General features: G+C 71.7%; 794 protein-coding genes, 8 tRNA genes, 12 pseudogenes and 4 riboswitches (1 of these 818 only partly in view). Of the genes and pseudogenes, 511 read left to right on the top strand and 303 right to left on the bottom strand.

All coding sequences use genetic code 11. The annotated features are described in order from the left end of the window. Positions 1-302 precede the first annotated feature (302 nt). The 4 genes from ACIRO3_RS04285 to glmM all read left to right on the top strand — a co-directional run bounded on the left by ACIRO3_RS04285 (position 303) and on the right by glmM (position 4,335). A complete protein-coding gene (locus ACIRO3_RS04285; RefSeq protein WP_404132179.1) occupies positions 303-1,601 on the top strand; it encodes a glycosyltransferase family 87 protein in 1,299 nt (432 codons plus the stop codon). 233 nt (positions 1,602-1,834) lie between these two features. After that, the gene (rplM, locus tag ACIRO3_RS04280) at positions 1,835-2,278 is read left to right on the top strand and encodes a 50S ribosomal protein L13 (RefSeq protein ID WP_030230678.1); all 444 of its coding nucleotides are present in this window, start codon (positions 1,835-1,837) and stop codon (positions 2,276-2,278) included. Between the two features lie 42 nt (positions 2,279-2,320). Further along, positions 2,321-2,842 (top strand): 30S ribosomal protein S9, encoded by a 522-nt coding sequence (rpsI, locus tag ACIRO3_RS04275; RefSeq protein ID WP_053682604.1) that lies wholly within the window; start codon positions 2,321-2,323, stop codon positions 2,840-2,842. 134 nt (positions 2,843-2,976) lie between these two features. Continuing rightward, positions 2,977-4,335 (top strand): phosphoglucosamine mutase, encoded by a 1,359-nt coding sequence (gene glmM / locus ACIRO3_RS04270; RefSeq protein WP_361779674.1) that lies wholly within the window; start codon positions 2,977-2,979, stop codon positions 4,333-4,335. Positions 4,336-4,347: 12 nt separating this feature from the next. Here the strand turns inward: glmM and ACIRO3_RS04265 are convergent, their stop codons facing one another. Together ACIRO3_RS04265 and coaA are read right to left on the bottom strand one after the other, a co-directional pair. Then, positions 4,348-5,295 (bottom strand): DUF389 domain-containing protein, encoded by a 948-nt coding sequence (locus tag ACIRO3_RS04265; RefSeq protein WP_361779671.1) that lies wholly within the window; start codon positions 5,293-5,295, stop codon positions 4,348-4,350. A 48-nt stretch (positions 5,296-5,343) separates the two neighbouring features. Next, positions 5,344-6,363 carry a type I pantothenate kinase gene (gene coaA / locus ACIRO3_RS04260; RefSeq protein ID WP_361779668.1) on the bottom strand — a complete coding sequence of 340 codons (1,020 nt, stop codon included), beginning with the start codon at positions 6,361-6,363 and terminating at the stop codon, positions 5,344-5,346. A gap of 285 nt (positions 6,364-6,648) precedes the next feature. Between coaA and ACIRO3_RS04255 the strand changes: the two genes are divergently transcribed. The 8 genes from ACIRO3_RS04255 to ACIRO3_RS04220 all read left to right on the top strand — a co-directional run bounded on the left by ACIRO3_RS04255 (position 6,649) and on the right by ACIRO3_RS04220 (position 14,577). After that, positions 6,649-7,413, top strand: a complete 765-nt coding sequence (locus tag ACIRO3_RS04255; RefSeq protein ID WP_365998811.1) for a hypothetical protein — start codon at positions 6,649-6,651, stop codon at positions 7,411-7,413. Between the two features lie 120 nt (positions 7,414-7,533). After that, entirely contained in the window at positions 7,534-9,381 is a 1,848-nt protein-coding gene (gene glmS, locus ACIRO3_RS04250; RefSeq protein WP_404132173.1) for a glutamine--fructose-6-phosphate transaminase (isomerizing), read from the top strand. Between the two features lie 75 nt (positions 9,382-9,456). Continuing rightward, positions 9,457-9,825: a holo-ACP synthase gene (locus ACIRO3_RS04245; RefSeq protein ID WP_361779659.1), complete on the top strand. Its 369-nt coding sequence runs from the start codon at positions 9,457-9,459 to the stop codon at positions 9,823-9,825. Between the two features lie 92 nt (positions 9,826-9,917). Beyond that, positions 9,918-11,330, top strand: a complete 1,413-nt coding sequence (locus ACIRO3_RS04240) for an NAD(P)H-hydrate dehydratase (protein ID WP_404132169.1) — start codon at positions 9,918-9,920, stop codon at positions 11,328-11,330. A 70-nt stretch (positions 11,331-11,400) separates the two neighbouring features. After that, a complete protein-coding gene (gene alr / locus ACIRO3_RS04235) occupies positions 11,401-12,537 on the top strand; it encodes an alanine racemase (RefSeq protein WP_404132166.1) in 1,137 nt (378 codons plus the stop codon). Between the two features lie 68 nt (positions 12,538-12,605). Continuing rightward, a complete protein-coding gene (locus ACIRO3_RS04230) occupies positions 12,606-13,745 on the top strand; it encodes an alpha/beta hydrolase (protein ID WP_365998866.1) in 1,140 nt (379 codons plus the stop codon). Continuing rightward, entirely contained in the window at positions 13,702-14,277 is a 576-nt protein-coding gene (gene tsaE, locus ACIRO3_RS04225; protein ID WP_404132163.1) for a tRNA (adenosine(37)-N6)-threonylcarbamoyltransferase complex ATPase subunit type 1 TsaE, read from the top strand. Before ACIRO3_RS04230 ends, tsaE begins: the two co-directional genes overlap by 44 nt. Before the next feature lie 120 nt (positions 14,278-14,397). Further along, positions 14,398-14,577 carry a hypothetical protein gene (locus tag ACIRO3_RS04220; protein ID WP_404132159.1) on the top strand — a complete coding sequence of 60 codons (180 nt, stop codon included), beginning with the start codon at positions 14,398-14,400 and terminating at the stop codon, positions 14,575-14,577. A 39-nt stretch (positions 14,578-14,616) separates the two neighbouring features. On the opposite strand, the gene ACIRO3_RS04215 is transcribed toward ACIRO3_RS04220, so the two are convergent. Beyond that, positions 14,617-15,177 carry a hypothetical protein gene (locus ACIRO3_RS04215; protein WP_361779644.1) on the bottom strand — a complete coding sequence of 187 codons (561 nt, stop codon included), beginning with the start codon at positions 15,175-15,177 and terminating at the stop codon, positions 14,617-14,619. Positions 15,178-15,348: 171 nt separating this feature from the next. Between ACIRO3_RS04215 and tsaB the strand changes: the two genes are divergently transcribed. The 5 genes from tsaB to ACIRO3_RS04190 all read left to right on the top strand — a co-directional run bounded on the left by tsaB (position 15,349) and on the right by ACIRO3_RS04190 (position 18,772). Further along, positions 15,349-16,011 (top strand): tRNA (adenosine(37)-N6)-threonylcarbamoyltransferase complex dimerization subunit type 1 TsaB, encoded by a 663-nt coding sequence (tsaB, locus tag ACIRO3_RS04210; protein WP_404132155.1) that lies wholly within the window; start codon positions 15,349-15,351, stop codon positions 16,009-16,011. Beyond that, positions 16,008-16,529 (top strand): ribosomal protein S18-alanine N-acetyltransferase, encoded by a 522-nt coding sequence (gene rimI / locus ACIRO3_RS04205; RefSeq protein WP_404132152.1) that lies wholly within the window; start codon positions 16,008-16,010, stop codon positions 16,527-16,529. The genes tsaB and rimI overlap by 4 nt, the downstream gene beginning before the upstream one ends. After that, positions 16,522-17,679 (top strand): tRNA (adenosine(37)-N6)-threonylcarbamoyltransferase complex transferase subunit TsaD, encoded by a 1,158-nt coding sequence (gene tsaD, locus ACIRO3_RS04200; protein WP_361779635.1) that lies wholly within the window; start codon positions 16,522-16,524, stop codon positions 17,677-17,679. Before rimI ends, tsaD begins: the two co-directional genes overlap by 8 nt. A 14-nt stretch (positions 17,680-17,693) precedes the next feature. Further along, positions 17,694-17,948, top strand: a complete 255-nt coding sequence (locus ACIRO3_RS04195) for a hypothetical protein (protein ID WP_361779816.1) — start codon at positions 17,694-17,696, stop codon at positions 17,946-17,948. An 80-nt stretch (positions 17,949-18,028) separates the two neighbouring features. Further along, positions 18,029-18,772, top strand: a complete 744-nt coding sequence (locus ACIRO3_RS04190; protein ID WP_404132148.1) for a hypothetical protein — start codon at positions 18,029-18,031, stop codon at positions 18,770-18,772. Here the strand turns inward: ACIRO3_RS04190 and ACIRO3_RS04185 are convergent. Further along, positions 18,678-19,964 (bottom strand): methyltransferase domain-containing protein, encoded by a 1,287-nt coding sequence (locus ACIRO3_RS04185; RefSeq protein WP_404132145.1) that lies wholly within the window; start codon positions 19,962-19,964, stop codon positions 18,678-18,680. The two genes, ACIRO3_RS04190 and ACIRO3_RS04185, sit on opposite strands and share 95 nt — an antisense overlap. On the opposite strand from ACIRO3_RS04185, the gene ACIRO3_RS04180 reads away from it, so the two are divergent. Both ACIRO3_RS04180 and ACIRO3_RS04175 read left to right on the top strand, forming a co-directional pair. Then, the gene (locus ACIRO3_RS04180; protein WP_404132142.1) at positions 19,947-20,882 is read left to right on the top strand and encodes a polysaccharide deacetylase family protein; all 936 of its coding nucleotides are present in this window, start codon (positions 19,947-19,949) and stop codon (positions 20,880-20,882) included. The two genes, ACIRO3_RS04185 and ACIRO3_RS04180, sit on opposite strands and share 18 nt — an antisense overlap. 321 nt (positions 20,883-21,203) lie before the next feature. Further along, complete coding sequence (locus ACIRO3_RS04175) at positions 21,204-22,013, top strand: polysaccharide deacetylase family protein (protein ID WP_404132139.1); 810 nt, start codon at positions 21,204-21,206, stop codon at positions 22,011-22,013. A gap of 78 nt (positions 22,014-22,091) precedes the next feature. On the opposite strand, the gene ACIRO3_RS04170 is transcribed toward ACIRO3_RS04175, so the two are convergent. The 3 genes and pseudogenes from ACIRO3_RS04170 to ACIRO3_RS04160 all read right to left on the bottom strand — a co-directional run. Then, positions 22,092-23,531, bottom strand: coding sequence for an FtsW/RodA/SpoVE family cell cycle protein (locus tag ACIRO3_RS04170; RefSeq protein WP_404132136.1), 1,440 nt, complete (start codon positions 23,529-23,531; stop codon positions 22,092-22,094). Then, positions 23,519-24,520, bottom strand: coding sequence for an LCP family protein (locus ACIRO3_RS04165; protein WP_404132370.1), 1,002 nt, complete (start codon positions 24,518-24,520; stop codon positions 23,519-23,521). Before ACIRO3_RS04165 ends, ACIRO3_RS04170 begins: the two co-directional genes overlap by 13 nt. Next, positions 24,509-25,146, bottom strand: a pseudogene (locus tag ACIRO3_RS04160) (response regulator transcription factor); the annotation flags it as partial. The gene ACIRO3_RS04165 and the pseudogene ACIRO3_RS04160, both read right to left, overlap by 12 nt. Before the next feature lie 364 nt (positions 25,147-25,510). Here ACIRO3_RS04160 and groES point away from each other — a divergent pair. Together groES and groL are read left to right on the top strand one after the other, a co-directional pair. Then, positions 25,511-25,819 (top strand): co-chaperone GroES, encoded by a 309-nt coding sequence (groES, locus tag ACIRO3_RS04155; protein WP_053682586.1) that lies wholly within the window; start codon positions 25,511-25,513, stop codon positions 25,817-25,819. Between the two features lie 140 nt (positions 25,820-25,959). After that, on the top strand, positions 25,960-27,588 hold the full coding sequence (groL, locus tag ACIRO3_RS04150) for a chaperonin GroEL (protein WP_053682585.1): 1,629 nt from the start codon (positions 25,960-25,962) through the stop codon (positions 27,586-27,588). Between the two features lie 185 nt (positions 27,589-27,773). Here groL and ACIRO3_RS04145 read toward each other — a convergent pair whose 3' ends face one another. The 3 genes from ACIRO3_RS04145 to ACIRO3_RS04135 form a co-directional block, all read right to left on the bottom strand. Next, positions 27,774-28,460: an ester cyclase gene (locus tag ACIRO3_RS04145; protein WP_365998822.1), complete on the bottom strand. Its 687-nt coding sequence runs from the start codon at positions 28,458-28,460 to the stop codon at positions 27,774-27,776. A gap of 132 nt (positions 28,461-28,592) precedes the next feature. Further along, positions 28,593-29,366, bottom strand: coding sequence for an SDR family oxidoreductase (locus tag ACIRO3_RS04140; RefSeq protein WP_361779606.1), 774 nt, complete (start codon positions 29,364-29,366; stop codon positions 28,593-28,595). 35 nt (positions 29,367-29,401) lie between these two features. Next, positions 29,402-30,109, bottom strand: coding sequence for an MOSC domain-containing protein (locus ACIRO3_RS04135; protein ID WP_404132131.1), 708 nt, complete (start codon positions 30,107-30,109; stop codon positions 29,402-29,404). A gap of 79 nt (positions 30,110-30,188) precedes the next feature. Between ACIRO3_RS04135 and ACIRO3_RS04130 the strand changes: the two genes are divergently transcribed. Continuing rightward, positions 30,189-31,088 carry a LysR family transcriptional regulator gene (locus tag ACIRO3_RS04130; protein ID WP_404132128.1) on the top strand — a complete coding sequence of 300 codons (900 nt, stop codon included), beginning with the start codon at positions 30,189-30,191 and terminating at the stop codon, positions 31,086-31,088. Between the two features lie 180 nt (positions 31,089-31,268). Here ACIRO3_RS04130 and ACIRO3_RS04125 read toward each other — a convergent pair whose 3' ends face one another. After that, complete coding sequence (locus ACIRO3_RS04125) at positions 31,269-31,595, bottom strand: WhiB family transcriptional regulator (RefSeq protein ID WP_030230767.1); 327 nt, start codon at positions 31,593-31,595, stop codon at positions 31,269-31,271. A 380-nt stretch (positions 31,596-31,975) separates the two neighbouring features. Here ACIRO3_RS04125 and ACIRO3_RS04120 point away from each other — a divergent pair, with 380 nt between their 5' ends. The 4 genes from ACIRO3_RS04120 to ACIRO3_RS04105 all read left to right on the top strand — a co-directional run bounded on the left by ACIRO3_RS04120 (position 31,976) and on the right by ACIRO3_RS04105 (position 36,429). Then, on the top strand, positions 31,976-32,587 hold the full coding sequence (locus ACIRO3_RS04120; RefSeq protein ID WP_003948568.1) for a response regulator transcription factor: 612 nt from the start codon (positions 31,976-31,978) through the stop codon (positions 32,585-32,587). 264 nt (positions 32,588-32,851) lie between these two features. Further along, positions 32,852-33,481, top strand: coding sequence for a sigma-70 family RNA polymerase sigma factor (locus ACIRO3_RS04115; RefSeq protein ID WP_361779596.1), 630 nt, complete (start codon positions 32,852-32,854; stop codon positions 33,479-33,481). Between the two features lie 136 nt (positions 33,482-33,617). Beyond that, on the top strand, positions 33,618-35,123 hold the full coding sequence (gene guaB / locus ACIRO3_RS04110) for an IMP dehydrogenase (protein WP_361779593.1): 1,506 nt from the start codon (positions 33,618-33,620) through the stop codon (positions 35,121-35,123). A gap of 181 nt (positions 35,124-35,304) precedes the next feature. Then, positions 35,305-36,429, top strand: coding sequence for a GuaB3 family IMP dehydrogenase-related protein (locus ACIRO3_RS04105; RefSeq protein ID WP_053682580.1), 1,125 nt, complete (start codon positions 35,305-35,307; stop codon positions 36,427-36,429). 77 nt (positions 36,430-36,506) lie between these two features. Here the strand turns inward: ACIRO3_RS04105 and ACIRO3_RS04100 are convergent, their stop codons facing one another. Together ACIRO3_RS04100 and ACIRO3_RS04095 are read right to left on the bottom strand one after the other, a co-directional pair. Next, a complete protein-coding gene (locus ACIRO3_RS04100) occupies positions 36,507-36,980 on the bottom strand; it encodes a hypothetical protein (RefSeq protein WP_361778121.1) in 474 nt (157 codons plus the stop codon). 241 nt (positions 36,981-37,221) lie between these two features. Beyond that, entirely contained in the window at positions 37,222-38,451 is a 1,230-nt protein-coding gene (locus tag ACIRO3_RS04095; protein WP_404132120.1) for a nucleotide sugar dehydrogenase, read from the bottom strand. 251 nt (positions 38,452-38,702) lie between these two features. Here ACIRO3_RS04095 and ACIRO3_RS04090 point away from each other — a divergent pair, with 251 nt between their 5' ends. The 7 genes from ACIRO3_RS04090 (at position 38,703) to ACIRO3_RS04060 (ending at position 53,364) form a co-directional block, all read left to right on the top strand. Beyond that, positions 38,703-40,409 (top strand): glycerol-3-phosphate dehydrogenase/oxidase, encoded by a 1,707-nt coding sequence (locus ACIRO3_RS04090; RefSeq protein ID WP_365998825.1) that lies wholly within the window; start codon positions 38,703-38,705, stop codon positions 40,407-40,409. 148 nt (positions 40,410-40,557) lie between these two features. After that, positions 40,558-43,389 carry a protein kinase gene (locus ACIRO3_RS04085; protein WP_404132116.1) on the top strand — a complete coding sequence of 944 codons (2,832 nt, stop codon included), beginning with the start codon at positions 40,558-40,560 and terminating at the stop codon, positions 43,387-43,389. Between the two features lie 116 nt (positions 43,390-43,505). Next, the gene (locus ACIRO3_RS04080) at positions 43,506-46,172 is read left to right on the top strand and encodes a serine/threonine protein kinase (protein ID WP_404132113.1); all 2,667 of its coding nucleotides are present in this window, start codon (positions 43,506-43,508) and stop codon (positions 46,170-46,172) included. Positions 46,173-46,297: 125 nt separating this feature from the next. Next, complete coding sequence (locus ACIRO3_RS04075) at positions 46,298-47,953, top strand: serine/threonine-protein kinase (protein ID WP_404132110.1); 1,656 nt, start codon at positions 46,298-46,300, stop codon at positions 47,951-47,953. A 113-nt stretch (positions 47,954-48,066) separates the two neighbouring features. Then, positions 48,067-49,698, top strand: a complete 1,632-nt coding sequence (locus ACIRO3_RS04070; protein WP_404132107.1) for a succinic semialdehyde dehydrogenase — start codon at positions 48,067-48,069, stop codon at positions 49,696-49,698. A 25-nt stretch (positions 49,699-49,723) separates the two neighbouring features. Further along, positions 49,724-51,511 carry a GMC family oxidoreductase gene (locus ACIRO3_RS04065; protein WP_366148859.1) on the top strand — a complete coding sequence of 596 codons (1,788 nt, stop codon included), beginning with the start codon at positions 49,724-49,726 and terminating at the stop codon, positions 51,509-51,511. Between the two features lie 188 nt (positions 51,512-51,699). Next, the gene (locus ACIRO3_RS04060; protein ID WP_404132104.1) at positions 51,700-53,364 is read left to right on the top strand and encodes a peptidase; all 1,665 of its coding nucleotides are present in this window, start codon (positions 51,700-51,702) and stop codon (positions 53,362-53,364) included. Positions 53,365-53,697: 333 nt separating this feature from the next. Here ACIRO3_RS04060 and ACIRO3_RS04055 read toward each other — a convergent pair whose 3' ends face one another. Beyond that, complete coding sequence (locus ACIRO3_RS04055; protein ID WP_267796277.1) at positions 53,698-53,955, bottom strand: chorismate mutase; 258 nt, start codon at positions 53,953-53,955, stop codon at positions 53,698-53,700. A 295-nt stretch (positions 53,956-54,250) separates the two neighbouring features. Between ACIRO3_RS04055 and guaA the strand changes: the two genes are divergently transcribed. The 4 genes from guaA (at position 54,251) to ACIRO3_RS04035 (ending at position 58,673) form a co-directional block, all read left to right on the top strand. Beyond that, positions 54,251-55,837, top strand: a complete 1,587-nt coding sequence (gene guaA, locus ACIRO3_RS04050; protein ID WP_361778149.1) for a glutamine-hydrolyzing GMP synthase — start codon at positions 54,251-54,253, stop codon at positions 55,835-55,837. 127 nt (positions 55,838-55,964) lie between these two features. Further along, positions 55,965-56,735, top strand: a complete 771-nt coding sequence (locus ACIRO3_RS04045; RefSeq protein WP_404132100.1) for a class II aldolase/adducin family protein — start codon at positions 55,965-55,967, stop codon at positions 56,733-56,735. A gap of 144 nt (positions 56,736-56,879) precedes the next feature. Beyond that, positions 56,880-58,145, top strand: a complete 1,266-nt coding sequence (locus tag ACIRO3_RS04040; RefSeq protein ID WP_404132097.1) for a hypothetical protein — start codon at positions 56,880-56,882, stop codon at positions 58,143-58,145. 24 nt (positions 58,146-58,169) lie between these two features. Further along, entirely contained in the window at positions 58,170-58,673 is a 504-nt protein-coding gene (locus ACIRO3_RS04035; protein ID WP_404132094.1) for a DoxX family membrane protein, read from the top strand. Here ACIRO3_RS04035 and ACIRO3_RS04030 read toward each other — a convergent pair. Next, positions 58,619-58,843, bottom strand: coding sequence for a hypothetical protein (locus ACIRO3_RS04030; RefSeq protein WP_361778160.1), 225 nt, complete (start codon positions 58,841-58,843; stop codon positions 58,619-58,621). The genes ACIRO3_RS04035 and ACIRO3_RS04030 overlap by 55 nt on opposite strands. Further along, positions 58,830-60,116, bottom strand: coding sequence for a PspC domain-containing protein (locus tag ACIRO3_RS04025; RefSeq protein ID WP_404132090.1), 1,287 nt, complete (start codon positions 60,114-60,116; stop codon positions 58,830-58,832). The genes ACIRO3_RS04030 and ACIRO3_RS04025 overlap by 14 nt, the downstream gene beginning before the upstream one ends. Before the next feature lie 131 nt (positions 60,117-60,247). Between ACIRO3_RS04025 and ACIRO3_RS04020 the strand changes: the two genes are divergently transcribed. From ACIRO3_RS04020 to ACIRO3_RS04010, 3 genes are all read left to right on the top strand, one after another. Then, positions 60,248-61,552 carry a PspC domain-containing protein gene (locus ACIRO3_RS04020; protein ID WP_404132087.1) on the top strand — a complete coding sequence of 435 codons (1,305 nt, stop codon included), beginning with the start codon at positions 60,248-60,250 and terminating at the stop codon, positions 61,550-61,552. After that, a complete protein-coding gene (locus ACIRO3_RS04015; protein WP_361778169.1) occupies positions 61,549-62,268 on the top strand; it encodes a response regulator transcription factor in 720 nt (239 codons plus the stop codon). The genes ACIRO3_RS04020 and ACIRO3_RS04015 overlap by 4 nt, the downstream gene beginning before the upstream one ends. Before the next feature lie 89 nt (positions 62,269-62,357). Beyond that, positions 62,358-63,473, top strand: coding sequence for an alpha/beta hydrolase (locus ACIRO3_RS04010; RefSeq protein ID WP_404132084.1), 1,116 nt, complete (start codon positions 62,358-62,360; stop codon positions 63,471-63,473). Positions 63,474-63,491: 18 nt separating this feature from the next. Here the strand turns inward: ACIRO3_RS04010 and ACIRO3_RS04005 are convergent, their stop codons facing one another. Then, positions 63,492-64,565: an NlpC/P60 family protein gene (locus tag ACIRO3_RS04005; RefSeq protein WP_404132081.1), complete on the bottom strand. Its 1,074-nt coding sequence runs from the start codon at positions 64,563-64,565 to the stop codon at positions 63,492-63,494. 207 nt (positions 64,566-64,772) lie between these two features. On the opposite strand from ACIRO3_RS04005, the gene ACIRO3_RS04000 reads away from it, so the two are divergent. Together ACIRO3_RS04000 and pcrA are read left to right on the top strand one after the other, a co-directional pair. Then, positions 64,773-65,081, top strand: a complete 309-nt coding sequence (locus ACIRO3_RS04000) for a helix-turn-helix domain-containing protein (protein ID WP_365998839.1) — start codon at positions 64,773-64,775, stop codon at positions 65,079-65,081. 118 nt (positions 65,082-65,199) lie between these two features. After that, a complete protein-coding gene (gene pcrA, locus ACIRO3_RS03995) occupies positions 65,200-67,779 on the top strand; it encodes a DNA helicase PcrA (protein ID WP_404132078.1) in 2,580 nt (859 codons plus the stop codon). A gap of 84 nt (positions 67,780-67,863) precedes the next feature. On the opposite strand, the gene ACIRO3_RS03990 is transcribed toward pcrA, so the two are convergent. Further along, a complete protein-coding gene (locus ACIRO3_RS03990) occupies positions 67,864-69,495 on the bottom strand; it encodes a peptidoglycan DD-metalloendopeptidase family protein (protein ID WP_404132075.1) in 1,632 nt (543 codons plus the stop codon). Between the two features lie 606 nt (positions 69,496-70,101). Then, a pseudogene (locus ACIRO3_RS03985) lies at positions 70,102-70,839 on the bottom strand (esterase/lipase family protein); the annotation flags it as partial. Between the two features lie 484 nt (positions 70,840-71,323). On the opposite strand from ACIRO3_RS03985, the gene ACIRO3_RS03980 reads away from it, so the two are divergent. Next, positions 71,324-71,728, top strand: a complete 405-nt coding sequence (locus ACIRO3_RS03980) for a cobalamin B12-binding domain-containing protein (RefSeq protein WP_404132072.1) — start codon at positions 71,324-71,326, stop codon at positions 71,726-71,728. Positions 71,729-72,538: 810 nt separating this feature from the next. Here ACIRO3_RS03980 and ACIRO3_RS03975 read toward each other — a convergent pair. Together ACIRO3_RS03975 and ACIRO3_RS03970 are read right to left on the bottom strand one after the other, a co-directional pair. Beyond that, positions 72,539-74,095, bottom strand: coding sequence for a DUF5691 domain-containing protein (locus ACIRO3_RS03975; RefSeq protein ID WP_404132069.1), 1,557 nt, complete (start codon positions 74,093-74,095; stop codon positions 72,539-72,541). Positions 74,096-74,357: 262 nt separating this feature from the next. Next, positions 74,358-75,701 (bottom strand): SWIM zinc finger family protein, encoded by a 1,344-nt coding sequence (locus tag ACIRO3_RS03970; protein WP_404132066.1) that lies wholly within the window; start codon positions 75,699-75,701, stop codon positions 74,358-74,360. A gap of 134 nt (positions 75,702-75,835) precedes the next feature. Between ACIRO3_RS03970 and ACIRO3_RS03965 the strand changes: the two genes are divergently transcribed. The 5 genes from ACIRO3_RS03965 (at position 75,836) to sucD (ending at position 83,252) form a co-directional block, all read left to right on the top strand. Next, positions 75,836-76,942: an AAA family ATPase gene (locus ACIRO3_RS03965; RefSeq protein WP_365998846.1), complete on the top strand. Its 1,107-nt coding sequence runs from the start codon at positions 75,836-75,838 to the stop codon at positions 76,940-76,942. Next, positions 76,939-79,200 (top strand): DUF5682 family protein, encoded by a 2,262-nt coding sequence (locus ACIRO3_RS03960; RefSeq protein ID WP_404132062.1) that lies wholly within the window; start codon positions 76,939-76,941, stop codon positions 79,198-79,200. The genes ACIRO3_RS03965 and ACIRO3_RS03960 overlap by 4 nt, the downstream gene beginning before the upstream one ends. 468 nt (positions 79,201-79,668) lie before the next feature. Further along, complete coding sequence (locus tag ACIRO3_RS03955) at positions 79,669-80,781, top strand: VWA domain-containing protein (protein WP_404132367.1); 1,113 nt, start codon at positions 79,669-79,671, stop codon at positions 80,779-80,781. Between the two features lie 365 nt (positions 80,782-81,146). Continuing rightward, positions 81,147-82,340, top strand: coding sequence for an ADP-forming succinate--CoA ligase subunit beta (gene sucC / locus ACIRO3_RS03950; RefSeq protein ID WP_404132059.1), 1,194 nt, complete (start codon positions 81,147-81,149; stop codon positions 82,338-82,340). 21 nt (positions 82,341-82,361) lie between these two features. Beyond that, positions 82,362-83,252: a succinate--CoA ligase subunit alpha gene (gene sucD, locus ACIRO3_RS03945; RefSeq protein WP_053682551.1), complete on the top strand. Its 891-nt coding sequence runs from the start codon at positions 82,362-82,364 to the stop codon at positions 83,250-83,252. An 81-nt stretch (positions 83,253-83,333) separates the two neighbouring features. Here the strand turns inward: sucD and ACIRO3_RS03940 are convergent, their stop codons facing one another. Further along, positions 83,334-85,115, bottom strand: coding sequence for a helix-turn-helix domain-containing protein (locus ACIRO3_RS03940; protein ID WP_404132056.1), 1,782 nt, complete (start codon positions 85,113-85,115; stop codon positions 83,334-83,336). 119 nt (positions 85,116-85,234) lie between these two features. Between ACIRO3_RS03940 and ACIRO3_RS03935 the strand changes: the two genes are divergently transcribed. Beyond that, positions 85,235-86,866: a DUF6350 family protein gene (locus ACIRO3_RS03935; protein WP_404132053.1), complete on the top strand. Its 1,632-nt coding sequence runs from the start codon at positions 85,235-85,237 to the stop codon at positions 86,864-86,866. Positions 86,867-87,267: 401 nt separating this feature from the next. Here ACIRO3_RS03935 and ACIRO3_RS03930 read toward each other — a convergent pair whose 3' ends face one another. After that, positions 87,268-87,891 (bottom strand): hypothetical protein, encoded by a 624-nt coding sequence (locus tag ACIRO3_RS03930; protein WP_404132050.1) that lies wholly within the window; start codon positions 87,889-87,891, stop codon positions 87,268-87,270. A gap of 234 nt (positions 87,892-88,125) precedes the next feature. On the opposite strand from ACIRO3_RS03930, the gene purN reads away from it, so the two are divergent. Together purN and purH are read left to right on the top strand one after the other, a co-directional pair. Beyond that, positions 88,126-88,749, top strand: a complete 624-nt coding sequence (gene purN / locus ACIRO3_RS03925) for a phosphoribosylglycinamide formyltransferase (protein ID WP_404132047.1) — start codon at positions 88,126-88,128, stop codon at positions 88,747-88,749. Then, positions 88,746-90,350 (top strand): bifunctional phosphoribosylaminoimidazolecarboxamide formyltransferase/IMP cyclohydrolase, encoded by a 1,605-nt coding sequence (purH, locus tag ACIRO3_RS03920; protein WP_404132044.1) that lies wholly within the window; start codon positions 88,746-88,748, stop codon positions 90,348-90,350. The genes purN and purH overlap by 4 nt, the downstream gene beginning before the upstream one ends. Before the next feature lie 71 nt (positions 90,351-90,421). On the opposite strand, the gene ACIRO3_RS03915 is transcribed toward purH, so the two are convergent. Then, complete coding sequence (locus tag ACIRO3_RS03915) at positions 90,422-91,075, bottom strand: hypothetical protein (RefSeq protein ID WP_404132042.1); 654 nt, start codon at positions 91,073-91,075, stop codon at positions 90,422-90,424. A gap of 230 nt (positions 91,076-91,305) precedes the next feature. On the opposite strand from ACIRO3_RS03915, the gene ACIRO3_RS03910 reads away from it, so the two are divergent. Together ACIRO3_RS03910 and ACIRO3_RS03905 are read left to right on the top strand one after the other, a co-directional pair. Continuing rightward, the gene (locus ACIRO3_RS03910; RefSeq protein WP_267796786.1) at positions 91,306-92,166 is read left to right on the top strand and encodes a bifunctional methylenetetrahydrofolate dehydrogenase/methenyltetrahydrofolate cyclohydrolase; all 861 of its coding nucleotides are present in this window, start codon (positions 91,306-91,308) and stop codon (positions 92,164-92,166) included. Continuing rightward, a complete protein-coding gene (locus tag ACIRO3_RS03905; protein ID WP_404132039.1) occupies positions 92,156-92,782 on the top strand; it encodes a DUF3017 domain-containing protein in 627 nt (208 codons plus the stop codon). Before ACIRO3_RS03910 ends, ACIRO3_RS03905 begins: the two co-directional genes overlap by 11 nt. Here ACIRO3_RS03905 and ACIRO3_RS03900 read toward each other — a convergent pair. Next, complete coding sequence (locus tag ACIRO3_RS03900; RefSeq protein WP_404132036.1) at positions 92,769-93,725, bottom strand: LysR substrate-binding domain-containing protein; 957 nt, start codon at positions 93,723-93,725, stop codon at positions 92,769-92,771. The two genes, ACIRO3_RS03905 and ACIRO3_RS03900, sit on opposite strands and share 14 nt — an antisense overlap. Here ACIRO3_RS03900 and ACIRO3_RS03895 point away from each other — a divergent pair. Beyond that, the gene (locus ACIRO3_RS03895; RefSeq protein WP_404132364.1) at positions 93,613-94,068 is read left to right on the top strand and encodes a short chain dehydrogenase; all 456 of its coding nucleotides are present in this window, start codon (positions 93,613-93,615) and stop codon (positions 94,066-94,068) included. The genes ACIRO3_RS03900 and ACIRO3_RS03895 overlap by 113 nt on opposite strands. Before the next feature lie 202 nt (positions 94,069-94,270). Then, positions 94,271-95,260, top strand: a complete 990-nt coding sequence (locus ACIRO3_RS03890; RefSeq protein ID WP_361778236.1) for a malate dehydrogenase — start codon at positions 94,271-94,273, stop codon at positions 95,258-95,260. Positions 95,261-95,461: 201 nt separating this feature from the next. Here the strand turns inward: ACIRO3_RS03890 and ACIRO3_RS03885 are convergent, their stop codons facing one another. After that, the gene (locus tag ACIRO3_RS03885) at positions 95,462-96,310 is read right to left on the bottom strand and encodes a hypothetical protein (protein WP_361778405.1); all 849 of its coding nucleotides are present in this window, start codon (positions 96,308-96,310) and stop codon (positions 95,462-95,464) included. A gap of 125 nt (positions 96,311-96,435) precedes the next feature. Here ACIRO3_RS03885 and ACIRO3_RS03880 point away from each other — a divergent pair, with 125 nt between their 5' ends. Then, a complete protein-coding gene (locus ACIRO3_RS03880) occupies positions 96,436-96,735 on the top strand; it encodes a hypothetical protein (protein WP_361778239.1) in 300 nt (99 codons plus the stop codon). Between the two features lie 6 nt (positions 96,736-96,741). Beyond that, on the top strand, positions 96,742-97,938 hold the full coding sequence (locus ACIRO3_RS03875) for a glutathionylspermidine synthase family protein (RefSeq protein ID WP_361778242.1): 1,197 nt from the start codon (positions 96,742-96,744) through the stop codon (positions 97,936-97,938). 84 nt (positions 97,939-98,022) lie between these two features. Here the strand turns inward: ACIRO3_RS03875 and rocD are convergent, their stop codons facing one another. Beyond that, positions 98,023-99,228 (bottom strand): ornithine--oxo-acid transaminase, encoded by a 1,206-nt coding sequence (gene rocD / locus ACIRO3_RS03870; protein WP_366148840.1) that lies wholly within the window; start codon positions 99,226-99,228, stop codon positions 98,023-98,025. A gap of 235 nt (positions 99,229-99,463) precedes the next feature. Here rocD and glyA (ACIRO3_RS03865) point away from each other — a divergent pair, with 235 nt between their 5' ends. From glyA (ACIRO3_RS03865) to ACIRO3_RS03850, 4 genes are all read left to right on the top strand, one after another. Continuing rightward, entirely contained in the window at positions 99,464-100,732 is a 1,269-nt protein-coding gene (gene glyA / locus ACIRO3_RS03865; protein WP_365998859.1) for a serine hydroxymethyltransferase, read from the top strand. A gap of 297 nt (positions 100,733-101,029) precedes the next feature. Then, entirely contained in the window at positions 101,030-102,043 is a 1,014-nt protein-coding gene (gene trpS, locus ACIRO3_RS03860) for a tryptophan--tRNA ligase (protein WP_361778251.1), read from the top strand. A 157-nt stretch (positions 102,044-102,200) separates the two neighbouring features. Continuing rightward, the gene (locus tag ACIRO3_RS03855; protein ID WP_361778254.1) at positions 102,201-102,797 is read left to right on the top strand and encodes a 2'-5' RNA ligase family protein; all 597 of its coding nucleotides are present in this window, start codon (positions 102,201-102,203) and stop codon (positions 102,795-102,797) included. 157 nt (positions 102,798-102,954) lie between these two features. Next, positions 102,955-103,884 carry a YihY/virulence factor BrkB family protein gene (locus ACIRO3_RS03850; protein WP_404132029.1) on the top strand — a complete coding sequence of 310 codons (930 nt, stop codon included), beginning with the start codon at positions 102,955-102,957 and terminating at the stop codon, positions 103,882-103,884. Positions 103,885-103,903: 19 nt separating this feature from the next. Here the strand turns inward: ACIRO3_RS03850 and ACIRO3_RS03845 are convergent, their stop codons facing one another. Next, complete coding sequence (locus tag ACIRO3_RS03845) at positions 103,904-105,142, bottom strand: D-alanyl-D-alanine carboxypeptidase family protein (RefSeq protein WP_404132026.1); 1,239 nt, start codon at positions 105,140-105,142, stop codon at positions 103,904-103,906. Positions 105,143-105,263: 121 nt separating this feature from the next. On the opposite strand from ACIRO3_RS03845, the gene ACIRO3_RS03840 reads away from it, so the two are divergent. From ACIRO3_RS03840 to ACIRO3_RS03830, 3 genes and pseudogenes are all read left to right on the top strand, one after another. After that, complete coding sequence (locus tag ACIRO3_RS03840; RefSeq protein ID WP_053682813.1) at positions 105,264-105,509, top strand: SCO4848 family membrane protein; 246 nt, start codon at positions 105,264-105,266, stop codon at positions 105,507-105,509. Then, a complete protein-coding gene (locus ACIRO3_RS03835; RefSeq protein ID WP_404132023.1) occupies positions 105,506-106,828 on the top strand; it encodes a metallophosphoesterase in 1,323 nt (440 codons plus the stop codon). The genes ACIRO3_RS03840 and ACIRO3_RS03835 overlap by 4 nt, the downstream gene beginning before the upstream one ends. 135 nt (positions 106,829-106,963) lie before the next feature. Continuing rightward, positions 106,964-107,389 (top strand): annotated as a pseudogene (locus ACIRO3_RS03830) (ABC transporter substrate-binding protein); the annotation flags it as partial. A 110-nt stretch (positions 107,390-107,499) separates the two neighbouring features. On the opposite strand, the gene ACIRO3_RS03825 reads toward ACIRO3_RS03830, so the two are convergent. From ACIRO3_RS03825 to ACIRO3_RS03780, 10 genes are all read right to left on the bottom strand, one after another. Then, positions 107,500-108,270, bottom strand: coding sequence for a TetR family transcriptional regulator (locus ACIRO3_RS03825; RefSeq protein WP_404132020.1), 771 nt, complete (start codon positions 108,268-108,270; stop codon positions 107,500-107,502). Beyond that, positions 108,252-108,677: a DCC1-like thiol-disulfide oxidoreductase family protein gene (locus ACIRO3_RS03820; protein ID WP_361778270.1), complete on the bottom strand. Its 426-nt coding sequence runs from the start codon at positions 108,675-108,677 to the stop codon at positions 108,252-108,254. The genes ACIRO3_RS03825 and ACIRO3_RS03820 overlap by 19 nt, the downstream gene beginning before the upstream one ends. Before the next feature lie 5 nt (positions 108,678-108,682). Further along, positions 108,683-109,087 carry a hypothetical protein gene (locus ACIRO3_RS03815; RefSeq protein WP_361778273.1) on the bottom strand — a complete coding sequence of 135 codons (405 nt, stop codon included), beginning with the start codon at positions 109,085-109,087 and terminating at the stop codon, positions 108,683-108,685. 103 nt (positions 109,088-109,190) lie between these two features. Continuing rightward, positions 109,191-109,952, bottom strand: coding sequence for an alpha/beta fold hydrolase (locus tag ACIRO3_RS03810; RefSeq protein WP_404132017.1), 762 nt, complete (start codon positions 109,950-109,952; stop codon positions 109,191-109,193). A 93-nt stretch (positions 109,953-110,045) separates the two neighbouring features. Continuing rightward, positions 110,046-110,561: a hypothetical protein gene (locus ACIRO3_RS03805; protein WP_404132014.1), complete on the bottom strand. Its 516-nt coding sequence runs from the start codon at positions 110,559-110,561 to the stop codon at positions 110,046-110,048. 121 nt (positions 110,562-110,682) lie between these two features. Further along, on the bottom strand, positions 110,683-111,450 hold the full coding sequence (locus tag ACIRO3_RS03800) for a succinate dehydrogenase iron-sulfur subunit (protein WP_053682828.1): 768 nt from the start codon (positions 111,448-111,450) through the stop codon (positions 110,683-110,685). After that, positions 111,450-113,204 (bottom strand): succinate dehydrogenase flavoprotein subunit, encoded by a 1,755-nt coding sequence (gene sdhA, locus ACIRO3_RS03795; RefSeq protein ID WP_361778282.1) that lies wholly within the window; start codon positions 113,202-113,204, stop codon positions 111,450-111,452. Before sdhA ends, ACIRO3_RS03800 begins: the two co-directional genes overlap by 1 nt. Positions 113,205-113,227: 23 nt before the next feature. Beyond that, positions 113,228-113,719 (bottom strand): succinate dehydrogenase hydrophobic membrane anchor subunit, encoded by a 492-nt coding sequence (locus tag ACIRO3_RS03790; protein ID WP_361778285.1) that lies wholly within the window; start codon positions 113,717-113,719, stop codon positions 113,228-113,230. Between the two features lie 5 nt (positions 113,720-113,724). After that, entirely contained in the window at positions 113,725-114,105 is a 381-nt protein-coding gene (gene sdhC, locus ACIRO3_RS03785; protein ID WP_361778288.1) for a succinate dehydrogenase, cytochrome b556 subunit, read from the bottom strand. Positions 114,106-114,257: 152 nt separating this feature from the next. Further along, positions 114,258-114,884 (bottom strand): 2-oxo-4-hydroxy-4-carboxy-5-ureidoimidazoline decarboxylase, encoded by a 627-nt coding sequence (locus ACIRO3_RS03780; protein ID WP_404132009.1) that lies wholly within the window; start codon positions 114,882-114,884, stop codon positions 114,258-114,260. Between the two features lie 329 nt (positions 114,885-115,213). Here ACIRO3_RS03780 and ACIRO3_RS03775 point away from each other — a divergent pair, with 329 nt between their 5' ends. Then, a complete protein-coding gene (locus ACIRO3_RS03775; RefSeq protein ID WP_366148866.1) occupies positions 115,214-115,969 on the top strand; it encodes an RNA polymerase sigma factor in 756 nt (251 codons plus the stop codon). Then, entirely contained in the window at positions 115,969-116,988 is a 1,020-nt protein-coding gene (locus ACIRO3_RS03770; protein WP_404132006.1) for a hypothetical protein, read from the top strand. Before ACIRO3_RS03775 ends, ACIRO3_RS03770 begins: the two co-directional genes overlap by 1 nt. Before the next feature lie 180 nt (positions 116,989-117,168). On the opposite strand, the gene ACIRO3_RS03765 is transcribed toward ACIRO3_RS03770, so the two are convergent. After that, positions 117,169-117,789 (bottom strand): L,D-transpeptidase family protein, encoded by a 621-nt coding sequence (locus tag ACIRO3_RS03765; protein ID WP_361778294.1) that lies wholly within the window; start codon positions 117,787-117,789, stop codon positions 117,169-117,171. On the opposite strand from ACIRO3_RS03765, the gene ACIRO3_RS03760 reads away from it, so the two are divergent. Further along, complete coding sequence (locus tag ACIRO3_RS03760; protein ID WP_361778297.1) at positions 117,788-118,054, top strand: hypothetical protein; 267 nt, start codon at positions 117,788-117,790, stop codon at positions 118,052-118,054. The two genes, ACIRO3_RS03765 and ACIRO3_RS03760, sit on opposite strands and share 2 nt — an antisense overlap. 281 nt (positions 118,055-118,335) lie before the next feature. Then, positions 118,336-118,980, top strand: a complete 645-nt coding sequence (gene leuE / locus ACIRO3_RS03755; protein WP_361778300.1) for a leucine efflux protein LeuE — start codon at positions 118,336-118,338, stop codon at positions 118,978-118,980. 48 nt (positions 118,981-119,028) lie between these two features. On the opposite strand, the gene ACIRO3_RS03750 is transcribed toward leuE, so the two are convergent. Together ACIRO3_RS03750 and ACIRO3_RS03745 are read right to left on the bottom strand one after the other, a co-directional pair. After that, the gene (locus ACIRO3_RS03750; RefSeq protein WP_404132002.1) at positions 119,029-120,360 is read right to left on the bottom strand and encodes a polysialyltransferase family glycosyltransferase; all 1,332 of its coding nucleotides are present in this window, start codon (positions 120,358-120,360) and stop codon (positions 119,029-119,031) included. Then, positions 120,357-121,331, bottom strand: a complete 975-nt coding sequence (locus ACIRO3_RS03745) for a glycosyltransferase family 2 protein (protein WP_404131998.1) — start codon at positions 121,329-121,331, stop codon at positions 120,357-120,359. Before ACIRO3_RS03745 ends, ACIRO3_RS03750 begins: the two co-directional genes overlap by 4 nt. A gap of 155 nt (positions 121,332-121,486) precedes the next feature. Between ACIRO3_RS03745 and ACIRO3_RS03740 the strand changes: the two genes are divergently transcribed. From ACIRO3_RS03740 to ACIRO3_RS03685, 12 genes and pseudogenes are all read left to right on the top strand, one after another. Further along, positions 121,487-122,905 (top strand): DUF6716 putative glycosyltransferase, encoded by a 1,419-nt coding sequence (locus ACIRO3_RS03740; protein ID WP_404131995.1) that lies wholly within the window; start codon positions 121,487-121,489, stop codon positions 122,903-122,905. Then, positions 122,902-123,339, top strand: a pseudogene (locus ACIRO3_RS03735) (cytidylyltransferase domain-containing protein); the annotation flags it as partial. The gene ACIRO3_RS03740 and the pseudogene ACIRO3_RS03735, both read left to right, overlap by 4 nt. Before the next feature lie 402 nt (positions 123,340-123,741). Next, the gene (locus ACIRO3_RS03730; protein WP_366001019.1) at positions 123,742-124,650 is read left to right on the top strand and encodes an N-acetylneuraminate synthase family protein; all 909 of its coding nucleotides are present in this window, start codon (positions 123,742-123,744) and stop codon (positions 124,648-124,650) included. Between the two features lie 73 nt (positions 124,651-124,723). Beyond that, positions 124,724-126,028, top strand: coding sequence for a hypothetical protein (locus ACIRO3_RS03725; protein ID WP_404131992.1), 1,305 nt, complete (start codon positions 124,724-124,726; stop codon positions 126,026-126,028). A gap of 137 nt (positions 126,029-126,165) precedes the next feature. Beyond that, positions 126,166-127,434 carry an amidohydrolase gene (locus ACIRO3_RS03720; protein ID WP_404132360.1) on the top strand — a complete coding sequence of 423 codons (1,269 nt, stop codon included), beginning with the start codon at positions 126,166-126,168 and terminating at the stop codon, positions 127,432-127,434. A 307-nt stretch (positions 127,435-127,741) separates the two neighbouring features. After that, on the top strand, positions 127,742-128,809 hold the full coding sequence (locus ACIRO3_RS03715; RefSeq protein WP_361778312.1) for a BMP family ABC transporter substrate-binding protein: 1,068 nt from the start codon (positions 127,742-127,744) through the stop codon (positions 128,807-128,809). 143 nt (positions 128,810-128,952) lie between these two features. After that, positions 128,953-130,692, top strand: a complete 1,740-nt coding sequence (locus ACIRO3_RS03710; protein ID WP_404131989.1) for an ABC transporter ATP-binding protein — start codon at positions 128,953-128,955, stop codon at positions 130,690-130,692. Further along, positions 130,689-131,804, top strand: a complete 1,116-nt coding sequence (locus tag ACIRO3_RS03705; RefSeq protein ID WP_361778318.1) for an ABC transporter permease — start codon at positions 130,689-130,691, stop codon at positions 131,802-131,804. The genes ACIRO3_RS03710 and ACIRO3_RS03705 overlap by 4 nt, the downstream gene beginning before the upstream one ends. Continuing rightward, entirely contained in the window at positions 131,801-133,066 is a 1,266-nt protein-coding gene (locus ACIRO3_RS03700) for an ABC transporter permease (RefSeq protein ID WP_366148829.1), read from the top strand. Before ACIRO3_RS03705 ends, ACIRO3_RS03700 begins: the two co-directional genes overlap by 4 nt. Continuing rightward, positions 133,063-133,461 carry a cytidine deaminase gene (locus ACIRO3_RS03695; protein ID WP_361778324.1) on the top strand — a complete coding sequence of 133 codons (399 nt, stop codon included), beginning with the start codon at positions 133,063-133,065 and terminating at the stop codon, positions 133,459-133,461. Before ACIRO3_RS03700 ends, ACIRO3_RS03695 begins: the two co-directional genes overlap by 4 nt. A gap of 131 nt (positions 133,462-133,592) precedes the next feature. After that, complete coding sequence (locus ACIRO3_RS03690) at positions 133,593-134,870, top strand: thymidine phosphorylase (protein WP_361778327.1); 1,278 nt, start codon at positions 133,593-133,595, stop codon at positions 134,868-134,870. A gap of 131 nt (positions 134,871-135,001) precedes the next feature. Further along, positions 135,002-135,352 (top strand): STAS domain-containing protein, encoded by a 351-nt coding sequence (locus ACIRO3_RS03685; protein ID WP_404131984.1) that lies wholly within the window; start codon positions 135,002-135,004, stop codon positions 135,350-135,352. Here ACIRO3_RS03685 and ACIRO3_RS03680 read toward each other — a convergent pair. Then, positions 135,248-136,246, bottom strand: coding sequence for a sigma-70 family RNA polymerase sigma factor (locus ACIRO3_RS03680; protein WP_404131982.1), 999 nt, complete (start codon positions 136,244-136,246; stop codon positions 135,248-135,250). The two genes, ACIRO3_RS03685 and ACIRO3_RS03680, sit on opposite strands and share 105 nt — an antisense overlap. Positions 136,247-136,395: 149 nt before the next feature. Beyond that, positions 136,396-137,673 (bottom strand): MFS transporter, encoded by a 1,278-nt coding sequence (locus ACIRO3_RS03675; RefSeq protein ID WP_404131979.1) that lies wholly within the window; start codon positions 137,671-137,673, stop codon positions 136,396-136,398. Positions 137,674-137,771: 98 nt separating this feature from the next. Between ACIRO3_RS03675 and ACIRO3_RS03670 the strand changes: the two genes are divergently transcribed. Continuing rightward, the gene (locus ACIRO3_RS03670) at positions 137,772-138,710 is read left to right on the top strand and encodes a LysR family transcriptional regulator (RefSeq protein ID WP_267828790.1); all 939 of its coding nucleotides are present in this window, start codon (positions 137,772-137,774) and stop codon (positions 138,708-138,710) included. Positions 138,711-138,756: 46 nt separating this feature from the next. Here ACIRO3_RS03670 and ACIRO3_RS03665 read toward each other — a convergent pair whose 3' ends face one another. Then, entirely contained in the window at positions 138,757-139,767 is a 1,011-nt protein-coding gene (locus tag ACIRO3_RS03665; RefSeq protein WP_404131977.1) for a LuxR C-terminal-related transcriptional regulator, read from the bottom strand. A gap of 161 nt (positions 139,768-139,928) precedes the next feature. Here ACIRO3_RS03665 and ACIRO3_RS03660 point away from each other — a divergent pair, with 161 nt between their 5' ends. Beyond that, a complete protein-coding gene (locus tag ACIRO3_RS03660; RefSeq protein WP_404131974.1) occupies positions 139,929-141,167 on the top strand; it encodes an ATP-grasp domain-containing protein in 1,239 nt (412 codons plus the stop codon). 44 nt (positions 141,168-141,211) lie between these two features. On the opposite strand, the gene ACIRO3_RS03655 is transcribed toward ACIRO3_RS03660, so the two are convergent. Beyond that, the gene (locus ACIRO3_RS03655; RefSeq protein WP_404131971.1) at positions 141,212-141,931 is read right to left on the bottom strand and encodes an alpha/beta hydrolase; all 720 of its coding nucleotides are present in this window, start codon (positions 141,929-141,931) and stop codon (positions 141,212-141,214) included. A gap of 114 nt (positions 141,932-142,045) precedes the next feature. Between ACIRO3_RS03655 and ACIRO3_RS03650 the strand changes: the two genes are divergently transcribed. From ACIRO3_RS03650 to ACIRO3_RS03640, 3 genes are all read left to right on the top strand, one after another. Next, positions 142,046-143,194 carry an adenosine deaminase gene (locus ACIRO3_RS03650; protein WP_267802803.1) on the top strand — a complete coding sequence of 383 codons (1,149 nt, stop codon included), beginning with the start codon at positions 142,046-142,048 and terminating at the stop codon, positions 143,192-143,194. Between the two features lie 139 nt (positions 143,195-143,333). Next, positions 143,334-143,609 carry a hypothetical protein gene (locus tag ACIRO3_RS03645; RefSeq protein ID WP_361778350.1) on the top strand — a complete coding sequence of 92 codons (276 nt, stop codon included), beginning with the start codon at positions 143,334-143,336 and terminating at the stop codon, positions 143,607-143,609. 128 nt (positions 143,610-143,737) lie between these two features. After that, the gene (locus ACIRO3_RS03640) at positions 143,738-144,508 is read left to right on the top strand and encodes a hypothetical protein (RefSeq protein WP_404131968.1); all 771 of its coding nucleotides are present in this window, start codon (positions 143,738-143,740) and stop codon (positions 144,506-144,508) included. A gap of 18 nt (positions 144,509-144,526) precedes the next feature. Here the strand turns inward: ACIRO3_RS03640 and ACIRO3_RS03635 are convergent, their stop codons facing one another. From ACIRO3_RS03635 to ACIRO3_RS03615, 5 genes are all read right to left on the bottom strand, one after another. Next, complete coding sequence (locus ACIRO3_RS03635; protein WP_404131965.1) at positions 144,527-144,739, bottom strand: PspC domain-containing protein; 213 nt, start codon at positions 144,737-144,739, stop codon at positions 144,527-144,529. Positions 144,740-144,779: 40 nt separating this feature from the next. After that, complete coding sequence (locus ACIRO3_RS03630; protein ID WP_361778359.1) at positions 144,780-145,334, bottom strand: VanZ family protein; 555 nt, start codon at positions 145,332-145,334, stop codon at positions 144,780-144,782. A 65-nt stretch (positions 145,335-145,399) separates the two neighbouring features. Then, positions 145,400-146,038, bottom strand: a complete 639-nt coding sequence (locus ACIRO3_RS03625; protein ID WP_404131961.1) for a PH domain-containing protein — start codon at positions 146,036-146,038, stop codon at positions 145,400-145,402. 25 nt (positions 146,039-146,063) lie between these two features. Continuing rightward, positions 146,064-146,705, bottom strand: coding sequence for a class F sortase (locus tag ACIRO3_RS03620; RefSeq protein ID WP_404131957.1), 642 nt, complete (start codon positions 146,703-146,705; stop codon positions 146,064-146,066). A gap of 114 nt (positions 146,706-146,819) precedes the next feature. Continuing rightward, positions 146,820-147,551: a hypothetical protein gene (locus tag ACIRO3_RS03615; RefSeq protein WP_404131954.1), complete on the bottom strand. Its 732-nt coding sequence runs from the start codon at positions 147,549-147,551 to the stop codon at positions 146,820-146,822. A 256-nt stretch (positions 147,552-147,807) separates the two neighbouring features. On the opposite strand from ACIRO3_RS03615, the gene deoC reads away from it, so the two are divergent. The 3 genes from deoC to ACIRO3_RS03600 are packed head-to-tail and all read left to right on the top strand — an operon-like array spanning position 147,808 to position 151,104. Next, the gene (gene deoC / locus ACIRO3_RS03610) at positions 147,808-148,770 is read left to right on the top strand and encodes a deoxyribose-phosphate aldolase (RefSeq protein WP_404132357.1); all 963 of its coding nucleotides are present in this window, start codon (positions 147,808-147,810) and stop codon (positions 148,768-148,770) included. Positions 148,771-148,775: 5 nt separating this feature from the next. Then, positions 148,776-150,212 carry an aldehyde dehydrogenase family protein gene (locus ACIRO3_RS03605; protein ID WP_366148820.1) on the top strand — a complete coding sequence of 479 codons (1,437 nt, stop codon included), beginning with the start codon at positions 148,776-148,778 and terminating at the stop codon, positions 150,210-150,212. Beyond that, a complete protein-coding gene (locus ACIRO3_RS03600) occupies positions 150,205-151,104 on the top strand; it encodes an aldehyde dehydrogenase family protein (RefSeq protein WP_404131951.1) in 900 nt (299 codons plus the stop codon). Before ACIRO3_RS03605 ends, ACIRO3_RS03600 begins: the two co-directional genes overlap by 8 nt. A 127-nt stretch (positions 151,105-151,231) precedes the next feature. On the opposite strand, the gene ACIRO3_RS03595 is transcribed toward ACIRO3_RS03600, so the two are convergent. Continuing rightward, positions 151,232-151,597 carry a hypothetical protein gene (locus ACIRO3_RS03595; RefSeq protein WP_361778378.1) on the bottom strand — a complete coding sequence of 122 codons (366 nt, stop codon included), beginning with the start codon at positions 151,595-151,597 and terminating at the stop codon, positions 151,232-151,234. Between the two features lie 115 nt (positions 151,598-151,712). Between ACIRO3_RS03595 and ACIRO3_RS03590 the strand changes: the two genes are divergently transcribed. Then, positions 151,713-152,381 (top strand): uridine kinase, encoded by a 669-nt coding sequence (locus ACIRO3_RS03590; protein WP_404132354.1) that lies wholly within the window; start codon positions 151,713-151,715, stop codon positions 152,379-152,381. Between the two features lie 163 nt (positions 152,382-152,544). Here the strand turns inward: ACIRO3_RS03590 and ACIRO3_RS03585 are convergent, their stop codons facing one another. Beyond that, positions 152,545-153,237 (bottom strand): SigE family RNA polymerase sigma factor, encoded by a 693-nt coding sequence (locus tag ACIRO3_RS03585; protein ID WP_361778381.1) that lies wholly within the window; start codon positions 153,235-153,237, stop codon positions 152,545-152,547. Between the two features lie 171 nt (positions 153,238-153,408). On the opposite strand from ACIRO3_RS03585, the gene afsQ1 reads away from it, so the two are divergent. The 3 genes from afsQ1 to ACIRO3_RS03570 are packed head-to-tail and all read left to right on the top strand — an operon-like array spanning position 153,409 to position 156,198. Continuing rightward, the gene (gene afsQ1, locus ACIRO3_RS03580) at positions 153,409-154,086 is read left to right on the top strand and encodes a two-component system response regulator AfsQ1 (protein ID WP_180291024.1); all 678 of its coding nucleotides are present in this window, start codon (positions 153,409-153,411) and stop codon (positions 154,084-154,086) included. Positions 154,087-154,139: 53 nt separating this feature from the next. After that, the gene (locus ACIRO3_RS03575; RefSeq protein ID WP_404132351.1) at positions 154,140-155,570 is read left to right on the top strand and encodes an ATP-binding protein; all 1,431 of its coding nucleotides are present in this window, start codon (positions 154,140-154,142) and stop codon (positions 155,568-155,570) included. Next, the gene (locus ACIRO3_RS03570; protein WP_404131946.1) at positions 155,554-156,198 is read left to right on the top strand and encodes a hypothetical protein; all 645 of its coding nucleotides are present in this window, start codon (positions 155,554-155,556) and stop codon (positions 156,196-156,198) included. The genes ACIRO3_RS03575 and ACIRO3_RS03570 overlap by 17 nt, the downstream gene beginning before the upstream one ends. Before the next feature lie 70 nt (positions 156,199-156,268). Here ACIRO3_RS03570 and ACIRO3_RS03565 read toward each other — a convergent pair whose 3' ends face one another. Then, positions 156,269-156,526, bottom strand: a complete 258-nt coding sequence (locus ACIRO3_RS03565; protein WP_366001010.1) for a hypothetical protein — start codon at positions 156,524-156,526, stop codon at positions 156,269-156,271. Next, complete coding sequence (locus ACIRO3_RS03560; protein WP_404131944.1) at positions 156,519-156,653, bottom strand: hypothetical protein; 135 nt, start codon at positions 156,651-156,653, stop codon at positions 156,519-156,521. The genes ACIRO3_RS03565 and ACIRO3_RS03560 overlap by 8 nt, the downstream gene beginning before the upstream one ends. 136 nt (positions 156,654-156,789) lie before the next feature. Here ACIRO3_RS03560 and ACIRO3_RS03555 point away from each other — a divergent pair, with 136 nt between their 5' ends. Together ACIRO3_RS03555 and ACIRO3_RS03550 are read left to right on the top strand one after the other, a co-directional pair. After that, positions 156,790-157,110 (top strand): putative quinol monooxygenase, encoded by a 321-nt coding sequence (locus ACIRO3_RS03555; protein ID WP_404131941.1) that lies wholly within the window; start codon positions 156,790-156,792, stop codon positions 157,108-157,110. Further along, positions 157,107-158,348 carry a helix-turn-helix domain-containing protein gene (locus tag ACIRO3_RS03550; RefSeq protein ID WP_404131939.1) on the top strand — a complete coding sequence of 414 codons (1,242 nt, stop codon included), beginning with the start codon at positions 157,107-157,109 and terminating at the stop codon, positions 158,346-158,348. The genes ACIRO3_RS03555 and ACIRO3_RS03550 overlap by 4 nt, the downstream gene beginning before the upstream one ends. A gap of 77 nt (positions 158,349-158,425) precedes the next feature. Here the strand turns inward: ACIRO3_RS03550 and ACIRO3_RS03545 are convergent, their stop codons facing one another. The 3 genes from ACIRO3_RS03545 to ACIRO3_RS03535 form a co-directional block, all read right to left on the bottom strand. Next, a complete protein-coding gene (locus ACIRO3_RS03545; RefSeq protein WP_404131936.1) occupies positions 158,426-160,075 on the bottom strand; it encodes a phospho-sugar mutase in 1,650 nt (549 codons plus the stop codon). 44 nt (positions 160,076-160,119) lie between these two features. Continuing rightward, entirely contained in the window at positions 160,120-160,926 is an 807-nt protein-coding gene (locus tag ACIRO3_RS03540; protein WP_053682712.1) for a purine-nucleoside phosphorylase, read from the bottom strand. Positions 160,927-161,044: 118 nt separating this feature from the next. Further along, positions 161,045-161,482: a gamma-glutamylcyclotransferase gene (locus ACIRO3_RS03535; RefSeq protein ID WP_404131933.1), complete on the bottom strand. Its 438-nt coding sequence runs from the start codon at positions 161,480-161,482 to the stop codon at positions 161,045-161,047. 173 nt (positions 161,483-161,655) lie between these two features. Between ACIRO3_RS03535 and ACIRO3_RS03530 the strand changes: the two genes are divergently transcribed. Further along, positions 161,656-163,095 (top strand): NAD(P)H-quinone dehydrogenase, encoded by a 1,440-nt coding sequence (locus tag ACIRO3_RS03530; RefSeq protein WP_361778394.1) that lies wholly within the window; start codon positions 161,656-161,658, stop codon positions 163,093-163,095. A 210-nt stretch (positions 163,096-163,305) separates the two neighbouring features. After that, positions 163,306-164,220 carry a DeoR/GlpR family DNA-binding transcription regulator gene (locus ACIRO3_RS03525; RefSeq protein ID WP_404132348.1) on the top strand — a complete coding sequence of 305 codons (915 nt, stop codon included), beginning with the start codon at positions 163,306-163,308 and terminating at the stop codon, positions 164,218-164,220. Positions 164,221-164,312: 92 nt separating this feature from the next. Here the strand turns inward: ACIRO3_RS03525 and ACIRO3_RS03520 are convergent, their stop codons facing one another. Beyond that, complete coding sequence (locus tag ACIRO3_RS03520) at positions 164,313-166,073, bottom strand: acetyl/propionyl/methylcrotonyl-CoA carboxylase subunit alpha (RefSeq protein ID WP_404131930.1); 1,761 nt, start codon at positions 166,071-166,073, stop codon at positions 164,313-164,315. A gap of 378 nt (positions 166,074-166,451) precedes the next feature. On the opposite strand from ACIRO3_RS03520, the gene ACIRO3_RS03515 reads away from it, so the two are divergent. Beyond that, positions 166,452-166,934 (top strand): hypothetical protein, encoded by a 483-nt coding sequence (locus ACIRO3_RS03515; protein WP_404131927.1) that lies wholly within the window; start codon positions 166,452-166,454, stop codon positions 166,932-166,934. Here ACIRO3_RS03515 and ACIRO3_RS03510 read toward each other — a convergent pair. The 4 genes from ACIRO3_RS03510 to ACIRO3_RS03495 all read right to left on the bottom strand — a co-directional run bounded on the left by ACIRO3_RS03510 (position 166,915) and on the right by ACIRO3_RS03495 (position 169,642). Further along, on the bottom strand, positions 166,915-167,532 hold the full coding sequence (locus ACIRO3_RS03510; RefSeq protein ID WP_404131925.1) for a Maf family protein: 618 nt from the start codon (positions 167,530-167,532) through the stop codon (positions 166,915-166,917). The genes ACIRO3_RS03515 and ACIRO3_RS03510 overlap by 20 nt on opposite strands. Before the next feature lie 33 nt (positions 167,533-167,565). Next, positions 167,566-167,700, bottom strand: coding sequence for a morphogenic membrane protein MmpB (mmpB, locus tag ACIRO3_RS03505; protein ID WP_404131922.1), 135 nt, complete (start codon positions 167,698-167,700; stop codon positions 167,566-167,568). 121 nt (positions 167,701-167,821) lie between these two features. Then, positions 167,822-168,031, bottom strand: coding sequence for an acyl-CoA carboxylase epsilon subunit (locus ACIRO3_RS03500; protein ID WP_351753598.1), 210 nt, complete (start codon positions 168,029-168,031; stop codon positions 167,822-167,824). A gap of 18 nt (positions 168,032-168,049) precedes the next feature. Continuing rightward, complete coding sequence (locus ACIRO3_RS03495) at positions 168,050-169,642, bottom strand: acyl-CoA carboxylase subunit beta (RefSeq protein ID WP_365998012.1); 1,593 nt, start codon at positions 169,640-169,642, stop codon at positions 168,050-168,052. A 131-nt stretch (positions 169,643-169,773) separates the two neighbouring features. On the opposite strand from ACIRO3_RS03495, the gene ACIRO3_RS03490 reads away from it, so the two are divergent. The 5 genes from ACIRO3_RS03490 (at position 169,774) to hutH (ending at position 175,803) form a co-directional block, all read left to right on the top strand. After that, a complete protein-coding gene (locus tag ACIRO3_RS03490) occupies positions 169,774-170,652 on the top strand; it encodes a biotin--[acetyl-CoA-carboxylase] ligase (RefSeq protein WP_361771943.1) in 879 nt (292 codons plus the stop codon). Between the two features lie 199 nt (positions 170,653-170,851). Next, on the top strand, positions 170,852-172,012 hold the full coding sequence (locus tag ACIRO3_RS03485) for an adenylate/guanylate cyclase domain-containing protein (protein ID WP_404131917.1): 1,161 nt from the start codon (positions 170,852-170,854) through the stop codon (positions 172,010-172,012). A 25-nt stretch (positions 172,013-172,037) separates the two neighbouring features. Next, positions 172,038-172,826 (top strand): enoyl-CoA hydratase/isomerase family protein, encoded by a 789-nt coding sequence (locus tag ACIRO3_RS03480; protein WP_404131914.1) that lies wholly within the window; start codon positions 172,038-172,040, stop codon positions 172,824-172,826. A gap of 215 nt (positions 172,827-173,041) precedes the next feature. Beyond that, positions 173,042-174,154 carry a GGDEF domain-containing protein gene (locus ACIRO3_RS03475; protein ID WP_361771946.1) on the top strand — a complete coding sequence of 371 codons (1,113 nt, stop codon included), beginning with the start codon at positions 173,042-173,044 and terminating at the stop codon, positions 174,152-174,154. A gap of 107 nt (positions 174,155-174,261) precedes the next feature. Then, the gene (gene hutH, locus ACIRO3_RS03470; RefSeq protein ID WP_404132345.1) at positions 174,262-175,803 is read left to right on the top strand and encodes a histidine ammonia-lyase; all 1,542 of its coding nucleotides are present in this window, start codon (positions 174,262-174,264) and stop codon (positions 175,801-175,803) included. A 124-nt stretch (positions 175,804-175,927) separates the two neighbouring features. Here the strand turns inward: hutH and ACIRO3_RS03465 are convergent, their stop codons facing one another. Next, positions 175,928-176,242 carry an LPXTG cell wall anchor domain-containing protein gene (locus ACIRO3_RS03465; protein ID WP_365998014.1) on the bottom strand — a complete coding sequence of 105 codons (315 nt, stop codon included), beginning with the start codon at positions 176,240-176,242 and terminating at the stop codon, positions 175,928-175,930. 164 nt (positions 176,243-176,406) lie between these two features. Between ACIRO3_RS03465 and ACIRO3_RS03460 the strand changes: the two genes are divergently transcribed. From ACIRO3_RS03460 to ACIRO3_RS03450, 3 genes are all read left to right on the top strand, one after another. Next, positions 176,407-176,694: a hypothetical protein gene (locus tag ACIRO3_RS03460; protein ID WP_361771948.1), complete on the top strand. Its 288-nt coding sequence runs from the start codon at positions 176,407-176,409 to the stop codon at positions 176,692-176,694. Between the two features lie 146 nt (positions 176,695-176,840). Beyond that, complete coding sequence (locus ACIRO3_RS03455) at positions 176,841-178,115, top strand: Ig-like domain-containing protein (protein ID WP_361771949.1); 1,275 nt, start codon at positions 176,841-176,843, stop codon at positions 178,113-178,115. 200 nt (positions 178,116-178,315) lie between these two features. Further along, positions 178,316-179,287 (top strand): GNAT family N-acetyltransferase, encoded by a 972-nt coding sequence (locus tag ACIRO3_RS03450; RefSeq protein ID WP_404131909.1) that lies wholly within the window; start codon positions 178,316-178,318, stop codon positions 179,285-179,287. A 64-nt stretch (positions 179,288-179,351) separates the two neighbouring features. Here ACIRO3_RS03450 and ACIRO3_RS03445 read toward each other — a convergent pair whose 3' ends face one another. Continuing rightward, positions 179,352-180,230 carry a helix-turn-helix transcriptional regulator gene (locus ACIRO3_RS03445; protein ID WP_361771951.1) on the bottom strand — a complete coding sequence of 293 codons (879 nt, stop codon included), beginning with the start codon at positions 180,228-180,230 and terminating at the stop codon, positions 179,352-179,354. Positions 180,231-180,379: 149 nt separating this feature from the next. Here ACIRO3_RS03445 and ACIRO3_RS03440 point away from each other — a divergent pair, with 149 nt between their 5' ends. Both ACIRO3_RS03440 and ACIRO3_RS03435 read left to right on the top strand, forming a co-directional pair. Further along, positions 180,380-181,426 (top strand): NAD(P)-dependent alcohol dehydrogenase, encoded by a 1,047-nt coding sequence (locus ACIRO3_RS03440; RefSeq protein ID WP_404131906.1) that lies wholly within the window; start codon positions 180,380-180,382, stop codon positions 181,424-181,426. Positions 181,427-181,580: 154 nt separating this feature from the next. Beyond that, positions 181,581-183,746, top strand: a complete 2,166-nt coding sequence (locus ACIRO3_RS03435; protein WP_404131902.1) for a sulfatase-like hydrolase/transferase — start codon at positions 181,581-181,583, stop codon at positions 183,744-183,746. 58 nt (positions 183,747-183,804) lie between these two features. Here ACIRO3_RS03435 and msrA read toward each other — a convergent pair whose 3' ends face one another. Together msrA and ACIRO3_RS03425 are read right to left on the bottom strand one after the other, a co-directional pair. Further along, entirely contained in the window at positions 183,805-184,479 is a 675-nt protein-coding gene (gene msrA / locus ACIRO3_RS03430) for a peptide-methionine (S)-S-oxide reductase MsrA (protein ID WP_365998018.1), read from the bottom strand. A gap of 131 nt (positions 184,480-184,610) precedes the next feature. Continuing rightward, complete coding sequence (locus tag ACIRO3_RS03425; RefSeq protein ID WP_404131897.1) at positions 184,611-185,717, bottom strand: hypothetical protein; 1,107 nt, start codon at positions 185,715-185,717, stop codon at positions 184,611-184,613. A 109-nt stretch (positions 185,718-185,826) separates the two neighbouring features. On the opposite strand from ACIRO3_RS03425, the gene ACIRO3_RS03420 reads away from it, so the two are divergent. Further along, positions 185,827-186,984, top strand: coding sequence for a cystathionine gamma-synthase (locus tag ACIRO3_RS03420; RefSeq protein WP_361771956.1), 1,158 nt, complete (start codon positions 185,827-185,829; stop codon positions 186,982-186,984). Between the two features lie 33 nt (positions 186,985-187,017). On the opposite strand, the gene ACIRO3_RS03415 is transcribed toward ACIRO3_RS03420, so the two are convergent. From ACIRO3_RS03415 to ACIRO3_RS03405, 3 genes are all read right to left on the bottom strand, one after another. Continuing rightward, entirely contained in the window at positions 187,018-187,272 is a 255-nt protein-coding gene (locus tag ACIRO3_RS03415) for a hypothetical protein (protein ID WP_361771957.1), read from the bottom strand. Continuing rightward, positions 187,269-187,721: a sigma factor-like helix-turn-helix DNA-binding protein gene (locus ACIRO3_RS03410; RefSeq protein WP_365998021.1), complete on the bottom strand. Its 453-nt coding sequence runs from the start codon at positions 187,719-187,721 to the stop codon at positions 187,269-187,271. The genes ACIRO3_RS03415 and ACIRO3_RS03410 overlap by 4 nt, the downstream gene beginning before the upstream one ends. Positions 187,722-187,825: 104 nt before the next feature. Next, entirely contained in the window at positions 187,826-188,347 is a 522-nt protein-coding gene (locus ACIRO3_RS03405; RefSeq protein WP_361771959.1) for a MarR family transcriptional regulator, read from the bottom strand. 231 nt (positions 188,348-188,578) lie between these two features. Between ACIRO3_RS03405 and ilvA the strand changes: the two genes are divergently transcribed. The 3 genes from ilvA (at position 188,579) to ACIRO3_RS03390 (ending at position 191,867) form a co-directional block, all read left to right on the top strand. Beyond that, a complete protein-coding gene (gene ilvA / locus ACIRO3_RS03400; protein WP_404131892.1) occupies positions 188,579-189,811 on the top strand; it encodes a threonine ammonia-lyase in 1,233 nt (410 codons plus the stop codon). 245 nt (positions 189,812-190,056) lie between these two features. Further along, the gene (locus tag ACIRO3_RS03395) at positions 190,057-191,076 is read left to right on the top strand and encodes an ATP-binding cassette domain-containing protein (protein WP_404131889.1); all 1,020 of its coding nucleotides are present in this window, start codon (positions 190,057-190,059) and stop codon (positions 191,074-191,076) included. A 5-nt stretch (positions 191,077-191,081) separates the two neighbouring features. Continuing rightward, the gene (locus ACIRO3_RS03390; protein WP_361772146.1) at positions 191,082-191,867 is read left to right on the top strand and encodes an ABC transporter permease; all 786 of its coding nucleotides are present in this window, start codon (positions 191,082-191,084) and stop codon (positions 191,865-191,867) included. Positions 191,868-191,939: 72 nt separating this feature from the next. Here the strand turns inward: ACIRO3_RS03390 and greA are convergent, their stop codons facing one another. Beyond that, positions 191,940-192,437, bottom strand: coding sequence for a transcription elongation factor GreA (gene greA / locus ACIRO3_RS03385; RefSeq protein ID WP_053682166.1), 498 nt, complete (start codon positions 192,435-192,437; stop codon positions 191,940-191,942). Positions 192,438-192,767: 330 nt separating this feature from the next. Next, positions 192,768-193,181, bottom strand: coding sequence for a DUF4307 domain-containing protein (locus tag ACIRO3_RS03380; protein WP_361771962.1), 414 nt, complete (start codon positions 193,179-193,181; stop codon positions 192,768-192,770). Between the two features lie 324 nt (positions 193,182-193,505). Here ACIRO3_RS03380 and mca point away from each other — a divergent pair, with 324 nt between their 5' ends. Next, on the top strand, positions 193,506-194,387 hold the full coding sequence (mca, locus tag ACIRO3_RS03375; protein WP_361771963.1) for a mycothiol conjugate amidase Mca: 882 nt from the start codon (positions 193,506-193,508) through the stop codon (positions 194,385-194,387). A gap of 2 nt (positions 194,388-194,389) precedes the next feature. Further along, on the top strand, positions 194,390-194,620 hold the full coding sequence (locus ACIRO3_RS03370; RefSeq protein ID WP_365998025.1) for a hypothetical protein: 231 nt from the start codon (positions 194,390-194,392) through the stop codon (positions 194,618-194,620). Positions 194,621-194,867: 247 nt separating this feature from the next. On the opposite strand, the gene ACIRO3_RS03365 is transcribed toward ACIRO3_RS03370, so the two are convergent. Beyond that, positions 194,868-198,143, bottom strand: a complete 3,276-nt coding sequence (locus tag ACIRO3_RS03365) for a tetratricopeptide repeat protein (RefSeq protein WP_404131885.1) — start codon at positions 198,141-198,143, stop codon at positions 194,868-194,870. 207 nt (positions 198,144-198,350) lie between these two features. On the opposite strand from ACIRO3_RS03365, the gene ACIRO3_RS03360 reads away from it, so the two are divergent. Then, entirely contained in the window at positions 198,351-199,115 is a 765-nt protein-coding gene (locus ACIRO3_RS03360; protein WP_404131883.1) for a DUF4344 domain-containing metallopeptidase, read from the top strand. A 10-nt stretch (positions 199,116-199,125) separates the two neighbouring features. Here the strand turns inward: ACIRO3_RS03360 and ACIRO3_RS03355 are convergent, their stop codons facing one another. After that, positions 199,126-200,214, bottom strand: a complete 1,089-nt coding sequence (locus tag ACIRO3_RS03355) for an endonuclease NucS domain-containing protein (RefSeq protein ID WP_404131881.1) — start codon at positions 200,212-200,214, stop codon at positions 199,126-199,128. A gap of 177 nt (positions 200,215-200,391) precedes the next feature. Between ACIRO3_RS03355 and ACIRO3_RS03350 the strand changes: the two genes are divergently transcribed. Beyond that, positions 200,392-202,452, top strand: coding sequence for a thioredoxin domain-containing protein (locus ACIRO3_RS03350; protein WP_404131879.1), 2,061 nt, complete (start codon positions 200,392-200,394; stop codon positions 202,450-202,452). Positions 202,453-202,512: 60 nt separating this feature from the next. On the opposite strand, the gene ACIRO3_RS03345 is transcribed toward ACIRO3_RS03350, so the two are convergent. After that, complete coding sequence (locus tag ACIRO3_RS03345) at positions 202,513-203,262, bottom strand: hemolysin III family protein (RefSeq protein WP_404131877.1); 750 nt, start codon at positions 203,260-203,262, stop codon at positions 202,513-202,515. 218 nt (positions 203,263-203,480) lie between these two features. Here ACIRO3_RS03345 and ACIRO3_RS03340 point away from each other — a divergent pair, with 218 nt between their 5' ends. Then, positions 203,481-205,313 (top strand): phosphoenolpyruvate carboxykinase (GTP), encoded by a 1,833-nt coding sequence (locus tag ACIRO3_RS03340; RefSeq protein WP_404131875.1) that lies wholly within the window; start codon positions 203,481-203,483, stop codon positions 205,311-205,313. A gap of 287 nt (positions 205,314-205,600) precedes the next feature. Beyond that, the gene (locus ACIRO3_RS03335; RefSeq protein ID WP_404131874.1) at positions 205,601-206,047 is read left to right on the top strand and encodes a hypothetical protein; all 447 of its coding nucleotides are present in this window, start codon (positions 205,601-205,603) and stop codon (positions 206,045-206,047) included. 146 nt (positions 206,048-206,193) lie between these two features. Here ACIRO3_RS03335 and ACIRO3_RS03330 read toward each other — a convergent pair whose 3' ends face one another. The 6 genes from ACIRO3_RS03330 to ACIRO3_RS03305 all read right to left on the bottom strand — a co-directional run bounded on the left by ACIRO3_RS03330 (position 206,194) and on the right by ACIRO3_RS03305 (position 212,490). Next, positions 206,194-206,589: a hypothetical protein gene (locus tag ACIRO3_RS03330; protein ID WP_404131872.1), complete on the bottom strand. Its 396-nt coding sequence runs from the start codon at positions 206,587-206,589 to the stop codon at positions 206,194-206,196. 100 nt (positions 206,590-206,689) lie between these two features. Then, positions 206,690-207,901 (bottom strand): pyridoxal phosphate-dependent aminotransferase, encoded by a 1,212-nt coding sequence (locus ACIRO3_RS03325; RefSeq protein WP_404131870.1) that lies wholly within the window; start codon positions 207,899-207,901, stop codon positions 206,690-206,692. Between the two features lie 377 nt (positions 207,902-208,278). After that, positions 208,279-208,464, bottom strand: a complete 186-nt coding sequence (locus tag ACIRO3_RS03320; RefSeq protein ID WP_351753685.1) for a hypothetical protein — start codon at positions 208,462-208,464, stop codon at positions 208,279-208,281. 135 nt (positions 208,465-208,599) lie between these two features. Beyond that, on the bottom strand, positions 208,600-209,610 hold the full coding sequence (locus ACIRO3_RS03315; protein WP_404131868.1) for a YdcF family protein: 1,011 nt from the start codon (positions 209,608-209,610) through the stop codon (positions 208,600-208,602). A 31-nt stretch (positions 209,611-209,641) separates the two neighbouring features. Next, positions 209,642-211,207 carry an amidohydrolase family protein gene (locus tag ACIRO3_RS03310; RefSeq protein WP_404131867.1) on the bottom strand — a complete coding sequence of 522 codons (1,566 nt, stop codon included), beginning with the start codon at positions 211,205-211,207 and terminating at the stop codon, positions 209,642-209,644. A 2-nt stretch (positions 211,208-211,209) separates the two neighbouring features. After that, entirely contained in the window at positions 211,210-212,490 is a 1,281-nt protein-coding gene (locus ACIRO3_RS03305; RefSeq protein ID WP_404131865.1) for an amino acid deaminase, read from the bottom strand. A gap of 160 nt (positions 212,491-212,650) precedes the next feature. On the opposite strand from ACIRO3_RS03305, the gene ACIRO3_RS03300 reads away from it, so the two are divergent. Together ACIRO3_RS03300 and ACIRO3_RS03295 are read left to right on the top strand one after the other, a co-directional pair. Beyond that, positions 212,651-213,445 carry an IclR family transcriptional regulator gene (locus ACIRO3_RS03300; RefSeq protein ID WP_365998038.1) on the top strand — a complete coding sequence of 265 codons (795 nt, stop codon included), beginning with the start codon at positions 212,651-212,653 and terminating at the stop codon, positions 213,443-213,445. Next, positions 213,442-213,852, top strand: coding sequence for a RidA family protein (locus ACIRO3_RS03295; RefSeq protein ID WP_361771981.1), 411 nt, complete (start codon positions 213,442-213,444; stop codon positions 213,850-213,852). The genes ACIRO3_RS03300 and ACIRO3_RS03295 overlap by 4 nt, the downstream gene beginning before the upstream one ends. Before the next feature lie 62 nt (positions 213,853-213,914). Here the strand turns inward: ACIRO3_RS03295 and ACIRO3_RS03290 are convergent, their stop codons facing one another. Next, complete coding sequence (locus ACIRO3_RS03290) at positions 213,915-215,258, bottom strand: M14 family metallopeptidase (RefSeq protein ID WP_361771982.1); 1,344 nt, start codon at positions 215,256-215,258, stop codon at positions 213,915-213,917. A gap of 131 nt (positions 215,259-215,389) precedes the next feature. Next, positions 215,390-217,120 carry a chitinase gene (locus ACIRO3_RS03285; protein WP_404131862.1) on the bottom strand — a complete coding sequence of 577 codons (1,731 nt, stop codon included), beginning with the start codon at positions 217,118-217,120 and terminating at the stop codon, positions 215,390-215,392. Between the two features lie 322 nt (positions 217,121-217,442). Here ACIRO3_RS03285 and ACIRO3_RS03280 point away from each other — a divergent pair, with 322 nt between their 5' ends. The 14 genes from ACIRO3_RS03280 (at position 217,443) to ACIRO3_RS03215 (ending at position 228,776) form a co-directional block, all read left to right on the top strand. Continuing rightward, the gene (locus ACIRO3_RS03280; protein WP_404131860.1) at positions 217,443-218,360 is read left to right on the top strand and encodes a hypothetical protein; all 918 of its coding nucleotides are present in this window, start codon (positions 217,443-217,445) and stop codon (positions 218,358-218,360) included. A 43-nt stretch (positions 218,361-218,403) separates the two neighbouring features. Beyond that, positions 218,404-219,105, top strand: coding sequence for a Flp pilus assembly protein CpaB (cpaB, locus tag ACIRO3_RS03275; protein WP_361771985.1), 702 nt, complete (start codon positions 218,404-218,406; stop codon positions 219,103-219,105). 7 nt (positions 219,106-219,112) lie between these two features. Beyond that, positions 219,113-220,393, top strand: coding sequence for a CpaE family protein (locus tag ACIRO3_RS03270; RefSeq protein ID WP_404131858.1), 1,281 nt, complete (start codon positions 219,113-219,115; stop codon positions 220,391-220,393). Between the two features lie 39 nt (positions 220,394-220,432). After that, positions 220,433-220,804, top strand: a complete 372-nt coding sequence (locus tag ACIRO3_RS03265) for a TadE/TadG family type IV pilus assembly protein (RefSeq protein WP_404131856.1) — start codon at positions 220,433-220,435, stop codon at positions 220,802-220,804. Between the two features lies 1 nt (position 220,805). Beyond that, positions 220,806-221,246 (top strand): TadE/TadG family type IV pilus assembly protein, encoded by a 441-nt coding sequence (locus ACIRO3_RS03260; RefSeq protein WP_404131854.1) that lies wholly within the window; start codon positions 220,806-220,808, stop codon positions 221,244-221,246. Then, positions 221,243-222,607 (top strand): CpaF family protein, encoded by a 1,365-nt coding sequence (locus tag ACIRO3_RS03255; protein WP_404131852.1) that lies wholly within the window; start codon positions 221,243-221,245, stop codon positions 222,605-222,607. Before ACIRO3_RS03260 ends, ACIRO3_RS03255 begins: the two co-directional genes overlap by 4 nt. After that, on the top strand, positions 222,604-223,542 hold the full coding sequence (locus ACIRO3_RS03250; protein WP_361771990.1) for a type II secretion system F family protein: 939 nt from the start codon (positions 222,604-222,606) through the stop codon (positions 223,540-223,542). Before ACIRO3_RS03255 ends, ACIRO3_RS03250 begins: the two co-directional genes overlap by 4 nt. Before the next feature lie 13 nt (positions 223,543-223,555). Continuing rightward, the gene (locus ACIRO3_RS03245) at positions 223,556-224,449 is read left to right on the top strand and encodes a DUF5936 domain-containing protein (protein ID WP_267799569.1); all 894 of its coding nucleotides are present in this window, start codon (positions 223,556-223,558) and stop codon (positions 224,447-224,449) included. Between the two features lie 3 nt (positions 224,450-224,452). Further along, complete coding sequence (locus ACIRO3_RS03240; RefSeq protein WP_404131849.1) at positions 224,453-225,841, top strand: sensor histidine kinase; 1,389 nt, start codon at positions 224,453-224,455, stop codon at positions 225,839-225,841. Further along, on the top strand, positions 225,841-226,527 hold the full coding sequence (locus tag ACIRO3_RS03235; protein ID WP_361771992.1) for a response regulator transcription factor: 687 nt from the start codon (positions 225,841-225,843) through the stop codon (positions 226,525-226,527). Before ACIRO3_RS03240 ends, ACIRO3_RS03235 begins: the two co-directional genes overlap by 1 nt. A gap of 110 nt (positions 226,528-226,637) precedes the next feature. After that, positions 226,638-226,886: a hypothetical protein gene (locus ACIRO3_RS03230; RefSeq protein WP_404131847.1), complete on the top strand. Its 249-nt coding sequence runs from the start codon at positions 226,638-226,640 to the stop codon at positions 226,884-226,886. Beyond that, on the top strand, positions 226,883-227,509 hold the full coding sequence (locus tag ACIRO3_RS03225; RefSeq protein ID WP_404131845.1) for a pilus assembly protein TadG-related protein: 627 nt from the start codon (positions 226,883-226,885) through the stop codon (positions 227,507-227,509). Before ACIRO3_RS03230 ends, ACIRO3_RS03225 begins: the two co-directional genes overlap by 4 nt. A gap of 30 nt (positions 227,510-227,539) precedes the next feature. Beyond that, positions 227,540-228,133, top strand: a complete 594-nt coding sequence (locus tag ACIRO3_RS03220) for a hypothetical protein (protein WP_404131843.1) — start codon at positions 227,540-227,542, stop codon at positions 228,131-228,133. A gap of 4 nt (positions 228,134-228,137) precedes the next feature. Continuing rightward, the gene (locus ACIRO3_RS03215) at positions 228,138-228,776 is read left to right on the top strand and encodes an OmpA family protein (protein ID WP_366147301.1); all 639 of its coding nucleotides are present in this window, start codon (positions 228,138-228,140) and stop codon (positions 228,774-228,776) included. Between the two features lie 55 nt (positions 228,777-228,831). Here the strand turns inward: ACIRO3_RS03215 and ACIRO3_RS03210 are convergent, their stop codons facing one another. Further along, positions 228,832-229,362, bottom strand: coding sequence for a TetR/AcrR family transcriptional regulator (locus tag ACIRO3_RS03210; RefSeq protein WP_404131840.1), 531 nt, complete (start codon positions 229,360-229,362; stop codon positions 228,832-228,834). Positions 229,363-229,467: 105 nt separating this feature from the next. Here ACIRO3_RS03210 and ACIRO3_RS03205 point away from each other — a divergent pair, with 105 nt between their 5' ends. Further along, positions 229,468-229,908: a nuclear transport factor 2 family protein gene (locus ACIRO3_RS03205; protein ID WP_404131838.1), complete on the top strand. Its 441-nt coding sequence runs from the start codon at positions 229,468-229,470 to the stop codon at positions 229,906-229,908. 184 nt (positions 229,909-230,092) lie between these two features. Here the strand turns inward: ACIRO3_RS03205 and ACIRO3_RS03200 are convergent, their stop codons facing one another. Next, a complete protein-coding gene (locus ACIRO3_RS03200) occupies positions 230,093-230,668 on the bottom strand; it encodes a helix-turn-helix domain-containing protein (protein ID WP_361771998.1) in 576 nt (191 codons plus the stop codon). Between the two features lie 113 nt (positions 230,669-230,781). On the opposite strand from ACIRO3_RS03200, the gene ACIRO3_RS03195 reads away from it, so the two are divergent. From ACIRO3_RS03195 to ACIRO3_RS03180, 4 genes are all read left to right on the top strand, one after another. Beyond that, positions 230,782-232,374 (top strand): MDR family MFS transporter, encoded by a 1,593-nt coding sequence (locus ACIRO3_RS03195; RefSeq protein ID WP_404131836.1) that lies wholly within the window; start codon positions 230,782-230,784, stop codon positions 232,372-232,374. 435 nt (positions 232,375-232,809) lie between these two features. Further along, positions 232,810-233,640 carry a polysaccharide deacetylase family protein gene (locus tag ACIRO3_RS03190; RefSeq protein WP_404131834.1) on the top strand — a complete coding sequence of 277 codons (831 nt, stop codon included), beginning with the start codon at positions 232,810-232,812 and terminating at the stop codon, positions 233,638-233,640. A 265-nt stretch (positions 233,641-233,905) separates the two neighbouring features. Beyond that, on the top strand, positions 233,906-234,229 hold the full coding sequence (locus tag ACIRO3_RS03185) for a nuclear transport factor 2 family protein (protein WP_404131832.1): 324 nt from the start codon (positions 233,906-233,908) through the stop codon (positions 234,227-234,229). Positions 234,230-234,409: 180 nt separating this feature from the next. After that, on the top strand, positions 234,410-235,039 hold the full coding sequence (locus tag ACIRO3_RS03180) for a hypothetical protein (RefSeq protein WP_404131830.1): 630 nt from the start codon (positions 234,410-234,412) through the stop codon (positions 235,037-235,039). 283 nt (positions 235,040-235,322) lie between these two features. Here the strand turns inward: ACIRO3_RS03180 and ACIRO3_RS03175 are convergent, their stop codons facing one another. From ACIRO3_RS03175 to ACIRO3_RS03165, 3 genes are all read right to left on the bottom strand, one after another. After that, entirely contained in the window at positions 235,323-236,597 is a 1,275-nt protein-coding gene (locus tag ACIRO3_RS03175) for an extracellular solute-binding protein (RefSeq protein WP_404132342.1), read from the bottom strand. Positions 236,598-236,904: 307 nt separating this feature from the next. Further along, entirely contained in the window at positions 236,905-237,522 is a 618-nt protein-coding gene (locus tag ACIRO3_RS03170) for an SMI1/KNR4 family protein (protein WP_361772002.1), read from the bottom strand. A gap of 81 nt (positions 237,523-237,603) precedes the next feature. Further along, positions 237,604-237,981 carry a DUF192 domain-containing protein gene (locus tag ACIRO3_RS03165; protein WP_404131828.1) on the bottom strand — a complete coding sequence of 126 codons (378 nt, stop codon included), beginning with the start codon at positions 237,979-237,981 and terminating at the stop codon, positions 237,604-237,606. 103 nt (positions 237,982-238,084) lie between these two features. Here ACIRO3_RS03165 and ACIRO3_RS03160 point away from each other — a divergent pair, with 103 nt between their 5' ends. Continuing rightward, positions 238,085-238,882, top strand: coding sequence for a prepilin peptidase (locus ACIRO3_RS03160; protein ID WP_404131826.1), 798 nt, complete (start codon positions 238,085-238,087; stop codon positions 238,880-238,882). A gap of 142 nt (positions 238,883-239,024) precedes the next feature. Here ACIRO3_RS03160 and mgrA read toward each other — a convergent pair whose 3' ends face one another. Next, positions 239,025-240,062, bottom strand: a complete 1,038-nt coding sequence (gene mgrA / locus ACIRO3_RS03155; protein WP_404131824.1) for an L-glyceraldehyde 3-phosphate reductase — start codon at positions 240,060-240,062, stop codon at positions 239,025-239,027. Between the two features lie 125 nt (positions 240,063-240,187). On the opposite strand from mgrA, the gene ACIRO3_RS03150 reads away from it, so the two are divergent. The 5 genes from ACIRO3_RS03150 (at position 240,188) to ACIRO3_RS03130 (ending at position 245,992) form a co-directional block, all read left to right on the top strand. Continuing rightward, entirely contained in the window at positions 240,188-240,949 is a 762-nt protein-coding gene (locus ACIRO3_RS03150) for an isoprenyl transferase (RefSeq protein ID WP_361772006.1), read from the top strand. A gap of 362 nt (positions 240,950-241,311) precedes the next feature. Next, the gene (locus ACIRO3_RS03145; RefSeq protein WP_361772007.1) at positions 241,312-242,628 is read left to right on the top strand and encodes a PhoH family protein; all 1,317 of its coding nucleotides are present in this window, start codon (positions 241,312-241,314) and stop codon (positions 242,626-242,628) included. Between the two features lie 413 nt (positions 242,629-243,041). Then, positions 243,042-243,776: a transglycosylase SLT domain-containing protein gene (locus tag ACIRO3_RS03140; protein WP_361772008.1), complete on the top strand. Its 735-nt coding sequence runs from the start codon at positions 243,042-243,044 to the stop codon at positions 243,774-243,776. A 121-nt stretch (positions 243,777-243,897) separates the two neighbouring features. Next, complete coding sequence (locus ACIRO3_RS03135) at positions 243,898-245,253, top strand: AI-2E family transporter (protein WP_404131821.1); 1,356 nt, start codon at positions 243,898-243,900, stop codon at positions 245,251-245,253. A 58-nt stretch (positions 245,254-245,311) separates the two neighbouring features. Further along, positions 245,312-245,992, top strand: a complete 681-nt coding sequence (locus ACIRO3_RS03130; protein ID WP_404131819.1) for a hypothetical protein — start codon at positions 245,312-245,314, stop codon at positions 245,990-245,992. A gap of 70 nt (positions 245,993-246,062) precedes the next feature. Here the strand turns inward: ACIRO3_RS03130 and ACIRO3_RS03125 are convergent, their stop codons facing one another. Both ACIRO3_RS03125 and ACIRO3_RS03120 read right to left on the bottom strand, forming a co-directional pair. Next, positions 246,063-246,599 (bottom strand): alkyl hydroperoxide reductase, encoded by a 537-nt coding sequence (locus tag ACIRO3_RS03125; RefSeq protein ID WP_365998060.1) that lies wholly within the window; start codon positions 246,597-246,599, stop codon positions 246,063-246,065. A 3-nt stretch (positions 246,600-246,602) separates the two neighbouring features. Beyond that, positions 246,603-247,157: a peroxiredoxin gene (locus tag ACIRO3_RS03120; protein ID WP_404131817.1), complete on the bottom strand. Its 555-nt coding sequence runs from the start codon at positions 247,155-247,157 to the stop codon at positions 246,603-246,605. A 135-nt stretch (positions 247,158-247,292) separates the two neighbouring features. Between ACIRO3_RS03120 and ACIRO3_RS03115 the strand changes: the two genes are divergently transcribed. Continuing rightward, positions 247,293-248,240: a hydrogen peroxide-inducible genes activator gene (locus ACIRO3_RS03115; protein WP_361772011.1), complete on the top strand. Its 948-nt coding sequence runs from the start codon at positions 247,293-247,295 to the stop codon at positions 248,238-248,240. 54 nt (positions 248,241-248,294) lie between these two features. Here ACIRO3_RS03115 and ACIRO3_RS03110 read toward each other — a convergent pair whose 3' ends face one another. From ACIRO3_RS03110 to ACIRO3_RS03090, 5 genes are all read right to left on the bottom strand, one after another. Beyond that, positions 248,295-250,631, bottom strand: a complete 2,337-nt coding sequence (locus ACIRO3_RS03110) for an ABC transporter permease (protein ID WP_404131815.1) — start codon at positions 250,629-250,631, stop codon at positions 248,295-248,297. Beyond that, on the bottom strand, positions 250,628-251,314 hold the full coding sequence (locus ACIRO3_RS03105) for an ABC transporter ATP-binding protein (RefSeq protein WP_404131813.1): 687 nt from the start codon (positions 251,312-251,314) through the stop codon (positions 250,628-250,630). Before ACIRO3_RS03105 ends, ACIRO3_RS03110 begins: the two co-directional genes overlap by 4 nt. Further along, positions 251,311-251,835 carry a PadR family transcriptional regulator gene (locus ACIRO3_RS03100; RefSeq protein WP_361772014.1) on the bottom strand — a complete coding sequence of 175 codons (525 nt, stop codon included), beginning with the start codon at positions 251,833-251,835 and terminating at the stop codon, positions 251,311-251,313. Before ACIRO3_RS03100 ends, ACIRO3_RS03105 begins: the two co-directional genes overlap by 4 nt. A 113-nt stretch (positions 251,836-251,948) precedes the next feature. Next, positions 251,949-252,242 carry a hypothetical protein gene (locus tag ACIRO3_RS03095; protein WP_404132339.1) on the bottom strand — a complete coding sequence of 98 codons (294 nt, stop codon included), beginning with the start codon at positions 252,240-252,242 and terminating at the stop codon, positions 251,949-251,951. A gap of 140 nt (positions 252,243-252,382) precedes the next feature. Beyond that, complete coding sequence (locus tag ACIRO3_RS03090) at positions 252,383-253,339, bottom strand: SPFH domain-containing protein (RefSeq protein ID WP_404131811.1); 957 nt, start codon at positions 253,337-253,339, stop codon at positions 252,383-252,385. Between the two features lie 243 nt (positions 253,340-253,582). Between ACIRO3_RS03090 and ACIRO3_RS03085 the strand changes: the two genes are divergently transcribed. Continuing rightward, complete coding sequence (locus ACIRO3_RS03085; protein WP_404131809.1) at positions 253,583-255,880, top strand: transglycosylase domain-containing protein; 2,298 nt, start codon at positions 253,583-253,585, stop codon at positions 255,878-255,880. An 87-nt stretch (positions 255,881-255,967) separates the two neighbouring features. Here ACIRO3_RS03085 and ACIRO3_RS03080 read toward each other — a convergent pair. The 4 genes and pseudogenes from ACIRO3_RS03080 to ACIRO3_RS03065 all read right to left on the bottom strand — a co-directional run. Further along, positions 255,968-256,417, bottom strand: a pseudogene (locus tag ACIRO3_RS03080) (catalase-related domain-containing protein); the annotation flags it as partial. Positions 256,418-256,430: 13 nt separating this feature from the next. Further along, positions 256,431-258,689 (bottom strand): SpoIIE family protein phosphatase, encoded by a 2,259-nt coding sequence (locus ACIRO3_RS03075; protein WP_404131807.1) that lies wholly within the window; start codon positions 258,687-258,689, stop codon positions 256,431-256,433. A 252-nt stretch (positions 258,690-258,941) separates the two neighbouring features. Continuing rightward, positions 258,942-259,631 carry a DUF402 domain-containing protein gene (locus ACIRO3_RS03070; protein ID WP_404132336.1) on the bottom strand — a complete coding sequence of 230 codons (690 nt, stop codon included), beginning with the start codon at positions 259,629-259,631 and terminating at the stop codon, positions 258,942-258,944. A gap of 133 nt (positions 259,632-259,764) precedes the next feature. After that, positions 259,765-261,180, bottom strand: a complete 1,416-nt coding sequence (locus ACIRO3_RS03065) for a class II fumarate hydratase (protein WP_404131805.1) — start codon at positions 261,178-261,180, stop codon at positions 259,765-259,767. Positions 261,181-261,311: 131 nt separating this feature from the next. On the opposite strand from ACIRO3_RS03065, the gene ACIRO3_RS03060 reads away from it, so the two are divergent. Next, positions 261,312-262,811 (top strand): ricin-type beta-trefoil lectin domain protein, encoded by a 1,500-nt coding sequence (locus ACIRO3_RS03060; protein WP_404131803.1) that lies wholly within the window; start codon positions 261,312-261,314, stop codon positions 262,809-262,811. A gap of 85 nt (positions 262,812-262,896) precedes the next feature. Here the strand turns inward: ACIRO3_RS03060 and ACIRO3_RS03055 are convergent, their stop codons facing one another. The 3 genes from ACIRO3_RS03055 to ACIRO3_RS03045 all read right to left on the bottom strand — a co-directional run bounded on the left by ACIRO3_RS03055 (position 262,897) and on the right by ACIRO3_RS03045 (position 266,203). Then, positions 262,897-263,667, bottom strand: coding sequence for a glycerophosphodiester phosphodiesterase (locus tag ACIRO3_RS03055; protein WP_361772021.1), 771 nt, complete (start codon positions 263,665-263,667; stop codon positions 262,897-262,899). A 74-nt stretch (positions 263,668-263,741) separates the two neighbouring features. Further along, positions 263,742-264,344: a hypothetical protein gene (locus ACIRO3_RS03050; RefSeq protein ID WP_404131801.1), complete on the bottom strand. Its 603-nt coding sequence runs from the start codon at positions 264,342-264,344 to the stop codon at positions 263,742-263,744. Positions 264,345-264,538: 194 nt separating this feature from the next. Beyond that, positions 264,539-266,203 carry a fumarate hydratase gene (locus tag ACIRO3_RS03045; RefSeq protein WP_361772023.1) on the bottom strand — a complete coding sequence of 555 codons (1,665 nt, stop codon included), beginning with the start codon at positions 266,201-266,203 and terminating at the stop codon, positions 264,539-264,541. A gap of 161 nt (positions 266,204-266,364) precedes the next feature. Here ACIRO3_RS03045 and ACIRO3_RS03040 point away from each other — a divergent pair, with 161 nt between their 5' ends. Further along, positions 266,365-267,033, top strand: a complete 669-nt coding sequence (locus tag ACIRO3_RS03040) for a DUF1707 domain-containing protein (RefSeq protein ID WP_404131799.1) — start codon at positions 266,365-266,367, stop codon at positions 267,031-267,033. Positions 267,034-267,228: 195 nt separating this feature from the next. Then, complete coding sequence (locus ACIRO3_RS03035) at positions 267,229-267,627, top strand: WhiB family transcriptional regulator (protein WP_404131797.1); 399 nt, start codon at positions 267,229-267,231, stop codon at positions 267,625-267,627. Between the two features lie 115 nt (positions 267,628-267,742). On the opposite strand, the gene glpX is transcribed toward ACIRO3_RS03035, so the two are convergent. Further along, positions 267,743-268,774 (bottom strand): class II fructose-bisphosphatase, encoded by a 1,032-nt coding sequence (gene glpX, locus ACIRO3_RS03030; protein WP_361772026.1) that lies wholly within the window; start codon positions 268,772-268,774, stop codon positions 267,743-267,745. 224 nt (positions 268,775-268,998) lie between these two features. Here glpX and ACIRO3_RS03025 point away from each other — a divergent pair, with 224 nt between their 5' ends. Continuing rightward, the gene (locus tag ACIRO3_RS03025) at positions 268,999-269,517 is read left to right on the top strand and encodes a DUF4245 domain-containing protein (protein WP_361772154.1); all 519 of its coding nucleotides are present in this window, start codon (positions 268,999-269,001) and stop codon (positions 269,515-269,517) included. A gap of 135 nt (positions 269,518-269,652) precedes the next feature. On the opposite strand, the gene ACIRO3_RS03020 is transcribed toward ACIRO3_RS03025, so the two are convergent. The 4 genes from ACIRO3_RS03020 to ACIRO3_RS03005 form a co-directional block, all read right to left on the bottom strand. Continuing rightward, complete coding sequence (locus ACIRO3_RS03020) at positions 269,653-270,243, bottom strand: malonic semialdehyde reductase (protein WP_361772027.1); 591 nt, start codon at positions 270,241-270,243, stop codon at positions 269,653-269,655. 128 nt (positions 270,244-270,371) lie between these two features. Further along, on the bottom strand, positions 270,372-270,611 hold the full coding sequence (locus ACIRO3_RS03015) for an exodeoxyribonuclease VII small subunit (protein WP_404131794.1): 240 nt from the start codon (positions 270,609-270,611) through the stop codon (positions 270,372-270,374). Positions 270,612-270,677: 66 nt separating this feature from the next. Further along, a complete protein-coding gene (gene xseA / locus ACIRO3_RS03010; protein WP_404131792.1) occupies positions 270,678-271,967 on the bottom strand; it encodes an exodeoxyribonuclease VII large subunit in 1,290 nt (429 codons plus the stop codon). 9 nt (positions 271,968-271,976) lie between these two features. Further along, on the bottom strand, positions 271,977-273,380 hold the full coding sequence (locus tag ACIRO3_RS03005; RefSeq protein ID WP_404131790.1) for an APC family permease: 1,404 nt from the start codon (positions 273,378-273,380) through the stop codon (positions 271,977-271,979). Between the two features lie 86 nt (positions 273,381-273,466). Between ACIRO3_RS03005 and ACIRO3_RS03000 the strand changes: the two genes are divergently transcribed. After that, the gene (locus tag ACIRO3_RS03000; RefSeq protein ID WP_404131788.1) at positions 273,467-274,588 is read left to right on the top strand and encodes a 4-hydroxy-3-methylbut-2-enyl diphosphate reductase; all 1,122 of its coding nucleotides are present in this window, start codon (positions 273,467-273,469) and stop codon (positions 274,586-274,588) included. A gap of 33 nt (positions 274,589-274,621) precedes the next feature. Further along, the gene (gene ppgK / locus ACIRO3_RS02995; protein WP_365998075.1) at positions 274,622-275,368 is read left to right on the top strand and encodes a polyphosphate--glucose phosphotransferase; all 747 of its coding nucleotides are present in this window, start codon (positions 274,622-274,624) and stop codon (positions 275,366-275,368) included. A 168-nt stretch (positions 275,369-275,536) separates the two neighbouring features. Here the strand turns inward: ppgK and ACIRO3_RS02990 are convergent, their stop codons facing one another. Then, on the bottom strand, positions 275,537-276,034 hold the full coding sequence (locus ACIRO3_RS02990; RefSeq protein WP_404131785.1) for a DUF6542 domain-containing protein: 498 nt from the start codon (positions 276,032-276,034) through the stop codon (positions 275,537-275,539). A 134-nt stretch (positions 276,035-276,168) separates the two neighbouring features. Between ACIRO3_RS02990 and ychF the strand changes: the two genes are divergently transcribed. The 3 genes from ychF (at position 276,169) to ACIRO3_RS02975 (ending at position 278,999) form a co-directional block, all read left to right on the top strand. After that, entirely contained in the window at positions 276,169-277,257 is a 1,089-nt protein-coding gene (ychF, locus tag ACIRO3_RS02985; protein ID WP_361772033.1) for a redox-regulated ATPase YchF, read from the top strand. Between the two features lie 313 nt (positions 277,258-277,570). Further along, a complete protein-coding gene (locus tag ACIRO3_RS02980; protein ID WP_404131783.1) occupies positions 277,571-278,407 on the top strand; it encodes an Abi family protein in 837 nt (278 codons plus the stop codon). A gap of 250 nt (positions 278,408-278,657) precedes the next feature. Then, on the top strand, positions 278,658-278,999 hold the full coding sequence (locus ACIRO3_RS02975) for a hypothetical protein (RefSeq protein WP_404131781.1): 342 nt from the start codon (positions 278,658-278,660) through the stop codon (positions 278,997-278,999). A gap of 333 nt (positions 279,000-279,332) precedes the next feature. On the opposite strand, the gene ACIRO3_RS02970 is transcribed toward ACIRO3_RS02975, so the two are convergent. The 3 genes from ACIRO3_RS02970 to ACIRO3_RS02960 form a co-directional block, all read right to left on the bottom strand. Then, positions 279,333-279,515, bottom strand: coding sequence for a hypothetical protein (locus ACIRO3_RS02970; RefSeq protein WP_404132332.1), 183 nt, complete (start codon positions 279,513-279,515; stop codon positions 279,333-279,335). An 849-nt stretch (positions 279,516-280,364) separates the two neighbouring features. After that, on the bottom strand, positions 280,365-280,754 hold the full coding sequence (locus ACIRO3_RS02965; RefSeq protein WP_404131779.1) for a CPCC family cysteine-rich protein: 390 nt from the start codon (positions 280,752-280,754) through the stop codon (positions 280,365-280,367). A gap of 314 nt (positions 280,755-281,068) precedes the next feature. Beyond that, positions 281,069-281,650, bottom strand: a complete 582-nt coding sequence (locus ACIRO3_RS02960) for a Uma2 family endonuclease (RefSeq protein WP_404131778.1) — start codon at positions 281,648-281,650, stop codon at positions 281,069-281,071. A gap of 362 nt (positions 281,651-282,012) precedes the next feature. Here ACIRO3_RS02960 and ACIRO3_RS02955 point away from each other — a divergent pair, with 362 nt between their 5' ends. Continuing rightward, on the top strand, positions 282,013-282,306 hold the full coding sequence (locus tag ACIRO3_RS02955) for a type II toxin-antitoxin system Phd/YefM family antitoxin (RefSeq protein ID WP_404131776.1): 294 nt from the start codon (positions 282,013-282,015) through the stop codon (positions 282,304-282,306). Further along, complete coding sequence (locus ACIRO3_RS02950) at positions 282,303-282,557, top strand: Txe/YoeB family addiction module toxin (protein WP_404131775.1); 255 nt, start codon at positions 282,303-282,305, stop codon at positions 282,555-282,557. The genes ACIRO3_RS02955 and ACIRO3_RS02950 overlap by 4 nt, the downstream gene beginning before the upstream one ends. A 230-nt stretch (positions 282,558-282,787) precedes the next feature. Here the strand turns inward: ACIRO3_RS02950 and ACIRO3_RS02945 are convergent. After that, positions 282,788-282,949, bottom strand: a pseudogene (locus ACIRO3_RS02945) (Uma2 family endonuclease); the annotation flags it as partial. Between the two features lie 255 nt (positions 282,950-283,204). Here ACIRO3_RS02945 and ACIRO3_RS02940 point away from each other — a divergent pair. From ACIRO3_RS02940 to ACIRO3_RS02930, 3 genes are all read left to right on the top strand, one after another. Then, a complete protein-coding gene (locus ACIRO3_RS02940) occupies positions 283,205-284,248 on the top strand; it encodes an alpha/beta hydrolase (RefSeq protein WP_404131773.1) in 1,044 nt (347 codons plus the stop codon). A 242-nt stretch (positions 284,249-284,490) separates the two neighbouring features. Beyond that, the gene (locus ACIRO3_RS02935) at positions 284,491-285,603 is read left to right on the top strand and encodes an alpha/beta hydrolase (protein WP_404131771.1); all 1,113 of its coding nucleotides are present in this window, start codon (positions 284,491-284,493) and stop codon (positions 285,601-285,603) included. After that, a complete protein-coding gene (locus tag ACIRO3_RS02930) occupies positions 285,600-286,400 on the top strand; it encodes a trypsin-like peptidase domain-containing protein (RefSeq protein ID WP_365998079.1) in 801 nt (266 codons plus the stop codon). Before ACIRO3_RS02935 ends, ACIRO3_RS02930 begins: the two co-directional genes overlap by 4 nt. Positions 286,401-286,440: 40 nt before the next feature. Here ACIRO3_RS02930 and ACIRO3_RS02925 read toward each other — a convergent pair whose 3' ends face one another. Next, positions 286,441-287,277, bottom strand: coding sequence for an isocitrate lyase/phosphoenolpyruvate mutase family protein (locus tag ACIRO3_RS02925; RefSeq protein ID WP_404132329.1), 837 nt, complete (start codon positions 287,275-287,277; stop codon positions 286,441-286,443). Positions 287,278-287,749: 472 nt separating this feature from the next. Further along, positions 287,750-288,862 carry a pyridoxal-phosphate dependent enzyme gene (locus tag ACIRO3_RS02920; RefSeq protein ID WP_404131769.1) on the bottom strand — a complete coding sequence of 371 codons (1,113 nt, stop codon included), beginning with the start codon at positions 288,860-288,862 and terminating at the stop codon, positions 287,750-287,752. Positions 288,863-289,148: 286 nt separating this feature from the next. Between ACIRO3_RS02920 and ACIRO3_RS02915 the strand changes: the two genes are divergently transcribed. The 8 genes from ACIRO3_RS02915 to ACIRO3_RS02880 all read left to right on the top strand — a co-directional run bounded on the left by ACIRO3_RS02915 (position 289,149) and on the right by ACIRO3_RS02880 (position 298,989). After that, positions 289,149-290,720 (top strand): S8 family peptidase, encoded by a 1,572-nt coding sequence (locus ACIRO3_RS02915; protein WP_366150203.1) that lies wholly within the window; start codon positions 289,149-289,151, stop codon positions 290,718-290,720. 143 nt (positions 290,721-290,863) lie between these two features. Next, positions 290,864-292,015, top strand: a complete 1,152-nt coding sequence (locus ACIRO3_RS02910) for a DUF4190 domain-containing protein (protein WP_404131767.1) — start codon at positions 290,864-290,866, stop codon at positions 292,013-292,015. A gap of 137 nt (positions 292,016-292,152) precedes the next feature. After that, on the top strand, positions 292,153-292,905 hold the full coding sequence (locus ACIRO3_RS02905) for a GntR family transcriptional regulator (RefSeq protein ID WP_361772046.1): 753 nt from the start codon (positions 292,153-292,155) through the stop codon (positions 292,903-292,905). A gap of 191 nt (positions 292,906-293,096) precedes the next feature. Beyond that, a complete protein-coding gene (locus ACIRO3_RS02900) occupies positions 293,097-294,788 on the top strand; it encodes a purine-cytosine permease family protein (protein ID WP_404131765.1) in 1,692 nt (563 codons plus the stop codon). Positions 294,789-294,948: 160 nt separating this feature from the next. Next, positions 294,949-295,143 carry an SPOR domain-containing protein gene (locus tag ACIRO3_RS02895; protein ID WP_053677072.1) on the top strand — a complete coding sequence of 65 codons (195 nt, stop codon included), beginning with the start codon at positions 294,949-294,951 and terminating at the stop codon, positions 295,141-295,143. A gap of 37 nt (positions 295,144-295,180) precedes the next feature. Then, positions 295,181-295,639 carry a (deoxy)nucleoside triphosphate pyrophosphohydrolase gene (locus ACIRO3_RS02890; protein WP_404131762.1) on the top strand — a complete coding sequence of 153 codons (459 nt, stop codon included), beginning with the start codon at positions 295,181-295,183 and terminating at the stop codon, positions 295,637-295,639. A 153-nt stretch (positions 295,640-295,792) separates the two neighbouring features. Next, a complete protein-coding gene (locus ACIRO3_RS02885) occupies positions 295,793-296,221 on the top strand; it encodes an ATP-binding protein (RefSeq protein ID WP_053677074.1) in 429 nt (142 codons plus the stop codon). Between the two features lie 158 nt (positions 296,222-296,379). Next, a complete protein-coding gene (locus ACIRO3_RS02880) occupies positions 296,380-298,989 on the top strand; it encodes a SpoIIE family protein phosphatase (RefSeq protein ID WP_404132326.1) in 2,610 nt (869 codons plus the stop codon). 37 nt (positions 298,990-299,026) lie between these two features. Here the strand turns inward: ACIRO3_RS02880 and ACIRO3_RS02875 are convergent, their stop codons facing one another. The 6 genes from ACIRO3_RS02875 to ACIRO3_RS02850 all read right to left on the bottom strand — a co-directional run bounded on the left by ACIRO3_RS02875 (position 299,027) and on the right by ACIRO3_RS02850 (position 305,833). Continuing rightward, the gene (locus ACIRO3_RS02875; protein WP_404131760.1) at positions 299,027-299,746 is read right to left on the bottom strand and encodes a PspA/IM30 family protein; all 720 of its coding nucleotides are present in this window, start codon (positions 299,744-299,746) and stop codon (positions 299,027-299,029) included. 33 nt (positions 299,747-299,779) lie between these two features. Further along, positions 299,780-301,915, bottom strand: coding sequence for a TPM domain-containing protein (locus tag ACIRO3_RS02870; protein WP_404131758.1), 2,136 nt, complete (start codon positions 301,913-301,915; stop codon positions 299,780-299,782). Positions 301,916-301,985: 70 nt separating this feature from the next. Further along, positions 301,986-302,759 carry a succinate dehydrogenase/fumarate reductase iron-sulfur subunit gene (locus tag ACIRO3_RS02865; protein WP_366150206.1) on the bottom strand — a complete coding sequence of 258 codons (774 nt, stop codon included), beginning with the start codon at positions 302,757-302,759 and terminating at the stop codon, positions 301,986-301,988. Continuing rightward, positions 302,756-304,657, bottom strand: a complete 1,902-nt coding sequence (locus tag ACIRO3_RS02860) for a fumarate reductase/succinate dehydrogenase flavoprotein subunit (protein ID WP_404131756.1) — start codon at positions 304,655-304,657, stop codon at positions 302,756-302,758. The genes ACIRO3_RS02865 and ACIRO3_RS02860 overlap by 4 nt, the downstream gene beginning before the upstream one ends. 1 nt (position 304,658) lies before the next feature. Then, positions 304,659-305,483, bottom strand: a complete 825-nt coding sequence (locus tag ACIRO3_RS02855) for a hypothetical protein (RefSeq protein ID WP_404131754.1) — start codon at positions 305,481-305,483, stop codon at positions 304,659-304,661. A gap of 122 nt (positions 305,484-305,605) precedes the next feature. Further along, entirely contained in the window at positions 305,606-305,833 is a 228-nt protein-coding gene (locus ACIRO3_RS02850) for a hypothetical protein (RefSeq protein ID WP_361772053.1), read from the bottom strand. 357 nt (positions 305,834-306,190) lie between these two features. Between ACIRO3_RS02850 and ACIRO3_RS02845 the strand changes: the two genes are divergently transcribed. The 18 genes and pseudogenes from ACIRO3_RS02845 to ACIRO3_RS02760 form a co-directional block, all read left to right on the top strand. Further along, positions 306,191-308,617, top strand: coding sequence for an ABC transporter family substrate-binding protein (locus ACIRO3_RS02845; RefSeq protein ID WP_404131751.1), 2,427 nt, complete (start codon positions 306,191-306,193; stop codon positions 308,615-308,617). A gap of 422 nt (positions 308,618-309,039) precedes the next feature. Further along, positions 309,040-310,944 carry a translational GTPase TypA gene (typA, locus tag ACIRO3_RS02840; RefSeq protein WP_267826854.1) on the top strand — a complete coding sequence of 635 codons (1,905 nt, stop codon included), beginning with the start codon at positions 309,040-309,042 and terminating at the stop codon, positions 310,942-310,944. Between the two features lie 446 nt (positions 310,945-311,390). Continuing rightward, positions 311,391-313,010, top strand: coding sequence for an ABC transporter substrate-binding protein (locus ACIRO3_RS02835; RefSeq protein WP_404131749.1), 1,620 nt, complete (start codon positions 311,391-311,393; stop codon positions 313,008-313,010). A 94-nt stretch (positions 313,011-313,104) separates the two neighbouring features. Next, entirely contained in the window at positions 313,105-314,049 is a 945-nt protein-coding gene (locus ACIRO3_RS02830) for an ABC transporter permease (protein WP_361772056.1), read from the top strand. Next, positions 314,042-314,998, top strand: coding sequence for an ABC transporter permease (locus ACIRO3_RS02825; protein ID WP_361772057.1), 957 nt, complete (start codon positions 314,042-314,044; stop codon positions 314,996-314,998). Before ACIRO3_RS02830 ends, ACIRO3_RS02825 begins: the two co-directional genes overlap by 8 nt. A 13-nt stretch (positions 314,999-315,011) precedes the next feature. Continuing rightward, positions 315,012-316,067, top strand: coding sequence for an ABC transporter ATP-binding protein (locus ACIRO3_RS02820; RefSeq protein WP_361772058.1), 1,056 nt, complete (start codon positions 315,012-315,014; stop codon positions 316,065-316,067). Beyond that, positions 316,060-317,112, top strand: coding sequence for a dipeptide ABC transporter ATP-binding protein (locus ACIRO3_RS02815; RefSeq protein WP_361772059.1), 1,053 nt, complete (start codon positions 316,060-316,062; stop codon positions 317,110-317,112). Before ACIRO3_RS02820 ends, ACIRO3_RS02815 begins: the two co-directional genes overlap by 8 nt. A 126-nt stretch (positions 317,113-317,238) precedes the next feature. After that, positions 317,239-318,177, top strand: a complete 939-nt coding sequence (locus tag ACIRO3_RS02810) for a GNAT family N-acetyltransferase (protein ID WP_404131746.1) — start codon at positions 317,239-317,241, stop codon at positions 318,175-318,177. Between the two features lie 107 nt (positions 318,178-318,284). Continuing rightward, positions 318,285-319,910 (top strand): ABC transporter substrate-binding protein, encoded by a 1,626-nt coding sequence (locus tag ACIRO3_RS02805; RefSeq protein ID WP_361772062.1) that lies wholly within the window; start codon positions 318,285-318,287, stop codon positions 319,908-319,910. Positions 319,911-319,982: 72 nt separating this feature from the next. Further along, positions 319,983-320,906, top strand: coding sequence for an ABC transporter permease (locus tag ACIRO3_RS02800; protein ID WP_361772064.1), 924 nt, complete (start codon positions 319,983-319,985; stop codon positions 320,904-320,906). Continuing rightward, complete coding sequence (locus ACIRO3_RS02795; protein WP_404131744.1) at positions 320,899-321,900, top strand: ABC transporter permease; 1,002 nt, start codon at positions 320,899-320,901, stop codon at positions 321,898-321,900. The genes ACIRO3_RS02800 and ACIRO3_RS02795 overlap by 8 nt, the downstream gene beginning before the upstream one ends. A 12-nt stretch (positions 321,901-321,912) precedes the next feature. Next, positions 321,913-322,887: an ABC transporter ATP-binding protein gene (locus ACIRO3_RS02790; RefSeq protein WP_404131742.1), complete on the top strand. Its 975-nt coding sequence runs from the start codon at positions 321,913-321,915 to the stop codon at positions 322,885-322,887. Continuing rightward, on the top strand, positions 322,880-323,986 hold the full coding sequence (locus ACIRO3_RS02785; RefSeq protein ID WP_404131740.1) for an ABC transporter ATP-binding protein: 1,107 nt from the start codon (positions 322,880-322,882) through the stop codon (positions 323,984-323,986). The genes ACIRO3_RS02790 and ACIRO3_RS02785 overlap by 8 nt, the downstream gene beginning before the upstream one ends. A gap of 377 nt (positions 323,987-324,363) precedes the next feature. Further along, positions 324,364-324,558 (top strand): hypothetical protein, encoded by a 195-nt coding sequence (locus ACIRO3_RS02780; protein ID WP_361772072.1) that lies wholly within the window; start codon positions 324,364-324,366, stop codon positions 324,556-324,558. A gap of 23 nt (positions 324,559-324,581) precedes the next feature. Then, a complete protein-coding gene (gene mshB / locus ACIRO3_RS02775) occupies positions 324,582-325,487 on the top strand; it encodes an N-acetyl-1-D-myo-inositol-2-amino-2-deoxy-alpha-D-glucopyranoside deacetylase (RefSeq protein ID WP_365998095.1) in 906 nt (301 codons plus the stop codon). After that, on the top strand, positions 325,484-325,867 hold the full coding sequence (locus ACIRO3_RS02770; RefSeq protein ID WP_404131738.1) for a DUF6113 family protein: 384 nt from the start codon (positions 325,484-325,486) through the stop codon (positions 325,865-325,867). The genes mshB and ACIRO3_RS02770 overlap by 4 nt, the downstream gene beginning before the upstream one ends. Positions 325,868-326,210: 343 nt before the next feature. Beyond that, entirely contained in the window at positions 326,211-328,109 is a 1,899-nt protein-coding gene (locus ACIRO3_RS02765) for a hypothetical protein (RefSeq protein ID WP_404131736.1), read from the top strand. A 202-nt stretch (positions 328,110-328,311) separates the two neighbouring features. Beyond that, positions 328,312-328,467 (top strand): annotated as a pseudogene (locus tag ACIRO3_RS02760) (DNA-binding response regulator); the annotation flags it as partial. A gap of 28 nt (positions 328,468-328,495) precedes the next feature. Here ACIRO3_RS02760 and ACIRO3_RS02755 read toward each other — a convergent pair. Both ACIRO3_RS02755 and ACIRO3_RS02750 read right to left on the bottom strand, forming a co-directional pair. Then, on the bottom strand, positions 328,496-329,287 hold the full coding sequence (locus ACIRO3_RS02755) for a transglutaminase-like domain-containing protein (RefSeq protein ID WP_361772080.1): 792 nt from the start codon (positions 329,285-329,287) through the stop codon (positions 328,496-328,498). Next, positions 329,284-330,267, bottom strand: coding sequence for a GNAT family N-acetyltransferase (locus ACIRO3_RS02750; RefSeq protein ID WP_404131734.1), 984 nt, complete (start codon positions 330,265-330,267; stop codon positions 329,284-329,286). Before ACIRO3_RS02750 ends, ACIRO3_RS02755 begins: the two co-directional genes overlap by 4 nt. 117 nt (positions 330,268-330,384) lie before the next feature. Between ACIRO3_RS02750 and fdxA the strand changes: the two genes are divergently transcribed. Further along, complete coding sequence (gene fdxA, locus ACIRO3_RS02745) at positions 330,385-330,714, top strand: ferredoxin (protein ID WP_267800667.1); 330 nt, start codon at positions 330,385-330,387, stop codon at positions 330,712-330,714. Between the two features lie 134 nt (positions 330,715-330,848). Continuing rightward, a complete protein-coding gene (gene dapC / locus ACIRO3_RS02740; protein ID WP_404131732.1) occupies positions 330,849-331,943 on the top strand; it encodes a succinyldiaminopimelate transaminase in 1,095 nt (364 codons plus the stop codon). 91 nt (positions 331,944-332,034) lie between these two features. Here the strand turns inward: dapC and ACIRO3_RS02735 are convergent, their stop codons facing one another. Together ACIRO3_RS02735 and ACIRO3_RS02730 are read right to left on the bottom strand one after the other, a co-directional pair. Next, positions 332,035-332,445: an ATP-binding protein gene (locus tag ACIRO3_RS02735; RefSeq protein WP_404131730.1), complete on the bottom strand. Its 411-nt coding sequence runs from the start codon at positions 332,443-332,445 to the stop codon at positions 332,035-332,037. A 275-nt stretch (positions 332,446-332,720) separates the two neighbouring features. Then, complete coding sequence (locus ACIRO3_RS02730; RefSeq protein WP_366147273.1) at positions 332,721-333,689, bottom strand: hypothetical protein; 969 nt, start codon at positions 333,687-333,689, stop codon at positions 332,721-332,723. A 23-nt stretch (positions 333,690-333,712) separates the two neighbouring features. Between ACIRO3_RS02730 and ACIRO3_RS02725 the strand changes: the two genes are divergently transcribed. The 3 genes from ACIRO3_RS02725 to ACIRO3_RS02715 all read left to right on the top strand — a co-directional run bounded on the left by ACIRO3_RS02725 (position 333,713) and on the right by ACIRO3_RS02715 (position 335,793). Further along, complete coding sequence (locus ACIRO3_RS02725; RefSeq protein WP_404131728.1) at positions 333,713-333,871, top strand: hypothetical protein; 159 nt, start codon at positions 333,713-333,715, stop codon at positions 333,869-333,871. Between the two features lie 10 nt (positions 333,872-333,881). After that, a complete protein-coding gene (gene dapE / locus ACIRO3_RS02720) occupies positions 333,882-334,961 on the top strand; it encodes a succinyl-diaminopimelate desuccinylase (RefSeq protein WP_404131726.1) in 1,080 nt (359 codons plus the stop codon). Between the two features lie 64 nt (positions 334,962-335,025). Next, positions 335,026-335,793 carry a TIGR00730 family Rossman fold protein gene (locus tag ACIRO3_RS02715; protein WP_053680482.1) on the top strand — a complete coding sequence of 256 codons (768 nt, stop codon included), beginning with the start codon at positions 335,026-335,028 and terminating at the stop codon, positions 335,791-335,793. Positions 335,794-335,804: 11 nt separating this feature from the next. Here ACIRO3_RS02715 and folP read toward each other — a convergent pair whose 3' ends face one another. After that, positions 335,805-336,665 (bottom strand): dihydropteroate synthase, encoded by an 861-nt coding sequence (gene folP / locus ACIRO3_RS02710; RefSeq protein ID WP_404131724.1) that lies wholly within the window; start codon positions 336,663-336,665, stop codon positions 335,805-335,807. Positions 336,666-336,741: 76 nt separating this feature from the next. Between folP and ACIRO3_RS02705 the strand changes: the two genes are divergently transcribed. Together ACIRO3_RS02705 and ACIRO3_RS02700 are read left to right on the top strand one after the other, a co-directional pair. Further along, positions 336,742-337,101, top strand: coding sequence for a DivIVA domain-containing protein (locus tag ACIRO3_RS02705; RefSeq protein WP_404131722.1), 360 nt, complete (start codon positions 336,742-336,744; stop codon positions 337,099-337,101). Beyond that, positions 337,098-337,679, top strand: coding sequence for a DNA-3-methyladenine glycosylase I (locus tag ACIRO3_RS02700; RefSeq protein WP_366147271.1), 582 nt, complete (start codon positions 337,098-337,100; stop codon positions 337,677-337,679). Before ACIRO3_RS02705 ends, ACIRO3_RS02700 begins: the two co-directional genes overlap by 4 nt. A 76-nt stretch (positions 337,680-337,755) precedes the next feature. On the opposite strand, the gene ACIRO3_RS02695 is transcribed toward ACIRO3_RS02700, so the two are convergent. Next, positions 337,756-338,559 carry an enoyl-CoA hydratase/isomerase family protein gene (locus tag ACIRO3_RS02695; protein WP_404131720.1) on the bottom strand — a complete coding sequence of 268 codons (804 nt, stop codon included), beginning with the start codon at positions 338,557-338,559 and terminating at the stop codon, positions 337,756-337,758. Positions 338,560-338,889: 330 nt separating this feature from the next. On the opposite strand from ACIRO3_RS02695, the gene ACIRO3_RS02690 reads away from it, so the two are divergent. Then, positions 338,890-339,057, top strand: a complete 168-nt coding sequence (locus ACIRO3_RS02690) for a DUF3117 domain-containing protein (protein WP_003966491.1) — start codon at positions 338,890-338,892, stop codon at positions 339,055-339,057. 158 nt (positions 339,058-339,215) lie between these two features. On the opposite strand, the gene ACIRO3_RS02685 is transcribed toward ACIRO3_RS02690, so the two are convergent. Continuing rightward, complete coding sequence (locus ACIRO3_RS02685) at positions 339,216-339,878, bottom strand: class I SAM-dependent methyltransferase (protein WP_329442636.1); 663 nt, start codon at positions 339,876-339,878, stop codon at positions 339,216-339,218. Between the two features lie 189 nt (positions 339,879-340,067). Between ACIRO3_RS02685 and sigE the strand changes: the two genes are divergently transcribed. From sigE to ACIRO3_RS02660, 5 genes are all read left to right on the top strand, one after another. Continuing rightward, the gene (gene sigE, locus ACIRO3_RS02680; protein ID WP_361772100.1) at positions 340,068-340,847 is read left to right on the top strand and encodes an RNA polymerase sigma factor SigE; all 780 of its coding nucleotides are present in this window, start codon (positions 340,068-340,070) and stop codon (positions 340,845-340,847) included. Beyond that, entirely contained in the window at positions 340,844-341,449 is a 606-nt protein-coding gene (locus ACIRO3_RS02675; RefSeq protein ID WP_404131717.1) for a zf-HC2 domain-containing protein, read from the top strand. Before sigE ends, ACIRO3_RS02675 begins: the two co-directional genes overlap by 4 nt. A 129-nt stretch (positions 341,450-341,578) precedes the next feature. Continuing rightward, on the top strand, positions 341,579-342,979 hold the full coding sequence (locus tag ACIRO3_RS02670; protein WP_404131715.1) for a S1C family serine protease: 1,401 nt from the start codon (positions 341,579-341,581) through the stop codon (positions 342,977-342,979). A 139-nt stretch (positions 342,980-343,118) separates the two neighbouring features. Continuing rightward, on the top strand, positions 343,119-343,568 hold the full coding sequence (locus ACIRO3_RS02665) for a sec-independent translocase (protein WP_361772104.1): 450 nt from the start codon (positions 343,119-343,121) through the stop codon (positions 343,566-343,568). A gap of 165 nt (positions 343,569-343,733) precedes the next feature. Next, complete coding sequence (locus tag ACIRO3_RS02660) at positions 343,734-344,465, top strand: hypothetical protein (protein WP_404131713.1); 732 nt, start codon at positions 343,734-343,736, stop codon at positions 344,463-344,465. 112 nt (positions 344,466-344,577) lie between these two features. On the opposite strand, the gene ACIRO3_RS02655 is transcribed toward ACIRO3_RS02660, so the two are convergent. From ACIRO3_RS02655 to ACIRO3_RS02645, 3 genes are read right to left on the bottom strand one after another with little or no spacing between them, the layout of a single operon-like run. After that, the gene (locus tag ACIRO3_RS02655) at positions 344,578-345,744 is read right to left on the bottom strand and encodes an Mrp/NBP35 family ATP-binding protein (RefSeq protein ID WP_365998110.1); all 1,167 of its coding nucleotides are present in this window, start codon (positions 345,742-345,744) and stop codon (positions 344,578-344,580) included. A gap of 42 nt (positions 345,745-345,786) precedes the next feature. Next, positions 345,787-346,503 carry a DUF1003 domain-containing protein gene (locus tag ACIRO3_RS02650; RefSeq protein WP_361772110.1) on the bottom strand — a complete coding sequence of 239 codons (717 nt, stop codon included), beginning with the start codon at positions 346,501-346,503 and terminating at the stop codon, positions 345,787-345,789. After that, the gene (locus tag ACIRO3_RS02645; RefSeq protein WP_361772112.1) at positions 346,493-347,764 is read right to left on the bottom strand and encodes a magnesium transporter MgtE N-terminal domain-containing protein; all 1,272 of its coding nucleotides are present in this window, start codon (positions 347,762-347,764) and stop codon (positions 346,493-346,495) included. Before ACIRO3_RS02645 ends, ACIRO3_RS02650 begins: the two co-directional genes overlap by 11 nt. Before the next feature lie 242 nt (positions 347,765-348,006). Here ACIRO3_RS02645 and ACIRO3_RS02640 point away from each other — a divergent pair, with 242 nt between their 5' ends. Further along, the gene (locus ACIRO3_RS02640; protein WP_365998111.1) at positions 348,007-348,804 is read left to right on the top strand and encodes a hypothetical protein; all 798 of its coding nucleotides are present in this window, start codon (positions 348,007-348,009) and stop codon (positions 348,802-348,804) included. A gap of 18 nt (positions 348,805-348,822) precedes the next feature. On the opposite strand, the gene ACIRO3_RS02635 is transcribed toward ACIRO3_RS02640, so the two are convergent. Together ACIRO3_RS02635 and ACIRO3_RS02630 are read right to left on the bottom strand one after the other, a co-directional pair. Further along, the gene (locus tag ACIRO3_RS02635; RefSeq protein ID WP_361772116.1) at positions 348,823-349,335 is read right to left on the bottom strand and encodes a hypothetical protein; all 513 of its coding nucleotides are present in this window, start codon (positions 349,333-349,335) and stop codon (positions 348,823-348,825) included. 95 nt (positions 349,336-349,430) lie between these two features. Beyond that, positions 349,431-350,546, bottom strand: coding sequence for a magnesium and cobalt transport protein CorA (locus ACIRO3_RS02630; RefSeq protein WP_361772118.1), 1,116 nt, complete (start codon positions 350,544-350,546; stop codon positions 349,431-349,433). A 380-nt stretch (positions 350,547-350,926) separates the two neighbouring features. Here ACIRO3_RS02630 and ACIRO3_RS02625 point away from each other — a divergent pair, with 380 nt between their 5' ends. The 4 genes from ACIRO3_RS02625 (at position 350,927) to ACIRO3_RS02610 (ending at position 353,868) form a co-directional block, all read left to right on the top strand. Next, positions 350,927-351,511, top strand: a complete 585-nt coding sequence (locus ACIRO3_RS02625; protein ID WP_366147269.1) for a suppressor of fused domain protein — start codon at positions 350,927-350,929, stop codon at positions 351,509-351,511. Between the two features lie 84 nt (positions 351,512-351,595). Continuing rightward, entirely contained in the window at positions 351,596-352,240 is a 645-nt protein-coding gene (locus ACIRO3_RS02620) for a DUF6758 family protein (protein WP_361772122.1), read from the top strand. Between the two features lie 91 nt (positions 352,241-352,331). Then, entirely contained in the window at positions 352,332-353,195 is an 864-nt protein-coding gene (locus ACIRO3_RS02615) for a PHP domain-containing protein (protein ID WP_366147268.1), read from the top strand. A 67-nt stretch (positions 353,196-353,262) separates the two neighbouring features. Then, positions 353,263-353,868: a MarC family protein gene (locus tag ACIRO3_RS02610; RefSeq protein ID WP_404131708.1), complete on the top strand. Its 606-nt coding sequence runs from the start codon at positions 353,263-353,265 to the stop codon at positions 353,866-353,868. 105 nt (positions 353,869-353,973) lie between these two features. Here ACIRO3_RS02610 and ACIRO3_RS02605 read toward each other — a convergent pair whose 3' ends face one another. The 3 genes from ACIRO3_RS02605 to ACIRO3_RS02595 all read right to left on the bottom strand — a co-directional run bounded on the left by ACIRO3_RS02605 (position 353,974) and on the right by ACIRO3_RS02595 (position 357,108). After that, positions 353,974-354,126: a hypothetical protein gene (locus tag ACIRO3_RS02605; protein WP_361772128.1), complete on the bottom strand. Its 153-nt coding sequence runs from the start codon at positions 354,124-354,126 to the stop codon at positions 353,974-353,976. A 95-nt stretch (positions 354,127-354,221) separates the two neighbouring features. Next, on the bottom strand, positions 354,222-355,103 hold the full coding sequence (locus ACIRO3_RS02600) for an alpha/beta fold hydrolase (protein ID WP_404131706.1): 882 nt from the start codon (positions 355,101-355,103) through the stop codon (positions 354,222-354,224). A gap of 91 nt (positions 355,104-355,194) precedes the next feature. Beyond that, entirely contained in the window at positions 355,195-357,108 is a 1,914-nt protein-coding gene (locus ACIRO3_RS02595; protein WP_404131704.1) for a DEAD/DEAH box helicase, read from the bottom strand. Positions 357,109-357,558: 450 nt separating this feature from the next. Between ACIRO3_RS02595 and ACIRO3_RS02590 the strand changes: the two genes are divergently transcribed. Then, positions 357,559-358,317, top strand: coding sequence for a ferritin-like fold-containing protein (locus tag ACIRO3_RS02590; protein WP_361772132.1), 759 nt, complete (start codon positions 357,559-357,561; stop codon positions 358,315-358,317). Positions 358,318-358,415: 98 nt separating this feature from the next. Here ACIRO3_RS02590 and ACIRO3_RS02585 read toward each other — a convergent pair whose 3' ends face one another. The 4 genes from ACIRO3_RS02585 to ACIRO3_RS02570 all read right to left on the bottom strand — a co-directional run bounded on the left by ACIRO3_RS02585 (position 358,416) and on the right by ACIRO3_RS02570 (position 360,224). Next, positions 358,416-358,718, bottom strand: a complete 303-nt coding sequence (locus ACIRO3_RS02585) for a hypothetical protein (RefSeq protein ID WP_361772134.1) — start codon at positions 358,716-358,718, stop codon at positions 358,416-358,418. 139 nt (positions 358,719-358,857) lie between these two features. Next, a complete protein-coding gene (locus tag ACIRO3_RS02580; protein ID WP_053680445.1) occupies positions 358,858-359,085 on the bottom strand; it encodes a DUF3107 domain-containing protein in 228 nt (75 codons plus the stop codon). A 136-nt stretch (positions 359,086-359,221) separates the two neighbouring features. Then, a complete protein-coding gene (locus tag ACIRO3_RS02575) occupies positions 359,222-359,860 on the bottom strand; it encodes a TetR/AcrR family transcriptional regulator (protein ID WP_053680443.1) in 639 nt (212 codons plus the stop codon). A gap of 148 nt (positions 359,861-360,008) precedes the next feature. Then, positions 360,009-360,224 (bottom strand): hypothetical protein, encoded by a 216-nt coding sequence (locus tag ACIRO3_RS02570; RefSeq protein ID WP_361772136.1) that lies wholly within the window; start codon positions 360,222-360,224, stop codon positions 360,009-360,011. A 118-nt stretch (positions 360,225-360,342) separates the two neighbouring features. Here ACIRO3_RS02570 and ACIRO3_RS02565 point away from each other — a divergent pair, with 118 nt between their 5' ends. From ACIRO3_RS02565 to moeZ, 12 genes are all read left to right on the top strand, one after another. Next, complete coding sequence (locus ACIRO3_RS02565; protein ID WP_404131701.1) at positions 360,343-361,332, top strand: alpha/beta fold hydrolase; 990 nt, start codon at positions 360,343-360,345, stop codon at positions 361,330-361,332. Positions 361,333-361,337: 5 nt separating this feature from the next. Next, a complete protein-coding gene (locus ACIRO3_RS02560; RefSeq protein WP_404131699.1) occupies positions 361,338-362,825 on the top strand; it encodes a DUF3152 domain-containing protein in 1,488 nt (495 codons plus the stop codon). A 46-nt stretch (positions 362,826-362,871) separates the two neighbouring features. Beyond that, the gene (locus tag ACIRO3_RS02555) at positions 362,872-362,967 is read left to right on the top strand and encodes an Ms4533A family Cys-rich leader peptide (RefSeq protein WP_323178900.1); all 96 of its coding nucleotides are present in this window, start codon (positions 362,872-362,874) and stop codon (positions 362,965-362,967) included. Between the two features lie 217 nt (positions 362,968-363,184). Further along, positions 363,185-364,924 (top strand): ABC transporter substrate-binding protein, encoded by a 1,740-nt coding sequence (locus tag ACIRO3_RS02550; protein WP_404131697.1) that lies wholly within the window; start codon positions 363,185-363,187, stop codon positions 364,922-364,924. Next, positions 364,921-365,913, top strand: a complete 993-nt coding sequence (locus ACIRO3_RS02545; protein WP_404131695.1) for an ABC transporter permease — start codon at positions 364,921-364,923, stop codon at positions 365,911-365,913. The genes ACIRO3_RS02550 and ACIRO3_RS02545 overlap by 4 nt, the downstream gene beginning before the upstream one ends. Continuing rightward, entirely contained in the window at positions 365,910-366,902 is a 993-nt protein-coding gene (locus ACIRO3_RS02540; protein ID WP_404131693.1) for an ABC transporter permease, read from the top strand. The genes ACIRO3_RS02545 and ACIRO3_RS02540 overlap by 4 nt, the downstream gene beginning before the upstream one ends. Next, entirely contained in the window at positions 366,899-368,539 is a 1,641-nt protein-coding gene (locus ACIRO3_RS02535; protein ID WP_404131691.1) for a dipeptide ABC transporter ATP-binding protein, read from the top strand. The genes ACIRO3_RS02540 and ACIRO3_RS02535 overlap by 4 nt, the downstream gene beginning before the upstream one ends. A 257-nt stretch (positions 368,540-368,796) precedes the next feature. Further along, positions 368,797-370,446, top strand: a complete 1,650-nt coding sequence (locus ACIRO3_RS02530; RefSeq protein WP_404131689.1) for a DUF3492 domain-containing protein — start codon at positions 368,797-368,799, stop codon at positions 370,444-370,446. Further along, a complete protein-coding gene (locus ACIRO3_RS02525; protein ID WP_404131688.1) occupies positions 370,443-371,333 on the top strand; it encodes a hypothetical protein in 891 nt (296 codons plus the stop codon). The genes ACIRO3_RS02530 and ACIRO3_RS02525 overlap by 4 nt, the downstream gene beginning before the upstream one ends. A gap of 101 nt (positions 371,334-371,434) precedes the next feature. Further along, positions 371,435-372,430: an NAD-dependent epimerase/dehydratase family protein gene (locus ACIRO3_RS02520; RefSeq protein ID WP_361787204.1), complete on the top strand. Its 996-nt coding sequence runs from the start codon at positions 371,435-371,437 to the stop codon at positions 372,428-372,430. Further along, positions 372,418-373,167, top strand: a complete 750-nt coding sequence (locus ACIRO3_RS02515) for a spherulation-specific family 4 protein (protein ID WP_404131686.1) — start codon at positions 372,418-372,420, stop codon at positions 373,165-373,167. Before ACIRO3_RS02520 ends, ACIRO3_RS02515 begins: the two co-directional genes overlap by 13 nt. 78 nt (positions 373,168-373,245) lie before the next feature. Further along, complete coding sequence (gene moeZ / locus ACIRO3_RS02510; protein ID WP_361787210.1) at positions 373,246-374,424, top strand: adenylyltransferase/sulfurtransferase MoeZ; 1,179 nt, start codon at positions 373,246-373,248, stop codon at positions 374,422-374,424. A gap of 94 nt (positions 374,425-374,518) precedes the next feature. Here moeZ and ACIRO3_RS02505 read toward each other — a convergent pair whose 3' ends face one another. Further along, on the bottom strand, positions 374,519-376,117 hold the full coding sequence (locus ACIRO3_RS02505) for an alpha/beta hydrolase (RefSeq protein WP_404131683.1): 1,599 nt from the start codon (positions 376,115-376,117) through the stop codon (positions 374,519-374,521). Between the two features lie 788 nt (positions 376,118-376,905). Then, positions 376,906-379,929, bottom strand: coding sequence for a YbhN family protein (locus ACIRO3_RS02500; protein WP_404131681.1), 3,024 nt, complete (start codon positions 379,927-379,929; stop codon positions 376,906-376,908). A gap of 119 nt (positions 379,930-380,048) precedes the next feature. Between ACIRO3_RS02500 and ACIRO3_RS02495 the strand changes: the two genes are divergently transcribed. The 5 genes from ACIRO3_RS02495 to nudC all read left to right on the top strand — a co-directional run bounded on the left by ACIRO3_RS02495 (position 380,049) and on the right by nudC (position 390,306). Further along, entirely contained in the window at positions 380,049-380,396 is a 348-nt protein-coding gene (locus ACIRO3_RS02495) for an MGMT family protein (RefSeq protein WP_361786898.1), read from the top strand. 282 nt (positions 380,397-380,678) lie between these two features. Continuing rightward, on the top strand, positions 380,679-384,146 hold the full coding sequence (locus ACIRO3_RS02490) for an ATP-dependent helicase (RefSeq protein WP_404132323.1): 3,468 nt from the start codon (positions 380,679-380,681) through the stop codon (positions 384,144-384,146). 67 nt (positions 384,147-384,213) lie between these two features. Next, entirely contained in the window at positions 384,214-387,894 is a 3,681-nt protein-coding gene (locus ACIRO3_RS02485) for a UvrD-helicase domain-containing protein (protein WP_404131679.1), read from the top strand. 10 nt (positions 387,895-387,904) lie between these two features. Next, positions 387,905-389,308 carry a dipeptidase gene (locus ACIRO3_RS02480; RefSeq protein ID WP_361786889.1) on the top strand — a complete coding sequence of 468 codons (1,404 nt, stop codon included), beginning with the start codon at positions 387,905-387,907 and terminating at the stop codon, positions 389,306-389,308. Positions 389,309-389,358: 50 nt separating this feature from the next. Then, complete coding sequence (gene nudC, locus ACIRO3_RS02475) at positions 389,359-390,306, top strand: NAD(+) diphosphatase (RefSeq protein WP_404131676.1); 948 nt, start codon at positions 389,359-389,361, stop codon at positions 390,304-390,306. A gap of 159 nt (positions 390,307-390,465) precedes the next feature. On the opposite strand, the gene ACIRO3_RS02470 is transcribed toward nudC, so the two are convergent. After that, complete coding sequence (locus tag ACIRO3_RS02470) at positions 390,466-390,726, bottom strand: mycoredoxin (RefSeq protein WP_361786883.1); 261 nt, start codon at positions 390,724-390,726, stop codon at positions 390,466-390,468. Positions 390,727-390,884: 158 nt separating this feature from the next. On the opposite strand from ACIRO3_RS02470, the gene ACIRO3_RS02465 reads away from it, so the two are divergent. The 5 genes from ACIRO3_RS02465 to ACIRO3_RS02445 all read left to right on the top strand — a co-directional run bounded on the left by ACIRO3_RS02465 (position 390,885) and on the right by ACIRO3_RS02445 (position 394,744). After that, a complete protein-coding gene (locus tag ACIRO3_RS02465) occupies positions 390,885-393,050 on the top strand; it encodes an ATP-dependent DNA helicase UvrD2 (RefSeq protein WP_404131674.1) in 2,166 nt (721 codons plus the stop codon). Between the two features lie 165 nt (positions 393,051-393,215). Continuing rightward, on the top strand, positions 393,216-393,554 hold the full coding sequence (locus ACIRO3_RS02460) for a hypothetical protein (protein ID WP_404131672.1): 339 nt from the start codon (positions 393,216-393,218) through the stop codon (positions 393,552-393,554). Positions 393,555-393,738: 184 nt separating this feature from the next. After that, entirely contained in the window at positions 393,739-394,110 is a 372-nt protein-coding gene (locus ACIRO3_RS02455; RefSeq protein ID WP_053676354.1) for a WhiB family transcriptional regulator, read from the top strand. Continuing rightward, positions 394,107-394,439: a hypothetical protein gene (locus ACIRO3_RS02450; protein ID WP_361786873.1), complete on the top strand. Its 333-nt coding sequence runs from the start codon at positions 394,107-394,109 to the stop codon at positions 394,437-394,439. The genes ACIRO3_RS02455 and ACIRO3_RS02450 overlap by 4 nt, the downstream gene beginning before the upstream one ends. Before the next feature lie 98 nt (positions 394,440-394,537). After that, complete coding sequence (locus tag ACIRO3_RS02445; protein ID WP_361770998.1) at positions 394,538-394,744, top strand: hypothetical protein; 207 nt, start codon at positions 394,538-394,540, stop codon at positions 394,742-394,744. 300 nt (positions 394,745-395,044) lie between these two features. Here the strand turns inward: ACIRO3_RS02445 and ACIRO3_RS02440 are convergent, their stop codons facing one another. Next, positions 395,045-396,442 carry an ABC1 kinase family protein gene (locus ACIRO3_RS02440; protein ID WP_404131669.1) on the bottom strand — a complete coding sequence of 466 codons (1,398 nt, stop codon included), beginning with the start codon at positions 396,440-396,442 and terminating at the stop codon, positions 395,045-395,047. A 102-nt stretch (positions 396,443-396,544) separates the two neighbouring features. Next, on the bottom strand, positions 396,545-397,705 hold the full coding sequence (locus tag ACIRO3_RS02435) for a ThiF family adenylyltransferase (protein WP_404131667.1): 1,161 nt from the start codon (positions 397,703-397,705) through the stop codon (positions 396,545-396,547). Positions 397,706-397,948: 243 nt separating this feature from the next. On the opposite strand from ACIRO3_RS02435, the gene ACIRO3_RS02430 reads away from it, so the two are divergent. The 4 genes from ACIRO3_RS02430 to ACIRO3_RS02415 all read left to right on the top strand — a co-directional run bounded on the left by ACIRO3_RS02430 (position 397,949) and on the right by ACIRO3_RS02415 (position 401,824). After that, a complete protein-coding gene (locus ACIRO3_RS02430; RefSeq protein ID WP_404131665.1) occupies positions 397,949-398,545 on the top strand; it encodes a M48 family metallopeptidase in 597 nt (198 codons plus the stop codon). A gap of 134 nt (positions 398,546-398,679) precedes the next feature. After that, entirely contained in the window at positions 398,680-400,350 is a 1,671-nt protein-coding gene (locus tag ACIRO3_RS02425) for a TerD family protein (RefSeq protein WP_404131663.1), read from the top strand. A 20-nt stretch (positions 400,351-400,370) separates the two neighbouring features. Continuing rightward, the gene (locus ACIRO3_RS02420; RefSeq protein WP_053676492.1) at positions 400,371-401,051 is read left to right on the top strand and encodes an AIM24 family protein; all 681 of its coding nucleotides are present in this window, start codon (positions 400,371-400,373) and stop codon (positions 401,049-401,051) included. A gap of 17 nt (positions 401,052-401,068) precedes the next feature. Next, on the top strand, positions 401,069-401,824 hold the full coding sequence (locus tag ACIRO3_RS02415; protein WP_351378343.1) for an AIM24 family protein: 756 nt from the start codon (positions 401,069-401,071) through the stop codon (positions 401,822-401,824). A gap of 103 nt (positions 401,825-401,927) precedes the next feature. Here ACIRO3_RS02415 and ACIRO3_RS02410 read toward each other — a convergent pair whose 3' ends face one another. Then, entirely contained in the window at positions 401,928-402,464 is a 537-nt protein-coding gene (locus ACIRO3_RS02410; RefSeq protein WP_404131661.1) for an NUDIX hydrolase, read from the bottom strand. Further along, a complete protein-coding gene (locus tag ACIRO3_RS02405) occupies positions 402,461-403,897 on the bottom strand; it encodes a zinc-dependent metalloprotease (RefSeq protein WP_361771011.1) in 1,437 nt (478 codons plus the stop codon). The genes ACIRO3_RS02410 and ACIRO3_RS02405 overlap by 4 nt, the downstream gene beginning before the upstream one ends. 192 nt (positions 403,898-404,089) lie before the next feature. Between ACIRO3_RS02405 and ACIRO3_RS02400 the strand changes: the two genes are divergently transcribed. The 4 genes from ACIRO3_RS02400 (at position 404,090) to ACIRO3_RS02385 (ending at position 407,485) form a co-directional block, all read left to right on the top strand. Beyond that, entirely contained in the window at positions 404,090-405,271 is a 1,182-nt protein-coding gene (locus ACIRO3_RS02400) for an SDR family oxidoreductase (RefSeq protein WP_361771013.1), read from the top strand. Positions 405,272-405,465: 194 nt separating this feature from the next. Further along, positions 405,466-405,927 (top strand): molybdenum cofactor biosynthesis protein MoaE, encoded by a 462-nt coding sequence (locus tag ACIRO3_RS02395; protein WP_053676397.1) that lies wholly within the window; start codon positions 405,466-405,468, stop codon positions 405,925-405,927. A 167-nt stretch (positions 405,928-406,094) separates the two neighbouring features. Further along, positions 406,095-406,292: a hypothetical protein gene (locus tag ACIRO3_RS02390; RefSeq protein WP_404131659.1), complete on the top strand. Its 198-nt coding sequence runs from the start codon at positions 406,095-406,097 to the stop codon at positions 406,290-406,292. Positions 406,293-406,396: 104 nt separating this feature from the next. Next, positions 406,397-407,485, top strand: a complete 1,089-nt coding sequence (locus ACIRO3_RS02385; protein ID WP_404131657.1) for a PDZ domain-containing protein — start codon at positions 406,397-406,399, stop codon at positions 407,483-407,485. Between the two features lie 13 nt (positions 407,486-407,498). On the opposite strand, the gene ACIRO3_RS02380 is transcribed toward ACIRO3_RS02385, so the two are convergent. After that, positions 407,499-408,071, bottom strand: coding sequence for a PPA1309 family protein (locus ACIRO3_RS02380; protein WP_199826455.1), 573 nt, complete (start codon positions 408,069-408,071; stop codon positions 407,499-407,501). Positions 408,072-408,203: 132 nt separating this feature from the next. Here ACIRO3_RS02380 and ACIRO3_RS02375 point away from each other — a divergent pair, with 132 nt between their 5' ends. From ACIRO3_RS02375 to ACIRO3_RS02360, 4 genes are all read left to right on the top strand, one after another. Further along, a complete protein-coding gene (locus tag ACIRO3_RS02375) occupies positions 408,204-411,083 on the top strand; it encodes a UPF0182 family protein (RefSeq protein ID WP_404132320.1) in 2,880 nt (959 codons plus the stop codon). Between the two features lie 52 nt (positions 411,084-411,135). Further along, positions 411,136-411,209 (top strand) — tRNA-Met (locus ACIRO3_RS02370). Positions 411,210-411,436: 227 nt separating this feature from the next. Next, on the top strand, positions 411,437-413,293 hold the full coding sequence (locus ACIRO3_RS02365; protein WP_404131655.1) for a tetratricopeptide repeat protein: 1,857 nt from the start codon (positions 411,437-411,439) through the stop codon (positions 413,291-413,293). Positions 413,294-413,620: 327 nt separating this feature from the next. Further along, a tRNA-Met gene (locus ACIRO3_RS02360) sits at positions 413,621-413,694 on the top strand. Between the two features lie 136 nt (positions 413,695-413,830). On the opposite strand, the gene ACIRO3_RS02355 is transcribed toward ACIRO3_RS02360, so the two are convergent. Further along, a complete protein-coding gene (locus ACIRO3_RS02355) occupies positions 413,831-414,247 on the bottom strand; it encodes a Fur family transcriptional regulator (protein WP_366147247.1) in 417 nt (138 codons plus the stop codon). 143 nt (positions 414,248-414,390) lie between these two features. Here ACIRO3_RS02355 and ACIRO3_RS02350 point away from each other — a divergent pair, with 143 nt between their 5' ends. Continuing rightward, positions 414,391-415,860, top strand: a complete 1,470-nt coding sequence (locus tag ACIRO3_RS02350; RefSeq protein ID WP_361771023.1) for a catalase — start codon at positions 414,391-414,393, stop codon at positions 415,858-415,860. Between the two features lie 103 nt (positions 415,861-415,963). On the opposite strand, the gene ACIRO3_RS02345 is transcribed toward ACIRO3_RS02350, so the two are convergent. Further along, the gene (locus tag ACIRO3_RS02345) at positions 415,964-416,359 is read right to left on the bottom strand and encodes a CBS domain-containing protein (protein ID WP_361771025.1); all 396 of its coding nucleotides are present in this window, start codon (positions 416,357-416,359) and stop codon (positions 415,964-415,966) included. A 238-nt stretch (positions 416,360-416,597) separates the two neighbouring features. Beyond that, positions 416,598-417,419 carry a histidinol-phosphatase gene (gene hisN, locus ACIRO3_RS02340; protein ID WP_361771027.1) on the bottom strand — a complete coding sequence of 274 codons (822 nt, stop codon included), beginning with the start codon at positions 417,417-417,419 and terminating at the stop codon, positions 416,598-416,600. Positions 417,420-417,556: 137 nt separating this feature from the next. On the opposite strand from hisN, the gene ACIRO3_RS02335 reads away from it, so the two are divergent. Continuing rightward, entirely contained in the window at positions 417,557-418,117 is a 561-nt protein-coding gene (locus ACIRO3_RS02335; protein WP_361771029.1) for a TetR/AcrR family transcriptional regulator, read from the top strand. Here the strand turns inward: ACIRO3_RS02335 and ACIRO3_RS02330 are convergent. The 4 genes from ACIRO3_RS02330 to ACIRO3_RS02315 all read right to left on the bottom strand — a co-directional run bounded on the left by ACIRO3_RS02330 (position 418,083) and on the right by ACIRO3_RS02315 (position 421,657). Further along, a complete protein-coding gene (locus ACIRO3_RS02330; RefSeq protein WP_030225858.1) occupies positions 418,083-418,406 on the bottom strand; it encodes a multidrug efflux SMR transporter in 324 nt (107 codons plus the stop codon). The two genes, ACIRO3_RS02335 and ACIRO3_RS02330, sit on opposite strands and share 35 nt — an antisense overlap. Positions 418,407-418,521: 115 nt before the next feature. Continuing rightward, the gene (gene rsgA / locus ACIRO3_RS02325) at positions 418,522-419,532 is read right to left on the bottom strand and encodes a ribosome small subunit-dependent GTPase A (RefSeq protein ID WP_361771032.1); all 1,011 of its coding nucleotides are present in this window, start codon (positions 419,530-419,532) and stop codon (positions 418,522-418,524) included. Between the two features lie 8 nt (positions 419,533-419,540). Further along, complete coding sequence (gene aroA, locus ACIRO3_RS02320) at positions 419,541-420,878, bottom strand: 3-phosphoshikimate 1-carboxyvinyltransferase (protein WP_361771034.1); 1,338 nt, start codon at positions 420,876-420,878, stop codon at positions 419,541-419,543. Positions 420,879-420,943: 65 nt separating this feature from the next. Next, the gene (locus tag ACIRO3_RS02315; protein WP_361771036.1) at positions 420,944-421,657 is read right to left on the bottom strand and encodes a M50 family metallopeptidase; all 714 of its coding nucleotides are present in this window, start codon (positions 421,655-421,657) and stop codon (positions 420,944-420,946) included. A 53-nt stretch (positions 421,658-421,710) separates the two neighbouring features. On the opposite strand from ACIRO3_RS02315, the gene ACIRO3_RS02310 reads away from it, so the two are divergent. The 8 genes from ACIRO3_RS02310 to def all read left to right on the top strand — a co-directional run bounded on the left by ACIRO3_RS02310 (position 421,711) and on the right by def (position 429,352). Further along, positions 421,711-422,523, top strand: a complete 813-nt coding sequence (locus tag ACIRO3_RS02310; protein ID WP_404131650.1) for an SOS response-associated peptidase — start codon at positions 421,711-421,713, stop codon at positions 422,521-422,523. A gap of 19 nt (positions 422,524-422,542) precedes the next feature. Then, positions 422,543-423,199, top strand: coding sequence for an alpha/beta family hydrolase (locus ACIRO3_RS02305; RefSeq protein ID WP_404131648.1), 657 nt, complete (start codon positions 422,543-422,545; stop codon positions 423,197-423,199). 363 nt (positions 423,200-423,562) lie between these two features. Beyond that, positions 423,563-424,207 carry a sigma-70 family RNA polymerase sigma factor gene (locus ACIRO3_RS02300; RefSeq protein WP_008741505.1) on the top strand — a complete coding sequence of 215 codons (645 nt, stop codon included), beginning with the start codon at positions 423,563-423,565 and terminating at the stop codon, positions 424,205-424,207. Then, the gene (gene rsrA / locus ACIRO3_RS02295) at positions 424,204-424,506 is read left to right on the top strand and encodes a mycothiol system anti-sigma-R factor (RefSeq protein ID WP_053676413.1); all 303 of its coding nucleotides are present in this window, start codon (positions 424,204-424,206) and stop codon (positions 424,504-424,506) included. The genes ACIRO3_RS02300 and rsrA overlap by 4 nt, the downstream gene beginning before the upstream one ends. 223 nt (positions 424,507-424,729) lie before the next feature. Then, positions 424,730-426,274, top strand: a complete 1,545-nt coding sequence (locus ACIRO3_RS02290; protein ID WP_404131646.1) for an HD-GYP domain-containing protein — start codon at positions 424,730-424,732, stop codon at positions 426,272-426,274. Beyond that, on the top strand, positions 426,271-427,548 hold the full coding sequence (locus tag ACIRO3_RS02285) for an HD domain-containing protein (protein ID WP_361771045.1): 1,278 nt from the start codon (positions 426,271-426,273) through the stop codon (positions 427,546-427,548). Before ACIRO3_RS02290 ends, ACIRO3_RS02285 begins: the two co-directional genes overlap by 4 nt. 105 nt (positions 427,549-427,653) lie before the next feature. Continuing rightward, positions 427,654-428,649: a hypothetical protein gene (locus tag ACIRO3_RS02280; protein WP_361771047.1), complete on the top strand. Its 996-nt coding sequence runs from the start codon at positions 427,654-427,656 to the stop codon at positions 428,647-428,649. A gap of 67 nt (positions 428,650-428,716) precedes the next feature. Next, the gene (gene def, locus ACIRO3_RS02275; RefSeq protein ID WP_361771049.1) at positions 428,717-429,352 is read left to right on the top strand and encodes a peptide deformylase; all 636 of its coding nucleotides are present in this window, start codon (positions 428,717-428,719) and stop codon (positions 429,350-429,352) included. A 136-nt stretch (positions 429,353-429,488) separates the two neighbouring features. On the opposite strand, the gene ACIRO3_RS02270 is transcribed toward def, so the two are convergent. The 6 genes from ACIRO3_RS02270 to ACIRO3_RS02245 all read right to left on the bottom strand — a co-directional run bounded on the left by ACIRO3_RS02270 (position 429,489) and on the right by ACIRO3_RS02245 (position 437,234). Next, positions 429,489-430,505 (bottom strand): ribonucleotide-diphosphate reductase subunit beta, encoded by a 1,017-nt coding sequence (locus ACIRO3_RS02270; protein WP_361771051.1) that lies wholly within the window; start codon positions 430,503-430,505, stop codon positions 429,489-429,491. Continuing rightward, the gene (locus ACIRO3_RS02265) at positions 430,505-432,913 is read right to left on the bottom strand and encodes a ribonucleoside-diphosphate reductase subunit alpha (protein WP_404131643.1); all 2,409 of its coding nucleotides are present in this window, start codon (positions 432,911-432,913) and stop codon (positions 430,505-430,507) included. The genes ACIRO3_RS02270 and ACIRO3_RS02265 overlap by 1 nt, the downstream gene beginning before the upstream one ends. A 189-nt stretch (positions 432,914-433,102) precedes the next feature. Next, positions 433,103-433,180: riboswitch (cobalamin riboswitch) on the bottom strand. Positions 433,181-433,256: 76 nt separating this feature from the next. After that, positions 433,257-433,754 (bottom strand): GNAT family N-acetyltransferase, encoded by a 498-nt coding sequence (locus ACIRO3_RS02260; RefSeq protein ID WP_404131641.1) that lies wholly within the window; start codon positions 433,752-433,754, stop codon positions 433,257-433,259. Positions 433,755-433,923: 169 nt separating this feature from the next. Beyond that, positions 433,924-434,121, bottom strand: a complete 198-nt coding sequence (locus ACIRO3_RS02255) for a YbdD/YjiX family protein (RefSeq protein WP_351378564.1) — start codon at positions 434,119-434,121, stop codon at positions 433,924-433,926. 5 nt (positions 434,122-434,126) lie between these two features. Next, positions 434,127-436,340 carry a carbon starvation CstA family protein gene (locus ACIRO3_RS02250; RefSeq protein ID WP_361771057.1) on the bottom strand — a complete coding sequence of 738 codons (2,214 nt, stop codon included), beginning with the start codon at positions 436,338-436,340 and terminating at the stop codon, positions 434,127-434,129. A gap of 129 nt (positions 436,341-436,469) precedes the next feature. Continuing rightward, positions 436,470-437,234, bottom strand: coding sequence for a GntR family transcriptional regulator (locus tag ACIRO3_RS02245; RefSeq protein WP_053676497.1), 765 nt, complete (start codon positions 437,232-437,234; stop codon positions 436,470-436,472). 290 nt (positions 437,235-437,524) lie between these two features. Here ACIRO3_RS02245 and ACIRO3_RS02240 point away from each other — a divergent pair, with 290 nt between their 5' ends. The 4 genes from ACIRO3_RS02240 (at position 437,525) to ACIRO3_RS02225 (ending at position 442,252) form a co-directional block, all read left to right on the top strand. Then, positions 437,525-438,814 (top strand): extracellular solute-binding protein, encoded by a 1,290-nt coding sequence (locus ACIRO3_RS02240; protein ID WP_365999236.1) that lies wholly within the window; start codon positions 437,525-437,527, stop codon positions 438,812-438,814. 76 nt (positions 438,815-438,890) lie between these two features. Beyond that, positions 438,891-439,886: a sugar ABC transporter permease gene (locus ACIRO3_RS02235; RefSeq protein ID WP_365999237.1), complete on the top strand. Its 996-nt coding sequence runs from the start codon at positions 438,891-438,893 to the stop codon at positions 439,884-439,886. Continuing rightward, positions 439,883-440,755, top strand: a complete 873-nt coding sequence (locus tag ACIRO3_RS02230) for a carbohydrate ABC transporter permease (protein WP_404131639.1) — start codon at positions 439,883-439,885, stop codon at positions 440,753-440,755. The genes ACIRO3_RS02235 and ACIRO3_RS02230 overlap by 4 nt, the downstream gene beginning before the upstream one ends. A 6-nt stretch (positions 440,756-440,761) precedes the next feature. Next, positions 440,762-442,252: a glycoside hydrolase family 3 protein gene (locus ACIRO3_RS02225; RefSeq protein ID WP_404131637.1), complete on the top strand. Its 1,491-nt coding sequence runs from the start codon at positions 440,762-440,764 to the stop codon at positions 442,250-442,252. A 175-nt stretch (positions 442,253-442,427) separates the two neighbouring features. Here the strand turns inward: ACIRO3_RS02225 and nagB are convergent, their stop codons facing one another. Further along, on the bottom strand, positions 442,428-443,213 hold the full coding sequence (gene nagB, locus ACIRO3_RS02220; RefSeq protein ID WP_361771067.1) for a glucosamine-6-phosphate deaminase: 786 nt from the start codon (positions 443,211-443,213) through the stop codon (positions 442,428-442,430). 656 nt (positions 443,214-443,869) lie between these two features. Between nagB and ACIRO3_RS02215 the strand changes: the two genes are divergently transcribed. Beyond that, the gene (locus ACIRO3_RS02215; protein ID WP_361771531.1) at positions 443,870-445,339 is read left to right on the top strand and encodes a PAS domain-containing sensor histidine kinase; all 1,470 of its coding nucleotides are present in this window, start codon (positions 443,870-443,872) and stop codon (positions 445,337-445,339) included. A gap of 167 nt (positions 445,340-445,506) precedes the next feature. Here the strand turns inward: ACIRO3_RS02215 and ACIRO3_RS02210 are convergent, their stop codons facing one another. Beyond that, the gene (locus tag ACIRO3_RS02210; RefSeq protein WP_004937597.1) at positions 445,507-445,764 is read right to left on the bottom strand and encodes a WhiB family transcriptional regulator; all 258 of its coding nucleotides are present in this window, start codon (positions 445,762-445,764) and stop codon (positions 445,507-445,509) included. Positions 445,765-446,083: 319 nt separating this feature from the next. Next, the gene (locus ACIRO3_RS02205; RefSeq protein ID WP_361771069.1) at positions 446,084-447,049 is read right to left on the bottom strand and encodes a diacylglycerol kinase family protein; all 966 of its coding nucleotides are present in this window, start codon (positions 447,047-447,049) and stop codon (positions 446,084-446,086) included. A gap of 84 nt (positions 447,050-447,133) precedes the next feature. Between ACIRO3_RS02205 and ACIRO3_RS02200 the strand changes: the two genes are divergently transcribed. Continuing rightward, positions 447,134-447,586: a hypothetical protein gene (locus tag ACIRO3_RS02200; RefSeq protein WP_361771071.1), complete on the top strand. Its 453-nt coding sequence runs from the start codon at positions 447,134-447,136 to the stop codon at positions 447,584-447,586. 58 nt (positions 447,587-447,644) lie between these two features. Here the strand turns inward: ACIRO3_RS02200 and ACIRO3_RS02195 are convergent, their stop codons facing one another. From ACIRO3_RS02195 to ACIRO3_RS02185, 3 genes are all read right to left on the bottom strand, one after another. Further along, the gene (locus ACIRO3_RS02195) at positions 447,645-448,643 is read right to left on the bottom strand and encodes an RNA polymerase sigma factor SigF (protein ID WP_267797165.1); all 999 of its coding nucleotides are present in this window, start codon (positions 448,641-448,643) and stop codon (positions 447,645-447,647) included. 11 nt (positions 448,644-448,654) lie between these two features. Then, complete coding sequence (locus ACIRO3_RS02190; RefSeq protein WP_053676432.1) at positions 448,655-449,068, bottom strand: anti-sigma regulatory factor; 414 nt, start codon at positions 449,066-449,068, stop codon at positions 448,655-448,657. A gap of 205 nt (positions 449,069-449,273) precedes the next feature. After that, the gene (locus ACIRO3_RS02185; RefSeq protein WP_361771074.1) at positions 449,274-449,534 is read right to left on the bottom strand and encodes a UBP-type zinc finger domain-containing protein; all 261 of its coding nucleotides are present in this window, start codon (positions 449,532-449,534) and stop codon (positions 449,274-449,276) included. A gap of 55 nt (positions 449,535-449,589) precedes the next feature. Here ACIRO3_RS02185 and ACIRO3_RS02180 point away from each other — a divergent pair, with 55 nt between their 5' ends. Further along, entirely contained in the window at positions 449,590-451,170 is a 1,581-nt protein-coding gene (locus tag ACIRO3_RS02180; RefSeq protein ID WP_365999239.1) for a Na+/H+ antiporter, read from the top strand. A 49-nt stretch (positions 451,171-451,219) separates the two neighbouring features. On the opposite strand, the gene ACIRO3_RS02175 is transcribed toward ACIRO3_RS02180, so the two are convergent. Together ACIRO3_RS02175 and ACIRO3_RS02170 are read right to left on the bottom strand one after the other, a co-directional pair. Then, on the bottom strand, positions 451,220-452,128 hold the full coding sequence (locus tag ACIRO3_RS02175; RefSeq protein ID WP_404131634.1) for a 1-aminocyclopropane-1-carboxylate deaminase/D-cysteine desulfhydrase: 909 nt from the start codon (positions 452,126-452,128) through the stop codon (positions 451,220-451,222). Positions 452,129-452,167: 39 nt separating this feature from the next. Next, complete coding sequence (locus ACIRO3_RS02170; protein WP_404131633.1) at positions 452,168-452,452, bottom strand: hypothetical protein; 285 nt, start codon at positions 452,450-452,452, stop codon at positions 452,168-452,170. Between the two features lie 337 nt (positions 452,453-452,789). Between ACIRO3_RS02170 and ACIRO3_RS02165 the strand changes: the two genes are divergently transcribed. Together ACIRO3_RS02165 and ACIRO3_RS02160 are read left to right on the top strand one after the other, a co-directional pair. Further along, positions 452,790-453,503, top strand: a complete 714-nt coding sequence (locus ACIRO3_RS02165; protein ID WP_404131631.1) for an XRE family transcriptional regulator — start codon at positions 452,790-452,792, stop codon at positions 453,501-453,503. A gap of 4 nt (positions 453,504-453,507) precedes the next feature. Next, positions 453,508-453,978 (top strand): NUDIX domain-containing protein, encoded by a 471-nt coding sequence (locus ACIRO3_RS02160; protein ID WP_404131630.1) that lies wholly within the window; start codon positions 453,508-453,510, stop codon positions 453,976-453,978. A 142-nt stretch (positions 453,979-454,120) separates the two neighbouring features. On the opposite strand, the gene ACIRO3_RS02155 is transcribed toward ACIRO3_RS02160, so the two are convergent. From ACIRO3_RS02155 to ACIRO3_RS02145, 3 genes are all read right to left on the bottom strand, one after another. Then, on the bottom strand, positions 454,121-454,711 hold the full coding sequence (locus ACIRO3_RS02155) for an N-acetylmuramoyl-L-alanine amidase (protein ID WP_361771080.1): 591 nt from the start codon (positions 454,709-454,711) through the stop codon (positions 454,121-454,123). 170 nt (positions 454,712-454,881) lie between these two features. Next, positions 454,882-456,087, bottom strand: coding sequence for a globin domain-containing protein (locus tag ACIRO3_RS02150; RefSeq protein WP_404131628.1), 1,206 nt, complete (start codon positions 456,085-456,087; stop codon positions 454,882-454,884). Between the two features lie 174 nt (positions 456,088-456,261). Then, the gene (locus ACIRO3_RS02145; RefSeq protein WP_404131626.1) at positions 456,262-456,723 is read right to left on the bottom strand and encodes an RrF2 family transcriptional regulator; all 462 of its coding nucleotides are present in this window, start codon (positions 456,721-456,723) and stop codon (positions 456,262-456,264) included. A gap of 215 nt (positions 456,724-456,938) precedes the next feature. Here ACIRO3_RS02145 and ACIRO3_RS02140 point away from each other — a divergent pair, with 215 nt between their 5' ends. The 4 genes from ACIRO3_RS02140 to ACIRO3_RS02125 all read left to right on the top strand — a co-directional run bounded on the left by ACIRO3_RS02140 (position 456,939) and on the right by ACIRO3_RS02125 (position 460,885). After that, the gene (locus ACIRO3_RS02140) at positions 456,939-458,345 is read left to right on the top strand and encodes a family 2B encapsulin nanocompartment shell protein (protein WP_361771086.1); all 1,407 of its coding nucleotides are present in this window, start codon (positions 456,939-456,941) and stop codon (positions 458,343-458,345) included. A gap of 45 nt (positions 458,346-458,390) precedes the next feature. After that, positions 458,391-459,440, top strand: a complete 1,050-nt coding sequence (locus tag ACIRO3_RS02135; RefSeq protein ID WP_404131624.1) for a family 2 encapsulin nanocompartment cargo protein polyprenyl transferase — start codon at positions 458,391-458,393, stop codon at positions 459,438-459,440. Positions 459,441-459,621: 181 nt separating this feature from the next. Beyond that, the gene (locus tag ACIRO3_RS02130; protein WP_404131622.1) at positions 459,622-460,215 is read left to right on the top strand and encodes a GNAT family N-acetyltransferase; all 594 of its coding nucleotides are present in this window, start codon (positions 459,622-459,624) and stop codon (positions 460,213-460,215) included. A gap of 88 nt (positions 460,216-460,303) precedes the next feature. Continuing rightward, positions 460,304-460,885 carry a dihydrofolate reductase family protein gene (locus ACIRO3_RS02125; protein WP_404131620.1) on the top strand — a complete coding sequence of 194 codons (582 nt, stop codon included), beginning with the start codon at positions 460,304-460,306 and terminating at the stop codon, positions 460,883-460,885. 271 nt (positions 460,886-461,156) lie between these two features. Here the strand turns inward: ACIRO3_RS02125 and snpA are convergent, their stop codons facing one another. Further along, on the bottom strand, positions 461,157-461,816 hold the full coding sequence (gene snpA, locus ACIRO3_RS02120) for a snapalysin (protein WP_404131618.1): 660 nt from the start codon (positions 461,814-461,816) through the stop codon (positions 461,157-461,159). A gap of 207 nt (positions 461,817-462,023) precedes the next feature. Between snpA and ACIRO3_RS02115 the strand changes: the two genes are divergently transcribed. The 3 genes from ACIRO3_RS02115 (at position 462,024) to ACIRO3_RS02105 (ending at position 465,032) form a co-directional block, all read left to right on the top strand. Beyond that, positions 462,024-462,956: a LysR family transcriptional regulator gene (locus ACIRO3_RS02115; protein ID WP_404131616.1), complete on the top strand. Its 933-nt coding sequence runs from the start codon at positions 462,024-462,026 to the stop codon at positions 462,954-462,956. 260 nt (positions 462,957-463,216) lie between these two features. Then, positions 463,217-464,137, top strand: a complete 921-nt coding sequence (locus ACIRO3_RS02110; protein WP_361771100.1) for a DUF4097 family beta strand repeat-containing protein — start codon at positions 463,217-463,219, stop codon at positions 464,135-464,137. Position 464,138: 1 nt separating this feature from the next. Beyond that, positions 464,139-465,032 carry a helix-turn-helix transcriptional regulator gene (locus ACIRO3_RS02105; protein WP_404131614.1) on the top strand — a complete coding sequence of 298 codons (894 nt, stop codon included), beginning with the start codon at positions 464,139-464,141 and terminating at the stop codon, positions 465,030-465,032. A 4-nt stretch (positions 465,033-465,036) separates the two neighbouring features. Here the strand turns inward: ACIRO3_RS02105 and ACIRO3_RS02100 are convergent, their stop codons facing one another. The 4 genes from ACIRO3_RS02100 to ACIRO3_RS02085 form a co-directional block, all read right to left on the bottom strand. Continuing rightward, entirely contained in the window at positions 465,037-465,597 is a 561-nt protein-coding gene (locus tag ACIRO3_RS02100) for a Clp protease N-terminal domain-containing protein (protein ID WP_361771104.1), read from the bottom strand. After that, entirely contained in the window at positions 465,597-465,806 is a 210-nt protein-coding gene (locus ACIRO3_RS02095) for a hypothetical protein (protein ID WP_053676451.1), read from the bottom strand. Before ACIRO3_RS02095 ends, ACIRO3_RS02100 begins: the two co-directional genes overlap by 1 nt. 78 nt (positions 465,807-465,884) lie before the next feature. Further along, positions 465,885-466,847, bottom strand: a complete 963-nt coding sequence (locus tag ACIRO3_RS02090) for a zinc-binding dehydrogenase (RefSeq protein WP_361771107.1) — start codon at positions 466,845-466,847, stop codon at positions 465,885-465,887. A 489-nt stretch (positions 466,848-467,336) separates the two neighbouring features. Next, a complete protein-coding gene (locus ACIRO3_RS02085) occupies positions 467,337-468,539 on the bottom strand; it encodes an NADP-dependent malic enzyme (protein ID WP_361771109.1) in 1,203 nt (400 codons plus the stop codon). A 525-nt stretch (positions 468,540-469,064) separates the two neighbouring features. Here ACIRO3_RS02085 and ACIRO3_RS02080 point away from each other — a divergent pair. The 3 genes from ACIRO3_RS02080 to ACIRO3_RS02070 are packed head-to-tail and all read left to right on the top strand — an operon-like array spanning position 469,065 to position 471,757. Next, positions 469,065-470,015, top strand: a complete 951-nt coding sequence (locus tag ACIRO3_RS02080; RefSeq protein ID WP_361771111.1) for an ABC transporter substrate-binding protein — start codon at positions 469,065-469,067, stop codon at positions 470,013-470,015. Positions 470,016-470,045: 30 nt separating this feature from the next. Next, entirely contained in the window at positions 470,046-470,993 is a 948-nt protein-coding gene (locus ACIRO3_RS02075; RefSeq protein WP_361771113.1) for an amino acid ABC transporter permease, read from the top strand. Positions 470,994-471,004: 11 nt separating this feature from the next. Further along, positions 471,005-471,757 carry an amino acid ABC transporter ATP-binding protein gene (locus tag ACIRO3_RS02070; RefSeq protein WP_361771532.1) on the top strand — a complete coding sequence of 251 codons (753 nt, stop codon included), beginning with the start codon at positions 471,005-471,007 and terminating at the stop codon, positions 471,755-471,757. A 128-nt stretch (positions 471,758-471,885) separates the two neighbouring features. On the opposite strand, the pseudogene ACIRO3_RS02065 reads toward ACIRO3_RS02070, so the two are convergent. The 3 genes and pseudogenes from ACIRO3_RS02065 to ACIRO3_RS02055 all read right to left on the bottom strand — a co-directional run. Next, a pseudogene (locus tag ACIRO3_RS02065) lies at positions 471,886-471,969 on the bottom strand (SAM-dependent methyltransferase); the annotation flags it as partial. A gap of 633 nt (positions 471,970-472,602) precedes the next feature. Continuing rightward, positions 472,603-472,782 (bottom strand): annotated as a pseudogene (locus ACIRO3_RS02060) (hypothetical protein); the annotation flags it as partial. Positions 472,783-473,720: 938 nt separating this feature from the next. Next, on the bottom strand, positions 473,721-474,827 hold the full coding sequence (locus tag ACIRO3_RS02055) for a helix-turn-helix domain-containing protein (protein ID WP_404131610.1): 1,107 nt from the start codon (positions 474,825-474,827) through the stop codon (positions 473,721-473,723). A gap of 857 nt (positions 474,828-475,684) precedes the next feature. Here ACIRO3_RS02055 and ACIRO3_RS02050 point away from each other — a divergent pair. Then, positions 475,685-476,176, top strand: a complete 492-nt coding sequence (locus tag ACIRO3_RS02050; protein ID WP_404131609.1) for a glycine-rich domain-containing protein — start codon at positions 475,685-475,687, stop codon at positions 476,174-476,176. Positions 476,177-476,625: 449 nt separating this feature from the next. Here the strand turns inward: ACIRO3_RS02050 and ACIRO3_RS02045 are convergent. Next, positions 476,626-476,853: pseudogene (locus ACIRO3_RS02045) on the bottom strand (class I SAM-dependent methyltransferase); the annotation flags it as partial. A gap of 82 nt (positions 476,854-476,935) precedes the next feature. Between ACIRO3_RS02045 and ACIRO3_RS02040 the strand changes: the two are divergent. Continuing rightward, positions 476,936-477,565 (top strand): CGNR zinc finger domain-containing protein, encoded by a 630-nt coding sequence (locus tag ACIRO3_RS02040; RefSeq protein ID WP_404131607.1) that lies wholly within the window; start codon positions 476,936-476,938, stop codon positions 477,563-477,565. Here ACIRO3_RS02040 and sodX read toward each other — a convergent pair. Next, positions 477,469-477,897, bottom strand: a complete 429-nt coding sequence (gene sodX, locus ACIRO3_RS02035; protein WP_404131605.1) for a nickel-type superoxide dismutase maturation protease — start codon at positions 477,895-477,897, stop codon at positions 477,469-477,471. The genes ACIRO3_RS02040 and sodX overlap by 97 nt on opposite strands. A 171-nt stretch (positions 477,898-478,068) precedes the next feature. On the opposite strand from sodX, the gene sodN reads away from it, so the two are divergent. Then, positions 478,069-478,464 carry a superoxide dismutase, Ni gene (gene sodN, locus ACIRO3_RS02030; RefSeq protein WP_404131603.1) on the top strand — a complete coding sequence of 132 codons (396 nt, stop codon included), beginning with the start codon at positions 478,069-478,071 and terminating at the stop codon, positions 478,462-478,464. Positions 478,465-478,584: 120 nt separating this feature from the next. Here the strand turns inward: sodN and ACIRO3_RS02025 are convergent, their stop codons facing one another. Next, the gene (locus ACIRO3_RS02025; protein WP_007266501.1) at positions 478,585-478,770 is read right to left on the bottom strand and encodes a DUF6104 family protein; all 186 of its coding nucleotides are present in this window, start codon (positions 478,768-478,770) and stop codon (positions 478,585-478,587) included. 131 nt (positions 478,771-478,901) lie between these two features. On the opposite strand from ACIRO3_RS02025, the gene ACIRO3_RS02020 reads away from it, so the two are divergent. From ACIRO3_RS02020 to fxsT, 7 genes are all read left to right on the top strand, one after another. Then, positions 478,902-481,016, top strand: a complete 2,115-nt coding sequence (locus tag ACIRO3_RS02020; protein ID WP_404131601.1) for a trypsin-like peptidase domain-containing protein — start codon at positions 478,902-478,904, stop codon at positions 481,014-481,016. Positions 481,017-481,164: 148 nt separating this feature from the next. Then, positions 481,165-482,175, top strand: a complete 1,011-nt coding sequence (locus ACIRO3_RS02015) for an AAA family ATPase (RefSeq protein ID WP_404131599.1) — start codon at positions 481,165-481,167, stop codon at positions 482,173-482,175. 5 nt (positions 482,176-482,180) lie between these two features. Then, positions 482,181-485,342: an SAV_2336 N-terminal domain-related protein gene (locus ACIRO3_RS02010; protein ID WP_404131598.1), complete on the top strand. Its 3,162-nt coding sequence runs from the start codon at positions 482,181-482,183 to the stop codon at positions 485,340-485,342. Between the two features lie 104 nt (positions 485,343-485,446). Next, on the top strand, positions 485,447-485,641 hold the full coding sequence (gene fxsA / locus ACIRO3_RS02005) for an FxSxx-COOH cyclophane-containing RiPP peptide (protein ID WP_404131596.1): 195 nt from the start codon (positions 485,447-485,449) through the stop codon (positions 485,639-485,641). A gap of 129 nt (positions 485,642-485,770) precedes the next feature. Next, entirely contained in the window at positions 485,771-487,036 is a 1,266-nt protein-coding gene (locus ACIRO3_RS02000; RefSeq protein ID WP_404131594.1) for an FxsB family cyclophane-forming radical SAM/SPASM peptide maturase, read from the top strand. Then, positions 487,033-488,298 carry an HEXXH motif domain-containing protein gene (locus tag ACIRO3_RS01995; protein WP_404131592.1) on the top strand — a complete coding sequence of 422 codons (1,266 nt, stop codon included), beginning with the start codon at positions 487,033-487,035 and terminating at the stop codon, positions 488,296-488,298. The genes ACIRO3_RS02000 and ACIRO3_RS01995 overlap by 4 nt, the downstream gene beginning before the upstream one ends. 63 nt (positions 488,299-488,361) lie before the next feature. Further along, positions 488,362-491,364 (top strand): FxSxx-COOH system tetratricopeptide repeat protein, encoded by a 3,003-nt coding sequence (gene fxsT / locus ACIRO3_RS01990; RefSeq protein ID WP_404131590.1) that lies wholly within the window; start codon positions 488,362-488,364, stop codon positions 491,362-491,364. An 81-nt stretch (positions 491,365-491,445) separates the two neighbouring features. Here the strand turns inward: fxsT and ACIRO3_RS01985 are convergent, their stop codons facing one another. From ACIRO3_RS01985 to ACIRO3_RS01965, 5 genes are all read right to left on the bottom strand, one after another. Then, entirely contained in the window at positions 491,446-495,375 is a 3,930-nt protein-coding gene (locus tag ACIRO3_RS01985; RefSeq protein ID WP_404131588.1) for a multifunctional oxoglutarate decarboxylase/oxoglutarate dehydrogenase thiamine pyrophosphate-binding subunit/dihydrolipoyllysine-residue succinyltransferase subunit, read from the bottom strand. Positions 495,376-495,633: 258 nt separating this feature from the next. Further along, positions 495,634-496,713: an ATP-binding protein gene (locus ACIRO3_RS01980; protein ID WP_404131587.1), complete on the bottom strand. Its 1,080-nt coding sequence runs from the start codon at positions 496,711-496,713 to the stop codon at positions 495,634-495,636. Beyond that, positions 496,710-497,450 carry a response regulator transcription factor gene (locus ACIRO3_RS01975; RefSeq protein ID WP_053676466.1) on the bottom strand — a complete coding sequence of 247 codons (741 nt, stop codon included), beginning with the start codon at positions 497,448-497,450 and terminating at the stop codon, positions 496,710-496,712. Before ACIRO3_RS01975 ends, ACIRO3_RS01980 begins: the two co-directional genes overlap by 4 nt. A 60-nt stretch (positions 497,451-497,510) precedes the next feature. Next, positions 497,511-498,200 (bottom strand): spermidine synthase, encoded by a 690-nt coding sequence (locus ACIRO3_RS01970; protein WP_404131586.1) that lies wholly within the window; start codon positions 498,198-498,200, stop codon positions 497,511-497,513. A 124-nt stretch (positions 498,201-498,324) separates the two neighbouring features. Then, positions 498,325-498,918 (bottom strand): hypothetical protein, encoded by a 594-nt coding sequence (locus tag ACIRO3_RS01965; RefSeq protein WP_404131584.1) that lies wholly within the window; start codon positions 498,916-498,918, stop codon positions 498,325-498,327. A gap of 41 nt (positions 498,919-498,959) precedes the next feature. On the opposite strand from ACIRO3_RS01965, the gene ACIRO3_RS01960 reads away from it, so the two are divergent. The 5 genes from ACIRO3_RS01960 to ACIRO3_RS01940 all read left to right on the top strand — a co-directional run bounded on the left by ACIRO3_RS01960 (position 498,960) and on the right by ACIRO3_RS01940 (position 505,502). Further along, on the top strand, positions 498,960-500,456 hold the full coding sequence (locus ACIRO3_RS01960; RefSeq protein WP_404131583.1) for a hypothetical protein: 1,497 nt from the start codon (positions 498,960-498,962) through the stop codon (positions 500,454-500,456). Between the two features lie 239 nt (positions 500,457-500,695). Continuing rightward, positions 500,696-501,538, top strand: a complete 843-nt coding sequence (locus ACIRO3_RS01955) for a sulfurtransferase (protein WP_404131581.1) — start codon at positions 500,696-500,698, stop codon at positions 501,536-501,538. Positions 501,539-501,601: 63 nt separating this feature from the next. Further along, complete coding sequence (locus tag ACIRO3_RS01950; protein WP_404131579.1) at positions 501,602-502,390, top strand: DUF4097 family beta strand repeat-containing protein; 789 nt, start codon at positions 501,602-501,604, stop codon at positions 502,388-502,390. Positions 502,391-502,521: 131 nt separating this feature from the next. Beyond that, positions 502,522-504,918 (top strand): endopeptidase La, encoded by a 2,397-nt coding sequence (lon, locus tag ACIRO3_RS01945; RefSeq protein ID WP_404131577.1) that lies wholly within the window; start codon positions 502,522-502,524, stop codon positions 504,916-504,918. Positions 504,919-505,055: 137 nt separating this feature from the next. Next, positions 505,056-505,502: a MarR family transcriptional regulator gene (locus ACIRO3_RS01940; RefSeq protein ID WP_361771147.1), complete on the top strand. Its 447-nt coding sequence runs from the start codon at positions 505,056-505,058 to the stop codon at positions 505,500-505,502. A gap of 42 nt (positions 505,503-505,544) precedes the next feature. Here ACIRO3_RS01940 and ACIRO3_RS01935 read toward each other — a convergent pair whose 3' ends face one another. Next, entirely contained in the window at positions 505,545-506,318 is a 774-nt protein-coding gene (locus ACIRO3_RS01935; RefSeq protein WP_365999265.1) for a protein phosphatase 2C domain-containing protein, read from the bottom strand. A 472-nt stretch (positions 506,319-506,790) separates the two neighbouring features. On the opposite strand from ACIRO3_RS01935, the gene ACIRO3_RS01930 reads away from it, so the two are divergent. Genes ACIRO3_RS01930 through ACIRO3_RS01910 form a run of 5 tightly spaced genes read left to right on the top strand, consistent with a single transcriptional unit; the run spans position 506,791 to position 512,617 of the window. Continuing rightward, positions 506,791-509,814 (top strand): nitrate- and nitrite sensing domain-containing protein, encoded by a 3,024-nt coding sequence (locus ACIRO3_RS01930; protein ID WP_404131574.1) that lies wholly within the window; start codon positions 506,791-506,793, stop codon positions 509,812-509,814. Beyond that, the gene (locus ACIRO3_RS01925) at positions 509,811-510,284 is read left to right on the top strand and encodes a roadblock/LC7 domain-containing protein (RefSeq protein WP_404131572.1); all 474 of its coding nucleotides are present in this window, start codon (positions 509,811-509,813) and stop codon (positions 510,282-510,284) included. Before ACIRO3_RS01930 ends, ACIRO3_RS01925 begins: the two co-directional genes overlap by 4 nt. Then, the gene (locus ACIRO3_RS01920; protein WP_361771155.1) at positions 510,281-510,664 is read left to right on the top strand and encodes a DUF742 domain-containing protein; all 384 of its coding nucleotides are present in this window, start codon (positions 510,281-510,283) and stop codon (positions 510,662-510,664) included. The genes ACIRO3_RS01925 and ACIRO3_RS01920 overlap by 4 nt, the downstream gene beginning before the upstream one ends. Continuing rightward, a complete protein-coding gene (locus tag ACIRO3_RS01915) occupies positions 510,645-511,274 on the top strand; it encodes a GTP-binding protein (RefSeq protein ID WP_404131570.1) in 630 nt (209 codons plus the stop codon). The genes ACIRO3_RS01920 and ACIRO3_RS01915 overlap by 20 nt, the downstream gene beginning before the upstream one ends. Before the next feature lie 44 nt (positions 511,275-511,318). After that, a complete protein-coding gene (locus ACIRO3_RS01910) occupies positions 511,319-512,617 on the top strand; it encodes a styrene monooxygenase/indole monooxygenase family protein (RefSeq protein WP_404131568.1) in 1,299 nt (432 codons plus the stop codon). Here ACIRO3_RS01910 and ACIRO3_RS01905 read toward each other — a convergent pair. The 3 genes from ACIRO3_RS01905 to ACIRO3_RS01895 all read right to left on the bottom strand — a co-directional run bounded on the left by ACIRO3_RS01905 (position 512,530) and on the right by ACIRO3_RS01895 (position 514,734). Further along, positions 512,530-513,744, bottom strand: a complete 1,215-nt coding sequence (locus ACIRO3_RS01905; protein WP_404131566.1) for an NlpC/P60 family protein — start codon at positions 513,742-513,744, stop codon at positions 512,530-512,532. The two genes, ACIRO3_RS01910 and ACIRO3_RS01905, sit on opposite strands and share 88 nt — an antisense overlap. Before the next feature lie 154 nt (positions 513,745-513,898). Continuing rightward, positions 513,899-514,345 (bottom strand): hypothetical protein, encoded by a 447-nt coding sequence (locus tag ACIRO3_RS01900; protein ID WP_404131564.1) that lies wholly within the window; start codon positions 514,343-514,345, stop codon positions 513,899-513,901. Beyond that, the gene (locus ACIRO3_RS01895; RefSeq protein WP_404131562.1) at positions 514,345-514,734 is read right to left on the bottom strand and encodes a DUF6325 family protein; all 390 of its coding nucleotides are present in this window, start codon (positions 514,732-514,734) and stop codon (positions 514,345-514,347) included. The genes ACIRO3_RS01900 and ACIRO3_RS01895 overlap by 1 nt, the downstream gene beginning before the upstream one ends. 104 nt (positions 514,735-514,838) lie before the next feature. Between ACIRO3_RS01895 and ACIRO3_RS01890 the strand changes: the two genes are divergently transcribed. Both ACIRO3_RS01890 and ACIRO3_RS01885 read left to right on the top strand, forming a co-directional pair. Continuing rightward, positions 514,839-516,215, top strand: a complete 1,377-nt coding sequence (locus ACIRO3_RS01890; protein WP_404131560.1) for an FtsW/RodA/SpoVE family cell cycle protein — start codon at positions 514,839-514,841, stop codon at positions 516,213-516,215. Next, positions 516,212-517,672, top strand: a complete 1,461-nt coding sequence (locus ACIRO3_RS01885) for a penicillin-binding transpeptidase domain-containing protein (protein WP_404131558.1) — start codon at positions 516,212-516,214, stop codon at positions 517,670-517,672. Before ACIRO3_RS01890 ends, ACIRO3_RS01885 begins: the two co-directional genes overlap by 4 nt. 32 nt (positions 517,673-517,704) lie before the next feature. Here the strand turns inward: ACIRO3_RS01885 and ACIRO3_RS01880 are convergent, their stop codons facing one another. After that, positions 517,705-518,814, bottom strand: a complete 1,110-nt coding sequence (locus ACIRO3_RS01880) for a ferritin-like domain-containing protein (protein WP_404131556.1) — start codon at positions 518,812-518,814, stop codon at positions 517,705-517,707. Positions 518,815-519,002: 188 nt separating this feature from the next. Here ACIRO3_RS01880 and ACIRO3_RS01875 point away from each other — a divergent pair, with 188 nt between their 5' ends. From ACIRO3_RS01875 to ACIRO3_RS01865, 3 genes are read left to right on the top strand one after another with little or no spacing between them, the layout of a single operon-like run. After that, positions 519,003-519,941 carry a diiron oxygenase gene (locus tag ACIRO3_RS01875; protein ID WP_404131554.1) on the top strand — a complete coding sequence of 313 codons (939 nt, stop codon included), beginning with the start codon at positions 519,003-519,005 and terminating at the stop codon, positions 519,939-519,941. A gap of 29 nt (positions 519,942-519,970) precedes the next feature. After that, the gene (locus ACIRO3_RS01870; RefSeq protein ID WP_361771175.1) at positions 519,971-520,684 is read left to right on the top strand and encodes a helix-turn-helix domain-containing protein; all 714 of its coding nucleotides are present in this window, start codon (positions 519,971-519,973) and stop codon (positions 520,682-520,684) included. A gap of 10 nt (positions 520,685-520,694) precedes the next feature. After that, positions 520,695-520,991, top strand: coding sequence for a hypothetical protein (locus ACIRO3_RS01865; RefSeq protein ID WP_404131552.1), 297 nt, complete (start codon positions 520,695-520,697; stop codon positions 520,989-520,991). Between the two features lie 46 nt (positions 520,992-521,037). Here the strand turns inward: ACIRO3_RS01865 and ACIRO3_RS01860 are convergent, their stop codons facing one another. From ACIRO3_RS01860 to ACIRO3_RS01850, 3 genes are all read right to left on the bottom strand, one after another. Beyond that, complete coding sequence (locus tag ACIRO3_RS01860; protein ID WP_404131550.1) at positions 521,038-522,309, bottom strand: histidine kinase dimerization/phospho-acceptor domain-containing protein; 1,272 nt, start codon at positions 522,307-522,309, stop codon at positions 521,038-521,040. Continuing rightward, entirely contained in the window at positions 522,306-523,112 is an 807-nt protein-coding gene (locus tag ACIRO3_RS01855) for a hypothetical protein (RefSeq protein ID WP_404131549.1), read from the bottom strand. The genes ACIRO3_RS01860 and ACIRO3_RS01855 overlap by 4 nt, the downstream gene beginning before the upstream one ends. Before the next feature lie 323 nt (positions 523,113-523,435). Beyond that, the gene (locus ACIRO3_RS01850) at positions 523,436-524,044 is read right to left on the bottom strand and encodes a hypothetical protein (RefSeq protein ID WP_404131547.1); all 609 of its coding nucleotides are present in this window, start codon (positions 524,042-524,044) and stop codon (positions 523,436-523,438) included. 335 nt (positions 524,045-524,379) lie between these two features. Between ACIRO3_RS01850 and ACIRO3_RS01845 the strand changes: the two genes are divergently transcribed. Together ACIRO3_RS01845 and ACIRO3_RS01840 are read left to right on the top strand one after the other, a co-directional pair. Next, a complete protein-coding gene (locus tag ACIRO3_RS01845; protein ID WP_404131545.1) occupies positions 524,380-525,201 on the top strand; it encodes a nuclease-related domain-containing protein in 822 nt (273 codons plus the stop codon). An 83-nt stretch (positions 525,202-525,284) separates the two neighbouring features. Next, positions 525,285-525,434, top strand: coding sequence for a Ku protein (locus tag ACIRO3_RS01840; RefSeq protein ID WP_404131543.1), 150 nt, complete (start codon positions 525,285-525,287; stop codon positions 525,432-525,434). 83 nt (positions 525,435-525,517) lie between these two features. Here the strand turns inward: ACIRO3_RS01840 and ACIRO3_RS01835 are convergent, their stop codons facing one another. After that, on the bottom strand, positions 525,518-526,546 hold the full coding sequence (locus ACIRO3_RS01835) for a Ku protein (RefSeq protein ID WP_404131541.1): 1,029 nt from the start codon (positions 526,544-526,546) through the stop codon (positions 525,518-525,520). Positions 526,547-526,823: 277 nt separating this feature from the next. Here ACIRO3_RS01835 and ACIRO3_RS01830 point away from each other — a divergent pair, with 277 nt between their 5' ends. The 5 genes from ACIRO3_RS01830 to ACIRO3_RS01810 all read left to right on the top strand — a co-directional run bounded on the left by ACIRO3_RS01830 (position 526,824) and on the right by ACIRO3_RS01810 (position 531,726). Continuing rightward, on the top strand, positions 526,824-527,246 hold the full coding sequence (locus tag ACIRO3_RS01830; protein WP_404131540.1) for a hypothetical protein: 423 nt from the start codon (positions 526,824-526,826) through the stop codon (positions 527,244-527,246). Further along, a complete protein-coding gene (locus ACIRO3_RS01825) occupies positions 527,246-528,676 on the top strand; it encodes a hypothetical protein (protein WP_404131538.1) in 1,431 nt (476 codons plus the stop codon). The genes ACIRO3_RS01830 and ACIRO3_RS01825 overlap by 1 nt, the downstream gene beginning before the upstream one ends. Beyond that, entirely contained in the window at positions 528,673-529,191 is a 519-nt protein-coding gene (locus tag ACIRO3_RS01820; RefSeq protein WP_404131536.1) for a hypothetical protein, read from the top strand. The genes ACIRO3_RS01825 and ACIRO3_RS01820 overlap by 4 nt, the downstream gene beginning before the upstream one ends. Before the next feature lie 757 nt (positions 529,192-529,948). Beyond that, the gene (gene ligD, locus ACIRO3_RS01815) at positions 529,949-530,833 is read left to right on the top strand and encodes a non-homologous end-joining DNA ligase (RefSeq protein ID WP_404131535.1); all 885 of its coding nucleotides are present in this window, start codon (positions 529,949-529,951) and stop codon (positions 530,831-530,833) included. 5 nt (positions 530,834-530,838) lie between these two features. Beyond that, complete coding sequence (locus tag ACIRO3_RS01810; RefSeq protein WP_404132312.1) at positions 530,839-531,726, top strand: ATP-dependent DNA ligase; 888 nt, start codon at positions 530,839-530,841, stop codon at positions 531,724-531,726. Positions 531,727-531,822: 96 nt separating this feature from the next. Here ACIRO3_RS01810 and ACIRO3_RS01805 read toward each other — a convergent pair whose 3' ends face one another. Both ACIRO3_RS01805 and ACIRO3_RS01800 read right to left on the bottom strand, forming a co-directional pair. Continuing rightward, a complete protein-coding gene (locus tag ACIRO3_RS01805; protein ID WP_404131533.1) occupies positions 531,823-532,230 on the bottom strand; it encodes a DUF6479 family protein in 408 nt (135 codons plus the stop codon). Positions 532,231-532,834: 604 nt separating this feature from the next. Continuing rightward, a complete protein-coding gene (locus ACIRO3_RS01800) occupies positions 532,835-533,830 on the bottom strand; it encodes an XdhC family protein (RefSeq protein ID WP_404131531.1) in 996 nt (331 codons plus the stop codon). A 1,592-nt stretch (positions 533,831-535,422) separates the two neighbouring features. On the opposite strand from ACIRO3_RS01800, the gene ACIRO3_RS01795 reads away from it, so the two are divergent. The 4 genes from ACIRO3_RS01795 (at position 535,423) to ACIRO3_RS01780 (ending at position 539,324) form a co-directional block, all read left to right on the top strand. After that, a complete protein-coding gene (locus ACIRO3_RS01795) occupies positions 535,423-535,884 on the top strand; it encodes a PadR family transcriptional regulator (RefSeq protein WP_404131529.1) in 462 nt (153 codons plus the stop codon). 77 nt (positions 535,885-535,961) lie between these two features. Next, positions 535,962-536,690, top strand: coding sequence for a hypothetical protein (locus tag ACIRO3_RS01790; protein WP_404131528.1), 729 nt, complete (start codon positions 535,962-535,964; stop codon positions 536,688-536,690). A gap of 318 nt (positions 536,691-537,008) precedes the next feature. After that, on the top strand, positions 537,009-537,854 hold the full coding sequence (locus ACIRO3_RS01785; RefSeq protein WP_404131526.1) for a deaminase: 846 nt from the start codon (positions 537,009-537,011) through the stop codon (positions 537,852-537,854). A gap of 546 nt (positions 537,855-538,400) precedes the next feature. Next, positions 538,401-539,324 carry a nuclease-related domain-containing protein gene (locus ACIRO3_RS01780; protein WP_404131524.1) on the top strand — a complete coding sequence of 308 codons (924 nt, stop codon included), beginning with the start codon at positions 538,401-538,403 and terminating at the stop codon, positions 539,322-539,324. On the opposite strand, the gene ACIRO3_RS01775 is transcribed toward ACIRO3_RS01780, so the two are convergent. Further along, entirely contained in the window at positions 539,297-539,980 is a 684-nt protein-coding gene (locus ACIRO3_RS01775) for a YdcF family protein (protein WP_404131522.1), read from the bottom strand. The genes ACIRO3_RS01780 and ACIRO3_RS01775 overlap by 28 nt on opposite strands. Next, on the bottom strand, positions 539,977-540,771 hold the full coding sequence (locus ACIRO3_RS01770; RefSeq protein WP_404131520.1) for a GntR family transcriptional regulator: 795 nt from the start codon (positions 540,769-540,771) through the stop codon (positions 539,977-539,979). Before ACIRO3_RS01770 ends, ACIRO3_RS01775 begins: the two co-directional genes overlap by 4 nt. A gap of 155 nt (positions 540,772-540,926) precedes the next feature. On the opposite strand from ACIRO3_RS01770, the gene ACIRO3_RS01765 reads away from it, so the two are divergent. The 13 genes from ACIRO3_RS01765 (at position 540,927) to ACIRO3_RS01705 (ending at position 548,467) form a co-directional block, all read left to right on the top strand. Further along, positions 540,927-541,256 carry a hypothetical protein gene (locus tag ACIRO3_RS01765; protein WP_404131518.1) on the top strand — a complete coding sequence of 110 codons (330 nt, stop codon included), beginning with the start codon at positions 540,927-540,929 and terminating at the stop codon, positions 541,254-541,256. A 2-nt stretch (positions 541,257-541,258) separates the two neighbouring features. Beyond that, positions 541,259-542,608: an FtsK/SpoIIIE domain-containing protein gene (locus ACIRO3_RS01760; protein ID WP_404131516.1), complete on the top strand. Its 1,350-nt coding sequence runs from the start codon at positions 541,259-541,261 to the stop codon at positions 542,606-542,608. Positions 542,609-542,688: 80 nt separating this feature from the next. Then, positions 542,689-542,880 carry a hypothetical protein gene (locus ACIRO3_RS01755; RefSeq protein WP_404131514.1) on the top strand — a complete coding sequence of 64 codons (192 nt, stop codon included), beginning with the start codon at positions 542,689-542,691 and terminating at the stop codon, positions 542,878-542,880. A 65-nt stretch (positions 542,881-542,945) separates the two neighbouring features. Beyond that, positions 542,946-543,611: a DUF2637 domain-containing protein gene (locus tag ACIRO3_RS01750; RefSeq protein WP_404131512.1), complete on the top strand. Its 666-nt coding sequence runs from the start codon at positions 542,946-542,948 to the stop codon at positions 543,609-543,611. An 18-nt stretch (positions 543,612-543,629) separates the two neighbouring features. Further along, entirely contained in the window at positions 543,630-543,818 is a 189-nt protein-coding gene (locus ACIRO3_RS01745) for a mobile element transfer protein (RefSeq protein ID WP_404131510.1), read from the top strand. Between the two features lie 19 nt (positions 543,819-543,837). Continuing rightward, a complete protein-coding gene (locus ACIRO3_RS01740) occupies positions 543,838-543,993 on the top strand; it encodes a hypothetical protein (RefSeq protein WP_404131508.1) in 156 nt (51 codons plus the stop codon). Positions 543,994-544,005: 12 nt separating this feature from the next. Then, a complete protein-coding gene (locus ACIRO3_RS01735; protein ID WP_404131507.1) occupies positions 544,006-544,350 on the top strand; it encodes a SpdD-like protein in 345 nt (114 codons plus the stop codon). A gap of 90 nt (positions 544,351-544,440) precedes the next feature. Further along, complete coding sequence (locus ACIRO3_RS01730) at positions 544,441-544,626, top strand: hypothetical protein (RefSeq protein ID WP_404131505.1); 186 nt, start codon at positions 544,441-544,443, stop codon at positions 544,624-544,626. Positions 544,627-544,631: 5 nt separating this feature from the next. Further along, entirely contained in the window at positions 544,632-544,829 is a 198-nt protein-coding gene (locus ACIRO3_RS01725; RefSeq protein ID WP_404131503.1) for a hypothetical protein, read from the top strand. Between the two features lie 50 nt (positions 544,830-544,879). Continuing rightward, the gene (locus ACIRO3_RS01720) at positions 544,880-545,521 is read left to right on the top strand and encodes a DNA methylase (RefSeq protein WP_404132309.1); all 642 of its coding nucleotides are present in this window, start codon (positions 544,880-544,882) and stop codon (positions 545,519-545,521) included. Beyond that, positions 545,518-546,912 (top strand): replication initiator protein RepSA, encoded by a 1,395-nt coding sequence (repSA, locus tag ACIRO3_RS01715; RefSeq protein ID WP_404131501.1) that lies wholly within the window; start codon positions 545,518-545,520, stop codon positions 546,910-546,912. The genes ACIRO3_RS01720 and repSA overlap by 4 nt, the downstream gene beginning before the upstream one ends. Before the next feature lie 11 nt (positions 546,913-546,923). Beyond that, positions 546,924-547,097, top strand: a complete 174-nt coding sequence (locus tag ACIRO3_RS01710; RefSeq protein WP_404132307.1) for a helix-turn-helix transcriptional regulator — start codon at positions 546,924-546,926, stop codon at positions 547,095-547,097. Continuing rightward, positions 547,094-548,467, top strand: coding sequence for a tyrosine-type recombinase/integrase (locus ACIRO3_RS01705; RefSeq protein ID WP_404131499.1), 1,374 nt, complete (start codon positions 547,094-547,096; stop codon positions 548,465-548,467). Before ACIRO3_RS01710 ends, ACIRO3_RS01705 begins: the two co-directional genes overlap by 4 nt. 219 nt (positions 548,468-548,686) lie before the next feature. Here the strand turns inward: ACIRO3_RS01705 and ACIRO3_RS01700 are convergent. After that, a tRNA-Arg gene (locus ACIRO3_RS01700) sits at positions 548,687-548,758 on the bottom strand. Between the two features lie 82 nt (positions 548,759-548,840). Here ACIRO3_RS01700 and ACIRO3_RS01695 point away from each other — a divergent pair. The 25 genes from ACIRO3_RS01695 to ACIRO3_RS01575 all read left to right on the top strand — a co-directional run bounded on the left by ACIRO3_RS01695 (position 548,841) and on the right by ACIRO3_RS01575 (position 575,206). Further along, positions 548,841-549,335, top strand: coding sequence for a response regulator (locus ACIRO3_RS01695; protein WP_404131497.1), 495 nt, complete (start codon positions 548,841-548,843; stop codon positions 549,333-549,335). Between the two features lie 164 nt (positions 549,336-549,499). Further along, positions 549,500-550,642 (top strand): ArgS-related anticodon-binding protein NrtL, encoded by a 1,143-nt coding sequence (gene nrtL / locus ACIRO3_RS01690; RefSeq protein WP_404131495.1) that lies wholly within the window; start codon positions 549,500-549,502, stop codon positions 550,640-550,642. A gap of 19 nt (positions 550,643-550,661) precedes the next feature. Next, a complete protein-coding gene (gene lysA, locus ACIRO3_RS01685; RefSeq protein WP_404131494.1) occupies positions 550,662-552,053 on the top strand; it encodes a diaminopimelate decarboxylase in 1,392 nt (463 codons plus the stop codon). 124 nt (positions 552,054-552,177) lie between these two features. Beyond that, positions 552,178-553,470, top strand: coding sequence for a homoserine dehydrogenase (locus tag ACIRO3_RS01680; protein WP_365999288.1), 1,293 nt, complete (start codon positions 552,178-552,180; stop codon positions 553,468-553,470). 6 nt (positions 553,471-553,476) lie between these two features. Continuing rightward, the gene (gene thrC / locus ACIRO3_RS01675) at positions 553,477-554,547 is read left to right on the top strand and encodes a threonine synthase (RefSeq protein ID WP_361771213.1); all 1,071 of its coding nucleotides are present in this window, start codon (positions 553,477-553,479) and stop codon (positions 554,545-554,547) included. A gap of 315 nt (positions 554,548-554,862) precedes the next feature. Then, positions 554,863-555,789, top strand: coding sequence for a homoserine kinase (thrB, locus tag ACIRO3_RS01670; RefSeq protein ID WP_053677412.1), 927 nt, complete (start codon positions 554,863-554,865; stop codon positions 555,787-555,789). A 475-nt stretch (positions 555,790-556,264) separates the two neighbouring features. Continuing rightward, complete coding sequence (gene rho / locus ACIRO3_RS01665; RefSeq protein ID WP_404131491.1) at positions 556,265-558,433, top strand: transcription termination factor Rho; 2,169 nt, start codon at positions 556,265-556,267, stop codon at positions 558,431-558,433. A 371-nt stretch (positions 558,434-558,804) separates the two neighbouring features. Then, positions 558,805-559,911 (top strand): LCP family protein, encoded by a 1,107-nt coding sequence (locus tag ACIRO3_RS01660; RefSeq protein ID WP_361771218.1) that lies wholly within the window; start codon positions 558,805-558,807, stop codon positions 559,909-559,911. Between the two features lie 190 nt (positions 559,912-560,101). Further along, complete coding sequence (gene rpmE / locus ACIRO3_RS01655) at positions 560,102-560,320, top strand: 50S ribosomal protein L31 (RefSeq protein ID WP_361771220.1); 219 nt, start codon at positions 560,102-560,104, stop codon at positions 560,318-560,320. 108 nt (positions 560,321-560,428) lie between these two features. Beyond that, on the top strand, positions 560,429-561,508 hold the full coding sequence (gene prfA / locus ACIRO3_RS01650; RefSeq protein WP_361771222.1) for a peptide chain release factor 1: 1,080 nt from the start codon (positions 560,429-560,431) through the stop codon (positions 561,506-561,508). A 52-nt stretch (positions 561,509-561,560) separates the two neighbouring features. After that, complete coding sequence (prmC, locus tag ACIRO3_RS01645) at positions 561,561-562,406, top strand: peptide chain release factor N(5)-glutamine methyltransferase (protein WP_361771224.1); 846 nt, start codon at positions 561,561-561,563, stop codon at positions 562,404-562,406. A gap of 46 nt (positions 562,407-562,452) precedes the next feature. Continuing rightward, entirely contained in the window at positions 562,453-563,100 is a 648-nt protein-coding gene (locus ACIRO3_RS01640) for an L-threonylcarbamoyladenylate synthase (RefSeq protein ID WP_053677425.1), read from the top strand. Further along, on the top strand, positions 563,097-563,750 hold the full coding sequence (locus tag ACIRO3_RS01635; RefSeq protein ID WP_053677427.1) for a low molecular weight phosphatase family protein: 654 nt from the start codon (positions 563,097-563,099) through the stop codon (positions 563,748-563,750). The genes ACIRO3_RS01640 and ACIRO3_RS01635 overlap by 4 nt, the downstream gene beginning before the upstream one ends. 90 nt (positions 563,751-563,840) lie before the next feature. Continuing rightward, positions 563,841-565,070, top strand: a complete 1,230-nt coding sequence (gene glyA, locus ACIRO3_RS01630) for a serine hydroxymethyltransferase (RefSeq protein WP_366147175.1) — start codon at positions 563,841-563,843, stop codon at positions 565,068-565,070. A gap of 104 nt (positions 565,071-565,174) precedes the next feature. After that, the gene (locus tag ACIRO3_RS01625; RefSeq protein ID WP_267798033.1) at positions 565,175-566,521 is read left to right on the top strand and encodes an MraY family glycosyltransferase; all 1,347 of its coding nucleotides are present in this window, start codon (positions 565,175-565,177) and stop codon (positions 566,519-566,521) included. Between the two features lie 276 nt (positions 566,522-566,797). Further along, on the top strand, positions 566,798-567,244 hold the full coding sequence (locus ACIRO3_RS01620; RefSeq protein WP_267798009.1) for a hypothetical protein: 447 nt from the start codon (positions 566,798-566,800) through the stop codon (positions 567,242-567,244). 225 nt (positions 567,245-567,469) lie between these two features. After that, on the top strand, positions 567,470-568,291 hold the full coding sequence (gene atpB, locus ACIRO3_RS01615; RefSeq protein ID WP_361771229.1) for a F0F1 ATP synthase subunit A: 822 nt from the start codon (positions 567,470-567,472) through the stop codon (positions 568,289-568,291). A 78-nt stretch (positions 568,292-568,369) separates the two neighbouring features. Further along, complete coding sequence (locus tag ACIRO3_RS01610; RefSeq protein WP_030008695.1) at positions 568,370-568,618, top strand: ATP synthase subunit C; 249 nt, start codon at positions 568,370-568,372, stop codon at positions 568,616-568,618. Between the two features lie 40 nt (positions 568,619-568,658). Beyond that, positions 568,659-569,204 (top strand): F0F1 ATP synthase subunit B, encoded by a 546-nt coding sequence (locus tag ACIRO3_RS01605; protein WP_267798008.1) that lies wholly within the window; start codon positions 568,659-568,661, stop codon positions 569,202-569,204. Continuing rightward, positions 569,201-570,016, top strand: coding sequence for a F0F1 ATP synthase subunit delta (locus tag ACIRO3_RS01600; RefSeq protein WP_404131487.1), 816 nt, complete (start codon positions 569,201-569,203; stop codon positions 570,014-570,016). The genes ACIRO3_RS01605 and ACIRO3_RS01600 overlap by 4 nt, the downstream gene beginning before the upstream one ends. A 129-nt stretch (positions 570,017-570,145) precedes the next feature. Beyond that, positions 570,146-571,741, top strand: a complete 1,596-nt coding sequence (gene atpA, locus ACIRO3_RS01595; RefSeq protein ID WP_053677441.1) for a F0F1 ATP synthase subunit alpha — start codon at positions 570,146-570,148, stop codon at positions 571,739-571,741. Positions 571,742-571,761: 20 nt separating this feature from the next. Continuing rightward, positions 571,762-572,679: a F0F1 ATP synthase subunit gamma gene (locus tag ACIRO3_RS01590; RefSeq protein WP_404131485.1), complete on the top strand. Its 918-nt coding sequence runs from the start codon at positions 571,762-571,764 to the stop codon at positions 572,677-572,679. Further along, positions 572,679-574,121: a F0F1 ATP synthase subunit beta gene (gene atpD / locus ACIRO3_RS01585; protein ID WP_053677446.1), complete on the top strand. Its 1,443-nt coding sequence runs from the start codon at positions 572,679-572,681 to the stop codon at positions 574,119-574,121. Before ACIRO3_RS01590 ends, atpD begins: the two co-directional genes overlap by 1 nt. Before the next feature lie 131 nt (positions 574,122-574,252). Beyond that, a complete protein-coding gene (locus ACIRO3_RS01580) occupies positions 574,253-574,627 on the top strand; it encodes a F0F1 ATP synthase subunit epsilon (protein WP_053677447.1) in 375 nt (124 codons plus the stop codon). 129 nt (positions 574,628-574,756) lie between these two features. Beyond that, complete coding sequence (locus ACIRO3_RS01575) at positions 574,757-575,206, top strand: DUF2550 domain-containing protein (RefSeq protein WP_053677710.1); 450 nt, start codon at positions 574,757-574,759, stop codon at positions 575,204-575,206. 87 nt (positions 575,207-575,293) lie between these two features. Here ACIRO3_RS01575 and ACIRO3_RS01570 read toward each other — a convergent pair whose 3' ends face one another. The 3 genes from ACIRO3_RS01570 to ACIRO3_RS01560 form a co-directional block, all read right to left on the bottom strand. Next, complete coding sequence (locus ACIRO3_RS01570) at positions 575,294-577,198, bottom strand: glycosyl hydrolase family 18 protein (RefSeq protein WP_404131482.1); 1,905 nt, start codon at positions 577,196-577,198, stop codon at positions 575,294-575,296. A gap of 136 nt (positions 577,199-577,334) precedes the next feature. After that, complete coding sequence (locus tag ACIRO3_RS01565; RefSeq protein WP_361771239.1) at positions 577,335-577,988, bottom strand: response regulator transcription factor; 654 nt, start codon at positions 577,986-577,988, stop codon at positions 577,335-577,337. Next, the gene (locus tag ACIRO3_RS01560) at positions 577,985-579,181 is read right to left on the bottom strand and encodes a sensor histidine kinase (RefSeq protein WP_404131480.1); all 1,197 of its coding nucleotides are present in this window, start codon (positions 579,179-579,181) and stop codon (positions 577,985-577,987) included. The genes ACIRO3_RS01565 and ACIRO3_RS01560 overlap by 4 nt, the downstream gene beginning before the upstream one ends. Positions 579,182-579,368: 187 nt before the next feature. Here ACIRO3_RS01560 and ACIRO3_RS01555 point away from each other — a divergent pair, with 187 nt between their 5' ends. Further along, positions 579,369-580,001, top strand: a complete 633-nt coding sequence (locus ACIRO3_RS01555; protein WP_404132303.1) for a hypothetical protein — start codon at positions 579,369-579,371, stop codon at positions 579,999-580,001. A gap of 19 nt (positions 580,002-580,020) precedes the next feature. Here the strand turns inward: ACIRO3_RS01555 and ACIRO3_RS01550 are convergent, their stop codons facing one another. After that, the gene (locus ACIRO3_RS01550) at positions 580,021-580,593 is read right to left on the bottom strand and encodes a cob(I)yrinic acid a,c-diamide adenosyltransferase (RefSeq protein WP_365999297.1); all 573 of its coding nucleotides are present in this window, start codon (positions 580,591-580,593) and stop codon (positions 580,021-580,023) included. Positions 580,594-581,033: 440 nt separating this feature from the next. On the opposite strand from ACIRO3_RS01550, the gene ACIRO3_RS01545 reads away from it, so the two are divergent. The 3 genes from ACIRO3_RS01545 (at position 581,034) to ACIRO3_RS01535 (ending at position 585,188) form a co-directional block, all read left to right on the top strand. After that, positions 581,034-581,882: a 3-hydroxyacyl-CoA dehydrogenase family protein gene (locus tag ACIRO3_RS01545; protein WP_404131478.1), complete on the top strand. Its 849-nt coding sequence runs from the start codon at positions 581,034-581,036 to the stop codon at positions 581,880-581,882. A 156-nt stretch (positions 581,883-582,038) separates the two neighbouring features. Beyond that, positions 582,039-582,362: an STAS domain-containing protein gene (locus tag ACIRO3_RS01540; RefSeq protein ID WP_053677459.1), complete on the top strand. Its 324-nt coding sequence runs from the start codon at positions 582,039-582,041 to the stop codon at positions 582,360-582,362. Positions 582,363-582,557: 195 nt separating this feature from the next. Then, the gene (locus tag ACIRO3_RS01535) at positions 582,558-585,188 is read left to right on the top strand and encodes an ATP-binding protein (protein ID WP_404131476.1); all 2,631 of its coding nucleotides are present in this window, start codon (positions 582,558-582,560) and stop codon (positions 585,186-585,188) included. A gap of 103 nt (positions 585,189-585,291) precedes the next feature. Here the strand turns inward: ACIRO3_RS01535 and nucS are convergent, their stop codons facing one another. Continuing rightward, a complete protein-coding gene (nucS, locus tag ACIRO3_RS01530; RefSeq protein WP_361771248.1) occupies positions 585,292-585,963 on the bottom strand; it encodes an endonuclease NucS in 672 nt (223 codons plus the stop codon). Positions 585,964-586,183: 220 nt separating this feature from the next. On the opposite strand from nucS, the gene ACIRO3_RS01525 reads away from it, so the two are divergent. Further along, on the top strand, positions 586,184-586,576 hold the full coding sequence (locus tag ACIRO3_RS01525) for an SCO5389 family protein (protein ID WP_053677465.1): 393 nt from the start codon (positions 586,184-586,186) through the stop codon (positions 586,574-586,576). Between the two features lie 117 nt (positions 586,577-586,693). Here the strand turns inward: ACIRO3_RS01525 and ACIRO3_RS01520 are convergent, their stop codons facing one another. Beyond that, positions 586,694-587,713: an LLM class flavin-dependent oxidoreductase gene (locus tag ACIRO3_RS01520; protein ID WP_404131473.1), complete on the bottom strand. Its 1,020-nt coding sequence runs from the start codon at positions 587,711-587,713 to the stop codon at positions 586,694-586,696. A gap of 261 nt (positions 587,714-587,974) precedes the next feature. On the opposite strand from ACIRO3_RS01520, the gene ACIRO3_RS01515 reads away from it, so the two are divergent. Further along, positions 587,975-588,322 (top strand): ATP/GTP-binding protein, encoded by a 348-nt coding sequence (locus ACIRO3_RS01515; RefSeq protein ID WP_404131472.1) that lies wholly within the window; start codon positions 587,975-587,977, stop codon positions 588,320-588,322. A gap of 21 nt (positions 588,323-588,343) precedes the next feature. On the opposite strand, the gene ACIRO3_RS01510 is transcribed toward ACIRO3_RS01515, so the two are convergent. The 7 genes from ACIRO3_RS01510 to mce all read right to left on the bottom strand — a co-directional run bounded on the left by ACIRO3_RS01510 (position 588,344) and on the right by mce (position 599,060). Continuing rightward, positions 588,344-589,180, bottom strand: a complete 837-nt coding sequence (locus ACIRO3_RS01510; protein ID WP_404131470.1) for an ABC transporter permease — start codon at positions 589,178-589,180, stop codon at positions 588,344-588,346. Then, on the bottom strand, positions 589,177-590,292 hold the full coding sequence (locus ACIRO3_RS01505) for an ABC transporter ATP-binding protein (protein WP_361771256.1): 1,116 nt from the start codon (positions 590,290-590,292) through the stop codon (positions 589,177-589,179). Before ACIRO3_RS01505 ends, ACIRO3_RS01510 begins: the two co-directional genes overlap by 4 nt. A 211-nt stretch (positions 590,293-590,503) precedes the next feature. Continuing rightward, positions 590,504-591,286 (bottom strand): ABC transporter permease subunit, encoded by a 783-nt coding sequence (locus ACIRO3_RS01500; RefSeq protein WP_404131468.1) that lies wholly within the window; start codon positions 591,284-591,286, stop codon positions 590,504-590,506. A 2-nt stretch (positions 591,287-591,288) separates the two neighbouring features. Further along, the gene (locus tag ACIRO3_RS01495; protein WP_361771260.1) at positions 591,289-592,311 is read right to left on the bottom strand and encodes an ATP-binding cassette domain-containing protein; all 1,023 of its coding nucleotides are present in this window, start codon (positions 592,309-592,311) and stop codon (positions 591,289-591,291) included. 112 nt (positions 592,312-592,423) lie between these two features. Continuing rightward, on the bottom strand, positions 592,424-593,362 hold the full coding sequence (locus ACIRO3_RS01490) for a cellulose-binding protein (protein WP_053677477.1): 939 nt from the start codon (positions 593,360-593,362) through the stop codon (positions 592,424-592,426). A 194-nt stretch (positions 593,363-593,556) separates the two neighbouring features. Then, the gene (gene scy / locus ACIRO3_RS01485; RefSeq protein WP_404131465.1) at positions 593,557-598,092 is read right to left on the bottom strand and encodes a polarized growth protein Scy; all 4,536 of its coding nucleotides are present in this window, start codon (positions 598,090-598,092) and stop codon (positions 593,557-593,559) included. Between the two features lie 527 nt (positions 598,093-598,619). Further along, on the bottom strand, positions 598,620-599,060 hold the full coding sequence (gene mce / locus ACIRO3_RS01480) for a methylmalonyl-CoA epimerase (RefSeq protein ID WP_267797992.1): 441 nt from the start codon (positions 599,058-599,060) through the stop codon (positions 598,620-598,622). A 146-nt stretch (positions 599,061-599,206) separates the two neighbouring features. Between mce and ACIRO3_RS01475 the strand changes: the two genes are divergently transcribed. Genes ACIRO3_RS01475 through ACIRO3_RS01465 form a run of 3 tightly spaced genes read left to right on the top strand, consistent with a single transcriptional unit; the run spans position 599,207 to position 601,533 of the window. Then, positions 599,207-600,415, top strand: a complete 1,209-nt coding sequence (locus ACIRO3_RS01475) for an acetyl-CoA C-acetyltransferase (RefSeq protein WP_267797991.1) — start codon at positions 599,207-599,209, stop codon at positions 600,413-600,415. Between the two features lie 11 nt (positions 600,416-600,426). Continuing rightward, positions 600,427-601,407 carry a methylmalonyl Co-A mutase-associated GTPase MeaB gene (gene meaB / locus ACIRO3_RS01470; RefSeq protein WP_361771265.1) on the top strand — a complete coding sequence of 327 codons (981 nt, stop codon included), beginning with the start codon at positions 600,427-600,429 and terminating at the stop codon, positions 601,405-601,407. 51 nt (positions 601,408-601,458) lie between these two features. Further along, entirely contained in the window at positions 601,459-601,533 is a 75-nt protein-coding gene (locus ACIRO3_RS01465; RefSeq protein ID WP_107089157.1) for a 50S ribosomal protein bL37, read from the top strand. A gap of 81 nt (positions 601,534-601,614) precedes the next feature. Here ACIRO3_RS01465 and ACIRO3_RS01460 read toward each other — a convergent pair whose 3' ends face one another. From ACIRO3_RS01460 to ACIRO3_RS01440, 5 genes are all read right to left on the bottom strand, one after another. After that, on the bottom strand, positions 601,615-602,181 hold the full coding sequence (locus tag ACIRO3_RS01460) for a PepSY domain-containing protein (RefSeq protein WP_404131462.1): 567 nt from the start codon (positions 602,179-602,181) through the stop codon (positions 601,615-601,617). A 112-nt stretch (positions 602,182-602,293) separates the two neighbouring features. Next, complete coding sequence (locus ACIRO3_RS01455; RefSeq protein WP_361771536.1) at positions 602,294-602,770, bottom strand: MarR family transcriptional regulator; 477 nt, start codon at positions 602,768-602,770, stop codon at positions 602,294-602,296. A gap of 69 nt (positions 602,771-602,839) precedes the next feature. After that, positions 602,840-603,643 carry an AIM24 family protein gene (locus tag ACIRO3_RS01450; RefSeq protein ID WP_404132298.1) on the bottom strand — a complete coding sequence of 268 codons (804 nt, stop codon included), beginning with the start codon at positions 603,641-603,643 and terminating at the stop codon, positions 602,840-602,842. A gap of 11 nt (positions 603,644-603,654) precedes the next feature. Then, on the bottom strand, positions 603,655-604,305 hold the full coding sequence (locus ACIRO3_RS01445; RefSeq protein WP_361771269.1) for an AIM24 family protein: 651 nt from the start codon (positions 604,303-604,305) through the stop codon (positions 603,655-603,657). Beyond that, positions 604,305-604,943: an AIM24 family protein gene (locus ACIRO3_RS01440; protein WP_404131460.1), complete on the bottom strand. Its 639-nt coding sequence runs from the start codon at positions 604,941-604,943 to the stop codon at positions 604,305-604,307. Before ACIRO3_RS01440 ends, ACIRO3_RS01445 begins: the two co-directional genes overlap by 1 nt. A 151-nt stretch (positions 604,944-605,094) precedes the next feature. Here ACIRO3_RS01440 and ACIRO3_RS01435 point away from each other — a divergent pair, with 151 nt between their 5' ends. Beyond that, positions 605,095-605,439: a DUF3817 domain-containing protein gene (locus tag ACIRO3_RS01435; RefSeq protein ID WP_053677493.1), complete on the top strand. Its 345-nt coding sequence runs from the start codon at positions 605,095-605,097 to the stop codon at positions 605,437-605,439. Further along, complete coding sequence (locus tag ACIRO3_RS01430; protein ID WP_361771273.1) at positions 605,436-605,741, top strand: MTH1187 family thiamine-binding protein; 306 nt, start codon at positions 605,436-605,438, stop codon at positions 605,739-605,741. Before ACIRO3_RS01435 ends, ACIRO3_RS01430 begins: the two co-directional genes overlap by 4 nt. 123 nt (positions 605,742-605,864) lie before the next feature. On the opposite strand, the gene ACIRO3_RS01425 is transcribed toward ACIRO3_RS01430, so the two are convergent. Next, the gene (locus ACIRO3_RS01425; protein WP_404131458.1) at positions 605,865-606,872 is read right to left on the bottom strand and encodes a DUF5937 family protein; all 1,008 of its coding nucleotides are present in this window, start codon (positions 606,870-606,872) and stop codon (positions 605,865-605,867) included. A 155-nt stretch (positions 606,873-607,027) separates the two neighbouring features. Here ACIRO3_RS01425 and ACIRO3_RS01420 point away from each other — a divergent pair, with 155 nt between their 5' ends. The 4 genes from ACIRO3_RS01420 (at position 607,028) to ACIRO3_RS01405 (ending at position 611,131) form a co-directional block, all read left to right on the top strand. Next, positions 607,028-608,326 (top strand): MFS transporter, encoded by a 1,299-nt coding sequence (locus ACIRO3_RS01420; protein WP_404131456.1) that lies wholly within the window; start codon positions 607,028-607,030, stop codon positions 608,324-608,326. A 21-nt stretch (positions 608,327-608,347) separates the two neighbouring features. Continuing rightward, positions 608,348-608,857 carry a MarR family winged helix-turn-helix transcriptional regulator gene (locus ACIRO3_RS01415; RefSeq protein ID WP_053677500.1) on the top strand — a complete coding sequence of 170 codons (510 nt, stop codon included), beginning with the start codon at positions 608,348-608,350 and terminating at the stop codon, positions 608,855-608,857. 134 nt (positions 608,858-608,991) lie between these two features. Continuing rightward, positions 608,992-609,321 (top strand): DUF3817 domain-containing protein, encoded by a 330-nt coding sequence (locus ACIRO3_RS01410; protein WP_053677720.1) that lies wholly within the window; start codon positions 608,992-608,994, stop codon positions 609,319-609,321. A gap of 109 nt (positions 609,322-609,430) precedes the next feature. Then, positions 609,431-611,131: a methylmalonyl-CoA mutase gene (locus tag ACIRO3_RS01405; RefSeq protein WP_053677502.1), complete on the top strand. Its 1,701-nt coding sequence runs from the start codon at positions 609,431-609,433 to the stop codon at positions 611,129-611,131. A 144-nt stretch (positions 611,132-611,275) separates the two neighbouring features. Here the strand turns inward: ACIRO3_RS01405 and ACIRO3_RS01400 are convergent, their stop codons facing one another. After that, positions 611,276-611,914, bottom strand: coding sequence for a TetR/AcrR family transcriptional regulator (locus ACIRO3_RS01400; protein ID WP_361771281.1), 639 nt, complete (start codon positions 611,912-611,914; stop codon positions 611,276-611,278). Between the two features lie 350 nt (positions 611,915-612,264). On the opposite strand from ACIRO3_RS01400, the gene ACIRO3_RS01395 reads away from it, so the two are divergent. The 4 genes from ACIRO3_RS01395 (at position 612,265) to ACIRO3_RS01380 (ending at position 616,520) form a co-directional block, all read left to right on the top strand. Further along, the gene (locus tag ACIRO3_RS01395) at positions 612,265-613,254 is read left to right on the top strand and encodes a tetratricopeptide repeat protein (protein ID WP_361771283.1); all 990 of its coding nucleotides are present in this window, start codon (positions 612,265-612,267) and stop codon (positions 613,252-613,254) included. 617 nt (positions 613,255-613,871) lie between these two features. Further along, positions 613,872-614,531 (top strand): DUF6230 family protein, encoded by a 660-nt coding sequence (locus ACIRO3_RS01390; RefSeq protein ID WP_361771285.1) that lies wholly within the window; start codon positions 613,872-613,874, stop codon positions 614,529-614,531. 101 nt (positions 614,532-614,632) lie between these two features. Beyond that, complete coding sequence (locus ACIRO3_RS01385; RefSeq protein WP_361771287.1) at positions 614,633-615,190, top strand: DUF6114 domain-containing protein; 558 nt, start codon at positions 614,633-614,635, stop codon at positions 615,188-615,190. Beyond that, positions 615,180-616,520: a hypothetical protein gene (locus tag ACIRO3_RS01380; RefSeq protein ID WP_404131452.1), complete on the top strand. Its 1,341-nt coding sequence runs from the start codon at positions 615,180-615,182 to the stop codon at positions 616,518-616,520. The genes ACIRO3_RS01385 and ACIRO3_RS01380 overlap by 11 nt, the downstream gene beginning before the upstream one ends. 73 nt (positions 616,521-616,593) lie before the next feature. On the opposite strand, the gene ACIRO3_RS01375 is transcribed toward ACIRO3_RS01380, so the two are convergent. From ACIRO3_RS01375 to pta, 4 genes are all read right to left on the bottom strand, one after another. Next, on the bottom strand, positions 616,594-616,875 hold the full coding sequence (locus tag ACIRO3_RS01375) for a hypothetical protein (protein WP_404131450.1): 282 nt from the start codon (positions 616,873-616,875) through the stop codon (positions 616,594-616,596). A gap of 247 nt (positions 616,876-617,122) precedes the next feature. After that, the gene (gene pyk, locus ACIRO3_RS01370; RefSeq protein ID WP_351384229.1) at positions 617,123-618,556 is read right to left on the bottom strand and encodes a pyruvate kinase; all 1,434 of its coding nucleotides are present in this window, start codon (positions 618,554-618,556) and stop codon (positions 617,123-617,125) included. 63 nt (positions 618,557-618,619) lie between these two features. Continuing rightward, positions 618,620-619,834, bottom strand: a complete 1,215-nt coding sequence (locus ACIRO3_RS01365; RefSeq protein ID WP_404131448.1) for an acetate kinase — start codon at positions 619,832-619,834, stop codon at positions 618,620-618,622. A gap of 50 nt (positions 619,835-619,884) precedes the next feature. Next, entirely contained in the window at positions 619,885-621,966 is a 2,082-nt protein-coding gene (pta, locus tag ACIRO3_RS01360; RefSeq protein WP_404131447.1) for a phosphate acetyltransferase, read from the bottom strand. A gap of 308 nt (positions 621,967-622,274) precedes the next feature. On the opposite strand from pta, the gene ACIRO3_RS01355 reads away from it, so the two are divergent. Next, positions 622,275-623,300 (top strand): ATP-dependent 6-phosphofructokinase, encoded by a 1,026-nt coding sequence (locus ACIRO3_RS01355; protein ID WP_361771295.1) that lies wholly within the window; start codon positions 622,275-622,277, stop codon positions 623,298-623,300. 181 nt (positions 623,301-623,481) lie between these two features. Here the strand turns inward: ACIRO3_RS01355 and ACIRO3_RS01350 are convergent, their stop codons facing one another. From ACIRO3_RS01350 to ACIRO3_RS01330, 5 genes are all read right to left on the bottom strand, one after another. Beyond that, positions 623,482-624,171: an XRE family transcriptional regulator gene (locus tag ACIRO3_RS01350; RefSeq protein ID WP_404131445.1), complete on the bottom strand. Its 690-nt coding sequence runs from the start codon at positions 624,169-624,171 to the stop codon at positions 623,482-623,484. A gap of 292 nt (positions 624,172-624,463) precedes the next feature. Then, on the bottom strand, positions 624,464-626,749 hold the full coding sequence (glgB, locus tag ACIRO3_RS01345; RefSeq protein WP_404131443.1) for a 1,4-alpha-glucan branching enzyme: 2,286 nt from the start codon (positions 626,747-626,749) through the stop codon (positions 624,464-624,466). Next, complete coding sequence (locus ACIRO3_RS01340; protein ID WP_404131441.1) at positions 626,746-628,206, bottom strand: maltokinase; 1,461 nt, start codon at positions 628,204-628,206, stop codon at positions 626,746-626,748. Before ACIRO3_RS01340 ends, glgB begins: the two co-directional genes overlap by 4 nt. A 349-nt stretch (positions 628,207-628,555) precedes the next feature. Next, positions 628,556-630,250 (bottom strand): maltose alpha-D-glucosyltransferase, encoded by a 1,695-nt coding sequence (gene treS, locus ACIRO3_RS01335; RefSeq protein WP_365997880.1) that lies wholly within the window; start codon positions 630,248-630,250, stop codon positions 628,556-628,558. Beyond that, on the bottom strand, positions 630,247-632,241 hold the full coding sequence (locus tag ACIRO3_RS01330; protein WP_361771305.1) for an alpha-1,4-glucan--maltose-1-phosphate maltosyltransferase: 1,995 nt from the start codon (positions 632,239-632,241) through the stop codon (positions 630,247-630,249). Before ACIRO3_RS01330 ends, treS begins: the two co-directional genes overlap by 4 nt. A gap of 681 nt (positions 632,242-632,922) precedes the next feature. Between ACIRO3_RS01330 and glgP the strand changes: the two genes are divergently transcribed. Next, entirely contained in the window at positions 632,923-635,559 is a 2,637-nt protein-coding gene (glgP, locus tag ACIRO3_RS01325) for an alpha-glucan family phosphorylase (RefSeq protein ID WP_404131439.1), read from the top strand. Positions 635,560-635,566: 7 nt separating this feature from the next. Here the strand turns inward: glgP and ACIRO3_RS01320 are convergent, their stop codons facing one another. Beyond that, positions 635,567-636,580: an Lrp/AsnC family transcriptional regulator gene (locus tag ACIRO3_RS01320; protein WP_404131437.1), complete on the bottom strand. Its 1,014-nt coding sequence runs from the start codon at positions 636,578-636,580 to the stop codon at positions 635,567-635,569. 127 nt (positions 636,581-636,707) lie between these two features. On the opposite strand from ACIRO3_RS01320, the gene ACIRO3_RS01315 reads away from it, so the two are divergent. After that, the gene (locus ACIRO3_RS01315) at positions 636,708-638,222 is read left to right on the top strand and encodes a DHA2 family efflux MFS transporter permease subunit (protein WP_404131435.1); all 1,515 of its coding nucleotides are present in this window, start codon (positions 636,708-636,710) and stop codon (positions 638,220-638,222) included. A gap of 335 nt (positions 638,223-638,557) precedes the next feature. Then, on the top strand, positions 638,558-639,418 hold the full coding sequence (locus ACIRO3_RS01310; RefSeq protein WP_404131433.1) for a hypothetical protein: 861 nt from the start codon (positions 638,558-638,560) through the stop codon (positions 639,416-639,418). 253 nt (positions 639,419-639,671) lie between these two features. On the opposite strand, the gene ACIRO3_RS01305 is transcribed toward ACIRO3_RS01310, so the two are convergent. After that, positions 639,672-641,939, bottom strand: coding sequence for a M4 family metallopeptidase (locus ACIRO3_RS01305; protein ID WP_404131431.1), 2,268 nt, complete (start codon positions 641,937-641,939; stop codon positions 639,672-639,674). 383 nt (positions 641,940-642,322) lie between these two features. Between ACIRO3_RS01305 and ACIRO3_RS01300 the strand changes: the two genes are divergently transcribed. Further along, positions 642,323-643,810, top strand: coding sequence for a sugar transferase (locus ACIRO3_RS01300; RefSeq protein ID WP_404131429.1), 1,488 nt, complete (start codon positions 642,323-642,325; stop codon positions 643,808-643,810). Positions 643,811-643,829: 19 nt separating this feature from the next. On the opposite strand, the gene ACIRO3_RS01295 is transcribed toward ACIRO3_RS01300, so the two are convergent. Next, entirely contained in the window at positions 643,830-644,774 is a 945-nt protein-coding gene (locus ACIRO3_RS01295; protein ID WP_361771319.1) for a GDP-L-fucose synthase, read from the bottom strand. Between the two features lie 383 nt (positions 644,775-645,157). Between ACIRO3_RS01295 and gmd the strand changes: the two genes are divergently transcribed. The 4 genes from gmd (at position 645,158) to ACIRO3_RS01275 (ending at position 650,305) form a co-directional block, all read left to right on the top strand. Continuing rightward, a complete protein-coding gene (gene gmd / locus ACIRO3_RS01290) occupies positions 645,158-646,171 on the top strand; it encodes a GDP-mannose 4,6-dehydratase (protein ID WP_361771321.1) in 1,014 nt (337 codons plus the stop codon). Positions 646,172-646,418: 247 nt separating this feature from the next. Continuing rightward, positions 646,419-649,199, top strand: coding sequence for a LamG-like jellyroll fold domain-containing protein (locus ACIRO3_RS01285; protein WP_404131427.1), 2,781 nt, complete (start codon positions 646,419-646,421; stop codon positions 649,197-649,199). 84 nt (positions 649,200-649,283) lie between these two features. Beyond that, complete coding sequence (locus ACIRO3_RS01280; RefSeq protein WP_404131425.1) at positions 649,284-649,964, top strand: hypothetical protein; 681 nt, start codon at positions 649,284-649,286, stop codon at positions 649,962-649,964. Between the two features lie 104 nt (positions 649,965-650,068). After that, positions 650,069-650,305: a hypothetical protein gene (locus tag ACIRO3_RS01275; RefSeq protein ID WP_267800459.1), complete on the top strand. Its 237-nt coding sequence runs from the start codon at positions 650,069-650,071 to the stop codon at positions 650,303-650,305. Between the two features lie 56 nt (positions 650,306-650,361). On the opposite strand, the gene ACIRO3_RS01270 is transcribed toward ACIRO3_RS01275, so the two are convergent. Beyond that, the gene (locus tag ACIRO3_RS01270) at positions 650,362-651,489 is read right to left on the bottom strand and encodes a glycosyltransferase (protein ID WP_404131423.1); all 1,128 of its coding nucleotides are present in this window, start codon (positions 651,487-651,489) and stop codon (positions 650,362-650,364) included. Next, positions 651,486-652,025, bottom strand: a complete 540-nt coding sequence (locus tag ACIRO3_RS01265) for a WcaF family extracellular polysaccharide biosynthesis acetyltransferase (RefSeq protein WP_361771329.1) — start codon at positions 652,023-652,025, stop codon at positions 651,486-651,488. Before ACIRO3_RS01265 ends, ACIRO3_RS01270 begins: the two co-directional genes overlap by 4 nt. Before the next feature lie 255 nt (positions 652,026-652,280). Here ACIRO3_RS01265 and ACIRO3_RS01260 point away from each other — a divergent pair, with 255 nt between their 5' ends. Next, positions 652,281-653,669, top strand: coding sequence for a hypothetical protein (locus ACIRO3_RS01260; protein WP_404132295.1), 1,389 nt, complete (start codon positions 652,281-652,283; stop codon positions 653,667-653,669). Between the two features lie 36 nt (positions 653,670-653,705). Here the strand turns inward: ACIRO3_RS01260 and ACIRO3_RS01255 are convergent, their stop codons facing one another. The 3 genes from ACIRO3_RS01255 to ACIRO3_RS01245 are packed head-to-tail and all read right to left on the bottom strand — an operon-like array spanning position 653,706 to position 657,894. Next, positions 653,706-654,950, bottom strand: coding sequence for a hypothetical protein (locus ACIRO3_RS01255; protein WP_404131421.1), 1,245 nt, complete (start codon positions 654,948-654,950; stop codon positions 653,706-653,708). After that, positions 654,947-656,692 (bottom strand): lipopolysaccharide biosynthesis protein, encoded by a 1,746-nt coding sequence (locus ACIRO3_RS01250; RefSeq protein ID WP_404131419.1) that lies wholly within the window; start codon positions 656,690-656,692, stop codon positions 654,947-654,949. The genes ACIRO3_RS01255 and ACIRO3_RS01250 overlap by 4 nt, the downstream gene beginning before the upstream one ends. Further along, positions 656,689-657,894 carry a glycosyltransferase family 4 protein gene (locus ACIRO3_RS01245; RefSeq protein WP_365997998.1) on the bottom strand — a complete coding sequence of 402 codons (1,206 nt, stop codon included), beginning with the start codon at positions 657,892-657,894 and terminating at the stop codon, positions 656,689-656,691. The genes ACIRO3_RS01250 and ACIRO3_RS01245 overlap by 4 nt, the downstream gene beginning before the upstream one ends. Positions 657,895-658,066: 172 nt before the next feature. On the opposite strand from ACIRO3_RS01245, the gene ACIRO3_RS01240 reads away from it, so the two are divergent. Further along, the gene (locus tag ACIRO3_RS01240) at positions 658,067-658,576 is read left to right on the top strand and encodes an adenylyltransferase/cytidyltransferase family protein (RefSeq protein WP_361771335.1); all 510 of its coding nucleotides are present in this window, start codon (positions 658,067-658,069) and stop codon (positions 658,574-658,576) included. Here ACIRO3_RS01240 and ACIRO3_RS01235 read toward each other — a convergent pair. From ACIRO3_RS01235 to glgX, 3 genes are all read right to left on the bottom strand, one after another. Beyond that, positions 658,557-659,279, bottom strand: a complete 723-nt coding sequence (locus tag ACIRO3_RS01235; protein WP_361771337.1) for a CDP-alcohol phosphatidyltransferase family protein — start codon at positions 659,277-659,279, stop codon at positions 658,557-658,559. The two genes, ACIRO3_RS01240 and ACIRO3_RS01235, sit on opposite strands and share 20 nt — an antisense overlap. Before the next feature lie 42 nt (positions 659,280-659,321). Then, on the bottom strand, positions 659,322-660,521 hold the full coding sequence (locus ACIRO3_RS01230; RefSeq protein WP_404131417.1) for an MFS transporter: 1,200 nt from the start codon (positions 660,519-660,521) through the stop codon (positions 659,322-659,324). A gap of 152 nt (positions 660,522-660,673) precedes the next feature. Then, positions 660,674-662,995 (bottom strand): glycogen debranching protein GlgX, encoded by a 2,322-nt coding sequence (gene glgX, locus ACIRO3_RS01225; RefSeq protein ID WP_361771340.1) that lies wholly within the window; start codon positions 662,993-662,995, stop codon positions 660,674-660,676. 204 nt (positions 662,996-663,199) lie between these two features. Between glgX and ACIRO3_RS01220 the strand changes: the two genes are divergently transcribed. The 8 genes from ACIRO3_RS01220 (at position 663,200) to ACIRO3_RS01185 (ending at position 672,965) form a co-directional block, all read left to right on the top strand. After that, complete coding sequence (locus tag ACIRO3_RS01220; protein ID WP_404131415.1) at positions 663,200-664,396, top strand: Ig-like domain-containing protein; 1,197 nt, start codon at positions 663,200-663,202, stop codon at positions 664,394-664,396. A gap of 135 nt (positions 664,397-664,531) precedes the next feature. Further along, on the top strand, positions 664,532-666,649 hold the full coding sequence (locus ACIRO3_RS01215; RefSeq protein WP_404131413.1) for a choice-of-anchor A family protein: 2,118 nt from the start codon (positions 664,532-664,534) through the stop codon (positions 666,647-666,649). A 135-nt stretch (positions 666,650-666,784) separates the two neighbouring features. Continuing rightward, positions 666,785-667,534, top strand: a complete 750-nt coding sequence (locus tag ACIRO3_RS01210; protein WP_404131412.1) for a L,D-transpeptidase — start codon at positions 666,785-666,787, stop codon at positions 667,532-667,534. 127 nt (positions 667,535-667,661) lie between these two features. Further along, positions 667,662-668,888 (top strand): Ig-like domain-containing protein, encoded by a 1,227-nt coding sequence (locus tag ACIRO3_RS01205; protein WP_404131410.1) that lies wholly within the window; start codon positions 667,662-667,664, stop codon positions 668,886-668,888. An 86-nt stretch (positions 668,889-668,974) separates the two neighbouring features. Further along, on the top strand, positions 668,975-669,742 hold the full coding sequence (locus tag ACIRO3_RS01200; RefSeq protein ID WP_404131408.1) for an enoyl-CoA hydratase/isomerase family protein: 768 nt from the start codon (positions 668,975-668,977) through the stop codon (positions 669,740-669,742). 367 nt (positions 669,743-670,109) lie between these two features. Continuing rightward, a complete protein-coding gene (locus ACIRO3_RS01195) occupies positions 670,110-670,610 on the top strand; it encodes an ATP-binding protein (RefSeq protein ID WP_361771345.1) in 501 nt (166 codons plus the stop codon). A gap of 370 nt (positions 670,611-670,980) precedes the next feature. Beyond that, complete coding sequence (locus ACIRO3_RS01190) at positions 670,981-671,781, top strand: polysaccharide deacetylase family protein (RefSeq protein WP_404131406.1); 801 nt, start codon at positions 670,981-670,983, stop codon at positions 671,779-671,781. Continuing rightward, positions 671,778-672,965: a YncE family protein gene (locus ACIRO3_RS01185; protein ID WP_361771347.1), complete on the top strand. Its 1,188-nt coding sequence runs from the start codon at positions 671,778-671,780 to the stop codon at positions 672,963-672,965. Before ACIRO3_RS01190 ends, ACIRO3_RS01185 begins: the two co-directional genes overlap by 4 nt. Positions 672,966-673,074: 109 nt before the next feature. Here the strand turns inward: ACIRO3_RS01185 and ACIRO3_RS01180 are convergent, their stop codons facing one another. After that, the gene (locus ACIRO3_RS01180; RefSeq protein ID WP_404131404.1) at positions 673,075-674,319 is read right to left on the bottom strand and encodes a cytochrome P450; all 1,245 of its coding nucleotides are present in this window, start codon (positions 674,317-674,319) and stop codon (positions 673,075-673,077) included. Beyond that, positions 674,300-675,085, bottom strand: coding sequence for a tRNA-dependent cyclodipeptide synthase (locus ACIRO3_RS01175; RefSeq protein WP_361771349.1), 786 nt, complete (start codon positions 675,083-675,085; stop codon positions 674,300-674,302). The genes ACIRO3_RS01180 and ACIRO3_RS01175 overlap by 20 nt, the downstream gene beginning before the upstream one ends. 253 nt (positions 675,086-675,338) lie before the next feature. On the opposite strand from ACIRO3_RS01175, the gene ACIRO3_RS01170 reads away from it, so the two are divergent. Next, positions 675,339-675,551 (top strand): EF-hand domain-containing protein, encoded by a 213-nt coding sequence (locus ACIRO3_RS01170; RefSeq protein ID WP_361771350.1) that lies wholly within the window; start codon positions 675,339-675,341, stop codon positions 675,549-675,551. 43 nt (positions 675,552-675,594) lie between these two features. Here the strand turns inward: ACIRO3_RS01170 and ACIRO3_RS01165 are convergent, their stop codons facing one another. The 5 genes from ACIRO3_RS01165 to ACIRO3_RS01145 form a co-directional block, all read right to left on the bottom strand. Continuing rightward, on the bottom strand, positions 675,595-676,170 hold the full coding sequence (locus ACIRO3_RS01165) for a PadR family transcriptional regulator (protein ID WP_361771351.1): 576 nt from the start codon (positions 676,168-676,170) through the stop codon (positions 675,595-675,597). Positions 676,171-676,261: 91 nt separating this feature from the next. After that, complete coding sequence (locus tag ACIRO3_RS01160) at positions 676,262-677,083, bottom strand: energy-coupling factor ABC transporter ATP-binding protein (RefSeq protein ID WP_404131402.1); 822 nt, start codon at positions 677,081-677,083, stop codon at positions 676,262-676,264. After that, entirely contained in the window at positions 677,080-677,829 is a 750-nt protein-coding gene (gene cbiQ, locus ACIRO3_RS01155) for a cobalt ECF transporter T component CbiQ (protein ID WP_404131400.1), read from the bottom strand. The genes ACIRO3_RS01160 and cbiQ overlap by 4 nt, the downstream gene beginning before the upstream one ends. Before the next feature lie 3 nt (positions 677,830-677,832). Next, a complete protein-coding gene (locus tag ACIRO3_RS01150) occupies positions 677,833-678,174 on the bottom strand; it encodes an energy-coupling factor ABC transporter substrate-binding protein (protein WP_361771541.1) in 342 nt (113 codons plus the stop codon). A 5-nt stretch (positions 678,175-678,179) separates the two neighbouring features. Next, the gene (locus tag ACIRO3_RS01145) at positions 678,180-678,884 is read right to left on the bottom strand and encodes an energy-coupling factor ABC transporter permease (RefSeq protein ID WP_365997902.1); all 705 of its coding nucleotides are present in this window, start codon (positions 678,882-678,884) and stop codon (positions 678,180-678,182) included. Positions 678,885-678,912: 28 nt separating this feature from the next. Continuing rightward, a riboswitch (cobalamin riboswitch) is annotated at positions 678,913-679,110 on the bottom strand. Positions 679,111-679,248: 138 nt separating this feature from the next. Between ACIRO3_RS01145 and ACIRO3_RS01140 the strand changes: the two genes are divergently transcribed. Beyond that, positions 679,249-679,962 (top strand): flavodoxin family protein, encoded by a 714-nt coding sequence (locus ACIRO3_RS01140; protein ID WP_361771355.1) that lies wholly within the window; start codon positions 679,249-679,251, stop codon positions 679,960-679,962. 100 nt (positions 679,963-680,062) lie between these two features. Here the strand turns inward: ACIRO3_RS01140 and ACIRO3_RS01135 are convergent, their stop codons facing one another. The 6 genes from ACIRO3_RS01135 to gcvT form a co-directional block, all read right to left on the bottom strand. Further along, a complete protein-coding gene (locus ACIRO3_RS01135; RefSeq protein WP_361771356.1) occupies positions 680,063-680,566 on the bottom strand; it encodes a hypothetical protein in 504 nt (167 codons plus the stop codon). Positions 680,567-680,711: 145 nt separating this feature from the next. Beyond that, positions 680,712-681,119: an SsgA family sporulation/cell division regulator gene (locus ACIRO3_RS01130; RefSeq protein WP_365997903.1), complete on the bottom strand. Its 408-nt coding sequence runs from the start codon at positions 681,117-681,119 to the stop codon at positions 680,712-680,714. Between the two features lie 226 nt (positions 681,120-681,345). Then, the gene (locus ACIRO3_RS01125) at positions 681,346-682,728 is read right to left on the bottom strand and encodes an L-serine ammonia-lyase (RefSeq protein ID WP_361771358.1); all 1,383 of its coding nucleotides are present in this window, start codon (positions 682,726-682,728) and stop codon (positions 681,346-681,348) included. 428 nt (positions 682,729-683,156) lie between these two features. Next, positions 683,157-684,428 (bottom strand): serine hydroxymethyltransferase, encoded by a 1,272-nt coding sequence (glyA, locus tag ACIRO3_RS01120; protein WP_404131397.1) that lies wholly within the window; start codon positions 684,426-684,428, stop codon positions 683,157-683,159. Between the two features lie 15 nt (positions 684,429-684,443). Then, positions 684,444-684,824, bottom strand: a complete 381-nt coding sequence (gene gcvH / locus ACIRO3_RS01115; protein ID WP_361771359.1) for a glycine cleavage system protein GcvH — start codon at positions 684,822-684,824, stop codon at positions 684,444-684,446. Positions 684,825-684,958: 134 nt separating this feature from the next. Beyond that, positions 684,959-686,074, bottom strand: coding sequence for a glycine cleavage system aminomethyltransferase GcvT (gene gcvT / locus ACIRO3_RS01110; RefSeq protein WP_361771360.1), 1,116 nt, complete (start codon positions 686,072-686,074; stop codon positions 684,959-684,961). 183 nt (positions 686,075-686,257) lie between these two features. Beyond that, a riboswitch (glycine riboswitch) is annotated at positions 686,258-686,360 on the bottom strand. A gap of 221 nt (positions 686,361-686,581) precedes the next feature. On the opposite strand from gcvT, the gene ACIRO3_RS01105 reads away from it, so the two are divergent. From ACIRO3_RS01105 to ACIRO3_RS01055, 11 genes are all read left to right on the top strand, one after another. Next, entirely contained in the window at positions 686,582-687,262 is a 681-nt protein-coding gene (locus ACIRO3_RS01105) for an AAA family ATPase (RefSeq protein ID WP_404131395.1), read from the top strand. Between the two features lie 63 nt (positions 687,263-687,325). Next, a complete protein-coding gene (locus ACIRO3_RS01100) occupies positions 687,326-688,078 on the top strand; it encodes an enhanced serine sensitivity protein SseB (RefSeq protein WP_365998000.1) in 753 nt (250 codons plus the stop codon). Between the two features lie 84 nt (positions 688,079-688,162). After that, positions 688,163-688,903 (top strand): enhanced serine sensitivity protein SseB C-terminal domain-containing protein, encoded by a 741-nt coding sequence (locus tag ACIRO3_RS01095; protein ID WP_361771362.1) that lies wholly within the window; start codon positions 688,163-688,165, stop codon positions 688,901-688,903. A 611-nt stretch (positions 688,904-689,514) separates the two neighbouring features. Next, positions 689,515-690,507, top strand: a complete 993-nt coding sequence (locus tag ACIRO3_RS01090; protein WP_361771363.1) for an ABC transporter permease — start codon at positions 689,515-689,517, stop codon at positions 690,505-690,507. 94 nt (positions 690,508-690,601) lie between these two features. After that, positions 690,602-692,311, top strand: a complete 1,710-nt coding sequence (locus tag ACIRO3_RS01085; protein ID WP_404132290.1) for an ABC transporter substrate-binding protein — start codon at positions 690,602-690,604, stop codon at positions 692,309-692,311. A gap of 175 nt (positions 692,312-692,486) precedes the next feature. After that, positions 692,487-693,488, top strand: coding sequence for an ABC transporter permease (locus ACIRO3_RS01080; protein ID WP_361771364.1), 1,002 nt, complete (start codon positions 692,487-692,489; stop codon positions 693,486-693,488). Continuing rightward, positions 693,485-694,603, top strand: coding sequence for an ABC transporter ATP-binding protein (locus tag ACIRO3_RS01075; protein ID WP_361771365.1), 1,119 nt, complete (start codon positions 693,485-693,487; stop codon positions 694,601-694,603). The genes ACIRO3_RS01080 and ACIRO3_RS01075 overlap by 4 nt, the downstream gene beginning before the upstream one ends. A gap of 5 nt (positions 694,604-694,608) precedes the next feature. Then, a complete protein-coding gene (locus ACIRO3_RS01070; RefSeq protein WP_361771544.1) occupies positions 694,609-695,712 on the top strand; it encodes a dipeptide ABC transporter ATP-binding protein in 1,104 nt (367 codons plus the stop codon). 264 nt (positions 695,713-695,976) lie between these two features. Then, positions 695,977-696,633, top strand: coding sequence for a trimeric intracellular cation channel family protein (locus ACIRO3_RS01065; protein WP_267800490.1), 657 nt, complete (start codon positions 695,977-695,979; stop codon positions 696,631-696,633). A 58-nt stretch (positions 696,634-696,691) separates the two neighbouring features. Then, positions 696,692-697,552, top strand: coding sequence for a thioesterase family protein (locus ACIRO3_RS01060; RefSeq protein ID WP_365997908.1), 861 nt, complete (start codon positions 696,692-696,694; stop codon positions 697,550-697,552). A gap of 158 nt (positions 697,553-697,710) precedes the next feature. Then, a complete protein-coding gene (locus ACIRO3_RS01055) occupies positions 697,711-698,874 on the top strand; it encodes a cysteine desulfurase family protein (RefSeq protein WP_404131391.1) in 1,164 nt (387 codons plus the stop codon). Positions 698,875-699,014: 140 nt separating this feature from the next. On the opposite strand, the gene ACIRO3_RS01050 is transcribed toward ACIRO3_RS01055, so the two are convergent. Beyond that, a complete protein-coding gene (locus ACIRO3_RS01050; RefSeq protein ID WP_404131389.1) occupies positions 699,015-699,716 on the bottom strand; it encodes an N-acetylmuramoyl-L-alanine amidase in 702 nt (233 codons plus the stop codon). A gap of 67 nt (positions 699,717-699,783) precedes the next feature. Between ACIRO3_RS01050 and mnmA the strand changes: the two genes are divergently transcribed. Continuing rightward, positions 699,784-700,914 carry a tRNA 2-thiouridine(34) synthase MnmA gene (mnmA, locus tag ACIRO3_RS01045; protein ID WP_404131387.1) on the top strand — a complete coding sequence of 377 codons (1,131 nt, stop codon included), beginning with the start codon at positions 699,784-699,786 and terminating at the stop codon, positions 700,912-700,914. A 17-nt stretch (positions 700,915-700,931) separates the two neighbouring features. On the opposite strand, the gene ACIRO3_RS01040 is transcribed toward mnmA, so the two are convergent. Beyond that, entirely contained in the window at positions 700,932-701,855 is a 924-nt protein-coding gene (locus tag ACIRO3_RS01040; protein ID WP_365997912.1) for an NADP-dependent oxidoreductase, read from the bottom strand. 124 nt (positions 701,856-701,979) lie between these two features. On the opposite strand from ACIRO3_RS01040, the gene ACIRO3_RS01035 reads away from it, so the two are divergent. From ACIRO3_RS01035 to ACIRO3_RS00985, 11 genes are all read left to right on the top strand, one after another. Beyond that, positions 701,980-702,966 (top strand): helix-turn-helix domain-containing protein, encoded by a 987-nt coding sequence (locus tag ACIRO3_RS01035; protein WP_361771371.1) that lies wholly within the window; start codon positions 701,980-701,982, stop codon positions 702,964-702,966. Positions 702,967-703,054: 88 nt separating this feature from the next. Then, on the top strand, positions 703,055-703,399 hold the full coding sequence (locus tag ACIRO3_RS01030) for a DUF1330 domain-containing protein (RefSeq protein ID WP_361771372.1): 345 nt from the start codon (positions 703,055-703,057) through the stop codon (positions 703,397-703,399). A 99-nt stretch (positions 703,400-703,498) separates the two neighbouring features. Next, the gene (locus ACIRO3_RS01025; protein ID WP_361771373.1) at positions 703,499-704,188 is read left to right on the top strand and encodes an SDR family oxidoreductase; all 690 of its coding nucleotides are present in this window, start codon (positions 703,499-703,501) and stop codon (positions 704,186-704,188) included. Next, complete coding sequence (locus ACIRO3_RS01020) at positions 704,185-705,168, top strand: methionine synthase (RefSeq protein ID WP_365997914.1); 984 nt, start codon at positions 704,185-704,187, stop codon at positions 705,166-705,168. Before ACIRO3_RS01025 ends, ACIRO3_RS01020 begins: the two co-directional genes overlap by 4 nt. Before the next feature lie 30 nt (positions 705,169-705,198). Next, positions 705,199-707,412 (top strand): NAD-dependent DNA ligase LigA, encoded by a 2,214-nt coding sequence (gene ligA, locus ACIRO3_RS01015; RefSeq protein ID WP_361771375.1) that lies wholly within the window; start codon positions 705,199-705,201, stop codon positions 707,410-707,412. A gap of 386 nt (positions 707,413-707,798) precedes the next feature. Then, entirely contained in the window at positions 707,799-710,009 is a 2,211-nt protein-coding gene (locus tag ACIRO3_RS01010; protein ID WP_404131384.1) for a putative bifunctional diguanylate cyclase/phosphodiesterase, read from the top strand. A gap of 131 nt (positions 710,010-710,140) precedes the next feature. Next, the gene (gene gatC / locus ACIRO3_RS01005) at positions 710,141-710,437 is read left to right on the top strand and encodes an Asp-tRNA(Asn)/Glu-tRNA(Gln) amidotransferase subunit GatC (protein ID WP_007266718.1); all 297 of its coding nucleotides are present in this window, start codon (positions 710,141-710,143) and stop codon (positions 710,435-710,437) included. Positions 710,438-710,442: 5 nt separating this feature from the next. After that, a complete protein-coding gene (gatA, locus tag ACIRO3_RS01000) occupies positions 710,443-711,936 on the top strand; it encodes an Asp-tRNA(Asn)/Glu-tRNA(Gln) amidotransferase subunit GatA (RefSeq protein ID WP_053677645.1) in 1,494 nt (497 codons plus the stop codon). Continuing rightward, positions 711,933-712,178 (top strand): hypothetical protein, encoded by a 246-nt coding sequence (locus ACIRO3_RS00995; RefSeq protein WP_361771377.1) that lies wholly within the window; start codon positions 711,933-711,935, stop codon positions 712,176-712,178. Before gatA ends, ACIRO3_RS00995 begins: the two co-directional genes overlap by 4 nt. Before the next feature lie 15 nt (positions 712,179-712,193). Then, positions 712,194-713,705 carry an Asp-tRNA(Asn)/Glu-tRNA(Gln) amidotransferase subunit GatB gene (gene gatB, locus ACIRO3_RS00990; RefSeq protein ID WP_361771378.1) on the top strand — a complete coding sequence of 504 codons (1,512 nt, stop codon included), beginning with the start codon at positions 712,194-712,196 and terminating at the stop codon, positions 713,703-713,705. A 157-nt stretch (positions 713,706-713,862) separates the two neighbouring features. After that, a complete protein-coding gene (locus ACIRO3_RS00985; protein WP_404131381.1) occupies positions 713,863-714,603 on the top strand; it encodes a siderophore-interacting protein in 741 nt (246 codons plus the stop codon). Positions 714,604-714,656: 53 nt separating this feature from the next. Here ACIRO3_RS00985 and ACIRO3_RS00980 read toward each other — a convergent pair whose 3' ends face one another. Beyond that, on the bottom strand, positions 714,657-715,157 hold the full coding sequence (locus ACIRO3_RS00980) for a DinB family protein (protein ID WP_365997916.1): 501 nt from the start codon (positions 715,155-715,157) through the stop codon (positions 714,657-714,659). A gap of 56 nt (positions 715,158-715,213) precedes the next feature. Continuing rightward, a complete protein-coding gene (locus ACIRO3_RS00975) occupies positions 715,214-716,017 on the bottom strand; it encodes a GNAT family N-acetyltransferase (RefSeq protein WP_404132287.1) in 804 nt (267 codons plus the stop codon). Between the two features lie 59 nt (positions 716,018-716,076). Here ACIRO3_RS00975 and ACIRO3_RS00970 point away from each other — a divergent pair, with 59 nt between their 5' ends. The 5 genes from ACIRO3_RS00970 to ACIRO3_RS00950 all read left to right on the top strand — a co-directional run bounded on the left by ACIRO3_RS00970 (position 716,077) and on the right by ACIRO3_RS00950 (position 723,428). Then, positions 716,077-716,469: a signal peptidase I gene (locus ACIRO3_RS00970; RefSeq protein WP_366147792.1), complete on the top strand. Its 393-nt coding sequence runs from the start codon at positions 716,077-716,079 to the stop codon at positions 716,467-716,469. A 265-nt stretch (positions 716,470-716,734) separates the two neighbouring features. Next, positions 716,735-719,119 (top strand): MMPL family transporter, encoded by a 2,385-nt coding sequence (locus tag ACIRO3_RS00965; protein ID WP_404131378.1) that lies wholly within the window; start codon positions 716,735-716,737, stop codon positions 719,117-719,119. Between the two features lie 164 nt (positions 719,120-719,283). Continuing rightward, complete coding sequence (locus tag ACIRO3_RS00960) at positions 719,284-719,910, top strand: hypothetical protein (protein ID WP_404131376.1); 627 nt, start codon at positions 719,284-719,286, stop codon at positions 719,908-719,910. 201 nt (positions 719,911-720,111) lie between these two features. After that, entirely contained in the window at positions 720,112-720,276 is a 165-nt protein-coding gene (locus tag ACIRO3_RS00955; RefSeq protein WP_361771384.1) for a hypothetical protein, read from the top strand. An 80-nt stretch (positions 720,277-720,356) separates the two neighbouring features. Beyond that, positions 720,357-723,428: an AAA family ATPase gene (locus tag ACIRO3_RS00950; RefSeq protein ID WP_404132284.1), complete on the top strand. Its 3,072-nt coding sequence runs from the start codon at positions 720,357-720,359 to the stop codon at positions 723,426-723,428. Here the strand turns inward: ACIRO3_RS00950 and ACIRO3_RS00945 are convergent. From ACIRO3_RS00945 to ACIRO3_RS00935, 3 genes are all read right to left on the bottom strand, one after another. Further along, positions 723,358-723,561, bottom strand: a complete 204-nt coding sequence (locus ACIRO3_RS00945) for a DUF6191 domain-containing protein (protein WP_361771548.1) — start codon at positions 723,559-723,561, stop codon at positions 723,358-723,360. The two genes, ACIRO3_RS00950 and ACIRO3_RS00945, sit on opposite strands and share 71 nt — an antisense overlap. 51 nt (positions 723,562-723,612) lie before the next feature. Next, on the bottom strand, positions 723,613-724,956 hold the full coding sequence (locus tag ACIRO3_RS00940) for a PQQ-dependent sugar dehydrogenase (RefSeq protein WP_404131374.1): 1,344 nt from the start codon (positions 724,954-724,956) through the stop codon (positions 723,613-723,615). A gap of 154 nt (positions 724,957-725,110) precedes the next feature. After that, positions 725,111-726,118 carry an aldo/keto reductase gene (locus tag ACIRO3_RS00935; protein ID WP_404131372.1) on the bottom strand — a complete coding sequence of 336 codons (1,008 nt, stop codon included), beginning with the start codon at positions 726,116-726,118 and terminating at the stop codon, positions 725,111-725,113. Positions 726,119-726,191: 73 nt separating this feature from the next. Between ACIRO3_RS00935 and ACIRO3_RS00930 the strand changes: the two genes are divergently transcribed. From ACIRO3_RS00930 to serA, 6 genes are all read left to right on the top strand, one after another. After that, positions 726,192-727,139 carry a 2-hydroxyacid dehydrogenase gene (locus ACIRO3_RS00930; RefSeq protein ID WP_404131370.1) on the top strand — a complete coding sequence of 316 codons (948 nt, stop codon included), beginning with the start codon at positions 726,192-726,194 and terminating at the stop codon, positions 727,137-727,139. A gap of 273 nt (positions 727,140-727,412) precedes the next feature. Further along, a complete protein-coding gene (locus tag ACIRO3_RS00925) occupies positions 727,413-730,304 on the top strand; it encodes a putative bifunctional diguanylate cyclase/phosphodiesterase (protein ID WP_404131368.1) in 2,892 nt (963 codons plus the stop codon). A 228-nt stretch (positions 730,305-730,532) separates the two neighbouring features. Next, on the top strand, positions 730,533-732,419 hold the full coding sequence (locus tag ACIRO3_RS00920; protein WP_361771388.1) for an acetolactate synthase large subunit: 1,887 nt from the start codon (positions 730,533-730,535) through the stop codon (positions 732,417-732,419). Between the two features lie 32 nt (positions 732,420-732,451). Next, positions 732,452-732,976, top strand: a complete 525-nt coding sequence (ilvN, locus tag ACIRO3_RS00915; RefSeq protein WP_053677671.1) for an acetolactate synthase small subunit — start codon at positions 732,452-732,454, stop codon at positions 732,974-732,976. Between the two features lie 148 nt (positions 732,977-733,124). After that, entirely contained in the window at positions 733,125-734,126 is a 1,002-nt protein-coding gene (ilvC, locus tag ACIRO3_RS00910) for a ketol-acid reductoisomerase (protein ID WP_361771389.1), read from the top strand. 291 nt (positions 734,127-734,417) lie between these two features. Beyond that, positions 734,418-736,007, top strand: coding sequence for a phosphoglycerate dehydrogenase (gene serA / locus ACIRO3_RS00905; protein WP_361771390.1), 1,590 nt, complete (start codon positions 734,418-734,420; stop codon positions 736,005-736,007). A 72-nt stretch (positions 736,008-736,079) separates the two neighbouring features. Here the strand turns inward: serA and ACIRO3_RS00900 are convergent, their stop codons facing one another. After that, complete coding sequence (locus tag ACIRO3_RS00900) at positions 736,080-737,642, bottom strand: MFS transporter (protein WP_404131365.1); 1,563 nt, start codon at positions 737,640-737,642, stop codon at positions 736,080-736,082. Positions 737,643-737,731: 89 nt separating this feature from the next. Here ACIRO3_RS00900 and ACIRO3_RS00895 point away from each other — a divergent pair, with 89 nt between their 5' ends. Further along, positions 737,732-738,388 carry a TetR/AcrR family transcriptional regulator gene (locus ACIRO3_RS00895; protein WP_361771392.1) on the top strand — a complete coding sequence of 219 codons (657 nt, stop codon included), beginning with the start codon at positions 737,732-737,734 and terminating at the stop codon, positions 738,386-738,388. Positions 738,389-738,414: 26 nt separating this feature from the next. Here the strand turns inward: ACIRO3_RS00895 and ACIRO3_RS00890 are convergent, their stop codons facing one another. Next, positions 738,415-739,845 carry a PucR family transcriptional regulator gene (locus tag ACIRO3_RS00890; RefSeq protein ID WP_404131363.1) on the bottom strand — a complete coding sequence of 477 codons (1,431 nt, stop codon included), beginning with the start codon at positions 739,843-739,845 and terminating at the stop codon, positions 738,415-738,417. Between the two features lie 198 nt (positions 739,846-740,043). On the opposite strand from ACIRO3_RS00890, the gene ACIRO3_RS00885 reads away from it, so the two are divergent. After that, a complete protein-coding gene (locus ACIRO3_RS00885; protein ID WP_366147783.1) occupies positions 740,044-740,970 on the top strand; it encodes a proline dehydrogenase family protein in 927 nt (308 codons plus the stop codon). Between the two features lie 44 nt (positions 740,971-741,014). Continuing rightward, on the top strand, positions 741,015-742,646 hold the full coding sequence (pruA, locus tag ACIRO3_RS00880; protein ID WP_361771395.1) for an L-glutamate gamma-semialdehyde dehydrogenase: 1,632 nt from the start codon (positions 741,015-741,017) through the stop codon (positions 742,644-742,646). An 82-nt stretch (positions 742,647-742,728) separates the two neighbouring features. Here the strand turns inward: pruA and ACIRO3_RS00875 are convergent, their stop codons facing one another. Next, positions 742,729-743,430 (bottom strand): nitroreductase family protein, encoded by a 702-nt coding sequence (locus ACIRO3_RS00875; protein WP_361771396.1) that lies wholly within the window; start codon positions 743,428-743,430, stop codon positions 742,729-742,731. A gap of 81 nt (positions 743,431-743,511) precedes the next feature. Here ACIRO3_RS00875 and ACIRO3_RS00870 point away from each other — a divergent pair, with 81 nt between their 5' ends. Both ACIRO3_RS00870 and ACIRO3_RS00865 read left to right on the top strand, forming a co-directional pair. Next, positions 743,512-744,243 carry a tyrosine-protein phosphatase gene (locus tag ACIRO3_RS00870; protein ID WP_404131361.1) on the top strand — a complete coding sequence of 244 codons (732 nt, stop codon included), beginning with the start codon at positions 743,512-743,514 and terminating at the stop codon, positions 744,241-744,243. Next, entirely contained in the window at positions 744,240-744,794 is a 555-nt protein-coding gene (locus tag ACIRO3_RS00865; RefSeq protein WP_404131359.1) for a GNAT family N-acetyltransferase, read from the top strand. The genes ACIRO3_RS00870 and ACIRO3_RS00865 overlap by 4 nt, the downstream gene beginning before the upstream one ends. 31 nt (positions 744,795-744,825) lie before the next feature. On the opposite strand, the gene ACIRO3_RS00860 is transcribed toward ACIRO3_RS00865, so the two are convergent. Both ACIRO3_RS00860 and ACIRO3_RS00855 read right to left on the bottom strand, forming a co-directional pair. Further along, positions 744,826-746,853 (bottom strand): phosphocholine-specific phospholipase C, encoded by a 2,028-nt coding sequence (locus ACIRO3_RS00860; protein WP_404131357.1) that lies wholly within the window; start codon positions 746,851-746,853, stop codon positions 744,826-744,828. 119 nt (positions 746,854-746,972) lie between these two features. Continuing rightward, positions 746,973-747,986, bottom strand: coding sequence for an NADP-dependent oxidoreductase (locus ACIRO3_RS00855; protein ID WP_404131355.1), 1,014 nt, complete (start codon positions 747,984-747,986; stop codon positions 746,973-746,975). A 100-nt stretch (positions 747,987-748,086) separates the two neighbouring features. Between ACIRO3_RS00855 and ACIRO3_RS00850 the strand changes: the two genes are divergently transcribed. From ACIRO3_RS00850 to ACIRO3_RS00835, 4 genes are all read left to right on the top strand, one after another. Next, a complete protein-coding gene (locus ACIRO3_RS00850) occupies positions 748,087-748,968 on the top strand; it encodes a LysR family transcriptional regulator (protein ID WP_404131353.1) in 882 nt (293 codons plus the stop codon). Between the two features lie 271 nt (positions 748,969-749,239). Next, positions 749,240-749,371, top strand: coding sequence for a hypothetical protein (locus ACIRO3_RS00845; protein WP_361771402.1), 132 nt, complete (start codon positions 749,240-749,242; stop codon positions 749,369-749,371). 124 nt (positions 749,372-749,495) lie between these two features. After that, positions 749,496-750,536, top strand: coding sequence for a 3-isopropylmalate dehydrogenase (locus ACIRO3_RS00840; RefSeq protein WP_361771403.1), 1,041 nt, complete (start codon positions 749,496-749,498; stop codon positions 750,534-750,536). A 229-nt stretch (positions 750,537-750,765) separates the two neighbouring features. Beyond that, positions 750,766-751,851 (top strand): branched-chain amino acid aminotransferase, encoded by a 1,086-nt coding sequence (locus ACIRO3_RS00835; RefSeq protein WP_404131350.1) that lies wholly within the window; start codon positions 750,766-750,768, stop codon positions 751,849-751,851. A 72-nt stretch (positions 751,852-751,923) separates the two neighbouring features. Here the strand turns inward: ACIRO3_RS00835 and ACIRO3_RS00830 are convergent, their stop codons facing one another. Further along, on the bottom strand, positions 751,924-753,354 hold the full coding sequence (locus tag ACIRO3_RS00830) for a cytosine permease (protein WP_404131348.1): 1,431 nt from the start codon (positions 753,352-753,354) through the stop codon (positions 751,924-751,926). A gap of 155 nt (positions 753,355-753,509) precedes the next feature. Here ACIRO3_RS00830 and ureA point away from each other — a divergent pair, with 155 nt between their 5' ends. The 6 genes from ureA to ACIRO3_RS00800 all read left to right on the top strand — a co-directional run bounded on the left by ureA (position 753,510) and on the right by ACIRO3_RS00800 (position 761,126). After that, positions 753,510-754,307: an urease subunit gamma gene (gene ureA / locus ACIRO3_RS00825; RefSeq protein WP_404131346.1), complete on the top strand. Its 798-nt coding sequence runs from the start codon at positions 753,510-753,512 to the stop codon at positions 754,305-754,307. After that, on the top strand, positions 754,304-756,037 hold the full coding sequence (locus ACIRO3_RS00820; RefSeq protein WP_361771407.1) for an urease subunit alpha: 1,734 nt from the start codon (positions 754,304-754,306) through the stop codon (positions 756,035-756,037). Before ureA ends, ACIRO3_RS00820 begins: the two co-directional genes overlap by 4 nt. 17 nt (positions 756,038-756,054) lie before the next feature. Continuing rightward, the gene (locus ACIRO3_RS00815; protein ID WP_404131344.1) at positions 756,055-757,101 is read left to right on the top strand and encodes an agmatine/peptidylarginine deiminase; all 1,047 of its coding nucleotides are present in this window, start codon (positions 756,055-756,057) and stop codon (positions 757,099-757,101) included. 30 nt (positions 757,102-757,131) lie between these two features. Then, positions 757,132-757,740 (top strand): TetR/AcrR family transcriptional regulator, encoded by a 609-nt coding sequence (locus ACIRO3_RS00810; protein ID WP_361771409.1) that lies wholly within the window; start codon positions 757,132-757,134, stop codon positions 757,738-757,740. Between the two features lie 282 nt (positions 757,741-758,022). Then, positions 758,023-759,651: a citramalate synthase gene (cimA, locus tag ACIRO3_RS00805; RefSeq protein ID WP_404131342.1), complete on the top strand. Its 1,629-nt coding sequence runs from the start codon at positions 758,023-758,025 to the stop codon at positions 759,649-759,651. A gap of 131 nt (positions 759,652-759,782) precedes the next feature. Beyond that, positions 759,783-761,126 (top strand): hypothetical protein, encoded by a 1,344-nt coding sequence (locus ACIRO3_RS00800; RefSeq protein ID WP_404131340.1) that lies wholly within the window; start codon positions 759,783-759,785, stop codon positions 761,124-761,126. Between the two features lie 59 nt (positions 761,127-761,185). Here ACIRO3_RS00800 and ACIRO3_RS00795 read toward each other — a convergent pair whose 3' ends face one another. After that, entirely contained in the window at positions 761,186-761,800 is a 615-nt protein-coding gene (locus ACIRO3_RS00795) for a YceI family protein (RefSeq protein ID WP_404131338.1), read from the bottom strand. A gap of 264 nt (positions 761,801-762,064) precedes the next feature. Here ACIRO3_RS00795 and ACIRO3_RS00790 point away from each other — a divergent pair, with 264 nt between their 5' ends. Next, on the top strand, positions 762,065-763,648 hold the full coding sequence (locus ACIRO3_RS00790; RefSeq protein ID WP_361771413.1) for an acyl-CoA carboxylase subunit beta: 1,584 nt from the start codon (positions 762,065-762,067) through the stop codon (positions 763,646-763,648). A gap of 21 nt (positions 763,649-763,669) precedes the next feature. Beyond that, positions 763,670-763,873, top strand: coding sequence for an acyl-CoA carboxylase subunit epsilon (locus tag ACIRO3_RS00785; protein ID WP_361771414.1), 204 nt, complete (start codon positions 763,670-763,672; stop codon positions 763,871-763,873). Positions 763,874-764,077: 204 nt separating this feature from the next. On the opposite strand, the gene ACIRO3_RS00780 is transcribed toward ACIRO3_RS00785, so the two are convergent. From ACIRO3_RS00780 to ACIRO3_RS00745, 8 genes are all read right to left on the bottom strand, one after another. After that, positions 764,078-764,671 (bottom strand): ATP/GTP-binding protein, encoded by a 594-nt coding sequence (locus ACIRO3_RS00780; RefSeq protein ID WP_031144258.1) that lies wholly within the window; start codon positions 764,669-764,671, stop codon positions 764,078-764,080. Next, positions 764,652-765,212 carry a DUF742 domain-containing protein gene (locus tag ACIRO3_RS00775; RefSeq protein WP_404131335.1) on the bottom strand — a complete coding sequence of 187 codons (561 nt, stop codon included), beginning with the start codon at positions 765,210-765,212 and terminating at the stop codon, positions 764,652-764,654. The genes ACIRO3_RS00780 and ACIRO3_RS00775 overlap by 20 nt, the downstream gene beginning before the upstream one ends. 93 nt (positions 765,213-765,305) lie before the next feature. After that, the gene (locus ACIRO3_RS00770; protein ID WP_030037347.1) at positions 765,306-765,719 is read right to left on the bottom strand and encodes a roadblock/LC7 domain-containing protein; all 414 of its coding nucleotides are present in this window, start codon (positions 765,717-765,719) and stop codon (positions 765,306-765,308) included. 10 nt (positions 765,720-765,729) lie between these two features. Beyond that, positions 765,730-768,927, bottom strand: coding sequence for a nitrate- and nitrite sensing domain-containing protein (locus tag ACIRO3_RS00765; RefSeq protein ID WP_361771415.1), 3,198 nt, complete (start codon positions 768,925-768,927; stop codon positions 765,730-765,732). Positions 768,928-769,219: 292 nt separating this feature from the next. Continuing rightward, positions 769,220-769,804 carry an ATP/GTP-binding protein gene (locus ACIRO3_RS00760; RefSeq protein ID WP_266573764.1) on the bottom strand — a complete coding sequence of 195 codons (585 nt, stop codon included), beginning with the start codon at positions 769,802-769,804 and terminating at the stop codon, positions 769,220-769,222. Further along, on the bottom strand, positions 769,785-770,177 hold the full coding sequence (locus ACIRO3_RS00755) for a DUF742 domain-containing protein (RefSeq protein WP_329442171.1): 393 nt from the start codon (positions 770,175-770,177) through the stop codon (positions 769,785-769,787). Before ACIRO3_RS00755 ends, ACIRO3_RS00760 begins: the two co-directional genes overlap by 20 nt. 151 nt (positions 770,178-770,328) lie before the next feature. Next, positions 770,329-770,742: a roadblock/LC7 domain-containing protein gene (locus tag ACIRO3_RS00750; RefSeq protein WP_008739864.1), complete on the bottom strand. Its 414-nt coding sequence runs from the start codon at positions 770,740-770,742 to the stop codon at positions 770,329-770,331. A gap of 9 nt (positions 770,743-770,751) precedes the next feature. Beyond that, positions 770,752-774,540 (bottom strand): nitrate- and nitrite sensing domain-containing protein, encoded by a 3,789-nt coding sequence (locus ACIRO3_RS00745; RefSeq protein WP_404131332.1) that lies wholly within the window; start codon positions 774,538-774,540, stop codon positions 770,752-770,754. A gap of 578 nt (positions 774,541-775,118) precedes the next feature. Here ACIRO3_RS00745 and ACIRO3_RS00740 point away from each other — a divergent pair. The 9 genes from ACIRO3_RS00740 (at position 775,119) to ACIRO3_RS00700 (ending at position 779,110) form a co-directional block, all read left to right on the top strand. Further along, positions 775,119-775,301 carry a hypothetical protein gene (locus ACIRO3_RS00740; RefSeq protein ID WP_053675056.1) on the top strand — a complete coding sequence of 61 codons (183 nt, stop codon included), beginning with the start codon at positions 775,119-775,121 and terminating at the stop codon, positions 775,299-775,301. A 134-nt stretch (positions 775,302-775,435) separates the two neighbouring features. After that, positions 775,436-776,242 carry a fumarylacetoacetate hydrolase family protein gene (locus tag ACIRO3_RS00735; protein ID WP_361771417.1) on the top strand — a complete coding sequence of 269 codons (807 nt, stop codon included), beginning with the start codon at positions 775,436-775,438 and terminating at the stop codon, positions 776,240-776,242. Next, positions 776,235-777,710, top strand: a complete 1,476-nt coding sequence (gltX, locus tag ACIRO3_RS00730) for a glutamate--tRNA ligase (RefSeq protein ID WP_365997938.1) — start codon at positions 776,235-776,237, stop codon at positions 777,708-777,710. The genes ACIRO3_RS00735 and gltX overlap by 8 nt, the downstream gene beginning before the upstream one ends. Before the next feature lie 90 nt (positions 777,711-777,800). Continuing rightward, positions 777,801-778,529, top strand: coding sequence for an HAD family hydrolase (locus ACIRO3_RS00725; RefSeq protein ID WP_361771419.1), 729 nt, complete (start codon positions 777,801-777,803; stop codon positions 778,527-778,529). Positions 778,530-778,615: 86 nt separating this feature from the next. After that, positions 778,616-778,687, top strand: a tRNA-Gln gene (locus tag ACIRO3_RS00720). Between the two features lie 26 nt (positions 778,688-778,713). Then, a tRNA-Glu gene (locus ACIRO3_RS00715) sits at positions 778,714-778,786 on the top strand. A gap of 61 nt (positions 778,787-778,847) precedes the next feature. Further along, positions 778,848-778,920: transfer RNA gene (locus tag ACIRO3_RS00710), tRNA-Glu, on the top strand. 24 nt (positions 778,921-778,944) lie between these two features. Then, positions 778,945-779,016 (top strand) — tRNA-Gln (locus ACIRO3_RS00705). 21 nt (positions 779,017-779,037) lie between these two features. Then, positions 779,038-779,110: transfer RNA gene (locus tag ACIRO3_RS00700), tRNA-Glu, on the top strand. A 177-nt stretch (positions 779,111-779,287) separates the two neighbouring features. Here the strand turns inward: ACIRO3_RS00700 and ndgR are convergent. Next, the gene (ndgR, locus tag ACIRO3_RS00695; protein ID WP_053675064.1) at positions 779,288-780,004 is read right to left on the bottom strand and encodes an IclR family transcriptional regulator NdgR; all 717 of its coding nucleotides are present in this window, start codon (positions 780,002-780,004) and stop codon (positions 779,288-779,290) included. 184 nt (positions 780,005-780,188) lie between these two features. On the opposite strand from ndgR, the gene leuC reads away from it, so the two are divergent. The 4 genes from leuC to ACIRO3_RS00675 all read left to right on the top strand — a co-directional run bounded on the left by leuC (position 780,189) and on the right by ACIRO3_RS00675 (position 783,397). Then, positions 780,189-781,613 (top strand): 3-isopropylmalate dehydratase large subunit, encoded by a 1,425-nt coding sequence (gene leuC / locus ACIRO3_RS00690; protein ID WP_404131330.1) that lies wholly within the window; start codon positions 780,189-780,191, stop codon positions 781,611-781,613. A gap of 3 nt (positions 781,614-781,616) precedes the next feature. Next, on the top strand, positions 781,617-782,210 hold the full coding sequence (gene leuD, locus ACIRO3_RS00685) for a 3-isopropylmalate dehydratase small subunit (RefSeq protein WP_361771421.1): 594 nt from the start codon (positions 781,617-781,619) through the stop codon (positions 782,208-782,210). Positions 782,211-782,347: 137 nt separating this feature from the next. After that, positions 782,348-782,575 carry a hypothetical protein gene (locus ACIRO3_RS00680; protein ID WP_267800193.1) on the top strand — a complete coding sequence of 76 codons (228 nt, stop codon included), beginning with the start codon at positions 782,348-782,350 and terminating at the stop codon, positions 782,573-782,575. A gap of 144 nt (positions 782,576-782,719) precedes the next feature. After that, a complete protein-coding gene (locus tag ACIRO3_RS00675; protein ID WP_361771422.1) occupies positions 782,720-783,397 on the top strand; it encodes an HU family DNA-binding protein in 678 nt (225 codons plus the stop codon). Positions 783,398-783,720: 323 nt separating this feature from the next. Here the strand turns inward: ACIRO3_RS00675 and cofC are convergent. Beyond that, a pseudogene (gene cofC / locus ACIRO3_RS00670) lies at positions 783,721-784,371 on the bottom strand (2-phospho-L-lactate guanylyltransferase); the annotation flags it as partial. A gap of 190 nt (positions 784,372-784,561) precedes the next feature. On the opposite strand from cofC, the gene ACIRO3_RS00665 reads away from it, so the two are divergent. From ACIRO3_RS00665 to ACIRO3_RS00655, 3 genes are read left to right on the top strand one after another with little or no spacing between them, the layout of a single operon-like run. Then, positions 784,562-785,314 carry a lysophospholipid acyltransferase family protein gene (locus ACIRO3_RS00665; RefSeq protein WP_404131327.1) on the top strand — a complete coding sequence of 251 codons (753 nt, stop codon included), beginning with the start codon at positions 784,562-784,564 and terminating at the stop codon, positions 785,312-785,314. Then, entirely contained in the window at positions 785,311-786,321 is a 1,011-nt protein-coding gene (locus tag ACIRO3_RS00660) for an NAD(P)H-dependent glycerol-3-phosphate dehydrogenase (protein ID WP_361771423.1), read from the top strand. Before ACIRO3_RS00665 ends, ACIRO3_RS00660 begins: the two co-directional genes overlap by 4 nt. Before the next feature lie 39 nt (positions 786,322-786,360). Then, positions 786,361-787,518: a D-alanine--D-alanine ligase family protein gene (locus tag ACIRO3_RS00655; protein ID WP_361771424.1), complete on the top strand. Its 1,158-nt coding sequence runs from the start codon at positions 786,361-786,363 to the stop codon at positions 787,516-787,518. A gap of 159 nt (positions 787,519-787,677) precedes the next feature. On the opposite strand, the gene ACIRO3_RS00650 is transcribed toward ACIRO3_RS00655, so the two are convergent. Both ACIRO3_RS00650 and ACIRO3_RS00645 read right to left on the bottom strand, forming a co-directional pair. Next, positions 787,678-788,178 (bottom strand): DUF3515 domain-containing protein, encoded by a 501-nt coding sequence (locus ACIRO3_RS00650; protein WP_361771425.1) that lies wholly within the window; start codon positions 788,176-788,178, stop codon positions 787,678-787,680. A 23-nt stretch (positions 788,179-788,201) separates the two neighbouring features. Then, positions 788,202-788,435 carry an Lrp/AsnC family transcriptional regulator gene (locus ACIRO3_RS00645; protein ID WP_030011290.1) on the bottom strand — a complete coding sequence of 78 codons (234 nt, stop codon included), beginning with the start codon at positions 788,433-788,435 and terminating at the stop codon, positions 788,202-788,204. 245 nt (positions 788,436-788,680) lie between these two features. Between ACIRO3_RS00645 and ACIRO3_RS00640 the strand changes: the two genes are divergently transcribed. After that, positions 788,681-789,664: a thiamine-phosphate kinase gene (locus ACIRO3_RS00640; protein ID WP_053675082.1), complete on the top strand. Its 984-nt coding sequence runs from the start codon at positions 788,681-788,683 to the stop codon at positions 789,662-789,664. Then, entirely contained in the window at positions 789,661-790,461 is an 801-nt protein-coding gene (gene thiD, locus ACIRO3_RS00635) for a bifunctional hydroxymethylpyrimidine kinase/phosphomethylpyrimidine kinase (RefSeq protein WP_404131324.1), read from the top strand. The genes ACIRO3_RS00640 and thiD overlap by 4 nt, the downstream gene beginning before the upstream one ends. Before the next feature lie 137 nt (positions 790,462-790,598). Here the strand turns inward: thiD and rpmB are convergent, their stop codons facing one another. After that, complete coding sequence (gene rpmB / locus ACIRO3_RS00630) at positions 790,599-790,784, bottom strand: 50S ribosomal protein L28 (RefSeq protein ID WP_007266795.1); 186 nt, start codon at positions 790,782-790,784, stop codon at positions 790,599-790,601. A 241-nt stretch (positions 790,785-791,025) separates the two neighbouring features. Here rpmB and ACIRO3_RS00625 point away from each other — a divergent pair, with 241 nt between their 5' ends. The 9 genes from ACIRO3_RS00625 (at position 791,026) to mutM (ending at position 800,119) form a co-directional block, all read left to right on the top strand. Further along, a complete protein-coding gene (locus tag ACIRO3_RS00625) occupies positions 791,026-792,708 on the top strand; it encodes a DAK2 domain-containing protein (RefSeq protein WP_404131322.1) in 1,683 nt (560 codons plus the stop codon). Positions 792,709-792,745: 37 nt separating this feature from the next. Continuing rightward, entirely contained in the window at positions 792,746-794,956 is a 2,211-nt protein-coding gene (gene recG / locus ACIRO3_RS00620) for an ATP-dependent DNA helicase RecG (protein WP_404131320.1), read from the top strand. Positions 794,957-795,017: 61 nt separating this feature from the next. Further along, positions 795,018-795,596: a 16S rRNA (guanine(966)-N(2))-methyltransferase RsmD gene (gene rsmD, locus ACIRO3_RS00615; protein WP_361771429.1), complete on the top strand. Its 579-nt coding sequence runs from the start codon at positions 795,018-795,020 to the stop codon at positions 795,594-795,596. A gap of 14 nt (positions 795,597-795,610) precedes the next feature. Beyond that, positions 795,611-796,090 (top strand): pantetheine-phosphate adenylyltransferase, encoded by a 480-nt coding sequence (coaD, locus tag ACIRO3_RS00610; protein WP_199826417.1) that lies wholly within the window; start codon positions 795,611-795,613, stop codon positions 796,088-796,090. 103 nt (positions 796,091-796,193) lie between these two features. Further along, positions 796,194-797,285: a DivIVA domain-containing protein gene (locus tag ACIRO3_RS00605; protein WP_404131317.1), complete on the top strand. Its 1,092-nt coding sequence runs from the start codon at positions 796,194-796,196 to the stop codon at positions 797,283-797,285. Between the two features lie 91 nt (positions 797,286-797,376). Then, entirely contained in the window at positions 797,377-798,087 is a 711-nt protein-coding gene (locus tag ACIRO3_RS00600; protein ID WP_361771433.1) for a DUF177 domain-containing protein, read from the top strand. A gap of 2 nt (positions 798,088-798,089) precedes the next feature. Further along, the gene (gene rpmF, locus ACIRO3_RS00595) at positions 798,090-798,263 is read left to right on the top strand and encodes a 50S ribosomal protein L32 (protein ID WP_053675094.1); all 174 of its coding nucleotides are present in this window, start codon (positions 798,090-798,092) and stop codon (positions 798,261-798,263) included. A gap of 19 nt (positions 798,264-798,282) precedes the next feature. Then, positions 798,283-799,128, top strand: a complete 846-nt coding sequence (gene rnc / locus ACIRO3_RS00590; RefSeq protein ID WP_361771434.1) for a ribonuclease III — start codon at positions 798,283-798,285, stop codon at positions 799,126-799,128. 130 nt (positions 799,129-799,258) lie between these two features. Continuing rightward, positions 799,259-800,119 (top strand): bifunctional DNA-formamidopyrimidine glycosylase/DNA-(apurinic or apyrimidinic site) lyase, encoded by an 861-nt coding sequence (mutM, locus tag ACIRO3_RS00585; RefSeq protein WP_404131314.1) that lies wholly within the window; start codon positions 799,259-799,261, stop codon positions 800,117-800,119. On the opposite strand, the gene ACIRO3_RS00580 is transcribed toward mutM, so the two are convergent. Then, positions 800,092-800,496 (bottom strand): helix-turn-helix domain-containing protein, encoded by a 405-nt coding sequence (locus tag ACIRO3_RS00580; RefSeq protein WP_361771436.1) that lies wholly within the window; start codon positions 800,494-800,496, stop codon positions 800,092-800,094. The two genes, mutM and ACIRO3_RS00580, sit on opposite strands and share 28 nt — an antisense overlap. A 128-nt stretch (positions 800,497-800,624) precedes the next feature. On the opposite strand from ACIRO3_RS00580, the gene ACIRO3_RS00575 reads away from it, so the two are divergent. Next, entirely contained in the window at positions 800,625-801,233 is a 609-nt protein-coding gene (locus tag ACIRO3_RS00575; protein ID WP_404131312.1) for a flavodoxin family protein, read from the top strand. A gap of 70 nt (positions 801,234-801,303) precedes the next feature. On the opposite strand, the gene ACIRO3_RS00570 is transcribed toward ACIRO3_RS00575, so the two are convergent. After that, positions 801,304-802,284: a CAP domain-containing protein gene (locus ACIRO3_RS00570; RefSeq protein WP_404131310.1), complete on the bottom strand. Its 981-nt coding sequence runs from the start codon at positions 802,282-802,284 to the stop codon at positions 801,304-801,306. A 131-nt stretch (positions 802,285-802,415) separates the two neighbouring features. Between ACIRO3_RS00570 and ACIRO3_RS00565 the strand changes: the two genes are divergently transcribed. The 4 genes from ACIRO3_RS00565 to ACIRO3_RS00550 all read left to right on the top strand — a co-directional run bounded on the left by ACIRO3_RS00565 (position 802,416) and on the right by ACIRO3_RS00550 (position 809,021). Next, positions 802,416-802,697 carry an acylphosphatase gene (locus ACIRO3_RS00565; RefSeq protein ID WP_053675108.1) on the top strand — a complete coding sequence of 94 codons (282 nt, stop codon included), beginning with the start codon at positions 802,416-802,418 and terminating at the stop codon, positions 802,695-802,697. Positions 802,698-803,047: 350 nt separating this feature from the next. Then, complete coding sequence (locus ACIRO3_RS00560; protein ID WP_030227372.1) at positions 803,048-803,263, top strand: hypothetical protein; 216 nt, start codon at positions 803,048-803,050, stop codon at positions 803,261-803,263. Between the two features lie 231 nt (positions 803,264-803,494). Further along, positions 803,495-807,334 carry an AAA family ATPase gene (locus tag ACIRO3_RS00555; protein WP_404131308.1) on the top strand — a complete coding sequence of 1,280 codons (3,840 nt, stop codon included), beginning with the start codon at positions 803,495-803,497 and terminating at the stop codon, positions 807,332-807,334. Between the two features lie 256 nt (positions 807,335-807,590). Then, positions 807,591-809,021, top strand: coding sequence for a sugar porter family MFS transporter (locus ACIRO3_RS00550; protein WP_404131306.1), 1,431 nt, complete (start codon positions 807,591-807,593; stop codon positions 809,019-809,021). Positions 809,022-809,070: 49 nt separating this feature from the next. Here ACIRO3_RS00550 and ACIRO3_RS00545 read toward each other — a convergent pair whose 3' ends face one another. Continuing rightward, positions 809,071-810,057 (bottom strand): LLM class flavin-dependent oxidoreductase, encoded by a 987-nt coding sequence (locus ACIRO3_RS00545; protein WP_404131304.1) that lies wholly within the window; start codon positions 810,055-810,057, stop codon positions 809,071-809,073. A 63-nt stretch (positions 810,058-810,120) separates the two neighbouring features. Continuing rightward, positions 810,121-811,593 (bottom strand): cytosine permease, encoded by a 1,473-nt coding sequence (locus tag ACIRO3_RS00540; RefSeq protein ID WP_361771442.1) that lies wholly within the window; start codon positions 811,591-811,593, stop codon positions 810,121-810,123. A gap of 197 nt (positions 811,594-811,790) precedes the next feature. Between ACIRO3_RS00540 and ftsY the strand changes: the two genes are divergently transcribed. After that, entirely contained in the window at positions 811,791-813,005 is a 1,215-nt protein-coding gene (gene ftsY, locus ACIRO3_RS00535) for a signal recognition particle-docking protein FtsY (RefSeq protein ID WP_361771443.1), read from the top strand. Positions 813,006-813,094: 89 nt separating this feature from the next. On the opposite strand, the gene ACIRO3_RS00530 is transcribed toward ftsY, so the two are convergent. After that, positions 813,095-813,763 carry a bifunctional DNA primase/polymerase gene (locus ACIRO3_RS00530; protein ID WP_404132280.1) on the bottom strand — a complete coding sequence of 223 codons (669 nt, stop codon included), beginning with the start codon at positions 813,761-813,763 and terminating at the stop codon, positions 813,095-813,097. 409 nt (positions 813,764-814,172) lie between these two features. On the opposite strand from ACIRO3_RS00530, the gene ACIRO3_RS00525 reads away from it, so the two are divergent. From ACIRO3_RS00525 to ftsH, 6 genes are all read left to right on the top strand, one after another. After that, positions 814,173-815,666, top strand: a complete 1,494-nt coding sequence (locus ACIRO3_RS00525) for a hypothetical protein (RefSeq protein ID WP_404131302.1) — start codon at positions 814,173-814,175, stop codon at positions 815,664-815,666. A gap of 293 nt (positions 815,667-815,959) precedes the next feature. Further along, entirely contained in the window at positions 815,960-817,300 is a 1,341-nt protein-coding gene (locus ACIRO3_RS00520; protein WP_361771445.1) for an ammonium transporter, read from the top strand. Beyond that, positions 817,297-817,635, top strand: a complete 339-nt coding sequence (locus ACIRO3_RS00515) for a P-II family nitrogen regulator (RefSeq protein WP_053675124.1) — start codon at positions 817,297-817,299, stop codon at positions 817,633-817,635. The genes ACIRO3_RS00520 and ACIRO3_RS00515 overlap by 4 nt, the downstream gene beginning before the upstream one ends. A gap of 17 nt (positions 817,636-817,652) precedes the next feature. After that, positions 817,653-820,079: a [protein-PII] uridylyltransferase gene (locus ACIRO3_RS00510; RefSeq protein WP_404131299.1), complete on the top strand. Its 2,427-nt coding sequence runs from the start codon at positions 817,653-817,655 to the stop codon at positions 820,077-820,079. Positions 820,080-820,284: 205 nt separating this feature from the next. Continuing rightward, positions 820,285-821,859: a signal recognition particle protein gene (gene ffh, locus ACIRO3_RS00505; protein ID WP_361771447.1), complete on the top strand. Its 1,575-nt coding sequence runs from the start codon at positions 820,285-820,287 to the stop codon at positions 821,857-821,859. A gap of 246 nt (positions 821,860-822,105) precedes the next feature. Next, the gene (gene ftsH, locus ACIRO3_RS00500; RefSeq protein WP_361771551.1) at positions 822,106-823,932 is read left to right on the top strand and encodes an ATP-dependent zinc metalloprotease FtsH; all 1,827 of its coding nucleotides are present in this window, start codon (positions 822,106-822,108) and stop codon (positions 823,930-823,932) included. A 24-nt stretch (positions 823,933-823,956) separates the two neighbouring features. Here the strand turns inward: ftsH and ACIRO3_RS00495 are convergent, their stop codons facing one another. Next, entirely contained in the window at positions 823,957-824,634 is a 678-nt protein-coding gene (locus ACIRO3_RS00495; RefSeq protein WP_404131297.1) for a methyltransferase type 11, read from the bottom strand. 132 nt (positions 824,635-824,766) lie between these two features. On the opposite strand from ACIRO3_RS00495, the gene proS reads away from it, so the two are divergent. From proS to ACIRO3_RS00405, 18 genes are all read left to right on the top strand, one after another. Continuing rightward, positions 824,767-826,179 (top strand): proline--tRNA ligase, encoded by a 1,413-nt coding sequence (gene proS / locus ACIRO3_RS00490; protein WP_361771449.1) that lies wholly within the window; start codon positions 824,767-824,769, stop codon positions 826,177-826,179. 202 nt (positions 826,180-826,381) lie between these two features. Further along, positions 826,382-826,981, top strand: a complete 600-nt coding sequence (locus tag ACIRO3_RS00485) for a hypothetical protein (RefSeq protein ID WP_053675136.1) — start codon at positions 826,382-826,384, stop codon at positions 826,979-826,981. 260 nt (positions 826,982-827,241) lie between these two features. After that, positions 827,242-827,682 carry a 30S ribosomal protein S16 gene (rpsP, locus tag ACIRO3_RS00480; RefSeq protein ID WP_053675137.1) on the top strand — a complete coding sequence of 147 codons (441 nt, stop codon included), beginning with the start codon at positions 827,242-827,244 and terminating at the stop codon, positions 827,680-827,682. A 2-nt stretch (positions 827,683-827,684) separates the two neighbouring features. Next, entirely contained in the window at positions 827,685-827,924 is a 240-nt protein-coding gene (locus tag ACIRO3_RS00475; protein ID WP_030011889.1) for an RNA-binding protein, read from the top strand. 96 nt (positions 827,925-828,020) lie between these two features. Further along, complete coding sequence (gene rimM / locus ACIRO3_RS00470; RefSeq protein WP_361771450.1) at positions 828,021-828,605, top strand: ribosome maturation factor RimM; 585 nt, start codon at positions 828,021-828,023, stop codon at positions 828,603-828,605. Then, the gene (trmD, locus tag ACIRO3_RS00465; protein WP_366147756.1) at positions 828,605-829,426 is read left to right on the top strand and encodes a tRNA (guanosine(37)-N1)-methyltransferase TrmD; all 822 of its coding nucleotides are present in this window, start codon (positions 828,605-828,607) and stop codon (positions 829,424-829,426) included. The genes rimM and trmD overlap by 1 nt, the downstream gene beginning before the upstream one ends. 133 nt (positions 829,427-829,559) lie before the next feature. Beyond that, on the top strand, positions 829,560-829,910 hold the full coding sequence (gene rplS / locus ACIRO3_RS00460; protein WP_053675143.1) for a 50S ribosomal protein L19: 351 nt from the start codon (positions 829,560-829,562) through the stop codon (positions 829,908-829,910). Positions 829,911-829,954: 44 nt separating this feature from the next. Continuing rightward, complete coding sequence (gene lepB / locus ACIRO3_RS00455) at positions 829,955-830,665, top strand: signal peptidase I (protein WP_404131293.1); 711 nt, start codon at positions 829,955-829,957, stop codon at positions 830,663-830,665. After that, complete coding sequence (lepB, locus tag ACIRO3_RS00450; RefSeq protein ID WP_404131291.1) at positions 830,658-831,551, top strand: signal peptidase I; 894 nt, start codon at positions 830,658-830,660, stop codon at positions 831,549-831,551. The genes lepB (ACIRO3_RS00455) and lepB (ACIRO3_RS00450) overlap by 8 nt, the downstream gene beginning before the upstream one ends. A gap of 115 nt (positions 831,552-831,666) precedes the next feature. After that, positions 831,667-832,581, top strand: a complete 915-nt coding sequence (gene lepB, locus ACIRO3_RS00445) for a signal peptidase I (protein WP_361771454.1) — start codon at positions 831,667-831,669, stop codon at positions 832,579-832,581. 44 nt (positions 832,582-832,625) lie between these two features. Next, positions 832,626-833,399, top strand: a complete 774-nt coding sequence (gene lepB, locus ACIRO3_RS00440) for a signal peptidase I (protein WP_404131289.1) — start codon at positions 832,626-832,628, stop codon at positions 833,397-833,399. Further along, positions 833,389-833,889 (top strand): NUDIX hydrolase, encoded by a 501-nt coding sequence (locus tag ACIRO3_RS00435; protein ID WP_361771456.1) that lies wholly within the window; start codon positions 833,389-833,391, stop codon positions 833,887-833,889. The genes lepB (ACIRO3_RS00440) and ACIRO3_RS00435 overlap by 11 nt, the downstream gene beginning before the upstream one ends. 55 nt (positions 833,890-833,944) lie before the next feature. Beyond that, entirely contained in the window at positions 833,945-834,253 is a 309-nt protein-coding gene (locus ACIRO3_RS00430; RefSeq protein ID WP_003965949.1) for a DUF2469 domain-containing protein, read from the top strand. A gap of 114 nt (positions 834,254-834,367) precedes the next feature. Then, positions 834,368-834,754, top strand: a complete 387-nt coding sequence (locus ACIRO3_RS00425) for a YraN family protein (protein WP_361771457.1) — start codon at positions 834,368-834,370, stop codon at positions 834,752-834,754. Beyond that, on the top strand, positions 834,754-836,385 hold the full coding sequence (locus ACIRO3_RS00420) for a YifB family Mg chelatase-like AAA ATPase (protein ID WP_365997962.1): 1,632 nt from the start codon (positions 834,754-834,756) through the stop codon (positions 836,383-836,385). The genes ACIRO3_RS00425 and ACIRO3_RS00420 overlap by 1 nt, the downstream gene beginning before the upstream one ends. Then, positions 836,382-837,563, top strand: coding sequence for a DNA-processing protein DprA (gene dprA / locus ACIRO3_RS00415; RefSeq protein ID WP_404131286.1), 1,182 nt, complete (start codon positions 836,382-836,384; stop codon positions 837,561-837,563). The genes ACIRO3_RS00420 and dprA overlap by 4 nt, the downstream gene beginning before the upstream one ends. A gap of 209 nt (positions 837,564-837,772) precedes the next feature. Beyond that, entirely contained in the window at positions 837,773-838,609 is an 837-nt protein-coding gene (whiG, locus tag ACIRO3_RS00410) for an RNA polymerase sigma factor WhiG (RefSeq protein ID WP_404131284.1), read from the top strand. Between the two features lie 62 nt (positions 838,610-838,671). Next, positions 838,672-839,229 (top strand): TetR/AcrR family transcriptional regulator, encoded by a 558-nt coding sequence (locus tag ACIRO3_RS00405; RefSeq protein ID WP_361771552.1) that lies wholly within the window; start codon positions 838,672-838,674, stop codon positions 839,227-839,229. Between the two features lie 36 nt (positions 839,230-839,265). Here ACIRO3_RS00405 and ACIRO3_RS00400 read toward each other — a convergent pair whose 3' ends face one another. Next, entirely contained in the window at positions 839,266-839,736 is a 471-nt protein-coding gene (locus ACIRO3_RS00400) for a M23 family metallopeptidase (protein ID WP_404131283.1), read from the bottom strand. A 251-nt stretch (positions 839,737-839,987) separates the two neighbouring features. Here ACIRO3_RS00400 and rpsB point away from each other — a divergent pair, with 251 nt between their 5' ends. From rpsB to ACIRO3_RS00355, 9 genes are all read left to right on the top strand, one after another. After that, a complete protein-coding gene (gene rpsB, locus ACIRO3_RS00395; protein WP_361771462.1) occupies positions 839,988-840,917 on the top strand; it encodes a 30S ribosomal protein S2 in 930 nt (309 codons plus the stop codon). 135 nt (positions 840,918-841,052) lie between these two features. Beyond that, positions 841,053-841,889, top strand: coding sequence for a translation elongation factor Ts (tsf, locus tag ACIRO3_RS00390; RefSeq protein WP_361771463.1), 837 nt, complete (start codon positions 841,053-841,055; stop codon positions 841,887-841,889). Between the two features lie 162 nt (positions 841,890-842,051). Beyond that, a complete protein-coding gene (pyrH, locus tag ACIRO3_RS00385) occupies positions 842,052-842,831 on the top strand; it encodes a UMP kinase (RefSeq protein ID WP_267797587.1) in 780 nt (259 codons plus the stop codon). Between the two features lie 85 nt (positions 842,832-842,916). Then, positions 842,917-843,474, top strand: coding sequence for a ribosome recycling factor (gene frr / locus ACIRO3_RS00380; RefSeq protein WP_053675274.1), 558 nt, complete (start codon positions 842,917-842,919; stop codon positions 843,472-843,474). Then, on the top strand, positions 843,474-844,550 hold the full coding sequence (locus tag ACIRO3_RS00375) for a phosphatidate cytidylyltransferase (RefSeq protein ID WP_404131279.1): 1,077 nt from the start codon (positions 843,474-843,476) through the stop codon (positions 844,548-844,550). Before frr ends, ACIRO3_RS00375 begins: the two co-directional genes overlap by 1 nt. A gap of 74 nt (positions 844,551-844,624) precedes the next feature. Continuing rightward, positions 844,625-845,737: a 23S rRNA (adenine(2503)-C(2))-methyltransferase RlmN gene (gene rlmN, locus ACIRO3_RS00370; RefSeq protein ID WP_404131277.1), complete on the top strand. Its 1,113-nt coding sequence runs from the start codon at positions 844,625-844,627 to the stop codon at positions 845,735-845,737. 57 nt (positions 845,738-845,794) lie between these two features. Then, a riboswitch (TPP riboswitch) is annotated at positions 845,795-845,903 on the top strand. Between the two features lie 84 nt (positions 845,904-845,987). Next, on the top strand, positions 845,988-847,088 hold the full coding sequence (locus tag ACIRO3_RS00365; protein ID WP_404131275.1) for a thiamine ABC transporter substrate binding subunit: 1,101 nt from the start codon (positions 845,988-845,990) through the stop codon (positions 847,086-847,088). Between the two features lie 53 nt (positions 847,089-847,141). Beyond that, on the top strand, positions 847,142-848,758 hold the full coding sequence (locus tag ACIRO3_RS00360) for an iron ABC transporter permease (RefSeq protein ID WP_365998008.1): 1,617 nt from the start codon (positions 847,142-847,144) through the stop codon (positions 848,756-848,758). Beyond that, the gene (locus tag ACIRO3_RS00355) at positions 848,758-849,783 is read left to right on the top strand and encodes an ABC transporter ATP-binding protein (RefSeq protein ID WP_365997965.1); all 1,026 of its coding nucleotides are present in this window, start codon (positions 848,758-848,760) and stop codon (positions 849,781-849,783) included. Before ACIRO3_RS00360 ends, ACIRO3_RS00355 begins: the two co-directional genes overlap by 1 nt. 131 nt (positions 849,784-849,914) lie before the next feature. Here ACIRO3_RS00355 and ACIRO3_RS00350 read toward each other — a convergent pair whose 3' ends face one another. The 6 genes from ACIRO3_RS00350 to ACIRO3_RS00325 form a co-directional block, all read right to left on the bottom strand. After that, entirely contained in the window at positions 849,915-850,820 is a 906-nt protein-coding gene (locus ACIRO3_RS00350) for a hypothetical protein (protein ID WP_404131273.1), read from the bottom strand. A gap of 80 nt (positions 850,821-850,900) precedes the next feature. After that, positions 850,901-851,992, bottom strand: coding sequence for an LOG family protein (locus ACIRO3_RS00345; protein WP_365997966.1), 1,092 nt, complete (start codon positions 851,990-851,992; stop codon positions 850,901-850,903). A 26-nt stretch (positions 851,993-852,018) separates the two neighbouring features. Continuing rightward, positions 852,019-853,101, bottom strand: a complete 1,083-nt coding sequence (locus ACIRO3_RS00340; RefSeq protein ID WP_404131271.1) for a hypothetical protein — start codon at positions 853,099-853,101, stop codon at positions 852,019-852,021. Then, entirely contained in the window at positions 853,083-853,829 is a 747-nt protein-coding gene (locus ACIRO3_RS00335) for an ABC transporter ATP-binding protein (protein ID WP_404131269.1), read from the bottom strand. The genes ACIRO3_RS00340 and ACIRO3_RS00335 overlap by 19 nt, the downstream gene beginning before the upstream one ends. Before the next feature lie 173 nt (positions 853,830-854,002). Beyond that, complete coding sequence (locus ACIRO3_RS00330; RefSeq protein ID WP_366147748.1) at positions 854,003-855,382, bottom strand: aspartate aminotransferase family protein; 1,380 nt, start codon at positions 855,380-855,382, stop codon at positions 854,003-854,005. Then, positions 855,367-855,870, bottom strand: a complete 504-nt coding sequence (locus tag ACIRO3_RS00325) for an Lrp/AsnC family transcriptional regulator (RefSeq protein WP_053675186.1) — start codon at positions 855,868-855,870, stop codon at positions 855,367-855,369. Before ACIRO3_RS00325 ends, ACIRO3_RS00330 begins: the two co-directional genes overlap by 16 nt. A gap of 170 nt (positions 855,871-856,040) precedes the next feature. On the opposite strand from ACIRO3_RS00325, the gene ACIRO3_RS00320 reads away from it, so the two are divergent. Beyond that, positions 856,041-857,480, top strand: coding sequence for a gamma-aminobutyraldehyde dehydrogenase (locus ACIRO3_RS00320; protein ID WP_404132274.1), 1,440 nt, complete (start codon positions 856,041-856,043; stop codon positions 857,478-857,480). Positions 857,481-857,584: 104 nt separating this feature from the next. Then, positions 857,585-858,763: a PotD/PotF family extracellular solute-binding protein gene (locus tag ACIRO3_RS00315; RefSeq protein ID WP_404131266.1), complete on the top strand. Its 1,179-nt coding sequence runs from the start codon at positions 857,585-857,587 to the stop codon at positions 858,761-858,763. A 40-nt stretch (positions 858,764-858,803) separates the two neighbouring features. On the opposite strand, the gene ACIRO3_RS00310 is transcribed toward ACIRO3_RS00315, so the two are convergent. The 5 genes and pseudogenes from ACIRO3_RS00310 to ACIRO3_RS00290 all read right to left on the bottom strand — a co-directional run bounded on the left by ACIRO3_RS00310 (position 858,804) and on the right by ACIRO3_RS00290 (position 863,873). Continuing rightward, positions 858,804-859,778, bottom strand: a complete 975-nt coding sequence (locus ACIRO3_RS00310; RefSeq protein ID WP_404131264.1) for a serine hydrolase domain-containing protein — start codon at positions 859,776-859,778, stop codon at positions 858,804-858,806. A gap of 435 nt (positions 859,779-860,213) precedes the next feature. Continuing rightward, positions 860,214-860,960, bottom strand: coding sequence for a response regulator (locus ACIRO3_RS00305; protein ID WP_404131262.1), 747 nt, complete (start codon positions 860,958-860,960; stop codon positions 860,214-860,216). Then, positions 860,957-862,050 (bottom strand): annotated as a pseudogene (locus ACIRO3_RS00300) (sensor histidine kinase). The gene ACIRO3_RS00305 and the pseudogene ACIRO3_RS00300 overlap by 4 nt, the downstream one beginning before the upstream one ends. Before the next feature lie 86 nt (positions 862,051-862,136). Further along, positions 862,137-862,835 carry a glycerophosphodiester phosphodiesterase gene (locus ACIRO3_RS00295; RefSeq protein ID WP_404131260.1) on the bottom strand — a complete coding sequence of 233 codons (699 nt, stop codon included), beginning with the start codon at positions 862,833-862,835 and terminating at the stop codon, positions 862,137-862,139. Positions 862,836-862,847: 12 nt separating this feature from the next. Beyond that, positions 862,848-863,873, bottom strand: a complete 1,026-nt coding sequence (locus ACIRO3_RS00290) for an adenosine deaminase (RefSeq protein ID WP_404131259.1) — start codon at positions 863,871-863,873, stop codon at positions 862,848-862,850. Positions 863,874-863,981: 108 nt separating this feature from the next. Between ACIRO3_RS00290 and ACIRO3_RS00285 the strand changes: the two genes are divergently transcribed. Beyond that, positions 863,982-864,653: a DUF4190 domain-containing protein gene (locus tag ACIRO3_RS00285; protein WP_404131257.1), complete on the top strand. Its 672-nt coding sequence runs from the start codon at positions 863,982-863,984 to the stop codon at positions 864,651-864,653. 64 nt (positions 864,654-864,717) lie between these two features. Here the strand turns inward: ACIRO3_RS00285 and ACIRO3_RS00280 are convergent, their stop codons facing one another. Further along, positions 864,718-865,149, bottom strand: a complete 432-nt coding sequence (locus ACIRO3_RS00280; protein ID WP_404131255.1) for an NUDIX domain-containing protein — start codon at positions 865,147-865,149, stop codon at positions 864,718-864,720. A gap of 38 nt (positions 865,150-865,187) precedes the next feature. Further along, a complete protein-coding gene (locus tag ACIRO3_RS00275; RefSeq protein ID WP_404131253.1) occupies positions 865,188-865,742 on the bottom strand; it encodes an NADAR family protein in 555 nt (184 codons plus the stop codon). A 194-nt stretch (positions 865,743-865,936) separates the two neighbouring features. Here ACIRO3_RS00275 and ACIRO3_RS00270 point away from each other — a divergent pair, with 194 nt between their 5' ends. The 8 genes from ACIRO3_RS00270 to ACIRO3_RS00235 all read left to right on the top strand — a co-directional run bounded on the left by ACIRO3_RS00270 (position 865,937) and on the right by ACIRO3_RS00235 (position 875,887). Then, on the top strand, positions 865,937-867,451 hold the full coding sequence (locus ACIRO3_RS00270) for a gamma-aminobutyraldehyde dehydrogenase (protein WP_404131251.1): 1,515 nt from the start codon (positions 865,937-865,939) through the stop codon (positions 867,449-867,451). Positions 867,452-867,498: 47 nt separating this feature from the next. Continuing rightward, on the top strand, positions 867,499-868,749 hold the full coding sequence (locus ACIRO3_RS00265; RefSeq protein WP_404131249.1) for a spermidine/putrescine ABC transporter substrate-binding protein: 1,251 nt from the start codon (positions 867,499-867,501) through the stop codon (positions 868,747-868,749). A 160-nt stretch (positions 868,750-868,909) separates the two neighbouring features. After that, the gene (locus tag ACIRO3_RS00260; RefSeq protein WP_365997979.1) at positions 868,910-870,061 is read left to right on the top strand and encodes an ABC transporter ATP-binding protein; all 1,152 of its coding nucleotides are present in this window, start codon (positions 868,910-868,912) and stop codon (positions 870,059-870,061) included. Further along, entirely contained in the window at positions 870,058-870,987 is a 930-nt protein-coding gene (locus ACIRO3_RS00255; protein ID WP_361771483.1) for an ABC transporter permease, read from the top strand. Before ACIRO3_RS00260 ends, ACIRO3_RS00255 begins: the two co-directional genes overlap by 4 nt. Then, the gene (locus ACIRO3_RS00250) at positions 870,987-871,793 is read left to right on the top strand and encodes an ABC transporter permease (RefSeq protein WP_404131246.1); all 807 of its coding nucleotides are present in this window, start codon (positions 870,987-870,989) and stop codon (positions 871,791-871,793) included. The genes ACIRO3_RS00255 and ACIRO3_RS00250 overlap by 1 nt, the downstream gene beginning before the upstream one ends. A gap of 21 nt (positions 871,794-871,814) precedes the next feature. Beyond that, on the top strand, positions 871,815-873,233 hold the full coding sequence (locus ACIRO3_RS00245; RefSeq protein ID WP_404131244.1) for an NAD(P)/FAD-dependent oxidoreductase: 1,419 nt from the start codon (positions 871,815-871,817) through the stop codon (positions 873,231-873,233). Between the two features lie 292 nt (positions 873,234-873,525). Beyond that, positions 873,526-873,990: a hypothetical protein gene (locus ACIRO3_RS00240; RefSeq protein ID WP_404131242.1), complete on the top strand. Its 465-nt coding sequence runs from the start codon at positions 873,526-873,528 to the stop codon at positions 873,988-873,990. A gap of 100 nt (positions 873,991-874,090) precedes the next feature. Beyond that, positions 874,091-875,887: a chitinase gene (locus tag ACIRO3_RS00235; RefSeq protein WP_404132271.1), complete on the top strand. Its 1,797-nt coding sequence runs from the start codon at positions 874,091-874,093 to the stop codon at positions 875,885-875,887. A gap of 57 nt (positions 875,888-875,944) precedes the next feature. On the opposite strand, the gene ACIRO3_RS00230 is transcribed toward ACIRO3_RS00235, so the two are convergent. After that, positions 875,945-876,769 (bottom strand): phosphatase PAP2 family protein, encoded by an 825-nt coding sequence (locus ACIRO3_RS00230; RefSeq protein WP_404131240.1) that lies wholly within the window; start codon positions 876,767-876,769, stop codon positions 875,945-875,947. 133 nt (positions 876,770-876,902) lie between these two features. Then, entirely contained in the window at positions 876,903-878,237 is a 1,335-nt protein-coding gene (gabT, locus tag ACIRO3_RS00225) for a 4-aminobutyrate--2-oxoglutarate transaminase (RefSeq protein ID WP_053675217.1), read from the bottom strand. A 250-nt stretch (positions 878,238-878,487) separates the two neighbouring features. On the opposite strand from gabT, the gene ACIRO3_RS00220 reads away from it, so the two are divergent. Continuing rightward, a protein-coding gene (locus ACIRO3_RS00220; RefSeq protein ID WP_404131238.1) for an ATP/GTP-binding protein crosses the window boundary here: on the top strand, positions 878,488-879,593 show its start. It continues 1,249 nt past the right edge of the window; 1,106 of the gene's 2,355 nt are visible here — the first part of the coding sequence; it begins with the start codon at positions 878,488-878,490; its stop codon lies beyond the right edge, outside the window.

Genomic DNA, 879,593 nt, shown 5'->3' with positions numbered 1-879,593 from the left:
ACTGGGCCGAGGGGTGCGAGGGTGGCGGTGAGGGATGGGTCTCAGGAACCGGTGTGGGACGAGCGGCGGGTCGAGCGGAAGCGCTGAGGCCCTGCGGTGCGTTTCGACGGGCGGAGTCCGGCGCAGCCGACCGAAGCCGCTGAGGCCCCTGGGCCGAGGGGTGCGAGGGTGGCGGTGAGGGATGGGTCTCAGGAACCGGTGTGGGACGAGCGGCGGGTCGAGCGGAAGCGCTGAGGCCCTGCGGATCGAGCGGAAGCGTTCGGGGCGGACCACCCCGGCGCGGATTTCGAGGGGGAGACGGCGTGCGGCTGCGACCTGGCATCTGGCTCGTGGGGTGGGGTTCCCGAGGTGGCGCGGGTGCGCCCGGCCCGGGGGGTGGCCGGCTCGCCTGGCTGCTCCGGCCCGCGCCCCGGTCCCTGTGGGCGCTCTCCCTCGCGATCGTGCTGACGATCGCGGTCTCGACGAGCCTGCGGGAGAACTGGGGCTCGGACAACGCCTTCGTGGTCAAGGCCGCGGACGCGCTGCTGGCCGGTGTGTCCCCGTACGAGGACAAGCGGTTCCTCTACCTGCCGAGCGCGGTCCTCATGGCGGTGCCGGAGGCGCTGCTGCCCACGTGGGCGCTGCGCTGGCTGCTTCCGTTGGGGATGTCGGGGTTGATCGGGGTCGGGTGGTGGGCCGCGCTGCGGCTGTTCGCGGTGCCCGCGACGTCGCGGTTCGCGATCGGCGGTTTCGGGCTGTTCGCGCTGGCCTACAAGCCGTACCTGAACCTGGTGCTGATCGGGAACTGGACGGCGATCTCGGCGGCCGCCCTGCCGGTGGCGCTGCTGCTGGCGCACCGGCGTTCCTGGGCGGCGGCCGGGCTGGTGGTGGGCCTGGCGATCGCCTGCAAGCCGATGCTGGTGCCGATCGGCGTGCTGTTCCTGGTGGCCCGGCAGTGGCGGGGGCTGGCCGCGGCGGTGCTGACCCCGGTGGCGCTGTCCCTGCTGGGGGCGCTGTTGATGCCGAGTCCGACGCTGTTCTTCACCAAGACGCTGCCATTCCTGCTCCAGGGGCAGGACGAGTACGCCCTGCCGTGGGACGCCTCGCCGATCGCGGTGCTGCCGCGGCTGGGGGTGCCGGGGGTGTTCGCCGTGCTGGTGGCGTTCGCGGGGGCGGCGGGCGGCCTGTGGGCGGCCTGGGTGCGCTGGCGGCGTACCGATGACGTCGACGACGGTGAACTGCGGCTGGTCGAGACGGCCTGCATGGTGATGCTCGCCGCATTCCTGGTGTCACGGCCCTCCTTCGACCACTACCTCCTGGTGGTGCTGCCGCTGCTGCTGGCGTCGGGGGTCCGGGCCGGTTCGACGCCGCGCTCGCCCTGGTTCTGGGCGGCGTTGGTGCCGCAGGTGGCGGGGGTCCCGTGGCCCACCGAGCTGGCCCGCAAGAGGCGGGCGTTCCGCGACTGCGTGACGCTGTGCGGGCTCGCGATCGTGCTGGCGCGTCGTTCGCCGCGCTCCGTTCGGGTTACTCTGGACCCGGTAACAACTGCGGGGTCCCCACCCAGGACCGAACCGGAGTGCGCCGCGACGTCGACCGAGTCGGCATCGCGGACCGCGTTTTGACCCGTACGGGTCTGCTTGGGTACCCTGCTGGTTTGTTCTGCGTATTGGCTTGCTCATTCTCACGTGAAAGGGCCTTGCGCCGGTCCACCGGACCGATGACCAGCAGTTCACGCTCGGGTTGCGTCCCCGATGTGAACGAGGGCTGTCGTGATCGTCCGTGGTGACCCTGTCAGGACCTTCCCGTGGGGCTTGCGCCCTTGGGATACCACCACTGAAGAAGCGAAGGCATACGCGTGCGTACGTTCAGCCCCAAGCCCGGCGACATCTCGCGCCAGTGGCTCGTCATCGACGCCCAGGACGTTGTCCTCGGCCGTCTGGCGACCCAGGCCGCTGCCCTCCTGCGGGGTAAGCACAAGCCGACCTACGCCCCCCACATGGACATGGGCGACTTCGTCATCATCGTCAACGCCGACAAGGTTCACCTGTCCGGCAACAAGGCGACCCAGAAGATGGCGTACCGCCACTCGGGCTTCCCGGGCGGTCTCCGTTCGGTGCGCTACGACGACCTCCTGGCGAACAACCCGGAGAAGGCCGTCGAGAAGGCCATCAAGGGCATGCTCCCCAAGAACACCCTGGGCCGTCAGATGCTCTCGAAGCTGAAGGTCTACTCGGGCGACCAGCACCCCCACGCTGCCCAGCAGCCGGTGCCGTTCGAGATCACCCAGGTCGCGCAGTAGTTCCGGCCACCCCCTAAGACGTAGAAAATTCTGAGGAGCATCGTGGCCGAGACCACCGCCGAGACGACCCCCGTCGAAGAGTTCGAGGGCAACGTCGAGGAGTACACCAGCGAGTCCGAGGTCGTCGTCGAGGGCGACTACACCTCCGAGTCCCTTGCCGGTCGCTTCGGCGACCCCCAGCCGGCCGCCGGCCTGGGCCGTCGCAAGAACGCCATCGCCCGCGTCCGGATCGTTCCGGGCACCGGCAAGTGGAAGATCAACGGTCGCACCCTTGAGGACTACTTCCCCAACAAGGTGCACCAGCAGGAAGTCAACGAGCCGTTCAAGCTCCTGGAGCTGGACAACCGTTACGACGTCATCGCCCGCATCTCGGGTGGCGGCGTTTCCGGCCAGGCCGGCGCCCTGCGCCTCGGTGTGGCCCGTGCGCTGAACGAGGCGGACGTGGACAACAACCGCCCGGCGCTGAAGAAGGCCGGCTTCCTCTCCCGCGACGACCGTGCGGTCGAGCGCAAGAAGGCCGGTCTCAAGAAGGCCCGTAAGGCTCCGCAGTACAGCAAGCGTTAATCTGCGCCTGCTGTTCCGCAACGAAACCGCCCCGGCAGCACTCTTCGTGCTGCCGGGGCGGTTCGTTTACCGCCACAAGCGGCACATATTTGTCACAGCGGTCACAAGCGAAGCGTTAACTCGGGAGGACAACAGTGGGACGACTCTTCGGGACGGACGGTGTACGGGGCGTTGCCAACGCGGATCTGACGGCCGAGCTCGCGCTCGGTCTCTCCGTGGCGGCCGCACACGTACTGGCCGAGGCGGGTACGTTCGCCGGTCATCGGGCCACCGCGGTGGTCGGCCGCGATCCGCGCGCGTCCGGTGAGTTCCTGGAGGCCGCGGTCGTCGCCGGCCTCGCGAGCGCGGGCGTGGACGTCCTGCGCGTCGGTGTGCTGCCCACCCCGGCGGTGGCGTATCTCACCGGTGCGCTGGGCGCCGACCTCGGCGTGATGCTCTCCGCCAGCCACAACGCGATGCCCGACAACGGCATCAAGTTCTTCGCGCGCGGCGGCCACAAGCTGGCCGACGACCTGGAGGGTCGGATCGAGTCCGTCTACGAGGAGCACCGCACCGGCGCTCCCTGGGACCGGCCCACCGGCTCCGGCGTCGGCCGGGTCTCCGACTACGACGAGGGCTTCGACAAGTACGTCGCGCACCTCATCGGTGTCCTGCCCAACCGCCTCGAAGGCCTCAAGGTCGTTCTCGACGAGGCGCACGGCGCGGCCGCCCGGGTCTCGCCCGAGGCGTTCACGCGGGCCGGCGCGGAGATCATCACGATCGGCGCCGAGCCGAACGGCCTGAACATCAACGACGGCTGCGGCTCCACCCACCTCGGGCTGCTCAAGCAGGCCGTCGTCGAGCACGGCGCCGACTTCGGCATCGCGCACGACGGCGACGCGGACCGCTGCCTGGCCGTGGACGGCGACGGCGAGGAGATCGACGGCGACCAGATCCTCGCGGTGCTGGCGCTGGCCATGCGCGAGGCGGGCCAGCTGCGCGAGAACACCGTGGTGGGCACCGTGATGTCCAACCTGGGCTTCAAGCTGGCGATGGAGGGCGAGGGCATCCAGGTCGTGCAGACCGGGGTCGGCGACCGCTACGTGCTGGAGTCGATGAAGGAGCACGGCTACGCGCTGGGCGGCGAGCAGTCCGGCCACGTGATCATCCTCGACCACGCCACCACCGGCGACGGCACGCTGACCGGCCTGATGCTGGCCGCCCGCGTCGCCGCCACCGGCCGTTCCCTGGCCGACCTGGCCGGCGTGATGCAGCGGCTGCCGCAGGTCCTGATCAACGTCCCGGACGTGGACAGGACCCGGGTCACCACCTCGGCCGAGCTGGCGGCGGCGGTCACCGACGCCGAGCGCGAGCTGGGCACCACCGGTCGCGTGCTGCTCCGTCCGTCCGGTACGGAGCCGCTCGTACGGGTGATGGTGGAGGCCGCCGACATCGAGCAGGCCCGCGCGGTCGCGGGGCGGCTCGCGGACGTGGTGAAGTCGGCCCTCGGCTGACCGACCCGCACCTCAGCTTTTCCCGTGGCGGACCCAACGACCTCGTTGGGTCCGCCACAGCAGTTTCTGCGCGAACAGGGTCAGGATCCCGGCGAGCATGATCCCGCCGAGGTTCACCAGCAACTGCTCGACCGAGCCCCACATCTGGGCGAGTTCCCCGTAGCCCAGGGCCACGGCGGCGTTGGCGGCCGCGGGGACGGTGGTCACCGAGATCGCCACGCCGACCAGCGCGCCGGACTTCGCCGAGGTCAGCGAGAGCACCCCGGCCACGCCGGCGAGCAGCGAGACCACGAAGGACAGCGGGTCCGGCTTCCAGATGAAGCCGGTGTTCGGGCGGGGGCTGTCCAGCATCTCCTCGGAGAACTGTCCGATCGCGTCCATGCCCAGGCTGAACACCGTGGTGGCGGCGATCGCGACGGCGAAACCGATCAGCAGCGCGCCCAGTGAGCGCAGGGCGAGCCGTGGGGCGCGCCGCACGACCGCCGTGCAGACCCCGGCGAGCGGGCCGAACTCGGGCCCGACGGCCATCGCGCCCACGATCAGGACCGCGTTGTCGAGGACCACGCCGCAGGCCGCGATCATCGTCGCGAGCATCATGAAGGCGCAGTAGGTGATGGTGAGCGTGGACTCCTCGTGGGTGGCCTCGGTCAGTTGCTCCCACAGCACCGCGTCGGCGCCCTCGCCCGGCGCCTCCTCCTCGGCGGCGTCGGCCCGCTTCGACAGCGACAGGTCGATGTTCTCGACGGCGATCGAGCCGTCCTCGTCGATCCCGAGCGCCCGCAGTTCCCGGATCAGTTCGTCACCGGCCTCCCGGGCGACGTCGCACAGGACGAGATCGCCGCGGGGGTCGCGGCCGGCGCCCGGCAGGACGACGAGGTGGGCGGTGCCGACCGTGGACTCCACGACGTCGACGACGGCGTCCGTGCGTTCGGACGGGATGATCATCCGCAGATGCAGCATGGCCGCACCCTAGGCCCTGTCGTCGGGGATTCGCCCGGCCGGTGGCGGTCAGAGCTTGCGCAGGCTCAACTTCTGGACCTTGTGGTCCGGGCCCTTGCGGACGACGAGCGTGGCCCGACCGCGGGTGGGTGCCACGTTCTCCAGCAGGTTGGGCTTGTTGATGGTCCGCCACATGGTCCGCGCGTACTCCATGGCCTCCTCCTCGGAGACCTGCGTGTACTTGCGGAAGTACGAGAAGGGGTTCTGGAAGGCGGTCTCGCGCAGCTTCCGGAAGCGGCCCAGGTACCAGCGCTCGATGTCCTCGGGGCGCGCGTCCACGTACACGCTGAAGTCGAAGTAGTCGGCGAGGCCCACGCGGGTGCGGCCGTCCTTGCCGGGCAGGGCCGGCTGGAGCACGTTGAGCCCCTCGACGATCAGGATGTCCGGGCGGCGCACGACGAGTCGCTCGCCCGGGACGATGTCGTAGATGAGGTGGGAGTAGACGGGGGCGGTGACCTCGTCCTTGCCCGCCTTGATGTCCGCGACGAACCGGGTGAGGGCGCGGCGGTCGTACGACTCCGGGAAGCCCTTGCGGGCGGTCAGGCCGCGCCGCTGGAGTTCCTTCATCGGGTACAGGAAGCCGTCCGTGGTGACGAGCTCCACGCGCGGGTGCTCGGGCCAGCGGGCCAGGAGGGCCTGGAGGAGACGGGCCACCGTGGACTTGCCGACCGCGACGGAGCCGGCGACCCCTATGACGAAGGGGGTGCCCGTCTGGGCGCCGTGGCCGTTGCCCGCGTCGCCGAGGAAGGTGTTGAGGGTGCCGCGGAGATTGTCGGTGGCGCCGACGTACAGGTTGAGCAGGCGCGACAGCGGCAGGTAGACGTCCCGTACCTCGTCGAGGTCGATCACGTCCCCCAGACCGCGGAGCCGCTCGACCTCCTCGGCGGTGAGGGGGAGGGGGGTCCGCTCGCGCAGGGCGCTCCACTCGGCCCGGGTGAGGTCGACGTACGGGGAGGCGTCGGGAGCCCGGCGATGGCCGGCGCGCTCCGTCGCGCGGTCCGGCGTGCTTCGTGGCGGCGAAGTGATCACACTGCCATTGTCGGGGCTCGGGACCGCTTGTGGGTGGTGGGGTCGGTCACGTGCGGGGCGGGCCGGGGGCGGGATCGCGCGGCCACGGTCTCGATTCGACGTCACGGTCGGTATCGCCAGGGTCACGATTGCGCCGATGGCCGATCAAACCTGATCGGGTGATCGGGTTTTACTTTATCTTGATGTTTGCCGCGGCTCCGATGCGCGCCCCTCACCAGGGCGTTTCCGGGGCCGTCCGGCATGCCTTCCGAGTTTTCTGTGTACCGCCTGTGGGGGAGAAACACCGTGCGTTCCGCTTTTGTCCGTCGTACCGTCCTGACCGCTTCCGCCGTGTCCCTGACGCTGCTGGCCACCGCCTGTGGCTCCGACAAGGCCTCCGACACCACGACGGACGCCAAGGCGTCCGCGGGCGCCTCGTCGTCGGCCGCTCCCGCCGCCAAGGGGAAGACGGCGGCCGAGCTGGCCCCGCTCCTGGTCACGCAGGCCGAGCTGCCCACGCACAAGATCGAGCCGTTCAAGGAGGAGAAGACCGCCCCGGTCGACTCCGACAAGCCCGAGTGCAAGGTGCTGGCCCAGGCCCAGTCCATGCAGCCGCTCGCCACGTCCACCGGTGTGGGCCGGATCATGGCCGTCGAGCTGCCCAAGCCGGCGGCCGAGGGCGCGAGCGTGGACGAGAAGCTGGAGGCGGCCATGGGCGCCCTGAAGTCGACGGCGACCTCGGTCACCCTCTCCTCCTACGACGGCAAGGGCGCCGAGGACGCGTTCGCCTCCGTCAAGACCGCGATCACGGCCTGCGCCGGCGGCTTCGCCATCAGCTCGGAGGGCGAGAAGACCCCGATCGGGAACGTCACGGCCCAGCCGGTGACCTCCGGTGACGAGGCCGTCGGGTTCTCCACCGTGATGGACATGGGCGACGGCCAGAAGAAGAAGACGCACACGGTCGTCGTGCGCAAGGGCAACACCCTGGCGACGTTCTGGGCGCTGAACCTGGCCGGCGACTCCGAGCAGCCGAAGGTCGTCGTCGACGCGCAGGTCAAGAAGCTCGGCTGACCCCGGCGGCGGCGGCGCCGCCCCCGCCGCCCCGGCGAACTCGCCGGGACGGTGGGGGCGGCTTTTTTCGTCCTGTTCAGGTACCGGGCAGGAGGCCGACCACGGCGTACCCTGCCGCCTATGTGCGGAATTGTGGGTTACGTAGGAGCGCAGTCGGCGCTCGATGTGGTCATCGCCGGACTCAAGCGGCTGGAATACCGCGGCTACGACTCGGCGGGCGTCGCCGTGGTCGCGGACGGGGAACTCTCCTCCGTCAAGAAGGCCGGGAAGCTCGTCAACCTGGAGAAGGAACTGGTCGGGCGCCCGCTGCCGGCCGGGTCCACGGGCCTGGGACACACGCGGTGGGCGACCCACGGCGGGCCCACCGATGCCAACGCGCACCCGCACCTGGACAATTCGGGACGCGTGGCCGTCGTGCACAACGGAATCATCGAGAACTTCGCCGAGCTGCGCGCCGAACTGGCCGAGCGCGGGCACCGCCTGGAGTCCGAGACGGACACCGAGGTGGTCGCGCACCTGCTGGCGGAGCGGTTCGGGGTCTGCGGGGACCTCACCGAGGCGATGCGGCAGGTGTGCCGTCTCCTGCAAGGGGCGTTCACGCTGGTCGCGGTGCACGCCGACCAACCGGACGTGGTGGTCGGGGCGCGCCGGAACTCGCCCCTGGTGGTGGGCGTCGGGGAGAACGAGAACTTCCTGGCCTCGGACGTGGCCGCCTTCATCGCCCACACCCGGTCCGCGATCGAGCTGGGGCAGGACCAGGTCGTCGAACTGCGCCGTGACGGGGTCACGGTGACCAACTTCGACGGATCGGTCGCGTCCGTGCGGGCGTACCACGTGGACTGGGACGCCTCGGCGGCCGAGAAGGGAGGGTACGACTACTTCATGCTCAAGGAGATCGCCGAGCAGCCGAAGGCCGTCGCCGACACCCTCCTGGGCCGCATCGACGCGAGCGGCCTGCTGACGCTCGACGAGGTGCGCATCCCGCCCTCGGTCCTGCGCGAGGTGGACAAGGTCGTGATCGTGGCCTGCGGTACGGCCTACCACGCGGGGATGATCGCGAAGCTGGCCATCGAGCACTGGACCCGCATCCCGTGCGAGACGGAACTGGCCAGCGAGTTCCGCTACCGCGACCCGATCCTGGACCAGCGGACGCTGGTGATCGCGATCTCGCAGTCCGGCGAGACCATGGACACCCTGATGGCGCTGCGCCACGCGCGCGAACAGGGCGCCAGGGTGCTGGCCGTCTGCAACACGAACGGCTCGACGATCCCGCGCGAATCGGACGCCGTGCTGTACACGCACGCCGGCCCGGAGGTGGCCGTCGCCTCGACCAAGGCGTTCCTCACGCAGCTGGTGGCCTGCTACCTCGTCGCGCTGTACCTCGGGCAGGTACGGGGCACCAAATGGGGCGACGAGATCGAGTCGGTGATCCGGGAGCTGTCGGACATCGCGGCGGCCGTGGACACCGTGCTGGAGACGATGGAGCCGGTACGGGAGCTCGCGCGCTCGCTCGCCGACAAGAACACCGTGCTCTTCCTCGGCCGGCACGTGGGCTACCCGGTGGCGCTGGAGGGCGCGCTCAAGCTGAAGGAGCTGGCGTACATGCACGCCGAGGGCTTCGCGGCGGGCGAACTGAAGCACGGGCCGATCGCGCTGATCGAGAAGGACCTGCCGGTGGTGGTGGTCGTGCCGTCGCCGCGCGGGCGCTCCGTGCTGCACGACAAGATCGTGTCGAACATCCAGGAGATCCGGGCGCGCGGTGCGCGCACGATCGTCATCGCGGAGGAGGGCGACGAGGCGGTGGTCCCGTACGCCGACCACCTGATCCGCATCCCGGCGACGCCGACGCTGCTCCAACCGCTGGTGGCGACCGTGCCGTTGCAGGTGTTCGCCTGCGAGCTGGCGACGGCGCGGGGCAACGAGGTGGACCAGCCGCGTAACCTCGCCAAGTCGGTGACCGTGGAGTGAGCCAAACGCGCGGGCGCCGATCCGTCGCCGCGGTGGTGACGGCGGAACACAGGCTGCGTGGGAGTGGTGTGCGTCGTGATTGTCGGTGTGGGGATTGACGTTGCCGAGATCGAGCGGTTCGGCGCCGCGCTGGAGCGGACGCCGAACCTGGCCCGACGGCTCTTCCTCGACTCCGAGTTGACGCTGCCGAGCGGCGAGCGGCGCGGTACCGCCTCGCTCGCCGCCCGGTTCGCGGCCAAGGAGGCGCTGGCCAAGGCGCTCGGGGCGCCCGGCGGGCTGCTGTGGACCGACGCCGAGGTGTACGTGGAGGACACGGGACAGCCCCGCCTGCGGGTGTCCGGGACCGTCGAGGCCCGGGCGCTGGCCCTGGGCGTGAAGTCCTGGCACATCTCGCTGAGCCACGACGCCGGTGTGGCCTCGGCCGTGGTGATCGCCGAGGGATAGCGGCCCGGCGCCGGTGCGGGCGGCCGGGGCGGGTCGCGCCGCGCCGGCCCGGACGACCGGGCCGGCGCCGGTTTTTCGGGCAGGCTGATGCCATGCGTACTGCTTACAGCGTGGAGACCGTACGGGCCGCCGAGCGCGAGCTGATGGCCGGCCTGCCGGAGGGGGCCCTGATGCTGCGGGCGGCGGCCGGCCTGGCCGCCGTGTGCGCGGGCCTGCTGACACGGCGTCGGGGCAAGGTGTACGGGGCGCGGGTCGTGCTGCTGGTCGGCCCCGGGGACAACGGCGGCGACGCGCTGTACGCCGGCGCGCGGCTGGCCCGGCGCGGCGCCGGGGTGACGGCGGTGCCGATGGACCCCGCCCGGACGCACCCGGGCGGGGTCGCCGCGCTGCTGGCCGCGGGAGGCCGCCTGGCTCGGGACGTCGCGGAGCACGCCGACCTGGTCGTGGACGGGCTCGTCGGCATCGGCGGGCGGGGCGCGCTGCGACCGGCGGCCGCCGCGCTGGTGGAACGCATCCCGGCGGGCGCGGTGGTCGTCGCCGTGGACCTGCCCAGCGGGGTGGACGCGGACACCGGGGAGGTGGCGGGGGCGGCCGTACGGGCCGACGTCACGGTGACCTTCGGGGCGCACAAGCCCGGCCTGCTCATCGACCCGGGGGCCGCGCGGGCCGGGGTGGTGCGACCGGTGGACATCGGGCTGGAGCTGCCCGCGCCGGAACTGGAGGCCCTGCAACACGCCGACGTGGCGCGGCTGCTGCCCGAGCCGACGGCGGAGAGCGACAAGTACCGGCGCGGTGTGGTGGGCATCGTCGCGGGCTCCGCGCGCTACCCGGGCGCGGCGGTGCTGGCCGTGGCGGGCGCGCTGCGGGGCGGCGCCGGGGCGGTGCGGTACGTGGGGCCGGCGGCGGACGCGGTGCTCGCCCGGTACCCGGAGACGCTGATCGGGCCGGGCCGGGTACAGGCGTGGGTGGTCGGGCCGGGGCTGGGGGACGCGCGGTCCGACGAGGTCGCGGGCGTGCTGGCGCAGTCCGACGTACCGGTGCTGGTCGACGCGGACGGGTTGCGCGGCCTGGACCCCGAGGTGCTGCGCGGGCGGTCCGCGGCGACCCTGCTGACCCCGCACGCGGGGGAGGCGGCGGCGCTGCTGGGGGTGTCCCGGGAGGAGGTGGAGGCGGGTCGGCTGGCGGCGGTGCGCGCGTTGGCGCGACGCTACGGCGCCTCGGCCCTGCTGAAGGGCTCGACGACGCTGATCGCCTCCGACGGCGAAGCGCTCGTCCGGGTCAACCCGACGGGGACGCCGTGGTTGGCGACCGCGGGCAGCGGGGACGTGCTGTCCGGGGTGGCGGGGTCGCTGTTGGCGGCGGGCCTGTCCGGGGCGGACGCCGGGGCGGTGGCGGCGTACCTGCACGGACTGGCCGGCCGCTTCGCCTCCGACGGGGCGCCGATCCTCGCGCAGCAGGTGGCGGACGCGGTGCCCAGGGCCTGGCGGGACGTCCGGGCCGGGTGAGACCGCTCCCGGTCGGCCCCCGACACGCGGGGGAGCGGAGCCCCCGGGGGGTTCTGAGAGACTGTGCGGGATGAACGAGACACCGACGCGCGCCTACGCCGAGATCGACCTTGCCGCCGTGCGGAGCAACGTGCGCGCGCTGCGCGAGCGGGCGCCCCGGGCCGAGCTGATGGCCGTCGTCAAGTCCGACGCCTACGGGCACGGGGCCGTGCCCTGCGCCCGCGCGGCCCTGGAGGCCGGGGCGACCTGGCTGGGGACCGCCACGCCCGAGGAGGCGCTCGCGCTGCGCGCCGCCGGGATCGGGGCACGGATCCTGTGCTGGCTGTGGACGCCCGGCGGGCCCTGGCGGGAGGCCGTCGAGGCCGACGTGGACGTCGCGGTCAGCGGGATGTGGGCGCTGGAGGAGGTACGGGAGGCCGCGCGGGCGGCCGGACGCAGCGCGCGGATCCAGCTCAAGGCCGACACGGGGCTCGGCCGCAACGGCTGCCAGCCCGCGGACTGGGCCGAACTGGTCGGCGCCGCCGTCGCCGCGCAGGCGGAGGGGACCGTCCAGGTCACGGGCGTCTGGTCGCACTTCGCCTGCGCCGACGAACCCGGGCACCCCTCGATCGCGCTACAGCTCGCCGCCTTCCGCGACATGCTCGCGTACGCCGAGAAGGAGGGCGTCGAGCCCGAGGTGCGGCACATCGCCAACTCGCCGGCCACGCTCACGCTGCCGGAGGCCCACTTCGACCTGGTGCGCTGCGGGATCGCCGTGTACGGCGTGTCGCCCGCGCCCGAGTTGGGGACCCCCGCCCAGCTGGGGCTGCGGCCCGCGATGTCCCTCAAGGCGTCCGTGGCGCTCGTGAAGAACGTTCCCGTCGGCCACGGAGTCAGCTACGGGCACCACTACGTGACGGAGCGGGAGACCCGCCTGGCCCTGATCCCCGTCGGCTACGCGGACGGTGTCCCGCGCCACGCCTCCGGCTCCGGGCCCGTCCTGGTGGGCGGTGAGATCCGGCGGGCGGCCGGGCGGGTGGCCATGGACCAGTTCGTCGTCGACATCGGTGACGCCGACGTCGCGGCGGGCGATCCGGCGATCCTCTTCGGCCCCGGTGACCTCGGCGAACCCACCGCCGAGGACTGGGCTCAAGCGGCGCACACGATCGCGTATGAGATCGTCACCCGTATCGGGGGGCGCGTGCCTCGGGTGTACCGCAACGGCTGAGTGAGGACGGCGACGGCGTGAGCGAGAACTGGCGCAAGGCCGGCTGGGCCGGAGCCGCGATCGGTGTGATGGCGGCCGGCGCGGCCGCCGGTGTCGCCGTCGAACGGATCACGGTGGGCCGCGGCCTGCGGATGAAGGCCCGACTGGCCCTCGACGCCGCGGGGGACTACGGCTCCCTGCGCGGCGCCGAGGGGACGGCCCTGGCCGAGGACGGCACCGAGCTGTACTACGAGGTGGACGAGCTGCCCGCGGCGGACCCGGACAAGCGGCGCCGGCCGCGCCGCAAGGCCCCGCCCGCCGTCACCGTCGTCTTCTGCCACGGCTACTGCCTGGGCCAGGACTCCTGGCACTTCCAGCGGGCCGCCCTGCGCGCAGTGGTCCGCGCCGTGTACTGGGACCAGCGCAGCCACGGCCGCAGCATGCGCGGCCTCGCCCAGGCCGACGGCGAACCCGTCACGATCGACCAGCTCGGCCGCGACCTCAAGGCCGTCCTCGACGCCGCCGCCCCCGAGGGGCCGCTGGTGCTGGTCGGGCACTCCATGGGCGGCATGACCATCATGGCCCTGGCCGAGCAGTTCCCCGAGCTGGTGCGCGACCGGGTGCTCGGGGTGGCGCTGGTCGGCACCTCCAGCGGGCTGCTCGGGGAGGTGACGTACGGACTGCCGGCGGTCGGGATGGGGGCCGTGCGGCGGCTGCTGCCCGGGGTGCTCAAGGTCCTCGGCTCGCAGGTGGAGCTCGTGGAGCGGGGCCGACGGGCCACCGCGGACCTCTTCGCGGGCATGATCAAGCAGTACTCGTTCGGCTCGCGGGACGTGGACCCGGGCGTCGCGCGGTTCGCCGAGCGGCTGATCGAGGCGACGCCGATCGACGTGGTCGCCGAGTTCTACCCGGCGTTCCAGATCCACGACAAGACCGCCGCGCTCCAGCGGTTCGCGGGCGTCCCCGTCACCATCGTCGCGGGCGACCGGGACATGATCACCCCCGCGGAGCACAGCGTCGCCCTGAAGGAGGCACTGCCGGCCGCCGAGCTGGTGGTCCTGGAGAACACCGGGCACCTGATGATGCTGGAGCGCCCGGAGATCGTGACCGGGCTGCTGACCGGGCTGCTGGCCCGCACCGGAGCCGTGCCGGACACGGGATCCGAAGCCGCTAACGTTGGCGGGCATGGAAGAAGCACCGCGGGAAGCGCAGCGCAGCCAGGCTCCTGAGGCCGGCGCCGCCACCGAGAACCTGATCACCGTCGACTCGCCCGAATCCATGCGGGACCTGGGCCGTCGCGTCGCCGCCCTGCTGCGCCCCGGCGACCTGGTCCTGCTGACCGGCGAACTCGGCGCCGGCAAGACCACCCTCACCCGGGGCCTGGGCGAGGGCCTCGGCGTGCGCGGGGCCGTGACCTCGCCGACCTTCGTCATCGCCCGGGTCCATCCGTCCCTCGGCGGCGGCCCGGCGCTGGTGCACGTGGACGCGTACCGGCTCGGCGGCGGCCTGGAGGAGATGGAGGACCTCGACCTCGACGTCTCGCTGCCCGAGTCCGTGGTCGTCGTGGAGTGGGGCGACGGCAAGGTCGAGGAACTCTCCGACGACCGGCTGCACGTGGTGATCTCCCGGGCGGTCGGGCACGAGGAGGTCCTGGACGACGTACGACAGGTCACCGTGCGCGGCATCGGGTCGCGCTGGGCGGACGCCGGGCTCGCCGGACTCGCGGGATCGACCGGGCGGGCGGATCGGGCCGCGCGGTAAAAGGTACCGACAACTCGTCGGGAAAACGTTGCGCCGGTGGGTACGCTCGTGGTGACATGGTAGCGAGCGCTGGTTAGGTATACCTAAGTACGGCGTCCCGGGCCCGTCCAGGAGGCATCCATGTCGGCAGCAGGAGCAGCAGCGGGAGCGGAGCGAACGCCCCGCACGGTCGTGTCCATGCGAGCCCTGCTCGCCTCGTGCGCGGCCGCCGCGGCCATCTCGACGCCGCCCGCGTGCGAACCGGCCTCCCGGGCGCCCGCGAACACGGAACAGGCCGCTCCGGAGTCCGAAGCGGCCTGATTCCCACGTACGGGTGAAACGGGCGGACCCGCCGGCGGGTCAGGGAACGACGACGACCTTCGAGTTGATCGTCGCGAACGTCCACATCGCGTCACCGTCGAGCCGCGACATGCGGATGCCGCCGGTCTTCTTGGCCGGGTCCGGCGCCGGCGTCTTGCCGTCCACCCGGGCGCTGAACCCGATGGAGACGCCGTCCACGCTCGCGAACCGCACCACGTGCTCGATCGGCGCCCCGTCCGAGCCCGGCACCGCGCCCGCGCGGGAACCGACGACGTAGGTGCCCGCCGCCGGGTGCACCGTGCTGGGCATCACCGCGAAGGTCTTCGCCGCGCGACCGTCCTGCGCCACCAGCCAGACCCGCTTGCCGGACACCGAGTACACGACGCGTTCCCCCGTGCCCGAGCCCTCCGGCACGGCCGTGGTCTTCGCCGGGTCCTGCTTGGCGGGGGACTGGCTCGGAGCGCCGGACGCCGGTGCCTGCGGGGAGGCCTTCACGGGGTGCGCCGGCGCCGTCGCGGAGGCCTGGTAGCCGAGGAAGCCGACGGCGGCGAGCGCCGCCACGGTGAGCCCGGCCACGATTCCCGAGCTGCTGCGTGCCACCTTGCTCCACCTCTCCGCGTGGTTCTGAAAGCGTTGTGCCGAAACGATCCGACGGGGCCTGCCCCGGGGCGTCCGGGAGGCACCTCGCGGTACCCCGGTCGAAAGGTAGCAGTCAGGGTGCCCGACGACCGGCCGGAAGGGCCCGGGGCCCCGGAGTCGTAGGCTGTTCGCGTGCTCTTGCTCGCTGTAGATACCGCCACGCCCGCCGTCACCGTCGCCCTGCACGACGGCGAGTCCGTCCTCGCCGAGTCGAACCGGGTCGACGCCCGCCGCCACGGGGAGCTGCTGCTGCCCTCCGTCGACAAGGTGCTCGCCGAGGCCGGGCTGAAGCTCGACGCCGTCACCGGCATCGTCGTCGGCGTCGGCCCCGGCCCCTACACGGGACTCCGGGTCGGCCTCGTCACCGCCTCCACCTTCGCCTCCGTCCTCGGCGTCCCCGTCCACGGCCTGTGCACCCTCGACGGGCTCGCGTACGCCGCGGGCACCGCCGGAGTCGAGGGCCCCTTCGTCGTCGCCACCGACGCGCGGCGCAAGGAGGTCTACTGGGCCCGCTACGAGGACCCGCGCACCCGCGTCGGCGAACCCGCCGTGGACCGCCCCGCCGACATCGCCGAACAGGTCGCCGGCCTGCCCGCCGTCGGCCAGGGCGCCGTGCTCTACCCGGACGTCTTCACCGACGCGCGGGCCCCCGAGCACCAGTCCGCCGGCGCCCTCGCGGCCCTGGCCGCGGAACGACTGGCGGCCGGGGCGGAGTTCCTGCCCCCGACGCCGCTGTACCTGCGCCGCCCCGACGCCCAGGTGCCCAAGAACTACAAGGTGGTCACCCCGCAGTGACGGCCCCGACCGTGGTGCTGCGCGACATGCGCTGGTGGGACATCGAACCGGTGCTGGAGCTGGAGCACGTGCTCTTCCCCGAGGACGCCTGGTCCGCCGGGATGTTCTGGTCCGAACTCGCCCACGCCCGCGGCCCGCACGCCACCCGCCGCTACGTGGTCGCCGAGGACGGGACCGGCCGCCTGGTCGGCTACGCCGGACTGGCCGCCGCCGGCGACCTGGGCGACGTACAGACCATCGCGGTCGCCCGCGAACAGTGGGGCACCGGCCTCGGCGCCCGACTGCTCACCGACCTGCTGCGCGCCGCGACCGCCTTCGAATGCGCGGAAGTGCTCCTGGAGGTGCGCGTGGACAACACGCGGGCCCAGAAGCTCTACGAGCGCTTCGGCTTCGAGCCCATCGGATTCCGACGCGGCTACTACCAACCGGGCAACGTCGACGCGCTCGTGATGCGCCTCGCCGACCCCGCGAACTCCCTGAACTCCGCACAACCCGTGAGAAGTGAGTCCCATGGCTGACGAACCCCTCGTCCTCGGCATCGAGACGTCCTGCGACGAGACCGGCGTCGGCGTCGTCCGCGGCACCACCCTGCTGGCGGACGCCATCGCGTCGAGCGTCGACGAGCACGCCCGCTTCGGCGGGGTCGTCCCCGAGGTCGCCTCCCGGGCCCACCTGGAGGCGATGGTGCCGACCATCGAGCGCGCCCTGAAGGAGGCCGGGGTCAGCGCCCGCGACCTCGACGGCATCGCCGTCACCGCCGGCCCGGGCCTCGCCGGCGCCCTGCTCGTCGGCGTCTCGGCGGCGAAGGCCTACGCGTACGCCCTCGGCAAGCCGCTGTACGGGGTGAACCACCTGGCCTCGCACATCTGCGTCGACCAGCTCGAACACGGCCCGCTGCCGGAACCGACCATGGCCCTGCTGGTCTCCGGCGGGCACTCCTCGCTGCTCCTGGCCCCGGACATCACCACCGACGTACGGCCGCTCGGCGCGACCATCGACGACGCGGCGGGCGAGGCCTTCGACAAGATCGCGCGCGTGCTCCAGCTGGGCTTCCCCGGCGGCCCGGTCATCGACCGGCTCGCGCGCGAGGGCGACCCGAAGGCGATCAACTTCCCGCGCGGACTGACGGGGCCGCGCGACGCGGCGTACGACTTCTCCTTCTCCGGTCTCAAGACGGCCGTGGCCCGCTGGATCGAGGCGAAGCGGAAGGCCGGCGAGGACGTGCCGGTGCGCGACGTGGCGGCCTCCTTCCAGGAGGCGGTCGTGGACGTGCTGACCCGCAAGGCGATCCGCGCCTGCAAGGACGAGGGCGTCGATCACCTCATGATCGGCGGCGGTGTGGCGGCCAACTCCCGGCTGCGCTCGCTGGCGCAGGAACGCTGTGACGCCGCCGGGATCGTGCTGCGGGTGCCGCGTCCGAAGCTGTGCACGGACAACGGCGCGATGGTGGCGGCGCTGGGCGCGGAGATGGTCAAGCGGAACCGGCCCGCCTCGGACTGGGACCTGTCCGCGGACTCCTCGCTGCCGGTGACGGAACCGCACGTGCCGGGAACCGCGCACGCCCACGACGACGCGGACGGCGGCCACGGGCACGCACACGGCGGACACGGGCACTCCCACGATCACGACCACGTGCACGAGCTGAGCAAGGACAACCTGTACTCGTGAGCACCGTCACGCTGATGTGGGAGGCCCGCGCCGTCGCCGGGCGGGGCAACGAGCTGCTGGAGTGGGCCCGTTCCCAGGTGCTGGCCCGGGAGCCGGTGCGCCGCGAGGTGTTGCGCGCGGCCCAGGACCGGGTGCTGGTGCTCACCTGGTGGGACGCCCCCGAGGGGGCGGCGGCGCAGCTCCCCGAACTGCCCGAGCCGGCCGCCGACCTGATCACCCGGGCCGTGCACCGCTGGCGGTTCGAGTCGGTGGAGGTCACGGGCGGCTGAACGGGGCGGTGGCCGGGCCCGGCGCGTCCTTCCAGGCTCCCTCCGGCGGTCCTGGAGCGGCCCCCGCTACGGTCGTGCGCATGTCTCGCCGTGACCTGCCTCCTCCGCCCCCGCCCGCGCACCTGCGCGAGTGGCTGGACGAGTCCGTCGTACGGGCCGACCGCGCGCGCTCCCTGGCGGAACTGGTCCGCCGCAGCCTGGGCCTCGAACGGCTCCTGCTGCTCTGGGCCGTCGCGGCCGTCTTCGCCCTCGGCTGGTCCTTCGTCGGGATGGCCCTGATGGCCTTCGAGGAGGGCGGCCCCCTCGCCCGCGTCCTCGGCCTCGTCTTCGCCGCGCTCGCCGCCGGCGTGGTGGTGCCCGCCGGCATCTGGTTCGGCCGGGGCGCCCGGCTGGACCGGCGGATACGGCAACTCCAGTGCGCCTGGGCGGCCTCGGACCGCGACCCGGCCGTCGACCGGCGGCTGCGCGCCCCCGGCCGGAGCCTGGCCTGGCTGCTGGCCTCCCTCGCCCTGGGCGTCCTCGGACTCCGGGTGACCTTCGGGGCGGCGACCGGAACGCGGCCGGGGGAGGGCCCGTACGCGGAGCTGCTCCTCCCGATGGGACTCGGCCTGATCCTGTGGGTCACCGCCCTGCTGGGCCTCGGCAAGGCCGGCGCCCACTACCGCTGGGCGGTGTGCGCCCTGCGACCCGCCGAGCCCGGGCCGGGGGCCCCGGCGCCGTCCGGGCGGCTCAGTCCCGGGGCGCCGGCGCGCCGATCAGCATCGACGGGGCGCCCGCCACGCGCGTCAGGAACACCGTCGCGGAGTTCGGGCCCTGCGGCTTGACCTTCCTGCGCAGTTCCTCGGGCTCGATCGCCGAGCCCCGCTTCTTCACGGTCAGCACGCCCACCCCGCGCTCGCGCAGCAGGGCCTTGAGCTTCTTGAGGCCGAAGGGCAGGACGTCGGTGATCTCGTACGCGGTCGCGTACGGGGTCGCGCGCAGCTCGTCGGCGGTGATGTAGGCGATGGTCGGGTCGATGAGCCGGCCGTCCAGCCGCTCGGCGACCTCCGCGACGAGGTGGGCGCGGATCACGGCGCCGTCGGGCTCGTAGAGCCAGCGGCCGACCGGCCCGGCCTGCGGATCGGGCAGCGGGTCGGAGGTCTCCAGCGCGCGCGGTCCGGGCAGCAGGGTGGCGCGCACGGTGCCGGGCGCGGTCCCGAACCACAGCACCGCCTCCTTCACGTCCCCCTGGTCGGAGATCCACTCGGCCTCCGCCTCGGCGGGCACGGCCTCGTGCGGGATCCCGGGGGCGATCTTGATGGCGGCGTACCGCGCGGTCCGGGCGGCCTCGACGGCCCAGGAGAGCGGCGGCGAGTAGCCCTCGGGGTCGAAGATCCGCCCGCGTCCGCCGCGCCGGGCCGGGTCGATGAAGACGGCGTCGTACCCCGCGGTGTCCACGTCCGTCACGTCGGCTTCCCGGACCTCGATCAGGTCCGCCAGCCCCAGCGCGGCGGCGTTGGCCCGCGCGACGGCGACCGTCAGCGGGTCGTGGTCCACGGCCAGCACCCGGATCCCGAGGCGGGCCAGGGCCAGGGCGTCGCCGCCGATGCCGCAGCACAGGTCGGCCACGCTGCGTACGCCCAGGGCGGCGAGCCGCTCGGCGCGGTACCCGGCCACCGAGGCGCGGGTGGCCATCTCGCCGCCGCCGGGCGTGAAGTACATGCGGAACGCGTCCTCGGCCCCGAACTTGGCGACCGCCCGCTGCCGCAGCCGGGCCTGACCGAGCGCGGCGGAGACCAGCGCGGCCGGGTGCTCGCGGCGCAGCCGGGTGGCGAGGGCGAGCTCCTGTGCGGGGTCGTGGTCGCGGAGCGAGTCGAGGAGGGCGTCGCCCTCGGGGGTGAGCAGTGCGGCGAAGTCTTCGGGGGTCACCGGTTCATTGTGGGCCAGTCGATGGAAGGTCCGGATCCGGTCGAGGTGTCGCCGGGGACGCGCCGGGCGGTGCTGTAAGGATCCGGCGTTATGCAGCCTGTACGACAAAAGGGAAATAAGACGCAACAAGGTCACCGGTCAGCGGCGCGTCCGCGCGGCCGGTACGGCGTGGCCCTCGCCGCGCTGCTGGTCGCCGCCCTCGGCACGGCGTGCAGCTCCACGGAATCGGGCCCCGTCACCAAGCCCAAGACCGGCGCCGAGGGCGCGGCGGGCGCGCTCCTCAACCCCGCCGAGCGGGCCAAGGCCGCCCAGCAGGCCCGGATCGCCGCGGCGAAGCGCTGGGGCCTGGCCAAGGTGCCGCTCGTCGCGCCGGCGCCGCCGAAGACGAAGCCGGAGATCACCACGCGAGACGGCTTCGAGGTCGAGGACCAGGAGGAATACCCGCCGGTCTTCACCACGGTCCCCACCGAGGAGAAGGTCGTCTTCCTGACAGTCGACGACGGGGCCGAGAAGGACCCCGAGTTCCTGAAGATGATGAAGGAACTGAACATCCCGTACACGGCGTTCCTCAGCGACTACGTCGTGAAGGACAACTACCCGTACTTCAAGGAGATGCAGGCCGCCGGCGTCACCCTGAACAACCACACGCTCAACCACCGCTACATGCCGGCGCTCTCCTACGAGAAGCAGCGCGAGGAGATCTGCGGCCAGCAGGACACGATCCAGAAGCAGTTCGGCAAGCGGCCGAGCCTCTTCCGGCCGCCGTACGGCAACTACAACCAGGACACGCTGCGCGCGGCCAAGTCCTGTGGCATCAAGGCGGTTCCGCTGTGGAACGCCGAGGCCTTCCCCAACCGCATGGACTGGCGCGAATGGGACCGGGACCTGCACGCCGGCGACATCATCCTCACGCACTTCCGCGGCAAGGAGGACTGGAAGGCCACCATGACCGACATGGTGCGCCACACCCTGAAGACGGTCACGGACAAGGGCTTCGCCATCGGGCGGCTGGAGGACTACGTCTGATCCCCGTCGACTGATCCCCGGCGGCCGACGAGCGGTACGCGTGCGGAATCCCTCCCCGCGGGGAGACCGGCTCCGCACGCCCCGCCGCACCGCCGGTACCGCGCCCTCCGCGGCCCCGCCGGGTCATATCAACGGAATATCCCCATCCGGGTATACATTCCGCACGTGCGTATGACTTTCAAACACCTTTCCCGTACCGCTCCTTCAGGGGGCGCGCGTCACCCGCGCGGACGTCACCCCGGTCCCGCCGCCCGCCGAGGGGTGGCCGGGGCGCTCGCGGTCGGCGCCCTCGTGGCGTCCCTGGCGGGATGCGGCAACAGCGTGGAGCCCATCGAACGACTGGGCCGCAAGACGAAGCCGGAGACGGGTGCGGCGTCCCCGTCCCCCTCGGCCCCGGCCGCGGCGTCGAGCGCGCCCGCCGGAGCGCCCGCGGCGGCGGAGCAGCCCTACCGGAAGTGGGGCCTGACGGCCCCGGTCGCGTACGCCCCCAAGCCGGCGCAGAAGCCCCGACTCCCCAAGCCCGCCCCGGGCAGGCCGGCGCTCGTGGACCGGATACCCGTGGCCCCCGCCGAGAAGGTCGTCTTCCTGACCTTCGACGACGGCGCGGAGAAGAACCCCGAGTTCCTGAAGATGGCGGCCGACCTGAAGCTGCCGATCGGCATGTTCCTCACCGACAACGTGGCCTCCTCCGACTACGGGCACTTCCAGGCCCTGCGAGACAACGGCAGCGGCAGCACGATCAACAACCACACCCTGACCCACCCCAACCTCCGGACCCTGCCCTACGCGGCGCAGAAGAAGGAGATATGCGGGCAGCAGGAACGCCTGGCGAAGCGGTTCGGCGCCAAGCCGAAGCTCTTCCGGCCGCCGTTCGGCAACTACAACGACGACACCCTCAGGGCCGCCTCCGAGTGCGGCGTCTCGACGGTCGTCCTCTGGCGGGCGTCGATGCAGATCAACGACTTCCAGTACGCCGAGGGTTCCGCCCTCAAGCCGGGCGACATCATCCTGGCCCACTTCCGCGGCCCCGCGGAGCTCAAGGGCTCCACCGAGACCGAGATGACGACCCGGATGCTGAGGCGCATCCAGGAGCAGGGCTACGCGATAGGCCGCCTGGAGGACTACCTCTAGACCGCCCGCAGGACGGCGCGGAACCCCGGCGGGACCGCGCAGGACCGCGCGGGATCGCGCGGGACGGCGCCCGGGAGGCTACCCGCCGGCGGCCGCCCCCGACGGCGCGGCGCGGCCCTCCGGCCCCACCCGCACCACCGGGGTGATCGTCGTCTCCGCCGGGCCGTGGGCGTCCGCCTCGCGTTGGCGTTCCGCGCTGTCGCTGATCCGCAGCAACAGGGCGATCATGATCCAGTTGGCCAGCAGCGACGAGCCGCCCTTCGCCAGGAACGGCAGGGCCTTGCCCGTCAGCGGGATCAGGCCCGTCACACCGCCCGCGACCACGAAGACCTGGAGTGCCAGCGCCGCCGACAGGCCCACCGCGAGCAGCTTGCCGAACGGGTCGCGCGCGGCCAGGGCCATCCGCAACCCCCGCTGGACGAGGAGCGCGTACAGGAGCAGTACCGCCATCACCCCGGCCAGGCCGAGCTCCTCGCCCACGGTGGTCAGGATGAAGTCGCTGCGCCCCGCGAACGCGATCAGCTCGGGGTGGCCCATGCCGAGGCCGGTGCCGGTGACGCCTCCCGTGCCGAAGCTGAACAGCGCCTGCGCGGACTGGTCGGAGACCACCCCCGGCGGCCGGTCCTTCCAGTAGTAGGAGAGCGGATTCAGCCAGGCCGCCACCCGGCCCTTGACGTGCGGTTCGGTGGAGCCCACCACGAAGGCGCCGACCGAGGCCATCAGCACCCCGCACACGATCCAACTGGTGCGCTCGGTGGCGACGTACAGCATCACCACGAAGACGCCGAAGAAGATCAGCGACGTACCCAGGTCGCGTTCGAAGACGAGCACCAGCATGGACAGGATCCACACGGTGATGATCGGCCCGAGCTGTCGCATGGGAGGCAGCCGGACACCCAGGAACCGCCGGCCCGTCAGGGCCAGCGAGTCCCGGTGGATCACCAGGTAGCCCGCGAAGAAGATCGCGATCATGATCTTGACGAACTCGCCCGGTTGGAGCGAGAAGCCGCCGACGACGATCCAGCGCTTCGCGCCGTAGGTGTCGGCCGGCGAGAACACCGGGGCGATCAGCAGCACCAGCGCCACGGCCATCGTGATGTAGATGAACCGCTGCAACAGCCGGTGGTCGCGCAGCAGCGCCACCACGAGGACGCAGGCGGCGACCCCGACCACCGTCCACAGCAGCTGGCCGGGAGCGTTCGCGTCCGAGTTGTACCGCTCGATGTACCCCTGGTCGAGCCGGTGGAGCAGGACCAGCCCCAGCCCGGTCAGCAGCATGGCGAGCGGGAAGATCAACGGATCCGCGTACGCCGCGAACCGGCGGATGCCCAGGTGCCCCACCAGCGACAGCAGCGTCAGGCTGACGGCGAAGCCGGTGAGGTTGCGCGGCAGCTCGTCGTTCATCGCCAGGCTCGCGGCGCAGTGGCCGAAAACGGCGATGCCGACGACCAGGACCAGGAGCAGGGCTTCGGTGCGGCGGCGCGCCCCCGCCGCCGTCAGGGGCCTCAGTCCACGCACGGGACGCCGCCACCGTCGATCTCCTCCGGCCGCGAGGGGGCGGGAGACGGCGGTGCGGGCGGCGGTGAGGACGGTGGGGACGACGCGCCCGGTCCGGAGGGAGCGGCGCCCGGCGCGCTCGGACGCGCAGGGGCCTTGGGCCCGATCTGCTCGGCAATGAGGCGCTTTATCTTCATATCATCTACGACGTTGATGTCCCCGTCATGGTTCCTTGCGAAGCCCTCGACGGGGAGTGTCGTGAAGTGCACTTTCCCACCGGACAGGTTCTTGGCCTGCCGCACGAACGACAGCAGGTCCCAGCCGGCGTCGGTCACCACGTCCTGCTTCGCCGTGTCGACCAGCTTGATCAACTTCACCGGGTCCGTGAAGGTGCCCGCCTCGTTCGGCTTCTTCGTCGCACCCGCCAGGAACGCCTGCTGCCGTTTCGTCCGGTCCAGGTCGCCGCCCGGCAACCCGTGCCGCTGCCGGACGAAGGCCAGGGACTGCTGCCAGTTCAGCGTCTGCGGGCCGGCGGGGAAGTCCGCACCCGAGTACCTGTCCCGCACCGCCTTGTTCAGACAGACCGGCACCCCGCCCAAGGCCGCGGCCAGGTGGTGGAAACCGGCCAGGTTCAGCTCCGCGAAGTGATCGACCGGCACGCCCAGGAAGGCCCGTACCGTCTCGATCTCGGCCTTGCGTCCCGCCTCCCGGCCCTCCCGCTCCAGCCGCCGCCGGTCCTTGGCCCCCTCGCCCGCCCGCTGCTCCTCGCGCCGGGCCTTCGCCCGCCGTCGGGCGCGGCCAGTCGGCCGCCGGGCGGCGGGGTCCGGGTGTCGAGTTGCGCGGCGCCCTTCCGCGCGGCGAGCTCGGTGCGGCCGGTGGTGTTGTCGAGCAGGTTGGCCCGCAGCAGCGTGTACAGCCACAGGCCGCCGGCGCCGAGCATCGCGGTCATGGCGAGGGCGGCGGCCGCGGCCGCCCGGGCCCGCAGGGTCCTGACCACCGTCGGGCGCCATCCGGTAGCCGGTTCCGTGCACGGTGAGGATGGAGCGCCGCCCGAACGGCGCGTCGATCTTCCGGCGCAGCGAGGACACGTACACCTCGACGATGTTCGGGTCGATGGCGTGCGGGACGTCCCAGACCTCGTCGAGGATGTCCTGCTTGGCGACCGCCCGGCCGGGCCGTTCCCTCAGGCAGCCGAGCACGCCGAGCTCGCGCGCGGTGAGTTCGATCTCCCGCTCGCCGCGCCTGCAGCGGCGACCGGACGGATCCAGGACGAGGTCGCCGGCCCGCAGGACGTCGACCCGCGGGGTGCCGGCACGACGAACGAGAACGGCTTGGTGAGGTGGTCGTCGGCGCCCGCGTCGAGCCCGTCGGCCTCGTCGTGCTCGCCGTCCTTGGCGGTCGGCATCAGCACGGGCGTGCGGTCGCCGTGGGCGCGCATGCGGGTGCAGATGTCGTGGCCGCCGAGGCCGGGGAGCATCAGGTCGAGGAGCACGGCGTCGTACGGGCCGCCGGTGAGAGCGAGGTCCAGGCCGCGGTGGCCGTCGTGGGCGACCTCGGCCCAGTGACCGTCGGCGGACAGGCCGAGCCGCAGGGACTCGGCCAGTCCCGCTTCGTCTTCGACCACCAGGATGCGCACGGGCTCAAGCGTCACGTATCGGTCGCCGGACCCGATGTCGGGCCCGGGGTCGGCACCTCAACGGCCGCCGAACGCCTGTCCGAGAGGCGGGTCGGGCGACTTTCGCGGGAGTCGGCGCGGGGGCCCGGAGCCGCGTTCGCAGGGTCGGCCCGGCTCGGAACGCCGCCCCGGCGCGCGCCTCGCCGGAAGCCAAATTGGCACTCCGCTTGACCGAGTGCTAATCACCGGAATAGTGTCGCACCTGGCACTCACCCCTGGTGAGTGCCAACGCAGCGACAGGCAGGTCCGGCACCCGCGACGACGGATCGACCTGGTCGCCACCTCAGACAGTTAACCCCGGATCTCCGAAGGGGGAGGTCGGATCGTGACGACCACCAGCTCCAAGGTTGCCATCAAGCCGCTCGAGGACCGCATTGTGGTCCAGCCGCTCGACGCCGAGCAGACCACGGCTTCCGGCCTGGTCATCCCGGACACCGCGAAGGAGAAGCCCCAGGAGGGCGTCGTCCTCGCGGTCGGTCCGGGTCGCTTCGAGGACGGCCAGCGTCTCCCGCTGGACGTCAGCGTCGGCGACATCGTGCTGTACAGCAAGTACGGCGGCACCGAAGTCAAGTACAGCGGCGAGGAGTACCTCGTCCTCTCGGCTCGCGACGTCCTCGCGATCGTCGAGAAGTAGTCGGAGCGGGCAAGAGGAGCGATCCTCTTCCGCTTCACCAGTTTTGCTTTGAGCTGCGCCCCTGGTCACCCCGCTGATTGCCGGGCGGCGAGGGGCGCAGTTCGTTGAACCCGATTTATCGAGAGGGCTGAACCGCTTCCATGCCGAAGATTCTGAAGTTCGACGAGGACGCCCGTCGTGCCCTTGAGCGCGGCGTCAACAAGCTTGCCGACACGGTCAAGGTGACGATCGGCCCCAAGGGCCGCAACGTCGTCATCGACAAGAAGTTCGGCGCTCCCACCATCACCAACGACGGTGTCACCATCGCCCGTGAGGTCGAGCTGGACGACCCGTACGAGAACCTGGGCGCGCAGCTCGTGAAGGAGGTGGCGACCAAGACCAACGACATCGCGGGTGACGGCACCACCACCGCCACCGTGCTGGCCCAGGCGCTGGTCCGCGAGGGCCTGCGCAACGTCGCCGCCGGCGCCTCCCCGGCCGCCCTGAAGAAGGGCATCGACGCCGCCGTCAAGGCCGTGTCCGAGGAGCTCCTCGCGACCGCGCGTCCGATCGAGGACAAGTCCGACATCGCCGCCGTGGCCGCGCTCTCCGCGCAGGACACCCAGGTCGGCGAGCTCATCGCCGAGGCGATGGACAAGGTCGGCAAGGACGGTGTCATCACCGTCGAGGAGTCCAACACCTTCGGCCTGGAGCTGGAGTTCACCGAGGGCATGGCCTTCGACAAGGGCTACCTCTCGCCGTACATGGTCTCCGACCAGGAGCGTATGGAGGCCGTCCTCGACGACCCGTACATCCTGATCAACCAGGGCAAGATCTCCTCCATCCAGGACCTCCTGCCGCTGCTGGAGAAGGTCATCCAGGCCGGCGCCTCGAAGCCGCTGCTGATCATCGCCGAGGACGTCGAGGGCGAGGCGCTCTCCACCCTCGTCGTCAACAAGATCCGCGGCACCTTCAACGCGGTCGCCGTCAAGGCCCCCGGCTTCGGTGACCGTCGCAAGGCGATGCTCCAGGACATGGCCACCCTCACCGGTGCCACCGTCATCGCCGAGGAGGTCGGCCTCAAGCTCGACCAGGCCGGTCTGGACGTACTGGGCACCGCGCGCCGCGTGACCATCTCCAAGGACGACACCACCATCGTCGACGGTGGCGGCAGCTCCGAAGAGGTCCTCGGCCGCGTCAACCAGATCAAGGCCGAGATCGAGTCCACGGACTCCGACTGGGACCGCGAGAAGCTGCAGGAGCGCCTGGCGAAGCTCGCCGGTGGCGTCTGCGTCATCAAGGTCGGCGCCGCCACCGAGGTGGAGCTCAAGGAGAAGAAGCACCGCCTTGAGGACGCCATCTCGGCGACCCGCGCCGCGGTCGAGGAGGGCATCGTCTCCGGCGGTGGCTCCGCCCTCGTCCACGCCGTGAAGGTGCTGGAGGGCAACCTCGGCCTCTCCGGCGACGAGGCCACCGGTGTCTCCGTGGTCCGCCGCGCCGCCGTCGAGCCGCTCCGCTGGATCGCCGAGAACGCCGGCCTCGAGGGCTACGTCATCACCGCGAAGGTGGCCGAGCTCGACAAGGGCCAGGGCTTCAACGCCGCCACCGGTGAGTACGGCGACCTGGTCAAGGCCGGCGTCATCGACCCGGTCAAGGTCACCCGCTCCGCGCTGGAGAACGCCGCTTCCATCGCCTCGCTGCTGCTCACGACCGAGACCCTGGTCGTCGAGAAGCCGGCCGAGGAAGAGGGCGACGCCGGTCACGGCCACGGTCACGGCCACAGCCACTGAGGTTGAGCCGCAGGGCGCCCGCCGTTTCGGCGGGCCCCCGCTGATCCGAGGGGAGGCCCCGGTCACACCGCCGAGCGGTGGGACCGGGGCCTTCCCCGTGTCCGCGTCCGACGGTGCGCCGTGTCCGCGTCCGACGGTGCGCCGTGTCCGCGTCCGGCCGGCCCCCGGGCCGCGTCCGGCCAGTACTACGCGGCGTTCGTCATGCCCATCTGCCGCATGAGGCCCGGCGCGTCGTAGTACCACCAGCCCTCCGCCACCTGGCCGTTCTCGATGCGGAAGGTCGTGCAGCCCGACATCGTGACCTCCTTCCCCGTCGGCGGGACCCCCATGAACTCGCCCTTCTGCGTACCGGTCCAGGCCCACAGGGTGGTGACGCAGTCGCCCTCGGCGATCTGACGGTGCAGGTCGAACGAGAAGTCGAACGCGTCGCGCCACATGCCCATCGTCCGCTTCATGCCCTGGCGGCCGTCGCCCGTGCCGGGCGCCGCCATGATGTCGTGGTCGGTGTAGTCGGCCGCGACGCACTCGTCGACGACCGCGAAGTCGCCCTTCTCCGCGACGTCCTCGAAGATCCGGTTCACAAGGAGCTTGTCGAGGTGCTCGTCCCGGACCACGTCCAGGTTCGTGAACGTCGGCATGCCCTCGCAGAGGGCCACCATCTCCTGGAACATCCCGCCCGTCTCGGGGAGTCGGGAGTTCTTCATGGCGTCCTCGTACGAGGGGAACTCGACGAGGTCGAGATAGTGCGTCCCCGCTTCGCGGTCCCTGCCGATCATGGTGTGCGTGACCGTGCGCCGACCGCTCGACCGCTGTGCCCAGCGGTCGATGAGGGCGTTCATCTCCTCGAACCGCGTGGTTTCGTAATCGATCACCTGTACGAATGTCATCGCGCCGCCTCCCGTACTGGATGGGACAGGTCCAGTTTAGGGAGATTTCACCCGTTTGGCGGGTTTGGGTGGCTCAGATGTGTCCCGTCGGGATGACCGTCGTAGTGGTCGTCCGCGTCACTGCGGGCCGTACTTGCGACCCGTACGGGAGGACACACCGCCGAGCAGCCCCCGCGGGGTCAGCTTCACCACGCCCATCAGCGCCTTGTAGCGGGGATCCGGGATCGAGACGGTCTTGCCGCGCGCCAGGTCGGCCAGCGCCGACGCCACCAGTTTGTCGGCGTCCAGCCAGAGCCAGCCCGGGATGTTGTCCGTGCCCATGCCGGCCCGCTCGTGGAACTCCGTCCGCACGAAGCCCGGGCACAGCGCCATCAACCGCACCCCGGAACCCGCCAGGTCCTTCGCCGCGCCTTGGGTGAACTGCACGACCCAGGCCTTGCTCGCCCCGTACGTGCCGCGCGGCAGGAAGGCGGCGACCGAGGCCACGTTGATCACGCCGCCGCGCCCGCGCGAGCGCATCGACTCGCCGGCGGCCGAGGTCAGCCGCAGCACCGCCTCGATGTGCACCTTGACCATGGTCAGCTCGTCGGCCATGGAGACGTCGAGGTAGCGGCCCTTGTTGCCGAAGCCCGCGTTGTTGACCAGCAGGTCCACGGGGTGGGTGCGGTCGCCGAGGCGGGCCTCGACCGCCGCGATGCCCTCGTCCGTGGAGAGGTCGGCCGTCAGCACCTCCGCCTCGATGCCGTGGCGGTCGTGCAACTCGGTGGCCTGCTCCCCGAGTCGCTTGGTGTCGCGTGCCACCAGCACGAGGTTGTGGCCCTGGGCGGCGAGCCGCCGGGCGAAGGCGGCGCCGATGCCCGCCGTGGATCCCGTAATCAACGCAGTCGTCATGTGCGCAACCTAGTCGCCGCCACCGGGCCCTGTCGTCACGGTCCCGTCCGCTCCGACGGACCCGGCGTCAGGGCCGGCTCGCCGTGCCGCAGTTGATAGGCGCGCACGATTTCCCGCGCGGCCGGCTCCATGGCCCCGCCCGCGGCCAGGGTGCGCGGAAGCAGCGCCCGTTCGGTGGTGAAGGCGCGGAACCAGAACCCCACCGACACCTCGTGGTCCGGCCGGTGCAGGATCTCGACGGCGTCGCCCGGCGACACCGACCCCTCCTCGATCACCCTCAGGTACGCGCCCGGCCGGCCCTCCCGGGTGAACCGCTTGACCCATCCGCGCTCGCCCAGGGCCCCCTGGAACGTCCGGCACGGGATGCGGGCCGAGGCCACCTCCAGGACGAGGTCCCGTCCCACCCGCCAGCGCTCGCCGAGCCGTGCGTCGTTCAGGTCGATGCCGCAGGTGGTGAAGTTCTCGCCGAACAGCCCGCCGGCCAGCGGGCGCCCCAACTCGGCCTCCCACCAGTCCAGGTCCTCGCGGGCGTAGGCGTACACGGCCTGGTGCTCGCCCCCGTGGTGGCGCAGGTCGCAGACGTCGTCCCCCTCGACGCCGCTCGCCCCGACACCCTTGGGACCCGGCGCGAAGACCCGCACCGGGCCGGGAACGGGCCGCTTGCCGATGCCGGTCAGCGCGCCCTGCGCGTCGGAGTACCCGACGGACTTCGCGCGGCCGACGTTCACGGAGATCAGATGCATGCGGACAGGCTAGTCGAGCCCTCTCAAAGGATCCGCCGGGTATGGGCGCCGCGGTCAAAGGTGCCCTTATGCTCGAAGGGTGATCGAAGCACGTCATCTCCGGGTCCTGCGCGCCGTCGCCGGGACCGGCTCCTTCTCCGCCGCCGCCCGCGAGCTGGGCTGCACCCAACCGGCCGTGTCCCAGCAGATGAAGGCGCTGGAGCAGTCGGCCGGCACCCCGCTGCTGATCCGCACCGGCCGCGAGATGCGGTTGACCCAGGCGGGTGAGGCCCTGGTCCGGCACGCCGCCGGCATCCTGGCCGGACTGACCGCCGCCGAGGAGGAGGTCGCGGCCATCGCCGGGCTGCGCGCCGGCCGGGTGCGGCTGGTCTCCTTCCCCAGCGGCAGTTCCACCCTGGTGCCGACCGCGCTGGCGGCCATGCGCGCCGAGCACCCGGGCACCCGGATCTCCCTGGTCGAGGCCGAGCCGCCGCGCTCGGTCGAGATGCTGCGCGAGGGCGACTGCGACGTCGCGCTCGCCTTCCGGTACGGGGGCTCGTCGACCTCCGCGGCCGAGTGGGAGGACCTGGTGGTGCGCCCGCTGCTCACCGACCGTCTCGTGGGACTGGTCCCCGAGGGGCACCGACTGGCCGGGGCCGAGCGGGTGGGCATGGCCGAACTGGCCGGGGAGCCCTGGATCGCGGGCTGCCCGCGCTGTCGCCGGCACCTGGTGGAGGTGTGCGAGGACGCGGGCTTCACCCCGCGCATCGACTTCGCCACCGACGACTACCCGGCCGTCGTCGGCCTGGTGGGCGCGGGGCTCGGCGTGGCCGTGCTGCCCGAGCTCGCGGTGGAGTCCGTACGGGCCAAGGGCGTCAGCACCGTGGCGGTGGAGCCCGCCGTGGAGCGGGAGGTCGTGGCGCTGACCCTGGCGGACCTGGCGCGGGTCCCCGCCGTGGCGGCGACGCTGACCCAGCTGGAGCGGGCCGCGACGCGGTGACGGGGGTCGGCGCCCGACGGACCCCGGCGCGGGCCGCGGGCCCCGCCGGGCGGTCCGTCGGGCACTTCGCCGTACGGCGGTACGGCCGGGCGGGTGACGGACCGGGCCCGGGGGGCCCGTGACGCGCACGGGCGCCACGGATTCGAGGAAACGTTCCTTCGGGCGTTTCGGGCGATCCGGCTAGTGCGGTGCGATCGGGCCGATCGTGCTCGACGCGGGGATCAGGCGGTGGCGGGCCCGACCCATCAGCTCTTCGCGTTCGTCCTCGGTGAGGCCGCCCCACACCCCGTAGGGCTCGCGGACGGCGAGGGCGTGGGCGGCGCATTCCGAGCGGACCGGGCAGCGCATGCAGACCTCTTTAGCCGAGGCCTCGCGCGCGCTCCTGGCCGCGCCCCGCTCGCCTTCCGGGTGGAAGAACAGGGAGCTGTCGACCCCGCGGCAGGCAGCCAGCAGCTGCCAGTCCCAGAGGTCGGCGTTCGGTCCGGGGAGGCGGGAGAAATCTGCCATTGGTAGTCCCTCTTGGTGCCGGTACTGAGGCGGATACGGTCCATGTCTCCACACCTACTGTCGGAGTAGATGTAAATATGACTCATTGGGAATCTAGCCTCAGACACGTGCCAAACGGAAGGAAAGCCGCCAAATAGGGCATAGCTCCAGATGGAGGACAGGCCGCCCGCGCCTCCGACGTCGTGATCGCTTCCTCACGTAGAGTGCCGAACGTGTCCGTCTGACCCGTAACTCTTTCGAGTGACCATCGTTGAGAGTGCGAAGGCGGTTGAACCAATAAGTTCTCGGACAGGTGTCCGGGGGCATCGACCGCACAGGTGACGATACGTACCAGCCTGGAGGCTCAAGGTGACGCGCATCAGCAGCTGCGGAGGGCGGTCATGACATCCGTCCTCGTCTGCGACGACTCCCCGCTTGCCCGAGAGGCGCTCCGTCGCGCGGTTGCCACCGTGCCCGGCGTCGAGCGTGTGACGACGGCAGCCAACGGCGAGGAAGTCCTCCGCCGCTGGGGTGCCGACCGTTCCGATCTGATTCTGATGGATGTACGGATGCCCGGCCTGGGTGGTGTCGAGACGGTCCGCCGGCTGCTCTCGGCCGACCCCGGTGCCCGCATCATCATGCTGACGGTCGCCGAGGACCTGGACGGCGTGGCCCTCGCGGTCGCCGCCGGCGCCCGGGGGTACCTGCACAAGGACGCCTCGCGCGCCGAACTGCGGGCCACGGTCACCCAGGCCCTCGCCGACCCGACCTGGCGACTGGCCCCGCGCCGGCTCCGCTCGGCCGAGATGGGCGCCGCGCCCACGCTCACCGCGCGCGAGATCCAGGTGCTGGAGGGCATGAGCCACGGCCGGTCCAACGCGGAGATCGGGCGAGAGCTCTTCCTCTCCGAGGACACGGTCAAGACGCACGCCCGTCGGCTGTTCAAGAAGCTGGGCGCCTCGGACCGGGCGCACGCCGTGGCGCTCGGGTTCCGTTGGGGCCTGGTCCGCTGATCGCGGACCGTTGAGAGTGTCCCGCCCGGACCCGGTGCGAAACCGGGGATTGGCGGGGCACAATCCGGGGGACGTGTCGCTTCGTGCGCGATGCCGCATCCTTGAGGGTGTGCCGCATTCTCGAAGATGCGGCCTAGGGACCATTCGGGCCGAGCGGAGGGGAGGGCGCAGGCGATGAGTTCTGGCGCACCCGCTCATAACGCTTCGATGCACAACAAGGACCACGGTGCCGCGAATGCACCCGTGCCAAGGCACCATGGATTGATGCGCGACGACGAGGCCCCGGGGTCACCTGCGGCCACAGGCTCCACCGGCACCGCCAAGGGCGGCGGGGCCGGGGCCGTCAGCGCCCTCGTCCGCCGAGCCGTGGAGGGCGACGAGCAGGCCACGCACGATCTGCTGGCCTTCGTACACCCCCTCGCGATCCGCTACTGCCGCACCCGACTGTCCCGCCTTCCGGGTGACGCTCGTCACTTCGTCGAGGACTTGGCGCAAGAGGTCTGCGTGGCCGTCCTGATGGCGCTGCCGCGCTACCGGGACACCGGGCGCCCGTTCGAGGCGTTCGTCTTCGCCATCGCCGCGCACAAGGTCGCCGACCTCCAGCGGGCCGCCATGCGGCACCCGGGGAGCACGGCCGTCCCCTCCGACGAGATGCCCGAGCGGCCCGACGACTCGCTCGGCCCGGAGGAACGCGCGCTGCTCAGCAGCGACGCCGCCTGGGCCAAGAAGCTGCTGGCCAACCTGCCCGAGAACCAGCGCGAACTGCTCGTGCTGCGGGTCGCCGTCGGACTGACCGCCGAGGAGACCGGGCAGATGCTCGGCATGTCCCCCGGGGCGGTGCGCGTGGCCCAGCACAGGGCGCTCAGCCGCCTCCGGGCGCTCGCGGAGCAGTAGACCGCCGAGATCGCGGGCCGGGGTCCAGTAGTAGGAACCGACGAAAATTCTGCTTGACCTTGGTCGTGGAATGAGACGCGTCGCGATCCCGTTAGCATGGACATCCGCGCTGAGCAAGACCATTTGGGAAGGTGTCATGACTGTGAACGCCGATGGAGTGCCCGACAAATTCGCCACACTCGGCCTCACGTATGACGACGTGCTGCTGCTCCCGGGCGTGTCGGACATGGCGCCGGACCAGATCGACACCTCCTCCCTCATCTCGCGCAACGTCCGCGTCAACGTCCCCCTGCTGTCCGCGGCCATGGACAAGGTCACCGAGGCGCGGATGGCCATCGCGATGGCCCGCCAGGGCGGCGTCGGCGTCCTGCACCGCAACCTCTCCATCGTCGACCAGGCGAACCAGGTCGATCTCGTGAAGCGCTCCGAGTCCGGCATGGTCACCGACCCGATCACCGTGCACCCCGACGCCACCCTCGGCGAGGCCGACCAGCTCTGCGCGAAGTTCCGCATCTCCGGCGTCCCGGTCACGGACGCGGCGGGCAAGCTGCTCGGCATCGTCACCAACCGCGACATGGCCTTCGAGTCGGACCGCAGCCGTCAGGTGCGCGAGGTCATGACCCCGATGCCGCTGGTCACCGGCAAGGTCGGCATCTCCGGCGTGGACGCGATGGAGCTGCTGCGCCGCCACAAGATCGAGAAGCTGCCGCTGGTCGACGAGGCGGGCACACTCAAGGGCCTCATCACGGTCAAGGACTTCGTCAAGGCGGAGAAGTACCCGAACGCCGCCAAGGACAAGGAAGGCCGGCTGCTCGTCGGCGCGGCCGTCGGTGTCGCGGGCGACGCGTACGAGCGGGCCCAGGCCCTGATCGAGGCGGGCGCCGACTTCATCGTCGTCGACACCGCCCACGGCCACTCCCGTCTCGTCGGCGACATGGTCTCCAAGATCAAGTCGAACTCCTCCGTCGACGTCATCGGTGGCAACATCGCCACCCGCGACGGCGCCCAGGCGCTCATCGACGCGGGCTGCGACGGCATCAAGGTCGGCGTCGGCCCCGGCTCCATCTGCACCACCCGCGTCGTCGCCGGCATCGGCGTCCCGCAGGTCACCGCGATCTACGAGGCCTCGCTGGCCGCGAAGGCCGCGGGCGTCCCCGTCATCGGCGACGGCGGTCTCCAGTACTCCGGCGACATCGCCAAGGCGCTGGTGGCGGGCGCCGACACGGTGATGCTCGGCTCCCTCCTCGCGGGCTGCGAGGAGTCCCCGGGCGAGCTGCTCTTCATCAACGGCAAGCAGTTCAAGTCCTACCGCGGCATGGGTTCGCTGGGCGCGATGCAGTCCCGCGGCGAGCAGAAGTCCTTCTCCAAGGACCGCTACTTCCAGGAGGGCGTGGGCGGCGACGACAAGCTCATCCCCGAGGGCATCGAGGGTCAGGTCCCCTACCGCGGTCCGCTCTCCGCGGTCGTGCACCAGCTCGTCGGCGGCCTGCGCCAGTCGATGTTCTACGTCGGCGGCCGAACGGTTCCCGAGCTGCAGGACCGCGGCCGTTTCGTCCGGATCACCTCGGCCGGCCTCAAGGAGAGCCACCCGCACGACATCCAGATGACGGTCGAGGCGCCGAACTACTCCCGCAAGGGCTGAGCGGCCCCCACCCGCGCATGAAGGGGCGGTTCCGGTTGATCCGGGGCCGCCCCCTCCTCGTTCCGGGCCGGGGAACGCGCCCGCGGCCGGGCGGACCGCGTCCGTACAGCGGTCACCGGAACGCGGGCCCCCGGGGTTCGGGGATACTGGACGGGCAGACCCACAGGAAAGGCCACCACACGTGACTGAGATCGAGATCGGGCGCGGCAAGCGCGGCCGCAGGGCGTACGCGTTCGACGACATCGCCATCGTCCCGAGCCGGCGTACGCGGGACCCGAAGGAGGTCTCGATCGCCTGGCAGATCGACGCGTACCGCTTCGAGCTCCCCTTCCTGGCCGCCCCCATGGACTCCGTGGTCTCCCCGCAGACCGCCATCCGGATCGGCGAGCTCGGCGGCCTCGGCGTGCTGAACCTCGAAGGTCTGTGGACCCGGTACGAGGACCCCCAGCCGCTGCTCGACGAAATCAACGAGCTGGACGAGGAGGCCGCCACCCGCCGCCTCCAGGAGATCTACGCCGCGCCGATCCAGGCCGACCTGATCCGGCAGCGCATCAAGGAGGTGCGCGACTCCGGTGTCGTCACCGCCGCCGCGCTCTCCCCGCAGCGCACGGCCGAGTTCTCCAAGGTCGTCGTCGACGCGGGCGTGGACATCTTCGTGATCCGCGGCACCACGGTGTCGGCCGAGCACGTCTCCGGCGCCGCGGAGCCGCTGAACCTCAAGCAGTTCATCTACGAACTGGACGTCCCGGTCATCGTCGGCGGCTGCGCCACCTACACCGCGGCCCTGCACCTGATGCGCACCGGCGCGGCCGGTGTCCTGGTGGGCTTCGGCGGCGGCGCCGCGCACACCACGCGCAACGTGCTCGGCATCCAGGTCCCGATGGCCACCGCCGTCGCGGACGTGGCCGCGGCCCGCCGCGACTACATGGACGAGTCCGGCGGCCGCTACGTGCACGTCATCGCCGACGGCGGCGTGGGCTGGTCGGGCGACATCCCGAAGGCCGTCGCCTGTGGCGCGGACGCCGTGATGATGGGCTCCCCGCTGGCCCGTGCCACGGACGCGCCCGGCAAGGGCAACCACTGGGGCATGGAGGCCGTCCACGAGGACGTGCCGCGCGGCAAGAAGGTCGACCTCGGCACGGTGGGCACCACCGAGGAGATCCTGACCGGCCCGTCGCACTCCCCGGACGGTTCGATGAACATCTTCGGCGCGCTGCGCCGCTCGATGGCCACCACCGGCTACAGCGAACTCAAGGAGTTCCAGCGGGTCGAGGTCACGGTCGCGGACTCGCAGCACCGCCGCTGACCGACCACCACGTCCGTACGCCGGAGGGCCGGCACCCCGATCGGGGTGCCGGCCCTCCGGCGTGTGCGGGACCGGTGTCAGTCGCTGGTCTTCTTGGCCGCGCCGAAGGCGACGAAGCCGCCGATGCCGAGGAAGAGGTAGTCCATGGCCTCGGCCGATTCCTTCCAGATGTCGTTCAGGCCGCCGATGCCCGGCTCGCTCAGGACGTCGGCGAGACCGATGTGGGCGTAGTCGGCGAGCGCGAGCGCGATGAAGAACAGCTGACCGAGGTAGACCGCGCCGATCGAGAGGATCGCGCTGACCACGGGCAGGGCCGGGTTCCTGCCGCCGACCTTGCCGGCGGCGAGGCCGACGAGGAGCCCGACGCCGAGCGCGGCGTAGCCGACCTGGCGGTCGATGGCGTTCATGAGGGCGCCGTACGCTCCGGCCGCGACCAGGGCGGCGACGACGGCGGCGAGGATGCCGAGACCGACGTTGCCGCCGCGGGCCGGGGCGGGGGCGGGGGCGGCGGTGTAGGAGTCGGGCGCGGGCGGCTGGAACTGCTGGCTCATGAGAAATCCCCCCAGGGATCACGGCACACGTGTGTCCACCGGGACGTATGTGCGAGATAAGGAACGCCGCAGGCTAACAGCAGCCCCTGACATTCGGCGGGGGTTTTTCGCGCACGTGTGTCCGGCGCCGGGGCGGGGCGCGGACGGTGCGGGGGCGCTGCGGGGCGGGGCGGATGGTGCGGGGCGGCCCGGCGGGGCCGCCCCGGCCGCACGCGTCCGTACCGGGCGGGGCGGCGAGGCCTCAGAGGCGGTGCGCCGCGCCGGCCGGGCTGGCGCCCCGGGTGTCCAGCAGGAGCTGTGCCTTGACCGCCAGGCCCTGGAGGTCGTAGGTGCGGTGGTGCTGGAGCAGGATCGTCAGGTCGGCGTGGGCGGCGGCCTCGTACAGCGAGTCGGCGCGCGGGACGGGCTGGTCGCGGACCCGCCAGGCCGGGATGTACGGGTCGTGGTAGCTGATCTGGGCCCCGAGGTCGATGAGCCGGCTGGCGATCTCGCGGGCCGGAGAACCCTCCTGGTCGGCGAGGTCCGGCTTGTACGTCACCCCGAGCAGCAGGACCCCGGCGCCGCGGGCGGACTTCCCGTGCTCGTTCAGCAGGGCGGCGGAACGCTGGATGACGTACTGCGGCATCCGGTTGTTGATCTCCTGGGCCAGGCCGACCATGCGCAGCGGGTGACCGGGGGTGCGGGTGGTGTGGGGGAGGTAGTTCGGGTCCAGTGGGACGCCGTGGCCGCCGACGCCGGGGCCGGGGCGGAACGCCTGGAACCCGTACGGCTTCGTCTCGGCGCACCGGATGACGTCCCACAGGTCGACCCCGAGGTCGTGGCACAGGACGGCCATCTCGTTCATCAGGGCGATGTTCACGTGCCGGTAGTTGGTCTCCAGCAGCTGCACGGTCTCCGCCTCGCGCAGGCCCCGGGCGCGCACCACCTTCTCGGTGAGGCGGGCGTAGAAGGCGTGCGCGGACTCGGTGCAGGCGGGGGTGAGGCCGCCGATCACCTTGGGGGTGTTGGAGATCCCGTGGGTCCGGTTGCCGGGGTCGTGCCGGCTGGGGGAGTAGGCCAGGTGGAAGTCCCGGCCCGCGCGCAGCCCGGATCCCTCTTCGAGGATCGGGCGCAGGTAGTCCTCGGTGACCCCCGGATGGGCGGCGGACTCCAGGATGACGGTGGTGTGCGGGCGCAGTCGGGCGGCGAGCGCGCGGCCCGCGTCGCCGACGGCGCCGAGATCGAGCGCACGATCGGCGCCGAGCTGGGTAGGGGCGCAGATGACGGCGGTACGGACCCGGCCCAGTTCGGCGGGGTTGGTGGTGACCCGGAAGCCGGCCGCCGACATGCGGCGGATCTCGGCGGCGGTGAGGGTGCTGTCCGTGGCCGGACCGCTGTCGAAGCCGACGGTCTCGATTCCGGCGGCGACGGCCGCCTGAGCGAGAGGGAGGCCTAGGTGGCCGAGTCCGATGACGGCGAGATCTGCGGGCATGGAGGTGCCGTCCCTTCCCTTCCCTTGCATGAGGGGGCTGGGCGCGCAAGTCCTGTGGAAGGCTGGAGCAGGCGCAATGTCAGACTAGGCGTATATATGACAGATATGTCGCATTGTGGGGTGGTGGCTGCCGTTGTGTTGTCCACAGGCGGTGGCCGATGTGAGGACGGACGGTCAGAATCAACAGCGGGGAATGTGAGCGGGATCACCCGCATCGAGCGGGGATTCCCCCGCACCAACGGGAGGCAGCCGTGAGGACAGCGACACTGGGACCGGTTCAGCGGGCCGAGGCACTCGCCCGGATGGCCGAACGGGAGCTGGACGTGCTGGTCGTGGGCGCGGGCGTGGTCGGCGCGGGCACCGCGCTCGACGCGGCCACCAGAGGCCTGTCCACCGGGCTGGTGGAGGCACGGGACTGGGCCTCGGGCACGTCGAGCCGCTCCAGCAAGCTGATCCACGGCGGACTGCGCTACCTGGAGATGCTCGACTTCACGCTCGTCCGCGAGGCCCTGAAGGAGCGCGGCCTGCTGCTGGAGCGGCTCGCGCCGCACCTGGTCAAGCCGGTGCCGTTCCTGTATCCGCTCCAGCACAAGGGCTGGGAGCGGCTCTACGCCGGCTCGGGCGTGGCCCTGTACGACGCGATGTCCTTCTCCAGCGGGCACGGGCGCGGGCTGCCGACCCACCGGCACCTCTCGCGCAAGCACGCGCTGCGGATCGCCCCGGCGCTGCGCAAGGACGCCCTGGTGGGCGCCCTGCAGTACTACGACGCCCAGATGGACGACGCCCGGTACGTCGCCACATTGGTCCGAACGGCCGCGGTGTACGGCGCGCAGTGCGCGAACCGGGCGAGAGTGGTCGGCTTCCTGCGCGAGGGCGAACGCGTGGTCGGCGCGCTGGTGCGCGACGTGGAGGGCGGCGGCGAGTACGAGATCCGCGCGAAGCAGGTCGTCAACGCCACCGGGGTGTGGACGGACGACACCCAGGCGCTGATCGGGGAGCGCGGGCAGTTCCACGTACGGGCCTCGAAGGGCATCCACCTGGTCGTCCCGAAGGACCGGATCCACTCCTCCACCGGCCTGATCCTGCGCACGGAGAAGTCCGTGCTGTTCGTCATCCCGTGGGGGCGGCACTGGATCGTCGGGACCACGGACACCGACTGGGACCTCGACAAGGCGCACCCGGCGGCGTCCAGCGCGGACATCGACTACCTGCTGGAGCACGTGAACTCGGTGCTGGCCGTTCCCCTCACGCGCGACGACGTCCAGGGGGTCTACGCGGGCCTGCGGCCCCTGCTGGCCGGCGAGTCCGACGCGACGAGCAAGCTCTCGCGCGAGCACACGGTGGCGCACCCGGTGCCGGGGCTCGTCGTGGTGGCGGGCGGCAAGTACACGACGTACCGGGTGATGGCCAAGGACGCGGTGGACGAGGCGGTGCACGGGCTGGACCAACGGGTCGCGGAGTGCGTGACCGAGGACGTCCCGCTGGTGGGCGCGGAGGGGTACCGGGCCCTGTGGAACGGACGCGCCCGGATCGCCGCGCGTACCGGCATCCACGTGGCGCGCGTGGAGCACCTGCTGAACCGGTACGGGTCGCTGACGGAGGAACTGCTCGATCTGATCGCGACGGATCCGGGGTTGGCCGAGCCGCTCACGGGGGCAGAGGACTACCTGCGGGCGGAAGTCGTCTACGCGGCCTCGCACGAAGGGGCCAGGCACCTGGACGACGTGTTGACGCGGCGGACGCGGATCTCGATCGAAACTTTCGACCGGGGCACGCGATCGGCGCGGGAATGTGCGGAATTGATGGCTCCGGTGCTGGGCTGGGACAAGAAGCAGATCGAGAACGAGGTCGAGCACTACGAGAAGCGGGTGCAGGCGGAACGGGAATCACAGCGCCAACCGGACGACCAGACGGCGGACGCGGCCAGGCTGGGAGCTCCCGACATCGTTCCGTTGTAACTCCGGGATGCGGAAGGGGGAACCGTCGCCCCGGGGCGCCCGTCCGTTGCGGAGTGAGCAACAATGAGGTTTCTGCCGGGGCGGGTTAGCGTGCCCCTCGGCGGCTGCCGGGGCAGCCGGGCAGGCTGCACGATCGCAGAGGGGACGCATGTCGAAGCCGGAGCACACCGAGTCGCCGGATTCCGCGGGTAAGGCGCCGAGCGCCGAACCGAGCACCGAGCCGGCGGGTGTGAAGCCGAGCCGGCGCGAGGCCGCGCCCGCGGCGGAACCCGAGGGCGCGAAGCCCGGCGCCGCCAAGTCCGGCGCCGCGAAGGCGGACCCGGCCGGGGCCGCCGCCGACAAGGCGGACACCCCGCCGGGCGACGGGCCGCGGGACGCCAAGCCCGGCGCCGCGAAGCCGGGTCCGTCCGCGACGGCCTCCGCCCCGGCGCGGCCGAATCCGGCCAAGTCGCCCGCCGCGAAGGCGGAACCCGAGGACGCCGCGCCGTCCGGCGGGTCCCCGGCGGCCGGGTCCGAGCCGGCCGGGTCCGCGGCTGCCGCCGCCGGCTCCGAGCCGACCGAGGTCGCGTCCGCCGCCCCGGCGGTCAAGCCCGACCTGAGGAAGGCCCCGGCCGTCGGCGCGACGCAGCCCGCCGCGGACGCGAAGCCGCTTCCGAAGCCGCGTACGACCAAGGCCGCGACGCCGGCCACCGCGCCCGCCGGCAAGCCCGCGTCGGGCGCCGGGACGTCCGATTCGGCCGCCGGGAAGTCCGCGCCCCCCGCCACGTCCGGCCCGAAGAAGGCCGCTCCCGCCGCGAAGGCGGAGCCCGCGTCGGCCCTCAAGGTCGCCGCCGGTGAGCCCGAGGACGCCAAGCCCGCCCCGGCGAAGCCGGATCCGGCCAAGCCCGGGGCCGGGAGGCCCGAGGTCGTGCCCGCGCAGCGGTCGCCCGAGGGCGCGAAGCCCGCCCCGGCCACGGCGGAAACCGGTCAGGACGAAGGGCGGTTGCTCGCCCGCCGCTACCGGCTCGGCTCCGTGCTCGGCAAGGGCGGCATGGGCACCGTGTGGCGCGCCGAGGACGAGATCCTCGGGCGGACGGTCGCCGTCAAGGAACTCCGCTTCAGCATGGGCGTGGACGAGGACGAGAAGCGCCGGCTCATCACCCGCACCCTCCGCGAGGCCAAGGCGATCGCACGGATCCGCAGCGGCGGCGCCGTCACCGTCTACGACGTCGTGGACGAGGACGGCCGCCCCTGGATCGTCATGGAACTCATCGAGGGCCCCTCCCTCGCCGAGTTCGTGCGCGAGCGCGGCCCGCTGACGCCCCGCCGCGCGGCCGAGGTGGGGCTCGCCGTCCTCGACGTCCTGCGCGCCGCCCACGATCAGGGCATCCTGCACCGTGACGTGAAGCCGTCCAACGTGCTCATAGCCGACAGCGGCCGAGTCGTGCTCACCGACTTCGGCATCGCGCAGGTCGAGGGCGACCCCTCCGTCACCTCCACCGGCATGCTCGTCGGCGCCCCCTCCTACATCTCTCCCGAGCGCGCCCGGGGCCAGAAGCCCGGCCCGCCCGCCGACATGTGGTCGCTCGGCGGCCTCCTGTACGCCTGCGTCGAGGGCGTGCCGCCGTACGACAAGGGCTCCGCCCTCGCCACCCTGACGGCCGTGATGACCGAACCGGTGGAACCGCCCAAGAACGCCGGCCCGTTGACCGAGGTCATCTACGGCCTGCTGGTCAAGGACCCGGCCGGGCGGCTCGACGACGACCGCGCCCGGGCGATGCTGAAGGCGGTGCTCGACGCCCCCGAGCCCGCGCCGGCGATGCCCCCGGCCGTCGAGGAGACCAAGGCCATCTCCCTCGCCGACGCCAAGGAGGCGGCGGACAAGGTCGCGGCCGACAAGGCGGAGAAGGCCGAGGCCAAGGTGGCCGCCGAGCGCGCCGCCGCCGCCAAGGCCGCCGAGAAGGCCGCGGAGAAGGCGGAGAAGAAGGAACGCGAGCGGCGCGAGCGCGAACAGCGCGAGCGGGCCCGGGCCGCGCTGAAGTCCGCCCGCAAGGCCGCGGCGGCCGAGGCCGCCACGGCGGCCGCCGCCGCTTCGACGGCGTCGGCCGCAGAGGCCCCGTCGTCCCGTCCCAAGCCGGTCCCGGCCTCGCTCACCGATGTGATGTCGCGCCGTACCATCGCGCTCGCGATCGCCGGTGTGGTGGTGGTCCTGGCGGTGATCGGCTCGCTGATCGTGTGGGCGTTCAGCGGGGACGACGACAAGGGCAAAGGCAAGGCCGGACCCCTGCCGTCGGCTTCCGGCGCGGTGACCCCGGGGGCGGCCGCCGGGGCGTCGGCGGGCTCCGCCGGCAAGGGCTCCCCGAACGGGGGGTCCGGCGGGGGCACGAAGAGCGGCGAGCCCAGCCCGGGGCAGAGTCCCGCGCAGAGCCAGGGCCAGACCCAGGGCCAGGGCCAGGGGCAAGGTCAGAGCCAGGGCCAGGGGCAGGGGCAGGGTCAGAACGCGGGCCAGACGCAGGGTCAGGGCAGCAGCCCGGGCACCGGGTTGCCGGCCGGCTACGCGAAGGTCTCGGACCTCCGGTTCCACTTCTCCATGGCGATGCCCGAGGGCTTCCGTCAGACCGACACGGCCGGCGAGAACTCCGGCGCCATATACAGCCGCGACGGCGGCTTCCCGCGCATCCAGGTCGACTTCACCGACAGCCCGACGGGCGACGCGCGCCTGGCCTGGGCCCAGTTGGCCCCGGCCGTCGCCGACAGCAGCACGGGCTACCGCCTGATCAAGTTGGACGGCGTGGGCTACCGCGACTATCCGACCGCCGCGGACTGGGAGTTCGAGCGCGAGCAGAAGGGCATCAAGGTTCACGTGCTGAACCGGGGCTTCAAGGTGGACGGGAAGCACGGCTACGCCATCATGGTCAGCTGCCCGGCCGACCAGTGGGACGGCCCCGAGTGCACCCAGATGCGCAAGACGGCGTTCGACACCTTCCAGCCCCTGGGCTGAGCCCGGTCGTCCCCCGGCGGGGGCGGGCCTTGCCAGGCCCGGGACGCGGGCGCCCCGGGCGACGTATCGTGTCCGCGGGAACCATGGGGTTGGGTACCGCACTCGGGGGAGGCGATGTGGAGGACTACGCGGGTCGGATCCTGTCCGACCGATACCGTCTGCCGCTGCCGCCGTCGGACGAGTACGAGCCCGTCGAGACCCGGGCCTTCGACACGCGCAGCGGTCAGGAAGTCCTGGTCCGGCAGGTGCCGTTGCCGGAGATCGTGGACGCGGAGCTGCTGGACGGGACGGGCGGTCCCGCGGCCGGGCGTCGATCGCCCGGTGAACTCCCGGCCGTGCGACGGGCCATCGCGGCCGCGCAGGCGGCCGCCTCGGTACCGGACCATCCGCGTCTCGACCAGGTCTTCGACGTCTTCGCGGAGGGCGGTTCGCTGTGGATCGTCAGTGAACTGGTCCCCGCACGGCCGTTGGCGGCCCTGATCGCCGAGGAGCCGCTGAGCCCCTATCGGGCGGCGGAGGTCGCCGCCGACGTGCTGACCGCGCTGCGGGTGCTGCACGCCCACGGCTGGACCCACCGCAACATCACCGTCCGGACCGTGTTGATATGCGACGACGGCCGGGTGGTCCTCACGGGGCTCGCGGCGGGCGCCGCGGAAGAGGCGCTGTGCGGCTACGACCCGGTGCCCGAGGGCGCCGGGATCGGTACGGAACTCTCCGTACCCGAGCCGATCGATCGCCTCCCCGCGCCCCAAGAGCCGCCGCCCGCCGCAGAGTCCGGCCCCCCGGCCGCGCCCCGGACGCGTCCGCCCGTACGGGAGTCCGGGGGCATCGAGTACGCGCCGCTGGTGGCCCCGGGGTACGACACCGGGCCGCGGTACTCCGACCACATCGCCGCGCAGCGACCCCCGGTCCCGGTGCTTCCGGCGCTTCAGGCGGGTCCCGCGGCCGTCCCGGCCCCCTCCGACGAACCGTCCGACCTCAAGGCCGCCGCGCGGGCCGGAACCATCGCCGCCTACCGCGCCGGCGCGCGGGCCGCCGCGGCCAAGGTCGAGGAGGAACGCCGGGCGGCCGCGGGCGCCGCGCCCGAGCCGCGCCCCGAGGGCTCGAACCTGCCGCAGGGGTACTCGTACCCGTACGGGGGCCCGGACGCCGCGCCGGCCGCGCCCTGGCACGGCGCCACCCCGCGCCGCCGGCCGGACCAGGACACGACCGCCGACGAGCGGGAACCGGCCCCCGAGCGGGACTCCGGGTACGCGTCGCCCCCCGAGCCGGATCGGGCCCCCGGCCCCGCGTCCGCCGCGCAGTCGCCGGGCGCCGCGGACCGGCCGGCGCTGCCCGCGCAGCTCGCCCTGCCCCAGGGGTACCGCCAGGCCGAACCCCCGGACCCGACCGGCCCCTTCCCGACCGTGCGGCCGGACGAGCCGCGGCCCGGGACCGGGGTCGCCGTACCCCGCCCGGCATCCGCGCGGCCGGCCCCGCCGTCGCTGCCCCGCCCGTTGCCCCGACCGTTGCCCGAGCCCGTCCCGCCGGCGCCCCCGCAGCCCGCCGGCGTCGTCGGCTGGTCCGGTACGCGCGTCGGCGGCGGTGGCCCGAGGACCGGGCTGGACGCCGAGCGCGCGCGGCAGACACGGATGGCCGTCGTGGGCGCCGTCACCGAACGCTGGGCGCCCGAGCAGGCCGGCCCCGTGCACGGACACTGGCAACTGGCCGCGCCCGTCGGGCCCGCCACCGACCTGTGGGCGCTCGGCGCGCTGCTGTACCGCGCGGTCCAGGGGCACGCCCCGTACCCCGAGGAGAGCGTCCCCGACCTCGTGGAGATGGTCTGCTCCGAGCCCCCGGCCTTCGCCGAGGAATGCGGCCCGCTGCGTCCGATCGTCGAGTCGCTGCTGCGCCAGGACCCCACCGAACGGCCCGACTTCGAGGAGCTGCGCGGCTGGCTGCGTTCGCTCGTGCGCTCCGCCCCCGAGCCCGACGGCGCCTTCGGGATGCTGCCGATGCCGGAACCGGATCCGGCGCGGCTGCCCGTCGTGCGCAGGCGCGGCGACGTGCACGGCCGCCACCGCAGCGCGGACGCCCCGCGCCGCGCCCCGCGCTCCCTCGGACGGACCCTGCTGGTCGGCGTCCTCGCGTTACTCGCGGCGGCGGTGGGGTACGCCCTGCTCTTCATGCCCCGCGCCGCGGACCAGCGGGCGGGAGGGGAACCGGACGGCTCCACCCCGAAGCCCCCCGTCTCCTCCGCGCCGCCCACGTCCGGCCAGGGGCCCGGCCGGACGCCCTCGGGCACCCCGGAGTCCAAGCCCGCCTCGCAGAGCAAGGCCCCCGTGCCCGCTCCGCCCGGGTACACCACCCAACAGGACCCCGAACACTTCGAGATGGCGGTTCCCGACGGCTGGGAGCGGCGCGGCATCAACGAGGCGGGCCAGGTCCGTTACGTGGACGGGCAATTCGTGTTGACGGTGGTGCCCGGACGGGACAAGGTCGAGGGCGGCAAGCCGGATCCGCTCACGTACCAGAAGGACAAGGAGCCGGAGCTGTCCCCGTACCGCAACTCCAGTTGGGCGAGCGGTGGGGACGTCAAGTCGACCACGGTCGGCCAACAGGTCCGGGTGACCGGGCGGTACACGTGGATCGACTCGGCGGGACGGAGCGTCGTGGCACGGAACTTCGTCGTCGCGTTGGGCGGGGTCTACCACGTGGTCCTGGTGACCGGGCCGCAGGACGAGGAAGGAAGGGTCACCGAGGTCTTCGAGAAGGCCACGGGGAGTTACACATCAGGGGGTTGACAGAGCGCTGACGGCGTGTCAATGCGGCGATTGCGTCACAGTGCTGTCTCACGGCGCCCGCGCGGTGTCGGCATCGCGCGCAAGCTCCGTAATCTGGCCCGAAGTGCACAGAGCGGCGAGGTTTCGTGGAACAGCAGACAGGTGCGGGTGCGGTGCTCGCGAGCCGGTACAGGCTCGTCGAGCCCATCGGCCGCGGCGGCATGGGCAAGGTGTGGCGCGCGCATGATGAGTTGCTGCACAGGACCGTGGCGGTCAAGGAGCTGACGGCAGGTCTGTACGTCGCCCAGGCCGACCGGGAGGTCATGCACGCCCGGACGCAGAAGGAGGCCCGGGCCGCGGCCCGGATCCAGCACCCGGCGGTCGTGACCGTCCACGACGTGTTGGAGCACGACGACCGCCCGTGGATCGTCATGGAGTACATCGACGGCCCCTCCCTCGCCGAGGCGGCGAAGGCGGCGGGCCGGATCGAGCCCCGCGAGGCCGCCCGGATCGGGTTGCACGTACTGGGCGCCCTGCGGGCCGCGCACGCCGTGGGGGTGCTGCACCGGGACGTGAAGCCGGGCAACGTCCTGCTCGCCAAGGACGGGCGGGTCCTGCTCACCGACTTCGGCATCGCCGCGATCGAAGGCGACTCGTCCATCACGCGCACGGGTGAACTCGTCGGCTCCATCGACTACCTGGCCCCCGAGCGGGTCACCGGCGGCGCCCCCGACCCGTCCTCCGACCTGTGGTCGCTCGGTGCCACCCTCTACACCGCGGTCGAGGCCCGCTCGCCGTTCCGGCGCACCTCGCCCATCTCCAGCCTCCAGGCCGTCGTCAACGACGAGCCGCCCGCCCTGCGCCAGGCCGGTGCGCTGGGGCCCGTCATCACGGCGCTGCTGCGCAAGGACCCGGCGGAGCGGCCCTCGGCGGCGGAGGCCGAGCGGATGCTGATCGAGGCGATGGAGGGACGGGAACCCAGGGCGGCGCAGGCGTACGTCCCGACGCGCGCGATGAGCGCCGAGGAGCGGGCCCCCGCCCGGGAGGACGACCCGTCCCGCGAGTCCGGGCGGGAGCCCCGGACGCGCCCCGCGGCGGGCGCCGTGGGCGGTGGAACGGGTGGTACGACCGTCCTTCGCGAGCAGCCGTCCCCCGCCGCCGTCCCGTTCCCGGGCCGCCTCAAGCGGGCGGCGGCGGTGGCGCTGGTGGCGGCGCTGCTCGGCGGCGGCGGGGTCTTCGGGGTCCTCAAGTACACCGAGGGCAGGGCCGAGGGCGAGGACAAGAACGTCAGCGCCCCCGACCAGGGGCAGTCCGGCGGCGACGACGAGCCGCAGGCGGCCGCCCCGCCCGCGGGCTGGAAGAAGGTCGTCGACCCGGCGGGCTTCACGCTCTTCGTGCCGCAGGGCTGGGAGCGCCAGATGAACGGCACCCAGATCGACTACACCCCCGACAACGGCAACCACTTCCTGCGGATCGCCTTCGACCCGACCCCGGACTACGACAACCCGTACGTGCACCTGCTGGACCTGGAGAAGCAGCTCAAGCAGCGGTCGGACTACAAGCGGCTGAAGCTGGAGCAGAACGGCTACCGGGACACGGTCCGCGCCGCGATCTGGGAGTTCACCCTGACCGAGAAGGGCACGCACGCCGGTCCGCGCCGGGCCATCGAGCAGATGTACGTGGCCCCGGACGACACCGAGTACGCGGTCTACATGTCGAGCCCGGCCGCCGACTGGGCCAAGACCCGGCAGCAGTTCGACACGGTGCTCAGCGGCTGGCAGCCACCGCCCAAGGCGGGCTGACGGGGGCCGGGGGCACCTCGGTCGGCCATCCTGCCAGCGATCACTGGCGGAAATGGCAAAATCCGGTTACCCACGGGTACCCAAAGGACCGCAGGCGGAATACGCTCACCGCCATGACGGACTCGCAGGCCCCCACCACCCCCCTCCGCGCCGCACCGCGGCCCACCAACCCGGTGGCCGCCGCCCCGGCCGGCGCCCGTACCGCCGCCGACGTGGTGACCCCCGACCTGGTCGCCCGGCTGACCCGCGGAGTGATCGGCTCCGGCCGCACCGCCAACCACACCCCCTTCACCGGGGACAAACTGGCGGACCTGCCCGAGGCCGGACCCGAGGACGTGGCCGAGGCCTTCGCCCGGGCCCGCGCCGCCCAGCCCGCCTGGGCCGCCGTCTCCGCCCGGGGCCGGGCCGCCGTCCTGCTGCGCTTCCACGACCTGGTGCTGGACCGGCAGGCCGAGGTCCTCGACCTGATCCAGCTGGAGACCGGCAAGGCCCGACTGCACGCCCACGAGGAGGTGCAGGCCGTCGCGGTCGCCGCCCGCCACTACGGCCGCAAGGCACCCTCGTACCTGCGCCCCAAGGGCCACACCGGCGCCATCCCCACCCTCACCAAGGTCACCGAGCTGCGCCAGCCGCGCGGGGTCGTCGGCCAGATCGCCCCCTGGAACTACCCCCTCGAACTGTCCGTCGGCGACGCGCTGCCCGCCTTCGTCGCGGGCAACGCCGTGGTCATGAAGCCCGACACGGAGACCGCGCTCACCGCCCTGTGGGCCCGCGACCTGCTGATCGAGGCCGGACTGCCCGCCGAGGTCTTCCAGATCGTCCTGGGCGAGGGGCCCGTCGTCGGCCCCGAGGTGGTCCGGCACGCCGACTACGTCTCCTTCACCGGTTCCACCCGCACCGGCCGCGAGGTCGCCCGGGGCGCGGCCGACCGCCTCGTCGGCGTCACCCTCGAACTCGGCGGCAAGAACGCCATGCTCGTGCTGCGCGACGCCGACGTGGAGAAGGCCGCCGCGGGCGCCGTCCGCGCCTGCTTCTCCTCCGCGGGCCAGCTGTGCATCTCCATCGAGCGGCTCTACGTCCACGAGTCGATAGCGGACGCGTTCGTCGAGCGGTTCGCCGCCCGCACGAAGGCCATGCGGCTCGGCAACTCCCTCGCGTACGGCGCCGACATGGGCTCGCTCGTCGGCGAACGCCAACTGGAGACCGTACAACGGCACGTGGACGAGGCCGTCGCCAAGGGCGCCACCCTGGTCGCGGGCGGCGTCGCCCGACCCGACATCGGCCCGCTGTTCTACGAACCCACCATCCTCGACGGCGTCGAGACCCCCATGGCGGTCTGCGGCGAGGAGACCTTCGGCCCGGTCGTCTCGATCTACCGGTTCACCGACGAGGACGAGGCCGTCGCACAGGCCAACGCCACCGCGTACGGGCTCAACTCCAGCGTCTGGACCAAGGACGCGCGGCGCGGTCACGCCGTCGCGGCCCGCCTGCGCACCGGCACCGTCAACATCAACGAGGGCTACGCCCCCGCCTACGGCAGCGCCCAGGCGCCCATGGGCGGCATGAAGGACTCCGGCCTCGGCCGCCGGCACGGCTCCGAGGGCATCCTCAAGTACACCGAGGCGCAGACCGTCGCACACCAGCGGCTGCTCCCGATGGCTCCCTCGCTGGGCATGGACGACGAGAAGTACGCGGCGTTCATGACCCGCAGCCTCAAGGTCATGAAGGCGCTCCGATTCCGTTAGGCACCACCGCCCGGGAGGCAACGCAGTGTCGTACGACTACGACTACGACGTGATCGTCATCGGATCGGGCTTCGGAGGGTCGGTCTCGGCACTGCGGCTCACCGAGAAGGGCTACCGGGTCGGCGTCCTGGAGGCAGGACGCCGCTTCACCCGCCAGAGCCTGCCGAAGAACAGCTGGGACCTGCGGAACTACCTGTGGGCCCCGGCGCTCGGCCTGTACGGCATCCAGCGGATCCACCTGCTCGGCAATGTGATGGTGCTCGCCGGCGCCGGTGTGGGCGGCGGCTCGCTGAACTACGCCAACACCCTCTACGTGCCGCCCGCCGCCTTCTTCGAGGACCGTCAGTGGGCCTCCATCACCGACTGGCGCGAGGAACTCGCCCCGTACTACGACCAGGCCAAGCGGATGCTCGGGGTCCGGCTCAACCCGACGACGACCCCCTCCGACGTCCACCTGAAGGCGGTCGCGGAACGGATGGGCGTCGCCGACTCCTTCCACATGGCCCCGGTCGGCGTCTTCTTCGGGGACGGCGAGGACGCCGAGGGCGGACGCCGGGCCAGGGCCGGCGAGGAGGTCGCCGACCCGTACTTCGGCGGCAAGGGCCCCGCCCGCAAGGCGTGCACCGAGTGCGGCGAGTGCATGACCGGCTGCCGGCACGGCGCGAAGAACACCCTGAACGAGAACTACCTGCACCTCGCCGAGCGCGCCGGCGCGGTCATCCACCCCATGACCACCGTCACCGCGATCTCCGAACACCCCGACGGCGGCCACCGGGTCCGCACCGTCCCCACCGACCACCGCCGCCGCGGCAAGGCCAAGGTGTTGCGCGCCCGGTACGTGGTCGTCGCGGCGGGCACGTACGGCACCCAGACCCTGCTGCACACCATGAAGGACCGGGGTGAGCTGCCCCGGCTCTCGGACCGGCTCGGGGAGCTGACCCGCACCAACTCCGAGGGCCTGGTCGGCGCCCAGACCGACGACCGGCGCTACCGCAGGCGGCACGGTGAGGACCGCCGGGCCGACTTCACCCACGGGGTGGCCATCACCTCGTCCGTGCACCCCGACGCGAACACCCACATCGAGCCCGTCCGCTACGGCAAGGGCTCCAACGCCATGGGGTTCATGACCATCCTCCAGGTGCCGTACTCCCGGCACCGGGTCCGGGCCTGGTTCGCCCGGACCGCCAAGCACCCCGTGCAGTTGGCGCGCTCGCTCTCCAACCGGCGCTGGTCCGAGCGGACGATCATCGGCCTGGTCATGCAGTCGCTGGACAACTCCCTCACCACCTACCGCAAGCCCGGCGGGATCGGGAAGGGCCTGCTGACCGCCCGCCAAGGCCACGGCGCCCCCAACCCGGTACAGATCGCGGAGGCCACCGAGGCCGCGACCCTGCTCGCCGAGGAGATCAACGGGTTCGCGGGCAGCAACGTCGGCGAGCTGATGGGCACCCCGCTGACCGCGCACTTCCTCGGCGGCTGCCCGATCGGCGAGAGCCCGCGGGAGGGCGTCGTCGACCCGTACCACCGGCTGTACGGGCACCCCGGCATCTCGGTGGTCGACGGCTCGGCGGTCTCCGCCAACCTCGGGGTCAACCCGTCGCTGACGATCACGGCGCAGGCCGAGCGGGCCATGTCGTACTGGCCGAACAACGGCGAGCAGGACCCGCGCCCCGCCCAGGGCGCCGGCTACGTCCGCCTCTCGGCCGTGGAACCGGTCCGACCGGCCGTCCCGAAGGACGCCTTCGGCGCGCTGCGACTGCCGTTCCTCGCCATCCCGGAAATGCCTCCGAGGCAACCGGAACCGGAGCACTGAGGTCGGATCCGAGCCCGAACGACAGCGGCGGACACCGCGCTCCCCCTCCGAGCGCGGTGTCCGCCGATGTACATGAGTGACCGGTGGTCGACACAGAAGGTTGTAGCGGAATCGCTTCGACGGGGCTGTGGTGTCCATCACACGGTCAACGAGGCAACCGCTCCGCACCCCGGACGGTCAACGGGGGCATGAGAAAGCGCATCTCCCTCCTGGCCGCCTGCGGCCTGGTGGCCGTGGGACTGGCCACCACCCCCGCGCACGCCGCGGACCCCGCCTTCCCGCTGGTCGGCCCCACCGCTCTCGCGCTCCCGCTGCCCCCGGCGACCGGGAGCCCGAGGGAAGAGGCGCTCGTCTTCTCCCTGGACGTCCCCCGGGCCGGCGCCGGCTTCGGCGGGGAGGCCGTCCTCACCGTCGACCTGAGCAGGATCGCCGGCGTCGCGACCGTCCGGGAGAACGCCGGCGGAGCCAAGGAGAAGTGCGCGGCGAGCGCCACCGCGCTCGTCTGCACCGTCCGCGGCACCCTGCCGCGCGTCGAGCTCTCCGTCGCCGCCGCCGAGAACGCCAAGAACGGCGACACCGCCGAGATCACGGTCACCGGGACGACGGCCGGGGCCACCATCACCCCGACCACCACCAAACTGACCGTCGGCGGCCCGGACCTCGTCATGCGGGAGATGGCGCTCAAGCGCGACCCGCTGCCCGGCGAGAGCCAACCCCTGCCGCTCGCGTTCACCAACGCAGGCACCCACCCGGCCAAGGGCGTGGTGCTGGAACTGGAGACCACGCGCGGCGCGAGCCTCGTGGAGACGTACGACAACTGCCGCACCCGCACCGTCGCGGACGTCACCACGGCCCTGTGCGCGGTCGACGGGGACTTCCTGCCGGGCGAGACCTACGAACTCGCCGGCGAGAGCCCGCTGCACGTCAAGGCCAACCGGAACGCCTACAGCGACCGGCTCGGCTACGGCATCCACCCGGCCGGCGACGAGCCGAAGGCCGCGCAGTGGGACGGCAAGACCGCCACGGGCAAGCGCCTGACCGTCGCCAAGCGGGCCGCGAAGGCCGCCGCGAACGCGCGCGGCGTCGACCTGAACCCGGGCGACAACCGGCGCACCTTCGACTTCCAGACCCGCAACACGGCCGACTTCACGACGGCGGCCGTGTCCCTGGAAGGCGACCTCGGCGACACCCTCACGACCGCGTTCGCCTTCGAGAACAAGGGCCCGGCCTGGATCCGCGCGCAGCGCGCCGGCGACTCGGCGGCCCGCACCGTCATCGTCGTGCCCGAGGGCGTACGGGTCCTGCGCAAGCCCGCCGGCTGCACCGCCACCAACGCCGACGGCCGCGAGCGCGCCGAGCAGCTCGGCGCGCCCCGCTACGTGTGCGCGCTCGGCGACGCCGTGCGCGAGAACGAGCGGGTCGTCTACCCGTTCGACCTCAAGGTGGAGAAGACCCTGGTCAACGCCAAGGGTTCCGTCACCGTCGGGGACTGGGGCGCGAACGCGCCGCGGCCGCACGCCTTCGACCCGAACCCCGCCAACAACACGGCCGTCCTCGTGGTGAACGCCGACGACGCGGGCACCGGCCCGCGCCCGACCCCGCGTCCCTCCACGAGCGCGGGCACCCCCTCGCCGAGCGCCTCCGCGACCCCGTCGGCCACCGCGTCGGCGACGGCCGCCGGACTCAAGGGCACGGGTACCGGCTCGGGCACGGGCACCACCGCGCAGGGCGGCGGCAACCTCGCCTCCACCGGCGTCACCGCGGGCCCGATCGCGCTCGGCGCCGCCGCGCTGATCGCCGCCGGCGGCGCGCTGTACGTGGCGGTCCGCCGTCGGGGTCCCGTGCGCACGTAGTCCCGCGCGCGGCCTTCCCGCGCGGCTTTCCCCCGCGCGCGGCCTTCCCGCGCGCACAGCACAACGGCCGGCCCGGGGCGTCCCCCGGGCCGGCCGTCTTCTCGTGTGGTGGCCGGGCCGCTGTCCCCTGCGGTCCGGTCACGTGATGGAGCGAGGTCCCACGACGCACGACCGTCGGGCCGTACGTCTCATCGCTCCGGCAGAGCCACGCGTGGTGGTGCGGGCCCGCGCCTGGCGGACGCGGACACCCCCTCAACGAAGGGCGCCGGGGCCGGTCACGGTCCGGACGAGTGACGAACACCCGCCCGCGACCGGACCACCCGGGCCCCCGCCTCAGACACGGCCCCGGCACAGCTCCAGCAGGGTCATCGCGAGCTGGGTGCCGGGCTTGCCGAGGGCGTCGCTCCAGTGCGAGAGGACCTCCATCTCGCGTGAGAGGTGCACCCGGCGGCCGCCCGAGCCGATCCGGGCCTCCTGGATCACCGTCGAGACGGCCATCCGCTCCTGGATCAGGCCGATGATCCGGTCGTCGATGGCGTCGATCCGCTCGCGGGAGTCGGTGATGAGCTGCTCGGGGGTGGTGACGGACATGAGGTTCTCCTGTGGGTGGTGGATCCGACAGGAGCGGGAACGCAGGAGCGCCCCGGTCCTGTCGGACCGGGGCGCTCTGGGAAGTCAGCGGCTCAAGCGAGCATCACGATGACCCATGGCGACCGGACCGACCGGTGCCATAGGTAAAGAGGAAGCTCAGCTGCTCGCGCATGGAACGGATTATGACCTTCCACCCCGCTCCCGGCCAAACGGGTTCGGATGGTGAGACGAAGCGCCCCACCCGTCCCCCGTTAGAATCGACAAAACAAACCCTCTTCCGCCGGAAGGCCTGCCCGTGCCTGAAGCACACACCGCCGCCCACGACAGCGCCCCGGACACGGTTCTCGTCGTCGACTTCGGTGCCCAGTACGCCCAGCTCATCGCCCGTCGCGTCCGCGAGGCCCGGGTCTACAGCGAGATCGTGCCCGGCACGATGCCCGTGGCCGAGATGCTCGCCAAGAACCCCAAGGCGATCATCCTCTCCGGAGGCCCGTCCTCCGTGTACGAGGAGGGTGCGCCCACCATCGACCGCGCCCTGTTCGAGGCCGGCGTCCCCGTCTTCGGCATGTGCTACGGCTTCCAGCTGATGGCGGTCACCCTCGGCGGTCAGGTCGACAACACCGGCGCCCGCGAGTACGGCCGCACCCCGCTGGCCGTCTCCAAGTCGGGCTCCACCCTCTTCGAGGGCACCCCCGACAACCAGTCGGTGTGGATGTCCCACGGCGACGCGTGCTCCGCCGCCCCCGAGGGCTTCACCGTCACCGCCTCGACGAACGTCGTCCCGGTCGCGGCCTTCGAGAACGACGAGAAGAAGCTGTACGGGGTCCAGTACCACCCCGAGGTCATGCACTCCACGCACGGTCAGCAGATCCTGGAGCACTTCCTCTACCGCGGCGCCGGCCTGGCCCCCAGCTGGACCACCGGCAACATCGTCGAGGAGCAGATCGCGGCCATCCGCGAGCAGGTCGGTGACAAGCGCGCCATCTGCGGCCTCTCCGGCGGCGTGGACTCCGCCGTGGCGGCGGCGCTCGTACAGAAGGCCATCGGCTCGCAGCTCACCTGCGTCTACGTCGACCACGGCCTGATGCGCAAGGGCGAGACCGAGCAGGTCGAGAAGGACTTCGTCGCGGCCACCGGCGTCCAGCTGAAGGTCGTCGACGCCCAGGAGCGCTTCCTGAACGCGCTGGCCGGCGTCTCCGACCCGGAGACCAAGCGGAAGATCATCGGCCGCGAGTTCATCCGCGTCTTCGAGCAGGCCCAGCTGGAGATCCTCCAGGAGGACGGCCCGGCGGTGGCCTTCCTGGTCCAGGGCACCCTGTACCCGGACGTCGTCGAGTCCGGTGGCGGCAGCGGCACCGCGAACATCAAGTCCCACCACAACGTGGGCGGCCTCCCCGACGACATCGAGTTCGAACTCGTCGAGCCGCTGCGCCAGCTGTTCAAGGACGAGGTCCGCATGGTCGGCCAGGAGCTCGGCCTGCCGGACGAGATCGTCCAGCGCCAGCCCTTCCCCGGCCCCGGCCTCGGCATCCGCATCGTCGGCGAGGTCACCAAGGAGCGCCTCGACCTGCTCCGCGAGGCCGACGCCATCGCCCGCCACGAGCTGTCCGCCGCCGGCCTCGACCGGGAGATCTGGCAGTGCCCGGTCGTCCTGCTCGCGGACGTCCGCAGCGTCGGCGTCCAGGGCGACGGCCGCACCTACGGCCACCCGATCGTGCTGCGCCCCGTCTCCTCCGAGGACGCGATGACCGCCGACTGGACGCGCATGCCGTACGAGGTCCTCGCCCGGATCTCCACCCGCATCACCAACGAGGTGCCGGACGTGAACCGCGTGGTCCTGGACTGCACGAGCAAGCCCCCGGGCACCATCGAGTGGGAGTAGTCCCCACCCGACCCCGCCGTACCCGACGAAGCCGCCGTTCCCCGAGAGGAGCGGCGGCTTCGCCGTTGCCCTGGCCAGTTCAGGGGGGCGCCGGTACCTTGCGCCGCGATGCGACGCCGAGCGAGGAGTGGCCATGCCGGACCAGCAGCCAGCCCCGGAACCCGTTCCCGCCGACCGGTTGCGCTTCGAGCTGCCGCCCCGGCACGCGGACCCGGCCGACGAGCGGGCGTACCGCAAGGAACGGCTCGCCGGGGCGCTGCGGCTGTTCGGGCGGCTCGGGTACGAGGACGGGGTCGGCGGGCACGTCACCGCGCGGGACCCCGAGTCCGAGGACCGCTACTGGGTGAACCCCTTCGGCCGGGCCTTCGCCGGGCTGGGCGCCGACGACCTGCTGCTGGTCGACGGGGACGGTCGGGTGCTGCTGGGGGAGCGGCGGGTCAACCAGCTGGCGTTCGCCGTGCACGCGGCCGTGCACCGGGCCCGGCCCGAGGTGGTGGCGGTGGTGCGCACGCGGGCCCCGTACGGCGGGGCGCTGGCCGCCCTCGGCGAGCTGTTGGCCCCCGTGACCCGGGAGGCCTGCGCCTTCTTCGAGGACCACGCGCTCCTCGACGAGTACGCCGAGGACGGTGACGGCGAGCGGATCGGCCGCGCGCTCGGCCCGTACAAGGCGCTGATCCTGCGCAACCAGGGGCTGTTGACGGTCGGGGACTCCGTGGACGCGGCGGCCTGGTGGTTCATCGCGGCGGAGCGGGCCGCGCAGGTGCAGCTGATCGCCCGGGCCGCCGGGAAGCCGGTCCCCGTCGACCGCCGCGCCGCGCTCGCCACCAGGGAGCGGTTCGGGACGGACCTCGCGGCCTGGGTGAGTTACCAGCCGCTCTGGCAGAGCGTCGCGCCGTAGGCCCGGCCTCGCGCCGCCGGACGGGTGACGTCAACATCATGAACGGTTAATCACCTGCTCTGACATCGTGCGCAATCCGGAGCACCGGCGCAGTGGTGCACAATTCGCTGGCATTGCACCGGAGTTCAGAGAGGCGGCACGCACGTGGCTGTCCAAGAGATCCCCAGAAGTACCCACGGTGGCGCCTGCACCTGCGACGACTGCCCCCACGGCGCCAGGGAGGGACACCGCCGGGCGGTGGCCGCCTTCCTGGAGAAACGCGAGGAGTTCGCCGCCGGGCAGGGCCTGCCCGCCGCCGTGTCCCGATCCGCCGGCGCCTCCCGCCAGTGGGTCTCCGACGAGCTGACCCTGTCCGCCCGAACGGTCGCCGACCGGGGCCGCGAGGCCGGGCACTCCTGGCTGTACCTGTTGTCCCGGCGGGCCGTCCTCGCCCTGTGGATCGCCGCCGGGGTGCTGCTGCTGGTCCAGGTCGGCACCGCGCTGGGCGCCGGCTGGTCGTCGGCGCGCACCGCCGGACTGCTGGCCGCGCTGGTGCTGGTCGCGCTGCTCACCGTCGGATCCCGGGCCCAGTCGCTGCGCGGCGGGCTGTTGGCCCCGCTGGTCGGCGAGGACAACCGGCTGTCCACCTCCAAGGCGGTGCCGAGCGCCTGGCTGGTGCTGATCGCCTTCTCCACCCTGCTGCCCGCACTGCGGCTGGCCGTCTCCTCACCGGGACCCGAACGCGACGCCCTGTACGAGGGGCTGGCGCTCGGGCGGGCGCTGCCGTTGCTGGCGGTGCTCGGGCTGACGTCGGGGGTCGCGGTGCTGGTGCGTCGCGTGGTCGCCGTACGGATCATGGGTCAGCGGCTGCAGAAACTGCCCGCCGACCGGCCCTCGGGCGCCGACCTGCTGACGGACGACGCGGGCCGGGGGAGCCTCGCGGACGCCCAGTACGTGCTGGTCTCCACGGTGGTGCTGGCCTTCGCGGCGGTGTCGCTGGCCCGCTTCCCCGACCGGCTGCCCCGGCTGCCGTGGGCGCTGGCCCTGCTGGTGGCCCTGTCGGCCGCCGTGTACCTCGCGGCGAAGTACGCCGAGGGCAGCCGCCCGCTGGTGCTGTCGGTGGTGCGCAGACGGGAGCCCGGGGACCTGGACGCGGCCGTCCGCCCCGGGGACGACATCGAGATCCGGGGCGTCGGCTTCGTACCGCCCGGCGCGCAGACACCGGAGATGCTGGCCCGCCTGGTGGTGCGGATCGGAACGGTCCACGTGCACGTGCCGTTGGTGCCGGTGGCCGGAGGGTTCACCAACCCGTCCGACGTGGTGCTGACCGTGCCGGTGCCGGCGGAGGTGGAACCGGGGCGCGTCGACGTCCAGGTGGTGACCGCCGCCGGAGTGGAATCCAACCGCTGCGGCATCGACGTGGCGGAGTGAACGGCGACGGGGTAGACATGGGGCGTGACCCGAACTGACGTCCCTTCCGGTGCCGCCCCCGGACTGCGGGAACTCGCCGCCCGGCACGCCCTCCTCCCCCTGCGGATCTTCCTCGGCGTGACCTTCGTCTACGCGGGCCTGGACAAGCTGACCGACCCCGCGTTCCTCTCCGCCGGCGGTGACGGCTCCATCGGCGGACTGATGCGCGGCGTCCGCGACACCTCCGCGATCCCCGCCCTGGTGGACCTGGCGCTCAAGGCGCCCGTCGGCTTCGCCGTCACCCTGGCCATCGGCGAGATCCTGGTGGGCCTCGGGGTCCTGGCCGGACTGCTGACCCGGATCGCCGCCCTGGGCGGGGCGTTGATCGCGCTCAGCCTGTGGCTCACGGTCTCCTGGGCGGTCACCCCGTACTACTACGGCAACGACCTGATCTACCTGATGGCCTGGACCCCGCTGATCCTCGCGGGGGCGCCCTACCTGTCGCTGGACTCCGTGATCCGCTCGCGCCGGTCCCGGCGCACCGCGTAGGTCACCACCCCGACGACGGCCGCGAGGGCGAGGCCGCCCACGGCCATCGGGACCACGGCGAACCAGGGCAGGTCCACCTCGCCGGCCGCGTCCAGCAGGCAGAGCGTGCCCGCGGTGAGCAGGACCAGCCCCGCGATCAGCCGTCCCGGCTGGAACTCATGACGCCGCACGGGCCACCTCCACCTGTCCCACACCCGCTTCGAGGTGCAACTCGATCGTTCCGCCGGCCTCGGTGCCGGCGGCGGGGAGCAACGTCTCCAGCCGGTGCTCGCCACCGGTCTTGACGCGTACGTTCCCGCCGGTCTCGCCGGGCAGCCGCAGGTCGCCCAGCCGGATCGTCAGGTCCGACCGCGCGGTGACCTCACGGGGCACCAGCACCTTCAGCCGGCCCGCGTCGATGGAGGCCCGGACGGCCAGCGTGGTGCCCTTCGGCACGTCCAGCCGGCTCAGGTCCAAGGTCGCGAGCCCCGTGCCCGCCGCGTACGAGGGCCGCACGTCGGCCACCGCGGCGGGCCGCCACGAGACGTCCCGCCAGTCGGTGCCGATCTCCTTCGGCAGGGCGCCCGCCACCGCCAACAACCCGGCGGTGATCAGGGACAGCAGCACGGTGCCGAAGCCGGTGCGGCCCTTGACCGAGCTGACGGCCAGCCCCAGCCCGAAGACGACCAGCGCGCCGGCCAGCCCCACCGTGAGCGCGTGCGAGAGCGTGCTGCCCTCCCACACCGACGCGGTGGCGACGGCCCCGCCGAACAGAGCCAGCACGAAGACCCGCCCGCCGATGCCGCCCCGCCCGACCGTCCGGGAAACCTTTGCGGCGGGCGTCGGCGCCCGGTCCGCGGGGGCGTCCACGTCCGCCGGACCCCACAGGTACCCGGTGGCCCCCACGGGACCCGTCGTACCGTCCTTGACCAGCGGGTCCCGCCACCAGGACGGGCTGCCGGGCGAGGGCGGCGCCTGTGTCTCGGGCGGCGGCACCGGCCGGTGCGCGGGCGGAACCTCCGCTTCGGGCGCCGTGGTCGGCCGCCGCCGGGACCAGTACGAGGCCCCGCCGAGCGCCAGGATCACCAGGATCGAGAACACCCCGAGCCCGCCGTTGTCCGCCATCGACAGGAACAGCGCGCAGCCCACCAGCGCCGTGAACAACGCCGCCAGCGTCGCCCCCTCCACCCGGCCCGTCAGCAGCTTCTTCGCCTCGGACTCCTCGTCGCCGTCCTGGGGGAGCAGCAGCCAGGCGAACCCGTAGAAGATCAGGCCGACGCCACCGGTCACGGCGAGGACGGCCAGCACGATCCGGAACACCACCGGGTCCAGGTCGAAGTACCGGCCGAGGCCCGCGCACACGCCGGCGAGCACCTTGTCGCGCCTGCCGCGCCGCAGGGGAGGGTGTTCGGGAGGGGCGGGAGCCCCGGAATCCGCCGGCGGGGCCTCGTGTACTTCGGTCATGCGTCCATGGTGACGGGCCGTCCGCCCCCGGGGCATCCGGCCCGACCCTGGGACAACCCTGATATCCCCCCGATCGAAGTGGGGGGCCGCCCTGATGCCCCGCGCCCGCCGACCGTGTGACCATCGGTGACATGCCCGCCGCAGCCGCCCCCCGCATCCCGCACGTACAGGAGCCCCCACCGGGCTCCGAGGCACCGCCCCGCAAGCTCTACCGGAGCGCCGACGGGCGGATGCTCGGCGGAGTCGCGCGCGGGCTCGCCGGACACCTCGGGCTGCCCGTCGTCTGGGTCCGCCTCGCGTTCCTCGGCCTGTTCATGTGGGGGGACGGCCTCGGCATCCTGCTGTACGCCGCGTTCTGGGTCTTCGTACCCCTCGGCATCGGCGGGCGCACCGGACACCGCTCCTACTTCGAGACCCTCGCCGACGGCAGCCGGCGCCTGCGCAAACCCGACAAGGGGCAGATCACCGCGCTGATCGCGCTGTGCGTGGGCGCGGGCATCTTCTTCTCCCAGCTGCGGGTCGGCGGCGCCAACGGCCGCTACATCTGGCCGACGTTGCTCGTCGGCGCCGGCGTGGTGCTGGTCTGGCGGCAGGCCGACAACGCCCGCCGCGCCCACTGGAGCGCCGCCGCCGGACGGCACGGCCGGCTGCTCCAGGCCGGCCGGGCGCTCGCCGGCGTCGTGCTGGTCTGCGTGGGCCTGACCGTGTTCATCGTCGTCCGGGGCTCCGCCGCCCAACTGGGCAACGTCCTCACCGCCACCCTCGCCGTCCTCGTCGGCGTCGCCCTGCTCGCCGGCCCCTGGCTGATCCGGATGACCCAGGACCTCTCCGAGGAACGCCTGATGCGCATCCGCGCCCAGGAACGCGCCGAGGTCGCCGCCCACGTCCACGACTCGGTGCTGCACACCCTCACCCTGATCCAACGCAACGCCGAGGACGTCGGCGAGGTCCGCCGCCTCGCCCGCGCCCAGGAACGCGAACTGCGGAACTGGCTGTACAAGCCCGAGGGCACCGGCAAGGACGAGGCCGAGGAACCCACCACCCTCGCCGACGCCGTGAAGCGCACCGCCGCCGAGGTCGAGGACCACCACGGCGTCCCCATCGAGGTCGTCGTCGTCGGCGACTGCCCGCTCGACGAGAAGCTGGCCGCCCAGATCCAGGCCGCACGCGAGGCGATGGTCAACGCCGCCAAGTACGGTGGCGAGGGCGGACCGGTACAGGTGTACGCGGAGGTCGAGGGCCGCACCGTGTTCGTGTCCGTACGGGACCGCGGACCCGGATTCGACATCGACGCGGTACCGGACGACCGCATGGGCGTACGAGAATCGATCATCGGCCGGATGCAGCGCAACGGCGGGACCGCGCGACTGCGGTCAGCGCCCGACGGCGGCACGGAAGTCGAGCTGGAGATGGAGAGGGCGGCGAACGCAGCATGACCGAGGACAACGCGAACACCGGCGCGCCGACCGGGGGCGCCCCCGACGCCGGCCCGGGGAGGGTCCGGGTCGTGCTCGTCGACGACCACCGGATGTTCCGCACCGGCGTACAGGCCGAGATCGGCGAGACCGCGCGGACCGGAGTCGAGGTCGTCGGCGAGGCCGCGGACGTGGACCAGGCCGTCACCGTCATCACCGCCACCCGCCCCGAGGTGGTGCTGCTCGACGTGCACCTGCCCGGCGGCGGCGGGGTCGAGGTGCTGCGGCGCTGCGCCCCCCTGATGTCGGCCGCCGAGAACCCGGTGCGCTTCCTGGCGCTGTCGGTGTCGGACGCCGCCGAGGACGTCATCGGGGTCATCCGAGGCGGCGCGCGCGGCTACGTCACCAAGACCATCACCGGCGCCGACCTGGTGAACTCCGTCTTCCGGGTGCAGGAAGGGGACGCGGTGTTCTCCCCCCGACTCGCCGGCTTCGTGCTCGACGCCTTCGCCTCCACGGACGCGCCGCCCGTCGACGAGGACCTCGACCGGCTCACCCAGCGCGAGCGCGAGGTGCTGCGGCTGATCGCGCGCGGGTACGCCTACAAGGAGATCGCCAAGCAGCTCTTCATCTCGGTCAAGACCGTGGAATCCCACGTCTCGGCCGTGCTGCGCAAGCTCCAGCTCTCCAACCGGCACGAGCTGACCCGCTGGGCCACCGCCCGCCGCCTGGTGTGACGCGAGGGGATCCCGGGGCCCCGGCCCTGTGATCCACGACGCACCGGCCGGGGGGAACCGGGGCGGGCGCCGCAGGCCTCTTCGCCGGCGTGACGAGCCTGACCGGGACCCCCCTCTTCGTGACGGCGATCGCCCTCGTGGTGATCGCCGTGCTCCTGCCGCTGCTGCTGTGGGGCAAAGCCCGCGGGCCCGCCGTCGTACGCGTCGCCACCCGCGGCCTGATGGTGGTCTTCGCGCAGGTCACCGCGATCGCGCTGGTGTTCGTCGCGATCAACCGCGAGGAGCACTTCTACGCCTCCTGGGGCGATCTGCTCGGCACCGGGAAGTACGTCACCGCCGCCCCCGACCTCGGCCCGGACGGGCTCGGCGGCGCGAAGCCGGCCGAGGTGGCCCGGGAGCCCAAGGTCCGTCAGGAGTTCCGGCCCGTCGACGGCCTCGGCGGCCGCGTCCGCACGACCGAGCTCGACGGAAAGATCTCCGGGGTCAAGGGCGACGTCATGGTGTGGCTGCCGCCGCAGTACGACGACCCCGCCCACAAGGACCGCACGTTCCCCGTCGTCGAACTGATCCCCGGCATCCCGGGCACGGGCAAGTCCTGGTTCCAGGGGCTCAAGGCGCACGAGGTGCTGGAGCCGCTGATGAGGAACGGCACGGTGCAGCCGTTCATCCTGGTCTCGCCCCGCGCCATGCTGCTCGGCAACGGCGACACCGGCTGCGCCAACATCCCCGGCAAGGTCAACGCCGACAGCTGGTTCAGCGTCGATGTCCGCAAGATGGTCGTCGACAACTTCCGGGCCTCGGACGAGGCCCGGACCTGGGGCGTCGCCGGCTACTCGGCGGGCGCGTACTGCGCCGCCAAGCTGGCGATCCTGCACCCCGACCGCTACAGCGCGGCCGTCTCCCTGTCCGGCTACAACGACCCCGGCCAGGAGCCCAGCTCGCTGGTGGCCAAGGACCCCGAGCTGCGCCGCGCCCACAACCTGAAGGAGTTGCTCAAGGCCCGGCCCGCGCCGCCGGCGGTCGCGCTGTGGATGTCGGGCGCCGAGCACGACGGCTACCTGTCCGGGACGGACCTCAAGGCCCTCGCGCGGAACCCGACGACGGTGCACGCGGAGAGGATCACCGGCGGCCACAACCTGGAAGCCTGGTCCAGGCAACTGCCGCAGACCTTCGGCTGGCTCAGCCGGCAGGTCAAGGCGCCGTAGGAGCCCGTGGGCCCGCGTCTACGCGGGCCGAGAGGCGCCCGCCCAGGGCATCGAGTCCACCGGGGCCACCCGGACCGTCGAGCCGGGTCGCGGGGCGTGGATCATCTGACCGTTCCCGATGTACAGGCCGACGTGGGTCACCCCGGCGTAGAAGAAGACCAGGTCACCCGGGGCCAACTGGTCGCGGGAGACGCGGCGCCCGGCGTTGATCTGGGTGTAGGTGGTGCGGGGCAGCGCGACCCCGGCGGAGCGCCACGCGGCCTGGGTCAGCCCTGAGCAGTCGAACGAACCAGGCCCGGTGGCGCCCCAGACGTAGGGCTTGCCGATCGCCCCGTGCGCGAAGGCGATGGCCCGCGCGGCCCGCGAACCGTCGGCGGGCGCCGGCGCGGCGCTCCGCGCGGCGACCGGTGACACCGCTCCGGCCGGCGCGGCCGCGGTGGCGGTCGTCGGCGCCGAGCGGGCCTCGTACGCCGCCCGCTCCTGCGCGGTGAGCTTGGCCAGCAGCCGCTTGGCGCCGGCCAGTCTGCCCTCGACGAGCGCCTTGGTCTCGGCGAGTTCGTCCCGCCGCCCGCGCAGGTCCGCCAGCCGCCCCGAGGCCTTCTCGCGCACCTTCGCGACCTGCTCCAACTGCGCCCGTACGGAGGCCACCTCGGCCGCGGTGCGGTCGCCGGTCCGGCTCAGGAACGCGGCCCGCTCCAGGTACTCCTGCGGGTCCTCGGCCATCGCCAGCTGGACCGCGGGCCCCAGGCTCCCGCTGCGGTACTGGCCGGCGGCGAGCGCGCCCAGCGCGCCGCGCGCGGTGTTGAGCCGGTCCGTCCTGCGGGCGGCCTCGTCGCGCAGGCCCGTCAGCGCCCGTTCGGCCTCGTCGGCCTTCTCCTTCGCCCCGTTGTACCGCTCGGTCGCCGCCTCGGCCTCCTCGTAGAGCCGGTCCACATCCGCCGCGACCTGCGCGGGAGTCTGACGGGGCTCGGCCTGGGAGACGCCTTCGAAGGCGGTGGCGGTGGCAGCGCCCGCGAGGGCGAGGGTGGTGGCCGCTGTCCGTACGGCGGGGCCGGAGAGCGGGCGCTGCCTGGGCTTTCGATGACTTGCCACGGGGGCGTCACGTCCTTCCGTTGGTCTTGGGGGAGGACGGTAAACCTGGAGGTAACGGCCCGATGACGAGATGACTCGAACCGACCGCAGTTGACCGGTCGGTGCCAGAGAAGGGCGATAAAGAGAGGGGCGATGGTCAGTCCGCCGCCCGCGCCGGCGGGGCCCGCAGCCCCGGGAAGGCCGTCCGGGCCTGCGTAGAGTGGGCGCATGGCCGCCACTCCCGCCGCTGAACCACCCCACCCCGACGTCGACCGGCTGGAACTCGTCGAGGTCCTCGCGGCGCTCGGGCACCCCGTCCGGCTGGAGATCGTGCGCAAACTCGCCTCCGGAGCGGAGGCGTCCTGCGGCGAGGTGGTGCCCGACCTGCCCCGGTCGAGCGTCACGCACCACCTCAGGACGCTGTACGAGAGCGGCGTGATCGCCCGCCGCCCCGCCGGACGCCGGCTCTACCTGGCCCTGCGGCGGGAGGACCTGGAGCTGCGCTTCCCGGGCCTGCTGGCGCTCGTGCTCGGCTGACCCGCTTCCGCAGGGGCCCGCCTCCGGACGGGTCCGGACAGGCCGGATACGGGCATATGCCGCCGATTTTTCGGGGCCGGGACCGGCTGTCGGTCCGGCCCCCTAAACTCGGAAGGCGATGAGCAGCCTCTTTGACGACAGTTTCCTGGCGGACCTCTCCCCCTCCGACGAGGTCCCGCCGCCGCCCGAGGATCACGCCGCCCCGGAAACGGGCGCGGACGACCTCTTCGGCGGCCGGTTCGACGTACCCGTGAGCGGGGACGCCTACTACCGCGACGGGGCGCCCAGACCCGTCATCGACCCGGTGGCGCTCCTGGACGGGCTCAACACCGAGCAGCGCGCCGCCGTGGTCCACGCGGGCTCCCCGCTGCTCATCGTGGCCGGAGCCGGCTCCGGCAAGACCCGGGTCCTGACCCACCGCATCGGACACCTGCTGGCCGCGCGCGGGGTCCACCCGGGACAGATCCTGGCGATCACCTTCACCAACAAGGCCGCCGGCGAGATGAAGGAACGCGTCGAGGGCCTGGTGGGCCCGCGCGCGAACGCCATGTGGGTCTCGACGTTCCACAGCGCGTGCGTGCGCATCCTGCGCCGCGAGTCGAAGCGCCTCGGCTTCACCTCGTCGTTCTCGATCTACGACGCGGCCGACTCGAAGCGCCTGATGGCGCTCGTCTGCCGCGACCTGGACCTGGACCCGAAGAAGTTCCCGCCGAAGGCCTTCAACGCCAAGATCTCGAACCTCAAGAACGAGCTCATCGACGAGGACGCGTTCGCGGGCCAGGCGGCGGACGGGTTCGAGAAGACGCTGGCCCAGGCGTACGCGATGTACCAGGGACGGCTGCGCGAGGCCAACGCCCTCGACTTCGACGACATCATCATGACGACGGTGCACCTGCTCCAGGCGTTCCCGGAGGTCGCCGAGCACTACCGGCGCCGCTTCCGACACGTCCTCGTCGACGAGTACCAGGACACCAACCACGCCCAGTACACCCTGGTGCGCGAGCTGGTCGGCACCGGCTACCCGGACCTGCCGCCCGCCGAGCTGTGCGTGGTGGGCGACGCCGACCAGTCGATCTACGCCTTCCGCGGCGCGACCATCCGCAACATCCTCCAGTTCGAGGAGGACTACGCGGACGCGACGACGATCCTGCTGGAGCAGAACTACCGCTCCACGCAGACCATCCTGTCCGCCGCCAACGCCGTCATCGAGCGCAACGAGAACCGCCGCGCGAAGAACCTGTGGACCGAGGCCGGCACCGGCGCGGTCATCACCGGCTACGTCTCGGACACCGAGCACGACGAGGCGCAGTTCGTCGCCGACGAGATCGACCGACTGACCGACGCCGGGGACGCCAAGGCGGGCGACGTCGCGATCTTCTACCGCACGAACGCGCAGTCCCGCGTCTTCGAGGAGATCTTCATCCGCGTCGGCCTGCCCTACAAGGTCGTCGGCGGCGTCCGCTTCTACGAGCGCAAGGAGGTCCGCGACGTCCTCGCGTACCTGCGCGTCCTGGCGAACCCGGAGGACAACGTCCCCCTGCGCCGCATCCTGAACGTACCCAAGCGCGGCATCGGCGAGCGCGCCGAGGCGATGATCGACGCCCTCGCGATGCGCGAGAAGATCACCTTCCCGCAGGCGCTGCGGCGCGTGGACGAGGCGTTCGGCATGGCCGCGCGCTCGACCAACGCCGTGAAGCGGTTCAACGTGCTGATGGAGGAACTGCGGACCATCGTGGAGTCGGGCGCGGGCCCGGCGGTGGTGCTGGAAGCGGTGCTGGAGCGGACGGGCTACCTCGCCGAGCTCCAGGCGTCGACCGACCCGCAGGACGAGACGCGGATCGAGAACCTCCAGGAACTCGCCGCCGTGGCGCTGGAGTTCGAGCAGGCCCGCGCGGCCGACACGCAGACCCCGGTGGCCGATGCCGATGCCGGTGTGGATGTGGACGCCGACGCGGACGTGGACGCCGCCGCTGCCGCGGCCGGTCCCGGACCGGGCACGCTCGCGGAGTTCCTGGAACAGGTCGCGCTCGTCGCGGACTCCGACCAGATCCCCGACGAGGACACCGACGGCAGCGGCGTCATCACGCTGATGACCCTGCACACCGCCAAGGGCCTGGAGTTCCCGGTGGTCTTCCTGACCGGCATGGAGGACGGGGTCTTCCCGCACATGCGCGCGCTGGGGCAGACCAAGGAACTGGAGGAGGAGCGACGCCTCGCGTACGTCGGCATCACGCGGGCGCGCGAGCGGCTCTACCTGACGCGCTCCTCGATGCGCAGCGCCTGGGGCACGCCCTCGTACAACCCGCCGTCACGCTTCCTGGAGGAGATCCCGACCGAGTACCTCACGTGGAAGCGCACGGGCGCGACCCAGAAGCCGGCCGGACCGATGCGGAGTTCGGGCTACGGATCGGGCTCCTCGGGCGGCTCCGGTTCCAGGAGCTCGTTCGGGACCTCGCCCGAGTCGTTCCTGTCCTCGTCGCGTACCAAGTCGGGCCCCTCGGGGTTCGCCACGCGGCGCGCCGCCGACAAGCCCGTCATCACGCTGGTGGTCGGGGACCGGGTCACGCACGACCAGTTCGGGCTGGGCACGGTCATGGAGGTCAAGGGCGCCGGCGCGGACGCCCAGGCCACCATCGACTTCGGGGACGACAAGCCGAAGCGGCTGCTGCTGCGGTACGCGCCGGTACAGAAGCTCTAGCGGCGGGCGGCGGGCGGCGGGCGCGGACCGCGGGCGACCGGCCGGGCCGGGTCCACCCGCGGGCGCCGGTGGGAAGGGCCGGGCTCAGCTCGGGTCCAGGCCGTGGCTGCGCAGCCACGCCTGGGGATCGATCGGGGAGCCGCCGCCGGGCCTGACCTCGAAGTGCAGGTGCGGGCCGGTGGAGTTGCCGGAGTTCCCGGAGTACGCGATCACGTCACCGGCCTTGACCTTGCCGGACCGGATCTTGGTGCTGCTGAGGTGGCAGTACCAGGTCTCGGTTCCGTCGGGCGAGGTCAATATGGCCATGTTCCCGTAGGCGCTGTTGAACTGGGTGCGCACGGTGCCGTCGGTGGCGGCCATGACCGGAGTGCCGTACGAGACCGGGAAGTCGATGCCGGTGTGCACCGACATCCACATGCCGCCGGCCTGGCCGAAGCCCGCGCTCAACCCGTGCTGGGCGACCGGGACGGCGAACTTGGGGCGGGCGGCCTCCTTGGCCGCTGCCTCCTCGGCGCGCTTCTTCTTCTCTTCCAGCTGGCGTTCGCGGAGGTCGATGCGCTCCTGGGTGCGGCTCGCCCGGTCGGCGAAGTCGCCGGCGTCGGCGCTGAGCGCGGCCAACTGCGTGTCGAGCTTGTTGTTCGCGGCGACCGGCTTCACCGAGGCCGGGTCCGGCGCCGCCATCGTGACGGGTTCCTCGGCGGGCTTCTCCGCGCCACCGGTGAGCCCACCGACGGACGCGGCGGCGACCCCGGCGACCCCCATCACGCAGGCGGAGGGAACGGCCACCGTCAACAAGGCGGAACGCTTCGCCGGAGTGCGGCGCCGGCTGTTGCCGCCCGCCCTCGCGGAGTTCTTGACGGCGCCCTTGGCGGGAGCGGCGGCGCGGCGCGTGCCCCGCGGCTCGTTCTCCGCGCGGGGGGTCACGGGCATGGCCTGGGTGGGCATGTCGTGCACGGCGCCCCGCGGTTGTGACTCGTCGTCCGGGAGCGCGTCGGGGACGGCCTCGAAGACGGCGGTGTCGGCGGCGTGCAGATCGTCGGTCGCGTAGGGATCGGCGCCCGCGTACGGATCGCCGCCCGGGTACGGGTCGCCGCTCGGGTACGGATCGGCGACCGTGATCGGGACGACGGTCGTGGCCTCGTACGCGGGCTCGTAGCCGGCCTCGTACGCGGGGGAGTCCGCCGGGGCGGCCGGCGTGGTGTCGTAGCCGTAGGTGTACGCGTATCCGCCGTCGGGCTGGGGCGGGTACTCCTGGACACCCGCGTTGACCGTCGTGGCGCCGGTGAGGTCGTTCGTGACGGCCCCGCCGTTCCACGCGGTGGCGTCGTAGGCGCCGGTGTCCTGGCCGTAACCGGTGAACGTGGACCACTGGCCGGTCTGCTCCGCGCCGCCGGACTCGTAACCGACGGACGTCGGTTGGTAGTCGGGGCCGGCGGAGTTCCAGGCGCTCGCGTCCCACTGCCCGGTGGTGTCCTCGGGGACGCCCTGGGTGGGGACGGTCGACAGGTAACTCTCCTGCGAGGCCCAGGCGGTGGCGTCGTACGTACCGGTGGACTCGTACGAGCCATAGGCGTCGTAGGTGCCGGATACACCGTAGTTGTAGCCCTGGCCCTGCGTTTCGTAGGAAACATAGGGCTGGTCACCAGCGAAAGCGGTGGTGGAAAGGCCGTCGTACCCGGTTTCGGGGTACTGGCCCGACGGGGGGCGGTCGTTCACCAACTTCTCTTTCGCCTCGGCGGTGGGGGGCCTGGGTGGCCGGTGAACTCAAGGTTCACCGGAGGAGAGCAGTGGCGCGACTGTACCCGTCGGTCACAGGCAACGACAATCTTCGGCGGAGGTCGGTATCGCGGGAACCGGGCATTCGGCCGCCTTTCGGTCGCACAAAGACGCAGCCTTGGCCTTGAGTTCGAAATGTGTTCGACTCCAAGGGCGGAATGTGTGAGAGGTCCCCCTCCGCGAAAGCGCCCGGTGGGGAGGGTGCGACGAGGATCGAGTGGCCCGTCGTCACCGTGTGTCAGAGCGGAGCCACCGGTTCCGGTGCGGGTGGCGCCGGTTCGCCGGTTTCGTCCCGGATCCCGGTGTGTCGTGGCACTGTTCGTCGGGGGCTCAGATGGCCACGCTGCCCTCGGCTCCCGGATCGGGGGCGTTGTCGGGGGTCTGGTGAGGGGTCTGGTTGGCGGCCCGGTCGGTGGTGTGGCTTGGGGTGTGGTCGGTGGCGCGGCTTGCGGTCCGGTCGGCGGTGCGGCTTGGGGTGTGGTCGGTGGCGCGGCTTGCGGTCCGGTCGGCGGCTTGGTCGCCTGTGTGGGACTGGGCCGTCAGGTCGTCGAGCGCTCGACGCACCGCGGCGATCACGGTGGGGTGGACCGCGAGGGCCAGGTGCCCGATACCGGTGACCAGCACGTTCTCCGCGTCCAGGTCCGGATGTTCGATGCGGGCGGTCCCGGTCGGCGCCATGATCGCGTCGAACTCGCTCCAGAACGCCACGCACCGGGTCCGGCAGCCGGGAGAAGGCGCGGCCAGTTCGGCCATCACCGCGGAGCCGGGTCGCATCTGGCGCACCAGTGGATGCGCGTTCATGAAGGGGGCCACACGCGTGCCGGCGTGCGGGGTGCCCAGCGTGACGAGCGTCCGCACGCGGACGTCACCGCCGAGCCGCTGGACGTAGTACCGCGCGACCAGTCCGCCGAGGCTGTGCCCCACGAGGTCCACGCGCTCCTGCCCGCTGCGCTCGCACAGGTCCTCGACGCGACGGGCGAGATGGCGGGCGGTGGCGCGCAGATCCCGGGTGAAGGGCGAGTAGTTGTACGTCTCCACGCGCCGCAGTCCGTCCGCCCCGAGCGCGCGCCGCAGCAGGACGAAGATCGAGCGGTTGTCGTTGAAGCCGTGCAGCAGCAGGACGGGCGGGCGCTGCCCGCAGGCCCCGGCGGCCGGCCCGGCGGCCGGCCGCTCCTCCCGTAACCCGGTGGGATACAGCAGCAGGTGCCCCGTGAGCACCACGGCCTCCAGTGCGACGGCGCGCAGGGCGGCCCCGGAGGCGACCAAGGACAGGGGGAGGGGCAGCGAGAGCGGGAAGGGCCGGGGTGGGGGCGGCGGTGAGGACGGCGACGGGGACGGCCGTGGGGGTGGGGACGGGCGGTTCGGGGCGGCGGACACCGCGACCGCGCCCGGCACCGATCCCGAAACGGAGGCCGACGTCGGCGCGGGCCCCGGTACGACCGTCGGCACGGACCTCGACACGGACCTCGGCGCGGACCTCGGGACGGGATACGGGACGGGATGTGGGACGGGATGCGGGAGGGACGGCGGCGTGCTCGACAGCCCCATGAACGGCCTCCCCTGGGCCTCTTGGGTACGTGGCTGGGTACGCGGCCGTACTGCCGATATGGCCCCACCGCCGTGCCGGGCGGCTGTCGGCGCGGTGGTGGGGCGCCTCGGTGCGGTGAATCAATGGCGTCCCACGTGTGATTTCCCCCTCCTGGTTGACCGCGAAACGGCGGCGTGCGCGATGCTGTACTTAACGTTCGTTCACTCGGGAGGCAGTGCGATGGGTGTGACCGGTCCGATCCGTGTGGTGGTGGCCAAGCCGGGTCTCGACGGCCACGACCGCGGCGCCAAGGTGATCGCGCGTGCGCTGCGGGACGCGGGCATGGAGGTCATCTACACGGGCCTCCACCAGACCCCCGAGCAGATCGTCGACACCGCGATCCAGGAGGACGCCGACGCGATCGGCCTGTCGATCCTCTCGGGCGCGCACAACACGCTGTTCGCGCGCGTGCTTGAGCTCCTCAGGGAGCGCGACGCGGAGGACATCAAGGTCTTCGGCGGCGGGATCATTCCGGAGGACGACATCGCCCCCCTCAAGGCCAAGGGCGTGGCCGAGATCTTCACCCCGGGCGCCACGACGACGGCGATCGTGGACTGGGTCAACGGCAACGTGCGCCAGGCCTGAGCCGTTCCTCTCGGCCCGTGCGGGGCCGGCGGTAACCCGCGGCGCGTCATGGGCGCGTTGGTGGGGCGTTGCCGGGTCCGGTATGTCCGGCGATGCCCTGCGGTGCGTGCTGGGGTTCTTGGGGGCGCGTTGCCCGGGGCCCGGCGTGTCCGGCGATGCTCTGCGGTGAGTGTTCGGGTTCTTGGGGGCGCGTTGCCAAGGGCCCGGCACGCCCGGTCTGGCCGGCAGCGCGATGAGCCCCCGCCCGGGCCGGGCCCCCTGAGGCGGCCGGTCCGTCCGACCCCGCTCCACCCCGTGCCGGATCCGCCCGTACGGCCCGACCCGGCGTCGGCCGGACTGCCTTTCGACGCGCCTGCCCGTCGGCCGGAACGTCCGCTGGTGCCACTGCCCGTCGGCCGGGACCTCCGTCGTTCCCGCTGCCCGTGGGCCGGGATGTCCGTCGTTCCCACCGATCGTCGGCCGGGATGTCCGTCGGTTCCGCTGCCCGTGGGCCGGGATGTCCGTCGTTCCCACCGATCGTCGGCCGGGACGTCCGTCGGTTCCGCTGCCCGTCGGCCGGGACGTCCGCCGGTGCCACTGCCCGTCGGTCGGGACGTCCGTCGTTCCCACTGCTCATCGGCCGGGACGTCTGTCGGTCCCACTGCCCGTCCGTCGGAACGTCCGTCGGTCCTACCCGGCCTCGATCTGCCCCGGCGTCGCGTCGATCCGGCGGCCGGTCGATCGGCATGACGGAGCTCCGCCTGGCCGGTCCGCGCCGCCCCCACGGCAAGGTCGGGCGGCGGGCCGGACGGAGGGTCGGCCGGACGGCGGTCAGTCGGGCGGGGTCAGTTCCGCGAGCATCGCCGCGCGCACCCGCAAGGTGGCCACCAGTCGCTGAAAGGCCTCCGCCCAGTAGGCCGCCGCTCCCGGCGACGCGTCCGGCGGGTCTTGCGAGGCCGCCGTCAGCGCTTCCAGGCGACCCGCTTCCGCCGGATCCAGGCAGCGCTCCGCCAGACCCATCACCCCGCTGAAACTCCACGGGTAGCTCCCGGCCTCCCGCGCCGTGTCCAACGCGTCGACCACCGCCCGTCCCAGGGTCCCCGCCCACGGCACCACGCAGACCCCCAACAACTGGAACGCCTCCGACAGGCCGTGGGCCCGGACGAACTCCGCCACCCACTCGGCCCGTTCGCCGTCGGGCAGGATCGACAGCAGCTTCGCCCGCTCCGCCAGCGACGCCGTACCCGGTCCCGCCGCGGGTGACGCGGAGGCCGAACCGAGCAACGCCTTCGACCATCCCGGATCACGCTGGCGCACCGCCGCCCGGCACCAGGCCGCGTGCAGTTCCTCCGCCCAGCCCTCGGCCACCGGCCATGCCACGATCTCCGCCGGGGTCAGCCCCCCGAACCGCCCCCGCCAGCAGGACAGCGGCGCGGCTTCCACGAGCTGCCCCAGCCACCAGGCCCGCTCCCCACGTCCGGCCGGCGGTCTCCTCACCACCCCGTCCCGGAGCATGCCCGCGTCGCAGTCGGCGGGTGGTTCCACCCCCTCGGGGCCCACACAGGCCAGGGCCCGCCGCGCCATCCGACCCGCCAGCGCCGAACCCGTCAACGCGGACAGCAGTTCGGCCGCCGTCGCCCGGACGTTGCGGCTCCGATCGCCCAGGGCCGACTCCAGGAACGCTTCGTCCGCCGGCGACAACCCGACCCGCAACGAGTCGAGGAACATCAGCCGGTCCTCGGCCCGCTCGGTGGGCCAGGTGGTCGTCAGCAGCCGGGTCGCCGCCGCCGGTTCACGGGCCCGTACGGCGCCCAACAGGGCCACCCGCTCGGCGAACAGGCCCTCTTCCCAGAGGCGTTCCACCCCCGCCCGGTCCGCCGGGTCGGGCAGCTCCCCGGCGCCTCCCGCCCCGCCGCGCAGCGCGAACCGCCAGTCCGGATTCAGCCGGGCCAGCCACAGGCCCCGCGCCCCGGTGAGGGCGAGGGCCGGCGGCCGCAGATCGGTCCGGGCCCGGGCTGCGTCCAGCAGCGCCGGTACGAGAGCCGCCGGCGCGCGGTAACCGTGGCGTCCGGCGGCCGCCAGCCACTGCGGCAGCAACTCCGTCAGATCCGGGGCGGCCCCCCGCCGCCCGCCGGACCCGCCCGCGGCGGTCCGGCCCGCCAGCAACCGCGCGAGCCGCCGGTTGGCGGCGTCCGGCGGCTCCGGTCGCGGATCGTGCGCCGCCGGCTCCGGCCTCGGGGCCGCCTCGGCCGGTCGCAGTCCGGCCCGGCGCCGTACGGTCTGCACGGCCGCCGCGTCCAGCAGGGCCTCCGGTGAGCCGCCCCGCCGCCCCGTGCCCAGCAGCGCGGCGCCGACCAGCGCGTCCCACTCCTCGTGTCCCGTGTCCATGCGACCCCCTCCCTCGTGATGTCCCCGTGCTGATGTCCCCGTGCTCCGGTCCCGCCCCCTCCGCGGGACCGGAGCAGTATGGTGATGTATCGCGTTAAATCACTCTTCAGCTGGCGTGGTTGTCGTCCATCAAAGCCCCCCGGCTTTCTCGTTCACACACGACGGCGCCCCCGCGCCGCCGTTCCCTCCCCAGCGCCGACGCTCCCCCGCGTCGATCGCCTCCTGCTCTTTCCCGTCGGTCCGACCCGGCCCCCCGGCCCGGTCAGACCAGCGGTATCGGCTCGGCCGATCCCGGCTGCCAGGCCGTCAGGGGCGTGAACCCGCGATGGCCGACCTCGCCGAACACCGTCACCGGGCCGCCGCCCGACAGCGCCGTCAACTGCCACAGGCCCGCTCTGGACCTGCTGCCCTCGGCGGGCAGGGGCACCGGCAGGGCGGACGTTCCCTCCCAGTCCGCCAGTTGCCAGACCGCCTCGCCCGGTATCGGCACCACCGGACCCAGCACCACCGGCCAGGACTCCAGCCAGGGGTCCTCCCGCAGGGCGGCCCCGTACGCCTCCAGGGCGGCCCCCGTACCGATCCCGGCCGGCGCCCCGACGCCCGGTATCGGCGCCGTCAGACGCTCCCCGAGGTCGACACGCAGCCCCGCGGAACCCGGTCGGAAGCGGGCTTGCGCCTCCCACGCCAGTCCGATCGGCAGCGCCAACCCCGGAGGCCGCCCCGGTGGACCGAAGTCCAGCACCAGCGCCGGACGGCCGCTCTCCTGCCCCCGCAGCCAGATCCGGCGGGTGGTCAGCCGCCCGTCCGGGGAAACCGAGTCGTACTGCGCCAACACGAGCCAGCGATCCCGTACGACCTCGCTCTCCGCGGACACCGGCAATCCCACCCGGCTCCTCGTCGTCGCGACCAACCGCTCCGGCAGCCCGGACACCCCCAACCAGGCCTTGTTCAGCAGGTGCAGCAGCGCGAACTCCTCAAGCATCCGGGCGGGCCAGCCGGGGCCGCAACCGGGTATTGTCCCCAACTCCCGCACCCGCGCGGCCAGTCCGGGGGCCTGGGCGTCCACCATCCGCGCCGCGGTCTCCTCCCAGCCCGCGTACCCCGCCCGTTCCTGCCCGGCCAGGCCTTCGTGCAGCAGATCGCCGAGCCGCCGCTCCAATTCGACGACCCCCGCCCCCACCCGGGCCGCCCGCCGCTCGGCCCGCCGGCGAGCCCCCTCCTCGTCCGTCGGCCCGGCCGGCCCGGCGGACGGCCGCGCGGCCTTCTCCGACCGCCCCGTCAGCCACTCCTGCGCCCAGTCCGGCGGCGCCGCCGGCTCGCCCACCCCTTCCGCCGCCCACAGCAGCAGCAGCCCCAGCGCGTGCTTGCACGGGAACTTCCTGCTCGGACAAGAGCACTTGTAGGCGGGACCCGTCAGATCCACGACCGTCCGGTACGGCCGACTGCCACTGCCCTTGCACGACCCCCACAGAGAACCGGAAGCGGAACCTCCGATCTGCGACCACGGACCCGCCTCACCCAGCCTTCCCCCCGCCTTTCTCGACGCATCGTCAGGAGCCAGAGCCAGTACCTGTTCCGCCGTCCAGCGGACCTCCTGCTCAGTCATGTGTTCCACCGTAGAGACCCCCACTGACAATCGCCCTGACCTGCAACGACTGTGCCGTCGGCGGGCGTTGTCAGTGGCGTGGTGCACCGTTGTCACAGCAGTCCGAGGCGGCTGCCGAGCATTGGAGGGGGACCATGAGCATGCCCGAGAACGGCACCGCTGCCGAAGTGCTGCGCCCGCACGCCGAAGACGCCTTCGCGCACGAACTGAAAGCCTTGGCCGCGGCCGACGACCGGCCCCGCCCGAGCCGCTGGAACCTCTCCCCGTGGGCCGTCGCGACCTACCTCCTCGGCGGGGAACTGCCCGACGGCACGGTCATCACCCCCAAGTACGTCGGCCCCCGCCGCATCGTCGAGGTCGCCGTCACCACCCTCGCCACCGACCGGGCCCTGCTCCTCCTCGGCGTCCCCGGCACCGCCAAGACCTGGATGTCCGAACACCTCGCCGCCGCCGTCAGCGGGGACTCCACCCTCCTCGTCCAAGGCACCGCGGGCACCCCCGAGGAGGCCATCCGGTACGGCTGGAACTACGCCCGCCTCCTGGCACACGGCCCCAGCAGGGAGGCCCTCGTGCCCAGCCCCGTCATGCGCGCCATGGCCGACGGCATGACCGCCCGCGTCGAGGAACTCACCCGCATCCCCGCCGACGTCCAGGACACCCTGATCACCGTCCTCTCCGAGAAGACACTGCCGATACCAGAACTCGGCCAGGAGGTGCAGGCCGTGGGCGGCTTCAACCTCATCGCCACCGCCAACGACCGCGACCGCGGCGTCAACGAGCTCTCCAGCGCGCTCCGCCGCCGCTTCAACACCGTCGTCCTGCCTCTGCCCGCCACCGCCGAAGCCGAGGTCGACATCGTCGCCCGGCGCGTCGACCAGATGGGCCGCGCCCTCGACCTGCCGGCCGTACCCGAGGGACTGGAGGAGATCCGCCGCGTCGTCACCGTCTTCCGCGAGCTGCGCGACGGAATCACCGGCGACGGCCGCACCAAGGTCAAGTCGCCCAGCGGCACCCTCTCCACCGCCGAGGCCATCTCCGTGGTCACCGGCGGCCTGGCACTCGCCGCCCACTTCGGCGACGGCGTCCTGCGCTCCTCCGACGTGGCCGCCGGAATCCACGGCGCCGTCGTCCGCGACCCGGCCGCCGACCGCGTCGTCTGGCAGGAGTACCTGGAAACCGTCGTCCGCGAACGCGACGGCTGGAAGGACTTCTACCGCGCCTGCCGGGAGGTGTCGGCATGAGCCCCGCGGCCGCCGGGCCCCTGCTGTTGGGCGTTCGACACCACGGGCCGGGCTCCGCCCGCGCGGTACGCGCCGCGCTCGACGCCGCCACGCCGCGCGCGGTGCTCATCGAGGGACCACCCGAAGGCGACGCCCTGCTGCCGCTGGCCGCCGAGCCCGGCATGAGACCGCCGGTCGCGCTCCTCGCGCACGCCGCGGACGACCCCGGCAGGGCCGCGTTCTGGCCGCTCGCCGGGTTCTCCCCGGAGTGGGCCGCCCTGCGCTGGGCGCAGGAACGAGACGTTCCCGTCCGGTTCATCGACCTGCCCGCCGCGCACACGCTCGCCGCCGCCCGGGATCCGCAGGCACCCGACCCCGACGCCGTACGGATCGACCCCCTCGCGGTCCTCGCCGAGACCGCCGGCTACGACGACCCCGAGCGCTGGTGGGAGGACGTGGTCGAGCACCGGGGCAGCGGAGCCGTCCGGGACCCCCGGGCGACCTTCGAGGCCCTCGGCGAGGCCATGGGGGCCCTGCGCGAGGCGTACGGGGACGGCGGGCACCCGAGCGACCGCGTGCGCGAGGCACACATGCGGCAGCGGATGCGCGCCGCCCGCAAGGAGTTCGGCGACGCCTACGCCGTGGTCTGCGGGGCCTGGCACGTCCCCGCCCTGCGCGCGAGGACCACCGCCGCAGCCGACAAGGCCTTGCTCACCGGGCTGCCCCGGGTCAAGGTGGAGACCACCTGGGTGCCCTGGACCCACCGCCGGCTCGCCCGGGCGGACGGGTACGGGGCCGGCGTCACCTCGCCCGGCTGGTACGCCCATCTCTTCGAGTCCCCGAACCGGCCCCTCGAACGCTGGCTGACCCGGGCCGCCGGGCTGCTGCGGGCCGAGGACCGGCAGGTCGGCCCGGCCCACGTCATCGAGGCGGTCCGGCTCGCCGAGACCCTGGCCGTCGTGCGCGGGCGCCCCGTGCCGGGACTCACCGAGACCCTCGAGGCGATACGGGCGGTGATGTGCGACGGCTCCGACGTCCCGCTCGCGCTGATCGAGGACCGCCTCGTCGTCGGCGACGTCCTCGGCGAGGTCCCCGACTCGGCGCCCGTCGTACCGCTCCAACGGGACCTGACCAGAGCGCAGCGCAGTCTGCGGCTCAAGGTCGAGGCGCAGGAACGGGACCTGGAACTGGACCTGCGCAAGGACACCGACGCGGCCAAGTCCCTCCTGCTGCACCGGCTGCGGCTGCTCGGGATCGACTGGGGGACGCCCACCGCCTCCCGCGGCAGCACCGGGACCTTCCGCGAGACCTGGCGGCTCCGCTGGGAACCGGAACTGTCGGTGCGGGTCGCGGAGGCCGGCATCTGGGGCACCACCGTCGTCGGCGCCGCCACGGCCAAGGTCGAGGCCGACGCGGTCGCGGCAACGGAGTTGGGCGAGGTCACGGCCCTGGCCGAGCGGTGCCTGGCGGCCGGGCTGTCCGAGGCGCTGCCCGCCGTGCTGCGGGCCCTCGCGGACCGGGCGGCACTCGCCACCGACGTGGCGCGGCTCGCCGAGGCCCTGCCGGCGCTGGCCCGTTCGCTGCGGTACGGGGACGTGCGCGGCACCGACGCGGCGGCCCTCGGCACGGTCGCGGCCGGCCTCGCCGACCGGATATGCGTGGCGCTGCCGCCCGCCTGCGCGGCGGGCCTGGACGCCGAGGGCGCGGCCGAACTGCGCGGGCACGTGGACGGGGTGCACGGTGCGATCGCGCTGCTGGAGGTGGACGGCCTGCCGGAGCGCTGGGCGACGGTGCTGCGGACCCTGGCCGGGCGGGGCGGCGTGCCCGGGACGATACGCGGCCGCGCCACGCGGCTGTTGCTCGACGACGGGCGGTTGCCGGCCGAGGAGACGGCGCGGCTCATGGGGCTGGCGCTGTCCCCGGCGGCCGTCCCGGCCGACGCGGCGGGCTGGATCGAGGGCTTCGCGGGCGGCGGCGCGGGCGGCGGCACGCTGCTGATCCACGACGACCGACTGCTGGGCCTGATCGACGGGTGGCTGGTGTCGGTGCCGGAGGGGACGTTCATCGATGTCCTGCCCTTGCTGCGCCGGACGTTCGGGGCGTACGAGGCGGGCGTGAAGAGGACTCTGGGCGAGCTGATCCGCCGCGGCCCAGGAGGCCGGTCCGGGAGGGACCGGGCCGGTGCGGGCCCCGAGGGCTTCGCCGCCGACCTGGACCCGGCACGGGCAGAAGCGGGGGCGGACCTGGCACGGCTCATCCTCGCGGCACCGGCGGCATGACGACGCCGACGCCGGGACGGGCGGGTCCGGCGGGGCGGGCGGGCCCGGTGAGGCGGGCAGGTTCGGTGTGGCGGGCGCGACGAAGGGGGACGGAGTGATCGGGGACGGGCCTATGGGGGACGGGCCTATGGGGGGCGGGCAATGGGGGACGGGTCGATGGGGAGGACGGGCAACATGACGACGACGGGGACCGGCCCGGCAGGGACAGCCTCGACGGGGACCGGTCCGGCGGAGACGCCCACGACGGGGACCGGCCCGGCAGGGACAGCCTCGACGGGGACCGGTCCGGCGGAGACGCCCACGACGGGGACCGGCCCGGCAGGGACAGCCGCGACGGGGGCCGGTCCGGCGGAGACGCCCACGACGGGGACCGGTCCGGCGGGACCCGGCCCGACGGGGGCCGGCGCGGTGGGGAGCCGCGCGGACGGGGGCGGCGCGGCGGACGGGGAGCGGCTGCGTCGCTGGCGGATGGTGCTCGGTGGGGGCGAGGGCGACGGGACCGGTCGGGCCCTCACCGGGCGGGACGCGGCGATGGACGCCGCCCTCGGCGCCCTGTACGGCGGCCCCGGCGCAGCCGGCAGCGGCAGGCCGCGGGGCGAGCGGTCCGCCGGTCTGGGCGGGTCGGCGCCCCGGGTGGCCCGCTGGCTCGGGGACATCCGTACGTACTTCCCGACCTCCGTGGTCCAGGTGATGCAGCGCGACGCCATCGAGCGGCTCGGCCTGTCCACCCTGTTGCTGGAGCCGGAGATGCTGGAGGCCGTCGAGCCGGACGTCCATCTGGTCGGCACCCTGCTCTCGCTGAACAAGGCGATGCCGGAGACGACCCGGGAGACCGCGCGGGCCGTGGTCCGCAAGGTGGTCGAGCAACTGGAGAAGCGGCTGGCGGCCCGCACGCGGGCCACGCTCACGGGCGCCCTGGACCGTTCGGCGCGGATCGGCCGCCCGCGCCACCACGACATCGACTGGGACCGGACGATCCGCGCCAACCTCAAGAACTACCTTCCCGAGCACCGCACGGTCGTTCCCGAGCGGCTGGTCGGATACGGCCGGGCCGCCCGGTCCGTGAAGAAGGAGGTGATCCTCTGCATCGACCAGTCCGGCTCGATGGCCGCCTCCGTCGTCCACGCCTCCGTGTTCGGCGCGGTGCTCGCCTCGATGCGCTCGATCGCCACCCGCCTCGTCGTGTTCGACACCGCCGTGGTGGACCTGACCGACCGGCTCAGCGACCCGGTGGACGTCCTTTTCGGCACCCAGCTCGGCGGCGGCACGGACATCAACCGGGCCCTCGCCCACTGCCAGTCCAAGATCACCCGGCCCGCCGACACGGTCGTCGTCCTCATCAGCGACCTCTACGAGGGCGGCATCCGCGACGAGATGCTCAAGCGGGTCGCCTCCATGAAGGCGGCCGGAGTGGAGTTCGTGGCCCTGCTCGCGCTGTCCGACGAGGGCGCGCCCGCCTACGACCACGAGCACGCGGCGGCGCTCGCCGCGCTCGGGGCGCCCGCGTTCGCCTGCACCCCCGACCTGTTCCCGGACGTGATGGCCGCCGCGCTGGAGAAACGGCCCCTGCCCCTGCCCTGAACCCCTTGGCCACCGGTGGCCTCAGGCGGCACACCGGTGGTCCACCGTCCGCCCCACCCGCCGTCCACCCCGGCGGACACCACCCGCTCATCCCCGGCCCATCGCGTCCGCACATCGGCAGATCACACGAACGCGCAGTTCAACCGTCAGGCGATCTGTGACAGGTATCACCGCTCAGGTGTGATCTGCGATTTAGGGACCCACGGCCCACGGGGATAACCTGCGGGACGGACATGCCGCGTCCACGGTCACCGTGTGCGCCTTCCTTGTGACAGCGCCGTCACGTTGCCCTCCGCGGCACGCCCACGCAGATAGCAGACAACCGCGAATCACTGCGAATCTTTGAAGACAAGGGACGGACGCGCGTGGACCTGTTCGAGTACCAGGCGAGGGACCTCTTCGCCAAGCACGGTGTACCGGTGCTGGCCGGTGAAGTGATCGACACGCCTGAGGCGGCGCGCGAGGCCACCGAGCGGCTGGGCGGCAAGTCGGTCGTCAAGGCGCAGGTGAAGGTCGGTGGCCGAGGCAAGGCCGGCGGCGTGAAGCTGGCGGCGACCCCGGACGAGGCCGTGGCCCGGGCGACGGACATTCTCGGGTTGGACATCAAGGGCCACACGGTCCACAAGGTGATGATCGCCGAGACCGCTCCCGAGATCCTGGAGGAGTACTACGTCTCGTACCTCCTCGACCGCACCAACCGCACCTTCCTGGCCATGGCCTCGGTGCAGGGCGGCATGGACATCGAGGAGGTCGCGGAGAAGACCCCCGAGGCCCTCGCGAAGGTCCCGGTCAACGCCAACGAGGGCGTGACCATCGAGAAGGCCCGCGAGATCGTCGCCCAGGCGAAGTTCCCGGCCGAGGTCGCGGAGAAGGTCGCCGAGGTCCTCGTGACCCTGTGGGCCACCTTCATCGCCGAGGACGCGCTCCTCGTCGAGGTCAACCCGCTCGCGAAGGTCGCCAACGGCGACGTCATCGCGCTCGACGGCAAGGTCTCGCTCGACGAGAACGCCGAGTTCCGCCAGCCGGGCCACGAGGAGTTCGTGGACCACGCGGCCGCGAACCCGCTCGAGGCCGCCGCCAAGGCGAAGAACCTCAACTACGTGAAGCTCGACGGCGAGGTCGGCATCATCGGCAACGGCGCGGGTCTCGTCATGAGCACCCTCGACGTCGTCGCGTACGCCGGTGAGGCGTACACCTCGGCGAATGGCGGCGGCGTCAAGCCCGCCAACTTCCTGGACATCGGCGGTGGCGCCTCCGCCGCCGTCATGGCCAACGGCCTGGAGATCATCCTCGGCGACCCGGACGTCAAGTCCGTGTTCGTCAACGTCTTCGGTGGCATCACCGCGTGTGACGAGGTCGCCAACGGCATCGTCCAGGCACTCCAGCTGCTGGCGGACAAGGGCGAGGCGGTCACCAAGCCGCTCGTCGTCCGCCTCGACGGCAACAACGCCGAGCTGGGTCGCAAGATCCTGTCGGACGCCAACCACCCGCTGGTGCAGCGCGTGGACACCATGGACGGCGCGGCCGACAAGGCCGCCGAGCTCGCGGCTGCGAAGTAAGGGCAGAGGTCACAGACTCACATGGCTATCTTCCTCAACAAGGACAGCAAGGTCATCGTCCAGGGCATGACCGGTGCCACGGGCATGAAGCACACCAAGTTGATGCTGGCTGACGGCACCAACATCGTCGGCGGCGTGAACCCGCGCAAGGCCGGCACGACCGTCGACTTCGACGGCACCGAGGTACCGGTCTTCGGTTCCGTCGCCGAGGCGATGGAGAAGACGGGCGCCAACGTCTCCGTCCTCTTCGTCCCGCCGGCCTTCGCCAAGGCCGCCGTCGTCGAGGCCATCGACGCCGAGATCCCGCTGGCCGTCGTCATCACCGAGGGCATCGCGGTGCACGACTCCGCCGCCTTCTGGGCGTACGCGACCGCCAAGGGCAACACCACGCGGATCATCGGCCCGAACTGCCCGGGTCTGATCACCCCCGGCCAGTCCAACGCCGGCATCATCCCGGGCGACATCACCAAGCCCGGTCGCATCGGTCTCGTGTCCAAGTCCGGCACGCTGACCTACCAGATGATGTACGAACTCCGTGACCTCGGCTTCTCCTCCGCCGTCGGCATCGGTGGCGACCCGGTCATCGGCACCACGCACATCGACGCCCTCGCGGCGTTCGAGGCGGACCCCGACACCGACCTGATCGTCATGATCGGCGAGATCGGCGGCGACGCCGAGGAGCGTGCGGCGGACTTCATCGCGAAGAACGTCACCAAGCCGGTCGTCGGTTACGTCGCGGGCTTCACCGCCCCCGAGGGCAAGACCATGGGCCACGCCGGCGCCATCGTCTCCGGTTCTTCCGGCACCGCACAGGCCAAGAAGGAAGCCCTGGAGGCCGCGGGCGTGAAGGTCGGCAAGACGCCGACCGAGACCGCCAAGCTGGCGCGCGAGATCCTGAACGCCGCTCAGTAGGCAGTCGCTGTACGCGTGTACGGGCGTGGCCCGCACCCTTCGGGGCGCGGGCCACGCCCGTTTCGCGTGGTACCGCCCGCGTCAGCCCACCGTGGGCGTGAGGCGGTCGGGCCGGGCGGCCGGGTGGAAGCGCAGCGTGTCGTGGAGTTCCTTGCTCCGCTCGGTGAGCGCCTGCGGACCGCTGTGCGGGGGCACCCCGGAGACGTTCGCGCCGGGGGAGACCGGGGGCTCGTACCGGGTCGGCGCGGTCGTCAGCGTGTACGCCGTCGCCACCGCGATCACGGCGGTCAGGCCGACCGCGGCGCGGGACCACAACCGGGCCCGGCGCTCGCACGACAGGCGTACGAGGGACGGCGCGCGCGGCTCCAGCCGGACGGGCGGGCGGACCGCGCCCAGGCGCTCGCGCAGCAGGGCGGAGTGCCGTTCGGGCGGTACGGCGGCCAACTCGGGGATCCGGTCGGCGAGGTCGGCGTGCGCGTGGAGCAACCGGATACCGGCGGTGGGGGTGCTCGCCTCGGTCTCGGCAGCGGTGTCGGGCAGGTCGAGACCGACGCCGTCGTAGAGCAGCACCGTGCGGCGGTGCGTGCCGGGCAGCGCCAGCATCGCGTCCATCAGGATCCGGTCCGCGGGCTCCACCGGAGCCTGGTCGGGGTTGCGGTGGGCGCGGCGGAGCCGCTGCCAGGGGGAGAGGGCGTGCTCGTACGCCGCCGCGCGTACCCAGCCGACCGGATCCGGGTCGGTGGCGACCTCGGGCCAGCGCTCCCAGGCGTTCTGGAACGCCCGCTCGACGGCCCCCACGGAGAGGGCGCGGCGGCCGGTGAGCAGGTAGGTCTGGCGTGCCAGGGCGGGGGCGGCGTACGCGTAGAGCGCGTCGAAGGCCTGGGCGGGGGTGAGGGCGCCCCCCGGGGCCGGCGTTGCCTCAGCCGCGGGGTCCTCCCGGTCCGTCTGGTCCTTCTCGGCCGGGTCCTCCTCCTGAGGCTGGGCCGTGGCCTCGGTCTTGGCTGCCGGTTCCGTCCCCTCGGCGCGGCCCGCCTCGTCGTCCGCCGTGTCGGTCTCGGCCGCCTGAGCCACCCTGTCCGGCGTGGCCGTGTCCCGCGTGGTTTCCTCGGCCTCGATCCCGGCGGCGGGCGCCGTCGCCTCCTCGGCCTTCGCCGTCTCGGCCTCAGCGGCGGGCGCGGCAGGGGTCTCGGGCGCGCGGGTTCGGCCGCTCGGGGGTGCGGGAGGCGGCTCGGCGCCGCCCGGGTGCCCGCCACCGGCGGAACCGGACTTCACCTGGGTCTTGGACTCGTGGCGCGCCAAGGAGGCCGGCGGCTTGGCGGCGCGCTTCGCGGCGATCTTGGGCCGCTTGGGGGACCCGGCAGGGCGGCCCTGACCGCCGGCGGCGAAGGCGCGTACGGCGCCGGCCATGCGCCGGGCGGGCTCGGATGCGGGCGTGCCGCCCGCCTCGGTATCCGCCTCCGCGTCGGAGCCGGCGTCCACCTCCGGAGGCGGCGCGGGGGCGATGTCCTCGGCCGTCGCGGCCTCGGGTGTCGGGGCGGGCTTCGTGTCCTCGGCGTTCGTCGCGCCGGAAGCCGCCGCCTGTTCGGCCTGTTCGGCTTGTTCCGCCTGGTCGGCCGGCGGCTCGGCGGGCGCGGCTTCCTTGGCGGCGAGGTGGGCGAGCAGCTTGGCGTAGGCCTCGCGCTTGCGGCCGCGCGGCTCCGCGCGGCCGTTCTCCCAGGAGCGCACCGTGTTCGTGGTGACGCCCAGGGTCGACGCGAGGCGCTTGTGCGTCAGCTCGGCGGTCTCGCGCAGCCTGCGGCGTTCCTTGGGGGAGGGGAGGTCGGTCTCCCCGGTGGCAGAGGTCGTCTCGACGTCCTGTGTCATGCCACACTCCCCGCGACCCGGCAGTCCTGCGCGAAAAAGTACATAAACGTATATTGAGCGACACCACGGACATTCGCCTGTTACCCGCCCATAGCGCGTGTCGTTGGCACCATGGCGGGGTGACCCAAGTGACCGAACGCGGGACCCTGTTGCCGACGGCCCCGCGGGCCGCCGCGCGGCGCCGTTCACCGGCCGCCGCCGCCTGTGTACTGGGCGGCGCCGTGGCCGCCGGACTGGGGCTCGGCTTCCTGGCCGTGCTCGTGATCGTGCTGTGGATCAGTTCCCCCTACCCCGACAGCGGTCCCGGCGGTGCGCTGCACCTCGCCGCCGGGCTGTGGCTACTGGCCCACGGGACGGAACTCGTCCGCTACGACACCCTTTCCGGTGTACCGGCGCCCGTCGGAGTGACCCCGCTGCTCCTGGTGGCGCTGCCCGTCCTGTTGATGCGGCGGGCCGCGCGCCTCGGCAGCGCCTCGGGCGACGGCTCCCTGGACGAAGAGGTGCTGCCGCCCAGCGTGGTCTTCTCGGCCGTGACCTGCGGATACCTGGCCGTCGGAGCGATGGCCACGGTGTACGCGGCGGGCGGCCCGATGCCGGCCGATCCGCTGAGCGCCGCCTGGCACGTGCCGCTGGTCGCCGTACTGGCCGCCGCCGGCGGAGTGTGGGAGGCCCGGGGCAGGCCGCCGGTGACGCTCCCGCCCTGGGCGCCCGCGTGGGCGGTCAGGGGCGTACGAACGGCAGGCGCGCGCCCCCGCTACGCGCTGGCCCTGCGCTCCGGCGCGGCCGGGGCGCTCGTCCTCCTGGGCGGGGGGATCCTGCTCGTCGGAGCCTCGCTGGCGTGGCACGGCGCGGAGGTCCAGGGATCCTTCCTGGCGCTGACCGGGGTGTGGTCGGGACGGTTCGCGGTCCTGCTGCTGGCGCTCACGCTGATCCCGAACGCGATGGTGTGGGGCGCGGCGTACGGGCTGGGGCCCGGCTTCGCCCTGGGCACCGGCGCGACCGTGACGCCGCTCGGCTTCGGGGGGTCACCGGCGTTGCCGAGGTTCCCGCTGCTCGCGGCCCTGCCGCCGGAGGGCTCCGGAACGCCACTGACCTGGGCGGCGGTCGCCGTGCCGGTGGCCGCGGGGCTGGGGGTCGGATGGTTCGCGGTACGGCGGGCGCGAGAGGTCTCGTACGGGGAGACCGCGCTCACCGCGGCGCTGGGGTCCGTGGTGTGCGGGCTCGCGATGGCCGGCCTCGCGGCGGCGGCGGCCGGGCCGCTGGGGGCGGCGGCCCTGTCGAACTTCGGACCGGTGTGGTGGCAGGTGGGCGCGGCGGCCACGGCGTGGACGTTGGCGCTGGCGGTGCCGTTGGCCGTGGCGGTGCACGGGTGGCGGACCCGGCCGGTACGGGGGTCCGCCGAGGCGGACGAATGGCACGACGACGGAGTGCGGGAGCTGCGCTGGGCGGCGCTTCGGCGGGCGGCGTCGCCGTTGGTTCCCGTGGGGGCGGGGTCGGGGTCGGCGGGTCGCCCGGAGGCTCGTCCGGGGGTTTCGCCTCCGCCGGTGCCGGTGCCGGTGCCGGCTGCCGTGCCGATCGTGGCCGTCGCGGCGGTGCCGGTGGCGCCGCCGGTCGTGTCCGTCGCGCCGCCGGTGGCGCCGGTGGCGCAGGCCGCTGTGCCGGAACCGCCCCTGGCCGTTGCCGAAGGGGTCGAGCCGCTTCTTCCCGGGGTGGCCGGGGCCCGCGTTCTGTCGCGGCGGCCGTCGGAGTAGTCGTCGGAGTGACGGCGTCGTCGCTGCCGGCCCCGGCTCGCCGGGCGCCTCAAACGCCGGCGGGGCTGGATGTGGCGGGGTCGGGCGCCTCAAGCGTCGGGCGGCTGGATGTGGCGGGGCCGGGCTCGGCCCGTCGGGGTGGCTGCGCCGGGCGCCTCAAACGCCGGCGGGGCTGGATGTGGCGGGGTCGGGCGCCTCAAGCGTCGGGCGGCTGGATGTGGCGGGGCCGGGCGTCTCAAGCGTCGGGCGGCTGGATGTGGCGGGGTCGGGCGTCTCAAGCGTCGGGCGGCTGGATGTGGCGGGGCCGGGCTCGGGCCGTCGGGGTGGCTGCGCCCGTCGGGGCGTCCTTGACCGGCCCCCCCCGCACCCGCCTTGGCCGGTGGTGGGGTTGGGGGTGGGGGTCAGCGTTGGACCTTCAGGACCTTGCCCAGGAAGTTGTCCGGGAGCATGGTGTTGCACTGGAGTTCCGCGGTCTTCGTCAGCGCGTCCTCGCGGCACACGTAGAAGTCCTTGTAGGCGAGCTGCAAGGCGTACGAGCTCATCGCCAGCAGCAGCGCCAGCGACGCCGTGACCAGGCCGCTGATCGCGGCCGTGCGCTGGGGGCGGGCCGCCGGGCCGAGCGCGGCGAGGCCGCCGGGGGCCGGGGTGGCGGCCGGCGCCGGCGTGGTGGTCGGGGTCGCGGCCGCGGGGGCGGTGTCCGGGGACGCGGCCGGGCGGCCGCGGAGGGCGCTGATGCCCCAGTACATGGCCAGCGCGCCGAGCAGGAGCCCCACCGACGGGATCCCGAAGATCCCGAAGAAGAATCCCCACATGCCCGCGAGCAGGGCGTACCGCGCACGCCGCTGGATCGGGTCGGTCGGGTCCCAGCGGGCCGGGCCGTCGGGGCCGGAGGGGCCCGGGGCCTGGTCCCGGTCCTGGTCGGGGCCGCCGCCGCGCGGCTGCCACGGCTGGTCGGGCCGGCCTTCCGGGGGAGCCGCGAAGGGGTTGTCGTCGGTCGAGGGGTCGGGCTGACGGCGGTCCGGCATCGAGTGCGTTACTTCCCCTGTTGTCGTGCGGCCAAAGGCGTCGCGCCGCGTCGTTTGTGGCTTGTATGCCAGACGCTACCGCCCGGCCGTCCCCCCGTCCCTCGGGGGCGGTCCGGTGTGCCGGTATCGTTGCAGGCGGTCGGTGGCTTCGTATGGTTCCCCGTATACCGGTGCCCCGTAGTTTCATGCGATCGCACAAGACGAACGCCGTATTCACGTGAGAAAGGGCCGTACATGGCCGCCTCCCGCCTGGTCGTGCTGGTCTCAGGTTCCGGCACCAACCTCCAGGCCCTGCTCGACGCCATCGACGCCCACCCCGAAGGCCCCGAGGGTTTCGGCGCCCGCGTGGTCGCCGTCGGGGCCGACCGAGACGGCATCGCCGGGTTGGAGCGTGCCGAGAAGGCCGGGATCCCCACCTTCGTGTGCCCGGTCAAGGCGTACGCCACCCGCGCGGAGTGGGACGTCGCCCTCACCGAGGCGACCGCCGCCCACGCGCCGGACCTGGTGGTCTCCGCCGGGTTCATGAAGATCGTGGGACGGGAGTTCATCGACCGCTTCGGCGGCCGGTTCATCAACACCCACCCCGCGCTGCTCCCCGCGTTCCCCGGTGCGCACGGCGTGCGCGACGCCCTCGCCTACGGCGCGAAGGTGACCGGCTGCACGGTCCACTTCGTGGACGGCGGCGTGGACACCGGTCCGATCATCGCCCAGGGTGTCGTCGAGATCCGGGACGGGGAAGACGAAGCCGCTCTCCATGAGCGCATCAAGGAAGTCGAGCGCACGCTGCTCGTCGACGTCGTGGGGCGCCTGGCCCGGCACGGCTACCGCATTGAGGGACGAAAGGTAACAATCCAGTGACCGCCGCAGACAGCAGCAGCAACGACCCGACCACGACCCAGCGGCCGATCCGTCGTGCGCTCATCAGCGTCTACGACAAGACGGGACTGGAAGACCTGGCCCGCGGCCTGCACGAGGCGGGCGTCGCGCTCGTCTCGACCGGCTCCACCGCCTCGAAGATCGCCGCGGCCGGTGTGCCCGTCACCAAGGTCGAGGAGCTCACCGGCTTCCCCGAGTGCCTCGACGGCCGCGTCAAGACCCTGCACCCGCGCGTGCACGCCGGCATCCTCGCCGACCTGCGGCTGGAGGACCACCGCAACCAGCTGGCCGAGCTCGGTGTCGAGCCGTTCGACCTGGTGATCGTCAACCTCTACCCCTTCCTGGCGACCGTCCAGTCGGGCGCGACCCCGGACGAGTGCGTCGAGCAGATCGACATCGGTGGTCCGTCGATGGTCCGCGCCGCCGCCAAGAACCACCCGTCGGTCGCCGTGGTCACCAGCCCCGAGCGCTACGCCGACGTCCTCACCGCGGCCGGCGGCGGCGGCTTCGACCTGACCGCCCGCAAGCGGCTCGCGGCCGAGGCCTTCCAGCACACCGCGGCCTACGACGTGGCCGTCGCGTCCTGGTTCACCAACGCCTACGCCCCGGAGCCCGAGGCCGTCCTGCCCGAGTTCCTGGCCGAGGCCTGGGAGCGCAAGTCGACCCTGCGCTACGGCGAGAACCCGCACCAGGCCGCCGCCCTCTACACCGACGGCCAGCCGGGCGGTCTCGCCAACGCCGAGCAGCTGCACGGCAAGGAGATGTCCTTCAACAACTACGTGGACACCGAGGCCGCGCGCCGCGCCGCCCACGACCACGAAGAGCCCTGCGTCGCGATCATCAAGCACGCCAACCCGTGCGGCATCGCCGTGGACAAGGACGTGGCCGCGGCCCACCGCAAGGCGCACGCCTGCGACCCGCTCTCCGCCTTCGGTGGCGTCATCGCCGTCAACCGCCCGGTGACCGTCGAGCTCGCCGAGCAGGTCGCGGAGATCTTCACCGAGGTCATCGCCGCCCCCGACTACGAGGACGGCGCGGTCGAGATCCTGGCGAAGAAGAAGAACATCCGGATCCTGAAGGTGGCCGGCTCCCCGCACCAGCCGGGCGACCTCAAGCTCATCTCCGGTGGCGCGCTGCTCCAGCAGAGCGACACGTTCGAGCAGGGCGCGGGCCGCGCCGAGGGCGACGACCCCGCCAACTGGACCCTCGCGACCGGTGACGCCCTCTCCGCCGACGAGCTGGCCGAGCTCGCCTTCGCGTGGAAGGCCTGCCGCGCGGTCAAGTCCAACGCGATCCTGCTCGCCAAGGACGGCGCCTCGGTCGGCGTCGGCATGGGCCAGGTCAACCGCGTCGACTCCGCGAAGCTCGCGGTCGAGCGGGCGGGCGCCGAGCGCGCGCGGGGCTCGTACGCCGCGTCCGACGCCTTCTTCCCCTTCCCCGACGGGCTGGAGATCCTGACCGCCGCGGGCATCAAGGCCGTGGTCCAGCCGGGCGGTTCGGTGCGTGACGAGCTGGTCATCGAGGCGGCCAAGGCCGCGGGCGTGACGATGTACTTCACCGGTACCCGCCACTTCTTCCACTGATCGGACCCCGGCCGAACACGCCGAAGGCCGCGCCCCCTTCCGGAAGGGGGCGCGGCCTTCGGCGTACGCGCCTAGTTGGCCGGGCGGTTGAAGTACTGGCTTGCGTCGCCCTTGGCGAGGAAGACGATGATGAGGATGCCGAGCACCAGGCTGATCAGGGCGAACACGTTCGCGGTGAGCAGGCTGATCAGGCTGAACAGGACCACGACCGAGGCGTAGACGATGCCGGAGACGCGGACGCCGCCACGGCCCTTGCCCAGCTTGGCGCCGGTGAGGATGGCCCACAGGGCGAAGCCCAGGATGAGGAGGCCCACGACGATCATGATGCCGGCGCCGAGGCCCGCGGCCTTGTCCACGTCGGTGCTGCTGAGGCTCGATCCCGATGACTCGGCCGAGCCGGTGATCATCTTGGCGACCCAGGCGGAGGCGACCATCGCGATGACGCCCATGAGCGCCTGGAGGCCGCCCAGGATGTAGAGCATGATCCGTGCGCCCTTGACGCCACCGGGCATCTCCACGGACATGCCCGGGTAACCGCCCGGGTAGGCCGGGGCGCCGCCCGGGTAGCCGTAGCCGCCCTGGGGCGGGACGCCCTGCGGGGCCTGCTGCGGGTAGCCGTATCCGGGCTGGCCGGGCTGGCCCTGCGGCTGCTGCTGTCCGTACGGGTTGTTCGGGTCGCCGAAGCTCATCTTGGGGTGTTCCTCCGTGGAAGTGCGGGGACGCACGGCACTATCGGAGGAACTCTGCGTTTCTCTGCGGTCCGCCCCCCGGCACTGCCCGCGGCACTCATTGCCCGTCATCGTGGTCCGGCCGACCCCGCGTTGTCCAGCCAGGGCGCGAACGGCGCGCCACTTGTTGTGCAAGTGCAATGAACCACGTCATCCGTGTACACCCGGTGGTCCCGGGAGAACCCTTGACTGGAACCGGGGCCACTCCATCCGGGAGGATGGGGGGCATGACCGCCCAGATTCTCGATGGCAAGGCCACCGCAGCCGCGATCAAGTCCGAACTGACCGCCCGCGTGGCGGCGCTGAAGGCCCGGGGCATCACCCCCGGCCTCGGCACCCTGCTGGTCGGTGACGATCCGGGCAGCCGCTGGTACGTCAACGGCAAGCACAAGGACTGCGCCGAGGTCGGCATCGCCTCCATCCAGCGCGAACTGCCCGCGACGGCCTCCCAGGAGGACATCGAGGAGGTCGTGCGGGAACTCAACGCCAACCCGGAGTGCACCGGTTACATCGTCCAACTCCCGCTCCCCAAGGGCATCGACACCAACCGCGTGCTGGAACTGATGGACCCGACCAAGGACGCCGACGGCCTGCACCCCATGTCGCTCGGCCGGCTGGTGCTGAACGAGCCGGGCCCGCTGCCCTGCACCCCGTACGGGATCGTCGAACTGCTCCGCCACCACGGCGTCGAGATCAACGGCGCGCACGTCGTGGTCCTGGGCCGCGGCATCACCGTGGGCCGCTCGATCGGTCTGCTCCTGACGCGCAAGTCCGAGAACGCGACCGTGACCCTGTGCCACACCGGCACGCGCGACCTCTCCGGGCTGCTGCGCCAGGCCGACATCGTCGTGGCGGCGGCCGGCGTCCCGCACCTGGTCAAGCCGGAGGACGTGAAGCCGGGCGCGGCCGTCCTCGACGTCGGCGTGAGCCGCGACGAGAGCGGGAAGATCGTCGGCGACGTGCACCCCGGTGTCGCCGAGGTAGCCGGCTGGATCTCGCCGAACCCGGGCGGTGTCGGCCCGATGACCCGCGCCCAGTTGCTCGTCAACGTCGTCGAGGCGGCGGAGCGGACCACCAGTGCGGGCTGAGCGCGACACGGAACCGGCGGAACCGGCGGAACGGGCGGAACCGGCACACGCCCCGGCGTCGGCACCGGCGGCGCCCGAGGCGGGCGCGGCGGGCACGTCGGGCACGTCCGGCGGTGAGAGTGATGCGGGCGATGCCCGCGGTACGGGTGAGATCCACGGCGACAGCGACACCGGCGGCGATACCGAGACCGATACCGGCAGTGACGCCGACGGGTCGGAGGCGGCGGGGGCGAAGTCCCGTCGCTTCCCCTCCGTCACCCGGGACACCGCCCGCCCCGAGGGCGGCGGACGGGCCGCGCCCGGGGGCGCGCCCGCCCCGGCGCGTCAGTGGCCGATGCTCAGCGTGCTGGCCGCGACCGCGATCGGGCTGCTCACCACGGCGATCGGGTACCCCCGCGTCGGCTGCCTGATCATCGGGGTCGCGCTGATCTCGGGGGCGGTGATGCGCCGGATACTGCCGTCGGTGGGGATGCTCGCCGTGCGGTCCCGGTTCACGGACATGGTCACGTACGGGCTGCTGGGCGTGTCGATCACGCTGCTCGCACTGGTCGTGCAGCCCAAGCCGTGGTTGACCATCCCCTTCCTGACGGACGTGGTCCGCTTCACCGTGCGCTAGCCGGCCAGTGCCGTGACCGGAAAGGTTCACCGGGGCGCGTCTCACTCGGCGCGCCCCGCCCGGTCAGGCAGGCCAGTACCGCCGCGACGGCCGGCTGGGCCTCGGTGCCCGCCCGGAGCACCGCGTCCAGCGTGCGACCCCGGCCCGGCAGCTCCACGACGGCGACGCCGGGCGGCGGGGCGTCGCACAGCAGCCTCGGCAGGATCGACACGGCCCGGCCGGTGGCCACCAGCCACAGGCCGGCCCGCAGGTCGGCGCACTCGTGCGGGATGCGCGGGGTGAAACCGGCGTTCCGGCAGGCGTGCAGCAGCATGTCCCGGCAACTGCTCGGCGCCGGCGCGGACACCCAGTCGGCCGCGCGGAGCGCCGCGAGCCCGTCCCGCTCGTACCCCGGCAGCGAGTCCTGCGGCAGGGCCAGGCACAGCGGGTCGTCGAACAGCGGCACGGTGGTGGTGCCGCTCGCCGGCGGGGCACCGAGCAGCGGGTACGCGTAGGTCACCGCGAGGTCGAGGCGGCGTCGGCGCAGCAGCGGGACGGCGTCCTCGGGGTCGGCCTGCACGATGCGGGGCCGCAGTCGGGGATGGCGCACGGCGAGCGAGGCCAGCAGCGGGGCCGCCACGGTCGCCAGCGCGCTCGGGGCGCAGCCGATGACGATCTCCCCGACCGGGTCGGTGTCGAGGGCCCGTACCGCCCCCTCGGCCCGTTCCAGCGCGGCCAGTACCGGTTCGCAGGCGGCCGCGAGGGCCCTGCCCGCCGCGGTGAGTCGCAGTCCGCGCCCCTCCCGTTCGACGAGCGCCGACCCCGAGTCGATCCGGGCGATGTACGACGCCCTGGACGAGCGGGGCGACGCCGTCGACGCGGTGGCGTGCGCGGCGGGAAGCGTCCCGTTACGCCCCCTGGGCGAGTTGACCGTGGGGGACGTGCGCGGCGGGCTCGAAGGCAAGGCCGTCAGCCAGATCGAGCTGGTCCGCCAGGGAGCGGCGCGGCTGCCCGCGCACGCCTCGTACACGCTGATCACCGGGATCCTGGCCCGTGAACCCCTGTTGACCGGCTCGGTCGCCTCCCTCGTCAACGGCGCGGTCGAGGCCTTCGTGAAGGCGGCGGCCATCGAACTGCCGGGCCGGCAGCGCATCAACGCCGTCAGCCCCACGGTGTTCGTCGAGTCCCTCGACGCGTACGGGGACACCTTCGCGGGCTTCGACGCCGTCCCGGTGGCGCGCGCCGCGCACGCCTACGTCAAGTCCGTGGAAGGCCACCGCACCGGCGAGCTCTTCCGGGTGGAATGAGGGCCGCGCCCGCGACGCCGCCTTCGAACGCCGGGGTCCGTGTGCCCTGCACCACACGGACCCGGGGGTTGGGCGCCCCGCGGGTCGGATAGCCTGACCGACGGATGTCTCTTCACGTCAAGATTCACAGGGTCGGGGAGCGGCGTCCTCCCAGCACAGGGGGCAGGGACGCCCCATCGCCAGCTGTCTAACGGAGAAGGCCATGACCCGCACTCCCGTGAATGTCACCGTCACCGGCGCCGCCGGACAGATCGGCTACGCGCTGCTCTTCCGCATCGCGTCCGGTCACCTCCTCGGCGCGGACGTGCCGGTCAAGCTCCGCCTCCTGGAGATCCCGCAGGGCATGAAGGCCGCTGAGGGCACCGCCATGGAGCTTGACGACTGCGCCTTCCCGCTGCTCGCCGGCATCGACATCTTCGACGACCCGAACAAGGGCTTCGAAGGTGCGAACGTCGCGCTGCTCGTGGGCGCCCGCCCGCGCACCAAGGGCATGGAGCGCGGTGACCTGCTCTCCGCCAACGGCGGCATCTTCAAGCCTCAGGGCGCCGCGATCAACGCGCACGCCGCGGACGACATCAAGGTCCTGGTCGTGGGCAACCCGGCCAACACCAACGCGCTCATCGCGCAGGCCGCCGCCCCGGACGTACCGGCCGAGCGCTTCACCGCGATGACCCGCCTGGACCACAACCGCGCGATCTCGCAGCTGGCCGCCAAGACCGGCGCCGCCGTCTCCGACATCAAGCGCCTGACCATCTGGGGCAACCACTCGGCGACCCAGTACCCGGACATCTTCCACGCGGAGATCGCCGGCAAGAACGCCGCCGAGGTCGTCAACGACGAGCTGTGGCTGGCCGACACCTTCATCCCGACCGTCGCCAAGCGCGGCGCCGCGATCATCGAGGCGCGTGGCGCGTCCTCGGCCGCCTCGGCCGCCAACGCCGCCATCGACCACGTGCACACCTGGGTCAACGGCACCGCCGCGGGCGACTGGACCTCGATGGGCATCCCGTCGGACGGCTCCTACGGCGTCCCGGAGGGCATCATCTCGTCCTTCCCCGTCACCACCAAGGGCGGCACCTACGAGATCGTCCAGGGCCTGGACATCAACGAGTTCTCCCGTGCGCGCATCGACGCGTCCGTGGCGGAGCTCGTCGAGGAGCGCGACGCGGTGCGCGAGCTCGGCCTGCTCTGATCGAACCCGTACGAACGACGGAGCGCCCCGGCCAAACCTGGCCGGGGCGCTTTGGCGTGAATCCGCCTGTCAGGTCGATATGGGCGAAAACTGAAGTCAGTCGGTGACCGACAAGCCGATCCCCCAGCAGACCGCCGACGGCACCTGGGGCCGCCGGGGGGGTGCGGCACCGCGGGGGCACCCGTTGGACGAGGCGCGCGGTCAGCGGACCGGATCGGCCGCCGGGTCCGCCGGGTCCGCCGGGGGTTCGCCGAAGCGGGCCAGGGCCAGCGAGCCGGCCACGGCCACCATGAAGCCGAGCACCGCCAGCCACGCGAGCCCCTCGCGGGTGCGGTCCCCGAGCCACGCCACCCCCACCACCGCCGGGCCGATCGTCTCACCCAGCACCATGCCGGCCGTGGCGGCCGTCACCGAGCCGCGCTGCAACGCGGAGGTGAGCAGCAGGAAGGCGGCGCCGCCGCCCAGCAGGAGCGCGTACAGGGCCGGGTCGGACAGCGCCGACCAGGAGAACCCGTCGATCAGGCGGACCGCGACCTCCACCACCCCGAAGCCCGTGCCGGCCGCGAAACCGAGCACCAGCGGCCGGGAGCGGTCCGGCAGACCGCCGGCCGCCGCCCCCACCAGCAGCACCAGGACCGCCACCACCAGCAGCCCCCACTCCAGGGCGGGCGGACCGGTCCCGGAACCCTCCTCCCCGGAGGCGAGCCCCAGCATCAGCAGGCCCGCGCACACCACCGCGACGGCCACCCACTCCATCCGGTTCAGCCGGACGCGCAGCAGCCGGGCCGCGACGACCGCCGTCACCGCCAGGCTGGCCGCCAGCGCCGCCCCCACCGCGTAGATCGGGATGTGCCGCAGGGCGATGATCTGGAGGACGAAGCCGACCCCGTCCAGGCCGAGCCCCGCCAGGTACCGCCACTGGCGCAGGGCCCTCAGCAGCAGTGCTGCGTCCACCCCGGAGCCCGTTCCCGGCTCCGCCGCCCGGGCCGCCATGGCCTGGAGGACCGACGCCGTACCGAAACAGACCGCCGCACCGAGTGCGCAAATCATCCCAATGAGCACGAACTGACTCTAGGTCACCGTCGTGACAAGGGTGTGACGACGGCTGGATTCCATCCCCCGGTCACCCCGCTCTAGTCTGTCGGGAGCACGCCACCCAGGGGGAGCGAACTCACATGGACACCAGCAGCACCAATCGGCGCCGGATGCGCTCGGGCGCCGTCGCGCTCGGAGGCATGGGTCTGCTCGCCGCGACCCTCGTCGCCTGCGGCAGCAGCGACGAACCCGACAAGCGCTGCGCCTCCCGCTCCACGCTGAACCACCTGAACAACAAGGAATGCAAGAGCGGCGGCACCGGCGCGTACTACTACGGCGGCACCGTCGCCAACGGCAAGGTCAACGGCGGCAGCTTCGACAAGTCCGCCGTCACCCGGGGCGGCATCGGCAAGAGCCACTCCGGCTCCAGCGGCGGCTGATCCCCGGTGAAGCGGCACACGATCGAGCCCCGCCCGAACTGGCAGCGGACCGTCGAGGAGCAGGGGCTGATCTACCCCCTGACCCGGTACCCCGACGACACCCTGCGCCCCTACTGGGACGAGAGCGCGTACTACTCGTTCTCCCTCCCGGAGGTCGAGGCGCTGGAGAACGTCGTCGAGGAACTGCACGCCATGTGCCTCGCGGCGGCGGCCCACATCGTCGAGCACGACCGCTTCGCCGACCTCGGCGTCACCGACCCGAAACTGGCCGCCCGCATCGCCGAGTCCTGGCGCCGGCGCGCCGAGCAGCCGTCCCTGTACGGCCGCTTCGACCTGCGCTACGACGACTCCGGCGGCCCGGCCAAGATGCTGGAGTACAACGCCGACACCCCCACCTCCCTGGTGGAGGCGGCGAGCCCGCAGTGGTTCTGGATGGAGGAGCGGTTCCCCGGCGCCGACCAGTGGAACTCCCTCCACGAGCGGCTCGTCGAGGCGTGGCGCCGCCAGGCCGAGCTGCTGCCGCCCGGTCCGGTGCACTTCGCGCACTCCGAGACCGACGAGCTCGGCGAGGACCTGATGACGGTCGCCTACCTCCAGGAGACCGCGGAGCAGGCCGGCCTGGACACCGTCGCGATGTCCGTCGAGCAGATCGGCTGGGACAGCCTGTCCGGCCGGTTCGTCGACGAGAAGCTCCGCTTCATCCGCGGCATCTTCAAGCTCTACCCGTGGGAGTGGCTGGCCACGGACGAGTTCGGCCCCCAGGTGCTGGGCACGTACGACCACGGCGGCGGCTCCGGCAGCACCGCCTGGATCGAGCCCCTGTGGAAGATGCTGCTCTCCAACAAGGCGCTGCTGGCGATCCTGTGGGAGCTGTTCCCCGAACACCCCAACCTGCTGCCCGCCTACCTCGACGGCCCGCGCGAGCTCGCGGACACCACCGGCTACGTCGCCAAGCCCCTGCTGGGGCGCGAGGGCGCCGGGGTGACCCTGCACGAGGCGGGGGAGGGCGCGCGGCCGTTCGCCCCGGTGGACGGCGAGACGTACGTCTTCCAGGCCCTGGCCCCGCTGCCCGACTTCGACGGCAACCGGGTGGTGCTCGGCGCGTGGGTCGTCGAGGAGGAGGCGGCGGGGCTGGGCATCCGGGAATCGGCGGGACCGGTCACGGACGAGTACGCCCGCTTCCTGCCCCACGTCATCCTCTGACCCGGCTGCCCGGCTGCCCGACTGCCCGACTGCCGGGCAGCCCGGTAGCCCGGCAGGCGGTCAGGCGGTCAGGACGTCAGGCGGTCAGGTCGACAGCACCGACCGCAGCTGGTCCAGGCCCCAGTCCAGGTCCTCCTTGGAGATCACCAGCGGGGGCGCGATCCGGATCGTGGAACCGTGGGTGTCCTTCACCAGCACCCCGAGCCCCATCAGCTTCTCGGAGATCTCCCGGCCGGTGCCGCGCGCGGGGTCGATGTCGACGCCCGCCCACAGTCCGCGACCCCGTACGGCGGTCACCGCGCCCCCGCCGACCAGCAGGTTCAGCTCGTGGTGCAGGTGGTCGCCGAGTTCGGCGGCCCGCTGCTGGTACTCGCCGGAGCGGAGCATCGCGATGACCTCCAGGGCGACCGCGCAGGCGAGCGGGTTCCCGCCGAAGGTGGACCCGTGCTCGCCCGGCCGGAACACCCCGAGCACGTCCCGGTCGGCGACCACCGCGGAGACGGGCACGACCCCGCCGCCGAGCGCCTTGCCCAGGATGTACATGTCGGGGACGACCCCCTCGTGCTCCAGGGCGAAGGTCTTGCCGGTGCGGCCCAGACCCGACTGGATCTCGTCCGCGAGGAAGAGGACGTTCCGTTCGCGGGTGAGTTCCCGTACGCCCCGCAGGTAGCCGGCGGGCGGCACGAGGACCCCCGCCTCGCCCTGGATCGGCTCCAGCAGCACGGCCACGGTGTTCTCCGTGACGGCGTGGGAGAGCGCGGTGAGATCGCCGTACGGGACGATCTCGAAACCCGGGGTGTAGGGGCCGAAGTGGTCGCGGGCCTCGTGGTCCGTGGAGAAGGACACGATGGTCGTCGTCCGGCCGTGGAAGTTGTCGGCCGCGACCACGATCTTGGCGTGGCCGTCGGGGACGCCCTTGACCTCGTACCCCCACTTGCGGGCCGTCTTCACCGCCGTCTCCACGGCCTCCGCGCCCGTGTTCATCGGCAGCACCATCTCCTTGCCGCACAGCGCGGCGAGTTCGGTACAGAAGTCCGCGAAGCGGTCGTGGTGGAAGGCGCGGGAGGTGAGGGTGACCCGCTCCAACTGGGCGCGCGCGGCGTCGATCAGACGGCGGTGGCCGTGGCCGAAGTTGAGGGCGGAGTATCCGGCGAGCATGTCGAGATACCTGCGGCCCTCCACATCGGTCATCCACGCGCCCTGCGCCGACGCGACGACGACGGGCAGGGGGTGGTAGTTGTGCGCGCTGTGCGCGTCGGCGGAGCGGATGGCATCAGCAGTATTCGACACGGGGTCTCCGATCGTCCGTCAGGCCTGTGACGAGGGTGGCGTCACTGTCCATCCTCGCTCGTACGACGGACGGAGAAACCTTTCTCGTGGCGCGCCCGCTAAGGTGGGCCCCACGCACGGCGACTGGCGCACGGAGAACGGACTCCGGGGGAGTCGTGCGCGCACGACCGCACACAGGGCCGCTCGCCTGGGCCTCGCGGGGACGAGAGACACCATCGACCCCGGAGGAGCCGCCATGACCGCGCGCCGCCATCCCGCCCTTTCCGCGACCGACCCCGAGTTGGCGTCCTTCGTGGAGGCGGAAGAGGTACTGCAGGCCGAGACCCTGCGCCTGATCCCCAGCGAGAACTACGTGTCCGCCGCCGTGCTGGAGGCCTCCGGCACCGTCCTGCAGAACAAGTACAGCGAGGGCTACCCGGGCCGCCGCTACTACGAGGGCCAGCAGAACATCGACCGCGTCGAGGCGCTGGCCGTCGAGCGGGCGAAGGGCCTGTTCGGCGTCGACCACGCGAACGTCCAGCCGTACTCCGGCTCCCCGGCCAACCTCGCCGTGTACCTCGCCTTCGCGAAGCCGGGCGACACCGTGATGGGCATGGCCCTGCCGATGGGCGGCCATCTCACGCACGGCTGGGGCGTGTCCGCGACCGGCTCCTGGTTCCGGGGCGTGCAGTACGGCGTCCGCGCCGACACCGGTCTGATCGACTACGACGCGGTGCGCGACATGGCCCTGGCCGAACGCCCGAAGATCATGTTCTGTGGTGGCACGGCCCTGCCCCGCACCATCGACTTCGAGGCCTTCGCGTCGATCGCCAAGGAGGCGGGCTCGATCCTCGTCGCCGACGTCGCCCACATCGCCGGCCTGATCGCGGGTGGCGCGCACCCGTCGCCTGCCGGGCACGTGGACGTGATCTCCACGACCACCCACAAGACCCTGCGCGGTCCGCGCGGCGCGATGCTGATGTGCCGCGCGGAGCACGCCAAGGCCATCGACAAGGCCGTCTTCCCCGGCCTCCAGGGCGGCCCGCACAACCAGACGACGGCCGGCATCGCGGTCGCGCTGCACGAGGCGGCGCAGCCGGCGTTCGTCACGTACGCCCACGCGGTCGTCGCCAACGCCAAGGCGCTGGCCGCGGCCCTGCTGGAGCGGGGCTTCGACCTGGTGTCGGGCGGCACCGACAACCACCTGATCCTGATGGACCTGACCTCGCGCGGGGTCCCGGGCAAGATCGCGGCCAAGGCGTTGGACCGGGCGGGCATCGTCGTCAACCACAACACGGTCCCGTTCGACCCGCGCAAGCCGTTCGACCCCTCGGGCATCCGGATCGGCACGCCGTCGCTGACCTCGCGGGGCCTGACGGCGGACCACATGCCGGCGGTGGCGGACTGGATCTCCCGCGCGGTCGACGCCGCGGCCGCCTCCGACGAGGCGGCGCTGTCCGTGATCCGCGCCCAGGTCACCGAGCTGATGTCCGCGCACCCGGCCCCGGGCCTCCCCCTGTCCTGACCCGGGCCGACTGTCCTGACCCGGGCCGCGATCCGGCGCCGCCGGCGTTCCCGGCCCGGCCGGCGCCTGGGGCGCCGCACCCGGGTCCGGGAGCCGGAGCGGCGCCGGCGGTTCCGGTTCCGTCCGGCCGGAAATCGGTCGCTCGCTCCGGGCGGGATCCGGCCGGCCGGCTACGCGCGGGTACGGCCGGGCACCGCCCGCCGGGACCGGGGCCGGGATGTGATCCCGCGCTCATCCGGCACGGGATCCGGCCGGCGCCAGGCCCGAGACGGCCATCGCACCTGAGAGAATGAGGCCATGGCTTCTGATCGTCCTCGCGCGCTCTCCGGCATCCAGCCCACCTCCGGTTCGTTCCACCTCGGGAACTACCTCGGGGCCATTCGTCAGTACGTCGCCCTGCAGGAGACGCACGACGCCTTCTACATGGTCGTCGACCTGCACGCGATCACCATGCCGCAGGATCCCAAGGACCTGCGCGCGAACACCCGGCTCTCCGCCGCCCAACTGCTCGCGGCCGGCCTGGACCCCGAGCGCTGCACGCTTTTCATCCAGAGCCACGTGCCCGAGCACGCCCAGCTCGGCTGGGTCATGAACTGCATCACCGGCTTCGGTGAGGCGAGCCGGATGACCCAGTTCAAGGACAAGTCCGCCAAGCAGGGCGCGAACAACGCCACCGTCGGCCTGTTCACGTACCCGATCCTCCAGGTCGCGGACATCCTGCTCTACCAGGCCGACGCCGTGCCCGTCGGCGAGGACCAGCGCCAGCACATCGAGCTGACCCGCGACCTGGCCGAGCGTTTCAACACGCGCTTCGGCCGGACCTTCACCCTGCCCGCCGCGCACATCGTCAAGGAGGTCGCGAAGATCTACGACCTCCAGGACCCGGCGATCAAGATGTCGAAGTCCGCCTCGTCCCCCAAGGGCCTGGTCAACCTCCTCGACGAGCCCAAGGTCACCGAGAAGAAGATCAAGAGCGCGGTCACCGACACCGAGGCGGAGGTCCGCTTCGACACGGAGAAGAAGCCCGGCGTCAGCAACCTGCTCACGATCTACTCCACCCTCACGGGCGACGCGATCCCCGAGCTGGAGGCCCGGTACGAGGGCAAGGGGTACGGCGCGCTGAAGACCGACCTGGCCGGTGTGATGGTCGATTTCGTCACACCGTTCAAGCGCCGCACCCAGGAGTACCTGGACGACCCCGAGACCCTGGACGCCGTGCTGGCCAAGGGCGCGGAGAAGGCTCGCGCGGTCGCCGCCGAGACCCTGGCGCAGGCGTACGACCGCCTCGGGTTCCTGCCCGCCAAGCACTGACCGACAGAGGGCCCTGGCGGTTCGGGGGGTGCTGGCATCACACTGATGCGGCGGCCCCGATCACGGGGCGGACGGACGCGACAGCGACGCGCACGCGAAGCGACAGACGACGCGACAGACGACGCGACAGACGACGCGACAGACGGAGGAGACAGACGTGGGGACCGTAACGCTCGGCGTTTCGATCGCGGTCCCGGAGCCGTACGGCAGCAGCCTTCAAGAGCTGCGGGTCGGCTTCGGGGACGCTGCCGCGCACGGCATCCCCACGCACGTCACGCTCGTGCCGCCCACCGAGGTGGACGCCGAGCGGCTGCCGGCGATCCAGGCCCACCTGGCCGAGGTCGCGGCGACGTTCCGCGCGTTCGCGATGCGGCTGGAGGGCACCGGCACCTTCCGCCCCCTCTCGCCGGTCGTCTTCGTCCGGCTCGTCGAGGGCGGCGCCGGCTGCACCCGCCTCCAGGCCCTGCTCCGGGACCCCGAGGGGCCGATCGACCGCGAGCTGGCCTTCCCGTACCACCCGCACGTCACGGTCGCCCACGGGATCTCCGAAGAGGCCATGGACCTGGCGTTCACCACCCTCTCCGAGTACGCCGCCGGCTGGCTGTGCGAGGGCTTCGCACTCTACGAACAGGGCTCCGACGGGGTCTGGCGCAAGCTGCGTGAATACCCTTTCGGCACGGGCCCGACCGGCGTTCCGGCACAACTGGGCTCACCCACCGATGAAGCGGCCGGCAGGACCGCGCGTCGCTCGTAGCGAAGCGGCCGCAAGGCCTGGAACGTGCGGAATCTGAGCCTGCGCAGGACCAGGGCGTGGAACGGGCGAGCCGTCGGGCGAAAAGTCACAATCGACGACCGTAGCCTTCAAAACCGACAATCCCGGCTATTTCCGGCAGCTCATTTACGGTGACCCCATGGACTGGCTGACGAAACTCCCGGTGATCGGCCCCTTGGCGGCCGCGGCGATGCGGACGCACGCGTGGCGGTCCTACCAGCGGCTCGACCTGGTGCACTGGACCCGGCTGGCCGCGGCGATCACCTTCATCAGCTTCCTCGCGCTCTTCCCCTTGATCACCGTCGCCGCCGCCGTCGGCGCGGCGCTGCTCGGCAAGGAACAGCTCGACCGGCTGCAGAAGAACCTCGCCGAGCAGGTGCCCGGCATCTCCGACCAGCTCGACCTCAACGCGCTGGTGGCCAACGCGGGCACCATCGGGCTCGTCGCGGGCGCACTGCTGCTCTTCACCGGCATCGGCTGGGTCGGCTCGATGCGCGACTGCCTGCGCGCCGTGTGGGGGAAGGACGACGAGGACCTGGGCAACCCGATCGCCCGCAAGGGCAAGGACGGGCTGGTGCTCCTCGGCCTCGGCGGCGCGGCGCTGTGCTCGGCGGCCGCCTCGATCCTCGGTTCCAGCGCCGTGGGCAAGTTCGGCGGCTGGCTCGGCATCCCGCGCGAGGGCGCGGGCGGCGCGCTGCTGAGGTCCGGGGCCTTCGTGGTCGGCGTGGTGGCCGCCTTCTTGCTCCTGCTGTACGTGCTGACCCTGCTGCCCGGGGTGGAGCCGCCGCGCGGCCGGCTGATCCAGGCCGCCCTCATCGGCGCCGCCGGTTTCGAACTCCTGAAGCTGCTGCTGAGCGGCTACATGCGGGAGGTCGCCGCGAAGAGCATGTACGGGGCCTTCGGCGTGCCGATCGCTCTGCTGCTGTGGATCAACTTCACGGCGAAGCTGCTGTTGTTCTGCGCCGCCTGGACGGCGGCCGGCGACGACGCGGACGGTGACGGCTCGGAGGGCGGCGACGCGGAGGGCGATGGCGCGGGCCCTTCCGCGGGGCCCGCGCGCACGGCCTGATCCGAAAGACAGACCCTGGCTAGACGAGGTCCTCGTCGCCCCGGCGACCGCGGCGCGGCCACCGCCGGTTGACCACGAACGCCCCGCCCGCCAGCATGGCCAGCGCCCCGCCCGCGATGCCCAGCGCGGTGCCGACGCCGCTGCTCCCGGAGTCGTCGCCGCCCGCCGACGCCGCGTTCTCGTGCGATCGGGCGGGGGCGCCGTGCGACTTGGTGTCGGCGCTCTTGGGCGGCACCAGCTCACCGACCGGCTTCACCTTCCCGGAGGCCGAGAAACCCCAGTCGAAGAGCGCGGCGGTCTCCTCGTACACCGAGTTGGCCCCGTCCGAGCCCGGATTCATCACCGTGACCAGCAGTTTCTTCTTGCCCTGCTGGGCCGCGCCGGTGAAGGTCGAGCCGGCCATGCTGGTGTTGCCGTTCTTGACCCCGGCGATGCCCTTGTAGGGGGAGAGCCCGTACGCGCCCGTCATCAGCCGGTTGGTGTTCTGGATCTCGAAGTAGTCGCGGTCCTTGCCCGTCTCCTGCAAGCCCGGGAACTTCGCGCTCGCCGTGCCGCAGTACTCCCGGAAGTCGGCCTTCTGCAGCCCGGAGCGGGCGATCAGGGTGAGGTCGTACGCGCTGGAGACCTGCCCCGGCGCGTCGTACCCGTCCGGGGAGACCACGTGCGTGTCGAGGGCCTGGAGCTCTTCCGCGTGCGCCTGCATGTCCTTGACGGACTTCTCGATGCCGCCGTTCATGGCCGAAAGCACGTGCACGGCGTCGTTCCCCGAGCGGAGGAACACACCGAGCCACAGGTCGTGGACGGTGTACTCGTGGTCCTCCTTCACCCCGACGAGGCTGCTGCCCGCGCCGACCCCGTCCATGTCCTGCTCGGTGACCTTGTGCACCTGGTTCTTGGGCAGGGTCGGCAGCACGGTGTCCGCGAACAGCATCTTCATGGTGGACGCCGGGGGAAGCCGCCAGTGCGCGTTGTGCGCCGCCAGCACGGCGCCCGTCTCGGCGTCCGCGACGATCCACGACCGCCCCGTGAGGTTCGTGGGCAGCGCGGGCGCGCCGGGCAGCAGGTTCACCTGGGTGCCCGGTTGGCCGAGCGTCGTGCCGCCGACGGTGGACATCGACGCCGGGGGGCCACCGTCCATCGGCGGTCGGCCCTTCCCGTCGGCGGGCGGCGCCGGGGCGGCGTGCGCGGGGACCGTGATCATCGCGGGGACCAGCAGCGCGGCGGACAGGACCGTCAGCGCGGTCTTCTTGGCATACACGCAGGTGAAAGTACATCCCGATGGGCTGTCCACCGTCGCTGACCGGCCAACCCGCCGGAACCACCGCCGGTCTAGCCCACCCTGGCGCGTCCGTCCCGGGGACGAATCCGATACTGGGGACATGAAACTCAGCCGCACCGCCTCCTGGTTCCTGCTCGCCTTCGGAGTGTGGAGCTGGATCATCTGGGTGTCCTTCGTCCGGAACCTGTGGAAGAACGGCAGCGGTCTGGCCTTCGACACCGCCGGCGACCCCACGACCTACTTCTGGGTCCACTGTGGACTGGCGGTGGCGTCCTTTCTCCTGGGGACGGCCGTTGGTGTGATCGGGTTGCGTTCCCTTCGCGCGCTGCGGCGTGAATCACGATGACCGTAATCGTGGTCGCGCTCGTCGCGCTCGCCGTACTGGGCCTGTTGGCCCTGGTCCACCGCTGGCTGTGGATCCGCCTGGTCCGCGACACCACCCGACCGGGCGCCCTGCCGCGCCGGGCGGGGACCGCCCTGGCCTTCGTCCTGCCGCTCGCGGCCGTCGCCGCCCTGGTCGCCGGGCGCGCCGGGGCGCCGTTCCGGCTCCAGCAGGCGGTGGCGTGGCCGGGGTTCATGTGGCTCGCGGTGCTGCTGTACCTGACCCTGGCGATGCTCGTCGGGGAGGTGGTCCGCGCCGTCTGGCTCCGCCGGATCGAGCCGCGGGCCGCGCGGACCCCCGCCCCGGCCTCCGCCCCGGTCAAGGCCCCGGCTTCCGCCCCGGCCTCCGACCCGGCCCCGGCTTCCGTGCCGGTGGACGCGGCGGCGGCACCCGACCCGGCGGCGGAGGCCGCGCCCGGTCCCACGCCCGCCTCCGGGCCCGTCTTCGATCCCGCCGTCCTCACCCGGCGCCGGTTCGTCGCGCGGACCGTCGGCGGGACCGCCGCCGCGGCCGCCCTCGCGACGGTCGGGTACGGGACGTACGGGGTGCTGCGCGGGCCGCGCGTCAAGCGGGTGCGGGTGCCGCTCGCCAAGCTGCCCCGCGCCGCGCACGGCTTCCGGATCGCCGTCGTCAGCGACGTCCACCTCGGGCCGATCCTCGGCAGCGCCCACACCCGACGGGTCGTGGACGCCGTCAACGGAACCCAGCCCGACCTGATCGCCGTCGTCGGCGACCTGGTCGACGGGAGCGTGCCCGACCTGGGGCGGGCCGCCGAACCGCTGCGCGGCCTGCGGGCCCGGCACGGATCGTTCTTCGTCACCGGCAACCACGAGTACTTCTCGGGCGCACAGCAGTGGGTCGACCACGTCCGGGAGCTGGGGCTGCAGCCCCTGGAGAACGCCCGCCGCGCCCTCCCGTACTTCGACCTCGCCGGGGTCAACGACGTCGCGGGCGAGAGCGAGGGCCACGGCCCCGACTTCCGGGCGGCCCTCGGCGACCGCGACCGGTCCCGGACCGCCGTCCTCCTCGCCCACCAGCCGATCGTGATCCACGACGCCGTCCGGCACGGGGTCGACCTCCAGTTGTCCGGGCACACCCACGGCGGTCAGCTCTGGCCCGGCAATCACCTCGCCGAGCTCGCCAACCCCACCGTCGCCGGCCTGGAACGGTACGGCGACACACAGCTGTACGTGTCCCGCGGCGCGGGCGCCTGGGGGCCGCCTGTTCGCGTCGGCGCGCCGTCCGACATCACCGTGGTCGAACTCGCCTCATATCAGGCCTGACCAGGCATGACATGCCTTCCACTGGCCGATTTTCCATGATCGGGTGACCGATAGTCGGATACCGGGTTCGAATATCGGGGTGCAGGGGATGCGGTCTGTCCGCTCGAAGGTGATCGCGGCCGCTCTGGTCCTCGCAGGCCCGGCTCGGAGGCCCCCGTCCCGGACGCGGCCTCCGCCTGCCGGTTCCTCGGCCGGAAGCTGACCACGTACCAGTGTGAGCCGCGCCCGGACGCGAAGTTCTCGGGCGGCCGCGCGATCACGGCGCAGGACGTCAAGCACTCCTTCGACCGGATCAAGAAGATCAACTCCGCGCAGGGGCCGGCGCCGCTCTTCAACACCCCGGAGTCGGTCAAGGCCGGGGGGCGGACGGTCACCTTCAACCTCTCCGCGCGCGACGCCACGTTCCCCTTCAAGATCGCTGCGGGGGCCGCCTCGATCGTCGACCGCGAGAAGTACCCGGCCGGGGCGCTGCGCCGGGACGGCAAGGTCGACGCCTCGGGCCCGTACGTGCTCGCCGCGTACGAGGCAGGCCAGAGCGCCGAGCTGAAGCCGAACCTGGAGGACTTCCAGAAGCAGTACGCGGCGGGGGCCTTCGACGCGTACACCCTGTAGGACCTCGACTGGCTGTAGCGCCACGCCCCGGGGCGACGGCCCCGAACGGCGTCGGACCCCTACCCCTTCCCGGAGTCGGGAGCGGGGTCGGGGTCCGAGGCACGCTTGCGGGACACCACCGTCCGGGCCATGCCCGGCAGGAAGTCGGCGAACAGCTCGTGCACCTCCCGCACCAGCGGTCGCAGCACCCGGAACCGCGCCAGGATGATGCCGCGCGTCGTCAGCTGCGCGCCGCGCTCGGCGAGCCGGCGGGTCTTCTCGCTGTCCGGCGAGCGGTCGAAGACCCAGTACAGGACCAGCCCCATCTGCGAGAGCCACATCAGCTCCGGCAGTACGTCGGCCAGCTCGTCCGGCACCTTCGTCTTCGCGCCCGCCAGCACCTCGCGGTGCATGTCGATCGCGGCCTTGCGCGCCGGTTCCGATTCGGGCGAGAAGGGGCTGAGGGGGCTCTCCGGGTCGGCCGCGTTCTTGAAGAACTGCGAAGCGAACTCGTGGTACGGCGCGGCGATGTCCAGCCAGCTCGTCAGTACGCCCGCGAGCCGCTTTTGCAAGTCGGTCTCGCTGTCCAGGATGGGCCGGACCGCCGCTTGGTGTGCGGCGCCGATCCGGTCGTAGAACCCCTGGACCAGGTGTTCCTTCGAGGCGAAGTAGTAGTACGCGTTGCCGACCGAGACCCCCGCCTCCTTGGCGATGACCCGCATGGTCGTCTTGTCGAAGCCGCGCTCCTGGAAGAGCCGGAGCGCGGTTTCGAGGATGAGCGTGCGGGTTTGCTCGCTCTTGGGAGCCTTCTGATCAGTCACGGTGTCCGACCTTATCGGGGTACGGCGCATCGGTCTTCACAGGCCGCATCCCCGTGCTCCGCTTCGCCGTTGGTACGGACCGCGGAGCGCCAGGCGGAGGCGGTGTGCATCGCCGCCCGGGCGAAGGGCCGGCCGGCCGGGGTGGCCAGCCAGTTCGCCTTGGGCCGGTGCTCGGCCAGGGCCCACAGGCACACGATGAGGGCGTCGGTGTCGGTCCACACCTGGCCCCGGTCGCCGATCACGGTGATCCGCCGGAGCGTCTCCTCGTGGTCGAGGCCGGGGAACAGGCGCCGGGCCTCGTGGGATCCGGCCGGGACGAGCCACAGGGGCGTGAGCCACCGCTGCGTCAGGAGCCAGTGCCGGATGTGGACGCAGAGCGGACAACCGGCGTCGTACAGCACCGTCAGGTGTCTGGTCGGGATGCTCGTGTCGGTCATCGGGATCAGGCCCGGGCGGGCGCGGTCCAGCCCTGCGGGGCGACCGGCGGGGTGTGCTGACGCTCCATGATGCCCCGGCGGCGCATCTTGTTGAGGACCCACACGTTGCCGAGGTGCATCACGCCGAGGACGAGCAGGACGACGCCGAGCTTGACCGACAGGGCCTCGAAGAGGCCGCGGGCCTCGGTGATGGTCTCGGCCGAGCGGAGGTAGAGCGTCACGAAACCGATGTTCACGAGGTAGAAGCCGACCACCAGGAGATGGTTCACGGCGTCCGCGAGCTTCTCGTTGCCCTGGAGGACGTCGGCGATGAAGACCCGGCCGTTGCGGGTGAGCGTGCGGGCCACCCAGATGGTGAGCCCGATGCTGATGACCAGGTAGATGACGTACGCGATCACGGTGAGGTCCATGGTCCCCAGCCCCCTTGAACGTGTTCAACTGCTGACGTCGCTGACTGTAGACCTATTTTTGAACAGGTTCAAGCCTGCGGGCGGGCCCGCCCCCGGCCGTGCGTCAGGACCGGAGCGCCGCCCACCCCACCAGCAGCGCCGCCGTCTCCTCGGGCCGCTCCAGCGAGGGCAGATGACCCGCCCAGGGCAGCTCCACGTGCTCGGCACCCGGGACCAGGGAGGGCAGTTCGGCGGGGAAGTCGCGGAAGTCGGGGATGTCGTGGGCGCCGCCCACCGCGAGGACGGGTGCCGTGATGCCGGCGAGATCGACGGGCCGCTCGGGGAGTTCGAGTTCCCCGTCGGCGGACAGGCCGGCCCGGAGGATGGCGAGCTGCATGTCCCGCACCAGGGCGTGCGCCGCCCCGTCGGCGTCCGGGCCGAGCCACTGGCGGGCGTTCAGCTCGGCCGCGCCCTCCAGGTCGCCGGCGTCCAACAGGGCCGCCTCGGCGGCGTTGAAGGCCGTCAGGGCCGCTCCCCGCCGGTGCGCCGGCCGGGCCGGACAGAGCAGGGCCAGGGCGCGGACCCGCTCGGGCGCGTGCGCGGCGAGCCGCAGGGCGACCCGGCCGCCGTACGAGGAGCCGACGAAGGCGGCCCGCCGGATGCCGAGCGCGTCCAACAGGGCGAGCACGTCGCCGTCGTCGCTGTACGGGGCGGTGGCGGCGGGGGACTCGCCACAGGTGCGGAAGTCGGGCCGGACCACCCGGAACCCGGCCTCGACCAGGGGGGCCCACTGCCCGTCCCACATGCGTCGGTCACAGACGGAGGAGTGCAACAACACCAAGGCCGGCCCGTCTTGGGGGCCGGCCACATCATGCGCGAGGATCATGCCCCGATCCTCGCGCCCCGCCCGCCGCGCCACCACCGGATATCGGGCGCCGGGCGAGCGGCCGTCCCGGGGCCGCGCGGCCCCGGCGCCGTGTCACATGCTGAGCGATCGGGCGTAGTTGAGCTGGCCCATGACCCACTGGAAGGTGTACGCGTCCGTCGCCGGGATCATCGTGGAGTGGTGCCGGCCGCCGCTGGTGACGGTGACCTGGACGTAGCCCGTGGTCACCTTCTCCTTCATCAGCAGGAACAACAGGCCGACGAGACAGAACAGCGCGAAGCAGATCGCCAGCACGATCGCGTGCGTCGGGATCTTCTCCTCGGTGCGGGACATGTCCATGGCGTTCCACACCGCGCCCCTGAGCGGCATCGTGCCCGCCGGGGTGATGATCTGGTCGCCGGAGACGGTGATGTCGCCGAGGGAGAGGGGCGCCCCGCCGGCACCGTGGCCGGGGGCGCCCATCGGCATCCCGCCCCCGAGGGTGGGCTGGTAGGCCGAGTAGGGCTGCGGGTAGCCGTAACCGGGGTTCCCCGGACCCCACCTGTAGTCGTCCTGCGGGCCCACGGCGCCCGGGTCACCGGAGTACGGGTTCGGCTGCTGCTCGCTCATGCGCACGATCCTTCCACAGCCCGCCGGCGGCCCGCGCCCCCCGGTCGCGAAATGGTCCGGGAACACCGCGGGCCCGCACCCCCGGAGAGGGGGTGCGGGCCCGCGACGACACGGCGTCGGATCAGAAGCGGCGCGTGATCAGCGCACGCTTGACTTCCTGGATCGCCTTGGTGACCTCGATGCCACGCGGGCACGCGTCGGTGCAGTTGAACGTGGTGCGGCAACGCCACACGCCGTCCTTGTCGTTCAGGATCTCCAACCGCTGCTCACCGGCCTCGTCGCGCGAGTCGAAGATGAAGCGGTGCGCGTTGACGATCGCCGCCGGGCCGAAGTACTGGCCGTCGTTCCAGAACACCGGGCACGAGGACGTGCACGCGGCGCACAGGATGCACTTGGTGGTGTCGTCGAAACGCTCGCGGTCCTCGGCGGACTGCAGGCGCTCGCGCGTCGGCTCGTTGCCCTTGGTGACCAGGAACGGCATGACGTCCCGGTACGCCTGGAAGAAGGGCTCCATGTCGACGATGAGGTCCTTCATCACCGTGAGGCCCTTGATGGCCTCGACCGTGATGGGCTTCTCCGGGTTGATGTCCTTGATCAGCGTCTTGCAGGCGAGCCTGTTCTTGCCGTTGATCCGCATCGCGTCGGAGCCGCAGATGCCGTGCGCGCACGAGCGACGGAAGGTCAGCGTGCCGTCGAGGTCCCACTTGATCTTGTGGAGACCGTCGAGCACGCGCTCCTTCGGGTCGATCTCGATCTGGAAGTCCTGCCACTGAGACTCGTCCGAGATCTCGGGGTTGAAGCGGCGGATCCGGAAGGTGACCGTGATGAACGGCGAGGCGGCGGCCGCCGCCTCCATCTCGTCCGTCTTGGACAGGGTGGGGGTGGCCATCAGTACTTACGCTCCATCGGCTGGTAGCGGGTGACGACGACGGGCTTGTAGTCGAGACGGACCGTGTCCGTGCCGTTGTCGTCGACCTCGCGGTACGCCATGGTGTGGCGCATGAAGTTGACGTCGTCGCGGTTCGGGTAGTCCTCGCGGTAGTGACCGCCGCGGGACTCCTTGCGCGCGAGCGCGGACACGGCCATGACCTCGGCCAGGTCGAGCAGGTTGCCCAGCTCGATGGCCTCCAGCAGGTCCGTGTTGAAGCGCTTGCCCTTGTCCTGGACGGACACGTTCTTGTAGCGCGCGCGCAGCTCGGCGATCTTGTCGACCGCGGTCTTGATGGTCTGCTCCGTACGGAACACCATCACGCAGGCGTCCATCGTCTCCTGGAGCTCCAGACGCAGGTCCGCGACCCGCTCGTGGCCCGTGGAGTTGCGCAGGTGCTCGACCAGCTCGACGACCTGCTGCGCCGGGTTCTCCGGCAGCTCGACGTAGTCGTGCGCGTGGGCGTACGCGGCCGCCGCGATGCCCGAGCGCTTGCCGAAGACGTTGATGTCCAGCAGCGAGTTGGTGCCCAGGCGGTTCGCGCCGTGCACCGAGACGCAGGCGACCTCGCCGGCCGCGTACAGGCCCGGCACGACGGTGGTGTTGTCGGCCAGCACCTCACCCTCGACGTTGGTCGGGATGCCGCCCATGGCGTAGTGCGCGGTGGGCTGGATCGGGATCGGGTCCGTGTACGGCTCGATGCCCAGGTAGGTGCGCGCGAACTCGGTGATGTCCGGGAGCTTCGCGTCGAGCTGCTCCGGCGGGAGGTGCGTGAGGTCCAGGTACACGTGGTCCCCGGCGGGACCGCAGCCGCGGCCCTCGCGGATCTCGGTGTAGATGGAGCGCGAGACGACGTCACGGGACGCGAGGTCCTTCATGACCGGCGCGTACTTCTCCATGAAGCGCTCGCCGTCCTTGTTGCGGAGGATGCCGCCCTCACCGCGGGCGCCCTCCGTCAGCAGGATGCCCATGCGCCAGATGCCCGTCGGGTGGAACTGGAAGAACTCCATGTCCTCCAGCGGCAGACCGCGGCGGTAGCAGGCCGCCTGGCCGTCACCCGTGAGGGTGTGCGCGTTGGAGGTCACCTTGAAGAACTTGCCGGTGCCGCCGGAGGCGTAGATGACGGACTTCGCCTGGAACACGTGGATCTCACCGGTGGCGAGCTCGTACGCGACCACGCCGGCCGACTTCTTGACGCCGTCCTCCTCGACCAGGAGCTGGTCCAGGACGTAGAACTCGTTGAAGAACTCCACGCCCTCCTTGACGCAGTTCTGGTACAGCGTCTGGAGGATCATGTGGCCGGTGCGGTCCGCGGCGTAGCAGGACCGGCGGACCGGCGCCTCGCCGTGGTTGCGGGAGTGCCCGCCGAAGCGGCGCTGGTCGATGGTGCCGTCCGGGGTGCGGTTGAACGGCAGGCCCATCTTCTCCAGGTCGAGGACCGCGTCGATGGCCTCCTTCGCCAGGATCTCGGCGGCGTCCTGGTCGACCAGGTAGTCACCGCCCTTGACCGTGTCGAAGGTGTGCCACTCCCAGTTGTCGTCCTCCACGTTCGCCAGCGCGGCGGCCATGCCGCCCTGCGCGGCGCCCGTGTGGGAGCGGGTGGGGTAGAGCTTCGTCAGCACCGCGGTGCGGCTGCGCTTCGTCGACTCGATGGCGGCGCGCATGCCCGCGCCGCCCGCTCCGACGATGACGGTGTCGTACTTGTGGATCTTCATTGGTTTCGCCTCAGCCCCGTTGCCTAGCGGATGTTCGGGTCGAAGGTGAAGATCACCAGCGTGCCCAGAAGGATGGTGAACACCGTGGCGGTGTAGAGCAGGCCCTTCAGCCACAGACGCGTGTTGGCGCGCTCCGCGTAGTCGTTGATGACCGTGCGCAGGCCGTTGGAGCCGTGCAGCATGGCCAGCCACAGCATCAGCAGGTCCCAGACCTGCCAGAACGGGGACGCCCATCGGCCCGCCACGAAGGCGAAGCCGATCTTGGAGACGCCGCCGTCCAGCACCAGCTGGATGAGCAGGTGGCCGATGACGAGCACGACCAGGACGATGCCCGAGAGGCGCATGAAGAGCCACGCGACCATCTCGAAGTTGCCGCGGGTCGAGCGCGGCGTCTTGCCGGTGCGCTTGCGCGGGGCCTCGATGTACGGCGCCGGGTTCTCGACGTCGTAGAGGGAGGCCCCCTCGACGTCGCCGATGGCCGTCTTGGTCATTTCGGGAGAAGTGTCAGAAGACATGCGCGTCACTTCCCGAACAGTTCGGCTGCGGCGTGTCCCAGGACGGGGTACAGGGCCCCGACCATCAGGACGACCCAGATGCCCACGACGGTCCAGAGCATCTGCTTCTGGTAGCGCGGGCCCTTGGCCCAGAAGTCCACGGCGATCACGCGGAGACCGTTGAGCGCGTGGAACAGGATTGCGGCGACGAGGCCGTACTCCAGCAGCGCGACGATCGGAGTCTTGTAGGTAGCCACGACATCGTCGTACGCCTCGGGTGAGACGCGGACGAGAGCGGTGTCGAGGACGTGTACGAACAGGAAGAAGAAGATGAGGACGCCGGTGACTCGATGAGCCACCCAGGACCACATTCCTTCCCGGCCGCGGTACAACGTTCCAGCCGGCACGGAAAACCCTCCGGAAGCGGGGCGGGGGCCAGCCGGCTTCTTTGTCGGTCGGGCCCGGCCGGGTACGGTCCTCCGGCCCCGGACATCGTAGCGACGCTTTGTCGGTTCCCTTGCGCCGGGTCCATCGGTGTGATCAAACAGGCACGGACGGGCTATCCCACAGGGGCGAATAGCCCGAAATCGGCCGCAGACAGCCCATCGGACGAGGTCAGTCGGTCCAAGAGGGCGGGCAGTCGGTCCAACAGCCCGGCGAGTCGGGCCTGGGCGAGCCGGCGCAGCTCGTCCGCCGAGATCGAGCGTTCCTCGTCCACCTCGTGAGCCATCCTCCGGCGGATCGCGGCCAGCAACTGGTCCGCCTGCTCCTCCGGGGGGTGTCCGTCCAGGCAGATCACGAAGGCGTGACCGAAGGTTCGTTCGTACTCCGCCCGGGCCGCGTCGAGGGCGAGCCGGGCGGCGTACGAGGCCCCGTGCCCGAGTTCCGCCGAGGCCTCGCCGGCCAGGGCCTCCGTCAGGTCGGCCTGGGAGAGGTCGTACGAGGCCTCGTCGGCCGCGGCCAACAGCGAGGCGACGTCCGGATACGGTCGGTGCGCGGTCATCCGGTGCGCCCAGCGTCGGCTTCCGCAGCAGAATGACAGGGCCGCGTGGGCCGCTTCGGGCGAGAGGGCGTTGAACCGCGTCAGCCCGGATCCGTGAGAAGGGTCGGAGCCGCCACGAACCTGTGCCGGAAGGTGGCTGGACAGCGGGGGGCTCCTCGGGGCGTGGCGTGGGTGTATCGCCACGCTAGCGACGCAGGGCAGGGTGTGTCGTACCCATCCGAGGATTTCACTCGTAAGTGAGCCGAAAGGATGACGTCTGGCGTGTATGACCAGCCGGAAGAGGGGAAGACGACCGAGGCCGCCACCCCCCACAGGAGAGGCCCCGGTCGCCGTCCGACACGGACTCGTGCGACAAGCCCGTATCCCTGTCAGCGCCCCGGATGCGTTTTGTGTCACACCCCGCTCCGCACAGGGTTGGTCGCCCGCTGTACAACTCGTGGACGAGAGGTACTTGAAAGCCGTAACGTGCGGATTTGCGCCACACGTACAGGACAGTGAACGGGTTGGGGACTTTGCTGGGGGACGACGCGGAGCTGACCGCCGCGGTGCTCGCGGCACAGGACGGCGACGAGAACGCGTTCCGTGCTGTGTACCGCGCCGCGCACCCACGCCTGCTCGGATACGTACGCACGCTCGTCGGCGACGGCGACGCGGAAGACGTCACCTCCGAGGCCTGGCTGCAGATCGCCCGCGACCTCGACTCCTTCACCGGCGACGCCGACCGCTTCCGCGGCTGGGCCGCCCGCATCGCCCGCAACCGGGCCCTGGACCACATCCGCATGCGCGGCCGGCGCCCCGCCATAGGCGGCGACGAGAGCGAACTGACCGGACACGCCGCGGACTGCGACACGGCGGGCGCGGCCATGGAATCCCTCTCCACCGGCCTGACCATGGCCCTCATAGCCCAGCTCCCGCAGGACCAGGCCGAGGCCGTCGTCCTGCGCGTGGTCGTGGGTCTGGACGCCAAGAGCGCCGCCGAGACCCTCGGCAAGCGCCCGGGCGCGGTGCGCACCGCCGCGCACCGGGGCCTGAAGAAGCTCGCCGAACTGCTGGGCGCCGAGGCCGGCGTCGATCCCGACGCCCTCGTGCTGTCCGATCCGGACGCGGGGACCGCCCTCCACTTCGGTCATAATGCCGAGGGCCGGGCCAGGGGCGGTGGGGGCGTGCGAGATCTGGACGCCGTACCGGCCCAGCGCGGCCGCGGCGGGGGCCTCGTAGAACAAACCGGTGTGACGCATTCACGTTGGCGGACGCAGAAGGACATGTGATGGCCGACGAGCGCGACAGGTGGCTGGACAAGGCCGCGGCGGACAGACTGCTGCGCGGCGAACCAGCGCTGGGCCCCGACGCCGACCCGCGCGACCGGGCCGCGGCGGCCCGACTGCGCACCGCACTCGACGCGCTGACCCCACCGCTCGCCCCCGGGCGGGAGCTGCCCGGCGAGGCCGCCGCCCTGGCCGCGTTCCGCGCGGCCCACGGCGTCGACCGGTCGGCGACGGGCCCCGCGGACCGGGCCGACGCCGAGCGGCCGACCGGTCGTGAATTCCTGGTGGACCTGGTCCCCGCACCGCCCGTGCGCGTCCGCGTACCCGCGCCGCGACGGCGCGGCGCGCCCGTGCGGCTGGGGCTCGCGGCCGCCCTGGCGAGCGTCGCCGTCGGCGGGTTGGCGGCCACCGCCGGCGCCGGGCTGCTGGACCGCCCCACGCACGAGGCCGCGGGCCCGTTGCCGAGCGTCTCGGTCGGCGCGGACTCGGACCCCACGGCGTACGGCGACCTCGTGGGCCCGACGCGTTCCGCCCCGCAGCCCCGGCCCACCACCCCGCTGCGGGACGGCGGCGGGAGCACCACCCGGGCCCCGGGCGTCTCGCCGACCCCGGACGGCGGGTCCCGCATGACCCCCGAGACCATCGGGGGATCGACCGCGGGACCCATCGCCACCGGCTCGGGCCCCGTCGGCACGGACGACGTCGCCGAGGAGAGGCCGGACGAGAAGGGCTTCGGCAACTCCACGCCGGACGGCGCCGGCAAGGACCGCGACCGGGAGGTCAGGATCCGGGCGGCCAGGGACCTGTGCGAGGAGTACCGCATGGGTCACATCGTCGGCGAGCGGCGCGACCACCTGATCCGTCTCGCCAAGAACCGGGCCAACATCGCGCGCTTCTGCGAGGACCTGCTGGACGGCCCCGGCGGCGTCAAGAACAGTCCCGGAAGCAACGCCGGGGGAGACGTCCCGCAGTCGCCCACCCTGAACCCGGGCGGCGCGCTCGGCTTCCGCACGAAGAGCTGAACCGTCGCTGTAACACTTTTCGAATCGCCGGCGCAGTACATATCGAGCCGACTGGTCATCGGCCGCGCATGAGCCGGGGTTCCCCCCGTACCCCTGGGCTCTGCGCAACCGGCGCGGGCGGGGCACGTTCCCCCGGCCCTGCCCGCGCCCTTTACCTCCGGACCCCGCCGCGCTCGCGGCTCACCAGTAGACGACGACCTTGTCGCCCACCTCCACCTGGTCGAACAGCGCCGCCAGCTTCCCCTTGTCCCGGACGTTCACGCATCCGTGCGAGGCGCCGGAGTAGCCGCGGGCCGCGAAGTCCGACGAGTAGTGCACCGCCTGGCCCTGACTGAAGAACATCGAGTAGGGCATCGGCGTGTGGTAGATCGTCGACGTCCAGTCCTTCGCCTTCCACTCGACCTTGAACTCGCCCTCGCGGGTCGGGGTGTTCTCCGACCCGAAGCGCACGTCGAACGACGAGACGATCTTTCCGTCGATCATCCAGGCGAGGGTCCGGCTCTCCTTGCTGATGCACATCACCCGCCCCCTCATGCACCGCGGGTCCGGCGTGTCGACCTCGATGGTGGTCGGCGGCCGCAGCTCGGCCGCGGTCGGCTTCCTGCTGGCCCCCTGGACGCTCTTCCAGGTCGCCTCGTCCACCGAACCGGTCGCGGGCAGGCCGTGTCCCGACTGGTAGGTCTTCACCGCGGCGGTCGTCTTGGAACCGTAGAAGCCGGTGGGCGCCACCGACATCAGCTTGAGCTGCTTGAGTCGTGCCTGGAGTTCGCGGATCTGCTCGCTCTCGTCACCGTTCGCCATGATCGGCCTGACGGCGGGCGACTGCGAGGCGGAGGCCGACGGGGAGGGCGACGCCGAGGACGAGGACGAGGGTGACGCCGACGGCGAGGCGCCACCGGGCTTGTCGTCCGCGCCGGAAGGCGAGGCGGAAGGGGACGGCGCCGCCGTGGACGCCGACGGGGCCGAGGAGGCGGAACCCTTGGATTCCGACTTCTGCGGCCCACAGGCGGTCGCGGCGAGCGCGACGGCGGTGGCCAACCCGAGCGTGCGGATCATGAGTCTCTGACGTGGCATTGCGGTCCCCCGATTTCAGCGTTGTGTAACTAGGTGATGCCTCACGGCCATGGAGAGTTGCGGACGCTCGCGGGATGTTGCGCCATTGTGACCAGCGACCATCACGGCGCGGACGACCCGGGCATCGGCTGGGGGAGGTTGTATCAGTCCCGGGCCGGTCGGTTCCACGAAGAAACGCGTCGGGTGGCGCGTACCGGACGGACGGGAAGGCCCTGCGGCGGGCGGCGGTGAAATGACTGTCGGACGATCGCAGCGGCGTGGGACACTCGCGCCATGCTGGGTGTCACCGATCTGCCGACGTATCTCGCGGGCCTTGTCCTGATCGTCCTCCTCCCCGGACCGAACTCGCTGTACGTACTGTCCGTCGCGGCGCGCAAGGGGGTGCGGCAGGGGTACAAGGCCGCCTCCGGCGTGTTCACCGGGGACACCGTCCTGATGGTCCTCACCGCCGCCGGCGCGGGCGCGCTGCTCCAGGCCAGCCCGGTGGTGTTCACGGTGGTGAAACTGCTCGGGGCCGGCTACCTCGCCTGGCTCGCCGCAGGCATGATGCGGGCCGCGTGGGGGATGTGGCGCGACCGTGCGCTGCACCAGGAGGAGGCGCTGGCCGAACCCGCGCCGGCGGACGAGCGGCCCTACCGGCGGGCGCTGGTGGTCAGCCTGTTCAACCCGAAGGCCATCTTGTTCCTGCTGTCGTTCTTCGTGCAGTTCGTGGACCCGGGGTACGCCTACCCCGCCCTGTCGTTCCTGCTCCTCGGCACGCTGTCGCAGCTGGCCAGCGTCCTGTACCTGTCCACGCTGATCTTCACCGGCACCCGTCTGTCGGCGGCCTTCCGTCGCCGCAAGCGGCTGTCCGCGGGCGCGACCTCCGCCGCCGGCGTCCTCTTCCTCGGCTTCGCCGCCAAGCTCGCCACGGGCTGAACCCACCGCGCGGTCGGCTCCCCGTGGTCGGCTCCCCGCGCGGTCGGCTCAGAGCAGCCGGCGCAGGACCGGGAACCGGCGCAGGAGCCGGCGTCCCGCCCGGCGCACGGCCGGGTTGCGCGGAAGGAACGACAGCCGCGCCGGGACCCCGCCCGGCAGCGCCAGCGCCGTCAGGCGGCGGCGCCTGAAGTACCGCGCGGTCTCCGGCGTCGGGCCCGCGGCCAGGTAGCGCTCCGCCTCCGCCCGCCGGTCCGCCAGCACCCGCGGCTGCATCGTGAAACCGACCGCCGCCACCAGGGCGGGCAGGTCACCGCCGGCCCCAGGGGGCCGATCCGCCCCCGCGAGGTCCGGCAGCAGCGCGTCCACCAGGACCAACGGGATCCGGTTGCTGTTCTCGTACGGCGTCAACCGCTCCAGCATGGCTTCCGTCCCGGTCCGGGCGACCGGAATCCCGTAGAGCTCCGAAGCCGTCAGCAGACCCGTCGAGAAGCAGCCCACCACCAGCGCCGGCCGCAGCCGCTCGTACAGGGTCTCCGCCAACACCGGCTCCGCGATCACCGTCAGCCGCGCCCCCAGCCGCCGCGCCTCCTCCTCGGCCCGCCGCGAGTACGCCGCCGGGGCGCTCGGGTGCGGTTTGAAGACCAGCTCCCGATGGCCCCGGGCGTACGCGCCGCGCACCATCTCCACGTGCAGGTCCTCCTCCTCCGCCGCGGAGATCAGCTCCAGCGCGGCGAGGTACTGGCCCAACAGGACCGCCGGGGACTCGCCGACGTCCGCCGGCGGCCGTCCGTACGCCGTCAGCTCCGCCAGCACCTTCAGGAAGTCCGCCGAGGGCAACGACTGCGCCCGCACGCCGAACTCCGTCAGCAGCAGGGGCTCCAACCCCGGTACCAGGTCCAGGTGCAGGACCCGCCGCACCCGCATCCCGATCCGCGGGTCCAGCCGGACGCGGGTGGGGCCGTAACTCATCAGCCCGTCGGCGTACACGTCGACGGCCGCGCCCGGAAACACCTGGCACAGGCCCTGGGCCGGCGGCACCTGAAGGGACTCCACGACCAGTTCGACCCGGTCCTCCCCGAGCCCCCAGGCCACCCTCAACTGCCGCTCCCACAGGGGGACGTCCTCGGGGCGCGGGGTCCAGACGCTCGGATGCTGCGGCGCGATGACCGCGTTCCAGTCGCGCACCTCGTCGAAGCGGGGGCGCAGCGCGTCGAACCCCGGCATCCCGGTGAGCCCGGGGGTGATCTCGTGGGTGACGGAGTGGTTGCTCGTCAGCAGGATCCGCCGGTGGGCGGGCGGGAAGGCGCCCGCGTCGATTCCGGCCGCGAGCGTCGCCGCGCCGTACAGGGTGGAGGCGAGGAAGATCTGGGTGACGTTCACGCGGCGGCTCCCGCCGGCCCGCGACGGCGCAGCCGGCGCAGCAGCGTGGAGCGCTCGGCGTCCATCGAGTCCAGGGCCTGCTCCAACACCGCGCGGGGCATGCGCGCGAGGGCGCCCGCGCTCACCGCGCGGAGTTTTCTGGCCACGGCCGGTTCGAACCTTTCGATGGATCCGATGTGGTGCGCGATGATCGCGCAATAGGTGCGGACGGCTTTCGGGAGCAGCAGATCGGATTCCCGGTCCGCGGTCGTATCCGAAAGCACCTGATCGAATGCGCGAATGAAATCGAGTTGACGCTCGTCACCGATCTGGGTCAGCGAGGTCGAAATGCCCCGCCGATAGAAAACCCCCGGCAGGCCGACCGGCGCGAACGACGCCGCCTCCCGGTGCAGCCGCCAGATCCACGGCCGGTCCTCCGCCGTCCGCAGCCCGTCGGTGAAGTGCAGCAGCCCCCGGTCCAGCAGCCGCCGGTGGTACATCCCGGCCCAGGCGTACGGATAGTCCACCGCCGTGGCCCGACAGGCCGGCAGGATCCCGGATCGCGGATCCGCCACGACCCCCTCGGGCCCGTACGGGACGCGCTGCACACTGCGCGCCCGCCCCGTGACCTGGACATGGTCCGTACGGACGAAATCGCAGTTCAGGGCCTCGATGGCGGCCAGCGTACGGGCCAGGTGACCGGGCGCCAGCCAATCGTCCCCGTCCAGGAAGGCGAGGTACTCGCCGCGCGCCGCGTCCAACCCGGTGTTGCGGGCGGTGGCCAGGCCGCCGTTCTCGTCCCGTCCGAGGAACACCGCGCCGGGCAGCTCGGCGGCGGCCCGCTCCAACAGTTCGGGCGTCCCGTCCGTCGACCGGTCGTCGACCAGCAGGAACTCGAAGTCCTCCCGAGCATTGAGTGCGAGGCTTTTCAGGGCATCCGGGGCGTATGTCTGCACGTTGAAGAACGGCACGACGACAGAGAGCTTGACCACCAGCGAGACATTAGGGCGCCGTCCGTCATTCACCGTGACCCGGGTGCGGATTCCATGTGAACGAAGCGGGGCGGGCGCGTTAACCGGTTCGGTTTCGCATTTCGTCGACGGGTTGTTAACCAGCTGTTGTGCGCTCGTTGGGCCGATCACCGGAAATGCGGAATAGCTTCGGCCGGGTGCCAGCCAGTAGCAGTCGTGGCGATCGACGCATCGCCGTACTCGCAGATTCCGACACGCGGTGGAAATGGGGTGCCCTCACCGCGCGCCGCCTCGCACCCGATCACCGGCCCACCGGCTACCTGTTGCGCGGCCGGGCCACCCCCACGGCGCGCCAACTCGGCGAGGTGGGCGTGGAGACGGGCGCGGGAACGGGCGCCGGCGCCACCGCGCCGACCGAGGTGACCTGCGCCGAGTTCCTCGCGGAGATCGCCCCCGGACGCGACCGGCACGACGTCGTCGTCCTCGCCCTCGTCGGGGGCGCCGTCCAGGCCGTCCTGCACGGAGCCCGCGCACTGTGGCCCGACCCGGCCGCGCGCCCCGTGTTCGTCACCGGCTACGTCGGAGTCGTCTACGAGAAGCTCGCCGACGGTCTGCTGCTGCGGCACGGCGCCGACCTCGTCCTCGCCAACTCCCGCCACGACGCGGGCCGGTTCCGTGCCGTGTACGAGGGCGTGGGCGCCGACCCGGACGCCGTCACCGAGACCGTGCTGCCCTTCCTGGGAGGCGCCCCCCACGTACCCGACGCGGGCCGCGCCCGGACGGTCGTCTTCGCGGTCCAGCCCTCCGTGCCGGAGAGCCGCGCGGACCGCGCGTACCTCCTCGCGCGGGCCGCCGGGCACGCCCGACGCCACCCCGATCGACAGGTGGCGGTCAAACTGCGCAGCCGGCCCGGGGAGCACACCACGCACCTTGAGGAGCACCCGTACCAGCGGCTGGCCGCTCACCTGCCGGGCGGACTGCCCGCCAACTGCCGCCTGGTGTACGGGAACATGGGCGAGGTCCTGGACGGCGCCGACCTGCTGGTCACGGTCTCCTCCACCGCCGCCCTGGAATCCCTGCACCGGGGCATCCCGACCGCCGTCCTGACCGACCTCGGCGTCCGCGAGGCGCTCGGCAACCACCACTTCCTCGGCTCCGGTTGCCTGACCTCCTGGGACCGACTGGACGAGGGGCTGCTGCCGCGGGCGAACCCGGGCTGGCTGGCCGACCAGGGCGTGGCCCCGATCGCCGGGCCGGGCGCCGCCGCACGGGGCTCCTCCACGGCCGCAGCCGAGCCCGTCGACCCCTTCGGCGCCGCCCGCGCGCGAGTGGCCGAACTCCTCGGGCGGGAGCAACTCCCGCCCCTCGCCCCGTACTACACCCCGGCCACCGCCCCCGGATACCTTCCCGGCATCCTCGCCCGGCACCACCTCGGCCGCGACGGGACCCCGCTGCCCGGCGCCGCCCGACGGGACGCGGGGCGGTCCCCGGCCCGCCGCTGGCTCCGCGCGCACCTGCGCGAGGCCGCGCGGGGCGCGTACCGGCACGGCGTACAACGCGTGGCCCCCGTGATCCGGCGCCTGGGGGAGCTGTGAGCGCCCGCCCGGCCCCGCGGGCCCACGCCGCCGGCCCCGGGCCGCGGGTGCTCGCCGTGATCCCCGCCCGCGGCGGCTCCAAGGGCGTCCCGGGCAAGAACCTCGCCCAGGTCGGCGGAACCCCGCTCGTGGCACGGGCCGTACGGGCCTGCCTGGCCGCGCCCACCGTCACCGACGTGGTCGTCTCCACCGACTCCGAGGCCGTCGCGGGGGCGGCCCGGGCCGCCGGGGCCGACGCGGTGCGGCGCCCCGCCGCGCTCTCCGGGGACACCGCGAGCAGCGAGGCCGCCCTGCTCCACGCGCTGGACTCGTTCGAGGAACTCCACTCCGTCACCGTCGACGTGGTCCTCCTGGTCCAGTGCACGAGCCCCTTCCTCACGCCTTCCGACGTGGAGTCCGTCGCCGCCGCCGTTGCCTCGGGCGCGGCGGACTCCGCCCTGACCGTGGCCCCCTTCCACGGCTTCCTCTGGCGGGCGGACGCCGACGGCTCGGGCCTCGGGGTCAACCACGAGACGAGCCACCGCCCCCGCCGCCAGGACCGGCCCCAGGACCTGCTGGAGACCGGCGCCGCCTACGCGATGGCCGCCGCCGGGTTCCGTACCGCCCGGCACCGCTTCTTCGGCCGCACCCTGCCCGTCGCCACCGACCCGGCGCGGGTGCTGGAGATCGACGACCCGCACGACCTGGCCCGGGCCCGCCTCGTCGCCCCGCTGTTCGACCCCCACCCCGGACCCGACCCCCACCCCGGACCCGACCCCCACCCCGGACCCGAGCCCCTCGTACGCCCCGACCCGAACCCCGTACCCGCACGCACCGTTCGAAGGACGTCACCTGTCATGAGCGTCACCGCCAACTCCCGCCTGCGCACCTTCGGGTCGCGCACCGCCGGCCCCGGCCACCCCGTCTACGTCGTCGGCGAGATCGGCATCAACCACAACGGCGACCTCGGCAACGCCTTCGCGCTCATAGACGCCGCCGCCGAAGCCGGCTGCGACGCCGTCAAGTTCCAAAAGCGCACCCCGGAGATCTGCACCCCGCGCGACCAGTGGGACATCGAGCGCGACACCCCCTGGGGTCGGATGACCTACATCGACTACCGCCACCGCGTCGAGTTCGACGAGGCCGACTACCGCGCCATCGACGAGCACTGCGCCAAGCGCGGCATCGACTGGTTCGCCTCCCCGTGGGACACCGAGGCCGTCGCCTTCCTGGAGAAGTTCGACGTCCCCGCCCACAAGGTGGCCTCCGCCTCCCTCACCGACGACGAACTGCTGCGCGCGCTGCGCGCCACCGGACGCACCGTCGTCCTGTCCACCGGCATGTCCACCCCCCGGCAGATCCGGCACGCCGTCGAGGTGCTCGGCAGCGACAACATCCTCCTCTGTCACGCCACTTCGACCTACCCGGCCAAGGCTGAGGAACTCAACCTGAAGGTGATCGACACCCTCCGGGACGAGTACCCCAACGTCCCCATCGGCTACTCCGGCCACGAGACCGGCCTGCAGACCACCCTGGCCGCCGTCGCCCTCGGCGCCACCTTCGTCGAGCGCCACATCACCCTGGACCGCGCGATGTGGGGCTCCGACCAGGCCGCCTCCGTCGAGCCGGGCGGCCTGACCCGCCTGGTCCGCGACATCCGCACCATCGAGACCGCCCTCGGCGACGGCGTCAAGCGCGTCTACGAGTCCGAGCTGGCCCCCATGAAGAAGCTCCGCCGCTTCCAGGGCGACCTCACGGCGGTCTGACCGCCCCGCTCCGCCCGGCGCGGCCCGCGGTCCCGGCGCGCGCGGTACCCCCGCACCTGACGAGGAGAACGTGGTGACCCCTTCCGCATCCACCCTGGCCTTCGTGGAGAGCCCGGTCCAGTTGCTGAACGTGCTGGAGTGGGCGCACGCGCGCCGAGCCGACGACGGGACCGCCCGGCCTCACGACGCCGCCGCCCGCGCCGACGACGGGACCGCCCGGGCTCACGACGGGACCGACCGCACGGCAGCCGACCGCACGGCAGCCGACCGCACGGCCGCCGGCCGGCTGCTGGACGGCGTCCCGAGCCAGTGCGAACGGTCCACCGCCGCGGCGGCCCCCGGGAGCGGGGTCCCCGGGGACCGCGCCGGCGGCCCCCGCCCCGGAGCCGGGGCGTCGGGTGCGCAGGCACCGACCATCGTGGTCCTGCCGCCCACCGACCCGATGTCCCGCGGGCAGCTCCGCCGGGTCGCCGCGCTCGCCCGCGACGAGGGGTACACCGTCCACTGGCAGGAGGCGCGCGGGGGCGCCGGCGCTCCCTTCAGGGCGCTCGCGGCGCTCGCCGCCGACGTGCGCGGGGCCGAGCGGATCGTGGTGGGCGACCCCTTCTCCCGCTTCGTACAGCTCCTGCTGGCCCCGGCGCGGGCCGCCGAACTGGTGGTCGTCGACGACGGCACCGCCACCATGGAGTTCGTCGCACAGCTCGGGCGCGGGGAGCGGCTGCGCCGCTGGCACCGCACGGGGTCCGGCGCCGGGGCCCGGGTGCGCGAGCTCGCGTACGCCCCGGTGTCCGGCACCGCGCGCCGCAGGCTGACGCCGGGCGGCGGTGGCCGCGGGGTGGAGGTGTTCACCTCGATGCCTGTCACCCCGCTGCCCGGCATGGACGTCCGGCTCAACGACTTCGCCTGGACCCGGGCGCGCTTCGGCCCGCCCCGCCTGACCAGGGGAACGGACCTGGTCGGCACCTCGCTCGTGGAGACGGGCGTGGTGGATCCGGCCCGCTACCGGGCCGCGGTCCTGGCCCTGACCAGGGAACACGGCGCGACCCGGTACTTCGCGCACCGCCGCGAGTCCCCGGAGAAGCTGCGCGCCCTGAGCGAGGCGACCGGGCTGGAGATCGTACGCCCGGACCTGCCGCTGGAGCTGATCGCCCGGCGGGGGCCGGTGGGCCGCACCATCGTCAGCTTCCCGTCCACGGTCGTCCACACGCTGCCGTACGCCCTGATCGGCACGGGCGTCACCGTGGCCGTGTGTCAGGTCGACCCCCAGTGGCTCACCGCCGCCGCCTCGCCGCGGGCCCACGGCTTCCTGGCCGGGGTCACCGACACCGCCCGTGATGTGCGCAGACTCCCTGCTCAGGCCGCCCCGGCGGCCGGATGAGCGCGCGAGTTTACCCGCGCACGCATACGGTCATGCGTCCAGTGGTCGGGTTTCTTTCCCCTAACGGCATGAACTTTTTGTGATCTCCAGCCAGTTGACCCATCGGTGGGCCTACCCTTAAACGGGTGAACCAGTTGATGTCCCGCGAGTCCCAGACCGCCCTGCCCGGCAAGCCCGACCGGCCCGAGCTGCCCGGCAAGCTTCCGGACCACCTGCGTGCCGAACTGATCGCCTTCCGTCGGGACTTGCACATGCATCCCGAGTTGGGACACCAGGAGGTCCGCACCACGGCGGCGATCAAGGCCCGCCTGGAGCGGGCCGGCCTGCGACCACGGGTGCTGAAGTCCGGCACCGGCCTCATCTGTGACGTGGGGACCTGGGACGGCGGCCGGCCGATGCTGGCCCTGCGCGCGGACATCGACGCCCTGCCCATCCCGGACGCCAAGGTGCACGCCGAGTACCGGTCCACCATCCCGGACCGGGCCCACGCCTGCGGACACGACGTCCACACCTCGGTCGTGCTCGGCGCCGGCCTGGTGCTGGCCGAACTCGACCGGCAGGGTCTGCTCCCGCACCCGGTGCGGCTGCTCTTCCAGCCCGCCGAGGAGGTCCTGCCCGGCGGCGCGAGCGACGCCATCGAATCCGGGGTGCTGGACGGCGTGGGCAAGATCATCGCGGTGCACTGCGACCCCCGCGTGGACTCGGGGCGGATCGGACTGCGGTCCGGCCCCATCACCTCGGCCTGCGACCGCCTGGAGGTCACCCTGGCCGGTCCCGGCGGGCACACCGCCCGCCCGCACCTGACCACCGACCTCGTGACGGCCGCCGCGCGGGTCGCCGTGGACGTTCCGGCCGTGCTGGCCCGCAGGATGGACGCCCGCTCGGGCATGTCGGTCACCTGGGGCCGGATCGAGTCCGGGCACGCCTGCAACGTCATCCCGATGCACGCGGAACTCTCCGGAACCGTTCGCTGCCTGGACATCGACGCCTGGCACGAGGCCCCCGACCAGATCCACGCGGCCATCGACGAGATCGCGACCCTGCACCGCGCCAAGTCGGAGATCACGTACGTCCGGGGCGTCCCGCCGGTGGTCAACGACCCGGCGGTCACCGAACTGCTCCGCGAGTCCATGGCGGCCCGGCTCGGCGTGGAGTCGATCGAGGACACCGAGCAGAGCCTGGGCGGGGAGGACTTCTCCTGGTACCTGGAGCACGTCCCCGGCGCCATGGCCCGGCTGGGCGTCCGCAAGCCCGGGGACACGACCAAGAAGGACCTGCACCGGGGCGACTTCGACGTGGACGAGTCCGCGATCGGGGTCGGTGTGGAGTTCTTCACCGCCGCGGCCCTGCTCGACGGGCAGGACGAGGCCCGACTGGACGTCCGCCGGGGGCGGTCGGTCGGGTAACGCCGCCCGCGCGGAGTCGGCCCCCCGGCAGGAGCCGCGGACATGGTCGCGGTCCGGGTCGCGGTCCGGGTCGCGGTCAGGGCCGGGCAAAGTCCCTACATCATGCGGTGGCCCGCGGGTATACGTGTCCAGCCCTTGGTACACAAGGGCTGGACCCGAGAGGAGTCACCGAGCGGTCACTGTCCGGTTCGCGACGATCCGATAACGACTCATGAACGGGCCTTTAACTGACATCTACGCGCGTTACGATCGCCGCGAAACCAGCGCCGGTCGTGGCGCTTCGGTCAGGTTTTGAAGGAGCCTCCCCTTGCGCCGGATCACCAGGATCGCCACCGTGGGCCTCGCGTCCGCCGCGCTGGCCCTTTCGGCCACCGCCTGTGGCGGTAAGAAGTCGTCTGACACCCCCTCGTCGTCCTCCTCGGACACGAAGGCCGCTGCCGGCGCCGCCATCGCGTACGACATCGGTGGCCGCGGCGACCAGTCGTTCAACGACGCCGCCTTCGCGGGCCTCGAGAAGGCCAAGTCGGAGCTGAAGATCACCACCGCCGAGGCGGAGCCCACCGACGGCGAGGGCGAGGCCGACAAGGTCCAGCGCCTCACCGAGCTGGCCCGCAAGGGCAACAACCCGGTGATCGGCGTCGGTTTCGCCTACGCCCCGGCCATCAAGAAGGTCGCGCCGAAGTTCCCGAACACCACGTTCGGCATCATCGACGACACCTCGGTGACCGGTAAGAACATCGCCAACCTGGTCTTCAACGAGGAGCAGGGCTCCTACCTCGCCGGCGTCGCCGCCGCCAAGGTCTCGAAGACCGGCACGGTCGGCTTCATCGGCGGTGTCGAGGTTCCGCTGATCAAGAAGTTCGAGGCGGGCTTCACCCAGGGCGTCAAGGACACCAACCCGAACGCCAAGGTGCTGTCGGCCTACCTGACGCAGCCCCCGGACTTCGGTGGCTTCTCCAAGCCCGACCTGGGCAAGGCCGCCGCCAACGGCCAGATCGACGCGGGCGGTGCCGACGTGGTCTACGCCGCCGCCGGTCTCGCCGGCTCCGGTGCCATCGAGGCCGCCTCGGCCAAGGGCAAGTGGGCCATCGGCGTCGACTCCGACCAGTACAACCAGGCCGGTCTGTCGAAGTACAAGGACCGCATCCTGACCTCGGTCACCAAGGACGTCTCCGACTCGGTCTACAACCTGATCAAGTCGGTCAAGGACGGCAAGCCGCAGAACGGCGAGATCCGTTACGGCCTGGACAAGGACGGCGTCGGCCTGGCCGACTCCAACCCCGAGTACAAGAAGATGGCCGAAGTCCTCGCCGCGGTGGAGAAGGCCAAGGCCGACATCATCGCCAAGAAGATCACTGTCAAGACCGCCCCGTAAGGGCCGTCCGACATGCGGTAATGGTCTCCGGGGTCCGGGAAGCGGTCTCTATCGCTCCCGGGCCCCGAGCCGTGTTCTGTGTTCCTTGTGGTCAGCTGGCCGCAAGTTTTCACTTTCGACAGTGCTACGCGCGTAGAGGCATCGTGGACGCGATACCTTCTCTCCCCGCCCTGTCCTCCTGCCTCCAGCTCCTTCCGCGCCAAGGAGAGTGCGTCATCAACGCGTCCAGCCCCCCTCTCGCCGTAGAACTGCACGGCATCACCAAGCGCTTCCCCGGCGTCGTCGCCAACAAGGACATCGCGATCACCGTCCGCAAGGGCACGGTCCACGCCCTCGTCGGTGAGAACGGCGCCGGCAAGTCGACCCTGATGAAGATCCTCTACGGCATGCAGAAGCCGGACGAGGGCACCATCGCCATCGACGGGGAGCAGGTCACCTTCTCCAGCCCCGGCGACGCCATCGCCCGCGGCATCGGCATGGTGCACCAGCACTTCATGCTGGCCGACAACCTCACCGTCCTGGAGAACGTGGTTCTCGGCGGCGAGAAGCTCTACGGCATCGGCGCCAAGGCCCGCAAGAAGATCAAGGAGATCTCGGACGCGTACGGCCTCGGCGTGCGCCCCGACGCCCTGGTCGAGGACCTCGGTGTCGCCGACCGCCAGCGCGTGGAGATCCTCAAGGTCCTCTACCGCGGCGCGAAGATCCTCATCCTCGACGAGCCGACCGCCGTGCTCGTGCCGCAGGAAGTGGACGCGCTCTTCGACAACCTGCGCGAGCTCAAGGCCGAAGGCCTGACCGTCATCTTCATCTCGCACAAGCTGGGCGAGGTCCTGAAGGTCGCGGACGACATCACCGTCATCCGCCGCGGCACCACGGTCGGCACCGCCGACCCGCGCAACACCACCCCCAAGCAGCTCGCCGAGCTGATGGTCGGCTCCGAACTCCCCTCGCCGGAGACCCGCGAGTCCACCGTGACGGACGTCCCGATGCTGGAGGTGGCGGGTCTGACCGTCGCCGAGGGCGGCCTCTCACCCGTCAACACCGAGGACACCGCGCGCACGCCGGGTCTGTCGGACGCCTTCGTCCACGAGCCGGCCGGCATCAGCCGCCTGCTCCTGGACGACATCGCCTTCACGATCCACAAGGGCGAGGTCCTCGGCATCGCGGGCGTCGAGGGCAACGGCCAGACCGAGTTGATCGAAGCCCTGATGGGCATGACCACCCCGGACGCCGGCGTCATCACCCTCGACGGCACCGAGATCACCAAGGCGTCGGTCCGCAAGCGCCGCGAGGGCGGCATCGGGTACATCCCCGAGGACCGCCACCGGCACGGCCTGTTGCTGGAATCCCCGCTGTGGGAGAACCGCATCCTGGGTCACGTCACCGAGGCGCCGAACTCCAAGCGCGGCATCCTGGACCCGAAGGCCGCCCGCAAGGACACCGAGCGGATCGTGCGCGAGTACGACGTCCGCACCCCCGGCATCGAGGTGACCGCGGCCTCGCTCTCCGGCGGCAACCAGCAGAAGCTGATCGTCGGCCGCGAGATGAGCCACAACCCGAAGTTCCTCATCGCCGCCCACCCCACCCGCGGTGTGGACGTCGGCGCGCAGGCGCAGATCTGGGACGCCATCCGCGAGGCCCGCCGCGAGGGACTGGCCGTGCTCCTGATCTCCGCGGACCTGGACGAGCTGATCGGCCTGTCCGACACCCTGCGCGTGATCTACCGCGGCCGCCTGGTCGCGGACGCGGACCCCGCGACCGTCACCCCCGAGGAGCTCGGCACCGCCATGACGGGCGCCGCCTCCGGGCACCTGGAAGCCACCGACAACCACTCCGCCGGTACCGACGCTGGTGCCGATGCCCCGGAGGACGAGGCCCGATGAAGAAATTCGACAAGGACCGGCTGCTCCTCGGCTTCGCCGGCCCCGCGCTCGCGCTGGTCAGCGCCTTCCTGCTGACCATGGTCGTGCTGGCCGCGACGGGCGTGGACCCGATCGAGCCCATGCGGCTCATGGTCGAGAACGCCTCCTACGAGGACGTACAGGTCCTCATCGTGAACCAGGCCGGTACGTACTACCTGGCGGCCCTGGCCGTGGCCATCGGCTTCCGGATGAACCTCTTCAACATCGGTGTCGACGGCCAGTACCGCCTGGCCGCGATGATCTCGGCCGTGGTCGGCACCGCCGTCACCCTGCCGGGCCCGCTGCACATCCTGCTGATCGTGGTCGTCGCCATGCTGACCGGTGCCTTCTGGGCCGGCATCGCGGGTGTCCTGAAGGCCAAGCGCGGGGTCAGCGAGGTCGTCTCCACGATCATGCTGAACGCCATCGCGACCAGCCTGATCGCCTGGCTGATCCTGCCGAAGAACCTCGGCATCCAGCCGGCGGGCTCCAACGACCTGACCACGGGCGACATCGCCGAATCGGGCTGGTTCCCGGCGCTGTCCATCGGTGACGGCCTGGAGATCTACGGCTTCACCTTCGTGGCCTTCGCCCTCGGCATCGTCTACTGGTTCGTGCTCAACCGCACCCGCTTCGGCTTCGACCTGCGCGCCACCGGCGCCAGCGAGTCCGCCGCCCAGGCCTCCGGTGTGGACGCCAAGAAGATGATCATCACCTCGATGCTGATCTCGGGCGCCGTCGCCGGTCTGTCCGGCATGCCGCAGCTGCTGGGCGAGACCCACACGTACAACCTCTCCTTCCCGGTCGGTGTCGGCTTCACCGGCATCACCATCGCGCTGCTCGGCCGCAACAGCCCGGTCGGCATCCTCCTCGCCGCGTTCCTGATGGCCTTCATCGACAAGGCCTCGGCCTCGCTCGACACGGCCGGGTACGCGAAGGAGATCGGCACGATCATGAAGGGCCTCATCGTGATCGCGGTCGTCGTCTCGTACGAGCTCGTCCGCCGTTACGGCATCCGCCGCCAGCAGCAGAAGGTCGGCGAGGAACTGGCCGCGGGCCACGCCATCAAGACCGACAAGGAGGTCGCGGCGTGAGCACCAGCACCGTTTCCGCGACGGCCGCCGCCCCGAAGAAGTCCGGCGGCCGCAAGAAGCTCAGCCTGCCCTGGATCATGCTGATCATCGCGGGTGGTCTCGCGCTGATCTCGCTGGTCCGCATCCTCAGCGGCGCCAACGACCTGACCTCGGTCGGCCAGGTGTCGGGCGCCCTGTCCCTCGCCGTGCCGATCGGTCTCGCCGGTCTCGGCGGTCTGTGGGCCGAGCGCGCGGGCGTCGTCAACATCGGCCTCGAAGGCATGATGATCCTCGGCACCTGGTTCGGTGCCTGGGCCGGTTACCAGTGGGGCCCCTGGACCGGCGTCATGGCCGGCATCATCGGTGGCGCCATCGGCGGCCTGCTGCACGCGATCATCACGATCACCTTCAACGTCAACCACATCGTCTCCGGTGTGGCCGTGAACATCCTGGCCCTGGGCTTCACCCAGTACCTGTCGAACTTCACGTTCGCGGACGCTCCGGGCGGTTCGTCCAAGCAGTCCCCGTCGATCGAACCGATCTACAAGATCACCGTGCCGGGGTTGTCCGACTGGATGGCCGATCTCCAGGGCAAGCACTGGTTCTTCGTCTCGGACCTGGCCGGCGTCATCGGCGGCCTGGTCACCGAGCTGTCGCTGCTGACGGTCGTCGCGCTGCTGCTGATCCCGGGCACCTGGTGGGTGCTGTGGCGCACCACCTTCGGCCTGCGGCTGCGCTCCTGCGGCGAGAACCCGGTGGCCGCCGAGTCCCTCGGCGTCAACGTGTACAAGTACAAGTACATCGCCGTGATCGTCTCGGGCGGCCTGGCCGGCCTCGGCGGCGCGTTCCTGTCGATCGTCGCCAGCTCGATCTACCAGGAGGGGCAGACCGGCGGTCGCGGTTACATCGGTCTCGCCGCGATGATCTTCGGTAACTGGATGCCGGGCGGCATGGCGCTCGGCGCGGGCCTGTTCGGCTTCATCGACAGCCTCAAGCTGCGCGGTGGCGCCGAGAACGTCCACGCGCTGCTGCTGCTCGTCGCGATCGTGCTCCTGCTCGCAGCCGCCTGGCAGGGCTACCGGAAGAAGTACGTCCCGGCGGCCGTCTCCGCGGTCTTCGCCGTGCTGATCTTCCTCTGGTACGCCACGACCGACTCGGTCCCGAGCCAGTTCGTGGACGCGGCCCCGTACGTCACCACCCTGCTGGTGCTCGCGCTCTCCGCGCAGCGCCTGAGGATGCCGAAGGCGGACGGCATGCCGTACCGCAAGGGCCAGGGCAAGTGACCACGGCCGGCGCCCCCGACTGGGACAGTCTGCGCAAGGCGGCCCGGGACGCGATGTCCCGGGCGTACGCCCCCTACTCGGGCTTCCCGGTCGGGGTGGCCGCGCTGGTCGACGACGGCCGCACCATCGTCGGCTGCAACGTGGAGAACGCCAGCTACGGCCTCGGCCTGTGCGCCGAGTGCGGCCTCGTGTCCTCCCTCCAGGCCACGGGCGGCGGCCGGCTGACGCACTTCACGTGCGTGGACGGCAAGGGCGACATCCTGGTCCCGTGCGGCCGCTGTCGCCAGCTGCTGTTCGAGTTCGGCGGCCCCGATCTCCAGGTGGAGACGCCGGAGGGCATCCTGCCGCTCTCCGCGATGCTCCCGCAGGCCTTCGGGCCCGACCACCTCAGATAGCCGCATCCCTGTGACGGCCCTTCCGCCCGCGTGCGGAAGGGCCGTTCCCCTTCACCCCTCCCATGCACCCCGCATGTCTCTATGCGCGTAGAGTTTTCGAACGTACGCACCGCCGGAAGGAAGTCACCCTCATGGACGTCATCTCCGTCATCCGCACCAAGCGCGACCGCGGCGAACTCAGCCCCGAGCAGATCGACTGGGTCATCGACGCGTACACGCGCGGCGTGGTCGCCGACGAGCAGATGTCCGCGCTGGCGATGGCCATCCTGCTCAACGGCATGAACCGCACCGAGATCGCCCGCTGGACCGCCGCGATGATCGCCTCCGGCGAGCGGATGAACTTCGACTCCCTCTCCCGCCCGACCGCCGACAAGCACTCCACCGGCGGCGTCGGCGACAAGATCACCCTGCCGCTGGCCCCGCTCGTCGCCGCCTGCGGCGCGGCCGTCCCGCAGCTCTCCGGCCGCGGCCTCGGCCACACCGGCGGCACCCTGGACAAGCTGGAGTCCATCCCCGGCTGGCGCGCCCTCCTCTCCAACGAGGAGATGCTGCACGTCCTCGACACCACCGGCGCCGTCATCTGCGCGGCGGGCGACGGCCTGGCCCCGGCCGACAAGAAGCTGTACGCACTGCGCGACGTCACCGGCACCGTCGAGGCCATCCCGCTCATCGCCTCCTCGATCATGTCGAAGAAGATCGCCGAAGGCACCGGCTCGCTGGTCCTGGACGTCAAGGTCGGCAGCGGCGCCTTCATGAAGAACATCGAGGACGCGCGCGAGCTCGCCTCGACGATGGTCGCCCTCGGCACCGACAGCGGCGTCAAGACCATCGCCCTGCTCACCGACATGTCCACCCCGCTCGGCCTGACGGCCGGCAACGCGCTGGAGATCCGCGAGTCCGTCGAGGTCCTCGCCGGCGGCGGCCCCTCCGACGTGGTCGAGCTGACCCTGGCCCTGGCCCGCGAGATGCTGGACGCGGCGGGCATCAAGGACGCCGACCCGGAGAAGGCCCTGGCCGACGGCTCCGCGATGGACGTCTGGCGCCGGATGATCTCCGCCCAGGGCGGTGACCCGGACGCGGCCCTGCCGGTGGCCCGCGAGCACCACGTGGTCACGGCCACCGAGTCCGGCGTGCTGACCCGCCTGGACGCGTACGGCGTGGGCGTCGGCGCCTGGCGCCTGGGCGCGGGCCGCGCGCGCAAGGAGGACCCGGTGCAGGCCGGCGCGGGCATCGAGCTGCACGCCAAGCCGGGCGACACCGTGGTGGCGGGCCAGCCGCTGATGACGCTGCACACCGACACCCCGGAGAAGTTCGACTACGCGCTGTCCGCGCTGGAGGGCACCTTCGACATCGCGGCGGCGGGAACCTCGTTCACCGCCACGCCGATCGTCCTGGACCGCATCGCCTGACCTGCGGCCGCCTTGGGGTGAACGGGACCGGTGGATGCCACCGGTCCCGTTCGTCGTACCGGTCCCGTTCGTCGTACCGCGGTCGAGACCGGAACCGATGAGTTCCGGGAACCCCCGCGGTCCACCCTGGTGTGGACACGACGGAACCCGAACCCCTGACCGTCCCCGGGCCCGCTCCGCTGCCCCGGGACGTCGCCGCGCTGTGCGACCGCATCGGCCGGCTCGCCCGGGACGGACCCCGCGAGGCGTCCTGCGACGTCAGCGCGTTGACCCGGCCCGGACTCGGCGCCGTGGACGCGGTCGCCCGGCTGGCCCTCGTCGCGCGCCGCCACGGCGTCCGCCTCCGGCTCACCGGCGCCGGACCGACCCTGCGCGCGCTACTGGGTCTCGTCGGTCTCGTCGAGTTGCTGGGGGAGCCCGAAGAGCGGGAACCACCGGGCGGTGTCCAGGAAGGCGTTGAGCCCGACGATCTTCCCGTCTGAGATCTCCAGCACCTGGAGCGCCCACGGCTCGTGCCCCGGCAGCCCGTCCTGCCGCGGCCGGTACTGGCCGAAGGCGGGCATGCCGTTCGCCGTGGTCGCGACCAGCCGGGAGCCCTTGCAGCCGATGCCCTGGTTCAGATGCCAGGCCGCTATGTCCTCGTGGCCCCGCAGCCACAGGTCGAACGGCGGCATCGACAGCACGGCGTCCTCGTGCAGGAGGGTGGTGAGACGGGTGATGTCGTACGCCTCGAAGGCGCTCAGGTACTGCTCCAGCAGTCTCGCCTGGTCCGCGTCCAACGGGTCCGCCGGGTCGCTCTCGCGGATCCCCTGACCGGCCAGCGTCGCCCGGGCCCGCTGGAGCGCGCTGTTCACCGAGGCCACGGTGGTCTCCAGGAGGGTGGCGACCTCGTCCGCCTTCCACGCCAGCACCTCGCGCAGGATCAACACGGCCCGCTGCTTCGCCGGCAGGTGTTGGAGCGCCGCCACGAACGCCAGCCGGACCGACTCCTTCGCCAGCGCCATCTCCGCCGGGTCCGCGGTCTGCGGCAGCACCCGCCCGTCGGGGACCGGCTCCAGCCAGGTCACCTCGGGCCGCTCGTTCAGCACGGCGGAGGCCTGGTGCTGCGGGGCGCTCAGGTCCATCGGACGGGCGCGCCTGTTCCCCGCCTTCAGCAGGTCCAGGCAGACGTTCGTCGCGATCCGGTACAGCCAGGAACGCAGCGAGGAGCGGCCCTCGAACTTCTCGTGGGCCCGCCAGGCGCGGATGTACGTGTCCTGCACCGCGTCCTCGGCGTCGAAGGAGGAGCCGAGCATGCGGTAGCAGTAGCCGGTCAGCTCGACCCGGTAGCGGTCCATCGCCGCATCCAGCTCCGGGCTGGTCGCAAGGTCACTCATGGCGTCGATCCCCCTGGTCGGTCCGATAACTCGGAAGCTACCGGAGGGGTCTGACAGCCGCCTCCCGAACGGCCCGACCAGGCCGGACGCGCCGGCGGGGACGCGCCCTCGGGCCCGCCCCCGCCACCGCCCCCGTCAGCGGGTACGCGTCACCGCGCGGTCGCCGCGGCCATCGGCCGGCGCTCGGAGCGGGCCGCGTGCGACCCGTACAAGGTGATCGACACGACGCCCAGCACCGCCAGCAGCGCGATCCCGACCGTGGCCGCCCAACCCGAGGCGTGATAGGCGAGCGCGCCCAGGGTGCCGCCCGCGCTGGAGCCCAGGTAGTACGCGGACTGGTAGAGCGCCGAGGCCTGCGCCCGGCCCGTCTTCGCCGTCCGGCTCACCGCCGACGAGGCCACCGCGTGCCCCGCGAAGAAGCCGGCCGTGATCAGCACCAGCCCGGCCAGGATCGCGGCGAGCGAGTCCGCCGGCGACAGCAGCAGCCCCAGCGCCGTCGTGGCCACGGCCAGGTACAGCGCGCCGCGCCGCCCGGCCCGCGCCACCAGCCGACCGGCGGCCGCGGAGGAGACGGTGCCGACCAGGTACACGAGGAAGACCGAGCCGACGACGCCCTGTCCGAGCGAGAACTCGTCCACCAGGCGGAAGCCGACGACCGTGTACACCGCCCCGAAGACGGTCATGAACAGCGCGCCGATCCCGTACAGCCGCAGCAGCAGCGGATCCCGCAGGTGGCCGGCGACGGTGCGCACCACGGCGCGCGGGTTCAGCGAGGCCGGCCGGAAGAACCGGGCCCGGGGCAGCAGCACCAGGAACGCCGCCGCGCACGCCAGCGACATCAGAGCGACGGTCAGCAGCCCCGCCCGCCAGCCCCACGCCTGCGCCGCCCACCCGGTGACGATGCGCCCGCTCATGCCGCCGATGGAGTTGCCCGCGACGAACAGACCGATGGCGGCGACCAGCGCCTTCGGCTCGACCTCCTCGGCCAGGTACGCCATCGCGGAGGCCGGGACGCCGGCGATCGCCGCGCCCTGCACCGCGCGGAGCACGATCAGCCATTCCAGGTTCGGCGCGAAGGGGACGAGGAGCCCGAGACCGACGGCGATCACCATCGACCAGGTCATCATCCGGGTCCGGCCGAACCGCTCGGACAGCGCGCTGAGCGGCAGGACGAACAGCGCGAGCGCGCCGGTGGCCGCGGACACCGTCCAACTGGCCTGCCCCGCCGTCACGCCGAAGCCGGCGGAGACCGCGGGCAGCAGCGCCTGGGTGGAGTAGAGGAGGGCGAAGGTCGCCAGCCCGGCGGCGAAGAGCGCGAGGCTCATCCGGTGGTAGCCGGGGCGGCCGGGGGAGTGGGGCTCCGGTGCGGGAAACGACGAGGTGGAGGCACCCGGGATGACGGGTGCCCCGGTATGAGCGGGAGGCATGCCAAAACCGTAGGCCCGCGTTTTTGATGCGTCCAATGCATGGATTCGCCATAATCGATCCACTGCCGCATCACCACAGGTCACAGGGGCGCATGTCAATGAACCGTTACGAAGAAGACATGGCCGTGACACGCCTGCTGGCCCCTCGGCTGACCTGGTTCGTCGCCGTGGCCCGGCACGAGCACGTCACCCGCGCCGCCCACGAACTGGGCGTGCCGCAGTCCACCCTGTCCCGGGCCGTCGTCCGCCTCGAACAGGACCTGGGCGTCACGCTGTTCGCCCGCAAGGGCCGTACCGTCGCCCTCACCACCGCCGGGCGCACCTTCCTCGCCTCGGCCGAAGGCGCGCTCGCGGAGATCGCCCGCGCGGCCGAGTCCGTCCAGCAGGACGCCGACCCGACCGCCGGCAAGGTCGCCTTCGGCTTCCTGCACACCCTGGGCTCCGAGACCGTTCCCGGCCTGATCCGCGCCTTCCGCGCCGACCACCCGCGCATCCGCTTCTCCCTCGTCCAGAACTACGGCGAGGCCATGCTGGAGCGGCTGCGCGCCGGCGAGCTCGACCTCTGCCTGACCTCCCCGCTGCCCGACGCCCCCGACCTGGTGGCCCGCCGCCTCGACGAGCAACGGCTGCGCCTGGTCGTACCGGACGACCACCGCCTCGCCGGCCGCAAACGGATCCGGCTGGCCGAGGCCGCCGAGGAAACCTTCGTCACCCTGGAGCCCGGCTACGGCCTGCGCCGCATCACCGACGACCTGTGCGCGGAAGCCGGGTTCACCCCGAAGGTCGCCTTCGAGGGGGAGGAGGCCGAGACCCTGCGCGGCCTCGTCGCGGCCGGCCTCGGCGTCGCCCTGCTGCCGCCGCCCGCCGTGGCCCGGCCGGGGGTGGTCGAGCTGACGGTGACGGCGCCCCGCGCGGTCCGCGAGATCGGCGTCGCCTGGCTCGACGGACACCCCGACACGCCCCCGGTCGCGGAGTTCAAACGCTTCCTGCTGTCCCGACGCGGGCGCCTGATCCCGGAGTTGCAGGGGCCGATCTGACAGCGGGTCCGGCCGGCGGCGCCACGGGCCGGAGCCGGCGGCGCGCCTACTCCCGCGCCTGCTCCCGCGGCGACTCCGGTTCCGGCGCCGCCGCGTTCGACAGCAGGTATCCGGCCTGGAAGCGGGACTTGGCGCCCACGGCCCGCATGATCTCCGCGATGTGCCGCTGACAGGTCCGCTCCGACATCCCGAGCCGGCGCGCGATCACCTTGTCCTCCAGCCCCTCCGACAGCAGCCGGACGATGGTCTGCCGCAGCTCGTCGGAGAGCGTGCGGGCCGCCTCCGGGCTCACGGTCACCGGGAACGGCTCCGCGTCCAACCAGGAGCGGTCGAACGCCGACGTCATGAAGTGCACGACGCTCGGCTCCCGCACCACCAGGGCGGCCCCGCCCCGGTCCGGCACCGCCATCAGGCCCGTGCGCCGGTCGAAGACCAACATCCGCATCAGCCCGTCGCCCAGCGTCCGCACCTGCGCGCCCAGCGCCGTCACCCGCTCCACGTAGGCCGCGGTCGGACGCGAGTACCGGGCCGTGTGCTGGTAGATCGTCCGCATCCGGACCCCGCGCGCCAGCAACGCCTCGTCCCGCCCGATCGACTCCTCCAGCACCTCCGGGGGCCGCCCGCCGCCCGGCTGCGAGGTCAGCAACTCCTCCTCGGCGGACGCGGCCAGCTCGGCGATCAGCCCCCGTACCGCCCCCAGATCGGTGACCAGCTCCAGCCGGCCGGCCCCGCTCAGGTCCCGGTGCGCGGCCCCCGCCTCGTACGCCGGCACCAGCTGTTCCAACCGTCCCCGCAGCCGGTCCATCTCGTCGTGGGTCTCGCGCACGAGCAGCGCCAGCGGGGCCAAAGCCCGGGCCGCCGCCGCCCGGGGCGCCACCGCGCTCCACCGTTCCGGCCCGTCGTCGGGAGACCGCTGGAGCAGGTGCGCCGCCGCCAGCTCGGTGACCGCCGCGGCCGCCCGCACGCCCAGTGCCGCCGTCGCCTCCGCCGGCGTGAAGGCGTGCCGCTCCACCGCGAACGCGTAGAGGCGCCGCGCCGCAGGACTCAGTTCGCCCATGTCTCGGACTTCATCGGCTGGCATATGCATATTCGTCCCGGCTTGTGAATGTTTGTAAACCCCTCGTGTTCCCGCAAGGCGGCAAGACGACGCCCGGCCGACAGCCTGCGGCATATGCCGAACCGGCACAGTGGAGCCACGGCGTGAAGGGGGAGCGCGGTATGCGGCAGCGGACGGCCGACCAACGGCACCAGCCCGTGGCAGTCCTGCTGAGTCCGCGCCCCGCCGTGGTCGCGGCCGCCCGCCGTGCGGGCGCGCGCACCGTGGTGGTCGCGCCGGATCCATCGGTGCCATCCGACCGTGAGGGGGCGGAGCGGCGGGTACGGACGGACTGGCGCGACCACCCGCGTCTCGTGGGGGCCGTCGCCCGACTGGAAGAGGTCCGGCGCGGCCGGGCCGCCGTCTTCGGCTTCGATCCCGCGGGCGCCCTCGCCGCCGCCCGCGCCAATGAGGAACTCGGCCTGCCGGGCACGCCCACCGCCGCCGTCACCGCCCTCATGGACAAGGCCGCCCTGCGGGCCCGCTCCAACAGCCTCCACGCCACCCACCCCGTCTCCTTCGCGCGCTGCGGCCGCGCCGACCTCATCCCCTTCATCACCACCCTCATCGGCTACCCCTGCGTCATCAAGCCCCGCTGGGGCGCCGACGGAGAGGGCGTACGACTGGTCGTCGACCCGGCCGGCGCCCGCTCCGCCGCCCGCGGCTATCCGGCCGTCACCGACCTGCTCGTCGAGGAGTACCTCGAAGGCCCCGAGTTGGCCGTCGCGGCCCTCTCCCGCGAGGGCCGCCACCGCGTCCTCGGCTGGTCGCGGCGGATCCCCGCCTCCGGCCCCGACCTCACCGCGAGCGGCCACCGCCTGCCGATCGCCCTGGACGCGACCGCGGCCGAGGCCGTCAGGACCCTGGTACGCGCGGTCCTCGACCTCTGCGGCCACCGCGACGGCCCGTCCCACACCGAAGTCGTGCTCACCGCCCGCGGCCCTCGGCTGATCGAGGCCCACGCCCGCCCCGGCACCGACGAGCTCACCCACCTGCTCCGGATCGCCCACGGCACCGACGTGCTCGGGCTGACCCTCGCCGCCGGACTCGGCCTGCCCGACCCGCTGCGCCACCCGCGCGCCGCCCACGCCGGACTGCGGTACGTGGACTTCCCGCCCGGCTGGCGCACCGACGGGGCCGGCTCCGTCGTCGCGGCGGCCCGGGCCGTGCCCGGCGTGGTCCGGGTCCACCTCGACGTTCCGCGCGGAGCCGTCGTCCGGCGCCCGCCGACCGGGGCGCGGCACCACGCCTACGTCCTCGCCGCGGCGCCGACGGCGGGCTCGCTGGGCGCCGTCCTGGACCGGGCCACGGGCCTGCTGGGCGGCCGCCACGACGCGCCCGGGGTCCACGTGGTGCGCTGACCCCCCCGCCGGACCGCCCCGGACGGTCCGGGGCCCGCCGCGCCTCAGCCCCGCAGGGACCGCCCGAACCCGGAGGCGAGCGGCATCCGCAGGCCCAGCGGCGGCGGGGCGGCGAGCGCGTCGGTGACCGGCCGCGAGTACCGGCCCGAGAACACCGCGCCGAGCACGAAGTCCACGGCCAGCGCCACCACTTCCGCCTGGTGCTCGCGCAGTCCGTGCCCGTCCGAGTGCACCTCGAAGCGGCAGGTCGAACGGTTCGCCTTCTTCGCCCGCGTCGCCAGCCGGAAGGAGGACTCGGGATCGCTGCGCGCGTCATTGGTCCCGTGCACGATCAGCACCTGCCGCCCCGAGAGCTGTTTCACCGGCTCGGGGCGTTCCTCCGGGGCGGGCCCGCCCAGGCAGGGGGCCAGCGCGAGAACCGAGTTGACCGCCGCGTGGCCGCCCGCGCGCAGCGCCGCCCGGCCGCCGGCGTCGTAGCCGACCAGGCAGACGGGCACGTCCCCGTACCGGCGCACCACCTCGTCCGCCGCCCACTCGGCGTCCTCCTCCCGGGCCGCGGACCCGTGCACGACGGGGTGCGCGACCAGCCCGTGCGCCGCGCCCGAGCGCGCCAGGGCCCGCGCGAGCGGGCGCAGCGGCCCGGGGAACCATCTGGACGCCCCGGGGAGGAGGAGTACCGCACCACTGACCGTCGTGACCGGGCCGTTCGCGCCGGCCGCCCGCCCCAGGCGGGCCCCGCGCGCCGGCGGCGCATGCTGTGCCATGGCGGAACAGTCTCAGACCGACAGGTGTACTCCACCCGTCCGCACGGTCACTGTTACGTATCGACGGCCGCCGCGGGCACCATGCTCTACGCGCGTAGGAGCTAGAGTGCCCAGATGACGAGCGAGACCCTCAACGTGCCCACCCCGGATCAGATCCGCCGCTCCCCGAAGGTGCTCCTGCACGACCACCTCGACGGTGGACTGCGCCCCGGGACCATCATCGAGCTGGCGCAGGAGGCCGGCTACGAGAACCTCCCCGAGACCGATGCCGACAAGCTGGGCATCTGGTTCCGGGAAGCCGCCGACTCCGGCTCCCTCCCGCGCTACCTGGAGACGTTCGCGCACACCTGCGCCGTCATGCAGACGAAGGCCGCCCTCTTCCGGGTCGCCGCGGAGTGCGCCGAGGACCTGGCCGAGGACGGCGTCGTGTACGCCGAGATCCGCTACGCCCCCGAGCAGCACCTGGAGGCCGGCCTGACCCTCGAAGAGGTCGTCGAGGCGGTCAACGACGGCTTCCGCGAGGGCGAGCGCCGCGCCAAGGCGAACGGCCACCGCATCCGCGTCGGCGCGCTGCTGACCGCGATGCGCCACGCGGCCCGCGCGCTGGAGATCGCCGAACTGGCGAACCGGTACCGCGACAACGGCGTGGTCGGCTTCGACATCGCGGGCGCCGAGGCCGGGTTCCCTCCCACCCGACACCTCGATGCCTTCGAGTACCTCAAGCGCGAGAACAACCACTTCACCATCCACGCGGGCGAGGCCTTCGGCCTTCCGTCGATCTGGCAGGCCCTGCAGTGGTGCGGCGCCGACCGCCTGGGTCACGGCGTGAAGATCATCGATGACATCGAGGTCGCGGCCGACGGCTCCGTGAAGCTCGGTCGCCTGGCCTCCTACGTCCGCGACAAGCGCATCCCCCTGGAGATGTGCCCGACGTCGAACCTGCAGACGGCCGCCGCCGCCTCGTACGCCGAGCACCCGATCGGCCTGCTGCGCAAGCTGCACTTCCGGTTGACCGTCAACACCGACAACCGGCTGATGAGCGGTACGAGCATGAGCCGCGAGTTCGAGCACCTGGTCGACACCTTCGGCTACTCGCTGGACGACATGCAGTGGTTCACCGTCAATGCGATGAAGTCCGCGTTCATTCCTTTCGATGAACGACTCGCCATGATCAACGAGGTCATCAAGCCCGGTTATGCGGAGCTGAAGTCGGAATGGCTGTTCCGGCAGACCGCCTCGACCAGCGGTTCCGTCTCGGCCTAGGCCATGGCCTGACGGACCGAAGGCGCCCGGGAGGAGCAATTCCCGGGCGCTTTCTCGTATGTACGGATGTTTGCGGGCGGGGGTTTGAAGTGACTAGTTTGCGGAGCCGCTCAATTCCCCGTCGCAAGGACGATCCTTCATGAAGCAGTCAGCTGCCAAGACCCTCGGCCTCGCCGCTCTCGGCGCCGTCGCCGCCGTCGCCGCCGCCGCCGGTTCCGCCGCCGCCGTCCCCGCCGTCGGCCTCCAGGACGCGCTGGGCCCCGTCACGGGCGCCCTCCAGACCGCCACCAGCCAGCAGCACGTGAAGGCCGAGGGGGGTCAGTCGAGCGACCCCGCGGCCCCGATCGGCCAGCTCGCCGACTCCCTCGGCCCCACGCTCGGCGGCCTGCCCGTCGGTGGCGCGCTCGGCGGCTGACCCTCGCCGAAATCCGCACGCGAGTACGCATGGCGCACACCGCTTCGAGCAGGTGTGCGCCATGTCGCGTCGTGTGCCACGATCACCGTCAACTGCCCGCCAACGCACGCGGTATGAGGTCATCGGTCATGCGCCTGAAGGCACCAGTCAAGCTCGGAGCGGCCACGGCCGCACTGCTCCCGGCCCTCCTCCTCGCAACGGCGGGTTGCAGCGGTACGGGCACCCCGGAGGCCGGCAAGGCCCCGGACCCCAAGGGCTCCGCCTCGGCCCCGAACCCGCCCACGGGCGCCCCCGGAGCCCCCGCCTCCTCGGCCGCGCCGAAGAAGGCCGGCACCCGACTGGAACGCACCGCCCTCGAACAGGGCGACCTCGCCGGCTACCAGATCTCCGCCCAGGGCAAGAACCCGAACGCCCCCGACGGCCAGCCGCAGGCCGACAAGAAGCCCTGCCAGCCCCTCGCCGACATCATGGGCGACAAGCCCGACCCGGCCGCACGGGAAACCGTCAACCGGGGCGTCGGCTCCCAGAAGCAGGTCGGCCTCGCCGTCTCCGCCTCCGTCAGCTCCTACGCGGAGAAGGACGCCGAGCGGCTGATGTCCCGATTGCGCGACGCCGTCGCCGCCTGCGGTTCCGGCTTCGCCGCCACCGTGCAGAAGCAGACCGGCAGCTACCGGGACGTGAAACCGACCCCGTACGAGACCGGCGGGGACGAGAGCGTCAGCTGGACCACGACCGCCGCCGCCCAGGGCGTCTCCGCCCAGGTCCACCTGGTCGTCGTGCGCGAGGGCGCCACCGTCGTACGGCTCATGGCGCTCAACGTGGCCGCCGCCGAGAAGAAGGCGCGGGTCCCCCGGGAAGTGGTGGACAAGCAGCTGGAAAAGGTCCAGCGGGCGGCCTGATCGGACCGACGCAACCGACTACCAGGCGGTGTGGGCGGAACCGGCGGCGTACTTCTGGTTCGGCAGCAGCACCCACAGCGCCAGGTAGATCAGGAACTGCGGACCCGGCAGCAGGCACGACAGGACGAAAATGATCCGCATCGTCTTCGTCTTGATTCCGAAACGCTGCGCGAGACCGGCACAGACGCCACCGATCATCCGTCCGTCACGGGGGCGGGTAATCGCGCTCATGGGGATTCTCCTTCGTATGGGATCGCTTTCCTGCGATGCCTCAATACTCGCGGGGAACCGCCGACAAAACCTCGGTCCAAGGGCCGAGCTCGACCCTGGTGATTCTCGGGGTGTGCCCCTGAGAACGCCTCAGCCGAGCCCTCAGGGCCGGCACCACCGTCGCGTGCGCGATCAGCACCCCGACGGTGTTCAACAACAGCGAGTCCACGTCGACCACCTGACCCGGGACCGCCGTCTGCAACATCAGGATGCTCAGCGAGACCAGCGCCCCCGCGGCCGCCGTCCGGGCCAGCGAGGACCACGCGGCCAGCGGTGACGACGCGAGCCGCCCACCGATCAGCGGCAACAACACCCCGAGCGGAGCCAGCAGGGCCAGCCCCTCGCCGATCCGGCGGGCGGCCTCCAACGGTCCGTACGCGAGGTCCTCCCGGATCCCCTCCAGCGGGGACAGGTTCGCGGCCGCCGCCCAGGGAACGTCCAGTGGGCGCAGGCTCAACCAGCCGACGAGGAGGAGATGGGCGGCCAGCAGGACCCCGCCCAGGAGCCGGAGCCGGAGATCTATGGCGGCGCTGCCGCCGCCCTCATGACGCTGCACACCAGCGAGGACGCACACCCCGGTGGCGGTGGTTCCGGCGGTTCGGCAGGGACTCCGACCGCGTTTCAGCCGGTGGCGAGCAGCACGATCAGCGCGACCGCGCCGATCACGGCGGGCGCGATGATCTCGAACGACCACCGCACGCTCACATCGCCCTGCGCCCCCGCCCGGGAGGCCCCGCGCTCGGCCAGCTCCCGCAGCTCGTCCACAACCTTGTCGGCGCCCGCCCGCTGCGGCCCGTCGACCGCCGCGCCGGCCTTCCCCTGGTCCGGGGACAAGCCCCTGCCGGTCAATCCGCCGCGCCGACTGTAGGGGCGCTGCGCCTTCTTCCGCTCGCGCAACGAGACCGGCACGGACCAGAGCTGGTACGTGGAACCCTCCGCCAGCACCTCGGCCGAGTAGCCGGCGCGCACCGCGTCCACGGCCGCCCACGGCAGCTCGATCACCCGGAAGGGATTGCGCACCCGCATGCGGTCGTCGTTGGCGAAGACGGCGGGCCGGATGGTGAACGCCACGACGAGCGGCACGGCGCACACGGCGATGGCCAGCGCCACCCACCGCGTGCCCCCCTCCCCGCGCAGGACCGCGTCCCCGCAGAGCCAGGCGACCAGCCCGAGCATCAGCACGCCCGTGACGATGGCCATGGGCGAGCGGTAGACCCGGTCGTCGTACACCGGCTCGTCAGGGGGTTGCTGGCTGCTCATGCGCCCGATTGTGCCTCACGCCGTCTCACCCCACGAGATCGGCGTACAGGATGATGTTGTCGGGGCGGTGGCCGTCGGTGATCTCGCCGCCGCAGGTGACGACCCGCAGCTCCGGGCGGGTGGTGTTCCCGTACACCTTGGTGGTGGGGAAGCGCTTCTTGTCGACCTGTTCCAACTCGCGCACCCGGAAGACGGCGGACCGGCCGTCCGCGCGGGACACGGTGATCTCGTCGCCGACGTGGACCTTGGAGACGTCCTTGAGCACGGCCGGGCCGCGCGCGGTGTCGAAGTGTCCGATCAGCACGGCGGGGCCCCTCTGGCCCGGGGTGACGCCCTTGGTGTACCAGCCGATCCTGTCCCCGTCGGCGACGGAGGGCACCTCGACGGTGCCGTCGGCCTCCAGCCCGAGGCGGAGCACGGGGGAGGTGTCGACACCCGCCGCGGGGATCCGTACCCGGACCGGTTCCGAGGCGGGCAGCGGCGTGAGCGCCGCCGGCGGCGCGGAGGGCGCCGCGGAGGCCTCCCGCGCGGGTGTCGCGGCGATGTGCGGCGGCGGTGCGTCGGCCTCCCCGGCCGGGCGGTCGGTGCCGCAGCCGGTCAGGGCGGCCAGGGCGACGGGCGCCAGGAGCGCGGCGGCGAGCAGGGTACGGGCGGCGCGGGGGGCCATGGAAGTGCTCCTGGAACGGGCCGGTGTGGCGCGGGCGGGAAGGCGAACGCCCTGCGGCGGGCCACCGGGAAGGTGACCCGCCGGAGGGCGTGTTCGACGAGGGATCGGCGGCGGTCAGGCGCGGCCGCGGGAACGGCGGGCGAGGTGCATCGCCGCCGCGCCGAGCGCGGCGAAGATCGCGACGAGACCGGCGCCGGCCGCGACCGTGCTGCTGTCGTCCGTGTCCGGGGTGGCGATCTCGGCGCCCGCGGCGACCGCGCCGCGGGGCACGACGGCCGTCTGGGCCTTCAGGTCGCTCTTCGCGGTGACGGCCGCCGTGGCCGAGGGCGCGGTCTTCGCCACGACGATCGGCTTGACGGAGGACTTCACGGAGGGGACGGTCGTCGGCTTCGTGGAGGGCTCGATCGTCGGCTTCGTGGACGGCTCGGCGGACGGCTCGCCCTGCGGCAGCGGGTGGCTGCTCGTGCCCGCCGGCCCGCGGACCGTCAGCGAGGGGGCGGCGGTGTCCGCCTTGACGAGGGTGAACGTGGACCCGTCGATCGTGGCGGTGGTGTGCGCGCGGTTCAGCAGCTCGTACACGTGACCCGCCCAGCCGTCCGAGGGCTTCCAGTCCGGGCCGACGGCGCGCAGCCACACCTCGGGGCCCTCGGACTCGTTCCGCAGCACCGCCAGCACGCCGTCGGCCACGAGGACCATCTCCCCCGCGTAGCGGTCGCCGCCCGACGTGGTCCCGGACACCGAGGTGACCGCCTGGGGGGCGGGCGCGGCGAACGCGGTCGCGGCGGGGGCGAGGAGCACGCCGGCGAGGGCGGCGGTGACGATCGAGGTGCGGAGGGCGGTACGCATAACGACTCCTGAAGCGTGGGTGAGGAGAGTGGAGGAGAGTCGCATGCCGCGTTGAGTCTGGTCGGTCTGGTTCACCGGGGTCAGGTGTGGCGGGCTGCTGACGAGAAATCTAGTGATCTTGTGCGGTCGGACGATCCTGTTCCTGTCACCGAATCGTCACGGCGCGAGGTTGTTCGTTCGGCGCATGCGTTTTCGGTTGATTCGGGGGAGGGGGGTGACAGGTCGCTACGCGCGTAGATATGCTCATGTGGTGACCATGCCCACCACCCTCACCGCATTCGCCGACGTGACGACGTCCGACGGTGCGCTGCGCCGCTTCCTGCACGGGCTGCCCGGCGTAGACGCAGTCGGACTGGAGGCCCGCGCGGCCTCCCTCGGCACCCGCTCGATCAAGACGACGGCCAAGGCCTATGCCATCGACCTGGCCATCTCGATGATCGACCTGACGACGCTCGAGGGTGCGGACACCCCGGGCAAGGTCCGGGCGCTGTCCCACAAGGCCGTCAACCCCGATCCGACCGACCGTACGACGCCCATGACCGCCGCGGTCTGCGTCTACCCCGACATGGTGGCCACCGCCAAGGCGGCGCTGAACGGCGCCGACGTCAAGGTGGCGTCCGTCGCCACGGCGTTCCCCGCCGGCCGCGCCGCCCTTCCCGTGAAGCTCGCGGACACGGCCGACGCCGTCGCCGCCGGCGCCGACGAGATCGACATGGTCATCGACCGTGGCGCCTTCCTCGCCGGCCGCTACCTGGACACGTACGAGCTGATCCGCTCCGTCAAGGAGGCCTGCGTCCGCCCCGACGGCACCGCCGCGCGCCTCAAGGTCATCTTCGAGACCGGCGAGCTGTCGACGTACGACAACATCCGCCGGGCCTCCTGGATCGGCATGATGGCCGGCGCCGACTTCATCAAGACGTCCACCGGCAAGGTCGGGGTGAACGCCACCCCCGCCAACACCCTGCTCATGCTCGAAGCCGTCCGCGACTTCAAGGCGCAGACCGGGATCCAGATCGGCGTGAAGCCGGCCGGCGGCATCCGCACGACCAAGGACGCGATCAAGTTCCTGGTCCTGGTCAACGAGACCGCGGGCGAGGACTGGCTGAGCAACCACTGGTTCCGCTTCGGCGCCTCCAGCCTGCTCAACGACCTGCTGATGCAGCGCCAGAAGCTGAGCACCGGCCGTTACTCCGGTCCCGACTACGTGACGGTGGACTGATCACCATGGCATCCCTTTTCGAGTACGCACCCGCCCCCGAGTCCCGCTCGGTCGTCGACATCGCCCCGTCCTACGGGCTCTTCATCGACGGCGAGTTCACCGAGGCCGCCGACGGCAAGGTCTTCAAGACCGTCTCGCCGTCCTCCGAGGAGGTCCTGGCCGAGATCGCCCAGGCCGGCGCCGCCGACGTGGACCGCGCCGTCAAGGCCGCCCGCAAGGCCTTCGAGAAGTGGTCCGCGCTGCCCGGTTCCGAGCGCGCCAAGTACCTCTTCCGCATCGCCCGGATCATCCAGGAGCGCAGCCGCGAGCTGGCCGTCCTGGAGACCCTGGACAACGGCAAGCCGATCCGGGAGACCCGCGACGCGGACCTCCCGCTGGTCGCCGCGCACTTCTTCTACTACGCGGGCTGGGCCGACAAGCTCGACCACGCCGGCTACGGCGCGAACCCGCGTCCCCTCGGCGTGGCCGGCCAGGTCATCCCGTGGAACTTCCCGCTGCTGATGCTCGCGTGGAAGATCGCCCCGGCGCTCGCCACCGGCAACACGGTCGTGCTCAAGCCCGCCGAGACCACCCCGCTGTCCGCGCTCTTCTTCGCGGACATCTGCCGCCAGGCGGGCCTGCCCAAGGGTGTCGTCAACATCCTCACCGGGTACGGCGACGCGGGCGCGGCCCTCGTCGAGCACCCGGACGTCGACAAGGTCGCCTTCACCGGCTCGACCGCGGTCGGCAAGAAGATCGCCCGCCACGTCGCCGGCACCGACAAGAAGGTCACCCTGGAGCTGGGCGGCAAGGGCGCCAACATCGTCTTCGACGACGCCCCGATCGACCAGGCCGTCGAGGGCATCGTCACCGGCATCTTCTTCAACCAGGGCCAGGTCTGCTGCGCGGGCTCGCGCCTGCTGGTCCAGGAGTCGATCCACGACGAGCTGCTCGACTCGCTCAAGCGCCGACTGTCCACGCTGCGCCTGGGCGACCCGCTCGACAAGAACACCGACATCGGCGCGATCAACTCCGCCGAGCAGCTCGCCCGGATCACCGCGCTCGCCGAGACCGGCGAGGCCGAGGGCGCCGAGCGCTGGTCCCCGGCGTGCGAACTGCCGTCCGCCGGCTACTGGTTCGCCCCGACGCTCTTCACGAACGTCACCCAGGCGCACACCGTGGCCCGTGACGAGATCTTCGGCCCGGTGCTGTCCGTGCTGACGTTCCGTACGCCCGACGAGGCCGTCGCCAAGGCCAACAACAGCCAGTACGGCCTGTCCGCCGGCATCTGGACGGAGAAGGGCTCGCGCATCCTCGCGGTCGCGAACAAGCTCCGCGCGGGCGTCGTCTGGGCCAACACGTTCAACAAGTTCGACCCGACCTCGCCCTTCGGCGGTTACAAGGAGTCGGGCTTCGGGCGCGAAGGCGGCCGTCACGGCCTGGAGGGGTACCTCGATGTCTGAGTCGTCGTCGACGCGTCTGAATGTCTTCAAGACCTACAAGCTGTACGTCGGGGGGAAGTTCCCCCGCTCCGAGAGCGGCCGGGTGTACGAAGTGACGGACTCGAAGGGCAAGTGGCTGGCCAACGCCCCGCTGTCCTCCCGCAAGGACGCCCGTGACGCGGTCGTCGCCGCCCGCAAGGCCTTCGGTGGCTGGTCGGGCGCGACCGCGTACAACCGGGGCCAGATCCTCTACCGCGTAGCCGAGATGCTGGAGGGCCGCCGCGAGCAGTTCGTCCGCGAGGTCGGCGAGGCCGAGGGACTGTCGAAGTCCAAGGCCGCGGCGGTCGTGGACGCGGCGATCGACCGCTGGGTCTGGTACGCGGGCTGGACCGACAAGATCGGCCAGATCGTGGGCGGGGCCAACCCGGTCGCGGGCCCGTTCTTCAACCTGTCCACCCCGGAGCCGACCGGCGTGGTCACGGTCGTCGCCCCGCAGGACTCCTCGTTCCTGGGCCTGATCTCCGTGATCGCCCCGGTGATCGCCACGGGCAACACCGCGGTCGTCATCGCGAGCGAGAAGTCCCCGCTGCCCGCGCTGTCCCTGGGCGAGGTGCTGGCCACCTCCGACCTGCCCGGCGGTGTGGTCAACATCCTGTCCGGCAAGGCCGGCGAGATGGGCCCGCACGTGGCGTCCCACCAGGACGTCAACGCCATCGACCTGGCGGGCGCCGACCCGGCGCTGGCCAAGGAGCTGGAGATCGCGGCGGCCGACAACCTCAAGCGCGTCCTGCGTCCACAGCCTGTGGACGACTGGACGGCGGACCCGGGCACCTCGCGCCTGACCCCGTTCCTGGAGACCAAGACGGTCTGGCACCCGACGGGTTCGCTGGGCTCGGGCGGTTCGTCCTACTAGGTCCTGTCGTCAAAGTGGCACCGGGCGCCACGGGCCAGGCGAAACTTTGACGACAGGGCCCAGGCCGCCCCTGGACCGGCCCCGGCAGCGACCCCCGTGCTGCCGGGGCCTTCCCGTGCCCGCGTACCTACCTGCCCGCCGCCGGGAGCAGCGGCCCCAGCAGCGAGGACGCCGCCGCGGTGGGCAGTTCGCCGACCGAGGGGCCCTGGGTCAGCACTCCGGTGACCATGCCCGTGCCGACCGACGGGAAGTCCGCGACCTTGGTGGCCACGCCGTTGTCGAGCGGATCCACGCCGGTGTGGGCGAGCGGGTTCACCTTGAGGTTGGAGATCGGGTCGGCGACGCCCGCCAGGGCCGCCGGGACCGAGAGTTCACCGGCCTGGGCGCCCCCCGCCGCCATCGCCAGGGCCGCGCCGGCCATGGTCAGGGTGAGGCCCGCGCCGCGAAGGGCGCGCGTGCCGGCGCCGTTGCCGGGTGCTGCGTGACGTGCCATGAGGATCCCGCCTGTGGTCGTAGTCGCGTGCGCACGCAGCGTAGTGGAGCGGCGGCCGTCGACACCAACCGGCCGCGCGGGGTGTGAGAGTGCTCGCAGGGCACGCCGCCGGTGTATCGATACCGCGGGTCATGGTTCACACTGGTCTCCCGTGAGCTGCTCCTCTCCTCTGCCAACGCGTGTCGTGCTGCTGACCGGACCCTCGGGCTCCGGCAAGTCCTCGCTCGCGGCCCGCTCCGGGTTGCCCGTGCTGCGCCTGGACGACTTCTACAAGGAAGCGGACGACCCGACCCTTCCCCTGGTCGAGGGCAGCTCCGACATCGACTGGGACTCCCCGCTGTCATGGGACGCGGAGACGGCGGTCGCCGCCATCTCCCGACTCTGCGCGGAGGGCCGGACCGAGGTCCCCACGTACTCCATCGCGACCTCCTCGCGGACCGGGACCGAGACCCTGGACATAGCGCGGACCCCCCTGTTCATCGCCGAGGGCATCTTCGCGGCGGACATCGTGGCGCGTTGCCAGGACCTGGGGCTGCTCGCCGACGCGATCTGCCTGCGGGGACGGCCCTCGACGACCTTCCGGCGGCGCCTCGCGCGGGACCTGCGGGAAGGCCGCAAGTCCCTGCCGTTCCTGCTGCGCAGGGGCTGGCGGTTGATGCGGGCCGAGCGGGGCATCGTCGCCCGGCACACCGCGCTCGGCGCCCATGCCTGCGGCCGCGACGAGGCGTTGGGCCGGCTGGCCGCCTGCGCCGCCGGCCGCCACCGCGCCGCCGCCTCGGCGTAACCCCGCCCGGGCGCCGCCTCGGGCCGTCCGCACCCGGGCACGCGAAAAGGCGGGATCACGCGGACCCCCGGCCGCTTGATCCCGCCTCTTCCCCCCCGCGACCCCCGCCCCACCCCCGTAGGACGGGCCCCCGGCCCCGTGGTCCAACCCCCGTTGGTCTCTGTCAGGCGACGAGCTCGCCGAACGAGTCCGACTCGTCGCGGCCGAAGCTCAGCGCCTCGTCGTCCCGCAGGCGCCGCAGCGACCGCCAGATGCTCGACTTCACCGTGCCGACGCTGATGCCCAGGATCTCCGCGATCTCCGGGTCCGTGCGGCCCTCGTAGTACCGCAGCACCAGCATTGTGCGCTGCGGTTCCGGGATGCGGGTCAGGGCCTGCCACAGCACCGTGCGCAGCTCCGTGCCGCGCATCGCGTCCGTGTCGGAGGCCGTCTCCGGCAGTTCCTCGGTCGGGTACTCGTTCAGCTTGCGCCGACGCCACGCGCTGATGTGCAGGTTCGTCATCGTGCGCCGCAGGTAGCCGCCGACGGCGGCCTTGTCGCTGATCCGGTCCCAGGCGCGGTAGGTGGAGAACAGCGCGCTCTGGAGCAGGTCCTCGGCCTCGTGGCGGTCGCCGGTGAGGTGGAAGGCCGTCGCGTAGAGCGCGGCCCGCCGCTCCTGTACGTACGCCGTGAACTCCGCTTCCGAGGAGGAAGGGATCCGCGTGGCGGGAACCGCCTGGTACGTGTTCGCGTCGATGGCTACAGGGTGCGTCGGTCGCGGACGGGCGACCGTCGCCGTACGGACACCCGCCCGGCGGTTCACATCGTGCAGCCGCGTGACAACCGCGCTGGTGGTGGTGCTGTGCAGCGTGTTCATCTCGCGCCCCCCGTCGTGGAGTCTGCTTCGGTCCGTTCGTTGGTATGAAGACTGCCCGGCCGAGATAACCGGGGTGTCCTTCGACTGTCACAGGCCTGTCACAGGGACCTGTGAGGGATCTCCACGGCACGACTGTCGAAGTCCCAACGGCTGATGGGACAGAATGAGCCCGTGCCTTTCCTGTTGCTGATCGAGGACGACGACGCCATCCGCACGGCCCTCGAACTTTCCCTGTCACGCCAGGGCCACCGTGTGGCCACCGCGGCGACGGGCGAGGACGGCCTGAAACTGCTGCGCGAGCAGCGGCCGGACCTGATCGTGTTGGATGTGATGCTGCCCGGGATCGACGGTTTCGAGGTGTGCCGGCGGATCCGCCGCACCGATCAGCTGCCGATCATCCTGCTCACCGCCCGCAGCGACGACATCGACGTCGTGGTGGGCCTGGAGTCGGGTGCCGACGACTACGTGGTCAAGCCCGTCCAGGGCCGGGTGCTCGACGCCCGCATCCGGGCCGTGTTGCGCCGCGGCGAGCGGGAGGCGAGCGACTCCGCGGTCTTCGGGTCCCTGGTCATCGACCGCGCGGCGATGACGGTGACGAAGAACGGCGAGGACCTCCAGCTCACGCCGACCGAACTGCGCCTGCTGCTGGAACTCAGCCGCCGGCCCGGCCAGGCCCTGTCCCGGCAGCAGTTGCTGCGGCTGGTCTGGGAGCACGACTACCTCGGTGACTCGCGGCTCGTCGACGCCTGCGTGCAGCGGTTGCGCGCCAAGGTGGAGGAAGTGCCGTCCTCACCGACGTTGATCCGCACCGTTCGGGGCGTCGGCTACCGGTTGGACTCCCCGCAGTGATCAGAGCCCTGTTCGCGGGCCGGCGCTGGACCAGCCTGCGGCTGCGGCTCCTCATGGTGTTCTCGCTGGTGGCGCTGACGGCCGCCGTCTCCGCCTCCGGGATCGCGTACTGGCTCAACCGCGAGGCGGTGCTCACCCGTACCCAGGACGCCGCCCTGGGGGACTTCCGGCAGGAGATGCAGAACCGTGCCGCCGCGCTGCCCGGCGACCCGACGCCCGACGAGATGCAGCGCACCGCCGAGTTGATGGCGGGCAGCAGCCCCGGGTACAGCGTGCTGCTGGTGGACGAGCGCAAGGACGGCCGCAAGGTGTTCGGCGCGGCCGGCCCGGACACCTTCGGGTTGAACGACGTGCCGAAGTCGCTGCAGAACGCCGTGAACGACCGTCAGAAGACGACGGCCGCCAACGACGCCGACTACCACATGTACTGGCAACGCACGAAGCCGCGCGGCAATCCGTACCTGGTCGGCGGGACGAGGATCGTGGGCGGCGGCCCGACCGGCTACATGTACAAGTCGCTGGCGCAGGAACGGGACGACCTGAACGCGCTGGGCTGGTCGCTGACGATCGCGACGGGCCTGGCGCTGCTCGGGTCCGCGCTGCTCGCCCAGGCCGCGGCGCGCACCGTGCTGAGGCCCGTACAGCGGCTCGGGGACGCGGCGCGGCGGCTGGGCGAGGGGGAGCTGGACCACCGGCTCGACGTGTCGGGGACCGACGAACTCGCCGACCTGGCGCACACCTTCAACAAGACGGCGGAGGCGCTGGAGAAGAAGGTGGCGGACATGAGCGCGCGGGAGGAGTCCAGCCGGCGGTTCGTCGCGGACATGTCCCACGAGCTGCGTACGCCGCTGACGGCGTTGACGGCCGTCGCGGAGGTGCTGGAGGAGGAGGTCGACGACCTCGATCCGATGATCGCGCCGGCGGTGGCCCTGGTGGTCAGCGAGACCCGGCGGCTCAACGTCCTGGTCGAGAACCTGATGGAGGTCACCCGCTTCGACGCGAGGACGGCCCGGCTGGTGCTGGACGACGTCAACGTCGCCGACCAGGTCACGGCGTGCATCGACGCGCGGGCCTGGCTCGACGCCGTGGAACTCGACGCGGAACGCGGGATCGTGGCACGGCTCGACCCGCGCCGCCTCGACGTGATCCTGGCCAACCTGATCGGCAACGCGCTCAAGCACGGCGGTTCGCCGGTGCGGGTGTCGCTGGCCGTCGACGGGGAGTGGCTGGTGATCGTGGTCAAGGACAACGGGCCGGGCATCCCCGAGGAGGTCCTCCCGCACGTCTTCGACCGGTTCTACAAGGCGAGCGCGTCCCGCCCCAAGTCGGACGGCAGCGGGTTGGGCCTGTCGATCGCGATGGAGAACGCGCACATTCACGGCGGCGACATCAGCGCCGCCAACGGGGCCGACGGCGGGGCGCTGTTCACCCTGCGACTGCCGGTGGACGTGGGGAAGGCGGTCATCCGTGACGCGGACGCGTAGGGCTCTCGCGGGCATCGCCCTCGGGATGCTGCTGACCGGCGCCTGCGGGTGCGGGATCCGGGCGACGACCGTACCCGTGGACGTCGGCGCGGCGCCCTCGCGGGTGTCCTGCGACACCCCGGAGCAGCCGGGCGGGCAGAGCGGCGCCCAGGGGATCCGCGCCACGGTGGCGCTGGTGTGCGGATCGCAGCTGGTGAACGTCGAGCGGGTGGTCCCGGTGCCCGAGAAGCGGCCGGCGCGCGACTCGCTGGTGCCGGCCGTACAGGCCCTGCTGGAGGCGTTGGAGAAGGAGCCGTCCGCGGCGGAACGGGACGCCGGTTTCACGACCGGGGTACCGGACGGGCTCCAGGCGGCGCCTGCGCGCCCGGGCGACCCGGCCGGCACGGTGCGGTTGAGTCGCAAACCGGAGGACCTGGCGCCGGTGGCGCTCTCGCAGCTGGTCTGCACGCTGGCCGACAGCGACACGGTGTCGGCGGGGCCCGGCCCCGTCGTGCTGGGCGGACCGGACGCGGATCCGCCGCGCGCGTGGGAGTGCGGCGAGGCCGTGCGCTCGCGCCCGGAGTCGGTGGCGACGCTGGGGGACGTGGTCCGCCCGTCGACGACGCCCAACCCGTCCCCCGCCCCGTAGGCCCCGGCCTGGCCCCGGCCCGGCGACGCCCTCTCGGCTCCGTCCCGGCTTGGCGCCTGGGCCGTCGTGGTCAGCTCGGTGGCCACCGCCGGTTCAGGCAGGCTTCCAAGGTGTCGATGTAGTCGGCGGACACGACGTTGGCTACCGCGGTGGTGAATTCGAGACCGGACGGGTCGCGGATGTAGGCCAGCCGCATCCATCGTTCGGCCCCGGTGCCGGCGACGTTCTCGTTGACCACGGCCATCAGTTCACCTTCGGTGCCGGACGCGATGTCGCGGACACGGCGGTGCAGGAGACGGTGGGGGACGTACTCGTACTGCTCACTCATCGGATGCCGCCTCGAAAGTGTCGAGGAAGCGCTCCCAGCCGTCCCGCGCGCGGTCGAGCAGGTCCGCGCTGGGCTCGACCGTCGCGGTCGCCCGGCTCTCTGCGGCATCTCCAGGGATCTGACGCATGGCCGCCCCTTATTGATCACGGTCGGTAGCAGTGCGACTACGAGGCTACTCGCAGAGTTTCTGTGACTCAAGAGGAATTGTTACTCGCAGGATTGCTGCGTGTCTGCGAGACTGCTGCGAATCGAAAGGAGCACGTATGGGCGAGGGATTCGGCCTGGTCGTGCGCTTCTCGTTGCGCGACCAGGATTCCGCGATGGCGTTCGACGAGCTGTGCGCGACCACCCTGGAGGGCGTCACGGGCGCGGAGCCGGGCACGCTGGCCTACCTGGTGCACGTACCGGTGGGCGAGCCCCTGGTCCGCGTGTTCTATGAGCTGTACGCGGACCGCGCGGCGTTCGATGTCCATGAGGCGCAGCCGCACACCAAGCACTTCCTCGCCCAGCGGGGCCGGTACCTTGCCGATGTCGAGGTCACGTTCCTCGACGTGGTCGGCGGGAAGGGAGCGGCGCGGCGGTGAGTGCCGAGGAGCGGCGTGTCTTTGGGGCGCGAGTGGCTGATCTGCGCAGGCAGAAGGGCGTGACGCAAGGGGAACTCGCCTCGACCATCGGTCGCACGGCGAGCTGGCTGTCCCAGGTCGAGCGAGGCATCCAGCCGGTGAACCGCCTGGACGTGCTCCGGCTTCTTGCGGACGGCCTCGGCGTGCCGCTCCAGGTTCTCCAGCCCGATGCCCCGCCCTCGGTCGAGGCTCCGCCGTCGTCCGGGGCGGAAGCGGAGGCGAACGACCTCGACCGGGCTCGTCTGGTGCTCTCCGGGCATCCCGCGCTCGATGTCCTCCTGAACCCGGTTCAGGATTTCCAGCCCGGCCACCTCGTCGGCCTTCAGGCGTCGGTGGACGAGATCTGGAAACTTGCACACGGTGCCGAGTTCGCTGAACTGAGCGCGTCGGTAGGCGTGTTGGTCCCGGAGCTGGAACGGGCCTGCCGGGTGGCGCCGGTCGAGTACCGCCCCCGACTGCACGATCTGCTGGCGAGGACCTACCAGGCCCTCGCCGCGGCTTTCGTGCGTCAGCACGAGGCGGATGCCGCATGGGTCGCGGCGGACCGGGCGATTCGTGAGGCCGAGCTCTCCGGCGATCCGCTGAGCGTGTTCGCCGGTGTCTACCGGCTGTGTCACGCCTTCGTGCGTCTGAAGCACCTCGACCAGGCGGAGCGTGCCGCGTCCACGGCTGTCAGGGCCCTCGAACATGCCGGAGCCGGCGAGCCCACACCCCCATACCTTTCCGTCCTGGGATCGCTGCACCTGGTCCTGGCGCTCGTCCATGCCCGTTCGGGCGCGAGATCTGCCGCGAGGCGACAGATCGACACCGCTCGGAGCGTCGGCCGCCGGCTGGGCGAGGACCGTAACGACTTCAACCTCGAATTCGGTCCGACGAACGTGGAGATCCAGGCCGTCTCGACCGCAGTCGACCTCGGCGACGCGGGTGAAGCCCTCGATCTCGCCAGGGGACTCCGTACGGACGGCCTGTCCGCCGAGCGGCGGGCCCGCCTGCTGATGGACACGGGCCGAGCACACGCGCAACGTCGCCAGTACGCGGACGCACTCGACTGCCTGCTGCGCGCCGAGGAACTGGCACCCGAGATGATCCGTACCCACGTCGCGGCGCGCACGGTCATCAGCGATCTCGTGCTCGGCGCGGGACGTACCGCGTCCGACGAACTCCGGGCTCTGGCCAGGCGCACGGACAGCCTCGGTTGAGAAGCCGACGGCCCCCTGAACCGGTTTGGGTTCAGGGGGCCGTCGGGCGGCGGGCCGGTGGGCGGCGGGCCGGTGGGCTAGATGCCCGCCGCCGCCGCGAGGTCCTTCTTGATCGCGTCCAGGATCTCCTGGCCGCGGGTGCGGGCCGGGGCCAGGTCGGAGGCTTCCGCCACCGGGACCACGACCTCCAGGTAGCACTTCAGCTTCGGCTCCGTGCCCGACGGGCGGACGATCACCCGGGCCTTGTGGTCACCGTCGAGGTGGTACCGCAGGCCGTCCGTCGGCGGCAGGGACGCCGTGCCCTGGTTCAGGTCCTCCGCGCTCACGACGCGCAGGCCCGCCAGGGAGGTCGGCGGCTGCGCCCGCAGCCGCGCCATCGCCGAGGCGATGACGGACAGGTCCGAGACGCGGACCGACAGCTGGTCGGTGGCGTGCAGACCGTGGGTCATCGCCAGGTCGTCCAGCAGGTCGGACAGGGTCCGGCCCTGCTCCTTGAGCTCCGAGGCCAGCTCCGCCACCAGCAGGGCGGCGCTCACGCCGTCCTTGTCGCGGACGCCCTCGGGGTCCACGCAGTAGCCGAGCGCCTCCTCGTAGCCGTAGCGCAGGCCCTCCACGCGGGCGATCCACTTGAAGCCCGTCAGGGTCTCCTCGTAGCCGACGCCCGCCGCCTCGGCGATCCGGCCCAGCAGGCTGGACGAGACGATCGACTCGGCGAAGACGCCCCGCGCGCCCTTGGCGACGAGGTGGGCCGCCAGCAGCGCGCCGACCTCGTCGCCGCGCAGCATCCGCCAGCCACCGTCGTCGGTGGGGACGGCCACCGCGAGGCGGTCCGCGTCGGGGTCGTTCGCGATCACGATGTCCGGCAGCACCTCGGCGGCCTTCGCGAAGGACAGGTCCATCGCGCCCGGCTCCTCCGGGTTCGGGAAGGCGACCGTCGGGAAGTCCGGGTCCGGCTCCGCCTGCTCGGCGACGAGCACCGGGGTCGGGAAGCCGTGCCGGGCGAAGGCCGCCATCACGACGTCCTTGCCGACGCCGTGCATGGCCGTGTACACGGTCCGCACGCCTCGGGGGGACCCGGCGGTGAGGACCTCGTCCGTACGGGCCAGGTAGGCCTCCAGCACCTCGTCGTCGAGGTCCTGCCAACCGGACTTCGGACGGGGGACGTCCGCGAGCGCGGCGACCGCGGCGATCTCCGCGGCGATCCCGGAGTCCGCCGGGGAGACGATCTGGGAGCCGTCGCCGAGGTAGACCTTGTAGCCGTTGTCCCGCGGGGGGTTGTGGCTCGCGGTCACCTCGACGCCGGCGACGGCGCCCAGGTGCCGTATGGCGAACGCGAGGACGGGCGTCGGCAGCGGACGCGGCAGGACGGCCGCGCGCAGCCCGGCGCCGACCATGACGGCGGCGGTGTCGCGGGCGAAGTCCGCGGACTTGTGGCGCGCGTCGTAGCCGATGACGACCAGGCCGCCGTCGTGGCCCTGGGCCTTCAGGTAGGCCGCCAGGCCCGCGGCGGCGCGGATGACCACGTTGCGGTTCATCCGCATCGGGCCCGCGCCCAGCTCGCCGCGCAGTCCGGCGGTGCCGAACTGGAGCATGCCGGAGAAGCGGTCCGCGAGCTCCGCGGTGTCCCCGGCCTCGATGAGCGCGCTCAGCTCGGCCGCGGTCTCCGGGTCCGGGTCCTCCGCCAGCCAGGCCCGCGCCCGGGTGATCAGGTCGTCCTGTTCCTGCACTACTTCCGCCTTACCTCTCGTACGGTGCCGGTGGCTGTCCCCGCTCAGATGCGGGCGAGGACCTGGGTCAGCAGCTTGCCCATGCGCGCGGCCGAGTCACGGCCGGCCTGGAGCACCTCTTCGTGGTTGAGGGGCTCGCCGGAGATGCCCGCCGCCAGGTTGGTGACCAGGGAGATCCCGAGCACCTCGGCGCCGGCCTCACGGGCGGCGATGGCCTCCAGCACGGTGGACATGCCGACCAGGTCGGCGCCCATGACGCGGATCATGTTGATCTCGGCCGGGGTCTCGTAGTGCGGGCCGGGGAACTGGACGTAGACGCCCTCTTCGAGGGTCTCGTCGATCTCCTTGCACATCGCGCGCAGGCGGGGCGAGTAGAGGTCGGTGAGGTCCACGAAATTGGCGCCGACGATCGGCGAGGTGGCGGTGAGGTTCAGGTGGTCGCTGATCAGGACGGGCTGGCCGGGCTTCATGCCCTCGCGCAGGCCGCCGCAGCCGTTGGTCAGCACGACGGTCTTGCAACCGGCGGCGACGGCGGTACGGACGCCGTGGGCGACGGCGGCGACGCCGCGGCCCTCGTAGTAGTGGGTCCGGCCGAGGAAGAGCAGCGCGCGCTTGTCGCCGATCTTGTACGAGCGGATCTTGCCGCCGTGGCCCTCGACCGCGGGCGGCGGGAAGCCGGGCAGCTCGGTGACGGGGAATTCGGCCTCGGGCGCACCGAGCGCCTCTGCGGCGGGGGCCCAGCCGGAGCCCATGACGAGGGCGACATCGTGGGATTCGGCGCCGGTCAGCTCACGCAGGCGGGCGGCTGCGGCGGTGGCGTCGGCGAAGGGGTCGGTAACAGATGCGTTCACCGGACGAGCGTAACCGGTGTTGGCCTACGCGCGTAGATGGCGCAGCTCACGGTGTTCGGATCGTTGCTTTGTCGTTTCCGCCGAATCGTCCCGAAGCGGGTGGGGCTCGGCGGCGGGCTCAGCAGGGGCGCTTGCGCAGTTCCATCACGTAGTCGTGCGGGGCGCCCGCGGATTCGGCCGCGTCGGCGACCTCGCCGAGGTAGCGGGCGGAGGGCAGACCGCCCTCGTAGCCGTTCAGGACGTAGATCCAGGCGGCTTCCTCGCCTTCCAGGGTGTGGACCCGCACCCGCATCCGGCGGTAGATGTCCAGCCCGACGCCCTCCCAGCGGTCCAGGGAGTCCTCGTCCAGCGGGGCGACGTCGTACAGCGCGACGAAGACCTGGTGGCGGGGGGCTTCGACGAGCGTGACCAGTGCGCCCTCCCAGCCCATCTGCTCGCCGCCGAAGGTCAGCCGCCAGTCGTTGATCCAGCCCGTGCCGCGCAGCGGCGAATGGGGAGCACGGCGCGTCATCAGCCGCGGGTCGAGGTTGCCGGCGTACGCGGCGTAGAGCGACATGTGGTCGAGGGTACGGGAGGGGCGGGGATCACCGCGTGCCCGGATGGCGGGACCGGGCGAGAAGCACCTTGATGCGTGCGGGACAATGGGGCACGGAATGCATCCCCCGGGGAGACCCCCGGAACCCCCGGCCGGGGGCGGCACCGGCCGGGTAGACGTGAGGCGGAGTTTTCGTGACCCGGATCGTGATCATCGGCGGTGGACCCGGCGGATATGAGGCGGCCCTCGTGGGCGCCCAGCTCGGCGCGGAGGTGACCGTCGTCGATTGCGACGGTCTGGGCGGTGCGTCGGTGCTCACCGACTGCGTGCCCTCGAAGACCCTCATCGCGACCGCCGAGGTCATGACGACCTTCGATTCCTCGTACGAGGAGCTCGGGATCGTCGTCGCGGACGACACCCCGCACATCGAACAGGCCGCGCGCGTCGTCGGCGTCGACCTGGGCAAGGTCAACCGGCGCGTCAAGCGCCTCGCGCTCGCCCAGTCCCACGACATCACCGCCTCCGTCACCCGCGCCGGCGCCCGTGTCATGCGCGGCCGCGCCAAGCTCGGCGGCCCGCAGGGCATCGACGGCACCCGGGACGTGATCGTCACCGCGGCCGACGGCACGGAGACGATCCTCACCACCGACGCCGTGCTGATCGCGACCGGCGGCACCCCCCGGGAGATCCCGGACGCGATGCCCGACGGCGAGCGGATCCTGAACTGGACCCAGGTCTACGACCTGGAGGAGCTCCCCGAGGAGCTCATCGTGGTCGGCTCGGGCGTCACCGGCGCGGAGTTCGCCGGCGCGTACCAGGCGCTCGGCTCCCGGGTGACCCTGGTGTCCTCGCGCGACCGGGTGCTGCCCGGCGAGGACCCCGACGCGGCCGCCGTCCTGGAGGACGTGTTCCGCCGCCGCGGCATGAACGTCATCGGCCGCTCGCGCGCCGAGTCCGCCAAGCGGGTCGGGGACCGGGTCGAGGTCACGCTGTCCGACGGGCGCGTCCTCACCGGCACCCACTGCCTGATGGCGGTCGGCGCGATCCCCAACACCGCGAACATGAACCTGGAGGAGTCCGGGGTCCGGCTCAAGGAGTCCGGGCACATCTGGACCGACAAGGTCTCCCGCACCTCCTCGCCGGGCGTCTACGCCGCCGGTGACGTGACCGGGATCTTCGCGCTCGCCTCCGTCGCCGCCATGCAGGGCCGCATCGCGATGTACCACTTCCTCGGCGACGCGGTGACCCCGCTGAACCTCAAGACGGTCTCCTCCAACGTCTTCACCGACCCCGAGATCGCCACCGTCGGCTACACGCAGGCCGACGTGGACTCCGGCAAGATCGACGCCCGCGTGGTGAAGCTCCCGCTGCTGCGCAACCCGCGCGCCAAGATGCAGGGGATCCGGGACGGCTTCGTGAAGCTGCTCTGCCGCCCGGGCACCGGCATCGTCGTCGGCGGCGTGGTCGTCGCGCCGCGCGCGAGCGAATTGATCCACCCGATCTCGATCGCGGTCGACAACAACCTGACGGTCGAGCAGATCGCAAACACGTTCACCGTGTACCCCTCGCTGTCCGGTTCGATCGCGGAGGCGGCGCGCCAGTTGCACAGCCGAAAGGCCGCCGGCGAGGCGTAGGCCCGTCAATCGCCTTTCGGTGCAGGGAGGTTGGGGCGTCAGTGAGTGGAGTGGCGGACTGTTCACGAAACTGTCCGACCGCGTATACCACTAGTCGCCCCACCTTACGGACAACTTCGGTATTCCGGCGCAAAGAGCTGAAAGCAGACGGTCGTTGGGGTTACTGTCAGTTTCGTGTTCGCTGCAGAACGTCGCCAATTGATCCTCGAAATGGTGCGGGCCAACGGAGCGGTATCGCTTCGTGAGCTCGCCCGCGTCGTCCAGACCTCCGAAGTGACCGTACGGCGGGACGTGCGGGCACTGGAGGCAGAAGGACTCCTCGACCGCCGGCACGGCGGTGCGGTATTGCCGGGCGGATTCACGCGAGAGTCCGGCTTTCCGCAAAAGTCCCATCTCGCGACGGCGGAGAAGACCGCCATTGCCGATGTCGCGGCCGGCCTCGTCGAAGAGGGCGAAGCCATCGTCGTCGGCGCCGGTACCACGACGCAGGAGCTGGCCCGCCGGCTCGCCCGCGTGCCCGGACTGACCGTCGTCACCAACTCGCTGCTCGTCGCCCAGGCACTGGCCCACGCCAACCGGGTGGAAGTGGTGATGACCGGCGGAACGCTGCGCGGGTCCAACTACGCTCTCGTCGGCAGCGGCGCCGAGCAGTCCCTCCAGGGGCTGCGGGTGTCCCGGGCCTTCCTGTCGGGGAGCGGGCTGACCGCCGAGCGCGGGCTGTCCACCTCCAACATGCTCTCCGCGAGCGTGGACCGGGCGCTGGTGCAGGCCGCCGCGGAGGTCGTCGTACTCGCCGACCACACCAAGCTCGGTACGGACACCATGTTCCAGACCGTACCGACGGACGTGATGACGCGGCTGGTGACCGACGAGCCACCACCGCACGACGAGCGGGCGGGTACGGAACTGCAGGCGCTGGCCGATCAGGGCGTGCAGATCACGGTGGCCGGCTCGGTCGCCTCCGGTGGTGGCGACGGGATGCAGGGGCGGCGGCCCCGCCGGGAATCCCCGCTGCCGGTGCAGCGGCGGGGCGGTCCGACCGCTCAGCTGCGCAGCGCGCCCGCCGGAATGCTGGAACAGCAGGCCGGGGAGCGGGCGCGGGTCGCGGACATGCGGCGTCGCTAGGCCCGGGCCCTTTTTCGGGCCCTTCCGTTCTCATGTCGAAGGCCCCGCCCGGTGATCCGGGCGGGGCCTTCGACATGAGAACGGGACGGTGGTCAGTCCTTGATCTCGCAGATGGTGGCGCCGGAGGTGAGGGAGGCGCCTACTTCGGCCTTGAGGCCGACGACGGTGCCGGAGCGGTGTGCGTTGAGGGGTTGTTCCATCTTCATGGCCTCGAGGACGACGATGAGGTCGCCTTCGTTGACCTGTTGGCCTTCCTCGACGGCGATCTTGACGATGGTTCCCTGCATGGGGGAGGCCAGGGTGTCGCCGGAGGCGGCGGGGCCGGACTTCTTGGCGGCGCGGCGCTTGGGCTTGGCGCCGCCGGCGGCGGCGGTGCGGGCCAAGGTCATGCCCAGCGAGGAGGGGAGGGATACCTCCAGGCGCTTGCCGCCGACCTCGACGACGACGGTCTCGCGGCCGGGTTCGTCCTCGGCGTCCTCCGCGGCCGGGGCCACGAACGCCTTGATGTCGTTGACGAACTCGGTTTCGATCCAGCGGGTGTGGACCGTGAAGGGTCCCTCCGTGGGGGCGAAAGCGGGGTCGGTGACGACGGCGCGGTGGAAGGGGAGGGCGGTGGCCATGCCCTCGATCTCGAACTCCTCCAGCGCGCGGGCCGCGCGCTGCAGGGCCTGTTCGCGGGTGGCGCCGGTGACGATCAGCTTCGCCAGGAGGGAGTCCCACGCCGGTCCGATGACCGAGCCGGACTCGACGCCGGCGTCGAGGCGCACGCCCGGGCCGGAGGGGGGTGCGAAGCGGGTGACGGTGCCGGGGGCGGGCAGGAAGCCGCGGCCGGGGTCCTCGCCGTTGATGCGGAACTCGAAGGAGTGTCCGCGCAGGATCGGGTCGCCGTAGCCGAGGTGCTCGCCGTCGGCGATGCGGAACATCTCGCGGACCAGGTCGATGCCGGTGACCTCCTCGGTGACCGGGTGCTCGACCTGGAGGCGGGTGTTGACCTCCAGGAAGGAGATCAGGCCGTCGGCGGAGACCAGGAACTCCACGGTGCCCGCGCCGACGTAGCCGGCTTCCTTCAGGATGGCTTTGGAGGCGGCGTACAGCTCGGCGTTCTGGGCGTCGGTCAGGAACGGGGCGGGGGCTTCCTCGACCAGTTTCTGGTGGCGGCGCTGGAGCGAGCAGTCGCGGGTGGAGACGACCACGACGTTGCCGTGGGTGTCGGCCAGGCACTGCGTCTCCACGTGGCGGGGCTTGTCGAGGTAGCGCTCGACGAAGCACTCCCCGCGGCCGAACGCGGCGACGGCCTCACGGACGGCGGAGTCGTACAGCTCGGGGACCTCTTCGAGGGTCCGGGCGACCTTCAGGCCGCGACCGCCGCCGCCGAAGGCGGCCTTGATCGCGATGGGCAGGCCGTGTTCCTTGGCGAACGCCACGACCTCCTCGGATCCGGAGACCGGGTCGGGGGTGCCGGCGACGAGCGGGGCGCCGGCGCGCTGGGCGATGTGGCGGGCGGCGACCTTGTCACCCAGGTCGCGGATGGCCTGCGGCGGCGGACCGATCCACGTCAGGCCCGCGTCCAGGACGGCCTGGGCGAACTCGGCGTTCTCCGACAGGAACCCGTATCCGGGGTGGATGGCGTCCGCGCCGGAGTCCGCCGCCGCCTGCAGGACCTTCGCGATGTCGAGGTAACTGGCGGCCGGGGTGTCACCGCCCAACGCGAAAGCCTCGTCGGCCGCGCGGACGTGCAGAGCGTCCCGGTCCGGGTCGGCGTAGACGGCTACGCTCGCGATCCCGGCATCCCGGCAGGCCCGAGCAACGCGGACAGCGATTTCGCCACGGTTGGCGATGAGCACCTTGCGCACGATGGCTCCCTCCTTGAAACAACCTGAGTTTAGGGACAGCCCACACGGCCTTTCGACCCTGATCCAGAGGTGAGCTTGCCCACACAGAGTGTGATGCGAGTCTGGCTCGAGGCCGGAAAGCCCTTGTGGCGCCCCAGGCAAGGGGGATCCCCGACTGCACAGTAACCCCGTGACGTGTCCGAGGTCTCTGTCCGGCGGGTCAGCGGCCCCGGGTGATTCTTTGTCGAGTCCCTACGAACGGGCCACGCTTTCTTTGCTTGATCGATGCACGGACCCCCTCTCGGACAACGAACCTGCCCGCACCCCTTGTCCCGGGGATTACCCGTTAGTAGCCTCCAGGCGTCGAACAGGCTTGTGGCTTGTGGGGAGGGGAGCGTCGTGCTGCGCAGAATCGTGGCCGGCGTGGCGGCGGTCGTGCTCGTCGCGGAAGCGGCGTTGCTCGTCCTCGTCCACGTCGTGTTGGGAAAGACGACCGCGAACCAGTCCATGTCGATCGCCGGCATGGATCCGGACGTCATGTCCAAGGCGACCTACGGGATGGGCGCCGGCATCGGCGCGTTCCTGCTGCTGTGCGCCGTGCTGCTGGGCATCGTCGCCGTGCGGGACCGGGCCCCGGGCCGCTTCGCCCGCATCGTCCTCGTCGTCGCGGCCGTCACCCACGTGGTGCTCGGCGCGCTGGCCGTGGCGCTGATCGGCTGGTCCGCCTTCGCGGCGACCATGCTGATCCTGTGCCTGATCGTGCTGGTCCTGACGCTTCCCGCGCCGGCCGGTGGGGCGCCGGACGCCGGGCCCCGGGACGCCCTGCCCCGGGAGGTCCCGCCGCCTCCGCCGCACGGAGAACTCAAGCCCACAAATCCGTGATGGACACGCCCAGTTCGCCGAGCAGCGAGCGCAGCAGCGGCAGGGAGATCCCGATCACATTGCCGTGATCGCCGTCGATCCCGTCGATGAACGGCGCCGACAGGCCGTCCAGGGTGAAGGCCCCGGCCACGTGCAGCGGCTCCCCGCTGGCCACGTACGCCGCCACCTCCGCGTCGGAAGGCTCGCCGAAACGGACCGTCGTGGACGCGGTGGCCGAGACCCGGAGGCCGCTCGCGGTGTCGATGACGCAGTGCCCGGTGCGCAGGACGCCCGCCCGACCGCGCATCGACTTCCAGCGGGCCGTGGCCTCCTCGGCGTCCGCCGGCTTGCCCAGCGCCTCGCCGTCCAGCTCCAGCACCGAGTCGCAGCCGATCACCAGGGCGCCCGCGGTCTCGTCCAGGGCCGCCACCACGGCCGCCTTGGCCTCGGCCAGGGCCAGCGCCAGTTCGGAGGGGGTGTCGGCGCTCAGCGTGTCCTCGTCGAAGCCGCTGACGATCACGTGCGGGGCGAGCCCGGCCTGTCGCAGCAGGTTCAGTCGGGCGGGGGAGGCGGAGGCGAGAACGAGCGCGCGCGGTTCAGCAGCAGTCATGCCCGCCATCGTAGGGCCGGCGACCGGGGGCGCAGGAGGGCTCTAGAAGCGGTCCACGCCCAGGACGTACACCACCACGATCATGGCGAGCGCGAGCACCACGATCATTCTCCGGACCATGGCCTGGGCCTCGCGCATGTCCTTCGGGGGCTCGTCCTTCGGGTCTGACCAGAGCATGCGTCGATCCTGTCCCGCGGGACGCCGATGGCGCCTGAGTACCCGTACTCAGGCGCCACCGTCCGTTCGCGTCATCTTCGGCCCGCGGCCGGGTCCCCGTACCGCCACCGAAAGAGACGACCTAGCCGGGCCAGTACGTGCGGCCCCACGCGCGCGGCCCCGGCTGCGGCAGGCGCCGCCGGGCCGTCCGGGCCGGCGAGGCCCACTCGTCCTTGACCCGGGAGGCGCCCGGCGGCACGGAGGCCAGTGCCGCCGCGCGCGCTTGGACCACCGCCAGTGCGGCGGCCAACTCCTCCGGGGTCGGGTTCCCCTTGACGACCTTGATCACCACTGTGAGCTCCTCGGGGGCCTAGAGGGGGATGTTGCCGTGCTTCTTCGGGGGCAGGGACTCCCGCTTGGTCCGCAGCTGGCGCAGCCCCTTCACCACGTGCGCCCGGGTCTCGGACGGCATGGTCACCGCGTCGACGTACCCGCGCTCGGCGGCGGTGTACGGGTTGAGCAGCGCGTCCTCGTACTCGGCGATCAGGCGGGCGCGCGTCTCGTCCACCTGCTCGGGGGCGGTCTCGGCGAGGGTGCGGCGGTGCAGGATGTTCACCGCGCCCTGGGCGCCCATGACGGCGATCTGGGCGGTCGGCCAGGCCAGGTTGAGGTCCGCGCCGAGGTGCTTGGAGCCCATGACGTCGTAGGCGCCGCCGAAGGCCTTGCGGGTGATGACGGTGATCAGGGGGACGGTGGCCTCGGCGTACGCGTAGATCAGCTTCGCGCCGCGCCGGATGATTCCGTTGTACTCCTGGTCCGTGCCCGGCAGGAAGCCCGGGACGTCGACGAACGTCAGCACCGGGATGTTGAAGGCGTCGCAGGTCCGCACGAACCGGGCGGCCTTCTCGGAGGCGTTGATGTCCAGGCAGCCGGCGAACTGCATCGGCTGGTTCGCGACGATGCCGACCGGGTGGCCCTCGACGCGGCCGAAGCCCGTGAGGATGTTCGGCGCGAACAGCGACTGCGTCTCCAGGAACTCCGCGTCGTCGACCACGTGCTCGATCACGGTGTGCATGTCGTACGGCTGGTTCGCGCTGTCCGGGATGAGCACGTCGAGCTCGCGGTCCGTGTCGGTGACCTCGGTGTCCGCGTCCTCCGGGAAGGCGGGCGGCTCGGAGAGGTTGTTCGACGGCAGGTACGCGAGGAGCGACTTGACGTACTCGATCGCGTCCTTCTCGTCGCCGGCCATGTGGTGGGCCACGCCCGAGGTGGAGTTGTGGGTGCGGGCGCCGCCCAGCTCCTCGAAGCCCACGTCCTCGCCGGTGACCGTCTTGATGACGTCCGGGCCGGTGATGAACATGTGCGAGGTCTGGTCGACCATGACCGTGAAGTCGGTGATGGCGGGCGAATAGACGGCGCCGCCGGCGCAGGGCCCCACGACCAGACTGATCTGCGGGATCACGCCCGAGGCGTGCACGTTGCGGCGGAAGATCTCGCCGTACATGCCCAGCGCGCTGACACCCTCCTGGATGCGGGCGCCGCCGGAGTCGTTGATGCCGACGAGCGGGCATCCGGTCTTCAGCGCGAAGTCCATGACCTTCATGATCTTCTGGCCGTAGACCTCGCCGAGGGCGCCGCCGAAGACCGTGAAGTCCTGCGAGAACACGGCCACCGGCCGGCCGTCCACCGTGCCGTAGCCGGTGACGACGCCGTCGCCGTACGGACGGGTGTTCTCCAGCCCGAAGTTGGTCGACCGGTGGCGGGCGAACTCGTCGAGTTCGACGAACGACCCCTCGTCAAGCAGCAGGGCGACCCGCTCACGCGCCGTCAGCTTCCCCTTGGCGTGCTGCTTCTCCACGGCCCGCGCGGACCCTGCGTGCGTGGCTTCGTCGATGCGTCGCCGCAGGTCCGCGATCTTGCCCGCGGTCGTGTGCGTGTCGATCGGCTCTGAGGGTTGTGACATCGGGGTCGCGGCTCCCTGTGTGGTGTCAACTGCCTGGTCAATTGATTGACTACTGCTGGCTACTGGTGCGTAGCGTATCGGCGGGCATGGCGCTCGGCAGTGCGGCGTTTGACACACCTACTGTGGCTTGCATGACGCCATCAGATGCATCAGCCGGAACTCCGACCGGAGGTTCCGCGGGCCGCTGGTCCAGCCTCGACCGGCCGCCGTTGAACGCCGCCGCCCTGCGCCGGGCGCTCGTCGTCGAGGACGGGCTGTGGACCTCACTGGAGGTCGTGCCCGCCACCGGGTCCACCAACACCGACCTCGCCGCCCGGGCCGCGACGCTGCCCGAGGGAGCCGTGCTCGTCGCCGAGGAGCAGACCGCCGGGCGCGGGCGACTCGACCGGACCTGGACGGCGCCCGCGCGGTCCGGGCTGTTCTTCTCCGTGCTGCTCAAGCCCGGGCCGGACGTACCGCAGGAGCGGTGGGGCTGGCTGACCCTGCTGGCCGGCGTGGCCACCGCGACGGGGCTGTCCCGGGCGGCGGGCGTGGACACCGCGCTCAAGTGGCCCAACGACCTGCTGGTCACCGTGGACGGCGGGGAACGCAAGACCGGCGGGATCCTCGCGGAGCGTGTCGGCGACGGGGTCGTCGTCGGCATCGGGCTCAACGTCACCCTGACCGAGGACGAGCTGCCGGTGGACACCGCCGGTTCCCTGGCCCTGGCCAAGGCGACCGTCACCGACCGGGACCCGCTGCTCAGGGCCGTGCTGCGGTCCCTGGAGCAGTGGTACGAGAACTGGCGCGCGGCCGGCGGCGACCCTGCGACCAGCGGGCTCCAGGAGACGTACGCGGCGGGTTGCGCGACGCTGGGCAAGCACGTGCGCGCGGAGCTGCCCGGCGGACGCACGCTCACCGGGACGGCCGAAGCGGTCGACGCGGACGGTCGGCTCGTCATCCGGACGGCCGACGACGAGCACGAGGCCGTGGGCGCCGGCGACGTCGTCCACCTGCGGTCGACCCATTAGGCGTACCCGCCCCGGGGCGGCCCGGGGCGGTCCCGCGCGGCGGGGTCGGCGGGCCGGGGACCCCGCCCGGGTCGCGGGCCGCCGGAGCAGGGGAGTGAGCTACGGCACACCTGCCGTATGGTTTAGGCGATCCCGGTCCTCCCGGTGATCAATCGGTTCGGAAGTCGGAATTGCGCACGGAATGGACAGGAGGCGGCCCTTGACCGTCGACGACTCAACGTCCAGTGCGCCCGCGTCCGGCTCGTCCGGCTCATCCGCCGGCACCCCGATCGGGCGTGACCAGCACCATCCCCACCACGAGGTCGACCACACGGCGCAGCCGACGGCCGACCCGCTCGCCATCCGCCTGGAACAGCTGATCCTGGGCGCCGAGCGCCGGTACACGCCCTTCCAGGCGGCCCGCAGCGCCGGGGTCTCGATGGAGCTCGCCTCCCGCTTCTGGCGGGCCATGGGCTTCGCGGACATCGGCCAGGCCAAGGCCCTGACGGAGGCGGACGTACTGGCGCTGCGCCGACTCGCCGGTCTGGTGGAGGCCGGCCTGCTGAGCGAGCCGATGGCGGTGCAGGTGGCGCGGTCCACCGGCCAGACCACCGCCCGTCTGGCCGAATGGCAGATCGACTCCTTCCTGGAAGGGCTGACGGAGCCGCCGGAGCCGGGGATGACCCGTACGGAGGTCACGTACCCGCTGGTCGAGCTGCTGCTCCCGGAGCTGGAGGAGTTCCTCGTCTACGTGTGGCGGCGCCAGCTGGCGGCCGCGACCGGACGCGTGGTGCAGGTCGCGGACGACGAGGAGATGGTCGACCGGCGGCTCGCGGTGGGCTTCGCGGACCTGGTGGGCTTCACCCGCCTCACCCGGCGGCTGGAGGAGGAGGAGCTCGGCGAACTCGTCGAGGCCTTCGAGACCACGGCGGCCGACCTGGTCGCCGCGCACGGCGGCCGACTGATCAAGACCCTCGGCGACGAGGTGCTGTACTGCGCCGACGACGCGGCGACGGCGGCGGAGATCGCGCTGCGGCTGATCGAGACGATGGGCGCCGATCCGCAGATGCCGGAACTGCGGGTCGGGATCGCCTTCGGCACGGTGACGACCCGGATGGGCGACGTCTTCGGGACCACGGTGAACCTGGCGAGCCGGCTGACGTCCATAGCCCCCAAGGACGCGGTGCTGGTGGACGGGGCGATGGCCGAGGAACTCGGTCGGACCGGGGCCGCGCCACTGTCGGAGAAGGAAGCCGCGGCCGAGGAGGGCGGCGGCGCGTACCGCTTCGCGCTCCAGCCGATGTGGCAGCGGCCGGTGCGTGGGCTCGGGGTCGTCGAACCCTGGTCGCTGACGCGGAGGACACCTAGGATCCCCGGGTAACGTTCGTTAACCGGGAGGGTCCCCAGTGCCTGTGGAGTCGGAGTTCGTAGCGGTGCGTCGGCACGGTGACGACGGGGTCGTGGAGCTGGTCCTGGACCGCCCCAAGGCCATGAACGCGGTGTCGACGGACATGGCCCGGGCCATCGGCGCCGCGTGCGCGTCGCTGGCCGCGGACGCCTCGGCGCGGGTGGTCGTACTGACCTCGACCGCGGAGCGGGCCTTCTGCGTCGGAGCGGACCTCAAGGAACGGAACTCGCTGTCGGATGCCGAGCTGCTGCGGCAGCGGCCGACCACGCGCGGGGCGTACGGGGGCGTGCTGGACCTGCCGATGCCGACGATCGCCGCGGTGCACGGGTTCGCGCTGGGCGGCGGCTTCGAGCTGGCCCTGGCCTGCGACGTGATCGTGGCGGACGAGACGGCCGTGGTCGGCCTGCCCGAGGTGTCGGTCGGCGTCATCCCGGGCGGCGGCGGCACGCAACTGCTGCCCCGACGGGTGGGCGCGGCCCGGGCGGCGGAACTGATCTTCACGGCGCGGCGGGTCGAGGCGGCCGAGGCGCTGGGCCTGGGCCTGGTGGACTCGGTGGTCGCGGCGGGCTCGGACCGTACGGAGGCGCTGGCGCTGGCCGGGCGGATGGCGGCGAACTCGCCGATCGGACTGCGCGCGGCCAAGCGGGCGCTGCGGCTGGGACACGGCATGGACCTGACGGCCGGCCTGGAGATCGAGGACGCGGCCTGGCGGACGGTGGCCTTCTCCGGGGACCGGGCGGAGGGTGTGGCGGCGTTCAACGAGAAGCGGAAGCCGCGCTGGACGTAGGCCTGCCGGCCGGGGGTGGGGCGGGTCGGGGCCCTGGGGCCCCGATGGCCCCTGGACCTCGGGGTGCGGGTGCGGGTGCGGGTGTGCGTGCGGCGCCGTTGCGGGGGCGCTGCCCCCGGGCCCCCGCGCCGCAAACGCCGGCGGGGCTGGAGTTGGCGCGGCTGCGGGGCGGTGGGGAAGGTACGAAATTGGACAAAACTCCCTAGTCTGGGGGGATGGGAGTCGACGGGCGGCTGAGAGCCGTCGTGGGCCTCGCGCAGGCCATGGCGGCCGCCTGCCTGCCGCGGGACAGCGTGCGGGCCGCCGCGCGGGGCGCGCGGCTGGCCATGGACGGGTCGTTCGCCGCCATCTCCGCGTGGGAGCGCGAGCGGGGACGGCTTCGGGTGCTCGTCAACGAGGGGGAGCGGCGGGCCGGGGAGGTGGAGTTCCCCGAGGACGAGTCCTATCCCGTGCACGACTTCCCGGAGATCACCGAGTTCCTGCACGAGCGCTGGGCGGGCGGCGGCGGTCCGCACGCCTGGGTCGAGAGCGCGGTCGGGGACCGGCCCGGCCGGCGCGGCGAGGCCCTGCGCCGGCGCGGGCGGGGGACCTGCGTGGTCGCGCCCATCGTGCTCAGCGGGCGGGCCTGGGGCGAGCTGTACGTGGCCCGGGACGAGGGGCTGCCGGACTTCGACGAGGACGACGCGGAGTTCGCGACGGTACTGGCCGCCGTGGTGGCGGCGGGTCTCGCGCAGAACGAGCGGCTCGAAGAGGCCCGGCGGCTGGCCTTCACCGATCCGCTGACCGGGCTCGCCAATCGGCGGGCCGTGGACATGCGGCTGGACGAGGCCCTGGAGGAGCACCGGCGCTCCGGGGCGGTCGTCAGCCTGGCCGTCTGTGACCTGAACGGCCTCAAGAAGGTCAACGACACCTTCGGTCACGCCATGGGCGACCGTCTCCTGGAGCGGTTCGGGTCCGTGCTGAGCCTGTGCGGGGCCATGCTGCCGGGCGCGCTGGTGGCCCGGCTCGGTGGCGACGAGTTCTGCCTGGTGAGCCTGGGGCCGTCGGCGGACGAGGTGGTGCGGGCGTCCGAGGAGCTGTGCCTGCGGGCCGCCGAGCTGGAACTCGGCGAGGGGGTGGCCTGCGGGGTCGCCTCGACCGGGGACCCCATCGGGCCGGTGCAGTCCTCCCGGCGGCTCTTCAGGCTCGCGGACGCCGCCCAGTACAAGGCCAAGGCCGCGCGTTCGCCCCGGCCCGTGGTGGCCGGGCGGGACACGGCCGTGGTGCGGCTCGCGGACGCCGCGCAGGAGGCGGCGGGGGAGCGGCGGCGCTTCCGCGGCCGGGCCTGAGCGGGCCGATCCCCGGTCGGACGGGGGCGGTGACGGCGCGTAAGGGGCCCTCTTCGAACTGGCTAGTGACATGAAGGGATTCAGTCCGTAGGGTGCTGAATATGGATATGCACACTGTCGTGGTGGGGACGTCCGGGACCACCGCCGAGGACGTCATCGCCGTCGCCCGCGGCAACGCGCGCGTCGAGCTGTCCGGCGAGGCTCTCGACGCCCTGGCCCGCGCCCGCGAGATCGTCGACGCGCTCGCCGCCAAGCCCGAGCCCGTCTACGGGGTGTCCACCGGGTTCGGCGCCCTGGCCTCCCGGCACATCAGCCCCGAGCTGCGCGCGCAGCTCCAGCGCAACATCGTCCGCTCGCACGCCGCCGGCATGGGCCCGCGCGTCGAGCGGGAGGTCGTGCGCGCCCTGATGTTCCTGCGACTGAAGACCGTCGCCTCGGGACACACCGGCGTGCGCCCCTCCGTCGCCCAGACCATGGTGGACGTGCTCAACGCCGGGATCACCCCCGTCGTCCACGAGTACGGCTCCCTCGGCTGCTCCGGTGACCTCGCACCGCTGTCCCACTGCGCGCTCGCGCTCATGGGCGAAGGCGACGCCGAGGGCCCCGACGGGTCCGTCCGGCCCGCCGGCGAGCTGCTCGCCGAGGCCGGGATCGAGCCGGTCGAGCTCCGCGAGAAGGAGGGGCTCGCCCTCCTCAACGGCACCGACGGCATGCTCGGCATGCTGGTCATGGCCCTCGCGGACCTCGCCAAGCTGTACACGTCCGCCGACATCACCGCCGCGCTGACGCTGGAGGCGCTGCTCGGTTCCGAGAAGGTCCTCGCCCCCGAGCTGCACGCCATCCGCCCGCACCCGGGCCAGGGAGCCTCCGCCGCCAACATGGCCGTCGTCCTGAGCGGCTCCGGTCTCACCGGCCACTTCCAGGAGGAATCCGCCCCCCGCGTCCAGGACGCCTACTCGGTGCGCTGCGCCCCGCAGGTCGCCGGCGCGGGCCGCGACACCATGGCGCACGCCGCCCTGGTCGCCTCCCGGGAACTGGCCGCCGCCGTCGACAACCCGGTGGTGCTGCCCGACGGCCGCGTGGAGTCCAACGGCAACTTCCACGGCGCCCCCGTCGCGTACGTCCTGGACTTCCTGGCCATCGCCGCCGCCGACCTCGGCTCCATCGCCGAACGGCGCACCGACCGGCTGCTCGACAAGAACCGCTCGCACGGCCTGCCGCCGTTCCTCGCGGACGACGCCGGCGTGGACTCGGGCCTCATGATCGCCCAGTACACGCAGGCCGCCCTGGTCAGCGAGATGAAGCGGCTCGCGGTGCCCGCGTCCGCCGACTCGATCCCCTCCTCCGCCATGCAGGAGGACCACGTCTCCATGGGCTGGTCGGCCGCGCGCAAGCTCCGTACGGCCGTCGACAACCTGACCCGGATCGTCGCCATCGAGCTGTACGCGGCCACCCGGGCCATCGAACTGCGCCACGGGCTCACCGCGGCCCCGGCCAGCCGGGCCGCGATCGCGGCTGCCCGCGCGGCCGGCGTCCAGGGCCCCGGGCCGGATCGTTTCCTCGCCCCCGACCTGGCCGCCGCCGACGCCTTCGTTCGATCGGGTGAACTCGTCCGGGCGGTCGAGACGGTGACCGGTCCGCTCGCCTGACCCGTCACGGCTCGCCCGACCGGCGACACTACGACGAAGGGCCGCGCCCGGGGCGAACCCCCGGTGCGCGGCCCTTTCACGTCGTTGATCGGACGCGGTGCCCCGCGGGACCCGCGCGCGGGCGCTACTCGGCGCGGGAGCGGCGTACGGAGAAGGTCACGAACCCCGCCCCGAGCCCCAGGAAGAGGGTGCCGCCCATCAGGTAGGGCGTGGTGTCGATACCGCCGGTGTCGGCGAGGTGGAGAACGACCTCCCGGGTCTCCGCGTGGTTCACGACCATGTCGGAGGACGTGATCGTGCCCGTGTTGGCGGGGGCGGGCGCCCCGGAGGATCCCGCCGCTTGCCCTGGTGCGGTGGCATTGGCCGACGGCACGAACCAGAGGGCGGCGAGGAGGGTGGTCGCTCCGAGAGCGGTGAGCAGCGGTCGACGTGCGGACACGGTGCGATCCCCCTTGTGGCAGCAGCGAATTGGCCGTGTGCGCCGATGCTAATGAAAGGGGCGGGTCGTGGGAAAGTCGGGGCCGCCACCGGATTACTCTCCGTCGTATGAACCCTTCTGAGACATCACGGTACGTACGACTTCGGGTTGATTTGGTCCTCGAAGTGACCGACACCACCGCACTGACCGGAGCGGCGCTCGCCCACATCAAGGCCGACGAGTTCATGCCGGACGAGGAGCGCGGCCACGCGGAGGCGGCGGTGCGCGACGACGAGTCGGAGGCCCTGGCCTACCTCGTCGACCCCACTGACCTGGTCACGGACATTCCCGGAGTGGAACTCGCCCAGGCCTCCTGGAGCAGCGAGCCCGCCGAATACGACCCCGAGTCCATGGAGTGGGACCTGGACGAGGAAGATGGGGACCACGACGAAGAGCCGACCGACAACGCGTGACCGTGGGGTTTCACACATTCGAACCGGATGTGGAACCGAACAGGGTCGTCTGAGCGTTGTTGATCCGTGGCAGGGGGGCGTGCCCCCCTGTCCGGTAGGGATACCGCCCGGCGGTAGCCGGGTGGAGCTCGGGGGTTCCGGCAACGATGGAGTGGCGTGTGAGGACGGACAGCATGCGGAGGAAGAGGTCCCTGGTGGCCGTTTCCGCCGTGCTCGGTGGCGTATTGATGCTCTCGGCCTGCAATGGCGGCGGAGACAGCGACCCGAAGGCGGGCGGCACGGAGAGCGGCAAGTCGCAGGCGGACGTGGACGCCGCGGCGGCCAAGGACAGCTCCAAGGCCCGAATAGCCATCACGCCCAAGGACGGCGCCACCAACATCGGCCTGAACGACGCGACCAAGGTCGCCGTCAGTGACGGCACGCTCACCAAGGTCGAGCTGAAGACCACGGAGGGCACGCTCGTTCCCGGCAAGATCGCGGGCGACGGCAAGAGCTGGAAGCCGGACGGGGCACTCAAGCGCTCCACCAAGTACGCGCTGTCGGCGACCGCCAAGGACGAGGCCGGCAAGGAGGCGCACGAGAACGCGTCCTTCACCACCGTCTCCCCGGAGAACAGCTTCGTCGGCTCGTTCATCCCGGACGACGGCCAGACCGTCGGCGTGGGCATGCCGGTCTCGATCACCTTCAACAAGCCGATCAAGGACCAGAAGGCCGTCCAGGCGGCCATCAACGTCACCTCCAGCAGCGGCCAGGAAGTCGTCGGCCACTGGTTCGACTCGCAGCGGCTGGACTTCCGCCCCGAGAAGTACTGGCAGGCCAACTCCACCGTCACGCTGAAGCTGGCGCTGGAAGGCGTGAAGGGGGCGCCCGGCGTCCAGGGCGTCCAGAACAAGACCGTCTCCTTCAAGATCGGCCGGAGCCAGGTCTCCAAGGTCGACGCGCAGACCAAGCAGATGACGGTCACCCGGGACGGCGCGGTCCTCAAGACCATCCCGATCTCCGCCGGATCCCCGGACAACCCGACGTACAACGGCCAGATGGTGATCTCCGAGAAGTTCAAGGAGACCCGGATGGACGGCGCCACCGTCGGCTTCAAGGACGGCGACGGCAAGGGCGAGTACGACATCAAGGACGTCCCGCACGCGATGCGGCTGTCCACCTCGGGCACCTTCATCCACGGCAACTACTGGGGCGCCGACTCGATCTTCGGCAAGGTCAACACCAGCCACGGCTGTGTCGGTCTCAACGACGCCCAGGGCGCCAACGACCCGAACACCCCCGGCTCCTGGTTCTTCGACAACTCGCTGATCGGCGACGTGGTCACCGTGGTCAACTCCCCGGACAAGACCATCAAGCCGGACAACGGCCTCAACGGCTGGAACATGAGCTGGGCGGAGTGGAAGGCGGGCGCGGCCTCCTGACGCCGTGTACGACCTGAACTGACGCGCGGACACCACGGACGGCGGGAAACCCACACAGGTTTCCCGCCGTCCGTCGTCGTCTCGAAGCGCGCCGCCGCCGGCCGACCGCGCACCGCGCGCGGCAACGATCCGCAAAGGCCGGGTGACGGTGACGGAAAACCCCCGAGCCTGCGCCGGACGCCCCCGCTAGGGTCCCGATCATGACGATCCGACCCGTGGTCCCGCCCCCGTCCGACACCGAGGTGGAGGCCTGGCTGGCGGTCCTGACCGCCGCCTCGACCACCGACCTGCCGGGGCTGCCGGCGCCCTCCCGCGTGGAGGTCGCCGGCCGGCTGCGGGTGCCGCCGGCCCGGGGACGGCACGCGTTCTGGACCACCGACGACGGGGACGGCGTCGCCGGCCTGCTCCTGTTCGCCGACGAGGGGAACACGCACACCGCGTTCCTGGACGTGCTGGCGGTGCGCCCCGAGGCGCGCCGGCGGGGCGTGGGCACGGCCCTGTGGGAGCGGGTCCGCGCCGAACTCCTCGCGCGCGAACGCACCTCGGTCTCCGCGCTCGTCGACCTCGGCGGGCCGGGCCAGGCGTTCGCCGAGTCCCTCGGCTTCGAGAACGTGCTGCGGATGGCCTGGTACGTACAGGACGTGGCGCGGGACGCGGCGGACCCCGCCGCGCCACGGATACCGGCCACCCCCGGCTACGAGCTGATGTGCTGGCCCGGCATCGTCCCCGACGCGTGGGCGCAGGCGGCGGCGGTGGCCCACGGGGCGATGGACGACGCCCCCGGCGGCGACATGGACGAGCAGACGATGACGTGGACGGCCGAGCGGGTACGGGCCGCACAGCGGCTGGTCCTGGAGCGGGGCGGCGAACTGACCATGGTCGCGGCCGTGACCCCCGCCGGCGAGGTCGCCGCGTACACGGTCCTCGTCCGGACGGACCCGGCGGGACCGCGCGCCCTCCAGTACGACACGGTGGTCGTCTCCGCCCACCGGGGCCACGGCCTGGGCCGCGCCGTCAAGCTCCGCATGCTGGCGGAGGTGGCCACGCGCCACCCGGACCTGCGGGAGATCGGCACGACCGTGGCGGACGAGAACGGCCCGATGCGGGCGGTGAACGAGTCCCTGGGCTACCGGTGGGAACGCGGCGTGGGCATCTTCCAGCGCAAGCTGTGACCCGCGACCCGTCGCGGGGCCGCCGGACGCGGGGCCGCCGGACGCGGGGCCGGCCGCACGCGCCTCAGTTCTGCGTCGGGGCGTCCACCGGGGAGTGGGCCGGCGCCGACCAGGACGACAGCAGGCGCAGGGCGTCCGCCGACGGGGAACCCGGGGTGGCGTGGAAGGTGACCAGCGACTGCTCCGGATCGTCCCGCAGGGTCAGCGTCTCGAAGTGCAGGTCCATCTCGCCCACCACCGGGTGCCGCAGCCGCTTCACGCCGTGCGTCTTGTCCGCCACCGTGTGCGCCGCCCACAGCCGCCGGAACTCCTCGTTCTTCACCGACAGCTCCCCGACCAGCGCCGACAACTGCTCGTCCTGCGGCTGCCGGCCCGCGTACATGCGCAGATTGCTGACGACCTCGCAGGCCCGGCACTCCCAGTCCGCGTACAGCTCCGCCGTCGCCCCGTCCAGGAACACCAGCCGCACCAGGTTCCGCTCGGCGGCCGGCAGCGCCCCGAAGTCCCCGAAGACCGCCACCGCCAACCGGTTCCAGCCGATGACGTCCTGGCGCCGCCCCACCAGGTAGGCCGGTACGCCCTCCATCGCGTCCAGCAGCGTCCGCAGCTCCGGCCGGACCTGCTGGGGCCGACGGGACTGGCGCCGCTTGAGGGCGCGCGGGCTCGCCAGGTGGGTCAGGTGCGCGGCCTCCGTGTCGTCCAGCCGCAGCGCCCGCGCGATCGCGTCCAGCACCTCCGCCGACACGTTCTGTCCGTGTCCCTGTTCCAGCCGCGTGTAGTACGCCACCGATACGCCGGCCAGCTGCGCCAGCTCCTCCCGGCGCAGGCCGGGCACCCGGCGGTGGCGGCCGTAGTCCGGCAGCCCCACGTCCCCGGGGCGCAACCGGGCCCGCCGGCTCCGCAGGAACTCGCCCAGTTCGGCTCGCTGATCAAGCTGGTCCATACAACCAGTATGTCCGGGTCGCGAACCGTGTGCCTGACCCCGCCAGTGGTAGGTCCACGGGTCGTAGGCACACCAGTGGACTGGGTGACACGAGGGAATGGGGGCATCGTGGAGTTACCGCTGGAAATCCCCGTTCGAGGAGCTTCATCATGTCCGTCACCCAGGTCGCCGCCTACGCCGCTCCTGCCGCGAAGGCCCCGCTGGAGCGCACGACGATCCCGCGCCGCCCGGTCGGCGAGCACGACGTCCTCATCGACATCAAGTTCGCCGGCATCTGCCACTCCGACATCCACCAGGCCACCGACGGCTGGGGCGAGGGCATCTTCCCCATGGTCCCCGGCCACGAGATCGCCGGTGTGGTCACCGAGGTCGGAACCGGCGTCACGAAGTTCGCCGTCGGCGACCGGGTGGGCGTCGGCTGTTTCGTCGACTCCTGCCGCGAGTGCGAGCAGTGCCTGGCCGGCTTCGAGCAGTACTGCCTCAAGGGCATGACCGCCACGTACAACGCCCTCGACAAGACCGGCGAGCCCACCTACGGCGGCTACTCCACCCACATCGTCGTCGACGAGAACTACACCGTCCGCATCCCCGAGGGCGTCGCCCTCGACGTGGCCGCCCCGCTGCTGTGCGCCGGCATCACCCTGTACTCCCCGCTCAAGCACTGGAACGCGGGCCCCGGCAAGAAGGTCGCCATCGTCGGCCTCGGCGGCCTCGGCCACATGGGCGTCAAGATCGCCTCGGCGCTGGGCGCGGACGTCACCGTCCTGTCGCAGAGCCTGCGCAAGAAGGACGACGGCCTCAGGCTGGGCGCCTCGGAGTACTACGCCACCGGCGACGAGACCACCTTCGAGAAGCTGGCCGGCACCTTCGACCTGATCGTCTCCACCGTCTCCGCGCCGCTGCCGCTCGACACGTACCTGCGGCTGCTGAAGGTCGACGGCGCGTTCGTGAACGTCGGCGCCCCGGAGGACCCGGTCTCGCTGAACCTGTTCTCCGTCATCGCCGGCCGCAAGACCCTCGCGGGCTCCTCGATCGGCGGGATCGCCGAAACCCAGGAGATGCTGGACTTCTGCGCCGAGCACGGCCTCGGCGCGGAGATCGAGCTGATCGGCGCCGACCGGATCAACGAGGCCTACGACCGGGTGCAGGCGAGCGACGTCCGCTACCGCTTCGTCATCGACACCGCGACCATCTGACCCGGCCGCCGGCGCCACCCGGCCGCTTCCCCGGCCACGCGTGCCCGTCCCTCCGGCGGACGGTGTCACACGTTCTTCACGCCCCGTGCATGGTCTTGCCGGCGCCCCGTGCGGACGATCGCCTCACCAGCCTTCCGTCCCACAGGAGTTCGCGATGCCCAGCCGCCGTCATTTCCTCGCCGGATCCGCGGCCGCCGTGGGCCTCGCCGCCCTGCCCCAGGTGGCGGGGCCCGCACCCGCGTCGGCGGCCGAGGTCACCACGCCGCCCCACCTGGTGGTGATCCTGGCCGACGACCTCGGATACGGGGACCTCGGCGCGTACGGCCAGAAGCTGATCACGACCCCGCGCATCGACCGGCTCGCCGCCGAGGGGCTGCGGTTCACCGACGCCTACGCCGCGGCCGCCGTCTGCGCCCCCTCCCGGGCCGCCCTGCTCACCGGCCTGCACACCGGCCACGCCGCCGTCCGCGCCAACCCGGACAGCGGCGGACAGGGCGGCCTCGGCGCCGGGGACACCACCTTCGCCGAGGTGCTCCGGGCGCGCGGCTACCGTACGGGGCTGTTCGGCAAGTGGGGCTTCGGACCGGAGGCCGGGGAACAGCCGAGCCACCCCGGAGCCCGGGGCTTCGAGGAGTTCTACGGGTACATCGACCACGGCCACGCCCACCAGTACCGTCCCGCCTACCTGTGGCACAACGGTGCCAGGGAAACCCTCCCGGCCGGCACCTACGCGCCCACCGCCATCGCCGAACGCGCCCTCGGCTTCATCGACGCGCACGCCGCCGGCCCCGACCCCTTCCTGGTGTTCCTGACCCCGAACCTGCCGCACGCCCCCAGCGAGATCCCCGACGTGGGCGCGTACGCCGCACGGAGCTGGACCCAGGAGAACAAGGCGCACGCCGCCCAGATCAGCCTGCTCGACGCCCAGGTCGGCGCCGTCGTGGACCGGCTCACGGCGCACGGCATCGCCGACCGGACCGTGGTCCTCGTCGCCTCCGACAACGGCCCGCACGAGGAAGGTGGGGTCGACCCCGACCTCTTCGACGCCAACGGCCCGCTGCGCGGCTACAAGCGCAACCTGTACGAAGGTGGCGTACGCGTCCCGCTGATCGCCTGGAGCCCCGGCCGGATCGCCCCCGGCACCGTCAGCGCCCGTCCCACCCCGCTGTACGACCTGCTGCCCACCCTCGCCGACCTGGCGGGCGCCCCGGCCCCCGCCGACATCGACGGGCTCTCGGCCGCCCCGGTCCTCACCGGGGCGCCCGCGACGGCCCCGCTCCACGACCACCTGTACTGGTACCGCGACGAACAGGGCGTCACCGCCCGCGCCAACGCCCAGGACGGCGGTCGGGCCAAGAAGGTCGCGGAGGCGATCCGCAAGGACCGCTGGAAGGGGGTCCGCTTCGCCCCCACGCGGGACCGGAGCGCGCCCGACGCGCAATGGCGGTTCGAGCTGTACGACCTGGCCGCCGACCTCGGCGAACAGCGCGACGTGGCCGCCGCGAACCCGGCCGTGGTCGCCTCCCTGACGGCCCTGCTGAGGTCGTCCTGGGCACAAACCCATCCTCGCCGCCCCTGGGGCCTCACGGTGGTCTCGGACGGCGTCACGGCCACCACCACCCTGGCCAACGGAACCTCCCGTGCCTGGCCGCAGACCCGGGTGACCCTCGCCGTCCCGGCGGGCTGGACGGCCATCCCGACCGGCCCGGCCACGGCCCCCTCGCTGGCCCCGGGCGCGCGGCTGACGACCACCTGGAAGATCACCGCGCCGGCCCCCGGCTCCGGTCCGGCGGCCCTGACGGTACGGGCGGGCGCGGGCGTGTTCCGCTTCACCGAGGCGCACCCCTTCACGCCGCTCCCGGCGCCGCCCACCCGTGACGGCCACCTCAGCGACCTGCCGTGGGTGTCGGCGACCAACGGCTGGGGCCCCGTGGAGATCGACCGTTCCAACGGCCGCAAGGAAGGCGGCGACGGCACCCCGATCGCCTTCGGCGGCGTCACCCACGCCAAGGGGCTCGGCGTGCACGCCCCGTCGGAGGTGGTCTACCACTTGGGCGGCCGCGCGGCCCGCTTCACCGCCCTCGTCGGCATCGACGACTTCTCGACGAACCAGTCGGCGGCCGGCGCCACCCGCGCCCTCGTCCGCGGCGACGGCCGCACCCTCCTGACCACCCCGACGCTCACCGGCGCCTCGGGACCCACGGCCATCGACCTCGACGTCACCGGCGTGCGCCTCCTCCACCTCGTGGTGCAGGACGCCGACTCCAACTCCGCCTTCGACCACACCTCCTGGGCCCGCCCCCACATCACCCTGGCATGACGACGCCCCGGTCCGCCGCCGCGGGTGCGGCGGCGGACCGGGGCGTGCGCGGGACGGCTCAGGCGCCGGCGGACGGGGCCTGGGCCACGCCGATCGGGCAACTGACGCCCGTGCCGCCGATGCCGCAGTACCCACCGGGGTTCTTGTCCAAGTACTGCTGGTGATGGGCTTCGGCGGGCCAGAACGGGCGCTCCGACGCCGGGAGGACGGCCGTGGTGATGTCGCCGTGGCCCGCGGCCGTCAGGACCCGCTGGTAGGCCTCGCGGGAGGACTCGGCCTCCGCCTGGTGGGCGGGGGAGTGGGTGTAGATCGCCGAGCGGTACTGGGTGCCGACGTCATTGCCCTGGCGGAAGCCCTGCGTGGGGTCGTGGGACTCCCAGAACAGCTTCAGCAGGGTCGCGTACGAGACGAGCGCCGGGTCGAAGACCACCCGCACGACCTCGGCGTGGCCGGTCTGCCCCGAGCACGCCTCCTCGTACGTCGGGTTCTCCGTGAACCCGCCCTGGTAGCCGACGAGGGTGGTCCACACCCCGGGGGTCTGCCAGAACTTGCGCTCCGCGCCCCAGAAACAGCCCAGGCCGAAGTCCGCCACCGCCAGGTGCGCGGGGTAGGGCCCCGCGAGCGGGTTGCCGAGCACGGTGTGCGCGGACGGCAGCGAGAAGAGCGGTTCCGAGCGGCCCCGCAGGGCCTCTTCGCGGGTGGGCAGCTCGGGCGTGCGGCGGTACGAGAACATGGGTCGCCTCCTTGGTAGTGGGAACAACGGACAGGGGCGGCCCGGGATTCCCGCACCGGACGCACCGGCGCGCCGGACGCACCGGCGCGCCGGACGCGCCCGATTCCCGAACCGCGCGTCACCGCCCCGCGTCAGTGCGGCAGCGTCGCCGGCGAACCGCCGTTGGCCTCGTAGCCCGCCACCGCCAGCGCCCGGTACACCGCGTACGCCGCCGCCGGCTCCGACGAGGCCGACCAGGGCAGCGCGCCGACGTACCCGTCCACGTGCCGCACCTGCTCCATCGCCTCCGCCCAGCGCTCCATGCTCACCAGGAACATCAGCAGCAGGTGCCGTACGTGGGCGAGCATCGGATCGTCCGCGCGGGCCGTGCGCACCGCGTACATCGCGCCCTCCACGGCCCGGGTGACGACCGAGCTCTGCCAGAACGTCGACACGAAGTTCACCTCGGGCAGGTGCTCGTACACCGCGAACAGCGGCAGGGCCGCCAGCAGCGAACCCTGCGGGGCGCGGGCCGCCGCCGCGTGCGTGAACGCGTCGGCCTTCTCGCGCGAGCCGTGCCACTTCTCGCACCAGTAGTTCAGGGCCGCCAGGTGCGCGCCCATGTGCTGCGGGGCCCGGTCGATGACCTTGGCCCACAGCGCGTCGTACTCCGCCTCGGAGTAGCCCAGCGCCCGGCCGATCGCCAGCTCCGTGATGTACGGGACCGGGTCCCCCGGCGCGAGCAGGGCCGCCCGCCGGCAGGCCTCCAGGGCCTCCTCCAGGATGATCCGGTGGTCCTCGGAGCCGACGCCACCCGAGTGCCGCCACGCCTGCTGCACCAACAACTCCGCGTGCACCTGCGCGCCGCCCGCGTCCTTCGGCGCCTCCAGCCGCCACGCCTTCAGCCACCCCGCGCCCTCTCCGGGCCGGCGCACCAGGTCCAGCGCCGCCGCACCGCCGAAGGCCTGGACGCGCTGCCAGCGCTGCTCGCCCTCCGCCGGGGTCCCGGCCAGCAGTTGCGAGGCGGCCTGCCACCGGCCGGTGCGCTCGACGTTGTCGAGGGCGTCCATCAGGTCCTGGTCGGGCCCGGGAACGCGGATGTCCAGCTCCTCTTCCCGGTCGAACCCGTAGTTCGCGGGGTCGGCGGCGTCCGGGCTGCCGGGCGCGACCAGCCGCGCACCGCCCCGCCGGCGCCGGATGTAGGGGGCGGCGATGGCCACGAGCAGGCCCATCGCGAAGAGGAACCACAGAATCTCCATGCCTCCAAGCGAACCAGACGCACCCGGGCCAAGGCCAATGCCTCACGGACCAGGTCCGATGGCCGGGGCACGAGAGGAACCACCGCCGGACGGGGCATAGCATCTGCCCATGAGCGACGACAGCCACGAGCACCAGAGCTTCGAGACCCGCGCGATCCACGCGGGCAACACGGCGGACCCGCGGACCGGCGCGGTCGTGCCCCCGATCTACCAGGTGTCCACGTACAAGCAGGACGGCGTCGGCGGACTGCGCGAGGGCTACGAGTACAGCCGCAGCGGCAACCCGACGCGCACCGCCCTGGAGGAGAACCTCGCGGCGCTGGAGGGCGGCCGACGCGGTCTCGCCTTCGCGTCCGGGCTCGCCGCCGAGGACTGCCTGCTGCGTACGCTGCTCTCGCCGGGCGACCACGTGGTCATCCCGAACGACGCCTACGGCGGCACCTTCCGCCTCTTCGCGAAGGTCGTCTCCCGCTGGGGCGTCGAGTGGTCGGTGGCCGACACCTCCGACCCGGACTCCGTCCGCGCGGCCCTGACGCCGAAGACCAAGGTGATCTGGGTGGAGACCCCCTCCAACCCGCTGCTCGGCATCACGGACATCGCGGTGGTCGCCGACATCGCGCGCACCGCCGGCGCCAAGCTGGTCGTGGACAACACCTTCGCGTCCCCCTACCTCCAGCAGCCCCTGGCGCTCGGCGCCGACGTGGTCGTGCACTCGCTGACCAAGTACATGGGCGGTCACTCCGACGTCGTCGGCGGCGCCCTCGTCGCGGCCGACGAGGCCCTCGGCGAGGAACTGGCCTACCACCAGAACGCCATGGGCGCGGTGGCCGGCCCCTTCGACTCGTGGGTCGTGCTGCGCGGCATCAAGACCCTCGCCGTCCGCATGGACCGGCACGCGGAGAACGCGGCCAAGATCGTCGATGTGCTGACCCGTCACCCCAAGGTCACCAAGGTCCTCTACCCGGGCCTGCCCGAACACCCGGGCCACGAGGTCGCCGCCAAGCAGATGCGCAACTTCGGCGGCATGATCTCCTTCCAGGTCGCCGGTGGCGAGGAGGAGGCCGTCGCGGTCTGCGGCCGTACGAAGATCTTCACCCTGGCCGAGTCCCTCGGCGGCGTCGAGTCCCTCATCGAGCACCCGGGTCGGATGACCCACGCCTCGGTGGCCGGCTCGGCCCTGGAGGTCCCGGCGGACCTGATCCGCCTCTCGGTCGGCATCGAGAACGCCGACGACCTCATCGCGGACCTCACCCGCGCACTGGGCTGAGTCGCCTCTTCGCCGTCGGCCGCCGGGCGGTCCTCACCAGCCCTCCAGGGGCGGGGAGACATCGCTCGGCGGCGTCGCCCACGGCCGGGTCAGCGCCGCCCACACCGTGAACGCGAGCGCCGCCGCGCACAGCACCGTCCAACCGAACCGGCGAAGGGCCCGGCGGCGGCGCAACAGCCGGTCCCCGCGGGCCGCGGCGGCCGCCGCCAGCCCGACCGGCACAGTCGGGTGGGGGCCGTCCATCAGCTCCCGCGCCCGGGCCGCCTTGCGGTCGGGGAAGGCGCTCACGCCGCCTCCCGACCGGGGGCGGGCGCAGCGTCCCGCAGCGCCGCGACGGCCCGGTTGCACAGGGCGTGCACCCGCTCGGCCGGCAGCCCGAGCTGCGCCGCGGTGACCTCCTCGGCAACTCCCTCATAGACCCGCAGCACCAGGACGAGCCGTTCCGGCGGGGACAGTCGCGCGAGCGGTCCCGTACCGGAGGGCCGGCGCCGGGCGGTGCGGGCGTACGCCGCGCACAGTTCCTGCCGCGTGTGGTCGTACGGGTCGTCACCGCGCAAGCGGCGCCAGTCCGCGTACGTACGGGCCAGCGCGCCCGCGAGGAGCCGGCGCGCGACGACCGGTTCGTCCTCGGGTTCGGCGGTCAGCAGGATCGCGACGTGCAGGAGCCGGCCCGCCGCACCCGCGACGAAGGCCTCGAACTCCGCGTAGGGCCTTGCCCGGTGGTCCACAACCCCCATGGCTCACATAGTGCGGCCGGGGGGACCGTCTTGGTCAAGGGGTCGGACACGGCCGAATCCGAACGGTGCGGGGGCCGGGCCCGGGGCCGGGACGGCGACGGGGTTCAGGAGGCGGGGCCCGCGTCCGTGACGGAGGCCATCAGCTCCGACAGCGACAGGTTGAAACGGGTCAGCAGCCCGGTGAAGGACTCGCGCTCCTCCTCCGTCCAGCCGTCGGTCACCCGCGCCATCAGCTCGCGCCGCGAGGAGCGGACCTCCTCCAGCCGGGCCAGCCCGCGCGGGGACAGCGCGAGCACCACGGCCCGGCCGTCCTCGGGGTGCGAGGTCCGCTTGACCAGGCCGCCGTCGACGAGCGGGGCCACCTGGCGGGTGACGGTGGACGAGTCGATGCCCATCCCGCCCGCGAGCGCCTTGACGCCCATCGGGCCTTCCAGGTCGAGTCGGTTCAGCAGCAGGTAGGCGGCGCGGTCCATCGAGTTGCGGGCCTGACCGACTCCGCCGAGGCGGGTCTGCTCCGCCCGGCGGGCGAAGACCGCCACCTGGTGCTGGAGCGCGTCGAGGAGACCGGCTTCGGCGGGCGTTTCGGCCACCGTGGGAAGGTCGGAACTGGCCGGGATGGAGGGCATGGCCGTGGGCTCTCTTCGCGTGGGTCCGACAAGGATGGGGGACAGAGTACGCGGCCGTGCGGCGGCTCGTACGCCTCGTACGAGAACTGATACGACCGCCGCCGGCCGCGGCGTCGGCGCCGTCGCGCATGGCGGGATCCCGCCCCCGGCCGGCGGTCCCTCGCGGGCGGGCCCCGTCTCACCGCTTCGACGTCCTGCGCCCCGATCCGCGCGGGCTGCGAGACTGGCCACATGAACTACCGCGTGCCCACGCCCGTCCCGCAGGTCATCCTCGACGACGTCCGGGGGGCCCAGAAGATGCTGTCGGGCGTCTCGCGGGTCACCGCGATGGAAGGCAGTCGGCACCTCTCCGCGCTGACCGGATCACCGGTCCACCTCAAGTGCGAGAACCTCCAGCGGACGGGTTCCTTCAAGCTGCGCGGGGCCTACGTGCGCATCGCGGGCCTGCGCCCCGAGCAGCGCGCCGCCGGCGTGGTCGCGGCCAGCGCCGGCAACCACGCGCAGGGCGTGGCGCTGGCCTCGTCCCTCCTGGGGGTCCGTTCCACGGTGTTCATGCCGGTCGGGGCGCCGCTGCCGAAGGTGGCGGCGACCCAGGAGTACGGCGCCGAGGTGATCATGCACGGGCAGGTGGTGGACGAGACGCTCGCCGCCGCCCAGGAACACGCCGACCGCACCGGGGCGGTGTTCATCCACCCCTTCGACCACCGCGACATCATCGCGGGTCAGGGCACGGTGGGCTTGGAGATCCTGGAGCAGTGCCCGGAGGTGCGCACGATCCTCGTCGGCATCGGCGGCGGCGGGCTCGCCGCCGGCGTCGCGGTCGCCGTGAAGGCGCTGCGGCCGGACGTGAAGGTCATCGGTGTGCAGGCGGCGGGCGCGGCCGCCTACCCGCCCTCGCTCAAGGTCGGACACCCGGTGTCGATCGACAACCCGGTCACGATGGCGGACGGCATCAAGGTCGGCCGACCCGGCGACGTCCCCTTCAAGATCATCGGTGAACTCCTCGACGGCGTCCGCACGGTGTCGGAGGACGCGCTCTCCAGCGCCCTCCTGCTCTGCCTGGAGCGGGCCAAGCTCGTGGTCGAGCCGGCCGGGTGCAGTCCGGTGGCCGCGCTGCTGAGCGAGCCCGAACGGTACGGCGACGGCCCCGTCGTGGCCGTCCTGTCCGGCGGGAACGTCGATCCGCTGCTGCTCCAGCGGATCCTGCGGCACGGCATGGCGGCGGCCGGCCGCTACCTCTCGCTGCGGCTGCGCGTGAGCGACCGGCCCGGCGCGCTGGCCGGCCTGCTCGGGGTGCTGTCGACGGTGGACGCGAACGTGTTGGACGTCAGTCACGTCCGGACCGACCCGCGACTGGGGCTCACCGAGGTGGAGGTGGAGCTGCACCTGGAGACCAAGGGGCCCGAGCACTGCGCCCAGGTCGCGCGGACGCTGCACGGCGCGGGGTACACGGTCATGAGTTGAGGCCGGTCGCGCCGAGGAACCGCGTCGCGGCGGATCCCCGGTCGAGGCGGAGTGGCAGGGCCTCGTACATCCGAACGGATCGCGCAATCCCGTGGCGGCACGCGATATGACGCGATACGGTTCCGGCTCGGCCGGTGCGCGCGCGTCGACGCGGGCGGTCCCGGTTCGTGGAAGACCGGGCGGGGCTTGTGCCCCGCCCGTAGGATTTGCGTGGGAAACACCCGATCAGCCCTGGGGGAATCCGTATGCCAGGCGCCATCTACGCCGAAGGTCTGGTGAAGACCTTCGGCGACGTACGGGCTCTGGACGGCGTGGACCTCGATGTCCCCGAAGGAACCGTCCTGGGTCTTCTCGGCCCGAACGGCGCGGGCAAGACCACGGCCGTGCGCGTCCTGACCACCCTCATCCGACCCGACAGCGGCCGAGCCCTCGTCGCGGGGATCGACGTACTGAAGAACCCCGACCAGGTCCGCCGCTCGATCGGCCTCTCCGGCCAGTTCGCCGCGGTGGACGAGTACCTGACCGGCCGCGAGAACCTCCACATGGTCGGCCGGCTCTACCAGATGAGTTCCAAGGCGGCGAAGGCCCGGGCCGCCGAACTGCTGGAACGTTTCCACCTCACCGAAGCCGCCGACCGGACGGCCAAGACCTACTCCGGCGGCATGCGCAGGCGCCTCGACCTCGCGGCCGCCCTCGTCGTCAGCCCGCCCGTGATGTTCATGGACGAGCCGACCACCGGACTCGACCCCCGCAACCGCCAGCAACTGTGGGGCATCATCCAGGAACTCGTCGCGGGGGGCACCACCCTGCTCCTCACCACCCAGTACCTGGAGGAGGCCGACCACCTCGCCCACGACATCTGCGTGGTCGACCAGGGCAAGGTCATCGCGCGCGGCACTTCCGACCAGCTCAAGGCCCGTACCGGCGGCGAGCGGGTGGAGGTCGTCGTCCACGAACGGGACCACATCGCCACGGCGCGCGCGGTGCTCGCCGGCTTCGGCAAGGGCGAGGCCACCGTCGAGGAACACACCCGCAAGCTGACCGTTCCGGTGTCCGGCGGCGCCAAACTGCTCGCCGAGGTCATCCGCGAACTCGACGGCCGGGGCATCGAGATCGACGACATCGGACTGCGCCGACCCACCCTCGACGACGTGTTCATCTCGCTCACCGGCCACGCGGCGGAACGGGACGAGGGCAACGGTGACCCGGACGACGGCACGGCCGGGACCGAGGGCGGCGCGGCGCGGAAGGAGCAGGTGAAGTGAGCGGCATGAGCGACTCCCTGGTCATCGCCCGGCGGAACGTGATCCGCCTCACCAGGATTCCCGAGATGGTCGTCTTCGGGCTGATCCAGCCGATCATGTTCGTGGTGCTGTTCAGCTACGTGTTCGGCGGCTCGATGATGATCGGCGGCTCGACCGACCCCGTCGCCTACCGGAACTTCCTGATGGCCGGCATCTTCGCGCAGACCGTCACCTTCGCCACGGCCGGCGCGGGCGCGGGCATCGCGGACGACATGCACAAGGGCCTGATCGACCGCTTCCGTTCGCTGCCGATGGCCCGGGGCGCGGTCCTCACCGGCCGCACCCTCGCCGACCTCGTGCAGACCGCGATGACCATGGTCGTCCTCGCGATCGTGGCGCTCCTCGTCGGCTGGCGCATCCACGAGGGCGTGCCCAAGGCGCTCGCCGGCTTCGCGCTGCTGCTCCTGCTCGGCTATGCCTTCTCCTGGATCGGCGCGCTGATCGGCCTGTCGGTGCGCACCCCGGAGGCGGCCACCTCGGGCGGGCTGATCTGGCTCTTCCCCGTCACGTTCATCTCCAACGCCTTCGTGCCCACGGAGAACATGGCGAGCTGGCTCCAGCCCATCGCGGAGTGGAACCCCTTCAGCGCCACCGTCCAGGCCTGCCGGGAACTCTTCGGGAACCCCGGCGTCTCCCCGTCCGACGCCTGGCCGATGGTCCACCCGGTCTGGGCGTCGTTGATCTGGTCGGTCGTGATCGTCGCGACCTTCCGCACGCTCGCGGTCCGCAAGTACCGCAGGGCGGCCAACTGAGGCAGGAGCCCGTGCACGCGAGAGCCCCCGCCCGGATCGGTCCGGGCGGGGGCTCTCGACGTACGCGGCTGCTCAGCCGGTGAAGGGCTTGACGTCCAGGATCTTGACGGCGGCCGTCTTGCCGTTGGGCAGCTCGTACGAGGCGTCCTCGCCGATCTTCTTGCCCATCACGCCGGTGCCCAGCGGGGACTGCGGGGAGTAGGTCTCGAAGTCCGAGGACGCGTACTCGCGCGAGGCCAGCAGGAACTCCATGGTGTCGTCCTCGTCGCCGTCGAAGGCGATCTTGACGAGGGTGCCGGGGGCGACCACGCCGTCGGACGCGGGAGCGGTGCCGACCTTGGCGTTCTCCAGGAGCTGGGTCAACTGGCGGACCCGGAGCTCCTGCTTGCCCTGCTCCTCCTTGGCCGCGTGGTAACCGCCGTTCTCACGCAGGTCGCCCTCTTCACGGGCAGCTGCGATCTTGGTGGCGATCTCCGTGCGTGCGGGACCAGAGAGGTAGTCCAGCTCTGCCTTCAGCTGGTCGTACGCCGCCTGGGTCAGCCAGGTGACGCTCTCGCTCGTCTGGGTCACGGGTGCTCCTCGTCGGTACAGGGGACTTCAAAGCCGCCAGCGGCGGACGAAACCACGAGCCTAACAATTCGGGAAGAAAAGGGGGAGGACACCCTGTGTATGAAGTGTGTCATCGCGCGTCGCCGGCCCGGGTGGCGTCGCAGGTCACACGCCTGGTGCGGGATGCGGGGGCAAACTTCCCGGGCGTGGCGCGGTATCGATCCGTAATGAGCGCCACCGATCGTGAACGATCAGTACCGGTCGGTGTCGGGGCGGTGACCCGTGCGGGAGGCCCCGGCCAGGACGCGGCGCCAACCAGGACGCGGCGCCAACCAGGACTCTCGGCCCCCGCTAGGACTTCGCGCCTGCGGCCTGGCAGCCGACCAGGTCGACCGTCGTCGCGCGCCCGGCGGTCTTCAGCGAGACGACCTCGTCCACGCGCGCGTCCCGCTGCCCGAAGGTGAAGTCGGCGCGACCCACCTCGCCGTGCCCCTCGTCCTGCGAGCTGAGGGTGCAGACCCCGGTCACCCCGGCGTCCTTGCGGACCTCCAGGTGCACCTTGACCTCGCTGTCCGACACGATCTGGAACTTGATCACCTCGGCGCTCACGGTCTGCCCGCCGACGTAGTCCCAGCCGATCCAGCCGACCACGCCCAACAGCCCGACCCCGAGCACGGACCCGACGATCTTGAGCTTCCGGTCCGCGCGCTCGTCCGCCGACCGGCCGTAGCGACCCTCGGGCAGCCCCTCGCGCACCGTGCTCATCGATCGTTCCTTTCGCCAGGACCGGGAAGTCGCACTCCTCCGGTCCGGTCACCGTAACCGGAGGATGTCACGCCCCGTGCCCCGGGGCGGAACCCGGGGGCCCGGGCAAAGCGGAATCCGAGGGGCCGGGAAAACCGGCGAAGGGCGGCCCGGGCACGCATTACCTTGGTCGGACCGCATGTACACGGGCACCGCGTGCGGCGCCTCGTCCCCCGGGACGAGCGAGCCGGGAATCTCCCTCGTCTCCGTTTGTTGAGGGGAGGGGTGACCATGCAAGGCGCCCACCGGCCCCCTTTTGCCAGACGAGTACCAGAGGATCCTGTCTTGACCGAGCAGCTTCGACTGATGGCCGTCCACGCCCACCCCGACGACGAGTCGAGCAAGGGCGCGGCCACCATGGCCAAGTACGTGTCCGAAGGGGTGCCCGTGCTGGTGGTGACCTGCACCGGCGGTGAGCGCGGCTCCGTCCTGAACCCCAAGCTCCAGGGGGACAAGTACATCGAGGAGCACATCCACGAGGTCCGCGCCAAGGAGATGGACGAGGCCCGCGAGATCCTCGGCATCGAGCAGGAGTGGCTGGGCTACGTCGACTCCGGGCTTCCCGAGGGCGACCCGCTGCCGCCGCTTCCCGAGGGCTGCTTCGCGCTCGCCGACGTCGACGAGGCCGCCGGCCGCCTGGTGAAGAAGATCCGCGCCTTCCGGCCGCAGGTCGTCACCACGTATGACGAGAACGGCGGGTACCCGCACCCCGACCACATCATGACCCACCAGATCTCGATGGTGGCCTTCGATGGCGCCGCGGACACCGAGAAGTACCCGGAGGCCGAGTTCGGCCCCGCCTACCAGCCGCGGAAGCTCTACTACAACCAGGGCTTCAACAAGCCGCGCACCGTCGCCCTGCACGAGGCGCTGCTCGCCCGCGGCCTGGAGTCCCCCTACGGGGAGTGGCTGGAGCGCTGGAAGGAGTTCGAGCGCACCGAACGCACGCTGACCACGCACGTCCCCTGCGCGGACTTCTTCGAGATCCGTGACAAGGCGCTGATCGCGCACGCCACGCAGATCGACCCGGACGGCGGCTGGTTCCGCGTTCCGATGGAGATCCAGAAGGAGGTCTGGCCGACCGAGGAGTACGAGCTGGCGAAGTCGCTCGTGGACACTTCCCTCCCCGAGTCCGACCTCTTCGCGGGCATCCGGGAGAATGCGTAGTCATGAGCGCTACGCAGGAAGCAATCGCCCAGCTCCTCCCGCTGGCCGGCGACACCTTCGACAAGAACAAGGTGACCCCGGGCATCCTCGGGTTCATCGTGTTCGCGGCCCTCGCCCTCGGGGTGTGGGGCCTGATGAAGTCCATGAGCCGGCACATGGGTCGGGTGGACTTCAAGGAAGCCCCCGAGCCGGCGGCCAAGGGCGCCGCGCCGGAGGGCACACGGGCCCCGTAGGCCCGTGAGCCGCCCGTGAGCCCGAGGCCCCGCGCGGACCGCGGCGCGGGGCACCTCGCGCGGACCGCCGCATCGCAGGGCACCCCGCGGCGGCCACCGCCCCACCCGTCGACCGGTGGGGCGGCGGACGTCCGCGCCCCCGCGCCGCCCCGGGCACCGGGACCCTTCCGGGCCCCGTCGCCACCGGCCCGGGACCCGTCTGGGCCACCGGTCCGGGACCCGTCTGGGCCACCGGTCCGGGACCCGTCTAGGCCACCGGCCGGACCGGTACCCCCATGACCTCCCGCGACCGCAGGTTCGGGACCATGCCCAGGCGCCACGCCTGCCAGCCCTCCGCCGGATCCACGCCCCGCCCCAGGATCACCCCGTACGTCTCCAGGCAGTCCTCCAGCCGCCGGTCACGCAGCCGGTGCGGGGCCGCCACCAGCCGCGCCAGCTCCACCCGCGCCTCGTCCACGGCCCCCGGGCCCGGCGGGACGCCGTACGGCAGCATCGTGCAGCGCAGGAAGCGGGCCCAGTCCTCGCCGCGCAGGTCCCCGTACGAGGCGAACAGCCCGGCCGCCTCCTCGCACAGGCCCAGGGCCTGCGGGACCCGCGCGTTGCCCGCGTCCACGATCGCCAGCTCCAGGCAGGTCCAGCCCTCCCCGTGGGCCAGCCCGATCCGCCGGAAGTCGGCCCGCGCGTCCACCAGCAGCTGGCGGGCGAAACCTGAGTTCCTCAGGTTCCCCGTCCGCGCCGCCCGCTGGTCACGCGTCACCCGACCCGAATGGTGCCGGGCATGCGCCAACCCGTACACGTCCCGCATCCGCGAGAACATCGTCCGGGCCCGCTCCAGCTCCCGCACCGCCTCGTCGCGCTCACCGTCCTCCTCCAACGCCTGCCCGAGGTAGTACAGCGTCCACGCCTCGCCGCGCGCGTCCTCCGCCAGCCGGTGCCGCGCCAGCGCGTCCCGCAACCGCTCCAGCGCCGGCCCCGGGTCCCCGTCCACCACCCGGGCCCGACCCAGCTGGGTCAGCGCCCAGGCCTGGCCGCGGTCGTCACGGGTGCGCCCGTACATCTCCAGGGCCGACCGCAGCTCCTGCTCCGCCCGCTCCGGCGCGCCCATCCGCAGGTACACCTGCCCCAGCTGGAAGTGCGCCCACGCCTCCCCGTGCACGCTCTCGCTCTCCCGGTGCAGGGCGAGGGACCGCTCCAACAGGGCCAACGCCTCCCCGAGCTCCGCCCGATCGCGCTGCACCGCCGCCAGCGCGTGCAACCCCCACGCCCGGTCGCCCGCCAGCTCCGGCGGCTCCTGGAGGACCAGCGCCTCGCGCAGCCGGACGGCGGCCTCCGGGAGATTGCCCTGGTGGTGCAAGGTGATGCCCAACGACACCAGGGCCATCGCCGCCCCCGCCTCCTGCTCGGCCTCCATGTACTGGTCGACGACCGAGGTCAGGGTCGTACGGGCCTTGTCCAGGTCGCCGAGCTGGCGCGCGGCGATGCCCGTGCGCCACTGCACCGAGCGCGCCATCCTGCCGCCCCGGCCCGGCTCCCCGCGCTGCCCGGCCTCCACGGCCTGCGTCAGCTCGTTGATCTCGCCCAGCCGGTACAGGTCCCCGCGCAGCAGGCAGAAGTCACAGAGCGCTCCCAGCAGGTCCAGCACCGCCTGCTGGTCCACGTCCTGCGAATGCCGCAGCGCCGCCGTGATGAAGCTCGACTCGTCGTCCAGCCAGCGCAGCGCCGCGTCCAACGAGGCGAAACCGTGCCCGCCGAAGTGGTTGGCGCGGGTGGACATCTTCCCGTCGACCATCCGGATCACCGAGTCCGCGAGCTGCGCGTAGTTGCGGATCAGCCGCTCGTGCGCGGCCGCGGCCTCCGCCCGGTCCTCGTCGGCCGCCAACCGCGCCGCCGCGTACGCGCGCACCGCGTCGTGCATCCGGTACCGCTCCCCGCGCACCGGATCCAGCAGGCCCGCCCGCGCCAGCTCGCGCAGCAGCCGTCCCGCCTCCGCCTGGTCCGCGTCGATCAGCGCCGCCGCCGCGGACGGCCCGAGCGAGGCCCGACCGGCCAGCGTCAGGCGCCGCAACAGCCGACGCCGCTCCTCGGGCAGCCGTACGTACGCCAGGTCCAGCGCGTGCTCCAAGGTGCCACCGGAGCCCCCGGCGCCGCCGACCTCCCCCAAGGGGGCCAGCACGCGGAGCGCCAACGGCAGCCCCGCGCCGAGCCCCAGCAGCTCCCGCGCCGCCTCCTCCCCGTACGCGGGCCCGCCCGCCGCCTCCGCGCCGGCGCGCAGCACCTCGGCCGCCTCCGGCTCCGACAGGCGCGCCACGGGAAGCTGGTGCACCCACGCCGCCAGATCCGCGGACAACTCCAACGGGCCCGGGGCCGTCACCAGGACCAGACTGTCGGACCGCTCCGGAACCAGCGTCCGCACCTGCGCCGCGTCCACCGCGTCGTCCACCACCACCGTCACCGGCAGCCCCTGGAGGTGCTGGTGGTACAACTCCCCGAGCCGGCGGACCTGCTGCTCCGCGGAGGCCCCCTCACGGAACAACAACTGCTCGCGCGGGGCGCCCAGCCGGTTCAGCAGGTGCAACAGCGCCTCCCGCGTCGACAACGGGGCCTCCGCGGCGTCGCCGTGGGGGGACCCGCCCCGCAGGTCCACCACGCACGCGCCCCGGAACTGGTCCCGCAGCGCGTGCGCCGCCCGCAACGCCAACGCGGTGCGCCCCGAACCGGGCTCCCCGTGCAACACCACGACCACCGGCCGCGTCTCGGTGCTCGCCCGCGCCGCCTGCACCCACTGCGCGATGCGCGTCAGCTCCGCCCGACGCCCGGTGAACCCCACGTCCGACAGCGGGAGTTGCCCGAACGACTGCTCCAGCACACTGCGCCGCCGCGCCTGCGCGCTGCGATCGGTGCCGCGCAACGCGGGGCCCGAGCCCGTCGCCTGCTTGACGAGACCGACCGCGCCGCCGTTGACGCCCGTCCGAGCGCGCGGCGGATTGCGCACCGCCGTCGCCACCAGGCGCTGCTGCTCCAGGAAGGGCCGGATCCCGCGCACCTCCAACACCGACAGCCACTGCAGGCGCAACTGCTCCGGACCGCCCGGCCTGCCCGCCTCCCCGGCCCGCCGGTTCGCCGCCGGCAGGTGAAGGGCCGTCACCTTCGCCGCCGTCGTGGCCGCCCCCGCGACGCCCACGACGATGCCCGTGCCGAAAGCCGTACCGGCGGCCACGCCGAAGGCCAGGTCCGCGCCCACGGCCGCGACCGCCCCGACCGCCGTGACCAGCAACGCCGTCGAACTGTTCGCACGCCGGAACGCCTCGCCCAGCGACTGGTCCCCGGCCGCCGCCTCGTCCACGGCGCGCGCGTAGGCCTCGTACTCCTCGGAGGCGCTCGCGGCGATCGCGTCCAGGGACTCCCGGCCGCGCGCCAACAGGGCCGCCCTGTCGAACGGCGCCCCCGGAGCGGCCCGGCGCCCCTCCTCGTCCACGGCTCGCTCCAGAAGCCGTTCGGCCTCCACACGATGACTGTCCCGCATCGGCATCCCCCTCAGAGCGCTCCGGCAACGTGCCCCAAGTGTCCTGCGGGACGGTCGCGAGCGCGAGTGAATCCGAACCGGTTCAGCGGGAGTTGGCGCGACTTCGGTCGCCGGCGTGCATATATGTACGTCCTGTCCCGACGAGCCACCCGGGCGGATCGGTACGCTGATCCGAACATCCGACAGTGTGCCGGGGGGGGCGACACGATGACGGTGAGGCCGACGCGCGCCGCCGAGCACCGCCGCACCCCACCCGCCGCCCTGAGCGCCGCGCTCTGCGCCGCCCTGTCCACGGCGCTCCTCACGGGCGGCTGCGCGGCCACCCCGCGCGGATTCGCCGTACGGTACGAGACCCCCGCCGCAGGCGACGAGCGCGAGGCCGCCTTCCTGCGGGACGGCACACACGCCGAACGGGCCGTCACCCGACTGAACGCCTACCTCGACCTCCCCCACCGGGTCGCCGTCGTCGCCCGCTCCTGCGCCGGCGAGGGCACCTCCTACGACCCCGCCGCACACCGGATCGACCTCTGCTACGACGACATGGCGCAGGACCGGGAACTCCTCACGACGGACGGCAAGGTCGGCGCGATCGTGGCCGAGAGCGTCTACCACGAAGCCGGCCACGCCCTCGTCGACGCCCTCGAACTCCCCGTCGGACCCGACCCCGACGAGGAGAACGCCGCCGACCGGTTCGCGGCGCTGATGCTGCTCCGCGAGGGCCCCGAAGGGGAACGCGCCCTGCGGACCGCCGCCGAGGAGTACGAGCTGCTCGCGGCCCGGGAGCAGGACGCCGACCCCGGCGAGGACGAACACGCCCCACCGGCCGACCGCGCCGCCGCCTACCTCTGCCTCCTGCACGGCGCGGCCCCCGACCGCCACCCCGACCTCGCCGCCCGCACCCGAGCCTGCACCCCGACCTGGCCCGCCACCCGCACCGACTGGGAACGCGACCTGGCCCCGGTGCTCAGGTGAGGAGCGCCCCTCAGTCGGTGGACTCCAGATCGAACTCCCGGTTGAGGATCTCCAGCGTCGCGGTGTTGCGGAGTTTGCAGGCGGAGTTCTGATTGGCGAACATGCCGGTCCTCTTGATGCCATTGCTGCGGTCCCGGGTGCGGATCCACCGGACCGGTACGACGTACTCCGTCAGGCTCGGGTCGCCGTCATCGCCGGGATGGCGGTACGTGCCCGTGAGCTCCAGTGCGGACAAGACCTGATCGGCCCCTTCGGATTCGACGCGGGCGTCCGCGAAGGGGGTCGCCGGACCGGTGACTTCGCCGACCCCCACATATCCCTCCCCCGGTATGTAGGCGAACACCCGGGCCCCGATCGGCAGGCCGCGCAGGGTACGGGTGAACCAGTCACCGCCTCCTGCCGAGACGAAGCCGTGCGTCCTCGCGTCCTCCCACGACCGGACATCGCCGTCGCCGAAGGACACGTACCAGTCCCGGCCGTTCCACGGCTCGCGGGGGGCCGCCTTGCCGGTGGTGGCCGGAGCGGTACGGCTTTCGTCGAGGAGCCAACTGCGCGCGAGATACCGAGTGTCCCCGTCGGCGTAGTAGCGGAAGAAGACGGCGTTGGCGGGCACGCCGAGGCTGTTGAGGTACTCGAGGATCCGCTCGGTGGCGGGATCGAGTTCCGCAGCGACCACCGTGAGCCGGTGACCCACGTTCAAGGCCTCGGGAGCCGGCATTCCGAAACGCTCTTCGAACGCGGCCTCGAAACTGACATCGGGATCGGACCGGTAGTCGGCGTACAGGTCGAGAATCGCGGTGTGGGACAGCTTCTGGACCCAGGAGCCGTAGTCCAGCGCCTGGGCGAGCACGTCACGCGGTGTACGAGCCTTCTTCAGTTCCAAGACCCGCACGATGCCCTCGGCGTCGACCGCGAGCAGATCGATCCTGCCGCCGTGGGTGGTGACCACCTGGCGTCCGATGAGGAGCAGCGTCTCCCCGAGGATGTCCGGATCGGACTCGATCATGTCCTCGAGGGTGTTCTCGGAGGGCATCGCCGCCGATTGAAGCGGCTGCGCCCGCCCGTCGTCGACCCGCCACAGGGCAATCTCCGTGGGCATCCGCTCTCCTCGCGCTCCGCCTCGCCTGGCCAGACCCTAGCAACCGAGAGAGGAGTTGAACCCGAGTCACGAGAGCCGGCAGTGATGGTCTCGCCGTCGAGGTGACGAAGCGCGCGCAGAGCTCGAGCACGGCAGAGCCTGCGGTCGCCTCTTCCGGTGGTGCGGCAGGATGGGCCCATGTCGAACCGCCTCGCGAACGAGACCTCGCCGTATCTGCTCCAGCACGCCGACAACCCGGTCGACTGGTGGCCCTGGTCGCCGGAGGCGTTCGCGGCGGCGCGCGAGCGTGGGGTGCCGGTGCTGCTCAGCGTGGGGTATTCGAGCTGTCACTGGTGCCACGTCATGGCCCACGAGTCCTTCGAGGACGAGCTGACCGCCGCCTACATGAATGAGCACTTCGTCAACGTCAAGGTGGACCGCGAGGAGCGGCCCGACGTCGACGCCGTCTACATGGAGGCCGTGCAGGCGGCGACCGGCCAGGGCGGCTGGCCCATGACCGTGTTCCTCAACGCCGAGGCCGAACCGTTCTACTTCGGCACCTACTTCCCGCCCGAGCCCCGGCACGGCATGCCCTCCTTCACCCAGGTGCTCGAAGGCGTGCGCACCGCGTGGGTCGGCCGACCCGAGGAGGTCGCCGAAGTCGCGCGGCGCATCACGCGGGACCTGTCCGAGCGGCAGTTGGACTACGGCAAGGCCGAGACCCCCGGACCCGAGGGGGCGGCGCGGGCCCTGCTCGCGCTGACGCGGGAGTACGACGCCACCCACGGCGGGTTCGGCGGGGCGCCGAAGTTCCCGCCGTCCATGGTGTTGGAGTTCCTGCTGCGCCACCATGCCCGGACCGGGGCGGAGGGTGCCCTGCAGATGGCCGCGGACACCTGCGAGGCCATGGCCCGCGGCGGGATCTACGACCAGTTGGGCGGCGGGTTCGCCCGGTACTCGGTGGACCGGGAGTGGGTCGTCCCGCACTTCGAGAAGATGCTCTATGACAACGCGCTGCTGTGCCGCGTCTACGCCCACCTCTGGCGCTCCACCGGGTCGGAGCTCGCCCGCCGGGTCGCGCTGGAGACCGCCGACTTCATGGTCCGGGAGCTGCGTACCCGCGAGGGCGGTTTCGCCTCCGCGCTCGACGCCGACAGCGAGGACCCGGTGAGCGGCCGGCACGTGGAGGGCGCGTACTACGCCTGGACGCCCGCGCAGTTGCGCGCGGTCCTCGGCGAGGAGGACGGGGAGGCGGCCGCCTCCTGCTTCGGGGTGACGCAGGAGGGGACCTTCGAGCACGGCGCGTCCGTGCTGCAACTGCCGCAGGACGGGCCGACCCTGGACGGGGCGAGGTTCGCCGACATCAAGGCCCGGTTGCTCGCGGCGCGCTCCGGGCGGCCCGCGCCCGGCCGGGACGACAAGGTGGTGGCCGCCTGGAACGGGCTGGCGATCGCGGCGCTCGCCGAGTGCGGGGCGTACTTCGATCGGCTGGACCTCGTCGAGCGGGCCACGGAGGCGGCCGACCTGCTGGTGCGCGTCCACTTCGACGCGACGGCCGGGCCCCGCCTGGCCCGCACCAGCAAGGACGGGAACGTCGGCCCGAACGCCGGGGTGCTGGAGGACTACGGCGACGTCGCGGAGGGTTTCCTGGCGCTGGCCTCGGTGACCGGCGAGGGGGTGTGGCTGGAGTTCGCCGGCTTCCTCGTGGACCTGGTGCTGGACCGGTTCACCGCCGAGGACGGGTCGTTGTACGACACCGCGCACGACGCCGAGAAGCTGATCCGGCGTCCCCAGGACCCGACGGACACGGCCGCGCCCTCGGGTTGGACCGCCGCCGCCGGGGCGCTCCTCTCGTACGCCGCGCAGACGGGGTCGCAGGCGCACCGCACGGCCGCCGAGCGGGCGCTCGGGGTGGTTCAGGCGCTCGGGCCGCGGGTCCCGCGTTTCATCGGGCACGGGCTGGCGGTCGCGGAGGCGCTGATGGACGGGCCGCGCGAGGTGGCCGTGGTGGGCCATCCGGAGGATCCGGCGACGGCGGCGCTGCACCGGACGGCGCTGCTGGGTACGGCTCCGGGCGCGGTGGTGGCGGTCGGACTGCCACGGGCTGCGGACGGCGGCGCGGCGGAGTTCCCCCTGCTGGCCGACCGCGCGTTGAAGGACGACCTCCCGACGGCGTACGTCTGCCGGCACTTCGTCTGCGCCCGCCCCACGACCGAACCGGCCGAACTGGCCGAGCAGGTGGGCGGCGCGCGTCCCTGACGGGCGCGGTCCGGCGTCGTGTCCGGTGGCATCGCCACCGGACACGGCCGTCCGGCGACGTCAGTGCTGGTAGGCGGCGAGGGAGATGCCCACGTAGTGGGCGACGAAGGCCGCGAGGGTCAGCGAGTGGAACACCTCGTGGAAGCCGAAGAAGCGGGGGGAGGGGTTGGGGCGCTTCATGCCGTAGATGACCCCTCCGACGCTGTAGAGCAGCCCGCCGACGATCACCAGGACGAGGACGGCGATGCCGCCGGTCCGCATGAAGTCGGGGAGGAAGAAGACGGCGGCCCAGCCCATCGCGATGTAGCAGGGCGTGTACAGCCAGCGCGGGGCGCCGACCCAGAAGACGCGGAAGGCGATGCCGGCGCCGGCGGCGATCCACACCGCCCACAGCAGGGTCCGCCCCGTGGAGGGCGGGAGCAGCAGGACGGTCAGCGGGGTGTAGGTGCCCGCGATGATCAGGAAGATGTTGGCGTGGTCGAGCCGGCGCAGGATCGCCTCGCCGCGGGGGCCCCAAGTGCCGCGGTGGTAGACCGCGCTGACGCCGAAGAGCAGGCAGGCCGTGAGGATGTAGACCCCGCAGGCGACGCGCGCCTCGGTGGAGTCGGTGAAGGCCATCAGGGCGAGACCGGCGACGAGCACGGCGGGGAACATTCCCAGGTGGAGCCAGCCGCGCAGGAGCGGCTTGTCTTCCAGGGCGGACTCGACGGCCTCGACGGCCTCGACGACCGGGTGGGCCTCGACGACCGGGTGGGCCTGGTCGGCCGGGGTGGCCTCGGAGGCCGGAGCAGCGGCGGCGTCAGAAGTCATGCCCACATGCTACCTACGGGTCCGTAGGTATCCGGCAGTCCTCTTTACGGAAGATTGACGCGAGTGGCGATGCTCACGTGAGAAGCCCCCTGGACATATGCGCACATGCACCGGATGATCAGATGAGTGCGGTCGGCACCGGATGAGCGGAGCGCGAAGCGTCCGGGTCGCAGCCCCCACGGGGCAAACACCAACAAACCCCTCAACAAGGAGCGATCGTGGCGCGCGACAACGCGGCTCCCACTTCCAACCCGACGCAGCACAAGGCGTTGACCTCCTGGGTCGACGAGATCGCCGCCCTCACCGAGCCGGACCGGATCGTCTGGTGTGACGGATCCGAGGCCGAGTACGAGCGCCTGTGCGAGGAGCTCGTCGCCCAGGGCACGTTCAAGAAGCTCGACCCGGCCAAGCGCCCGAACTCGTACTACGCCGCCTCCGACCCCTCCGACGTCGCGCGCGTCGAGGACCGGACCTTCATCTGCTCCGAGAAGGAGGAGGACGCGGGCCCGACCAACCACTGGAAGGCCCCGGCCGAGATGAAGGCCCTCTTCACCGGCACGGACGGCGGCGAGGGCATCTTCCGCGGCTCGATGAAGGGCCGGACGATGTACGTCGTCCCGTTCTGCATGGGCCCCCTCGGCTCCGAGCTGTCCGCGATCGGCGTCGAGATCACCGACTCCGCCTACGTCGCGGTCGCCATGCGCACCATGACCCGCATGGGACAGCCCGTCCTGGACGAACTCGGCACCGACGGGTTCTTCGTCAAGGCCGTCCACACCCTCGGCGCTCCGCTCGCCGAGGGCCAGGCGGACGTGCCGTGGCCCTGCAACACCACCAAGTACATCTCGCACTTCCCCGAGACCCGCGAGATCTGGTCCTACGGTTCGGGCTACGGCGGCAACGCCCTGCTCGGCAAGAAGTGCTACGCCCTGCGCATCGCGTCCGTCATGGCCCGCGACGAGGGCTGGCTGGCCGAGCACATGCTGATCCTCAAGCTCACCCCGCCGCAGGGTGAGGCCAAGTACATCGCCGCCGCCTTCCCCTCCGCCTGCGGCAAGACGAACCTCGCCATGCTGGAGCCCACGATCCCCGGCTGGACCGTGGAGACCGTCGGTGACGACATCGCCTGGATGCGCTTCGGCGAGGACGGTCGCCTGTACGCGATCAACCCCGAGGCCGGTTTCTTCGGCGTCGCGCCCGGCACCGGCGAGCACACCAACGCCAACGCCATGAAGACGATGTACGCCAACACCGTCTTCACCAACGTCGCGCTCACCGACGACGGTGACGTCTGGTGGGAGGGCATGACCGAGACCTCGCCCGCCCACCTGATCGACTGGAAGGGCAACGACTGGACCCCGGACAGCGAGACCCCGGCGGCCCACCCCAACGCCCGGTTCGCCGTCCCCGCCTCCCAGTGCCCGACGATCGCCCCCGAGTGGGAGGACCCCAAGGGCGTCCCGATCTCCGCGATCCTCTTCGGCGGCCGCCGCGCCTCCGCCGTGCCGCTGGTCACCGAGTCCTTCGACTGGAACCACGGCGTCTTCATCGGCTCGAACATCGCCTCCGAGAAGACCGCCGCCGCCGAGGGCAAGGTCGGCGAGCTGCGCCGCGACCCCTTCGCCATGCTGCCGTTCTGCGGCTACAACATGGGTGACTACATGGGCCACTGGGTCGACGTCGCCAAGGACAAGGACCAGGCCAAGCTCCCGAAGATCTACTACGTGAACTGGTTCCGCAAGAACGACGCGGGCAAGTTCGTGTGGCCGGGCTTCGGTGAGAACAGCCGCGTCCTGAAGTGGATCGTCGAGCGCCTCGACGGCACCGCCGAGGGCGTCGAGACCCCGATCGGCGTCCTGCCGACCGTGGCCTCCCTCGACACCGACGGCCTGGACCTGCCGGCCGCCGACCTGGACTTCCTCCTCACGGTCGACAAGGAGATCTGGCGCGACGAGGCCGCGCTGGTCCCCGAGCACCTCAACACCTACGGCGACCACACGCCGAAGGAACTGTGGGACCAGTACCACGCGCTCGTCGAGCGCCTGGGCTGACCCGCCCGCCCCCACCCGGGGGACCGAGAACGTGGGAGCCCCCGACCAAGCGGTTCCCACCGCAGCACGTGACCATCGTCAGGAGCGTCCGCGCTCCTCCGGGTACGTCGTGTGCGTCTGCTGACGGCGGGCCTCCGTTTCACGGAGGTCCGCCGTCACGCGTTTCCGCCTCGTCGCACGACACCGACCACCGCCGCTCCAGGTGGCGCGGTCCCACTTCGAAATGCTGTGTGGGCCCGTGGGTGCTGGTGGGCGGGGCGGCCTGCCGGGAGGATCGTTCCATGGGCGTGAGCGCGTTGAAGTGGCAGGGCTGGCTGGTCGGTCTGATGGTGCTGGCAGGACTGCTGGTGTTCGCCCCGCTGGGCCTGTACGTGTGGGCCAGCGGCGAGGGGCCGGGCGCGCTTCCGGAGGTCCCGCCGGGAGCGGCGGTGGACGACGTACGGGTCACCTCGTGCCGCGTCGATCCGCTCGGCCACAGGGTGGTGGCCGGGGTGGACGTGACGGGCCGGGTCCCGGGAGTGAGCGCGTACCTGGTCACGGTGGAGTTCCGCGAGAGCGCCGAGCCGGAGCCGGGCGGTCGCGCGGCCCAGGCGCCGGCCAGGATCCCCGGGGTGGCGCGGGGGGCGACGGAACACGCCGAGGTGGTGGGCCCGGTGTGGCCGGCGGCGAAGGTGCCGTGGTGCGGGGTGGCGGGGGCGGAGTTCGCCCCCACGCCCTCGGCGGACACGCCGTGAGCGGGCCCGCGCCGAGCGGTCCGCCCTGAGCGGTCAGCCCCGAGCCCCGGCATTCCGAGCCCCGGCGCTCGGAGTCCCGCGGGCAGGGCGGTACGGCGGGTACATGGCACCCGGTCCGGAGCCTCCGCGGCCCCGGACCGGGGCCGTCAGTGGGCGCCGGCCAGGTCCGCGTCGGCGGAGTGCAGGGCGGCGGCGTGCGCGTCCATCCGCTCGGCGGCGAGGATCGCGGCGGTGGTGTCGGCGCGGGACGCGGCGACGAGCAGGGCGCGGGCGGCGAGGTCGTGCGCCCGCTGGTGCAGCGCGGCGCTGTTCTCGGCCCGGGGGTGACGCAGTCGGGCGGGGAGGGCCCCGCGCAGCCGGGTGACCTGTTCGGCGATCCGGTCGCCGGCCTCGTCGAGCCCGAGGTCGTCGGTGACGGCGAGCAGCGCCGAGAGGTGCCCGGCGAGCTGGATGTCCAGCGCTTCGCCGCGGCTGCTGTGCGGGTAGTCGCGGCCGCCGTCCATACGGGGGGCGACCGACTTGGTGCGGATCGGCTCGTACATGAGGAGGCCTCCTGCGTGGTCAGGAAGCCATCCTACATTGGATTTGTTCTAAAGTTGTGGTGAATCCGGTCGGTGGGATCGATCGGTCCGGGCCGCCGGGCTACGGCTGGCCGTAGCCGTCGAGGAAGCTGCCGATCCGCGTCACCGCGTCCGCCAGGTCCTTGGCGTTCGGCAGCGTCACGATGCGGAAGTGGTCGGGCTCCGGCCAGTTGAAGCCCGTACCGTGCACCACCATGATCTTCTCGGATCGCAGCAGGTCGAGGACCATCTGCCGGTCGTCCTTGATCTTGTAGACGGACGGGTCCAGCCGCGGGAAGAGGTACAGGGCGCCCTTGGGCTTCACACAGGTGATGCCGGGGATCCGCGTCAGCAGGTCGTACGCGGTGTCGCGTTGCTCCAGCAGTCGCCCGCCGGGCAGGACCAGGTCGACGATCGACTGCCGGCCGCCCAGGGCGGTGGCGACGGCGTGCTGCGAGGGCATGTTGGCGCACAGCCGCATGTTCGCCAGGATCGTCAGGCCCTCGATGTACGACGAGGCGTGCTGCTTGGGCCCGCAGACCGCCATCCAGCCGGCCCGGAAGCCGGCGACGCGGTAGTTCTTGGAGAGCCCGTTGAACGTCAGGGTCAGCAGGTCCGGCGCGATCGCGGCGGTGTTCGTGTGCGTGGCACCGTCGTACAGGATCCGGTCGTAGATCTCGTCCGAGCAGACGACCAGGTCGTGGCGCCGCGCGATGTCCGTGAGGCCGCGCAGCATCTCGTCGTCGTAGACGGCGCCGGTCGGATTGTTCGGGTTGATGATCACGAGTGCGCGGGTGCGGTCGGTGATCTTCCGCTCGATGTCCGCGAGGTCCGGCATCCAGTCGGCCTGCTCGTCGCAGCGGTAGTGCACGGCGGTGCCGCCGGCCAGACTGACCGAGGCGGTCCAGAGCGGGTAGTCCGGCGCGGGGACCAGTACCTCGTCACCGTCGTCGAGCAGCGCCTGCATCGACATCTGGATCAGCTCGGAGACGCCGTTGCCGAGGTAGACGTCCTCGACGTCCATCTCGATGCCCTTGGTCTCATAGTGCTGCACGACCGCGCGCCGCGCGGAGAGCAGCCCCTTCGCGTCCCCGTAACCGTGGGCGTTGCCCAGGTTGCGGAGCATGTCCTCAAGGATCTCCGGCGGGCAGTCGAAGCCGAAGGCCGCGGGGTTGCCGGTGTTGAGCTTGAGGATGCGATGACCTGCCGCTTCGAGCCGCATGGCCTCTTCGAGCACGGGCCCGCGGATCTCGTAGCAGACATTGGCGAGTTTCGTTGACTGGATCACCTGCATGACGGGAGCTTACGGGGCCGGCCGCGGACCCGCTTCGAATTGCGCACCACGGACAGAGGGAGGATTTGCCCTGTTTCGCGCGATGGGTGGGTGGCGGCGCGGTCCGTCCTTGGAAACGGGGGCCGCGGCCCGGTCCGGCCCTGCGGAACGGGTGTGTTCGCAAGAGGGCGACGATCGTGTTGCGCTCGTCACCTCGGGGGGCCGCTCGGGTCGACCCCGACCGTGCGAGGTCGGGACGCGCCGAGCGGGCCGACGCGCCCGCGCGGTCCGGTTCGGCGCACGCCTGCGCCGGCCGGGCGGGTCGGGCCCGTCCGGCCGGCGGTGGGCGGGCGGGGGCGGCGGCGTGACCGCGCCCGGCCCGGGTCGGGAGGCGCGCGCTACGGGAGGTAGCGTTCCAGCGCCGCCGGACCCTCCTTCTCGATCATCTGACGCGCTTTTTCGAGCCGCTCCGGAGTCGGCTCCTGGCCGCGCGCCATCACAAGGTCCTCGGGGTCGAACGGACGCTCCGACCCGGTGTAGAGGTGGGCCGGTCGGCTGGGCCGCTGGTCCGATTCACTGTCCATCGCGTACCTCCTCCAGTACCCCCTTGGCCCCCATCCTGCGGCGACATCCCCATGAACGCACGTCGGCCCGATCGAGCCCCGGAAACCCCCGGAATCTCCTCGCCCCCGGCGCACCCCATGGCCTCGTCACCCCGACTAGCCGGCCAGCAGCGTCAGCAGCAGTCCGAAGCCGAACAGCGTGCCGCAGACGGTCAGGTTGACCCCCTTGTGCTCCACGAACACGGCGACGAACTCGCGGATCGTGGCGCTCGGCCAGAAGTACGCGGCCGTCGGGGAGCCCAGCACCTGCCCGTTGACCCCGGCCTTGCGGGCCATCATGGCCGCGCGGAAGGCGTGGAAGTTGTTGGTGACCACCACGCAGCGGTAGTCCGCCTTCGCCTGCTCCATGATGGTCCTGCTGAAGGCGAGGTTCTCCTCCGTCGTGCGGGAGCGGTCCTCCAGTACGACGTGTTCCGCCGGCACGCCCTCCGCGATCAGCCAGTCGGCCATCGCCCGGGCCTCGGCGACCTTCTCGTTCGACCCCTTGCCGCCCGAGGGCAGCAGCAGCGGGGCGGGGCCGCCCCGGGCGAGCTGGGCCGTGTGGATCCGCATGCCCTTGCGCAGCCGGGAGGCCAGCAGCGGGGGCACCCGGTCGCCGCACACGAGGCCGGAGCCGAGCATGACCACGTAGTCGACGTCGCCGCGCACCCGGATCCGGCCGTAGAGGTAGGCGTAGGCCAGGAAGCAGACGAAGAGGAACGAGACGTAGACCGCGATCATGACCACCATGGCGGTCATCCCGGCCACCTTGGTCGAGCCGCTCGCCATCGCGACGACCGTCAGCGCGAGCACGGCGAAGATCGCCAGGCCCGCCAGCAGGGACAGCAGGTTGCCCGGGCTGCGGCCCTCCTTGCGCACCATGGTCACGCCGTTGGCGACGAGGAAGCACGCCAGGGCCACGACCCCGACGGCCGGCACCAGGAACACCGCGACCGCGACGAGTGTGGCGAGCGTGTCGGGGAGGTGGGTGAGTTGGAAGAGCAGGGCCATCGCCAGGCTGATGAAGGTGAGGCCGAGGAGGACCGCGTTGCGAAATCGCCGCCGGTCCTCCCGCACACTCGCACAGAAGAAGACAAAGAAGAGGACTGCGGGGGCAAAGGCGAGCATGCCGCTCATCGTAAGCGGCTCAAACGAAGCGTCAGTGGCCGGAATGGGGCGTCCGTCGTACCGAACGCCCGGCCAGGACATCGGTCCTGCGACCGTCCCGCATCACGAAACGCCCGTCGATCAGCACGTACGGGACACCCGTCGGCAACACCCGCGGACGCTCGTACGTGGACCCCGCCGCGACCGTGTCCGGATCGAAGAGGACGAGGTCGGCCCGGTACCCGACCCGCACCAGCCCCCGGTCGGGCAGCCGCAGCCGGGCCGCCGGCCGGCCCGCGAGGTGCGCCACGCACTCCTCCAGGGTGAGCACCCCCAGCTCGCGGACGTAATGCCCCAGGTAGTGGGGGAAGGTTCCGTACGCCCGGGGGTGCGGCTTCGCGCCGCGCAGGATGCCGTCCGAGCCGCCCGTGTGGACGGGGTGGCGCATGATCGCGCGGACGTTCTCCTCGTGGCCCACGTGCTGGAGGATCGTCGGCCGCAGCCGGTCGCCCAGCAACAGCCGGCGGGCCGCGTCCCAACCGGTGACGCGCGCGCCGACGTACGCGTCGAAGGCCGGATCGCCGACACCCGAGATCTCGATCGTCGACCAGTCCACCGGCACCCCGTGACAACCGTCCGCGCCCTCCACCTCCAGCGCGTACCGGATCCGCTCGGCCTCGGCGTCGTCCGCGAGCCGGGCGAGCACCGCCTCGGGACCGCCCGCGTTGGCCCAACTCGGCAGCAGGGCGACGAGGGTCGTACAGCCGGCGGTGTACGGGTAACTGTCCAGGGTGATGTCGCAGCCGTCGGCCAGCGCCGCGTCGAGGAGGTCCAGCAGCTCACCGGCCCGGCCCTCGTTCTCGTCGAAGTTCATGGTGGCGTGCGCGAGGTGCAGGGCGCAGCCCGCCCCCCGGGACAGCTCGACCATCTCGGCGTAGGCGGCGAGCGCCCCGCGCCCGTACGAGCGGTGGTGCGGGCAGTAGTAGCCGCCGTACGAGGCCACCACCGCGCACAGCTCGGCCAGTTCGGCGCCGGACGCGTACATGCCGGGGGTGTACGTCAGCCCGGACGACATCCCCACGGCGCCCTGCGCGAGGCCGTCCGCGACGAGCGCGCGCATCCGGTCGAGCGCGGCGGGGGTCGCGGGACGGTCGTCCCAGCCGAGCACCAACGCGCGCACGGTGCCCTGGGGCACGAGGTAGGCGGCGTTGACCGCGACGCCCCGGTCGAGGCGGTCGAGGTAGCCGCCGACGTCGCGCCAGTCGAAGTCGACGTCGTCGCCCGGGCCGTTCCACCCGGCGATCGCGGCCCGCACCTCGGTACGGGTGCGCTCGTCCACGGGCGCGTAGGACAGGCCGTCCTGGCCGAGCACCTCCAGGGTCACGCCCTGGCCGACCTTCGCGCCGTGGTCCGGGTCGCGCAGCAGCGCGAGGTCACTGTGGGCGTGCATGTCGACGAACCCGGGGGCGAGGGCCAGCCCGTGCGCGTCGAGGGTCTCGCGGCCGCCGCCGAGCTTGCCGATCGCGGCGACGCGACCCTCGTGCACGCCCACGTCCGCGAGGTACGAGGGCCCGCCCGTGCCGTCGACGACGCGGGCCCCCCGGATGACGAGGTCCATGATCAGAAGAAGGTGCGCACGTAGTCGGTGACCGTGCCGTCGGCCTCCACGACCGGGATCAACGGCCACTTCTCGAAGATGGTGCACGGGTGCGACATGCCGAGCGCCACCCAGTCGCCGACCCGGACGTCCTCGGCGGAGTCCGTCTCCAACCAGGCGTGCTGGTCGGACAGTTTGACGACCCGGACGCCGGTGGCCGCGCGTTCGCTCCCGTCGAGGGCGTCGCGCACCAGCTCCGCCTCGGGCAGGCCGAGGTCGTAGGCCACGTCGCGCTTGCCCGCGTTGACGAAGGCCTGGGTGGGGGAGGGCCGGGAGACCACCTGGGCCCACAGGCGGAACGCGGGACGCAGACCGCCCTCCTCCGGGACCCGGTTGAAGGGGGTCAGACGGGAGTACCAGCCGTGGTCGTGCGAGACGTACGCGCCGGAGCGCAGCAGCTTCAGGACGGGCCGGGACAGCTCCGGGATCGCGGCGAAGACGTCCGCGACGGCGTCGAACCAGGCCGAACCGCCGGCGCTGACGACGATCTCCTCGACGTCCGGGGCGAACCGGCCCGCCTTGTCGAACTCGACCGCCAGGCCGGTGAGTCGGCGCAGGTACGCGTGGACGCGGTCGGGGTCGGCGTTCGGGACCTCCGCCTCGTAGCCGGCGACGCCGACGAGGCGGAGCGTGTCGGTCTGCGCGACGGCGTCCACGACGGCGCGGCACTCCTCGTCGGTCCGGGCGCCGGTACGGGCCCCCTCGCCGGCGCCGAGTTCCACGACCACGTCGACGACGGCGGGCCGGCCGCGCAGGGCCCGGTCCATCAGCTGGACGCCGCGCACGGAGTCGACGTAGCAGACGAACCGGAAGTCGGGGTCGGCGGCGAGTTCGTCGGCCACCCAGGCCAGGGCGGCCGGGTCGACGAGTTCGTTGGCGAGGAAGATCCGGCCGATGGCGAAGGCGCGGTAGACGCGGGCCTGGTGCGGCACGGCGGCGGTGATGCCCCAGGCCCCGTGGTCCAACTGGCGCCGGAACAACTGGGGGGCCATGCAGGTCTTGCCGTGCGGGGCGAAGGCCAGCTGGTGGCGCTCGGCGTAGGTCTCCAGCGCCGCCAGGTTGTGGGCGAGGGCGTCCGCGTCGAGGGTGAGGACGGGGGTGGTGAACCCGCCGGTGTGCAGGTTCCGGCGTTCGGCCGCGAGCTGCCCGACGGTGAGGGAGGCGCGTTCGGCGTCCGGGGGAAGACCCTTGAACCGGTGGTCGACCGGCTCGTCGGCAAGACGTCGGACTGCTTCGCTGCCCATACGGAATCCTCTCGCGTTGCGTGTGACGCAACGTGCGTTGCGGGTGGTGCCTGTGGCTGTCTAACATCCCGGATGACGGCGGGTCAACGGTGTCGGTTCCGTTTCCCTCCGCTCGCCGCCGCGGGAGCCGCGACGGCGGCCCGCTACGAGAGGACACGGCGTGAGCCAATCGGTGGAGCGGGCCCTGCGGATCCTGCCCGCACTGGCCCGGGGCCCCGCCGGCCTCGGCGAGGTCGCCGAGGACCTCGGCGTGCACAAGAGCACCGCCCTGCGGCTGCTGCGCACCCTGCACGAACAGGGCTTCGTGTACCGGCAGGGGGACGGCCGCTACCGCCTCGGCGCCCGCATCTTCGCGCTCGCCGCCGAGGCCATCGAGAACCTCGACATCCGCGGGATCGCCCACCCGCACCTGGTCGAGCTCAACCGGCTCACCGGCCACACCGTGCACCTCGCCCTCCACCAGGACGACGAGGTCGTGTACGTCGACAAGGTCGACAGCCGCTACCCGGTGCGCATGTACTCCCGCATCGGCAGGCCCGTCCCGCTCACCGTCGCGGCCGTCGCCAAGCTCCTCCTCGCCGACCTGCCCGAGGCCGAACGGCGGGCACTGGCCGACCGGATCGAGTACCCGGCCTACACCGCCCGGTCCACCCCCGACGCGGGGGCCTTCCTGCGCGAGCTGGACCTCGTGCGGGAACAGGGCTGGGCCACCGACTTCGGCGGCCACGAGGAGTCCATCAACTGCGTCGGCGCGCCCGTGCGCGGGCCGGACGGGCGGGTCGTCGCCGCGATGTCGGTCTCCGCGCCCACCGTGGTGGTGGGCGCCGACGCGCTCCTCGAACTGCTGCCCCTGGTGCGCCGCAGCGCCGACACGATCAGCCGCGAGTACTCGGGCTCCGCCCGGGACCCGGACCAAGGCCCCGCACAGGACCCCGCACAGGAGGACACGCCGTGACCGACAAGATCGCGATCACCCCCGACACCCACACCACCCCGCCCGCGAGGTTCTCGCACGGCGTGCGCAGGGGGAACCTGCTCCAGGTCGCCGGCCAGGTCGGCTTCCTCCCGCACGTCGACGGACAGCCGCCGACCCCCGCCGGGCCCACCCTGCGGGCCCAGACCCTCCAGACGCTGGAGAACGTCCGTTCCGTGCTGGAGGCCGGCGGCGCGGGTTGGGACGACGTGATGATGATCCGCGTCTACCTGACCGACACGGACCACTTCGCCGAGATGAACGCGCTCTACAACGCCTACTTCGAGGAGCAGGGCCTGAAGCAGGCCCCGGCCGCCCGCACCACCGTGTACGTGGGGCTGCCCGCCGGACTGCTGATCGAGATCGACGCGCTGGCCGTCCTCGGCTGACGCGCGGGAGGGGCGCCCCCCTGGCGGTGGGGCGCCCCCGTCGGAGTCGACCGGTGGTCACGTCACTGCGTCGTGCAGTACTGCGCTTCCTTGCCGATCGAGCGGTACATGCAGTCCGCGTTCTCCAGGAGCTGGAGCACGGCGTCCTTGTTGCGCGCCGTCTCGCGGTCGATCACCTCGTCGGGCGGGTAGAAGCCGCCCCCGCCCCCGGACTCGGACGGGTACATCTCGAAGGTGTAGGAGAAGATCCGCTGGTTGCCCCACAGCCAGTCGTCGATCGTCCCGTCGGTGATGTACAGGTCGCTCGACTGCTCCGGCGTGTAGCCGTTGCTGTTGGCCATGCTCGTGCCGATCTTCTTGTACACCGCCAGGTCGTCGGTGCTCAGGCCGGGCGCGGTGTCGTTGTACGTCCACCCGAACGGCCACAGCACGAGCTCGCTGTAGGTGTGGAAGTCGATGGCGGCCTTGATCTGCTGCTTGCCGCCCACGATCCGGCTGCGGACGAAGTCGGAGACCACCTTGACCTCGGGCGCGGAGGACGCCGCGGCGCCGCGGTAGGTCTCGGAGCTCTTGCTGCCGCTGGAGCCCCCGCAGCAGCCCCACTTGTAGTCCCAGTTGCGGTTCAGGTCGGTGCCCACGTACGAGGAGCCGGAGTTCGGCTGCCGGTTCTTGCGCCAGGAGCGGTAGGAACCGGTGGCGATGTCGTACTCGCCGCCGTCCGGGTTGAGGTCGGGGATGATCCAGATCTCGCGGCCGTTGACGGCGTTGGTGACGCGGGAGTCGGTGCCGTACTTGGAGCCGAACTCCTTGAGCAGGTACAGGGCCATCTCGACCGTGAGGTGCTCGCGGGCGTGCTGGTGGTGGGTGAAGAGCACCTCGGGTTCGGCCTCGTCGGTCGCGACGTTGTCGCTGATCTTGATCGCGATCAGGTCCCGGCCCTGGTAGGACTTCCCGATGACCTTCTTGCTCATGATCCCGGGGTACTGGGCGATGCGCTGGTCGATCTCCGCGTTCGCCTCGGCGTAGTTGTGGTACTTCGAGTCGGCGGACGGGAAGTCCATCGGACGCGTCGCCACGCCGCGCTCGGAGCGATCGGGCGGACCCGGCAGCGCGGTGAGCCGGTAGCCGAGCGCGCGCAGGCTCCTGGCCTGCATCGGGTCGGCGCTGACGACCACCGAGCGGGCGTCCACCTCGTCGATGGAGGCGCCGGTACGGAGCAGGGCGGTGCGTTCGGCGGCGGTGGCCGGCCCCTGGATCTCGTACTGGACGATCGCCTCGTCCTGGGTCGCGGTCGAGGGGGTGGGCGGGGTGGACGCCGTCGCGCTCAGGCCGTAGGCGGGTGCGCCGAGGGCGAGCGCCAGCAGGGCCGCCGTGACGGCGGCCCTTCGGCGGGTGTGGAGCCGCATGCGTTCTCCTGGGTGGGAGGTGGGGGTGCCGTGCGGACGCGCACAGCGTGCTCTCATGGCATGTCCGGGTCAAGAATCCGAAACCGGCCAATGTGACCGCGGTCCACCACGGCCACCCCCACCCCTACCGCCTACGGCAGGCTGTGGACCTTCGGACCCACCGCGTTCGACCAGCTGCCACCCGCCTTGGCGTCCCAGTTGGTCGACCAGGTCATCGCGCCGCGCAGCCCCGGGTAGGTCTTCGACGGCTTGAAGGAACCGCAGCCCGTGCCCCGGGCCAGGCAGTCCAGGGCGTTGTTCACGATGGTCGGCGAGACGTAGCCGCTGCCCGCGCCGCTCGGGGACGCCGGCACGCCGATGCCCACCTGGGAGGGGTCGAGGCCGCCTTCGAGCTGGATGCAGGCCAGCGCGGTCAGGAAGTCGACCGAGCCCTGGGAGTAGACCTTGCCGTCACAGCCGTTCATCGCGCCGCTGTTGTAGTACTGCATGTTGACGACGGTCAGGATGTCCTTGATGTTCAGCGCCGTCTTGAAGTAGCCGCCCTGCGTGGACTGCATGTCGATCGTCTGCGGGGCCATGGTGATGACCAGCGAGGGGCCCGCCTTCGCCGACAGCGAGCGCAGCGCCTGCGTCATGTACGTCGGGTTGAGGCCGTTCTCCAGGTCGATGTCGATCCCGGTGAAGCCGTACTCCTGCATCAGCGCCCAGGCCGAGTTGGCGAGGTTGTTGGCCGAGGTCGAGTCGTTGACCGAGATGGTGCCCTTCTCGCCGCCGACGGACAGGATCACGGACTTGCCGGCCGCCTTCTTCGCGGCGATGTCCGCCTTGAACTGGGGCACGGTGTAGCCGCCGAGGCCCGCCGAGTCGAGGTTGAAGGTGATCCCGCCGGGCGTGGTCGTGGCGTCGGCGAAGGAGACCGCGATGATGTCGTACTGCGCCGAGACGTCCGAGAGCTTCTGGACGGTCGCCCCGTTGTTGAAGTTCTGCCAGTAGCCGGTCAGGGCGTGCTTGGGGACGCCCGGGTTCGGGTTGCCGCCGCCGCCCGTGGTGGTGCCGGTCACCGCGGCGGACCTGGGCCCCTCGCCGGCCGCGTTGTACGCGCTCACCTGGAAGGAGTACGAGGTCGAGGCGGTCAGGCCCGAGATCTGCGCGGAGGCCGAGGACACCGTCCGGACGCGGACGCCGTCCTGGTAGACGTGGTAGCCGGTGGCACTGCCCACCGCGTTCCACGAAAGGGTGAGGGCGTTCGCGCTCTGGCCGGAAACGGCGGCTCCGGCGGGTGCGCCCGGGACGCTCGGGCCGGGGTCGGTGCCGCCACCCCCGTCGGGGCCGAAGACGCTGAACTCGTCGACGACGAAGCCCGGCTGGCCGTACCAGCCGTGCGTGTAGACGGTCACCTGGGTGGTGTTGGGGCCGGTGGAGAAGGTGGTCGACAGCTTCTGCCAGCCGCCGCCCGAGCCCGGGGTCCAGGTGGACACGTCCTGGGTCCCGGTGCCGGTCGCGCCGAGGTACACGTACGAGCCCTGCACCTGCGTGCTGAGCGTGTACGTGGAATTCGGCTTGACCGTGACGGTCTGGCTGCACCGCGCGTTGTCCGAGCCCGCCGGGGTGGCCTTCAGGGCGCCCGCCCCGGCGAAGACCGGGGAGGACACGACGGCGCCGGCGCCGCCGGTGCACGACCAGTCGGCCAGTCCGGACTCGAAGCCTCCGTTCCGGGCGACGTTGACGTCGGCGGCTTGTGCCGTACCGGCGGTCAGGGCGGTCAGACCTCCGGCGGCGAGGGTGGCGACGCCCAGCAGGGCGAGGGAGCGTATGCGGTTCACGAAGGCTCCGGTGGGGGGAGAAGGGGATGTGAAAGGCATGACAGGGGCAAGTGGGGGACCCTGGAGCCAAGTTGGTCCAGACCAATCCCCGTGTCAAGGGTCTTCGCAATGTGGCTTGAAATGACCGCTCTGTCGCCGGTGTGCCGATCCCCGATGTCCGGATTTCTCGCCACCTGCGCCCTCTGCGCCCGGGTACGGGAATCCGCAAGCCCCTGCCCTGTCAGGGGGGACGCGGATATGGTGCTGAGGCAAGGGGGAGCCGCGCGGATCGTTTGCGGTCGCGCAGTGCGTGCGCGTATGTGGGGACTGCGTGACGGGGGTGGGAACGCCCGTGGCGTACAGGGTGAACGGGGGGATTCGCGTGCCGACCGCCATTGCTGTCACCAGTGCCGATCTGGTGCTGCCGGCCCCCGACCGCCACACCCCGACCGCCGTCGTCCTGCGCCCTCCCGACCAGGTGGACCTCGACGGAGCCCTCGCGGAGACCGCCGCCCTCCTGGAGCGGCACGGCCACCTCGTGGTCGTCGTACCGCCCTGGCTGCCGGTGGCGACCATCCGCCGGCTGCACACCGTACGGGCCATTCTGGAAACCGACCGGATCGCGCTCCTGGACATCGATCTCCCGCCGCTGGGCACCGCCCTGCTGGTGCGTCAGCTGCGCCAGCTCAGCGTCTGCGACTTCAGCCCCGGGGTCCTGGCCTCCGCGGCCCGCCTGCTGCCGCACTACATCTACGCGGGCGCCCTGCTGGGCAGCGTCGCCAAACTCGACCGGGTGCCGGTCGGCCTCAAGGCGCACGCCAGGTCCTGGTCGCCGAGCGCCCAGTTCGCCGTACTCGCCCACCCCACCCCGCACCTGGCCAGGCTGGGCACCTCCGGATCCGCGGGCGCCCACAGCGCGGGCGGCGCCGCCGCGGGACTCCCCGCGGGCCCCGGCTTCGCGACCCACCTCACCTTCGCCCGCGGCCAACTCGTCTCCGACTGGGTGACGAACGAACTGGCCCCCGCCTGGCGGGTGCAGGGCGTCATGGAGAACCCGCTGCCCGCCGACTCGCCCGTCTGGTGGGCCACCTCGAAGCTCGTCGAGTTCGCCGCAGCCATCCCGGACGTGTCCGTCCTCTACCAACTGGTCGCCTCCGTACGGCGCGAGGAATGCCGCTGGTGCGGCTTCGAACTCATCGGCGACCGCTGCGGCTTCTGCTCCGCCCCGCTGACGGCCCCACCGCCCGCGGCCGCGTCGTCCCCACCGCCCGCGACCGCGACATCCCGCTCCAGACCCTGACCACCGGCCCGAACGAACGAAGAACGGCGAGGTAGTACGGCCCATGAACTCACGCCAGCGCCGCGGCGTCATCCTGCTGCTCCTGTCGGTCCTGTGCGCCCTCGCGGCGTTCGCCGGGGTGCTCGTGGTGATCGGCGACGTCAACTCCAAGGTCGGGGCCGAGGTCGTCGCCTACCGCGTGAAGGGCGACATCGCGCCGTACAGCGCGCTCACGGCGGGTCAGTTCGAGCAGGTCACGGTCCCCAAGCGGTGGCTGTCCGAGACCGCCGTCACCGACCTCGACGGACTCCGGAACAAGATCGCGCTCACCACGCTCAAGAAGGGCTCGCTGCTCCAGACGGACATGTACGTCGACAAACCGCAGCTCCAGCCCGGTGAGCAGGAGATCGCCATCATGATCGACGCCGCCACGGGCGTGGCCGGCAAGATCACCTCCGGCGCCAAGGTCAACATCATCGCCACCTTCAAGGGCGCCAAGGAGACCGACCCCTCGCGGTCGGTGATCATCGTCGCCAACGCCCGCGTCCTGGGTGTCGGCAAGCTCACCGCCCTCGACAAGGACAGCGACCGCAGGGGCCCCGCCGAGGCCGTCCCGATCACCTTCGCCCTGAACACCAAGGACACCCAGCGCGTCGCGTACGCCGAATCCTTCGCGGAGCACGTCCGGCTGGCCCTGGTGGCCCCCGGCACCGATTCGGCGCCCAGCCAGAGCGACCGCACGTACACCCTCGACGGGGACAAGTGAGGCCCGGATGACCACCCGAATCCTCCCCGCGTCCGGCGACCCGGACGCCGCCCGCGCCATCTCCACCCTCCTGAGCCAGCTCCCCGACGCCGAGCCGGCCGCCCCGGTCCCCGACTCCACCGCACTGCTCGACACCCTCGCCCGGCTGGCCGCCGCATCCCTCGACGACCTGCCCGAGGTGGTCCTGGTCCACGAGCGCATCGGCCCGCTGCCCGCGCTGGAACTCATCCGCGAAGTCGCCCTCCGCTTCCCCGCCGTGGGCGTGGTCCTGGTGTCCTCCGACGCCGCACCCGGGTTCTTCGCCGCCGCCATGGACTCCGGCGCCCGCGGCCTGATCGTGCTCCCCCTCGCCTACGAGGAACTCGCCGCGCGCGTCCAGGCCGCCGCCCAGTGGGCCGTCGGCGTACGCCGCCACCTCGGCCGCAGCCCGGACCTGCCCACCGGCCCCGGCGGCCGGGTGGTCACCGTCGCCGGCGCCAAGGGCGGGGTCGGGACCACCTTCACGGCCGTCCAGTTCGCCCTCGCCGCGGCCGCCGCCGGACGACGTACCGCCCTGGTGGACATGGACCTCCAGGGCGGGGACGTGGGCTCGTACCTCGACGTGCAGTTCCGCCGCTCCATCGCCGACCTCGCCGGGATCCAGGACATCTCGCCCCGGGTCCTCCAGGACGCGGTGTACGACGACCGGACCGGACTCGCGCTGCTGCTCGCCCCCGCCGAAGGCGAACGCGGCGAAGAGGTCGACGAACGCGCCGCCCGGCACGTCGTGACCGCCCTGCGCGGCCGCTACGAGCTCGTCGTCATCGACTGCGGCACCCAGGTGACCGGCGCCAACGCGGCGGCCGTGGAAATGGCCGACATCGCCGTCCTCGTCACCACCCCGGACGTGGTCGCCGTCCGCGCCGCGAAGCGGCTGGTCCGCATGTGGGAACGCCTCCAGGTCCGCAAGGCCGAGGACACCACCATGGTCGTCAACCGCTGGAGCAAGCACACCGAGATCCAACCCGCCCTCATCGAGAAGATCACCAAGACCCGCCCCACCCGCACCCCCGTCCCGGCCGCCTTCAAGGAACTCCAGGCGGTCGTCGACGCGGGCCGGGTCCAGGACCTCGACAACCGCTCCACCGTGAAACAGGCCCTGTGGACCCTGGCCGGCGAACTCGGCCTGCTCACCGCCCCCTCCGCCGCGACATCGGCCGACGGCGCCGTCCCGGGGCCGCGCTCCGCCGAACTGGCCGTCCGGGCGTCCGGGCCGATGGCCCGGCTGCGGCGCGGCCGGGAGGGCTGACGGATGCCCGCGCGGAGACGGGGAGGGGCGTGCGGACCGGTGCGGGGACGCGCGGGGGAGAGCCGCCGGGACCGGGGCCAGGTGGCCGTCGAGTTCGTCGGGATGGTCCCGCTGATCCTGCTGCTCGTGGCGGCGGTGTGGGAGTGCGTACTGATCGGGTACGCGTTCTCGCTGGCCGGCAACGCGGCGGACGAGGCGGCCCGGGTCGGTGCGGTACACGGCGACGGCCCGTGCCGAACGGCGGCCGGCAAGTACATCGGGGGCGCCTGGAACATGACCGCGGAGTGCGAGAAGGCGGGGGACATCTACAAGGCCACCGTCAGCCTCAAGGTCCCCGTGTTCTTCCCCGGCCTCGACATCGGCGTCCCCATCACGGGCGAGGGCGGCTCCGCGCTGGAGAAGGAGGACTGACGTGAACCGGCAGCCCGATCCACACCGCGATCCGTACCGCGATCCGTACCGCGATCCACACCGTGACCGCGTCCGTGGCCGCCTTCCTGGCCGTGACCGGGGTCAAGTGGCCCTGGAGTACATCGGTTTCATCCCGATCCTGCTCTTCGTCGCGCTGTGCGGCATCCAGCTGGGCTGGGTCGCCTACGTCCACCAGCAGGCGCAGACCGCCGCCCGCACCGCCGCCCGCGTCGAGGCCCGCAACCCGGGCGCCGGATCGGCCGCGGGCAGCGCGGCCGTCAAGGCGAGCCTGGGCGCCGTCGTGGCCGTGTCCACGTCCGACGACGCCGTCACCGCGACCGCGACCATCACCATCAACTCCATCGTGCCCGGACTCGACATCGACCCCGCCACCGCCACCGCCACCATGCCCAACGACGACCCGAAGGTGACCGGACCATGAGCCTGCGTTCCCGGGTCAACACCCCCGACGACCGCCACGGTCACGGCGACGACGGCCGCCTGGTCTCCTCGTACCGCGCGAAGCTGCTGGAGGAGATCGACCTCGCCGAGATGTCCGCGCTCGCACCCACCGAGCGCCGGGCGCGCCTGGAACGCGTACTCGGCCACATCATCAGCCGCGAGGGCCCCGTCCTGTCCACCGTCGAACGCGCCCAACTGATCCGCCGCGTCGTCGACGAGGCCCTCGGCCTCGGCGTGCTCGAACCCCTCCTCGAAGACCCCTCGATCTCCGAGATCATGGTCAACGGACCCGACCAGATCTTCGTCGAACGCGCCGGCCGGGTGGAGCAACTGCCGCTGCGCTTCGCCTCGCACGAACAGCTCATGCAGACCATCGAGCGCATCGTCTCCACCGTCAACCGCCGGGTGGACGAGGCCAATCCGATGGTCGACGCCCGCCTGCCCAGCGGGGAGCGCGTCAACGTCATCATCCCGCCGCTCTCCCTCACCGGCGCCACCCTCACCATCCGGCGCTTCCCCCGCGCGTTCACCCTGCACGAGATGATCAGCCTGGGCTCGCTGGACGAACAGATGCTCATGCTGCTGTCGGGCCTGGTCCAGGCGAAGATGAACCTGATCGTCTCCGGCGCCACCGGCACCGGCAAGACCACCCTCCTCAACGCCCTCTCCGGCCTGATCCCGGAGGGCGAGCGCATCATCACCATCGAGGACTCGGCCGAACTCCAGCTCCAACAGGCCCACGTGATCCGCCTCGAATCCCGCCCGCCTAACGTCGAGGGCAGCGGCCGGATCACCATCCGCGACCTCGTACGCAACTCCCTGCGCATGCGACCCGACCGCATCATCGTCGGCGAGGTCCGCGGCGGCGAGACCCTCGACATGCTCCAGGCCATGTCCACCGGCCACGACGGCTCCCTGGCCACCGTGCACGCCAACAGCTCCGAGGACGCCCTGATGCGCCTCCAGACCCTGGCGTCCATGTCGGAGGTGGAGATCCCCTTCGAGGCACTCCAGGACCAGATCAACAGCGCCGTCAACGTCGTCGTCCAACTGACCCGCTTCGGCGACGGCTCGCGCCGCATCACGGAGATCTCCATCCTCGACTCGCACGGCCGCGAACCCTTCCGGATCACCACCGTGTGCCGGTTCGCCGCCCAGCCGATGGGCGCGGACGGCCGGGTCCACGGCCACTTCGAGTACTACCCGCTGCCGCGCCGGATCGCGGACCGCCTCTACATGAACAACCAGCCGATTCCGCAGGCCTTCGGCGTCGCCCTGTCGGACGACCACCTGGCCACCCGGACCGCACGGACCACACGGACCACACGGACCATCCTGTGAACACAACCGTCTCCCTCACCCTCGGCGCCACCCTGCTGGCCGGCCTCCTCGTGGTCTGGGGCGTACACGCCTACTCCGCCGGCCGCGCCCAACGCGCCGCCCTGATCGAGCGCCTCTCCGCGAGCGGCGCCCCCGCGCCCCAGGGGCGCCGGCGCCGCTTCCGGGAGATCGACCGCCGGCTGCGCCGCACCCGGCTGGGCCGGCGCATCGAACTCAAACTGGCCGCCACCGGCCTCGACCTCACCCCCGGCGAGTTCTTCGTCCACATGCTGCTGTCCGTGGCCGGGGTCTGGCTGGTCTTCGCGTCGTTCCTCGCCCCGTTCTTCGGCCCGGTGGCCGCACTGATCGCGCTGTGGGCCGCCAACGCCTTCCTGACCTGGCAGCGGGTCCGCCGCACGGAGCGGTTCATCAACCAACTCCCCGAGCTGGCCCGCATCCTCGCCAACGCCACCCAGGCCGGCCTGGCACTGCGTACCGCCATCGGCATCGCCGCCGAGGAATTGGAGGCCCCGGCCGGCGAGGAACTCACCAGGGTCGCCGACCGGCTCGCCATCGGGCACTCCATCGAGGAGTCCCTGGGCGAACTGACCGAACGCCTGCCCTCGCGGGAACTGGTCGTCCTCGTCTCCACCCTGGTCCTGTCGGCCCGCGCCGGCGGCGCCATCGTGGGCAGCCTGCGCAACCTCACGGTGACGCTGGAACAGCGCAAGGAGACACGGCGGGAGATCCGCACCCAGCTGTCGCAGGTGACCGTGACCGCCTACCTGGTGCCGGCCATCGGGCTGGGCTCCCTGCTGCTGGTGGACATGATGATGCCCGGCGCGCTGGACCGGATGACGGGGGCGTTCATCGGGCAGACGGCCGTCCTCGTCGCGCTGGGCCTCTTCGCCCTCGGCTTCGTCCTCATCCGGCGCCTGTCGAAGATCGACGTGTGAGGGGCACCGAACGATGACCGCACTCCTTCTCGCCCTGGCCCTCGGCCTGTCCGTCTTCGGCGCCCTGTACGGGCTGCGCCTCTACCGCGCGGACGTCAAACTCCCCAGCGACCTCGCCCTGGCCCTGGAAGTCGGCGCCACCCGCACCACCGCCGTCGGCTCGCTCGTCGACCGCCTCGGCATCCGCTGGGCGCCGCTCGTCCTGCGGCTGATGGGCCGGGACCGCGTCGCCCGCAAACGCCGCCAGATCGACATGGCCGGCAACCCGGCCGGCCTCACCATCGACCGCTACGCCGCCCGCCGGGCCGTGTACGCCCTCCTGGGCGGGCTCGGCGCCTTCTCGCTGCTGATCAACGGCCAGTTCGTACCGGCCCTGCTGATGGTCGCGTTCGGCCTGTTCTGGATCGAGGTCGGCCTGTGGTCCGCGATCCGCGTACGGCGCGACCACATCGAACGCACCCTGCCCGACTTCCTGGACGTCCTCGCCGTCGTGGTGAGCGCCGGGCTCGGCTTCCGGCAGGCGCTGGAGCGGGTGGCGGGCAAGTACGAGGGCCCGTGGTCCGACGAGATCCGCATCACCCTCCAACAGATGGACATGGGCGTCAGCCGCCGCCAGGCCTTCGACGAACTGCGCCGCCGCAACGACTCCGAACAGGTCGCCCAGTTCGTCACCGCGCTCCAGCAGGGCGAGGAACTCGGCTCCCCGATCGTCGAGACCCTGATCGCCATCGCCGAGGACATGCGCCGCACGGACGCCCAGAACGCCCGCCGCCGGGCCGCCCGCGCCGTCCCGAAAGCCACCTTCTCCGTCACCATGTTCATGCTGCCGGGCACGCTGATCCTGCTCGTCTGCGGATTCGTGTACGGGGCGAACATCGACTTCGGCGCGATGTTCGGGGGCGGCTGAGCCATGCCCCGTCCACTGGACCCCCCGGACGCCGTGGCCTCGCCGCTGCGCGTGAACGGGCTGCGGGCGAACGGGCGCCGGGCGAAAGCGTTGCGGGCGAAGGCGTTGCGCGTGAACGGGCTGCGGGCGAACGGGCGCCGGGTGAAAGCGTTGCGGGCGAACGCGTTGCGCGTGAACGGGCTGCGGGCGAACGCGTTGCGGGCGCTGGGCCGCCACGTCCTCGTGCTCCGGCTCGCACTGATCGCCGTGGGCGCACCGGCGGCACTGGAGAGCGCCCCGCCCGGCGGACCGACGTACCTGACGGCCGGCGCGCTCCTGCTCACCCTCGCGCCGTCGTACGCCGCGTTCCGCGCGTGGGAGCACCTCGCCCCGCTCGTCGTCCGCCACCGCGCGCTGCTCGCCGCGGACCTGGCGCTCGTCACCCCGCTGCTGGTCATCGCCGGCCCCGCCCTCCCGCTCGGCCTCGTCTGCCTCTGCACCCCGCTGCTGGCGGGCCTCCTCCACGACCGCCGCGCCGCGGCCGGGTACGCGGTCGCGCAGGCGGCGGTGGTCGCGGCGGTGACGAGGGTCGCGGCGGTGACGGGAGCGGGGGACGGGCCGCCCGCCTCCGGCCTGCCCGTACCGTCCTGGGCACCCCTGCCTGCCCTCTGCCTGCTCGCGGGGGTGGCCGGGGCCTGCCTGCGGGGCCTCCTCACCCGCTTCGACGAGGCGAGCCGGGCCGGCGCCGAAGCCGCTGCCCGCCTCGCCGCGACGCAGGCCGCCCGCGCCGAACGCGACCGTCTGGCCCGCGAGATGCACGACTCCGTCTCCAAGACCCTGCACGGCCTCGCCCTGGCGGCGGACGCCCTGTCCCGCACCGCCGACCCGGCCGCGGTCCACCGCCAGGCACAGGCGGTGGCCGATGCCGCCCGCCGCGCCGCAGCCGAGTCCCGGCACCTCCTGACGGAACTCCGAGGCGACGGAAGCGCCCCGGCCGCCCCCACCGCCCCACCCGCCCCGCTCGTCGCGCAGCTCCGGTCCCTCGCCGCCCACCACCCGGGCGCCGCCCTGCGTACCACCGGACCGGTCCCACCCGTACCCGCCGCCCTCACCCGCGACCTGGTCGCGGTGGCCGCCGAGGCCCTGGAGAACGCCCGCCGGCACGCGGCCGCCACCCGCGTCGACATCACGGCCGCGGCCTCACCGACCGGCCTCCGCCTCACCATCACCGACGACGGCCGGGGCCTGCCACCCGGCGGCCCCGACCCGACCCACCTCCGCGCCACGGGCCACTTCGGGCTGCTCGGCATGACGGAACGCGCCGCGGCCATCGGCGCCCACCTCGCCATCGGTCCGCCCGCCACCGGCCCCGGCACCCAGGTCCGCCTCGACATCCCCCTCGGGAGCCCGTGATGCCGCCCCTGCGCGTCCTGATCGCCGACGACAACCCCGTCGTCCGCGCCGGCCTCTCGGCCCTGCTCGCGACCGCCGCCGACATCGAGGTCGTCGCCCAGGCCGCGGACGGCCGCGAGGCCCTGCACCTCACTCGCGCCCACACCCCGGACGTGATCCTCCTCGACGTCCGGATGCCGGGAGTCGACGGCATCTCGGCGCTTCCCCACCTCGCCCGCCTGGCGCCCGTACTGATGCTGACGTACAGCCAGGAGTCGGAAATCGTCCGAGAAGCCCTCCTCCTGGGCGCCGGCGGCTACCTGGTCCACGGCGAATTCACGCCGGACCTCCTGCTCACGGCGGTCCGCGACACCCACGCCGGCCGCGCCCACTTCACCCCGACGGCGGCAACAGCCGTCCTCGCGGAGCTCCGGGCCTCTTCGCAACCGCAACGGATTGTGGCACAGTCTTCTCAACGCCTTCCCAACCACATCGCGTTCGGGCTGAGTTCACGTGAGGAGGAGGTCATGGATCTGATCGCATCCGGGATGAACAACCAACAGATCGCGGCCACCTGCTTCATCAGCGAGAAGACGGTCAAGAACCACATCAACCGCATCTTCGCGAAGCTCCAGACCACCACCCGCAGCGAAGCCATAGCCCGCTGGCTGGGAACCGCCCGTCCAGGGGTGGCCGGCCATGGGTAGACAGTCTGCGCAGTGGGTCCGTAATTGGGCCCCGGGACCCTTGGTTATCACCGGTAACTCCCCGTACGGTCCGCAAATCGACAGCGGCACCGGCCCGGGAGGAACCCCTCATGTCACACAACACGCTGCTGAAGGCCACCGTGCAGACGAACATCCGCGTGCGCGGATGGGCGGACACGGCCCTGACGAGCCTGCGCAAGCGCTACCCGACCACGGACCGCGGCCAGACGGCCTTCGAGTACCTGGGCATCATCCTGGTGGTCGTGGTGATCATCGGCGCGATGGTCGGTACCGGTATCGGCACGGCGATTGTGGGCCGCATCACGACGGCCATTGCGAGCCTCACCGCCGGCTCGTGATTGCTGGTCATTGCAACGACCGGGGCCAGGTCTTTCCCCTCTACGCGATGGTCGTGGTCGGGCTGCTGTTCGCGGCGCTGGCGTTCTTCGTCTTCGGTCAGGCCGCTGTCGTGCGCAGCGATGCACAAGGGGCGGCGGACGCGGGGGCTCTGGCGGCGGCCCGAGAAGCCCGAGACAACCTGCTTCCCGGCCTCGACCTTGCCACGCTCAAGCCCGACGACTGGCAAGACATCCTGACGGGTAAGTCCTTCGATGTGGCGGGGGCTTGTGGGGCAGCCGAAGACTTTGCGCGGCAGAACGACGCTTCGGGAACCTGCTCGTCGTCGTTGCTGCGCTTTACCGTCGAGGTGACGACCGACGGCACCGTCGGAGCGTCGGTGGTGCCGGGCACTCAGGGCATGCACGGCGAGGCGAAGGCGGTCGCGGAGGTCGTGCCCAGGTGTGTCCTGGGTGACGCTCCGGCCCCCTCTTCCACTCCAGTACCCGCACCGACCGATCCTCCGTCGGTATCTCCCACCGTCATCAATTGCAAGGGCGGGAAGATCATTAAATTCGACCCCCTGAAGCCGGATCCTTGGAGCACGCTGGCGCGAAGCCTGTTCGATGTGCGACTGGTCGGCTGACGAAGAACGAGAGACAAGGAAGCAGCTCAGATGAGCATTCGGTACACGGTGAAGGTTCAAAGGGGAGTGGCTGCCGTTTTCGTGGCGGCATTGGCCCTCGCCTTGGCCGGATGCGGGGGCGAGGGTCAGGGGAAGGCGCCCCAGAAGACGCCCAGCACCAGCAAAAGTGCGGGCGGCGGTGACGCCAAACCCCAGCCTTCGACGAACAGTAGTCAGCCCTCACAACCGCGGCAGGTGATGACGACGATGACCGGTGAGGCGGGTGTCGTCCTGGACATCCACTCTGCGGCTCGGGACGCCTCCGGTTTCGTCACGGTGAGCGGTCAGATCAAGAACACCGGCGACAAGCCCTTCGGCAATACAGCGGCATGGCGTGGCAACGAGCTCAAGGCAAGTGGGGTCTCGGTGGCGGGAGTCACGCTGGTCGACAAGGCGGGTAAGAAGAGGTATTACGTGCTGCGTGACACGGAGGGCAGATGCCTGTGCACAACGGGCGTGGTCATCATCGAAGCGGGCCAGTCGGTTCCCTTCTTCGCGCAGTTCCCCGCGCCCCCGGCGAGCACCAGCGAGGTCGAGTTCAACTTCCCGACTTTCTCGTCGGCAACTTTGAAGATCTCCGGGTGACCCCATGACCAAACGCCACCGCGTCTCCGCGTCCACCGCCGTCGTCGGGCTCGTCATCGCCGGCGCACACTTCATCGGGGCCACCAGTGCCCACGCCGACGACGTCAAGCCGTCGGTGCCGCCCGGTACCGAGCCGTCGGCTTCGGCTCCCGTGGCCATCGACTCGAACGCCCCCGGGCTCAAGATCCCGCAGGGCGGGACCCTCGCACCCGTCAAGGTGCTGGACATCGCTGAGGTCGTCGAGGATCTCGGGGGTGAGGAGCGACGGCAGGAGACCAATCAGACCGTCATGATGGCGCTGCAGTCCGAGGTCCTGTTCCCCGAGAACAGCGCGGTGTTCAACGCCCAGGCGGCGGCGCGGATACAGGCCATCGCCAACGAGATCAACCAGCAGAAGGCGACCCGCGTCCGCGTCTTCGGCTTCACGGACGACCAGGGCAGTTACGAGCACGGCAAGGAACTGTCCAAGCAGCGCGCCGACGCCGTGCAGGCGGAGTTGGGGAAGACCGTGACGATTGCCGGCGTCATCTTCGACGTCCGGGGTTACAGCGAGGACTACCCGATCGCCGACAACGGCACCGAGGAGGGCCGGAAGAAGAACCGGCGCGTGGAGATCACGTTCCCGCGCGGCAGCGGGCAGTAGCAGGCCGTAGCGGGTAGCAGGCCGTAGCGGGTAGCGGGAGTTCGCCCGCCGGCCCTCACCGCATGAGGGTGGCCGCGGCCTCGCGGGCCCGGTGGGCCGGCGCGGGGCCGGGGTCGAGGGCGGCCACGACGGTGGCTCCCTCGACCAGGAGCAGGAGTTGGTCCGCGAGCGGTCCCCGGTCGGGGCCGGCGAGGTCGGCCAAGAGGTTGCGCAGCTCCGCCTTGTGGCGGCGGATGACGTCCACCACGGCCTCGGGGCCGGTACCGAGTTCGCCGTAGGCGTTGAGGAACGCGCAGCCACGGAAGTCCGGCTCGGAGAACCAGTCCGCCAGCCAGTCGAAGACGGCGAGGATCGGCTCCGGCGCCTCGCTCACCGCCCCGCGCAGGCTTGCCGTCCAGCGCCGGTCGCGGCGTTCCAGGTATGCCGTGACCAGGGATTCCTTGGCGGGGAAGACGCGGTACAGCCGTTTGAGCGGGACGCCCGATGCGGCGCGGATGCGGTCCATGCCGACGGCCTGGATCCCCTCGGCGTAGAACAGGGCCTCCGCCGCGTCGAGCAGTCGGGTCCGGGCTTCTTCGTCATCCATGAGGGCAGCGTAGTCCAGAGACGCTTGTCCGGAGAACGATCGTTCTCTATGGTGGCGGACCGGAGGGAGAACGCTCGTTCTCCTCGCGTCGAGAGGGCTGATTCCATGACCGCCGCCGTACCCCGCCCGCCCCTGCCGCCCTTCACCGAGGAGAGCGCCCGCGCCAAGGTGCGGGCCGCCGAGGACGCGTGGAACAGTCGCGACCCCGACCGGGTCGCGCAGGCCTACACGGAGGATTCGGTCTGGCGCAACCGCGACCGCTTCCTGACCGGCCGTGCCGAGATCCGGGAGTTCCTCGCCGACAAGTGGGAGCGCGAGCTCGACTATCGACTCCGCAAGGAACTCTGGACGTACACCGGGAACCGGATCTCCGTCCGCTTCGAGTACGAGTGGCACGACACCGCCGGCCAGTGGTGGCGCAGCCACGGCAACGAGCAGTGGGAGTTCGACGACGACGGCCTCATGCGCCGCCGGGAGGCGAGCATCAACGACATCCCCATCGCCGAGGACGACCGCCGCCTGACCCGACCCCGCCCCGCCGCCTGACACCCGCCGCTCGACGCCCCCGGCCCGGCACCCCGCCGCTCGACGCCCCCGGCCCGGCACCCCGCCGCTCGACGCCCCCGGCCCGGCACCCCGCCGCTCGACGCCCAACACCCCGCCGCCTGCCGCCCCGCCGCCCCGGCGCCCGCCGCCCCCGCCCAAGCCGCCCGGAGCTCCGCCCCCGCCCCTACTGCCGGTGCGCCTGCGTGATGAGGTCCGTGGCGACCTCCAGGGCCGCCTGGCGCGTCTCCTCCGGGTTCCCCTCCACGTGCTGGAGGAACATCATCCCCGCGTGCAGCGTGAACAGCGCGCTCACGCAGCGCACCTGGTCCGTCAGCGGCCCGTCGTCCGTCCGCAGCAGTTCGACGAGGGTGAACAGGCGCTTCTTCACGGTTTCCCCGATGCTCAGCTCCCGCATCGTCGCCTGGTTCTCCTGCATGAACCGGTACAGCGAGGCCCCGGCCGCCATCGCCTCGCTGTAGCGCCGCAGCACTTCCCGCTTGGTCTCCAGCGTGCGCGGCTGCTCCTGCGCCCACGCGATCAGCTCGTCGATCGGACGCGTCACGTCCTCGAAGAGGCTGATGATGATGTCTTCCTTGGTCTTGAAGTGGTAGTACAGCGCCGCCTTCGTGACCTCCAGCCGCTCCGCGATCTCGCGCAACGACGTCTTCTCGTACCCCTGCTCGGCGAAGAGCTCCACAGCCACGTCCTGAATGCGCTGACGCGTGTTGCCACGGCGCTGCTGCGGACTGCTGCTGGTCATGGCGCTCCCCAAAATTACTTACTTGACGCCCGGCTAGTGACGGGTTTACCTTCCCCAGTGTAGTGAACTAGCCGGGCGGCAAGTAAGCCCCGGGGGTCAGGGGAGTGGACGAGATGGCGGATATGACGAAGACGGCCGATGCCTCGGAGGAGGTGAAGCCGCGCAGCGTTCGCGTCGTACTGATGGCGCTCATGATCGCGATGTTGCTGGCCATGCTCGACAACATGATCATCGGCACCGCGATGCCCACGATCGTCGGCGAACTCGGTGGCCTGGAGCACCTCTCCTGGGTGGTCACGGCGTACACCCTGGCCACGGCCGCCTCCACCCCCATCTGGGGCAAGATCGGCGACATGTACGGCCGGAAGGGCTCCTTCCTCACCTCGATCGTGATCTTCCTGATCGGTTCCGCGCTCAGCGGCATGGCCCAGGACATGGGCCAGTTGATCGGCTTCCGCGCGATCCAGGGTCTCGGCGCCGGCGGTCTGATGGTCGGCGTCATGGCGATCATCGGCGACCTGATCCCGCCCCGTGAGCGCGGCAAGTACCAGGGCATGATGGCCGGCGTGATGGCCCTCGCCATGATCGGCGGCCCGCTGGTCGGCGGCACCATCACCGACCACATGGGCTGGCGCTGGTCCTTCTACATCAACCTTCCGCTCGGCGCCGTCGCGCTCGCGATGGTCACCGCGGTCCTGCACCTTCCCAAGAAGAAGGCCCAGGGGAAGATCGACTACCTCGGCGCGGCCCTGCTGACCATCGCCATCACCTCCACCGTGCTCGTCACCACCTGGGGTGGCACCGAGTACGCCTGGGGTTCCGGTGAGGTCATCGGCCTGATCATCGTCGGCATCGTCTCCATCGCCGCGTTCCTCTACGTCGAGACCAAGGCCGCCGAGCCGGTCATGCCGCTGCACATCTTCCGCAGCCGCAACTTCACGCTCATGTCGGTGATCGGCTTCCTGGTCGGCTTCGCGATGTTCGGCGGCGTGCTCTACCTCCCGCTGTTCCAGCAGTCGGTGCAGGGCGCCTCCGCCACCAACTCCGGTCTGCTGCTCCTGCCGATGCTGCTCTCGATGATGGTCGTCTCGCTGATCGCGGGCCGCATCACCACCAGCAGCGGCAAGTACAAGATGTTCCCGATCGTCGGCGGCGCGCTCATGGTCGTCGGGCTCTTCCTGCTCGCGACGATGGACACCGGCACCACCCGCCTGATGTCCGGCGTCTACATGGCCGTCCTCGGCGCGGGTCTCGGCTTCCTGATGCAGATCACCATGCTCGTCGCGCAGAACAGCGTCGAGATGAAGGACATGGGCGTCGCGTCCTCCTCCGCCACCCTGTTCCGCACCCTCGGCGGTTCCTTCGGTGTGGCGCTGATGGGCTCGCTGTTCACCTCGCAGGTGACCGACACCATGACCGACCGGCTGGGTCCCGAAGCCGCCGCGAAGGCGGGCTCGGCCCAGTTGGACGCCGCGAGCCTGGCCAAGCTGCCCGAGGCCATGCGCGACGCCTACCAGCACGCGGTGGCCGCCGGTACCCACTCCGCGTTCCTGCTCGGCGCGGCGATCGCCGTACTGGGCTTCGTGGCCGCCTGGTTCGTCAAGGAGGTCCCGCTCCGTGGCGCGGGTCCCGCCCCGACCGCCGGGGGCGGCGAGGGCGACGAGGGCAAGACCGCCCCGGCTCCCCAGGAGTCCATCGCGCACTGAGCGACGCGCGCGACAGGCAGGACGCGCGCGACACGCAGGACGTACGAGACACGCAGGACGTACGCGAGGCGTGTGACGTGCGCAACGACGCAGGAAACGAACGAGCCCGGCACCGGTGGATGAACGTCCGCCGGTGCCGGGCTCGTTCCCTGTCCACCCGCCTGCCCGCCCCTGCGCAGCGAGTGAGGCCGAGTGAATCCCGACAACGGGAGGGGAGGTTGAGCCGCGAGGTGATGGGTAGCAGGTTGGGACGATTCGGCCCGGTTTCAATGGGGTCGAAAATATGGACGATCGGGGACGAATGTCCCATACCTTGGAATTCATGGGGGAATTGACTGGAACCCCTCCTCGTCACCCGGCGTCTGGAAGACGAGGGGGCACCACCACCGGCGACGGTCGGCGGCGCCCACGAGGTGAAGGGGAGTGGACAGACCCATGGGGTTCTTGGCACGCACGAGCAAGCAGGCCGGACAGTCCCGGGTGGCCGTCGTGGCGGCCGCGGTGGCCGTCGCCGCGACCGTCTGGGGGGCGACGGCGATCGTCGGACCGGACCATCGCATCGGACCCGAGAACGCGGCCGGTCGGACGGACGACCCCGCCGCCGACGGGTCCGCCGGCTCGCCCGGATCCCCCGACGTGCCCCGGCAGCGCATGCCCGAGGGGATAGCCCACGCCTCGGAGGGCGGCGGCAACACCGTCAACGTCACCATCGACGACGGCCCCGACCCCCGGTGGACGCCGCGGATCCTCTCCGTCCTCGCCGAGCACGACGTGAAGGCGACCTTCTGCATGGTCGGCCCCCAGGCCGCGGCCCACCCGGACCTGGTCAAGCAGGTCGTCGCGGGCGGCCACCGGCTCTGCGACCACACCATGTCCCACGACACGGCTATGGACAAGAAGCCCGTCGCCTACCAGAAGGCGCAGATACTCGACGCGCAACGACAGATAGAGCAAGCCGCGGGCGGGGGCGCCAAGGTGGAGTACTACCGGGCCCCGGGCGGCGCGTTCACCCCCGACAGCCGACGCATCGCCGCCGCCGCGGGCATGCGTCCGCTCGGTTGGAACGTGGACAGCAAGGACTTCAACAAGCCGGGCGTCGCCGCGATCGTCAACACGGTCAAGGCCGAGATGAAGAACGGTCCGACCGTGCTCTTCCACGACGGCGGGGGCGACCGCGTACAGACCGTCGAGGCCCTCGACCGGATCCTCGCCTGGCTCGACGACCAGGGGCGCCCGACCGGCTTCCCGGTCCGCACGGCTCCCTGACCCACCGAAGTCCCTGACGCGCCCCGGCCCCCGCCCCCGCCGAAGTCCACGCCGTACTTCGGTCCCTGACACACCGCGTCCCCTGACACACGGCGTCCCCTGACGCGCCGCATCCCTGACACGCCGTCCGGCGGCGAACGGGTGAGGGTCGCCCCGCCGACCCCACCCCCGGTGTTCCCTGGTCGCACACGCACGCACGCACGCGCACGCACGCCCACACGCACACGCACCAGACCCCGCGCACCACCCCCCGAAGGACCGTCCCGTGATCGCACCCGACCGACTCACCGACCTCGCCGTCCGTGCCTTCGTCGCCGCCGTGAACGCGGGCGACCGGGCGGCGTTCGACGCCGCCCTCGCCCCGGACGCGACCATGTCGGACGACGGTTGCGACCGGGACCTCGGCCAGTGGACCGAGAAGGAGGTCTTCTCCTCGGGCAGTCACATGGCCGTCGCCTCGCAGTCCGAGGACGGTCGGGCCCTCGTCGTCGACTACCGCAACGACACCTGGGGCGAGATGCGCACCGCCTGGCGGTTCGACGTCACCGCCGACGACCGCGTCAGCCGCTTCGAGACCGGCCAGGCCTGACCCCGGCTGCGGAGGACCCGGCCCGACCCGGGCTTCGCGCCACCCCCGACCGGCGTTCATCGGTTCGTATTCCCGGTGAGGCGCGGGATCCGTCATCCTCGGGTCCGCCACCGTTGCCCGTACGGGTGAACGCGCGCCCCGCGTCGTTCCGGCCCGCCGGGAGCCCCCGTTGGGTCGGGCATGAAGCGCACCCGCACCGCCGCTCTCGCCCTCGCCGCCGCCGTGGCCGCCCTCGCCCCCGCCGTCGGCCAGTCCGCCGCCACCGCCGCGCAGGGCACGGCGTACCTCCAGGACCCGGGGGGCGAGGAGAAGGCCATGAAGTCGATGTGGACCAAGGACGACATGCACAAGGTGGAGGGCCAGTTCCGCCTCTACCCGACGGTCCAGTACAAGACGGTCACGAAGCCCGGCCCCGACGGGGCCCGCGAGTACGAGCGGAAGGTCGCCGACCCGAAGACGCTGGCCTGGCTGCCCTCGTACGAGTTCGCGTGGGCGGTGTCCGACTCCAAGCTGGTCAAGCGGGCGGTGACCACGAAGGACGGCAGGCACCCGATCGTCGTGCACGCCGTGCTGCGGGACGCGAAGCGGGCCAAGGCGGGCGAGGTGCGGCAGGAACTGACGGACCGCCCGGGGACGGGCCGCACGAAGGTTCCCGGCGGGAAGCGGATCGCCTGCGACACCGGGATCTACACGGTGGAGTGGTCGCTCACCCGGTCCGGTTACGGGACGCTGACGGGCACGTTGAACTGGGATTCCGACTGCGGGCAGTACCGGACGGCGTTCTCGCAGGACAACGGCCGGCAGAAGTAGCCGCGACGGGTCCGGGGCCGGGTCCGGCAGCCGACGGCCGAGGCAGGCCCGACAGCCGAGGCAGGAGCAGCGGCGAAGGGCAGCGGCAAAGGGCAGAGGGGGAGGGGCAGAGGGGGAGGGGCAGAGGGGGAAGGCCGGCCGCCCCGCGCACCTTGTGGGTGCTCGTCGGGCGGCAGGGCCGCGGCCTTGGATCAAGTGCCGTGACTGCCATGGTGCCGCGCGGGGTGGGATGCGGCAGGGGGCGAAAGACCCTTTCCCGGGGGCTTTCCGTACGTCTCGCCGGTCAGTTCGCCCGGCCGGCCTCGGCCGCCTTCGCGGCGATGCCCTCCAGGACGCCCTTGGGGTCGCCGGACGGCTCCACGGCGCGACCGATGTTGCGCTTGATGGTGTCGCTGACGGTCACCCAGGACGGGTCGTTGACCGGGTAGAGCTGGGCGCCGCGCAGGGCGGTCAGGAACTGAACGTCGTTCTGGTCGAGGCCACCGCCGGCGGGGGTGCGGGAGGCGGACACCGTCGAGGGCAGCAGGTGGTAGCGCCCGGCGAAGTCGGACAGGTTCTTGTCCTGGTAGACGAAGTCCAGGAACCTGCCGATCTCCTCGCGCTTGCCGTTCTGGTTGAACGCCATCATCCAGTCGGCGACGCCCACCGTCGGCGGCGTCTCTCCGGGGCCGAGGGTGTCCGACACCGGCATCGAGATGGCGCGGACGGAGATGCCCTTGGCGCGCGCCTCGTGGGCGAGCGAGGGGTAGCCGTTGAGCATGCCGACCTCTCCGCGCAGGAAGGCGGCGAACGCGTCGGCGCGGTTGAGTTGAGACGGCGGGACCGGCCCGGTCAGGCCCGGGGCGACCAGGGAATCCTTGATCCACTTGAAGGTCTGGATGTTCTGGTCGGAGGCCAGGCTGTAGTTGCCGCTGTTGTCGGAGTAGCCGCCGCCGTTGCTCAACTCCCAGATCAACGCCTCGGCGTGGGCTTCCTCCGGGCCGAGCGGCATGGCGTACGGGAACTTCACGCCCTTTTCCTTCAGCGCCTTGGCGGCCGTCTTCAGGTCGTTCCACGTCTTTGGTTCGCTCGCGATGCCGGCCTTGTCGAACAGCTCCTTGTTGTAGAAGAGCAGGCGGCTGCTCGCGACGAACGGCAGACCGTACAGGGTGTTGCCGACCGAACCGGCCTCGGCGAGCGGTTGCAGGAAGTTGGCCTCGGCGGTGACCGAGAGCAGCTCGTCCGCGGAATAGAGCTTCCCCTGCGCCGCGAAGTCCGAGTATGAGCCCATCAGGGCCATGTCCGGCGCCTTGCCGTCCTTGACCATGCGCGTGACCTCACTGTCGATGTCCGCCCACGGGAGGAGCTGCACCTCGACCTTCAGGCCGGGGTTGGCCTTGGTGAAATCGGCCGTCACCTTGTCCCAGAAGGCCTTGGAGCTGTGGCCCGGACCGTCGCCGTACTCGGCGGCGACCAGCCGCAGCGTGCCGCTGCCACCGGCGTCGTCTTCGGAACTTCCGCAGCCGGCAAGCGGGACGAGCAGGCCGAGCGCGGCCGCTCCGGTCGTCGCGGTGAACATTCTTCGTCGCACGGATGGATTCCCCTGATTTTCTTTTGAGTCCCGTTGTTACTTATGAGTCACTCCGGGCTGGGGTGTCCGTCCGTGGCCCGTTGGCCGGAATTCTCTCCTGAGGGTGGGGCGGTTGATTCCACGGGGGTGGTGGTTGTGGTCAATGCTCCAACCGGGGCTTTTCCGCATGGTGGTTTCCGATATGTGATCCACAATTCCCACGCGCGTAGACATGCCGAAAAGCCCGTTTTCGGCGGGAAGTGGGCTGCCGGCCGGAAAACGAGCTGTGGGGCGGTCAGAGATGTGTCGGAGCGGGCTAGTCGGCGAAATCGCCCGCGTACGGGTCGGGCTCGCCCGTCTCCGGATTGCGGCCCTCCTGCCAACGACGCTGGGCCTTGCGCCAGTGGACGAAGCTCAGGTGGCCGCCGTCCCAGAAGGTGATGCCGACGGGACTCACGTCGAACTCGTCCGAGCACAGCAGGAGCAGGAATTCGGCCATGCCGTACGGATACACCGCGAAGGACTCGGCGTTGTGCCGCCCGACCACCAGGACCGGCCACCGGTCGGGATCGGGGTCGGTCGTCAGCCAGCACAGGATGTCCGAACCGCCCGTGACCCCCCACGCGAGGATGGACTCCGGGTCCACGTCGAAGGCGGCCCGGCCGCCCTCGCTCTTCCAGACCTGGCGGGCGTTGGCGGTCTCCTCGGCCATCTCGGCCGGGTCCCATTGGAGTCCGGGCTTGGGCAGGGGCAGCAGGATGCCGGCCTCGCCGTTGATGGACCCGGATCCGAAGCGCCCCATGAACGCGATGAAATCGGCCGGGAACCTCGTCCCCCAGGCCGCCTCGGCGGCCCGCCAATCGATGTCCTCGTCGGCGCCGTGCGTCGCCGGCATGATCTGCTCCAGCGCCTTGATCCGCGCGTTCTCCGTCATGCCGCTCCCCTGACACCCCAGCTCAACCGCCCCAACCTACCCCCGAGGCGGTTCACCGCCTAGCGAGAGGTGAGACGGACGTCAGGTTCCGTCGTCGCCCGGTCGCGGTTCCACCTCGACCCGGGCCCCGACCCGCAGGCCCCAACCGGCCATCGCGCCCGCCTCGGCCTCCAGGACGTGCCGGGAGCGCGGGCGGGGCAGCCCCAGCCGGCCCGGGGCCATCGTGGTCAGGGCGATCACGTCGAGGTTCCGGTCGAGGTACGCGACGTCGATCGCGAAACGCATCCGGAACGTGTGCACGCTGCCCGCCGGCGTCAACAACATGGCCCCGGCGATCCCGTCGCGCCCGAGCAGGCCGCGGGTGCGGGCCCCGTAGGAGGCGGCGATCTCCAGCGGTACCGACGCCCCGTCCGCCCCGCCGACGCGCAGGACGGCACCGCCGTCGCGCCAACGCCCCATCTCGCGCCCCTTTCCGTCCGTCCCGGCCGTCCGGGTGGCCAGGGTAGGGGCAATGGGCCCCCGGGCCCATGCCCCCGCGAGGGACCGGGCCTACGGTCGGCGGATGGCCCTGGTCGTGATCATCCTCGCCGCCGCGTACGGAGCGGGCGCGGGACTCCTGCTGCCGCGCGCGGCGTACCGGCTGTCCGTGGACCCGGGGGAGCCCTGGCGGGACTCCTGCCCGGACGGGCACCCGTTGCCGGGCTGGGTGGGCCGCGCCCGCTGCCGACTCCCCGCGGCGCCGGCCGTGCCCTCGGCCGCGCCCGCGGGCGCCCCGGCCGCACGCGGGGCCCGGGGCCTCGGCCCGTCGTCCCACCGCTACGGGGTCCGTCCCGCGGGGGTCGTGTGCCTGGTCGCCGGGGTCTGCGCGCTGCTCGCGTGGGCCGTCGGGGCGCGCCCGGAGGTCGTGGCGTTCGTGGGGCTCGCGCCCGCGTTCGTGCTGCTCGGGTTGGTCGACGTCGCCGTGCACCGGCTGCCGGACCCGCTGACCCTGCCGCTGGCCGCGGGAGCGGTCGTACTCCTGGGGTGCGCCGCGCCGCTGTCGGGCGCGGCCGGGTCCTGGCGGTCGGCGCTGCTCGGCGGGGCCGCGCTCGCGGGCTCGTACCTGCTGCTGTTCCTGATCCACCCGGCGGGCATGGGCTTCGGGGACGTCAAGCTGGCGCTGTCCCTCGGGGTCGCTCTTGGGTGGTACGGCTGGGGGGTATGGGCGACGGGCGCGTTCCTGGGCTTCCTCTACGGGGCCGCATACGGCCTGGGCCTGCTGTTGTGCAGGCGTGCGGGGCGCCGGACGGCCTTCCCGTTCGGCCCCTTCATGGCCGCCGGTGCGTTCACCGGAGTGCTGCTGGGCGGATTCGGAGCGTAATCGTTTTGCGTCGATGCACGCATCACGCTTTACGAAGGGTTATGGTGGAACCCCCCCCTCGGGCCGGTCCGTATCCCCCCCACGGACCGGCCCGTTTTTTGTTTTCCCGCGCCCGTTCCTGACGGCGCGGCATCAGCGCAGGTCAGCCGCGCTGGGCCCAGATGTTGGCGCCGGGGGTGGAGACGGCGAAGGAGTCGATCTCCTTCAACTCCCCCTCCGTGAGCGGGGCCCCGGCCAGCGCGGCCACGTTCTCCTCCAACTGCTTCACGCTCGACGCGCCGATCAGAGCCGACGTCATGCGTTCGTCGCGCAGCACCCAGTTCAGCGCCAACTGCGCCAACGACTGACCGCGCCGCCCCGCGATCTCGTTCAGCCCCTTGAGCCGGCGCAGGACGTCGTCCGAGAGCAGGTCCGGGTTGAGGGACTTGCCCTGGCTGGCCCGCGAGCCCTCCGGGATGCCCTTCAGGTACTTGCCCGTCAGGAGGCCCTGGGCGAGCGGGGCGAAGGAGATGCAGCCCATGCCGGCCTCCTCCAGGGTGTCCAGCAGCCCGTCCTCCTCCGTCCAGCGGTTGATCATGGAGTACGAGGGCTGGTGGATGAGCGGACGCACGCCCATGTCGCGCAGGATCCGCGCCGCCTCGGCCGTCTGCTCGGCCGTGTAGGAGGACACGCCCACGTAGAGCGCCTTGCCCTGCCGGACCGCGGACGCCAGGGCGCCCATGGTCTCCTCCAGCGGGGTCTCCGGGTCGAAGCGGTGCGAGTAGAAGATGTCGACGTAATCGACGCCCATCCGCTTCAGCGAGGCGTCGAGCGAACCGAGCAGGTACTTGCGGCTGCCCCACTCGCCGTACGGGCCGGCGTGCATCAGGTAGCCCGCCTTGGTGGAGAGCACCAGCTCCTCGCGGTGGGACGCGAAGTCCTGCGCGAAGATCTTGCCGAAATTGAGCTCGGCGGAGCCGGGCGGCGGTCCGTAGTTGTTGGCCAGGTCGAAATGGGTCACACCGAGGTCGAAGGCCCGGCGCAGGATCGCCCGCTGGGGAGCCAGGGACGTGTCGTCGCCGAAGTTGTGCCAGAGGCCGAGGGAGATGGCGGGGAGCTTGAGGCCACTGTGGCCGGTGCGCCGGTACTCCATGGAGTCGTAGCGCGAGGGCTCTGCCCGATAGGGATTGGTATCAGTCACGTTGTCCTCCCTATCACGGACTTGTGACCGACCGAGTTGGGTACCCCATCCCACATCCCAGTAATGTGGCGGACTCGGGGGACCGCAATTCGCACGGGGGCATTGCACGGAGGGGCTGGAAGATCGTGAAGCTGCGCGACCTGGTGTACAGGCTCTACGCACGCCGGGTGGAAGGCCGCCTCGACCATGACGAGGCACCCAAGCACATCGGCGTCATCCTGGACGGGAACCGGCGCTGGGCGAAGGCGTCCGGAGGAACCACGGAGCAGGGCCACCAGGCCGGAGCCGACAAGATCTCCGAGATGCTGGGCTGGTGCACCGAGACGGACGTCGAGGTCGTCACCCTGTGGATGCTCTCCACGGACAACCTGGACCGCCCCGAGGTCGAGCTGCGGCCGCTGCTCAACATCATCGAGAACACCGTGCGCGGCCTCGCGGCGGACGGCCGCTGGCGCGTCCACCACGTGGGAAACCTCGACATCCTGCCCGCGCGGACCCAGTCCGTGCTGAAGGAGGCCGAGCAGGCCACCCACGACGTCGACGGGATACTGGTCAACGTCGCGGTCGGCTACGGCGGCCGCCAGGAGATCGCCGACGCGGTCCGCTCGCTGCTGCTGGAGCACGCCGAGAAGGGCACCTCCTTCGAGGAGCTCGCCGAGGTCCTCGACATCGACCACATCGCGGAGCACCTCTACACCCGGGGTCAGCCCGACCCGGACCTGGTCATCCGTACCAGCGGCGAACAGCGGCTGTCCGGTTTCATGCTGTGGCAGAGCGCCCATTCGGAGTATTACTTCTGCGAGGTTTTCTGGCCGGCCTTCCGCAAGGTCGACTTCCTCCGGGCGCTGCGCGACTACGCCGCGCGCCACCGGCGGTACGGGAGCTGATCCCCGGACGGCGGGCGTCGTCTCGGAAGTTCATCGCGCCGCGCCCTCCCGGTCCGTCACGTCCCGTGCGTCCCCCTCCGTCCCCCTCACAACCCTTCACCAGGGGTTCACCGAGCGTCCGTCATATGCCATGGCATGGCCTTGCCCGTTCGAGGGCATAACCCTGGCAGGTCGACGTCCGATCCACGGGTGTCGAGTCTCAGCGGACGGCATGGGGTCGTCCGCCCGGGAGGCCCTTTGCACCAGGACGCACGTGCGGTTCGCACGGACGGAGTGGAGGGCCGGGAATCGGCCCGCGCATGGGTGCCGATGACCGGTCCGGTCTTCATGGCCCGACCTCTTCCGAGGGGGTACGTCCTTCCGTGGTGACCAGCACAAAGCGCCGCCTGCCCGACAGGCGGACCTACGTCCTCGACACCAGCGTCCTGCTGGCAGACCCCAACGCGATCTCCCGCTTCGACGAGCACGAGGTCGTGCTCCCGATCGTGGTGATCACCGAGCTGGAGGCAAAGAGGCACCATCCCGAACTCGGCTACTTCGCGCGCCAGGCCCTGCGCCTGCTCGACGACTTCCGGGTCCGGTACGGACGTCTCGACGCCCCCATCCCGCTGGGCGATCTGGGTGGCACCCTGCGTGTCGAGCTCAACCACTCCGACCCGGGCGTCCTGCCCGCCGGCTTCAGGCTGGGGGACAACGACTCGCGGATCCTCGCCGTCGCCCGCAATCTCCAGGCCGAGGGCTACGACGTCACGGTGGTCTCGAAGGACCTCCCGCTGCGCATCAAGGCCTCCTCCGTGGGGTTGCTCGCCGAGGAGTACCGGGCGGAGCTCGCCATCACCGACGCCGGATGGACCGGCATGAGCGAGCTGGCCCTCTCCGGCGAACAGGTGGACCTGCTCTTCTCGGAGGAGCGGCTCTACGTGCCGGAGGCCGCCGAGATGCCCGTCCACACCGGACTGGTCCTCCAGTCCGAGCGGGGCAAGGCGCTGGGCCGGGTCACGGCCGACGGCAACGTGAAGCTCGTACGCGGCGACCGCGAGGCCTTCGGGCTGCACGGGCGCAGCGCCGAGCAGCGCATCGCCCTCGACCTGCTGCTCGACCCGGAGATCGGCATCCTCTCGATGGGCGGTCGGGCCGGCACCGGAAAGTCGGCGCTCGCGCTGTGCGCGGGCCTGGAGGCGGTGCTGGAGCGGAGGCAGCATCAGAAGGTGATGGTCTTCCGGCCGCTGTACGCGGTCGGCGGCCAGGACCTCGGCTACCTGCCCGGGGACGCCTCCGAGAAGATGAGCCCGTGGGCGCAGGCGGTGTTCGACACGCTCTCGGCGGTCGCCGGACGCGAGGTCATCGAGGAGGTGCTGAACCGCGGGATGCTCGAAGTCCTGCCGCTCACCCACATCCGCGGTCGCTCGCTCCACGACGCCTTCGTGATCGTGGACGAGGCACAGTCGCTGGAACGGAACGTGCTGCTGACGGTGCTGTCCCGGATCGGCGCCAACTCGCGGGTCGTGCTGACCCACGACGTGGCCCAGCGGGACAATCTGCGGGTGGGCCGGTACGACGGAGTGGTCGCCGTCGTTGAGAAGCTGAAGGGCCATCCGCTCTTCGCGCACATCACGCTGACTCGTTCCGAGCGTTCGCCGATCGCCGCGCTCGTCACGGAGATGCTGGAAACGCTGTAACCGCAAAGGGGACAGAACCCCCATAGCGGTGAGTGGAGTTGGCGCCGCCCGGCAAAGGCCCAGAAGCCTAGCCGGGCGGCGTCGTGCTGCACAGGCCTTTGTCGAAAACAGCGGCCTCCGGGCAGGTGTGACCTTTCCCACGCAACGCGGAATTGCCCTGCGGCGTCGAGGTCCGGCAGAGTCTGATTTCCGTCAGGCCCCACATACGGCACACCTGTATCTCTCGTGAGATACGCGCAGCACCACAACTCCACAGTCGTTTGCCGTATGTCGCCCGAGTTTCACGCGGCAGCTCCCGCAGGGGAGTTGCCCACGGGCCCGAGCCTCCAGTGACCGCGGATTCATGGAGGCCAGTGTCCAGGGGCACTTTTGCGCCCGTGCGGTCACTGCGGACGCTGCTGGAAGGACACCGTGTGAGCCGGATCTCGGTTCGAGGGTTCGCAGTGGCTTCGGCCACCGCTGTCACCACCGTCGGCGCAGTCGTGGGCGTTGCCACCGGCGACGCCACCACGAACGACCTCGAGACCACCGCGTCGGGTGCGACTCTCCTCACTGAAATCCCGGTCGGCGAGCAGGCCCAGGTCCAGAGTGGCTCCCTGACGCAGCAGGCCGACACCATCGCGCACGCCGCCGACGCCGACGCCAAGCGTTCGGCCGAGGAAGCCGCGCGCATCGAGGCCGCCGAGACGGCCAAGGCGAAGAAGTCCGACGCCCAGGCCGCGGCGGACGCGGAAGCCAAGAAGAAGTCCGAGGCCGAGGCCGCCGCGAAGCTGAAGAAGGAACGCGAAGAGGCGGGCGAGGTCGCCAGCCGCTCCGCGGGACGCGACGCCGGCGACTTCGACGTCCAGGGCTCCTACACGGTCGCCGAGGTCAAGGCGATCGCCCGACAGATGGTCCCGGCGGGCCAGTTCCAGTGCTTCTCGGAGATCATCAACCGCGAATCCACCTGGAACTACAAGGCCGTCAACTCCTCCTCGGGCGCCTACGGTCTGGTCCAGGCGCTGCCCGGCTCGAAGATGTCCTCGGCCGGCGCCGACTGGCGCACCAACCCCGCCACCCAGATCAAGTGGGGCCTGGGCTACATGAACGAGCGCTACGGCAGCCCGTGCTCGGCCCTGAGCTTCCACGACGCCAACGACTGGTACTAGGACCCGTCGCCTGGCACGCGCCGCCGCACAACCTCCGGGAGCCCCGCACCGTCCTACGGTGCGGGGCTCCTCGCGTGTACGGTCTTCGAGGTGTGTTCACGGGCGGGGGGAAAGGAAAGACATGTCGAAGAGGGCAGGCTGGCTCGGCAGGATCGGGAGAAAGCTCAGCCAGGTGGAGGCTCGCCTCGACGAACGGCGGGCCGAGGTCGAGGCGGAGACCTCCGACGACCGACCGGTCTCCCAGCCCTCCCCGTCGCCCCTCCCGCCCCCGGGAACCACGAGCCCCGTGCCCACCGCCTCCGGCCGGCGGGTGCGCCCCGACCCGGTGACCGTCATCCCGTGGGGCATGCGCGTGGCCGCGGAGGCCAGTTGGCGGCTGCTGCTGCTCGCGGGGATGCTCTGGGTGCTGATGAAGGTGATCAGTGAGGTCCGCCTGGTCGTCCTCGCCTTCGCCGCCGCCCTGCTCGTCACCGCGCTGCTCCAGCCCTTCGTCGTACGGCTGCGCCGGCTCGGGCTGCCGCGGGGGCTCGCGACGGCCGTGACGGCGATCCTCGGATTCGTCGTCATCGGGCTGGTCGGCTGGTTCGTGGTCTGGCAGGTCATGGAGAACCTCGACGACCTCTCCGACCGGGTCCGCGACGGCATCAACGAGCTGAAGGTCTGGGCACTGGACAGTCCGTTCCACGTGACCGAGAAGCAGATCAACGACATCGCGAAGAACCTCACCGACACCATCGGCACCAACACCGAGGAGATCACCTCCGCCGGACTGCAGGGCGTGACGGTGCTCGTCGAGGTGCTGACGGGCATTCTGCTCGCGATGTTCTCGACGCTCTTCCTGCTCTACGACGGAAAGCGCATCTGGACCTGGGTGCTCGGCCTGGTGCCGGCCGCCGCCCGCCCCGGCATGGCCGGCGCCGGTCCGCGCGCCTGGCGCACGCTGACCGCCTACGTACGGGGCACCGTCCTCGTGGCGCTCATCGACGCCGTCTTCATCGGCCTCGGCCTGTACTTCCTCGACGTCACGATGGCCGTCCCGCTGGCCGTGTTCATCTTCCTGTTCGCCTTCATCCCGCTCGTGGGAGCCGTCATCTCCGGCGCCCTCGCGGTGGTGGTGGCCCTGGTGACCCAGGGGCCGTTCATCGCGCTCATGGTGCTGGCCGTGGTGCTCGCCGTGCAGCAGATCGAGGGCCATGTGCTCCAGCCCTTCATCCTGGGCCGGGCGGTACGGGTGCACCCGCTCGCGGTGGTGCTGTCAGTGGCCGCGGGCGGGATGATCGCGGGCATCGGCGGAGCGGTGGTCGCCGTTCCGCTGGTGGCCGTCACCAACACGGTGGTCGGCTTCCTCAAGGCGTACTCGCGCGAGCAACTCCACCCCGGCGTGGCCGAGGAGGGCCCCGCCCCGCACGGGGCCACCGCGCTGGACGCCTCGCCGCGTACTCCGGCGGAGACGAACCAGGCTGATCGGCGAGCCTGACGGCGGCGCCGTGACGGTGGTCGGGGACGGGGAGAGGGGACGGGGAGAGGGGCGGCGGATGATCGGCGAGCCGGAACTGGACGGCGAGTGGCGGACGGACCGGGCGGGCGAGACGGCGGAATCGGCGCCGGAGCCCGGGGCGGTGCGCGGGGCGGCGCGGGGCCCGCGCGCGCGGTGGGTGTGGGCGCTGGGCGGGGCGGTGGTGGCCTCGGCGGTCTGGGGCGGGACCCTGTTCGCGCAGCACCGTCTCGAACCGGCTCCGCGGATCGCCTACCGGCACGTCGACGACCTCTGCGCGCAGGCGCCCCTGAAGGCGATCGGCACGATCAACGGCACGCCCTTCGACATGACGTGGCCGGGCAGCGAGGCGAGCCCCGCACTCGACTGGTCCTACTGCCGCGCGGCGGGCGGGTACACCGAGGGCCGGCCCTGGTACGGGGTCGAGCTCCTCGTCGAGCGCCACAAGAAGAGCGATCCCCGGCCGGAGTTCGAGGCCGGGCCGGGACTGGACCCGCGCCGCACCGGCGCCTCGGACGTGGAGGAGGTGCCCGGACTCGGTGAACGGGCGCTGCTCAGGCGGCAACCGGGCACGGACGCCCAACTGGCGGTGCGGGACGGCGCTGTGGTCTTCACGTTCCGCGTGGAGTGGAACGTGGACCAGGACCTCGTGGACGAGGACGCGGTCCACGCGGCGATGATCGAGGACATGCGGGCGCTGATGACCCGGCTGCACGAGTGAACGGACGAACGACGGGGCCCCCTCCGCCGGTGACGGCTGCGGGGGCCCCGTTCCACGCGGACGCGGAGCGCTACTCGGCGGCGAGGGCCGCCTCGGCGTCGAGGGTGACCGCGACGGCCTGGATCACCGAGGCGATCTTGAAGGCCTCCTGGATCGTGTCGCGGTCGACACCGGCCTTGCGCAGGACCTGCTCGTGCGAGTCCAGGCACTGGCCACAGCCGTTGATCGCGGAGACCGCGAGCGACCACAGCTCGAAGTCGACCTTCTCCACGCCCGGGTTGCCGATGACGTTCATCCGCAGGCCGGCGCGCAGGGTGCCGTACTCCGGGTCCGACAGCAGGTGACGGGTGCGGTAGAAGACGTTGTTCATCGCCATGATCGCGGCGGCGGACTTGGCGGCCGTGTAGGCCTCCGGCGACAGGACCGCCTTCGCCTCGGGCTCCAGCTCACGCAGGACGCGCGGGGAGCGGGCGGCGATCGCGCAGGACAGGACCGTGCCCCACAGCTGCTGCTGCGGGAGGCCGCTGTTGCCGATGACCGAACCGAGGTTCAGCTTCAGGTCCTTGGCGAAGTCCGGTATGGCGGACTTCAGGGAGTCGAGGGACATCCGTCACTCACCGGCCAGCAGCGTCGGGGCGTCCAGGGTGCCCTCGCCCTTGTTCCAGTTGCACGGGCACAGCTCGTCGGTCTGCAGGGCGTCGAGGACCCGCAGGACCTCCTTGGGGTTACGGCCCACGGAACCGGCGGTCACCATCGTGAACTGGATCTCGTTGTTCTGGTCGACGATGAAGACGGCGCGCTGCGCGAAGCCGTCCTCGCCCTGCACGCCACAGGCCTGCATGAGCTCGTGCTTGGAGTCGGCCAGCATCGGGAAGGGCAGGTCACGCAGGTCGGCGTGGTCCTTGCGCCAGGCGTGGTGGACGAACTCGGAGTCGCCGGAGACGCCGAGGACCTGCGCGTCGCGGTCCTGGAACTCCTCGTTCAGCTTGCCGAAGGCGGCGATCTCGGTCGGGCAGACGAAGGTGAAGTCCTTCGGCCAGAAGAACACCACGCGCCACTTGCCCTCGTAGGACTTGTGGTCGATCTGGGCGAACTCGCTGCCGGCTTCGAGCGAGACGCAAGCGGTCAGATCGTAGCTGGGGAACTTGTCACCGACAGTGAGCACGTGCTCTCCTTGCAAACGGGAAAGTGACCCTTTTGGGGGCTTTCCGAAGGGGTTGGACGGATCTCACATGCTGGCACAGCTGCATTGATTACGGAAATAGCTACTCTTGTGGTTGGTGATCGGAGGTGCCTATCAGTGGCTGTCGGTAATAGGGGACTCAAGCAGGCGACGCTCGCACAGCTCCGCGCGTTCGTGGCCGTGGCGGAGCATCTGCACTTCCGGGACGCGGCCGCCGCCATCGGCATGAGCCAGCCCGCGCTGTCCGGGGCCGTCTCCGCCCTGGAGGAGGCACTCGGGGTCCAACTGCTGGAGCGGACCACCCGCAAGGTGCTGCTCTCCCCGGCGGGCGAGCGGATCGCCGTGCGGGCCCGGGGCGTGCTCGACGCCATGGGCGGGCTGCTGGAGGAGGCCGAGGCCGTACGGGCCCCCTTCACCGGCGTCCTGCGGCTGGGCGTGATCCCCACGGTGGCCCCGTACCTGCTGCCGACCGTGCTGGGGCTCTTCCACCGGCGCTACCCCCGGATGGACCTCCAGGTGCACGAGGAGCAGACGGCCTCCCTGCTGGAGGGACTGGCCGGCGGGCGGCTGGACCTGCTGCTGCTCGCGGTGCCGTTGGGAGTGCCCGGGGTCAGTGAACTACCGCTCTTCGACGAGGACTTCGTACTTCTCGCCCCCCGGGAGCACCCGCTCGCCGGGCGCAAGGACATCCCGCGCGAGGAACTGCGCGGCCTGCAACTGTTGTTGCTCGACGAGGGGCACTGCCTGCGCGACCAGGCCCTCGACATCTGCCGGGAGGCGGGCCGCGCGGCGGGCGCGGACGTCACCACCACCGCCGCCGGTCTGTCCACGCTCGTACAACTGGTCGCCGGGGGACTGGGGGTGACGTTGTTGCCGCGTACCGCGCTGCGCTTGGAGACCACGCGCAACGAGCACCTCGCCACCGGGTACTTCGCCGAGCCGGCCCCCTCCCGGCGCATCGCGCTGGCCATGCGGACCGGCACCGCCCGCCAGGAGGAGTTCCGGGCGATCGCCGCCGCGCTGCGCGAAGCCGTACGCCCGCTCCCGGTGTGGCCGACCGACTGATCCGGTCGGTCGCGGGGGCGGGCGTACGGCCTCGGGCGGGACGGCTCGCGGCCGTCACTCCGTGCGCAGGCCGTCCGGGCGCATCATCCGCAGCAGCGGCGGCAGGCTCAGCAGGGTCACCACGGCGACCACGCCCGCCCCCACCCCCGCCATCCCCAGCACCGGACCCCAGTCGATCCCGACGTTCCGGCCCGCCATCCGGAGCAGCACCGAGCCCAGCCCGATGCCCACCGCGATCGCCAGCGCCATGCCCACCGCGATGGGCAGGGCCGTCTGCCAGAGCACCGACAGGCTCAGCGTGGAGCGCTTGGTGCCGAAGGCCACCAGGGAGGACAGCAGCTTCCTCCTTTCGCGCAGCTGCTCCAGCTGGGAGACGAGCATGCTCGCGCCGATCAGGATCAGGACGCCCGTCGCGCCGAAGAAGAGACCGGTGCGGATCGAGCTGTAACCGGCCACGGTGGCCGTCGAGGTCAGGGTCATGGCCGTGGCGAACGGGTCGGCTTTGAAGGTGGCCGTGCGGGCCCGCTCCAACCCGTCCGGCACCGAGTCGTCCAACTGGAGGAAGATCTGCGCGGACTGGTCGAAGCCCAGGTCCCGGGGGGCCGCCGACGGGGTCGCCAACAGGCCGGTGCGCCGGTTCCCGTTGGGGTCCTCACGGGAGAGGACGGTGCGCGCGTCGGCGGGGAGGGCCCACTTGACGGCCTCCTTGTGGTCGAACGGGCCGCCGGTGAACCCGTTGACGTTGCCGGCGAAGAGCTGGTCGCCGGCCTTGGCGGAGCCCTCGGCGACGGGACCGTCGAGCACGAAGGTGTCGCCGTCCTTGCACGCGCCGAGCTCCGCGACCTCCCGGAGCGCCTCGCAGCTGCCGACGGTCACCGCGATGGTGTCGTCCGCCGGGACCCGGTGCGCGGCGTCGAACGAGGCCAGAGGCACGGTGCGGGCGATGCCGTCGGTCCCGGCGACCTCGGCGGCGAGGGCGTCCAGCCGGTGCTCGCTGCCACTGGGCAGCAGGATCGACACGGCGGCCCGGGTCGGGTCCTGGCCGGTCTCCTTGCGGTAGTCGCCCTCGACGCCCGAGAAGAGCATCTGCAGGGCGATGGCCCCGGCGACCGCCACGGCGATGCCGTTGACGAGGCGGGCGGCCGTCCCGCTGCCGATCTGGAGCCGGCGCACCGCGAGTTGCCAGGAGACCGGCCCACCGGGCGTCCCGCCGACGACGCGTTCCAGTACCCAGGGCAGCAGCGCCGTGATCCCGACCAGCAGCAGCACCACGCCGCCACTGACCTGCCACTGGTTGAACCGCCCGTGCTCGGAGCCGCGTCCCGTCAGCGGGGCGAGCAGTCCGAGTCCGCCGAGCGGCAGCAGCAGCCGCCACCAGACGCGCCGCTTGGCCGGCTTGGCCGTACGGACGACACCGAGCGGTTCGATCACCACGCCGCGCAGGGCGAACAGGGTCACCGCGACGGCCGCCGCCGGCACCGCGACGGCGACGAGGCCGGCGAGCCACGGCGTCGGGTCGAGGTCCGCGGGGAAGACGCTGCGCTGTTGGAGGGTGAGGTTGCCGACCAGTCGGCGACCGATCAGGAAGAAGCCGACACCGAAGCCCAGCCCGAGCACGGATCCGGCGAGCGCCTCGCCGGCCGCGATCCGCCGCACCGCTCGGCTGTCGGCGCCGACCAGGCGCAGCGCGGCGAGCCGGCGGTCCCGTCGCTCGCCGCCGAAGCGGACGGCGGCGGCGATGAGGACGGCGACCGGTGTCAGCAGGGCGACGAAGGTGAGCACGACCATGAGCATCAGCACGGGGTCGAGTGCCCGCCCGCCCGTGTCGTTCGCGAAGCCGGTGACGCGCTCGACGCGGTAACCGTGCTCGCCGTCGGTCCGGAGCCGGTCGTTGCCCAGGTAGAAGAGGAGTTCACCGGGCCCGGTCAGGCCCGCGTCACCGACGATCTCGCCGATCCGGCCGTCCAGGCGCTCCCTGAGGAGGGCGCCGTCGGCGGACTTCATCAGCTTGTCCAGCGCGGGGGAGACGGCCAGTTCGCCCGGGGCGGGGATCCTCTTCAGGCCCGGCGGGACGGGCGCGTCCGGGCCCTCGGCCCGGAGCAGGCTGCCTTCGATGTCCAGCCCGTGGTAGGTCTGCCGGGCGGCCGCGGTCAGCAGGGTGTCCCGGCCGGGGGCGGCCGCCGACGGCGCGGTCGTCGTGGACCGGGCGTCGGCCCGCTCGTCGCGGGCGGTGAGCGCGCCGGGGACGGCGGTGCTGATCAGCAGCAGCGCGACGCCCAGGCCCACGCCCACGCCCGTGAGCAGGGTCCGGGTCCAGCCCTCGCGGCCGCCGCCGAGGGCGAACCGTACGCCCATGGCCAGGTCGCGGCACCAGGTGCGGAGCGTGTTCATACCAGGCGCTCCATGTCGCGGGACCTGCCGTCGCGGACGACGATCTCGCGGTCGGAGTACGCGGCGACCCGGGTCTCGTGCGTGACGAGGACGACCGCCGCGTTGGCGGAGCGGGCGGCCTCGGTGAGCAGTTGCATGACCAGTTCGCCGTTGAGGGAGTCCAGGGCGCCGGTCGGCTCGTCGGCGAAGATGACGCGGGGTCGGGTGACCAGGGCGCGGGCCACGGCCACGCGCTGGCCCTGGCCGCCGGAGATCTCGCCGGGACGCTTGGCCCCCAGGTCGTCGACCTGGAGCCGCTCCATCCACCCGAGGGCGGTCCGCTCGGCCTCCTTGCGCTTGACGCCGGCCAGGCGCAGCGGGAGGGCGACGTTCTCCACGCAGGTGAGCTCCGGTACGAGCTGCCCGAACTGGAAGACGAAGCCGAACTCGGCGCGGCGCAGGGCGCTGCGCTCGGCGTCGTTCATCGTGGACAGCTCGCGGCCGGCGTAGGTGACGGTGCCGGAGTCGGGCGCGACGATGCCGGCGAGGCAGTGCAGCAACGTCGACTTGCCGGAGCCGGAGGGTCCCATGACGGCGACGACCTCGCCGGGGTGGATCGAGAACTCCGCGCCGTCCAGGGCCTTGGCGGACCCGTAGGTCTTGCGCAGGTCCGTGGCGCACAGCAGGGTGCCGGCCGGGGTCATCGGCGTATCTCCTGACCGAGCTGGTCGAGTCGGGCGGCGGTGAGTTCGAGCCACCGCAGGTCCGCTTCGAGGTGGAAGAGGGCGTGGTCGCAGACGAGTTGGTCGGCGAGGTCGCCCTTGCGCTTGCGGGTGGTCAGCAGGCGCATGAGGCGCAGGTGCTCGGAGCGTTGGGCGTCCAGCAGTTCCTGCGCGCCGCGGCCCGTGAGCAGGGCCAGTACCACCTTGGTGTACAGGGTGGACTGGAGGTACGGCTCGGGCTTCTCGGGCTGCGCGAGCCAGGTCTCGACGTCGGTGATCCCCGCGTCGGTGATGGCGTACCGCTTGCGGTCGGGACCGCCGCCGCTCTCTATCCCCTCGACCTCGACGAGGCCGTTCTTCAGCAGCCGGGACATGGTCGAGTAGACCTGCCCGTAGGCGAGGGGACGGTCGTGACCGAACTTCTCGTCGAAGGCGCGTTTGAGGTCGTAGCCGTGCCGGGGGCCGGCTTCCAGTAGACCCAGAAGGGTGTGACCGATGGACATGGCCGCGACTATACACCGGAGGTATACGCGCGGTGTATACCCCCGGTGCATAGCTTGCCGGACCGGTGTTTCGGCTGGTCAGAGGATGTTCGCCCGCAGGGACCCGTTCGGTTTCAGGAGTCCGAGGAGGTACGGGGTCGGCCGCGCCGCGGGATCGGCTCCGCCCCGCCCGGCAGCCGGCCGGAGTCGGCCAGGGCCCGTCGGAGCAGGAACTCGATCTGCGCGTTGGCGCTGCGCAGCTCCTCGCCGGCCCAGCGCGCGAGCGCGTCGTACACCTGCGGGTCCAGCCGCAGCAGGACCTGCTTGCGGGCCTGGCGCGCGGCCCGCGCCGTGCGCTCGGGGCCCCGCGCGGACGGGGCGTCGGACGCCCCGTCGGAGCCGGAGCCGGAGCCGGAGCCTGCGGCCACCGAGCCGCCGGACTGCGCGGCGCCGGACTGTCCGCCGGACTGCGCCGCGCCGGACTGTGCGTCGGGCCGGGTGCCGGGTCGGCGGCCGGGGTCCCCGCCGGGTCCGGCGCCGGGGTCGGGGTGCGTGCCGCGGACGGGGCTCACTGATAGAGGGTGCCCGTGTTGATGACGGGCTGCGCCGCGCGATCCCCGCAGAGGACGACCATCAGGTTGGAGACCATGGAGGCCTTGCGTTCGGGATCCAGGTCCACGATGTCCTCCTCGGCCAGGCGGGTCAGGGCGAGTTCCACCATGCCCACCGCGCCCTCGACGATCTGCTTGCGGGCCGCCACGACGGCGCCCGCCTGCTGGCGCTGGAGCATTGCGGAGGCGATCTCCGGAGCGTACGCGAGATGCGTGAACCGGGACTCGATGATGTGCACGCCCGCCGCCTCGACCCGGGTCGCCAGTTCCACCGCCAGTTCCTCGGTGATCTCCTCGGCGTTGCCGCGCAGCGACAGTCCGCCCTCGTCGTGCGAGTCGTAGGGGTACTCGATCGCGATGTGCCGGACCGCGGCCTCGGTCTGCGTCTCGACGAACTCGGTGAAGTCCTCGACCTCGAAGACCGCGCGCGCGGTGTCCTCCACCCGCCACACCACGACCGCCGCCAGCTCGATCGGGTTGCCGTACGCGTCGTTGACCTTCAGGACGGCCGTCTCGTGGTTGCGGACCCGGGTGGAGATCTTCCTGCGGGAGGTCAGCGGGTTGACCCAGCGCAGCCCGTCCGTCCGGATGGTGCCCCGGTAGCGGCCGAAGAGCTGGACGACCCGGGCCTCGCCCGGAGCCACCGTGTTGAGCCCGCACATGGCGATGATCGAGGCGGGGATCAGCAGGACGCCGAGCGTGATCAGGACGGCCTTGGCCGCCGTCGCGGAGACGATCGCGCCGCCCGCGATCAGGCCGGCCCCGGCGAGCGCTCCGGCCAGCCCCAGCAGCAGGGCCGCTCCGCCGCCGACGCTGCGCGCCGCGAACTCCCGTGTGGGGCTTGCGGATGCGGGTGTCGAACGCGTGGTGTCCGTGGTGTTCCCGGTGTCGGGCGACACTGATGTGCTGCTCATGTTCTGCCCCCGTTTGTCATGCCGTGTCCGGACCTGTTCGATCAGAACGCCTAGCAAAGTGATATCACTTTTTGCGTACACCGCAACCCTTGCGGTCTTATGTGCGTCGGTTCCATTGGCGTGGGTGCTGATTGTCACGTCCGAATTGACCGGTATTGATCAGGGTTAGTCGACCTTTGTCACAGCCTGCGGTGTTAGTTTTCTGAGCTGACGTCGGGGGGGTAATCGAGCGGAGCGGGAGCGATGGGCCGAGCAGAAGCGCGACGGGCGCAGCAGCAGCGCGGAGCGCGGAAAGCACCGAGCGGGCGCTCCAACGGGCGCGCGGGCAAGTCGGGCCGAAAGCCGGCGGGCAAACCCTCCGGCATACGCCGCTTCTTCACCTGGAAGAAGATCCTCGGGTTCTTCTTCGGGCTCATCCTGCTCACGATGGGCGCCCTGGTCGTCCTCTACTACATGGTGGAACCGCCGGACAAGGCCAACGAGCAGGCCGAACTCCAGAGCAACACCTACGAGTACTCCGACGGCTCGATCATGGCCCGCACGGGCAAGACGAACCGCGAGAAGGTCGGGATCGACAAGATCCCGGAGCAGGTGCGCACGGCCTTCATCGCGATCGAGAACAAGTCCTTCTACGAGGACCAGGGCGTCGACGTGATGGGTGTCGCCCGAGGCCTGTTCAACACGGTCACCGGCAAGGGCAAGGCCGGCGGTTCGACGATCACCCAGCAGTACGTCAAGAACTACTACCTCACCCAGGACCAGTCGGCGACGCGCAAGGCCCGAGAGCTGATCATCGCTCTGAAGGTCGACCAGCGCATGAAGAAGGACGAGATCCTCCTCGGCTACCTGAACACCAACTTCTACGGCCGCAACGCCTACGGCATCCAGGCCGCGGCACAGGCCTACTACGGCGTCGACACCGACAAGCTGACGCTGGAGCAGGGCGCCTACCTCGCCGCCGTCATCCAGGCCCCCAGCCAGTACGACTGGGCGACCGCCGGACCGAACGGCAAGCGGCTGGTCATGATCCGCTTCAACGCCGTCCTCGACAACATGGTCGAGATGGGCAAGCTGGACCCGGCCAAGCGCAAGGCCCTGAAGTTCCAGGAGCCCATCAAGCCCAAGCCCGCCCCGGGCATGGACGGCCAGAAGGGCTACTTCGTCGAGGCGGCCAAGAAGGAACTCGACCGCCAGGGCATCGACGAGGCCGCCATCGCGGCGGGCGGCTGGACGTTCCGGCTGAACATCGACAAGAAGAAGCAGGCCGCGATGGAGAAGGCGGTCAACGACGAGCTGGAGTCCAAGCTCGACCGTAAGGACACCAAGGGCCGCCCCCAGGACCAGAGCGTCCAGGCCGGCGCGACCTCGGTGGACGCCAAGACCGGCGCGATCGTGGCGATGTACGGCGGCACGGGCCTGTCCGACAAGTACGAGAGCAACGCGCTGCGCACCGACTTCCAGCCCGGCTCGACCTTCAAGCCGATCGTGCTCGCCACGGCCCTGGAGACCGGCGCGCGGACGCAGGAGGGCAAGGAGATCACCCCCAACGCCCTCTACGACGGCACCAGCAAGCGCCCGGTCGTCGGCAGCGACATCCCGTTCGCCCCGCAGAACCAGGACGAGCGCAACTACGGCGACCCGCTGCTCACGGTCCAGAAGGCCACCAACGCCTCCGTGAACTCCGTCTACGCCCAGATGATCGTGGACACCAAGCCGGAGAAGGTGAAGAAGCAGGCCCTCGCCCTCGGCATGGTCGACCGCGACGGCTGGCCCGCGGACAAGCCCGCCATGTCGCTCGGCACCATGAGCGCCAACACCGTCGAGATGGCCGGCGTCTACGCCACCCTCGGCAACCACGGCAAGAAGATCACCCCGACCATCGTGAAGTCGGCCGAGCACAAGGACTCCGACTTCAAGCCGGCCGGCGCGATCGGCAGCCAGGTCCTCACCCGCAAGACCGCCGACACCGTCACCAAGGTGCTCACCGGCGTCGTCAACGACGGCTCCGGCGAAGTGGTCAAGAGCTCCGCCTACGAAGCGGCGGGCAAGACCGGCACCACCGAGTCCAACGTCGCCGCCTGGTTCACCGGGTACACCCCGGAGCTCGTCACCGTCGTCGCGATGTTCGGCGAGGAGCCCGGCAGCCACAAGCAGGTCACCCTGACCGGCACCGCCGGCAAGGGGCGCGCGGGCGGCTCCAGCTTCCCGGCCGAGATCTGGCGCGCGTACACACTGGCCGCGCTCAAGGGCCAGAGCACCGACGAGTTCAGCCTGCCGGACGCCGAGATGGGCACGGTGGAGGCACCGCCGCGCACCAGCTCCCCGTCCATCACGCCGAGCCCGTCGTCCAGCGCCCCGGCCACCACCCCCAGCAGGACCCCGAGCTCCTCGAAGCCGGCGTCGCCCTCGCACAAGCCGGATCCGACGAAGAGCAGCACGAAGCCGTCGAACACCCCCGATCCGACGAAGTCGAACCCGACCAAGAGCCCGGACCCGACCAGGTCCCCGCTCTTCCCCCCGGCTCCCGACCCGCAGGAGTAGGGACCGGCGGCGCCCACGACACAGGACCGCCCCGCGGCGAGCACGCCGCGGGGCGGTCCTGTGTCGTACGGGATCGGGCGCGGGGCCTCAGCCGCCGGTCCCGACCTTCGCCGCGATCCGGTCGCCGGTCGCCTTGTCGATGTTGCGCCAGTACCGCACGGCGCGCTCCAGGACCGGGGGGCTGACCCCGTCCGACAGGTGCCCGGCGACGTTCGAGACCAGGCGTTCGCGCGCCACGTCGTCGAAGACCTCCCGGACCATCGTGCCGGGCCGGCCCCAGCCGTCGTCCTCGGCGCGCGGCGTGTACGCCTCGCGGGCCATCTCGCCGGACGTCGCCCACCCCGCGGGCTCGCCCAAGCAGGCCGTGTCCGCGGCCGGGCCGCCGTACGAGTTCGGCGCGTCCGGGCGCGCCGCCGACGACGCCTCGAAGCGCATCGCACCGTCCTTGGCGTACGAGGAGACCAGCGAACGGAACCGGTTCGGCGGGAGCCGCGTGTAGTTCGCCCCGATCCGGCAGCGGTGCGTGTCCGGGTGCGTAGTCCCTGCCCCGTCAACGCCGATCGTGCGCCCCCGGCAACGACAGCTCGAACCACACCACCTTTCCACTGCTCAGCCGCGTCGCACCCCAGCGCCGGGCCATCCGGTTGACCAGGAACAGACCCCGGCCGCCCTCGTCGGTGTCCCGGGCCCGGCGCTGGCGCGGCAGCTGCGGGGAGTCGTCGCCGACCTCGCAGCGCAGCACGTCCGTACGCAGCAGACGCAGGGTCACCGGCCGCTCGGCGTACCGCACGGCATTGGTGACCACCTCGCTGACCAGCAGCTCCAGCGAATCGCTCAGCTCCTCCAGGCCCCACCGGGTCAGCGCTCGACGGGCGAACCGGCGGGCCCGGCCCGGAGCGGTCTCCTCCGGGTCCAGGAACCAGTACGCGACGTCACTCGGCGCGATCCCGTCGAACCGGGCCGCGAGCAGCGCGATGTCGTCGTCCCGGTCCCCCGGGCCGAGCATGTCCAGGACGTCGTCGCAGAGGGCCTCCAGCGGCGGCGGATGGTCCAGGCCCGTCAGTTGCGCGGTCGTCGCCAGCCGCTCGCGGAGCTGCTCGATGCCCGTCCACACGTCGCGCAGCCGGGACTCGACCAGCCCGTCGGTGTACAGCAGCAGGGTGGCCCCCGCCGGGGCGTCCAACTCCACGGCCTCGAAGTCCACTCCGCCCACGCCGATGGGGGCGCCCGGCGGGACCCGGAGCACCTCGGCACGGCCGCCCAGGTGGAGCAGCACGGGCGGCGGGTGACCGGCGTTGGCGATGGTGATCCGGTGCGAGACGGGGTCGTACACCGCGTACAGGCACGTCGCCATCCGGTCGGAGCCGAGCCGTTGCGCCTGCTCGTCCAGGTGGTGCAGCACCTCGGCGGGCGGCAGGTCCAGTTGTGCCAGGGTCTGCGCCGTGGTGCGCAGCTGGCCCATGATCGCGGCGGAGGTCATGGAATGGCCCATGACGTCGCCGACGACCAGCGCCACCCGACTGCCGGGCAGCGGTATGGCGTCGTACCAGTCGCCGCCGACCCGGGCCGTCTCGGCCGCCGGCAGGTAGCGGGAGGCCAGCCGGACCCCGGTGGGCTGGGGGAGGCTGTCCGGGAGCATGGTGCGCTGGAGCTCGTCGGCGATGTAGGCCTCACGGCCGTACAGCACCGCCTTGTCGATGCCGAGCGCGGTGTGGGTGGCCAGTTGCGCCGCGACCAGCAGGTCGTTCGTCTCGAAGGCGGGCCGGTCCGGGGTACGCAGGAACACCGCCGCGCCGATCACGCGCCGGCGGCCCCGCAGCGGGGCCAGGATGGCCCGTTGGCCGCGCGGGACGGGATGGTCGGCCCCCAGCAGCTCCGGGAGCGCGTCCTTGGCTCCTGCGGCCGATCCGAAGACGGGCCGTACGCCGCGCAGCACCTCGGCGAGCGCCCCGCCGGGCCGGATCTCGCACAACTCGGCCGCCGGCAGGTCGCCCTGCGGGCCGACCAGGGTCATCTGGCTGAAGTCGAGTTCGCCGGCGGCCCCCGCGGCCCCGGCGGGATCGCCCCCGGTCAGATCGTCGAGCGGCCGCAGCCGGTCGGTGCGCCGGAGCCTTAAGACGACCGGCCCGACGGGGCGCTCGTCGCCCACCGGCAGCGGGTCGCGGAGGTAGACGAGGATCGCGTCCGAGAACGTCGGCACGGTCGCCCGGCACAGGCCCAGCACGATTTCGTCGAGGTCGATGCCCCGCGCGATCCGGCGGGTGGCCGCGCCGACGAAGCGCAGCCGGTCGCCCTCCCTGCGGGCCGTGCCGGTCTCCGCGCCGGCGATCGGACCGCCGCCGTGCCGGCCCGCGCCGCCGCCGACACCGTCCACCTGGACGTCGCCGTCGCCCGGCACGGCGCCGTCCACCCCGGTCGGGGCGAGGGCGTCGGGCCGGCTGCCCGGCCGGGCGCCGTGCGTGGTGCGGTCCTCCCCGCCGCGGGCGCGCGGGGGCTCGGGAGCGCGGTCCTGCGCCGAGGCGGCGGCGGCCGCGTTGCGGGCGGCCTCGCCGTCCCGGGCGCGGGCGCCGCCCTGACCCGGCTCCCCGCCGGCCGGTATGTCCGCCGGGGAGGCGGCCGCGGTGCGCGGCCGGGGAAGTTCGCCGGCCGAGGCGGTCGCGGGAGCACCGCGCTCCGCGCCCGGACCCTGCGCATGCGTGCGTACGGCCTCGGTGGCCGCGACGGCGGCCTTGCCGTGGCCGGCATCGTCCGTACCTCCGCCGGAGGCGACGGGCTGCGGGCCCTCCTGGGAGGTGGGGTACTCCGTCACGCGTGGAATTCCGTCCGTTTGCGCTCGATGTGCGCTGCACTCAATCGGTCAGTCGCGGTATACCCGCTCAGCGGCAGGGGCACCACCGCCCCGCGGTTCCGCGTCCCGCTCGTTACCTCTCGCCCAGCGTTGATCTCCGGTCAAGTCCCGTGTACGGCACGTCAATTACGGATGTAGAGCCTGGCGGCAGCGCCGCAGACGACCCGGCGGAGGACGATCCTACGGTTGAACCCCGGGGGCGCATCAAGGGTCTCATGAGGTCATATGCGCCGGGGTGCGGTCCCAGTCCTCGGGCAGAACCGGCACCCTCCAGCCCGGATCCGGCCTCCACTTCTCCCAGCCGGAGGAGAACGGCGCCCCCCATTCCTTGATGACCTCCACGGCCGCGAGCCCCGCCGCCTCCACCTCGCGGGCCCGCTCGGGCGCCATCAGTCCGATCCGCCGCGCCTGGGCGAACTCGTCCTCGTCCAGCCACTTCCAGCTGCGGTCCGGGGCCACGGCGATGTCGAGGAAGTGGTCCACGGAGTCCACCCCGCCGGCCCAACGGGTCAGCGGTTCCTCCAGGTTCACGTACCAGTTCTTGAAGCGCCAGCCCCGCTCCCAGAACAGCCACACCGACCACGGATCCCCGGGGCGGGCCAACTTCAGCACCCCGCTGCCGAACCAGCGGGACCGCGCGGTGGTGCGCGGCGCGGTGTACCGGGTGGCGAGGGGCTCCTCGTGGACCGGGGTGCCGTCGGCCAGCACCGGCTTCACGCACTCGGTGCCGGGGGCCATCCACACGGCCAGCAACTCGTCGGTGTCCCGCACGACCGTCACGGGTCGACAGATGTGGACCCGGCCCTGCGGGCCCGGGGCGTGGTCGCGGTAGCGCCAGAGGATCTGTTCGCCGGGCGCCCAGTGCGAGCCCCGGACCCCGTCGTGCGTCCCGCCGCGCGCCATGCCGCCCCCGCGGCCTCCGATACCTGTCATGCGCAGATCTTAGGGCTGAGGTCCGTTCGCGTGACGCGACGCAGGTCACGGAGGTGCCCGGGGACGGGAAACGACCGAATCCGGCCCCCGGCGGGGGGCGGTTTCAGGGCCGGGTCATCCGCAGGACGTCCAGTGCCTCGTCCAGTTGGGCGAGGGTCAGCGCGCCGCGTTCGACGTAGCCCTCGTCCAGTACGACCTCCCTGATCGTCTTCCGTTCCGCCAGCGACCGCTTCGCCACCTTGGCCGCCTCCTCGTAGCCGATGTAGCGGTTCAGGGGGGTGACCACCGAGGGCGAGGATTCGGCGTACTCCCTGGCCCGCTCGGAGTTGGCGGTGATCCCGTCCACCGTCCGATCGGCGAGCAGCCGGCTCGCGTTGCCGAGCAGGCGGATCGATTCGAGCAGGTTCCGGGCCATCACCGGGAGCATCACGTTGAGCTCGAAATTGCCGGCGGCGCCCGCCACGGCGACCGCGGTGTCGTTGCCCATCACCTGTGCGGCCACCATGAGGACGGCCTCCGGGATCACCGGATTGACCTTTCCGGGCATGATCGAGGACCCCGGTTGCAGATCCGGGAGATTGATTTCGGCCAATCCCGTGCGCGGTCCGGAGGCCATCCAGCGCAGATCGTTGGAGATCTTGGTGAGCGAGACCGCGATCGTGCGGAGCATTCCGGAGGTCTCCACCAGTGCGTCCCGGGCGCCCTGGGCCTCGAAGTGGTCCCGCGCCTCGGTCAACGGCAGTCCGGTCGCCTCGGCCACCTCCGCGATCACGGCGGCGGAGAACCCGGGCGGCGTGTTGATGCCGGTGCCCACGGCCGTTCCGCCCAGCGGGAGTTCGGCCAGTCGCGGCAGCGCGGCGCGCAACCGCTCGACGCCGTAGCGGATCTGGACCGCGTATCCGCCGAACTCCTGCCCCAGCGTGACCGGGGTGGCGTCCATCAGGTGGGTGCGGCCGGCCTTGACCACCGCGACGAACTCGGCGGACTTGCGCTCCATCGCGTCGGCGAGGTGATCCAGGGCCGGGATCAGCTCGCCGATGACGGCGGCGGTCGCGGCGATGTGGATGGAGGACGGGAACACGTCGTTGGAGCTCTGCGAGGCGTTGACGTGGTCGTTCGGGTGGACCGGCCGGCCGAGCCGTTCGCCGGCCAGGGTGGCGATCACCTCGTTTGCGTTCATGTTCGACGAGGTGCCGGAACCGGTCTGGAAGACGTCCACCGGGAAGTGCTCGTCCCACCGACCCGCCGCGACCTCCTCGGCGGCGGACCGGACGGCCTCGGCCACGTCCGCGTCCAGGACCCCGAGCCGGGCGTTCACCACGGCGGCGGCGGCCTTGATCCGGGCCAGTGCGGCGATGTGGGCGTGCTCCAGGCGCTGTCCCGAGATGGGGAAGTTCTCCACGGCGCGCTGGGTCTGGGCCCGCCACTTCGCGTGGGCGGGGACCTGTACCTCGCCCATGGAGTCGTGTTCGATCCGGAACGCGCCGGGTGCCTCTTCGGCCTGCTGATCTTCGGTCATTTCCATGGCCTCCTCAAAAAGTTGAGCAATTGTCTTGTTCGAACTGTTCCCAAGTCGGCTACCGGCCAGTAAATACCGGGGGTAACACCAATGCCGGGGAGGCGTTCATGGCACGTGCGCGCACCAGACCCATGCTCAGATCTACCGTCGTCGCGGTCGCCGCGATCGCGGCCGCCCTCGGCGGCGTAGGCGCCGTCACCCCCATGGCCCAGGCGGCGCCCGTCGCCGCCGTCACCCCCCTCTCGCCCGAACTGGAGGCGATCCGGGCCGCCGAGGCGACCAAGATCTACGGTGACTCTGCCATCCGCCCGCTCGCGGAGCGCAAGACCGGCCTGATCTCGCTCGGCGACAGCGAGATCTCGGGTGAGGGCGTCGACACCTACGACCCGGCGACCAACACCCCGAACAACCAGTGCCACCGCTCGCCGGACTCGGCGATCCACCGCACCGGCATCCCCGCCGACCTGACCTTCAACGTCGCCTGCTCCGGCGGCTACACGGGCAACATCAGGATCGGCGGCAGCAAGCAGTACGCCGACGAACTCGTGCAGAGCGACAACCTCGCCATCAAGGCCCGCAACACGAAGATCAAGATGGTGCTGCTGGTCGCGGGCGCCAACGACGACCTCCAGTTCGGCCCCGTCATGACCGACTGCGTCACCCGCTGGGTGCTCGTCCAGGGAACCTGCGAACCCAAGTACGGCCCCGGCTGGCAGGCGCGCGTCGACGGCCTGAAGCCCAAGGTGGAGTCCACCGTCGCCGACCTGAAGACGGTCATGCGCGACGCGGGCTACGCCGACACCGACTACAAGCTCGTCGTCATGGGCTACCCCAGCCCGATCGGCCCCGACTTCAACGACAACCCGAACTTCCCCGGCAAACTCCCCGGCGGCTGCGCCGGCTACGACTCCGACGCCACCTGGGGCCGCAACCACGCGGTACCCACCTTCGAGAAGGGCATGCGCGCCGCCGCACTCGCCTCCGGCGCCACCTACCTGGACAACTCCCGGCTCTTCCACGGCCACGAGGTGTGCATGGAGGACGCCTGGGCCCGCGGCCTCTACCTCGACCTCGGCGACCACTTCCCGTGGGACGAGAACACCGCCCGACAGTCCTTCCACCCCAACTACCGGGGCCACGGCGCCTTCGCCTCCTGCCTGACCCAGCTCTACACCTCGGGCCTGCGCGAGGCCTCCTGCGCCGACCCCGCGAGCACCGGCACCCCGGTCCTGCAGGCCGGGGCCTGGGACGACCTGTACAGGCCGCTGCGGAACGAGGCCACCGGCAACTGCCTGGACTCCCACGGCGGCGCGAGCGCCAACAACACCAAGGTGGTGGCCTGGGACTGCCACGGCGGCCGCAACCAGGGCTGGTGGTACGACGGCGCCCGCAAGGCCGTCCACATCGAGGTGACCCAGGACCGCTGCCTCGACACCCCCGGCGGCAACTACGGCAACGGCACCGGCCTGGTCCTGTGGAACTGCCACGGCGGCGCCAACCAACAGTTCGTCCGCGACGGCGCCACCCTGCGCCCCGCGGCCGCGCCCGGCATGTGCCTGACCGTGGCCGCCGCCCACGAGCAACTGCGCCTGCGGACCTGCGACGGCTCGGCGAACCAGCGCTTCGCGTAACCGCCCCGCACCACCCGCCCCGCACGACCCGCCCGCCCGCACCACTCACCCCCCACGCCCGGCCGGCGCACCCCGGCCGGGTGTGTCACATGTCCCGCAGCAGCTTGCGCACGTCCCGGGGCCGGTTCGTGATGATCGTGTCCACGCCGAGCCGCACGCACAGCTCCACGTCCTCCGGCTCGTCCACGGTCCACACCCGTACCGACAGCCCCTTGGCCTTCAACCGCCCCACCAACCCCGGAGTCCGGCGGACCAGCTCGATGCCCGGGCCCGCGTGGGTCGCGTACGGCGGCCGCACCGGCCGCAGCCGGCGTTCCATCAGGTACACGGCGGGCAGCCCCGGGGCCAGCCGGTGCAGCCGGGTCAGCGCGGTGCGGGAGAAGCTCATCACCTCGACGCGCCCGGCGGACCCGTCGGCCAGCCCGTACTCCCGCAGCATCCGCACCAGCTCGGCCTCCAGCCGGCCGCCCGCGCGCGACGGATGCTTCGTCTCGATCGCGAGCCCGACCGGCCGCGGCGCCGCCAGGGCCTCCCGGAGCAGGTCCTCGAAGAGCAGCACCCGGGCGCCGGCGTGCCCGGCCCCCTTCCACGCCCCGAAGTCGAGGGCGGTCAGTTCCCCGTACGTCATCGCGGAGACCACCCCGCGCCCGTCGGAGGTCCGCTCGACGCGCCGGTCGTGCACACAGACCAGCCGGTGGTCGGCCGTGAGCCGGACATCGCATTCGAGCGCGTCCGCCCCGTCCTCGACGGCCTGCCGGTAGGCGGCCAGGGTGTGCTCGGGGTGCTCGTGGGAGGCCCCCCGGTGGGCGATCACGCGGACGGCGCGGTGCGGGGGCGGCGAGGGTGTCGCGGTCATGCGGAGATCCTTGCGAACCGGGGTGAACGGAGTGGTGCGTCCCTGTCACCCCGACGTTAACCGGACGCGCCGGCTCAGGGCTTGATCGGCGGCAGCGGCGCGGGAGTGACGTCGAACCCGCCCCGAACGACCGTGGTGAAGGGGGCCGGGGCCATGCACAGGCCCACGGTCGCCTCGGGGGCCGACCCGTCCGGCCTGACGTCGAGGTTGAAGAAGTCCCACGAGAAGCCGAGCCGGTCCGGGGCGCCGCGCTCGCCCTCCTGCACGGCGAGGCCGATCCGCCGCCCCTCCCACCCGACGGTCGAGGTCTTCACCACCGCGGTGAGCGTGGCCGTCCTGCCCCCGGTGACGAGGCAGTCCACCTCGGCCTCGGAGGTGCCGGTGGTCTGCGTCGCGGGGGAGTGGTGATGGACGGTCACCGTGCCGCGGGCGTCCGTGGGCAGGCCCCTCTCGGCGCCGGGCAGGTTCAGCGGCCGACTGAAGGGCGCCGCCTTCGCGTCGACCGTGAAGCGGATGTCGTCGTCGGGGGCGTACGCGTACAGCACCGCGGCCGCCCCGCGGACGGCGGCGGGCCGGGCCGCGGGGGCGGCGGCCGGCCCCGGGGCCGCCGCGGCGACGGCGGCGAGCAGCGCGGTGGCCGATCCGGCGACGACAAGGGCGCGTAGGCGGTTCTCCATCGTGGACTCCCGTGTTCCGAGGGCTTTTCGGGTACGGGTGGAGCCTCGTCGCCCGGCCCCCAGGACTCCATCCGGCGATCGGCGGACACGCGCGAGGGCCCCTGTGCCGATCGGCAGAGGAGCCCTCGCGAGGTCACGGACCGGGGCGCGTCAGGAACCGGTGCGCGTCAGGTCGGCCCCTCGGGACCGGGAGGTCACAGACCCGGACCGCGGACGGGGATGTGGGTGAACGTCGGTTCCGGAGCCGGGTTTTGGAAGAAGTCGTTTCCCTTGTCGTCGACGACGATGAACGCCGGGAAGTCCTCGACCTCGATCCGCCAGACCGCCTCCATGCCGAGCTCCTCGTACTCCAGGACCTCGACCTTCTTGATGCAGTCCTGGGCCAGCCGCGCCGCCGGGCCGCCGATCGAACCCAGGTAGAAGCCGCCGTGCGTGCCGCAGGCGTCCGTCACCTGCTGCGAGCGGTTGCCCTTGGCCAGCATGACCTTGGAGCCGCCCGCCGCCTGGAACTGCTCGACGTAGGAGTCCATGCGACCGGCCGTGGTCGGGCCGAAGGAGCCGGAGGCGTAGCCCTCGGGGGTCTTCGCGGGGCCCGCGTAGTAGACCGGGTGGTCCTTCAGGTACTGCGGCATCTCCGCGCCGGTGTCCAGCAGCTCCTTGATCTTGGCGTGCGCGATGTCGCGCGCCACGACCAGCGGTCCGGTCAGGGACAGGCGGGTCTTGACCGGGTGCCTGGTCAGCGTCGCGAGGATCTCGTCCATCGGCCGGTTCAGGTCGATGGAGACCACGTCCGCCGCCTCGTCGAGGTGCTCGTCCGTGGTCTCGGGCAGGAAGCGCGCCGGGTCGGTCTCCAACTGCTCCAGGAAGACGCCCTCGGCGGTGATCTTCGCGGTGGCCTGGCGGTCGGCCGAGCAGGACACGGCGATGGCGACGGGCAGGGAGGCGCCGTGGCGCGGCAGGCGCACCACGCGCACGTCGTGGCAGAAGTACTTGCCGCCGAACTGCGCGCCGATGCCGATCCTCTGGGTCAGCTCGAAGACCTGCTGTTCCAGGGCCTCGTCGCGGAAGCCGTGGCCCAGCGGGGAACCCTCGCGCGGCAGCTCGTCCAGGTAGTGCGCGGAGGCGTACTTGGCCGTCTTGAGCGCGTGCTCCGCGGACGTGCCGCCGACCACGATCGCCAGGTGGTAGGGCGGGCAGGCCGCCGTGCCGAGCGAGCGGATCTTCTCCTCCAGGAACTTCATCATGGAGGCCTCGTTGAGGACCGCCTTCGTCTCCTGGTAGAGGAAGGACTTGTTGGCGCTGCCGCCGCCCTTGGCCATGAAGAGGAACTTGTACGCGCCGCCGTCGGTCGCGTACAGCTCGATCTGCGCGGGCAGGTTCGAGCCGGTGTTCTTCTCCTCCCACATGGTGAGGGGGGCCATCTGCGAGTAGCGCAGGTTCAGGCGGGTGTAGGCGTCGTAGATGCCGCGCGACAGGGCCGCCTCGTCACCGCCCTCGGTGAGCACGTTCTGGCCGCGCTTGCCCATGACGATCGCCGTGCCCGTGTCCTGGCACATCGGCAGGACGCCGGCCGCCGCGATGTTCGCGTTCTTCAGCAGGTCCAGCGCCACGAACTTGTCGTTCGCCGAGGCCTCGGGGTCCTCGATGATGCGGCGCAGCTGCGCGAGGTGCGCGGGGCGCAGGTAGTGCTGGATGTCGTGGATCGCCTCTTCGGCGAGCTTGCGCAGCGCCTCCGGCTCGACCTTGAGGAACGTACGGCCGTCGGCCTCGAAGGTCGAGACGCCCTCCGAGGTCACCAGCCGGTAGGGGGTGGTGTCCTCGCCCAGGGGCAGCAGGTCGGTGTACGCAAACTCTGGCATGACGGCAGTCATTCCTCACTCGGCAGACGGCGCTGGCGACCAATTGGCAGCGCGGCTTACCAGCGTAGGACCTCCGTCCGCGGCCGTGCTTGTGAGGTAGGGCTCACTGGACGGGTGACGGGGAGTATCGCGATCTATCGTGTCTCGCTATGCTGGTCCGCGTGGACCTGGAAAAGCACACCGCCGCCCCCGCCGCATCCGCTGCCGCCCCGGCCGCCGAGCTGCGCGCCTCCGACGCCGACCGGGACCGGATCGCGCAGATCCTCGCGGATGCCGTGGCCGAGGGCCGGTTGACCGCCGAGGAGCACTCCGACCGTCTGGACACCCTCTACGCCGCCAAGACGGTCGGCGAACTGGACGTGCTCGTGAGGGACCTACCCGCGGCCGCCGGCTCCGCGCCCGCGGGCGCCGCCTCCGTCGCCGCGCCGGCGTCCGGGCCGGTCGAGACGGTCGTCGCCGTGTTCAGCAGCTCCTCCCGCCGGGGGCGTTGGCGTCCCGGCGCGCACACCCGCGCCGTCTCCGTCTTCGGCGACATCACCATCGACCTGACCGAGGCCGTCTTCGAGCAGCAGGTCACCGAGATCAACGTCACCGCCGTGCTCGGCAACGTCGAGGTCCTGGTGCCGGAGAACGTCACGCTGCGTGGCTACGGCAGCGGGGTCCTCGGCAACTTCGAGGTGCACGGCCGCAGCCGCGGGGAGAGCGACCCCCAGGCCCCGGTGGTGATCGTCCGGGGCTTCGCGCTGCTGGCCAACATCGAGGCCAGGCCCAAGCTCGGCGCCCGTCTGGTCGACCTCGCGGACCGGATGCGCAAGCGGCTGGAGCGCTGACACGGGCGCCGCCCCGGCGGCGTCCGACCGGACCGCCGGTGGTCTCCCACCGGCGTGCGCGTGGTGCGGGGGGCGCGTTTCGGTCGAACTTCGCCGGAGCGGCCGACGCGCGGCACGCAGTGCATAGGGGCGCGTACAGCGGGTAGGGACAGGTGCATCGTCTCTCGCTCGCGTATACGTCGTCAGGAGTAGACCGTGCCGCATCCGCCGCATCAGTCCCTGCAGGTAGCCGCCGTCAAGAGTCTTCAGGCGCGTCCGACCGCCGTGCCGAGGCCGCGGGTGCCGACAAGGGAAGAGGACGGCCCCTGGCACGCGGAGGCGGTGTGCCGCAGGGATGAGGCGGGGCTGTTCTTCGCGCCCTCCAAGGAGCCCACCGCGGCCCGCCTGGCCCGCGAGGAGGCCGCCAAGCGGGTCTGTGCGCGCTGCCCCGTGATGGTCGCCTGTCGGGAGCACGCGCTGCTCCAGCCCGAGCCCTACGGGGTCTGGGGCGGGCTCACCGCGGCCGAGCGGCGCGTCGTGTTGGCCCGCCGGCGCCGGCGGGCCGCCGAACTGCGCCCCGGCACCGGCACCGGCACGATCGCCGCCGCGGGCTGAGCCCCGGGAGCGCGAGAGCTCGTACGGGGCGAACCGGCACGGACGCGAGAGGGGCGGGCCCGCCGCACACGGGACCCGCCCCTCTCGTCGTGCCGATGCGCCGGCCGGAGCGCCCCTACTGGGCGCGGTCGAAGTCGATCGCGCTGTACGCGCGCAGCTTCGACAGCCGGTGGGTGGAGTCGATCTGACGGATCGTCCCCGACTTGGACCGCATGACCAGCGAGGACGTGGTCGCGGTCTCCGAGCGGTAGTGGACGCCGCGCAGCAGCTCGCCGTCCGTGATGCCGGTGGCGACGAAGAAGACGTTCTCGCCGGACACCAGGTCGTTCGTGTGCAGGACCCGGTCCAGGTCGTGGCCGGCGTCCAGGGCCTTCTGGCGCTCCGCCTCGTCCTTGGGCCACAGCTTGCCCTGGATGGTTCCGCCGAGGCACTTTATGGCGCAGGCCGAGATGATGCCCTCGGGGGTGCCGCCGATGCCCAGGAGCAGGTCCACGCCGGTACCCTCGCGCACCGCCATGACCGAGCCCGCGACGTCGCCGTCCGAGATGAACTTGATCCGCGCGCCGGTCTCGCGGATCTCCTTGACGATGCCCTCGTGTCGGGGGCGGTCGAGGATGACCACGGTGACGTCTTCGACGGCCATGTGCTTGGCCTTGGCGACACGGCGGATGTTCACCGAGGCGGGGGCGTTGATGTCGACGAAGTCGGCGGCTTCCGGGCCCGTGACCAGCTTCTCCATGTAGAAGACGGCCGACGGGTCGAACATGGTGCCGCGGTCGGCGGCGGCCAGGACGGCGATGGCGTTCGGCATGCCCTTGGCGTTCAGGGTGGTGCCGTCGATCGGGTCGACGGCGATGTCGACCTCGGCGCCGGTGCCGTCGCCGACCCGCTCGCCGTTGAAGAGCATGGGGGCTTCGTCCTTCTCCCCCTCGCCGATGACGACGACGCCGTTCATCGACACGGTGGAGATCAGGGTCCGCATCGCGTTGACCGCGGCGCCGTCCGCGCCGAGCTTGTCACCGCGGCCGACCCACCGGCCCGCGGCCATGGCGGCGGCCTCGGTCACCCGGACGAGCTCCAGGGCGAGGTTGCGGTCGGGGGCTTCGGGAGAGACTTCGAGCTGGGGCGGCAGGTTGTGCTCGGTCATCGGAGCGCACCTTTCTGTACGGCGACGGCCGGGATGTGAGGGTGCTGGAACTCTATCGGTACGTCGACATATTGAGCAGAGCGGGTCACGAATGAGCGGAATATCGATCAGCCGTTTGGCCTGAGCGGACACCTTGCGACAACGGGGCCGCCGGGCGGGTGCCACGACGCCCACCCCGGGGGTGATCGCCCCGGGCGATGGGGGACCATGGAGCCGTGGCAGGTATGAAGGGCAAGCAGACGATTTGGGACATGGTCCGATCGCTGGCGGTGATCGGTGTCGTCGTCGCGGGGATATACATGTTCATCCCCCACGACGAGAAGGCCGATCCGACGCGGGTGGTCGACTACCGCGTGGAGACGGCCACGGCCCGCCGGGCGGCGCCGTACCCGGTCGCCGCGCCCGTGGGGCTCCCCGCGCAGTGGCGCGCGACCTCGGTCACCTTCGACCGGATGGACGGCAACGCCTGGCACCTGGGCTTCCTGGACCCGCGGGAGCAGTACGTGGCCGTCGAGCAGAGCACCGACGCCTCGGCCAAGCGCCTCGCCAAGCTGACGCAGCAGGCGAAGGCCACGGGGGAGACCCGGCAGATCGGCGACCAGTCCTGGGAACTGTGGGACGGCGAGAAGTACGACGCCCTCGTCCGCCAGGAACAGGGGTACGTCACCGTGGTGACCGGCACGGCCACCCCCGACGGGCTCGCCGCGATGGTGTCGGCCCTGGAGTTCAAGCAGGGCGGCTGACACCGGGCCGAGCCCGCGTCGACCGTGACATGACGAGAGGCCGCCCGCCCCGGGATCCCGGGGTGTGGGCGGCCTCTCGTCATGTCACGACGCGGTGCGCGCGTGTCGCGGCGACCGGGTCTCGACTCGGACGGTTCAGACGGTGGTGATGACCTGGTCGAACTCCAGGCGGGGGGAACGGCCGAAAGCGGCGGGCTCGCCCGGCTTGCCGATGTTGACCACCATCAGCGGGGTGTGGTCGGCGTCCAGGAACTCCTTCTGGACACCGGCGAAGTCCAGGCCGGTCATCGGGCCCGCGGCCAGGCCGGCGGCGCGGACGCCGAGGATGAAGTAGCCGGCCTGCAGCGAGGCGTTGACCAGGGCGGACTGCTCGCGGACCGGGCGCTCGGAGAAGAACGCGTCCTTGGCCTGCGGGAAGTGCGGGAAGAGCTGCGGGAGCTCCTCGTGGAACTCGTTGTCCGCCGACAGGATCGCGACCAGCGGGGCGGCGGCGGTCTTGGCCTGGTTGCCCTCGGCCATGTGCTTCACGAGGCGCTCGCGGGCCTCGGGGGAGCGGACGAGGGTGATGCGCAGCGGGGTCTGGTTGAACGCGGTGGGGCCGTACTTCACGAGGTCGTAGATCGCCTGGACCTGCTCCTCGGTCACCGGCTCGTCGGCGAACGAGTTGGCGGTGCGGGCCTCGCGGAACAGCAGGTCCTGAGCGGCGGCGTCGAGAACGAGAGACATCGAAAAGCCTTCTTCTGTACGGAGGTGTGGCGCGATGTCATCACTGTAGGTCCGAGGTATGTGAACTTTCAACTAAATCCCTCCGGGGGTGACCGGGATCACTCCCGCGGCGATCGGCCCCCCGGCGATCACTCGCCGGGGCGGTCCTTCGCGTCCCCGTCCGCCCCGTCCCGAGCCGCCAGGGCCGAGTCCAGCCGGGCCCGGGCCCCCTCCAGCCAGCGCCGGCACACCGTCGCCAGCTCCTCGCCGCGCTCCCAGAGCGCCAGGGAGTCCTCCAGCGAGGTGCCTCCCGCCTCCAGCTTGCGGACGACCTCGATCAGCTCGTCGCGTGCCTGCTCGTACCCCGGCGCCGTATCGGTTTCAGCCATTCCCGTGCCACCTTATATGTGTAGTACAACGAATTTGTTGCCGGAGCGTGTCGCCCTGCTCCGCACTCATCCGGCGTCGCGGGCGCCCGCGGCCCCGGCCCCGGACACGACCTCGGACGGGCCTTCGGGCGCGCCCCCGGGCGCCGCCTGCGCGTCGACCCGTACGTGGAACTCGCCCGCGGCCACCCGCGCCCGCAGCACCTCTTCCGGCGCCACGTCCCCCGGCGACCGCACCACGTGCCCGTCGGCGCGCTGGAGCACCGCGTACCCGCGCTCCAAGGTCGCCGCCGGCGACAGCGCCACCACCCGGGCCCGGGTGTGCGCCAGTTCGGAATCCGCCCGGTCCAGCAGGTGCCCCAGCGTCCGCCGACCACGCGCCAGCAGGGCCTCCACCTCCGCCTCCCGGGTCTCCACCATCCGCTGCGGATGCACGAACACCGGCCGGGCCAGGGCGTGGGCGAGCCCCCGCTCCTCCCGGTCGAGCAGCCCGCGCACCGCGCGCAGAGCGCGCGCCTGGAGCTGGCGCACGCGCTCCAGCTCCTCCCCGACGTCCGGGACCACCTTCTTCGCCGCGTCCGTGGGCGTGGACGCCCGCAGGTCCGCGACCAGGTCCAGCAGCGGGGAGTCCGGCTCGTGCCCGATCGCCGAGACCACCGGGGTACGGGCCGCCGCGACCGTCCGCACGACCTCCTCGTCGGAGAAGGGCAGCAGGTCCTCCACGCTGCCGCCGCCACGCGCCACGATGATCACGTCGACCTCGGGCAGCGCGTCGAGCTCCTTGACCGCCTCGATCACCTGGGGCACCGCGTGTACCCCCTGCACGGCCACGTTGCGCACCTCGAAGCGGACCGCCGGCCAGCGCCGACGGGCGTTCTCCAACACGTCCCGCTCGGCCGCCGACGCCCGCCCCACCACCAGCCCGATCAACTGCGGCAGGAACGGCAACGACTTCTTGCGGTCCGACGCGAACAGGCCCTCGGCGGCCAGCGACCGCTTGAGCTTCTCCAGCCGGGCCAGCAACTCCCCGATGCCGACGGGCCGTATCTCCGTGGCCCGCAGCGACAACTGCCCGCGCGGGGCGTACCACTCCGGCTTGGCCAGGACGACGACCCGCGCGCCCTCCGTCACCGCGTCCGCGACCTCGTCGTACACCTGGCGGAAGCAGGTCACGCTGAGCGAGATGTCGTGCGACGGGTCGCGCAGCGTCAGGAAGACCACCCCCGCCCCCGGCCGCCGGGACAACTGGGTGATCTGCCCCTCCACCCACACCTGACCGAGCTTGTCGATCCAGCCCCCGATGAGTCGGGACACCCGACCGACCGGCAGCGGCGCGTCAGCCGACGTATTCAGACCCATGCACGCAGGCTAACCGCCAGAACCGACACCGTCCCCGGGCCCGGCGGCCCGATCCCCGGCGCGTCGACCCCGCTGGGCCACCAGGACCCCCAACCCCACCAGCAACCACACGGCGCCCACGAGCTGCGCCGCCCCGGAGGCCTCGACGATCACCGCGATCGTGACGGCCGCACCCAGCACCGGGATCACCAGGTGCTTGAACCAGTTCGGCGGCCCCTCGCGCCGCTTCACCACGAACCACCCCACCACCGACGCGTGCAGCAGCGTGAACGCCACCAGCGCCCCGATGTCCACCACCGACACCAGATGGTCCAGCCCGTCGTCGCGCCGGGCCGCCCACACCGCCGCCACCAGCGTCACCGTCGCCGCCACCAGCAGCGCCGCCCGAGGCGTCCCGCCCCAGGTCCGGGACAGGACGTGCGGGAGCCGCCGCTCCCGGGCCATGGCGAACAGCAGCCGACCCGCCGCCGCCTGCCCGGCCAACGCCGCGAAGGCCGCCCCGATCGCCTTGCTCACCGCCACCAGGTCGTGCAGCCAGGGCCCGACCGCCGACTCCACCGTGTTGTAGAACGCCGGCCCCTGCGCGCCCGGATCGGCCGCCAGCTCCGCCGCCGTCATCGGGCTCAGCAGCGCCGCCAGGTAGGTCTGCGCGACGAACAGCACCCCGGTCAGCGCCAGGCAGAACAGCACCGCCCGCGCCACCTTCGCACTGCCCCCCGTCACCTCCTCCGCGAAGGAGGCGATCGCGTCGAAGCCCAGGTACGACAGCACCGCCACCGACACCGCCCCCAGCACGGCCGCCGTCGAGAAGCCCAGCGAACCGTCCCCTGTCAACGGCGACAACCAGCCCCGCCGGGCCCCGCCCTCCGCCAGCGCGACCACCGCCGCGACCAGGAACACCATCAGCACCACGATCTCCAACGCCAGCACCGCGAAACCCACCCGCGCGGCCGCCCGTACGCCCCACAGGTTCAGCAGCGTGGTCACCACCACCGCCAGCGCCGTCCACACCCACCGGGAGACCTCCGGCACCAGGGCGTTCATCGCGATGCCGGAGAACAGGTACGCCACTGCGGGGATCAGCAGGTAGTCCAGCATCGCCATCCACCCGGCGATCAGCCCCGGCCCCTCGCCGAGACCCTTGCGGGCGTACGTGAAGACCGAACCGGCCTGCGGGGCCACCCGGACCATCTGCGCGTACGAGAACGCCGTGAACGCCATGGCGACGGTCGCGCAGAGGTAGACGAGGGCCACCGCGCCGTGCGACCTCGCGTCCAGGGTGCCGAAGATCCCGACCGGGGCCATGGGGGCGATGAACAGCAGCCCGTACACCACCAGATCGCGAAAGCCGAGGCTGCGCCGCAACGTCGCGGGAGCCTCGGACGCCGAACCGGAATCCGTCACGGACGCCATCGTTCCTCCGGGGGAGAAGCAGGACAGAGGTTCGACCCAGTTTGTGCCGAACGGGCGACGACCGGCCTGCTGGAGACCCCCGTACGATGGAGCGCATGACTGCTCCCTCCTCTGCTCCCGCTTCCCGCCGCGTCCTGCTCGCCGCCCCGCGCGGATACTGCGCGGGCGTCGACCGAGCCGTGATCGCCGTCGAGAAAGCCCTTGAGCAGTACGGTGCGCCGGTCTACGTACGCCACGAGATCGTCCACAACAAGTACGTCGTCCAGACGCTGGAGAAGAAGGGCGCCATCTTCGTCGAACGGACGGAAGAGGTCCCCGAGGGCTCCATCGTGATGTTCTCCGCACACGGCGTGGCACCCGTGGTCCACGAGGAGGCGGCGCGCGGCAGGCTCGCGACCATCGACGCGACCTGCCCGCTGGTCACCAAGGTCCACAAGGAAGCCATCCGCTACGCCAACGACGACTTCGACATCCTCCTCATCGGCCACGAGGGCCACGAGGAGGTCATCGGCACCTCCGGCGAGGCCCCCGACCACATCACCATCGTGGACGGCCCGGACGACGTCGCCAACGTCCGGGTCCGCGACGAGTCGAAGGTGGTCTGGCTCTCCCAGACCACCCTCTCCGTCGACGAGACCATGGAGACGGTCGACGCGCTGAAGACCAAGTTCCCGCTGCTGGTCTCGCCCCCGAGCGACGACATCTGCTACGCCACCTCGAACCGCCAGGCCGCGGTCAAGGTGATGGGCGCCGACTCCGACCTGGTCATCGTCGTCGGCTCCAAGAACTCCTCGAACTCGATCCGCCTCGTCGAGGTGGCCCTGGACGCCGGCGCGCGCGCCGCCCACCTGGTCGACTTCGCGAGCGAGATCGACGAGGCCTGGCTGGAGGGCGTCACCACCGTCGGCCTGACCTCGGGCGCCTCGGTGCCGGAGGTCCTGGTCGAGGAAGTACTGGAGTGGCTGACGCAGCGCGGCTACGCGGACGTGGAGATCGTCAAGACGGCCGAGGAATCGATCGTCTTCTCGCTGCCCAAGGAACTCCGCCGCGACCTGCGCGCTGAGGCGGCGGGACTCGTCGCCGGGGCGACGGGGGCGACGGGGGCGACTGGGACGGCTGAGACGACTGGTACGGCCGGAGTGACTGGGACTGCCGGGGCGACCGGGGCGACCGGGACTGGCGGGGCGACCGGGGCGACCGAGAAGTAGGCCCTTCGGCGCCGTTTTCTCTACGGTGGTCCCATGCAGATCTTCGGCGTGGACATCGGCGGATCCGGTATCAAGGGCGCTCCCGTGGACCTGGACCGCGGCGAGTTGGCGCAGGAGCGCCACAAGGAACTCACACCACAGCCGGCCACCCCCGACGGGGTGGCCGACCGTGTCGTCGAGGTGGTGCGCCACTTCGACTGGAACGGCCCGGTGGGAGTCACCTTCCCGGGCGTCGTCACCGGCGGGGTCACCCGCACGGCGGCCAACATGGACAAGGCCTGGGTCGGGGTCGACACGGCGGCCCTGCTGTCGGAGCGCCTGGGCGGCCACGCGGTGACCGTCCTGAACGACGCCGACGCGGCCGGGGTCGCGGAGATGACGTACGGCGCCGGCAAGGGGGTCTCCGGCACCGTCATCCTGCTCACCCTGGGCACCGGCATCGGCAGCGCGCTCTTCACGGACGGCCGGCTCGTCCCCAACACCGAGCTGGGGCACCTGGAGCTGCACGGCCACGACGCGGAGAAGCGCGCGTCGGTGAAGGCCAAGGAGGACCACGACCTCACCTGGGAGCGCTGGGCGAACCGGCTCCAGAAGTACCTGGAGCACGTGGAGATGCTCTTCTCCCCGGAACTGTTCATCCTCGGGGGCGGCGTCAGCCGTAAGCCGGAGAAGTTCCTGCCCCTGATCGAGGGGATCCGCGCGGAGATCGTGCCGGCGAAGCTCCAGAACAACGCGGGCATCGTCGGGGCGGCGATGGCCGCCCGCGGCCCGTCGACCTAGCCGACGCGGCGGGGGCGGGCCGGCCGGTGTCAGGGGCCGGTCGGTCGGGGCTCTGGGCGGCCGGGGGTCTGGGCGGCCCGTCGGCCCGGGGTCCGGCCGGTCGGGTTTGGCTGGTCAGGGGTTTGGGGCGGCCGGAGCTTTGGCCGGCCAGGGGCCCGGGCCGGCCGGTCAGGCCGCGCGGCGGGGCATGCGTCGCTTCCCGATCAGCACGGCCTTGCGCACCAGCGCGATCAGGGCGGCGACGACCGTGCCCGCGTACAGCCAGCCGGCGTGCAGGGACAACGCCGAGACGATCCCCATCAGCTGACCGCCGAAGCCGCCGGAACCCCCGGACACGGGCCACACCCCGACCGCGAAGGCGATCGGGGCGCTGATCGGGGCGGTGATCAGGTCGGCGGGGCGCACCCAGAGCGCGGTCGTGGCGGCCACGGGCAGGAAGAGCAGCCCGTACGCGAACAGGGACGCGTCGAACAGCAACCAGACGACCCCCGCGACCACCGCCATCGCCACGCACGCGAAGAGCCCGCCACCGAGGCCGGTCAGCCGCGGCCGGGGCAGCCGTCGCCGGGCGGGGACCGGCCTCGCCGGGCGGGCCGCCCCCGGGGCCTGCTGCCTCGGGACCCGCTCCCGCGGGTGACGTACTGAACGCGTCCTGTAGTGCTCCACCCCACCAAACTAGGCGCGGAGGCCCCTCCGGGAGGGCCCGGACACGCGTACAACGAGCGCCACTCATCGGAAAGTAAACTGTCCGACGGCCCATCCCGGGCCGCCGCCCCCTCCAGCTACGGGAAGTCGCCAACGTGTCGCTCACGATCGGAATCGTCGGCCTGCCGAATGTCGGCAAGTCGACCCTGTTCAACGCCCTGACCAAGAACGACGTGCTGGCGGCCAACTACCCGTTCGCCACCATCGAGCCGAACGTCGGCGTCGTCGGTGTCCCGGACCAGCGGCTGGCCGTCCTCGCGGGCATCTTCGGATCGCAGAAGGTCCTCCCCGCGACCGTCGACTTCGTCGACATCGCGGGCATCGTCCGCGGCGCCTCGGAAGGCGAGGGCCTGGGCAACAAGTTCCTCGCCAACATCCGCGAGTCGGACGCGATCTGCCAGGTCATCCGCGCCTTCAAGGACGAGAACGTCGTCCACGTGGACGGCAAGGTCTCGCCCAAGGACGACATCGAGACGATCAACACCGAGCTGATCCTCGCCGACCTCCAGTCCATCGAGAAGGCGGTGCCGCGCCTGACGAAGGAGTCCCGCCTCCAGAAGGAGAAGGTCGCCGTCCTGGCCGCGGTCGAGAAGGCGCAGAAGATCCTCGAAGAGGGCCACACCCTCTTCTCGCAGGGCATCAGCAAGGGCACGGAGCAGGGCGACCTCCTCCACGAACTGCACCTGCTCACCGTCAAGCCCTTCCTCTACGTCTTCAACGTCGACGAGGACGAACTGACGGACGACGCCTTCAAGGCCGAGCAGAGCGCCCTCGTCGCCCCGGCCGAGGCGATCTTCCTGAACGCCAAGCTGGAAGCCGAGCTGATCGAGCTCGACGACGACGAGTCCCTCGAACTCCTCCAGTCGGTCGGCCAGGAAGAGCCGGGCATGGCCACGCTGGGCCGCGTCGGCTTCACCACCCTGGGCCTGCAGACGTACCTGACGGCCGGCCCGAAGGAAACCCGCGCCTGGACCATCAAGAAGGGCGCCACCGCCCCCGAGGCCGCCGGCGTCATCCACACCGACTTCCAGCGCGGCTTCATCAAGGCCGAGATCATCTCCTTCGCGGACCTGGTCGACTGCGGCTCGGTGGCCGAGGCCCGCGCCAAGGGCAAGGCGCGCATGGAGGGCAAGGACTACGTCATGCAGGACGGCGACGTGGTGGAGTTCCGCTTCAACGTCTGATGGATCCGGTAAAAGGCCGTCTGACCTGTGATGGAGCGGGTCAGGCGGCCTTTGCTGTCCGCACAGAGTCCGCGGCGTGCTGGATGAGTCCGGCACGCGGGAACCGGCGGGACGGGCGGGAAGAAGTAGCCGGTCGACCCGAAGGCGGCGACTGGTGCGAGGCTCAGCGCATCGGCTAGAATGATGGCAATCGACCCCCTCCCAAGCCTCTCCACGATGCTCAAATGGGAGGGGCCTCTTTCTTTCCGGGGTGCGAGTGAAGCCGAGCCTGTCCGTGGGGGAGCAGGTCGCACTCCTGGCCCTCCGTGGCCTCGTGATTGACGACGAGGCCGTCTGTGCGGCGTTCTTTGGCTCGAACAACTACTACCGATTCTCCGGCTACGCTCGCTACTTCCAGCGAGCCCCCCACATGGGCGACGATGCGTTTACGCCCGGCACGACGTTCGCTGAGATCCGCCGCATCTACGAAGCCGATGAGGCGTTACGCACCGCGCTCAGCCAACCTCTCGCACGGGTCGAACTCCTGCTGCGCACGCATGTTGCCCGAGTGATCGCCGACGAGCACGGTCCGTACAGCAGCTTTCTCAAGGAAAGCTTCTACACCGACGTCGGCAAGGTTGAGCCGACCGTCGAGTCGTGCCTGCGCGACATCGACCGGAGCAAGGATCGCCACATCCTGCGGTACAGGGGCACCGAAGGCGACCGCGTCGACTACAGCAAGCTGCCCGTGTGGTCCGCCGTTGAAGCGTGGTCGTTCGGGACGCTGTCCAAGGCCATCGAGCGCGGAGCCAGCGGCGCACTGGCCGATGCCGTGGCGACCAGCATCGGGGTCGCGAAGGCCGGGTTCGCCTACCGTGTGAGGTCGTTGGTCTACCTGCGCAACCGGTGCGCCCACCACAGCCGGCTGTGGCATCACTCGGTTCTCGACGCCGGCCCTACGCCGAACAATGTGCGTAGCAAGGCGAAACGGCTGGCAGGACAGTTCGAGCCGCGTTCGGTTCTCGATGTCATTGCCTCGCTCGACGACGTGGCCATACGCGGCAAGGTCGCTGATCCGGTGCTCCCGCAGGTCGTCAAACAGTACCCCCGTGACTGCTTGTTCTGGGAGGGGCTGGCACGGCCTCAGAGCCCGCGCGATCACAGGGCGTGAATCGGTCCTGAGTAGGGACGATCCCCAAGTACGGGTGCGGTGCGGAAGGCATCACGTCAGGTCACGGTCGGATCGGTCCCTGCATCCCTGACACCCGTCATTGATGAGAGTTACCTCCCGTTGGCCGGTCGGCCGGTGGAGCCAGGTGCCTGGCGGATGCCCGGCTGCCGATCTGCGGATCTCGGCGATGCTGGAGGCATGCGGCGGAGATGATGGGCACGAGGCATCAGCCGCGAGCAGGGAGGGAAAAGTGGATCGGAACGAGAAGAAGAGACTCCGCGAGCGCATCGGAGAGCACCTCGACCTATCCGGCGTGCGGCTGACGGACGATGAGGCAGTGTTTCTGAGCGACTTCATCGACGAGTACGACGAGAAGTATCGAGGTCGCAGGGAGACCCGCACGAGGAGTTACCCCGGTTGGAGCTCTGACGGGAAGTACGTCCGCACGGAGACGGTCACGGACACCTTCACCGACGAGGTCGGCATCCGCACGGACCGTGAGTATCGGGATGACGATGGACACAGCGGCCGCTCCACGCAGGACATCAAGGACGCGCGTGGGATCCTGAACTGGTTCAAGGAGCGCGGCTGAGTTTCGTCCGCGCTGGCCAGAGTCCCAGTCAGCGAGCGGCGATCTCGTCGCAACGCGTCGCAGCGAGACGCAGGTGAACCGGGTCGCCGCAGTGATGGCAGATTCGCGTGCCCCGTCGCCCCGACGCGCCTACGCGAGCAAGTGGAAGGCGTGGTCGGCCTGGTGCGAGCAGTACGGCCGCCACCCGCTGTCAGCGGATCCGGTGCAGGTCGTTTCAAAGTCCAATACGTCCGGTGAAAGGCCACCTGACCTGCGGCGGAGTGGGTCGGGCGGCCTTCGTGGCCCGCGCAGAGTCCGCAGCGTGCTGGATGCCTCCGGCACGCGGGGGAGCGGCTACGCCGCTTCGTCGACCTCTGGCTGGGCATCGTCGAACTGGTCCGCGTACGCCTTGTCGACAGCGGCCTGGGTCCGCTCCTCGGAGTCGGGCCACAGATGGGTGTAGATGTTCAGCGTCATGGCCGCATTGGTGTGGCCGAGGCGCTCGGAGACCGTCTTTACGGACTCGCCGTGCTTGATCAGCAGGCTGGCGTAGTGGTGCCGCAGGGAGGTAGCGCGGGTGGTCCGAGTCCTTCCTCGTCACGTACCGCTCGATCACGTGGCCGTAGCCGGTCTCCTTGGGGTGCTGGAACGGCATGGGTTTACCTCTCTGGGTGCAGGTCGTGCGGTCGATCCAGGTGGGGGCGACGAAGACGTCCTCGCCGACCGGCGCTTCGGTGGCTTCCAGGAGGGACCAGGCGCGGGCCTCTTCGACCAGGCGCTCCCAGGGCGCGCCCCAGTCGAGCTGCCAGTCGAGGCCGGCGCCGGAGACGCAGTACGTGCGGCCGGCGTCGACCCGCCAGAACTGGGAGTAGAGGATCAGCTGGGAGTGGTCGGCCAGGTCGTTGATGATCGCCGTGAAGTGGGCGGTGGGCCAGCCGGGGCTGTCCGCTCCGGTATCGGTGCGCAGGCGGGCGGTCAGGGAGGGGACGACGGGGGTGCGGGCGCCGAGTGCGGTCATGGCCCAGCGGATGCCGTCGGGCTCGGTCCAGTCCGGCGGAGTGGCCCGTTCCACGCAGGTGCGGTAGGCGCTGCGCAGGGGCTCGACCGCAGCGTCGATCTCCAGGCTAGCCAGGGCGATCGCCGCCCATTCGCGGACGGTCGGGTTGTCGCTCTCCAGCAGCCCGATGAGGGCGGAGCCACAGCGGGGGTCGCCCACCTCCTGGAATACCTCAATGGCGGTCAGCTGACCGAAGTCGCCGAGGGACGGCAGCCCGTCGATGACAGCGGGGATGGCGTCGGAGCCGATCCAGATCAGCTCCGCGCGGGCGTCGTAGGACTCGCTGGCCTCGCCGTCGAGCTGCTGCACGAGGGCCTGGACGGGGGACGTCATGACGTTGCCGGGTGGTCGCGGCGCCAGAAGGTGGGGAGCCACCAGCAGAGCACCGAGCGGTCGTCGGGCCACGGGGTGCGTTCGTCCGCGTCCCAGTCCTCGAAGGAGTCGCGCGTCGGGTCGATGGGGCGCCAGCCGGGATCGAGCGGCTCGTCCTCGGCCGGAGGGCGGACGTACTGCCGGACGCGCTGCTTGCAGGCACCGACGTCCTGATAGTTGAGCTGGGCCTCGATCAGAGAGACTTTGTTCGCTCCGCCGTCCATGGTCGGCCAGCGGAACTGAACCCCGTCGTCCTCCCAGAAGCAGACGGGGCAGATCTCGTGGGAGCCGGGCATGGCGTCGAGCACGCGGTGTCCGCAGCAGGGACAGGGGTAGGAGTCGCTCACCTGCGCAGTCTCGTTGGAGGTCCCGCCGGTGTGCCATGGATTTCTCTGCCTCGGAACACCCGACCAGTCCGCAGAGAGTCCGCAGGACACCCGTAAACAGCCGTCGGGATCCAACGCATGCCAACGAGGAAATCCCAGGTCAGAGCCCTGGACGGGGCTCCGCCGCAGGTCAGGATCGGTCCGCAGACATTCCGCTTCAACGTGTAGTCAATGCATCACTGCATACGAGTTTCGCCAAATATGCAGGTCAGAAGGGGTCGGGCTCTGGTGAGCCCGACCCTTCTGTATTCCCGTGCTGACTTGGTGCTGACTTTTCAGCTGCTTCGGGGCGGTGTGAGCCTGTCGAGGTCCAGGCTGACTTCGAAGGGCACCGGGCGCTGGAGGGTGCCCCGGAAGATCCCGGCGGGCGCGTAGGCGCCGGTGGGTTCGTCGAGCTCGTAGGCGTGGACGACGGGTGCGCCGGCCTCGTCCTCGATGCACCAGTAGTGCGGGATGCCGGCCTCCGCGTACTTGCGCAGCTTTACAGTGCGGTCGCGGTGGGCGGACTCGGGGGAGACGACCTCGATGACGAGCTGGACGTCCTCCGGTGCGAACCAGGTGCGGTCACCGTCGAAATCGGCCGTCGTCACCAACAGGTCCGGTTCTGGTCGGTTGCGCGGGTCGAGCTTGATCGTCATCTCGCGGCCGACTCTGGAGTCGGCGGGCGCCTGCTCCATGAGGGCGACGGTGAGCATGGTGACGAGGTGGCCGTGCCACCACCTCTGGGGCGACATCATGAAGACGAGGGCTCCGTCGATCAGCTCGGTGTGGCGGGGTGCCTCGGGGAGGCGGTCGAGGTCCTCCGCGAACCAGCCTTCCGCGCGCGGCGGGCGCATCCAGTCGGGCAGTGCGGTCATGGCTTCACGGTAGTGGTTCGCAGCTCAGGCTGGAGCGCCAACGATCCCGGTCCGGTGTTTTCGGTGACATGCCGTGCCATGACCGGCCACACGCCTGACATCCGGCCATGAGTGACTCGTCGATCCAGGTCGCGACAGCATGTACGCGCCGCTTCAACGTCTGAGCGGACGGTATGACACCGCGTCGCTGACGTGGCACACATGCAGGCCAGAAGGGGTCGACTCCGCAGGGAGTCGGCCCCTTGGCGCTTCCCGTGCTGGGTTGCTGCCGGGGGTCTGGCCGGCATCAGTCATTCCGGCTCGGCCGACGGGCATGGGGAGTGGTACGTTATTTGGTACCACTTGAGGGGAAGGGCCGCGTCATGTCCATTACCGCGAGCGAAGCCCGCAAGGAACTCTTTCCGCTGATCAAGAAGGTCAACGAGAACCACGAGGCCATCGAGATCGTCTCCAAGCACGGCAACGCCGTGCTTGTCTCGGCCGACGACTACGCGGCGCTGCGTGAGGGCTCGTACCTGCTGCGCTCGCCGGCAAATGCCCGGCGGCTGCTCAAGGCGTACGAGAATGCCCTGGCCCACACCAACGTGTCGGAGCGCGAGCTGATCGATCCGGACTCGGCGGACGCGGACGCGGGCGCGGGTGCGGGTGCCGCGTGAGGCTTGTCTTCGAGGATCAGGGCTGGGAGGACTACACGTCCTGGCTCAAGAACGACCGCAAGACGCTCGCCCGGATCAACAAGCTCATCGAGGACGTCAGACGTGACCCGTTCTCGGGCATCGGCAAGCCGGAACCGCTGAAGTACCACTTGCCGGGGGCTTGGTCGCGACGGATCGACGATGAGCACCGCCTCGTCCACCTGGTGACGGACAAGGAGATCATCATCCTCGCCGCCCGATACCACTACTGATCGCTGACTGCTTGGTGTGTGCCGGGACGCCCCCGTGCTGAGATGTGCCGGGATGGCTTCCCCGGAAGCGCCGTTTCCGCAGGTGGTTGCCCTGTCTCGACGCTTCGCTGCACCTTGTGGTCGTGCACGTGCTGCTCGTGACTCGGCGGGGCGGACGTGCAGTCGGAAGGGGTCGGGCTCGGTTGAGTCCGGCCCCTTGTCGTTGCCCTGGCGACTGGTGGCGGGCTCTCGAACCAGGTGCGGTCACCGTCGAAGTCGGCCGTCGTCATCAACAGGTCCGGTTCGGGTCGGTTGCGCGGGTCGAGCTTGATCGTCATCTCGCGCTCGACCTCGAAGCCGGCCGGCGCCTGCGCCATGAGCGTGGTGGTCGGGGCGGTGACGAGGCGGCCATGTCGCTCCGCGGGGGCGCGGTGAGATTCGGGTCATGTTTTCGGCCGGTGTGGAACTCTCGGCAGATTTCGTACATCAGGACTAAAGGGATGCCCAGCCGTTCTGTCCCGCCGGGGCAGGCAAGACCGTTCGGAGCGAAGTTCGTGCACCAGTACCCGCAGCGCCCGCGGCCTGATGACCAGTCGTACGATCCGGATCGGACGTATCAGCCGCCCGAGGGGGCGCGCGGGTCCCGGCGTTCTCGTCGGGCCCTTTGGGTGAGCGTGCCCCTGGTCCTCGCGGTGCTCCTCGGCGCCGGCGGGTTCGCCGCCTGGAAGAACGAGTGGTTCTCCGGCAACGGGGAGAGCGTGAGCTTCGGCAAGGACGTGCCGGCGGCCGTCGGGTCCGACGACCCGAAGCCGGGCGGTTCGCCGTCGGCCCCCGCGCGGCCGACGGGTGATCCGGACGTGCTGCTGCCCGCCGGGCCGAAGTCCGAGTTCAAGCAGACCGCGAAGCTCGACGACGGCACGATCATCGCCAAGACCCGTCTCGCCGGCGCCAAGTCCGGCTTCGAGGGGGACGTCTGGGTGTGGACGCCGAAGGAGTACGGGGAGAAGGAGTACGAGAAGAGCGCCTTCCCGGTGCTCATCGCGCTCCCCGGGGGCAACGGCTTCCCGGCGAACTACTGGGCCGACCGCAGTCTGGGCCTGCAGAAGGCCGTCACGGAGGGCGTCCGGGCCGGCACCAGCCTGCCGTTCATCCTGGTCATGCCGGTGCTCAACCCGGACAACAAGTACTACTACGACGGCGCCGACATCCCGGGTCGTCCCAAGATGGGCACGTGGCTCGCCGAGGACATACCGGACTTCGCCCGCGCCAACTTCCGTACGTACAAGTCCCGGGACGGGTGGGCCTTCATGGGGTCCTCCTCCGGTGCCTTCGTCGGGATGAAGCAGGTCCTCCAGCACCCGGACAGGTTCAAGGCCGTGATCGCCAGTGGTGGCGAGATCGTTCCCGACTCCCCGCTCTGGAAGGGTCACCAGGCGGAGATGGACGCGAACGACCCCGAGAAGCTCGCCAGGAAGCTGATCGACGCCAACGGCCCGGAGGTCTACATCAACTTCCAGGTCGGCACGGAGGAGACGGGCAAGGACCGGATGCTCCGGTTCCAGCGGGAGTACGGCAAGGGCCCCGTCAAGATCACCATCCGTGACATCCAGAACGGCGAGCACAACGGCTGGCACTACGTGCGCGGCATGAAGGAAGGCTCGCTCGAATGGATCAGCAAGGTGTTGAAGGGTCCGAAGCCGGAAGCCGGGTGACCCGCCCCGGCCCGTGCGCCCCCGGCCCCTACGCCCCCGGCCCGTACGTCCCCGGCCCGTGCGCCCCCGTCGCGACACCCGCGCCCGAGGGCCCGCACACCGGTCCGGGTGGTGCGCGCCACGTCGCCCCGCTCCCAGGCAACCCATCACGTCGTTCACAACTCTGACAGGCGTATGAGGGGGACCTGTCGGTCCGACCCGCGCTCGATGTGGGCGCAGGAGAAGGAACGGGAAAAGAATCCGTGCTGCAAGAACAACAACGTGACGCCGGCCATTCGACCGATGTACGGCATCCCGCGACCGAGGGACGGCGCCGCCTCGGGAGGCGTCCGGTCCTGATCGGCGCCTGCCTCGCCCTGGCCCTGGCGGGGGGTGTCGGGGCGGCCTACGCGTTCGGCCTCTTCTCGGACATAGGGGATCCGGTGTCCTTCGGCGAGTCTCACGAGCCGGCCGCGGCCACCGGGGACGTCACGCCGGGCGTGCGCATGCCCACGGGGCCCAGGGCCTCGTTCGTCCGCAGCTCCCGCCTGCCGGACGGCACCCAGATCGCCCAGACCACCGTCACCGGCGCGAAGTCGGGCTTCAAGGGCGACGTGTGGGTGTGGGCGCCGAAGGAGTACGACGACCCGCGGTACGCCAAGAGCGCCTTCCCGGTCCTGATCTCGCTCCCCGGCGGCCGCGGCTACCCCAAGAACTACTGGGGGACGGGCCCCGGTCTCGGTCTCCAGCAGGCCGTGACCGACGGGGTCAAGGCCGGTACCAGCCTGCCCTTCATCCTCGTCATGCCGGTGATCAACGCGGACACCAAGCACCACTTCGACGGCTCGGACATCCCCGGCCGGCCGAAGATGGGCACCTGGATGGCCGAGGACATCCCCGATTTCACGCGGGCCAATTTCCGTACCTTCGACTCCCGTGACGGGTGGGCCTTCATGGGTTCCTCCTCCGGCGGCTTCGGCGCGCTCAAGCACGTCCTGAAGTTCCCCGACCGCTTCAAGGCGGTCATCGCCAGCGGGGTGGACATGGTCCCGGATTCCCCGCTGTGGAAGGGGAACAAGCCGGCCATGGACGCGAACAACCCGGAGAAGCTGGCCGCGAAACTGATCAAGGAGGGCGGCCCGGACGTCTACGTCAACTTCCAGATCGGCACCAAGGAGAGCGGCCGCGCCACCGCCGAGAAGTTCATGAAGACCTACGGGAAGGGCCCCGTGCACACCCGGCTCCAGGTGATCCAGGATGGTGAGCACAACGGAAAGTCGTACGTACGCGGCATGAAGGAGGGCTCCCTCGCGTGGATCAGCAAGGTGATGGCCGCGCCGACCCCGAGCAGCGTGGGCGCGCCCGAGGCGAGATGAGCACGAGGGTGAAGGGCGTGTCCGCCGCCGCGGCCGCCGGGATCGCGGCGGTGTGCGCCGCGGTGTTCGCCCTCGGGTTCCTCAAGCCGTTCCAGGAGCGGCCGGTCCATCCCTTTCCCGCCGTCGGCGTGCTCACGGCCAACGGGGAGCACTGGTGCACGGCGAGCGTCGTCGACAGCCCCGAGGGCAACGTCGTCGCCACCGCCGCGCACTGCGTGGTCCCCGCCGGCGAGGACGGGGTGCCCGGCCAGGTCGCGCACGACGGCCTCGCCATCGGCGCGCTCGCCTTCGCCCCCGCCTTCTCCGGAGAGGGCGGGGGCCGCCCGCCCCTCGGGGTGTGGAAGGTCCGCTCGGTCCACGTGGACGACCGCTGGAGGAAGTGGGGGGACGACACCGTCGACTTCGCGTTCCTCACCGTGGAGCCGGACGAGAACGGGCGCAGCCTCCAGGACCGGGTCGGCCGGAGCGAGGCCCCGAAGGCCGACTGGACCTCCGGGTACGAGCGGGACGTCACCGTCGTCGGCTACCCGGAGTCCGGGCACAACCCGCGGAACCAGCCCGTCTCCTGCACCACCCAGACCCGGCACGACGAGGACGACCCCGACATGCTGTACATCGCCTGTTCGGGCTTTTGGACCGGGACCAGCGGGAGCCCCTGGATCGCCGACCGGGGCGGTGCGGGGCAGCCGGGCCGGCTGATCGGGGTGTTGAGCGGCGGGGACACCGACGTGGACTCCACCGCCGCGCTGTACGACGAGCGCGCCAAGGCGCTGTACGAGAGCGCCGCGCGCGGCTGACCGCCCGTCCGGCCGGGGGCTCCCCGGCCCGCGGTCCGGCTCAGCCCTTGAGCAGGGCGTTCAACTCGCCGTAGGGGAGGGACCCGGCGAGGGAGGTGTACGTACCCTCCCGGAGCATCTCCTCCGTCGCCCGGCGGACGACGGCGTACGCCGCCTCGGCCACCCAGGAGCCGAGGCTGACGCGGGCCGCGCCGAGGGCGCCGAGCCGCGCCACGGAGGGGGCGCCGGGGCCGACGAGGACGTTGAGCGGGGCGCCGATGCCCTTCGCGAGCTCGGCGACGGTGGCGGGATCGGTGACACCGGGGACGAAGACGCCGGAGGCGCCGGCCTCCAGGTAGGCGGCGGCGCGCCGCAGGGTCTCGTCGAGCCTGCCGGCCGGCTCGCCGAGGCCGAAGAGGTACGTGTCCACGCGGGCGTTGACGTAGAGCGGGATCCCCGCCGTGTCGGCGGCGGCGCGGGCCGCGGCCAGCCGCTCCGCGTGGTCGGCGGGTGCCCGGTCGCCGTCCTCGATGTTGATCCCGACCGCGCCGGCCGCCAACACCCCGGCGACGGTCTCCGCCACGCCGGCGGGATCGGCGCCGAAGCCGCCCTCGATGTCGGCGGTGACGGGCACGGACACGGCGGCGGCCACCCGGGAGACGAGGTCGAGGGCGCGGTCCCGGGCCAGGGCGTCCCCGTCGGGCGCACCGAGGGACCAGGCGACGCCTGCGCTGGTGGTGGCGACGGCGGCCCCGCCGGCGGCCTCGACGAGACGGGCACTGGCCACGTCCCAGGCGTTGGCCAGAGCGAGCGGGGCGGCGGGGGTGTGGAGGCCGGCGAAGGCGGTGGCGCGGGCGGCCTGGGCGGCCCGGCGGGCAGGATCGAGGGTGTCGTTCACGAGGTTCACGGGGCCAGTCCAACAGGCGGGAGGGCCGGCGGCTGGCGGTTTTCCGTCATGATGCCCGGGCGGGTGCGGGTGCGGGTGCGGGCGTGGGGCTGGGCGTGGGTGCGGGCGCGGCCGACGCCCCGGGCCCGCCCGGCCGACGCCCCGGCCCCGCCAGCACCCTGGCCCGTCCGGCACCTCGGCCCGGCCGGCACCTCGGCGCGGTCGACGCCCCGGCCCGGCCGGCACCGCGGCCCGGCCGGCACCGCGGCCCGTCCGGCACCTCGGCGCGGTCGACGCCCCGGCCCCGCCAGCACCCTGGCCCGGCCGGCACCCTGGCCCGGCCAACACCCTGGCCCGGCCGGCACCTCGGCTCCGCCGACACTTCGGCCCCGCCGGCACCCCGGCCCGGCCGACACTCCCGCCCGGCCGACGCCCCGGCCCCGCCGGCACCCCGGCCCCGCCGGACAGGGCCGCGGGCCGGGTGTCACGGCGCCAGGTCCGACTTGGCGCCCGCGCCGCACAGGGGGACGACCGCGGTGCGGCCCCGGAGCGGGTCCGTGGGGGCGCCCGGCGCGACCGCCGCCCAGCAGGCCGCCGCCGTCGGCTCGACGAACAGGCCCCGCGCCGCCAGGTCCCGCCGGGCCGCCCGCAGCCGGTCCTCCGTCACCGTCACGAAGGTCCCGCCGGACGCGCGGACCGCCGCCAGGATCTGCCGGGCGCGCGGCGGCGCCGCGATGGCGATCCCCTCGGCCAGGGTGGGCAGCCGGGGCACCGGGGCGGCGTCCTCGGCGCCCGCGTGGAAGACGGCCGCCAGCGGGGACACCTCGCGCGCCTGTACCGCGATGAGGGCGGGCGGCCGTACCCCGCGCCGGGCCAGCTCCTCGGCCGCGAGCGCCGCCCCGAGCAGCAGGGTGCCGTTGCCCACGGGGACCACCAGGGCCTCCGGCAGCCGGCCGCCCAGCTCCTCCCAGATCTCGTACGCGTACGTCTTCGTCCCCTGGAGGAAGTACGGGTTGAAGACGTGGCTCGCGTAGAAGACCCCCGGCTCGTCCGCCACCGCCCGGGCCGCCGCGGCGGCGGCCTCGCGGCCGCCCGGCACCACCCGGACCCTCGCCCCGTGCGCCCGCATCTGCGCGGTCTTCTTCTCCGAAGTGCCCTCGGGCACGAAAACTTCACAACTCAGGCCGGCCCGCGCGCAGTAGGCCGCGACGGACGTCCCGGCGTTGCCGCTGCTGTCGGCGACGACGCGCTCCGGACCCAGTCGCCGGGCCAGTTCCACGAGCATGACCGCGCCCCGGTCCTTGAAGGACAGAGTGGGCATCAGGAAGTCGAGCTTGGCGTGAATCCGCTCCACGAGCGGAACGAGCGGAGTGTTGCCCTCCGCGAGCGATACGGAGAACGCCCCCGGCAGCGGGAGCGCGGAGCCGTACCGCCACAGCGAGTTGGGTCCGGCCGACGGTTCCAGCGGGCCGGCCGGATCGGGTGTGAAGTCGAGGTCCCACGGCCCGGCGCACACCGGGCAGCACCACGGCGCCGTACGGACGTCGGCACGGGTGTCGTCCTCGGGGCAGACGTAACCAGGCAGTGCGTGCGTCATGTGCGGAACGCCTTTGCTCTTTCATGGCCGTTGTATGGCACGGATGTTACGCGTCCGTTGTCCTCTTGTGGGATGGCGAGAGAGTGGGTCAACCTTTCGGAGGCGAAGGCCCGTTGGACCCCGGATTGTCATGCTCATGGCTTTCCGGGTCCTGTTCCCACGTGCCCCGCACCACGCCGGCGCACCGCCCCACCCCCGCGCACCGCGCACCGCACCGCACCGCACGCGCATCGCACCCACGCACCGCACCCCCCGCAGCGCACCACCTATGAGGAGGACCCCTCACATGTCCGTGATGCGTCACACCCGCCGGAAGATCGCCGGCATCAGCGCCACAGCCGTCGTGGCCCTCGTGCTCGGTACCGCCGCCGCGTTGCCCGCCTCGGCGGCGGACGGCCCCCAGGGCGTCATCGAGAACGCCGGCGCCGCGGGCGCCGTCCCCGGCAGCTACATCGTGACCCTGAACGACTCGGCCGCCCGCTCCACCGCGGACAGCGGGAAGGCCGTGGCCAAGCGGTACGGGGCCAGGATCGACCGGACCTACAGCGCCGCCCTCAACGGCTACTCCGTCGAGGTCTCCGAGGCGCAGGCCAGAAAGCTCGCCGCCGACCCGGCGGTCAAGTCAGTGGTGCAGAACCGCACCTTCACCGTCGACGCCACCCAGCCCAACCCGCCGTCGTGGGGCCTGGACCGCATCGACCAGCGCGCGCTGCCGCTCGACAACAGCTACACGTACCCGGACAAGGCCGGTGAGGGCGTCACGGCGTACATCATCGACACCGGCGTCCGGATCACGCACACCGACTTCGGCAGCCGGGCCTCCTACGGCTACGACGCCATCGACAACGACAACACCGCCCAGGACGGTCACGGTCACGGCACCCACGTCGCCGGCACCGTCGGCGGCACGGCGTACGGGGTCGCCAAGAAGGCCAAGATCGTCGGCGTCCGCGTCCTGAACAACCAGGGCTCGGGCACCACGGCCCAGGTCGTCGCCGGCATCGACTGGGTGACCCGCAACGCCGTCAAGCCGGCCGTGGCCAACATGTCCCTCGGCGGCGGGGCCGACCCGGCCCTCGACACCGCCGTCCGCAACTCGATCGCCGCGGGCATCACCTACGCCGTCGCGGCGGGCAACGAGAGCACGGACGCGAGCACCAAGTCCCCGGCGCGGGTCGCCGAGGCGATCACGGTCGGCGCCACGACCAACACCGACGCGAAGGCGAGCTACTCCAACTACGGCTCCATCCTCGACATCTTCGCGCCGGGCTCCTCGATCACCTCCTCCTGGGGCACCGGGGACACCGCCACGAACACCATCTCCGGCACCTCGATGGCCTCGCCGCACGTGGCGGGCGCGGCCGCCCTGTACCTGTCGCAGAACCCGGCGAGCACCCCGGCGCAGGTCTCGGCCGGCCTGGTGGCCGCCGCCACCCCGAACGTGGTCACCGGCGCCGGCACCGGCTCCCCGAACCGCCTGCTGAACGTGGGGAGCTCCACCACCCCGCCGAACCCGGGCACCCGCTTCGAGAACCTGGCCGACTACGCGATCAACGACAACGCCACCGTCGAGTCGCCGATCACTGTCAGCGGGATCTCCGGCAACGCCCCGGCCACCCTCAGCGTGCCGGTGGACATCAAGCACACCTACGTCGGTGACCTCAAGGTCGACCTCGTCGCCCCCGACGGCACCGTCTACAACCTGCGCAACCGCAGCGGCGGCAGCGCGGACAACATCGTCCAGACCTTCACCGTGAACGCCTCCTCCGAGGTCGCCAACGGGGTCTGGAAGCTCCGGGTCGCGGACCTCGCGGGCGCGGACACCGGAAAGATCGACTCCTGGGCGCTGCAGTTCTGACGCGGCGTACCTGAGGAGGGGCAGGGCGTGCGGGGGGACCCGTACGGCTGAGCGATGAACGCGGGGGCGACCACAGGGCGGTCGCCCCCGCTGCGTACTATTCGCGCATTCGTTCGCGCCCTTGTGATGGAGCACCACCTCTCGTGACCTACCCGCCCCCGCCGAACCCTCCCACCGGTCCGGCCGACCCGTGGGCCCCGCCGTCCGCGCGGTCCCCGTGGGGTCCGCCCCCGCCCCAGGGCCCGCCGGCGCTGAACGGCTTCGCCCTCGCCTCGCTGCTGGTCGGCCTGCTCTGCCTGCCGCCGCTGGGGATCGTGTTCGGCGTCGTGGCGCTGGTGCAGATCGCGAGGAAGCGGGAGCGCGGCAGGTCGCTGGCCGTCGTGGGCCTGGTCGTCTCCGTGGTGATGACCGTGGTCGCGGCGTACGTCACGCAGCAGTACGCGCAGTCCTTCTCCCGGCACCTCGCCTCGTCGGTGTCCGCGCGCGACGACGTGGCGGGCTCCCGGTCCTCCCTCGACGACATGGGGCCGGGCGACTGCTTCAACGTGCCGGGGGGCGACCTCATGCAACAGTCGCCGTTCGTCCACGCGGTCGACTGCGCCGAGGTGCACCACGCCGAGGTGACCTCCTCGATCCTCCTGGACGACGGCCCCTTCCCGGGCGACGACGGGCTGGACTCCACCGCGACGGACGCGTGCTGGAAGGCGCAGGACTCGTACGCGATGGACACGTGGGCGGTGCCCGCCTATGCGGAGATGTACTACTTCGTCCCCACGCGCGCGCTGTGGCGCCAGGGCGACCGGAGTCTGGTGTGCGTCATCGGCACGTCGAGCGAGGAGCACCGCGGCAGCCTGCGCAAGGATGCCGGGATGCTGACACGGGAGCAGGCGGAGTTCCTGAGGGTGATGAACGACGTCGACGAGGCCTTCGCGCACCAACCGGAGGACGGACCCGAGGATGCGCTGCCCGAGTGCCGCACCTGGGCCCGGGAGGTCGACTCGGCGCTCGCCGTGCAGGCCGCGCTGTTGCGACGCGTCTCGGGGCGGCCCGTGGTCGGCGCCGCGGCGGACGCGCAGCTCAAGGAGGTCGAGGCGGCGCGCAAGGAGTGGCAGCGCGCGGCGAGGGCAACGAAGCCGGCCGAGTTCGACGAGGTCTGGGAGCGGGCGGTGCGGTCCCTCGACGTCGACACGGAGAAGGAACTGCGCGGGGCGTACGGGCTGTCGACGCGTGTTCCGGACTGGTTGGCGGAGCCGGGGGACGAGGGCCCGCGGGGTCCGTCGACGGGGTCGGCCTGAGGGCTTGCGCGTAACGGGCGGTAACGGGTTTGAGTGACCTGGCTTCATCACTTCGGGTGAAACTCTGGCCTTTGCTTGCGGTGCACAACCGTCGGTTGCCAGGGTGTAGCTGTCTGTCAACCTGATGGGAGTGGCCAGTGACTTTCGGTGAGCAGCCGGCCTATCTGCGCGTCGCCGGGGATCTGCGACAAAAGATCGTCGATGGGTCCCTGCCCCCGCACGCCCGGCTCCCCTCGCAAGCGCGGATCCGCGAGGAGTACGGGGTCTCGGACACCGTGGCGCTGGAGGCGCGCAAGGTCCTCATGGCGGAGGGGCTCGTCGAGGGCCGGTCCGGGTCCGGTACGTACGTCCGCGAACAGCCCGTCCCCCGGCGGGTCGCCCGCTCCGGCTACCGCACGGGGGGCGCCTCCACGCCCTTCCGGCAGGAGCAGGCGGAATCGGGTGCCCGCGGCACGTGGGAGTCCGGCAGCGAGCAGACGGAGGCCTCGGCCGACATCGCGGCGCGGCTGGGCATCGAACCGGGGGACCGGGTCATGCGCACCCGGTACGTCTTCCGCGACGCGGGGGAGGCGATGATGCTGTCGACCTCCTGGGAACCGCTGGCCGTCACCGGTCGGACCCCCGTGATGCTGCCGGAGGAGGGCCCGTTGGGCGGGTCCGGGGTGGTGGACCGGATGGCCGCGATCGACGTCGTCGTGGACAACGTGGTCGAGGAGGTCGGGGCGCGGCCCGGTCTCGCGGAGGAGATCCTCTCCCTGGGCGGGGTGCCCGGGCACGTGGTGCTGGTGGTGAGCCGCACGTACTTCGCCTCCGGGCGGGCCGTCGAGACCGCCGACGTCGTGGTCCCGGCGGACCGCTACCGCCTGGCCTACCACCTGCCGGTGCGGTGACCGGCCGGTTCCGCGGCCGGGGCGGGGGCCCTGCCCCGCGCCGCCGCGCGGGCGGCCCGGAGCCCGCACCGGAAGGCGGACAGTCGGTACCGGACCGTTAACCGGGCGGTGATCCGACGGCCCGGGGCGTAACCCCCGGGCAACGCCACCGTGTGACGGGGGGTCACATCCCGGCCCTACCGTCCGGCGGTATGACCGAGACCGCCGCGCCCCCGCAGTCGCCGCCCCGTCGGAGCTACGCCAGACTCGCCGCCGACGAGAGCCGCGAGGACTACTCCCTCCGCTACGCCCCCCACGCGTTCCGCCGCTGGAGCCCCGGCACCGTCGCCGGCACGGCGCTCGGTGGGATCGCGTACCTCGCCGACTTCGCCATCGGCGCCTCCATCGTCTTCGCCTACGGATTCACCAGCGGACTCGCCGCGATCCTGGCCGCCGCCGCCGTCATCTTCCTCACCGGCGTCCCGATCGCCCGCGCCTGCGCCAGGTACGGCCTGGACATGGACCTGGTGACGCGCGGCGCCGGCTTCGGGTACTTCGGGTCCACCCTCACCTCGCTCATCTACGCCTCCTTCACCTTCATCTTCTTCGCCCTCGAAGGCTCGATCATGGCCCAGGCCATGCACCAGGCCGTCGGTCTGCCGCTCCAGGTCGGGTACCTGATCACCACGCTCATCGTGATCCCGATCGTCTTCAAGGGCATGGGCGCCCTCGCCAAAGTGCAGGCCTGGACCCAACCCGTCTGGTTGATCGGGCTGGTACTGCCCTTCCTCGTGCTCGCCTTCCACGCCCCCGGGTCCTGGGGCGCGTTCGCCGACTTCGGCGGCACCGAGGGCGCCGGCTCCGGGTTCTCCTGGATCGGCTTCGGCTTCGGGACGGGCATCGCGCTCTCGCTCATCGCGCAGATCGGGGAACAGGCCGACTACCTGCGGTTCATGCCCGCCAAGACCCCGGCCAACAGCCGCCGGTGGAACCTCGCCGTGCTCGCCGCCGGACCCGGCTGGGTGATCATCGGCGCGGCCAAGCAGCTCGGCGGCGCGTTCCTCGCCTTCGTCGCGCTCGAAGCGGTCGGCACGACCCACGCGCTGGAGCCGATCGCCCCGCAGATCGAGGCCCTGCGCCCCTGGCTCGGCGGATTCGCCCTGCCCGCCGCCGCGCTCTTCGTGATCGTCTCCCAGATCAAGATCAACGTCACCAACGCCTACAGCGGCTCGCTGTCCTGGTCGAACTTCTTCTCCCGCGTCACCCACCGCCACCCGGGCCGGGTCTGGTACATCTTCCTCAACCTCGGCATCGCGCTGACCCTGATGGAACTGAACATGTTCTCCATGCTCGGCAAGCTGCTGGGCTTCTACTCCAACGTCGGCATCGCCTGGATCGCCGCGGTGGCGGCCGACCTCGTCATCAACAAGCGGCTGGGACTCAGCCCGCCGTACATCGAGTTCAAGCGCGCCTACCTGTACGCCGTCAACCCGGCGGGTTTCGGCGCGATGGTGATCGCCTCGACCGTCTCGATCCTGGCGTTCTTCGGGCTCTTCGGGACCTACCCGGAGGCGTTCTCGACCTTCATCGCCGCCGGACTGTCCCTCGTGCTCTGCCCGTTGATCGCCTGGGCCACCAAGGGCAGGTACTACCTGGCCAGGCCGAACGGGGTGAACGGACCCGGGGTCGAGGTCCCGGACATCACCGCCACGCACACCTGCTCCGTCTGCGAGACGGCGTACGAACTCCCCGACATCGCCGATTGTCCCGTCCAATCCGGGCCGATCTGCTCGCTCTGCTGCTCCCTCGACGCGACCTGCGGGGACGCCTGCCGCAAGGGCGCGAAGGAGGGCGCGGCCGGGGGCGCGGTGGTGCTCGCGATGCCGGTCGTGCGCCGGATCTGAACCGGCTCGCGCGGCGCACTCGTACGCATGGCCGGATGCGTACGCCTGTGAGGTACCTCTTCGTGAAAAACCGTATCCGCTCAGTAAAGGTCGGGCGTAAGCTCCGGCATATGCGCAATGCGGTTTCCCGGGCAGGTACACCGGCGGAGGGTGAAACGCGATGAACGACAGCGGTGCCCTGCTTCCATGGCTGGTCATACGTCAGGACGACAACGGCAACCGCTACCGGGTGGGCCGGTACCCCACCCGGGCCGAGGCCCAGAAGGTCATCGACAGCCTCGACGACCGAGCACACAAGCAGCTCTACTGGGTCGAGCGGGTCGCTCAAGGCAGCCAGGCCGCCACGAGGAACTGAGCGTCGGGCCGCCGACGCACTGGCATAGGCTCCGCCCATGACTGTACGAGTGGTCGTGGGCGGAGCCCTTTGTCGTGACGGGCGCCTGCTGGCCGCCCGCCGCAGTGCGCCGCCCGAGCTGGCCGGCCGGTGGGAGCTCCCGGGCGGCAAGACCGAACCGGGCGAGTCCGTCCCCGAGGCCCTGGTGCGCGAACTGCGCGAGGAGCTCGGCGTGGAGACCGAGGCCCTGGAGCGCGTCCCGGGGGAGTGGCCGTTGCGGCCCGGCCTGGTCCTGCACGTGTGGACCGCCGGGCTGCTGTCCGGGGAACCGGCCCCGCTGGAGGACCACGACGAACTGCGCTGGCTCCGGCCGGACGAGCTGGACACCGTGGACTGGCTCGACCAGGACCGCCCGGCGGTCGAGGAGATCGGACACCGCCTGCGCTCCGCCCCGGACCCAGACCCTGCGGCCGGACCGGCCGGCGGCCCCGCGGGCGCTCCGGTCCGGGGTCTGTGAGGCTTGAGCTGTAGGCCGTATGCGCCACGGCGGGCCGGTGCGTGGGGTAAGGAGTGGTACGACGCCCTGAATATCGGGTATGTCGCTATTAATCCCCATCTCGTCCCCCTATCGTCCCTGCTGAACCCGACTGGGGTCGCCGCGGCCCGGGAAGTGATCGGCGTGATCGACACAGACGGTGAATGCGCCGAGTGGGCCTTCCCCGCCGAGCCCGGCAGCGTGCGCACCGCCCGCCACGCCGTGCGCGGCAAGCTCCGCGCCTGGGGTCTGGACTCCGTGGGCGACGTGACCGTCCTGCTGGTCAGCGAGCTGGTCACCAACTCCCTGCGCTACGCCTCCGGCCCCATCGGGGTCCGCCTGGAGCGACGTGATTCGGCCGCCGAGGACGCGGCCGCGAGTCCGGCACTTCTCGTGGAGGTTTCCGATCCGCTTCCGGATCCGCCCCGGGAACGCGTCGCGACACCGGACGACGAAGGGGGCCGCGGACTGCACCTGGTGTCCGTCTCGGCACAGCGTTGGGGGACCCGACACGGGAAGTCGGGCAAGACTGTGTGGTTCGAGTTGGCACTTCCTGGTGAGTAACAAGGAGAAGGGTGGCCGGCGATCACCGGGGGTGGCTCGAAACAGTCGGGACCTTTTTGTGATCGTGAACGCCATGCGGGCCGGGGCCGTGGTGCTGAATACTTCGGTCATGGCCGGTCCGGTTGCGGTGAGCTGGAGGGGACGGTCGCGTGAGCGAGATACCTGCGCAGGCACATCAGGCCCGTGTGTCCGGGGCGACGTGGCACGACGCCCTGTGGCACAGCAGCCCGCCTGGCTCGATATATGACTACATAAAGGTCGCGTCCTTCTCGATCGGCCCGGACGGGCTCATCGATCAATGGAGCCTGCGCGCCGAGGAACTGTTCGGGCTGACACCCGCCCAGGCGGTGGGCCGCGACCCGGTCGACGCCTTCATGCCGCCCGAGCTGCGGGCCGGGGGACACCGCAAGGTCGCGGAGATCCTCGACGGCGAGGAATGGACGGGCCTCATCCCCTTCCGGATCCCCGGCGGTGACGGCGCGCACGGCGTGGCCGAGATCTACGTGATGCCCACACGGACCGAGACCGCCGAGCGGGCCGCGCTGTGCGTCGTCGTCGACGTACGCGCGCTGCGACGGATCGAATCCGATCTGGCGGCCTCACAGGCGATATTCGGTCAATCTCCTTTCGGCTTCCTGCTCTTCGGCACCGACCTCACCGTGCAGCGCGCCAACCGCCGCTTCGCGACCGTCTTCGGCGGCGCCGCGGAGGAACACCGCGGCCGGACGGTGCACGACTACCTGCCCGCGCACGAGGCGGACCGGATGTCCGACGCCCTGCGCCGGGTACTGGAGACCGGTGAATCCGTCACCGACCTGCGGATCACCGGAGCCACCCCGCGCAGCCGGGACAACCGCCACTGGTCCATCAACCTCTACCGCGTCCACGGCGGCACCGGACGACCTGTCGGGGTCGCGGGCATCGGCATCGACGTCACCCGCCGCCACCTCGCCGCCCGGGAGGCCGCAGGCGTACGGCGCAACCTGGCCCTGCTCAACGAGGCCGGACACCGCATCGGCAACTCCCTGGACCTGGAGACCACCGCCCGGGAACTCCTCGACGTCACCGTCCCCGGCTTCTGCGACCTCGCCTCCGTCGACCTGTACCAGGGGCTGCTCCTCGGCGACGACGACCGCCCCGCCCGGCCGCAGGGCCCGGGGGTGCCCTCCCTGCCCGGGCAGGGCACCGGACGCGCGCCGTCGGCCCCGCTGCGCCGGGTGGCCTTCGCCTCGGCCGTCTCCGACGCCCTGGGCGCGGGGTCGGGCGCATCGGTCGCCGTGGGGGAGATCCACCGCTATCCGGCGGCCTCGCCCGGGGCACTGGCCCTGCGCACGGCGCGGACGCGCCTCATCGAGGGCGGCGGCTCGGACGACCTCGTGCAGTCCACGCTGGTCGTGCCGCTGGTCGCCCACGACACGGTGGTGGGCCTGGCCCAGTTCTCCCGTACCAAGGGCAGCGAACCCTTCGGTGAACGGGACCGGGCGGTGGCCGTGGAACTGACCGCGCGGGCCGCCGTGTGCATCGACAACGCACGGCTGTACCGACGGGAGCACGAACGGGCGCTGATACTGCAACGCAGCCTGCTGCCCCCCGGCGACCCGGAGGCGGCCGGCCTGGACATCGCCTGCCGCTACCTGCCGGGCAACGCGGCCACCGAGGTCGGCGGCGACTGGTTCGACGTCATCGAACTGCCCGGGCACCGCACGGCGCTGGTCGTCGGCGACGTCATGGGCCGGGGACTGCGGGCCGCCGTGGCCATGGGCGAACTGCGCACCGCCGTCCGGACCCTGGCCCTCCTGGACCTCGAACCCGCCGAGGTGCTCAGCGCCCTGGACGAGGTCGCGCGCGGACTCGGGGCGCCCGGCGGATCCCAGCAGGCCTCCCGCGCCGCCCTGCACTCGCGGGACGCGGACCGCTCGGAGGTGTACCTCGCCACCTGCGTCTACGCGGTCTACGACCCGGTCACCCGGCGCTGCACCATCGCCAACGCCGGCCACATGCCGCCGGTGCTGGTGGAACCGGCCGAGGAGGGCGGACCGCCGCGCCCCGGGTTGCTGCTGGAGATCCCCCCGGGGATGCCGCTGGGCGTCGGCGGCGAACCCTTCGAGGAGGTGGAGGTCGAACTCCCCGAGGGCGCGATGCTGGCGCTGTACACGGACGGACTCGTCGAGTCCCGCGACCATCCGCTGGAGGAGGGCCTGCGGGGACTGCGGGAGGCCGTCGCGGACCCTTCGCGCCCCCTGGAGGAGGTCTGCGACCACGTCCTCAACACCCTGCACACCCGGCACGGGGAGGACGACATCGCGCTGCTGATGGCCCGGGTACAGGGACTGCCCGTGGACGCGGTCGGCGACTGGCAGCTCCCCAGGGAGGCCCGCTCGGTGGGCCGCGCCCGGGAACTGGCGCGGGCGAAGCTGCCCGCGTGGGGCCTGGAGGGGCTCCTGGACACCACGGAACTGCTCGTGAGCGAACTCGTCACGAACGCCCTGCGGTACGGGGAGGGGGAGATCCGGCTGCGGCTGCTGCTGGACCGCACCCTGGTCTGCGAGGTGTGGGACGCCAACCTCGCCCAGCCGCGCCGCCGTCGCGCCCGGGACACCGACGAGGGCGGCCGGGGCCTCCAACTCGTCGGCCTGTTGTCGGCCGGCTGGGGCACCCGGCGCACCCACCGCGGCAAGACGGTGTGGTTCGAGCTGCCCCTGCCGGGCGGCGGAACCGGCCCGGTGGCGGAACTCTCCGCGGAACAGCTCCTGGGCATGTACGGCTGATCCCGCGCCGGGCCCGGGGGGCCCGCCCCGGGCCCGGCTAGGCCGCCCGGCCGGACTTGAGGGCGGCCAGGCGGGCCTCGATCTCCGAGGTCTTGTCGAGGTCGTCCAGGGCCTCGAACTGGGCGTCCAGCGAGGACGCGGCCAGTTCCTGCTTGCCCAGCGCCATGGCCTCCTCGCGCCGGACCTTGTCCTCGAAGCGGCTCAGGTCGCTGGTGGGGTCCATGACGTCGATGTTCTTCACCGCGTCCATCATCGTGTTCTGCGCCTGCGCGGTCTTGGCGCGGGCCACCAGCTCGTCGCGCTTCGACGTCAGCTCCGTCAACTTGTTCCGCATCGAGTCCAGACCGGACCTCAGCTTCCCGACGACCTCCGTCTGGGCGGCGATCGTCGGCTCCGCCGTCTTCGCCTCCTTCTCCGATTGGAGCTGCCGGCCGAGCGCGACCTTGGCGAGGTTGTCGAACCGGTCCGCGTCGGCCACCGAGCCGGCGGCGCGCAGGTCGTCCGCCTTCCGGCTCGCCGCGAGCGCCTTGTCGCCCCACTCCGAGGCCGCCTCCACGTCCTCCTTGTGGTCCGCCTCCGACATCCGCAGGTTGCCGATCGTGGTGGCGACGGCCTGCTCCGCCTCCGAGATGTTGTTCGTGTAGTCCCGGATCAGCTGGTCCAGCATCTTCTGCGGGTCCTCGGCCTGGTCCAGCAGCGCGTTGACGTTCGCCTTGGCGAGCTGGGTGACGCGGCCGAGGATGGTCTGCTTGCTCATGTGCCTGTACTCCCGGGTAGAGGGGGGATGTCGTCAGAAGCGGCCGCCGCCGCCCATGCGGCCGCGGGTGCCGCCGCCGCCGAAGGAGCCCGGCCCCCGGCCGCCGCCCCCGCCGAAGGAACCCCCGCCGCCGAAGCCGCCGCCGAAGCCCCCGCCCCGGTTCCGGCCGCCGCCGAGGATCTCGCCGAGGATGATCCCGCCGAGCACCGCGCCGCCCATGCCGCCCTGCCGCGGCCGGCCGCCACCGCCGTACGGGTCCTCCTGGTAGGCCCGTACGTCCTGTTCGGCCAGTTGCTGCGCCTGCCGCGCGAGCGAGTCCGCCTGCTGGGCCTCCGCGAGCGCGCCCGCCGGGTCCGTGCCGGTCAGGGTGAGGGAACGCTCCAGGTGCCGCTGCGCCTCCGCCAGCCTGGTCCGGGCCTGGCTGGCGACCGCGCCCCGACTGGTGGTGACGTAGTCCGAGGCCGCGCCGATCGCGCTGCGGGCCGACAGCAGCGCCTGGTCCAGCAGGCCCGCCGCCCGCTGCCGGCCGCTCTCGCGTTCCCGGGCCCCCGCGAGGGCCTCGTCGAGGGCCGCGTCGGCCTCCTCGACTCGGCGCAACGCGTCGATCGGGTCGTACCGGCCGGCCGCCTGCTCCCGCCGCACGTCGGCCAGGACCGCCTCGGCGCGGCCGATCCGTCCGCGCAGGTCCGCCGTCGAGGTCCCCTGCGCGGTGCCGGTCAGCAGACCGCGGGCGTCCGCGAGGTCCGTGTCCGTCTCGCTCAGCGCCACGGGCAGTTTCCCGGCGGCCTCCGCGAGCTCCCGGGCCCGCCGCTCCACCGCGTCCACCAGCGTCGTCGCCTGGTCGACGGCGCCCTCGGCCGCCCGGACGTGGACGGCGGCCCTGCCGTTGTCGCCGGCGTCGACTGCGGCCCGCGCCTCGCCGAGACTGCTCGTCGCGAACATCAGCCGGTCCTTCGCCTGTTCCGGGTTGGAGGCGACCGGCGCGGCCGCGGAGTCCGCGTACCGGCCCGTCAGCGCCGTCAGGGTGGCCGCGGCCGTGGTCGTGCGGCCGGCCAGCGCGCGGAAGTGCGTCTCGACGGTCTCCAGCGCCTGCGGGGCGTTCTTCTCCAGGTCCCGCAGCCGGTCGAAGTCCGCCGTCTCGGCGTCCAGCCGCCGGTTCGCCTCCGTGCAGCGGGCCACGATCTCGTCCAGCATCCGGCGGCGGGTCGCGTCGTCCTCCGGGTAGGCGTCGTCGAGCTGCTGCCGCAGTCGGAAGGCGTGCGTCAGCTCGCCCTTGGCGTACTCCATCGCCTCGGTGAAGGCCCCCACGGCCTCCTCGCCGAACTGGGCCGAGGCGAAACCGAGTTCCTCGGTGCTGGTGCGCACCGCGTCGTCGGTCTCCACCAGCAGCGCCTTCGCCCGCGCGTCGAGGTCCGGCAGGGCGAGGGGGGCCGCCGCACCGCCCTGCCCGCCCCAGCCCGGCCCGGTCGTCGTCCCCCGTCCCGCCCCGCGACCCCTGCCGCGCTTGCGGCGGCTGTACGCGTACGCGCCCAACGCGCCCGCCGCGCCGACGGCGACCACCGGCAGGACGAAGTCCCCGGCGCCGTTCCGGCCGCTCGCGGAACCACCCGGATCGGCCTCGCCGGGGGTGAGGGTGGGCACGGGCACGGGCAGGCCGGCCAGGACGGCCTCGTACCCGTGGGCCGCGCCGATCGCGGCGCCCGCCCAGTCGTTCTCCCGCAGGGCCGGCTCGATGGCGGTCCGAGCGACGGTGGCCAGCTGCTGTTCGGTGAACCCGGAGTCCACGTCGGCCGAATAGGCGTACTGCCGGTCGCCGGTCGCCACGGCCAACAGGACGTCGTTCTGGCCGAGGCCGTTCTTCTGCGCCGTGGCGTCCGCCCAGCTCTGGGGGGAACGCCCGGAGAAGTCCCGCACGTACGTGACGAAGAGCTGGATCCTGCGGTCGGCGTACAGCTCGTCCAGCGCGGACACGACGGCCGGCGCGCGGTCGCCGAGCGCCCCGACCCGATCGGTGATCTGCCCCTGCCTGGACAGCGTCACGGGGTCGTCGGCGCGGGCGGGCGGCGCCGACGCCACCCCCCACCCGCCGACCGCCAGCAGCCCGGCGCAGAGCGCGAGCGCGGTCCGTACGGCCGGCCCGGCGGTGGTGCGTCTCTTCGGCGGAGTCACATGTCGGAGCGTATGGGCGGTTTCCCACCCCCGCACCCGGAGTGATCACCGATGCGAACGCACCGGACCGCTACCGGGTCGACCGCCGGCCGATCTTGTTCCCGAGCCAGACCAGCGGATCGTAGGCGCGGTCCACCACGCGCTCCTTCAGCGGGATCAGCGCGTTGTCCGTGATCTTGATCCCCTCGGGGCAGACCTCCGTGCAGCACTTGGTGATGTTGCAGTAGCCCAGCCCGTGCTCCTCCTGGGCCGTGCGCTTGCGGTCCAGGCCGGCCTCGGCGGCCGCGTCCAACGGGTGCATGTCCAGTTCCGCCACCCGCATGAGGAAGCGCGGACCGGCGAAGGAGGTCTTGTTCTCCTCGTGGTCCCGCACCACGTGACAGGTGTCCTGGCACAGGAAGCACTCGATGCACTTGCGGAACTCCTGCGAGCGCTCCACGTCCACCTGCCGCATCCGGTACGCGCCGGGAGCCACCCCCTCCGGTGGCACGAAGGCCGGCACCTCGCGCGCCTTCTCGTAGTTGAAGGAGACGTCCGTGACCAGGTCCCGGATCACCGGGAAGGCCCGCAGCGGGGTGACCGTGATCGTCTCCTCGCGGTCGAAGACGGACATGCGGGTCATGCACATCAGCCGCGGCCTGCCGTTGACCTCCGCGCTGCACGAACCGCACTTGCCCGCCTTGCAGTTCCAGCGGACCGCGAGGTCGGACGCCTGGGTGGCCTGGAGCCGGTGCACGATGTCCAGGACCACCTCCCCGTCGTGCACCTCCACCGTGAAGTCCCGCAGCTCCCCGCCCTCCGCGTCGCCCCGCCAGATCCGGAAGCGGGCGTCGTAGTCAGTCACTCGTAGAGCTCCTCTTCGGCGAGGTACTTGACCAACTCGTCCTTCTCGAACAGGGCGAGCAGGTCGGGACGGATGGGATCGGTGCGGACCCGCGTGAGTTCGATCCGGTCGGCCGCGGGATCGGCGGGCGCCGGGTCCACCGGCCGGCACAGCAGGTTCACCGGCCGCCAGTCCCGCTCCATCGACGGGCAGTCCTCGCGCGTGTGACCGCCGCGGCTCTCGGTGCGCTCCAGGGCCGCCCGGGCCACGCACTCGCTGACCAGCAGCATGTTCCGCAGGTCCAGCGCCAGGTGCCAGCCCGGGTTGAACTGCCGGTGGCCCTCCACCCCGGCGCGGGCGGCGCGCGCCCGCAGCCCCGCGAGCCGCTCCAGCGCCTCGGCCATCTCGCCGGCCCGACGGATGATCCCGACCAGGTCGTTCATGGTCGTCTGGAGCTCCTGGTGGAGCGTGTACGGATTCTCCGCGCCCCGCGCCGCGTGGAACGGGGCCAGCGCCTCCGCCGCCGCCGCGTCGACCTCCGCCTGCGAGACGGCCGGGCGGACGGCGGACGAGGCGGCGTGCGCCGCCGCGTGCAGCCCGGCCCGCCGGCCGAAGACCAGCAGGTCCGACAGGGAGTTGCCGCCCAGCCGGTTCGAGCCGTGCATGCCGCCCGCGACCTCGCCGGCGGCGAACAGCCCCGGCACCCCCAGGGTGGCCGCGGTGTCGGACTCGACCGCGATCCCGCCCATCACGTAGTGACAGGTCGGACCGACCTCCATCGCCTCGGCCGTGATGTCCACGTCCGCCAGCTCCTTGAACTGGTGGTACATCGACGGCAGCCGCCGCCTGATCCGCTCGGCGGGCATCCGGGTGGACACGTCCAGGAACACCCCGCCGTGCGGGGAGCCGCGACCCGCCTTGACCTCGGAGTTGATGGCCCGCGCCACCTCGTCGCGGGGCAGCAGTTCCGGCGGGCGCCGGTTGTGGTCCGGGTCCTCGTACCAGCGGTCGCCCTCCTCCTCGGACTCGGCGTACTTCTCCTTGAAGACGTCCGGCACGTAGTCGAACATGAACCGCTCGCCCTCGCTGTTGCGCAGCACCCCGCCGTCGCCGCGCACCGACTCCGTGACGAGGATCCCCTTCACCGAGGGCGGCCAGACCATGCCGGTCGGGTGGAACTGCACGAACTCCATGTTCAGCAGCGGCGCGCCCGCGAGGAGGGCCAGCGCGTGGCCGTCGCCCGTGTACTCCCAGGAGTTCGAGGTGGTCTTGAAGGACTTCCCGATCCCGCCCGTGGCCAGCACCACCGCCGGGGCCTCCAGGACGAGGAAACGGCCGCTCTCGCGCTCGTAGCAGAAGATCCCCGAGACCTCCTCCCCGTCCTTCAGGACCCGGGTGACCGTGTACTCCTGGAAGACCTTGAGCCGGGCCTCGTGGTCGCCGAACTCCTTGAAGTCCTGCTGCTGGAGCTGGACGATCTTCTGCTGGAGGGTGCGGATCAGTTCCAGGCCGGTCCGGTCGCCGACGTGGGCCAGGCGCGGGTACTCGTGGCCGCCGAAGTTGCGCTGGGAGATCCGCCCGTCGGGCGTCCGGTCGAACAGCGCTCCCCAGGTCTCCAACTCCCATACCCGGTCCGGCGCCTCCTTGGCGTGCAGTTCGGCCATCCGCCACTGGTTGAGGAACTTGCCGCCGCGCATGGTGTCGCGGAAGTGCACCTGCCAGTTGTCGCCCGCGTTCACGTTGCCCATGGAGGCCGCGATCCCGCCCTCCGCCATCACCGTGTGGGCCTTGCCGAAGAGGGACTTGCAGATCACGGCCGTACGGGCGCCCCGTTCGCGGGCCTCGATCGCGGCCCGCAGCCCGGCGCCGCCCGCACCGACCACGACCACGTCCCACTGCTGTCGGTCGACTTGAGCCATGTCAGAAGATCCTCGGGTCGGTGAAGGCGCCGCCGGCGACCAGGTAGACGTAGAAGTCGCACGCGGCGACGCTGATCAGCGAGGCCCACGCGAGCTGCATGTGACGGGTGTTGAGCCGGCTCACCCACCCCCAGAGCCAGTAGCGCACCGGATGCCTGGAGAAGTGCCTCAGCCGGCCGCCCATGATGTGCCGGCAGGAGTGGCACGACAGGGTGTAGGCCCAGATCAGAACGGTGTTGACCAGGAACAACAACGTCCCCAGGCCCACGTGGCCCCATGCGTAGTGTGTGTCGCGGAAGGTCAGCACGGTGTCGTAGGTGAGGATCCCCGCGACCGGCACCGCCGCGTAGAAGAAGTACCGGTGCGCGTTCTGGAAGATCAGCGGGAAGCGGGTCTCCCCGGTGTACGTCGCGTGCGGCTCGGCGACGGCGCAGGCGGGCGGCGAGGCCCAGAAACCCCGGTAGTAGGCCTTGCGGTAGTAGTAGCAGGTCAGCCGGAAGCCGAGCGGGAAGATCAGGATCAGCAGGGCGGGGGACAGGCCCCACCAGCTTCCGAAGAGGTCCGCGTTGGGGCCGCCGCGCATCGTCACGCAGTTCTCCGCCAGGCAGGGGGAGTAGAAGGGCGAGACGTACGGGGCCGCGTAGTAGTCGGCGTTCGAGAAGGCCCGCCAGGTCGAGTAGACGATGAAGGCGAGCAGTCCCGCCGCGGTGCCGGCGGGCGACAGCCACCACCGGTCGGTCCGCAGGTGTCGGGCGGCGATCGAGGCCCTGGAGGGCCCGTGGACCCCGCCGCTCCGTTGTCGGGATGGTTCCGTGCCTGTGGCCAAGGGGGACTCCGGGTGGAGTGATGGGGGAGGGTCGTCGCCACCGCGTGCGCCGGTGGTACACGGGTGGTGCGGGACGCGCATGCGACGCGGAAGGCGCCGGGGGCGGCGCGGGACCGGGTCGGTCAGGGGGCGCGGCGGTCGCGGGCGCCGAGACCCTCGTCGTCGGAGTCCGTCCACAGTGTGCTGTCGTACGGCGCGTCCGGGATGGTCACCATCGCGGACGGGTCGGGCGCCGCGCGCCGGCCGCCCCCCGGATCCTGGCGTCCCGCCGTGCGCTCCAGCCGCTCGACCTTGCGGACGAGTTCGTCGAGATCGCGTCGTACGGCGGTCAAATCATCGTGCAGGGACATGACTTGCCCTCACTTCCGCGCGTGCGGTGACCGTGCTCCCGGGCGCCTGAGAGTGTGACCCCTCCCGTCCCCGGTTGTGAAGGGACGTGCACCGATCGAGGGCGCGTGGGCTTGATCCGTGCGCCCCCGCGCCCCCGCCGCCGTCCCTCTGGCGGGGGAACGCGCGCTCGTGCCCCTCAGGCGATTGGTCCGCACGGGTGGGGTTCGCGGCGTGGCGAGGGTGTGGTGCGGGAGACCCGGGGAGCCGTGGATTTCAGTGGGCTTCGGCACCCAGTGTGATCAGCTCCATATACCGCCGAACGTGATCAAGTCCCCCCTGCTCACGCACCCCCACGCCCCGCCCCGGAGGTACCACCCATGACCCAGAGAAGGCGCAGGTCCTTGGCGCTCCTGACCTCGGGAGTCCTCGCACTGCCGCTGCTCGCGGGCTGCGGCGCGGGTGAGGACGACGGCGGCCCGACCGCCGCGGGCCAGGACATCGCGACGACGGCCCGGGACCGGGTCGTCGACGGCGGGGTGCTCCGCTGGGCCGTGGACAACCTCCCGGACACCCTGAACACCTTCCAGGCCGACGCCGACGCCGCCACCGGCCGGATCGCCGGGGCGGTGCTGCCCCAACTGTTCGTCATGGACGCCAAGGGGCGGCCGGTGATCAACCCGGACTACCTGGAGAAGGCCGAGGTCACGGAGCGCGAGCCCAAGCAGGTCGTGCTGTACAAGCTGAACCAGCAGGCGGTGTGGAGCGACGGCCGGGAGATCGGGGCCGCCGACTTCGTGGCCCAGTGGAGGGCCCTGAACGGCAAGGACTCGGCGTACTGGACGGCCCGCAACGCCGGCTACGAGCGCATCGAGAAGATCGAGCGGGGCAAGACCGACCTGGAGGTCAAGGTCACCTTCGCCAAGCCGTACGCCGACTGGCGCTCCCTGTTCAGCCCGCTCTACCCCAAACAGGTCACGGGCACCCCCGAGGCCTTCAACGAAGGGGCCCGGGGCGCCCTCAAGGTGACCGCCGGACCCTTCAACCTCGGGGCCGTCGACAAGAAGACCGGCACCGCGGCGCTCACCCGCAACGCCCGCTGGTGGGGCCGCCCCGCCAAGCTGGACACGCTGGTCCTCACGGCCGTGCCCCGGGCCGAACGCCCGGCCGCCCTGGCCGCCGGCAGGCTCGACATGGCGGAGATCGACCGCGCCGGCGCCGACCGGATCGCCCTGGCCCTGCGCGACGGGGCCCGCACCTCGGGCGCCAAGGGCGCGCAGGGCCCCGCCGCCTCCCTGACGGCCGCCCAGGCGACGCTGTCCTGGGCGACGGCGTACGGGCAGGACGAGGGCAAGGCCGCCGCCGAGCAGGAGACCCGCCGCAAGGACGCGGAGGCGGTCAGGAAGTACGCCGACGAGCAGGTCGCCCTGCGCGGCTTCACGGTGCGCAAGTCGCTGGAGCCCGCCTACACGCAGCTCGCGATGAACGGCGCCTCCGGCCCCCTCGCCGACGAGCGGGTGCGCCGGGCGGTGGCCCGCGCCCTGGACCGCAAGGCACTGGCCGAGATCGTGCTGAAGCCGCTCGGCCTGCCCGCGAAGCCGGTGGGCAGCCACCTGGCGCTCGCCGGACAGCGCGCGTACGCCGACAACAGCGACGCGCTCGGCGGCCAGGACACCCAGGCCGCCCAGGCCCTGCTCGCCGACGCCGGATGGCGCCAGGGCGGCAAGCTCACCGCGCCCCTGGGCACCAAGGCCGGCCCCGAGAGCGACAAGACGGCCACCGGGCAGGACGACGGCAAGACACCCGCGGGCCCGGGCACCGGCAACGACGGCCTCTACATCGTCGGCCAGGACGACGGGAAGGCCGGCGACGCCAAGGCGCCGGCGCGCGCGCCCGGTGACCACGACGGCGCCGGCGGCGTCCACGAGGTGGGCGATCTGCCGGAGGGCCGGTACCTGCCGGACGGCGAGATCGTCGACGCGGACGCCTTCGCCCCCGGCGCCGGTGAGGGGCGGCTCTCCCCGGTGCTGGCCCCGGTCCCGTTCGCGGCCGCGCAGGAGAAGACCCTGCTCGGCCAGGCGCAGGCCCAGGCCCGGGCGGAGGCCGGGACCGAGGAGGACCAGGCGCAGGACGACGGCAAGCGCGGCCCGACCCTCGACGGCGAGGAGGAGGCGGACGACAAGGAGCCCGCCAAGGCCAGCCCGGCCCCGGCCAAGCAGGCCCACACCTCGGGCAGCGTGCTCGCCAAGGACGGCAAGCCGCTCACCCTCCGCTTCGTCCTCCCCTCCGGCCCCGGTTCGGAGGCCCTGCGGGCGGTCGGCGAGCGGATCTCGCAGATGCTGCGCGAGCTCGGCGTGAACACCGAGCTGACCAAGGTGGCGGACGAGAGCTTCTTCAAGGACCACATCGCCTCGGGCCAGTACGACCTGGCCCTGTACTCCTGGCCGGCGACGGCCTACCCGGCCACCGACGCCCGGCCCATCTTCGCGAAGCCGGAACCCGCCGCCGACGGTTCCCTCCTCGTCGAACAGAACTACACCCGGGTCGGCACGGACCACATCGACCAGCTCTTCGACCAGGCGGTCGGCGAACTGGACGAGGACCAGTCCCGCGAACTGATGCGCAAGGCCGACGCCCGGATCTGGGCCGCCGCCGGTTCCGTCCCGCTGTACCAGCGGCCCGAGCTGGTCGCCGTCAAGCCGAACCTGGTCAACGCGGGCGCCTTCGGCCTCGGCGCCCCCCGCTTCCAGGACATCGGCTGGAAGAAGGCCGATCCGGCCAAGGACGCCGACGGGAAGAAGAACTAGGACGCCGGGAGAAGGCGCCGAGGGAAGGCGCCGAGGGAAGACGCGGAGGGAAGACGCGGGGAGAAGAAGTGGTGACAAAGCGGGGTGAGGCAGGTTGACCCGCGGGTCACAAGCTCAGAAGTGACTCAAGTCCCTTGCCCGCCGGACACCCGGCGGGCAAGGTCGTCGATACCCGTTGACCCGCGTGAACACCCTGTAGACCTGCGTGAATCCCCAGTGGACACAGGCGTCGGGCGCGACCGAGACACCCCGCTCCATCCTCGGTCCCGCTCAGTCGTCCGGCCTCTTGACAGACCCCCCGGCAGCCGGTTCCCGCCATCCGACGTACGATGGGGTAAGGCCGTGGCAGGTTTTCCGCCCGGTCGAGGCTCGCGTGCCGGACCGTACGCGCCGCCATCCACGATCCCGGGAGAAGCGCCGAAGTGCCCACGCGCCACGACATCCGTAACGTCGCCATCGTCGCCCACGTCGACCATGGCAAGACGACCATCGTCGATGCCATGCTCAAGCAGGCCGGTGCCTTCGCCGCCCACCAGCACCTCGACGACCGCATGATGGACTCGAACGACCTGGAGCGTGAGAAGGGCATCACGATCCTCGCCAAGAACACGGCGGTGAAGTACCACCCCAAGGACGGCGGGGCGCCCATCACGATCAACATCATCGACACCCCCGGCCACGCCGACTTCGGTGGTGAGGTCGAGCGCGGTCTGTCGATGGTGGACGCGGTCGTCCTGCTGGTGGACGCGTCCGAGGGCCCGCTGCCCCAGACCCGCTTCGTCCTGCGCAAGGCCCTGCAGGCGAAGATGCCGGTCATCCTCTGCATCAACAAGACGGACCGTCCGGACTCCCGGATCGACGAGGTCGTCAACGAGACGTACGACCTCTTCCTCGACCTGGACGCCGACGAGGAGCAGATCGAGTTCCCGATCGTCTACGCCTGTGGCCGTGACGGCGTGGCCTCGCTGACCAAGCCGGAGGACGGCACCGTCCCCGCGGACAGCGACAGCCTGGAGCCGTTCTTCTCCACCATCCTGGAGCACGTCCCCGCCCCGGTGTTCGACGAGGAGGCCCCCCTCCAGGCCCACGTCACCAACCTGGACGCCGACAACTTCCTCGGCCGCATCGCCCTGGTCCGCGTCGAGCAGGGTGAGCTCCGCAAGGGCCAGACCGTCGCGTGGATCAAGCGTGACGGCACGATCTCCAACGTCCGCATCACCGAGCTGATGATGACCGAGGCGCTCACCCGCAAGCCGGCCGAGGTGGCGGGCCCGGGTGACATCTGCGCGGTCGCCGGTTTCCCGGACATCATGATCGGCGAGACGCTGGCCGACCCGGAGAACCCGATCGCGCTCCCGCTGATCTCGGTCGACGAGCCGGCGATCTCCATGACCATCGGTACGAACACCTCCCCGATGGTCGGCCGCGGCGGCAGCGGCAAGGGCGCGGACGCCAAGTCCGCGGTCAAGGACCGCAAGGTCACCGCCCGCCAGGTCAAGGACCGTCTGGACCGCGAGCTGATCGGTAACGTCTCGCTGCGCGTCCTCGACACCGAGCGCCCCGACGCCTGGGAGGTCCAGGGCCGCGGTGAGCTCGCGCTGGCCATCCTGGTCGAGCAGATGCGCCGCGAGGGCTTCGAGCTGACCATCGGCAAGCCGCAGGTGGTCACGCAGGAGATCGACGGCAAGGTGCACGAGCCCGTCGAGCGCATGACGGTCGACGTCCCCGAGGAGCACATGGGCGCGGTCACGCAGCTCATGGGCGTCCGCAAGGGCCGCATGGACAACATGTCGAACCACGGCTCCGGCTGGGTCCGCATGGAGTTCGTGGTCCCCTCGCGCGGTCTCATCGGCTTCCGTACCGAGTTCCTGACGGGCACGCGCGGCACCGGCATCGCCCACTCGATCCACGAGGGCCACGAGCCGTGGTTCGGTCAGCTGGTGACCCGTAACAACGGTTCCCTGGTCGCCGACCGCGCCGGTTCGGTCACGCCGTTCGCGATGATCAACCTGCAGGAGCGCGGCGTCCTGTTCACCGAGCCCGGCACCGAGGTGTACGAGGGCATGATCGTCGGCGAGAACTCGCGCTCCGACGACATGGACGTGAACATCACCAAGGAGAAGAAGCTCACCAACATGCGTGCGGCTTCCGCGGACAACACCGAGAACGTGGTGCCGCCCCGCAAGCTCTCCCTGGAGCAGTCCCTGGAGTTCTGCCGCGACGACGAGTGCGTCGAGGTGACCCCGGAGGCCGTCCGCATCCGCAAGGTCGTCCTGGACCAGAAGGACCGCTCGCGCACCGCTTCGCGCGCCAAGTCCGGCAAGTAGGCACGTAGTACCAGGGCTTGTCGGCCGCCGCTGCGCGGCCGGCCGAAACCCGCCCGTTGACACGGCCCCTCCCCTCACGATGATCCGTGAGGGGAGGGGCCGTTCGCGTTTGTCAACCGGATTGTTTCGTTCAGCTGTCCGGATACCGATCGTGACACTCCGGATGGTGAGCTAACCGTCCGTTTCGCACGTGTCTGTCTCCTATCCGTTTGTCCGGATTTCGGGTTTTCGCCATGCGGTGATGTTGTGAAAACGAGACCACTTAAGTGTGGTTTACGGTCTGGCAGTCCCTGAGGATGGCTCCATTGAGCTCGGGTCAATGGGTCACACGCTGTGGGGAGCGTCGACTCACGAGCACACACGATGGGACCGGATTTCGCTGTCAGGGGTGTCAGCGAGCCGGGTCCTTCACGAATCGACAGTGACTCCTGAGGAGGCAATTACCCATGCGCGGAGCAACGAGCGCCAAGTGGGTCGCGGGTGCCGTCATCGTGGCGATGGCGGCCACGGCTTGCAGCACCAGCAAGGACAACGCAGGCGAGGGTGGCGGCAGCATCACCGTGCAGCTCGGTGAGCCGCAGCACGGCCTGGTCGGTCAGAACACCGCCGAGTCCGAAGGTGCCGAGGTCCTCAACGCGCTCTTCACCGGTCTGGTCAAGTACGACAACAAGACCAACGAGCCGAAGCTCGCGGTCGCCGAGTCCATCGAGACCACGGACTCGAAGACCTGGACGATCAAGATCAAGGACGGCTTCACCTTCCACAACGGCGAGAAGGTCGACGCGCAGTCGTTCGTCCGCGCCTGGAACTGGGGTGCCAACCAGGAGAACGCCGCCGAGGGCCTGCCGTTCTTCGCGAAGATCGACGGTTCCGACGAGCTGGCCCCGGGCAAGGACAAGAAGCCCACCGCCAAGGAGCTCAAGGGCCTCAAGGTCGTTGACGAGAAGACCTTCACCGTCACGCTGAAGGAGTCCTTCTCCCAGTTCAAGACGATGCTGGGCTACAACGCCTTCTACCCGCTGCCGAAGGCCTTCGAGGCCGACCCGAAGAAGTTCGGCGAGGCCCCCATCGGCAACGGTGCCTTCCAGATGGACGGCGCCTGGGAGCACAACAAGCAGATCAAGGTCAAGCGGTACGACAAGTACCCGGCCGAGGGTCGCGCCAAGCTGTCCGGCGTCACCTTCAAGATCTACGACAACCTGGACACGGCGTACAACGACCTGCGCGCCGACAACATCCAGATCCTCGACAAGCTCCCCATCTCGGCGATGGCCACCGTCTCCCAGGAGTTCGGCGAGCGCTACATCTACAAGCCCGAGTCGGGCGTCGGCTACGTCGGCCTGCCGCTCGAGCAGAACCCCGAGACCTTCGGCAAGCTGGAGATCCGTCAGGCGATCTCCATGGCCATCGACCGGGACGCCATCGGCAAGAGCATCTTCAACGGCACCCGCAAGCCGGCCGACGACTTCATCAGCCCGATCGTCCCCGGCTACCGCAAGGGCGCGCTCGGCGAGTTCGGCACGTACAACCCGGCCAAGGCGAAGGAGATCTTCGAGAAGGCCGGCGGCATCCCGGGCAACAAGATGGAGCTCGGCTACAACGCCGACGGCGGCCACAAGGAGTGGATCGAGGCCGTCGGCAACCAGCTGAAGCAGAACCTCGGCATCGAGGTCACCGCCAAGCCGTACGCCAAGTTCGGCGACATGCTGGACGACCTGGGCGCCTCGAAGTACAAGGGCGCGTTCCGCATGGCGTGGTCCATGGACTACCCGGCGGCGGAGAACTACCTCCGTCCGATCTTCTCGAAGGTCGCGATCGAGAACGGCTCCAACTACGGCCACTACAAGAACGACGAGTTCGAGGCCGTCATGAAGCAGGCGGACGAGGCGAAGGACCCCGCAGAGGGCCTGAAGCTGTACCAGAAGGCCGATGACATCATCATCCGCGACCTTCCGTACATCCCCGTCTTCACGTACATGTCTTCTTCGGCCTACTCCAAGTCCGTGAAGAACGTCGAGGTCGACGCCCAGGGCCGCATGGACCTGGCGAACGTCGAACTCAACTGACACCCCTCTTCACCAAGGGGACCGCGGGGGCGGGCAGGCGGAATCAGGTTTCCGCCCGCCCGCCCTTTCCCCCTGCTCTTCCGTTGGAGGTCTGATGGGCCGCTACCTCATCCGCCGACTCATACAGGCGATCCCTGTACTGCTCGGTGCCACGTTCCTCATTTACTACCTCGCCTTCAGCCTGCCCGGCGACCCCGTTTCGGCGCTGGCCGGCGACAAGAAGGCCGACCCCACCGTCGCGGCCATGCTGCGGGCGAAGTACAACCTGGACGATCCGTTCCTGCTCCAGTACTGGCACTACATCACCAACCTGTTCCAGGGGAACTTCGGTGAGACCCTGCAGGGTCGTCAGGTCATCGACCTGATCACCGAGGCGTTCCCGTACACGGTCAACCTGGCCGTCGTCGCCTTCATCATCGAAGCCCTCGTCGGCATCACCGCCGGCGTCATGTCGGCGCTGCGCCGCGGCAAGTTCATCGACCAGCTGGTGCTGATCACCACGCTGCTCGTGATCTCGATCCCGGTCTTCGTCTTCGGTTTCGTCCTCCAGCTCGTCCTCGGCGTCGAGTTGAAGGAAGCCTGGGGAGTCGACTTCTTCCCCGTCTCCTTCAACGAGAACGACGGTCTCCGCGCCTATCTCCTGCCCGGGTTCGTGCTCGCCACGACCTCCCTGGCGTACGTGGCCCGACTGACCCGTACCAGCCTCATGGAGACCATGCGCGCGGACTACGTCCGCACCGCCACGGCCAAGGGCCTGCCCCGCCGCCGCGTCGTCGTGCGTCACGCGCTGCGCAACGCGCTGATCCCGATCATCACCTTCCTCGGTGCGGACCTCGGCTCCCTCATGGGTGGCGCGGTCATCACCGAGAGGATCTTCAACATCCACGGTATCGGCGGCACGCTGGCGATGTACGTCTGGCAGAAGCAGGGCGTGGTGGTGGTGGGCATCGTCACCATCCTGGTTCTCGTCTACATGCTCGCCAACCTGATCGTGGACCTGCTGTACGCCGTGCTCGACCCGAGGATCCGTTATGCGTGACACAACCACGGTGGGGGACGAGTTGACCGAGACCAAGACCGTCGGCGCCCCCTCCACCGACGTAAAGAGCCCCAAGGAGGGCGGGAAGCGGAAGAAGGAGCGCGAGGCCAGTCTCTGGTCGGACGCGTTCTACGACCTCCGCCGCAACCCCGTCTTCCTCATAGGCGGCGCCCTGGTGCTGTTCATGGCAGTGGTCTCCCTGCTGCCGGGCATCTTCACCAGCGTCGACGCCTACGCGCCCTGCAACCTGCGCGACTCGATGATGAAGCCCAGTGGCGACCACATCTTCGGGACCGACGTCCAGGGCTGCGACGTCTACTCGAAGACCGTCTACGCGGCCAGCAACTCGATCATCGTCGGCATCGCCACCACCGCCATGGTGGTCCTGGTCGGCGTCACGTCGGGTCTGCTCGCCGGCTGGTTCGGCGGCTTCGTCGACACCGTGCTCTCCCGGTTCGCCGAGATCTTCTTCGCCATCCCGCTGATGCTCGGCGGCATGCTGATCATGTCGGGTCTCGGCAAGGGCAACGCCTGGACCGTCTCGTTGGTCCTCGCGACCCTCGGTTGGCCGCAGATCTTCCGCATCATGCGGTCGTCGGTCCTGGCCAACAAGCACAACGACTACGTGATGGCGGCCCGCGCCCTCGGCGCCGGCACCTGGCGCATCACGCTCCGGCACATCCTGCCGAACGCGATCGCCCCCGTCATCGTGGTCGGCGCGATCAGCCTGGGTGTGTACATCTCCGCCGAGGCGGCCCTGTCCTACCTGGGTGTCGGCGTCCAGGCGCCGGAGATCTCGTGGGGCCTGATGGTCAGCGACGCCCAGGCGCGCTTCCTCCAGGCTCCCTACATGCTGCTGTTCCCGGCCGCAGCGCTGAGCATCACCGTGCTCGCGTTCATCATGGTCGGCGACGCGGTGCGCGACGCCCTCGACCCGAAGCTGCGCTGAGGAAGGGCGTACGTTGACCATCATCGACAAGACCTCGAACGTCCCCGCGCCCCGATCGGCGCCGGAGGGCACCCCCCTTCTCGAAGTGCGCGACCTGCACGTCGAGTTCCACACCCGCGACGGTGTCGCCAAGGCCGTGAACGGTGTCTCGTACTCCGTGAACGCGGGCGAGACCCTCGCCGTCCTCGGCGAGTCCGGCTCCGGCAAGTCCGTGACGGCGCAGGCCATCATGGGCATCCTGGACATGCCCCCGGGCAAGATTCCGCACGGCGAGATCCTGTTCCAGGGCACCGACCTGCTGAAGCTGCCCGCCGAGGAGTTCCGCAAGGTGCGCGGCCAGAAGATCGCCATGATCTTCCAGGACGCGCTGTCCTCGCTGAACCCGGTGCACACCGTCGGCGCCCAACTCGGGGAGATGTTCCGCGTCCACCGCGGCATGTCCAAGAAGGACGCCACGGCCAAGGCCGTCGAGCTCATGGACCGGGTGAAGATCCCCGCCGCCAAGGCGCGCGTGGGCGACTACCCGCACCAGTTCTCCGGCGGTATGCGCCAGCGCATCATGATCGCCATGGCGATGGCCCTGGAGCCCGACCTGATCATCGCCGACGAGCCCACCACGGCTCTCGACGTGACGGTCCAGGCCCAGGTCATGGACCTGCTCGCGGAGCTCCAGCGCGAGATGAACATGGGCCTCATCCTGATCACCCACGACCTCGGCGTCGTCGCCGACGTCGCGGACAAGATCGCCGTCATGTACGGCGGTCGGATCGTGGAGAACGCCCCGGTCCACGAGATCTACAAGCGTCCGGCGCACCCGTACACCCGCGGTCTGCTGGACTCGATCCCGCGCCTGGACCAGAAGGGCCAGGAGCTCTACGCGATCAAGGGCCTCCCGCCCAACCTGCTGAACATCCCCTCGGGCTGCGCCTTCAACCCGCGCTGCCCCAAGGCGCAGGACATCTGCCGCACCGACGTACCGGCCCTGCAGCAGGTGACCGAGCAGGACGGCGCCGTGCTGCCCGGCCGCGGCAGCGCGTGCCACTTCTGGAAGGAGCAGATCCATGGCTGAGCTCACCAAGAACGCCCCCGAGCGCGAGCCGATCCTCCAGGTGCGCAACCTGGTCAAGCACTTCCCGCTGACCCAGGGCATCCTGTTCAAGAAGCAGGTCGGCGCGGTCAAGGCCGTGGACGGGGTCTCCTTCGACCTCTACCGCGGCGAGACCCTCGGCATCGTCGGCGAGTCCGGCTGTGGCAAGTCCACCGTCGCCAAGCTCCTGATGAGCCTGGAGAAGGCCACCGCCGGCGAGGTCTTCTACAAGGGCCAGGACATCACCAAGCTGTCCGGGCGCGCCCTGAAGGCCGTCCGACGCAACATCCAGATGGTGTTCCAGGACCCGTACACCTCGCTGAACCCGCGCATGACGGTCGGCGACATCATCGGGGAGCCCTTCGAGATCCACCCCGAGGTGGCCCCCAAGGGCGGCCGGCGGCGCAAGGTCCAGGACCTCCTGGACGTCGTGGGCCTCAACCCGGAGTACATCAACCGCTACCCGCACCAGTTCTCCGGCGGTCAGCGCCAGCGCATCGGCATCGCCCGCGGCCTCGCGCTCAACCCGGAGATCATCATCTGCGACGAGCCGGTCTCCGCGCTCGACGTGTCGGTGCAGGCGCAGGTCATCAACCTGATGGAGAAGCTCCAGGACGAGTTCAACCTGTCCTACCTCTTCATCGCGCACGACCTGTCGATCGTCCGGCACATCTCGGACCGCGTGGGCGTCATGTACCTCGGGAAGATGGCCGAGATCGGCAGCGACGGCCAGATCTACGAACACCCGACGCACCCCTACACCCAGGCGCTGCTGTCGGCCGTCCCGGTCCCCGACCCGGACGCCCGTGAGGGTCGCGACCGCATCATCCTCACCGGCGACGTCCCGTCCCCGGCCAACCCGCCGTCGGGCTGCCGCTTCCGCACCCGCTGCTGGAAGGCCCAGGACAAGTGCGCCACCGAGGAGCCGCTGCTGGCGATCCCGGAGCGCTTCAAGGGCCTGGACACCCTGGCCGCGCACGAGTCGGCGTGCCACTTCGCGGAGGAGAAGGCCGTCCTGGCCGTCTGACCCCCCGAGGGACGCACCTGTGATCAGGGCGCCCGGTACCGGATCCTTCCGGTACCGGGCGCCCTGACGTGTACCGGGCCCGGAACCCGGTTGCCCTCGGGGCCCGCCGCCACCGACAGTGGGCCGATGACCGACATGCTGACCGTCCGACCCGCCGGGCCCGGGGACGCGTCCGACATCTGCGCACTGCTCAACGCCGTCGACGTCATCGAGATCGGCAGACCGGAAACGGACCTCGGCACGGTCAAGGCCGACCTGCACCATCCCGGCGTCGACCTCGCCACCGACTCCTGGCTCGCCTTCCGGGCCGGTCGGCTCGTCGCCTACGCGCTGATCTGGGCCGACGCCGGACCGGGCCGGGTCGACGGCGACCACTACGTGCTGCCGGACGAGGACGAGGCCGCCGTGCGACTGCTGGAGCTGATGGAGGTCCGGGCCCGCCGGAAGGCCGGCGCGACCCGCTCGGCCGCACTGCGGCTCCAGCTCAACGTGAACCCCACCCTCGACACCGGCCTGCTGACCCGCCGCGGCTACCGCACCGTGCGCCGGTACCAGGTGATGACCCGCCGGCTCGACGCCGCCCACGACCGGCCGCCCCGGCTCCCCGACGGGCTGACCCTGCGTCACTGCGCCGCCGACGGGGCCGACTCCCGCCGGGCCCACGCCCTGGTCGAGGAGACGTTCGCGGCGCACTACGGGCACGTGGAGCGCGCGTACGAACCCTGGCTCGACCACCTCGACGCCCGCCGGCTCGACTGGTCCCTGGTCTGGATCGCCGCCCTGCCCGCGCGGGGCGACGTGGCCGTCCTGCTCACCCGGGACGACCGCATCAGCATGGGCTGGATCAGCCACATCGGCGTACGCGAGGACGTCCGCGGCCGGGGCGTCGGCGGTTTCCTGCTGCGCCACGCCTTCGCCGCCTACGCCGAACGCGGCCGGGACAGCGTGGGACTGGGCGTGGACACCCACAACGAGAGCGGCGCACTGGCGCTGTACGAGGCGCACGGAATGGGCCTGCACTACGCCGTGGACACCTGGGAGCTGCCTTTGCACTCGCAGGGGTGACAGCCGCGTGACGCGAGGGTGCAATCGGTCCAACCGGAGGTGTATGGGACCCCTCATAGGGTGACATTGGCCCCTAAGTGAGACTTGGGATCCCTAGGAGGCACTCCATGCGCGGAGCCACCCACGCCAAGTGGGCCGCCTGTGCGGTGGCCGTCGCCCTCGCGGCGACGGCCTGCGGCGGCGGAAGCGACAGTGGCGGAGGCGAAGCGGGGATCGTCAGCTCCTCGTGGGGTGACCCGCAGAACCCGCTGGAGCCCGCCAACACCAACGAGGTGCAGGGCGGCAAGGTGCTCGACATGATCTTCCGGGGCCTCAAGCGCTACGACCCGAAGACCGGCGCGGCCGTCGACATGGTCGCGCAGAAGATCGACACGACGGACAGTCAGAACTTCACGATCACACTGAAGGACGGCTGGAAGTTCAGCAACGACGAGCCGGTCACCGCGCAGTCCTTCGTCGACGCCTGGAACTACGCGGCCGACGTGCGCAACAAGCAGAACAACTCGCCGTTCTTCTCCGACATCGTCGGCTACGAGAACCTGCACCCGACCTCCGGCGAACCCAAGGCCAAGACGATGTCCGGACTGGTCGTCAAGGACGCCAAGACCTTCACGGTCGCCCTGAAGTCGAAGTTCTCCACCTGGCCCGAGACCCTCGGCTACCAGGCGTTCTCCCCGCTGCCCAAGGCCTTCTTCACGGATCACAGCGGCTGGCTCTCCAAGCCGATCGGCAACGGTCCCTACACGGTCGACTCGTACACCAAGGGCACCGCGATGAACCTGCGCAAGTGGGACGGGTACACCGGTGAGGACAAGGCGCAGAACGGCGGAGTGGACCTCAAGGTCTACACCGACAACAACACCGCCTACACGGACCTGATCTCCGGGAACCTCGACCTGGTCGACGACATCCCGGCGCAGCAACTCAAGAACGTCGCCAACGACCTCGGCGACCGGTACATCAACCAGCCCGCCCTGATCATCCAGACCCTCACCTTCCCGCTGTACGACCCGCAGTGGGGCAAGGAGGGCATGGAGAAGGTCCGCCGGGGCATCTCGATGGCGATCAACCGCGACGAGATCACCAAGCAGATCTTCCGCGACACCCGCACCCCCGCCAAGGACTGGACCTCCCCGGCCCTCGGCGAGGACGGCGGCTTCAACGCCACGCTCTGCGGCGACGCCTGCGCCTTCAACCCCACCGAGGCCAAGAAGCTCATCCAGGAGGGCGGCGGCCTGCCCGGCGGCAAGATGACGCTCACCTCCAACGTGGACACCGGTTCGCACCGCGACTGGATGGACGCCGTCTGCAACAGCATCAACAACGCCCTCGGCGAGGGCCCGGTCTGCACGGTCAACCCGGTCGGCACCTTCGCGGACTTCCGCAACCAGCAGAGCGCCTTCAAGCTCACCGGCCCCTTCCGCTCGGGCTGGCAGGCCGACTACCCGCTCATCCAGAACTTCCTGGAGCCGCTGTACTACACGGGCGCCTCCTCCAACTACGGGAAGTTCTCCAACCCGGAGTTCGACAAGCTCGTCGACCAGGCCAACCAGGAGAGCGACACCGCCAAGGCCACGGCCACCTTCCAGGACGCCGAGAAGATCCTCGCCGAGCAGATGCCGGCCATCCCGCTCTGGTACCAGAACGGCAGCGCCGGCCACTCCGAGCGGATCTCCGACGTGGCCCTCAATCAGTTCAGCGTCCCGGTCTACAACGCGATCAAGGTCAGCTGACCCCCACCCGGATCCCGCTCCTTCCGGCACCCCCGCGGTGCCGGAAGGACCACCGACACCCCGGAGCGCTCCATGGGACGCTATGTGATCCGGCGGCTGCTCCAGATGATCCCCGTGTTCATCGGCAGCACGTTCCTGATCTTCTTCATGGTGTACGCACTGGGCGACCCGGTCGCCGCCCTCTTCGGCGACAAGGCGCCCGACCCCGCCACCGCCGCGCGCATCCGCAAGGACCTCTATCTCGACCAGCCCCTGTGGAAGCAGTACCTGCACTACATGGGGCAGATCTTCCAGGGCGACTTCGGTACCGCCTTCAACGGCCAGCCGGTCACCGAGCTGATGGCGACGGCCTTCCCCGTGACCCTGCGCCTGACCATGGTCGCCATCGTCATCGAGGTCATCGTCGGCATCACCCTCGGTGTGATCAGCGGCCTGCGCCGGGGCAGGAGCGTCGACACCACCGTGCTGGTGCTCACCCTCGTCGTGATCTCGGTGCCCACCTTCGTGACGGGCTACCTGCTCCAGTTCCTCTTCGGCGTCAAATGGGGCTGGGTCCGGCCCACCGTCTCCGGGGAGGTCGCCTTCGGCGAACTGATCCTGCCCGGCATCGTGCTCGCGCTGGTCTCCCTCGCGTACGTCACCCGGCTCTCGCGCACCTCCATCGCGGAGAACGTCAAAGCCGACTACGTCCGCACCGCCGTCGCCAAGGGACTGCCGCGCCGCCGGGTCATCACCCGGCACCTGCTGCGCAACTCGCTGATCCCGGTGGTCACCTTCATCGGCACCGACATCGGCGCCCTCATGGGCGGCGCCATCGTCACCGAGCGGATCTTCAACATCCACGGCGTCGGCTACCAGCTCTACCAGGGCATCCTGCGCAACAACTCCCCGACGGTGGTCGGCTTCGTGACCATCCTCGTCATCGTCTTCCTGCTGGCGAACCTGCTCGTCGACCTGCTCTACGCGGTCCTGGACCCGAGGATCCGCTATGCATGAGCCGGACCACGCCGCCTACGACCCGCTGCAACCCGGAGAGGGGGAAGCCATCGCCCCGACCGGACAGGGCGGACCCATGGATCTCGCGCTGGAGGAGGCCGAGAGCCTGGAGAAGCCCCTCGGCGACGCACCCTGCGGCCCGGGGGAGAAGGCCCGCTCATTGTGGTCCGACGCCTGGTACCAACTGCGTCGCAACCCCGTCTTCATCGTCTCCTCCCTGCTGATCCTCTTCCTCGTGGTCATCTCCATCTGGCCGCAGCTCATCGCGAGCGGCGACCCGCTGCACTGCGAACTGTCGAAGTCCCAACAGGGCGCCTCGCCCGGCCACCCCTTCGGCTACGACACCCAGGGCTGCGACGTCTACACCCGCACCGTCTACGGGGCCCGCGCCTCCATCACCGTCGGCATCTGCGCCACCCTCGGGGCCGCCCTGCTCGGCTCCCTGCTCGGCGGCCTCGCCGGCTTCTTCGGCGGGTGGGGCGACTCGCTGCTCTCCCGCGTCGCGGACATCTTCTTCGGCATCCCGGTCGTCCTCGGCGGTCTGGTCTTCCTGTCCGTGGTCACCAGCACCACCGTCTGGCCCGTGGTCGGCTTCATCGTGCTGCTCGGCTGGCCGCAGATCGCCCGCATCGCCCGCGGCTCGGTGATCACCGCCAAGCAGAACGACTACGTCCAGGCCGCCCGCGCCCTCGGCGCCGGCAACGGCCGGATGATGCTGCGCCACGTGGCACCCAACGCGGTCGCCCCCGTCATCGTCGTCGCCACCATCGCCCTGGGCACCTACATCGCCCTGGAGGCCACCCTGTCGTTCCTGGGGGTGGGCCTGCGGCCGCCGACGGTCTCCTGGGGCATCGACATCTCCAACGCCGCCTCCCAGATCCGCAACGCCCCGCACATGCTGCTCTATCCGGCCGGCGCGCTGAGCATCACCGTGCTCGCCTTCATCATGCTCGGCGACGCGGTGCGCGACGCCCTCGATCCCAAGCTGCGCTGAGGAGTGGGCACCATGCTGCTCGAAGTCCGCGACCTCCACGTGGAGTTCCACACGCGGGACGGAGTCGCCAAGGCCGTCAACGGCGTCAACTACTCGGTGGACGAGGGCGAGACCCTCGCCGTGCTCGGCGAGTCGGGCTCCGGCAAGTCCGTCACCGCCCAGGCCGTCATGGGCATCCTGGACATGCCACCGGGCCGGATCCCGCACGGCGAGATCCTGTTCAAGGGAAAGGACCTGCTGAAGACCAAGGAGGAGGAACGCAGGAAGATCCGCGGCGCCGAGATGGCCATGATCTTCCAGGACGCCCTGTCCTCCCTGAACCCCGTCCTCAGCGTCGGCGCGCAGCTCGGCGAGATGTACGAGGTCCACCGCGGGATGTCCCGCAAGGACGCCAAGGCCAAGGCGATCGAGCTGATGGACCGGGTGAGGATCCCCGCCGCCAGGGAGCGGGTGGGGGACTACCCGCACCAGTTCTCCGGCGGCATGCGCCAGCGCATCATGATCGCGATGGCGCTGGCCCTCGAACCCTCCCTGATCATCGCCGACGAGCCCACCACCGCCCTCGACGTCACCGTCCAGGCCCAGGTCATGGACCTGCTCGCGGAGCTCCAGCGCGAGTTGAACATGGGCCTGATCCTGATCACCCACGACCTCGGCGTCGTCGCCGACGTCGCCGACAAGATCGCCGTCATGTACGCGGGCCGGATCGTCGAGGCCGCCCCCGTGCACGAGATCTACCAGCGCCCGGCGCACCCGTACACCCGCGGTCTGCTGGACTCGATCCCGCGCCTGGACCAGAAGGGTCAGGAGCTCTACGCGGTCAAGGGCCTGCCGCCCAACCTATTGGCCATCCCGCCCGGTTGCGCCTTCAACCCCCGCTGCCCGATGGCCCGGCCCGTCTGCCGGGCCGAGGTCCCGCCGCTCGCCGACGTCGCCCCCGACCGCAGCAGCGCGTGCTTCTTCTGGAAGGAGTGCATCGGTGCCTGAACCCATCCTGGAAGTGCGGGACCTGGTCAAGCACTACCCGCTGACCCGGGGCGTGCTCTTCAAGAAGAGGATCGGCGCCGTCAAGGCCGTCGACGGCGTCTCCTTCGGCCTCGCCCGCGGCGAGACGCTCGGCATCGTCGGGGAGTCCGGCTGCGGCAAGTCCACCGTCGCGAAGATGCTGGTCAACCTGGAACGCCCGACCTCGGGAGCCATCTCCTACAAGGGCGAGGACATCACCAAGCTGTCCGGACGCGCCCTCAAAGCCGTCCGACGCAACATCCAGATGGTGTTCCAGGACCCGTACACCTCGCTGAACCCGCGCATGACGGTCGGCGACATCATCGGGGAACCGTACGAGATCCACCCCGAGGTGGCCCCCAAGGGGGACCGGCGGCGCAAGGTCCAGGACCTCCTGGACGTGGTCGGCCTCAACCCGGAGTACATCAACCGCTACCCCCACCAGTTCTCCGGCGGCCAGCGCCAGCGCATCGGCATCGCCCGCGGCCTCGCCCTGCGCCCCGAGGTCATCGTCGCCGACGAACCGGTCTCCGCGCTCGACGTCTCCGTCCAGGCGCAGGTGATCAACCTGCTGGCCCGGCTCCAGGACGAGTTCGAGCTGTCCTACGTGTTCATCGCGCACGACCTCTCCATCGTGCGACACATCTCCGACCGGGTCGGCGTGATGTACCTGGGCCGGATCGTCGAGATCGGCAGCGACACCCAGATCTACGACCACCCCACCCACCCGTACACCCAGGCACTGCTCTCGGCCGTGCCCGTTCCCGACCCGAACGCCCGCGCCCACCGGGACCGGATCATCCTCTCCGGCGACGTCCCGTCCCCGGCCAATCCGCCGTCGGGCTGCCGCTTTCGCACCCGCTGCTGGAAGGCCGAGGAACGGTGCGCGGCGGAGGTGCCGCTGCTCGCGATCCCGCGGGTCTTCCCGTCCGGCCCGGCGGCGCACCCGTCGGCCTGTCACTTCGCCGCCGAGAAACAGGTGGTTCCCGCTCCCGGCGACCTCCCGCCGCCCCCCGACCCGCCGCCCGCGGGTCCGCAGGCTCCGGGACCGCCGGCTTCGGGGCCGTCGGCCACGGAGTAGTCACCGGATCGAAGCGCGGGGGGCTCTCGCCCGTCGATGATTTCCGGCCACCCCCGAATATGCGGCGAGATCGGCCCAGGGTGACGACAAGTCGGTTTACCTCGTGGCAACTTGACCGTTTCTGGCCCGAGATGTGAACCGGGCAGCCTGAGTCGGGTGCGGCCGTGCGGGTGCCGACAGCCGGCCGGGGAGGTGTAGAGCCTCCCCGGCCGGCCCTCCCCGTGACCCTGCGCACGCGCGGCGTGCGCCCCTTGTGCTGCCGGAATTCGATCGATGCGCTGGTACGGATAGTTATGATCCGTAGCGCACGGTGGGTATGAGTCCCGCCGAGTACGAGTACGCGTACCGATGTCCGCTCGACGTGGAGGTGAAACGCCGTGGCACTATCGATCTCGGCCGTGGTGCTGCTGGCGATCGTCGTCTTCCTGCTGGTTCGGAAGTCGGGACTGAAGGCAGGACACGCCCTCGTGTGTGTGCTGCTCGGCTTCTATCTGGCGAGTTCGACCATCGCGCCGACGCTCAGCCAGTTGACGTCCAACGTGGCCAGCATGATCAGTGGCCTCAAGTTCTAGGACTCAGCTCGTAGGCTGACCCCATGAACGGTCTTCCCGCTCGTCGTCTGCTCCTCGTGCACGCGCACCCGGACGACGAGTCCATCAACAACGGCGTCACCATGGCCAAGTACGCGGCCGAGGGCGCCCACGTCGCGTTGGTGACCTGCACGCTCGGCGAGGAGGGCGAGGTCATCCCGCCCGGCCTCGCCCACCTCGCGCCCGACCGCGACGACGCCCTGGGCCCCCATCGGATCGGCGAGCTCGCCGCGGCCATGGGGGAACTGGGCGTCACCGACCACCGGTTCCTCGGCGGCCCCGGCCGCTTCCGCGACTCGGGGATGATGGGCGCCGAGCAGAACCACCGCCCCGGCGCCTTCTGGTCCGCCGACGTGGACGAGGCCGCCGCGTACCTCGTCGAGGTCATCCGGGAGCTGCGCCCGCAGGTCCTCGTCACCTACGACCCCGACGGCGGCTACGGACACCCCGACCACATCCAGGCCCATCGCGTCGCCACGCGCGCCGCGGAACTCGCCGCGGAGGGCGCCTACCGACGCGACCTCGGCGCGCCGCACGCGATCGGGAAGATCTACTGGAACCGGGTGCCGCGCTCGGTGGTCGAGGAGGGCTTCGCCGCCCTGCGCGCGGCCGGCGGCAAGGCGCCCTTCCCCGGGCTCGCCGCACCGGACGACGTGCCCGGAGTCGTGGCCGACGAGCGCATCACCGCCGAGATCGGCGACGGTGTCGGCGAGGAGGCGTACGTCACGGCCAAGGCCGCCGCGATGCGCGCCCACGCCACCCAGATCGCCGTGGACGGCCCCTTCTTCGCGCTGTCGAACGACCTGGCCCAGCCGCTGTTCGCCCGCGAGTACTACGAACTCGTCGCGGGCGAACCGGGGGTACCGGCCGGCGAACGCGAGCGGGACCTGTTCGCGGGGGTGTCGGCATGACCGCGACCTGGACCGCCGGGCGGGTCGCCGCCCTGCTCGGCCTGCTCGTCGCCGGCGCGGTCACCGGCGCGGCGGGCTGGCTCGTCGTGGGCCTGTGGCTCCCGGGCGGACTGCTGCTCGCGCTGGCGGCGGTCTTCGGCGTCTTCCTCGCGGGCCGGATCGCCACCGGAACCGGGATCGGCGTGGGCGCCGCCGTGATCGGTTGGTTCCTGTCCTACGTACTGCTCAGCCTGCCCCGGCCCGAAGGGGACTTCCTGCTCGGTTCGTCCGGAATCGGCATGTACGCATACCTTTTGGGCGGGACCGTGATCGCTGTGATCTGTGCCACGATGCGCGGCCCGCTCGACCGGCCGGTTTCGGCCGCGAAGCCCCGCCCGTGACGTGCCGTTGAGCACGGGCGGAATCCGATCGGGGACGGCTTGAGGGGGTTTGACGGATCGTTGAGTACCCTCTCGGAGCGGGTCAAGGGGAATCCCCGATTCCCGGCGAACAGTTGCGCCCGGGCGACGGCCAGTATGGTGGACGGGCCGCCGAGCTGCCCGCGCACGGTATGACGGGCGGCGGAGCCAACCGGGAGAACCTGCCTTGAGCCGTGAAACCGACAGTCCGTCCCCCGGCCCCCAAGGGCACGGTGGAGCCGCCTACCCCTCGGGTACGCCGCCGTATGGAACCGGCCAGTATCCGTCCACGGACGCTGCGGCGACCACCCCGGAGGAGAACTCTGTGACTTCGAAACCGTCCACGCCCGACTCCGACGGGCCGAAGACCGAGACCACCCTGACGACCCGGATCCGGATCAACATCCCGGGTTCGCGTCCGATCCCGCCCGTCGTCGTACGCAAGCCCGTGAAGGACGCCGAGGGCGTCGACGAGCAGCCCGCGCCGGGCGCCGGCGAGTCCGCCCCGCCGCCCGCCCCGGCGCCCCTGCCCGTGCGCCCCCCGCAGTCGGCCCCACCCTCCGCGGGGGGTCCCGAGGAGCCGGCCAGCAACTGGTTCGCGCCGCGCAAGTCCACCCCGCCGCCCCCGCCCGGCAACGGCGGCGCCCCCGCCGGGCCGCCGAGCGCCGGCCACGGCTCCGCGCCGGCCGGCCCCGTCCCGCCCGCGGCGGGCGGCGGCTTCGCCCCACCGCCCCCGGGCCCGCGCGTGAACACTCCCGCGCCCGGTCAGGGCGGCGGCTTCCCGCCCGGCGCCGGCGGGGGAGCCCCCCAGGGCTACCAGGAGTACGACAACGGCCCCGTCACCGAGGCCTTCCCCGCCTACACCGACCCCATGGGTCCCGCCGGCCCCACCGGCGGCCCCGCCATGGGCTCCGCCCCCGTACGAGGTGACGGCGCTCCGCGCTGGCCCGGACCGGAGGCCCCGCCGGCCGGCGGTCCGATGCCGGGCGCCCCGATGCCGGGCGCCCCGATGCCGGGCGGTCCGCGCCCCGGCGCGCCGATGCCCGGAGCGCCGATGTCCGGCGGACCGCGCCCCGGAGCGCCGATGCCCGGAGCGCCGATGCCCGGCGGTCCGGTCGGTGGTCCGATGTCGGGCGCGCCGATGCCGGGCTCCCCGATGCCCGGCGGGCCCCGCCCCGGCGGGCCGGGCGGCGCCCCCGGTCCCGGGCCGGTCGTCCCGACCCCCGCGGCGCAACCGCCGAACCAGACCCGCCCGGCCCCCAAGGCCCCGGCGGCGCCCGCGAAGAAGCCCCGCTCGAAGCTGATGATCATCGGCGGCGGCATCATCGCCCTCGTCGGCGTGGCCTACGGCGCGGGTCTGCTGCTGAACCACTCCGACGTCCCCAAGGGCACCACCGTCCTCGGCGTGGACATCGGCGGCACCCGCGACGACGCCGTCAACAAGGTCGAGACGGCCTTCGGCAGCCGCGCGAGCGCCCCGCTGCGGCTCACCGTCGGTGGCAAGCAGGTCGAGCTGAAGCCCGACAAGGCCGGTCTGACCCTCGACAGCCAGACGACCGTCCGCAACGCGTCGGGCAGCGACTACAACCCCATCACGGTCATCGGCTCCCTCCTCGGCAACGAGCGCAGGGCCGACGCCGTCATGCCGGTGGACGAGGAGAAGCTGCGGGTCGCCCTCGAAGAGCTGGCCGGCACCGCCGACTCGGCCACCGAGGGCGGCATCACCTTCGACACGGGCAAGGCCGTCGCCGTTCCCGGCAAGGCCGGCACCACCCTCGACGTGGACAGCTCCGTGGAACAGGTCACCAAGGCCTTCCGCGAGCTGGTGGCCACCGGCGAGGCCACGCCCGTCGAACTGCCCTCCGTCACCAAGGAGCCGGTCATCGGCAAGGCCGAACTGGACCGCGCGATGAAGGAGTTCGCCGAACCGGCGATGTCCGGCATCGTCACCGTCAAGGCGGGCACCAAGTCCATCGCCTTCGGCCAGCGTTCGCTGCCCAAGATCCTCAGCATGCAGGCCGTGGACGGCCGCCTCGTGGAGAAGTACGACCTGGAAGCCCTGCAGGCGGCGTACACGACCACGTTCGACGGTGTCCTGATCACCCGGGGCACCGGCGCGAAGACCGCCGTCACCCCGAAGGACGTCGCGGGCGCCCTCACCAAGGGCCTGCGCGGCAAGACCCCCGCCGAGCGGACCGTGGTCATCGACACCAACCCGAGCTGACCCGCCGGGGAACGCTCGGCCCACCGAGGAACAGCGCAGGTCGCAGCCCCCGCCGCACACCGGGCGGGGGCTGCGTCATGCCCGCGACATGACAACCGTCATGCCGGGGTCACGACCGGCGACACTGCCGAGCCGCCCCCCTGGGATCGACCCCATGACCTCACGGCCCACCAGGCTCCTCCTCGCCGAGGACCAGTCCATGGTCCGGGAGGCGCCGGCCGCGCAGCCGGCGGACGCGGTACGCGGGGTCCTGGCGGGGGAGCGCGTCATCGACCCCACCCTGGCGGCGGCCCTCACGGAGGGCGCGAACCCGCTGACCGACCGGGAACGGGAGGTCCTGAGGGCGGCCGAATCCGGTGGCCGGCTGTAGCGGGCGTCGGCCGTCCTCAGTTCAGGAGGGCCCGCGCCGACACGGCCTCCGCGCGGATCCGGGCCGCCGCCCCCGCGTCGATCGCGTCCACCACCTCCGCGTACGACTCCAGCTCCACCGCCCCCGTCACGAACTCGCCCCGCTCCACCAGCAACCGCCCCCGCTCATATCGCAGGGACGCTGGATGGGAGGGCAGCAGCAGCGACAGGTCCAGCGCCCACAGGGCGACCGCCGAGTGCTCCGGTCGCGTCGAGGCCCACGCCCGGATGTTGTTCAGGATCCGCAGCACGACGTCCAACGTCCGCGCCGGCGTCCTGGGCTCCGCGGCCGACTCCGCGGGACCGGCCCCGAGCGAGGCACCCCCCGCGAAGGGGTCCACGACGACACCCTCCTCCGGGTCGCCGAAACCCACCACGAAGTGCCCCGGCAGGCCCAGCCCGTACACCGGCGCGCCCGCCCGCCGCGCCACCTCCAGCCAGACCACCGACAGGAGGATCGGCAGGCCCCGGCGCCGCCGCAGCACCTGGTGCAGCAGGGAGGACGACAGTCGTTCGTAGTCCGCAGGGGTGCCGTGGAAGCCGATCCGGCCGCCCAGCAGCTCCGTCACGGCCGAGGCCCAGGCCCGCCCGCCGCGCAAGCCGTACGGCAGCATGCCCGCCAGCCTGTCGAGCTCGATCTGTGCCCAGTCGATGCCCCGCTCGTCGAGGTCGGGGTCGGCCTCCGCGGCGAGCAGCAGGCACAGCAGGGCCAGGTCCGGCCGCTCCGAGCGGGCCTCCTCCGCGAACCGGGCGCGGGAAGCCGAACTCATGCCGCCGCCCGGTAGTGGTGGTACGTGTGGTGCGTCGCGAAGCCCAGTCCGTCGTACAGCGCCCGCGCGCCGGGGTTCTCCGCCTCCACCTGGAGCCAGGCCGCCGACGCGCCCTCCTCCAACGCACGCCGGGACAGCGCCGCCATCACCGCCGTGGCCAGGCCCCGCCGCCGGTGCTCCGGATCGACGTCCACCGCGCCGAAACCGGCCCAGCGCCCGTCCACCACCATCCGCCCGATCGCCCGTCCGCCGCCCAGCGTGGCGAACCACACCGAGGGGCCCTCGACCAGCATCCGCCGCGCGAGATCGGGATCGCGGACCTTCCCGTAGCGGGACAGCCACCGCTCGTCGGGTGAGCGGAGCAGGCGTACGTCCGAGACGTCGGCGTCCACGTCCGCGATCGGCGCGAGCGCCCCGATCCGCACCTGCGCCGAGACCTCGTTGACCCACCCCAGCCGCTCCAGCTCGGCGCACAGCAGCTCCTGGGTGCCCGCGGCGCCCGTCGCGGCCTGCACGTACGCCGGAAGTCCGCGGTCCGCGTACCAGGACGTCACTCGCGCGAGTGCTTCCGGGACGGGTATCCCGGGGTCGCCCAGCGGCAGCGCCGAGTTGGCCCGCCGGGTGAAGCCCTCGGCCGCCCGCAGCGTCCACTCGCCCAGCGGCTCGCTCTCCAGCGGCTGCCAGGCCCGCGCCGTCACCCGCGCGAGCTCCTCGAAGGAGGCCGCCGGCCCCCTCCTGCGGGCCGGCGCGGCGGGCACCGTCTTGCCCGCCACCAGCGAGGATTCCGCGATGCGGACGGACGTGCCGTCCTTGCGTGTGATCGTGAGCACACCGTCGTTCCAGGATGTGAGAACACCGACCGTGTCCGTGAACGACGGGGAGTCGCTCCGCTCGGCCTCCACCCGTCGTACAGAGACTCGTTTACCCACGTCAGCAGCGGTGATACGGATCTCCAGCAGCCCACCGGCAGTGATTTCCACAGCTCTGTCCGCCCCTCCTGTTCGGATCGTGCCCGGGAACGGAGATACTAGGTGCGGGCATCGACGACGCCGCGCTCCCGCGCGATATGGAAAGCCCTACCGAGGAGGAACGAGAGCGTGACCTACGTCATCGCGGAGCCTTGTGTCGACGTCAAGGACAAGGCATGCATCGAAGAGTGCCCCGTCGACTGCATCTACGAGGGCCAGCGGTCCTTGTACATCCACCCGGACGAGTGCGTCGACTGTGGCGCCTGTGAGCCGGTCTGCCCGGTCGAGGCCATCTTCTACGAGGACGACACTCCGGAGGAGTGGAAGGACTACTACAAGGCGAACGTGGAGTTCTTCGACGAGCTCGGTTCGCCCGGTGGTGCCTCGAAGCTGGGCCTGATCGAGCGCGATCACCCCTTCGTCGCCGCCCTTCCCGCGGACATCAACGCGTCGCACTGACGACGCCGGTCCAGGCAAGGCGCGCACGTCCTCGGTCCCGTTCGGCTGCCCGCCGCGACGGGACCGAGTCGTTCCGGCCGCACGCGCGTGCGCCCCGCACGCGGCGCCCGTACCAGTAGAAAGCAGAGACCACCGTGGCCGCAGTATCCGACCGTCTTCCCGCCTTCCCCTGGGACAAGCTGGAGCCGTACAAGGCGACGGCGGTCGCCCACGAGGACGGGATCGTCGACCTGTCGGTCGGCACGCCCGTCGACCCGGTCCCCGAGGTCATCCGCCGCGCCCTGATCGAGGCCGCCGACTCCCCGGGCTACCCGACGGTGTGGGGCACGGTCGCGCTGCGCGACGCGATCACCGGTTGGCTGCGCGGACGCCTCGGCGCGAGCGCCGCCGGACACCGCAACGTGCTCCCGGTGGTCGGCTCCAAGGAACTGGTGGCCTGGCTGCCGACCCAGCTGGGCCTCGGCGCCGGCGACAAGGTGGCCTACCCGCGCCTGGCCTACCCGACGTACGAGGTCGGCGCGCGCCTGTGCGGAGCCGAGGCCGTGGTGTACGACGACCCGACCGAGCTGGACCCGACCGGCGTGAAGCTGCTGTGGCTCAACTCCCCGTCCAACCCCACGGGCAAGGTCATCCCCAAGGAAGACCTGATCCGCGTCGTGGCCTGGGCGCGCGAGCACGGCGTGCTGCTGTTCAGCGACGAGTGCTACCTGGAACTGGGCTGGGACACCGAGCCCGTCTCGGTCCTCCACGACGACGTGTGCGGCGGCTCCTACGAGGGCATCGTGGCCGTCCACTCCCTCTCCAAGCGGTCCAACCTCGCCGGCTACCGGGCCGCCTTCATCGCCGGTGACGCCCAGGTGCTCGGCGAGCTGCTGGAGATCCGCAAGCACGGCGGCATGATGACCGCGGCCCCCGTACAGAACGCCGTGGTCGCGGCCCTCGGCGACGACGCCCACGTCGCCGAGCAGCGCGCCCGGTACGCGGCCCGCCGCGACGCGCTGCGCACCGCCCTGGAGGCGCACGGCTTCCGCATCGAGCACAGCGAGGCCGGCCTGTACCTGTGGGCGACCCGCGACGAGCCCTGCTGGCGGACCGTGGCCCACCTCGCCGAACTGGGCATCCTGGTCGCCCCGGGCGACTTCTACGGGGAGGCCGGCGCGAACTTCGTCCGCGTCGCCGTCACCGCCACCGACGAGCGGGTCGAGGCCGCGGTCAAGCGCCTGGGCTGAGCCGGGAGCGGGCCCGCGAGGCGCCGCGCACAGCCCGAGGGGCCGGGAGTTCGTGCTCCCGGCCCCTCGGTGTTCCTCGTCCGCGCGGTGGTCAGCCGCCCAGGCCACCCGCCAGGGGCAGGCCGCCCAGCGGGAGGGTCTGCGCCGAGGGCAACCCACCGGGCAGCCCCGAGGTGGGCAGCGCGTCGGTCGGCAGCGCGTCGGTCGGCAGGGCGTCCGTCGGCAACCCGGAGGTCGGCAGCCCCGAGGTCGGCAGGCCGGCCAGCAGCGGGCCGGCCGCACCGGTCAGTTCCGCCGGGGCGGCCTTCGTCACGGCGTCCGTGGTCGTCGCGGCGGTGTCGCCCGCGCCGGCGGCGGCGTCCGGCGCGGCGAGCGTGCCCAGTTGCGGCACGGACTCCAGGCCCGCGGCACTGGCCGCGCCGGCCGCACCGACCACGGGAGCTGCGCCCGCTGCGAGGAGCAGCGCGGCACGGGCGATCCGACGGGTCAGGGGGAGGGACATGTTGCTCCTAAGCGGTAGCGGCTGAGTACGCCGTGTACAACCGCTCGTGGGGCGGGCGAAGTTGCGCACCCGGTGGGTAAAGGATCGGCAACGCATCGTTTAATCGGCTTCCGCGAAAAGCGCACCGGACGCGCCCCCACCAGGCGTTCCACCGGACCGGGTACCCGGGTGTCCCCCGAACCGGTCACCCCCGTCCGGGTGACGCCCCGCACGTCTGACCGAGCCCCGCTTGCGCCGGCTTCGACCGGCCGGGGCGTGACGTTCGAAGGATCGGTTCAGCGGGCCAGGAAGATCCGCACCTCGTCGGACCCCGGCGGGCGCGGATCCCCGGCGCCACCCCCGGCTCCCGCCCCGCCCTTCGCCCGCCACCGGCCGTCCGACTCGCCCGCGACCCAGCTCCCGGGGGCGTACGACACCCGGGCGATGCCCATGTCGCCCGCGTGGGCCACCGCCCACTGCGCCACCAGCCGGTTGCGCCGCCGCTCGGCCTCGTCGGCGCCGCGCGTCGGCGCTACCCGGACCTCGCTCCCGCCGACCGCTCCGGACTCCCCGGCGGTCGCCGGCCCGGCGGGGGCGTCGAGCCGCATCTGCTTGCCGAAGATCCGTGCCAACTCGGTCCGCACCCGCTGCGGATCGCCCGGCGCGGTGGGAGCGGGACCGCCGCAGTCCACCGAGCCCTCGCCGCCGAACGCCGCGGTCAGCACGACCGCGTCCGGCTCGTGCTTCGCGTACGCCTGCGGGAATCCGCTCAGCTGCACCTTCTGCGCGGCCACGGTCAGGGGGAGCCGCGAGTACCCCTTCACCTCGGCGAGCCGGTCGTAGAAGATGCCCGCCGAGTACACCGGGTCCATGATCTGTTCCGCGGTGCCCCAGCCCTGCGAGGGCCGCTGCTGGAACAGCCCCAGCGAGTCCCGGTCGCCGTGGTCCAGGTTGCGCAGCGCCGACTCCTGCATCGCGGTCGCCAGCGCGATCGTCACCGCCCGCTCCGGAAGCCCCTTCGAGACGCCGACGGCGGCTATCGTCGCCGCGTTCGCCGCCTGCTCGGGGGACAACTCGTAGGACTGGCCCGCGTCGTCCTCGACACCCGGCCCCGAGGTCCGGGCCGTGCAGTACGGGGGACCGTCACCGCCGGTCGACTCGTACTGGACGACGAGGTAGCCGCCGAGCGCGAGCAGTACGAGCAGACCGGCGACCTTGGGAAACGGCCGACGGCGACGCGGGCGGGGATGATCGGTGCGGGACACGCGGCCCACCGTACTTGAGGCCGGTGACGAGCCCCCCTGACGAGTCCCCCGACTTCCGGACCGGCCCTCGGGGCGCGCTCGCGGGCGCGCTCGCGGACGCGCTGCGGGACCGGCTGCGGGACCGGCTGCGGGACGCGTCCACCCGACGGACGGACCGGGCCCCCCGGCGACCCGGGCGTTAGGGTCGGGTCCATGTCCGAATCCGAGCTGGACCTCACCCTGGACGCTGCCGAGCTGACCGCCCGACTCGTCGACATCCCTTCCGTGAGCGGCGACGAGAAGGTACTCGCCGACCTCGTGGAACACGCGCTGCGCGGCCTCCCGCACCTCACCGTCGACCGCTTCGGCAACAACGTCGTCGCCCGCACGCGCCTCGGCCGCCCCGAGCGCGTCGTCCTCGCCGGGCACCTCGACACCGTGCCGATCGCCGACAACGTCCCCTCCCGACTGGACGAGAACGGCGTCCTGTGGGGCTGCGGCACCACGGACATGAAGTCCGGGGTCGCCGTGCAACTGCGCATCGCGGCCACCGTGCCCGAGCCCAACCGCGACCTCACCTTCGTCTTCTACGACCAGGAGGAGGTCGCCGCCGACCTCAACGGCCTCGGCAAGGTCTCCGAGGCCCACCCCGACTGGCTGACCGGCGACTTCGCGGTCCTGCTCGAACCGTCCAACGCCGAGGTCGAGGGCGGCTGCCAGGGCACCCTGCGCGTCCTGCTCCGCACGACCGGCGAACGCGCCCACTCCGCCCGCAGCTGGATGGGCTCCAACGCCATCCACGACGCGAGCCCGATCCTCGTCACGCTGGCCGCGTACGAACCGCGCAAGCCGGTCATCGACGGCCTGGAGTACCACGAGGGCCTCAACGCGGTCCGCATCGACGGCGGCGTCGCCAACAACGTCATCCCCGACGCGTGCACGGTGACGGTCAACTACCGCTACGCCCCGGACCGCAGCGAGGCCGAGGCACTGGCCCACGTCAAGGAGGTCTTCGCGGACTGCGACATCGCCGAGTTCGTGGTCGACGACTCCTCGCCCGGCGCGCTGCCCGGCCTCTCCCACCCGGCCGCCGCGGCCTTCATGGAGGCGGTCGGAGGCCACGCCATGCCGAAGTTCGGCTGGACGGACGTCTCCCGCTTCAGCGCCCTCGGCGTCCCCGCGGTCAACTACGGGCCGGGCGACGCGCTGCTGGCCCACAAGGTCGACGAGCGGGTGGCGACGAAGGCGATCCTGCACTGCGAGGAACGACTCCGCGCCTGGCTGACCTCCTGAATTCCGCTTCTCGTCACCTTTGTGCGCCTAACCTGATCCAACGATCAGCAGGAGGGAGCACATCATGGGCAACCCCGGCAATCTCGGCGGGAACGCTCGTCGTCGGCCCGAGGAGCAGCAGCTCGGTCCGGTGCTGCGCAGGCGGAGCCAGGTCCAGGCGGGCAGTACGACGGACCAGCGGCTGCTGGACTCGGCCGGACCCTCCGAATGGGTGCACACCGATCCCTGGCGGGTCCTGCGCATCCAGTCGGAGTTCATCGAGGGCTTCGGCACGCTGGCGGAGTTGCCGCCGGCGATCAGCGTGTTCGGATCGGCCCGTACTCCGGTGGACTCGCCGGAGTACGAGGCGGGCGTACGGATCGGGCACGCGCTCGTCGACGCCGGTTTCGCCGTCATCACGGGCGGCGGCCCGGGCGCCATGGAGGCGGCCAACAAGGGCGCGCGCGAGGCCAACGGCATCTCGGTCGGCCTGGGCATCGAGCTGCCCTTCGAACAGGGCCTGAACCAGCACGTCGACCTGGGTCTGAACTTCCGTTACTTCTTCGTCCGCAAGACGATGTTCGTGAAGTACAGCCAGGGCTTCGTGGTCCTGCCGGGCGGACTCGGCACGCTGGACGAGATGTTCGAGGCGCTGACCCTGGTCCAGACGCAGAAGATCACCCGCTTCCCGATCGTGCTGTTCGGCACGGAGTACTGGAGCGGGCTGATCGACTGGCTGAAGAACACGGTGATCGCGCAGGGCAAGGCGTCGGAGCGCGACCTGTACCTCTTCCACGTCACCGACGACGTGGACGAGGCGATCGCGCTGGTGACCAAGGAAGTCGGCAAGTAGGTCCGACGACGCTACGCGAGTCCCCGGCGGGCGACCGCCGGGGGCCGCAGCCCCTGGATCGAGCGCACCATGTCCAGGACCTGCCGCGTCTCCGCGACCTCGTGGACCCGGTAGACCTGCGCGCCCAGCCAGGCCGACACGGCCGTCGTGGCCAGGGTGCCGAGCAGGCGCTCCTTGACGGGCTTGTCGAGGGTCTCGCCGACGAAGTCCTTGTTGGACAGGGAGACCAGGACCGGCCAGCCGGTGTCGGTCATCTCCGACAGGCGCCGGGTGGCCTCCAGCGAGTGGCGGGTGTTCTTCCCGAAGTCGTGACCCGGGTCGATCATGATCGCGTCCCGCCGGACCCCCAGCGCGGCCGCCCGCTCGGCCAGGCCCACGGTGACGCGCAGGATGTCCGCCATCACGTCCTCGTACGAGGTCCGGTGCGGCCGGGTGCGCGGCTCGACCCCGCCCGCGTGGGTGCAGACGATGCCGACGTCGTACCGGGCGGCGACCTCCGCCAGCCGGGGGTCCACCCCGCCCCACGCGTCGTTCAGCAGATCGGCGCCGGCCTCGCACACGGCCTCGCCGACCTCGTGCCGCCAGGTGTCCACGCTGATCACCACGTCCGGGTGGCGCCGCCGCACCTCGGACACGAAGCCGACCGTGCGGCGGGCCTCCTCGACCGCGTCCACGTGCTCGCCCGGGCCGGCCTTGACCCCGCCGATGTCGATGATCGCGGCGCCCTCGGCGACCGCCTGCTCGACCCGGTCCAACGCGGGCTCGTCGCGGAACGTCGCGCCCTGGTCGTAGAAGGAGTCCGGAGTCCGGTTCACGATGGCCATGATCACCGGCTCGTCGGTGTCGAACTCGCGCCCGCCCAGTCGCAGCATCCCGCTCTTTCCTCCTTCGGCGACCCTCTCGCCTCGTCTGTGACCTTAACCTGGTGCCCGGAAGCCTCTCAGGGAGTTGATCGTGTTCTGGTTCTTGCTGATCGCGCTGGTCGTGGTCGTCGCCGCGGTCACCCTCGCGGTCGTCGGTGGGGGTACCGAGGCAGTCCTGCCCGAGGCGGAGCCGGACCGGGTGGCCGACGGGCTGCCCCAGGCCCGGCCGGTCGGCCGGGCGGACATCGACGCCCTCCGCCTGCCCGTCGCCCCGCGCGGCTACCGGATGGCCGAGGTCGACGACGTACTGGACCGGCTGGCGGCCGAGCTCGCCGAGCGCGACGCGCGGATCGCCGAACTCACGGCGCGGCCGGCGGCCGCGCCCGAGGACGCCCCGCCCCCGGCCGCGGCGGGCCGGGTGGACCTCGACAAGGACGGCCGATGACCGGCTCCGCGGTCGTCGGCCCCGACGGCGGCCCCCGCTGTCCGTGGGCCGTGTCCACGGAGGACTACCTCGCCTACCACGACACGGAATGGGGCCGTCCGGTCCACGGGGACGACGCGCTGTACGAGCGGCTCTGCCTGGAGGCGTTCCAGTCCGGACTGTCCTGGATCACGATCCTGCGGCGGCGGGAAGGCTTCCGGAAGGCGTTCGCGAACTTCGAGATCGCGGCGGTGGCCCGCTTCGACGAGAGCGACGCGGCGCGGTTGCTGCTCGACGAGGGCATCATCCGCAACCGGCTGAAGATCGAGGCCACGCTGGCGAACGCGCGGGTCCTGGCGGGCTGGAAGGAGGGGCGGCTGGACGAGCTGATCTGGTCCCACGCCCCGAAGAAGCCGGGCAGGGCGCCGAAGACCGTCGCCGACGTCCCGGCGATCACCGACGAGTCCACGGCCCTGGCCAAGGACCTCAGGAAGGCCGGCATCCGCTTCGTCGGCCCGACCACCGCCTACGCCCTGATGCAGGCCTGCGGTCTGGTCAACGACCACCTCGCCCGCTGCGTCTCCCGCGACGGATCCTGACCGGCGCGCCGGCCGCCGACGCGCCGGCGGTCGGGGGCGCGGTGCGCGCCCGACCGGCCGACCGCCGGTCGGCCGATCAGCGGCCCAGGTACTTCGGGCTCTCCTTCGCCAGGAACGCCCGCACCGCGATCCCGTGGTCCTCGGACGCCCCGGCGCGGGTCTGCAGCTCGTCCTCGCGCACGAGGGCCTCCGGGAGGCCGTGAGAGGCCCCGTACGCCAGGGACTCCTTGAGGGCCGCGTAGGCGACCGTGGGGCCCGCCGCGAGGGTGCGGGCCACCGACTCGGCCTCGGCGGCCAGCGACTCGGACGGCACCAGACGGTTCGCGATGCCCAGCTCGAAGGCCTCCCGCGCCTTCACCGACCGCGGGAAGAGCAGCAGGTCACCGGCGCGCGAGGCACCGATCAGACGCGGCAGGGTCCAGGAGACCCCCGAGTCGGCGGTCAGCGCGACCCCCGCGAACGAGGTGTTGAACGACGCGGTGTCGGCCACCACCCGGAAGTCGGCCGCCAGCGCGAACCCGAAGCCGGCCCCGGCCGCGACGCCGTTGACGCCCGCGACCACCGGCTTCGGCATCTGCGTCAGCGCCCGCACGATGGGGTTGTAGTGCTCCGCGACCGTGCTCATCGTCAGCGACGAGCCGCTCTCGCGGTCGGCGGCCAGGTTCCCGATGTGCTCCTTGAGGTCCTGACCGACGCAGAAGGCCCGGTCGCCGGCCGCGGTCAGCAGGACCGCCCGCACCGCCGTGTCCGCGCCGGCCTCCTCGACCGCGTCGCGCAGGGCGACCTTGGTCTCGGTGTTCATGGCGTTCATCGCGTCGGGCCGGTTGATCGTGATGGTCGCGAGTCCGTCGGTCACTTCGTAGAGCACGCTGTCGGCCATGGCGGGGGTCCCCCTTCGTCGCGGGCTTGGCTACCGGCCGGTATCGGCGGGTGCAAGGGCCAGCATGGCGGACCCGAACGCGGCCGGGCATGTGATGTGCGTCAATAAAGCCGACGGCAGTCGCCAAGGCAGCGGCGAAGTATCGCAGGCGGGTCCCCGAAATGAGTGGTTTTGGTCAAGCGCGTTGCAGAAGCGTTCCCGACCGATGTTGGTCATCGGGTCCTGACATGCGGGATAATGGCCGGGAAGCAATGTGTTCGATGCCGGGTATTAGGCGCCTGAATGGGGCCGTCGGCTGACGATGAGCTGGTTTCAGGAAGGGGAACGAGCATGGCGGCCATGAAGCCGCGGACGGGCGACGGCCCGCTCGAGGTCACCAAGGAGGGGCGGGGCATCGTCATGCGCGTACCGCTCGAGGGCGGCGGTCGGCTCGTCGTCGAGCTGACTCCCGACGAAGCGGACGCCCTGGGTGACGCCCTGAAGAAGGTCGTCGGCTAACCGGTCGGCAGTACTTTCACCATGCATTCTCTGCACTGCCCCGGTCGCGTCACGCGGCCGGGGCAGTGTTGTTCCCGAAGGGCGGCCGCGGCCGCCCCGGGTCGTGTCCGCCGCGGGCGCGTCCTTCCGGGTCGTGCGGCGGCCGGGGCGCGGGGCATTCAGCGCCGGACCGCGCACAGCAGGCCGTCGCCCACGGGCAGCAGCGCGGCCTCCAGCGCGGGGCTCTCGCGGACGGTGCGCAGCAGCTCGCGGACCCGGAGCACCTCCACCGGCTGGGCCGCGGAGTCGACCGTACGGCCGTCCGAGAAGACCCCCTCGAAGCACACCAGTCCGCCGGGTCGCAGCAGCCGCAACGATTCCGCGAGGTAGTCGAGGGACTCGGACGGGTCCCCGTCGCAGAAGACCAGGTCGTACCCGCCGTCGGCGAGTCGCGGCAGCACGTCCAGCGCGCGGCCCGGGATGAAGCGGGCCCGGTTGCCGGCGAAGCCCGCGGCGCGGAACGCCTGGCGGGCGAACGCCTGTCGGTCGGCCTCGGGATCCACGGTGGTCAGCACCCCGTCGGGGCGCATCCCGTGGAGGAGGTGGATGCCGGAGACGCCGGTGCCGGTGCCGATCTCGGCGACCGCCTTGGCGTCCGCGGTGGCGGCCAGTAGACGCAGCGCGGCCCCGGTTCCGGGGGAGACCGAACGCAGTCCCGCCTCCCTGGACCGGTCGCGGGCCCATCGCAGAGCGTCGTCCTCGGCGACAAACGCGTCGGCGAACGCCCAGCTCGTCTGCCGGTTGCCGCTAATGACCCTCTCCTGTCCCCATAGTTGGCGCAACGGTGACTGTATCCGTTGACGTCGGGAACCCGCAGATGGGACCGGGCGTTGAAAGAGGTGTGCGCGCGGCGGACGCCGGAGGTCGGCCAACGCCCGCGGACGGGCCGCCGGCCGGGGGCGTCGCAGGACCCGAGACCCGAGCAAAGTTAGTGCAAAAATCTTTATCCGGAGCTGACGGGAGGGGTGGCTATGGTAGGGACTCCACTGGACACCACCAGAGCCGACAGGGGAGGTGCGGCTGCGCCTGTGGATCGTGGGGGCGTGTTCAGACGCCTCTTCTGGTCGGCCGGCGAGCCGAAATCCGTGACCGACATTGCTGACCGCTTCCACACCGCCGCATCCGCAACCACCGCGACCTTTGCCGCCGATGCGGGCTCGCAGGCGTGGACCCCTCCCTCGTGGGAGGAGATCGTCAGCACGCACAGTGCGCGGGTCTACCGTCTCGCCTACCGCCTGACGGGCAACCAGCACGACGCCGAGGATCTGACGCAGGAAGTCTTCGTCCGCGTCTTCCGCTCGCTGTCCACGTACACGCCCGGCACGTTCGAGGGCTGGCTGCACCGCATCACGACGAACCTCTTCCTGGACATGGTCCGCCGCAAGCAGCGGATCCGGTTCGACGCGCTCGGCGACGACGCGGCCGAGCGGCTGCCCAGCCGTGAGCCGTCCCCCCAGCAGGTGCTGCACGACACGCACTTCGACGCGGACGTGCAGCAGGCACTGGACACCCTCGCCCCCGAGTTCCGCGCGGCCGTGGTGCTGTGTGACATCGAGGGCCTGTCGTACGAGGAGATCGCCGCCACGCTCGGCGTGAAGCTCGGCACCGTGCGCAGCCGCATCCACCGCGGCCGTTCCCATCTGCGCAAGGCGCTCAAGCACCGGTCTCCCGAGGCCCGTGCGGAGCAGCGCGCGCCGGCAGGGGTCTCGGTGGGTGCGCCGAGTGCCGGGAGAGAGGGCGGAGCCGAGTGACCGCAGCCCGTCCGTCCCCCGCCGAACAGCACCTGGGCGACCGCCTCGCCGCCCTCGTGGACGGCGAGTTGAGCCACGACGTGCGCGAGCGGGTGCTCGCCCACCTGGCCACCTGTCCCAAGTGCAAGGTCGAAGCCGATGCGCAGCGTCGGCTGAAGAGCATGTTCGTGGAGAGCGCGCCCCCGCCGCTGTCCGCCGGACTGCTGGCCCGCCTCCAAGGTCTGCCGGGTGGAAGTCCCGACGGCCCGCCGCCGCCCTCCGGTCCGCCGGGCGCGGATCCGTTGTCCTCCTTCGGGTACGCCGCGCCGGCCCCCTCGCGCGAGGGTTTCCGGATCCATGAGGTGGGGCGCCCCAGACGTCGCTTCGCGTTCGTCGCCGCGGGAGCCGTGTCGTTGGCCGCGATCGCGCTCGGCGGGTCGCTGCCGCTGGACGCCGTCGAGCCGAACGCCCGGGGAGACGCGCCCGCCACCAGGCCCGGACCGTACGCGCCGTTGACCGACGCCGTGGTCCGCGACCGGCTGCCCAGCCCCGGCGGGCTGCCCACGCTCACCTCGCCCGGCCCCACCGTGTCGGCCCGCCCGGCGGTCTCCCTGTCCCGGTGACGGCCGCCGCCCCGGGCCCCGTCGTTCGCGTCGCGGGTTCGGGGGCGGGGCTCCCCCTGACGGTCGGACCTGGTTGAATCGGCGGCAGATGCGCCGCCCGGCGGTGCGACAGGTACGCGGGGAGCGCGCATGTCCGACAGCCAGCAGACCGATGCGTCGCCGGCGCCACAGTGGTGGAGCCGGCCCGACGGCCCTGCGAAGGCGCTTCCGGCGCAGGTGCCCCCGCAGCGCTCGGAACCGGAGCCCGGGGCGCTGCCCGACCCGGACGCCGCGACCGCGGTCGACGCCCACGCCCCGGCCCCCGCCCATCCCGATGGCGACACCGATGGCGAGGTCGTACTCGACGCGGGGCCCGAGGCCGCGCCCCGGTACGACCCGTGGGCGGCCCGGCCGCTGCACGTGGTGGACCGGGGCCATGAGCCGCACGGGTTCCGGTTGTGGCAGGTGGTGGCCCTCGCGGTGGGCGTCGCCCTCCTCGCCGGGGGCGTCGGCGGTTTCCTGGGCGTGCTCGCGGAGCGCCGGAGCAGCACCCGCCTCGAACTCCCGCAGGCCGCCGTCGACTCCGCGGGGCGGGCCCCCGAGAGCGTCGCGGGGATCGCCGCCTCGGCGCTTCCCGGTGTGGTCACCCTCCACGTCAGCGGCGGCGGGGGCAGCGGCACGGGCACGGGCTTCGTGCTCGACCCGCAGGGCCACATCCTCACCAACAACCACGTCGTCGCCGACGCCAAGAACATAACGGTCACCTTCAGTACCGGGGAGAGCGTCCCCGCCGAACTCGTCGGCCGGGACGGCGGCTACGACCTGGCCGTGGTCAAGGTCAACGGGGTGCGCGGACTGCGGCCCCTGGCCCTCGGGAACTCCGAGAACGTCAAGGTCGGCGACCCGGTGGTGGCCATCGGGGCCCCCTTCGACCTGTCCAACACCGTCACCGCGGGCATCATCAGCGCCACCGGGCGCCCCATCACCGCGGGTGGCGACAAGGGCGACGGCAGCGACATCAGCTACGTCGACGCCCTCCAGACCGACGCGCCGATCAACCCCGGCAACTCCGGCGGCCCGCTTCTCGACGCCCGCGCCCGCGTCATCGGCATCAACAGCGCCATCCGGGGCGCCGACAAGGGCGGGGACGCAGACGAGGAGGACCGCCAGAGCGGCAGCATCGGCCTCGGCTTCGCCATCCCCGTGAACCAGGGCAAGCGGGTCGCGGAGGAACTCATCAGCACCGGGCACGCCACCCATCCGGTCATCGGAGTCACCCTCGACATGCAGTACAAGGGCGACGGAGCCCGTGTCGGGGCCAAGGGTGCGGACGGCAAGCCGCCGGTCGTCGCGGACGGGCCGGGAGCCCGGGCCGGGATCAGGGCGGGCGACGTGATCACCAAGGTGGACGGGCAGCGCGTGCACGGCGGGGACGAGCTGATCATCAAGATCCGGGCCCACCGGCCGGGGGATTCCCTGAACCTGACCGTGCTGCGCGACGGCAGGGAGCGCACGCTGGACGTGGTGCTGGGTTCGGCCGACGGGTCGTGACACCGCGAGCGCGCCCGACGCGCTCCCGGCGCCGGACGGCGGCGAAAGTGGTATCCGTGCGGTACGAGCGTAGGGGTCCCGAGGCATCGACGGGTACCGTTGTCCTGGCCCGAAGTGAAGAGAGCCGAGGAGCGGCAAGGTGTTCAACGACATAGGCGCACTCGAGCTGGTCACGATCGTCGTGCTGGCCATTCTCGTCTTCGGCCCGGACAAACTGCCGAAGATGATCCAGGACGTCACCGGCGTGATCCGCAAGATCCGGTCGTTCTCGGACAGCGCCAAACAGGACATCCGCTCGGAACTGGGGCCGGAGTTCAAGGACTTCGAGTTCGAGGACCTCAATCCCAAGGCGTTCATCCGCAAGCAGCTGACGGAGAACGAGGACCTCAAGGACATCCGCAGCAGCTTCGACCTCCGCAAGGAGCTCAACGACGTCACCGACGCCGTGAACGGCAAGGAGCCCGCCGCGCCCGCGACCGCGTCCGAGCCGGCCGCCACGCCCGCCGCGAGCACCGGCCCCGACCTGCTGAAGAAGCCCGCCGCACCCTCCCCCGAGCAGCGCACTCCCTTCGACGCCGACGCCACCTGAGCCTCGACGCACACGCCGCCAGGGCCGCCGCCTGCCCGGCTATCCGGAGTCGGATGGCTATCCTCCATCTGTCCGTCCGGACGCAGGACGCCCGAGGGAGGGGGTCCCCCCAGCCAGTCGAGGGGGAGGGCCGTTCCGGACCCCAGGGAACGAGAGGCCGCCCAGATGGAGACGACGAGCAGTAGCCGGGTAGGCACGCAGCCTGCCGAGATCGCAGCAGAGGTGCCCGCGGACGACCCGCAGGTACAGCAGGACCCGCAACAGAGCCCCGCGGCGGCCCAGGAGGGCGCCACCCCCGTCCCTGCGGCCCGTCGGGCGGCGGAGGGGTACCTGCGGGCCGACTTCCCCTGGTACGGCCTGGACGGGGCCTTCACCGGCCCCCGCTGGCTCATGCAGGTCGGCACCGCCGCCGACGGGACCGTGGAGCACGGGTCCACCGGCCACGGGGACGAGCCGTCCGTGCGCGGGGAGATCGCCACCGGCGAGAAGGAACGCTTCGCGGTGGTGATCACGGTCGCCAGCAACCCGCTCCGCCGCAGCGCCGACGGCACCGGCGTCCTGGAGGCCACCTCGGTCTCCTCGGCCGCCTGGCTGGCCGGCTCGGGCCTGCTGGCCTACAGCTGGCCCGGGCAGATGGACCACAGCCTGCGCGACGACTGGCTCGACCAGCAGACCGAGGCGGCCTGGGAACTCGCCGACGACCTCGACGGCGAGGACTGGTCGACGCTGTCCCTGCCGGTGGACGGGGAGCCGACGCCGTTCCACTACCGCGAGTCGGAGTTCGGCTGGGTGCTCGCCGGATCCCGGGGCGGGGTGCACCTGGGCGCGTACGGGCGGGGCATGAGCGCGTACGGGCTCGGCTTCTCGGTGATCGAGGACCTGGCCGCGTACCAGTAGCCGCCGGGCGGCCGCGCCGCGACGACGGGAACAGACGCAACGGGGGAGGGCGCCGCCGATCGGCGGCGCCCTCCCCCGGTTCCGTTCCCGGACCCGTCGCGTTCCCGCAACCCTAGAACTTGTTGCGCGGGGTGATCCCCAGGGACATGCCCGAGAGGCCGCGGGCCCGCCCGCCGAGCTTGCCCGCGATCGCGCGCAGGGCCGCGCCGGCGGGGGAGTCGGGGTCGGACAGGACGACGGGCGTGCCGTCGTCGCCGCCCTCGCGCAGCCGCACGTCGATCGGGATCGAGCCCAGCACGGGCACCGAGGCGCCGACCGTCTTCGTCAGCCCGTCGGCGACCTTCTGCCCACCGCCCGAGCCGAAGACGTCCACCATCTCGTCGCAGTGCGGGCACGGCAGGCCCGACATGTTCTCGACGACGCCGACGATCTTCTGGTGGGTCTGCACGGCGATCGAACCTGCCCGCTCGGCCACCTCGGCGGCGGCCTGCTGCGGGGTGGTCACGACGAGGATCTCGGCGTTCGGCACCAGCTGGGCCACCGAGATCGCGATGTCGCCGGTGCCCGGCGGCAGGTCGAGCAGCAGGACGTCCAGGTCGCCCCAGAACACGTCCGCCAGGAACTGCTGGAGCGCGCGGTGCAGCATCGGACCGCGCCAGACCACCGGGGCGTTGCCCGGGGTGAACATGCCGATGGAGATGACCTTCACGCCGTGCGCGGACGGCGGCATGATCATGTTCTCGACCTGGGTGGGACGCCCCTCCACGCCGAGCATGCGCGGCACGCTGTGACCGTAGATGTCCGCGTCGACCACGCCGACCTTCAGGCCGTCCGCCGCCATCGCCGCGGCGAGGTTCACCGTCACCGAGGACTTGCCGACGCCGCCCTTGCCGGACGCGACCGCGTACACACGGGTCAGCGAGCCCGGCTTGGCGAAGGGCACCTCGCGCTCGGCGGTGCCGCCGCGCAGGGTGTTCGCCAGGTCCTTGCGCTGCTCGTCGCTCATCACGTCGAGGGTGACGGCCACGGAGGTGACACCCGGGACGCCCTCGACGGCCTCGGTGACGTTCTTGGTGATGGTCTCGCGCATGGGGCAGCCCGACACCGTCAGGTAGACGGTGACGGCGACCGCGCCGCCGTCGCCGATCTCCACCGATTTGACCATGCCGAGTTCGGTGATCGGCCGGTGGATCTCGGGGTCGTTCACCGTCGCCAGCGCGTCCAGGATCGCGTCCTGCTCGGGCACGGCGGCGTCGGCGGAGCTTGTGTCGGTAGCCATGACCCGATGGTACGGCTCGCCGGCACGCCGTCGGTAAGCCCGTCAGCGGTCGCCTTCGTCACGTTCGGGGGCCAACAGCCGCCGCTCGTCCATCTCCTTGATCAGATCCTGGAACTCCGACCTGATCCAGTCGCGCGTGGCGACCTCGCCGAGCCCCATGCGCAGCGAGGCGATCTCCCGCGTCAGGTACTCGGTGTCGGCGATGGACCGCTCGTTCTGCTTGCGGTCCTGCTCCAGGTTGACCCGGTCCCGGTCGTCCTGCCGGTTCTGGGCGAGCAGGATCAGCGGGGCCGCGTACGAGGCCTGGAGCGACAGCATCAGCGTCAGGAAGATGAACGGGTACTCGTCCCACCGCAGGTGCACGGGCGCGAAGATGTTCCACAGCACCCAGGCGATGATGACGATCGTCATCCAGACGATGAACCGGCCCGTGCCGAGGAACCGCGCCACCTTCTCCGAGAGCCGTCCGAAGGCCTCCGGGTCGTACTCGGGCAACAGTCGGCGGCGCGCCGCACGCGGCTGGTCCAGCCGGACGCGCGAACGCGTCAGCGCGCTCGCCCCGGACGGGGCGCTCCCCTTGGACCGGTCGGAGGAACGTTCCGGTCGCTCGGCCCGCAGTCGCTCCGCCGCCTCCTCCAGCCGGTCCGACAGGCCCTCGCGGGCATGGTCGCGCCGCTCCCGGCGCTGCTTGCGCGCGGCCTCGCCGCGCGGGGTGCCCGTGCCGCGGCCCCGATCGCCGCGCCCCCTGTCAGTGGCCATTCACGACCTCCCCGGAATGGAAGTCCGTCTCCCGCCAGTCGTCCGGCAGCAGGTGGTCCAGCACGTCGTCGACGGTCACCGCGCCCAGCAGCGACCCGCTCTCGTCGACCACCGGCACCGCGACCATGTTGTAGGCGGCCAGGTGCGTGGTCACGGCGGGCAGCGAGGAGTCCGGCCGCAGCGGCGGCAGGTCCGTGTCCACGATCGAGCTGACCAGGGTGAACGGCGGGTCCCGCAGCAGCCGCTGGAAGTGCACCGTGCCCAGGTACTTGCCCGTGGGCGTCTCGTCCGGCGGCCGGCACACGTACACCTGCGCGGCCAGCGCCGGCGACAGGTCCGCCTGCCGTACCCGGGCCAGCGCGTCCGCGACCGTGGCGTCCGGCCGCAGCACGATCGGCTCGGTGGTCATCAGACCGCCGGCGGTGTTCTCCTCGTAGGACAGCAGGCGGCGCACATCGGCCGCGTCGTCCGGCTGCATCAGCGTCAGCAGCCGCTCCTGGTCGTCCTCCGGAAGCTCGGAGAGCAGGTCGGCCGCGTCGTCCGGGTCCATCGCCTCCAGGACGTCGGCCGCGCGCTCCTCCTTCAGCTTGCCGAGGATCTCCACCTGGTCGTCCTCGGGCAGCTCCTCCATGACGTCCGCGAGCCGGTCGTCGTCGAGGGCGCTGGCGACCTCGGCGCGGCGCTTCGGCGTCAGGTGGTGCAGTACGTTCGCGAGGTCGGCCGGTCGCATCTGCTCGAAGGTCGCCACGAGGCTCTCGGCGCCCTGCCCGTGCTCCTCCAGCGAGAACCCGGTCACCGCGGACCACTCCACCGTGAGGGTCTCGCCGCGCCGGCGCAGCGCGCCCGCCTTGCCCTTGCGCACGAAGATCCGGTCGATCTCCCAGTCCCGGCGGGCCGGCAGCTGCTGGATGGCCACGTCCAGGACGGTGACCTCCTCGCCGCTGGCGACCAGCGTCACCCGGCGGTCCAGCAGCTCGCCGAGCACCAGCCGCTCGGTGGGCCGCTGCTCGAAGCGCCGCATGTTGATGACGCCGGTGGTGATGACCTGTCCGGACTCCACACCCGTCACCCGGGTCATCGGCAGGAAGATCCGGCGCCGGCTGACGACCTCGACCACCAGGCCCAGCAGGCGCGGCGGGCGTCCGCCGACGCGCAGCATGGCGACGATGTCGCGGACGCGGCCCACCTGGTCGCCGTTGGGATCGAAGACGGGCACACCCGACAGATGCGAGACGAAGATCCGCGGGGCGCCTGCAGCCATCCGAGCGCCTCCTAGGGTGAACCAACCGTCGATCAAGAGTCGTGCCGTGCCTCAGGCTAGCCCGTGCCGCCGGAAAGCGTCCTGGTGGGGCCGTCCGGCGGGGGGTCGCGCAGCTGTCCGAGCCGGTTCGCGGGCGGCTCCGCGGGGCCCGTACACCCTCTCAGGACGCGGGCGCGGGCCGCGTGTCACGGGCGGGTACGCTGCCTGTCGCCCCCAGAGGAACCACCGAGAGGCACCCGCCCGTGACCGCCAACCTCCCTGTCGCACGGCTGCGCCGGGCCGCCGTCGCCGGCGTCCTGTGCGCGGGCCTCGCCGTCTCCGCAACGGGCTGCGCCGGCGGCAGCGGCGAGGATCCCGACAAGGGGACCAACGGGGTCGGCAAGCTCCCCGCCGACAAGATCGAGGCGCAGGCGCGGACGGCGGCGACCGCGGCCTCCTCGGTGCACCTGTCCGGCACCCTGGTCAGCGGCGGCAAGTCCTTCACCCTCGACATGCGCCTGAAGTCCGACGGCGGCACCGGCGAGGTGAAGTCCCAGGAGGACACCTTCCAGCTGCTGCGCGTCGGGGAGCAGCTCTACCTCAAGGCCAGCGCCGCCTTCTGGGGCGAGTCCGACTCCGCCGGCAAGCTCGGCGACAAGTTCGTGAAGGTGCCCGAGAGCGACCCCGCCTACAAGCAGTTCCGCGGCTTCACGGACATGGGCGTCCTGCTCGACGGGCTGCTCGGCCTCGACGGCAAGCTCACCAAGAGCCCGTACAGCAAGGTCGGGCAGACCCGCGTGGTCCCGCTCCTGGCCGACGGGGGCAAGGGCGGCCGCCTCTCGGTGTCCCTCGACGGCACCCCCTACCCGCTGCTCATGGAGCGCGCGGGCGGCGCCGGTCGGGTGGAACTCGCGGACTGGGGCGGGACCTTCCCGCTGGATCCCCCGGCGAAGGACCAGACGGTGGACTACGGGTCCCAGTTGCCGACGACCAGGTCCCAGGGCGGCGTCAAGCCGACCCCGAGCGGCAGCGCGGGCCAGGGCTCGAACCCCGGCGGCTGACCCGTCGCGACCCCGGGGTCAGCGCGCGGCCCTGCGCCGCTTGAGCAGCAGCTTCGGCAGCCCCGCCGGGATGGCCCGACGGGTCGTCGCCGGGGAGGGCAGCGGGGCCGCGGCCAGCGATCCGCCCGGCAGCGCGTCCCGTACGGCCTCGGGCTCCAGCCGCAGCAGCCGGCACTCCCGCGCCCACCGCTCCGTCATCAGCTCGGAGTCGGGGGCGTTCAACCGCTTGCCCTTGAGCTCGGCCACCGCCGCCTGCCACTCCTCGCCGCGCGGCGGCAGTTCGCGCACGGTCGCCGTCCACGCGACCAGCCGGCCGCCCTTGTCCTTGCTGCGCACGGTCACCTCGGCCGTCGAGCCGTCCGCGAGCCCCGGGAACGGCTGCTCCCCGGGCCCGTCGCCCAGTACGTGCGCGGCGCCGTCCACCCAGGCGTGCCACAGGGCACGGTCGGCCCCGGAGCCGCGGACCCAGATCAGTCCGGACTTCTTGCCGGCCTCCTCGACGAGGGCCAGATCGAGCGCGCTGAGAGTCATGGGCACAGCGTAGCCGGCCGCGGTCGGTTCGCGGGGAGGTGTCCTGTCGGTCGGGCCGGGCTCGTCGGATCCGGGCCCGATCGACAGGACAACTCCTACAGCCAGCCGTGGCGTCTGAGGGCCCGGTGGATGGTGAGGCAGGTCCCGACGATGGTGACCATCACCATCGGGTAGCCGTACTTCCACTGGAGCTCGGGCATGTGCGCGAAGTTCATCCCGTACACCCCGCAGATCATCGTGGGCACGGCGATGATCGCCGCCCAGGAGGTGATCTTGCGCATGTCCTCGTTCTGGGCGACGGTCGCCTGCGCGAGATTGGCCTGGAGGATCGAGTTCAGCAGCTCGTCGAAGCCCACGACCTGCTCGTGCACCCGCGCCAGGTGGTCGGCGACGTCGCGGAAGTACTTCTGGATGTCGGGGTCCACGAGCCGCATCGGGCGCTCGCTCAGCAGCTCCATGGGGCGCAGCAGCGGGGCGACCGCCCGCTTGAACTCCAGCACCTCGCGCTTGAGCTGGTAGATGCGGCCCGCGTCGCCCCCGCGCGCGGCGCCCTTGGCGGGCGCGGCGAAGACCTCGCTCTCCACCTCGTCGATGTCGTCCTGGACGGCCGCCGCGACCGCGATGTACCCGTCGACGACGTGGTCGGCGAGGGAGTGCAGCACGGCCGAAGGCCCCCGGGCGAGCAGTTCCGGGTCGTCCTGGAGGCGGTGCCGCAGGCCCTTGAGGGAGCCCTGGCCGCCGTGTCGGACGGTGATGACGAAGTCGGGGCCGGTGAAGCACATCACCTCGCCCGTCTCCACCACCTCGCTGGTCGAGGTCAGTTGGGCGTGGTCGACGTAGTGGATCGTCTTGAAGACGGTGAAGAGGGTGTCGTCGTAGCGCTCCAGCTTCGGCCGCTGGTGCGCGTGCACCGCGTCCTCCACGGCGAGCGGGTGCAGTCCGAAGGTGGCGGCGATCCCGGCGAACTCGGACTCGGTCGGCTCGTGCAGACCGATCCAGACGAACCCGCCGCCCTCGCGGACCCGACGGATCGCCTCACGGGGCGTCAGGCAACCGGGTCCGGGGGCGCGCCGGCCGTCGCGGTACACGGCGCAGTCGACCACCGCGCTGCTCGCGGACGGGTCACGGGTGGTGTCGTAGCCGGGCTGCGCGGAGGTGGACCGGCGCAGGGCCGGGCGGACGGCGGCACGGAGGTAGGGCAGCATCGACATGGCAGGCTCCTTCGCGCGCACGGCTGCGGACCGTACGGGTGGGAGACCCTCCGCGACTGCGAGCGGGCGGGCAGGCCCCGGCAGGCGGAAGGAGGAGGACGGAGAGGACTGAGTTCTGCCGTCGCTCTTCTACTGATCGGAAGATCACAGGGGGCGGGAGGCGCCCGGCCTGAAAGTGGAAGAGCGATTGGTACTGCACGATCGACTTCGATCCATTGCAGCCCCACCTCCTCCGGCCGGTCCCCCGTGGGGGACGTCCTGTCGTCCGGCCCTTGAAACAATGCTTCTGCATGCGGGCCGAACCAGCTGTCAACACTATCAGCCGACGGATGGTCAAGACCCGCCCTTTACCCGGGGGATACGAGTTCTATGCTCGCTCCATGGCAGAAATTCTGGCTCTTGTTGAGGCCCGGCTGCGGACCGCGTTCGGTGAACCCGACGCCCGCGCCGCCGTCACCTTCCTGGGCACCGATCGCATCGAGGTACTCCGCTTCGCCGAGGGCGACCTCCTGCGGTACGCGACCCTCGGCATGTCCGCCCACCCGATGACCGACCCCACCGCCGTGGTCGCCGACCCGGTCCGCGGTCCGCGCGCCGAGCTGGTGCTGACCGTCCGAGGGGGCCTCGCGCCCACCGACCGGCTGCTCCGGCCGCTCGCCGTGCTCGGCGCGTCCCCCGTCGTCGAGGGCCTGATCGTGGCTCCCGGAGCCTCGCTGGACGTGGGCGAGCCGCTCTGGGAGGGGGCGCCGTTCACCTCGGTACTGGTCGCGGAGCCGGGCGGGCTGGTGTCCGACCTGGAACTGGACGAGCCCATGGACCCCGTCCACTTCCTCCCCCTGCTCCCCATGACGGCGAACGAGGCCGCCTGGAAGCGGGTGCACGGCGCCGCCGCGCTCCAGGAGCGCTGGCTCGCGCGCGGCACGGATCTGCGGGACCCTCTGCGTAGCGCCGTCGCACTGGACTGAGCGCCGCCGGTTGCGGGTACGGATGGAATCCGGACGGGTGATCGCGTCTTGACGGGGCGCCGGGCGGGGAGGAGCGTGCTTCCTATGAGGGGCGAACCGAGTTGCCCGAAGTGCGGTGGCCGGGTCCGCGCACCCGGTCTTTTCGCCGACTCCTGGCAGTGCGCGGCACACGGCGCCGTCCATCCCCTGCAGCCCGTCATCCCCCCGAGCGTCGAGGGCCTGGGCGTGGTCGTCCACCGGGCGCAGGTGCCCGTCTGGATGCCGTGGCCGCTGCCGGTCGGGTGGCTGTTCACCGGGGTCGCGGCCGCCGGTGACGACCGCAGCGGGGGCCGGGCCACCGCCGTGGCCTGCTCGGGCCCCGGGCCCCTGGGCGGCATCGGCGAGCTGCTGCTGATCGCCGAGGAGCTGGGCGTCGGACTCGGCGCGCGGTACGCGGGGGTCGACGGCCCCGACCCGGGCGCGTACATGGACGTCTCCGGCCCGCCGCACGCCAAGGTCGTGGCCGCCGGCCGGCCCACACCCCTGTGGCACGTCGCCGGCGCCCCGGACGACCGGGCCGTCTTCGCCGGCGAGGCGCGGGGGTTGTGGCTGTGGGCGGTCGTCTGGCCCGAACAGTCGGGGCTGCTGATGTACGACGAGCTGGTCCTGACGGATCTGCGCGACGCGGGCGCCGAGGTCGAACTCCTTCCCTGTGGCGCCCTGAGCCCCCGGATCCTCGGCCCGTCCTGAGCGCTCCCGCCGTGCGGTGGGGCCGTGGGGCCCGCGGGGCTGGGTATTCTGGAGTGTCCCCCCGTCCGTACGAGAACCATGGAGCACGGCTGTGCGCATCGACCTGCACGCCCACTCCACGGCATCCGACGGCACCGACACCCCCGCCGAACTGGTCCGCAACGCGGCCGCCGCCGGGCTCGACGTGGTCGCGCTGACCGACCACGACACCGTCGGGGGATACGCCGAGGCCATCGCCCACGTGCCGGCCGGCCTCACGCTCGTCACCGGGGCCGAACTCAGCTGCCGTCTCGACGGCGTCGGCATGCACATGCTTGCGTACCTCTTCGATCCCGAGGAACCCGGGTTCGCCCGTGAGCGGGAGCTGGTCCGCGACGACCGCACGCCCCGCGCGCAGGCCATGGTCGGCAAGCTGCGGGACCTCGGCGTGGACATCACCTGGGAGCAGGTCGCCCGCATCGCCGGCGACGGCTCCGTGGGCCGCCCGCACATCGCCACCGCCATGGTGGACCTGGGCGTCGTCGCGACCGTGTCCGACGCGTTCACCGCGGACTGGCTCGCCGACGGCGGCCGTGCCCACGCCCGCAAGCACGAGCTCGACCCCTTCGACGCCGTCCGCCTCGTGAAGGCGGCCGGCGGGGTCACCGTCTTCGCGCACCCGGCCGCGGTCAAGCGCGGGCAGGTCGTCCCCGAGGCCGCGATCGCGGCCCTGGCGGCCGCCGGGCTGGACGGCATCGAGGTGGACCACATGGACCACGACACGGACACCCGCGCCCGACTGCGCGCACTGGCCGCGGACCTGGGCCTGCTGACCACCGGGTCCAGCGACTACCACGGCACCCGCAAGTCCTGTCGCCTCGGCGAGTACACCACCGACCCCGAGATCTACGGCGAGATCACGCGCCGTTCCACCGGGGCGTTCCCCGTGCCCGGCGCCGGCGGACGGGTCGCGTAACGAGGACCGGCTCCTCGCCCGCCCCGCCCTCTCTTTGCTTCGCCCCTCTCTCCTGCAAGGCATCACTGTGTTTGATTTCGCCGTCTTCGGATCCCTTTTTCTCACCCTTTTTGTGATTATGGACCCCCCGGGGATCACGCCGATCTTCCTCGCCCTGACCTCAGGGCGCCCCGCCAAGGTCCAGCGCCGCATGGCCTGGCAGGCCGTCTGCGTGGCCTTCGGCGTCATCGCCGTCTTCGGTCTCTGCGGTCAGCAGATCCTGGACTACCTGCACGTGTCCGTCCCGGCGCTGATGATCGCCGGCGGTCTGCTGCTCCTGCTCATCGCACTCGACCTGCTCACCGGCAAGACCGACGAGCCGAAGCAGACCAAGGACGTGAACGTCGCCCTCGTCCCGCTCGGCATGCCGCTGCTGGCCGGGCCCGGCGCGATCGTCTCGGTCATCCTCGCCGTGCAGAAGGCCGACGGCCTCAGCGGTCAGGTCTCCGTCTGGACGGCGATCGTCGCCATGCACGTCGTCCTGTGGATCACCATGCGCTACTCGCTGGTGATCATCCGGGTCATCAAGGACGGTGGCGTCGTCCTGGTGACGCGGCTCGCCGGCATGATGCTCTCCGCCATCGCGGTCCAGCAGATCATCAACGGCGTCCTCCAGGTCGTGCACTCCTCCTGATCGCCGGCGCCGCCCGGCGACACACATGCGAATGCCCCGCACCGGATCGGTGCGGGGCATCGGTGTCCAAACGCGGCGGCGCTCACGCGGCGCGCGTCAGAGGTGTCAGGAGGACGCCGTCTCGGCCGGTCGGATCAGAATGCGCTGGCCGACTGACGCGGCCTGCTGCACGATCCGGTTGACGGAGGCCGCGTCCACGACGGTGCTGTCCACGGCGGCTCCGTCGACGTCGTCCAGGCGCAGAATCTCGAAGCGCACGGGCTTCTCCCTTCGTCGGTGTTCTCCTTGCACAGGGTTAACGAAGTGTAAGCCGCAAACATTCCCTACGCTAAGGAAATTTTTTCATTGGCTAACTATCCACGTGGTCCCGCGTCCCAGAAGTCCACCAGCGCACCCGCTGTGACCTGCGGATTCTCCGCGTTGGGGGAGTGCTCCGCGCCCTTCACGACCACCCGATCCGCGCCCAGCCGCTCGGCCATGGCGTCCATCAGCGGGACCGGCCAGGCGTCGTCCACGACCCCCGACAGCACCAGCGTGCGAAGCGGCACCGCCGCCAGCTCGGCCACCCGGTCCGGCTCCGAGATCAGCACCCGGCCGGTGGCGATCAACTGCTCCGGCTCGGTCGCCACCCACCGCCTGCGCAGGAACTCCGTCAGCTCGGGGCCGTCGACCGGCGCGTCCACCGGGTCCTGGGCCCGCATCGCCGCCCACACGACCGACATGCACTCGACGGGCGGCGCCCCGCGCAGCGACTCCAGAGCCGCCACCAGCAGCTTCGTACGCTCCTGCTGGGCCGGCGAGATCGCCGCCGGGCCACTGCTCATCAGGGTCAGGGAGGCGAAGGGGGAGTGGTCGCGCAGGACGGCGGCGCGGGCGATCAGGCCGCCCAGCGAGTGGCCCACCAGGTGGACCGGGCCCCCGTCGGCGCCGGACACGGCCGCCGTCTGGGCCAGCACGTCCCCGGCCAGCTCCGCCAGCGCGTAGGCGGACTCCTCGCGGGGCCCGGGGCTCTCGTGCTGACCGCGCCCGTCCACCGCGACCACCCGGAAGCCGGCGTCGGCCAACGGCTCCAGCAGTCCGATGAAGTCCTCCTTGCTCCCCGTGTACCCGGGAACCAGCAGGGCGGTGCCGCGCAGCGGCTCACCCGCCTCGTGCACGGCGAACGCGCCGCGCGCGGTCGACAGGCGGTACGCACGGGCCGCGGGCGGCAGGGTGAGGCGCGGTGGCTTGCTCATGCGCCCGAGGTTACCGGCCCGTAGGCCCGGACACGAGGACGGCCCCGACCCCCTCGCAGGGGGTCGGGGCCGTCCTCGTACGGCGTGGGGCTCAGGCCTCCGGGGTCTGCGCCACGGCCTTGCGGGTCCGCGTGCGCTTCGGCTTGACCGGCGCCTCCTCGGCGTCGACCACGGCCTCCGGGGCGTCCGCGGCGACCGCGGTGGCCTTGCGGGTCCGCGTGCGCTTCGGCTTGACCGGCGCCTCCTCGGCCTCGGCGGCCGCCTCGGCGACCGGAGCGGGCTCCGCCGCCTTGCGAGCGCGGGTCCGGCGCACCTTGACCGGGGCGTCCTCGACCGCGGTGGCCACGACCACCGGAGCCTCGACGGCCGCGGCCTGGGCGGCGATCGCGACGGCCTCGGCGACCGGGGCCGCCGCGACCTTGCGCGGCCGGCTGCGGCGCACCTTGACCGGCGGCTCCACGAGCGGGGCCATCTGGAAGTCGGGCTCCGGGGCGGGTGCCTCGGCGACCGGGGCCACCACCGCGGCGGACTCGACCACGGCGGCCGGAGCCGACGCGCGGGTCCGGCGACGGCGCGGCCTGCGCGCCTCCTCGGCGGCCGGTGCCTCGGGCGCCTCGGCGACCGGGGTCACGGCGCTCACCGCGGCGGCCACGGCCACGGCCTCGGCGGCCTGCTCGCTGCCACCGCGGGTCCGACGACGCTGACGAGGCGTACGGGTCCGGGCGGGACGCTCCTCGGCCACCGGGGCGGCGGCGGCAGCGCCGCGACCGCCACGGCCACCGCGGCCGCCGGTCTCGCCCAGGTCTTCGAGGTTCTCGGCCTTCAGGCCGGCCCGCACGCGCTCGGCGCGCGGCAGGGTGCCCTTGGTCCCGGCCGGGATGTTCATCTCCTCGAACAGGTGCGCGGACGTGGAGTACGTCTCGACCGGGTCGTGGAAGTCCAGCTCCAGCGCCTTGTTGATCAGCTGCCAGCGCGGGATGTCGTCCCAGTCGACCAGCGTGACGGCGATGCCCTTGTTGCCCGCGCGGCCGGTGCGGCCCACACGGTGCAGGAAGGTCTTCTCGTCCTCCGGCGCCTGGTAGTTGATGACGTGCGTCACACCCTCGACGTCGATGCCGCGCGCGGCGACGTCGGTGCAGACGAGCACGTCGACCTTGCCGTTGCGGAACGCGCGCAGGGCCTGCTCGCGCGCACCCTGGCCCAGGTCGCCGTGGACGGCGCCGGACGCGAACCCGCGCTTCTCCAGCTGCTCGGCGATGTCGGCCGCGGTGCGCTTGGTGCGGCAGAAGATCATGGCGAGGCCACGGCCCTCGGCCTGGAGGATGCGGGAGACCAGCTCCGGCTTGTCCATGTTGTGCGCACGGAAGACGTGCTGCTTGATGTTGGCGACGGTCACGCCCTCGCCCTCGGGGGAGGTGGCGCGGATGTGCGTCGGCTGCGTCATGTACCGGCGGGCCAGTCCGATGACCGCGCCCGGCATGGTCGCCGAGAACAGCATGGTCTGACGCTTCGGCGGCAGGTAGTTGATGATTCTCTCGACGTCGGGCAGGAAGCCCAGGTCGAGCATCTCGTCGGCCTCGTCGAGGACGAGGGCCTTGACGTGGGAGAGGTCGAGCTTCTTCTGCCCGGCCAGGTCAAGCAGGCGGCCCGGGGTGCCGACGATCACGTCGACGCCCTTCTTGAGCGCCTCGACCTGGGGCTCGTACGCGCGGCCGCCGTATATGGCGAGGACGCGTACGTTGCGGACCTTGCCCGCGGTCAGGAGGTCGTTGGTGACCTGGGTGCACAGCTCGCGGGTGGGAACCACCACGAGGGCCTGCGGGGCGTCGGTGAGCTGCTCGGGCGTCGCCCGGCCGGCCTCGACGTCCGCGGGGACGACGACCCGCTCCAGCAGCGGCAGACCGAAACCGAGCGTCTTGCCGGTACCGGTCTTCGCCTGGCCGATGACGTCCGTGCCGGTGAGGGCGACGGGAAGGGTCATCTCCTGGATCGGGAAGGGGGACACGATGCCGACGGCCTCAAGGGCCTCGGCCGTCTCGGGAAAGATCCCGAGGTCTCGGAACGTAGTCAGGGTGCTGCCTCTTCTGTGAGACGCGGCGCGAGGCGGCGAGGGGGGTCGTACCGTGCCGGGCTTGCAGTACTACGACGTACGTACAAAGCTGCGCGGGACCACTAGCCTTCGCTCAAGCGCTTCTGCCGCTGAGGGGGCCCCTCGTGCAAGCGGTACGCATGAGCGCACACACCGCACCGAGGGCGGTCGGGTTGGAGCCGATCGGGCCACCGACCGGGCATCCTCATTCGGACGGCCCGCCGAGATTCGGCAGGCGCATTACCACTGTACCCCGGATTCGCGCAGGTGTGTCGGGTGAATTCACCTGGTAGTCGCGTTTGAGCGGAGAGTCGATGGCTTTGCGCGGTGCCTTGACCGGGCTTTGGGCGGGCTATTGTGCGGAGCATGTCGACCGTAGAAAACGCATCTCCCGCCGACGACAGCGTGCCCGTCGAGGCGCTCGGAATCGCAGGCCAGGACTGGGCGACGGCCTCCGCCTCGCCGCAGTACCGGGCCGCCGTCGAGGACCTGCTCGGCGCGCTGGCGTACGGAGAGCTCGCCGCCTTCGAGCGCCTCGCCGAGGACGCGAAGCTCGCGCCCACCCTCGGCGACAAGGCCGAGCTCGCGAAGATGGCCTCCGCCGAGTTCCACCACTTCGAGCGGCTGCGCGACCGGCTCGCGGCGATCGACGTCGACCCCACCGCGGCCATGGAGCCCTTCGCGAAGGGCGTCGACGACTTCCACCGCCAGACCGCCCCGTCCGACTGGCTCGAAGGCCTGGTCAAGGCGTACGTCGGCGACTCCATCGCCAGCGACTTCTACCGCGAGGTCGCCACCCACCTCGACACCGACACCCGCGCCCTCGTCGTCGGCGTGCTCGACGACACGGGCCACGGCGGCTTCGCCGTCGAGAAGGTGCGCGCCGCCATCGAGGCCGATCCCCGCTGCGGCGGCCGGCTCGCCCTGTGGGCCCGTCGGCTGATGGGCGAGGCGCTCTCGCAGGCCCAGCGCGTGGTCGCGGAGCGCGACGCGCTCTCCACCATGCTGGTCGGCGGCGTCGACGGCATGGCGGCCGGATTCGACCTGGCGGCCGTGGGCGAGATGTTCACCCGGATCACCAAGGCGCACACCAAGCGGATGGCGGCCCTCGGCCTCGCGGCCTGAGTCCCACGCGGGCGTACGACGGCCCCGGCACGGAAGCACTCCGAGCCGGGGCCGACGCGTGTCAGGGCAGGGGCGGGGGCGGCGGCCGGCGGTCCGGTTCAGCCCCGCGACGGGAGCGAAAACGGAGGGCGTCGGTGCGTCCGACCGGACCCCGCGGCCGGCCGCAGCAGGAGCGAGAGCACGACCGCCGACACCAGGGTCCCGCCGATCAGGGTCGCCACCAGGGTGTTGTGGCCCGGTCCCAGCGACATGTGCGTGAGGTAGGCGCCGAACAGCGCTCCCACGACCCCGCTGACCAGGACCACCCTCGGGGACGGCAGCCGCTTCGCGAATCTGCGCACGGCGGCCCCGGACAGGGCGAGGCCCAACAGAGCGGAGCCGAGCGCTTCCATCAGCAGCATGAGGTCCCTTTCCGTACGTCAGGGCGTATTCGGGTTGCAGTACTGCGCTCCTACCCGAAGCGGAACAAAGAGAAACGGCCCGGCGAAATCAACCGCCGGGCCGTTTTCCTCCTTTGAGGGAGGTTCAGTTCTCCGTGCCTCAGAGCGCTCCGAAGCCGACCTTGCGCGCACTCGGCTCGCCCAGGTCCACGTACGCCAGGCGGTCGGACGGCACCAGGACCTTGCGGCCCTTGATGTCGGTGAGGCTCAGCAGCGGCGCAGTGCCGGACAGGGCGGCGGCCACGACGCCCTCCAGCTCCTCCGCGCTCAGGTCGCTCTCCAGCACGATCTCCCGGGGTGCGTGCTGCACGCCGATCTTGACCTCCACGGCTTTGTCCCTCCGACGATCCGGTTCGCGCGATCAGCCGCGCCGTACCCGCTCCACATTAGCCCGGAGAGGGGACGCGATCGGCCCGTGGCGGACACGCTGGCAGCGAACAGCCGCACCGCCCCGATGCGCCGGGTCAGCCCTCCGTGCCGTGCAGCGGGAAGCCGGCGATGCCACGCCAGGCGAGCGAGGTCAGCAGGCCGACCGCGGTGTCCCGGGCGACCGGGCTCTCGCTCGACAGCCAGTACCGGGCCACGACCTGCGAGACGCCGCCCAGGCCCACGGCCAGCAGCATCGACTCGTCCTTGGACAGGCCGGTGTCCTCCGCGATGACCTCCGAGATGGCCTCCGCGCACTGGAGCGACACCCGGTCGACGCGCTCGCGCACGGCGGGCTCGTTCGTCAGGTCCGACTCGAAGACCAGGCGGAAGGCGCCGCCCTCGTCCTGCACGTACGCGAAGTACGCGTCCATCGTCGCGGCCACGCGCAGCTTGTTGTCGGTGGTCGAGGCCAGCGCCGTGCGGACCGCCGACAGCAGGGACTCGCAGTGCTGGTCCAGCAGCGCCAGGTAGAGGTCGAGCTTGCCGGGGAAGTGCTGGTAGAGCACCGGCTTGCTGACCCCGGCGCGTTCCGCGATGTCGTCCATCGCCGCGGCGTGGTAACCCTGCGCGACGAAGACCTCCTGGGCCGCGCCCAGGAGCTGGTTGCGCCGGGCTCGGCGCGGCAGTCGCGTGCCCCGGGGCCGCGCTGCCTCCGTCTGCTCGATGGCTGTCACGCCGCCTCCCACTTTCTCTAAGAACACAGTGCGCTCTGCGCCGCGCCGCCATCGTACTTTTCGGTAACCGGATCTGGTGGGTTCAAGCCGAGTTTTCTCGCGGTACGGACCACCCTGACCCGCTGGTCAGCGCCTTTCCGTTCGGCGGTCAGCGGTAGTCGTCCTCGTCGAGGGGGACCACGCGGGCCTGCTCGGCGGCGTCCCCGTCGGTCGCCTCGTCGAGGTCGACCTCCGTGATCGGGTCGTCGTCGAGGGGCTGGAGTTCGACGTGCTGCTCCGCGGCATCCGCCTCGGGCGTCTCCGGGTCGAGGTTCTCCCTGATCCGCTCTTGGAAGGTGTCCGGTTCGGCTGGGTCGACAGTCATCGCGCTCCCCTCGCCTTCGTTCGTAGTACGAGCCTAGGAGTATCGCGACCGCGACGCCAGGTGGTCCTGTGACCGCCGACACAAGAGGTCGAGCGTGATCGTCTCGTAACATTGCCCCATGTCTTCGACCGAGCTGCCGGGTGTGCGGTCCACCGCCGAGGCGTCCTCCCAGGTGGGGGACGTCCGGGTGGCCCAGGGAGAGCGTCTGCGTACGGAACGGCTCCCCGGCCTGGAGCTGAACGTCCGGTTCCGCCCCTCCACCAGGGAGGGACTGCCGCCCGCGCTGTTCGTGCACGGACTCGGCGGATCCTCGCAGAACTGGTCGGCGCTGATGGAGTGTCTGGCCGACGAGGTCGACGGCGAGGCCGTCGACCTGCCCGGCTTCGGCTGGTCCCCACCGCCCGCCGACCGGGACTACACGATCACCGGCTTCGCCCGCGGTGTCATCCGACACCTCGACGCGGCCGGGCGCGGACCGGTGCACCTGTTCGGCAACTCGCTCGGCGGGGCCGTCTCCACCCGGGTCGCGGCCGCCCGCCCCGACCTGGTGCGCAGCCTCACGCTCGTCTCGCCCGCGCTGCCCGAACTGCGCGTGCAGCGCTCCGCGGTGCCGACCGCCCTGATGGCCGTACCGGGCATGGCGCCCCTGTTGCTGCGCCTCACCCGGGGGTTGACCGCCGAGCAGCGCACCCGGGGGGTGACGGGCCTCTGTTACGGCGACCCCACTCGGGTGACACCGGAGGGTTTCGCGGCGGCCGTCGAGGAGATGGCGCGCCGGATGGCCCTGCCGTACTTCTGGGAAGCGATGACCCGTTCCTCGCGCGGGATCGTCGACGCCTACACCCTCGGCGGGCAGCACGGCCTGTGGCGTCAGGCCCAACGCGTGCTCGCGCCCACCCTGTTGGTCTACGGTGGCCGGGACCAGTTGGTCTCGTACCGAATGGCGCGCAAGGCCGCCGCCGCCTTCAGGGGCTCGCGGCTGGTCTGTCTGCCGGAGGCCGGACACGTGGCGATGATGGAGTATCCCGAGGTGGTCGCGGCCGCCTTCCGGGAGTTGGCGCGGGACACGCGGGACACGACACACACCGAAGAAGACGGCAGAGGCTGAGGCGCGTGGGACGACATAGTCGCAAGGACTCCGCCCCGGAGCGGCCCGGGCCGCCCGCGGAGCCCACGCCCTTCGAGGCGTTCGATCCGCCCGGCGTCTTCGGGGGCCCGGGTCCCTTCGAGGACCCCGCGCTCCCGCAGGAGCCCGGCGTCTTCGGGGAGCCGAGGGCCTACGGGGAGTACGAGGCGCCCGCGCCCCGCCGGACACCGCCGCCGTACGTCCCGCACCCGCAGGGCGGCGCCGGCCCGGCCGGCCGTCGGGTACCCGAGCCCACCGTCACGCACCGGGGCTACGCGCCCCCCGTCCCGCAGGAACCCCGGGAAGCGCGGGCGCGGCCCACCGGGCACCCCGAACAGCGCGAGCCCGGCGGCGCGTGGGGCGCGAGCGCCTTCACCGACACCGGCTCCGTGTTCGTGGACCGGCCCGGGGTCCCCCGGGCCCGGGGGACCGCTGCGCCGACGCGGGAGGGCGACACCCCGGCCTTCGGCACCCCCGCCGTCGGCATCCCGCGGGTCACCCTCACACCGGCCGCCGCGTCGCCGGCCGCCGCCGATCCCGGCGAGGCCCGCCTCGCCACCGGTGCGCGGGGCCTGATCCCCGGGCCCCGGACGCCCGAGGCCGTCCCCCGGCCGGGCGTCGACACCCCCGAGCGGCCGGTCCCCGGTCGCGGCAGGAAGATCCGTACCTACACGGGGGTGGCCGCCGCGGCCGTCACCGCCGTGCTGGCCGTCGTCGTGGCCACGCAGGTGATCGCCGAGGGCGAGGCGGGCAAGAGGAAGGTGCAGGCGGGCCCCGAGGACAGTCAGGGCCGCGCCGTGCCCGGGCAGTCGCCGGCCTCCCGCTCGGACGACCGCCTCAAGCCCGACGCGCCGGCGCCGGCGCCCGTGGAGCTGACGTACGACCAGAGGATGGCGCTGCAACTGCCCATCGACGCGAAGCTGGCCGGGCCGGGAACCTTCGACACGGTGCCGGGCGTGGCCAAGGCGCCGGGCAAGGGCAAGGTCGTGCGCTACCGGGTGGACGTGGAGCAGAAGCTCGGGCTGGACGCCCAGCTCTTCGCGGAGGCGGTGCACCGCACCCTCAACGACCCGCGCAGCTGGGGCCACGACGGCGCGATGACCTTCGAGCGGGTGCCGGGCGGCGAGTCGGACTTCGTGATCACCCTGGCCAGTCCGGGCACCACCGGTGTGTGGTGCGCGAAGTCGGGTCTGGACACCACCGTCGACAACGTGTCCTGCGACTCCGCCTCCACCGAGCGCGTGATGATCAACGCCTTCCGGTGGGCGCAGGGCTCGCCCACCTACGGCGCGGACCAGATGTTCGCGTACCGGCAGATGCTCATCAACCACGAGGTCGGACACCGGCTCGGTCACGGGCACGTGAACTGTGGGACGCCGGGCGAGCTCGCGCCGATCATGCAGCAGCAGACGAAGTCGCTCGACATCGACAACATCCGGTGCAGGCCCAACCCGTGGGTGTTTCCCGGGAGTTGAGTTCCGACGTTGACAAGCTGTCCGATGGTCGGTAATTGTTCTCCGCATGTCGCACCGCCACACCACCGCCGCGAGCGCCGCCATAGAGCTGGCGCTCCTCGGTGTGGCCGCGCACAGCGTGGCCGACATCTTCTGTCGCTGACGCCTGCCTGAGCGCGCGACGCCCTTCACCGTTCTTCGCCGCGCCCGGGTGCATCCGCCCGCAGGCGCGGCCACTTCTTTCGACATGACCCCGGTTCGGCGCGTTCCCCCGCGCCGGGACCTCCCGCTTCCGGGACGTCCACCGGTGAGATCTCGGCGGCTGCCCCTCGCGTGGCGTTCCTCCCCGTTTCGCTTCACGCCGAGAGGTTCCTTCTCCCATGCTCCGTCAGTCCCACACATCGCGCCGCGTGGCCGCGGTCGCCGTCAGCCTCGTACTGGCCGGGGGCGCCGCCGCCTGCGGGCCCAAGGACGCGGCGGACCGGGCCGGTTCCGGCGACAAGGCCGGCGCCACCGGGAGCGCCCCCGCCAAGGGCGGCACCCTCACCGTCCTCAACGCCGACCCGCAGAGCGACTTCGACCCGGCGCGGCTCTACACCTCCGGCGGCGGAAACGTTCCCTCACTGGTGTTCCGAACCCTCACCACCCGCAACCGCGAGGACGGCGCGGCCGGCGCCAAGGTCGTGCCCGACCTGGCCACCGACCTCGGCAAGCCGAACGCGGACGCCACCGAGTGGACGTACACCCTCAAGGACGGGCTGAAGTACGAGGACGGCACCCCGATCACCACCGCCGACATCAAGTACGGCATCGAGCGGTCCTTCGCCGCCGAGCTGTCCGGCGGCGCCCCCTACCTGCGGGACTGGCTGGTCGGCGGGGAGGCGTACCAGGGGCCGTACAAGGACGGCGGCAAGGGCCTCGACTCCATCCTCGTGCCCGACGCGAAGACGATCACCTTCAAGCTGCGCAAGCCCGAGGGGGAGTTCCCCTTCCTCGCCACCCAGACCCAGTTCGCGCCGGTGCCCAAGGCCAAGGACACCGGGGCCGCGTACGAGCAGCACCCCGTCTCCTCCGGCCCGTACAAGGTCGTCAAGAACGACAACGACGGCGAACACCTCGTCCTGGACCGCAACCCGCACTGGGACGAGAAGAGCGACGAGGAGCGCAAGGCCTACCCGGACCGGATCGACGTCCGCTCCGGCCTCGACGCCGCCGTCATCAACCAGCGCCTGACCACCAGCTCCGGCGCCGACGCGGCCGCCGTCACCACCGACACCAACCTCGGGCCCGCCGAACTCGCCCAGATCGGCGACAACGAGGAACTCGCCGCCCGGGTCGGCACCGGCCACTTCGGCTACATCAACTACCTGGCCTTCAACCCCAAGGTGGCCCCCTTCGACAACCCGAAGGTCCGCCAGGCCATCTCGTACGCGATCAACCGCACCAGCGTCGTCAACGCGGCGGGCGGCTCCGCGCTCGCCGAGCCGGCGACCACTTTCCTCCCCGAGCAGCAGGCCTTCGGCTTCACCAAGTACGACCACTTCCCCGCGGGCAAGACCGGCGACCCGGCCAAGGCCAGGGAACTGCTCAAGGAGGCCGGCTTCCCCGGCGGGATCGACATCACGCTGACCCACTCCACCCAGCAGAACCGGCAGACCAGCCCCGAGGTGGCCACCGCCGTGCAGCAGGCGCTGGCCGCCGCCGGGATCACCGTCAAGCTGGAGGGCCTGGAGAACAACGCCTTCAACGAGAAGCGCTGGGACGCCGAGAGCACCCCCGGCTTCTTCATTTCCCGCTGGGGCGCCGACTGGCCCTCCGGCGCCCCCTTCCTCGCGCCGATCTTCGACGGCCGGCAGATCGTCACCAACGGCTCCAACTACAACCACGCGCAGCTGAACGACCCGGCCGTGAACACCGAGATCGACGAGATCGCCAAGCTGACCGACCTGACGGCCGCCGGCAAGCGCTGGGGCGCCCTCGACCGGAGGATCGGCGAGCAGGCCCTGGACGTGCCGCTCTTCCACCCCGTCTACAAGCGGCTCGTCGGCAAGGACGTCAAGAACGTCGTCATCAGCGACTGGACCGGCGTCCTCGACATCTCGCAGGTATCGGTCAAGTGACGCTCCTCGCCGACCGATCGGCGCCCGCGCCCGGGGCACTCGCCCCGGGCGCGGGCGCCGCGCGGCAGGTCTGGCGGCGGCTGCGCAAGCGGCCCTCGGCCGTCGCGGCCGCCGCCGTCCTGGCCCTCCTCGTCCTGCTCGCCCTCGCCGCACCCCTGCTCGCCCAACTCGTCGGCCAGGACCCCAACGCCTACCACGACGACCTCGTCGACTCGGCGCGCGGCGGAGTCCCCCTCGGTTCCCTCGGCGGCATCTCCGCCGACCACTGGCTCGGCGTCGAACCGGGCACCGGCCGGGACCTGTTCACCCGGCTCCTGCACGGAGCCCGGATCTCGCTGCTCGTCGCCCTCGGGGCGACCGTCGTCCAGGTCGCCGTCGGCGTCGCGGCCGGCCTGACCGCCGCCCTCGGCAACCGCGTCGTCGCCGCCCTGATCGGCCGGACCACCGACGTCATGATCGCCCTGCCCATGCTCGTGCTCGGCGTCGCGCTGACCGCCGTGGTCCCGCCGGACTTCCCCCGACCCCTGCTGCTGATCCTCGTCATCGGACTGCTCGGCTGGGGCGGCACCGCCCGGCTGACGCGCGCCCAGACCCTGGCCCTGCGCGAGCAGGACTTCGTCGCCGCCGCCCGACTCTCCGGCAACGGCACCCTGCGGATCGCCCGCCGCGAGCTGCTGCCCTCGCTGGCCGCGCCCGTGATCACCCTCGCCGCGATCAACGTGCCGACCAACATGGTGGTCGAGGCCTCGCTGTCCTTCCTCGGGGTCGGCGTGAAGCCGCCCACCCCGTCCTGGGGGCAGATGCTGTCCGGCGCCCAGACCTGGTTCCGCGCCGACCCGACGTACGTCCTGCTGCCCGCCGCGATGCTGTTCGTCACCGTCCTCGCCTTCACCGTCCTCGGTGACGCCGTGCGCACGGCCCTCGACCCCCGCGAGGCCTCGCGGCTGCGGATCGGCACCCGCGCCGGCCGAAAGGAGCGCACGGCATGACCCGCTTCGTCCTCCAACGGACCGGCGGAGCGCTCCTCGTGCTGCTCACCCTGTCCCTCGCCGTCTACCTCCTCTTCTACGTCGCACCCGGCGACCCCGCCCGCCTCGCCTGCGGGGAGCGCTGCGACCCGACGCAGATCGCCCAGGTCCGCGCACAGCTCGGGCTGAACGACTCCGTGGTCGTGCAGTACCTGCGCTTCCTCCGGGGCCTGGTGGCCGGCCGGGACTACTCCGGCGGCGCCGGGCTGATCCTGCACTGCGACGCGCCCTGCCTCGGGTTCTCGTACCAGAACGACCGGCAGGTCACCGAACTGCTGCTGGACCGCCTCCCGGCCACCGTGTCGCTGGCGCTCGGCGCGCTGGTGATCTGGCTCGTCATCGGCGTCGGGACCGGGCTGCTGTCCGCGCTGCGGCGCGGCGGGATCACCGAGCGGGTACTGACCGTCCTCACCCTCGCCGGCACCGGGACGCCCGTCTTCATCCTCGGACTGCTGGTGCTCATGGTGGTCTGCGCCCACCTGCGCTGGCTGCCCTTCCCGACCTACGTGCCCTTCGGCGAGGACCCCGAGCAGTGGGCCTGGAACCTGCTGCTGCCCTGGGTCACCCTCGGCTTCTTCGAGAGCGCCAAGTACGCCCGGGTGACCCGCAGCGCCACCCTGGAGACGCTCGCCGAGGACCACATCCGCACCTTCCGCGCCTACGGCGTCGGGGAACGGAAGATCGTCACCCGGCACGCCCTGCGCGGCGCGGTCGCGCCGGTGATCGCGCTCAGCGCCGTGGACTTCGGGACGATGATCGGCGGCGCGGTGCTGACCGAGTCGCTGTTCGGGATCCCCGGACTCGGCAAGACCCTGATCGACGGGGTGCGCGTGGTGGACCTGCCCGTGGTCGTGGGCGTCACCCTGGCCATCGGCACCGCCGTCGTGGTCGCGGGCGCAGTCGCCGACCTGCTGTACGCCGTCGCGGACCGAAGGGTGGCCCTGACATGAGCGAACCACTGGTGGAGGTACGCGACCTCGTGGTCGACTTCCCGGTCGGCGCGCCGGGGGAGTGGGTACGGGCCGTGGACGGGGTCTCGTTGACCCTGGACGCGGGCGGCGCCCTGGGCATCGTCGGCGAGTCCGGCAGCGGCAAGTCCACCGTCGCGACCGCCCTGTTGGGCCTGCACCACGGAACGGGAACCCGGCTGACCGGCACCGTCCGGGTGGCCGGCACCGACCTCGCCGGCGCCTCCCCGACCCACCTGCGCGCCCTGCGCGGGGGCACGGCCGCCATGGTCTTCCAGGACCCGCTGAGCTCCCTCGACCCGTACTACGCCATCGGCGACCAGATCGCCGAGGTGTACCGGGTCCACGCCGACGTCTCCCGGCGCGCGGCCCGGGCCCGGGCGATCGAGGTGCTGGACCGGGTCGGCATCCCCGACGCCGTGCGCCGCTCCCGCGCCCGCCCGCACGAGTTCAGCGGCGGCATGCGCCAACGCGCCCTCATCGCCATGGCCCTGGCCTGCGAACCGAGGCTGCTGATCGCCGACGAACCGACCACCGCCCTCGACGTCACCGTCCAGGCGCAGATCCTCGACCTGCTCCACGGACTGCGCGAGGAACGGGGCCTGGGGCTGCTGCTCGTCACCCACGACGTGGGCGTCGCCGCCGAGAACGTGGACGAACTGCTGGTCATGCGCGACGGCCGGGCCGTGGAACGCGGGCCGGTCGGCCGGGTGCTGGCCGCGCCCGCCGACCCGTACACCCGCGACCTCCTGGACGCCGTGCCCCGGCTGGACGCGCCGCGCCCCTCGCGGCTGCGGCCCGCCCCCGACGAGCCCGCCCCCGTCGTCGAGGCCTTCGCACTGCGCAGGGAGTTCGGCCGCGGCAGGCGCGCCGTCACCGCCGTCGACGGCGTCTCGCTGGCCGTGCGCGCCGGGGAGACGCTGGGCGTCGTCGGGGAGAGCGGCAGCGGCAAGAGCACCCTCGGCCGGATGCTCGTCGGACTCCTGGAACCGACCTCCGGAGAGGTCCGGCACACGGGCGGGGCGGCCGGCGCCGCCCCGCGCGACGGCATCCCGCACGGTGTCCAGATGGTCTTCCAGGACCCCGTGTCCTCCCTCAACCCGCGCCGCTCGATCGGCGAGTCCATCGCGGACCCGCTGCGCGCCGCCGGCGAGCGCGACGAGGGCGCGATCCGGACCCGGGTCGCGGAACTGCTGGTGCGCGTCGGGTTGGAGGCCGCACACCACGACCGCTACCCGCACGAGTTCAGCGGCGGTCAACGCCAGCGCGTCGGCATCGCCCGCGCCCTGGCCCCCCGGCCCCGCCTGATCGTCTGCGACGAACCCGTCTCCGCCCTCGACGTCACCACCCAGGCCCAGGTCACCGCCCTGCTGGCGGAACTCCAACGGGAACTCGGCATCGCGCTCGTCTTCATCGCGCACGACCTGGCGGTGGTTCGGCAGGTGAGTGACCGGGTGGCCGTGATGCGGGCCGGACGGATCGTCGAGGAGGGCCCCGTCGACGAGGTCTACGACCGGCCGCGCGACCCGTACACCCGCCGGCTGCTCGCGGCCGTCCCGGCGCTGGACCCGGAGCGCGCCGGGGACCGGCGCTCCTCGCGACAGGAGGCCTACGCCTGAGCCGTCTCCTTCGGATCGTGCCGGGGTCGCGGCGCTCGCGCCCCCGCTGCCGGCTCGCGGCCTGCGGCGAAAGGGCCGCAGGCCCTTTTTAGCGTGCTCGAACGCGAACCGTACGGGAAAGTTACGACTCTTCACCCCTTCCGGTGGCGCGACGGACAACCGTCCGTCGCGCCATCCGCATATCCGCTTGAGTTCTTCCGCAGCGGGTCCCCGGACCGACGGAGACCGCTCGCGACGGGAGATCGGGGGTGCCACTCGTGCGGATCGGACTGCTCACGGAAGGTGGTTATCCGTATGCGACGGGAGAGGCCAGGCTCTGGTGCGACCGGCTCGTGCGCGGGCTGCCGCAGCACGAGTTCGAGCTGTACGCGCTGAGTCGCAGCGCCGAACAGGAGGAGCACGGCAAGGTGCCCCTCCCGCGGCAGGTCACGCGGGTGCGCACCGCCCCGCTGTGGGCCCCCGGCGACGACGGGCGGACGCACTCCCGGCGTGAGAGGCGACGGTTCGCCGCCTGCTTCAAGGACCTGGTGCGGGGCGTCTGCGCCGCCGAGGCCGAGCCCTTCGCGGCCGGCCTGTACGGGCTGGCCGAACTGGCGCGGGAACAGGGCGGGATGTACGCCGCCCTGCGCTCCGAGACCGCGGTGCGGGCGGTGGAGTCCGCCTGCCGGGCGCCGGGTGCGAGCCGCACCGTACAGGGCGCCCAGGTGAGGGACCTGCTGGAGTTCGTGGACGAACTGGAGCGCGCGCTGCGGCCGTTGTCCCTCGACTGGTACGAGGACCTCGGACAGGTCGACGTCGCCCACGCGACGGCCGGCGGGGTGGCCGCGATCCCCGGACTGCTGGCCAAACGCTTCTTCGGGGTGCCGCTGCTGGTCACCGAGTACGGGGTCCGGCTCCGGGCCCACTACCTCGACCACCGCGAGGAGGAACGCCCCGCCGTACGGGCCCTCCTGGCCGCCTTCCACACCCGGCTCGCCGCCGAGATCTACGCCCGGGCCGACCTCCTGACCCCCGGCAACGCCCACGCCCGCCGCTGGCAGGAACGCTGCGGGGCCGCCCGGGAGCGGATGCGCACCGTCTACCCCGGAATGGAGGCGGACCGATTCGCCACCGTCGGGGAGGACCCGGGGTGCGGGGACCCGGACACGCTGGTGTGGGTCGGCCGGATAGAGCCGGCCAAGGACCTGATCGCCCTGCTGCACGCCTTCGCGGAGGTGCGCAAGGTCGCGCCCGCCACCCGGCTGCGGATCTTCGCCACGGCCGTGTCCCCGGACTACCTCGCCGACTGCCGCTCGCTCGCGGCGCAGCTCTTCCCCGACGAGGCGGCCGACGCCCACGCGGTCGGCGAGAACCCCGTCACCTTCGAGGAGATCGGCGGACCCGACGCGCCCTCCCCGGCGGAGGCGTACGGGACCGGCCGGGTCGTCGTGCTGTCCTCCGTGATCGAGGGCTTCCCCGTCACCCTCGCCGAGGCGATGTTCTGCGGTCGGGCCACCGTCTCCACCGACGTCGGCGCCGTCTGCGAGGTCATCGGCGGAACGGGTCTCGTCGTACCGCCCCGCAACCCGCGGGCGCTCGCCGACGCCTGCCTGTCGCTGCTGCGGGACCCCGAGCGGGCACAACGGCTCGGCTCGGCCGCCCGGGCGCGCGCCCTGGAGCTGTTCACCGTCGAACAGAACGTCGAGGCCTTCCGGGAGAGCTACCTGCGGCTGCTCGCCCGGGGCTCCGCACGGCCCGACGGGGAGGTCCCCTTCGCCCGACCGCCCGAGGCGCGCGTGCCCGGGCACTGGACCACACCCACCTGGGCGTCGGTACCCGAACCGGTCGCGGGCCCCGCGACCGGTCCCGAACCCGTCGAGCCGAACGCGGGGTCGGCTCCCGTTCCGAACACGGAGGCAGCGGTATGACCGGCACCGGCGTCGAGCACGTCACCCCCGTCGCCCCCCGGCGCAGACCCGCCGGCGATCCCGTGAAGGCGCTGCTGCACCGGCACCGCGCCCTGTGCGAACGCGCCGTCGACCCGCTGGAGATCGCCGCCGGCTTGGAGGCCCACGGCATCACCGACCGCACCGCCGCCCGCTTCCGCCACCGGGACGTCTTCTCGCTCGCCGAGGAGCTGTACGCACGGACCCCGCGGGGGGACGCCCGGCCCATCCCGCCCGACGCCGTCGCCGGCCCCCCGGTCGTGCTGCGCGGCTTCGGCTGCTCCCTGCTTCCCGGGGCCCTGGCGCTCGGGACAACCGCCGCCGGGGCCCCGTACGCCGGCCCCATCGCGGCGGTGGCCGCCGTCGCCGTCCTGGTGTGGCCCGGGCGGACCGCCGGGGGGCGGTTCCCCGGCCTGATCCACCTGATCGCGGCGGCCGCCGTCGGCTGGGCCGTCCACCGGCACGGCCCGGCCCTCGGCGTCGCGCTCGCCCTCGCCGCCGCACCCGGGTACCTGATCGGGGCCGGCTTCGCCGCACGGGCCCGGCGCAGGCTCGCCGGGAGCCGGGCCCTGGAGGACTTCGCCGCCGGGATCCGGCCCCTGCTGGCCGCGGCCGTCGCCGGCTCCCTCGTGGCCGCCACGGGGGCGGCCGCGCTCGCCGGAACCCCCCTGGCGGCCGCCGTGCCGCTCGCGGTGCTGCTCTTCCTCACCCGGCTGCTGCTCGGGCACGGCGCACACCGCGTGCCCGTGGCGGGGGCCCTCGCCCTCGCCCTCGTCCCCGTCCCGGCGGTGCAGTGCGCCGCCGCGGCGGCGCTCCTCGTCCATGCCTTCCGCGCGCTGACCCGTGCCTCCGCACACGCGCGCCCCTGAGCCCTTCGGAGCCGACGCCGAAGCGCCGTACCCCCATGTCGACCCCACCACCCAAGGAGAAACAGGATGACCGGCCAGCCGAACAACCAAGGGGCCGCGCGATGAGGGTGCTGCTGATCGGAGCCAACGGATACCTCGGCCGCTACGTCGCGGACCGACTGCTCGCCGACCCCGCCGTCCAGCTCACCGCGCTCGGCCGCGGAGACGACGCGGACGTCCGCTTCGACCTCGCCACCGGCAGCCCCGGAGCGCTCACCCGCTTCCTCGACGCCGTCCACCCGGGCGTCGTCATCAACTGCGCGGGCGCCACCCGCGGCGGGGCCCGGGAACTCACCCGGCACAACACCGTCGCCGTCGCCACCATCTGCGAGTCGCTGCGCCGCAGCGGCTGCGGGGCCCGGCTCGTCCAGCTCGGCTGCGCCGCCGAGTACGGGCCCAGCCAGCCCGGATCGTCCACGGCCGAGGACGCCGTCCCGAGACCCGGCGGACCGTACGGCGTCAGCAAGCTGGCCGCGACCGAGCTGGTGCTCGGCTCCGGGCTGGACGCCGTCGTGCTGCGGATCTTCTCGCCCGTCGGACCCGGCACCCCCGCCGGCTCCCCGCTCGGCCGGCTCGCCGAGGCCATGCGGCGGGCCATGCAGTCCGGCGACGGCGAACTCAAGCTCAGCGGACTCGGGGTACAGCGGGACTTCGTGGACGTACGGGACGTCGCGCGCGCCGTCCACGCGGCCTCGCTGTCCGCCGCGCAGGGCGTGGTGAACATCGGCACCGGTCGCGCGGTCCGCCTGCGCGAGGCGGCCGGCGTGCTCGCGCGCGTCGCCGGCTACGGCGGCGCCCTCCACGAACTCGACCTGCCGCAACAGCCGCACGCCCACCCGGGCCGGCCGCCGGGCCTCGCGGCCATCGGCTCCCCGCGCACCGAGGCGACGGCCGAGCAGCTGGCCGCGTCGGCCCCCCAGGCCCCGTACCCGGACGGCTGCGGCGCCTGGCAGCAGGCCGACGTGCGCACGGCCCGCGACCGGCTCGGCTGGCGTCCCCGGATCAACCTGGAGGAGTCCCTCGCCGACATCTGGATGGAGGCGGCGTGCCGCATCTGACCACGTCGGAGGCGACCTCGGCGGCCACCGGCGCCGGCCGGATGGGCCTGGGCATCCCCGGGTACGCGCACCCGCTGCTCGCCCCGGTGGAATGGGCCGAGTTGACCCGGCCCGGCACCCCCCTGCACTGGGCCGTCCTCAACGTCTCGGACGGCCCGGGCGGGCGCCCCGACCCGCACTGCACGGAGGCCACCGCGAAGCTCCGCGGCGCGGGCGGCACCGTCATCGGCCATCTCGCGATGCGAGACGGGACGCGCTCGTTCGGGGAGCTGATCTCCGATGCCCACCGCTTCCGGGACTGGTACGGCGTGGGCGGCTTCTACCTCGCCGACACCCCCTGCGACAAGGCGGACCTGGAGGGCGTCCGCCGGGTCGTGGACACCCTGCGCGGGCTCGGCGACGGACTGCGCGTCGTGCTCGGGCACGGCACGCACCCGTACGCGGGCTACGCCGAAGCCGCTGATCAGCTGGTCACCTTCGCCGGGACCTGGGCCGACTACCGCTGGTCGCAGGTGGCGGAGTGGACGGCCGAGTACCCGCCGGAACTCTTCTGCCACCTGGTGCACGGGGTTCCGCGCACCCACCTGGACGAGGCCGTGCGCATCGCCCGGTGGCAGGGCGCCGGCACGGTCTGGTTCACGGATCGGCGCAGCACACCGGCGCACGACCCCTGGGCCTCGATGCCCGGTTACTGGGACGAAATCGTCTCGCGGATCGGGACGAGTGTCTCGGAATGAAGTGGGGCGTGGCAGTGTTACGGAACAGAACAAACCTTTGATGCTCCCCGCGGCTGCGGGGATGACCCTGGAGTCCCCGTGTCGCTGCCACCCCTGGTTGAGCCGGCTGCCGAGCTCACCGTTGACGAGGTCCGTCGGTACTCCCGCCACCTGATCATCCCGGACGTCGGGATGGACGGGCAGAAGCGCCTGAAGAACGCCAAGGTGCTCGCGGTGGGCGCCGGCGGCCTCGGCTCTCCCGCGCTCATGTACCTGGCCGCGGCCGGTGTGGGCACCCTGGGCATCGTGGAGTTCGACGAGGTCGACGAGTCGAACCTCCAGCGCCAGATCATCCACAGCCAGGCGGACATCGGCCGGTCCAAGGCCGAGTCGGCCCGCGACAGCGTGCTGGGCATCAACCCGTACGTCAACGTGGTCCTTCACGAAGAGCGGCTCGAAGCCGAGAACGTGATGGAGATCTTCAGCCAGTACGACCTCATCGTCGACGGCACGGACAACTTCGCCACCCGTTACCTGGTCAACGACGCCTGCGTGCTGCTGAACAAGCCGTACGTGTGGGGTTCGATCTACCGCTTCGACGGCCAGGCCTCGGTCTTCTGGTCCGAGCACGGGCCGTGCTACCGCTGCCTGTACCCGGAGCCGCCCCCGCCGGGCATGGTCCCGAGCTGCGCCGAGGGCGGCGTGCTGGGCGTGCTGTGCGCGTCGATCGGGTCCATCCAGGTCACCGAGGCGATCAAGGTCCTCACGGGCGTCGGCGAGTCGCTGGTCGGCCGCCTGATGATCTATGACGCCCTGGAGATGCAGTACCGCCAGGTCAAGGTCCGCAAGGACCCCGACTGCGCGGTCTGCGGCCCCAACGCGACGGTCAAGGAACTCATCGACTACGAGGCCTTCTGCGGCGTCGTGTCGGAGGAGGCCCAGGAGGCCGCCGCGGGTTCGACGATCACTCCCAAGCAGCTCAAGGAGTGGATCGACAACGACGAGCCCATCGAGATCATCGACGTCCGCGAGATCAACGAGTACGAGATCGTCTCGATCCCCGGCGCGAAGCTGATCCCCAAGGGCGAGTTCCTGATGGGTACCGCCCTCCAGGACCTGCCGCAGGACAAGCGCATCGTCCTGCACTGCAAGACGGGTGTCCGCAGTGCGGAAGTCCTCGCGGTCCTGAAGTCGGCGGGCTTCTCCGACGCGGTCCACGTCGGCGGCGGCGTCATCGGCTGGGTCCACCAGATCGAGCCCGAGAAGCCGGTCTACTAGGCCCCTCCTCCGACACGTCCGGCACGCCACAGGGCCCCCACCGCGCTCGCGGTGGGGGCCCTGTGGCGTGCCGGACGTGTCGGCCGTACCGGCTTCAGGTGCCTTCGGGGGCCACCGGCGACTGCGGCGTCGGCGTGGCGGACTCGGTCCGGGTGCAGACGGTGCCGGTGGCCGGCACCTTCCCCTCCAGCAGGTAGGTGTCCACCGCCTTCTGCACGCACGGGTCGCCGCTGTTGTAGGCGCCGTGGCCCTGCCCCTTGTACGTCAGTTCCACGCCGACGCCCGGGCCGAGCCGCTCGACCATCTTGCGCGCGCCCTCGTACGGGGTGGCCGGGTCACCGGTGTTGCCGATCACCACGATCGGGGCGGCGCCCGGGGCGGAGACGTCCGGGGTGTCCCAGGCGCCGGCCACCGGCCAGCCCGTACAGCTCATCAGGGCCCAGCCGAGGAAGTCCCCGAAGACGGGCGAGGCGGCGCGGAACTCCCCGAGCTTGGCCTTGGTCTGGGCGAGCGTGTACCGCTCCTTGGAGTCGGCGCAGTTGATCGCCGTGTTCGCGGCGCCGATGTTGCTGTACCGACCCTGCTGGTCCCGGCCGTTGAGCGCGTCGGACAGTGCCATCAGCAGTTGGCCCTGCCCGCCCTCGGCCTCGTCCAGGCCCTGTTCAAGCAGCGGCCACAGCTCCGTCGAGTACAGGGACTGGGCGATGCCGTTCGTCGCGGCGGACTCGGTGAGCTCGCGGTCGCCGATGCCGGAGATGGGCTTGGCCGCCAGCTGCTTCTGGAGCTTGACGATGTTGTCCTCGATCTCCTTGACGCTGCTGCCCTGGAGCCGGCAGGCGTCGCCGCGGTCCACGCAGTCCTGGGCCCAGTTGTCGAGGGCCAGTTGGAAGCCCTTCGCCTGGCCCAGCGAGCCTTCCTCGGAGGTCTTGGTCGGGTCCACCACGGCGTCGAAGACGGCCCGGCCGACGTTCTTCGGGAAGAGGTGGGCGTAGACCCCGCCCAGCTCGGTGCCGTAGGAGATGCCGAAGTAGTTCAGCTTCTCGTCGCCGAGGGCCTGGCGGATGCGGTCGAGGTCGCGGGCGGCGTTCTCGGTGCCGACGTGGGGGAGCAGCTTGCCGGACCTGGTCGAGCAGGCCTGCTGGTACCGCTTGATGTTGTCGACGAAGACCTTCTCCTGTGCCGGGGTGGTCGGGCTGGAGTCGGAGGCGTAGTAGGCGTCCAACTGCTTGTCGTTCTCGCAGCGGACGGGCGCGCTGCGGCCCACGCCGCGGGGGTCGAAGCTGACCAGGTCGTACCGCTGCCGCAGGCCGTCGTACTCCTTGGCGGCGCCCGGGAGGGTGGTGATGCCCGATCCGCCGGGACCGCCGAAGTTGAAGACGAGGGAGCCGATCCGCTTGTCCTGATCGCGGGCCTTGGCCCGGATCAGCGCCAGAGGAATCGTTTCTCCTTCAGGCTTGGCGTAGTCGAGGGGCACATCGAGCGTGGCGCACTGCCAGTCCTTGCCCGGAGCCTGCCCGCCGCCCTCGGCGGCGGTGGGAGGATCGCAATCCCCCCACTTCAGGGACGTCGCGCCCGAGGCGCTGCCGCCCTCCGTCTTCTTGTCCTTGCTCCCGTCGTCGGAACAGGCACTGGTGCTGACCAGCGCGGCGGCGAGGGCGGCGGCAGCGGTGACCCGCAGGGCGTTTCTCGGCATGCACCCCATCCTGTGGGTGAACGGGCCGGCCCGCGCGTGCGATGACCCATCCGGGTGGGTGCCCGCCCGATGCCGCCCGCGGGTCGCCTGGAACGCCGTCCGGGTGGGGTGTCCGGGCCGCTTGGGTGTCGGGTCGGGTGGGGTGTCCGGGTTGCTTGGGCGTTGCGTCGGGTGACCGTGTCGGGGCGGCGTTGGGTATCGGGTCGGGTGACCGTGTCCGGGCGGCTCGGGCGGTGGGTCAGGCGCAGCATCCGCGCCGCTCGGGTATTGGGTCGGGTGACCGTGCCCGGGCGGCTCGGGTATCGGGTCGGGTGCCGTGCCCGGGCCGCTGGGGCGTCATTCAGGCACCGTGTCCGCGCCGCTCGGGGTCGGGTGCCGTGTCCGGGCCGCTTGGGCGTTGCGTCGGGTGATCGTGTCCGGGCGGCTCGGGCGTTGGGTCGGGTGGCGCTCGGGCGGTGCTCGGCTGCCGCGCGGGCGGCGGCGCCCGCGCCCTCGTACGCCGCCCCCCCGCACAGGGCGGCCCGGCAGCTCGTCGGCGGGCTCGCGGATGCGGACGACGCGTTCGCGGTGGCCCGCGCCGTACCGGGGGCATCCGCCGGTCCCGGCGCGTCACCCGGGCCCGCGAGGGGCCTCGCTCACCGGGCCCGGCGGGCGGTGGAGTTCCGGGACGGCCCGCGGATCAGGTGCGGGTCGCAGCCGTCGGGATGGCTCGCTCCGCGGCCGTACCGCTCACGCCGCGGCTCGCCCGCTGAGCCCTGGCCACCCCCGACCCCCCGGAACCCGCGGAGCTAGATCGCTTCCTTGCGGGTCAGGAAGTTGAACGAGATCCACCCCGGAAGCACCGGCAGCCAGAACGTCATCAGCCGGAACAGCAGCACCGACGAGAAGGCGATCTCGCGATCCAGCCCCGCCGCGATCAGACCCAGCGTCAGGGTGGTCTCCACCGCCCCGATTCCGCCCGGGGTCGGCGCCGCCGACCCCAGCGCGTTGCCCGCGAGGAACACGACCGCGATGCTGGCGTAGCTGATGGCCTGGCCGCCCCCGAACGCCCGGATCGACGCGTCCAGACACATCACGAAGCAGCCCGTCAGCAGCAGCATGCCGCCGATGCCCGTCACCAGCTTCTTCGGCCGCTGGAGCACGTCCAGCATGCGCGGCACCACGCCCGCGAACAGCGCCCGCAGCCGGGTCGCCACGAACTTCCGCATGAACGGGACCGCCGTCACCACCAGCACCAGCACCGCCACCGTCAGCAGACCCGCGATGACGGTCCGGGACGGGGTCATCTCCGTGGTCTTCTCGGTCCCGGTCAGGTAGCCGAAGGACAGCAGCAGCAGGACGTGGCTCGCGAGTCCGAACAGTTGGGACGCGCCCACGCTCGCGACCGCGAGCCCCGGCCGGATGCCCGACCGTTGGAGGAACCGGGTGTTCAGCGCGACGCCGCCCACCGCCGCCGGCGCGACGAGCTTCACGAAGGACCCGGCGACCTGCGCCAGCACCGTCCGCAGGAAGGAGACCCGCTCCGGCACGAAGCCCAACAGGCTCATCGCCGCCGCGAGGTAACTCAGGGCGGAGAAGGCCAGCGCGGCCCCCACCCAGCCCCACTGGGCCTCCGCGATGATCGTCCCGAAGTCCACGTGGGCCAACTGCGTCAGCAGGAAGTACGCGCCGAAGGCACCCGCGATGAACGACACGAGCGTGCGCGGCCTGATCCGCTCCAGGCGGGCCGGCTCCACCGGCGCCTGGGGGCGCAGCAGCAGCACCTGCCGGCGGATCTGGCTCAGCAGGTCCTCCTCGCGGGCCTCGTCGAGCGCGTCGTCCAGGGCCCGCTTCTCGGCCTTCCGGTCGGCCGCCGTGGCCTCGGCGGGAGCCGAGGCGTTCGCCTCGCGCGCCGCCTTCGCGGCCCGCGAGGACTCCAGTACGGCCTCCCGCTCCCGGTCGGCCCGCTCCCGGGCCAGCTTGCGCAGCGTCGCCCGGGTGGAGCGGCTCAGCGCGATCGGCTGGAGCAGCGGCAGACAGTCCGCGACCACGTCGGGACCGAGCACGGACACCGCCGAGGCCACCGACCGCTCCGCGCCGACCCGCAGGCCGAGGGTGGTCAGCAACTGGGCGACGTCCATGCGCAGCACCAGGTCACCGGCCGCGATCTCGCCGCCGCGCAGGTCGGTGAGGATGACCTTGCCGGAACGATCCACCACGAGGGCGTCACCGGTCAGCCGCCGGTGCGCGATCCGCCGCGACTGGAGGGCCTTCACCTGCTCCCACGCGTTGCGCGTCAGCTCGTCGGTGATCTCCCCGTCGGCCAGCGAGTCGAGGGTGCGGCCGCCCAGGTGCTCGTACACGAGCATCACGGCGTCCGGACCGAGTTCGGAGGTCGCGATCAGCTTGGGCGCGTTCGCGCCGGCCGCGATGGCCGCGTACGCGAGGAGCGCCTCCTGCTCCAGTGCCTGACGCAGCGACTGGAGGCTGCGCCGGGTGGTGATGCCGCGCAGCGTGAGCCGGCGCCAGACCCGGTAGAAGAAGCCCTGCGCCTGCTGCTCGCGGTCGACGACCGTGACGTCCAGCGGCGGGCCCTTCTCCAACGTCACGTGGTACCGGCGGCCCCGGTCGCTCACCTCGGAGGCCTCCGGGCCGTCCGGCGCCTCCGCGCGCATCGCGCTCACCGGCTGGAAGCCGACGCGGCGCAGACCGGCGAGGAGGTTCTGCCCGGTGGGGCGGACGTTCGGGGAGCCGACGGCGTACAGGGTCCCGTACGCGACGGTCCAGCCGATGAGGACGGTCAGGATGATCGAGAGGGGGGTGGTGTACCCGCTGACCAGCATGGCGAACGCGTCGAGCAGCAGCACCACCCACAGGGCGACCCGCCAGCGCGGCCGGCGCGTCATGCCCACGGCCGTCATGTACGCGATGACGGGCGCGAGGTAGCCGTGCACCGGGTCGGTCAGCGCGCCGGCGGTACCCGTCGGGAGGGTCAGGGAGTCCTGGATGGTGGTGGAGGCGGCCTGGGAGACCCACAGGTCGGTGGCGAGGGTGACCCCGTGCGCGAGGACGGCCGCGAGCACGCCGTCGGCGATGCGCAGGCCGTCGCGTTTGATGAGCCGCTCGATGGCGAAGGCGACGGGCACCAGGAGCACGGCGATGCTCGACACCAGACCCGCGACCTTGATCAACAGGTCGGGTGCCTGGCCGGTCCCGTTGCTGATGTCCTCTTCGAGGCCCGCGGTGGTGCCGTGGGCGAAGGCGGCGATGGCGAGGACGACGGCGATGCCGAGGACGCCGACCAACAGGCGCACCAGGTCGGACGGGCGGTGCACGCGGGCCGCGAGCAGCGGTTCGTCCACCTCGACCTGGTCGGCGGCGGTGGGGGCGTGACCGTGCGGTCGCTCCGGGCTGTCGAAGTCGTCCACCCGCCCGTGGTCCGGGTCCAGGCCGTCGTGGCCGAGACCGGCGCGGTCCGGGCCGCGCTCGTCGAGGGGGCCCTGGTCCCGCCGGTCGCGGGACGGGCCCTCGGCCACGTTCCCGGGTACGTCGTCGGACACGTCCCCGGGTACGACGTCGGGTGCGCCCCCGGGTACGTCCTCGGGCCGGTCGTCGGGTCGGTCGTCAGGCCGGTCCTCGGGCCGGTCGTCGAACCTGTCGTTCGGCACGTCGGACCTGTCGTCGGGCATCTCGCGGGGCGCGTTCGGGTGCGCGTCGGGGTGCGCGTCCGGGTGCGCGTCTGGGTGCGCGCCGTCATCCGCGGTCGCGCCGTCCGGAGGGCTCACACCCTGCTCCTTCGCCGTCACATCCGTCTCTTCTTGATCACGTATCACCAGTCACCGCCCGCAAGATGGTGGCACGGACGGGCTGCCGTGCGGGGCAGCAGGGTGCGCGCCGGTGCGGAAGGAGACCTTCCGTCGCGGTGTCGGCGACGTGCGGCACCATGTCCCGAATGAGCGAAGAGCTTCCCGAGTACGCGGAGCGGGTGCTGGAGGCCGCCGAGCGGATTCCGCCCGGCCGGGTGATGACGTACGGCGACGTCGCGGAGTGGATCGGCGCGGGCGGACCACGCCAAGTCGGGCGCGTCATGGCCCTGTACGGGGGAGCCGTGCCCTGGTGGCGCGTGGTCCGCGCGGACGGCCGCCCCCTGCCTGGCAGCGAGCACCGGGCCCTGGAGCACTACCGCACCGAGGGCACCCCCCTGCGCGACACGGCCGGCGGCGAGCCCCGGCTGGCGATGCGCCGGGCACGCTGGGACGGGCGGGAAGAGCCGGCCGAAGGCGACGAGGGTCACATCTGACAGCTTCCTGCATGCGGAGCCGGGGCGGGGGGTCGAAGGCTCGTACGGGGGACGACACGAGGACCCCCCGAGGCGACGCCGGGAGCCGCCCGGGGAGACTGCGGGAGCCGGCGCGGGTGGCGTAGCGTGGCCCCTTCGGCCGTCGCCGCCCTCGCCGCCGCCGCCACCGATGCCACGACCGGCACGACGGTCGGGAACGCGGTCGGCGAGACCACCGACGCAACCGCAGCCGTCGCGGCAACCGCAGTGACGCAAGACCCACCAGGACCGGCACACCACGTGATCACCTCTCCTTCCGACCGCTCGGAGCGGCGTACGCGGACTCCTGACGCGTACCGCCTGGTGCGCACCGGGCCGGAACGGGTGGCTCCCCCTGTCTTGGACGCAGCGCAACGGGCGGTGGTTGACCACACCACCGGACCGTTGCTGGTCCTGGCCGGACCGGGCACCGGGAAGACCACCACCCTGATCGAGGCGGCCGCCGCCCGGGTCGAGGCCGGCACGGACCCCTCCCGCATCCTGATCCTCACCTTCAGCCGCAAGGCCGCCGTCGAACTCCGCGACCGGGCCGCCCTGCGCCTGGGCGGCGCGCGCGCTCCACAGGCCACCACCTTCCACTCCTTCTGCTACGGCCTGGTCCGCGCCCACCAGGACACCGACCTGTTCGCCGACCCGCTGCGCCTGCTGTCCGGGCCCGAGCAGGACGTCATGGTCCGCACCCTGCTGGAGGGCCAGCGCCGGATCCGCTCCATCCGCTGGCCCGACGACCTGCGCGCCGCCCTGACCACGCGCGGGTTCGCCGACGAGGTCCGCGCCGTCCTGGCCCGCGCCCGCGAACTGGGCCTGGGCCCCGAGGCCCTGTCCGACTTCGCCGGCCGCATCGGCCGCCCGGACTGGAAGGCGGCCGCCGCGTTCCTCTCCGAGTACCTCGACGTCCTCGACATGCAGGGCACCCTCGACTACGCGGAACTGCTCCACCGCGCCGTCCTGCTGGCCGAACGCACCCCGTCCCTGGCCTCGGCCCACGACGTGATCCTCGTGGACGAATACCAGGACACGGACGCCTCCCAGCTGCGCCTGCTGCGCGCCCTGTCCGGACCGGGCGGCACGCTGATCGCCTTCGGCGACCCGGACCAGTCGATCTACGCGTTCCGCGGCGCCGACATCAACAACACCCTGGACTTCGAGACCTCCTTCCCCGGCGCGCGCGTACGGGCCCTCACGGTCGGCCGCCGCTCCTCCTCGGCGCTGCTCGCCGCGACCCGCCTCCTCACCACCCGGATGCCCGTCCCGCGGCTGCCCTCGGCGGCGGTACGGGCCCACCGCGACCTGCGCGCCACGCGGGAGGGCGGCCGGGTGGAGGTGTACACGTACCCCACCGCCGGGGCGGAACTGGACAACATCGCGGACATCCTGCGCCGGGCCCACCTGGAGGACGGCGTGCCGTGGCAGGACATGGCCGTCCTGGTTCGCGCGGGCGGCCGTACGCTCCCCGCGATGCGCCGGGCCCTGGTCTCGGCGGGCGTGCCCGCCGAGACGGACGGCACGGACACCCCCCTGCGCCACGAACCCGCCGTGGCCCCCCTGCTCACGGCCCTGCGCATCACCGCCACGGCCGCCGCCCGCCCGCCGATGGCCGCGACGGCCGCCGACCCGGACGAACCGGCCGCTGCGCCGCCGGGGGACCGGGACCCGGACGGCCCCACTTCCGCGCTGCCAGGGGACCCGGACCAGGACGACCCGGCTTCCGCGCCGCCAGGGGACCAGGACCAAGGCCCGGATGAGGACCCGAACCAGAACCCGGACCAGGACCAGAGCCAGGACCAGGACCCGGACCAGGACCAGGACCGGTACGAGGCCGACACCGCCGACCACGGGTGGGTCGGGGTCGAGGCCGCCATCGCCCTGCTCGGCTCCCCGCTCGGCGGGATGGACGCCGCCGACCTGCGCCGCCTCGGCCGGGCCCTGCGCGACGAGGAACGGGCCGCGGGCGTCAAGGTGCCCGCGCCCTCCGACGTCCTGCTGGCCCGCGCCCTCGCCGAACCCGAGCGGCTCGTCGCCCACGACCCCGCCCACGCCCGCGGCGCGCAACGCCTCGGCCTGCTCCTGCGCAAGACGCGCGAACTCCTCCAAGGCGGCGGCACCGCCGAAGAGGCCCTGTGGACCCTGTGGGACGGCACCCCCTGGCCGCAGCGCCTGGAACGCGGCGCCCGCCGGGGCGGCGCCGGCGGACGCAACGCCGACCGGGACCTCGACGCCGTCTGCGCGCTCTTCGACACCGCCGCCCGCGCCGAGGACCGCACCGGCGGCCGCGGCGCCCTCAACTTCCTCGAACAGCTCGAAGCCGAGGACATCGCCGCCGACACCCTCACCATCCGCGCGACCCGCCGCGACGCCGTGCGACTGATGACCGCCCACCGGTCGAAGGGCCTGGAATGGGGCCTCGTCGTCGTCGCCGGAGTCCAGGAGGGGCTCTGGCCCGACCTGCGCCGGCGCGGTTCCCTCCTGGAAGCCGACCGGATCGGCCGCGACGGCCTCGCCGAACCCCTCACCCCCGGCGCACTCCTCGCCGAGGAACGCCGGCTGTTCTACGTCGCCGCCACCCGCGCCCGCGACCGCCTCGTCGTCACCGCCGTCAAGGCCCCGGCCGAGGACGGGGACCAGCCCTCCCGGCTCCTCACCGAACTCGGCGTCACCCCCAAGGACGTCACCGGCCGCCCCCGACGCCCCCTGGCCGTCCCGGCGCTCGTCGCCGAACTGCGCGCCACCACCGTCGACCCCGAGGCCTCCGAGGCCCTGCGCGACGCCGCGGCCCGCCGGCTCGCCCGCCTCGCCGTGCTCACCGACGACGAGGACCGCCCCCTGGTCCCCGCCGCCCACCCGCAACGCTGGTGGGGACTGTACGAACCGACCCGCAGCACCGTCCCGCTCCGCGACCGGGACCGCCCCGTGGCCCTGTCCGGCTCGGCGCTGGACCAGCTCGCCAACACCTGCTCCCTCCAGTGGTTCCTGGGCCGCGAGGTCAAGGCCGACGCCCCCTCCACCGCCGCCCAGGGATTCGGCAACGTCGTCCACGTCCTCGCCGACGAGGTCGCCTCGGGCCGCACGCCCGCCGACCTCGCCGTCCTGATGGAGCGCCTCGACTCCGTCTGGGACGCCCTCGCCTTCGACGCCCCCTGGAAGTCCCGCCAGGAGAAGGAGAACGCCCGCGCGGCCCTGGAACGGTTCCTGCGCTGGCACACCACCGACCGGGGCGGCCGGGAGTCCGTCGCCACCGAGCACGACTTCGACGTCACGCTGGAGGCGGGCGAGTTCGCCGTACGGATCCGCGGCTCCATGGACCGGGTCGAGGCCGACCCGCAGGGGCGCGCGTACGTCGTGGACTTCAAGACCGGCAAGGCCGCTCCCACCCGGGACGAGGTCGCGCGCCACCCCCAGCTCGCCGTGTACCAGCTCGCCGTGCGCGAGGGCGCCGTCGACGAGGTCTTCGACGGCGTCCGTCCCGACCCCGGCGGCGCCGAACTCGTCCAGCTGCGCCAGGGCGCGCCCAAGAAGGACGGCGGCGACGCGGTCCCCAAGGTGCAGGCGCAGCAGCCCCTCGAAGGCGAGTGGGTGGGCGACCTGCTGGCCAACGCCGCCGGCCGGGTGCTGGACGAACGGTTCACGCCCGCCGCCGGCGAGCACTGCAAGCGCTGCTCCTTCCGCAGCTCGTGCACCGCCCTCCCCGAGGGCCGCCAGACCGTGGAATGAGGCCCGCGTGGCGCCCGCCCGTCGAGACGCGGTGGGGAGTGTCGGTGCCGGCGGCTAGCCTTTTCACGTGTCCGCGCGCCCGACCGTCCCGGCGGTGATCAGCGATCCCGAGCAGCTCAAGGAGCTCCTCGGGGTCCCCTTCACGCCCGAACAGATGGCCTGCGTCACCGCCCCGCCCGCCCCCCAGGTCATCGTCGCGGGCGCCGGCTCCGGCAAGACCACCGTCATGGCGGCCCGCGTCGTCTGGCTGGTCGGCACGGGCGCCGTCGCCCCCCAGGAGGTCCTCGGCCTGACCTTCACCAACAAGGCCGCCGGCGAGCTCGCGGAGCGCGTGCGCAAGGCCCTCGCGCGGGCCGGCATCAGCGACCCGGACCCCTCCCCGGCCGACCCCGACGCGGCCGGAGGCGAGCCGCGCATCTCCACGTACCACGCCTTCGCGGGCCAACTCCTCAAGGACCACGGGCTGCGCATCGGGCTGGAGCCCAGTGCCCGACTGCTCGCCGACGCCACCCGCTTCCAGCTCGCCGCGCGCGTGCTGCGCGAGGCGCCCGGCCCGTATCCGTCGCTGACCAAGTCCATCCCCGACCTGGTCGGCGACCTGCTCGCGCTCGACGCGGAACTCTCCGAGCACCTGGTGAGCCCCGAGGAACTGCGCGCGTACGACACCGGACTGCTCGACGTGCTCGCGGACACCCCGCTCACCAACGACGACCTGCGCAAGGTCCCCGAGGCCGGCCGCGGCCGGCTGGAACTGCTGGAGCTCGTCGCCCGCTACCGCGTGGCCAAACGCTCCCGCGACCTGATCGACTTCAGCGACCAGATAGCGCTCTCCGCGCAGCTCGCCACCACCCGGCCCGAGGTGGGCGCCCTGCTGCGCGAGGAGTTCAAGGTCGTCCTGCTCGACGAGTACCAGGACACCTCCGTCGCCCAGCGGCTGTTGCTGTCCGGGCTGTTCGGCGGCGGCGCCGGCCACGCCGTCACCGCCGTCGGCGACCCCTGCCAGGCGATCTACGGCTGGCGCGGCGCCTCCGTGGCCAACCTCGACGACTTCCCCGAGCACTTCCCGCACGCCGACGGACGCCCCGCCACCCGCTTCTCGCTCAGCGAGAACCGCCGCAGCGGCGGCCGTCTGCTCGACCTGGCCAACGAGCTGGCCGCGCCGCTGCGCTCCATGCACGAGGGCGTCGAGGCGCTGCGTGCGGCGCCCGGCGCCGAACGGGACGGCTCCGTGCGGTGCGCCCTGCTGCCCACCCACGCCGAGGAACTGGAGTGGCTCGGGGACTCCGTCGCCCACCTGGTGCGGACGGGGACCGAGCCCGGCGAGATCGCCGTGCTGTGCCGCTCGGCCGGGGACTTCGCCCGGATCCAGGCGGTCCTGGTGGCCCGCGACGTGCCCGTCGAGGTGGTCGGCCTGTCCGGCCTGCTGCACCTGCCGGAGGTCGCCGACCTGGTCTCGGTCTGCGAGGTGCTCCAGGACCCGGGGGCCAACGCCGCCCTCGTCCGGCTGCTGATCGGCCCCCGTTGGCGGATCGGCGCCCGCGACCTGGCCCTGCTCGGGCGGCGGGCACGGCAACTGATCGGACGGACCCCGGCGGGCGCGGACGATCCGGACGGGCGGCTCGCGGCGGCCGTCGAGGGCGTCGACCCCGCGGAGGTCGTCTCGCTCGCCGACGCGCTGGAGACCTTCCTGGACGGTTCCGGCGCCTCCTCCGCCGACGACCTGCCCTTCTCCGCGGACGCCCGCGTCCGTTTCGCACATCTCGCCCGGGAGCTGCGCGACCTGCGGCGCTCGCTCGCCGACCCGCTGATGGACGTACTGCACCGGGTGCTGGCCGCGACCGGCCTCGACGTGGAGCTCTCCGCCTCCCCGCACGCCCTCGCCGCGCGCCGGCGCGAGACCCTCTCGAACTTCATGGACGTGGCCGCCGGCTTCGCCGCCCTCGACGGGCAGGCCTCGCTGCTCGCCTTCCTGGCCTTCCTGCGGACCGCCGCCCAGTACGAGAAGGGCCTCGACCACGCGCTCCCCGGCGGGGAGAACACCGTCAAGGTGCTCACCGCCCACAAGTCCAAGGGGCTGGAGTGGGACGTCGTGGTCGTCCCGGACCTGTGTGCGGGAGCCTTCCCGAAGGAGAAGCCGCCGGAGGCCTGGACCTCGTACGCCAAGGTCCTGCCGTACGCGCTGCGCGGCGACGCCCCCACCCTGCCGGGAGACCCGGCGTGGACCTCGGCGGGGCTCAAGTCCTTCAAGGCCGCCCTGAAGGAACACAAGGCCGTCGAGGAACTCCGCCTCGGATACGTGACCTTCACCCGCCCCCGCTCCCTCCTCCTGGCCTCCGGGCACTGGTGGGGTCCGAGCCAGAAGAAGCCGCGCGGCCCGTCGGCGTTCCTCTCCGCGCTCCGCAACCACTGCGAGGCCGGGCACGGCGAGATCGAGGCCTGGGCGCCGGAGCCCGAGCCCGGCGCCGAGAACCCGGCCCTGGCCGACGCCGGGAACCCGGAACACTCCTGGCCCCTGCCCTTGGACCCGTCCTCCCTGCGCCTGCGCCGCCGCGCGGCAGCCCTGGTGGAAGCCCACCTCGCGGCGCCTCGGCCGGCCGAGGCGGCCGCGGAGGCCTACCTGTGGCCACCCGACTGCGAGGACCCCGAGCACGACACGGAACCCTGGCCGGACACGGACCCCCACCCGGACCCCGACCCGGACCCGGACCTCGACCCGTGGTCGGACGCGGACGCGTGGCCCCGGGCCGACGCGGCCCCCGACGCGGCCGCGCACCGCGCCCGCGTCCCCGCCCCGGACACCGGGCGGACCCCGGCCCCCGCGCCCCCGCCCGACGAGGACCTCTGGGCCCCGGACGAAGCCCTGCCCGGACCCGCCGCCGCCCCGGCCCCGGCCCCGGCCGGGCACGAGGACCCGTACGAGGACCCCTGGGCGGCGCCCGGCGCCCGGGTCCCGGCCCAATCCACCACCCGCGCCCCCCGCCCCGGCGCACCCGCACCGCAGGACGCCGGCGCAGCCCCCCTCACGCCCGAGGAGGCCCGCGCCATCGCCTCCTGGGACCGCGACCTCGACGCGCTCGAAGGAGAGCTCCGCCGCTCCCGCGCCGCCGTGCGCGACGTCGTGCTGCCCTCCGCCCTGTCCGCCTCCGACCTGCTCCGCCTCGCCTCCGACGAGCAGGGCTTCGTCCGGGACCTGGCCCGCCCCATGCCCAAGCCGCCCCAGCCCGCCGCCCGGCAGGGCACCCGCTTCCACGCCTGGGTCGAGTCCCGCTTCGACGAACTGCCCCTCCCGCTCCTCGACGTACTCGACCCGGCCGGGGAGCTGCCCGGTTCCGATCAGGACATCGCCGACGAGGCGGACCTCGACTCCCTCAAGGCCGCCTTCGAGCGCAGCGCCTACGCCGACCGGACCCCCCACCGCATGGAGGCCCCGGTCCAGCTCACCCTCGCCGGCCGGGTCGTCCGCGGTCGGATCGACGCCGTGTACCGCCACCACGAGGGCCCGTACGACTACGAGATCGTCGACTGGAAGACCGGCCGCACCACCGAGGCCGACCCCCTCCAGCTCGCCGTCTACCGACTGGCCTGGGCGGAGGCCACCGGCACCCCCCTCGAACGGGTCGACGCCGCCTTCCTGCACGTCCGCAGCGGTCGGGTGATCCGCCCCCGCGCCCTCCCCGACCGGGCCGGCATTGAGCGGATCCTCCAAGGCAAAACGGACGCGGAAAGTGACCATCACACGGACGGCTAGGCTCGTGGGCATGAGCGACACCCAGGCGGACAGCGTCGTCCGCACGTACATCGACACCCACCGCGCGGCCTTCCTCGACGACCTCGCCGACTGGCTGCGCATCCCCTCCGTCTCGGCGCAGCCCGAGCACGCGGGTGACGTACGACGCAGCGCCGAATGGCTCGCCGCGCAGCTCAAGGCCACCGGCTTCCCGGTCACCGAGATCCTGGAGACCGCCGGCGCCCCGGCCGTGTTCGCCGAATGGCCCGCCGCCGACCCGGCCGCCCCCACCGTCCTCGTCTACGGGCACCACGACGTGCAGCCGGCCGCCCGCGCCGACGGGTGGCACACCGACCCGTTCGAGCCGGTGATCAAGGACGGCCGGATGTACGGCCGCGGCGCCGCCGACGACAAGGGTCAGGTGCTCTTCCACACCCTCGGCGTCCGGGCCCACCTCGCGGCCACCGGCGCCGACGCCCCCGCCGTCCACCTCAAGCTCCTCGTCGAGGGCGAGGAGGAGTCCGGCTCCCCGCACTTCCGCGCCCTCGTCGAGCGCGAGGCCGAACGCCTCGCCGCCGACGTCGTGATCGTCTCCGACACCGGCATGTGGTCCGAGACCACCCCCACGGTGTGCACCGGCATGCGCGGGGTCGCGGACTGCGAGATCGACCTCCACGGCCCCGACCAGGACATCCACTCCGGAGCCTTCGGCGGCGCGGTGCCCAACCCGGCCACCGTCGCCGCCCGCCTCGTGGCAGCCCTGCACGACGCCGACGAGCGGGTCACCATCCCGGGCTTCTACGACAACATCGTCGAACTCACCGACGCCGAGCGCGCGCTGATCGCCGAGCTGCCCTTCGACGAGGCCGAGTGGCTGCGCACGGCCAAGTCGCACGCGGCCTCGGGGGAGAAGGGCCACACCACCCTGGAGCGCGTCTGGGCCCGCCCGACCGCCGAGGTCAACGGCATCGGCGGCGGCTACCAGGGCCCCGGCGGCAAGACGATCGTGCCGGCCTCCGCGCACTTGAAGCTGTCGTTCCGGCTGGTCTCCGGGCAGGACCCGTACGAGGTCGAGGCGGCCGTCAAGGACTGGGTCGCCGAACGCGTCCCGGCCGGCATCCGGCACACCATCGTCTTCGGCGCCCCCACCCGGCCCTGCCTCACCCCGCTCGACCACCCGGCGCTGCAATCCGTCGTACGCGCCATGGGTCGCGCCTTCGGCGAGAAGGTCCGCTTCACCCGCGAGGGCGGCTCCGGGCCGGCCGCCGACCTCCAGGACGTGCTCGACGCACCCGTCCTCTTCCTCGGCATCTCGGTCCCCTCCGACGGCTGGCACTCGCCGAACGAGAAGGTCGAACTCGACCTGCTCCTCAAGGGCGTCGAGACCGCCGCCTACCTGTGGGGCGACCTCGCCGCCCACTGGAAGCCCGCCTGACGCACCCACCCGCCGTCCCACCCAGCCTGCCTGTCCCACCACCGGGGGAGTTGGAAGTACCTGTGAGCACCCATACCGAGCCCGAGCGTCCGATCACGCTCGCCGCGCCCAGCGGGATCGACCGCGCCGCGCACCACCGCCTCGACGAGGCCTGGCTCGCCGCCGCCTGGAGCCACCCGACGACCCGCGTCTTCGTCGTCTCCGGAGGCCAGGTCCTGATCGACGACACCCCCGACGGCGGCAGCGGCATCGTGATGACCCCGGCCTTCGAGGCCCCGGTCACCGAGACCCACCGCTACTTCCTGGGCTCGGACGAGGACGGCGTACGGTACTTCGCGCTCCAGAAGGACTCCCTGCCGGGCCGCATGGACCAGTCGGCCCGCCCGGCCGGCCTCCGCGAGGCCGGCCTGCTGCTGAACCCGCGCGACGCCGGGCTGATGGTGCACGCGGTGGCGCTGGAGAACTGGCAGCGCATGCACCGCTTCTGCTCCCGCTGCGGCGAGCGCACGGTGGTCGCCGCGGCCGGCCACATCCGCCGCTGCCCGGGCTGCGGCGCCGAGCACTACCCGCGCACCGACCCGGCCGTGATCATGCTCGTCACCGACGAGCACGACCGCGCGCTGCTGGGCCGGCAGGTGCACTGGCCCGAGGGCCGCTTCTCGACGCTGGCCGGGTTCGTGGAGCCGGGCGAGTCCATCGAACAGTCGGTGATCCGCGAGGTGTGGGAGGAGGCCGGCATCCGGGTCGGCGAGGTCGACTACGTCGCCAGCCAGCCCTGGCCGTTCCCCTACAGCCTCATGCTCGGCTTCACCGCCCGCGCCGTCACCTCCGAGATCACGGTGGACGGGGAGGAGATCCAGGAGGCCCGCTGGTTCTCCCGCGAGGACCTGCGCGAGGCGATCGAGGCCGGCGAGGTGCTCCCGCCCGCCGGGGTCTCCATCGCCGCCCGCCTGGTCGAACTCTGGTACGGGAAGCCGCTGCCGCGCCCCGCGGCGTGAGCCGGGTCACGGGCGCCGCGCTCGTGACCTCCCTCACGACAGAAGGCCCCCGCCTCGGCGGGGGCCTCTCTTGTACGTGTGTGACGTTCACTACGTCGGTCCGGCCGGCGCGGTCCGTCCGTGTTCCGGCGGTGCGTGTGCCGGGCGGCGCCGCGACGGTCAGACGGCGAGGGCCTGCTTGACCTGCGCGAGGCTCGGGTTCGTCATGACGGACTCGCTGCCGGCGGCGGACTTCACGAGGACGGTGGGAACCGTCTGGTTGCCGCCGTTCGCCTTCTCCACGAACGCTGCGGACGCGGGGTCGTGCTCGATGTTGATCTCGTCGTACGCGATGCCTTCGCGGTCCAGCTGCTTCTTCAGCCGGCTGCAGTAGCCGCACCAGGTCGTGCTGTACATCGTGACGGTGCCCGTGTCCTGCATGCTGCGGTCTCCTTCGTGGGGTCTCGGTGGTCCGAGTACTCGAACGCACGACACCGCCCCGCCATTCCCGCGCGGCCCCCTCGGTACAAGTACGACCGCGGCGGTTCGCCTGTGGACAAGTTTCCCGTCCGCCCCTGGAGACCTGGCAGCATGGCGGGGTGACAGCAGCAACGCACTCCTCATCCTTCCCGGCCGGCGCCGACTCGGCCGACGCGGTGCTCCAGGGTCTCGACCCGGAGCAGCGCGAGGTCGCGACGACCCTGCGCGGACCGGTGTGCGTACTGGCGGGAGCCGGCACGGGCAAGACCCGCGCGATCACCCACCGCATCGCCTACGGCGTCCAGTCCGGCCAACTGATGCCCGCCAGCGTGCTGGCCGTCACCTTCACCAACCGCGCCGCCGGCGAGATGCGGGGCCGGCTGCGGACCCTCGGCGCGGGCGGGGTCCAGGCCCGGACCTTCCACAGCGCCGCGCTGCGCCAGCTCCAGTACTTCTGGCCCAAAGCGGTCGGCGGGGACGTCCCCCGACTGCTGGAACGCAAGATCCAGTTCGTGGCCGAGGCCGGCGCGCGCTGCCGCGTCCGTCTCGACCGGGGCGAGCTGCGCGACGTCACGGGCGAGATCGAGTGGGCCAAGGTCACCCAGACCGTGCCCGCCGACTATCCGGCGGCCGTCCTGAAGGCGGGCCGCGAGGCCCCCCGGGACACGGCCGAGATCGCCCAGATCTACGGCACGTACGAACAGCTCAAGCGCGACCGGAACATGATCGACTTCGAGGACGTGCTGCTCCTCACCGTCGGCATCCTCCAGGACCGGTACGACATCGCGGAGCAGATCCGCGCCCAGTACCAGCACTTCGTGGTCGACGAGTACCAGGACGTCAGCCCGCTCCAGCAGCGACTGCTCGACCTCTGGCTCGGCGAGCGCGACAACCTCTGCGTGGTCGGCGACGCCAGCCAGACGATCTACTCCTTCACCGGCGCCACCCCCGACCACCTGCTGAACTTCCGCACCAAGTACCCGCAGGCCACCCTGGTCAAGCTGGTCCGCGACTACCGCTCCACCCCCCAGGTGGTGCACCTCGCCAACGGCCTGCTGAACCAGGCCAAGGGCCGCGCCGCCGAGCACCGGCTGGAGCTGATCTCCCAGCGGGAGACCGGCCCCGATCCGGTCTACGCCGAGTACCCGGACGAGCCCGCCGAGGCCGAGGGCGTCGCCGGGCGGATCCGGGACCTCATCGCGGCGGGCGTCCCCGCCGGCGAGATCGCCGTGCTCTACCGGATCAACGCCCAGTCCGAGGTCTACGAACAGGCCCTCGCCGACGCCGGAGTGCCCTACCAGCTGCGCGGAGCCGAGCGCTTCTTCGAGCGAGGCGAGGTCCAGAAGGCGATCCTCGCCCTGCGCGGAGCCGCCCGCTCCGGCGGCAACGATCCGCTGCTGGACGACGTCGTCGAGCTCGGGTCCCAGGTCCGGGCCGTGCTCAGCTCCACCGGCTGGACGGCCGCGCCGCCCGCCGGATCCGGCGCGGTGCGCGACCAGTGGGAATCCGTGGCCGCGCTCGTCCGCCTCGCCGAGGACTTCGCGCGCTCCCGCCCGGACGCCCGCCTGGCCGACCTCACGGTGGAACTGGACGAACGCAAGGCAGCCCAGCACGCCCCCACCGTCCAGGGCGTCACCCTCGCCTCGCTGCACGCCGCGAAGGGCCTGGAGTGGGACGCGGTGTTCCTCGTGGGGCTCACCGACGGCATGATGCCGATCACCTACGCGAAGACCGACGAACAGGTCGAGGAGGAGCGTCGACTGCTCTATGTCGGCGTCACCCGGGCGCGGCTGCACCTGACGCTGTCCTGGGGGCTCTCCCGCGCTCCGGGCGGCAGGGCCTCCCGACGCCCCAGCCGCTTCCTGAACGGCCTGCGACCGGGCTCCGCGGTCCCGGGGAGCAGGAGCGCCGCCGCGGTCGAGCGAGCGCCCCGCAAGCGCGGCCCTCGCGGACCGGTGTTGTGCCGGGTCTGCGGCAAGACCCTGACCGAGGCCGGCGAGCTCAAACTGATGCGCTGCGAGGACTGCCCGTCGGACATGGACGAGGGGCTGTACGAGCGGCTGCGCGAGTGGCGCGCGATCCAATCGAAGCAGCAGGGCATGCCCGGGTACTGCGTCTTCACCGACAAGACACTGATGGCGATCGCGGAGGCCGCGCCGTCCGAGGCGGGAGAGCTCTCGATGATCTCCGGCGTCGGTGGCCGCAAGCTCGAGCGGTACGGAGTCGACGTCCTGGCCATCTGCGCAGGCCGGGAGCCTGGCGGCGGAGATCCTGACGACGCGTAGAAACTCGTCGGAAAAATAGTTTGCACATGCCCAGCGAATCCCCATAGGTTCTTAGCAACGGAAACGGTGGCTTCTTCGAAGCCCCGGATCCGTGCTGTACTTATCCGAATACATGGGACAGGCCCCCGGGCCCGGTCCCCGAGACGCCGAGAGGAGGCGAGACCAGTGACCAGCTTCATGACGACCATCAAAATGACCGATCGCTCGGTCGCCGCTTCCTGCCCGCTCGGTGTCTCCTCGCTCCTTCCGATTCTCGCCGCAGGTGTCTCCACGATTTCGTCGGAGAGCCCTGCCCTGCTCGCGGCCTCCATGCTGCGGCCGAGCGTCCGTAATGAGCGACCGACCCAGGCACCGGTGGCAGTAATGGCTGCGGAAGCCCAGGCGCATGGCGCCTATGGCTTTGCAGCCGCGGCCGGTGCCGGAGTCAAGACGAAGCAGACGAAGCAGCAGCACCACCTGATGTGGGCCTTCCGTGGGCTCGAACCCTGGAGTGATCCAGTCTGATCGATGATCAGGCCGGCGCCTTCAGGGCCGCGGAACCCCACCCGGGATCCGCGGCCCTTCTGTTTGTCCCCGAACGGGGACTGCGGAGCGAAGGGGCCTCGGGACTGGCAAGAACAGGTACCAGCCGACCCCCGGCCGACCCCGGCCGGACCGACTAGTCAACAAAGACGAGGAAGAAAACACCGTGCAACTCGAAGCGCACGCCCCGTCCGTACCGCAGACCCAGACGATCTCCCCGCCCGCAGTCCCGGAGGACTCCACCTTGACTCCCCTCACCGCGCTCACCGCGCTCGACGACGCCATCGAGAACCTCGGCGTACCCGTTCCCTGCCGCACCTTCGACCCCGAGGTCTTCTTCGCCGAGTCCCCGGCCGACGTCGAGTACGCCAAGTCGCTCTGCGGCACCTGCCCGCTGGTCGAGGCCTGCCTCGCCGGTGCGAAGGAGCGCCGCGAGCCCTGGGGTGTCTGGGGAGGCGAGCTCTTCGTCCAGGGCGTCGTCGTCGCCCGGAAGCGGCCCCGTGGCCGCCCGCGCAAGAACCCGGTTGTCGCGGCATGACCGCCATCGGCACCATCGACCGCCCCCTGACGCGCGACCCCTTGAAGCAGGCCCTCATGTCCACCCACACCATCACGAGCGAGCAGCCGCACGGCTCCGCCACCGCAGACTTCATCACCGCAGGCGCGATCACCTCGCGTCAGAACAGGACCCGCGAAATGCAACTCATCCCAGAAGCCATGGCTCGTGCCCATATGGACGACCGCATGCGTGAGGCGGACGCCGAGCGTCACGCCCTGCGCCTGGTCGCCGCCCGGCGCATGCAGCGCCGAGCCGAGCGCGTTTCCCTGCGCGCCCGGCGGGCCCTCGCCATGGCCGTCATGAACTGAGCACCCAAGGAGCAGCGCCCGGGGGGACCGGTCCGAAAGGACCGGTCCCCCCGGGGCGTTGCGGGCGCGTCCACCCCCGGCGGGGATATCGTCTGCGGGTGGACCAGCCGACTCCCCGCCCCACCCCGCCGGGACCCGAGGCCCAGCCCGTCGTCTGCGCGCGGTGCGGTACCGACGCCCCGAACGGCGCGCCGCCCACCTGGACCTGCTCCGTGGAGAACGGGACCAGGCAGTACTTCTGCGTCGACTGCGCCCGCGCCAACCTCCGAGCGATCGAAGGCCGCCTGGACTCCTCCTGGTGGTGACCGACGCCCCCCGGGCCCGGGCCGCGGACGAACCCCCGACCGTCAAGGGCCCGGAACCCCGGCCACCCGAAGCCCGGGACCCCGGCCGCCCGAAGCCCGGGCTGACGCCGGAGCTCCGGCCCCGGCCCGGTGCCCGGTCCGGTGCCCGGCCCGGTGCCCGGCCCGGTGCCCGGCCCGGCATCCGCGGACACGCCCGGCATCCCCGGCCCCGGCCCGGCATCCGCGGACACGGCCGGCCCCACCGGTCCTGACCGCCGGCGCGCCCGTCACCGCCGAGCACGGCCGACCGCGCCGGGCGGATCACTCCCCGCGCGCGGAATCCGTCTCTTGGTCCCTCTCGTGGTCCTTCTCGTGGCCCCGGCCGACTTCGCGCTCCTCGGGCAGGAACCCCGGGAGCCAGGACTCCAGTTCCTCACGGAGCCGCACCGTCGCGCCCAACTGGCACAGCACGCCTATGGTGCTCAGCGTCACCCGGTGGATCAGCAGGTACGACGGCGGCAGATTGATCTGTCGTCCCAACTGGTGCGCGGGGGAGCGGGGATCGGCGATCCGCGCCGCCTGGCCACGCAGCCACGGGCGGGTGAAGGTGAACTCCTCCGCCTCGACCGGTTCGAGCAGGGGCTCCAGATAGTCGAGCACCGCCTCCGGGTCGAGCTCGATGGACTTCTTCACGAACCCCTCGGCGCACAGGTGCTCGTAGACCCCCTCGGCGTCACCGCCCAGCGTCAGCCGCAGCGACCGCCCGATGGGCTTGGGCCAGCCACCCGGAAGGCGATCGACCGTCCCGAAGTCCAGTACGCCCAACCGCATCCGGCCGTCCTCGCCCGCTATCAGCCGGAAGTTCCCGGGATGCGGATCGGCGTGCAGCAGCCCGGTGCGCGCCGGCCCGGAGAAGAGGAACCGGGCCAACAACTGCCCCGCGCGGTCACGCTCCTCCTGGCTGCCGTCCGCTATCACCTCCGACAGCGGTGTCCCGTCCATCCACTCGGTCACCAGCACCTCGTCGCCCTGGTGCACGACGTCCGGCACGACCACGTCCTCGTCGCCGTCGAACGCGTCCGCGTGCGTCCGTTGCGCCTCGGCCTCCAGCTCGTAGTCCAACTCCTCGGCCACCCGGTCACGCAGCTCGGTGATCAGCGGCTTGATGTCCATGCCCGGAATCAGCGGCCCCAGCAGCCCGGCGAACCGGCTCAGTTGCCTGAGGTCCGAGAGCAACGCCTCGCCGGCTCCCGGGTACTGCACCTTCACCGCGACCCGTCGGCCGTCGTGCCACACCGCCCGGTGCACCTGGCCGATCGAGGCGGCCGCCGCGGGCGTGTCCTCGAACTCCTCGAACAGGTCGCGCCAGTCCTCGCCGAGTCGTTCCGCGAGCACCTGGTGCACCCGCGCCGCCGGCAACGGCGGGGCCGCTTCCTGAAGCTTGGTCAGGGCCGCCCGGTAGGGACCGGCGACCTCCTCGGGCAGGGCCGACTCGAAGACGGACAGGGCCTGACCGAACTTCATGGCCCCGCCCTTCAGCTCGCCGAGCGTACGGAACAGCTGATCGGCGGTGCGCTGCTGGAGCTCCCGCGCGACGATCTCCGCCGACTTGCCACCGATCCGCTTTCCCAGCCCCCAGGTGGCCCGACCGGCGAAGCCAAGTGGCAGCGCGGCCAGCTTGACGGTACGGGTGACCGCCTTCCGGGGAAGATCAGACATACGCCCCTCCAGTTCCCAGACAGCCGTGCCGCGCGCGGCGGTTCAGGGGCGCGCCCCCTGAGACAGACAAAACGCATCCTGTCATGGCCCCCGTCGGCCTCTTCAGCCCGATCCTCCCCGCCCCCTCCCCGGTGCGCTCGCACCGCCCCGGCCGGCGCCGGCCCCCACCGGCGTCACGTCCGGGACGGCGGCGGCGGAGCACGGGCACTCCGCGTGGGGGCGGACCTCGGAAGGTTCCCAGCTCAGGCCCGGTAACGCGGCCTCCCACCGGGCTCCCGTCGAGGCGGGCAGTCCTCCGTCGAGGAAGGACAGCGCGTGCCCCGCCGCCAACCCCGCCACCGCCGCCGCCAATCCCAGGTCGCAGGCGGCCGTGGCGCGACGGCGGTGTGCCGACCGCCACTGCACCAGCATCCTCGGCCAGGCCGGGTCCCGGTCGATCCGGTCACGCTCCATGCAGCCCGCGCACGCCGTGGCCCCGGGGAGCACCAGCGGCCCGACCAGCCCCGTGCCCTCCAACACCCCCGCGTACAGGTGCGGCGTGCCCGTGGCCACCCAGTCCGCGGCCGTTTCCGGATCGGGGGCCCATGCCTGGAGCCCGTCCCGGGGAGCGACGACCACCAGGGAAAGCCCCGGCTCCGGCCCCTCTTCCTCCCCGGCCCGGGGCGCGCGTCCCGGGGCGGCCTCCCGCACGACCGCCCCCGCGGCCTCCGCCCGCAACCTGCCCACGCTCTCGGGCCCCAGCCCGCCCGGCGCCACGTCGGCCGGCTGGACCCGCCCCCCGTCGAGGACCTCGACCCGGCCCACCCCGCCCCCCGCGAGCACGGCCGCGATCACCGCGCCCACCCGCCCGCCCCCGCGCACCTGGACGCGTATCGCCCGCCGGGCGGCGACCCCCCGCAAGTCCCCACCCGGCTCCCGGTGCACCAGCGAGAGGGAGGCGAGATCGGGCCCGAGCCGCTCCAGGCTCTCCGGCCGCCGGCGCACCGCCTGGGCCCGGGGCCCGCCCACGGTGGCGTCGTCCAGGAGCCCGGCCCCCGCCAACCGCCTGATCAGCTCGTCCACTCGGCCCTGCGGCAACCCCATCCCCGCGCCCTCCGCGCGCAGCAACTCGATTCCCCGTGTCCCGTCGATCCGGTCGATGAACGCCCCGGTGGCCGTGTCCACCGGGCCGAGCACCACCGCATGGGCGGGCGTCACCCCGAACTGCACCGTCTGCAGATCCCGCCAGGCCCTAGCCAGCGCCGGCTTCACCTTCGGATACATGGTCGTCCCCTCGATTCCGTTTCCCCGAGCCCCGATGAGCCCCCGAGTCCCCCCGGCCCGCGCAATCCCGGCCCGCGAACCCCGTTCTCCCCGAACCCCCGAGGCGTTCTTCCGCCTCCATCCGCAACATTGCCCGTCCCCGGGAATCGGTGCGGGAGTTTGTCCACAGGCACGGGGTATTAGGCATATGAGATGGAAAAAGACGCGTGAGGGATCGTTTCTGAAATCGACGGCGAATCGATCATGTTCGAAGCGCGGACGAGCGGGACTTCCGCCACGACGACCGGGTACCGTGCTGGCGTGTCCGCCGACCCCTCGCAGCGCGCCGTCGAAGTCCGCCGGAGCGCGCGCCGCCGCAGGACCGTTTCCGCGTACCGCGAGGGCGACCGGACGGTCGTCCTGATCCCTGCCCGGATGTCGGAGGCGGAGGAGCGGCGCTGGGTGGGCGTCATGCTCGACAAGCTCGCCGCCCAGGAGAGCAAACGCACCCTCGGCGACACGGAACTCACCGAGCGTGCCGAGCGTTTGTCCGAGCAGTACTTCGACGGCCGTGCCCGCCCCCGCTCGGTCCGCTGGGTCACCAATCAGAACACCCGCTGGGGTTCCTGCACCCCGGCCGAGGGCAGCATCCGCCTCTCCCACCGCCTCCAGGGCATGCCCGAGTACGTCGTCGACTACGTGCTGCTGCACGAGCTGGCGCACCTCCTCGTGCCCGGTCACGGCCCGCGCTTCTGGCAACTGTTGGAGGCGTACCCGAAGACCGAGCGGGCCCGCGGCTACCTGGAGGGAGTGGTCGCGGCCGAGCGCCTTCCCGCGGTCCCCGGAGCGCGGGACGAATGACCACGGCGTGACAGAGCGTGATCTGTACCGGGTCGGTACCGACTTGGCTCGATGTCCGCGGAAGCCGTTAGCCTGAGCGGCAGCCGTTAGCCTGCGGCACGCATTCACAGTCGGGATGGGGGACGGTCGGACGTATGGCCAGGGAATTCCAACGCGGCCACAAGGCCAAGATCAGCGATCTGACAGCGGGCACCGATCTGTACGTGGGCGTCCAGATCGCCGGGCCCGGGCTTGCCATCGACATCAGTTGCTTCGGCCTCGATGCGAACGAGCAGCTCTCGGACGATCGCTACTTCGTTTTCTACAACCAGCCGAAATCGCCCGAAGAGTCCATTCAGCAGCTCGGCACACAGGCGGGCGACAGCGAATCCTTCCGGGTGACTCTCGATCGGATCCCTCAGAACATCCACAAGCTGTCCTTCGCCGCCTCCATCGACGGCCCCGGGCAGATGTCGCAGATCGGCCCGGGCTACATCCGGATCGTGGCCGGCGGTGAGGAAGTCGTCCGCTACTCGTTCACGGGCGCGGAGTTCAGCACCGAGCGCGCCCTGATGATCGGCGATTTCTACCTCAAGGACGTGTGGCGCTTCGCCGCCGTCGGGCAGGGCTTCGACGGCGGACTCGCCGCGCTGCTGAAGAACTTCGGCGGCGAGGTCGCCGAGGAGGAGGAGCCGCAACCGGCCCAGGCCCAGGCCCCGGCCCAGGCCGCGGGCGCGCCCGGTTTCGCCCCGCCGCCGCAGGCCGCCGCCCCGGTACCCGCGCCCTCCTTCGGCGCTCCCGCCCCGGCGCCCGCTCAGGCACCCGCCCCCGCGCCGTCGTTCGGCGGACCGGCCGGCGCCCCGCCGCAGCCGGTGCACTCGGCCCCCACGATGGTCGGACCCCTCACCACGCCCCCCGCCGCGCCGTACGGCCAACCGCCCCACCCCCCGCAGCAGCCCGCAACCCCCTCGTACGGGCAGGTCCCCGGTCAGCAGTCCGGCTACGGCGGCCAGGTACCACCGCCCGCCCCGGCCCCCGCGCCCTACGGGCAGCAGCCCTCGTACGGCCAGGTCCCCGGCCGGCAGACGCCCCCGTACGGCGGGCAGCCGGCCTTCGGTCAGCAGCCGCCCCAGTACGCGCAGCAGCCCCAACAGGCCGCCGCCGGGCAGGGCCTCGCCGCCGCGCTCCAGCCGTACAAGGAAGCCCCCACCGGAGCCCGCTGGACACCGCAGAACCAGCAGCTCATGCGGGTGGACCTGTCCATGGGCGGCCAGGCCGTCCTCGCCCGTCAGGGCAGCATGGTGCTCTACCAGGGCAAGGTCGACTTCAGCTACAAGGGCGCCGGATTCGCGGGCCGCATCGTCGGCAACGCCACCGGCCAGGAGATGCAGCTGATGCGCTGCACCGGCCGCGGACAGGTCTTCCTCGCCGAGACCGGCGCCCACCTGCACGCCATCGAGCTCCAGGGCGACGGCATCTGCGTCTCCGCGGAGAACGTCCTCGCCTTCGACGAGTCCCTCCAGCACGAGGTCCGTCGCATCGAGGGCCACGGCATTCCCGGCGGCGCCCTGTTCACGATGCAGTTCCAAGGCACCGGCACGGTGATCGTCAAGACGCAGGGCGTGCCGGTCGTCCTGCCCGTCACCCCGACCACCTTCGCGGACAGCAACGCCATCGTCGCCTGGTCCGCCGCCTCGCAGGTGATCATTTCCAGCCAGGTCCGGCTGCGCCGCAACGCCTACCCGGGCCACAGCGGAGAGACCGTGAACCTCCAGTTCCGCGGCGCACCCGGCAACTTCATCGTCGTCCAGCCGTACGAGGTCTGAGGGAGCCCGTCATGAACGCCATGAACCAGCAACTCGCGGGATACGCCCCGACCCCCGTCACGGCCCGCATGGAGAACCACGGCCGAGCCATGCTCAAGGTCGCCATGCAGAGCGGCCAGGACCTGTTCGCGCGCACCGGATCGATGGTCGCGTACGAGGGCTTCGTGCAGTACGAGCCCAACCCGCCCGCCGTCCGCCAGATGGCCTCGCAGTGGATCACCGGCGAGGGCGCCCCGCTGATGAAGTGCACCGGCGACGGCCTGCTCTACCTCGCCGACTACGGCGCGGACGTCGTCGTCATCAACCTGAACAACGACGCCCTCTCCGTCAACGGCACCAACCTGCTCGCCTTCGACGCCCACCTCCAGTGGGGCGTCGAGCGGGTCAAGGGCATGGCCAAGTTCGCCGGCCAGGGCCTGTTCAACGTGCAGGTCTCCGGCACCGGCTGGGTGGCCATCACCTCCCGCGGCACCCCGATCGTCGTCGACTGCGGTCGAGGCGACGACGAGACGTACGTGGACCCCGACGCGCTCGTCGCCTGGTCCCCGAACCTCAAGGTCAAGGGCAAGCGCAGCTTCAAGGCCTCGTCGATGATCGGCCGGGGCAGTGGCGAGGCCTACCAGATGGCCTTCTCCGGCCAGGGAATCGTCGTGGTACAGCCCAGCGAGGACAGCACCGACCGGCTCCGGACCCGGGGCTGAGGGGGAGCGGACACATCATGCAGAGCGCACTTTTCGCCCACGCCGAGGCGCAGTCCCAGGAGCGGTACACCGTGCAGAACCCGCAGCTCCTGCGGGTCTCCCTGAGCGGCACCGACGACGTCCTCGCCCGCAAGGGCGCGATGGTCGCCTACCAGGGGATCATCGACTTCGACGGCGAGTACCAGAGCACCACCCAGCGCACCGCCCGCGCCCGCACCGGCGAGGGCCTGGACCTGATGCGCTGCTCCGGGCAGGGCACGGTCTACCTGGCCAACCTGGCCCAGTACGTGCACGTCGTGGACGTGGACCAGGACGGTCTCACCGTCGACAGCAGCTACGTGCTGGCGCTGGACTCCACCCTGCACACCGAGGCCATCGCGGTGGACAGCCAGTACGGGATCTCCGGCTCCGGCAAGTACCAGCTCAACATCAGCGGCCGCGGCAAGGTCGCCCTGATGACGTCCGGGCAGCCGCTGATGATGCAGGTCACGCCCGACAAGTACGTCAACGCCGACGCCGACGCGATCGTCGCCTGGTCCACCTCGCTGCGCGTGCAGATGCAGGCCCAGACGCACTCCACCGGAGTCTGGCGGCGACGCGGCAACACCGGCGAGGGCTGGGAACTCAGCTTCCTCGGCACCGGCTTCGCCCTCGTGCAGCCCAGTGAGGCACTGCCGCCGCAGAACGCCCAGATCGGACAGGGCGCCGCCGCCCAGTTCGGAATGGGCCAGCACGGCGCCCACAGCCAGAACCAGAACAACGCCTGGAACTGACCTGATCCGCGGCCCGGCGCCCAAGGGCGCGGTACACCACGCCTGACGCCGCGAGGGGCGGGTCCCTCGGGACCCGCCCCTCGCGCATGCCCTCCCGGGCGTCTCACAGACGCGCCAGGCTCGCTTCCATCAGCCGCACCACCGAGGCGTCGGCCACCGCCGGCACCTGCGCGTACGGGAACCAGCGCAGGTCCAGCGACTCCTCGCTGATCTCCGCCACCGCGTCCGCCGGGGCCAGCGCCGCGTACTGCACGTCCAGGTGCCAGTTGCACGGCTGCGGGATCGGATGCCGGTCCAGCCGCACGGGCCCGCCCGGCAGCAGGGTCAGCCCGGCGGCGATCCCCGACTCCTCGACGGCCTCGCGCAGCGCCGCGCCCGCCAACGTGGCGTCACCGGGCTCGCAGTGACCGCCCATCTGGAGCCACATGCCGAGCTTCTTGTGCAGGGTGAGCAGCACGCGCCCCCGCGCCGGGTCGATCACGAGCGCGCTGCCCGTGACGTGTCCGGCCCGGCACGGCTTGTAGACCCCGTCGGGGTGGGCGGCGAGGTGTTCCAGGTAGACGTCCCGCAGCCCGCTCTGCTGCTCGTCCGTCCCTTCGAGGTCCTTCAGGACCGCGACCGCGTCGTCGTACAGGCTCACTTCTTCTCTTCGCCCTCGCTGTCGCCCCGGTCACCCTTGTCGCCCTGATCGCGCTTCTCGGCGGCCTCGCCGAGCATCTTGTCGATCTCGGAGAAGTCCAGCTGCTCGCGGTGCACGAACCCGTCCGGGTCGTCCAGGTCGGAAGCCGTCGGCAGCATGTCGGGGTGCTCCCACAGCCCGTCGCGCCCGTCCACACCCCGTGCGTCCGTGAGCGAGGCCCACAGCCGCGAGGCGTCGCGCAGCCGGCGCGGACGCAGCTCCAGCCCGATCAGCGTGGCGAAGGTCTGCTCGGCCGGACCGCCCGAGGCACGTCGTCGGCGCATGGTCTCGCGCATGGCGTCGGCCGAGGTCAGACGGGGCTTTGCGGCCTCGTGCACCACCGCGTCGACCCATCCCTCGACCAGCGCGAGCGCCGTTTCCAGGCGGGCCAGCGCCGCCTTCTGCTCCGGGGTGTCCTGCGGCTGGAACATGCCGCCCGCGAGGGCCTCCTGCAACTGCTCCGGATTCGACGGGTCGAGCTGACCGACCACGTCCTCCAGCTTGGAGGTGTCGACCGTGATGCCGCGGGCGTAGCCCTCGACGGCCCCGAACAGGTGCGAGCGCAGCCACGGCACGTGCGCGAACAGGCGCGCGTGCGCCGCCTCGCGCAGCGCCAGGTACAGCCTCACCTCGTCGGCCGGCACGCCCAGGTCCTTGCCGAAGCCCTCGATGTTCAACGGCAGCAGGGCCGCCTTGCCGGTCGGGCCCAACGGGAGCCCGATGTCGGTCGAGCCGACGACCTCGCCCGCCAGTACACCCACCGCCTGGCCGATCTGCTGGCCGAACATGGCGCCTCCCATGGAACGCATCATGCCGAGCAGCGGGCCCGCCATGGCCTGCATCTCCTCGGGCAGCACCCCGCCCATGGCCGCCCCGACGCGCTCGGCGACCGGGTCCACGAGCTCCTTCCACACCGGGAGGGTCGCCTCGACCCACTCGGCGCGGCTCCACGCCACCGCCGTGTTCGCACCCGACGGCAGCGAGGTCACCCCGTCCAGCCACAGGTCGGCCAGGCGTACGGCCTCCTGGACCGCCGACTTCTCGGCGACGCCGACGCTGGCGTCCTTCACACCGTCGGCCGTGCCCTGCGCGACGGTCTGGCGGGCGATGTCCTTGGCCATGTCCCAGTTCACGGGACCGCCCTCGTAGCTCAACATCTGGCCGAGCTGCTGGAAGGCCGCGCCGAGGTCGTTGGGATTCATGGCACCGAACATCGAGGCGAACGGGTTGTCCGCACCGCCCGGGCCGCCGGCGCCGCCCGGCAGGCCCATGCCGGGGAACCCGAACGGATTCGCCGGGCCGCCCTGACCGCCCTCATTGCCCTTCTTCTTGCCTTCGTCGCCGTTCTCCGGCTCCTCCGGCGGAAGGCCGAATCCGAATGGGGTGTCGCTCACGGGGTTTCCTCGGCTCGTAGGGCCGCCGGCGGGAGCCGACGGCAATGGTCCGACAACACCACCCAGCGTAGACACCCCGCCCGCTTCCGGGCTCGGTGCTCCGCCGACTCCTGGGCTGCGGCAGGATGGACATCACCTGGTAGGTGCGCGTCACGGTGCGCCCCTACTGAAGACAACCGCTGGAGACGCCTGGTGAGTTCCCCGGATCCGCAGCTTTCGGACAAGCACAGCAGCGCGCCGCAGGACGCCGAAAACAGCCCTGAGCACGGTGACGGCGCCCCTGACGTTCGCCAGACGCGAAACGAGACCGGCCCCCGACGGCACAACCCCGTCATCGCCGTGACCGGCGCCGCGTCGGGCGTCGGCGCGGCCCTGGTGGCCCGTCTCGTCGAATCCGACGAGGTCAAGCAGGTCGTCGCGATCGACGAGCGACGCGGTGACTGCGCGGCCGCGCAGTGGCACGTCCTGGACGTACGGGACCCCGCGATCGCGGAGAAGCTGCGCGGCGCGGACGTCGTCGTCCACCTCGCGCTCGACCTCGACCTCGAAACGGACCCGGCGGCCCGTACGGCGTACAACGTGCGCGGGACCCAGACCGTCCTGACGGCCGCCGCCGCGGCCGGCGTGCACCGGGTCGTGCTGTGCACCTCCGCCATGGTCTACGGGGCGCTCCCGGACAACGACATCCCGCTGACCGAGGACTCCGAGCTGCGCGCCACCGCCGAGGCCACCGGCGTCGGCGACCTGCTGGAGATCGAACGGCTCGGCCGCCGCGCACCCCGCGCGCACCCCGGACTGAACGTCACGGTGGTACGCCCCGCCGTCCTGGTCGGCGGCACGGACACGGCGCTGACCCGGTACTTCGAGTCACCGCGCCTGCTCGTGGTGGCGGGATCCCGGCCCACCTGGCAGTTCTGCCACGTCGAGGACCTGGTCAGCGCCCTGGAGTACGCCGCGCTGGAGAAGGTCGAGGGCGAGCTGGCCGTCGGCTGCGAGGGCTGGCTGGAGCAGGAGGAGGTCGAGGAGCTGAGCGGCATCCGCCGCATGGAGCTCCCCTCGGCGGTCGCCCTGGGCGCTGCGGCCCGACTCCACCGGATCGGCCTGACGCCGTCGCCGGCCGGCGACCTCGCCTACACGATGCACCCGTGGGTGGTCAGCGTCAGCGGGCTGCACGCGGCCGGCTGGCGGCCCCGTTGGACCAACGAGGAGGTGCTCGCCGAGCTGCTCCAGGAGGTCGCGGGCCGGCACACCGTCGCGGGCCGCCGCCTGGGTCGCAAGGACGCCGCCACGGCCGCCGGCGCCGCCGGCGCCACGGTCGCCCTCCTCGGCGCGGCCGCCGCGGTCCGCCGCGCCCGAAAGCGCCGGGGGATCTGAGGCCCGGGCCCGCCCGGTTCCGGGCCTCGCGCGGGCCCGGTCCGGGGCGCTCGGGGCCGGGTCGAAACCGGGCCGGGCCCCGGTCGAGAACGGACCGGGACCGCGCGTCCTGTAGGAGGCTCCATACGACCGGGTCGTACACCCGGTCGAAACGGCTATACCGCGATCCGGAAGCCGTGGTGCACGATGGCGGTATGGCTCCGCACTTCGACCACCCCGGCGAGCAGGCCGCACCGGACCCGATCCGCCTGCTCGAAATCCGCGAGACCCCGCTCTCGATCGACGAGGTCTTCCAGGCCGTCGGCGACGACGCGACGGGCGGCACCACCCTCTTCGTCGGCACCGTGCGCAACCACGACAGCGGAGCGGACGTGGACTCCCTCGGCTACTCCTGCCACCCGACGGCGGAGGCCGAGATGCGCCGCGTCGCCGAGCGGGTCGTGGCCAAGTTCCCGGTCCGCGCCCTCGCCGCCGTCCACCGCGTCGGCGACCTGTCGGTCGGTGACCTCGCGGTCGTCGTCGCCGTGTCCTGCCCGCACCGCGGCGAGGCCTTCGAGGCCTGCCGGATGCTGATCGACGACCTGAAGCACGAGGTGCCGATCTGGAAGCACCAGACGTTCGCGGACGGCACGGAGGAGTGGGTCGGCGCCTGCTGAGCGCCCCCGCGCGATCTCACACCCCCCGGCCGGAGGGCTGCCCCCGCAAGGGGGTAACCTCGCACCCGTTCGGCCGCGCAACACGCCCCCGATTTGCGTAACCCCTTTCCGGGCACGAGCGTTGAAGCCACGAACGACAAGTACTTTCGGGGCAGGGAGGCACGTCCATGGCGTCACTGGCGTGGTTGCTGATTCCGCTGATCGCCGCCATCGGAGCGGCGATATGGGGCAGCTGGGCGGCTCGCGACCGGACATCCGGCGACATATCCGAGCTGGCCGGCTACGCGCGGTTCCGCGAGGTCATGGACAAGAACGACCACACCAGGACGAAGGCGCAGGCGCACTCCGGTTCCGACGCCGTCTGAGGCGTCCCGCGAGTCCCCGTGGATCTCCTGAGGGTTCCCGCCCGCGCCCCCGTACGGCCCGGCCCCACGGGCCGCCTGCCAGGGGCGTCCCGTACTGTCGATCCATGCCACGCCGCACCGCGACGATGCTCGCTTCCACCCTCGTCCTGTTCGCGCTGCTCTGCGCAGGGGTGTTCCTGAAGGTCCCGTACTCCGAGATGAGCCCGGGCCCCACGGTGAACACGCTCGGGGACTCGCGCGGCGAGCCGGTCCTCAGCATCTCGGGGCGCAAGACCTACCCCACCAGCGGTCACCTCAACATGACGACCGTCCGGGTCACCGGCGCGGACTACGACATGAACCTGCTGGAAGCGGCGTACGGATGGCTGTCCGGCGACAACATCGTCGTACCGCACGAGAACCTCTACCCGAACGGGAAGACGGAGAAGCAGTCCACGCAGGAGAACGCCGAGGAGTTCAGCCAGTCCCAGGAGAGCGCCAAGGTCGCGGCGCTCAAGGAGCTGAAGATCCCGGTCACCCCGCACGTCATCGTGTCCTCCGTGGTCAAGGGCGGACCCGCCGAGGGCCGCCTGCACGCCGGTGACGTGATCAAGTCCGTGGACGGCACCCCGGTGGCCGAGGCCGCCGACGTGGCCAAGCTCGTCACCAAGCACAAGGTCGGGGAGCCCGTCGAGTTCGTCGTCGTCCCCGCCAAGGAGATGTCGGAGGCGGAGAAGGCCAACCGCGAGCCCGGCGCCACCGCCAAGATCACGGTCACCACGGGCAAGGCGGAGGACGACGGTCACGCCATCGTCGGGATCCGGGCCGGGATCGACCACACCTTCCCGTTCCCGATCGACATCAACCTCGCCGACGTCGGCGGCCCGAGCGCCGGCCTCATGTTCGCGCTGGGCATCGTCGACAAGCTGACCCCCGAGAACCTGACCGGCGGGAAGTTCGTCGCCGGCACCGGCACCATCGACGACGACGGCAAGGTCGGCCCGATCGGCGGCATCCAGATGAAGACCATCGGTGCCCGCCAGGCCGGCGCCGAGTACTTCCTGACGCCGGCCGACAACTGCGCCGCCGCCGCCTCCCACGTGCCCGACGGCCTGACCCTGGTGAAGGTGTCGACCATCGACGACGCCACCAAGGCGCTGGAGAAGATCTCCAAGGGGGAGACGGCCGGGCTGCCGCGGTGCGGCAGGCCCTGACGGTCCGGGCGGGTCAGTCCAGGAAGGTCGCGGCCAGCGCCTCGGCCAGCCCCGGCACCAGGGTCGCGCCCGTCAGCACCTCGGTCGACGAGTCCTTCTCGCGCAACCGGACGGCCGACTCCCGCGAGCCGTCCCGCAGGACACCCACGGTCAGCCGCACCTCCTGCCGGTCGGGGTGCCCGGCGACCCACTTGGCCAGCTGCTTGTCGCCGAGCCCCTCGGGTACGGAGGCCTCCGCCGACGGCGGCAGCATCAGGCGCTCCACGGTCAGCGCGCAGCCGACGATCGCGGCGGGCCAGGCGATCGTTCCCAGGAACTTGTCCAGAGGGGTCCCGGCGGGCACCTCGTCCTGCTCGATCGGGGTGAGTTGGCTCTTGCCCGCGTCGTCCTGATCGAGGCCCAGCTGACGGGCGAGGCCCGGCTCCTGCTTGCGCAGCTTGGCGGTGTCGACCAGGGCGAACAGCCGGGCCGGCTTGTCCCAGCCCAGGGTGGAGGCGTACTCGTCGATCTCTAGGACGGCGCGCGTCAGCGGGGAGGCGGCCATCGGGGTGCCGGCGGAAGGAGAAAGGTTGGACATGGACAACATCCTGCCTCCTTTCCACCCGATACCGGGAACTGACTAAAGCCTCAGTAAGTTGCATGAGTGGGCTCTACGATCGGGGGCCCCGTTGATGACCAGACCCAGCGACTTTCAGAGGTGCGCACCTTGGCTTTCCAGATGCCGGACCGCGGCGGAGGCCCCTCCGGGCCACGGATGAGAGTCGGCCGCCCGTCCCGGCGTGCCCGGACTCTATTGATGACCTTGGGCGTCCTGGCCGTCCTGGCCATGTTGTTCATCATGTTCGCGGGCTTCTGGACCGACTGGCTCTGGTTCCGGTCCGTCAAGTACTCCACGGTCTTCACCACCACCCTGTGGACCAAGGTCGGCCTCTTCGCCGTCTTCGGCCTGCTGATGGCGGCCGCCGTCGGGTTCAACATCTGGCTGGCACACCGGCTGCGGCCGCCGCTCAGCGCGATGTCGATGGAGCAGCAGAGCCTCGATCGCTACCGCATGAGCGTCGCCCCGTACAAGAAGTGGCTGCTCCTGGGCATCGCCGCCATCGTCGGCCTGATCGCCGGCGCCTCGGCGTCCGGCCAGTGGAAGACCTGGCTGATGTACGTGAACGGGGTGCCCTTCGGGCAGAAGGACCCCCAGTTCGGCCTGGACGTGTCGTTCTACACCTTCGACCTGCCCTGGTACCGGTTCCTGCTCGGCTTCGGCTTCGCGGCGATCGTGCTGTCGGTGATCGCCGCCGCCGTCGTGCACTACCTGTACGGCGGGCTGCGCGTGACCAGCCCCGGCGCCCGGGCCACGGCCGCCGCGACCGGGCACCTGTCGGTGCTGCTCGGCCTCTTCGTGACGTTCAAGGCGATCGCGTACTGGCTCGACCGGTACGGCCTCGCCGTGAAGTCCAGCGACTTCAAGGCCGCCGACAACTGGACCGGCCTGCGCTACGTCGATGCCAACGCGTACCTGCCGGCCAAGACGATCCTCGTCGCCATCGCCGCGATCTGCGCCGTCCTGTTCTTCGCCACCCTGTGGCGCCGGACCTGGCAGCTGCCGGTCATCGGCTTCGGCCTGATGGTCCTCTCGGCGATCCTGATCGGCGGGCTCTACCCGGCGATCGTGCAGAAGTTCCAGGTCCAGCCGAACGAGCAGGCCAAGGAATCGCCGTACGTCCAGAAGAACATCAAGGCGACGCGCGACGCCTACGGGATCGCCCAGTCCGAGGTCAAGGACTACCCGGGCGTGCCGCAGACCGAGGACAAGACCAAGCTGCGCCAGACCGCGGACACCACGGCCAGCGTCCGTCTCCTCGACCCGAACATCGTCTCGCCGGCCTTCCAGCAGCTCCAGCAGGTCAAGGGCTACTACGGCTTCCCGTCCACGCTCGCCGTGGACCGGTACAACGGCCAGGACACGGTCATCGGCCTGCGCGAACTGAACATCGGCGGCATCCCGAAGAACAACTGGATCAACGACCACTTCAAGTACACGCACGGCTACGGCGTGGTCGCGGCCAAGGGCACCACCGTCGGTGACCAGGGCGCCCCCGACTTCACCCAGTCCGACCTGCCCTCCAAGGGCATGTTCGGCACGGACTTCGAGCAGCGCATCTACTACGGCGAGATGACGAAGCAGTACTCGATCGTCGGCGGGCCGCAGAAGGAGCTCGACTACTCCGACGACAAGGGCGAGAAGGAGACGAGCTACAAGGGCGGCTCCGGGGTCAATCTCGACAACCCGATCAACCGGGCGGCCTACGCGCTCTCCTTCAGCGAGCCGCAGATCCTGTACTCCGGGGCCATCGGCGAGGGCTCGCGGATCCTGTACCACCGCACGCCCAAGGAGCGCGTCGAGGCCGTCGCGCCGTGGCTGACCATCGACGGGGCGCCGTACCCGGCGGTGGTCGACGGCCGGATCAAGTGGATCGTCGACGCGTACACGACGACCAACGGCTACCCGTACGCCTCGCGCACCACGCTGGGCCAGAGCACCGCGGACTCGCTGACCAACAGCCAGCGCGCGGTGGTCGCCCAGGAGAACCAGGTCAACTACATCCGCAACTCGGTGAAGGCGACCGTCGACGCGTACGACGGCACGGTCGACCTGTACCAGTGGGACAAGCAGGACCCGGTCCTCAAGACGTGGATGAAGGCGTTCCCGGACACGGTGAAGACCAAGAGCGAGATCCCCAAGTCGCTCATGGACCACCTGCGCTACCCGCAGGACCTCTTCAAGGTCCAGCGCGAGCTGCTCACCCGCTACCACGTCACGGACCCGCAGACCTTCCTCAGCGGCAGTGAGGCCTGGGCCGTCCCGGACGACCCGACCGTCAAGGCGGGCACGGCGCTTCCGCCGTACTACCTGTCGATGAAGATGCCGGGTCAGCAGGAGAAGGACCAGGTCTTCTCGCTCACGACGACGTTCACGCCGAACGAGCGGGACAACCTGAGCGCCTACATGGCGGTCAACGCCGATCCGGGCACCCCGGACTACGGCAAGATCAGAATCCTGAAGCTGCCGACCAGCAAGCCGGTCGACGGCCCCAAGCAGGTGCAGAGCAAGTTCCAGTCCGAACCGAAGATCGCGGAGTCGATCCGCCTGTTGCGCGGTGGTGACTCCGAGGTCGAGTACGGAAACCTGCTCGCGGTGCCGCTCGACGGCGGAATGCTCTACGTGGAGCCGGTGTACGTCCGCAGTTCCGGGCTGAAGTACCCGCTGCTGCGAAAGGTGCTCGTGACCTACGGCGGCCAGACGGCCTTCGAGGACACGCTGGAGAAGGCACTGAACGTGGTCTTCGGGGCCGAGGCGCCGACCGTGCCCGTGACCCCGGAGAACCCGCCGGGTGAAGGCACCGTCACCCCGCCGACCGCCCAGGACCCGACGGTCAAGGCGGCGCTGTCGGACGCGCAGAAGGCCATCGAGGCGGCCGAGAAGGCCCGCCAGTCCGGTGACTGGACGGCCTTCGGCAAGGCGCAGGAGGACATCAAGGCGGCGCTTCAGCGGGCGATCGACGCCGAGGCGAAGCTCACGGCTCCCAAGCCCGGAGGCTGACGATCACTTGGTAATGGCTCCGTCCCGCGTCGTGCTACTGTGGTTTTACCGACGCGGGGTGGAGCAGCTCGGTAGCTCGCTGGGCTCATAACCCAGAGGTCGCAGGTTCAAATCCTGTCCCCGCTACTGAAAACGAAGGCCCGGATCCCATGGGATCCGGGCCTTCGTCATGTCCGCGAAGGGGCGCGGACGAAGCGCGTGACGAACGCGTGACGGACACGGGGTCGCTGGGGCGGGTGAGTTGGAGCAGGAGCGTGTTTGACTTGTCTCTCTGTGGGCATGTCGACAAAACGCTGTAGTGACCTCACTGGCTGCGACATACCAGGTGTACGCGGGTAGCAGGTGATGCGACGATGGGATTTATGGGGGACAGGTCAACTCTGCTGGAGACAGGGCGGTTTGTGAGGGCGGAGGCCGAGCCGGGCACGGGAGCCGTTGAGGCGGCTCGCACCGTTAACGCGCAGACCGCACTGACCGATGCGGATTTCGCGGACGAAGCCTTCGGTGAAACCGACGTGGCCAGTGACGCCGAGTTGGAAGCCCGTCACCGGGTGGCCGCCGACAAGGGCGACCCCGGTGCCATGAGCGTGCTCGGGGCGCTGCTGCTGCGCCGCGGCGACCTGGCCGGGGCCGAGCCCTACCTGCGCGGAGCCACGGGCGAGGGCGACCGGGCCGCCGCCAACAACCTCGGCGTGCTGCTGCACCAGCGGGGCTACCCGGAAGAGGCCGCCGGCTGGTGGCGCGTCGCCGCCGTGGCCGGATCCGCACCCGCCGCGCACGCCCTCGGCCGCTACTACCGCGAGCGGGGGGACGAGCCCGCCGCCGAGTACTGGCTGCGCCAGGCGGCGGAATCCGGCCATGCCCTGGGCGCGTACGGACTGGCCGACCTGCTGGAACACCGCGGCGACCGGGGGGTCGAGCGCTGGTTCCGTGCCGCCGCCGAACAGGGGCACCGCGAAGCCGCGTACCGACTGGCGCGGCACCTGCGCAAGGGCGACCCCGCCGAGGCCGAACAGTGGTACCGGCAGGCCGCCGCGCGCGGACACCGCCGGGCCGCCCTGCACCTGGGCGCGCTGCTGGAGGCACGCGGGGAACTCAAGGAGGCCGGGCGCTGGTACCTGACCTCCGCCAAACAGGGCGAGGCCCGGGCGGCCTGCGCCCTCGGGTTCCTGCTGCGCGACGCCGGCGACGAGGACAGTGCGGCCGCGTGGTGGCACCGGGCCGCCCAGGACGGGGACGGCAACGCCGCCAACGCGCTGGGCGCGCTGCACGCCGCGCGCGGAGAGACCCAGACGGCCGAGAAGTGGTACCGGGCAGCCATGGACGCGGGCGACCAGAACGGGGCGTACAACCTCGCTCTGCTGTGCGCCGCACAGGAGCGGACCGCGCAGGCCGAGCAGTGGTACCGGCGCGCGGCGTACGCGGGCCACCGCGAGGCGGCCAACGCGCTCGCCATCCTGCTGTTGCAGGGCGGCGACACCGAGGGCGCCGAGCCGTGGTTCTCCAAGGCGGCGGAGGCGGGCAGCGTGGACGCCGCCTTCAACCTCGGGATCCTGTTCGCCGGCCGGGACGAGGACCGCACGGCCCTGAAGTGGTACGAGCGGGCCGCGTCGGCGGGACACACCGACGCGGCGCTCCAGGTCGGCATCGCCCTCGTGCGGGACGGCGAGGAGCGGGCCGCCGAACGCCACCTGCGGTGCGCGGCGGGCGGCGGCAGCGCGGAGGCGGCCTTCCGGCTGGCCTCGCTGCTGGAGTCGCTGGCCCCGCCGCCGGAGCCGCCGGCGCTCGGCGAGTCCGCGGGCGGCGCCGCGCGCACCGAGAGCGAGGAGTGGTACGAACGGGCCGCCGAGCACGGCCACCGCCGGGCGCAGGTGCGGGTCGGGATGCTCGCCGCCGCGCGGGGTGACCTGGCGATGGCGGCGCGGTGGTACCGGGAGGCGGCCGAGGCCGGCTCCCGCAACGGGGCCTTCAACCTGGGCCTGTTGCTGGCACGGGAGGGCAACGAGCCGGAGGCGGCGCTGTGGTGGACGCGGGCGGCCGTGTCCGGACACGGCCGGGCCGCGCTGCGGCTGGGGCTGCTGGCCGCGCGTCAGGGGGACCTGACGGAGGGGCAGAAGTGGTGCGTGCGGGCCATGGAGCTGGGACCGGCGGAGGTGTCGGAGCGGGCCGCCAGGCTGCGGGACGCGCTGGCGGAGGAACTCTCGGCCTGACCCCCCGGGACGGCCGACCCGCTCATGCGGGCCGTCCGGGGGCGGCGCAGGCGGGTGTACGCGTCGAGGGCCGAGCGGACCGGAACGCCGCGCGTACTCCCGGACCGGGGCCGTCGCCGACAGGGTCGGGCGGGACGCGGACCAGATGCCGTCCGCCGCCACCGGGTCCCCGTCCACGTCCGCGGCACGGGCCCGCTCGCCCGTGACGATCCGGGCACCGGCGCGTACCTCCTCCGCCCGCAGGACCCCCCGTCTCTTGCCTCGAGGACTGGCCGGTTAACCGATTTGCATCTGCCGGGGGGCCTCCCGTAAAGTCAGGTTTACCGACGCGGGGTGGAGCAGCTCGGTAGCTCGCTGGGCTCATAACCCAGAGGTCGCAGGTTCAAATCCTGTCCCCGCTACTGAATGCCGAAGGCCCGGATCCCATGGATCCGGGCCTTCGGTCGTTTCCGGATCGTTCCCGGATGGAAAGCGCGGTACGAAGAAGGGCCCGGAAGCGGAATGCTTCCGGGCCCTTCTCGTGTGGTTCCGGGGTGGTCAGGCGACCGCGCAGTTCGGGCAGACCCCGCGGTACGTCACCTCGACGGCGGAGACCACGAAGCCGAAGCGCTCGCCGTCGGGCAGGTCGGCCAGCGGGTCGCCGGCCGGATGGACGTCGCGGATCGCGCCACAGAGGGCGCACACCAGGTGCTGGTGCGGCCGGTGCGCGTTCGGGTCGTACCGCTTGGCGCGGCGGTCCGTGGACACCTCCAGGACCTCGCCGAGGGACACGAGCTCGCCCAACGTGTTGTAGACGGTCGCCCGGGAGATCTCCGGCAGCCTCGTCACGGCACGTGCGTGCACCTCGTCTGCCGTCAGGTGAACGTGGTCACCGTCGAGCACCTCGGCCACGACGCGCCGCTGTGCGGTCATGCGCCATCCGCGTCCGCGGAGTCGTTGCAGCAGGTCACTCATGGACGCCAGCCTAACAGCGTGGGGACTCCGTGTAACTCCCGATCAAGTGCGAGATTGGATGATTACTTGACTTAGACAAAGTCCATCGTAGGATCGAGTACGGCACGGCCCGAGGGTGGGCCGAGGGACAGGACGAGGCAGGAATGACGCAGGAGGCGCACGTGACGCAGGGACCGCTCACCACGGAGGCCGGGGCTCCGGTCGCAGACAACCAGAACAGCGAGACCGCCGGCATCGGCGGCCCCGTACTGGTCCAGGACCAACTCCTGCTGGAGAAGCTCGCGCACTTCAACCGCGAGCGGATCCCGGAGCGCGTGGTGCACGCCCGGGGCGCCGGCGCCTACGGCACCTTCACGCTCACCCGCGACGTCTCGCAGTGGACCCGGGCGAAGTTCCTGTCCGAGGTCGGCAAGGAGACCGAGACGTTCCTGCGCTTCTCCACCGTCGCGGGCAACCTCGGCAGCGCCGACGCGGTGCGCGACCCCCGCGGCTGGGCGTTGAAGTTCTACACCGAAGAGGGCAACTACGACCTCGTCGGCAACAACACCCCGGTGTTCTTCATCAAGGACGCCATCAAGTTCCCCGACTTCATCCACACCCAGAAGCGCGACCCGTACACGGGCTCGCAGGAAGCCGACAACGTGTGGGACTTCTGGGGCCTGAGCCCCGAGTCGACCCACCAGGTCACCTGGCTCTTCGGTGACCGCGGCATCCCGGCGTCCTACCGCCACATGAACGGCTTCGGCTCGCACACGTTCCAGTGGAACAACGAGGCCGGCGAGGTCTTCTGGGTCAAGTACCACTTCAAGACCGACCAGGGCATCAAGAACCTCACCCAGGACGAGGCCAACCGGCTCGCCGGCGAGGACCCCGACTCGCACCAGCGCGACCTGCGCGAGGCCATCGAGCGCGGCGACTTCCCGTCCTGGACCGTGCAGGTCCAGATCATGCCCGCGGCCGAGGCGGCCGACTACCGCTTCAACCCGTTCGACCTCACCAAGGTGTGGCCGCACGCGGACTACCCGCTGATCGAGATCGGCAAGCTGGAGCTCAACCGCAACCCGGAGAACGTCTTCGCCGAGGTCGAGCAGAGCATCTTCAGCCCGGCCCACTTCGTCCCCGGCATCGGTCCGTCCCCGGACAAGATGCTCCAGGGCCGCCTGTTCGGCTACGGCGACGCCCACCGCTACCGCGTCGGCATCAACGCCGACCACCTGCCGGTGAACCGTCCGCACGCCACCGAGGCGCGCACCCACTCCCGTGACGGCCACCTCTACGACGGCCGCCACAAGGGCGCGAAGAACTACGAGCCGAACAGCTTCGGCGGCCCGCACCAGACGGACCGCCCGCTGTGGCAGTCGGTCCCCCTCACGGGCGGCACGGGCAACCACCCGGCCGCGGTGCACCGTGAGGACAACGACTTCGTCCAGGCCGGCAACCTCTACCGCCTCTACTCCGAGGACGAGAAGGCGCGGCTGATCGAGAACCTGTCCGGGTTCATCGCCAAGGTCTCGCGCGAGGACATCGTCGAGCGCGCGATCAACAACTTCCGCCAGGCGGACGGCGACTTCGGCAAGCGGCTGGAAGCCGCGGTCCAGGCCCTTCGCGGCTGACGCACCGCTTGTCGTGGCGAAAGACGGGCCGGCGCTCCCTCGGGAGGGCCGGCCCGTCGGCGTTCCACCGAAGGGCCCGGGCGACGGGCCCGGCCCGCGGGGGCTACGCCGGTACGGCGCTGCGCCGGGCCGGGGCCCAGCAGCGGATGACGTCGCGGACGGACACGATGCCCACCGGGCCACCGTCCTCCAGCACGATCAGATGCCGGAAACCGCCGTGCGCCATGGCCTCGGCGGCCTCCTGAACGGTGGCGTCCGGGGTGCAGAACACGACGTTGTTGGTGGTGTGCGCACCCACGGACTCACGGTCGGGGTCATGCCCCGCGCCGATCGAGTTGAGGATGTCGCGCTCGGTCAGGATGCCGATTCCGCTGTGCTCGGGGTCGAGGACGACGGCCGCGCCCACGCGCCGGCCGGACATCAGGCAGGCCGCCTGACGGAGGGTGTGCGCGGGTCCGAGGGTGAGGATCACGGTGCTCATGGCGTCACGGACGAGCATGAAGGGAGCCACCTCCTGGGTGATCCCCCGCTCGGGTGGGTGCGCGGGCGAAGGTCGTGCGCGTCGCACTTCGAGAAGCCCTTCACAAGCGCACAAGCGGGGGGATCCTCAGATTCCCACGAACACGGAGGGTCATCAAGGGGCGCGTTCGACACGCGCGGGCGCATCCGCCCGCAGGGACGCGCGCCGGGGCCTCGGCGCGCGGACCCGAGCCGCGCGGATCTGAGCCGCGCGGGCCTCAGCCGCGCGGGCGCAGGTGCGCCAGCATCTCCTCGTGGAGCAGACCGTTGGAGGCGGCGGCGTTCCCGCCGTGCACGCCCTCGACGCCGTCCAGGTCGGTGAAGCGGCCGCCGGCCTCCTCGACGACGACCGCCAGGGCCGCCATGTCCCACAGGCTGAGCTCCGGCTCGGCGCACAGGTCGAGGGAGCCCTCCGCGACCATCATGTACGGCCAGAAGTCGCCGTAGCCGCGGGTGCGCCAGCAGGCGCGCGTCAGGTCCAGGAAGCCGGGCAGCCGGCCCTGCTCCTCCCAGCCGCTCAGCGAGGAGTAGGCGAAGGAGGCGTCGTCCAGGGTCGCGACCTTCGAGACCCCGAGCCGGGTGGTCCCGCCCAGGGCGCCGCCCGAGAAGGCGCCCCCGCCCCGCGTCGCCCACCAGCGGCGGCCCAGCGCCGGCGCGGAGACCACGCCGACCACGGGGCGGAAGGCCCCGTCGCCACCGTCGGCGTCGTCGGGGTCCCGCGCCATCAGGGAGATCAGGGTCGCCCAGACCGGGACCCCGCGCACGTAGTTCTTCGTGCCGTCGATGGGGTCCACGACCCAACGGCGCGGCCCCTCGCCCTGCAACCCGTACTCCTCGCCCAGGATCGCGTCGCCGGGGCGGGCGGCCAGGATGCCCGCCCGGACGATCTCCTCGGCGGCCTTGTCGGCCTCGCTCACCGGGGTCATGTCCGGCTTCGTCTCGACCAGCAGGTCGAGGGCTCGGAAGCGCTGCATCGTGGCGGCGTCCGCCGCGTCGGCGAGCTCAAGGGCAAGGCGGAGGTCATCGTCATACTCGGGCATGGTCGAACAGTATCGAGACCGGCGCGGCCCCGCGAACGCCGTCCACGGTACGGCCGAGAGGCGCCCTTGACAGGATCTGTCGGCCCGTCAACTCTGGCCGGAGAGCCAATCGGGTGTGCCAATCGGGGGAGGCGTCGATGCCGGCGGCCCGGGAATCCTTGCTGGAAGCGGCCGGAGCGGCGCTGTCCGCGCGCCCTTGGCCCGCCGTGCGGATGGTCGACGTGGCGGCCGCCGCCGGGGTGTCCCGCCAGACCCTCTACAACGAGTTCGGCGGCAAGGCGGGCCTGGGCCGGGCCCTGGTCCGCCGCGAGGCCGACTGGTACCTCGACGGCGTGGACCGGACCCTCGGCGCCGAGACGGGCACCGCCGACCGGCTCGCGGGAGTGGCCGAATGGACCGTACGGGCGGCCCGCGCGCGCCCCGTGGTCCAGGCCCTGCTGACCGGCTCGTGGAACGGGAACCTGCCGGCGCCGCCCGGGCGCGGGTCCCGACCGGGCGTCCCGGCGCTCGGCCCGGGGGAACTGATCCGGGCGGTCCGCGACCGGGCGTCCGCCGCGCTCACACCGGAAACGGCGGGGCGGTGCGAACTCGTCGTACGGCTCGCGCTGTCCTATGTGATCGCCCCGGGGGAGGAGCCGGGGACCGGGGAACTCCTGCGCCTGGTCAGTGCGCCGAACCGGACAGCTGAAGTCCGATGACGCCGAGGATGACCAGCGAGATCGAGACGAGCTTGAGGGTGGACACCAGGTCGCCCAGGAAGACCATGCCGTAGATCGCCGTCCCGGCCGCCCCGATGCCCGTCCACACCGCGTACGCCGGACCCACGTCGAGCTTCTTCAGCGCGAGCGTCAGAAGGCCGAAGCTGCCGAGGGCGAAGCAGGCGAAGGCGATGGTCGGCCACAGGCGGGTGAAGCCGTGGGACAGCTTGAGGCACACCGCGAAACCCGTTTCCAGGATTCCGGCGACCACGACCAGCAGCCACGCCATGGCGTACGCCTCCCCGCGTCATGTGACATCGCGTCACTTGGTGCGATCAAGCATCTATCCCGACAGGTGCTCCCACAAACACGGCCCCCCGCCGGACGGCCGGGCGCCGATCGGATCAGTCGCCCTCGCGGCGCTCCCGCGTCTCCAGCAGCCGACGCAGCGAGTACAGCCGCGCCGGGTCCGCGTGGCCGTCCTCCACCCACTTGTCGAGCGCGCAGTCCGGCTCGTCGTGGCTGCACGCGCGCGGACACCCCTCGGTACCGGGCACCAGTTCGGGGAAGGCCAGGATCACCCGGGACGGGTCCACGTGGTGCAGACCGAACGAGCGCACGCCCGGGGTGTCGATCACCCAGCCGTCGCCCGAGGGCAGCGGCAGTGCGAGCGCCGAGGTGGTGGTGTGCCGGCCCCGGCCCGTCACCGCGTTCACATGGCCCGTGGCGCGCCGGCGGTCCGCCGCGACGAGCGAGTTCACCAGGGTGGTCTTGCCCACGCCCGAGTGGCCGACGAACGCCGTGATCCGGCCGTTCAGGCGCTCGCGCACCCGCTCCGCCGCGTCGCCCGTCGCCAGCTCCTCGCGGTTGGTGACCACGTAGTTCAGGCCGAAGGTCGAGTAGATCTCCAGGATCTTGTCGGCGGACGTCAGGTCGGACTTGGTGAGCACCAGCAGCGGCTCCAGCCCGGCGTCGTACGCCGCCACCAGGCAGCGGTCGATCATCCGGGGCCGCGGCTCCGGATCGGCCAGCGCCGTGACGATGGCCAGCTGGTCCGCGTTGGCGACGACCACCCGCTCGTACGGGTCGTCGTCGTCCGCGGTGCGCCGCAGGACCGACTTGCGCTCCTCGAGCCGCACGATCCGGGCGAGGGTGTCCTTCTTGCCGGACAGGTCACCGACGATCCAGACCCGGTCGCCGACCACCGCCGCCTTGCGGCCCAGCTCGCGCGCCTTCATGGCGTGCACCGTGCGGTCCTCGACCAGGCAGGTCAGCCTGCCGCGGTCCACGGTCAGCACGAAGCCCTCCGAGGCGTCCTCGTGCTTGGGGCGGATGGTCGTACGCGGCCGATTGCCCTTGCGGTTCGGGCGCGAGCGGATGTCGTCCTCGTCGGTGTTCTTGCCGTACCTGCGCATGACGGGCCCTACGCTCCCGCTCCCGCGAGCATGTCTGTCCACATCGTCGTGAAGTCCGGCAGGGTCTTCGCGGTCGTCGCCACGTTCTCGATCTCCACGCCCGCCACCGCCAGCCCGATCACGGCGCCCGCGGTGGCCATCCGGTGGTCGTCGTACGTGTGGAAGACACCGCCGTGCAGCGGGCGCGGGCGGATGTGCAGACCGTCGGCGGTCTCGGTGACGTCGCCGCCCAGCCCGTTGATCTCGGCGGTCAGCGCGGCCAGCCGGTCCGTCTCGTGCAGCCGCAGGTGCCGGACACCGCGCAGGATCGACTCCGAGTCGGCCAGCGCCGCCACCGCCGCGATGCCCGGCGTCAGCTCGCCGACCTCGCCCAGGTCCACGTCGATGCCGTGGATCTTCCCGGTGCCGGTGAAGACCAGACCCGCGTCGGTGAGCTCGCAGGAACCGCCCATCTCCGTGAAGATGCGGCGCAGCGCGTCGCCGGGCTGCGTGGTGCGGCGCGGCCAGTCGGGGATGGTGACCGTGCCACCGGTGATCAGCGCCGCCGCCATGAAGGGCTGCGCGTTGGACAGGTCGGGCTCCACGACCATGTCGCGGCCCAGGAGCGCGCCGGGCGCGACCCGCCACACGTCCTTCTCGCCGCCTGCCTCGGGGGTGTCCACCTGGGCGCCCGCCGCGCGCAGCATCTCCACCGTCATCCGGATGTGCGGCATCGACGGGAGGGCGGAACCGATGTGCCGGACCTCGACGCCCTGGTTGAACCGCGGCGCGGACAGCAGCAGCGCGGAGACGAACTGGGAGGAGTTGGAGGCGTCGATCTCGACCGTGCCGCCCTCCAGGGCCCCGCCGCCCTGGACGGTCAGGGGCAGGGCGCCCCGGCCGTCGTCGTCGATCCGGGCCCCGAGGACACGCAGCGCGTTGATGACCTCGCCCAGCGGGCGCTCGTAGGACCGCGGGTCGCCGTCGAAGCGGATGTCGCCGCCGGCCAGGGTGGCGACGGGGGGCAGGAAGCGCATGACCGTGCCCGCGTTGCCGACGTCGACGGTGGCCGGGCCGTGCAGCGCGGCCGGGATGACCCGCCAGGCCTCGCCGCTGTCACCGTCGGCGGAACTGGAGGAGATGGTCTCCTCGATGCCGACGCCCATCGCGCGCAGGGCGTCCGACATCAGCTGCGAGTCGCGCGAGCGCAGCGGGCGGCGCACCCAGCCGGGCTCGGAGGCGAGCGCGGCGAGCACCAGGGCCCGGTTGGTGACCGATTTGGAACCCGGCACGGTGACGGTGGCGTGGACGGCGCCGTCCGCGAGCGGAGCGGGCCAGAGGGCGTGGAGCGCGGGGGTCTCGGTCATGGCCTCCACTTTAGTGGCTCCGCCCGCACCCGGATCTTGATCGCCGGCCGGTCGTGGTCCCCGTCTCAGAGGGCGAGAAGCCAGCGCGCGCCGCCGATCAGCGAACACAGCGCGACCGCGTGGAACATCAGCAGCCAGACGACCGGGTGCACGTGCGTGAGCCGACCGAGCTGGTCCGCGTCCGAGTCCGGGGCTCCACCGTTCCTCCGCTTGGCCTGGAGCTCGAACACCGGCCGGACCCCGCCCAGCAGCAGGAACCACACCACCCCGTACGCGAACATGGCCTGGACCTCGGCCGGGGCCAGCCAGGACACCAGGACGAAGCCGGCGCCGGTCAGCACCACCGTCAGCAGCCCGTAGGCGTTGCGGATCATCACCAGCATCGCCACCAGCAGCGCGGTGGCCGCCCAGAGCAGCAGGGTGATCCGGTGCGCCGACAGCAGCGCGGCCCCGCCGAGGCCGAGCAGCGAGGGCGCCGTGTATCCGGCGGCGGCCGTCAGGACCATGCCGAGCCCGGTCGGCTTTCCCCGGCTGACCGTGACCCCGCTGGTGTCCGAGTGCAGCCGGATCCCGTCGAGCCGGCGCCCGGTCAGCAGCGCGAGCAGCCCGTGACCGCCCTCGTGCGCGATGGTGATCGCGTTGCGGGAGAGCCGCCACACAGGGCGGGGCGCCACGGCGGCCAGCGCGACGAGCCCGGTCGCGATCACCAGCCACAGCTCGGGCTCGGGCTGTATGCCGGTGAGCCGGTCCCAGAGACCGGCCGTCGTGAAGCTGTCCATGGAGTGGCGGACTCCTTGCGGTGGTGGGCGGGTGCCATGGCAGTGTTGCAGGCATGTGCGGACGGTATGCAGCGAGTCGGGCGCCGGAGGATCTGGCGGGGATCTTCGGCGTCGAGAAGTGGGAGCCGGAGTCCTTGGCCCCCGACTGGAACGTGGCTCCGACGAAAGAGGTCCACGTCGTCCTCGACCGTCCCTTGAAGGACGCGCCGAGCCCGCGTCCGGTTCGACAGTTGCGGGTGGTGAAGTGGGGGCTGGTCCCCTCCTGGGCCAAGAACCCCGAGGGCGCGGCCCGGATGATCAACGCCCGCGCCGAGACCCTCGCGGAGAAGCCGTCCTTCCGCCGCCCCTTCGCCCAGCGTCGCTGCATCATCCCCGCCGACGGCTACTACGAGTGGGTCACCGCCCACGACGAGCGCCGGCTGGAGGTCGAGGGGAAGAAGAAGCGGGCCCGCAAGCAGCCCTACTTCGTGCTGCCCTCCGACGGTTCCGTGTTCGCCATGGCGGGGATCTACGAGTTCTGGCGCGACCGGACCCTGCCCGACGAGCATCCGATGGCCTGGTGGGCGACCTGCTCGGTCATCACCACCGAGGCCGAGACCGGGCCGCTGGGGGTGGCCCCCGCCGACGGCCCCCGGTCGCTCTCCGACGTCCACCCCCGCATGCCGCTGATGCTGACCCCGGACAGGTGGGACCCCTGGCTGGACCCGGCGCGCACCGACCCCGACGAGCTCCAGGCGCTGCTCGCGCCGCCGCCCGGCGGGCTCATGCGGGCGTACCCGGTGTCCACCGCCGTCAGCAGCGTGCGCAACAACGGCCCCGAGCTGCTGGAGGAACTGGCCGCGCCGGAGGAGGAGACCCTCTTTTGACCGGGGCAGGATGGGACGCATGACCACGCGTACCGAGAGCGTCCCGACGCCGGCGGGCGAGGCCCGCGTCACCTGGTACCCCGCCGCGACCGGGAAGGCCCGGCTGGTGCTCGCCGTGAGCCACGGCGCGGGCGGCGGGATCGAGGCCCGGGACCTGCGGGCGCTGGCCGCCGCCCTGCCGGCCCGCGGGATCACCGTGGCCCTGGTCGAGCAGCCCTGGCGGGTGGCCGGGAAGAAGGTCGCCGCCGCGCCCAAGGTGCTCGACGAGGGCTGGCGCGGGCTGTGGCCGGCGCTGACACGGCCCGGACCGCCCGTGGTGGCCGGCGGTCGCAGCGCCGGAGCCAGGGTGGCCTGCCGGACCGCCGCCGAACTGGGCGCGGCCGGGGTGCTGGCGCTGGCGTTCCCGCTGCACCCGCCGGGCCGGCCCGAGAAGTCCCGGGCCGAGGAACTGCTGGGCGCCGGGCGGCCCACTCTGGTGGTCCAAGGCGGCCGGGATCCTTTCGGCCGGCCCGAGGAGTTTCCCGAGCCGACCGGGAAGCATCCGTACGAACTCGTCGCGGTGGAGCACGGCGACCACGGGTTCGCGGTGCCGAAGAGGGCCGAGCGCACCCAGGACGAAACCCTCGACGTGATCACCGGGGCCGTCGCGCGATGGCTCGAACGGCTGCCTGCGTGAGCCCTCGGACGGCTGCCGACGCGAACCGGCGCCGCGAGCCCGACCTGACGCATTCCCGCGTGATCCGTCTCACGCGCCCCGCGGACCCGACCTGACGGATCCTCCACACCCCCACAGGCCCCGGGAATGCCGGGCCCGGGCCTTCTGTTGTGCCGAATGTCGGTACGTACGGGAAGTTCGTCGGAGGAGAGGGAGCGCATGACCCAGGTCATCAGCCAGAACCGTCCGCAGGCCGCTGACCTGGACTGGACGGTGCTGCCTGCCCCCAAGCGCGGGACGCTTCGGGCGGCGGAGGGCCGGGAAGGTCGACTATTCTCCGATTCGAGCGGATCCGCTTTCGGAGCCGCCACGCTGTCGGAGGAGGTGGGTCCTGTCGCCGGGACCGACGAAGGCCACGCGGAGGAGACGACCCCGGAGCGCAACGCGCGCTTCGAGCGGGACGCCCTCGGCTACCTCGACCAGATGTACTCCGCCGCGCTGCGCATGACGCGCAACCCGGCCGACGCCGAGGACCTGGTCCAGGAGACGTACGCGAAGGCGTACGCGTCCTTCCACCAGTTCCGCGAGGGCACCAACCTCAAGGCATGGCTCTACCGCATTCTGACGAACACGTTCATCAACTCCTACCGCAAGAAGCAGCGCGAACCGCAGCGCAGTGCGGCGGAGGAGATCGAGGACTGGCAGCTGGCGCGCGCCGAGTCGCACATGTCGACGGGCCTTCGCTCCGCCGAATCGCAGGCGCTCGACCACCTGCCCGATTCGGATGTGAAGGAAGCGCTCCAGGCCATTCCGGAGGAGTTCCGCATCGCGGTCTATCTCGCCGACGTGGAGGGCTTTGCGTACAAGGAGATCGCGGACATCATGGGTACACCCATCGGTACGGTCATGTCCCGACTGCACCGCGGGCGCCGTCAACTCCGCGGAATGCTGGAGGACTATGCCCGTGAGCGCGGGCTGGTCCCCGCCGGCGCCGGAGAGTCGAACGACCTGAAAGGCTCGGGCTCATGAGCTGCGGAGAGCCGCACGAGACGGAGTGCGCCGAGGTCCTGGATCACCTGTACGAGTTCCTGGACCACGAGATGCCCGACAGCGACTGCACCAAGTTCGAGACACACTTCGGCGAGTGCAATCCCTGTCTTGAGAAGTACGGCCTCGAACAGGCCGTGAAGAAGCTGGTGAAGCGCTGCTGCGGTTCGGACGACGTGCCGACCGATCTGCGCTCGAAGGTGATGGGACGAATCGAACTGATCCGTTCGGGACAGGCCGTGCCCGACCACGACGTCACGGCCGACCCCGCGACGGGCTAGCCGCGACCGCCCTTCTCCGGCGGCCGGGATTCACCGGCCGCGCCTTTCCGAACAACCGCCCCCGGTCGTTCCCTTCGTTCACTCGAAGGTGCTAATCCGGGGGCACCCGAACGACATAATGTGAAAATGTGGCCCACTTCGTGTGGAGCCCCACCTATTCTCCCCTTCCGGTACCGGTCCGCTCCGGTGCCCGGCGTGCACGGCCCAGGGGGAGGAGAGCGCCATGCGGGTACTTCCGCCGGCGGCGCGCGTCCTCGTCGTGTGCGCGGTCCTCGTGGCCTCGGTGTGCGTGCTGCCGGCCGCCGTCCGCCCCGACACCCCGTGGCCGACCGTCTCGCTGCTCGCCGCCCTCTACCTCGGCTGCGAGTCGGTGCGGATCTGCCCGTACCTCGCCGGCCGGGTGCCCGAGGGCATCGGTACCTTCTTCCCCGTCGTGCTGGCCGCCGTCTTCCTGCTCCCGCCCTCCGCCGCCGCGCTCGTGGCCGTGCCCGGAGCCCTGGCCGGACAGGTGGTCCGGCGACCGGCGGGGGTGCGCCGGGTGTGGCACGCGGCGCAGCAGGCGACGGCAGCCTGGGTGGCGGGACGGACGTACGGGCTGCTCGGCGGCCCGGCCGCGCTCGACGGGCGGGCGCCGGCCGAGCGCGGTGTTCCGGGGCCGGCCGGTGTGCGCGTGCCGGGCGGTGTGCGCGTGCCGGGCGCCGATCCGATCGCCTGGGTCGCGGACTTCCCCTCCCTGTTGCTTCCCGGGGCGGTCGCCGCCGTCGCCTTCTGCCTGGTCCTCACGCTCCTCGACGGGGCGATCCTCGTCGCCGCCGAGCGGCGCCCCGCGGCGAGCGTCCGGGCCGGACCCTCGCTGCGGCCCCTGGCCCCGCACTGCGTACACGGCCTGGCCGCACTGATGATGGCCGTCATGTGGCGCAGCCCGTACGGACTGCCCGCCGCCCTGCTGGTCCTGCTGCCGATGTACATCTCCTGCTGGGTCTTCGCCCAGTACCACCGCGAGCGCACCGCCCACCAGGCCACGATCCGCGCGCTGGTGCAGGCCGTGGACATCAAGGACCGCTACACGCGCGGCCACAGCGAGCGGGTCGGCCAGGCCTCGGCGATGATCGCCCGCGAACTCGGGATGGCGGACGACCGGATGGAAGTCGTCCGCATCGCCGGCATCCTGCACGACGTGGGCAAACTCGGCGTACCGACCCGACTCCTGCGCAAGGACGGGCCGTTGACCCCCGAGGAACGCCGGATCATCGAACTGCACCCCGAGTACGGGCACGAGATGGTGCGCGGCATCGGCTTCCTCGGGGAGGCCCGTGCGGCGATCCTCCACCATCACGAGCGGGTCGACGGGTCGGGGTACCCGTACGGACTGCGCGGCGAGCAGATCCCGGTGTCGGCCCGGGTGGTGGCGGTGGCCGACTCCTTCGACGCGATGACGTCGACGCGTTCGTACAGCAGGGCGCGGCCGGTGCCGGTGGCGCTCGCCGAGCTGGAACGGTGCGCGGGGACACAGTTCGACCCGGCCATGGTGCGGGCCCTGGTCGGCGCCATCGGGCGCCAGGGCTGGTATCCGGTCGTCACGTCCGACGAGGACCTCCCGGCGACCGGCGACGGCCCGGGCGGGCAGGCCGGAGCGGGCGGGCAGGCCGGTTCGGGCGGCCCCGCCGAGAGCCCGCTGCCCGGCCTGCCGGCGCAGGGCGGTCCGTCGGCGGCGCCCGGGCCCCGCCCCGGACGCCGACGCGGACACCGCCCCGGAACCGGCCCGTGAGGGGGCCGACCGCCCCGGCGGTACGCGCCGCCGCCGCCCTGCTCACCCTCGTGGCCCTGGGCCACACGCTCTGGCACGGCCTCGCCGACACCGGCGTCGCCCTCGCCTTCGGCGCCCTGGTGGCCGTCGGGGAACTCGCCCGGCGCGACCACCGGGACGCGGCGGGGAACCTCACCGCCGAGAACCGCCGGCCCGCGCCCCTCGGCTCCGCCGGAGCCCTCGCGTACGCCCTGCTCGGCCAGAACGCCGGGCATCCCACCCACCACGGGGCCCTGCAGACCGTCGCCGTCGTGGTGGCCGCGGCCCTCGTCGGGCTCGTGCCGCACGTGGCGCGGGGCCGCGGGCCCGCCCTCGACCACGTGGCCCGCCAGGTGCTCACCGTCGGCTTCGCCGCCGTATGTTTCCAGCCGCTGCACCACTCCGGCCGGCTGGAGGGCCGGGTCGGCGAGGGCCCGTACCTCGTCCTCTTCCTGCTGCTCCTGCTGGGTCTGACGGCCCTGTGCGACGCCGTCCTCGCCGCCGCGCTCGCCGCGTCCCGCACCGGGTGGCCGTACGGGCCCCTGCTGCGCGACGAGCTGCGCGCGCTCGCCGGGATCGGCTCGGCGATCTGCGCGACCGGCCTGGTCATGGCGTTGGGCGTGGCCGTGGCCGGGGTGTGGTCCCTGCCCGTCTTCAGCGTGCCGCTGCTGCTCACCCAGCTGTCCTTCCACCGGATCACCGCGATCCGCACCACCTACCGCGAGACCATCACCTCCCTGGCCCGGGCCACCGAGATCGCCGGGTACACCCGCCCGGGCCACTCCCTGCGGGTGGCGGCGCTGAGCTGCGCCGTCGGGCGGGAGCTGGGGCTGTCCGAGCGGGAGCTCACGGTGCTGGAGTACGCGGCGCTGATGCACGACATCGGGCAGCTCTCCCTCGTCGATCCGGTCCCGGCCGGGGCGACCGCCGGGCTGCCCGCGGCCGAGGCCCGCCGGATCGCCGGGCTGGGCGGGGAGGTGGCCCGGCAGACGGGGGTGCCGGCGGAGGTCGCGGTGGTCGTGGAGCGGCAGGCCGATCCGTACCGTGACCAGCCGGTCGCCGCCCGGATCGTGCGCGCGGTGAACGCCTACGACGACCTGTGCGGCGGGAGCGGTCACCCGGGCGGCTCACTGGCCGCCCTGGAGCGCCTGCGGCTGGGCACCGGGCACGACTACCAGCCGGAGGTCGTGGAGTCCCTGGCGAGGGTTCTGGCCAGGGGCGGACGTGCCCGAGTCGTTCCCGTCCCGCCTGGGTAACCCATGGGTAATGAGCGGCCGTCCGAGTGGGCATGGTTGGATGCGAGTGAGAGTGTCCGTGAGGGTGCCCGCAAGGCTGCACCGTTGGACCGGCAGGCGGGAATCGTGAGGATCTTCGGGAAGGTACGGCATCGGCCCTCCGCCTCGTGGCGGCAGGCCACCGACCGCGCGTTCACGCTGATCGGCGACGGGCGGTACGAGGACGCGGGCGCGCTGCTGACCAGAGCGGCCGACCTGGAGCCCTGGTTGTCCGAGTCCTGGTTCAACCTGGCCCTGCTGCACAAGTTCCGGCACGACTGGGAGCAGGCACGGGCCGCGGGACTGCGCGCGGTGGCCCTGCTGGACCGCGAGACGGGCGCCCCGGACTGGTGGAACGTCGGCATCGCCGCGACCGCCCTCCAGGACTGGCCACTGGCCCGCCGGGCCTGGCAGGCGTACGGCCTGAAGGTCCCCGGGGACCAGCACGGCACGGGCGGGGGCGGCGAGCCCGTGGGCATGGACCTGGGCAGCGCCGCCGTGCGGCTCTCGCCCGAGGGCGAGGCCGAGGTCGTCTGGGGACGCAGGCTCGATCCGGCCCGGATCGAGGTCCTCTCGATTCCGCTGCCGTCCTCCGGGCGGCGCTGGGGCGAGGTCGTCCTGCACGACGGGGTGCCGCACGGCGAGCGGATCACCGCGGCCGGCCCCTCCTACCCCGTCTTCGACGAGATCGAGCTGTGGGCGCCGTCGCCGGTGCCGACCTGGGTGGTGCTGCTGGAGGCGGCCACCGAGGCCGACCGCGACGCCCTGGAGCAGCTGGCCTCCGACGCGGGCTTCGCCGCCGAGGACTGGTCCTCGTCGGTGCGGCTGCTGTGCCGGACGTGCTCCGAGAGCGCGATGCCGAGCGACGAGGGCGACGAGCAGCACCCGGACCCGCACGATCACAGCGAGCCCGGCCACCCCGGCCCGCTGGGCCACCGCACGACCGGTTCCGGCTCGCTGTGGGTGCCGGAGCGCGAGTGCGGCATCGCGGCGCCGGCGGGTCTGGTGCGCGGGCTGCTCGACGGCTGGGTGGCGGACAGCCCGGACAGTCGCGAGTGGCGGGATCTGGAGGAAGTCTGCTGAGCCGGGGCCGTAGGCTGTACCGGTCACATCGGTGACTCGGCGGACTTACGGAAGGCGTACGGCGGACATGGCGCAGCAGGAGAACCAGGTTGTCCCGGTCGACGAGGAAGGCTACGTCGTCGACACGGAGGACTGTGAGGCGCGCGAGCTCGCCTACCGTGAGCGCGGCACCTCCCGCCCCATCACTGTGGTCGGCAATCCGGTCCTGCACCGGGAATGCAAGGACGTCACCGAGTTCGGCGACGACCTGGCGCGGTTGATCGACGACATGTTCGCCAGCCAGAAGACCGCCGAGGGCGTGGGCCTGGCCGCGAACCAGATCGGGGTGGACGCCAAGGTCTTCGTCTACGACTGCCCGGACGACGACGGCAAGCGGCACACCGGTGTCGTGGTCAACCCCAAGCTGGTCGAACTGCCGGTCGCCGCCCGCGTGTTGGACGACTCCAACGAGGGCTGCCTGTCGGTCCCGACGGCCTACGCCTCGCTGGCCCGCCCGGACTACGCCGAGGTCACCGGCCAGGACGCGCGGGGCAACCCGATCAAGGTCCGGGGCACCGGCTACTTCGCGCGCTGCCTCCAGCACGAGACGGACCACCTGTACGGCTACCTGTACATCGACCGCCTCTCGAAGCGCGACCGCAAGGACGCCCTGCGGCAGATGGACGAGGGCACCCCGCGCTACGAGGTCGTCCCGAACGCCTGAGCCGCCCTGCCCGAGCCGGTCCGGAAGCCGGCCGGCAAACGCGGCAGCGCCCCCGCCCGGGACCCCTGGGGATCCAGGAGGTCCTCCCCGTGGGCGGGGGCGCTGCCGAGCCGTACTGCCGTGTGCGGAAGGGGACTCAGAAGTCCTCGTCCAGGTCGACGGTGCCCTCGACCGCGACCTGGTAGGCCGACGGGCGGCGCTCGAAGAAGTTCGTCAACTCCTGGACGCCCTGGAGCTCCATGAAGGAGAACGGGTTCTGCGAGCCGTACACCGGCGGGAAGCCCAGACGCACCAGACGCTGGTCCGCGACGCACTCCAGGTACTCGCGCATCGACTCGGTGTTCATGCCCGGCAGGCCGTCACCGCACAGGTCGCGGCCGAACTGCAGCTCGGCCTCGACGGCCTCCTTCAGCATGTCGGTGACCTGCTGCTGGAGAGCGTCGTCGAAGAGCTCGGGCTCCTCCTTGCGGACCGTGTCGACGACCTCGAACGCGAAGTTCATGTGCATGGTCTCGTCACGGAACACCCAGTTGGTGCCGGTGGCCAGACCGTGCAGCAGGCCGCGCGAGCGGAACCAGTACACGTACGCGAAGGCGCCGTAGAAGAACAGGCCCTCGATGCACGCCGCGAAGCAGATCAGGTTCAGCAGGAAGCGGCGCCGGTCGGCGGCCGTCTCCAGCCGGTCGATCTTCTCGACCGAGTCCATCCACTTGAAGCAGAACTGCGCCTTCTCGCGGATCGAGGGGATCTCCTCGACCGCGTCGAACGCCGCCGCCCGGTCGTCCGGGTTCGGCAGGTAGGTGTCGAGCAGCGTCAGGTAGAACTGGACGTGCACGGCCTCCTCGAACAGCTGGCGCGACAGGTACAGGCGCGCCTCCGGGGAGTTGATGTGCTTGTAGAGGGTCAGCACGAGGTTGTTCGAGACGATCGAGTCACCCGTCGCGAAGAACGCGACCAGGCGGCCGATCATGTGCTGCTCGGACGGGGTCAGCTTCGCGAGGTCCGCGACGTCCGAGTGGAGGTCGACCTCCTCGACCGTCCACGTGTTCTTGATCGCGTCGCGGTAGCGCTCGTAGAAGTCCGGGTAGCGCATCGGGCGGAGCGTGAGCTCGAAGCCCGGGTCCAGGAGGTTCTTGGTCTCGTTGGAGCTCATTACTGGCAGGCCTCGCAGGACTCGGGGTTCTCAAGGGAGCAGGCCAGCGCGTCGGCGTCGACGGCCTGCGGAAGCGGGGTGGCGGCCGCCGGGACGGCGGAGCCGGACGCGGCACGGGCGATCTTCGTCGCCGGGCGCGAGCGCAGGTAGTACGTGGTCTTCAGGCCCTGCTTCCAGGCGTACGAGTACATCGAGGACAGCTTCCCGATGGTCGGCGTCTCCAGGAACAGGTTCAGCGACTGGGACTGGTCGAGGAACGGCGTACGCGCCGCCGCCATGTCGATCAGGCCGCGCTGCGGGATCTCCCACGCCGTGCGGTACAGCTCGCGCACCTCGGCCGGGATCCAACCGAAGCCCTGCACGGAGCCGCTGGCTTCGCGCAGCGCCTCGCGGGACTGGGCGTCCCACACGCCGAGCCGCTTCAACTCGGCCACCAGGTAGGCGTTCACCTGGAGGAACTCGCCACTGAGCGTCTCGCGCTTGAAGAGGTTGGAGACCTGGGGCTCGATGCACTCGTACACGCCCGCGATCGAGGCGATCGTCGCGGTCGGGGCGATCGCGAGGAGCAGCGAGTTGCGCATGCCGGAGGTCGCGACGCGGGCGCGCAGCGCCTCCCAGCGCTCCGGCCAGTTCAGCTCGGTGTCGTAGTGGTCCGGGTGCAGGACGCCGCGGGCGGTGCGGGTCTGCTCCCAGGCCGGGAGGGGGCCGTTGCGCTCGGCGAGGTCGCAGGAGGCCTCGTACGCGGCCAGCATGATCCGCTCGGAGAGCTTCGTGGACAGCGCCCGCGCCTCGGGGGAGTCGAAGGGCAGCCGCAGCTGGAAGAAGACGTCCTGGAGGCCCATCGCGCCCAGACCCACCGGACGCCAGCGGGCGTTGGAACGGCCGGCCTGCTCGGTCGGGTAGAAGTTGATGTCCACCACGCGGTCGAGGAAGGTCACGGCGGTGCGGACGGTCGAGTCCAGCCGCTCCCAGTCGATGTCGCCGTCGACCACGAACGCGCCGAGGTTGACCGAACCGAGGTTGCAGACGGCCGTCTCGCCGTCGTTGGTGACCTCGATGATCTCGGTGCACAGGTTCGAGGAGTGGACGACCGTGCCCGGCTCCGCGGTCTGGTTCGCCGTGCGGTTGGAGGCGTCCTTGAACGTCATCCAGCCCTGGCCGGTCTGCGCGAGGGTGCGCATCATCCGGCCGTACAGCTCCCGCGCGGGCATCGTCTTGCGGGCCAGGCCGTCCGCCTCGGCCTTGCGGTAGGCGGCGTCGAACTCGTCGCCCCACAGGTCCACCAGGTCGGGGACGTCGGCCGGGGAGAACAGCGACCAGTCGGAGTCGGCGTTGACGCGGCGCATGAACTCGTCCGGCACCCAGTGGGCCAGGTTCAGGTTGTGCGTACGGCGCTGGTCCTCGCCGGTGTTGTCGCGCAGCTCCAGGAACTCCTCGATGTCCGCGTGCCAGGTCTCCAGGTAGACGGCGGCGGCGCCCTTGCGCCGGCCGCCCTGGTTCACGGCCGCGACGGAGGCGTCGAGGGTCTTCAGGAACGGCACGATGCCGTTGGAGTGGCCGTTGGTGCCGCGGATCAGCGAACCGCGGGCGCGGATGCGGGAGTACGACAGGCCGATGCCGCCGGCGTGCTTCGACAGGCGCGCGACCTGGTGGTAGCGGTCGTAGATCGAGTCGAGCTCGTCCAGCGGGGAGTCCAGCAGGTAGCAGGAGGACATCTGCGGGTGCCGGGTGCCGGAGTTGAAGAGGGTGGGGGAGGACGGCAGGTAGTCGAGGCGGCTCATCAGCCGGTAGAGCGAGGCCACTTCCTCGACGGCCTGGACCGTCTCGTTCTCCGCGAGACCGCAGGCCACGCGCAGCATGAAGTACTGCGGGGTCTCGATGACCTGGCGGGTGATCGGGTGGCGCAGCAGGTAGCGGCTGTGCAGGGTGCGCAGGCCGAAGAAACCGAAACGGTCGTCGGCGCCCTCGGCGAGCGCGTGCTCGACCAGCGCGTTCAGCCGGCTCGCGTGGGTCGCCACGAACTCGGCCGTGCGGTCGGCGATCAGGCCCTCGCGGTGGCCGACCTCGACGGAGGCGGAGAAGGAGGTGGACCCCTGGCCTGCGGCCTCGTCACGGACGGCCAGCGTCAGCAGGCGCGCGGCCAACCGGGAGTAGGCCGGGTCCTCGGAGATCAGACCGGCGGCGGCCTCGGTGGCCAGCCCGCGCAGCTCGGCCTCGTCGGAGGCGGAGCTGCGACCGCGGAGCGCGGCGGCGGCGACCCGACCGGGGTCGGTGTCGGGAAGGTCGGCCGTCAGCTCGGTCAGGGTGCGCAGCAGCGCGGCCCCGGGTCCCCCGGACGTGATCGCGGTCTCGATCGCGGTCTCGGACGGAACGGACTCTGCGCGCGGTGCGGAGGGCGCGATGGTCACGGGGGGAGCTCTCCCTTGCTCGGCTCCGGGAACACCGACGGCGCGGGCGCGAGCGGGCGCATGCGGACCTGCGCACGCTCCGGCCCGGACAGGGCGGGCGGTACGTGCACCGCATGGCGTCCACCGGCCCAACCGCGGGGCCCGGACGTGTCTGCACCCGGTTCGGTCGAGCCGGGCGCGCTGTCGACAGGTCCTCGGACTTGTAGTTGCACGAATGGGTGCACTTCACACCGTTGCGGGACAGTTCCGGATTCGCACCGGATTCCCCTGCGACGACAGCGAGCACGAGCATACATGTGGGGGCGGGTTGATGCGTGACCCCCCACATCTTGTGTCGGCGTGGTTACAGCTCCAGACGGTAGGTCAGGAGCGTGAGGCCCGGGATCGGGGCCCAGTCTCGTTCTGGTGTTCGGGTGAAGCCGAGGCGCTCGTAGATACGGTGCGCCCCCGCCATCGACCTCTGGGTGGACAGCACCAGGTGCGTCACGCCCTCCAGGGCCCTCGCCCGGGCCACGCAGGCCCGCACCAGGGCCTCGCCCGCGCCGCGGCCGCGGGCCTCGCGGGCGACGGCCAGCATCCGGAACTCCGCCTCGCCCGGGCCCGCGATGTCGGCCAGCGGGCTCGTGTGCGAGGCGAACGTCACTCCGCCGAGGAGCGTGCCGTCGTGGTCCGCGACGAGCACCTCCCCGCAGACGGCCCGGCCGGCCACGTCACGCAGCACGTTCAGGTAGGAGTCGTCCTCGTTGAAGTCGAGCAGCCCGTCGTCGAGGTAGGCCCGCGCGGTGATCTCGCCGAGCTCTTCGTATTCGGCGGCCCCGGCCGCCCTGATCACGATGTCCATGCCGTCGAGTGTGTCGGACGGGCGTACGAGGGGCCGCGCCCGTCCACGGGCCGGCGCGCGACGAAGGGGTGGGGGCGGGCAGGCGAAGGGGCCGCGGCCGGGTACGCGAAGGGCCGTCGGGTTCCCCGGGGGAACTCGACGGCCCTTCGCGATCCGGACGGTGTCGGCGTCAGCAGCAGCGGAAGCCCTCGCGCGGGTCGGCCTCGCGGGCGTCCGTGCGGGCCCGCTCGAAGGCGCGCCGCGTCATGACCTCGGCGTTCGCGTCGTGCGCGCGGGCGTGCGCGACGTACCGGTCGTACGCGGCCTCGCCCGAGAACTCGCGGACGTAGAACCGGGTCTTCGCCCAGGCCCCGCGGACGGCCGTCAGGCCGCTCACGCGACCGGTTCCCGGGTCCTGCCCCCGCCGGAGTCGAGGCCCTCGGCGGCGAGTTCCGCCCGTTCCTCGGCGGTGGCGATCAGACCGGCCGGGGCGACGATCTTCGACTCGGTCCAGGGGGTTTCGGTGAGGGTGACCGTCTCCGGCTTGCGGACGGCCTTGACGCAAGTGCGGGCCGCGTCCAGCAGCACGATGATGATCAGGACCGCGAACAGCACCGACAGGACGCCGTCCACCGTGGCGTTGGTGACCACGGTGTGCATCTCGTCCATGTTCTTGGCGGGCTTGAGGACCTTCCCGGCCCCGATGCCGTCCTGGTACAGGTCCCGCTGCGCGAAGAACCCGATCTTCGGGTTGTCGGAGAAGATCTTCTGGTAGCTGGCGGTGAGGGTGACCGCCACGTCCCAGGCCAGCGGGACGCCCGTCACCCAGGCCCACTTGAGCCGACCCGACTTGATCAGCAGCGTGGTGCAGACGGCCAGGGCCACCGCCGCGAGGAGCTGGTTCGCGATGCCGAACAGCGGGAAGAGCTGGTTGATGCCGCCCAGCGGGTCACTGACGCCGACCCACAGGAAGTAGCCCCAGCCGCCGACGACGACCGCGCTCGCGAGCCACACGCCCGGCTTCCAGCTGACGTCCTTGAAGGACTTGTGCACGTTGCCGAGGGTGTCCTGGAGCATGAACCGGCCGACGCGGGTACCCGCGTCGACGGTCGTCAGGATGAACAGAGCCTCGAACATGATGGCGAAGTGGTACCAGAAGGCCTTCATCCCGGCCCCGCCGATGACCGACGAGAAGATCTCCGACATTCCGAGTGCGAAGGTCGGCGCGCCGCCCGTCCGCGACAGCAGGCTGGTCTCCTCCACGTCCTTCGCCGCCTGCGCGAGGGCCTCCGGGGAGATGGCGAAGCCGAAGTTCGTCACCGCCTGCGAGGCGGTCTCGACGGTGGTGCCGACCACGCCGGCGGGGGAGTTGACCGCGAAGAACAGTCCGGGCTCGATGATGCAGGCCGCGATCACCGCCATGACGGCCACGAAGGACTCGGTGAGCATCGCGCCGTAGCCGATGACCTGGACCTGGGTCTCCTTCTGGATCATCTTCGGGGTGGTGCCCGAGGAGACCAGCGAGTGGAAGCCCGACAGGGCGCCGCAGGCGATGGTGATGAAGACGAAGGGGAACATCGAACCGGCGAAGACGGGCCCGTCGCCGCGCGAGGCGAACTCGGTGACCGCGGGCATCTTCAGCATCGGCATGGCGATGACCACGCCCACCGCGAGCAGCGCGATGGTGCCGACCTTCATGAAGGTGGAGAGGTAGTCGCGGGGCGCGAGCAGCATCCACACCGGCAGCACCGACGCCACGAAGCCGTACGCGACCATCCAGATGACGAGGGTCTGCTTGTCGAGGGTGAAGAACTCGGCGAACGAGGAGTCCGCGACCCAGCCGCCCGAGACGATGGCGAGCAGCAGCAGGGCGACGCCGATCAGGGAGACCTCGGTGACCCGCCCGGGACGCAGCACGCGCAGGTAGAAGCCCATGAACAGGGCGATGGGGATGGTCATGCCGATGGAGAAGACGCCCCAGGGGGAGTCGGCCAGGGCGTTGACGATGACCAGCGCCAGCACGGCGAGCAGGATGATCATGATGGCGAACACGGCGACCAGTGCGGCGGCTCCGCCCACGGGGCCGATCTCGTCACGGGCCATCTGCCCGAGCGAACGGCCGTTGCGCCGGGTCGAGAAGAAGAGCGTGACCATGTCCTGGACCGCGCCGGCGAAGATCACGCCCGCGACGATCCAGATCGTGCCCGGCAGGTAGCCCATCTGCGAGGCGAGCACGGGACCGACCAGCGGGCCCGCCCCGGCGACGGCGGCGAAGTGGTGACCGAAGAGCACGCGACGGTCGGTGGGGTGGAAGTCGACACCGTTGTCGAGGCGTTCGGCCGGAGTGGCCCGGGTCTTGTCCACCTTCAGTACGCGCTTGGCGATGAAGCGCGCGTAGAAGCGGTAGCCGATCGCGTACGAGCCCAGGGCGGCGGCGAGCAGCCACGCGGCTGAGATCTCCTCGCCCCGGGAGAGGGCCAGTACGCCCCAGCCGATCGCGCCGATGAGACCGACGAGCACCCAGACGGCGATCGACTTCGGCGAGAGCCCCCCCGACGAGGCTCCCGCCGTGTCCCGTTGTGCACCTGTTGCTTCCGGTTCCGCCATGATCGTCGTCCCCTCGTGGATCACTGCTTGAGCGCAGGGAATCTACGGGGGCCCGACCGATGAACGTAAGCCCCCGTCCGTATAGCGGTACGAGCGTCCACCGGGGGTCGATCAGGAGTCAACCGTTGATCAGAGGGCAGGTCGCTGAAGGCGGGCGACGAATTTATAACGGTCGCCGCGATACACCGAACGTACCCATTCGACCGGTTCGCCATCGGCGTCCAACGAGTGCCGGGACAGCATCAGCATCGGCAGGCCGACGTCGGTTCCGAGCAGTCCGGCCTCGCGCGGGGTGGCCAGCGAGGTCTCGATCGTCTCCTCGGCCTCCGCGAGCCGTACGTCGTAGACCTCCGCGAGAGCGGTGTAGAGAGAGGTGTACTTGGCCAGCGAACGGCGCAGCGCGGGGAAGCGCTTGGCCGACAGGTGGGTGGTCTCGATGGCCATCGGCTCGCCGCTCGCCAGGCGCAGTCGCTCGATGCGCAGCACCCGTCCACCGGTGGTGATCTTGAGCAGTCCGGCGAGCGTGTCGTCGGCCGTCACGTAGCCGATGTCGAGCAGTTGCGAGGTGGGCTCCAGTCCCTGTGCCCGCATGTCCTCGGTGTAGGAGGAGAGTTGGAGCGGCTGGGAGACCTTGGGCTTGGCCACGAAGGTGCCCTTGCCCTGGATGCGTTCCAGCCGGCCCTCGACGACGAGCTCCTGCAGGGCTTGGCGGACGGTGGTCCGCGAGGTGTCGAACTCGGCCGCCAGCGTGCGCTCCGGCGGCACCGGGGTGCCCGGGGGGAGCGTCTCGGTCATGTCCAGCAAGTGCCGCTTGAGTCGGTAGTACTTGGGCACCCGCGCCGTGCGAGTGGCCGCCCCGCCTTCCGGCTCCGTGGTCGCCCCTTCGGTGGCCATCGCCGCCCGCCTTCCCGACTCCAGTTTCGCTGCCGTCACCGGCTCCTCCATATGTGCGGTCACATCGTGACACGAGCGGGAGGACAGGCCTCCTCCCTCCCCCAGGTGTCGGTCCGATAACGGACCGAGCACCCGCTCATTAGACCCTTGACACCCCTAAAGGTCTAGGCCAAGCTCCGGTTACTGGTCTAAACCAATATGGATCGGATCCCGGCCCCACGTGCAGTACTTCGCGTATGTCACCGCGGCGGGCAAGGGAAGTGCATGAAGGCATCCCTGAGGAGGGTGGCGTGAAGCGCAAGCTCATCGCGGCGGTTGGAGTCGCGGGCATGGTTATCGGCCTGGCGGCGTGCGGTGGCTCGGACGACAAGGGCGGCAGCACTGCCGACAAGGCGTCCGGCGCCAAGGAGTTGACCGTCTGGCTGACGGTCGACGCCCAGAACAACTGGCCGGAGCTGGTGAAGGCCGCCGACGACGCGGTCGTTGCGAAGCACCCCGGTCTCACCGTCAAGCACGAGTACTACGGCTGGCCGGACAAGAACGCCAAGCTGGACGCCGTCCTCGCCACGGACAAGGCCCCGGACGTCGTCGAGATGGGCAACTCCGAGATGATCGGCTACATGTCGACCGGAGCCTTCTCCGAGGTGGACCCGTCGAAGTTCGACAACTCCTCCGCGTGGCTGGACGCCCTCAAGGAGTCCGTGACCTACGACGGCAAGACGTACGGCGTCCCGTACTACGCCGGTGGCCGCGTCGGCACCTGGCGCAAGGACCTGGCCACCGAGGCCGGCGTCAGCGCCGCCCCCAAGACCTGGGCCGAGTACACCGGCGCGCTGGACAAGATCCAGGCCGCCAAGGGCGACAAGTTCAGCGCCCTTTACCAGCCGTCGCCCGACTGGTACGCCGCGATGTCCTACGTCTACGACGCCGGCGGCGCCATCGCCAAGAAGGACGGCGACAAGTGGAAGGGCACCCTGTCCTCCCCCGAGTCGCTGAAGGGGCTCAAGCAGTACAAGGAGCTCCTCGACAAGTACATGCACGCGGACAAGACCAAGGACGAGTCCGACCGCCCGGTCGTCTTCGCCCAGGGCAACTCCGCCGCCATCTTTGCCGCCGCCTGGGAGGGCGCCACCGCGGCCGACCCGAAGAACGACAAGGTCGGCGGCCTGAAGGACAAGCTGGAGAACTTCGTCCAGCCCGGCCCGAACGGCAAGAACCTCCCGGTCTTCCTCGGCGGCTCCGACCTCGCCGTCCCGGCCAAGTCCAAGGCCAAGGACATCGCCTCCGAGTGGATCAACGCCTTCACCGGCGCCCAGGGCCAGAAGGGCCTGATCGCCAAGGGCAACCTGCCCAACAACAAGACGGACCTCGGCCCGCTGAAGTCCGCCCCGGCGACGCAGGTCGCGGCCACCGCCGCCGAGTCCTCCTGGTTCGTGCCGACCGCCCCGGGCTGGGGCCAGGTCGAGAAGGCCAAGCTCCTGCAGACCATGCTCCAGGAGATCGGCACCGGCAAGAAGTCGGTCGAGGACGCGGCCAAGGCCGCCGACGCCGAGATCGACAAGGTCATCAACACCAAGTGACCTGTAGCCGGCAGGGCCCCGCCACACCGGCGGGGCCCTGCCGCCCGTCAAGAGAGGGACCCCCGAGGAGCGCGCGATGAGTGCCGCACAGACAACCACCGCCGACCTGCCGCCGGCGAAGCAGAACACCTCCGTTGGAGTCGGGACGGGAAGTACGGGCAAGCCGGGGAAGCCGACCCGCAGGGGTTCCGGCGCGACTCCGTGGCTGCTGCTCGCCCCGTGCCTCCTGGTCATCGTCCTCGTCATGGGGTACCCGCTCTTCAGACTCGTGTCCCTCTCCTTCCAGAGCTTCGGCAAGTCCGAACTCTGGGGCTTCAAGGACGCCGAGTTCGTCGGGCTCGACAACTTCACGAAGATCCTCGGCGACGGGGTCTTCTGGACCGTCGTCCTGCGCACCGCCGTCTTCGCGGCCGGCGCGGTCGTCCTGACGATGGTCATCGGCATGCTGATCGCGCTGCTGCTCCAGAAGGTGTCCGGCGTCGTCAAGGCGCTCATCAGCATCGCCCTCGTGGCGAGCTGGGGCATGCCGATCATCGTCGCCACCGCCGTCTTCAAATGGCTCTTCGACGCCGACTACGGCGTCCTCAACTATCTGATGAGCAAGCTGCCCGGCGTCGACATGATCGGGCACAACTGGTTCGCCAGCGGCCCCCAGGGCCTCGCGGTGATCATGCTCCTGGTGGTCTGGGGGGCGGTGCCCTTCGTCGTCATCACCCTCAGCGCGGGCCTCACCCAGGTGCCCAAGGAGCTGGAGGAGGCCGCGCGCCTCGACGGCGCCGGCGCGTGGGGCGTGTTCCGCCACGTCACGCTGCCGATCCTGAAGCCGATCATCGTGATGCTGACGACCCTCTCGGTCATCTGGGACATGGGCGTCTTCCCGCAGGTCTTCGTGATGCGCAACGGCAACCCCGAGGCCGAGTTCCAGCTGCTGACCACCTACTCCTACCAGCAGGCCTTCGTGGTCAACGACTACTCGGGCGGCTCCGCGATCGCCCTCGTGACCGTCCTGCTGCTGCTCGGAGTGGTCGCCGTCTACATGCGCCAGATGCTCAAGATCGGAGAGGTGGAGTGACCTCGACCACCGCGACCCCGCCCGTCGCCCGCCGCAAGCAGAACAAGCCGAGGACGAAGTCGAAGCTCGGCTGGAACCTCGTCGGCCTCGTGGTCTTCGCCACCGTCGGCTTCCCGGTCTACTGGATGCTGAACACGGCCTTCAAGCCGGCCAAGGACGCGATCGACCCCAGCCCCCACTTCTTCCCGCGCACCTTCACCCTGGACAACTTCCGGCGGGCGCTGGAGATCTCCGACTTCTGGGGTCCCGTCGGCCGAAGCATGATCGTCTCGCTCGTCGTCGTCTCCATCGGCATCGTCGTCGGCATGCTGGCCGCCCTGGCCATCTCCCGCTTCGCCTTCCGCGGCCGCAAGGTCGTGATCGTCGGCATCCTCGCCGTCCAGATGATCCCGCTCGTCGCGATGATCATCCCGGTCTTCCTGCTGCTCAACGACCTCGGCCAGTACGACAAGCTCACCGGCCTGATCATCACGTACCTGACGTTCATCCTCCCCTTCACCGTGTGGACGCTGCGCGGCTTCATCGTCAACATCCCGAAGGAACTGGAGGAGGCCGCCCAGGTCGACGGCTGCACGCCGACCGGCGCCTTCCTGCGCGTGGTCTTCCCGCTGCTCGCCCCCGGCATGGTCGCCACCTCGGTCTACGGGTTCATCCAGGCGTGGAACGAGTACCTCTACGCGCTGATGCTGATGAGCCAGCAGAACCAGACCGCCACCGTCTGGCTCGGCAACTTCACCACCAAGAACGGCACCGAGTTCGCCCCCATGATGGCCGGCTCCACCATGATGGCGATCCCGATCGTCGTGCTCTTCCTCATCGTCCAGCGCAAGATGGCCGCGGGCCTCACCGCCGGCGCCGTGAAGGGATAACGGCCCATGACTGTCCTTGCGCACCACACCGACACCCTCACCCGGGACGCCCTCGCGGTGCTCCAGCCCGGCTTCGAGGGCACCACCGCCCCCGCCTGGCTGCTGCGCCGGGTCGGCGAAGGCCTCACCGCCGTCGGCCTCTTCGGCCGCAACATCTCCTCGCCCGACCAGCTCTCCGCGCTGACCGCGCAACTGCGCGCCGAGCGCGACGACGTCCTGGTCGCCATCGACGAGGAGGGCGGCGACGTCACCCGCCTGGAGGTCCGGGGCGGCTCGTCCTTCCCCGGCAACCTCGCCCTCGGCGCGGTGGACGACACGGAGCTGACCCGGGACGTCGCCCGCGAGCTGGGCCACCGGCTCGCCGAGTGCGGGGTCAACCTCAACTGGGCGCCCTCCGCCGACGTCAACTCCAATCCGGACAACCCGGTCATCGGCGTACGGTCCTTCGGCGCGGACACCGACCTCGCCGCCCGCCACACCGCCGCGTACGTCGCGGGCCTCCAGGCCGCCGGCGTCGCCGCCTGCACCAAGCACTTCCCGGGACACGGCGACACCAACGTCGACTCGCACCACGCGCTGCCCCGCATCGACGTGGACCTCGACACCCTGACGGCGCGTGAACTCGTACCCTTCAGGGCCGCCATCGAGGCCGGCACCAAGGCCGTCATGAGCGCGCACATCCTGGTGCCCGCCCTCGACCCGACCCGCCCGGCCACGCTCAGCCCGCGCGTCCTGACCGGCCTGCTGCGCAAGGAACTCGGTTACGAGGGCCTGATCGTCACCGACGGCATGGAGATGCACGCCATCGCCGGCACGTACGGCATCGAGCGCGGCTCGGTCCTGGCCATCGCCGCGGGCGCCGACGCGATCTGCGTCGGCGGCGGGCTCGCCGACGAGGCGACCGTGCTCGCCCTGCGCGACGCGCTGGTCGCCGCCGTCCGCGAGGGCACCCTGCCCGAGGAGCGGCTCGCCGACGCCGCCGCCCGGGTCCGCGCCCTCGCCGACTGGACCCGGCTGTCCCGGGCCGCCGTCACCGATGCGGGCGCGCGGGAGGGGAACGCGCCCGACATCGGCCTGACGGCGGCCCGCAGGGCGGTGCTCGTGAGCGGTTCGCCGACCCCCGTCACCGCCCCGTACGTCGCCACGCTCGCACCCGTCGCGAACATCGCGGTGGGCGACGAGACCCCGTGGGGCGTGGCGGCGGAACTGGCCGGGCTGCTCCCGGGCACCGAGTCGGGCGTGTACCCCGAGGGGACCGGCGCCGGGGACGTCCTGGCGGCGGCGGGGGAGCGCACCGTCGTCGCGGTCGTCCGGGACGCGCACCGGCACCCGTGGATGATCGAGGCCCTGGACGCGCTCGTCGCGGCCCGCCCCGACACGGTGGTGGTCGAGATGGGCCTGCCGCGCGCCGAGCCGCGCGGGGCGCTGTACATCGCGACGCACGGCGCCTCACGGGTGTGCGGACGGGCCGCCGCGGAGGTCATCGCGGGCGTCTAGCGCGGTGAACCCTTCCGGCCGCAGCGTCGGCCGCTGTCCGCCGCACGCCAGGAGCCGGGCACCCGTCACGGGGGTGCCCGGCTCCTTCGCGTCCAGGGGCGGCCGGCGCCCGGGGTACACGGAAGGGCCGGGCCGCCCCGTCACGGGGAGGCCCGGCCCTTCGCGGTCGTCGGGGCTACAGGCCCTGCCAGGAGGGCTTGTTGGCGTACGTGTGGCGGAAGTAGTCCGCCAGCTTCAGCTTGGACGCGGCGGCCTCGTCCACGACGACCGTGGCGTGCCGGTGCAGCTGGAGCGCGGACGCCGGTACGAGCGCGGACAGCGGTCCCTCGACCGTCTGCGCGACGGCCTCGGCCTTGCCCTCGCCGGTGGCCAGCAGGACCAGGTGGCGGGCGTCGAGGATGGTGCCGATGCCCTGGGTGATGACGTGGTGCGGGACCTGGTCCAGGTCGTTGTCGAAGAAGCGCGCGTTGTCCACGCGGGTCTGCTCCGTCAACGTCTTGATCCGGGTGCGGGAGGCGAGGCTGGAGCAGGGCTCGTTGAAGCCGATGTGCCCGTCGGTGCCGATGCCGAGCAGCTGGAGGTCCACGCCGCCCGCGGCGGCCAGGGCCTCGTCGTAGGCCACGCAGGCCGCCTGGACGTCCTCGGCGGACCCGTCCGGCCCCATGAACGAGGACTCGGTGAGCCCGAGGGGCGCGACGACCTCGCGGAGCACGACCGCGCGGTAGGACTCGGGGTGGCCGGCCGGCAGGCCGACGTACTCGTCGAGCTGGCAGACGCGGGCCTTCGAGGCGTCGACCAGGCCGGCCTCGACCTTGGCCGCGAGGGCCTCGTAGATGGGCAGCGGGGTAGAGCCGGTCGCCACGCCGAGCAGGGCGTCGGGCTTGCGGCGGACCAGGGCGGCCATGGCCTCCGCGATGAGCTCGCCGCCTGCCTTGGCGTCCGGGACGATGACAACTTCCACGCGGGGCCTGCCGATCTGGAGAGGTGGTGTGGTATAGACCAATCTAACAGAAGTGACCCCTTCCCGGCGGGGTGCTTTCCCTTTTCCCATGGTGATCCCGTCGCCTTCCCGCGGCCTCTCGAAGGCCGACGCGGCGTACGGATTGCGCTTCGCGGACGGGGGCGCGCCGGCAGTCGCGAGGCGGGGCGACGGGGGAGAGGCGCGGGGCGCGGGGGAATGCGCGAGAGAGGGAGCGGAAGAGGAAGTCGACCGCGGACATCTCCGGGGGCTCGCGAGGTCGCGGCGGAGGATCGCGGGGGAATTCGGCCCTGAAATTCCTCTGGGCCACGGTGCAGGACGGGACCCTCGACCCGCCCGGCACCGTAGCCCGGAGTACTTACGGCCGGCGGGTGTGCGGTTCCCTCCGGCCGGTGGGAGGAGCCTGCGCGGTCAGGGCAGAGCGCGCGGGTTACCTCGATCCGTCCTCCTGTGCGGGGAGGGCGGAAGCATAAATCGATTGTGGACTAGACCAATCTGTTCTGTCCATCCAATGGCGGGGGTATCGAACCCGTCACTTCCTCCAACAGTACGCGGACCGGGCCCCTCGTGGGTACTCCTGCGTATCGCCGTGGGGAAAGTCATGGCCATACCCGGGGTACGCTCGCCACGTGCCCTCCATGAACGACCTCGTACGCCAGCACACAGCTCTCGGTGAAACCGACCTGGAGTGGCTCCACCTGCTGGTTTCCGAGTGGCAGCTGCTCTCCGACCTCTCCTTCGCGGACCTCGTGCTGTGGGTGCCCACCCTCGACGGCACCCGGTACGTGTCGGTCGCGCAGATGCGCCCGAACACGGGTCCGACCTCGTACCAGGACGACATGGTCGGACACCTGGTCCCGCGCGGCCGGCGCCCGCTGCTCGACGCGGCGCTCGACGAGGGTCGGATCGTGCGCGAAGGCGACCCGGAGTGGCGCGAGGAGGTCCCGGTCCGCGTCGAGTCGATCCCCGTCCGCCGCGAGGGCCGGGTACTCGGAGTGATCGCCCGCAACACCAACCTGCTCACCGTGCGTACACCGAGCCGGTTGGAGCTGACCTACCTCCAGTCCGCCTCCGACCTGGCCCAGATGATCGCGGCGGGCTCCTTCCCGTACCCCGGTCAGCAGGTGGACATGGACGCCTCCCCGCGCGTCGGGGACGGCCTGATCCGGCTCGACGCCGACGGGGTGGTCACCTACGCGTCCCCGAACGCGCTCTCCGCCTACCACCGGCTCGGCCTCGCCTCCGACCTGGTCGGCCAGCACCTGGGCAACGCCACCGCCGAACTCGCCCCCTCCCGGGGCCCGGTGGACGAGGCCCTGGTCAAGCTCGCCAGCGGCTGGGCCCCCCGGGAGACCGAGGTCGAGGGCAACGGCGGGGTCATCCAGCTGCGGGCGATTCCGCTCAAGCCCAAGGGCACCCGGATCGGTTCCCTGGTGCTGTGCCGCGACGTGACGGAACTGCGTCGTCGCGAACGTGAATTGATCACCAAGGACGCGACCATCCGGGAAATCCACCACCGGGTGAAGAACAACCTCCAGACGGTGGCCGCGCTCTTGCGGCTACAGGCCCGCCGGATGGATTCCCCGCAGGGCCGGGAGGCGCTGAACGAGGCGGTGCGCCGCGTCGGATCGATCGCGATCGTGCACGAGACGCTCTCTCAGAACCTGGACGAGCGCGTGGAGTTCGACGAGATCGCCGACCGGGTGATCGCGATGGTCGCGGAGATCTCGCCCGGAAAGGTGGAGTGCCGCCGCACCGGCCGGTTCGGGATCCTCGACGCCGAGGTCGCGACCCCGCTGTCGATGGTGCTGACCGAGATCCTGCAGAACGCCCTGGAACACGCCTTCACCCAGGGGGAGGGCGGCACCGTCGAGGTGTCCGCCGCGCGCTCCGGCTCCGGCCGGGCCGACGCCCGCCTGTTGATCACGGTGCTCGACGACGGCAGCGGCCTGCCCGAGGGGTTCGACCCCCAGCGCGCCGGCAACCTCGGCCTGCAGATCGTGCGCACCCTCGTGGAGGGTGAACTCGGCGGTACGTTCGACATGGTCCGGGTCGAACCGCGCGGCACCCGGGTCGTCCTCGACATACCGGCCAGCCCGCAGAAGTAGCAGCGAGTAGCAGCCGGAACGTCACCCTGGGTGACGGTAACGGAGGGTTGCGCACTCCGCACAGCACTGAGCCCCGGACCGAAGGTTCTCGGTCCGGGGCTCAAGAGCACGTTGCTGAGCGCTTATACGGGTACTACGCGCTGCGGCTCGAGGCTCGAAAGTCGATGTCAGGCGGTGGCGTTGCGCGCCCGATTGCGAGCGGCGCGGCGCTTCATCGCGCGGCGCTCGTCCTCGCTGAGACCGCCCCAGACGCCGGAGTCCTGACCGGACTCGAGCGCCCACTGCAGGCACTGCTCCATCACGGGGCAGCGGCGGCAGACGGCCTTGGCTTCCTCGATCTGCAGCAGCGCAGGACCGGTGTTGCCGATGGGGAAGAAGAGTTCCGGGTCTTCCTCACGACAAACGGCGTTGTGACGCCAGTCCATGGCTGCTCCATCTCCTTGTATTGCGGGCAGGTTGCTTGTGAATGTGAACGCTTTCACGAATCCCCCCGTGAGGGAAGGGCCGACCCCCAGTTGCCTGGTGGGGTCCGAGATTCGTGGAGGGGTTCTGGCGATCTGTGTGGGTGCCGGGTTGTGCGGGCTGTCCCGATCGCCATGTAGAGATTCGCAAACCTCGGACGGGGATACAACCCCTTCCGGAAAGTTTTTTTGGATTCGTCGGTGTCGACTAGGTCACAGCCCTAGTTCCTGGGGGTGGACCGGCGTGTATACGTTCGAGTGAAAGGACTTTCGGCCCTTCTACTCACACAATCACACGCAGTGCACGGCGTACGCCTGTGAACCGAACGCTGGTCCGCAGCCCGAGGTGGTCGCCGTCCATCTGGAAGGGGAGTGGAACCTTCGAATGCAAGGTGAAGTCGGTCAGATCGTGCAGAGACACCGCGTGCTTGCCGTGCGGGCCGCGTTCAGGAGTCGAGGTCAGGAGCTGCGTGGCGTACCTGGCGACCGCCGGAGTTGACAAACGATCGAGCGCCAGTACGTCAAGCGCGGTATCGAACGACGCCTCCGGGGACGCGTAAAGCGGTCGATTGCCCAGAAACGTCCACGGCGAGGTGTTGCAGACTATGGACAGCACCAGATCCGTCACCGGGTCCGCCCCGGGGCGCTCCAGCGTGACCGTGCCGTGTCTGCGGTTCGGCTCGTCCCAGAACTGACGCATGAGCTGTCGTACATAGAGGGCGTGGGTCGAACGCTTGCCGCGTTCGCGCTGCTGCTCCACCCGCCCCACCACGCCCGCGTCGAAACCGAAGCCCGCGCAGAAGGTGAACCAGCGCGCCGGGACCGATTCGTCCTCCGTGCCCGGGGTGCCGGCCGCCAGACCCAGCCCGACCGTCCGTTCGCGTTCCTCGCGGAGCGCGTCGAGCAGGGCGCCGGTCGCCTCGACCGCGTCGTTCGGCAGGCCGAGCGCACGGGCGAACACGTTCGTGGACCCGCCGGGCACCACCGCGAGCCGGGGCAGCCGGTCCGGATCGGGCCCGTCGTGCAGCAGTCCGTTGACCACCTCGTTGACGGTGCCGTCCCCGCCCAGGGCCACGACCAGGTCGACTCCCTCGTGGGCCGCCCTGCGTCCGAGGTCCCGCGCGTGCCCACGGTACTCGGTGGTCACCGCCTCCAGCTTCATCTCGCTGGCCAGGGCGTGGGTCAGGACGTCACGCGTGCGCGCACTGGTCGTCGTCGCTGCTGGGTTGGCCACGAGAAGTGCACGCATGAGCGCCAGCCTACCCACCCCTTCGAGACAGGCCTCTACTGCCCGTCCCCTCCGGGGTCGGCGGGGCGCGGCTACCCTGCTGGGGTGAGTAAGAAGTCGACCTCGAACGTTCCCGCCCCGTCGCCCGCGCCGGCGCCCGCCGCGCTGCCCGGTCGGCTGACGGCCGCCGCCGTGCTCACGGCACTGGAGGGGCTCGCGCTCGCCGGCCTCGGCGTCTACATGCTGTACGTGGGCATCGCCGGCGACCCCGATTCCCCGCAGCAGGCCGAGACGGGGGGTGTGACCCTGCTCGCACTCGCGGCGCTCCCGCTGATCGCGGCGCGCGGGCTGCGCCTGGGCCGCCGCTGGAGCCGCGGCCCGGCGCTGATCACCCAACTGATGGCCATGCCGGTCGCCTGGACCCTGTGGACCACGGGCGGGGCGATGGTCGCCGCCGCGGTGGCGCTGGCGCTGACGGCCGTGGCCGTGGGGGCGCTGCTGGTGAACCCGACGGCCACCGAAGCGCTTGGTATCGGGCCTGGGGAACAGACCCGATAACCCGTACGTCCTACTTCCCGTACGTCCTACTTCCCGTACGTCCTGCTTCCCGTACGTCCTACTCCTCGACGAGGAGCTTCTCGCGGAGCTGGGCCAGCGTGCGGGCCAGCAGGCGCGAGACGTGCATCTGGGAGATGCCGACCTCCTGCGCGATCTGCGACTGGGTCATGTTGCCGAAGAACCGCAGCAGCAGGATCCGCTTCTCCCGCGGCGGCAGGCCTTCCAGCAGCGGCTTGAGGGACTCGCGGTACTCGACGCCCTCCAGCGCCTCGTCCTCCGAACCCAGGGTGTCCGCCACCGCCGGCGACTCGTCGTCCGTGTCGGGGACGTCCAGGGAGAGCGTGCTGTAGGCATTGGCCGATTCCAGCCCCTCCAACACCTCCTCCTCGGAAATGCCGAGCCGTTCGGCCAACTCGTGCACCGTGGGGGAGCGGCCGTGCTGCTGCGAGAGTTCCGCCGTGGCCGTGGTCAGCGAGAGCCGCAGCTCCTGAAGGCGGCGCGGCACCCGCACCGCCCAGCCCTTGTCACGGAAGTGGCGCTTGATCTCGCCGACCACCGTGGGCGTGGCGTACGTCGAGAACTCGACGCCGCGGTCCGGGTCGAACCGGTCCACCGACTTGATCAGGCCGATGGTCGCCACCTGGGTCAGGTCGTCCAGCGGCTCGCCGCGGTTGCGGAACCGCCGGGCCAGGTGCTCGACCAGCGGCAGGTGCATCCGGACCAGCCGGTTGCGCAGTTCGGCCCGCTCCGGCGAGCCGTCGGGCAGTTCCCGCAACTCGAAGAAGAGGGCCCGCGCGCCACTGCGGTCGCGCGGGTCCGGCAACGGCACGTGCGCCGCCGGCGCCATCGGGGCCGTGGCAGCGGCCGGCGGTGGCTGTGCTGGTTGTGGTTCTTCGTGCTGGTTCTCGCTCACAGGGCCCGCCCGTCGCTCCGCCGAGTCCAAAAAGCCGTCTTCCGCATCCGCGTCGGCCGGGTGCGGCCGGGCGTGCAGTTGCTCCGGGATGCCGCCGTCGACCTCGTGTCGTACCCGGGGCCGATCCCCGCCCCGCACCGGGATCTCCCCGCCGCTCACGCCGGGCCTGGCCCCGCGCCGCGTTGTTTGTAGAGGCTGATGCTCACTGTCCGGTCCTCCTCGACCGTCGCCTCGACCTTGCCGGCCAGCGCCGACAGGACCGTCCACGCGAACGTGTCCCGCTCCGGTGCGCGCCCGTCGGTGGTCGGTGCGGAGACCGTGACCTCCAGCGAGTCGTCCACCAGCCGGAAGACGCAACTGAGGACGGAGCCGGGCACGGCCTGCTGGAGCAGGATCGCGCAGGCTTCGTCCACCGCGATGCGGAGGTCCTCGATCTCGTCGAGGGTGAAGTCCAAACGTGCGGCGAGGCCGGCCGTGGCCGTTCGCAGCACCGACAGGTAGGCACCCGCAGCCGGCAGCCGGACTTCCACGAAGTCCTGGGTCCCGGGCTCGCCTGCGATCTGGGACACCCTCACCTCCAAGGTGGTACGAGCTCTGTTCGCCGGTGACGCTATCGCGATCCGGGCGATCGTGTCGCGGCACCCCGTCTGACACCTGCCCGGAGTACCCACGCCCGCAGGCCGGTGACCGATGGTAAGCCCATGGGTACGGACAGTGGCTAGGGGTCTGCGGGCCCAAATCAAGGGAACCGGCGGAGGGTTGACCTACCCCGCCTCAGACGATCGAACCGTCGACAAAACACCACCGCCAGGTCTCGCCCGGTTCGAAACTGCGCATCATCGGATGACCCGTCTGGTCGTGGTGTGCCGTGGCGTGCCGGAAGGGGGAGGAATCGCAGCAGGCCACGTAACCGCACGCCAGGCACATGCGCAGCTGTACCGGATGGCTGCCCAGCGCCAGACATTCGGGACAGGTCTGGGCAAGGGGGATGGGCTCGGGGCGCGGCAGTTCGGCAACGTGGGTGCACTCGCTCATGATGGCCAGCGTACTGAGGTGCGGACGCCCGCGGACTGATGAGGATGGGTCTTCGATGGAGGTATTGCCGCTGGTGGCGCTGGTCGCGGGCAGCGCGGTGGTCGCGGGGTTGGCCCGCCGGACGTCCGTGTCGGCTCCACTGCTGCTCGTCGCGGCCGGTTTGCTGGCGTCGTACATCCCGGGCGTGCCGTCGTACACCCTCGACCCGCACATCGTGCTGCCGCTGCTGCTCCCGCCGCTGCTGCACACCGCCGCCATGGAGAGCTCCTACCTGGACCTGCGGGCCAACGCGCGACCGATCGCCCTGCTGTCGGTCGGGTACGTGCTCTTCGCGACGCTCGCCGTCGGATACGCGGCCTACCTGGTCGTCCCCGGCCTGTCGCTGCCCGTGGCACTGGTGCTGGGCGCGGTCGTCGCGCCGCCGGACGCGGTGGCCGCCACCGCGATCGCCCGCAAACTCGGCCTGCCGAACCGGATCACGACGATCCTCCAGGGCGAGTCGCTGGTGAACGACGCCACCGCCATCACCGCCTACAAGGTGGCCCTGGCGGCGGCGGTCGGCGTCAGCGCCGGCTGGGCGGGCGGGATCGTGGAGTTCCTGCTGGCCTCGGTGGGCGGCGTCGGCATGGGCCTGCTGCTGATGGTGCCCATCCACCTGCTGCGCAGGTCACTGCGGGACCCGCTGCTCCAGAACACCCTGTCGCTGCTGATCCCCTTCGTGGCGTACGCGGCGGCCGAACGGGTGCACGCGTCCGGCGTGCTCGCCGTGGTCGTCGTCGCGCTGTACCTAGGACACCGCAACTGGCAGGTCGACTTCGCCACCCGGCTCCAGGAGGCCGCGGTGTGGAAGGTCGTCTCCTTCGTCCTGGAGTCGGTGGTCTTCGCGCTGATCGGGCTCCAGCTGCCGGTGGTCCTCAAGGGGCTCGACGAGTACGCGGGCCCGGACGCGGCCTGGTACGCGCTGGCGGTGTTCCTGGCCGTGGTCGTGGCCCGGTTCGTCTGGGTGTTCCCGGCGACCTTCCTGCCGCGGGCGCTGTCCGAACGGATCCGGGACCGGGAACCGGAGACCAACTGGAAGGCGCCGGTCATCGTGGGGTGGGCGGGCATGCGCGGCGTGGTCTCGCTGGCCATCGCCTTCTCCGTCCCGCTGAGCGTGCCGCACCGCAACCTGATCCTGTTCCTGACCTTCACCACCGTCATCGGGACCCTGGTCGTCCAGGGCCTGACGCTGCCCCCGCTGATCCGCCTGCTGAGGCTGCCGCCGAGGGACGCGCAGGCCGAGACGCTGGCCGAGGCACAGGCGCAGAGCGAGGCGTCGCGGTCGGCCGAGGAGCGGCTCACGGAGCTGCTCGCCGACCCGGCGAACGCGCTCCCGCCGCCGCTCGCGGACCGGCTGCGCACGGTGCTGGAGCGGCGCCGCAACGCGGTGTGGGAGCGACTCGGCGAGGTCAACGCGGTCACGGGCGAGTCGGCGGACGACGTGTACCGGCGCCTGGCCGGCGAGATGATCGAGGCCGAGCGGGAGGTGTTCGTGACGCTGCGGGACCAGCGGCGGATCGACGACGAGATGCTGCGGGCGTTGCTGCGCAGGCTGGACCTGGAGGAGGCGGCCGCCTACCGGGAGGACTCCTCCTGACCCGGTTGCGCACGGGGGCGTTGGTTCGGCGGGGTGGGGGGCCGCGGGGTCAGGGGCGGCCCGTGACGACGGCCGCGAGCGTGGTGCCCCGGGGGAACGCGCCGGACTCCGTCAGGGCGGTCAGCGCCCAGAGCAGCTTGGCGACGTAGACGCGCTCGACGGGCACCCCGTGGCGGCGCTCGAAGTCCGCCGCGAACGCGTCCAGTTCCGCCGGGACCTTCGCGTAGCCCCCATGGTCGAAGCCCTCGGCCAGGGTCCAGTCGCCGGCCGGGCCCCCGAACGCGGCGCGCTGGAGGGAACGTATCTCCGCCGCCAGGAAGCCGCCCGCGAGCACCGGCACGCCCCACGCCCGCTGCCCGGGCGCCAGCCCCGCCGCCAGACCCGCCAGGGTGCCGCCCGTGCCGCAGGCGACCGCCACCACGTCGGCCGCGCCGCGCAGCTCGCGGCCCAGCTCGGCGCAGCCCGACAGGGCCAGGGCGTTGCTGCCGCCCTCCGGGACGACGTACGCGTCCTCGGCGCCTGCCGCCCCGAGCAGCCGGGCCAGGGTGTCCGGTTCCGCCTTGCGGCGGTACTCCGACCGGGACGTGAAGTGCAGCCGCATCCCGTCCGCCGCGCAGCGCGCCAGGGACGGGTTCAGCGGCCGGCCGGCCAACTCGTCGCCCCGGACCACCCCGACCGTCGCCAGCCCGAGCAGCCGGCCGGCGGCGGCGGTGGCCCGCAGGTGGTTGGAGTAGGCCCCGCCGAAGGTCACCAGCGCCGGGAACCCCCCGTCCAGGGCCGCCCGCAGGTTCGGCGCGAGCTTGCGCCACTTGTTCCCGGGCAACTCGGGGTGCACGAGGTCGTCCCGCTTGAGCAGCAACCGCACGCCGTGCCGCTCGAACCGCTCGTCCCGGATCTCCTGCAACGGGGACGGCGGGCGTGGCTGCAAGAGCACGTCAAGGTTTGCGGGTCGGTTCACCCGTCCATTGTGGAGCGCTCGTGCCCGTGCCGTCGCACGTCAGAGCCCGGAGCCGGTGCGCTGGGTTGTCTTGTCGCCGTCGCCGCGGGTCGGGGCCTGTCCTTCGCGGGTGACGCGCGCGTGATCGGTGAACACTCGCCGGAACAGGTCGTGCCCCGTCCGCCCGGCGTGCCGCAGCGCCCAGTCCTGCGCGTCCGCCTGTCCGTCGTGAGCATCGGATTCGGCTCCACAGCCCTCTGCGACGCAGAACGCCTCGTAGGTCACCCCGCCTTCGGCGGCGTGTCGGATCGTGTGGGGGACGTAGCGGAGCACGGCGCGGGTCATCGACTCACCTCCGCGTGCGGGTGCCGGCGGATCTCTACGTTGCAGTCCACGACCCCCGAGAGGTCCCGTCGCCGGTAGCAGTCAGTGCGCTGAGCGATCAGTGCCCCGCACACGTCGCAGTCAGGGTCTGCCGGATCGGGGTCGGGCACCGGGAACGGATCACGCTGTTCGACTTCTTGCCACAATCCCGGCGCCATATCGAAACCCCTTCACCGTCCGCTGGTGCCGCGATCGTCCCGCCGATGATCAGGACGGGGGAACCTCGTACGTTCGGCACTTCGGGACGTCCCACAGCCTGTAGAACGTCCCCATACAGAACGAGCGGTTAAGGGCTGTCATGGCATCCGGCGGCTGGACTCATGCCTCATTGGCCGGTGCGATCGGCGTGGACCCGAAGAGTGTGGAACGCTGGGTCAACCTCGGGCGCACACCACGGCGAGCAACTGCCCTCAAGGCGGCCGAGGCGTTGGGCGAGGACGTTCACGCCCTGTGGCCGGCGCTCCGGCAAGCGCGGGCGGCGCGGGCCGTCAGTCCGGAACTGGTGGCTCTGTATGACCAGCGGGCAGACCTTCCCGTATCCGTGTTCGTGGATCTTCTTGCCGCAGCGCGCGAGCGCATCGACGTCCTGGTCTACGCGGCGGTGTTCCTGCACGAGGCGTATCCCCGGCTGAACGATCTCCTGCGGGAGCGTGCTGCCGCCGGGTGCGCGGTACGCATCGCAGTCGGCGACGCGGACAGCGAGAACGTCCAGCAGCGAGGACAGGAGGAGCAGTTCGGGCACGGCATCGAATCCCGCTGTCGCCTCGCTCTCTTGCACTACCGGCCGCTGGCCGGCGTGCCGGGCATCGAGCTTCGGACACACGGCACGACGCTCTACAACAGCCTGTACCGGGCTGATGATCAGGTGTTGGTCAATGCCCACGTCTGGGGTGTGAACGCGTACGGTGCGCCCGTGTGGCACCTTCGCCGCCATGACTCCGGCAGCATGTTCGACACCTACGCGGACAGTTTCAATGCCGTGTGGAAGACCGCGCGCCCCGTGGAGGCATGACCGGATGGCCCGGACCGAGTACTACGACGATCCTCACGCGCCCGAGCCGAACAGCATGGTGGTGGCCGCATCGGCGGTGGTCACCGACGGCGAAGGCCGCATCCTGCTGCAACGGCGACGGGACAACGGCCTGTGGGCGCTGCCCGGCGGAGGGATGGACCTGGGCGATTCACTGCCCGGCACGGCCGTCCGCGAAGTCAGGGAGGAGACCGGGCTCGACGTGGAGATCACGGGACTGGTCGGTACGTACACGGACCCCCGGCACGTCATCGAGTACAGCGACGGCGAGGTCAGGCGACAGTTCAACGTCTGCTTCACGGCCCGTGTCGCGGGCGGGGAACTGTCCCTCTCCGACGAGAGCGCGGAACTGCGGTTCGTGGCGCCGGCCGACCTCGACGCGCTGCCCATGCACCACACCCAACGCCTTCGTCTCCGACACTTCCTGGAGCACCGCTCCGCCCCGTACCTCGGCTAGCCGGCGGCCGACGCACACCCCGTGCAGCCGCCGGCCCGAGCGGGGCTTCGCCGTCCACGCGTGCGACGAGGAGACCGGACGTCCGCACGGCGAAGCCCGCCGGGGTGGCGGTGTCAGGGGCCGCCGCCCGGGGGTGGGGAGGTCACTTGAGGCGGTCCGCCACGCGTTCGCGGAACCACGTCATCGTGAAGCCCCTGGGGTCGATCTTGCCCGGCTGCCATTCGAGGTGGCCGATCACCGAGCGCTCGGTCCAGCCGTGGAAACGGCAGAGGGCCGCGGCCGCCCGGACCATGGCGTCGAGTTGCACCGCGGGCCAGGGGTCCTTGCCGTCGCCGAGGTTCTCGCACTCGAAGCCGTAGAAGTGTCGGTTGCCGTCGGTGTTCGCCGTGTGGTCCGGGGGGAGCCGCTTCTCGGCGATCACCGCGGCCAGGACGTCGGAGTCGCCGGAGCCCGCGTGGTTGGCGCGGCCGTAGCCGACGAGGTGGACCCGGCCGTCCTTGGTGATCACGCCGTGGCAGAGGGGGCCGGGCAGGGCCTCGTCGCCGTCCCGGCAGAGCCGGACGGTGTACGCGGTGCCGTGCGTGACGGTGTGATGGATCATCACCCCGTTGACCGGCCCCCAGGGCCCCTTGTGGTTGCGGTTGTGGGTGCGCCAGGCGCCGACCTCGACGACGCGCAGACCTTCGTTGCGCAGTTGGGTGAGGAAACGGTCTGCGGACATGGGTGCGGACATGAACGCCTCCTTCCGGACGTGAGGGGGCGGTCACCTTTCGTGTCCGACCCGTCACGTTCCGGTGTAGTGGAGGGAGTCCTTCCGCGGCTAGCTCGTTCGTACGGCGAGCGAGCGGATCCGGACATTCACGGAGGCCTCACCTGCCCCTCGGGTCCCGTCGCTCCCGGGTGTCACGCGGAGGCGAGCCACAGGTCGGGGCCGAAGACCTCGTAGTGGATGTGGGTCGCGGGCACGCCCTTGCCGAGCAGCTGTTCGCGGACCGCCCGCATGAAGGGCAGCGGTCCGCACAGGTAGGCCCGGGTGCCCGGGGCCACCGGGACGTCGGAGAGGTCGAGTCGGCCGACGCCGTCGTCGTCCGCGGCGTCCTCGTGGCCGGTCTCGTACCAGAACCGGGCCGAGGCGTTCGCGAGCTTGTGCGTCAAGGCCCGGTGGTCGCCCCGCAGGGCGTGGTCGGCGGGGGAGCGGTCGGCGTGCAGGACGGTCACCGGGGCGCCGTGCCCGGTGTCGGCGAGGTGTTCCAGCATCGACAGCATCGGAGTGCAGCCGATCCCGGCCGAGGCCAGCAGTACGGGCGAGGTCGGGTCCTGGAGCACCAGGTCGCCGTACGGAACCGAGACGCGCAGGGTGTCGCCGACCCGGACCTCGGCGTGCAGGTGGTGGGAGACCTCCCCGTCCGGTCCCGCCGCGGCCGGTCCGTGGACCCGCTTGACGGTGATCGCGCGGACCGGGGAGCCGGGCGACGAGGAGAGGCTGTACTGGCGGATCTGCCGCGCGCCGTCCGGGAGTTCGACCTGGACGGAGACGTATTGGCCCGGCTTGAAGCGGGGCGCGGGCGCCCCGTCGGCCGGGACGAGGTGGAAGGTGGCGCAGTCGGCGGTCTCCTCGACGCGGGCGGCGACCGTCCACGGGCGCCAGACGTCGCCCGCGACGACCCGCTGTTCGGCGTACAGCCGCTCCTCGATGGCGATGAGGGCGCCCGCCATCAGCCAGTACACCTCGTCCCAGGCCTCGGCGACTTCGGGTGTGACGGCCTCCCCGAGGACCTCCGCGATGGCCTCGAACAGGTGCAGGTGGACCACCGCGTACTGGTCGCGGGTGATGCCGAGCGAGGCGTGCTTGTGCGCGATACGGCCGAGCATCACGTCGGGCCGGGTGTCGGGGTGTCGCACGAGGTGGCCGGCGAAGGCGGCGATGGAGCCGGCCAGGGCCCGCTGTTGGAGTCCGGCCTTCTGGTGGCCGCGGTTGAACAGGTCGCGGAGCAGGGCCGGGTGGGCCGCGAACAGCTTCGCGTAGAAGAGCTCCGCGATGTCGCCGACGGCGGCCCCCACGGCGGGCAGGGTGGCGCGTACGGTCGCGGTCGACTTCTCGGACAGCATCGGGAGCTCCTCGTGTTCACTGGATATTGGAGTGCCACATACCAATTAAGCGCCGCGGGGGTCTCCGACGTGACGCGGGGACGCGTTGCGGAGCTGTGGTGCGGAGATGCGTTCGAAGAACCCTCGCGAGTGGTGCGGGTGGGTGGCGGCCGCTCGGAACCGGCCACGCGACCCTCAGTCGGCGGGGCCGCCGCCCCGACCGGGGGGCCCGCCCGAAATGCCCAGCAGCAGTGGTCCGGTGGGCGCCGCGACCAGGTCGTTCACCGTCAGCGGGTCCAGTGTGGCGAAGAAGGCCTCCTGGGCCCGACGCAGCGCGCCCCGCAGGAGGCAGGCCCCCCGCAGCGGGCAGGGGGCGGCGCCGTCACAGTCCACGACGTCGCCGACGCCCTCCAATTCGCGCACCACCGCGCCCACCGAGGCGGCCCGGCCGGCGCCGGTGAGGGCGAGCCCGCCGCCCCGGCCGCGCCGCGCCTCGACCAGGCCGAGGTGTTGCAGCCTGGCGACCACTTTCGCGGTGTGCGTGTACGGGACCTCCATGGTCGCCGCGACGTCGCGCGTGGTGGGGAGGTCCGCGTCCGCGACGGCCAGGCGCATCAGGACGCGGAGCGCCAGATCGGTGAATCGGGTCAGCCGCATGAGCCCACCGTAGAAAACTTGCATATGAGAAGCAAGTTAAGAGTGCGGGATGGCTGGAACCGGAGGGGCCCGAGGGGCTGAGGGGAAGAAGTTGAACTCAACAGGGTGCCCACACCCCATACGGAGTAGTCCCACCCTTTTGTGTAATGGTCCCACCACGGTGCGTGCTGGAAAGCTGATCCCGCAGATCCATGGAGTGATCGAAAGGGAAACACATGTCGGTCCAGGCAGGTTCCGAATCCGAAGTCCAGGCACCGCAGCGCAGTCTCGGGACCTCGGCCGCGCGGAACTTGGCAACCACGACCAAGTCCGCGCCGCAGATGCAGGAGATCACCTCCCGGTGGCTGCTGAAGATGCTCCCGTGGGTGTCGGTGCAGGGCGGTACGTACCGGGTCAACCGCCGACTGAGTTACTCCGTCGGTGACGGACGGGTGGAGTTCATCAAGACCGGCACGCAGGTCCAGGTGATCCCCGCCGAACTCGGAGAGCTTCCGCTGCTGCGCGAGTACGAGGACATCGACGTCCTGACCGAACTCGCCGCCCGGTGCCACCAGATCGACTTCGAGGCGGGCCAGGAGCTCACCTCCTTCGGCAGCCCCGCCGACCGCGTGTTCCTGCTCGCCCACGGCCGCGTCGACCAGATCGGCACCGGCCCCTACGGTGACGACGCGGTCCTGGAGACCGTCGCCGACGGTGCCTACTTCGGCGAGGACGCCCTGGTCGACGAGGAGGCCATCTGGGAGTACACCGCCCGCGCCGCCACCTCCGGAACCGCGCTCGTCCTCTCCCGCCAGGACTTCCAGCTCCTCGCCGACCGGGTCGACTCGCTGCGGGCGCACGTGGACGAGGTACGCGCCCTGCCCGCCCAGCGGACCAACAAGTACGGCGAGGCCGCGATCGACCTCTCCGCCGGCCACCAGGGCGAGGCCGTGCTGCCCGGCACCTTCGTGGACTACGAGGCCAGGCCGCGCGAGTACGAACTCTCCATCGCGCAAACGGTTCTGCGCGTGCACACCCGCGTCGCCGACCTGTACAACCAGCCGATGAACCAGACCGAGCAGCAGTTGCGGCTCACGGTCGAGGCGCTGCGCGAGCGCCAGGAGCACGAGATGCTCAACAACCGCGACTTCGGCCTGCTCCACAACGCCGACTACGACCAGCGCATCCAACCGCACGACGGCGCGCCCAGCCCCGACGACATGGACCAGCTGCTCAGCATGCGGCGCGGCTCCAAGCTCTTCCTCGCGCACCCCAAGGCCATCGCCGCCTTCGGCCGCGAGTGCAACAAGCGCGGTCTGTACCCGGAGTCGATCGAGATCGGCGGTCACCGGGTGCCGTCCTGGCGCGGGGTGCCGATCTTCCCGTCCAACAAGATCCCGATCAGCGACGCCCGCACCACCTCCATCCTCTGCATGCGCACCGGCGAGGACGAGTCGGGCGTGATCGGCCTGCACCAGCCGGGGATCCCGGACGAGATCGAGCCGAGCACGTCGGTCCGCTTCATGGGCATCAGCGAGCAGGCGATCATCTCGTACCTGGTCACCACCTACTTCTCCGCCGCGGTGCTCGTGCCGGACGCGCTCGGCGTGCTGGAGAACGTCGAGATCGCCCGCTGGCGCTGATGAGAGGCCCGGCCGAACGGCGACGGGGGAGTACGGGGGAGCGCGATGGCGACCACTGAGGCGATCACCACCGGCGAGGGCCACGAGGCCGCGGCGCTGCTGGAGCGGACGAAAGAAACGGTCAACCCGGAGCTGCGCCGGACGATCGAGTGCCTGCCCGCGGGGATGCGGCGCGTGGCGATGTACCACTTCGGCTGGGAGCACGCGGACGGCGTGCCGGCCGCGGGGAACGCGGGCAAGGCCATCCGGCCGGCGCTCGTCCTCGCCTCGGCGCAGGCCCTCCAGGGGGCGGGCGGAGAAGTCGGGGACGCCGTGCGGGCGGCCGTCGCGGTGGAGTTGGCGCACAACTTCACACTGTTGCACGACGACGTCATCGACAAGGACGTCCGGCGGCGCGGTCGGGCCACGGCCTGGACCGTGTTCGGGGTGCCGGACGCGATCATCACGGGCGACGCGATGATGTCGCTCGCGCTGAAGCTGCTGGCCGAGGACCCGCACCCGGCCGCCTCGGCGGCCGCGGCCAGGCTCTCGGCCTGCGTGATCGAGCTGTGCGCCGGCCAGCAGGCGGACTGCGCGTTCGAGCGGCGCGGGGACGTCTCGCTCGACGAGTGCCTGACGATGGCGACGGCCAAGACCGGGGCCCTGTTGGGCTGCGCGTGCGCGCTGGGGGCGCTGTACGCGGGGGCCGGCCCGGACGAGGTCGACGCGATGGACGCCTTCGGCCGGGAGGCCGGACTGGCCTTCCAGCTCATCGACGACCTGATCGGCATCTGGGGGGACCCGGGGCACACCGGCAAACCCGCCGGGGCCGATCTGATCGCGCGCAAGAAGTCCCTCCCCGTCGTGGCCGCCCTCACCTCGGGCACCGCGGCGGGCGAGGAACTGGCCGCGCTGTACGCGGGCCCCATGACCGGGGACGACGTGCGGGCGGCGGCCGACGCCGTGGACCGGGCCGGGGGCCGCGACTGGGCGCAGGCCCACGCCGCGGACCGGATGGGCCGGGCCGTACAGCAGCTCTCCAGGGCCGTCCCGGACCTGGGGGCGGCGGGCGGGTTGCTGGCGCTCGCGGAGTTCGTCACCCGGCGCACGAAGTAGGGCCGCCGGACCCGCCCCGCGCCGCGCGGGTCCGCGCACGCGAGGAGAAGGCCTGTTCCACCGCCGTACCGCGGTGGAACAGGCCTTTTCGCGTGCGCGGTCGCGGCCGTGCCTTCCGGGCCGCTCGGGTCAACTCTAGGATCACCCGCAGTCGTTGACGTGCGAGTGAGGGGTGGGTCCAGTGGTGCTGGAGATACGTCAGGCGGACGGGTCGGACCGGGACGCGGTGGCGCGGTTGCTCGACGAGGCCTTCCGCGACGACCCCGTGAGCGGTTGGGTCTTCCCGGATCCGGAGCACCGGGCGGCGGTGCACGGGAAGTTCCTCGGCGTCTTCGTGGACGTGGCGCTGGCCGACGGGCGGATCGACTACGCCGCGGACGGCTCGGCGGCGGCGCTGTGGCTGCGGATCCCGGCGGGCGAGCCCGAGGGCGAGGACGAGGTCCCGGCGAGGATGCGGGCGGTGGCCGACCCCGACAACGAACGGTGCGAGCTGGTGGGCCGGCTGACCGGCGCGGTGCACCCGACGTCCGAGGAGCACGAGTACCTGCTGATGATCGCCGTCTCGCCCGACCGGCAGGGCGAGGGCCTGGGTACGGAGCTGATGCGGCCGGTGCTGGAGCGGTGCGACCGCGAGGGGCTGCCGGCGTACCTGGAGGCGAGCAGCGAGCGCAGCAGGGGGTTGTACGAGCGGCTCGGCTGGGAGTTCACGGGCGCGGCGGTGCGCCTGCCGGAAGGGCCCCTGATGTGGCCGATGTGGCGCAAGCCGCGGGGATGAGAAAAAGGCTCTGGTCAAAGTACTTCAGCCGGAGTACTTTGACTGGCGTGCCCCGGAGCGGTGGCATCCCCCAGAGGAAGAGACTCGCTTGCGCAAGCTCACGTACTACGTCGCCACCTCCGTCGACGGCTTCATCGCCGCCCCGGACGGCGACGGCGACTTCTTCAACAAGTGGCTGGACCCCGAGTTCTCCGGCGTGATGTTCGCCGAGTTCGCCGAGACCGTGCCGACGCACATCCAGCGGGCGCACGGCCTCGACGCCGGCGAGCCGAAGCGCTTCGACGCCATCGTGATGGGCCGCGGCACCTACGACCCGGCGTACACCGCCGGGATCACCAGCCCGTACGCCCACCTCGACCAGTACGTCGCGTCCCGCTCGCTCACCGAGTCGCCCGACCCGGCCGTCGAGATCATCGGCGGGGACGTGGCGGCGCGGGTGCGGGAACTGAAGGCGCGACCGGGGCTGGGCATCTACCTCTGCGGCGGCGCCGACCTGGTCGGGCAGCTGGTCGAGGAGATCGACGAGTTCGTCGTCAAGACGTACCCGGTCTTCACGGGCTCCGGCATCCCCATGTCCCGCGCCGGGTTCGACCTGCGGGAACTGGAACTGACCGACGTCCGGTCCTTCCCCGGCGGCCAGGTGGTCACCACCTACGCCCGCAAGCGCTGACGACCGGACCTCGCCCCGCCGAACGCGCGGAACCGGCCTACCGTTGAGGTATGGCCGGTCAAGAGCAGCAGCGCGCGCACGAGACGGTGGCCCCGCAGGCCGGGCACGAACAGCAGTCGTGCCCGGCCTGCGGGCGATCCGTGGACACGGTGGTCCGGCGACGCAAGTCCCTCGGGATCTTCGTGCCGCAGTGGGGCCCGGGCTCCTGTAGGAACCCGGACTGCCCCACGTACGTCCCCAGGGAGGTCTAGACCCTGTCGACGGGCGGTCCCTAGCCCTTGGTGCCGAGGCCGGAGGCGACGAGGCCGTTGGCCCAGAGCTGGTTGACGCGCGAGCGCTCGGCGGAGTTCGGGTTGGGGTTGGTGCACGAGGTGCCCGGTCCGCCGCCCGACATCAGCTCGCTGCACGGGCCGGAGTAGTGGTCCGGCAGACCCAGCACGTGGCCGGTCTCGTGCGCGGTCACGCGGGTGGAGTCGTACTGCTGGTTCTGCCGGTAGTCGAGGAAGATGTAGCCCCGACCGTGCCCGTCGGTGCTCGCGTAGGAACCGCGCGAGTCGTTGCCCTCGCGGTACGAGAAGTTCCCGCCGGAGGACACCTCCTGCAGCTTGACGTTGCTCACCGAGCTGTTCCAGATCTGGGTGGAGCGGGATATCTGGCTGCGGAAGCTCGGCGCGCTGCGGGTGTTGTACGTGACGGTCACCGCGAGGGCGCCCGGGTTCGCGGCGCGCTGCTCGGCCACCGAAGCCCGCACGGCCTGGAAGAAGGCCTTCGTCGCGGCGTCGTTCTCCTGCGAACGCTCGTACGCGGCGTAGCTCGCGGCGGTGCCGACGGGCGTCGGGGCGGCGCTCGCGGCGGGGGCGACCGAGGCCAGGGTGGCGGCCAGGCCGAGACCGAGGCCGGCGGCAAGCATGGACTTACGGGAGTGGCGCATGTGGGGGGCTCCTACTCATCCGGTGTGGGGGGTGGGTCGTTCGGTACCGGAGTCTGCGGGAGGGGAAGGGGCCGGCGGATGATGTCAGCCATCGATAACGCGGGGCTATCGGGAAGTTTTCGGTAGGTCAACTAGCGTGAGAATGGCGGGATTCGGGGGGCTATCAGCGGCTGGTGCGGCGCCGTGCGCCCGCCCTACTCTCGGGTCATGGAGCTCGAGGTGAGGCACCTGCGCGCACTGTGTGCCATCGCGGACGCCGGCAGCCTGCACAAGGCGGCGCGGCAACTCGGCGTGAGCCAGCCCTCGCTGACGACCCAACTGCGCCGTATCGAACGGGCCCTGGAAGGGGAACTGTTCCTGCGCGAACGGACCGGATGTCGTCCCACGCCATTCGGCCGCACCGTGCTCGGACGGGCGAGACCGCTGCTCGCCGAGATGGCGGCCCTGGTGGCCGAGGCGCGGGCCGCCGCCCACGGGCCCCGGCTGCGGATCGGCTCGACCGCCAGCCGGGCGCTGCCGGGCTGGTTGCGCCGGCTGCACCGGCGCGCGCCGGAGACCGAGACCTCCCTGGTGGTCGACGTGTCGGCCAACGCGCTGCTGCGGATGGTGGCTTCGGGTCAGCTCGACGTGGCGTTCGTCCACGAGGTCGAGGGCAGCCCGCTGCGGGTGCCGCCCGGACTGCAACTGCACGTGCTGATGGAGCGTGAACCGCAGTTCGTGTCCATGTCCCGGGACCATCCCGCCGCGCGCCGGCCGGTGGTGGAGTTACGGGACCTGGCCGCCGACCGCTGGACCGTCGACCCGTCCGTGGACGGCGAGTGGGACGGTCTGCGACGCGTCTTCGCCGGGGCCGGGGTGGACCCGCCCGTGCTGCACGCCGACTACCACACGGCGACCTCGCTGATCGTCTCCGGCGAGGCCGTCGCCCCCTGCCAGCCGACCTCCGGCCCCCGGGACGACATGGCCATCCGGCCGCTGTCGGGCGACCCGCTGGCGGTACGGCTGCTCCTGGCCACCCTGCCGGGCGCGCACGCCGAGGTGTACGAGGACCTCCGCGCGGCCTATCGCGAGGCCGCCCTGCGCACCCCGCCGTACCGGGCCTGGCTCCACCACCACGCGAGCCCCCTGCTGGCCGCCTGAGGGGTCGTCTCGATCACGAAACCACCACGGAACCGGACCGGCGGCACCGCCGTCCGGCCGGGCTCCGCCCTGCCCGCGTGCGCCGCGCCCGCCGCACGCGCCGGCTCCGCATGCCCGGAAAACCGGGCAGATCATCGCAAAATGGGGATTTCAGGGAGGTGCTTGACTTCCCTTGACCGCGATATATCGTGTTACCCACAAGACGCGATATGTTGCGTGCGTCGAGTCCGGTCCGTGAACGCACGAGGAGGATCAGCACCATGGCAGAGCAGATGACGTGGTCCGTCGCCGAACCGCAGAAGCTCACCTTCGAGCAGCCGGTGACCGAACTCCGCGTCCGTGTCGTCGGCGGGACGGTGAACGTCGTCGCCTCCGACGAGGGACCCGCCCGCCTCGAAGTGGCCGAGGTCGACGGTCCGCCGCTGCACGTCGTGCACGAGGCCGGCGTCCTCACCCTCTCCTACGAGGACCTCCCCTGGAACGGTTCCCAGGGGCTCAAGGAATGGTTCGAGGGCAAGCCCTGGAAGGCCTGGTCCGGCGGCGCCGGCCGCAAGGCCTGGGAGCGCGCCGTCACCGTCACCCTCACCGTGCCCGCCGCCACCCCCGTACAGCTCGCCGCGGTCGGCGCCACCGCCTTCGTCTCCGGCATCAGCGCCGACACCGACGTCCACGGCGTCTCCGGCGACACGACCCTGGTCGGCCTCTCCGGCAAGGTCAGGGTCAACACCGTCTCCGGCGACGTCGAGGCCCAGTCCGTCACCGGCGAACTCGGCTTCCACTCGGTCTCCGGCGGCCTGACGGTCGTCGACGGCGCGGGCGGCAACGTGCGGGCCGACTCCGTCAGCGGCGACATGCTCATCGACCTGGCCCTGGACCCGACCGCGCCCAGCCCGGTGGACATCTCCCTGAACTCGGTCTCGGGCCAGGTGGCGATCCGACTGCCGCACCCGGCCGACGCGCGGGTCGAGGCCAACACCGCCACCGGTGGCGTCTCCAATGCCTTCGAGGACCTGCGGGTCTCCGGTCAGTTCGGGGCCAAGCGGATCACCGGCACGCTCGGAGCCGGCACCGGCACCCTGCGCGCCACCACCGTCTCCGGCGCCATCGCGCTGCTGCGCCGCCCGGCGGCCGACACCGCCGACACCGCCGCCCCCCTCCCGCTCGACAAGAAGGTGCTCTGACATGCCGCCCGTCTTCGCCCACGGCCGCCTCCGCCTCTACCTCCTCAAGCTGCTGGACGAGGCCCCCCGCCACGGGTACGAGGTGATCCGCCTGCTGGAGGAGCGCTTCCAGGGGCTGTACGCGCCCTCCGCGGGCACCGTGTACCCGCGACTGGCCAAGCTGGAGGCCGAGGGGCTCGTCACGTACGCCACGGAGGGCGGGCGCAAGGTGTACTCCATCACCGAGGCCGGTCGCGCCGAACTGGCCGACCGCGGCGGTGAACTGGCCGACCTGGAACTGGAGATCCGCGACTCGGTCTCCGAACTGGCCGCGGAGATCCGCGACGACGTCCGGGGCGCGGCCGGTGACCTGCGGCGCGAGATGCGGGCCGCAGCCGCCTCGTCCTCGACCCGGGTCGAGGACGAGGGCTGGAAGGCCGCCAAGGAGGAACTCCGCAAGGCGAAGGCGGAGTGGAAGGAACAGGCGCGGCGGGCGAAGGACGAGAGCCGCCGGGCCCGCGAGGAGGCCCATCAGGCCCGCCGCCAGGCCAAGGAGGCGCAGGAGCGGGCCCGCGAGGAGGTCCAGCGCATCGCGAGCCAGCTCCAGGAGCAGTTCGCCAAGTCGAGCGGTGTCCTGGGCGGTCTCGCCGGGGCCTGGCTCGGCGGCGGCGCCCCCGCCTCCGCGCCCGGCGCCTCGACCGCGGCCTCGGACGTGGGCTCCGGCTGGGCCGAGGACCTGAGCCCGACCACCGACCCGATCCGCGACCTGGACCGGCTGTTGGACCGCTTCCGCGACGAGATCCGCGACGCGGCCCGTGACCACGGGGTGAGCCCGGCGCAGTTGGCCGAGGCCCGCGCGCACCTGGCCGTCGCGGCGACCCGGGTCACGGCGGAACTGCGCCCGGACCCGGCGTAGTCCGTCAGGCCGCCAGACCCCGTTCGGCGCCGTCGAGGGTGACCCCGTGGTCCGTGAGGACCTCGGCGACCGTGCCCGGACGGGAGAGCAGGGCCAGCAGCAGGTGCAGGGTGCCGATGTGGCGGTCCTTGCGGCCCAGTGCGATCCGGAGGGACTGCTCCAGGGTCTTCTTCGCGCCCTGGGTGAAGGGGACGTGCCGGTTGTCCGACTCCGGGCGGCCGAGGGCCGAGCGGAGCGCGGTGCCCAGGCCCCGCCTGCGGGGCGCGGCGCCGGACAGGGCTCCCTCGCCGTGGGTCTCCTCGATCCGGGTGACGATCTCGCCGAGGTCGATCCCGAGGCCGGCCAGCGCCTCCTCGTCGGCCCGGGTCATGCCGCCCCGGCGCCGGGCCTCGGCGAGGCCCGCGGCCACCGCCGCCCGGTCCACGCCGAGCGGGTCCAGCGCGCCCTGCGCGAGCAGTGCGAGCAGCAGGTGTTCCTCGGTGACCGCGCCGGCCCCGGCCCGCCGGGCCTCGGCCACCGCACCCGTCACCGTGGTGCGGGCCTCGGTCGTGAAGCGTTCGAACATCAAAGCCTCCCGTGCTTCTTGTGCACGGCCTGCCGGGTGACGCCCAGCTCGGCCGCGATCTCCTGCCAGGACCAGCCCTGCGCGCGGGCGCTGCGTACCTGTACGGCCTCCAACTGCTCCAGCAGCCTTCGGAGGGCCGCCACGGCACGCAGGCCCACGCGCGGGTCACGGTCGCCGGCCCGTTCGGCGAGATCGGTCGCTTCGGTCATGCGTGTCAATGTAGGTTGACGTGCGGGAGGGTGTCAACCCCGGTTGACATGAAGCGCGGGAGTCGGGCCGTCAGGGCGTCAGACCGTCAGGACCACCTTGCCGAACAGGTCTCCGGACGCGAGCTTCTCGAAGCCCTCGCGCGCCCGGTCCAGCGGCAGCACCTCGTCGATGACCGGCCGGACGCCCGTGGTCGCGCAGAAGGACAGCAGGTCCTCCAGCTCGTCCTTCGAGCCCATGGTCGAGCCGACCACCCGCAGCTCCAGGAAGAAGATCCGGGTCAGCTCCGCGTGGGCCGGGCGGTCGCCGCTCGTCGCGCCCGAGATGACCAGGGTCCCGCCGGGGCGCAGGGACTTGATCGAGTGCGACCAGGTGGCGGCGCCGACCGTCTCGATCACCGCGTCCACCCGCTGCGGCAGGCGGGCGCCCGGCTCGAACGCGTCCACCGCGCCCAGCTCCACCGCCCGCTTGCGCTTGGCCTCGTCCCGGCTGGTGGCGAAGACGCGCAGGCCCGCCGCCTTGCCGAGGACGATCGCGGCGGTGGCGACGCCGCCGCCCGCGCCCTGGACCAGGACGGAGTCCCCGGGGCGGACGCCGGCGTTGGTGAACAGCATCCGGTACGCGGTCAGCCAGGCGGTGGGGAGGCAGGCGGCCTCCTCGAAGGACAGCTCTGCGGGCTTGCGCAGGACGTTCCAGGCGGGAACGGTGACCTGCTCGGCGAAGGTTCCCTGGTAGCGCTCGGTGAGGATCGAGCGCGGTTCGTCGGGGCCGACCCCGTGGCCGCTCTGGCCGATCACGGAGTGCAGGACGACCTCGTTGCCGTCCTGGTCGATCCCGGCGGCGTCGCAGCCGAGGATCATGGGCAGTTTTTCCTCGCCGAGGCCGACTCCGCGCAGCGACCACAGGTCGTGGTGGTTGAGCGAGGCGGCCTTGACGTTCACGGTCACCCAGCCGGGGCGGGCCTCGGGGGCGGGGCGGTCGCCCAGCTCAAGGCCGCTCAGCGGCTGGTCTCGGTCGATTCGGGCGGCGTAGGCAGCGAACATGCCGCCAGAGGCTACCGCTCGGTAGCGGGGCCTGACCAGAGGCATCAGGTCGGCGCCGAGCCGGAGCGGAATGCGTATCCCGACCCCCAAGTACCCGCCGTACCAGTTGGTTTGTGCTGCCCGGATGCCTAATCGGAACGTCGGGATCGAGTCGGGATCGGGGGTAACATTCTGGCCGTGCGGTGGTGCTCGCCATGAGCCTGTCATTTTCCGCCCGCGGTTGCGTCCGGTGCCCTGCCCGACGGCGACCCCCACGACCGCCCGGCTCGACCGGGCGACGTACGGAGCGACCCCTCCCGGTTCGGGGGCCGGGAGGGTGCGTTCTCCGCGCGGACGCCGGCCCCTCACGCGTGGCCCCGTCCCGCCGGCGCCCCGCTCGCCCCGGTACCGGTACCGGTACCGGTACCCGGACGCGGTGAAGGCCCGGCCGGAGTGGTTCCGGCCGGGCCTTCACCCGTACAGCGCAGCGTGACGAACGGAGCGTGGCGCTCAGATCAGACGGGCCACGCCGTCGGCTTTCGCCGCCGCGGCGACCGCGGCCGTGACGGCCTCGGCGACGCGCTCGTCGAACGGCGACGGGATGACGTAGTCGGCCGCGAGCTCGTCACCCACGACGCCGGCGATGGCGTCGGCGGCGGCGATCTTCATGCCCTCGGTGATCCGGGTCGCGCGCACCTTCAGGGCGCCCGCGAAGATGCCCGGGAAGGCCAGCACGTTGTTGATCTGGTTCGGGAAGTCCGAACGACCGGTGGCCACGACCGCCGCGTACTTGTGCGCGACGTCCGGGTGGACCTCCGGGTTCGGGTTGGCCATGGCGAAGACGAAGCAGTCCTTCGCCATCGTGGCCACAGCGGCCTCCGGAACGGTGCCGCCGGAGACGCCGATGAAGACGTCCGCGCCCGCGAGGGCGCTCTCCAGGGAGCCGGTCTGGCCCGTCCTGTTGGTCAGGCCCGCGATCTCCGCCTTGACGTCCGTCAGGTCGGAGCGGTCCGCCGAGACGACGCCCTTGCGGTCCGTGACGCACACGTCGCCGATGCCCGCGTCCACCAGGATCTTGGCGATGGCGATGCCCGCCGCGCCCGCGCCGGAGATGACCGCACGCAGGTCGGCGAGGGTGCGACCGGTGAGCTTCGCGGCGTTGCGCATGGCGGCCAGCGTCACGATGGCCGTGCCGTGCTGGTCGTCGTGGAAGATCGGGATGTCCAGGGCTTCCTGGAGCCGACGCTCGATCTCGAAGCAGCGGGGCGCGGAGATGTCCTCCAGGTTGACCCCGCCGAAGGAAGGCGCGAGACGGATGACCGTCTCGATGATCTCGTCCGTGTCCTTGGTGGCGAGCGCGATCGGAACCGCGTCGACACCGCCGAACTGCTTGAACAGGATCGCCTTGCCCTCCATCACGGGGAGGGAGGCCTCGGGACCGATGTCCCCGAGGCCGAGCACGGCCGTGCCGTCCGTGACGACGGCGACCACGTTGGACTTCCAGGTGTACTCGTTGACGAGTTCCGGGTTCTCCGCGATGGCGCTGCAGACCTTCGCCACACCGGGCGTGTACGCGAGGGACAGGTCGTCCTTGTTGCGGACCGGCACGGTGGCCTGCACGGCCATCTTGCCGCCCCGGTGCAGCGCGAACACCGCATCGGGGTTGTTGTCCGTCACGCTGTCGCTGCGAGGATTGACGATCTCCGCTGCCACTTTCTTGACCCCTTAAGTCTTTAATCGTTGAGGGTGGCCACTCCTGGTTAAGGGGTGGGCGGGCACCGCGTCCGTGCTCCGCGTCGACGGTTGGCCCGTCTCGGCGAAGAGGAGGTTCGTACGCGCGGGCGCGCCGCACGCGCGCCCTGAGCCCCGGATGAGGGGTGTAAGGATCTGTTCTACCCGAAGAACGCTCGCTCAGACGAGTCGATTCCCGCTCGATCGTAGGTCCCTTGTCCAGGTTTTGGCGAAAAGTCCAAACCTTGCTGTCCAATGGGCGAGACGCACCGCAAATACTGCGGGGAAAAGCCCTGGTCACAGCGCAAAATCCCGCTGTGAAGCCCGTTCTCCGCAGTCCTGTTGGGCACCCCGGGTCGCCCGTTATCCGATTTTGACCTGACGGGCACCCTGAATGTCTCAGTCCGAATGGCAAGATGCCGTAATCACACAAGGTCGCGACACTCGATGGTGCGTGCCCCGACCGTTCTCGGATGCTTTTTTCCCCACTGCCGGAGGAACCAGCTCATGACCGCAAGCACCACCCGTCGTACGACCGCCGCCCGGTCCCGGATCGCCGCGGCCGGTGCGATCGCGGTCGCCGGCGCCCTCATCCTCACCGGTTGTGGCGACCAGACCGACAGCAGCGGCAGCTCCACTCCCTCGGGCAAGACCAACGACGCCCCGCTCTTCTCGGCGCTGCCGAAGAAGATCCAGGACGCCGGTGTCATCAAGGTCGGCACGGACGCCGCCTACGCGCCGATGGAGTTCACCGAGGGCAACAAGATCGTCGGTGTCGACCCCGACATCGCCGAGGCCCTCGGCAAGCAGCTCGGGGTGAAGTTCCAGTTCACCGCCGGTACCTTCGACGGCCTGATGACCTCGGTCTACACCGGCCGCCAGGACGCGATCATGTCGTCCATCACGGACAACAAGAAGCGCCAAGAGGGTCTGGACGACAAGGGCGCCAAGATCGGCAAGGGTGTCGACTTCGTCGACTACTTCTCCTCCGGCGTCTCGCTCATCGTCAAGAAGGGCAACCCGCAGGGCATCAAGTCCCTCGACGACCTGTGTGGCAAGACCGTCGCCGTCCAGCGCGGCACGATCTACGAGGACACCTTCAAGGCGCAGGCCGAGAAGTGCGGGGACAAGAAGCTCACCATCGAGGCCTTCGACACCGACGCCGAGGCGCAGACCCGCGTCAAGGCCGGCGGCGCCGTGGCCGACCTGAACGACTACCCGGTCGCCGCGTACACCGCGAAGACCTCGGGTGGGGGCAACGACTTCGAGGTCACCGGCCAGCAGAGCGACGTCGGCCTCTTCGGCATCGGTGTCGCCAAGGAGAACACGCAGCTGCGTGACGCCCTCAAGCAGGCCCTCGACGCCATCATCAAGGACGGCTCCTACGCCAAGGTCCTTGAGAAGTGGGATGTCAAGGACAGCGCCGTCAAGTCCGCGACCGTCAACGCAGGTCAGTAATTCCGGGCGCTCCACTGAAGGGCAGTCATTGTGACTGACAAGATCGACAAGGGTCCGGCCGCAACCCCGGCCGGACCCGGCCCCTCGGGCACCCCGTACGAGGCCATCAAGGCAATCCCCGTCCGCCACTACGGACGCTGGATCAGCGCCGTGGTCGTCGTCGCCGTGCTGGGCTGGCTGGTTCTCGCCTTCGCCAACGGCAACGTCAACTGGGGCACCGTCGGCGACAAGCTGTTCGACCCCACGGTCATCACCGGCCTCGGCAACACCATCCTCATCAGCGTCACCTCGATGGTGCTGGGTCTGGTGCTCGGCATCCTCTTCGCGGTGATGCGGCTCTCGAACAACCCGGTGACCAGCGCCGTCGCCTGGCTCTACATCTGGTTCTTCCGCGGCACCCCGGTCTACGTCCAGCTGCTGGTGTGGTTCAGCCTGCCGCTGATCTTCCAGTACATCGACCTCGGTCCGATCTACAAGAACGAGACCGTCGACGTCATGACCCCGTTCCTGGTCGCCCTCCTGGGCCTCGGCCTGAACGAGGGCGCCTACATGGCGGAGATCGTGCGCGCCGGCATCCAGTCCGTGGACGAGGGCCAGAGCGAGGCCTCGCACGCGCTGGGCATGACGCAGGTGCAGACCATGCGCCGCGTGGTGCTGCCCCAGGCGATGCGGGTGATCATCCCGCCGACGGGCAACGAGTTCATCAACATGTTGAAGACCTCGTCGCTGGTCTCGGCGGTCCAGTACACCGAGCTCCTGCGGGCCACCAGCAACATCGGTTCCACCGCGGGTGCCATCATCGAGATGTACTTCGTGGCCTCCATCTGGTACCTGGCGCTCACCAGCGTGTTCAGCGTCGGCCAGTACTACCTGGAGCGCCGCTACGCCCGCGGCTCGCTGCGGTCCCTGCCGCCCACCCCGCTGCAGCGGATCAAGGCCAACCTGAACATGTTCCGCCGTACGGAGGTGGCGAAGTGACCGCCCAGCCGATGGTCAAGGCCGAGGCCGTCCACAAGTCGTACGGCCCCGCCCACATCCTCCGGGGCATCGACCTGGAGGTCGCCCCCCGTGAGGTCTTCTGCCTGGTCGGTCCGTCCGGCTCCGGCAAGTCCACCTTCCTGCGGTGCATCAACCACCTGGAGCGCATCAACGCCGGCCGGCTCTCGGTCGACGGGCAGCTCGTCGGGTACCGCGAGAAGGCGGGCAAGCTCTACGAGCTGAAGGACAGCGAGGTCGCGGCCCAGCGCCGGGACATCGGCATGGTCTTCCAGCGCTTCAACCTGTTCCCGCACATGACGGCCATCGAGAACGTCATGGAAGCCCCCGTCATGGTCAAGGGCGAGAGCCGGGCGGTGGCGCGGGCGCGCGCCGTCAAGCTCCTCGACCGGGTCGGTCTCGGCGACAAGGGCGGGAACTACCCCACGCAGCTCTCCGGCGGTCAGCAACAGCGCGTGGCGATCGCCCGCGCGCTGGCCATGGAGCCGAAGCTGATGCTCTTCGACGAGCCCACCTCCGCGCTCGACCCGGAGCTGGTCGGTGACGTCCTCGACGTCATGCGCGACCTCGCCGATTCCGGCATGACCATGATCGTGGTCACCCACGAGATGGGCTTCGCCCGCGAGGTCGGCGACAACCTCGTCTTCATGGACGGCGGCGTGGTGGTCGAGTCCGGCCACCCGCGCGAGGTCCTGGGCAATCCGCAGCACGACCGGACGAAGGCGTTCCTGTCCAAGGTGCTGTGACCGATCGACGCGACGGGAGGGGCGGTACGGGTTTCCGTACCGCCCCTCCCGTCGTTCCCGGACCGGGCCGGCCCGGGAACGACGGGAGGGGCCGGGCCAGGCCGGGCCCGGCCGCCCGAGTGCGGGGCCTACTTCAAGCCGATGACCAGCGCGTCCGAGGGGGAGCGCCAGACCGTGCGGGCCTCCGCGAAACCCGCCTCGCGGCAGACACGGACGGCAACGTGCACGTGCTGTGCCGTGTGTGTCACCAGCTCAAGACCGCTACCGAGTTCGGGGCCGCTTCGCCGTCGCATTGAAGCGTCCTACTGGTGTGCCCACCACGTGGCGACGGTGCCTGCGGCTGTGGCTGTCAAGGAGACCAGCCACAGGGGCACGCGCTGGATGGTCAGGTGGAGTCCTCCGCAGCGGATTTCGAGTGCCGGAAGCGCAGTGATGGATTTCGTGCTGCGGCGCATCGTGCCGTCCTCTCTCTTGGCGTCGCCATGTTCGCGTCGCATGCCCTCTGGCTCCTGTCGCGCGCCGTTGCGTGACGTACGTGAGGAAGGAAGAGGAAGATGCGCAACGCCGCGGCCGGGTTCTGCTCTGTGCTATGCCGTCCCGTGAGGTGCCCGAGAGCTTATGGACACTTTTGGTATGGCCGGTCCGGGGTCTCGGGTGCGGCTGGGTGTGTTGTCCCGGGATGTTGGGGCGGTGTGCAGGTCGTAGCGCTGGAGGTATCCGAACGGCACGGACCTGCATCGACGTGAGCTCGCCAGGATGGTCGAAGGCAGCGACGGAGCGGATGTGTTCGTCGAGCAAGGGGCTCGCCGACCCCGAGGACTATCGCGCTGATCACGTCACATGCCTATCGCACCGGTGACGCCCGTGCGCACATGCACCTGCGGGTGGATCACGACGTGGATGCCGCGCCCGTGGTGGGACAGTTCGTTCGTCACCAATTCCACGAGGAACGGCATGTCGTCGGTGACGACCTCGACGACGGAGTGACGGGAGGTCCAGCCGTTCTCCTCCGCGGGGGTACGCACTCACAAGTTCACCGTGCCCCGCAGACCCCCGCCCCCTGCTCAGTGCTCGGCTGGGTCAGGGGGACACAGAGACACATGCCAAGGAGTTTTTTCCGTACCCAGACGAACCTGCCCCCCTTGCTCGGTACCCCGGGTGCCCGGAGCAGGCACGAGCCGGCGGACGCTGCGGCTAGCGGGTCGTCCACCATGTTGCCGCGGCACCGCCCGCCGTGGTGATCAGTCCGACGAGCCATCCGGGGATGCGCTGCACAGTCAAGTGCAGCCCACCGCAGCGCAGTTCAAACGCCGGGCGGCTCGTTGCTTCTGGATTCATGCCACAAGTGAAGCACCCTCCACCCCCTACCCGTCATGCGCCGTATGTGTACAAAACCGGGGTTCGCAACTTGACACTCTGGATAGATACGCGCCTCACCTTGTGTTTTTCGTCGGCTGTTGTTGTCTCGCCCTCATGGCCGCCGTTCCGACCCCGTGCCATATCGCCGCAAAAGGAACTCACTTGAAATCAACATGCGCGTCTATGTCCCCCTGACCCTCCCCAGGAGGTGACCCCGCGCCCCGTAACCCCCTTGCTCGGTACCCGGGCGCCCTGGGCCGGCCCGAGCCGGCGGACGCTGTGCCGAGCATGGGCGCGAGGCCAACGCGGAATGTGCGTCACGCGGTGGCGCCGTTGATGAAGATCGCCGGCAATGGAGGCGTGCAGGCCCCCGGCCTCGGCGAGTTGCACGACAAGGCCCGTCCACCGCACTCGCATTGACTGCTATGGCGGTCTCGCCCTGTTCGGCGGCATGGCTGCTGCCCGGCTGACCAACGTATTCAACGGCTGACCAGTCAACAGAGCCCCCGTGCTCGTCTCCCTTCGCGAGGTGACGGGTGCGGGGGCTTTCTGCGTATGACGGCCGGCTCGGGAGCGCGGCCTAAGCGAAGGGATTGGCGGATCGTCAGGAGTCTTCAATCTCCGACATGAGCAGTCTCAGCGTCAGGGAATGCTTTTCCGGCGGCAAGGCATCCAGCGCGCCCCGTGCGTAGGCAGTCCCGCCGGACACGTCGCCGGACCGGGCGAGCATGAGCCCTCGGTGCATTTCCAGGTGAGTGGCGAAGCGGGGCAACTCCGCGGGCAGCTCCCGGCGCGCTGCTTCCTGCGCCTGAACGGCTCCCTGTTCGTCGCCCAGACGGGCCAAGAGGAGTGACAGGAAGATGTTCATCCGCCACCACGGCACGGCGTAGTCGCTGGTTTGCTCGTACGATCCGGCCGTGTCGAAGATCCGGCGGCCGTCGTCGGCGAGTTGAAGGGCCGTGGCTCGATCACCTCGAAGCGCCGCGGCATGGGCCTTGCCCATCACGGCGTTCAGGAGCCCGAGGGAGGGCCGCTCCGATATGGCCAAGGCCTGGTCCGCCAGCACGTCGGCGACTCCCAGCGATGCGCCCTCGTAGCCCAGCGCAATGGCTGCACGTCCACGTACCCACACACGTGCTTCGGCGTCGCCGGACTCGTCGGCTGCCCTTGCTGCCATTCGATACCAGTGGACAGCCTTCGAGCCGTCCGACCCCGGGAACGTCTTGGCGTACAGGGTCATCAGCCGGGAAGCCACCGACCACAGCCGGGAATCTTCGAGTTGCTGCTGCACGGCAACGAGTTCACCGGACACCCGGCGCTGGATGTCCGCAGCACCCATCGACATGTACTGAGTGCCGTACGTGGTCAGCTTGGCTTCCCACTCGTCCGCTGACGGTCCGCCAGTCAGCCGGGCGGTGAATCCAGCGCTGATGAGGTCAGAGGCGATCACGGGGGCTATGGCAGCGCCTGCGATGTCAGTAAGGAACTCGCGTCGGTCCACTTCACCTTCAAGGGCAGCTGAGGGAACGTCGAGAACAGCGGAGAGCGCGGCAAGGTAGAACGGGCCCGGCCTGACCTTGGAACACTCCCAGTTGCTGACGTACTCCCGCGTCAGCGTCGTGCCGTGCGTGTGGTTGATCTCCGAAGCTAACCGCCCCTGGCTCCAGCCGCGAGCCTTGCGGAGATCCCGGATCAGTTCCCCGATGTCCATGCGTTCATCTTGCTACTACGGCTGTCACTAGACCGACGGATTCCTGGCTCTCCGGGCCGGTTGCCACTATGGATCACACTGGGCCGGGCTTCTCTGACGGCGAGACGATACCGAGCACCGAACGCGACGCGAGGGGTGCACATGGTGACGGCGGCACAGCATGAGACGGCACGGACCGATCGCCTCGAACCGGTGCCCGTGTCCGGATGCGGGGTGTGCCTCGCGCTGGTCACGGCTCGGGAGATCTCTCGGCAAACCGGAGATCTGCGCTCCGTGGCGGTGCAGAACGCAGAGCTTCGGAACCACCCGCACGGTCGGGGCACGGCATGAGCGTGATTTCGGTGATGCGGTTCATCCCCTACGTGATGCGGCGGCATCCTTCCGCCGAGACCACAGCGACCGCGCGGTGCCTGAACCCCGACTGCAACTGGGCCTCTGCACCAGCTGGGAACGCTGACGTTTGTAGCGACATGTGCATGCAGCACACCGGCCGGACCGGTCACATGACCTTCCTCCGGGAGTTCTCGGAAGTCGCCGTGGTGGAACCCGTCCGGTGACCGATGACAACGAGCACCAAGACCACGTGCACACCAGCCGGCGAAGCGCCGTAGCCGTGACCCTGGGGGCAGTCGCGTGGATCGCATGCGTGGCGTTGATCGTCGTTCGGGGGTGGGGTGCGTGACCACGGCCGAACAGGCCGCAGAGATCACCCGCTTTCGCGCCCTCGGTTAATGGGACGGGTTCGGCGCCGAGTTCCCGCCCTGCGCATGCACGCGGTGCACGCCGCCCCTCCTCTGATCTCCCACTCCTCGCAGGGTGGGTAAGACAACACCTTTCACCACACGACTGGAGCGCACATGACACGGACCACCACGCCCGAAGCGGCCTTATCCGCTTCCGACCTCCTTACGGCCACGGCATTCGCCACTGCCGTTCGTACCGTTGAGAAGGCCAATCCCGAGCTTGCGGACGGGATGGCGGACCGGATCGTGAGCGAGGCCGTGAAGTTCGTTGCGGCGGCAGCTCTGAACCGGACTGCGGGCCTTGCGCTGCGCCCGTCCCGCGTCGTCGACGAAGGCCGGCACGCCCTCATCACGGACACGAAGGCGTACGCCGAGCTGTGCCGGCTGCTCGGACGGTTCGTCCACCACGTGCCGGAAACCCCCGCGACGAAGAAGCACGACACGGCCACCGTCGTCCGGACGCTGAAAGCCATCCGCGAAGCGGGGTACGAGCCCGACGAGTACCTGTGGAGCCCGGAGGCGCAGTCCGCGGTTCTGGTCTCGGCGGACTGCATGCACAGCGAGTGCACGGACGGCGGGTCGGCCTGTGCAGCGCCGCAAGGCTGACGAGTGACTCGGGCCGGACCGCCCGCGCGAGGGGCTCCGGCCCACTACCGTTGGCTACGTTCCGCCACGAGGAGGATGCGGTGAGCGAAGAGGAGCCTGTGGGTGACTGGGTGGACCCCCGGTATCGCGAGGTGGTCACGCTGCTGGGTGCCTGCCGGACCGTGAGGGGCCCCGGACGGCGATTCCGGAAGGTATGCCCGCACGGTGAGGGCGTGACGGTGATCGTTGATACGGGAACCGGCAAGGCTCGCAACGTGGCCTGCGCGGCATGCTGACCCCCTGAACCCCAAGAGCCCCGTTCGCCTGCCGTCTCGTCCGGCAGGTGTGCGGGGCTTACGTGTGTCCGGACGTTCGTCCTACTGGATCAACAACGGCGCAGTGGTGTGCGTTCAGAGGGTCTTCCTGCTCAGCACCGCGTCGTACGCGTCGTGCGGCAGGGCCGAGGTTCAGTCGGGGTCCCCCAGGTCCGCGGTCACGAAGGTGGCCCGCGCGTCGCCGTCGAAGTGGCCGCGGGCGATCGTCAGCAGGGCCGGGTCCAGGTCCACGCCCGTACTGCGCGCCCGCGGGAACCTCTTGAGGGCGCGGTCCGTGATACTTCCCGTACCGCACGCGAGATCCAGTACCCGGGGAGCGGGTGGCCAGTCCCCGACGGCCACCGGATTCGACGCTTCGGTCATCCTGAACCCCCCCATACGTAATACCCTCGAACCAGTAGTAACTGTTACCGCAGACCTTAATCCGCAGCCGTAAGGACTACAAGTGGAACTGGCCCATTACTCGGACTATGCCGTGCGCCTGGTCAACACCGAGGAGCCGGCCCGCAACAAGGACTCGCTCACCTCGGTTGACGCCGTCCGCGCGCTCTTCGGGGCCGGCACCCAGATGGCCCGCCGGGTCACCGACACCGACGTCACCCGCTTCCGCAACGTCCGCGGCCGGCTGCGCTCCGTCTTCGAGGCCGCCGACGGCGGCGACCACGTGCTCGCCGTCGACCTGCTGAACTCCCTGCTCATGGAGTTCCCCGTCAGCCCCCAGGTCTCGGGCCACGAGACCCTCGACGACGACGGCCGCCCCGACTGGCACATCCACCTCGCCGAGCACCCCTCGAACGCCTCTGCCGGCTACGCCGCCATGGCCTCCTTCGGCCTGGCCTTCCACCTCACCGCGCACGGCCCCGAGCGCCTGGGCCTGTGCCAGGCGGCGCCCTGCCGCAACGCCTACCTCGACACCTCCACCAACCGGTCCCGGCGCTACTGCTCCGACCGCTGCGCCACCCGGGCCAACGTGGCCGCCTACCGCGCCCGCAAGCGCCTGGAGGCGGACGAGTCCGCGCGCAGCGGCCGCACGGCCGAGACCGCCCAGGACAGCCAGGTCCTCAGCGAGCGCTGAGCCGCCGGCCCCGCGGGCCTGGGTCGCCAGCGCGCCAAAGCCGTCGCCAGCACCAGCTCCGCGGGCACCGTCCCGTAGTCGGCGCTGTCACCGGTCTCGTTGAACGGGTTGTCCCCGAGCACCCACCAACCGCCCGGCCGCCGCTCCACCGCCCGCTTGACCACCAGCAGGTCCTGCTGGAACGGGTGCCGCAGGACGACCACGTTCCCCGGCCGCACGGGCGCCCCGTACCGGACGACCACCTGATCCCCGTGGACCAGCGTCGGGACCATCGACGGCCCGTGCACGTCCACCACGCCCAAGCGCTTCCAGGCGCGCCTGTCCTCCACCATGAGCGACCTCCTCGTCCCCTGCGCATGCTGCCGCATGGCTCCGTACATTCGCTCACCGCGGGCGCCGCGACGCTGGACTTTTGTCCTAAGCCCGCAGGGGCGCCCGCGAATTCCGGTCGGCCAGCGAGTAATCTCCCCCTTGAGAAGACGATCACGAGGAGGACAAACTCCATGCTTTCCCGCCTCTTCGCCCCCAAGGCGAAGGTCTCCGCCCACTGTGACCTGCCCTGCGGCGTGTACGACCCGGCCCAGGCCCGTATCGAGGCCGAGTCGGTCAAGGCCGTCCAGGAGAAGTACCAGGCCAACGACGACGCGGACTTCCGCGCCCGCGCGATCACCATCAAGGAGCAGCGCGCCGAGCTGGCCAAGCACCACGTCTCGGTGCTGTGGAGCGACTACTTCAAGCCGCCGCACTTCGAGAAGTACCCGCAGCTCCACACGCTGGTCAACGACACCCTGAAGGCCCTCTCGGCCGCCAAGGCGTCGAACGACCCGGCGACCGGTCAGAAGGCGCTCGACCTGATCGCCGAGATCGACCGCGTCTTCTGGGAGACCAAGGCCGCCTGATCCAGGCCCGCGTCCCCATGACGAAGGGGCCCGACCGGAAACGGTCGGGCCCCTTCGTCATGGGCGCCGCGAGGGGCGCCGGGAAGTCCGCGGGGGACCGCCCGGCACCTGCCGTTCGTCCTACTCGTCGTCCTCGTCCTCGTCGTCCAGACGCGCCAGCCAGGTGGCCAGGCGCTCCACCGGGACCTCGAAGTCCGGGTTCAGGTCGACGAAGGTGCGGAGCTGCTCGGCGAGCCACTCGAAGGTGACCTCCTCCTCGCCGCGCCGCTTCTCCAGCTCCTCGATGCCGCGATCGGTGAAGTACAAGTCGGGCTCCGTGCCGTGATGAAGGTGTGCGTGGGATGTTTCCCGCCAGGATAATCCCGGCTCGCGGCGAGACCTCCCGCCCTCCCCGGGCCGCCGCTAGCCTGGATGGCCACGACCTGAGGGGGCGGGGGATGCAGGACGGGCGCACGGGCGGCGCCGCGCGCGCCTTCGAGCTCCTGGAGCCCCTCGTCCGGGCCGCCACCGTACGCGTGCACGCACCCCCGGACGGGTATGCACTCCCCGGCGGCCACTGGTCCGGTCCCACGTGGGGGAGCGGCTTCTTCATCGCCCCCGGTTGGGTCCTGACGTGCGCGCACGTGATCGGCGAAGGGGGTGCTGCGGTGCGCCTGGTCGGACGCGAGGTCGGGATCTCCTTCTTCTCCGGCGGAGCCGCCGCGGGGCTGCCCGGCGGCGGCTCCGCCGGAGTCACCGGGACGGTCGCCGGGCGGGTCGAATGCGTGCTCCCGGAACGGCTGGAGGAACGGCGCCCCGGCCGGGGCGCCCTGTGGGACCTGCCGGACCTGGCCCTGATCCGGGTGCTCGCCCCCGTCTCGCACGCCTGCGTGTGGCTGACCGACCGGGCCCGGCCCCGCATCGACGAGGCCGCCTACTTCGGCTGCACCGAGGACCTCGGGATGCGCGAGATCACCGGCCGCACGACCCGGCTGCGCGGCACCGCCGCGGGCGGGGCGGCCATCCGGCTCGGCGACGAGGACGAGATCGAACCCGGCATGTCCGGCGGACCCGTCGTGGACCTGGCGCGCGGCGAGGTCATCGGCGTGATCAAGGCCCGGCGGCACGCGGGCGGCGGCGGGCTCGCCGTGTCCGTGGCCCAACTGCGCACCCTGCCCATGGCCGCGACCGGCCAGATCGGCCTGTACCGCAGGGTCATGCAGGCCCACGACCTCTACCACTACGACCAACACCTCAGCGACCTCAACAGCCGCCGGACCTGGACCGACGTCCACGACGAGCTCCCGGCCGAGGAACAGGACCCCCACGCCGGCCGGGGCCGCCTCACCCGCCTCACCCCCGCCGAACGCACCACCCTGTGCGGGCTGCTCGCCGAACTGCCCCCGCCCGGCTCCTCGGAGGCCGTCCGGGCGCTCGCCGAGGCCGCCCGCGGCGAGGAACCCGACACCGGGCTCCCCGCCCCGCTCAGCTGGCGCGACGGACTCGGCCTGCTGCACGACCCGCCGGGCGCCGGCGGGGAGGCCGCCGCGATGCTGCGCTACGCGACCGACGTCAGCGTCGCCGACCACCGCGAGCCGCCCTCGCCGGGCGCCGACGAGGAACTGTGGGACTGGGTGCGCACGACCGCGGAGCGGCTGTGGCGCCCCCTGCGGCGCGAACTCGGGGAACGCCGCGACCGGGGCCTCGCGGACCGGGAGCTGCGCCGGCGCGCCCGGGCCGGGCAGACGGTCCGGGGCCGGGCCCGGGCCGCCGGCGGCCTGCCGGCGGGACCCTCGGTCCTGCTGGAGGTGTGGGCGCACGGCTGGGAAGAGGTCTGCGACTGGCGGGTCTCGGTGCTCGCGGGTCCGCAGCGGGTCACCCCGCTGGACTCGGGCACCCGCGTGAGCCCGGCCCGGCTGCCCGCGGCCGCGCGGGCGGCGCTCGCCGAGGGGTTCCGGCGGTGCGACACGCACGAGTCGGCCGCGCTCCTCGAAGTGGCCGTCGCACCCGAGCTGTTCGGGCTGGCGGTCGACGAGTGGCCGGTGGCGGGCGGGATCCCGGTGGGCGTCCAGCGGCCGGTGGTGTTCCGGTACCCGTGGGACGGAACGGAGAGCGAGGCCGGCGGGGCGGGACCGGGCGGACGGTGGGCGCGCGTCCAGGAGGGCCCGTTGCAGGGGCGGCGGGCCGACTGCTTCCGGGGCCGGCAACGCAGCCCCTCACCGGCCTGGTTGGCGGGGCTGGTCGACAACACCGTCCCGGTGCTGTGCCGGGACGCGGCCGCCGAGCCCACGCTGGGGGCGCTGCACGCGGTGCGCGACGCGGGCTACGGGGTGCTGGTGTGCCGACGGCCACCGGCCGACCCGGGGCAGTCGTGCGCGCCGTTCCACCGCGGGCTGCGCGAGGAACTCGCCGAGGCCGGCCGGGCGGCCGTGCTGCCGCTGAGGCTGAAGGCCCTGCGGAGCCGCGCGCACGGGGCCGACCCCGACGCCTACTGGGCCGCGGGGATGACGCTGGTGTGGGAGGACCCGGGGCGGGCGCTGCCGAGGGACGAGCCGCTCCAGGGGGACCTGTGACGGGCGGGACGGGCCCTGCGGCGGTCCTCGTCGCGGAACGCGCAGGTACGCCGCGGCGGTGGCGGGCGGGGCCGGGGGGCCCGGGGCGGCGCCGGGAGACCGCCCCCGACGGCACGGGAACGGTGCGTACGGCACGGGAGGAGCGGGCGTGAACGAGGAATGGCTCATCTACCGGGGCGTCGGTGAACCCCACGACGGCATTGACGCGCTCCCCGACCCGCCCCCCTGGCGGGACTTCGACGGAGGCCCCGCCCTGGAGGCCGGCGGCCCCGGCGCGGTGGCCGACGGGAACGTGGCCCGCCGGCTCGGCGCGCACCGGCAGGCGGCGGAGATGCACCGGCCGGAGCCGGAGGAACTGGAGGCCGTCAACGCCGCGCTGTACCTGCGCCGGCCGCTGCTCGTCACCGGCTTCCCCGGAACGGGCAAGTCCACGCTCGCGCACGCCGTCGCGCACGAACTGAAGCTCGGCCGCGTCCTGCGCTGGCCCGTGGTCTCGCGGACCGTCCTCCAGGAGGGCCTGTACCGCTACGACGCCATCGCCCGGCTCCAGGACGTACAGATCGCGGCCGGCGGAGGGAACCCCGGCGGCTCGCCCGGGATCGGGAAGTACATCCGGCTCGGCCCCCTCGGCACGGCGCTGCTGCCCACGGAACGGCCGCGCGTGCTGCTCATCGACGAGATCGACAAGAGCGACATCGACCTGCCCAACGACCTGCTGAACGTGTTGGAGGAAGGCGAGTTCACGCTGCCCGAGCTGGAACGGGTCGCGGACACCGAGCCAGAGGTGCGGGTGCTCACCGACGACGGCGCGAAGGTGGCCGTCCGGGACGGTCGTATCCGCTGCCGGGCCTTCCCCTTCATCATCCTGACCAGCAACGGCGAACGGGACTTCCCCGCCGCCCTGCTGCGCCGCTGCATCCAGCTCAAGCTCGGCCAGCCCGGGGAGAAACGGCTCGCCACCATGGTCCGCGCACACCTGGGCGAGGAGGCCGCCCGGCTGGGCGCCGACCTGATCCGCGAGTTCCTCAGCCGCTCGCAGACCGAACTCGTGGCGGCCGACCAACTCCTCAACGCCATCTACCTCACCCACCACGCGGCCCCGCCCACCCGGGAGGACCTCGCCGACCTGCTCATCCAGCGCCTCGACCGGCCGAGGTGACCCCCGTGCCCGCCGCCTCCCCGGCCGAGCCGATCCGTGAACTGGCCGCCCTGTTACGGGCCGCCGGGCTCGACCCGTCCACCGAGGAACTGGCCGACGCCCTGTGGCTGGCCGGGCTGACCGCGGGGCCGCCGGGGCAGCCCGGCGCCCGGCCCGCGCGGGTGCGCCGGTCGCGGACCCCGGCGCGGGGGGAGTCGCGGCGGCCGCCACCGGCGCCGGAGCGGGCGCGGCAGGACACCGACCCCGAGGACCCGGTCACGCTGTACCCCGCGGTGCGCCGGTTCCCGGGCGCCGAGGTCGAGGTCGAGGCCCCGGCGGGGCTGCCCGTACGGGTGCCCGGCGCGACCGCGCTGCCCCGGATCGCGGACGTCCAGCGCGCCCTGCGCGCCCTGCAACGGCACCGGCCCGCCGCGCCGTCCACCCGTACGGTCCTCGACGAGGCGGCCACCGCCGAGGCCAGCGCCCGGGCGCTGGGACTGGTCATCCCGGTGCTGCGGTCCGACAGCCGGCGCGAGGCCACCGTACGGCTGGTCATGGACGCCTCCCCCTCGATGGCGGTCTGGCAGGACCTCTTCGACGAGCTGCGCTCCGTGTGCGAGCGCCTGGGCGCCTTCCGGGACGTACAGGTCCACTACCTGCACCGGCTCGGCGACGGAACGGCGCTCATCGGACGTGGCCCCTCGCCGGGAGGCGGACTGCGGTCCGGGGAGCAACTGCGCGACCCCACCGGGCGGACGCTGACCATGGTGGTCTCCGACTGCGCCGGCCCGGTGTGGCGCGCGGGCGAGGCGCAGCGGCTGCTGTACCGGTGGGCCGAGTGCGCCCCCTGCGTCGTCGTGCAGCCGCTTCCGCAGCGGCTGTGGGCCCGCAGTTGGCTGCCGACCGAACGCGGGGAGCTCTCCCGGATCGAGGGCCGCGGGCGCGGGCTGCGGTTCCGCCCGGAACGGCCGCCCCGGCCCGGCCGGCCCACCGGGGGCCTGACCGTGCCCGTCCTGCCGCCCCACGCCAACGCGCTGGGCGCCTGGGCGAGGCTCGTCGCCGGCCTCGGCACCGGGCCCGTGCCCGCCGAGGTCGGCCGGGTCCTCGCCGACCACCCGGCGGCCCCCGTACCGCCGCCCCTGGTCGCGCGACCGCCGCGCGAACTGGTGCGCCGCTTCCGCTCGTCGGCCTCCCCCGGGGCCGTACAGCTCGCCGTCTACCTCGCCGCGGCTCCGCTCACCCTGCCCGTGATGCGGCTCGTACAGCGCACGATGCTCCCCGACTCGGAGCCCTCCGACCTCGCCGAGGTGCTGCTCAGCGGACTGCTGCGACGGGGGCCGGACACCGGCTGGTACGCGTTCGTACCGGGCGTACGGGACGTGCTGCTGGGGCCGCTCGGCCGGGACGAGGCCGCCCTGGTCCTCAAGCACTGCTCGGAGTACGTCCTGGCCCACTTCGGGCGGGGCGTGCGCAACTTCCCCGCCCTGGCCGTCTCGCAGCTGACCGGCGCGCCGGTCGACTCCGCCGAGGAGCGGGTGCCCGCCGGCCGGCTCCCCCAGGCCTTCGCCCAGGTGTCGGCGAAGGTCGTACGGCGCTACCTGCCCGGGCCGCCGCCCGACCCGGCCGAGGCCCCGCCACCGCCCGCGACGCCCGCCGCCCCCGCGCGGGAACGGGCGCTGCGGACCGCCCTGGCCCGGCCGGCGGACGGCGGGCAGCGCGGGCTGTACGAAACCGTCACCCTGCTGCGGCGGGCGGTGGCCGCCCCGGCCGGGCCCGACGACCCGCCGGGGGAGGCCGAGAGCGAACTGGCCGGGGCCCTGCTCCGGTTGTGGGCCCTGCAACGCGACCCGGAACTTCTCGCCGAGGCCGAGCGCGCCGTCGAGGGACAGACCGACGCCCGGGCCCGCGCCCTGCGGGGCCGGGTCCTGTACGAACGGGCGCTCGCCGCGGTCGCGCCGGACGGCGGGCTCCCCGACGGCGCACTGCTGGAGGCAGCGGACCGGGAGTTCGCCGCGGCCGGGACCGCGCCGGAGGCCGATCGGGCGCTGCGCCTGGACTGCGCGGTGCGCCGGGCCCGGGCGCTGGTCCGCCTCGGCGAACTGCGCCACGACCCGGGGGCGCTGCGCGAGGCACGGGCCGCGCTGGAGGCGTTCGCCGAGACGGACGAGGCCGACGGCGCGGGGGAGGCCGAGGCCGGCCGGGCCCGCGCGCTCGGGCGGGTGCTGCTGGCCCTGCTGCCGTACACCCCCGACCCGGCGGAACGCACGGCGCTGGCCGAGGAGGCCGCCGCCCGGCTCACCGCCGACCCGCGGGCCGAACCGGAGGCACGGGCCCGGGTCCGCGTCGAGCGCGCCGCGGCCCTGTGCCGGCTGCCCGGGCGCCTGGAGGAGGCCGCCGGGGAACTGGCCACCGCGCTGACGGAGACCGGCGAGGCCGGGTCGCGGGTGGCCGCGCTGGTGTGCCTGGCCCGCGTGCACCGGGCGCGGTACGCGCGGGACGCGGAGCCGCGGGCGCTGGAGGACGCGGCCGAGGCGTACGGGAGGGCCCGCCGGCTGATCCCCCGCGACGGGGACGCCTTCGGGGAACTGCTGCCCGAGTGGGGCGACGTGCTCCTGGACCGGGCACGGGCGCCCGACGCCGAGGCGCACCGGTTCGCGTCGACGGCCGTACGGGTGCTGCGCGAGAGCCGGGCCGCCGTGCCCCGGTCCGACCCCCGCGCCGGGCACCGGCTACGGCGCCTCGCGGCGGGACTGCGGCTGCGGCACGCCTACGAGGGCGACGTGGTGGACCTGAGGGAGGCGGAGTACCTGCTGGAACTGGCCGCCCGGCACGGCCGCGGCCCGCTGGAGCGGGCCGGTGCCTGGCGGGAGCACGGCGACGTCCAGCGGGAGATCCACGGGCACACCCGGGCCGTCGACCGGCTCGACCGGGCCGCGGACTCCTACCGCCGGGCCTGGCGGGAGGCGTCGCAGGAGGAGCCGGGGCCCGACCGCGAGGCGGCCGCCCGGCTGGCGGTGCGGGCGCAGGAACTGCGGGGGGAGGTACTGGAGAGGCTGGCGCGGCCGCGCGCCGCGCTCGACGCGTACCGCTCCGCGGTGGAGTTGTGGCAGGGGCTCGGGGGCCGGGACGCCGCGCGGCGGATCGAGCTCCTGCGGGCACGGATCCGTGCCGTGGAGGCGGCCCTGTGACCGCGCCCCGCACCCCGGCGGGAGCGGACCGGCCGGGGTGGGCGGCACAGGGGGAAGGGTCGGCGAGGGGCCGGCCCGGGACACGACAGGGGGACGGGCGAGCGATGGTGACGGGACGACAGGAAGCGGCGACGGGTGTCCGGAGGTGCCCGGGGCGGCTACCGGACCTGTCCGGGCTGGATCTGGCCGCGTTGCGGGCGATCGAGCATCCGGTGCTGGCCGAGGTGATGAAGGGCATGGTCGATCGGGTCACGCACCCGGCCGAGGTCCTGAACGCCTTCGACTCCGGAGTCACCTGACGAACATCCACCACGACGCGCAGGCACGGGAGTTGACCACATTCCGCCGTTAGTCCGGGCCGTCCGAAGGGCAGGGATGGACCGTCCCGGGGGTCCCCCCGGCGGTAGCCGGGGGAGGGAGCGCAGGCGATGAGGCGAGCGATCACGAGCGGGGTCGTGCCGCCCGCGCGACGGTCCACCCGCGACCTCCCCGCAGGTCACGCGCACCACGCGCCCTGGCCCTACACCCGGCTCGACGTGCCCGCCCTGCGCGCGGCGGGACACCGCCCGCACCCCATACGGCAGTTCGTCCTCAAGACGCACAGCCGCTGCAACCTGGCCTGCACGTACTGCTACGTCTACGAGATGGCCGATCAGAGCTGGCGCGGCCGCCCCCCGCTCATGACACCCGCGACCGCCCACCGCGCCGCCGAGCGGATCGCCGAGCACGCCGCCGCCCACGACCTGACCCGCGTCGACCTCGTCCTGCACGGCGGGGAACCGATGCTCGGCGCGCCCGAGGAACTGGCCGCCCCCGTCGAGGCCGTCCGGGCCGCCCTCGGCCCCCGCGTACGGGTCACCGCGACCGTGCAGACCAACGGCACCCTGCTCACCCGCGGCCGGCTCGCCGCGCTCGCCGCCGCCGGCATCCGCGTCGGCGTCAGCCTCGACGGCGGACTGCCCGCGCACAACGCCCGCCGGGTGGACCACGCCGGACGCCCCGGATTCGGCCCCGCGGCCCGGGGGTTGCGGCTGCTCGCCCGGCACCCGGAGAGCTACGCCGGAGTGCTGTGCGTCGTCGACGTCGCACAGGACCCGCTGGAGGTGTACTCCTCGCTGCTCGCCTTCGCGCCGCCCACCCTCGGCCTGCTGCTGCCCCTGGCCAACTGGAACGACCCGCCGCCGGGTCGCCCCCCGCGCACCACCCCGTACGCCGACTGGCTGCTCGCCGTCTTCGAACACTGGTGGCACGACGGGGTGCGACGGACCCGCATCCGGATCTTCGAGGAGATCATCGCCCTGCTCCTGGGCCTCCCCGAGGCCACCGAGACCCTGGGGCTGGCCCCCGCGACCACCGCCGTCATCGAGACGGACGGCGCCATCGAACAGGCCGATTCGCTGAAGTCGGCCTACGAGGGCGCCGCCGCCACCGGACTCGACGTCGAACGCCACAGCTTCGACGAACTGCTCGACCACCCCGGACTCGCCGCCCGCCAGCTCGGACGGGACGCGCTCGCGCCGGGCTGCCGCGCCTGCGAACTCGTCGAGGTGTGCGGCGGCGGCCACTACCCGCACCGCTACCGGGCCGGCGAGGGCTTCCGGCAGCCGTCCGTCTACTGCGCGGACCTCCAGGTCCTCATTCGGCACATCGCCCGGGCGCTGCACACCGCCACCGCGGGCCGGGCGGCCTCATGAGCGAGGACCCCGAACCCCCGACGGGCACCGGCCTCGCCCCGTTCACCGTCAGCCCCCACACCCTGCGCGCCCTCGCCTCCACCGAACCCTCCGCCGAGGGCACCCGCCTGGTGCGCGACGTCCGCAGGTCCAAGCGGCTGCTCCTGCTGCGCGCCGTGCTCGACGCCGCACCCGGCGCCGAGAGCGCCGACCACTGGGCGCTGCTGGAGGAAGCCGAACGGCACGACCCCGAGGCCGTCCGCGACGTACTGCACTACCCCGCGACCGGCGTCTGGGCCGAGGAGACCCTTCGCCGGCTGCACGACCCGCACGGACCCGTGCCCGACCTGGGCCACCTCGGGTCGCTCGCCGCCGCCGCCGCGCTGCGCTCCGGCATCACCTTCAAGACCACCCTGCGCCCCGTGCACGGCCGGCTCGTCCTGCCCACCCTCGGCCTGCTGCGGCCCGACCGCCCCGGCCCGCTCGCCCTCACCGAACGCTCCTGGGAAACCGCCGCGGACGCCGTGCCCCTGCACGCGCTGCCCGGCGGCCGGACCGCCCTCGACGACCTCGACCCCTACCGGGCGCCCCCGGGCCACCCGACGCCCGTCCGCCCCGCCCGGCGGCTCACCCCCAAGGGGCACAAGCGCTGGGACACCCAGTGGTCCGGCGCGCTCACCCTGCTGCGCCGCTACGACGCCACCCGCGCCGACGAGATGGGCCGCCTCCTGCGCTCAGTCGTCCCGCTGGCCGGCGGCTCCCGCTCCAGCGGCGCCACCCTGCCCGCCGCCGCGGGCTCCGTGCTCGCCCGGACGCAGGCCCCGCCCGCCCTCGCCGCCACCCTCGTCCACGAGGTCCAGCACGGGAAGCTGACCGCCCTCGCGGACGTCCTGACCCTGCACACCGCCGACCGCACCCCCTGCCACTGGGCCCCCTGGCGCAGCGACCCGCGCCCCCTGGACGGGCTGCTGCACGGCGCGTACGCCCACCTGGCCCTGGCCGGCTACTGGCAACGCGCCGCCCTGTACGGGGCGCGGGGCGCCTGGGCCCAACACGCCCGAGTCCGCGCCCAGGTGGCCGCCGTGCTCCCGACGCTGCGCGGACACCCCCGACTCACCACCACCGGACGCGAGTTCACCGACGGCATGGCCGCCGCCGAACGCGCGATGGACGAGCTGCCACCGCCAGGCAACCAGTACGCCACCGCCCGCCGGACCCTGGAACGCGAACGCCGCGCCTGGTGCGAGAAGCACCCCGAACTCACCGACTTCGCCGAGGGCTGACGGGCCGTCCGCTGCGGTACCTTTCAAACCCGTCCACCGCCCGGATCCCAGGGAGACGGCCGCATGACGACCGGTACGCGCCACGACCGCGACGGAGCCCCGCAGCCGCAACGCTTCGTCATCAGCTTCGCCGGGTTCAACCGCCCCTGGGCCGTGTGGATCGCCCACCGCCTGGAGGAGCACGGCCACCGGGTGGCCCTGCAGCGCTGGGACCCGCAGACCAGCCCCGGCCTCACCGAGGCCCTGGAGGACCTGGCCCGCTCCGGCAGCCGGATCCTGGTCGTCCTCAGCGAACGCTACTTCTCCGCGGGCACCCACACCGACGAGGAGTGGAACGCCGCCCTGCGCACCGTCACCGGTGCCCACCCCGACCGGTTCGCGGCCGTCTGCCTCACCGACTCCCCGCTGCCCAGCGCCGTCGCCGCGCTGGAGAAGACCGACCTGTGGGGCCTGGACGCCTACGAGGCCGAGTACCGCGTGCTGCGCCGGCTGGAGCTGCCCACCGACCGGATCGGCACCGAGAGCGGCCGACGCGGACCCCGCTTCCCCAACGACCCCCCGGAGGTCTGGGGCCGCGTCCCGCGCCGCAACCCCCGCTTCACCGGCCGCAACGACGTCATCGGCGCCCTGCGGGCCGCCCTCACCGAGGCACCCCCCGGCGCGTCCACCGTCACCCTCCTGGGGCTCTCCGGCGTCGGCAAGACCCAGGTCGCCACCGAGTACGCCTACCGCTTCGCCTCCGAGTACGACGTGGTGTGGTGGGTCCCCGCGGAGGACCGGCCCACCCTGCGCGAACGGCTCGCCGACCTCGCCCCCGCACTCGACCTGCCGCGCGGCGCGGGCAGTTACGGCGAGCAGATCCGGGCCGTGCTGGAGGCGCTGCGGCGCGGCTCCCCCTACCACCGGTGGCTGCTGGTCTTCGACGGCTGCGACAGCCCCGACGACCTCATCGACCTCCTGCCGTCCGGCGCGGGCGACGTCATCATCACCTCCCGCAACCGCGAGTGGGCCGCCCGCCACACCAGCCTCGTCGAAGTGCCGCTCTACGCCCGGCCCGAGTCCGTCACCTTCATCCGCCGCCGGGCCCGCCGGCTCTCCGGGGTCGAGGCCGACCAGCTCGCGGAGGCGCTGGAGGACTTCCCGCTCGCCCTCGACCAGACCGCCGGCTGGCTCGCGGACTCTCCGCTGGGCGTCGGCGAGTACCTCACCCTGCTCCGGCGCCGGCTGGACACCCACGAGGCCGTCACCCTCTCCGACGACTACCCGCTGCCCTTCCCCACGGCACTGGCGATACTGCTCAACAACGTCCGCGAGAACTTCCCCGACGCCCTCGCGCTGCTGCGCCTGTTCGTCTTCTTCGCCCCCGGCCGCGTCCCGCTGCGCCTGCTGCGCGAGTTCCCCGCCGACGACGTCCCCGAACACCTCGCGGGCCTGATCAACGACCAGGTCCGCTGGAACGCCGCCCTCAACAAACTCGTGCAGTTCTCCGTCGTCCGCCTGGAGTACTCCGACCTGCCCGTCGAGGAGGGCGGCGGCGGCCTGGAGACCGTCCAACTGCACCGCATGGTGCACAACATCGTCCGCGACGACCTCGGCGAGGAGGAGGCCGGGCAACTCTCCCGCGCCGTCCGCCAGGTCCTCGCCGCCGCCGACCCGGGCCGGCCCACCGACTCCCGGCTCTGGCCCCGGTACGCCGAACTCGTCCCGCACCTGGAGACCGCCGGCGTACTGACCAGCACCAACCCCCGCATCCAGAACTTCCTGCTGCACTGCCTGCGCTACCTGATCCTCGCCGGGGAGTACCGCACCTGCCTGCGGCTCGCAGAGGAGACCGACGGCGCCTGGCGCGCCATGCTCGGCGAGGACCACGACCAGGTGCGCGAACTCAGCTACCACCACGGCGGCGCCCTGCGCATGCTCGGCCACTTCCGCCGGGCCGAGGTGCTCGCCAAGTCGATCGCGGACCGGCTCGTCGAGGAACGCGGCGACCGCGACCTGGAGACCCTGCGCGCGACCAGCACGTACGCCGGGGTACTGCTCGGCACCGCCAAGTTCGAACAGGCCCGCCGGCTGCTGGAACACGCCTTCACCACCTACCGCGAACTGCTCGGCGAGGACGACTCCACCACCCTCAACGCCCAGAACAACGTCGCCGTCGTCCTGCGCCTCCTCGGCCGCTACCAGGAGGCCTACGACACCGACCTCGACACCCTGCGCCGCCGCGAGCGGGTCCTGCGGGTACGGCACATCGCCACCCTCTCCTCCGGCATCGGCTGCGCCATGGGCCTGCGGCTCATGGGCCGCTACCGCGAGGCACAGGCCCGTCAGGAACAAGGACTCAAACTCAACGCCCAGGTGCTCGGCCCCAACCACCCGCAGACCCTGCGCGCCGAACACAACCTCGGCATGTGCCTGCGCCGCGCCGGTGACATCCCCGGCGCGGGCGCCCGCCTGCGCGGCGTCCTGGAACGCTCCACACGGGTCTTCGGCGCCGAGTTCCCCTGGACCCTGATGGTCGCCTCCGACTACGCCACCTACCTGCGCGAGTACGGGGACGTCGGCGAGGCCCGCCGGATCTCCGAGGAGGTCGTGCGCGGCTACCAGTCGCAGCTGGGCCTGGCCCACCCGTACAGCATCGGCACCGTCGGCAACCTCGGCCTGGTGCTCCGCGCCCAGGGCGAGCGGGAGGAGGCCCTGAGCCTCGCCGAACAGGCCCTGGTCGGCATGCGGGGCGCGCTCGGCGACCGGCACCCGTGGACGTTGGGTTGCGCCCTGAACGCCTCCGGACACCGCAACATCACCGGAAGACTGGAGGACGCCGTGGACCTCAGCCGGGAAACCCTGCGGACCACCGGGCAGGTGCTGGGGCCCGACCACCCCATGACGCTGAGCGCGGAGATCGCGCTCGCCGCCGACCTGCGCGCCGTCCGCGAGGACGTGGAGGCCTCGAAGCACGAGGACGCCGGGCTGCGGGCACTGATGCGCACGCTCGGGCCGCAGCACGTCCACACCGTCTCCGCCCGCCAACAGACCCGCCCCTACTGGGACTTCGAACCCCAGCCGTAGCGGTCCCGCGAAGCCCGGAAAGGCCGGAAGGCCCGGACCCCTCGGGGGTCCGGGCCTTCACGGTTCGAGACGGCGTGGCGATCAGGCCTCGAAGACCTCGTTCAGCAGCAGCTGCTGCTCCGCCTGGTGCCGCTTCGCGGAACCCACGGCCGGGGACGAACCGTGCGGACGCGACACGCGCCGCAGCCGCTCGCCCGCCGGGATGTCGGCGCCGACCGCCAGGTCGAGGTGGTCGATCAGGTTCAGCGCGATGAACGGCCACGCACCCTGGTTCGCCGGCTCCTCCTGCGCCCAGATGTACTTCGCCGCGTTCGGGAACTTGGCGATCTCCGCCTGGAGTTCGGCACCCGGCAGCGGGTACAGACGCTCGATGCGCAGGATCGCGGTGTCCGTGACGCCGCGCTTCTCCCGCTCGGCCTCCAGGTCGTAGTAGACCTTGCCGGCGCAGAAGACGACCTTGCGGACCGCGTTCGGGTCCACGGTGGAGTCCCCGATGACCGGACGGAACGAACCGTTGGTGAACTCCTCCGCCTTCGACGCCGCGGCCTTCAGACGCAGCATCGACTTCGGGGTGAAGACGATGAGCGGCTTGTGGTGCGGGTTGTGGACCTGCCAGCGCAGCAGGTGGAAGTAGTTCGACGGCAGGGTCGGCATCGCGACCGTCATGTTGTCCTGCGCGCACATCTGGAGGAAGCGCTCGGGACGCGCGGACGAGTGGTCCGGGCCCTGGCCCTCGTAGCCGTGCGGCAGCAGCAGCGTGACGCCGGAGGTCTGGCCCCACTTCTGCTCGGCCGAGGAGATGAACTCGTCGACGACGGTCTGCGCGCCGTTGACGAAGTCACCGAACTGGGCTTCCCACAAGACCAGCGCGTCCGGACGGGCCAGCGAGTAGCCGTACTCGAAGCCCATGGCCGCGTACTCGGAGAGCAGCGAGTCGTAGACGTTGTAGCGGGCCTGGTCGTCCGACAGGTACAGCAGCGGGGTGTAGTCCTCGCCGGTCTCCCGGTCGATGAGGACCGCGTGACGCTGACCGAAGGTGCCGCGGCGGGAGTCCTGGCCGGACAGCCGGACCGGGGTGCCCTCCATCAGCAGCGAACCGAAGGCCAGGGTCTCGCCCATGCCCCAGTCGATCGTGCCCTCGTCGATCATCGACGCGCGGCGCTGGAGCTGCGGCAGCAGACGCGGGTGCACGGTGACCGTGTCGGGGATGTTGACCTGGGCCTCGGCGATCCGCTTCACGACCTCCTGGGAGACCGCGGTGTTCACCGGGACCGGGAAGTTGGCCGTGGGGGCCGGGACCTGCGGGGCGGCCGCGGGCTGCGTGGCGGCCTCGCGGACCTCCGCGAAGACCTTCTCCAGCTGGCCCTGGAAGTCCTGGAGCGCCTGCTCGGCCTCTTCCAGGGTGATGTCGCCGCGACCGATGAGGGACTCGGTGTACAGCTTGCGCACCGAGCGCTTCTTGTCGATCAGGTCGTACATCAGCGGCTGGGTGAACGCCGGGTTGTCGGACTCGTTGTGGCCGCGACGGCGGTAGCAGATGAGGTCGATGACCACGTCCTTGTTGAACGCCTGACGGAACTCGAAGGCGAGCCGCGCGATGCGGACCACGGCCTCCGGGTCGTCGCCGTTCACGTGGAAGATCGGCGCCTCGATCATGCGGGCCACGTCGGTCGCGTACATCGAGGAACGCGAGGACTCCGGGGCGGCGGTGAAGCCGACCTGGTTGTTGATGACCACGTGCACGGTGCCGCCGGTGCGGTAACCGCGCAGCTGCGACATGTTCAGCGTCTCGGCGACCACACCCTGGCCGGCGAAGGCCGCGTCGCCGTGCAGCGCCAGCGGCAGGACCGTGAAGTCCGTGCCGCCCTTGTTGATGACGTCCTGCTTGGCGCGGGCGACACCCTCCAGGACCGGGTCCACGGCCTCCAGGTGGGAGGGGTTGGCGACGAGCGAGACCTTGATCTGCTCGCCGTCCAGGCCGGTGAAGGTGCCCTCGGCGCCCAGGTGGTACTTGACGTCGCCGGAGCCGTGCATGGACTTCGGGTCGAGGTTGCCCTCGAACTCGCGGAAGATCTGCGCGTACGACTTGCCGACGATGTTGGCCAGGACGTTCAGCCGGCCGCGGTGGGCCATGCCGATGACGACCTCTTCGAGGCGGGCCTCGGCGGCCGAGTCGATGACGGCGTCGAGCAGCGGGATGACGGACTCGCCGCCCTCCAGGGAGAACCGCTTCTGGCCGACGTACTTCGTCTGCAGGAAGGTCTCGAAGGCCTCCGCCGCGTTCAGCCGACGCAGGATCCGCAGCTGCTCCTCGCGCTCCGGCTTGGAGTGCGGGCGCTCGATGCGGTCCTGGATCCAGCGGCGCTGCTTCGGGTCCTGGATGTGCATGAACTCGACGCCGGTGGTGCGGCAGTACGAGTCGCGCAACACGCCGAGGATGTCGCGGAGCTTCATCATCGACTTGCCGGAGAAACCGCCGACCGCGAACTCGCGCTCCAGGTCCCACAGGGTCAGGCCGTGCTCGGTGATGTCGAGGTCGGGGTGCTTGCGCTGCTTGTACTCCAGCGGGTCGGTGTCGGCCATGACGTGGCCGCGGACCCGGTAGGAGTGGATCAGCTCGAAGACGCGGGCGGCCTTCGTGACGTCGTCGTCGTGGGAGGCGTCGATGTCCCGGAGCCAGCGGACCGGCTCGTACGGGATGCGCAGCGCCTCGAAGACGTCGTCGTAGAAGCCGCCCTCGCCCAGCAGCAGGTTCGCGACGATGCGCAGGAACTCGCCGGAGGCCGCGCCCTGGATGACCCGGTGGTCGTAGGTCGAGGTCAGCGTCATGACCTTGGAGATGCCCAGCTTGTTCAGGGTGTCCTGCGAGGTGCCCTGGAACTCGGCGGGGTAGTCCATGGAGCCGACGCCCATGATGACCGACTGTCCGGGCATCAGGCGGGGCACGGAGTGCACGGTGCCCAGGCCGCCGGGGTTGGTCAGCGAGACCGTGACGCCGGTGAAGTCGTCCATCGTCAGCTTGCCGACGCGGGCGCGACGGACGATGTCCTCGTACGCCTGCCAGAACTCGAAGAAGTTGAGGGTCTCGGCCTTCTTGATGCCGGCGACGACGAGCTGGCGGTCGCCGTTCGGCTTCACCAGGTCGATCGCGAGACCGAAGTTGATGTGCTCCGGCTTGACCAGGGTCGGCTTGCCGTCCTTCTCCGCGAAGGAGTGGTTCATGGCCGGCATGGCCTTGATCGCCTGCACCATCGCGTAGCCGATGAGGTGCGTGAAGGAGATCTTCCCGCCCCGGGCGCGCTTGAGGTGGTTGTTGATGACGATGCGGTTGTCGAACAACAGCTTCACCGGGACGGCGCGGACGGACGTGGCCGTCGGGACGTCGAGGGAGGCGTTCATGTTCTTGGCCACGGCAGCGGCCGGGCCGCGGAGCGTCACCAGCTCGGGGCCCGCGGGGGCCTCGGTGGGGGGCGCGGCCTTGGCAGCTGCGGGAGCGGGAGAGGGCGCGGCGGCAGCCGGAGCCTGAGCGGAGGGCGCGGCCGGTGCGGCGGCCTGGGCCTGGGAGGTGACAGTCACAGCAGGGGCACCAGAGGGGGTGGCAGGAGCAGGGGCAGGAGCTGACACAGGGGTCGTCGCGACCGAGGGCGAAGGGGCGGCGTCAGCCGCTCCGGCGGCACCGGTGCTCACACCGGCGCTCGCCGCCCCCGTGGCGGCCGCGACGGGAGCCTGCGGGGCCTGGGCGGCGGGACTGGCGGCCTGTGCGGAGGCGCCATCCGTCGTCGTCGTGGACTTGTCGGGACCTTCAGCCTTCGCGGGGGCTGCTGCGCCCCCGGGCTTGTAGTCGGCGAAGAAGTCCCACCAGGCCCGGTCGACCGAGTTCGGGTCCTGGAGGTACTGCTGATAGATCTCGTCGACGAGCCACTCATTGGCACCGAAGCCTGAGGCAGGGGTCTTCCCGCCCTCTGCTGCTTCGGTCGTGGTGCTCGAGTTACTGGGGGACTGTGGCGACACGGCGGCAACCGCCCTCTTCCGCTTCACAAGGTATGGACAGCGGGAATAAAGGCTACGCCTCCCCGGGCGTCCGATGCAGGCCGGGCGGGACTTACGTCACGCAGGTCACATCGAAAGGCGGGTTTCACCGCTTGGAATGGCGGGAAACAAGCGTGGTTCGGGTAGGGGACACCGTGGTTGCGGCCCCCTTGGCTTCGCACCCCTGACGGACCCCGGCGCGTGTGGCCGAGATCATGTCCTTCCCACTCGAACCCTACGTCAACGCGGTGCCTGGGAGCTGCCCGGAAGCGTGACGAGGATGCGGCAGCCGCGTGACGATTCGGCCACTCCGATCTGGCCCCCGTGCAGGCCGACGGCCCAACGGGCGATCGCCAGGCCCAGTCCGGTGCCCCCGTCGCCGCCGCCGGAATTCCCCCGGTTGAAGCGCTCGAAGACCCGGTGCCACTCGGATTCGGGGATCCCGGGACCCTCGTCCCGTACCTCCAGGTCCAGACTCCCGGGCGCGTCGCCGGCCCGGGCCCGGACCGTGACCCGGCCGTGCGGGGGGCTGTGCTTGACCGCGTTGTCGATCAGGTTCGCCACCACCTGGTGCAGCCGTTCGGCGTCGGCGTACGCCGTCAGTTCGAACGGGAACACGTCCAGGTGGAGGTGGACGTCGTTGCGGGTGTGCCCGCCCGAGCCGGAGGTCAGCCCCGGCCTGCCGGCCGCCGCCAGCCCCGACTCCTTGAGCACCCCCGACAGGTACGGCCACACCTCGAACCGGCGCGCGCGCAGCGGGACCACGCCGTTGTCCACCCGGGACAGGTCCAGCAGGGTCTCCACCAGCCGGCCCAGCCGCTCGGTCTGCTTCAGGGCCGTCCGCATGGTCTCCGGGTCGGCGGCGGAGACCCCGTCGACCACGTTCTCCAACACCGCCCGCAGGGCCGCGATCGGCGTGCGCAGCTCGTGGGAGACGTTGGCGACCAGCTCCTTGCGGTGCCGGTCCACCGCCTCCAGGTCGTCCGCCATCAGATTGATCGTCGCGGCCAGGTCGCCCAGCTCGTCGCGGCGCCCCGCCTCGCGCACCCGGCGGGTGTAGTCCCCGTGGGAGATCGCCCGGGCCACCGTGGTCATGTCGTCCAGCGGCGCCGTCAGACCGTGCGCCACGAACTGGGTGATCAGCATCGAGGCGATCACCGAGAACACCGTGATGAACCGCAGCTCGGTGTCCGTGCGCAGGGCCACCAGCAGCAGACCCGTGGTGATGAAGACCGAGACCACGACGAGCGTGCCCAGCTTCGTCTTGATCGAGAACGGCGAGTAGGGCCGCAGCCCGCCGCCCGGCTGCCGCTGGCTCACGGCTGGGCCGGGGTCTCCAGGGCGTACCCGACGCCGTGGACGGTGCGGATCCGTTCCGCGCCGATCTTCCGGCGCAGCGCCTTGATGTGGCTGTCGACGGTACGGGTCCCGGACGCGTCGGCCCAGTCCCACACCTCCGCCAGCAACTGCTCCCGCGAGAGCACCGCCCGCGGCGTGCCGGCCAGGCACACCAGCAGGTCGAACTCGGTGGGTGTCAGGTGCACGTCCTCGGTGTGCACCCGGACCCGGCGCTGCGCGTGGTCGATCTCCAGATCGCCCAGGCGCAGGGTGGCCCCGCGCGGGGCGGTCGCGGCCAGCGTGGCCCGCTCCACCCGGCGCAGCAGTACGTGGACGCGTGCGGCCAGCTCGCGCATCGAGAACGGCTTCGTCATGTAGTCGTCGGCCCCGACCCCGAGGCCGACGAGCATGTCGGTCTCGTCGTCCCGGGCGGTCAGCATCAGCACCGGGACCGGGCGCTGTGCCTGGACCCGGCGGCAGACCTCCAGTCCGTCGAAGCCGGGCAGCATGACGTCCAGCACCAGCAGCTCGGGCAGCCAGCTCTCGGCCGCCGAGACGGCGGCAGGGCCGTCGTGGGCGGCCTGGACCTGGAAGCCCTCGGCGCGAAGCCGGGCCGCGATGGCGTCGGCGATGGTGCGGTCGTCCTCGACCACGAGCACGCGCCGCTGGGCGCCTGGGGTGGCCGCGGCGCCGTTGTGGGTGGTGTGTGTCTGTTCCATGTCCCGCCCCTGAAGAACCCGCGTGATGGGGTGCAGCGTAGAGGAGGCGCAGGCCTGCGGCTATGCGGGGCCGATCGGGGCCCGGGCCAGGTGGACGACGTCCGGGACACCGCGGGCGACTCGCACTTCTTCCGTCCGTACCGACTCGAATCCGGCATTCCGCAAGGCCTGCTCGAAGGCCCCGGACGGTCGCGCGGACCAGACGGCGAGCACCCCGCCGGCGGTCAGGCGGGCCCGGCAGGCGGCGAGGCCGGCGGGGGAGTACAGGCCGCGGTTGCCGTCGGTCACGGTCCAGTCCGGGCCGTTGTCGATGTCCAGGCAGAGCGCGTCGTACCGGTCGCCCGTGTCGTGGAGGTACGCCACGAGGTCGGTGTGCAGGACGCGGACCCGGGGATCGGCGAGGGCGGTCGCCGAGAGCGGGGCCAGGGGCCCGCCGCGGTGCCAGTCGATGATCGCCTCCTCGCGCTCGGCGACGACGATCCGGCCCCAGTGCGGTTGGGCGGCGGCGTGGGCGAGGGAGAAACCGACGCCGAGACCGCCGACGAGCACGGACGGGGAGGGCGGCGCCGGCCTGAGGGCCCCGAACGCCGCGTCGATCAGGAGGCGTTCGGAGCGGCCGTCGGAAGTGTCCATGAGGAAGCAGCCGTTGGCGATGATCTCGTGGGTCTCGCCGCGCAGGCGCAACACCACCTCCCCGTACGGTCCTTCGCGGCGGTCGAGGACGACGGGGTCCGGTGCGGGGGCGGTCATGGGTCGTCCTTCCCGTGGCCGCGCGGCCACTCGTCGCCGGGCACAACGAAGCCCCCGCACCGCTTGTTCCGGGTGCGGGGCCGCTTTCCGGTCCGCGTTCCGGCGCGCGCCCGCGTCCGGTCCCTCAGTCCTCGAACGGGGGCAGCGCGTCCAGCACCCGCGTCAGGGCCATCGGCACCGAACCGTCCCCCGTGGCCACCTCGAAGCCCCCGTGCGCGAAGGCGTAGGTGAACCCGTCGAACACGGTCCCGCTCTTCGACGCCCGCGGCAGCCGCGCGAAGTCCGCCTCCCGCAGGGCCGCGCGCAGCGCGGCGAGTTGAGGGGCCGTCAGCCGGCCCCGGCCGACCTCCTTCGCCCGCCCGTCCAGCCGGGTCCAGGAGCCGTCGTCCCCGACCACGAGCGTGCCGGTGCGCCCGGCGAACCCGCCGCTGCGGGTGACCCGGACCAGGGTCGCGGCCGGGGAGGTCGCGCGCGGCGAAGGGGGCGGGGCGGTGCCGGTGGGCCCGGGGTCCGGAGGGGTCGGGCCCCCGGTGGCGGGTGCGCCCGGGGTGCCGGCGGTCGGGGCGGTCGGGGTCGCGGGTGACGGCCCGTCGGCCGTCGCGGTCGACTCCGTGCGCGGGGCGGCCGGCTCTCCGTCGGCGTCGCACCCGCCGAGCAACAACGCGCCCAGGAGCGCGCCCAGTACCGCCGTCGCCCGTCCCGCTCGCCCTGCGCGCACGCCACACCCCCGCGGGAATTCGGCCGACCCGGACCCCGAGTATGGAGTCCGCACCCGTCACGCGGAAGCACCCGGAGGCCGACATCAGCCGCGACATCAGCCCCGACCTCGGCCGCGATCTCAGTCGCGATCTCAGTCGCGACGCCGGCCGCACGGCCCTGCGGCGCGTGGCGCCGCCGCTCGTCGCCCTCGCCCTGGGGCTCTGGGGCCTGGAACGCGGCCCGGCCGGCGGCAGCATGTGGCGCGACGAATCCGTCACCGTCCAGGTGGCGCACCGCCCCCTGGGCGACCTGTGGGAGCTGCTCGGGCAGGTCGACGCCGTGCACGGGCTGCACTACCTGCTCCTGCACGGCGTGTTCGCCCTGTGGGACGGCGGCCTGTGGGCGCTGCGGCTGCCGTCCGTGGCCGCCACCGCCCTGGCCGCCGCGGGCGTGGCCGCGGTGGCGCGCCGGTTGGCGGGGGAGCGGGCCGCGCTGTGCGCCGGCGTCGCCTACGCCGTCCTGCCGCCCGTGCAGATGTACGCGCAGGAGGGGCGCTCGTACGCGTTCGTGGCCTGCGCCGTGGTGTGGGCCACCCACCTGATGCTCCGCGAGCGGTGGGCGGCGTACACGCTGGTGCTGCTGCTCGGCTGCTGGCTGCACGAGTTCGCCGTACTGGCCCTGCTCGCCCACGGCATCGTCGCCTGGCGCTCGCGCGGGTGGCGGTGGAGCGCCGCCGCGGTCGTGGCCGCGCTGCTGCCGCTGGCCCGGGTCAGCGCGGGGCAGGCCGAGCGGCAGCTGGGCTGGCTCGGGCGGCCGAGCTGGCAGGACTGGGCCGCGTACGGGGCGCTCGTGCTCGCGGTGGCGCTGCTCGCCCGGGGCCCGTCGGCGCCCCGGGAACTCGTCCGGGTCGCCGTACCGCTCGCGCTGCTGCCGCCCGGGCTGCTGCTGCTCGTCTCGCTCGCGCACCCCTGGTACGTCGACCGGTACGTCCTCTACGCGCTGACCGGGCTCGCCCTGCTCGCCGGGGCCCGGCTCGCCGCCGCGCGCGGGGTCTGGCCGTGGGTGCTGGTCGCCGCGCTGCTCGCCCCGCTGGGCTGGTGGTCGGTGTGGCTGCGGACCCCGGAGAGCCGCAAGGACGACGTCCTCGCGGTGGCCGCCGCCGTCCGGGAGCGGGCGCGGCCCGGGGACGCCGTGCTGTTCATGCCGTCCCGGCGCCGCGAGTGGCTGCTGTCCTCGCCCGCCGTGTACGCGCCCCTGCACGACCTCGCCCTGGACCGCTCCCCGACCGCCTCGCGGAGCCTGTGGGGCACGGAGGCCGACCCGGCGCGGATCCGGGCGCGGTTGGCCGCGGCCCCCCGGGTGGTGGCCCTGCTGGACCCGGAGGGGCAACCGCTGGACCCGTACCCGGCGGAGGTCGCGAAGCGGGAGGCCCTGGCCGCCGGGTTCGTGCCGTGTTCGGTGACACAGGTGCGGGGCGCGCGGATCGTGGTCTACGCGGCCCGGGGCCCGGCCCGGGGCCCGGCCGGGGGCCCGGCCGGGGGCTGCGGTCGGGGCTGAGCCCGGCCGGCGCGGGGGCGCGTGCCCGGCGCGGGGGCGCGTGCCCGGCGCGGGGAGGAAGGTGCGGGTGCGGAGGGGGCGGCGGGCCAGGTGGCAGGCGGGTGCGGAGGGGGCGGCGGGCCAAGTGGCGGGCGGGTGCGGAGGGGGCGGCGGGCCAAGTGGCGGGCGGGGTCGGATGGTTGGATGGGCTGCGGGCCGGACCGCCGAGGCCCGCCGACCCCCACTGCCGGAGGCGCCGCATGACCGTGTCCCAGAACCCCCCGGGCCCCCTGGTCGGGGCCCCCTGGCTGGCCGCCCGGCTCGGCGGCCCGGACCTGGTCGTCCTCGACGCCTCCGTCGCCCCCCACCGCGGCGCCGACCGACGGATCCCCGGCGCCCGGCCCTTCGACCTCGACGGCGACCTGTCCGACCACACGACGGAACTCCCGCACGTGATGCCCGCGGCCGCCGCCTTCGAGCGCGCGATGCGGGACCTCGGCCTCGACGACCGGGCCGCGGTGGTCATCTACGACGGCGCCGGGCTGCATTCCAGCGCCCGGGCGTGGTGGATGCTGCGCGCCATGGGCTTCGACCGGGCCGCCGTCCTGGACGGCGGACTGCCCGCGTGGGAGGCCGCCGGACTGCCCGTGGAACACCTCGCGCCCGACTACGAGGGACCGCGCGGTTCCTTCACCGCCCGACCGCGCGCCGGACTGCTGGTGGACTCCGCCGCCGTGGCCGACGCCCTGGCCGACCCGGCGGCGACCGTGCTGGACGCCCGCACCCCGGAGCGGTTCGCGGGCACCGCCCCGGAACCCCGCCCCGGGCTGCGCGGCGGCCACATGCCGGGCGCCCTGAACCTGCCCTTCGGGGACCTCAAGGGTCCGGACGGGTTGATGCGTCCCGCCGGGGAACTCCGGCAGACGTTCGCGGCGTTGGCGGGAGAGCGGGAACGCCTGTACTTCAGCTGCGGGTCGGGGGTGACGGCCTGCGTGCTCGCGCTGGGCGCCGAACTCGCCGGATACCGGGACCTCGCCGTGTACGACGGCTCCTGGAGCGAGTGGGGCCTGCCCTCCAACCGTCCCGTGGTGACCGGGGGTTAACCCCACCGGGCGCCGGGTACCGGCCCCATCGCCGCGCGGAGCGGGCCTCGCCAGACTGGCGTCATGCCTTCCCACACCGCACACGCCGCCCGCCCCGGCGCACCCGCCCGGGCATCCCGCCCCGCCCGCACGGCAGTCGCGGCCTGCGCCGTCGTCGGCGGGCTCCTCCTGACCGGCTGCTCGTTGACCGCGCACACGATGAAGACCGTGCGCGCCGACGCCACCGTCGCCGAAGCCGTGACGGCCGTCGAGATCACGGGCGCTCGGCACGGCTCCATCGAGGTGACCCCGGGCAGCGGCCCGGGGGTCGCCGTCCACCGCACCGTCCACTACCGGGGCGACACGGCGCCCCGCCCGGGGCAGCGCGTCTCCGGGGGCCTGCTCACCTTCGACACCGGCTGCACCGGCAGTTGTTACGTCGACTACCGCCTGGAGGTGCCGGCCTCCGCGACGGTCAGGCTCGAAAGCGGCAGCGGGAGCGTCACGGTGACCGGGGTGGCCGCGGCCGACGTCGAGACCTCCTCGGGCGACGTGTCGGTGGAGCGCATCGCGGGCGCGCTGAAGGCCCGTACCTCCTCGGGTGACATCACCGGTTCGGCCCTGGCCGGCCCCGGGGCCGACGTCCGCTCGGCGTCCGGCGACGCCCGCCTGGCCTTCGCGACGTCCCCGAACTCGGTGGCCGCCGAGACCCGCTCGGGCAACGTCACCCTGATGGTGCCGTCCGCGCCCTATCGCGTCGACGTCTCCACCACCTCGGGCGACCGCCGGGTCGCCCTGCCCACCGACGCGGCGGCCGACGCCCGGCTCTCGGTGAAGACCACCTCGGGCGACGTCCGCGTCTCGGCGGCCTGACGGGCCGCCGTCGACCCGGGCGCGGGGCCGCCGTCGGGGTGTTCGCCGGCGGCGAACGGCGGTGGGGGAACATCGGGGGGCTCATCGGCATTGAGTCGGCATAGCTCAACTTCACTGCCGGAGGGAAGATCATGGCTTCGACGTCCGTATCGCTCACCCTGCCCGTACTGCCGCTCGACGACGAGGTCGTGCTGCCCGGGATGGTCGTCCCGCTGGACCTGTCCGACGCCGACGTACGGGCGGCCGTGGAGGCCGCCCAGGCCGCCGCGGGCAGCGGGAAGCCCCGGGTGCTGCTCGTGCCGCGGATCGACGGACAGTACGCGGGCACCGGTGTGCTGGGGACCGTCGAGCAGGTGGGGCGGCTCTCCGACGGGGACCCGGGCGCCCTCATCCGGGGGCGCGAACGCGTCCGCATCGGCGCCGGGACCACCGGGCCCGGGGCCGCGCTCTGGGTCGAGGGCGAGACCGTCGAGGAGCCGGTGCCCGAGCCGCTGCCCGGCGCCGTCACCGAGCTCGTCAAGGAGTACAAGGCGCTCGCCACCAGCTGGCTCAAGAAGCGCGGCGCCTGGCAGGTCGTGGACCGGGTCCAGCAGATCGAGGGGGTCTCGGCGCTCGCCGACAACTCCGGCTACTCGCCCTTCCTGACCGTGGCCCAGAAGGTGGAACTGCTGGAGACGGCCGACCCCGTCGCCCGGCTCCGGCTCGCCGTCAAGGCGCTGAGCGACCATCTGGCCGAACAGGACGTCGCCGAGTCCATCGCCAAGGACGTACAGGACGGCGTCGACAAGCAGCAGCGCGAGTTCCTGCTGCGGCGGCAGTTGGAGGCCGTGCGCAAGGAACTGCGCGAAATCAACGGGGAGAAGGACGGCGAGGAGTCCGACGACTACCGCACCCGCGTCGAGGCCGCCGACCTGCCCGAGAAGGTACGGGAGGCCGCGCTCAAGGAAGTGGAGAAGCTGGAGCGTTCCAGCGACCAGTCGCCCGAGGGCTCCTGGATCCGCACCTGGCTCGACACCGTGCTGGAACTGCCCTGGAACGAACGCACCGAGGACGAGTACGACATCCGCGGCGCCCGGGCGGTGCTCGACGCCGAGCACGCCGGACTGAGCGACGTCAAGGACCGCATCACCGAGTACCTGGCGGTCCGCAAGCGGCGCTCCGAACGCGGCATGGGCGTCATCGGCGGCCGGCGCGGCGGGGCCGTGCTGGCCCTCGTGGGCCCGCCCGGGGTCGGAAAGACCAGCCTCGGCGAGAGCGTCGCCCACGCGATGGGCCGCAAGTTCGTGCGCGTCGCGCTCGGCGGCGTACGCGACGAGGCCGAGATCCGCGGCCACCGGCGGACCTACGTCGGCGCGCTGCCCGGCCGGATCGTGCGGGCCATCAAGGAGGCCGGCTCGATGAACCCGGTCGTGCTCCTGGACGAGATCGACAAGGTGGGGTCCGACTTCCGGGGCGACCCGGCCGCGGCCCTGCTGGAGGTCCTCGACCCCGCGCAGAACCACACCTTCCGGGACCACTACCTGGAGGTCGAACTGGACCTCAGTGACGTGGTCTTCCTGGCCACCGCCAATGTCCTGGAGGCCATCCCGGAAGCCCTCGCCGACCGCATGGAGCTGGTCCGCCTCGACGGCTACACGGAGGACGAGAAGGTGGTCATCGCCCGCGACCACCTGCTGCCCCGGCAGCTGGAGCGCGCCGGGCTCGGCGCCGACGAGGTGGTCCTGGAGGACGACGCCCTGCGCAGGCTCGCCGGGGAGTACACCCGCGAGGCGGGCGTGCGGACCCTGGAGCGCTCCCTCGCGCGGCTGCTGCGCAAGGTGGCCTCGCAGCACGAGCTGGGGGAGCGGGAACTGCCGCTGCGCGTCGGCGCCGACGACCTGCGGGCACTCATCGGGCGCCCGCACCACGTCCCGGAGTCCGCGCAGGACCCGTCCGAGCGGCGGACCGCGGTGCCCGGCGTGGCCACCGGCCTCGCCGTGACCGGCGCCGGCGGCGACGTCCTCTTCGTCGAGGCCTCGCTGGCCGACCCGGAGACCGGCGCCGCCGGGCTGACCCTGACCGGCCAGCTGGGTGACGTGATGAAGGAGTCCGCGCAGATCGCACTCAGCTTCCTGCGCTCGCACGGCGCGGAACTGGAACTCCCGGTCGCCGACCTGAAGGACCGGGGCGTGCACATCCACTTCCCGGCCGGCGCGGTCCCCAAGGACGGACCGAGCGCGGGCATCACCATGACGACCGCGCTCGCCTCGCTCCTGTCGGGACGCCAGGTACGCACCGACGTGGCCATGACCGGTGAGGTCTCGCTGACCGGGCGGGTGCTGCCCATCGGCGGGGTCAAGCAGAAGCTGCTCGCCGCGCACCGGGCGGGCCTGACCACGGTGATCATCCCGAAGCGCAACGAGGCCGACCTGGACGACGTCCCGGCCGAGGTGCTGGAGGGGCTGGAGGTGCACCCGGTGACGGATGTGCGCCAGGTGCTGGAGCTGGCCCTCGTCGGAGCGGAGGTCGCCGCCGAGGTGGCCGCCTGATCCGGTACACGGACTCCGGCACACGGACGGCCCGGGATCCCGCTTCGGCGGGGCCCCGGGCCGTCGGCGCGCCCGCTGCGAAATACTGGCCGGGCGGACACACACCGCGACGGGAACACCATCGACAGGAGCCGGACGTGCACGGGAGTGAAGACCAGGAGTTCCTTGCCCTGGAGCGGGAGCTGTCCGTCTTCCTCCGGCGGGCCCGGGCCTCCTCCGGCGAGATGGCCCGCGCACTCCACCCGGAGCTGGAGCCGGCCGCGTACGGGCTGCTGGTGCGGCTGGAGGCGGCGGGTCGACAGCGGGCCACGGAACTGGCCGCGTACTTCGGGGTCGGCAAGGCCACCATGAGCCGTCAGCTGCGGGCCCTGGAGGTGCTGGGGCTGGTGGCCCGGGAGCCGGACCCGGCCGACGGCCGGGCCTTCCTGGTCGGGCTCACGGAGGAGGGGCGGGCGCGGTTCCTGCGGGTGCGGGGGGCGCGGCGCGAGCAGTACATGCGCAAGCTCGCCGACTGGGACCGGGGTGAGGTCGCGGAACTCGCCCGACTGCTCAACCAGTTGAACCAGGGCGCGGACTCGGATTAGTCCGGCCCGCGTCCGTGACCGGGCCCCGTCACAGGCGGCTCGTCAGAGCTCCGCGTACACCGCGGACGCGTCGTCGTGGCGCTTGTGGCGCCCCGGCGGGCGGGCGGGGTCGTACTCCAGGGCGCGCACCCGGGCGATCAGTGCCCGCGCGCCCTCCTCGCGGAGCACCCCCAGGCAGGCCGCCCAGTCGCCCTCCCCGAAGGTGTCCGTCCAACGGCTCGCGCCGTCCGTCAGGGCGGCCAGGGCGCGCACCTCGGCCCGCGGGGTCCGGCCGGTGACCGCACGGCCCGCCACCTCCGGATCCGCCGCCGCCGTGAAGAACCCGCCCTCGACGTTGCGCAGCGCGTCCGCGGCGGCCACCGAGCGCAGCGCCTCGGGCGGGACCCGGTCGAGCCGGTCGTCGAGGACCGCGCCGACCTCACCGTCGCGGGTCTGGAGCAGCAGGACGGAGTCCGACAGCACGAGGTGTTCCACGGTCGTTCCGTCCCAGCGCGCCACGACCACCGTCGCCTGCGGCGTCCGTACGTGAGAAAGGTCACAGGTGCCCCGGTGGGCCTCGGCGGTGCTCTCGATGGACGCCGCCAGGATCCGGTCCAGCGGCATGTCCCTCCGCGATCCGGACAGTTCGGTCAATCGGCCGCCGAGGCGGGCCACGAACCAGGGCACACCGTGCACGCACCCGTCGTCCCCGCGCGGTGGCGTCACCCCGTCGAGCGCCACCACGACACCGCCGCCCGACGTGGGCATCGCGGCCGACAGCCAGTCCTCATTGGGGCGTTCCGGGCTGCCGGGTGCCGTCGCCAGGTCGATGCGCATACGGACATTCTGCCCGCGGGGGCGCCGGCAGGGGGATGCGGGCGGCCGCGCGCCGATCCGCGGCCCGAGGAGCGCCCGCGCGGCGGCCCGAGGGGCATGGCGGGCGATATCGGACCACCCCGGCGGTGCGGGCGCGCATCTTGCCAAAGCGCCCCGCCATCTTTCAACCAGCCGTCCCCGGCCGGACCCTGACGGACGGCGTTCGAGTTGGTCGCCAACTGATCCTTGATGTTCACTCCTTCGAGTGGCCGGGTGGGCGATGTACGGCTCTCTTCCCAACACACTGCAATGGTCTGAGGCGGTACGAGGGGGCAGGGAGCGTTTACTTGTTGACCGGCCGTTACCTCGGCCACACGAGTAGACGAGCACGAGCACACGTACAGGATTGCGAGCACCGGTGCAGAAGAAGCGGTCTCGGAAGAACGGCACCGCCAGCGCCGACGGCCCCGCCATCGCAGGACGTCGCGTCCGCGTGCGCAGCAGGCTGGTGGTCGGCGTGGCCGTCGCCGGCCTCACCGTCCTGGTGGCCGGCGCACCCGCCGTCGTCTCCGCGACGAGAGAACTCAACGACTCCCAGCGGCTGGTCACGCTCGCCGAGCAGACCCGGGCGGCCCTCACCCTGGCGCACCTGATCGGCGACGAACGCGACGCCGTCATCGAGTACGTCGCCAAGGGGCGCCCCGCCTCCGGCAAGAGCGCCGTCCAGGAGCGCACCGCGCGCACCGACCGGCAGCTCGACGAGGTCCGCGCGGAGGCGGACGAGGACCTCTCCCTCGCCCTCGGCCGGATCGCGGCCGTCCGCACGGAGGCGCTCGACGGCAAGGGCGGCGCCCTCGCCGCGCACCAGGCCTACGCCGGCGTCATCGCCGACCTCATGGCACCGGGCGACCGGCTCGTCGAACTGACCCCGCCCCGCGCGGAGGCCGCCCTGGTCACCACCCGACCGCTGGCCCCCCTCGGGCAGGCCGTGGAACAGGCCGGCGCCACCCGAGGCCTGCTGCTCGCGGCACTGGCAGTCCCGCGCTCCGAACAGGCCGTGAGCCTGGCGCCCGTGGACGAACTCACCGTCGCCGCACAGCGGTCCCGGGTCCGGGAACAGGCCGCCCTCGACGACTTCTCGCGGACCGCGCGACCGGACGTACGGGAGACGCTCGCCGCCACCGTCACCGGCCCCGAGGTCAAGACCGCCGACGAGTACCTCAAGCGGCTCACCGACCGCCCGACCCTCAACTCGACCGACCGCAAGGTCGACCGCGCCGCCGTGGGCGCGGCGCTCACCGCCCGCGTCGACCGGATGCAGTCGGTGGAATCCACGCTGGCGAGCCGGCGGGCCACCGCGCTGGCCACCCTGCGCGACGACGACGTGACCCGCCTGGAACTGCTGATCGCCTTCGTGGGCGTGCTGTTCCTGTTCGTGGTCGGCTTCTCGACGGCCGTCGCCCGCTCCCTGACCCGGCCCCTCTCGGTGCTCCGCCGGGGCGCGCAGCGGCTGGCGACCCCGGAGGGCTCCGTCGAGCCGGTGCGCTTCACCGGTCGCAACGACGAGTTCGCCGAGGTGGTCCGCCACCTGAACGCGGTGCGGGACCAGACGGTCTCCCTGCACACCCGGATCGCCGGACTCGACGCCGACCGGCGCCGCCTCATCGGCCGCAACGAGGCCCTGACCTCCGGCCGCGAGGCCCTGGACGCCGAACTCGGTCAACTGCGGGCCGGGCTCGAAGAACACCGCCGCGTCATGTCGACGACGTCGGTGTCCCTGTCCCTGCGGACCCTGGGGCTCGTGGAACGCCAACTGGCGGTCATCGAGGAGTTGGAGTCCAAGGAGCAGGACCCGGACCGGCTCGCGACCCTGTTCAAGCTCGACCACCTCGCGACGGTGATGCGCCGTCACAACGAGAACCTGCTGGTCCTCGCCGGCCAGGAACACGGCCACGGACAGGCCCTGCCGGTACCGCTGGTCGACGTCATGCGGGCCGCGGTCAGCGAGATCGAGCGGTACGAGCGCGTCGACCTGGCGGCGCTGCCCTCGTACGCGCAGGTCGCCGGACACGCCGCCGACGACATCTCGCACGTGCTCGCGGAACTGCTGGAGAACGCGACGACCTTCTCGCCGCCGGACGTCAAGGTGAAGGTGTCCGGCCGGCTGCTGGACACCGGCGAAGTCGTGCTGTCCGTGGTCGACGAGGGCATCGGGGTCACCGAGGACCGGATGGCGGCCCTCAACGCCCGACTGGCCACCCCCGAGGCGTACGACGAGGAACCCGAGTCGGAGCACGGCCTCGGGCTCGGCCTCTACGTGGCCGGGCGGCTCGCCGCCCGGCACGGCGTCACCGCCGAGCTGCGGGCGCCCCGGCACGGCGGGACGGAGGCCCTGGTGGTCGTCCCGGCGACGCTGCTGCCGACCACGCCGCCCTCCTCGCCGGTGCACTCCCTGGCCACGCCCGGCGGCGTGTCCGGGCTGCGCCTGCCCGGCGCGATCGCGGAGGCCAACGAGAACACGCTGGTGTCCCATCGCAGGCCCCCGGCGGCGGACCCGGTGGTGGAGGCCGCCGCGGCCGGACCGGTCGGGGATCCGGGGCTCGCCGCCGACCTGGCCGCCGCGTTCGGCGACCCGGTCGGCGGGACGCGGACGGCGGCGGACCCGCCGGCGGACGCGGTGACGGGCCCGGACACGGACCCGGAGGCCGAGCCGCCGGCCGAGACCGAGGCGGTGTTCGACGCCGAGTTCGAGGCCGAGTTCGACGCCGCGGACGCGCGCTCCGGGGTGCTTCCGCCCGCCGACCAGGTGTTCACCGTGCCGGCGGCGGAGCCGCAGGGGTCGTCGTTCGCCGAAGCACCGGCCGCACCGGACCCGGGCGACGTCCTGGACGAGACGAGCGACCCGGGCGACGTCCCGGAGGGGACGAACGCCGCGAGCGAGCCGGGCGACGTCTCGGACGCCGGCCCGGGTCCGGAACCCGTGCTGTCCGCCGACGAGGAACTGCTCGCCCGGGTGGTGGCGGAGGCCGACGCAGAGGCCTTCGTCGTCCCCGACGCGCAGGCGCCCCCGGCCCAGCAGGTCTTCACGGTGGCCGCCCCGACGGCCGAGGCGCCGGGGGACGCGGGTCCCGTACCGGGGCTGCCCCGGCGGATACGGCCCGACGCGCAACCGGAACCGCCCGTGCGGCCCCTGGCCGGCGCGACGTCCGATCCGCACCGGCGGGCCGAGGCCGAGGACCACCGGGTCCCGCGCCAGGCCGGCCACCCCGAAGACGTCGTGACCGACAAGGGCCTCCCCAAGCGGACCCCGCGCAACGTGGCCACCGGAGGTCGCCCCGCCGACGCGCGCCCCGAACCGCGCCGGGTGGACGCCGACGAACTGCGCCGCAGACTCGGCGGGTTCTACCAGGGGGCCCAGGACGGCAGACGCGTCGTCGAGGCCGAGCTCGCACAGGACCGCGGGCAGGACCGGGGGCAGACCGACCAGGGGGACACCGCACAGGAGGCACGCACATGACCGCGCCCAGTACGTACGGACTGAGCACCCAGGCCCGCAACCTGCAATGGCTGCTGACCGACCTGGTCGAGGAGGTGCCCGGCGTCAACTCCGTCGCCGTCGTCTCCTCGGACGGGCTCCTGCTGCTCTCCTCCGAGCCGCCGGCGCCGTCCCCGCAGGACCGGCCCAAGGGCCCCCGGGGGGCCTCGGCCGACCTCGCCACCATCGTGTCCGGGCTCGGCAGCCTGACCACCGGCGCCGCCTCCCTCATGGAGTGCGGCTCCGTCAAACAGACCATGGTGGCGATGGAGCACGGCTCCGTCTTCGTCATGGTCATCAGCGACGGCTCGCTGCTCGGCGTGCACGCCACGCCCGACTGCGACATGAGCGTCGTGGCCTACCACATGGCCCTGTTCGTCGGCCGAGCCGGCCACGTACTGAACCCCGAAGTCCGCAGCGAGCTGCGCCAGTCGATGGAGAAAACCCCGTGAGGAGTCCGGCCTCCGACCGGCTGCCGATACGCGGCGCCGATCGCCGCCCCGCCCGCGTCCGCCCGTACTCGCTGACGGGCGGCCGGACCCGGTTCACGCAGGTCCTGCTGGTGGAGACCTTCGTCGCCACCCTCGACAGCGGTCCGGTCGCGACGCCCGACCGGATGCCCGAGATGCCCGCCATCGTCGAGGTGTGCCGCCGCATGCGGACGATCGCCGAGATAGCGGCGCTCCTGAAACTGCCGCTCGGTGTGGTCCGCGTCCTGGTCAGCGATCTCGCGGACCAGGGCCGGATACGCGTCTACGGCACGGGACACGGCACCGGCCGTCCCGAACGCGCACTGCTCGAAAGGGTGCTCAGTGGTCTTCGCCGTCTCTGACCGTCACATCGACGTCCCCCCTGACGACGAGCCCGCCCAGCCCTGGCAGTACGACCGCTCGCGCGCGCCCGTCGCGGTCAAGGTGCTGGTCGCGGGTGGGTTCGGCGTCGGGAAGACCACGTTCGTGTCCTCCCTCTCCGAGATCACCCCGCTGCGCACCGAGGCGGTGATGACGCAGGCCAGTGCGCCCACCGACGACCTGTCCGCGACCCCGGACAAGAACACCACCACCGTCGCGATGGACTTCGGCCGCGTCACGCTGGACGACGACCTCGTCCTGTACGTCTACGGCACCCCGGGCCAGGAACGGTTCTGGTTCATGTGGGACGACCTGGTGCGCGGGGCGATCGGCGGCCTGGTGCTGGCCGACACCCGCCGGCTGCGCGACGCCTTCCCCGCCCTCGACTACTTCGAGAGCTGCGGCCTGCCGTACGCCGTCGCCGTCAACCACTTCGAGGGCTCCGCCTCCTACGAGGAGGAGGACGTCCGAGAGGCGCTCACCGTCCCGCCCCACGTACCCGTCGTGATCATGGACGCCCGGCGCCGGGCGACCGTCGTCGAGTCGCTCCTGGCCCTGGTGGGCCACGCCCTCGACGCCACTCCCGAATAGATCCACCAGGTCAGGCGGCCTGACAGACCCGAATCGAGAACGTGATGCGCAAGATACTCGTCGTGGGAGCCGGCCAGTCCGGTCTTCAGCTCGCCCTCGGACTCCAGTCCAAGGGGTACGAGGTCACCCTGATGTCCAACCGGACGGCGGACGAGATCCGCACCGGGCGGGTCATGTCCACGCAGTGCATGTTCGACACGGCGCTCCAGCACGAGCGGGACCTCAGGATCAACTTCTGGGAGCAGCAGGCCCCCCGGATCAAGGGCCTGGGCGTCTCGGTCGCCGCCCCGGACGGCAGCCGGGCCATCGACTGGCTCGGCCGGCTCAAGGGGGACGCGCAGTCCGTAGACCAGCGGGTGAAGATGGCCGGCTGGCTGGACACCTTCGCGCAGCGCGGCGGGCAGCTGGTCGTGCACGGGGCGTCCGTGGCCGACCTGGACTACTTCTCCCGCACCTACGACCTGGTCCTGGTCGCCGCCGGCAAGGGCGAGCTGGTGTCGATGTTCGAGCGGAACGCGGCGCGGTCCCCCTACGACGCGCCGCAGCGCGCGCTCGCGGTCAGCTACGTGCACGGCCTGGGGCCCCGCCCCGAGCACCCGCAGACGGAGGCCGTGCGCTGCAACCTGGTGCCGGGCGTCGGCGAGCTGTTCGTCATGCCGACCCTGACCACGTCGGGCCGCGCGGACATCCTGTTCTGGGAAGGCGTCCCGGGCGGCCCGCTCGACGCGTTCAAGGGCACGACGGACCCCTCGGCGCACCTGGCGCTCACGTTGGAGCTCATGGAGCGGTTCACGCCGTGGGAGTACGCGCGGGCCACGAAGGTGGAGCTGACCGACGCGGGCGCCACCCTCGCCGGCCGGTACGCGCCGGTGGTCCGCAACCCGATCGGCCGGCTGCCCGGCGGCGGGCTGGTGCTGGGCGTGGCGGACGTGGTCGTGGCGAACGACCCGATCACCGGGCAGGGCTCCAACTCGGCCGCCAAGTGCGCCGCCTCGTACCTCTCGTCGATCCTCATGCACGGGGACAAGCCGTTCGACGAGGCGTGGATGAAGGCCACGTTCGACAAGTTCTGGTTCACGACCGGCAAGCCGGTCACCCAGTGGTCCAACGCGATGCTGGGCGTCCCGCCGGAGCACGTGCTGAACCTGATCGGCGCGGCCGGGCAGCTCCAGCCGGTGGCGGATCGATTCGCCAACGGCTTCGACAACCCGGCCGACTTCGACGCGTACTTCTACGACCCCGAGGACGCGGCCGACTACCTGGCGGAGGTCACGGCCGCCGCCGCGGGAACCGCCTCCGCCGCGGGAGCCTCCCCCGCCGCAGGGGCCTCCTCCGCCGAATAGCCGGTGTCGTCCCCCGCCGCGGCCGACTCGGCCAGTCGCGGCGGGGTGTACGCGGCGAGCGGTGTCCCGCCCGCGTCCGGCCGGACGGCGCCGAGGACCGGATTCGCGGCGATCGGCGACACCTTGACGGTGGCTCCCGGGCGGGGTGCCTGGATCACCTTCCCGTCCCCGACGTACAGCGCCACGTGCGTGGCGGTGGGGAAGTACACCACCAGGTCGCCCGGGCGGAGCCGGTCCAGGGGGACCCGCGGCAGCCGGGCCCACTGGTCCTGGCTGGTCCGGGGGATCGCCCGCCCGGCGTGCTCCCAGGCCCGCGAGGTGAGCCCCGAGCAGTCGAAGGAGCCCGGGCCCTCCGCGCCCCAGACGTACGGTTTCCCGATCTGCGCGGCCGCGTACGTGAGGGCCTCGCCGCCCGCGGCCGTCGGCGTACGGGCGCTCACCGCCCCCGGGGAGCCGAGCCGGCCCGAATCCACCAGTTCCCGCTGCGCGGCGGCGGTGTCCGCGGCCTCGCGGCCGTCGAGCTGAGCCAGTTGTTCCGCGCTGAGCGAGGCCAGCAGTCGTTCGACCTCCTTGAGCCGGCCCGTGACCTCGTCCCGGTGGCGCTTCTGCTCGGCGGTCAGCGCCTGTTGGGCGTCGAGGGCCTTGCGGGCGGCGCCGGCCAGGGCCCCGGCACGCTGTTCGCCCCGCTCCAGCCGGGCCAGTACGCCGGCCGTCCTGGCCCCCTCGCGCGCGGCGAGCCGGCGCTGGTCGGCGGCGTTCTGGACGTCCCCGAGGAGCAGCATGCGGACGTGCGGGGGGATGCCGGCGCGGGAGCCCTGGTACTGCTCGCGGGCCAATCGGCCGACGACGGCGCGCTCGGTCAGGAGCGCGGCCCTGGCCTTGGACAGCTCGGTGGTGGAACGGCGTTCGTCGTCCTGCCGGGCCTTGAGGGCGACCTCGGTGGAGTTGTAGGCCTCGGCGGCCTGTTCGGCCTTCTGGTACAGGCCCTGCAGACGGGTGAGCAGGACGCCGACGGGCTCCGCGGCGGGGGCGGTCGGCAGCGGTTCGGCGTGGACGAGGGGCGGGGAGCCGGCCGTGACGAGGACGGCGGCGGCGACACAGACGGCACGGAGCAGTCGAATTGTCATGTAATCACCTCCGGGGCGGCCGATGGTGCCACGCCCGGTATGACGAATCCCCCACGCGGGGCGGGCGCGGCGGCCCCGACCACCCGTCCGGCCCACGCCGTTCCCCCGAACCCCGAACCCCGAACCCCCGGCCAGGGGCGCGGTCCACGGCACGTCAGCGGCCGAGCAGGCGGCCCTTGGCGTTGGCGAACTCCTCCGGGGTCAGCAATCCTTCGCGCGCGAGGTCGGCCAGTTGTGCCAGATCCGACACGAGGCCACCGGCGCCGGGCGGCCCGTCCGCCGCGCGCACCGCGTCCGCCGGGGCGGCGTCGATGTCGCCTCCGGGGCGGCCACCCGATCCGGGCCGGTCGTCCGGGGCCGGCTCCGCCGGGACAGCGCCGCCCTCGTACCGATCCTCGTGCCGGTCCTCGTACCGGTCGTCGTACCGATCCTCGTGCCGGTCCTCGTACCGGTCGTCCGGCGCGGCGGGGGCGGTGGGACGCGCGGCGTGCCGCCCGGGGTCCGGGGCGCCCGCGGCCCGTGCCAGGAGGCCGCGGAGCAGCGGTCGGCCCGGGGGCCGGTCGGCGCGGGCCGGCGTGGTTCCCACGGGTCTGATGAACATCAGGCCACCCCGACCCGCTCGGTCGGGATCCGGACCGACCCGGCGATCCGTCCGCCCGCCGCGCGTACCGCGACGGCCGCGTCCTCGGCCCACACGTGCTCGACGACCAGCAGCAGCGCGCAGCTCCCGAGGTCCAGGAGTTCCGCCGCCTCGCGGACGTCCTCCGGGCCGATCAGCCGGGCGGCCTCCCGGTGCGCCAGCAGGCCCCGCAACTCCACGAACTCGTCGAACTCGGATGCCATGACCTCCCCGGACGCCGTCCGCGTGGCCACGAGGCCGTCGATCAGTCGCACCACCCCGGCCTTCCGGAGCCCCATCACGGCCTCGACGGCCGGGACGCGCAGCTGTTCCTCCGGAAAGGCCAGGACGATGAACTCCACAGGACCCATGGGGCGAGACTCCCGATTCCGATGGTTCCGACCGTTTGTGACGACTCTTCGGCACTCTATGACATAAACGGACATTCACCCCGCGCCCTTGCTACGTTTCCCGTATGACCGCTCTGACGGCGAAGGTTGCGGAGCCCGCCCCGCCCCCACCCCGCGGCGACCGCGCCGCCAAGCGCCGCGGCGTCGAGCTCGCGCTCCTCATCGGGGCGGTCCTGATCTCCGTACTCGGTCACCTCCACGTCGGCTACGCGACCACCGGCCGGCTCCCCGAGGGCTCCTCGCACTACGCCGCGGGGCTCTTCGGCGCCGCCCTGCTCGCCCACCTCGCCGTCCGCTTCGCCGCGCCCCACGCCGACCCGCTGGTGCTGCCGATCGCGTTCCTGCTCAACGGCCTCGGCCTCGTCCTCATCCAACGGCTCGACCTGACCACCCCCCACCACGTCACCGCCGGGGACCAACTGCGCTGGTCCGCCCTGGGCGTCGTGCTGTTCGTGCTCGTCGTCGGGCTGCTGCGCGACCATCGGGCGCTCCAGCGGTACGCGTACCTGTCCGTCGCCGTCGCCCTCGTGCTGATGCTGGTGCCGGTCTTCTTCCCGGCCGTCAACGGGGCCCACATCTGGATCCGCCTGGCGGGCTTTTCCTTCCAGCCCGGGGAGTTCGCCAAGATCCTGCTCGCCGTCTTCTTCGCCTCCTACCTCGCCGCGAACCGCACCGCCCTCGCCCTGGGCGGCCGTCGGCTCTTCTGGAAGCTCAAACTGCTGCCCGGCCGGGTCCTGGGGCCGATCCTCACGATCTGGCTGCTCAGCGTCGGGGTGCTGATCCTGGAGCGGGACCTCGGCACCTCGCTGCTCTTCTTCGGCCTCTTCGTGATCATGCTCTTCACGGCCACCGGCCGGATCGGCTGGATCGCGATCGGGCTGCTGCTCGCGGCCGTCGGCGCCTACGCGGTCGCCACGTTCGAGCCGCACGTGCACGGTCGCGTGGACGACTGGATGAATCCTTTCGCCTCCATCGAGCGCGGCGAGGGCCCCGGCCAGCTCGCCCAGTCCCTCTTCGCCTTCGGCGCCGGCGGGCTCCTCGGCGCCGGCCTCGGCCACGGCCAGTCCTTCCTCATCGGGTTCGCCGCCAAGTCCGACTTCATCCTGGCCACCGCCGGCGAGGAGCTGGGGCTGGTCGGCCTGACCGCGATCCTGCTCCTCTACGGGCTCCTCGTGGACCGCGGCTTTCGCGTAGGGCTCGCGCTGCGCGACCCCTTCGGGCGGCTGCTCGCCACCGGACTCGCCTCGATCCTCGCGCTCCAGGTGTTCGTCATCACGGGCGGGGTCACCGGACTGATCCCGCTCACCGGCATGGCCATGCCTTTCCTGGCCCAGGGCGGCTCCTCCGTCGTCACCAACTGGATCATCGTCGCCCTGCTGATCCGACTCGGCGACCACGCGCGCCGGCCCCAGGCCGCGCAACGGGAGGAGGTCGCCGGATGATCCGGTACATCCGCTGGTGCGGGTACTTCTGCGCGGCGCTGATCGTCGCCCTGCTGTGCAACGTGGCCCGGGTCCAGGTCTGGGAGTCCGCCGCCTACGGCGTCAACCCGGCCAACAAGCGCCCCGCCATCGAGCGGTACGCCGAACCGCGCGGGGACGTCCTGGTCGACGGCCGACCCGTCACCGGCTCCCGGGACAGCGGCCAACTGCTGCGCCACGAAAGGACGTACGCCAACGGGCCGCTCTACGCGCCCGTCACCGGCTTCGCCTCCCAGACCTACGGGACCAGCTTCGTGGAGCGCGCCGAGGACGACATCCTCGCGGGCACCGACCCGGGGCTCTCGGCCTTCCCGCTCTGGTACGACCTGGCCCGCGGCCGCCCCGCCGGCGGGAACGTCGCGACCACCGTCCGTGCCGCCCTGCAGAGCGCCGCGTACACCGGCCTGGCCGGCCGGCGCGGCGCGGTCGCGGCCCTGGAGCCGGCCACCGGCAGGATCCTCGCGCTGGTCAGCAGCCCCTCGTACGATCCGGCCCTGCTCTCCGGCACCGGTACGCGGGTCAAGGCGGCCTGGGAGCGGCTGAACGCGGACCCCGCCAAGCCGATGCTCAACCGGGCGCTGCGCGAGACGTACCCGCCCGGCTCCACCTTCAAGATCGTGACCGCGGCGGCCGCCCTGGAGGCGGGGGTGGTCACCGACGTGGACGCGCCCACCGAGACCCCAGACCCCTACCCGCTGCCCGGTACGAGCACCCTGCTGCCCAACGCCGGCACCGGTTGCGTCGACGCCTCGATGGCGGAGGCGGTCCAGTGGTCCTGCAACACGGTCATGGCCAAGATCGGCGTACGGGTCGGCCTGGCGGGGATGGTGCGGGCCGCCCAACGCCTCGGCTTCAACGACGACACCCTGCGGGTGCCCTCCTGGGTGTCGCGGTCGAACTTCGACACCGACATGAGCCCGGACCAGCTGGCCCTGTCCTCGATCGGGCAGTTCAACACGAAGGCCACCCCCTTGCAGATGGCGATGGTCGCGGCCGCCGTCGCCAACGGCGGGGAGCTCAGGTCCCCGCACCTGGTGGACCGTACGACCCAGGACGACGGGGACCTCGTCCGGCGCGCGGACCAGCACACCCTGGGTCGCGCGATGAGCCCGGGCACGGCGGCGCTGATGCAGGAGCTGATGGTCAAGGTGGTGCGGGACGGCACGGGCCGCAACGCCGCGATCCGCGGCGCGACGGTCGGCGGCAAGACGGGCACCGCGCAGCACGGCGTCGGCAACGCGGGCACCCCGTACGCCTGGTTCATCTCCTGGGCCAAGGCCGACGGCGCCCCGCTCCCGGCCGTGGCCGTGGCGGTGGTGGTCGAGGACGCGACGGCGAACCGCCGCGACATCAGCGGCAACAGCGCGGCGGCGCCCATCGCGCGGGCGGTCATGGAGGCGGCGCTGAGGAAGCCCTAGCCGGTGGCGACCGGGTGTGCGCGCCGCCGGGCCTACGCGCTCTCGGAGCCCTGCGCGACGGCGTCGGCCACCTCCGCCACCCGCTCCCGCTCCTCGGCGGCGAACCGCTCGCGGTCCAGGGTCTCGGCGATCTCCTCGTCCTGGCTCATCAGCAAGTCCAGGTTGGAGTCGCCCATCTCGAAGACGCCCATGTCCAGGTAGGCCTTCTGGAGCCGTTCGCCCCACAGCCCGATGTCCTTGACGCACGGCACGATCCGACTGAACAGCAGCTTCCTGAAGAGGTGCAGGAACTCCGACTGCTCGCTGAACTCCTCGGCCTCCTTGCGCGGGATGCCGAAGTTCTCCAGCACCTCCACCCCGCGCAGCCGGTCCCGCATCAGGTGACAGCCCTCGATCACGAACTCCTCGCGCTCGCGCAACTCGGCGTCCGTCAACTGCCGGTAGTAGTCCCGCAACGCCATCCGGCCGAAGGCCACGTGGCGGGCCTCGTCCTGCATCACGTACGCGAGGATCTGCTTGGGCAGCGGCTTGTCGGTCGTGTCGCGGATCATCCCGAAGGCCGCCAGGGCCAACCCCTCGATGAGGACCTGCATCCCCAGGTACGGCATGTCCCAGCGGGAGTCGCGCAGGGTGTCCCCGAGCAGCCCCTGGAGGCTGTCGTTGACCGGGTAGAGCATCCCGACCTTCTCGTGCAGGAAGCGGCCGAAGACCTCCGCGTGCCGCGCCTCGTCCATGGTCTGGGTGGCGGAGTAGAACTTCGCGTCCAGGTCCGGCACGGATTCCACGATGCGCGCCGCGCACACCATCGCGCCCTGTTCGCCGTGCAGGAACTGGCTGAAGTTCCACGACGCGTAGTGCCGGCGCAGCTCGCCCTTGTCCTTGTCGGTGAGCTTGGCCCAGTGCCGGGTGCCGTACAGGGTCAGCGCCTCGTCGGGGGTGCCGAGCGGGTCGTACGGGTCCACTTCCAGGTCCCAGGCGATGCGCTTGGCGCCGTCCCACTGCTTGTCCTTGCCCTTCTGGTACAGCGCGAGCAGCCGCTCCCGGCCGCCGTCGTAGTCCCAGCTGAAACGGGCCGCGCCGGTGGCCGGAACCTGCCAGACGGCCTCGCCCGGGGCCGTGGTGTAGAGCTCGTGCGTCGACATTGACGCCCCTTCGTCTCACGTACTTCCGTGCAAGAGCGGACAGTTGGCAGCGTCACACGTTGGTAGACACGGGGTCAACAAGTCGTGCGCGGGGGATTGACGACCTTGCTGACAAGCAGTCTCATAAGCAGTGACCGCCGGTAACCCGCCCGGCGGCGACCCCACACGACGGGCGAGGTGCCCCCGCGATGACGACCACGACCGACCGCACGGATCGCCGGGTCCTGCAGGACGCGCTCGGCCTGCTCAAGGACCGCGAACAGATCGCCGAACGACTGCTCGAATCCTCGGCCAAGCACTCCTTCGACCCCGACAAGGAACTCGACTGGGACGCCCCGCCGATCGACGGCAAGTACTACTGGCCGCCCGAACTGCTCTCCCTCTACGACACCCCCATGTGGAAGCGGATGGGGGAGGAGCAGCGCATCGATCTCTCCCGCCACGAGGCGGCGGCCCTCGCCTCGCTCGGCATCTGGTTCGAGATCATCCTGATGCAGCTGCTGGTCCGACACATCTACGACAAGTCGCTCACCAGCAACCACGTCCGCTACGCGCTCACCGAGATCGCCGACGAGTGCCGGCACTCCATGATGTTCGCCCGCATGATCCAAAAGGGCGGCGCCCCCGAGTACCCCGTCTCGCGCGCGAACCACAACCTCGCCCGCGTCCTCAAGACGATCTCCACCACCCCCGGCTCCTTCGCCTGCACCCTGCTCGGCGAGGAGATCCTGGACTGGATGCAACGGCTGACCTTCCCGGACGAGCGCATCCAGCCGCTGGTGCGCGGCGTCACCCGCATCCACGTCATCGAAGAGGCCCGGCACGTCCGCTACGCCCGCGAGGAACTGCGCCGGCAGATGCTGACGGCCCCGCGCTGGGAACAGGAACTCACCCGGATCAGCTGCGGCGAGGCCGCCCGCGTCTTCTCGCTGGCCTTCGTCAACCCCCAGGTCTACGACAACATCGGCCTCGACCGCCACGAAGCCGTCGCCCAGGTCAAGGCCAGCGGCCACCGGCGCGAGGTCATGCAGACCGGAGCCAAGCGGCTCACCGACTTCCTCGACGACATAGGAATCCTGCGCGGAGTCGGCCGCCGGCTCTGGCAGAGCTCCGGACTCCTGGCCTGAGGCGCCGCCCCGGGGACTACGCTGCGGGCATGACCGTACGCGCGTACCGCAGGCTGAGCGTCGAGGAGCGACGGGCCCAACTCCTCGACGCGGCCCTGACGCTGTTCGCGCACCGGGCCCCCGAGGAGGTCTCCCTCGACGACGTGGCCGAGGCCGCCGGAGTCTCGCGCCCCCTCGTCTACCGCTACTTCCCCGGCGGCAAGCAGCAGCTCTACGAAGCGGCCCTGCGCTCCGCGGCCGAACTCCTGGAGCAGTGCTTCGCCGAACCCCAGGCCGGCCCCCTCACCCGGCGGCTGTCCCGGGCCCTGGACCGCTACCTGGCCTTCGTCGACGAACACGACGCGGGCTTCTCCGCCCTGCTCAACGGCGGCAGCGTGGTGGAGACCTCCCGCACCACGGCCACCGTCGACGGCATCCGCCGGGCCGCCGCCCAACAGATCCTCGTCCACCTCGGCGTGCCGGACCCCGGCCCGCGGCTGCGCATGATGGTCCGCACCTGGATCACCGCCGTCGAGGCGGCCTCGCTGATCTGGATCGACGAGGGCAAGCAGCCCGGCGTACAGGAGCTGCGGGACTGGCTGCTGGACCAGTTCATCGCCCTGCTCACCGCGACCGCCGCCACCGACCCGGAGACCGCGGCCGCCGCCCGCACGGCCCTGTCCCTGGAATCCGCGGACGGGCCGGTCGGGCTGCTGGCCCGGCGCGTGATCCCCGTGGTGTCCGAGGCCGCCCACCTGCTGTGACACTGGAGTGGTGAGAAGCCAACCCACCCCCTTCGAGGGCGGCCCGATGGACGGCCGGACCCTCCCGATCCTCCTCGGCCCGACCGGGCACCCCGCCAAGTGGTACGAGATCCCGGTCCCCGCCCCGGACGGCGGCGCCCCGACGGTCCTGCTGTACGAGCGCGTTCCGGCGGGCTACTCGAAGCGGCTCGGCCTCCAGAAAGGCTGGAAGTACACCTTCGTCCCCTCGGGCACCCGGCCCAAACCCCGCTGGCCCTGGACGAGGACCCCACCCCCCGAAACCCCGGACACCCCTCCCCGGGGCTGAATCGGGCAGGCGTGTCCGGGCCGGCGGCGCACGTCGGCCCGAGCCCTCACCCCTCACCCGCCGACGAAGGCGCGGGAACGGGAAGGGTGACCACCGCCAACGCCCCGCCCCCCGTCCCGCGCCGGAACTCCAACCGCGCCCCGATGACGCGGGCCTGTCCGACCGCGATGGTCAGCCCCAGCCCGTGCCCCTTGCCCGAGCGGGAACCCGACCCGCTGCGGAAGCGTTGCGGCCCGTGCGCGACCAGGTAGTCCGGGTAGCCGTCGCCGTGGTCCCGTACGGTCACCACTGGCCCGTCCACCGTCAGGACCACCGGCGCCCGCCCGTGGTTGTGCGCGTTGGCCACCAGGTTGGCGAGCACCCGTTCCAGCCGCCGCCGGTCCGTCTCCACGTGCGCGTCCCGCACGACGACCACCTCCGTGTCCGTCCCCGAGGCCCGCACCACCCGGCCCGCGAGCCGCGCGAGCTGGTGCAGGTCGCTCTCCACGGTCTCGCTGCCCGAGTCCAGCCGGGAGATCTCCAACAGGTCCTCGGTGAGCCGGCGCATCGTACGCACCCGCTCCTGGACGAGCTCCGTCGCCCGCCCCTGCGGCAGCAGTTCCGACGCCGCCTGCAAGCCCGTCAGCGGCGTCCGCAGCTCGTGCGCCACGTCCGCCGTGAACCGCTGCTCGCTCATCAGCTTCGCCTGGAGACTGCCCGCCATCGTGTCCAGCGCGCCCGCCACCGTCGCCACCTCGTCCTGGTGCCGCGCCGGGTCCCGCGTGCGCGGGTCGCGGACCCGCGCGTCCAGGTCCCCCTGGGTGATCCGCCGGGCCACCGTCGCCGTCTGGTGCAACCGCCGGGTCACGCGCGTCACCGCGAACGCCCCCACCAGCAGCGTGCCCCCGATCGCCAACAGGGAGGAGCCGGTGATCGCGTGGTCCAGGCCGCTGATCGTCCGCGCGCTCTGGCCGTAGTCGACGGCGGTGGCCAGGGCCCGGCCGTCCGCCGGCCCGGCCGCCCACATCGTCGGCCGGCCGTCGTACGTGCCCACGACCGTCCCCCGCCGGCCACCGACCGCGAGTTCGCGCAGCGACGGCGGCAACTGCGCCGGGTCCAGCCCCGAATCGGGCGGCAGGGCCTCGCCCGCCTCGTACGCGCGCGACGCGTCGCGCAGCTTCTCCAACGCCTTGTCGCGCGCCGTCCCGACGGTCTGCCGGGTCACCTCCACGTGCACCAGCGCGCCCAGCACCGCCGCCAGCGAGCAGCACATGATCACGATGAAGCACGCGGCCTTCCAGGTCAGCGTCGCGGTCCACGCCGGCAACCGGCGCCTCACGACGAAGCCGCCCCGCCCGCGCTACCCGGGCCGCTCGCGCCACTCGCGCCGCTCGCGTCAGAGGGCGAAACCGTCCCGCGGTCCGGGCTCGGGCTCGGGGACGGGCTCGGGCTCGACGGTTGAGGGCGCGCCGGCCCCGGCACCCGGACGATCTGCTCGCGCGTGGGCAGCATGCTGCGCTGTTTGCCGTCCCAGGACCAGGCGGTGATCAGCTCATAGCCGTTGTTGCCGCTCGGGGCCCGCAGGATCACGTCCCGGCCCGCCAGTTCCACGCCGATCACCGTGTCGATGGTCGCCATGATCCGGTTGAGTCGACCGTCGGGGTCAGCCGTGTAGGCCCGTACGGACAGCATCCTGTCGGGCAGCTCGATCCCGACGACGATCTCGTCCCTCCCGTTCCCGGTGAGGTCCCGGTAGTACGGGCTCAGGACCGGACACTTCCCGGCCGGCTCCTTCCCGCACGCGAGGACCGCGTCGGCGGTCTCCCGCGGCATCCCGTCCGGACCGACATCGGCGTTCGGACGGGCGCGCAGCTCCGCCTGGACCAGCGCCACCGGGTCGACCGCGTGCACGTCCTGGTTCTCGACCCGGGGCAGCCCCGGTACGTACTCGGGCGGCGCGCCCCCCGGATCGGCGGGCGGCACCACGGCCCCCTGCCGCCCCGGCCACAGGTTCACGGGCCCGCTCGCCGTCGGGGTCGGCCCGGCGGCGGCCAGTTCGCCGGCGTCGCCACAGCCCGCCGTCAGCAACAACAGGGCGGGCAGCAGCGGGACGGTGCGCTTCCGGAAGGGAAGGGCTTTCACGGGGCGGGCCATCCTCTCCGCGGCGGGCCGGTGACGGTCGTTTCCCGTCAACCTTATGCAGAGAAACATCCCTTTTGCTCATGCGTCCGTCCGGTGGACTCCGGCCGGACGCCGGGCGCCCTCCGGGCCCACCCCCGCCGACCCTGGGGCGCGCTCCCGTCCGGCTTCCGGGCCGAGCTCTTCCGGCTTCCGGGCCGAACTCTTCCGGCTTCCGGGTCGATCCGGACCACCGCACCGGCCCGCCGCACCGGGGCGTCAGCCCTCCGAACGACCCTGCCCCACCGGGGCGTCAGCCCTCCGTACGTCCCCGCCGCACCGGGGCGTCAGCCCTCCGTACGTCCCCGCCGCACCATCGCGAAGCCGAGCCCGGCGGCGCCGACTGCCGCGATCCCGCCGCCCGCCGCGAGCAGCAGCACGCCCTCTCCCGGCCCGTCCGCCAGGGTGTTCAGGCGCAGCGCCCCGGCGGTCCCGCCCGCGCCCGCCCCAGCCAGGGACCGCGGCGTGTGCGCCGAGACGGGGACGGCGTTCCCGCCGCGCGTCCCGGTCTTGTGGCCGTCGCCGAACAGGGCGTGCGACGCGCCGGCGGGGCGGGTGTCACCGACCCAGGACGTGAGCCGGCCGTCCGCCCGCAGCGAGACGTGCAGCTCGCCGGTACCGCCGACGTCGGTCGCCCCGTCCCGGCCGGCGAGCGTGGCGACCCGGGTGCCGTCGCGCAGGATCTCGGCCTCGTAGGCGTCGCCGGCGACCCGGTAGACCCGCGCCAGGGACTCGCCGTCCGCCAGGGAGAGGCTCTTGACGAGGGTCCGCTGCCCGGTGGGCGCGGCCGGCGCCCCGTCCGCGAGCGCGGCGGCGGCGGGCAGTGCCAGGAGGCTGCCGGCGCATGCGGTCACGGCGGCTGCGCGAACGAGACTGCGACGGCTGACGGTGCTCACGGGGGTCCTTCGTTGCGGGTCGGGCCCTGACGGGTCCAGGTGGGCTCGGGCGGGCTCGGGCTCGCCGGGGCCCGCTCGGGGCTTGTTCGGGGCTTGTTCAGGTGACGTAAACGTAGGCGTCCGTCATTGCGGTACGGCGGTGCTTCTGTAACAGCGACCCGACGGGGTCCCGTCGGAGTCGTTACACGGACCGTGACACGGGCCCGGTGCACGGGCGCCGGTGCGGCCGCCCGTGCGCCCGCGTCCCGCCCGCGTCCCGTCCCTCGCCGCAGGCCCGGCAGGGGGATTGCCCGGCGGCCCCCGGCCTGCTCCCATGGACCGCGGGGGTGAGGGCGATGCCCGGACTCAAGGTGCTGCCGAGCGGCCGGCCCGGCCGAGGTCGGCTGTACGTCAACCTGCCCGACGGCGAGGCGGTCGCCTGGTACGACCGGCGGACCAACCGGGTCAGCCTGCTGTCGGACACCCGCCGCGAAGCGGTCCTCACGGCCCTGCGCCCGTACCTGACCGGCGACTACACCGTCGGCCCGCCCCCGGCCCCCACGGCCGCCGACCTGCTCCGCCTCGCCCTGCCCCCGGACGAGGACCTCGCCCCGAACCGGCCGGGGGAGCCCCTGGTGGGCGAGCTGACCCACGGCTCGCCGGACGCCCGGACCCGGCACCGGATCCGGGTGGAACTCCAGGCCCTGGAACGGATGGGCGCCGAACTCGACGCACTGGAAACCGAGGACTGTCGGGTCCTGCACGCCGTCCCGCTGCCCGACGGCGGCCGCATCGACCACCTGCTCATCGGGCCGCCCGGCGTCTTCTGCGTCCGCACCGTCCCCGGCCGCCGCCGGCGCGCCCGGATCGGGGACCTCCTGCTCACCGTGGGGCGCGGCGAACCCGGCCCGGAACCCCGGTCGGCCCGCCTCGCCGCCGCGTACGCCACCCGTGTACTGACGGCGCCGGTTCTCGCGGCACTCGCCCTCGTCGAGGCCTCGCGGGTCGAGGTGGCCCCCGCCCTTCGCGACCTGCGGATCCTCCAACCCGGCACCGTCGCGGCCCACTTCGCCGCGGCCGCCGTCACGCTCAAGCCCCCGGACGTCGACGCCCTCTTCGCCCTCGCCCGCGACACCCGCACCTGGCTCCGCCCCGCCGGACGGCGGCCCGGCTCCTGAGACCGGCCGGCCCCGCCCGCGTCGAGTGTCGCGCTCCGGCTCCTCGGCATGGCCTGAGGGCCTCCCCAGGGAAGGAGCGCGGCATGAGGGCTACCTGGAAGGGGGCCATCTCGTTCGGGCTGGTCACGATCCCGGTGCAGCTCTTCACGGCCACGGAGGAGCACGACATTCCGCTCCGCCAGGTGCACGGGAAGGACGGCGGTTCTCCGGGGTTCACGGCTGTAGCGCGCTGATCTGGGCCACGTCAGGGCAGCTCAGAGCCGATCGGGTGACCGGGTCGGTGTGCAACAGGTGTGGCGCGGGAGTGGGCCCGGGTTCAGGCGGAGGCCCGCTTGGTGGTCTTCTTCGCAGCGGTCTTCTTCGTGGTGGCCTTGGCCGTGCTCTTCGTGGCGGCAGTGCTCTTCTTCCCGCCCGATTCCTTCAGTGTCGCGGCGGCCTTTTTCGCCGCGGAGCCCGTTGCCTTCCTGGCCGGGGCCGCCTTCTTCGCCGGAGCCTTCTTCGCGGTCTTGCGGACAGGCAGGGTCCGGACCTCGGCGTCCGTCCCCTCGGCAGCACCGCGCTCCCCGCGCGACTCCCTGGCCGCTCGGACGCTGCTCTCCAGGGCGGCCATGAGGTCGATGACCTTGCCGCCCGTCGGGGCGGCTTCCTCTTCGTGCGATAGCTCGACACCCTGAAGTCGGGCTTCGATCACCTGCTGGAGAGCTTTCTGGTACTCGTCATGCAGCGTGGACAGGTCGAAGTCCTGGGACAGCATGTCCATGAGGGACCTGGCCATTTGCAGTTCCTGGGGCCGGATCGTGACGTCCCCCTCCGGCGCGACGCCGGTGGCAGGCCGGACCTCGTCGGGCCAGAGACAGGTCTGCAGCACGAGCGTGTCCTCGTGCACTCGGAGAACGGCCAGAGACTCTCTCGACCGGATGGCGATCTTTGTGACGGCAATCTGCCCGGATTCGGTCAGAGCCTGCTTGAGCAGGGCATAGGGCTTGTCTGCCGCGCGGTCGGAGGTGCCGACGTAGTAGGCCTTGGAGAACATCAGCGGATCGATGGTCTCGGCATCGACGAAGGCCAGCACGTCGATGAGCTTCTTGCTGGGGAGGGGGAGGTCGGCGAGGTCTTCTTCGGACAGCATGATCATGCTGCCGTCCGGAGCTTCGTAGCCTTTGGTGATCTCTTGGTAGGGGATCTCGGCATCCTCGGCTTCACATACGCGCCGCAGCCGCACCCTGGAGCCGTCCTTCTCGTGCACCTGGCGAAGCGGGATGTCGTGCTCCTCCGTGGCCGTGAAGAGCTGGACCGGGATCGTGACCAGCCCAAACGATATGGCGCCCTTCCAGGTCGCTCTCATACCGGCTCTCCTTCCCTGGGACCCTCAGGCTAAGCCGAGGTCAGACGCCGCGACACTCGGCGACTGCGCCGGCCCTGGGGCCGGGGCGGCAAGCGGTCAAACCTGCTGGGAGGGCGGTCCGGAAGCCGTGGTGATGGCCGGGACGAGGACGATTCCACGTCGGCCGCCAACGCCCACGCCGTGGCGTGATCCCGCCAGGTAGCCACGGATCGGTATGCCTGGTGGCGGGCCCGGTCGGTAGGCTGCGAACCGGGGATCAAGATCAACGGGGGTGGACATGTCATTCGACGACGAGTGGTCGCAGATCAGGACCGAGCAGGCCAAGACGCGCCTGAACCAGCTCGATGGCGGCGGGGGCGGTGGAAGCGGCAGCGAGGGGGCACCCGATCTGAAGACTTCGGCCGGTGACAAGAAGGCCGCGGCCGAGGCGATCCGGCAGATCTTGTGCCCGGACACCGCCAAGGCAGGCGACCACGCAGATGCGGCGACGACGGCCGCCCGGACCGCCTTCAGCGGCTGGGAGACGGCCTCCGCCCTGAAAACGGTCGACGAGACCTGGTCGGGTCAGGTCAAGCTGCTCTTGGGACGCCTTACCGGCGAGGCCAATGCACTGAGCGGTTCCGGCCTCCTCTTCCAGCAGCAGGATCTGGCCGTCAGGGACGGGTACCAGCAGCTTCTGGGGGGGCAGGGGCGAAGCTGATGCTGAATTACCACGAGGTCACGACTACCGACTTCACCACCCTGGGCTCGGCCGCGACGGCCTGGGATGCCATGGCGGGGAAGTTCGAGTCGCTCAGGACGACGTACGAGAAGAAGGTGCCCTCCACCACGACCAGCGGTGTGTGGCTGGGCCAGGCCCAGCAGGTTGCCGCCCCCCGCTTCGCCGTCACCCGCAACGAGTACAGCAACGCGCAGATCCAGGCACGGGCGGTTGCCGCCCTGCTCCGCGACGCCGAGACCCTGTTCACCGAGCTGCGCGGCGCGGTCAAAGCCGCCGTGGACGAGGCGGTGGCCGCCGGGATGAAGGTCAGCGAAGGCGGGTACGCCTCGTTCGACTTCTCCAAGGTCGACGCCGCCACCGCGAACGCCGCCCGGCACGATCCCGATCTGGCCGTGGTGGAACGTTCCTGGACCCACCGGATCCAGCAGGCCGTGGACGCCTTCGAGGAGGCCGACCACGGCGTGAAGCTCGCGCTCGTCGACGCCGTCACCGACACGAACTTCAACGACGGCACCTTCGGCGGGTTCAACGGAAGCCGCCCCTACCCGTCCCTGGCAGCCGCGGCCAAGGCCGAGAACATCCCCAAGGACCGTGCGAAAGTCGCGGATTGGTGGCGCAGCCTGGACCCGGTGACGCGCGGCATCCTGCTGGAGGAGCAGGGCGACGCCCTCAAGAAGGCCGGAATCCTTGACCCTGCCTACCAGTGGCGCCAGGCTGACCCGGGCGCGGGGGGTTTCGGGACCGAGGATCCCACCGCGCACGACTCCTACCTGCTCGCGCAGGCCGAGGCGATGATGGCCGGCGGGGATTTCATCGGAAACACCGAGGCCTCCCGCAATCTCGCGCACTATCTGGGCGGCACGGGTACGACGCTACGGCTCGACATCGACCGAGCCATGAGCGACGACGGCAGTTTCCGAGCGGCGATCGCCTCGGACATCTCCAGCCACCAGGACCAGTGGAAGCAGGAGGCACTGGACGCGTTCAAGAAGTCGGGCGGCGCGCCGGTATCGATCCCCGTGGAGACGAAGGCGGTCGGCGGCACTTTTGAGGACCGCAACTGGTACCTCGGAATCGGCTCCCACATGCGCAATGTCTCCGGGAACGTCTCGGTCGTGCCCGATGCGGACGGCCGGCCGAAGATCACCATGGATTACCAGGTCAATGTGTGGGACCGATACAACTGGGATGCGGGCAAGGAGACCCCGATCGGGCCGGTCACCATCAAGGACGCGGACATGGCCCGCCTCCACACCGTCGGTCTGGCTCAGGAATTCGACATGCAGGGCAGCAGTTCGGCCAAACGGCACGACCTGGGAAGCGCCGACGCACCGGTGGTGCCGGCAGGGGATCCCGGCCGCGACGGCACCCGCAAGGACCCCGCCCGGGGTGAGGAGGACAACCGGTGAAGTGTACGAGCTCCCTCACCATCCGCATCGCCTCCGCTGCTGTGACGGTCCTGCTGGCTCTGTCGGCCACCGCCTGCAGCAGCGCACCGAAGGCCCGCAGTGGGGGACCCGCCTGGGTCGAGGGCCAAGGAGCCCCCGAGGCCGCCGGCTTCATACACGTCCAGACACCGGCCGGCGCCACCGAGGTAAAAGGTGGGGTGCAACACGGCTTCCAGGACACCACGTACCTGATCTCGTTTACGGCACCGACGGCCGACGCCGAGACGTTCATCGCCGACCTACGCCCGGAGGAAGCCCTGCGGGCCAACACCCCGCGCGACCCCAAGACGTACACGACCATCACCCCGTGGTCTCACCTCGGACTGCCGGAGCCGGAAACCGAGCAGAAGGTCCGGACCGCTTCGGTGTGCCCGCCCTGCATCAAGGACGAGCGCAGGTCCACAGTCCAGTCCATCACCATCTTCATCCAAGACATCGGCGACGGCCGCGCGAGGGTCTACCTGAAGGCATTCTGACGTGACTCGGAGATCGCCTGGATGTCCACGATGACGTCCAGCGGGCGCGTGGGGTGGAGCATGCACTCGTCTCCACCGGGTGACTGTGACCAGGGTGTGCTTCTACCGGACGCCGGAGCGAAGGGGCGACGTGGGCGAGCTGCCAAGGTGGCTTGAGATGTGGTTTGCGGAGAACCAGGCCGAGTACCGCGCACGGGGAACCAAGGTGGTGCTGTGGCTTCGACCTGCTGATGGACCCCCTGACCGTCCAGGGCGTAAGCCGACTGCCGACGCGAAGGTCACCGCTGAAGTAGGGAGCCGGTGGGGCAACGCTGCTGTGTATGCCGAGGGCTGGGGCCATCTCATCGGGATCGATGACGTGACTGAGGCGGTTTGGCAGGCGGACCTTCGCCCCAAGTCCCACGGCGACGTTGATGTGATCGTCAGGCACCTGCCGGCCTGGGTCGCATCGACGGCTGAGGTACCGAGCTGGGCCAAAAGCCGAGAGAGCAGGTCTCGCCAAGGAGCACGGGTTCCCCGGCCGGGACCGACGCCGATCACCCGGGTCGGTTCAACGCACGGGTGAGTTCGCGATTGGCCGCTCGGGCTGCTTGCAGGTCTTCCGTCCGTTCGTCGAGCCGGTTCTGCAGATCGACTACTTGCTGCTGGAGAGTCGTGATCTGCCCCTTGCCCGCACCCGCACACCACCTGGCCCACCACCACCCGCCTGGCCCGCCCTGATCGCCCCGTTCCTCCCGATCCGTGGCAGTCTGCTGGTATGGCGCCGATCACGATGGTGGAAGGGCGCCGCATCTCGCTCAGCAACCTGGACAAGGTGCTGTACCCGGAGAGCGGCTTCACCAAGGGCGAGGTCCTGCACTACTACGCCTCCGTCGCGGATGCGATGCTGCCCCACCTCCACGACCGGCCGGTCTCCTTCCTGCGCTACCCCGACGGCCCGGACGGCCAGCTCTTCTTCACGAAGAACCCGCCCCCCGGCACACCGGACTGGGTGCGGACCACGCCGGTTCCCCGATCCGAGGACCTCACCGCCGAGCAGGTCGTCGTCGGCGACCTGCCCACCCTCATGTGGGCCGCCAACCTCGTCGTCGAGTTCCACACCCACCAGTGGCCCGCCGACGCCCCCGCCGTCGCCGACCGGCTGATCCTCGACCTCGACCCCGGCCCGCCCGCCGGTGTCGTCGAGTGCTGCGCCGCCGCGCTCTGGCTCCGGGAGCGCCTCGCCGCCGACGGGCTGCACGCGTGCGCGAAGACCTCCGGCTCCAAGGGCCTCCACCTGATCGCGCCGCTGGAACCGACCCCGTCCGAGCGCGTCTCGGCGTACGCGAAGGCCCTCGCCCAAGAGGCCGAACACGAGCTCCCGGACCTGATCGTCCACCGGATGGCCAAGAACCTGCGCCCCGGCAAGGTCTTCGTCGACCACAGCCAGAACGCCGCCGCCAAGACCACCGCCGCCCCCTACACCCTGCGCGCCCGCCCCCTGCCCGCCGTCTCCGCACCCGTCTCCTGGGACGAGGTGGCGGCCTGCCGCGACCCCGCCGAGCTGGTCTTCCTCGCCGACGACGTCCCGCCCCGGCTCGCCCGCGACGGCGACCTCTGCGCCCCGCTGCTCGACCCGAACCTGGCCGGCGGGCTGCCGTGAGCGTGATCCGGGTCGCGCTCGCCACCGCCGTCGGCGCCCTGCCGCGCGAGCCCGGCCTCGCGTACGAGCCGAAGTTCGACGGACACCGCCTCGTCATCGTGCGCACGGCCGAGGACGTGCTGCTCCAGGCCCGTTCCGGGCGGATCGTCACCGCCGCCTTCCCCGACCTCGCCGCGGCGGCGTTGATGCTGCCCGCCCACACCGTCCTCGACGGGGAGGTGGTCGTCTGGCACGCCGGACGGACGGACTTCGCGCTCGTCCAACGCCGGGCGGCCGCCACCCCCGCCAGGGCCGCACTGCTCGCCCGGACCCTGCCGGCCTCGTACGCCGCCTTCGACGTCCTGGAACTCGCCGGGCTGGACGTGCGCGCCCGCCCGTACGAACGGCGCCGCGCCCTCCTGGTCGACCTGCTGCTCCCGCTCGGCCCGCCCCTCCAGCCGGTACCCATGACCACCGACCCGGAACTGGCCGAGACCTGGTACGAGACCCTGCCCGCCGGCGGCATCGAAGGCCTCGTCGTCAAACGCCTGGACCAGGCCTACCCCGCCGGCCGGCGCGGCTGGCGCAAGCTCCGCCACACCAACGTCCGGGACGCGGCCGTCGTCGGCCACACCGGCACCCCGCGCCGCCCGCTCGCGCTGGTCCTCGTCCTCCCGGGCGAGGACGAGGAGCCGCTGGTGTCCAGCCCGCTGTCCCCGGGGCTGCGGACCGAACTGGCGGCGACCCTGGCCCGGCGCACGGAGACCGCCCCCGCCGGGGCGACCGTGACCGCCATCGGCCTCGGCGAGGTCCCGTACCGTCCGCTGGACCCGCCACTGGCGGCGGAAGTACGCCAGACCTCCGGCCGCCACCCGCCGCCGGAGGTCCTGCGCCTGCGCACCGACCTCCTCTGACGGGCGCGGGCCCTGACGGACACGCTCCTGAGGGCCACGACCGGCGGGCGGGCCGGGCGCGGTCGGGCCCGGGCGGGGCGGAGACGGGACAGGGGGTCAGAGCGGCTTGACGCCACCCAGCGGCGGCACGGTCGGCGGCTCCTTGTCGGTGGGCGGGCGCTGATTGGGGTGCTCGTACCCGGATTCCCGCTCCGCGCGGGCATCCTCCTGGTGGCTGTTGCTCCGGGAGCCGACGTTCCCGTACCCCTGCATCTCATGGGGCCGCAGACCGGCGTCCGGGAACTCCACGGGCTCACGCTCCTCGGAGACCTCCAGCACCGCACCGCCGTCGGGCAGGTGCGGCTGGCTCTCGGTCGTGGGCGGCGCCGGCTCGTGCGCGCGAACCCGTTTGCCCAGCATGAAACCGCCGAGCAGGAACCCCACGACGATCAGTCCGACGACCAGGAGCCACGCGATGTTGGTGAGCGTCCTGTCCACCGCGAGATAGATCAGGTCCGTGTCCATGTGTACTAGTTTCCCTCATCCAGCCCGCATTCACCCTTATGGCCGCATTCACTCCTGAGGCCGCGGAAAACCCCACCACCCCGGGAACGGCGCCCACCGAACGCCGTCCCCGGCGCCCCGGCATCGGAGACCCTGCACAACGCCCCCGTCAGGGGGCGCGCAGGGGCCCGCGATCGGGGGCAGGCACGGGCCCCCGTCCGGAGGCGCGCACCGACCCACGTTCGGAGGCGCGCACGGGCCCGCGATCGGGGACGCGCACGAGGCCACGTGTGGCGGCGGGCATGGACCCACGTCCGGGGCGGGCGCGGGCTGATGTCCGGGGCGGGCGCGGGGCCACGTGCGGGGCGGGCACGGACCCACGTTCGGGGGCGCGCACGGGGCCACGATCGGATTGCGTACGGGACCCACGCCCAAAGGCGCGCACGAGGCCCGCGCCCGGAGGCCCGCACGGGACCCACGCCCAGAGGCCCGCACGGGACCCACGCCCGGCGGCGGGCACGGGACCCACGCCCGGCGGCGGGCACGGGTCCACGTGCAGGGTGGGCACGGACCCGCGTCCGGGGGCGCACACGGGTTCACGCTCGGGGGCGCAAAGGGGGCGCACTCACCCCCGCAGTGGGCCGTCCGAGTCCCGCAGGCCCCCGCCGTCCCTGCCGCCCAACACCCCGAGGATCTCGGCACAGATCGCCATCGCCGTCTCCGCCGGGGTCCGCGCCCCCAGATCCAGGCCGATCGGCCCGTGCACCCGCGCCAGCTCCACCTCGCCCACCCCTGCCGCGATCAACCCCTCGCGCCGCCGCGTGGTGGTCCGCCGGGAGCCGAGCGCACCCACGTACGGGATCCCGAGCGCGAGCGCCGCCCGCAGCGTCGGCACGTCGAAGTCCGGCTCGTGGCTGAGCAGCACCAGACACGCGGCGTCCCGATGATCCGCCAGGACCTTCGCGGCCTCCGCGGCCGACTCCACGGTCGTGACCCCCCACTCCAACAACGCGGCCTGCCGCCCGATGATCTCGGCCAGCTCCCCGCCCCCGCCGATCACCACCTGCGGAGCGGACGGGTACGCCTCCACGAGCACCAGCCCCGACCCCCCGTACAGCGCGTCCCGCCCGGGCCGCCGCGTGGCCAACAGCTCCCCGGCCCGCCGCGCCGCGTCATCGGCCGGCAGGTCCACGGCCCGCACCACCTCGCTCACCGCCCGGTCGGCCGCCGCGTTCAGCCGCGTCACCAAGGCCACCCCGGCCCCCTGCCCCAGCAACTCCCACCACTCGCCCGGGACCGACACCAGCGGCTGCAACAGCACCTCGGCCTGTCCACCACAGGTCAACCTCGCCTCGACGGCCTCCCCGGTCCCGACGGACAGCTCACACACCCGCGCGCTCCCCCCGCCCACCAAGGCGCCCCCCAAGGCGCCCGCCTCGGCGACGAGTTCGGCATCGAAGACCCCCCGGTACAGGGCCCCCACACACTCCCCGCCGGCATCCACCAACACCGCCCCGGCAGGATCCCGCGGCCCGAACCCCTGCTCGGTCACGGGCCGCGCCAGATACGCCTCCCGCCCCTCGGCCACCCACCGCCGCGCCGTCTCCACCAACTCACGCATCGCGCTGCCCATCCTCATCGTCAGAGCCCGCCACAAAGCACCAGGTCAGCGGCGCAAGGTGGCCTCACTCCCAACCTACGCACCCACGTCGCCCCACCCCACCCCCCAAATCCCACAGACCCACCCCCGCCCCCTCGTACGGACCACCGACCCACCCGCATCACCAGGAGGACGCACCACAGGCCGTCCGCGCAGACCCGAGCGAACCCGTCCGGTCCACCCCCGCAGGGCAACCGCACGGCGCCGGCCCGGCCGGGTGAACGCGCGTACCACCCCGGCGAAATGGCTCGGCACCCTGGTCCCGGACCGGCTGACGGCAAGGCTGGAGGAAGCGGGATCTGCCGCTCGCCGCCGAGGACCGACGGATCGCCACCCTCCGCGAGCTCGCCGCGCATCTGCTCACCGATGCGTCGGTGGGCCGGGGCCCGCCGGCGAGGACAGCCGCAGAACTGCAACTGCTCGCCTCCGTCTCCATCCTGGCCCTGGAGCGGCACGACCCCGGGGCCGGTGACGAGGCGGACGACGCCCCCGCTACCCCTGGCAGCAGCGGAAGCCCACACCCCCAGTGGAGCCCACGGACCGACTGGTACCCGAGCGGGACGTACTCGCCTGGTTCGAGCCGCGACGGGCCGAGCGGGTCCTCGCACGACTGCGGAAACGGGCGCTGCTGCTCCCCGCCCCCGAGGCCCAACTGGCCCTCCCACCCCCAACTACACGTCCGAGCCGCCGGATTCGACGACTCCGGACGCCCGGCCGACCGGCTGCTGGCCAGCGCCTACAACGCCGCCGAGGCCAAGGAGATCGCCGCGAACCTCCGCGGCGAGGGCGCAGCCCGCACCCCCGACCAGACCCAGCAACTCGTCACCATCCCCCGCCGCCCCCGCCCGGGTACAAGCCCTGGTGGGGCCGGGGTTCCGCGGCGTCCCCGGCCTACCCTGGTGGACGGAGCCCGTCCCGCGCGCGGGAGTTGCTGAACCCCTGGCGCCCGGCCCACCACTGCTGCGCACCCACTGCTTCCTCAGCCGGTACGGGTAGTCCTGCAAGGCCCCCGACTCCACGTATGCCTTCCGGGAGGGCGGCAGCGGCGAAGAGGGCACCGACTGGCCGCCCCCGCGCGGCCTGCTGATCCCGGTCGGACCCGGCCAGGTGGAACTTCCGTACGAGATCACCCGAGCTGCTCCGCGAGTACGAGTGAGAGGCGAGTCACCGCGGTTCGAGGCCCCTGGGCAAATCCGGGCGCCTTCGTGCTGCCCGGGCTGACCTGCGAGGTTCCGAGGGGAGCCAGGCCACGAATGGGCCGCACCGGCTGTCATACGGCCACGCACGGCGGCAGTTGGCTGCGCATACGCGAAGACCCCGTTCTCAGCGTTCTCGCTGATGGCGGGGTCTTGGGCACACTTGCACAGTGTGCCCCCGGCAGGATTCGAACCTGCGCACACGGCTCCGGAGGCCCCGTGCGTCTCACACGTTCCAGCAGGTCAGAGGGGTAGCTCCCGACTGCGTAGTGGTCCCCGTCCACAAATGGGCCGCAACTAGCGGACCCCTGTACTGGTCGATCGCAGGTCCCACTGCAGCCCGTCCTTAGATAGCCCATGGGAACCTGGCCCACCGGGCGAAGGAGCCCGATCGGGTTTCCGGCATGGGGCGGGCCACGCGGGTTCGCGTCCCTTGAACCGGGCTCGACGCTGGATGCTCGACTCCTCTGGTGTCTCGTACTCGACATATGCTCTACTGAGTGCATGTCAACTCCCCGGCTGACAAAGCCAACCATCGCCGTGCTGGAGGTACTGCTCGCAGCCACCAGCGACAGCCCGGCTTGGGGGCTCAGCATCTGTCGTGATGCAGACCTCGGATCCGGCACTGTCTATCCGATCCTTGATCGACTCTCCGAGTACGGGTGGATCACCAGCCGTAGCGAGAGCACTCCCCACCCGGGCCGGCCCCCGCGCCGCTACTACGAACTCACAGGGCTGGGGCGTCGGCAGGCGCAGGCGTCCCTGGAGAACCGGGCAGTCCGGCGGGTCAGGCTCGGTCTGGCGGGGGGTACGGCATGAGGATGAGGAGTTTCACTTCTCCAAGGTCGCTCCAGCGGGCCGGCTTGGGGGCCATGGGTGGCCGACCTGATGGGCCGATGAAAATCCATGTCAGCGCTGTTGCGGATGCTGACGTCAGGGCGATGAGGCCCGATGGCCGCTCCATTTTGATCGATTCCATGCACCGCCTTCGCGGTGGGGAGCTCCGGCACCTCAGTGTCATGCAGGCTGAGAGGTGGGGATCTCAGCGAATTCTTGTGCTGCGCTGCGATGCTAACCTGCGTGCCGTATTTGCCTGCGGCGATAGCGGCGATCTGTTGTTGCTGCGCGTGATCGACCGTCGCGAATTGGTGAAACTAAGCCCCGAAGTCTTGATGGTGGCGGAGTCTGTCAGCCCCGCAGCTCGGCGAGTCACAAGTATCGCTGCACGCATTGCTGGTCGTCGAAGGGGCCACCTGGGTGAGGAATGGCGTGCTGTTCTGCTCGGTGACCCGGAGCGCGGAATCTTCGTTTCATCTCAACGGAGATTCGCACTCCTAGTGGGTTTCCTGCTGGCTTCCCTTCGTATGCGCGCGCACGACGTTCTTGGTTCTCTGTGGCGGCCTGTCGATTGGGTTATCCGCACCGATCAGCGGGTCAACACCAGCATCGCCGCGATCGTAGGTGGGCAGGCGATCTACATCGTTGGTGACGGCGGGATTCAGGCTTTGATGACGGAAATTTGGGAGCCCTGCGGCATCCTGGGTGGAGGGATGTATGTGCTTGCCCGGCACCTAAGGCGCCGTCGCGGGATCGAGCTCGGCACTCCTCAAACACCTAGCGAATAGCCGGACCTGCTGAGACTGATACGGCCCGGCCGTAGCCAGACCGTCTCATCGCGCCGCATCTTTTGATCCGTAGGTCTAGCCAGACCGGTCAGAGCCGGTCATCCCAGTCACCCCAAGGCCTCCAAGGGGCGCTACCGGACGTGGCCGGTCGCTGCGGTTGCGGTACCGCGCTGCTGTACCGGCGCCGCAGGCATCTCACTCGGCCACTGTCGGGTAGCTGAGGCTGCGCTTGCTACACCCGCAGACCGCAGATGGGTGGTACTCCCTCACGCTGAAACTCATAGCGTTGCGGGCCCGCTGTTCGTAACATGCTCTGCCATGGAAGCAGAGGGAGACGTCCACCGCGCCAACATGATGCACGCAATCGAACTGGCTCGCCAAGGCGAAGTTGGCGGCTGGAGGATCGGTGCTGTTTTGGCAGATCCCAACGGGTCAATTATCGCTACAGGCTACCGAGGTGAAGCAGACATCCGAATCCATGCCGAAGCGCTTGCCGTACAGAAGGCGCGGGATTTGGGGTACGACCTCAAAGGTGCGACTGCATACGTCACACTTGAGCCCTGCGCAAATCTTGAAAGCAAGAACAAGGACGCTTGCTCGACGATCCTTGCCGAAGCCGGCGTTCGTCGCGTGTTCATCGGCGGATACGACAATAACCCTCAAATTTACCGACTTGGCTGGAGAAGCCTCCGCGATGCCAAGGTTGAGCTGCGCGACTTCCCAGCAGACCTGCGCGCCGAAGTGCAGAATCTGAGCCCTGAACGCCGAGCCGACTTCACGGAAAGAAGGGGGCGCGCTAGGGGAAGGACAAAGTTCGACTACACGCAGAACGGGGGGAGATATGAAATCTACCTTGACGAACGGACCGATTCGCCGAAGTGGACAACCCAGTGGACTCAGAGAGGGAGGGGATCCATATACGCGCATGGAGGCGTGGCCGGCATCGTCGCTGAGGCTCGATTTGCCCAAGCCTTTGAAGAAATTGACGACCCCAACGTGTTCGACTTCGAGAGTCACTCCGCACCCATCGAGGAAGGTGGGATTGCTGTATTCAGAAACAACTACGGCCACCTCCTCGTCAAAGTTCTGGAGGTTCACGCGGGGCCTAGATGCGGATCGGCACATTTTTCACTGAAGTTTGAATACGAGATCAGGGTGGCCTAGCAGCCGCAGAGACGACTCCAACCCACCACCCGCCCCAACTCCCATCCCGTCTGCCGTCGACCCACACGTATGTGGAGCGGGCGCGGGCTCTGGCGTCCAGGTGGAGCGCGCCACTGTACGAACGACCTGGACGCCAGAGCCCGTGTCTGCTCGGCTTGCCTGGGTCGACGGCAGACGGGATGGGAGTTCCCCGCCCCAGCCCATTCACGGTCTGCACTCGCCCGCGGCGCCCCCGCCATCCCGGAGTCGGAGCGCCCCCGCCGGAGGCATGTCGGTGAGCGATGAAGCGCCGGCCCGCGGGTTCGACTCATGCCCTTGGGCCTATCCCACTGGCAGGGGCGGGCGTCGGCGGAGCGTGCGCGGAGCGGGCCGAAGGCAGGAGCGTCGCGCAGAGCGGCGCCGGGAAGCCCGCCCGGCGGAGCGGAGCGCAGCCGGGTGCTTGATGAGGTAGAGAAACCTGTAACAGCTCCTGCTGCTCCGGCGGTCTTGCCGATCTGCCCACTGCCTGTTGGCATATACGTGGGGACGGCACGCAGGGGGCGGCTGATGAGCGAGCTGACGGTCCATCCGTGGAAGAAGCATGGCAAGGATCGGCTCTACGTGAATCTGTTGGGCGGCACGGCTGTTGCTTGGGCGGATCGATCGACCAAGGTCGTGACGATCAAAATTCCCAAGTACCAGGACGAAGCTCTGGCACTTCTGCGGCTTCACCTTGGCGACGGGCTCGTCGTCAGTTCCAGTCCGGCGCCTACTCGTGAGCACTACCCCGCCGCGCCTCTCTGGCAGGCAGTGCAGCCCACCTCAACGTCCTCTCCACGCCGATCCGAACGGCCGGCGCCAGTCCCACCCCTCAGTCCCAGCGAGGACCTGGCCAGGAATCGGCCGGGCTCCCGCCTCGTCGGGACGATCGCCGAACGGGGACCGTCGACGGTGCAGCGACTGAAGGCGAAGTTACTGCGGCAGACCACGGAGTGGGATAGCTGGTACACCGGCCTGGAAGGCGAGCGGAGGGTAGGTCGTGAGCTGGAACGCCTCGTCCCGCTGGGCTGGCGGGTGCTTCACGGAATCGAGAAGGGCAACGGCGGCGACATCGACCACTTGATCATCGGCCCCGGCGGGGTGTTCACCGTCAACACCAAGCACCATCGGGGTGCCTCGGTCTGGGTGGGCGACTCCATGGCGAAGATCAACGGTGGGCCACCCCGTCCGTACGCTGCGGCAAGCCAGTCAGAGGCTGACTTCGTGCGAAAGGTACTGGGGCGGTACTGCGCCTTCGAGGTTCCCGTCGAACCGGTCATGGTCTTCGTCGGCATCGCGTCCCTGGATCGGGCAGTAACGCAGTACGCCGTCCGCATCTACCAGGAGCGGGAAGTGGCCGCTCTGGGACCGCTCGCCGGAAAGCTCACGCCTGAGCAGGTAGAGCACGTCCACGATGTCGCTCGTCACCGACGCATCTGGCTCCGCGCCTGACCGGCCGCGTCACGCAGGAGGCGACTTGTGAAGCCCTGCCGGCAGAGCCGTTCGTACGCCTCGGTCACGTCGTCCGGGACGTGTTGGCTGATCATGAATCCCTGCTCGGGATAGACCAACAGCCTCTGCAACGCCCCGACCAGCATGTCGATGACCAGCCGGGCATCGCCGATCGAGTCGACGTACTCGTCCAGAGTCATCGGGCTTGAAGCGCTGACGATCTCCACGCCGGGCCAGAGCTTTCGGGTCGTGGCGTACGCCCGGCGCTCCTCGTACGGCTTGCTGATCAGCAGGACGGAGGACACGTCGACGCCTGCCTCTTGCAGCAGCTCGCGAGAGAAGGTGATGTTCTCTCCCGTGTTCCGGGCTCGCGGTTCAACAAGCACAGCAGAACTGGGGACGCCAAGTTCCAACGCCCGCTCGCGGTAGTGAACGGCCTCACCGCGGGGCATCCGGTCGCGCGTTGTCGGGCTGGTGGCTCCGGTGAACACGAGCAGGGGGGCCATGCCGCGCTCGTAGAGTTCGACCGCCGTCTCGGCCACGCCCAGGTCATGGCTGCCGAGCCCGATCGCGACCGAGCATGGCTGCGGAGCGTGCCCCATCTGGTGGTAGGCCCAGAGAAGCCGGGTATCTGCCCAGTCCTGCGTCGAGATCACTCCTGGCCTTCCCTGTCCTTCGCCGAGTCCGGTACCTGGAAGTCGTATTCCCAGGCGAAGCGCGAGGCAGCGTGCACCCCGAGGGCGAATTCGACCACGGTGCCGTCGGCCGTATAGGTCGTCCGGTGCAGCTCGACTACTGGTTCGCCCTGCGGAAGCTGCAAGAGCCTCGCTTCGTCGGCTGTGGGAGTGCGGGCGAAGATGCGCTCCTTCATGTGGTCGATCTCGTAGCCAGCGTCGTAGAGGACGCGAAACCCGCCGCCACGGCCGGCCGGACCCGGGGTCGGATCCACCAGCCGGGTTCCTTCGACATGCTCGGGCCGGTAGTAGCTGGTGAGCGTGTGAGTCGGCTGGTCGCCTTCCTTGACCAGTCGTGCGCGTGCGTAGACCTGAGCGCCTTCCGGCAGCCCGTGTGCAGCCGCAGCCTCGGGGGGTGCCTCGACGAGGCTGACCGACTGGGTCTGCTCGTTGCGGCGGAACGCACGTCCTGAGGCCACGCGGTCCGCGATGAACGCCACCTCGTCGCCGTCGCGCCACTTGGCCTTGTCGTACCGGGCGATCCCGAGTCGCTTCAGTGGCACCTGCTGTCGGACGATAGTTCCGTGTCCGCGAGATGAGGTGACCAGGCCTTCCGCTTCCAGCGCCTTGTAGGCCGCGTGGACGGTGGCCTTCGAGCCCTCGCCGGCATCCACCAGTTCCCTGATGTGCGGCAATTGCTGCCCTGGGGCGTAGTCGCCTCCTCGGATCTGCTCAGCCAGCTTGTCAGCCAGCTCTCTCCACTTCGGGGCCATCGCGTATCCCTTTCGTTGGCATCAAGTCAAACACAGTCCTAGGACTGTTGACAGTCCTAGGACTGCATTGCACTATCTACTCAAGCGCTCGCAGTCCTAGGACAGCGAGAGTTGGTAGTCCTCTTCGGGCTGCCCCGACAACGCTGGAGGCATTGATGCCGTCGTTCAAGGTAGACACGTCGACCGCCGTGGTGTTCGTGGCCACGGCCCCGACCCCGAAGCTCGTGAGCAAGCAGACCGGCGAGCGCGCCATGGACCGGGAGACCGGCGCCGGTCTGTCGACGGTGGGCCTGCTGATCTCGGACGAGGGGGAGGGCAACCTCTACCAGGTGACCGTCCCGGAGACCGGTCTTCCCGAGGGCCTGATGCCGGGCATGCCGGTGTCGGTGATTGGCCTTAAGGCCCGTGACTGGGAGAACACGTTCAACGGCCAGACCCGCCACGGCATCTCGTTCCGCGCCGTCGCCCTCACGGTCGGGACCTGACCATGGCCGACCTGACGCCCTTATGGGAGATCGGCCTTCCCCTGGCTGGTGCGGGCGGTGTGCTCGGCTATGCGAAGGCTCGGGCGCCTCGGGTGTACTGGTCGCTCGTCGGTCTGCCGATGGCGAGTGCGCGGTTCACGGTGACGTACCGGTCCACGATGGATGTGTGCGGGCTGACGGTCCAGCCGTCCCGCTTCCGGGCCTTCCTCGTCCGCAACGTCGCCCGCCGCAGCGACGTACAGCCGGTTCCGCCGAAGGTCCGCCGGTTGCGGGGCTCTTCGACCGGGATGCGGGTCACCCTGCGTCTGCCGGCCGGGCTGGAGCCCGCCGACGTCATGGCGGCGTCCGAGCGGCTCCGCCACGCCTGGGGGGTCCACTCCGGCCACGTGGTCGAGACGAAGCCGGGGTTCGTGGAGCTGCGGATGACCGGCTACGACGTCCTGCGCCGGGTGAAGATGCCGCGTCGGCTCCCGTCCGGTCGGCTGGTGGCGCCGGTCGCGCTGCGGGAGGACGGTACGGCGTTCGTACGGGACTACGAGAAGGTTCCGCACGCGCTGACGCTCGGCGCCAACCAGTCGGGCAAGTCCATGTACCAGCGGAACCTGATCAAGGGGCTTGCCGGTCTTCGAGTCGCCCTCGTGGGCATCGACTGCAAGCGAGGAGTCGAGCAGCGTCGGTACGCGCCTCGGCTCTCCGCTCTCGCCGTCACGCCGGATGAGGCATCGGGCGTTCTCAACGCTCTCGTGGGGGAGATGGAGGACCGCTTCGACCTGCTGAACCAGTACGGGGCTACCGACGTTTGGGCCTTGCCCGACGAGGTCCGGCCCGTGCCGGTCGTCCTGCTCGTGGACGAGGTCGCGGAACTGTTCCTCGTGGCCACCCGGAAGGACGAGGACCGCCGGGACCAGATGGTCACGCAGTTGATCCGTCTCGGGCAGATGGCCCGTGCCGCCGGTATCTACCTGGAGATCTGCGGTCAGCGCTTCGGCTCCGAACTCGGCAAGGGCGCCACCACGCTCCGCGCGCAGCTCACCGGCCGCGTGGTCCACCGTGTCAACGACAAGCAGACCGCCGACATGGGCTTGGGCGATATCGCCCCGGACGCCGTCGTGGCTGTGACGTCGATCCCGGCCGACAAGCCCGGCGTCGCGGTGGCCGGCGACTCGTCCGGCGGCTGGACCCGGATCCGCACCCCCGAACTGAGCACCGACGAGGCTGCCGAGATCTGCGCCCAGTTCGCGCACCTGACCCCGGACCTTCCGGCCCTCGTGGCCTATCGCCCGGTGCTCCCGGACACTGTCCCGGCCACCGAGCCGTTCCCGCTGGTCAAGCCGATCCCGGCCATGGACTAGCAGTCCCCCTCCCCTCGGTCGGCGCGACCTTCTCGCGCCAGGTCCCTACCGGCCCATGCCCGGAATCGAAAGGAACCGTCATGACCATCGCCAAGACGCCTTCGCCCCGAAAGTCCCGTCCGCCCAAGCCCGCTCCGGCCTCCGAGAAGTGCGGGACCTGTGCCGGATCGGGCGAGACCACGACGACTGTCCGCGTCGGGCGAAAGCGCCGGGAGATCGGCGCCACGCAGACCGGGCTGTGCCTGGACTGCCTCGGCTCCGGCACCGCGTGACCAGTCCCCGAACTACCGGTGCCGGAGCACAGGGCCCGGCACCGGCCCCCGAAAGGAGGTGACCTGTGTCCCGCTCTCTCCGCCTCGACCCCGTGCTGATCCAGGCCGTAATCGCGGGTGCCCTGTCCTTCGCCCACCTGCACGACCTAGCTGCGGCGGCAGGACAGGACGGTTGGAAGGCCTGGGCCTACCCGGTGAGCGTCGACCTGCTGTTGGTCGCTGCATGGCGCCGGATGCGCACGGATACGGAGAACCGTGACGCCTGGCTCTGGTTCGCCATCGCCCTCGTCGCATCGCTCGGCGCCAACGTCGCCACCGCCGGACTCCTCGACCTGACCGATGTCCCGCCCTGGCTGCGGATCCTCGTCGCCGGCTGGCCCGCGCTCGCCTTCCTCGGCGGCACGCTCCTCGCCCATGCACCTGCCCCCGCGGTAGAGCCCGACCACTCGGAACAGCCCCAGGTCGAGCCCACCCCGGACGTCACCGTGGAGCGCGAACCCGAACCGGCTGCCGAGTTGCCGCCAGCGGACCCCGCTCCGGCATCCGAACCGCCGCAGGCCGCCCTGACCACACCCGCCGTCTCGGTACCGCCCGCTCTGCTCGACCACGCCCAGAAGATCGCGAACGCGCACCAGGCCCAGACCGGCGCCCCGATCGACACCGCGACCCTGCGCAGTCGCCTCGGCGTAACGCCCGCGCTCGCTGACGCCATCGCCCTCCAACTCGCCTGACAGGAAGGAGATAGACCCGTGCGCCCGAACCGCTTCCACAACGTCATCCGCATAGGCCCGGTGCAGGTCGGCACTCACAACGACGGGCGGGGCCGTACCCGGCACACCGCCGTGTGCACCGCCCCCGGCTGCGACTTCTCCGCCGACTACCTCACCCGCGCCGCCGCCGAACTCGCCGCCCGCACCCACCGCTGCAGCCCGCGCTGACCACGAGGAGACCCGCGTCATGGACGTACCGCTCTGGCTCGCGCTGATCGTCGTCGGCGCCCTCGGCTACAAGCTCATCCGCCCGCCGCTGTGGCTCGTGGCGGTGATCCTCCTAGGCGGATACCTGCTCGCCAACAGCTTCGCCGCGCCGCTCATCGACTCGCTCACCAAGTAGGGAGACCCCGTCATGATCCGCCCGAAGATCCCGGTCAACCCGCTCCCGACCGGCCTCGTCGCCCCGCTCGTCCACCCGACCACCGGGGACATCACCCACGGCTCGACCAATGCCCCGGTCTGCGACTGCCAGCACACCGCCCCGGCCCCGACCGCCGGCCAGTCCCGCGTTCAGCTCCCCGCGGTCCGCCTGACCCCGGCCGGCCTCGTCGCCGTTGTCGCCGGTGGCGCGGGTCTGGTCCTCGTCGTCGGCGCGGTCCTGGTTTCCATGCTCCTCGCGGTCGCCATCACCGGCGCCTCGGTCGCCGTCTGCGCCGTCGCCCTGCGCTCGCTCCTCAACGGCCAGACCCACCGCTGACCGGCCCCGGGACGGCTTCCACCGCCAAGTTTCCGCCGTCCCGGCGCCGCACTCCTGCCCGAACCAGACGATCCGGAAGGAAGCACCATCATGACCCAGCACACCCATGCCCTGGCACAGGTCTGCCCGAACTGCGACGGCCACCCCTCCGTCGCCGTCACCCTCGGCGGCCGCGACCGCGCCGGCCACCTCCGCACCATCACCGCGCACTGCCCGGCCTGCCACGGCACCGGCACCCTCGCCCGCCACACCGCGGTCACCACGGCCGGCCGGTGACGGGCATGACTACCCTCAGCCCCTCTGGGGACCGCCCGGGACTGCACGTCAGCAAGCCGTCCCCCTCCACACCGGCCACCGCCTCCGCGGTCTGCCACTGCGGCGCCTCCGCCACCGCTGAGGGAGATGCCCAGGTCGGTGCGCTGGTCGCTGGATGGAACGCCAACCACGGCTCCGCCCACAACAGCGGGGGTACCCGGTGAGCCGGGCACCGCGGGTCTTGGATCTCTTCTCCTGCGCCGGCGGGGCCGCCATGGGCTACCACCAGGCGGGCTTTGAGGTCGACGGCTGCGACATCGCCGAACGCCCCTGCTACCCGTTCCCCTACCACCGGGGTGACGCGCTCGAATACCTCGCACGACTGATCGCGAGTGGCGACATCGAGCAGTACGCCGTCGTCCACGCCTCTCCGCCCTGTCAGGCCGGTTGCGGCCTCACCGTTGGCACCAACCAGTCCCGGGGCTGGGGCGGCATCCACGCCGACCTCGTGGCACCGACCCGGGAACTCCTCGACGCCTGCGGGCTTCCCTACGTGATCGAGCAGCCCAACGGGCGCGCGGCCATCCGCAAAGACCTCAAGCTCTGCGGCGAAATGTTCGGCCTGGGCGTCCTGCGTCACCGCAACTTCGAGCTCGGCCGCTGGTCCACCGCGCAGCCCACTCACCCGCGTCACCGGGGCTACGTCCGCGGCCATCGTCACGGCATCCACCGCGACGGCCCTTACGTGGCTGCGTACGGCAAAGGCGGCGGCAAGGCCACCGTCCCGGAGATGCAGGCCGCCATGGGGATCACCTGGACCGACATCCACACCGAACTGACCGAAGCCATCCCGCCCGCTTACACCCGCTGGATCGGCACCGCGTTCCTGACCGCACGACAGGAGGTGCTGGCGTGACCGACACCGCCACCGCGGCGGGCCTGGACCCGGCCACCCTGAGCGATCTGCTCCGGGTGGCCGGGGACCCCGGCTTCGACCGCCTCCACGAACAGATCCGCCGCACCGGAGGATGCACCGCCCCGATCCGACTCAGCGGCGGAACCAAGCTCCTCGACCCCGCCACCCGCACCGTGATCCACGCCTACAACACCGACACCGAACCCGGCGGCGTCCTCCGCGTCGCCTGCGGCAACCGCCGCGCCTCCCGGTGCCCCGCCTGCGCCTGGACGTACGCCGGCGACACGTACCACCTGATCCGGGCCGGACTCGTCGGCGCCCCCGACAAGGGCACCCCCGAAACGATCCGCGACCACCCCCGCGTCTTCGCCACCCTTACCGCCCCGTCCTTCGGACCGGTCCACAACCGCCCCGGTACCCGGCCCTGCCGCTGCGGTACTCGGCACTCCGAAGACGCGCCCGCACTCGGCACCCCGCTCGACCCGGACACCTACGACTACGCGGGCGCCGTGCTGTGGAACAACCACGCCTCCGAACTGTGGCGATACTTCACGATCTACCTCCGCCGCGAGATCGCCCGCCGCGCCGGCCTGACCCAGAAGGCCGCCCGCGAACAGTCCCGCGTCTCCTTCGGCAAGGTCGCCGAGTACCAGAAGCGCGGCGCCGTCCACTTCCACGCGGTGGTCCGCTTCGACGGACCGGACGGGCCCGACAGCCCGCCGCCCGCCTGGGCCACCCTCGACCTGCTCACCGACGCCATCCGCGCCGCCGCCGCCCGCGTCCGCGTCGTCGTGCCGCCCAGCCCGAAGCACGGCATCAACAACGACTGGGCCCTCCAGTGGGGCGACCAACTCGACGTCCAACCCATCGGCGCCTTCGGGGACGGGGAAGAACTGACGGAGCAAGCCGTCGCCTCCTACGTCGCCAAGTACGCGACCAAGGCCGCCGAGACCACCGGCACCGTCGACCACCCGGTCGGCAACAAGGAAGCCCTCGTCCTCCTCGGCATCCCAGACCACCCGCGGCGCCTCATGGAAGCCTGCATGGACCTGGATCGGGCCTACCCGGACCGACGCCTCAGGGCCTGGGCCCACATGCTCGGCTTCCGCGGGCACTTCTCCACCAAGTCCCGCCGCTACTCCACCACCCTCGGCGCCTTACGCCAGGTTCGGGCCGACTACCGCGCCGCCCAGCAACGCGCCTCCCTCGGCCTGCCCGACGCCGACGACCACCCGGAGGCCACCCTCCTCGTCATCGCCCACTGGTCCTACGCCGGCCACGGGGCCACCCCCGGCGAGTCCTGGCTCGCCGCCAACGTCCGCCGCGATATCCGGCTCAACCGCGAGGCCGCCCGCGAAGCCCTGATGGACCTGGAAGGAGCGGTGACGTGAAGGACGAATTGATGACCGTCCCGGAGATCCTCGCGGAGCTGAAAGGGATCTCCCGGCGCACCTTCTACCGGTGGCGCGAGCTCGGTGATGCCCCTGAGGCCTTCAAGCTGCCCAACGGCGAACTACGCGTGTGGCGGAGTGACTTTCTTGCCTGGCTTCGGAGCCGGGAGGGTGCTGCCGCGTGAAATCGCTCGATGTCAAGATCTGGAGTGTCCGAAAGAGGGACACGAAGAAGCCCTCCTATGACGTGCGCTGGTCTGTGGCTGGGCAGGTCTTTTCCGAGTCGTTCAGGACGAAAGGGCTCGCGGACAACTTCCGATCCAAGCTGATGCGGGCGGCCCGTGACGGTGAGGAGTTCGACACGGAGTCGGGCCTTCCCGGTTCGATGGCCGAGCAGAAGGCGACGCTGAGCTGGTACGCCTTTGCGCTCAAGTACCTCGCCATGAAGTGGCCCCATGCGGCGCCGAATACCCGGGACGGGATCAACGAATCCTTGGCTTCGGTCACGATGGCCCTGCTGGATGACCGACCTGGCCGGCCTGCCGATGTCGAGATGCGGAAGGCTCTTCGGAACTGGGCATTCGTGCTGCCCGGTCCGGACAGCAGGGAGCTTCCCCCGGAGATCGGAAACATCCTGCACTGGGTCGGCAAGGCCTCTCGGCCCTTGTCAGATCTCACTGACCCGGCCCTTGGGCGAGCGGTGCTCGATTCGCTGAAGATCAAATTGGATGGGACTGCGGCTGCTGCCGAGACCGTACGGCGGAAACGGCGCACCCTGGTCAATGCCCTGCACTACGCGGTGGATCTCGGGGAATTCCGGGAGAACCCGCTCTCGACGGTCCGCTGGCAGAAGCCCAAGGTGTCGAACGAGGTCGACCCGCGAGTAGTGGCCAACCCTGAGCAAGCCCGATCGCTCCTGCACGCTGTCTCGTACGTCGGTGGATACAGCCGGGCTCGTGGACGGCGGCTGGTGGGGCTCTTCGCGGGGATGTACTTCGGGGGCTTCCGGCCGGCTGAGGTGGTGGGGCTGGCCGAGTCGGACCTGACCCTTCCGGTGGCCGGCTGGGGGACGGCACTCCTTCACCGGACCAGGCCGAGCGTCGGCAAACAGTGGACCGACTCCGGCGAGAGCCATGACGACCGCGGGCTGAAGAACCGGCCCACGGAAGACGTCCGACGAGTGCCGATTCCACCCCAGCTCGTGAGCATCCTGCGCGAGCACCTCGACACCTTCGGCACCGCCAAGGACGGGCGGCTGTTCTTCAGCGAGGGTGGGGGAGTGGTCTCCTCCTCGACCTACTACCGGGCGTGGCAGGAAGCCCGAGTGCTAGCCCTACCGCCGGCCGCAGCCGCCTCGCCGCTCGCCCACCGGCCCTACGACCTGAGGCACTCGGCGCTCTCCACGTGGCTCAATGCCGGCGTCGACCCGACCGAGGTCGCCGAGCGCGCGGGCAACAGCGTGGAGGTGCTGCTCAGTCGGTACGCGAAGTGCCTCGACGGTCGGCAGGAGGTGGCCAACCGGCGGATTGAAGATCTGCTCAGCGAGTACGAGTGATCGCGAGTGACTGGCGATACGCTGCGAGGCCCCTGGACCTGCCCGGGGGCCTTCGGCGTTTCTACCGCTGACCTGCGCCGATGGACCAAGATCCTGTCCACGAATAGTCCACAGGGCCTGACATACGGGTGCGCAGGGCCGCAGTTGGCTGCGCATACGCGAAGACCCCGTTCTCAGCGTTAGGGCTGATGGCGGGGTCTTTGGGCACTTCCTGCGAAGTGCCCCCGGCAGGATTCGAACCTGCGCACACGGCTCCGGAGGCCGTTGCTCTATCCCCTGAGCTACGGGGGCGCGTCGCTTGTGTTGCTGCGACGGGTTGAACACTACCAGCTCTCACCGGGTGATCAGGAACTCGTTTACCGGGGAGAGGGGAGTGCGTCGCCCGCAGGGGGTGGAAGTGGCGAAAACCCGGACGCGGGGGCGGTGGCGGACCTACTCTCGAGTTGTGTCAGGCGCCTCGGGTCGGGTGCTTGTTGTCGACGACAACAAGGTCATCCGGCAGTTGATCAAGGTCAATCTCGAGCTGGAGGGCTTCGAGGTCGTGACCGCGAACGATGGTGCCGAGTGCCTGGACGTCGTCCATCAGGTGTGTCCCGACGTGATCACCCTTGATGTGGTCATGCCGCGGTTGGACGGGTTCGGGGCGGCCGCGCAGTTGCGGGCCGATCCGCGGACGCGGCACCTGCCCGTCGCCATCGTCAGCGCGTGTACCCAGTACGAGGTCGAGGTCGGGATCGCCGCCGGTGTGGACGCTTTCCTTGCCAAGCCCTTCGAGCCCGCCGAGCTGGTGCGCGTCGTGCGCAGGCTGGCCGAGCGCAGGGACCGGCGCGAGCGGAAAGGGGAACCCGCGGGCAGAGGGAGAGGGTGAGTCGGACGGACCGGCAGGGTCGGATGGGCCCCGTGTCTGAGGGACTGAGTGGGCCCTGTCCTCTTGTATGTGTTCAGGTGTGGGTTCAGGTCTGTGTTCAGGTCTGTGTTCACATGCCGAAACCCTTCGCCTGACCCGAGGGCTTCTCCCCTAGGCTGGGTGCTGTGACCCCCGCTGACCTCTCTCGTACCGTCGTGCGCGCCGTGCGCTGCGCCGTCGAGGACGGGGAGCTGCCGTCCGATGCGGTCGCGCCTGAGCGGGTCGTGGTCGAGCGGACCCGTCCCGGTGGGGTGGGGGAGTACGCCACGCCCGTCGCGTTCCAGGTGGCGAAGTCGGCCCGTCGCGTTCCGCGTGAGGTGGCGGCGGTACTCGCGCGGCGGCTGGAGGTGGCGGAGGGGATCGAGCGCGTCGAGATCACCGGGGCGGGGTTCTTGAACTTCGTGCTGCGCAGGCGTTCCGTCGCCGATCTGGTGCGGGAGATCCGGGACAACGGTCTTCGGTACGGATGCCCCCCGGCCGCAGCCACGCCCGCGGTCCCGGCCACGCCCGCAGTCCCGGCCACGCCCGCGCTCCCGGCCACGCCCGCAGCTCCGACCCCCGCCCCGGCCATAGCCACAGCCCCGGCCATAGCCACAGTCCCGGCGCCGGCCACAGCCCCCGACCACACCCCCGCCCCCGCCGTCGAGCTCCGGGCGCGCGTCATCCGTGATGTCCTGCTCCGGATCGCGGCCACGCAGGGCCCGACGGCGCCCGGCGCCACCGTTCGTACCGCACCCGCCCCGAACATCGCACCCGTCCCCGCCGGGGAAGGGGACGTCGTCGCGCGCTTCGGCGTCGACGCCGCCGCCTGGGCCATGCTCGCCGTCGCGCCCCACGAGAGCCCGGTGTTCGCCGAGCGGCTGCTCGCGCAGGACGAGTCCAACGAGTTCTTCCGCGTCCGGTACGCCCATTCCCGCGCCCGCGCGCTGACCCGCAACGCCGCCCGGCTCGGGTTCCAGAGCCTGCCCGGTGAAATGGTCGGTGAGGTGGTCGGCGAGGCGGTCGGCGAGGGCGGCCTTCCGCGCGTCCTCGCCGACCATCCCCTCGCCCTGGAGGCCGCCGCGCACCACCGTGCGCCCGAGCGGCTCGTACGGCAGCTCGTCGGGCTGGCCGACGAGCTGCTCGACTTCCAGCACCGGGTACTGCCCCGGGGCGACGAGAAACCCTCGGCCGCCCACCGCTCCCGGCTGGCTCTCGCCGAAGCCGCCGGGACGGTGCTGGCCGGTGGCCTGACCCTGTTCGGCATGGACGCCCCTGAACGCCTGTGACCCGCAAAGAGAGATTCCGATGAGCCGTTCCGCGCACCCCGCCGGCCCCCGCCACGCCGACGTCATGCCCGAGGGCCACTACGCCCCGCCGCCCGCCGACCTGAACGCGCTCGACGAGAAGGTCTGGGCCCGCACCGTCACGCGTGGCGACGACGGCGTGGTCAGCGTCGGCAAGGTCGAAGTCACCCGGCTCGCCGAGGAGTTCGGGACGCCCGCCTTCTTCCTCGACGAGGCGGACTTCCGCGCCCGCTGCCGCGCCTGGGCGGATGCCTTCGGGCCCGACGCGGACGTGTTCTACGCGGGCAAGGCGTTCCTCTCCAAGGCCGTCGTGAAGTGGCTCAAGGAAGAGGGGCTCAACCTCGACGTCTGCTCCGGCGGCGAGCTGACCACGGCGCTCGCCGCCGAGATGCCCGCCGGGCGCATCGCCTTCCACGGCAACAACAAGTCCGTCGCCGAGATCACCCGCGCCATCGAGGCCGGCGTCGGCCGGATCGTCCTCGACTCGTACCAGGAGATCGCCCGCGTCGCGCACATCGCGCGCGAGCTGGGCGTACGGCAGCCGGTGCAGATCCGCGTCACCGTCGGCGTCGAGGCGCACACCCACGAGTTCATCGCCACCGCACACGAGGACCAGAAGTTCGGCATCGCCGTCGCCGACGGCTCCGCCGCCGAGGCCGTGCGCCGCGCGCTCGGGCACGACAGCCTGGAGCTGCTCGGCATCCACTCCCACATCGGCTCGCAGATCTTCGACATGGCGGGCTTCGAGGTGTCGGCCAAGCGCGTGGTCCGGCTCCTGGCCGCCGTCCGCGACGAGCACGGCGTCGAACTCCCGGAGATCGACCTGGGCGGCGGCCTCGGCATCGCCTACACCTCCGCCGACGACCCGCGCGAGCCCCACGAGATCGCCAAGGCCCTGCACGAGATCGTCGCCCGCGAGTGCGAGTCGGCCGGCCTGCGCGCCCCGCGGATCTCCGTGGAACCCGGACGGGCGATCGTCGGCCCGACGGCCTTCACCCTGTACGAGGTGGGCACGATCAAGCCGCTGGAGGGGCTGCGGACGTACGTGTCCGTCGACGGCGGCATGTCCGACAACATCCGTACCGCCCTCTACGACGCCGAGTACACGGTCAACCTGGTCTCGCGCGTCTCCGACGCCGAACCGATGCTCGTCCGCGTCGTCGGCAAGCACTGCGAGAGCGGTGACATCGTGGTCAAGGACGCGTTCCTGCCGGCCGACCTGGCCCCGGGCGACCTGCTGGCCGTACCGGCGACCGGCGCGTACTGCCGCTCCATGGCCAGCAACTACAACCACTCGCTCCGTCCGCCCGTCGTCGCCGTGCGCGACGGACAGGCGCGAGTGATCGTCCGTCGCGAGACGGAGGAGGATCTCCTGAGTCTCGACCTCGGATGATGAAATAGACGTCTCACTCAATGGACCGAGGATGGAAACTGCTGTCCATTGAGTGAGACTGGTTCACACCTGGTGCGCAAACCGCGCTCCGGGTAGCGATGGAAGATCGAAAGGCGTAGGTCGAATGATGCGTACGCGTCCGCTGAAGGTGGCGCTGCTGGGCTGTGGAGTGGTCGGCTCAGAGGTGGCGCGCATCATGACGACGCACGCCGAAGACCTCACGGCCAGGATCGGCGCGCCCGTCGAGCTCGCGGGCGTGGCCGTGCGCCGTCCCTCCAAGGTGCGCGAGGGCATCGACCCGGCGCTCATCACCACCGACGCGACCGCCCTGCTCAAACGCGGTGACATCGACGTCGCCATCGAGGTCATCGGCGGCATCGAGCCGGCCCGCGCCCTGATCCACACCGCCTTCGAGCACGGCATCTCCGTGGTCTCGGCCAACAAGGCGCTGCTCGCCCAGGACGGCGCGGCGCTGCACGCCGCGGCCGAAACCGCCGGGCTGGACCTGTACTACGAGGCGGCCGTCGCCGGCGCCATCCCGCTGGTCCGTCCGATGCGCGAGTCCCTCGTCGGCGACAAGATCAACCGGGTCATGGGCATCGTCAACGGCACGACGAACTTCATCCTCGACAAGATGGACTCGACCGGCGCCGGCTACCAGGAGGCCCTCGACGAGGCCACCGCCCTCGGGTACGCCGAGGCCGACCCGACCGCCGACGTCGAGGGCTACGACGCCGCCGCCAAGGCAGCGATCCTCGCCGGCATCGCCTTCCACACCCGGGTCCGCCTCGACGACGTCTACCGCGAGGGCATGACCGAGGTCAGCGCCGCGGACTTCGCCTCCGCCAAGCGGATGGGTTGCACCATCAAGCTCCTCGCGATCCTGGAGCGCGCCGCCGACGGCCAGTCCGTCACCGCCCGCGTGCACCCCGCGATGATCCCGCTCAGCCACCCGCTGGCATCCGTGCGCGAGGCGTACAACGCCGTCTTCGTCGAGGCGGAGGCCGCCGGCCGGCTCATGTTCTACGGGCCCGGCGCGGGCGGCGCCCCGACCGCGTCCGCGGTCCTCGGCGACCTCGTCGCCGTCTGCCGCAACAAGCTCGCCGAGGCAACGGGGCCCGGCGAGTCGGCGTACACCCAGCTGCCCGTCAGCACCATGGGCGACGTCGTCACGCGCTACCACATCAGCCTCGATGTGGCGGACAAGCCGGGCGTCCTCGCCCAGGTGGCGACGACGTTCGCGGAGCACGGTGTCTCGATCGACACCGTCAGGCAGCAGGGCAAGGACGGCGAGGCCTCCCTCGTCGTCGTCACCCACCGCGCGCACGACGCGGCCCTCTCGGGGACCGTCGACGCGCTGCGGAAGCTGGACACCGTGCGCGGTGTCGCCAGCATCATGCGTGTTGAAGGGGAGTAAGGACCCATGAGCAGCAATCGCACCCACCAGTGGCGCGGCATCATCGAGGAGTACCGGGACCGCCTGCCGGTCACGGCCACGACTCCGGTGGTCACGCTCCGTGAGGGCGGTACTCCCCTCGTTCCGGCCCAGTTGCTCTCCGAGCGCACGGGCTGTGAGGTCCACCTGAAGGTGGAGGGCGCCAACCCCACCGGTTCGTTCAAGGACCGCGGCATGACGATGGCGATCACCCGGGCGAAGGAGGAGGGCGCCAAGGCCGTCATCTGCGCCTCCACCGGCAACACCTCGGCCTCGGCCGCGGCCTACGCGGTGCGCGCCGGCATGGTCTGCGCCGTCCTCGTGCCGCGCGGCAAGATCGCGCTCGGCAAGATGGGCCAGGCCCTCGTGCACGGAGCCAAGATCCTTCAGGTCGACGGCAACTTCGACGACTGCCTTGACCTGGCCCGCGCGCTGTCCGACAACTACCCGGTGGCGCTGGTCAATTCCGTCAATCCGGTGCGCATCGAGGGGCAGAAGACGGCCGCGTTCGAGATCGTCGACGCGCTCGGTGACGCCCCGGACATCCACGTGCTGCCCGTCGGCAACGCCGGCAACATCACCGCGTACTGGAAGGGCTTCAAGGAGTACAAGGCCGACGGCCTGTCCTCCCGTACGCCCCGCGTGTGGGGGTTCCAGGCCTCCGGTTCCGCGCCCATCGTGCGCGGCGAGGTCGTCAAGGAGCCGCACACCATCGCCACCGCGATCCGGATCGGCAACCCGGCTTCCTGGGACTTCGCCCTTCAGGCCCGGGACGAGTCGGGCGGCTTCATCGACGAGGTGACGGACCGCCAGATCCTCGCGGCCTACCGCCTGTTGGCCGCCCAGGAGGGCGTCTTCGTCGAGCCCGCCTCGGCCGCCTCGGTGGCAGGCCTGCTCAAGGCCGCCGAACTCGGTCTGGTCGACCCCGGCCAGAAGATCGTCTGTACGGTCACCGGCAACGGCCTGAAGGACCCCGACTGGGCCGTCGCGGGCGCCCCGCAGCCCGTCACCATTCCGGTGGACGCCGAGGCCGCGGCCGCCCGGCTCGGTCTGATCTGACCCCGGGATCCGGCCCGACCGGATCCCTCGCCGAGTCGCCGGATTCCGGAAGTCCCCGGAATCCGGCAACTCGGTCCGTACGGCACAAAAGCCAGCGGAATTCAGCGGAAGAACACGACACGCATCGTGCGCCTCCTGTGCGCCCTATGTCGCGAGAGAACCTTCCTTCGATACGCTGTACTTACATCCGCCACCGCGCATATGACCCGGTGCTGCCCCGAGGGCCTTCGGGTGTCGTACGTTCTCCAGTACATTCGCAGCGAAGATCCCGCCCAGCACCAGATCTCGCACAGTCACAAGGAGTGTCATCGACCGATGGCAGGTCCAGCGTTCCGCGCCGCCGCCGTACGAGTGCGCGTCCCCGCCAGCAGTGCCAACCTCGGCCCGGGCTTCGACGCCCTCGGTCTGGCCCTGGGGCTCTACGACGACGTGGTCGTCCGGGTCGCCGACTCCGGCCTGAACATCGACATCGCCGGTGAGGGCGCCGACACCCTCCCGCGCGACGAGAGCCACCTCCTCGTGCGCTCCATGCGCACCGCCTTCGACCTGCTCGGCGGACAGCCGCGCGGCCTGGAAGTCGTCTGTGCCAACCGGATCCCGCACGGTCGGGGCCTGGGCTCCTCCTCCGCCGCGATCTGCGCCGGCATCGTCGCCGCCCGCGCGGTGACCATAGGCGGGGAGGCGAAGCTCGACGACGCCGCGCTGCTGGAACTCGCCACCGAGATCGAGGGCCACCCCGACAACGTCGCCGCCTGTCTCCTCGGCGGTTTCACCCTCGCCTGGATGGACGGCGGCAGCGCCAAGGCCATCCGTATGGAGCCCGCCGATTCCATCGTTCCGGTGGTCTTCGTGCCCTCCAAGCCGGTCCTGACCGAGACCGCGCGCGGGCTGCTGCCGCGCACCGTCCCGCACGTGGACGCGGCCGTCAACGCGGGCCGTGCGGGCCTGCTCGTGGAAGCCCTGACCAGGCGTCCCGAGCTGCTGCTGCCCGCCACCGAGGACAGGCTGCACCAGGAATACCGGTCCCCGGCGATGCCCGAGAGCGTGGCACTCGTGGGCCGACTGCGGGCGGACGGCATTCCCGCGGTCATCTCCGGCGCGGGCCCCACGGTCCTCGCGCTGGTCGACAACGGTGCGGCCGACAAGGTCGCGCGGCTCGCGGGCGAGGGGTGGGCCGCGAACCGGCTCGCCCTCGACGCCGCGGGCGCGAGCGTACTTCCGCTGGGCACGCAGGGCGGCTGAGCCTTTCCCGAATGGCCGCGGCCGAAAAGGCGCGGCCGGAAAGGGGAAGGCCGGCCAGTGGCCAGGGCGGGCGGTCGGGCAGGCCGCTCGCCGGGAAGGGCGTTACAGCCGGTGATTGAGAGGGGGAATGTCTGTTGGATCCGGTAGTGTTAGTCTCAAGTGCGCATCCGAAGCCGCCATGGCTCGGTGCTCAGTGTCCCCATTCGGGACCACCTTTCTTCCGGGAGCCTCCCCGACTGCTTTGATCGTCGCCAGCAGTTTCGAGCACGCTCCGGAATCGGCGTGACATTCCCACGCTTCCAGCTCGGGGGCTTCTCGCCGGAACCACCCACGCACGTTTCTCTCCGCCGTATCTCTATCGGCGGACCACCGCCCCGGCGCGGTCCATGACCCATCAAGTCGTGGCCCGTTGTCGGACAGCACAACCGGTCGCCGAGCCAGACAGGCCGACGTCCGCTCCAGGGAAGGACCCTTCGTGAGCGACACCACCGATCTGATGGGCGCTGCCGACACCAACGTCGACACCAGTGCCCCCGCCGCGGGCGCCGCGCCCAAGCGTCGCCGCTCCGGCACCGGCCTCGACGGCATGGTCCTGGCCGAGCTGCAGCAGGTCGCGTCGGGCCTCGGTATCAGGGGCACCGCGCGCATGCGCAAGAGCCAGCTGATCGAGGTCATCAAGGAGGCGCAGGCGGGCGGCAGCGCCCCCAAGGCCGCCGCCGCGGACACCGCCGAGGCCAAGCCGAAGCGCCGCGCCACCAGCAAGGCCCGCACGGGTGACGTCGCCACCGAGGCGCCCGTGGAGAAGGCCCCGCAGCAGGCCCAGATCGACATCCCGGGCCAGCCGGCGGGTGGCCCCTCCCGCGCGGCCGATGCCGAGCGTGCGGGAGAGGAAGCCCCGACCGGCGAGCGCCGCCGTCGTCGCGCCACCGCCCCCTCCGGAAGCCCGGAGTCCGCGGCGCCCGTCGCCGTGCAGGTCGAGCAGAAGACCGAGACCGCCCCCGCCGCGCAGACCGAGGTCAAGGCCGAGGCCGCGACCGCCGTCTCCGGTGGACAGGGTCAGGCCCAGGAGGCCGGCGAGGGTCGCGGTCGCCGTGACCGTCGTGACCGCGGCGACCGTGCCGAGCGCGGCGACGGTCGGCGCGACCGCCGTGACCGCGGCGCCAAGGCCGACGACCAGGGCCAGGCCGGCCAGGGTCAGGGCCAGGGCGGCCAGACCCAGACCACCGGTCAGGGCCAGGCGGGTCAGGGCCAGGGCGGCCAGGCCGGTGGCCGGCAGGACCGCGGCGACCGCCAGCAGCAGGGCGGTCGCGGCCAGGGCCAGGGTCAGAACCAGGGCCAGGGCCAGCAGGGTCGTCAGGACCGGCAGGACCGTCAGGACAACGGCCCCCAGGACGACTTCGACGGCGAGGACGGCCGGCGCGGCCGTCGTGGCCGCTACCGCGACCGTCGTGGCCGTCGTGGCCGTGACGAGTTCGCGCCGAGCGAACCGCAGGTCGCCGACGACGACGTGCTGATCCCCGTCGCGGGCATCCTCGACATCCTCGACAACTACGCGTTCATCCGGACCTCGGGCTACCTGCCCGGCCCGAACGACGTGTACGTCTCCCTCGCGCAGGTCCGCAAGGCCGGGCTCCGCAAGGGCGACCACACCACCGGTGCGGTCCGCCAGCCCAAGGACGGCGAGCGTCGCGAGAAGTTCAACGCCCTCGTGCGGCTGGACTCCGTCAACGGCATGGCGCCCGAATCCGGCCGAGGCCGCCCGGAGTTCCAGAAGCTGACCCCGCTGTACCCCCAGGACCGGCTCCGTCTGGAGACCGACCCGGGCGTGCTGACGACCCGCATCATCGACCTCGTGTCGCCGATCGGAAAGGGCCAGCGCGGTCTGATCGTGGCCCCGCCGAAGACCGGCAAGACCATGATCATGCAGGCGATCGCCAACGCGATCACGGTCAACAACCCCGAGTGCCACCTGATGGTCGTCCTGGTCGACGAGCGTCCGGAAGAGGTCACCGACATGCAGCGGTCGGTCAAGGGCGAGGTCATCTCCTCGACCTTCGACCGTCCGGCCGAGGACCACACCACGGTCGCCGAGCTGGCCATCGAGCGCGCCAAGCGTCTCGTCGAGCTGGGTCACGACGTGGTCGTCCTGCTGGACTCCATCACCCGTCTGGGCCGCGCGTACAACCTCGCCGCCCCCGCCTCCGGACGCATCCTGTCCGGTGGTGTCGACTCGACCGCGCTGTACCCGCCGAAGCGCTTCTTCGGTGCCGCGCGCAACATCGAGGACGGCGGCTCGCTGACCATCCTGGCCACCGCGCTGGTCGACACCGGCTCGCGCATGGACGAGGTGATCTTCGAGGAGTTCAAGGGCACCGGCAACATGGAGCTCAAGCTCGACCGCAAGCTCGCCGACAAGCGCATCTTCCCGGCCGTCGACGTCGACCCGTCGGGCACCCGCAAGGAGGAGATCCTCCTCAACGCGGAAGAGCTCGCCATCGTCTGGAAGCTGCGTCGGGTGCTGCACGCCCTCGACTCGCAGCAGGCGATCGAGCTGCTGCTCGACAAGATGAAGCAGACGAAGTCGAACGCCGAGTTCCTGATGCAGATCGCCAAGACGACGCCCGCGGGCAAGAACGACGACTGACCGTCGCCGTAGCCGCACGTCCGACCGAAACCGCCCCCGCCGCACTCCGCGGCCGGGGCGGTTTCGTCGTGTACGGCGCCGCGGGCGTACGCCGGTTCGTACACGCGGCGTACACGGTGTCGGCACCCGGTGCGACGTTCGACACAGTCGCGCCCCTTCGGCACCCCTGTGCGCACCGCCCCCGCCGGCCGGGAAACCGCAGGCGAGCGCCCCGGCGCACGGCGTCGGCCCCCGGACCCGCGGCCCGCGGGGCGAGCGGACCACACCCGCGGGCGTGGAACCCTCGAGGACGTTAGCCCGTCTGTGTCAAAGGGCAGCAGGGGGAGATCGGGCCGACCGGGCCGGGCGCCGCACGCAGGACTGAGGAGACCATGAGCCAGGACAGCACGGGGCGCCGCGCCGCAGGCGGACGGCGCCGACGCAAACCGCCGCCGCGGCGGCGCAAGGCACTCACCGTCGTCGCCTGGACGGCCGCCGGCGTGGTCGTGCTGGGCGGCGGGGGACTGGGCTACTTCTACTTCAAGTTCAACGGGAACCTGAAGAGCGTCGACATCGACCAGGCCCTCGGCAGCGACCGCCCGCAGAACGTCGACAACGGCTCGATGGACATCCTCGTCCTCGGATCGGACTCCCGCGGCGGGGCCAACGGCGAGTACGGCCGCGACGACGGCGGCTCGGCCCGCTCCGACACCGCGATGATCATCCACCTGTACGAGGGCCACAAGAAGGCGAGCGTGGTGTCGATACCGCGCGACACCATCGTGCAGCGGCCCTCCTGCGAGGCCTCGGACGGCAAGACGGACAAGGGCGGCAACCGCTCGCAGTTCAACGAGGCCTTCACGGTCGGCGGGGCCGTCTGCGCGGTGAAGACCGTGGAGAAGATGTCGGGGATCCGCATGGACCACTACATCGAGGTCGACTTCACGGGCTTCAAGAAGATCATCGACAACCTCGGCGGCGTCGAGGTCACCACCAACAAGCCGATCAAGGACGGCGCCAGCCACCTGAACCTCCCGGCCGGCGTCAACAAGCTCGACGGTGAACAGGCCCTCGGCCTCGTCCGGACCCGCAAGAGCGTCGGCGACGGCAGCGACCTGGGACGCATACAGCTCCAGCAGGCCTTCATCAAGGCGCTGATCAAGCAGGTCAAGACCGTCGGCGTCTTCGACAACCCGAAGCGGCTGCTCGACCTCGCGGACTCCGCCACCAAGGCGATCACCACCGACCGGGCGCTCGGTGACGTGAAGTCCCTGATGGGCTTCGCGCAGGGACTCCAGGGCATCGACGGCGCGGACATGCAGATGATCACCCTGCCGGTGGCCGGCGACCCCGTCGACCCCAACCGGGTCGTCCCGCTCACCAAGGAGTCCAAGATGGTGTGGGACTCCCTGCTGGCCGACCAGCCGATTCCGGCCGAGGCCACGGCGAACTCAGCGGGGGACAAGGGTGCGGCCGGGTCCGTCGTGCAGAGCCCCTGACGCGATTCACCGCAGGTCAGAACGGTTCTCCAGGCGGCCGGAATAGATGCCCGACGCGTCCTGTTGACGAGGGCGTCCTCAGAATTTTGACAGGCGGCCCGGTCCTGGCAGACTGGTCTGTCGGCCCCGGTTCACGCAGCGCGCAATTCGGCTCCTGCGACCCGGCGCCCTCCCGAATCTAGGAGACACCTTGAAGCGCGATGTTCACCCCCAGTACGTCGAGACCCAGGTCAGCTGCACCTGTGGCGCGTCGTTCACCACCCGTAGCACCCTGACCGAAGGCAACATTCGTGCCGAGGTCTGCTCCGAGTGCCACCCGTTCTACACGGGCAAGCAGAAGATCCTCGACACCGGTGGCCGTGTGGCCCGCTTCGAGGCCCGCTTCGGCAAGGCTGCCGGCTCGAAGTAGCGAGCCTCCGGCGCCGGATCCCGGCTGCGCACCGTTTCACACGGGGGCAGCCGGGCCGGCGCCTTTCTCGTCCCGCAGCCCTTTCTCACTTATCTCCAGGAGCCCCCGATGTTCGAGGCGGTCGAGGAACTGATCGGCGAGCACGCCGATCTGGAAAAGAAGCTCGCCGACCCTTCGGTCCACTCCGATCAGGCCAACGCCCGCAAGCTGAACAAGCGCTACGCGGAGCTCACGCCGATCGTCGCCACCTTCCGCGCGTGGAAGCAGGCGGCCGAGGACATCGCGACGGCCAAGGAGTTCGCGGCCGACGACCCGGACTTCGCCGCCGAGGCCAAGGAACTGACCGCACAGCGCGAACAGCTCACCGAGAAGCTCCGCCTGCTGCTCGTTCCGCGCGACCCCAGCGACGACAAGGACGTGCTCCTGGAGGTCAAGGCGGGCGCGGGCGGCGACGAGTCCGCCCTGTTCGCCGGCGACCTGCTGCGCATGTACCTGCGCTACGCCGAGCGCGTGGGCTGGAAGACCGAGATCATCGACGCCACCGAGTCCGAGCTCGGCGGCTACAAGGACGTCCAGGTCTCCGTCCGCACCAAGGGCGGCAACGGCGCGACCGAGCCCGGCCAGGGCGTCTGGGCCCGCCTGAAGTACGAGGGCGGCGTGCACCGCGTCCAGCGCGTACCGGCCACCGAGTCCCAGGGCCGCATCCACACCTCCGCCGCCGGCGTGCTCGTCACCCCGGAAGCCGAGGAGGTGGAGGTCGAGATCAACATGAACGACCTCCGCATCGACGTGTACCGCTCCTCGGGCCCCGGCGGCCAGTCCGTCAACACCACCGACTCGGCCGTGCGCATCACGCACGTCCCGACCGGTGTCGTCGCGTCCTGCCAGAACGAGAAGAGCCAGCTCCAGAACAAGGAGCAGGCGATGCGCATCCTGCGTTCGCGGCTGCTCGCCGCGGCCCAGGAAGCCGCCGAGCAGGAGGCCTCCGACGTGCGCCGCAGCCAGGTGCGCAGCGTGGACCGGTCCGAGAAGATCCGCACGTACAACTACCCGGAAAACCGGATCTCGGACCACCGGACCGGCTTCAAGGCGTACAACTTGGACCAGGTGCTCGACGGTGACCTCGACCCGGTCATCCAGGCCTGCGTCGACACCGACTCCGCGGCCAAGCTCGCGGCCGCTCACTGATCCACGACCGACCCGCACCACCCCCCGTACGACAGCAGCCCGGAGGACCAGCGTGAACTTGCTGCTTGCCGAGGTGGCCCAGGCCACCCAGCGGCTGGCCGCCGCCGGCGTGCCCTCACCGCGCTTCGACGCCGAGGAACTCGCGGCCTTCGTGCACGGCGTCAAACGGGGGGAACTGCACCACGTCAAGGACGTCGACTTCGACGCCCGGTACTGGGAGACCGTCGCCCGGCGCGAGGCCCGCGAGCCGCTCCAGCACATCACCGGCCGCGCCTTCTTCCGGTACCTGGAGCTCCAGGTCGGCCCCGGGGTCTTCGTGCCCCGGCCCGAGACCGAGTCGGTCGTGGACTGGGCCATACAGGCCGTCCGGGCCATGGACGTCGTCGAACCGCTGATCGTGGACCTGTGCGCCGGCTCCGGGGCCATCGCCCTGGCCATGGCGCAGGAGGTGCCGCGCTCGCGCGTGCACGCGGTCGAGCTGTCCGAGGACGCCCTCCAGTGGACCCGCAAGAACGCCGAGGGCTCCCGGGTCACCGTCCACCAGGGCGACGCGCTGAGCGCGCTGCCCGAGCTGGACGGCCAGGTGGACCTGGTGATCTCCAACCCGCCGTACATCCCGCTCACCGAGTGGGAGTACGTCGCCCCCGAGGCCCGCGACCACGACCCCGAGATGGCGCTGTTCTCCGGCGAGGACGGCCTCGACACCATCCGCGGCATCGAGCGCACCGCCCACCGGCTGCTGCGACCGGGCGGGATCGTCGTCATCGAGCACGCCGACACCCAGGGCGGCCAGGTCCCGTGGATCTTCGCCGAGGAGCGGGGCTGGGCCGACGCGGCCGACCACCCCGACCTCAACAACCGCCCGCGCTTCGCGACCGCCCGCAAGGCCCTGCCGTGAGCGCGCCCCTTACCGCCACCACCCCGCTGCTTGAGGAGCCCCGCTGATGGCCCGGCGATACGACTGCAACGACGCGACGGACCGCAAGACGGGTCTGCGCGAAGCCGCATCCGCCGTGCGCCGCGGCGAGCTCGTCGTGCTGCCCACCGACACCCTGTACGGGATCGGCGCGGACGCCTTCAGCGCCGAGGCCGTCGGTGACCTGCTCGCCGCCAAGGGGCGCGGCCGCAACATGCCCACCCCGGTCCTCATCGGCTCGCCGAACACCCTGCACGGCCTGGTCACGGACTTCTCCGAGCAGGCCTGGGAGCTCGTCGACGCCTTCTGGCCGGGCGCGCTGACCCTGGTCGCCAAGCACCAGCCGTCGCTGGCCTGGGACCTGGGGGAGACCCGCGGGACCGTGGCCGTGCGGATGCCCCTGCACCCCGTCGCGATCGAGTTGCTGACCGAGGTCGGCCCGATGGCCGTGTCCTCGGCGAACCTGACCGGGCACCCGGCCCCGGAGGACTGCGACGCGGCCCGCGAGATGCTGGGCGACTCCGTGTCCGTGTACCTGGACGGCGGGCCGACCCCCGGCATCCAGCCGTCGTCGATCGTCGATGTCACCGGGAAGGTTCCGGTCCTGCTGCGCGAGGGCGCGCTGACCGCGGACCAGCTGCGGGAGGTCGTACCCGACCTCGAGGTGGCCCCGTGAGCCCTGAGGGGCGTGGCATAGCAGGACACCTCCCGGCCGTGGCCGGGGGCGGCTCCTTCCGCATACTCCACGTCAGCACCGGCAACGTGTGCCGCTCGCCCATCACCGAGCGGCTGACGCGGCACGCCCTCTCGCACCGCCTCGGCGGCCCCGTGACCGGGGACCTCATCGTGGAGAGCGCCGGCACGTGGGGCCACGAGGGGGCGCCGATGGAGGCCAACGCCGCCGCCGTCCTCGCCGACTTCGGGGCCGACGCCTCCGGGTTCACCGGCCGCGAGCTGCTGGACGAGCACGTCATACGCGCCGACCTGGTGCTCACCGCGACCCGGGACCACCGGGCCCAGGTCATCTCCATGGGCCACTCGGCGGGACTGCGGACCTTCACGCTGAAGGAGTTCACCCGGCTCGTGCGGGCGATAGATCCGGCCACCCTGCCGCCGCTGGACGACGGCATGGCGGAGCGCGCCCGCGCCCTGGTACGGGCCGCCGCCGCGCTGCGCGGCTGGCTGCTGGCCCCCTCGCCGGACGCGGACGAGGTGTACGACCCGTACGGGGCCCCCATCACCTTCTTCCGCTCCATCGGCGACGAGATCAACCAGGCGCTGGACCCCGTGGTCACGGCCCTGACGGGCGTCACCGCAGGGCGCTGAGGACTCACCCGCGCGGCGGGCGCCGCAAGGCGCGACGGGCATCGCGGACCTACAGTGGGCGTACCCGGTACACGCCTCTGGAGTCGCGCCATGAGCGTCATCACCCAGCCCACGGACCTGCTGCGGCGGCAGGACCCGCAAATGGCCGACGTGCTCGCCGGGGAGGCCCGACGGCAGGCCGACACCCTCCAGCTGAGCGCCGCCGAGAACTTCACCTCGCCCGCCGTGCTCACCGCCCTCGGATCGGCCCTCGCCAACAAGTACGCCGAGGGATACCCGGGCGCCCGCCACCACGGCGGCTGCGAGTACGCCGACCTGGCCGAGCGGATCGCCGTCGAGCGGGCCCGGGCCCTGTTCGGGGTGGATCACGCCAATGTGCAGCCGCACTCCGGTTCCTCCGCCGTCCTCGCCGCGTACGCCGCGCTGCTGCGCCCCGGTGACACGGTCCTGGCGATGGGCCTCCCCTACGGAGGGCACCTGACCCACGGCTCACCCGCGAACTTCTCCGGCCGGTGGTTCGAGTTCGTCGGCTACGGCGTGGACGCCGCGACGGGCCTCATCGACTACGAGCAGGTCCACGAGCTCGCCCGCCGGCACCGTCCCAAGGCCATCGTCTGTGGCTCGATCTGCTATCCCCGCCACCCCGAGTACGCGGTGTTCCGGCAGATCGCCGACGAGGTCGGGGCCTTCCTGATCGTGGACGCCGCGCACCCGATCGGCCTGGTCGCCGGCGGGGCGGCCCCCAGCCCCGTCCCGTACGCGGACGTGATCTGCGCGACCACGCACAAGGTGCTGCGCGGTCCGCGCGGCGGGATGATCCTGTGCGGCGACGAGTTCGCGGAACGGGTGGACCGGGCGGTGTTCCCCTTCACCCAGGGCGGCGCCCAGATGCACACCATCGCCGCGAAGGCGGTGGCCTTCGGGGAGGCCGCCGGACCCGCCTTCACCACGTACGCCCACCGGGTGGTCGCCAACGCCCGGGCGCTCGCCGAGGAACTGGAGTCGGACGGCTTCCTCGTGACGACCGGGGGCACCGACACCCACCTGATCAGCGTCGATCCCGCCCCCCTCGGACCGGACGGCCCGACCGCGCGGGGTCGGCTGGCCGCCGCCGGAATCGTGCTGGACACCTGCGCCCTCCCGTACGGCGAACAGCGCGGGCTGCGCCTCGGTACGGCGGCCGTGACCTCCCAGGGCATGGGCGGGGCGGAAATGAGGCGGATCGGAGCACTGTTTACGGCCGCCCTTCACGGGGAAGCCGCGAAAACCCGTACGGGGGTCGAAGAACTGACACGAGAATTTCCACCGTATGGGTACTGACAGGGACAAGCCGGGCGTACCGCAACCGCGATAGCCTCCCCGCGCGTCCTCGAAGCGGGGTACATCGCAGCTAATGTGTGGGGCTGAGATGGCCGGCGATACATCTGGGGCAGCCCGTGCGTGAATATCTGCTGACGCTGTGCGTCACGGTCGCGGTGACCTACCTGCTGACCGGGCCCGTGCGGAAGTTCGCGATCGCGGCCGGGGCCATGCCGGAGGTGCGCGCGCGTGACGTGCACCGGGAACCGACGCCACGGCTCGGCGGCATCGCGATGTTCGGCGGTCTGTGCGCGGGCCTGCTGGTCGCCGACCACCTGCAGAACCTCAACGCGGTGTTCACCGCCTCGAACGAACCGCGGGCGCTGCTCTCCGGAGCGGCGCTGATCTGGCTGGTGGGGGTCCTCGACGACAAGTTCGAGATCGACGCCCTGATCAAGCTCGGCGCCCAGATGATCGCCGCGGGCGTGATGGTCATCCAGGGTCTGACGATCCTGTGGATCCCGGTCCCCTTCATCGGAACCGTCGCCCTCACGCAGTGGCAGGGCAACCTGCTCACCGTCGCCCTCGTCGTGCTCACGATCAACGCGGTGAACTTCGTGGACGGCCTCGACGGGCTGGCCGCCGGCATGGTCTGCATCACGACCGGCGCCTTCTTCCTCTACGCGTACCGGATCTGGTTCGGCTACGGCATCGAGGCGGCGGCCCCCGCGACCCTCTTCGCCGCGATCCTGATGGGCATGTGCCTCGGCTTCCTGCCGCACAACATGCACCCGGCCCGCATCTTCATGGGCGACTCCGGCTCGATGCTGATCGGCCTGGTGCTGGCCGCCTCGGCCATTTCGATCACCGGGCAGGTGGACCCCGACACCATGGCCCTGTTCGCGGGTGGTGAGCGCAACGCCACCCACGCGATGTTGCCGGTCTTCATCCCGCTGGTGCTGCCGCTGACGATCATCGCGATCCCGATGGCCGACCTGGTGCTGGCCGTCGTCAGGCGCACCTGGAAGGGCCAGTCCCCGTTCGCGGCCGACCGCGGGCACCTGCACCACCGACTGCTGGAGCTCGGGCACTCGCACAGCCGCGCGGTGCTGATCATGTACTTCTGGTCGGGACTGATCGCCTTCGGGGCGGTGGCCTACTCCGTGCACTCCACCTCGATGTGGATCGTGCTCGCCATCGCGGCGCTCAGCGCCCTGGGCCTCGTGCTCCTGCTGCTGCCGCGGTTCACCCCGCGCGCGCCGAGGTGGGCGGAGGGTCTCGTCCCGCCGCGCTACCGGCACGCGGAGCGCGCCGCGGAGGCGGCGGCCGAGGCGGCCGCGCGGGACGCGACGGGCACGGAGCCGGAGCCGGCCCGCCCGATCGCGGCCGGAGTGTCCGGCGTCAACGGCGCGACCGCCATTGGCCCCCGTTCGCGCCTCCCCGACCGGCGTAAGGCCGGTTCCGCGCGCTGACGCCGCAGGTGCATGTCCGACATGAACTCCCTTTACCAGGCAAGTCGGCTGGCTGTCCTGCACACACGCGCAGGGTCACTCTCATGTGTGACAGTCAGCACACCTACCGGGTAAAGCTCTCATCAAATACTTTGTGATACCGTTCACTAAACCCGGCGACAGAGCCGAAGGACCGTAGTGCGACGGTCCATTGGCCCGAGGCTCTCACTCGGACCGGGCTTACGCTCGTCCCGTACGAGTCCCGTATACCCCCACCATCACGCGGAGCCATGCGCCATGCTGTCCGATGACGCCCGATCCCTTTTGCATACCGCGGTACCCACCGCTGTGGTCGGCCTCGTGGCCGCCGCCGTCAGCGGCGTGGTCGCCGGCGGGAAGGGGGCTCTCGGGGCCGTCATGGCCACGATCGTCGTGATCCTGTTCATGGGGATCGGTTTTGTCATCCTGCAGCGGACGGCACGATCGCTGCCGCATCTGTTCCAGATGATGGGTCTGGCGCTCTACACGACCCAGATCCTGCTGCTCTTCGTCTTCGTCGCCGTGTTCAAGAACACGACGCTGTTCAATCCCAGGGCATTCGCGATCACCATCGTCGCGGCGACCCTTGCTTGGATCGCCGCGCAGACGCGCGCGCACATGAAGGCCAAGATCCTTTACGTCGAGCCCGAGTCCGCCAAGCGTGACAAGGGTGAGAAGCCCGAAAACACGGGGTCCTCTTCGTGAACGGTAGGGGCGGAATAAGTGCGCGTTCGAGATGCTGCTATCGTCCGGTGCCAACTGCGGCATCGCGGGCGCAGGCATCTGAGCTGACGCCTGCTTCAACGCGAGGCTCACTGCCTGCAAGCCGCCCCCACATCCGTAAGACCAGTCCCGTGCCGAACCGCGGCTGTGCGCCGCGCCGACACAACGAGGTTGCCGTACCTATGCGCCACGCTGAAGGAGCCCGCGGTGAGTGCTGACCCGACGCAGGTGCTCGCCTTCGAGACCGATTGCCACATCTTCGACGGCTGTGGCTTCCCGGCTCCTGGCCTGCACTCGTTCCTGTTCGAGCCGATCTTCGGCGACATCGACGGCACCGTCTACTTCAACAAGACGATGCTGTTGGCCCTGCTCGGGTCGATCATCATCGTCGGATTCTTCTGGGCCGCCTTCCGCAAGCCGAAGTTGGTTCCCGGAAAGCTCCAGATGATCGCCGAAGCCGGTTACGACTTCGTGCGCCGCGGGATCGTCTACGAGACGCTCGGCAAGAAGGAAGGCGAGAAGTACGTCCCCTTCATGGTCGCGACGTTCTTCTTCGTCTGGATGCTGAACCTCTGGTCGATCGTCCCGCTCGCGCAGTTCCCGGTGACCGCGGTCATCGCGTACCCGGCGGGTCTCGCCCTCGTCATCTACTTCATGTGGATGTCGGTCACCTTCAAGCGCCACGGCTTCGTCGGCGGTCTGAAGAACCTCACGGGCTACGACAAGTCGCTCGGCGGGATCCTGCCGCTGGTCATGCTGATCGAGTTCTTCTCGAACGTGATCGTCCGACCGTTCACGCACGCGGTCCGTCTCTTCGCGAACATGTTCGCCGGCCACACCCTGCTGCTGCTCTTCACGATCGCCAGCTGGTACCTGCTGAACGGAATCGGCATCGCCTACGCGGGTGTGTCGTTCGTGATGGTCATCGTGATGACCGCGTTCGAGCTCTTCATCCAGGCTGTCCAGGCCTACGTCTTCGTGCTGCTGGCCTGCAGCTTCATTCAGGGCGCCGTCGCCGAGCACCACTGACCGGCCGCCCCACCCCCAAACCAACAGTCGTCCGGTGGCCAACCCCCACCGGTCCATGAAAGAGAAGGAAGAACCGGCATGTCCGCTCTCCAGACCCTCGCTGCTGGCGTCGAAATCAAGGGCAACCTCGGCTCCATCGGTTACGGCCTCGCGGCCATCGGCCCCGGCGTCGGCGTCGGCATCATCTTCGGTAACGGCACCCAGGCGCTGGCCCGCCAGCCCGAGGCCGCCGGCCTGATCCGCGCCAACCAGATCCTCGGCTTCGCCTTCTGTGAGGCGCTCGCCCTCATCGGTCTGGTCATGCCGTTCGTCTACCCGACCTCCTGATCCCGGTAGCGAACAGACCCTTTAGACGGAAGGCACTGATGTGAACCCTCTGGTTCAGCTCGCGGCCGAAGAGGCGGAAAACCCCCTCATCCCGCCGATCCCCGAGCTTGTCATCGGCCTGATCGCCTTTGTCATCGTCTTCGGTTTCCTCGCGAAGAAGCTCCTCCCGAACATCAACAAGGTTCTGGAAGAGCGTCGCGAGGCCATCGAGGGTGGCATCGAGAAGGCCGAGGCAGCCCAGACCGAGGCCCAGAGCGTGCTCGAGCAGTACAAGGCTCAGCTCGCCGAGGCCCGGCACGAGGCCGCGCGCCTGCGCCAGGAAGCGCTGGAGCAGGGCACTGCGCTCAAGGAAGAACTGCGCGCAGAGGGCCAGCGGCAGCGTGAGGAGATCATCGCTGCCGGCCACGCCCAGATCGCGGCGGACCGCAAGGCCGCCTCGCAGGCACTGCGTCAGGACGTGGGCAAGCTCGCCACCGACCTGGCCGGAAAGCTCGTCGGCGAGTCCCTTGAGGACCACGCCCGACAGAGCCGCACGATCGACCGTTTCCTCGGCGAGCTCGAGGAGAAGGCCGAGGCCGCCCGATGAACGGAGCGAGCCGCGAGGCACTGGCCTCCGCGCGTGAGCGTCTCGACGCGCTGATGGACAACACGTCCGTCGACGCGACGAAGCTCGCCGGTGAGCTGGCTGCCGTCACCGCGCTGCTCGACCGTGAGGTCTCGCTGCGTCGGGTCATCACGGACCCGGCGCAGCCCGGCGAGGCCAAGGCCGAGCTCGTGGGTCGACTGCTGGCGGACCAGGTGGGCGGGGAGACCCTCGACCTGGTGTCCGGCATGGCCCGCTCCCGCTGGTCGCAGTCCCGCGACCTGGTGGACTCGCTGGAGGCGCTGGCGGCGACCGCCGACCTCACCGCGGCCCAGCAGGCGAACGGGCTCGACGACGTCGAGGACGAGCTGTTCCGGTTCGGCCGGATCGTCGCCTCGAACACCGGGCTGCGCTCCGCGCTGACCGATCGGGCGGCCACCCCCGCCGCCAAGGGCGAGCTGCTGCGCAGCCTGCTCGGCGGCAAGGCGAACGCGGTCACCGAGCGACTGGTGACCCGACTCGTCACGCACCCGCGTGGACGTAGCCTGGAAGCGGGACTCGACTCCCTTTCCACGCTCGCCGCCGAGCGCCGCAACCGCATGGTCGCCATCGTGACCACCGCGGTTCCGCTCAGCGACGCGCAGAAGCAGCGTCTCGGCGCGGTGCTGGCCAAGCTGTACGGCCGCCAGATGCACCTCAACCTCGACGTGGACCCCTCGGTCCTCGGCGGGATCGTGGTGCGGGTCGGCGACGAGGTCATCGACGGCACCATCGCGGACCGCCTCTCCGAGGCGACCCGCCGCATGGCCGGCTGACCAGCCACCAATAGAACAAAGCATTCCTAGCGGCCCGGTTGGGCCGTGCAGAACTTGCAGAAGATTCCTGGGGGTCGCCCCCAGACCCCTAAGAAGCTTCAGGCCCAACAAGGAGAGCAGGGAACCCAGATGGCGGAGCTCACGATCCGGCCGGAGGAGATCCGGGACGCACTGGAGAACTTTGTCCAGTCGTACCAGCCGGACGCGGCCTCGCGCGAGGAGGTCGGAACGGTCAGCGTTGCCGGCGACGGCATCGCGAAGGTGGAGGGCCTGCCCTCCGCCATGGCGAACGAGCTGCTGAAGTTCGAGGACGGCACCCTCGGTCTCGCCCTCAACCTCGAGGAGCGCGAGATCGGTGCGGTCGTCCTCGGCGAGTTCAGCGGTATCGAGGAGGGCCAGCCGGTGCAGCGCACCGGTGAGGTTCTCTCCGTAGGCGTCGGCGAGGGTTACCTCGGCCGCGTTGTCGACCCGCTCGGCAACCCGATCGACGGTCTCGGCGAGATCGCGACCGAAGGCCGCCGCGCCCTCGAGCTGCAGGCCCCGGGCGTCATGGTCCGCAAGTCGGTCCACGAGCCCATGCAGACCGGCTACAAGGCCATCGACGCGATGGTGCCGATCGGCCGCGGCCAGCGACAGCTGATCATCGGCGACCGTCAGACCGGCAAGACCGCTCTGGCCGTCGACACGATCATCAACCAGCGCGACAACTGGCGCTCGGGCGACGTGAACAAGCAGGTTCGCTGCATCTACGTCGCCATCGGCCAGAAGGGCTCGACCATCGCGTCCGTTCGCGGCGCCCTGGAAGACGCCGGCGCGCTGGAGTACACGACGATCGTCGCCGCCCCGGCGTCCGACCCGGCCGGCTTCAAGTACCTGGCGCCGTACACCGGTTCCGCCATCGGCCAGCACTGGATGTACGCCGGCAAGCACGTCCTGATCATCTTCGACGACCTGTCGAAGCAGGCCGACGCCTACCGCGCCGTGTCGCTGCTGCTGCGCCGCCCGCCGGGCCGCGAGGCCTACCCGGGCGACGTCTTCTACTTGCACTCCCGTCTGCTGGAGCGCTGCGCGAAGCTCTCCGACGACATGGGTGCCGGTTCGATGACCGGTCTTCCGATCGTCGAGACCAAGGCGAACGACGTGTCGGCGTTCATCCCGACCAACGTCATCTCCATCACCGACGGCCAGTGCTTCCTGGAGTCCGACCTGTTCAACGCGGGCCAGCGCCCGGCGCTGAACGTCGGCATCTCGGTCTCCCGCGTCGGTGGTTCCGCGCAGCACAAGGCCATGAAGCAGGTTTCCGGCCGACTGCGCCTCGACCTCGCCCAGTACCGTGAGCTGGAGGCGTTCGCCGCCTTCGGTTCCGACCTGGACGCGGCGTCGAAGTCTTCGCTGGAGCGCGGCAAGCGTCTGGTCGAGCTGCTCAAGCAGGGCCAGTACCAGCCGATGCCCGTCGAGGAGCAGGTCGTCTCCGTCTGGGCCGGTACCACCGGCAAGATGGACGAGGTCCCGGTCAACGACATCCGTCGCTTCGAGTCGGAGCTGCTGGAGCACCTGCGCCGCGAGCGCAAGGACCTCCTCACCTCCATCGCCGAGGGCGGCAAGATGTCGGACGACACCCTGACGTCGATCGCCGACGCCATCGCCGCCTTCAAGCAGCAGTTCGAGACCTCGGACGGCAAGCTTCTGGGCGAGGACGCGCCGGCCGTCAACGTCTCCAAGTGACGACGGAAGGGACCTGACTCATGGGAGCGCAGCTCCGGGTCTACAAGCGTCGCATCCGTGCCGTCACGGCGACCAAGAAGATCACCAAGGCGATGGAGATGATCGCCGCCTCGCGCATCGTCAAGGCGCAGCGCAAGGTGGCGGCATCGATGCCGTACGCGACCGAGCTCACCCGTGCGGTGACCGCGGTGGCGACCGGCTCGAACACCAAGCACGCCCTGACCACCGAGGTCGAGGCGCCGGCGCGCGCCGCGGTCCTGCTCATCACGAGCGACCGCGGTCTGGCCGGCGGCTACTCCTCGAACGCCATCAAGCAGGCGGAGCGGCTCAGCGAGCGGCTGCGCGGCGAGGGCAAGGAGGTCGACACGTTCATCGTCGGCCGTAAGGGTCTGGCCTACTTCGGCTTCCGCGAGCGCAAGGTCGCGGAGTCGTGGACCGGCTTCACCGACAGCCCGGCCTACGCCGACGCCAAGCGCGTCGCGGAGCCGCTGATCGAGGCCATCCAGAAGGAAACGGCCGAGGGCGGCGTCGACGAGCTGCACATCGTCTACACGGAATTCGTGTCGATGATGACGCAGAACGCGGTCGACGGCCGGATGCTGCCGCTCTGCCTCGACAAGGCCGAAGAAGAGTCCGGTGCGAAGGGCGAGATCCTTCCGCTGTTCGACTTCGAGCCGTCGGCGGAGGACGTCCTCGACGCCCTGCTGCCGCGCTACGTCGAGAGCCGCATCTACAACGCACTGCTGCAGTCGGCCGCTTCCGAGCACGCCGCCCGCCGCCGTGCGATGAAGTCGGCGACCGACAACGCCGGAGACCTCATCAAGAGCCTCTCCCGGCTTGCCAACGCGGCCCGCCAGGCCGAAATCACCCAGGAAATCAGCGAGATCGTCGGTGGCGCGAGCGCCATGGCTGACGCGACCGCGGGGAGTGACAAGTAATGACGACCACTGTTGAGACGGCCGCCGCCACGGGCCGCGTCGCCCGGGTCATCGGCCCGGTCGTCGACGTGGAGTTCCCCGTCGACGCCATGCCCGAGATCTACAACGCGCTGAAGGTCCAGGTCGCCGACCCGGCCGAGGACGGCGCGCTCAAGACGCTGACCCTGGAAGTCGCCCAGCACCTGGGTGACGGCCTCGTCCGCACCATCTCCATGCAGCCCACCGACGGTCTGGTCCGCCAGGCCCCGGTGACCGACACGGGCGAGGGCATCACCGTCCCCGTCGGTGACTTCACCAAGGGCAAGGTGTTCAACACCCTCGGTGAGGTGCTGAACTACCCGGAGGAGAACGCCAACGTCACCGAGCGCTGGCCCATCCACCGCAAGGCGCCCCGCTTCGACGAGCTCGAGTCGAAGACCGAGATGTTCGAGACCGGCGTCAAGGTCATCGACCTTCTCACCCCGTACGTCAAGGGTGGAAAGATCGGTCTGTTCGGTGGTGCCGGTGTCGGCAAGACCGTTCTGATCCAGGAAATGATCTACCGCGTCGCCAACAACCACGACGGTGTGTCGGTCTTCGCGGGCGTCGGTGAGCGTACCCGTGAGGGCAACGACCTCATCGAGGAAATGGCCGACTCGGGCGTCATCGACAAGACGGCGCTCGTCTTCGGTCAGATGGACGAGCCCCCGGGCACCCGTCTGCGCGTCGCCCTGGCCGGTCTGACCATGGCGGAGTACTTCCGCGATGTGCAGAAGCAGGACGTGCTGTTCTTCATCGACAACATCTTCCGGTACACCCAGGCGGGTTCCGAGGTGTCGACCCTGCTCGGCCGCATGCCCTCCGCGGTGGGTTACCAGCCGAACCTGGCCGACGAGATGGGTCTCCTCCAGGAGCGCATCACCTCGACCCGTGGTCACTCGATCACCTCGATGCAGGCGATCTACGTCCCCGCGGACGACCTGACCGACCCGGCGCCGGCGACCACCTTCGCCCACCTCGACGCGACGACGGTTCTTTCCCGTCCGATCTCCGAGAAGGGCATCTACCCGGCCGTGGACCCGCTGGACTCGACGTCCCGCATCCTCGACCCGCGGTACATCGCGGCGGACCACTACGCCACGGCGATGCGCGTCAAGGGGATCCTCCAGAAGTACAAGGACCTCCAGGACATCATCGCGATCCTCGGTATCGACGAGCTGGGCGAGGAGGACAAGCTCGTTGTCCACCGTGCCCGTCGCGTCGAGCGCTTCCTGTCGCAGAACACCCACGTGGCGAAGCAGTTCACCGGCGTGGACGGTTCGGACGTTCCGCTGGAGGAGTCGATCGTGGCGTTCAACGCGATCTGCGACGGCGACTACGACCACTTCCCCGAGCAGGCGTTCTTCCTGTGCGGTGGCATCGAGGACCTGAAGGCCAACGCCAAGGAGCTGGGCGTCTCCTGAAGCCCCGCTCCTCGTGAGCAGAGCCGATGATTGACGGAGAGGGGCGGGCGCGTCCCGTCCCTCTCCCCACGCCCATTAGAATTTGACCCAACACCCGGCCGACCCGCCGGGTGGTGACCCGAGGAGCCACCTTGGCTGCTGAGCTGCACGTCGAGCTGGTCGCGGCGGACCGCAATGTCTGGTCCGGCGAGGCCACCCTTGTTGTCGCCCGCACCACGTCCGGCGACATCGGCGTCATGCCCGGTCACCAGCCGCTTCTCGGTGTGCTGGAATCGGGCCCTGTGACCATCCGCACCAGCGAGGGCGGCACTGTCGTCGCCGCGGTGCACGGCGGATTCATCTCGTTCGCGGACAACAAGTTGTCGCTGCTGGCCGAGATCGCCGAGCTCGCGGACGAGATTGACGTCCAGCGGGCGGAGCGGGCACTGGATCGCGCGAAGTCGGAGGCCGACGCGGCCGCCGAGCGTCGCGCGGATGTCCGACTGCGCGCGGTAACGGGGCACTGAGCCCCGTACCGAATAGTGTGCGACCTCAGCCGCGGTTCATTCTGGAATCTTCCAGACCGGGTCGCGGCTGAGGCGATGTACGTCCGTTTTTCGCATGGCGGTATTCGATGAGCGAGGAGGTCGGTGAAGATGCTCCTCGCTCTGCTTGTGAGCGGCCTGATCGTGGTCTTGTTGGCGATCGGGCTCTTTGTCTTCGGGCTGCGCCGGAGACTGATCCAGCGGTCCGGGGGGACCTTCGACTGCAGCCTGCGATGGGGTGGCGTGGCCGAGGGGCCCGACGTCTCCGGCAAGGGGTGGGTGTACGGGGTCGCCCGCTACAGCGGTGACCGGATCGAGTGGTTCAGGGTCTTCAGTTACTCCCCGCGCCCGCGCCGGCTGCTGGAGCGGTCCTCCATCGAGGTGCTCGCCCGCCGCGCGCCCGAGGGCGAGGAGGAGCTGGCGCTGTTGTCCGACGCGGTCGTGCTCGGCTGTTCCCACCGGGGGACGCGCCTGGAGCTGGCGATGAGCGACGACGCGCTGACCGGTTTCCTCGCCTGGCTGGAGGCGGCGCCTCCGGGCCAGCGGGTGAACGTGGCCTGAGCGGTACCGGCACGTGAAGAAGCCGGGGAGAAGGGGGACGGACCCTTCTCCCCGGCTTCGTCCGTTCACCGGTGCGGAGCGTGGGGGCTACTGCAGACCGGTGTGGATCGCGTTGGCGAGTTCACCGTTGGTGGTGTCGCCGCTGAACTCCCAGAAGAAGGCTCCGCGCAGTCCCTGCTGCTTGGTCCAGGTCATCTTCGAGGCGACGGTGGCGGGGGTGTCGTAGCTCCACCAGTTGCTGCCGCACTTGGCGTAGGCGGTGCCGGCGATGGTGCCGGTCGACGGGCAGCTCGCCTTGAGGACCTTGTAGTCCTCGATGCCGGGCTCGTAGGTGCCCGGGGCGGGGCCGGTGGCCGTGCCGCCCGGGGTGGCCTGGGTGACGCCGGTCCAGCCGCGGCCGTAGAAGCCGATGCCCAGGTTGAGCTTGGAGCCGGCGATGCCCTTGCCCTTGAGCTTGGTGATCGCGGCCTCGGAGTTGAAGCCGTCCTGCGGGATGCCGGGGTAGGCGGTGAGCGGGGAGTGCGGGGCCGTCGGGCCCTGCGCCGCCCAGGCGCCGAAGAAGTCGTACGTCATGACGTTGTAGAAGTCGACGTACTGGGCGGCGCCCGCGTAGTCGGCCGCGTCGAGCTTGCCGCCGTTGGAGCCGTCGGCGGAGATCGCCGCGGTGACCAGGTTGTTCGCGCCGAACTTGCCGCGGACGGCCTGCATCAGGTTCTTCAGGGAGGCCGCGCCGCTGGTGTCGCAGGTCAGGCCGCAGGCGTTCGGGTACTCCCAGTCGAGGTCGATGCCGTCGAAGACGTCGGCCCAGCGCGGGTCCTCGACGAGGTCGTGGCAGGACTGGGCGAAGGCGGCCGGGTTCGCCGCGGCCTGGCCGAAGCCGCCGGACCAGGTCCAGCCGCCGAAGGACCAGAGGATCTTGATGTTCGGGTACTTCGCCTTGAGCTTGCGCAGCTGGTTGAAGTTGCCGCGCAACGGCTGGTCCCAGGTGTCGGCGACGCCGTCGACGCTCTGGTCGGCGGTGTAGGCCTTGTCGTAGTCGGCGTACGCGTCGCCGATGGTGCACTTGCCGCCCTGGACGTTACCGAAGGCGTAGTTGATGTGCGTGATCTTCGCGGCGGAGCCGGAGGTGACCAGGTTCTTCACGTGGTAGTTGCGCTGGTAGACGCCCCAGTTCGTGAAGTAGCCCAGCTTGACCTTGGTGCCGTCACCGGGGTCGGGGCCGGGACCCGTGCCGCCGCCCGTGGTGGTCACCGAGAGGGAGCCGGAGGCGGGGCCGCTCTGGTCGGCGCTGTCGCGGGCGGTGACCGTGTAGGCGTAGGTCGTGCCCTTGGTCAGGCCGCTGTCGGCGAAGCTGGTGCCGGTCACCGTGGCGATCTTGCTGCCGCCGCGGTGGACGTCGTAGTTCTTGATCCCCTTGTCGTCGGTGGCCGCGGCCCAGTTCAGGGTGAGCGAGGTGTCGGTGACCCCGGTCGCGGTGGGGGTGCCGGGGGCGGATGGCGGATTGTCGGTGGGAGTGGTGCCGCCGTCGCAGGAGCCGCCGTTGATCTTGCAACCGGAGGGGGCGCCCGGGCCGGTGCCGTTGAAGCCGAAGGTGACGCTCGCACCGGGGGAGAGGGCGCCGTTCCAGCCGACGTTCTTGGCGGTCCAGTGGTTGCCCGAGCTGGTGACGGTGGCGTCCCAGGCCGAGGTCACCCTGGTGCCGGCCGGGTAGTCCCACTCCACGGTCCAGCTGGTGAGGGCCGTGGTCCCGGTGTTCTTCACCGTCCACTTGCCCTCGAAGCCGGAGCCCCAGTCGGAGGCCTTGGCGTAGGTCGCGGTGGCGGAGCCTGCGGCCTGTGCGGTGCCCGCCAGGCCGACGAGGCCGGCGACGGGCAGGGCCAGGGCGACCGCGGTCGCGGCCAGCCTTCTGAGCAGTCGTACGCGTCGTGGGGGTGCTGTGCTCAAGGGTGTTCCTCCGTAGGTCCGTCGAAGTCGTGGGGCCGACTCCGACATGGGGGTGGGACCTGCGCCGCCCGTGAGCACGTCTCGTCAAGGTCCTTGTCATGACACGCTCACCACAGTGTTGCGGTGAGATTAGAAAGGTCTGGACCAACCGTCAAGAGGTCCAGACCTCCCTTCAAGCAACCTTCTAGATCCCCAACTCCTGTGCCAACACGGCCGCTTGGACCCGACTGCGCAGTTCCAGCTTCCCCAGCAACCTGCTGACGTGCGTCTTCACCGTCGCCTCCGCCATCTCCAACCGGCGGGCGACCTCCGCGTTCGACAGACCCTCGCCCAGGCAGCTCAGCACCTCCCGCTCGCGCCGGGTGAGCGAGGCCACCGCCTCGGCGCGCTCCGGCGGCACGGTCGTCCGCACGGGCCGCGGCGCCGCGAACTCGGCGATCAACCGGCGGGTCACCGCCGGCGCGATCAGCCCCTCGCCGCGGGCGACCGTGCGCACCGCCTCGATCAGCTCCGCCGCCTCCGCGTCCTTCAGCAGGAAGCCCGAGGCGCCCGCGCGCAGCGCCCCGAAGACGTACTCGTCGAGATCGAAGGTGGTGAGCACGAGTACGTCGGCCAGCCCCTCCGCGACCACCTGCCGCGTGGCCGAGACCCCGTCGAGCCGGGGCATCTGCACGTCCATGAGGACCAGATCCGGCCGAAACTCACGGGCCAGGCGGACCGCCTCCTCCCCGTCCGCCGCCTCGCCCACCACCTCGATGTCGCCCGCACTGCGCAGGATCATCACCAGACCCGCGCGCACCGCGCTCTGGTCCTCCGCCACCACGACCCGGAAGGTCACCCGGTCACCGCCCTCTCCTCGGCGGGCAAGGACGCCCGCACCCGCCACACCGTGCCGGCCCGCCCCGCCGTGAACGCGCCCCCCAGCAGCTGCGTCCGCTCGCGCATGCCGATCAGCCCCGCCCCCGAACCCGGCGCGCGCGGGCCGGACCGTTCCCCGTACGGCGAGTCCACCCGTACGGTCAGCAGCCCGTCCGCGGACGTCAGGCGCACCCGGACCGTCCCGGGTACGGCGTGCTTGAGCGCGTTCGTCAGCGACTCCTGCACGATGCGGTACGCGGCCAGCTCCACGGGCGCGGGCAGCGGCTCCCCGTCGACGCGGGCGTCTTCCAGGACGAACTCCAGGCCGCTGCCGGCCCCGTTCACGCGGGCCTTGCCGACGAGTACGTCCAGCCCGTCGAGGGAGGGCACCGCCACCGGCTCCTGCTCCGCGCCGGCGTCCCGCAGCAGCCCGATCAACCGGCGCATCTCGGCCAGCCCCTGCACGCTGTTCTCGCGAATCACCCCGAGGGCGTCCCGACTGGTCGTGGGGGAGTCGATGGACAGCGCGGCGGTGGAGTGGATGGCGATGGCCGACAGGTGATTGGCCACCATGTCGTGCAACTCCCTCGCCATCCGAGCCCGTTCGGCGACCACGGCCTGCGCGCGGTCCATCTCGGCCAGCAGCGCGGTCTGCTCGGCGCGCAGCCGGGCGGCCTCCGCCGCCTCGCGGTGGTTGCGCAGGGTGGCGCCGGTCAGGGCCGGCCCGAAACTGACGATGCCGGTGATCACGCCGATCAGCAGGGCCTGCGGGGTGCGCAGCCAGGCGACCGAGGCGATCGTGACGGCGATGGTGATGAGCCCCGTGGTGACCGGGAGCCGCCGGGCCATGGCGGGCTTGCCGTACACGACGGCTGCGTACATCAGGTCGGTGAAGATCAGGACCGTGGCCATGTTCCCGACGGTGAACTGGTCCGCGACGATCCCGACGGTGCCCACGGCCAGTGTCAGACGCGGTGCGGTGCGGCGCAGCGGCTCCATCGCGCCGAGGACGACCAACGGGACCAGGGCCGCCCAGTCGGGCAGCAGGTTCCGGTTCGGGGAGCTGTGCACCCCCAGCGACCACAGGAGCACGCCGGCGAGCACGCTGACGACGCAGAGCAGGACGTCGTCGCGGTGGGGGCGGAAGGCGGACGCGGGGGTCTTCGAGGGCACGCACCCATCCAACACGGTGCTCCGCCCCGGGGCCTCGCCACCGGGGCGGAGGAGCGGCTACATCGAAGGGTGCAGTCGACTCTCGTCATCACAGACGACGTGCCGGGTCGGCCCGGACGGGACTCTTGGAAGGACCGGGGACGGCCGACCCGTGCGCGTCGAGAGGCCGAGAGGGAGAGTGAGTACCGTGCTCGTCGCGCTGATCATCGCCTGCGAGGTCGGCTTCTGGGTGCTGCTGGCGGCCGGGCTGGCCCTGCGCTACCTCGCCCGGATGCCGAGGCTGGGCGCGGCGGTGCTCCTGTGCGAGCCGCTGTTGGAGCTGGTCCTGTTCGTGTTCACCACGCTGGACCTGAAGAACGGCGGCCGACCGGGCTGGACGCACGGCCTGGCCGCCCTCTACATCGGCTACACCGTGGGCTACGGCCACTACACGGTGAAGTGGCTCGACCGGCACGCCGCGCACCGCTGGGCGGGGGGACCGAAACCGCCGGGCACCACGTACGGCAGGGCGCGGGCCGTCCACGAGTGGAAGCTGTGGGTGCGGACCCTGGTCGCCGCGAGCGTCTCCCTGGGACTGCTGGAGGCCGCGATCCTGTACGTGGGCGACGGAGTGGACGTCGACGGGATCCGGCAGTGGCAGTTCATCGTCCTGCGGATCGTCGGCATCCAGGCCCTGGTCGCGGCGACCTACTCGATCTGGCCGCGCAAGGATCCGGCAGGCGGGGCCGCGGCGGGCGGGGCCACCGGAGACGGTGAGCCCGTCCGGGACGGGGGAGACCCCGCCGGCCTCCTCAAGCGTTGGCCGGGGCGACTGCCCTGACGCGGGGCCGGCGCGCGCGTCAGCGCTCGCCGCCCGGCACCCACAGCACGTCCCCGACCTCCTTGTTGGCCGTCCGGGCCAGGATGAACAGGAGGTCGGAGAGGCGGTTGAGGTAGGTGGCCGTCAGCGGGTTCATCACCTCCGCGTGCTCCTCCAGGGCCGCCCAGGTGGACCGCTCGGCCCGCCGCACGACGGTGCAGGCCTGGTGCAGCAGGGCCGCGCCGGGGGCGCCGCCCGGCAGGATGAAGCTGCGCAGCTTCTCCAGCTCGCCGTTGAAGGTGTCGCAGTCCGCCTCCAGCTTGTCCACGTAGAACTGCTCGACGCGCAGCGGCGGGTACTCGGGGTTCTCGACGACGGGGGTGCACAGGTCCGCGCCCACGTCGAACATGTCGTTCTGCACCCGGACCAGCACCTTCACCAGGTCCTCGGACAGGGCGCCGAGGGCGATCGCCGTGCCGATGGCCGCGTTGGCCTCGTTGACGTCGGCGTACGCGGAGATCCGCAGGTCGGTCTTGCGCGTACGGCTCATGTCGCCGAGGGCGGTCGTGCCCCGGTCGCCGGTGCGGGTGTAGATGCGCGTGAGGTTCACCATGTCTCCAGCGTAGTGAGCGGCGCCGAAACCCGCGTGCGGCGGCCCTCGTGGACCGGCGCCCGCCCCCGGCGGCGGCCACCGATCGACCCGAAAGGGCACGGAACGGCGCGGAGATGACGGTTCGGGGGTGAGCGGGCGGTATGCCCGACATGTTCGGCGGCCGGTGCGGAGCCGAACAGGCCCGGTGAGCCGCCGTTTTGGCGGCGGCGTGCCCGGCGGAGCGGCTCCGCGGGGCCGGGGGAGCGGAGCGCGAGGTCGGGCGACTGCGGCCGAACGGGGACCGGTTGGGAGCGGCGGGTGCGGGCTGAGCCGTCCCGGTGTGATGTCCGTCAGATGAGACGTGACGCGTGTTACTTCGCGGTCACACGACCCCTCACGGGCGCTAGTGTCCGCCGGAGAGGCTACGGGACTGGGCCGTACCCAAGAACGAGGGGTGTGCAGTGGCTGGGAAGCTCGCCGTCATCGGTGCCGGACTCATGGGTTCCGGCATTGCTCAGGTTTCCGCTCAGGCGGGCTGGGACGTCGTACTGCGTGATGTCACCGACGCCGCGCTGACCCGCGGCACGGACGGGATCAAGGCCTCGTACGACCGCTTCGTCGCCAAGGGCAAGCTGACGGCCGAGGACGCCGAGGCGGCGCTGGCCCGGATCACCACCTCCACCGACCTCGACGCGGTCGCCGACGCCGACATCGTCGTCGAGGCCGTCTTCGAGAAGCTCGAGGTCAAGCACGAGATCTTCCGCGCGCTCGACAAGCTCGTCCGCGACGACGCGATCCTCGCCTCCAACACCTCCGCCATCCCGATCACCAAGATCGCGGCCGTGACGGAGCGTCCGGAGCGGGTCGTCGGCGCGCACTTCTTCTCGCCCGTCCCGATGATGCAGCTGTGCGAGCTCGTCCGCGGCTACAAGACCAGCGACGAAACCCTTTCCACCACGCGGGCGTTCGCCGAGTCGGTCGGCAAGACCTGCATCGTCGTCAACCGCGACGTCGCCGGCTTCGTGACGACCCGTCTGATCTCCGCGCTGGTCGTCGAGGCCGCGAAGCTGTACGAGTCGGGCGTCGCCTCCGCCGAGGACATCGACATCGCCTGCAAGCTGGGCTTCGGTCACGCGATGGGCCCGCTCGCCACCGCCGACCTCACGGGCGTCGACATCCTGCTGCACGCCACGAGCAACATCTACACCGAGTCGCAGGACGAGAAGTTCGCGCCGCCGGAGCTGATGCGCCGCATGGTCGACGCGGGCGACATCGGCCGCAAGAGCGGCCAGGGTTTCTACAAGCACTGAGCACGATCGTTCGAATGCCATCGCCCGACAGGGTGAATTAGGTATCGGTTCGCTCACGGTCGGCAACTTCCCTGCTCCTGAGGCAGTCAGTTGCAGTGAGAGTTGCCGACCACGGACCAGTCGGACCAGACGAACGCAGGACTGCCGGGAGCGCATATGCACATCAGGGGCGACCACGCCGAACTCGCGGTCGGGGGTCGCCTCGACGTGCGCAGCGCGGCGGACGCCCGTACGGCCCTGCACTCAGCCCTCGACGACGGCCACGGCGATCTCGTGCTGGACCTCACGGCCCTCGACTCCTGGGACGCGACCGGCCTCGGCGTGATCATGGGCGCCCACCGGAGGGCCGGCCGGAGCGGACGCCGCCTGGTGCTGCGCGGGGTGCCGGCGCAGATGCAGCGGCTGCTGGTGGCGACCCGGCTGCACCGGATCCTCGCCATCGAGGGCGGACTGGAAGCGGAATCCCTGCCGCGGGTCTGACGACCGGGCGCGTCCGATCCCGCAGAAACGTAACGGTCCGGTGGTGAAGGCACCCCGGCGGTTCCGGCGGGGCCGGCCACGGTCTAGGGTTCGGGCGGAAACCGGACCAGTAGCGACTGCGGCGTGTGCGAGCGAAGGCCGGGCGGTACGACGGCGGCAGCGGCGGTACGCGCGACGCGATCGGGGGACTTGGTCATGGACCGAACTCAGGGGCAGTCCGAACCGGGCGAGGACACCCCGGCGTCCTCGACGGGCCCCGCGAGCGGGCCCGTCGCGCGGGTCGTCACCCTCACCGCGGCGGACTTCACCCTCACCGTCAACCCGGTCGACGGCAGCGAGATAGAACCCCTGCGACCGGGCACCGGTACGCAGCGCCCCGCCAAGCGCGGCCCGGCCGACCGCGCGGAGCGGGACGCCGCCGCGAGACCGCCGGCGCTGCCCGGCGCCACGCTCCCCGGCCGGCTCCTGCTGGAACGCGAGGAGGAGCGGGAGCGACTCGTACGGCTGCTGGGGCGCGGGCGCTCCGTACGCCTGACCGGACCCGCCGGATCGGGCCGTTCCGCACTGCTCGACTCGGTGGCCCTCGCGTGCGAGTCGGTCGCGCCCGACGGGGTCGTACGGCTCTCCGGGCACGGGCATCAGCAACCGGCGGAACTGCTCCAGGCGCTGTACGCGGCCGTGTACGAGGGGTCGGGCCGGCGCCCCGACCGCACGGAACTCCTCGCGCGGGTGAAGGAGATCGGCGCGGTCGTCCTCCTCGACGACCTCGAACTCGGCGGCGCCGCCCTCGACGAACTGCTGCGGGCCACACCCGAATGCGCCTACCTGCTCGCCGCCACCCCCGACACCACATCCCCCTCCGACGACTCGCACCTGGAGGAGGTCTTCCTCGGAGGCCTCGGCCGAGCCGACTGCGTCCTGCTGCTGGAGGCACTCACCGGCCGCGCCCTGACCGAGGAGGAGACCGCCTGGGCGGGCGACCTGCGGTTCGCCTCCGAGGGACTGCCCCTGCGCTTCGTCCAGGCCGCCGCGCTGCTGCGACAGCGGGACGAACTCAACCGGACCGACGAGACGGACGACGAGGAGGAGCCCGGCGTCTTCGAGGAGCGCCCCCGCGAGCCCGTCGACGTACCGCTGCCCACCCTCGCCGAAGCCGCGGCGCCGGCGGAACTCCTCGCCTCCCGGGTGAGCGAATCGGCGCGCGCCGCCCTGCGCATCGCGTGCGCGCTCGGCGGGGAGATGCCGCACCACGCCCACCTGCCGGCCCTGGTGGGGGACACGCACGCCGACGTGGCGGTCGCGGAGCTCCTCGGCTGCGGGCTGCTCACACCGGTCGGACCGCGCTACCGGCTGGCCCCCGGGGTGGCCCGGCAGCTGGAGGAGGCGGGGTACGGGGAGAGCGCCGCCGAGGAGGCCCGCACGGCCGCCCGGCACTACGTCTGGTGGACCGGGCACGCCTCGGTGACCCCGGAGCGGGTCGCGGCGGAGGCCGACGCGGTCCTGGCGGCCCTGGCCGGCGCCGATGTGGTGGCGGCCGTACTGCTGGCGCGCACGGCCGCCCCGGCGTTCGCGGCGTCGCTGCACTGGGAGGCGTGGGAGCGGGTGCTGCGCTCGGGCGCGGAGGCCGCGCGGAAGGCGGGGGAGGTCGCGGAGCAGGCGTACTTCCACCACGAACTCGGCGTGCTCGCGCTGTGCGAGGGCCGGCTGGAGCGGGCCCGGGCGGAACTGGAGGCCTCGATCGGCCTGCGGGGCGCGCTCGCCGACAAGCGGGGGACGGTCGCGGGGCGACGGGCCCTCGCATTGGTCACCGACCGGGAGGCGGCGGGGGGCGAGGCGTCGCCGCCGCTGCGGCTGGAGGCGCCCGTGGCCCCGGTGGCGTCCGTGAGTCCCCTGGCCTCCGTGAGTCCCGTGGCATCCGTGAAGCCCGTGGCACCCGTGAATCCCCTGGCTTCCAAGGCTCCGGTGGCTCCTGCGGCCGCGACCGGGGCCTCGGCCCCGTCGTCGCCGACGGCCTTCCCGCCGGTGTCCCTGTCCGCGTCCCCGGCGGCGTTCCCGGCGGCGTTCCCGGCGGCGTTCCCGGCCGCCGCTCCGCCCGCCTCGGCGCCGGCGGGACCGGTCGCGGCGGTGACCTCGGCGGGGCCCCCGGCCCTGCCGTCGCCGGCCCCGCGGGGGGAGCCCGTCACGCAGGTGGTCCCGGTGATCCAGCGGGGGGACCAGAAGTCCTCCTCGGCCCTGTCGGACGTCTTCGACGACGCCTTCCCCCCGACGACGAAGCCGGCCGCGCCGCAGGCCGCCCCGCCGCCCCCGCCCGCACCGACGTCCCGACGGCGCACGGCGCTGCTGGCCGCCGCCGGCGCGGTGACGGTGGCGGTGCTGGGCACGGTGGTGGCCCTGGCCATGGCCCCGTCGGACCACGACGAGCCGCAGGGGCCCGCCGTGTCGTCCACCCCGACGTCGGTGACGGAGACCAGCGGGAACGTTCCTTCGCAGACCTCCGACCCGGAGCCCGGGACGTCCGACCCGGCCGATCCGGCGGACCCGAGCCGCCCCACGCGATCGGGGACCGACCCCGATCCCGGCACCGTGCCGGGCATCGGGAAGACACCGCCCGCCCGCACGCCGTCCGGCCGGCCCTCGTCCCCGACGACACCGCGCACCTCGGCGCCGCCCTCGACGCCGGTCCAGTCGCCGACCTCCGCGGACCCCAAGCCGTCCACGTCCTCGGGGACCCCGGAACCGACGGCGACGACCGGGCCGACGGGACCGACGACCACCACCGGCCCGACGGGCGGGGACACGTCCCCGGAGGCGTCCACGTCCCGCTAGGCTTCCGGATCCTGTCGGGGCCGGGGAACGGTGACGGCCCCGCCGGCGATCGCCGACGGGGCCGCGGGAGCCCTGCGAAGAGGCGCCACTTGGACGACAGGGGCTAGAACAGGCGGAGCTTGTCGTCCTCGATGCCGCGCATGGCGTTGTAGTCGAGGATCACGCAGTCCATGCCGCGGTCCGTCGCCAGGACACGGGCCTGGGGCTTGATCTCCTGGGCCGCGAACACGCCCCGGACGGGGGCGAGGTGCGGGTCCCGGTTCAGGAGCTCCAGGTAGCGGGTCAGCTGCTCGACGCCGTCGATCTCGCCGCGCCGCTTGATCTCCACGGCCACCGTCGCGCCGTCGGCGTCACGGCACAGGATGTCCACCGGCCCGATCGCGGTCATGTACTCGCGCCGGATCAGGCTGTAGCCATCGCCGAGGGTGTCGATCCGGTCGGCCAGCAGCTCCTGGAGGTGCGCCTCCACGCCGTCCTTGATCAGACCCGGGTCCACGCCCAGCTCGTGGGAGGAGTCGTGCAGGACTTCTTCCATCGTGATGATGAGCTTCTCGCCCGCCTTGTTGACGACCGTCCAGACACCGGCCTCGTCCCCGCTCCCCTCCTTGAGGGTGCACGGAGGCGACATCCAGTTGAGCGGTTTGTACGCCCGGTCGTCCGCGTGGATCGAGACACTGCCGTCGGCCTTCACGAGGATCAGACGGGGTGCCGAGGGCAGATGGGCGGTGAGCCGGCCCGCGTAGTCGACGGAGCAGCGGGCAATGACGAGACGCATGGTCGGCAACGCTACTCGACCGATGGGCCTCCACGCGATTCGCCCGTGAAAGCCCCGTTCGAGGATGGCGCGTTGTATGCGCATTCTCCTGGTGCGGCACCCGGTGGGCGCCTACCGTGGATAGCGGGAGGTCGTCGAGCGTGCACACTGCGTCGCGACTCTCCTTCCCTGCCCGTAAGACTCCGGCGACCCGAACGCCGGGGTCACGAGAGGAGAACCCATGTCGCTCGACGTCTCACCGGCCCTACTCGAACAGGCCGAGCGAGGCGAGGTCGACGAAGCCGCCTTCGTCGACTGCGTCCGGACCTCCCTGCCCTACGCATGGGAGATGATCAGCTCGTTGGTGGCTCAGCTGGAGGTTGAGGGCGGAGAGTTCGCCGACAACCAGACGCCGCCGCCGGACGAGCAGGCGCGTGGTCAGCTGCTGCGCGCCCTCGCGAGTGACGCGATACGTGGTGCGCTCCAGCGGCACTTCGGAGTGCGTCTGGCATTCCAGAACTGCCACCGTGTCGCCGTGTTCCCGCTGGACACCTCGTCTGATGACAGGCACGCCCGTTTCACCTCGATCCGGGGCCAGTTGCTCAACCAGTCGCCGGAACTGCGCGACTGTTAGGCCCTGTCGCCGAGGTCCCGCCCCGCCTCTGCGCTGCCGCTCCGAGTCGCGAGAGGTGCGACTGACACCGGAGCGGCAGCCCCGGCTCCCCGGCCGCGCCGGCCCGGGATCCGGATCTCAGCCGAGGCGGGGCAGGACTTCGGCGCCCAGGCGCCGTACGTTCTCCTCCGTCGCGGCGAGATCGCCGGAACCCTCCGTGAGCAGGGCGAACCGGCCGATGCCCGTGCGCTCCGCGGTCGCCGCCAACCGGTCCGCCGCCAGTTCCGGGGTGCCCACCGGGTGCAGGTCGCACAACAGCTCCGTGTAGGCGACGGGATCCCGCATCGCGCGCTGCCGGCCGTCCACCGTCACGTGCGCGTCCAGCCCCTGCCGGAACCAGCCCGGCATCGCCTTCAGCAGCGTCTCCCGGGCGTCCGCGGTCCGGTCCGCCAGCTGGCACACCCCCGCCGACACGTGCCCCGCCTCCGGGTGGTGGCCGGCGGCCCGAGCGGTGCGCCGCCACAGCGCGACCATCTCCGCCTTGTCCTCGTCACCGCAGTGCATGCCCAACAACATGGGCAGACCCCGCTCGGCGGCCAGTCGCACCGACGCGGGGGAGGTGCACGCGACGATCACTTCCGGCCCCTTCCCGTCGCCGTCCAGCGCCTCCGACGGACGCGGTACGACGGCCACCTCGCGGAAGCCGTACCGCGTGCCGGCCGCCGCCACGCGCGGCTCGGACAGCCACCGCCGCACCAGGTCCAGGTCGGCAGGGAACCCGTTCTCGTACGCGTCCAGCCCGCCCCCGAACACCTCCAGGTCCACCCAGGGGCCACCCCGCCCCACCCCCAGGGTGAACCGGCCCCCCGAGGTGACGTGGAGCAGCGCCGCCTGCTCCCCGAGGGTCACCGGGTGCGTGCTCGGCAGCACGCTCACGGCCGTGCCCACCCGCAGCCGCCGGGTCCGTCCGAGCAGCAGCGCCGCGAGGGTCACCGCCGACGGGCACACCCCGTACGGCACGAAGTGGTGCTCGGCCAACCAGACCGAGTCCAGCCCGGCCTCCTCGGCCACCTCGGCGGTCCGCACCGCCCGGTGCAGCGCCTCCCCCTGCCCCTGGCCCGGGAACTGGGCCGCCAGTACAAACGCTCCTACGCGCATCGCCCTTAGCCTCCTCGCGGCCGGCGCGGCCTCCCCCAGGTGGACCGGCTCGGTGCCGTTTCATGGCATCAACGTCTGATGGCAACAACGTCTGACAAGTGCCAAAGGCACGGCCTGACAGGAAAGTTATTGGGATTGTCATGCCGTCCCACGAGTCACGGGCCTCTCGGTCACCCTCCTTCGCACACCCTGCGGGTACCCGAGCTCGCTGCGCGTAGTCTGGGAGAAAGTCACTGCCGTCCGCCCATCCGTGAGGTATACGTGTCACCGCGCCACAACCGCCCCAGGGGCGGGGGGAATCCGTCCGACCGTTCGGACCCGGGCTCCGGATCGGGCTCGGGGGGCCTTGACCGGTACGGCCTGGAGCAGACCGAGGAGTACCAGGGCGAGGAGTGGAAGGTCCGGCACGTCGCGGGCGCGAGCGCGGTGGGCAAGCGCTACCGCTGCCCCGGCTGTGACCAGGAGATCCCCTCCGGCACCCCGCATCTGGTGGCCTGGCCCGAGTACGGCGGCGTGGACGACCGGCGGCACTGGCACAAGGCGTGCTGGAACGCGAAGGACCGCCGCACCTCACGGGTGCAGCGGTCCAGGAACGCGCCCCGACACTAGGTCGGACGCCCCGCCGGTCGGTCAGACGTCCCGGCGGCCGACGGCCACGTACGAGGCCGCCACCGCGGCCCCGGTCACCAGCAGGAGCAGGCCGATCTGGGGCAGGTCGCCGGGCAGGACCTTGTCCTCGCCCGTCGGCATGCCGAACAACTGCATCAAGGCGACGGGGACGTTGTACTGGAGGATGATCTCCCCGATCCGGGCGGAGGCCTCCCAGTAGCCGAGCATCCCGCCGATCACCGGCGGCAGCGTGACCAGTCCGAGCATCAGGGTGATCGCCCCGGCCGAGTGCCGGACCAGTGCCCCGACGGCGAGGGCGAGCGCCCCGAGCAGCGTGACGTAGAGGCAACCGGCGAGCGCGCCGCCCCACTCCCCGGGGGAATGCGGCCCGGCGCCGGGGCCGCTGTGCACGGCCATCGCGGCGGCGGCGACCACGAAGACCGAGCCGAGCGTGGCCGCCAGGGCCGTGGCGCCGAAGACGAGGTACTTCGCGGTGAGCACCCGGTGCCGGTCGGGGGCGGCGGTGAAGGTGGTGCGGACCAGTCCGGTGCCGTGCTCGGAGGTGATGGTCAGGACGCCCAGTACGATCACCGCGAGCTGGCCGACCAGCAGGCCGAACAGCGCCGGCGTGGTGAACGGCATCTGCACGTAGTCCTCGTCCGCGGTCTGGGACACGAAGAGCAGCCCGATGCCGACGACGATCACCACCAGCGTCCCGAGGGTCCACATCGTCGAGCGGACCGAGATCAGCTTGGTCCACTCCGAGGCCATCGCGTGCCCGATGTGCGGCCGGGTGTCCTCGTGGGGCGTCCCGGGGGTGGCGGGCGCGGCGGGCGCCGTCGTGGTCGGGCCGGTCATCGGGTGTCCTCGGGGTTGCTCTTGGCGGCTCCGGCGAGTTCGCCGGCGGTGCCGGGCATCAGGAAGGGCCGTGTGCCCGCGGCGGGCGGCGGGGGCGCGTAGAACCCCGTCTGCGGCACCTCGGGGGCCGCGGGCTCCGCCTCCCACTCCGGGACGCTCAGCGGCTCCGGCTCCCACAGCTCGGCCCGGGGGTCGTCGGTGGAGGTGTACTCGACGGAGGACTGGGTCATCCGCATGTAGGCCTCCTCCAGCGAGGCCCGGTGCGGTGACAGCTCCCACAGCCGCACCCCCGCCTCGTGGGCGAGGTCGGACAGCCGCGGCAGCTCCAGCCCGGTCACGCGGAGGGCGCCGTCCGGCTCCTGGAGGACCCGACCACCGGCCTTGCGGAAGGCTTCACCGAGCGTGTCCCGGCCATCCCGATCGGTCTCGGCCGCGCGTACCCGAGCGAATCCGGCCGAGTTGTGCGTGATGAATTCCTGGGTGCCCATGTCGGCCAACAGCCGGCCCCGGCCGATCACGATCAGGTGATCGGCGGTCAGCGCCATCTCGCTCATCAGGTGCGAGGAGACGAGGACGGTACGGCCCTCGGAGGCGAGCCGGCGCATGAGCGTGCGCACCCACAGGATGCCCTCGGGGTCGAGGCCGTTGACGGGTTCGTCGAAGAGCAGCACCCGGGGGTCGCCCAGCAGGGCGGTGGCGATGCCGAGCCGCTGCCCCATGCCGAGCGAGAAGCCCTTCGTGCGCTGTCGGGCCGCGTCCTGGAGGCCCACCACGGCCAGTACCTCGTCCACCCGCTTCACCGGGATGCCGGAGAGCTGGGCGACGGCCAGGAGGTGGGTGCGGGCGCGCCGGCCGCCGTGCGTGGCCTTCGCGTCGAGGAGGGCGCCGACGTGACGCTGCGCGTTCGGCAGGTCGCGGTACGGCAGGCCGTTGATGGTGACGTGGCCGGAAGTGGGCCTGTCCAGCCCCACGATCATGCGCATGGTGGTGGACTTGCCGGAGCCGTTGGGCCCCAGGAATCCGGTGACGTGACCTGGCCTGACCTGGAAGGACAGCTGGTCGACGGCGGTCTTCGCGCCGAAGCGCTTGGTAAGGCCGACTGCCTCGATCATGGTTCTGCCCCTTAGCAGGCCGGTACGACTCTCGCCCGTGTAAGGGTTAAGAGGATATCCAGTCTCCTACGGTTCCGTCTCGGCCGTCATCCCTGAGGTACCCCTGAGTCCGACCCCGGGACACCCCGTAGTACGCGGGGCGTCCGTCTCGGGAGGGACGCCGGGCCCGACCTCCGTCACCGGACGGACGGGTCGGGCCCGGCCCCCGTCGTCAGGCGTCGCGCTTCCTGAGGACGAGGAAGCCCGCGAGCACGGCGGCCAGCGTCCAGAGGGCCATGATCCCGAAGCCGCCCCAGGGGCCGTAGGGCGGCGATGCGCCGCCCCCCGCCCCCGGCGGGACGACCTGCATGATCCGGGAGCCGGCCTGGTCCGGGAAGTACTGGGCCACCTTCCGGGTCGCCTCGACGGCCCCGAGGATCGTGGAGATCATCAGGAAGAACGGCATCAGGACGCACAGGGCGAGCATCGAACTGCGCAGCATCGTGGCCACGCCCATGGAGAACAGGGCAATCATGGCCATGTAGAGCCCGGCGCCGATCACCGCGCGCAGGACGTCCGGCTCGCCGATGCCGACACTGCGCTCGCCCAGGATGGCCTGCCCGAGGAAGAACGACAGGAAGCTGGTCGCGAGACCCACGACCAGGGCGAGGGCGGTGGCGACGATGAGCTTGCCGAGCAGCAGGCTCCCGCGGCGCGGCACGGCGGCGAGCGAGGTACGGATCATGCCCGAGCTGTACTCGGTGCCGACGACCAGCACACCGAAGACGATCATGGCGAGCTGTCCGAGGGCCATCCCGGCGAAGGCGGAGAGCGTCGGGTCGAAGGCGAGCCGCTCCTGCGCCGGCATGTCGTCGAACGCGGCGTTGATGAACGCGCAGAGGCCGGCGCTGACGCCGACCGTGACCACGAGGGCGGCGACCAGGGTCCAGGTGGTGGAGGCGACCGTGCGGATCTTGGTCCACTCGGAGGTGAGGACGGCGGGGAAATCAGCCATGATCACTCCCCTTTCCGCTGCGCCGCGTCGAACGAGGAGCCCCAGGCCGGTCCGGGACCGGGCCCGGTCGCAGGCGCCCCGATCACCCCCGCGTCGGGCGGACCGGCGGCCGCCGCAGCCGCGTGGGCGTGGTACTCGACCGAGTCCGCCGTCATGCGCATGAACGCTTCTTCCAGTGACGCCCGCTGCGGGCTGAGCTCGTGCAACACGATCCCGTGCAGGGCCGCCAGCTCGCCGAGCCGCTCCGACTCCACGCCGTCGATCTCCAGGGTGCCGGTGGCCGGAACGCTGATCGCGTCGATGCCCTGCTCGTGCAAGAGGTCCTTGAGCCGCTCCTGTTGCGGCGAGCGCACGCGCACGTAACTTCGTGAGTTCTGTCGAATGAAATCGGCCATCGACAAGTCGGCGAGCAGCTTTCCCTGCCCGATGACCACCAAATGGTCTGCGGTCAGCGCCATTTCACTCATCAAGTGAGAGGAAACGAAGATCGTCCTTCCCTCCGCCGCCTGCGCCTTCATAAGATTTCTGATCCAGAGAATTCCCTCCGGGTCCAGACCATTGACGGGTTCGTCGAACATCAAGATCTCCGGATCACCCAGCAGCGCGGCGGCGATTCCAAGCCGCTGCCCCATGCCGAGCGAAAATCCTTTCGACTTCTTCCGTGCCACGGCGGTCAGTCCGACCTGGTCCAGCACCTCGGACACCCGGCTCCTCGGGATCCGGTTCGACTGGGCCAGGCAGAGCAGGTTGTTGTACGCGCTGCGTCCGCCGTGCATGGCCTTCGCATCCAGCAGCGCCCCGATGTGCGTGAGTGGCTCCGGCAGGTCCCGGTAGCGCTTCCCGTCGATCCGGACCCGCCCTGCGGTCGGATTGTCGAGGTCGAGCATCATGCGCATGGTCGTGGACTTCCCCGCCCCGTTGGGGCCGAGGAAGCCGGTCACCACCCCGGGTCTGACCTGGAAGCTGAGGTGGTCCACTGCCGTCTTCGCGCCGAAGCGTTTGGTGAGGCCCTCAAGCTCGATCATGCGGCCACGCTAGAACGGCAGAGGGCCCCACGCCACCGCTGACAGGTGACATAAGGCCCTCGGTACCAACCGTCCGGCGCAATGGCGTAGAACGCCTACGCGCGGTGTCGTACTAGCGGCTCTGCTGAGCCGGAACGCCACGCGTGACCGGCTCGTCGTCGATCGGGGAGCCGGCGGCGGCCACGGCCGCACCGGTCAGCGTCGCCAGCATCTCGCGGACGTTGGTCAGCTGCGCGTTGATCGAGTCGCGGCGGTTGGTGAGCGCCGCCAGCTCGCGCTCGGACTCGCTGCGGATCCGGTCGGCCTTCGCGTTGGCGTCGGCGACGATGTCCTCGGCCTGACGCTGCGCCGTCTCCACGGTCTGACGGGCGCGACGCTCGGCGTCCGTGCGAAGCTTCTCCGCCTCCAGGCGCAGCTGCTCGGCGCGGTGCTCGATCTCCGCGAGACGCTTCTCCGCCTTGGCCTGACGCGAGGCCAGGTCGCGCTCGGACTGCTCGCGGCGCTTGGCCAGGTTCGTCTCGAAGTCCGCGGCGGCCTGGGCGGCCTTGGCGCGGGTCTCCTCGAAGAGGGCGTCGGCCTCCTCGCGCTTGGAGGCCGCGTCCTTCTGGGCCTCGGAGCGCAGGGTGGCGGAGTCGCCCTTGGCCTTCTCGACGATGCGGACGCCCTCGTCCTCCGCCTTCGACTTCCGATCGGCGGCGAACGACTCGGCGTCGTTGCGCACCTGCTGGGCGGCCGACTCGGCCAGCTCACGGTGCTGCTCGGCCGCGCGACGGGCCTCCTCGCGAAGGTCCTTCGCCTCCTCCTCGGCCAGTCGCAGGATCTTCTCGACCCGGGCACCGAGGCCGGCGTACGACGGCTCCGCGTCGCTCACCTGTGCCTGGGCGTTCTGCGTTTCGAGGTGCAGCTCCTCGATCCGCTTTTCCAGAGAGTTGATACGTCCTAGTGCGCTGTCGCGGTCGGAGACCAGCTTGGTAATGCGGTCGTCCACCTGACCGCGGTCGTAACCACGCCGCACGAGCTCGAAGCCGAAGGGGGAGGAAGTGTCGCTCATGGGGTTCCTGTCGAATGAGACCGATGAGGTGCTACGTGAGGTGTTGGGGGAATCCTAGGCGCCCAGACGGCGTGTCATCGAGTCAATCCGCGTTTGATCTGGACAATGACACCCCTTTTGAGTGGCAAGGCGACAGAATGCTTGTCACCCGTTCGCCTGAACCTCCATCAGGAGCACACATCTTCATACTCTGACTAGCTCTCTGACGACTTGCCACTCGAACGAGTGGAACCCGCTGCCGCTCCGGCCTTCACGCCCCCCGCGCCCTGACCGCCGACCGTCGGCTTTCCGCCGCCCGAAGGCGCCTCGAATGATTCCAACGCCTCAAGAACGTCCTGGACACGGGAGATCTCCGCCTGAATGTCCTCGCGCCGGCGCACCAGGACCTCCAGCTCACGGCGGCCCTCGTCGACCAGTCGCTCGGCCTCCGCCTTCGCCTCGGCGAGGGTGCTCTCGGCCTCGCGCGTCACCTCGGCCTTCTTCTGCTCGGCCTCCTTGAGCAGCGCCTCCGCCTTGCGCACGGCGGCGATGCGGACCTTGCCGGCCTCGCTGCTCGCCTCCGACACCAGCGCCTTGGCCTTCTTGTCGGCCTCGACGCTCTGCTCGGTCGCCGCCCGCACCAGCTTGTCCACGCGCTCACCCGCGGACTTCATCTGCTCCGCCGACTCGCGGCGGGCCCGCTCGTGCAGCTCCTCGACCTCGGACTCGACCCGGCCGCGCAGCTCTTCCGCCCGCTCCCTTATGGCGGCGGCGTCCGTACGCGCCCCGACCAGCAACTCGTTCGCGTCCGTACGCGCCTTCTCCACCGTGGAGTTGCCCTCGACGGTCGCCTCCGAGGTGATGCGCGCGGCCTCCTTGCGGGCCGCGTCGACCATCGCGTCGGCCTGCTCCTCGGCCGCCGTGGTGGCGGCGAGAGCCTGCTGCCGCGCGTCGGCGGTGAGCCTCTCCGCTTCCGCCGAGGACTCCGTGATGAGCCGGTCCACCTGCTCGGCGGCCTCGCTGCGACGCTTGTTGGCCTCCTCGCGGGCCTCGTCCAGCAGCCGCTCGGACTCCGTACGGGCCTCGGCGCGCACGCGCTCCGCGTCGGTCGCCGCCTCCGCCTTGACCCGCTCGGCCTCCGACCGGGTACGGGTCGCGTGCTCCTGCGCCGAGGACAGCGCCTCGGCGGCCTCCGTACGCAGCCGTTCGGCCTCGGCGGCGGCCTCCCCGACCGTCCGCTCGTTGTCCTTGCGGGTCTCCTCGGTGAGCTTCTCCGCCTCCGTGGCCGCCTCGGTGATGAGCCGGTCGACCTGCTCGGCGGCCTCGCTGCGACGCTTGTTGGCCTCCTCGCGGGCCTCGTCGAGCATCCGCTCGGAGTCCCGTTCGGCGCTCGCCAGCGTCTCGTTCGCCGCTTCCGTGACCCGCTCGGCCTCCGCGGTGGCCTCGCCGATGATCCGGCCGCCCTCCTCGCGGGACTCGTCCAGGATCCGGGCCGCCTCCGTGCGCAGCCGCCGGGCCTCCTCGGCGGCCTCCCCGACCGTGAGGTCGTTGGCGGCCCGCGTCTCGACCGTCATGCGCTCGGTCTCGGCCGCGGCCTCCCCGATCAGACGGGCGCCCTCGGCGCGCGCGTCGTCCAGGGCCCGCGCCGCTTCGGTGCGCAGCCGCTCGGCCTCCGTCGCGGCTTCGCCGACCGTGGCCGCGTTCGCCGCGAGGGTCTCCTCGGTGAGCCTGTCCGCCTCCGACGCCGCCTCGGTGACGAGTCGGTCCGCCTGCTCGGCGGCGTCGCTGCGCAGCCGGTTGGCCTCGGAACGGGCCTCGTCGAGCGTGCCCGCCGCCTCGGCGCGGGTCGCGTCGGCGGCCGCCTCGGCCTCGGAGGTGAGTCGCGCCGCCCGCTCGGTGGCCTCCTCGACCGTGGCCGCGTTCGCCGCCCGGGTCTCCTCGGTGTGCAGCTCGGCCAGCCGCGTGGCCTCCTCGACGATCCGGACGCCCTCGGCGCGGGACGCCTCCAGGGACTCCGCGGCCTCGCCGCGGATCCGGTTCGCGTCCTCCCGGGCGTCCGCCCGGGTCCGGGTCGCGTCCCGCTCGGCCGCGGCCAACGCGTCGGTGGCCTCCGTGCGCAACCGCTGCGCGTACTCGGCGGTGTCGGTGCGCGTCTGCTCGGCCTCGGCGATGGCGTCGCCGACCGTGCGTTCCGCGAGGGCCTTCGCGGCGTCCGTCTCGATCCGCGCCTCGGCGCGCAGCCGGGCGGCGTCCTCGGACGCCCGCTCCCGCTCCGCGTGGGCGTCGGCGCGGACCCGTCCGGCCTCCTCCTCGGCCTCGTCCCTGGTGCGCTCGGCGGAGTGCTCGGCCGCGCTGCGCAGCCCGGCGATCTCCTCCTCGGCCTGCTCGTGCAGCCCGGCCACGGCGTCCCGTACCTGCTGGGCGGTTGCCTCGGCGGCCGACACGACCTCGGACGCGCGCCGCTCGGCCTCCTCGGTCAGCCAGACCGCCTCGGCCTGCGCCTCCTCGGAGCGCTTGCGGGCCTGCGCCAGCAGTTCCTCGCTCTGCTCGCGGGCCTGGGCCCGCTCGTTCTCCGCGTCGGTGCGCGCCGACGCCAGCGTCTCCTCGGACTCGCGGCGACGCCGGGCGGCCTCCTCCTGCGCGGCGGCCAGCGCCTCCGCGGCCTCCGCGGCGACCCGCTCGGCGGCGGCCTTGGCCTCCGCGCGCAGCCGGTCGGCGGTCTCCTGCGCCTCCGAACGCACCCGTTCGGCCTCGGACTCGGCCTCGCCGCGCAGCCGTACCGCGACCTGCTCGGCCTCCGCGCGCACCCGGCCGGCGTCCTGCGCCGCGTCCGTGCGCAGCTGATCGGCCTCCGCCTCCGACTGGGCCTGGAGGGTACGGATCCGCTCCGCCGACTCGGCGCGCAGCCGGTCGCTCTCCTCCGTGGTCTCCCGGCGGATGTTCTCCGCCGACGTCCGGGCGTCGCGCAGCGTCTGCTCGGCCGCGGTCAACCGGCTCTCGGCGTCCGTGTGGAGCCGGACCAGTTCCTCGTCGGCCTCCGCCCGCTTCGCCGACAGTGCCTGCTCGGTCTCCTCGCGCCGCGCCCGCGCCGCCGCGTCGGCCTCGGCGCGGACGGACTCCGCCTCCTCCTCGGCCTCGGCGCGCAGCCGCTCGGCCTCGGCGCGGGTGCGCTCCAGTGTCTCCTCGGCCTGCCGGCGCAGGGCGCCGGCCCGCTCCACGGCCTCGCCGCGGACCCGCTCGCTCTCGGCGCTCGCCCCGCCGCGCAGCTCGTCCGCGTCCGACTTGGCCTTGCCCAGCAGTTCCTCGGCGGTCCGGGCCGCCTCCTCGATCTGCTGGACCGCCTCGCGGCGGGCCTCGCCGCGGATCCGCTCGCCCTCGGCGACGGCCTCCGCGCGCAGCTGCTCGGCCTCGCCGCGCAGCCTGCGGGCGTCCGCCTGGAGTTCGACCGTACGGGCCCGGTACTCCTCGGTGTCGTCCTTCGCGGCGCCCTTGAGCTCGTCGGCCGTGGCCGCGGCCTGTACGCGCAGCCGGTCGGCCTCGGACTCGGCCTCGCGGCGGATCCGCTCGGCCTCCTCGGACGCGGCGCGGGTGGTGGCCCGGGCGTCCTCCGAGGCCTTGTTCAGTACTTCCTCGGCCGTGCGGGCGGCCTTCGCCAGCTGCGCCGCGGTGTCCTCGGCGGCGGCGGCGCGGGCCTGCTCCCCGGCCTCGGCGCGCAGCCGCTCCATGTCGGCGCGGGCGTCGGCCAGCAACTGTTCGGCCTCGCCCTTGAGGACCTCGGCCTCCTTGGTGGCCTCGCCGACCAGCCGGGCGACCTGCTCCTTCGCGGTGCGGGTGCGCTGCTCGTTGACGGACTCCGCCGAGGCGAGCTGCCGCGCGGCGCTCTCCTTGGCCTCCGCGAGCAGGGTCTCCGCCTCGGCGCGCGCGGTGCGCAACGCGGAGTCGGCCTCCTGGACCCGGGACTCCGCGACGCGGCCGAGGTCCATGGTCTGCTGCCGGGTCTGCTCGGCCTCGGCGGAGGTGGTGCTGCGCAGCCGTTCGGCGTGCTCGGTGGCCTCCTGTGCCTGCGCGGAGGCGGCGGTCAACAGCCGCTCGGCCTCCTTGCGGGCCCGCAGCAGGGTGCTCTCGGCCTCGGTACGGGCGGCCTCGGAGTCGGCGGTGAGCCGGCGGCGGGCCTCCTCCGCGAGCCGGGCGGCCTCGGCGCGGGCGGCGTTCAGCGCCTGCTCGGCCTCGGCGCGGGACTCCTCCATGAGCCGGCGTGCCTGGGACTCGGTACGGGCGCGCAACTGCTCGGCCCAGGCGACGTTCTCGTTGACGTGCGCCTCGACGGTCTGGCGGCGCTCGTTCAGCTCCTGGTCGAGGCGCTGGCGGCGGTTGACGGCCTCGCTGTGCAGTTCGGCCTGGAGCCGTGCCTGGTGTTCGGCGTGCTCCTGGAGGATCCGCTGCGTCTGGGCCCGGGCGTCGCGCAGCTCGCGTTCGGCGTCGGAGCGCATCTGGTCGGCCTGGATCTGGGCATTGCGGAGCAGCTGCTCCGCCTGGTAACCCATGTCCGCGCCGTCGTAGGCGGGGCGGGACGCGAGATTGCGGCGTACCTCATGGAGTTTGGCGCGCAGCACCTCGACCTGGTAGCCCAGGTCCTCGGCGTGCTGGACGGCCTTCCCGCGCTCCTTCTTCAGCCGCTCCATCTCGGCTTCGAAGCGCGAGAGATGGTCGACCTCGGCCTGGTGGCTCTCCTGGCTTTCGTAGCCCCGCACAGCGCGGTCCCATCCGTCCCCTGGTCGCAAGCTCACTCCCAATTGAGCATCGCTCGCCCGCTGAACGACGCCCCCGGGGAATGGTGTCAGATACCGGGGCAGGGGTCACAGGCCCCGACCCCGTCTCCGCACCGAACCCCGGCCGAGCCATGGCCACTCTACCGGCCGGAGAAACGGGACATCAGTGCGCTTGGGTGCGCATCGCCTGGTTGGAAGCCCGAAGAACGCCCGTCAGCAGGGGTGGAGCGGGGTGTACCCGTGGGTACGAACAGATCTTCAGACATACGGACCGGAGTCGGTCGGAGTCGATCACGGCCTGCGGTGGACGCCGGCCGCCACCCGTGCGGACGGGCGCCGCGTTCGCGCACGCGCACGGATCCCGGGCCGGTGTCCGAACCCGCCGGCGCCCCCGCCGGCCCCTCCGGCAGCGGAAACAGCCCTTGGGCGAACACGCCGCGCGCCGGCCGGCATGACGCAACGCAAACCCGCGCGAACCGTCCCGACCGGCGCCACTTCGACGACTCGGTTCAGTGACCCTCCGCCGCCTCCGGGGCGGAGGTGACCAGTTCGGTCAGGACGCCGTGGCAGTCCTTGGGGTGCAGGAAGGTGATCCGGGATCCCATGGAGCCGATGCGGGGCTGGTCGTACAGGACGCGGACGCCCTTGCCGCGGATGGCCTCGGCGTCGCCGTCGACGTCCTCGGTGCCGAAGGCGATGTGGTGGACGCCCTCGCCGTTCTTGGCGAGCCACTTGCCGACCGCGGAGTCCTCCCGGGTGGGCTCCAGGAGCTGGAGGTACGAGGCCCCTCCGTCCGAGGTCTCGTTGATCTTGAGCATGGCCTCGCGGACGCCCTGCTCCTCGTTGACCTCGGAGTGGAACACCTCGAATCCGTACGTGGCACGGTAGAACTCGACAGTCTTGTCGAGGTCGAAGCAGGCGATCCCGATGTGGTCGATTCTTGTCAGCATGGGACCAGTGCACAGCTCGGGAGGGGCGTCACGCAACGTGCCAGCGATCACACCGACTGGCCGGTGACTGCGCGGGTACTGCTCAGTACATTCAGGTAAACCCTCGTTCACTCCTCAGCTTCCCCGCTGAAAGGGGATCCGCCATCATGTCCGGAACGAACAACACCACTTCGGTGATCGTCGCAGGGGCCCGCACGCCCATGGGGCGACTGCTGGGCTCGCTGAAGTCCTTCTCGGGTGCCGACCTCGGCGGCTTCGCCATCAAGTCCGCGCTGGAGCGGGCCGGGATCAGCGGAGACCAGGTCCAGTACGTGATCATGGGCCAGGTGCTCCAGGCCGGCGCGGGTCAGATCCCCGCCCGACAGGCCGCCGTCAAGGGCGGGATCCCCATGAACGTGCCCGCGCTCACCATCAACAAGGTGTGCCTGTCCGGCCTCGACGCCATCGCGCTCGCCGACCAGCTCATCCGAGCCGGGGAGTTCGACATCGTGGTCGCGGGCGGCCAGGAGTCGATGACCAACGCCCCGCACCTGCTGCCGAAGTCCCGCGAGGGCTTCAAGTACGGCGCCATCGAAATGCTCGACGCGATGGCGTACGACGGCCTCACCGACGCCTTCGAGAACATCGCGATGGGCGAGTCCACCGAGAAGCACAACACCCGCCTGGGCATCGAGCGCGCCCCGCAGGACGCGTTCGCCGCCTCCTCGCACCAGCGGGCCGCCGCCGCGCAGAAGAACGGCGTCTTCGAGGCCGAGATCACCCCGGTCGAGATCCCGCAGCGCAAGGGCGACCCGGTGGTCTTCTCGCAGGACGAGGGCATCCGCGCCGAGACCACGGCCGAGTCCCTCGGCAAGCTGCGCCCCGCCTTCACCAAGGACGGCACCATCACCGCCGGCACCTCCTCGCAGATCAGCGACGGCGCCGCCGCGGTCGTCGTGATGAGCAAGGCCAAGGCGGAGGAACTGGGCCTGGAGTGGATCGCCGAGATCGGCGCGCACGGCAACGTGGCGGGACCGGACAACTCGCTCCAGTCGCAGCCGTCGAACGCCATCCTGCACGCCCTGAAGAAGGAGGGCCTGGAGGTCTCCGACCTGGACCTCATCGAGATCAACGAGGCCTTCGCGGCGGTCGCCGTGCAGTCAATGAAGGACCTCGGCGTGACCCCGGAAAAGGTGAACGTCAACGGCGGCGCCATTGCCCTGGGACACCCGATCGGCATGTCCGGCGCCCGCGTCGTGCTGCACCTGGCCCTGGAACTGGCCCGGCGCGGCGGCGGTGTCGGCGCGGCGGCCCTGTGCGGCGGCGGCGGCCAGGGCGACGCCCTGATCGTGCGCGTGCCCGGCGCGAAGGCGTAGGTGTCGCGAGGATGACGACGGTGGACGTCCCCACGCTGGTGGCCCAGGCCCGAGAAGGCCGCCCCCGGGCCGTGGCCCGGCTGATCTCACTGGTCGAGGGGGCGTCCCCGCACTTGCGCGAGGTGATGGCCGCCCTGGCCCCGCTCACCGGCGGGGCGTACGTGGTGGGGCTCACCGGCTCCCCGGGCGTGGGCAAGTCCACGTCCACCTCGGCGCTCGTCACGGCGTACCGGAAGGCCGGCAAGCGCGTCGGGGTGCTCGCCGTGGACCCGTCCTCGCCCTTCAGCGGGGGCGCGCTGCTCGGCGACCGGGTGCGGATGTCGGACCACGCCTCCGACCCGGGTGTCTACATCCGCTCCATGGCCACCCGCGGCCACCTGGGCGGGCTCGCCTGGGCGGCGCCGCAGGCGATCCGGGTGCTGGACGCCGCCGGGTGCGAGGTGATCCTGGTCGAGACGGTCGGGGTCGGGCAGTCGGAGGTGGAGATCGCCTCGCAGGCCGACACCTCGGTGGTGCTGCTGGCACCCGGCATGGGCGACGGGATCCAGGCCGCGAAGGCGGGCATCCTGGAGATCGGCGACGTGTACGTGGTCAACAAGGCTGACCGGGACGGCGCCGACGCGACCGCCCGGGAGCTGAACCACATGCTCAGCCTGGGGGAGTCCCGCGGCAAGGGCGACTGGCGGCCGCCGATCGTCAAGACGGTCGCCGCGCGGGGCCAGGGCATCGACGAGCTGGTCGAGGCGCTGGAGAAGCACCGTGCCTGGATGGACGAGCGCGGTGTGCTGGCCGAGCGCCGCACGGCCCGCGCCGCCCGCGAGGTGGAGACCATCGCCGTGACGGCCCTGCGTGCTCGGATGGCCGATCTGCGCGGGGACGCCCGTCTGGACGCGCTCGCGGCCCGGGTGGCCGTGGGGGAGCTGGACCCGTACGCGGCCTCGGACGCCCTGTTGGCGACGCTGACCGATGCGGACTCCCCGGGGCGAACCTAAACTGGCAATCGCCCGGAATGGCCGAAAGATCCCCTGTAAGGGAGTGGTGTCATGGCGAAGCGCGGAAACAAGAAGCGAGCCCGCAGGAAGAAGAAGGCGAACCACGGCAAGCGTCCCAACGCCTGACCGTCCGTACGCCTGAACGCACACGAAGAGGGCCGCGCCCCCGAGCCGGGGCGCGGCCCTCGTCGTGTCGTGGCGCGGGTCCTAGTTGTTGTCGTCGTCGTTGTCGTTCGAGTCCGACGAGGACGCGGTGACCTTCCCCGACGTGGGGTCGACGTGGACGTGCTTGGTCGTGCCGTCCTTCGCCTTGACCTCGACGTCCCAGTAGGTGCTGCCGTTGTCGTCGTCGTCGTCCCAGTCGACGGACCAGACGACGGCGCCCTTGTTGGCGGCGAGGGCCGCCACCATCGCCTTCTTGGCGTTGACCTTCGCGGCGATCAGGGGCGCGTACTCGTTGCCGTTGTTGTCGTTGTCCGTGTCGCGGGTGGTGGCCTTGCCGGCGGTGCTGACCTCCACCTCGGCGTTCTTGCCGTTCTTGGCGATCACGTTGACGTGCCAGACGGCACCGTCCTTGTCGAGGGACTCGACGACACCCGGGTAGTGCTTGAGGGCCGCGTCGCTCGCGCTCTCGGCGGTCACGTCGGCGCGGGCGGCGGTGGCCGTGGTCGTGGTCCGGGCCGTGTCGCCGGTGGCGGCGAGGGCCGCCGCGGTCGGACCGCCGACCGTCAGGACGGCGGCCGCGGCCGCGGAGATGATCACGTTGCGCTTCATGGGCAGTACCTCCTCGGGCCGGTCCGAGCGCCTACGGTTGCTCGGCGGGCGGACCGGCGGGCGATGTCGACCATTCTCCGATCGATCGCCCGTTCCGGCGCGGGGAGTGCCGTCAGCCCTTGCCGCGGTTGTCCCGAAGGTGCTCCGCCACGGGTCGCAGGGACTCGCGCAGCGCCGCCAGGGCGGCCGGCGGCAGCAGGTCGATGAAGTGCGCCCGCACGGACGCCACGTGGTGCGGGGCGACCTTGCGCATGGTCTCCATGCCCTCGTCCGTGAGGACCGCGAACAGGCCGCGGCGGTCGGACTCGCAGTTCACCCGGCGGACCAGCCCGGCCGCCTCCATTCGGGTGATCTGGTGGGAGAGCCGGCTCTTGGACTGCAGGGTCGCGGTCGCGAGGTCGCTCATGCGCATCCGGTGATCCTCCGACTCGGAGAGGTTCACGAGGATCTCGTAGTCGTTGTTGGTGAGCCCGAAGGGCTGGAGATCCTTTTCCAGCTGGTGCATCAGCAGCCTGCTGACGTCCAGGTGGGTGCGCCAGGCGCACTGTTCGGCGTCGGTGAGCCAGCGCGTGGCCGTCTCGGTCTCCATGGTCTCCATGACTGAACTCTACCTAAAAAGTTGAATTGCGTACAAAAATAGGACGATCGCAGTACGAGATCACAGCCCGAAGCGCCTCTGCAGATCACCCAGCTGTCCGGGCATCCGCGGCACGCCGACCTGGCCGAGCGGCCCCTGGCCGGCCCCGGGAACGCCCTGCGCGTTGCCCGTCGCCGCGCCGGCGCCGACCGCGCCGACCGCCTGCTCCGCCATCAGCGTCTCCGACGACTGGAGCAGCACCGTGCCCGCCCCCACGAACTCGAACTGGTGCTCCTCGCCCGAGGAGCCCCCGATGCCCGTCAGTGAACGCAGACCGCCGATCACGCCCGACATGTAGCCGTGGTCGTAGTGGTGGCAGGGCGAGGGGCAGTCCGCCCAGCCCACCAGTGCCTGCGGGTCCACCCGCAGGGGAGGCTCCATGAACACCACCGGCCCGTTGGACGCGGCCACGAACTTCCCGGTGCCGATCAGCGTCAGGAACCCCGGCACGATCGACTGCTTCAGCGCCAGCGTCGGCTGGTACGCCAGCAGGTTGCCCGACCGGATCGTCAGGTTGCCGTTGTCCAGGTCGTACGAGTTCACGTCGAAGGCCCGGTCGGCCAGCAGCATCTTGCCCTGGCCCTCGGCCACCACCCAGGCCGCGGCGTGCAGCGGCGAGTGGAAGCTCGTGCGCAGCAGCCGGTCGAAGCGGCCGTTGCCGATGCCGTTGAACTCGATGCTCCCGTAGTACGAGATCATCTTGCCCTTCTGCAGGAACCACTGGCTCCCCTTGAGCTCCACGCAGAAGGTGTACGCGTTCACGTTGTCGTCGGAGGGCAGCGTGTGCGGGTCGAAGACCGTCGGACCTCCCGGGCCGCCGGTCACGGGGCCAAAGTTCACAGCTTCTCCTCCGAGGCCTGTACGTACACCGCGCCCTGGCCCGACAGCTCCAACTGGAACGCCTCGCCCGATCCGCGCCCCACCATGTCGCGCCAGCCGAGCGCCGTGGAGAGCTTGTTCCTGACGTCCCCGTGGTGGGCCACGTACGCCTGCGGGTCGACGTGGACCGGCCGGTTCGGGGTGATGGGCAACTCGATGACCCCGCCGTGCGCCATGACGGCGACGGATCCGTGTCCCTTGAGGGTGGTGGTGAACAGGCCCTGGCCGGACACCTGGCCGCGCACCATGCCCATGACGCCGCCCTGCGAGCCCATGAACATCGTCCCCTGCCGGAGGGTGCCGTCGAAGGCGAGCAGCCGGTCCGCCTCCACGTACAGGGTCTCGCCGGACAGGTTGATCACCTGGATGTGGTGGCCGCCGTGGCCGAACATCACGGTGCCGCTGCCCTCGACCGACATCAGCGGGGTCTGTTCGTTCGCCACCCGGCGGCCGATCATGCCCATGACCCCGCCCTGACCACCGGTCAGGCTCGGGGTGAAGGAGACCTCGCCCCGGTACGCGAGCATCGCGCCGCGCTGGCTGTACATCTTCTGCCCGGGGACGACCTGGGCCTCGACCATCTTGGAGTTGATCTCACGGAACGGCATCAGACGTCGCCCCCGACGGTGTTGCGCTCGCTGGGCTGCACGTACACCAGGCCCTCGCCCTCGAAGCGGATCTGGAACGCCTCGCCCGAGCCCTCGCCGATCAGCGTGCGGAAGTTCACGCCCGACTGGAAGGACTGCCGGAGGTTCCCGGTGTGCGCGACGTAAGCGCCCGGGTCGACCGACAGCGGGTACTGGGCACTGACGCGCAGCACCACCGCCGGACCGTCGGACGTGATCGCGGCCTGGCCGGAGCCCTCCACGGTCGTGGTGAACAGGCCGTTGCCCGACGTCGCGCCGCGCAGGCCGGTGAAGGTGGTGCCGGTGCGCAGACCGGCGTCGGCGCACAGCAGGTTGCTGGACTCCACATGGAGCTTCTCGCCGCGCAGGTCGACCAGATTGATCTCGCTCGCGCGGTCGGCGAAGAAGCAGGTGCCCTGCCCTTGGACCTCCATCACCGTCATCTGTTCGCCGGTCAGCCGGCGGGTCACCATCCCGCGCAGGCCTTCGCCACCGCCGGTCATCTTCTTGAAGGCCATCTGGCCGTCGTACGCGACCATGGAGCCGTTTTTCGCTTTGACGGCGTCCCCGGTCAGGTCGACGGCGAGCACCTTGCTGCCTTGGAGTCGGAACTGAGCCACGGGAAGACGTTATCCGCAGAGGGCGGGACCGAACAGGGCTTCGTGGCCGATATCCGCCACACCCGGTCGTTCCCGGGTACCCCGGTCAAGATCCCCCGGGGCAGCTGAGACACTGGGAAGGACCCCCGGCCTCCTCCCGCGAAGGTTCCACGTGGACATCAAGACCGCTTCCGCCCTGCACCGGCTGCGCCTCATCTCCGTACCGGAGGCACTGTCGTTCCCGGCCCTGCTGATCTTCGGCTCGCTGCTGAGCCGGGTCTCCGACATCGACTACCTGATGATGCCGCTGGGCATTCTGCACGGCATCCTCTTCGTCATCTACGCGGTCTTCCTGCTCGACGTCTGGAACAAGGCGAAGTGGCCGCTGAAGAAGGTGGCCCTGTTCTTCCTGCTGGCGCTGCTGCCGTTCGGCGGGCTGTACGGGGACCGGCTGCTCAAGCGCGACGAGGCCGACAGCGTCCTGGCCGCGCGGGCGCGCGAGGCGGCCCGCGCATGATCGTCGCGTTCTCCGTGACCCCGCTCGGGGTGGGCGAGGAGGTCGGCGAGTACGTGGCCGACGCGGTCCGTGTCGTACGGGAGTCCGGGCTGCCGAACCGCACCGACGCGATGTTCACCACGGTGGAAGGTCCCTGGGACGAGGTCATGGACGTGGTGAAGCGCGCCGTCGCCGCCGTGGAGGCGCGGGCGCCCCGGGTCTCCTTCATCCTCAAGGCCGACATCCGTCCCGGGGTCAGCGACGGGATGACCTCCAAGGTGGAGACCGTCGAGCGGCACCTCGCGGCCGGCTCCGAGGGCTGACCTCCCCGCATCCTTCGAAGCGCCTCCGGCCGATCGGGCCGGGGGCGCTTTCGCGTGTCCGCCGGGGCCGGCGCGGCTCCCCGTACGGCCGGCGCGCGCCCCGCCCGTACGGCCGCCGCACGGTCAGGGCGCGGAGGGTCCGCTCACGGGGTCGGTGCCCGTCGCCAACGCGATGGCCAGGGGGGTGCGTTCGTAGAGGACCCGGTGGCCGTGGCGGGAGGAGAGGAGCAGCCCCGCCGACTGGAGGGTCTTGAGGTGGGCCGAGACCGTGGACGGCGCCAGGCGGAGGCGGGCGGCCAACGCCGAGGTGGAGGCGGGCTCCTCCAGGGCGCGCAGGATCTCGGCCCGGGCCCGCCCCAGCAGCCGGACGAGGGCCCGCGGCGTCGGACCGTCCGTGGCCGCCCACAGGGCGCCGATGCCCCGGGCCGGGTACACCACCGTCGGCTGCCACGGCGGGTCGTAGCCCCCGACCACCTCCGGCCAGACGAACGCGCTCGGCATCAGCAGCAGGCCCTGGCCGTCGAGCGAGCGGTCGTGGTGCGTGCGCCGGTCGATGACGAGGGTGTCCCCGGACCACCGCAGGTCCGGGTGGAGCCCGTCGAAGAGGGCCTCCAGCCCGCCCGCCGCGAGCCTGCGGGAGTGGAAGAGGACGTCCGCCTCCAGCAGGGCCCGCAGCCTCGGCCAGTGCGGGGCGACCAGGACCGTCCAGGCCAGCTCCAGGAGATCCGCCAACTCCCGCACGGCCCGCTCCGGGTCCGCGAGCAGCCGCTGCCCGATGTCGCTCTCCGCGGCGCCGGGCGTACACACCAGGGAGCGCCGCAGATCCTCCCGGGCGGCGCCCGGATCAGCCGCGCGCACCCGGGCCAGCTCCTCCTCGAAGGTCACCGACGGGCCGGCCGGCGGCGGGCTGAGAAAGTCCGGGTTGTGCCCCTTGTGGGGCATCAGCAGCCACAGCGGGCGCAGGTCCAGGCCGGCCGCCGCCTCGCGGATCCCCCGCAGCCAGGGCAGGTGGTAGGCCTGTCGGTGCCGGTACAGCAGGACCCGGACCGCCTCCTGCGTCTCCCAGCGCGGGGAGATCGAGAAGCGGCAGCGCAGCAGGTCCACCGGACCGAACCGGTAGTGGAACGGCATCGACCCTCCCGAGGTCTCCCGAGGTCCTTCGAGGTCCCTTCCGAGACTCCCGAGGCCTCCCGAGATGTCCGAAGGCCTCCCGGCGGGACGGGCGCGAGGATTCGGCGGGGAACGAATCCCTGCCCCGGCAGCCTAGCCCCGACCAGGGTGACCCCATGGCAACCGTCAACCAACCGGCCGCCGATCAGCCCGCGGCCGCCGATCCCCCGGCCCACGACCAGCCGGCGGCCCCGACCGACTCCGGGTACCGGGACGTCTTCCGGGTCCGGGAGTTCCGGAGCGTCTTCGCCGCCCACCTGCTGTCCGTGCTCGGTGTCGTCGTCGCCGAGATCTCCCTGACCGTCCTCGTGTACCGGCTCACCGGCTCACCGCTGATGAGCGCGCTCACCTTCGCCCTCGGCTTCCTCCCCTACGCCCTCGGCGGCACCCTGCTCGCCGGGCTCGCCGACCGGTACCCGGCCCGGAGGGTGCTCGTGGCCTGCGATCTCGTCTGCGCGGCCTGCGCGGCGGCCATGGTCCTGCCCGCGACCCCGGTCGCCGGCCTCCTCGCCCTGCGCTGCGCCATGTCGTTCGTCGCACCCCTCTTCCAGGGCGCCCGCAGCGCCTCCCTCGCCGACATCCTCGGGGCCGGCGACGTCTTCGTCCTCGGCCGGTCACTGCTGCGCATGGTCGCGCAGAGCGCCCAACTCATCGGCTTCGGCCTCGGCGGGCTGCTGCTCACCGTCCTCGCACCCCGCGGCGCGATCGCGCTCACCGCCGCCGGCTTCCTGGGCTCCGCGCTCCTGCTGCGCCTCGGCACGGCGGCCCGCCCCGCCCGCGCGAGCGCCGGCGGCACCCCCCTCGGCGGCCTGCGGGCCGTCTTGCGCCACCGCCGGACGCGCGTGCTGACCCTGCTGTTCTGGCTGCCGCCGGCCTTCGTCGTGGTACCCGAGGCGCTGCTCGCCCCCTACGTCGCCGGCCTCGGCGGCGGAACCGTCGCCCTCGGGCTGCTGATGTGCGCGCTGCCCGTCGGCACCATCGCGGGTGAACTCTGGGCGGGCTCCGTACTCACCGCCCGAACGCGTTCGCGGATCGTGGCCCCGCTCGCGGCGGTCGGCCTGGCGCCGCTCCTGCTGTACGCCGTCCGGCCGGGCGTCGTCGTCGTCCTCGCGGCACTCCTGGCGGCCGGGCTGGCGCACGCGTACACCCTCGGGCTCGACCGGATGTACGTGGACGCCGTGCCCGAGGAACTGCGCGGCCGGGCGATGACCCTGCTCGGGACCGGGATGATGACCCTCCAGGGAGTCGGCATGGCCCTGGCCGGGCTCGCCGCCGAGTTCCTGCCGGTCCACGTCGTCGTCACCGCCTCGGGGGTGCTCGGCACCCTCGTCGTCCTGGCCCTGCTGGCCGAATCGCGCGCCTGCGCCCCGGCCGCGGAGGGGTCGAGGGATGAGACGGGGCTGACCACCAAATGACCGCCCGGTAGGGTCTGGTGGATGCCCAAGCCGCTCAGCCTTCCCTTCGACCCCATCGCCCGCGCCGACGAACTGTGGGAGCGCCGCTGGGGTCCGGTGCCGTCGATGGCGGCCATCACCTCGATCATGCGGGCGCACCAGATCCTGCTCGGTGAGGTCGACGCCGTGGTGAAGCCGTACGGACTGACCTTCGCGCGGTACGAGGCCCTCGTGCTGCTGACGTTCTCGCAGGCCGGCGAGCTGACGATGTCGAAGATCGGCGAGCGACTGATGGTCCACCCGACCTCGGTGACGAACACCGTGGACCGGCTGGTGCGCTCCGGACTGGTGGCCAAGCGGCCCAACCCGAACGACGGGCGCGGCACGCTCGCGTCGATCACCGACAAGGGCCGCGAGGTCGTCGAGGCCGCGACCCGGGACCTGATGGAGATCGACTTCGGCCTCGGGGCGTACGACACCGAGGAGTGCGGGGAGATCTTCGCCCTGCTGCGCCCCCTGCGGGTGTCGGCCGGCGACTTCGACGAGAAGTAGCTCCCGTCACGGGGACGCGTGGGTGACGGCGTCGGTCACTGCGCCGATCACTGCGCCGATCACGGCGTCGGTCGCGGCATCGCTCGCGGGGCCCGCGTCAAGATCGCGCAAAACGGACGGTTAGGCTCGTGGCCATGAAACGAAGCGTGCTGACCCGGTACCGGGTGATGGCCTTTGTCACTGCCGTGATGCTGCTGGTGCTGTGCACCTGCATGGTTTTCAAGTACGGCTTCGACAAGGGCGCCGACCTGACCTTCGTGGTCTCGCAGGCCCACGGCGTGCTCTTCATGATCTACCTGGTCTTCGCCTTCGACCTGAGCTCCAAGGCCCGCTGGCCCTTCGGCAAGATGCTCTGGGTCATGGTCAGCGGAACGATTCCGCTCGCGGCCTTCTTCGTCGAGCGCAAGGTCCGCGCCGAGGTCGAACCGCTGGTCGAAGACGGTCTGACCACCGCCAAGGCCTAGCCTCCGGCCGGCGTGCGGCTCGCGGCGCGCCCGAGCCGACCACCCCCGGGACGACTCCCCGGGGGTTTGCCATCGACATTTACTAGGACGTCCTAGTAAATTCATGGGTATGGACGCTGACGCCATCGAGGAGGGCCGCCGTCGCTGGCAGGCCCGGTACGACAAAGCCCGCAAGCGCGAGGCCGATTTCACGACGCTCTCCGGCGACGCCGTCGATCCCGTCTACGGGCCCCGACCCGGCGACTCGTACGAGGGGTTCGAGCGCATCGGCTGGCCGGGGGAGTACCCCTATACCCGGGGCCTGCACGCCACCGGATACCGCGGGCGGACCTGGACGATCCGGCAGTTCGCCGGGTTCGGCAACGCCGAGCAGACCAACGAGCGCTACAAGATGATCCTGGCCGCCGGCGGCGGCGGGCTCTCCGTCGCCTTCGACATGCCCACCCTGATGGGACGCGACTCCGACGACCCCCGCGCCCTCGGCGAGGTCGGGCACTGCGGTGTGGCCATCGACTCCGCCGCCGACATGGAGATCCTGTTCAAGGACATCCCGCTCGGCGACGTCACCACCTCGATGACCATCAGCGGCCCCGCCGTTCCCGCCTTCTGCATGTACCTGGTCGCCGCCGAGCGCCAGGGCGTCGATCCGGCCGTGCTCAACGGCACGCTCCAGACCGACATCTTCAAGGAGTACATCGCCCAGAAGGAGTGGCTCTTCGAACCCGAGCCGCACCTGCGCCTCATCGGCGACCTCATGGAGTACTGCGCGAACGGCATCCCGGCCTACAAGCCGCTGTCCGTCTCGGGCTACCACATCCGCGAGGCCGGCGCCACGGCCGCGCAGGAGCTCGCCTACACCCTCGCCGACGGCTTCGGCTACGTGGAGTTGGGCCTGTCCCGCGGTCTGGACGTGGACCACTTCGCGTCCGGTCTCTCCTTCTTCTTCGACGCGCACCTCGACTTCTTCGAGGAGATCGCCAAGTTCCGCGCCGCCCGCAGGATCTGGGCCCGCTGGATGAAGGAGGTCTACGGCGCCCAGTCCGACAAGACCATGTGGCTGCGCTTCCACACCCAGACCGCCGGCGTCTCCCTCACGGCCCAGCAGCCCTACAACAACGTCGTGCGGACCGCCGTGGAGGCCCTCGCGGCCGTCCTCGGCGGCACCAACTCGCTGCACACCAACGCCCTCGACGAGACCCTCGCCCTGCCGAGCGAGCAGGCCGCCGAGATCGCCCTGCGCACGCAGCAGGTGCTGATGGAGGAGACCGGCGTGGCCAACGTGGCCGACCCGCTGGGCGGTTCCTGGTACGTCGAGCAGCTCACCGACCGCATCGAGGCCGACGCCGAGAAGATCTTCGACCAGATCAAGGAGCGCGGACTGCGCGCCCATCCGGACGGCCGGCACCCCATCGGGCCGATCACCTCGGGCATCCTGCGCGGCATCGAGGACGGCTGGTTCACCGGCGAGATCGCCGAATCGGCCTTCACCTACCAACGGTCCCTGGAGAAGGGCGACAAGCGGGTCGTCGGCGTCAACGTCCACCACGGATCGGTCACCGGTGACCTGGAGATCCTCCGGGTCAGCCACGAGGTGGAGCGCGTACAGGTCGAGGAACTGGCCGCGCGCAAGGGGCGTCGGGACGACGCCAAGGTCAAGGCCTCGCTGGACACCATGCTGGCCGCCGCCCGGGACGGCTCGAACATGATCCCGGCGATGCTGGACGCGGTGCGGGCCGAGGCCACCATGGGCGAGATCTGCAACGTCCTGCGGGACGAGTGGGGCACGTACACCGAGCCGCCCGGCTTCTGATCCCTGATCGGCACGTGCTCCCCACGCCCGTGACGGCCGGTCGTGGCGCCCCCGCAAGGAGGCGCCGCGGCCGGCTTTCGCGTGGGGCGCGGCTTCGGCCGCGGCCGTGGCTCGGGCCGGCCCAGGGGTGGGGTTCCTCCCCGCTCAGGCCGGCGCCGCGCCCAGGAGGCCGTGCATCAGCAGGGCGGTGAAGGTGGCCACCCAGAGCTCGTCCACCGGCTCGGAGCTGACCAGGGCCCGGTGCACCACCGTGCCGGCGATCACGTCGAAGATCAGGTCCGTGGTGTGGTTCGCCAGGGACTCGTCCTCCTCGTAGGGGAGTTCGCCGCGCGCCTGGGCGCGCTCGCGACCCAGGACGACGAGACGTTTCTGCCGGTCCACGATCGCCGACCGGATCCGGTCCCGCAGGGCCTCGTCCCGGGTGGACTCGGCGACCACCGCCATCAGCGCGGTACGGGCCTCCGGCCGCCGCAGCAGCTCCGCGAAGCGCAGCACCACGTACTCGATGTCGGCTTCCAGCGAGCCCCGGTCGGGCAGTTCGAGCGCGTCGAAGAGCTCCGCGACCGCGTCGACCACCAGCTCGTTCTTGTTCGCCCAACGCCGGTACAGGGTGGTCTTCGCGACGCCGGCGCGCGCCGAGACGTCGCCCATCGTCAGCTTCGACCAGCCCAGCTCGACCAGCGCGTCCCGCGTCGCGGCAAGGATCGCCTCGTCCGCCGCCGCGCTGCGGGGGCGGCCGGTGCGGCCGTGCGGGGGGCTGGTGCCGGGGCTGGGGTTGCGCATGGCGGTGACCATACCCGCCAGTAGGTGAACCGTCGGGGGCCCGTTCACTGTGGTTCAGATCACGGGGCGCCGGAGGCCGGGGGGAGTTACGCTACGGCTCGTAGCGTAAGAGCGACAACCACGCGAAGGCTACGGGCGCCGGGTGGGGACCTGGTGCCGACCTCAGGGGAACAACGCAACACCAACGCAGTACGGGTGCTGCTCCGTCGCGTCAGCGCTGGAGCAGCAACACGGGTAACACAGGCATCACCGACACCTCGGGTAACACCGATCGGGCGCGCGCGGGAATTCCTCACGCGATCTTGTCCGATCTTTTTCGTCGGCGCGCGCACACGGGGGAGGATGTACGCATGCAGCCCAGAAACATGTCCATGAGCGGCGTCGTCGACCTCGCCGCGGTGAAGGCCGCCGGCGAAGCCAAGGCGAAGGCCGAGCAGGCGCGCGCCGAGGCGAACCGCCAGGGCGGCGCCGGCGCGGACGCCGCGCCCACCGGCGCCGTACCGCCGTCCGCGCTCGTCATCGACGTAGACGAGGCCGGTTTCGACCGCGATGTCATCCAGCTTTCCGACCAGGTGCCCGTCGTCCTCGACTTCTGGGCCGAGTGGTGTGAGCCGTGCAAGCAGCTCAGCCCGCTCCTGGAGCGGTTGACCGTCGAGGCGAACGGCCGCCTCGTCCTGGCCAAGGTGGACGTCGACGCCAACCAGCTGCTCATGCAGCAGTTCGGCATCCAAGGCATCCCGGCCGTCTTCGCCGTCGTCGCCGGCCAAGTGCTGCCCCTGTTCCAGGGCGCGGCCCCCGAGCAGCAGATCCGCGAGACCCTGGCCCAGCTCGTCCAGGTCGCGGAGGAGCGCTTCGGTCTCATCGGAATCCAGGTCGACCCGAGCGCCGAAGGGGCCCCGGTCGAGACCGCCGAGCCCGTCGGCCCGTACGACGCCCTGCTGGAGGCGGCGGTCGTCGCGCTCGACGCGGGCGACCTGGCCGGCGCGGTGCAGGCGTACAAGAACGTACTGGTCGACGCCCCGGCCAACACCGAGGCCAAGCTGGGCCTGGCGCAGGCGGAGCTCCTCGTCCGGGTCCAGGACATGAACCCGCAGACGGTGCGCAGCGCGGCCGCCGAGAACCCGAAGGACCCGGCGGCGCAGATCGCCGCCGCCGACCTGGACCTGGTCGGCGGTCACGTGGAGGACGCCTTCGGTCGCCTGGTGGACACCGTGCGGGTGACGTTCGGTGACGACCGGGACACGGTACGACTGAGGCTGCTGGAACTGTTCGAGGTCATCGGGGCGGACGACCCCCGGGTCTCGGCGGCCCGGACGGCGCTCGCGCGGGTGCTCTTCTAGACCCGGTCCGGAAGCGGTCCGGGGCCGGTCCGGGGGCATCCCCGGGCATGGCCGGCCCGCCGATGATTTGTTGACAGATAGAGAAACAGCGGCCGCGCTTTGCCAAAACTTGGCAATCGCGGCTGCTGTTACTCGCAGTAAGTCGAACCCCGTGAACTGTCCGGTTGGTTCGCTCGTTCCCTGTTTGTCGTGGCCCTGGGTAACACCCTGTGTTGCCCCCCGACGACAGTGGGCCTCACTCCGGTTATCCAGCCGTTACCCGCCAGTAACGAACCCCCTTGTGCCCCGGCCGTGAATGGACCACGATCGGCCACGCTCGGTCCTTCCCGCAGAGCCGCTCATCCGGAGCCGCGGTGGAGGGTCCCCACCGAGTCGGCCTGTGGCAGTGGCACCGGCCGTGGGACAGGGGGGTACTTGCCGCACCGGCAGGGCCTGTCCCCCCAGGTTGCGCGAACGCGTGGCCCAGTGGTTGTCGCTCGGGGGTGAACGCCTGTGTACGGACGCGGCCTGGTCGCGGCTCGGCCGCTCGCGCTTCTTCCCGAGGACGTAGCACTTCTCCCATCCCAGGACGGGCACTGCCCGGACCGGAGATGTACGTCCGAGAAGGAGGAACGAAAATGAGTTCTCAGGTTCGTGGTGGGACCAGATGGAAGCGCTTCGCTCTCGTCATGGTGCCGAGCATCGCGGCCACGGCCGCGGTCGGTGTGGGTCTGGCGCAGGGTGCCCTCGCGGCGTCCTTCAGCGTCTCGGGCCAGGACTTCAAGGTCTCGGCCGACAAGCTCGACGGTGATGACCTCATCCAGTACGGCAGCGTCGCCAAGGGCAAGGGCCTCGACGGCAAGGACGCGGCGCACCCGGTCACCATCTCCGGGTTCCGTCACGCCGAGATCACCAACATGTGCCAGTCGCTGGTCACCCCGATCCCGGGCATCGGCAACGTCACGATGAAGCTCCAGACCGGCAACAAGGGCAAGCCGGCGGTCGCGGAGAACATCTACCTGGACGTCGCCGAGCTCGACACCGACGCCACGTTCACCGGTCTGGACATCGGCGTCGCGGTCGGCGCGGCGGGCGGCACCGCGGAACACCCCACCACGCCGCAGGCCGGCACGGTGGCGAACGGCGCCCTGTTCGCGCAGCGCGCCAAGAAGGCCGTGCTGACTGACGTGAAGCAGAAGGCCTGGGCGACGACGGCGGGTACGTTCACGCTGCCGGACCTCAAGCTGCGCCTGCTCAGTGGCGACGAGCCCTGCTACAAGGACTCCGACGTCAAGTAGTCGGTTCCGGTGCGTGACCGGGAGGGCCGGCAGATGTCGTCGCCGGCCCTCCCGGGCGCCACATGGTTTTCCGTACCACCGTTTCCAGGGAGCTGTTGTCCATGAACGCCGAGGCCCCGGTTCGCTCCACAGACGAACATTGGCTCACCGTGGTGCGCCACCGCTTCCGCGACTGGCGGGGGCACCGCCCCTTCTGGGCGGGGGTCTTCATTCTCTTCGGGGGCTTCCCGATCGCGTACTTCCCCTACGCGGACCTCCGCCTGGGCAACATCACGATCGCCATGGCGACGACCGCCGGTGCGGGCTCGCTGATCATCGGCGTCCTGCTGATGACTCTGGGTGTGGCCCTCTGGTTCCAACAGGGCATCCGGGTCTTCGCCGGGGTGGCCTCGATCCTTCTGGCCCTGGTCTCCCTGCCGGTGTCCAACCTGGGCGGCTTCTTCCTCGGGTTCCTGTTCTCGCTGATCGGCGGCGCCCTGGCCCTCGCATGGGTCCCTGGCAAGCCGGCGACCCCGGACGAGGAGCAGGATGCGGCGGCGGCCAAGGCGGACGCGTTCGCCGATGGCCCGCTCGGGATCCCCGGTCCCCGCGACACGGAAACGGCTTACGCGACCGAGACGACTGCCCACGCCGATGGCGGGAGGAACAGTGCGGGGTGACGAGACGCAGCGGGGTGAGACCCCGGATGCGGAGTCCCGTGAAAGAAGAGGCCCGCGACACGCGGCGCCCAGGAAGTCGCTGCTGACCAAGTTCCAGATACCCGTCGGCAAGACGATGGCACTGGCGGCCATGCCGACCGCAGTGTTCGTCGGAATGGGCATGGCCCCCAAGCTGGCCCTGGCCGACGACAAGGACATCCCCTTCGCGCCCGGTCCGTGTGTGACACGGTCCGACGAGCCCGCGGAATCGGCTTCGCCCTCCGCGTCCAAGTCGCCTTCGCCGAGCGCGAGCACATCGCCGAGCGCGACTCCCTCGCCCGGGGCGAGCGCGGTGGCACCGAAGCCCGGTACGAAGCCGTCCGCGTCCAAGCCCACCACGCCCGAGAAGACGAAGAGCACTCCGGCGGCCACCCCGTCCACGAGCGCCTCCCCGTCGCCTTCCGCCTCGGCGGCCAAGCCCACGAACCCGCTCGACCCGCTGGGCGTCGGCGACAAGGTCAAGGACTTCTTCGACGAGCTCGGCAAGCCCCTCCAGGGTGCGCAGAAGCCGGCCACCCCGGCGCCCACCACGTCCACCGCACCCAAGCCCGACCCGTCGGCGGACGCGATCCGCGAGGCAGCCAAGCAGGCCGGCGCCAAGGTCGAGGAACTGCCCCAGGACGTCAAGGACACCGCCAAGTCCCCCAAGGACGAGACGGGCAAGGCCACCGACAAGGACAAGGCCGACAAGGACAAGGCCGACAAGGACAAGGACAAGGCGGAATCCGAGGAGGACGAGGACAAGACCTCGCCGTCCCCTTCTCCCTCCACCTCGGCGACCAAGGACGCGGACGGGAAGGAACCCTTCCCCTGCCCGACCCTCGACGCCAAGGCACTGGCCGACGCCAAGCTGGAGCCGGGCATCCCGCTCCTGCCCGACGAGCCCTGGTACCTCGACAGCTCCCGACTGACCCTCTACGGCCTGGACTACGCGGGCATCGTCGAGGTGAAGACGGCGGGCGGCAAGGTCAAGAAGGTCCTGAAGTTCACGGCGGACTCCCTGGACATCAAGGACCTGTACCAGACCGTCGGCAAGGAGGGGAACGTCGCCCACCTGAAGTCGCGTCCGGGCTCCACGTCCACGATCCGCGGCGGCACGGTGACGATGTACACCGAGAGCCTCAAGGGGAACCTCTTCGGCCTGATCCCGATCGAGTTCACCCCGAACAGCCCGCCGCCCCTGAACGTCCCCTTCGCGTTCTTCACGAACGTCAAGGTCGTCCAGGCCGGCCAGTTCGGCGGCAACCTCACGGTCCCGGGCCTCAAGAACTACGTCGGCCCGCCGGAGTAGAACCCCCGCACACACGAAGCTCCCGGCAGCCTCTGCTGCCGGGAGCTTCGTCGTCGCCTGACCGGCCGGGTCGTCAGCTGTCAGGCGTCCAGACGGCTTCCCGGAGCGAGCCGAACGGCATGTCCGGACGCTGTGAGTAGGCCTTCCAGTCGTCGTACGCACCGCTTCCCGCCAAGCGGATGCCGAAGAAGTTCCGCGGGTCGGCGAACAGGTGCGACGAGTGCTCGAATTCGAACTCGATGCACTTGACGAGTTCCTCGGAAGGGCGCCGGCCGTCGCTGACGAGACATCGGATCCGGGTGAGCGCGAAGGAGGACACGTCCTCATCGAGGAAGAGTCGGCCATAGGAGCTCATGGCGAACTCTTCGTCGTCGTCAAGATTCGCGGGACGTTCGGGGCGTCCCACGACCTGGAAGGTCAAGAAGTCCTCTGAACCGGGAACATCGATGCGTACGTAGTCGCTCTGCCTCACCAGGTAGAACGTCCTGAGTCTTCGCGCTCCACCGCCCCGCGACGCACCGAGGGCGGCACCCCGGTGTGGATCGGGGTGCCGCCCTCGGTCTCTGTGCGGCAGAGTCGCGCGACGGGTCGCGCCGTGCGGGTCAGGCGCGGGAGTCGTCGCCGCCCAGGTGGTGGACGCGGACCATGTTGGTCGTGCCCGGGACGCCGGGAGGGGAGCCGGCCGTGATGATCATCGAGTCGCCCGGGTGGTAGCGGTTGAGCTTCAGCAGCTCCGCGTCCACGAGGTCGACCATCGCGTCGGTGTTGTCCACGTGCGGGACCACGTACGACTCGACGCCCCAGCTCAGCGTGAGCTGATTGCGGGTGCCGGTGTCGGTGGTGAAGGCCAGGATCGGCTGGCACGCGCGGTAGCGCGACAGGCGGCGGGCCGTGTCGCCGGACTGGGTGAAGGCGACGAGCGCCTTCGCGTCGAGGAAGTCGGCGATCTCGCAGGCCGCGCGGGCGACGGCGCCGCCCTGGGTGCGGGGCTTCTTGCCCGGGACCAGCGGCTGGAGGCCCTTGGAGAGCAGCTCCTCCTCGGCCGCCGTGACGATCTTCGACATCGTCTTGACGGTCTCGATCGGGTAGGCGCCCACCGAGGATTCGGCGGACAGCATGACCGCGTCAGCGCCGTCGAGGATGGCGTTGGCGACGTCGGAGGCCTCGGCGCGCGTCGGGCGCGAGTTGGTGATCATCGACTCCATCATCTGGGTCGCGACGATCACCGGCTTGGCGTTGCGGCGGCACATCTCGATGAGCCGCTTCTGGACCATCGGGACCTTTTCGAGCGGGTACTCGACGGCCAGGTCGCCACGGGCCACCATGACGGCGTCGAAGGCGTCCACCACGGCCGCCATGTTCTCGACGGCCTGGGGCTTCTCCACCTTGGCGATGACGGGGACCCGACGGCCGACCTCGTCCATGACCTTGTGGACGTCCTTGACGTCGTTGGCGTCGCGGACGAAGGACAGGGCGACCATGTCGCAGCCCATCCGCAGCGCGAAGCGCAGGTCGTCGACGTCCTTCTCCGACAGGGCGGGGACGTTGACCGCGGCACCCGGCAGGTTGATGCCCTTGTGGTCCGAGATGACACCGCCCTCGATGACGATGGTCTTGACCTTGGAGCCCTCGACCGCGGTCACCCGCAGCTCGACGTTGCCGTCGTTGATCAGGATCGGGTCGCCCTGGGAGACGTCGCCCGGGAGGCCCTTGTAGGTGGTTCCGCAGATGGACTTGTCGCCCGGGACGTCCTCGGTGGTGATGGTGAACTCGTCACCGCGCACCAGCTCGACGGGACCCTCGGCGAAGGTCTCCAGGCGGATCTTGGGACCTTGGAGGTCGGCGAGGACGCCGACGGCACGCCCGGTGTCCTCGGAGACCTTCCGGACGCGGTCGTACCGCTCCTGGTGTTCCGCCTGGGATCCGTGGCTGAAGTTGAATCGGGCCACGTTCATGCCTGCCTCGATGAGCGCTTTCAGCTGCTCATACGAGTCGACGGCGGGGCCCAGGGTGCAGACGATTTTGGAACGGCGCATGAAGCGGATCCTATCCGGTTTGTTTCGCAGCGGAATATTCCGTCTGGTGGAAAGTCCAAGTGACTACTGAGTAACCAGCGCGTACGTCTGGGCGGCGATCTCCAGTTCCTCGTCCGTCGGGACCACGACCACGGCCACCCGGGCGTACTCCGTCGAGATCAGGCGCGGCTCGCAGGAGCGCGCCGCATTGGCCTCCAGGTCGAGCGCGAGGCCCAGTTCGGCCAGCCCGTCGACCGCGGCCTCCCGGACCTGGTGGGCGTTCTCGCCCACCCCCGCCGTGAACGCCACCGCGTCCACCCGGCCGAGCACGGCCGAGTAGGCGCCGATGTACTTCTTCAGACGGTGGACGTAGGCGGCGAAGGCGGTCGCCGCCGCCTCGTCGCCCTCGCCCGCGCGCCGCAGCACCTCGCGCATGTCGTTGTCGCCGCACATGCCCAGCAGACCGCTCTTCTTGTTCAGGAGCGAATCGATCTCATCCACCGAGAGGCCGCCTACCCGCGCCAGGTGGAAGATCACGGCCGGATCCAGGTCGCCGGACCGGGTTCCCATGACCAGACCCTCCAGCGGGGTCAGCCCCATGGAGGTCTCCACGCACACCCCGCCCCGCACCGCCGAGGCCGAGGCGCCGTTGCCCAGGTGCAGCACGATCACGTTCACGTCCTCCACCGGCCTGCCGAGGAGCTCCGCCGTGGCCCGCGAGACGTAGGCGTGGGAGGTGCCGTGGAAGCCGTACCGCCGGATGGAGTACTTGTCCGCCGTCGCGGCGTCGATCGCGTACCGGGCCACGTGCTCCGGCATCGTCGAGTGGAAGGCGGTGTCGAAGACCGCCACCTGCGGCAGGTCGCCGCGCAGCGAGCGGGCCACCTCGATGCCGGTCACGTTCGCCGGATTGTGCAGCGGGGCGAGCGGGATCAGGCTGCGGATCTCCGCCAGCACCTCGTCGTCGATCACCGTCGGGCGGGTGAACCTGGTCCCGCCGTGCACGACCCGGTGCCCCACGGCCGCGAGTTCGGGGGAGTCCAGCCCCAGGCCGTCGGCGGCCAGCTCCTCGGCCACCGCCCGCAGGGCGGTCTCGTGGTCGGCGATCGCGCCCACCCGCTCGCGCTTGCCGCCGGCGGCGCCGGGGCCGGTGAGCGGTTCGTGGACCAGCCGCGAGGTCTCCTCCCCGATCCGCTCCACCAGCCCGACGGCGAGACGGCCGGAGTCCGCCATGTCGAGGAGCTGGTACTTCACCGACGAGGAGCCGGAGTTGAGGACGAGTACGCGCGATGCGGTCACGGATGCGGTGCCTTCTCGTGTGTGGGGGTCGGGGGTGCCGGCGCGCGGGATCAGCCGGCGGACTGCTTCGTCTGGGCCTGGATCGCGGTGATCGCCACCGTGGTGACGATGTCCTGCACGAGGGCGCCGCGCGAGAGGTCGTTGACCGGCTTGCGCAGACCCTGGAGGACCGGACCGACCGCGACGGCGCCCGCCGAGCGCTGTACGGCCTTGTACGTGTTGTTGCCCGTGTTGAGGTCGGGGAAGATCAGCACGCTCGCGCGGCCGGCCACCTCCGACTCGGGCAGTTTGGTCGCGGCGACCGAGGGTTCCACGGCGGCGTCGTACTGGATCGGACCCTCGATCAGCAGGTCGGGGTGACGCTCGCGGACGATCTCGGTGGCCTTGCGGACCTTGTCGACGTCCGCTCCGGAGCCGGAGGTGCCGGTGGAGTACGAGAGCATCGCGATCCTCGGCTCGACGCCGAAGGCGGCGGCGGTGGCGGCGGACTGGACGGCGATGTCCGCGAGCTGCTCGGCGCCCGGGTCCGGGTTGACCGCGCAGTCCCCGTAGACGAGGACCTTGTCGGCCAGGCACATGAAGAAGACCGAGGACACGATGGAGGCGTCGGGCTTGGTCTTGATGATCTCGAAGGCGGGGCGGATGGTCGCGGCGGTGGAGTGCACCGAACCGGAGACCATGCCGTCGGCCAGGCCCTCCTGGACCATCAGGGTGCCGAAGTAGTTGACGTCGGTGACCACGTCGTGGGCCAGCTCGACGGTCATGCCCTTGTGGGCGCGTACCTGGGCGTAGTACTCGGCGAATCGTTCCCGCAGGGGAGAGGTCGCCGGGTCGATCAGCTGGGCACCCGAGATGTCGATGCCCAGGTCGGCGGCCTTCTTCAGGATCGCCGGCTCCTCGCCGAGCAGGGTCAGGTCACAGACCCCGCGCCGCAGCACCACGTCCGCCGCGCGCAGCACGCGCTCCTCGGTGCCCTCGGGCAGCACCACGCGGCGGCGCTCGGAGCGGGCCCGCTCCAGCAGCTCGTGCTCGAACATCATCGGGGTGACGCGCTCGGAGCGTGCCACCGACAGCAGGTCGCGCAGTTCGGCGGTGTCCACGTGCCGCTCGAACAGGCCGAGCGCGGTCTCCAGCTTGCGGGGGGTCGCCGAGTTCAACCGGCTCTGCAGCGAGAAGAGTTCGGCGGCCGTGGGGAAGCTGTTGCCGGCGACCGAGACCACCGGGGTGCCCGGAGCGAGCTTCGAGGCCAGCGCCAGGACGGCCGGCGTCGGCCGCTCGTTGAGCGTCAGCAACACGCCGGCGATCGGCGGGGTGCCGGAGGTGTGCGCGGCCAGCGCGCCGACGACCAGGTCGGAGCGGTCCCCGGGGGTGACCACCAGGCAGCCGGGGGTCAGCGCGTTGAGGAAGTTCGGCAGCATCGCGCCGCCGAAGACGAAGTCCACCGCGTCGCGCGCCAGCCCGGCCTCGTCGCCCAGCAGCACCTCGCCGCCGAGCGCCCGGGTGATCTCGGCGACGGTCGGCGCGGAGAGCGACTTGTCGTCCGGCAGCACGTAGCAGGGCACCGGCATCCGGGCGGCCAGGCGCTCGGCGATGTGGTCCCGGTCCTCGGCCGCCACCCGGTTGACGACCATCGCCACGACGTGACAGCCCAGGCTCTCGTACGCCCGGTAGGCGTTGCGGGTCTCGGCGCGCACGGCCTCGGCGGGGTGCTTGGTACCACCCACGACGGGCACGACCACGGCCCCCAGCTCGTTGGCGAGACGGGCGTTCAACGCGAGCTCGTCCGGGAGGTTGGTGTCGGCGTAGTCGGTGCCGAGGACGAGCATGACCTCGTAGTCCCGGGCCACCCGGTGGTAGCGGTCGACGAGCCGGGAGACCAGTTCGTCGGTACCCTTCTCGGCCTGGATGGCCCAAGCCTCGTGGTACTCCATGCCGTAGGCCGTCGTCGCGTCCTGGTCGATCCGGTAGCGGGCCTTCAACAGGTCGAAGAGTCGGTCCGGGGCGTCGTGCAGCAACGGACGGTAGACACCGACCCGGGCTGTCTGGCGGGTCAGCAGCTCCATGATTCCCAGCTCGACGACCTGCCGGCCATCCCCCCGCTCGATACCGGTCACGTACACGCTGCGCGTCACGCGTGCTCTCCGTCCATGTGTCGCCGCGGCGCGGTACCTGGGCGCCGCGCGCGGATCTCCGAGTCGGTTGCCCCGGTTGGTATGGGCTTGACCTCTTGACAATACCTCTGCGGGCAGATAGGTCGCCCACCGGAAAAAAGCCCTGTCCAGGGGGGCCGAAAGGCCCACCGGGGGTAGTGGCGCGAAGAGCGACCCACCCCCGGCCCGTGGAACAATCGGACAGGCTTCATCAATACGCCCTTCATATGTACGGCCGTCCGCCCGCACGCGTACGGCCAGGTACGACCAGGAGCAGGAGACACAGCACGATGCGTATCGGAGTTCTCACCGCAGGCGGCGACTGCCCGGGCCTCAACGCTGTCATCCGGTCGGTCGTACACCGCGCCGTCGTCGGCCACGGAGACGAGGTCATCGGCTTCGAGGACGGTTTCAAGGGCCTCCTCGACGGCAACTTCCGCCCGCTCGACATCAACGCGGTCAGCGGCATTCTCGCGCGCGGCGGCACGATTCTCGGCTCAGCGCGCATGGAGCGGGCGCGCCTGCACGAAGCGGCCGAGAACGCCGGCGAACTGGCGACGCGCTACGGCATCGACGCGCTCATCCCGATCGGCGGCGAGGGCACCCTCACCGCCGCCCGGATGCTGTCGGACGCCGGGATGCCCGTCGTCGGCGTGCCGAAGACCATCGACAACGACATCTCCTCCACGGACCGCACCTTCGGCTTCGACACCGCCGTCATGGTCGCGACCGAGGCCATCGACCGCCTCAAGACGACCGCCGAGTCCCACCAGCGCGTGATGGTCGTCGAGGTCATGGGCCGGCACGCCGGCTGGATCGCCCTGGAGTCCGGCATGGCCGGCGGCGCCCACGGGATCTGCCTGCCGGAGCGCCCCTTCGAGGTGGACGCGCTGGTGAAGATGGTGGAGGAGCGCTTCGCCCGCGGCAAGAAGTTCGCCGTCATCTGCGTCGCCGAGGGCGCGCACCCCGCCGAGGGCTCCATGCCGTACGAGAAGGGCGCCATCGACGCGTACGGTCACGAGCGCTTCGCCGGCATCGGCAACCGCCTCGCGGTCGAACTGGAGCGGCGCCTGGGCAAGGAGGCCCGCCCGGTCATCCTCGGCCACGTCCAGCGCGGCGGTACCCCGACCGCGTACGACCGGGTGCTCGCCACCCGCTTCGGCTGGCACGCCGTCGAGGCCGTCCACCGTGGCGAGTACGGCAACATGACCGCGCTGCGCGGCACCGACATCGTGATGGCCCCGCTGGCGCACGCCGTCACCGAGCTCAAGACGGTCCCGGAGGACCGCATGTACGAGGCCGAGTCCGTCTTCTGACCGATGACCGGGACCAGTGACCGGGGTCGGTGACCGGGCCCCACGACCGGGCCCCCACGACCGGGCCCCCGCGACCGGGGGCCACATCCCGACTTCCCGCGCCGAACGGCCCCGTCGCGTCCCGCCGCGGACCGGCCGGGGTCGTTCGGCACCTGCCCGCCCGACCCGCCCGGAACGCGTCCTATTCCGCGCCGCCGGCGATCGCCCAGAAGCGGTTCACGATGTCCGTGAGGTACTCCCGGCCGGAATCCCCCGTCCCGGCCGTGCCCTCGCCGCCGCCCCAGCTCAGGGTGGCGACCATGCGGGACTGGTACTCGCCGTGCAGCCGCTCCAGTACCCGCTCCAGGTGCGCCTTCGGCACCGGCAGCATCTTGGACAGCGGCTTCCCGTAGGCCTGCCAGCGTGTGGTGACCGCGCTGCGCAGCAGGTCGGCCAGTTCCTCGTGTTTGCCGGTCGCCGTCACGAACTGGGCCAGGGTCAGCCCCAGCGTGGAGGCGAGGGCGGCGGACTGCCGCTCGTTGCCCTTCCAGCGGCCGGTGTCCTCCATCTTCTGGTAGGAGTTCGTCTCCAACCCGATGCGCCGGGCCAGCTCCTCGGCGGCCATCCCCTTGGCCATCCGATGTTCCCGCAGGCTGATCGGCTCGGCGATGAGTTCCCCGGGGGAACACCACAGCACGCCGGCGAGGGCCGTGAGCTCGGTGGAAGTGGGTGAGACCTCGCCCCGCTCCCAGGCCATCACGGTTTCGGGCGCGACATTCAGGCCGTACTGGGCGCGCAGGCCATAAGCGACGTGGCCGGGCGCCATGCCCAGGGCCGCGCGCAGACGATGCGCGGCGGGGGCATTGAAGGGGGGGCTGGAGTGCACAAGCACACCGTAGGAGTGGCCAAGGTGTGACGACTACAGACCATTCAAACAAGCTGATAACTCGTAGGAAAGTCCTATGGAATTCGAGGCTTTATGCCGGTTTCCTGGCGACTGTCCGGTAATCGGAGCCGTCGGAAGATCCATTGTCAGCGTACGGATTCAGCCACTCCATTTCACCGCTACTCCCGGATCGGTGAAGTGATCCCCGTCACAAGGCGTGAACCGGCCACGCGGCCGATCCGTGATTCCTTTCGGGGCCCTCGCGCACGGGGGTGGCGAGGGCCCCGAAAGAGCGTCCCTACGGCCTGAACCACACCGTCGCCATCGGCGGCAGCGTCAGCCGCAGACTGGCCGGCCGCCCCTGGGCCGGAACCGGATCGGGCCGCAGCGGCTGGAGGTGCCGGACGCCGCTGCCGCCGTACCGCTCCTCGTCGGTGTTCAGGACCTCCCGCCACAGCGGGACCTCCTCCGGCACCCCGAGCCGGTAGCCGTGCCGCACCACCGGCGAGAAGTTCGACACCGCCAGCAGCTGCGAACCGTCCTGGGCGAACCGCAGGAACGCGAAGACGTTGTCGTCCGCCGCGTCCGACTCCACCCAGGCGAATCCCTCCGGCACCGTGTCCCGCTCCCACAGCGCGGGCGCCGCCGTGTACGTCCGGTTCAGATCGCGCACCAGGTTGCGCACGCCGCGGTGGTCACCGGCCGCCGGATAGGACTCGTCGAGCACCCACCAGTCGGGCCCGTAGGCCTCGGACCACTCCGACCCCTGCGCGAACTCCTGCCCCATGAAGAGCAGTTGCTTGCCCGGGTGGGCCCACATGAAGCCCAGGTACGCGCGGTGCGCCGCCCGCTGCTGCCACCAGTCGCCGGGCATCTTCGACACCAGTGAGCGCTTGCCGTGCACCACCTCGTCGTGCGAGATCGGCAGCACGTAGTTCTCGCTGTACGCGTAGACCATCCCGAAGGTCATGTCGTGGTGGTGGTACTTGCGGTGCACCGGCTCCTTCGAGACGTACCGCAGCGTGTCGTGCATCCAACCCATGTTCCACTTCAGGCCGAAGCCCAGCCCGCCCGCGTCCGTCGGCCGGGTCACGCCCTCCCACGCCGTGGACTCCTCCGCGATCGTCATCACGCCCGGGCAGCGCCGGTACACCGTCGCGTTCATCTCCTGGAGCAGGGCCACCGCGTCCAGGTTCTCCCGGCCGCCGTGCTCGTTGGGCGTCCACTCGCCCTCTTCCCGCGAGTAGTCCAGGTAGAGCATCGAGGCGACCGCGTCCACCCGCAGGCCGTCCACGTGGAACTCCTGGCACCAGTACACCGCGTTCGCCACGAGGAAGTTGCGGACCTCCTTGCGCCCGTAGTCGAACTCCAGCGTCCCCCAGTCGGGGTGCGCCGCGCGCTGCGGGTCGTGGTGTTCGTACAGCGGCCGGCCGTCGAACTCGGCCAGGGCCCACTCGTCGCGCGGGAAGTGCGCGGGCACCCAGTCGACGATCACCCCGATACCGGCCCGGTGCAACGCGTCCACCAGGAAGCGGAAGTCGTCCGGGGTCCCCATCCGGGACGTCGGTGCGAAGTAACCGGTGACCTGGTAGCCCCAGGAACCGCCGAAGGGGTGCTCCGCGACGGGCATCAGCTCCACGTGCGTGAAGCCCAGTTCCTTGACGTACGCCGGGAGTTGCTCCGCGAGCTGCCGGTACGACAGGCCAGGCCGCCACGACGCCAGGTGCAGCTCGTACACGGACAGCGGCGCCTGGTGCGGCGGACGGACCCCGCGCGTGGCCATCCAGTCCGCGTCCTGCCACACGTGGTGCGAGGAGGTGACCACCGACGCGTTCGCCGGCGGGACCTCCGCGTGGCGCGCCATCGGGTCGGCGCGCACGGTGTGGCTGCCGTCCGGGCGCGTGATGTCGTACTTGTACATGGTGCCCTCGCCGATCCCCGGCAGGAACAGCTCCCACACCCCGGTCGAACCCAGCGAACGCATCGGGTACGCCACGGAGTCCCAGTACGAGAAGTCGCCGGTGACCCGCACCCCCTGGGCGTTCGGCGCCCACACCGTGAACCGGGTGCCGGCCACGCCCTGGTGCTCCATCGGCTCCGAGCCCAGCGCGGTCCACAGCTCCTCGTGCCGGCCCTCGCCGATCAGGTGCAGGTCCAACTCGCCGAGCGCCGGCAGGAACCGGTACGGGTCGTGGACCTCGATCTCGTCGTTGTCGTACGCCACCAACAGCCGGTACTCCGGCACGTCGGACAGGGGCAACAGACCGGAGAACAGCCCGTCCCCCTCGTCGAACAACTCGGCGCGCAGCCCCTTGCCGAGGACCGTCACCGCCTTCGCGTACGGGCGCAGCACCCGGAAGGCCACCCCGCCGCGCCGCGCCCGGGCGCCGAGCACCGCGTGCGGGTCGTGGTGACGGCCCTCCAGCAGCCGGGCGCGTTCCTCGCCCGCCAGCGCGGGCGCCGGCCGGGCCCCGTGAGGTGGCGCGGCCTTGCGGGCCCTTGGCGTGCGGGCCTTCCGAACAGGCTCGGGGGGGACCCCGGATTCGTCGCGGACGGTCGGTGACGGCTGTCGTGCGGCGCTCACGCGAGCGGCCTCCTCGGGGGCTTCGGATGGGGGGTGGTGGAGCCTGGGGTCGTCGGCGGGGTGACGGGGTGCCCCGGCCGGTGGGCGGGGCGCTGAGGTTCGGACAGCCGCCGGATCGCCGCCATCGGGACGTGCAGCCAGTCGGGGCGGTGCCGGGACTCGTAGCGGGCCTCGTACACCGCCTTGTCCGTCTCGTACGCGCGCAGCAGCACGGGGTCCTCGCGGGGGTCACGGCCGCTGGTGCGGGCGTAGCCCTCGCAGTACGCCGCCCGGCAGGCGTCCGCCCAGGCGGGGGCGAACGGCCGGTGGGAGCGGGCCGCGTAGTCGAAGGAACGCAGTATCCCGGCGATGTCCCGCACCGCCGGTTCGGGACGCCGCCGGTCGGCCAGCGGCCGGGCCGGCTCGCCCTCGAAGTCGATCAACGCCCAACTGCCCTCGACCGTGCGCAGGGTCTGCCCCAGGTGCAGGTCCCCGTGGATGCGCTGCGCGGACACCCCGCCGCCCCGCGAGGCGGCCAGGGCGTCGAAGGCGCCGCGCAGGCCCGCCTCGTACGGCCGCAGCGCGGGCACCTCCCGGGCGGTCGCGGCCAGTCGGGCCGTCATCCCGGCGGCGAGCCGGGCGGTCTGCTCGGGCCCCAGTGCCACGGTGGGCAGGGCGTCGGCCAGCGCGTTGTGCACCTCGGCGGTGGCCCGGCCCAGCGCGTGGGCCTCGGTGGTGAAGTCGGCCCCGGCGCCGAGCCGGCGCAGCGCGAGCTGCCACCCGTCGTCGGAGCCGCGCAGGTACGGCTGGAGCACACCCAGGGTCAACGGTTCGGCGCCCGGCAGTTCCGCCTCGTACCAGGCGACCGGCGCGGGCACCCGGGCGCAGCCCGCGGCGGCGAGCGCTCTGGGCAGTTCCAGGTCGGGGTTGACCCCCGGCCCCACCCGGCGGAACACCTTCAGGATGTACGAATCCCCGTAGATCAGCGAGGAGTTGGTCTGTTCCCCGGACAGGGGCCGGGGCGCCGGCGCGGCCGGGATCAGGGCTCCCGGGTCCCGCTCGAAGCGCAACGGGCCGAGGACGCCGGGGGAGCGCAATCGTTCCAGCAGCAGCGCCGCGAGCCGCGGATCGCCGAGTCCCTCGTAGACGGCCTGCCCGGCGTACGGCCCCTGTTCCGCGTGGCCGATCAGGGCGGGCGCGAGCGCCGGCGGCAGGTTCGGGCGTACTCCCAACAGCAGTTGGTAGCAGTCCGAACTGCCCTCGGCGTCCACGCCGACGAGTAGGTGGAGCAGCCCGGGGGAGGCCCCGGGTGGCAGGAGTTCGACGGCCGAGACCAGTCGCAGGCGCGTGATGGCGCGCCCCTTTCCGGCGAACCAGCGCTGCCTCGGAAGCCAGTTGCGCAGCATGGGTTCGAGCGGTCCGAGTGGGACCGCGGCCAGGCTGCCCTGGCGACTCCGGGCGGATGCAGCCTCCGACATGGCGTCGCGTCCTTTCCCCGGGCCGTCACAGAATGCGCAGAGTGTCCCGGATGGCGATGGTTGCTGTCCGGCGGTGAACGAGTGTCGGGCCATGGATGATCCGTACAGGGGCGGGCGATTGACCCATTCGCGCGCCTTTTGCTCTTCGGGTCGCTCTTCGGGTCGCTCCTCGGGCTCGGTTCTCCCGAGGGCGCGGCAGCCCGATTCGCGAGGTCGTACGTGCTCGGAAGCGCTCGTGGTGCGCGTTCCCTCGCGCGTTCGCCCCCGATCCGCGGGCGTGCCCCTTCGGCTCGCTCGCCCGGTGCCGACGTCGGTTCACGCCGGCTCCGGTCGGAGCGAACCCCGCGTGCTACTCGGTGCGGAGCCGGAACCAGTAGAAGCCGTGTCCCGCCAGGGTCAGCAGGTACGGCCACTCGCCGATCGGCGGGAAGCGCACGTCACCCGTGAGCTCCACCGGAACCCGCCCGTTGAACGACCGCAGGTCCAGCTCGGTGGGCTGCGCGAAGCGCGAGAAGTTGTGCACGCACAGCACCAGGTCGTCCCCGTACTCGCGGAGGAAAGCGAGTACCGCCGGGTTCGACGACGGCAGTTCGGTGTACGAGCCGAGACCGAAGGCGGGGTTCGCCTTGCGGATCTCGATCAGCCTGCGGGTCCAGTGCAGCAACGACGAGGGCGATGCCATGGCCGCCTCGACATTGGTGACCTGGTACCCGTGGACCGGGTCCATGATGACCGGCAGGTTCAGCCTGCCCGGATCGCACGAGGAGAAACCGGCGTTGCGGTCCGGGGTCCACTGCATGGGGGTCCGGACGCCGTCCCGGTCGCCCAGCCAGATGTTGTCGCCCATGCCGATCTCGTCGCCGTAGTAGAGCACCGGCGAGCCGGGCAGCGACAGCAGTAGGGCGGTGAACAGCTCCATCTGGTTGCGGTCGTTGTCCAGGAGCGGGGCGAGCCGGCGCCGGATGCCGATGTTGGCGCGCATCCGCGGGTCCTTGGCGTACTCGGCGTACATGTAGTCGCGCTCTTCGTCCGTGACCATTTCGAGGGTGAGCTCGTCGTGGTTGCGCAGGAAGATGCCCCACTGGCAGCGGTCCGGGATCGCCGGGGTCTTGGCCAGGATTTCGGAGACGGGGTAGCGGGACTCTCTTCGCACCGCCATGAAGATGCGCGGCATGACGGGGAAGTGGAAGGCCATGTGGCATTCGTCCCCGCCCTTCGCGAAGTCGCCGAAGTAGTCGACGACGTCCTCGGGCCACTGGTTGGCCTCCGCGAGGAGGACCGTGTCCGGGTAGTGCGTGTCGATCTCGGCGCGGACCCGCTTGAGGAGGCTGTGGGTGCGCGGCAGGTTCTCGCAGTTCGTCCCCTCCTCGGCGTACAGGTAGGGCACGGCGTCGAGCCGGAAGCCGTCGATGCCGAGGTCCAGCCAGAAGCGGAGCGCCGAGACGATCTCCTCGACCACGGCGGGGTTCTCGTAGTTGAGGTCCGGCTGGTGCGAGAAGAAGCGGTGCCAGTAGTACTGCTTGCGTACCGGGTCGTACGTCCAGTTGGAGGTCTCGGTGTCGACGAAGATGATGCGGGCGTCCTGGTACTGCTTGTCGTTGTCGGCCCACATGTAGTAGTCGCCGTACGGGCCCTCCGGGTCCTTGCGGGACTGCTGGAACCACTCGTGCTGATCGCTGGTGTGGTTCATGACGAAGTCGATGATCACCCGCATGCCGCGCTGGTGCGCGGCGTCCACGAACTCCACGAAGTCGGCGAGGTCGCCGAACTCGGGGAGCACCGAGGTGTAGTCGGAGACGTCGTAGCCCCCGTCGCGGAGGGGTGAGGCGAAGAACGGCGGCAGCCAGAGGCAGTCGACGCCCAACCACTGGAGGTAGTCGAGCTTGGCGGTGAGCCCCTTGAGGTCACCCACGCCGTCGCCGTTGCTGTCGTGGAAGGAACGGACGAGGACCTCGTAGAAGACCGCGCGCTTGAACCAGTCGGGATCGCGGTCCTTGGCGGGGGTGTCCTCGAACGTGTCGTGGACGGGATCGTTGATCATCATGTGATGGGTGACCCTCCGGTGGGCGGGGACGGTCGCAGAGCGGCCAGTACGTGCGCGGGCGTGCGGCCCGGCTCTAGGCGCACGTAGTTCGCCCTGCCCCAGTGATAGGTCTCGCCGGTGAGCTCGTCGCGCACCGCGAGGGACCCGTGCCAGTCGAGGCCGAGTACCGGCATGTCCAACGAGACCGTCGCCTCCTGGGTGTGGTGCGGATCGAGGTTGACGACCACCAGTACGGAATTGGCTCCGGCGTGCTTCGAATAGGCGATCACCTGTTCGTTGTCGGTCGAATGGAAGTGGATGTCGCGGAGCTGCTGGAGGGCCGGGTTGCGCCGGCGCAGCCGGTTCAGGGCCGTGATCAGCGGGGCGATGGTCAGCCCGTCCCGATCGGCGGCCGCCCAGTCGCGTGGCCGGAACTCGTACTTCTCGGAATTCAGGTACTCCTCGCTGCCCTCCTTGACCGGAGTGTTCTCGCAGAGCTCGTAGCCGGCGTAGACGCCCCAGGCGGGGGACAGGGTGGCGGCCAGTACGGCCCGCACCTCGAAGGCCGGGCGGCCGCCGTGCTGAAGGTACGCGTGGAGGATGTCGGGGGTGTTGACGAAGAAATTCGGCCGCATGACGGAGGCCGAACGGTCCCCCGACAGCTCGGTCAGGTACTCGGTCAGCTCGGCCTTGGTGTTGCGCCACGTGAAGTACGTGTAGGACTGCTGGAAGCCGACCGCGGCGAGCGCGCGCATCATCGCGGGCCGGGTGAAGGCCTCCGCGAGGAAGATCACGTCGGGGTCGGACTTGTTGATGTCCGTGATCACCTTCTGCCAGAACACGACAGGCTTGGTGTGCGGATTGTCGACCCTGAAGATCCGTACGCCGTGGTCCATCCAGTGCCGCAGGATCCGGACCGTTTCCTCGACGATGCCGGCCATGTCGGTGTCGAAGTGGATCGGGTGGATGTCCTGGTACTTCTTCGGCGGGTTCTCGGCGTAGGCGATCGTCCCGTCGGCGCGGTGGCGGAACCACTCCGGGTGCTTCTCCACCCACGGATGGTCGGGGGAGCACTGGAGCGCGAAGTCCAGCGCGATCTCCATCCCGAGCTCACGGGCCCGCCCGACGAAGGCGTCGAAGTCCTCGATGGTGCCCAGTTCGGGGTGGACGGCGTCGTGGCCGCCCTCGGTGGAGCCGATCGCCCAGGGCACGCCCGGGTCCCAACTCCCCGCCGACAGGGTGTTGTTCGGTCCCTTGCGCCAGGTGCTCCCGATGGGGTGGATGGGCGGCAGGTACACGACGTCGAAGCCCATGGCCGCGATGGCCGGCAGCCGCTCGGCGGCGGTCCGGAAGGTCCCGCTGACCGGGGCCGAGCCGGGCTCCAGCACCGCTCCCTCGGAGCGCGGGAACATCTCGTACCAGGAACCGAACAGGGCCCGCTTGCGCTCGACGAGCAGTGGCAGGGGCTTCGCGGCGGTGACCAGCTCCCGGTGGGGGCGCCTGGTGAGGGCCGCCACCACCTCGGGCGCGAGGGCGGCGGCGTGCCGTTCGGCGGGGTCCCGGTCCGCGTCGCGCATGATCTCGGCGGCGGCCAGCACGGCGGCCCGGCCGTCCCGCTTGGGGATCTTCGCGGCGGCCCGCTCGTGGAGCTCGGCGCCTTCGAGGAGGGTCAGGTCGGCGTCGATCCCGGCGGGGATCTTGACGGCGGCGTGGGCCCGCCAGGTGGCGAGCGGGTCGCTCCACGCCTCGACGGTGTACGTCCACCTCCCCTCGACCTCGGCGGACACCCGGGCCCCCCACCGGTCGGTGCCGGGGGCCAGCTCGCGCAGCGGTACGGGAGGCCGCAGCCGCCCGCTCGGATCTCGAAGTACGACGTGGGCCGAGACGGCGTCGTGGCCCTCGCGGAACACGGTGGCCGAGATCTCGAAGACCTCGTCCACGACCGCCTTGGCGGGTCTGGCGCCGCAGTCGACGGCGGGGCGGACGTCCAGCACGGGAATGCGACCGATCATGATGGGATCACCTGGGGGCAGTTCGCAGGGCTCGGTGACAACGGACCGACTGTCTGGGCAGCCGGCAGTGCACGCTCTGTTCGCTCTGTTTCTAGCCGCTCGGAAGACGGCTGCGCTGCGGGCATGGCCGCTCCTGTCCGCGTTCACTCGGGTGGCGGGAGGTGGGCGGGGGTTGCCTCCGGACGGAGCCCGGGGCCTGGTGCGCCGTGCGTGTACCCGGGGAGCCCTTCCCACTCTGGTCCCGCCCAACCCGCGTGCCCGGTTAACTACTCGTACGTAGTGGCACGCGGATCACCAAGGGCCGGATCCGCAGCGGTCGAGGCTCCGTCAAGTCGGTGAGGGCCGACTGATGTACAGCGGTGCACCCCCTGTCCCAGTTGCCTCACGGGCCCCGCAGACACCCTCGTTCCGCTCCGTCGGGCCCGCATGCCTCGTGTGCCCGGCGAGCGTCCGGGCACTCGGCCGGACGGGCCGAGGGGCACGGATCCGGCCGAAATCGCACCCCCGCGGCGGCCGGCGCCGGCAACCTGCGGCCTTGCCCGGACGAGCCGTTGGAGGCAGGCCCCGCCGAGGCGCCATGGCCGGGCGGCGAGGGCGCCGCTAGCCTTCCGGGGGTTGATGCGCGGGTGCACAGCGTGGTGCGACCGCTCCGATCCGTCATCCCCTGCGAAGGTGGAACACGTGAAGGCTATCCGTCGATTCACCGTGCGCCCCGTCCTCCCCGAACCCCTGCTTCCACTCGCCGATCTCGCGCGCAACCTGCGCTGGTCTTGGCACGCGGAAACCCGCGAACTCTTCCAATCCGTCGACCCCGAAGGCTGGCAGGCCGCCGGCGGCGACCCCGTCCGACTGCTCGGCGCCGTGCCCGCGGCCCGGCTGGAGGAACTGGCCGGCGACCGGCGGTTCCTGCGCCGGCTCGCCGTGGCCGCCGCCGACCTCGATGACTACGTCCACGGCGGGAGGTGGTACCAGAGCCACGAGAGCGGTGGCGGCCTCCCCGCGGGGATCGCCTACTTCTCCCCCGAGTTCGGCATCACCGCAGCCCTGCCGCAGTACTCCGGCGGCCTCGGCATCCTCGCCGGGGACCACCTCAAGGCCGCCAGCGACCTCGGCGTCCCGCTCATCGGAGTAGGGCTGCTCTACCGCCACGGCTACTTCCGGCAATCGCTCTCCCGCGACGGCTGGCAACAGGAGCACTATCCCGTCCTCGACCCCAACGAGCTGCCCGTCGCCCTCGTCCGCGAGGAGGACGGCACCCCGGCCCGGGTGACGCTGAGCCTGCCCGGCGGTCGCGCGTTGCACGCGCACATCTGGCAGGCCCGCGTCGGGCGGGTGCCGCTGCTGCTCCTCGACTCCGACGTCGAGGACAACGACACCGCCGCCCGCGAGGTGACCGACCGGCTCTACGGCGGCGGCAGCGACCACCGACTGCTCCAGGAGATGCTGCTCGGCATCGGAGGCGTGCGCGCGGTCCGCACGTACTGCCGGCTCACCGGCCATCCCGACCCCGAGGTCTTCCACACCAACGAGGGGCACGCGGGGTTCCTCGGGCTCGAACGCATAAGGGAACTGGGAGGAGAGCCGGGGCTCGGCTTCGACGCCGCCGTCGAGGCGGTGCGCGCCGGAACCGTCTTCACCACGCACACCCCCGTCCCCGCCGGCATCGACCGCTTCGAGCGGTCCCTGGTCGCCCGGCACTTCGGCGAGGGCGGCGAACTGGCCGGCGTCCCCGTGGACCGGATCCTCGACCTGGGCGCCGAGTCCTACCCCGGCGGCGACCCCGGGGTGTTCAACATGGCCGTCATGGGGCTGCGCCTCGCCCAGCGCGCCAACGGCGTCTCCACCCTGCACGGGGCAGTCAGCCGGGGCATGTTCGCCGGTCTGTGGCCGGGCTTCGACCCCGCCGACGTCCCCATCACCTCCGTCACCAACGGGGTGCACGCGCCGACCTGGGTGGCCCCCGAGGTCGTCCGGCTCGGCGCCCGACAGATCGGCGCCGGCCGGACCGAGGACGCGCTGTCGGTCGGCGGCTCCCCCCGCTGGGACGCCGTCGCCGGGATCGGGGACCAGGAGGTCTGGGACCTGCGCCGGGTGCTGCGCGAGCAACTGGTCCAGGAGGTCCGCGACCGGCTGCGCGCCTCCTGGAAGCAGCGCGGCGCCGCCGACGCCGAGCTGGGCTGGGTGGACTCCGTCCTCGACCCGGACGTGCTGACCATCGGCTTCGCCCGCAGGGTCCCCTCCTACAAGCGGCTCACGCTGATGCTCCGCGATCCCGAGCGGCTGCGCAGGCTGCTGCTGGACCCGGAGCGGCCCGTGCAGATCGTCGTCGCGGGCAAGGCGCACCCGGCCGACGACGGCGGCAAGCGGCTCGTCCAGGAACTGGTGCGGTTCTCCGACGACCCCCGCGTCCGCCACCGCATCGTCTTCCTTCCCGACTACGGCATGGCCATGGCCCAGAAGCTCTACCCGGGCTGCGACGTCTGGCTGAACAACCCGCTGCGCCCCCTGGAGGCCTGCGGCACGAGCGGGATGAAGGCCGCGCTGAACGGCTGCCTCAACCTCTCCGTGCTGGACGGCTGGTGGGACGAGTGGTTCGAGCCCGACTTCGGCTGGGCCATCCCCACCGCCGACGGGATCGGGACGGACGAGGAGCGCCGCGACGACCTGGAGGCCAACGCCCTCTACGAGTTGATCGAGGACCGGGTCGCGCCCCGCTTCTACGACCGGGTCGGGCACACCGGTCTTCCCGCGCGGTGGATCGAGATGGTCCGGCGCACCCTGGTGTCGCTGGGGCCGAAGGTGCTCGCGGGACGGATGGTCCGCGAGTACGTCGAACGGCTCTACGCGCCGGCCGCGCTCTCCCACCGCGCGCTCACCCCGGAGACCGCCCACGACCTCGCCGGGTGGAAGGGCCGGGTCCGCAGCTCGTGGCCGAGGGTCGTGGTCGAGCACGTGGAGGCCCTGGCCGCCGCGCCCGTCGGCGGCACCGCCGAACTCGGGGCCACGCTCACCCTCCGGGTGCGGGTGGCCCTCGACTCCCTCACGCCCGAGGACGTCGAGGTCCAGGCGGTCGCGGGCCGGGTCGACGCCCAGGACGTCATCCAGGCCGGCCGGTCCTTCCCGCTCAAGCCCGCCGCCGGACCCGACCTGGAGGGCCGCTGGGTGTACGAGGGCCCGCTCGCGCTCGACCGGACGGGACCCTTCGGCTACACCGTGCGGATCCTGCCATCGCACCCGCTGCTGGCGACCCCGGCCGAACTGGGCCTGGTCGCCGGGCCGGCGGACACCGACGCGGGGGGCGGCGTACTGCTGCGCTGACCGCCGCTCAGGGGACGGGCGGCGGATCGACCAGCCGCCCGTCCTCCACCAGCATCCCGGCCCGCTTCACGGTGCGCAGGATCGGGACCAGCTCCACCTGCCGGATGCCGTCGACCGCGCCGATCCGCTCGGTGAGGTACGTGTACAACGCGTCGGTGTCCCGGCACACCACCACCGCGAGCAGGTTCGCCGAGCCGGTGACCGCCGCCGCGAACGGCACCTCCGGGTGCTCGCCTATCGCGGCGCCCACCCGGGCCAGCCGGGCCGGGTCCACCGTGAGCAGCATCGCCGCCTCCGCCTCGTACCCGATCGTCCCCGGCACGATCTCCACGTCGAAGTAGACCGCCCCCAAGTCCCGCAGCCGGTCCAGCCGGCGCCGGGCCGTGGACTCCGACAGTCCGGTGGCGCGGGCCAGTTCCGGATAGCCGGCGCGGCCGTCCTGCCCCAGCACCGTCAGCATCGCCAGTTCCGCCTCGTCCAGCGCGTACCGGTCCTGATCCGGCGGCGACGGCTGCCGCTCCAGCGCCGCCACCTGGTCCGGGCGCAGCGCGTCGATGCCGAACCAGCGCTCGGGCCCGCCCGTGAACATGCGCAGGATGGTGTGCGCGTGCACGCCGATCACCCGGCGGGTGCGCGGGAGCTTCTCCAGCAACAGGACGTCGCGGTCCTGGCGGGTCCGGGCCTTGGTCATGCAGTGGATCTCGGTGCCGCCGGAGTTGAGGGTGACCCAGGCGATGTCCGGCCGGCGCGCCAGCGCCTCCGCCACGGCGAGCGCGGCGTCGGGCGTGCACTGCACCCGCAGCCAGGACTCGAACAGCCCCACCCGGCTGCCCAGCGGCAGCCCGACCACCCGGACCAGACCGGTGGTCCGCATCCGCCGGTAGCGGCGGACCACGGTCTGGTCGGACACCTCCAGCACCTCCGCGAGCCGGCTGAAGGAGGCCCGGCCGTCGATCATGAGGGCCTGTACGAGGGCCAGGTCGAGGTGGTCCATCTCGGCGGGAACGGCCAGGGGCTGCATGGTTTCCATCATGGCAGAGCCTTCGACGGGCGAAATCCGGCAGGAACCGGCTGCTGGATGGTTGGTCCGGACGGGTGACGGCGACCCTGGTGGCACACCTCGTCTGCTCTTGATCCGGAGAACCCCCATGCGTAAATGGCTGCCCTTGACGGCCGTGAGCCTCGGAGCCTTCATGCTCCTGGTCGACGTCACCATCGTGACCGTCGCGCTCCCGGACATGGCCACCGACATGAACACCGGTTTCGCCGGACTCCAGTGGGTGATGGACATCTACGCCCTGGCGCTCGCCGCACTGCTGCTCGGCGCGGGCTCCCTCGCCGACCGGATCGGCCGCCGCCGCGTCTACCTCGGCGGGCTCGCCGTCTTCGCCGCCGCCTCGCTGGCGTGCGGCCTGGCCACCGGCCCCGCCCTGCTGATCGCCTTCCGCGCCGTCCAGGGCATCGGCGGCGCGGCCATGTTCGCCACCACCATGGCGCTGCTCAGCAGCGCCTACCAGGGCCGCGACCGGGGGATCGCCTTCGGCGTCTGGGGCGCGGTCAACGGCGCGGCCGCCGCGGCCGGACCGATCATCGGCGGACTGCTCACCGAGCACTTCGGGTGGCGCTGGATCTTCTTCATCAACCTGCCCGTCTGCGCCCTCGCCGTCTGGGTCACCCTCAAGGCCGTCGCCGAATCCCGCAACCCGCACGCCAAGGGCCTCGACCTGCCCGGCATGGTCACCTTCACGGCGGGCGCCGGCGTCGTCACCTACGCCCTCATCCGGGTCGCGGAGAACGGCTGGACCTCCGCCGCCACCCTCGGCCTGCTCGGTCTCGGCGCGGCCTGCTTCGCCGCCTTCGTCCTCGTCGAACTGCGCACCGCGCACCCGATGCTCGACCTCTCCCTCTTCCGCAGCCCGACCTTCGTGGCGGTGATGGCCGGCGGACTGCTGCTGTCCGGCGCCGCGTTCTCGTACCTCATGTACGTCTCGCTCTGGCTCCAGTCCGCCGAGGGCATGGGTCCGGTCCAGGCCGGACTGGTCCTGGTGCCGCTGAGCCTCGCCGCCTTCCTCGTCTCCGCGGTGGCCGGCCGCCTGCTGCACGGGGCCCCCGCCCGACTGTCCATCGGTGGCGGGCTGCTGCTGATCGGGGCCGGCGCGCTGCTCCAGGCCTGGATGCTGGACGCGGGAGACGGCTGGACGGCCCTGGTGCCCGGGCTGGTACTGACCGGCGTGGGCGTCGGCATGGCCACCCCGCCGCTGGCCGCCGCCGCGATGGGGACCGTCGCCCCGGCCCGCGCCGGCATGGCCGGCGGCGCCCTGAACACCGCCCGTCAGTTGGGCAACGCCCTCGGCATCGCGGTGCTCGGCGCGCTCTTCCAGGCCGGCCTGACGAGCGGGCTCGACGGCAGCGGGCAGCCGCACGGCACCGCCGAGGCGCTCGCCTCCGGTGGGGCGGGACGCTTCCTCGCGGCCGGCCCGGGGGCCCGGGAGTGGGTGGAGGCCGCCTTCGCGAGCGGGCTCCGCGACACCTTCGTGGCCTCCGGGGTGATGGGGCTGGTGGGCGCGCTGGTCGTGGTGCTGCTGATCCGTCCGGCCGGGGGGACCGGGGCGTCGGTCCCGACCCAGGCCAAGGGCGCGTCCGCCGAGCGGGCCACCGCCTGAGCCGCCGAACACGTACGGGAACCCGCGCGCCCGGACTCCGGGCGCGCGGGTTCCCGTACGTCGGGGCGCGCGGGCCCTGGTGAGTCGAGGGGCTTCTGGTACGTCGGGAGGCTTCCGGCGCGTACGGCGGCGGGCGCCGTCCCGGGTGTTTGGGGACGGCGGGTGCCCGAGCGCGGGGCGGGCGGGCCGCCGTCCGGCCCGGGTGCCCGGTCCGGGAGGGTGAACCTTCGAACGCGCTGCGCATGCTGAATCGTTTCTGCTGGTCGGTCCGCTCCTACGCTGCCCGCTGGATGCCACCGGATCCCGCATCCAGCGACCAGAGAAACGGACTCTTCATGCGTGTTCGCACCACTGCCGCGGCCTTCCTCGGCGCCCTCGCGCTCGTCCTGCCGGCCTCCGGCCAGGCCATGGCCGACGACGACTACGACGGCCACCACACGCTCGGGCGCCTCTACTACGTCATCGGGGACGAGGACGGCGACGAGTACACCCGCCACATCAGCCCGGCCGACAACGACACCTGCTACGACCTGACCGGCACCGACCGGCACCGCCCGGCCACCGAGGCGTACAACCGCACGGAGTCGCTGGCGGTGCTCTTCGAGGGCCGCGGGTGCAACGGCCGCGCGGTGCGCACCCTGGCGCCGGGCGGCGGGGCGCACGACGTCGAGGCGCTCTCGGTGTACTTCCGGCCCACCGGCGGGGACGGCCACCACGGCCACCACGACGGCGACTGGAACGACGAGGACCGCCGCGTCCGCAGGGACGCCCGTCCCGAGCAGGGCGCTCAGCCGAGCCTGGCGAAGCCCGCCGCGGCCACCGTGGCCGCCCTCGCCGCCCCCGCCCCGCGCCCGGGTGACGACGAGCCCGCGGACGAGCAGTCGCGCGAGGACGAGCAGCGCGGCGAGGACGAGGACCAGCGCGGCGAGGACGAGCAGCGCGACGAGTCGGGCCGTCCGGGCGACGACCAGGCCGAGGACGAGAACGGACAGCGCGACGAGGACGGGCAGCGCGACGAGGACGGGCAGCGCGACGAGCGCGGTCAGGACGGCGAGGACGGGCAGCGCGACGAGCGCGGCCAGGACGGCGAGGACGAGGCGCGCGACGAGGACGGGCAGCGCGACGAGCGCGGTCAGGACGGCGAGGAGGAAGAGGAGTTCGGCGTTCTGGACGCCGTCTTCCGCTCCATCGGCTGACACGTCCCTCGGCTGACACGTTCCTCGGCTGACAGTCCATTGGCTGAAACGTCCCTCGGCTGACGCGTCCCTCGGCCGACCGAAGGCCCGTCACCCCCCGCGGGTGCCGGGCCTTTCGCGCGGGGACGGGCGGCCGGGCCATCGGGGCGGCGCCGCGTGGAACGCCTCGGCACATGGAACAGGGCCGCCCGGGGTGGTCTTCTCCCGAGCGGCCCCGCGATCGAACGGTGGAGCGGTCAATCCCAGAGGGGGATCAGAAGGTGAGCTTCCAGCTGTTGATGTAGCCGGTGTCCGCGCTGGCCAGGTCGGCGACCCGGAGCTTCCAGACACCGTTGGCGACCTCGGAGGAGGCGTTCACGGTGAAGGACTGGACGATGTTGTCCGCGCTGCCGCCGGTGCGGTTGCGCAGGTTGTACAGGGTGCCGTCGGGGGCGACCAGGTCGACCTTGAGGTCACCGACGTAGGTGTGGACGATGTTCACGTCCACCTTGAGGGTGCTCGGGGCGTTGCCCGTGCGGTTGACCGTGATCGGCGAATCGACGGTCGCGTTGTCCTTGATCTGGTAGTCGGCCGTGTTCTCGAAGACGTTCGGCTGCGAGGTGCCGACCGTCCACGTGAAGGAGGCCGTACCGGTCTTGCTCTGCGAGTCGGTCACCGTGACGGTCACGTTGGACGTGCCGGCGGTGGTGGCCGTGCCCGAGATGAGGCCGGTGGAGGAGTTGATCGACAGGCCGGCCGGCAGGCCGGTCGCCGCGTAGCTCAGCGCGCCCGGGTTGGTGCTGGTGGCCTGGACCTGCAGGCTGACAGCGCCACCCACCTGGGTGTTCTGGTTGGCGATCGGGGTGACCGTCACACCGGTCGTGATGCGGGCGCCGACCGCGATGCCCGCCCAGGCGTTGGCCACGTTGTTGTACGTGGTCGAGCCCTGGCCGTACAGGTCGGCGGCGGCCTGCAGGGTGGCCGTGCGCGCTGCGGCGTAGTTGGTGTTCGACTTGAAGTAGCCGACCGTCAGCGCGCGGAACCAGATCTTCGAGGCGGCGTCCCGGCCGATCGCCGTGACGGGCAGGTTGTCGGCGGTGGGCGAGTTGTAGCTCACGCCGTTGATCACCTTGGCGCCGGAGCCCTCGGAGGCCAGGTAGTACCAGTGGTTGGCCGGACCCGAGGAGTAGTGGACGTCGATGCCGCCCAGACCCGAGTACCAGGAGTCCTTGGACGCGCCGTCCTTGCTCGGCTTGTCCATGTAGCGCAGCGGGGAGCCGTCGCCGTTGATGTCGATCTTCTCGCCGACCAGGTAGTCACCGACGTCCTGGGGGTTGTTGGCGTAGAACTCGACGGCGGCCGCCATGATGTCCGAGGTGGCCTCGTTCAGACCGCCGGGCTCACCGCTGTAGGTCATGTTGCCGGTGACCGAGGTGAGGCCGTGGGTCATCTCGTGGGCCGCGACGTCCGTCGAGGTGAGCGGCTTGACGTTGCCCTCGCCGTCGCCGTACGTCATGCAGAAGCAGCTGTCGTCCCAGAACGCGTTGACGTACGCGTTGCCGTAGTGGACCCGGGTGTACGGGGCCACGCCGTCGTTGCGCAGGCCGTTGCGGCCGTGGACGTTCTTGTAGTAGTCCCACGTCGCGGCGGCGCCGTAGTGGGCGTCCGCGGCGGCGGTCTCGGCGTTGGACGCCTGGCCGTTGCCCCAGATGTCGTCCGGGCCGGAGAACAGGGTGCCGGTGCCGGACGAGCCCTTGTTCAGGTTGTACGTCTTGTGGTTGCCGCGGCCGGTGTCGGTCAGCGTGTAGGTGCTGCCCGACTGCGAGGAGCCCAGCGTCACCTGACCGCTGTACATCGTGTTGCCGGTGCCGGTCTCGATGGCCTGCCACTCGGTGATCTTGGCGCCGGTCTTGGCGTTGGTGACCACGTGCAGCTCGCTCGGGGTGCCGTCGTGCTGGAGACCGCCCACGACGGTCTCGAACGCGAGGACCGGGGCGCCTTCGGCGGCCCAGATCACCTTGCGGGCGCTCTTGGAGGCCTTGGCGTCCTTGGCACCCTGGGTCTTGGCCAGACCGAGGGCCTGCTGCTCCGCCGAGGCCGGGGTGACCGCGGCGCCGGTGTCCGCGACCTTGATCTCGTGGTTGGTGGCCTTCGTCACGCTCTTGGTGACGCCGCTCTTGGCGTGGACCGTCAGGTCACCGCCGAGCACGGGCAGGCCGGCATAGGTGCGTTCGTAGGTCGTGTGCGTGGTGCCGTCCGCATCCTGGACGACATCGCGGACGACGAGCTTCTCCTGGCCACCGAGTCCGAGCGCCTTCGCCGCCTGCGCGGTGGTCGAGTTGGCGTCGGCGAGGAGCGTCGCACGCTCCGAAGCGCTGAGTGCGCGGTTGGCCGAGCCCGGGTTGGGCTGGGCCGCCGTGCTGGCCTGGGACGCGGTGGCGTCGGCGGTGGCTGTACCGGCCTGTATACCTACGGCGAGCAGGGCTGCCGCGGCTACGAGAGCGCCGGCCGCAGTGGCACGCCGCTGGGGGGTGGGACTCAACGCAGACTCCTTCTGCAAGGGGGGGTTCCGGATGGCTGGGTGGGCCTCCGGGCAGATCAGGGCTGGTGCGATGAACGGTCGAAGAGTGCCACCTGTGGGCGCTGATGTCAGGGCCGCGTCAAAAGGTTGGCTGGAAACGGTTCGTTGTCCGAAGATACGTATCCGGTATCCGAACCATTCACCTTTGTGTGCCAAGGGGGAGCCCGGGATGCGGAACAGGAGGTACCGGTTGCTAACGCTTGAGCAACGAGAGGCACCGTTAACGCAAACGGCATTTACCGTACGGGTGTTTGTCGTACTGTTTCCCGGTGCGACTGTCGCCCGTTGCCAGGGGAAGCCACGGGCGCTCGCCGCTGTCATATGACCACGTGCCAGGGGGGCCCATGAGGCATGTCCATTTTCCTGCGCAAAGAGTGGCCAGGACCGTCGCCGATACGGTCGGGGCGGCCACCGCGCCCGCTCGCCGGCTCGGGGACAAGGCCGGTTGGTACCTGCCGGTCGCAGTGGCCGCCGACTTCCTCGGTGCCGCCGTGCCCGTGGGGCTCGTCTTCGAGGCCGCGCAGCAGGTCCGGCCCGCCTACTGCGCCGTCGGCGCCGCTCTCGCGTGGACCGGGGTGCAGGCCGTACGCAGGCGCTACGCGGCCCGGCAGCTCGGCGAATCGCGCGGAGTGCTGCCGGTCGTGCACGACTGGCTGATTCTCATCGGGGTACTGGCCGTCGCCCGCGTGGTGACCGGGGAGAGCACCCCCCGACTGGCCGCGCTCGGCGCCCTGTTGCCCGCCCTGCTCATCACCGTCGCCGTCCACAAGCTGACCTACCGCCACCTCTCCGCCGCCCGCCGTGAGGCCCAGGCGGTCAGCCGGGTGCTGGTGGTCGGCGAACCGGAGGCCGCCGAGGGCGTCATCGCGCACCTGGCGGCCCGCACCGACCACCCGTACGTGGTGGTCGGGGTGATCCCGGTGGGCGCCGGCCCGCTCTCCAGCGGAGTGCCCGTCGCGGCCCGGCTCGACGCCGGGATGCCCACCACCCCGAACGGGGACTCGGCCGCGGTGCTCGGCGCCGTCGCCGGCCACCACGCCGACCTGGTCCTGGTCGCCCCCGGCGTGCGCATCGCCGGCGAGCGGCTGCGCCGGGTCGCCTGGGCCCTGCACGACGCGGGCCTGGAACTGGCCGTCTTCCCCGGCCTGGTGGAGATCTCCGTCAAGCGCCTGGAAACCCTGTCCGCGGGCGGGCTCGCCGTGCTGCGGATCGCGCCGCCCGTGCGGCGGGGCATCCAGACCCTGTTGAAGTCGGTGCTGGACCGGGTGGGGGCCGCGATCGGGCTGCTGGTCCTGTCGCCGATGTTCCTCGCCATCGTTCTGGCGATACGTTTCGGCTCCCGCGGCCCGGCCTTCTACAGCCAGCGCCGCATCGGCCGGGACGGCGAGCCCTTCGTCATGTGGAAGTTCCGCACGATGGTGGTCGACGCCGACAAGCTGAAGGCCGACCTGTCGGGATCCAACGAGAACGACGGCCTGATGTTCAAGATGCGCCGGGACCCCCGGGTGACCCGGGTGGGTCGCCTGCTGCGCCGAACCTCGATGGACGAACTGCCCCAGCTGGTGAACGTGCTGACCGGCAGCATGTCGCTGGTCGGTCCGCGGCCGCCGCTGCCGGAGGAGGTGGCGCGCTACGACGAGGTCGAGCTGCGCCGGCTCACCGTGCGACCCGGCATGACCGGCCTGTGGCAGATCAGCGGGCGGTCCGATCTGTCGTGGGACGAAACGATTCAGCTTGATCTGCAGTACGTCGACAACTGGTCCTTCACCAGCGATGTCGACGTCATGGGCCGTACCCTCCGCGCCGTCGTCGACGGTCGCGGAGCGTACTGACGGGCCGCGGCCCGTGCGATCAGCCCTGCGCCAACCACCAGGCGTACGTGGAGGCGATGCCGTCCCGCAGCGGGATGCCCGGCTTCCAGCCCAGCGAGGTCAGACGGGTCACGTCCAGCAGCTTGCGCGGGGTCCCGTCGGGCTTGGTGGTGTCCCAGGCGAGCCGGCCCTCGAAGCCGGTCACCTCGGCGACGGTCTCGGCCAGGGCCTTGATGGTCAGGTCCTCACCGCAGCCGATGTTGACGGGCTCGTCCCCGTCGTAGGTGTTCAACAGCACCGCGCAGGCCGCCGCGAGGTCGTCCACGTGCAGGAACTCCCGGCGGGGTGTGCCCGAGCCCCACAGGGTGACCTCGTCGCGCCCCTCCGTCGCGGCCTCGTGGAAGCGACGGATCAGCGCGGGCAGCACGTGCGAGGACTGCAGGTCGAAGTTGTCGCCCGGACCGTAGAGGTTCGTCGGCATGGCCGAGATGTACGAGGCCCCGTACTGCTTGCGGTACGACTGGACCTGGACGATGCCGGCGATCTTCGCCAGGGCGTACGCCTCGTTGGTCGGCTCCAGCGGGCCGGTCAACAGGGCGTCCTCGCTGATCGGCTGCGGGGCCAGCTTGGGGTAGATGCAGGAGGAGCCCAGGAACAGCAGGCGGTTCACCGCGGCGGCGTGCGAGCCGGCGATGACGCTGAGCTGGATCTTGAGGTTGTCCTCCAGGAACTGCACCGGGTAGGTGCTGTTGGCCATGATGCCGCCGACCTTGGCGGCGGCCAGCACCACCGCGTCCGGGCGGACGTCCTTCAGGTACGCCTCGGTGGCGGCGCCGTCGCGCAGGTCGAGCTCCGCGCGACCGCGGGTGAGCACCTCGTGGCCGTCGGCGGTGAGCCGCCGGACGACCGCGGACCCCACGAGGCCGCGGTGGCCGGCGACGAAGACGCGGGCGTGCGGGGGCAGGAGCGGCAGCGAACTTGTCATACCGCCGATGATGCCGGCCCCCGGACCCGCGCCGACGCCGAGGTGGCCGGCCTTCACCGGGTCGGGACGACCGGAATCCGGAGGGCAAAGTTCCGGTTGGGCCGTGTACGGTACCCATCCAGCCCCCGCACCCGCGCCCGCGCGGACGGAGCGCCCCCCTGCCGGGACCCGCGCCCCCGCGCGGCGCGGCACCTCCACGGGCCGACAGGCCCGTCACGAACCCCGAGGCACGGCCTCGAAACGCCGAGGCACGGCCTCGAAACCCCGGGGCACGGCCTCGAAACGCCGGGGCACGGCCTCGGAACGTCGGGGCGCCGTCCCGGCACGCCGGGGCACGCCCCGCACTTCACGACAGACCGCAACGATTCACAGGGGGACCCCACATGGGCAAGACCGCACTGATCACCGGAGTCACCGGACAGGACGGCTCGTACCTCGCAGAGCTCCTGCTCTCCAAGGGCTACACGGTGCACGGGCTCGTGCGGCGGTCCTCCAGCTTCAACACGGAGCGGATCGACCACATCTACCAGGACCCGCAGACGGAGAACCGGTCCCTCGTCCTGCACCACGCGGACCTGTCCGACGGCGTCGCCCTGGTGAACCTGCTGCGCGACATACGCCCCGACGAGGTCTACAACCTGGGCGCGCAGTCGCATGTGCGGGTGTCCTTCGACGCCCCGCTGTACACCGGTGACGTGACCGGTCTCGGCGCCCTGCGCCTGCTGGAGGCGATCCGGGCGAGCGGGGTCGACACCCGCATCTACCAGGCCTCGTCCTCCGAGATGTTCGGCGCCACCCCGCCGCCGCAGAACGAGAAGACCCCGTTCCACCCGCGCAGCCCCTACGGCGCCGCGAAGGTCTTCGCGTACTGGACCACGGTGAACTACCGCGAGGCGTACGACATGTTCGCCGTCAACGGGATCCTCTTCAACCACGAGTCCCCGCGCCGCGGCGAGACCTTCGTGACCCGCAAGATCACCCGCGCGGTCGCCCGGATCAAGGCCGGCCTCCAGGACCACCTCTACCTGGGCAACCTCGACGCCGTCCGCGACTGGGGCTACGCCCCGGAGTACGTCGACGCCATGTGGCGCATGCTCCAGCAGGACGAGGCGACCGACTACGTCGTGGCCACCGGTGTGGCCGCGACCGTCCGCGAGTTCGTCGAGTCCTCCTTCACCCACGCCGGGCTCGACTGGAACGACCACGTGCGCTACGACGCCAAGTACGAGCGCCCCAGCGAGGTCGACGCCCTCATCGGTGACGCCTCCAAGGCGAACGACCTGCTTGGCTGGAAGCCGTCGGTCCTGGTCGCGGAGCTGGCGCGGATCATGGTCGATGCCGACATCCGCCACGTCGAGGACCAACTGGCAGGCGTGACGGTACGGATTGACCGCTGAGGGCTTAAATTTCCCCTACGCTGTGCCGTGTCCCGGCCATGTTTCGCAGGTCTCTGCGGGTGTGGCCGGGGTAAACCTGCCGTATGTCCGTAGTGCACCCTCCATGCTGAACCCTGTTGATTCCAAGTTGGTATGCAATGGGTCAAGTGAGGTGACCGGGCCCTCACGCGAGCCCTAGTCTGCGCCTGTACATATGGCTGTTCGTATAGTTCCAGCCATCAAACCGGGCAATTGCCCTGGGGGGCTCATGCGTAGATCCAGAGGGCTGACTGCTGCCCTCGTCCTGTCACTGGCCGGTGCCGGCACCGGTATAGGCCTGGTGCTGATGCCCGAGGCGTCGGCCATCACGCAGCCTGTGGCATTCACCGCCGACGACCTGCCGACCTGGCAGCCGAACGGCATCGTCTGGGCCATGGCCCAGGCCAACGGCACCGTGTTCGCCGGCGGTACCTTCTCGGCGGTCCGTCCGCCCGACAACGCCGGCAGTGGTACCGAGCAGGAAGCCGTGAACTTCGTCGCGCTGGACGCGGCGACGGGCACCCCGACCTCCTGCAAGCTCGCCTTCACCACCGGCGACGGCAGCGCGACCGTCCGTTCGCTGGTCGTCTCGAAGGACAAGAAGACGCTGTACGCGGCCGGATACTTCGGGGCCGTCAACGGCACCCCGGTCTCCAGCGTCGCGGCGATCGACATCGAGACCTGCACCCCCAAGGCGTCGTTCCACCCGAGCTTCCCCGCCACCGTGCGCGCGCTCGCCGTCACCGATGACACCCTGTACGCGGCCGGCGACTTCGGCACCGTCGAGGGCCAGACCCGCGAGCGGTTCGCCGCGGTCGACGCCGACTCCGGTGCGATCAAGCCCTTCGTCGCCAACGCCGACGAGCCCGGCCGCGCCATCGCGCTCAGCAACGACGGCAAGAACGTCCTGCTGGGCGGCGACTTCTTCTCGGTCAACGGCTCCAACACCCACGCGCTGGCCGTCGTCAACGCCACCACGGGTGCCGTCGCCAAGACCTACAACAACATCCCGTCGAACTCGGTCGTCAAGCACATCTCGGCCGACGCGACCGGCTACTACACGGGCAACGAGGGTTCCGGCGGCGGCGTCTTCGACGGCCGCATCGGCCTCGGCACCAACTTCAACGAGAAGTGGCGCGACCGCTGCCTCGGCGCGACCCAGTTCGTCCTGCCGTACGACGGAGTCCTCTACAGCTCCTCGCACGCGCACGACTGCTCACTGGAGGGCCAGTTCCCCGACGGCAAGCGCAACTTCCTGCTGGCGCAGCTCACCGACCACGAAGGCGCCGCCCCCGCGCCCGTGGACGGCTTCGTCCGCAGCCCGCGCAAGCTCGGCTGGCACCCCACCGCGAACGACGGCCTCGGCGAGGGCATCGGCCCGCGCGTGATGGCCATCGCGGAGAAGAACGACACGAAGTACATGTGGGTCGGCGGTGAGTTCACCCTCATCAACGGCCAGCCGCAGCAGGCGCTCACCCGCTTCTCGTCCAAGGGCGACGTCGGCGCGCCGACCACCCCGGTGGCCAGCGCGGGCAGCGTCAAGCCCGGCGAGGCCCAGGTCCGCTGGCGCACCAGCTACGACCAGGACGACAGCAAGCTGACGTACCGCGTCTACCGCAACGGCTCGGCGACCGCGATCGCCACCGTGGCGGCGGAGTCCCTGGAGTGGGAGCGCCCGCAGGCCTCCTGGACCGACACCACGGTCAAGGCCGGCCAGTCGTACACCTACCGCGTGACCGCGACCGACGCCGCCGGCAACACCAGCGCGCTGTCGGCCACCACCTCGGTCACCATCCCGAGCTCGGTCCAGTCCTACCCGGACAGGGTCCGCTCGGACGGCGCCAACCTGTACTGGCGCTACGACGACGCCGTCAGCCCGTACGTCGCCGACTCCTCGGTCTCCGGCAACACCAGCGGAGTCCAGGTCAACGCCCCGGCGCTGCGCCAGACGCCCGGCGCCGTCACCGGTGCCGGCACGGCCATGGGCTTCAACGGCACCAGCCAGCAGGTGTACAGCGACCACCGCCAGAGCGTCGGGTCGAGCTTCACCATCGAGACCTGGTTCAAGACGAACAGCTCGCGCGGCGGCAAGCTGATCGGCTTCGGCAACAACACCACCAGCAACAGCGGCACGTACGACAAGCAGCTGTACATGACCAACACCGGGCGGCTGGTCTTCGCCGTGTACAACGGCTCGAACCGGACCATCTCCACCGGTCTCTTCGACTCCTCGTACAACGACAACAAGTGGCACCACGTGGTCGGCACGCAGGGCCCCGGCGGCATGACGCTGTACGTGGACGGTCAGAACAAGGGCACGAACAACGCCTCGACCTCCACCGCGTACGAGGGCTTCTGGCACGTGGGCGGCGACAACCTGGCCGGCTGGCCGACCCGACCGAGCAGCAACTTCTTCGCCGGTCAGATCGACGAGACGGCCGTCTACCCGACGGTGCTGAGCCAGGCCCAGGTCAAGGCGCACCACGACCTGGCGAAGGCCCCCACCGACACGGTCACCAAGGTCGTCACGACCGAGGACACCTACGTCAACCAGGGCGCGCCCAACGCCGCCAACGGCGCGGCCACCTCGCTCGCGGTCCGCGGTTCCGCGGCCTACGAGACGTACCTGCGCTTCACCCTCCCGGCCGCCCCGGCCGGGCAGGTCCTGAAGGCGGCCTCGCTCCAGGTCAAGACCACCACCCAGGCGGGCGCCGGTACGACCGACACCGTCTCCGTGGTCCCGGTCACCGGCTCCTGGACCGGCGCGGCCACCACGTTCAACACCAAGCCGGCGCTGGGCAACCCCGCGCTGGGCACCCTCGCGGGCGCCGCGGACGGCTCGGCCGTCCACGGCGTCGACCTGAACACCGCGGCGGTCACCGCCCTGCTGGGCAGCAACACCAGCCTCGCGCTGACCAGCACGGGTACCGACCCGCTGTGGCTCTGGTCCTCGGAGTCGACCGCCGCGGACGCCGCTCCGCAGCTGATCCTCACCTTCGGCCCGAAGTAACCACCGCTTGACGGAGTACGGGGCCCGCCTCAGCCGGCGGGCCCCGTACTCCTTTCTCACCACCGGCAAGTACGGGAGCCCCTGATGTACCGACGCCCCGCGGCGGCCGCTGTTCTGCTGGCCGCCGCCCTGACGCTGACCGCCTGCAGTTCGGGCGACGGCAAGGCCGACTCCGAGGCCGCGAAGCCGAAGCCGCCCGCCTCGTCGTCGGTCCCCGACCCGGCGGACGCCCCGCCGGCCTCGGCGACCCCGTCGACCGGCACGAAGCCGACGGGCCCGGTCCTCCCCGACGCGAAGCTGACCCCGAAGACGGGCAACTTCACGGACAAGGAGAAGAAGTACCTGAGCGGCCGGGTGCCGGAGAAGATGGACCCGGCGGCCGTCCTGCAGACCGGCCAGGAGTCCTGCCAGCGCGTGGAGCGCACCGCCAAGCGCGACAAGGACGCGGCGACCGGGGCCGTGATCACCGGGGAGATCCCGGGGGCGAAGGACGCCATCACCCTGCTGTGCCCGGAGCAGAAGCCGATCCTGGCGGCCGCGGAGAAGGGCTTCCCCGAAGGCCCCCGCAAGGCGCCCGCCGCGGGCAACTACCGGGCGCTGACCCAGGGCACCACCTGCACCTGGGAGGCGAAGGGCAAGGACGGAGCCGTCCTCGCGTCGGGTCCGGCGGCCCCCCTGAAGGCGGGCGACAAGGTGACGGCCGCCATCCCGGCCGGCGCCGCGCAGTTCAACTCGACGGGCTGCTACGCCTGGATCCCCGCGTAGCGGATCCGCGCCCGTCACCTGCCGGAACGCCGCCGCCACCCGAACCACCGGGATGCGGCGGCGTTTTCGTGTCCCGTTGCCGGGTACCCGCGTGTGACACGACCATGACTGTGGAGGCGGTAGGTATGCGCGGCATCGGCGGTTGCATCGCCCTGATCGTGGTGGGAGCCATCCTCACCTTCGCGAGCGACTGGAAGATGGAGAGCGTCAACCTCGATCTGGTCGGCCTCATCATGATGGCGGCCGGCGGCATCGGTCTCGCCGTCTACGCCAGCGTCCTCAAGCGCCGGCGCGCGGCCGGGGTCCTCCCGGTGGTCGAGGGCCGGCGGGACGGCATCTGACCCACCCCGGGGCCCGGCCACGAGGCCGGGCGACCCGGGGAACGCGTGAGGTGGTCCTAGCGGGTGCGTCCCGCGGCGGCCTCGTAGACCGGCAGGAGGGTGTCCAGGACCGCGTCCATCGAGAAGGACTCCGTCGCCAGCTTGCGGGCGGCGACCGAGGCGGTCGCGTTGGCGGCCGGATCCAGCAGTGAGAGGACCGCGTCGGCCACCCCCGCCGGACCCGGTTCCACGGCCCGGCCTGCCCCCGCCGCGGCGATGTCGCGGGCCAGCCCGTTGGAGTGCGTCACCACCGACGGGACGCCCACCGAGAGGGCCTCCAGGACCGACATCGGGAACGGCTCCTCCACCGAGGGCAGCACGTACACGTGCGCCCGGCGCAACTCCGTCAGCACCTCGGCGCTGGACAGCGCCCCCGGCACGGTGAACCGGTCGCCGAGCCCCAGGGCCGCGATCCGCGCCCGGACGGCGCCCAGTTCCCCCTCGTCCGGCCCCGCCACCACGAACTCCGCGTCCGGATGGACGGCCAGCACCGCCGGGGCCGCGTCCACGAAGTCCACCGGACGCTTGCGGGCCTGCAGGCGCGCCGAGTACAGCACGCGCGGCGCCCCGCCCGGCGCCGGCCGCTCCTCCTGCGCCGGGGTGCCGTTGACGAGCCGGACCGCCGAGGCGAGCGCGGGCGGACCCACCACCGCGTCGAGCCCCTCCCGTTCGTGCGGGGTCAGGTACAGCACCGCGTCCGCGCCGCGCAGCAGTCGGCGTACCGCCACCGCGTCCAGCACCTTCGCCAGCAGCTTCCCGCTCGGGTCCACCATGCCGTGGGTCTGGAGCACCAGTGGCTTGCGGGCCCGCAGCGCCGCCAGCGCCACCGGCAGCGTGACCAGGTCGCGGGCCAGGTGGACGTGGACGACGTCGGCGTCGCGGACCAGCCGGCCCGCCGAGGCGAGCAGGGCGGGCGAGGTCATCCCGCTGAAGCCGAGGGGGAGCAGCCGCCGGGCCGGGAACAGCTTCGCCGGGACGCCCTCCACCGAGGTCGGCCACGGGTCGGGGAAACCCTCGCCCAGGGCCAGCAGCCGGGCCTCGTGCCCGCGCGCCCGCAGCCCCTTGGCGAGGTTCAAAGCGACCCGCACCGGACCGCCGAAGGCGTGCGAGGGGGAGTGCAGCGTAACGGCGTGCAGGACTCTCACTTGGGCTCCTCCACCGGGCGGCGACGCCCGTCCTGGGTCTGCAGGGTCAACGGCGGCAGGTCCTTGTGGACCACGGCGCCCGCGCCCGCGACCGCGCACCGGCCGATCGTCACGCCGGCCAGCACGGTCGCGCGGACCGCCACCCACGCGCCGTCCTCCACCACGATCGGGGCGTTGCGGTAGCGGAAGTCGGCGGCCCGGTGGTCGTGCGAGCCGGTGCAGAGCATGGCCTCCTGCGAGACGCACACGTTCGCCCCGATGGTCACCGGTTCCAGGTTCAGCAGCCAGGCGCCCTCACCGATCCAGGCGTGGTCCCCGACGGTCAGTTTCCACGGCCACAGCACCCGCACCCGGTGGCGGATCAGCACACCCTCGCCGATCTTCGCCCCGAAGGCCCGCAGCAGTACGACGCGCAGCCGGGCCGGACAGAACCAGGCCATGAACACCGTGTTCATCACGGCGAACCAGAGCGCCTGCGTCAGCAGCCCGCGCCCCTTCTCGTATCCGGCCAGCGTGAAGGCAGGAAGATCCCGCAACTGTCGCCCCTCGTCGTCCGCCCCCGAACACCGTCGGCGGGCGCCTCCCCGGCAGCGCCTCCCCGGGCGCCGCCCGCTCAGACTAGACTGCGCGCGGACCAGGTACACCGGGTGGGGGCAGCAGTGGCAACAGACGTACACAAGCCCGCCGTCCCGCGCCCGATACCCGGCGGCCCCGACCCGGACGACGAGAAGAAATGGGGTCGGGTCACCACCCCGCGCACCCTGCTCTCGCGCGCGTTGTCCATCCCGCTCATGCTCGGCTTCAGCGTCTTCCTGCCGCTCGTGGTCGCCGTCCAGTCCGGCGACGGCCAGCACGACGCCGCCTTCTGGCTCCAACTCCTGCTCACCATGTACGCGGGCGCCCGGCTGTCCGCGATGGTGCTGACCAGCCGTCGCAAGCTGCTCCAGGGCTCGTTCTGGCTGTTCGTCTACATGGCGATGGGAGTGGCCCCGCTCGCCCAGGCCGTCCTCGGCCGGGTCCCCACCCCCGTGGTCGGGCCCCGCTCCGACCTGACGATCGCCATCGGCCTCGTCCTGCTCGGCTGCCTCGCGTTCGACGTCGGCGTCCTCCTCGCCCGGCACCGGCCGACGGGCCTCGCCGGCGGATCCCGAAAGGAGGAGAAGCCGGTCATGGCGCACAAGCGGCGCCTGCAACTGCTGACCGTCCTCGCCTTCCTGGGCAGTGCGGCCTTCATCATGAAACTTGGCGGCCCCAGCGTCTTCTTCTCCAGCCGGCAGGAGATCATCGCCGGCATCGAGGAGGCGGGCGTCTCCAACGGCGACGGGCAGGCCGGCCAGGCCCTGCTGCGCGGCTTCGGCACCGTCCCGGCGCTGCTCGCCCTGCTGCTGTACACGCGCTGGCTGATCACCTCGAAGTTCGCCCGCCGCAAGGTGTCGATCATCGTCACCTGGGCGGGCCTGGCCGCGCTGAACCTCGTGGTCAACAACCCGATCTCGAACCCGCGCTACTGGTTCCTCACCGTCATGTTCGCGCTGCTGTTCACCGTCTTCCCGGTGAGCGCCGCGATGTACCGGGTGGCGCTGTCGATGGCCGTGGTGATCGCCCTGCTCGTCTTCCCGTTCGCGGACCGCTTCCGGTACGACGAGAAGAACTACAAGCCGGTCGAGACGACCTCGTTCCTGGAGCCGATGGCGCTCAAGGACTACGACCAGATCGGCATGTTCGCCAACACCATCACCTACGCGGACTCCGGCCCGGGCCACTCCTACGGGCGCCAGCTCGCCGGTTCCGTCTTCTTCGCCGTCCCCCGCTCGGTCTGGCCGAGCAAGGCACGCGACACCGGCGTGATGGTCGGCCAGTGGATGGGCACGATCAACACCAACCTCTCCTCCCCGATCTGGGCGGAGCTGTGGCTGGACTTCGGCGCGCTGGGCATGGGCGCGGGCCTGTTGGTGACGGGCTACGCCGCCGCCCGCGTCGACCGGCGGTACGCGAAGCGCGCCACCCGCCGGTCCCCACCCGGCAGCCTGATCTCGGTGGTCGTCCCGCTGGTCGCGGGCTACTCCTTCATCCTGCTGCGCGGGCCGCTGCTCCAGGCCTCCGGCCGCGTCGCGATCGCGGCCCTGTGCCTGGCCCTCGTGGCGACGTACCGCACGGACAAGGACACCACCCTGCGCTGATCCGCCGCCGGGGCGTCCGACGGACCCCGACCGGGGTCAGACGGCGCCGCGGCTCTCGGTGACCGGGTCGGCCGTCGCGCCCGCCGGGGCCGCCGGCACGGGCAGTCGTACGACGCGCAGCCAGCCGGCGGCGGCCTTGGCGGCCGAGCCGACGGCCAGACCCCACGCGGCGCCGGCGACGCCCCACGCCGCGTACCCGCCGAGCAGCAGGCCCACCGACAGCAGCGAGAACACCACCTGGAGCGAGAGCGTCGCCTTCGGGTTCAGCACCCGGAGGGTCAACAGGGCGCAGGTGCCGAGCCCCATCACCGCGTACTGGGCCCCCGTCGCCGGCAGCAGCGCGGAGGCCGCCGTCCAGGTATCGCCCAGCAGTTGCCGGCCCACCCGATCGGGCAGCGCGTACAGCACGGCGCCCCAACCGGCGCCGAGGACGGCCAGCGCGCCGCCCATCAGCAGCGTCAGCCGGACCACGCCCCGCTTGCCGCGGGCCCGGCCCACCACGGGCGGCCCGAAGGCGTTCGCGGAGTTGAACAGCACGTTGAGCGGCCCGAACAGGGTCGTCGCGCCGCGCAGCGCACCCACGGCCAGGGGCGTGGCGAAGACGCCGAGACCCAGGACGGCGAGCTGGCTGGAGCCGTTGCCCACCGCGAACTCGACGACGAACCGCTGCCCCAGGTGCCCGCGGCGCAGGTACGGCCGCAGGTCCGTCGCCGCGCCCCGCACGGCCGGCCGGAGCAGGAGCAGCCCCAGGGCCAGGGCGGGCAGCGCGGAGACCCCCCACACCAGGACGAGCCGCCCCGCGGACGCCCCTTCGGGCTGGAGCAGCAGGGCGGGCACGACGCACGCCAGCCGCAGCGTGTCGGCGGCCAGGGCGCGCTCGGGCGCGCGCAACGCGGAGAAGCAGTACCGCAGTCCGTCCTGTACGAGCACCGGCGGCAGGACCACACCCAGCGCGAGGAAGGCCCACCCGGTGGCCCCGGGCAGCACCAGGCCCACGAGGACGAGCACGACGCCGACGGCGGTCGAGGCCGCCGCGGTGAAGGCGACCGCCGAGCGGCACGCGGCGGCGAGCCGCTCGCCCTTCTCCAGCACCACGCTCTGTCCGACGTAGGCCATGTTCAGCCCGAGGAGCACGGTGAACGTCACGTACACCATCGAGAAGTCGGCGAACCCGGCCGCCGAGGACAGCCGGGCGGCCAACACCAGCACCAGGATGTTGGTGGCGCTGGAGGCCGCCTGGTCCAGGACCGAGGCGACCGCCGCGAGTGCCCGCCGATTCACCGCCGGCCCATGCGGACCGTGCGCAGCGCCACGGTGTCGGTGCCGTCACCGGGGATGTGCTGCTCCGGCTCGGCCACCTCGTAGGGGATCGGCTGCGGCGCGGACGGGGTGACGGGCCGGCGGGCCGTCGTCTCCTCCGAGGCGGTGGACCCCTTGCCCTTGCCGCGTCCGCGCTTCTCGGTGGGCAGCGGGGTGTGCAGCACGGCGCCGAGCACGGTGCCGCCGGCGCCGCTGATCAGTTCGCGGATGCGGGAGAGGTCGGTGCGCCGCACGGCGCGCGGGTCGCAGACGACCAGCACCCCGTCCACGCGGTCGACGAGCGCGAGGGCGTCGGCGTAGGAGAGCACGGGCGGCGCGAGCACCACGACCGTGGAGTTGGGGGAGTCGGCCTCGGAGATCAGCCGGGTCGAGCGCGGGGACGTCAGGGCGCGGGCGACGTTGCGGACCCGTTCGCCCGGGATCAGGTCGAAGGCACCGGACTCGCCGGCGTCCACGACGAGCTGACGTCCGTCCGGCCAGTCGGAGTCGCCGCTCTGCCCGGCGGCGGGGCCGCCCGGCATCTGGCTCCAGCGCGGCCGGCCGCCCGCGTCGGTCGGCAGCTGGCTCGCCAGCACCGGGGTGCGCAGGTCCGCCTCGATGAGCAGGACGTCCTTGCCGGTCTCGGCGAAGGAGGCGGCCAGGTTCACGGCGACCGCCGCGGCGGTCTCGCTGGAGCCGCGGGGGGCGACGACCAACAGACGCCGCCGGTCGGCGAACCGGGCGTCGTAGGCGAGTCGGAACGCCACCGAGCGGAACTCCTCGGCGAGCCGCGGATCCTCCTCGCCGGCCGCGAGCAGCGGCCCGCCACCGGTCTTGTCCCGCGGCAGGGAGCCCAGTACGGGTGCGCGCAGGGCCCGGGCGACATCGCCCTCGGAGCGCGGCGCCGGGTCGAAGACGAGCCGGACCCAGGCGGCGAGCAGACCCAGCGCGAGGCCCACGGCCGCGCCGAGCGCCAGCGACATCGGGATGCCGGGACCGTCGGGCTCGGACGGCGGGGTCGCGGGGCTGGTGACGCGGCCCGGGGTCATGTCGAGCGCTTCGAGCTTGGTGATGCTGTTGTTGTAGCGGCCGACCTCGCTCTGCAGGTCGGTCTTGCTGGAGGTGGCCGCGTCCCGGGTGGCACCGGACGGCATCCGGGAGATGTCCTTGGCCAGCTCGTCCAGTTGCTTGGCCACCGGGTCGCGCTGGTCCTGGTAGCCCTTGACCATCTTGTCGCGGGTGACGTCGAGGGCTTCCTGCCGCTTGAGCAGGTAGGCGCCGGTCATCGCGTTGGCGCGCTTGGCGGCCTCCTGGGGGGAGGACGAGGTGTAGGTGAAGCGCAGGACCATCGTCTGCGGCGGGTTGGTGACCTGGAGGCCCGAGCGCAGACCGGCGAGGCCGGACGCGGACAGGCCGAGCTTCTTCGCGGCCTCGTTGGCGATGGAGCTGGAGAGCGCGACCTGGCGCTCGGAGCCGATGTTGATCGCCTTGTCGGGCGCGAGGCTCGGGTTGAACGGGTCGTCGGTGGGCGCGCGCAGCACGACGTCGGCGGTGGCGACGTACGTGTCGGCCGTGGATATGCCGAGGTAGACGCCACCCAGCAGGCCGACGCCGACGCCCGCCAGGAGGAGTCGGCGGTAGCGCAGGAGCTGCTTGAACTGGTCCCGCAGGAGGTCGGGTTCGTCCTCTGCCGGAGCCGCTGCCGGGCGGTTCGTCTCGATCACGTCCGGGGACCCCCAAGTGCTTCGTCTATCAGTGCGTCGATGCGGGCGAGACCCGCTTCCCTGCTCAGATGGGCCGCCACGTGGGCGGGCCCGGCGGCCCCCAGCGCGGTCGCGCCTTCGGGATCCTCGGCCAAGGCTCGTACGGCCTTCAACAGGGCGTCGGGGTCCTCCGGCGGTACGAGCACCCCTGCGCCCGAACGTTCCACTTCCTGGGCCGTTCCGCCCTCGGCAGCGACGGACGCGAGGACGGGCCGGCCCGCCTGGAAGTACGAGGTGAGCTTGGACGGCACGCTCATGTCCATCACGGCCGCGTGCTGCGTGACAGCCAGCACGTCCGCCGCCGCGAGGATATCCGGGAACTCGCCGTCAGCGGCAGGGGGGATGATGTCCAGATTCGGCACATCGGCGGCGAGGTCGGCGAGCGCGGAGCGCTGGCTTCCGTCACCCATGAGGACAAAGCGGACGCTCGGGTCCAGCCGCGCGGCGCCGACCAGCACCTCCAGACCCTGCTTGAGACCCATGTTCCCGGAGTGCAGGACCACCGTCTGACCAGGGGCCCAGCCGAGGTGCCGGCGGGTCTCGCCGCGCGGCTTCGTGGGGACCGCCACGTGCGACCAGTTGGGCACCAGGCGGATCTTCTTCGGGTCCACGCCCATGCCGACGACCCGGTCCACGAACGTCTCGTGGATCACACCGACCAGGGTGGCGCGGTTGAGGGCGTACGCCTCGGCGCGCCCGGCGATCGCCGCCGCCTTGTCTCCGCCGCTGATCCCGCTCTGCGCCGCGGCGGCGCCCATCAGGTCCTGGACGACCGGGACATAGGGGACCTTCCACTTGGCCGCGAGCCGCGCCGCGAGCACCCCGCCGGCCAGGCTGGGCATCTGGGCCATGACCGCGTCCGGCTTCGGCATCCGCGGCGGGGCGGCCGCGCCGTGCAGCAGAATCGATCCTTCGAAAAGGGCCCGCTTCACGGCGGTCTGGCGCTGCGGAACGGTGTGTGCGCGCCGGTGCACGGTGACCCCCGCGCGCTCTTCCGTGCGCCGTAGCGCCCCCTTGTACTCCGGTTCGAGGGACCAGGCCGGATAGTGCGGCATGCCCGCCAGTACATGGGTCTCGTGGCCGAGATCCGCCCAGTGCTCGGCGATCTGAGTGGCGTACGGTCCGATCCCCGCATGCTCAGGAGCGTAATTCGTGGAAACCAGCAGCAGGCGCCGGTGACCGGATCTGGACACTGAAGGTCCCCTTCTCCCCTGGATGATGCGCACGTCACCCTATTCGTTCACCGACGTGACGCGGTACGTGCACGCTATTGTCTGCTAATCCGCCACACCGGGGGGTGTGGCTCATGGGGGGTAAGCAATGACGGAGCCGGACATGTCAGACCTTGGTGCGCCCGCGCGCAGGCCGTATCGAGTGGGCTATGCGCCGGGTGCGTACGATCTGTTCCATATCGGACATCTCAATATCCTTCGCCACGCCCGGAGTCAGTGCGACTACCTGGTGGCCGGCGTGGTGTCGGACGAGATGGCCGAACTCGCCAAGGGCCGCCGCCCGATGATTCCGCTGGTGGAGAGGCTGGAGATCGTCCGCAGCGTCAAGTACGTCGACGCCGCGTTCGTCGAGACGGTCCCGGACAAGGTGGAGACCTGGAAGCAGGTCCGCTTCGACGTCATCTTCAAGGGCGACGACTGGCGCGACACCCCCAAGGGCGACCGGTTGGAGAAGGACTTCGCCGAGCACGGCGTCGACGTCGTCTACTTCCCCTACACGGTGCACACCTCCAGCACCCAGCTCCGGCGGGCCCTCGACGTCCTGTCGCAGCCGGCGGTGCCGCCCCAGGCCGCCCACCTCGCCGGCGAGGGTCTCACCGCGGAACGGCGCTGAGCTCCCGGTACCACTTGGCGAGGAACGCCACGAGGAACAGCACGGCGACCGCGCCCAGTCCCGCGTACGCCCAGCGGAACAGCCCCCCGCCGCCGAGCACCAGGAACACCAGGCAGAACACCCCGTAGTCCACGGGCAGCAACGCCACCGCGCGCACCGTCGACGGCGCGGCGGCGGCGCTCCCCGGCGCCGGCCTGGGCTTGAGCTTCTCGGTCAGCAGCCCGCCGAAGAAGGTGACGATCGCGGCGAACTGGAAGCCGAGCGGCACCAGGAGCCAGCCGTCCCCACCCGTCCCGTACGCGTCGGGGAAGCGGTAGAAGGCGATCAGCACGCAGGTGTGCAGCGCCGTCAGCTTGGCGCAGTCCACGACGTGGTCCAGCCATTCGCCCGAGGCGCTGCCGCCCCCGCGCAGTCGCGCGAGCTGGCCGTCGGCGGAGTCGAAGGCGAAGCCGACCGCGAGCGCGGCCCACACGAGGATCCCGAGCCCCCACGAGGGGGCGGCCAGCGCGACGACCGCGACCGCGGCGAAGCTGAAGGCGGCGCTGATCAGCGTGACCTGGTTCGGGGTGAGCCCGAGGGCGTACGACCCGGCGGCCAGGTACCGCCCGGCGGGACGGTTGACGTACCGGGAGTAGAGCGACACTCCCTTCGCCGACTTCTGCGCCCCGCGCAGCTCCCGCAGCGCGGTCCCGAATCTCGCCATCCGGCCAAGCCCCTTTGAACGTGTGTACGTATGAAGGGCACATCATCGCAGGGCGAGTGCGGGCTTGTGCCCGGGATGTGCCCGGACGTCCTGAAGCAGCAGTACGGACAGGTTCGCGGCGGCGGTGAGGGCGGCCGCCACCAGCAGCGGGACCATCGTTCCCGCGACCGCCGCCAGCGGGGCCGCCGTCGCGAGGCCCAACGGTCGAGCGGCGAACGAGATCAGGGTGTCGAAGGAACCGACCCGCCCCAGGGCCGCCGGCGGGACCCGGCGTTGGATCTCCGTCTCCCACAAGGGGCTCAGCAGCCCCACGCCGAACATGGCGACGAAGAGCGCCGCCGCGGTGACCGCGAGCGGCCACCGCAGGGCGAAGGCCGTGAGCGGCAGGGCCTGGAGCGAGGACGCGACCGCCACCCAGACCAGCGGCCGTCCCACGCGCAGCCGTCCGGCCGACCAGACCCCGACGAGCATCCCGGCCGTGCCCAGTTGCGCGACGACCACCCAGGCGCCCTCGCCCCCCAGGCTCCGCACGGCGATCAGCGGACCCAGGGTGAGGAGCAGACCGGCGGCGAGGTGCCAGACGCCGTGGGCCACGACATTGGCGAGAAACCACGGGTGCCGCCGGGTCTCCGTCCAGCCGGCCCGCAGTTCCGCCAGGAAGCGGGTGGGTACGGCGTCGCGGACGGGCGCCGGGGTGCGCAGTCCGCCGAGGGTGAGCGCGGAGCAGACGAACAGGGCGCCCGTGAGCAGGGAGGACCAGCCCGCGCCGACGAGCAGCACCACGGCGCCCGCGGCGGCGGGCCCGGCCATCAGGGCGAGGGCGTTGGCCACCCCGAGGCGGGAGTTGATCCGCAGCCGTCCCTCGTCGGGGACGACGGCGGCCACCAGCGTCCGGGCGGAGGGGTTGCCGAAGGCCACGGCGACCCCGGTCACGACGGCCAGCGCCGCGAGTCCGGGGATCCGTACGGGGCCGGACAGCAGCAGGGCGCCGGTGCCCAGTTGCGCGGCGGCGCGCACGAGGTCGGCGGCGAGCACCACCAGCCGGGCGGGATGGCGGTCGGCCACCACGCCCGCGACGGGCAGCAGGAGCAGCATCGGGAGCAGCTCGGCGGCGAGCACCAGGCCGAGGTCGCCGGCCGAACCGGTGCGGACCACCGCGAGGGTGAGGGTGGTGGGGATCAGGGCCGTGGCGAAGGCGGCGAAGGCGCGCCCGATGAGGAGCCGCCGGATCGTCGGGGTCATGACACCGGAGACTATTTCGCCGGCGAGGAGGCGTCACCCGCATTCGGCGCCACCACCCTCGGCCACCGCCCCGGCGCCACCGCCCTCGGCCCTCGCCCCGGCGCCACCGCCCTCGGCCCGCCCGCAACCCCCCACCCGGCCCGTCGCCCCCCTCAGCCCACCACCCTCAGCAGCAACACCGACCTCGCCGGGACCGAGAGCGCCTCCCCGCCCCGGTGCCGGGTCGCGGGCGCGGCGCCCTGGTCCTCCCGCGAGGTGTCCAGCACCAGTTCGTACGTCGTCGCCCACGGCGCGCCCGGCAGCATCCACTCCACCGGCCGGTCCCCGGCGTGCAGCAGCGCGAGGAAGCTGTCGTCCGTCACCTGCCGGCCCCGCTCGTCGCGCCCCGGGATGTCGCGCCCCGACAGGTACAACCCCAGCGCGGCGGCCGGCGCGTACCAGTCCCGCTCCGTCATCTCCTTGCCGCCCGGCGTGAACCAGGCCAGGTCCCGCAACCCGTCCGCGCCCTGCGCCCGCCCCGAGAAGAACGCCCGCCGGCGCAGCACCGGGTGCTCCCGGCGCAGCGCCAGCACCCGCGTGGCCAGGGCGAACAGCTCCTGCCACACCGGGTCCTCCAGCAGCGACCAGTCCACCCAGCTCGTCTCGTTGTCCTGGCAGTACGCGTTGTTGTTGCCGCCCTGCGTGCGGCCGAACTCGTCACCCGCCACCAGCATCGGCACCCCCGTCGACAGCAGCAGCGTGGTCAGCAGGTTCCGCAGCTGCCGGCGCCGCAGCGCGCCGATCCGGGCGTCGTCGGACTCGCCCTCCGCCCCGCAGTTCCACGACCGGTTGTCGTTGGTGCCGTCCCGGCCCTCCTCGCCGTTGGCCTCGTTGTGCTTGCGCTCGTGACTGACCAGGTCGCGCAGGGTGAACCCGTCGTGCGCGGTCACGAAGTTCACCGAGGCGTACGGCCGCCGCCCGCCCCACGCGTACAGGTCGCTGGACCCCGACAGTCGGTAGCCGAGGTCCCGTACGTCGGGCAGCGCGCCCCGCCAGAAATCCCGGACGGCGTCCCGGTAGCGGTCGTTCCACTCCGTCCACAGCGGCGGGAACGCCCCCACCTGGTAGCCGCCCGACCCCACGTCCCACGGCTCCGCGATCAGCTTGACCCGCCGCAGCACCGGATCCTGGGCGATCACCGCGAGGAACGGCGAGAGCATGTCCACGTCGTGCATCGAGCGGGCCAGCGCCGCCGCCAGGTCGAAGCGGAAGCCGTCCACGCCCATCTCCGTCACCCAGTACCGCAGCGAGTCGGTGATCAGCCGCAGCACGTGCGGGCGCCCCGCGTGCAGGGTGTTCCCGCAGCCCGTGTAGTCGGCGTACCGGCGCTGGTCGGACTGGAGCCGGTAGTACCCCCGGTTGTCGATCCCGCGCAGGGACAGCGTCGGCCCCAGCTCGCCCGCCTCCGCCGTGTGGTTGTAGACCACGTCGAGGATGACCTCGATGCCGGCCGCGTGCAGTGCCTTCACCATCCGCTTGAACTCGCCGACCTGCTGCCCCGTCGTCCCGCTCGACGAGTAGCCCGCGTGCGGGGCGAAGTAGCCGATCGAGTTGTAGCCCCAGTAGTTGCGCAGGCCCCGGCGCAGCAGGTGGTCCTCGTGCGCGAACTGGTGCACCGGCAGCAGCTCCACCGCCGTCACCCCCAGCCGGGTCAGGTGCTCGATCGCGGCCGGATGGGCCAGGCCGGCGTAGGTGCCGCGCAGTTCCTCGGGAATACCCGGATGGCGCATCGTGAAGCCGCGCACGTGCAACTCGTAGATCACCGAATCGGCCCAGGGGGTCTTGGGCCGGACGTCGTCCGCCCAGTCGTCGTCGTCGTGGACGACGACCCCCTTCGGCACGGACGGCGCCGAGTCCCGGTCGTCGCGCACGGTGTCCGCGATGTACTGCTGCGGCCAGTCCCGGACGTGGCCGTACACCTCGGGCGGCAGGCCGAAGTCGCCGTCCACGGCCCGCGCGTACGGGTCCAGGAGCAGCTTCGCCGGGTTGTACCGGGCGCCCGTCCAGGGGTCCCAGCGCCCGTGCACCCGGAATCCGTACCGCTGTCCGGGGCGCACGCCCGGCACGAAGCCGTGCCAGATCTCGTGCGTGAGTTCGGTCAGGGCGCACCGGGTCTCGGTGCCCGACCCGTCGAACAGGCACAGTTCCACCGCCTCCGCGCCCTGCGCCCACAGCGCGAAGTTGGTGCCCGCGACCCCGTCCGGCCCGGTCCGGAACCGCGCTCCCAAGGGGTGCGAGGACCCGGGCCACACCGGTGGCCCGGGGGGCGCGGACACCCGTGACGCGGGGCCGGGCCGGGTCGTGACCTGGCCGTTCGTCCGGCCGTTCGCCTGACCGTTCGACTGCCCGTCGAGGTGCGGTACGGGCGCGGTCCCGCCGCGCCGTACGTCACCCTCGACGGCTTCCACCGCCTGTTGCTCGGCTGCGCTCGACACTGCCCGCCTCCACGGCTCTCGGTACCTGCGGGGGTGGGGAGTGCGCGGTCCCGGCGTCCCGGCCGGATCCGCCCCCGTCTGGTCCTTCCCACTGTTCTGCCCGTACTGCCCCGCCCGGAACGTGGGCCGCGCCCACGTTTCCCCCGGAGGGGGCCGGTCGTTGGACAGTCCGTGACTCATCTGACGAGGCGGGCAGGGGCGGGCTTGGCCGCCGTGGCGGCATGGGCGGGCCTGCTGGGCGGGCTCACCGGCTGCACCAAGGACGGCGGATCCCCGGTCGAGATCCAGCTGCCCGGCAAACCCCGGTCGCCGGACGAGGCCATCCGGATCACCCCCGAGGACAACACCAAGGGGGTCCCCGCCGAGGGGCCCCTGGTCGTGAACGTCCCCGAAGGGCGGTTGGAGCGGGTCGTCGTCACCAAGGTGGAGGACGCCCAACAGGAACAGGTCCCCGGCTCCATCGCCGCCGACGGCCTCAGCTGGAGCCCCGACCCGGCGGCCGGGCGGCTCGCGCTCGCGGCCAAGTACACCGTGGACGCGGTCGCCCTCGACGGGCACAACCGGCGCCAGGCCCGGCACACCACCTTCACCACCTACGTTCCCGAGGAGCGGTTCATCGGTTACTTCAAGCCCGAGAACCGCTCCACCGTGGGCACCGGCATGATCGTCTCCTTCAATTTCAACCGCCCCATCAAGCAGCGCGCCGAGGTGGAGCGGGCCATCACCGTCACCTCCCGGCCCGCCGTGGAGGTCGTCGGCCACTGGTTCGGGGACGGCCGCCTCGACTTCCGGCCCAAGGAGTACTGGAAGCCGGGTACCGAGGTCACCGTGAAGATGAACCTGCGCGACGTCGAGGGCGCGCCCGGTTCGTACGGGATCCAGGACAAGACCGTCACCTTCACGGTCGGTCGCTCGCAGATCTCCACCGTGGACGCGGCCGCGCACACCATGGAGGTCCGCCGCGACGGGGAGCTCATGTCCACCGTCCCGATCACGGCGGGGGCCCCGAAGAACACCACCTACAACGGCAAGATGGTGGTGATGGAGATGTTCGACGTGACCCGGATGAACGGTCAGACCGTCGGCTTCGGCGGCGAGTACGACATCCCCGACGTACCCCACGCCATGCGGCTCACCAACTCCGGCACCTTCCTGCACGGCAACTACTGGGCCAGCCCCGACACCTTCGGCAGCACCAACGTCAGCCACGGCTGCGTGGGCCTGCGCGACGACAAGGGCGGCGGCTCCGACACCCCGGCGGGCTGGTTCTTCGACCGGACGCTGGTCGGGGACGTGGTGGTGGTCGAGAACTCGCAGGACAAGACGGTCGCCCCCAACAACGGTCTGGGCGGCTGGAACATGACCTGGGCCGACTGGGTCGCCGGCTCGGTCGCCGGCTGAGCCCACGACCCCGGCCGCACCAATCGAGTGATTGTCGGACCGGATGGCCGTAGCGGGATCGTGTCGTCGATCCGGCACGCCGGAGCCTGCCGCCAGCCTGTCAGGGCCAGCAGCGCAGGTAACGGACGGAGCGTCATGTCAGCAAGGAACTGGACCCTCGGACTCGCGATCGGGGCCGTACTCACCGCCGGCGCGCCCGCGACCGCCGCCGCGGGCCCCGGCGGGGAGCAGCCGGTACGGGCCCTGCGGGCCCCGCTGCCGGGTGGGCTCGGTCCCTGCGTTCCGGGCACCTGCCCGAACCCGTTCCCCCCGATCGGCACCGGCACCAGGCCCGTCGGCACCGACAACGCCGTGAACATCTTCGTCGGCGGAGACTTCCTCGTCCGCGAGCGCGCCGCGGAAGCCGAGGGCCGGGTGGTGGTCCTCGGGACCTTCGACCAGGACAAGGTGGCCGGGGGAAGCTCCGCCTACAACATCGGGATCGTCGGCGCGGGCTCCCTGGTCCAGCCGCCGCTCGGCTCCGACTTCCTCACCACCGGCCGCAACGTCACCATCGCCGCCGGCGAACGACTGATCTCCGACGGCGGCGTGGTCCGCCACGCGGGCACCGCCCCCGGCCCCGGCACGGTCACCGGCACCCTGCGCGCCGACCCGAACGCCGTCGCCCCCTACGCGGGCCTGCGGGACGACCTCACCGCCGCCGCCAAGTGCTACGCCCGGGTCGGCGCGGCGCCCCGCCCGGCGACCGGCACGGTGGTCAACCGGGACGGGACCTTCGTCTTCACCGGCGACGACAGCTCCGCGCTCCAGGTCTTCAACCTCGACGCCGATCTCGTCGGCCGCAACGGCGCGGTCGTCGGCCTGCGCTTTGCCCGGATCCCGGCGAACGCCACCGTCCTGGTCAACGTCCTCGGCACGACCCGGACGATCAACACCTACAGCGGCAACATCGTCGACGGCACCGACACCTTCAACGCCCTGCGCACCCGGCTGCTGTGGAACTTCCCGGACGCCACGACGGTCAACCTGAACGGCAGCGGCCAGTTCCAGGGCAGCGTGCTGATCGGCGAGCAGAGCTCCCGGGCCACCGTCACCCTGCCCGGCATGAACGGCCGCTTCTTCACCACCGGCGACCTCACCCACACCGGCGTCCAGGGCGGTGGCGGCGGCCAGGAGTTCCACGCCTACCCCTTCGACGGCGACCTCCCCGACTGCGCCCCGCCGGTGGTGACCGGCGCGGTGTCCGTGCTCAAGCGGGACGAGACGGGCCGCCCGCTCGCCGGCGCCCGGTTCGAGCTGTGGCGCGAGACCAACGACACCCCCGATCTCCAGACCACCGGGGCGGAGGCCGACACCAAGGTCACCGAATGCACCACCCCCGAGGACGGGATCTGCTCCCACACCACGGACCCGGGCCGGTACTACTGGCGGGAGACCGTCGCCCCCGACGGCTACCGCCCCGCCCCGAACCCGGTCTTCCCGCTCGTGCTGAACGCGGACGACGCGAACGCCGGCGTCCGCGTCACCGTCGACAACGAGAGGCTGCCGGTGCCCACCGCCAAGGTGGTGCTCTGGAAGTCCGACCTCGCCACCGGCGCGGCGCTGCCCGGCGGCCGCTTCGACCTGTGGCGCGAGAGCAACGGCCGCACGGGCCTGCAGACCGGCGCAGCCACCCCGGACACGAAGCTCCCCGGCGAGTGCGTGACCGACGCCGACGGCAGCTGCACGGTGTACCTGCCCGTCGGTTCGACGTACTACTGGCGCGAGACCGCGGCCCCCGACGGCTACGACCCGCCGCAGGACCCGGTGGTGGCCTTCACGCCGGACGAGGAGGACGTGACGGAGGGAGTCGTCGTCAACGTCCCCAACACGAGGCGGTCCGAGGAGGACCCGGGCAGCATCCGCGTGGTGAAGAAGGACGCCAAGACCGGGCGACCGCTGCGCGGCGCGGTGTTCGAGGTCTGGAAGGAGACCAACGACACCGAGGGCCTCCAGACGCGCGGCATCAACGCCGACCGCAGGGTCGCGCCGGGTTGCGCCACCGACCGCGACGGGGTCTGTGACTTCGACCGGCTCTCCGAGGGTGCGTACTACCTGGTCGAGACGGACGTCCCCGAGGGCTACGTCCTGCCGGGGAACCCGGTCACCGGGCCGCTGCGGCTCACCGGGACGACGCCCGACCACCGCCTCGTGGTCACCTTGCGCAACAAGCGCGACGACCACGGCAAGGACCCGAAGGGCCCGCGCGCCTGAACCCCGCCCGACCCCGGCCCGGGTACGCCGGCGGAGTGACCTCCTCACCCCGCCGGCGCACCCGGGCGGCCGTACCCGACGGGACCGGGTTGGCTGGGCGCCGAGGGCCCGACCGGCGGGCGCGAGGAGGTCCACATGGCCACAGGCGACACCACCGGCGCGACGGGCCGGCCGGCCCGCCGGACCGCGGCGATACGCGGGGCGGTCGCCCTGGCCGCGGCCCTGACCCTGGGCGCCCTCGCCCCGACCGCCACCGCGGCCCCCGCAGGGCCCGTCCCGGAGCCCGAGGCCGCCTGCACGGCCGGTACCGGCCCCTACCAGCGCGAGTTGGAGGCGGGGCTGGGCCGCCCGGTCGACGGGACGCAGTCCACCGCCGACTGCGTCGCCGTCCGCTCCTTCCAACGGACCCACCGGATCACCCCCGCCGACGGGTACGCCGGCCTCGTCACGCACCGCACGATGGTCGCCGTGAACGCCCGGGAGAACCCCAACGCCGCCGGCTCCTGCCCGGTCCGCGCCCGCCGGGTGACGTGCGTGGACCTGGAACGCCAACTGCTGTGGGTCCAGCGCGCCGAACGCGTCGTCTTCGCGCCCGTGCCCATCCGCACCGGCCGTGACGACCAGGAGACCCGCCCCGGTTGGCACGAGGTGTACTGGCGCAGCAAGGACCACGAGTCCACGCTGTACGACAACGCCCCCATGCCGTACGCCCAGTTCTTCGACGGCGGCCAGGCCCTGCACGGCCGCCCCGGCGACCTCTACGCGCACGGTGGTTCGGCGGGCTGCGTCAACCTGTCGGTGCCCGACGCCGAACGCCTGTGGAACCTGCTGGTCGAGGGGGACACCGTCTACGTCTGGGGGACCAAACCCGGTACGGACGACTGAGTCCGCGTCCGCCCCCGCGCTTGGGACCGAACAGTGACAAGACCGTATCTTTTCGTGTTCTTCCCGTGTGATTTCCTGTCGACAAGCGCGCGACTGTCCGTGCGCGGGGGACATGGGGAGAACACGAGTGAACCTGCAGCCGATTCGCGGTCGAGTCCGCACCGGCCTGCCGGCCCTCCTGCTGGGAGCGGCCCTGCTGCTCACCACCGCGTGCAGCGGTGGCGGCAACGGCGGGGGCAGCGGCGGAGACGACAACGGCGGGGGCGGCGCCGGCAAGACCGGCACCGAGGCGTCGAAGGCGGTCGTCAACGTCAAGCCGGACGACGGGGCCAAGGAGGTCGCCACCAGCGGCATCCTGAAGATATCGAGCACCGGCGGCAAGCTCACGACGGTGACGGTCGCCGACACCAAGGGCAACGCGGTGGCGGGCAAGCTCACCGCGGACGGCGCGAACTGGGAGCCCGAGCGCCACCTGGCCTCCGCCACCGAGTACAAGGTGCACGCGGTGGCCAAGGACACGGCCGGCCGGGAGTCGGTCAAGGACACCACCTTCACCACCCTGACCCCCGAGAACACCTTCGTGGGTCACTACACCCCCGAGGACGGCTCCACCGTCGGCGTGGGCATGCCCGTCTCCATCAACTTCACCCGCGGCATCACCAATCCGGAGGCCGTCGAGAAGGCCATCACGGTCTCCGCCGAGCCCTCCGTGCCGATCGAGGGCCACTGGTTCGGCAACGACCGCCTCGACTTCCGCCCGGAGAAGTACTGGGCCGCGGGCACCAAGGTCACCGTGAAGCTCGCCCTCGACGGGGTCGAGGGCCGCGAGAAGGTCTACGGCAAGCAGACCCGCACGTTCTCCTTCACCATCGGCCGCTCCCAGGTGTCCACGGTCGACGCGAGCGCGCACACGATGGAGGTCGTCCGTGACGGCCAGGTCCTGAAGAACCTGCCGATCACCGCGGGCGCCCCGTCGACGACCACCTACAACGGACAGATGGTCATCAGCGAGAAGTACAAGGTGACCCGGATGAACGGCGCCACCGTCGGCTTCGGCGGCGAGTACGACATCTCCGACGTGCCGCACGCGATGCGCCTGTCGAACTCGGGCACCTTCGTCCACGGCAACTACTGGGCCGCCTCCTCCACCTTCGGTTCGGAGAACGTCAGCCACGGCTGTGTCGGCCTGCGCGACGCGCGCGGCGCCGGCGACCCCGACCAGCCGGCCGCCTGGTTCTTCGACCAGTCGCTCATCGGTGACGTGGTCGTCGTGAAGAACTCCAAGGACAAGCAGATCGCCCCGGAGAACGGCCTCAACGGCTGGAACATGGACTGGGCGGAGTGGGTCAAGTAACCCCGCCCCGTACGTGATCGAGTGGCCCGGCGCTGTGACACACGGCACCGGGCCACTCGCTGTTAACCGGTATTAACCTTCCCCGTATGACCCTCTCTCTCGAAGTCTCCGAAGGCGTCGGCACCCTCCGCCTGGACCGGCCGCCCATGAACGCCCTGGACATCGCCACCCAGGACCGACTGCGCGAGCTCGCGGTGGAAGCCGGCGACCGGGCCGACGTCCGGGCGGTCGTCATCTACGGCGGCGAGAAGGTGTTCGCCGCCGGCGCGGACATCAAGGAGATGCAGACCATGGACCACGCGGCGATGGTCGCCCGGTCCCGCGGTCTGCAGGACGCGTTCACGGCCGTGGCCCGGATCCCCAAGCCCGTCGTCGCGGCCGTCACCGGCTACGCCCTCGGCGGCGGGTGCGAACTCGCGCTCTGCGCCGACTACCGGATCGCCGCCGACAACGCGAAGCTCGGCCAGCCCGAGATCCTGCTCGGCCTGATCCCGGGCGCGGGCGGCACCCAGCGGCTGTCCCGACTGATCGGTCCGTCCAAGGCCAAGGACCTCATCTTCACCGGCCGGATGGTCAAGGCGCAGGAGGCGCTCGCCCTCGGTCTGGTCGACCGGATCGTGCCCGCGGCCGAGGTCTACGAGCAGGCGCACGCCTGGGCCGCCAAGCTGGCGCAGGGCCCCGCGCTCGCGCTGCGGGCCGCCAAGGAGTGCGTGGACGCCGGCCTGGAGGCGGACATCGACACCGGACTGACCATCGAACGCAACTGGTTCGCGGGCCTGTTCGCCACCGAGGACCGCGAGCGCGGCATGCGCAGCTTCGTGGAGGAGGGCCCCGGCAAGGCCAAGTTCCTCTAGGCCCTGTCGTCAAAGTTTCGCCCGGCCCGTGGCGCCCGGTGCCGCGCCTCGCCGCGTTGTCGGGGCACCCGATCGTGCCGGGCCCGCCGCCTTCGTCGGGTCCGGCGGTACGGGGAGTCCACGCGGGGCCCTCGCGGGGTCCTCCCTGTGGGTGGATTAGCCAGGCCTTAAGGGAGCCTTAAGGCCGACTCATGGCGCACCGAGGGTGATCATCCCCGCGCGCTGCGTCATCGCAGGTCACCTCGGCGGGCCGGCCCCCTTTTTGCCGTACGCATATGCCGGGGCGCCCCTGCGGAATCAACCGTTCCGTGGGGTGTTTTCCCGCGGAACGGCCCGGAGGGGCCGTGCTGCCGTCCATGATGGGTTCATGGCGGGCCTGGAGGGTGTGGAACAGCCGCGGCAGCGCAGCAGCGCTTCCGCCGTACGGTTCACGGCGGCACTTGAGGACGAACAGGCCCTCAAGGTGCTGGAATTCGGGAATCCGGCGGAGGCGGAGGTGACGTTGCCGTCCATGCCCGAGTCCGCGAGCACCGCCCGCCGGCTCACCCAGTCGGTGGTGATCCGCTACTGGGGCCTCTCGCCCCAGATCGCCGAGCACGCGGTCCTGTTGGTCTCCGAGCTCGTCGGCAACGCCGTGCGCCACACCGGGGCCCGCTCCTTCGGCTTACGGATGCTGCGCCGACGCGGCTGGATCCGGATCGAGGTGCGCGACCCCTCGCGCGGGCTGCCCTGTCTGATGCCGGTCCACGAGATGGACACCACGGGGCGCGGGCTCTTCCTCGTCGACAAGCTGTCCGACCGCTGGGGCGCCGATCTGCTGCCGCGCGGCAAGATCACCTGGTTCGAGATGCGGGTGGCCGACCGCTAGAACGCCAGAAACCCCCTGTCGCCGTGATGGGGCGCTGCGGGGGTTTCATGGATGCGCCGAGGATCGAAGGGGGTGTGATCCTCGGCGGGACTTCGCTCGGGTCAAAGGGAAGCCGTGGTTCCGACTATGGCAGACGAGCGCCCGAATGCCAAAAGTCCCAACACGGGCATAAGTGTGCATATCCTAAGAGTTTCCACCTAAATCTTAGGTGAGGTGGGCCACTCACCTCGTAATCAATGAATAACTATCGACCGCTCTGAGTGAATCGTTGATCACGTAGCGGACAAGGGTCCGGGTGACGCCCTGCTGACCGGCGTCCCGAATTGGGTCAATCATTACCATCTCGGTCATCCACCCCTTAAATGGGCAAGTGCTCTGCTACCCGGACCGTCGATCCGCCCTTCGCGCCGGAGTGGCGGTCGCCGTCGGCGCCCTCGCCACCGCCTGCGGGACCGCGTCCTCACCCCGTACGACCGCCCCCGACAAGAGGGCCGCCCCCTCCGCCACCGTGCCCGCCAAGGCCGCCCCCGCGGCCGTGGCCGCACCCGCGCCCCGCCGATTCGCCGGCATGCCCGTGGAGATCGCCAACGGCCCCCGCGACCGTCCCCGGGTCGCCCTCACCTTCCACGGCAACGGAGACCCGGCCATCGCCCGCGCCGTGCTCGCCGAGGCCGAGAAGGGCGGGGCGCGCGTCACCGTACTGGCGATCGGCACCTGGCTCGACGAGCACCCGGACATGGCCCGCAGGATCCTCGACGGCGGCCACGAACTCGGCAACCACACCCAACGCCACCTCGCGATCAATGACATGTCCGAAGCCGACGCCTACGCCGAGATCACCGGCTGCGGGCGGCGCCTCAAACGCCTCACCGGCTCGATCGGCACCTGGTTCCGCCCCTCGCAGACCCGGTACGCGAGCCCGCTCGTCCGGACGCTCGCCCAACGGGCGGGCTACCCGCACGTCCTGTCCTACGACGTGGACTCCCTCGACTTCACCTCGCCCGGCGCCGCGGCCGTCATCCGCAACGTCACCGGGACGATCCACGGCGGATCGGTGGTGAGCCTGCACTTCGGCTACGCGGACACGGTCGACGCGATGCCGCCCCTCCTCGAAGAACTCGCGCGCCGCAAGCTGCGCGCGGTGACCACCACGGAGCTGCTGACCCCATGACCACGAACCGCCTTCCCCGGAAGGCCACCGCGCTGCTCGCCGGACTGGTTCTCGCTGCCCTGGCGGGCTGCGGCTCCGGCGGAGGGGGCGCGACCGAGGCGTCCGGCTCCCGAGGGCCCGCCCGGCCGGTCAAGGCCGTGCCGGCGGCGCCGCCCGGACTGCCGGGCATGCCGCCGGTGCTCGACCCCAAGGACGTCTACGCGGCGGACCGCCCGAACCTGCTCTCCCCGGTGGTCAAGGACTTCCCGTCCCGGGTCTACGTACCGAACACCAATTCCAACACGGTGTCCGTCATCGACCCGGCGACGTACAAGGTCATCGACACCATCCCCGTCGGCGTCCAGCCCCAACACGTGGTGCCCTCCTGGGACATGAAGACCCTGTGGGTCAACAACAACCGGGGCCACACGCTCACCCCGATCAACCCGGCCACCGGCGAGGCCGGCGACCCCGTCGAGGTGCACGACCCGTACAACCTCTACTTCACGCCCAACGGGAAGTACGCCATCGTGATGGCGTCGATGGACCGCGAACTGGTCTTCCGTGATCCGCACACCATGAACCGGGTGAAGACCGTCCCCGTGTCCTGCTTCGGCGTCAACCACGCGGACTTCTCCGCCGACGGCCGGTACTTCATCGTGAGCTGCGAGTTCTCCGGCGAACTGCTCAAGGTGGACACCGAGAAGATGGAGGTCGTCGGCCAGCAGAAGCTGCCGTTCGAGGGCGCGATGCCGCAGGACGTGAAGATCTCCCCGGACGGGAAGACCTTCTACGTCGCGGACATGATGGCGCACGGCATGTGGGTGCTCAGCGGGGACAAGTTCGACACCCCCAAGCTCCTGCCCACCGGCAAGGGATGCCACGGCCTGTACGTCAGCCGCGACTCCAAGGAGATGTACGTCTCCAACCGCGGCGAGGGCACCGTCTCCGTCTTCGACTTCCCGAAGAACAAGCTGACGAAGAAGTGGGAGCTGCCCGACGGCGGCAGCCCCGACATGGGCGGGGTCTCCGCCGACGGCAAGGTGCTGTGGCTCTCGGGCCGCTACAACTCCGAGGTCTACGCCATCGACACCACCAGCGGCAAGGAACTGGCCCGGATCCCGGTCGGTGGCGGCCCCCACGGGCTCGCCGTCTACCCCCAGCCCGGTCGCTACTCCCTCGGCCACACCGGCATCTTCCGCTAGACGCTCTCGGCCTCGTGCGCGTCGGCTCGACGGAACGGCGGCGCCCCGGGAGCTCGCACAGCTCCCGGGACGCCGCCGTCCACCCGTCGGGCAACAGCCCGCCCGGGTCCTACCAGGCGACGGGAAGCCGCTCCGGCAGGCGCTTGATGAAGCCGGTGCGCCAGACGAGGTTCTCGGCCGGGACCGCGAGGCGCAGCTCGGGCAGCCGCTCGACCAGCACCTCCAACGCGATCTCGGCGTGGGCGCGCCCCAGCGCGGAGGCCGGGCAGAAGTGCCGTCCGGCGCCGAAGGCGAGGTGGGGACGGGGGCTCTCGCGCTCCAGGTCCAACACGTCCGGGTTCTCGAAGGCCAGCGGGTCGAAGTTGGCCCCCTCCAGCAGGACCAGGACCAGTTCGCCCTCCTTGACCAGCACGTCGCCGACGCGGACGTCCTCCAGGGCGATCCGCGGCAGGCCGTCGCCCACGGACAGGTTCCAGCGCAGGAGTTCGTCCACCGCCGGGCCCATCCGCTCGGGGTGCGCGCGCAGGTACCCGATGAGCTCGGGCCGCTGGAGCAGCGCGAGGACGGCGAGCACCAGGAACGCGGAGGTGGACACCGCGCCCGCCCCGAAGAGCGAGACGGCGACGGTCGCGAACATGTCGTCGGTCAGGTGCGCCGACTCGGGATCGGCCTCCTTCAGCTCGGCGAACCTGCCGAGGAGCCCCGTACGCTCCTCGGAGGGCAGGGCGAGCTGCGCGTCCAACCGCTCGACGAAGTAGCCGACGTCCTTGTACCAGTTGAGCGCCGAGTCGGCGAACGGCTCGCGCGCGGTCATGAACGCGACGTCCAGCCCCGACATCAGCCGCCGCCAGTCCTCGAACGGCACGCCCAGCACCCGGCAGTGCATCGCCGCCGAGAAGGGGTCGGCGAACCCCGCCCGCAGATCGGCCGGCCCGCCCTCGGCGATGAGCCCGGCGACGAGCTCGCCGGCCTTGGCGCGCAACCAGTCCTGCAGCCCCTCCTGGCGCGGGTTGAGCGCCTTCATGACCGCGTTGCGCAGTCCGGCGCCGTTGATGTTGCCCATGTTGTTCACGACCTCGGGCGGGATCGTCAGCGCGTACTGGCGCGCAACGCCCGCGTTCGCCGTGTCCTTGAGGCTGAAGCGTTCGTCCTCCAGCACCTGCCGGGCCAGCGCGTAGCTGCTCACCAGCCAGGCCGGGTCCCCGGTGAGGGTGCGGACCTTGGCGACCGGCGCCTTCTCGCGCAGCCAGGCGCACTCCTGCGGGAGCACGTCACCGCGCCGCGAGAGCGGGAAGTCGAGGAGGGCGTCCCCGGCGCCCCCGGTCCCCCGACCCTCAAGCTGCTCGACGGTCATCGACGGTCCCTTCGGTCGGTACGCGGTTCGAGGTGGTGTCCGGCGTCTGGGCCGGCGCGTGGATCGAGGCCGCCGCGGCCTCGGGGCGCACGACGGCGTACGCCTGGTTGCGGGTCGCGCGCAGGCCTCCGCCCCGCGCGAAGAGGACATCGGTCAGGGGCATCTTGACGTGGTAGGCCGCCACGGAGGACGGGACGTCGAGAATGCTCGGGGTGTCCACGAAGAACGGCAGTTCGGCCGCCATGTAGTCGAAACAGACCCGCAACTGTGCGTCGGTGATCGATTCACCTTCCGGCAACTTCGAGCCGACAAAATGAAGGGCCATTTCCTCACAGCCCTTGCGGAATTGGTCGTCGGTCTCCAGGAAATGCAGCACGCGCCGGTGCAATAGTTGGTAGACGGGGTTCGACTGGAACTCCGAGAGTGCCCTCACTCGAATCTCGGCGTGCGGCGGTCCTGATTCCTCCACGCCTTTGAGGATGCGCCGCCGGACCGCCTTGATCTCCTTCGCGGCCCGCTTCTCCGCATGCTCCGGGGTGTAGCCGAAGGCGGCGAACATCCGGTCGACGTGGAGGTCCGCGTAGACGAAGTCGACCTGGGCGAAGCGGGTCGTGGCCCACCGGGCGAGATTGCCGATGCGCTCGGAGCTGAAGTAGCTGTTTCCGGGGCTCACTCCGATGAGCACATGGTCGCCGTCTTCCCAGATATGGCGGCACGTACGGGTGAAGGGCAGAACTTCGAATGATGCGTCAGCTGTGATCGTCACCTGTGTGAACGCCCTTGTTGCCGCTTGTCCCTGGGAGCCCTGCGCTCCTGGTGTGGCGGCAATGTCGGTACGTTATGCCGCGATGCCGGAGCGTGACAAGTGCAGGCCGGAATTATTGGCCGGAATTGTTGCTTCCGTCTTACCGAACGGTAATTGGATTTCTTTCTGCCGGCCGAACGGGACCCGGCGGGGAGCCGCACCCGGACGGGCGCTACCCTGAGCCGTCAACAAGCACCGAGAAGGGGTGGACCCAGTGGCGGACATCGAGAGCGCGCGGGCGACGTTCCGTAAGTTCGACGCGGACGGCGACGGCTTCGTCACGGCCGACGAGTACAGCGCGGCCATGAAGGCCATGGGTGACGCGTTCGTCACCGGCGCGGTCGCGGACGCCGTGGTGGCGGCGAAGGACGGCAACGGCGACGGCCTGCTGAGCTTCGACGAGTTCTGGGTCGCCCTGAGCAAGTAGTCCCCGTCCGGGCCCCTCCGTCCCCCTGCCGGGACGGAGGCGGTCAGGCCGTGCCCGCGGGCCCCTCGGGCCCGCCCGGCGGGGGAGTCATGTCCTCGACCTCGCTCAGGGCCTCCTCCAGCCAGCGCAGCCAGAAGGTCTCCAGACCGATCCCGCCGCGCAGCACCAACCGGCGCAGCCGGTCCTCGTCGGAGTCCCGTGCCGGCGGGAAGTCCCGTGCCTCGATGGCCTCGTACTCCGCCAACTGCCCCCGGTGCAGCTCCATGTGCCGCCGCAGCTCGGCCCCGAGTCCCCGCGCCCCCACCACGCCCGCCGCCCGTACCCGCAGCAGCAGGGGATCGCGGATGGGCTTGGGGTCCTGGCTCTCGCCGACCCACCGGGCCAGCTCGACGCCGCCGTCGGGCAGCACCTCGTACTCCTTGCGCTGCCCGCGCACCGGCGCCTCGCCGGGCAACGCCCTGATCAACCCGGCCTCTTCCAGCCGGCCCAGCTCCCGGTAGATCTGCTGGTGCGTGGCGGACCAGAAGTATCCGATCGACCTGTCGAACCGCCGGGTCAGCTCCAGCCCCGACGAAGGCTTCTCCAGCAGGGCGGTGAGGATGGCGTGCGGCAGCGACATGCGGCCATCCTAGGTTCGGGGCCGACGCCGACGCCGCGATCCGGCCCTCGACGGCGGCCACCGGACGGAGCGCTCCGGGGCGCCCCCGAGGTCACCGCAAGGCGGCCAGGGCCTCCGGGGTCAGCGGGCCGGGAGCGTCCGGCGCCAACAGGCCGTGGGCGCGCAGGTGCGCCGTGACCGCCGGGGACCAGGCCTGACGCAGACCGGCAGAGGCCGGCAACCCCGGGTCCGAGAGCAACTCCCCGGCCGGACCGAAGCGGATGCCCGTCGGGGTGAGGACCGCTGCGTCGTCGGCCCAGCGAACCGCCAGGTCGACGTCGTGCGTGGCCATCACCACCGTGGTCCCGGCCGCGCGCAGCCCCGCCAGGACGTCCAGCAGCCGCTCCTGCCCGTCCGGGTCCAGCCCGGCCGTCGGCTCGTCCAGGATCAGCACGCGCGGGGCCATCGCCACCGCGCCCGCGATGGCCGCGCGCTTGCGCTGCCCGTACGAGAGCAGGTGCGTCGGCCGGTCCCGCAGGGCCGTGATGTCCAGGGCGGCGAGCGCCGAGTCCACCCGGTCCCGTGCCTCGTCGGGCGCCAGACCCATGTTCAGCGGGCCGAAGGACACGTCCTGCTCCACCGAGGCGGCGAACAGTTGGTCGTCCGGGTCCTGGACCACCAGTTGCACCGCCCGGCGCAGCCGGGTCAGCCCGGCCCGGTCGTACGTCACCTCCGCGCCGTCCAGCCGCAGCGTGCCCGAACCCGGCCGCAACCCCCCGCTCAGCAGCCGCATCAGGGTGGTCTTGCCGCTGCCGTTGCGGCCCAACAGGACCAGCGCGCGGCCCCCGACGATGCCGAAGTCGACGTCGGACAGGACGGCGGGCCCGTCCTCGTACGCGTAGCCCGCGCCGGCCAGTTCCACCAACGGGTTCACAGGTACAGCCCCTTCAGGGTGAGAGTCACGGTGATCAGGGCCGCCAGCAGGGCCCCGGACGCGGCCAGGAACCGCCACGACAGCGTCGCCCGCGGCACCAGCACCCGCAGCGCGCCGTCGTAGCCGCGCCCCGCCAGCCCCTCCTGGAGCCGCGCGGCCCGGTCGAAGGCCCGTACGAACGAGGTCGCCGCCAGCCCGGCCAGCGAACGCCACACCGCCGCCCGGCCCGTGTGCCCGAGTCGGGCCGCCTGGGCCCGGCGGACCTGGGCCATCGAGTCCAGCAGCAGGAAACCGATCCGGTACATGACCAGGGCCACGTCCACCACCGGCGCCGGCACCCCGGCCCGCACGAGCCGGGGCAGGACGTCCGACACCGGGGTGGTGAAGGCGAACAGCAGCACCCCCAGGGAGGCCGCGGAGGTGCGCAACAGCAGCTCGGCCGCGTGCCGGGGCCCGTCGGGGGCCCAGGAGACGAGCCCGGCCGGGCCGCCCACCGCGAACAGCAGCGGAAGGGCTCCGGTGAAGCAGAAGCCGAGCGGGATCCGAAAGGCCCGCCACAGTTGGCGCCCGGCCACCCCGGCGGGCCCGAGGAGCACCGCCAGGGTGGCCGCCGCGACGAGCGGGCCCCCGGGCCAGGGCGGCAGGGCCACGGCCGTGACCGTCAGCCCGAGCCCCAACAGGGCCTTCTCCAGCGGATGGCGGCGGCGCCAGCGACTGCCGTGCGCCGCAACGTCGATCGGCAGCACCGCCTACGACTCCGCGTGGCCCGCCGGGCCACCGGTCGCGCCCGCCTGGGCGAGGCCCTGACGGCGACCCTTGCGCACACCGAAGTAGTACGCGAGCACGCCCGCGCCCAGCGCCGCCTGAAGGGCGAACAGGGCCGACTCGATCTCCCCGGACGGGGGCTCGTACAGCGGGGAGAACCACGGCTCGTAGTCCGGCTTCAGCTCCGTGATGGCGGCCTCGGCCTGTGCGTCGGCGCCCGCGAACGGCTCTTCCTTGCCCTCGCCCAGGCCCAGCGCGAGCGGGAGCACGGCCAGCGCCGCCACCAGGAGCAGCAGGACCACGTTGATCTTCGTGTTCTTGGTCATCGCGTTCATCGGACCGCCGCCTCCTCCTGCTTGTTCCCGGTACGGGCGGTCAGCTTCGCGACGCCCAGCCGGACCAGGTCCGACCTGCTCGACTGCATCAGCAGCCGCATCACGAGGACGGTCAGCAGGCCCTCGCTGACGGCCAACGGGATCTGGGTGACGGCGAAGATGCCGCCGAACTTGGCGAGCGCGCCCAGGAAGCCGGTGCCCGGGTCGGGGAAGGCCAGCGCCAGCTGGACGCTGGTCACGCAGTAGGTGACCAGGTCGGCGAAGAACGCGCCGAAGAAGACGGTCACCATCAGCGGCAGGTCGAACTTCTTGAGCAGCCGGTAGACCCCGTAACCCGCCCACGGTCCGGCGATCGCCATGGAGAAGACGTTCGCGCCCAGCGTGGTCAGACCGCCGTGCGCCAACAGCAGCGCCTGGAAGAGCAGGGTGATCGTGCCGAGCACCGCCATGATCGGCGGCCGGAACAGGATCGCCCCGAGTCCGGTGCCGGTGGGGTGGGAACAACTGCCCGTCACCGAAGGGATCTTCAGGGCGGACAGGACGAAAGTGAAGGCACCGGACGCGCCGAGCAGCAGCGTGCTCTCGGGGTTGGCCTTCACCTCGCGCGTGAGGGCGCGCACACCGTGTACGACGAAGGGAGCGGACGCGGCGCCCCAGGCGACCGCGTGCAAAGGGGGCAGAAACCCCTCGGCTATATGCATGAGTAAGGAGACCTCTCCAGCACCTCGTGGATGGACGACGTGCCCTGGCCGGTCTCCTGGCTCACGGGTACTGATGCCCTGACTCCGCCTTCCCGGGGCCGTGCGGTCTCCCGCGCGGGCCCAGTGGCTTCCCGCAAGGGAGTGGAGCCGGACTTCCCGATCACAGTGGCGAGGGCCGCACCGGTTTTTCACCGGTTTCCCGAACACCAAGGCCCGCTGACCCTAGTCGGCCGCGCGGACCCGTAACAACCCGACCCCGTTCCCGCGGCCCGCGTCCACCCGCTCCGACCAGGGCCGATCCGGGCGGCCCCCGGACGGGCGCGGCCCGCTGGCGGACCCGTCCCGGCCTGCGCAGGGTGGGGGAGTGGCCGACGAACACGACTACTCAGACCTCAGCGCCGTCTACGTGAACTGCACGCTCAAGCGCTCGCCCGAGACCAGCAACACCGACGGGCTGATCACCAGGAGCCGCGCGGTGATGGAGGCGGCCGGCGCCCGGACCTCACTGATCCGCGCCGTCGACCACGACATCGCCACCGGTGTCTGGCCCGACATGACCGAGCACGGCTGGGAAACCGACCAGTGGCCCGTCCTCTACAGCCAGATCATGGACGCCGACATCCTCGTGCTGTGCGGGCCGATCTGGCTCGGCGACAACAGCTCGGTGATGAAGCGGGTCATCGAACGGCTCTACGCCTGCTCCTCGATCCTGAACGACCGGGGCCAGTACGCCTACTACGGCCGGGTCGGCGGCGCGCTGATCACCGGCAACGAGGACGGCGTCAAACACTGCGCCATGAACATCCTCTACAGCCTCCAACACCTCGGCTACGCGATCCCGCCGCAGGCCGACGCGGGCTGGATCGGTGAGGCCGGGCCCGGGCCCTCCTACCTCGACCCGGGTTCGGGCGGCCCGGAGAACGACTTCACCAACCGGAACACCACGTTCATGACGTGGAACCTGATGCACCTGGCCGCCCTGCTCAAGCGGGCCGGCGGCATGCCCGCACACGGCAACCAACGCTCCGAGTGGGACGCCGGGTGCCGTTTCGACTTCCCCAACCCGGAGCACCGCTAGGCAATGTCGTCCCGCCCTGTCGCGCTGTCGCGTGCGAGGGGCCCGGGGCGGCGCACGCCCCGGGCCCCTCGACCGTTCGACCGGTTCGTCGGGCGACGGTTCAGCAGGTCGCCGGATGCGGGAAGTCGACGACCAGCCGCTCCGGCGCGTGCAGCACGCTCGTCTTGTAGGTGGGCTTGGTGTCGAAGGCGGCGCCGAAGGTCACGTACCCCTCGTAGTCGCCGGTGTAGGCCAGGCCCTTGAGCTTGCTCAGGTTGATCTTCTGCAGGCGGGGCCCCTGGTAGACGTTCTGGCCGGCGTCGGTGTGCCCTGCCGCCGGGTGCAGTCGGATCTCCAGGAAGTACTTCCCGGCCAGCGGGACGGGCTTGCCGGACCCGTCGTAGACCAGTTCGGGAACGGGTGTGACGGTGACCGGGGGAGCGGATCCCTGAAGGTCGACGACGAGCCGGTCGAAGGTGCAGTGCCCGCCGAAGCGGGCGTTGGTGACCAGCGTGGTGGACAAGGTGCGGGTGGCGGCCGAGGCCGGTGCGGCGAGGCCGATGCCGGCGGCGAGCAGCGTGCCCGTGACGAGTGCGATGACCTGACGGCGACGTGGCGGACGCATGACGTCCCCCCGATTCTTGAGAGACGGGGACAGTGGTGTCACAGCAGAAGACACTTCCGGGGCGCCCATGGTTGCACCGGATCGGGCACGAGCCACGAGGCCGCGTGGCGGGAGGCCGGGTACCGCGAGGTCGTGCGCCGCGCCGTCAGCCGGGCAGCAGCGCGCTCAGCTCCGCGTCCAGGTCGTAGTGCCGTCGTTCCTGCCCGCGCGGCACCAGTTCCACCAGCCGGCGGCACAGGGCCCGTACGTCCTTCGCCCGGGCGGACATCACACACCCGTGCTCGCCGTTGCTGAACGCCAGGAAGATCCGCGGCTCGGTGGCCTTCCAGCGCGGCCACACCTGTATGTCGCCCTCGCCCGTGGCGCAGGTCTGCCCGTCGAGCAGCAGCTCGCGGGAGAACACCCAGCGCGCGATGTGCACCCCGGCGCCCTCGAAGTCGAGGGCGATCTCGTACGGCCGGTCCGTGCGGTACACGAACGTCCCGCGCACCGGAATGGGGGTGGTCGCGCCCTCCAGGAGGAGGGGGAGGACGCGGTGCTCCGTGATCGTCATGGCGGGGGTGGCCTCTCTGTCGGCGGGGTGTCTCGTGCCCCTCGGGCAAGCCAACCCCACGCCTTCCCCGCATCCGCGGGTCCAAGGTCCCGACCCGGACGGGCCGCTCGACCCGTCTTGCCCCGCCCCGGCGGACCTGCCCCCTCCGAACACGCGGGAGCCCGCCCTCCGGGGGAGGACGGGCTCGACGGGCCCGCCGCGCGCGGCGGCGGACGGAGTCGTCAGATCAGCATTCGATGACGTTGACCGCGAGACCGCCGCGAGCGGTCTCCTTGTACTTCACCTTCATGTCGGCGCCGGTCTCCTTCATGGTCTTGATGACCTTGTCGAGGGAGACCTTGTGGGTGCCGTCGCCGCGCATCGCCATCTTGGCCGCGGTGACCGCCTTGACGGCCGCCATGCCGTTGCGCTCGATGCACGGGATCTGCACCAGACCGCCGACCGGGTCACAGGTGAGGCCGAGGTTGTGCTCCATGCCGATCTCGGCGGCGTTCTCCACCTGCTCGGGCGTGCCGCCCAGGACCTCGGCGAGGGCGCCGGCCGCCATGGAGCAGGCCGAGCCGACCTCGCCCTGGCAGCCGACCTCGGCACCCGAGATCGAGGCGTTCTCCTTGAAGAGCATGCCGATCGCGCCCGCCGCGAGGAGGAAGCGGACCACGCCGTCCTCGTCCGCCCCGGGCACGAAGTTCATGTAGTAGTGCAGGACCGCCGGGATGATTCCCGCGGCGCCGTTGGTGGGGGCGGTGACGACCCGGCCGCCCGCCGCGTTCTCCTCGTTGACGGCCATCGCGTACAGCGTCGCCCACTCCATGGCGTGCGCCTGCGGATTGCCCTCGGCGCGCAGCTGGCGGGCGGTGCCGGCGGCGCGGCGCTTGACGCGCAGACCGCCCGGCAGGATGCCCTCGCGGGACATGCCGCGCGACACGCAGGCCTGCATGACCCGCCAGATCTCCAGGAGGCCCGCGCGGATCTCCTCCTCCGTGCGCCAGGCCTTCTCGTTCTCCAGCATCAGCGAGGAGATCGACAGGCCGTTCTCCTTCGCCAGCCGCAACATCTCGTCACCGGAGCGGAAGGAGTACTTCAACACCGTGTCGTCGAGCTTGATCCGGTCCTCGCCGACCGCGTCCTCGTCGACCACGAAGCCGCCGCCCACCGAGTAGTACGTCTTCTCCAGCAGCGGGGTGCCGGAGGCGTCGTACGCGAAGAGCGTCATGCCGTTCGCGTGGTACGGCAGCGAGCGCCGACGGTGCAGGATCAGCTGGTTCGGCTCGTCGAAGGCGATCTCGTGGGCCTCGCCTATCTCGGCGCCGAGCAGCCGCAGCCGGCCGCTCTGGCGGATGCGCTCCACCTCGGCGTCCGCCGTCTCGACGTTCACCGTGCGGGGGGAGTGCCCCTCCAGTCCCAGCAGGACGGCCTTGGGCGTGCCGTGGCCGTGGCCGGTCGCGCCCAGGGAGCCGAAGAGTTCCGCGCGGACGGACGCGGTCTGGGCGAGGACACCGTCCTTCTTCAGGCGGGTCACGAACATGCGTGCCGCCCGCATCGGGCCGACCGTGTGGGAAGAGGAGGGACCGATGCCGATGGAGAAGAGATCGAAGACGGAGATGGCCACGGTGGCGGACTCCCTTGTCTGCTCGTGGGGTGGGAGGGGGCAGGAGAGGCGGATTGGTCGGATTTTGTCCGGCAGCCGAGCTTAACGCGAGGAGGTGAACAAGCCGGCCGGCGCGGGCCGCGCGCGGGTGACGGTCAGGCGCGGCCCGGTTCGCGCTCCGGTACGACGCCCCCGGCCTCGGGCCGGTACGGGAGCGGGCCCGGGCGGCGGGCCCGTGCGGCGGGCCCGGGCGGGGTGGGCCCGGGCGGGGTGGGCCCGGGCGGGCGGGCCCGCACGCGCACCGGCTCGGACACACGTGAGCAAGGCCATGTCGGGCCGGTCGTGGCGCCGGTCGCGGGGCCGGGGTCGTGCCCGCCCGATCACGAGAAGGGCCCGGTGCCTGTTTCCACAGCCACCGGGCCCTTCTCACGAAGACCTAGCGCGCCACGTCAGAGCGTGGGGTACAGCGGGAACTTCGCGGCGAGCGCCGAGACGCGCGCCTTGAGGGCCTCGGCGTCGGCCTCCGCGAAGGGGGACGGCGCCTTCAGCGCCTCCGCGATGATCTCGGCGACCTCGGTGAAGGCCTCCGCGTCGAAACCGCGGGTGGCCAGGGCCGGCGTACCGATCCGCAGACCCGAGGTGACCATCGGCGGCCGCGGGTCGTTCGGGATGGCGTTCCGGTTGACCGTGATGCCGACCTCGTGGAGGCGGTCCTCGGCCTGCTGACCGTCCAGCTCCGAGTTGCGCAGGTCGACCAGGACCAGGTGCACGTCGGTGCCGCCGGTGAGGACGTCCACGCCCACGGCCTTGACGTCGTCCCGGACCAGCCGGGCGGCGAGGATCTTCGCGCCCTCCAGGGTGCGCTCCTGGCGCTCCTTGAACTCGGGCGAGGCGGCGACCTTGAACGAGACCGCCTTGGCCGCGATCACGTGCTCCAGCGGACCACCCTGCTGGCCGGGGAAGACCGCGGAGTTGATCTTCTTGGCCAGTTCCTGCGTCGACAGGATGACACCGCCGCGCGGACCGCCGAGGGTCTTGTGCGTGGTGGTGGTCACGACGTGGGCGTGCGGCACCGGGTTCGGGTGCAGACCCGCGGCGACCAGGCCGGCGAAGTGCGCCATGTCGACCATCAGGTACGCGCCGACCTCGTCCGCGATGCGGCGGAAGGCGGCGAAGTCCAGCCGGCGCGGGTAGGCGGACCAGCCCGCGACGATCAGCTGGGGCTTGGACTCCTTGGCGAGGCGCTCGACCTCGGCCATGTCCACCTCGCCCGAGGCGTCCACGTGGTACGGGACCACGTTGTAGAGCTTGCCGGAGAAGTTGATCTTCATGCCGTGGGTCAGGTGACCGCCGTGGGCGAGGTTCAGGCCCATGATCGTGTCGCCCGGCTTGAGCAGCGCGAACATCGCGGCGGCGTTCGCCTGCGCACCGGAGTGCGGCTGGACGTTCGCGGCCTCGGCGCCGAACAGCGCCTTGATGCGGTCGATCGCGATCTGCTCGACCACGTCGACGTGCTCGCAGCCGCCGTAGTAGCGGCGACCGGGGTAGCCCTCGGCGTACTTGTTGGTCAGGACCGAGCCCTGGGCCTCCATGACGGCGACCGGAGCGAAGTTCTCCGACGCGATCATTTCCAGGGTGGACTGCTGGCGCTCGAGTTCGGCGTCGACGGCGGCGGCGACGTCGGGGTCGAGCTCGTGGAGAGGGGTGTTCAGTACAGACATCAGGGTCCCCTGGGGTCAGTTACCGGCGGTGAGCTTGGCGTACTCGTCGACGGAGAGCAGGTCGGGCTGCTCCTCCGTGACGCGCACCTTGAAGAGCCAGCCACCCTCGAAGGGAGCCGAGTTCACCAGCGACGGGTCGTCCACGACGTCCTGGTTGGCCTCGACGACCTCACCGGTGACGGGGGAGTACAGGTCGCTGACCGACTTGGTCGACTCCAGCTCGCCGCAGGTCTCACCCGCGGTCACGGTGTCGCCGACCTCGGGGAGCTGGGCGTAGACGACGTCACCGAGCGCGTTGGCCGCGAACTCCGTGATGCCGACCGTCGAGACGCCGTCCTCGGCGCCCGACAGCCACTCGTGCTCCTTGCTGTAACGCAGCTGCTGGGGGTTGCTCATGGCCTGATTCTCCTGGATGCGGGGGAGTGGATGTGAACCGGTGGTCTTGAATGCCGAGACGGCGCCGCACGGACCTGCGTACGGCGACGGCACGGACCTGCGTACGGCGACGACGTGTGACGGAAGGGGCGGAACTACTTCTGCCGCTTGTAGAACGGCAGCGCCACGACCTCGTACGGCTCATGCGTACCGCGAATGTCCACGCCGACACCGGAGGTGCCGGGCGCGGCGTGCGCCGCGTCCACGTACGCCATCGCGATCGGCTTGCCCAGCGTCGGCGACGGGGCGCCCGAGGTGACCTCTCCGACGACCTGCCCGTCAGCGACGACGGGGAATCCGGCGCGCGGGACGCGGCGGCCCTCGGCGATCAGCCCGACGAGCTTGCGCGGCGGGTTGCCGGCGGCGCGCTCGGCGGCGGCCTCCAGCGCCTTGCGGCCGACGAAGTCCACCTCCTTCTCGAACTTCACGACCCGGCCCAGACCCGCGTCGAACGGGGTGAGGGAGGTGGTCAGCTCGTGCCCGTACAGCGGCATGCCCGCCTCCAGGCGCAGGGTGTCGCGGCAGGACAGGCCGGCCGGGACCAGGCCGACGCCCGCGCCCGCCTCGGTCAGCGCCTGCCACAGCTCCACCGCGTGCTCCGGGGAGACGAACAGCTCGAAGCCGTCCTCGCCGGTGTAGCCGGTCCGCGCGATCAGCGCGGGCACCCCGGCCACCGTGCCCGGCAGGCCGGCGTAGTACTTCAGGCCGTCCAGGTCGGCGTCGGTCAGCGACTTCAGGATGCCGGGGGACTCCGGGCCCTGCACGGCGATCAGCGCGTACGCGTCGCGGTCGTCGCGGACCTCTGCGTCGAAGCCGGCGGCCCGCTCGGTGATCGCGTCCAGGACGACCTGGGCGTTGGAGGCGTTGGCGACGACCATGTACTCGGTCTCGCCGAGGCGGTAGACGATCAGGTCGTCCAGGATCCCGCCGTCCTCCTGACAGATGTGCGTGTAGCGGGCGCGGCCGACACCGACGGTCGAGATGTTGCCGACCAGCGCGTAGTCCAGCACCTTCACGGCCTCGGGGCCGGTCAGGGTGATCTCGCCCATGTGGGACAGGTCGAACAGGCCGGCCTTCGTGCGCACGGCGTTGTGCTCGTCGCGCTCACTGGCGTAGCGCAGCGGCATGTCCCAGCCCGCGAAGTCGGTCATGGTCGCACCGAGCGAGCGGTGCAGCGCGTCGAGGGCGGTCAGGCGGGGGGCAGTGCTCATGGGTGTGGCTCCCGGGTCCCAGGGCATGACATGACGAGGACGGTCCTCCCCATCTGTCATCGGAACCTGAGAGGTTCGCCGAGAGTTCCCGCGCGAAACGGGGCGCGTCGTCGACTTGCACCTTGGGTGGAGCACACGCCGATGCCGTCGGGGACGGCGGCGCGGCTCGCTTTTCAGATCTGCCTCATCCACGCGGTACGGGGCCTGAGAGATTCAAGGGAGGACTTGCTCCTTCGGCGCCCGGGCACGGCCTCATGGCCTGCCGGGACTCTCCCGCGCGGATTCAAGCGGCCGGTATGCAGTTGGTGTCCAGATGGCGCACATCATTGCACGCGACGGCCCGCGTCGGGTGTGCGGGCCCGAAAGACCGTGCGTGACCGTGACCGGGTTCGAGCGGGCCGACCGGAACCGGGCATGCCGGATTACCGTCTCTTTACACTCAGTGGGCAAGGGTCCTCGCGACCCGATTCGGGGGAGGCGATCACTGTGGCGGTGCGGAGATTCGGAGTGCTGACGACGACGGGGACCGTGGCGGGGGTGCCGGCGCAGCGGGGCGCCCACGAGCGGCCCGCGCGGGCCGGGAGCACGGTCGTGCGTGACCTGCGCGGCCGGGGCGCGCACGGACCGCGCGCGCTCGACTTCGCCGACGGGGACATCGTCGTGGTGTCCGGCCTGCCCGGAGGCGGCAAGAGCACGCTGATCAAGCGGGCCGCGGCCGGCGGCGTCGACTCGCAGGACACCCGGGAACGCTGGGAGCGGCAGATGCCGGACGCCCTGCCGTACGCGGTCTACCGGCCACTGGTCCGCGTCGCCCACTACTGGGGCCTGTGGCGGGTGCTGCGCTCGGGCGCCTCGGTGGTGGTCCACGACTGCGGCACCCAGAGGTGGGTGCGGGCCCTGCTCGCCGGGTTCGCCCGGCGCCGCGACCGGGCCCTGCACCTGCTGCTCCTCGACACCAGCCCACAGGAGGCCCTGGCCGGGCAGGAGGCGCGCGGCCGGCGGGTGTCGGCGTACGCCTTCTCCCGCCACCGCGGCGCGGCCGACCGGCTCCTGCGCGACGCCGAGTCGGGCAGCCTCCCGCGCGGCTGCGCGTCGGCGGTCCTCCTGGACCGCGCCGCCGCCTCGCGCATCACCCGCATCACCTTCGGCCCCACGCCCCCGACGCACACCTCAACCCCCGCCGCCTGACGCGCGAGCCCGGGGGAGGGGGGTCCGCGCGGACCCACTAACCTCGGCACGGCAACGGTGGCGATGGCAGCGGAGGCGTGGATGCACGGCGGCGGGTGGCCCGACAACGAGCTGGAGCAGGTGCTCGGGGCGGCGCTGGGGGCGGTGGACGCGGGAGCGCGGATCCTGGAGGTGCTCGGTCGCAGCCGGGTCTGGGTGCCGCTGCCGGCCGGCGGCGCGCCCGACGCCGCCGACCTGACCCTCCCGACGATGCAGATCGGCGGCGCGGCGTACGTCCCCGTCTACAGCTCAGAGGCCCAGTTCCGCTTCTGCGTCGGCCCCGGCATGGACTTCGCCGTGGCCCCCGCCGTGGAGTTCGCCCGCGGCCTGCCGCCGCAGCTCGGCATCGCCGTGAACCCCGAGGGGGCCGTCGGCGTCCCGCTCCCCCCGGCCGCCGTCGCGGAGCTGTGCCGCGCGGGGCGGACACCGCTCGACGGCCCGGCCACCGGCGGCCGCGTCCGGCTCTTCGAGCCCGACTGGCAGGACGACCCGGTGGACTTCCTGGCGGCGGCCGGCGAGGAGTTCCGGGCCACCGGGGTGGTGGCCGCCGCGCACCGCTGCCTGGCCAGCGTGGAGGGCGGGGCGCCCGAGCTGTACATCGGTGTCCGACTGGTGGGATGGGATCCCGAATCGCGCAGCGCCCCGTTGGAGGCGCTCGGCCGGGCGCTGGCCCGCGTACCGGCGCCCTGGCCCGTGCAGTTGATCCTCCTGGACGCCGTCGAGGACCCGGTCACGGACTGGATTCGTGAGCGTGTACGCCCCTTCTACCTCCCGTAGGGCCGCTTAAGCTGATTACATCTCTTGGCCGCACGTGTGGCCTGGGTAACGGGTGGACGACGGGCGGACGAAGAGGGGTACCGGGTGAGTGCGTCAGGCACGGCCGCGGCCGGGCAGGTCGAGCACATGCTGCGCCAGGTGACTCCCGGGCGCTATGAGAGCTACGAGTCGCTTCTGCACGCCCTGGCCGAGGGCCGGCTGTGGATGTTGTTGTGGCAGGGGCAGCCGGGTTCCCCGGATGCCCAGTACGGGGGGATGGAGGTCGACGGGCTCGGATACGCGCCCTGCGTGACCTCCCCGCAGGAACTGACCGCCAGCGGCTGGAACCGCGGCTACGAGGTGGTCACCGGCCGGGACATCGCCCGCGCCCTCTACCCGGACCGCTGGGGGCTGTGGCTCAACCCGCACGCCCAGGGCGGCGGCATCGGACTGCCCTGGGCCGACCTCCGCCGGATCGCGACCGGCCTCGACCGGATGCCCGCCGGACCGCTGCGCCTGTCGGAGCCCGCCCTGGAGCTCCCGCAGTTCTACGGTCTGCTCACCCAGCACGCGCACCGCACGCCCGCCGTCCGGTCGCTGCGCAGGGCCTGGGTGCAGCCGTCGCTCGGATCGGCGTACCTCGCCGTCGGGCTCGACCTGTACGACGCCTCCGCGCCCGCGCTGGAGTCCGTCCGGGAGATGATGCGGCAGTCGGTCGGGGCGGTCCCCGAGGGCGTTCCCGTGTGCACCGTCGCGCTGGCCGACGAGCACGATCCGGTCGCGATGTGGTTGCGTTCGCAGACCCGCCCCTTCTACGACCGCGAGGGGCAGGCGCCCTCGTACTAGCACGTCCCCCAGGCCTCCGTCGGACTTCCGGCGGAGGCCTTTCGCGTGCCCTCCCCACGCCCTCCCGCCAGGCGTCCCCGTCCTCCCGGGACCTGCGGACGGGCCGCGCGCCGACGCCGTCCGGACTCCGGGACGGACGGGTGCGCGACGCCTCCGGCCGCCGGCGACCGCCGCGCCCGGACGACCTTCGTCTTGTCCTGATTTCTTCGGTCTTGTGGGGCCAAAAGGCATGCGAGTCTTGCGAGTTGGGCGCCATGTCCGGTTCCGTACCGAACAGGCGGTCTTGCTCCGCTGAGACGCGAGTGAAGTCCGGATAACGGGTACCGGGACGTCAGATCACGTTTGCGCATCCATTCATCTGCGGGTCTGGCGGCTGGTCGAGCGCCCGATGAAGACTCCCCACCCAAGAGCCGATCAGTCCTCCGGGCACGGTTCGGTTCGTTGACTGCACCTGTTGTTTCGCACGGCACTTTCGCAGCACTTCCCGCACTTCCTGCACCTCACACGCGTTCCGCGTGTCCCACGCACTCCGAGCGCCACTCCGCACCAACGCCGCCACAGCGGCGGGCATGGGCCGGCACACCCGTCGGCCGAGAGGGGTCCCCACCACGATGACGGCACCACTGCATGACACGGACGCGGAAACACCCGCACCCGTGTCCGTAGCCGACGTCCCTGCCAAGGCCATCGAAGGCCGCTCGCCCGGCCGCATCGCCTGGATGCGGCTCAAGCGCGACAAGGTCGCGCTGACCGGCGGCGTGGTCGTGATCCTCCTGATCCTGGTGGCCGTCTTCGCGCCGCTGATCGTGAGCCTGCTGGGCCATCCGCCCAACGAGTTCCACGAAGACATGCTGGACCCGGACTTCGGGACGCCGCTCGGCTCGTTCGGCGGCATGAGCTCCGACTTCCTGCTGGGCGTCGAACCGACCAACGGACGCGACGTGTTCAGCCGGATCGTCTACGGCGCCCGCATCTCCCTGGTCGTCGCCTTCCTCGCGGCCTTCGTCTCGGTGGTCCTCGGCAGCCTGCTCGGCGCGCTCGCCGGGTTCCTCGGCGGCTGGGTCGACGGCGTCATCAGCCGCACGATGGACCTGCTGCTGGCCTTCCCGCAGTTGCTGTTCACCATCGCCCTCGTGTCCGTGGTCCCCAACTCCCTCTGGGGGTTCGAGGGTTCGGGCGTCCGGATGGGCGTGCTGATCGTCGTCATCGGCTTCTTCGGCTGGCCGTACATCGGCCGCATCGTCCGAGGACAGACGATCTCCCTGCGTGAACGCGAGTACGTCGAGGCCGCGCGCAGCCTCGGGGCGGGCCGCGGCTACATCCTGATCAAGGAGCTGCTGCCCAACCTGGTCGCGCCGATCCTCGTCTACTCGACGCTGATCATCCCGACCAACATCCTGACGGAGGCGGCCCTCAGCTTCCTCGGTGCCGGCGTCAAGCCGCCCACCGCCTCCTGGGGCAAGATGCTGTCCGACGCCGTCCCCATCTACCAGGACGACCCCATGTACATGGTGGTCCCGGGCCTCACGATCTTCATCACCGTCCTGGCGTTCAACCTCTTCGGGGACGGGCTGCGCGACGCACTCGACCCCAAGGGCAGCTGAACCGCTTCTTCGCTTCACCACCTATGGAGGTTGGACAACCGTGATCCGCAGAAAGCAGGCACTCGCGATCACCGCCGTGGTCGCCGCCCTGTCGATGACCGCCGCGTGTGGCGGTGGCAAGGACGAGGGCAAGAAGTCCGACGGCGCCGCGAACGACAAGGGCTACAGCGGTGCCTCCACGGCCCTGGTGAACGCCTCGGACGCCAAGGGCGGTGAGCTCAAGCTCTGGTCGCCGCAGGACGTCGACTACCTCGACCCGGCGCGTGCCTACTACGGCTTCGTGTGGAACCTGCAGCGCCTCTACATCCGCCAGCTCTACGCGTACGACAGCAAGCCGGGCGCCGCGGGCACGAAGCTGGTCCCGGACCTCGCCGAGGCCGCGCCGGTCCTGAGCAACGACGGCAAGACGTACACCGTCAAGATCAAGGACGGCGTGAAGTTCGAGGACGGCACGCCGATCACCTCGAAGGACTTCAAGTACGGCATCGAGCGCGTCTTCGCTCAGGACGTGCTGTCCGGCGGCCCGACGTACCTGGTCGACCTGCTCGACCAGGGTCAGAAGTACCCGGGCCCGTACAAGGACACCGACCCGAACAAGATGGGTCTGAAGTCGGTCCAGACGCCGGACGACAAGACGATCGTCTTCAACCTGGCCAGCGCCAACTCGGACTTCAACTACCTGCTGGCGATGCCGTCCTCCTCGCCGGTCCCGGCGGCGAAGGACCAGGGCGCGGGCTACACCAACAAGCCCGTCTCCACCGGCCCCTACAAGGTCGAGAACTTCACCGCGGGCAAGGGCGCCACCTTCGTCCGCAACGAGAACTGGGACCCGAAGACGGACACGATCCGCAAGGGTCTGCCGGACAAGGTGAGCTTCACGGTCACCACCAACCCGGACGACATGGACCAGCGCCTGCTCTCCGGCGACATCGACCTCGCCGTCGACGGCACCGGTGTCCAGCAGGCCGCGAAGAACAAGATCCTCAAGGACGCGAACCTCAAGAAGAACGCGGACAACCCGTTCACGGGCTACATCCGCTACTTCGCCTTCCCGCAGACGGTCGCGCCGTTCGAGAACATCGAGTGCCGCAAGGCCGTCATCTACGCGGCCGACCCGAAGTCGCTGCAGAACGCCCGCGGTGGCCCGACCAGCGGTGACCTCGGCGCGAACATGCTGCCGCCCGGCATCCCCGGCTCGGACAAGTCCTTCGACCCGTGGGGCCTGACCGCCGGCAAGGCGCAGGAGCAGAAGGCCAAGGACGCGCTCAAGGCCTGTGGCAAGCCCGACGGGTTCGAGACCACCATCGCGGTCCGCAACAACCGCGCCCCCGAGGTCAAGACGGCCGAGTCCCTCCAGGCCTCGCTCGCCAAGGTCGGCATCAAGGCCACGATCGACCAGTACGACGGCAAGCTCTCCTCCTCCACGATCGGTTCGCCCGAGAACGTGAAGAAGAAGAACTACGGCATCATCGTCATGGGCTGGGGCGCCGACTACAACTCCGGTTCGGGCTTCCTCCAGCCGCTGGTCGACGGCTCGTTCATCCTGCCGAACGGCAACAACAACTACACGATGCTGGACGACCCCGAGGTCAACGGCCTGTTCGACAAGGCCGCGAACGCTGCCACCCCGGACGCCGCCGCTCCGTTCTACACGGACATCAACAAGAAGGTCATGGAGAAGGCGCTCTACCTGCCGATCAACTTCGACAAGGCGCTCATCTACCACAACCCGCGCCTGACGAACGTCTACTTCAACGACTCGATGGGCCGCATCGACCTCGCCGTCCTGGGCGTCGCCAAGTAGTCGTCCGACCGTCCGGCGGCCGCCCACCGCGGCCGTCGGGCACCAGCAGGCCAGCAATTCGTAAGTAAGTGCCTTCACCGCACATGCGCTAGTCCGAAGGGCAGGTGAAGGCCGCAGGCGGCGGCTGTCGTCCCCACAAGGGGCGGCAGCCGCCCGCCCCGGGCGGCCGACTGCAGTGCTCGTCTACCTCATACGGCGGCTGTTCAACGTCGCCGCCACGCTGCTGGTGGTCTCCGTGGTCACCTTCGGCATCTTCTTCGCGGTCCCGAAGCTGACCGGCAGCGATCCCGCGCTCATGTACGCCGGTCGAGAGACCAACGAGACCGCCCTGGCGGGCATCCGCGTGAAGATGGGCTTCGACAAGCCCATCTCCGAGCAGTACTGGGTGTTCCTCAAAGGCATCTTCGTCGGCCGCGACTACGACGGCGGCACCGAGGTCACGCACTGCGCCGCTCCGTGCTTCGGCTACTCCTTCAAGAGCGAGGCCCCCGTCTGGGAGACCATGCTCGACCGCATGCCGGTCACCCTCTCGCTCGCCGTCGGCGCAGCCGTGATCTGGGTGATCGCGGGTGTGGCCACCGGAGTGGTCTCGGCGCTGAAACGGCGTACGGCCATCGACCGGACCGTCATGATCGGAGCGCTCGCCGGCGTCTCCCTGCCGATCTTCTTCACCGGCATGGTGGCTCCCGCGGTCTTCGTCTACGGCCTCGGCTGGTTGGACGTGTCCAACTACAAACCCCTGACCGAGGATCCGCTGGCCTGGCTCAACAGTCTGATCCTGCCCTGGGTCACCCTCGCCTTCCTCTTCGCGGCGACCTACGCCCGCATCACCCGCGCGACCATGCTGGAAGTCCTCGGCGAGGACTACATCCGCACCGCCCGCGCCAAGGGGCTCAAGGAGGGCGTGGTCATCCGCAAGCACGCCCTGCGCTCCACCCTCACCCCGATCGTCACGATGTTCGGCCTCGACCTCGGCGGACTCCTCGGCGGCGCGGTGCTCACCGAGACGACCTTCAACTTCCAGGGTCTGGGAACGGCGGCCGTCGCCGCCATCGGCCAGGGCGACCTCCCCGTGATCATGGGTGTCACCCTGCTCGCCGCGCTCTTCGTGGTGATGGCCAACCTGATCGTGGACCTGCTGTACGCCGTCATCGACCCGCGCGTGAGGCTGACGTGACCGAGAACCCCGCCGTTTCGACCGGCACCTCCGGCGAGCCCGCGTTCGTCCCCGAGCAGGCGAAGGGGGAGGCCCGCCCCGCGGACTCCTTCCTCTCCGTACGCGACCTCAAGGTCCACTTCCCGACCGACGACGGACTCGTCAAATCCGTCGACGGGCTCTCCTTCGATCTGGAGCGCGGCAAGACGCTCGGCATCGTCGGCGAGTCCGGCTCGGGCAAGTCGGTGACCTCGCTGGCCATCATGGGTCTGCACCGCACCGGCAACGCCCGCAGCCGCCCGCACATCTCCGGGCAGGTCGTGCTCGACGGCGAGGACCTGGTCCAGGCCGACGCCGATCACGTGCGCAAGCTGCGCGGGCACAAGATGGCGATGGTCTTCCAGGACCCGCTGTCCGCGATGCACCCGTACTACTCGGTGGGCAAGCAGATCGTCGAGGCCTACCGGACCCACCACGACGTCGACAAGAAGACCGCCCGCAAGCGGGCCGTCGAGATGCTCGACCGGGTCGGCATCCCGGAGCCCCACCGGCGCGTGGACGCGTACCCCCACGAGTTCTCCGGCGGCATGCGCCAGCGCGCGATGATCGCCATGGCCCTGGTCAACAACCCCGAACTGCTCATCGCGGACGAGCCCACGACCGCCCTGGACGTCACCGTCCAGGCGCAGATCCTGGACCTCATCCGCGACCTGCAGAAGGAGTTCGGCTCCGCGGTCATCATGATCACGCACGACCTCGGCGTGGTCGCCGAGATGGCCGACGACATCCTGGTGATGTACGGAGGCCGGTGCGTCGAGCGCGGCACCGCCGAGAAGGTCTTCTACGGCCCCCGGCACCCCTACACCTGGGGCCTGCTCGGCTCGATGCCGCGCATCGACCGCGACCAGACCGAACGGCTGATCCCGGTGAAGGGCTCGCCGCCCAGCCTCATCAACATCCCGAGCGGCTGCGCGTTCAACCCCCGGTGCCCCTACGCCGACGTACCCAAGGGCGGCATCACCCGCACCCAGCGTCCCGAGCTGACCGAGGACGACAGCCGGCACTGGTCCGCCTGCCACATGTCGCAGGAGGAGCGGACCCGGATCTGGACCGAAGAGATTGCGCCGAAGCTGTGACCGACATGAACAAGACGGGCGCGGCGGAGGCCTCCTCCGCGCAGGCCGCGGCGGACACCGCCGAGGAGCCGCTGCTGAAGGTGACCGGGCTGGTCAAGCACTTCCCCATCAACAAGGGGCTGTTGCGCCGCCAGGCCGGCGCCGTCAAGGCCGTGGACGGCATCGACTTCGACGTCCGACGGGGTGAGACCCTCGGCATCGTCGGCGAGTCCGGCTGCGGCAAGTCCACCATGGGCCGGCTGATCACCCGACTGCTCGAACCGACCGGCGGAAAGGTCGAGTTCGAGGGTCGGGACATCACGCACCTGAGCGTCGCGGGCATGCGCCCGCTGCGCCGCGACGTGCAGATGATCTTCCAGGACCCGTACGGCTCGCTGAACCCCCGCCACACGGTGGGCACGATCGTCGGGGCGCCCTTCAAGCTCCAGAAGGTCACCCCCGAGGGCGGGGTGAAGGCCGAGGTCCAACGGCTGCTCTCGCTGGTGGGCCTCAACCCCGAGCACTACAACCGCTACCCGCACGAGTTCTCCGGCGGTCAGCGCCAGCGCATCGGCATCGCGCGGGCACTGGCCCTCAAGCCGAAGCTCGTCGTCGCCGACGAGCCGGTGTCGGCGCTGGACGTCTCGATCCAGGCCCAGGTGGTGAACCTGCTGGACGACCTCCAGGAGGAACTCGGCCTGACGTACGTGATCATCGCGCACGACCTGTCGGTCATCCGCCACGTCTCGGACCGCATCGCGGTGATGTACCTCGGCAAGATCGTGGAGCTGGCCGACCGCAAGTCGCTGTACGAGGCGCCGATGCACCCGTACACGACCGCGCTCATGTCGGCGGTGCCGGTGCCGGACCCGAGGAGGCGCGGCGCGAAGAGCGGGCGCATCCTGCTCAAGGGCGACGTGCCGTCGCCGATCTCGCCGCCGAGCGGCTGCCGGTTCCACACCCGGTGCTGGAAGGCGACCGAGCTGTGCACCACGCAGGAACCGCCGCTGGTGGCCCTGAAGACGGGACACCAGGTCGCCTGTCACCACCCGGAGAACGCGCCGGACCAGGCGCCGGGCGACAAGGCCCTGCCGGGCGCCGCCGAAGTGGTGGACACGCCGACGGTGTAGCGGGTTTCGACCTCGGCGTGGTGAGTCACGCCGACGGTCCGGCGGGTCACGACGACCGCAGGTGTCCGACCCCGGAGTAGCGGCCGGGGCCGGGTGTGGTGCCGGGGCCCCGGACGTACGCGTCCGGGAACCCCGGCACCACTGTGCGTTCCCGGGCGGTCCGTGCGCCCCCTTCGTCCCCTGTGCCCCGTCCGTCCCCCGCGCCCCGGCCGTGGCCGTTCGCCGCCGTCCGTCACGCCGGCAGGCGGACGGCACAATGGGGGCGTGCTCCACGATCTCTTCCCGCCCGGCATCCAGCACGCCCTGGACCTCGCGGGCATTTTTGTCTTCGCCACCGCGGGCGCCCTGCTCGCCGTGCGCAAGAACTTCGACATCTTCGGCATCGCCGTGCTCGCGCTCGTCACCGCCCTCGGCGGCGGTCTCTTCCGCGACCTGGTCATCGGCGCCGTACCGCCCGCCGCCTTCGGGGAGCTCAGCTTCTTCGTGACGCCGCTGGTCGCCGCCGGGCTCGTCTTCTTCCTGCACCCCGAGGTCCAGCGGATCAACCGCGCCATCAACGTCTTCGACGCGGCCGGCCTCGGACTGTTCTGCGTGACCGGCACGACCAAGGCGTACGAGTACGGCCTCGGTCTGACCGCGTCCGCCTCGCTGGGTCTGGCCACGGCCGTCGGTGGCGGTGTGCTGCGCGACGTGCTGGTCAACGAGGTCCCCTCGCTGCTGCGCGACCGGGAGATGTACGCGGTGCCCGCCGTCGTCGGCGCCTCGATGGTGGCCCTCTTCATCGCCTTCGACACGCTCAACGCCCTCACCACCGCCGCCGCGATCATCACCACGTTCGTGCTGCGGCTGCTCGCGATCCGCTACCACTGGCGGGCGCCGCTGGCCTGGAACCGCCGGTCCGCCGTGGCCGAAGAGCCGTAACGCGCACGTAGCAATAGAAAGCTACCGCTTAGTAGCTTGCCGGTGTACCGTCGTTTTCATGTCACATGCAGCGGCCCAGGCATCCATCGGCGACAGCGAGTTCGACCGCGACACCACCCTCTCCGCCCGCGCGGACGAGCCCGGGGTGTACGACGCCGAACTCAGCGCCGGCTGGACGATCATCACCGCCGTCAACGGCGGATATCTGCTGGCACTGGTCGGTCGGGCCCTGTCGGCGGCCCTGCCGCACCCCGACCCCTTCACCGTCTCCGCGCACTACCTGACCTCCTCCGTGCCCGGCCCCGCCGTGATCCGCACGCAGGTCGTCCGGATCGGGCGCACGCTGTCGACCGGTCAGGCGTCCCTCTTCCAGTACGACGAGAGCGGCGCCGAGATCGAGCGGATCCGCGTCCTCGCCTCGTACGGGGAACTGTCCGCACTCCCCGACTCCGTGCACACCACCGCGCTGCCGCCCGTCATGCCCGCGTACGAGGACTGCCTCGGCGCGGAGGCCGGCCCCGCGCCGATCCCCGGCAGCTCCGCCATCGTGGACCGGCTCCGGCTGCGGCTGGACCCGGCGACGGCGGGCTGGGCGGTCGGGGCGCCGTCCGGCAAGGGCGAGATGCGGGCCTGGTTCGAACTGGCCGACGGCCGCGACGCCGACCCGCTGTCACTGCTGCTGGCCGTGGACGCGCTGCCGCCGACCGCCTTCGACCTCGGCCTGATCGGCTGGGCCCCGACGGTCGAGCTCACCACCCACATCCGCCGGCGCCCCGCGCCGGGCCCGCTGCGCGTGGCCATCACCACCCGCAACCTGGCCGGCGGCTTCCTGGAGGAGGACGCCGAGGTCTGGGACTCCACGGACCGCCTCGTGGCCCAGTCCCGCCAACTGGCCCGCGCCCCGCGCCAGAGCTCCTGACCCGGGGGCGGCGCTCCCGTCCGGCCTCGTGCCGGGCGGCCGGCGCCCCCGCCGCCGCCTCCGGCACCCCGCCCCGCCACCGCGCCCCGCCGGTGAATGCGTCGGCGGGGGACCGGATGGGGTCCGGTCGGTCGGGGGACTCGTAGAATCGGGGGATCATGGCCTACCTCGACCACGCCGCAACCACTCCGATGCTGCCGGAGGCCGCTGCGGCGATGACCGCGCAGTTCGCCGCCACGGGTAACGCGTCCTCCCTCCACGCCGCCGGCCGCCGGGCCCGCCGCACCGTCGAGGAGGCCCGCGAGGCCCTCGCCGAAGCACTCGGCGCGCGCCCGAGCGAGGTGGTCTTCACCGCCGGCGGCACCGAGGCTGACAACCTCGCCGTCAAGGGCCTCTACTGGGCCCGTCGCGACCAGGACCCGAGCCGCACCCGGGTGCTCACCAGCCCCGTCGAGCACCATGCCGTCCTCGACGCCGTCCACTGGCTCGCCGAGCACGAGGGGGCCCGGGTCGAGTACCTCCCGGTGGACCACTACGGGCGCGTGCACCCCGAGGCCTTCCGGGAGGCGATCGAGCGCAGCCCCTCCGATGTCGCCCTGGCCACCGTCATGTGGGCGAACAATGAGATCGGCACGGTCTTCCCCGTACGCGAACTCGCCGACATCGCCGGGGAGTTCGGGATTCCGCTGCACTCCGACGCCGTCCAGGCCGTCGGCCAGCTCGACGTCCGTTTCGGCGACAGCGGCCTCGCCGCCATGACCGTCAGCGGCCACAAGATCGGCGGCCCGTACGGCATCGGCGCCCTGCTGCTCGGCCGGGACCAGACGCCCGTGCCCGTCCTGCACGGGGGCGGCCAGGAGCGGCACGTCCGGTCCGGGACCCTCGACGTGCCGGCCATCGCGGCCTTCGCGGTGGCCGCCGTCCTCGCCGCCGAGCGGCGCGAGCGGTTCGCCGTCGAGATCGGCGCCCTGCGCGACGAGCTGGTCACCGCCGTCCTGCGGGAGGTACCCGACGCCGTGCTCGGCGGAGACCCCGTGGACCGGCTGCCCGCCAACGCCCACTTCAGCTTCCCCGGCTGCGAGGGCGACTCCCTGCTGCTCCTCCTCGACGCCCAGGGCATCGAGTGCTCCACCGGCTCCGCCTGCACGGCCGGCGTGGCCCAGCCCAGCCACGTGCTGCTGGCCACCGGCACCGACCCGCGGCTGGCCCGGGGCACCCTGCGGTTCTCCCTCGGCCACACCTCCACCAAGGAGGACGTCGCGGCGGTGGCCGCCGCCATCGGCCCGGCCGTCGCCCGCGCCCGTACGGCCGGACTCAGCTAGTGCCGTGACCGCACCAGGCCGTCGCCCTCGCATCCGGCCGGTCTGCGGGCTCGGCCGGTCTGCGGGCTCAGCCGCTCGCGGGCCGGCCGGGCTGCGGGTTCAGCCGGTCGCGGGTTTGCGGGCCCGGCCGGGCTGCGGGTTCAGCCGGTCGCGGGTTTGCGGGCCAGGGCTTCCCCGACCATGCGGACGTAGCGGTTCCAGTCCCAGTGGCGGCCCGGGTCGGTGTGGTCGGCCCCCTCCACCTCGGAGTGGCCGACGATGTGCTCGCGGTCGGCGGGTATGTCGCACCTCCGGCAGACATCGGCGGCCAGCTCGGCCGAGGCCGCGTACATCGCGTCCGTGAAGTCCTGCGGCCGGTCGACGAAGCCCACGTGCTCGATGCCGACACTGCGCTCGTTCATGGACCGGTTCCCGGCGTGGAAGGCCACGTCCAGCTCGCGCACCATCTGCTCGACATGGCCGTCCTGGCGGACTATGTAGTGCGCCGACGCCTTGTGCCACGGGTTCTTGAAGGCGTCCACCGAGGAATCGAACCCGCCCTGTGTGACATGCACGACAATGCGGTCCACGCGATAGTCGTCGGGCCGGTCCGCCAGCCGCCAGTTCGCCGGTGAGGCCGCCGTCCAGCTCGCGGCCGCGTAGTCCAGCTCGCCCTCCTTGCGCGGCTTGGACACCCCGGGCAGCAGCCACCAGGCGCGTCTGATCTCGTCCTGCCCGATGACGGCCGCCGTCGCGATCACCCCGAGCCCACCGAACAGCACGGCCCTGCGGGTCCGGCCGGAGCCCTTGCCGGGCGCCTTCCCCGCTGCCGCTTCCCGCGTCTTCCCGCCCTCACGCACCATGCGATCCACCCCCCGACCCGACAACGCGCCGTGACCCCGCGCGGTTCCCCGTACCCTGGACGGTGCCATGACTGAGAACCTGCCGCGCACCACCCGCCCCCTTCGCGTCCTCGCCGCCATGTCCGGCGGGGTGGACTCCGCCGTCGCCGCCGCCCGTGCGGTCGAAGCCGGGCACGACGTCACGGGCGTCCACCTGGCGCTCTCCGCGAACCCCCAGTCCTTCAGGACCGGAGCCCGCGGTTGTTGCACCATCGAGGACTCGCGCGACGCCCGCCGCGCCGCCGACGTCATCGGCATCCCCTTCTACGTCTGGGACCTCGCCGAGCGCTTCCGCGAGGACGTCGTCGAGGACTTCGTCTCCGAGTACGAGGCCGGGCGCACCCCGAACCCCTGCCTGCGCTGCAACGAGAAGATCAAGTTCGCCGCGCTGCTCGACAAGGCCCTGGCCCTCGGGTTCGACGCCGTCTGCACGGGCCACTACGCCACCGTCGTCCTCAACGACGACGGCACGCGCGAGCTCCACCGGGCATCCGACATGGCCAAGGACCAGTCGTACGTGCTCGGCGTCCTCGACGAGAAGCAGCTCGCCCACGCGCTCTTCCCGCTCGGCGACACCCTCACCACCAAGGAAGAGATCCGCGCCGAGGCCGAGCAGCGCGGCCTCGCCGTCGCGAAGAAGCCCGACAGCCACGACATCTGCTTCATCGCCGACGGCGACACCCAGGGCTTCCTCGCGAACCGCCTGGGCAAGGCCGAGGGCGACATCGTCGACGAGAGCGGCGAGAAGGTCGGCACCCACGAGGGCGCCTTCGGCTTCACCATCGGCCAGCGCAAGGGCCTGCGGATCGGCCACCCCGCGGCCGACGGCAAGCCGCGCTACGTCCTCGACATCTCCCCGGTGAACAACACCGTCACCGTCGGCCCCGTTGAGGCCCTCGACGTCGCCGCCCTCACCGCGATCCGGCCCCGCTGGTGCGGATCCACGGCCGCCGCCCCCGGCACGTACACCGCGCAGCTGCGCGCCCACGGCGGCGAGACCGAGGTCTTCGCCGAACTCGTGGACGACGAGCTGCGCGTCTCCTTCACCGAGCCGGTCCGCGGGGTCGCGCCCGGCCAGGCGATCGTGCTGTACGACGGCACCCGCGTGGTCGGTTCCGCCACCATCGCCACGACCGAGCGGGCGTCCGCCGCCGTGTGAGCCCGGCGGGCCGGGGCTCAGGCCACCGTCAGGACGATCTTGCCGGTGGTACGGCCCCGCTCGCCGATCTCGTGGGCCTTGGCGGCCTGCTCCAGCGGCAGCACCGTGTCGACCAGGGGCTTGAGCAGGCCCTGCTCGACCAGGGCGGCGATGCCCTCCAGGCCCTTGAGGTCCGGCTCCACGAGCAGCCAGGTGGCGTGCACGCCCTCGGCGTCGGCCGGGACGCCGTCGGGCCCCGGGAGGGTCACCAGGTGCCCGCCCGGCTTGAGCACCTTCAGCGAGCGCCGCCCGTGGTCCCCGCCCATGGCGTCGATCACCACGTCGATGTCGGAGACGACGTCCTCGAAGTCCGCGGTGCGGTAGTCGATCACCTCGTCCGCGCCCAGTTCGCGCAGCAGCTCGTGCTTGGCGGCGCTCGCGGTGCCGATCACGTACGCGCCGCGGGCCTTGGCGATCTGCACGGCCAGGTGGCCGACGCCGCCGGCCGCCGCGTGCACCAGCACCCGCTGCCCGGCCGAGACCCCGGCCGTGTCCACCAGCGCCTGCCAGGCGGTCAGGGCCGCCAGCGGCAACGCGGCCGCCTGCACGTGGTCCAGCGAGGCCGGCTTGCGGGCGAGGTGGCGGGCGGGGGCGGTCACGTACTCGGCGTACGCGCCGGCCTGCTGCGGGAAGCGGGGCATCCCGTACACCTCGTCGCCCACCCGGTACAGGGTCACGCCCGGGCCGACGGCCTCGACGGTGCCCGACACGTCCCAACCGACGGCCGGCACCGGCCCCCAGGGGATCAGGGCGCCGCTCTCGCGGGTCTTCCAGTCCACCGGGTTCACCCCGGCGGCGCGGACCCGCACGAGAACCTCGCCCATGCCGGGCTCCGGACGCTCGATCTCCCTCTCGACGAGGACCTCGGGTCCGCCCCACTGGCTGACGACGACGGCGCGCATGGATATCTCCTCTGATGGCACTTGTGCTGGTCCCGGCCGGTTTCCCCGGCCGATGGACCCAGCTTGGCGGTCGTCGGACCCGCATGGTGCTGGCCGTACGGCCACCATGTGACAGAATCTGGCCATGCATCGCATCGCCGTACTCGCCCTCGAAGGCGTCCCCCCGTTCGAGCTCGGGATCCCCTCCCGCGTCTTCGGCAACGCCCACGACGACGACGGCGCCCCGCTCTACGAGGTGACCGTCTGCACCGCCGACGGCCTGCCCGTGACCAGCGACGCGGGCTTCACGGTCGGCGTCGCCGCCGGCCCCGAGGCGCTCGCCGCCGCCGACACCGTGGTCATCCCGCCCACCCACGCCATGGACGACCTCGCGCACGGCGCGCCCCTGTCGCCCGCGCTCGCCGCCGCCATCGCCGGCATCCGGCCCGGCACCCGACTGGTGTCGATCTGCACCGGTTCCTACGTCCTGGCCGCGGCCGGACTGCTCGACGGCCGGCCCGCCACCACGCACTGGCTGCACGCCCCCGAGTTCCAGCGGGCCTTCCCGCGGGTCCGGCTCGACGAGGAGGTGCTCTTCGTCGACGACGGCGACGTCCTGACCTCCGCCGGCGTGGCCGCCGGCGTCGACCTCTGCCTCTACCTGATCCGGCAGGACCACGGCACCGCCGTCGCCAACCGCGCCGCACGCCTGTGCGTCGTACCGCCCTGGCGCGACGGTGGACAGGCCCAGTACATCGACCGGCCCGTGCCCGAGCCGACCGTCGCCACCACCACCGCCACCCGCGCCTGGGCCCTGGAACGCCTCGCCGAGCCGGTCGCGCTGGCCGAGCTGGCCGCCCACGCCCGGATGAGCCTGCGCACCTTCACCCGCCGGTTCCGCGACGAGGTCGGCATGACGCCGGTGCAGTGGCTCACCGTCCAGCGCCTCGAACTGGCCCGCCACCTGCTGGAGTCCAGCGACCTGCCCGTGGACCTGGTCGCGCACCGCGCCGGCTTCGGCTCCGCCAACTCGCTGCGCCAGCACATGCGCGCGGCCCTCGGCACCTCCCCGATCGCCTACCGCCGCACCTTCCAGCCCCACGACCGGGCGAGCGTCGCCGCGCCGGCATGACCCCGGAGGTCATGGACCCCCGGCCGGCCGGGCGGCAGGATGTGAACACAGGGCCGGACCGCCGGACCGGCCGACAGGGGAGACCGCCATGACCGCGTACGCCATCGCCCACATACGCCCCACGACGATGAACGACGACGTCCTGCGCTACATCGAGGGCATCCAGGCCACCATGGACCCCTTCGGCGGCCGCTTCCTCGTCCACGGCCGCGAGGTCGAGGTCCTGGAAGGCCCCTTCCCCGGCACGGTCGTCATGATCGGCTTCCCCGACCTGGAGCGGGCCCGCGCCTGGTACGCCTCCGACGCCTACCAGGCGCTCATCCCGCTGCGCACCGACCACATGCCCGGCGAGATCGTCCTCGTCGAGGGCGTCGCCCCCGATTACGACGCCGCGAAGACGGCCGCCGACCTCCGCGCCGCCGCGGGGCTCTGACCCGGCCGACCGGGCCGCCCTCCCACGGGCGCGCGTCACGGGGGCGCGGGTCCGGGCCACCTGAACCGCGGGCCCCGGACGGGGTGCGAGCATGACCACATGGCTACTCACCTGATCACCGGTGCCGGATCCGGCATCGGCGCCGCCGTCGCGAACCGCCTGCACGCGCGCGGCGACGACCTCGTCCTCCTGGCCCGCGACGCCGCGCGCGGCAAGCAGCTCGTCGAACGCTTCCCCGGCGCGGGAGTGCTCGTCGGCGACCTCGCGGACCCCGACCGCCTCTCGTGGGCCTTCTCCAAGCAGGCGATCCCCGAGCGGATCGACTCCCTGCTGCACATCGCGGGGATCGTCGACCTCGGGCCGGTGGGCGAACTGCGCCCCAAGACCTGGCACCAGCAGCTCAACGTCAACCTGATCGCCCCCGCCGAGGTCACCCGGCTGCTGCTCCCCACCCTGCGCGCCTCGAAGGCCACCGTCGTCTTCGTGAACTCCGGCGCCGGCCTCGCCGCCCACGCCGACTGGAGCGCCTACGCCGCCTCCAAGCACGGCCTGAAGGCCCTCGCCGACTCCCTGCGCGCCGAGGAGCGGGCCAACGGGATCCGCGTCACCTCGGTCTACCCGGGCCGCACCGCGAGCCCCATGCAGGCCAAGGTGCACTCCCAGGAGGGCAAGGAGTACGACGCCGCCGCCTGGATCGACCCCGAGTCCGTGGCGACGACCATCGTCATGGCCGTCGACCTGCCCCGCGACGCCGAGGTCAACGACCTGAGCGTCAGGCCCGGCCGATGAGCGCGAGCGCCACCGGCGTCGGCTCGCTTCCCGGCGGCGACGCGCGCGAGGCCGCCAAGACCGTCACCGGCTCCTTCGAGGAGTTCCCCCACCTCGCCGAGCTGCCCGCGCGCGGGCCGGGCGCGGACATGATCGGCCGCTCCCTCGGGCTGCTCGTCGACATGTACGCGCACGTCGAGCCCAGCGGCTGGCGGATCAGCGACCGGCCCGGCCGCGACAGCAAGCGCGCCCGCTCCTGGCTCGGCGAGGACCTCGACGCCCTGGAGGAGTTCACCCAGGGGTACACCGGCAAGCTGAAGATCCAGGCCGTCGGGCCGTGGACCCTGGCCACCGCGCTGGAACTGCACGGCGGGGAAGCGGTCCTCCAGGACCCCGGCGCCTGCCGCGACCTGGCAGGGTCGCTCGCGGAGGGACTGCGCGAGCACGTGGCGGACGTACGCAAGCGCATCCCCGGCGCCGAGGTGGTGCTCCAGTTCGACGAGCCCTCCCTGACCGGCGTACTGCTGGGCCGGGTGCGCTCCGCCAGTGGCTACCGGACCTACCGCGCCGTGGACCGACAGGTCGTCGAGGGCACCCTGCGCGAGCTGTTCGCCGTCCACGACGGGGAGGTCGTCGTCCACTCCTGCGCCCCCGAGGTCCCCTTCGCACTGCTGCGGCGCGCAGGCGCCACAGGCGTGTCGTTCGATTTCTCCCTGCTCACCGAGCGCGAGGACGACGCCATCGGGGAGGCCGTCGAGGACGGTGCGAAACTCTTCGTCGGAGTGGTGCCCGGCACCGACGCCCCGTTGTCGGACCCGGGGGGTAGCGTCATGGGTGTCAGGAAGCTTTGGCGCAGGCTGGGACTGGCCCCGGGGACCCTCGCGGAGTCCGTCGTGGTCACCCCGTCGTGCGGTCTGGCGGGCGCCTCGCCCGCCTACGCCCGCGCGGTGCAGGCCCACTGCGTCAGGGCGGCGAGGTCGCTCGCCGACAACCCTGAGTGACGGATCAGACGGGCCACGGGAGGACACGGCATGGCAGCCGAACAGAAGCAGGCCGGCGGCGAGTCGACGGTGCCGGCGGCGGTGCGCGAACAGCACGCGCTGCTCGCCGAGCAGGTCGAGGAGCACCGCTTCCGGTACTACGTGAACGACCAGCCGGTCGTCAGCGACGCCGAGTTCGACACGCTGCTGCGTTCGCTGGAGGCGCTCGAAGAGGAGTACGCGGAGCTGCGCACCCCCGACTCGCCGACCCAGAAGGTCGCCGGGGCGTACGAGACGGACTTCGCGTCCGTCGTGCACCGGGAGCGCATGCTCTCCCTCGACAACGCCTTCGACGACGAGGAACTCGCGGCCTGGGCCGAGCGGGTGGCCCGGGACGCGAACACCTCCGACTACCACTACCTGTGCGAGTTGAAGGTGGACGGCCTCGCCGTCAACCTCACCTACGAGAACGGCCGGCTCACCCGCGCCGCCACCCGCGGCGACGGCCGCACCGGTGAGGACATCACGCCCAACGTGCGCACCATCGCCGAGATCCCGGACCGGCTGAGCGGCGACCGCGTCCCGCCCCTCGTGGAGATCCGCGGCGAGGTCTACTTCCCGATGGACAAGTTCGAGGAGCTCAACGCCCGGCTCGTCGAGACCGAGGGCAAGCCCTTCGCCAACCCGCGCAACGCGGCGGCCGGTTCGCTCCGCCAGAAGGACCCGAAGATCACCGCCACCCGGCCGTTGCACATGGTCGTGCACGGCATCGGGGCGCGCGAGGGCTTCGACATCGACAACCTCTCCCAGGCCTACGAACTGCTCCGCGAGTGGGGCCTGCCGACCGCCGAGCACAACAAGGTGGTCTCCACCCTGGAGGAAGTGCGGCAGTTCATCGCCCACTTCGGCGAGAACCGGCACTCCGTGGCCCACGAGATCGACGGCGTGGTCGTCAAGCTCGACGAGATCCCGCTCCAGGGCCGGCTCGGCTCCACGGCCCGCGCGCCGCGCTGGGCCATCGCCTGGAAGTACGCCCCCGAAGAGGTCAACACCAAGCTCATCGACATCAAGGTCGGCGTCGGCCGCACCGGGCGCGTGACCCCGTACGCGCAGGTGGAGCCGGTGACGGTGGCCGGGTCGGAGGTCGAGTTCGCGACCCTGCACAACCAGGAGGTCGTCAAGGCCAAGGGCGTGTTCATCGGCGACACGGTGGTGCTGCGCAAGGCCGGCGACGTCATCCCCGAGATCCTCGGTCCGGTGGTGGACCTGCGGGACGGCAGCGAGCGGGAGTTCGTGATGCCGAGCGAGTGCCCCGAGTGCGGGACCCCGCTGCGGCCCATGAAGGAGGGGGACATCGACCTCCGCTGCCCCAACGGCCAGACCTGCCCAGCCCAGTTGCGCGAACGGCTCTTCTACCTCGGCGGCAGGCAGTGCCTGGACATCGAGAACTTCGGCGCGGTGGCCGCCGCCGCGCTCACCAACCCGCTGGAACCGGCCGAGCCGCCCGTGCGCGACGAGGGCGACCTGTTCGGCCTCACCATCGAGGACCTGCTGCCCATCAAGGCGTACGTCCTCGACCAGGACAGCGGACTGCCCAAGCGGGACCCGAAGACGGGCGAGGAGAAGATCGTCACGGTCTTCGCCAACCAGAAGGGCGAGCCGAAGAAGAACGCCCTGGCCATGCTGGAGAACATCGCCGCCGCCAAGGACCGCCCGCTGGCCCGCGTCATCAACGGCCTGTCGATCCGTCACGTCGGGCCCGTCGCCGCCGAGGCGCTGGCCCGGGAGTTCCGCTCGATCGAACGCATCGAGCAGGCCACCGAGGAGGAACTGGCCGCCACCGACGGGGTGGGCGCCATCATCGCCGCCTCCCTCAAGGAGTGGTTCGCCGTCGACTGGCACCAGGAGATCCTGCGCAAGTGGCGGGAGGCCGGCGTGCGGATGGAGGAGGAGGGCTCGGGCGAGGAGGAGGGCCCCAGACCGCTGGAGGGCCTGACCGTCGTCGTCACCGGCACCCTGGCGAACCACACCCGGGACGGGGCCAAGGAGGCACTGCAGAGCCGGGGAGCCAAGGTCACCGGCTCCGTGTCGAAGAAGACCTCGTTCGTCGTGGTCGGCGAGAACCCCGGCTCCAAGTACGACAACGCCGTGAAGTTGAAGCTCGCCATCCTCGACGACGCGGGGTTCGAGGTGCTGCTGGAACGGGGACCGGACGCCGCGCGCGAGGTGGCACTCCCGGTGGGCGGGGCCACGGAAACGGAGTAACGGACGAAGGGAAGTCCTTCCGGGGGACCGGTGAGGGCGAACGGATGCGTGGCGTGCGACCGTCCGGGCGGGCGCACGCCGGGCGTGGCCGCCGGTGCCAAACGGCCGGTACGGGGCTGGTGGCAGGGCGGTGACCTGTCGGATCATCGGATGGAGGACCGGAAGAGCCTGGTCCAAACTCACCCGTTCGGCGGATACCGTACTGATGAGGATGGCCGGGTCGCATTCGGGCAACCACCGCCGACCGCTGCCCCTGGGGGCCTTTGGCGTCCTACTGTTGTGGGGTGCGCCTGTCGTGCACGGCCCGCCACGTGCTGCCGGCCGTGACGGCACGACATCGGGGCCATCGCGTGACATCGGCATCGCCGGCTGTGAGAGGGACGGGCATGAAACCCACCGAAAGCGCCGACCCGGCACCTGACTTCGGCGGGGAACCCCAGCCCGCGCGGACGGGACGGTTCGGCCTCCTGGGTGCCAGGACGCCGGACACCCGCCGGTTCGACACCGGGGCGGGCGGCAAGGGGCAGGACGGCGGCCGGCAGGACGTCCGCACGACCCTGCCGCTCGTCGTCGTGGGCCTGTCCGTCGTGGTCCTCGCCGCCGGCATCGGCTTCGCCCTGAGCGACCGTCAGGCGCTGTTCCCCGGCGGCACGGTGGGCTGGGCGCTCGCCCTGCTCACCGGAATCATCGTCGGCCACCTCGTCGCGCTGGGCCGGGACCGCTGGTGGGGCGGCACCGGCTCGGGCGCCGCGCTCACCCTCGGTGTCCTCGTCCTCTACGGCTGGGTGCCCGCAGGACTCGTCTCCCTGGCCGTCGTCTCCCTCGTCGGGGCCGCGCGCCGGCACCGCTGGCGGCAGGGCCTGCTCCACGGATCCGTCGACATCCTCGGCATCGGCGCGGGCGCCCTCGTCCTGGGGGCCTTCGGCGACCGTCCGACGGTCGAGACCCCCTGGCGGCCCACCACCTGGGGACCCGAGGCCATCCCGGAGATCATCCTGGTCGCCCTCACCTACCTGGCGGTCACCCGCCTCCTGTTGTGGGCCTCCCTCTCCCCGCGCGGGGGCGGACTGCCCACCGTCGCCCGCACCGCCCTGCTCCGGCAGGCGCTCGTCGCCGCCGCCCTGCTCGGGATCGCTCCGCTGATCTGCGTCGTCGCCGTCTCGCAGCCGGTGCTGCTGCCGCTGTTCGCCGTACCGCTCATCGCCCTGGACTCCACGCTGTGGATCGCCCGCGCCCGAGCCGAGGAACAACTGCGCGACCCGCTGACCGGACTGCCCAACCGGCAGTGGCTGCTGGAGCGCGCCTGGTCGGCGCTGGACGAGGCCGAACGACTCGGCACCAGGGCGGCCCTCGTACTGATCGACCTCGACCGGTTCCGGGCCGTCAACGACACCCTCGGCCACCTCGCCGGTGACCGGTTGCTCCTCCAGATCGCAGACCGGCTGCGCCAGGCCCTGCCCCAGGACGCCGAGGTCGCCCGACTCGGTGGGGACGAGTTCGCGGTACTGCTGCCCGTCGCGGACTCCACCACCAGCGCCCAGCGGGTCGCCCGGCACCTGGTCGCCGAGCTCGGCTCCCCCCTCGACCTGGACGGGCTCACGCTCGTCCTGGAGGCCAGCGCCGGGCTCGCCGTCTTCCCCGACCACGCGCTGGACGCCGAAGGACTGCTGCGCCGCGCCGACGTCGCCATGTACCAGGCCAAGCGGGACCGCACCGGCGTCGAGGTCTACGAGTCCAAGCGCGACAGCAACACGCCCGACCGGCTCGGCCTCCTCGGCGACCTGCGGCGCGCCCTCGACGCCGGCGAGGTGGAACTGCACTACCAGCCGAAGGTCCGCTTCGACGGGCAGGTCGCCGGGCTGGAGGCGCTCGTGCGCTGGGTGCACCCGGAGCGCGGGCGGGTCTCGCCCGACGAGTTCATCGCCATCGCGGAGACCTCCGGGCTGATGCCCCACCTGACCGAGTACGTCCTGGAGACCGCCCTCGCCCAGGTGGCGCGGTGGCGGGCACAGGGCCTGAAGGTGCCGGTGGCCGTCAACGTCTCGCCGCGCGACGTCCACACGCCCGGCTTCGCGGGCGCGGTGGCCGCCCGGCTCGCCCGGCACGGGGTCCCGGCGAGCGGTCTCCAACTGGAGATAACGGAACACGTCCTGCTGGAGGACCCCCAGCGGGCCGCGGACACCATGGCCGGGCTGACCGGACACGGGGTGAAGATGTCGCTGGACGACTTCGGCACCGGATACTCGTCGCTCGTGCACCTGAGGCGGCTGCCGGTCAGCGAGCTGAAGATCGACCGGTCGTTCGTGGCCCGGCTCGCCGTCGACGCGCAGGACGCGGAGATCGTCCGGTGCACGGTCGACCTGGCCCACTCGCTGGGGCTGCTCGTCGTCGCCGAGGGCGTGGAGGACGACGAGACCTGGGAACGGCTGCGCGACCTCGGCTGCGACGCCGTCCAGGGGTGGCTGGTCGCCGCCGCCATGCCGCCGCAGGAGGCCACCGCCTGGCTGCTGGCCCGCGGCGAGCGCGGCTGGCGACGCCCGGCGGACATCACCGCCGAACTCGCCGCCGCCGCGGCGGCGGAGACCCAGGCCTCCTGAGACCACCCGGGCGGGCCCCCGGAAGGGGAGCCCGGGTGACCGGCGGGCAAACCGTTTAGTGGGTCAGGGGGCGGGCCCCATAGGATTGGGCCTGAAAACCCACACGCTCACCACCCCCAGAGGATCGCCGCATGCCTGGCATCACGCGCGAGGAGGTCGCCCACCTCGCTCGGCTGGCACGTCTGGAGCTCAAAAGCGAAGAGCTCGACCACTTCGCCGGACAGCTCGACGACATCATCGGCGCGGTCGCCCGCGTTTCCGAGGTCGCCGACCAAGACGTCCCGCCGACCTCCCACCCGCTGCCGCTGACGAACGTCATGCGCGCGGACGAGGTCCGTCCGTCGCTCACCCCCGAGCAGGCGCTTTCCGGCGCTCCCGCCCAGGAGCAGCAGCGTTTCAAGGTGCCGCAGATCCTGGGGGAGGACTAACAACCATGACTGAGATCATCAAGCTCACGGCCGCCGAGACCGCCGAGAAGATCGCCTCCGGCGAACTCACGGCCGTCGAGGTCACCGAAGCCCACCTGGCCCGCATCGAGGCCGTCGACGAGAAGGTGCACGCCTTCCTGCACGTCGACCGCGACGGGGCCCTGGCCCAGGCGCGCGCCGTCGACGCGAAGCGCGCCGCGGGCGAGAAGCTCGGCCCGCTGGCCGGCGTACCGCTCGCCCTCAAGGACATCTTTACCACCGTCGGGGTCCCGACCACCGTCGGTTCGAAGATCCTCGAAGGGTGGATCCCGCCGTACGACGCCACCCTGACGCGCAAGCTGAAGGAAGCCGACGTCGTCATCCTCGGCAAGACCAACATGGACGAGTTCGCCATGGGGTCCTCCACCGAGAACAGCGCCTACGGCCCCACCGGCAACCCGTGGGACCTCACCCGCATCCCCGGCGGCTCCGGCGGCGGCTCGTCCGCGGCCCTCGCCTCGTACCAGGCACCCCTGGCCATCGGCACGGACACCGGCGGTTCCATCCGCCAGCCCGCCGCCGTCACCGCCACCGTCGGCGTGAAGCCCACGTACGGCTCGGTGTCCCGCTACGGCATGGTCGCGTTCTCGTCCTCCCTGGACCAGGGCGGGCCCTGCGCCCGCACGGTCCTGGACGCCGCGCTCCTGCACGAGGTCATCGCCGGCCACGACCCGATGGACTCGACCTCCATCGACGCCCCGGTCCCGCCGGTCGTCGAGGCGGCCCGCAACGGCTCCGTCGCCGGCCTGCGCGTCGGCGTGGTGAAGCAGTTCGCCGGCGAGGGCTACCAGGCCGGCGTCGTCCAGCGCTTCAACGAGTCGGTGGAACTCCTCAAGGAGCTCGGCGCCGAGATCGTCGAACTGGACTGCCCGTCCTTCGACCTGGCCATGGCCGCGTACTACCTGATCGCCCCGTCCGAGGCCTCCTCGAACCTGGCGCGCTTCGACGGCCTGCGCTACGGCCTGCGCGTCGGCGACGACGGCACCCTCTCCGCCGAGGACGTCACCGCCCTGACCCGCGAGGCCGGCTTCGGCGACGAGGTCAAGCGCCGCATCATCCTCGGCACGTACGCGCTCAGCTCCGGCTACTACGACGCGTACTACGGCTCCGCGCAGAAGGTCCGCACGCTCATCACGAAGGACTTCGAGAAGTCCTTCGAGCAGGTCGACGTGATCGTCTCCCCGACGACCCCGACCACCGCCTTCCCGATCGGCGAGCGCACCGACGACCCCCTCGCCATGTACCTCGCGGACCTGTGCACCATCCCGACCAACCTGGCCGGCAACTCCGCCATGTCGCTGCCCTGCGGCCTGGCACCGGAGGACGGTCTCCCGGTCGGACTGCAAATCATCGCCCCCGCGATGAAGGACGACCGGCTGTACAAGGTCGGTGCCGCCGTCGAGGCGGCCTTCGTCGCGCGCTGGGGTCACCCGCTGCTTGAGGAGGCACCGTCGCTGTGAGCACCAGTGCACTGTCCAAGGCCAAGGGCTTCAAGAAGTCCAAGACCGGCACCTACCTGTCGATCGGCACCACCGCCTTCGGCGCCCTCGGCGTGATCAAGCAGGTCAAGAAGGCCCGCACCGAGAACGACGTGCTGAAGTTGATCGACGCCGCCGTGTCCGCCGCCGCCATCGTGACCGGCCTCGCGATCCTGTACCGCGAGCTGAAGCGCCTCGGCGACGACGACGTCCTGCTGGGCTGAGAGGGAACATCCACCGTGAGCTTCACTGAACTGCTGTCGTACGAGGACGCCCTCGCGTCGTACGACCCCGTCATGGGCCTGGAGGTCCATGTCGAGCTCGGCACCAGGACCAAGATGTTCTGCGGCTGCTCGACCGAGCTGGGTGGCCGGCCCAACTCGCAGACCTGCCCGGTCTGCCTCGGTCTGCCGGGCGCGCTGCCGGTCGTCAACGCGATCGGCATCGAGTCCGCGATCAAGATCGGCCTCGCGCTGAACTGTGACATCGCCGAGTGGTGCCGCTTCGCCCGGAAGAACTACTTCTATCCGGACATGCCGAAGAACTTCCAGACCTCCCAGTACGACGAGCCGATCGCCTTCAACGGCTTCCTGGACGTCCAGCTGGAGGACGGCGAGATCTTCCGCGTGGAGATCGAGCGCGCCCACATGGAGGAGGACACCGGCAAGTCGCTGCACGTCGGCGGCGCCACCGGGCGCATCCACGGCGCGTCCCACTCCCTGCTGGACTACAACCGCGCCGGCATCCCGCTCATCGAGATCGTCACCAAGCCGATCGAGGGCGCCGGCGAGCGGGCCCCCGAGGTCGCCAAGGCGTACGTCGCGGAGCTGCGCGAGGTCATCAAGGCGCTCGACGTGTCCGAGGCCCGGATGGACAAGGGCCAGATGCGCTGCGACGTGAACCTGTCGCTGCGCCCGAACGGCACCGAGAAGTTCGGCACCCGCTCGGAGACGAAGAACGTCAACTCGCTCCGCTCCGTGGAGCGCGCGGCGCGCTACGAGATCCAGCGCCACGCGGCCGTGCTGTCCTCCGGCGGCACGATCGTGCAGGAGACCCGGCACTTCCACGAGGAGGACGGCTCCACCACGGCCGGCCGCATCAAGGACAACGCCGAGGACTACCGGTACTTCCCGGAGCCCGACCTGGTGCCCGTCGCCCCGGCCCGCGCCTGGGTCGAGGAACTGCGCACCGGCCTGCCCGAGATGCCGCGCGTACGGCGCAACCGCCTCCGCGAGGACTGGGGCGTCAGCGAGCACGACATGCAGTCGATCCTCAACGCGGGCGCGGTGGACTCCATCGTCGCCACCATCGAGCAGGGCGCCGACTCGGCGGCCGCGCGCAAATGGTGGATGGGCGAGCTGGCCCGCAACGCCAACGAGCAGGGCGTCGTCGTCGACGAACTGCCGATCACCCCGGCCCAGGTGGCCCGGGTCGCGGCGCTGGTCGCCGCGGGCGACCTGAACGACAAGCTGGCCCGCCAGGTCATCGAGGGCGTGCTCGCCGGCGAGGGCACCCCGGACGAGGTCGTCGACAAGCGCGGCCTGAAGGTCGTCTCGGACGAGGGCGCGCTGGGCGCGGCCGTGGACGAGGCCATCGCGGGCAACGCGGCCATCGCCGACAAGATCCGCGGCGGCAAGGTCGCCGCCGTAGGCGCCCTGGTCGGCGCGGTCATGAAGACCACCCGCGGTCAGGCCGACGCGGCGCGCGTCAAGGAGCTCATCCTGGAGCGCTTGGGCGTCTCCGAGGGCTAGAACCCGAACGGAAGCGGCCCGCACCGGTGTTCACCGGTGCGGGCCGTTTCTCGTATCACGGTCTCCGCGCATAAGGTTAGGCTGTCCTAACCAGAAGGTCGATCGTGCGGGCCTGTGCCGAGGGGCCAGGGCAGTTCAGGGAAAGGGGTGGCCACACATGGCCGTTGGCAAGGGCTGGGAGGGCGTCGTCCTCAAGCTCATGGGGGCGAAGGACTTCACCTTCACCGTCACCGGGACGCAGGACGTCACGGCGAACTACCGCCGCGTGCACCTGTCGGACGGCGGACTCCTCGCGGCGGCCGGGAAATCGGTTCATCCGACGATGTGGGTCCGCCTGTGGTTCCAGAAGGAGGGCAGGCCGCACCAGCGTGCCTACACGCTCGTCGACCCCGACCCCGCGCGGGGCACCTTCACCCTCGAGTTCGCCCTCCACGACGGGGTGGCCAGCGCCTGGGCGCGGGCCGCCGAACCCGGCGACACCATCGAGGCCAGCATCCAGGGCACCGGATTCACCGCCCCCGCGCCCGAGCCCGAACGCCTCCTGGTGATCGGCGACCCTGCCTCCCTCCCGGCCATCAACTCCCTCCTCGACGCCTACCCGCGGACCCCGGCCACGATCTGGTTCGAGACCCAGCACGCCTGCGACGCCGAACTCCCGGTCCGCCTGGACCCCGACCGGCACGACATCCGCCGGGTCGAGCGCGGCGCGAGCGCCGGGGCGAACCTGGTGGAGCGGGTCAAGGCGCAGCTCCCCGAGTTGGTGGCCGACCCCGCCTCGGCGTACGTGTGGCTGGCCTGCGACGCCGGCACCACCCGCGCGCTGACGGCGTACCTCCGCAAGGACCTGGCCCTGCCCAGGCAGCGGGTCAACGGCCTGGGTTACTGGCGCGTCGCCTGACCCGCGGCGGCCGGATGCCGTGTCGACCCGACGGCAGCCGGACGCCGCGTCGCTCACGCGCCGACGGTGCCGTCCACGGCCTCGCGGAGGAGGTCGGCGTGCCCGTTGTGGCGGGCGTACTCGTGGATCATGTGCAGCATCACCAGGCGCAACGAGACCTCCTTCTCCCACTTCGGGACGTACACCGTCACCTCCAGGGACGCGGCGGCCGCCTCCACCTCCCGGGAGTGCTCGATCTCGGCGTGCCAGGCGGCGAAGGCCTCGGCGCCGCTCGCGTCCGTGGCGTCGTAGGCCGCCTGGAAGTCGTGACGGTCGGACCACAGGTGCGGGACCTCGGCCCCGCCGATCGTGCGGCGGAACCACTGGCGCTCGACCTCGGCCATGTGTCGGACCAGGCCCATCAGGCACAGGGTGGACGGTGGGGACGCGCGGCGGCGCAGTTGCCCGTCGTCCAGACCCTCGCACTTCATCGCGAGGGTGGCGCGGTGGAAGTCGAGGTAGGCGCGGAGCGTTTCGCGCTCGTTCCCGGTGAGGGGCGGTGAGGTGCGTTCCATCCACCCGATCCTGCCCGTCCGACCCGTCGGCCGGAAGGGCTCGGCGGACTCCCGTTTCAGCCCTCCCACAGGTACGGCACCGTCGCTCCCAGCACCTTGAACCCCAGCCGTTCCAGGATCGGCCGACTGTCCTCCGTCGCGTCCACCTGGAGGTACTCGATGCCTCGGGCCGCCGCCAGACGGGCGCGGTGGGCGACCAGGAGGCGGTAGATGCCGCGCCCGCGCCACTCGGGATCGGTGCCGCCGCCCCAGAGGCCCGCGAACGAGACCCCCCGGGGCATCTCCATCCGGGCCGCGCAGACCGGGATGTCGCCCGCCATCGCGACGACGGCCTCGAGGGTGTCCGGGGCGTCCCGCAACATGCCGAGCACCGACTCCCGGATCCGGGGGCTCTCGGTACCGAACGCCCGTCGGTGGGCCTCCATCATCAGGTCCACCCCCGCCCCGTCGGTCACCGCCCGAAGGGTGATGCCCTCGGGCGGCCGGAGCGGCAGCGCCGCGAGGTCGGCCGTGCGCGCCACGAGCAGCGTCTCGGCCGGCTCCGGCACGAACCCGGCCGCGCGCAGCCGTTCCCCGAGGTCCGCCGGGCGGTCGTGGTCGTACAGCTTCCACTCGAACTCCGTCGACTCGCCGACCTCCGCCCGCCCCGCGTAGTGGGCGATCTGTGCGGCGATCTCCGCGTCCGCCGTCTCCTCGTCGAGGTCCGACCAGAGCACGCCGTTCCAGCCGGGCCCGGACACGGTCTGCCGGACGACCGCGCCCACCCGCTCCACGCGGGCCGACGTCGAGTCGGGCTGGGCGCCCCGGCGCATCTCGAAGTCGTACCGGGCCCGTACCTTCACCAATTCCCCGCGATCCATGGTCATCGGGCCAGCTCACCAGCCGGGTCCGCGCGCCACAACTGCATTAACCTCGCTCCGTGAACGACGACTCCGCGATCTACACCGGCAAGGCCACTCCCGACGCCGCCGCGGACCGGGGCTGGCTCCTCGGCCACTTCAAAGCGCCCGGCGACCCCCGCCACAGCGAGGACGTGGAGATCAAATGGGGCGTCCATCCCCAGGGGGACGAGCGGGCGCGGTGGGTCACCGGCGAGGAGCGCACCGCGCTCCAGGTGCTGATCAGCGGGCGCTTCCGGCTGGAGTTCCCCGGCCGCACCGTGGTCCTCGCCGAACAGGGCGACTACGTGGTCTGGGGGCGCGGCGTCGACCACTCCTGGCACGCCGAGGAGGACACGGTGGTGCTCACCGTCCGCTGGCCGTCCGTTCCCGGCTACCGAGCCGAGGAGCGACCCGACGGGAGCCGACCCTGAACCTCCGGCGGCGCCGGGCATTCCGCACGTTCCTGTGACGATGCACACGAAAAGGGCCAACGATCACCGATCGCTGAGATCGTTGCGAGTGCAGTGACCAGAGGTGCAGTGGCCAGAGGTGCAGTGGCCAGAGGTGCGGGCCACTCGGTCGGGCCTGGGAGACCCCCGGACACCGGCCCCCGGTCCCTTGGCCTGCACGCGTTCACGAGTTCTTTGCGACGGGCCCACCCCCGGTGAAGATCCGAACCACCAGGGAGCACGTCCGTTGGCAGCAATCGCGCGCTGGTGCATGCGACACCGACTGGTCACCGTCCTGATCTGGCTGCTCGCCCTCGGCGGCGCCGCCGCGGGCGCGGGAAGCGCCGGACCGGCCTTCTCCAACGACTACGAGGTCCCCGGGACCGAGTCCGCCAAGGCCCACACCCTGCTGCGCGAAGGCTTCCACGGCCAAGGCGGCGACACGAACACCGTCGTGTGGCGGGCCCCGGACCACCAGAGCGCCCGCACCCCCGCCGTCGAACAGCGCATGACCCGGGCGCTGGACGCGATCGCCGCGCTCCCCGGCGTCGGATCGGTCGCCGGCCCCTACGGAGCCGCCCCCGAACAGGCCGCCCGGATCAGCGCGGACGGCCGCACCGCCTACGCCGTCGTCACCTTCGACCGGCCCGCCGACGCCGTGCCCAAGGACCAGGCCAGAGCCGTCGTCGCGACCGCCAAGAACCCCACCACCGAGTCCGACGGCCTCCGCGTCGAGCTGGGAGGCCGGGCGATCGGCCTGACCGAGGCGCCCGGCGCCCACCTCGCCGAGGCCATCGGCGTGGCCATCGCCGCCGTGGTCCTCTTCCTCGCCTTCGGCTCGCTCGCCGCGAGCCTGCTGCCCATCGCGACCGCCCTGGTCAGCGTGGGCACCGCCTACTTCGGCATCACCCTGCTCGGACACGCCATGCCGGTCGCGGACTTCGCCCCGATGCTCGGCACCCTCGTGGGCCTCGGCGTCGGCATCGACTACGCGCTGTTCATCGTCACCCGGCACCGCAAGGCCCTCAGCCGCGGCCTCTCCGTCGGGCAGGCGGCCGAGGACGCCGTCGCCACCACCGGACGGGCCGTCGTCTTCGCCGGCGCGACCGTCTGCATCGCCCTGCTCGGCATGCTGGTGCTGAGACTGAACTTCCTCGACGGCGTCGCGATCGCGGCCTCCCTGACCGTGATCCTCACCGTCGCCGCCTCCGTGACCCTGCTCCCCGCCCTCCTCTCGTACATCGGCACGCGCGCCCTCTCGCGCCTCGAACGCCGCACGCTCGCGCGGGAAGGACCGCGGACCGAGTCCCCGACCGGCTTCGCCGTCCGCTGGTCGGCCTTCGTCGAACGCCGCCCCCAGCTCCTCGGCGCGGTCGCCACCACCGTCATGGTGGTCCTGGCACTGCCGACGTCCGCCCTCCACCTCGGCACCTCCGACCAGGGCAACAACCCGGCCACCGCCACCACCCGCAAGGCCTACGACCTGCTGGCCGACGGCTTCGGACCCGGAACGAACGGACCGCTCTCGGTCGTCGCCCGCCTCGACGGCGCCGGGGGCCGGATCGTCGTCGACCGCCTGACCGAAGCCCTGCGCACCACCGAGGGCGTGGCCTCCGCCGGCCCGGCGGTCTTCAACGGCGGCGGGGACACCGCCGTCCTGACCGTCGTACCGGACTCCTCCCCGCAGTCCCGGGCCACGAGCGACCTGGTCGACACGATCCGCCGGGAGATCGTCCCGCGCGTCGCGAACGACGGCTCGGCCGAGCTCCACGTGGGTGGCGTGACCGCCGGCTACGACGACTTCGCCGAGGTCATCGTCGGGAAGCTGCCGCTCTTCATCGGCGTGGTCATCACCCTCGGCTGCGTTCTCCTCCTGCTGGCCTTCCGCTCCATAGGCATCCCGGTCAAGGCCGCCGTCATGAACGTCGCGGCCGTCGCCTCCTCCTTCGGCGTCGTCGTCGCGATCTTCCAATGGGGCTGGGGCAGCGAGGTCATGGGCCTGGGCAGCTCCGGCCCGATCGAGCCCTTCCTGCCCGTCATCATGGTCTCGGTGCTCTTCGGGCTGTCCATGGACTACCAGGTCTTCCTCGTCAGCCGGATGTACGAGGAGTGGCTGGAGACGGGGGACAACCAACGGGCCGTGCGCGTCGGCCTCGCCGAGACGAGCCGCGTGATCAACTCCGCCGCCGTCATCATGATCTCGGTGTTCCTGGCCTTCGTGCTCAGCGGCGACCGCATCATCGCGATGTTCGGCATCGGCCTCGCCGTCGCCGTCGCACTCGACGCCTTCGTCCTGCGCACGCTGCTGGTCCCCGCCCTCATGCACATGCTCGGGGGAGCCAACTGGTGGCTGCCCGCCTGGCTCGACCGCCGCCTCCCGCGCCTCAGCATCGAACCCACGCCGTCCCACACCCACACCCACATCCGCGCGACGCTCCCGGCGGAGCGCCCCGACGCGTTCACCGACCCCGACGTCACCGACGCGGACGCGGACACCGCCCCGGACGAGGGCGCATACGACGACGCCGGCGGCGGCAGGAGCGGGGACAAGGGCGAAACCGACCGCGAGGACGAGGCCGCGCGGGGCCGCCGTCTCCCGGTGACCGGGCGGCCCGCCATCCGGGACCGGTAGCGAGACCGCGCGCTGCGGACCGCCTCGGCCGAAGCCGCCCACCGCCCGCGCGGCGCCGCCCGGGGGGCCGTTCCGGACCGGTGGCCCACCTGCGGCGATGGCCCCCCGGGCGGTCGCCCGGCCTTCTCAGGAACCTCTCAGAAACGCCGCCTACGGTGCCCCGCATGGACACCAAGAAGACCTCCGGCCCGACAGCCCCCGAAGCGGACCCCACCGAAGACAAGGCGACAGTGACCACCCCGGCCGAGGGGCCGGCCGGGACCACGGGGTCCGACGCGGTCGAACCGGCCGACAAGACCGGCGCGGAGCCGCTCGACGGACCCCCCGGAGCCGAGGCGTCCGACGACGAACTCGACGAGGACTTCGCCCCCGAGGACGAGGAAGCCGGACAGATCGGCGGCGTCGCCGCCGCGGCCTCGGCGATCGTCGCCGCGGGGTTGAGCGTCGTCGCCCTCAGCGGAAGCTGGGTCTCCCGCGTCGTCGCCGAGCGACAGAACCTCGTGAACCAGCTCGACCTGAGCCAGACCGCCGACAACAACGCGAAGATCGCGGCCCTGTACAGCGCTCCCTGGCACGCGACCGCCCTCGTCAACGGCGTCCTGTCCGCCATCGCGCTCCTCCTCGCCCTCTTCGTCCTGGCCCGCCCCGCCTTCGGGGTCCCCGGCCGCACCCTGCCCACGTGGATCCGCTCCGTCGCCTGGGCCGCGATCGCGCTCGGTGCCCTCGGCGTACTGCTGTTCACCCTCATGTACTTCGACCTCCTCCTCCCCGCGCCGACGAGCGCCGCCTGAGGTCTGCCGCTCCCGCCCCCGCCCCCGCCCATTCGGCCCGCGTAGGCACCGCCTTAGGGCGGTCCGGGGGGCGGACAAGCGGGACTAAGGCTTCCGGTGCGCGGAGATGCGGCAAGCGCCCCATGCGGCCGCACCCTCTGGGAAGCGAATCTTGGATCACACCGAACGAGGTGCCCGAGAAGAGCAACCAGGGAGTACGAGATGTTCGAGTACGAGATGGCCAACGCCCGCCGCGCCGACCTCCTCCGCGAGGCCGACGCGTACCGGCTGGCCCGGGCGGCCAAGAAGGCGCGCCGCCGCTCACGCGGCCAGGAACCCGAAGGGTCGGTGAACGCGATCCGGAGCCGCTTCACCCGCGCCGCGTAAGCCGCGTCGCGAGCGGCGGGGACCGAAGCGTGATGAGGAGCGCGGCGATACTCGGTGACGCCGGGCAGCCGCCCTGTGCGATGCTCGGCGGCGTGGAGACCAGATCCGTGAGCCCGGTGTTCGTCGGCCGAGCCGACGAACTGGCCATACTCGTCGATTCCCTGACACGTGCCGGGAGTCAGGAGCCGCAGGCCCTGGTCATCGGGGGCGAGGCCGGCGTCGGCAAGACCCGCCTCACGGAGGAATTCCTGAGCGAGGCCGCCCGCCGCGGCGCGGTGGTGGCCGTCGGTGGCTGTGTGGAGATCGGGGCGGAGGGGCTTCCCTTCGCCCCGTTCTCGACGGCGCTGCGCAGCCTGCTCCGTCGCCTCCCCGAGGAACTGGCCGCCGCGGCCGCCGGCCAGGAGGACGAACTCGCCCGGATCCTCCCCGAACTCGGCGACACCCCCCGGGGCCCGCACGACGAGGAGAGCACCGCGCGCCTCTTCGAACTGACGGCCCGCATGCTCGAACGGCTCGCCGCCGAGCGCACCATCGTGCTCGTCCTGGAAGACCTGCACTGGGCGGACACCTCCACCAGGCACCTCCTCGCGTACCTCTTCCGCACCCTCGGCAACGGTCGTCTCGTCGTCGTCGCCACCTATCGCGCCGACGACATCCACCGACGCCACCCGCTGCGCCCGCTCCTCGCCGAACTGGACCGGCTCCGCACCGTCCAGCGCATCGAACTGCCCCGCTTCAACCGGGCGGAAGTACGCCGACAGCTCGCCGGCATCCTCGCCTCGCGGCCCGACGAGGCCTTCGTGGACTCGGTGTTCGACCGCTCCGACGGCAACGCCTTCTTCGTCGAGGAACTCGTCGCCTCCCGGGAGAACGGCTGCCGCACCGGGCTCACCGAATCCCTGCGCGATCTGCTGCTCGTCCGCGTCGAGGTCCTCCCGGAGTCGGCGCAGCGCGTGGTCCGGATCGTCGCCGAGGGCGGTTCCACCGTCGAGTACCCGCTGCTGCGCGCCGTCACGGGGCTCGGCGAGGACGAGCTGATCGAGGCACTGCGGGCCGCGGTGGGCGCCAACATCCTCCTCCCCACCTCCGACGGGGACGGCTACCGCTTCCGCCACTCCCTGGTCCGCGAGGCCGTCAGTGACGACCTGTTGCCCGGCGAGCGCGCCCGCGTCAACCGGCGGTTCGCCGAGGCCATGGAGGCCGACGAGACGCTGGTCCGCGCCGGCGAGCGGGTCATCAGGCTGGCCAGCTACTGGTATTACGCCAACGACGCGGTCAAGGCGCTGCCCGCCGTCCTCGCCGCCTCCGTGACCGCCCGCCGCCGGCACGCCTACTCCGAGCAGCTGAGCCTGCTGGAGCGGGCCATCGACCTCTGGGAGAGCGTCCCGGCCGAGACGCGCGAAGGGCTCCGCCCGGCGGACTACACCGACGTGTACCCGCCCTGCGGATGCGATCCGGAGAACACCGGGCTGCAGCGGCTCGACCTGCTGGCCGAGGCCAGCGTCGCGGCCCGCTACGGCGGTGAGCGCGAACGCGCCCTCAAGCTGACCAAGACCGCGCTGCGCATGCTGGAGGAGGAAGACGACCCGCTGCGGGCCGCCTGGTTCTGGACCGAACGCTCCCGGCTGATCGCCGGCCTCGCCCGCGGCGACGGCTGGGCCGAGATAGCCAGGGCGCAGGAACTCGTCCGGGGGCTGCCCCCGTCGCAGGTGCACGCCGAGGTCCTGGTCCGGGCCGCGGGCTGGGGCATGCTCCACAATCCCGGCCCCGACAACCTCGCCGCCGCCGAACGCGCCGTGGAGTACGCGCGGATGGTCGGCGCGGAGGACATCGAGCTGAACGCGCGGATCACGGTCGCCTCCCTGTGCGTCGACTCCGGCGACAGCGAGACGGGCCTCGCCGAGTTGCACGCGGTCAAGGACCGTGCCGCGGAACTCGGGCTGACCGCATTGGCCGGTCGTGCTCATATCAACCTCACCTCTCAGTTGGAATCTCTGGGCCGTTCCGCGGAAGCTGTGGAAGTGGCCAAGCGCGGCACTGAACTCGTCGGAAAATCGAGGCTGTTGGACTCGGAGGCATGGGTCCGGGGCAACATGGCGGAAAGCCTGTACAGCCTCGGCCGCTGGGACGAGGCCGCCGAGGAGGCCCGGGAGACCCTCCGCGTCGGACAGAGCGCCGCCCCGCGCGCCTCCGCCGCGGCCCGCCTCTCCTACCTGGCCCTGGCCCGCGGCGAACTCTCCGAGGCCGCCGCTCAACTCGCCACGGCTCACGGGTACTTCGGCACCCACGTCGCCCAGCCCCAACACCGACTGCCGCTCTACCGGCTGGAGATCGGCGTGGCCGCGGGCGAGGGCCGGATCGCCGAGGCCCGCAACCACGTCACCGCGGCCATCGCCCACGGGTTCGCCCTCGGGCAACACCGTTACGCCTGGCCGCTGTTGCTGGCCGGCGCCACCGCGGAGGCCGACGCCCGGGGGCTCCCCACCGCCGAGTCCGGCAGGGAAGCCGCCCTGAAGGCGTTGCGCGACGCCGCCCGCACCCTGGCCACCCCGGCGTCGGTGTGGGCCGCGCACGCCGAGTACGTCCGGGCCGAGCTGCTCCGAGCCGAAGGCGAGGACACCGCCGCGGACTGGACCGCCGTCGTGGCCATGATCCGTCCCCTGGCCCGCCCGTACCTGCTCGCCCGGGCCGTCCACCGACTCGGCGAGGCGCTGCTCGTGGCCGGCTGCGACCGGGAGACGGCCTGCGACCTGCTCCGTGAGGCCCACGCCACCGCCGAGCGCCTCGGCTCCCGCCGGCTGTGCGAGGACCTGGCCCTGCTGGCGCGGCGTGCCCGGGTCCCACTCGCCGCCGCCGACCCGCACGGGACGCCGCCGACACCCGAGGTGGATCCGGTCGAGGCCCTGGGGCTGACCAGCCGCGAGCGGGACGTGCTGCGCCTGGTCGCGGCGGGCAGTACCAACCGTCGGATCGCGGAGGAGCTCTTCATCTCCCCGAAGACGGCCAGCGTGCACGTCTCGAACATCCTGGCCAAGCTGGGCGTGGCCGGCCGCGGCGAGGCCGCCGCCCTCGCCCACCGGCTCAGGCTGTTCGGCCCCGCTGCGGGGCTCGGGACCGAGGCTGGGCCGGAGGTCGCTCGGCAGGGCGTATGAGCACCGTGCCGGATTCGAGATCTATCGGGCCCCGTCCCGGGTCGCCGTCATTGACGTCGGTCCGGGACAGCTCCAGCCGCTTCTTCTCTTCGCTCGTGTGCTTGCGTCCCGGGGCGAAGAGCTCCTCGATCATGTTGAACACGGTGTCCACCACGCCTTTCGCCCCCGACCGGGGCCTCGTCGGTCATCGCACCGTCAGTGTCAGGATCCTGTCGTCGCCGGCTTCCGGCGACCCGCGGCGGTCCGTCTCGCTCGTGACCAGCAACAACGTGTCCCCACCCAGGGGCACCACGGTCCGCAGCCTGCCGTAGCGGCCCTGGAGGAAGGCCTCCGGCTCGGCCACCGGGGTCGCGCCGGCGAGCGGGATCCGCCACAACCGCTCGCCCTTCAGCCCCGCCATCCAGATCGAGCCCTGCGCCCAGGCGATGCCGCTCGGCGACGCGTCGTCCGTCTTCCACACGGCCACCGGGTCGCGGAAGCCGGGTCTGCCGGCCTTCCCCTCGGCCTCCGGCCAGCCGTAGTTCCCGCCGGGCTCGATCAGATTCAGCTCGTCCCACGTGTTCTGGCCGAACTCGGCGGCCCAGAGCCGTTTGTCCTTGTCCCAGGCGAGGCCCTGCACGTTGCGGTGGCCGTACGAATAGACGACCGAGTCCGCCTCCGGGTTGCCGTGCACCGGTTCCCCGTCCGGGGTCATCCGCAGGATCTTGCCGCCGAGGGACTTCTTGTCCTGCGCGAGCCCGGTGTCCCCGGTCTCCCCGGTTCCGACGTACAGCATCTTGTCCGGGCCGAACGCGATCCGACCGCCGTTGTGGACGAGGCCCTTCGGAATGCCTCGGAACACCGTGTCGGGCGCCCCCAACTGCTGCCCGGCGGACCGCTGGTCGTCATAGCGCAACCGGGCGATCCTGTTGTCCGACTCGGTCGTGAAGTAGACGTAGACCAGCTGGTCCGAGGCGAAGGCGGGAGAGAGGGCGAGACCCAGCAACCCGCCCTCGCCGCCCGGGGCCACCCCGGGCACCTCGCCGATCGGCGTCACCGCGCCCGTGCCGGCCCGCACGCGGCTGATGGTCCCCTTGTCCCGCGAGGCCACCAGCAGGTCCCCGCCCGGCAGCGCCGCCACGCCCCACGGGGACTCCAGCCCCTTGGCGACCTCGCCGGTCACCGTCACCGCGCCCTTGGTGGGCGGACCGGTCGGGGAGGACGAGCCGGAAGGACCCGGCGAACCCCCTCCCGGTGACGCCGCACCCGGTGGGGAACCGCCCTGCCCGGCGGCCTCCCCGCCCGGCGGCGAGCAGCCCGCCGCCAGCAGCGCACCACACCCGGCCAGGGCCAGCGCCGCCAAGACCGACCGGGGCCGGCCGCGCGAGACGTCGTACGCGACCAGGGGCGCCGGGCGCCCGTCCCACCGGTCGTCCCGCCGCCCGTCCCGCCGGACGCCGTCGCGCCGCGGCGAACCGATCGCCGTCCGCGCCCCCGCGTGCCCCTCGCTCCGCCCGCCGTCCTGCCCGTACCGCGGTTCGTATCGCATCGCGCTGTCCCTTTCCGGTGCTCCGATCCTGCCTTCCCACCGACTCAACCCCGGCGACACCGCCCGAAGTTCCACCACTCGTACACTCGATCGAGTGGATGTGCCGGTGGCGCCGACCGCGAGCGGCGCCACCGCCGCCTCCGCCCGGGGTCAGTCAGTCCCAGGCTCCCACCGCCGCCGGCAGCTCCGCCATCTCGGTCAGGTCCCCGGCCGTGAGCCTGACCTCCGCCGCGCGCGCGTTCTCCGCCACCCAGTGCGCCCGATCGGCCCCCGGAACCGGCACCACCTGCGGTCCCTGCGCCAACACCCACGCCAGCGCCACCTGCGCCGCGGTGACCTCCGGCCCGTGCCGGCGGGCCACCCGGCGCAGCGCCGCCACCAGCACCTGGTTCGAGGCCATCGCGTGCGCCGTGAACCTCGGATGTCGGGCCCGCACGTCCGCCGACTCGAACCCGGCACCCGGCCGCAGCGTCCCGGTCAGGAACCCGCTGCCCAGCGGCATCGCCGCCAGCACCCCCACCCCGCGCGCCGCGCACCACGGCAACAGCTGCCACGCCGCCTCCGGCGACCACACCGACAGTTCGGCCTGCACCGCGCTCACCGGGAACACCTGCTGGGCCCGCTCCAACAGCCCCACCGTCGACCGGTACGCCCGGTCACCGCGCCGCCCCGCGTCCGGCCCGGCGCCCGCGCCCAGCGCGCAGAAGCCGAGCGCCCGCACCTTCCCCGCGGCCACCAGCTCCGCCATGGCGCCCCAGGTCTCCTCCACCGGAACGTCCGGGTCCACCCGGTGCAGCTGGTACAGGTCTATGACGTCGGTCCGCAGCCGCCGCAGCGAGGCGTCACAGGCCCGCCGCACGTATCCGGGGCGACCGTCCGCCACCACGTGCTGCTCGCCGGCCCGCAGGCCGACCTTGGCCGACACGAAGGCCTCGGCCCGCCGTTCGCGCAGCACCCGGCCCAGGACCAGCTCGTTGGTGAAGGGCCCGTACACATCGGCGGTGTCCAACAGGTTCGCGCCGAGGTCGAGCGCCGTGTGCAGGGTCCGCATCGACTCCTCGCCCCGGCGGTGAGAGGGCGCGTACGCCCAGCTCATCGGCATGCAGCCGAGCCCGATGGCGCCCACCCGCAGCGGCCCCGACCCGATCGACCTGCGCTCCACCTGTGCGTCCCCCTCCCGGTCCGGCCCTCAAACTAACGGCTTGATCGCGATCCCTTGGCATAGCCTCGTGATCATGACTGCAACGACCCCGGACGTCTGGCTCCCCTTCGTCGCCGAAGAGATCGCAGGCCTTCCCGACTCCTTCCGGTACCGCCGGTGGGACGGCGAGGACGCGTTCCCCGCCGACCCGGCGGACTGCGTCTTCTACGTCACCCCGTACATGAAGTCCCCGGCGGTCACGCTGCGACCGCTGCCGGCGATGCCCGACCTCCAGGTCGTGCAGACCCTCACCGCGGGCATCGACCACGTGCTCGGAGGGCTCGACGGACTGCGACCCGGCGTGCGCCTGTGCAACGCCCGCGGCGTCCACGAGGCCAGTACCGCCGAACTCACCCTCACCCTGATCCTCGCCTCGCTCCGGGGCATCCCCGGCATGGTCCGCGGTCAGGACCGCGAGGAGTGGCGCTCCGGGTTCTACCCGGCCCTCGCCGACAAGACGGTCCTGATCGTCGGCCACGGATCGGTCGGCGCGGCCATCGAGGACCGGTTGATCCCCTTCGAGTGCGCGCGCGTCACACGGGTCGCGCGCTCCGCGCGCACCACCGCGCACGGGCCGGTGCACGCCCTCGCCGACCTGCCCCGACTCCTTCCGGACGCCGACGTGGTGATCCTCTCCACCCCGCTGACCGAGACCACCCGCGGCCTGGTCGACGCCGATTTCCTCAGCCGGATGAAGGACGGCGCCCTGCTCGTGAACGTGGCGCGCGGCCCGGTCGTCGACACCCCGGCCCTGCTCGTGGAACTGGAGTCCGGCCGGTTGCGGGCGGCGCTCGACGTGACCGAGCCGGAACCGCTGCCCGAGGGCCACCCGCTCTGGCACGCCCCCAACGTCCTGATCACGCCCCATGTGGGCGGCAGCAGTTCGGCGTTCGAGCCCCGGGCGAAGCGCCTCCTGGCCCGTCAACTCTCCCGGTTCGCCGCCGGGGAGCCCCTGGAGAACACGGTGCTGACCACCGGGTGACCTACCGCGAGTACGCTCCGCAATCACCCGAGTGCGCGTGGTGTCGACAGCTCCCCACGTGGTGACGGAGAGTAGAGGAGCTATGTCGCTGAGTGACGAAAGTGGTGTATCGTCCCGAAGAAGGGGCTGCGCCACGAACGTCTGGCGCTGGGGAGTGATCGGACACTTTGGGGGGCGACGGGCGATGCACGGCCAATGGACGAAGGATCCGACGCGGCAGAGCCGCCGGAGGCGACGATGGGGTGCGCCGAAGCTGGCAGGCGAGGGGAACCGGTGAGTCCCCCGGGGGCGGCGCTCCTGACCCGGCCCCCGACGGCCGGCGGCGGCAAGGGCCTGGCGGCGCAGCTCCTCCTCGCGGTGGTCAGCGGTGGTTACGCCGTGGGAGCCGCCCTCGGATGGGGATCGGACGAAGTCGCCAAGATCATGGGCGACTTCGGGCTCAGCACGGCGGGACTGCTCGCCGCGGTCTCCTGCTTCCACTACGCGCGCACCATCGACCGGCGCGAACGTCCCGCCTGGCTGATGTTCGCGTTCTCCTCCCTGATGGGAGCCCTCGGGAACGCCGTCTGGGGCTGGTACGAGGTCATTCTCGGCCAGGAGGTCCCGGAGCCCTCCCTCGCCGACTTCGCCTTCCTCTGCTTCGCGCCGCCCGCCATTGTGGGCCTGCTGGTCCTCGCCAAGCGCCCCGTCACCCGGGCCGGCTGGGTCTGCCTCGGCCTCGACTCCTGGCTCATCGGCGGATCGCTGCTGACGCTCTCGTGGAGCCTGGCCCTCGCCAACGCCGCCCGCACCGTCCAGTCGGGTGCCCCCGGCAGCGTCCCGCGTGCCGCGCTGTCCCTCGCGTACCCGCTGCTCGACATCGCGCTCGTGTCGATGGTGCTGGTCCTGCACTTCCGCCGCTCGGCGAACAACCGCTCCGCGGTGAACACGGCCATCGCGGCCCTCGCCCTGACCGTCCTGAGCGACGCCCTCTTCACCTCCCCCCTGCTGAACACCACCTACCGCTCCGGCGAGATCCTCGACGCCGGCTGGTTCGCGGGCTCGCTGCTGCTCGCGTACGCCCCCTGGGGGGCCCGCCGGGCCGAGTCCGCCGAGCAGGCCCTGCGGCCCCCGCGCGCGGAGCGCCCGCACAGCCGTCCCATCTCGGGCTCGCTGCCCGCGCTGACGCCGTACCTCGCGGCCGCCGTCTGCACCCTCGGCATCCTGTACAACGTCGTGGACGGTCGGAAGGTCGACCGGATGGTCGTCTTCACCGGGTGCACGGTCGTCCTCGCCCTCGTCATCCGGCAGGGCATCATGCTCGTCGACAACATCGCGCTGACACAGGAACTGGCCCAGAAGGAGAACCACTTCCGTTCCCTGGTCCAGGGCTCCAGCGACGTCATCATGATCGCCGCGCCCACCGGAACCCTGCGCTACGTCAGCCCCGCCGCCGCCGGGGTCTACGGCCGCGAGGCGGAGCAGCTGGTCGGCACCGAGCTCGCCACCCTGATCCATCCCGAAGACCTCGGCCGCGTGGTCCACGAGGTACGGCGATTCCTGGCGGCGTCACCCTCGGAGGAGCCCACCACCCGCATCGAGTGCCGGTTCGAGTCGGGCGACGGCGACTGGCTCAATGTCGAGTCCACCGTCAACCGGCACCAGGGCGGGCTCATCCTCAACAGCCGCGACGTCACCGAGCGCGTCCGGCTCCAGGCCCAGCTCCAGCACAGCGCCGAGCACGACCCGCTCACCGACCTGCCCAACCGGGCCCTGTTCACCCGCAGGGTCCGCCAGGCGCTTTCCGGCCGCCGGGCCGGTGACCACAGCACCGCCGTGCTCTTCATCGACCTCGACGGTTTCAAGGCGGTCAACGACACCATCGGCCACCAGGCCGGCGACGAGCTGCTCGTCGAGGCCGCCCGCAGGCTCCAGGACTCGGTCCGGGCCGGGGACACCGCCGCCCGCCTCGGCGGAGACGAGTTCGCCGCGCTGATCCTCGGCGACGGCAGCCGCGACCGCGGCGCCCGCGAGTACCAGGTGCACGAGATCGCCGACCGGCTGCGCACCACCCTCTCCCAGCCGTACCGGATCGGGGGCAGCGAGGTCAGGGTCGCCGCGAGCATCGGCGTGGCCTTCGCGGACCCCGGCATCACCCCTTCGGACCTGATGCGCAACGCGGATCTCGCGATGTACCGGGCCAAGGCGGGCGGCAAGGACCGCGTCGAGCTGTACGCGCCGCAGATGCAGGCCGAGGTCGTGCGCAAGGCCGAGCTAGCGGGGCGGCTGCGCACCGCGCTCCACGAGGGCGAGTTCGCCCTGCTGCACCAGCCCGTGGTCTCGCTCGCGACCGGGGAGGTCACGGCCGTCGCCGCGCAGGCGCGTTGGCGCTCCGCCCAGGGGATCCTCTTCACGCCGGCCGAGTTCCTGCGGGTGGCCGAGTACAGCGAGGGCGCCGCCCACCACGCGGCCCCCAGCCCCGCGCCGGACGCCTCGCGCACCGCCGAGCTGGGGCGCTGGCTGCTGGAGGAGGCCGTGGAGCAGGCCGCCGAGCGGCAGCGGGCCGGCCACCACGTACCGGTGGCCGTCCGGATGACCGCCCAGCGGCTGCTGGACCGTTCCGTGCCGCTTGCCTCCCTGGACGCACTGCTCAGCCGGCACGGGCTGGCCTCCGGGGCGCTGGTGATCGAGTTGGCGGACAGCGACCCCAGAGTGCCCTTCGACGAGCTGGAGCGGCGCCTGACGGCCCTGCGGAGGCTGGGCGTCCTGATCGCCCTCGACGGCTTCGGCAGCGGTTACGCGGCCATCAGCGCCCTCCGCCGCCTCCCCGTGGACATGCTGAAGCTGGACCGGGGGCTGGTCGAGGGCCTGGTCGAATCGGCCCGCCTGCACAAGATCACCGCCGGTTTGTTGCGGATCGCAAACGACCTGGGGATGCAGTCCGTGGCCGACGGGGTGGACCTGCCCGAGCAGGTGTCGGCCCTGCGGGCCATGGGGTGCACCCATGGTCAGGGAATGGCCTTCTCCGGACCACTCGACGAATACAGGCTGCGACGCGCGCTCGTGCGCGGTACGTTCCCAGTACCGGGCGGTTTGGCCCAGCCGGCCTTGGCCGGAGGCTCGTCCAGTGGCTCGATGGTCATCCGTAGAGGCTCACATAATGAGACGCCCGTCCCACCCGCTTGACATCCACCTCCCGCCGGAGGGAGGGTCAGTGCCATGCGCACCCGAATTCTCGTACTTGGAAAGCGCGTCGGCTGAGGCTGGGACCTGCATGTCCCCGCTCCACACGCCCGACGCGCTCCCCTCGCTTGCCTCCCGGCACGAGGGGTTTTTTGTTGCACTGGCACACGCCTTCGGACCTTGCTCCGAAGGATCCCCGCTCCTCGTAAAACCCTCAGCTTCGAGAAGAGAATGCCGATGACCGAGCAGGCCACCGGGGCCCACCATCCGCAGCCGCGGCCCCGTACGGGTGGACACCAGTCCGCCGCAGTTGAGCACGTCACGGGTGCGCAGTCCCTCATCCGCTCTCTCGAAGAGGTGGGGTGCGACACCGTGTTCGGGATCCCGGGCGGCGCCATCCTTCCCGCCTACGACCCGATGATGGACAGCAAGAGGGTCCGTCACATCCTGGTCCGCCACGAGCAGGGCGCCGGCCACGCCGCGACCGGCTACGCGCAGGCCACCGGCAAGGTGGGCGTCTGCATGGCCACCTCGGGCCCGGGAGCCACCAACCTCGTCACCCCGATCGCCGACGCGCACATGGACTCCGTCCCGCTCGTCGCGATCACCGGCCAGGTCTCCTCCAAGGCGATCGGCACCGACGCCTTCCAGGAGGCGGACATCGTCGGCATCACCATGCCGATCACGAAGCACAACTTCCTGGTCACGCGGGCCGAGGACATCCCGCGGACGATCGCGGAGGCGTTCCACATCGCCTCCACCGGCCGTCCCGGCCCGGTCCTGGTCGACATCGCCAAGGACGCCCTCCAGTCGAAGACCACCTTCTCGTGGCCGCCGACCCACGACCTGCCGGGCTACCGGCCCGTCACCAAGCCGCACGCGAAGCAGATCCGGGAGGCCGCCAAGCTCATCTGCGCGGCCAAGCGCCCGGTCCTGTACGTCGGCGGCGGAGTCATGAAGTCCGGCGCCACCGCCGAACTGAAGGTCCTCGCGGAACTGACCGGCGTCCCCGTCTGTACCACCCTGATGGCGCTCGGCTCCTTCCCCGACAGCCACCCGCTGCACGTCGGCATGCCCGGCATGCACGGTTCGGTCACCGGCGTCACCTCGCTGCAGAAGTCGGACCTGCTGATCGCGCTCGGCACCCGCTTCGACGACCGCGTCACCGGCAAGCTGGACAGCTTCGCCCCGTTCGCCAAGATCATCCACGCGGACATCGACCCGGCCGAGATCGGCAAGAACCGCGAGGTCGACGTCCCGATCGTCGGCGACGCCCGCGAGGTCATCGCCGACCTGATCCAGGCGGTCCAGGCCGAGCACACCGAGGGCAACGCGGGCGACTACACCGCCTGGTGGAAGGACCTCAGCCGCTGGCGCGAGACGTACCCGCTGGGCTACGACCTGCCCGCGGACGGCAGCCTCTCGCCGCAGCAGGTCATCCAGCGGATCGGCGCGCTCGCCCCCGAGCACACCATCTACGCGGCCGGCGTCGGCCAACACCAGATGTGGGCCTCGCACTTCGTGAACTACGAGGAGCCCCGCACCTGGCTGAACTCCGGCGGCGCCGGAACCATGGGCTACGCGGTCCCGGCCGCGATGGGCGCCAAGGTGGGCATGCCGGACCGCACGGTCTGGGCGATCGACGGCGACGGCTGCTTCCAGATGACCAATCAGGAACTGGTCACCTGCGCGCTGAACAACATCCCGATCAAGGTCGCGATCATCAACAACGGCGCGCTGGGCATGGTCCGCCAGTGGCAGACCCTGTTCTACAACCAGCGGTACTCCAACACGGTCCTGCACGCCGACGAGACCGGCCACGCCACCGTGGGCTCCCAGCTCGGCGAGTCCGTCGCCCCCCGCAAGGGCACCCGCGTCCCGGACTTCGTGAAGCTGTCCGAGGCCATGGGCTGCGTCGCACTGCGCTGCGAGGACCCCGCCGACCTGGACCGGGTCATCGCCGAGGCCAACGCGATCAACGACCGCCCGGTGGTCGTCGACTTCATCGTCCACGAGGACGCCATGGTGTGGCCGATGGTCGCCGCCGGCACCTCCAACGACGAGGTCATGGCAGCCCGGGGCGTCCGTCCCGACTTCGGCGACAACGAAGACGACTGAGCCGAGAGAGCCTGAGAGAGAGAACGACTCACATGTCCAAGCACACGCTCTCCGTCCTGGTCGAGAACACGCCCGGCATCCTCGCCCGGATCGCCGCCCTGTTCTCCCGCCGCGGCTTCAACATCGACTCCCTCGCGGTCGGTGTCACCGAGCACCCCGACATCTCGCGCATCACCATCGTCGTGAACGTCGAGGACCTCCCGCTGGAGCAGGTGACCAAGCAGCTCAACAAGCTGGTCAACGTGCTCAAGATCGTCGAGCTGGAACAGCACAACGCCATCGAGCGTGAACTCGTTCTGGTGAAGGTCCGCGCCGACAACGAGACCCGCTCGCAGATCGTCGAGATCGTCCAGCTGTTCCGCGCCAAGACGGTCGACGTCTCCCCGGAGGCCGTCACCATCGAGGCCACCGGCGGCACCGACAAGCTCGGCGCGATGCTGAAGATGCTGGAGCCCTTCGGCATCAAGGAACTCGTGCAGTCCGGCACGATCGCCATAGGGCGTGGCGGCCGGTCCATCACGGACCGCAGCCTGCGCGCGCTCGATCGCAGCGCCTGAGCGACCGCTCCACCGGTCGTTCGACCGCTCGCCCCGTGGGCGGCCCGCCGCGCGTCGGCGGGGCGCCCGCATGGCGAGACCGAGAAACTCACATTCCGTTCCCCGCCGTACGGTGGGAGCAACACACGCGCACCAAGGAGATATCCCAGTGGCCGAGCTGTTCTACGAGAACGACGCCGACCTGTCCATCATCGCGGGCCGCAAGGTCGCGGTCATCGGCTACGGCAGCCAGGGCCACGCCCACGCGCTGTCGCTGCGTGACTCCGGCGTCGACGTCGTCGTCGGCCTGAAGGAGGGCTCCAAGTCCAAGGCCAAGGCCGAGGAGCAGGGCCTGAAGGTCGTCTCGGTGTCCGAGGCCGCCGAGTGGGCCAACGTCATCATGATCCTGACCCCGGACCCGCTCCAGGCCGAGATCTACGAGGAGTCCATCAAGGACCACCTCCAGGACGGCGACGCGCTCTTCTTCGGTCACGGCTTCAACGTCCGCTACGGCTTCATCAAGCCCCCGGCCAACGTGGACGTCGCCCTGGTCGCCCCGAAGGGCCCGGGCCACCTGGTTCGCCGTCAGTACGAGGAAGGCCGCGGCGTGCCCTGCATCGCCGCTGTCGAGCAGGACCACAGCGGCAACGCCTTCGCCCTCGCGCTCTCCTACGCGGCCGGCATCGGCGGCACCCGCGCGGGTGTCATCAAGACCACCTTCACCGAGGAGACCGAGACCGACCTGTTCGGTGAGCAGGCCGTCCTCTGCGGTGGCGCCTCCGCGCTGGTCAAGGCCGGTTTCGAGACCCTGACCGAAGCCGGTTACCAGCCGGAGATCGCGTACTTCGAGTGCCTGCACGAGCTGAAGCTCATCGTCGACCTCATGTACGAGGGCGGCCTGGAGAAGATGCGCTGGTCGGTCTCCGAGACCGCTGAGTGGGGCGACTACATCACCGGTCCCCGCATCATCACCGACGCCACCAAGGCCGAGATGAAGCAGGTCCTCGCGGAGATCCAGAGCGGCGAGTTCGCCAACACCTGGATGGCCGAGTACAAGGCCGGTCTGCCGAAGTACAACGAGTACAAGAAGGCCGACGAGGCCCACCTGCTGGAGACCACCGGCAAGAAGCTGCGCAAGCTGATGAGCTGGGTCGACAACGACGAGAGCTGATCTCGACGCGGCGGGGCCGGGACGACGAGTCCCGGCCCCGCCGCGCACGCGCCCCCGGAGGCCGTCCGGTCCGCCGTGACGGCGGCCTCCGACCGCGCGGATTGGCCACCCCGGCCAATCACGGAAGGGTGATCCTTCCGTACAGGCGGAAACCCGCCGCGAATACGCCACTACACTGCTCAACACAACGCGTCAGGCCCACAGTGTCGTGCGTCTTCCACGCGGCTACCCCCTCCACCGCCTGCGGCCGTCGGGACGGCCGTCCGCACTGGACTTGTGAGGATGACCCACGTGAGCTCGAAACCTGTCGTACTCATCGCCGAAGAGCTGTCGCCCGCCACGGTGGACGCGCTCGGTCCGGACTTCGAGATCCGGCACGTCAACGGAGCCGACCGCGCGGAGCTGCTCCCCGCGATCGTCGACGTCGACGCGATCCTCGTCCGCTCCGCCACCAAGGTCGACGCGGAGGCCATCGCGGCCGCCAAGAAGCTGAAGGTCGTCGCGCGCGCCGGTGTCGGCCTCGACAACGTCGACGTCTCCGCCGCCACCAAGGCCGGCGTGATGGTCGTCAACGCGCCGACCTCCAACATCGTCACCGCCGCCGAGCTGGCCTGTGGCCTGCTCGTCGCCACGGCCCGCAACATCCCGCAGGCCAACACCGCCCTGAAGAACGGCGAGTGGAAGCGGAACAAGTACACGGGTGTCGAGCTCAGCGAGAAGACCCTGGGCGTCGTGGGCCTCGGCCGCATCGGCGTCCTGGTGGCCCAGCGCATGTCGGCCTTCGGCATGAAGGTCGTCGCGTACGACCCCTACGTACAGCCCGCGCGCGCCGCCCAGATGGGCGTCAAGATGCTCACGCTGGACGAGCTGCTGGAGGTCGCGGACTTCATCACCGTGCACCTGCCGAAGACCCCCGAGACCCTCGGTCTCATCGGGGACGAGGCGCTGCACAAGGTGAAGCCGTCCGTCCGCATCGTCAACGCCGCCCGCGGCGGGATCGTGGACGAGGCCGCGCTGTACACGGCCATCAAGGAGGGCCGCGTCGCCGGCGCCGGCCTCGACGTGTACGCCAAGGAGCCCTGCACGGACTCCCCGCTCTTCGAGCTCGACCAGGTCGTCTGCACCCCGCACCTGGGCGCGTCCACGGACGAGGCCCAGGAGAAGGCCGGGGTCTCGGTCGCCAAGTCGGTGCGCCTCGCGCTCGCCGGCGAACTGGTGCCCGACGCGGTCAACGTCCAGGGCGGCGTCATCGCCGAGGACGTGCGTCCGGGCCTGCCGCTCGCCGAGAAGCTCGGCCGCATCTTCACCGCCCTCGCGGGCGAGGTCGCGGTCCGCCTCGACGTCGAGGTCTGCGGCGAGATCACCCAGCACGACGTCAAGGTGCTGGAGCTCTCCGCGCTCAAGGGTGTCTTCGAGGACGTCGTCGACGAGACGGTCTCCTACGTCAACGCCCCGCTGTTCGCGCAGGAACGCGGTGTCGAGGTCCGGCTGACCACCAGCTCGGAGTCCCCGGACCACCGCAACGTGGTCACCGTCCGCGGCACCCTCTCGGACGGTCAGGAGGTGTCGGTCTCCGGCACGCTCGCGGGCCCGAAGCACCTTCAGAAGATCGTCGGCATCGGCGAGTACGACCTGGACCTGGCGCTCGCCGAGCAGATGCTCGTCCTGCGCTACGCCGACCGCCCGGGTGTTGTCGGCACCGTCGGCCGCATCCTGGGCGAGGCCGGTCTGAACATCGCGGGCATGCAGGTCGCCCGCGCCGAGGAGGGCGGCGAGGCGCTCGGCGTCCTCACCGTCGACGCCGAGGTCCCGGTGAACGTCCTCGCGGACATCGCCGCCGAGATCGGCGCCGTCTCGGCGCGCACGGTCAGCCTCGGCTGATCCTTCGGTACGCACGGGGAGGGCCCGGGGGAGACCCCCGGGCCCTTTTCGCGTTCCGTGCCGTGCGGTGGTTCAGCGCGCGGGGGCGGCGGGGGCCGCGAGGAACCCGCTCGATTCCGGTTCCGGTACCGCCTCGGGCGGGGCGGTGGGGCCGACGCCGCGCAGCAGGACCGGTGTGAGGGCCGCCGCCGCGAGCAGCAGGGCCGTGCCGCCCCAGGCCGCGTACTGCATGCCGTGGACGAACGCCTCCCGGGCCAGGCCCAGTACCCGCTGCCCGGCCTCGCCGCCGAGCGAACCGGCGGTGGCGACCGCGCCGCCCAGGGTCTCCCGGACGGCGGGCTCGGCGCCCGCCAGGTCGGAGCGGTAGACCGCGGTGCCGAGGCTGCCGAGGACGGCCATGCCCAGGGCGCCGCCGAACTCGGCGCCCGTCTCCAGCAGGGAGGCGGCCGAGCCGGCCTTCTCGGCGGGGGCGGCGCCCAGCGCGATGTCGGAGACCAGGGACATCACGACGACGATCCCGCTGGCCAGAACCCCGGCGCCGACCAGGAGCAGCCACAGGGATTCGGTACCGACCCGGCCGATCAGGGCGAACCCGGCGGCGCCGAGGGCGAAGCCGCCCGCGATGACGAGGGACCGGTCCACCGTGCGGGCGAGGACCGCGGCCACGGGGGCGGCGGCGCCGATGGCGACCGACGGGGCGAGGCTCCACAGGGCGGCCTCCAAGGTGCCCATGCCGAGCACCGATTGGAGGTACTGGGTGGTGAAGTAGGCGGAACCCATCATGGCGAAGGCGGAGACGCTCTGGAGGCCGATGCCGGCGCCGAAGCCCCGGTGGCGGAAGAGGGCCCGGCCGACCATGGCGTCTTCGCGGCCCCGTTGGCGGCGCACGAACACGTACCCGAAGGCCAGGCCGACGGCGACGCAGGCGGTGTGGAGCGGTGCGAGGCCCTCGGCGGCGATCTCCTTGAGGCCGTACACCAGCGGCAGCACGGCGGCCATCGACAGCGGGACGCTCGGCAGGTCGAAGCGGCCCGGGGCGGGGTCCTTGAACTCCGGTACGAGCACCGGGACCAGGACCAGCAGGAGCAGCATCGCGGGGACGTTGACCAGGAAGACGGAACCCCAGTGGAAGTGGTTCAGCATCACGCCGCTCATCACGGAGCCGAGTGCGATGCCGCCGGTCATGGCGCCGGACCAGATGGCGATGGCCTGGGCGCGCTGCCTGGCGTCCTGGAAGAGGTTCCGTACGAGGGCCAGGGTGGACGGCATCAGCGTCGCGCCGCCGACGCCGAGCAGCACCCGGCAGGCGATCAGCATCTCGGCGCTGGTCGCGTACCCGGCGCCGACGGAGGCGAGGCCGAAGGCGCTCGCGCCGATCAGCAGCAGTTTGCGGCGCCCGACGCGGTCGCCGAGGGAACCCATCGTGATCAGCAGCCCGGAGAGGGCGAAGGCGTAACTGTCGAAGATCCAGAGCTGCTGGGTGGCGCTCGGGTCCAGCTCCCGCGTGATGGCGGGGATGGCGAAGTAGAGGACGGAGACGTCCATCGAGACCAGGAGCAGGGGCAGCAACAGGACGGTGAAGGCGGTCCATTCGCGGCGGCCGGCGAGGTGCGCCGGGACAGCGGGGTTCGTCATGAACAGGAATGTACAAGCGTCATAAACGTCTGTCTAGTACGAGCGTATGGAACTTCTGTATAGGACGCTTGTCTTGCTACCGTGTCGGCATGGGACATCGCGAAGATCTGCTCCAGGGCGCCAAGGAATGCCTGGTCGAGAAGGGGTTCGTGCGCACGACCGCGCGCGACATCGTCAAGGCCTCGGGCGCCAACCTCGCCTCCATCGGCTATCACTACGGCTCGAAGGACGCCCTGCTCACCCAGGCGTTCATCGAGCTGATCTCCGACTGGGGCGACACGTTCACGGCCGGCCTCGCGGGGGAGGGCGGCTCGCTGGAGCGCTTCCGGTCGGTGTGGGAGGGCGTGCACGCCGGACACGAGGAATCGGGTCCCATCTGGGCGGCGAGCCTGGAGGTCGCGCTGACCCGGGACGGCCTCCCGGAGCTGCGCCGGCTGCTCGCGGCCTCGCAGGACGAGGGGCGCCGGGGGATGGTCTCCATGTTCACCGGCGTGCCGGAGGACCGGTTGGAGGACGAGGACGTGCGCACGCTCGGCACCTTCTACCAGGCGCTGCTCAACGGGTTCATGATCCAGTGGCTCTTCGACGCCGAAAGCGCCGGTACCCCGGCCGAGTTGACCGAGGGGATGCGGCGGGCGGCGGAACTCATGGCGAAGACGGCGGGTGCGGGAGCGCCCGGGGACGCGGCCGACGGGGCGCCGGCGGAGGGCGCGGTCGACGCCTCGGCCGTGGAGCCCACCGCCTGAGTCGTGCCCCTCGCCCCGCGCGCGGATCAGTCCAGGCGGGCGGCCTTGAGGGACATGTGCAGCAACAGCCGGTCCTCGCCCTCGTCCAGGTCGAGGCCCGTCAGTTGCTCCACCCGGCCCAGCCGGTAGTACAGGGTTTGGCGGTGGATCCCCAGGGCCGCCGCCGCCCGGCCCGCCTGCCCGGCGCAGTCCAGGAACACCTCGGCGGTACGGGCCAGTTCCCGGTGCGCCGCGCCCAACAGGACCCGAGTGGAGGGGTCCTGTGCCCGGCCCGCCGTCAACGAGGCCAGCAGCCGGTACGGGCCGATGGCCGACCACCGCGCCACCTGCCCGAGCCGGGGCTGCGCCGCCGCCGCCCTGGCCGCCGCCGCGGCCTCGGCCCACGCGTCGCCGAGCGAGGCCAGCCCCCGCCGGGGCTCGGCCACGCCGGCGGTCGCGGCGCGGGGCCCCGCCGGGGTCTCCGGGCGGGGGAGCAGGCGGGCGGCCAGCGCCTCCACCGGGGTGACGGAGTCCGCCGAGCGGAGCCTGACCAGCACCGCCAGGGCCGCCTGGCCGGGACCCGGGTCCCCGTCGACCCCGTCCGGCCCGCCGGTACCGGCGACGGGACGCCCACCCGGCCGGGCCTCGGCGCGGCCACCCGGGTGATCGGCGGTTCGGCCGGACGTGCCCCGCCGGCCCGCCGCATCCCGCCCCGCCGCACCCGGAACCGACGCGGAGGCGCCCCGCCCCGAGGCGGCCCGACCGGCCGCGCCCCGAACCGCCGCGGCGCGGTCCGGCGCGCCCCGGTCGGCCGGGCCCGGGCCCGTGCCGTCTCCGCCGCCCGGCCAGGGCCACGGCACCACGCACACCGCGGCCGCCCCCGGCACCGAACCCGGGGCCTCCCCGGCCCACGGGGTCACGCACACCACCGCGTGGAGCCCGTCGCCGTCCGGCCCCAGGGCCGTGCGCAGCGCCGACAGGGCCATGTCCCGCTGCCAGCCGCGGTCGGCCGTGAGCGCCGCGCGGAACTCCCTCGACAGGTCCGCCCCGGCCTTGGCCTCCTCGGCGAGCAGCACCCCCATCCGGTCGGCGACCTCCATGGCGGCGGTGAGCGCCTGCGGGCCGGGTCCCGCGTCGGGTCCGGACTCCGGGTCGAGGAGCCACACGTACCCCTGGACGATCCCCCGGTAGCGCACGGGCAGGCAGAGCCGGCCCCGGACGACCCCGGCGTCGGGCGCGGCCGGGATGCGTACCGGACCGGTGGCGCGGGCGATGCCGAAGCCCTCGAACCAGGACCGGACCGCGGCCGTGGACTGCCGGGTCAGGATCGAGCGGGTGCGGACCGGGTCCATGGCCGCGTCGTCGTCGCCGTCGTGCGCCCCGAAGGCGATGAGGCGGAAGTCGCGGTTCTCCAGCGTCGCCGGGGCGCCGAGCAGCGCCGAGATCTCGTCCACCAGGTCCTGGTAATCGCCCTTCACCCGGCCATTCTCCCACCCGCGGAACGTTCCTTCAGACAGATGTATGAGTTGTCGACAACGGATGCGTGACAGCTGTCGATGGCAGAGGATCGTGGAGATCCTTAGGTTTCACGGTGGTTTTACTTGCGTTTCTCCTACGTCCACGCCACGCCGGCGCGAGATCGTGAATCTGCTTCTGCCACCCGTTGGAGGTGCCCCGTGCTGGGTCCCGCGATCCTCGCCGCTTCCCGCAGCGACAAGCTGCGCCGCATCGTCTCCGCCGCCCCGGTGACCAAGCCCGTGGTGAACCGGTTCATCCCCGGTGAGACGGTCGGCCAGGTCATCCCGATCGTGGAGGACCTCACGCGCAAGGGTCTGGAAGTCACCCTCGACGTGGTCGGCGAGGACATCACCGCCGTGGAGCAGTCCCACGCCGCGCGCGACGCCTACCTCGAACTGATCGAGCGCCTGGCCGACCTGGGCCTGGGCGAGACCGTCGAGATGTCCGTCAAGCTCTCGATGTTCGGCCAGGCCCTCGAAGGCGGCCACGAGCTGGCCCTCGCCAACGTGCGCCCGGTCGTCGAGGCCGCCGCGGCGATCGGCACCACCGTCACCCTGGACGCCGAGGACCACACCACCCTCGACTCGATGTTCGCCATCCACGAGGAACTGCGCCGGGACTTCCCGCAGACCGGCTGCGTGATCCAGGCCTACCTCTTCCGCACCGAGGCCGACGCCCACCGGCTCGCCGAGGCCGGCAGCCGCGTCCGGATCGTGAAGGGCGCCTACAAGGAGCCCGCCGAGGTCGCCTACCAGGACAAGGCCGAGATCGACAAGGCGTACGTCCGCATCATGCGCATCCTGATGGAGGGCGAGGGGTACCCGATGATCGGGTCCCACGACCCGCGCCTGATCGCCATCGCCCAGGAGCTGGCCCGCAAGGCCGGGCGCAAGCCCGACGAGTACGAGTTCCAGATGCTGTACGGGATCCGCAGCGACGAGCACCTGCGGCTGGCCGCCGAGGGGCACCGGATGCGCGTCTACACCGCGTACGGGACCGACTGGTACGGCTACTTCATGCGCCGCCTCGCGGAGAAGCCGGCCAACCTGCTCTTCTTCCTCCGCTCGATGATCACCAAGAACTAGGTCCAGAACCAGGTTCAGAACTAGCTCAAGGAGTTGCCAGACCCATGGATGCTGTGACCCAGGTCCCCGCGCCGGTCAACGAGCCGGTCCACTCGTACGCCCCCGGCAGCGCGGAGCGCGCACGTCTCGAAATCCAGCTCAAGCAGCTGTCCGAGAACCCGATCGACCTCCCCATGACGATCGACGGCGTCAAGCGGATGGGTGGCGGCGAGCGCTTCGACGTCGTCCAGCCGCACGACCACAAGTCGGTCATCGGCACCTACGCCAACGCCACCGAGGCCGACGCCCAGGCCGCCGTCGACGCCGCCCTGGCCGCCGCCCCGGCCTGGCGCGCGATGGACTTCGACGACCGCGCCGCGATCATCCTGCGCGCCGCCGAGCTGCTGGCCGGCCCGTGGCGCGAGAAGCTGGCCGCCTCGACCATGCTGGGCCAGTCGAAGACCGCCCAGCAGGCGGAGATCGACACCCCCTGCGAGCTCGTCGACTTCTGGCGCTTCAACGTCCACTTCGCCCGCCAGATCCTGGCCGAGCAGCCGGCCGCGAACAGCGCCGGCGTGTGGAACCGCAGCGACCACCGCCCGCTGGAGGGCTTCGTCTACGCGATCACGCCGTTCAACTTCACGGCCATCGCCGGCAACCTGCCGACCGCCCCGGCCCTCATGGGCAACGTGGTCGTGTGGAAGCCGTCCCCGACGCAGACCCACTCCGCGGTCCTGCTGATGGAGGTCCTGGAGGCGGCCGGTCTGCCCAAGGGCGTCATCAACCTGGTGACCGGCGACGGCATCGCCGTCTCCGAGGTGGCCCTGAACCACCCCGAGCTGGCCGGCATCCACTTCACCGGCTCGACCAAGACCTTCCAGCACCTGTGGAAGACCGTCGGCAACAACATCGAGAAGTACAAGTCCTACCCGCGCCTGGTCGGCGAGACCGGCGGCAAGGACTTCGTCGTCGCCCACCCGTCCGCGGACCGCGACATCCTGAAGACCGCGCTGACCCGCGGCTCCTTCGAGTTCCAGGGCCAGAAGTGCTCGGCCTCCTCGCGCGCCTACATCCCGGCGTCGATCTGGAACGACGGCTTCAAGGAGGCCTTCGCGGCCGAGGTCGACGGCATCACCATGGGTGACGTCCGCGACCTGACGAACTTCATCGGCGCCGTCATCGACGAGCGCTCGTTCGCCAAGAACAAGGCCGCGATCGACCGTGCCAAGGCCGACCCGACCTGCACGATCATCGCCGGCGGCCGCTACGACGACTCGGAGGGCTACTTCGTCCGCCCGACCGTCATCGCCTGCACCGACCCGGAGAACGAGGTCTTCACGACCGAGTACTTCGGCCCGATCCTCGCCGTGCACGTCTACGAGGACGCGGACTTCGACGCGATGCTGGAGCAGATGGAGTCGGTGTCCGCGTACGCGCTGACCGGCGCCGTCATCGCCCAGGACCGCTACGCGGCGGCCGACGCGATGGAGAAGCTCCGCTTCGCGGCGGGCAACTTCTACATCAACGACAAGTCGACCGGCGCCGTCGTCGGCCAGCAGCCCTTCGGCGGCGGCCGCGCGTCCGGCACGAACGACAAGGCGGGCGCGGCCTCCAACCTGCTGCGCTGGACCTCGACCCGCTCCATCAAGGAGACCCTGGTCCCGCCGACCGACTACGCGTACCCCCACATGGGCTGACCTCCCCGGCCTGCGCGAACCCCGCCCCCGCTCCGGTACCCCCAAGTCCGGAGCGGGGGCGGTCCAGGTTCCGGGGCGGCTCTCAGACCTCGACGATGACCTGGTCCAGGGACTTGCGCAGCAGATCGGGAACCTCGCAGTCGTCGGCCGGGTAGCCGACGGGGATGACCGCGAAGGCCTTCTCGTTCTCCGGACGGTTCAGGACGTGGCCCAGGAAGCGCATCGGGCTCGGCGTGTGGATCAGTGCGGCGAGCCCGCTCAGGTGGAGGGCGGACAGGAGCATGCCGACGGCGATGCCGACCGACTCGTCCACGTAGTAGTGCTTGCGCTTCGTGCCGTCGGGTCCCAGCCAGTACCGCTGCTGGAAGACCACGATCAGGGCCGGAGCGTCGGTCAGGTGGGTCTTGACCGCGTCGGTACCGATGGGGCGCAGCGCGGCGAGCCATTCGTCGCCGAGCCGGCCGTCGTAGGAGATCTGTTCCTCCTGCTCGGCGGCGGCGCGGATCTGCTGACGGATCTCGGGATCCTTGACCAGGACGAACGTCCAGGGCTGCTGGTGCGCCCCCGACGGGGCGGTCGCGGCGCAGGCCACGGCGTCCAGGACGACCTGCTCGGGCACCGGGTCGGGGGAGAAGTGGCGGACGGTGCGCCGCTCGTCCATCCGCGCCCTCAACTCGGCCGCGCGCGCCAGGGATTCCGGGCCCGGCATGCGCGCGGGTCGGTACGGGACGGGCCGGTAGGGCCGGCCATGGGTGGGGGTCCACTGCTGGGTCTCAGGCGACATGGGCAGATCTTCACGCGCGGAACCGCTCGCCGCCAGGGCCGCGTCATGAGCATCTGTCCGATGTGTACTGACAGGGGGGCTATGAACATGGCACGGGTCGGTCGATTTCTGGAGTGGGACGGGTGCTTCAACGCGCGTGACCTGGGTGGCCTGGGAGAGGTGGTGCCGGGGGCGGCCGTCCGCGCGGACCAGCTCGACCGGCTCACCGGACGGGGCTGGACCACCCTGGTCGCCCACGGCGTGCGGACCGTCGTCGACCTGCGCGATGACGAGGAGGTGGAGGTGGACCGCGCGCCCCGACCGGACGTCCTGACCACCGTGCGGACACCCCTGGACGGGCTGGAGCACCGGGACTTCTGGGACGAGTGGTGGGGGACCCCGGGCTTCGCCACTCCTGCGTATTTCCAGCCTTTCCTGGAGCGTTTCCCCGACCGCGTCGCCGCCGTGGCCCGCGCGATCGCCGACGCCCCGCCCGGCGGGGTCGCCTTCCACTGCGGTCTGGGCCGCGACCGGACCGGGATCATCGCCCTCGTCCTGCTCCGGCTCGCCGGGGCGAGCCCCCGGGAGATCGCCACCGATCACGGGCTGAGCGAGTCGCGGGTACGGGACAGGTACGCCGCGCAGGGCCGACCGTACGACGGCGCGGAGATCGAGACGTACGTCGCCGGGCTCGGCACCACCGTCCACGCACTGGCCCGGCGGACCGCGGAGGGGTTGGACGCCCGGACCCACCTGCTCGACGCCGGGCTCGACGCGGACACCGTGGACGGGCTCGCCGGCCGGCTGCGGGGCGTTGGTACCGTCCCCGGGTGACAGCGAACGCGAGCGGCGCCATCCTCCTGCGGCACACCTGCGAACTGGGCACGGTGGAACTCGGCGGGATCCGCGCGCTGCTGGACGACGCCTTCGAGGGGGACTTCGCCGACGAGGACTTCGAGCACGCGCTCGGCGGGATGCACGCGCTGCTGCGGGAGGACGGTGTGCTGCTCGCGCACGGCAGCGTCGTGCAACGCCGGGTCGTGCACGCCGGCCGGGCCCTGCGGACCGGGTACGTCGAGGCGGTGGCCGTACGCTCCGACCGGCGCCGACGTGGTCTCGCCGGGCGGGTCGTGGCCGAACTGGAGGGTGTGATCGGACGGGCCTACGAACTGGGCGCCCTGTCCGCCTCCGAGGACGGAGCCGCCCTGTACGCGGGGCGCGGCTGGCGGGTGTGGGGCGGCCGGATCGGGGTGCTCGGCCCGGCCGGGCCGGAGCGCCTCGCCGAGGAGGAGGGCTCCACGTACCTCTGGGCACCGCCCGGCGGGGCCCTGTTGGACCCCACCGGGCGGCTCGACTTCGACTGGCGCAACGGGGACGTGCTCTAGCCGTCCTGTCGTCGAGGTCCCTGCCGGCGGCTCAGCCCGAGACGCTCGGCGCCCCGTACTCGATGTGGCCCGTGTAGCGGCGCGACCAGGTGCCGTCGGAGTCGGCCAGGATCGTGAAGTCGTACCAACCGGCGTTGTAGGCGACCGCGTTGAAGAAGTCCTCGCGCGAGGAGTTCGCCGGGACCTTGTACGTCCAGGGGCCGTCCGTGCGGTAGGCGTCGGAACGGATCGTGAAGGTGACCGCCGTCGCGGAGGTGTTGGTCATCTTGAAGTACAGGGCGGTCTTGCCCGTGCCCGGTTCCACCGCGAAGCGCGCCGCGACCTCGATCGCCCTGCCCGCCTTGGACGCGTCGCCGATGAAGCGGCGAAGGAAACGGTTCGGCCCGTGCATCGAGATGTCGTACTTGCCGGAGCCACTGCCGAGGCCGACGCTGAAGTAGTCCGTCGCCGTGGTGCCCGCGTCCACCGTGTACTGCCAGGGCGTCGTGTCACGGTGCTGGTGCGGGTGGATCGAGAAGTGCGCGGGCCGCTTGGCCTGCGCGCCCTGGTTGGCCATCGAGAACCAGGCCAGGATCTTCCCGGCGGCCCCGAACTCGAAGCGGTCCAGATTGCCGTTCACCTGGTAGGGCAGGATCCGCGCCGGTCGGGTGCCGGGCTCCTGCGCCGGGAGCGCGTTGTCCTGCGGGGCCGGGTTGGGCAGCGGGGCACAGGTGGCCTGGCCGATGACCTTCGCGGTCGAGGGGAGACCGGCGGGAACGCCGTGGACGGGGTGCGCGAAGTCGAAGACGCCGGTCAGGTCGCCCACCACCCTGCGGCGCCAGGCGCTGATGTTCGGACAGGTCGCGGGGGTGCCGAGGGCCGTCGTCCAGGTCTCCATGAACCGCAGCACCGACGTGTGGTCGAACACTTCGGAGCTGACCCAGCCACCCCGGGTCCACGGGGACATCACGATCATCGGGACGCGGAAACCCAGCCCGATCGGGAGTCCGTCGAGGTACTCGCCGGGCGTGCCGGGCGGCGCGACGGGCGGCGGCACGTGGTCGAAGAAGCCGTCGTTCTCGTCGTAGTCGAGGAAGAGGACGGTGGAGTCGAAGACCTCCGGGTTCGCGGCGAGGGCGCGGTAGACCAGGTCCACGAAGTGCGCGCCGTCACCGGGCGGCGCGTACGGGTGCTCGGAGAAGGCCTCGCTCGCCACCACCCAGGACACCTGCGGGAGGGTCCCGGCGACGACGTCGGCGCGGATCGCGGCCGCGATGTCGTCCGGGGTGGAACCGGTGACCTTGGGGACGGAGCCCATGCCGCGGTCCCACAGCGGGTTGCCGGGGGCCGCGTCGGTGAACTTCCTGAAGTAGGCCAGGCCGTTGTCCCCGTAGTTGTCCTGGGCGTTCTGGTAGACCTTCCAGCTCATCCCGGCCCGCTGGAGCGCCTCCGCGTACGTCTCCCAGGTCAACCCGGACTCGTCGCCGCCGTCCTTGCTGGTCGCGTCGATCTTGCCGCTCCACAGGAAGGTGCGGTTGGGGCCGGTCGCGCTGAGGGCGGAGCAGAAGTAGGCGTCGCAGATCGTGTAGTGGTCGGCGAGCCCGTAGTGGAAGGGGATGTCACCCCGGTCCAGGTGGCCGAGGGTGCGGGTGTTGCCGACACCGGCCACGAAGTTGTCCATGCGGCCCTTGTTCCAGGCCGCGTGCTGCGAGGTCCAGCTGTGCGGGAGGTCCCCGGTGCACTGCGCGAGGGTCTCGCCGTCCACCCCGCCCGCCGGCGGGGTGGCGCTGAGTTTCCACGGGTACTGGCGCCCGCCCCAGTTCGGCTGGTTGAACGTGCCCCAGCCGCCGGGGAGGTTGCCCGCGGCGCGGTCGCCGAAGCCGCGGACGCCCTTCAGCCGACCGAAGTAGTGGTCGAAGCTGCGGTTCTCCTGCATGAGGATCACCACGTGCTTCACGTCGGTGATCGTGCCGGTGGCGGCGGCCGCGGCCGCCGAGGTCGCGGTGACCGCGGGCAGGCCGGCGCCCGCCACCAGCCCGGCGCCGATTCCCACGAAGCCCCTGCGACTGATCGGTGTCACTGACTGCTCGCCTCCAACTCGCGTGCCCCGGCGGCACAATGAGCGCAAGGGTGGCCGGGCCCGCGCCAAAGGTCTACATCCGTGCAGTAAGAGTTCGGTGAACTTCCGGGTGGCCGGAATCAGTCCCCGAGACGGACCAACATCTTGCCCAGGTTGTCCCCGCGCAGCACCCCCAGGAAGGCGTCCACCGTCCGGTCGATGCCCTGCACAACGGTGGTGTCGGTGCTCACCCGGCCGCTGCGCAGATGAGGGACCAGGAAGTCCTCCAACTCCTCCTGCAGATTGGTGTGATTACGAACCAATACCCCTTCCAGGCGTAGCGACTTGTGTACGACCTCGAAGAGGTTGCGGGGCGCGGCGGGCGCCCGGTCGCCGTTGTACATCGAGATCGCCCCGACCCACGCGATCCGTCCGTACTCGCGCAGCGCGCCGATCGCGCCCTCCAGGTGGTCGCCGCCCACGTTGTCCACGTACACGTCGATCCCGTCCGGGGTCGCCTTCGCCAACTGCTCGCCGATCGGGCCGTCGTGGCGGTCGAAGGCCGCGTCGAAGCCCAGCACCTCGGTGAGCCGGCGCACCTTGGCGGGCGAGCCCGCGCTGCCCACGATCCGGCGGGCGCCCAGCAGCCGGGCGATGTGCCCGGTCGCCGTGCCGACCCCGCCCGCCGCGGCGGACACGAACAGGTCCTCCCCCTCGCGCAGGGCCGCAGTGCGGGTGAGCGCGGCGTACGCGGTCAGTCCGGTGCCGCCGAGGATGCCCAGGTACGCCTCCAGGGGCACGCCCTCGTGGCCGCGCAGGACGCGGGCGCCGTCCACGCCGAGGGTGACGAGGGCGTGCGTGCGCCAGCCCGCGCGGTGGAAGACCAGGTCGCCCTCGGTCAGCCCGGGATCGCGGGAGGCCAGCACCCGGCCCACCGCGCGGCCCTCCAGCGGGGCGTGCAACTCGAAGCCGCCCTCGCCGCCGTCCATCAGGCCCCGGTGGTAGGGGTCCACCGAGAGCAGCAGGTTCTCCACCAGGGCGGTACCGGGGGCGGGGTCGGGGACGGGGCTCCGCACGAGCGTGAACGCGGCGGCGGTGGGAAAGCCGGTGGGGCGGGCGATCTGGTGGACGGCGAACGCCGTGTCGGTGGTCATGGCGATCACGCTAGGAAGGAATCCCCGGCCCGGGCAGGGGGTTGCGCTCATGGAAGGCGCACATCCATGAATGGCGCTCATACGACGAGGTGGGAGCCCCATGGCCGCCGGTTCGACCGAACTCGCCCCGCAGGAACTGCGCGTCCTGGTCGCCGTCGCCGACACCGGCGGCTTCTCCGCCGCGGCCGCCGTCCTCGGGATCGGCCAGTCCGCCGTGTCGCACTCGGTGCGCGGCAGCGAGACCAAGGTCGGCGCGGTGTTGTTCGAGCGGGGGCGCGCGGGAGCCTCGCCCACCCCGGCGGGGGAGCGCGCCGTCGCCCTCGCCCGGCGCATCCTGCGGCTGTACGAGGTACTGGGCGCGGAGGCGCGCGGCGCCGGCCGGGGCGCCGCGGAGGGGAGGCTGCGCATCGCCGCCTTCCGCAGCGCGGCCCTGCACCTGCTGCCGCCCGCGCTGGAGCGCCTGGCCGCGCTGCACCCCGGCATCCGGCCCGAGGTGCGGGTGGTGCGCGAGATCGGCGCGGGCACGGCGGGGGAGGTGCTGGCCGGGCGCGCCGACCTCGGCATCGCCACGCTGGGCCCGGGGATCGACGTACGGCCCGACCTCCTGAGCGGCGAGCTCGTCCGGGAGGCGTACGCGCTGGTCCACCCCGCCGGCCACCCGGACCCGAGGTCGCTGCCCCTGCTGGACTGGGACGAGAACTGCGGCTCGTACACCCGCGCCTGGTGGCGGGCCCAGGACTGGATCCCGCGGGCCACCCTCAAGGCCGAGGACGACGCCATGGTGCTCACGATGGTCGGCAGGGGGCTGGGGATGGCGATCCTGCCCAAACTGTCGCTGGGCGAGGCCACGGACGCGGTCGAGATCACCGATCTGGGCCCCGAACGGCCCATGAGACGCGTGGGATACGTCACGACCGCGGAATCCGCCTCCACCCTCGCCGTCAGAGCGCTGATCAGGGAACTCCGCGCGAAAAAGGGCTGAAACGGACCCTGTGGTCGGCCCGTCCGACGGGCCTTCCGGAGGGATCCGCGTCTCAGATAGTAGGAAGTCCGAGTAATTGCGGAGACATACAGCGGGACCTGGCCTAGCTTTGTAGGAGCCGAACGTCTCGCCGATCCGGCGAATGGCGGTCGAGAGCGCGCGCCCCCGGCAGGCAACCCCTGCGGCGCACCGCTCCCCGCCTCTTCCGGCGCCTTGAAGGAACCCCTCATCCGTGGCCCCGCCACGCCGTGATCTCAAGGAGTCGATCACCATGACCCGTCACACCACCGCGACCCGCCGCGTCCGCCACTCCTCCCAGGCCGAGGCCGACCGCAAGAACGCCGCCGCCGCCCTCCAGCGCGCCCTGGACCGCCGCGACAACGGCGGCTCGACCGGCCACTGAGCACCCGGCCGCCCCTTGAGGGCGGCCCTTCGAACACCCCGGGCCCCGGACATGTCGCGTTCATCCTCGTCCACATGGTGGACGCAATATGTCTGAGGGCTGGGACACGGAGTACGGTTTTCCCATGTCGACCAGCATCAATCTCGCAGTGATCCCCGGTGATGGCATCGGCCAGGAAGTCGTGGCTCAGGGCCTCAAGGTCCTTACCGCGGTCCTGCCCCAGGATGTGAAGCTGGAGACCAAGGAGTACGACCTCGGCGCGCGGCGCTGGCACCGCACCGGCGAGACCCTGCCGGACGCGGAACTCGAAGCACTGAGGCACCACGACGCGATCCTGCTGGGCGCCATCGGCGACCCCTCGGTCCCGTCGGGCGTCCTGGAACGCGGCCTGCTGCTGAAGCTCCGCTTCGCCTTCGACCACTTCGTCAACCTGCGCCCGTCGAAGCTCTTCCCCAACACGGCCACCCCGCTCGCCGGCCGCCCGGAGATCGACTTCGTCGTGGTCCGCGAGGGCACCGAGGGTCCGTACACCGGCAACGGCGGCTCGCTGCGCACCGGCACCCCCGCGGAGGTGGCGACCGAGGTCAGCCTCAACACCGCGTACGGCGTCGAGCGCGTGGTCCGGGACGCCTACGCGCGGGCCGACGCCCGCCCGCGCAAGAAGCTGACGCTGGTCCACAAGAACAACGTCCTCGTGTACGCGGGCCACCTGTGGAAGAACATCTTCGACAAGGTCGGCCAGGAGTACCCCGAGGTCACCACCGACTACCTGCACGTCGACGCCGCGACGATCTTCTTCGTCACGCAGCCCGAGCGGTTCGACGTCATCGTCACGGACAACCTCTTCGGTGACATCCTCACCGACCTCGCCGCCGCCGTCACCGGCGGGATCGGCCTGGCCGCCTCCGGGAACATCAACCCGACCGGCGCCTTCCCGTCCATGTTCGAGCCCGTCCACGGCTCGGCCCCGGACATCGCGGGTACCGGCAAGGCGGACCCGACCGCGACGATCCTGTCGGTTGCCCTCCTGCTGCGCCACCTCGGCCACGAGACCGAGGCCGCCCGCATCGAGGACGCCGTCTCCGCCGATCTGGCCGAGCGGGACGGCACCTTCCGCACCACCGAGGCGATCGGCGACGCCCTCGCCGCGCGAGTAGCCGGCTGACCCGGCAGCCCATCTCAGGAAGCCGCCGGGTCGCGACCACCGCACCCGGCGGCTTTTCCTGTGCGGCCCCGGGTGTCACCATCTCCCCTGGGCCGCAAACTCCCTGTTTCACCGAAGCCTCCCTGCGCGCGATAATCGAACGCGAGGCCGCGGAATGCGGGGATGCTCGGACGTCCTAGTACGCCGTGAGCGCGGTCCGCCCTACAAAACCGGTGAAGGACAAGCACTCATGACGACGCCCACGATCGAGCTCAAGCCCTCCTCGAACCCGCTGTCCGACGCGGAGCGCGAGGCGATCCTGGCCAGCCCCGGCTTCGGCCGCCACTTCACCGACCACATGGTGACGATCAAGTGGACCGAGGGTCGCGGCTGGCACGACGCCGAGCTGGTCCCGTACGCGCCGCTGTCGATGGACCCGGCGAACATGACCCTGCACTACGCGCAGACCATCTTCGAGGGCCTCAAGGCCTACAAGCAGCCCGACGGCACCGTCGCCACCTTCCGCCCCGAGGCCAACGCGGACCGCTTCCGGGCCTCCGCCCGCCGCATGGCGATGCCGGAGCTGCCCTCCGAGCTGTTCATCGCCGCCTGCGACGCCCTCATCACGCAGGACCGCGCCTGGGTCCCGGACTCCGGCGAGGCCTCGCTGTACCTGCGTCCGTTCATGTTCGCCTCCGAGGTCGGTCTGGGCGTCCGCCCGGCCAACGAGTTCCTCTTCATGGTCATCGCCTCGCCCGCCGGCGCGTACTTCCCCGGCGGCGTCAAGCCCGTCTCCGTCTGGCTCTCCGAGGAGTACGTGCGCGCGGTCAAGGGCGGCACCGGCGCGGCGAAGACCGGCGGCAACTACGCGGCCTCCCTCGTCGCCCAGGCCGAGGCCGCCTCGCACGGCTGCGACCAGGTCGTCTGGCTGGACGCCGTCGAGCACCGCTGGATCGAGGAGATGGGCGGGATGAACCTGTACTTCGTGTACGGCGACCGCATCGTCACCCCCGAGCTCACCGGTTCGCTGCTGCCCGGCATCACCCGCGACTCCCTCCTCACGATCGCCCGCGACCTCGGCTACACCGCCGAGGAGGGCCGCATCACCACCGAGGACTGGAAGCGCGACAACGAGAACGGCACCCTCACCGAGGTGTTCGCCTGCGGCACCGCCGCCGTCATCACCCCGGTCGGCTCGGTCAAGTCCGGGCGCGCCAACTGGACGCAGGGCACCGGCGAGCCCGGCGAGGTCACCATGAAGCTCCGCAAGGCGCTGCTGGACCTCCAGACCGGCCGCTCCGCCGACCACCACGGCTGGATGCACCCGCTCGGCTAGGCCGTCGACGAAGTACGGCGAGAGGCCCGCACCCCGGATCAGGGGGTGCGGGCCTCTCGCCGTACCGGGGGGCTACGCGGCGACCGGCTCCTCGGCCGTGTCGGGGGCGGCCGGTGCGGGGACGGCCGTCTTCCGGGCGGTGAGGGCCGTGTAGGCGAGGCCGCCGGCCAGTCCGGACAGGACGAAGGAACAGTCCACGCCGCCCGTCAGGGCCAACAGCGGACCCTCGTAGAAGGGGGTGGTGACGGCGAGCAGGCCGACGCCCGCGCCGATCGCCCACGAGGCGGTGGCGGCCGGGTTCCAACCGCCCCGGTACCAGTAGATCCCGCCCACCGAACGGCGGTTGAACACCTGGAGGGCGTCGGCGTCGTACGTGCCGCGACAGCGCGCGTAGCCGATCAGGGTGATCACGGCCCACGGGGTGCCGATGGCGGTGAGCAGCAGCACGAACGAGGTCATCGCGGACTGGACGTCCCACTCGAAGGAACCGACGAACACGAAGGCCGTGGCCACGCCGGCCGCGACCAGGGTGGCCGTCGTGCGGGTGGCGCGGGGGACGATCGCGTCCAGGTCGAGGCCCATGGAGTACAGCATCAGCCCGGCGTTGCCGACCGACCCCGCGGCGGCGGCCACCAGCAGCGGGACCAGGTACCAGAAGGGCGAGGCGTCGACCAGCGGCCCGGCGTACTCGGCGCCGGCCCGCGCGGCGAGCGCGGTGTAGGTGCCGAAGAGCTGCGGCACCAGCAGGCCGACCAGCAGGCCGAGCGCCGTGGACCCGAGCACCTTGCGGGAGCCGTGTCGGGCGGGGGAGATGTAGCGGGTGTAGTCGCCCAGCAGGGTGATGAAGGCGACGGGACCACTGAGGCCGGCGGCGACGGCGGCGAGCAGCCAGGTCGGCCAGAAGGAGCCGAGGAGGTAGGAGGTCTCCGGCGGCGCGGCGGCGGTGAAGTCGGGGGCGTAGGCGAAGACGCCGACGGCCAGCAGGACCACCATGCCGACGGACAGGATCTTGCTCATGCGCAGCAGCAGCCGGTAGCCGAACACGGCCGCGACGACGGTACAGGCGGCCAGCACGCCGTACATCACGGCGCGCGAGAGCCCGGTGTCCGGCAGGCCGGTGAGCCGGGACAGGGCGCCGACCATCACGTCGCCGCCGATCCACAGGGTCAGCGCCGTGTAGCCGAGGGAGAGCAGCAGGCCCACCACGGACCCGACCAGCCGACCGCGCACGCCGAACTGGGCGCCGCTGGACGTGGAGAGGTTGGTCGCGGTGCGCAGCGAGACCAGTGCCAGCGGGGCGGTGAAGGCGATGCCGACGACGGTGCCGGTCACGATGGCCGTCACCGACGGCCACAGCCCCAGACCGAAGGACGGGGGCAGCCAGCCGAAGACGATCACACCGAGGCAGAGGTTGGAGCCGAGGAGGATCGACATCAGGTCACGGGGACCGCTCGTCCGTTCCTCCTCCGGGATGGTGTCGACTCCGCGCTGTTCGATGGGCATGGGGAACTCCCTTGGCAGGGCGGGGGGTGGTTCGCAAAGGTTTGAGCGACATTCAATGTGACCCAGGCCCTGGTCTCAGGTCAATGCTTCATTGCCGGGAAATGAAGAGTTAGAGTGATGCTCTAACCCATCGACTCCGAAGGTGGTGGATCGGCGTGCGGCTGACCCCAACCGAGCGCGACCGGCTGCTGCTCCGCAGCGCCGCGGAACTGGCCAGGGCCCGACGGGCCCGGGGCCTGCGGCTCAACGTCCCCGAGGCCACCGCGCTGATCGCGGACACGGTCTGCGAGGCCGCCCGCGACGGCAAGCGGCTGGCGCAGGCCATCGAGGAGGCCCGCGGCGTGCTGGGCCCCGACGACGTGCTGCCCGGCGTGGCCGACGTGGTCACCGAGGTGCACGTCGAGGCCGTCTTCGACGACGGCTCCCGCCTCGCGGTGGTCTCGGCCCCCATCCGGGGAGCCGTCCCGCTCGGCGACGACGCCCCGGGCGCGATCGTGCCCGGCCCCGGCGCCCCCCAGCCGGAGCCCACGGTCCACCTGCACGTGCGCAACACCGCCGCCGTGCCGATCAGCGTGACCTCCCACTTCCACTTCTTCGAGGCCAACCCGCGCCTGGACTTCGACCGGGCCCAGGCCTACGGCATGCGGCTGTGCGTGCCGGCGGGCTCCTCCGTACGGTTCGACCCGCACGGCGGGGCCGAGGTCGGGCTGGTCCCCATCGGCGGGGCCCGCGTCGCCATCGGCTTCGCCGGGCTGGTCGACGGCCCCCTCGACGCGCCCGGCGCCAAGGACGAGGCCCTGCGCCGCGCGGCCGCCTGCGGCTACCTAGGCGCCACCACCGGGACCGCCGCCCCGACAGCCCCGACCTCCCCGGCCGACGCATCCGGGCCCGGCGCCGGCGACCGCGCCGCCGACGACCGCGCCGACGACCGCCCGGAAGGTGACCCCGCATGAGCCGCCAGACCCCGCACAGCGACCACTGCGCGCCGGGCAGCCGCCACATCGACCCGCACGAGTACGCCTCCGTCTTCGGCCCCCGCGCCGGCGACCGGGTGCGCCTCGGCGACTCCGGGCTGACCGTCCGCGTCGAGCACGACGCCCAGCAGCCCGGTGACGAGTTCCTGGCCGGCTTCGGCAAGACCGCCCGCGACGGCCTGCACCTCAAGGCCGCCGCCGTCCGCGAGACCTGCGACGTCGTCATCAGCAACGTGCTGGTCATCGACGCCGTCCTCGGCATCCGCAAGGTCTCCATCGGCATCCGCGAGGGCCGCATCCACGCGATCGGCCGCGCCGGCAACCCCGACACCCTCGACGGGGTGGACGTGGTCGTCGGCACCGGCACCTCGATCGTGTCCGGCGAGGGGATGATCGCCACCGCCGGGGCCGTGGACACCCACGTCCACCTGCTCTCCCCGCGCATCATGGAGGCCTCGCTCGCCGCCGGCGTCACCACGATCATCGGCCAGGAGTTCGGCCCGGTCTGGGGCGTGGGCGTCAACTCCCCCTGGGCGCTCAAGCACGCCTTCAACGCCTTCGACGCCTGGCCCGTCAACATCGGCTTCCTCGCCCGCGGTTCCTCCTCGGACGCCGCCCCGCTCGTCGAGGCCCTCGCCGAGGGCGGCGCCAGTGGCTTCAAGGTCCACGAGGACATGGGCGCCCACACCCGCGCCCTGGACACCGCCCTGCGGGTCGCCGAGGAGTACGACGTCCAGGTCGCCCTGCACAGCGACGGCCTGAACGAGTGCCTCTCCGTCGAGGACACCCTGCGCGTCCTGGACGGTCGGACCATCCACGCCTTCCACATCGAGGGCTGCGGCGGCGGACACGTCCCCAACGTGCTCAAGATGGCCGGCGTGCCCAACGTCATCGGCTCCTCCACCAACCCGACCCTGCCCTTCGGCCGGGACGCCGTCGCCGAGCACTACGGCATGATCGTCTCCGTCCACGACCTCAAGCCCGACCTCCCCGGCGACGCCGCCATGGCCCGCGACCGGATCCGGGCGGGCACCATGGGCGCCGAGGACGTGCTGCACGACCTGGGCGCGATCGGCATCACCTCCTCCGACGCCCAGGGCATGGGCCGCGCGGGCGAGACCATCCGGCGCACCTTCGCCATGGCGGCGAAGATGAAGGGCGAACTGGGCCCGCTCGACGGCGACGGCGAGGGCGACGACAACGCCCGCGTCCTGCGCTACATGGCCAAGCTGACCATCAACCCGGCCATCGCCCACGGCCTGGCCCACGAGATCGGCTCCATCGAGGTCGGCAAACTCGCCGACATCGTGCTGTGGCGCCCCCAGTTCTTCGGCGCCAAACCGCAACTGGTCCTCAAGTCCGGCTTCCCCGCGTACGGCGTCACCGGCGACCCCAATGCGGCCACCGACACCTGCGAACCGCTCGTGCTCGGACCGCAGTTCGGATCGTACGGAGCCACCGCGGCCGACATCTCCGTCGCCTTCGTGTCGGCGGCTGCCGCCGCGCTCGGCTCCGACGAGATGCCGACCCGGCGCCGCAGGGTGGCCGTTCGCGGCACCCGCGGCATCGGCCCCCGCGACCTCCTGCTCAACTCCCGGGTGGGCGCGGTCGATGTGGACGCGCGCAGCGGCCTCGTCTCCCTCGACGGGGAACCGCTGCGCTCCGAAGCGGCCGAATCGGTCTCCCTCAACCGCCTGTACTTCCTGTAAGCCAGTAAGGACCTGTCATGACTGACGCTGCCGACAAGCCCGCCGCCCACGGCTTCCGGATGCCCGCCGAGTGGACCCCCCACGAGCGCACCTGGATGGCCTGGCCCAGCCCCAACCCGACCTTCACCGACGAGAAGGAGCTCGCCGAGGCCCGCGAGGCCTGGGGAGCCGTCGCCCGAGCGGTCCGCGCGTACGAGCCCGTGACCCTCGTCGTCTCCCCGGGAGACGCGCAGGGCGCCCGCGCGATCGTCGGCGACGAGGTCGAGCTGGTCGAGCGCGAACTGGACGACGCCTGGATGCGGGACATCGGCCCGACCTTCGTCACCGACGGCGCCGGCACGCTCGCCGCCGTGGACTGGACCTTCAACGGCTGGGGCGCCCAGGAGTGGGCCCGCTGGGGCCACGACGAGAAGATCGCCCGCCACGTCTCCGACCTGGTCGGCACCCGCACCTACAGCACCCCGCTGGTCAACGAGGGCGGCGCCATCCACGTGGACGGCGAGGGCACCGTGCTGCTCACCGACACCGTGCAACTCGGCGCGGGGCGCAACCCCGACTGGAACCGCCGACAGGTCGAGGAGGAGATCCACGCCCACCTCGGCACCACCAAGGCGATCTGGCTGCCCTACGGCCTGGCCGGCGACTACGGCACCTACGGCACCCAGGGCCACGTGGACATCGTCGCCGCCTTCGCCCGCCCCGGCGTGGTCATGGTCCACAGCCAGCCCGACCCGGCCCACCCGGACCACGAGCGCTGCAAGACCATCGCCGCCCTCCTGCGCGCGTCCACCGACGCGCGGGGCCGGCTGCTGGAGGTCGTGGAGATCCCGGCGCCGACCGTGTTGGAGGAGGACGGCGAGTGGGTCGACTACTCGTACATCAACCACTACCTCTGCAACGACGGCGTGGTGCTCTGCTCCTTCGACGACCCGCGCGACGAGGAAGCCGCGGAGATCTTCCGGGGTCTGTTCCCCGAGCGGACCGTGACACTGGTTGACGCACGTACGATTTTCGCCGGGGGTGGCGGCATCCACTGCATCACCCAACAGCAGCCGAAGGTCTGACCTGCGGCGAACGGTTTCGAGGAGTGGTCCATGGTGGCGGGTGGAGTACGGGCGGCGCGGAAGAACGCGCCGCCGCGCGAGGACGTACTCGTCGCCGCCATGGCCACGATCGCCGAACGCGGCCTGGAGGGCCTCACCATGGCCGGCCTCGGCCGTCAGGTGGGCATGAGCAGCGGCCACCTCCTCTACTACTTCGGCAGCAAGGACGAGCTCCTGTTGCAGACCCTGGAGTGGAGCGAGGCCTCGCTCGGCGCCGAACGGCGGGCCCTGCTGTCCCGCCGCGGCCCGGTGCGCGAGCGGGTACAGGCGTACGTCGACCTGTACGTGCCCGAGGCCGCGCGGGACCCGCACTGGACCCTGTGGCTGGAAGTCTGGAACCGCTCGCAGAACGCCGGCCCCCGCGAACGCGAGCGGCAGGCCGCCATCGAGGGCGCCTGGCACCGGGACCTGGTCGCGCTGCTCGCCGAGGGCGTCTCGCGCGGCGAGTTCCGCGCGGTGGACCCCGACCGGTTCGCCGCCCGCGTCAGGGCCCTGCTCGACGGGTTCAGCATCCAGGTCGCCGTCGGCCTGCCCGGGATAGGGCGGGGCGACATCCTCGAACACGTCACCGAGTTCCTGGACGAGGCGCTCGTATCGTGAGACGTGGGTCCGCGCGCGCGGCCCCTTGTGACACACTGCGGACGTGCCTGCTCAGCTCATGATTATGGACAGCAGCGCGCCGGTCCGCAGTGACCGTTGAGCCGTGGAGAACCCCACGGGACGGCGGCCACAGTGCCTCAGACCCGCGCGCAGACCTCTCGCATCCGCGAGGGGTCTTTTCGTTTCCCGGCTCCATTCCTGCCGGGAACGGGCGGCGCGCGATGATGGGGGCAGTGGATCCCCGGTCTCCGGAACCACTCATCCGACAGGAGTCAGACCAGCATGACGACGACAGAGGCGACCGAGCCGACTGCGCCGGCGGGCCCCGACGACAGCTTCCACGTCTTCGACACGACCCTGCGCGACGGCGCCCAGCGTGAGGGCATCAACCTCACGGTCGCGGACAAGCTGACCATCGCGCGGCACCTGGACGACTTCGGAGTGGGCTTCATCGAGGGCGGCTGGCCCGGTGCCAACCCCCGCGACACCGAGTTCTTCGCCCGCGCCCGTGCCGAGATCGACTTCAAGCACGCCCGGCTCGTGGCCTTCGGCGCCACCCGCCGGGCCGGCGGCTCCGCCGCCGCCGACCCCCAGGTGCGGGCCCTGCTGGAATCCGGCGCCCCGGTGATCACCCTGGTGGCCAAGTCCCACGACCGGCACGTCGAACTCGCGCTGCGCACCACCCTCGACGAGAACCTGGAGATGGTCCGCGACACCGTCTCCCACCTCGTCGAGCAGGGGCGCCGGATCTTCGTCGACTGCGAGCACTTCTTCGACGGCTACCGCGCCAACCCCGAGTACGCGAAGGCCGTCGTCCGCACGGCCCACGATGCGGGCGCCGACGTCGTCATCCTCTGCGACACCAACGGCGGCATGCTGCCCGCGCAGGTGTCCGCCACCGTCGCGACCGTCCTCGCCGACACCGGGGCCCGCCTGGGCATCCACGCCCAGGACGACACCGGCTGCGCCGTCGCCAACACCCTGGCCGCCGTCGACGCGGGCGCCACCCACGTCCAGTGCACCGCCAACGGTTACGGGGAGCGCGTCGGCAACGCCAACCTCTTCCCGGTCGTCGGCGCCCTGGAGATCAAGTACGGGCGCACGGTGCTCCCCGCGGGCGCGCTCGCCGAGATGACCCGGATCTCGCACGCCATCGCCGAGGTCGTCAACCTCACCCCGTCCACGCACCAGCCGTACGTCGGCGTCTCCGCCTTCGCGCACAAGGCGGGCCTGCACGCCTCGGCCATCAAGGTCGACCCCGACCTCTACCAGCACATCGACCCCGAGCGGGTCGGCAACACCATGCGGATGCTGGTCTCCGACATGGCCGGTCGCGCCTCCATCGAACTCAAGGGCAAGGAGCTCGGTGTCGACCTCGGCGGCGACCGCGCGCTGATCTCCCGGGTCGTGGAGCGGGTCAAGGAGCGGGAGCTCCAGGGCTACACCTACGAGGCCGCCGACGCCTCCTTCGAGCTGCTGCTGCGGGCCGAGGCCGAGGGGCGGGCGCGCAAGTACTTCCGGATCGAGTCCTGGCGGGCGATCGTCGAGGACCGCCCGGACGGCACCCACGCCAACGAGGCCACGGTCAAGCTGTGGGCCAAGGGCGAGCGGATCGTCGCGACGGCGGAGGGCAACGGCCCCGTCAACGCGCTGGACCGGGCCCTGCGGGTGGCGCTGGAGCCGTTCTACCCGCAGCTGGCCAAGTTCGAGCTGATCGACTACAAGGTCCGCATCCTGGAGGGCAAGCACGGCACGGACTCCACCACGCGCGTGCTGATCGCCACGACGGACGGCGCCGGCGAATGGTCCACGGTCGGCGTCGGCACGAACGTCATCGCCGCGTCCTGGCAGGCCCTGGAGGACGCCTTCACCTACGGGCTGCTGCGCGCGGGCATCGAGCCGGCCGAGTAGCCGCCCCGCCCGCCTCGGGTCCGGACCCCCCGGACCCGAGCGGCGCCGGCGCGCGTGGCCGGTCCATGCGTCCGACTGGTACTTATGTCCCGCTCACACGCAAAAGTGGCGATTCCGGTAGCGTCGTGACCATGAGGACCAGGCTCGTTTCCGCGTTTTCCGGTCTGCTGCTGGCCCTGTCCGCGACGGCCCTCGTGGTCGCCCCGCAGGCGTCGGCCGCCACCGGGGTCAGTGCCGTCGGGGAGGCCCTCAAGAAGGGCCCGGTCTACGTCGATCCCGGCGCGCGGGCCCAGCTCTCGCCGGCGCAGGCCGACGCCCTGACGAAGAAGATCGAGGACGCCGGCAAGCCGGTCTTCGTCGCCGTCCTCCCGGCGGGCGAGACCTTCCCCGAGCGGGGCCTGCTCTCCGCCGTCCGCGCCCAGACCGGGATCACCGGGCTCTACGCCGTCCGGCTCGGCGAGGGCTTCGACGCCGGCGCCGACCCGAGGGTGATGCCGAGGAACGCCGTCCGGAACCTCACCTCGTCCGTGAAGGTCGGCGGGCCGGTGGACGCGAACACCCAGCTGAACGACTTCGTCGACCAGGCCCTCACCCAGGTCAAGGGGAACGCCCCCACCTCCTGGGGCGGCGCGGCCGCGGACGACGGCGCCCCGGTCGGCGGGCTGATCGCCCTCGGCGCGGTGGCCGTGGTCGGCGGTGGCGGCGCCTACGCGCTGGTCCGCCGCAACCGGAAGAAGAAGGAAGAGGAGCGGCGCGAGGCCGTCGCCCGCCTCGGCGTGGTCGTCGACGAGGACATCACGGCCTTCGGCGAGGAGCTGGAGCGGCTCGACTTCCACCCCGGTGAGCCCGGCGCGGACGACGCCATGCGCAAGGACTACGAACAGGGCCTGGACTCCTACGAGAAGGCCAAGCAGATCATGGCCTCGGTCCAGCGCCCCGACGAGGTGCAGGGCGTGACCCGGGCGCTGGAGGACGGGCGGTACGCGCTCGCCTGCCTGGACGCGCGCCGGCAGGGCGGGCCGGTGCCCGAGCGCCGCTCGCCCTGCTTCTTCGACCCGCGCCACGGGCCGAGCACGCAGGACGCGAACTGGGCCCCGCCTGGCGGCGCCGCCCGTACCGTGCCGGTCTGCGAGGCGGACGCCGTGCGACTGCGCGACGGACTGGACCCCGCGGTCCGCACCGTCGACACGGAGCGCGGGCCGCGCCCGTACTACGACGCGGGTCCGGCGTACGGTCCCTGGGCCGGCGGGTACTTCGGCGGCGGCATGCTGCCGGGCCTGTTGATGGGCACGATGCTCGGTTCGATGATGTCGAGCCCGGCCTACGCCGCGGACTTCGGCGGCGGGGGCGGCGGGTACGACGGGGGCGACGTCTCCGGGGCCGACTTCAACCCCTCCGACTTCGGCGGCGGGGACTTCGGCGGCGGTGGCGGTTTCGACGGTGGCGGAGGCTTCGACGGCGGGGGCGGCTTCTAGCCACCCCCGGAGCCGCGCGTCCGTCGCCCTCTCCCGGCCCCGCTCCCTGTCGCGGCGGGTCAGGCCTGCTTGATGGCCGAGATGTCGAAGGTCAGCTTGACCTTGTCGCTGACCATGACGCCGCCGGTCTCCAGGGCGGCGTTCCAGGTCAGACCCCAGTCGGAGCGCAGGATCTCGGCAGAGCCCTCGAAGCCGACGCGCTCGTTGCCGTAGACGTCGGTGGCGGAGCCGTTGAACTCCAGGTCGATGGAGAGGGGCCGCGTGACGTCCTTGATCGTCAGGTCGCCGGTGATCCGGTACGCGTCCCCGCCCAGCTGGGCGGCGCCGGTGGAGCGAAAGCTCATCAGCGGGAAGGCCTCGGCGTCGAAGAAGTCGCCGCCGCGCAGGTGGCCGTCGCGGTCGGCGATGCCGGTGTCGACGGAGGCGATCTTCACGTCGATGGAGGCGGTGGAGCGGCCGGGGTCGGCGCCGTCCAGGTGCAGGCCGCCCTCGTGGTCGGCGAACGTGCCGCGGACGTTGGTGACCATCGCGTGCCGGACGGTGAAGCCGATGCTGCTGTGCGCGGGGTCGATGACGTAGTCACCGGTGAGGGCGGCGAGCGCCGGGTCCACCGGGAGGGCGGCGACCGGGGCCGCGGTGACGGTGTCCTGGCTGCGGCGGGTGAAGAGACCCATGACTTCCTCCTTGCTGGGGGTGCGGACCTGCCGCACCGGGTTGTTTAACTTTCAACGAGATTGACGCTATGCCCATTCCGTTCAAATTTCAACTTCCAGGAGTGTGTCGCGCGGATTTGTGGGACCTCCACAAAGGGTGGCCGCCCCGGCTGGTGGAGTCCTTGCATCATTCGGCGGTTCTGTCCGGGCCTCACAGCGGATGACTCCCGAGACTGTGCGGAACCAACGGAGGGTTTTGACCCCGTCACTTCGTAAGGTCGGTACATGACCGTTGTGGACCAGACCCCGAGCGAGCCGACGGACGCCCGCGGGCGCGTGGCCGAGCTGCACTCCCTGCGCGAAGAGGCCCGCCGCGGCCCGAGCGACCGGGCCACCGAGGCGCAGCACGCCAAGGGCAAGCTGACCGCCCGTGAGCGCATCGCTCTGCTGCTCGACGAGGGTTCCTTCAAGGAGGTCGAACAGCTCCGGCGGCACCGCGCCACCGGCTTTGGCCTGGAGGCGAAGAAGCCCTACACCGACGGTGTCATCACGGGGTGGGGCACGGTCGAGGGCCGTACGGTCTTCGTCTACGCGCACGACTTCCGGATCTTCGGCGGCGCGCTGGGCGAGGCCCACGCGACGAAGATCCACAAGATCATGGACATGGCCATCGCGGCCGGAGCCCCGCTGGTCTCCCTCAACGACGGCGCGGGCGCCCGTATCCAGGAGGGCGTCTCCGCCCTCGCCGGCTACGGCGGCATCTTCCAGCGCAACACCAAGGCCTCGGGCGTCATCCCGCAGATCTCGGTCATGCTCGGCCCCTGCGCCGGCGGCGCCGCCTACTCCCCGGCCCTCACCGACTTCGTGTTCATGGTCCGGGACACCTCGCAGATGTTCATCACCGGCCCGGACGTGGTCCGCGCGGTGACCGGCGAGGAGATCACCCAGAACGGCCTCGGCGGCGCCGACGTGCACGCCGAGACCTCGGGCGTCGCGCACTTCGCGTACGACGACGAGGAGACCTGCATCTCCGAGGTCCGCTACCTCATCACGATGCTCCCCTCCAACAACCGCGAGAACCCGCCGGTCCACCAGACCGACGACCCCCGCGACCGCCGCTCCGACGTGCTCCTGGACCTGGTGCCGGCCGACGGCAACCGCCCGTACGACATGCTCAAGGTCATCGAGGAACTCGTCGACGAAGGCGACGTCCTGGAGATCCACGAGCGCTGGGCCCGCAACATCATCTGCGCCCTCGCCCGGATGGACGGCCAGGTCGTCGGCATCGTCGCCAACCAGCCCGGCCACCTCGCCGGCGTCCTCGACATCCACGCGTCCGAGAAGGCCGCGCGCTTCGTCCAGCTCTGCGACGCCTTCAACATCCCGATCGTCACGCTGCTGGACGTCCCCGGCTTCCTGCCGGGCGTCGACCAGGAGCACGGCGGCATCATCCGCCACGGCGCCAAGTTGCTCTACGCCTACTGCAACGCCACCGTGCCCCGCATCTCGCTGATCCTGCGCAAGGCCTACGGCGGCGCCTACATCGTCATGGACTCCCAGTCCATCGGCGCCGACCTCACCTACGCCTGGCCCACCAACGAGATCGCCGTCATGGGCGCCGAGGGCGCGGCCAACGTCATCTTCCGCAAGCAGATCTCCGACGCCGAGGACCCCGAGGCCATGCGCGCCCGGATGGTCAAGGAGTACAAGGCCGAGCTGATGCACCCGTACTACGCGGCCGAACGAGGCCTCGTGGACGACGTCATCGACCCCGCCGAGACCCGCGAGGTGCTGGTGAGCGCCCTCGCGATGCTCCGCACCAAGCACGCCGACCTGCCGTCCCGCAAGCACGGCAACCCGCCTCAGTAAGACGAAGGAGACCTGCCACCGATGAGCATCACCGCCGACACCCTGCTGAAGGTCGAGAAGGGCAACGCCGCGCCCGAGGAGCTGGCCGCGATCACCGCGATCCTGCTCGCCCGCGCCGCCGCCACCCCCGCCGAGACCTCCGCCCGCACCGCCCGCTCCCAGGCCGGCTGGCGCCGCCTGGAGCGCAGCCCGGGCTTCCGCGCCCCGCACAGCTGGCGCGGCTAGTACGCGGCACGCCGCACGTCACCGAGAGCGCCGGGGCCCCGCCCCGGCGCTCTCGCGTACCCGGGGCGCCCCGCGGGCGCTCCCGCCCGGGCTCGTGGCGGCTCGTGCGGGCGGCTGGGCGGTGAACGGCGGGTGAACGCGGAAAAGGGCCCCGCACGCTCCGACGGAGCGTGCGGGGCCCTTCTCGCGCGTTCTGTGGACGCGCTAGCGCAGCCGCGCCATCAGCGCGTGCTCGACGAGCGTGATGAGCGCGCTCTTGGCGTCCGCGCGGTGGCGGGCGTCGGTGGTGATGATGGGGGCGTCCGGGCCGATCTGCAGGGCCTCGCGGACCTCCTCCGGGGTGTACGGCTGGTGTCCGTCGAAGCCGTTCAGGGCGATGACGAACGGCAGGCCGCTGTTCTCGAAGTAGTCGACGGCGGGGAAACAGTCCGCGAGCCGGCGGGTGTCCACGAGCACCACGGCGCCGATGGCGCCGCGCACCAGGTCGTCCCACATGAACCAGAAACGGTCCTGGCCCGGCGTGCCGAACAGGTACAGGATCAGGTCCTGGTCCAGGGTGATGCGGCCGAAGTCCATGGCGACCGTGGTGGTCGTCTTGTCACCGGTGTGGGTGAGGTCGTCGATTCCGGCGGAGGCGCTGGTCATGACGGCCTCGGTGCGCAGCGGGTTGATCTCGGAGACCGCGCCGACGAACGTGGTCTTGCCCACGCCGAAGCCGCCCGCCACCACGATCTTCGCGGAGGTGGTGGAGCGCGGTGCCCCTCCGGCAGAACCTCCGTTAGAGCTTGCGAAGTCCACTGAGCACCCTTTCGAGCAGTGTCACATCTGGCTGACCGCCGGCGGACTCGTCGCCGCCGGGCTGGTGAATGGCGACGAGGCCCGCCTCCGCCAGGTCGGCGACGAGGATGCGGGCGACACCAAGAGGAATGGAGAGGAGTGCCGAGATCTCCGCGACGGATTTGATCTCCTGGCACAGACGGCAGATGCGCTGATGCTCGGGCAACTGCCCTTGCAGCCGCGCGGGATCGGCCGTGGTGCTGACCAGCGCCTCGATGGCGAGCTGGTAGCGCGGCCGGGTACGGCCGCCGGTCATGGCGTACGGGCGCACCAGCGGGTTGTGCGCCTTCGGGGCCTGCGGCTGCGAGGAGCGCGAGGGCCGCTGCGAAGGCCGGTAAGGCTGCTGAGGCTGCTGAAGCTGGCCGTACGAAGGCTGCTGCTGGTACGGGTTGTGCTCCGGCGCGGGCCGGCTGGGAGTGGAGGGGAAGTTGAAGCGGTTCTGGTCGTGCCCACCCTGCGGCTGCTGCGCGCCGCCATAAGGATGTCCTCCGGGTGTTGTCACGTTTCCTCCTCCGACTCCAAGAACGCAGTACTCCCTGTGGAACCGCGCCACCGCACCCTATGGTGCGATGACGCGAAACGCACTGCCTGTCTGCTAGTTGAGCAGACTTCCCTGCAGCTCCGCACGCAGGTCCGGGGTGAGGACACTGCCCGCTCGGTCCACAAGAAGGGCCATCTCATAGCCCACCAGGCCGATGTCGCACTCGGGGTGCGCGAGCACCGCGAGCGAGGATCCGTCGGACACGGACATGAGGAAAAGGAATCCCCGGTCCATCTCGACGACCGTCTGGTTGACCGCGCCACCCTCGAAGATGCGGGAGGCTCCGGCGGTCAGCGACGTCAGACCGGAGGCCACGGCCGCCAGCTGATCGGCGCGGTCGCGCGGGAATCCGTCGGACATCGCCAGAAGGAGTCCGTCGGCGGAGACCACCACGGTGTGGGACACCCCAGGGGTGTTGTCCACGAAGTTGGTGATCAACCAGTTCAGGTTCTGTGCCGCCTGGCTCATCGGGCTCACACTAACGCTCCTGGTCATAGCTGTTACTTGACTGCTCGGAACCCGCGCTGCGTCCCTGTTGGACACCGCGTCGCAGGTTGCTCAACCTGCCACGGACGTCCTCCGGTGCGCGGGAGACCTGGGGGCCGCCCTGCGGGGTCGTCTCCGCAGCACCCTCGACCAGGTTGGCCTTGGGTACCCGCCGAGGGAGACCGGACGGGGTGACCCCGCCCGCCTTCGGCTCACGAAGCTTGGCGGCCTGCTGCCAGCGCTCGTCGTTGTTCGAGCGCCAGGCCTCAGGGCCTTCCTCGTCCGCCTTCGGGGCGGCGGCGGGCTGCTGACGCTGCGGCCGCTGCTCGAAGAGGGATCCGGTGGACTCCGCTTCCTGCTGCGCCGGCTGCCACTGCTGCTGGCTGCCGCGGCGCGGCAGGCCCGCTCCGGTCATCTTGTGACCGGTGTCGGCAGCGGCGCCCGGACGGTCGAAGCCTACGCGTTCCGGGGCCGGTTCGGGAGCGGGCGTGGATTCCGATTGCGTCCCGTAGTCCTGCTGGTAGCCACCAGAATACGTGTTCTGCTCGGGCCACTCCGCCTGCTGGGACTGGGGTTCGAAGCCGCCGTCGTACGACGGGGCGTCCTGCCGCTGGTCCTGGTACTCGGCTTCCGGATAGGCATATCCCTGTTGCGGGTACGCCTCGTAGGACTGCTGGGGCTGCCCGCCCTCGTACCCGGGGGTGTAACCCTGCTCGGGCTGCTGCTCGTACCCCTGGTACGGCTGGTACCCGTGTTCAGGCTGCGGTTCCGGATACTCCTGGGGAGACTGCTCGCCCTGATCGGGGTACTGCTGGTCCTGCGGGTAGCCCACCTGGGCGGCCAACGCCGCCCGGCGCTCCTGCTGGCCCAGGGACCTGCCCACGGGGTCCGCGCCCTGTCCGTCGGCTCCCTGGCCGCCCTGGGCGTCGTAGCGGGAGTCGTCGAAGCCGAGCTCGGCCGCCGTGCGCATCCCCGGAGCCTGCAGGGCCTGCTGCTCGGGAATGATCTGGGAGACCGTGAAGTCGTCGTCCGGTACGCCCTCGCCACCGCCACCGTGGGTGATGGCGTCGGGGAGCATGACCAGCGAGGTGGTGCCGGCCGCCTCGCCCGAGGGGCGCAGCTGGACGCGGATGCTGTGGCGGTCCGCCAGCCGGCCGACCACGAACAGACCCATGCGCTGGGAGATCGCGGCGTCCACGGTCGGCGGGTTGGCCAGCTTGTGGTTGATGTCCGCGAAGTCCTCGGCGGTGAGGCCGATGCCCTTGTCGTGGATCTCGATCATCACGCGGCCGTCGGGCAGACGCGTGGCGTTCACCCGGACCTTGGTCTGCGGGGAGGAGAACGTGGTGGCGTTCTCCAGCAGCTCGGCGAGCAGGTGCACGAGGTCGGTCACGGCCTGGCCGTGGATCTCGGCCTCGGAGACGCCCGACAGCTCGACGCGCTCGTACTGCTCCACCTCGGAGGAGGCGGCGCGCAGCACGTCGACCAGCGGGACCGGCTGGTCCCAGCGGCGGCCCGGCTCCTCGCCCGCGAGGATGAGGAGGTTCTCGCCGTTGCGTCGCATACGGGTGGCCAGGTGGTCCAGGCGGAAGAGGTTCTCCAGCTGGTCCGGGTCGGCCTCGTTGTTCTCCAGGTCGGTGATGAGGGTCAACTGGCCCTCGATCAACGACTGGTTGCGCATGGAGAGGTTCGTGAAGATCGCGTTGACGTTCCCTCGCAGGAGCGCCTGCTCCGCGGCGAGCCGGACCGCTTCCCGGTGGACCTGGTCGAAGGCGCGCGCGACCTCGCCGATCTCGTCCCGGGAGTCGATCGGGATCGGCAGCACCCGGGTGTCGACCTTGCCCGGATCGGTGCGCGACAGCTGGTCGACGAGCATCGGCAGGCGCTGCTCGGCGATGTCGAAGGCGGAGGTGCGCAGGCGCAGCATCGCGCGGCCCATCTGGCGGGCCATCATGCCGGCCAGGATGAAGGCGGCGAGCAGGGCCACGACCACGATGGCGCCGGTCAGGATGGCGTCGTTGCGGGACTCGTCGGAGACGGTGACCGCGTCCTGCACGGCCTTGTCGAGGAGTTCCTTCTCGATCTCGGCGTAGCCGTCGAACTTGGCGGTGGCGGCGGCCTGCCAGGCCTGGGCCGTCGTGCCGTTCTGGGCGAGGCGGGTGTTCTTCTCGCCGGAGGCTATCGCCTCGGTCATGCCGGTGAGCACGGAGCCGTTGACCACGGGCGGGGTCTTGAAGGTGGTGCCGGCCTGCTCCGCGGCCTGCTTGGCCGCCGCGAGCTTCTGGGCGCCCTCCTGGGACTTCTGACCCATCACGTCGCGCAGCCGGTTGGTGTCCGCGTCGGTGCCGGCCGCGACGTACTCGCCGATGGCGATTTCCTCGAGGTAGGCGTACGAGGAGAAGGCGACGAGCTGGGACTTGCGGATGTCCTCGCTCTCGCTCGGCCGGACCAGCAGGTGCGTGCCGACGGAGCGCTGGAGCGAGTTCGCGGCCTTGGCCAGCTCGATCGCGTAGACCATGCGGCCGTAGCTGGTCACGTTGCCGGTGCCCAGGCCGAGTTCGTTGGAGAACTGCATCAGGTAGTGCTGGACCAGCACGTACCCCTCTTCGGTGGGGATGGGGCCCAGCGCGTTGGGGAGGTTCTTCTTCGCCGACTCGGGCGCCGCGAGATAGGCCGTCTTGCGGACCTGCTCGAGCTTGGGCTCCTCCTGGCGGAAGAGTTCCAGGCGGCGTTCCAGGCCCTGGTTCTTCGGGAGGTCCTTCGCGGCGTCCGCGAACTTGGCCTTGGCCGCGTCCGTGGCCGCGTACGCCTTCGTGACGACGTCGCTTCCCCGGTCGCCCCGCAGCAAGGGCTGGGCGGTCAGGTCGCGCTCGTTGAGGAGCGCCTGGCCGTATTCGGAGGCCGCCTGGACGATGCGCGCGGTCTTCTCCGCGTCCTTGGCCTCGTTCCAGCTGTCGACGGAGCCCTTCACCTGGAAGCCGCCCATGACCAGTCCGACGAGGACGGGTACGAGGAGGATGGCGTTCAGTCGGGTCGGCACGCGCCAGTTGCGGGGCGAGAACCTGCTGGTGCTGCCGCTGCTCGCGGGTGGGTCAACGGGCACGTCGACGGGCGACGCGGCCGCTCGCGGCGGCGGGGTGAAGTTGCCGCGCGCGGGTTCATCCGCGGGGCTCGAGTTGCTTCGCCTCACTCGACCAACAACCTCTCGGCGGTGCTACTAGCTAGTTCGTTGAATTCCAGCACGGTTAACGGCCGTGTTCCAAACAGTTGAAATCGGCCATTCCCAGAGCCTTATGCCCCACATAAATCGGACATAAAGAGCGAGCGGCTGCAAATGCGGGGCCAGTTGTGAGCACAGCGGCACCGGGTGACCGCACCCTGTGCCCGGCCGGCCGCAATTCTCTGTCGAAACGTTATGAACGAGAAGGGCGGGCCGTGTCGTATGACACAACCCGCCCTCCCGCGCGGCCATGGTTTCCGTGCTACTTGAGCCGCGCCATCAGCGCGTGCTCGACGAGCGTGATGAGCGCGCTCTTGGCGTCCGCGCGGTGGCGGGCGTCGGTGGTGATGATGGGCGCGTCCGGTCCGATCTGCAGGGCCTCGCGGACCTCCTCCGGCGTGTACGGCTGGTGCCCCTCGAAGCCGTTGAGCGCCACGACGAACGGCAGGCCGCTGTTCTCGAAGTAGTCGACGGCGGGGAAGCAGTCCGCGAGCCGGCGGGTGTCGACCAGGACGATCGCGCCGATGGCGCCGCGCACCAGGTCGTCCCACATGAACCAGAAGCGGTCCTGACCCGGCGTGCCGAACAGGTACAGGATCAGGTCCTGGTCCAGGGTGATGCGGCCGAAGTCCATGGCGACCGTGGTGGTCGTCTTGTCCCCGGTGTGGGTCAGATCGTCGATGCCCGCGCTCGCGGACGTCATGACGGCCTCGGTGCGCAGCGGGTTGATCTCGGAGACCGCGCCGACGAACGTGGTCTTGCCCACGCCGAAGCCGCCGGCCACCACGATCTTCGCGGAGGTGGTGGAGCGAGGAGCCGCTCCACCGTCAGAGCTTGCGAAGTCCACTGAGAACCCTCTCGAGCAGCGTTACATCCGGCGTTCCGCCGGCCTCTCCATTGCCCGGCTGGTGGATGGCCACCATTCCGGCCTCCGCCAGGTCGGCGACGAGGATCCGGGCGACACCGAGCGGCATCGACAGAAGTGCGGAGACCTCCGCGACCGACTTCACCTCACGGCACAGCGTGCAGATGCGCTGGTGCTCCGGCAGCAGGCTGGAGAGGTGCATCGGATCGGCCGTGGTGCTGACCAGCGCCTCGATGGCGAGCTGGTAGCGCGGCCGGGTCCGGCCACCGGTCATCGCGTACGGACGTACCAGCGGCTGGTCGCCTTCCGAGTACGAATCTCCGTACGCATCGGGGTAGGCGGGGGGCGGGGTCATTGATCCTCCGGGCTGGACAGCAGTGGTCAGCGTGCCGTCTGACAGGGCGGCCGGTGGGGGGACGTGATGACGGCCTGTCGGGGGTACTGGATTCCGGGGCGCGGGCCCCGGGCTCCCGGCCGGAAGTACCGTCCGACCGGGAGTCTGGCAGTCAGATGAGCAGGCTTCCCTGCAGCTCCGCGCGCAGGTCCGGGGTGAGGACGCTGCCGGCGCGGTCCACGAGGAGGGCCATCTCGTAGCCCACGAGGCCGATGTCGCACTCGGGGTGCGCGAGAACGGCCAGCGAGGATCCGTCGGAGACGGACATGAGGAAGAGGAATCCCCGGTCCATCTCCACGACCGTCTGGTTGACGGCGCCGCCCTCGAAGATGCGGGAGGCGCCGGCGGTCAGCGACGTCAGACCGGAGGCGACGGCCGCCAGCTGATCGGCGCGGTCACGCGGGAAACCTTCCGACATCGCCAGAAGGAGTCCGTCGGCGGAGACCACCACGGTGTGGGACACCCCAGGGGTGTTGTCCACGAAGTTGGTGATCAACCAGTTCAGGTTCTGTGCCGCCTGGCTCATCGAACTCAACTATCGCTCCTGCTGGTAAGTGGGGTCGACGTGGTAACTGCCGGTCGCGGGGCCGGTGGTGCCGGCCTGACGCCCCTGCTGGATACCGCGGCGGAGGTTGGTGAGACGGCCTCGGACGTCGTCCGGGGCACGCGATACCTGCGGGCCTGCCTGTGCTTCGGCCTGCTGCTGCGCCGTGCCGGCCACGAGGTTCGCTCGCGGTACGCGACGGGGCAGCCCCGAGGTGGTGATGCCGCCCGCGGCGGGCTGGCGCACGCGCTCGGCCTGCCGCATCAGCTCGTCGTTCGGCGAGGAACGCCAGCTGACGGTCGGCATGGCGCCGGTCGCGGCGGCGTCGGCCGCCGGCTCCTGGCCCCGCTGCGGCAGCTGGGGCTGCGGACGCTGCGGAGCCGGCGCGGACGGGGCGCCCTGCTGCGGCTGCTGGGGTACGGCCGGTCCCTGCCCGGCGGGCTCCTCGCCCTCCTGACGGAACCAGTTCGACTCCAGCGTGTCGAAGATCGGGCTGCGCGCCTCGCCCTGGTTCCGGGCCGGCGGCAGCGCCTCCGGCTGCGGAGCCTGCGGCAGGCTCGGGGCCTCCGGGCGCGGAGCGGGTACCGGCGCGGGGGCGGCCGGGTAGCCGGCGCCCTGCTGCGGGGCCTGGTGCCGACGGCTGTAGCCGCCCACGCCGGGGCCGCCGGTGCGCGGCGCCTGGACGTCCGGGCGGGCGAACTGGCCGGTGGTCGAGGCCGGGCCGCCGAGGTCGGCGGGACCGCGCGTCTGCGGCCGCTCGAACTGTCCGGTGGTGGACGGGTCCAGGGGACCGCGTACGTCGGGACGCTCGAACTGGCCGGTGGTGCTGTTGGCGGGGTTGCCGCCGGTGGCCTGCGGGAAGGGGGCGTTGTAGTCCGGGCGGGCGAACTCGGCCGTCGCGCCGGGGCCCGACAGCTCGTCGTGACCGCGCGGGACCTCCTGGCCACCCTGGCCGGCGCCCCAACTGGTGCCCTGCGGGATCCCGGTGGGCGAGGTGCCGGCGCCCGGGAGCTCCGGACGCGGCGCGCCACCGCGCGGCGGCAGCTGCGGCCGCTGGCGCTGGACCGGCGCCGGGGCGGCGGGCTGCTGCGACTGCTGCTGCGGAGCCTGCTGGGGCTGCGGCTGCTGCGGACGCTCGAACCCGTTGCCCTGCGGGAAGGCGGAGGGGGTCTGACCCGGACGGCCCTGCGGGCCACCGGTCGTGGCGCCGGGCGTGCGCCCGGGCAGCGGGGCGGGGCCGCCGAAGGGGCCGCCCTGGCCGTTGGGGGCGCCGGGACCGGCCTGCGGACGGGCCGCCGGCCCACCCTGCTGCGGACGGGTGCCGGGGCCGCCCTGGGGCGCCTGACCCGGACCCTGCGCACGCTGCTGCGGACCCGGACCGGCGTTGCCGTCACGTCCCGGCAGCGCGGGACGCTGCCCGCCGCCGGCGACCTGGCCGCGCTGCTGGCCGGCGCCCACCGGGGGACGGGCGTTCCCACCGGGAACGGAACCCTGGCCGCCGGGGCCGCCCTGCGGACCACCCTGGGCGCCGGAGCCCCCGGGGCCGCCCTGACCGGGCATCGGAGCCGGCTTCTTGCCGCCCTGGGCGACGTCGACCGGCAGCATGACGAGGGCCGTCGTACCGCCCGAGTCGGAGGGGCGCAGCTGGATGCGGATGCCGTGTCGCAGGGACAGGCGGCCGACCACGAACAGACCCATGCGGCGGGAGACGGAGACGTCCACGGTCGGCGGCGACGCGAGCCGCTCGTTGATCGCGGCGAGGTCCTCGGGGGAGAGGCCGATACCGGTGTCGTGGATCTCGACGAGCACCCGACCGTCGGGCAGCGCGTGACCGGTGACCTTGACCTTCGTCTGCGGGGAGGAGAACGACGTGGCGTTCTCCAGCAGCTCGGCGAGGAGGTGCACGAGGTCGTTGACGACGCGGCCGGCGACGTCGGTGCCGGGCACCGACGAGAGTTCGATGCGCTCGTACTGCTCCACCTCGGACGCCGCGGCGCGGAGCACGTCGACGAGCGGGACGGGGCGGGTCCACCGGCGGCCCGGCTCCTCGCCCGCGAGGACGAGGAGGTTCTCGCCGTTACGGCGCATGCGGGTCGCGAGGTGGTCGAGCTTGAAGAGCGAGGACAGCTGGTCCGGGTCGGCCTCGCGGGACTCCAGCTCGGAGATGAGCGAGAGCTGACGCTGGATGAGGCCCTGCGAGCGGCGCGAAAGGTTGGTGAACATCGCGTTGACGTTGCCCCGGAGGAGGGCCTGCTCCGCGGCGAGTCGGACGGCCTCGCGGTGCACGTCGTCGAAGGCCGCGGCCACCTGGCCGATCTCGTCGCGGGTGTGCAGACCGACCGACTCCACGGACGTGTCCACGTCCTGCGGGTCGGACTCGGAGAGCTGCTTGACGAGCTCGGGCAGTCGGTCCTGGGCGACCCGGGTGGCGGTGTCCTGCAGACGGCGCAGCGACCGGATCATGGACCGGGCCATGACGAAGGCGCCGACGAGCGAGACACCGAGGACGAGGAGGATCAGGGCACCGTTGATGATGGCGTCCTGCTGCGACTCGTTCCTGAGCTCGCGGGCCTTCTGCTCCATGTCCTCCAGGAGCGACAGCTCGATGGTCTTCATGGCCTGGAGCTTGGTGCCGTCGGCGTCGTACCAGTCCATCCAGGAGCGGTACTGCTGCTCCTTGGCGAACTGCCCCTCGGTGGACAGCACGCGGCGGGTGTAGTGGTCCGCCTTGCTGATCTCCGGGTTGCCGTCGCCGAGGGAGGCGGTGAGCTCCTCGGACCTGCCCTGGTAGACGAGTTCGAAGGTCTTCTTCGACTGGCTCTCGCCGCGGAGCGCGGAGAGCGCGTACAGGCGGTCGTTCTCCTTGAGGGCGCCGGTCGTGGCCCCGCTCTCGGGGAGCGACGCGGCGATGATCGCGCGCTGGATCGAGGCGTACTCCTTGGCGGAGGAGAAGGACGCCAGGGCGCGCGTGCGCTTGATCATCTCGGGGTTGGACGTGGCCTGGGCCATGTCCTGCGAGAGGGACAGGAGCGAGACGATCAGCGCGTTGTACTCGGTGACGGTCTGCTGGGCGCCGTTGTCGTACGCCTTCTTGCGGATGTCCTCGATGCCGGTGAGCTGGCGGCCGATCTGCAGGATGTTGTTGCGGATCGACTTGAGGGTCTCGTCCTTGTCCTCCGTGAGGCTGACCTTGTCGGTCGCCGCGGCGAAGGCCGCGGCGGCGGCGTCGGTCTGGTCACGGACGCCCTGCACGAGGGAGTTGGGCTTGCCGGTGGCGCCCTTGGCGGGATCCTTGGCGGCCACCGACAGCGGACCCGCCGACTTGTCCCGCTCCTCCTGGAGCATGGCGGCCAGGTTGGTGGCCTGCCGGGTCATGGTCGTCAGCAGCTGCATGTGGTCGAGCTGCGCGATGTCGTTGAGCGAGTCGTTGATGCGGAAGCCACCGAGCGTGGTGGCGGCGACGACCGGCAGGGTCAGCAGCGACACGAGTCGCGTGCTGATGCGCCAGTTCTGCAGGGCGAGACGGGAACCGGACCCCGTGGGGGCCTTCGGTATCGCCACGTCCTGCCCGGCGGCCGACTCGCTCTTGCCCTTCGCCTTGGCCAAGCCCTTGGGCTTCGCGCGACCCTTCGCCTTCACCGTGGCGGAGGCGTCGGAGCTCGCACCCTCGACAGCCGGCCCGCGGTTCTGGGCGTGCTGGGGCGAGGAGCCACGGTCGGTCCCGCCGCGCGGCTCCTGCTCCGCCGCAGCGCTGCCATCCCTCTTGAATCGTCCCTGCACTAGCGTCGCAACCTCTGGACCAGGCGTCCCGCCGGGTGACCGGTGGGACGGTGTCGAGTCGTGGGGCACTGACGGCCCCATGGTGGTCGTCGGTGACCGGCGCGTCTCCCTCTCCTTGCCACCGCGCTCGGCGCTGAGTCGCGCCACCTGCGCGCCGGCTGATTCCCGCGGCGGTCCCGCGAATTCCAGCACAGTGGAGGATCTCCAACAAGGTGCGCGCGTCGGGTCGGCGAGCCGCTCACGGCACGTGACGGGAGCGCTACCCGATGTGGTACCGGTACCGGGAAAAACCGGACTTACGCCGACCAAACACCGTGGCCGGCAAGGTGTCCCAGTCCTGATGATCAGGAGCGGAATGCCGCATTCAGTGGCGCAATGTCCGTTTCGCGGCACGGAATTGACTGCCCGTTATGACCGGAATGCCAGGTCATGGGTGAGCAAACTCACATAGCCGTGGCCATTACTTCCCGGTTCAGCCGGGGATTCAGATGTTTAGCCTTGCCCTTTGCAGGGTTGGCGCCAGGGTTGGCGCGTCCGACAACCATCACCCCACGAGCGAGCCGAGGCCCCGAACTCCGATGAAGACGACGATGCTGATCCGCAACATAGCCAACCCCCGCCGCACCACCCTCGCGCACCTCAAGGACGCCGAGGAGCTGCAGGTGCCGCCGGTCGCGGAACACGCCGTCGAGCTCCCGGCCCAGACCGCGAACCCGCGGCGCACGATCCTGATGGACGCGCCGGTCGCCGCCGCGCAGTAGCCGCGGACGAAGGGCGGCGGTCGCGCACGAACGGCGGCGGTCGCGGACAAAGAAGCGGGGCCCCGCTGCCTGCCGCGTTAGCCTGGAGTCCGCAGATTCCAGCAGGCCGGCAGACAGAGGGGCAGACGCAGCACGTGCGCATCGCCAGGTTCTCGATCGATGGAAACGTCGCGTTCGGCGCGGTCGAGGGCAGCACCGCCCCCGGCGACGAATCGACGCTCGTCCTCGACATCATCAAGGGCATCCCGTTCGCGGACTTCGAGCTGTCCGGGGTCAAGGTCCCGCTCGCCAAGGTCCGCTTGCTGCCGCCCGTGCTCCCGAACAAGGTCGTGGCCATCGGCCGCAACTACGCGGAGCACGCGGCGGAGCTCGGCCACTCCCTCGTGGACGCCGACGGCCGCCCGGAAGCCCCCATCACCTTCTTCAAGCCCTCCACCTCGGTGGTCGGCTCGGGGGACCCGATCACGTACCCCTCCTTCTCCGAGGAACTCCACCACGAGGCGGAGCTCGCCGTGGTGATCGGCCGCATGTGCCGGGAGGTCCCCAGGGAACGCGTCAAGGACGTGATCCTCGGCTACACCTGCGCCAACGACGTCACCGCGCGCGACGTGCAGCGACGCGAGAAGCAATGGGCCCGGGCCAAGGGCTTCGACAGCTCCTGCCCGCTCGGCCCCTGGATCGAGACCGATCTGGACCCGACCGACCTGACCATCCAGTGCACCGTGAACGGCGAACAACGCCAGCTCGGCCGCACCGGCGACATGGTCCGCTCCATCGAGGACCTGGTCGTGCACATCACCGAGGCCATGACACTGCTCCCGGGCGACGTCATCCTCACGGGGACCCCGGCCGGAGTCGGCCCCCTCAACGTCGGCGACGAGGTCGCCGTCACCATCGAAGGCATCGGCACTCTCACCAACAAGGTGATCAAGCGTGGCTAACGCGACCCCCCGCGTACGTTTCTGTCCCTCCCCGACCGGCAACCCCCACGTGGGCCTGGTCCGGACGGCCCTCTTCAACTGGGCGTTCGCCCGCCACCACGGCGGCACGTTCGTCTTCCGCATCGAGGACACCGACGCGGCGCGCGACTCCGAGGAGTCGTACGTCCAGCTGCTCGACTCGCTGCGCTGGCTCGGCTTCACCTGGGACGAGGGCCCCGAGGTCGGCGGCCCGCACGCCCCGTACCGACAGTCCCAGCGCATGGACATCTACGCGGACGTCGCGAAGAAGCTCCAGGACGGCGGCCACGCCTACCGCTGCTACTGCACCACCGAGGAGCTGGACCAGCGCCGCGACGCCGCCCGCGCGGCCGGCAAGCCGTCCGGTTACGACGGCCACTGCCGCGATCTCGGCGCCGAGCAGGTGGCCGCGTACGAGGCCGAGGGCCGCACCTCGATCGTCCGCTTCCGGATGCCCGACGAGACGATCACCTTCACGGACCTGGTCCGCGGCGAGATCTCCGTCACCCCCGAGAACGTGCCGGACTTCGGCATCGTCCGGGCCAACGGCGCCCCGCTGTACACCCTGGTCAACCCGGTCGACGACGCGCTGATGGAGATCACGCACGTGCTCCGCGGCGAGGACCTGCTGTCCTCCACCCCGCGCCAGATCGCGCTGTACCGGGCGCTGATCGAGCTGGGCGTCGCCAAGGCCGTCCCGGAGTTCGGCCACCTGCCGTACGTCATGGGCGAGGGCAACAAGAAGCTCTCCAAGCGCGACCCGGAGTCCTCGCTCAACCTGTACCGCGAGCGCGGCTTCCTCCCCGAGGGCCTGCTGAACTACCTCTCGCTCCTGGGCTGGTCCTTCTCCAAGGACCAGGACATCTTCTCGATCGAGGAGATGGTCGCGAAGTTCGACATCCCCGACGTCAACGCCAACCCGGCGCGCTTCGACCTCAAGAAGGCCGAGTCGATCAACGCCGACCACATCCGGCTGCTCGACCCGAAGGCCTTCGCGGACGCCTGCGCCCCCTGGCTCAAGGCCCCGCACGCCAACTGGGCCCCCGAGGACTTCGACACCGAGGCCTGGGAGCGCATCGCGCCGTACGCCCAGACCCGGGTGACCGTGCTGTCGGACATCACGGCCAACGTCGACTTCCTGTTCCGCAAGGAGCCCGTCGAGGACCAGGCGTCGTGGGACAAGGCGATGAAGGGCGAGCCCGCGGCCCTGCTGACGACCGCCCGCGCCAACCTGGAGACGGCCGACTGGAGCGACCCCGAGTCCCTCAAGCAGGCCGTGCTGACCGCGGGCGAGACCCACGGCCTCAAGCTCGGCAAGGCCCAGGCCCCGGTCCGCGTCGCCGTCACCGGCCGCACGGTGGGCCTGCCGCTCTTCGAGTCGCTGGAGATCCTGGGCAAGGAGCGTTCGCTGGCCCGCATCGACGCGGCGCTGGCCAGGCTCGCCGCGTAGCCACCGCCGCCGCACCATCCGTACGTCCCCCGGGGGCGGCAGTCGCGAAAGGCTGCCGCCCCCGGGGCGTTTCGGCGTAGCCTCGGCGGTATGCCGATCCGTGCCGTGCTGTGGGACATCGACGACACCCTCTTCGACTACACCGGCGCGGACACGGCCGGCCTCGCGGCGCACCTCGTCGACGAGGGACTGGAGGCCCGTCACGGCTCGCCGGCCGAGGCGCTCGCGCTGTGGCGCCGTCTCACGCTGCGGCACTGGGACCGCTTCGCCGCGGGGCGGGTGACCTTCCAGGGGCAGCGACAGGACCGGGTGCGGGACTTCCTGGAGCGTCCCGGCATGAGCGGGACCGAGGCGGACGACTGGTTCGACCGGTACGTCGCCCACTACCGGGCCGCCTGGACCCTCTTCCCCGACGCCGTGCCCGCGCTGGACGCCCTCGCGGACCGCTACCGGCACGGCGTGCTCTCCAACTCCTCGTTCGCCAACCAGGATCCCAAGCTGCGCCGGCTCGGCCTGCGCGAACGCTTCGAGGTGCTGGTCTGCGCCGCCGAACTGGGCGTGAGCAAACCCGCCGCCGAGGCCTTCCTGCGGGCCTGCGAGGCGCTCGGACTGCCGCCGGGCGAGGTCGCCTACGTGGGGGACCAGCCGGAGATCGACGCCCGCGGCGCCCGCGACGCGGGCCTCACGGCCGTGTGGCTCGACCGCCGCGGCGACCTCGGCCCGGGGCCCGAGGGAGTACACAGGATCGACGGACTCGGGCGGCTGCCCGCGCTGCTGGCCACGGATACCCGTTTTGGAGCACGGTCAGCCATCCGGTAATGTTCTTTCTGCGCCGCCCGAGCGGGCCGAAAGGCCGGGACGGGGACGCTAACCAAACGAAAGTGCCGCAAGGCCTTGAGTTTTGGTGGGCTATAGTGTAATTGGCAACACGAGGGTTTCTGGTTCCCTTATTCTAGGTTCGAGTCCTGGTAGCCCAGCGCAGTACAGAAGTAACGCAGTGCTTGCCCCCGTTGTGTAGCGGCCTAGCACGCCGCCCTCTCAAGGCGGTAGCGCCGGTTCGAATCCGGTCGGGGGTACAGATCCTTCCCGCGAGATCTCCAGGGTCGCACCCGGATGTTTTGATGCAGGATCGCTAGGGCCCCCGTTGTGTAGCGGCCTAGCACGCCGCCCTCTCAAGGCGGTAGCGCCGGTTCGAATCCGGTCGGGGGTACTGTGTCTAGCTGGTCTAGACCTTTGGGCTATAGTGTAATTGGCAACACGAGAGTTTCTGGTTCTCTTATTCTAGGTTCGAGTCCTGGTAGCCCAGCGCAGCACCGATCAACAGCTGGCCCCCGTTGTGTAGCGGCCTAGCACGCCGCCCTCTCAAGGCGGTAGCGCCGGTTCGAATCCGGTCGGGGGTACGCAACGAAGAGGCCCTCCGCGTTCATCGCGGAGGGCCTCTTCTTCATGTCCGGTCTTTTTTCCCGTGCCCGGCGCCGGGCCGCCTCATGAGTGCGGGCCCGGAGGCGCGTGTACAGGACGTGTGCGGCGTCGTACGCGCCCCCGGACCCGGGGGAGTGGGGGAGGTCGGAAGGTGATCAGCCGGTCCGGCGCAAGGCTTCCGACAGGCGGGCGGCCGCGTCGATGACGGCCTGGGCGTGCATCCGCCCCGGGTGCCGGGTCAGGCGCTCGATCGGTCCGGAGACCGAGACCGACGCGACCACCCGGTTCGAGGGCCCGCGCACCGGCGCCGACACGGAGGCCACGCCGGGCTCCCGTTCGCCGATCGACTGCGCCCAGCCGCGGCGCCGTACGCCCGAGAGCGCCGTCGCCGTGAAGCGCGCGCCCTGCAGCCCGCGGTGGAGCCGCTCGGGCTCCTCCCAGGCCATCAGGATCTGCGCCGCCGAACCGGCCTTCATCGGGAGCGTGGAGCCCACCGGGACGGTGTCCCGCAGGCCCGACAGCCGCTCGGCCGCCGCCACACAGATGCGCATGTCGCCCTGACGCCGGTAGAGCTGCGCGCTCTCCCCGGTCACGTCACGGAGGTGGGTGAGCACCGGTCCGGCCGTCGCGAGCAGGCGGTCCTCGCCGGCCGCGGCGGCAAGCTCTGCCAACCGCGGACCGAGGATGAAACGTCCCTGCATGTCCCTCGCCACCATCCGGTGGTGTTCCAGTGCCACGGCAAGGCGATGTGCCGTGGGTCGTGCGAGCCCTGTCGCCGCGACCAGCCCGGCGAGGGTGGCCGGACCGGACTCCAGTGCGCTCAATACCAGAGCTGCCTTGTCGAGAACGCCGACGCCGCTAGAGTTGTCCATGAAACGATATTCGCGTCTCACACTGTGAAACGCAAGTTCAATTTTTCCAAGAACCAGCGAGTCTGTATGTGCGGGTCCACGAACCACTGGGTCCGAGCCTCGGTCCGGCGCGTGGGGTACGGACGATCAGGCGCACCGGATCTCTAATAAGCGCCGGCACAACCGGCCGGCCGGAGGGAAAGCGATGGGTAGGACACTCGCGGAGAAGGTCTGGGACGACCATGTCGTCCGGCGCGCGGAGGGCGAGCCCGATCTGCTCTTCATCGATCTGCACCTCCTGCACGAGGTGACCAGCCCCCAGGCGTTCGAGGGCCTGCGGCAGGCCGACCGCAAGGTCCGCCGCCTCGACCTCACCATCGCGACCGAGGACCACAACACCCCCACGATCGACATCGACAAGCCGATCGCGGACCCGGTCTCGCGGGCCCAGCTGGAGACGCTGCGCAAGAACTGCGCCGAGTTCGGCGTGCGCCTGCACTCGCTGGGCGACGTGGAGCAGGGCGTCGTCCACGTCGTGGGACCGCAGCTGGGCCTGACCCAGCCGGGCACCACCGTGGTCTGCGGCGACTCCCACACCTCCACCCACGGCGCCTTCGGCGCGCTGGCCTTCGGCATCGGCACCAGCCAGGTCGAGCACGTGCTCGCCACCCAGACGCTGCCGCTGGCCCGCCCGAAGACGATGGCGATCACCGTCACCGGCGCGCTGGCCGAGGGCGTCACGGCGAAGGACCTGATCCTGGCGATCATCGCCAGGATCGGTACCGGCGGCGGCCAGGGCTACATCCTGGAATACCGCGGCGAGGCCATCGAGAAGCTGTCGATGGAAGGCCGGATGACCATCTGCAACATGTCGATCGAGGCCGGCGCCCGCGCGGGAATGATCGCCCCGGACCGGACCACCTTCGACTACCTGGAGGGTCGCGACCACGCCCCCCGGGGCGAGGAGTGGGACGCGGCCGTCGCGTACTGGCGGACCCTGCGCACCGACGACGACGCGGTCTTCGACGCGGAGGTCGTCATCGACGGCACCGCACTGTCCCCGTTCGTCACCTGGGGCACCAACCCGGGCCAGGGCGCGCCGCTGTCCGCGCACGTCCCCGACCCTGCTTCGTACGAGGACGCTTCGGAGCGCCACGCCGCCGAAAAGGCCCTGGAATACATGGGGTTGACCGCGGGGCAGCCGCTGCGCGACATCAACGTCGACACCGTCTTCGTAGGTTCGTGCACCAACGGCCGCATCGAGGACCTGCGCGCCGTCGCCGGCATCATCGAGGGCCGCAAAGTCGCCGAGGGCGTACGGATGCTGGTCGTTCCGGGCTCGGTCCGGGTCGCCCTCCAGGCCGTCGAAGAGGGTCTGGACAAGGTCTTCAAGGAGGCCGGCGCCGAATGGCGGCACGCGGGCTGCTCGATGTGTCTGGGCATGAACCCCGACCAACTGGCGCCCGGTGAGCGCTCCGCGTCCACCTCCAACCGCAACTTCGAGGGCCGGCAGGGCAAGGGCGGACGGACCCACCTGGTCTCCCCGCAGGTGGCCGCGGCCACCGCCGTGCTGGGCCATCTGGCCTCGCCCGCCGACCTGTCCGCCGCCGACGCGACCGCCGGAGTCTGAACCATGGAAGCCTTCACCACCCACACCGGACGGGCCGTCCCGCTGCGCCGCAGCAACGTCGACACCGACCAGATCATCCCGGCCCACTGGCTGAAGAAGATCACCCGCGACGGGTTCGAGGACGGGCTGTTCGAGGCCTGGCGCAAGGACCCGGAGTTCGTCACGAACCGCCCGGAGCGCGCCGGCGCGACCGTGCTGGTCGCGGGACCCGACTTCGGTACCGGTTCCTCGCGCGAGCACGCCGTCTGGGCCCTGCAGAACTTCGGCTTCAAGACGGTCATCTCCTCCCGCTTCGCCGACATCTTCCGCGGCAACTCGCTGAAGAACGGCCTGCTGACCGTGGTCCTGCCGCAGGAGACCGTCGAGCGGCTCTGGCAGCTCACCGAGGCGGACCCCGATGCCGAGATCACGGTCGACCTGGTCGACCGCCAGGTCCGAGCCGAGGGCGTCGAGGCCGAGTTCGAACTCGACGACAACGCCCGCTGGCGTCTGCTGGAGGGGCTGGACGACATCTCGCTCACCCTTCAGAACGAAGCGGACATCGCCACGTACGAAAGCACCCGGCCGGGCCACAAGCCCCGCACGATTCGCGTCTGATTCCAGCCTGATCAGCGCTTATTCGCCTTCGGGTGATCACATCGACAACACTGTGCCCCTCGCCCTCCGGCGGGGGGCACAGCCGTGTGTTGAGGCCCCGTGAGGCGACAACTCGCCCCAGATGGCACAATCTGTGCATGGAACGCGACAGTCAACTTGAGCTCTACGAACTCGTCGCGGACCGATTGAAAGAAGCACACACAAGGGTGCGCACACTGCAAGTCCCGGAGGGCGTAAGGATGGCGCTGTCCCGGAAGCTGTTGGTCGTCACGGCCGCGTCGAAGCACGATCTCGCCGATGCGGCAAGGCGCCTGGACAGGTTGATGAAGGACCTCGACGAGGGTCGATTCCCTGAAGGCGACTGATGCGAAGGAACTCCGTAACGGCCTACAACGTTGCGGCACTAGGGTGATTAGCCCGTTTCGTGTTTGATTTGCGGTATATATCCGCCTAACGTGCGAAATAAGCTTGAACACATTCGTTCTGGCGAAGTCTCCGAAGGGGAAGACGTGAACAAGGCGCAGCTCGTAGAAGCGATTGCCGACAAGCTGGGCGGCCGTCAGCAGGCCGCGGACGCTGTCGACGCGGTACTGGACGCGATGGTCCGCGCCGTGGTCGCGGGCGACCGGGTCTCGGTCACGGGCTTCGGCTCGTTCGAGAAGGTCGACCGCCCCGCCCGTTACGCCCGCAACCCGCAGACGGGTGAGCGCGTCCGGGTCAAGAAGACCTCGGTTCCCCGATTCCGAGCTGGCCAGGGCTTCAAGGACCTGGTCAGCGGCACGAAGAAGCTCCCCAAGGGCGACGAGGTGGCCGTGAAGAAGGCCCCCAAGGGCAGCCTGTCCGGCGGCGCTTCCGCCACGGTCAAGAAGGCCGCGGCCAAGAGGGCGACCACCGCCAAGAAGGCCGCCGCGAAGACCACGGTCGCGAAGAAGGCGACCGCGAAGAAGACCACGGCCAAGAAGGCCACGGCGACCGTCAAGAAGACGGCCGCGAAGAAGTCCACCCCGGCGGCGGCCAAGAAGGCGACCACGGTCAAGAAGGCCACTCCGGCGGCCAAGAAGACCACCGCCACCGCCAAGAAGACCGCTCCGGCGGCCAAGAAGGCGACCGCGAAGACGACCGCGCCCGCCAAGAAGACGGCGACGCGCAAGGCCACCGCGAAGAAGACGACCGCCCGCAAGAAGTAGGGGCGGGAGTCACACACGCCGGGCCGGCTTCCCCCGCGGGGGGAAGCCGGCCCGCGGTGCTGTCCGGAGGGGGGAAGTCCCGTCGGGGACGGGCGCGGAGGCGACCGGGGCGGACCTCAGAAGGTCTGGAGCGTGATCAGGGTGATCCGCAGCGTCCCGCCCTCGCCGTCCGTCTCGATGCGCACCCGCTGCCCGGGACGCAGCAGCCGCAGGCCGCCCGCGTCGAAGGCCGGGGCTTCGAAGGACACCGGGGTGCCGTCGTCCAGCAGCACGCTGCCACTGCGGGTCTGGGAGTCGTACGTGTACGCGGTCGCCTGCATACCGGCACTGTATCGGGCGGTGTGACGCCCCACGCCGAGCGCGAGGGCCGTCCGCAGATCCGCCGCGGTGTCCACGTCCCGGCGCACGCTGTCGACGTCCGACAGGGCTATTTCCACCGCCCCCGAGGCGAAATGGCGGGCCCGCGAGGGGCCGCCGAACGAGGGTGCCAATTCCACGTCCGGAGCAGCCGAAAGCAACGTCGTCCCGATTCTCGCCGCATCCGCCAGAAATGCTCGGGGAAATTTCGAGGCGTCATCGAGCACCCGTAGCAATTCGGGTGGCCGCAAGGCCGGCAGATCGGCGTTCATCGCGGCCACCGCCGCCCGGGGCCGCCGCCGTCGCACGGCCCGCTCCCCGTGGGCCAGGGCGGCGTTCAGCCCGGCGCCCGGCGCGTCCGCGACGATCCGGGCGCCCAGCCGGGCCAGTTCCCGGCCGGCCACGCGGTCGTCCGTGACGACCACCACATCCGCGACGGCCGCACAGGCCAGCGCCCCTGCCACGGTGTCCTGCGCGAAGGCCAGCGCGAGCCCCGGACGAGAGCCTCCGACGGCCGCCGCGAGACGGCTCTTGGCAAGCGCCAGCGGCTTCAACGGGACGACCAGACTCCAGACGGCGTTCGTGGCGGACCCCTTCCCTCCGGTGCGCTCCCGCACGCGCTCGAGCCATCGTCAGGTCATGGCCAGGTCATCAGTCGGCCCATTGTCACCTCCGCCCGGGCAGAGGGGAGGCCGGGCGGTGTGAGCGGGGCGTACGGTGTTCTCGACAGAGACCGGGCCTGGGGCCACACTTGTCCGGCCGACGAGGTGCCCAAGCCGCGCACCGGTCCTAGAGGAAGGTGTTCGAGTGTCCCGCCGCAGAATCGGCTTCTGGTACCGCCTGGCGGCGGTCATCGCGAAACCGCCGCTGGTAGTGCTCTTCAAGCGGGACTGGCGGGGAATGGAGCACATTCCGGCCGACGGGGGATTTATCACCGCCGTCAATCACAACTCGTATCTGGACCCGCTCTCGTACGCGCACTTCCAGTACAACACCGGCCGGGTGCCCCGATTGCTCGCGAAGGCCGGCCTCTTCAAGGTGCCTTTTGTCGGCATGATCCTCCGCGGTTCCGGTCAGATCCCCGTGTACCGGGAGACCACCAACGCCCTCGACGCATTCAGGGCGGCCGTCGCGGCCATCGAAGGCGGTGAATGCGTGGCCTTTTACCCGGAAGGCACCCTCACCCGCGATCCCGACATGTGGCCGATGGCCGGCAAGACCGGTGCGGCCCGCGTGGCACTGATCACCAAGGCCCCCGTCATTCCGGTGGCCCAATGGGGCGCGAATCTCGCGATGCCGCCCTACGCGAAGACCGACAAGCTCCGGCTGTTCCCGCGCAAGACCCTCCAGGTGCTCGCCGGACCGCCCGTGGACCTCTCCGCCTTCCACGGCCGGGAACCCACCCCGGACGTGCTCAAGGAGGTCACCGAGGTCATCATGGCGGCCATCACCGAGCTGCTGGAGGAGTTGCGGGGCGAAAGCGCGCCCGCGCAGCCGTACGACCATCGCCAAGCCAGGGCGCAGCAGCGGCGCAACGCCGCGGGGGAGGGCAAGAAGTGACAGGTCCCGTGAAGGCAACCGTGTTCGGAACCGGCTCGTGGGGCACGGCGTTCGCCGTCGTGCTCGCCGACGCCGGCTGCGAGGTGACGATGTGGGGCCGCCGGCAGGAGCTGGTGGACGCCGTCAACACCGACCGGGCCAACCCGGACTACTTCCCCGGCGTCGAACTCCCCGCCAACATCCGGGCCACCACCGACCCGGCCGAGGCCGCCCGCGGCGCCGACTTCACCGTCCTCGCCGTGCCCTCCCAGACCCTGCGCGGCAACCTCGCCGAATGGGCTCCCCTGCTGGCCCCCGACACCGTGCTCGTCTCGCTGATGAAGGGCATCGAACTCGGCACCGCCAAGCGGATGAGCGAGGTCATCGAGGAGGTGGCCAAGGTCCCCGCCGAGCGCGTCGCCGTGGTCACCGGCCCCAACCTGGCCCGCGAGATCGTCGCCCGCCAGCCCGCCGCCTCCGTGGTGGCCTGCGTGGACGACGCCGTGGCCCGGCGCCTCCAGGCGGCCTGTCACACCCCGTACTTCCGCCCGTACACGAGCACCGACGTCATCGGCTGCGAACTCGGCGGCGCCGTCAAGAACGTCATCGGCCTCGCCGTCGGCATCGCGGACGGCATGGGACTCGGTGACAACACCAAGGGCTCGCTCATCACCCGCGGCCTCGCCGAAGCCACCCGCCTGGGCCTCGCGATGGGCGCCGACCCGCTCACCTTCTCCGGTCTCGCGGGCCTCGGCGACCTCGTCGCCACCTGCTCCTCGCCGCTCTCCCGCAACCACACGTTCGGCATCAACCTGGGCCGGGGGATGACCCTGGAGGAGACCATCGCGGTCACCCGACAGACCGCGGAAGGGGTCAAGTCCTGCCAGTCCGTGGCGGATCTGGCACGCCGGTACGGAGTGGACATGCCGATCACCGACACGGTGGTCGACATCGTGCACCACGGGAAGCCCACGCTGGTCGCGCTCAAGGAACTCATGGGACGCAGCGCCAAACCGGAACGGCGCTGACTCCATTCCGGACGTCTGAGCGGGTACCCTCGTGGCGATATGAGCAGCGAGAACCTCCCCCAGACCCCTGAGCAGCAGGGCCGCAAGCCCCGCGTGGCCGTCGTGTTCGGCGGCCGCAGCTCGGAACACGCCATCTCGGTCGTCACGGCGGGCGCCGTGCTGCGGTCCATCGACCGGTCCAAGTACGAGGTGCTGCCCATCGGCATCACCACGGACGGCCGGTGGGCGCTGACCGCCGACGAGCCCTCCCGCATGGCCATCGCCGAGCGGGTGCTCCCGAGCGTCGAGGACCTGGCCGACTCCGAGGACGGCAGCGTCGTCCTCTCCGTCGACCCGGCCAACCGCGAGGTCGTGTACACCGAGCCGGGCGCCGTCCCCAAGGCCCTCGGCGAGGTGGACGTCGTCTTCCCCGTGCTGCACGGCCCGTACGGCGAGGACGGCACCCTCCAGGGCCTGCTGGAGCTCTCCGGCATCCCCTACGTCGGCTCCGGCGTCCTCGCCTCGGCCGTCGGCCAGGACAAGGACTACATGAAGCGGGTGTTCACGTCCTTCGGACTGAACGTCGGCCCGTACGTGACCGTCCGCCCGCGCGAGTGGGAGGCCGACCGGCCCGCCGCCACCGCGAAGATCCTGGACTTCGCCGCCGAACACGGCTGGCCGCTGTTCGTGAAGCCCGCCCGCGCGGGATCCTCCATCGGCATCACCAAGGTGGACGACGCGTCCGGCCTGGACGCCGCGATCGACGAGGCCCGCCGCCACGACCCGAAGATCATCGTGGAGGCGCTGCTGCGCGGCCGCGAGATCGAGTGCGGGGTGCTGGAGTTCGAGGACGGGCCGCGCGCGAGCGTCCCCGCCGAGATCCCGCCGGTCTCCAGCCACGACTTCTACGACTTCGAGGCGAAGTACATCGACTCCGCCTCCGGGATCGTTCCCGCCCCGCTCACCGCCGAGCAGACCGCCGAGGTGCGCCGGCTCGCGATCGAGGCCTTCGACGCCGCGTCCTGCGAGGGCCTGGTGCGCGCCGACTTCTTCCTCACCGAGGACGGCACCTTCGTCATCAACGAGATCAACACCATGCCGGGCTTCACCCCGATCTCCATGTACCCGCGCATGTGGCAGGAGTCGGGCATCGAGTACCCGGAGCTGGTGGACCGCCTGATCGAGGCGGCCCTGCGCCGCTCCACCGGGCTGCGCTAGGTCCCGTCGTCGAAGTGGCGCCGGGCCAGGCGAAACTTTGACGACAGGGGCTGGCACGGCCCGACCCGTACGCACACGAACGCTGACCGCCCGCCGGGATCCCGGCGGGCGGTCAGCGTGAGTGGGGAAGGCCGCGGGGCGGCGGTCGGGCGGGACGACTCAGTACGAGGAGATGCCCACCGGCACGGTCTTGGCGACGGCCGCGGAGAGATCGACCAGCATCCCCGCATCCGTGGCATGCTCCTTGTCGACCAGGACCTCCGTGTACGCCAGCCGCGCCCCGGTGGTGAACCGGAAACCGCCGCCCGCGTCGGCGGGAAGCTTCTCCAGCAGCCAACCGACTCCGTTGACCTCGACACCGTCCTGCTTCGGATCCGACATCTTGGGCGGCTTGGGGACACCGCACCGCAGTACGATCGCCGAGCCGCCCCACGCGGCGGTCAGATCCGACTCGGGTCGGGTGGTGGTCCGCGCCAGGCCGGCCACCTTCTCCGGGAGCTCCTCGTGCAGTGCCGCACAGAGCCCCGCGACGTCGGCGGGCGGCGTGGGCGGCGGATCCACCCGGGCCTCGGCATCGCCCGAGGAACAGCCGGCGAGGGCCGGCAGGACCGCGAAGGCGGGAAGGACCAGTAGACGCAGGGGCCGGCGGTGGAGGGACATCACCGGCCAAGAGTAGACGGGGGCTACAGATGGACCACCGGGCAGGTCAAGGTGCGGGTGATCCCCTCCACCTGCTGGACCTTGGCGACCACCATGCGGCCGAGATCGTCGACGGTGTCCGCCTGGGCGCGCACGATCACGTCGTACGGGCCCGTCACGTCCTCGGCCTGGATCACCCCCGGGATCTGGCCGATGGACTCGGCGACGAACGACGCCTTGCCCACCTCGGTCTGAATGAGGATGTACGCCTGTACCACGGAACCTCCAGGGCGGCCACGAGGATCATTTCCCCTAACCTTCGGGTGGGCCCGGGGACATCGGGTGGGCCCGAGGAAGAAGGGACGCCACGGTACCGCGTCGCCGAGCGTCACGGGGAGACCCGCGAGCCCGGCTCCACGCACGGCGAGGCGCACGGAGAGCAGAAGTTGACGTATCTGTTGACGGTACCCAGAGCTGTGACGGCTCGCGACCGCAAGCGGACTGGGCAAGAAGGGGCACAGCGATGAAGGGCACTGTGGGCGAGCTGGGGGAGTTCGGGCTCATTCGAGAGCTCACCTCACGGCTCACCACCACCCCGGCGGTCCGGCTCGGACCCGGAGACGACGCCGCGGTGGTGTCGGCCCCCGACCGGCGGGTCGTGGCGAGCACGGACATCCTGCTGGAAGGCCGGCACTTCCGGCGCGACTGGTCCACGGCCTACGACGTCGGCCGCAAGGCCGCCGCGCAGAACCTCGCCGACATCGCGGCGATGGGCGCGGTGCCGACCGCACTGCTCCTCGGCCTCGTCGTCCCGGCGGAACTGCCGGTCACCTGGCCCACCGAGCTGATGGACGGCATCCGCGACGAATGCCAGGTCGCGGGCGCGGCCGTGGTCGGCGGCGACGTCGTACGGGGCGACACCATCACCGTCGCCATCACCGCCCTGGGCGACCTGCGCAACCACGAGCCCGTGCTGCGCTCCGGCGCCCAGCCCGGCGACGTGGTGGCCGTCACCGGCTGGCTGGGCTGGTCCGCGGCCGGTTTCGCGGTGCTCTCGCGCGGCTTCCGCTCCCCGCGGGCCTTCGTCGAGGCGCACCGGCGCCCGGAACCGCCGTACCACGCGGGCCCCGCCGCCGCCGGACTCGGCGCCACCGCCATGACCGACGTCAGCGACGGCCTGGTCGCGGACCTCGGGCACATCGCCGAGGCCAGCAAGGTACGGATCGACCTGCGCTCGGCGGCCGTCGACATCCCCAGCCAGATGCACGACATCGGCCAGGCCGTCGGCGTGGACCCGCTCCAGTGGGTCCTGACCGGGGGAGAGGACCACGCCATCGTGGCCACCTTCCCGCCCGACGTGAAGCTGCCCGCCCGCTGGAAGGTCATCGGGGAGGTCCAGAACCGTTCCGCCGCACCCCAGGTGACCGTGGACGGCGCCCCCTGGACCAGCACCGGCGGGTGGGACCACTTCGGCGCCGACCCGGCCGCCGAGGAGCCCGCGCGATGAACCGTCCCCCGCTGTGCCTGACCGTCGCCGGATCCGACTCCGGCGGCGGCGCGGGCATCCAGGCCGACCTCAAGACGATGCTGGCGCTCGGCGTGCACGGGATGAGCGTGCTGACCGCCGTGACGGCCCAGAACTCGCTCGGTGTGCACGGGGCCTGGGAACTGCCCGCCGAGGCCGTCACGGCCCAGTACCGGGCCGTGGTGGACGACATCGGCGTACAGGCGGTCAAGACGGGGATGCTGTCCTCCGCGTCGCTGGTGGAGACGGTCGCCGAACTGCTGGCCGGTACCCGCGCCCCGGCGGTCGTGGACCCCGTCGGCGTCTCCAAGCACGGGGACGCGCTGCTCGCCGACTCGGCGTTGGACGCCGTGCGCAAGGAACTCCTGCCGCGGGCCACCGTCGCCACCCCGAACCTCGACGAGGTGACCCGGCTCACCGGGCTGGTGGTGGAGAGCGAGGACGACATGCGGCGGGCCGCCGACGCGATCCTCGGGCACGGCCCCCGGTGGGCGCTGATCAAGGGCGGACACCTGCGGGCCCACGGCGACCAGGCCGTGGACCTGCTCACCGACGGATCCGACGAGCGGTGGCTGCGCGCACCCCGGCACGACAACCGGCACACGCACGGCACGGGCTGCACCCTCGCGAGCGCGATCGCGGCGGGCCTCGCGAAGGGCCTCGACGTCCCCGATGCCGTCACCGCGGCCAAGGAGTACGTCACCGGGGCCATCGCCGCGGGCTTCGCGCTCGGCGGCGGCATCGGCCCCGTGGACCACGCCTGGCAGTGGCGGGCCTGAACGCACGAAGAGCTCCCGGGAACCCACGACGGGTTCCCGGGAGCTCTCCGCACTCGCTCAGGCAAGGCAAAAGGCCGGCCCACCAGGTGGGCCGGCCTTCTTGGCAACCGGAAAGGGCTGCGCTACGACGTGAGGCGTCAGCGCGAGACCTTGCCGGCCTTGATGCACGAGGTGCAGGCGTTGAGGCGCTTCGGCGTCCCATTGACCACGGCACGGACGCGCTGGATGTTCGGGTTCCAGCGACGCGAGGTGCGGCGGTGCGAGTGGGAGATGTTGTTGCCGAAGCTCGGCCCCTTGGCGCAAACGTCGCAGTTGGCAGCCACAGGTCACTCCAAAGACTTCAGATGCACTTACAGTGAATCCGGCGCACCGGAATCAGAGATCCGAAGTGGTTTGCCGGGGGAATGGCCCGACTCTCATCGGGCAACCGGAGCAGCATACAACGTCTGTGCCGGTCCAAGAAAACTACCATGGCGCCCGCCGGCCACGCCCCGCGGTCCCGAGGCGCCGGCCGCCCTTGGTTACCCTGCGGTGAACCCCGGCCCGCACAAGGAGGAACGCCCGGTGCCTTACGAGCCTCAGTCGCACACCCTCGACGCCGAAGCGGTGCGCACCTGGAGCTCGCTCGCCCTGACCGCCCTGGGCCGGGCCCGCGAGGACATCGACGCGATCAACGTCTACCCCGTCGCCGACGCGGACACCGGCACCAACCTCTACCTGACCGCCGAATCGGCCGCCCGCGAGCTGGCGGCCGCCTGGGCCTCGGCCGCCGGCGACGTGACCGACACCACGCCCGAGCCCGCTCGGGAACCCGCCCCCGGCCCCCTGTCCCTGCCCGAGGCCGCACGGGCCTACGCGCACGGCGCCCTGATAGGCGCCCGGGGCAACTCGGGCACGATCCTCGCCCAACTGCTCCGCGGCGTCGCCGACGTCCTCGGCGCCGAACCCGACGGACGCGGCCCCGGCCCGCTCCTGGCGCAGGCGCTCACCCGCGCCGCCGAGGAGGCCTACCAGGCCGTCGCGCACCCCGTCGAGGGGACCATGCTCACCGTCGCCGCCGCCGCGGCCCGCGCCGGCCACACGGCCGGGGCCGCCGCAGGCAACGCCGCCGACGTGGCCCGCGCCGCCTACGACGGAGCCCGCGCCGCCCTCGCCGAGACCCCGGGGCAGCTCGCCGCGCTGAGCCGGGCCGGGGTGGTCGACGCGGGGGGCTGCGGAGTGGTGGCCGTGCTCGGCGCCCTGTGGCAGGCGCTCTCCGGCCGCGAACCGGCCGCCGAACCCGTCCGCGGCCGGGCCGTGCCCGTACCCCGACCGCCGCAGCCGTGCGCCGAGGAGCACGGCGGGCCCGCGTACGAGGTGATCTACCTGCTGGAGGCCGGCGAGCCCGCCGTCGGGGAACTGCGCGCCCGCCTCGACGGGCTCGGCGACTCCCTCGTCGTGGTCGGCGGTGACGGGCTCTGGAACGTGCACGTCCACGTCGACGACCCGGGCGCCGCCGTCGAGGCCGGCGTCGTCGCCGGACGGCCCTACCGGATCCGCATCACCCACTTCGGCGACGAACGACGCCGGGCCGGCGCCCCGCGCGCCCAGCGGGCCGCGGTCGCCGTGGTGCCGGGCGAGGGACTGGCCGGACTGTGCGGGGAGGCCGGCGCGACCACCGTGCTCGCCCGCCCCGACGCCGCCCCCGCCCCCGCCGAACTGGTCGACGCCATCCGCCGGGCCCACGCCCGCGAGGTGGTGCTGCTGCCCAACGACTCCGAGTGGCGGGGGGCCGCCGCGGCCGCGGCGGAACAGGCCCGCGCCGAGGGGGTGCGGGTCGCCGTGATCCCCACCCGCTCGGCGGTCCAGGGCCTGGCGGCGCTCGCCGTGCACGACCCGGACGCCAGCTTCGACGAGGACGTGGTCGCCATGACGGCGGCGGCCGGCGCCACCCGCTACGGGGAACTCGCCGTCGCGGAACGGCAGTCCTTCACCTCCGCCGGAATCTGCCAGGCCGGCGACGTGCTCGGGCTCATCGACGGCGACGTCGCCGTCATCGGCCCCGGCCTGCCGGAGACCGCCGAGGCCGTCCTGGACCGCATGCTCGGCTCCGGCGGCGAACTCGTCACCCTGGTGCTCGGCGAGGACGTCCCGGACGCCCTCGCCGCCCGCCTGGAGGCCTACGTACAACACGGGCACCTGGCCGTCGACACGGTCACCTACCGGGGTGGACGGTACTCGGCGCCGCTCCTCATCGGGGTCGAATAAGGGTCGAAGGACGGGCTTGTCGGCGCCATGGTGTGCAATGGAACACGTGCCCGCGCTCGACGAAGACCTCAAGAAGACCCTCGGCCCCGCCACCGCCAAGGTGCTGGCCGAGCACCTCGGCCTGCACACGGCCCTGGACCTGCTCCACCATTACCCCCGGCGGTACGCCGAGCGCGGCGAGCTGACCTCCCTCGCGGACCTCGCCGACCAGCTCGACGAGCACGTCACGGTCGTCGCTCAGGTCGCCGACGCGAGACTGCTGACCTACCAGGGCGGCCGGGGCGGCGGAAAGCGCCTCGAAGTCACCATCACGGACGGCAGCGGCCGGCTCCAACTGGTCTTCTTCGGCTCCGGCGTCCACAAACCGCACAAGGACCTGCTGCCCGGCAGCCGCGCGATGTTCGCCGGCAAGGTCTCCCGGTTCAACCACAAGCTCCAGCTCGCCCACCCCGCCTACGAGCCGCTCGGCAAGGACGCGGACGACACCGGCGGGGCTGACGCCGCGGCCGCCTTCGCGGGCCGGCTCATCCCGATCTACCCCGCCTGCAAGCAACTGGAGTCCTGGAAGATCGCCAAATGCGTCGACGCGGTCCTGCCCGGCGTCCGCGAGGCCGTCGACCCGCTCCCCGCCGCCCTGCGCGAGGGCCGCGGACTGGTCCCGCTCACCGAGGCCCTGCTGAAGGTCCACCGCCCGACCACCAAGGCCGACGTGGAGGACGCCCGCCAACGACTCAAGTGGGACGAGGCGTTCGTCCTCCAGGTCGCCCTCGCCCGCCGCCGGCACGCCGATTCCCAACTCCCGGCCGTCCCGCGCCGGCCCCGCCCGGGCGGACTCCTCGACGCCTTCGACGCGAAGCTGCCCTTCACCCTCACCGAGGGCCAGCGGACCGTCTCCAAGGAGATCTTCGACGACCTCGCCACCGACCACCCCATGCACCGCCTGCTCCAGGGCGAGGTCGGCAGCGGCAAGACGATGGTCGCCCTGCGGGCCATGCTGGCCGTCGTCGACGCCGGGGGACAGGCCGCGATGCTCGCGCCCACCGAGGTGCTCGCCCAACAGCACCACCGCTCCATCACCGAGATGATGGGCGAACTCGCCGAGGGCGGCCTGCTGGGCGGATCCGACCAGGGCACCAAGGTCACACTGCTCACCGGCTCGATGGGGGCCCCTGCCAGGCGCCGGGCGCTGCTGGACCTGGTCACCGGCGAAGCCGGCATCGTCATCGGCACCCACGCCCTGATCGAGGACAAGGTGCAGTTCCACGACCTCGGCCTGGTCGTGGTCGACGAACAACACCGCTTCGGCGTCGAACAGCGCGACGCGCTGCGCTCGAAGGGCAAACAACCCCCGCACCTGCTGGTGATGACCGCGACCCCGATCCCGCGCACGGTCGCGATGACGGTCTTCGGCGACCTGGAGACCTCCGTACTGGACCAGCTGCCCGCCGGCCGCTCCCCCATCGCCACCCACGTGGTGCCCGCCAAGGACAAGCCGCACTTCCTCGCGCGCGCCTGGGAACGGGTGCGGGAAGAGGTCGAGAACGGCCACCAGGCGTATGTCGTGTGCCCGCGCATCGGCGACGGCGAGGACGAGCCCAAGAAGAAGAAGGCAGCCGAGGAGGACGGCGACAAACGACCCCCGCTGGCCGTCCTGGAGATCGCCGACCAGCTCGCCCGGGGCCCGCTCGCCGGGCTGGGCGTCGAAGTGCTCCACGGGCGGATGGACCCCGCGGACAAGGACGCCGTCATGCGCCGCTTCACCGCCGGCGAGGTCAAGGTGCTGGTCGCCACCACCGTCATCGAGGTCGGGGTGAACGTCCCCAACTCCACGGTCATGGTGATCATGGACGCGGACCGGTTCGGGGTGTCCCAACTCCACCAGCTGCGCGGCCGCGTCGGCCGCGGCTCGGCGCCCGGACTGTGCCTGCTGGTCAGCGAGATGCACGAGGCGAGCCCCGCCCGGGCCCGGCTCGCCGCCGTCGCCGCCACCCTCGACGGCTTCGAACTCTCCCGGATCGACCTGGAGCAGCGGCGCGAGGGCGACGTCCTGGGGCAGGCCCAGTCCGGTGTCCGCTCCTCGCTGCGCATGCTCGCCGTCATCGAGGACGAGGAGGTCATCGCCCAGGCACGGGAGGAGGCCACCCGCGTCGTCGCCGAAGACCCCGAGCTGGCGCACCTGCCCGGCCTGCGGACCGCCCTGGACACCCTGCTGGACACCGAGCGAGAGGAGTACCTGGAGAAGGGCTGAGGACGACGACCTATCGTTGAACCGCTGAACGTTTCTCCGTCTCCCCACCGAAGGACCCCAGATGACCCGCGTGATCGCCGGCAGCGCCGGCGGGCGACGGCTGGCCGTGCCGCCCGGCACCGGCACCCGCCCGACCTCGGACCGGATGCGCGAAGGGCTCTTCTCCACCTGGGAGTCCCTGCACGGCGTGGAGGGCGCCCGCGTGCTCGACCTCTACGCGGGCTCCGGCGCGGTGGGCCTGGAGGCCCTCTCCCGCGGCGCCGAACGGGCGCTGCTCGTCGAGCCCGACGCGAAGGCCGCCAAGGCGATCAAGGACAACATCACCTCGGTGGGCCTGCCGGGCGCCGAATTCCGTGCGGGCAGGGCCGAACAGATCGTGGCGGTCCCCTCCCACGGGGAGCCGTACGACATCGTCTTCCTGGACCCGCCGTACGTCGTGGAGCACGAGGAACTCCGGGAGATCCTCCTCACACTCCGGTCCAATGGCTGGCTCACGGAGGACGCACTGGTCACCGTGGAACGCAGCACCAGGAGCGGTGCCTTCCCGTGGCCCGACGGCTTCGAACCGCTCCGGTCACGGAAGTACGGCGAGGGCACCCTTTGGTACGGTCGCGCCGCTTTCACCAGCGAAGACTCATGAACGAGGGAGTTCAGTTGCGCCGCGCCGTCTGTCCGGGGTCGTTCGACCCCATCACCAACGGACACCTCGACATCATCGGCCGGGCCTCCCGGCTCTACGACGTGGTCCACGTCGCCGTGATGATCAACCAGTCCAAGCAGGGGTTGTTCACCGTCGAGGAGCGGATCGAGCTGATCCGGGAGGCGACGGCCGACTACGGGAACGTCGAGGTCGAGTCCTTCCACGGACTGCTGGTCGACTTCTGCAAGCAGCGGGACATCCCGGCCATCGTCAAGGGCCTGCGCGCCGTCAGCGACTTCGACTACGAGCTGCAGATGGCCCAGATGAACATGGGACTGTCGGGCGTCGAAACGCTGTTCGTGCCGACCAACCCCACCTACAGCTTCCTGTCCTCCTCCCTGGTCAAGGAGGTCGCCACCTGGGGCGGCGACGTGGCTCACCTGCTGCCGGCGCACGTGCACGCGGCCCTGCTGGAGCGACTGCGCGACCGCTGACGGGTCGTTGTCACCCCGCTCCGCCCCGGGCCCGCACCCCGGGGCCTTACAGTCGTCGGGTCCGACTCGGGAACCGCCCGAGGCCGAGAGAGTGCGAGCCCCCATGGACGTGCAGAAGAAGCTCGACGAGATCGTCGCGGCCGTCGGCGGCGCCCGGTCCATGCCCATGTCCTCCTCGTGCGTGATCAATCGCGCGGAGCTGCTCGCGCAGCTCGAAGAGGTGCGCGAGGCACTGCCCGGATCGCTCGCACAGGCGCGGGAGCTCATCGGCGGCCGGGAGCAGATGGTCGAGGAGGCCCGCCGGGAGGCGGACCGGATCATCGAGACGGCGCACGCCCAACGGGGCTCCCTGATCTCCGACACGGAGGTCGCGCGCCGCTCGCAGGCCGAGGCGGACCGGATCCTCGCGGACGCCCGCCGGGAGGCCGAGGAGATCCGGGCCGAGGCGGACGACTACGTCGACAGCAAACTCGCCAACTTCGAGGTCGTGCTCAGCAAGACCATCGGCTCGGTGGACCGCGGCCGGGAGAAGCTGCTGGGACGCGACCCGGGCGGCAGCGGGTACGACGATCCGACGGACCACGACGCCCCCGAGCCCAGCCCGGATCCGCAGACCCGGCGCGAGCAGGCGGACGCCTACGTGGACACCAAGCTGGCGACCTTCGAGGCGGTGCTGTCCAAGACCCTGGAGGCGGTCGGACGCGGCCGTCAGAAGCTGCTCGGGCGCGCGCCCGTGGACGACCTCGGCGCGCACATGGCGGCCCAGGACGCGGCGGGCCTCCAGCAGGGCCGCTCGTCGAGCGACGCCGACTTCCTGGCCGGTCTGGCCGAGCCGGCGGCCCCGATGATCCCGGCCCAGGTCCAGGCACCGGCGCCGCAGGAGCCCGTGTACGACGGCTACTCCTACCAGCAGCCCGCGGCCCACCAGCAGGACGCGTACGCCGCGTACCAGGATCCGTACGGCTACCAGCAGCAGCCCGACCCCTACGCCGGCTCCTACCAGCAGCAGCCGGACCCGTACGGGGCCTACCAGCAGCAGGTCCCGCAACACCAGGACCAGCAGCACCAGCAGCACCAGGGCGGACACCAGCACGAACAGCAGGTTCCCCCGCAGCCCGCGCTCGACGAGACCAGCTTCTTCGACACGAGCATGATCGACCTGAACCAGCTGCGGCAGTACGAGCAGGGACGCTAGCGGGGTCGCGGGAAGCCCTCCGGTCCGGATTGGGCTCAGAGCGAAGCGGCGGGTATCCTGGCTGTTCGGTCGCGCGTATGCACCGCGATCCATGCTGCCCGTAAGCGGCAGAAACTTTGATCTTCAGCGATCTGTGAAAGCAGGAACGGCCCTGAATACCCGCCTCGACCACCACGACCCCCTCGTGTTCGACACGCACGAGCTGGGCCGGCGTCCTGGTGCCATGCAGCGGCTGTCCCGTGAGATCGCGGCACCGGCGGACCTCGGTCTCGCCGGCGTCATCGGGGTACCGGAAGGCTCCCCGCTGAAGCTCAGCCTCCGCCTGGAGTCGGTCATGGAAGGGGTGCTTGTCACAGGCACCGCCCGTGCATCGGCCGTGGGGGAGTGCGTAAGGTGTCTGGAGTCTGTCGGGCGCGAGCTCAAGGCGGACTTCCAGGAGATGTTCTCGTACCCTGACGCCGACGACCGGAGCCGCTCCAAGGCGGAACCGGCCGACGACGCCGAGGACGACGAGGACACGCTCTTCCTCGAGGACGGCTTGTTCGACCTCGAACCCGTGCTGCGGGACGTGGTGGTGCTCGCACTGCCGCTGCAGCCGGTGTGCCGAGAAGACTGTCTCGGACTGTGCCCCGATTGCGGGCTCAGCCTGAACGACGACCCGGACCACCACCATGAGGCCGTCGACATCCGTTGGGCGGCCTTGCAGGAACTCGTCGTGACCGATCAGGACGACGAGAAGGACAACATGAGCGGCACTGCATCTGACGGAGTTCAGAGCGCCGCCGAGAAGCAGGAGAAGTAGCCGTGGCTGTTCCGAAGCGGAAGATGTCGCGCAGCAACACGCGCCACCGCCGGTCGCAGTGGAAGGCTGCGGTCCCCAACCTGGTTTCGTGCGAGCGCTGCCAGGAGCCGAAGCTCCAGCACATTGCGTGCCCGAGCTGCGGCACCTACAACAAGCGCCAGGTTCTCGAGGTCTGAGCGGCTGGTGAGAGGCGCAATGTCTGAGCTGTCCAACGCTGAGAAGCAGGCAGACAGTAACAACGCGGCCTCGTCCCACGTGCTTCTGGAAGGGCGGCTCGGGTACCAACTCGAGACCGCCCTTCTGGTGCGTGCACTGACCCACCGCTCGTACGCGTACGAGAACGGCGGTCTGCCCACCAACGAGCGCCTGGAGTTCCTCGGGGACTCCGTGCTCGGCCTGGTGGTCACGGACACGCTGTACACGACCCACCCCGACCTGCCGGAAGGCCAACTGGCCAAACTGCGGGCCGCTGTGGTCAACTCGCGCGCACTGGCGGAGGTCGGGCGTGGCCTCGAACTCGGCTCCTTCATCCGGCTCGGCCGGGGCGAAGAGGGCACGGGTGGCCGGGACAAGGCCTCCATCCTCGCCGACACCCTTGAAGCGGTGATCGGCGCGGTCTACCTCGATCAGGGCCTCGAAGCGGCCTCGGAGCTGGTCCACCGGCTCTTCGACCCGCTCATCGAGAAGTCCTCCAACCTCGGGGCCGGCCTGGACTGGAAAACCAGTCTCCAGGAGCTCACGGCGGCCGAAGGCCTTGGTGTACCGGAATATCTGGTCACCGAGACCGGTCCGGACCACGAGAAGACCTTCACAGCTGCCGCTCGCGTCGGTGGTGTCTCGTACGGCACCGGCACCGGCCGCAGCAAGAAGGAAGCGGAACAGCAGGCGGCCGAGTCCGCGTGGCGCGGGATTCGCGCCGCCGCGGACGAGCGGATCGCGGCGGCGGCCGCTGCCGCAGCCGCTCCGGCAGAGGTCGCGGCTCCGGCCGCGGCCGAGGACGGCGGGGCTCCGGCGCCCGTCGAACCGTCGCCGGGCGTCTGACCCTTCCTTCGGGATGTTCCCCGCCCCGCCCCTCTCCGGAGGGGCGGGGCGGTCCCGTTTCCGGGCACCCGAAGGGCGGCCGGTAGGCTCGACGGAACGTCCAGACCCGCCGCCCTCCCGGAGGAACACCGTGCCCGAGCTGCCCGAAGTCGAAGTGGTGCGGCGCGGTTTGGAGCGTTGGGTGGCGGGGCGGACCGTCGCCTCCGTGGAGGTCCTGCACCCCCGCGCCGTGCGGCGACACCCGGGCGGCGGCGACGATTTCGGCGACCGGCTCACCGGGGAGACCATCGGGGTGCCGCAGCGGCGCGGGAAGTACCTGTGGCTGCCCCTCGTGGAACGGGACCTGTCGGTGCTGGGCCACCTCGGCATGAGCGGACAGCTGCTGGTGCAGCCGGTCGGCGCCCCCGACGAGAAGCACCTGCGGATCCGCGTGCGCTTCGACGACGCGACCGGCACTGAGCTGCGCTTCGTGGACCAGCGGACCTTCGGCGGGCTGTCCCTGCACGAGAACACCCTCGACGGGCTCCCCGACGTGATCGCGCACATCGCCCGTGACCCGCTGGACCCGCTCTTCCCCGAAGCCGCCTACCACCTCGCGCTGCGCGCCAAGCGGACCACCGTCAAGCGGGCCCTGCTGGACCAGTCGCTGATCAGCGGGGTCGGGAACATCTACGCCGACGAGGCCCTGTGGCGCGCCCGGCTGCACTACGAGCGCCCGACCGCCACGCTCACGCGCCCCCGGAGCGCGGAACTCCTCTCCCACGTCCGGGACGTCATGAACGCCGCGCTCGCCGTCGGCGGGACCAGCTTCGACAGCCTGTACGTCAACGTGAACGGGGAGTCCGGTTACTTCGACCGCTCGCTCGACGCGTACGGCCGGGAGGACGAGCCCTGCCGGCGTTGCGGGACTCCGATGCGCCGCCGGCCCTGGATGAACCGGTCGAGCTACTTCTGCCCGCGCTGTCAGCGACCGCCGCGCGCCTCGTCGTAGGACGCCCGGGCGGCGAGCACCTCTTGCATGCTGCCCTCCAGGAAGTGGATCAGGGCGAGCAGTCGGTCGGCGACCTCGTGGCCCAGGGGGGTGAGCTCGTAGTCGACGCGAGGCGGGTTCGTGGGCTGCGCCTCGCGGTGGACTATGCCGTCGCGTTCCAGTGCGTGCAGGGTCTGGGAGAGCATCTTCTCGCTGACGCCGTCCACGCGGCGGCGCAGCTCGTTGAAGCGACAGGCGCCGTCGCGCAGGGCGCCCACGGTCAGACTGCCCCAGCGTCCCGTGACGTGCTCCAGGGTTTCCCGGGACGGGCAGGTGCGGGCGAAGACGTCGAAAGGCAGTTCCGATGCCGGCGCTTCCGTGCGAACAGGAGTCTCCATGGCTCCAGCCTACCTCCGGGTAGCGCTAACTGTCTGCTTGCGCTTTCGAAAAGTTAGTGGTTCTCTTTGGGGCGTCGCGGTCGTGCCGCGACGCGACCCACCGCGCACTTCCCCGAGGGAGAACCACCATGTCCGCCATCACGCCCACCCCCGTCGTCTCGGTCGCCTACCACTCGGGATACGGCCACACGGCGGTCGTCGCCGAGGCCGTCCGGGCGGGAGCCGCCGACGCCGGCGCGAGCGTCCACCTCGTCAAGGTCGACGAGATCGACGAGGCGCAGTGGGAGCTGCTGGACGCCTCCGACGCGATCATCTTCGGCTCCCCGACGTACATGGGCACCGCGTCGGGCGCCTTCCACGTCTTCGCCGAGGCCACCTCGAAGCGCTGGTTCGGGGACGTCTGGCAGGACAAGGTCGCCGCCGGCTTCACCAACTCCGGCTCGAAGAGCGGCGACAAGATGCACACGCTGCAGTTCTTCCAGACCCTGGCCGCGCAGCACGCGATGAGCTGGGTCAACCTCGGTCTGAAGCCGGGCTGGAACTCCACCACCGGCTCCGAGTACGACCTGAACCGCCTCGGCTTCTTCTCGGGCGCCGCCGCGCAGACCAACGCCGACCAGGGCCCCGAAGCGGTCCACAAGTCGGACATCGCCACCGCCGAGCACCTCGGCCGGCGCGTCGCCGAGCACACCCGCGTCGTCCTGGCGGGTCGCGCCGCGCTCGCCGTCGCGGGCTAGGATCCGCCGCGCTCGCGGTCACAGCACCAGATCCCGGACGGCGGGCTTCCAGCCCACGGGCGGCGCTCTTCTAGAAGCCGAAGTCCTGGGTCCACCACGGGCCGCCGGCGGCGAAGTGGGCGCCGACGCCCAGGGTGCGGAACTCGCAGTTGAGGATGTTCGCCTTGTGGCCCGGGCTGTTCATCCAGGCCTTCATCACGGCGTCGGCGTCACCCTGACCGCGGGCTATGTTCTCGCCGCCGAGGCCCGAGATGCCCGCGTTGTCGGCCCGCTTCCACGGGGTGTTCCCGTCCGGGTCGGTGTGGTCGAAGAAGCCCCGTACGGCCATGTCCTTGCTGAAGGCGCCCGCCAGCGCCGCCAGGGGCGGATTCGCCCGGACCGGGCCGCAGCCCGCCTGGGCCCGCTCCTGGTTCACCAGGGTCAGCACGGCCGCCTCCTCGGCGGAGTGTCCGGCGGAGGGGGTGGGAGCCGTGGGCGTCGGCGCGGGGGCCGACGGCTTCCTGGTCGGCTCGGGCTCGGGCTTGGGCTCCGGCTTGGGTTCGGGCTTCGGCTGCGGCGCGGGGGCGGCGGGCTTCTCCGGCTCCGGCTGCACCGGCCGGGGCTTCACGGGCTTCGGCGTCACGGGTTCCGGCTTCACCGGCTCCGGCGTCCTCGTCGGGGCCGAGGGCTTCGGCGTCGGGGGCTGCGTCGTCGGCGTGGGGGCGGGCGTCGGGGTGGCCGAGGCCGAGCGGGACGGCGACGCCGGCCGCGTCGGGGTGGCGCTGCCCGGGGCGGCGGGCGTGGAGGCGCGGCCCTGCAGACCGGCGAGGCCGCCCTGCCCCTGTACCGCGTTCTCGTCCCGGGCGGACGGCGAGGCCTTGGCCTCCGTCTTCGCGCCGGCGTCCGTCCCCACGTAGGGGAAGGAGCCGCCGACCGGGACGATGCCGATCGTGACGGCCGCCGTCGTACCCAGGACAAGGGCGACGGGGACACCCACGATGCCGATGCGGACGGCGGTGCCGCGCTTGCCGCCGCCGCTGCGCGGCGGAGCGGGGAGTTTGTGGCGTCCCATCGGCGTCGTGCCTTCCTTCAGCGATCAATCTTTGCTCACCCAAACGGATGAGCTCATTGGAGCGGGACTGTACGCCATGGGGCCCGGGGGGCGATGTGCCGCGAAACGGACGTCCCGGTTAGCGTTCACGCATGAACGAAGAAGTCCGGCTGACCGCTTGGGTGCGCGGCCGTGTACAGGGAGTGGGCTTCCGCTGGTTCACCAGGGCCAACGCTCTGGAGATCGGCGAGGTGGTCGGCTTCGCGCTCAACCTGGACGACGGTCGAGTACAGGTGGTGGCCGAAGGTCAACGTGAGAATTGCCACCGGCTGCTCGACTGGCTCCGCTCGGCCGACACGCCCGGCCGGGTCGACGGAGTGACAGAGATCTGGGGCACACCGCGCGGTGGCTATGACGGATTCGCGATCCGATGACCGATCGACTGATCATGCACTGATCAGATCTCTGGATGGTCGACACACGGTCGGATCTGCGCATTCGTCTCGGAGCCGTTGCCGTCGGTCGCGATTCGTGGAAGGCTCGGAGAAGAGGATGATCTCCACGCCGCAGGCGAGGGCCGGGCCGCCCGCCGATACGGGGCGTGATCGTGTTGACCGTCAAACTTTTTGGTGAGACGCTGGAAGCCCCGCGCACCTGAGCTGTTTGGCAGTGTTGGCAGTAGTAAGCGCAGTGACTGTCAGTTGCTGCCGGACATCCGCGGGTGCGATTCCCTCACGACCCACACCGCTCTCGGTCGGTCACTCAGTGTGGAGGACCATCCATCATGGCAAAGGCGCTTCTCGGTTACGTCGGCGGTTCCGACCCGCGACTCCTCGCCGAGATGCGACGGCTTCAGCAGCGCGTCCAGGACCTCGAGTCCGAGCTCGGACGAATTCAGTCCGAGAACGACGCACTGAACGCGGCCGCCGCTCAGCACGGAGACTCGCTGCTCGACAGCATCGACCTCGACGTACCCCAGGCGGAGCCTGCGCTCACCTGATCCGCGCTTCACTCGTCGCTCGATCCAGCCCCGTTTGATCTGCAAGGGACGCTCCGGCGTCCCTTCTTTCTTTCACGGCCGGCTCCTCTTCGCACCGCCGGCCCCTCACCCGCCGGCCGTCCCGCCCGGGCCGCACCATTGGGCCAGGTGGGGGGGGTTGATTCCTTTGACGTCTGATCTGCCCTGCACCTTCATGGGTGAAACCGAACGTGAAAGGTAGAGTCCGGCGGCGTGCACCTCAAGTCCCTGACCCTGCGTGGCTTCAAGTCATTTGCTTCCGCGACCACCCTGCGCTTCGAACCGGGGATCACCTGCGTCGTCGGTCCGAACGGATCGGGCAAGTCCAACGTGGTGGACGCGCTGTCCTGGGTCATGGGCGAACAAGGGGCCAAGTCTCTGCGCGGCGGGAAGATGGAAGACGTCATCTTCGCCGGCACGACGGGCCGCCCGCCCCTGGGGCGCGCCGAGGTCTCGCTGACCATCGACAACTCCGACGGCGCGCTGCCGATCGAGTACGCCGAGGTCACCATCACGCGGATCATGTTCCGCGGCGGGAGCAGCGAGTACCAGATCAACGGCGACACCTGCCGGCTGCTCGACATCCAGGAGCTGCTCTCCGACTCCGGCATCGGCCGCGAGATGCACGTCATCGTCGGGCAGGGCCAACTGGACTCCGTGCTGCACGCCGATCCGATGGGCCGCCGGGCCTTCATCGAGGAGGCGGCCGGCGTGCTGAAGCACCGCAAGCGCAAGGAGAAGGCGCTGCGGAAGCTCGACGCGATGCAGGCCAACCTCGCGCGCGTGCAGGACCTCAACGACGAACTGCGCCGACAGCTCAAGCCGCTCGGACGCCAGGCGGCGGTGGCCCGCCGGGCCGCCGTGATCCAGGCGGACCTGCGGGACGCGCGACTGCGGTTGCTCGCCGACGACCTGGTCATCCTGAAGGGCGCGCTGGACGCCGAGGTCGCCGACGAGGCGGCGCTGAAGCAGCGCAAGGAGGCCGCCGAACGGGAGCTCGCGGGCGCGCTGCGACGCGAGGCCGAGCTGGAGGAAGCGGTACGGGAACTCGCGCCCCGGTTGCAACGGGCCCAGCAGACCTGGCACGAGCTGGCCCAGTCGGCCGAACGGGTGCGGGGAACCGTTTCCCTGGCGCAGGCGCGGGTCAAGAGCGCCTCCGCGCCGCCGGAGGACGAGCGCCGCGGCCGTGATCCGCAGGAGATGGAGCGCGAGGCGGCGCGCATCCGTGAGCAGGAGGCCGAACTGACGGCCGCTCTGGAGGCGGCCTCGCGGGCACTGGAGGACACGGTCGAGCACCGGGCCGAGCTGGAGCGTTCCCTGGCCGACGAGGAACGCCGGCTCCGGGACGCGGCGCGGGCCGTCGCCGACCGGCGCGAGGGGCTGGCCCGCCTGACCGGCCGGTTGGGCGCGGCCCGGTCCCGGGCTGGCGCGGCGCAGGCGGAGATCGAACGGCTCGAGGCGGCTCGGGACGACGCCGAGTCCCGAGCGGCGCGGGCGCAGGCGGAGTACGAGGCGTTGGCCGAGGAGGTCGGAGCCCTCGACGACCCGGCGGTCGAGGGGGAGTACGAGGCGGCGCGGGCCCGACTGGCGGGTTGCGAGACGGCCCTGACTGCGGCTCGCGAGGCGCTGACCTCGGCGGAGCGTTCCCGGGCGGCCGTGGCGGCCCGACGTGACGCGTTGGCGCCGGCGCTGCGGCGCAAGGACGGCACGGGAACCCTGCTCGGCGCGCGCGAACGGCCGGCGGGGCTGCTCGGCCCGGCGGCCGAACGGGTGTCGGTGTCGCCGGGGTACGAGGTGGCGGTCGCGGCGGCGTTGGGAGCGGCGGCCGACGCGCTCGCCGTGACCTCGGCGGGGGCGGCGGCGGAGGCCATCCGGCACCTGAGGGACACGGACGCGGGGCGGGTCACCTTCCTGATCGCCCCGGGGACCGCGGCCGTCCTGCCTGGTCAGGCCGTGGACCCGCGGACCAGGCCGTCGGCGGCGGAGGCGGGCCTGCCGGGCCAGAGCGCCGGCCCCGGTTCCAGCGCGGTCCAGGGGACGGCGACGGGGACTGCTTCGGCTTCGGCTTCCGCTCCCACGCAGGCCCCGGGCCCGGCTTCGGCTTCGGGCTCAGGTATGGCTTCGGCCCCGGGTACGGCTTCGGCTTCGGGCTCGGCTGCCTCTCCGGCGGAGGTTGGCTCAGGGCCGGCCGCCGCGCACGTGCCCGCTCCCGTCGCCGCGCCCGCCGCGACGGTGGTCGGGTCCCGCACGCCCGGGGTGCCCGCCGGGAGCCTGGTGTCGGGGGACCCGGGCGTGGTGCGGGCCGTGGCCTGGGCGCTGCGGGAGTACGTCGTCGTCCCCACCCTGGACGAGGCCGAGGCGCTGGTGGCCGAGCGGGCCGATCTGGTCGCGGTGACCGCGGACGGGGACGTCCTGGGGGCGCACCTCGCGCACGGCGGTTCCGCCGGGGCGCCGAGCCTCATCGAGGTACGGGCCGCCGTGGACGAGGCCGAGGCCGAGCTGGCGCGGTTGGAGGAGGAGTGCGCGGAGCTGGCCCGGGTCAAGGAGAGCGCCCACGCCGACCGGCAGGAGGCGACCGGGCTGGTCGAGGAGCTGGCCGAGCGCCGCCGGGAAGGGGAACGGGCCAGGGCCGGCGTCGCGCAGCAGTTGGGCCGGCTCGCGGGACAGGCGAAGGGCGCGGCGGGCGAGGCCGAGCGGGGCGCCTTGGCCGCGGCCACGGCGCAGGGCGCGCTGGAGCGGGCGCGCGTCGAGGTGGAGGAGTGCGCGGAACGGCTCGCCGTGGCCGAGGAGATGCCGGTGGACGAGGAGCCCGACACCTCGGCGCGGGACCGACTCGCCGCCGACGGGGCCAACGCGCGACAGACGGAGATGGAGGCGCGGCTCCAGCTCAGGACCCACGAGGAGCGGGTCAAGGGCCTGGCCGGGCGGGCGGAGGCGCTCGACCGCGGCGCCAGGGCCGAGCGCGAGGCCAGGGCCCGCGCCGAACGGCGCCGGCAGCGGCTGGCCCACGAGGCCGAGGTGGGCCGGGCGGTGGCCGACGGGGCCCGACAGGTACTGGCCCATCTGGAGGTGTCGATCGGTCGGGCCGAGGCGGAGCGCGGCAGCGCCGAGCAGGCGAAGGGGCTGCGTGAGCGGGAGCTCGCCGAGGCCCGCGGCCGGGGCCGTGACCTCAAGGGGGAGCTCGACAAGCTGACCGACTCCGTGCACCGGGGCGAGGTCCTCGGGGCCGAGAAGCGGCTGCGGATCGAGCAGGTGGAGGGCCGCGCCCTGGAGGAGTTCGGGGTGGAGTCGGCCGGCCTGGTGGCCGAGTACGGCCCCGATCAGCCGGTTCCGCCGTCACCGGCGGCGGAGGGGGAGGAGCTGCCGCAGGACCCGGAGCATCCGCGGAACCGGCCGGGACCGTACGTCCGGGCCCACCAGGAGAAGCGGCTCAAGGTGGCCGAACGCGCCTACCAGCAGCTGGGGAAGGTCAACCCGCTGGCGCTGGAGGAGTTCGCGGCGCTGGAGGAGCGGCACCGATTCCTCAGTGAGCAGCTGGAGGACCTGCGCAAGACGAGGACCGATCTGCTCCAGGTCGTGAAGGAGGTCGACCAGCGGGTCGAGGAGGTGTTCACCGAGGCCTACCGGGACACGGCGCGTCAGTTCGAGGGGGTCTTCTCGCGGCTGTTCCCCGGTGGCGAGGGCCGGTTGATCCTCACGGACCCCGACAACATGCTGACCACCGGCGTGGACGTGGAGGCGCGCCCGCCGGGCAAGAAGGTCAAGAGGCTGTCACTGCTGTCCGGCGGCGAGCGTTCGCTGACCGCGGTCGCGTTGCTGGTGTCCATCTTCAAGGCGCGGCCCAGCCCGTTCTACGTCATGGACGAGGTCGAGGCCGCGCTGGACGACACCAACCTGCAGCGGCTGATCCGGATCATGGAGGAGCTCCAGGAGAGCTCGCAGCTGATCGTGATCACGCATCAGAAACGCACGATGGAGGTCGCCGATGCCCTGTACGGCGTCTCCATGCAGGGAGATGGAGTCTCCAAAGTGATCAGTCAGAAGCTCCGTTAAAGGGGCTCATCCTTCAATAGATGAACGCAAACCCCGAGAGCGTTCACTCGGCTGCCGGTATTCAGCGCGTGAAACGGGTTCTTCATCTCCTATTGACTTCAGGAAGTGAAGTCATAAGCTCTCCTCTGTCGCCGTGATGTTCAGGTGGTGGTGCACCGTTTGATGTGCGCCACTGTGAGGAACACGATCAGGCGACGACACGAGTACCAACACCCCCCACGCTGCCCGCCGTCGGCGCCGGGCCCAGGAGCGCACCTTGACCAGCACAGCGAACGCACCCGCGGCAGGCGGGGGAAGCGCGGACCACCCCGATCACCTCGGGCACGTCATCTTCATCACCGCGGCCGCCGCCATGGGCGGCTTCCTCTTCGGCTACGACAGTTCCGTCATCAACGGCGCCGTCGAGGCCATCCGGGACCGCTTCGACGTCAGTTCCGGAACGCTCGCCCAGGTGATCGCCGCCGCGCTGATCGGCTGCGCCTTCGGCGCCGCCACCGCCGGTCGCATCGCCGACCGGATCGGCCGCATCCGTTGCATGCAGATCGCCGCGGTCCTCTTCACCGCCAGCGCCCTCGGTTCGGCCCTGCCCTTCGCGCTCTGGGACCTCGCCACGTGGCGCGTCATCGGAGGCTTCGGCATCGGCATGGCCTCCGTGATCGGCCCCGCCTACATCGCCGAGGTCTCCCCGCCCGCGTACCGCGGCCGGCTCGCCTCGTTCCAGCAGGCCGCGATCGTCATCGGCATCGCCGTCTCACAGCTGGTCAACTGGGGCATCCTCAACCTCGCCGACGGCGACCAGCGCGGCGAGATCGGCGGCCTGGAAGCCTGGCAGTGGATGCTGGGCGTCATGGTCATCCCGGCCGTGCTCTACGGTCTGCTGTCCTTCGCCATCCCCGAGTCCCCGCGCTTCCTCGTCTCGGTCGGCCGCATGGAGAAGGCGAAGACGGTCCTGCGCGAGGTCGAGGGCGAGCGCATCGACGCCGACGCCCGCGTCCGCGAGATCGACAACGCCATCCACTCGGAGCACAAGTCGACCTTCAAGGACCTGCTCGGCGGCCGCGTCGGCTTCCTGCCGATCGTCTGGATCGGCATCGGGCTCTCCGTCTTCCAGCAGCTCGTCGGCATCAACGTGATCTTCTACTACAGCTCCTCGCTGTGGCAGTCGGTCGGCATCGACGCGAGCTCCTCGTTCCTGTACTCCTTCGAGACGTCCGTCGTGAACATCATCGGTACGGTGATCGCGATGCTGCTGGTCGACCGGATCGGTCGCAAGCCGCTCGCCCTCATCGGCTCCGTGGGCATGACGATCTCCCTCTCGCTCGCCGCCTGGGCCTTCTCCTTCCGGTCCGGCAGCGGCAACGACGTCACCCTGCCGCACGCCCAGGGTCTGGTGGCCCTCTTCGCCGCCAACTTCTTCGTGCTCTTCTTCGCCCTCTCCTGGGGCGTGGTGGTCTGGGTGCTGCTCGGCGAGATGTTCCCGGGCCGCATCCGCGCCGCCGCCCTCGGTGTGGCGGCCGCCGCCCAGTGGATCGCCAACTGGGTCATCACGGTCACGTTCCCGTCGCTGTCGGACTGGAACCTGTCCGGCGCCTACATCATCTACGCGTGCTTCGCCCTGCTCTCGATCCCGTTCATCCTCAAGTGGGTGCCGGAGACCAAGGGCAAGGCGTTGGAGGAGATGGGGTAACCACCCCCGCCAACACCCCCTCTCCTCTCCCGACAGGTACTGCCCCCGCTCAGTTCTTGAGCCGGGGCAGTACCTGTTCGCACAGCAACTGAAGGCTCCGCCACCCCTCGTCGACGGGCATCCCGCCGCACAGCGGGTGCAGCACCAGATTGCCCGCCTCGCCGGCGGCGCGGGCGTGGGCGACCGCCTCGTCCGGGGTGAGGATCCGGTACACGCCCTCCGCGCGCAGCTCGGACACCGAGTGTGCGGACGACCGCACGGCGCTGACGATGTCCTTGGACTGCCAGGACGCGTACATCCCCGCCTCGTGCAGGAAGTGCTCGCCGTACTCGGCCCAGGCCCGGTCGGGGTCCTCCGAAATGTGCAGGAGCGGCGTCTGCGCGGCGGGCATCATGCAGAAGCCCTCGGTGCCGTGCTCAGCGAGCCGCGCCTGGTAGTACGCCTCCAGCTCCGGCAGGTGGGCGCTCGGGAAGAAAGGCAGCCCCAGCCGGGCCGCGCGCCGCGCCGCCGCCCGCGAACTGCCACCGACCAGCAGCAGCGGGTGCGGTCGGGTGAAGGGTCGTGGGGTGACCCGTACGGTCCGGCCGCGGAAGGAGAAGGGCTCGCCGGTCCACGCCTTCAACAGGGTCTCCAACAGCTCGTCCTGGAGCCTGCCGCGCCGGCCCCACTCCACGCCGTGCTGCTCGTACTCCTCGGGCCGGTACCCGATGCCGGCGACGGTGACCAGCCGGCCGCCGCTCAGCAGGTCGAGCACGGCGATGTCCTCGGCCACCTTCAGGGGGTCGTGGAGCGGACCGATGATCGCGGAGACGGTGACCGCGATGCGGCGGGTGGCGCCGAAGACCGCGCCCGCGAAGAGGAAGGGCGAGGGCATCCAGTTGTTCCCGGTGCCGTGGTGTTCCTCGGTCTGGACGGTGTCGATCCCGCGGTCGTCCGCGTACTTCGCCATCTCCAGCGCGGCCTTGTACCGGGCGGAGAGGGTTTCCGGGGTGCCGTTCGGGTCGACGAGATTGAAGCGGGCCACGGTGACGGGCATGGAGAAGTCCCCCTTCGCCGGATGTGGGTGGGCGGGCGAAGGGGGACGTTAGCTGACGTGGCGTCAGTTGCCCAGGGTCCCGGCGGGCACCGGCTCCCCGGCCTCGACCGGAGCGGACCGCGGCGCCGCGGTACGGGGCAGGACGGCGTACAGCGCACCCGAGGTGAGGATGCCCGCGACCCAGCCCAGACCGTTCTGCCCGATCCAGGTCGAGGCGAGCGGGCCGCCGAACCAGTCCACCTTCGTGAACAGCAGGCCCACCACCAGGGCCACGCCCCAGGCCGTCATCGCCTGCCAGGCGAAACCGCCCTTGTACCAGTAGGCGCTGCCGGCCGTGGTGTCCAGCAGCGCGCGAGCGTCATAGGACGTGCGGCGCAGCATGTCCACGCCGAAGACGCCGATCCACGCGGAGAAGGCCACGGCCAGCAGCGTCAGGAAGGAGATGAAGGAGCCGAAGAAGCTGGTCGCGACGACCATCAGCAGGAACCCGAAGACCAGGCTGATGACCGCGTTGACGCTCACGGCCCAGGCGCGCGGGACCTTGATGCCGAGGGTCTGCGCCGTGAAGCCCGCCGAGTACATCGACATCGAGTTGATCAGCAGCATGCCGACCACCGCGATGAGCAGGTACGGGACCGCGATCCACGTCGGCAGCAGCTCGCCGATGAAGGAGACCGGGTCCTGCGCGGAGGCCAGGTCGGGAGTGCCGACGGCCATCACCGCGCCCATCAGCACCATGGGCAGGACCACGATCCCGGCGCCGCCGATCGTCGCGCCGACCATGGCCTTCGAGGACGCGGTCCGCGGCAGGTAGCGGGTGAAGTCCGGACCCGACGGGACCCAGCTGATGCCGCCGGCGGCGATCGTGCCGATGCCCGCGATCATCATGGCGGTGGATCCGGCGGGCTTGTCGAGGACGGCCGCCCAGTCGGTGTCGAACACCAGGTAGCCGAGGACGAGCACGCTGAACGCGCCGAACAGGTACGTCGACCACTTCGAGCACACGCGCAGCGCGTTGATGCCGAGTCCGGAGACCACGAAGGTGCAGCCCACGAAGAAGAGCAGGGTGACGACGATCAGCGGGGTGTTGCTCTTGATCCCGAAGACGAGGTCGAGGACGGTCAGCACGGCGTAGGCGCCGCTGACCGCGTTGATGGTCTCCCAGCCCCAGCGGGCCACCCAGATCAGCGCGCCGGGGAAGAGGTTGCCGCGCTGCCCGAAGACGGCCCGCGAGAGCGCCATGCCCGGAGCCCCGCCGCGCTTGCCGGCGATGGATATCACGCCGACGATCCCGTACGAGAGGACGGGCGCGGCGATCGCGACGACGAGCACCTGCCAGATGTTGAGCTTGTTGAAGATCACGAGCCCGGCGCCCATGGTCAACAGCAGCACGCTGATGTTGGCGGCGACCCACGTGGGGACGAGTTCGCGGACCCGGCCGCCACGCTCGGCGTCCGGTACGGGTTCCAGTCCGCGGGTCTCGACGGCCGTCTCGGGGGCGGTCTCCGTCGCACCGGCAGTGGGCTTGGCAGGCATGCACTACTCCGTGGGGATGTGGGGGGAGTGGTACATCATCGTAGTTTCGCCTCGAAAATCACAAATAGAGGACTAATGCCCGACGGGGAGCGCCGAAGGACGCGTCGGCGAGGCTCGCACCGCATCCGGCCACGCTCCGCGGCGCCGCCCGCGCGGGTCCGCCCGCGTCGCGCCCCGTGGCCGATACTGGTGGGGTTATGGACATCCTCATTCTCGCTGTAGTCATCGCCCTGGTCGCGGTCGGCGTGGTCAGCGGGCTCGTGGTCGGCAGCCGCAAGAAGAAGCAGCTGCCCCCCACGGCACCGCCCGGCCCGCCGACCATCACTGCCCCGCCCGCCGAACCGCAGGTGGGGGAGGACGCCGCCCCCACGGCGGAAGAGCCGCGCCGCACGATCGAGGAGGTGGCCCTCCCCGAGGCGGAGGCGGCCACCGATTCACCGGTCGCCGTCGAGGACCCCGTGGTCGCGGCACCCGAGATCGAGGTGCCCGAGCCCACCGCCGGCCGCCTGGTCCGGCTGCGCGCACGGCTCTCCCGCTCGCAGAACTCGCTCGGCAAGGGGCTGCTCACGCTGCTCTCCCGCGAGCACCTCGACGAGGACACCTGGGAGGAGATCGAAGAGACCCTCCTGATCGCCGACGTCGGCGTCGTGCCCACCCAGGAACTGGTGGACCGGCTCCGCGAGCGGGTCAAGGTGCTCGGCACCCGCACCCCCGCCGACCTGCGCACCCTCCTGAAGGAGGAGCTGCTGACCCTGGTCGGCACCGACTTCGACCGGGCCGTCAAGACCGAGAGCGGCGTCGATACCCCGGCCGTCGTGATGGTCGTCGGCGTCAACGGCACCGGCAAGACCACCACCACCGGCAAGCTGGCCCGCGTCCTCGTCGCCGACGGCCGCAGCGTCGTGCTCGGCGCGGCGGACACCTTCCGTGCCGCCGCCGCCGACCAGCTCCAGACCTGGGGGGACCGGGTCGGCGCCCGGACCGTGCGCGGCCCCGAGGGCGGCGACCCGGCGTCGATCGCCTACGACGCCGTCAAGGAAGGCATCGCCGAGGGCGCGGACGTCGTACTGATCGACACCGCCGGCCGGCTGCACACCAAGACCGGGCTCATGGACGAGCTCGGCAAGGTCAAGCGCGTCGTGGAGAAGCACGGTCCGCTGGACGAGGTCCTGCTCGTGCTGGACGCCACCACCGGCCAGAACGGCCTGACCCAGGCACGCGTCTTCGCCGAGGTCGTGGACATCACCGGCATCGTGCTGACCAAGCTCGACGGCACCGCCAAGGGCGGCATCGTCGTCGCCGTCCAGCGCGAGCTGGGTGTCCCGGTCAAGCTCATCGGACTCGGCGAGGGACCGGACGACCTGGCCCCCTTCGAGCCGGAGGCGTTCGTCGACGCCCTGATCGGCGACTGAGGGACCCGCCCCCCGGCCGCACCGTCGTACACGTGGCCGTGCCCCCGTCATCCGGTCGGATGCGGGGGCACGGCCACGTGTACGGGCCCTCAGCGACGGAGACGGTGGCAGATGTACGCGAGCGTCCCCAGCAGCAGCCGGGCCTGCGGCGGGCCGCCCACCGAGTCGAGCGCGGGCGGCCGCAGCCAGCCGGCCGGACCGAGCCCCGCGCGGTCCGAGGGCGGGGCCGTGAGGAAGGCGCCGCGGCCCAGGGCGCGCAGATCCAGATCGGCGTCGTCCCAACCCATCCGGTAGAGCAGCTGCGGCAGCTCGGCCGCGGCCCCGGGAGCCACGAAGAACTGGGCCCGATCGTCCGGGGTGACGGTGACCGGGCCCAGCGGGAGCCCCATCCGCTCCAGTCGGACCAGGGCGCGCCGCCCGGCCTCCGCGGACACCTCGATGACGTCGAAGGACCGACCGACGGGGAGCATGATCGCGGCGCCGGGGTACTCGCCCCAGATCTCGGTGACCTCGTCGAGGGTGGCGCCCGCCGGGACGGTGGGCGCGAAGTCCAGCGGATGCGCCCCGGGCGCACCGCAATTCGTATGACCGCAGGAGCATCCGGCGGCGGGTGCCGCCGCCCGGGCGCCCGGAACCGTCTCCCAGCCCCACAGGCCGGTGTACTCCGCCACCGTCGTGCACTCCGAGGTCCGGCCGCGGCGCCGAGCGCCGGAACGGAATTCCTTGGTGCCGCGGCTGCCGCCGATCGTGAAGCCCATGCCCATGCCCCCTCCAACGGGTCGAACGCGCCGGTGGTTACGACGTCGGCGAGACCTCCTGTCGGCCGGACCCGGGAGCCACTCCGGAAGGGGGTCGCCCGGCGCACTCGTCGCCGTGCGCGCCCCCAGTGCACTCCCGTCCAACCATTCCGTTTCGCCTGCCTGTCAAGTGAATCGCGCCTGGCCGGTGGCGAGTTCATTCGAAGGGGTGGCGAATGGTGGCGTTTCTGGAATCGACCTCGCGGTGGGGGTGATCGTAGGATTACTTTCGGTACACGAACCCGGAAGCAGACCCGGTTTGTGGGTATGCCGGAGGCAATGCGTGAAGGACCTGTGAAGGCCCCTGGTCGCGCCTGCGCTCCGAGCCAGGGTTTCGTGATGAGGATGCTGAACGGATGGGGGCGTTCCTGTGAGCGGCAACGGCGCAAGCGGAACGAACGAGTCGTCGTCGGAGGCTGCGGATCGCAATGAGCAGCTGACCTCCTGGTTCGTCCGCAGTGGCTGGTCCAAGGGCGAGCTGGCCCGCCAGGTCAACCGCCGGGCCCGCCAGATGGGCGCCCACCACATCAGCACCGACACCTCGCGCGTCCGGCGCTGGCTCGACGGCGAGCAACCCCGCGAACCCGTCCCGCGCATCCTCTCGGAGCTGTTCTCCGAGCGCTTCGGCGCCGTCGTCGCCATCGAGCAGCTCGGCCTGCGCACCGCCCACCAGACCCCCTCCGTATCCGGCGTGGACCTGCCCTGGGCCGGCCCGCAGACCGTGGAACTGCTCAGCGAGTTCTCCCGCAGCGACCTGATGCTGGCGCGCCGGGGCTTCCTCGGGACCTCGCTCGCGCTCTCCGCCGGCCCCGCCCTCATCGAGCCCATGCAGCGCTGGCTCGTCCCGGTCCCGGCTGCCGACCCCGGATCGCGCACCGAGGGCGGGTCGGCGGGCGGTCACCGACCGCCCAGGCTGTCCGAACCGGAACTGGACCTGCTCGAAGCGACCACCGTGATGTTCCGCCAGTGGGACGCCCAGTGCGGCGGCGGACTGCGCCGCAAGGCCGTCGTGGGCCAGCTGCACGAGGTCACCGACCTGCTCCAGGAGAACCACCCGGCGCCGATCATGAAGCGGCTCTTCAAGGTCGCGGCCGAGCTCGCCGAGCTCGCCGGCTGGATGAGCTACGACATCGGCCTGCACCCCACCGCGCAGAAGTACTTCGTCCTGGCCCTGCACGCCGCCAAGGAGGGCGGGGACAAGCCGCTCGGCTCGTACATCCTCTCCGGCATGAGCCGCCAGATGATCCACCTGGGACGCCCCGAGGACGCCCTGGAACTCATCCACCTGGCGCAGTACGGCAGCCGCGACTGCGCGGGCCCCCGGACCCAGGCCATGCTGTATGCGATGGAGGCCCGCGCCTACGCCAACATGGGCCAGCCCAGCCGCTGCAAGCGCGCCGTCCGGATGGCCGAGGACACCTTCTCCGACGTGGCCTTCGGCGGCGAGCCCGAGCCCGACTGGATCCGCTTCTTCTCCGAGGCCGAGCTGAACGGCGAGAACTCCCACTCGTACCGCGACCTGGCCTACGTCGCGGGCCGCAGTCCCACCTACGCCTCCCTCGCCGAACCCGTCATGGCCAGGGCCGTCGAACTGTTCGCCAAGGACGACGAACACCAGCGTTCGTACGCCCTGAACCTCGTCGGGATGGCCACCGTCCACCTGCTCCGGCGCGAGCCCGAGCAGGCGGCCGTCCTCGTCGACCAGGCCCTGGACGTGGCGCGAAAGGTGCGGTCCGAACGGGTCAACACCCGGCTCCGCAAGACCGTCGACCAGGCCGCGCGTGAGTACGGCGACGTCGCCGAGGTCGTCCGGCTGACGGATGTCCTCGCCGCCCGGCTCCCCGAGGCCGCGGAGGCCGTCTGACGGCCCTGACGGCCGTCCCCCAGGCACCGGCCGCGGCAGCGGACCCCGTGAAGCCCGATCAGGCTCCCCCAGCCAGGTCTCCCGGGTCACCGCCGCGGCCGGTTTCGCGCTTGCGCTCGTTCATGGAGGCGTAACACGCGCGACCTCTTCGTCATCGGCGTGAAACACCCAGCGGCGCCGCCGGAAACCGGCCTGCGCGAATCTCAGGGCCAATAACCGGCCGGCCCCTCAACGCGCCGCTCAGCTTTTCACGATCGCCCGCACGCGAACGTACCGACGACGAGGAGACGCCGATGGCATCAGCCATCACGACCCTCGCGGCAGACGCCCCGACGCTCTCTGCCGCGAACACCGGGTTCATGCTCATCTGCTCCGCCCTGGTCATGCTGATGACCCCGGGACTCGCCTTCTTCTACGGAGGCATGGTCCGCGTCAAGAGCAGTCTCAACATGCTGATGATGAGCTTCATCAGCCTCGGGATCGTCACGATCCTCTGGGTCCTCTACGGATTCAGCCTCGCCTTCGGCACCGACTCCGGATCGCTCATCGGCTGGTCCTCCGACTACGTCGGCCTCAGCGGCATCGGCATCACCGAGCTGTGGGACGGCTACACCATCCCGGTGTACGTCTTCGCCGTCTTCCAGCTGATGTTCGCCGTCATCACCCCCGCCCTGATCAGCGGCGCCCTCGCCGACCGCGTCAAGTTCAGCGCCTGGGCCCTGTTCTCCGCCCTGTGGGTCACCGTCGTCTACTTCCCCGTCGCCCACTGGGTGTGGGGCGCGGGCGGCTGGCTCTTCGAACTCGGCGTCATCGACTTCGCGGGCGGCACCGCCGTCCACATCAACGCCGGCGCCGCGGCCCTCGGCGTCATCCTGGTCATCGGCAAGCGCGTCGGCTTCAAGAGGGACCCGATGCGCCCGCACAGCCTCCCCCTCGTGATGCTCGGCGCCGGCCTCCTGTGGTTCGGCTGGTTCGGCTTCAACGCGGGCTCCTGGCTCGGCAACGACGACGGCGTCGGCGCGGTCATGTTCGTCAACACGCAGGTCGCCACCGCCGCCGCCATGCTCGCCTGGCTCGCCTACGAGAAACTGCGCCACGGCTCCTTCACCACCCTCGGCGCCGCCTCCGGCGCCGTCGCGGGCCTCGTCGCCATCACCCCGTCCGGCGGCGCCGTCTCCCCGCTCGGCGCGATCGCCGTCGGAGCCATCGCCGGTGTGCTGTGCGCCATGGCCGTGGGCCTGAAGTACAAGTTCGGCTACGACGACTCCCTCGACGTGGTCGGCGTCCACCTCGTCGGTGGCATCGTCGGCTCCCTGCTCGTCGGATTCTTCGCCACCGGAGGCGTCCAGTCCGACGTGGCCGGCCTCTTCTACGGCGGCGGCCTGGAGCAGCTCGGCAAGCAGGCCATCGGCGTCTTCTCCGTCCTGGCCTACTCTCTGGTGGCGTCCGCGATCCTCGCCTTCCTCCTCGACAAGACGATCGGAATGCGGGTCACCGAGGACGTCGAGGTCTCCGGCATCGACCAGGTCGAGCACGCCGAGACCGCATACGACTTCAGCGGAGCCGGCGGCGGTGCCTCCTCGCGCGGAACCGCCAACCCCGCCCCCGCCGCGACCAAGAAGGTTGACGCATGAAGCTGATCACCGCGATCGTCAAGCCGCACCGGCTCGACGAGATCAAGGAAGCCCTCCAGCGCTTCGGCGTACAGGGACTCACGGTCTCCGAGGCCAGCGGATACGGCCGCCAGCGCGGCCACACGGAGGTCTACCGCGGCGCCGAGTACACCGTGGACCTCGTACCGAAGATCCGCATCGAGGTGGTCGTCGAGGACGACGCGGCCGACGACGTCATGAATGTGCTCGTCACCGCCGCCCACACAGGCAAGATCGGTGACGGCAAGGTGTGGAGCGTCCCCGTGGACTCGATCATCCGGGTCCGCACCGGCGAGCGCGGCGCTGACGCGCTCTAGGCGACGGGAGACCCTGGGTGACGAGTGTGGACGAGACCACGACCGATCCGGCCGACTCGGGACCCAGCGGTTACGCCGCAGCCCGGCTGCGACTCCTCCGGGAGGAGTCGCGGTCCGGGCCCTCCCGGCGTTCCGCCCTGGCCGCACTGACCGACGACTGGCTGCGGACCCTCTTCGCCCGGGCCGTGCGGGAGACCGGCGTACGAGGCGCCTCGCTGGTCGCCGTCGGCGGCTACGGGCGCGCCGAACTCTCCCCGCGCAGCGACCTCGACCTGCTGCTCCTGCACGACGGCAAGGCCGACGCCCGCGCGCTGAGCGCGCTGGCCGACCGCCTCTGGTACCCCGTGTGGGACCTCGGCGTGGCCCTGGACCACTCCGTACGGACCCCGGGCGAGGCCCGCAAGACCGCCGCCGAGGACCTCAAGGTCCACCTCGGACTCCTCGACGCCCGCCCCGTCGCCGGAGACGCCGGACTCCTCGCCGGCCTGCGCACCTCCGTCCTGGCCGACTGGCGCAACCAGGCCGTCAAACGGCTCCCGCAACTGCACACCCTGTGCCGCGAGCGCGCGGACCGGGCCGGCGAGCTGCGCTTCCTGCTCGAACCCGACCTCAAGGAGGCCCGCGGCGGCCTGCGCGACATCACCGCGCTGCGGGCCGTCGCCGCGTCCTGGCTCGCCGACGCCCCCCGCGAGGGACTCGCCGAGGCCCGACGCAAACTGCTCGACACGCGCGACGCCCTGCACCTGGTGACGGGCCGGGCCACCGACCGGCTCTCCCTCCAGGAACAGGACCAGGTCGCCGAACGGCTCGGACTGCTCGACGCCGACGCCCTGCTGCGCGAGGTGTACGAGGCCGCGCGCGTCGTCGCCTACGCCGGGGACGTCACCTGGCGGGAGGTCGGGCGCGTGCTGCGCGCCCGCTCCGCCCGCCCCCGCCTGCGCGGGCTGCTCGGCGGCCGCGGCCCGGCCGAGTCGGCGCGCGCCCCGCTGGCCGAAGGGGTCGTGGAGTCCGACGGCGAGGCCGTCCTGGCGCTGGCCGCGCGCCCCGAAAGGGACCCGGTGCTCGCGCTGCGGCTCGGCGCGGCCGCAGCGCAGGCCGGTCTGCCCGTCTCCCCGCACTCCGTGCGTCGGCTCGCGGCGCAGGCGAAACCCCTGCCCGTGCCCTGGCCCGCCGAGGCCCGGGAACAGCTCCTGACGCTGCTCGGGGCGGGGGAGCCCACGGTCGGCGTGTGGGAAGCCCTCGAAGCGGAAGGCCTGATCACGCGGCTGCTGCCCGACTGGGAACGGGTCCGGTGCCGGCCGCAGCGCAACCCCGTGCACACCTGGACGGTCGACCGGCACCTGGTCGAGACCGCCGTCCGCGCCTCCGAGATGACCCGCCGCGTGAGCCGCCCCGACCTGTTGCTGATGGCCGCGCTGCTGCACGACATCGGCAAGGGGTGGCCCGGCGACCACTCCGTCGCCGGCGAGACCATCGCCCGCGACGTGGCCGGCCGCGTGGGCTTCGACGCGCGGGACACCGCCGTCCTCGGCGTCCTCGTGCGCAACCACCTGCTGCTGATCGACACCGCGACCCGACGCGACCTCGACGACCCCGCCACCGTGCGCTCCGTCGCGGAAGCCGTCGGCACCACCGGCACCCTGGAACTGCTGCACGCGCTCACCGAGGCCGACGCCCTCGCCACCGGCCCGGCGGCCTGGAGCGCCTGGCGCGGCTCCCTCGTGGCCGACCTCGTCGCCCGCGTCGCGGCCGTCCTGCACGGCGCGCCGCCCGCCGCCACCGAACCGGAGATCGCCTCCACGGAAGCGGAACGCCTCGCGGTGGAGGCGCTGCGCACCGGGGAACCCGCGCTGGCGCTGCACGCCCGCCAGGAGGAGGACGCCGTCGGCGTGGAACTCGTCGTCGCCGTCCCCGACCAGCCGGGGGTCCTCCCCGCGGCGGCCGGCGTGCTGGCCCTGCACCGGCTGACCGTACGGGCCGCCGACCTGCGCTCCCTGGAGCTGCCGGACCGGTTGGGCGAGGTACTGGTGCTGCGCTGGCGGGTCGCCGCCGAGTACGGGGCCCTCCCCGAGTCGGCACGGCTGCGGACCGACCTGATCCGGGCGCTGGACGGCTCCCTGGACGTGCCGGCGAAACTGGCCGAGCGCGAGTCGGCGTACCCCCGGCGGCGCGGAGTGGTCCCGCCCCCGCCCCGGGTCACCGTGGTCCCGGACGTCTCCTCGCTGGCCACGGTCCTGGAGGTGCGCGCACCCGACGCGGTCGGCCTGTTGCACCGGATCGGGCGGGCGCTGGAGGCCGCGGGGGTCCGCGTCCGCAGCGCCCACGTCTCCACGCTCGGCGCCAACGCGGTGGACTCCCTGTACCTGGTCGACGCGGACGGCAAACCCCTGCCGCCGGCCCCGGCGGCCGCGCTGGCCGCCCAGGTGGAGGTCGCGCTGCGCTGACACTCCGCGCCGGTACCCTCGCCCGAGCCCGCCGCGGGCCCCGGCGGGGGTCCCGCGCCGATGCCGATCCGGCGCATCGCGCCTGCTCCCCGCACGTGCGGCGGCGGGCCCCCGACCGCTTGGGACGGCCGGGGGCACATCCGTCCCGCGGCCCGATACCCTGGGGGGCGACCACACGCCCCCGACCTGAGGAATCGCGACCACCGTGTTCGATACGCTTTCCGACCGCCTTGCCTCGACTTTCAAGTCCCTCAGGGGCAAAGGTCGCCTCTCCGAGCAGGACATCGACGCTGCGGCGCGGGAAATCCGTATCGCCCTCCTCGAGGCCGACGTCGCCCTCCCGGTCGTCCGCTCCTTCATCGCGAACGTCAAGGAGCGCGCCCGCGGCGAAGAGGTCTCCAAGGCCCTGAACCCGGGCCAGCAGGTCCTCAAGATCGTCAACGACGAGCTGGTCTCCATCCTCGGTGGCGAGACCCGGCGGCTGCGCTTCGCCAAGACCGCCCCCACCGTGATCATGCTCGCCGGTCTCCAGGGCGCCGGTAAGACCACCCTCGCCGGAAAGCTCGGCCTCTGGCTGAAGGGGCAGGGCCACGCCCCGCTCCTCGTGGCCTGTGACCTCCAGCGCCCCAACGCCGTCAACCAGCTCTCCGTGGTGGCCGAGCGCGCGGGTGTCGCCGTCTACGCGCCGCAGCCCGGCAACGGTGTCGGTGACCCGGTCCAGGTCGCCAAGGACTCGATCGAGTACGCCCGTACCAAGCAGTACGACGTGGTCGTCGTCGACACCGCCGGTCGCCTCGGCATCGACCAGGAGCTGATGCGGCAGGCCGCGGACATCCGCGACGCCGTCAGCCCCGACGAGATCCTCTTCGTCGTCGACGCCATGATCGGCCAGGACGCGGTCAACACCGCGGAGGCCTTCCGCGACGGCGTCGGCTTCGACGGCGTCGTGCTCTCCAAGCTCGACGGCGACGCCCGAGGCGGTGCCGCGCTGTCCATCGCGCACGTCACCGGCAAGCAGATCATGTTCGCCTCGAACGGCGAGAAGCTCGACGAGTTCGACGCCTTCCACCCCGACCGCATGGCGGGCCGGATCCTCGACATGGGTGACATGCTCACCCTCATCGAGCAGGCCGAGAAGACGTTCAGCCAGGCCGAGGCCGAGAAGATGGCGGCCAAGCTGGCGAAGGGGCCGAAGGAATTCACGCTCGACGACTTCCTGGCCCAGATGGAGCAGGTCCGCAAGATGGGCTCCATCTCCAAGCTCCTCGGCATGCTGCCGGGCATGGGGCAGATCAAGGACCAGATCAACAACATCGACGAGCGCGACGTGGACCGCATGGCGGCGATCATCAAGTCGATGACCCCGGCCGAGCGCCAGGACCCGCACCTCATCAACGGCTCGCGCCGCGCCCGCATCGCCAAGGGCTCCGGCGCCGAGGTCAGCGCCGTCAAGTCGCTGGTCGAGCGCTTCTTCGAGGCCCGCAAGATGATGTCCCGCATGGCCCAGGGCGGCGGGATGCCCGGCATGCCCGGCATCCCCGGGATGGGTGGCGGCCCCGGCCGACAGAAGAAGCAGGTCAAGCAGGCCAAGGGCAAGCGCAAGAGCGGCAACCCGATGAAGCGCAAGGAAGAGGAGGCCGCGGCCGCGGCCCGGCGCGAGCAGGGTCCGCAGGCGGGCGAGCCGGCCGCCGCCGGCAACCCGTTCGGCCTGCCGGCCGGCGGTGCCCAGCCCGGCCAGGACTTCGACCTGCCGGACGAGTTCAAGAAGTTCATGAAGTGACCGCCTGAGGTCACCGCAGGACGCGTACGAGGAGGGCCCCGGCCGGGGATGCGGCCGGGGCCCTCCCGCGTACACGGCCCCCGGCCGTCAGGGCGCAATGATCAGGTATGTCGCTTATCGTCGGGCGGGAGGACGGCAGAAGGAGGCCCCGTGCCCAGCCCCACCCCCGTACCGCCGCGCGACCGGGCCGACACCCCCTGGCGCTCCGAGGGCGCCCCGCCCACCCCGCCGCCGCCGAAGAGGGGGATGCCCGGCGGCTGGCGCGGGCTGATCCTCACCGCGCTGATCCTCTTCCTGCTGACCAACCTCGTGCTGTCGTTCTTCAACGAGGGCGACGAGCCGACCATCTCGTACACGGAGTTCAGCAAGCAGGTCGCCGACGGCAACGTCTCGAAGATCTACTCCAAGGGCGACGCCATCCAGGGGCAGCTGAAGAACAAGCAGCCCGCCCCCGACGGCGACGGCGACTACACGAAGTTCGTCACCCAGCGGCCCGCCTTCGCCGACGACCAGCTGTGGTCGAACCTCACCACCAAGGGCGTCACCGTCACCGCCTCCCCGGTCGTCGAACAGCGCAGCTTCCTCGCCAACCTGCTGATCTCCCTCGCGCCCATCCTCCTGCTCGTCGTCCTGTGGATGTTCATCGCCCGCCGAATGGGCTCGGCCATGGGCGGCATGGGCGGGCTCGGCCGCAAGGCCCCGCCCAAGCCCGTGGAACTGGAGACCGGGGCCAAACGCACCACCTTCGAGGACGTGGCCGGCATCGACGAGGTCGAGGGCGAACTGAACGACGTCGTCGACTTCCTGAAGAACCCGCAGGAGTACCGCAAGCTGGGCGCCCGCATGCCCGGCGGGGTCCTCCTCGCCGGGCTCCCCGGCACCGGCAAGACCCTGCTGGCCCGCGCCGTCGCCGGCGAGGCCGGCGTGCCCTTCTTCTCCGCCTCCGCGTCCGAGTTCATCGAGATGATCGTCGGCGTCGGCGCCTCCCGGGTACGGGAACTCTTCTCCGAGGCCCGCAAGGTGGCCCCCGCGATCATCTTCATCGACGAGATCGACACCATCGGCCGGGCGCGGGGCGGCGGCGCGGCCATGGGCGGCCACGACGAGCGCGAACAGACCCTCAACCAGATCCTCACCGAGATGGACGGCTTCTCCGGCTCGGAGGGGGTCGTCGTCCTCGCCGCCACCAACCGCGCCGACGTACTCGACCCCGCCCTGACCCGTCCCGGCCGGTTCGACCGCACGGTCGTCGTGTCCCCGCCCGACAAGGCCGGCCGCGAGGCGATCCTGCGCATCCACACCCGCGACATCCCGCTCGCTCCGGGCGTCGACCTCGCCCAAGTGGCCCGCACCACCCCGGGCATGACGGGCGCCGAACTTGCCAACCTGGCCAACGAGGCGGCCCTGCTCGCGGTCAAGCGCCGCCAGGACACGGTCACCCAGGCCGACCTCTCCGACGCCCTGGAGAAGGTCCAACTCGGCGCCGAACGCCCCCTGGTCATGCCCGACGAGGAACGCCGCCGCACGGCCTACCACGAGAGCGGCCACGCCCTGCTGGGCATGCTCCAGCCGGGCGCCGACCCCGTTCGGAAGATCACCATCGTGCCGCGCGGCCGGGCCCTCGGCGTCACCCTCTCGACCCCGGACGCCGACCGGTACGCCTACACGGAGGAGTACCTGCGGGGCCGCGTCATCGGCGCGCTCGGCGGCATGGCCGCCGAGCACGTGGTGTACGCGGTCGTCACCACGGGCGCCGAGAACGACCTGGAACAGGTCACCAACATCGTCCGGGGCATGGTCGGCCGCTGGGGCATGAGCGAGCGGATCGGCCGGCTCACCGTGATCCCGTCGGACGCGCAGAGCCCGTACGGCCTCCTCGCGGCGCCCGCCACCCTCGACGCCGTCGACCACGAGATGCGCCGGATCGTCGACGAGTGCTACGAGGACGCCTGCCGGCTGCTGCGCGAGAACCGCGACAAGCTGGACGCGCTCGCCGAGGCACTGCTGGCGAACGAGACCCTGGACGAGCCCGCCGCCTACGCCGCGGCGGGCATCGCGCGCCTCCTCAAGTAGCCGGGACACACGCCCCGGCTGCCGTTACGCCATCCGGGCGACCACGTACCGGAAGATGTTCGGCAACCAGACCGAACCGTCACCGCGTTCGTACGGGTGGAGCGCCTCGGCCAGCTCCTTCTCGACCTGGGCCGCGTCCGCGTGCTCGTACATCCCGGTCGACAACAGCCCGCGCACCGCGCTGTCCACGTCCGCGTACCCGAACGGGCAGAACACCCGCCCCGACCCGTCCGGCACCAGCCCGGCCGACACCACCATCGCGTCCAGGTCCCGCGGCGCGGGTCCACCGCCGAGCACCGCCGGCACCGTGCACCGTTCCGCCGGACCCCAGTCGGCCAGCACCACCGCACCGCCCCGCCGGACCGCGGGCAGGGCCGCCACCAGGTCCCGCGGGCGGGGCGTGAAGGCCAGCACGACGTCGTACGGACGCGCCGGCGACGCCGGGGGAGCGGCGACCACCTCCAGCAGCCGCTCACGGGCCAGCGCCCGGCGAGCCGGATCCGCCTCCACGCCCGTGGCCAGGGCTCCCCGCCCCGCGGCCAACAGCAGGGCCAGCCCGGCCCCGCAGTCGAGGCCCAGCAGCCGGTCGCCCGGCCCGACCTCCAGCCGTTCGTAGACGGCTTCGTACAGCGGTACCAGCATCCGTTCCTGGATCTCCGCCCAGTCCCGGGCGACGAGCGTCGCCGTCGGCGTCGGTGTCATCGAAAGAGCGCTCCTGATTCCTTTGTCGCCCCCTGGCCCCCGTTGCCAGGGAACTCCCCATTCGCCCCCGCGTCCAGAGGAACGAGCCACCCGATTCACGCATCGCGTGCCCGGCGCCGTACCATTCGCGCCATGGCAAAGGCACCCGTTCTCACCCCCCAGGCGGAGGATTTCCCCCGCTGGTACCAGGATCTGATCAACAAGGCCGAGCTGGCCGACAACGGTCCGGTACGCGGCACCATGGTCATCCGACCGTACGGCTACGGGCTGTGGGAGCGGATGCAGCAGGAGATGGACGCGCGCATCAAGGACGCGGGCGCCCAGAACGCGTACTTCCCGCTGTTCATCCCGCAGTCCTACCTGACCCGGGAAGCCGAGCACGTGGAGGGCTTCGCCCCCGAGCTCGCGGTCGTCACGCACGGCGGTGGCAAGGAACTCGACGAGCCGGTCGTCGTCCGCCCCACCTCCGAGACGATCATCAACGACTACTTCTCGAAGTGGGTCCAGAGCTACCGCGACCTGCCCCTGCTGATCAACCAGTGGGCCAACGTGGTCCGCTGGGAGATGCGTCCGCGCGTGTTCCTCCGTACGAGCGAGTTCCTCTGGCAGGAGGGCCACACCGCCCACGCCACCTACGAGGACGCCCGCGAGTACGCGGCCCGCATCCACACGGACGTCTACGGCGACTTCATGACGAACGTGCTCGGCATCGACGTCGTGCTCGGCCGCAAGACCGCCAAGGAGCGCTTCGCCGGCGCCATCAACACCCTCACCCTCGAGGGCATGATGGGCGACGGCAAGGCCCTCCAGCTGGGCACCAGCCACGAGCTGGGCACCAACTTCGCCAAGGCCTTCAACACGCAGTACCTGTCGAAGGAAGGCAAGCAGGAGCTGGTCTGGCAGACCTCGTGGGGCGTCTCGACCCGCATGGTCGGCGGCCTGATCATGTCGCACGGCGACGACAACGGCCTGCGCGTCCCGCCGCGCCTCGCGCACGTCCAGGTCGTCGTCATGGCGATCAAGGGCGACGAGGCCGTGACCAAGGTCCGCGAGCTGGGCGCCCAGCTGAAGGCCGCCGGCATCCGCGTACAGGTCGACGACCGCGTCGACACCCCCTTCGGCCGCCGCGCCGTCGACTGGGAGCTCAAGGGCGTACCGGTCCGCATCGAGATCGGCCCCCGCGACCTGGAGGCCGGCACCGCGATGCTGGCCCGCCGGATCCCCGGCGGCAAGGAGGCCGTGCAGATCTCCGCGCTGCTCGACCTGCTGCCCAAGGTGCTGGAGGAGGACCAGGCGCAGCTGCTGCGCGAGTCCCGCGAGCGCCGCGAGGCCCGCACCAGCGACGTCGCGACCATCGAGGAGGCCGCCGAGGCCGCCATCGCCGGTGGCTGGGCGCGCATCCCGTGGGCCGACCTCGGTCCCGAGGGCGAGGCCAAGCTGGCCGAACAGGCCGTCTCCGTACGCTGCCTGATCGCCCCCGACGGGTCGGTTCCGCAGGCGGATGACGCCCCGGGCACCCTCGCGATCGTCGCGCGCTCGTACTGATCCACCGACCCGCCCCCGGGCGCGCGGCCCCGTGCCGCGCACCGGGGGCGGCCGTCGTTGGGCCGCGTTACGTACCGACTCATCCGGGGATATGCGCACCCGTCCTCGTCAGGACGCATGAGACTGAACTGACTGGTACGTGCAAAAAATTTGGAATGGCCCGGAATCGGAACACCGGGGCACCCCGGCTCGTTGTCACGACGTGAGCACGACACCACCTGTTCTCGCCGCAGAGCTGGCGCAGGCGTGGGCCGATATTCAGCGGTACCACCCCGAGCTGCCTGACCTTGCCGCGCCCGAGTCCCTGATCGGAGAGTCCTCGTCCGCCTGCGGCGCCGAGCTCTCCTTCGAGCGACTGCTGCACGAGGCAGTCCACGGCATCGCAGCCGCCCGTGGAGTCCGCGACACCTCGCGGGCCGGCCGCTACCACAACCGCAGATTCCTCGCGATCGCCGAGGAGATGGGACTGGACCACTCCGAGGAACCGCACGCCAGCAGCGGCTTCTCCCTGGTCTCGCTCAACCCCGAGGCGAAGCGGCGCTACCGCCCGACCATCGAGCGGCTGCACCGCGCGCTGAAGGCGCACACGGTCGCCACCGCCGCCGACACCAAGCGCAGCTTCCGAGGGCCCGCCGCCCGCCACGGTTCGTCCGGTGGCGGTGTACGGGTCAAGGCGGTCTGCGACTGCGGCCGGAACGTGCGGGTCGTCCCGTCCGTGCTGGCCCAGGCGCCCATCGTCTGTGGGGGCTGCATGAAACCGTTCCGGATTCCCGAGGTGGCCGTCTCGGCCGCCGCCTCCTGAGGCCCTCGACCAAGGCCCGTACGGGCCTTGTGCGCCCTCCGCCCGGTGGCGGCGGCACGACGGCGCGCGTCCGCGCGCCGTCGATCACCGCTCCCCGAGAGGAAGCGCCACGGGCATGTGGCACAATGGCTAGCTGTACTCGACAGTCGCATAGGACCCCTCTCTCCTCCGGCTGACGCGTCCATCGGGCACCCGAGTACCGCAACCCCACGTGGCATCTCATGTGCCCAACCACGTCAAGTTCAGGAGACACCACTCCAGTGGCAGTCAAGATCAAGCTCAAGCGCCTCGGCAAGATTCGCCAGCCGCACTACCGCATCGTCGTCGCCGACTCGCGCACCCGCCGCGATGGTCGCGCGATCGAAGAGATCGGTCTGTACCACCCGACGTACAACCCGTCGCGCATCGAGGTCAACGCCGAGCGTGCGCAGTACTGGCTCTCGGTCGGCGCCCAGCCCACCGAGGCCGTGCTCGCCATCCTGAAGCTGACCGGTGACTGGCAGGCGCACAAGGGCCTCCCGGCCCCCGCGCCGCTGCTGCAGCCGGAGACCAAGGAGAGCAAGCGCCGCACGTTCGACGAGTTCGCCAAGGCCCTCGAGGGCATCGGCGAGACCAAGGGCGAGGCCATCACGCAGAAGGCTAAGAAGGCCGACAAGAAGGCGGACGAGGCTGAGGCCACCGCCGAGTCGACCGAGGCCTGAGCATGCTCGAGGAGGCTCTTGAGCACCTCGTGAAGGGCATTGTGGACAACCCCGACGAAGTGCAGGTCGCCTCGCGCAACCTGCGTCGCGGGCAGGTGCTGGAAGTCCGGGTCCACCCGGACGACCTGGGCAAGGTGATCGGTCGCAACGGCCGCACCGCACGTGCTCTGCGTACCGTCGTGGGCGCCATCGGCGGCCGGGGGATCCGCGTCGACCTCGTCGACGTGGACCAGGTCCGCTGAGACCGGGTCCGTTCGAAGCGTGAATCACCGGCACGGGCCGGGGAGGGCATACGTGCCCGCCCCGGCCCGTCGTCGTATGAACAGGAGAGACACACAGTGCAGCTGGTAGTCGCGCGGATCGGCCGCGCCCACGGGATCAAGGGTGAGGTCACCGTCGAGGTACGGACCGACGAGCCGGAACTGCGGCTCGGACCCGGCGCCGTGCTCCACACCGAACCGGCGTCCGCAGGTCCGCTGACCATCGAGACGGGCCGGGTGCACAGCGGCAGGCTGCTGCTGCGCTTCGCCGGGGTGAAGGACCGCACGGGCGCCGAGGCGCTGCGGAACACCCTGCTCATCGCGGACGTGGACCCGACGGAGCTGCCCGAGGAGCCCGACGAGTACTACGACCACCAGCTGATGGACCTGGACGTGGTGCTTGAGGACGGCACCGAGATCGGTCGGATCACCGAGATCTCCCACCTGCTCTCGCAGGACCTGTTCATCGTCGAACGGCCGGACGGCACCGAGGTGATGATCCCCTTCGTCGAGGAGATCGTCGCCGAGATCGACCTGGAAGAGCAGCGCTGTGTCATCACCCCGCCGCCCGGGCTGATCGACGACCGCGCGGAGATCGCCTCCTCCCGCGACGACGAGGACGACGAGGACGACGAAGCCGCGGCTCCCGGGGCAGACGCCTGATGCGTCTCGACGTCGTCACGATCTTCCCCGAGTACCTGGAGCCGTTGAACGTCTCCCTCGTCGGCAAGGCCCGCGCCCGCGGACAGCTCGACGTACACGTGCACGACCTGCGGGACTGGACGTACGACCGCCACAACACGGTCGACGACACCCCCTACGGCGGCGGCCCCGGCATGGTCATGAAGACCGACCCGTGGGGCGAGGCCCTGGACACGGCGCTCGCCGACGGCTACGAGGCCGGCGCGCACGGCCCCGTCATCGTCGTCCCCACGCCCAGCGGCCGGCCCTTCACCCAGGAACTCGCCGTCGAGCTCTCCGAACGACCCTGGCTGATCTTCACCCCGGCCCGGTACGAGGGCATCGACCGCCGTGTCATGGACGAGTACGCCACGCGCCTGCCGGTGTACGAGGTCTCCATCGGCGACTACGTCCTGGCGGGCGGCGAGGCGGCCGTCCTGGTCGTCACCGAGGCCGTGGCGCGGCTGCTGCCCGGAGTCCTCGGCAACGCCGAGTCGCACCGCGACGACTCCTTCGCCCCCGGCGAGATGGCCAACCTGCTGGAAGGGCCCGTCTACACCAAGCCCCCGCAGTGGCGCGGCCGGGGCATCCCGGACGTGTTGCTGAGCGGCCACCACGGGAAGATCGCGCGTTGGCGCCGCGACGAGGCCTTCCGTCGCACCGCCGCGAACCGTCCCGACCTGATCGAGCGCTGCGAGGCCTCCGCGTTCGACAAGAAGGACCGGGAGATGCTCGGCGCGCTCGGCTGGAAGCCCACCGCCGACGGCCGATTTTGGCTCAGGCCGCAGGCCGTGGAAGAATAGGCGGCTGCTGTGTGCTCGCGGGCGCCCCTGCCACAGGGGGATCGTCGTCCGCCGGGTGACGCGGCTCCCGAATTCTCTCCGGAAACCCGCTTCGGCGACCTGTGGCGCCGTGCGAAGAAAGCAGACGAAGCACATGTCTCACCTGCTCGATGGCGTCAACGCCGCCTCGATCCGCTCCGACGTCCCGGCCTTCCGTCCCGGTGACACGATCAACGTGCACGTCCGCGTGATCGAGGGCAACCGCTCCCGTATCCAGCAGTTCAAGGGTGTCGTCATCCGCCGTCAGGGCGCCGGCGTCTCCGAGACCTTCACCGTTCGCAAGGTCTCCTTCAGCGTCGGTGTCGAGCGCACCTTCCCGGTGAACTCCCCGATCTTCGAGAAGATCGAGGTCGTCACCCGCGGTGACGTGCGTCGCGCCAAGCTGTACTTCCTCCGTGAGCTCCGCGGCAAGGCCGCGAAGATCAAGGAGAAGCGCGACCGCTGATCTCATCTCCGGGTCCAGGGGCCGGCCGGATAGGCTCGCACCCGATGGACACCGAAGCAGAGCTCACACGACGCGGCCACTCCTCCCCCGACCAGGGGGAGGGGCGGCCGCGTTTCGCGTTCTCGTGGAGGCGGGTCGCACTGCTCGGTGTGATCTGCGCCGTCTTCGTGCTGCTCCTCGGCAACTTCGTCCTCCAGCCCTTCCTGATCCCCAGCCGGTCGATGGAACCGACGTTCCGCGTCGGTGACCGGGTCCTGGTCAACAAGCTCGCCTACCGGTTCGGCGACCGGCCGCGGCGCGGGGACCTCGTCGTCTTCGACGGCAGGGGCTCCTTCGTACCGGAGGGAACCGGATCCGGTTCGGTGGGCGAGAGCCTGCGCGGCGCGGTGTCCGCACTGGGCATCGGCGACCCGTCCGAGACCGACTTCGTGAAGCGGGTCGTCGGCGTCGGCGGCGACGACGTGGTCTGTTGTGACGCGGGCGGCCGGATCCGGGTCAACGGCACCACGCTCGACGAGCCCTACCTGTTCCCGGGGGACACCGCCTCGAAGGTGCCCTTCCGGATCGTCGTACCCCTTGGGACCCTTTGGGTCATGGGTGATCATCGCTCCCAGTCCCGGGACTCCCGGGACCACCTGGGGGAGCCGGGCGGGGGGATGGTGCCGGTGGAGAAGGTGATCGGGCGGGCCGACTGGATCGGCTGGCCGCTCTCGCGATGGGGCGCCGCCGGGCCCGCGGGTGGCGGACATGGGTAACCGGCGACGACGCGGACGCGGCCGCAGAGAGCCCGAGCACTGGGTGGAGGCGCCGTCGAGGCCCGCCCCGGTACGAGGGCCGACGCCGACGCCGGCGCGGGAGCCCGACGGCGGCAGCCGCGCCGAACGCCGCAGACTGGCACGCCGCGTCAAGCGCCGCAGACGCACCCGACGGGTCGGCGAGGTGCCGCTGCTGGTCGTCGTCGCCCTGTGCATCGCGCTGCTCCTCAAGACCTTCCTCGTACAGGCCTTCTTCATCCCCTCGGGCTCGATGGAGCAGACGATCCGGATCGGCGACCGCGTCCTGGTCGACAAGCTGACCCCCTGGTTCGGCTCCAAGGTCGAACGGGGCGACGTCGTCGTCTTCAAGGATCCCGGGGGCTGGCTCAAGGGAGAGGCCACCCGGCCGCCCAGGGACCCGGTCGTGGTCAAGCAGGTCAAGGAGGTCCTGACCTTCATCGGACTGCTGCCCTCGGCGGATGAACAGGACCTGATCAAGCGGGTCATCGGCGTCGGCGGGGACACCGTCACCTGCTGCGACACCAAGGGGCGGATCACCGTCAACGGCGCGCCCCTCGACGAGCCGTACGTGAACCCGGGCAACGCCCCCTCGGAGATCCGCTTCACGGTCCGGGTGCCGGAGGGCCGGCTGTTCGTGATGGGCGACCACCGCGCGAACTCCGCCGATTCCCGGTTCCACCTCGACGAGGGCTTCGAGGGCACCATCGACGAGGAGGGCGTCGTAGGGGAAGCCGTGGTGATCGCCTGGCCGTACGACCACTGGCGCAGGTTGGAGCAGCCGGCCACCTTCCTCACGGTCCCCGATCAGGCACGACGCGGGCGGCGCGGGCCTCGTGGGCGTCGTGGGGGCACGCCGGTCGCATAGTGTGTCCTCGGTCTCCCGAGCCTTAGGGAACTCCCGCTCGTTAGGGGAGGGGAGGGCCCGTTCCCGATCCGGAACGGGCGGTGATTTCCTATGTGAGGGAGTGGATGTGGGGGATGTGGCGGTAGGCGCACGATCCGGACGCGACGAGGGCGAGGAGCGGCCGGACGACGCCGTGGGGAGCGATGCCGAGTTCGCGAAGGACGCGGAGGACGAGGGCGCCGAGGCGCGCCCGCAGCGTTCGTTCTGGAAGGAGCTGCCGCTCCTCATCGGTATCGCCCTGCTGCTGGCCCTGCTGATCAAGACCTTCCTGGTGCAGGCCTTCTCGATCCCGTCCGACTCGATGCAGAACACCCTGCAACGCGGCGACCGGGTACTGGTGGACAAGCTGACCCCGTGGTTCGGCTCGGAGCCCGAGCGCGGTGAGGTCGTCGTCTTCCACGACCCCGCGAACTGGCTCTCCGGTGAGGTCACCCCGGAGCCCAACTTCATGCAGCAGGTGCTCAGCAAGATCGGCCTGATGCCGTCCGCGGACGAGAAGGACCTGATCAAGCGGACCATCGCCATCGGCGGGGACACGGTCGAGTGCAAGAAGGGGGGGCCTGTCGTCGTCAACGGCAAGGAGCTGGACGAGCCGTACATCTTCCCCGGCAACACCCCTTGCGACGACTTCCCCTTCGGCCCCCTCGTCGTCCCGAAGGGCTCGATCTGGGTGATGGGCGACCACCGGCAGAACTCCCAGGACTCCCGCTACCACCAGCAGGACTCGACGCGCGGGTTCGTTCCGGTCAAGGACGTCGTCGGCCGGGCCGTGGTCGTGGCGTGGCCGGTCACCCGCTGGTCCACGCTCCCGATCCCGGACACCTTCGACCAGCCGGGCATCGGCGACCAGGCCAAGGCGACCGCCCTCGGCCTCGGGGCCGCGGGGCTCGCGCCCGTCGGGCTCGGCCCGGCCGCGCTGGGGCTCACGGGCGCGGTTCCGCTGGTCATGTGGCGTCGACGGAGGCTGACCAAGGGCCGTACCGCCCGGTAGGGTGCCGCCCAGGTCACCGATCTCCGAAGTGTGGGGGCGCTGGAATGGGCGGAACACAAGACATGAGCGATGGCCGCGGCGGTCTCGGCAACGTGTTGTCGGGCATAGCCGTGGCCATCGGCTTCGTGCTCTTCCTGGGCGGCTTCGTCTGGGGCGCCGTGGTCTACCAGCCGTACACGGTGCCGACCGACTCGATGGTGCCCACCGTGCGCCCGGGGGACCGGGTGCTCGCGCAGCGGATCGACGGTGGCGAGGTGCGGCGCGGCGACGTGGTGATCTTCACCGACTCGCTGTGGAGCGACACCCCCATGGTCAAGCGGGTCGTCGGCATCGGCGGCGACAGCGTGAAGTGCTGCGGCCAGGGCGGCCGGCTCACCGTGAACGGCCGGGAGCTGGATGAGCCGTACATCGACGACTCGAAGCCCGCCGTGACCTTCGACGGCGCGCCGGCGCCGGGCAGGGCGGCCTCCGACACCCCGTTCGAGGTGACGGTCCCCGAGGGCAACCTCTTCCTGCTGGGTGACCGGCGGGCCGGTTCGCTGGACTCCCGGGCCCACCTCCAGGAGGCCGGGCAGGGCACGGTTCCCCGCTCGGCGGTCAACGCCCGGGTGGACGCGCGGGCGTGGCCCGCCATGACGATGCTGGAGCGGCCGACGGCGTACCGGTCCCTGGCGGGCGGCGTCTCGTCGCCCGGGCCGCTGCGGCTCCAGGTGATCGCCATCGTGATCGGCGCCGCCCTCGTGCTGGTGGGCGCGGCGTACGGGCCCCTCGCACGGATCCTCGGGCGCGGACGACGGGAGCGGTCCGGTGTCCGCTGAGCAGCCCGAGGGACCGCGCAAGGTCGCGCGGGTGATCCTGCTGGACCCCGAGGACCGGATCCTGCTGCTGCACGGTTTCGAACCGGACGATCCGGCGGACGACTGGTGGTTCACCCCGGGCGGCGGCCTGGAGGGGGCGGAGAGCCGCGAGCAGGCCGCGCTGCGGGAGCTCGCCGAGGAGACCGGGATCACCGAGGTGGAGCTGGGGCCGGTGCTGTGGCGGCGCCACTGCGCGTTCCCCTTCGACGGGCGGCGCTGGGAACAGGACGAGTGGTACTTCCTCGCCCGGACCACCCGCACGGAGACCGACATGAGCGGGCTCACCGAGCTGGAGCGCCGCAGCGTGATCGAGGCCAGGTGGTGGACCTCCGAGGAACTTCTCGCGGCGCGTGAGACGGTGTACCCGACCAGACTCGCCGAGCTGCTCCGTAGGCTGCTCGACGACGGTCCTCCGGGTACGCCGGTGGTCCTGGCCCCGGAAATCGTTTAGGGGCGCGGGGGCCTGGCGCACAATAGGGGGACGCACGGCTGAAGGGGAACATGCCATGAGCGCCGAGGACCTCGAGAAGTACGAGACCGAGATGGAGCTGAAGCTCTATCGGGAGTACCGCGACGTCGTCGGGCTGTTCAAGTACGTGATCGAGACGGAACGCCGTTTCTACCTCACCAACGACTACGAGATGCAGGTGCACTCGGTTCAGGGGGAGGTGTTCTTCGAGGTCTCGATGGCGGACGCCTGGGTCTGGGACATGTACCGGCCGGCCCGCTTCGTGAAGCAGGTGCGGGTGCTGACCTTCAAGGACGTGAACATCGAGGAGCTCAACAAGAGCGACCTCGAACTCCCGGGCGGCTGACGGGCACCCCGTCACCCGTGTGGGTGGCGGGGTTCTCCACAATCCCCGGGTTGTCCACCAAGATCCATTCGGTGGGCGGGGACGCGGGATCGTCGGTGCCGGAGGTGGTGCCGAATGAACGCGAAGAGCGTGGCACAACAGGCGTTGGGGCGGTACGGCGAGGAACTGGCGGTGCGCCGGCTTGCCGACGCCGGGATGACGGTCATCGCACGGAACTGGCGGTGTCGCAGCGGGGAGATCGACATCGTCGCGCGGGACGGCGACGCCCTCGTCGTGTGCGAGGTCAAGACGCGCAGGGCCGGACCGCCCGAACACCCCCCGTTCGAACATCCCATGGCGGCCGTGCGGCCGGGCAAGGCCGAACGGCTGCGACGGCTCGCCGGACGCTGGCTCGCCGACCACGGGGGACCGCCTCCGGGCGGCGTGCGGATCGATCTGGTCGGCGTCCTGCTGCCGCGGCGCGGCGCGCCCGTGGTGGAGCACGTCAGGGGGGTGGCCTGATGGGATTCGCACGGGCCTGCTCGGTCGCCCTGGTGGGCGTCGAGGGCGTGGTCGTCGAGGTCCAGGCCGACCTGGAACCGGGGGTCGCGGCCTTCACCCTGGTGGGGCTGCCCGACAAGACCCTCGTGGAGAGTCGCGACCGGGTGCGGGCGGCGGTCGTGAACTCCGGGGCGCAGTGGCCCCAGAAGAAGCTCACGGTCGGACTCAGTCCGGCCTCCGTGCCCAAGTCCGGAGCCGGCTTCGACCTCGCCGTGGCGGCGGCCGTGCTGGGCGCCGCCGAGGTGATCGCACCGGACGTGATCGCCGACCTCGTCCTCATCGGCGAACTGGGGCTCGACGGCCGGGTGCGCCCGGTGCGCGGGATCCTCCCGGCCGTGCTCGCCGCCGCCGAGGCCGGGTACCGCCAGGTGGTCGTGCCCCAACAATGCGCGGCCGAGGCCATGCTGGTCCCGGACGTCTCCGTCCTCGGCGTGCGCAGCCTGCGACAACTGATCGCCGTGCTCACCGACGGGGAGGTTCCCGAGGAGGAACCGGCCCCGGCCGGGCGGCCCGATCCGATGCTCGCCGGGCTGCTCGTGCCGGGCGCCGGACTCGGCAGCGGGATCTCCCGCGCCGGCGGGGACGGCCCCGATCACCCCGACCTGGCGGACGTCGCCGGGCAGTACGCGGCCCGTCGGGCCCTGGAGGTGGCGGCCTCCGGGGGACACCACCTGTTCCTCAGCGGACCCCCGGGAGCGGGCAAGACCATGCTCGCCGAGCGGCTGCCCTGGATCCTGCCGCCGCTCACCCGACAGGATTCCCTGGAGGTGACGGCCGTCCACTCGGTCGCGGGAATCCTCCCGCCCGGCGAACCGCTCGTCGCCAGGCCCCCGTACTGCGCGCCCCACCACTCCGCGACCATGCAGTCGCTGGTCGGCGGCGGGGCCGGGGTGCCCAGGCCGGGGGCGGTCTCCCTGGCCCACCGGGGAGTGCTTTTTCTGGACGAGGCCGCCGAGTTCGGGGTCAAGGCGCTCGACGCCCTGCGGCAGCCACTGGAGGCGGGGCACGTGGTCATCGCCAGGGCCGCCGGAGTGGTAAGGCTGCCGGCCGGGTTCCTGATGGTGCTCGCGGCCAACCCGTGTCCCTGCGGGCGGCACACCGTCCAGGGCGCCGGCTGCGAATGCCCGTCCTCGGTGATCCGGCGCTACCAGGCCAGGCTCTCCGGGCCGCTGCTCGACCGGGTCGACCTGCGGGTCGAGGTCGAACCCGTCAGCCGCCTCGACCTGCTGGGCGGCTCGGGCCGGGGCGAGTCCAGCGCCGTGGTGGCCGCCCGTGTCAGGGAGGCCCGGGACCGCGCCGCCGCCCGGCTCGCCGAGACCCCGTGGCGGCTCAACTCCGAGGTCCCCGGCCACCAGCTCCGCACCCGCTGGCAGGCGGCGCCGGGCGCGCTGGTCGAGGCCGAGCGCGACCTGGAACGCGGCCTGTTGACGGCGCGCGGGCTGGACCGCGTCCTGCGGGTCGCGTGGACCGTGGCCGACCTGCGGGGGCGGGACCGTCCCGAGGTCTCGGACGTGGCCGTCGCGCTGGAGCTGCGTACCGGCATCGCCCGCGGGGCGACGCGGGTCGTGGGGGCGGCGGGGGTCGGACCGTGACCGGGGACGCGGAATCCGAGGCGGAGGTGGTGGCGCGGGCCGCCCTGACCCGGGTCCTGGAGCCCGGGGACACGCACGGCGGGCGCCTGCTCCGGGAACTGGGCGCCGTGGAACTCATGCGGTGGCTGACCGCCCCCGAGCCGGCGGCCCGGGCGCCGGCCGGGGTGGGGCCCGAGCGGCTCGCCGGATACCGCAGACGGGCCGCCCTCGCCGACCCCCGGCGGGACCTGGAGACCGCCGCCGGAGCGGGCGTGCGGTTCGTCTGCCCGGGGTCGGCGCAGTGGCCGACCCAGTTGGACGACCTCGGGGACGCCCGGCCCGTGGGGCTTTGGCTCCGGGGCGGGCCGGACCTGCGGACATGGGCGCTGCGCTCCGTCGCCGTGGTCGGGGCCCGCGCGTGCACCCCGTACGGGGCCCACATGGCGCAGACCCTGGCGGCCGGGCTCGCCGAGCGCGGCTGGGTCGTCGTCTCCGGAGCCGCGTACGGCATCGACGGCGCGGCCCATCGAGGAGCCCTCGCCTCGGGCGGAGCCACGGCCGCGGTGCTGGCCTGCGGGGTGGACGTGGCGTACCCCAAGGGGCACGCCGGGCTCCTCGGCCGGATCGCCGGCCAGGGGCTGATCCTGGGGGAGCTGCCGCCCGGCAGCCACCCCACCCCGAGCAGGTTCGTGTTGCGCAACCGGGTCATCGCCGCCCTCACGCGGGGCACGGTCGTCATCGAGGCGGCCCACCGCAGCGGCTCGCTGGTCACGGCCCGGCGGGCCCAGCAACTCGGCCGGTTCACCATGGGCACCCCCGGCCCGGCCACCAGCGGACTCTCCGCGGGGGTACACGAACTGCTGCGCGGCGAGGCGGTGCTCGTCACGGACGCCGCGGAGGTGATCGAGCTGGTCGGCGGGATGGGCGAGCTGGCGCCCGAGCGGCGGGGGCCCGTACTCGCCCGGGACCTGCTGGACCCCGCCGCCTCGCGGGTGCTCGACGCCCTGCCGGCGGGCCGGCCCGTGCCGGCGGAGGAGGTGGCCGTCGCCGCGGGCGCCGGCACCGATGAAGTCATCGGCAGACTGTACGAACTTCACTCTCTGGGGTTCGTCGAACGGCAGGGCGACGGCTGGCAGTTGACCATGCGCGGGTCGAGAGGAGGTCCACAAAACGACGCCACCCGGCGAGGCGGTCATTGACCTGGGGCGTTCCGGTGAAAGAGTGAAGCCGATGAGAGACGCGGTGTTCCGGTTGGCAGTCGTCGGGACCGTGCGCGAGGCGCCGGTCCGGAGCCGTCCGTGCCGATCGGGGCGCCCCGACGGCGGCGCGGGATCCCGTACTCTTCGCGCACCGCGACACTTCCGTCACGCTACGCTCCCAAGGATTCCGGCTCCGGCAAAGGCGAAGCATGCCCCAGCACACCTCAGGGTCTGACCGCGCTGCGGTGCCCCCCGCTGCCCGCGGCGGCGTGCGGTCCACCGCGCCCTCGTCCCTGGAGGTGCTGTGGCGCTCGTACAAGGACTCCGGTGACGAACGGCTGCGGGAGCAGCTGATCCTGCACTACTCGCCGCTGGTCAAGTACGTCGCGGGCCGGGTCAGCGTCGGCCTCCCGCCCAATGTGGAACAGGCCGACTTCGTCTCCTCGGGGGTCTTCGGGCTGATCGACGCCATCGAGAAGTTCGACATCGAACGGTCCATCAAGTTCGAGACCTACGCCATCACCCGCATCCGCGGCGCGATGATCGACGAACTCCGGGCCCTCGACTGGATCCCGCGTTCCGTCCGGCAGAAGGCGCGGGCCGTCGAGCGGGCCTACGCCGAGCTGGAAGCCCAACTGCGGCGCACCCCGACCGAACACGAGGTCGCGAAAGAGATGGGCATCGCGGTCGAGGAACTCCACACCGTCTTCAGCCAGTTGTCCCTCGCCAACGTGGTCGCCCTGGAGGAACTCCTGCACGTGGGCGGGGAGGGCGGCGACCGACTCTCCCTGATGGACACCCTGGAGGACCACGCCGCCGACAACCCGGTCGCGGTCGCCGAGGACCGCGAACTGCGCAGGCTGCTGGCCAGGGCCATCAACACCCTCCCGGAACGGGAGAAGACCGTCGTGACCCTCTACTACTACGAAGGCCTCACGCTCGCGGAGATCGGCAACGTCCTGGGCGTCACCGAGAGCCGGGTCAGTCAAATCCACACCAAGTCGGTCCTGCAGCTTCGGGCGAAGCTGGCGGATGTGGGGCGCTGACGGGGGTGGAGCTCGCGGGACGTCCGTAGAGTGGTCGCGTGCCCAGGATTCGAGCGGCCTCCGTGGCCGAGCACCGGTCGATGCAGCGCGGCGCCCTGTTGGACGCCGCGCGTTCCCTGCTGTCCGAAGGCGGTACGGAGGCGTTGACCTTCCCCGCCCTGGCGGAGCGGACCGGCCTCGCCAGGTCATCCGTCTACGAGTACTTCCGCTCCCGCGCGGCCGTCGTCGAAGAGCTGTGCGCGGTGGACTTTCCCGTGTGGGCCGCCGAGATCGAGGCGGCCATGGCCTGCGCCGAGTCGCCGGAGGCGAAGATCGAGGCCTACGTGCGCAGCCAGCTGGGACTCGTGGGCGACCGGCGGCACCGCGCGGTCGTCGCGATCTCGGCCGGCGAGCTGGATGCCGGCGCGCGGGAGAAGATCCGCGCCGCGCACGGGGGGCTGGTCGCGATGATCGTCGAGGCGCTGGCGGGACTCGGGCACGCCGAGCCGCGCCTCGCGGCGATGCTGCTCCAGGGAGTCGTGGACGCGGCCGTCCGCCGGATCGAGCTGGGCGCGGCGGAGGATCCTGTCGTGGTCACGGACGCCGCCGTCGCCATGGCGCTGCGGGGCGTCCGGGGCTGAGACCCGGGGCGTGTGTGCCCGGGGCCTGCCGGCGGGTCACTTCCGGCCGGGATCGGGGAGCAGTCTCGGAGTCGGGCGGGGGAGCAGGGTCAAGGGGTTGAGGTAGACGTCGCCGGCCAGGAGACCCCAGTGCAGGCAGGGCCGCGGGCAGTGCGCGCCCTCGCTCAGGACCGCCACCACCTGCCCCGCCGCGACCTCCTCCCCCTCGACGACGAGCGGGCGGACCGGCTCGTACGTGGTGCGCAATCCGCCCGGCAGGGTGAGGGAGAGGACCCCCCGCCCCGCCACCGGTCCGGCGTGATGGACCCGGCCGGGGCCCGTGGCCCGGATCTCGGCGCCCACCGGCGCCGCCAGGTCCACGCCCCGGTGACCGGCGGCGTACGGGGTCGGGGGCGGGTCCCACCAGCGGGTCACGATCAGCGGGGGCGGGAGCGGGCGCACTGCCGGGGTCGACGCGGTGAACGCCTGGGACAATGTGAGCAGCAGCGTGAGCAGCAGTGTCGTCATACGGGCCAGCGTGCCGCGCGACCGCCGGAGCCCGTCGGGGCCTGTGGACGGCCGGGCCCGTGTGGACAAACGCGTCACCCGGCATACCGCCGGGTCCCGTACACTTCTTGTGGCGATCCGGGTCACCGGGTCGACTTCGCACGCCCCAGCACCGGCCGGTCAGGCCACGTGAAAGCGTCTCTCGGTCCCCTCTCAGGGGGCAGGGCGCGGCGGGGCGTCAGGAACCAAACCGAGAAAACAAGGAGATGGCCATGGCCGTCGTAACGATGCGGGAGCTGCTGGAAAGCGGCGTCCACTTCGGTCACCAGACCCGCCGCTGGAACCCGAAGATGAAGCGCTTCATCTTCACGGAGCGCAACGGCATCTACATCATCGACCTGCTCCAGTCGCTGTCGTACATCGACCGCGCCTACGAGTTCGTGAAGGAGACCGTCGCGCACGGTGGCTCCATCATGTTCGTCGGTACCAAGAAGCAGGCTCAGGAAGCCATCGCCGAGCAGGCGACGCGCGTCGGCATGCCGTACGTCAACCAGCGGTGGCTGGGTGGCATGCTCACCAACTTCTCGACCGTCTACAAGCGCCTTCAGCGTCTGAAGGAGCTTGAGGCGATCGACTTCGAGGACGTCGCGGCCTCGGGTCTCACCAAGAAGGAGCTCCTGGTCCTCTCTCGCGAGAAGATCAAGCTGGAGAAGACCCTCGGTGGTATCCGCGAGATGTCGAAGGTTCCCAGCGCCGTCTGGATCGTCGACACCAAGAAGGAGCACATCGCCGTCGGTGAGGCGCGCAAGCTCCACATCCCGGTCGTCGCGATCCTCGACACCAACTGCGACCCCGACGAGGTCGACTACAAGATCCCGGGCAACGACGACGCGATCCGCTCCGTCACCCTGCTCACCCGCGTGATCGCCGACGCCGTCGCCGAGGGCCTCATCGCCCGCTCCGGCGCTGCGACCGGCGACTCGAAGCCGGGCGAGAAGGCCGCCGCCGAGCCGCTCGCCGAGTGGGAGCGCGACCTCCTCGAGGGCGAGAAGAAGGCTGACGACGCCGAGGCCGCTCCGGCCGAGGCCGCTGCCGAGGCGCCCGCCGCCGAGGCCGTCGAGGCTCCGGCCGCGGAGGCCCCGGCCGCCGACGCCGACGCCGAGGCTGTCGAGGCTCCGGCCGCCGACGCCGAGCAGGCCTGACCCACTGAGAGCGCCCGGCGTTCACGCGCCGGGCACTCGCAGCACGGACGATGACGGCGGGGGAGCCGCGCCACAAGCGCGACTCCTCCGCCGTTCACCCGTAGATCTACGACTTCGAGAGAGAATCCCAGACTCATGGCGAACTACACCGCCGCTGACGTCAAGAAGCTCCGCGAGCTCACCGGCGTCGGCATGATGGACTGCAAGAACGCACTGGTCGAGTCCGACGGCGACGTCGACAAGGCCATCGAGGCGCTCCGCATCAAGGGTCAGAAGGGCGTCGCCAAGCGCGAGGGCCGTTCTGCCGAGAACGGTGCCGTCGCCTCCCTGATCGCCGACGACAACACCTCCGGTGTCATCGTCGAGCTCAAGTGCGAGACGGACTTCGTCGCCAAGGGCGAGAAGTTCCAGGCCGTCACCAACGAGCTGGCCGCTCACATCGCCGCGACGTCCCCGGCCGACCTCGAGGCGCTGCTCGCGTCCGAGATCGTTCCCGGCAAGACCGTCCAGGCGTTCGTGGACGAGGCCAACGCCAACCTCGGCGAGAAGATCGTCCTGGACCGCTTCGCGCAGTTCACCGGCGGTTACGTCACGGCGTACATGCACCGCACGATGCCCGACCTGCCGTTCCAGATCGGCGTCCTGGTCGAGCTCGACAAGGAGAACGCCGAGGTCGCCCGCGGCGTCGCGCAGCACATCGCCGCGTTCGCCCCGCAGTACCTCTCCAAGGAAGACGTGCCGGCCGAGAAGGTCGAGTCCGAGCGTCGCGTCGCCGAGGAGATCACCCGCGCGGAGGGCAAGCCCGAGGCTGCCATCGCCAAGATCGTCGAGGGTCGCGTGAACGGCTTCTTCAAGGAAGCCACCCTGCTCGGCCAGCCGTACGCGCTGGACAACAAGAAGTCCGTCCAGAAGGTTCTGGACGAGGCCGGTGTCACCCTGGTGCGCTTCAGCCGCATCAAGGTCGGCATCTGAGTCCGTCCGTACGCGACGGACACCGGACCCCGGTAGGGTCTGAAGCAGTCGTCCACGCTTGCGCAGGACGACCGCAGATCTGACGAGGAGGCCATTGCCGTAGAGGGAACCGCGAGGACCCACCGGCAATGGCCTTCTTCGTATGTGCACGAGGAGATCTCCATGAATCAGGGCGTGGACACCCACACCGCTTCCGACGACAAGAGCGACCACGAGAAGAAGGGCCGGCGCTTCATGTTGAAGCTGTCGGGTGAAGCCTTCTCCGGCGGCGGCGGACTGGGCGTCGACCCTGACGTCGTGCACGCCATCGCCCGCGAGATCGCGGCCGTTGTCCGAGACGGCGCGGAGATCGCGATCGTCATCGGCGGCGGCAACTTCTTCCGCGGCGCCGAGCTGCAGCAGCGTGGCATGGACCGTGCGCGGTCCGACTACATGGGCATGCTCGGCACCGTCATGAACTGCCTCGCCCTCCAGGACTTCCTGGAGAAGGAAGGCATCGACAGCCGCGTCCAGACCGCCATCACCATGGGCCAGGTCGCGGAGCCGTACATCCCGCTGCGTGCCGTGCGGCACCTGGAGAAGGGCCGCGTCGTCATCTTCGGCGCCGGCATGGGCATGCCGTACTTCTCCACCGACACCACGGCGGCCCAGCGCGCCCTGGAGATCGACGCCGAAGCCCTGCTCATGGGCAAGAACGGTGTCGACGGGGTCTACGACTCCGACCCGAAGGCCAACCCGGACGCGGTGAAGTTCGACGCGCTGGAGTACAGCGAGGTGCTGTCCCGGGACCTCAAGGTCGCCGACGCCACGGCCATCACGCTCTGCCGCGACAACAAGCTGCCGATCCTGGTCTTCGAACTGCTCGCCGAGGGCAATATCGCCCGCGCCGTCAAGGGTGAGAAGATCGGCACGCTCGTGAGCGACCAGGGCACCCGGGTCTGACCTCCGCATCGCCGGTCCGCGCACGGTGCGGACCGGCCCGCCCCGCCCGCCTGAACCATCCATATCTGACATGCAGGAGCACGTGGTGATCGAAGAAATCCTCCTCGAGGCCGAGGAGAAGATGGAGAAGGCCGTCGTCGTCGCCAAGGAAGACTTCGCCGCGATTCGCACGGGACGTGCGCACCCGGCGATGTTCAACAAGATCGTGGCGGAGTACTACGGCGCCATCACGCCCATCAACCAGCTCGCCTCCTTCGCGGTGCCCGAGCCGCGCATGGCGGTCGTGACGCCCTTCGACGCGTCCGCGCTGCGCAACATCGAGCAGGCCATCCGCGACTCCGACCTCGGGGTCAACCCGAGCAACGACGGCCGCATCATCCGGGTGACCTTCCCCGAGCTGACGCAGGAGCGCCGCAAGGAGTACGTCAAGGTCGCGCGTACCAAGGCCGAGGACTCCAAGGTCTCCATCCGCGCCGTTCGCCGCAAGGCCAAGGACGCCCTCGACAAGCTGGTCAAGGACAAGGAAGCCGGCGAGGACGAGGTGCGCCGCGCCGAGAAGGAGCTCGACGACACCACCGCGAAGTACGTCGCGCAGGTGGACGAGCTGCTGAAGCACAAGGAAGCCGAGCTCCTCGAAGTCTGATGAACGACTCTTCCTGGCAGCCGGAGCCGGTTCCGGCGGGTCCCGCATACGATGCGCAGGCGGGCCCGCAGACTCGGCCCATGCCCATCGTGCCCGATGCCGCCGGCCGTGACTTCGACGACCGGGAAGCACGCGATCGGGGGGCCGCCGCCGCAGGCGGCCCCCTCTTCCGCGACGAGACGCCGCCGCAGGAGCCCATGCCCAGCCCCCCGCCTCCGCCCTCGCAGGCACCGCAGGACCCCTCGCCCCCGCCGCCGAAGAAGCGTGCGGGGCGGGATCTGCGTGCCGCCATAGGGGTCGGCGTCGGCCTCGGTGCGGTGATCTTCGCCTCCCTCTTCATCGTCAAGGCGGTCTTCGTCGGCGTCGTCGTCGTCGCGGTCGTCGTGGGGCTGTGGGAGCTCACCTCCCGGCTCCAGGAGAAGAAGGGCATCAAGGCGCCGCTCGTCCCGCTCGCGGTCGGTGGCGCCGCCATGATCATCGCCGGTTACGTCCGGGGGGCCGAGGGAGCCTGGGTCGCCATGGCCCTGACGGCGCTCGCGGTCCTGGTCTGGCGGATGACCGAACCGCCCGAGGACTACCTCAAGGACGTCACGGCGGGTGTCTTCGCGGCGTTCTACGTGCCCTTCCTGGCGACCTTCGTCACGATGCTGCTCGCGGCCGACGACGGCCCGCAGCGGGTGGTGACGTTCCTGGTGCTGACCGTGGTCAGTGACACCGGGGCCTATGCCGTGGGCTGGCGCTTCGGCAAGACCAAGCTCGCCCCGCGCATCAGCCCCGGGAAGACCCGCGAGGGACTCTTCGGGGCGGTGGCCTTCGCGATGGCGGCCGGCGCGCTGTGCATGGAGTTCCTGGTCGACGGCGGGGCCTGGTGGCAGGGCCTGCTGCTGGGGCTGGCCGTCGCGGTCAGCGCGACGCTGGGCGACCTCGGCGAGTCGATGATCAAGCGGGACCTGGGCATCAAGGACATGGGGACCCTGCTGCCGGGACACGGCGGGATCATGGACCGGCTCGACTCGTTGCTGCCGACCGCTCCGGTGGTGTGGCTGCTGCTGGCCGCTTTCGTCGGCACCGGCTGACACCGGCCTCCGGTTACTCTTGAAAGGCGTGCTGCTTCTGCGGCGCGCCTTTCGTCTTACGAGGAGTACCTGCCATGGCCCGCCCTGTTCCGGGAGAGCTCACTTTCGTCGCCCCTCGCGGGGTGAAGAAGCCGCCCCGGCACCTCGCCGACATGACCCCGGCCGAGCGCCGCGAGGCGGTCGCCGCGATCGGCGAGAAGCCGTTCCGGGCCAAGCAGCTCTCCCAGCACTACTTCGCGCGGTACGCGCACGATCCGGCGGAGTGGACGGACATCCCCGCGGCCTCGCGGGAGAAGCTCCGCCAGGAGCTGCTGCCGGACCTGATGAACGTCCTGCGGCACATCTCGTGCGATGAGGACACCACGCGCAAGACCCTGTGGAAGCTGCACGACGGCACGCTCGTCGAGTCCGTGCTGATGCGCTACCCGGACCGGGTCACCATGTGCATCTCCTCGCAGGCGGGCTGCGGGATGAACTGCCCGTTCTGCGCCACCGGCCAGGCGGGTCTGGACCGCAACCTGTCCACGGCCGAGATCGTGCACCAGATCGTGGACGGCATGCGCGCGCTGCGCGACGGCGAGGTCCCCGGTGGGCCGGCCCGGCTGTCCAACATCGTCTTCATGGGCATGGGCGAGCCGCTGGCCAACTACAACAGGGTCGTCGGCGCCATCCGTCGGCTGACCGACCCGGAGCCGGACGGTCTGGGGCTCTCCCAGCGCGGGATCACCGTCTCCACCGTCGGTCTGGTCCCGGCCATGCTGCGCTTCGCCGACGAGGGCTTCAAGTGCCGTCTCGCCGTGTCGCTGCACGCGCCGGACGACGAGCTGCGCGACACCCTCGTCCCCGTGAACACCCGCTGGAACGTCCGCGAGGTGCTGGGCGCGGCCTGGGAGTACGCGGAGAAGTCCGGCCGTCGCATCTCCATCGAGTACGCCCTGATCCGCGACATCAACGACCAGGCCTGGCGTGGTGACCTGCTCGGCAAGCTCCTCAAGGGCAAGCGCGTGCACGTCAACCTGATCCCGCTGAACCCGACGCCCGGCTCGAAGTGGACCGCCTCGCGTCCCGAGGACGAGAAGGCCTTCGTGGAGGCCATCGCCCGCCACGGGGTGCCGGTGACCGTACGGGACACCCGCGGTCAGGAGATCGACGGCGCGTGCGGCCAGTTGGCCGCCTCGGAGCGCTAGATCCGCTTCCGGTCGGTCACATTCGGCCACGGGGTACTCTGTGGCCGAACAAATTTCATATTCCGACAGGGGAGCGCCACAGCGCTGAGAGTGCGGTAACCGTCACCGCAGACCCTCTGAACCTCGCCCCGGTCATTCGGGGTAGGAAGTTCGGTCACCACTCAAGCTGTTGCGCCCTGCCCGGCGTCCGCTCCACAGAGCGCCGGGCAGGGCCGCGTCTTCTCCTGGACATCCCAGGAGGAATTGACCAGTGAGCACCATCAGGAAGTACGCGGGCATCGCGCTCGTGGCCGCGCTCGGCATCGGCACCCTCAGCGCCTGCGGCGACGGAGAGACCAAGGACAAGCCGGCGGGCGCGAGCGACGCCCCGAAGTCCAAGACCGTCACGCTCGTCTCCCACGACTCCTTCAACGTGAGCGACCCGGTCCTCAAGGAGTTCGAGCAGCAGAGCGGCTACACGGTCAAGAAGCTGAAGTCCGGGGACGCCGGCGCCGCCCTGAACCAGGAGATCCTCACCAAGGGCTCGCCGCGCGGCGACGTCTTCTTCGGCGTGGACAACACCCTCCTCTCGCGCGCCCTCGACAACGGCATCTTCACGCCGTACGAGGCCAAGGGCCTGGGCGAGGTCAAGCCCGAGTTCGTGCTCGACAAGGAGCACCGGGTCACCCCGATCGACTCGGGCGACATCTGCGTCAACTACGACAAGAAGTACTTCGCCGACAAGAAGATCGCCCCGCCGCAGACGCTGGACGACCTGATCAAGCCGGAGTACAAGGACCTGCTGGTCACCGAGAATGCCGCGACCTCCTCACCCGGGCTCGGATTCCTCCTCGCGTCCGTCGGCAAGTACGGCGAGGACGGCTGGAAGGACTACTGGACCAAGCTGAAGGCCAACGGCGTCGAGGTCGTCGACGGCTGGGAGCAGGCCTACAACGAGCGGTTCTCCGGTTCCGCGGGCGGCAGGAAGGCCAAGGGCGACCGCCCGCTGGTCGTCTCCTACGCCTCCAGCCCGCCGGTCGAGGTGCTGTACGGCGAACCGAAGCCGACCGAGGCCCCGACGGGCGTCTCCACCGGTACCTGCTTCCGCCAGATCGAGTTCGCGGGCCTGCTGAAGGGCGCCAAGAACGAGGAGGGGGGCAAGGCCCTCCTCGACTTCCTGATCAGCAAGAAGTTCCAGGAAGACATGCCGCTGAACATGTTCGTGAACCCGGTCGTCAAGAACGCGGCGCTGCCGGAGCTCTTCACGAAGCACGGTGTGGTGATCGAGAAGCCGGAGAACGTCGCGCCGGAGACCATCGCCAGGAACCGTGAGCAGTGGGTCAAGGCATGGTCCTCGCTCGCCGTGAAGTAGGACGGGTGAGCCCGAAGGAGGGGGCGCGGGCCACGCTGGTCAGGCTGGGCCTGATGGCGCTCCCGCTCGTCTTCTTCGGGCTGTTCTTCGCCTATCCCGTCGCCGCGATCGTCGGACGCGGGCTGAAGACCGACGAGGGTTGGCAGTTCGGCCGGATCGGCGAGGTACTGGCCCGGCCCGACATCGCCGACGTGCTGTGGTTCACCACCTGGCAGGCGCTCGCGTCGACGGCGCTCACGCTCCTGATCGCGCTCCCCGGCGCGTACGTCTTCGCGCGCTTCGAGTTCCCGGGCAAGCAACTGCTGCGGGCGGTGGTCACGGTTCCGTTCGTGCTGCCGACCGTCGTGGTCGGCACGGCGTTCCTCGCGCTGCTCGGACGGAACGGACTGCTCGACGAGACGTGGGGCGTCCGGCTCGACACCACCGTCTGGGCGATCCTGCTGGCGCACGTCTTCTTCAACTACGCCGTCGTCGTCCGGACGGTGGGCGGGCTCTGGGCGCAGCTCGACCCGCGCCAGGAGGAGGCGGCCCGGGTACTGGGCGCCGGCCGGTTCGCGGCCTGGCGGCGGGTGACGCTGCCCGCGCTCGGTCCGGCCGTGGCCGCCGCCTCGCTGATGGTCTTCCTGTTCACGTTCACCTCCTTCGGTGTCGTGCAGATCCTGGGCGGACCCTCGTACGCCACCTTGGAGGTGGAGGTCTACCGGCAGACCGCGCAGCTGCTCGACCTGTCGACGGCCGCCGTGTTGACGATGGTCCAGTTCGCCGCCGTGGGGCTGATCCTGTGCGTGCACGCCTGGACCGTGCGCAAGCGGGAGACGGCGCTGCGGCTCGTGGACCCCGCACGGACCGCGCACCGGCCCTCGGGCCCGGCCCAGCGCGCTCTGCTGGGCGGGGTGCTGTTGACCGTGGCGCTGCTGATCGTGCTGCCGCTGGGCGTCCTGGTGGAACGGTCCTTCGACGCCCCCGGCGGGTACGGCCTCGACTTCTACCGGGCGTTGGCGGACGTGGGCGCGGGAGGCGGGACGTTCCTGGTCCCGCCGCTGGAGGCCATCGGGAACTCCCTGCGGTACGCGCTGGCGGCCACCGCCATCGCCCTGCTCATCGGGGGGCTCGCGGCCGCGGCGCTCACCCGGCGCGCGGGTCGTTTCGTACGGGGCTTCGACGCGCTGCTGATGCTGCCGCTCGGGGTGTCCGCCGTGACGGTCGGCTTCGGATTCCTGATCACCCTGGACGAGCCGCCGCTCGACCTGCGCACCTCGTGGATCCTGGTGCCGCTGGCGCAGGCCCTGGTCGGCGTGCCGTTCGTGGTACGGACGATGCTGCCCGTGCTGCGCGCCGTCGACGGCCGGTTGCGGGAGGCGGCCGGCGTGCTCGGAGCCTCGCCGCTGCGGGCCTGGCGGGAAGTGGACCTGCCGCTGGTACGGCGGGCCCTGCTGATCGCGGCCGGTTTCGCCTTCGCCGTGTCGCTCGGCGAGTTCGGGGCGACCGTCTTCATCGCACGGGCCGACAGTCCCACGCTGCCCGTGGCCGTGGCACGGCTGCTGGGACGGGCCGGGGAACTGAACTACGGGCAGGCGATGGCCCTGAGCACGATTTTGATGCTGGTGTGCGCGGTGTCCCTGCTGGTGCTGGAGCGACTGCGCCCCGACAAGACTGCGGGAGAGTTCTGATGACGCTGCTTCGGCTGGACGGGGTGTCGGTCCGCTTCGGCGCGCGCGACGTCGTGGACGCCGTGGACCTGGAGGTCGCCGAGCACGAGGTCGTCTGCGTGCTGGGGCCGAGCGGCAGCGGGAAGTCGACGCTGCTGCGGGTGGTAGCGGGGCTCCAGCCGGTCTCGGCCGGACGGGTGCTGCTGGGCGGCGCGGACCAGGCGGGAGTGCCGGTGCACCGGCGCGGAGTGGGCCTGATGTTCCAGGACCACCAGCTGTTCCCGCACCGCGACGTGGCCGGCAACGTCGGCTTCGGGCTGCGGATGCGGGGCTCGTCGCGGGACGCCTGCACGGGCCGGGTCGAGGAACTCCTGGACCTGGTCGGACTCCCCGGGGCCGGGCGCCGCGCCGTCGCCTCGCTCTCGGGCGGCGAACAGCAGCGGGTCGCGCTGGCGAGGGCGCTGGCCCCGTCCCCGCGCCTGCTGATGCTCGACGAACCGCTCGGCCAGCTGGACCGGGGACTGCGCGAGCGGCTCGTGGTGGAACTCCGGGGGCTGTTCTCCCGGCTGGGGACGACCGTCCTGGCCGTCACCCACGACCAGGGGGAGGCCTTCGCGTTGGCCGACCGGGTCGTGGTGATGCGGGACGGACGGATCGCGCAGGCGGGCACCCCGCTGGAGGTGTGGGAGCGGCCGGCCTCGGAGTTCGTGGCGCGGTTCCTGGGCTTCGAGAACGTGGTCCCGGCGACGGTGTCGGGCGGCGCCGCGGCCACCCCCTGGGGGAAGGTCCCGGTACCGGACGGCTCGCAGGAGGGGGAGCGCCTGCTCCTGATCCGGGCCGCCGGGGTGACTCCCGCGGCCGAGGGGCTGCCGTGCGTCGTGGAGTCCCGGACCTTCCGGGGAACCCATGTGGCACTGCTGTTGCGACCCGAGTCGGGTCCGCCGCTGGAAGCCGAGTGCGGGCCGGTCGGGGCACCGGGCGTGGGGGACCGCATCGCGGTGGCGTTCACCCCCGGCGAGGTCGTCGTCCTGCCCGCGGAGGGCTGACCGGGCCGGCTCCGTCCCGGCACGGAGCCGCCCCCGGACCCGCCGTCCCGTGAGGGTGGCCGGTCCGGGGGCGGTGGCCCCGCGGTGCGGGAGCGTGGTCCCGAGGTGGCGGGAGCGTTCCCGTACGACGGTTACCCGACCGGCACCGGGTCCGGGGACTGCGCCGGCGCCTCGGCGCCGTCGTGATTGCCGTACCAGGCCACCGCCACGGCGCCCGTCACCGCGAGGACGAAGCCCAGCACCGCCAGCCACGCCAGGCCGGGGCGGGAGGCGTCGCCCAGCAGGAGGACGCCGATGGCGCCCGGGAGCACCGTCTCGCCCACCACCAGGGCGGCGGTGGCCCCGTTCACGGACCCGATCTGGAGGGCCACCGTGTGCAGGTACATGCCGCCGATGCCCGCCACGAGGATGGCGTAGAGAGCCGGGTCGGACAGCAGGGCGCCCAGGCCGAACGGCTCGACGCCGTTCAGGATGCGCACGCCCACCCCCAGCGCGCCGAAGGCCAGGCCCGACAGCAGACCGGCCAGGATCGCGGCCCGGCCGCCGAGGAACCGGACGGCCACCGTGCCGCCGACGATGATCAGCATGGTGATCGCGAGCAGCCACCAGTGCGTGGACATCGGCGCGTGATGGCCGCCCTCGTGCCCCGCGGCCGTCGCCAGCAGCACGAGCGCCGCGCAGACGACCCCGATGGAGGTCCACTCCTTGCGGGTGAGCCAGATGCCCAGCATCTTCACGCTGAGCACGGCGGTGATCACGAGGTTGGCGCTGATCACGGTCTGGGAGAGGAACAGCGGGAGGAGACGCGCCGCGAGCGCGCCCAGGCCGAAGCCCACGAAGTCCAGGATGGTGCCGACGATGAACTCCCAGGTCATCGCCGCCTTCGCGGTCGAGGACAGGTTCGGTCCGCCGTGTGCGGTCACCCCGGCCGCGGCTGGGGACATCCGGGCCGCCCGGCGCGAGCCGACGGCTTGCAGGACGGATCCCGTGCCGTAGCAGATGGACGCCGCGATCGCGGTCAGCAGGCCTATGAGCACAGAGGGCTCCGTTCACGTCTGGCAGGTTTTGCGGTACCTCTACCAGACGTGTGAATCGGCCGGGAAGTTGCCTCGTCGGGTCAGCGCATCGAGGCGAGTGTCGCGGGAACCTCGTCCACCGAGTCCACCAGGGCGATCCTCGACTCCATCGACCGGCCGCTCGCCAGTGCCCGCAGCAGCGGCCAGGCCGGCAGGCGCTCCGTCCAGTGGGCGCGGTCGACCAGGACCATGGGGGTCGGTTCGCCGCGCGACTCGTAGTGGTTCGGCGTGGCGCTGTCGAAGATCTCCTGGACCGTCCCCGCGGCGCCCGGGAGGAACACCACGCCCGCGGTGGACCGCGCCAGCAGTCCGTCCTCGCGGGTGGCGTTCGCGAAGTACTTGGCGATGTGGCCGGCGAAGGGGTTCGGCGGCTCGTGCCCGTAGAACCAGGTCGGGATCCCCACCGAGTCGCCGCCCGCCGGCCAGCGTTCCCGCACGGCGAAGGCGGCTCTCGCCCAGTCGGACACGGACGGCGTGAACGAGGGGGCCTTGGCCAACATCTCCAGGGCCTCGGGCAGCGCCTCGTCGGGGGCGGGGGCCAGGTAGGCGCCGAGGTTGGCGGCCTCCATCGCGCCCGGGCCGCCACCGGTGGCCACGGTCAGCCCGGACCGGGACAGGGTCCGGCCGAGTTCCGCCGCGCCGAGGTAGTCCGTACCGCCGCGGGACATCGCGTGGCCGCCCATCACTCCCACCACCCGGGCACCGGCGAGGTGCTCGTCCAGGGCGTCGGAGACGGCGTCGTCGTGGATGGAACGCAGCATCGAGGCGTAGATGTCGCCGTCGGCCTTGGTCTCCTGGAACCAGGCGTACGCCTGGGCGTCAGGGGTGGCCTCGTAGCCGTCCCGCAGGCCGGTGAACAGCTCGTCCGCGGTGTAGAGCAGACCCCGGTACGGATTGAACGGCAGGTCCGGCACCGGCGGGAAGACCAGGGCGCCGTCGGCGCGGACCTTCGCGGAGGCGTCGGGCTCCATGGCACAGCCGAGGAACACGGCAGCCGAGGTGTCGGCCGACAGCAGCGCGAACGTCCGCTCCAGCAGGTTGACCGACTGGACCCGGTAGCCGCTCAGGGAACCCCGAGCGGCGACCTGGTCGAATTCGGCGAGCGTCTCGATCTCGATGTCTGGGTTGACCATTCGGCCCACACTAAGGGCTGCGTCAGTCAGCGGGTCAACGCGAGAGACGTCAGTTGCGCCACACCCCAACTGAGGGATACGCATACGGCGAGCAGGGCAATCGCGCGTACGGTGACGGCCGTACGCAGCACCGTTGCGGGGGTTCCGAGGTCGTTCAGGGTCTCCCGGACGGCGGTGCGGGACTGCCGGGACTCGACCGCCGATGTGAGCAGGGTCGCAGCCGCGAACAGGGCCACGAGCCCGGCGGCCGGAGCGGTCAGCGGGCCGAGCGGGGGCAGGAAACCGTCGGCGTCGCGCACGGCGAGGGTGGTGAGCCCGGCCGCGCCGATCGCGCACAGCACCCCGAGGGGACGGCCCAGCCGCGGCGCCTCCTCCTGGAGGGTCCGCCCGGCGAGCAGCCGGAGCGCACCCGGGCGGACGGCCTGCACCACGGTTCCGCAGGCGAAGGCCACGCCCGGCCCGGCGAGGGCGAGCCCCACCGCGATCAGCGCCCAGCCGGTCGGCACGGCGGCGCTGCCCCGCCCGGCGTAGGTCTCGACGGCCAGGCCGGAAGCGGTGAGGGCGATCCCCCACGGCACCCCGCTCTGCGGGGACAGTCCGGCCGGGGCAGGACGGGAGCGCAGGGCGAGGGCGGCCGCCGCCGAGGCGGCGAGCGGGACCAGGGCCAGCAGCGTCAGGGCGGCGGCCACCGGCAGTGGCTGTTCGGCGTACAGCAACTCGGCGCCGGCCCCGTCGAAGGGCAGACCGCTGAGCTCGCCCCGCAGGTGCAGGAACGCGGCCAGGGCCACGGCGCTGCCCAGGGCGCACGCCACGGCGGTGGAGATCGCCGCGACAAGGGTGCGTCGTACGGGGCCCAGGCCGACGGCGTCCATTCCCTCCCGGGGCCGGGTCGCGGGGTCGGTCCGCGCCACGGCGACGGCGAACTGCACCGTCACGGCGAGCGGGACGAGGGCCCACAGCAGCCGAGGGAACGATCCGGCGGGTCGGGCCAGCGCCCCGGCCAGCACGTACAGCAGCAGGAACCCGGTACCGGCGGAGGCGGTGGCGACGAGCAGCCGGCGCAACTGGACCAGCGGCCGGGAGCCTCGGGCTAGGCGGAGAGCGAGCACGCGGCCTGGTCCTCCGTCGTGAGCGGGGTCGTGGCGGCCGCGACGGCGGCCGGGCGTCCGTCGAGCAGCGCGATCCGTCGGTCGGCGACGGCGGCGATCTCCTCGTCGTGGGTGGCCAGCAGCACGGAGATCTCGTGCGAGCGGGCCGCGGTGGTCAGGGTGCGCAGGAGCAGGGCGCGCTCGGCGTGGTGCAGGCAGGCCGTGGGCTCGTCGGCGAAGATCACCGAGGGTTCGCTGACCAGGGCTCGGGCCAGGGCGACCCGCTGAGACTCGGCCCGGCTCAGGGCGCCGGGACGTTTGCGGGCGAAGCTGCCGATGTCGAGGCGGTCCAGCCATTCGCACGCGGCGCTCTTGGCGGCGCGGTGCGGGGCGCCGGCGAGCAGCAGCGGCAGTGCGGCGTTCTCCCACACCTTGAGCTCGGGCAGCAGCCCCGGCTCGGGGCCGATCCAGCCGAACCGGTCGCGGCGCAGCCGCTCGCGGACCGCCGCCTTCATGGTGTGCAGGGCGACACTGTTGAACCAGACCTCGCCCTGTTCCGGTACCAGCTGTCCGACGAGACAGCGCAACAGGGTGGTCTTGCCGCTGCCGCGGGGGCCGGTCACGGCCAGGATCTCACCTTGGCCGAGACCGACGGAGACGCCGATGAGACCTGGTGAACCGCTGTGGGAGTAGTGCAGGGACCTCGCCCAGAGCACATCATTGTCTGCCGGAGCCACCATGGCGTACACCTCCGTCCGGGGGAACGAAGCGGAGCCGGTTCGGTCACTGGCGCCGCAATGAGATGTAAAGAGATGAACGTCTTGGATGGTGACAGCACACGGCCCGGACCCCCGCGTTCTCACTCGAACGGGGGATCCGGGCCGTGTGGTTCGGACGATTTACCGCTTGTCGCGGGCCTCGCCTACAGCTTGGTCCACGCCTCCGTGAGCACCGAGCGCAGGATGCCCTCGATCTCGTCGAAGGTGCCCTGGTCCGCGATCAGCGGCGGGGCCAGCTGGATGACCGGGTCGCCACGGTCGTCGGCGCGGCAGTACAGGCCGTTCTCGAAGAGCGCCTTGGAGAGGAAGCCGTAGAGCACGCGCTCCGTCTCCTCGTCCGTGAAGGACTCCTTCGTGACCTTGTCCTTGACGAGCTCGATGCCGTAGAAGTAGCCGTTGCCGCGGACGTCGCCGACGATCGGCAGGTCGTGCAGCTTCTTCAGCGTCGAGAAGAAGGCACCCTCGTTGTCCAGCACGTGCTGGTTGAGGCCTTCCTTGTCGAAGATGTCGAGGTTGGCCAGCGCGACCGCCGAGGAGACCGGGTGGCCGCCGAAGGTGTAGCCGTGCAGGAAGGTGTTGTCACCCTTGTAGAACGGCTCCGCGAGGCGGTCCGAGATGATGCAGGCACCGATCGGGGAGTAGCCCGAGGTCATGCCCTTGGCGCAGGTGATCATGTCCGGCACGTAGTCGAACTTGTCGCAGGCGAACATCGTGCCGAGGCGGCCGAACGCGCAGATCGTCTCGTCCGAGACGAGCAGGACGTCGTACTCGTCGCAGATCTCGCGGACCCGCTGGAAGTACCCGGGCGGCGGCGGGAAGCAACCACCGGCGTTCTGCACCGGCTCCAGGAACACGGCGGCGACGGTGTCGGCGCCCTCGAACAGGATCTCCTGCTCGATCTGGTCGGCGCACCAGCGGCCGTAGGCCTCCGGGTCGTCGCCGTAGATCGGGGCGCGGTAGATGTTGGTGTTGACCACCTTGTGCGCGCCGGGAACCAGCGGCTCGAAGGGGGCCTTGAGCGCCGGCAGTCCGGTGATCGACAGGGCGCCCTGCGGGGTGCCGTGGTAGGCCACCGCGCGGGAGATCACCTTGTACTTGGTGTGCTTGCCCTGGAGCTTGAAGTACTGCTTGGCGAGCTTCCAGGCGGTCTCGACGGCCTCGCCGCCACCGGTGGTGAAGAAGACCTTGTTCAGGTCGCCGGGGGCGTAGTGGGCGAGGCGCTCGGCGAGCTCGACGGCCTTGGGGTGCGCGTACGACCAGATGGGGAAGAACGCGAGTTCCTGCGCCTGCTTGTAGGCGACCTCGGCCAGTTCCTTGCGGCCGTGACCGGCGTTGACCACGAACAGTCCGGCCAGACCGTCGAGGTAGCGCTTGCCCTTGTCGTCCCAGATGTAGGTGCCCTCGCCCCGGACGATGGTGGGGACGGGGGAGTTCTCGTAGGACGACATGCGGGTGAAGTGCATCCACAGGTGGTCGTACGCGGTCTTGGAGAGGTCCTGGCTCACGGTTATCGGGTTCCCCACATGTAGGTCTGCTTCTTCAGCTTCAGGTAAACGAAGCTTTCGGTTGATCGCACGCCGGGGAGCGCGCGGATCTTCTTGTTGATCGTTTCCAACAGGTGGTCGTCGTCCTCGCAGACGATCTCCACCATCAGGTCGAACGAGCCCGCGGTCATGACCACGTACTCGCACTCGGCCATCGAGGTCAGTGCGTCGGCCACCGGGTCGAGGTCGCCCTCGACGTTGATGCCGACCATTGCCTGGCGCCGCAGGCCCACGGTGAGCGGGTCCGTTACGGCGACGATCTGCATGACGCCCTGGTCGAGCAGCTTCTGTACGCGCTGGCGCACGGCTGCCTCGGACAGGCCGACGGCCTTGCCGATGGCTGCGTAGGGACGGCGTCCGTCCTCCTGCAGTTGCTCGATGATCGCCAGGGACACAGCATCGACCGAAGGGGACGGTTGTCTGTTCCTGGAATCTGCGCTTCGACTGACCACGACCTCACTGTGCACGAGGAGTCGTCTGTTCCGCAACCCGTAACCGATGAAATTCGTTGTTCAAGGTCTCGGATTGCACGGATTTCGTAGTTGGTGGTGTCTGGCTCTGTCGAAAGCGTCGGCCGAGGGGCTAGGCTGGGGAAGTCGTCTCAATCATTGGACATGTGATCAGGAGAGTGGCTGTAGTGACCACCGAACTGCGTCGTCTGCGCAACTACATCGGCGGGGAGTTCAAGGACGCCGCCGACGGGCGGACCACCGAGGTGGTCAACCCCGCCACCGGCGAGGCGTACGCGACCGCGCCCCTGTCCGGCCAGGCCGATGTGGACGCGGCCATGGCCGCCGCCGCTGCCGCCTTCCCGGGCTGGCGCGACACGACCCCCGCGGAGCGGCAGAAGGCCCTGCTCAAGATCGCGGACGCCTTCGAGGCGCGCGCGGACGAGCTCGTCGCCGCCGAGTCGGAGAACACCGGCAAGCCGCTGGGCCTCACGGCCAGCGAGGAACTGCCGCCGATGGTGGACCAGATCCGCTTCTTCGCGGGTGCGGCCCGCCTGCTGGAAGGTCGCTCGGCCGGCGAGTACATGGAGGGACTGACCTCGATCGTCCGCCGTGAGCCGGTCGGCGTCTGCGCCCAGGTCGCGCCGTGGAACTACCCGATGATGATGGCCGTGTGGAAGTTCGCGCCGGCGATCGCCGCGGGCAACACCGTGGTGCTCAAGCCCTCGGACACCACCCCGGCCTCCACCGTGCTGATGGCCGAGATCATCGACTCGGTCCTGCCCAAGGGCGTCTTCAACGTCGTCTGCGGCGACCGCGAGACCGGCAAGGCCATGGTGGAGCACCCCACCCCGGCCATGGCCTCCATCACCGGCTCGGTACGCGCCGGCATGCAGGTCGCCGAGAGCGCCTCGAAGGACGTCAAGCGCGTCCACCTGGAGCTCGGCGGCAAGGCCCCCGTCGTGGTCTTCGAGGACGCCGACCTGGCCAAGGCCGTCGAGGACATCGCGGTCGCCGGCTACTTCAACGCCGGCCAGGACTGCACCGCCGCCACCCGCGTGCTGGTGCACGAGTCGATCCACGACGAGTTCGTGGCCGCGCTCGCCAAGGCCGCCTCGGACACCAAGACCGGACAGCCGGACGACGAGGACGTGCTGTACGGGCCGCTCAACAACCCGAACCAGCTCAAGCAGGTCGCCGGGTTCATCGAGCGCCTCCCCGCCCACGCCAAGGTCGAGGCGGGCGGCCACCAGGTCGGCGAGAAGGGCTACTTCTACGCCCCGACCGTGGTCTCCGGACTCAAGCAGGACGACGAGATCATCCAGAACGAGGTCTTCGGCCCCGTCATCACCGTGCAGTCCTTCACGGACGAGTCCCAGGCCCTGGAGTACGCGAACGGCGTCGAGTTCGCCCTCGCCTCCTCGGTGTGGACCAAGAACCACGGCCGCGCCATGCGCATGTCCAAGAACCTCGACTTCGGCTGCGTGTGGATCAACACCCACATCCCGCTCGTCGCCGAGATGCCCCACGGCGGGTTCAAGAAGTCCGGCTACGGCAAGGACCTCTCCGCCTACGGCTTCGAGGACTACACCCGCATCAAGCACGTGATGACCTCGCTCGACGGCTGACGCCTCGCCGCGGCGACCGCACTGATCAGCGCACAGCGCTGAAGGGGCGGGCAGTAGACACGTTGTCTATTGTCCGCCCCTTCGCGTTGCCCGAGGCTGTGGCCATGCCTGAACTCGCCTTCTCCCGGCGCTCGGCGCTGCGCGGCCTCGGCGCCGTGGTCCTGCCGGCCGCGCTCACCGCCTGCGGAGTGCCCGCCGCCTACATCCCCGAGGACCGGCGGGAGGGACAGGACCGATCCGCCCGGGACCAGAGCCTCGCCTTCTCCAACTGGCCGCTCTACATCGACACCGACGAGGAGGACGAGGAGCGCCGGCCGACGTTGGACGAGTTCTCGGAGAAGACCGGCATCGAGGTCCGGTACACCGAGGAGATCAACGACAACGACGAGTTCTTCGGCAAGATCAGCCCCGCGCTCATGAGCCACCAGGAGACCGGCCACGACCTGGTGGTGGTCAGCGACTGGATGGCGGCCCGCTTCGTCCACCTGGGCTGGGCGCAGAAGATGGACCGCTCGGCCCAGTCCAACGTGGCCAAGTACCTGGATCCCCAGCTCCGTTCCCCCGCCTTCGACGAGGGACGGCTGCACACCGTCCCCTGGCAGTCGGGCATCACCGGCATCGCCTACAACCGCAAGGCCCTGGGGCGGGAGATCAAGTCCGTCAAGGACCTCTGGCAGCCCGATCTCGCGGGCAAGGTGACGCTCTTCTCCGGGCTGGACGAGTCCTTCGCCCTGCTGATGCAGGGCGACGGCGTGGACGTCACCCGCTGGACGGAGGCGGACTTCCACCGCATGTGCGACCAGGTCGAGCGCATGGTGAAGAAGAGGCACGTCCGCCGCTTCACCGGCAACGACTACACCTCCGACCTCAGCAAGGGCGACGTCCTCGCCTGCCAGGCCTACTCCGGCGACGTGATCCAACTCCAGGCCGACAACCCCGACATCGAGTTCGTGGTGCCGGAGGAAGGAGCCGAGCTCTGGGCCGAGAGTCTGCTCGTCCCCAACCTGGCGCGCCACAAGGCCAACGCCGAGGCCCTCGTCGACCACTACTACGATCCGGCGGTGGCCGCCCGGCTCGCGGCGTCCGTCAACTACGTCTGCCCGGTCCCGGCCGCCCGGGAGGTGCTGGCGGGCTCCGACGACAAGGAGACGGCGGAGCTGGCCGAGAACCCGCTGATCTTCCCCGACGGCGACATGCGCAAGCGCCTCGTCGTGGCCCGGGACATCTCCTCGGTCGAGCGCCGGTCCTTCGCCAAGCGGTGGAACGCCATCGTCGGCCTCTGACCGTCACACCGCCCGGGCCCCCGCCCCGTGCGCTCCGCCGCTACCGCGACATCGCCGCCGTGACTATCGCGCCGGCCACCCTGTTCGGCTCCTCGCTCTTGGCGTCCTTGGAGGTCATGGTGAAGACCAAGAGCCGGGACCCGTCCCTGGTCCCCCCGATGCCGGTGCTGTAGCCGGGACGGGCGCCGGTCTTGCCGTAGACCACGAGACCGTCCTCCAGGACCATCTTCTGCATCCCGGCCGTCCGCAGCGCGGGCTTGTCCCGCGTACCGAACTCGAACACCTCGGGGACGGTGAACATCTCCTCCAGCTGGGGGCGGGGCACGACCCGCCCGGCGAACAGCGCCCGCGTGAACCGCTCCAGATCGGCCGTCGAGGAGATCAGGTCGCCGGCCGCCCAGCGGTCCGACTGGTTCCACACGCTGACGTCGCGCAGCTCGGTGGTTCCGTCCGGCAGCGGCAGGGCCTGGTACCCGATGTTGTGCCGGCCCGGGATGTGCGTCCGCGTCCGGCCGGGGAAGGAGGTCTGACGCAGTCCGAGCGGCCGCAGGATGCGCTCGTCGACCGCCCTCTCGTAGGTCGTTCCGGTCACCTTCTCGATGAGCACGCCCAACACCGTGTAGTTGATGTTCAGGTAGTGCTGGAACTCGCCGGGATCGGACTCGGGCCCCTTGGTCAGGGCGTTGGCGATCTGCGCGTGCGGATCGGTCACGTCGAAGCGGTGGTCCCACTGGTTCTGGAACGCGTTGCCGGGGCCGTCGGCGGCCCGGATGCCGCTGGTGTGGTTCAGCAGTTCGCGCACCGTGATCGGATCGAAGGCGGCGGGGAAGGTGCCCGGCAGGTATCGCTGGATCGGCCGGTCGAGATCGATCCTGCGCTCCGCCGCCAACTGGAGCACCACCGCGGCCGTGAAGGTCTTGGTCACCGAACCGGCCCGGAAGCGACCGTCGTCGATCACCGGCGCCCCGGTGCGGACGTCCGAGCCGCCCCGCCAGCTGCCGCTCGATCCGCTCACCCGGACAACCGCGCCGGTGGCGTAGGGGTGATCGGCGCCCAGGCCCGCGATCGACTGCCTCAGCGCCGCCGCGTTCGGAGGGGTCGAGATCGACCGGGAGGCGGTCGGCCCCGAGGCCGAAGCCGAGGCCGGAGTCGAAGCCCAGGCCGATGAGGGGCCCGAGCCGGAGCCGGAGCCGGCGCCGGTGGGCCGGCGTCGGCGTGGCGTGAGCGGCGGCCGGCCCGGCCGCGATGCCCAGCACCAAGGCGGTCGCGATCAAGGTGCGGGTCGTTGCGTTCATGGTCTTCATGGTGGGATCCCCCGTCGAATCTCCGGGCGACTCCCGCCCCGATGACCTCAATGTTGCTGGTCACGGGGGTGGTTGCGGATCCCCGACAAGAGGGGTTTTCAGCGGTACGACAACTCACCACCGCGGGGGAGGCGGATGCCGCCGACTCACTCTCCGGAGGGAGATACTCCGGAGCCGGAGCCGCATACGGCGCCGGAGGCGGAGGCGGAGACCGCGCCCTCGGACCGCCTTCCCGCCGCGATCAGACCCGTCTCGTAGGCACAGATCACCGCCTGGATCCGGTCCCGCAGCCCCAACTTCGCCAACACGTTCCCCACGTGCGACTTCACCGTGTGCCCGCTCACCGTCAGCGCCACCGCGATCTCCGCGTTGGACGGGCCCCGCCCCAGGTGCAGCAGCGTCTCCCGCTCCCGCGCCGTCAGCACGCCCAACCGCTCGGCCGACAGGGCGGACCCGGCCGCCGGTCGCGCCGTCACCGCCGTGTACTCCTCGATCAAACGCCGGGCCACCGACGGTGCCAACAGGGACTCGCCGGCCGCCACCACCCGCACGGCGTGCACCAGGTCGTCCCGCCGCACGTCCTTCAGGAGGAAGCCGCTCGCGCCCGCGTGCAGGGCCTCGTACACGTACTCGTCGGAGTCGAAGGTCGTCAGCATCACGGTCCGGCACGCGGTCTCCGCCGTGATCGTGCGACACGCCTCGATGCCGTCCCGCACCGGCATCCGCACGTCCAGCAGCGCCACGTCCGGCCGCAGGTCACGCACCGCCGTCACGGCCGCCGCGCCGTCGCCGACCTCGGCCACGACCTCGATGTCGTCCTGGACGTCCAGGATCATCGCGAAGCCGCTGCGCACCAGCTCCTGGTCGTCGGCCACCACCACGCGGATCGTCAACTCCCCACCTCCGGAGCCGACGTTACAAGGACCGCCCGCACCCGGAACCCCCGACCGTCCGCGCCCGGACCGGACTCGACGGTCCCGCCGTGGGCGGCCGCGCGCTCCCGGATGCCGATCAACCCGTGCCCGCCCGGGGAGCCGTCGCAACCCCGCCCGTCGTCCGTCACCTCCACCGCGAGGTCCCCCGACCCGTACTCCAGACGTACGGCCACGGTCGAGGCCCCGGCGTGCCGGACCACGTTCGTCAGGGCCTCCTGGACCACCCGGTACACCGTCGCCTCCAACGCGGCGGGCAGCGGGCACACCGCGCCGGTCCGCTCGTACGAGACGGCGGGCCCGCCGGCCCGCACCCGCTCCAGCAGCCCGGCCAGTTGCCCGATGTCCGGTTGCGGTCGACGCGGTGCGACCTCCTCCGTCCGCAGCACGCCCAACATCGCGCGCAGTTGGGCCATCGCGTCGCGGCCGGTGTCCGCTATGCGTCGAAGGCGGCCTCGGCCCGCTCGGGCGCCCGCCGTACCGCCACCGGACCGGCCTCGGCCTGCACGATCATGATGCTGACCGCGTGCGAGAGGATGTCGTGCATCTCCCGTGCGATCCGGGCCCGTTCCCGGGCCGCGGCCTGTTCCCGGGCCGCGGCCTGTTCCGCCTCGATCAGGTTCGCCCGCTCCAGCTCGGCGGCCCGTTCCTCGACGGCCCGCGTGTACGCCTGCCGGGCGACCTGGAGCCGGCCCAGCGCGTAGGCGGCGGCCGAGACGAAGAGGGTGAACAGCAACTCCCGCATGGTCCCGGTGTCCCAGCCCACCGACGCGACGATCGCCGCGCCCGTCAGCAGCGCGACGAGCAGGCGCACGCGGGCCGTGCACAGCAGGGCCACCGTGTAGTAGGCGATGAGCCCCGCGTACGGGAGCGGCTGGCCGGGTCCGTCCAGCGCGAGTTCGTAGAGGCCGCCCGCGACCAGAACGGCGACCAGCGCCGTCACCGGCGCCCGGCGGCGCCAGACCAGCGGAACCACGGTGAGCGTGGTCATCCCGTACGAGGGCCAGTCGGCGGCCGGCAGCGCGGGATCGCGGGGCACCAGGAACGGCATGGTGACGGCCAACTGCACCAACACTGCCGGCCACAGGTCCTGCCACCGCGGGTCGGCCCGCCGGACGCGCTCCCCCCAGGCGCGTATCACCGAAGCCGCTCGGCCCGCACGGCCGTCAACGCGTCCACCCGGTTCGTGGTGATGGAGTCGACGCCCGCCGCGATCAGCGCGCGCATCGAACGCTTCGTGTCGGCGGTCCACGCCGACACGAGCAGCCCGTCCCGGTGCAGGGCGTCGGTCAGCTCCCGGTCGACGAGCCCGAAGCGGTAGTTGAGCCAGGCCGGGGTCACCGCGTCGATGAGCACCCGGCGGGGCGGCGACAGCGTGTTCCAGGTCAGCGCGATCTCCGCACCGGGATCGGCGGCCCGCACCGCGAGCATCGACTCCGGGCCCGCGCAGTAGTACGTCCGGTCACGCGCCCCGCACTCGCGGACCTGGTCCACGACCGTCCGCACCGCGTCGGAGTCCGCGCCCGGCAGGTCCACCATCACCCGGCCCGCGCCCGCCGCCATCAGGGCCTCGCGCAGCGTGGGGACCCCGCCTCCCGCGAGCTCCTTGAGCTGCGCGGCCGTGACGGCGTCGAGCCGCACGTCGTGCCCCCACAGCCGCTGGAGCGTCTCGTCGTGCAGGAGCACCGGAACCCGGTCACGGGTGAGCCGGACGTCGATCTCGACCGCGTCCGCCCCCCGGGCGAAGGCGGAGCGGATCGAGTCCAGGGTGTTCTCGCGGACACGGTAGGGATCGCCGCGGTGGCCGACGGCAGTCAGGGTGCGCATGCACCCCATTGTGCTCGGGCGTCAGGAGGCCGGCCACGCGTCGGTGTACGTGTCGATCTCCGCGGTGAGCCGCGCCTTGCCGGCCGGGTCGAGGAAGGAGGCCTCCACGGCGTTCTTGGCCAACTGCGCCAGCCCGCGCTCGTCGAGGTCGAGGAGGCGTGCGGCCACCGCGTACTCGTTGTTGAGGTCGGAGCCGAACATCGGCGGGTCGTCGCTGTTGATGGTGACGAGCACGCCCGCGGCGACCATCTCCTTGACCGGGTGCGCGTCCATGTCGGTCACCACGCGGGTGGCGATGTTCGAGGTCGGGCAGACCTCCAGCGCGATCCGGTGTTCGGCGAGGTAGGCCAGCAGCTCGGGGTCCCGGACGGAGGTCGTGCCGTGGCCGATGCGCTCGGCGCCCAGCTCGCGGATGGCGTCCCAGACCGTCTCCGGTCCGGTGGACTCGCCGGCGTGCGGCACGCTGTGCAGGCCGGCCGCCCGGGCCCGGTCGAAGTACGGCTTGAACTGGGGGCGCGGGACACCGATCTCCGGACCGCCCAGGCCGAAGGAGACCAGCCCCTCGGGGCGCAGGTCGACGGCGAGGCGGGTGGTCTCGGCGGCGGCTTCCAGGCCGGCCTCGCCGGGAATGTCGAAGCACCAGCGCAGGATGACCCCGAGTTCGGTCTCGGCGTCCTTGCGGGCGTCCTCGATGGCCTCCATGAACGCCTTCTCCTCGATGCCGCGGCGGGTGGAGGAGTACGGGGTGATCGTCAGCTCGGCGTAGCGGATGTTCTGCCGGGCCATGTCGCGGGCGACCTCGAAGGTCAGCGTGCGGACGTCGTCGGGGGTGCGGACCAGGTCGACGACGGACAGGTAGACCTCGATGAAGTGGGCGAAGTCGGTGAAGGTGAAGTAGTCGGCGAGCGCCTCGGGGTCGGTGGGAACCTTCGAGTCCGGGTGGCGGGAGGCGAGTTCGGCCACGATGCGCGGGGAGGCCGAGCCGACGTGGTGCACGTGGAGTTCGGCCTTGGGAAGCCCCGCGATGAAGGGGTGCAGGTCGGGCATGGGTGCCTCCGGGAGGACACGGGTTCGGGCAGGTCGGCTTCATCGTAGGCAGGCCGGGGGAGTGTCGGTGGCAGCACTTAGCATGGCTGTACGAGAGGGGGGTGCCGTATGACCGACCAGAGCCCTGAACCGTCCGACCCGTGGGCACCGCCCGAGCGACCGGCGGTGGACCTCGGCAAGGGCCGGGGAACACCGGGCGGGCCGGGCGGCGCAGGCGTGCACGACCAGCCGACGATCGCCGGCATGCCGGGCGCGACGCACCCCGGTCCCTTCGACACCGCTCCCCAGCCCTTCGGTACGGCGGGGCAGCCCTTCGACGTGACCGCGCCGATCGATCCCGCCGGGTCCTGGGGGCAGGCTCCCGGCCCCGCCTACGGTTACCCGGCGCAGCCCGATCCCGCCGGATACGCCTACCCCGGGCCCCGGTTGCCGGGTGGTCCCGCTTCCTACACCCCCTGGGCCACCGCGCCCACCCCGCCGAGCAACGGCCTCGCCATCACGGGGTTCGTGCTCGGTCTGCTCTCGGTCCTCGCCTGCCCGACCGTGGTCGGCCCCGTCGCGCTCGGCATCGCCGCGGTGGCCTTCGGCGCGCTCGGCCGTGGCAAGGCGAACCGGGGCCAGGCCGGCAACGGCGGACTCGCGTTGGCCGGTGTCATCCTCGGTGCGGTCGGCATCGTGATCGGCGTGCTCGTGACCTCCGCCGTCTTCTTCGGCCCGGCCTTCGACGACGTGGACCGCGACGGGCCGTACGAGGACACCGGGGTCCAGGAGCGCATATGACCGCCCGGCGCGCCCGTGCGGATCAGGGCCCGGGGCGTTCGGTGGGGGAAGCGGTCGCAGCGGGTCAGACCCGGGCCGCCATCAGCAGCGTCGGCACCATGACGACCCCGTCGCCGTCCTGCCCGAGAGACCCGACGGCGTCGCCGCCGGGGCCGTCCCCGGTCCCGCGTGACAGGGGGACCCAGATCAGCCCCACCATCCGGGGACAGTCGCACCGCAGGTCCTCGTCCACCCCGAGGCGGGGCTCCCCGGGCGCGACGTCCACGCGGTAGCAGGCGGTCCAGCCCGACGGGTACGGCGACTCGTACGCGAACCGCACGTCCAGGGCGCGCAGGCCGACCTCCTCGGCCACCTCGCGCCGCACCGCCTCCTCGGGTTCCTCCCCGGGTTCCAGCCCGCCGCCGGGCAGCGTCCAGTACTCCGGTCCGTCGTGCCGGCCGGCGGGTCCCCTGCCCCGCTCCCGGACCATGAGCACGCAGCCGTCCCGGATGATCACCGCGGCGACCCTGCGTCGACCGGGTATGCCCGCACCCGTCACGCGGCGTCCGTCCGCAGCCGGTCGCGGGCCTCCATCAGGGCGAAGCCGAGCAGGTTCAGTCCGCGCCACCGGGCCGGGTCCGGGGCCCGGTCGTCGTCGGCCGAGAGTCCGATGCCCCAGATCCGGTCCATCGGGCTCGCCTCCACGAGCACCCGGTTCCCGGTGCCCAGCAGGTACCCGCGCAGCGCCGGATCGGAGCCGAACTTGTGCACGCTGCCCTCCACGACCAGCGCGAACCGCTCCCGTTCCCAGACGGCGTTGTCGAAGTCGCGCACGAGGCGGCCGGCGTTCTTCGCCTCGGCCGGGGTGGCGGCCTCCAGCGCGGCACGCTCCGCCTCGGCGTCCCCGAATATCCTGGCCTTGCCGGCCATCATCCAGTGCTCGGCGGTGGCATACCGGACATCACCCACAGTGAAAGCGGAAGGCCACCACTGGCTGAGGCAGCTCGGGCCGAGCGTCCCGTCCGCGCGCGGCCGGTGCCCCCAGAACGGCAGGAACTTCAGCCGTTCACCCCGGCTGACCTGCTTGATCAATGCGTCGATCATCTCCATGCACGCGAGTCTGACACTCGCCACGGACACTTCGTACGGGATTTCCGGCGTGCCTCGACACATGGTCGACCGATTCCGTCGCGTAATCAAAAGGCAACAACGGAATCACTTGGCCGAGGCCACTGCCTCTGTCAGGATCGGCACTCAATTCGGGCTGTAGTCCGAACTGTAGCTACGGAGAGCGTGAGAGCGTTATGGGCAACCGCTTCCAGGTCAAGGACCGCTTCGCGGACGGCGCGCAGTACATCGACGGCAGGCTCAGGGCCGGCACCTCGGGGCAATCACACACCGTGATCGACCCGGCCACCGGCGACGAGGTGCTCACCTACGAACTCGCGGGCACCGCGGACGTGGACGAGGCCGTGGCCGCCGCCAAGAGGGCCTTCCCGGCCTGGTCCGCCGCCACCCCCGGGGAGCGCTCGGACGCGCTGCACCGGCTGGCCGCCGTACTGGCCGAGCAGGCCGACGACTTCGCCCGCGCGGAGTCGCTCCAGTGCGGCAAGCCGCTCAAGCTGTCCACGGAGTTCGACGTACCGGGGACCATCGACAACACCGCCTTCTTCGCGGGCGCGGCCCGTCACCTCCAGGGGCAGGCCGCCGCCGAGTACTCCGGCGACCACACCTCCTACGTGCGCCGCGAGGCCATCGGGGTGGTCGGCTCCATCGCTCCCTGGAACTATCCGCTCCAGATGGCCGCCTGGAAGATCCTTCCGGCCATCGCCGCGGGCAACACCATCGTGCTGAAGCCCGCCGAGCTGACCCCGCTGACCTCCCTGATGTTCGCCCAGGCGGCCAAGGACGCGGGCCTGCCCGACGGTGTGATCAACATCGTCACCGGCGCCGGCCGGGAGGCGGGGGAGCACCTCGTGGGGCACCCGGACGTGGTCATGACCTCGTTCACCGGTTCCACGGCCGTCGGCAAGCGGGTCGCCGAGATCGCCACCGCCACCGTCAAGCGGCTCCACCTGGAACTCGGCGGGAAGGCCCCCTTCCTCGTCTTCGACGACGCCGACCTGGAGGCCGCCGCGCACGGCGCCGTCGCCGCCTCCCTCATCAACACCGGCCAGGACTGCACCGCCGCCACCCGCGCGTACGTCCAGCGCCCCCTGCACGACGCCTTCGTCGCGCGGGTCGCCGAGCTGATGGAGACCGTCCGTCTCGGTGACCCCTTCGCGCCCACCACGGACCTCGGCCCGCTGGTCTCCCACGCCCAGCGCGACCGGGTCGCCGCGTTCGTCGAACGCGCCCGCTCCTACGCCACCGTCGTCACCGGCGGCGAGAGCCCCGAAGGGGACCTGGCCGCCGGGGCCTACTACCGGCCGACCCTGATCTCCGGCGCGGCCCAGGACAGCGAGGTCGTCCAGTCCGAGATCTTCGGGCCGGTGCTCGTGGTCCTGCCGTTCGACACCGACGACGAGGGCCTCGCGCTGGCCAACGACACCCCGTACGGACTCGCGGCCTCCGCCTGGAGCCGGGACCTCTACCGGGCCAACCGGGCCACCCGCGAGCTCAAGGCGGGTTGTGTCTGGGTCAACGACCACATCCCGATCATCAGCGAGATGCCTCACGGGGGCTACAAGGCCAGCGGCTTCGGAAAGGACATGAGTTCCTACTCCTTCGAGGAGTACACGCAGGTCAAGCACGTGATGTACGACAACACCGCGGTCGCCGCGAAGGATTGGCACCGCACGATCTTCGGGGACCGATAGCCACGACGCCGCCGCCGGCGGCCCTGCCACCCGAAAGGGCACAGCTCATGGAGCAGTTCGATCCCGAGCGTCTCTCGGCGCCGCAACTCAACGCGATACGGCGCAGCCTCGCCAGTGGGCGTGGCGCCCTCACCCGCCGTTCGCTGTTGCGCGCCTCGGGAGTCGGGGCGCTCACCCTCGGCGGCCTGTCGGCCCTGAGCGGCTGCGGGATCCCGCCCGCCCAGCGGCAGGACGGCACGGCGGCGGCGTCCGACGACCGCTCGGAACAGGAGAAGGAGATCAACTTCTCCAACTGGACCGAGTACATGGACACCAGCGACGACGAGAAGAGCCGTCCCACCCTGGAGGAGTTCGCCAAGCGGACGGGGATCAAGGTCAAGTACACCGAGGACATCAACGACAACGTCGAGTTCTTCGGCAAGATCCGCCCGCAGCTCGCGGCCGGCCAGGACACCGGCCGCGACCTGATCGTCGTCACCGACTGGCTCGCCGCGCGCATCATCAGACTCGGCTGGGCGCAGAAGCTGGACCCCGCCCGCCTCCCGCACGCCTACGCCAACCTGTCCCCGCAGTTCCGCAACCCCGACTGGGACCCGGGCCGTTCCCACAGCTACCCGTGGACCGGCATCTCCACCGTCATCGCCTACAACTCCAAGGCCACCGGCGGCAAGACGGTCGACTCCGTCACCCAACTGCTCGACGACCCCACGCTCAAGGGCCGGGTCGGCTTCCTGACGGAGATGCGCGACAGCGTCGGCATGACCCTCCTCGACCAGGGCAAGGACCCGGCGAACTTCACCACGGCCGACTACGACCAGGCCATCGGCCGGCTCCAGAAGGGCGTGGACAAGAAGCAGATCCGGCGCTTCACCGGCAACGACTACACCGCCGACCTCGACAAGGGCGACCTCGCCGCCTGCCTCGCCTGGGCGGGCGACGTCATCCAACTCCAGGCCGGCAACCCGGACATCAAGTACGCGATCCCCGCGGCCGGCTACATCACCTCCAGCGACAACCTGCTGGTCCCCACCCAGGCCCGGCACAAGGCCAACGCCGAGCGGCTCATCGACTACTACTACGAGCTCCCGGTCGCCGCCCGACTGGCCGCGTACATCAGCTACGTCTGCCCGGTCGAGGGCGTCAAGGACGAGCTGGCGAAGATCGACCCCGAGCTCGCGGAGAACGCCCTGATCGTCCCGGACAAGGCGATGACCGCCAAGTCCCACGCCTTCCGCTCCCTCAGCTCCGAGGAAGAGACGGCGTACGAGGAGAAGTTCGCCAAGCTCATCGGCGCCTGACGGACCCCGCCGCCTCCTCGGCACGGGAACCGGCACGCACCCGCGGCGCCACCGGCACGCACCCGCCGCGGCGCCGCCGCCGGCGCCCCCACGTACCTGCCAGGCGCCGGCACCCGCATTCCCGCACCCTTCCGACGACCACCACCGAAGGCCGCGACCCATGACTGACAAGACCGCGGGCGGCGACGTCCGCCTCGCCGGGATCAGCAAGCACTACGGTTCCTTCACCGCCGTGCATCCGCTGGACCTCACCATCCCCCAGGGCTCCTTCTTCGCGCTGCTCGGCGCCTCGGGCTGCGGGAAGACCACCACCCTGCGCATGATCGCCGGATTGGAGGAGCCCTCCACCGGCACGGTCAGCCTCGGCGACCGCGAGGTCACCGACCTGCCGCCCTACAAACGCCCGGTCAACACCGTCTTCCAGAGCTACGCCCTCTTCCCGCACCTCGACGTCTCCGAGAACGTCGCCTTCGGACTGCGTCGCCGCGGCGTCAAGTCCGTCAAGAAGCAGGTGGACGAGATGCTGGAGCTGGTCCAGCTCGGGCAGTTCGCCGGCCGCAAGCCGCACCAACTGTCCGGCGGCCAGCAGCAGCGCGTGGCGGTCGCCCGCGCGCTCATCAACCACCCGCAGGTGCTGCTCCTCGACGAACCCCTCGGCGCCCTCGACCTCAAACTGCGCCGTCAGATGCAGCTGGAGCTCAAGCGCATCCAGACCGAGGTCGGCATCACCTTCGTGCACGTCACGCACGACCAGGAGGAGGCCATGACCATGGCCGACACGGTCGCGGTGATGAACGGCGGCCGCGTCGAGCAGCTCGGCGCCCCCGCCGAGCTGTACGAGAACCCGAAGACCACGTTCGTCGCGAACTTCCTCGGCACCTCCAACCTCATCGAGGCCGAGGTGTTGGAGGCGGGTTCGGGGGACGTCGTCGTGTCGAGCGCCGAAACCTTGCTGCGACTGCCCGGCGCCCGATGTTCGACCACACCCCGCGCCGGCGAAAAGCTGCTGGTCGGGGTGCGTCCCGAGAAGATATCCCTGGTCCACGCGGACGAGGAACACACCATCGGCGCCGGCCGGAACAAGGTCGCGGGCCGGATCGTGAACTCCTCCTTCATCGGGGTGTCCACCCAGTACGTCATCGACAGCCGGGTCTGCCCCGAGCTGGAGGTGTACGCGCAGAACATCGAACGCGACGCCCGCCTGGTCCCGGGCGCCGAGGTGATCCTGCACTGGAACCCGGCGCACACCTTCGGCCTCGACGCCGCCCAGGACATCGACGCGGGGATCGAGACGGTCGAGGAGTCCGCGTGACCACCACCGTCGCGCCGCCGCAGGCGCCCGCCCCGACCGAGCCCCCGGTCCACAAGCCGTCGCTGCGCAAGCGCCTGATCCCGTACTGGCTGTTGCTGCCGGGCATCCTGTGGCTGCTGGTGTTCTTCGTGCTGCCGATGGTCTACCAGGCGTCGACCTCGGTGCAGACGGGCTCCCTCGAAGAGGGCTTCGAGGTCACCTGGCACTTCCAGACGTACTGGGACGCCTTCGCGGACTACCTCCCGCAGTTCCTGCGCTCCCTGCTGTACGCCGGTACCGCGACCGTCCTGTGCCTGCTGTTGGGGTACCCGCTGGCCTATCTGATCGCCTTCAAGGCGGGCCGGTGGAGAAACCTTCTGCTGGTGCTGGTGATCGCCCCGTTCTTCACCAGTTTCCTGATCCGCACGCTGGCCTGGAAGACGATCCTGGCCGACGGCGGCCCGGTGGTCGACGTCCTCAACACGGTCGGCTTCCTCGACGTCACCAGCTGGCTGGGCATGACCGAGGGCGACCGGGTGTTGGCCACGCCGCTCGCGGTCGTCTGCGGTCTGACGTACAACTTCCTCCCCTTCATGATCCTTCCGCTGTACACCTCCCTGGAGCGGATCGACACCCGCCTCCACGAGGCCGCCGGGGACCTCTACGCCCGCCCCGCCACGGTCTTCCGGAAGGTGACCTTCCCGCTCTCGATGCCGGGCGTGGTCTCCGGGACCCTGCTCACCTTCATCCCCGCGAGCGGCGACTACGTCAACGCGGAACTGCTCGGGTCCACGGACACCCGGATGATCGGCAACGTCATCCAGTCGCAGTACCTGCGGATCCTCGATTACCCGACGGCGGCCGCGCTGTCCTTCATCCTCATGGCCATCGTGCTGATCATGGTCACCATCTACATCCGCCGAGCGGGGACGGAGGACCTGGTCTGATGCGCACCACCACCACGTGGCTCCGCCGCAACCTCGTCGTGATCGCGGGCCTCGGCACGCTCGCCTACCTGATCCTGCCGAACGTCGTCGTCACCGTCTTCTCCTTCAACAACCCCGCCGGCCGGTTCAACTACGCCTGGCAGGAGTTCTCCCTCGACGCGTGGAAGGACCCCTGCGGCGTCGCCGACCTGTGCGGCTCGCTCTCCCTGTCGCTCCAGATCGCGCTCTGGGCCACCCTCGCCGCGACCTGCCTGGGCACCGCCATAGCCTTCGCGATGGTCCGCTACCGCTTCCGGGGGCGCGGCGCCGTCAACTCGCTCATCTTCCTGCCCATGGCCATGCCCGAGATCGTGATGGCCGCCTCGCTGCTGGCGCTCTTCCTCAACATGGGCATCCAGCTGGGCTTCTGGACGATCCTCATCGCCCACGTCATGTTCTGCCTCAGCTTCGTCGTCGCCGCCGTCAAGGCGCGCGTCCTGTCGATGGACCCGCGGCTGGAGGAGGCCGCCCGCGACCTCTACGCGGGCCCGGTGCAGACCTTCCTGCGGGTCACCCTGCCCATCGCGGCCCCCGGCATCGCGGCGGGCGCGCTGCTGTCCTTCGCGCTCTCCTTCGACGACTTCATCATCACCAACTTCAACTCGGGCAACACCGTCACCTTCCCCATGTTCGTCTGGGGATCGGCCCAGCGCGGTACGCCCGTCCAGATCAACGTCATCGGCACGGCGATGTTCGTCATCGCGGTGCTGGTGGTCCTCACCGGCCAGATGGTCGGGAACCGCCGCAAGAAAGCACAGCCCAATTAACTCTGTAGGGAGTTGGAAGCCATGGCCCCAGTCGCCATGCGAAGCGTTGCCCGATCACTTTCCGAAGCACTGCCGGTCTCGTACTGGCTGGACGACCCCGGCAAGCCGGCCGCGCTGCCGGCGCTGACCTCCGACGAGGCCTGCGACCTGCTGGTCATCGGCGGTGGCTACACCGGCCTGTGGACCGCGCTCATCGCCAAGGAGCGCGACCCCGCCCGGGACGTCGTCCTGATCGAGTCCAAGGAGGCGGGCTGGGCCGCCTCCGGCCGCAACGGCGGCTTCTGCGCCGCCTCCCTCACCCACGGCCTCGCCAACGGCATGGCCCGCTGGCCCGGCGAACTCGCCAAGCTGGAGGAGCTGGGCGCCCGCAACCTCGACGAGATCGAGGCGGCGGTCGTCCGGTACGGCATCGACTGCGACTTCGAGCGGACCGGCGAGATCGACGTCGCCACCGAGCCCCACCAGGTCGAGGAATTGCGCGAACTGCACGAGGAGGCCCGGAAGATGGGCCTGGCGGGCGGCGCGCGCTGGCTCGACCGCGACGAGGTGCGCGCCGAGGTGGACTCCCCGACCTTCCTCGCGGGTCTGTGGGACACCGACGGAGTGGCGATGCTCAACCCCGCCAAGCTCGCGTGGGGTCTGAAGAAGGCCTGCACGGACCTGGGCGTACGGATCTACGAGAACACCCGCGGCCTCTCCCTGGCCCCCTCCGGCGCCGGGATGGCCGTCCGCACCCCCTACGGCCGGGTCTTCGCCCGCCGGGTGGCCCTGGGGACGAACATCTTCCCCTCCCTGGTCAAGCGGATCCGCCCCCTCACGGTCCCCGTCTACGACTACGCCCTGATGACCGAGCCCCTCACGGCCGACCAGCTGAAGGCCATCGGCTGGACGAACCGGCAGGGCCTGGGCGACAGCGCCAACCAGTTCCACTACTTCCGCATCACCCCGGAGAACCGCATCCTGTGGGGCGGCTACGACGCCATCTACCCCTACCGGGGACGCCTCGACTCCGAGTACGACGACCGCCCCGAGACCTACCTGAAGCTCGCGCGGCACTTCTTCACGGCGTTCCCGCAGTTGGAGGGCGTGAAGTTCAGCCACGCCTGGGGCGGGGCGATCGACACCTGCTCGCGCTTCTCCGCCTTCTTCGGCACCGCGCACTCCGGCAAGGTCGCCTACGCGGCCGGCTACACCGGACTCGGGGTGGGGGCCACCCGCTTCGGCGCCGACGTGATGCTGGACCTGCTGGACGGCGCCACCACGGCGCGCACCGAGCTGGAGATGGTGAGGTCCAAGCCGCTGCCGTTCCCGCCGGAGCCGTTCGCCTGGACCGGGATCACCTTGACGAAGTGGTCGCTGGCCCGCGCGGACGCCCGCGGCGGGCGGCGGAACCTGTGGCTCAAGACGCTGGACCGGCTCGGTCTGGGCTTCGACAGCTGAACCGTCGACGGGGGCGGCCACCCGGACCGGATGCCCGGCGGTCCCGGGTGGTCGGATGTCCGGGGGTACGGGGGCCCGGATGTCCGGATGCCCGCGTGGCCGCGGGCCCGGCCGTCGACCCGTTGATCGGGTTGTCGGTTGATCGAGGCCCGCACGCCGGGCGCATTCGGCCCGTCGACATGTGACCCGCTTCACCACCACGGGGTGGCGAAACCCGCGTCATAGTCGCGTCCCGCCCCGCTCTCTCCCGGTGAGAACCCTTCACCGAGCGACAGCGAACGGAGACCGGGAGATGACGATCCCCGAGGACAAAACGGCGGTCGAGTGGCTGGTGTCGGTGGCACCGGATCCCGATGCCTGCCGGTGGGAATGGGAGCGCAACCCCTTCGGGGTCGTGCTCCTGCCCGCCGGCAGGAGCTGGGACGTGCTGATCCTGCCCGGTGCGCTGGGACAGGCCACCCTCGACGTACTGACCCTGCTCATCGACCGGCCCGGCCCGGTGCTCGCCGAACTCGGCGAGTCCAGGCTGGGCTTCTTCGTGCCCGCCGGCACCGCCTCCCGATGGCTCGGAACGGGCGTCCGGGGGGTCGGCCACGGAACCTGGATCGTCGTCCCGTACCCGGGTCGGGCGACCGGCGGGGTCCGCTGGGTGGTGCTCCCGGACGGCCGCGGGACGCTCACCGACCCCGCCGTGCTGGAACTCGCGATGCACGAGGCCGCGGCACGGGTCGCGGCGGAGGAGGGCCGGAAACCTTGACAAGAGCATTGGTCTGGACCATCTTGGGCGCCACTCCCCTCCATCCCCCCATATACCGGAGGCAGTTGTGCGCGCACCCCGCAGGGTCGCTACCGGAACCCTGTCCCTGTTCACGGCCGCCGCCCTCGCAGTGGCCGGTCTCCTCGCCGCGGGTCCACCGGCCGCGGCCGCCGACGCCGACCTGGCGCGCAACGGCGGCTTCGAGGCCGGACTCGACGGCTGGAGCTGCCCGGGCGGCGGCGCGGTGGCCGTCACCACCCCCGTCCACGGCGGGAGTTCCGCCCTCAAGGCCACCCCGGCCGGCCAGGACAACGGGCGCTGCGCCCAGACCGTCACCGTCAAGCCGGACTCCACGTACACGCTCGGCGCCTGGGTGCAGGGCGCGTACGTCTACCTCGGCGCGGCCGGGACCGGGACCACCGACGTGTCCGTCTGGACGCAGAGCCCGGGCGCCTGGAAGCAGTTGAGCACCACCTTCCGCACGGGCCCCGCCACCACCTCGGTGACGGTGTACACCCACGGCTGGTACGGCCAGCCCCCCCACTTCACGGACGACGTCACCCTCGTCGGCCCGGACCCGGGCCAGACCCAACCCCAGCCCCCGGCCGCCCCCACCGGCCTGACCGCGTCCGCCGCCTCGTCGAGCGCCGTGAACCTCTCCTGGGCGGCCGCCCAGGGCGCCACGTCGTACAAGGTGCACCGCGCGGGCGCCGCCGCGCTGACCGTCGGCGGCCCCTCGGCGACGGTCACCGGCCTGACCGCGTCCACCACCTACACCTTCCAGGTCAGCGCGGTGAACGCGGCGGGCGAATCCCCCAAGGGAGCCCCCGTCACGGTGACCACCGCCGGCGACGGAGGCGGCGATCCGGGCAACCCCGGACTGCCCGCCCACGCCCTGGTCGGCTACCTGCACGCGAGCTTCGCCAACGGCTCCGGCTATGTGCGCATGGCCGACGTGCCCGCGTCGTGGGACGTCATCAACCTGGCCTTCGGCGAACCGACCTCGGTCACCTCGGGTGACATCCGCTTCTCGCTGTGCCCGGTCAGCGAGTGCCCGAACGTCGAATCGGTCGCCGAGTTCAAGGCCGCCATCAAGGCCAAGCAGGCGGCCGGCAAGAAGGTCCTGATCTCGATCGGCGGCCAGAACGGCCAGGTCCAGCTGGGCACCACGGCCGCCCGCGACACCTTCGTCTCATCCGTCAGCAAGATCATCGATGAGTACGGGCTCAACGGCCTCGACATCGACTTCGAAGGCCACTCCCTCTCCCTGGCCACCGGCGACACCGACTTCCGCGCCCCCACCACCCCGGTGATCGTCAACCTGATCTCCGCAGTCAAGACCCTCAAGGCCAAGTACGGGCCCGACTTCGTCCTGACCATGGCCCCCGAGACCTTCTTCGTCCAGCTCGGATACCAGTACTACGGCTCCGGCCCCTGGGGCGGCCAGGACCCGCGCGCCGGCGCGTACCTCCCGGTGATCCACGCCCTGCGCGACGACCTCACCCTGCTCCACGTCCAGGACTACAACTCCGGCTCGATCATGGGACTCGACAACCAGTACCACTCCATGGGCGGCGCCGACTTCCACATCGCCATGACCGACATGCTCCTCACCGGCTTCCCCGTCGCGGGCAACACCGCCCGCGTCTTCCCGCCGCTGCGCCCCGAGCAGGTCGCCATCGGCCTGCCGGCGACGACCAACGCGGGCAACGGCCACACCTCGCCGGCCGAGGTCACCAAAGCCCTGGACTGCCTGACGAAGAAGACCAACTGCGGGACCTACCAGACCCACGGCACCTGGCCCTCCCTGCGCGGCCTGATGACCTGGTCGATCAACTGGGACCGCTTCGGGGGCTGGGAGTTCTCCCGGAACTTCGACGGGTACTTCGGCGGCTGACGGACGGCTGCGCGAGGTGGCGGCGGTCGGCGGGGGCCCGGCCCCCACGGCCCGGGCTCAGCCCGCCCGCCCGCCTTCCCGACCGGTCTCCCGATCCCCCTCTCGTCGGCCGCCGGGCCCCGCGACTCGGCGGACGACGAGCAACAGGGGCGTGCACATCAGAACGCTGGCCACCACGTCCAGCGGCCAGTGGAAGCCCCGCAGGATCAGGCCCGCCGCCGTCAGCGCGGCCAGGGCGAGCGAGAGGGGGACCGGCCAGGGCCGTCGCGTGTACGGGGCGATCAGCAGGGCCGCGCCCACGTACGCCACCAGGGAGGTGGCCGTGTGGCCGGAGGGGAAGTACCCGGCGGCCCAGGGCTCCAGGGGACCCGGGCGGGCGGTCCACTCCTTGAGCGGCACGATCAGCGCGGGAACCGTGACCATGGCCAGCCCCGCCGTCAGCGCGGCCGGGCGGCGGCCGCGCCAGGCGGCGTACGCCATCGCCAACGCCAGGACGGGCAGCGCGACGGGGATGTTGCCGAGGTCCGAGAGGCGTTCGGTGACCGGGTCGGGGACCGCGCGGACGACGGCGCGGCTGAACTCCTCGTCGGGCACCAGCAGCGGCCCGGAGACGAGGACCTGCCAGGTGATCAGGGCGAAGAGCAGTGCGCAGAACGCGCAGAGGGCGCCGAAGGGCGCGAGGGAAGTGGCCGGCCGTCCCGGAACAGGGGGGATGGTTCCGGGACGGCCGCCCGGATCGGGTTGCCGGGCGCCCCGGGGGGTTTGGGGCGAACGGCCGTCCGATCGGTGAGGAGTGTGCGCGAACGCATGCCCAATACGGCGCTGGGGAAGCCCGGTACTGGTGTCGCCCTCGGTTTCCCGTGAGCGGGGTGTCTCACTCATCTGCAGAAACCGTACGCCAACCCGAAGGGGGCCGGCAGCGGGATCGCGCTCCCGCCATCGGCCCCCCACACGTTCTTCACAGTGTCCGACCGTTACCGCCGGTAGGGGTGGGTCACTGTGTTCGGGCAATCGCTCAGATGCCCGCGAACGCGGCCTCGATGACGTCCAGACCCTCGTTCAGGAGGTCCTCGCCGATGACGATCGGGGGGAGGAAACGAAGCACGTTGCCGTAGGTGCCACAGGTGAGGACGAGCACGCCCTCGGCGTGGCAGGCCTTGGCGAGCGCGCCGGCCGCCTCCGGGAACGGGGTCTTGGAGACCGGGTCCTTGACGAGCTCGATCGCGATCATGGCGCCGCGGCCGCGGATGTCGCCGATGATGTCGTACTTCTCCTGCATGGCCGTCAGGCGGGTCTTCATGACGGACTCGATCTTCTTCGCCGCGGCGTTGAGGTCGAGCTCCTTCATGGTCTCGATCGAACCGAGCGCACCGGCGCACGCCACCGGGTTGCCGCCGTAGGTACCACCCAGGCCACCGCCGTGCACGGAGTCCATCATCTCGGCACGGCCGGTCACGGCGGCGAGCGGCAGGCCGCCCGCGATGCCCTTGGCGGTGGTGATCAGGTCGGGGACGATGCCCTCGTCCTCGCACGCGAACCACTGGCCGGTACGGCAGAAGCCGGACTGGATCTCGTCGGCGACGAACACGATGCCGTTGTCGTTGGCGAACTTCACGAGGGCCGGCAGGAAGCCCTTGGCCGGCTCGATGAAGCCGCCCTCGCCGAGGACCGGCTCGATGATGATCGCGGCGACGTTGTCGGCGCCGATCTGCTTGCTGATCTGGTCGATCGCCTGGGCGGCGGCCTCGGGGCCACAGTTCTCGGCGCCGGTGGGCCAGCGGTAGCCGTAGGCGACCGGGACGCGGTAGACCTCGGGGGCGAACGGACCGAAGCCCTGCTTGTACGGCATGTTCTTCGAGGTCAGGGCCATCGTCAGGTTGGTACGGCCGTGGTAGCCGTGGTCGAAGACGACGACGGCCTGACGCTTGGTGTACGAACGGGCGATCTTGACGGCGTTCTCGACGGCCTCGGCACCGGAGTTGAACAGCGCGGACTTCTTGGCGTGGTCGCCCGGGGTCAGCTCGGCCAGGGCCTCGCACACCTCGACGTAACCCTCGTACGGCGTGACCATGAAACAGGTGTGGGTGAAGTCGGCGAGCTGCGCGGAGGCGCGGCGCACGACCGCCTCGGCGGAGGCACCCACCGAGGTCACGGCGATGCCGGAACCGAAGTCGATCATCCGGTTGCCGTCGATGTCCTCGATGATGCCGCCGCCCGCGCGGGCCGTGAAGACGGGAAGCACGGAGCCCACGCCACCGGCCACCGTCGCGAGACGGCGCGCCTGCAGCTCCTGCGACTTGGGGCCGGGGATCGCGGTGACGATGCGGCGCTCCTGCGGGACAGCGGTCATAGAGGGCTCCTGGGGATCCTGGGGGTGTTTTCGGACGCACTTGTGTCTTTGTCCGCAGGCTAGGCCCGGGGGCGGTGGTCCTGCATGCTCCGTTAGGGAGTGGTGCTCGCGTGTCCTTGTCCGGGACGGCCATAGGAGGGCTGCGGCGCGTGTCGTGTGGATCATGGCGGGGTACGGGCCCCGGGGCGCCCGCGGCCACTAGATTGAGCGCGCAGCGCAGCGCAGTGAACGGGCAGGGGGCAAGGGGTTCATGGACACCGACGGTGCGTACGAGGGACAGACGGTCCGCGCGGACCACGTGCCGAGACCGGCGGGCCCGCCGGGAGTTCCCCCGAAGCCGACCCATGCGCCGGGGGCGGGGGCCCGCCACGACGCGGCCGGCGCTCCCCTGGCGGACTGGGCGCGCACCCCGCGCCCGAAGGCCGAGCCGGGTGTCTGGCGCTTCGGATACCGGCCGCGGGAGGGCGTGGAGGTCGAACCCGCCTCGGATCGCGCCCTGCTCAGTGGCGCAGTCATTTCCTTCCTTGCCTGCGTGCTGCTCTGGTCCCTGCTGAGCAACGGGTACATCCCCTACGTCACCGTGCCGGTGCAGCTCTTCACGCCGCGTGACTGGTGGGAGCTGGGCGGCAACCCCGTCGACGGCAGGGGTACAGCCGCCCTGCAGGCGTACATGCTGTTGCTGACCGGCGCTCTCGTCGTGTGGTTCAGCAGACTTGGTTCCTGGGGGTTGGCGTTCGACCGGCTCGTCGCGGCACGGGGTGTCCGTGCCCGGGTGGTGGGGGCCGGGCTCGGGGCGCTGTTCGTGATCGTGCTGATCTGGACCAAAACGCTGACGGCCCTGGGGTTGTTCGGCGAGCACTTGCCGCTGGAGAGCATGAGCCCGGGCATGAGGACCGTGTCCTCCTATCTTGTCTACGTGGTCGTCTGCGCGCCCGTCATCGTGTTCTTCGCGCGCCTGGCCCGCAGGCCGGCGACAGTCGACCGCTCGGACGCGGAGCGGGAGCGCCCGGCTGCGGAGGCGCCCACCGCCCCCGACGACCCCGTCGCCTTCAACGAGTTGCGTGCCGCCGGGCTCGGGGAGGTGGCCGATCGGCTCGGTGGGGAGATCGGGGCCGGGCGGATGAACGACGTGGACTACGCACGGATCCGCCGCGCCTGGGAGTCCGTGCGCGTCGACCCGTCGCGCGCGCGGGCCTTCGCCGACGCCGTGCGGGAGAACGGCGCCGCCGCCTGCGTGCACCCCTCCGGGGCGCGGGACCTGCCCGTGCGGGCCGCGCGGCACGATCTGCTGGCGCGGCAGGTGCTGCTCGGCACGGTGCAGGACGGGGAGCGCAATCCCTGGGCCCGGCGCGGGAC

The sequence above is a fragment of the Streptomyces sp. NPDC102278 genome (genome assembly GCF_044766345.1).
GTDB lineage: Bacteria > Actinomycetota > Actinomycetes > Streptomycetales > Streptomycetaceae > Streptomyces.
The sequence above is the reverse complement of the archived record's forward strand: the minus strand, read 5'-3'. Positions and strand labels throughout refer to the sequence as shown.

Coding starts and splice junctions, on each gene's coding strand:
- ACIRO3_RS01390 (WP_361771285.1), top strand. CDS start 613,872: ATGAGTTCTCAGGTTCGTGGTGGGACCAGATGGAAGCGCTTCGCTCTC.
- nucS (WP_361771248.1), bottom strand. CDS start 585,963: ATGCGTCTCGTCATTGCCCGCTGCTCCGTCGACTACGCGGGCCGGCTC.
- ACIRO3_RS01640 (WP_053677425.1), top strand. CDS start 562,453: ATGGCCCGGCGATACGACTGCAACGACGCGACGGACCGCAAGACGGGT.
- ACIRO3_RS01415 (WP_053677500.1), top strand. CDS start 608,348: ATGCCCAAGCCGCTCAGCCTTCCCTTCGACCCCATCGCCCGCGCCGAC.
- ACIRO3_RS03090 (WP_404131811.1), bottom strand. CDS start 253,339: ATGAGCAGCACATCAGTGTCGCCCGACACCGGGAACACCACGGACACC.
- ACIRO3_RS00770 (WP_030037347.1), bottom strand. CDS start 765,719: ATGAGCCAGGCGGCACAGAACCTGAACTGGTTGATCACCAACTTCGTG.
- ACIRO3_RS00530 (WP_404132280.1), bottom strand. CDS start 813,763: ATGGGCTTCACGATCGGCGGCAGCCGCGGCACCAAGGAATTCCGTTCC.
- ACIRO3_RS02390 (WP_404131659.1), top strand. CDS start 406,095: ATGGCGTCACTGGCGTGGTTGCTGATTCCGCTGATCGCCGCCATCGGA.
- glyA (WP_365998859.1), top strand. CDS start 99,464: ATGACCGCGCGCCGCCATCCCGCCCTTTCCGCGACCGACCCCGAGTTG.
- ACIRO3_RS03490 (WP_361771943.1), top strand. CDS start 169,774: ATGACGCCATCAGATGCATCAGCCGGAACTCCGACCGGAGGTTCCGCG.
- ACIRO3_RS01455 (WP_361771536.1), bottom strand. CDS start 602,770: ATGGAGACCGAGACGGCCACGCGCTGGCTCACCGACGCCGAACAGTGC.
- prfA (WP_361771222.1), top strand. CDS start 560,429: ATGTTCGAGGCGGTCGAGGAACTGATCGGCGAGCACGCCGATCTGGAA.
- ACIRO3_RS02105 (WP_404131614.1), top strand. CDS start 464,139: ATGCCGCCCGTCTTCGCCCACGGCCGCCTCCGCCTCTACCTCCTCAAG.
- ACIRO3_RS03070 (WP_404132336.1), bottom strand. CDS start 259,631: ATGGCGCGCGGCGGGACGCACGACGGGGTCCGGGGCTCGCACTGGGCG.
- ACIRO3_RS01620 (WP_267798009.1), top strand. CDS start 566,798: ATGCTGTCCGATGACGCCCGATCCCTTTTGCATACCGCGGTACCCACC.
- ACIRO3_RS00940 (WP_404131374.1), bottom strand. CDS start 724,956: ATGCGATACGAACCGCGGTACGGGCAGGACGGCGGGCGGAGCGAGGGG.
- ACIRO3_RS02000 (WP_404131594.1), top strand. CDS start 485,771: ATGAGGCGAGCGATCACGAGCGGGGTCGTGCCGCCCGCGCGACGGTCC.
- ACIRO3_RS00355 (WP_365997965.1), top strand. CDS start 848,758: ATGACGCTGCTTCGGCTGGACGGGGTGTCGGTCCGCTTCGGCGCGCGC.
- ACIRO3_RS02135 (WP_404131624.1), top strand. CDS start 458,391: ATGGCGACCACTGAGGCGATCACCACCGGCGAGGGCCACGAGGCCGCG.
- ACIRO3_RS01870 (WP_361771175.1), top strand. CDS start 519,971: ATGACCGTACGCGCGTACCGCAGGCTGAGCGTCGAGGAGCGACGGGCC.
- lysA (WP_404131494.1), top strand. CDS start 550,662: ATGAGCCGTTCCGCGCACCCCGCCGGCCCCCGCCACGCCGACGTCATG.
- ilvA (WP_404131892.1), top strand. CDS start 188,579: ATGAACTACCGCGTGCCCACGCCCGTCCCGCAGGTCATCCTCGACGAC.
- ACIRO3_RS00930 (WP_404131370.1), top strand. CDS start 726,192: ATGACTGCAACGACCCCGGACGTCTGGCTCCCCTTCGTCGCCGAAGAG.
- rpsB (WP_361771462.1), top strand. CDS start 839,988: ATGGCCGTCGTAACGATGCGGGAGCTGCTGGAAAGCGGCGTCCACTTC.
- ACIRO3_RS03435 (WP_404131902.1), top strand. CDS start 181,581: ATGCCCAGCCGCCGTCATTTCCTCGCCGGATCCGCGGCCGCCGTGGGC.
- ACIRO3_RS02215 (WP_361771531.1), top strand. CDS start 443,870: ATGAACGACCTCGTACGCCAGCACACAGCTCTCGGTGAAACCGACCTG.
- ligD (WP_404131535.1), top strand. CDS start 529,949: ATGGCGCCGATCACGATGGTGGAAGGGCGCCGCATCTCGCTCAGCAAC.
- pyrH (WP_267797587.1), top strand. CDS start 842,052: ATGAATCAGGGCGTGGACACCCACACCGCTTCCGACGACAAGAGCGAC.
- ACIRO3_RS00580 (WP_361771436.1), bottom strand. CDS start 800,496: ATGGAGACTCCTGTTCGCACGGAAGCGCCGGCATCGGAACTGCCTTTC.
- ACIRO3_RS01910 (WP_404131568.1), top strand. CDS start 511,319: ATGCGCAAGATACTCGTCGTGGGAGCCGGCCAGTCCGGTCTTCAGCTC.
- glmS (WP_404132173.1), top strand. CDS start 7,534: ATGTGCGGAATTGTGGGTTACGTAGGAGCGCAGTCGGCGCTCGATGTG.
- ACIRO3_RS01710 (WP_404132307.1), top strand. CDS start 546,924: ATGACCGTCCCGGAGATCCTCGCGGAGCTGAAAGGGATCTCCCGGCGC.
- ACIRO3_RS03235 (WP_361771992.1), top strand. CDS start 225,841: ATGCCGCCCCTGCGCGTCCTGATCGCCGACGACAACCCCGTCGTCCGC.
- ACIRO3_RS00520 (WP_361771445.1), top strand. CDS start 815,960: ATGGCATCAGCCATCACGACCCTCGCGGCAGACGCCCCGACGCTCTCT.
- ACIRO3_RS03930 (WP_404132050.1), bottom strand. CDS start 87,891: ATGCCGGACCGCCGTCAGCCCGACCCCTCGACCGACGACAACCCCTTC.
- ACIRO3_RS03655 (WP_404131971.1), bottom strand. CDS start 141,931: ATGGCACAGCATGCGCCGCCGGCGCGCGGGGCCCGCCTGGGGCGGGCG.
- ACIRO3_RS03680 (WP_404131982.1), bottom strand. CDS start 136,246: ATGAGTGACCTTGCGACCAGCCCGGAGCTGGATGCGGCGATGGACCGC.
- ACIRO3_RS03660 (WP_404131974.1), top strand. CDS start 139,929: ATGCGGCAGCGGACGGCCGACCAACGGCACCAGCCCGTGGCAGTCCTG.
- ACIRO3_RS00560 (WP_030227372.1), top strand. CDS start 803,048: ATGGCAAAGGCGCTTCTCGGTTACGTCGGCGGTTCCGACCCGCGACTC.
- ACIRO3_RS03050 (WP_404131801.1), bottom strand. CDS start 264,344: ATGGAGAACCGCCTACGCGCCCTTGTCGTCGCCGGATCGGCCACCGCG.
- rsmD (WP_361771429.1), top strand. CDS start 795,018: ATGACCCGCGTGATCGCCGGCAGCGCCGGCGGGCGACGGCTGGCCGTG.
- ACIRO3_RS03000 (WP_404131788.1), top strand. CDS start 273,467: ATGGAGCGCATGACTGCTCCCTCCTCTGCTCCCGCTTCCCGCCGCGTC.
- ACIRO3_RS02095 (WP_053676451.1), bottom strand. CDS start 465,806: ATGACCGAAGCGACCGATCTCGCCGAACGGGCCGGCGACCGTGACCCG.
- ACIRO3_RS03305 (WP_404131865.1), bottom strand. CDS start 212,490: ATGGGCAGCGAAGCAGTCCGACGTCTTGCCGACGAGCCGGTCGACCAC.
- ACIRO3_RS02890 (WP_404131762.1), top strand. CDS start 295,181: ATGACTGTACGAGTGGTCGTGGGCGGAGCCCTTTGTCGTGACGGGCGC.
- mshB (WP_365998095.1), top strand. CDS start 324,582: ATGAACGGTCTTCCCGCTCGTCGTCTGCTCCTCGTGCACGCGCACCCG.
- ACIRO3_RS03605 (WP_366148820.1), top strand. CDS start 148,776: ATGGCATCCCTTTTCGAGTACGCACCCGCCCCCGAGTCCCGCTCGGTC.
- sodN (WP_404131603.1), top strand. CDS start 478,069: ATGCTTTCCCGCCTCTTCGCCCCCAAGGCGAAGGTCTCCGCCCACTGT.
- ACIRO3_RS04025 (WP_404132090.1), bottom strand. CDS start 60,116: ATGACCGAAGTACACGAGGCCCCGCCGGCGGATTCCGGGGCTCCCGCC.
- ACIRO3_RS00545 (WP_404131304.1), bottom strand. CDS start 810,057: ATGCCCGTCACCGTGGCCCGCTTCAATCTCGTCGACCCGAACGGCACC.
- ACIRO3_RS00790 (WP_361771413.1), top strand. CDS start 762,065: ATGACCGTTGTGGACCAGACCCCGAGCGAGCCGACGGACGCCCGCGGG.
- ACIRO3_RS01405 (WP_053677502.1), top strand. CDS start 609,431: ATGGACGCTGACGCCATCGAGGAGGGCCGCCGTCGCTGGCAGGCCCGG.
- lepB (WP_404131289.1), top strand. CDS start 832,626: ATGGGCGGAACACAAGACATGAGCGATGGCCGCGGCGGTCTCGGCAAC.
- ACIRO3_RS03025 (WP_361772154.1), top strand. CDS start 268,999: ATGAAGGGCAAGCAGACGATTTGGGACATGGTCCGATCGCTGGCGGTG.
- ACIRO3_RS02435 (WP_404131667.1), bottom strand. CDS start 397,705: ATGTATCCGAAGGTGAAGCCGGCGCTGGCTAGGGCCTGGCGGGATCTG.
- ACIRO3_RS03380 (WP_361771962.1), bottom strand. CDS start 193,181: ATGAGCACGGTGCGCGAGGGGCTGCCCGAGGGTCGCTACGGCCGGTCG.
- ACIRO3_RS02895 (WP_053677072.1), top strand. CDS start 294,949: ATGAACGACAGCGGTGCCCTGCTTCCATGGCTGGTCATACGTCAGGAC.
- ACIRO3_RS03850 (WP_404132029.1), top strand. CDS start 102,955: ATGGACTGGCTGACGAAACTCCCGGTGATCGGCCCCTTGGCGGCCGCG.
- ACIRO3_RS03060 (WP_404131803.1), top strand. CDS start 261,312: ATGCTCAGATCTACCGTCGTCGCGGTCGCCGCGATCGCGGCCGCCCTC.
- ACIRO3_RS01805 (WP_404131533.1), bottom strand. CDS start 532,230: ATGGACACGGACCTGATCTATCTCGCGGTGGACAGGACGCTCACCAAC.
- ACIRO3_RS03190 (WP_404131834.1), top strand. CDS start 232,810: ATGGGGTTCTTGGCACGCACGAGCAAGCAGGCCGGACAGTCCCGGGTG.
- ACIRO3_RS03130 (WP_404131819.1), top strand. CDS start 245,312: ATGATCGGCGAGCCGGAACTGGACGGCGAGTGGCGGACGGACCGGGCG.
- ACIRO3_RS03600 (WP_404131951.1), top strand. CDS start 150,205: ATGTCTGAGTCGTCGTCGACGCGTCTGAATGTCTTCAAGACCTACAAG.
- ACIRO3_RS03395 (WP_404131889.1), top strand. CDS start 190,057: ATGCCAGGCGCCATCTACGCCGAAGGTCTGGTGAAGACCTTCGGCGAC.
- ACIRO3_RS02810 (WP_404131746.1), top strand. CDS start 317,239: ATGACCGACATGCTGACCGTCCGACCCGCCGGGCCCGGGGACGCGTCC.
- ACIRO3_RS02415 (WP_351378343.1), top strand. CDS start 401,069: ATGCAGAGCGCACTTTTCGCCCACGCCGAGGCGCAGTCCCAGGAGCGG.
- ACIRO3_RS02305 (WP_404131648.1), top strand. CDS start 422,543: ATGACCACGCGTACCGAGAGCGTCCCGACGCCGGCGGGCGAGGCCCGC.
- rlmN (WP_404131277.1), top strand. CDS start 844,625: ATGGCCCGCCCTGTTCCGGGAGAGCTCACTTTCGTCGCCCCTCGCGGG.
- ACIRO3_RS00800 (WP_404131340.1), top strand. CDS start 759,783: ATGAGGACCAGGCTCGTTTCCGCGTTTTCCGGTCTGCTGCTGGCCCTG.
- ACIRO3_RS02825 (WP_361772057.1), top strand. CDS start 314,042: ATGCGTGACACAACCACGGTGGGGGACGAGTTGACCGAGACCAAGACC.
- ACIRO3_RS01840 (WP_404131543.1), top strand. CDS start 525,285: ATGAGGGCTACCTGGAAGGGGGCCATCTCGTTCGGGCTGGTCACGATC.
- ACIRO3_RS00795 (WP_404131338.1), bottom strand. CDS start 761,800: ATGGGTCTCTTCACCCGCCGCAGCCAGGACACCGTCACCGCGGCCCCG.
- glpX (WP_361772026.1), bottom strand. CDS start 268,774: ATGACCGAGCACAACCTGCCGCCCCAGCTCGAAGTCTCTCCCGAAGCC.
- ACIRO3_RS03595 (WP_361778378.1), bottom strand. CDS start 151,597: ATGGCACGTCACGCAGCACCCGGCAACGGCGCCGGCACGCGCGCCCTT.
- ACIRO3_RS02795 (WP_404131744.1), top strand. CDS start 320,899: ATGCATGAGCCGGACCACGCCGCCTACGACCCGCTGCAACCCGGAGAG.
- ACIRO3_RS03940 (WP_404132056.1), bottom strand. CDS start 85,115: ATGACACAGGACGTCGAGACGACCTCTGCCACCGGGGAGACCGACCTC.
- ACIRO3_RS03450 (WP_404131909.1), top strand. CDS start 178,316: ATGACGATCCGACCCGTGGTCCCGCCCCCGTCCGACACCGAGGTGGAG.
- ACIRO3_RS02450 (WP_361786873.1), top strand. CDS start 394,107: ATGACCGCCATCGGCACCATCGACCGCCCCCTGACGCGCGACCCCTTG.
- ACIRO3_RS00750 (WP_008739864.1), bottom strand. CDS start 770,742: ATGAGCCAGGCGGCACAGAACCTGAACTGGTTGATCACCAACTTCGTG.
- ACIRO3_RS03645 (WP_361778350.1), top strand. CDS start 143,334: ATGAAGCAGTCAGCTGCCAAGACCCTCGGCCTCGCCGCTCTCGGCGCC.
- ACIRO3_RS00290 (WP_404131259.1), bottom strand. CDS start 863,873: ATGCCCGACCTGCACCCCTTCATCGCGGGGCTTCCCAAGGCCGAACTC.
- ACIRO3_RS03270 (WP_404131858.1), top strand. CDS start 219,113: ATGACCACCCGAATCCTCCCCGCGTCCGGCGACCCGGACGCCGCCCGC.
- ACIRO3_RS03015 (WP_404131794.1), bottom strand. CDS start 270,611: ATGGCTGAAACCGATACGGCGCCGGGGTACGAGCAGGCACGCGACGAG.
- ACIRO3_RS01795 (WP_404131529.1), top strand. CDS start 535,423: ATGGGAACCTGGCCCACCGGGCGAAGGAGCCCGATCGGGTTTCCGGCA.
- ACIRO3_RS01590 (WP_404131485.1), top strand. CDS start 571,762: ATGGGAGCGCAGCTCCGGGTCTACAAGCGTCGCATCCGTGCCGTCACG.
- ACIRO3_RS03955 (WP_404132367.1), top strand. CDS start 79,669: ATGGTGCTCGGTGGGGGCGAGGGCGACGGGACCGGTCGGGCCCTCACC.
- ACIRO3_RS01975 (WP_053676466.1), bottom strand. CDS start 497,450: ATGGAACAGACACACACCACCCACAACGGCGCCGCGGCCACCCCAGGC.
- ACIRO3_RS01035 (WP_361771371.1), top strand. CDS start 701,980: ATGCATCGCATCGCCGTACTCGCCCTCGAAGGCGTCCCCCCGTTCGAG.
- ACIRO3_RS02110 (WP_361771100.1), top strand. CDS start 463,217: ATGGCAGAGCAGATGACGTGGTCCGTCGCCGAACCGCAGAAGCTCACC.
- ACIRO3_RS00980 (WP_365997916.1), bottom strand. CDS start 715,157: ATGGAACGCACCTCACCGCCCCTCACCGGGAACGAGCGCGAAACGCTC.
- ACIRO3_RS01570 (WP_404131482.1), bottom strand. CDS start 577,198: ATGTCGGAGTCGGCCCCACGACTTCGACGGACCTACGGAGGAACACCC.
- ACIRO3_RS01475 (WP_267797991.1), top strand. CDS start 599,207: ATGTCCGGAACGAACAACACCACTTCGGTGATCGTCGCAGGGGCCCGC.
- ACIRO3_RS03045 (WP_361772023.1), bottom strand. CDS start 266,203: ATGCCAGAGTTTGCGTACACCGACCTGCTGCCCCTGGGCGAGGACACC.
- ACIRO3_RS03290 (WP_361771982.1), bottom strand. CDS start 215,258: ATGCGGCTCCACACCCGCCGAAGGGCCGCCGTCACGGCGGCCCTGCTG.
- ACIRO3_RS02625 (WP_366147269.1), top strand. CDS start 350,927: ATGGCAGAAATTCTGGCTCTTGTTGAGGCCCGGCTGCGGACCGCGTTC.
- ACIRO3_RS02660 (WP_404131713.1), top strand. CDS start 343,734: ATGGAGACGACGAGCAGTAGCCGGGTAGGCACGCAGCCTGCCGAGATC.
- ACIRO3_RS00945 (WP_361771548.1), bottom strand. CDS start 723,561: ATGATCGAGGAGCTCTTCGCCCCGGGACGCAAGCACACGAGCGAAGAG.
- ACIRO3_RS00840 (WP_361771403.1), top strand. CDS start 749,496: ATGTCGACCAGCATCAATCTCGCAGTGATCCCCGGTGATGGCATCGGC.
- ppgK (WP_365998075.1), top strand. CDS start 274,622: ATGCAGATCTTCGGCGTGGACATCGGCGGATCCGGTATCAAGGGCGCT.
- ACIRO3_RS01955 (WP_404131581.1), top strand. CDS start 500,696: ATGACCGTGTCCCAGAACCCCCCGGGCCCCCTGGTCGGGGCCCCCTGG.
- ACIRO3_RS04095 (WP_404132120.1), bottom strand. CDS start 38,451: ATGCCCGCAGATCTCGCCGTCATCGGACTCGGCCACCTAGGCCTCCCT.
- ACIRO3_RS03360 (WP_404131883.1), top strand. CDS start 198,351: ATGACGGTGAGGCCGACGCGCGCCGCCGAGCACCGCCGCACCCCACCC.
- ACIRO3_RS02430 (WP_404131665.1), top strand. CDS start 397,949: ATGTTCGAAGCGCGGACGAGCGGGACTTCCGCCACGACGACCGGGTAC.
- ACIRO3_RS00820 (WP_361771407.1), top strand. CDS start 754,304: ATGAGCCGCCAGACCCCGCACAGCGACCACTGCGCGCCGGGCAGCCGC.
- ACIRO3_RS01410 (WP_053677720.1), top strand. CDS start 608,992: ATGAAACGAAGCGTGCTGACCCGGTACCGGGTGATGGCCTTTGTCACT.
- ACIRO3_RS01070 (WP_361771544.1), top strand. CDS start 694,609: ATGAACAAGACGGGCGCGGCGGAGGCCTCCTCCGCGCAGGCCGCGGCG.
- ACIRO3_RS01165 (WP_361771351.1), bottom strand. CDS start 676,170: ATGTCGCTGCCGCACGCCATCCTCACCGCCCTGCTGGAGAAGCCTTCG.
- rnc (WP_361771434.1), top strand. CDS start 798,283: ATGTCTGAGCTGTCCAACGCTGAGAAGCAGGCAGACAGTAACAACGCG.
- ACIRO3_RS04085 (WP_404132116.1), top strand. CDS start 40,558: ATGTCGAAGCCGGAGCACACCGAGTCGCCGGATTCCGCGGGTAAGGCG.
- ACIRO3_RS00830 (WP_404131348.1), bottom strand. CDS start 753,354: ATGCCCATCGAACAGCGCGGAGTCGACACCATCCCGGAGGAGGAACGG.
- ACIRO3_RS03510 (WP_404131925.1), bottom strand. CDS start 167,532: ATGGCGGGCATGACTGCTGCTGAACCGCGCGCGCTCGTTCTCGCCTCC.
- ACIRO3_RS00495 (WP_404131297.1), bottom strand. CDS start 824,634: ATGACACCGACGCCGACGGCGACGCTCGTCGCCCGGGACTGGGCGGAG.
- ACIRO3_RS03535 (WP_404131933.1), bottom strand. CDS start 161,482: ATGTCGCTCTACGCCGCGTACGCCGGCAACCTCGACCCGCGGCTGATG.
- ACIRO3_RS02620 (WP_361772122.1), top strand. CDS start 351,596: ATGAGGGGCGAACCGAGTTGCCCGAAGTGCGGTGGCCGGGTCCGCGCA.
- ACIRO3_RS02070 (WP_361771532.1), top strand. CDS start 471,005: ATGGTCAAGGCCGAGGCCGTCCACAAGTCGTACGGCCCCGCCCACATC.
- ACIRO3_RS01510 (WP_404131470.1), bottom strand. CDS start 589,180: ATGACCGGCCCGACCACGACGGCGCCCGCCGCGCCCGCCACCCCCGGG.
- ACIRO3_RS02115 (WP_404131616.1), top strand. CDS start 462,024: ATGGAGCTCGAGGTGAGGCACCTGCGCGCACTGTGTGCCATCGCGGAC.
- glyA (WP_366147175.1), top strand. CDS start 563,841: ATGAGCGTCATCACCCAGCCCACGGACCTGCTGCGGCGGCAGGACCCG.
- ACIRO3_RS03880 (WP_361778239.1), top strand. CDS start 96,436: ATGGACACCAGCAGCACCAATCGGCGCCGGATGCGCTCGGGCGCCGTC.
- ACIRO3_RS01445 (WP_361771269.1), bottom strand. CDS start 604,305: ATGCCGTTCCGTGAGATCAACTCCAAGATGGTCGAGGCCCAGGTCGTC.
- ACIRO3_RS02355 (WP_366147247.1), bottom strand. CDS start 414,247: ATGAGTGACCTGCTGCAACGACTCCGCGGACGCGGATGGCGCATGACC.
- ACIRO3_RS01895 (WP_404131562.1), bottom strand. CDS start 514,734: ATGGGTCCTGTGGAGTTCATCGTCCTGGCCTTTCCGGAGGAACAGCTG.
- rsgA (WP_361771032.1), bottom strand. CDS start 419,532: ATGCGCAGGTACGGCAAGAACACCGACGAGGACGACATCCGCTCGCGC.
- ACIRO3_RS03740 (WP_404131995.1), top strand. CDS start 121,487: ATGCGGAATAGCTTCGGCCGGGTGCCAGCCAGTAGCAGTCGTGGCGAT.
- rplS (WP_053675143.1), top strand. CDS start 829,560: ATGTCTCACCTGCTCGATGGCGTCAACGCCGCCTCGATCCGCTCCGAC.
- ACIRO3_RS04060 (WP_404132104.1), top strand. CDS start 51,700: ATGAGAAAGCGCATCTCCCTCCTGGCCGCCTGCGGCCTGGTGGCCGTG.
- ACIRO3_RS03960 (WP_404132062.1), top strand. CDS start 76,939: ATGAGCCCCGCGGCCGCCGGGCCCCTGCTGTTGGGCGTTCGACACCAC.
- ACIRO3_RS00845 (WP_361771402.1), top strand. CDS start 749,240: ATGACCCGTCACACCACCGCGACCCGCCGCGTCCGCCACTCCTCCCAG.
- ACIRO3_RS02245 (WP_053676497.1), bottom strand. CDS start 437,234: ATGGCCACCGAAGGGGCGACCACGGAGCCGGAAGGCGGGGCGGCCACT.
- ACIRO3_RS04165 (WP_404132370.1), bottom strand. CDS start 24,520: ATGGCGCCCGACGGTGGTCAGGACCCTGCGGGCCCGGGCGGCCGCGGC.
- ACIRO3_RS02505 (WP_404131683.1), bottom strand. CDS start 376,117: ATGCCGAGAAACGCCCTGCGGGTCACCGCTGCCGCCGCCCTCGCCGCC.
- thrB (WP_053677412.1), top strand. CDS start 554,863: ATGGCAGGTCCAGCGTTCCGCGCCGCCGCCGTACGAGTGCGCGTCCCC.
- ACIRO3_RS02875 (WP_404131760.1), bottom strand. CDS start 299,746: ATGAGCAAGCAGACCATCCTCGGCCGCGTCACCCAGCTCGCCAAGGCG.
- ACIRO3_RS03345 (WP_404131877.1), bottom strand. CDS start 203,262: ATGACTTCTGACGCCGCCGCTGCTCCGGCCTCCGAGGCCACCCCGGCC.
- ACIRO3_RS01525 (WP_053677465.1), top strand. CDS start 586,184: ATGTCGCTCGACGTCTCACCGGCCCTACTCGAACAGGCCGAGCGAGGC.
- ACIRO3_RS04195 (WP_361779816.1), top strand. CDS start 17,694: ATGTGGGAGGCCCGCGCCGTCGCCGGGCGGGGCAACGAGCTGCTGGAG.
- ACIRO3_RS01200 (WP_404131408.1), top strand. CDS start 668,975: ATGACCCTCTCTCTCGAAGTCTCCGAAGGCGTCGGCACCCTCCGCCTG.
- ACIRO3_RS03100 (WP_361772014.1), bottom strand. CDS start 251,835: ATGTCCATCGGTCACACCCTTCTGGGTCTACTGGAAGCCGGCCCCCGG.
- ACIRO3_RS01490 (WP_053677477.1), bottom strand. CDS start 593,362: ATGAGCGACACTTCCTCCCCCTTCGGCTTCGAGCTCGTGCGGCGTGGT.
- meaB (WP_361771265.1), top strand. CDS start 600,427: ATGACGACGGTGGACGTCCCCACGCTGGTGGCCCAGGCCCGAGAAGGC.
- ACIRO3_RS04115 (WP_361779596.1), top strand. CDS start 32,852: ATGCGCGACGACGAGGCCCCGGGGTCACCTGCGGCCACAGGCTCCACC.
- ACIRO3_RS02525 (WP_404131688.1), top strand. CDS start 370,443: ATGACCGGCACCGGCGTCGAGCACGTCACCCCCGTCGCCCCCCGGCGC.
- mnmA (WP_404131387.1), top strand. CDS start 699,784: ATGACTGAGAACCTGCCGCGCACCACCCGCCCCCTTCGCGTCCTCGCC.
- ACIRO3_RS03475 (WP_361771946.1), top strand. CDS start 173,042: ATGGGAGTCGACGGGCGGCTGAGAGCCGTCGTGGGCCTCGCGCAGGCC.
- ACIRO3_RS02380 (WP_199826455.1), bottom strand. CDS start 408,071: ATGTTGTCCATGTCCAACCTTTCTCCTTCCGCCGGCACCCCGATGGCC.
- ACIRO3_RS01505 (WP_361771256.1), bottom strand. CDS start 590,292: ATGATCGAGGCAGTCGGCCTTACCAAGCGCTTCGGCGCGAAGACCGCC.
- ACIRO3_RS02850 (WP_361772053.1), bottom strand. CDS start 305,833: ATGTCCCTGCACGATGATTTGACCGCCGTACGACGCGATCTCGACGAA.
- ACIRO3_RS01500 (WP_404131468.1), bottom strand. CDS start 591,286: ATGGCTGATTTCCCCGCCGTCCTCACCTCCGAGTGGACCAAGATCCGC.
- ACIRO3_RS02335 (WP_361771029.1), top strand. CDS start 417,557: ATGCCGGCGGCCCGGGAATCCTTGCTGGAAGCGGCCGGAGCGGCGCTG.
- ACIRO3_RS01185 (WP_361771347.1), top strand. CDS start 671,778: ATGACCACGAACCGCCTTCCCCGGAAGGCCACCGCGCTGCTCGCCGGA.
- ACIRO3_RS02345 (WP_361771025.1), bottom strand. CDS start 416,359: ATGCTCGTCCGTGACGCCATGAGCACCGTGATCCTCACCCTCGGACCC.
- ACIRO3_RS02955 (WP_404131776.1), top strand. CDS start 282,013: ATGTCCATTACCGCGAGCGAAGCCCGCAAGGAACTCTTTCCGCTGATC.
- ACIRO3_RS01275 (WP_267800459.1), top strand. CDS start 650,069: ATGACTGTGGAGGCGGTAGGTATGCGCGGCATCGGCGGTTGCATCGCC.
- ACIRO3_RS02815 (WP_361772059.1), top strand. CDS start 316,060: ATGGCTGAGCTCACCAAGAACGCCCCCGAGCGCGAGCCGATCCTCCAG.
- ACIRO3_RS02590 (WP_361772132.1), top strand. CDS start 357,559: ATGTCGACCGTAGAAAACGCATCTCCCGCCGACGACAGCGTGCCCGTC.
- ACIRO3_RS01295 (WP_361771319.1), bottom strand. CDS start 644,774: ATGACAAGTTCGCTGCCGCTCCTGCCCCCGCACGCCCGCGTCTTCGTC.
- ACIRO3_RS01875 (WP_404131554.1), top strand. CDS start 519,003: ATGACGACCACGACCGACCGCACGGATCGCCGGGTCCTGCAGGACGCG.
- tsaD (WP_361779635.1), top strand. CDS start 16,522: ATGGCTGACGAACCCCTCGTCCTCGGCATCGAGACGTCCTGCGACGAG.
- ACIRO3_RS02930 (WP_365998079.1), top strand. CDS start 285,600: ATGAGCACGAGGGTGAAGGGCGTGTCCGCCGCCGCGGCCGCCGGGATC.
- ACIRO3_RS01730 (WP_404131505.1), top strand. CDS start 544,441: ATGACCCAGCACACCCATGCCCTGGCACAGGTCTGCCCGAACTGCGAC.
- ACIRO3_RS01950 (WP_404131579.1), top strand. CDS start 501,602: ATGCCTTCCCACACCGCACACGCCGCCCGCCCCGGCGCACCCGCCCGG.
- ACIRO3_RS02260 (WP_404131641.1), bottom strand. CDS start 433,754: ATGGACATCGTGATCAGGGCGGCCGGGGCCGCCGAATACGAAGAGCTC.
- ACIRO3_RS01540 (WP_053677459.1), top strand. CDS start 582,039: ATGCACATCAGGGGCGACCACGCCGAACTCGCGGTCGGGGGTCGCCTC.
- ACIRO3_RS03105 (WP_404131813.1), bottom strand. CDS start 251,314: ATGACCCCGGCCGGCACCCTGCTGTGCGCCACGGACCTGCGCAAGACC.
- ACIRO3_RS02960 (WP_404131778.1), bottom strand. CDS start 281,650: ATGACCGCACTGCCCGACTGGATGCGCCCGCCGCGCGCGGAAGGCTGG.
- ACIRO3_RS01330 (WP_361771305.1), bottom strand. CDS start 632,241: ATGATCGGTCGCATTCCCGTGCTGGACGTCCGCCCCGCCGTCGACTGC.
- ACIRO3_RS01340 (WP_404131441.1), bottom strand. CDS start 628,206: ATGTCGGAGGCTGCATCCGCCCGGAGTCGCCAGGGCAGCCTGGCCGCG.
- ACIRO3_RS00725 (WP_361771419.1), top strand. CDS start 777,801: ATGCCGATCCGTGCCGTGCTGTGGGACATCGACGACACCCTCTTCGAC.
- ACIRO3_RS00360 (WP_365998008.1), top strand. CDS start 847,142: ATGGCGCTCCCGCTCGTCTTCTTCGGGCTGTTCTTCGCCTATCCCGTC.
- ACIRO3_RS03410 (WP_365998021.1), bottom strand. CDS start 187,721: ATGGGGGTTGTGGACCACCGGGCAAGGCCCTACGCGGAGTTCGAGGCC.
- ACIRO3_RS01610 (WP_030008695.1), top strand. CDS start 568,370: ATGTCCGCTCTCCAGACCCTCGCTGCTGGCGTCGAAATCAAGGGCAAC.
- hutH (WP_404132345.1), top strand. CDS start 174,262: ATGCACACTGTCGTGGTGGGGACGTCCGGGACCACCGCCGAGGACGTC.
- ACIRO3_RS02395 (WP_053676397.1), top strand. CDS start 405,466: ATGGCTCCGCACTTCGACCACCCCGGCGAGCAGGCCGCACCGGACCCG.
- ACIRO3_RS02470 (WP_361786883.1), bottom strand. CDS start 390,726: ATGCAGGACACGGGCACCGTCACGATGTACAGCACGACCTGGTGCGGC.
- dapE (WP_404131726.1), top strand. CDS start 333,882: ATGTCCGAATCCGAGCTGGACCTCACCCTGGACGCTGCCGAGCTGACC.
- ACIRO3_RS00430 (WP_003965949.1), top strand. CDS start 833,945: ATGAGCGCCGAGGACCTCGAGAAGTACGAGACCGAGATGGAGCTGAAG.
- ACIRO3_RS00375 (WP_404131279.1), top strand. CDS start 843,474: ATGAACGACTCTTCCTGGCAGCCGGAGCCGGTTCCGGCGGGTCCCGCA.
- ACIRO3_RS00875 (WP_361771396.1), bottom strand. CDS start 743,430: ATGTCGCCTGAGACCCAGCAGTGGACCCCCACCCATGGCCGGCCCTAC.
- lon (WP_404131577.1), top strand. CDS start 502,522: ATGGCTTCGACGTCCGTATCGCTCACCCTGCCCGTACTGCCGCTCGAC.
- ACIRO3_RS03760 (WP_361778297.1), top strand. CDS start 117,788: ATGATCGGCCTGACGGCGGGCGACTGCGAGGCGGAGGCCGACGGGGAG.
- ACIRO3_RS04120 (WP_003948568.1), top strand. CDS start 31,976: ATGACATCCGTCCTCGTCTGCGACGACTCCCCGCTTGCCCGAGAGGCG.
- ACIRO3_RS03195 (WP_404131836.1), top strand. CDS start 230,782: ATGGCGGATATGACGAAGACGGCCGATGCCTCGGAGGAGGTGAAGCCG.
- ACIRO3_RS00640 (WP_053675082.1), top strand. CDS start 788,681: ATGAAGGGCACTGTGGGCGAGCTGGGGGAGTTCGGGCTCATTCGAGAG.
- ACIRO3_RS00680 (WP_267800193.1), top strand. CDS start 782,348: ATGGAACGCGACAGTCAACTTGAGCTCTACGAACTCGTCGCGGACCGA.
- lepB (WP_404131291.1), top strand. CDS start 830,658: ATGGGTAACCGGCGACGACGCGGACGCGGCCGCAGAGAGCCCGAGCAC.
- ACIRO3_RS00570 (WP_404131310.1), bottom strand. CDS start 802,284: ATGGGACGCCACAAACTCCCCGCTCCGCCGCGCAGCGGCGGCGGCAAG.
- ACIRO3_RS02020 (WP_404131601.1), top strand. CDS start 478,902: ATGCAGGACGGGCGCACGGGCGGCGCCGCGCGCGCCTTCGAGCTCCTG.
- ACIRO3_RS04100 (WP_361778121.1), bottom strand. CDS start 36,980: ATGAGCCAGCAGTTCCAGCCGCCCGCGCCCGACTCCTACACCGCCGCC.
- ACIRO3_RS01210 (WP_404131412.1), top strand. CDS start 666,785: ATGGCCACAGGCGACACCACCGGCGCGACGGGCCGGCCGGCCCGCCGG.
- ACIRO3_RS02700 (WP_366147271.1), top strand. CDS start 337,098: ATGACCGGCTCCGCGGTCGTCGGCCCCGACGGCGGCCCCCGCTGTCCG.
- ACIRO3_RS02535 (WP_404131691.1), top strand. CDS start 366,899: ATGAGCGAACCACTGGTGGAGGTACGCGACCTCGTGGTCGACTTCCCG.
- ACIRO3_RS03245 (WP_267799569.1), top strand. CDS start 223,556: ATGACCGCACTCCTTCTCGCCCTGGCCCTCGGCCTGTCCGTCTTCGGC.
- ACIRO3_RS02690 (WP_003966491.1), top strand. CDS start 338,890: ATGGCGGCCATGAAGCCGCGGACGGGCGACGGCCCGCTCGAGGTCACC.
- ACIRO3_RS02540 (WP_404131693.1), top strand. CDS start 365,910: ATGACCCGCTTCGTCCTCCAACGGACCGGCGGAGCGCTCCTCGTGCTG.
- ACIRO3_RS03285 (WP_404131862.1), bottom strand. CDS start 217,120: ATGCCTTTCACATCCCCTTCTCCCCCCACCGGAGCCTTCGTGAACCGC.
- ACIRO3_RS00540 (WP_361771442.1), bottom strand. CDS start 811,593: ATGCCTGCCAAGCCCACTGCCGGTGCGACGGAGACCGCCCCCGAGACG.
- ACIRO3_RS02835 (WP_404131749.1), top strand. CDS start 311,391: ATGCGCGGAGCAACGAGCGCCAAGTGGGTCGCGGGTGCCGTCATCGTG.
- ACIRO3_RS02915 (WP_366150203.1), top strand. CDS start 289,149: ATGTCCGTGATGCGTCACACCCGCCGGAAGATCGCCGGCATCAGCGCC.
- ACIRO3_RS00955 (WP_361771384.1), top strand. CDS start 720,112: ATGTTCGAGTACGAGATGGCCAACGCCCGCCGCGCCGACCTCCTCCGC.
- folP (WP_404131724.1), bottom strand. CDS start 336,665: ATGCTGCGACTGGGCGGGCGCGAGTTCGACACCGACGAGCCGGTGATC.
- ACIRO3_RS00400 (WP_404131283.1), bottom strand. CDS start 839,736: ATGACGACACTGCTGCTCACGCTGCTGCTCACATTGTCCCAGGCGTTC.
- ACIRO3_RS00755 (WP_329442171.1), bottom strand. CDS start 770,177: ATGACCCCGCCCCCCGCCTACCCCGATGCGTACGGAGATTCGTACTCG.
- ACIRO3_RS03805 (WP_404132014.1), bottom strand. CDS start 110,561: ATGAGCGAGCAGCAGCCGAACCCGTACTCCGGTGACCCGGGCGCCGTG.
- ACIRO3_RS01740 (WP_404131508.1), top strand. CDS start 543,838: ATGGACGTACCGCTCTGGCTCGCGCTGATCGTCGTCGGCGCCCTCGGC.
- ACIRO3_RS02235 (WP_365999237.1), top strand. CDS start 438,891: ATGAGTGCCGCACAGACAACCACCGCCGACCTGCCGCCGGCGAAGCAG.
- ACIRO3_RS03365 (WP_404131885.1), bottom strand. CDS start 198,143: ATGCGGGACAGTCATCGTGTGGAGGCCGAACGGCTTCTGGAGCGAGCC.
- ACIRO3_RS03420 (WP_361771956.1), top strand. CDS start 185,827: ATGAGCGACGACAGCCACGAGCACCAGAGCTTCGAGACCCGCGCGATC.
- gcvH (WP_361771359.1), bottom strand. CDS start 684,824: ATGAGCAACCCCCAGCAGCTGCGTTACAGCAAGGAGCACGAGTGGCTG.
- ACIRO3_RS00655 (WP_361771424.1), top strand. CDS start 786,361: ATGAGCAGCGAGAACCTCCCCCAGACCCCTGAGCAGCAGGGCCGCAAG.
- ACIRO3_RS01315 (WP_404131435.1), top strand. CDS start 636,708: ATGCGTAAATGGCTGCCCTTGACGGCCGTGAGCCTCGGAGCCTTCATG.
- ACIRO3_RS02180 (WP_365999239.1), top strand. CDS start 449,590: ATGGAGGTATTGCCGCTGGTGGCGCTGGTCGCGGGCAGCGCGGTGGTC.
- ACIRO3_RS01785 (WP_404131526.1), top strand. CDS start 537,009: ATGGAAGCAGAGGGAGACGTCCACCGCGCCAACATGATGCACGCAATC.
- ACIRO3_RS00565 (WP_053675108.1), top strand. CDS start 802,416: ATGAACGAAGAAGTCCGGCTGACCGCTTGGGTGCGCGGCCGTGTACAG.
- ACIRO3_RS02495 (WP_361786898.1), top strand. CDS start 380,049: ATGAGCGAAGAGCTTCCCGAGTACGCGGAGCGGGTGCTGGAGGCCGCC.
- ACIRO3_RS03425 (WP_404131897.1), bottom strand. CDS start 185,717: ATGGAGATTCTGTGGTTCCTCTTCGCGATGGGCCTGCTCGTGGCCATC.
- ACIRO3_RS01800 (WP_404131531.1), bottom strand. CDS start 533,830: ATGCGTGAGTTGGTGGAGACGGCGCGGCGGTGGGTGGCCGAGGGGCGG.
- ACIRO3_RS03255 (WP_404131852.1), top strand. CDS start 221,243: ATGAGCCTGCGTTCCCGGGTCAACACCCCCGACGACCGCCACGGTCAC.
- ACIRO3_RS03355 (WP_404131881.1), bottom strand. CDS start 200,214: ATGCCCACGGAGATTGCCCTGTGGCGGGTCGACGACGGGCGGGCGCAG.
- ACIRO3_RS03615 (WP_404131954.1), bottom strand. CDS start 147,551: ATGCGTACCGCCCTCCGCACCTCGATCGTCACCGCCGCCCTCGCCGGC.
- ACIRO3_RS01760 (WP_404131516.1), top strand. CDS start 541,259: ATGGCCGACCTGACGCCCTTATGGGAGATCGGCCTTCCCCTGGCTGGT.
- ACIRO3_RS02800 (WP_361772064.1), top strand. CDS start 319,983: ATGGGACGCTATGTGATCCGGCGGCTGCTCCAGATGATCCCCGTGTTC.
- ACIRO3_RS02160 (WP_404131630.1), top strand. CDS start 453,508: ATGGCCCGGACCGAGTACTACGACGATCCTCACGCGCCCGAGCCGAAC.
- ACIRO3_RS04180 (WP_404132142.1), top strand. CDS start 19,947: ATGCAGCCTGTACGACAAAAGGGAAATAAGACGCAACAAGGTCACCGG.
- ACIRO3_RS01050 (WP_404131389.1), bottom strand. CDS start 699,716: ATGGTGCGTGAGGGCGGGAAGACGCGGGAAGCGGCAGCGGGGAAGGCG.
- ACIRO3_RS03160 (WP_404131826.1), top strand. CDS start 238,085: ATGGCCCTGGTCGTGATCATCCTCGCCGCCGCGTACGGAGCGGGCGCG.
- ACIRO3_RS03575 (WP_404132351.1), top strand. CDS start 154,140: ATGGTGTTCTCGCTGGTGGCGCTGACGGCCGCCGTCTCCGCCTCCGGG.
- ndgR (WP_053675064.1), bottom strand. CDS start 780,004: ATGGACAACTCTAGCGGCGTCGGCGTTCTCGACAAGGCAGCTCTGGTA.
- ACIRO3_RS03125 (WP_365998060.1), bottom strand. CDS start 246,599: ATGTCCCTCGACTCCCTGAAGTCCGCCATACCGGACTTCGCCAAGGAC.
- ACIRO3_RS01790 (WP_404131528.1), top strand. CDS start 535,962: ATGAAAATCCATGTCAGCGCTGTTGCGGATGCTGACGTCAGGGCGATG.
- ACIRO3_RS02250 (WP_361771057.1), bottom strand. CDS start 436,340: ATGGCGGAACCGGAAGCAACAGGTGCACAACGGGACACGGCGGGAGCC.
- ACIRO3_RS01890 (WP_404131560.1), top strand. CDS start 514,839: ATGACCGCTCTGACGGCGAAGGTTGCGGAGCCCGCCCCGCCCCCACCC.
- ACIRO3_RS02845 (WP_404131751.1), top strand. CDS start 306,191: ATGACCCAGAGAAGGCGCAGGTCCTTGGCGCTCCTGACCTCGGGAGTC.
- sodX (WP_404131605.1), bottom strand. CDS start 477,897: ATGGTGGAGGACAGGCGCGCCTGGAAGCGCTTGGGCGTGGTGGACGTG.
- ACIRO3_RS03765 (WP_361778294.1), bottom strand. CDS start 117,789: ATGGCGAACGGTGACGAGAGCGAGCAGATCCGCGAACTCCAGGCACGA.
- ACIRO3_RS01085 (WP_404132290.1), top strand. CDS start 690,602: ATGACCGCCGCGTGTGGCGGTGGCAAGGACGAGGGCAAGAAGTCCGAC.
- ACIRO3_RS01090 (WP_361771363.1), top strand. CDS start 689,515: ATGACGGCACCACTGCATGACACGGACGCGGAAACACCCGCACCCGTG.
- ACIRO3_RS01660 (WP_361771218.1), top strand. CDS start 558,805: ATGAGCCAGGACAGCACGGGGCGCCGCGCCGCAGGCGGACGGCGCCGA.
- ACIRO3_RS03170 (WP_361772002.1), bottom strand. CDS start 237,522: ATGACGGAGAACGCGCGGATCAAGGCGCTGGAGCAGATCATGCCGGCG.
- ACIRO3_RS00855 (WP_404131355.1), bottom strand. CDS start 747,986: ATGACCACCGACACGGCGTTCGCCGTCCACCAGATCGCCCGCCCCACC.
- sigE (WP_361772100.1), top strand. CDS start 340,068: ATGGTAGGGACTCCACTGGACACCACCAGAGCCGACAGGGGAGGTGCG.
- thrC (WP_361771213.1), top strand. CDS start 553,477: ATGAGCAGCAATCGCACCCACCAGTGGCGCGGCATCATCGAGGAGTAC.
- ACIRO3_RS01735 (WP_404131507.1), top strand. CDS start 544,006: ATGATCCGCCCGAAGATCCCGGTCAACCCGCTCCCGACCGGCCTCGTC.
- ACIRO3_RS00650 (WP_361771425.1), bottom strand. CDS start 788,178: ATGTCCCTCCACCGCCGGCCCCTGCGTCTACTGGTCCTTCCCGCCTTC.
- ACIRO3_RS02140 (WP_361771086.1), top strand. CDS start 456,939: ATGTCGGTCCAGGCAGGTTCCGAATCCGAAGTCCAGGCACCGCAGCGC.
- ACIRO3_RS01310 (WP_404131433.1), top strand. CDS start 638,558: ATGCGTGTTCGCACCACTGCCGCGGCCTTCCTCGGCGCCCTCGCGCTC.
- groL (WP_053682585.1), top strand. CDS start 25,960: ATGCCGAAGATTCTGAAGTTCGACGAGGACGCCCGTCGTGCCCTTGAG.
- ACIRO3_RS00575 (WP_404131312.1), top strand. CDS start 800,625: ATGTCCGCCATCACGCCCACCCCCGTCGTCTCGGTCGCCTACCACTCG.
- ACIRO3_RS00260 (WP_365997979.1), top strand. CDS start 868,910: ATGACTGACAAGACCGCGGGCGGCGACGTCCGCCTCGCCGGGATCAGC.
- ACIRO3_RS01260 (WP_404132295.1), top strand. CDS start 652,281: ATGCTCGGCTTCAGCGTCTTCCTGCCGCTCGTGGTCGCCGTCCAGTCC.
- ACIRO3_RS01215 (WP_404131413.1), top strand. CDS start 664,532: ATGTCAGCAAGGAACTGGACCCTCGGACTCGCGATCGGGGCCGTACTC.
- ACIRO3_RS02365 (WP_404131655.1), top strand. CDS start 411,437: ATGGGATTTATGGGGGACAGGTCAACTCTGCTGGAGACAGGGCGGTTT.
- ACIRO3_RS02770 (WP_404131738.1), top strand. CDS start 325,484: ATGACCGCGACCTGGACCGCCGGGCGGGTCGCCGCCCTGCTCGGCCTG.
- ACIRO3_RS04230 (WP_365998866.1), top strand. CDS start 12,606: ATGGCGGCCGGCGCGGCCGCCGGTGTCGCCGTCGAACGGATCACGGTG.
- ACIRO3_RS03890 (WP_361778236.1), top strand. CDS start 94,271: ATGACCCGCACTCCCGTGAATGTCACCGTCACCGGCGCCGCCGGACAG.
- ACIRO3_RS03055 (WP_361772021.1), bottom strand. CDS start 263,667: ATGACCGCGACACCCTCGCCGCCCCCGCACCGCGCCGTCCGCGTGATC.
- snpA (WP_404131618.1), bottom strand. CDS start 461,816: ATGCGCCACTCCCGTAAGTCCATGCTTGCCGCCGGCCTCGGTCTCGGC.
- ACIRO3_RS01230 (WP_404131417.1), bottom strand. CDS start 660,521: ATGACCCCGACGATCCGGCGGCTCCTCATCGGGCGCGCCTTCGCCGCC.
- trmD (WP_366147756.1), top strand. CDS start 828,605: ATGCGTCTCGACGTCGTCACGATCTTCCCCGAGTACCTGGAGCCGTTG.
- gatA (WP_053677645.1), top strand. CDS start 710,443: ATGACTGAGATCATCAAGCTCACGGCCGCCGAGACCGCCGAGAAGATC.
- ACIRO3_RS00270 (WP_404131251.1), top strand. CDS start 865,937: ATGGGCAACCGCTTCCAGGTCAAGGACCGCTTCGCGGACGGCGCGCAG.
- fxsA (WP_404131596.1), top strand. CDS start 485,447: ATGGTGACGGGACGACAGGAAGCGGCGACGGGTGTCCGGAGGTGCCCG.
- ACIRO3_RS03065 (WP_404131805.1), bottom strand. CDS start 261,180: ATGACCGAAGATCAGCAGGCCGAAGAGGCACCCGGCGCGTTCCGGATC.
- ACIRO3_RS03635 (WP_404131965.1), bottom strand. CDS start 144,739: ATGAGCGCGATTACCCGCCCCCGTGACGGACGGATGATCGGTGGCGTC.
- ACIRO3_RS03835 (WP_404132023.1), top strand. CDS start 105,506: ATGACCGTAATCGTGGTCGCGCTCGTCGCGCTCGCCGTACTGGGCCTG.
- ACIRO3_RS01195 (WP_361771345.1), top strand. CDS start 670,110: ATGGCGGGCCTGGAGGGTGTGGAACAGCCGCGGCAGCGCAGCAGCGCT.
- ACIRO3_RS01835 (WP_404131541.1), bottom strand. CDS start 526,546: ATGAGAGCGACCTGGAAGGGCGCCATATCGTTTGGGCTGGTCACGATC.
- ACIRO3_RS04055 (WP_267796277.1), bottom strand. CDS start 53,955: ATGTCCGTCACCACCCCCGAGCAGCTCATCACCGACTCCCGCGAGCGG.
- ACIRO3_RS02715 (WP_053680482.1), top strand. CDS start 335,026: ATGGGCAACCCCGGCAATCTCGGCGGGAACGCTCGTCGTCGGCCCGAG.
- ACIRO3_RS00920 (WP_361771388.1), top strand. CDS start 730,533: ATGCCGATGACCGAGCAGGCCACCGGGGCCCACCATCCGCAGCCGCGG.
- ACIRO3_RS02805 (WP_361772062.1), top strand. CDS start 318,285: ATGCGCGGAGCCACCCACGCCAAGTGGGCCGCCTGTGCGGTGGCCGTC.
- ACIRO3_RS02170 (WP_404131633.1), bottom strand. CDS start 452,452: ATGACCCGCGCCGTGCTCCGCTACGTCCCCCACACGATCCGACACGCC.
- ACIRO3_RS04000 (WP_365998839.1), top strand. CDS start 64,773: ATGGCCGCCACTCCCGCCGCTGAACCACCCCACCCCGACGTCGACCGG.
- ACIRO3_RS01320 (WP_404131437.1), bottom strand. CDS start 636,580: ATGCAGCCCCTGGCCGTTCCCGCCGAGATGGACCACCTCGACCTGGCC.
- ACIRO3_RS01755 (WP_404131514.1), top strand. CDS start 542,689: ATGACCATCGCCAAGACGCCTTCGCCCCGAAAGTCCCGTCCGCCCAAG.
- ACIRO3_RS02330 (WP_030225858.1), bottom strand. CDS start 418,406: ATGGCGTGGCTGCTGGTCGTGGTCGCCGGAATCCTGGAAACGGGTTTC.
- pcrA (WP_404132078.1), top strand. CDS start 65,200: ATGAGCAGCCTCTTTGACGACAGTTTCCTGGCGGACCTCTCCCCCTCC.
- ACIRO3_RS03625 (WP_404131961.1), bottom strand. CDS start 146,038: ATGAGCAGCCAGCAACCCCCTGACGAGCCGGTGTACGACGACCGGGTC.
- ACIRO3_RS01830 (WP_404131540.1), top strand. CDS start 526,824: ATGTCATTCGACGACGAGTGGTCGCAGATCAGGACCGAGCAGGCCAAG.
- tsaE (WP_404132163.1), top strand. CDS start 13,702: ATGGAAGAAGCACCGCGGGAAGCGCAGCGCAGCCAGGCTCCTGAGGCC.
- ACIRO3_RS01355 (WP_361771295.1), top strand. CDS start 622,275: ATGCGTATCGGAGTTCTCACCGCAGGCGGCGACTGCCCGGGCCTCAAC.
- guaB (WP_361779593.1), top strand. CDS start 33,618: ATGACTGTGAACGCCGATGGAGTGCCCGACAAATTCGCCACACTCGGC.
- ACIRO3_RS03980 (WP_404132072.1), top strand. CDS start 71,324: ATGGGTGTGACCGGTCCGATCCGTGTGGTGGTGGCCAAGCCGGGTCTC.
- ACIRO3_RS03020 (WP_361772027.1), bottom strand. CDS start 270,243: ATGTCTCTCGTTCTCGACGCCGCCGCTCAGGACCTGCTGTTCCGCGAG.
- ACIRO3_RS00285 (WP_404131257.1), top strand. CDS start 863,982: ATGACCGACCAGAGCCCTGAACCGTCCGACCCGTGGGCACCGCCCGAG.
- ACIRO3_RS01055 (WP_404131391.1), top strand. CDS start 697,711: ATGGCCTACCTCGACCACGCCGCAACCACTCCGATGCTGCCGGAGGCC.
- ACIRO3_RS04135 (WP_404132131.1), bottom strand. CDS start 30,109: ATGCATCTGATCTCCGTGAACGTCGGCCGCGCGAAGTCCGTCGGGTAC.
- ACIRO3_RS02185 (WP_361771074.1), bottom strand. CDS start 449,534: ATGAGCGAGTGCACCCACGTTGCCGAACTGCCGCGCCCCGAGCCCATC.
- cpaB (WP_361771985.1), top strand. CDS start 218,404: ATGAACTCACGCCAGCGCCGCGGCGTCATCCTGCTGCTCCTGTCGGTC.
- ACIRO3_RS03325 (WP_404131870.1), bottom strand. CDS start 207,901: ATGCAGGTGATCCAGTCAACGAAACTCGCCAATGTCTGCTACGAGATC.
- ACIRO3_RS03455 (WP_361771949.1), top strand. CDS start 176,841: ATGGAGTGGCGTGTGAGGACGGACAGCATGCGGAGGAAGAGGTCCCTG.
- ACIRO3_RS01285 (WP_404131427.1), top strand. CDS start 646,419: ATGCGTAGATCCAGAGGGCTGACTGCTGCCCTCGTCCTGTCACTGGCC.
- ACIRO3_RS01600 (WP_404131487.1), top strand. CDS start 569,201: ATGAACGGAGCGAGCCGCGAGGCACTGGCCTCCGCGCGTGAGCGTCTC.
- ACIRO3_RS03525 (WP_404132348.1), top strand. CDS start 163,306: ATGGTGCGGGCCAACGGAGCGGTATCGCTTCGTGAGCTCGCCCGCGTC.
- ACIRO3_RS03885 (WP_361778405.1), bottom strand. CDS start 96,310: ATGATTTGCGCACTCGGTGCGGCGGTCTGTTTCGGTACGGCGTCGGTC.
- ACIRO3_RS00985 (WP_404131381.1), top strand. CDS start 713,863: ATGGCCGTTGGCAAGGGCTGGGAGGGCGTCGTCCTCAAGCTCATGGGG.
- ACIRO3_RS01385 (WP_361771287.1), top strand. CDS start 614,633: ATGAACGCCGAGGCCCCGGTTCGCTCCACAGACGAACATTGGCTCACC.
- ACIRO3_RS02520 (WP_361787204.1), top strand. CDS start 371,435: ATGAGGGTGCTGCTGATCGGAGCCAACGGATACCTCGGCCGCTACGTC.
- fxsT (WP_404131590.1), top strand. CDS start 488,362: ATGACGACCGGTACGCGCCACGACCGCGACGGAGCCCCGCAGCCGCAA.
- ACIRO3_RS03110 (WP_404131815.1), bottom strand. CDS start 250,631: ATGAACACGCTCCGCACCTGGTGCCGCGACCTGGCCATGGGCGTACGG.
- ACIRO3_RS02225 (WP_404131637.1), top strand. CDS start 440,762: ATGACTGTCCTTGCGCACCACACCGACACCCTCACCCGGGACGCCCTC.
- ACIRO3_RS01460 (WP_404131462.1), bottom strand. CDS start 602,181: ATGAAGCGCAACGTGATCATCTCCGCGGCCGCGGCCGCCGTCCTGACG.
- ACIRO3_RS04015 (WP_361778169.1), top strand. CDS start 61,549: ATGACCGAGGACAACGCGAACACCGGCGCGCCGACCGGGGGCGCCCCC.
- ACIRO3_RS03970 (WP_404132066.1), bottom strand. CDS start 75,701: ATGACTGAGCAGGAGGTCCGCTGGACGGCGGAACAGGTACTGGCTCTG.
- ACIRO3_RS01680 (WP_365999288.1), top strand. CDS start 552,178: ATGATGCGTACGCGTCCGCTGAAGGTGGCGCTGCTGGGCTGTGGAGTG.
- ACIRO3_RS01100 (WP_365998000.1), top strand. CDS start 687,326: ATGGCAGCGGAGGCGTGGATGCACGGCGGCGGGTGGCCCGACAACGAG.
- ACIRO3_RS01960 (WP_404131583.1), top strand. CDS start 498,960: ATGGAGTCCGCACCCGTCACGCGGAAGCACCCGGAGGCCGACATCAGC.
- ACIRO3_RS03350 (WP_404131879.1), top strand. CDS start 200,392: ATGTCGAACCGCCTCGCGAACGAGACCTCGCCGTATCTGCTCCAGCAC.
- ACIRO3_RS00605 (WP_404131317.1), top strand. CDS start 796,194: ATGGACGTGCAGAAGAAGCTCGACGAGATCGTCGCGGCCGTCGGCGGC.
- ACIRO3_RS02055 (WP_404131610.1), bottom strand. CDS start 474,827: ATGGACATCGGGGAACTGATCCGGGATCTCCGCAAGGCTCGCGGCTGG.
- ACIRO3_RS03330 (WP_404131872.1), bottom strand. CDS start 206,589: ATGTACGAGCCGATCCGCACCAAGTCGGTCGCCCCCCGTATGGACGGC.
- ACIRO3_RS02550 (WP_404131697.1), top strand. CDS start 363,185: ATGCTCCGTCAGTCCCACACATCGCGCCGCGTGGCCGCGGTCGCCGTC.
- ACIRO3_RS01550 (WP_365999297.1), bottom strand. CDS start 580,593: ATGGTGAACCTCACGCGCATCTACACCCGCACCGGCGACCGGGGCACG.
- ACIRO3_RS02635 (WP_361772116.1), bottom strand. CDS start 349,335: ATGACTCTCAGCGCGCTCGATCTGGCCCTCGTCGAGGAGGCCGGCAAG.
- ACIRO3_RS01825 (WP_404131538.1), top strand. CDS start 527,246: ATGCTGAATTACCACGAGGTCACGACTACCGACTTCACCACCCTGGGC.
- ACIRO3_RS01900 (WP_404131564.1), bottom strand. CDS start 514,345: ATGTTCATCAGACCCGTGGGAACCACGCCGGCCCGCGCCGACCGGCCC.
- ACIRO3_RS02425 (WP_404131663.1), top strand. CDS start 398,680: ATGGCCAGGGAATTCCAACGCGGCCACAAGGCCAAGATCAGCGATCTG.
- ACIRO3_RS02270 (WP_361771051.1), bottom strand. CDS start 430,505: ATGAGCTCCAACGAGACCAAGAACCTCCTGGACCCGGGCTTCGAGCTC.
- ACIRO3_RS02920 (WP_404131769.1), bottom strand. CDS start 288,862: ATGACGCACGCACTGCCTGGTTACGTCTGCCCCGAGGACGACACCCGT.
- ACIRO3_RS02050 (WP_404131609.1), top strand. CDS start 475,685: ATGACACGGACCACCACGCCCGAAGCGGCCTTATCCGCTTCCGACCTC.
- ACIRO3_RS01770 (WP_404131520.1), bottom strand. CDS start 540,771: ATGGCCCCGAAGTGGAGAGAGCTGGCTGACAAGCTGGCTGAGCAGATC.
- ACIRO3_RS00250 (WP_404131246.1), top strand. CDS start 870,987: ATGCGCACCACCACCACGTGGCTCCGCCGCAACCTCGTCGTGATCGCG.
- tsf (WP_361771463.1), top strand. CDS start 841,053: ATGGCGAACTACACCGCCGCTGACGTCAAGAAGCTCCGCGAGCTCACC.
- ACIRO3_RS01240 (WP_361771335.1), top strand. CDS start 658,067: ATGTCAGACCTTGGTGCGCCCGCGCGCAGGCCGTATCGAGTGGGCTAT.
- ACIRO3_RS02155 (WP_361771080.1), bottom strand. CDS start 454,711: ATGTCCGCACCCATGTCCGCAGACCGTTTCCTCACCCAACTGCGCAAC.
- msrA (WP_365998018.1), bottom strand. CDS start 184,479: ATGTTCTCGTACCGCCGCACGCCCGAGCTGCCCACCCGCGAAGAGGCC.
- ACIRO3_RS03165 (WP_404131828.1), bottom strand. CDS start 237,981: ATGGGGCGTTGGCGCGACGGCGGTGCCGTCCTGCGCGTCGGCGGGGCG.
- ACIRO3_RS00240 (WP_404131242.1), top strand. CDS start 873,526: ATGACGATCCCCGAGGACAAAACGGCGGTCGAGTGGCTGGTGTCGGTG.
- ACIRO3_RS04140 (WP_361779606.1), bottom strand. CDS start 29,366: ATGACGACTGCGTTGATTACGGGATCCACGGCGGGCATCGGCGCCGCC.
- ACIRO3_RS03825 (WP_404132020.1), bottom strand. CDS start 108,270: ATGCGCCGTACCCCGATAAGGTCGGACACCGTGACTGATCAGAAGGCT.
- ACIRO3_RS03005 (WP_404131790.1), bottom strand. CDS start 273,380: ATGGCGTCCGTGACGGATTCCGGTTCGGCGTCCGAGGCTCCCGCGACG.
- ACIRO3_RS02670 (WP_404131715.1), top strand. CDS start 341,579: ATGTCCGACAGCCAGCAGACCGATGCGTCGCCGGCGCCACAGTGGTGG.
- whiG (WP_404131284.1), top strand. CDS start 837,773: ATGCCCCAGCACACCTCAGGGTCTGACCGCGCTGCGGTGCCCCCCGCT.
- ACIRO3_RS01935 (WP_365999265.1), bottom strand. CDS start 506,318: ATGCGCATCGACCTGGCGACGGCACCCGGCAGCCCGGAACGCCCCAAT.
- ACIRO3_RS01520 (WP_404131473.1), bottom strand. CDS start 587,713: ATGCGCGTAGGAGCGTTTGTACTGGCGGCCCAGTTCCCGGGCCAGGGG.
- ACIRO3_RS00600 (WP_361771433.1), top strand. CDS start 797,377: ATGCTGCCCGTAAGCGGCAGAAACTTTGATCTTCAGCGATCTGTGAAA.
- ACIRO3_RS01395 (WP_361771283.1), top strand. CDS start 612,265: ATGCAGCCCAGAAACATGTCCATGAGCGGCGTCGTCGACCTCGCCGCG.
- ACIRO3_RS01765 (WP_404131518.1), top strand. CDS start 540,927: ATGCCGTCGTTCAAGGTAGACACGTCGACCGCCGTGGTGTTCGTGGCC.
- ACIRO3_RS02420 (WP_053676492.1), top strand. CDS start 400,371: ATGAACCAGCAACTCGCGGGATACGCCCCGACCCCCGTCACGGCCCGC.
- leuC (WP_404131330.1), top strand. CDS start 780,189: ATGGGTAGGACACTCGCGGAGAAGGTCTGGGACGACCATGTCGTCCGG.
- ACIRO3_RS02830 (WP_361772056.1), top strand. CDS start 313,105: ATGGGCCGCTACCTCATCCGCCGACTCATACAGGCGATCCCTGTACTG.
- ACIRO3_RS01180 (WP_404131404.1), bottom strand. CDS start 674,319: ATGACCGTCGAGCAGCTTGAGGGTCGGGGGACCGGGGGCGCCGGGGAC.
- ACIRO3_RS03135 (WP_404131821.1), top strand. CDS start 243,898: ATGTCGAAGAGGGCAGGCTGGCTCGGCAGGATCGGGAGAAAGCTCAGC.
- ftsY (WP_361771443.1), top strand. CDS start 811,791: ATGGACATCCTCATTCTCGCTGTAGTCATCGCCCTGGTCGCGGTCGGC.
- ACIRO3_RS00425 (WP_361771457.1), top strand. CDS start 834,368: ATGAACGCGAAGAGCGTGGCACAACAGGCGTTGGGGCGGTACGGCGAG.
- ACIRO3_RS00230 (WP_404131240.1), bottom strand. CDS start 876,769: ATGAGTGAGACACCCCGCTCACGGGAAACCGAGGGCGACACCAGTACC.
- ilvN (WP_053677671.1), top strand. CDS start 732,452: ATGTCCAAGCACACGCTCTCCGTCCTGGTCGAGAACACGCCCGGCATC.
- ACIRO3_RS02150 (WP_404131628.1), bottom strand. CDS start 456,087: ATGCTGTCCGAGAAGTCGACCGCGACCGTACGCGCCACCCTGCCCGCC.
- ACIRO3_RS00950 (WP_404132284.1), top strand. CDS start 720,357: ATGCTCGGCGGCGTGGAGACCAGATCCGTGAGCCCGGTGTTCGTCGGC.
- ACIRO3_RS02645 (WP_361772112.1), bottom strand. CDS start 347,764: ATGGCTGCAGGCGCCCCGCGGATCTTCGTCTCGCATCTGTCGGGTGTG.
- ACIRO3_RS01135 (WP_361771356.1), bottom strand. CDS start 680,566: ATGCGTCCGCCACGTCGCCGTCAGGTCATCGCACTCGTCACGGGCACG.
- ACIRO3_RS01880 (WP_404131556.1), bottom strand. CDS start 518,814: ATGTCGACGCACGAGCTCTACACCACGGCCCCGGGCGAGGCCGTCTGG.
- ACIRO3_RS01025 (WP_361771373.1), top strand. CDS start 703,499: ATGGCTACTCACCTGATCACCGGTGCCGGATCCGGCATCGGCGCCGCC.
- ACIRO3_RS02385 (WP_404131657.1), top strand. CDS start 406,397: ATGCCACGCCGCACCGCGACGATGCTCGCTTCCACCCTCGTCCTGTTC.
- ACIRO3_RS03730 (WP_366001019.1), top strand. CDS start 123,742: ATGAGCGTCACCGCCAACTCCCGCCTGCGCACCTTCGGGTCGCGCACC.
- ACIRO3_RS01400 (WP_361771281.1), bottom strand. CDS start 611,914: ATGCGCAACCCCAGCCCCGGCACCAGCCCCCCGCACGGCCGCACCGGC.
- ACIRO3_RS03440 (WP_404131906.1), top strand. CDS start 180,380: ATGTCCGTCACCCAGGTCGCCGCCTACGCCGCTCCTGCCGCGAAGGCC.
- ACIRO3_RS03620 (WP_404131957.1), bottom strand. CDS start 146,705: ATGGCCCCCCGCGCCGCCCGTACCCTGCTCGCCGCCGCGCTCCTGGCG.
- ACIRO3_RS03180 (WP_404131830.1), top strand. CDS start 234,410: ATGAAGCGCACCCGCACCGCCGCTCTCGCCCTCGCCGCCGCCGTGGCC.
- ACIRO3_RS02860 (WP_404131756.1), bottom strand. CDS start 304,657: ATGGCTCAAGTCGACCGACAGCAGTGGGACGTGGTCGTGGTCGGTGCG.
- ACIRO3_RS02375 (WP_404132320.1), top strand. CDS start 408,204: ATGCCGGACCGCGGCGGAGGCCCCTCCGGGCCACGGATGAGAGTCGGC.
- ACIRO3_RS03720 (WP_404132360.1), top strand. CDS start 126,166: ATGTCCCGCGAGTCCCAGACCGCCCTGCCCGGCAAGCCCGACCGGCCC.
- ACIRO3_RS00870 (WP_404131361.1), top strand. CDS start 743,512: ATGAACATGGCACGGGTCGGTCGATTTCTGGAGTGGGACGGGTGCTTC.
- ACIRO3_RS03370 (WP_365998025.1), top strand. CDS start 194,390: ATGAGCGCTACGCAGGAAGCAATCGCCCAGCTCCTCCCGCTGGCCGGC.
- trpS (WP_361778251.1), top strand. CDS start 101,030: ATGGCTTCTGATCGTCCTCGCGCGCTCTCCGGCATCCAGCCCACCTCC.
- ACIRO3_RS02630 (WP_361772118.1), bottom strand. CDS start 350,546: ATGTCGATGCTGCCCTACCTCCGTGCCGCCGTCCGCCCGGCCCTGCGC.
- ACIRO3_RS03310 (WP_404131867.1), bottom strand. CDS start 211,207: ATGGACCTCGTCATCCGGGGGGCCCGCGTCGTCGACGGCACGGGCGGG.
- ACIRO3_RS03820 (WP_361778270.1), bottom strand. CDS start 108,677: ATGACCGACACGAGCATCCCGACCAGACACCTGACGGTGCTGTACGAC.
- ACIRO3_RS01925 (WP_404131572.1), top strand. CDS start 509,811: ATGACCGCGCCCAGTACGTACGGACTGAGCACCCAGGCCCGCAACCTG.
- ACIRO3_RS00900 (WP_404131365.1), bottom strand. CDS start 737,642: ATGACGAACCCCGCTGTCCCGGCGCACCTCGCCGGCCGCCGCGAATGG.
- ACIRO3_RS02650 (WP_361772110.1), bottom strand. CDS start 346,503: ATGGCCACTGACAGGGGGCGCGGCGATCGGGGCCGCGGCACGGGCACC.
- ACIRO3_RS01995 (WP_404131592.1), top strand. CDS start 487,033: ATGAGCGAGGACCCCGAACCCCCGACGGGCACCGGCCTCGCCCCGTTC.
- ACIRO3_RS00345 (WP_365997966.1), bottom strand. CDS start 851,992: ATGGTCAACCCAGACATCGAGATCGAGACGCTCGCCGAATTCGACCAG.
- atpD (WP_053677446.1), top strand. CDS start 572,679: ATGACGACCACTGTTGAGACGGCCGCCGCCACGGGCCGCGTCGCCCGG.
- ACIRO3_RS03650 (WP_267802803.1), top strand. CDS start 142,046: ATGACGAGCGAGACCCTCAACGTGCCCACCCCGGATCAGATCCGCCGC.
- ACIRO3_RS01725 (WP_404131503.1), top strand. CDS start 544,632: ATGACTACCCTCAGCCCCTCTGGGGACCGCCCGGGACTGCACGTCAGC.
- ACIRO3_RS02695 (WP_404131720.1), bottom strand. CDS start 338,559: ATGGCCGACAGCGTGCTCTACGAAGTGACCGACGGACTCGCGACCATC.
- lepB (WP_404131293.1), top strand. CDS start 829,955: ATGGACACCGAAGCAGAGCTCACACGACGCGGCCACTCCTCCCCCGAC.
- ACIRO3_RS03800 (WP_053682828.1), bottom strand. CDS start 111,450: ATGGCCACCCCCACCCTGTCCAAGACGGACGAGATGGAGGCGGCGGCC.
- ACIRO3_RS03585 (WP_361778381.1), bottom strand. CDS start 153,237: ATGAACACGCTGCACAGCACCACCACCAGCGCGGTTGTCACGCGGCTG.
- ACIRO3_RS02315 (WP_361771036.1), bottom strand. CDS start 421,657: ATGGACAGCTTCACGACGGCCGGTCTCTGGGACCGGCTCACCGGCATA.
- ACIRO3_RS01150 (WP_361771541.1), bottom strand. CDS start 678,174: ATGACCAAGAACACGAAGATCAACGTGGTCCTGCTGCTCCTGGTGGCG.
- ACIRO3_RS01145 (WP_365997902.1), bottom strand. CDS start 678,884: ATGCATATAGCCGAGGGGTTTCTGCCCCCTTTGCACGCGGTCGCCTGG.
- ACIRO3_RS00785 (WP_361771414.1), top strand. CDS start 763,670: ATGAGCATCACCGCCGACACCCTGCTGAAGGTCGAGAAGGGCAACGCC.
- ACIRO3_RS03200 (WP_361771998.1), bottom strand. CDS start 230,668: ATGACCAGCAGCAGTCCGCAGCAGCGCCGTGGCAACACGCGTCAGCGC.
- ACIRO3_RS00420 (WP_365997962.1), top strand. CDS start 834,754: ATGGGATTCGCACGGGCCTGCTCGGTCGCCCTGGTGGGCGTCGAGGGC.
- ACIRO3_RS04265 (WP_361779671.1), bottom strand. CDS start 5,295: ATGCTGCATCTGCGGATGATCATCCCGTCCGAACGCACGGACGCCGTC.
- ACIRO3_RS03205 (WP_404131838.1), top strand. CDS start 229,468: ATGACCGCCGCCGTACCCCGCCCGCCCCTGCCGCCCTTCACCGAGGAG.
- ACIRO3_RS00810 (WP_361771409.1), top strand. CDS start 757,132: ATGGTGGCGGGTGGAGTACGGGCGGCGCGGAAGAACGCGCCGCCGCGC.
- ACIRO3_RS01420 (WP_404131456.1), top strand. CDS start 607,028: ATGGCAACCGTCAACCAACCGGCCGCCGATCAGCCCGCGGCCGCCGAT.
- leuD (WP_361771421.1), top strand. CDS start 781,617: ATGGAAGCCTTCACCACCCACACCGGACGGGCCGTCCCGCTGCGCCGC.
- ACIRO3_RS04240 (WP_404132169.1), top strand. CDS start 9,918: ATGCGTACTGCTTACAGCGTGGAGACCGTACGGGCCGCCGAGCGCGAG.
- rsrA (WP_053676413.1), top strand. CDS start 424,204: ATGAGCTGCGGAGAGCCGCACGAGACGGAGTGCGCCGAGGTCCTGGAT.
- ACIRO3_RS03495 (WP_365998012.1), bottom strand. CDS start 169,642: ATGTCACAACCCTCAGAGCCGATCGACACGCACACGACCGCGGGCAAG.
- ACIRO3_RS02555 (WP_323178900.1), top strand. CDS start 362,872: ATGTCGCACCGCCACACCACCGCCGCGAGCGCCGCCATAGAGCTGGCG.
- gcvT (WP_361771360.1), bottom strand. CDS start 686,074: ATGAGCACTGCCCCCCGCCTGACCGCCCTCGACGCGCTGCACCGCTCG.
- ACIRO3_RS00740 (WP_053675056.1), top strand. CDS start 775,119: ATGAAGACGACGATGCTGATCCGCAACATAGCCAACCCCCGCCGCACC.
- ACIRO3_RS01280 (WP_404131425.1), top strand. CDS start 649,284: ATGTACCGACGCCCCGCGGCGGCCGCTGTTCTGCTGGCCGCCGCCCTG.
- deoC (WP_404132357.1), top strand. CDS start 147,808: ATGCCCACCACCCTCACCGCATTCGCCGACGTGACGACGTCCGACGGT.
- ligA (WP_361771375.1), top strand. CDS start 705,199: ATGGCAGCCGAACAGAAGCAGGCCGGCGGCGAGTCGACGGTGCCGGCG.
- pyk (WP_351384229.1), bottom strand. CDS start 618,556: ATGCGCCGTTCCAAAATCGTCTGCACCCTGGGCCCCGCCGTCGACTCG.
- ACIRO3_RS03840 (WP_053682813.1), top strand. CDS start 105,264: ATGAAACTCAGCCGCACCGCCTCCTGGTTCCTGCTCGCCTTCGGAGTG.
- gatC (WP_007266718.1), top strand. CDS start 710,141: ATGCCTGGCATCACGCGCGAGGAGGTCGCCCACCTCGCTCGGCTGGCA.
- ACIRO3_RS02440 (WP_404131669.1), bottom strand. CDS start 396,442: ATGTCTGATCTTCCCCGGAAGGCGGTCACCCGTACCGTCAAGCTGGCC.
- ACIRO3_RS03240 (WP_404131849.1), top strand. CDS start 224,453: ATGCCCCGTCCACTGGACCCCCCGGACGCCGTGGCCTCGCCGCTGCGC.
- ACIRO3_RS02585 (WP_361772134.1), bottom strand. CDS start 358,718: ATGCTGCTGATGGAAGCGCTCGGCTCCGCTCTGTTGGGCCTCGCCCTG.
- ACIRO3_RS04190 (WP_404132148.1), top strand. CDS start 18,029: ATGTCTCGCCGTGACCTGCCTCCTCCGCCCCCGCCCGCGCACCTGCGC.
- ACIRO3_RS00265 (WP_404131249.1), top strand. CDS start 867,499: ATGGAGCAGTTCGATCCCGAGCGTCTCTCGGCGCCGCAACTCAACGCG.
- ACIRO3_RS03675 (WP_404131979.1), bottom strand. CDS start 137,673: ATGCCTCCCGCTCATACCGGGGCACCCGTCATCCCGGGTGCCTCCACC.
- ACIRO3_RS01010 (WP_404131384.1), top strand. CDS start 707,799: ATGAAACCCACCGAAAGCGCCGACCCGGCACCTGACTTCGGCGGGGAA.
- ACIRO3_RS03405 (WP_361771959.1), bottom strand. CDS start 188,347: ATGCCCTCCATCCCGGCCAGTTCCGACCTTCCCACGGTGGCCGAAACG.
- ACIRO3_RS02565 (WP_404131701.1), top strand. CDS start 360,343: ATGTCTTCGACCGAGCTGCCGGGTGTGCGGTCCACCGCCGAGGCGTCC.
- proS (WP_361771449.1), top strand. CDS start 824,767: ATGGCAAAGGCACCCGTTCTCACCCCCCAGGCGGAGGATTTCCCCCGC.
- ACIRO3_RS03320 (WP_351753685.1), bottom strand. CDS start 208,464: ATGGACAGTGAATCGGACCAGCGGCCCAGCCGACCGGCCCACCTCTAC.
- glyA (WP_404131397.1), bottom strand. CDS start 684,428: ATGTCTGTACTGAACACCCCTCTCCACGAGCTCGACCCCGACGTCGCC.
- ACIRO3_RS02350 (WP_361771023.1), top strand. CDS start 414,391: ATGACGCAGGAGGCGCACGTGACGCAGGGACCGCTCACCACGGAGGCC.
- gabT (WP_053675217.1), bottom strand. CDS start 878,237: ATGACCGCTGTCCCGCAGGAGCGCCGCATCGTCACCGCGATCCCCGGC.
- ACIRO3_RS00315 (WP_404131266.1), top strand. CDS start 857,585: ATGCCTGAACTCGCCTTCTCCCGGCGCTCGGCGCTGCGCGGCCTCGGC.
- ACIRO3_RS03220 (WP_404131843.1), top strand. CDS start 227,540: ATGAGCATTCGGTACACGGTGAAGGTTCAAAGGGGAGTGGCTGCCGTT.
- mce (WP_267797992.1), bottom strand. CDS start 599,060: ATGCTGACAAGAATCGACCACATCGGGATCGCCTGCTTCGACCTCGAC.
- ACIRO3_RS03640 (WP_404131968.1), top strand. CDS start 143,738: ATGCGCCTGAAGGCACCAGTCAAGCTCGGAGCGGCCACGGCCGCACTG.
- ACIRO3_RS04070 (WP_404132107.1), top strand. CDS start 48,067: ATGACGGACTCGCAGGCCCCCACCACCCCCCTCCGCGCCGCACCGCGG.
- ACIRO3_RS02600 (WP_404131706.1), bottom strand. CDS start 355,103: ATGAGCAAGCCACCGCGCCTCACCCTGCCGCCCGCGGCCCGTGCGTAC.
- ACIRO3_RS01430 (WP_361771273.1), top strand. CDS start 605,436: ATGATCGTCGCGTTCTCCGTGACCCCGCTCGGGGTGGGCGAGGAGGTC.
- aroA (WP_361771034.1), bottom strand. CDS start 420,878: ATGACCGAGACCCCCGCGCTCCACGCCCTCTGGCCCGCTCCGCTCGCG.
- ACIRO3_RS02790 (WP_404131742.1), top strand. CDS start 321,913: ATGCTGCTCGAAGTCCGCGACCTCCACGTGGAGTTCCACACGCGGGAC.
- ACIRO3_RS00835 (WP_404131350.1), top strand. CDS start 750,766: ATGACGACGCCCACGATCGAGCTCAAGCCCTCCTCGAACCCGCTGTCC.
- ACIRO3_RS00850 (WP_404131353.1), top strand. CDS start 748,087: ATGGCCGCCGGTTCGACCGAACTCGCCCCGCAGGAACTGCGCGTCCTG.
- ACIRO3_RS02165 (WP_404131631.1), top strand. CDS start 452,790: ATGGCATCCGGCGGCTGGACTCATGCCTCATTGGCCGGTGCGATCGGC.
- ACIRO3_RS00275 (WP_404131253.1), bottom strand. CDS start 865,742: ATGGAGATGATCGACGCATTGATCAAGCAGGTCAGCCGGGGTGAACGG.
- recG (WP_404131320.1), top strand. CDS start 792,746: ATGGAACACGTGCCCGCGCTCGACGAAGACCTCAAGAAGACCCTCGGC.
- ACIRO3_RS01970 (WP_404131586.1), bottom strand. CDS start 498,200: ATGACCGCCCCCGCACCGGACCCCGTCGTCCTCGACCGCCGCGAAGGA.
- xseA (WP_404131792.1), bottom strand. CDS start 271,967: ATGGGTCTGAATACGTCGGCTGACGCGCCGCTGCCGGTCGGTCGGGTG.
- ACIRO3_RS01130 (WP_365997903.1), bottom strand. CDS start 681,119: ATGACGATCACGGAGCACCGCGTCCTCCCCCTCCTCCTGGAGGGCGCG.
- ACIRO3_RS03315 (WP_404131868.1), bottom strand. CDS start 209,610: ATGCTCGCCTTTGCCCCCGCAGTCCTCTTCTTTGTCTTCTTCTGTGCG.
- ACIRO3_RS01030 (WP_361771372.1), top strand. CDS start 703,055: ATGACCGCGTACGCCATCGCCCACATACGCCCCACGACGATGAACGAC.
- ACIRO3_RS04020 (WP_404132087.1), top strand. CDS start 60,248: ATGCCCGCCGCAGCCGCCCCCCGCATCCCGCACGTACAGGAGCCCCCA.
- ACIRO3_RS02080 (WP_361771111.1), top strand. CDS start 469,065: ATGACCGCAAGCACCACCCGTCGTACGACCGCCGCCCGGTCCCGGATC.
- ACIRO3_RS01060 (WP_365997908.1), top strand. CDS start 696,692: ATGTCACATGCAGCGGCCCAGGCATCCATCGGCGACAGCGAGTTCGAC.
- ACIRO3_RS03445 (WP_361771951.1), bottom strand. CDS start 180,230: ATGGACCAGCTTGATCAGCGAGCCGAACTGGGCGAGTTCCTGCGGAGC.
- thiD (WP_404131324.1), top strand. CDS start 789,661: ATGAACCGTCCCCCGCTGTGCCTGACCGTCGCCGGATCCGACTCCGGC.
- ACIRO3_RS02100 (WP_361771104.1), bottom strand. CDS start 465,597: ATGTTCGAACGCTTCACGACCGAGGCCCGCACCACGGTGACGGGTGCG.
- ACIRO3_RS03565 (WP_366001010.1), bottom strand. CDS start 156,526: ATGAGTGAGCAGTACGAGTACGTCCCCCACCGTCTCCTGCACCGCCGT.
- ACIRO3_RS01720 (WP_404132309.1), top strand. CDS start 544,880: ATGGGCTACCACCAGGCGGGCTTTGAGGTCGACGGCTGCGACATCGCC.
- ACIRO3_RS03210 (WP_404131840.1), bottom strand. CDS start 229,362: ATGGATGACGAAGAAGCCCGGACCCGACTGCTCGACGCGGCGGAGGCC.
- ACIRO3_RS01375 (WP_404131450.1), bottom strand. CDS start 616,875: ATGAGCTCCTATGGCCGACTCTTCCTCGATGAGGACGTGTCCTCCTTC.
- ACIRO3_RS03175 (WP_404132342.1), bottom strand. CDS start 236,597: ATGTTCACCGCGACGACCGGAGCGGCCGCGCTCGGCCTGCTCGTCCCG.
- sdhA (WP_361778282.1), bottom strand. CDS start 113,204: ATGAAGATCCACAAGTACGACACCGTCATCGTCGGAGCGGGCGGCGCG.
- ACIRO3_RS02755 (WP_361772080.1), bottom strand. CDS start 329,287: ATGAGTTCGGCTTCCCGCGCCCGGTTCGCGGAGGAGGCCCGCTCGGAG.
- ACIRO3_RS03085 (WP_404131809.1), top strand. CDS start 253,583: ATGGGCCGAGCAGAAGCGCGACGGGCGCAGCAGCAGCGCGGAGCGCGG.
- purN (WP_404132047.1), top strand. CDS start 88,126: ATGGCCGCCTCCCGCCTGGTCGTGCTGGTCTCAGGTTCCGGCACCAAC.
- ACIRO3_RS02480 (WP_361786889.1), top strand. CDS start 387,905: ATGAGCGACACCCAGGCGGACAGCGTCGTCCGCACGTACATCGACACC.
- ACIRO3_RS03665 (WP_404131977.1), bottom strand. CDS start 139,767: ATGGGCGAACTGAGTCCTGCGGCGCGGCGCCTCTACGCGTTCGCGGTG.
- ACIRO3_RS00960 (WP_404131376.1), top strand. CDS start 719,284: ATGGACACCAAGAAGACCTCCGGCCCGACAGCCCCCGAAGCGGACCCC.
- ACIRO3_RS01575 (WP_053677710.1), top strand. CDS start 574,757: ATGCTCCTCGCTCTGCTTGTGAGCGGCCTGATCGTGGTCTTGTTGGCG.
- ACIRO3_RS03690 (WP_361778327.1), top strand. CDS start 133,593: ATGGACGTCATCTCCGTCATCCGCACCAAGCGCGACCGCGGCGAACTC.
- ACIRO3_RS02090 (WP_361771107.1), bottom strand. CDS start 466,847: ATGTTCGCTGCCTACGCCGCCCGAATCGACCGAGACCAGCCGCTGAGC.
- ACIRO3_RS03790 (WP_361778285.1), bottom strand. CDS start 113,719: ATGTCTTCTGACACTTCTCCCGAAATGACCAAGACGGCCATCGGCGAC.
- ACIRO3_RS02900 (WP_404131765.1), top strand. CDS start 293,097: ATGACCGAGACCGCCGCGCCCCCGCAGTCGCCGCCCCGTCGGAGCTAC.
- atpA (WP_053677441.1), top strand. CDS start 570,146: ATGGCGGAGCTCACGATCCGGCCGGAGGAGATCCGGGACGCACTGGAG.
- gmd (WP_361771321.1), top strand. CDS start 645,158: ATGGGCAAGACCGCACTGATCACCGGAGTCACCGGACAGGACGGCTCG.
- ACIRO3_RS03390 (WP_361772146.1), top strand. CDS start 191,082: ATGAGCGACTCCCTGGTCATCGCCCGGCGGAACGTGATCCGCCTCACC.
- ACIRO3_RS00515 (WP_053675124.1), top strand. CDS start 817,297: ATGAAGCTGATCACCGCGATCGTCAAGCCGCACCGGCTCGACGAGATC.
- ACIRO3_RS01235 (WP_361771337.1), bottom strand. CDS start 659,279: ATGGCGAGATTCGGGACCGCGCTGCGGGAGCTGCGCGGGGCGCAGAAG.
- ACIRO3_RS03555 (WP_404131941.1), top strand. CDS start 156,790: ATGGGCGAGGGATTCGGCCTGGTCGTGCGCTTCTCGTTGCGCGACCAG.
- ACIRO3_RS01300 (WP_404131429.1), top strand. CDS start 642,323: ATGAGGCATGTCCATTTTCCTGCGCAAAGAGTGGCCAGGACCGTCGCC.
- ACIRO3_RS01020 (WP_365997914.1), top strand. CDS start 704,185: ATGAGCGCGAGCGCCACCGGCGTCGGCTCGCTTCCCGGCGGCGACGCG.
- ACIRO3_RS00295 (WP_404131260.1), bottom strand. CDS start 862,835: ATGGGGTGCATGCGCACCCTGACTGCCGTCGGCCACCGCGGCGATCCC.
- pruA (WP_361771395.1), top strand. CDS start 741,015: ATGGATGCTGTGACCCAGGTCCCCGCGCCGGTCAACGAGCCGGTCCAC.
- ACIRO3_RS01845 (WP_404131545.1), top strand. CDS start 524,380: ATGCCCGGACTCAAGGTGCTGCCGAGCGGCCGGCCCGGCCGAGGTCGG.
- ACIRO3_RS01535 (WP_404131476.1), top strand. CDS start 582,558: ATGGACCGAACTCAGGGGCAGTCCGAACCGGGCGAGGACACCCCGGCG.
- ACIRO3_RS03705 (WP_361778318.1), top strand. CDS start 130,689: ATGAAGAAATTCGACAAGGACCGGCTGCTCCTCGGCTTCGCCGGCCCC.
- ACIRO3_RS01425 (WP_404131458.1), bottom strand. CDS start 606,872: ATGCCGTTCCACTACCGGTTCGGTCCGGTGGACCTGCTGCGCTGCCGC.
- ACIRO3_RS01905 (WP_404131566.1), bottom strand. CDS start 513,744: ATGACAATTCGACTGCTCCGTGCCGTCTGTGTCGCCGCCGCCGTCCTC.
- ACIRO3_RS02210 (WP_004937597.1), bottom strand. CDS start 445,764: ATGGACTGGCGTCACAACGCCGTTTGTCGTGAGGAAGACCCGGAACTC.
- ACIRO3_RS03770 (WP_404132006.1), top strand. CDS start 115,969: ATGGCCGACGAGCGCGACAGGTGGCTGGACAAGGCCGCGGCGGACAGA.
- ACIRO3_RS02290 (WP_404131646.1), top strand. CDS start 424,730: ATGCGGGTACTTCCGCCGGCGGCGCGCGTCCTCGTCGTGTGCGCGGTC.
- leuE (WP_361778300.1), top strand. CDS start 118,336: ATGCTGGGTGTCACCGATCTGCCGACGTATCTCGCGGGCCTTGTCCTG.
- treS (WP_365997880.1), bottom strand. CDS start 630,250: ATGATGATCAACGATCCCGTCCACGACACGTTCGAGGACACCCCCGCC.
- hisN (WP_361771027.1), bottom strand. CDS start 417,419: ATGCCCGAGTATGACGATGACCTCCGCCTTGCCCTTGAGCTCGCCGAC.
- ACIRO3_RS03810 (WP_404132017.1), bottom strand. CDS start 109,952: ATGATCCTCGCGCATGATGTGGCCGGCCCCCAAGACGGGCCGGCCTTG.
- ACIRO3_RS03670 (WP_267828790.1), top strand. CDS start 137,772: ATGAACCGTTACGAAGAAGACATGGCCGTGACACGCCTGCTGGCCCCT.
- ACIRO3_RS00815 (WP_404131344.1), top strand. CDS start 756,055: ATGACTGACGCTGCCGACAAGCCCGCCGCCCACGGCTTCCGGATGCCC.
- ACIRO3_RS02655 (WP_365998110.1), bottom strand. CDS start 345,744: ATGGCTACCGACACAAGCTCCGCCGACGCCGCCGTGCCCGAGCAGGAC.
- cimA (WP_404131342.1), top strand. CDS start 758,023: ATGACGACGACAGAGGCGACCGAGCCGACTGCGCCGGCGGGCCCCGAC.
- ACIRO3_RS01885 (WP_404131558.1), top strand. CDS start 516,212: ATGATCCGGTACATCCGCTGGTGCGGGTACTTCTGCGCGGCGCTGATC.
- sucD (WP_053682551.1), top strand. CDS start 82,362: ATGGCTATCTTCCTCAACAAGGACAGCAAGGTCATCGTCCAGGGCATG.
- ACIRO3_RS02205 (WP_361771069.1), bottom strand. CDS start 447,049: ATGCGTGCACTTCTCGTGGCCAACCCAGCAGCGACGACGACCAGTGCG.
- ACIRO3_RS00245 (WP_404131244.1), top strand. CDS start 871,815: ATGGCCCCAGTCGCCATGCGAAGCGTTGCCCGATCACTTTCCGAAGCA.
- ACIRO3_RS00975 (WP_404132287.1), bottom strand. CDS start 716,017: ATGGATCGCGGGGAATTGGTGAAGGTACGGGCCCGGTACGACTTCGAG.
- ACIRO3_RS01780 (WP_404131524.1), top strand. CDS start 538,401: ATGAGCGAGCTGACGGTCCATCCGTGGAAGAAGCATGGCAAGGATCGG.
- ACIRO3_RS03230 (WP_404131847.1), top strand. CDS start 226,638: ATGTCACACAACACGCTGCTGAAGGCCACCGTGCAGACGAACATCCGC.
- ftsH (WP_361771551.1), top strand. CDS start 822,106: ATGCCCGGCGGCTGGCGCGGGCTGATCCTCACCGCGCTGATCCTCTTC.
- alr (WP_404132166.1), top strand. CDS start 11,401: ATGAACGAGACACCGACGCGCGCCTACGCCGAGATCGACCTTGCCGCC.
- def (WP_361771049.1), top strand. CDS start 428,717: ATGGCGCAGCAGGAGAACCAGGTTGTCCCGGTCGACGAGGAAGGCTAC.
- ACIRO3_RS02570 (WP_361772136.1), bottom strand. CDS start 360,224: ATGACTGTCGACCCAGCCGAACCGGACACCTTCCAAGAGCGGATCAGG.
- ACIRO3_RS03910 (WP_267796786.1), top strand. CDS start 91,306: ATGACCGCCCAGATTCTCGATGGCAAGGCCACCGCAGCCGCGATCAAG.
- ACIRO3_RS02735 (WP_404131730.1), bottom strand. CDS start 332,445: ATGTCCCTCCCCCTGACCCGTCGGATCGCCCGTGCCGCGCTGCTCCTC.
- ACIRO3_RS00475 (WP_030011889.1), top strand. CDS start 827,685: ATGCTCGAGGAGGCTCTTGAGCACCTCGTGAAGGGCATTGTGGACAAC.
- ACIRO3_RS03965 (WP_365998846.1), top strand. CDS start 75,836: ATGAGCATGCCCGAGAACGGCACCGCTGCCGAAGTGCTGCGCCCGCAC.
- ACIRO3_RS03815 (WP_361778273.1), bottom strand. CDS start 109,087: ATGGACCTCACCGTGATCGCGTACGTCATCTACCTGGTCATCAGCATC.
- ACIRO3_RS02310 (WP_404131650.1), top strand. CDS start 421,711: ATGTGCGGACGGTATGCAGCGAGTCGGGCGCCGGAGGATCTGGCGGGG.
- ACIRO3_RS01495 (WP_361771260.1), bottom strand. CDS start 592,311: ATGATCGAGCTTGAGGGCCTCACCAAACGCTTCGGCGCGAAGACGGCA.
- ACIRO3_RS01040 (WP_365997912.1), bottom strand. CDS start 701,855: ATGCGCGCCGTCGTCGTCAGCCAGTGGGGCGGACCCGAGGTCCTCGTC.
- mmpB (WP_404131922.1), bottom strand. CDS start 167,700: ATGCTCTGGTCAGACCCGAAGGACGAGCCCCCGAAGGACATGCGCGAG.
- ACIRO3_RS02145 (WP_404131626.1), bottom strand. CDS start 456,723: ATGCGGCTGACCCGATTCACCGATCTGGCGCTCCGCGTCCTGATGCGC.
- ACIRO3_RS04220 (WP_404132159.1), top strand. CDS start 14,398: ATGTCGGCAGCAGGAGCAGCAGCGGGAGCGGAGCGAACGCCCCGCACG.
- ACIRO3_RS03975 (WP_404132069.1), bottom strand. CDS start 74,095: ATGGACACGGGACACGAGGAGTGGGACGCGCTGGTCGGCGCCGCGCTG.
- ACIRO3_RS03560 (WP_404131944.1), bottom strand. CDS start 156,653: ATGCGTCAGATCCCTGGAGATGCCGCAGAGAGCCGGGCGACCGCGACG.
- ACIRO3_RS00895 (WP_361771392.1), top strand. CDS start 737,732: ATGGGACATCGCGAAGATCTGCTCCAGGGCGCCAAGGAATGCCTGGTC.
- ACIRO3_RS04125 (WP_030230767.1), bottom strand. CDS start 31,595: ATGGCAGATTTCTCCCGCCTCCCCGGACCGAACGCCGACCTCTGGGAC.
- ACIRO3_RS03215 (WP_366147301.1), top strand. CDS start 228,138: ATGACCAAACGCCACCGCGTCTCCGCGTCCACCGCCGTCGTCGGGCTC.